932 protein-coding genes, 8 tRNA genes, 1 other RNA gene, 9 pseudogenes and 3 riboswitches (1 of these 953 only partly in view) are annotated in these 922746 nt (G+C 29.6%); of the genes and pseudogenes, 443 read left to right on the plus strand and 507 right to left on the minus strand.

Features of this window, described 5'->3' with window-relative positions; translation table 11 throughout:
- The 11 genes from AANAER_RS05655 to AANAER_RS05705 all read left to right on the plus strand — a co-directional run.
- Positions 1-691: the 3' portion of an ABC transporter substrate-binding protein gene (locus AANAER_RS05655; RefSeq protein ID WP_129081852.1), read on the plus strand. It extends 425 nt beyond the left edge of the window; only the last 691 of its 1116 coding nucleotides appear in the window; its start codon lies beyond the left edge, outside the window; it ends in the stop codon at positions 689-691.
- Positions 692-819: 128 nt separating this feature from the next.
- Positions 820-1716, plus strand: a complete 897-nt coding sequence (locus AANAER_RS05660; RefSeq protein ID WP_129081853.1) for a branched-chain amino acid ABC transporter permease — start codon at positions 820-822, stop codon at positions 1714-1716.
- 17 nt (positions 1717-1733) lie between these two features.
- Positions 1734-2765 (plus strand): branched-chain amino acid ABC transporter permease, encoded by a 1032-nt coding sequence (locus AANAER_RS05665; RefSeq protein ID WP_228135520.1) that lies wholly within the window; start codon positions 1734-1736, stop codon positions 2763-2765.
- Positions 2762-3529 (plus strand): ABC transporter ATP-binding protein, encoded by a 768-nt coding sequence (locus tag AANAER_RS05670; protein WP_129081854.1) that lies wholly within the window; start codon positions 2762-2764, stop codon positions 3527-3529. Before AANAER_RS05665 ends, AANAER_RS05670 begins: the two co-directional genes overlap by 4 nt.
- A complete protein-coding gene (locus tag AANAER_RS05675) occupies positions 3522-4217 on the plus strand; it encodes an ABC transporter ATP-binding protein (protein ID WP_129081855.1) in 696 nt (231 codons plus the stop codon). Before AANAER_RS05670 ends, AANAER_RS05675 begins: the two co-directional genes overlap by 8 nt.
- Before the next feature lie 83 nt (positions 4218-4300).
- A complete protein-coding gene (locus AANAER_RS05680) occupies positions 4301-4696 on the plus strand; it encodes a TerB family tellurite resistance protein (RefSeq protein ID WP_228711147.1) in 396 nt (131 codons plus the stop codon).
- 57 nt (positions 4697-4753) lie between these two features.
- A complete protein-coding gene (gene zapB, locus AANAER_RS05685) occupies positions 4754-4957 on the plus strand; it encodes a cell division protein ZapB (protein WP_044415308.1) in 204 nt (67 codons plus the stop codon).
- A 1-nt stretch (position 4958) separates the two neighbouring features.
- Positions 4959-5156: a hypothetical protein gene (locus AANAER_RS05690; protein WP_228135449.1), complete on the plus strand. Its 198-nt coding sequence runs from the start codon at positions 4959-4961 to the stop codon at positions 5154-5156.
- A 5-nt stretch (positions 5157-5161) separates the two neighbouring features.
- Positions 5162-5593: a type II secretion system protein gene (locus tag AANAER_RS05695; protein WP_129081856.1), complete on the plus strand. Its 432-nt coding sequence runs from the start codon at positions 5162-5164 to the stop codon at positions 5591-5593.
- Entirely contained in the window at positions 5590-7437 is a 1848-nt protein-coding gene (locus AANAER_RS05700; RefSeq protein ID WP_129081857.1) for a primosomal protein N', read from the plus strand. Before AANAER_RS05695 ends, AANAER_RS05700 begins: the two co-directional genes overlap by 4 nt.
- Positions 7438-7506: 69 nt before the next feature.
- Positions 7507-8694, plus strand: coding sequence for a tetrahydrodipicolinate N-succinyltransferase N-terminal domain-containing protein (locus AANAER_RS05705; protein ID WP_044415302.1), 1188 nt, complete (start codon positions 7507-7509; stop codon positions 8692-8694).
- A 36-nt stretch (positions 8695-8730) separates the two neighbouring features.
- Here the strand turns inward: AANAER_RS05705 and AANAER_RS05710 are convergent, their stop codons facing one another.
- From AANAER_RS05710 to AANAER_RS05740, 7 genes are all read right to left on the minus strand, one after another.
- Complete coding sequence (locus tag AANAER_RS05710) at positions 8731-10572, minus strand: GGDEF domain-containing protein (RefSeq protein WP_129081858.1); 1842 nt, start codon at positions 10570-10572, stop codon at positions 8731-8733.
- A gap of 63 nt (positions 10573-10635) precedes the next feature.
- The gene (locus tag AANAER_RS05715) at positions 10636-11940 is read right to left on the minus strand and encodes a murein hydrolase activator EnvC family protein (RefSeq protein WP_129081859.1); all 1305 of its coding nucleotides are present in this window, start codon (positions 11938-11940) and stop codon (positions 10636-10638) included.
- Entirely contained in the window at positions 11933-12751 is an 819-nt protein-coding gene (locus AANAER_RS05720; RefSeq protein ID WP_129081860.1) for a cell division FtsX domain-containing protein, read from the minus strand. Before AANAER_RS05720 ends, AANAER_RS05715 begins: the two co-directional genes overlap by 8 nt.
- Positions 12738-13400 (minus strand): cell division ATP-binding protein FtsE, encoded by a 663-nt coding sequence (locus AANAER_RS05725; RefSeq protein ID WP_129081861.1) that lies wholly within the window; start codon positions 13398-13400, stop codon positions 12738-12740. Before AANAER_RS05725 ends, AANAER_RS05720 begins: the two co-directional genes overlap by 14 nt.
- Positions 13387-14592, minus strand: a complete 1206-nt coding sequence (gene trmB / locus AANAER_RS05730) for a tRNA (guanosine(46)-N7)-methyltransferase TrmB (protein WP_129081862.1) — start codon at positions 14590-14592, stop codon at positions 13387-13389. The genes AANAER_RS05725 and trmB overlap by 14 nt, the downstream gene beginning before the upstream one ends.
- A 4-nt stretch (positions 14593-14596) precedes the next feature.
- Entirely contained in the window at positions 14597-15877 is a 1281-nt protein-coding gene (locus AANAER_RS05735) for a fibronectin type III domain-containing protein (protein WP_228711148.1), read from the minus strand.
- Positions 15825-16811, minus strand: a complete 987-nt coding sequence (locus tag AANAER_RS05740) for an RluA family pseudouridine synthase (RefSeq protein ID WP_129081863.1) — start codon at positions 16809-16811, stop codon at positions 15825-15827. Before AANAER_RS05740 ends, AANAER_RS05735 begins: the two co-directional genes overlap by 53 nt.
- A gap of 19 nt (positions 16812-16830) precedes the next feature.
- Here AANAER_RS05740 and AANAER_RS05745 point away from each other — a divergent pair, with 19 nt between their 5' ends.
- Both AANAER_RS05745 and speB read left to right on the plus strand, forming a co-directional pair.
- Entirely contained in the window at positions 16831-17937 is a 1107-nt protein-coding gene (locus AANAER_RS05745; protein ID WP_129081864.1) for an FtsW/RodA/SpoVE family cell cycle protein, read from the plus strand.
- Between the two features lie 2 nt (positions 17938-17939).
- The gene (gene speB / locus AANAER_RS05750; protein WP_129081865.1) at positions 17940-18791 is read left to right on the plus strand and encodes an agmatinase; all 852 of its coding nucleotides are present in this window, start codon (positions 17940-17942) and stop codon (positions 18789-18791) included.
- 37 nt (positions 18792-18828) lie between these two features.
- On the opposite strand, the gene AANAER_RS05755 is transcribed toward speB, so the two are convergent.
- The 4 genes from AANAER_RS05755 to AANAER_RS05770 all read right to left on the minus strand — a co-directional run bounded on the left by AANAER_RS05755 (position 18829) and on the right by AANAER_RS05770 (position 23633).
- Positions 18829-19599, minus strand: coding sequence for an RloB family protein (locus AANAER_RS05755; RefSeq protein WP_129081866.1), 771 nt, complete (start codon positions 19597-19599; stop codon positions 18829-18831).
- A gap of 8 nt (positions 19600-19607) precedes the next feature.
- Positions 19608-20882: an AAA family ATPase gene (locus tag AANAER_RS05760; protein WP_129081867.1), complete on the minus strand. Its 1275-nt coding sequence runs from the start codon at positions 20880-20882 to the stop codon at positions 19608-19610.
- A 976-nt stretch (positions 20883-21858) separates the two neighbouring features.
- Positions 21859-22782, minus strand: a complete 924-nt coding sequence (locus AANAER_RS05765; protein ID WP_129081868.1) for a methylenetetrahydrofolate reductase — start codon at positions 22780-22782, stop codon at positions 21859-21861.
- 68 nt (positions 22783-22850) lie between these two features.
- On the minus strand, positions 22851-23633 hold the full coding sequence (locus AANAER_RS05770) for an energy transducer TonB family protein (protein WP_129081869.1): 783 nt from the start codon (positions 23631-23633) through the stop codon (positions 22851-22853).
- Between the two features lie 64 nt (positions 23634-23697).
- Between AANAER_RS05770 and hemL the strand changes: the two genes are divergently transcribed.
- From hemL to AANAER_RS05790, 4 genes are read left to right on the plus strand one after another with little or no spacing between them, the layout of a single operon-like run.
- Positions 23698-24981: a glutamate-1-semialdehyde 2,1-aminomutase gene (gene hemL / locus AANAER_RS05775; protein WP_129081870.1), complete on the plus strand. Its 1284-nt coding sequence runs from the start codon at positions 23698-23700 to the stop codon at positions 24979-24981.
- A gap of 10 nt (positions 24982-24991) precedes the next feature.
- Positions 24992-25309 carry a pyrimidine/purine nucleoside phosphorylase gene (ppnP, locus tag AANAER_RS05780; protein ID WP_179951811.1) on the plus strand — a complete coding sequence of 106 codons (318 nt, stop codon included), beginning with the start codon at positions 24992-24994 and terminating at the stop codon, positions 25307-25309.
- Positions 25310-25321: 12 nt separating this feature from the next.
- Positions 25322-25633 carry an AtpZ/AtpI family protein gene (locus AANAER_RS05785; protein WP_044415278.1) on the plus strand — a complete coding sequence of 104 codons (312 nt, stop codon included), beginning with the start codon at positions 25322-25324 and terminating at the stop codon, positions 25631-25633.
- A complete protein-coding gene (locus AANAER_RS05790) occupies positions 25626-26174 on the plus strand; it encodes a hypothetical protein (RefSeq protein ID WP_129081871.1) in 549 nt (182 codons plus the stop codon). Before AANAER_RS05785 ends, AANAER_RS05790 begins: the two co-directional genes overlap by 8 nt.
- Here AANAER_RS05790 and AANAER_RS05795 read toward each other — a convergent pair.
- The gene (locus AANAER_RS05795; RefSeq protein WP_044415274.1) at positions 26146-26832 is read right to left on the minus strand and encodes a hypothetical protein; all 687 of its coding nucleotides are present in this window, start codon (positions 26830-26832) and stop codon (positions 26146-26148) included. The genes AANAER_RS05790 and AANAER_RS05795 overlap by 29 nt on opposite strands.
- Positions 26833-26837: 5 nt before the next feature.
- The gene (rpoD, locus tag AANAER_RS05800) at positions 26838-28700 is read right to left on the minus strand and encodes an RNA polymerase sigma factor RpoD (protein WP_129081872.1); all 1863 of its coding nucleotides are present in this window, start codon (positions 28698-28700) and stop codon (positions 26838-26840) included.
- Positions 28701-28865: 165 nt separating this feature from the next.
- Between rpoD and AANAER_RS05805 the strand changes: the two genes are divergently transcribed.
- Both AANAER_RS05805 and leuB read left to right on the plus strand, forming a co-directional pair.
- Positions 28866-29363 carry a 3-isopropylmalate dehydratase small subunit gene (locus tag AANAER_RS05805; protein WP_044415270.1) on the plus strand — a complete coding sequence of 166 codons (498 nt, stop codon included), beginning with the start codon at positions 28866-28868 and terminating at the stop codon, positions 29361-29363.
- Between the two features lie 5 nt (positions 29364-29368).
- On the plus strand, positions 29369-30439 hold the full coding sequence (gene leuB, locus AANAER_RS05810) for a 3-isopropylmalate dehydrogenase (RefSeq protein WP_129081873.1): 1071 nt from the start codon (positions 29369-29371) through the stop codon (positions 30437-30439).
- 34 nt (positions 30440-30473) lie between these two features.
- Here leuB and AANAER_RS05815 read toward each other — a convergent pair whose 3' ends face one another.
- Positions 30474-30842 (minus strand): HIT family protein, encoded by a 369-nt coding sequence (locus AANAER_RS05815; protein WP_129081874.1) that lies wholly within the window; start codon positions 30840-30842, stop codon positions 30474-30476.
- A 257-nt stretch (positions 30843-31099) separates the two neighbouring features.
- Here AANAER_RS05815 and rpmJ point away from each other — a divergent pair, with 257 nt between their 5' ends.
- The 8 genes from rpmJ (at position 31100) to guaB (ending at position 37000) form a co-directional block, all read left to right on the plus strand.
- The gene (gene rpmJ, locus AANAER_RS05820) at positions 31100-31213 is read left to right on the plus strand and encodes a 50S ribosomal protein L36 (RefSeq protein ID WP_044415264.1); all 114 of its coding nucleotides are present in this window, start codon (positions 31100-31102) and stop codon (positions 31211-31213) included.
- A 2-nt stretch (positions 31214-31215) separates the two neighbouring features.
- Positions 31216-31587 carry a 30S ribosomal protein S13 gene (rpsM, locus tag AANAER_RS05825; protein ID WP_044415262.1) on the plus strand — a complete coding sequence of 124 codons (372 nt, stop codon included), beginning with the start codon at positions 31216-31218 and terminating at the stop codon, positions 31585-31587.
- Between the two features lie 12 nt (positions 31588-31599).
- Entirely contained in the window at positions 31600-31992 is a 393-nt protein-coding gene (gene rpsK / locus AANAER_RS05830) for a 30S ribosomal protein S11 (RefSeq protein WP_044415258.1), read from the plus strand.
- A 10-nt stretch (positions 31993-32002) separates the two neighbouring features.
- Entirely contained in the window at positions 32003-32629 is a 627-nt protein-coding gene (gene rpsD, locus AANAER_RS05835; protein ID WP_044415257.1) for a 30S ribosomal protein S4, read from the plus strand.
- Positions 32630-32644: 15 nt separating this feature from the next.
- Positions 32645-33643 (plus strand): DNA-directed RNA polymerase subunit alpha, encoded by a 999-nt coding sequence (locus tag AANAER_RS05840; RefSeq protein ID WP_044415255.1) that lies wholly within the window; start codon positions 32645-32647, stop codon positions 33641-33643.
- 13 nt (positions 33644-33656) lie between these two features.
- Positions 33657-34007, plus strand: coding sequence for a 50S ribosomal protein L17 (gene rplQ, locus AANAER_RS05845; RefSeq protein ID WP_044415253.1), 351 nt, complete (start codon positions 33657-33659; stop codon positions 34005-34007).
- Positions 34008-34169: 162 nt separating this feature from the next.
- A complete protein-coding gene (gene gatA / locus AANAER_RS05850; RefSeq protein WP_129081875.1) occupies positions 34170-35528 on the plus strand; it encodes an Asp-tRNA(Asn)/Glu-tRNA(Gln) amidotransferase subunit GatA in 1359 nt (452 codons plus the stop codon).
- A gap of 26 nt (positions 35529-35554) precedes the next feature.
- Positions 35555-37000: an IMP dehydrogenase gene (gene guaB, locus AANAER_RS05855; RefSeq protein ID WP_044415250.1), complete on the plus strand. Its 1446-nt coding sequence runs from the start codon at positions 35555-35557 to the stop codon at positions 36998-37000.
- Positions 37001-37143: 143 nt separating this feature from the next.
- Here guaB and AANAER_RS05860 read toward each other — a convergent pair whose 3' ends face one another.
- Complete coding sequence (locus AANAER_RS05860; protein ID WP_129081876.1) at positions 37144-38931, minus strand: P-loop NTPase fold protein; 1788 nt, start codon at positions 38929-38931, stop codon at positions 37144-37146.
- 762 nt (positions 38932-39693) lie between these two features.
- On the opposite strand from AANAER_RS05860, the gene AANAER_RS05865 reads away from it, so the two are divergent.
- The 8 genes from AANAER_RS05865 to AANAER_RS05895 all read left to right on the plus strand — a co-directional run bounded on the left by AANAER_RS05865 (position 39694) and on the right by AANAER_RS05895 (position 43339).
- Positions 39694-40356, plus strand: a complete 663-nt coding sequence (locus tag AANAER_RS05865; protein ID WP_129081877.1) for a hypothetical protein — start codon at positions 39694-39696, stop codon at positions 40354-40356.
- A gap of 26 nt (positions 40357-40382) precedes the next feature.
- Positions 40383-40514, plus strand: a complete 132-nt coding sequence (locus tag AANAER_RS15135; protein ID WP_267898128.1) for a hypothetical protein — start codon at positions 40383-40385, stop codon at positions 40512-40514.
- 129 nt (positions 40515-40643) lie between these two features.
- Positions 40644-41012 carry a hypothetical protein gene (locus tag AANAER_RS05870; protein ID WP_129081878.1) on the plus strand — a complete coding sequence of 123 codons (369 nt, stop codon included), beginning with the start codon at positions 40644-40646 and terminating at the stop codon, positions 41010-41012.
- 158 nt (positions 41013-41170) lie between these two features.
- Complete coding sequence (locus AANAER_RS05875) at positions 41171-41419, plus strand: hypothetical protein (protein ID WP_129081879.1); 249 nt, start codon at positions 41171-41173, stop codon at positions 41417-41419.
- Positions 41416-41655 (plus strand): type II toxin-antitoxin system RelE family toxin, encoded by a 240-nt coding sequence (locus AANAER_RS05880; protein ID WP_129081880.1) that lies wholly within the window; start codon positions 41416-41418, stop codon positions 41653-41655. The genes AANAER_RS05875 and AANAER_RS05880 overlap by 4 nt, the downstream gene beginning before the upstream one ends.
- A gap of 205 nt (positions 41656-41860) precedes the next feature.
- Positions 41861-42463, plus strand: a complete 603-nt coding sequence (locus AANAER_RS05885) for a hypothetical protein (RefSeq protein WP_129081881.1) — start codon at positions 41861-41863, stop codon at positions 42461-42463.
- Between the two features lie 40 nt (positions 42464-42503).
- Positions 42504-42827 (plus strand): DoxX family membrane protein, encoded by a 324-nt coding sequence (locus AANAER_RS05890; protein WP_228711149.1) that lies wholly within the window; start codon positions 42504-42506, stop codon positions 42825-42827.
- A 302-nt stretch (positions 42828-43129) separates the two neighbouring features.
- On the plus strand, positions 43130-43339 hold the full coding sequence (locus AANAER_RS05895) for a hypothetical protein (protein ID WP_129081882.1): 210 nt from the start codon (positions 43130-43132) through the stop codon (positions 43337-43339).
- Positions 43340-43365: 26 nt separating this feature from the next.
- On the opposite strand, the gene AANAER_RS05900 is transcribed toward AANAER_RS05895, so the two are convergent.
- Positions 43366-43800 carry a hypothetical protein gene (locus AANAER_RS05900; protein WP_129081883.1) on the minus strand — a complete coding sequence of 145 codons (435 nt, stop codon included), beginning with the start codon at positions 43798-43800 and terminating at the stop codon, positions 43366-43368.
- Positions 43801-43970: 170 nt separating this feature from the next.
- On the opposite strand from AANAER_RS05900, the gene AANAER_RS05905 reads away from it, so the two are divergent.
- The 5 genes from AANAER_RS05905 (at position 43971) to AANAER_RS05925 (ending at position 46367) form a co-directional block, all read left to right on the plus strand.
- Positions 43971-44651 carry a methyltransferase domain-containing protein gene (locus AANAER_RS05905; protein ID WP_129081884.1) on the plus strand — a complete coding sequence of 227 codons (681 nt, stop codon included), beginning with the start codon at positions 43971-43973 and terminating at the stop codon, positions 44649-44651.
- Between the two features lie 24 nt (positions 44652-44675).
- Positions 44676-44972, plus strand: a complete 297-nt coding sequence (locus AANAER_RS05910; RefSeq protein ID WP_129081885.1) for an antibiotic biosynthesis monooxygenase family protein — start codon at positions 44676-44678, stop codon at positions 44970-44972.
- Positions 44973-45011: 39 nt separating this feature from the next.
- Positions 45012-45629 carry a LysE family translocator gene (locus AANAER_RS05915; RefSeq protein ID WP_129081886.1) on the plus strand — a complete coding sequence of 206 codons (618 nt, stop codon included), beginning with the start codon at positions 45012-45014 and terminating at the stop codon, positions 45627-45629.
- Positions 45630-45654: 25 nt separating this feature from the next.
- A complete protein-coding gene (locus AANAER_RS05920) occupies positions 45655-46002 on the plus strand; it encodes a DCC1-like thiol-disulfide oxidoreductase family protein (protein ID WP_129081887.1) in 348 nt (115 codons plus the stop codon).
- A 68-nt stretch (positions 46003-46070) separates the two neighbouring features.
- Positions 46071-46367: a hypothetical protein gene (locus AANAER_RS05925; RefSeq protein WP_129081888.1), complete on the plus strand. Its 297-nt coding sequence runs from the start codon at positions 46071-46073 to the stop codon at positions 46365-46367.
- 43 nt (positions 46368-46410) lie between these two features.
- Here AANAER_RS05925 and AANAER_RS05930 read toward each other — a convergent pair whose 3' ends face one another.
- Positions 46411-48186 (minus strand): hypothetical protein, encoded by a 1776-nt coding sequence (locus AANAER_RS05930; protein ID WP_129081889.1) that lies wholly within the window; start codon positions 48184-48186, stop codon positions 46411-46413.
- Positions 48187-48349: 163 nt separating this feature from the next.
- On the opposite strand from AANAER_RS05930, the gene AANAER_RS05935 reads away from it, so the two are divergent.
- The 4 genes from AANAER_RS05935 (at position 48350) to AANAER_RS05950 (ending at position 51986) form a co-directional block, all read left to right on the plus strand.
- Entirely contained in the window at positions 48350-48943 is a 594-nt protein-coding gene (locus tag AANAER_RS05935; protein ID WP_044415213.1) for a hypothetical protein, read from the plus strand.
- A 187-nt stretch (positions 48944-49130) separates the two neighbouring features.
- Complete coding sequence (locus tag AANAER_RS05940) at positions 49131-49565, plus strand: cupin domain-containing protein (protein ID WP_129081890.1); 435 nt, start codon at positions 49131-49133, stop codon at positions 49563-49565.
- Positions 49566-49627: 62 nt separating this feature from the next.
- Entirely contained in the window at positions 49628-50104 is a 477-nt protein-coding gene (locus AANAER_RS05945; RefSeq protein WP_129081891.1) for a hypothetical protein, read from the plus strand.
- A gap of 76 nt (positions 50105-50180) precedes the next feature.
- Positions 50181-51986, plus strand: a complete 1806-nt coding sequence (locus AANAER_RS05950) for a UvrD-helicase domain-containing protein (protein WP_129081892.1) — start codon at positions 50181-50183, stop codon at positions 51984-51986.
- On the opposite strand, the gene AANAER_RS05955 is transcribed toward AANAER_RS05950, so the two are convergent.
- Together AANAER_RS05955 and AANAER_RS05960 are read right to left on the minus strand one after the other, a co-directional pair.
- Positions 51977-53500 (minus strand): DHA2 family efflux MFS transporter permease subunit, encoded by a 1524-nt coding sequence (locus tag AANAER_RS05955; RefSeq protein ID WP_129081893.1) that lies wholly within the window; start codon positions 53498-53500, stop codon positions 51977-51979. The genes AANAER_RS05950 and AANAER_RS05955 overlap by 10 nt on opposite strands.
- 7 nt (positions 53501-53507) lie before the next feature.
- The gene (locus tag AANAER_RS05960) at positions 53508-54596 is read right to left on the minus strand and encodes an HlyD family secretion protein (RefSeq protein WP_129081894.1); all 1089 of its coding nucleotides are present in this window, start codon (positions 54594-54596) and stop codon (positions 53508-53510) included.
- A 100-nt stretch (positions 54597-54696) separates the two neighbouring features.
- On the opposite strand from AANAER_RS05960, the gene AANAER_RS05965 reads away from it, so the two are divergent.
- Positions 54697-55302 carry a TetR/AcrR family transcriptional regulator gene (locus tag AANAER_RS05965; protein WP_129081895.1) on the plus strand — a complete coding sequence of 202 codons (606 nt, stop codon included), beginning with the start codon at positions 54697-54699 and terminating at the stop codon, positions 55300-55302.
- A gap of 63 nt (positions 55303-55365) precedes the next feature.
- On the opposite strand, the gene AANAER_RS05970 is transcribed toward AANAER_RS05965, so the two are convergent.
- Positions 55366-55944 carry a hypothetical protein gene (locus AANAER_RS05970; protein WP_129081896.1) on the minus strand — a complete coding sequence of 193 codons (579 nt, stop codon included), beginning with the start codon at positions 55942-55944 and terminating at the stop codon, positions 55366-55368.
- A gap of 75 nt (positions 55945-56019) precedes the next feature.
- Between AANAER_RS05970 and AANAER_RS05975 the strand changes: the two genes are divergently transcribed.
- Positions 56020-56331, plus strand: coding sequence for a cupin domain-containing protein (locus AANAER_RS05975; protein WP_129081897.1), 312 nt, complete (start codon positions 56020-56022; stop codon positions 56329-56331).
- On the opposite strand, the gene AANAER_RS05980 is transcribed toward AANAER_RS05975, so the two are convergent.
- The 8 genes from AANAER_RS05980 to AANAER_RS06015 all read right to left on the minus strand — a co-directional run bounded on the left by AANAER_RS05980 (position 56328) and on the right by AANAER_RS06015 (position 65447).
- Positions 56328-56822: a flavodoxin gene (locus AANAER_RS05980; protein ID WP_129081898.1), complete on the minus strand. Its 495-nt coding sequence runs from the start codon at positions 56820-56822 to the stop codon at positions 56328-56330. The two genes, AANAER_RS05975 and AANAER_RS05980, sit on opposite strands and share 4 nt — an antisense overlap.
- Positions 56823-56947: 125 nt before the next feature.
- Positions 56948-59968: a molybdopterin-dependent oxidoreductase gene (locus AANAER_RS05985; RefSeq protein ID WP_129081899.1), complete on the minus strand. Its 3021-nt coding sequence runs from the start codon at positions 59966-59968 to the stop codon at positions 56948-56950.
- Entirely contained in the window at positions 59961-61139 is a 1179-nt protein-coding gene (gene nrfD / locus AANAER_RS05990; protein ID WP_129081900.1) for an NrfD/PsrC family molybdoenzyme membrane anchor subunit, read from the minus strand. Before nrfD ends, AANAER_RS05985 begins: the two co-directional genes overlap by 8 nt.
- Complete coding sequence (gene dsrO / locus AANAER_RS05995; RefSeq protein ID WP_044415193.1) at positions 61139-61921, minus strand: sulfate reduction electron transfer complex DsrMKJOP subunit DsrO; 783 nt, start codon at positions 61919-61921, stop codon at positions 61139-61141. The genes nrfD and dsrO overlap by 1 nt, the downstream gene beginning before the upstream one ends.
- Before the next feature lie 96 nt (positions 61922-62017).
- Positions 62018-63703, minus strand: coding sequence for an ATP-binding protein (locus AANAER_RS06000; protein WP_129081901.1), 1686 nt, complete (start codon positions 63701-63703; stop codon positions 62018-62020).
- Positions 63693-64385: a response regulator transcription factor gene (locus AANAER_RS06005; protein WP_129081902.1), complete on the minus strand. Its 693-nt coding sequence runs from the start codon at positions 64383-64385 to the stop codon at positions 63693-63695. Before AANAER_RS06005 ends, AANAER_RS06000 begins: the two co-directional genes overlap by 11 nt.
- 130 nt (positions 64386-64515) lie before the next feature.
- Complete coding sequence (locus tag AANAER_RS06010) at positions 64516-64935, minus strand: FKBP-type peptidyl-prolyl cis-trans isomerase (RefSeq protein WP_044416785.1); 420 nt, start codon at positions 64933-64935, stop codon at positions 64516-64518.
- A gap of 92 nt (positions 64936-65027) precedes the next feature.
- Positions 65028-65447, minus strand: a complete 420-nt coding sequence (locus AANAER_RS06015) for an FKBP-type peptidyl-prolyl cis-trans isomerase (RefSeq protein ID WP_164969343.1) — start codon at positions 65445-65447, stop codon at positions 65028-65030.
- 122 nt (positions 65448-65569) lie between these two features.
- Here AANAER_RS06015 and AANAER_RS06020 point away from each other — a divergent pair, with 122 nt between their 5' ends.
- Entirely contained in the window at positions 65570-66130 is a 561-nt protein-coding gene (locus AANAER_RS06020; protein WP_129081904.1) for an LOG family protein, read from the plus strand.
- On the opposite strand, the gene AANAER_RS06025 is transcribed toward AANAER_RS06020, so the two are convergent.
- From AANAER_RS06025 to AANAER_RS06035, 3 genes are all read right to left on the minus strand, one after another.
- On the minus strand, positions 66127-66738 hold the full coding sequence (locus AANAER_RS06025; protein WP_129081905.1) for an ACP phosphodiesterase: 612 nt from the start codon (positions 66736-66738) through the stop codon (positions 66127-66129). The genes AANAER_RS06020 and AANAER_RS06025 overlap by 4 nt on opposite strands.
- Before the next feature lie 48 nt (positions 66739-66786).
- On the minus strand, positions 66787-67866 hold the full coding sequence (locus AANAER_RS06030; RefSeq protein WP_129081906.1) for a YeeE/YedE family protein: 1080 nt from the start codon (positions 67864-67866) through the stop codon (positions 66787-66789).
- A 134-nt stretch (positions 67867-68000) separates the two neighbouring features.
- Positions 68001-68261 carry a hypothetical protein gene (locus AANAER_RS06035; RefSeq protein ID WP_129081907.1) on the minus strand — a complete coding sequence of 87 codons (261 nt, stop codon included), beginning with the start codon at positions 68259-68261 and terminating at the stop codon, positions 68001-68003.
- A gap of 153 nt (positions 68262-68414) precedes the next feature.
- On the opposite strand from AANAER_RS06035, the gene AANAER_RS06040 reads away from it, so the two are divergent.
- The 7 genes from AANAER_RS06040 to radC all read left to right on the plus strand — a co-directional run bounded on the left by AANAER_RS06040 (position 68415) and on the right by radC (position 73981).
- Positions 68415-69044, plus strand: coding sequence for a LysE family translocator (locus tag AANAER_RS06040; RefSeq protein ID WP_129081908.1), 630 nt, complete (start codon positions 68415-68417; stop codon positions 69042-69044).
- Positions 69045-69117: 73 nt separating this feature from the next.
- Positions 69118-70128 (plus strand): adenosine deaminase, encoded by a 1011-nt coding sequence (locus AANAER_RS06045; protein ID WP_129081909.1) that lies wholly within the window; start codon positions 69118-69120, stop codon positions 70126-70128.
- Between the two features lie 3 nt (positions 70129-70131).
- Positions 70132-70581, plus strand: coding sequence for a protein tyrosine phosphatase family protein (locus AANAER_RS06050; RefSeq protein WP_129081910.1), 450 nt, complete (start codon positions 70132-70134; stop codon positions 70579-70581).
- Positions 70582-70645: 64 nt separating this feature from the next.
- Entirely contained in the window at positions 70646-71905 is a 1260-nt protein-coding gene (locus AANAER_RS06055) for an O-acetylhomoserine aminocarboxypropyltransferase/cysteine synthase family protein (protein ID WP_129081911.1), read from the plus strand.
- Between the two features lie 4 nt (positions 71906-71909).
- On the plus strand, positions 71910-73013 hold the full coding sequence (gene metX, locus AANAER_RS06060; RefSeq protein WP_129081912.1) for a homoserine O-acetyltransferase MetX: 1104 nt from the start codon (positions 71910-71912) through the stop codon (positions 73011-73013).
- A 2-nt stretch (positions 73014-73015) separates the two neighbouring features.
- Complete coding sequence (gene xseB, locus AANAER_RS06065; protein ID WP_179951812.1) at positions 73016-73240, plus strand: exodeoxyribonuclease VII small subunit; 225 nt, start codon at positions 73016-73018, stop codon at positions 73238-73240.
- 78 nt (positions 73241-73318) lie between these two features.
- Entirely contained in the window at positions 73319-73981 is a 663-nt protein-coding gene (radC, locus tag AANAER_RS06070; protein WP_129081913.1) for a RadC family protein, read from the plus strand.
- Here the strand turns inward: radC and AANAER_RS06075 are convergent.
- On the minus strand, positions 73976-74461 hold the full coding sequence (locus AANAER_RS06075) for a helix-turn-helix domain-containing protein (protein WP_129081914.1): 486 nt from the start codon (positions 74459-74461) through the stop codon (positions 73976-73978). The two genes, radC and AANAER_RS06075, sit on opposite strands and share 6 nt — an antisense overlap.
- A 267-nt stretch (positions 74462-74728) precedes the next feature.
- On the opposite strand from AANAER_RS06075, the gene AANAER_RS06080 reads away from it, so the two are divergent.
- From AANAER_RS06080 to AANAER_RS06100, 5 genes are all read left to right on the plus strand, one after another.
- Positions 74729-75421, plus strand: coding sequence for an ATP-binding protein (locus tag AANAER_RS06080; RefSeq protein ID WP_218937437.1), 693 nt, complete (start codon positions 74729-74731; stop codon positions 75419-75421).
- 78 nt (positions 75422-75499) lie between these two features.
- Positions 75500-77065 (plus strand): type I restriction-modification system subunit M, encoded by a 1566-nt coding sequence (locus AANAER_RS06085; protein WP_129081916.1) that lies wholly within the window; start codon positions 75500-75502, stop codon positions 77063-77065.
- A gap of 15 nt (positions 77066-77080) precedes the next feature.
- The gene (locus AANAER_RS06090) at positions 77081-78253 is read left to right on the plus strand and encodes a restriction endonuclease subunit S (RefSeq protein WP_129081917.1); all 1173 of its coding nucleotides are present in this window, start codon (positions 77081-77083) and stop codon (positions 78251-78253) included.
- A 74-nt stretch (positions 78254-78327) separates the two neighbouring features.
- Positions 78328-79323 carry a DUF3800 domain-containing protein gene (locus AANAER_RS06095; protein ID WP_129081918.1) on the plus strand — a complete coding sequence of 332 codons (996 nt, stop codon included), beginning with the start codon at positions 78328-78330 and terminating at the stop codon, positions 79321-79323.
- Between the two features lie 139 nt (positions 79324-79462).
- The gene (locus AANAER_RS06100; protein ID WP_129081919.1) at positions 79463-80281 is read left to right on the plus strand and encodes a Fic/DOC family protein; all 819 of its coding nucleotides are present in this window, start codon (positions 79463-79465) and stop codon (positions 80279-80281) included.
- Here the strand turns inward: AANAER_RS06100 and AANAER_RS14960 are convergent.
- Entirely contained in the window at positions 80268-80423 is a 156-nt protein-coding gene (locus tag AANAER_RS14960) for a hypothetical protein (RefSeq protein ID WP_164969344.1), read from the minus strand. The genes AANAER_RS06100 and AANAER_RS14960 overlap by 14 nt on opposite strands.
- 95 nt (positions 80424-80518) lie before the next feature.
- On the opposite strand from AANAER_RS14960, the gene rhuM reads away from it, so the two are divergent.
- From rhuM to AANAER_RS06125, 5 genes are all read left to right on the plus strand, one after another.
- The gene (gene rhuM, locus AANAER_RS06105; protein ID WP_129081920.1) at positions 80519-81502 is read left to right on the plus strand and encodes a RhuM family protein; all 984 of its coding nucleotides are present in this window, start codon (positions 80519-80521) and stop codon (positions 81500-81502) included.
- A gap of 10 nt (positions 81503-81512) precedes the next feature.
- Positions 81513-84410 carry a type I restriction endonuclease subunit R gene (locus AANAER_RS06110; protein WP_129081921.1) on the plus strand — a complete coding sequence of 966 codons (2898 nt, stop codon included), beginning with the start codon at positions 81513-81515 and terminating at the stop codon, positions 84408-84410.
- 127 nt (positions 84411-84537) lie between these two features.
- Positions 84538-85209: a HesA/MoeB/ThiF family protein gene (locus AANAER_RS06115; RefSeq protein WP_129081935.1), complete on the plus strand. Its 672-nt coding sequence runs from the start codon at positions 84538-84540 to the stop codon at positions 85207-85209.
- 133 nt (positions 85210-85342) lie between these two features.
- On the plus strand, positions 85343-88582 hold the full coding sequence (carB, locus tag AANAER_RS06120; protein ID WP_129081922.1) for a carbamoyl-phosphate synthase large subunit: 3240 nt from the start codon (positions 85343-85345) through the stop codon (positions 88580-88582).
- The gene (locus AANAER_RS06125) at positions 88582-89025 is read left to right on the plus strand and encodes a Sua5 YciO YrdC YwlC family protein (protein WP_129081923.1); all 444 of its coding nucleotides are present in this window, start codon (positions 88582-88584) and stop codon (positions 89023-89025) included. Before carB ends, AANAER_RS06125 begins: the two co-directional genes overlap by 1 nt.
- Here AANAER_RS06125 and AANAER_RS06130 read toward each other — a convergent pair.
- Positions 89018-89623: a LuxR C-terminal-related transcriptional regulator gene (locus tag AANAER_RS06130; protein ID WP_129081924.1), complete on the minus strand. Its 606-nt coding sequence runs from the start codon at positions 89621-89623 to the stop codon at positions 89018-89020. The two genes, AANAER_RS06125 and AANAER_RS06130, sit on opposite strands and share 8 nt — an antisense overlap.
- Positions 89620-91350 carry an HlyD family type I secretion periplasmic adaptor subunit gene (locus AANAER_RS06135; protein ID WP_129081925.1) on the minus strand — a complete coding sequence of 577 codons (1731 nt, stop codon included), beginning with the start codon at positions 91348-91350 and terminating at the stop codon, positions 89620-89622. Before AANAER_RS06135 ends, AANAER_RS06130 begins: the two co-directional genes overlap by 4 nt.
- A gap of 118 nt (positions 91351-91468) precedes the next feature.
- Between AANAER_RS06135 and AANAER_RS06140 the strand changes: the two genes are divergently transcribed.
- The 14 genes from AANAER_RS06140 to AANAER_RS06200 all read left to right on the plus strand — a co-directional run bounded on the left by AANAER_RS06140 (position 91469) and on the right by AANAER_RS06200 (position 127368).
- Entirely contained in the window at positions 91469-93322 is a 1854-nt protein-coding gene (locus AANAER_RS06140) for a TolC family protein (protein ID WP_129081926.1), read from the plus strand.
- 6 nt (positions 93323-93328) lie between these two features.
- Positions 93329-95518, plus strand: a complete 2190-nt coding sequence (locus tag AANAER_RS06145) for a type I secretion system permease/ATPase (RefSeq protein WP_129081927.1) — start codon at positions 93329-93331, stop codon at positions 95516-95518.
- Positions 95519-95610: 92 nt separating this feature from the next.
- Entirely contained in the window at positions 95611-104790 is a 9180-nt protein-coding gene (locus AANAER_RS06150; protein ID WP_140544064.1) for a beta strand repeat-containing protein, read from the plus strand.
- Positions 104791-104842: 52 nt separating this feature from the next.
- Positions 104843-104918 (plus strand) — tRNA-Glu (locus tag AANAER_RS14920).
- Positions 104919-105245: 327 nt separating this feature from the next.
- The gene (locus AANAER_RS06155; RefSeq protein WP_129082686.1) at positions 105246-108206 is read left to right on the plus strand and encodes an ABC transporter substrate-binding protein; all 2961 of its coding nucleotides are present in this window, start codon (positions 105246-105248) and stop codon (positions 108204-108206) included.
- Positions 108199-108894, plus strand: a complete 696-nt coding sequence (locus AANAER_RS06160) for a response regulator transcription factor (protein WP_129082685.1) — start codon at positions 108199-108201, stop codon at positions 108892-108894. The genes AANAER_RS06155 and AANAER_RS06160 overlap by 8 nt, the downstream gene beginning before the upstream one ends.
- 97 nt (positions 108895-108991) lie before the next feature.
- Complete coding sequence (locus tag AANAER_RS06165; protein WP_129082684.1) at positions 108992-111529, plus strand: TolC family outer membrane protein; 2538 nt, start codon at positions 108992-108994, stop codon at positions 111527-111529.
- A 13-nt stretch (positions 111530-111542) separates the two neighbouring features.
- Positions 111543-113693, plus strand: a complete 2151-nt coding sequence (locus tag AANAER_RS06170; protein WP_129082690.1) for a type I secretion system permease/ATPase — start codon at positions 111543-111545, stop codon at positions 113691-113693.
- Complete coding sequence (locus AANAER_RS06175) at positions 113665-115065, plus strand: HlyD family type I secretion periplasmic adaptor subunit (protein WP_228711174.1); 1401 nt, start codon at positions 113665-113667, stop codon at positions 115063-115065. The genes AANAER_RS06170 and AANAER_RS06175 overlap by 29 nt, the downstream gene beginning before the upstream one ends.
- 1 nt (position 115066) lies before the next feature.
- Entirely contained in the window at positions 115067-115672 is a 606-nt protein-coding gene (locus AANAER_RS06180) for a response regulator transcription factor (RefSeq protein WP_129082683.1), read from the plus strand.
- 82 nt (positions 115673-115754) lie between these two features.
- Positions 115755-123929: a Calx-beta domain-containing protein gene (locus tag AANAER_RS06185; protein WP_129082682.1), complete on the plus strand. Its 8175-nt coding sequence runs from the start codon at positions 115755-115757 to the stop codon at positions 123927-123929.
- A 52-nt stretch (positions 123930-123981) separates the two neighbouring features.
- Entirely contained in the window at positions 123982-124584 is a 603-nt protein-coding gene (locus AANAER_RS06190) for a transglutaminase-like cysteine peptidase (RefSeq protein ID WP_129082681.1), read from the plus strand.
- Positions 124581-126470, plus strand: a complete 1890-nt coding sequence (locus tag AANAER_RS06195; protein ID WP_129082680.1) for a bifunctional diguanylate cyclase/phosphodiesterase — start codon at positions 124581-124583, stop codon at positions 126468-126470. The genes AANAER_RS06190 and AANAER_RS06195 overlap by 4 nt, the downstream gene beginning before the upstream one ends.
- Positions 126471-126561: 91 nt before the next feature.
- Positions 126562-127368: a hypothetical protein gene (locus tag AANAER_RS06200; RefSeq protein WP_129082679.1), complete on the plus strand. Its 807-nt coding sequence runs from the start codon at positions 126562-126564 to the stop codon at positions 127366-127368.
- Between the two features lie 52 nt (positions 127369-127420).
- Here AANAER_RS06200 and AANAER_RS06205 read toward each other — a convergent pair whose 3' ends face one another.
- Both AANAER_RS06205 and AANAER_RS06210 read right to left on the minus strand, forming a co-directional pair.
- Positions 127421-128179, minus strand: coding sequence for a response regulator transcription factor (locus AANAER_RS06205; RefSeq protein ID WP_129082678.1), 759 nt, complete (start codon positions 128177-128179; stop codon positions 127421-127423).
- Positions 128179-129477 (minus strand): sensor histidine kinase, encoded by a 1299-nt coding sequence (locus AANAER_RS06210; RefSeq protein WP_129082677.1) that lies wholly within the window; start codon positions 129475-129477, stop codon positions 128179-128181. The genes AANAER_RS06205 and AANAER_RS06210 overlap by 1 nt, the downstream gene beginning before the upstream one ends.
- 119 nt (positions 129478-129596) lie before the next feature.
- Between AANAER_RS06210 and AANAER_RS06215 the strand changes: the two genes are divergently transcribed.
- The 6 genes from AANAER_RS06215 to AANAER_RS06240 are packed head-to-tail and all read left to right on the plus strand — an operon-like array spanning position 129597 to position 134080.
- Positions 129597-129827 (plus strand): phenol hydroxylase subunit, encoded by a 231-nt coding sequence (locus tag AANAER_RS06215; RefSeq protein ID WP_129082676.1) that lies wholly within the window; start codon positions 129597-129599, stop codon positions 129825-129827.
- Between the two features lie 17 nt (positions 129828-129844).
- Entirely contained in the window at positions 129845-130834 is a 990-nt protein-coding gene (locus tag AANAER_RS06220) for a ferritin family protein (RefSeq protein WP_129082675.1), read from the plus strand.
- Positions 130835-130843: 9 nt separating this feature from the next.
- On the plus strand, positions 130844-131119 hold the full coding sequence (locus tag AANAER_RS06225; RefSeq protein WP_129082674.1) for an MmoB/DmpM family protein: 276 nt from the start codon (positions 130844-130846) through the stop codon (positions 131117-131119).
- Between the two features lie 13 nt (positions 131120-131132).
- Complete coding sequence (locus AANAER_RS06230) at positions 131133-132653, plus strand: YHS domain-containing protein (protein ID WP_129082673.1); 1521 nt, start codon at positions 131133-131135, stop codon at positions 132651-132653.
- 10 nt (positions 132654-132663) lie between these two features.
- Entirely contained in the window at positions 132664-133023 is a 360-nt protein-coding gene (locus tag AANAER_RS06235) for a phenol hydroxylase subunit P4 (protein WP_129082672.1), read from the plus strand.
- A 1-nt stretch (position 133024) separates the two neighbouring features.
- A complete protein-coding gene (locus AANAER_RS06240) occupies positions 133025-134080 on the plus strand; it encodes an NADH:ubiquinone reductase (Na(+)-transporting) subunit F (protein WP_129082671.1) in 1056 nt (351 codons plus the stop codon).
- Between the two features lie 20 nt (positions 134081-134100).
- On the opposite strand, the gene AANAER_RS06245 is transcribed toward AANAER_RS06240, so the two are convergent.
- Both AANAER_RS06245 and AANAER_RS06250 read right to left on the minus strand, forming a co-directional pair.
- A complete protein-coding gene (locus tag AANAER_RS06245; RefSeq protein WP_129082670.1) occupies positions 134101-134862 on the minus strand; it encodes a response regulator in 762 nt (253 codons plus the stop codon).
- Complete coding sequence (locus AANAER_RS06250) at positions 134859-136151, minus strand: sensor histidine kinase (protein WP_129082669.1); 1293 nt, start codon at positions 136149-136151, stop codon at positions 134859-134861. Before AANAER_RS06250 ends, AANAER_RS06245 begins: the two co-directional genes overlap by 4 nt.
- A 111-nt stretch (positions 136152-136262) precedes the next feature.
- On the opposite strand from AANAER_RS06250, the gene AANAER_RS06255 reads away from it, so the two are divergent.
- The 12 genes from AANAER_RS06255 (at position 136263) to AANAER_RS06310 (ending at position 146409) form a co-directional block, all read left to right on the plus strand.
- A complete protein-coding gene (locus AANAER_RS06255) occupies positions 136263-137195 on the plus strand; it encodes a malate dehydrogenase (RefSeq protein ID WP_129082668.1) in 933 nt (310 codons plus the stop codon).
- Positions 137196-137357: 162 nt separating this feature from the next.
- Entirely contained in the window at positions 137358-137684 is a 327-nt protein-coding gene (locus AANAER_RS06260) for a 2Fe-2S iron-sulfur cluster binding domain-containing protein (protein WP_129082667.1), read from the plus strand.
- A 13-nt stretch (positions 137685-137697) separates the two neighbouring features.
- Entirely contained in the window at positions 137698-138645 is a 948-nt protein-coding gene (locus tag AANAER_RS06265; protein WP_129082666.1) for a catechol 2,3-dioxygenase, read from the plus strand.
- Between the two features lie 8 nt (positions 138646-138653).
- Positions 138654-139079 carry a GlcG/HbpS family heme-binding protein gene (locus AANAER_RS06270; protein ID WP_129082665.1) on the plus strand — a complete coding sequence of 142 codons (426 nt, stop codon included), beginning with the start codon at positions 138654-138656 and terminating at the stop codon, positions 139077-139079.
- Complete coding sequence (locus tag AANAER_RS06275) at positions 139079-140536, plus strand: 2-hydroxymuconic semialdehyde dehydrogenase (RefSeq protein ID WP_129082664.1); 1458 nt, start codon at positions 139079-139081, stop codon at positions 140534-140536. Before AANAER_RS06270 ends, AANAER_RS06275 begins: the two co-directional genes overlap by 1 nt.
- Positions 140537-140545: 9 nt before the next feature.
- On the plus strand, positions 140546-141334 hold the full coding sequence (locus AANAER_RS06280; RefSeq protein WP_129082663.1) for a fumarylacetoacetate hydrolase family protein: 789 nt from the start codon (positions 140546-140548) through the stop codon (positions 141332-141334).
- A 10-nt stretch (positions 141335-141344) separates the two neighbouring features.
- The gene (locus AANAER_RS06285) at positions 141345-142229 is read left to right on the plus strand and encodes an acetaldehyde dehydrogenase (acetylating) (RefSeq protein WP_129082662.1); all 885 of its coding nucleotides are present in this window, start codon (positions 141345-141347) and stop codon (positions 142227-142229) included.
- A gap of 1 nt (position 142230) precedes the next feature.
- The gene (gene dmpG / locus AANAER_RS06290; RefSeq protein WP_044415121.1) at positions 142231-143259 is read left to right on the plus strand and encodes a 4-hydroxy-2-oxovalerate aldolase; all 1029 of its coding nucleotides are present in this window, start codon (positions 142231-142233) and stop codon (positions 143257-143259) included.
- Positions 143259-144047 (plus strand): 2-oxo-3-hexenedioate decarboxylase, encoded by a 789-nt coding sequence (gene dmpH, locus AANAER_RS06295; RefSeq protein ID WP_179951813.1) that lies wholly within the window; start codon positions 143259-143261, stop codon positions 144045-144047. The genes dmpG and dmpH overlap by 1 nt, the downstream gene beginning before the upstream one ends.
- An 82-nt stretch (positions 144048-144129) precedes the next feature.
- Positions 144130-144321 (plus strand): 2-hydroxymuconate tautomerase, encoded by a 192-nt coding sequence (locus AANAER_RS06300; protein ID WP_129082660.1) that lies wholly within the window; start codon positions 144130-144132, stop codon positions 144319-144321.
- Positions 144322-144345: 24 nt separating this feature from the next.
- A complete protein-coding gene (locus AANAER_RS06305; protein ID WP_129082659.1) occupies positions 144346-145170 on the plus strand; it encodes an alpha/beta fold hydrolase in 825 nt (274 codons plus the stop codon).
- Positions 145171-145521: 351 nt separating this feature from the next.
- A complete protein-coding gene (locus tag AANAER_RS06310; protein WP_129082658.1) occupies positions 145522-146409 on the plus strand; it encodes a DMT family transporter in 888 nt (295 codons plus the stop codon).
- Between the two features lie 218 nt (positions 146410-146627).
- Here the strand turns inward: AANAER_RS06310 and AANAER_RS06315 are convergent, their stop codons facing one another.
- Both AANAER_RS06315 and AANAER_RS06320 read right to left on the minus strand, forming a co-directional pair.
- Complete coding sequence (locus AANAER_RS06315; protein ID WP_129082657.1) at positions 146628-147827, minus strand: hypothetical protein; 1200 nt, start codon at positions 147825-147827, stop codon at positions 146628-146630.
- A 78-nt stretch (positions 147828-147905) separates the two neighbouring features.
- Positions 147906-148937: a prephenate dehydratase gene (locus AANAER_RS06320; RefSeq protein WP_164969362.1), complete on the minus strand. Its 1032-nt coding sequence runs from the start codon at positions 148935-148937 to the stop codon at positions 147906-147908.
- 243 nt (positions 148938-149180) lie between these two features.
- Between AANAER_RS06320 and AANAER_RS06325 the strand changes: the two genes are divergently transcribed.
- From AANAER_RS06325 to AANAER_RS06340, 4 genes are read left to right on the plus strand one after another with little or no spacing between them, the layout of a single operon-like run.
- Positions 149181-151088, plus strand: coding sequence for an LTA synthase family protein (locus AANAER_RS06325; RefSeq protein ID WP_228711173.1), 1908 nt, complete (start codon positions 149181-149183; stop codon positions 151086-151088).
- 16 nt (positions 151089-151104) lie between these two features.
- On the plus strand, positions 151105-152715 hold the full coding sequence (locus AANAER_RS06330; protein WP_129082655.1) for a phosphoethanolamine transferase: 1611 nt from the start codon (positions 151105-151107) through the stop codon (positions 152713-152715).
- Complete coding sequence (locus tag AANAER_RS06335; RefSeq protein WP_129082654.1) at positions 152696-153397, plus strand: phosphatase PAP2 family protein; 702 nt, start codon at positions 152696-152698, stop codon at positions 153395-153397. Before AANAER_RS06330 ends, AANAER_RS06335 begins: the two co-directional genes overlap by 20 nt.
- Positions 153375-153746, plus strand: coding sequence for a diacylglycerol kinase (locus AANAER_RS06340; RefSeq protein ID WP_044415107.1), 372 nt, complete (start codon positions 153375-153377; stop codon positions 153744-153746). The genes AANAER_RS06335 and AANAER_RS06340 overlap by 23 nt, the downstream gene beginning before the upstream one ends.
- A gap of 4 nt (positions 153747-153750) precedes the next feature.
- Here AANAER_RS06340 and AANAER_RS06345 read toward each other — a convergent pair whose 3' ends face one another.
- The 3 genes from AANAER_RS06345 to AANAER_RS06350 form a co-directional block, all read right to left on the minus strand.
- On the minus strand, positions 153751-154200 hold the full coding sequence (locus AANAER_RS06345; protein ID WP_129082653.1) for a Fur family transcriptional regulator: 450 nt from the start codon (positions 154198-154200) through the stop codon (positions 153751-153753).
- Position 154201: 1 nt separating this feature from the next.
- A complete protein-coding gene (locus AANAER_RS14965) occupies positions 154202-154342 on the minus strand; it encodes a hypothetical protein (protein WP_157840800.1) in 141 nt (46 codons plus the stop codon).
- Between the two features lie 99 nt (positions 154343-154441).
- Positions 154442-155206, minus strand: a complete 765-nt coding sequence (locus AANAER_RS06350) for a sulfite exporter TauE/SafE family protein (protein WP_129082652.1) — start codon at positions 155204-155206, stop codon at positions 154442-154444.
- A gap of 158 nt (positions 155207-155364) precedes the next feature.
- Between AANAER_RS06350 and AANAER_RS06355 the strand changes: the two genes are divergently transcribed.
- The 8 genes from AANAER_RS06355 to AANAER_RS06390 all read left to right on the plus strand — a co-directional run bounded on the left by AANAER_RS06355 (position 155365) and on the right by AANAER_RS06390 (position 164014).
- Complete coding sequence (locus AANAER_RS06355) at positions 155365-156006, plus strand: DsbA family protein (protein WP_129082651.1); 642 nt, start codon at positions 155365-155367, stop codon at positions 156004-156006.
- 147 nt (positions 156007-156153) lie between these two features.
- Positions 156154-157194, plus strand: a complete 1041-nt coding sequence (gene aroB / locus AANAER_RS06360) for a 3-dehydroquinate synthase (protein ID WP_129082650.1) — start codon at positions 156154-156156, stop codon at positions 157192-157194.
- Complete coding sequence (locus AANAER_RS06365; protein WP_228711172.1) at positions 157191-158903, plus strand: mechanosensitive ion channel domain-containing protein; 1713 nt, start codon at positions 157191-157193, stop codon at positions 158901-158903. Before aroB ends, AANAER_RS06365 begins: the two co-directional genes overlap by 4 nt.
- 6 nt (positions 158904-158909) lie before the next feature.
- Complete coding sequence (gene mtaB / locus AANAER_RS06370) at positions 158910-160178, plus strand: tRNA (N(6)-L-threonylcarbamoyladenosine(37)-C(2))-methylthiotransferase MtaB (protein WP_129082648.1); 1269 nt, start codon at positions 158910-158912, stop codon at positions 160176-160178.
- On the plus strand, positions 160159-161625 hold the full coding sequence (locus AANAER_RS06375; RefSeq protein ID WP_044416773.1) for an AAA family ATPase: 1467 nt from the start codon (positions 160159-160161) through the stop codon (positions 161623-161625). Before mtaB ends, AANAER_RS06375 begins: the two co-directional genes overlap by 20 nt.
- Positions 161615-162127, plus strand: a complete 513-nt coding sequence (bioV, locus tag AANAER_RS06380) for a pimelyl-ACP methyl ester esterase BioV (RefSeq protein WP_129082647.1) — start codon at positions 161615-161617, stop codon at positions 162125-162127. Before AANAER_RS06375 ends, bioV begins: the two co-directional genes overlap by 11 nt.
- Positions 162124-162663, plus strand: a complete 540-nt coding sequence (gene mog / locus AANAER_RS06385; RefSeq protein WP_129082646.1) for a molybdopterin adenylyltransferase — start codon at positions 162124-162126, stop codon at positions 162661-162663. Before bioV ends, mog begins: the two co-directional genes overlap by 4 nt.
- Before the next feature lie 16 nt (positions 162664-162679).
- Positions 162680-164014: an SLC13 family permease gene (locus AANAER_RS06390; protein ID WP_129082645.1), complete on the plus strand. Its 1335-nt coding sequence runs from the start codon at positions 162680-162682 to the stop codon at positions 164012-164014.
- A gap of 27 nt (positions 164015-164041) precedes the next feature.
- Here the strand turns inward: AANAER_RS06390 and AANAER_RS06395 are convergent, their stop codons facing one another.
- Positions 164042-164908, minus strand: a complete 867-nt coding sequence (locus AANAER_RS06395; protein WP_129082644.1) for an AraC family transcriptional regulator — start codon at positions 164906-164908, stop codon at positions 164042-164044.
- A gap of 144 nt (positions 164909-165052) precedes the next feature.
- On the opposite strand from AANAER_RS06395, the gene AANAER_RS14970 reads away from it, so the two are divergent.
- Positions 165053-165202, plus strand: coding sequence for a hypothetical protein (locus AANAER_RS14970; RefSeq protein WP_157840799.1), 150 nt, complete (start codon positions 165053-165055; stop codon positions 165200-165202).
- Here the strand turns inward: AANAER_RS14970 and AANAER_RS06400 are convergent.
- The 4 genes from AANAER_RS06400 to AANAER_RS06415 form a co-directional block, all read right to left on the minus strand.
- Positions 165197-165700, minus strand: coding sequence for a type II toxin-antitoxin system antitoxin SocA domain-containing protein (locus AANAER_RS06400; protein WP_129082643.1), 504 nt, complete (start codon positions 165698-165700; stop codon positions 165197-165199). The two genes, AANAER_RS14970 and AANAER_RS06400, sit on opposite strands and share 6 nt — an antisense overlap.
- A 21-nt stretch (positions 165701-165721) precedes the next feature.
- Positions 165722-166696 carry an aldolase catalytic domain-containing protein gene (locus AANAER_RS06405; protein WP_044415086.1) on the minus strand — a complete coding sequence of 325 codons (975 nt, stop codon included), beginning with the start codon at positions 166694-166696 and terminating at the stop codon, positions 165722-165724.
- A 74-nt stretch (positions 166697-166770) separates the two neighbouring features.
- A complete protein-coding gene (locus AANAER_RS06410) occupies positions 166771-168081 on the minus strand; it encodes a methyl-accepting chemotaxis protein (protein ID WP_129082642.1) in 1311 nt (436 codons plus the stop codon).
- Positions 168082-168089: 8 nt separating this feature from the next.
- The gene (locus AANAER_RS06415; RefSeq protein ID WP_044415083.1) at positions 168090-168473 is read right to left on the minus strand and encodes a PAS domain-containing protein; all 384 of its coding nucleotides are present in this window, start codon (positions 168471-168473) and stop codon (positions 168090-168092) included.
- Between the two features lie 209 nt (positions 168474-168682).
- Between AANAER_RS06415 and AANAER_RS06420 the strand changes: the two genes are divergently transcribed.
- Positions 168683-170884: an endonuclease MutS2 gene (locus AANAER_RS06420; RefSeq protein ID WP_129082641.1), complete on the plus strand. Its 2202-nt coding sequence runs from the start codon at positions 168683-168685 to the stop codon at positions 170882-170884.
- A 37-nt stretch (positions 170885-170921) separates the two neighbouring features.
- Here the strand turns inward: AANAER_RS06420 and AANAER_RS06425 are convergent, their stop codons facing one another.
- From AANAER_RS06425 to AANAER_RS06440, 4 genes are all read right to left on the minus strand, one after another.
- Positions 170922-171308, minus strand: a complete 387-nt coding sequence (locus tag AANAER_RS06425) for a DUF6858 family protein (RefSeq protein WP_129082640.1) — start codon at positions 171306-171308, stop codon at positions 170922-170924.
- Positions 171309-171310: 2 nt separating this feature from the next.
- Entirely contained in the window at positions 171311-171859 is a 549-nt protein-coding gene (locus AANAER_RS06430; RefSeq protein ID WP_129082639.1) for a hypothetical protein, read from the minus strand.
- A 110-nt stretch (positions 171860-171969) separates the two neighbouring features.
- On the minus strand, positions 171970-174837 hold the full coding sequence (locus AANAER_RS06435; RefSeq protein WP_129082638.1) for a DUF748 domain-containing protein: 2868 nt from the start codon (positions 174835-174837) through the stop codon (positions 171970-171972).
- Positions 174838-174898: 61 nt separating this feature from the next.
- Positions 174899-175783 (minus strand): LysR substrate-binding domain-containing protein, encoded by an 885-nt coding sequence (locus AANAER_RS06440; protein WP_129082637.1) that lies wholly within the window; start codon positions 175781-175783, stop codon positions 174899-174901.
- A 106-nt stretch (positions 175784-175889) separates the two neighbouring features.
- Between AANAER_RS06440 and AANAER_RS06445 the strand changes: the two genes are divergently transcribed.
- From AANAER_RS06445 to AANAER_RS06465, 5 genes are all read left to right on the plus strand, one after another.
- Entirely contained in the window at positions 175890-176918 is a 1029-nt protein-coding gene (locus tag AANAER_RS06445; RefSeq protein ID WP_044415075.1) for a YeiH family protein, read from the plus strand.
- Between the two features lie 56 nt (positions 176919-176974).
- Entirely contained in the window at positions 176975-177778 is an 804-nt protein-coding gene (locus AANAER_RS06450; protein WP_129082636.1) for a sulfite exporter TauE/SafE family protein, read from the plus strand.
- Between the two features lie 28 nt (positions 177779-177806).
- On the plus strand, positions 177807-178907 hold the full coding sequence (dapE, locus tag AANAER_RS06455) for a succinyl-diaminopimelate desuccinylase (protein WP_129082635.1): 1101 nt from the start codon (positions 177807-177809) through the stop codon (positions 178905-178907).
- Positions 178908-179234: 327 nt separating this feature from the next.
- Entirely contained in the window at positions 179235-180416 is a 1182-nt protein-coding gene (locus AANAER_RS06460) for a hypothetical protein (protein WP_129082634.1), read from the plus strand.
- A 60-nt stretch (positions 180417-180476) separates the two neighbouring features.
- The gene (locus AANAER_RS06465) at positions 180477-181325 is read left to right on the plus strand and encodes a hypothetical protein (RefSeq protein WP_129082633.1); all 849 of its coding nucleotides are present in this window, start codon (positions 180477-180479) and stop codon (positions 181323-181325) included.
- A gap of 4 nt (positions 181326-181329) precedes the next feature.
- Here the strand turns inward: AANAER_RS06465 and AANAER_RS06470 are convergent, their stop codons facing one another.
- Together AANAER_RS06470 and AANAER_RS06475 are read right to left on the minus strand one after the other, a co-directional pair.
- On the minus strand, positions 181330-182022 hold the full coding sequence (locus AANAER_RS06470; RefSeq protein WP_129082632.1) for a response regulator: 693 nt from the start codon (positions 182020-182022) through the stop codon (positions 181330-181332).
- A 180-nt stretch (positions 182023-182202) separates the two neighbouring features.
- Positions 182203-182742 (minus strand): GNAT family N-acetyltransferase, encoded by a 540-nt coding sequence (locus tag AANAER_RS06475; protein ID WP_129082631.1) that lies wholly within the window; start codon positions 182740-182742, stop codon positions 182203-182205.
- Between the two features lie 121 nt (positions 182743-182863).
- On the opposite strand from AANAER_RS06475, the gene AANAER_RS06480 reads away from it, so the two are divergent.
- Complete coding sequence (locus tag AANAER_RS06480; RefSeq protein ID WP_129082630.1) at positions 182864-183493, plus strand: hypothetical protein; 630 nt, start codon at positions 182864-182866, stop codon at positions 183491-183493.
- A gap of 110 nt (positions 183494-183603) precedes the next feature.
- Here the strand turns inward: AANAER_RS06480 and AANAER_RS06485 are convergent, their stop codons facing one another.
- Both AANAER_RS06485 and AANAER_RS06490 read right to left on the minus strand, forming a co-directional pair.
- Positions 183604-184059, minus strand: coding sequence for a carboxymuconolactone decarboxylase family protein (locus AANAER_RS06485; RefSeq protein ID WP_228711171.1), 456 nt, complete (start codon positions 184057-184059; stop codon positions 183604-183606).
- 87 nt (positions 184060-184146) lie between these two features.
- Positions 184147-185040 (minus strand): helix-turn-helix domain-containing protein, encoded by an 894-nt coding sequence (locus AANAER_RS06490; protein ID WP_129082629.1) that lies wholly within the window; start codon positions 185038-185040, stop codon positions 184147-184149.
- 95 nt (positions 185041-185135) lie between these two features.
- Here AANAER_RS06490 and AANAER_RS06495 point away from each other — a divergent pair, with 95 nt between their 5' ends.
- Together AANAER_RS06495 and AANAER_RS15180 are read left to right on the plus strand one after the other, a co-directional pair.
- Positions 185136-186248, plus strand: a complete 1113-nt coding sequence (locus AANAER_RS06495) for a GGDEF domain-containing protein (protein WP_129082628.1) — start codon at positions 185136-185138, stop codon at positions 186246-186248.
- Positions 186248-186490, plus strand: a complete 243-nt coding sequence (locus tag AANAER_RS15180) for a DUF4282 domain-containing protein (protein ID WP_129082627.1) — start codon at positions 186248-186250, stop codon at positions 186488-186490. Before AANAER_RS06495 ends, AANAER_RS15180 begins: the two co-directional genes overlap by 1 nt.
- Before the next feature lie 24 nt (positions 186491-186514).
- Here the strand turns inward: AANAER_RS15180 and pdxR (AANAER_RS06505) are convergent, their stop codons facing one another.
- Entirely contained in the window at positions 186515-187897 is a 1383-nt protein-coding gene (gene pdxR, locus AANAER_RS06505; RefSeq protein WP_129082626.1) for a MocR-like pyridoxine biosynthesis transcription factor PdxR, read from the minus strand.
- Between the two features lie 112 nt (positions 187898-188009).
- Between pdxR (AANAER_RS06505) and AANAER_RS06510 the strand changes: the two genes are divergently transcribed.
- From AANAER_RS06510 to AANAER_RS06520, 3 genes are read left to right on the plus strand one after another with little or no spacing between them, the layout of a single operon-like run.
- Entirely contained in the window at positions 188010-188618 is a 609-nt protein-coding gene (locus AANAER_RS06510; RefSeq protein WP_129082625.1) for a pyridoxamine 5'-phosphate oxidase family protein, read from the plus strand.
- Positions 188615-188926, plus strand: coding sequence for an antibiotic biosynthesis monooxygenase family protein (locus AANAER_RS06515; RefSeq protein ID WP_129082624.1), 312 nt, complete (start codon positions 188615-188617; stop codon positions 188924-188926). The genes AANAER_RS06510 and AANAER_RS06515 overlap by 4 nt, the downstream gene beginning before the upstream one ends.
- Positions 188927-188942: 16 nt before the next feature.
- Entirely contained in the window at positions 188943-189578 is a 636-nt protein-coding gene (locus AANAER_RS06520; RefSeq protein WP_129082623.1) for a hypothetical protein, read from the plus strand.
- On the opposite strand, the gene AANAER_RS06525 is transcribed toward AANAER_RS06520, so the two are convergent.
- Positions 189575-190180 (minus strand): Crp/Fnr family transcriptional regulator, encoded by a 606-nt coding sequence (locus AANAER_RS06525; protein WP_129082622.1) that lies wholly within the window; start codon positions 190178-190180, stop codon positions 189575-189577. The genes AANAER_RS06520 and AANAER_RS06525 overlap by 4 nt on opposite strands.
- Positions 190181-190291: 111 nt before the next feature.
- On the opposite strand from AANAER_RS06525, the gene AANAER_RS06530 reads away from it, so the two are divergent.
- Genes AANAER_RS06530 through AANAER_RS06540 form a run of 3 tightly spaced genes read left to right on the plus strand, consistent with a single transcriptional unit; the run spans position 190292 to position 192625 of the window.
- A complete protein-coding gene (locus tag AANAER_RS06530; RefSeq protein WP_129082621.1) occupies positions 190292-191173 on the plus strand; it encodes a DMT family transporter in 882 nt (293 codons plus the stop codon).
- 43 nt (positions 191174-191216) lie between these two features.
- Positions 191217-192098, plus strand: a complete 882-nt coding sequence (locus tag AANAER_RS06535; RefSeq protein ID WP_129082620.1) for a VIT1/CCC1 transporter family protein — start codon at positions 191217-191219, stop codon at positions 192096-192098.
- Positions 192098-192625 carry a GNAT family N-acetyltransferase gene (locus tag AANAER_RS06540; protein WP_129082619.1) on the plus strand — a complete coding sequence of 176 codons (528 nt, stop codon included), beginning with the start codon at positions 192098-192100 and terminating at the stop codon, positions 192623-192625. Before AANAER_RS06535 ends, AANAER_RS06540 begins: the two co-directional genes overlap by 1 nt.
- A gap of 25 nt (positions 192626-192650) precedes the next feature.
- Here the strand turns inward: AANAER_RS06540 and AANAER_RS06545 are convergent, their stop codons facing one another.
- Positions 192651-193223: a peroxiredoxin gene (locus AANAER_RS06545; RefSeq protein ID WP_407646604.1), complete on the minus strand. Its 573-nt coding sequence runs from the start codon at positions 193221-193223 to the stop codon at positions 192651-192653.
- A gap of 342 nt (positions 193224-193565) precedes the next feature.
- On the opposite strand from AANAER_RS06545, the gene AANAER_RS06550 reads away from it, so the two are divergent.
- The 3 genes from AANAER_RS06550 to AANAER_RS06560 all read left to right on the plus strand — a co-directional run bounded on the left by AANAER_RS06550 (position 193566) and on the right by AANAER_RS06560 (position 197559).
- Positions 193566-194054, plus strand: a complete 489-nt coding sequence (locus tag AANAER_RS06550; RefSeq protein ID WP_170218434.1) for an RNA polymerase sigma factor — start codon at positions 193566-193568, stop codon at positions 194052-194054.
- On the plus strand, positions 194054-195034 hold the full coding sequence (locus AANAER_RS06555) for a FecR family protein (protein WP_129083065.1): 981 nt from the start codon (positions 194054-194056) through the stop codon (positions 195032-195034). The genes AANAER_RS06550 and AANAER_RS06555 overlap by 1 nt, the downstream gene beginning before the upstream one ends.
- 119 nt (positions 195035-195153) lie before the next feature.
- Positions 195154-197559, plus strand: a complete 2406-nt coding sequence (locus AANAER_RS06560) for a TonB-dependent siderophore receptor (RefSeq protein ID WP_129083064.1) — start codon at positions 195154-195156, stop codon at positions 197557-197559.
- A 30-nt stretch (positions 197560-197589) separates the two neighbouring features.
- On the opposite strand, the gene msrA is transcribed toward AANAER_RS06560, so the two are convergent.
- The 3 genes from msrA to pdxR (AANAER_RS06575) form a co-directional block, all read right to left on the minus strand.
- Complete coding sequence (gene msrA, locus AANAER_RS06565) at positions 197590-198786, minus strand: peptide-methionine (S)-S-oxide reductase MsrA (protein ID WP_129083063.1); 1197 nt, start codon at positions 198784-198786, stop codon at positions 197590-197592.
- A 92-nt stretch (positions 198787-198878) separates the two neighbouring features.
- Positions 198879-199385, minus strand: coding sequence for a hypothetical protein (locus AANAER_RS06570; RefSeq protein WP_129083062.1), 507 nt, complete (start codon positions 199383-199385; stop codon positions 198879-198881).
- Between the two features lie 16 nt (positions 199386-199401).
- Entirely contained in the window at positions 199402-200772 is a 1371-nt protein-coding gene (pdxR, locus tag AANAER_RS06575; RefSeq protein WP_129083061.1) for a MocR-like pyridoxine biosynthesis transcription factor PdxR, read from the minus strand.
- A 96-nt stretch (positions 200773-200868) separates the two neighbouring features.
- Here pdxR (AANAER_RS06575) and AANAER_RS06580 point away from each other — a divergent pair, with 96 nt between their 5' ends.
- From AANAER_RS06580 to AANAER_RS14975, 4 genes are all read left to right on the plus strand, one after another.
- Positions 200869-201321 carry a carboxymuconolactone decarboxylase family protein gene (locus AANAER_RS06580; protein ID WP_129083060.1) on the plus strand — a complete coding sequence of 151 codons (453 nt, stop codon included), beginning with the start codon at positions 200869-200871 and terminating at the stop codon, positions 201319-201321.
- 6 nt (positions 201322-201327) lie between these two features.
- On the plus strand, positions 201328-202026 hold the full coding sequence (locus tag AANAER_RS06585) for an MOSC domain-containing protein (protein ID WP_129083059.1): 699 nt from the start codon (positions 201328-201330) through the stop codon (positions 202024-202026).
- Positions 202027-202160: 134 nt separating this feature from the next.
- On the plus strand, positions 202161-202685 hold the full coding sequence (locus AANAER_RS06590; protein ID WP_129083058.1) for a YbhB/YbcL family Raf kinase inhibitor-like protein: 525 nt from the start codon (positions 202161-202163) through the stop codon (positions 202683-202685).
- Positions 202675-203694, plus strand: a complete 1020-nt coding sequence (locus AANAER_RS14975) for a GNAT family N-acetyltransferase (protein WP_129083057.1) — start codon at positions 202675-202677, stop codon at positions 203692-203694. The genes AANAER_RS06590 and AANAER_RS14975 overlap by 11 nt, the downstream gene beginning before the upstream one ends.
- A 39-nt stretch (positions 203695-203733) precedes the next feature.
- Here the strand turns inward: AANAER_RS14975 and AANAER_RS06600 are convergent, their stop codons facing one another.
- From AANAER_RS06600 to AANAER_RS06610, 3 genes are all read right to left on the minus strand, one after another.
- A complete protein-coding gene (locus tag AANAER_RS06600; RefSeq protein WP_129083056.1) occupies positions 203734-204675 on the minus strand; it encodes a DUF2608 domain-containing protein in 942 nt (313 codons plus the stop codon).
- Positions 204672-205679, minus strand: a complete 1008-nt coding sequence (locus tag AANAER_RS06605) for a nucleoside hydrolase (protein ID WP_129083055.1) — start codon at positions 205677-205679, stop codon at positions 204672-204674. The genes AANAER_RS06600 and AANAER_RS06605 overlap by 4 nt, the downstream gene beginning before the upstream one ends.
- Before the next feature lie 72 nt (positions 205680-205751).
- Positions 205752-206171: a DoxX family protein gene (locus tag AANAER_RS06610; RefSeq protein ID WP_044415046.1), complete on the minus strand. Its 420-nt coding sequence runs from the start codon at positions 206169-206171 to the stop codon at positions 205752-205754.
- A gap of 139 nt (positions 206172-206310) precedes the next feature.
- Between AANAER_RS06610 and AANAER_RS06615 the strand changes: the two genes are divergently transcribed.
- Positions 206311-206655, plus strand: coding sequence for a zinc ribbon domain-containing protein YjdM (locus AANAER_RS06615; RefSeq protein WP_129083054.1), 345 nt, complete (start codon positions 206311-206313; stop codon positions 206653-206655).
- 26 nt (positions 206656-206681) lie between these two features.
- Here the strand turns inward: AANAER_RS06615 and ribB are convergent, their stop codons facing one another.
- On the minus strand, positions 206682-207317 hold the full coding sequence (gene ribB / locus AANAER_RS06620) for a 3,4-dihydroxy-2-butanone-4-phosphate synthase (RefSeq protein WP_129083053.1): 636 nt from the start codon (positions 207315-207317) through the stop codon (positions 206682-206684).
- Between the two features lie 97 nt (positions 207318-207414).
- Positions 207415-207559: riboswitch (FMN riboswitch) on the minus strand.
- Positions 207560-207825: 266 nt separating this feature from the next.
- Between ribB and AANAER_RS06625 the strand changes: the two genes are divergently transcribed.
- The 3 genes from AANAER_RS06625 (at position 207826) to AANAER_RS06635 (ending at position 212462) form a co-directional block, all read left to right on the plus strand.
- A complete protein-coding gene (locus tag AANAER_RS06625; RefSeq protein WP_228714777.1) occupies positions 207826-209787 on the plus strand; it encodes a HAMP domain-containing methyl-accepting chemotaxis protein in 1962 nt (653 codons plus the stop codon).
- A 152-nt stretch (positions 209788-209939) separates the two neighbouring features.
- A complete protein-coding gene (locus tag AANAER_RS06630) occupies positions 209940-211553 on the plus strand; it encodes a SpoIIE family protein phosphatase (RefSeq protein WP_129083008.1) in 1614 nt (537 codons plus the stop codon).
- 69 nt (positions 211554-211622) lie between these two features.
- Positions 211623-212462, plus strand: coding sequence for an aldo/keto reductase family protein (locus tag AANAER_RS06635; protein ID WP_228711184.1), 840 nt, complete (start codon positions 211623-211625; stop codon positions 212460-212462).
- A gap of 14 nt (positions 212463-212476) precedes the next feature.
- Here AANAER_RS06635 and AANAER_RS06640 read toward each other — a convergent pair whose 3' ends face one another.
- From AANAER_RS06640 to AANAER_RS06650, 3 genes are all read right to left on the minus strand, one after another.
- Positions 212477-213214, minus strand: a complete 738-nt coding sequence (locus tag AANAER_RS06640) for a thioredoxin fold domain-containing protein (protein ID WP_129083007.1) — start codon at positions 213212-213214, stop codon at positions 212477-212479.
- 88 nt (positions 213215-213302) lie between these two features.
- On the minus strand, positions 213303-214202 hold the full coding sequence (locus AANAER_RS06645; RefSeq protein WP_129083006.1) for an AEC family transporter: 900 nt from the start codon (positions 214200-214202) through the stop codon (positions 213303-213305).
- Positions 214202-214576, minus strand: a complete 375-nt coding sequence (locus AANAER_RS06650; protein ID WP_129083005.1) for a winged helix-turn-helix transcriptional regulator — start codon at positions 214574-214576, stop codon at positions 214202-214204. Before AANAER_RS06650 ends, AANAER_RS06645 begins: the two co-directional genes overlap by 1 nt.
- 131 nt (positions 214577-214707) lie before the next feature.
- Here AANAER_RS06650 and AANAER_RS06655 point away from each other — a divergent pair, with 131 nt between their 5' ends.
- Genes AANAER_RS06655 through AANAER_RS06670 form a run of 4 tightly spaced genes read left to right on the plus strand, consistent with a single transcriptional unit; the run spans position 214708 to position 217936 of the window.
- Positions 214708-215613, plus strand: a complete 906-nt coding sequence (locus AANAER_RS06655; RefSeq protein ID WP_129083004.1) for a DMT family transporter — start codon at positions 214708-214710, stop codon at positions 215611-215613.
- Between the two features lie 19 nt (positions 215614-215632).
- Positions 215633-216214 carry an NAD(P)H-dependent oxidoreductase gene (locus AANAER_RS06660; RefSeq protein ID WP_129083003.1) on the plus strand — a complete coding sequence of 194 codons (582 nt, stop codon included), beginning with the start codon at positions 215633-215635 and terminating at the stop codon, positions 216212-216214.
- A gap of 47 nt (positions 216215-216261) precedes the next feature.
- Positions 216262-216897 (plus strand): NAD(P)H-dependent oxidoreductase, encoded by a 636-nt coding sequence (locus tag AANAER_RS06665; protein WP_129083002.1) that lies wholly within the window; start codon positions 216262-216264, stop codon positions 216895-216897.
- 10 nt (positions 216898-216907) lie between these two features.
- Entirely contained in the window at positions 216908-217936 is a 1029-nt protein-coding gene (locus tag AANAER_RS06670) for an NADH:flavin oxidoreductase/NADH oxidase (protein ID WP_129083001.1), read from the plus strand.
- A 26-nt stretch (positions 217937-217962) separates the two neighbouring features.
- Here AANAER_RS06670 and AANAER_RS06675 read toward each other — a convergent pair whose 3' ends face one another.
- Complete coding sequence (locus tag AANAER_RS06675; RefSeq protein ID WP_129083000.1) at positions 217963-218295, minus strand: rhodanese-like domain-containing protein; 333 nt, start codon at positions 218293-218295, stop codon at positions 217963-217965.
- A 117-nt stretch (positions 218296-218412) separates the two neighbouring features.
- On the opposite strand from AANAER_RS06675, the gene AANAER_RS06680 reads away from it, so the two are divergent.
- The 4 genes from AANAER_RS06680 to AANAER_RS06695 all read left to right on the plus strand — a co-directional run bounded on the left by AANAER_RS06680 (position 218413) and on the right by AANAER_RS06695 (position 223170).
- Positions 218413-219255 (plus strand): AraC family transcriptional regulator, encoded by an 843-nt coding sequence (locus tag AANAER_RS06680; protein WP_228711183.1) that lies wholly within the window; start codon positions 218413-218415, stop codon positions 219253-219255.
- Positions 219256-219378: 123 nt separating this feature from the next.
- The gene (thiI, locus tag AANAER_RS06685) at positions 219379-220839 is read left to right on the plus strand and encodes a tRNA uracil 4-sulfurtransferase ThiI (protein ID WP_129082999.1); all 1461 of its coding nucleotides are present in this window, start codon (positions 219379-219381) and stop codon (positions 220837-220839) included.
- A gap of 71 nt (positions 220840-220910) precedes the next feature.
- Positions 220911-221963, plus strand: a complete 1053-nt coding sequence (locus tag AANAER_RS06690) for a MotA/TolQ/ExbB proton channel family protein (protein WP_164969377.1) — start codon at positions 220911-220913, stop codon at positions 221961-221963.
- Entirely contained in the window at positions 221953-223170 is a 1218-nt protein-coding gene (locus AANAER_RS06695; RefSeq protein WP_129082997.1) for an OmpA family protein, read from the plus strand. Before AANAER_RS06690 ends, AANAER_RS06695 begins: the two co-directional genes overlap by 11 nt.
- A 44-nt stretch (positions 223171-223214) precedes the next feature.
- Here AANAER_RS06695 and AANAER_RS15140 read toward each other — a convergent pair whose 3' ends face one another.
- From AANAER_RS15140 to thiD, 9 genes are all read right to left on the minus strand, one after another.
- Positions 223215-223349: a hypothetical protein gene (locus AANAER_RS15140; protein WP_267883999.1), complete on the minus strand. Its 135-nt coding sequence runs from the start codon at positions 223347-223349 to the stop codon at positions 223215-223217.
- Between the two features lie 191 nt (positions 223350-223540).
- The gene (locus AANAER_RS06700; RefSeq protein ID WP_044415012.1) at positions 223541-223759 is read right to left on the minus strand and encodes a cold-shock protein; all 219 of its coding nucleotides are present in this window, start codon (positions 223757-223759) and stop codon (positions 223541-223543) included.
- Between the two features lie 224 nt (positions 223760-223983).
- Entirely contained in the window at positions 223984-224496 is a 513-nt protein-coding gene (locus AANAER_RS06705; RefSeq protein ID WP_129082996.1) for a lipocalin family protein, read from the minus strand.
- A gap of 59 nt (positions 224497-224555) precedes the next feature.
- Positions 224556-225848, minus strand: coding sequence for an ABC1 kinase family protein (locus tag AANAER_RS06710; protein WP_233736954.1), 1293 nt, complete (start codon positions 225846-225848; stop codon positions 224556-224558).
- A 258-nt stretch (positions 225849-226106) separates the two neighbouring features.
- Positions 226107-226745: a pyridoxamine 5'-phosphate oxidase gene (gene pdxH, locus AANAER_RS06715; protein ID WP_129082994.1), complete on the minus strand. Its 639-nt coding sequence runs from the start codon at positions 226743-226745 to the stop codon at positions 226107-226109.
- Positions 226745-227017 (minus strand): hypothetical protein, encoded by a 273-nt coding sequence (locus AANAER_RS06720; protein WP_129082993.1) that lies wholly within the window; start codon positions 227015-227017, stop codon positions 226745-226747. The genes pdxH and AANAER_RS06720 overlap by 1 nt, the downstream gene beginning before the upstream one ends.
- 75 nt (positions 227018-227092) lie before the next feature.
- Entirely contained in the window at positions 227093-227449 is a 357-nt protein-coding gene (locus tag AANAER_RS06725; RefSeq protein WP_129082992.1) for a sirohydrochlorin chelatase, read from the minus strand.
- Positions 227446-228069, minus strand: a complete 624-nt coding sequence (thiE, locus tag AANAER_RS06730; protein ID WP_129082991.1) for a thiamine phosphate synthase — start codon at positions 228067-228069, stop codon at positions 227446-227448. Before thiE ends, AANAER_RS06725 begins: the two co-directional genes overlap by 4 nt.
- The gene (gene thiD / locus AANAER_RS06735) at positions 228039-228839 is read right to left on the minus strand and encodes a bifunctional hydroxymethylpyrimidine kinase/phosphomethylpyrimidine kinase (RefSeq protein WP_129082990.1); all 801 of its coding nucleotides are present in this window, start codon (positions 228837-228839) and stop codon (positions 228039-228041) included. The genes thiE and thiD overlap by 31 nt, the downstream gene beginning before the upstream one ends.
- A 136-nt stretch (positions 228840-228975) precedes the next feature.
- On the opposite strand from thiD, the gene AANAER_RS06740 reads away from it, so the two are divergent.
- Both AANAER_RS06740 and AANAER_RS06745 read left to right on the plus strand, forming a co-directional pair.
- On the plus strand, positions 228976-231675 hold the full coding sequence (locus tag AANAER_RS06740) for a cation-transporting P-type ATPase (protein WP_129082989.1): 2700 nt from the start codon (positions 228976-228978) through the stop codon (positions 231673-231675).
- Between the two features lie 65 nt (positions 231676-231740).
- The gene (locus AANAER_RS06745) at positions 231741-233336 is read left to right on the plus strand and encodes an ABC-F family ATP-binding cassette domain-containing protein (RefSeq protein WP_129082988.1); all 1596 of its coding nucleotides are present in this window, start codon (positions 231741-231743) and stop codon (positions 233334-233336) included.
- A gap of 8 nt (positions 233337-233344) precedes the next feature.
- Here AANAER_RS06745 and AANAER_RS06750 read toward each other — a convergent pair whose 3' ends face one another.
- Complete coding sequence (locus AANAER_RS06750; RefSeq protein WP_044416754.1) at positions 233345-233818, minus strand: acyl-CoA thioesterase; 474 nt, start codon at positions 233816-233818, stop codon at positions 233345-233347.
- Between the two features lie 194 nt (positions 233819-234012).
- Here AANAER_RS06750 and AANAER_RS06755 point away from each other — a divergent pair, with 194 nt between their 5' ends.
- Positions 234013-234615 (plus strand): response regulator, encoded by a 603-nt coding sequence (locus tag AANAER_RS06755; protein ID WP_129082987.1) that lies wholly within the window; start codon positions 234013-234015, stop codon positions 234613-234615.
- Between the two features lie 12 nt (positions 234616-234627).
- On the opposite strand, the gene ligA is transcribed toward AANAER_RS06755, so the two are convergent.
- Together ligA and AANAER_RS06765 are read right to left on the minus strand one after the other, a co-directional pair.
- Complete coding sequence (gene ligA / locus AANAER_RS06760) at positions 234628-236574, minus strand: NAD-dependent DNA ligase LigA (protein WP_129082986.1); 1947 nt, start codon at positions 236572-236574, stop codon at positions 234628-234630.
- 10 nt (positions 236575-236584) lie between these two features.
- Positions 236585-237283 (minus strand): class I SAM-dependent methyltransferase, encoded by a 699-nt coding sequence (locus AANAER_RS06765; protein ID WP_129082985.1) that lies wholly within the window; start codon positions 237281-237283, stop codon positions 236585-236587.
- A gap of 123 nt (positions 237284-237406) precedes the next feature.
- Between AANAER_RS06765 and AANAER_RS06770 the strand changes: the two genes are divergently transcribed.
- From AANAER_RS06770 to AANAER_RS06800, 7 genes are all read left to right on the plus strand, one after another.
- Positions 237407-237754, plus strand: coding sequence for a hypothetical protein (locus tag AANAER_RS06770; RefSeq protein WP_044414991.1), 348 nt, complete (start codon positions 237407-237409; stop codon positions 237752-237754).
- Complete coding sequence (locus AANAER_RS06775; protein WP_129082984.1) at positions 237754-238515, plus strand: fructosamine kinase family protein; 762 nt, start codon at positions 237754-237756, stop codon at positions 238513-238515. The genes AANAER_RS06770 and AANAER_RS06775 overlap by 1 nt, the downstream gene beginning before the upstream one ends.
- A gap of 46 nt (positions 238516-238561) precedes the next feature.
- Positions 238562-241522 (plus strand): methyl-accepting chemotaxis protein, encoded by a 2961-nt coding sequence (locus AANAER_RS06780; RefSeq protein WP_129082983.1) that lies wholly within the window; start codon positions 238562-238564, stop codon positions 241520-241522.
- A gap of 147 nt (positions 241523-241669) precedes the next feature.
- Positions 241670-241879, plus strand: a complete 210-nt coding sequence (locus AANAER_RS06785; protein ID WP_044414986.1) for a DUF4492 domain-containing protein — start codon at positions 241670-241672, stop codon at positions 241877-241879.
- Positions 241880-241881: 2 nt separating this feature from the next.
- A complete protein-coding gene (locus tag AANAER_RS06790; RefSeq protein WP_129082982.1) occupies positions 241882-243408 on the plus strand; it encodes a cytochrome ubiquinol oxidase subunit I in 1527 nt (508 codons plus the stop codon).
- Between the two features lies 1 nt (position 243409).
- Positions 243410-244543, plus strand: a complete 1134-nt coding sequence (gene cydB, locus AANAER_RS06795) for a cytochrome d ubiquinol oxidase subunit II (protein WP_129082981.1) — start codon at positions 243410-243412, stop codon at positions 244541-244543.
- Positions 244544-244755: 212 nt separating this feature from the next.
- Complete coding sequence (locus tag AANAER_RS06800) at positions 244756-245211, plus strand: NifB/NifX family molybdenum-iron cluster-binding protein (RefSeq protein ID WP_164969376.1); 456 nt, start codon at positions 244756-244758, stop codon at positions 245209-245211.
- 31 nt (positions 245212-245242) lie between these two features.
- On the opposite strand, the gene fumC is transcribed toward AANAER_RS06800, so the two are convergent.
- The 4 genes from fumC to AANAER_RS06820 form a co-directional block, all read right to left on the minus strand.
- The gene (gene fumC, locus AANAER_RS06805; protein WP_129082979.1) at positions 245243-246640 is read right to left on the minus strand and encodes a class II fumarate hydratase; all 1398 of its coding nucleotides are present in this window, start codon (positions 246638-246640) and stop codon (positions 245243-245245) included.
- A gap of 134 nt (positions 246641-246774) precedes the next feature.
- A complete protein-coding gene (locus AANAER_RS06810) occupies positions 246775-248265 on the minus strand; it encodes a fumarate hydratase (protein ID WP_044414978.1) in 1491 nt (496 codons plus the stop codon).
- Between the two features lie 113 nt (positions 248266-248378).
- A complete protein-coding gene (locus AANAER_RS06815) occupies positions 248379-250286 on the minus strand; it encodes a sensor histidine kinase (RefSeq protein ID WP_129081557.1) in 1908 nt (635 codons plus the stop codon).
- A 97-nt stretch (positions 250287-250383) separates the two neighbouring features.
- The gene (locus AANAER_RS06820; RefSeq protein ID WP_129081558.1) at positions 250384-251673 is read right to left on the minus strand and encodes a M20/M25/M40 family metallo-hydrolase; all 1290 of its coding nucleotides are present in this window, start codon (positions 251671-251673) and stop codon (positions 250384-250386) included.
- A 122-nt stretch (positions 251674-251795) separates the two neighbouring features.
- Here AANAER_RS06820 and AANAER_RS06825 point away from each other — a divergent pair, with 122 nt between their 5' ends.
- The 3 genes from AANAER_RS06825 (at position 251796) to AANAER_RS06835 (ending at position 254483) form a co-directional block, all read left to right on the plus strand.
- Positions 251796-252359: a flavin reductase family protein gene (locus AANAER_RS06825; protein ID WP_044414971.1), complete on the plus strand. Its 564-nt coding sequence runs from the start codon at positions 251796-251798 to the stop codon at positions 252357-252359.
- 148 nt (positions 252360-252507) lie between these two features.
- Positions 252508-253833 carry a TrkH family potassium uptake protein gene (locus AANAER_RS06830; protein WP_179951814.1) on the plus strand — a complete coding sequence of 442 codons (1326 nt, stop codon included), beginning with the start codon at positions 252508-252510 and terminating at the stop codon, positions 253831-253833.
- Positions 253830-254483 carry a potassium channel family protein gene (locus tag AANAER_RS06835; RefSeq protein WP_044414969.1) on the plus strand — a complete coding sequence of 218 codons (654 nt, stop codon included), beginning with the start codon at positions 253830-253832 and terminating at the stop codon, positions 254481-254483. Before AANAER_RS06830 ends, AANAER_RS06835 begins: the two co-directional genes overlap by 4 nt.
- Positions 254484-254521: 38 nt before the next feature.
- Here AANAER_RS06835 and AANAER_RS06840 read toward each other — a convergent pair whose 3' ends face one another.
- The 8 genes from AANAER_RS06840 to AANAER_RS06875 all read right to left on the minus strand — a co-directional run bounded on the left by AANAER_RS06840 (position 254522) and on the right by AANAER_RS06875 (position 264905).
- The gene (locus AANAER_RS06840; RefSeq protein ID WP_044414968.1) at positions 254522-255571 is read right to left on the minus strand and encodes an NAD(P)-dependent alcohol dehydrogenase; all 1050 of its coding nucleotides are present in this window, start codon (positions 255569-255571) and stop codon (positions 254522-254524) included.
- A gap of 74 nt (positions 255572-255645) precedes the next feature.
- Positions 255646-257391 (minus strand): methyl-accepting chemotaxis protein, encoded by a 1746-nt coding sequence (locus AANAER_RS06845; RefSeq protein ID WP_084593169.1) that lies wholly within the window; start codon positions 257389-257391, stop codon positions 255646-255648.
- Entirely contained in the window at positions 257309-257785 is a 477-nt protein-coding gene (locus AANAER_RS06850) for a hypothetical protein (RefSeq protein ID WP_129081559.1), read from the minus strand. The genes AANAER_RS06845 and AANAER_RS06850 overlap by 83 nt, the downstream gene beginning before the upstream one ends.
- A gap of 111 nt (positions 257786-257896) precedes the next feature.
- Positions 257897-258739 (minus strand): DUF5718 family protein, encoded by an 843-nt coding sequence (locus AANAER_RS06855; protein WP_228711134.1) that lies wholly within the window; start codon positions 258737-258739, stop codon positions 257897-257899.
- A 254-nt stretch (positions 258740-258993) separates the two neighbouring features.
- A complete protein-coding gene (locus AANAER_RS06860; RefSeq protein ID WP_129081560.1) occupies positions 258994-259977 on the minus strand; it encodes an HpcH/HpaI aldolase/citrate lyase family protein in 984 nt (327 codons plus the stop codon).
- 179 nt (positions 259978-260156) lie between these two features.
- Positions 260157-261227, minus strand: coding sequence for a MaoC family dehydratase (locus AANAER_RS06865; RefSeq protein WP_228711135.1), 1071 nt, complete (start codon positions 261225-261227; stop codon positions 260157-260159).
- Between the two features lie 9 nt (positions 261228-261236).
- Complete coding sequence (locus AANAER_RS06870; protein ID WP_129081561.1) at positions 261237-263756, minus strand: aldolase/citrate lyase family protein; 2520 nt, start codon at positions 263754-263756, stop codon at positions 261237-261239.
- 15 nt (positions 263757-263771) lie between these two features.
- On the minus strand, positions 263772-264905 hold the full coding sequence (locus AANAER_RS06875; protein ID WP_129081562.1) for an HpcH/HpaI aldolase/citrate lyase family protein: 1134 nt from the start codon (positions 264903-264905) through the stop codon (positions 263772-263774).
- Positions 264906-265278: 373 nt separating this feature from the next.
- Between AANAER_RS06875 and AANAER_RS06880 the strand changes: the two genes are divergently transcribed.
- The gene (locus tag AANAER_RS06880; protein WP_052502506.1) at positions 265279-266013 is read left to right on the plus strand and encodes an IclR family transcriptional regulator; all 735 of its coding nucleotides are present in this window, start codon (positions 265279-265281) and stop codon (positions 266011-266013) included.
- A 43-nt stretch (positions 266014-266056) separates the two neighbouring features.
- On the opposite strand, the gene lipA is transcribed toward AANAER_RS06880, so the two are convergent.
- Positions 266057-266944: a lipoyl synthase gene (gene lipA, locus AANAER_RS06885; RefSeq protein WP_129081563.1), complete on the minus strand. Its 888-nt coding sequence runs from the start codon at positions 266942-266944 to the stop codon at positions 266057-266059.
- Entirely contained in the window at positions 266925-267659 is a 735-nt protein-coding gene (locus AANAER_RS06890) for a lipoate--protein ligase family protein (RefSeq protein ID WP_228711136.1), read from the minus strand. Before AANAER_RS06890 ends, lipA begins: the two co-directional genes overlap by 20 nt.
- Positions 267660-267958: 299 nt before the next feature.
- On the opposite strand from AANAER_RS06890, the gene aceE reads away from it, so the two are divergent.
- The 3 genes from aceE to lpdA are packed head-to-tail and all read left to right on the plus strand — an operon-like array spanning position 267959 to position 274079.
- On the plus strand, positions 267959-270631 hold the full coding sequence (aceE, locus tag AANAER_RS06895) for a pyruvate dehydrogenase (acetyl-transferring), homodimeric type (protein WP_129081564.1): 2673 nt from the start codon (positions 267959-267961) through the stop codon (positions 270629-270631).
- A gap of 10 nt (positions 270632-270641) precedes the next feature.
- Positions 270642-272315 (plus strand): dihydrolipoyllysine-residue acetyltransferase, encoded by a 1674-nt coding sequence (gene aceF, locus AANAER_RS06900; protein WP_129081565.1) that lies wholly within the window; start codon positions 270642-270644, stop codon positions 272313-272315.
- A gap of 9 nt (positions 272316-272324) precedes the next feature.
- A complete protein-coding gene (lpdA, locus tag AANAER_RS06905; RefSeq protein ID WP_129081566.1) occupies positions 272325-274079 on the plus strand; it encodes a dihydrolipoyl dehydrogenase in 1755 nt (584 codons plus the stop codon).
- A gap of 112 nt (positions 274080-274191) precedes the next feature.
- Here the strand turns inward: lpdA and AANAER_RS14980 are convergent, their stop codons facing one another.
- The 6 genes from AANAER_RS14980 to AANAER_RS06930 form a co-directional block, all read right to left on the minus strand.
- Positions 274192-274329 carry a hypothetical protein gene (locus tag AANAER_RS14980; protein ID WP_164969329.1) on the minus strand — a complete coding sequence of 46 codons (138 nt, stop codon included), beginning with the start codon at positions 274327-274329 and terminating at the stop codon, positions 274192-274194.
- Positions 274319-274831 (minus strand): hypothetical protein, encoded by a 513-nt coding sequence (locus AANAER_RS06910; protein ID WP_129081567.1) that lies wholly within the window; start codon positions 274829-274831, stop codon positions 274319-274321. The genes AANAER_RS14980 and AANAER_RS06910 overlap by 11 nt, the downstream gene beginning before the upstream one ends.
- 345 nt (positions 274832-275176) lie before the next feature.
- Complete coding sequence (locus AANAER_RS06915) at positions 275177-275797, minus strand: class I SAM-dependent DNA methyltransferase (RefSeq protein WP_129081568.1); 621 nt, start codon at positions 275795-275797, stop codon at positions 275177-275179.
- 14 nt (positions 275798-275811) lie between these two features.
- Positions 275812-276432 (minus strand): LysE family translocator, encoded by a 621-nt coding sequence (locus tag AANAER_RS06920; protein ID WP_164969330.1) that lies wholly within the window; start codon positions 276430-276432, stop codon positions 275812-275814.
- A 10-nt stretch (positions 276433-276442) separates the two neighbouring features.
- A complete protein-coding gene (locus AANAER_RS06925; protein WP_129081570.1) occupies positions 276443-277618 on the minus strand; it encodes a radical SAM protein in 1176 nt (391 codons plus the stop codon).
- Positions 277619-277628: 10 nt separating this feature from the next.
- Positions 277629-278768, minus strand: a complete 1140-nt coding sequence (locus AANAER_RS06930) for a MalY/PatB family protein (RefSeq protein ID WP_129081571.1) — start codon at positions 278766-278768, stop codon at positions 277629-277631.
- Between the two features lie 161 nt (positions 278769-278929).
- Between AANAER_RS06930 and AANAER_RS06935 the strand changes: the two genes are divergently transcribed.
- The gene (locus AANAER_RS06935; RefSeq protein ID WP_129081572.1) at positions 278930-279592 is read left to right on the plus strand and encodes a response regulator transcription factor; all 663 of its coding nucleotides are present in this window, start codon (positions 278930-278932) and stop codon (positions 279590-279592) included.
- A 335-nt stretch (positions 279593-279927) separates the two neighbouring features.
- A complete protein-coding gene (locus tag AANAER_RS06940; protein ID WP_129081573.1) occupies positions 279928-280677 on the plus strand; it encodes a CHAD domain-containing protein in 750 nt (249 codons plus the stop codon).
- 7 nt (positions 280678-280684) lie between these two features.
- Here AANAER_RS06940 and AANAER_RS06945 read toward each other — a convergent pair whose 3' ends face one another.
- A complete protein-coding gene (locus AANAER_RS06945) occupies positions 280685-281440 on the minus strand; it encodes an acyl-[acyl-carrier-protein] thioesterase (RefSeq protein WP_129081574.1) in 756 nt (251 codons plus the stop codon).
- A gap of 159 nt (positions 281441-281599) precedes the next feature.
- Here AANAER_RS06945 and AANAER_RS06950 point away from each other — a divergent pair, with 159 nt between their 5' ends.
- A complete protein-coding gene (locus tag AANAER_RS06950; protein ID WP_129081575.1) occupies positions 281600-283429 on the plus strand; it encodes an ABC-F family ATP-binding cassette domain-containing protein in 1830 nt (609 codons plus the stop codon).
- 20 nt (positions 283430-283449) lie between these two features.
- Here AANAER_RS06950 and AANAER_RS06955 read toward each other — a convergent pair whose 3' ends face one another.
- The 5 genes from AANAER_RS06955 to ccsA all read right to left on the minus strand — a co-directional run bounded on the left by AANAER_RS06955 (position 283450) and on the right by ccsA (position 291768).
- Positions 283450-284208, minus strand: coding sequence for a hypothetical protein (locus tag AANAER_RS06955; RefSeq protein ID WP_129081576.1), 759 nt, complete (start codon positions 284206-284208; stop codon positions 283450-283452).
- A gap of 36 nt (positions 284209-284244) precedes the next feature.
- Positions 284245-285213: a GGDEF domain-containing response regulator gene (locus tag AANAER_RS06960; RefSeq protein ID WP_129081577.1), complete on the minus strand. Its 969-nt coding sequence runs from the start codon at positions 285211-285213 to the stop codon at positions 284245-284247.
- The gene (locus AANAER_RS06965) at positions 285203-288055 is read right to left on the minus strand and encodes a transporter substrate-binding domain-containing protein (RefSeq protein ID WP_129081578.1); all 2853 of its coding nucleotides are present in this window, start codon (positions 288053-288055) and stop codon (positions 285203-285205) included. Before AANAER_RS06965 ends, AANAER_RS06960 begins: the two co-directional genes overlap by 11 nt.
- A 30-nt stretch (positions 288056-288085) precedes the next feature.
- Positions 288086-288820, minus strand: a complete 735-nt coding sequence (locus AANAER_RS06970; RefSeq protein ID WP_129081579.1) for a response regulator transcription factor — start codon at positions 288818-288820, stop codon at positions 288086-288088.
- Positions 288821-288963: 143 nt separating this feature from the next.
- On the minus strand, positions 288964-291768 hold the full coding sequence (gene ccsA, locus AANAER_RS06975; RefSeq protein ID WP_129081580.1) for a cytochrome c biogenesis protein CcsA: 2805 nt from the start codon (positions 291766-291768) through the stop codon (positions 288964-288966).
- Positions 291769-291930: 162 nt separating this feature from the next.
- On the opposite strand from ccsA, the gene cmoB reads away from it, so the two are divergent.
- Positions 291931-292845 carry a tRNA 5-methoxyuridine(34)/uridine 5-oxyacetic acid(34) synthase CmoB gene (gene cmoB, locus AANAER_RS06980; protein WP_129081581.1) on the plus strand — a complete coding sequence of 305 codons (915 nt, stop codon included), beginning with the start codon at positions 291931-291933 and terminating at the stop codon, positions 292843-292845.
- A 1-nt stretch (position 292846) separates the two neighbouring features.
- Here the strand turns inward: cmoB and AANAER_RS06985 are convergent, their stop codons facing one another.
- The 3 genes from AANAER_RS06985 to AANAER_RS06995 are packed head-to-tail and all read right to left on the minus strand — an operon-like array spanning position 292847 to position 295328.
- The gene (locus AANAER_RS06985) at positions 292847-293821 is read right to left on the minus strand and encodes a GGDEF domain-containing protein (protein WP_129081582.1); all 975 of its coding nucleotides are present in this window, start codon (positions 293819-293821) and stop codon (positions 292847-292849) included.
- An 8-nt stretch (positions 293822-293829) separates the two neighbouring features.
- Positions 293830-294726: a GGDEF domain-containing protein gene (locus tag AANAER_RS06990; RefSeq protein WP_129081583.1), complete on the minus strand. Its 897-nt coding sequence runs from the start codon at positions 294724-294726 to the stop codon at positions 293830-293832.
- 8 nt (positions 294727-294734) lie between these two features.
- Positions 294735-295328: an MBL fold metallo-hydrolase gene (locus AANAER_RS06995; RefSeq protein WP_129081584.1), complete on the minus strand. Its 594-nt coding sequence runs from the start codon at positions 295326-295328 to the stop codon at positions 294735-294737.
- A 72-nt stretch (positions 295329-295400) separates the two neighbouring features.
- Here AANAER_RS06995 and AANAER_RS07000 point away from each other — a divergent pair, with 72 nt between their 5' ends.
- The 15 genes from AANAER_RS07000 (at position 295401) to AANAER_RS07070 (ending at position 307146) form a co-directional block, all read left to right on the plus strand.
- Positions 295401-296219 (plus strand): ferritin-like domain-containing protein, encoded by an 819-nt coding sequence (locus AANAER_RS07000; protein WP_129081585.1) that lies wholly within the window; start codon positions 295401-295403, stop codon positions 296217-296219.
- 124 nt (positions 296220-296343) lie between these two features.
- Positions 296344-297069 carry a GntR family transcriptional regulator gene (locus AANAER_RS07005; protein ID WP_129081586.1) on the plus strand — a complete coding sequence of 242 codons (726 nt, stop codon included), beginning with the start codon at positions 296344-296346 and terminating at the stop codon, positions 297067-297069.
- A gap of 24 nt (positions 297070-297093) precedes the next feature.
- Positions 297094-297819: a phosphonate ABC transporter ATP-binding protein gene (phnC, locus tag AANAER_RS07010; RefSeq protein ID WP_228711140.1), complete on the plus strand. Its 726-nt coding sequence runs from the start codon at positions 297094-297096 to the stop codon at positions 297817-297819.
- A 34-nt stretch (positions 297820-297853) separates the two neighbouring features.
- On the plus strand, positions 297854-298720 hold the full coding sequence (phnD, locus tag AANAER_RS07015) for a phosphonate ABC transporter substrate-binding protein (protein ID WP_164969331.1): 867 nt from the start codon (positions 297854-297856) through the stop codon (positions 298718-298720).
- Positions 298721-298767: 47 nt separating this feature from the next.
- Positions 298768-299625: a phosphonate ABC transporter, permease protein PhnE gene (gene phnE, locus AANAER_RS07020; protein ID WP_129081589.1), complete on the plus strand. Its 858-nt coding sequence runs from the start codon at positions 298768-298770 to the stop codon at positions 299623-299625.
- A 2-nt stretch (positions 299626-299627) separates the two neighbouring features.
- Positions 299628-300041 (plus strand): phosphonate C-P lyase system protein PhnG, encoded by a 414-nt coding sequence (locus AANAER_RS07025; protein WP_129081590.1) that lies wholly within the window; start codon positions 299628-299630, stop codon positions 300039-300041.
- 10 nt (positions 300042-300051) lie between these two features.
- On the plus strand, positions 300052-300588 hold the full coding sequence (gene phnH, locus AANAER_RS07030; protein ID WP_129081591.1) for a phosphonate C-P lyase system protein PhnH: 537 nt from the start codon (positions 300052-300054) through the stop codon (positions 300586-300588).
- Entirely contained in the window at positions 300588-301652 is a 1065-nt protein-coding gene (locus AANAER_RS07035) for a carbon-phosphorus lyase complex subunit PhnI (protein WP_129081592.1), read from the plus strand. The genes phnH and AANAER_RS07035 overlap by 1 nt, the downstream gene beginning before the upstream one ends.
- Positions 301649-302476, plus strand: a complete 828-nt coding sequence (locus AANAER_RS07040; RefSeq protein ID WP_129081593.1) for an alpha-D-ribose 1-methylphosphonate 5-phosphate C-P-lyase PhnJ — start codon at positions 301649-301651, stop codon at positions 302474-302476. The genes AANAER_RS07035 and AANAER_RS07040 overlap by 4 nt, the downstream gene beginning before the upstream one ends.
- Positions 302476-303312, plus strand: coding sequence for an ATP-binding cassette domain-containing protein (locus AANAER_RS07045; RefSeq protein ID WP_129081594.1), 837 nt, complete (start codon positions 302476-302478; stop codon positions 303310-303312). The genes AANAER_RS07040 and AANAER_RS07045 overlap by 1 nt, the downstream gene beginning before the upstream one ends.
- Before the next feature lie 12 nt (positions 303313-303324).
- Complete coding sequence (gene phnL, locus AANAER_RS07050; RefSeq protein WP_129081595.1) at positions 303325-304014, plus strand: phosphonate C-P lyase system protein PhnL; 690 nt, start codon at positions 303325-303327, stop codon at positions 304012-304014.
- Complete coding sequence (locus AANAER_RS07055; RefSeq protein WP_129081596.1) at positions 304014-305153, plus strand: alpha-D-ribose 1-methylphosphonate 5-triphosphate diphosphatase; 1140 nt, start codon at positions 304014-304016, stop codon at positions 305151-305153. Before phnL ends, AANAER_RS07055 begins: the two co-directional genes overlap by 1 nt.
- Positions 305154-305209: 56 nt before the next feature.
- Complete coding sequence (locus tag AANAER_RS07060; protein WP_129081597.1) at positions 305210-305848, plus strand: LbetaH domain-containing protein; 639 nt, start codon at positions 305210-305212, stop codon at positions 305846-305848.
- A 10-nt stretch (positions 305849-305858) separates the two neighbouring features.
- Positions 305859-306389 carry an AAA family ATPase gene (locus AANAER_RS07065; RefSeq protein ID WP_129081598.1) on the plus strand — a complete coding sequence of 177 codons (531 nt, stop codon included), beginning with the start codon at positions 305859-305861 and terminating at the stop codon, positions 306387-306389.
- Between the two features lie 19 nt (positions 306390-306408).
- Positions 306409-307146 carry an MBL fold metallo-hydrolase gene (locus tag AANAER_RS07070; RefSeq protein ID WP_164969332.1) on the plus strand — a complete coding sequence of 246 codons (738 nt, stop codon included), beginning with the start codon at positions 306409-306411 and terminating at the stop codon, positions 307144-307146.
- Between the two features lie 27 nt (positions 307147-307173).
- On the opposite strand, the gene trpB is transcribed toward AANAER_RS07070, so the two are convergent.
- Together trpB and dnaJ are read right to left on the minus strand one after the other, a co-directional pair.
- Positions 307174-308391: a tryptophan synthase subunit beta gene (trpB, locus tag AANAER_RS07075; protein WP_129081600.1), complete on the minus strand. Its 1218-nt coding sequence runs from the start codon at positions 308389-308391 to the stop codon at positions 307174-307176.
- A gap of 21 nt (positions 308392-308412) precedes the next feature.
- Positions 308413-309540, minus strand: coding sequence for a molecular chaperone DnaJ (gene dnaJ, locus AANAER_RS07080; protein WP_129081601.1), 1128 nt, complete (start codon positions 309538-309540; stop codon positions 308413-308415).
- A gap of 71 nt (positions 309541-309611) precedes the next feature.
- On the opposite strand from dnaJ, the gene recR reads away from it, so the two are divergent.
- The 4 genes from recR to AANAER_RS07100 are packed head-to-tail and all read left to right on the plus strand — an operon-like array spanning position 309612 to position 312845.
- Positions 309612-310184 (plus strand): recombination mediator RecR, encoded by a 573-nt coding sequence (gene recR / locus AANAER_RS07085; RefSeq protein WP_129081602.1) that lies wholly within the window; start codon positions 309612-309614, stop codon positions 310182-310184.
- Positions 310185-310198: 14 nt separating this feature from the next.
- Complete coding sequence (locus AANAER_RS07090; RefSeq protein ID WP_044414932.1) at positions 310199-310372, plus strand: hypothetical protein; 174 nt, start codon at positions 310199-310201, stop codon at positions 310370-310372.
- Positions 310369-311871, plus strand: coding sequence for a sensor histidine kinase (locus AANAER_RS07095; protein WP_129081603.1), 1503 nt, complete (start codon positions 310369-310371; stop codon positions 311869-311871). The genes AANAER_RS07090 and AANAER_RS07095 overlap by 4 nt, the downstream gene beginning before the upstream one ends.
- Before the next feature lie 56 nt (positions 311872-311927).
- Positions 311928-312845 carry a dUTP diphosphatase gene (locus AANAER_RS07100; RefSeq protein ID WP_044414928.1) on the plus strand — a complete coding sequence of 306 codons (918 nt, stop codon included), beginning with the start codon at positions 311928-311930 and terminating at the stop codon, positions 312843-312845.
- Between the two features lie 32 nt (positions 312846-312877).
- On the opposite strand, the gene AANAER_RS07105 is transcribed toward AANAER_RS07100, so the two are convergent.
- Positions 312878-314041, minus strand: a complete 1164-nt coding sequence (locus AANAER_RS07105) for a TsoY family (seleno)protein (RefSeq protein ID WP_044414926.1) — start codon at positions 314039-314041, stop codon at positions 312878-312880.
- Between the two features lie 150 nt (positions 314042-314191).
- On the opposite strand from AANAER_RS07105, the gene AANAER_RS07110 reads away from it, so the two are divergent.
- Positions 314192-315031, plus strand: coding sequence for a GGDEF domain-containing protein (locus AANAER_RS07110; protein WP_129081604.1), 840 nt, complete (start codon positions 314192-314194; stop codon positions 315029-315031).
- Positions 315018-316319, plus strand: a complete 1302-nt coding sequence (locus AANAER_RS07115; RefSeq protein ID WP_129081605.1) for an HD-GYP domain-containing protein — start codon at positions 315018-315020, stop codon at positions 316317-316319. Before AANAER_RS07110 ends, AANAER_RS07115 begins: the two co-directional genes overlap by 14 nt.
- Positions 316320-316352: 33 nt before the next feature.
- Here AANAER_RS07115 and AANAER_RS07120 read toward each other — a convergent pair whose 3' ends face one another.
- Complete coding sequence (locus AANAER_RS07120) at positions 316353-316640, minus strand: c-type cytochrome (RefSeq protein WP_129081606.1); 288 nt, start codon at positions 316638-316640, stop codon at positions 316353-316355.
- 104 nt (positions 316641-316744) lie between these two features.
- Positions 316745-317782: a PAS domain-containing sensor histidine kinase gene (locus AANAER_RS07125; protein ID WP_129081607.1), complete on the minus strand. Its 1038-nt coding sequence runs from the start codon at positions 317780-317782 to the stop codon at positions 316745-316747.
- A 64-nt stretch (positions 317783-317846) separates the two neighbouring features.
- Here AANAER_RS07125 and AANAER_RS07130 point away from each other — a divergent pair, with 64 nt between their 5' ends.
- The 3 genes from AANAER_RS07130 (at position 317847) to AANAER_RS14985 (ending at position 319238) form a co-directional block, all read left to right on the plus strand.
- Entirely contained in the window at positions 317847-318593 is a 747-nt protein-coding gene (locus AANAER_RS07130; protein ID WP_044414923.1) for a response regulator transcription factor, read from the plus strand.
- Positions 318594-318679: 86 nt separating this feature from the next.
- Positions 318680-319048, plus strand: a complete 369-nt coding sequence (locus AANAER_RS07135) for a response regulator (RefSeq protein WP_052502496.1) — start codon at positions 318680-318682, stop codon at positions 319046-319048.
- A gap of 13 nt (positions 319049-319061) precedes the next feature.
- Positions 319062-319238: a hypothetical protein gene (locus tag AANAER_RS14985; RefSeq protein WP_157840794.1), complete on the plus strand. Its 177-nt coding sequence runs from the start codon at positions 319062-319064 to the stop codon at positions 319236-319238.
- Positions 319239-319270: 32 nt separating this feature from the next.
- Here AANAER_RS14985 and AANAER_RS07140 read toward each other — a convergent pair whose 3' ends face one another.
- Together AANAER_RS07140 and AANAER_RS07145 are read right to left on the minus strand one after the other, a co-directional pair.
- Positions 319271-319771: a gamma carbonic anhydrase family protein gene (locus AANAER_RS07140; RefSeq protein ID WP_129081608.1), complete on the minus strand. Its 501-nt coding sequence runs from the start codon at positions 319769-319771 to the stop codon at positions 319271-319273.
- Between the two features lie 105 nt (positions 319772-319876).
- Complete coding sequence (locus AANAER_RS07145; protein ID WP_044414920.1) at positions 319877-321112, minus strand: argininosuccinate synthase; 1236 nt, start codon at positions 321110-321112, stop codon at positions 319877-319879.
- 67 nt (positions 321113-321179) lie between these two features.
- Here AANAER_RS07145 and AANAER_RS07150 point away from each other — a divergent pair, with 67 nt between their 5' ends.
- The 4 genes from AANAER_RS07150 to lptB are packed head-to-tail and all read left to right on the plus strand — an operon-like array spanning position 321180 to position 323559.
- Positions 321180-321425 carry a S4 domain-containing protein gene (locus tag AANAER_RS07150; protein WP_044414919.1) on the plus strand — a complete coding sequence of 82 codons (246 nt, stop codon included), beginning with the start codon at positions 321180-321182 and terminating at the stop codon, positions 321423-321425.
- A gap of 10 nt (positions 321426-321435) precedes the next feature.
- Positions 321436-322419 (plus strand): anthranilate phosphoribosyltransferase, encoded by a 984-nt coding sequence (gene trpD / locus AANAER_RS07155; protein ID WP_129081609.1) that lies wholly within the window; start codon positions 321436-321438, stop codon positions 322417-322419.
- An 8-nt stretch (positions 322420-322427) separates the two neighbouring features.
- Positions 322428-322844 (plus strand): tRNA (adenosine(37)-N6)-threonylcarbamoyltransferase complex ATPase subunit type 1 TsaE, encoded by a 417-nt coding sequence (gene tsaE / locus AANAER_RS07160; protein WP_129081610.1) that lies wholly within the window; start codon positions 322428-322430, stop codon positions 322842-322844.
- Positions 322837-323559 carry an LPS export ABC transporter ATP-binding protein gene (gene lptB / locus AANAER_RS07165; protein ID WP_129081611.1) on the plus strand — a complete coding sequence of 241 codons (723 nt, stop codon included), beginning with the start codon at positions 322837-322839 and terminating at the stop codon, positions 323557-323559. Before tsaE ends, lptB begins: the two co-directional genes overlap by 8 nt.
- On the opposite strand, the gene AANAER_RS07170 is transcribed toward lptB, so the two are convergent.
- From AANAER_RS07170 to AANAER_RS07180, 3 genes are read right to left on the minus strand one after another with little or no spacing between them, the layout of a single operon-like run.
- A complete protein-coding gene (locus AANAER_RS07170; protein WP_129081612.1) occupies positions 323549-324859 on the minus strand; it encodes a diguanylate cyclase in 1311 nt (436 codons plus the stop codon). The genes lptB and AANAER_RS07170 overlap by 11 nt on opposite strands.
- Positions 324860-324913: 54 nt before the next feature.
- Positions 324914-325639: a 3-deoxy-manno-octulosonate cytidylyltransferase gene (gene kdsB, locus AANAER_RS07175; protein ID WP_129081613.1), complete on the minus strand. Its 726-nt coding sequence runs from the start codon at positions 325637-325639 to the stop codon at positions 324914-324916.
- A 1-nt stretch (position 325640) separates the two neighbouring features.
- Complete coding sequence (locus AANAER_RS07180) at positions 325641-327140, minus strand: PAS domain-containing sensor histidine kinase (RefSeq protein ID WP_129081614.1); 1500 nt, start codon at positions 327138-327140, stop codon at positions 325641-325643.
- 72 nt (positions 327141-327212) lie between these two features.
- On the opposite strand from AANAER_RS07180, the gene polA reads away from it, so the two are divergent.
- The 5 genes from polA to AANAER_RS07205 all read left to right on the plus strand — a co-directional run bounded on the left by polA (position 327213) and on the right by AANAER_RS07205 (position 332463).
- The gene (polA, locus tag AANAER_RS07185) at positions 327213-329897 is read left to right on the plus strand and encodes a DNA polymerase I (RefSeq protein WP_129081615.1); all 2685 of its coding nucleotides are present in this window, start codon (positions 327213-327215) and stop codon (positions 329895-329897) included.
- A gap of 102 nt (positions 329898-329999) precedes the next feature.
- A complete protein-coding gene (locus tag AANAER_RS07190) occupies positions 330000-330701 on the plus strand; it encodes a response regulator transcription factor (protein WP_129081616.1) in 702 nt (233 codons plus the stop codon).
- A 37-nt stretch (positions 330702-330738) separates the two neighbouring features.
- Positions 330739-330936, plus strand: a complete 198-nt coding sequence (locus AANAER_RS07195; RefSeq protein ID WP_044416714.1) for a hypothetical protein — start codon at positions 330739-330741, stop codon at positions 330934-330936.
- The gene (locus AANAER_RS07200; RefSeq protein ID WP_084593167.1) at positions 330936-331196 is read left to right on the plus strand and encodes a DUF2116 family Zn-ribbon domain-containing protein; all 261 of its coding nucleotides are present in this window, start codon (positions 330936-330938) and stop codon (positions 331194-331196) included. Before AANAER_RS07195 ends, AANAER_RS07200 begins: the two co-directional genes overlap by 1 nt.
- Complete coding sequence (locus tag AANAER_RS07205) at positions 331183-332463, plus strand: response regulator (protein ID WP_228714778.1); 1281 nt, start codon at positions 331183-331185, stop codon at positions 332461-332463. The genes AANAER_RS07200 and AANAER_RS07205 overlap by 14 nt, the downstream gene beginning before the upstream one ends.
- Here AANAER_RS07205 and lgt read toward each other — a convergent pair.
- The 4 genes from lgt to argF are packed head-to-tail and all read right to left on the minus strand — an operon-like array spanning position 332460 to position 336890.
- Entirely contained in the window at positions 332460-333275 is an 816-nt protein-coding gene (gene lgt / locus AANAER_RS07210; RefSeq protein ID WP_129081618.1) for a prolipoprotein diacylglyceryl transferase, read from the minus strand. The two genes, AANAER_RS07205 and lgt, sit on opposite strands and share 4 nt — an antisense overlap.
- Before the next feature lie 10 nt (positions 333276-333285).
- The gene (locus AANAER_RS07215) at positions 333286-334587 is read right to left on the minus strand and encodes a (Fe-S)-binding protein (RefSeq protein WP_129081619.1); all 1302 of its coding nucleotides are present in this window, start codon (positions 334585-334587) and stop codon (positions 333286-333288) included.
- The gene (hemN, locus tag AANAER_RS07220; protein ID WP_129081620.1) at positions 334587-335954 is read right to left on the minus strand and encodes an oxygen-independent coproporphyrinogen III oxidase; all 1368 of its coding nucleotides are present in this window, start codon (positions 335952-335954) and stop codon (positions 334587-334589) included. The genes AANAER_RS07215 and hemN overlap by 1 nt, the downstream gene beginning before the upstream one ends.
- 9 nt (positions 335955-335963) lie before the next feature.
- The gene (gene argF, locus AANAER_RS07225; RefSeq protein ID WP_044414895.1) at positions 335964-336890 is read right to left on the minus strand and encodes an ornithine carbamoyltransferase; all 927 of its coding nucleotides are present in this window, start codon (positions 336888-336890) and stop codon (positions 335964-335966) included.
- A 200-nt stretch (positions 336891-337090) separates the two neighbouring features.
- Here argF and AANAER_RS07230 point away from each other — a divergent pair, with 200 nt between their 5' ends.
- From AANAER_RS07230 to AANAER_RS07240, 3 genes are read left to right on the plus strand one after another with little or no spacing between them, the layout of a single operon-like run.
- Complete coding sequence (locus AANAER_RS07230) at positions 337091-339202, plus strand: ribonucleoside triphosphate reductase (protein ID WP_129081621.1); 2112 nt, start codon at positions 337091-337093, stop codon at positions 339200-339202.
- Positions 339183-339341 carry an anaerobic ribonucleoside-triphosphate reductase gene (gene nrdD, locus AANAER_RS15145; protein ID WP_044414890.1) on the plus strand — a complete coding sequence of 53 codons (159 nt, stop codon included), beginning with the start codon at positions 339183-339185 and terminating at the stop codon, positions 339339-339341. Before AANAER_RS07230 ends, nrdD begins: the two co-directional genes overlap by 20 nt.
- Complete coding sequence (locus tag AANAER_RS07240; RefSeq protein ID WP_129081622.1) at positions 339322-340002, plus strand: anaerobic ribonucleoside-triphosphate reductase activating protein; 681 nt, start codon at positions 339322-339324, stop codon at positions 340000-340002. Before nrdD ends, AANAER_RS07240 begins: the two co-directional genes overlap by 20 nt.
- A 32-nt stretch (positions 340003-340034) precedes the next feature.
- Here the strand turns inward: AANAER_RS07240 and AANAER_RS07245 are convergent, their stop codons facing one another.
- From AANAER_RS07245 to hemB, 7 genes are all read right to left on the minus strand, one after another.
- Positions 340035-340673: a cytochrome c3 family protein gene (locus AANAER_RS07245; RefSeq protein ID WP_129081623.1), complete on the minus strand. Its 639-nt coding sequence runs from the start codon at positions 340671-340673 to the stop codon at positions 340035-340037.
- The gene (locus AANAER_RS07250; protein WP_044414885.1) at positions 340670-341131 is read right to left on the minus strand and encodes a cytochrome c3 family protein; all 462 of its coding nucleotides are present in this window, start codon (positions 341129-341131) and stop codon (positions 340670-340672) included. The genes AANAER_RS07245 and AANAER_RS07250 overlap by 4 nt, the downstream gene beginning before the upstream one ends.
- Before the next feature lie 3 nt (positions 341132-341134).
- A complete protein-coding gene (locus AANAER_RS07255; protein ID WP_044414882.1) occupies positions 341135-342664 on the minus strand; it encodes a flavocytochrome c in 1530 nt (509 codons plus the stop codon).
- A 120-nt stretch (positions 342665-342784) separates the two neighbouring features.
- Positions 342785-343477 (minus strand): response regulator transcription factor, encoded by a 693-nt coding sequence (locus AANAER_RS07260; RefSeq protein WP_129081624.1) that lies wholly within the window; start codon positions 343475-343477, stop codon positions 342785-342787.
- 132 nt (positions 343478-343609) lie between these two features.
- On the minus strand, positions 343610-344299 hold the full coding sequence (locus AANAER_RS07265; RefSeq protein ID WP_228711137.1) for a response regulator transcription factor: 690 nt from the start codon (positions 344297-344299) through the stop codon (positions 343610-343612).
- A 1-nt stretch (position 344300) separates the two neighbouring features.
- Positions 344301-345503, minus strand: coding sequence for a PAS domain-containing sensor histidine kinase (locus AANAER_RS07270; protein ID WP_129081625.1), 1203 nt, complete (start codon positions 345501-345503; stop codon positions 344301-344303).
- Positions 345504-345514: 11 nt separating this feature from the next.
- Positions 345515-346489 (minus strand): porphobilinogen synthase, encoded by a 975-nt coding sequence (gene hemB, locus AANAER_RS07275; protein WP_044414877.1) that lies wholly within the window; start codon positions 346487-346489, stop codon positions 345515-345517.
- Positions 346490-346548: 59 nt separating this feature from the next.
- Between hemB and ribA the strand changes: the two genes are divergently transcribed.
- The 9 genes from ribA to AANAER_RS14995 all read left to right on the plus strand — a co-directional run bounded on the left by ribA (position 346549) and on the right by AANAER_RS14995 (position 353456).
- Positions 346549-347124 (plus strand): GTP cyclohydrolase II, encoded by a 576-nt coding sequence (ribA, locus tag AANAER_RS07280; RefSeq protein ID WP_129081626.1) that lies wholly within the window; start codon positions 346549-346551, stop codon positions 347122-347124.
- Positions 347124-347702, plus strand: coding sequence for a 16S rRNA (guanine(527)-N(7))-methyltransferase RsmG (gene rsmG, locus AANAER_RS07285; protein WP_044414872.1), 579 nt, complete (start codon positions 347124-347126; stop codon positions 347700-347702). The genes ribA and rsmG overlap by 1 nt, the downstream gene beginning before the upstream one ends.
- Complete coding sequence (locus AANAER_RS07290; protein WP_044414870.1) at positions 347702-347923, plus strand: PP0621 family protein; 222 nt, start codon at positions 347702-347704, stop codon at positions 347921-347923. Before rsmG ends, AANAER_RS07290 begins: the two co-directional genes overlap by 1 nt.
- A gap of 6 nt (positions 347924-347929) precedes the next feature.
- On the plus strand, positions 347930-348307 hold the full coding sequence (locus tag AANAER_RS07295; protein WP_129081627.1) for a hypothetical protein: 378 nt from the start codon (positions 347930-347932) through the stop codon (positions 348305-348307).
- Between the two features lie 115 nt (positions 348308-348422).
- Positions 348423-349760, plus strand: coding sequence for a c-type cytochrome (locus AANAER_RS07300; protein ID WP_044414865.1), 1338 nt, complete (start codon positions 348423-348425; stop codon positions 349758-349760).
- 9 nt (positions 349761-349769) lie between these two features.
- Positions 349770-350963: a hypothetical protein gene (locus AANAER_RS07305; protein ID WP_129081628.1), complete on the plus strand. Its 1194-nt coding sequence runs from the start codon at positions 349770-349772 to the stop codon at positions 350961-350963.
- Positions 350964-351108: 145 nt separating this feature from the next.
- Positions 351109-351267, plus strand: coding sequence for a hypothetical protein (locus AANAER_RS14990; RefSeq protein WP_164969334.1), 159 nt, complete (start codon positions 351109-351111; stop codon positions 351265-351267).
- Positions 351260-353275 (plus strand): glycine--tRNA ligase subunit beta, encoded by a 2016-nt coding sequence (glyS, locus tag AANAER_RS07310; protein ID WP_129081629.1) that lies wholly within the window; start codon positions 351260-351262, stop codon positions 353273-353275. Before AANAER_RS14990 ends, glyS begins: the two co-directional genes overlap by 8 nt.
- Positions 353276-353288: 13 nt before the next feature.
- A complete protein-coding gene (locus AANAER_RS14995; protein WP_164969335.1) occupies positions 353289-353456 on the plus strand; it encodes a hypothetical protein in 168 nt (55 codons plus the stop codon).
- A gap of 11 nt (positions 353457-353467) precedes the next feature.
- Here the strand turns inward: AANAER_RS14995 and AANAER_RS07315 are convergent.
- Positions 353468-353544: transfer RNA gene (locus AANAER_RS07315), tRNA-Thr, on the minus strand.
- Positions 353545-354032: 488 nt separating this feature from the next.
- Here AANAER_RS07315 and AANAER_RS07320 point away from each other — a divergent pair.
- The 19 genes from AANAER_RS07320 to AANAER_RS07400 all read left to right on the plus strand — a co-directional run bounded on the left by AANAER_RS07320 (position 354033) and on the right by AANAER_RS07400 (position 372558).
- The gene (locus AANAER_RS07320; RefSeq protein WP_129081630.1) at positions 354033-355226 is read left to right on the plus strand and encodes a hypothetical protein; all 1194 of its coding nucleotides are present in this window, start codon (positions 354033-354035) and stop codon (positions 355224-355226) included.
- A gap of 30 nt (positions 355227-355256) precedes the next feature.
- Positions 355257-355619: a hypothetical protein gene (locus AANAER_RS07325; RefSeq protein WP_129081631.1), complete on the plus strand. Its 363-nt coding sequence runs from the start codon at positions 355257-355259 to the stop codon at positions 355617-355619.
- Positions 355597-356517 carry a DHHA1 domain-containing protein gene (locus AANAER_RS07330; protein WP_129081632.1) on the plus strand — a complete coding sequence of 307 codons (921 nt, stop codon included), beginning with the start codon at positions 355597-355599 and terminating at the stop codon, positions 356515-356517. Before AANAER_RS07325 ends, AANAER_RS07330 begins: the two co-directional genes overlap by 23 nt.
- Before the next feature lie 139 nt (positions 356518-356656).
- A complete protein-coding gene (locus AANAER_RS15150; RefSeq protein ID WP_267898126.1) occupies positions 356657-356779 on the plus strand; it encodes a hypothetical protein in 123 nt (40 codons plus the stop codon).
- Positions 356776-357435 carry a dUTP diphosphatase gene (locus AANAER_RS07335; RefSeq protein ID WP_129081633.1) on the plus strand — a complete coding sequence of 220 codons (660 nt, stop codon included), beginning with the start codon at positions 356776-356778 and terminating at the stop codon, positions 357433-357435. Before AANAER_RS15150 ends, AANAER_RS07335 begins: the two co-directional genes overlap by 4 nt.
- The gene (dcm, locus tag AANAER_RS07340; RefSeq protein ID WP_129081634.1) at positions 357432-358973 is read left to right on the plus strand and encodes a DNA (cytosine-5-)-methyltransferase; all 1542 of its coding nucleotides are present in this window, start codon (positions 357432-357434) and stop codon (positions 358971-358973) included. Before AANAER_RS07335 ends, dcm begins: the two co-directional genes overlap by 4 nt.
- A gap of 19 nt (positions 358974-358992) precedes the next feature.
- Positions 358993-359472 carry a YopX family protein gene (locus tag AANAER_RS07345; protein WP_129081635.1) on the plus strand — a complete coding sequence of 160 codons (480 nt, stop codon included), beginning with the start codon at positions 358993-358995 and terminating at the stop codon, positions 359470-359472.
- A gap of 1 nt (position 359473) precedes the next feature.
- Positions 359474-359608, plus strand: coding sequence for a hypothetical protein (locus tag AANAER_RS15155; protein WP_267898127.1), 135 nt, complete (start codon positions 359474-359476; stop codon positions 359606-359608).
- Positions 359605-360111 carry a hypothetical protein gene (locus AANAER_RS07350; RefSeq protein WP_129081636.1) on the plus strand — a complete coding sequence of 169 codons (507 nt, stop codon included), beginning with the start codon at positions 359605-359607 and terminating at the stop codon, positions 360109-360111. Before AANAER_RS15155 ends, AANAER_RS07350 begins: the two co-directional genes overlap by 4 nt.
- Positions 360108-360302: a hypothetical protein gene (locus AANAER_RS07355; RefSeq protein ID WP_129081637.1), complete on the plus strand. Its 195-nt coding sequence runs from the start codon at positions 360108-360110 to the stop codon at positions 360300-360302. Before AANAER_RS07350 ends, AANAER_RS07355 begins: the two co-directional genes overlap by 4 nt.
- Positions 360303-361907: a DNA primase gene (gene dnaG, locus AANAER_RS07360; RefSeq protein ID WP_129081638.1), complete on the plus strand. Its 1605-nt coding sequence runs from the start codon at positions 360303-360305 to the stop codon at positions 361905-361907.
- Between the two features lie 16 nt (positions 361908-361923).
- Positions 361924-362211: a hypothetical protein gene (locus AANAER_RS07365; RefSeq protein ID WP_129081639.1), complete on the plus strand. Its 288-nt coding sequence runs from the start codon at positions 361924-361926 to the stop codon at positions 362209-362211.
- Positions 362212-362238: 27 nt separating this feature from the next.
- Positions 362239-362700, plus strand: a complete 462-nt coding sequence (locus AANAER_RS07370; RefSeq protein ID WP_140544071.1) for a hypothetical protein — start codon at positions 362239-362241, stop codon at positions 362698-362700.
- Positions 362701-362723: 23 nt separating this feature from the next.
- Positions 362724-363041 (plus strand): hypothetical protein, encoded by a 318-nt coding sequence (locus tag AANAER_RS07375; RefSeq protein WP_129081641.1) that lies wholly within the window; start codon positions 362724-362726, stop codon positions 363039-363041.
- 29 nt (positions 363042-363070) lie between these two features.
- Positions 363071-363595 carry a hypothetical protein gene (locus AANAER_RS07380; RefSeq protein WP_129081642.1) on the plus strand — a complete coding sequence of 175 codons (525 nt, stop codon included), beginning with the start codon at positions 363071-363073 and terminating at the stop codon, positions 363593-363595.
- A gap of 9 nt (positions 363596-363604) precedes the next feature.
- Positions 363605-363808, plus strand: a complete 204-nt coding sequence (locus tag AANAER_RS07385) for a hypothetical protein (RefSeq protein WP_129081643.1) — start codon at positions 363605-363607, stop codon at positions 363806-363808.
- Between the two features lie 243 nt (positions 363809-364051).
- Positions 364052-365566, plus strand: a complete 1515-nt coding sequence (locus AANAER_RS07390) for a hypothetical protein (protein WP_129081644.1) — start codon at positions 364052-364054, stop codon at positions 365564-365566.
- Complete coding sequence (locus AANAER_RS07395) at positions 365556-370733, plus strand: PBECR2 nuclease fold domain-containing protein (protein WP_129081645.1); 5178 nt, start codon at positions 365556-365558, stop codon at positions 370731-370733. The genes AANAER_RS07390 and AANAER_RS07395 overlap by 11 nt, the downstream gene beginning before the upstream one ends.
- Positions 370726-372558, plus strand: a complete 1833-nt coding sequence (locus AANAER_RS07400) for a portal protein (RefSeq protein WP_129081646.1) — start codon at positions 370726-370728, stop codon at positions 372556-372558. Before AANAER_RS07395 ends, AANAER_RS07400 begins: the two co-directional genes overlap by 8 nt.
- Here the strand turns inward: AANAER_RS07400 and AANAER_RS07405 are convergent.
- The 5 genes from AANAER_RS07405 to AANAER_RS07420 form a co-directional block, all read right to left on the minus strand.
- Complete coding sequence (locus AANAER_RS07405; RefSeq protein WP_129081647.1) at positions 372548-372751, minus strand: hypothetical protein; 204 nt, start codon at positions 372749-372751, stop codon at positions 372548-372550. The two genes, AANAER_RS07400 and AANAER_RS07405, sit on opposite strands and share 11 nt — an antisense overlap.
- On the minus strand, positions 372751-373863 hold the full coding sequence (locus AANAER_RS07410; RefSeq protein WP_129081648.1) for a ParB/RepB/Spo0J family partition protein: 1113 nt from the start codon (positions 373861-373863) through the stop codon (positions 372751-372753). Before AANAER_RS07410 ends, AANAER_RS07405 begins: the two co-directional genes overlap by 1 nt.
- Before the next feature lies 1 nt (position 373864).
- Complete coding sequence (locus AANAER_RS07415) at positions 373865-374512, minus strand: ParA family protein (protein WP_129081649.1); 648 nt, start codon at positions 374510-374512, stop codon at positions 373865-373867.
- Between the two features lie 76 nt (positions 374513-374588).
- Entirely contained in the window at positions 374589-374726 is a 138-nt protein-coding gene (locus tag AANAER_RS15000) for a hypothetical protein (protein WP_164969336.1), read from the minus strand.
- Positions 374723-374956 carry a hypothetical protein gene (locus AANAER_RS07420; protein ID WP_129081650.1) on the minus strand — a complete coding sequence of 78 codons (234 nt, stop codon included), beginning with the start codon at positions 374954-374956 and terminating at the stop codon, positions 374723-374725. Before AANAER_RS07420 ends, AANAER_RS15000 begins: the two co-directional genes overlap by 4 nt.
- Before the next feature lie 151 nt (positions 374957-375107).
- On the opposite strand from AANAER_RS07420, the gene AANAER_RS07425 reads away from it, so the two are divergent.
- The gene (locus tag AANAER_RS07425) at positions 375108-375317 is read left to right on the plus strand and encodes a helix-turn-helix domain-containing protein (RefSeq protein WP_129081651.1); all 210 of its coding nucleotides are present in this window, start codon (positions 375108-375110) and stop codon (positions 375315-375317) included.
- Positions 375318-375387: 70 nt separating this feature from the next.
- On the plus strand, positions 375388-375918 hold the full coding sequence (locus tag AANAER_RS07430; RefSeq protein WP_129081652.1) for a hypothetical protein: 531 nt from the start codon (positions 375388-375390) through the stop codon (positions 375916-375918).
- A 95-nt stretch (positions 375919-376013) separates the two neighbouring features.
- On the opposite strand, the gene AANAER_RS07435 is transcribed toward AANAER_RS07430, so the two are convergent.
- Positions 376014-376619 (minus strand): hypothetical protein, encoded by a 606-nt coding sequence (locus AANAER_RS07435; RefSeq protein WP_129081653.1) that lies wholly within the window; start codon positions 376617-376619, stop codon positions 376014-376016.
- A 722-nt stretch (positions 376620-377341) separates the two neighbouring features.
- Positions 377342-378121: a S24 family peptidase gene (locus AANAER_RS07440; RefSeq protein WP_129081654.1), complete on the minus strand. Its 780-nt coding sequence runs from the start codon at positions 378119-378121 to the stop codon at positions 377342-377344.
- 315 nt (positions 378122-378436) lie between these two features.
- Here AANAER_RS07440 and AANAER_RS15185 point away from each other — a divergent pair, with 315 nt between their 5' ends.
- The 36 genes from AANAER_RS15185 to AANAER_RS07620 all read left to right on the plus strand — a co-directional run bounded on the left by AANAER_RS15185 (position 378437) and on the right by AANAER_RS07620 (position 401152).
- Positions 378437-378646: a helix-turn-helix domain-containing protein gene (locus AANAER_RS15185; protein WP_407646605.1), complete on the plus strand. Its 210-nt coding sequence runs from the start codon at positions 378437-378439 to the stop codon at positions 378644-378646.
- Between the two features lie 9 nt (positions 378647-378655).
- Complete coding sequence (locus AANAER_RS07450; RefSeq protein ID WP_129081656.1) at positions 378656-379534, plus strand: hypothetical protein; 879 nt, start codon at positions 378656-378658, stop codon at positions 379532-379534.
- Complete coding sequence (locus AANAER_RS07455; RefSeq protein WP_129081657.1) at positions 379531-380796, plus strand: DnaB-like helicase N-terminal domain-containing protein; 1266 nt, start codon at positions 379531-379533, stop codon at positions 380794-380796. Before AANAER_RS07450 ends, AANAER_RS07455 begins: the two co-directional genes overlap by 4 nt.
- Positions 380793-380999, plus strand: coding sequence for a hypothetical protein (locus tag AANAER_RS07460; RefSeq protein ID WP_129081658.1), 207 nt, complete (start codon positions 380793-380795; stop codon positions 380997-380999). The genes AANAER_RS07455 and AANAER_RS07460 overlap by 4 nt, the downstream gene beginning before the upstream one ends.
- On the plus strand, positions 380980-381171 hold the full coding sequence (locus AANAER_RS07465) for a hypothetical protein (protein ID WP_129081659.1): 192 nt from the start codon (positions 380980-380982) through the stop codon (positions 381169-381171). The genes AANAER_RS07460 and AANAER_RS07465 overlap by 20 nt, the downstream gene beginning before the upstream one ends.
- Positions 381164-381514 (plus strand): single-stranded DNA-binding protein, encoded by a 351-nt coding sequence (ssb, locus tag AANAER_RS07470; RefSeq protein WP_129081660.1) that lies wholly within the window; start codon positions 381164-381166, stop codon positions 381512-381514. The genes AANAER_RS07465 and ssb overlap by 8 nt, the downstream gene beginning before the upstream one ends.
- Before the next feature lie 86 nt (positions 381515-381600).
- Positions 381601-383238: a hypothetical protein gene (locus AANAER_RS07475; RefSeq protein ID WP_129081661.1), complete on the plus strand. Its 1638-nt coding sequence runs from the start codon at positions 381601-381603 to the stop codon at positions 383236-383238.
- Between the two features lies 1 nt (position 383239).
- The gene (locus tag AANAER_RS07480; protein WP_129081662.1) at positions 383240-383989 is read left to right on the plus strand and encodes a hypothetical protein; all 750 of its coding nucleotides are present in this window, start codon (positions 383240-383242) and stop codon (positions 383987-383989) included.
- Between the two features lie 10 nt (positions 383990-383999).
- A complete protein-coding gene (locus tag AANAER_RS07485) occupies positions 384000-384587 on the plus strand; it encodes a hypothetical protein (protein ID WP_129081663.1) in 588 nt (195 codons plus the stop codon).
- Position 384588: 1 nt separating this feature from the next.
- Entirely contained in the window at positions 384589-385002 is a 414-nt protein-coding gene (locus tag AANAER_RS07490) for a hypothetical protein (RefSeq protein WP_129081664.1), read from the plus strand.
- Between the two features lie 97 nt (positions 385003-385099).
- Complete coding sequence (locus AANAER_RS07495; RefSeq protein ID WP_129081665.1) at positions 385100-385813, plus strand: hypothetical protein; 714 nt, start codon at positions 385100-385102, stop codon at positions 385811-385813.
- Between the two features lie 3 nt (positions 385814-385816).
- Entirely contained in the window at positions 385817-386011 is a 195-nt protein-coding gene (locus tag AANAER_RS07500) for a hypothetical protein (RefSeq protein WP_129081666.1), read from the plus strand.
- A gap of 20 nt (positions 386012-386031) precedes the next feature.
- A complete protein-coding gene (locus tag AANAER_RS07505; RefSeq protein WP_129081667.1) occupies positions 386032-387228 on the plus strand; it encodes a phage capsid family protein in 1197 nt (398 codons plus the stop codon).
- Positions 387229-387242: 14 nt separating this feature from the next.
- Complete coding sequence (locus AANAER_RS07510) at positions 387243-387815, plus strand: hypothetical protein (protein ID WP_129081668.1); 573 nt, start codon at positions 387243-387245, stop codon at positions 387813-387815.
- A 6-nt stretch (positions 387816-387821) separates the two neighbouring features.
- Positions 387822-388442 carry a phage adaptor protein gene (locus AANAER_RS07515; RefSeq protein WP_129081669.1) on the plus strand — a complete coding sequence of 207 codons (621 nt, stop codon included), beginning with the start codon at positions 387822-387824 and terminating at the stop codon, positions 388440-388442.
- Position 388443: 1 nt separating this feature from the next.
- Entirely contained in the window at positions 388444-389211 is a 768-nt protein-coding gene (locus AANAER_RS07520; RefSeq protein WP_129081670.1) for a hypothetical protein, read from the plus strand.
- 9 nt (positions 389212-389220) lie between these two features.
- Positions 389221-389454 carry a hypothetical protein gene (locus AANAER_RS07525; protein ID WP_129081671.1) on the plus strand — a complete coding sequence of 78 codons (234 nt, stop codon included), beginning with the start codon at positions 389221-389223 and terminating at the stop codon, positions 389452-389454.
- Entirely contained in the window at positions 389444-390313 is an 870-nt protein-coding gene (locus tag AANAER_RS07530; RefSeq protein ID WP_129081672.1) for a hypothetical protein, read from the plus strand. Before AANAER_RS07525 ends, AANAER_RS07530 begins: the two co-directional genes overlap by 11 nt.
- The gene (locus AANAER_RS07535; protein ID WP_129081673.1) at positions 390300-390719 is read left to right on the plus strand and encodes a hypothetical protein; all 420 of its coding nucleotides are present in this window, start codon (positions 390300-390302) and stop codon (positions 390717-390719) included. Before AANAER_RS07530 ends, AANAER_RS07535 begins: the two co-directional genes overlap by 14 nt.
- Positions 390695-391588: a hypothetical protein gene (locus tag AANAER_RS07540; RefSeq protein WP_170218435.1), complete on the plus strand. Its 894-nt coding sequence runs from the start codon at positions 390695-390697 to the stop codon at positions 391586-391588. Before AANAER_RS07535 ends, AANAER_RS07540 begins: the two co-directional genes overlap by 25 nt.
- 11 nt (positions 391589-391599) lie before the next feature.
- Positions 391600-392034: a hypothetical protein gene (locus AANAER_RS07545; RefSeq protein ID WP_129081675.1), complete on the plus strand. Its 435-nt coding sequence runs from the start codon at positions 391600-391602 to the stop codon at positions 392032-392034.
- Positions 392035-392124: 90 nt separating this feature from the next.
- Positions 392125-392661 (plus strand): hypothetical protein, encoded by a 537-nt coding sequence (locus tag AANAER_RS07550; protein WP_129081676.1) that lies wholly within the window; start codon positions 392125-392127, stop codon positions 392659-392661.
- A gap of 4 nt (positions 392662-392665) precedes the next feature.
- Positions 392666-393568, plus strand: a complete 903-nt coding sequence (locus tag AANAER_RS07555; protein ID WP_129081677.1) for a hypothetical protein — start codon at positions 392666-392668, stop codon at positions 393566-393568.
- Complete coding sequence (locus AANAER_RS07560; protein ID WP_129081678.1) at positions 393568-394893, plus strand: hypothetical protein; 1326 nt, start codon at positions 393568-393570, stop codon at positions 394891-394893. The genes AANAER_RS07555 and AANAER_RS07560 overlap by 1 nt, the downstream gene beginning before the upstream one ends.
- Positions 394894-394924: 31 nt before the next feature.
- Complete coding sequence (locus AANAER_RS07565; protein WP_129081679.1) at positions 394925-395320, plus strand: four helix bundle protein; 396 nt, start codon at positions 394925-394927, stop codon at positions 395318-395320.
- Positions 395317-396594 (plus strand): reverse transcriptase/maturase family protein, encoded by a 1278-nt coding sequence (locus tag AANAER_RS07570; RefSeq protein ID WP_129081680.1) that lies wholly within the window; start codon positions 395317-395319, stop codon positions 396592-396594. The genes AANAER_RS07565 and AANAER_RS07570 overlap by 4 nt, the downstream gene beginning before the upstream one ends.
- Positions 396579-396995, plus strand: a complete 417-nt coding sequence (locus tag AANAER_RS07575; protein ID WP_129081681.1) for a hypothetical protein — start codon at positions 396579-396581, stop codon at positions 396993-396995. Before AANAER_RS07570 ends, AANAER_RS07575 begins: the two co-directional genes overlap by 16 nt.
- A gap of 1 nt (position 396996) precedes the next feature.
- Positions 396997-397266 (plus strand): hypothetical protein, encoded by a 270-nt coding sequence (locus AANAER_RS07580; protein WP_129081682.1) that lies wholly within the window; start codon positions 396997-396999, stop codon positions 397264-397266.
- A 21-nt stretch (positions 397267-397287) separates the two neighbouring features.
- On the plus strand, positions 397288-397728 hold the full coding sequence (locus AANAER_RS07585; RefSeq protein WP_129081683.1) for a phage holin family protein: 441 nt from the start codon (positions 397288-397290) through the stop codon (positions 397726-397728).
- Entirely contained in the window at positions 397728-397925 is a 198-nt protein-coding gene (locus tag AANAER_RS07590) for a hypothetical protein (protein ID WP_129081684.1), read from the plus strand. Before AANAER_RS07585 ends, AANAER_RS07590 begins: the two co-directional genes overlap by 1 nt.
- A gap of 1 nt (position 397926) precedes the next feature.
- Positions 397927-398253 (plus strand): hypothetical protein, encoded by a 327-nt coding sequence (locus tag AANAER_RS07595; RefSeq protein ID WP_129081685.1) that lies wholly within the window; start codon positions 397927-397929, stop codon positions 398251-398253.
- Positions 398228-398467 carry a hypothetical protein gene (locus AANAER_RS07600; RefSeq protein WP_129081686.1) on the plus strand — a complete coding sequence of 80 codons (240 nt, stop codon included), beginning with the start codon at positions 398228-398230 and terminating at the stop codon, positions 398465-398467. The genes AANAER_RS07595 and AANAER_RS07600 overlap by 26 nt, the downstream gene beginning before the upstream one ends.
- 88 nt (positions 398468-398555) lie before the next feature.
- Complete coding sequence (locus AANAER_RS07605; RefSeq protein ID WP_129081687.1) at positions 398556-399251, plus strand: glycoside hydrolase family 19 protein; 696 nt, start codon at positions 398556-398558, stop codon at positions 399249-399251.
- Positions 399252-399263: 12 nt separating this feature from the next.
- Positions 399264-399617, plus strand: coding sequence for a hypothetical protein (locus AANAER_RS07610; RefSeq protein WP_129081688.1), 354 nt, complete (start codon positions 399264-399266; stop codon positions 399615-399617).
- Positions 399618-399690: 73 nt separating this feature from the next.
- Complete coding sequence (locus AANAER_RS07615; RefSeq protein WP_129081689.1) at positions 399691-399954, plus strand: hypothetical protein; 264 nt, start codon at positions 399691-399693, stop codon at positions 399952-399954.
- Positions 399944-401152: a tyrosine-type recombinase/integrase gene (locus AANAER_RS07620; protein WP_129081690.1), complete on the plus strand. Its 1209-nt coding sequence runs from the start codon at positions 399944-399946 to the stop codon at positions 401150-401152. The genes AANAER_RS07615 and AANAER_RS07620 overlap by 11 nt, the downstream gene beginning before the upstream one ends.
- A 92-nt stretch (positions 401153-401244) precedes the next feature.
- On the opposite strand, the gene AANAER_RS07625 is transcribed toward AANAER_RS07620, so the two are convergent.
- From AANAER_RS07625 to AANAER_RS07650, 6 genes are all read right to left on the minus strand, one after another.
- Positions 401245-401321 (minus strand) — tRNA-Met (locus AANAER_RS07625).
- Positions 401322-401523: 202 nt separating this feature from the next.
- Positions 401524-402126, minus strand: a complete 603-nt coding sequence (locus tag AANAER_RS07630) for a hypothetical protein (RefSeq protein ID WP_129081691.1) — start codon at positions 402124-402126, stop codon at positions 401524-401526.
- 13 nt (positions 402127-402139) lie between these two features.
- Positions 402140-402382, minus strand: coding sequence for a hypothetical protein (locus AANAER_RS07635; RefSeq protein WP_129081692.1), 243 nt, complete (start codon positions 402380-402382; stop codon positions 402140-402142).
- A 7-nt stretch (positions 402383-402389) separates the two neighbouring features.
- Complete coding sequence (locus AANAER_RS07640; RefSeq protein ID WP_129081693.1) at positions 402390-402767, minus strand: PLDc N-terminal domain-containing protein; 378 nt, start codon at positions 402765-402767, stop codon at positions 402390-402392.
- A 120-nt stretch (positions 402768-402887) separates the two neighbouring features.
- A tRNA-Met gene (locus AANAER_RS07645) sits at positions 402888-402964 on the minus strand.
- A gap of 15 nt (positions 402965-402979) precedes the next feature.
- A tRNA-Gln gene (locus AANAER_RS07650) sits at positions 402980-403054 on the minus strand.
- Positions 403055-403165: 111 nt separating this feature from the next.
- Between AANAER_RS07650 and AANAER_RS07655 the strand changes: the two genes are divergently transcribed.
- A complete protein-coding gene (locus AANAER_RS07655) occupies positions 403166-404197 on the plus strand; it encodes a bifunctional 3,4-dihydroxy-2-butanone 4-phosphate synthase/GTP cyclohydrolase II (protein WP_129081694.1) in 1032 nt (343 codons plus the stop codon).
- 9 nt (positions 404198-404206) lie between these two features.
- Here AANAER_RS07655 and AANAER_RS07660 read toward each other — a convergent pair whose 3' ends face one another.
- From AANAER_RS07660 to AANAER_RS07680, 5 genes are all read right to left on the minus strand, one after another.
- Positions 404207-404701 carry a hypothetical protein gene (locus tag AANAER_RS07660; protein WP_129081695.1) on the minus strand — a complete coding sequence of 165 codons (495 nt, stop codon included), beginning with the start codon at positions 404699-404701 and terminating at the stop codon, positions 404207-404209.
- Between the two features lie 71 nt (positions 404702-404772).
- Positions 404773-406356: a phosphoenolpyruvate carboxykinase (ATP) gene (gene pckA / locus AANAER_RS07665; RefSeq protein ID WP_044414849.1), complete on the minus strand. Its 1584-nt coding sequence runs from the start codon at positions 406354-406356 to the stop codon at positions 404773-404775.
- 20 nt (positions 406357-406376) lie between these two features.
- Positions 406377-407711, minus strand: a complete 1335-nt coding sequence (locus AANAER_RS07670) for a sodium ion-translocating decarboxylase subunit beta (protein WP_044414847.1) — start codon at positions 407709-407711, stop codon at positions 406377-406379.
- Positions 407712-407744: 33 nt separating this feature from the next.
- Entirely contained in the window at positions 407745-409565 is a 1821-nt protein-coding gene (locus AANAER_RS07675) for a biotin/lipoyl-containing protein (RefSeq protein ID WP_044414845.1), read from the minus strand.
- Between the two features lie 5 nt (positions 409566-409570).
- Positions 409571-409822 (minus strand): OadG family protein, encoded by a 252-nt coding sequence (locus AANAER_RS07680; RefSeq protein WP_044414843.1) that lies wholly within the window; start codon positions 409820-409822, stop codon positions 409571-409573.
- Positions 409823-410149: 327 nt separating this feature from the next.
- Here AANAER_RS07680 and AANAER_RS07685 point away from each other — a divergent pair, with 327 nt between their 5' ends.
- On the plus strand, positions 410150-410806 hold the full coding sequence (locus AANAER_RS07685) for a S24 family peptidase (RefSeq protein WP_129081696.1): 657 nt from the start codon (positions 410150-410152) through the stop codon (positions 410804-410806).
- On the opposite strand, the gene AANAER_RS07690 is transcribed toward AANAER_RS07685, so the two are convergent.
- The 5 genes from AANAER_RS07690 to mobB are packed head-to-tail and all read right to left on the minus strand — an operon-like array spanning position 410803 to position 415311.
- Positions 410803-411792: a peptidoglycan synthetase gene (locus tag AANAER_RS07690; protein ID WP_129081697.1), complete on the minus strand. Its 990-nt coding sequence runs from the start codon at positions 411790-411792 to the stop codon at positions 410803-410805. The genes AANAER_RS07685 and AANAER_RS07690 overlap by 4 nt on opposite strands.
- Positions 411792-413747, minus strand: coding sequence for a methionine--tRNA ligase (gene metG, locus AANAER_RS07695; RefSeq protein WP_129081698.1), 1956 nt, complete (start codon positions 413745-413747; stop codon positions 411792-411794). Before metG ends, AANAER_RS07690 begins: the two co-directional genes overlap by 1 nt.
- Before the next feature lie 22 nt (positions 413748-413769).
- On the minus strand, positions 413770-413970 hold the full coding sequence (locus AANAER_RS07700) for a hypothetical protein (RefSeq protein ID WP_044414838.1): 201 nt from the start codon (positions 413968-413970) through the stop codon (positions 413770-413772).
- The gene (locus AANAER_RS07705; protein ID WP_044414836.1) at positions 413960-414808 is read right to left on the minus strand and encodes a class 1 fructose-bisphosphatase; all 849 of its coding nucleotides are present in this window, start codon (positions 414806-414808) and stop codon (positions 413960-413962) included. Before AANAER_RS07705 ends, AANAER_RS07700 begins: the two co-directional genes overlap by 11 nt.
- Positions 414808-415311: a molybdopterin-guanine dinucleotide biosynthesis protein B gene (gene mobB, locus AANAER_RS07710; protein WP_129081699.1), complete on the minus strand. Its 504-nt coding sequence runs from the start codon at positions 415309-415311 to the stop codon at positions 414808-414810. Before mobB ends, AANAER_RS07705 begins: the two co-directional genes overlap by 1 nt.
- A gap of 78 nt (positions 415312-415389) precedes the next feature.
- On the opposite strand from mobB, the gene AANAER_RS07715 reads away from it, so the two are divergent.
- The gene (locus AANAER_RS07715) at positions 415390-415872 is read left to right on the plus strand and encodes a hypothetical protein (RefSeq protein ID WP_129081700.1); all 483 of its coding nucleotides are present in this window, start codon (positions 415390-415392) and stop codon (positions 415870-415872) included.
- On the opposite strand, the gene AANAER_RS07720 is transcribed toward AANAER_RS07715, so the two are convergent.
- The 6 genes from AANAER_RS07720 to bamA all read right to left on the minus strand — a co-directional run bounded on the left by AANAER_RS07720 (position 415853) and on the right by bamA (position 423461).
- On the minus strand, positions 415853-417286 hold the full coding sequence (locus AANAER_RS07720) for a transglycosylase SLT domain-containing protein (RefSeq protein WP_129081701.1): 1434 nt from the start codon (positions 417284-417286) through the stop codon (positions 415853-415855). The two genes, AANAER_RS07715 and AANAER_RS07720, sit on opposite strands and share 20 nt — an antisense overlap.
- Before the next feature lie 3 nt (positions 417287-417289).
- Positions 417290-417568 (minus strand): YggT family protein, encoded by a 279-nt coding sequence (locus tag AANAER_RS07725; RefSeq protein WP_044414828.1) that lies wholly within the window; start codon positions 417566-417568, stop codon positions 417290-417292.
- Positions 417565-418830, minus strand: coding sequence for a glutamate--tRNA ligase (gltX, locus tag AANAER_RS07730; protein WP_129081702.1), 1266 nt, complete (start codon positions 418828-418830; stop codon positions 417565-417567). Before gltX ends, AANAER_RS07725 begins: the two co-directional genes overlap by 4 nt.
- Positions 418831-418834: 4 nt before the next feature.
- Positions 418835-420073 (minus strand): M16 family metallopeptidase, encoded by a 1239-nt coding sequence (locus AANAER_RS07735; RefSeq protein WP_129081703.1) that lies wholly within the window; start codon positions 420071-420073, stop codon positions 418835-418837.
- Between the two features lie 65 nt (positions 420074-420138).
- Positions 420139-421209, minus strand: coding sequence for a dehypoxanthine futalosine cyclase (locus AANAER_RS07740; protein ID WP_129081704.1), 1071 nt, complete (start codon positions 421207-421209; stop codon positions 420139-420141).
- On the minus strand, positions 421209-423461 hold the full coding sequence (gene bamA / locus AANAER_RS07745; protein WP_228711139.1) for an outer membrane protein assembly factor BamA: 2253 nt from the start codon (positions 423459-423461) through the stop codon (positions 421209-421211). Before bamA ends, AANAER_RS07740 begins: the two co-directional genes overlap by 1 nt.
- Before the next feature lie 107 nt (positions 423462-423568).
- Between bamA and AANAER_RS07750 the strand changes: the two genes are divergently transcribed.
- Entirely contained in the window at positions 423569-424399 is an 831-nt protein-coding gene (locus AANAER_RS07750; protein WP_129081705.1) for a prephenate dehydrogenase, read from the plus strand.
- On the opposite strand, the gene folP is transcribed toward AANAER_RS07750, so the two are convergent.
- The 5 genes from folP to AANAER_RS07775 are packed head-to-tail and all read right to left on the minus strand — an operon-like array spanning position 424396 to position 428467.
- A complete protein-coding gene (gene folP / locus AANAER_RS07755; RefSeq protein ID WP_129081706.1) occupies positions 424396-425541 on the minus strand; it encodes a dihydropteroate synthase in 1146 nt (381 codons plus the stop codon). The two genes, AANAER_RS07750 and folP, sit on opposite strands and share 4 nt — an antisense overlap.
- On the minus strand, positions 425542-426174 hold the full coding sequence (locus AANAER_RS07760) for a DNA polymerase III subunit delta' (RefSeq protein ID WP_044414818.1): 633 nt from the start codon (positions 426172-426174) through the stop codon (positions 425542-425544). It lies immediately after the preceding gene.
- 19 nt (positions 426175-426193) lie between these two features.
- The gene (locus AANAER_RS07765) at positions 426194-426745 is read right to left on the minus strand and encodes a HobA family DNA replication regulator (protein WP_044414816.1); all 552 of its coding nucleotides are present in this window, start codon (positions 426743-426745) and stop codon (positions 426194-426196) included.
- An 8-nt stretch (positions 426746-426753) separates the two neighbouring features.
- Positions 426754-427965, minus strand: coding sequence for an aspartate kinase (locus tag AANAER_RS07770; RefSeq protein ID WP_129081707.1), 1212 nt, complete (start codon positions 427963-427965; stop codon positions 426754-426756).
- A gap of 4 nt (positions 427966-427969) precedes the next feature.
- Entirely contained in the window at positions 427970-428467 is a 498-nt protein-coding gene (locus AANAER_RS07775; RefSeq protein WP_129081708.1) for an RNA pyrophosphohydrolase, read from the minus strand.
- Between the two features lie 55 nt (positions 428468-428522).
- Between AANAER_RS07775 and hemW the strand changes: the two genes are divergently transcribed.
- Genes hemW through AANAER_RS07800 form a run of 5 tightly spaced genes read left to right on the plus strand, consistent with a single transcriptional unit; the run spans position 428523 to position 433253 of the window.
- Positions 428523-429584, plus strand: coding sequence for a radical SAM family heme chaperone HemW (hemW, locus tag AANAER_RS07780; protein WP_129081709.1), 1062 nt, complete (start codon positions 428523-428525; stop codon positions 429582-429584).
- A 46-nt stretch (positions 429585-429630) separates the two neighbouring features.
- Complete coding sequence (gene prmC, locus AANAER_RS07785) at positions 429631-430455, plus strand: peptide chain release factor N(5)-glutamine methyltransferase (protein WP_129081710.1); 825 nt, start codon at positions 429631-429633, stop codon at positions 430453-430455.
- Between the two features lie 16 nt (positions 430456-430471).
- On the plus strand, positions 430472-432439 hold the full coding sequence (locus AANAER_RS07790; RefSeq protein ID WP_129081711.1) for a M3 family metallopeptidase: 1968 nt from the start codon (positions 430472-430474) through the stop codon (positions 432437-432439).
- 54 nt (positions 432440-432493) lie between these two features.
- Complete coding sequence (locus tag AANAER_RS07795) at positions 432494-432970, plus strand: hypothetical protein (RefSeq protein WP_129081712.1); 477 nt, start codon at positions 432494-432496, stop codon at positions 432968-432970.
- Between the two features lie 4 nt (positions 432971-432974).
- On the plus strand, positions 432975-433253 hold the full coding sequence (locus AANAER_RS07800) for a hypothetical protein (RefSeq protein ID WP_044414806.1): 279 nt from the start codon (positions 432975-432977) through the stop codon (positions 433251-433253).
- 350 nt (positions 433254-433603) lie between these two features.
- Here AANAER_RS07800 and AANAER_RS07805 read toward each other — a convergent pair whose 3' ends face one another.
- The 30 genes from AANAER_RS07805 to AANAER_RS07950 all read right to left on the minus strand — a co-directional run bounded on the left by AANAER_RS07805 (position 433604) and on the right by AANAER_RS07950 (position 467738).
- Positions 433604-434458, minus strand: a complete 855-nt coding sequence (locus tag AANAER_RS07805; RefSeq protein ID WP_129081713.1) for a hypothetical protein — start codon at positions 434456-434458, stop codon at positions 433604-433606.
- A gap of 58 nt (positions 434459-434516) precedes the next feature.
- Positions 434517-434705 carry a hypothetical protein gene (locus AANAER_RS07810; RefSeq protein ID WP_044414802.1) on the minus strand — a complete coding sequence of 63 codons (189 nt, stop codon included), beginning with the start codon at positions 434703-434705 and terminating at the stop codon, positions 434517-434519.
- A gap of 71 nt (positions 434706-434776) precedes the next feature.
- On the minus strand, positions 434777-435331 hold the full coding sequence (locus AANAER_RS07815; protein WP_129081714.1) for an Hsp20/alpha crystallin family protein: 555 nt from the start codon (positions 435329-435331) through the stop codon (positions 434777-434779).
- Between the two features lie 11 nt (positions 435332-435342).
- Positions 435343-435720 carry an Hsp20/alpha crystallin family protein gene (locus AANAER_RS07820; protein ID WP_407646606.1) on the minus strand — a complete coding sequence of 126 codons (378 nt, stop codon included), beginning with the start codon at positions 435718-435720 and terminating at the stop codon, positions 435343-435345.
- A gap of 706 nt (positions 435721-436426) precedes the next feature.
- Positions 436427-436597 (minus strand): transposase, encoded by a 171-nt coding sequence (locus AANAER_RS15190; RefSeq protein ID WP_119173276.1) that lies wholly within the window; start codon positions 436595-436597, stop codon positions 436427-436429.
- 290 nt (positions 436598-436887) lie between these two features.
- The gene (locus AANAER_RS07830; RefSeq protein ID WP_129081715.1) at positions 436888-437943 is read right to left on the minus strand and encodes a tyrosine-type recombinase/integrase; all 1056 of its coding nucleotides are present in this window, start codon (positions 437941-437943) and stop codon (positions 436888-436890) included.
- A 110-nt stretch (positions 437944-438053) separates the two neighbouring features.
- Positions 438054-439133, minus strand: coding sequence for a chemotaxis-specific protein-glutamate methyltransferase CheB (cheB, locus tag AANAER_RS07835; protein ID WP_129081716.1), 1080 nt, complete (start codon positions 439131-439133; stop codon positions 438054-438056).
- Between the two features lie 8 nt (positions 439134-439141).
- A complete protein-coding gene (locus AANAER_RS07840; RefSeq protein WP_129081717.1) occupies positions 439142-439822 on the minus strand; it encodes a chemotaxis protein CheD in 681 nt (226 codons plus the stop codon).
- Positions 439819-440664: a CheR family methyltransferase gene (locus AANAER_RS07845; protein ID WP_129081718.1), complete on the minus strand. Its 846-nt coding sequence runs from the start codon at positions 440662-440664 to the stop codon at positions 439819-439821. Before AANAER_RS07845 ends, AANAER_RS07840 begins: the two co-directional genes overlap by 4 nt.
- Before the next feature lie 6 nt (positions 440665-440670).
- Complete coding sequence (locus AANAER_RS07850; RefSeq protein WP_129081719.1) at positions 440671-442767, minus strand: chemotaxis protein CheA; 2097 nt, start codon at positions 442765-442767, stop codon at positions 440671-440673.
- Positions 442768-442778: 11 nt separating this feature from the next.
- Positions 442779-443147: a response regulator gene (locus AANAER_RS07855; RefSeq protein WP_044414784.1), complete on the minus strand. Its 369-nt coding sequence runs from the start codon at positions 443145-443147 to the stop codon at positions 442779-442781.
- A 76-nt stretch (positions 443148-443223) separates the two neighbouring features.
- Entirely contained in the window at positions 443224-445407 is a 2184-nt protein-coding gene (locus AANAER_RS07860; protein WP_129081720.1) for a polyribonucleotide nucleotidyltransferase, read from the minus strand.
- Between the two features lie 5 nt (positions 445408-445412).
- Positions 445413-446060 (minus strand): phosphoribosyltransferase, encoded by a 648-nt coding sequence (locus AANAER_RS07865; RefSeq protein ID WP_044414780.1) that lies wholly within the window; start codon positions 446058-446060, stop codon positions 445413-445415.
- Positions 446057-448171 carry an LPS-assembly protein LptD gene (locus AANAER_RS07870; protein ID WP_129081721.1) on the minus strand — a complete coding sequence of 705 codons (2115 nt, stop codon included), beginning with the start codon at positions 448169-448171 and terminating at the stop codon, positions 446057-446059. Before AANAER_RS07870 ends, AANAER_RS07865 begins: the two co-directional genes overlap by 4 nt.
- Positions 448164-448592: an RDD family protein gene (locus AANAER_RS07875; protein WP_044414776.1), complete on the minus strand. Its 429-nt coding sequence runs from the start codon at positions 448590-448592 to the stop codon at positions 448164-448166. The genes AANAER_RS07870 and AANAER_RS07875 overlap by 8 nt, the downstream gene beginning before the upstream one ends.
- Before the next feature lie 13 nt (positions 448593-448605).
- Positions 448606-449874, minus strand: a complete 1269-nt coding sequence (gene purD, locus AANAER_RS07880; protein WP_129081722.1) for a phosphoribosylamine--glycine ligase — start codon at positions 449872-449874, stop codon at positions 448606-448608.
- A gap of 248 nt (positions 449875-450122) precedes the next feature.
- Entirely contained in the window at positions 450123-450758 is a 636-nt protein-coding gene (locus AANAER_RS07885; RefSeq protein ID WP_129081723.1) for a uroporphyrinogen-III synthase, read from the minus strand.
- 5 nt (positions 450759-450763) lie between these two features.
- Positions 450764-452194 carry a ribosome biogenesis GTPase Der gene (gene der / locus AANAER_RS07890; protein WP_129081724.1) on the minus strand — a complete coding sequence of 477 codons (1431 nt, stop codon included), beginning with the start codon at positions 452192-452194 and terminating at the stop codon, positions 450764-450766.
- A gap of 75 nt (positions 452195-452269) precedes the next feature.
- Positions 452270-452812 (minus strand): ribosome hibernation-promoting factor, HPF/YfiA family, encoded by a 543-nt coding sequence (gene hpf, locus AANAER_RS07895; protein ID WP_044414768.1) that lies wholly within the window; start codon positions 452810-452812, stop codon positions 452270-452272.
- Positions 452813-453024: 212 nt separating this feature from the next.
- Positions 453025-454365, minus strand: a complete 1341-nt coding sequence (gene fliD / locus AANAER_RS07900; protein ID WP_164969339.1) for a flagellar filament capping protein FliD — start codon at positions 454363-454365, stop codon at positions 453025-453027.
- Positions 454366-454435: 70 nt separating this feature from the next.
- Complete coding sequence (locus AANAER_RS07905) at positions 454436-456043, minus strand: flagellar hook-associated protein FlgK (RefSeq protein WP_129081726.1); 1608 nt, start codon at positions 456041-456043, stop codon at positions 454436-454438.
- Positions 456044-456148: 105 nt separating this feature from the next.
- Complete coding sequence (gene flgL / locus AANAER_RS07910; RefSeq protein WP_129081727.1) at positions 456149-457276, minus strand: flagellar hook-associated protein FlgL; 1128 nt, start codon at positions 457274-457276, stop codon at positions 456149-456151.
- A gap of 22 nt (positions 457277-457298) precedes the next feature.
- A complete protein-coding gene (locus AANAER_RS07915; protein ID WP_129081728.1) occupies positions 457299-459329 on the minus strand; it encodes a flagellar hook-basal body complex protein in 2031 nt (676 codons plus the stop codon).
- A 110-nt stretch (positions 459330-459439) separates the two neighbouring features.
- Positions 459440-460198, minus strand: coding sequence for a flagellar hook assembly protein FlgD (locus tag AANAER_RS07920; protein ID WP_129081729.1), 759 nt, complete (start codon positions 460196-460198; stop codon positions 459440-459442).
- Positions 460199-460298: 100 nt separating this feature from the next.
- Complete coding sequence (locus tag AANAER_RS07925; RefSeq protein WP_218937435.1) at positions 460299-461588, minus strand: ArsS family sensor histidine kinase; 1290 nt, start codon at positions 461586-461588, stop codon at positions 460299-460301.
- Entirely contained in the window at positions 461581-462264 is a 684-nt protein-coding gene (locus AANAER_RS07930; RefSeq protein ID WP_129081730.1) for a response regulator transcription factor, read from the minus strand. The genes AANAER_RS07925 and AANAER_RS07930 overlap by 8 nt, the downstream gene beginning before the upstream one ends.
- A 66-nt stretch (positions 462265-462330) precedes the next feature.
- Positions 462331-464520: a DNA translocase FtsK gene (locus AANAER_RS07935; protein ID WP_407646607.1), complete on the minus strand. Its 2190-nt coding sequence runs from the start codon at positions 464518-464520 to the stop codon at positions 462331-462333.
- Between the two features lie 48 nt (positions 464521-464568).
- Entirely contained in the window at positions 464569-465516 is a 948-nt protein-coding gene (gene lpxD / locus AANAER_RS07940; protein WP_129081732.1) for a UDP-3-O-(3-hydroxymyristoyl)glucosamine N-acyltransferase, read from the minus strand.
- Positions 465517-465553: 37 nt separating this feature from the next.
- Positions 465554-466051 carry an acetolactate synthase small subunit gene (ilvN, locus tag AANAER_RS07945; protein WP_044414754.1) on the minus strand — a complete coding sequence of 166 codons (498 nt, stop codon included), beginning with the start codon at positions 466049-466051 and terminating at the stop codon, positions 465554-465556.
- Entirely contained in the window at positions 466044-467738 is a 1695-nt protein-coding gene (locus AANAER_RS07950; protein WP_044414752.1) for an acetolactate synthase large subunit, read from the minus strand. The genes ilvN and AANAER_RS07950 overlap by 8 nt, the downstream gene beginning before the upstream one ends.
- A 142-nt stretch (positions 467739-467880) precedes the next feature.
- Between AANAER_RS07950 and AANAER_RS07955 the strand changes: the two genes are divergently transcribed.
- On the plus strand, positions 467881-468684 hold the full coding sequence (locus AANAER_RS07955) for a flagellin (RefSeq protein ID WP_129081733.1): 804 nt from the start codon (positions 467881-467883) through the stop codon (positions 468682-468684).
- Here the strand turns inward: AANAER_RS07955 and AANAER_RS07960 are convergent.
- The 3 genes from AANAER_RS07960 to AANAER_RS07970 are packed head-to-tail and all read right to left on the minus strand — an operon-like array spanning position 468673 to position 471265.
- Entirely contained in the window at positions 468673-469593 is a 921-nt protein-coding gene (locus AANAER_RS07960) for a Ppx/GppA phosphatase family protein (protein WP_129081734.1), read from the minus strand. The two genes, AANAER_RS07955 and AANAER_RS07960, sit on opposite strands and share 12 nt — an antisense overlap.
- Entirely contained in the window at positions 469594-470148 is a 555-nt protein-coding gene (locus tag AANAER_RS07965; RefSeq protein ID WP_044414746.1) for a CDP-alcohol phosphatidyltransferase family protein, read from the minus strand.
- Position 470149: 1 nt separating this feature from the next.
- Positions 470150-471265 carry a GGDEF domain-containing protein gene (locus tag AANAER_RS07970; protein ID WP_129081735.1) on the minus strand — a complete coding sequence of 372 codons (1116 nt, stop codon included), beginning with the start codon at positions 471263-471265 and terminating at the stop codon, positions 470150-470152.
- 107 nt (positions 471266-471372) lie between these two features.
- Here AANAER_RS07970 and AANAER_RS07975 point away from each other — a divergent pair, with 107 nt between their 5' ends.
- From AANAER_RS07975 to trxC, 4 genes are read left to right on the plus strand one after another with little or no spacing between them, the layout of a single operon-like run.
- The gene (locus AANAER_RS07975) at positions 471373-472917 is read left to right on the plus strand and encodes a SulP family inorganic anion transporter (RefSeq protein ID WP_129081736.1); all 1545 of its coding nucleotides are present in this window, start codon (positions 471373-471375) and stop codon (positions 472915-472917) included.
- 53 nt (positions 472918-472970) lie between these two features.
- Positions 472971-473471, plus strand: coding sequence for a putative metalloprotease CJM1_0395 family protein (locus AANAER_RS07980; protein WP_129081737.1), 501 nt, complete (start codon positions 472971-472973; stop codon positions 473469-473471).
- The gene (locus tag AANAER_RS07985) at positions 473461-473706 is read left to right on the plus strand and encodes a hypothetical protein (protein ID WP_129081738.1); all 246 of its coding nucleotides are present in this window, start codon (positions 473461-473463) and stop codon (positions 473704-473706) included. Before AANAER_RS07980 ends, AANAER_RS07985 begins: the two co-directional genes overlap by 11 nt.
- Positions 473707-473708: 2 nt before the next feature.
- Positions 473709-474140 (plus strand): thioredoxin TrxC, encoded by a 432-nt coding sequence (gene trxC, locus AANAER_RS07990; protein ID WP_179951799.1) that lies wholly within the window; start codon positions 473709-473711, stop codon positions 474138-474140.
- Positions 474141-474155: 15 nt separating this feature from the next.
- Here trxC and AANAER_RS07995 read toward each other — a convergent pair whose 3' ends face one another.
- From AANAER_RS07995 to AANAER_RS08005, 3 genes are all read right to left on the minus strand, one after another.
- A complete protein-coding gene (locus AANAER_RS07995; RefSeq protein ID WP_052502491.1) occupies positions 474156-474632 on the minus strand; it encodes an acyloxyacyl hydrolase in 477 nt (158 codons plus the stop codon).
- Positions 474633-474727: 95 nt separating this feature from the next.
- Entirely contained in the window at positions 474728-475219 is a 492-nt protein-coding gene (locus tag AANAER_RS08000; protein ID WP_044414739.1) for a DUF523 domain-containing protein, read from the minus strand.
- Between the two features lies 1 nt (position 475220).
- Complete coding sequence (locus AANAER_RS08005) at positions 475221-475979, minus strand: tRNA 2-thiocytidine biosynthesis TtcA family protein (RefSeq protein ID WP_129081739.1); 759 nt, start codon at positions 475977-475979, stop codon at positions 475221-475223.
- 193 nt (positions 475980-476172) lie between these two features.
- Here AANAER_RS08005 and AANAER_RS08010 point away from each other — a divergent pair, with 193 nt between their 5' ends.
- Entirely contained in the window at positions 476173-476364 is a 192-nt protein-coding gene (locus tag AANAER_RS08010) for a hypothetical protein (RefSeq protein WP_129081740.1), read from the plus strand.
- 6 nt (positions 476365-476370) lie between these two features.
- Here AANAER_RS08010 and AANAER_RS08015 read toward each other — a convergent pair whose 3' ends face one another.
- The 9 genes from AANAER_RS08015 to AANAER_RS08055 form a co-directional block, all read right to left on the minus strand.
- The gene (locus tag AANAER_RS08015) at positions 476371-477009 is read right to left on the minus strand and encodes a GntR family transcriptional regulator (protein ID WP_129081741.1); all 639 of its coding nucleotides are present in this window, start codon (positions 477007-477009) and stop codon (positions 476371-476373) included.
- A gap of 11 nt (positions 477010-477020) precedes the next feature.
- The gene (locus tag AANAER_RS08020) at positions 477021-478058 is read right to left on the minus strand and encodes a proline racemase family protein (protein ID WP_129081742.1); all 1038 of its coding nucleotides are present in this window, start codon (positions 478056-478058) and stop codon (positions 477021-477023) included.
- Positions 478042-478233 (minus strand): hypothetical protein, encoded by a 192-nt coding sequence (locus AANAER_RS08025; protein WP_129081743.1) that lies wholly within the window; start codon positions 478231-478233, stop codon positions 478042-478044. The genes AANAER_RS08020 and AANAER_RS08025 overlap by 17 nt, the downstream gene beginning before the upstream one ends.
- Positions 478234-478285: 52 nt before the next feature.
- The gene (locus tag AANAER_RS08030; protein ID WP_129081744.1) at positions 478286-479107 is read right to left on the minus strand and encodes a transporter substrate-binding domain-containing protein; all 822 of its coding nucleotides are present in this window, start codon (positions 479105-479107) and stop codon (positions 478286-478288) included.
- Positions 479108-479186: 79 nt separating this feature from the next.
- Positions 479187-480437, minus strand: coding sequence for an NAD(P)/FAD-dependent oxidoreductase (locus AANAER_RS08035; RefSeq protein WP_129081745.1), 1251 nt, complete (start codon positions 480435-480437; stop codon positions 479187-479189).
- 1 nt (position 480438) lies between these two features.
- On the minus strand, positions 480439-481443 hold the full coding sequence (locus AANAER_RS08040; RefSeq protein WP_129081746.1) for a 4-hydroxyproline epimerase: 1005 nt from the start codon (positions 481441-481443) through the stop codon (positions 480439-480441).
- Positions 481444-481445: 2 nt separating this feature from the next.
- Complete coding sequence (gene lhpI / locus AANAER_RS08045) at positions 481446-482387, minus strand: bifunctional Delta(1)-pyrroline-2-carboxylate/Delta(1)-piperideine-2-carboxylate reductase (protein WP_129081747.1); 942 nt, start codon at positions 482385-482387, stop codon at positions 481446-481448.
- Entirely contained in the window at positions 482384-483967 is a 1584-nt protein-coding gene (locus tag AANAER_RS08050; protein WP_129081748.1) for an aldehyde dehydrogenase (NADP(+)), read from the minus strand. The genes lhpI and AANAER_RS08050 overlap by 4 nt, the downstream gene beginning before the upstream one ends.
- A 113-nt stretch (positions 483968-484080) precedes the next feature.
- Positions 484081-485013, minus strand: coding sequence for a dihydrodipicolinate synthase family protein (locus tag AANAER_RS08055; RefSeq protein ID WP_206732538.1), 933 nt, complete (start codon positions 485011-485013; stop codon positions 484081-484083).
- A gap of 189 nt (positions 485014-485202) precedes the next feature.
- Here AANAER_RS08055 and AANAER_RS08060 point away from each other — a divergent pair, with 189 nt between their 5' ends.
- Positions 485203-486111 carry a DMT family transporter gene (locus tag AANAER_RS08060; RefSeq protein ID WP_129081750.1) on the plus strand — a complete coding sequence of 303 codons (909 nt, stop codon included), beginning with the start codon at positions 485203-485205 and terminating at the stop codon, positions 486109-486111.
- On the opposite strand, the gene AANAER_RS08065 is transcribed toward AANAER_RS08060, so the two are convergent.
- Positions 486101-486985: a hypothetical protein gene (locus tag AANAER_RS08065; protein ID WP_129081751.1), complete on the minus strand. Its 885-nt coding sequence runs from the start codon at positions 486983-486985 to the stop codon at positions 486101-486103. The two genes, AANAER_RS08060 and AANAER_RS08065, sit on opposite strands and share 11 nt — an antisense overlap.
- Positions 486986-487128: 143 nt before the next feature.
- On the opposite strand from AANAER_RS08065, the gene AANAER_RS08070 reads away from it, so the two are divergent.
- Positions 487129-487809 (plus strand): rhodanese-like domain-containing protein, encoded by a 681-nt coding sequence (locus AANAER_RS08070; protein ID WP_044418702.1) that lies wholly within the window; start codon positions 487129-487131, stop codon positions 487807-487809.
- Positions 487810-487834: 25 nt separating this feature from the next.
- Here the strand turns inward: AANAER_RS08070 and AANAER_RS08075 are convergent, their stop codons facing one another.
- The gene (locus AANAER_RS08075; protein ID WP_129081752.1) at positions 487835-488992 is read right to left on the minus strand and encodes an HD-GYP domain-containing protein; all 1158 of its coding nucleotides are present in this window, start codon (positions 488990-488992) and stop codon (positions 487835-487837) included.
- 107 nt (positions 488993-489099) lie between these two features.
- Here AANAER_RS08075 and AANAER_RS08080 point away from each other — a divergent pair, with 107 nt between their 5' ends.
- Entirely contained in the window at positions 489100-490020 is a 921-nt protein-coding gene (locus AANAER_RS08080; protein WP_129081753.1) for an MBL fold metallo-hydrolase, read from the plus strand.
- A 1-nt stretch (position 490021) separates the two neighbouring features.
- Here the strand turns inward: AANAER_RS08080 and AANAER_RS08085 are convergent, their stop codons facing one another.
- The 13 genes from AANAER_RS08085 to soxC form a co-directional block, all read right to left on the minus strand.
- On the minus strand, positions 490022-490807 hold the full coding sequence (locus AANAER_RS08085) for an alpha/beta hydrolase (protein WP_129081754.1): 786 nt from the start codon (positions 490805-490807) through the stop codon (positions 490022-490024).
- Positions 490808-490910: 103 nt separating this feature from the next.
- Complete coding sequence (locus AANAER_RS08090) at positions 490911-491348, minus strand: DsrE family protein (RefSeq protein WP_044418695.1); 438 nt, start codon at positions 491346-491348, stop codon at positions 490911-490913.
- Positions 491349-491359: 11 nt separating this feature from the next.
- Complete coding sequence (locus tag AANAER_RS08095) at positions 491360-491830, minus strand: MOSC domain-containing protein (RefSeq protein WP_129081755.1); 471 nt, start codon at positions 491828-491830, stop codon at positions 491360-491362.
- Positions 491830-492630 (minus strand): thioredoxin family protein, encoded by an 801-nt coding sequence (locus AANAER_RS08100; RefSeq protein ID WP_044418691.1) that lies wholly within the window; start codon positions 492628-492630, stop codon positions 491830-491832. Before AANAER_RS08100 ends, AANAER_RS08095 begins: the two co-directional genes overlap by 1 nt.
- An 85-nt stretch (positions 492631-492715) precedes the next feature.
- Positions 492716-494491, minus strand: a complete 1776-nt coding sequence (gene soxB / locus AANAER_RS08105) for a thiosulfohydrolase SoxB (RefSeq protein ID WP_129081756.1) — start codon at positions 494489-494491, stop codon at positions 492716-492718.
- Between the two features lie 40 nt (positions 494492-494531).
- On the minus strand, positions 494532-495173 hold the full coding sequence (locus AANAER_RS08110; RefSeq protein ID WP_129081757.1) for a rhodanese-like domain-containing protein: 642 nt from the start codon (positions 495171-495173) through the stop codon (positions 494532-494534).
- Positions 495174-495245: 72 nt separating this feature from the next.
- The gene (locus tag AANAER_RS08115; RefSeq protein ID WP_044418687.1) at positions 495246-495683 is read right to left on the minus strand and encodes a hypothetical protein; all 438 of its coding nucleotides are present in this window, start codon (positions 495681-495683) and stop codon (positions 495246-495248) included.
- Positions 495684-495696: 13 nt separating this feature from the next.
- Positions 495697-496635 (minus strand): sulfur oxidation c-type cytochrome SoxA, encoded by a 939-nt coding sequence (gene soxA, locus AANAER_RS08120; RefSeq protein ID WP_129081758.1) that lies wholly within the window; start codon positions 496633-496635, stop codon positions 495697-495699.
- A gap of 46 nt (positions 496636-496681) precedes the next feature.
- The gene (soxZ, locus tag AANAER_RS08125; protein WP_044418684.1) at positions 496682-496996 is read right to left on the minus strand and encodes a thiosulfate oxidation carrier complex protein SoxZ; all 315 of its coding nucleotides are present in this window, start codon (positions 496994-496996) and stop codon (positions 496682-496684) included.
- A gap of 66 nt (positions 496997-497062) precedes the next feature.
- Positions 497063-497509 (minus strand): thiosulfate oxidation carrier protein SoxY, encoded by a 447-nt coding sequence (gene soxY / locus AANAER_RS08130; RefSeq protein WP_179951800.1) that lies wholly within the window; start codon positions 497507-497509, stop codon positions 497063-497065.
- Between the two features lie 25 nt (positions 497510-497534).
- Complete coding sequence (gene soxX, locus AANAER_RS08135) at positions 497535-497885, minus strand: sulfur oxidation c-type cytochrome SoxX (protein WP_129081759.1); 351 nt, start codon at positions 497883-497885, stop codon at positions 497535-497537.
- Positions 497886-497896: 11 nt separating this feature from the next.
- Positions 497897-499078 (minus strand): c-type cytochrome, encoded by a 1182-nt coding sequence (locus AANAER_RS08140; RefSeq protein ID WP_129081760.1) that lies wholly within the window; start codon positions 499076-499078, stop codon positions 497897-497899.
- Complete coding sequence (gene soxC, locus AANAER_RS08145) at positions 499050-500384, minus strand: sulfite dehydrogenase (RefSeq protein ID WP_044418678.1); 1335 nt, start codon at positions 500382-500384, stop codon at positions 499050-499052. Before soxC ends, AANAER_RS08140 begins: the two co-directional genes overlap by 29 nt.
- Before the next feature lie 363 nt (positions 500385-500747).
- Between soxC and AANAER_RS08150 the strand changes: the two genes are divergently transcribed.
- On the plus strand, positions 500748-501968 hold the full coding sequence (locus AANAER_RS08150) for a molybdopterin molybdotransferase MoeA (protein ID WP_129081761.1): 1221 nt from the start codon (positions 500748-500750) through the stop codon (positions 501966-501968).
- 205 nt (positions 501969-502173) lie between these two features.
- Here AANAER_RS08150 and rmuC read toward each other — a convergent pair whose 3' ends face one another.
- The 5 genes from rmuC to AANAER_RS08175 all read right to left on the minus strand — a co-directional run bounded on the left by rmuC (position 502174) and on the right by AANAER_RS08175 (position 506635).
- Positions 502174-503568 (minus strand): DNA recombination protein RmuC, encoded by a 1395-nt coding sequence (gene rmuC / locus AANAER_RS08155; protein ID WP_129081762.1) that lies wholly within the window; start codon positions 503566-503568, stop codon positions 502174-502176.
- Positions 503558-504808: a M48 family metallopeptidase gene (locus AANAER_RS08160; protein ID WP_044418673.1), complete on the minus strand. Its 1251-nt coding sequence runs from the start codon at positions 504806-504808 to the stop codon at positions 503558-503560. Before AANAER_RS08160 ends, rmuC begins: the two co-directional genes overlap by 11 nt.
- 74 nt (positions 504809-504882) lie before the next feature.
- A complete protein-coding gene (locus AANAER_RS08165; protein ID WP_129081763.1) occupies positions 504883-505893 on the minus strand; it encodes a GGDEF domain-containing protein in 1011 nt (336 codons plus the stop codon).
- A gap of 178 nt (positions 505894-506071) precedes the next feature.
- Entirely contained in the window at positions 506072-506434 is a 363-nt protein-coding gene (locus tag AANAER_RS08170; protein WP_129081764.1) for a YbgC/FadM family acyl-CoA thioesterase, read from the minus strand.
- A 3-nt stretch (positions 506435-506437) separates the two neighbouring features.
- The gene (locus AANAER_RS08175) at positions 506438-506635 is read right to left on the minus strand and encodes a hypothetical protein (protein ID WP_129081765.1); all 198 of its coding nucleotides are present in this window, start codon (positions 506633-506635) and stop codon (positions 506438-506440) included.
- Positions 506636-506831: 196 nt separating this feature from the next.
- On the opposite strand from AANAER_RS08175, the gene AANAER_RS08180 reads away from it, so the two are divergent.
- Both AANAER_RS08180 and AANAER_RS08185 read left to right on the plus strand, forming a co-directional pair.
- The gene (locus tag AANAER_RS08180) at positions 506832-508775 is read left to right on the plus strand and encodes a sensor histidine kinase (RefSeq protein WP_129081766.1); all 1944 of its coding nucleotides are present in this window, start codon (positions 506832-506834) and stop codon (positions 508773-508775) included.
- A 74-nt stretch (positions 508776-508849) separates the two neighbouring features.
- Complete coding sequence (locus tag AANAER_RS08185; RefSeq protein WP_129081767.1) at positions 508850-509677, plus strand: alpha/beta fold hydrolase; 828 nt, start codon at positions 508850-508852, stop codon at positions 509675-509677.
- A gap of 78 nt (positions 509678-509755) precedes the next feature.
- On the opposite strand, the pseudogene AANAER_RS15195 reads toward AANAER_RS08185, so the two are convergent.
- From AANAER_RS15195 to AANAER_RS08210, 6 genes and pseudogenes are all read right to left on the minus strand, one after another.
- Positions 509756-510694 (minus strand): annotated as a pseudogene (locus tag AANAER_RS15195) (methyl-accepting chemotaxis protein); the annotation flags it as partial.
- Between the two features lie 1002 nt (positions 510695-511696).
- Positions 511697-512065 (minus strand): annotated as a pseudogene (locus tag AANAER_RS15200) (CHASE3 domain-containing protein); the annotation flags it as partial.
- 133 nt (positions 512066-512198) lie between these two features.
- Complete coding sequence (locus AANAER_RS08195) at positions 512199-514919, minus strand: PAS domain S-box protein (RefSeq protein ID WP_129080827.1); 2721 nt, start codon at positions 514917-514919, stop codon at positions 512199-512201.
- Positions 514919-515614 (minus strand): response regulator transcription factor, encoded by a 696-nt coding sequence (locus tag AANAER_RS08200; RefSeq protein ID WP_129080828.1) that lies wholly within the window; start codon positions 515612-515614, stop codon positions 514919-514921. The genes AANAER_RS08195 and AANAER_RS08200 overlap by 1 nt, the downstream gene beginning before the upstream one ends.
- Positions 515615-515703: 89 nt before the next feature.
- Positions 515704-516723, minus strand: coding sequence for an aldo/keto reductase (locus AANAER_RS08205; protein WP_129080829.1), 1020 nt, complete (start codon positions 516721-516723; stop codon positions 515704-515706).
- 54 nt (positions 516724-516777) lie between these two features.
- Complete coding sequence (locus AANAER_RS08210) at positions 516778-517755, minus strand: SLAC1 anion channel family protein (RefSeq protein ID WP_129080830.1); 978 nt, start codon at positions 517753-517755, stop codon at positions 516778-516780.
- Between the two features lie 54 nt (positions 517756-517809).
- Here AANAER_RS08210 and AANAER_RS08215 point away from each other — a divergent pair, with 54 nt between their 5' ends.
- Positions 517810-518013: a hypothetical protein gene (locus AANAER_RS08215; RefSeq protein WP_044418664.1), complete on the plus strand. Its 204-nt coding sequence runs from the start codon at positions 517810-517812 to the stop codon at positions 518011-518013.
- A 64-nt stretch (positions 518014-518077) separates the two neighbouring features.
- Here AANAER_RS08215 and AANAER_RS08220 read toward each other — a convergent pair whose 3' ends face one another.
- The 6 genes from AANAER_RS08220 to AANAER_RS08245 are packed head-to-tail and all read right to left on the minus strand — an operon-like array spanning position 518078 to position 523136.
- A complete protein-coding gene (locus AANAER_RS08220) occupies positions 518078-518608 on the minus strand; it encodes a histidine phosphatase family protein (protein ID WP_129080831.1) in 531 nt (176 codons plus the stop codon).
- Positions 518599-519345 carry an adenosylcobinamide-GDP ribazoletransferase gene (locus AANAER_RS08225; RefSeq protein ID WP_129080832.1) on the minus strand — a complete coding sequence of 249 codons (747 nt, stop codon included), beginning with the start codon at positions 519343-519345 and terminating at the stop codon, positions 518599-518601. The genes AANAER_RS08220 and AANAER_RS08225 overlap by 10 nt, the downstream gene beginning before the upstream one ends.
- Positions 519338-520732, minus strand: a complete 1395-nt coding sequence (locus AANAER_RS08230; protein ID WP_129080833.1) for a cobyric acid synthase — start codon at positions 520730-520732, stop codon at positions 519338-519340. Before AANAER_RS08230 ends, AANAER_RS08225 begins: the two co-directional genes overlap by 8 nt.
- Positions 520733-521224, minus strand: coding sequence for a bifunctional adenosylcobinamide kinase/adenosylcobinamide-phosphate guanylyltransferase (locus tag AANAER_RS08235; RefSeq protein WP_044418660.1), 492 nt, complete (start codon positions 521222-521224; stop codon positions 520733-520735).
- 2 nt (positions 521225-521226) lie between these two features.
- Positions 521227-522285: a nicotinate mononucleotide-dependent phosphoribosyltransferase CobT gene (gene cobT, locus AANAER_RS08240; protein ID WP_044418658.1), complete on the minus strand. Its 1059-nt coding sequence runs from the start codon at positions 522283-522285 to the stop codon at positions 521227-521229.
- A gap of 8 nt (positions 522286-522293) precedes the next feature.
- Complete coding sequence (locus AANAER_RS08245; protein ID WP_044418656.1) at positions 522294-523136, minus strand: phosphotransferase; 843 nt, start codon at positions 523134-523136, stop codon at positions 522294-522296.
- Between the two features lie 46 nt (positions 523137-523182).
- Here AANAER_RS08245 and AANAER_RS08250 point away from each other — a divergent pair, with 46 nt between their 5' ends.
- On the plus strand, positions 523183-524190 hold the full coding sequence (locus AANAER_RS08250; RefSeq protein ID WP_129080834.1) for an aminotransferase class I/II-fold pyridoxal phosphate-dependent enzyme: 1008 nt from the start codon (positions 523183-523185) through the stop codon (positions 524188-524190).
- 1 nt (position 524191) lies between these two features.
- A complete protein-coding gene (gene cbiB / locus AANAER_RS08255) occupies positions 524192-525079 on the plus strand; it encodes an adenosylcobinamide-phosphate synthase CbiB (RefSeq protein ID WP_129080835.1) in 888 nt (295 codons plus the stop codon).
- Here the strand turns inward: cbiB and AANAER_RS08260 are convergent.
- The 5 genes from AANAER_RS08260 to AANAER_RS08280 are packed head-to-tail and all read right to left on the minus strand — an operon-like array spanning position 525044 to position 529638.
- Positions 525044-526012: a FecCD family ABC transporter permease gene (locus AANAER_RS08260; RefSeq protein ID WP_129080836.1), complete on the minus strand. Its 969-nt coding sequence runs from the start codon at positions 526010-526012 to the stop codon at positions 525044-525046. The genes cbiB and AANAER_RS08260 overlap by 36 nt on opposite strands.
- Positions 526012-526710, minus strand: coding sequence for an ATP-binding cassette domain-containing protein (locus tag AANAER_RS08265; RefSeq protein ID WP_044418651.1), 699 nt, complete (start codon positions 526708-526710; stop codon positions 526012-526014). The genes AANAER_RS08260 and AANAER_RS08265 overlap by 1 nt, the downstream gene beginning before the upstream one ends.
- Positions 526694-527518, minus strand: a complete 825-nt coding sequence (locus AANAER_RS08270) for an ABC transporter substrate-binding protein (RefSeq protein ID WP_044418649.1) — start codon at positions 527516-527518, stop codon at positions 526694-526696. The genes AANAER_RS08265 and AANAER_RS08270 overlap by 17 nt, the downstream gene beginning before the upstream one ends.
- Positions 527518-529428 carry a TonB-dependent receptor gene (locus AANAER_RS08275; RefSeq protein WP_129080837.1) on the minus strand — a complete coding sequence of 637 codons (1911 nt, stop codon included), beginning with the start codon at positions 529426-529428 and terminating at the stop codon, positions 527518-527520. The genes AANAER_RS08270 and AANAER_RS08275 overlap by 1 nt, the downstream gene beginning before the upstream one ends.
- A 21-nt stretch (positions 529429-529449) precedes the next feature.
- The gene (locus AANAER_RS08280; RefSeq protein ID WP_044418645.1) at positions 529450-529638 is read right to left on the minus strand and encodes a hypothetical protein; all 189 of its coding nucleotides are present in this window, start codon (positions 529636-529638) and stop codon (positions 529450-529452) included.
- A 144-nt stretch (positions 529639-529782) separates the two neighbouring features.
- Here AANAER_RS08280 and AANAER_RS15230 point away from each other — a divergent pair.
- Positions 529783-530313, plus strand: a pseudogene (locus AANAER_RS15230) (MCP four helix bundle domain-containing protein); the annotation flags it as partial.
- A gap of 129 nt (positions 530314-530442) precedes the next feature.
- A pseudogene (locus AANAER_RS08285) lies at positions 530443-531732 on the plus strand (methyl-accepting chemotaxis protein); the annotation flags it as partial.
- Positions 531733-531772: 40 nt separating this feature from the next.
- On the opposite strand, the gene AANAER_RS08290 reads toward AANAER_RS08285, so the two are convergent.
- Both AANAER_RS08290 and AANAER_RS08295 read right to left on the minus strand, forming a co-directional pair.
- Positions 531773-532483 carry a sulfite exporter TauE/SafE family protein gene (locus AANAER_RS08290; RefSeq protein ID WP_129080839.1) on the minus strand — a complete coding sequence of 237 codons (711 nt, stop codon included), beginning with the start codon at positions 532481-532483 and terminating at the stop codon, positions 531773-531775.
- Complete coding sequence (locus AANAER_RS08295; protein ID WP_129080840.1) at positions 532484-532987, minus strand: hypothetical protein; 504 nt, start codon at positions 532985-532987, stop codon at positions 532484-532486. It lies immediately after the preceding gene.
- A 276-nt stretch (positions 532988-533263) separates the two neighbouring features.
- Here AANAER_RS08295 and AANAER_RS08300 point away from each other — a divergent pair, with 276 nt between their 5' ends.
- A complete protein-coding gene (locus AANAER_RS08300; protein ID WP_129080841.1) occupies positions 533264-533887 on the plus strand; it encodes an HAD family hydrolase in 624 nt (207 codons plus the stop codon).
- Positions 533888-533891: 4 nt separating this feature from the next.
- Here the strand turns inward: AANAER_RS08300 and dgt are convergent, their stop codons facing one another.
- A complete protein-coding gene (gene dgt / locus AANAER_RS08305) occupies positions 533892-535328 on the minus strand; it encodes a dGTPase (RefSeq protein WP_129080842.1) in 1437 nt (478 codons plus the stop codon).
- Between the two features lie 74 nt (positions 535329-535402).
- On the opposite strand from dgt, the gene AANAER_RS15005 reads away from it, so the two are divergent.
- A complete protein-coding gene (locus AANAER_RS15005) occupies positions 535403-535573 on the plus strand; it encodes a hypothetical protein (protein ID WP_164969304.1) in 171 nt (56 codons plus the stop codon).
- A 3-nt stretch (positions 535574-535576) separates the two neighbouring features.
- On the opposite strand, the gene AANAER_RS08310 is transcribed toward AANAER_RS15005, so the two are convergent.
- Entirely contained in the window at positions 535577-536437 is an 861-nt protein-coding gene (locus tag AANAER_RS08310) for a sensor histidine kinase (protein WP_228711104.1), read from the minus strand.
- Complete coding sequence (locus AANAER_RS08315; protein WP_129080843.1) at positions 536427-537086, minus strand: response regulator transcription factor; 660 nt, start codon at positions 537084-537086, stop codon at positions 536427-536429. Before AANAER_RS08315 ends, AANAER_RS08310 begins: the two co-directional genes overlap by 11 nt.
- Positions 537087-537219: 133 nt before the next feature.
- Between AANAER_RS08315 and AANAER_RS08320 the strand changes: the two genes are divergently transcribed.
- Positions 537220-538986, plus strand: a complete 1767-nt coding sequence (locus AANAER_RS08320) for a Na/Pi cotransporter family protein (protein ID WP_129080844.1) — start codon at positions 537220-537222, stop codon at positions 538984-538986.
- Positions 538976-539212 carry a hypothetical protein gene (locus tag AANAER_RS08325; protein ID WP_129080845.1) on the plus strand — a complete coding sequence of 79 codons (237 nt, stop codon included), beginning with the start codon at positions 538976-538978 and terminating at the stop codon, positions 539210-539212. Before AANAER_RS08320 ends, AANAER_RS08325 begins: the two co-directional genes overlap by 11 nt.
- Here the strand turns inward: AANAER_RS08325 and AANAER_RS08330 are convergent.
- From AANAER_RS08330 to pgeF, 4 genes are all read right to left on the minus strand, one after another.
- Entirely contained in the window at positions 539205-539669 is a 465-nt protein-coding gene (locus AANAER_RS08330) for a tRNA (cytidine(34)-2'-O)-methyltransferase (RefSeq protein ID WP_044418630.1), read from the minus strand. The genes AANAER_RS08325 and AANAER_RS08330 overlap by 8 nt on opposite strands.
- Before the next feature lies 1 nt (position 539670).
- A complete protein-coding gene (gene purU, locus AANAER_RS08335) occupies positions 539671-540504 on the minus strand; it encodes a formyltetrahydrofolate deformylase (protein WP_129080846.1) in 834 nt (277 codons plus the stop codon).
- A gap of 61 nt (positions 540505-540565) precedes the next feature.
- The gene (locus AANAER_RS08340; RefSeq protein ID WP_044418627.1) at positions 540566-541825 is read right to left on the minus strand and encodes a malic enzyme-like NAD(P)-binding protein; all 1260 of its coding nucleotides are present in this window, start codon (positions 541823-541825) and stop codon (positions 540566-540568) included.
- 148 nt (positions 541826-541973) lie between these two features.
- Positions 541974-542648, minus strand: coding sequence for a peptidoglycan editing factor PgeF (gene pgeF / locus AANAER_RS08345; protein WP_129080847.1), 675 nt, complete (start codon positions 542646-542648; stop codon positions 541974-541976).
- A 97-nt stretch (positions 542649-542745) separates the two neighbouring features.
- Between pgeF and AANAER_RS08350 the strand changes: the two genes are divergently transcribed.
- On the plus strand, positions 542746-543549 hold the full coding sequence (locus tag AANAER_RS08350) for a shikimate dehydrogenase (protein WP_129080848.1): 804 nt from the start codon (positions 542746-542748) through the stop codon (positions 543547-543549).
- 3 nt (positions 543550-543552) lie between these two features.
- Here the strand turns inward: AANAER_RS08350 and AANAER_RS08355 are convergent, their stop codons facing one another.
- The 10 genes from AANAER_RS08355 to AANAER_RS08400 all read right to left on the minus strand — a co-directional run bounded on the left by AANAER_RS08355 (position 543553) and on the right by AANAER_RS08400 (position 554664).
- Entirely contained in the window at positions 543553-544083 is a 531-nt protein-coding gene (locus AANAER_RS08355; RefSeq protein ID WP_129080849.1) for a 3'-5' exonuclease, read from the minus strand.
- A gap of 39 nt (positions 544084-544122) precedes the next feature.
- Positions 544123-544509: a hypothetical protein gene (locus tag AANAER_RS08360; RefSeq protein ID WP_129080850.1), complete on the minus strand. Its 387-nt coding sequence runs from the start codon at positions 544507-544509 to the stop codon at positions 544123-544125.
- Positions 544510-544518: 9 nt separating this feature from the next.
- On the minus strand, positions 544519-545454 hold the full coding sequence (locus AANAER_RS08365; protein ID WP_129080851.1) for a zinc dependent phospholipase C family protein: 936 nt from the start codon (positions 545452-545454) through the stop codon (positions 544519-544521).
- A gap of 93 nt (positions 545455-545547) precedes the next feature.
- Positions 545548-546414, minus strand: coding sequence for a DNA damage-inducible protein D (gene dinD / locus AANAER_RS08370; protein ID WP_129080852.1), 867 nt, complete (start codon positions 546412-546414; stop codon positions 545548-545550).
- Between the two features lie 121 nt (positions 546415-546535).
- Complete coding sequence (locus AANAER_RS08375; protein WP_129080853.1) at positions 546536-546730, minus strand: hypothetical protein; 195 nt, start codon at positions 546728-546730, stop codon at positions 546536-546538.
- Positions 546730-549213, minus strand: a complete 2484-nt coding sequence (locus tag AANAER_RS08380; protein ID WP_129080854.1) for an AAA family ATPase — start codon at positions 549211-549213, stop codon at positions 546730-546732. The genes AANAER_RS08375 and AANAER_RS08380 overlap by 1 nt, the downstream gene beginning before the upstream one ends.
- Complete coding sequence (locus AANAER_RS08385; RefSeq protein WP_129080855.1) at positions 549200-549763, minus strand: ABC-three component system middle component 1; 564 nt, start codon at positions 549761-549763, stop codon at positions 549200-549202. The genes AANAER_RS08380 and AANAER_RS08385 overlap by 14 nt, the downstream gene beginning before the upstream one ends.
- Before the next feature lie 8 nt (positions 549764-549771).
- Positions 549772-551067 carry an SMEK domain-containing protein gene (locus AANAER_RS08390; protein WP_129080856.1) on the minus strand — a complete coding sequence of 432 codons (1296 nt, stop codon included), beginning with the start codon at positions 551065-551067 and terminating at the stop codon, positions 549772-549774.
- A gap of 119 nt (positions 551068-551186) precedes the next feature.
- Positions 551187-553556 carry an AAA family ATPase gene (locus AANAER_RS08395; RefSeq protein ID WP_129080857.1) on the minus strand — a complete coding sequence of 790 codons (2370 nt, stop codon included), beginning with the start codon at positions 553554-553556 and terminating at the stop codon, positions 551187-551189.
- Positions 553543-554664 (minus strand): DNA repair exonuclease, encoded by a 1122-nt coding sequence (locus AANAER_RS08400; RefSeq protein ID WP_129080858.1) that lies wholly within the window; start codon positions 554662-554664, stop codon positions 553543-553545. Before AANAER_RS08400 ends, AANAER_RS08395 begins: the two co-directional genes overlap by 14 nt.
- A gap of 255 nt (positions 554665-554919) precedes the next feature.
- On the opposite strand from AANAER_RS08400, the gene AANAER_RS08405 reads away from it, so the two are divergent.
- Positions 554920-555564, plus strand: a complete 645-nt coding sequence (locus AANAER_RS08405; RefSeq protein ID WP_129080859.1) for a UPF0323 family lipoprotein — start codon at positions 554920-554922, stop codon at positions 555562-555564.
- A 4-nt stretch (positions 555565-555568) separates the two neighbouring features.
- The gene (locus AANAER_RS08410; protein WP_129080860.1) at positions 555569-556747 is read left to right on the plus strand and encodes a glutathionylspermidine synthase family protein; all 1179 of its coding nucleotides are present in this window, start codon (positions 555569-555571) and stop codon (positions 556745-556747) included.
- 16 nt (positions 556748-556763) lie between these two features.
- Here AANAER_RS08410 and AANAER_RS08415 read toward each other — a convergent pair whose 3' ends face one another.
- The 6 genes from AANAER_RS08415 to AANAER_RS08440 all read right to left on the minus strand — a co-directional run bounded on the left by AANAER_RS08415 (position 556764) and on the right by AANAER_RS08440 (position 561066).
- Complete coding sequence (locus AANAER_RS08415; protein ID WP_129080861.1) at positions 556764-557723, minus strand: tetraacyldisaccharide 4'-kinase; 960 nt, start codon at positions 557721-557723, stop codon at positions 556764-556766.
- Between the two features lie 3 nt (positions 557724-557726).
- Positions 557727-558863 carry a DegT/DnrJ/EryC1/StrS family aminotransferase gene (locus tag AANAER_RS08420; protein ID WP_129080862.1) on the minus strand — a complete coding sequence of 379 codons (1137 nt, stop codon included), beginning with the start codon at positions 558861-558863 and terminating at the stop codon, positions 557727-557729.
- A 142-nt stretch (positions 558864-559005) separates the two neighbouring features.
- A complete protein-coding gene (locus AANAER_RS08425; protein WP_129080863.1) occupies positions 559006-559215 on the minus strand; it encodes a hypothetical protein in 210 nt (69 codons plus the stop codon).
- Entirely contained in the window at positions 559216-559443 is a 228-nt protein-coding gene (locus tag AANAER_RS08430; protein WP_044418555.1) for a (2Fe-2S)-binding protein, read from the minus strand.
- Between the two features lie 5 nt (positions 559444-559448).
- Entirely contained in the window at positions 559449-560204 is a 756-nt protein-coding gene (locus AANAER_RS08435) for a TerB family tellurite resistance protein (RefSeq protein ID WP_129080864.1), read from the minus strand.
- A 70-nt stretch (positions 560205-560274) separates the two neighbouring features.
- Entirely contained in the window at positions 560275-561066 is a 792-nt protein-coding gene (locus tag AANAER_RS08440) for a sulfite exporter TauE/SafE family protein (RefSeq protein ID WP_228711105.1), read from the minus strand.
- A gap of 161 nt (positions 561067-561227) precedes the next feature.
- Here AANAER_RS08440 and tatB point away from each other — a divergent pair, with 161 nt between their 5' ends.
- The 5 genes from tatB to AANAER_RS08465 all read left to right on the plus strand — a co-directional run bounded on the left by tatB (position 561228) and on the right by AANAER_RS08465 (position 565570).
- Entirely contained in the window at positions 561228-561647 is a 420-nt protein-coding gene (gene tatB, locus AANAER_RS08445) for a Sec-independent protein translocase protein TatB (RefSeq protein ID WP_228714773.1), read from the plus strand.
- The gene (gene tatC / locus AANAER_RS08450) at positions 561647-562378 is read left to right on the plus strand and encodes a twin-arginine translocase subunit TatC (protein WP_129080867.1); all 732 of its coding nucleotides are present in this window, start codon (positions 561647-561649) and stop codon (positions 562376-562378) included. The genes tatB and tatC overlap by 1 nt, the downstream gene beginning before the upstream one ends.
- Before the next feature lie 7 nt (positions 562379-562385).
- Entirely contained in the window at positions 562386-563411 is a 1026-nt protein-coding gene (gene queA / locus AANAER_RS08455; RefSeq protein WP_129080868.1) for a tRNA preQ1(34) S-adenosylmethionine ribosyltransferase-isomerase QueA, read from the plus strand.
- Positions 563412-563421: 10 nt separating this feature from the next.
- On the plus strand, positions 563422-564159 hold the full coding sequence (locus AANAER_RS08460) for a 3'-5' exonuclease (RefSeq protein ID WP_129080869.1): 738 nt from the start codon (positions 563422-563424) through the stop codon (positions 564157-564159).
- 73 nt (positions 564160-564232) lie between these two features.
- Positions 564233-565570 (plus strand): sodium-dependent transporter, encoded by a 1338-nt coding sequence (locus tag AANAER_RS08465; RefSeq protein WP_129080870.1) that lies wholly within the window; start codon positions 564233-564235, stop codon positions 565568-565570.
- A 16-nt stretch (positions 565571-565586) separates the two neighbouring features.
- Here the strand turns inward: AANAER_RS08465 and AANAER_RS08470 are convergent, their stop codons facing one another.
- Both AANAER_RS08470 and AANAER_RS08475 read right to left on the minus strand, forming a co-directional pair.
- On the minus strand, positions 565587-566864 hold the full coding sequence (locus AANAER_RS08470) for a DEAD/DEAH box helicase (protein WP_325050986.1): 1278 nt from the start codon (positions 566862-566864) through the stop codon (positions 565587-565589).
- Between the two features lie 7 nt (positions 566865-566871).
- A complete protein-coding gene (locus tag AANAER_RS08475) occupies positions 566872-567198 on the minus strand; it encodes a hypothetical protein (RefSeq protein WP_129080872.1) in 327 nt (108 codons plus the stop codon).
- A gap of 150 nt (positions 567199-567348) precedes the next feature.
- Here AANAER_RS08475 and AANAER_RS08480 point away from each other — a divergent pair, with 150 nt between their 5' ends.
- Positions 567349-567894: a hypothetical protein gene (locus AANAER_RS08480; protein ID WP_129080873.1), complete on the plus strand. Its 546-nt coding sequence runs from the start codon at positions 567349-567351 to the stop codon at positions 567892-567894.
- Positions 567895-567939: 45 nt separating this feature from the next.
- On the plus strand, positions 567940-569097 hold the full coding sequence (locus tag AANAER_RS08485; RefSeq protein ID WP_044418539.1) for a murein transglycosylase domain-containing protein: 1158 nt from the start codon (positions 567940-567942) through the stop codon (positions 569095-569097).
- Here AANAER_RS08485 and AANAER_RS08490 read toward each other — a convergent pair.
- Genes AANAER_RS08490 through AANAER_RS08500 form a run of 3 tightly spaced genes read right to left on the minus strand, consistent with a single transcriptional unit; the run spans position 569070 to position 573565 of the window.
- On the minus strand, positions 569070-570320 hold the full coding sequence (locus AANAER_RS08490) for a ComEC/Rec2 family competence protein (RefSeq protein WP_129080874.1): 1251 nt from the start codon (positions 570318-570320) through the stop codon (positions 569070-569072). The genes AANAER_RS08485 and AANAER_RS08490 overlap by 28 nt on opposite strands.
- A 35-nt stretch (positions 570321-570355) precedes the next feature.
- Positions 570356-572449: a 5-histidylcysteine sulfoxide synthase gene (gene ovoA, locus AANAER_RS08495; RefSeq protein WP_044418538.1), complete on the minus strand. Its 2094-nt coding sequence runs from the start codon at positions 572447-572449 to the stop codon at positions 570356-570358.
- Between the two features lie 48 nt (positions 572450-572497).
- The gene (locus AANAER_RS08500) at positions 572498-573565 is read right to left on the minus strand and encodes an ADP-ribosylglycohydrolase family protein (RefSeq protein ID WP_129080875.1); all 1068 of its coding nucleotides are present in this window, start codon (positions 573563-573565) and stop codon (positions 572498-572500) included.
- Positions 573566-573690: 125 nt separating this feature from the next.
- Here AANAER_RS08500 and AANAER_RS08505 point away from each other — a divergent pair, with 125 nt between their 5' ends.
- The gene (locus tag AANAER_RS08505) at positions 573691-574692 is read left to right on the plus strand and encodes a hypothetical protein (protein ID WP_129080876.1); all 1002 of its coding nucleotides are present in this window, start codon (positions 573691-573693) and stop codon (positions 574690-574692) included.
- Positions 574693-574704: 12 nt separating this feature from the next.
- Positions 574705-575976: a C40 family peptidase gene (locus AANAER_RS08510; RefSeq protein WP_129080877.1), complete on the plus strand. Its 1272-nt coding sequence runs from the start codon at positions 574705-574707 to the stop codon at positions 575974-575976.
- A 15-nt stretch (positions 575977-575991) separates the two neighbouring features.
- Here AANAER_RS08510 and AANAER_RS08515 read toward each other — a convergent pair whose 3' ends face one another.
- Genes AANAER_RS08515 through rsmH form a run of 3 tightly spaced genes read right to left on the minus strand, consistent with a single transcriptional unit; the run spans position 575992 to position 580229 of the window.
- The gene (locus tag AANAER_RS08515) at positions 575992-579084 is read right to left on the minus strand and encodes an efflux RND transporter permease subunit (protein ID WP_129080878.1); all 3093 of its coding nucleotides are present in this window, start codon (positions 579082-579084) and stop codon (positions 575992-575994) included.
- Positions 579065-579334, minus strand: coding sequence for a hypothetical protein (locus AANAER_RS08520; RefSeq protein WP_044418533.1), 270 nt, complete (start codon positions 579332-579334; stop codon positions 579065-579067). The genes AANAER_RS08515 and AANAER_RS08520 overlap by 20 nt, the downstream gene beginning before the upstream one ends.
- Positions 579327-580229, minus strand: coding sequence for a 16S rRNA (cytosine(1402)-N(4))-methyltransferase RsmH (gene rsmH / locus AANAER_RS08525; RefSeq protein WP_129080879.1), 903 nt, complete (start codon positions 580227-580229; stop codon positions 579327-579329). Before rsmH ends, AANAER_RS08520 begins: the two co-directional genes overlap by 8 nt.
- Before the next feature lie 74 nt (positions 580230-580303).
- Here rsmH and AANAER_RS08530 point away from each other — a divergent pair, with 74 nt between their 5' ends.
- From AANAER_RS08530 to AANAER_RS08550, 5 genes and pseudogenes are all read left to right on the plus strand, one after another.
- Positions 580304-580885 carry a class II aldolase and adducin N-terminal domain-containing protein gene (locus tag AANAER_RS08530; RefSeq protein WP_129080880.1) on the plus strand — a complete coding sequence of 194 codons (582 nt, stop codon included), beginning with the start codon at positions 580304-580306 and terminating at the stop codon, positions 580883-580885.
- A gap of 101 nt (positions 580886-580986) precedes the next feature.
- A pseudogene (locus AANAER_RS08535) lies at positions 580987-581277 on the plus strand (HU family DNA-binding protein); the annotation flags it as partial.
- Positions 581278-581427: 150 nt separating this feature from the next.
- Positions 581428-581512, plus strand: a tRNA-Leu gene (locus AANAER_RS08540).
- 258 nt (positions 581513-581770) lie between these two features.
- A complete protein-coding gene (locus AANAER_RS08545; protein ID WP_129080881.1) occupies positions 581771-582718 on the plus strand; it encodes a hypothetical protein in 948 nt (315 codons plus the stop codon).
- Between the two features lie 105 nt (positions 582719-582823).
- On the plus strand, positions 582824-583654 hold the full coding sequence (locus tag AANAER_RS08550) for a flagellin N-terminal helical domain-containing protein (protein WP_129080882.1): 831 nt from the start codon (positions 582824-582826) through the stop codon (positions 583652-583654).
- 27 nt (positions 583655-583681) lie between these two features.
- On the opposite strand, the gene AANAER_RS08555 is transcribed toward AANAER_RS08550, so the two are convergent.
- The 6 genes from AANAER_RS08555 to AANAER_RS08580 all read right to left on the minus strand — a co-directional run bounded on the left by AANAER_RS08555 (position 583682) and on the right by AANAER_RS08580 (position 587021).
- Positions 583682-584245 (minus strand): glycine zipper 2TM domain-containing protein, encoded by a 564-nt coding sequence (locus tag AANAER_RS08555; RefSeq protein ID WP_129080883.1) that lies wholly within the window; start codon positions 584243-584245, stop codon positions 583682-583684.
- Positions 584246-584284: 39 nt separating this feature from the next.
- Positions 584285-584587 carry a c-type cytochrome gene (locus AANAER_RS08560; RefSeq protein WP_044418496.1) on the minus strand — a complete coding sequence of 101 codons (303 nt, stop codon included), beginning with the start codon at positions 584585-584587 and terminating at the stop codon, positions 584285-584287.
- 72 nt (positions 584588-584659) lie between these two features.
- On the minus strand, positions 584660-584989 hold the full coding sequence (locus tag AANAER_RS08565; RefSeq protein ID WP_044418494.1) for a hypothetical protein: 330 nt from the start codon (positions 584987-584989) through the stop codon (positions 584660-584662).
- Positions 584983-586170, minus strand: coding sequence for a sensor histidine kinase (locus AANAER_RS08570; RefSeq protein ID WP_129080884.1), 1188 nt, complete (start codon positions 586168-586170; stop codon positions 584983-584985). The genes AANAER_RS08565 and AANAER_RS08570 overlap by 7 nt, the downstream gene beginning before the upstream one ends.
- Positions 586127-586798: a response regulator transcription factor gene (locus tag AANAER_RS08575; RefSeq protein WP_129080885.1), complete on the minus strand. Its 672-nt coding sequence runs from the start codon at positions 586796-586798 to the stop codon at positions 586127-586129. Before AANAER_RS08575 ends, AANAER_RS08570 begins: the two co-directional genes overlap by 44 nt.
- A 1-nt stretch (position 586799) precedes the next feature.
- On the minus strand, positions 586800-587021 hold the full coding sequence (locus tag AANAER_RS08580; protein ID WP_044418489.1) for a DUF1104 domain-containing protein: 222 nt from the start codon (positions 587019-587021) through the stop codon (positions 586800-586802).
- A gap of 127 nt (positions 587022-587148) precedes the next feature.
- On the opposite strand from AANAER_RS08580, the gene AANAER_RS08585 reads away from it, so the two are divergent.
- From AANAER_RS08585 to AANAER_RS08600, 4 genes are all read left to right on the plus strand, one after another.
- Entirely contained in the window at positions 587149-587436 is a 288-nt protein-coding gene (locus tag AANAER_RS08585; protein WP_129080886.1) for a hypothetical protein, read from the plus strand.
- A 14-nt stretch (positions 587437-587450) separates the two neighbouring features.
- Positions 587451-589220 carry an ABC transporter ATP-binding protein gene (locus AANAER_RS08590; protein ID WP_129080887.1) on the plus strand — a complete coding sequence of 590 codons (1770 nt, stop codon included), beginning with the start codon at positions 587451-587453 and terminating at the stop codon, positions 589218-589220.
- 79 nt (positions 589221-589299) lie between these two features.
- Positions 589300-589938: a hypothetical protein gene (locus AANAER_RS08595; RefSeq protein ID WP_129080888.1), complete on the plus strand. Its 639-nt coding sequence runs from the start codon at positions 589300-589302 to the stop codon at positions 589936-589938.
- A gap of 122 nt (positions 589939-590060) precedes the next feature.
- The gene (locus tag AANAER_RS08600) at positions 590061-590474 is read left to right on the plus strand and encodes a hypothetical protein (protein ID WP_044418487.1); all 414 of its coding nucleotides are present in this window, start codon (positions 590061-590063) and stop codon (positions 590472-590474) included.
- 36 nt (positions 590475-590510) lie between these two features.
- Here the strand turns inward: AANAER_RS08600 and AANAER_RS08605 are convergent, their stop codons facing one another.
- From AANAER_RS08605 to lolA, 3 genes are all read right to left on the minus strand, one after another.
- Complete coding sequence (locus AANAER_RS08605) at positions 590511-591263, minus strand: endonuclease (RefSeq protein WP_129080889.1); 753 nt, start codon at positions 591261-591263, stop codon at positions 590511-590513.
- Positions 591264-591370: 107 nt separating this feature from the next.
- Positions 591371-591692, minus strand: an RNA gene (gene rnpB, locus AANAER_RS08610) — RNase P RNA component class A.
- Between the two features lie 35 nt (positions 591693-591727).
- Positions 591728-592255, minus strand: coding sequence for a LolA-like outer membrane lipoprotein chaperone (gene lolA, locus AANAER_RS08615; protein ID WP_129080890.1), 528 nt, complete (start codon positions 592253-592255; stop codon positions 591728-591730).
- Between the two features lie 98 nt (positions 592256-592353).
- On the opposite strand from lolA, the gene secA reads away from it, so the two are divergent.
- Both secA and AANAER_RS08625 read left to right on the plus strand, forming a co-directional pair.
- Positions 592354-594972: a preprotein translocase subunit SecA gene (gene secA, locus AANAER_RS08620; RefSeq protein ID WP_129080891.1), complete on the plus strand. Its 2619-nt coding sequence runs from the start codon at positions 592354-592356 to the stop codon at positions 594970-594972.
- Between the two features lies 1 nt (position 594973).
- Complete coding sequence (locus AANAER_RS08625) at positions 594974-596179, plus strand: ABC transporter permease (RefSeq protein ID WP_129081224.1); 1206 nt, start codon at positions 594974-594976, stop codon at positions 596177-596179.
- Positions 596180-596188: 9 nt separating this feature from the next.
- On the opposite strand, the gene AANAER_RS08630 is transcribed toward AANAER_RS08625, so the two are convergent.
- Positions 596189-599044, minus strand: a complete 2856-nt coding sequence (locus tag AANAER_RS08630) for a YhdP family protein (RefSeq protein WP_164969305.1) — start codon at positions 599042-599044, stop codon at positions 596189-596191.
- Positions 599045-599093: 49 nt separating this feature from the next.
- Between AANAER_RS08630 and mltG the strand changes: the two genes are divergently transcribed.
- From mltG to AANAER_RS08665, 7 genes are all read left to right on the plus strand, one after another.
- Positions 599094-600185 (plus strand): endolytic transglycosylase MltG, encoded by a 1092-nt coding sequence (gene mltG, locus AANAER_RS08635; RefSeq protein ID WP_228711106.1) that lies wholly within the window; start codon positions 599094-599096, stop codon positions 600183-600185.
- Positions 600186-600306: 121 nt separating this feature from the next.
- Positions 600307-602499: an NADP-dependent isocitrate dehydrogenase gene (locus tag AANAER_RS08640; protein WP_129080893.1), complete on the plus strand. Its 2193-nt coding sequence runs from the start codon at positions 600307-600309 to the stop codon at positions 602497-602499.
- Positions 602500-602635: 136 nt separating this feature from the next.
- Complete coding sequence (mdh, locus tag AANAER_RS08645; protein WP_129080894.1) at positions 602636-603577, plus strand: malate dehydrogenase; 942 nt, start codon at positions 602636-602638, stop codon at positions 603575-603577.
- A gap of 97 nt (positions 603578-603674) precedes the next feature.
- A complete protein-coding gene (locus AANAER_RS08650; RefSeq protein ID WP_129080895.1) occupies positions 603675-603881 on the plus strand; it encodes a heavy-metal-associated domain-containing protein in 207 nt (68 codons plus the stop codon).
- A 9-nt stretch (positions 603882-603890) separates the two neighbouring features.
- Positions 603891-606071 (plus strand): heavy metal translocating P-type ATPase, encoded by a 2181-nt coding sequence (locus tag AANAER_RS08655; protein WP_129080896.1) that lies wholly within the window; start codon positions 603891-603893, stop codon positions 606069-606071.
- 10 nt (positions 606072-606081) lie between these two features.
- Entirely contained in the window at positions 606082-606291 is a 210-nt protein-coding gene (locus tag AANAER_RS08660) for an SHOCT domain-containing protein (protein WP_129080897.1), read from the plus strand.
- Positions 606292-606356: 65 nt separating this feature from the next.
- Positions 606357-606737: a SpoIIAA family protein gene (locus AANAER_RS08665; RefSeq protein WP_044418474.1), complete on the plus strand. Its 381-nt coding sequence runs from the start codon at positions 606357-606359 to the stop codon at positions 606735-606737.
- A 27-nt stretch (positions 606738-606764) separates the two neighbouring features.
- Here AANAER_RS08665 and AANAER_RS08670 read toward each other — a convergent pair whose 3' ends face one another.
- From AANAER_RS08670 to AANAER_RS08690, 5 genes are all read right to left on the minus strand, one after another.
- A complete protein-coding gene (locus AANAER_RS08670) occupies positions 606765-607343 on the minus strand; it encodes a superoxide dismutase (RefSeq protein WP_129080898.1) in 579 nt (192 codons plus the stop codon).
- Positions 607344-607484: 141 nt separating this feature from the next.
- Entirely contained in the window at positions 607485-608054 is a 570-nt protein-coding gene (locus AANAER_RS08675; RefSeq protein WP_044418470.1) for an ankyrin repeat domain-containing protein, read from the minus strand.
- Between the two features lie 144 nt (positions 608055-608198).
- Positions 608199-608783, minus strand: coding sequence for a hypothetical protein (locus tag AANAER_RS08680; RefSeq protein ID WP_129080899.1), 585 nt, complete (start codon positions 608781-608783; stop codon positions 608199-608201).
- Between the two features lie 94 nt (positions 608784-608877).
- On the minus strand, positions 608878-610026 hold the full coding sequence (locus AANAER_RS08685; RefSeq protein WP_129080900.1) for an FAD-dependent oxidoreductase: 1149 nt from the start codon (positions 610024-610026) through the stop codon (positions 608878-608880).
- A gap of 1 nt (position 610027) precedes the next feature.
- The gene (locus tag AANAER_RS08690; RefSeq protein WP_129080901.1) at positions 610028-610342 is read right to left on the minus strand and encodes a hypothetical protein; all 315 of its coding nucleotides are present in this window, start codon (positions 610340-610342) and stop codon (positions 610028-610030) included.
- 167 nt (positions 610343-610509) lie between these two features.
- Between AANAER_RS08690 and AANAER_RS08695 the strand changes: the two genes are divergently transcribed.
- Together AANAER_RS08695 and AANAER_RS08700 are read left to right on the plus strand one after the other, a co-directional pair.
- Positions 610510-611394: a DnaJ C-terminal domain-containing protein gene (locus tag AANAER_RS08695; protein ID WP_129080902.1), complete on the plus strand. Its 885-nt coding sequence runs from the start codon at positions 610510-610512 to the stop codon at positions 611392-611394.
- A gap of 11 nt (positions 611395-611405) precedes the next feature.
- Positions 611406-611786, plus strand: a complete 381-nt coding sequence (locus AANAER_RS08700; protein WP_129080903.1) for a heat shock protein transcriptional repressor HspR — start codon at positions 611406-611408, stop codon at positions 611784-611786.
- A gap of 22 nt (positions 611787-611808) precedes the next feature.
- Here AANAER_RS08700 and ftsZ read toward each other — a convergent pair whose 3' ends face one another.
- The 7 genes from ftsZ to fliW all read right to left on the minus strand — a co-directional run bounded on the left by ftsZ (position 611809) and on the right by fliW (position 619263).
- Positions 611809-612942 carry a cell division protein FtsZ gene (gene ftsZ, locus AANAER_RS08705; protein ID WP_129080904.1) on the minus strand — a complete coding sequence of 378 codons (1134 nt, stop codon included), beginning with the start codon at positions 612940-612942 and terminating at the stop codon, positions 611809-611811.
- On the minus strand, positions 612942-614342 hold the full coding sequence (ftsA, locus tag AANAER_RS08710; protein ID WP_129080905.1) for a cell division protein FtsA: 1401 nt from the start codon (positions 614340-614342) through the stop codon (positions 612942-612944). Before ftsA ends, ftsZ begins: the two co-directional genes overlap by 1 nt.
- 2 nt (positions 614343-614344) lie before the next feature.
- The gene (locus AANAER_RS08715) at positions 614345-615808 is read right to left on the minus strand and encodes a peptidylprolyl isomerase (RefSeq protein WP_129080906.1); all 1464 of its coding nucleotides are present in this window, start codon (positions 615806-615808) and stop codon (positions 614345-614347) included.
- A gap of 69 nt (positions 615809-615877) precedes the next feature.
- On the minus strand, positions 615878-618175 hold the full coding sequence (locus AANAER_RS08720; protein WP_129080907.1) for an AAA family ATPase: 2298 nt from the start codon (positions 618173-618175) through the stop codon (positions 615878-615880).
- Entirely contained in the window at positions 618175-618528 is a 354-nt protein-coding gene (locus tag AANAER_RS08725) for a hypothetical protein (RefSeq protein ID WP_129080908.1), read from the minus strand. The genes AANAER_RS08720 and AANAER_RS08725 overlap by 1 nt, the downstream gene beginning before the upstream one ends.
- Position 618529: 1 nt before the next feature.
- Entirely contained in the window at positions 618530-618877 is a 348-nt protein-coding gene (arsC, locus tag AANAER_RS08730; protein ID WP_129080909.1) for an arsenate reductase (glutaredoxin), read from the minus strand.
- Between the two features lie 11 nt (positions 618878-618888).
- Positions 618889-619263 carry a flagellar assembly protein FliW gene (gene fliW, locus AANAER_RS08735; RefSeq protein ID WP_044418455.1) on the minus strand — a complete coding sequence of 125 codons (375 nt, stop codon included), beginning with the start codon at positions 619261-619263 and terminating at the stop codon, positions 618889-618891.
- 89 nt (positions 619264-619352) lie between these two features.
- Between fliW and AANAER_RS08740 the strand changes: the two genes are divergently transcribed.
- The 8 genes and pseudogenes from AANAER_RS08740 to AANAER_RS15080 all read left to right on the plus strand — a co-directional run bounded on the left by AANAER_RS08740 (position 619353) and on the right by AANAER_RS15080 (position 632004).
- The gene (locus tag AANAER_RS08740) at positions 619353-621344 is read left to right on the plus strand and encodes a synaptonemal complex protein 1 (protein WP_129080910.1); all 1992 of its coding nucleotides are present in this window, start codon (positions 619353-619355) and stop codon (positions 621342-621344) included.
- A 1-nt stretch (position 621345) separates the two neighbouring features.
- The gene (locus AANAER_RS08745; RefSeq protein WP_129080911.1) at positions 621346-621636 is read left to right on the plus strand and encodes an EscU/YscU/HrcU family type III secretion system export apparatus switch protein; all 291 of its coding nucleotides are present in this window, start codon (positions 621346-621348) and stop codon (positions 621634-621636) included.
- A gap of 502 nt (positions 621637-622138) precedes the next feature.
- A complete protein-coding gene (gene mrdA, locus AANAER_RS08750) occupies positions 622139-623920 on the plus strand; it encodes a penicillin-binding protein 2 (protein WP_407646580.1) in 1782 nt (593 codons plus the stop codon).
- A 72-nt stretch (positions 623921-623992) separates the two neighbouring features.
- Positions 623993-624724 (plus strand): flagellar type III secretion system pore protein FliP, encoded by a 732-nt coding sequence (fliP, locus tag AANAER_RS08755; protein ID WP_044418448.1) that lies wholly within the window; start codon positions 623993-623995, stop codon positions 624722-624724.
- A gap of 96 nt (positions 624725-624820) precedes the next feature.
- Positions 624821-626485 (plus strand): diguanylate cyclase, encoded by a 1665-nt coding sequence (locus AANAER_RS08760; protein ID WP_129080913.1) that lies wholly within the window; start codon positions 624821-624823, stop codon positions 626483-626485.
- A 210-nt stretch (positions 626486-626695) separates the two neighbouring features.
- On the plus strand, positions 626696-628039 hold the full coding sequence (locus AANAER_RS08765; RefSeq protein WP_129080914.1) for a TolC family protein: 1344 nt from the start codon (positions 626696-626698) through the stop codon (positions 628037-628039).
- A 10-nt stretch (positions 628040-628049) separates the two neighbouring features.
- Positions 628050-628817 carry an efflux RND transporter periplasmic adaptor subunit gene (locus AANAER_RS08770; protein ID WP_129080915.1) on the plus strand — a complete coding sequence of 256 codons (768 nt, stop codon included), beginning with the start codon at positions 628050-628052 and terminating at the stop codon, positions 628815-628817.
- A pseudogene (locus AANAER_RS15080) lies at positions 628810-632004 on the plus strand (efflux RND transporter permease subunit). The gene AANAER_RS08770 and the pseudogene AANAER_RS15080 overlap by 8 nt, the downstream one beginning before the upstream one ends.
- A 22-nt stretch (positions 632005-632026) precedes the next feature.
- On the opposite strand, the gene AANAER_RS08785 reads toward AANAER_RS15080, so the two are convergent.
- The 16 genes from AANAER_RS08785 to AANAER_RS08860 form a co-directional block, all read right to left on the minus strand.
- Positions 632027-632488 carry an N-acetyltransferase gene (locus AANAER_RS08785; protein WP_129080918.1) on the minus strand — a complete coding sequence of 154 codons (462 nt, stop codon included), beginning with the start codon at positions 632486-632488 and terminating at the stop codon, positions 632027-632029.
- The gene (yihA, locus tag AANAER_RS08790; protein WP_044418444.1) at positions 632478-633080 is read right to left on the minus strand and encodes a ribosome biogenesis GTP-binding protein YihA/YsxC; all 603 of its coding nucleotides are present in this window, start codon (positions 633078-633080) and stop codon (positions 632478-632480) included. Before yihA ends, AANAER_RS08785 begins: the two co-directional genes overlap by 11 nt.
- Positions 633077-633565, minus strand: a complete 489-nt coding sequence (locus tag AANAER_RS08795; protein ID WP_044418859.1) for an LptA/OstA family protein — start codon at positions 633563-633565, stop codon at positions 633077-633079. Before AANAER_RS08795 ends, yihA begins: the two co-directional genes overlap by 4 nt.
- Positions 633566-633569: 4 nt before the next feature.
- Positions 633570-634106: a hypothetical protein gene (locus tag AANAER_RS08800; RefSeq protein WP_129080919.1), complete on the minus strand. Its 537-nt coding sequence runs from the start codon at positions 634104-634106 to the stop codon at positions 633570-633572.
- Positions 634097-634594 (minus strand): KdsC family phosphatase, encoded by a 498-nt coding sequence (locus tag AANAER_RS08805; RefSeq protein WP_129080920.1) that lies wholly within the window; start codon positions 634592-634594, stop codon positions 634097-634099. Before AANAER_RS08805 ends, AANAER_RS08800 begins: the two co-directional genes overlap by 10 nt.
- The gene (gene hisB, locus AANAER_RS08810; RefSeq protein WP_044418441.1) at positions 634591-635163 is read right to left on the minus strand and encodes an imidazoleglycerol-phosphate dehydratase HisB; all 573 of its coding nucleotides are present in this window, start codon (positions 635161-635163) and stop codon (positions 634591-634593) included. The genes AANAER_RS08805 and hisB overlap by 4 nt, the downstream gene beginning before the upstream one ends.
- Positions 635164-635171: 8 nt before the next feature.
- Complete coding sequence (locus tag AANAER_RS08815) at positions 635172-635984, minus strand: septal ring lytic transglycosylase RlpA family protein (RefSeq protein ID WP_228711107.1); 813 nt, start codon at positions 635982-635984, stop codon at positions 635172-635174.
- The gene (locus tag AANAER_RS08820) at positions 635971-637374 is read right to left on the minus strand and encodes a lytic transglycosylase domain-containing protein (RefSeq protein WP_129080921.1); all 1404 of its coding nucleotides are present in this window, start codon (positions 637372-637374) and stop codon (positions 635971-635973) included. Before AANAER_RS08820 ends, AANAER_RS08815 begins: the two co-directional genes overlap by 14 nt.
- 36 nt (positions 637375-637410) lie before the next feature.
- Positions 637411-638199 (minus strand): TatD family hydrolase, encoded by a 789-nt coding sequence (locus AANAER_RS08825; RefSeq protein ID WP_129080922.1) that lies wholly within the window; start codon positions 638197-638199, stop codon positions 637411-637413.
- On the minus strand, positions 638196-638501 hold the full coding sequence (locus AANAER_RS08830) for a hypothetical protein (RefSeq protein WP_044418435.1): 306 nt from the start codon (positions 638499-638501) through the stop codon (positions 638196-638198). The genes AANAER_RS08825 and AANAER_RS08830 overlap by 4 nt, the downstream gene beginning before the upstream one ends.
- 69 nt (positions 638502-638570) lie before the next feature.
- Positions 638571-639899, minus strand: coding sequence for an HslU--HslV peptidase ATPase subunit (gene hslU / locus AANAER_RS08835; protein ID WP_129080923.1), 1329 nt, complete (start codon positions 639897-639899; stop codon positions 638571-638573).
- 6 nt (positions 639900-639905) lie between these two features.
- Positions 639906-640442 (minus strand): ATP-dependent protease subunit HslV, encoded by a 537-nt coding sequence (hslV, locus tag AANAER_RS08840; protein ID WP_044418432.1) that lies wholly within the window; start codon positions 640440-640442, stop codon positions 639906-639908.
- A complete protein-coding gene (rplI, locus tag AANAER_RS08845) occupies positions 640443-640892 on the minus strand; it encodes a 50S ribosomal protein L9 (protein WP_129080924.1) in 450 nt (149 codons plus the stop codon).
- Positions 640893-641192: 300 nt separating this feature from the next.
- Positions 641193-641858: a winged helix-turn-helix domain-containing protein gene (locus AANAER_RS08850; protein WP_129080925.1), complete on the minus strand. Its 666-nt coding sequence runs from the start codon at positions 641856-641858 to the stop codon at positions 641193-641195.
- A gap of 112 nt (positions 641859-641970) precedes the next feature.
- Complete coding sequence (locus AANAER_RS08855) at positions 641971-642615, minus strand: CBS domain-containing protein (RefSeq protein ID WP_129080926.1); 645 nt, start codon at positions 642613-642615, stop codon at positions 641971-641973.
- Between the two features lie 23 nt (positions 642616-642638).
- Positions 642639-643280, minus strand: coding sequence for a recombinase family protein (locus tag AANAER_RS08860; RefSeq protein WP_129080927.1), 642 nt, complete (start codon positions 643278-643280; stop codon positions 642639-642641).
- Between the two features lie 223 nt (positions 643281-643503).
- Between AANAER_RS08860 and AANAER_RS08865 the strand changes: the two genes are divergently transcribed.
- The 7 genes from AANAER_RS08865 to AANAER_RS08895 are packed head-to-tail and all read left to right on the plus strand — an operon-like array spanning position 643504 to position 649631.
- The gene (locus tag AANAER_RS08865) at positions 643504-644058 is read left to right on the plus strand and encodes a UbiX family flavin prenyltransferase (protein ID WP_129080928.1); all 555 of its coding nucleotides are present in this window, start codon (positions 643504-643506) and stop codon (positions 644056-644058) included.
- A gap of 2 nt (positions 644059-644060) precedes the next feature.
- The gene (gene coaD, locus AANAER_RS08870; protein ID WP_129080929.1) at positions 644061-644558 is read left to right on the plus strand and encodes a pantetheine-phosphate adenylyltransferase; all 498 of its coding nucleotides are present in this window, start codon (positions 644061-644063) and stop codon (positions 644556-644558) included.
- A complete protein-coding gene (gene tmk / locus AANAER_RS08875; RefSeq protein ID WP_129080930.1) occupies positions 644549-645115 on the plus strand; it encodes a dTMP kinase in 567 nt (188 codons plus the stop codon). The genes coaD and tmk overlap by 10 nt, the downstream gene beginning before the upstream one ends.
- Positions 645108-646325, plus strand: a complete 1218-nt coding sequence (hisS, locus tag AANAER_RS08880) for a histidine--tRNA ligase (protein ID WP_129080931.1) — start codon at positions 645108-645110, stop codon at positions 646323-646325. Before tmk ends, hisS begins: the two co-directional genes overlap by 8 nt.
- Positions 646325-648124 (plus strand): biosynthetic arginine decarboxylase, encoded by a 1800-nt coding sequence (gene speA / locus AANAER_RS08885; protein WP_129080932.1) that lies wholly within the window; start codon positions 646325-646327, stop codon positions 648122-648124. Before hisS ends, speA begins: the two co-directional genes overlap by 1 nt.
- Positions 648125-648128: 4 nt before the next feature.
- Positions 648129-648893, plus strand: a complete 765-nt coding sequence (cysE, locus tag AANAER_RS08890) for a serine O-acetyltransferase (RefSeq protein WP_129080933.1) — start codon at positions 648129-648131, stop codon at positions 648891-648893.
- The gene (locus tag AANAER_RS08895) at positions 648894-649631 is read left to right on the plus strand and encodes a sulfite exporter TauE/SafE family protein (RefSeq protein ID WP_129080934.1); all 738 of its coding nucleotides are present in this window, start codon (positions 648894-648896) and stop codon (positions 649629-649631) included.
- Here the strand turns inward: AANAER_RS08895 and acnA are convergent.
- Entirely contained in the window at positions 649626-652136 is a 2511-nt protein-coding gene (gene acnA, locus AANAER_RS08900) for an aconitate hydratase AcnA (RefSeq protein ID WP_129080935.1), read from the minus strand. The genes AANAER_RS08895 and acnA overlap by 6 nt on opposite strands.
- Before the next feature lie 197 nt (positions 652137-652333).
- On the opposite strand from acnA, the gene uvrA reads away from it, so the two are divergent.
- The gene (gene uvrA / locus AANAER_RS08905; protein WP_129080936.1) at positions 652334-655150 is read left to right on the plus strand and encodes an excinuclease ABC subunit UvrA; all 2817 of its coding nucleotides are present in this window, start codon (positions 652334-652336) and stop codon (positions 655148-655150) included.
- Complete coding sequence (locus AANAER_RS08910; protein ID WP_044418411.1) at positions 655147-655467, plus strand: DUF309 domain-containing protein; 321 nt, start codon at positions 655147-655149, stop codon at positions 655465-655467. Before uvrA ends, AANAER_RS08910 begins: the two co-directional genes overlap by 4 nt.
- Here the strand turns inward: AANAER_RS08910 and AANAER_RS08915 are convergent.
- On the minus strand, positions 655464-655865 hold the full coding sequence (locus AANAER_RS08915; protein ID WP_044418409.1) for a hypothetical protein: 402 nt from the start codon (positions 655863-655865) through the stop codon (positions 655464-655466). The two genes, AANAER_RS08910 and AANAER_RS08915, sit on opposite strands and share 4 nt — an antisense overlap.
- A gap of 171 nt (positions 655866-656036) precedes the next feature.
- Between AANAER_RS08915 and AANAER_RS08920 the strand changes: the two genes are divergently transcribed.
- Both AANAER_RS08920 and AANAER_RS08925 read left to right on the plus strand, forming a co-directional pair.
- Positions 656037-657089 (plus strand): hemolysin family protein, encoded by a 1053-nt coding sequence (locus AANAER_RS08920; protein ID WP_084593284.1) that lies wholly within the window; start codon positions 656037-656039, stop codon positions 657087-657089.
- Positions 657090-657149: 60 nt separating this feature from the next.
- Entirely contained in the window at positions 657150-657626 is a 477-nt protein-coding gene (locus tag AANAER_RS08925) for a HugZ family pyridoxamine 5'-phosphate oxidase (protein WP_044418407.1), read from the plus strand.
- A gap of 4 nt (positions 657627-657630) precedes the next feature.
- Here the strand turns inward: AANAER_RS08925 and AANAER_RS08930 are convergent, their stop codons facing one another.
- On the minus strand, positions 657631-657969 hold the full coding sequence (locus AANAER_RS08930) for a MerR family transcriptional regulator (RefSeq protein WP_044418406.1): 339 nt from the start codon (positions 657967-657969) through the stop codon (positions 657631-657633).
- Positions 657970-658164: 195 nt separating this feature from the next.
- Between AANAER_RS08930 and AANAER_RS08935 the strand changes: the two genes are divergently transcribed.
- The 7 genes from AANAER_RS08935 to AANAER_RS08965 all read left to right on the plus strand — a co-directional run bounded on the left by AANAER_RS08935 (position 658165) and on the right by AANAER_RS08965 (position 663859).
- Positions 658165-658812, plus strand: a complete 648-nt coding sequence (locus tag AANAER_RS08935) for a response regulator transcription factor (protein ID WP_044418404.1) — start codon at positions 658165-658167, stop codon at positions 658810-658812.
- 245 nt (positions 658813-659057) lie between these two features.
- The gene (gene ectA / locus AANAER_RS08940; protein WP_129080937.1) at positions 659058-659561 is read left to right on the plus strand and encodes a diaminobutyrate acetyltransferase; all 504 of its coding nucleotides are present in this window, start codon (positions 659058-659060) and stop codon (positions 659559-659561) included.
- Positions 659558-660838 carry a diaminobutyrate--2-oxoglutarate transaminase gene (ectB, locus tag AANAER_RS08945; protein ID WP_129080938.1) on the plus strand — a complete coding sequence of 427 codons (1281 nt, stop codon included), beginning with the start codon at positions 659558-659560 and terminating at the stop codon, positions 660836-660838. The genes ectA and ectB overlap by 4 nt, the downstream gene beginning before the upstream one ends.
- Before the next feature lies 1 nt (position 660839).
- Positions 660840-661232: an ectoine synthase gene (locus tag AANAER_RS08950; RefSeq protein ID WP_044418399.1), complete on the plus strand. Its 393-nt coding sequence runs from the start codon at positions 660840-660842 to the stop codon at positions 661230-661232.
- Between the two features lie 2 nt (positions 661233-661234).
- Positions 661235-661537: a hypothetical protein gene (locus AANAER_RS08955; protein WP_129080939.1), complete on the plus strand. Its 303-nt coding sequence runs from the start codon at positions 661235-661237 to the stop codon at positions 661535-661537.
- 10 nt (positions 661538-661547) lie between these two features.
- Positions 661548-662435 carry a phytanoyl-CoA dioxygenase family protein gene (locus AANAER_RS08960; protein WP_129080940.1) on the plus strand — a complete coding sequence of 296 codons (888 nt, stop codon included), beginning with the start codon at positions 661548-661550 and terminating at the stop codon, positions 662433-662435.
- A gap of 56 nt (positions 662436-662491) precedes the next feature.
- On the plus strand, positions 662492-663859 hold the full coding sequence (locus AANAER_RS08965; RefSeq protein WP_129080941.1) for an aspartate kinase: 1368 nt from the start codon (positions 662492-662494) through the stop codon (positions 663857-663859).
- Between the two features lie 33 nt (positions 663860-663892).
- Here the strand turns inward: AANAER_RS08965 and AANAER_RS08970 are convergent, their stop codons facing one another.
- Complete coding sequence (locus tag AANAER_RS08970; protein WP_129080942.1) at positions 663893-664519, minus strand: hypothetical protein; 627 nt, start codon at positions 664517-664519, stop codon at positions 663893-663895.
- Positions 664520-664673: 154 nt separating this feature from the next.
- Between AANAER_RS08970 and AANAER_RS08975 the strand changes: the two genes are divergently transcribed.
- Positions 664674-666494, plus strand: a complete 1821-nt coding sequence (locus tag AANAER_RS08975; protein ID WP_129080943.1) for a L,D-transpeptidase family protein — start codon at positions 664674-664676, stop codon at positions 666492-666494.
- Here the strand turns inward: AANAER_RS08975 and AANAER_RS08980 are convergent.
- Complete coding sequence (locus AANAER_RS08980; RefSeq protein WP_129080944.1) at positions 666491-667612, minus strand: hypothetical protein; 1122 nt, start codon at positions 667610-667612, stop codon at positions 666491-666493. The genes AANAER_RS08975 and AANAER_RS08980 overlap by 4 nt on opposite strands.
- Before the next feature lie 121 nt (positions 667613-667733).
- Between AANAER_RS08980 and AANAER_RS08985 the strand changes: the two genes are divergently transcribed.
- Positions 667734-668255 (plus strand): hypothetical protein, encoded by a 522-nt coding sequence (locus AANAER_RS08985; RefSeq protein ID WP_129080945.1) that lies wholly within the window; start codon positions 667734-667736, stop codon positions 668253-668255.
- Between the two features lie 18 nt (positions 668256-668273).
- Here AANAER_RS08985 and AANAER_RS08990 read toward each other — a convergent pair whose 3' ends face one another.
- From AANAER_RS08990 to peaA, 20 genes are all read right to left on the minus strand, one after another.
- Entirely contained in the window at positions 668274-669512 is a 1239-nt protein-coding gene (locus tag AANAER_RS08990; RefSeq protein WP_129080946.1) for an L-lactate MFS transporter, read from the minus strand.
- A gap of 94 nt (positions 669513-669606) precedes the next feature.
- The gene (sstT, locus tag AANAER_RS08995; protein ID WP_129080947.1) at positions 669607-670812 is read right to left on the minus strand and encodes a serine/threonine transporter SstT; all 1206 of its coding nucleotides are present in this window, start codon (positions 670810-670812) and stop codon (positions 669607-669609) included.
- Positions 670813-670903: 91 nt separating this feature from the next.
- The gene (locus AANAER_RS09000; RefSeq protein WP_129080948.1) at positions 670904-671815 is read right to left on the minus strand and encodes a class I SAM-dependent methyltransferase; all 912 of its coding nucleotides are present in this window, start codon (positions 671813-671815) and stop codon (positions 670904-670906) included.
- Positions 671816-671912: 97 nt separating this feature from the next.
- Positions 671913-674396 (minus strand): trimethylamine-N-oxide reductase TorA, encoded by a 2484-nt coding sequence (torA, locus tag AANAER_RS09005; protein ID WP_129080949.1) that lies wholly within the window; start codon positions 674394-674396, stop codon positions 671913-671915.
- A 1-nt stretch (position 674397) separates the two neighbouring features.
- Positions 674398-674985 (minus strand): cytochrome C, encoded by a 588-nt coding sequence (locus AANAER_RS09010; RefSeq protein WP_129080950.1) that lies wholly within the window; start codon positions 674983-674985, stop codon positions 674398-674400.
- 95 nt (positions 674986-675080) lie between these two features.
- On the minus strand, positions 675081-676736 hold the full coding sequence (locus tag AANAER_RS09015) for a sensor histidine kinase (protein WP_129080951.1): 1656 nt from the start codon (positions 676734-676736) through the stop codon (positions 675081-675083).
- Positions 676729-678360 (minus strand): ABC transporter substrate-binding protein, encoded by a 1632-nt coding sequence (locus AANAER_RS09020; protein WP_129080952.1) that lies wholly within the window; start codon positions 678358-678360, stop codon positions 676729-676731. The genes AANAER_RS09015 and AANAER_RS09020 overlap by 8 nt, the downstream gene beginning before the upstream one ends.
- The gene (locus tag AANAER_RS09025) at positions 678353-679027 is read right to left on the minus strand and encodes a response regulator transcription factor (RefSeq protein ID WP_129080953.1); all 675 of its coding nucleotides are present in this window, start codon (positions 679025-679027) and stop codon (positions 678353-678355) included. Before AANAER_RS09025 ends, AANAER_RS09020 begins: the two co-directional genes overlap by 8 nt.
- 27 nt (positions 679028-679054) lie before the next feature.
- Entirely contained in the window at positions 679055-679537 is a 483-nt protein-coding gene (locus AANAER_RS09030; protein WP_129080954.1) for a GreA/GreB family elongation factor, read from the minus strand.
- A 46-nt stretch (positions 679538-679583) separates the two neighbouring features.
- On the minus strand, positions 679584-680150 hold the full coding sequence (locus AANAER_RS09035) for a hypothetical protein (RefSeq protein ID WP_044418371.1): 567 nt from the start codon (positions 680148-680150) through the stop codon (positions 679584-679586).
- Between the two features lie 71 nt (positions 680151-680221).
- Positions 680222-680521 carry a hypothetical protein gene (locus AANAER_RS09040; protein ID WP_044418369.1) on the minus strand — a complete coding sequence of 100 codons (300 nt, stop codon included), beginning with the start codon at positions 680519-680521 and terminating at the stop codon, positions 680222-680224.
- Positions 680506-680928, minus strand: a complete 423-nt coding sequence (locus AANAER_RS09045; RefSeq protein WP_129080955.1) for an ArsC/Spx/MgsR family protein — start codon at positions 680926-680928, stop codon at positions 680506-680508. Before AANAER_RS09045 ends, AANAER_RS09040 begins: the two co-directional genes overlap by 16 nt.
- 9 nt (positions 680929-680937) lie before the next feature.
- Positions 680938-681501: a hypothetical protein gene (locus AANAER_RS09050; RefSeq protein WP_129080956.1), complete on the minus strand. Its 564-nt coding sequence runs from the start codon at positions 681499-681501 to the stop codon at positions 680938-680940.
- Positions 681502-681520: 19 nt separating this feature from the next.
- Entirely contained in the window at positions 681521-682840 is a 1320-nt protein-coding gene (gene qhpG, locus AANAER_RS09055; RefSeq protein WP_170218436.1) for a flavin-dependent monooxygenase QhpG, read from the minus strand.
- Complete coding sequence (gene qhpE / locus AANAER_RS09060) at positions 682837-683469, minus strand: subtilisin-like serine protease QhpE (protein WP_129080958.1); 633 nt, start codon at positions 683467-683469, stop codon at positions 682837-682839. Before qhpE ends, qhpG begins: the two co-directional genes overlap by 4 nt.
- A 1-nt stretch (position 683470) precedes the next feature.
- Complete coding sequence (locus AANAER_RS09065) at positions 683471-685111, minus strand: ABC transporter ATP-binding protein (RefSeq protein ID WP_129080959.1); 1641 nt, start codon at positions 685109-685111, stop codon at positions 683471-683473.
- Positions 685112-685117: 6 nt separating this feature from the next.
- A complete protein-coding gene (gene peaD / locus AANAER_RS09070) occupies positions 685118-686224 on the minus strand; it encodes a quinohemoprotein amine dehydrogenase subunit beta (protein WP_129080960.1) in 1107 nt (368 codons plus the stop codon).
- 14 nt (positions 686225-686238) lie between these two features.
- Positions 686239-686559, minus strand: coding sequence for a quinohemoprotein amine dehydrogenase subunit gamma (qhpC, locus tag AANAER_RS09075; RefSeq protein ID WP_044418360.1), 321 nt, complete (start codon positions 686557-686559; stop codon positions 686239-686241).
- Positions 686546-687946, minus strand: coding sequence for a quinohemoprotein amine dehydrogenase maturation protein (gene peaB / locus AANAER_RS09080; RefSeq protein WP_228135607.1), 1401 nt, complete (start codon positions 687944-687946; stop codon positions 686546-686548). Before peaB ends, qhpC begins: the two co-directional genes overlap by 14 nt.
- Before the next feature lie 15 nt (positions 687947-687961).
- Positions 687962-689560, minus strand: a complete 1599-nt coding sequence (gene peaA / locus AANAER_RS09085; RefSeq protein ID WP_129080961.1) for a quinohemoprotein amine dehydrogenase subunit alpha — start codon at positions 689558-689560, stop codon at positions 687962-687964.
- Between the two features lie 180 nt (positions 689561-689740).
- Between peaA and AANAER_RS09090 the strand changes: the two genes are divergently transcribed.
- Positions 689741-690565, plus strand: coding sequence for a helix-turn-helix domain-containing protein (locus AANAER_RS09090; protein WP_129080962.1), 825 nt, complete (start codon positions 689741-689743; stop codon positions 690563-690565).
- Here the strand turns inward: AANAER_RS09090 and AANAER_RS09095 are convergent, their stop codons facing one another.
- The 6 genes from AANAER_RS09095 to AANAER_RS09120 are packed head-to-tail and all read right to left on the minus strand — an operon-like array spanning position 690566 to position 694732.
- Positions 690566-691189 carry a LysE family translocator gene (locus AANAER_RS09095; protein WP_129080963.1) on the minus strand — a complete coding sequence of 208 codons (624 nt, stop codon included), beginning with the start codon at positions 691187-691189 and terminating at the stop codon, positions 690566-690568. It abuts the gene before it with no gap.
- Positions 691190-691249: 60 nt separating this feature from the next.
- Positions 691250-691954 carry a hypothetical protein gene (locus AANAER_RS09100; protein ID WP_129080964.1) on the minus strand — a complete coding sequence of 235 codons (705 nt, stop codon included), beginning with the start codon at positions 691952-691954 and terminating at the stop codon, positions 691250-691252.
- Entirely contained in the window at positions 691926-693152 is a 1227-nt protein-coding gene (locus AANAER_RS09105) for a vWA domain-containing protein (protein ID WP_164969306.1), read from the minus strand. The genes AANAER_RS09100 and AANAER_RS09105 overlap by 29 nt, the downstream gene beginning before the upstream one ends.
- Positions 693136-694143 carry an ATP-binding protein gene (locus AANAER_RS09110; RefSeq protein ID WP_129080966.1) on the minus strand — a complete coding sequence of 336 codons (1008 nt, stop codon included), beginning with the start codon at positions 694141-694143 and terminating at the stop codon, positions 693136-693138. Before AANAER_RS09110 ends, AANAER_RS09105 begins: the two co-directional genes overlap by 17 nt.
- Positions 694144-694155: 12 nt before the next feature.
- Positions 694156-694344 carry a hypothetical protein gene (locus tag AANAER_RS09115; RefSeq protein WP_044418354.1) on the minus strand — a complete coding sequence of 63 codons (189 nt, stop codon included), beginning with the start codon at positions 694342-694344 and terminating at the stop codon, positions 694156-694158.
- Positions 694289-694732 carry a bacteriohemerythrin gene (locus AANAER_RS09120; RefSeq protein ID WP_170218437.1) on the minus strand — a complete coding sequence of 148 codons (444 nt, stop codon included), beginning with the start codon at positions 694730-694732 and terminating at the stop codon, positions 694289-694291. Before AANAER_RS09120 ends, AANAER_RS09115 begins: the two co-directional genes overlap by 56 nt.
- A 122-nt stretch (positions 694733-694854) precedes the next feature.
- Here AANAER_RS09120 and sfsA point away from each other — a divergent pair, with 122 nt between their 5' ends.
- Together sfsA and AANAER_RS09130 are read left to right on the plus strand one after the other, a co-directional pair.
- Positions 694855-695547, plus strand: coding sequence for a DNA/RNA nuclease SfsA (gene sfsA, locus AANAER_RS09125; RefSeq protein WP_129080968.1), 693 nt, complete (start codon positions 694855-694857; stop codon positions 695545-695547).
- 82 nt (positions 695548-695629) lie between these two features.
- A complete protein-coding gene (locus AANAER_RS09130) occupies positions 695630-695830 on the plus strand; it encodes a YgaP family membrane protein (protein WP_044418349.1) in 201 nt (66 codons plus the stop codon).
- A gap of 53 nt (positions 695831-695883) precedes the next feature.
- Here AANAER_RS09130 and AANAER_RS09135 read toward each other — a convergent pair whose 3' ends face one another.
- The 33 genes from AANAER_RS09135 to AANAER_RS15085 form a co-directional block, all read right to left on the minus strand.
- The gene (locus tag AANAER_RS09135; RefSeq protein ID WP_044418348.1) at positions 695884-696183 is read right to left on the minus strand and encodes a hypothetical protein; all 300 of its coding nucleotides are present in this window, start codon (positions 696181-696183) and stop codon (positions 695884-695886) included.
- Between the two features lie 14 nt (positions 696184-696197).
- The gene (locus AANAER_RS09140) at positions 696198-697055 is read right to left on the minus strand and encodes a hypothetical protein (protein WP_044418346.1); all 858 of its coding nucleotides are present in this window, start codon (positions 697053-697055) and stop codon (positions 696198-696200) included.
- A 92-nt stretch (positions 697056-697147) separates the two neighbouring features.
- Complete coding sequence (locus tag AANAER_RS09145; protein WP_129080969.1) at positions 697148-697846, minus strand: alpha/beta fold hydrolase; 699 nt, start codon at positions 697844-697846, stop codon at positions 697148-697150.
- Between the two features lie 41 nt (positions 697847-697887).
- Positions 697888-698586, minus strand: a complete 699-nt coding sequence (locus AANAER_RS09150) for an alpha/beta fold hydrolase (RefSeq protein ID WP_129080970.1) — start codon at positions 698584-698586, stop codon at positions 697888-697890.
- Positions 698586-699386, minus strand: a complete 801-nt coding sequence (locus tag AANAER_RS09155) for a PhzF family phenazine biosynthesis protein (RefSeq protein WP_228711108.1) — start codon at positions 699384-699386, stop codon at positions 698586-698588. Before AANAER_RS09155 ends, AANAER_RS09150 begins: the two co-directional genes overlap by 1 nt.
- 28 nt (positions 699387-699414) lie before the next feature.
- A complete protein-coding gene (locus AANAER_RS09160) occupies positions 699415-699819 on the minus strand; it encodes a gamma-glutamylcyclotransferase family protein (RefSeq protein WP_129080972.1) in 405 nt (134 codons plus the stop codon).
- Positions 699820-699936: 117 nt separating this feature from the next.
- Entirely contained in the window at positions 699937-700374 is a 438-nt protein-coding gene (locus AANAER_RS09165; RefSeq protein WP_129080973.1) for an NUDIX hydrolase, read from the minus strand.
- A complete protein-coding gene (locus AANAER_RS09170) occupies positions 700371-701684 on the minus strand; it encodes an APC family permease (protein ID WP_228711109.1) in 1314 nt (437 codons plus the stop codon). Before AANAER_RS09170 ends, AANAER_RS09165 begins: the two co-directional genes overlap by 4 nt.
- 81 nt (positions 701685-701765) lie before the next feature.
- On the minus strand, positions 701766-703535 hold the full coding sequence (locus tag AANAER_RS09175; protein ID WP_129080975.1) for a patatin-like phospholipase family protein: 1770 nt from the start codon (positions 703533-703535) through the stop codon (positions 701766-701768).
- 86 nt (positions 703536-703621) lie between these two features.
- The gene (locus AANAER_RS09180; RefSeq protein ID WP_129080976.1) at positions 703622-703855 is read right to left on the minus strand and encodes a GNAT family N-acetyltransferase; all 234 of its coding nucleotides are present in this window, start codon (positions 703853-703855) and stop codon (positions 703622-703624) included.
- A 16-nt stretch (positions 703856-703871) separates the two neighbouring features.
- The gene (locus AANAER_RS09185) at positions 703872-704360 is read right to left on the minus strand and encodes a GNAT family N-acetyltransferase (protein WP_129080977.1); all 489 of its coding nucleotides are present in this window, start codon (positions 704358-704360) and stop codon (positions 703872-703874) included.
- Between the two features lie 44 nt (positions 704361-704404).
- A complete protein-coding gene (locus AANAER_RS09190) occupies positions 704405-705184 on the minus strand; it encodes an AraC family transcriptional regulator (RefSeq protein ID WP_044418332.1) in 780 nt (259 codons plus the stop codon).
- A gap of 183 nt (positions 705185-705367) precedes the next feature.
- Positions 705368-705637: a cystatin family protein gene (locus AANAER_RS09195; protein ID WP_044418330.1), complete on the minus strand. Its 270-nt coding sequence runs from the start codon at positions 705635-705637 to the stop codon at positions 705368-705370.
- Between the two features lie 143 nt (positions 705638-705780).
- Entirely contained in the window at positions 705781-706599 is an 819-nt protein-coding gene (locus AANAER_RS09200) for an alpha/beta fold hydrolase (RefSeq protein ID WP_129080978.1), read from the minus strand.
- Between the two features lie 77 nt (positions 706600-706676).
- A complete protein-coding gene (locus AANAER_RS09205; RefSeq protein WP_228711110.1) occupies positions 706677-707537 on the minus strand; it encodes a DMT family transporter in 861 nt (286 codons plus the stop codon).
- A complete protein-coding gene (gene hrpB / locus AANAER_RS09210; protein ID WP_129080979.1) occupies positions 707538-710069 on the minus strand; it encodes an ATP-dependent helicase HrpB in 2532 nt (843 codons plus the stop codon).
- Positions 710070-710182: 113 nt separating this feature from the next.
- Positions 710183-711517: a ferredoxin reductase family protein gene (locus AANAER_RS09215; protein ID WP_129080980.1), complete on the minus strand. Its 1335-nt coding sequence runs from the start codon at positions 711515-711517 to the stop codon at positions 710183-710185.
- Positions 711518-711626: 109 nt separating this feature from the next.
- Positions 711627-712280 carry an SDR family oxidoreductase gene (locus tag AANAER_RS09220; RefSeq protein ID WP_129080981.1) on the minus strand — a complete coding sequence of 218 codons (654 nt, stop codon included), beginning with the start codon at positions 712278-712280 and terminating at the stop codon, positions 711627-711629.
- 50 nt (positions 712281-712330) lie between these two features.
- A complete protein-coding gene (locus AANAER_RS09225; protein ID WP_129080982.1) occupies positions 712331-712678 on the minus strand; it encodes a hypothetical protein in 348 nt (115 codons plus the stop codon).
- A 93-nt stretch (positions 712679-712771) separates the two neighbouring features.
- The gene (locus AANAER_RS09230) at positions 712772-713848 is read right to left on the minus strand and encodes an FkbM family methyltransferase (protein WP_129080983.1); all 1077 of its coding nucleotides are present in this window, start codon (positions 713846-713848) and stop codon (positions 712772-712774) included.
- A gap of 77 nt (positions 713849-713925) precedes the next feature.
- On the minus strand, positions 713926-714510 hold the full coding sequence (locus tag AANAER_RS09235) for a pseudouridine synthase (RefSeq protein WP_129080984.1): 585 nt from the start codon (positions 714508-714510) through the stop codon (positions 713926-713928).
- A 427-nt stretch (positions 714511-714937) separates the two neighbouring features.
- Positions 714938-715549 carry a GW dipeptide domain-containing protein gene (locus AANAER_RS09240; RefSeq protein WP_044418320.1) on the minus strand — a complete coding sequence of 204 codons (612 nt, stop codon included), beginning with the start codon at positions 715547-715549 and terminating at the stop codon, positions 714938-714940.
- An 86-nt stretch (positions 715550-715635) separates the two neighbouring features.
- Positions 715636-715881 (minus strand): type II toxin-antitoxin system BrnA family antitoxin, encoded by a 246-nt coding sequence (brnA, locus tag AANAER_RS09245; protein ID WP_044418318.1) that lies wholly within the window; start codon positions 715879-715881, stop codon positions 715636-715638.
- Entirely contained in the window at positions 715859-716134 is a 276-nt protein-coding gene (locus tag AANAER_RS09250; protein ID WP_044418316.1) for a BrnT family toxin, read from the minus strand. Before AANAER_RS09250 ends, brnA begins: the two co-directional genes overlap by 23 nt.
- A 65-nt stretch (positions 716135-716199) precedes the next feature.
- Complete coding sequence (locus AANAER_RS09255) at positions 716200-716541, minus strand: hypothetical protein (RefSeq protein ID WP_052502719.1); 342 nt, start codon at positions 716539-716541, stop codon at positions 716200-716202.
- 163 nt (positions 716542-716704) lie between these two features.
- The gene (locus tag AANAER_RS09260) at positions 716705-717451 is read right to left on the minus strand and encodes a hypothetical protein (protein ID WP_129080985.1); all 747 of its coding nucleotides are present in this window, start codon (positions 717449-717451) and stop codon (positions 716705-716707) included.
- A 1-nt stretch (position 717452) separates the two neighbouring features.
- Entirely contained in the window at positions 717453-717764 is a 312-nt protein-coding gene (locus AANAER_RS09265) for a hypothetical protein (protein WP_044418314.1), read from the minus strand.
- Between the two features lie 290 nt (positions 717765-718054).
- The gene (locus AANAER_RS09270; protein WP_044418312.1) at positions 718055-718243 is read right to left on the minus strand and encodes a YqaE/Pmp3 family membrane protein; all 189 of its coding nucleotides are present in this window, start codon (positions 718241-718243) and stop codon (positions 718055-718057) included.
- A gap of 197 nt (positions 718244-718440) precedes the next feature.
- On the minus strand, positions 718441-718899 hold the full coding sequence (locus tag AANAER_RS09275) for a hypothetical protein (RefSeq protein ID WP_129080986.1): 459 nt from the start codon (positions 718897-718899) through the stop codon (positions 718441-718443).
- Between the two features lie 118 nt (positions 718900-719017).
- Positions 719018-720553, minus strand: a complete 1536-nt coding sequence (gene guaA, locus AANAER_RS09280) for a glutamine-hydrolyzing GMP synthase (RefSeq protein ID WP_129080987.1) — start codon at positions 720551-720553, stop codon at positions 719018-719020.
- A 159-nt stretch (positions 720554-720712) separates the two neighbouring features.
- Positions 720713-722101 (minus strand): sodium:proton antiporter NhaD, encoded by a 1389-nt coding sequence (nhaD, locus tag AANAER_RS09285; RefSeq protein WP_044418307.1) that lies wholly within the window; start codon positions 722099-722101, stop codon positions 720713-720715.
- The gene (locus tag AANAER_RS09290; protein ID WP_129080988.1) at positions 722101-723552 is read right to left on the minus strand and encodes an L-aspartate oxidase; all 1452 of its coding nucleotides are present in this window, start codon (positions 723550-723552) and stop codon (positions 722101-722103) included. The genes nhaD and AANAER_RS09290 overlap by 1 nt, the downstream gene beginning before the upstream one ends.
- Positions 723552-723677 (minus strand): lipoprotein, encoded by a 126-nt coding sequence (locus AANAER_RS15085; protein ID WP_164969307.1) that lies wholly within the window; start codon positions 723675-723677, stop codon positions 723552-723554. The genes AANAER_RS09290 and AANAER_RS15085 overlap by 1 nt, the downstream gene beginning before the upstream one ends.
- A 153-nt stretch (positions 723678-723830) precedes the next feature.
- On the opposite strand from AANAER_RS15085, the gene AANAER_RS15090 reads away from it, so the two are divergent.
- Entirely contained in the window at positions 723831-724064 is a 234-nt protein-coding gene (locus AANAER_RS15090) for a hypothetical protein (RefSeq protein WP_228711111.1), read from the plus strand.
- Here the strand turns inward: AANAER_RS15090 and AANAER_RS09300 are convergent.
- Entirely contained in the window at positions 724048-724635 is a 588-nt protein-coding gene (locus AANAER_RS09300; RefSeq protein WP_129080990.1) for a M48 family metallopeptidase, read from the minus strand. The two genes, AANAER_RS15090 and AANAER_RS09300, sit on opposite strands and share 17 nt — an antisense overlap.
- A gap of 89 nt (positions 724636-724724) precedes the next feature.
- Here AANAER_RS09300 and AANAER_RS09305 point away from each other — a divergent pair, with 89 nt between their 5' ends.
- The 8 genes from AANAER_RS09305 to AANAER_RS09340 all read left to right on the plus strand — a co-directional run bounded on the left by AANAER_RS09305 (position 724725) and on the right by AANAER_RS09340 (position 734100).
- Positions 724725-725891 (plus strand): pyridoxal phosphate-dependent aminotransferase, encoded by a 1167-nt coding sequence (locus tag AANAER_RS09305; protein ID WP_129080991.1) that lies wholly within the window; start codon positions 724725-724727, stop codon positions 725889-725891.
- Between the two features lie 7 nt (positions 725892-725898).
- Positions 725899-726804 (plus strand): cation diffusion facilitator family transporter, encoded by a 906-nt coding sequence (locus AANAER_RS09310; protein ID WP_129080992.1) that lies wholly within the window; start codon positions 725899-725901, stop codon positions 726802-726804.
- A gap of 95 nt (positions 726805-726899) precedes the next feature.
- On the plus strand, positions 726900-727757 hold the full coding sequence (locus AANAER_RS09315) for a universal stress protein (RefSeq protein ID WP_129080993.1): 858 nt from the start codon (positions 726900-726902) through the stop codon (positions 727755-727757).
- Between the two features lie 159 nt (positions 727758-727916).
- Complete coding sequence (gene abc-f / locus AANAER_RS09320; RefSeq protein WP_129080994.1) at positions 727917-729872, plus strand: ribosomal protection-like ABC-F family protein; 1956 nt, start codon at positions 727917-727919, stop codon at positions 729870-729872.
- Positions 729873-729913: 41 nt separating this feature from the next.
- A complete protein-coding gene (locus AANAER_RS09325; RefSeq protein WP_129080995.1) occupies positions 729914-730357 on the plus strand; it encodes a GatB/YqeY domain-containing protein in 444 nt (147 codons plus the stop codon).
- A gap of 14 nt (positions 730358-730371) precedes the next feature.
- Positions 730372-731631 carry a GGDEF domain-containing protein gene (locus tag AANAER_RS09330; protein WP_104412853.1) on the plus strand — a complete coding sequence of 420 codons (1260 nt, stop codon included), beginning with the start codon at positions 730372-730374 and terminating at the stop codon, positions 731629-731631.
- A complete protein-coding gene (locus AANAER_RS09335) occupies positions 731615-732709 on the plus strand; it encodes a glycoside hydrolase family 3 N-terminal domain-containing protein (RefSeq protein WP_129080996.1) in 1095 nt (364 codons plus the stop codon). Before AANAER_RS09330 ends, AANAER_RS09335 begins: the two co-directional genes overlap by 17 nt.
- A gap of 251 nt (positions 732710-732960) precedes the next feature.
- Complete coding sequence (locus AANAER_RS09340) at positions 732961-734100, plus strand: iron-containing alcohol dehydrogenase (protein WP_129080997.1); 1140 nt, start codon at positions 732961-732963, stop codon at positions 734098-734100.
- A 28-nt stretch (positions 734101-734128) separates the two neighbouring features.
- Here AANAER_RS09340 and AANAER_RS09345 read toward each other — a convergent pair whose 3' ends face one another.
- The 11 genes from AANAER_RS09345 to AANAER_RS09390 all read right to left on the minus strand — a co-directional run bounded on the left by AANAER_RS09345 (position 734129) and on the right by AANAER_RS09390 (position 744614).
- Positions 734129-734995, minus strand: coding sequence for an AraC family transcriptional regulator (locus tag AANAER_RS09345; RefSeq protein ID WP_129080998.1), 867 nt, complete (start codon positions 734993-734995; stop codon positions 734129-734131).
- 106 nt (positions 734996-735101) lie between these two features.
- A complete protein-coding gene (locus AANAER_RS09350) occupies positions 735102-736595 on the minus strand; it encodes a sensor histidine kinase (protein WP_129080999.1) in 1494 nt (497 codons plus the stop codon).
- Positions 736596-737417, minus strand: a complete 822-nt coding sequence (locus AANAER_RS09355) for a phosphate/phosphite/phosphonate ABC transporter substrate-binding protein (RefSeq protein WP_129081000.1) — start codon at positions 737415-737417, stop codon at positions 736596-736598.
- Positions 737418-737847: 430 nt separating this feature from the next.
- Positions 737848-739581, minus strand: coding sequence for a DUF3732 domain-containing protein (locus AANAER_RS09360; protein WP_164969308.1), 1734 nt, complete (start codon positions 739579-739581; stop codon positions 737848-737850).
- Between the two features lie 242 nt (positions 739582-739823).
- Positions 739824-740300: a three component ABC system middle component gene (locus AANAER_RS09365; RefSeq protein WP_129081002.1), complete on the minus strand. Its 477-nt coding sequence runs from the start codon at positions 740298-740300 to the stop codon at positions 739824-739826.
- Complete coding sequence (locus tag AANAER_RS09370; RefSeq protein WP_129081003.1) at positions 740293-741426, minus strand: hypothetical protein; 1134 nt, start codon at positions 741424-741426, stop codon at positions 740293-740295. Before AANAER_RS09370 ends, AANAER_RS09365 begins: the two co-directional genes overlap by 8 nt.
- A gap of 34 nt (positions 741427-741460) precedes the next feature.
- Positions 741461-741637: a hypothetical protein gene (locus tag AANAER_RS15010; protein WP_164969309.1), complete on the minus strand. Its 177-nt coding sequence runs from the start codon at positions 741635-741637 to the stop codon at positions 741461-741463.
- A gap of 9 nt (positions 741638-741646) precedes the next feature.
- The gene (locus tag AANAER_RS09375; protein ID WP_129081004.1) at positions 741647-742360 is read right to left on the minus strand and encodes a hypothetical protein; all 714 of its coding nucleotides are present in this window, start codon (positions 742358-742360) and stop codon (positions 741647-741649) included.
- The gene (locus AANAER_RS09380) at positions 742360-742818 is read right to left on the minus strand and encodes a hypothetical protein (RefSeq protein ID WP_129081005.1); all 459 of its coding nucleotides are present in this window, start codon (positions 742816-742818) and stop codon (positions 742360-742362) included. Before AANAER_RS09380 ends, AANAER_RS09375 begins: the two co-directional genes overlap by 1 nt.
- 315 nt (positions 742819-743133) lie before the next feature.
- Positions 743134-743916, minus strand: coding sequence for a TIGR02757 family protein (locus AANAER_RS09385; RefSeq protein WP_129081006.1), 783 nt, complete (start codon positions 743914-743916; stop codon positions 743134-743136).
- Positions 743913-744614 carry an SIR2 family NAD-dependent protein deacylase gene (locus AANAER_RS09390; protein WP_129081007.1) on the minus strand — a complete coding sequence of 234 codons (702 nt, stop codon included), beginning with the start codon at positions 744612-744614 and terminating at the stop codon, positions 743913-743915. The genes AANAER_RS09385 and AANAER_RS09390 overlap by 4 nt, the downstream gene beginning before the upstream one ends.
- A gap of 61 nt (positions 744615-744675) precedes the next feature.
- On the opposite strand from AANAER_RS09390, the gene AANAER_RS09395 reads away from it, so the two are divergent.
- Both AANAER_RS09395 and AANAER_RS15205 read left to right on the plus strand, forming a co-directional pair.
- Positions 744676-745257 carry a nitroreductase family protein gene (locus AANAER_RS09395; RefSeq protein WP_129081008.1) on the plus strand — a complete coding sequence of 194 codons (582 nt, stop codon included), beginning with the start codon at positions 744676-744678 and terminating at the stop codon, positions 745255-745257.
- A 56-nt stretch (positions 745258-745313) separates the two neighbouring features.
- Positions 745314-745481, plus strand: a complete 168-nt coding sequence (locus AANAER_RS15205) for a MarC family protein (RefSeq protein WP_206732526.1) — start codon at positions 745314-745316, stop codon at positions 745479-745481.
- 32 nt (positions 745482-745513) lie between these two features.
- On the opposite strand, the gene AANAER_RS09405 is transcribed toward AANAER_RS15205, so the two are convergent.
- Positions 745514-746131, minus strand: a complete 618-nt coding sequence (locus AANAER_RS09405) for a Wzz/FepE/Etk N-terminal domain-containing protein (protein ID WP_129081010.1) — start codon at positions 746129-746131, stop codon at positions 745514-745516.
- 267 nt (positions 746132-746398) lie between these two features.
- Between AANAER_RS09405 and AANAER_RS09410 the strand changes: the two genes are divergently transcribed.
- Positions 746399-746569: a hypothetical protein gene (locus tag AANAER_RS09410; RefSeq protein ID WP_228714774.1), complete on the plus strand. Its 171-nt coding sequence runs from the start codon at positions 746399-746401 to the stop codon at positions 746567-746569.
- Between the two features lie 275 nt (positions 746570-746844).
- The gene (locus tag AANAER_RS09415) at positions 746845-747666 is read left to right on the plus strand and encodes an SDR family NAD(P)-dependent oxidoreductase (protein WP_129081012.1); all 822 of its coding nucleotides are present in this window, start codon (positions 746845-746847) and stop codon (positions 747664-747666) included.
- Positions 747667-747674: 8 nt separating this feature from the next.
- Here the strand turns inward: AANAER_RS09415 and AANAER_RS09420 are convergent, their stop codons facing one another.
- From AANAER_RS09420 to rsmD, 3 genes are all read right to left on the minus strand, one after another.
- Positions 747675-749390 carry a Na+/H+ antiporter NhaC family protein gene (locus tag AANAER_RS09420; RefSeq protein WP_228711112.1) on the minus strand — a complete coding sequence of 572 codons (1716 nt, stop codon included), beginning with the start codon at positions 749388-749390 and terminating at the stop codon, positions 747675-747677.
- 99 nt (positions 749391-749489) lie between these two features.
- Positions 749490-750290, minus strand: a complete 801-nt coding sequence (locus tag AANAER_RS09425) for an ABC transporter permease (RefSeq protein ID WP_044418281.1) — start codon at positions 750288-750290, stop codon at positions 749490-749492.
- Between the two features lie 4 nt (positions 750291-750294).
- Complete coding sequence (gene rsmD, locus AANAER_RS09430; RefSeq protein WP_044418280.1) at positions 750295-750885, minus strand: 16S rRNA (guanine(966)-N(2))-methyltransferase RsmD; 591 nt, start codon at positions 750883-750885, stop codon at positions 750295-750297.
- 150 nt (positions 750886-751035) lie between these two features.
- On the opposite strand from rsmD, the gene AANAER_RS09435 reads away from it, so the two are divergent.
- Positions 751036-751521 (plus strand): DUF4405 domain-containing protein, encoded by a 486-nt coding sequence (locus tag AANAER_RS09435; RefSeq protein ID WP_129081014.1) that lies wholly within the window; start codon positions 751036-751038, stop codon positions 751519-751521.
- A 64-nt stretch (positions 751522-751585) separates the two neighbouring features.
- Positions 751586-752089, plus strand: a complete 504-nt coding sequence (locus AANAER_RS09440; protein ID WP_044418277.1) for a DUF2062 domain-containing protein — start codon at positions 751586-751588, stop codon at positions 752087-752089.
- A gap of 20 nt (positions 752090-752109) precedes the next feature.
- Here AANAER_RS09440 and AANAER_RS09445 read toward each other — a convergent pair whose 3' ends face one another.
- The 3 genes from AANAER_RS09445 to AANAER_RS09455 all read right to left on the minus strand — a co-directional run bounded on the left by AANAER_RS09445 (position 752110) and on the right by AANAER_RS09455 (position 754881).
- Positions 752110-752523 carry a TOBE domain-containing protein gene (locus tag AANAER_RS09445; protein ID WP_044418275.1) on the minus strand — a complete coding sequence of 138 codons (414 nt, stop codon included), beginning with the start codon at positions 752521-752523 and terminating at the stop codon, positions 752110-752112.
- A 263-nt stretch (positions 752524-752786) separates the two neighbouring features.
- Positions 752787-754331 (minus strand): ribonuclease Y, encoded by a 1545-nt coding sequence (gene rny, locus AANAER_RS09450; protein ID WP_129081015.1) that lies wholly within the window; start codon positions 754329-754331, stop codon positions 752787-752789.
- 10 nt (positions 754332-754341) lie between these two features.
- Positions 754342-754881: a 5-formyltetrahydrofolate cyclo-ligase gene (locus tag AANAER_RS09455; protein WP_044418271.1), complete on the minus strand. Its 540-nt coding sequence runs from the start codon at positions 754879-754881 to the stop codon at positions 754342-754344.
- Between the two features lie 60 nt (positions 754882-754941).
- On the opposite strand from AANAER_RS09455, the gene AANAER_RS09460 reads away from it, so the two are divergent.
- The 6 genes from AANAER_RS09460 to AANAER_RS09485 all read left to right on the plus strand — a co-directional run bounded on the left by AANAER_RS09460 (position 754942) and on the right by AANAER_RS09485 (position 760237).
- On the plus strand, positions 754942-755496 hold the full coding sequence (locus AANAER_RS09460) for a TlpA family protein disulfide reductase (protein WP_129081016.1): 555 nt from the start codon (positions 754942-754944) through the stop codon (positions 755494-755496).
- A gap of 3 nt (positions 755497-755499) precedes the next feature.
- Positions 755500-756477 carry a signal recognition particle-docking protein FtsY gene (gene ftsY / locus AANAER_RS09465; RefSeq protein ID WP_044418266.1) on the plus strand — a complete coding sequence of 326 codons (978 nt, stop codon included), beginning with the start codon at positions 755500-755502 and terminating at the stop codon, positions 756475-756477.
- Positions 756478-756642: 165 nt separating this feature from the next.
- On the plus strand, positions 756643-757446 hold the full coding sequence (locus tag AANAER_RS09470; RefSeq protein ID WP_164969310.1) for a cache domain-containing protein: 804 nt from the start codon (positions 756643-756645) through the stop codon (positions 757444-757446).
- A complete protein-coding gene (locus AANAER_RS09475; RefSeq protein ID WP_129081018.1) occupies positions 757443-758111 on the plus strand; it encodes a response regulator transcription factor in 669 nt (222 codons plus the stop codon). The genes AANAER_RS09470 and AANAER_RS09475 overlap by 4 nt, the downstream gene beginning before the upstream one ends.
- Positions 758092-759219, plus strand: coding sequence for a sensor histidine kinase (locus AANAER_RS09480; RefSeq protein WP_129081019.1), 1128 nt, complete (start codon positions 758092-758094; stop codon positions 759217-759219). Before AANAER_RS09475 ends, AANAER_RS09480 begins: the two co-directional genes overlap by 20 nt.
- An 82-nt stretch (positions 759220-759301) precedes the next feature.
- Positions 759302-760237, plus strand: a complete 936-nt coding sequence (locus AANAER_RS09485) for a c-type cytochrome (RefSeq protein WP_228711113.1) — start codon at positions 759302-759304, stop codon at positions 760235-760237.
- 14 nt (positions 760238-760251) lie between these two features.
- Here AANAER_RS09485 and AANAER_RS09490 read toward each other — a convergent pair whose 3' ends face one another.
- From AANAER_RS09490 to AANAER_RS09510, 5 genes are all read right to left on the minus strand, one after another.
- Entirely contained in the window at positions 760252-760890 is a 639-nt protein-coding gene (locus AANAER_RS09490; protein ID WP_129081020.1) for an alanyl-tRNA editing protein, read from the minus strand.
- 100 nt (positions 760891-760990) lie between these two features.
- Positions 760991-761551 (minus strand): YqiA/YcfP family alpha/beta fold hydrolase, encoded by a 561-nt coding sequence (locus tag AANAER_RS09495; protein ID WP_129081021.1) that lies wholly within the window; start codon positions 761549-761551, stop codon positions 760991-760993.
- 17 nt (positions 761552-761568) lie between these two features.
- Complete coding sequence (locus AANAER_RS09500; protein ID WP_129081022.1) at positions 761569-762204, minus strand: LysE family translocator; 636 nt, start codon at positions 762202-762204, stop codon at positions 761569-761571.
- 25 nt (positions 762205-762229) lie between these two features.
- A complete protein-coding gene (locus tag AANAER_RS09505) occupies positions 762230-762697 on the minus strand; it encodes a ribonuclease HI (protein ID WP_129081023.1) in 468 nt (155 codons plus the stop codon).
- Positions 762690-763352, minus strand: coding sequence for a tRNA-uridine aminocarboxypropyltransferase (locus tag AANAER_RS09510; RefSeq protein WP_129081024.1), 663 nt, complete (start codon positions 763350-763352; stop codon positions 762690-762692). The genes AANAER_RS09505 and AANAER_RS09510 overlap by 8 nt, the downstream gene beginning before the upstream one ends.
- Positions 763353-763619: 267 nt before the next feature.
- On the opposite strand from AANAER_RS09510, the gene AANAER_RS09515 reads away from it, so the two are divergent.
- Positions 763620-763838 carry a cold-shock protein gene (locus AANAER_RS09515; protein WP_129081025.1) on the plus strand — a complete coding sequence of 73 codons (219 nt, stop codon included), beginning with the start codon at positions 763620-763622 and terminating at the stop codon, positions 763836-763838.
- A 52-nt stretch (positions 763839-763890) separates the two neighbouring features.
- Here the strand turns inward: AANAER_RS09515 and AANAER_RS09520 are convergent, their stop codons facing one another.
- On the minus strand, positions 763891-764262 hold the full coding sequence (locus AANAER_RS09520) for a MazG nucleotide pyrophosphohydrolase domain-containing protein (RefSeq protein ID WP_129081026.1): 372 nt from the start codon (positions 764260-764262) through the stop codon (positions 763891-763893).
- Positions 764263-764394: 132 nt separating this feature from the next.
- On the opposite strand from AANAER_RS09520, the gene radA reads away from it, so the two are divergent.
- The 3 genes from radA to AANAER_RS09535 are packed head-to-tail and all read left to right on the plus strand — an operon-like array spanning position 764395 to position 767123.
- Positions 764395-765744, plus strand: coding sequence for a DNA repair protein RadA (radA, locus tag AANAER_RS09525; protein WP_129081027.1), 1350 nt, complete (start codon positions 764395-764397; stop codon positions 765742-765744).
- A gap of 40 nt (positions 765745-765784) precedes the next feature.
- Complete coding sequence (gene ybeY / locus AANAER_RS09530) at positions 765785-766204, plus strand: rRNA maturation RNase YbeY (RefSeq protein WP_129081028.1); 420 nt, start codon at positions 765785-765787, stop codon at positions 766202-766204.
- A 1-nt stretch (position 766205) separates the two neighbouring features.
- Positions 766206-767123: a calcium/sodium antiporter gene (locus AANAER_RS09535; protein ID WP_129081029.1), complete on the plus strand. Its 918-nt coding sequence runs from the start codon at positions 766206-766208 to the stop codon at positions 767121-767123.
- 1 nt (position 767124) lies between these two features.
- Here AANAER_RS09535 and AANAER_RS09540 read toward each other — a convergent pair whose 3' ends face one another.
- Positions 767125-767538 carry a Fur family transcriptional regulator gene (locus AANAER_RS09540; RefSeq protein WP_044418240.1) on the minus strand — a complete coding sequence of 138 codons (414 nt, stop codon included), beginning with the start codon at positions 767536-767538 and terminating at the stop codon, positions 767125-767127.
- Between the two features lie 238 nt (positions 767539-767776).
- Here AANAER_RS09540 and AANAER_RS09545 point away from each other — a divergent pair, with 238 nt between their 5' ends.
- The 14 genes from AANAER_RS09545 to AANAER_RS09610 all read left to right on the plus strand — a co-directional run bounded on the left by AANAER_RS09545 (position 767777) and on the right by AANAER_RS09610 (position 781861).
- Positions 767777-768430, plus strand: a complete 654-nt coding sequence (locus tag AANAER_RS09545; RefSeq protein WP_044418237.1) for a ferritin family protein — start codon at positions 767777-767779, stop codon at positions 768428-768430.
- A gap of 69 nt (positions 768431-768499) precedes the next feature.
- Complete coding sequence (locus AANAER_RS09550; RefSeq protein WP_129081030.1) at positions 768500-770053, plus strand: endonuclease/exonuclease/phosphatase family protein; 1554 nt, start codon at positions 768500-768502, stop codon at positions 770051-770053.
- Positions 770043-771344, plus strand: coding sequence for a murein biosynthesis integral membrane protein MurJ (murJ, locus tag AANAER_RS09555; RefSeq protein ID WP_129081031.1), 1302 nt, complete (start codon positions 770043-770045; stop codon positions 771342-771344). The genes AANAER_RS09550 and murJ overlap by 11 nt, the downstream gene beginning before the upstream one ends.
- Before the next feature lie 42 nt (positions 771345-771386).
- A complete protein-coding gene (locus AANAER_RS09560; RefSeq protein WP_129081032.1) occupies positions 771387-773096 on the plus strand; it encodes an ABC transporter ATP-binding protein in 1710 nt (569 codons plus the stop codon).
- 70 nt (positions 773097-773166) lie between these two features.
- Positions 773167-774225 carry a quinone-dependent dihydroorotate dehydrogenase gene (locus AANAER_RS09565; protein WP_129081033.1) on the plus strand — a complete coding sequence of 353 codons (1059 nt, stop codon included), beginning with the start codon at positions 773167-773169 and terminating at the stop codon, positions 774223-774225.
- Positions 774226-774316: 91 nt separating this feature from the next.
- Positions 774317-775579 carry a M16 family metallopeptidase gene (locus tag AANAER_RS09570; RefSeq protein ID WP_228711114.1) on the plus strand — a complete coding sequence of 421 codons (1263 nt, stop codon included), beginning with the start codon at positions 774317-774319 and terminating at the stop codon, positions 775577-775579.
- Positions 775579-776043 (plus strand): globin domain-containing protein, encoded by a 465-nt coding sequence (locus tag AANAER_RS09575; protein ID WP_129081035.1) that lies wholly within the window; start codon positions 775579-775581, stop codon positions 776041-776043. The genes AANAER_RS09570 and AANAER_RS09575 overlap by 1 nt, the downstream gene beginning before the upstream one ends.
- A gap of 22 nt (positions 776044-776065) precedes the next feature.
- Positions 776066-776953, plus strand: a complete 888-nt coding sequence (dapA, locus tag AANAER_RS09580; RefSeq protein ID WP_044418229.1) for a 4-hydroxy-tetrahydrodipicolinate synthase — start codon at positions 776066-776068, stop codon at positions 776951-776953.
- Positions 776953-777732, plus strand: a complete 780-nt coding sequence (locus AANAER_RS09585; RefSeq protein ID WP_044418227.1) for an enoyl-ACP reductase — start codon at positions 776953-776955, stop codon at positions 777730-777732. Before dapA ends, AANAER_RS09585 begins: the two co-directional genes overlap by 1 nt.
- Positions 777732-778274, plus strand: coding sequence for a CDP-diacylglycerol--glycerol-3-phosphate 3-phosphatidyltransferase (gene pgsA / locus AANAER_RS09590; RefSeq protein WP_044418223.1), 543 nt, complete (start codon positions 777732-777734; stop codon positions 778272-778274). The genes AANAER_RS09585 and pgsA overlap by 1 nt, the downstream gene beginning before the upstream one ends.
- 9 nt (positions 778275-778283) lie before the next feature.
- Positions 778284-779336: an RIP metalloprotease RseP gene (rseP, locus tag AANAER_RS09595; protein WP_129081036.1), complete on the plus strand. Its 1053-nt coding sequence runs from the start codon at positions 778284-778286 to the stop codon at positions 779334-779336.
- Between the two features lie 9 nt (positions 779337-779345).
- Positions 779346-780023: a YggS family pyridoxal phosphate-dependent enzyme gene (locus tag AANAER_RS09600; protein ID WP_044418221.1), complete on the plus strand. Its 678-nt coding sequence runs from the start codon at positions 779346-779348 to the stop codon at positions 780021-780023.
- Positions 780024-780113: 90 nt separating this feature from the next.
- On the plus strand, positions 780114-781613 hold the full coding sequence (locus tag AANAER_RS09605; protein ID WP_129081037.1) for a hypothetical protein: 1500 nt from the start codon (positions 780114-780116) through the stop codon (positions 781611-781613).
- 8 nt (positions 781614-781621) lie between these two features.
- Positions 781622-781861, plus strand: a complete 240-nt coding sequence (locus AANAER_RS09610) for a hypothetical protein (RefSeq protein WP_129081038.1) — start codon at positions 781622-781624, stop codon at positions 781859-781861.
- Here AANAER_RS09610 and trpC read toward each other — a convergent pair.
- From trpC to AANAER_RS09630, 4 genes are read right to left on the minus strand one after another with little or no spacing between them, the layout of a single operon-like run.
- Complete coding sequence (trpC, locus tag AANAER_RS09615) at positions 781858-782649, minus strand: indole-3-glycerol phosphate synthase TrpC (RefSeq protein WP_129081039.1); 792 nt, start codon at positions 782647-782649, stop codon at positions 781858-781860. The two genes, AANAER_RS09610 and trpC, sit on opposite strands and share 4 nt — an antisense overlap.
- Positions 782646-783884 (minus strand): tetratricopeptide repeat protein, encoded by a 1239-nt coding sequence (locus tag AANAER_RS09620; protein ID WP_129081040.1) that lies wholly within the window; start codon positions 783882-783884, stop codon positions 782646-782648. The genes trpC and AANAER_RS09620 overlap by 4 nt, the downstream gene beginning before the upstream one ends.
- 41 nt (positions 783885-783925) lie before the next feature.
- The gene (locus AANAER_RS09625; RefSeq protein WP_044418212.1) at positions 783926-784306 is read right to left on the minus strand and encodes a YkgJ family cysteine cluster protein; all 381 of its coding nucleotides are present in this window, start codon (positions 784304-784306) and stop codon (positions 783926-783928) included.
- Entirely contained in the window at positions 784303-785013 is a 711-nt protein-coding gene (locus tag AANAER_RS09630) for a tRNA1(Val) (adenine(37)-N6)-methyltransferase (RefSeq protein WP_129081041.1), read from the minus strand. Before AANAER_RS09630 ends, AANAER_RS09625 begins: the two co-directional genes overlap by 4 nt.
- Before the next feature lie 283 nt (positions 785014-785296).
- On the opposite strand from AANAER_RS09630, the gene AANAER_RS09635 reads away from it, so the two are divergent.
- From AANAER_RS09635 to AANAER_RS09655, 5 genes are all read left to right on the plus strand, one after another.
- Positions 785297-785614: a 4Fe-4S binding protein gene (locus tag AANAER_RS09635; protein ID WP_129081042.1), complete on the plus strand. Its 318-nt coding sequence runs from the start codon at positions 785297-785299 to the stop codon at positions 785612-785614.
- Positions 785615-785623: 9 nt separating this feature from the next.
- Entirely contained in the window at positions 785624-786754 is a 1131-nt protein-coding gene (locus AANAER_RS09640) for a 2-oxoglutarate synthase subunit alpha (protein ID WP_129081043.1), read from the plus strand.
- A 1-nt stretch (position 786755) separates the two neighbouring features.
- Complete coding sequence (locus AANAER_RS09645; protein ID WP_129081044.1) at positions 786756-787589, plus strand: 2-oxoglutarate ferredoxin oxidoreductase subunit beta; 834 nt, start codon at positions 786756-786758, stop codon at positions 787587-787589.
- 11 nt (positions 787590-787600) lie between these two features.
- Positions 787601-788182, plus strand: a complete 582-nt coding sequence (locus AANAER_RS09650; protein WP_129081045.1) for a 2-oxoacid:acceptor oxidoreductase family protein — start codon at positions 787601-787603, stop codon at positions 788180-788182.
- A gap of 129 nt (positions 788183-788311) precedes the next feature.
- Positions 788312-790150 carry a sensor histidine kinase gene (locus tag AANAER_RS09655; RefSeq protein ID WP_129081046.1) on the plus strand — a complete coding sequence of 613 codons (1839 nt, stop codon included), beginning with the start codon at positions 788312-788314 and terminating at the stop codon, positions 790148-790150.
- On the opposite strand, the gene AANAER_RS09660 is transcribed toward AANAER_RS09655, so the two are convergent.
- From AANAER_RS09660 to rpe, 4 genes are read right to left on the minus strand one after another with little or no spacing between them, the layout of a single operon-like run.
- Positions 790147-790686, minus strand: coding sequence for an HD domain-containing protein (locus tag AANAER_RS09660; RefSeq protein ID WP_129081047.1), 540 nt, complete (start codon positions 790684-790686; stop codon positions 790147-790149). The two genes, AANAER_RS09655 and AANAER_RS09660, sit on opposite strands and share 4 nt — an antisense overlap.
- Positions 790686-791522, minus strand: coding sequence for a 3'-5' exonuclease (locus tag AANAER_RS09665; protein WP_129081048.1), 837 nt, complete (start codon positions 791520-791522; stop codon positions 790686-790688). Before AANAER_RS09665 ends, AANAER_RS09660 begins: the two co-directional genes overlap by 1 nt.
- Positions 791512-792102, minus strand: a complete 591-nt coding sequence (locus AANAER_RS09670; protein WP_129081049.1) for a phosphoribosylanthranilate isomerase — start codon at positions 792100-792102, stop codon at positions 791512-791514. The genes AANAER_RS09665 and AANAER_RS09670 overlap by 11 nt, the downstream gene beginning before the upstream one ends.
- 1 nt (position 792103) lies before the next feature.
- Entirely contained in the window at positions 792104-792745 is a 642-nt protein-coding gene (rpe, locus tag AANAER_RS09675; protein ID WP_129081050.1) for a ribulose-phosphate 3-epimerase, read from the minus strand.
- A 97-nt stretch (positions 792746-792842) separates the two neighbouring features.
- On the opposite strand from rpe, the gene AANAER_RS09680 reads away from it, so the two are divergent.
- Complete coding sequence (locus tag AANAER_RS09680; protein WP_044418199.1) at positions 792843-793832, plus strand: phospholipase A; 990 nt, start codon at positions 792843-792845, stop codon at positions 793830-793832.
- 1 nt (position 793833) lies between these two features.
- Here AANAER_RS09680 and AANAER_RS09685 read toward each other — a convergent pair whose 3' ends face one another.
- Positions 793834-794412, minus strand: a complete 579-nt coding sequence (locus AANAER_RS09685; RefSeq protein ID WP_044418197.1) for an NUDIX domain-containing protein — start codon at positions 794410-794412, stop codon at positions 793834-793836.
- A gap of 80 nt (positions 794413-794492) precedes the next feature.
- Between AANAER_RS09685 and AANAER_RS09690 the strand changes: the two genes are divergently transcribed.
- On the plus strand, positions 794493-795101 hold the full coding sequence (locus AANAER_RS09690) for a hypothetical protein (RefSeq protein ID WP_044418195.1): 609 nt from the start codon (positions 794493-794495) through the stop codon (positions 795099-795101).
- On the opposite strand, the gene AANAER_RS09695 is transcribed toward AANAER_RS09690, so the two are convergent.
- From AANAER_RS09695 to AANAER_RS09715, 5 genes are all read right to left on the minus strand, one after another.
- Entirely contained in the window at positions 795088-796260 is a 1173-nt protein-coding gene (locus tag AANAER_RS09695) for a sensor histidine kinase (RefSeq protein WP_129081051.1), read from the minus strand. The two genes, AANAER_RS09690 and AANAER_RS09695, sit on opposite strands and share 14 nt — an antisense overlap.
- The gene (locus AANAER_RS09700; protein WP_044418191.1) at positions 796253-796912 is read right to left on the minus strand and encodes a response regulator transcription factor; all 660 of its coding nucleotides are present in this window, start codon (positions 796910-796912) and stop codon (positions 796253-796255) included. Before AANAER_RS09700 ends, AANAER_RS09695 begins: the two co-directional genes overlap by 8 nt.
- 57 nt (positions 796913-796969) lie before the next feature.
- A complete protein-coding gene (locus AANAER_RS09705; RefSeq protein WP_044418189.1) occupies positions 796970-797569 on the minus strand; it encodes a class II aldolase/adducin head domain-containing protein in 600 nt (199 codons plus the stop codon).
- A 59-nt stretch (positions 797570-797628) separates the two neighbouring features.
- Positions 797629-798126: a YajQ family cyclic di-GMP-binding protein gene (locus AANAER_RS09710; RefSeq protein WP_044418187.1), complete on the minus strand. Its 498-nt coding sequence runs from the start codon at positions 798124-798126 to the stop codon at positions 797629-797631.
- Positions 798127-798228: 102 nt separating this feature from the next.
- Entirely contained in the window at positions 798229-799479 is a 1251-nt protein-coding gene (locus tag AANAER_RS09715; protein ID WP_044418185.1) for a uracil-xanthine permease family protein, read from the minus strand.
- A 24-nt stretch (positions 799480-799503) separates the two neighbouring features.
- Between AANAER_RS09715 and upp the strand changes: the two genes are divergently transcribed.
- On the plus strand, positions 799504-800232 hold the full coding sequence (gene upp, locus AANAER_RS09720) for a uracil phosphoribosyltransferase (protein ID WP_228135597.1): 729 nt from the start codon (positions 799504-799506) through the stop codon (positions 800230-800232).
- Here the strand turns inward: upp and AANAER_RS09725 are convergent.
- The 6 genes from AANAER_RS09725 to AANAER_RS09750 all read right to left on the minus strand — a co-directional run bounded on the left by AANAER_RS09725 (position 800229) and on the right by AANAER_RS09750 (position 804404).
- Positions 800229-800990: a Rossmann-fold NAD(P)-binding domain-containing protein gene (locus tag AANAER_RS09725; RefSeq protein ID WP_044418184.1), complete on the minus strand. Its 762-nt coding sequence runs from the start codon at positions 800988-800990 to the stop codon at positions 800229-800231. The genes upp and AANAER_RS09725 overlap by 4 nt on opposite strands.
- The gene (locus tag AANAER_RS09730; RefSeq protein WP_044418183.1) at positions 800990-801790 is read right to left on the minus strand and encodes an ion transporter; all 801 of its coding nucleotides are present in this window, start codon (positions 801788-801790) and stop codon (positions 800990-800992) included. Before AANAER_RS09730 ends, AANAER_RS09725 begins: the two co-directional genes overlap by 1 nt.
- Positions 801790-802179 (minus strand): DUF423 domain-containing protein, encoded by a 390-nt coding sequence (locus AANAER_RS09735; protein ID WP_044418181.1) that lies wholly within the window; start codon positions 802177-802179, stop codon positions 801790-801792. The genes AANAER_RS09730 and AANAER_RS09735 overlap by 1 nt, the downstream gene beginning before the upstream one ends.
- An 85-nt stretch (positions 802180-802264) precedes the next feature.
- Positions 802265-802531: a hypothetical protein gene (locus AANAER_RS09740; RefSeq protein WP_044418179.1), complete on the minus strand. Its 267-nt coding sequence runs from the start codon at positions 802529-802531 to the stop codon at positions 802265-802267.
- Positions 802532-802661: 130 nt separating this feature from the next.
- Positions 802662-803108: a phosphoribosyltransferase gene (locus AANAER_RS09745; protein WP_044418177.1), complete on the minus strand. Its 447-nt coding sequence runs from the start codon at positions 803106-803108 to the stop codon at positions 802662-802664.
- A gap of 9 nt (positions 803109-803117) precedes the next feature.
- Positions 803118-804404: an NCS2 family permease gene (locus AANAER_RS09750; protein ID WP_129081052.1), complete on the minus strand. Its 1287-nt coding sequence runs from the start codon at positions 804402-804404 to the stop codon at positions 803118-803120.
- A gap of 113 nt (positions 804405-804517) precedes the next feature.
- Between AANAER_RS09750 and AANAER_RS09755 the strand changes: the two genes are divergently transcribed.
- On the plus strand, positions 804518-805375 hold the full coding sequence (locus AANAER_RS09755) for a damage-control phosphatase ARMT1 family protein (protein WP_129081053.1): 858 nt from the start codon (positions 804518-804520) through the stop codon (positions 805373-805375).
- A 3-nt stretch (positions 805376-805378) separates the two neighbouring features.
- Here AANAER_RS09755 and AANAER_RS09760 read toward each other — a convergent pair whose 3' ends face one another.
- Positions 805379-806506 (minus strand): aminotransferase-like domain-containing protein, encoded by a 1128-nt coding sequence (locus AANAER_RS09760; RefSeq protein ID WP_129081054.1) that lies wholly within the window; start codon positions 806504-806506, stop codon positions 805379-805381.
- A 112-nt stretch (positions 806507-806618) separates the two neighbouring features.
- Here AANAER_RS09760 and AANAER_RS09765 point away from each other — a divergent pair, with 112 nt between their 5' ends.
- The 5 genes and pseudogenes from AANAER_RS09765 to AANAER_RS09785 all read left to right on the plus strand — a co-directional run bounded on the left by AANAER_RS09765 (position 806619) and on the right by AANAER_RS09785 (position 811343).
- Complete coding sequence (locus AANAER_RS09765) at positions 806619-807476, plus strand: AraC family transcriptional regulator (RefSeq protein WP_044418171.1); 858 nt, start codon at positions 806619-806621, stop codon at positions 807474-807476.
- A gap of 251 nt (positions 807477-807727) precedes the next feature.
- Positions 807728-808042, plus strand: a complete 315-nt coding sequence (locus tag AANAER_RS09770) for a hypothetical protein (protein WP_129081055.1) — start codon at positions 807728-807730, stop codon at positions 808040-808042.
- Between the two features lie 12 nt (positions 808043-808054).
- A pseudogene (locus AANAER_RS09775) lies at positions 808055-810088 on the plus strand (methyl-accepting chemotaxis protein); the annotation flags it as partial.
- Between the two features lie 12 nt (positions 810089-810100).
- On the plus strand, positions 810101-810769 hold the full coding sequence (gene aat, locus AANAER_RS09780) for a leucyl/phenylalanyl-tRNA--protein transferase (protein ID WP_129081057.1): 669 nt from the start codon (positions 810101-810103) through the stop codon (positions 810767-810769).
- A 1-nt stretch (position 810770) separates the two neighbouring features.
- Positions 810771-811343: a class I SAM-dependent methyltransferase gene (locus AANAER_RS09785; protein ID WP_129081058.1), complete on the plus strand. Its 573-nt coding sequence runs from the start codon at positions 810771-810773 to the stop codon at positions 811341-811343.
- A gap of 94 nt (positions 811344-811437) precedes the next feature.
- Here AANAER_RS09785 and AANAER_RS09790 read toward each other — a convergent pair whose 3' ends face one another.
- The 6 genes from AANAER_RS09790 to AANAER_RS09815 all read right to left on the minus strand — a co-directional run bounded on the left by AANAER_RS09790 (position 811438) and on the right by AANAER_RS09815 (position 818517).
- Positions 811438-812331, minus strand: a complete 894-nt coding sequence (locus AANAER_RS09790) for a formate dehydrogenase subunit gamma (RefSeq protein ID WP_129081059.1) — start codon at positions 812329-812331, stop codon at positions 811438-811440.
- A gap of 11 nt (positions 812332-812342) precedes the next feature.
- On the minus strand, positions 812343-812945 hold the full coding sequence (gene fdh3B, locus AANAER_RS09795; protein ID WP_129081060.1) for a formate dehydrogenase FDH3 subunit beta: 603 nt from the start codon (positions 812943-812945) through the stop codon (positions 812343-812345).
- Between the two features lie 9 nt (positions 812946-812954).
- The gene (locus tag AANAER_RS09800; RefSeq protein ID WP_129081061.1) at positions 812955-815795 is read right to left on the minus strand and encodes a formate dehydrogenase subunit alpha; all 2841 of its coding nucleotides are present in this window, start codon (positions 815793-815795) and stop codon (positions 812955-812957) included.
- Between the two features lie 17 nt (positions 815796-815812).
- A complete protein-coding gene (locus AANAER_RS09805; RefSeq protein WP_129081062.1) occupies positions 815813-816019 on the minus strand; it encodes a twin-arginine translocation signal domain-containing protein in 207 nt (68 codons plus the stop codon).
- Positions 816020-816137: 118 nt separating this feature from the next.
- Positions 816138-816842: a TorD/DmsD family molecular chaperone gene (locus tag AANAER_RS09810; RefSeq protein WP_164969311.1), complete on the minus strand. Its 705-nt coding sequence runs from the start codon at positions 816840-816842 to the stop codon at positions 816138-816140.
- A gap of 1 nt (position 816843) precedes the next feature.
- Positions 816844-818517, minus strand: coding sequence for a 4Fe-4S binding protein (locus AANAER_RS09815; RefSeq protein WP_129081064.1), 1674 nt, complete (start codon positions 818515-818517; stop codon positions 816844-816846).
- A 174-nt stretch (positions 818518-818691) separates the two neighbouring features.
- On the opposite strand from AANAER_RS09815, the gene AANAER_RS09820 reads away from it, so the two are divergent.
- The 3 genes from AANAER_RS09820 to AANAER_RS09830 are packed head-to-tail and all read left to right on the plus strand — an operon-like array spanning position 818692 to position 822081.
- The gene (locus AANAER_RS09820; RefSeq protein WP_129081065.1) at positions 818692-819831 is read left to right on the plus strand and encodes an ABC transporter substrate-binding protein; all 1140 of its coding nucleotides are present in this window, start codon (positions 818692-818694) and stop codon (positions 819829-819831) included.
- Entirely contained in the window at positions 819831-821426 is a 1596-nt protein-coding gene (locus AANAER_RS09825; RefSeq protein ID WP_228711115.1) for a sensor histidine kinase, read from the plus strand. Before AANAER_RS09820 ends, AANAER_RS09825 begins: the two co-directional genes overlap by 1 nt.
- Positions 821416-822081, plus strand: coding sequence for a response regulator (locus AANAER_RS09830; protein WP_044418141.1), 666 nt, complete (start codon positions 821416-821418; stop codon positions 822079-822081). Before AANAER_RS09825 ends, AANAER_RS09830 begins: the two co-directional genes overlap by 11 nt.
- An 11-nt stretch (positions 822082-822092) precedes the next feature.
- Here the strand turns inward: AANAER_RS09830 and AANAER_RS09835 are convergent, their stop codons facing one another.
- Together AANAER_RS09835 and AANAER_RS09840 are read right to left on the minus strand one after the other, a co-directional pair.
- Entirely contained in the window at positions 822093-824306 is a 2214-nt protein-coding gene (locus AANAER_RS09835) for a methyl-accepting chemotaxis protein (RefSeq protein ID WP_129081067.1), read from the minus strand.
- A gap of 179 nt (positions 824307-824485) precedes the next feature.
- Positions 824486-825442 (minus strand): ketopantoate reductase family protein, encoded by a 957-nt coding sequence (locus tag AANAER_RS09840; RefSeq protein ID WP_129081068.1) that lies wholly within the window; start codon positions 825440-825442, stop codon positions 824486-824488.
- 397 nt (positions 825443-825839) lie between these two features.
- Positions 825840-825939, plus strand: a riboswitch (guanidine-I (ykkC/yxkD leader).
- 45 nt (positions 825940-825984) lie between these two features.
- On the opposite strand from AANAER_RS09840, the gene AANAER_RS09845 reads away from it, so the two are divergent.
- Positions 825985-827064: a putative urea ABC transporter substrate-binding protein gene (locus tag AANAER_RS09845; protein ID WP_129081069.1), complete on the plus strand. Its 1080-nt coding sequence runs from the start codon at positions 825985-825987 to the stop codon at positions 827062-827064.
- Between the two features lie 22 nt (positions 827065-827086).
- The gene (locus tag AANAER_RS09850; protein ID WP_129081070.1) at positions 827087-827767 is read left to right on the plus strand and encodes a TorF family putative porin; all 681 of its coding nucleotides are present in this window, start codon (positions 827087-827089) and stop codon (positions 827765-827767) included.
- 25 nt (positions 827768-827792) lie between these two features.
- Here AANAER_RS09850 and AANAER_RS09855 read toward each other — a convergent pair whose 3' ends face one another.
- The 11 genes from AANAER_RS09855 to AANAER_RS09905 all read right to left on the minus strand — a co-directional run bounded on the left by AANAER_RS09855 (position 827793) and on the right by AANAER_RS09905 (position 839528).
- The gene (locus AANAER_RS09855) at positions 827793-828740 is read right to left on the minus strand and encodes a hypothetical protein (protein WP_129081071.1); all 948 of its coding nucleotides are present in this window, start codon (positions 828738-828740) and stop codon (positions 827793-827795) included.
- Positions 828741-828752: 12 nt separating this feature from the next.
- A complete protein-coding gene (locus tag AANAER_RS09860) occupies positions 828753-829775 on the minus strand; it encodes an isopenicillin N synthase family dioxygenase (protein ID WP_129081072.1) in 1023 nt (340 codons plus the stop codon).
- An 11-nt stretch (positions 829776-829786) separates the two neighbouring features.
- Positions 829787-830104 carry a DMT family transporter gene (locus AANAER_RS09865; RefSeq protein WP_129081073.1) on the minus strand — a complete coding sequence of 106 codons (318 nt, stop codon included), beginning with the start codon at positions 830102-830104 and terminating at the stop codon, positions 829787-829789.
- Positions 830095-830487, minus strand: a complete 393-nt coding sequence (locus AANAER_RS09870) for an allophanate hydrolase-related protein (RefSeq protein ID WP_129081074.1) — start codon at positions 830485-830487, stop codon at positions 830095-830097. Before AANAER_RS09870 ends, AANAER_RS09865 begins: the two co-directional genes overlap by 10 nt.
- A gap of 1 nt (position 830488) precedes the next feature.
- Entirely contained in the window at positions 830489-831817 is a 1329-nt protein-coding gene (gene atzF / locus AANAER_RS09875) for an allophanate hydrolase (protein ID WP_129081075.1), read from the minus strand.
- Positions 831814-835413, minus strand: coding sequence for an urea carboxylase (uca, locus tag AANAER_RS09880; protein WP_129081076.1), 3600 nt, complete (start codon positions 835411-835413; stop codon positions 831814-831816). The genes atzF and uca overlap by 4 nt, the downstream gene beginning before the upstream one ends.
- 11 nt (positions 835414-835424) lie before the next feature.
- The gene (locus AANAER_RS09885; protein ID WP_129081077.1) at positions 835425-836045 is read right to left on the minus strand and encodes an urea amidolyase associated protein UAAP2; all 621 of its coding nucleotides are present in this window, start codon (positions 836043-836045) and stop codon (positions 835425-835427) included.
- Between the two features lie 10 nt (positions 836046-836055).
- Complete coding sequence (locus AANAER_RS09890) at positions 836056-836778, minus strand: urea amidolyase associated protein UAAP1 (protein ID WP_170218438.1); 723 nt, start codon at positions 836776-836778, stop codon at positions 836056-836058.
- Between the two features lie 97 nt (positions 836779-836875).
- Positions 836876-837619: an ATP-binding cassette domain-containing protein gene (locus AANAER_RS09895; protein WP_129081078.1), complete on the minus strand. Its 744-nt coding sequence runs from the start codon at positions 837617-837619 to the stop codon at positions 836876-836878.
- Between the two features lie 2 nt (positions 837620-837621).
- Positions 837622-838434, minus strand: a complete 813-nt coding sequence (locus AANAER_RS09900; RefSeq protein ID WP_129081079.1) for an ABC transporter permease — start codon at positions 838432-838434, stop codon at positions 837622-837624.
- Positions 838435-838448: 14 nt separating this feature from the next.
- Complete coding sequence (locus tag AANAER_RS09905) at positions 838449-839528, minus strand: putative urea ABC transporter substrate-binding protein (protein WP_129081080.1); 1080 nt, start codon at positions 839526-839528, stop codon at positions 838449-838451.
- A 46-nt stretch (positions 839529-839574) separates the two neighbouring features.
- Positions 839575-839673, minus strand: a riboswitch (guanidine-I (ykkC/yxkD leader).
- Between the two features lie 213 nt (positions 839674-839886).
- Here AANAER_RS09905 and AANAER_RS09910 point away from each other — a divergent pair.
- Entirely contained in the window at positions 839887-840441 is a 555-nt protein-coding gene (locus AANAER_RS09910) for a hypothetical protein (RefSeq protein ID WP_129081081.1), read from the plus strand.
- A gap of 22 nt (positions 840442-840463) precedes the next feature.
- On the opposite strand, the gene recQ is transcribed toward AANAER_RS09910, so the two are convergent.
- Together recQ and AANAER_RS09920 are read right to left on the minus strand one after the other, a co-directional pair.
- Positions 840464-842575 carry a DNA helicase RecQ gene (gene recQ, locus AANAER_RS09915; RefSeq protein ID WP_129081082.1) on the minus strand — a complete coding sequence of 704 codons (2112 nt, stop codon included), beginning with the start codon at positions 842573-842575 and terminating at the stop codon, positions 840464-840466.
- 91 nt (positions 842576-842666) lie between these two features.
- Positions 842667-843269, minus strand: coding sequence for a hypothetical protein (locus AANAER_RS09920; protein WP_129081083.1), 603 nt, complete (start codon positions 843267-843269; stop codon positions 842667-842669).
- A gap of 194 nt (positions 843270-843463) precedes the next feature.
- On the opposite strand from AANAER_RS09920, the gene AANAER_RS09925 reads away from it, so the two are divergent.
- The gene (locus tag AANAER_RS09925) at positions 843464-844060 is read left to right on the plus strand and encodes a peroxiredoxin (RefSeq protein WP_044418131.1); all 597 of its coding nucleotides are present in this window, start codon (positions 843464-843466) and stop codon (positions 844058-844060) included.
- A gap of 42 nt (positions 844061-844102) precedes the next feature.
- On the opposite strand, the gene AANAER_RS09930 is transcribed toward AANAER_RS09925, so the two are convergent.
- A complete protein-coding gene (locus AANAER_RS09930; RefSeq protein WP_044418129.1) occupies positions 844103-844723 on the minus strand; it encodes a LysE family translocator in 621 nt (206 codons plus the stop codon).
- Between the two features lie 141 nt (positions 844724-844864).
- Between AANAER_RS09930 and AANAER_RS09935 the strand changes: the two genes are divergently transcribed.
- The 17 genes from AANAER_RS09935 to AANAER_RS10015 all read left to right on the plus strand — a co-directional run bounded on the left by AANAER_RS09935 (position 844865) and on the right by AANAER_RS10015 (position 861645).
- Positions 844865-845458: a TetR/AcrR family transcriptional regulator gene (locus AANAER_RS09935; protein WP_044418127.1), complete on the plus strand. Its 594-nt coding sequence runs from the start codon at positions 844865-844867 to the stop codon at positions 845456-845458.
- A 94-nt stretch (positions 845459-845552) separates the two neighbouring features.
- Positions 845553-846014 carry a hypothetical protein gene (locus AANAER_RS09940; protein ID WP_129081084.1) on the plus strand — a complete coding sequence of 154 codons (462 nt, stop codon included), beginning with the start codon at positions 845553-845555 and terminating at the stop codon, positions 846012-846014.
- A 4-nt stretch (positions 846015-846018) separates the two neighbouring features.
- Positions 846019-847680: an ABC1 kinase family protein gene (locus AANAER_RS09945; RefSeq protein WP_129081085.1), complete on the plus strand. Its 1662-nt coding sequence runs from the start codon at positions 846019-846021 to the stop codon at positions 847678-847680.
- A 90-nt stretch (positions 847681-847770) separates the two neighbouring features.
- A complete protein-coding gene (locus AANAER_RS09950) occupies positions 847771-848493 on the plus strand; it encodes a Crp/Fnr family transcriptional regulator (protein WP_129081086.1) in 723 nt (240 codons plus the stop codon).
- Between the two features lie 84 nt (positions 848494-848577).
- On the plus strand, positions 848578-849738 hold the full coding sequence (locus tag AANAER_RS09955; protein WP_129081087.1) for a DUF6781 family protein: 1161 nt from the start codon (positions 848578-848580) through the stop codon (positions 849736-849738).
- 327 nt (positions 849739-850065) lie between these two features.
- Positions 850066-851187: an HD-GYP domain-containing protein gene (locus tag AANAER_RS09960; protein ID WP_206732527.1), complete on the plus strand. Its 1122-nt coding sequence runs from the start codon at positions 850066-850068 to the stop codon at positions 851185-851187.
- A gap of 77 nt (positions 851188-851264) precedes the next feature.
- Positions 851265-852050: a ferritin-like domain-containing protein gene (locus tag AANAER_RS09965; protein WP_129081089.1), complete on the plus strand. Its 786-nt coding sequence runs from the start codon at positions 851265-851267 to the stop codon at positions 852048-852050.
- Positions 852051-852128: 78 nt separating this feature from the next.
- Positions 852129-853067 (plus strand): patatin-like phospholipase family protein, encoded by a 939-nt coding sequence (locus tag AANAER_RS09970; RefSeq protein ID WP_228711116.1) that lies wholly within the window; start codon positions 852129-852131, stop codon positions 853065-853067.
- A complete protein-coding gene (locus tag AANAER_RS09975) occupies positions 853064-853666 on the plus strand; it encodes a DUF2238 domain-containing protein (protein ID WP_129081090.1) in 603 nt (200 codons plus the stop codon). The genes AANAER_RS09970 and AANAER_RS09975 overlap by 4 nt, the downstream gene beginning before the upstream one ends.
- Complete coding sequence (locus tag AANAER_RS09980) at positions 853656-854426, plus strand: AI-2E family transporter (RefSeq protein WP_129081091.1); 771 nt, start codon at positions 853656-853658, stop codon at positions 854424-854426. The genes AANAER_RS09975 and AANAER_RS09980 overlap by 11 nt, the downstream gene beginning before the upstream one ends.
- A gap of 36 nt (positions 854427-854462) precedes the next feature.
- Positions 854463-855584, plus strand: a complete 1122-nt coding sequence (locus AANAER_RS09985) for an ABC transporter permease (protein WP_228711117.1) — start codon at positions 854463-854465, stop codon at positions 855582-855584.
- Positions 855584-856321 carry an ABC transporter ATP-binding protein gene (locus tag AANAER_RS09990; protein WP_129081092.1) on the plus strand — a complete coding sequence of 246 codons (738 nt, stop codon included), beginning with the start codon at positions 855584-855586 and terminating at the stop codon, positions 856319-856321. The genes AANAER_RS09985 and AANAER_RS09990 overlap by 1 nt, the downstream gene beginning before the upstream one ends.
- Positions 856322-857281 carry an MlaD family protein gene (locus AANAER_RS09995; RefSeq protein WP_228711118.1) on the plus strand — a complete coding sequence of 320 codons (960 nt, stop codon included), beginning with the start codon at positions 856322-856324 and terminating at the stop codon, positions 857279-857281. It begins immediately after the preceding gene.
- 3 nt (positions 857282-857284) lie between these two features.
- Positions 857285-857902, plus strand: coding sequence for an ABC-type transport auxiliary lipoprotein family protein (locus AANAER_RS10000; RefSeq protein WP_129081093.1), 618 nt, complete (start codon positions 857285-857287; stop codon positions 857900-857902).
- A gap of 102 nt (positions 857903-858004) precedes the next feature.
- On the plus strand, positions 858005-860251 hold the full coding sequence (locus tag AANAER_RS10005) for a glutamine--tRNA ligase/YqeY domain fusion protein (RefSeq protein WP_129081094.1): 2247 nt from the start codon (positions 858005-858007) through the stop codon (positions 860249-860251).
- Between the two features lie 38 nt (positions 860252-860289).
- Positions 860290-861279 carry a sensor histidine kinase gene (locus AANAER_RS10010; protein ID WP_129081095.1) on the plus strand — a complete coding sequence of 330 codons (990 nt, stop codon included), beginning with the start codon at positions 860290-860292 and terminating at the stop codon, positions 861277-861279.
- Positions 861280-861645, plus strand: coding sequence for a response regulator (locus tag AANAER_RS10015; RefSeq protein ID WP_129081096.1), 366 nt, complete (start codon positions 861280-861282; stop codon positions 861643-861645). It begins immediately after the preceding gene.
- A 34-nt stretch (positions 861646-861679) separates the two neighbouring features.
- On the opposite strand, the gene AANAER_RS10020 is transcribed toward AANAER_RS10015, so the two are convergent.
- From AANAER_RS10020 to AANAER_RS10035, 4 genes are all read right to left on the minus strand, one after another.
- Complete coding sequence (locus AANAER_RS10020; RefSeq protein WP_052502706.1) at positions 861680-862177, minus strand: DsrE family protein; 498 nt, start codon at positions 862175-862177, stop codon at positions 861680-861682.
- 258 nt (positions 862178-862435) lie between these two features.
- Positions 862436-862765, minus strand: coding sequence for a hypothetical protein (locus AANAER_RS10025; RefSeq protein ID WP_044418106.1), 330 nt, complete (start codon positions 862763-862765; stop codon positions 862436-862438).
- A 169-nt stretch (positions 862766-862934) separates the two neighbouring features.
- Positions 862935-863264 carry a hypothetical protein gene (locus AANAER_RS10030; protein ID WP_129081097.1) on the minus strand — a complete coding sequence of 110 codons (330 nt, stop codon included), beginning with the start codon at positions 863262-863264 and terminating at the stop codon, positions 862935-862937.
- Between the two features lie 113 nt (positions 863265-863377).
- On the minus strand, positions 863378-863770 hold the full coding sequence (locus AANAER_RS10035; protein ID WP_129081098.1) for a hypothetical protein: 393 nt from the start codon (positions 863768-863770) through the stop codon (positions 863378-863380).
- Positions 863771-863924: 154 nt separating this feature from the next.
- On the opposite strand from AANAER_RS10035, the gene AANAER_RS10040 reads away from it, so the two are divergent.
- Positions 863925-865619: a protein adenylyltransferase SelO family protein gene (locus AANAER_RS10040; protein WP_129081099.1), complete on the plus strand. Its 1695-nt coding sequence runs from the start codon at positions 863925-863927 to the stop codon at positions 865617-865619.
- 14 nt (positions 865620-865633) lie between these two features.
- On the opposite strand, the gene AANAER_RS10045 is transcribed toward AANAER_RS10040, so the two are convergent.
- Positions 865634-866677: a methyltransferase domain-containing protein gene (locus AANAER_RS10045; protein WP_129081100.1), complete on the minus strand. Its 1044-nt coding sequence runs from the start codon at positions 866675-866677 to the stop codon at positions 865634-865636.
- A gap of 418 nt (positions 866678-867095) precedes the next feature.
- Between AANAER_RS10045 and AANAER_RS10055 the strand changes: the two genes are divergently transcribed.
- Positions 867096-868949 carry an AAA family ATPase gene (locus AANAER_RS10055; RefSeq protein WP_129081101.1) on the plus strand — a complete coding sequence of 618 codons (1854 nt, stop codon included), beginning with the start codon at positions 867096-867098 and terminating at the stop codon, positions 868947-868949.
- On the plus strand, positions 868942-870852 hold the full coding sequence (locus tag AANAER_RS10060) for an N-6 DNA methylase (RefSeq protein WP_129081102.1): 1911 nt from the start codon (positions 868942-868944) through the stop codon (positions 870850-870852). The genes AANAER_RS10055 and AANAER_RS10060 overlap by 8 nt, the downstream gene beginning before the upstream one ends.
- 487 nt (positions 870853-871339) lie before the next feature.
- Here AANAER_RS10060 and AANAER_RS10065 read toward each other — a convergent pair whose 3' ends face one another.
- From AANAER_RS10065 to rpmB, 13 genes are all read right to left on the minus strand, one after another.
- The gene (locus tag AANAER_RS10065) at positions 871340-873229 is read right to left on the minus strand and encodes an NAD(+) synthase (RefSeq protein WP_129081103.1); all 1890 of its coding nucleotides are present in this window, start codon (positions 873227-873229) and stop codon (positions 871340-871342) included.
- A 318-nt stretch (positions 873230-873547) separates the two neighbouring features.
- A complete protein-coding gene (locus tag AANAER_RS10070; RefSeq protein ID WP_044418092.1) occupies positions 873548-873751 on the minus strand; it encodes a hypothetical protein in 204 nt (67 codons plus the stop codon).
- A gap of 119 nt (positions 873752-873870) precedes the next feature.
- Positions 873871-873945: transfer RNA gene (locus AANAER_RS10075), tRNA-Asn, on the minus strand.
- Between the two features lie 37 nt (positions 873946-873982).
- Positions 873983-874057 (minus strand) — tRNA-Asn (locus tag AANAER_RS10080).
- 74 nt (positions 874058-874131) lie between these two features.
- The gene (locus tag AANAER_RS10085; protein WP_129081104.1) at positions 874132-875049 is read right to left on the minus strand and encodes a radical SAM protein; all 918 of its coding nucleotides are present in this window, start codon (positions 875047-875049) and stop codon (positions 874132-874134) included.
- Positions 875050-875110: 61 nt separating this feature from the next.
- Entirely contained in the window at positions 875111-876148 is a 1038-nt protein-coding gene (hemE, locus tag AANAER_RS10090; protein ID WP_129081105.1) for a uroporphyrinogen decarboxylase, read from the minus strand.
- Between the two features lie 12 nt (positions 876149-876160).
- Entirely contained in the window at positions 876161-876673 is a 513-nt protein-coding gene (locus AANAER_RS10095) for a YqhA family protein (RefSeq protein ID WP_179951801.1), read from the minus strand.
- Positions 876673-877710: an aspartate-semialdehyde dehydrogenase gene (locus AANAER_RS10100; protein ID WP_129081106.1), complete on the minus strand. Its 1038-nt coding sequence runs from the start codon at positions 877708-877710 to the stop codon at positions 876673-876675. The genes AANAER_RS10095 and AANAER_RS10100 overlap by 1 nt, the downstream gene beginning before the upstream one ends.
- Positions 877710-880328 (minus strand): DNA gyrase subunit A, encoded by a 2619-nt coding sequence (gene gyrA / locus AANAER_RS10105; RefSeq protein ID WP_129081107.1) that lies wholly within the window; start codon positions 880326-880328, stop codon positions 877710-877712. The genes AANAER_RS10100 and gyrA overlap by 1 nt, the downstream gene beginning before the upstream one ends.
- A gap of 135 nt (positions 880329-880463) precedes the next feature.
- The gene (locus tag AANAER_RS10110) at positions 880464-880685 is read right to left on the minus strand and encodes a YdcH family protein (protein ID WP_044418084.1); all 222 of its coding nucleotides are present in this window, start codon (positions 880683-880685) and stop codon (positions 880464-880466) included.
- Positions 880686-880749: 64 nt separating this feature from the next.
- Positions 880750-881931: a bifunctional glutamate N-acetyltransferase/amino-acid acetyltransferase ArgJ gene (gene argJ, locus AANAER_RS10115; protein ID WP_129081108.1), complete on the minus strand. Its 1182-nt coding sequence runs from the start codon at positions 881929-881931 to the stop codon at positions 880750-880752.
- Positions 881932-881945: 14 nt separating this feature from the next.
- Positions 881946-883067: a potassium channel family protein gene (locus tag AANAER_RS10120; RefSeq protein ID WP_044418081.1), complete on the minus strand. Its 1122-nt coding sequence runs from the start codon at positions 883065-883067 to the stop codon at positions 881946-881948.
- 27 nt (positions 883068-883094) lie between these two features.
- Positions 883095-883283, minus strand: coding sequence for a 50S ribosomal protein L28 (gene rpmB / locus AANAER_RS10125; protein WP_044418079.1), 189 nt, complete (start codon positions 883281-883283; stop codon positions 883095-883097).
- A 132-nt stretch (positions 883284-883415) separates the two neighbouring features.
- Here rpmB and AANAER_RS10130 point away from each other — a divergent pair, with 132 nt between their 5' ends.
- A complete protein-coding gene (locus AANAER_RS10130; RefSeq protein ID WP_267898124.1) occupies positions 883416-884237 on the plus strand; it encodes a DNA ligase in 822 nt (273 codons plus the stop codon).
- On the opposite strand, the gene AANAER_RS10135 is transcribed toward AANAER_RS10130, so the two are convergent.
- The 32 genes and pseudogenes from AANAER_RS10135 to AANAER_RS10285 all read right to left on the minus strand — a co-directional run bounded on the left by AANAER_RS10135 (position 884234) and on the right by AANAER_RS10285 (position 916872).
- Positions 884234-885097 (minus strand): glycosyltransferase, encoded by an 864-nt coding sequence (locus AANAER_RS10135; protein ID WP_044418077.1) that lies wholly within the window; start codon positions 885095-885097, stop codon positions 884234-884236. The two genes, AANAER_RS10130 and AANAER_RS10135, sit on opposite strands and share 4 nt — an antisense overlap.
- Positions 885098-885103: 6 nt before the next feature.
- Entirely contained in the window at positions 885104-885670 is a 567-nt protein-coding gene (gmhA, locus tag AANAER_RS10140; protein ID WP_129081110.1) for a D-sedoheptulose 7-phosphate isomerase, read from the minus strand.
- The gene (rfaE1, locus tag AANAER_RS10145; RefSeq protein ID WP_129081111.1) at positions 885671-887095 is read right to left on the minus strand and encodes a D-glycero-beta-D-manno-heptose-7-phosphate kinase; all 1425 of its coding nucleotides are present in this window, start codon (positions 887093-887095) and stop codon (positions 885671-885673) included. It abuts the gene before it with no gap.
- Positions 887082-887381, minus strand: a complete 300-nt coding sequence (locus AANAER_RS10150; RefSeq protein ID WP_129081112.1) for a type II toxin-antitoxin system RelE family toxin — start codon at positions 887379-887381, stop codon at positions 887082-887084. Before AANAER_RS10150 ends, rfaE1 begins: the two co-directional genes overlap by 14 nt.
- Positions 887371-887625 (minus strand): type II toxin-antitoxin system prevent-host-death family antitoxin, encoded by a 255-nt coding sequence (locus AANAER_RS10155; protein WP_129081113.1) that lies wholly within the window; start codon positions 887623-887625, stop codon positions 887371-887373. Before AANAER_RS10155 ends, AANAER_RS10150 begins: the two co-directional genes overlap by 11 nt.
- A gap of 66 nt (positions 887626-887691) precedes the next feature.
- On the minus strand, positions 887692-888702 hold the full coding sequence (gene rfaD / locus AANAER_RS10160) for an ADP-glyceromanno-heptose 6-epimerase (protein ID WP_129081114.1): 1011 nt from the start codon (positions 888700-888702) through the stop codon (positions 887692-887694).
- A gap of 101 nt (positions 888703-888803) precedes the next feature.
- The gene (locus AANAER_RS10165) at positions 888804-890141 is read right to left on the minus strand and encodes a sugar transferase (protein ID WP_129081115.1); all 1338 of its coding nucleotides are present in this window, start codon (positions 890139-890141) and stop codon (positions 888804-888806) included.
- A gap of 79 nt (positions 890142-890220) precedes the next feature.
- A complete protein-coding gene (locus AANAER_RS10170; RefSeq protein ID WP_129081116.1) occupies positions 890221-890961 on the minus strand; it encodes a WecB/TagA/CpsF family glycosyltransferase in 741 nt (246 codons plus the stop codon).
- A complete protein-coding gene (locus tag AANAER_RS10175) occupies positions 890951-891949 on the minus strand; it encodes a polysaccharide deacetylase family protein (protein ID WP_129081117.1) in 999 nt (332 codons plus the stop codon). Before AANAER_RS10175 ends, AANAER_RS10170 begins: the two co-directional genes overlap by 11 nt.
- Positions 891946-892884: an AAC(3) family N-acetyltransferase gene (locus tag AANAER_RS10180; protein ID WP_129081118.1), complete on the minus strand. Its 939-nt coding sequence runs from the start codon at positions 892882-892884 to the stop codon at positions 891946-891948. The genes AANAER_RS10175 and AANAER_RS10180 overlap by 4 nt, the downstream gene beginning before the upstream one ends.
- 9 nt (positions 892885-892893) lie before the next feature.
- Positions 892894-893985, minus strand: a complete 1092-nt coding sequence (locus tag AANAER_RS10185) for a glycosyltransferase family 4 protein (RefSeq protein ID WP_129081119.1) — start codon at positions 893983-893985, stop codon at positions 892894-892896.
- Positions 893986-895371 (minus strand): D-glucuronyl C5-epimerase family protein, encoded by a 1386-nt coding sequence (locus tag AANAER_RS10190; RefSeq protein WP_129081120.1) that lies wholly within the window; start codon positions 895369-895371, stop codon positions 893986-893988. It abuts the gene before it with no gap.
- Positions 895372-896604, minus strand: a complete 1233-nt coding sequence (locus tag AANAER_RS10195; protein WP_129081121.1) for an O-antigen ligase family protein — start codon at positions 896602-896604, stop codon at positions 895372-895374.
- A 160-nt stretch (positions 896605-896764) separates the two neighbouring features.
- Positions 896765-897568, minus strand: coding sequence for a glycosyltransferase family 25 protein (locus AANAER_RS10200; protein ID WP_164969313.1), 804 nt, complete (start codon positions 897566-897568; stop codon positions 896765-896767).
- 8 nt (positions 897569-897576) lie between these two features.
- A complete protein-coding gene (locus tag AANAER_RS10205) occupies positions 897577-898692 on the minus strand; it encodes a polysaccharide pyruvyl transferase family protein (RefSeq protein WP_129081123.1) in 1116 nt (371 codons plus the stop codon).
- 28 nt (positions 898693-898720) lie between these two features.
- Positions 898721-898870, minus strand: a pseudogene (locus AANAER_RS15210) (DapH/DapD/GlmU-related protein); the annotation flags it as partial.
- Positions 898871-899560: 690 nt separating this feature from the next.
- Positions 899561-900514, minus strand: a pseudogene (locus AANAER_RS15215) (Coenzyme F420 hydrogenase/dehydrogenase, beta subunit C-terminal domain); the annotation flags it as partial.
- Between the two features lie 4 nt (positions 900515-900518).
- The gene (locus tag AANAER_RS10215; RefSeq protein ID WP_206732529.1) at positions 900519-901349 is read right to left on the minus strand and encodes an aldo/keto reductase; all 831 of its coding nucleotides are present in this window, start codon (positions 901347-901349) and stop codon (positions 900519-900521) included.
- A 2-nt stretch (positions 901350-901351) separates the two neighbouring features.
- A complete protein-coding gene (locus AANAER_RS10220) occupies positions 901352-902884 on the minus strand; it encodes an oligosaccharide flippase family protein (protein ID WP_140544091.1) in 1533 nt (510 codons plus the stop codon).
- Positions 902885-903054: 170 nt separating this feature from the next.
- Positions 903055-904245, minus strand: coding sequence for a UDP-N-acetyl-D-mannosamine dehydrogenase (wecC, locus tag AANAER_RS10225; protein ID WP_129081127.1), 1191 nt, complete (start codon positions 904243-904245; stop codon positions 903055-903057).
- A complete protein-coding gene (gene wecB, locus AANAER_RS10230; RefSeq protein ID WP_129081128.1) occupies positions 904246-905388 on the minus strand; it encodes a non-hydrolyzing UDP-N-acetylglucosamine 2-epimerase in 1143 nt (380 codons plus the stop codon).
- Positions 905385-906500, minus strand: coding sequence for a Wzz/FepE/Etk N-terminal domain-containing protein (locus AANAER_RS10235; protein ID WP_129081129.1), 1116 nt, complete (start codon positions 906498-906500; stop codon positions 905385-905387). The genes wecB and AANAER_RS10235 overlap by 4 nt, the downstream gene beginning before the upstream one ends.
- A 91-nt stretch (positions 906501-906591) precedes the next feature.
- Positions 906592-907779, minus strand: coding sequence for a nucleotide sugar dehydrogenase (locus AANAER_RS10240; protein WP_129081130.1), 1188 nt, complete (start codon positions 907777-907779; stop codon positions 906592-906594).
- A 75-nt stretch (positions 907780-907854) separates the two neighbouring features.
- A complete protein-coding gene (gene cysQ / locus AANAER_RS10245; RefSeq protein ID WP_129081232.1) occupies positions 907855-908613 on the minus strand; it encodes a 3'(2'),5'-bisphosphate nucleotidase CysQ in 759 nt (252 codons plus the stop codon).
- 2 nt (positions 908614-908615) lie between these two features.
- Entirely contained in the window at positions 908616-909551 is a 936-nt protein-coding gene (gene waaF, locus AANAER_RS10250) for a lipopolysaccharide heptosyltransferase II (RefSeq protein WP_129081131.1), read from the minus strand.
- Complete coding sequence (locus AANAER_RS10255; RefSeq protein WP_129081132.1) at positions 909544-910605, minus strand: hypothetical protein; 1062 nt, start codon at positions 910603-910605, stop codon at positions 909544-909546. Before AANAER_RS10255 ends, waaF begins: the two co-directional genes overlap by 8 nt.
- A gap of 1 nt (position 910606) precedes the next feature.
- Positions 910607-912157 carry a YrbL family protein gene (locus tag AANAER_RS10260; protein ID WP_129081133.1) on the minus strand — a complete coding sequence of 517 codons (1551 nt, stop codon included), beginning with the start codon at positions 912155-912157 and terminating at the stop codon, positions 910607-910609.
- Positions 912150-913070: a glycosyltransferase family 9 protein gene (locus tag AANAER_RS10265; RefSeq protein ID WP_129081134.1), complete on the minus strand. Its 921-nt coding sequence runs from the start codon at positions 913068-913070 to the stop codon at positions 912150-912152. The genes AANAER_RS10260 and AANAER_RS10265 overlap by 8 nt, the downstream gene beginning before the upstream one ends.
- Positions 913070-913816 (minus strand): lipopolysaccharide kinase InaA family protein, encoded by a 747-nt coding sequence (locus tag AANAER_RS10270; RefSeq protein WP_129081135.1) that lies wholly within the window; start codon positions 913814-913816, stop codon positions 913070-913072. The genes AANAER_RS10265 and AANAER_RS10270 overlap by 1 nt, the downstream gene beginning before the upstream one ends.
- Positions 913817-913870: 54 nt before the next feature.
- Positions 913871-914767, minus strand: coding sequence for a hypothetical protein (locus AANAER_RS10275; protein WP_129081136.1), 897 nt, complete (start codon positions 914765-914767; stop codon positions 913871-913873).
- Positions 914768-914781: 14 nt separating this feature from the next.
- Positions 914782-916245 carry an MBOAT family O-acyltransferase gene (locus AANAER_RS10280; protein ID WP_129081137.1) on the minus strand — a complete coding sequence of 488 codons (1464 nt, stop codon included), beginning with the start codon at positions 916243-916245 and terminating at the stop codon, positions 914782-914784.
- Between the two features lie 27 nt (positions 916246-916272).
- The gene (locus tag AANAER_RS10285) at positions 916273-916872 is read right to left on the minus strand and encodes a YrbL family protein (protein WP_129081138.1); all 600 of its coding nucleotides are present in this window, start codon (positions 916870-916872) and stop codon (positions 916273-916275) included.
- A 114-nt stretch (positions 916873-916986) separates the two neighbouring features.
- Between AANAER_RS10285 and AANAER_RS10290 the strand changes: the two genes are divergently transcribed.
- On the plus strand, positions 916987-918060 hold the full coding sequence (locus AANAER_RS10290) for a glycosyltransferase family 9 protein (protein WP_129081139.1): 1074 nt from the start codon (positions 916987-916989) through the stop codon (positions 918058-918060).
- Positions 918061-918073: 13 nt separating this feature from the next.
- Here AANAER_RS10290 and AANAER_RS10295 read toward each other — a convergent pair whose 3' ends face one another.
- From AANAER_RS10295 to AANAER_RS10305, 3 genes are read right to left on the minus strand one after another with little or no spacing between them, the layout of a single operon-like run.
- Positions 918074-918637, minus strand: a complete 564-nt coding sequence (locus tag AANAER_RS10295; RefSeq protein WP_129081140.1) for a YrbL family protein — start codon at positions 918635-918637, stop codon at positions 918074-918076.
- A gap of 8 nt (positions 918638-918645) precedes the next feature.
- Positions 918646-919746, minus strand: coding sequence for a glycosyltransferase family 4 protein (locus AANAER_RS10300; protein WP_129081141.1), 1101 nt, complete (start codon positions 919744-919746; stop codon positions 918646-918648).
- Positions 919736-920479 carry a glycosyltransferase family 2 protein gene (locus AANAER_RS10305; protein WP_129081142.1) on the minus strand — a complete coding sequence of 248 codons (744 nt, stop codon included), beginning with the start codon at positions 920477-920479 and terminating at the stop codon, positions 919736-919738. Before AANAER_RS10305 ends, AANAER_RS10300 begins: the two co-directional genes overlap by 11 nt.
- Before the next feature lie 88 nt (positions 920480-920567).
- On the opposite strand from AANAER_RS10305, the gene AANAER_RS10310 reads away from it, so the two are divergent.
- Positions 920568-921638, plus strand: coding sequence for a glycosyltransferase (locus AANAER_RS10310; RefSeq protein WP_129081143.1), 1071 nt, complete (start codon positions 920568-920570; stop codon positions 921636-921638).
- Positions 921639-921654: 16 nt separating this feature from the next.
- Positions 921655-922728 (plus strand): NAD-dependent epimerase, encoded by a 1074-nt coding sequence (locus AANAER_RS10315; protein WP_129081144.1) that lies wholly within the window; start codon positions 921655-921657, stop codon positions 922726-922728.
- Positions 922729-922746: the final 18 nt, after the last annotated feature.

Below are 922746 nucleotides of genomic sequence, written 5' to 3' on the forward strand. Positions count from 1 at the left end.
AGGTGAAGTAGTTGCAAATTATGCAATTTCTCAAGGGTATAAAAGTGCAGTTTTATTAGTAGATCAAGCACAAGTTTACTCTTTAGGTTTGGCAAAAGCATTCCAAAAAGCTTTCAAAGATAAAGGCGGAAAGCTTTTAAAGAAAATAAAAATTACCTCTGGTGATAAAGATTTTAAAGCAGTTGTTTCTCAAATAAAACAGTTAAACCCTGACTTCTTATTCTTACCTTTATATCACCCTGAGGCTTCAATGATTGCAAGACAATCTAAACAATTAGGTTTAACAAAACCAATGTTTAGTGGAGACGGTGTTGCAAACCAAACTTTTATAGATTTAGGTGGAGATGCTGTTGAAGGTTATATGTTTACCGACTTTTTTGATTCAACAAATCCTCCTTCTCAAACTTCAGCTGATTTCGTAGCATTTCATGAAAAAGAGACAGGTAAAAAAGAGGTTAACTCATTTACTGCTTTGGGAGCTGATTCATATAATATCTTGATTGATGCAATGAATAGATGTGAAGATCCGACTGACTCTGTTTGTGTTAACAAAGAGATTAAAAAAACAAAAGATTTTGACGGTGTTTCAGGTAAAATCAGTATTGATAAAAACGGTAACGCAATTAGATCGGCAGTTATCAAAGAGATTAAAAGTGGTAAAGCTGGATATAAAGCTACAGTAAATCCATAATAACTATTTTTTATAAAAAAGCCTAGTTTCTTTGCTAGGCTTTTTTTTTATTATAAGAAAAATAAAGTCTTTCATGTTTTTTTTCTTATGATAAAATTAGGATTTTTTAAATAATTTTGGGAGACTTGATGGATATATTAACATTTATGCAACAAATGGTTAATGGATTCTCTTTAGGATCTATGTATGCCTTAATTGCAATTGGTTATACGATGGTGTACGGTGTTTTAAGGCTTATAAACTTTGCACACGGTGATATTATGATGGTTGGTGCCTTTTTAGGTTATACTTTTATGGCAGTATTTAATTTACCTTTCTCTTTGACTATATTACTTTCTGTAGTATTCGCTGCTTTACTTGGAATTTTGATGGATAAAATTGCATATAAACCATTAAGAGAAGCTCCTAGAATCTCACTTTTAATTACTGCAATAGGTATCTCTTTTTTCTTGGAAAATGCTTTTACGGTATTTGCCGGCGGTGTTCCAAGAGCTTTTCCTGTTCCTTCTTATATGGAAAATATTTTTAATGTTGCAGGGCTTACTTTTTCTGCCTCATCTATAACTGTTCCTATTGTAACAATGATTCTTTTATTGGCAATTTTGTATGTATTATATAAAACAAAATACGGAATGGCAATCAGAGCTTTATCTTTTGATATAAAAACAGTTAATTTAATGGGTGTTGATGCAAATATGATTATTGCGATTGTTTTTGGTTTAGGTTCTGCACTTGCAGCAGTAGGTGGAATTTTCTGGGCGGTAAATTATCCTTCTGTTGAACCTATGATGGGAGTTTTAGTAGGACTTAAAGCCTTTGCAGCAGCAGTCGTAGGCGGTATAGGTTCCGTAACGGGAGCTGTTATAGGAGGTTTTATAATTGGATTTACGGAAGTTGTAGTTATTACGTTTTTCCCTGAACTTGGCGGATATAAAGATGCTTTTGCTTTTGTATTTTTAATTTTGGTATTACTGTTTAAGCCTACAGGTATTATGGGCGAAGATTTAGAAAAAAGTAGGTTTTAGTTATGGTAGAAAATCAAATATTTACAAAACAAAGATTAATAAACTTATCAATAATAATTGCGGCAATTTGGTTTACATGGTTTGCACAAAATCATTTTGATGAATATACTGTTAGAATTATAAACAATGTTGCAATTTTTATTATTTTGGCAGTTTCATACAATCTGATAAACGGAGTTACAGGGCAGTTTTCATTGGAACCAAACGGTTTTGTGGCAATAGGAGCTTATGTTACGGCAATATTAACCGTAGATGCAGAAGGAATGTTATATCAATATGATTTGGAAGATCCTGCTCAATGGGTATTGGCATTGCAAGCGGATTTTGTTTGGGCTTTACTTTTTTCGGGAATAATTTCTGCTTTATTGGCTCTTTCTTTAGCTTTCCCCGTATTTAGAGTAAGAGGGGATTATCTTGCTATCGTTACTCTTGGTTTTGGTTTTATTATTAGAATAATAACAATCAATGTTCCTGCTGTTACAAACGGATCTTTAGGGATAAATGATATTCCCGAACATTCAAATCTCTATTGGACTTGCGGTGCCGCAATAATTGCGGTTGTAGTGATATTAAATGTTATATATTCAAAATACGGAAGAGCAATGAAAGCTGTAAGAGACGATGAAGATGCGGCTACAGCAATGGGTATTAATACTTTTAAAACAAAAACTCTTGCCTTTTCGACTTCTGCATTTTTTGAAGGTGTAGGAGGTGGTTTGTTAGCTGCACTATTAACTTCGATTTCACCTGATTTATTTACGTTTTTATTAACTTTCCAACTTCTTATTATAATAGTTCTTGGAGGTTTAGGAAGTACTACAGGAGCAATAATAGGTACGATTTTAGTTATGGCAGGACTTGAATGGATGAGATTCTTAGATGAACCGATGAATCTTTTCGGGTATCAAACAGAAGGCTTACCTGGTATGAGAATGGTTGTTTTTTCACTTATTTTAATTGTCGTAATGCTATTTGCCAGAGAAGGACTAATGGGTAAAAAAGAGCTATTTGAATTGAAAATTTTTAAGAAAAAAAAGGCAGATAAATGATTTTAGAGGTTTGTAATATTACTAAAAAATTCGGTGGAGTCACTGCTATTAATAATACCTCTTTTCATGTAAAAGCAAAAGAGATTTACGGTCTAATTGGTCCAAACGGTGCAGGGAAAACAACTCTTTTTAATATAATAACGGGAAACTATGAACCCACAGAAGGAATGGTAAAGTTTCACGGACAAAGAATAGACGGAATTAAACCTTATAAAATCGTACATAGAGGAATTGCAAGAACTTTTCAAAATATTAGATTGTTTAATTCAATGACCGTATTAGATAATATTTTAATAGGCTTTGATTATCAAGCTGAATATTCATATTTAGAAGCAATTTTAAGACTTCCTAGATTTTTTAAAGAAGAGAAAAGAATCAAAAAAAGAGCTTTTGAAATAATGGATGTTTTAGGAATCAAAAAATATGCACAAGAGATGGCAACTTCATTATCTTACGGTCAGCAAAGAAAAGTTGAAATAGCAAGAGCCTTGGCTGCTTCTCCTCAACTTCTTCTTTTAGATGAACCAGCAGCTGGTATGAATCCCCATGAAACTGAAGAGTTGGCAAATCTGTTTTTTAAAATAAGAGATGAGTTTGACGTAACTATTCTTTTAATAGAACATGATATGAAATTTGTAAATAAACTTTGCGATAGAGTTATGGTTTTAGATTACGGAAAAACTATTTTTGAAGGTGATATTAAAGATGCAATTAATGATCAAGAGGTAATAAAAGCCTATCTGGGAGATTTTAAACATGCTTAAAGTAAAAAATTTAGAAGTATTTTACGGACTTATAAAAGCCGTAAAAGGTATTGATTTTAACGTTCAAGCAGGTCAGATAGTATCTTTAATCGGTTCAAACGGAGCAGGAAAAACATCAACCTTGCAATCAATTGTAAATGACGTAAAGAAAAAAGGGAAAATAATTTTTAATGATGTTGATATTTCTCATCATAAAACTCATAAAATAGTAAAAGAGGGTATCTCTTTAGTTCCTGAGGGAAGAAGAGTTTTTCAAAATCTGACAATAGAAGAAAACCTTAGAATGGGTGCTTTTAACAATGATGATATTTATGAAGAGTATCAAGAAAGAATGTTCAAACTTTTTCCTAGACTTATAGACAAAAAAGGGCAGTTAGGCGGAACTATGAGCGGAGGTGAGCAACAAATGCTTGCTATTGCAAGAGCTTTAATGTCTTCTCCGAAACTTCTTATGCTTGACGAACCCTCTTTAGGTTTGGCTCCTAAAATCGTGGGAGAACTTTTTGATACGATAGTAAGATTAAAAGAGGAAGGATTTACTATTCTTTTAGTAGAGCAAAATGCTTTTGCCGCACTTGAAATTTCAGATTATGCTTATGTTCTAGAAAACGGTAAAGTAGCTTTGGAAGATGAAGCCTCTAAATTAATAGATTCTGATGAGATAAGAAAAAAATATTTAGGAGCTTAATTCATTTATTTATGAATGATTAACCTTTTTATATTAAAATAATTATTAAGACAAATTAATTTTATAGGATATATATGCTTTTAATGAAACTCGAGGCAAGAGAAAAATTCTCTTTTTTACAACTTGCTCACTATTTGGCAAGAATTGATAATGATTACGGTGAAAAAGAGAGGGAAATTATTTTAGAATATTGTGCCGAGATGGGTATAGAAAATGACGAAGATTTTGATATTGAAGAGTTTTCTTTAGAAGGAACATTAAAAGATTTTAAGTCTGACAAAAGTAAAAAAATAGTAATACTAGAGTTAATGATACTAATTCATGCTGATGATAAATTTGATTTAAAAGAGAGAGAATTAATCTCAAAAATAAATGACTCTTTTAAATTATCTTCCGAAAATTTGGAGTTTTGTTCACAATGGGGAAAAGGTGTTGCAGCCCTTTATTCTCAGGGAAAACTCTTTATTAACGGTGAATAAAAAATAATTTTTGAGTTTAAACAGTTTTTCTAGGATAAATTAGATAAAATAATATGCATGGAAATCATTGAAAAATTAAATATGAAAATTGATAAATTAATATATGAATATGAGCTCTTGAAAAAAGAGAATGACAACTTACGTCAAGACTTAGATAATTTAAAAAATAAAAATGATGAATTAGAGAGAAACAATCAAGATATGCTTTTAAGAATTGATAGTACACTAACTTTCGTTGAGGCAAAAAATATTGGAAAATAAATTGACATTTCACATAAATAATATGGCTTATACAATTGTAGTTGATGAAAAAATTGCCGACGAGATCGGCAAATATTTGGATTTGGAAAAGAGTTTGGATACAAGAGATTTATTGGCTGCTTATATCAGAATTGCACAAGAATTTACTTTTTTTAAAAATGATTTGGAAGAGATTTCTCAAAAGATTCCAAAACTTTAACTCTTATGAAAAAAGCCTTTTCCTTACTTGAAATAATCTTTGTTATTCTGCTTATTTCAATTTTGGCTCTTTTTGTTATTTCAAAAGTAGAAGATAGTTTGGAATTTGGGAATAAAGCAAAAATTAAATCGGAAATAGCCTTAATAAGAAATGCAATAGTTAAAAAACTTACTTCAAACAGGCTTTTAAATATTAATGAAACAATAAAATTGGATAATGCATCTTTAGAGATTGAAAACAGTAATCTTTTTGAAAATATTTTAGATTTCTCTTTACTTTCGACTACAACGCAAAAAAAAGATTCGGCAAAATGGATTAAAAACTCTTCGAATGGATATAAAATTTATATAAATAAAGAACAATTTTTACAGTTTAGTTTTAAAAATAATACTTTCTTATGTGAAAGCAGTAAAGAGTTATGCGAGAGTTTTGAATGAATTATTATGAAGTAGCTATATTAAAATCTCCTTTGAGTTTTTTAACTTATGAAAGCCAAGAAGATCTTAATATAGGCGATAAAGTTTTAGTCTCTTTACGAAATAGAAAAAATCTATGCGATGCGGTTATTATAAAAGAGGTTGAAAAACCGACTTTTAAATGTATAGAAATCTCTGAATGTCTGCCTTTTTATTTTGATAAGAAAATGATTGAAATTGCAACTTTTATATCTCAATATTATGTCTGTTCTTTAGGTGAAGCTTTATCTGTGTTTACCCCTTTTAAAAAACAAGATGAATCAAAAGAAGAGAGTGCAGCCTTTGATTCAGCTATTGTTTTATCTAAAGAACAAGAAGAAGCTTACAAGTTTTGTGAAGAAAAAAAACAGGCTCTGCTTTTTGCAAATACAGGAAGCGGAAAAACTGAAATATATATAAAAACAATAGAAGAAATTTTAAATAAAGGTGCAAATGCTATACTTTTGATGCCTGAAATCTCTCTTACTCCTCAAATGCAAAACAGATTAGAAAAAGTTTTTAAAAAAAGTGTTGCAATTTGGCACTCTAAAGTATCGAAAAAAAGAAAAAACGAGATTTTAGAAGGTATTTACAACGGTGAGATTAAACTTATTGCAGGAGCCAGATCGGCACTTTTTTTACCTTTTAAAAATTTGCAGCTGATTATAGTAGATGAAGAGCATGACGAATCATATAAAAGTGACAGTAAACCAAGATACAATGCAAAAGATCTCTCTTTGTATATTGCAAAAAAATATGATATGAGACTTATTTTAGGAAGTGCAACGGCATCTATAGGCTCTTTTTACAAAGTTCCTTTTTATAGATTAAAAAAGACTTTTTTTGAGACGAAAAAGAGTATTTTTTTCGATGACTCCTCTTTGGAGTTGTCCCCTAAAATCATAAATAAAATTTCAAATACTTTAGCACATCAAAATCAAGTAATTGTTTTTTTGCCTACAAGAGCAAACTTTAAATATCAAATCTGTACAAGCTGCGGTAAATCAGTAGAGTGTCCTTATTGTTCCGTATCAATGAGTCTGCATAAAAATGATTTGGCTTTAAAATGCCATTATTGCGGATATACGCAACAAATTCCTGAAACCTGTCCTTCTTGTCACAACGGAGTAATACATAATCTAAGAGTCGGAACGGCAGAGATTGAAGAAAAACTAAAAGAGTTGTTTCCTGAAAAGATTGTAAAAAGATTCGATAGAGATGAGATAAAAACAGATGCAAAATTAAAATCTGTATTAAATGATTTTAATAATAATAAAATCGATATTTTAGTGGGTACGCAAATGCTTTCTAAAGGTCATGATTATCATAATGTAAAACTTGCCGTAGTTTTAGGAATAGATTCCGTTTTAAATATGAACTCCTATAAATCAAGAGAAAGAGCTTTGTCTTTACTTATACAAATTGCGGGAAGAAGCGGAAGAAAAGGAGAGGGCGAAGTTATCGTCCAAACTCAAAATCAAGAGTTTTTTGATTATTACTTAAATGAGAGTGATTATGAAGACTTTTTAAACGGAGAATTAGAGTTTAGAGAAGGTCTTTATCCTCCTTACGTAAAGATGGCAAAAGTTTTGTTTGCCCACACAAACGGTTTAAAAGTAAAAGATGAGATGGATAAATACGTAAAGTTGTTAAAACAAAACAAAGATATTGAAGTAGTAGGTTTCGGACAAAGTGCAATATTCAAACTGGCAAACAAATACAGATATGAAATAATTCTTCGTTCTTCCCATATCAAAGCTTTGTTAACGGCACTTCATAAGATAGATTCGCCGATGGCTGCCATTGATATGGATACGAATTTCTAAAGCTGCCTTTTAGTAGCTTTTATGAGAAGTTTAAGTATAATCAGCCTCAAAATTTTATAAGGAAAAGTTATGGCATTTACAAAAGATGATTTTAAAAATAAAATTGAAGAGATTCAAAAAGAGTCTTGGTATAAACAACCTTTAGGGTTTGGTATAGCAAGAGTTGATAGAGGACAATTAAATAAAGATAAAATTTTACAAGCAACATTCCCTGTAGTAAACTGGAAAGAAAACTACGGTTCGGCAGCAGTTTTTCTTAACGCATTAAAAGAAGCGGGAATTGAAGTTGATACTTCAAAATCAGAATTTGTTTGTAGTGTTAGTGATGCATTTTTAACTTCTTGTATAGAGACTTTTAGACCATATATTCCTGAGGCAAAAGGGCAAGATCATAAAAATGTTCAAATAGTTTCAAAATTAGCTTCATTGCCTATTGATACAGGTTTTACCGAAGATGATTATAAAGTAGTATTTATTTTTGAAGACGAAACAGTTCAGTCGGTTGAAGCGGCATATTTAAAACTTTACGCTCTTTCTTCAGGAAAAGCAGCACTTAGAAGTTTAAATTTAAATGGAATTTTCGGAACACTTCACAACTGTGCATGGGTTGGAAACAAACCTGTTGAATTGGATTGGTTAAGAGAAAATGAAATTTCATTGAAATTGACAGGAAAATATCCTGAAATTACAATGGTTGATAAATTCCCTAGATTCTTATCTCATATTATTCCTGCTGATAACGTAAGAATTTTAGAGACTAGCAAAGTAAGATTCGGTGCTCAGTTAGCAGGTGGAACTACTGTTATGCCGGGTGCTGCATATATTAACTTTAATGCTGGAACTGAAGGTGCAGTAATGGTAGAAGGAAGAATCTCATCTTCTGCAAAAGTCGGAGCAGGTTCTGATGTAGGGGGAGGAGCTTCTATTTTAGGTGTTCTTTCAGGAACAGACGGAGTTCCCGTTACAATAGGGGAAAATACGCTTCTTGGTGCAAACTCTTGTACCGGTACTGCTATTGGTGACGGTTGTATTCTTGATGCAGGTGTTACAATCTTGCCCGGAACAAAAATTACACTTTCTGAAAAAGCTGTAGAAGCATTAAAAGAGATAAATCCAGGTAAAGAGATATCTACTTCAATGAAAGGTTCTGATTTCCAAGGTGTAAACGGAGTACACTTTAGAGTTAACTCTACAACAGGTCAAACAATTGCAATGAGATCTACAAGAGAAGTTAAACTTAACGCAGACCTTCACTAAATATAAAAGGCTTTTGCCTTTTATATAAATACTTTTTTAAAACAAATCTATACTGGAAACTTGTTCTTCTTTAAATCTTTTAACATTATCTCTTCCGCTGTTTTTTGCTTCATATAAAGCTATATCTGCATTTTTTATAACAGTATCAAGATTATTTGAATCTTTTGGATACATAGAAAGACCGATACTTACGGTTTTTTTCAATTTTGTTCCCGCATAAATATCAATTTCATTTTCTCTTACTCTTTGGGCAATTTTTGAAGCAACATTTAAAGCAGCCTCTTCAGATTTGACGTTTATTAATAAAACAATAAACTCTTCTCCTCCGTATCTTATTACAATATCCGATTCTCTTACGGTGTCTTCAAGTATTTTTGCTAGTTCTTTTAAAACTTTGTCTCCGATATTGTGTCCATATTCATCGTTTACGGCTTTAAAATGATCCATATCAAGCATAAGAACACCGATATCACCGTTTTCTCTTTTTATTTGAGGAAGAAGTTTTTTGCTGTGTTCTTCTAAGAATTTTCTATTATAAAGTCCTGTTAGACTATCTTTAAAAGCCGACTCTTTTAGTGCTGCCATCAGAAGTTTTACTTCAATAACAGGAGTAGTCTCTTTTAGATAACTTTTTATAAAGATAACTTTTTCTTTTAGAGAATTTAACTCTTCTACCGTGTTACAAGTAAAATGTACGATCAAATATATGTTTTTTGCAATATCAAAATTTATGCAGTAATAATATTTATCTTTGTTTTCATAATATTGGCAACTGTTTTGAAACTTGATTGAGACTACATCTTGATTCGTTCTGGCACATCTGCAAAGTTCAGGATTGTTTTTTATTGTCGGTTCGCAATAAAAGGATTCACCCGATTGGGCTACTTTTCTCATCTTTTGTTTTGTCGAATCAATCTCCATAAAAGTAAAGTTTTTTAATCCGAATCTATTTTGCATAACCTCTTTTAATCTGGTATAAATCTCTTCTAAAGTGCTGTCTAATTCAATTTGCTTTTTATATTGATAAAGATTTGACAGATTATCTACAATAAATTTCGACTCTTTTAAAGGGTTTCTTCTCATAGTAGAAGTTTTATATCCCGTATAAACTTGAAGTTTTTTATCTATATCATCTGTCGTATCTTTAAATATTTCAAGCAGATTATTATATTCTCGAGTTAAATGGATAATATCCATTGAAAGCTCTTTGGGAGGAGAAATTTTTTCAAAGTTACCTTGTATTGCATTTGATATACTGTTTTTAAAGAGTTCATAGAGTTTAAAATAGGGCATTATATATTTTTTATTATAAATCAAGAAAAATATTATCGTAAGAAGAATAAAAAGCGAAACTATATAAATTGATTCAATACCAATCTCTTTTAAAGTATTAATATCAAGTACTAAAGAGATGGCACCTAAGGTTGTACCTTGTTCTACATTGTGGCATTTAAGACAGTTTATACCTTTATCCGCAACTGCATTATAAGGAATAGTAACTCTAACGGTAGTTTTTGTTATAGATTCATCAATCTCATAATACATTTTTCCGCTGTTTAAAACTTTTTTATCAATATCATCCCGAGGGATATCTCTTACATGACCGAACTGTTTATTTACATATTCACTTCTTGCCAACCAAAGCTTATCAACATTTCTCATATTTGAAACAGACTGGATAAAAGTTCCTACTTGGTGCATATTATCGTTAACCATATATGAAGTTAAACCGCTTTTTACGGCTTCGGAAATAGAGACGGCATTATGAATAGCAGATTTTATACCGGCATTTCTTAGATTATATAGACTTAACAGTGTAATTGACAAAGACAGAGCAATAACCATTAGCACTGAATTAAGTATAATATTTCTACTCATTTTATAATTGACCCTTTCAAAACCTCTATTTTATTGTAATTCTTCTTAAATTATTTATTTAGTTTATATTCTAAATAAATCCTTTGGATTGACGTGTTTTTCGTTTTTTGTTGCTTGAAAAGTAAGCGTATCGTTTACTCTTCCAACCACATAACCTTTTTTTATCCATCTTCCTACTTTTAAGGAAGGAGAAATCTTATCTAAATGGGAATATATTGTATGCAGACCGTTTTTATGTTGTACAATTACAACATTTTCCAACATTCCCGCATCTTTTTTTGCATATACTATTTTACCGTTAAAAATAGCTTTTACTTTTGCTTGGGGTTTTGTTGTTTTTAAAACAATCGATTCATTAAATAATTGAATTTTATAAACAGGATCATAATATTTTCCAAAGTTTTTAACGACTTTAAAAGAGTCCAAAGGAGCAATTGTTTTTCTTCCTCTGTATTTTACGATTTTAATTCCCGAGGTTGAAGAGCCTATCATTCTTACATCTACATCAATATCTTTTGCATATCTGCTGTTTCTTGCATCTTCATCCAAAGTATAAGTACCTTTTTTTGAACTCTCTTTTTTACTTTTTCTTTTCTTTTGTGCCGCTAGTCTTCTTGCTTTTGCGATTCTTTCTTTTTTCTCTTTTTCCAGCTCTTCTTTTTTTAAGATATTTAATCTTCCCAAAAGATCTTTTAAAGACTCTTGTTTTTGTATGGTGCTTTTTAACTCTTTTTGATACTCTTTATGTTTGCTTTCAAGAGAGACCAGAGATTTGGAGTATTTTTTTTTGAGAATATTCAGCTCTTTTTTCTTTTTCTTTCTATCTTCTATATAAGCAGAAATTTTTTTTATCTTTTTTTGATTCTCTTTTTTGTTTTGTGTTATAAGTTCATAACTGTTGTTTAATTTCAAAATCTGATCTTTTGAATTTTGGGAAAGTATTGAATATATTTCCGAATCTATAAGCTCTTGTGTTGTACTCTCTCCTGCTAGTTTAAGAGCAATAGAAGAAGAAAAATCATCTATAATAACTCGTATAATCTGCTTTTCATTCTCTTCTCTTTTTTTCATTAAAGATTTTGAATCTTCATGAAGTGAAGATAAGTTTTTTTTAGCTTCGTTTAACTGGCTTTCATGCTTTTTTATATCATCATTTACTACAGTTATAACTTCTTCTAATTTTGCAAGCTCTTTATTTTGATTTGAGATCTGTTTTGCCAATACTTTAATCTGCAAGTCCGTTTTAAACTGAGCCGTTTGGTTTTTTTTCAAGATCTCTTTATTTTGTGCTATTTTATTATCTATATTTTTAGAAGAAGCATTTAAAAGAGTTGCTAAAACTACAAATACTATTAGAAATCTAGTCATGCTTTATTTTATACTTTAATAATACCCCGATAATTGTCAATATAGAGATACCAAAAGAGAGGAAAAAGATTTTAATCAAAGAATCCTCAACTGTTAATGTTACGGAAATAATACCTTCTAAATCATCAGGTAAAAGGATACCTATGTTTCCTACTAAGTATATAAAGATAGCCGAAACGGTAATAAATGATATTAGTGAACTGAAAATTGCATATTTTAATATAGTCGAAGAACTATATAAAATTGAAGCACCGTGCAATTTTAAGATTGTTATTTTTTCATGGTGTTCATAAAACCATATTCTAATCTGTTTTGAAATCATCATAATTGCAAAAATAGTAATAATAGAAAAAAGTATCATACTGATTCTGCTAAGAAGCAGTAATAAAAGATAGACGGTATTATGGTTTTTAGAAAAAATTTCGACTTTTCTGACATTTTTATTTTCATAAAGTTGATTTTTAATACTTTCAAGTTCACTTGTCGTGGGGAAAACTTCAAGTTTTATTTTATAAAAATGGGGAAGTTTTCTTTTCAATAAATCAATCGAAGTATTAGATAGACTTGAACTTATATTTTTTATTATCTTATCATTTTTCAAAGTTATTATTTTTTCAACACGAATATTTGCCAATTCGCTTATATTCTCTTTTATTAAAGGGGTATTTGTAATCACTACAATAGAGTAATCATTTGCTATTGTTTTTTTATAGTTATCTAATATATTCGTTGAAAAAATATAGATAATAAAAGAGATTAACATTGCTGTTAAGGGAATAACAAAACCAAATGTATTTTTAAGAAACTTCATAAATTATACCGTCTTCAATGGAAAGCTGTCTAAATCTTATACCGAAATTTTTTGGAACTCTATGGGTTACAACAACAACGGTAATTCCTAATTGTTCATTTGCCCCTTTTAACAAATTCCATACAACTTCGGCAGAATAATCATCAAGATTCCCCGTAGGTTCATCTGCAATAATGATTTTAGGGTTATGAGCCAATGCTCTTGCAACTGCAACTCTTTGCTGTTCTCCTCCACTTAGTTCATTTGGATAATAACCTTGCCTGTGAGAGAGTTTAACATGTGCAAGAAGTTTGATTGCCTGCTCTTTTGAAACATCTGAAGAGTAGCCGTTTATTTTTAGAGGAATCATAATATTCTCTTCAATAGTCCACTCTTTTATAAGTTTATAATCTTGAAAAATAATACCGATATCTTTTCTTAATCTTCTAAGAGGTTTACTCTTTATTCCAAAAACCTCTTGTCCGGCAATATTTAAACTTCCGTGCTTTAAGGGAATTTCTCCGTAAAATGATTTTAAAAGAGTTGATTTTCCGCTACCGCTTGTTCCGCCTATAAATATAAATTCTCTCTCTTTTATAGAAAAGTTTCCTTTTTTTATGATATATTTATTCTCATCATAAGAGAGATATATATTTTTAGCTTCTATCATCTTTTAATATCTCTTTTAGTTTTTTATGTGCTTTTATATTTGCACTTGAAGGTAGGGGCAGGTCTTGAAAATATCCGGCTTTTTTATCTTCAACTAAAATATATTTATTTAAAGGTCTGTCAAAACTTCCGAATGTAACTTGTATCAATCCTGAATTTGTTCTGTTTTCAATAATAAAAATATCCTCAATATGAACAAAATAATCATCTTCGATTATTGCTTTGCTAGGAAGATTTTTAATAATATTATCAAATTGAATATCTTCATCAAAATTAAAATCATAATTAAGATCGATATCTTTATCTTCTTGATCGCAATAAAGAGTCACATCATAAATATTTTTTCCTTGTTTTTTCCATCTGTCTTCATATTTACTGGATATTTGCAGATCTTTGTTTATATCTATAACTATTTTCCCTTTTGGAAGATTTGTTAAAAGATTTGTGCAATAATCAAAATATTTTCTGCTATCTGTTCTAAGTTCTAAAGTTCCATCTTTTTTTAAAACTCTTAAAGCTTCATTTATAAAAGCATTTGAATAGATTCTTCTGTGAGGTTTTTTATCCCAAGGTACGGGAAAATGAACAAAAATTCTTCCTACTTTATTAGAGTTTATAAACTCCATAAAAAGTCTTGCATCATAACTTACTACTAAGATATTTTCTATATTTTGTATTCTAATCTGTTTTAAAAGCTGTTCAATAGAGGGTGTATGAATCTCTAACCCGATAAATTGTATATGAGGATTTGTTTTTGCTTGATGAAGAAGGTGTCTTCCGCTTCCAAATCCAATCTCGATTTGAAGCTCTTTGTCGGTTTTAAAATCATTTATAAAAAAATCAATATCTTTTAGGTATTTTTCATCAGGTTTGATTTTTTGGTTAAAATTTTGAGTGTTGCTGAAAACAATATTTGCATCAACGACTTTTGCATAAGAGTTTATAGCATCTTTTACTATTTGAACAGGAGAGATTCTTGTAACTTTATCAACTTTTAAAAGAGAGTTTTCACCTTTTTGTTTAAGGGTTAAAAAAAACTTTTTATTATCTTTTTTTACGGCAATTTTATATTCGGGTTTTCTTGGTTTATTTGTGAAATCGTAAGATTTAGCAACAAAATCAAAAGAAAAATCTTCATATTTTGAAGGCGTTACTAATTCTCTATTTTTTTTATCAAAAACTATATGTGGCATAGACTTATTTTAACTCTTTTAATTTTGGTAATACTAGTTCTGTTTTGCTTGTGATTTCCGAAACAATTCCGTATTGATCGACTGATTGTATAGCATAACTGTATTCTACGCCTCTTGCTATATCTTTATCTTCAAATCTTAAAGCATTGATGTTCTCAAATTTAACAGTTTTTTCTTTGAAAAATCCCTCTTTTACTGTTTTATAAACATTATAAGAGACCGCTCTGCTGTCGCCTGGTTGCCAATTTAAAATTGCTTTTTGACCTTGAATTTGAGCCAAAGTAATAATAGGTTTTTCTAATTTGCTTAAAGTAGAACCCATCACTGCGTTTACATGTTCACTGCTTTCCAAACCGTCTTTGTCTACAGCTCTTACTTTGTAAAAATATACTTTTCCGTCTTCATTAATAAAATCTTCAAATTTAAAAGTATTTGCACCTACAGAATGAATTTTGCTAAATCCAGATGTTGCACTGCTGCTTCTGTAGATATTGTATCTTACCACATCAGAAGATTTTGAAGCTTGCCATGACAGTGCAATTTTTCTAGGAAGGTCTCTTGAAGCATTTACTTTAAATGCAGGATCGGGAAGAGGTTTAGTTTGTGCCTGAACTATTTTGCTTGGAAGAGATTCCAAATCATCAAAAGTTAAAGCAGTAACTCTGTATTGATAAATAACATTATCTTCTAAATCCATATCGATATATTCAGCTTGAAGTCTTCCTTTTACTGTTTCAAGTTTTTTCCATTCACTTGTTTCGGGAGAACTTCTCTCTATTTTATAAGATTCTACTCTTTCATTTGGATGTGGTCTCCAGATAATTTTAATCTGTTTTGGAAGATTTGAAATAGCTTGAACAAAAGATATTCCTTCGATTTGAGGAAGAGTAGAAACCATATAATCATTTGTTGTTTTTGACTCTACTTCACCTGCTGTTGCAGCTGAAATTTTATAAACATATTTTGTGTTAGGTTCTAAATCTTTATCTACGTAGTGAGTAGCATATCTATTTTCAATTGTATCGATATATTTTAATTTTGTACCGTCTTTTTTCATATTTGCTCTGTAAAAGTGATATCCCGTAACTCTTGGGTCATCAACTTTTCTCCATTCAAAAGCGATAGCGTCTACATCTGAAATTGATCTAATAGAGGCTGAATCAACGCTTTCTAAACTCTCATCTACTTTAGGTGTTTTAGGTTCATTTAAATTATTTTTTAAACTACAGCCGCTAACTAATAAAATCAAAGCTGTTAATGATGCTATTTTCATCAATCTTGTCATCTACTCTCTCCATATTAAAATTACTGTATAAATATTTCTGCATGTCTTGACTTAGGTTTCCTTTGAAACTCATTTTTTCATTTGTAATTGGGTGATTTAAATATAATATATATGCATGCAAATAAAATCTATTAATTTTATTTAATTCGCCCTTAAAACCATATAAATTATCGCCTAATATATGCCTATTTATCGAACTTAGATGTACTCTTATCTGATGAGTTCTCCCTGTAAAAAGTTTGCAGGCAATTAACTCATTTTTTTGATTATTCGACACTTCTAATTTTGCAAATGCGGATTTGGCATATTTTCCGTTATCTACAACTGCCATCTTAAGACGATTATTCGGGTTTCTAGCTATGGGTTTTTCAATAATGCAGTTATCTTTTAAAGGAAGATCGATTATTGCAAGATAATATCTTCCCATACTTTTGTTTTCAAGTTGTTTTGATAAATTTACATGAGCTTCATTTGTTTTTGCAATAACCATAACACCGCTTGTTCCTTTATCCAACCTGTGTACTATACCGTGTCTTTCTTCTCCGCTTATTGTAGATAAAGAGATTTTATTTAATTTAAGCCAGTCTACAAGTGTTGCATCTTTTACACTAGGAGCATCATGAACGGTAAGATTATAGGGTTTATTTAAAACCATAATATACTCATCTTCATAAATAATTTCTATGATTTTATCTTTAAGGGATTCTTTTATAAATTCGGGATTTTTTACATCTTCCAAAACAGCTTGGGGAAACTCTACTTCGACCTTTTGTTCGGGCTTTAGCTTTAAGCCTCCTTTGGTAACGGTTTTACCGTCAACTTTTACAAACTCTTTTTTTATAAGTTGTTCTATTTGATTTCTTGAAGCTTCAATATGCAAAGTTAAGAATTTATCTAATCGATTTGCTTCAAAAACAATAAAATTTTTATACATTTTTGGATACTCTTTCAATATGCGTTTATTTGATAAAAGAATTATATCTCATTTTGATTATTTACTTATTATATTTATTCTACCTTTGGTACTGCTTTCATATAATTTAATTAGTGAAACAAACGATACCTTGGCGAATAAACAACTTATATATTTTTCTTTGTCGGTTGTGGCATTTCTTATTGTTTTTATTTTTCCTATTAGACGAAATATTAGATTAATACCGCTTCTTTACTGGATTGGAATATTTTTGCTTTTAGCAGTTGAATTTTGGGGCGTAACCAAGCTTGGAGCCAAAAGATGGCTAAGTATTCCTTTTGTAGGAACAACAATTCAGCCAAGTGAACTTTTTAAACCCGTTTTTATTCTTATGCTCGGACATTTAATACAAAACAGACAACCAGAAGAGGGCGGTTATAAGTTAAAAGATTTTATATACTTCTCTTTTTATATAATATTGCCTTTTGTTCTAATTGCAAAAGAGCCTGATTTAGGTACTGCACTTGTACTTTTGCTTGTAGGTTACGGAATACTTTTTATTATAGGAGTAAACTGGAAAATTTGGTTTACTATTCTTCTTACAATAGTTTTGGCTTCTCCTTTGATTTATACTTATTTAATAAAAGATTATCAGAAAAAAAGAATTAAAGATTTTCTTTCAGAAAAACCTAGTTATCAGGTTCAGCAGTCAATTATTGCTATAGGAAACGGAGGTTTGCTCGGAAAAGATGCGGAAGATGCAACGCAATCCCAGCTAAAATTTTTACCTATTGCAACAAGTGATTTTATTTTTGCATATTTTGTTGAAAGACATGGATTTTTAGGAGCTTTTGGACTTATTTTTATATATGCACTGCTTATTTTTCATCTTCTGTCCTTGAATTACTATTTTCATGATGATTTTGTAATCCGTAGTTTTGCCTCCGGCTTGGGGCTTCTAATCTTTTTTAATATGAGTGTAAATATCTTAATGGTAATAGGATATGCTCCCGTTGTAGGTTTGCCTCTTCCTTTGTTCTCCTACGGTGGAAGTTCTTTTATCAATTTTATAGTACTATTTGCTATTTTAGAAAATCTATTGGCTTTTAGATTTATGGATATGTATAGTTTTGAAAGGAGATTATAGTTTTGCAAGCACAAAATAGCTGCTTTATAGGTTTTGAAAATAGTTTTGAGGAGTCAACGGCAGTCCTTTTCGGAGCTCCTTTTGACGGAACAACCTCTTTTAAACCGGGAGCAAGATTTGCACCTAGTGCTATGAGAGAAGATTCTTGGGCTATTGAGAGTTACAGTCCTTATTTAGATAAAGATTTAGAAGAGTTGAAACTTTTTGATTACGGTAATTTGGAACTTCCTTTCGGGGACAAAAAGAGAGCTTTGAGAATGATACAAGAGACAACTCAAGAAATTATCGATGCAGGGAAAGTTCCTATTATGATAGGTGGAGAACATTTAGTCTCTTTGGCTCCTGTAAAAGCATTATCAAAAAAATATAAAGATCTGCATATCATTCATTTTGACGCACACACTGATCTAAGAGAAGATTATTTGGGAGAATCTTTAAGTCATGCAACGGTTTTAAGACGTATTTACGATCAAGTAGGGGATGGAAAGGTAAATCAGTTTTGTATTCGTTCAGGACTTAAAGAGGAGTTTGAATGGGCAAAAAAACATACCCATTTGGAAAAATTTACTTTTAATACTTTAGAATCTTGTGTTAGAAGACTAAAAGAGAAACCTGTTTATATAACTATTGATTTAGATGTTTTAGACCCTTCTGTTTTCCCGGGAACAGGAACACCAGAACCTGGAGGAATTGATTTTCATCAAATGATGGAAATAATCAAAATCTTAAGTAGTTTACAAAATGTAGTAGGGCTTGATTTAGTAGAACTTAGTCCAAAATATGATGCAAGCGGGGTTTCTACAGCAGTTGCTTGTAAGACACTTAGAGAGCTTGTTTTAGCTACAGTAAAGTAGTGGTGAAGTAACGTTTGACTTCAGTGATGCTGTGCGTTCACTGCGAGGACTTGTTAGACATTCCTAAGTTATTCAAAGTTTCAACCAATATGTGAACTTTTGTTGCTGGATTGTCTTGTTCAGGATTATGAGAGCTACCATGAAAACTTAAAAGATTTTTTGCATTATTAATTGCAATTTCTTGTTTGTCTAATAAGGTATCAAAAATCATTTGTGTGTAGTTTTTTTCTTTGATATTATCTTTATTTAATTTAGAAAATTTATGTGGTTCAACCTTTTTTAACTTTTCAATAACTTTTTTGATAATTTCATCTCTTAAAATTGCAGTACTTCTATAGTCAAAATGCAATAAATACCATAGTTCAAAAGAATCATTACTGTAGGCAACTTCAATATTTAAATCTTTTCTTTTACTTTTTGCATTTTTTATAGCATTATTGAAATCTTCTGCTGTATGTCCTCCACCGTTTACTCTTTCCATATCTCTATCTATTACAATCCACTTGTGTTCAAAATCTGTATATTTTTTATTATTTTCGTCTGAATAGTTTTTTAAATCTTCTAAAACGCCCGTGGGATGTGTTTTCCCACTATGAGAGACAATGATAAAAGAATCTTGAGTGATTCTCTTATCTTCAATAAGTTTATCTATGATTTTTTGAAAGTAAGTTGGTGATGATACACTATCTTCACAAGCTATAATTACATCAGGTACAGTAGCTTTATCATTTGTTTTTCTTTGAAAATCTTTTTTTTCTAATTCTTTCTTTTTATTATGTAGTTTGTCTCCACCTCTTCTTCTACCCATAATAATTCCTAAAACTCAAATTTTCCAAGATATGGAATTGCACCATATTTGCCATGAATGTATTGCTTTTCAAAATCTTCATTTTTTCTAACATTCTTAAATTGTGCCAATGAATATAAATCAGTTGAACCGTATTTATCTTTTTCGCTTAGCCAAATTTGATCTCTTCTGAAAATTGTTCTTTTCAAGAGATTTGTATCATGTGTAGCAAAAATTAATTGAGCATTATTTCTATTGATATTTTCATCGTGGAAAAGTTTAATTAAATGTTGTGTTAATATAGGATGTAAACTTGCATCTAACTCATCAATAATTAAAACTTTTCCATTTTTTAATGTATCTAAGATTGGTGCAGACATAGCAAAAAATTTTCTAGTTCCTTTTGACTCTTCTTTTTCTAGTTCAAAAATAACATTGTCTACTACATTACCATTACTATCAAATTTTTGATGTAATGTGTTTAAAGTGATAGATTTAAATCCCCCTTCTTTAATCATTTCATCTTTTAGAAATTCAGGTAATTGTAATTTTTCAATAACTTCTAATGGTACATCTTCCTCTTCAACTTGAATATCATCAATTCCAATATCAGCTGTTTTGACAAGGTCTATAATTTTTTCTTTAAAGTCTTCATTATCCATTTTTTTCATAGTGAAATTAATATATCCATTGTGATCCATACCATCAATCATGTTAAATCGATTAAACCAATTTAGTATAGCTTTTGAAATCTCTCCATTCTCCTGATCACATTTCCAAATAAAAAGTTGATTAGTAGATACATTAATTTTTTCATCTTTTTTATTAAAAAAGCTATACCCCTCTACAAATTTATTTGGATTGACATACTCTTTTTCTTCTAAGTCTCTATAAAATAATTTCGCCTCTTTCCCTTTTTCATCAGCGTATAACCATTCTGAATAAACTAATTCATTATCAATTTCAAAACCATATCGATATTTGATATCATCAATAAAAAATACAATTTCAAAGCTACTTGAAGCGTCTTCAGTTTCGGTAGATAATCGAAAAGGTTCATGTGGAAGTTTGTCCGTAGATTGAATGATTTTGTATTTATTTAATACAAATCTACTCATAAATGCCATTGCTCTTAAAAAATTACTTTTACCACTCGCATTAGCACCATATAAAATGGCGCTTTTAAGTAAATTGTACTTTCTTTTTTCAAAGCTATTACCTTCATCTTTTGAGGAAGTAAGCATACTGAATCTAACAGTATCTTTAATTGACTTAAAATTATTTACTGTGAATTCTACTAACATAATATATCCAAATTATTAATTTTAAGTAATTTTAGCATAATAAACTTCATTTTTGCATAAATTATACAAAAAATGCAAATAAAATGATTGTAGTCTAACTATTTATTAGTATTACATTATATATAAATAATATATAAAAACATCTAATATCTTAACATTGTTAATGTAAAGATATTAAATTGATTTGAGGTTTTAACTAGGTTAAATTTAATTAACAACAAAATATCTAATATTTTTATGTTGGATTATCAAGGTATATCTTTAATATCTTATCCTTTAGTATTACTATTGGATGAAAATTTTGATAGTTTAAGAAAATGATAAATATATGAAGCTTGTAATTGCATTTTAAAAACTATTAGATACTCAAAACTTTTTACTGTGCTTTATATTCTTTATCGACTTTCTTTTGTGAAGAAAGAAAGTAGCAAAGAAATCACCAACGGCTTCAGAACCCTAAAGGGTACCTTCCGATTTTTAAAATATTTACTGCGTTGCGGAACTCGTCGAAAAAGTGCATTTAGCACTTTTCTCTCCTCAAACAATCCTCACTTTTCATCGTAAATATTTTAAAAATCTCCAGTTCTTGCAGAGGTTGGAGAGGATAAGGATGTTTTATTTTAATACCATTTTATTTGAATTGGTGTCGCATTAAATCTATGTAATAAAGTTTATGTTTTTTTACAGTCCAGACTTTGTTGAAGCCGAAAGTTTTCTAATTATTTCCGAAAAAGACCGAGGACTGTTTGACTGGATAAAAGGTACTAAATGTACCTTTTAGGAAGGAGTTTCGCAGGTCAGGAAAGAATTAGCAAACTGTAGGGAAGCTTTGCCTTCAACAATACGTCTAGTTGTTTTTTGCCATACTTTTTTCAACAAAAAAGCATGAAAACGTACTCACGAAGTGAGTACAAAAGACCAAGAGGAGTGTAAAACTCCTCAAAAATAAAATAAAAGATAAACTATCTTTTATATATTAAGAATACTTTTTAATAATAGCTTTTATTTCATCCAAAAGCTTAACGGAAGCATCAATCTCGGCTTTTCTTATAGCTACACTTTCGATATTGCAGCCTATTGGTATTCCTCTTTTTAGTCCAAAACTGTAAAGTTCTTCAAAAATATCTCTTGAAAGTTTAATTGAAGCATCTAAAATATCTCCTGATTCTTTTAAATCCTCTTCAAGATAGTTTGGAATATTTATACCCAGCCATTTCATGAAATCAAGTGTTTTACTACTACCGCAAGGAGTAAGAGTTAAGATAATAGGAACCATTTCATAGTTATGCTCTTTTGCATATTTTGCATAATCTGTTAAAAATATTTTTGCAGCTTCCAAATCGTAAATACATTGGGTAATAAAATATTCGCAAGAATCATCTATTTTAGAAAATACTCTTAAGTGTTCATCCCCTTTTTTCGTATGTCTTTCAGGAATTGCAATACCTCCTAAACAGAGATTGTCATTTACTTCTCTTTTTAGTTTATACGCCTCTTTTAGGCTTAAAGGATTTTTTTGCTCATAAGACGCCGCCCCTACAAATACTGAGTGAACTTGCGTAGGTCTAGTCTCTTTTAGCCACTCTTTAAATCTTTTAGCAGTGTAATTCCCTACTGCCCTATAGACGATTCTTGGAGTTTTTAACTCTTGTAGATAGTTTTTGGAGTATTCGCAAGGATTCATTGTTTTTATAAAAGGGAAAGGTCTTTTTTCATTTGTTCTGTCTGATTCGTCTTGAATATCATAAAGAACGAGTCCGTCCACATCAAGTTTTGAAATTCTTTCAATATGTTTTTGGGCAATCTCTTTTATCTTCTCTTCTGTATTGTTGGCTTTGGGAGGCGTAATACCGTAAAGTAAAATGCCTTTTTCTCTATTTCTGATCTTGTCGGTCAACATTAAAAATCCTAATAATATTTATAAAATTGTGTAATTCTACTTTTTTTATTGTTAAAAATATGTAAAAGTTAATAAACTCTATAAGTAATGTAAAATTTTATTTTAGTTGCCTCTTTAGGTCTTGGGTAATCTTTATATGCGTATTGAATGGCTTCTAAAATTGATTTATCGTAAAAAGAGTAATTCCCCGGTTGTACAATTCTCAAACCGCTTATATCTCCGTTTGGATGAAGAGTAAATTCAACAATATTATAATCATTTTTTCTAAGTTTTAAGGCAATAGAAGGAAAGCTATAATAACTTCTAGTAATCTCAACAATAGATTTTATACTGTTTTGAATAAAAACTTTTTGTACATTCGTAAGTTTTTCATACTCTTTCCCGTATAATTTTAAATAACTTTGGGTTATCTCATCAAGCATTGATTTATCAAGAGGTACGGGTTCACTTAATAAAAAGTTTTCAAGATTTTTTTGGGGAATTGTTTTTCTTTTTTCTTGAGGTCTCACCGTAACGCTTTTTTTAGGAGTAAATTTTTTTACGATTTTTTTAGGAGCGGTAGCGGGAATTTTTTTTGCTCTTCTTTTTTTGCTGATTTTCTTTTGGGGAACTATTTTTCTTTTTTTTACAATTTTATAATTTTTTGGTTTTTCTACTTTTTTTACAACTTCTTTTTCAGTCTTAGGTTTAGGCACTATTTTAGGCTGGATTTTTACATATCTTACGGAAGATTTTTTCTCAACCTTGGGTACAACCTCTTTTTTGGGTACATCTTTTTCAAACTTAAAAGGAACAAAAAGAAGTAAGTGTAAAATAATTGATAAAACAAGAGCTAATATAATTGGTTTCATACCGGAATTATAGTAGAATAATGCTTTTAAAAAATAAATAAAAACTTTTTATAGGAATGAAATAATGTTTGAAAATTCGATTAAAGCTTATGAAGATGCAAAAAAAGTTATTCCCGGAGGAGTTGATTCACCGGTTAGAGCATTTAAATCTGTGGGAGGAACGCCTCCTTTTATCCAAAAAGGTGAAGGGGCTTATCTTGAAGATATAGACGGAAACAGATATTTAGATTTTGTACAAAGCTGGGGACCTCTTATTTTTGGACATTGCGACAGTGATATTGAAAATGCGGTTTTAGAAACCGTAAAAAAAGGTTTGTCTTTCGGTGCGCCGACTGTACTTGAAACAGAACTTGCTTCTGAAATTGTCGATATGTATGATAATATAGACAAAGTAAGATTTGTAAGTTCGGGAACTGAAGCTACTATGTCGGCAATAAGACTGGCTCGCGGTGTAACAGGGAAAAACGATATTTTAAAATTTGAAGGATGTTATCATGGACATTCAGATTCACTTTTAGTGCAAGCAGGTTCGGGATTGGCTACATTTGGAACTCCAAGCTCTCCGGGAGTTCCCGCTGATTTTACGAAACATACTATTGTTTGCGAGTATAACAATATTGAAAGTTTAAGAAAATGTTTTAAAGAGTCAAATGATATTGCTTGTATTATTATTGAGCCGATTGCAGGAAATATGGGATTAGTTCCCGCAGATGAAGAGTTTTTAAAAGAGTGTAGAAAACTTTGTGATGAAAACAATACTCTTCTTATCCTTGATGAAGTTATGTCAGGTTTTAGAGCATCATTAACAGGTGCCCATGGAGTTATTGAGACCAAAGGCGATATCGTAACTTTCGGTAAAGTAATCGGTGCCGGTATGCCTGTAGGTGCATTTGCCTCTAACGATGAGATAATGTCGCATCTTTCTCCTGAAGGTGAAATATACCAAGCAGGAACACTAAGCGGAAACCCTGTTGCTATGGCAGCAGGACTTGTAAGTTTGAAAAAACTTAAAGCAAATCCTTCTATATATGATGAATTGAGTGCAAAAGCTTTAAAACTTGTTAATGGATTAAAAGAGGTTGCTTCAAAAAACAATGTTGCTTTACAAGTTAATACAAGAGGAAGTATGTTTGGATTCTTCTTCGCAGAGAAAGAACCTAAAAACTTTAAAGAGGTAAGTCAATTCTGCGATTTTGACAGATTTGCAAAATTCCATCATGAAATGTTAAAAAAAGGTTTCTATTTTGCTTGTTCTCAATACGAAGTAGGATTTATGTCAACTGTAATTACAGAGGAAGAGATAAACAGATGTATAGAAGCAGCAGATGAAATAATGAAAAATTTCTAAGGAGATAGTTATGAGTTTTATTGAAAAAGATGTTGATTTATTAAAAAAAGCAAATATCTATTATGACGGAAGAGTTACAAGCAGAAACTATACAGATAAAAACGGTGTCGTAAAATCACTTGGTATAATGTTACCCGGAGAATATATCTTTAATACAAAAGCTGCCGAAAAAATGGAAATCATATCAGGAAAACTTGAAGTTCTTTTATCAGGAATGGAAAGTAACTGGGAAACATTTTCTATGGGTAGTGAGTTTGAAGTTCCTGCAAACTCTAGTTTTGAAGTTAAAGTTGATGAAATAACAGATTATTGTTGTACTTATCTGTAAAATTGGAGATTAATGGAAAATAAAGAAGAGAAAAAAGTACCTAAACACAGAGGTAAACTTGAAGCTTTAGATAATCTATCTTTAGGAATATCTATAGTTGCTGCCGTTGCCATAGGTTTTGGTATAGGATATGGTTTAAAACAACTGACAGGTTATACTTGGACTTTGTGGCTGGGACTTTTTTGGGGATTAGCAGCTGCGGGGCTTAATATCTACAGAGCCTACAAAAGAGCTCAAAAAGAGTTTGAAGGCTTGGAAAACGATCCTCGATACTCTTATAGAGCTAAACACGGTGATAAATCTTACGACGACGAAGATGAATAAAATTCTACCATTTGCAAAGGTCTTTATCATTGTAGATCTTTGTCTTATATTATATTGTCTTGTTTTTCAAAATAACATATGGCTTCTAAATACACAGGTAGCTTTTTTAGGTTCGCTTTTTGTTACGCTTGCCTCTTTTTTTTCATATAAAAGAAATGTACAAAACAGGCTCTCTAATTTGGATCTATCTAAACAATTAAAAGACGAGAGAGATAAAATTGATGAAATAGATGATCCTTTTGATCTTTATAGTGAAAATGAAGAGATTCCCGAAGAAGAGTTAACTGCCCAAAAAATTAAAGAGATTATAAAAGAAGAGAAAACAAAAGTAAAAAGAGACTCTTTTAAAAATGCAGTTTTTTCAGCAGGCGGTTTTGTATCTATTTATAGAATATTAGGATATGCTACTTTGGTATTGGGATTTTTTGCTTTAAATAACAATAAGATTCTTTTACCAATCCCATTTTTAATAGGATTGGCTATTGTTCCTATTTCGGTTCTAATTTCAAAGATTACTTTAAAATCAGGGGAAGATCAATAGTGATCTTATTTTCATCTTTTGTAACTATAAAAGATGCATTTTCATCTTTATAATCAAATTTATCAATATCACATTTAGTGCTAGATAAAACTTCAACACTTATAATAGAGTGTTTTTCCCCTTCTATTCTTATATATTCACCGATTTTTAAAATAACAGAAGTAGTAAGCATTTCCGAATTGTTAAAATTGTCATATATAAGATTCAATACTTTTATAAACTCACCTGCATTTATTTTAAACTCAGGAATTGAAGGATCATAGTTTTTTATATATCTAGTAGTAGATTTTATCTTTTTTGTAGATATTGCTAAATCAACAAGAGTAAAAATATTTGTAATATTGGTATTTTTCGTACTAAGTTTAGAATCTCTTTTTACCATTGCGCTTTTGTAAAGTTTCATATGAATCTCTTCTTCGTTTTCATATTTAACCGTAATTGCATAAAAAGAGTAATTTTTAATCGATAAATCAATATATGTAGTCTCAACACCGTATGTTTTAGGAGCGTACTTCAAAGCTAAGTCAAAAAGCTCTTTTTGCTTAATTCTACTAAGCAAAAATTGAGCTTCATGGTTGGAATAAGTTAATTTTCCTAAAGAGGAAAAAGATATAACAGGGTTTAAATCTAATTCAACCCACTCTTCATAAAAATTCATAAGGACTAACTTTCAACATAATTTTTAAGGTTTTTACCTACTTTTGGATGCTTTAATTTTTTGATTGCACTTGATTCTATCTGTCTAACTCTTTCTCTTGTTACAGAAAGTTCTTTACCGATTTCTTCCAATGTTCTGTCACTTGCATCATCCATAAGACCGAATCTCATTCTAACAACTGCTTGTTCTCTCTCATTTAGCTGAGCTAAGATTTGATCTATTTGACCTTGTAAATCCTCTTTCATAATATTATCAACAGGAGTCGGTGCTTTTTCATCTGGAACAAAGTCTCCGAACTTACCGTCATCGTCACTTCCTATAGGAGCTTCCAATGAAACAGGCTCTTTTGTGATTTTTATAACTTGTTTAACTTTATCAGTAGGAAGGCCTACTTCTTTTGAAATCTCTTCTACATCCGGCTCTTTACCGTTTTCTTGAATACCTTTTCTAATGATTTTATTGATTCTGTTAATTGTTTCAATCATATGAATAGGAATTCTAATAGTTCTTGCCTGATCTGCAATTGCTCTGCTTATTGCTTGTCTAATCCACCAAGTTGCATAAGTAGAGAATTTATAACCTTTTTTATACTCAAACTTATCAACGGCTTTCATAAGACCGATATTTCCTTCTTGGATTAAATCTAAGAAAGGTAAACCTCTGTTTGTGTATCTTTTTGCGATAGATACAACAAGTCTAAGGTTTGATTTAGCCATTCTTGTTTTTGCTTCATCGGTTATCTTTTTACCGCGTTTGATTTGCTCAAGTACGTCCATAAGTTCTTCAGGCTCTAAATCAAATCCGCCTTTACTAGCTTCTGCGGTTTGGAAAAGTTTTTTGATCTCCATATATGTAGAAACCATAGTAGCTTCAGGAACCATTGCAGTAATTTGAGCTTTTGACAAATTAACGATATTATCCAAAATCTTTTGGTGATTTTTTAATAAAATATCGTTGAATAAAGGTAATTTATACTCAAGCTTTTTAAGTTCTGTTTCAAATCCTGATTCTGATTTTAAAGCTGTTTCCATCGCTTTTACAATCTCTGTAATTAGTTTTGAAGTAGGTCCTAAATTGAATAAAGAGTCTTTTAATACTTTTTTCTTAAATGCAACCGATAAATTATATTGCATTTGATCAACTTCGCCTTCTGATTTTGGAGACTCTTTTGCTTGGAATTTAAGCCAATCTTTTTTTGCTTTTTCTAAAACTTTAAAAGCAGCTATAATAGTTTCAGCTCTTTTATCAAGTTTTTTTGCAGGTTTTTTAGAATCATCATCTTCATCTAAAACCTCTTCTTCTTCGATTTCTGAATCATTGTCTGAATCGTCATCGTCAGAATCTTCATCATCAAAGTTTCTAAAAAGTTCTTTTACTTTTCTCTCTCTATTTACTAAAGGTTCTTTATATTCTAAAATAAAATCAATTAGATAGGGAACATAACAGATTGCATCAAGGATAACATCTTCTCCCATCTCTATTTTTTTAGATATTTCAATCTCTTCTTCTTTTGTTAAAAGCGGGATTTGCCCCATTTCTCTTAAATACATTCTTACAGGAGAGTCGGATCTTGACCATTCAAGAAGCTCTTTACTTTTTAATAAATCGAAGACATCTTCATCATTCTCTTTTAGTTTGTTTCTTAAATCTTCTTTTTTCTTTGCTTCTTCAGCATTCATTCTTTTTGCTTGTTCTTGTGAGCTAATCAAAGTTACATTGTATAGTTGAACAAGGGCTAAAAGTTTTTTTACATTTGCTGCTGAGGGAGCTTTAGGAAAGATTTTGATAAGTTTTTCATAAGTTAAAATTGAATCTTTGTATTCTTTTACAATATCTTCAATATCTTTATTTAAATCTTTTGTACTCAATGGGTGTTCCTCATATGTTAAAGATAAGTCAGATATTATACCCAAATTAGTTAAAAATCACTTTAAGGAATTCTATTTAATCTATAATTTTTAAAATTTTAGATAAAATGCAAAACTTTAGAAAAATAAACTTTAAAAAAAGTACTAAATTTAAGGAACTAAAATATGAGTAAGATTACAGGAAAAGTTTGGAATTTTGGAGCAAATGTCGATACTGATGTTATTATTGCTGCAAGATATTTAAATAGTTCAGACCCAGAGCATTTAGCAAATCATGTTATGGAAGATGCAGATCCTGATTTCCCGAAAAAATTAAAAAAAGGTGATATTATCGTTGCAGGGGAAAACTTTGGATGCGGTTCAAGTAGAGAACATGCTCCTATTGCACTAAAAGCTGCAGGAGTTGCCGCCGTTGTTGCACCTTCTTTTGCAAGAATATTTTATAGAAACTCTTTTAATATGGGACTTCCTATTTTTGAATTGCCGGAGTCTTTGGAAATCAAAGAGGGTGAAGAGATTTCAATAGATTTAGATGAAGGGATTATTACAAATAATACAACTAATAAAATTTATAAATTTATCCCGATTCCTGAATTTATGCAAGAACTTATCTCTACTGGTGGATTAATAAATTATGCAAAAGCTGAGATGAAAAAGGATTAATAAAAATGAAAAAGTATGATATTTCTATAATAAAAGGTGACGGTATCGGTCCTGAAATTGTTGATGAAGCAATTAAAGTTTTAGATGCAGTATCTTACTCTTGCGGTTTTAGTTTAGAATATAAAGAGTATTTGATGGGAGGAATCGCTATTGACGTAACGGGAACTCCTCTTCCGAAAGAGACAGTTGAGGGTGTTTTAAACTCGGATGCTTGTCTATTTGGTGCAATCGGTGGAGAAAAATGGGATACGCTTCCAAGAGATTTAAGACCTGAAACAGGACTTTTAAACTTTAGAGAAGCAATGGGAGTTTACGCAAACCTACGTCCAGCTATTATTTATGATGAATTAGTTAATGCTTCAACACTTAAACCTGAAGTTATAGAAGGTGTTGATATTATGGTTGTAAGAGAGCTAATAGGTGGAATCTATTTTGGTAAACCTAGAGAAAACGACGGATTTAAAGCATTTAATACTATGGTTTACACAAAACCTGAAATAGAAAGAATCGGAAAACAAGCTTTTGAATTAGCTATGAAAAGAGATAAAAGAATTTGTTCTGTAGACAAAGCAAACGTACTTGAAGTTTCTCAACTTTGGAGAGATACAATGGAAGAGATAGCTAAAGGTTATCCTGAAGTTGAACTTAGCCATATGTATGTAGATAATGCGGCTATGCAGCTTGTTAGAAATCCAAAACAGTTTGATGTAATAGTTACGGGAAATATTTTCGGTGATATTCTTTCTGATACAGCTTCAATGGTAGTTGGTTCAATCGGACTTTTACCAAGTGCTTCAACAGGAGATAAAACAGCTATTTATGAACCTATTCACGGTTCTGCTCCTGATATTGCAGGTCAAGGAATTGCAAATCCTATTGCAACAATTGAGAGTGCTGCAATGATGTTAAGATACTCTTTAGGTCAAAGCGAAGCTGCCGATAAAATAGATGCAGCAATTAAAAAAGCTCTAAAAGACGGATATAGAACAAAAGACTTGGCGGCATATGACGCTAAGGAAGTTGTTTCAACTTCTGAAATGGGTGATATTATAGCAAACAACATCAGCAAACTTTAAAATATTTAAGACTCAAAAGGAGTCTTAAATATTTCTATTTATTTTTCAAACTTTCTTTTACAATTTCACAAAATTTACTGAAATCAGGAAGATTCAAATTTGCATTTCTCTGTTTTTTACCCCACATAGGTTCAGGAAAATAAGAATCCTCTTTAAATCTTGCCATAATATGAAAATGTACGTGCGGAACATAATTCCCAAATGAAGCAATATTGATTTTCTCAGGATGATAATACTCTATCATCTCTTTTTCAATAATCTCTAATGCTCTGAAAATATCCTCTTTTACCTCTTTAGGACATTGTGTTAACTCTTTATAATTTTCATTTGTAAAAATCTTAAGCCAGGGAATTTCACTCTCTTCTATTTGTACGTTAATAAACTCATCACTGAAAATCTTCATATATTTCCTTTTATATCTTAAATATCAGAAGCAAAATTTTAACCAAATTTGCTTAAGGTATGAAATAATTGGAAGTTAAACAATATTTAAGCAAAAATTAATTATAATCCGTTTCCATTTTTCCAACCACTAAAGAATTTTTTATAAAATCTTTTTGTGTTTTATAAAGAGTTGGTAAGAACAGAGAATTAAGCAAAATGCTTTTTATATAGCTCTTGCCTGTTGGATATGGGAATATACACAAAAAGGACAGACTGATGAAAGTTAGAGCTTCAGTAAAGAAAATGTGTGATAAATGTAAAATTATCAAAAGAGGCGGTGTCGTAAGAGTGATCTGCGAAAACAAAAAACATAAACAGAGACAAGGATAATCATGGCTAGGATTGCAGGTGTTGATTTACCAAATAAAAAAAGAATGGAGTATGCTTTAACATATATCTATGGTATTGGTTTACATAATTCTAGATTAATCTTAGATGCTACAGGTATCTCTTATGATAAAAGAGCACACGAACTAACAGAAGACGAAGCAGCAGCAATTAGAAAAGAACTTCACGAAAACTATATGGTTGAAGGGGATCTTAGAAAAAAAGTTGCGATGGATATCAAATCACTTATGGATTTAGGTTCATACAGAGGGTTAAGACATAGAAAAGGTTTACCTTGTAGAGGGCAAAAAACTAAAACAAATGCTAGAACTAGAAAAGGTAAAAAGAAAACTGTTGGTGCAGCTGCAGCAAGTTAATAAGGATAACTAATGGCAAAAAGAAAAGTAACTAGAAAAAAAGTTGTTAAAAAGAATATTGCTGACGGTGTCGTACATATTGCAGCAACATTTAACAATACAATGGTAACAGTAACTGACAATGCAGGTAATGCAATTGCATGGTCAAGTGCAGGAAACTTAGGATTCAAAGGTTCTAAAAAATCTACTCCGTTTGCAGCTCAACAAGCAGTTGAAGATGCAATGAATAAAGCAATGGAACACGGTATTAAAAACGTTGGTATCAAAATCCAAGGGCCAGGTTCAGGTAGAGACACAGCAGTTAAATCTGTTGGAGCAATAGAAGGTATTACAGTTAAGTGGTTTAAAGATGTTACACCATTACCACACAACGGTTGTAGACCTCCTAAAAGAAGAAGAGTGTAAGGAGTAGTTAATGGCTAGATATAGAGGACCGAGAGAAAAGATTGAAAGAAGATTGGACGCAGACCTTGGATTAAAAGGTGAAAGAAGACTTAACGGAAAATCTGCATTAGAAAAAAGACCATTTGCTCCAGGACAACACGGACAAAGAAGAGGGAAAATCTCTGAATATGGTTTACAACTAAGAGAAAAACAAAAAGCTAAATTCATGTACGGTGTTTCTGAAAAACAATTTAGAAAATACTTTAAAGAAGCAGCAAGAAGAGAAGGTAACACTGGATCTAACTTAATTACTTTAATTGAGCAAAGATTAGATAACGTTGTATATAGAATGGGATTTGCTACAACTAGAGCAAATGCTAGACAATTTACAACTCACGGGCATATTTTAGTAGATGGTAAAAAAGTTGATATTCCATCATACGTTGTAAAACCCGGACAAAAAATAGAAATTAAAGAAAAATCTAAAACTAACCCACAAGTTGCTAGATCACTTGAATTAACAAACCAAACCGGTATTGTTGACTGGGTAGACGTAGATAAAGATAAAGTATTCGGAATTTTTACAAGAATCCCAACTAGAGAAGAAGTTGTTATTCCTGTTGAAGAAAGATTAATCGTAGAGTTATATTCTAAATAATAAGCAAGGTAGGCTATGAAAAAATTTGCAGACACACCGTTTTTACCAACAGAGGTTGAAATAGAGGCTATCAATGATGATGAGGCTAAAATATCAGCATATCCATTTGAAAGTGGTTTTGCAATAACTTTAGCACACCCTCTTAGAAGACTTTTATTAAGTTCATCAGTTGGATATGCTCCTATTGCAGTAAAAATTGAAGGTGCTTCTCACGAGTTTGACTCATTAAGAGGTATGCTTGAAGATATAGCTATTTTTGTAATTAATCTTAAAAACATTAAATTCAAAATTAATGGTGACGAAGAACAAGTAGTTGTTGAATACTCTTTTGACGGACCAAAAGAGATTAAAGGTGAAGACTTAGTAAACTCAGATGTTGAAATAGTAAGTCCTGATGTTCACCTTGCAACTATTAACTCAGACTGTAATTTAACTTTCTCAGTAATTATCCAAAGAGGTATAGGATATATGCCTTCTGAAGATATCAGAGAGATGGTAAGTGCAGATTATATTCCATTAGATGCTTTCTTTACTCCGGTAAAAAAAGTAGTATATGATATTGAAAAAATGTTGGTTGAAGATAATCCAAACTTTGAAAAAGCCGTATTTACAGTACAAACAAACGGACAAATTACTCCGGTTGCAGCTTTTAAAGAAGCAGTATCAATTATGTACTCACAAATGTCGGTATTTAACAAAGTATTTGATTTATCTGAAGTTACAGTTAATGATTCAGGTGAAGAACCGGTAGAATTAAAAGATTTAATTGTAAAAATTGATGATTTAAATTTAAGTGCTAGAAGTTTCAACTCTTTAGACAGAGCTGGACTTAAATTCTTAGGTGAATTAGTACTTATGAGTGAAGTAGAAGTTAAAAATATTAAAAATTTAGGAAAAAAATCTTTTGATGAAATCTCTGAGAAATTAGAATCTTTAGGTTTCCCGATTGATAATACACTTCCTGAAAATGTTGCTTCGGCTTTAAGAAGAAAGCTAGAGCAATTAAAAGCATAATTAAGGGTTTGATATGAGACATAAGCACGGATATAGAAGATTAAACAGAACTTCTTCTCATAGAAAAGCATTACTAAAAAATTTAGCAATCGCTTTAATTACAAGAGAGAAGATAGAAACAACTGTACCAAAAGCAAAAGAGTTGCAAAGATATATTGAAAGATTAGTAACTACATCTAGAAATGCAGATTTCAACACTCACAGAGCTGTTTTTGCATTATTACAAGATAAAGAAGCTACTAAAAAAATTATTGATGAAATAGCACCGAAATATGAATCAAGAAACGGTGGATATACTTCAATTGTAAAAACAAGAATCAGAAGAGGTGATGCTACACCTATGGCATTTATTGCTTTTGTATAGTATTTAATCTGATACTATAAAAGGGAGGTGAGGATTTCTTCATCTCCCTTTTTTTATTTCTAAAAATTATTCATTTTATTCTCTAAAATTATTTACCGTTTTTTAATCATTTTTTCTATATAATAACGCGCAATATACTATTCGTAATCCAGGAGATAGATTTTGATAACTCTAAAAGAAGCACTAACTTTAAACGGTGAGGAAATTGAAAAATTAAGAGAAGATTTAAGCTCAAAAATCAAAGAGAGTAATATAGGTGCTTATGTAGAACAATTAACAAACAAAGAAGTTACAACATCAAGTGACGGTATTCCTATAGCTATTAAAGATATTATAAATGTAAAAAATTGGAATATAACTTGTTGTAGCAATATTCTTCAAGGATATGTAAGTCCATATGATGCAACAGTAATTAAAAATTTAAGAAATTCAGGACTTAGCCCTTTCGGTCGTACAAATATGGATGAATTTGCGATGGGAAGTTCAACAGACAGTTCTTGTTACGGTAAAACTTTAAATCCCCATAATCCAAATAAAACAGCAGGTGGAAGTAGTGGCGGTAGTGCAGCAGCAGTTGCAGCAGGAATTGCAGTTGCAGCATTAGGGACCGATACAGGCGGTTCAGTTAGACAACCGGCAGCTTATTGCGGATGCGTAGGAATGAAACCAACATACGGAAGAGTTTCAAGATACGGCGTAACAGCTTACTCTTCATCTTTGGATCAAGTTGGACCTATAACTCAAAATGTAGAAGATGCAGCAATTTTATATGATATTATTTCAGGGCATGACCCTCTGGACTCAACTTCTGCAAATGTAGATTATACTCCTGTTACTCCAAATTTAAATAGTGAAAGAAAATTAAAAATTGCAGTTATCGATAACTTCGTTGAACAAGCTAGTGATGAAATCAAACAAGGATTTGAAAAAGCCGTAAAAGCTCTTGAAGCTGCAGGACATGAAATAGTTCATAAAAATATGTTAGATACAGATAAGATTCTTTCATCTTATTATATAGTAGCAACTGCAGAAGCTAGTGCAAATCTTTCAAGATTCGATGGTGTAAGATATGGAAATAGAAAAGGTGAGGGTGGACTTAAAGATATGTATACTCAAACAAAATCTCAAGGTTTTGGGCAAGAGGTACAAAAAAGAATTTTGTTAGGTTCTTTTGTTTTAAGTTCAGGTTATTATGATGCTTATTATATAAAAGCTCAAAAAGTTAGACATTTGATAAAAGATGAATATGAAAATATATTTAAAGATGCGGATTTGATTCTTTCTCCTGTTGCACCGACAACTGCACCTGAGTTTGGAAGTTTTAAAACATCTTTGGAAATGTACTTAAGCGATATATACACAATTTCCGTAAATCTAGCTGGTCTGCCAGCAATATCTTTACCTGTTGACAAAAACAGCGAAGGTATGCCAATAGGTTTACAATTAATAGGAAGAGCTTATAATGAGCAAACTTTGTTTGATGGTGCTTTAGCTTTAGAAAAAGCGGTTAATTATAAATAATTTAATGATATACAAAAGGCAAGTTTATGAAAATTAGAAAAAAGGCATTGACGTTTGAAGATGTTTTATTAGTTCCTGCAAAATCTGAGGTTTTGCCAAGAGAGGTGAATTTAGAATCAAAATTAACAAAAAATATTACTCTTAATATTCCTTTTGTAAGTGCTGCTATGGATACTGTAACTGAGTATGAAGCTGCAATTGCAATGGCAAGACTTGGAGGCATTGGAATAATTCACAAAAACATGGACATAGAGTCTCAAGCTTTACAATGTAAAAAAGTAAAGAAAAGTGAATCAGGAATGATAATAGATCCTGTGACAATTAAAAAAAGCCAAACTCTGCAAGATGCAGAAGATATTATGGCTTCATATAAAATTTCAGGTGTTCCTGTTGTAGATGACAATCAAATACTTCTTGGAATCCTAACAAACAGAGATATGAGATTTACAAAAGATTATTCACTGCTTGTAGAAGAAAAAATGACTTCAATGCCGTTAATTACAGGTAAAGAAGGAACTACACTTGATGAAGCAGCAGATATTATGCATGCAAATAAAATTGAAAAATTACCGATAGTAGATAAAAATAACAGACTTATAGGTCTTATTACAATTAAAGATATTAATAAAAAAAGAGAATATCCAAATGCAAATAAAGATGAATTTGGAAGATTAAGAGTTGGAGCAGCAATCGGTGTAAACCAATTAGACAGAGCAAAAGCACTTGTAGAAGTTGGTGTTGATGTTCTAGTTTTAGACTCTGCACACGGACACTCAAAAGGTATTTTAGATACTGTTAAACTAATCAAAGCAGAACTTGACGTAGAAATTATTGCAGGAAATGTTGCAACAGCAGAAGCAACAGCAGATTTAATCAAAGCAGGAGCTGATGCGGTTAAAGTCGGTATCGGACCTGGAAGTATCTGTACTACAAGAGTTGTTGCAGGTGTAGGTGTTCCACAAATAAGTGCAATAGATGAGTGTTCGGCAGAAGCTGCTAAACATGATATTCCAGTAATTGCAGACGGTGGTATTAAATTTTCAGGTGATGTTGCAAAAGCTTTAGCAGTAGGAGCAAGTGCAGTTATGATGGGAAGTGCATTAGCAGGAACCGAAGAATCTCCCGGTGAAGTTATCTTAAGTCACGGAAGAAAATTTAAAACATACAGAGGAATGGGATCAATCGGAGCTATGACAAAAGGAAGTACAGACAGATATTTCCAAGAAGGAACAGCACCTGATAAATTAGTTCCTGAAGGAATTGAAGGAATAGTTCCTTACAGAGGAGCAATCGGAGATATCATCCACCAATTCGTCGGAGGACTTAGAAGTTCTATGGGATATTTAGGTTCTAAAGATATACCAACATTCCAAGAAAGAGCAGAATTTGTAGAGATAACAAGTGCAGGACTTAAAGAGAGTCATGTGCATGATGTTACTATTACTAATGAGGCGCCTAATTACCACATCTAAAAAGTGATGTTATAAACATCATCTTTTTAGCTTATTCTGCGTTAAAGATTGATTTTTTATTCTCACGTACTGCGTGTACGCTCCGAGAAAAAATCAATCTTCGCCTTGACTAAACTCAAAATCTAATATATCTAATATTACTTTTAAATACTTTTATTATCATCCCACTTATCAATTATATTTTTTATTCTTTCCATTTTAGCTTTCATTTCTTCATTTTCTGAACTAATAATGTTTATTGCTTCAATAATATTCTGATATGTTTTTTCAAAAGGTTTTTTACCATTAAATCTATTTATCCATCGTGCAAATTCAAAAGCTTCTTCAAAATATTGTGGTGATTTTTTCATAAATTTTATATGCTTTTCTAAATTAATTGAGTTTAAAATTTCTTCTTCTATACCCCATGAACTTTTTTCTTGTGGATTATGATAATTTTTAATAATTTCTTCTTCTGAAAGTCCATTTATATTTAAAGCCTCACTTCTTTTTTCTTCTACATATTTATTAAGATGGGGATTTTCATTTTGTATTTGTTGTATCATGCTATTATGCATATGTTTCTTTGCATCAAAACCATCTTTAAATATTTTATCAATATATTTTTTAGCACACTCATCTAATATATTCTTTATATTAAATTCACTTGAATATTTATCTAGCTCATTTAAATAGTATTTTAAGTTATCTAGTGAAATAACTTCTAATAAAATATCTTCATGTCCAATAATACATTCTTTTAAATCCTTGATATATTCTTCTTTAGTATAATTGACTTCAAAACTAAACTTATCAGGGATTTTATGAAGTTTATTCGCAATATCAAAATTACTTTTTTCAGCACTTAATTTTTGAGATAGCATTTCAAGGTTACTATGTAAATAATCCTTTTCTAATATATAGCCTTTTTTTAAAGAATCTATAATCAATGTTGAATCTATTTTTCCATACCAATTTATCAATTGAAAATTTTCTACTTCATAAGAATAAATCATTATATCTACAATTAATATTTGTTTTACTAGCTTAGAAATTTTTTTATTTTGAAAATATTGTAAAAATAATTCAAGGTTAGATATGTATTGTTTTAATAATCTTATGTTTTCAATTTCTAAATTATCAGCATTCTTTTTTATTTCATTTAGTATAAACTCATTGTCAAATATATCAATTTTATAAAGATTATTAAATTTCTCATCAAAATCATTAAAACTATACTCAAATTCAAAGTCAATAATTTTCTCTCTATAGTCTTCAAATATTTTTTCTAAATTTGTATTTGTTAATACATAATGTAATTTTTCATCATCTTTCATAATATTTTGATAATTATGTACATCTGATTTTTTCAGTTCATTGTTATTATTAATCATAAGAATTTTACAATTCTTTTGTTCTTTTAATTCAGAAATAAAACCTAATATATCTTTTATATTTAAACTAGCAGATAGACGTTCAAAATCATCAAAACAAATTAATACATTTTTAAAGTCTTTTTTTTCAACTAATGAAACTAAACTTCCTAATAAAGTTCCAGTAATACCAAAACTATTATCATCTTCTTTTAGACCAAATGTAGTTTTAATATTTTTAAGACTTCCAGATATAGAACCTAATACTTTATCTTTTATAGATATTTTTAAAATAATTTCTTTTTTAATTTCATCAAGTGAGTTTTTACCAAATAATGATATGTATGCATATTTTAATTCATTGTTGTTTTTCAGTTCATTATCAATTAAATCTTTCCAAAAGTGTGTTTTCCCAACTCCCCACTTTCCTTTTAAACTAACTACAATTCCTTCTTCTTTTTTTTTATTTATTAGTAGTTCTTTTAGTCTATCTTCTAATAGCTGTTTTTCAGTCTTTTGCATTTTTATAAGCCCTAATACTTTTAAAATATATTCTTTTATTCTTAGAAAATTAATCATTTTTTACTATAGCAAGTATTTGATAAAAATAATATATTAATAATAAATAAGTTGAGTTTTAGTTTAGAATTTTTATCTCAGAGGTTGAATCTCCACTTTTATAATAATTGTTGAGTATCACACTAATTAAAATAAAATGGTACTAAAAAATTCAAAGGTCATTATCCTCCTTTTCCACATTTGAGAAGCCGAGTGTTTACTTATTGTTTCGAAAAAGTTTTGTAACTGTCTGAGTATAAGAAATATGCTGGGAGGATATTTTTATGCGAGTTTTACAAAACAGAAATAATAAATAATAAACGAGGGTAGCTTCTGCCTTCGAAACTCTGTGGGTTGCTTTTTGTTTTACTTTTTTCAATTTCCTTATTATTTGATAATATATTATAATCACTAGAAAAAATAAAGAAGTGATTTTATAACTTTAAAATTGGATATAAAAGAGTAATATCTTAGTTAATTTAATGATTTTATTAAGGCTTTACAAATAATGCTATTGTTGTAAAAAATTCTTTAGATTATGAGCTTAATAGAAGAGTTGAAGAGTATAAGTCATATAAAAATATTACTATTCCTTTTGAAAAAAATCTATCTACTATAAGAAAAAAACTACCCTCTAAAATATGAAATCAGAAATTTATTTTATTATATAAATAAATAAATTTTCTATTATCCTTAAAAGAAATTAAATAATTATTATATTTATTTAATAAAGAAGTAATTAAAATTATGATATAATTTTTTATATTATATTTAAGGAAAGTAATGAAAAAAATTTTTATGGCAGTGTTTTTAGCAAATTTCTTATTTGCAGGTGTAGGATATAAAGTTACAAATTTTGATATTTCTGGTATCAAGTTGGGAATGACACAAAATGAAGTATTAGAAGTTATAAAAAAAAGGTATAAAGCAAGAGATACCTCTTCTTTTAAATGGGGAGAAAAACAAATTGAACCATATTATAGTATTCAAGAATATAAACGTTCAAAATTTGATAAAGGTACAAAGGTACATGTTACTCTTAAGCAAGCAACTATTAAAATTGTTTTAGGCATTTCAAATCCTTCACAAAAAGAATATTATGTTGAGGATATTGTTTATTCAAGTGTTCAAAATAAAACAAATGAAAAAAAGTTTTATAATGCGGCAATGGAAAAATATGGAAAACCTAGTTCCATAGATCATTCTCTACATGATAAATATATTTGGTGTGAAAAACCTTATCCAAGCTCAAAAAAGACTTATTCTGGATATAAATGTTCAGAAAAAGCAAATAAAAATAATGAATTTAGCATGTTAGAAGTATTTAATCAACCTTATTTAGAACTAAATAGAACTTTTCTAAAGTTATACAATCCAATCCCATATCATGAAAGAGAATTAAAAGAAAAAGAGGCAAAAAATTTAAAACAAAAGCCAACGTTTTAGATTAAAACTTTATTATTGGAGATTAGATGAAAAATATATTTATTATTGGTGTTGTTATTATTGCTCTTGGATATATGTTTGTTATGATGAAAGACAGATTTGACAATATAAAAGAGACAAATGAAAAAATAGCTAAACAAAAAAATACCACTAAATAGTATTAGTAAACATGATTATTTTTACTCTTTATTCTCTTTCTCAAATTATAAAATAATTTAAAATATAATCTTAATATATTATTTATATATAATATATTACTAATAAATAGTTAACAATAGGAGAAAATTATGGCTGAGAATATTTACAATCGATATAAAGAATTTTTTAAAAAAGAAAACGATCTAATTAAGGACCGAATTTCTTGGCTTCTTACAACTCAGGCAATTCTTTTTGCGACTTTTGAATATGTCGATGACGATATTAAACTACAAGCAGTTATTTTATCAATTGGCCTTGTTTCTTCTTTCAGTTTTTTTCTTTGCATTTCAGCTGCAATAATTTTATATTTCATAGCATATAGCAATGTGCCTCAAGCATATAGGAATATAGATTATCCAGAAACAAACAATAAAAAAACAATTTTAATTTTAGGACATATTGGTCCTTTTCTCACAACATTAGCTCTAGTCATAGGATGGGTATATCTTATAAAATGATCCATCACTTAGAGAAAAAGTGCTAATTCATTAATTCTAACAAATCGCTGCACCTGACGGCTACTACTGTAGGTGAACTTGTTAGACAAAAGACTTATTAAATTTATTAATTAAATATGTTATAATACATTTATACATCACTACATAGAGGAGTATTTATGCATAGATTAAATTTAACTATTGATGAAACATTATATGAACAAGCACGAGCTGTAAGTTTTATTGAAAAAAAATCAATTTCTCAAATTATAAGAGAAAGCCTTACTGAGTATCTTGCAAAAGATACTAAAACAAAACAACAAGCTGAATTATTGCTTGAAGCAGACGATGAAAAGGAGATATTATCTATACTGAAAAATGATGAGTTTACTTCAAATGAAGATTTTAAAAATAAATTTAACTTATGATTATTTCATATTCTAAAACATTTGAAAAGAAGTTTTCAAGATATGATAAAAAACTTCAAGAAAAAATCTTTCAAGCCATTCAAAACTTACCGGATGGAGATGTAAAGAAACTAACAGGCAATGATATACCTCCAATCTATAGAATGAGAGTATCGAAATATAGAATACTTTTTCATATGAATGAAGAAGAAATAAAAATATTAAAAGTTGATAGTAGAGGAGATGTCTACAAGTAATAAATTATCTAGAAGTGAACGAGGGGATACTTGTGGTAATTTAAGCTTTAAAGCCTAAAGAAGTTAAAATAAAGAGGACTAGAATTTTTTCTAAATAACAATATTTTATAAAAGATTGTATAAAATTACCTCTAAGATAATCTCAAAAAATGTATTAATAATTTCAATTTTTGGCTAATTTTAAACATTAAAAGGCATCAGACTTATGCAAAATATTATCATTTCAGATATTTTTGGAAGAACAAAAGAATTAGAAGAATTTTCTTCTAATTTCAATTTGCCAACTGAGATACATGATCCTTATTCGGCAAAATATATGTCATTTTCTAGTGAAAAAGAAGCATACAACTATTTTTTAGAAAAAGTAACACTCAATAAATATGCAGAAACTTTACTAAACAGAATTCAATCCATAGAGTCACCAGTAAATCTAATTGGTTTTAGTATCGGTGCTTCTGCTATTTGGAAGATATCTGACATTATTAATCTTAATGTTAAAAGTGCATATTGCTATTACGGTTCTCAAATTAGAAATCACTTGGACATCGAGCCATTATTTCCTATTTGTCTTACTTTTCCCTCTTCAGAGATCCACTTTTCAGTAAATGAACTTATGGATAAGTTAGCCAATAAAAATAACGTCACAATCAGGCAAGTTCCTTTTTTACATGGGTTTATGAATCATCATTCTGTAAATTTTAATAAAAAAGGTTATGAACAAGAGATTTCGGTATTGTCAGAAATGTCTTTTAATAAATTTAAAAAAATCTATTCAGATGATATTATCAATAACGATTATCAAGATTAAGAATAAAAAAGATATAATTTCACCTTTTTAAGGAGAAGTTATGAACGATATTTTAAAATATTCTAGAATTGCACTTGGTGTGATATTTATTTGGTATGGTGTGTTGAAGTTTTTTCCACAATTAAGTCCGGCAGAGGTTTTGGCTACAAAAACGATTGATATAATGTTTTTTCATCTAATACCCGGAAATATATCTATAAAACTTCTGGCTTTATGGGAAGTAACGGTTGGAATTGGTTTGCTTTTGGGTTTGTATTTAAGATTTGCATTAATTCTATTTTTTATTCATATGGTATGCACATTTACTCCTTTGGTACTATTACCTGAAGTTTCATTTACACAAGTGCATATGCCTTTACTTTAGTGGGGCAGTATATTGTGAAAAATGTAATATTTATTTTGATGGGTGTATTAATTTATAAAGACAATTTTGGAAAAACACCTTTATTCAAAGATTTGTAAAATATAATTTGCAATGAATCAACTCTTTTTTTGAATTGGTTCATTGTTTCTTTCCTTCTATAACTACATATACAACTCAAAAGTTATTAATATAAGCTTTTATTAATCTCTAAAGAACTATTATTTCAAAGTTTTTAGAAATAGAGAACAGGCTTACTAACTCTCTTCTAAATTATAATCTTACAAACAATTTAGGGCTACAAAATGGCTAAAAGTCAAAATAACAACAGTGTAAAAAGTACGAAAATGAATCTTCTTGCAGCAAGAAGTAATGCAACTTTTAAAGCATTTGATAAAGATACAACAACAAAAGAACAAGTTCTAAATGCAAGAAAAAGTGCAAGTTTAAATAAAGAAAAAGCAAAGAAAAAAGCTAAAATGGCAAAAGCTTCAAGAAAGAAAAATAAAAAATAGTTACTTTAGTTTTTGATATAAATGTTCTAAGAATCTGTTTTTGCTAATAATGCTTTCATCAGTTCAGCTTTGGATTGTAATTCATAACCCATATCTTTTATCCAGTCATTTATTACTTCTTTTTTATACTCTAATTCTCTTTGTTTATAAGCTTCAGCTTCTGCTTTTTCATCCCAATTCCCATCTTCATCTAAAAATAAATCTTTAGTATAAACATCTTCTAAAATGATTTTAGTAGGTACTTGATTATTGTTTTCATCCAACCTATAGCCGTCAAGTTGTACATATCCTGGAGATGGTGGAGTATAAGCTTCTCTACTTATTTCTTTGAGAGTATCATTAAAACTTGATAATTCCTCAGGTGTATTAATCTTTTCAAGGTTAATAGAATTATCTGAATTGATGTGTGTACTAAAAAAACCAATATCAAAATTATCTACTATTTCACTAATTGAGGACATAAGAATCTCCTTGAATATTTTGTGATAAAAAATATTATATCATAAAAAATATTTAAAAAATAAAAAGGAAAATCATCTTTTTTCTAAAGAGGGATTTGTTAGATGTTTTATCAGAATAAAATTATTATCCTAAAGTTGATTTTAAGTATTATATTCCAAAAGGTAAAAAAATGATTCTACAAAACGTTGTACCTTGGGGAAGAAACTTTGAAGAATACAAAGCCATGTTTTCTCTTAATACAACTGATCTTTCCTCTTCTATACTCGGCTGTGCCGATGGTCCATCAAGTTTCAATGCCGAAGCCACAAAGAAAAATATTTCAGTTATTTCCTTTGATCCTATTTTTCAATTTACAAAAAATGAAATAAAACAAAGGATTTTAGATACTGCCGAAACTGTTATGAAAGAGGTAGAACAAAATAAGGGAACCTATATTTGGAAAAATATTAGTTCCGTTAATGAGTTAAAAAATGTACGTATTTTAGCTATGACAAAATTTCTTGAAGATTATGAAGCAGGTAAAAAAGAAGGACGTTATATAGAAGGTTCACTGCCAAATCTACCCTTTGAAAAAAAGAGTTTCAATCTTGTTCTTTGTTCTCATTTTTTATTTTTATACAGCGAACATCTTGATTTGGATTTTCATTTAAATGCTGTTTTGGAGATGTGCAGTGTAGGAAATGAAGTTAGAATTTTCCCGCTGCTTGATCTTAAAGGAAACAGATCGGAATATTTAAAACCGCTAACAGAACACTTGAAAAAAGCTGGATATCAGTATAAAGTAGAAATTGTTGATTATGAGTTCCAAAAAGGCGGTAATGAAATGTTGAGGATTAAAAGTATAAAATAAATAAAAAGAACTAAGGAGTTTATATTGATTCGGGTAGTTTATCATTGGAAAGTAAAAGAAGAGAGTTTTAAGAGTTTTCAAAAAGCATGGAGTTTTACTACAAACAAAATTCATGAAACTATACCTGGTGCTTTAGGAAGTTTTATGCTTCGTAGTCCGGAAAATAAAACTGAAGTGATTACTGTAGCAAGATGGGATTCAATGGAGAGTTGGGAATCTTTTTGGGGGTATGAAAATCCAGAAGAAATGGCGGATATGAGAAAGATAGGAGAGCGAGTCTCTGTTACGGTATATGAAGAAATTGATGATTTTACTCATTGATAAATGATTATAATACTTAAATAAAAAGGAATTTTTCAAATGGTATCAATAGAATTTTTATTTACCTCTTTAATTGTAGTGCTTATTCCTGGAACAGGAGTTTTATATACAGTTTCAACTGGACTTTTTTTGGGTAAACGTGCTAGTTTATTTGCTGCTTTAGGGTGTACATTGGGTATCCTTCCATCTTTACTTGCGAGTGTATTGGGTTTAGCTGCTATTTTTCACACTAGTGCATTGCTATTTCAAGCGGTAAAATATTTAGGTGCAGCATATTTACTTTATTTGGCATGGATGATGTGGCGTTCTTCTTCTCCTTTGGTTTTAGACAAAGATCAGACTCAATCAAAGAATAGTAGCATAGCTTTTAGAGGTTTTATAATTAATATTCTTAATCCTAAATTGTCTATTTTCTTTTTGGCATATTTACCTCAGTTTATTTCTCCTGAATCAGAGCAACCACTCCTTGGTATGTTACTTTTAGGCGGAGTGTTTATGCTTATGACCTTTGGTGTTTTTACAGTTTACGGTTTTGTGTCAAGTATTTTTAGTGAACTTCTGGTACATTCAAAAAAAGTTAGTACGGTTATTCAAAAAATCTTTGCAGGCAGTTTTGCGGCACTTGGTTTAAAACTTGCTTTTAGTGAAAGAGGATAAAAGATTGACTAATGTATAATTTAAAATGAAAATAGAACTATTTTATGATAAAGAGTGTCCTTTTTGTAAATTTTATGCAAACTATATAAAGTTAAAAGAAAGCCATAATCTTATACTTGTAAATGCAAGAGAAGATAAACAATCTATTGAAGAGCTTAGTAAACTTGGGTTTAATATAAACGACGGATTTATCATAAGAGTAGATGCAAGTAAAATTTATCAAGGCTCGGATGCAATAATTTTTTTAAATAGACTCTCCCAAAAAAAGATATATTTTAAAGATAATAAATTTTTTAGAAATTTTGTATATCCTTTTATCAAACAGATAAGAAAAATCGTTCTTTTCTGTTTACTTAAAAATAGTAAACTATAAATATCTATTTATACTAATCTAACTTTTTTAATAGTAGTATTTATTAACTAAATAAGAATGGAAATAAAATGTTAAAAAACAAAAAACTTATTTTAAAAGTTATGTATTACTATAATCTAATAAAAGCAAAAAAGATTGATAATTATTTACTAATTATCGGTATCTTAGGCGTTGTTATAGGTTTATATTTTTCTATTCCAATTATAAATAAAATATTTGCATGGTTTATTTTATTTGGTATTTGTATAAAACTATATGACTTTTCAGAAGAGATAGAAAGAAATATTATCCCTTATGATTTCAATAGATTACTACCTCCACCCAAAAAGAAAAGTGATAAAACTAATAGTAAAGAAAATAGTTAGATTCCCTTTTTCCTCTTCTTTTTTTTAATTTTTTAAAACAAATTTATTTTCTAAATGTTTTTAATTTTGCATTCCATCCATTTTTATCATAGCCATCTTTGTCATAACCGTACTTGTCAAATTCTCTTACATCTACTCTTTCAAGAACAAGAGCTTCTTTCATAATTGGTTTTTTAGGTTTATCTAGGTCTAACAATTTCTCTCTTGCAGAACGAAAATAGTAAGTCTCTATTTTGTTAGGTTTTTGAATATCCCCATATACTTTTTTACCTACAAGTTTAAAACCATCTTTTTCTTTTATGTATGAAAGATCATTATAGTAGCTTCTATTATATAAGTTGTTTTTTAATTGTGAATCAAATTTTACTATATCCATAGAATGGTATTTTTTTTCTATTTTCTTTTTAACAAATTTTTTTAGATGGGGATTCCATCCATCTTTATCTGTTCCATCTTTACTTATTTTATTTATATCAAAGCCTTCAATATCATATTTAGTTTTTGTTAATTTATTTATGCCGTTTTTATCCCAATTTTCATAGTCAAATCCCTCTGTATCATACTTTGAATCAGTAAGTATATTGTATCCTTGAGCATCAAATCCAAATCTATTAGAACCATACATAGTTCTCCATTTTGAATCTAGCTCATCATTGTTATAATATTTTTTTAGTTTATCAAAGCAGAGATTTCCCACTTGAATCATATATTTTTTGTAGATTCTATTTTCATTTGAATATGAAAGTTCCAAAAAGTAACTTTTATTTTTTTCTCCACAAGTCATGAAATTAATACCGTCTATTACGTCTATATGGCATTTATTATTAAAATGTTCTAATATCTGTGTTTTATAGGTATTTTTGAAAGCTACGTTTTTATCATATTTTGAACCGCCTGCTTCACTACTTGAGATAACTGGACAAGTGCTGTTTTTAAGAGTAAATACTGTCTGCTTTTGTGTGGCATTTAACATTGATAATCTTTGAGAATTAAAATCTTTTTTTGCATTAATAAAAGATAATTTTCCTAAACATAAAGCATTAGACTTTTTTGAATACCCTATAGCTAGTCTATCTTTTATGTTACAATTAATAGATGATAAAAATCTCATACTATCACTTTGATATTTGGCATTGTTAGCTTTTCTTTTTTTTTCTCGATTTTTTTTGTATTTTTCTTGATTTTTAATTATGGCACTATTTATATCCATAACTTTTTGTGGGAAAAGTCCAGTTTTTTCAAAACTTTTTGAAAGCTTTTCATTAAAATAATGATTTACATTTTTATCGTTTGTAGTAGGATTTTTTTTATAATCCCAAGTTATGATATCTCTCCATACTATCTTTTTATCAGTTTTCTTAGTGAACGAAGTGATTTTATCAACTTTTCTTTTTGTATCCCAATTTTTTGTAAGCTCCTTAGAATCAATTAATGTTATTTCATAGTCAACTACAGTTGGTTCACAAAGATTAGTATTCTCTGAATAGTATCGAATGGGTTCAATAGTCATTATATAGTCAGTTTTTTCTCCAAAGTTAATATGCTCTATATTTCTAGCGGTTAATTCACCAAGAATACCACTTTTATTTAATATTGAACTCAAAAGTTCATCACTATTGGTTTTACATTTTTCTTTCATATATTCAAGTGTATGATTTTTATTGTTTCTAAACTCTATTTTTAAACCTGATTTCATAGCAATTACTGATACTTTGGAAATGGGTCCTTTTACATTTTTATCTAAGTATGGTTGGTGGTTTACACTACACGCACTAAATACCAGTGCAACAATAAGTATTAGTAATTGTTTGATTTTCATCTTTTCTCCTCTATTAACATAATATTGTACATGATAAATTATTAAAAATAATTTTAAGATATTTAATATTTATTATTGTTGATATTTTAGTGGTTATTCTAAATTTATATTAAAATAAGATATAATAATATTATTTATTTTTAAACTAAGAAAGGAAATATAAATGAATAAAAAATTAATTGATTTATTTTGTATTACAATACTCGCACTTGTAACCACAATTATATTGTACCTATCCTTTAAGGATTTAAATGTTGCAAAGATAACAACAACAGGCTCTCAAATGATAGAACTTGGAGGACCAGTTGCTGCATTTTTTATTATCTTTTATGCTATTTTCAGAATTTATAATCACATAGGTACAAGTAATTTAGAAAAAAAATTACAAAAATTGAAGGGTACTTGGAAAGTAGAATCTAAATCTACAAGTACAAATAAAAAAGCTGAGTCAGAAACAACAATAAAATTTGAAGAAGGTCAGCTTATCTTTGGTGGAGGTGAATTCAAAGAAATTGGGAAGAAAACGAATAATGAAATAATTGGAAGATGGAGTGTTGATATTGCAGTTTCTGATGGTAAATCAGTCAATTATTTTTATACTCTTCACGATGATTCAGATGGGCATAATCATCCATGGAAGGGAATAGTTCAAATGGATTTTGCAGAACATCCTTCTCCCACTCTTTCCGGTACTTGGCAAGTAATAGGAGAAACAGAATATAATAGCGGACAAATTATTATGAGAAAAAAGATATAAACAAAACTTAATAATTAAAATAATTTGAGTAGTTTTTTCTTTTTAATTAAAAAATAAAATTGCCTGACGATATTGGAATGTAAACAATTTATAAATAGCATAATCTTTTAGTCTAAAAGAGTTAAAATTATAAACTTAAGAATTAAATTTTATAAATTTTTCTCACTTAATAAGAAAAGGATAGATTATGCCAAAAAGTTTTGAGTTTATAAATGTCGGAAAATTTGAAGATATTAAAGATAAACAATATATTTTACCTGACTCTAAAAAAGTATTAGAAGGAAAAGTATTTTTAAATGAATTGATGGATTTAACAGGAAGTGAAATATCTTTAAACAGTTTTGCCCCAGGTCAATATTTTCCTTTTGATCATAAACATAAAAAAAATGAAGAGCTTTTTATTATATTAAAAGGTGAGGGTGAGTTTGAAATTGACGGTAAAAAAATGGATATAAAAGAGGGAAGTATTATAAAAGTAAATCCAAATGAAGTTAGAAATATCTGCAATACTTCAAAAGATACAAATATGTTATATATAGTTATTCAAACAATAGAAAACAGTATGAATAGTAAAAAACCTACGGAAGACGGTATAAGTGTAGTTGAACGTACAAAATGGTAAAAAATTATTTTTATTAAAATTTATTCTAAGGTTTGAAATATTTTGCAAGAGAAAGGATATTTATGGAACTTTCGACTATATTAAGTTCAGCCGTCACGGCTGGATTGGTTGCTGCTATAGTTGCATTATTTACATCAGAGAGAAAAATTTTAATAGAAAATGTCACTCAGCAGCGCCAACATTGGAGAGAAAAGATTCGAGAATTATCTTTGCAAATTCAAGCTTCTTATCAAAATCAAGATCAAGAAGCTCTTCGCAGACACTATATTGAAATGCAACTATATTTAAATCCTAATGATGAAGATGATAATGATATTCTTAATACTATTTGGAAAATGATTGAAACAAAAAAGGTAGAAAATTTAGATATTGTTTTAGGTGAAAAATTGGCATTACGTCTTAGATATGATTGGGCAGAGGCAAAAAAAGAAGCAAGGTATATATCTTATTTAAGACCCAAAGAGTATCGAGTCTCTTATAATCAATTTAAGTTAAAACGTAAGGCAAACAACTTACCTGAAAGTATTTTTTCTAAATAGCTATAAATAAAAAGAGATAACCTTACAATCTGCAATATTTCCTTTTACCTTAAATTTATTTAGCTAATATTCGTTTATGGATTTAACAAAAGAGCAAAAAGAGATTGTAAAAGCTGTAGGAAAATATAAAAATATAAAAATCAATGCTTTTGCAGGTACGGGAAAAACTACTACTTTAAGATATGTTGCAAAAGAGTATAAAGACAGAAAAATTCTTTATCTGGCTTTTAACAGTGCTATTAAAAATGAAGCAAGTTCAAGTTTCCCTAATAATACTTATGTAAAAACAACTCACGGCTTGGCATATTCTGCAATCAAAAAATATACGAATATAGATTTAAACACTTTGAGAAATTATCGTGCTATTGATATTTCAAATGAGTTTGAAATACCTTATGAAAAGGCATTAAGCGCTTTAAAAATTTTTGAGAATTTTTGCAACAATACGCAAGATAAAATAAGTGAAGAGGATACTGAACATAAAACTGCAAAAAAGATGTTTGAACATATGTTAATAGGTGTTTTAAAACCGACTCACAGTTTCTATTTAAAGTACTATTATCTTCTTATTTCAAAAGAGCAGATTCCCCAATATCAGTATGATATTATTATGCTTGATGAAGCTCAGGATACAAATGAAGTTACCTTGGGAATTTTTAACTGCTTAAATTCAAAAATCAAAATTTATGTAGGAGACAGACATCAGCAAATCTACTCTTTTAGAGGAAGTAAAAATGCTCTTGATAAAATCTCTTGTGATAAACAACTCTATTTATCTCAAAGTTTCAGGTTTAATGAGACAATCGCAAATTATGCAAATATTTTACTTAGAAATTTTAAAAATGAACAAGTAGATATAAAATCTTATAAAAATAGTACAGAGATAAAAAGTTTCGGCTATATTTCAAGAACAAATGCCCAACTAATTTGCATAATATCAAACAGAATAGAACAGAGAAAACCTTTTGTAACTATAAGAAATCCCGAAGAAATTTTTTCTTTAAGTATTGAAATATACTATTTATTAAATAACGAACATGACCAAATAAGAAAAAATCCTTTTTTAAAAAGTTTCAAAGATGAAGAGGAATTGGCAGATTATGCAAAGCAGACAGATGATTTTGAATTAAGAACAGCATTAAAAGTAGTAAAAGAGTACCAAGAAAGAATATTCGAGTTTAAGGAAATTGCAATTAAGTTTTATAAGGCTTGGCAAAACAGAAAGTCTAATAATTTTGAAAAAAGATTAGAAGAGATTCTTTTTTTAACAACTGCTCACACCGCAAAAGGTTTAGAATGGGATAGTGTGATTGTAGCAGATGATTTTCCAAATTTTGCAGATTTGATTATTGATATGGGATATACAACTCTACAGCAGTATCAAAAAGAGTTAAAAAAGCTGAGTAATCAAGAACTTGTTGATGAATTTAATCTTTTTTATGTAGCTCTTACCAGAGCAAAAAGCAAACTTGTAAAAGACAGTGAAAATTTCCACTATTTGATGAGCCCCAAATTAGAACAACTAATAAATAAAAAAATATCGGATATTAATGAAGAGTTTGAAAAAAATGATGAAAAAATAGTTTTCTCAAAAATGGATAGTGAAGAGTTACAACAAATAAAAGAGAATAAGAATATAGAGAATAAAAAAGCAAGAAAAAGCGGTTTAAAATGGAAGTTAGAAGATAAGATAAAACTAAAAAGTCTTTTTAAAAAAAATCTCAATATTAATATTATAGCTTCAAAATTAGAAAGAACGCCAAGTGCAATTTTAGGAGAATTATTAAAAAGTGAAATTATAAATAAAGAAGAACAAAATACTTTATACAGACTGCTTAAAAACAATCAAAAAGCAAGTAAAAGTGTGTTGAATCAAACTTGATTTTTTACACTTTTTTTATTATGCAAAGGACGAAGAAAAATTGCAAATATGCCGAATAGTAAAATAAGAATCGTAGAATTTGCATAAAAATCATTTGTAGCAAGCATTACCGCCTGATTTTCAATCATATTAGAAAAATATTGATAGGCTGCTTGAGAAGATATATCTATTTCATTTTGAAGTAGTTGAATTTTTTCATTATAACTTTCCATATTTAAAAGCTCCACTCTATTTAGTTTTGTCATATGTTCCCAATATGTTTGGCTAAGAGAAGAGCCTATTGCCATAGACATAATTCTTAGAAAATTTTGAAGTCCCGAACCGCTTGTTATTTGCTCAGGTTTTAATTCCGATATTCCAAGCGAGGTTAGGGTAATCATACAAGCGGGTATTCCTGCTCCTAAAACAAAAGTAGGGATGGCAACTGAAGCAAAAGTTGCATCAATATTTAAAAGTGCCCTCATATAAAAAGAGAAAGCAATTATGATTATTCCTGAAATTACAAAAATTCTTGTGTCGATTTTTGGTATAAGCTTTCCTATAATAGGTGAAGTTATTACGGCAAGAATACCAATAGGCGCAACCGCAAGTCCCGACCATGTAGCTGTATATCCCATAAGTTTTTGAAGCCATAAAGGGCTGATTAATACATTACCGAAAAATACACAAAACACAAAACATAAAATAAGTGTTGAAATTGTCCAGTTCTTAGATTTGACAACACTTAAATCAATAATAGGATTTTCTTCGGTTATTTCCCATATTATAAATAATACAAAAGAGAGAAAGGAGATAATAGCGCATATTGTTATATAATTTGATTCAAACCAATCGAGTTCTCTTCCTTTGTCTAACATTATTTGAAAAGCAGTTACAAAAATAACTAATAAAAATAAACCGATATAATCAATTCTATTTTTAGTAATTTTAGTTTCTCTGTCTTTTAAAATTATAAATGTTCCGAAGATAAGAATAATACAAAAGAAGATATTTATAAAAAAAATCCAAGACCAATGCCAATTATCAGATATATAGCCGCCTAAAATAGGTCCGAATATTGGTGCAATAACTGTCATCATTCCCCAAATTGCCATTGCACTGTGTGACTTTTCTTTTGGAAAAATTGATAATAACAATGTCGCCGATAAAGGAATAAGAGGTCCGGCAGTTAATCCTTGAAAAATTCTAAAAACAATTAAAAATTCAAGAGAGTTTGCAAATCCGCAAAGAGTGGAGAATATTAAAAATCCGCTTACACAAAATAAAAATACTCTTACTTCTCCAAACTGCTTTCCTAACCATCCTGTAAGGGGAACGGTAATAGCTTCTGCAACGGCATAAGTTGTAATTACCCACGTTCCTTGCGTTGTCGAAACTCCCAAATCACCTGAAATTGTAGGTATGGCAACATTAGTGATAGTGGTATCCAAAACTACAATAAAGTTACCGAAAGAGAGTAATATTGCACCTATTACAAGAGTTAAACCTTTAAGCGGCGGATATCTTTGTTCCATAATTAGTTTATTTATCTAAATAAATTTTTACATACATGGATAATCCCATATATAAAGGATTGGCTTTTAAGTCACTTTTATCAATTTTTATTCTTATTGGTAATCTTTGTACAACTTTAATCCAGTTTCCCGTGGCATTTTGTGCAGGAATTAAAGATAACTCAGAACCTGTTGAGCTTGAGATTCCTTCAACAATACCGTGGTAAACTATATTATCACCGTATAAATCGGAATGCAGTTCTACTTTTTGTCCAATTTTTACTTTTTTTAACTTGCTCTCTTTAAAATTTGCATTTACGTAAATATTGTCAATGGGAACAATAGTAAGCAGCTTGTTATTAGTTGTTACATATTGTCCTACTTTTACATTTTTTTGGGTTACAATACCTGAGATAGGAGCTTTGATTATAGTTCTTTCTAAGTCTAATTGTGCTTTTTCTAAAGTTGCTTTTGCATTTAAAACATCTGGATTTGTTTCGATATTTTTATCTTTTATTAATTGTAGATTCGATTCTTTTTGTGCAAGAGTAACTAATTTTGATGCAGCTTCACTTTTTAAATTTAGTTTTGCTTCTTCCCATGATTTTTTTGAATTATCAAATACAAGTTTTATATCATCGAATTTTTGAATAGATATAGATTTTTGTTTCAATAATTGTTTGTATCTTTTTAAATCTTTTTTTGCTTTTTGTAATTCTATAAAAGTTTTCTCTTCTACTGCTTTTAAAGCTTCAATTCTTGCATTATCCAAATCTAATTTTTTTGCAAATTCTTCATCTTTGCTAATTAGTTCTTCTATTTTTCTTTTTGTAGATTTTAAATTTGCTTTTGCCATATTTAAAGCAATTTTTTCATCTGAATTATCCAAAACTACTAAGATATCACCTTTTTTAACATACTGTGTATCTATTACATCAACACTTTTTACAGGTGAAGCTATTTTTGGAGAAACTTGTGCCAAATCTGCTTTTGTGTAGGCATTTTCTGTTGAAATTGTTTTTGATCCATAAATAAAAATATATATGCCATATAAAAAAAACACAAAAATTACAATAGAGAAAAATAGTATAAGATATTTTTTTCTTTCTGCTTTCATCTTAAACCTTTTTTTAATATATAAATACGGTACCGTACATTACCTAACTAAAATTTAAGATTTCCTTAATTATAATAAGTAAAAAACTTTAGGAATAAATATGTTTGATAAAGAAAAAAGAAGAGAAAAAATTTTAGAAGCAGCTGCAAACTCATTTTATTCTTACGGTTATAGTGCAACAAGTGTTGATGATATAATCAAACAAGTTGGAGGCTCAAAAAGGACTATCTATAAAGAGTTTGGAAATAAAGAAGGTATATTTAAAGAGTTAATATTAACAAATACCGATGATATTATTAAAGCTCTTGAAAATGAAAATTTTGAAAATAAAACTTTAAAATCAAATTTGGCTCATTTTGGTTTCACTTTGGTAAAAGCATATATGCAACCAAAAATGTTAGGTATATTTAAAGTAATTCTAATTGAATCAAACAGATTTCCTGAGCTTGCCAAATTATTTTTTGAAAACGGTCCTCAAAAGGTGATTAAAATTTTAGATAAAATTTTTAAAGATGCGGTTGATTCAAAAGAGATTGAAACTTATGATATAAGAGATATTGATTCTTTTGTGGGTATGTTAAGGGGAAATCTTCATTTTAGAGTATTATTAGCGTTAGAAGAAATTCCTAGTCCTGATATAATTGATGCACATGTAAAAAGTGTAGTTGAATTATTCCTAAACGGTTTAATAAATAAAACAGTTTAATCTTTGTCAATCCTTAATATTATTTTATCAGATTGACATAGATTTTCTAATTCTTTTTTTTTACTATCTTCTTGGATGATTATTTCTGTAATAGTCTTCATCTCTTCTGTTTTGTTTTCTATCATTTTTAAATCTATCGTTTTTTTTCATATGTTTTTCATTTTTGAATTTTTGATTTGTTTTTATATTTTTATTGTATTTTTGCATAGGTTTTGGATTTGGGTTTTTATTATAATAGTGTCCATATATTCTTTCATTCTCTTTTCTATATTTATGTATTTTATTCCAGTCGTTTCCTTTTGTATATTTATATTTTCTAAAGTGAATATGATCAGGTCTAAAATATCCTCTCCTATGTAATCTGTCATAATAGGTATATCTACTGTTATAAAGGAAAAAGATGTTGTTAAAAAAGTATCCTGTTCTATCAAAGTATCCAAAATAGTAACCATAATTGTCAAAATATCCATATTTTCTATAATTAAAGTTTTTATATCTTCTATCATATCTGTGATCATCACTTCTAAAGCCTACATCAACTATTGTTTTTCCTACATTAGTTTGAACTCTTACTCCTAAATCAGAGCTTGCAAAAAGTGTAGAACTTAAAGAGAGTAATCCTATTAAAATTAACTTTTTCATAGTAATCCTTAATTTTATTTTTACTATTATAACTTAGTTTTATAAACGGTATATAAATGATTTTAAAGGTAGGTGATGATAGAAAATATATTTAATAATTTAATTATAAATAAAGAAAAAGAGCAATTTTTTGATTTACTTAAAAAAGATAATATAAGAGTTGAAAAAATTGTTTCAAACGGACAAATTTCACCAAATGATTTTTGGTATAAGCAAGATGAAAATGAGTTTGTAATTATTTTAAAAGGTGAAGCAGTTTTAGAATTTGAAGATAAAGAAATTTCTTTAAAAGTAGGGGATTATATAAATATTGAAGCAAATGTTAAACATAGAGTCAAATATACTTCAAAAGATGAAACAACCTTATGGTTGGCCATCTTTTATTAGAATAAAGGTTCTATTTGTTTAATCCAAGTTTCAATTCTTTTATCCGTTAAATCATTTTGGTTATCTTCATCTAAAACTAAACCAATAAACTCTCCGTCGACAACTGCTGTTGATTCTTCAAATTCATATCCATCCGTAGAAGTTTTTCCAATAATTTTTGCATCTTTTACATGATTATATAGGTGTCCAAGTGCATTGCAAAAACTATCATCATATCCCTCTTGATCTCCAAGTCCAACTAATGCAACTGTTCTATTACTAAAGTCTATATTTTCTAAATTGTTTTCAAAATCTTCCCAATCCGCTTGTAAATCACCATCTCCCCAAGTTGATGAAGCAAGAATAAGTTTATCGTATTTTTCCATATCTTCTTTCGAAGATTCAGCTATATTATGAAGGCTTATCTCTTTTGAAAAGGCATCTTTAATTTTTTCTACAATCTCTTCGGTTGTTCCCGTATCACTACCGTAAAATAATCCAATTTTATCCATAATAAATCCTTCTTAGTGTTTTAAAATGGAAATTTAACATCTTTAAGTTAAATAAAAATAAAAAATATTTAGTAGATTTTTTTCATTAAAATATAAAAAACTGTCTTGGTTTTCCAAGACAGTTTTTAAACTTTTGTAATCTCTATTGGGATAGCTTGCCGTGCATTTGAACCGATTACAAAATCACAAAGTGTTGATAATTTTCTTGATGTATCCAAGAGTCCTAGTTTATTGATATTTACTCCACTTTTTCTTGCAACTTTTGCACTAAAAATTTTGTCATTTATAGTGATACTAACTGCTCCTTGGGCATCTCTGCCTAATCCATGTTCTATTCCTATACATTCAGGATATAAACCGTTTCTATATCTTAACATACCTTTTACAACTCCATCTTGTGAAGATAGTTTTACCATATCACCATGATTTAAACCTCTGCCTTTTGCTGTTTTAGGATTTATATCAATATAAGTTGTAAATCTGATATTTTGAAGTTTACTACTTGAAGCATCGCATTGTGATAATACATTTGATTTGTAACTAAAAGCCAACATTGGAAATTTACTTTTTGGATATATATCTTTTAAAAGATCTCCATTATTAAGTCTTGCTTGATAAAATTTCGGTACTCCACTAAAACTCTCTCCTGTTAAAGCATGTTTTGACAGACCAACTGTTTGATTATATATATTAATCATCTTTTCATATTTGTGTGAAAGTTTATCTTTTATATATCCCCTCTCTTTACTTTCAAATCTTCCACCTCTTGCCATCACATATGCAGTTTTTCTCCAATTATCTTCACAAATATTTTTAAGTGTATTTATATATGGTTCTAAACTAGATACTTTTATCTCTTCATCTGTTATATCTGGAACTCCTCCTTTATCAAGGGCAATATTTTCAAAAGCTCTAATATAAAAATCTTGAGGTCTATTTAGAGGATATTTTTTCCCATTATTTCCTATAATTGCATTTTCTCCAAATCCGGGAAGATTTAGTTTTTTACCTAATTCGATCATAAAACTATCCATACAAATAGGTTCACCGTTTTTAAAAGTTGCTTGTTTTGGTTTTATTGTAGGAAATGCTGCTGTATTTATTTTAGTTTGATATCCTGCCCATGCTCCTGCAACTCCCCAAGTCTCATAAATAACAGAATCGGGCACAATATAATCTGCATATTGTGAAGTTTCATTTATAAAAGGATCAATTGCAATTATTAAAGGTACAGATTTATTTGGGTCTTTTAATAGTTTTGTAATATTTTGTGATCCACTTTGTCCATATACAAAATTTGCATTCCAACTTATTAAAGCTTTTAATTTATACGGATATTCATTTGCACTATTTGTGATAATATCTGATTCAATTGCATTAGTAAAAGGATACCATGTATCTTTTGCAGGATAAGGATTTATGCCTTGTTCAACTTTTTGTTTATATTCTGCTGTTTTTTCATAGGCAACTCTTGTTTTATCTACTCTGTAACCTTTAGGTTTTACTTTTCCTTTATATCCTAGAAGATTGTATTTTAAACCTTTAAAATCTTTGTATCTTCCTCCTCCTGAACTCATTCCTCCTTTGTAGTTTAGATTACCGACCATAGCTCCTAACATCATAATTGCATATGTTGTATAAAATCCTGTAGTATGCATTGTTCCACCATGGCAGTCCGTTGCAGCTTTTCTACCGTGAGAAGTAAACTCTCTAGCTACTGATATGATTTTTTCTTTATTTATTCCTGCTTCTTTTGCATATGTATCTAAAGTTTGTTCATCTGCACTATTTTTTAATAGAGTCATTGCACTTTTTACATTGTAGGTTTTATTATCAAAAACTACCTCTTGATTAACAAATAATTCAGCTTGATCAACTAATGATGCTTTTTTTAATATTTTATCAACGCTATCTATTACAAGAGCCTCTTTACCATCTTGTAGAATATGTCCTTTTTTCTCTTCATCTTGTATTATAAGATGTGCGGCATTAGTATAAGATGCATCATTTAGTCTTTTTTGAGCTTGTATTGAAGGGATTCTTAGATATTTTTCATTATATAAAGACTCATTTATAATAACCTGTAATAATCCCATAGCAAAGGCCAAGTCTCCTCCTGGCAAAATTGGTATCCATTCACTTTTTTCTCCAACTGCAATATTATCTGAGTTTGTAAGCATTGGAGCTACAGTTACACATTTTAGATTCTCTTTAACTCTACCTTTTACAAGAAGTTTCCCTTGTCTTTTAAAAGGATTTCCCGCTTGTCCTGGTGCAGTTCCAAAAGTTAAAAGGTATTCACAATATTCAAAATCAGGTTTTAAATGGGGATATTTTTTAAAATCTCCTAAATATGAAGCTTCTCCCGAACGCATTGATAATCCACAAATTGAAGTATGCCCTTGATAGTTTACGGTTCCAAAAGAGTTTCTAAATCTATGAACCATATAAGCTTTTCTTCCGTCATCACCTGTACCTAAAATACATAATTGATTTGCTTTTGGACCCATTTCAGGATTCTCTTTTTTTAAAGGTTTTTTTAAATCTCTAATTGAAGCCAAACCTTCAACTTCACCTTCTCCAAAAAGATTTCCACCTTTTGTTATCTCTTCAAGAAGTTGTTCTATTTCTATCTCTTTCCATCTATTCTCACCTCTTTTGCCAACTCTTTTTAAAGGTTTTAATACTCTTAGTTCATTATTTATTTTATCAAAGACTACATTTCCCCTTGCACATGCAGTTGATCTATATTTTGTGTAATCTTTAGAATCTTTCCCTAATAATGAAAAACTTTTTTCAATTGGTGTATTGTATGGTAACCAAGGATCTGTTGATAAGGGACTATATGGATTACCTGAAACTTTAACAACAGTATCTTTTTTATTATCTACTTTAACTCTAACCCCGCAGTGAGTAGTGCATCCGTTACAAACGCTATTTCTTAATGAAAATTCTTCATTTTTTGAAAAAATTTTTTCAATTTCTCCTTCTGTTTCTAAAGAGTTCGTATAAATAGGATCTTGGGTTTTTACACCGTTTCTACTCATTGTTGCTGCTGCTTTTAAGGTATCTTTATATCCTACTACAGAGGCACAACCTGCAACAACAGTCGTACCCAATAAAAATCTTCTTCTATTTTTATTCATGATTTAATCCTTTTTCGTTATAGTGTTCTTCCATTTCTTCATCCCATGGAAATAGCGATGTTACAAGACAAACAAGGGCAATAAAAAATAACCAATTTGCTATTATTGCTGTTATACTTCCTTGTCCTATCATATGAGGAGAATATTCTAAAAAGCCCGGCATACTTCTTGGAATAGTTTGCCCGCCGATTACTGTACTCCATCTAAATAGCCATACTCCCATCGCAACTACAATACCTGTTATAAATACAAGTGGAAGATTATGTCTTAACTTAGAAAAACCTATAATCATAGGGATGATAAGGCATAAAATATATTCAATATATACAGTAATATTAAAATGCATTGTAAAAAACTCCAACAAGTAGTTTTTAGGTTCATTTCCAAAAGGTATAGCAAAGCTAAGCCATAAAGCACGGATGGTCAAATCTATTACAATAAACCAAGCTAATAATTTTGCAAGTTCTGCAATAATACTTTTATCAACTCTTCTTTGAGTTGTAAAGAATTTTTGGAATATCGGAATAAGTATTATTAAAAGCCCTGTTCCTGAAACCATTGCAGATGCTAAAAATAAAATTGGCATCAATGGAGTACTCCATAAATAATTGCCATGAACAGCTCCCAAAATATATCCTGTATAACCATGAACACATAAAGCAAGAGGAATACCAATTGAGCCTAAAATAAAGCCATATCTATGATCTTTTGCCGTTTCCTCACTATTTAATTGTGTTCTTCCTAGAGATAATAAAGAATAGATTTTTCTTTTTATTCCTTTATTAAAATTCATTTTTTTCACAAAATAGGGTCTGTATAAAACTAAAGCTTCAAAAAATATTAAAATAGGGTAAGCCATAAGTAATAAAACTCCCCATTTCATAGGTGAAGTTGGAAAATTCTCCCATCCATATAAAAAGAAATTTGCTAATCTTCCGGGTTGAGATAAATCATCTATAAGATTTAAAGGTGCTGCAATTAAAAGAACAAGTGCCATTAAAAGAGAGAATCCTGCAATTGGTTTGTATTTTTCCATTCCAAAAACATGGGCAAAACTTGAAATAATAAAAGCAGCTGCTGAGCTTCCTGTAAACCAAAAGTAGTTTGGAATATCAATTCCCCATATTCTATCAGGAGTTATTGCCGAAAGTGTTGTTATTAAAGTATCCATTACTCTTCTCCTTTCATTGTTGCCCATTCATGCTCTTTTATACCAATCTCTTTTCTCATGATATCATCAAGATTGGCTGTGGCATTTAATACTTCTTCCATACGACCATCAAGTCCAATATAAAAAACCTGTGGTTTTGTTCCTTGTTCACTTTTTAATACAGTTGTTGGGTAGTTTGATAATAGTTTTGATACTTCCGAAGTTTTATCATTTAGATCTCCGAAAATTCTAGCTCCGCCTACACATGTTTCAACACAAGCAGGAAGTAATCCCTCATCAACTCTGTGGGCACAAAAAGTACATTTATCCATAACTTTTGTTTCTTTATTCATAAATCTTTTGTCATATGGACAGGCATTTGCACAATATCCACATCCCCAACAAATCTCTGAGTCAACAACTACAATTCCGTCTTCTCTTTTAAAAGTTGCACCTGTCGGACAAACGGGAACACATGCAGGATCATCACAGTGATTACAAAGTTGAGGTAAAAAAGCTTTTCTAACATCTGGAAATTCGCCTAGTTCCATCTCTGTTACTGAAGTTCTATTTTGATTTTGGGGTACGTTGTTTTCTACCATACAAGCAGAAGTACATGACTGACAACCAATACATTGTCTAAGATCAATCACCATGGCATAATGTTTAGTTTTATCGCCAATATATCTTGAATCTTTTTTATCTCTACCTGGATTTTTTAGGGAAAAAGCATTAGCAGAGGTACTTGCAACAAATAATGATGCTAAGCCACCTTTTATGAAATTTCTTTTTGATTCATCCATAATTATAGCCTCCTTATATACTATTAGGAAAACTATAACAATAACTTGTGAGAAATTAGGGAGAATAAACTTTTAGTTAATTTAAATTAGAGGAAATTATAATATTATTATGAAGCAAGCACCTTTATCATTATTTAATACGTTTAATGAGCCATTCATACTTTTTTCTATAATGTTCTTACTCATATACAAACCTATTCCTGTTCCGCTACTTGCATGTTTTGTACTAACATAAGGTTCAAAAATTTTTTCAATCGGAGTTAAATCTATCCCTCCTGCATTATCGCATATTTGTATTCTTGAATTATTTTCAAAAATATCAATTTGAATTGATATCTCCGGATTTTTAATCTGTTTTTCTATTAATATATCTTTTGCATTACTTAATATATTTAGAATTACTTGTGAAAACTCATTTTCATATCCATCTATTTCTTTTTCTTCTTTAAAATTAAGCTTTATATTTATATGGTTATTCTCTAAGCTTGAAGAGATTAGAGATAAACTTTTTTCAATACTTTTTTTTGGACTAAATATTTTCTTTTCTTTATCCGGTTTAAAAAAGTTTCTAAAATCATCTATTGTTTTTGACATAAAACTTATTTGTTCTTCTGCTTCTTCAATTGATTCTCTTAATTCCTCTTTTTTTAATTTTCCTTTTTCAAACATTAACTCAATTAAAACTAAGATACTGCTTAATTGGGTTAATGGTTGTCTCCATTGATGAGCAATACTTCCTATCATCTCTCCCATACTTGCAAGTTTACTTTGATGAATAAGAATTCTTTCTTTCTCTTTTGCTTCTTTCTCTTTTTTTGTTTTTAAAGCAACCTCTTCTTTGACTCTTTTTTCAAGGTTTTTATTTAAAGAAAATAGTTTTTCTTGACTCTCTTCCAGTCTTACGATTAAAACTTTAAATCCATAATGTAAAACAATCAATAAGATAGTTCCTAATATTGAAATAAGAAGAAAACTTTTTAATACTGTTTGGGAAAGTCTTTGCTGCCCTGAAGTTATATCTTGAAAAAATGCTATTTTAAAATTGTTTTTATTATCTATATCTTTTATATCAATATTGTGAGTTGTAAAAATATTTGAATTAATATTAAATAGTTTAGGTATATTGTTTTTGTGTTTATTTAAAAATTTTGACAGATGCAAATCTTGTGATTTTTTAAGACTGATAAATATTGAGTCATATTTTGAAATAATATAAGATTCTATATTTGCTAAATGATATATTTCAGATAAAAAGTATGTTGGTTTTATGATAAAAACAAGATAACCGTTTTGTTTGGGCGAAGGAATAACTATTCTATAGTTTAGTCTCTTATTTTTATCATAAATAAAAGAGGAGTCATTGCTTAGGTTTTTTTTAGGCGGTTTTTCTCCTAGATAAGTTAAAATATTTTTTTCATTATCAAAAAAAATCATAGAGCTTAGAAAATTATTTTCATGGCTTAAAATATCCCAACGATTTTTAGAAAGATTAATTAATCTTTTTTTATCTTTATTTTTAAGAGCTTCTTGTATTCCATATGAATTTAGATTTGCTAATCCTCTGTTGTGATAAAACTTTTTAACTCTAATAATTGATTCTGTAAAAATCGAGTTAAGTTTTTTTTCATATGCTTTTTGGCTTTCTTGTATAAACTCTTTTGTTGTAGCATATTGCATATATATAAAAAATAAAGATAAAACAAAAAACATTCCTACAACTAATACTGTTGTTTTTGTTTTTGTTGAAGTGTTTTTTTGTAAAGAATTTATATTAAACTTCAATTTTATAACCCACGCCGAAAATATTTTTTATTGTCTCTTTTCCAATGATTTTTCTTAAATCTTTTATCAATGCTTTTAAGGCATCTTTTGATGGAAATTCATCTTCTATCCATATATAATCAAAAAGTTCTTCATATGTAACTGTTTGATTAACTTTTGAAAGAAGATAGTCTAACATTTTACTTTCATTTATCGATAATTGAATCTCTTTTTCTTTTATGGTAAAAATTTTATTAAAAGGATTATAATATCCTTGCGCAATTTTTACTTTTGTTTCATAATTACTAAGTTCAAGTGAAACAGTTTTTAATGCTTCTATAAATTGATCTTTTTTAAATGGTTTAGTTAAATACTTACAAATCTTTTGTTCTACAGCTCTCCACAAATATTCATTATCCGTATAAGCACTTAAAATTATAATAGGGATTTTTTTATTATCTTCTCTTATTTTTTTTACAACCTCTAATCCATCAATATGTGGCATACAAATATCAAGAATAACAACATCAGGTTTATTTATTAGATATTCATCTAAAGCTTCTTCCCCGTTACTTGCGGTGATGACATTATCAAAATATAGTTTTAATATTTTTACAACATTATTTTGTATACCTTTTTCATCTTCAGCATATAAGACTTTTTTGTTTGATAAGAGTTCTAATAATTGATTATTATCTGACATATATAGTTTCCATTATATAAATTATCTATTTAGTATACACTATAATATATTATATAAAACATCTGCAATTTAAGTTTTTAATTAGAATTTTGGAGGATTAAAAGGATAATTCATTGGAAAGACCAATGAATTATTTAATTGATTTAACGGTAATAGAAAAGTCTAAATCTTTTCCTGCTAACGGGTGGTTTAAGTCGATTTCAACTTCATTGTCTAAGATATTCGTAACCACTACTTGAATAGGGTTTCCGTCTTGTCCTTGACCTTGCAGAGGCATTCCTATTTGAAGTTCCAAATCTCCGAACTGCTCTTTTGGTACCATTTGTTTTGCTTCGGGATTATATTCACCGTATGCTTCTGAAGATGGAACAGTTATATCTTTTGACTCCTCTTCATTCATATCTGCAATTCTTGATTCCAATCCCGGAATAATTTGTCCCGATCCAAATGTAAACTCTAAAGGCTCTTTGTCAATATTGCTATCAACAATTTCTCCTCCAATTTTTAGTTCGTAGTTAATTGACACTATTTGATTGTTTTCTATAGCCATACTGATCCTTTTTTTGATGTTGTATTAAAACTATAGCTAAACTTTTTTAGATGGAGGTAAATGAAAAATATATATTTAAATTATTTGTAAAATTAAACTATTCTTTTTATTAAAACCTTAAAATCCAAATCACAACCTGCAAGAGGATGATTATAATCAACAGTAACGCTGTCTTTTGTAACTTCCGTAACGGTAGCTTTAATAATTTCACCGTTTTCTTCATCTGCTTCAAGCACTAATCCTATTTCCAAGTCAATACCCTCAAAATCTGATATAGGTAAAGTCTCCGCAAGTTTTGGATTATGCTCTCCGTAAGCATCTTTAGCTTTGATATTTATATCTTTTGTTTGACCTTCTTCCATCTCTTTTATAGCCATTTCCAAAGCAGGTAAAATCTCACCTTTTCCGTATTCAAACTCGATAGGACTTGCTTCAAAATTTGTTTCAAGCATATTATCGTCTACTTTTAATTCATAATGCATTTGTACTAATTGATTATTTTTTATTGCCATAATCATCCTTTTATCTCTTTTCTTTGTATATTATCTAAATATAATAATATAAGAATTAAATCTTTTTAGCCCTTTTTATATATAATCTCTGCCTTAAAAGATGAATATAAGGAGTAAAATATATGACAGTGGCAGTTTTTTGTGGTTCAAGCAGTGGAAATAGTGTTGATTTCGTAAATGCAACAAAAGAGTTAGGAAAATATTTTGCTCAAAACGGTATAGATATCGTTTACGGTGGTGGAAAAGTAGGACTTATGGGAACTATCGCTGATTCTATTATGCAAAACGGCGGAAAAGTTTACGGTGTGATTCCTGAGTATCTAAAAGATAAAGAGTTAGCCCATGAAACAGTTACCAAATTAGAGGTTGTTCCGGGAATGCATGAACGAAAAGCTTTAATGGCAGAAAAAGCGGATGCCTTTGTAGCTCTTCCCGGAGGTGCTGGAACGTTAGAAGAGATCTTTGAAGTTTGGACTTGGGCTCAACTTGGATTTCATACAAAACCTTGTGCTTTTTTTAATATAAACGGTTTTTACGACAAACTTTTTGAAATGCTTGAAAATATGTGTGAAAAAGAGTTTATGAAAAAAGAGTATTTTAATAAACTTATTAAAACGGATAATAAAGAAGAGCTTTTAAAAGCTATGCAAAATTATATCCCGCCTAAGAAAAAATGGGATTAAATTTTCCAATGAGTCAATTTTGACTCATTAATATATTTTTTAATTTCAAAACATAATTGAGGGAAAAACTCTAAAAAATCATCTTCAAGATTTGAGATATTTTTTGAAACAGTTCCAAAATATCTGCTGTTACTATCTCTTTTTAATAATCTTTGTGAAAGTTTTTTATCTACTCTTAAAAAAGCTTTTTCTAAATCTTGCAAAGTTTTATATCTGTTTAAAATATCATAATCAATTAACCTTTCCAAAGGAACTTGAGCATTTTTAGGAATATCTTTTAATCTGTTTCTTGCTCTTATATTAAATTCGTCAAAAAAAGCATCCATAGGGATTTTACAAAATTTATCCCAGTTTTTGGTAAGCAGATAATCATAAGTCAAATCAATTACTACAGCTCTAAGAACTCCTTTTCCTATTCTTTGTTTACTTCTTTTAAAAAGTTGATGTGAGTCTGTATATGAATCAATAGTTTTATGAAGATTCATACCTTTTTTTAGACTTTCATTAGCCTCTTGCCAAATCTTTCCTTTAAGCGGGTCTGCAAGGTAGTTACCTATTTGAAAATCAATATTATATTCAGATAAAAAAATGTGGGCAATCCAATTCATAGAGTGAAAATAGCAGAAATTAGTTTAAAAGTAGAATATTTTCTACTTTTAAATTTGATAATTAGGTGTGCTGTCTTTCCATTCAAAGATAAAACACATAGGAAGTTTGCTTTTTTTATTTAAAATTATTGCCGTTATTGTTCCTGAAATAAAGATTGAAACAATTGCAACCAAAGATGAAAAAGCAAGGGTTGAAAGACCTGTTAATCCTTGACCTACCGTACATCCGATAGCCATTATTCCTCCGATTCCCATTAAACTTCCGCCTATAATATTGTATTTTAATTTATGCTGACCTTTTGATGCCGTACATCCAAAACTATATTTTCTATTGATTTTTGACATCAAAAAGGCTCCTGCTATAACTCCAAATACTAAAGTTACGGGAAAAGTCAATTCCGAAATCTGATAAAAAGTAAAAAACTCCAGACTTTTTGCACTTGGATAAACAAAAGTAATCCCGTTTAGTTCTACAATTCTTTCCATACTCTCTTGACCGTAAACTCCCGTTACATACCAAGCTGCTGCAATAAAAAGTCCTATTAATAAACCATCCCACAAACTTGCCAATCTATTAACTTTTTTTACTAATATATAGATAAGAACTAATAAAACCGCAACAATAAAATAAAAATTCATACTGATATTTCCTATATAACTTGACCATTCTATTAAGATTGGATTATTTACAATAGGATTAATAACTTCAGATAACATTCCTTTTGCCGTTGCATAAGCAAAAATTGCAAGGAAAACCAACACTATCAAAGAGTTTATATCTCCTTGGGCAAACTTTATCAGATGTCTATTGCTGCAACCGTCTGAGAGCATCATTCCCACACCGAAAATTAATCCTCCAAAAATGATTGCAAAATAGTTTACATTGTCTCTATAATAATAACTTTGTGTTAAATCTATTTCATAAAAAGAGGCTACAAGGTATGTTGATATAACTGCTACTAGCATTGCCGTAAGTACGGATGAGCCTCTCATTGTAGATTTAGTAAGAATATAATCTTTTATTGAACCGCTGAAACAAAACTGTTTCTTTTGTGCAATAGCACCAAAGGCAAGTCCCAGCAAAAAACCTAAAATATTGACTATTTCATAAACTTCAAAATCATGCATATCTAATCCTTACTAAATGAATAAACTTTTAATTTTAGTATTATATAAATTTAATAATAAGAGTTATATAGGAACTTTTTATTAAAAATATAATTTAAGCTAAAATATATATGATTAAAATAGTCAAGATTGTTTTATATCTCTTGATTATCAACTTTCATCTCTTCTAAACCTTCCAAAATATCTAAAGCCTGCTCTTGGGTTATTGAATTGTTCTCAATATCTAGAAGTACTTCATCAAAGTATTGTTTTACTTGCAACATATATTCCAACTCTTCATTCAAAGCTTTTTTTTTCTTTTTTTCTAACTCTTTTTGCAACTCTTTAATATCGTCGTTTACTTCAATCAAAATATCTGTTTTTAACAAATTCTCTAAATCTTTTATATAATCCATATTTTCCCTCTTCTTTATTTGCCGTATTGTATCAAAACATAAATTATAATTATGTATTTAATAGACAAGGCTTATATTGACAAAATTTGATATTGAATATATAATAAATGAAACTTTACAAATAACTTAAATCAACTAGATATAGGAGATAAAATGGATTTTCATATTTGGGTATATTATTTAATAGCAATTTTAATACTTACGGCATCTCCTGGACCTAGCGTTCTTTTATGTGTAACAAAATCGGTAACTTTGGGTTTTAATTATGCAATTTATACAGCACTTGGAAGTCTTCTTGCCATACTTTGTATTATGACTCTCTCTTTTACCGGTCTTGGTATAATAATAGCCTCATCAGATCTTGTTTTTACTCTTATTAAGTATGCAGGAGCTTTATACCTAATCTATTTGGGATATAAGAGTCTGACTTCAAAAGAGGAAAATTATCACTTTGAAAAAACAAAAAAATCAAAAAAAAGAGATAAACTAGCTTCTTTTTTCAGCGGTTTTTTAGTAGGCGGAAGCAATCCTAAAGCTATAGTATTTTTTGTTGCTTTGTTTCCTCAGTTTATAAATCCAAATGAACCTCTTTTTACGCAATATATTATTTTTGTTATGACATTTGCCTCTTTAGAGTTATCTTGGCTGCTTTTTTATGCTTATTTGGGTCATAAGTCATCAGCTTGGTTTATGCAAAGCGGAAGGGCAAAGTTTTTTAACAAAATTACAGGTGGAGTTTTTATAACAGCAGGTGTTTTACTCTCTTCAACAAATAGAAATTAAAAATTAGAATCATTCTTTGTCTTTATTATAAATAGAAAACTGTATAATAAAAAATAAAAATATGGACAAAGAGATGATAGATTTAATTAAAAACTTACCGAAAGCGGAATTGCATTTACATATTGAAGGTACTTTAGAACCTGAACTTATGTTTGAACTAGCTAAAAAAAACTCTGTAGAAATACCTTATAAAACAATTGAAGATATAAAAAAAGCTTACAATTTTACAAATTTGCAAAGTTTTTTGGATATCTATTACGCGGGAGCAAATGTTCTTCAAACAAAAGAGGATTTTTATGCTTTAACTTGGGAATATATTTTAAAATGCGTAGAAAATAATATTATTCATACAGAAATATTTTTTGACCCTCAAAGTCATACTACAAGAGGGATTTCTTTTGAAACAGTACTTAGCGGAATAAAAGAGGCTTTGGAAGATGCAAAAAAAGAGTTTGGAATAACTTCTAAAATAATAATGTGTTTTTTAAGACATCTAAGTCAAGAAGAGGGGTTTAAAACTTTAGAAGAGGCTTTGCCTTTTAAAAAAGATATTATAGGAGTTGGACTTGACTCTTCCGAACTTGGGAATCCTCCCTCAAAGTTTGAACAGCTTTTCAAAAAAGCAAAAGATGAAGGTTTTAAAATAGTTGCTCATGCGGGAGAAGAAGGAGATGTTTCATATATTTACGACTCTTTGGATCTTTTAAAAGTAGATAGAATAGATCACGGTATTCAAGCTATAAACTCAAAAGAACTTATGCAAAGATTAAAAGAAGAGCAGATACCTTTAACGGTTTGTCCCAACTCAAATATAGAATTAAAAGCTTTTGAAAGTTATAAAGAACACAATATAAAAAAACTTTTAGATTATGGATTAAACGTAACCGTAAACTCAGACGACCCTTCATATTTTAAAGGATATTTAAATCAAAATTTTATAAATATTTATGAAAATCTTGATTTATCAAAAGATGATATAATCAAATTAGTCAAAAACTCTTTTAACTCTTCTTTTCTTGATGAAGGTACAAAAATCAAGTATTTAAAAAGAGTGGATGAGGTTGTAAATAATTTTAAAGGATAAACCATGGAAAAGATACTAAATTACATCAAAATAAATGAAAATATCTCAACATCAGGACAACCAACACAAAAAGAGTTTGAAAAAATAAAAGATGAAGGTTTTGAAGTTGTTATCAATTTGGCACTTTATAATGCTTCAAATGCAATTAAAAATGAGGATAAAACAGTTACCTCTTTAGGTATGTCATATTTTCATATTCCCGTTGATTTTGAAGAACCTAAAGTAGAACAGGCTTCTGTTTTTCTAAATACTTTAAAAGTTTTAGCTAAAAGAAGAGTCTGGATTCATTGTGCATTAAACTACAGAGCAACGGCATTTATGTATCTTTTTCATAAACATGTTTTAAATACCCCTTTTGATAATATAGATTTAAAAGTTTTTGATGAATGGACTCCAAGTACACAATGGCAGCAGCTAATGAAAAGTTCATTTGAAGAGTTAAACCTCTTGTAAAACTCCACAAATTTAGTAACTTTTCGATAAAATAACCAACTTTAAAATATTAAAAGGAATTAATATGCAACCAAATACCTTGGCGATTCATGCAGGTTATGAAAAAGATGAACAACTTACTATGGCGGTACCTTTATACCAAACTACTGCATATGAATTTAAAAGTACGGAACACGGAGCAAACCTTTTTTCTTTAAAAGAGTTAGGAAATATTTATACAAGATTATCAAACCCTACAACAGATATTTTTGAAAAAAGATTTGCCCAAGTTGAAGGTGGTGCTGCTGCACTTGCAACAGCTTCCGGAATGGCAGCAATTTTTTATGCAATAGCAAACTGTACGAAAGTTGGAGACAATATCGTAACTTCAGACAAACTTTACGGTGGAACATATACTCAATTTGTACATACACTAAAAAGATTTGGAGTAGAAGTTAGATTTTTCGATACTTTTAACGTACAAACAGCTGAAGAATTAATTGATGAAAATACAAAAGCAATATTTTTTGAATCAATCTCAAATCCGTCAATTGATATTCCCGATATTGAAAAAATCGTTGAAATAGCAAAAAAACATAAAATTTTATCAATAGTTGATAATACGGTTGCTACTTCATATATGTTTAGACCTTTTGACTGGGGAATTGATTTATCTGTTCACTCAACTTCAAAATATGTAACAGGACAAGGTCTTGCTATGGGTGGAATTATTGTTGAAAGAGAAGGCTTAAACGAGTTTTTAAAAGGAAACGACAAATATGCACATTTTAATGAACCTGATGAATCTTACCACGGTTTGGTTTATACAGATTTAGATTTTCCTGCATTTTGTTTAAGAGCAAGACTTAGTCTTTTAAGAGATTTAGGTTCTGTTCCCGCACCTTTTAACTCTTGGCTAATGATTCAAGGTTTAGAGACTTTAAAAGTTAGAATGCAAGCTCATTGCGATAATGCAATGAAAATAGCAAAATTTTTGAAAAACCATCCAAAAGTAAAAGAGGTAAAATATCCGCTTTTAGAGGGTGATAAAAATTATGACAATGCAGTTAAATATTTAAAAGACGGAGCAAGCGGATTGCTCTCTTTTGATGTAGGTTCATTTGATGTTGCTAAAAATGCAATAGATAAATTAAAAATATTCTCACTTGTAACAAATATAGGTGATACAAAATCTATCGTAACACACAGTGCATCTACAACACATCAGCAGCTGAGCGATGAAGATTTATTGGCTTGCGGTGTAACTCCCGGGCTTATTAGATTATCTATCGGTATTGAAGATGTAGATGATTTAATAGCTGATTTGGATAATGCCTTAAAATAATAGAATGGAAATAAATACAGATAGAATTAAATTTAATGAGCCGCTTAGATTAGAAAGCGGTAGGATTTTAGAAGAGTTTGAGCTTGTATATGAAACTTACGGTAAATTAAACGAAGATAAGTCAAACGTAATCGTAATCTGTCATGCCTTAGCAGGAAGCCACCACGCAGCGGGAAGATATGCCGATGAGGCAAAACCCGGATGGTGGGACAGATTTATAGGTGACGGTAAAGCAATAGATACAAGAAAATATTTTGTAATTTGTTCAAACAATTTAGGAAGTAACTTCGGCTCGACAAATGCTTTAAGTATTGATCCAGCTACAAAAAAAGAGTATCGGCTTAAATTTCCTATTTTGACTATTTCGGATATTGTAAAAGCTCAAATGAGACTTTACAAAAAGCTTGGAATCTCAAAAGCAAAAGCAGTAATCGGCGGAAGCATGGGAGGAATGCAGGCTCTTTGTTATGCAATAGAACAACCTGATTTTGCCGAACATATTTTTGCTTTAGCTACAACGGCTTTTACAAGACCTTGGGCTATTGCCGTAAATAAACTTGCAATAGAAGCCATAAGACACGATCCTTCTTTTAAAGACGGATTTTATAAAAAAGATGATTTGATAGCAAAAGGACTTCCGGGACTTGCAATAGGAAGAATGGCAGGTTTAATTGCCTATCTTAGTCCTAAACTTTTTAATAGAAAATTTGGAAGAGACTATTCAAGAACAGACGGGCTTTATGAACTTTTCGGAAGATTTGAAGTTGAAAGATATTTGGAATACAATGCTTACAATTTCCCTAAGATTTTCGATCCTCTTTCATATCTTTATATCTGTAAAACAATGAACATCTTTGATGCAGGAAGAAATGAAGATACCTTAGAAAATTCATTTGCAAAAGTCAAAGGAAAATTACATCTAATCTCTTTTTCCGATGATATGCTTTTTTTCCCTGAAGAGATGGAAGAGATAAGAGATATTATGATAAAAATAGGAAAAGGCAATCAAATAACATACAAAATGGTGGAGAGTCAGTCAGGGCACGACTCTTTTTTGGTTGAAGTAGAAAAATTTGATAAATATATAGTAGAACTATTGGAGAGTTAATTATGAGTGAAGAGATAAAAGAAGAGATAGAAAGCTTAAGTTTTGAGAAAAAAATAGAAAAAGCAAAAGAGCTTTTAGAAAAACTCTCAAATCCTCAAATAACCCTTAGTGATTCGTTAGATGTCTACAAAGAGGGGATAAAAGAGCTAGAAGAGGCTCAAAAACTTCTTGATGAAGCAAAACTGATTTTTACAAAAGAAGAGAAAGAAAGTAGCGAACCTTTTTAAAAAAATATTGCAAAATGTTATATTTTTAAACTTGCCTTTTAAAACTTGGTAAACTTCTTCAAAACACAGGAGAAGTTTATGAAAGCAATCACACAGTTACAAAGCATAGATAAACCAAGAGAAAGACTTTTTAGATATGGACTTAGCGCACTTAAAAATTATGAACTAATAGCTGTTCTTTTAGGAAGCGGAATTCAAGGTAAAGATGTAATAAAACTATCACGCGAAATAGAAAAATATTTTGATTCAAACTTTGAAAATATAGATTTGCAAAAACTTTTAAATATACACGGTTTAGGTAAAGCCAAAGCTTCTCAAATAATAAGTGCAATAGAGCTTTCAAAAAGGTATCTTCTTGATATACAAAGTTATAAAATAGATTGTGCTTTGGATGTATATGAAGAGCTTAAACCCTATAAAAACAAAAAACAAGAGTATTTCTTGACTCTTTATTTAGACGGAGCAAATAATCTGCTTGAAACAAAAATCATCACAATAGGAACATTAAATCAAAGTTTGGTACACCCAAGAGAAGTATTCTCCCACGCAATAGAAAAAAGATGTGCCAGTATAATTGTAGCTCATAATCATCCAAGCGGAGTATTAAAACCAAGCAGCGAAGATATAAAAGTAACAAACAGATTAAAAGAATCGGGAAAGATCTTGGGAATTGAACTTTTAGATCATTTGATTTTTACAAATGAAGGTTTTATAAGTTTGCAAGAAGAGGGGATATTATAAAGTTTCGTTAAACTCTTTTAGCTCTTTTAATTTGATAACCAAATTTTGAAGTAAAGGTTTAGGAGCAAAAGGAAGCAAAGAAATAAGTTCTTCTTCTAAAGAGGACTCTTTTTTATTGTATGTTTTTTTAGGTTCGTTAACTACTGTTTTTTCATAAGATTTTAGACTAAATCTTTTTGATATTATGTCAATCTCTTCTTCTGTTGCAGTTTTTAGTATATTTTGAAAGAATTTTTTTCGGCTTTTTTTATCGCAGGTAAAAAGTTCTTGTTCAGTTACTTGTAAAACTTCTGCAATATAAGGAATAAGTTCTATTTTTACGGCAATAGTTCCGTCAAGATATTTGTAAATAGTTTTTTCAGTCGGAGTTTCTCCTGTACTGTGAAGTTTAGGTTCCAAATCTCTAAGTCTTTTGGCAAACTCTCTTTTTGTAAGATGTTTTTGTTTTAATAAACTATTTATTCTCTCATATACTTCCATACAATTCCCTTTCTCATATAATTGTATTGAAATAAATTATTTATTTAATAGAAAATTAATACACTTAAAAGTAGAATTAGCTTTATACTTTTAGTTTCTAAGTTCTATTTTTATAAAATTTTTTCAAAGGTTAATAAAATGAGAAATAAATTGCAGAATCTTATTCATTTTTTTATATTTTGTAGTTTAAATTATTTTTTATATATTCTAAGTCTCAATATGAACGACAACACTCTATTTAGCGATGAAAAAGTGTTATTTTTTATTTTGGTTATTTTTTTAAATATTCTATTGCTCTCTTTGCTTTTTTTACAAAAACAAAGAACATCAAAAAGAGTTTTACTAAATAAACTGGAAGAGAAAAAAAGAGAGTTTGAAATTTATAAAAATAATTTTGAAAACAGATTAAACCAAGAATTAGAAAAGAGTGAAGCAAAAGATTTGATAATATATGAGCAGTCAAAAAGTGCAAATTTTAGAAAAAGAGAAAAAAAAGAGGTTTTTGATATAGGTTTTTTAATCGATAATTTAATCCAAGTAGAGAGATTTCATAATATCAATATCTTATATACAAATAGTTTTTCCCTCTCTTTATACAGTTATAAAGATGAACTTTTTCAAGTTTTGTACAATATTATAAAAAACTCTCAAAAAATATTTAATCAAAATGAAATAGAAGAAAAATATATCTTTATAGAAGTAGATTCAAAAGATGAAAATATAATAATAAATCTAAAAAGCACAATAGGAAAAATAGAAGAAAAGTTGGAAAACAATTTCTTCAATCCCGCAACAATTTTACAAAAAAAATCAAAACAAACGGATAATACTTTGTATATAACCTACCTGATAATCAAAAATACCCTAAAAGCAGATATAAAAATATCAAATACACAAATTGAATATAAAAATAAAGACTATGACGGAGTGCTTTTTTCTCTTACTCTTCCAAAAACATAATTTTACTTCCAAAGCCTAAATTAAAGCCGTATGACTATAAAGTTTTTGTAAAATACAAACTTTTAAAAGAGGAAAGCAATGGGCGAAGAGAACAAACGAAGATTAGAACAACAGTTATGGAATATAGCAAATACCCTAAGAGGTAAGATGGATGCCGATGAGTTTAGGGATTATATCCTTGGCTTTATTTTTTTTAAGTATCTATCTGAAAAAATGGAAAGCTATGCAAATGAAGTATTATTAGCACAAGATGATTTTGAATATAAAGAAATTGATGAAAATACAGATATAGGAAAAGAGTATTTAAATGATATAAAAGAAGAATCTCTTGATAGACTTGGATATTTTCTCAAACCAAGTGAACTTTTCTCTGCTATTGCAAAAAGAGGAAACAGCGACTCAAACAATTTTATCTTAGATGATTTGACAAAGATTTTACGAAATATTGAAGCTTCGACTATGGGGCATGAGAGTGAAGATGATTTTGAAGATTTGTTTTCTGATATTGATCTTACTTCTAAAAAACTTGGACGAAGTGAAGAGCAAAAAAATACTCTTATCTCAAAAGTTTTAGCTCACCTTGATGAGATAAACTTTGAACTAAAAAATCATGATAGAGATGTACTTGGTGATGCTTATGAGTATCTTATCTCACAATTTGCAGCGGGAGCTGGTAAAAAAGCAGGGGAGTTTTATACTCCTCAAAGTGTCTCAAAAATCTTAGCAAAAATAGTTACGACAAACAAAGAGAAACTAAAATCAGTATATGACCCCACTTGCGGTTCTGGCTCACTTCTTTTAAGGGTTGCAAAAGAGGTGAAAGATGTATCAAACTTCTATGGACAAGAGTTAAATAGAACCACATATAACTTAGCTCGTATGAATATGATAATGCACGATATTCACTATAGAAAATTTGATTTAAAACAAGAAGACACCCTAGAGCGACCACAACATGAGGGAATGAAGTTTGAAGCAATAGTTGCAAATCCGCCATTTTCTGCTCACTGGTCGGCAAATCCACTTCATCTAAGTGATGACAGATTTTCCCAATACGGAAAGCTAGCACCTAAAACAAAAGCTGATTTTGCTTTTGTACAGCACATGATACACCATCTTGATGACAATGGAACTATGGCAGTAGTATTACCTCACGGAGTTTTATTTAGAGGAAGTGCAGAAGGACATATAAGACAATACTTGATTGAAGATAGAAACTATCTTGATGCAGTTATAGGCTTACCTGCAAATATCTTTTATGGAACTTCGATACCTACTTGTATTTTAGTATTTAAAAAGTGTAGAGAAGATAGTGATGATATACTTTTTATAGACTCTTCAAAACATTTTGAAAAGATGAAAAATCAAAATTATCTTCGAGAGCAAGATATAGAAAAACTTGTGACAACGTACAGGGAAAGAATTCAAGAAGATAAATACTCATACAAAGCAAGCCTAGAAGAGATAAAAGAGAACGACTACAATCTAAATATCCCAAGATATGTAGATACTTTCGAAGAAGAAGAGGAAATTGACTTAGATGAGGTTTCTATTGAGTTAAAAGAACTTGATAAAAAAATAGTTGAAAATGACTTAGTGATAAAAAGCTTTTGTGATGAGCTTGGTATTAAAACTCCCTTTTAAAATGAAGAGTGAATAATGAAAAATGAAAATATAAGAGTACCAAAGCTTAGGTTTAAGGAGTTTTCTGGGGAGTGGGAAGAAAAAACTCTTGGTAATTTAGCTGATATAAAAACAGGAAATAGAGATACACAAGATAAAGTAGATAATGGCACATATCCTTTTTTTGTTCGTTCTCAAACTATAGAAAGAATTAATTCTTATTCTTTTGATGGTGAAGCAATTCTTACAGCTGGCGATGGTGTGGGTGTAGGAAAGGTGTTTCATTATCTAAATGAAAAATTCGATTATCATCAGAGAGTTTATAATATACATAATTTTAAAAATAATGTTTTTGGAAAATATATATTTTTTTATTTTTCAGAGAATTTTTATAAAAGGGTAATTAGATTGAGTGCAAAAAATTCTGTTGATTCTGTGCGAATGGAAATGATTTCAAAAATGCTTATTCCTTTACCACAAAAACAAGAGCAAGAAAAAATTGCCTCTTTTTTATCCTCTATTGATAAAAAGATAAATCAACTATCAAAAAAAGACGAGTTACTACAAAACTATAAAAAAGCTATGATGCAAAAGATATTTTCCCAAAAGCTTAGATTTAAAAAAGCAGATGGAAGTGATTATACTAAGTGGGAAGAGAAGAAGTTAAATCAAATAACAAAAGTTTATGACGGTACACATAGCACTCCAAAGTATGTTAAGTCAGGAGTACCATTTTATAGTGTTGAACATGTAACTGCAAACCAGTTTGAAGAAACAAAATATATTTCAGAAAAAGTATTTGAAAAAGAGAATGAAAGAGTAAAACTAGAGAAAAATGATATTTTAATGACTAGAATAGGTGATATTGGTACTTCAAGACTTATAGATTGGGATGTTAGAGCTTCTTTTTATGTTAGCCTTGCCTTAATTAAAAATAATAAAAATTTTAGTTCTTCTTTCCTTAATCAGTTTATTAAATCTGATTATTTTCAAAGACAGTTGTACAGTAAAACATTGCATGTAGCCTTTCCTAAAAAGATTAATTTAGGAGAAATAGGTGAATGTTTAATCAAATTACCTTCCCTAGAAGAACAAATAAAAATAGCAAACTTTTTATCCTCTCTTGATACAAAAATATCACAAAATAAAAAAGCCCTAGAAGAGACTCAAAAGTTTAAAAAAGCACTTTTACAAAAGATGTTTGTGTAGGTTACGAATATTTGTTCTTAGTAAAATATTGATATAATAATTTTTATTGATATTAAAAAGGTTAATGGAGATAAATGAGTAAAGAGAAGATAAAGATTGTTCAAAATATATTAAAGAAGCAAGGTAATTATAATTTAGCTATAAAATTGGAAAATGCCTTTTTTGAAATAAAAGTAGAACATGAATGGGGTGGCAATAGCTACAATATAATGAATATTAACGTTCATCCAAATTATTTCTTAGAGTTAAAAAATATTAATGAAATAGAAAAAAATTTATTATTAGAAATCGTAAATGGTATTTATGAATCAGAAATTAGTTTTATTGAATTTAAAATAGATACTGATGTAAATATTGAAAATATAAGTGATACATTATACATATTTGTTGATGAGGCTGGAGATTTTGATTTCTCTTCAAAAGGCTCAAAACATTATATGTTTACTTTTTTGGCAAAAAGAAGACCTTTCAATCTACATGAATATATTTCAAACTATAGATACTCATTGTTGGAGAGAAATTTAGACCCATTTATTGATAAAAGATTAGATATAGAAGCATTTCATGCTTGTGAAGATAATAGTCATGTAAAAAATGAATTATTTAATATCATCTCTACTTTTGATGAAAGTAGTGTAAAAGCATACTCTTATGTATTAGATAAGCCAAAAGTCTTACCTGATAAAAGAGCACAAAAAGATAAGTTTTATATTGATAATCTTAGTTTTGCTATTCAAAAGCTTTTGGATGAATTGCAAATTGATAAAAACTTTGTAATTATCACAGATAGATTGCCAGTACAGAAAAATAAAAACAAACAAGTTGGGGCTTTAAAAAAAGGGATTAAAGAGTATTTAAAAAATAAAAAACTTGATAAACAAATAAGATATGATATTTTTCATCATTGTAGTGCATCAAGTGCAAATCTTCAAATTGTTGATTATATCTGTTGGGCAATATTTAGAAAGTTTGAAAGAAATGATGATACATATTATAAAAGAATTGAAAAATATTTGATAAAAATTGATGAAATGACTAAGGATAGAAAAAAAGTTCATTATGATAAATGACCCATTCTACCTATCTTGCGAAGCCTCCCTTGGAGTCTTATCAGTAGATGGGAACTTTTGTAAAAATATTATATCCGATTATCGGATAAATTTCAAGGTCATTTGACCTAATCAAATATTTAAAAGCTAATATTTAAAGATGAATAAAACAAAGAGTAAAGAAATGATAAAAACAAAGTATTTATTATATAAATTTAAACAGTATAAAAATAATAAGTACTTTTATTGGTACAAAACTGATAATAAATATTTTACTCAAACAAAACCACCCCAAAATATACTTGATAAAATAACAGCTTCAAAAGAGCAAGTAGACAAAAAAGATATTATCTTAAATCCATGGAAAGAGTGGAATACAAACGATATACAAAAAATCATCACAAAAGACGGTGTTTGTATAAACTATCTAAAATCTACAGATGATGAGTATATTACAAAACAAGAAGATTTGAAACTATTAGAAGTTTATAGTTTTTTAGTAGAAAACTTTGATATTTCAAAGTCTTTTGGTTTTGAAGAGATTAAAAAATGGCACAAGATGATATTTGAAACTATATATCCTTTTGCTGGTAAAGTTCGTACAGTAAATATGAGTAAAGGAAGTGGAGTAGATGCTTGGGAATGGCGCTTAGAATTTTTAAATGCTTTGCCTGATTTTGATAAGTTTTTAAAAGAAGTTACTAAAAAAGAGTATGAAGATATTGAAACTATTTCCCAAGATTTATCAAAGATAATATGTGAGTTTTTATTTATACATCCATTTAGAGAAGGAAATGGAAGAGTAAGCAGACTAATATGTGATATTATCTTAGCTAAAAATGGTTTGCCAATGATTGGATTAAACTTGAAAAAAAGTGATAATTATATACAAAGAGTACATAGTGGATATGAATGTGACTATGAACCTATGAAAGAGTTACTAAAACAAAAGATTGAAGAGGAAATTATGAATGTATAAGTTTATAGTGTTCATTAAGCTCTTTTTTTGTGATTTTAGAACCTTCAACTTTAGCAGAACTATGAACAGAGTTTACAATCATTTTTCTTTTTTTAGTAACAGAAGAGAAGTGTTTGTTACTATTTGCAATAGTTTTTTTCATAAAAATATAATCCTTTTAAGTATCTTGTATTATACTAAAAAGATGATAAATAATCAAGTGTTTTTACTTGAAAATCAAAGCGTCAGGTGATAACAATGAATAATCAAAATATCTTAATTTACGAAAACCAAAATGGAAATATCAAAGTTGATGTACGATTTGAAGATGACTCAATTTGGCTTAGTCAAAAACAGCTTGCAGAAGTTTTTGGAAAAAGTGTTAAAACAATAAATGAACATATTGTAAATATATTTCAAGAAGAAGAATTAGATAAAAATTCAGTTATCCGGAATTACCGGATAACTGCAAATGATGGCAAAAACTATGATGTCTTACACTATAACCTTGATATGATAATAGCCTTAGGTTTTAGAGTTCGTTCAAATACTGGTACAAAGTTTAGAATCTGGGCAAATAAAAAGCTAAAAGAGTACATCACAAAAGGGTTTGTACTAGATGATGATAGATTTAAAAATGGCAATCAAATGTCATATTTTGATGAGCTTCAAAACCGTCTTAGAGAGATACGACTTAGTGAGAAGTTTTTCTATCAAAAAATCAAAGATATCTATATGACAAGCATAGATTATAACCCAAAAGATGAAAAAACAATAGAGTTTTTCAAAATAGTTCAAAACAAACTTTTATGGGCAGTATCATCTCAAACAGCAGCCGAACTAGTACACAATCGTGTGGATATTACTAAACCACTTTTAGGTATGAGTTCATATGATAAAGAAGATAAAAATATCACAAAAAAAGATGTATCTGTTGCAAAAAACTATTTAAATGAAGAGGAGATAAAACTTCTTGGGCTTTTAGTAGAACAATACTTAGCCTTTGCAGAAACGATGGCAAATCAGCAAACACCTATGTATATGAAAGATTGGATTGAAAGACTTGATTTGATTTTATCTATGAATGGAAGAGAACTTTTGAAAAATGCTGGAGAAATCTCTCACCAAATGGCAAAAGAAAAAAGTGAATTAGAGTATAAAAAATATAAAGAAAATCAAAAACAAATAGAAAAAAAGATAAGTTTAAAAGAACTAGAAAATGATATAAAAAGATTAAAGTAGGAATAGAAAATTGAGTACCCAAAGTGAAGCCATACTAGAAGAAAACCTTATCAAACAACTTGAATCTTTAAAATACCAAAGAGTATTTATAAAAGATGATGAACAGCTAGAACAAAATCTAAAAAGACAGTTAGAAAAACACAACAAAACAACTTTTTCCCATAATGAGTTTAAAAAGATACTAAACCATCTGCAAAGTGGAAGTGTCTTTGAAAAAGCAAAAAAACTAAGAGATAAGTATGTTCTAAATAAAGATGATGGTACAAACTTTTATATGGAGTTTCTAGACTCTGAACACTGGTGTCAAAATCTATTTCAAGTAACAAATCAAATAAGTGTAAACGGTACTTATAAAAACAGATACGATGTAACTATCTTGATAAATGGTTTTCCTTTAGTACAAATAGAACTAAAAAGAAGAGGTTTAGAGTTAAAAGAAGCCTTTAATCAAATCAATCGTTATCAAAAACACTCTTATGGAGCAAACAGTGCTTTATTTCAGTATGTTCAAATCTTTGTTATAAGCAATGGAGTAAATACAAAATATTACGCAAACAATAAAAAACAAACCTTCAAACAAACCTTTTTTTGGGCAGATAAAGAAAATAAAAACATCACAAATATAGAAGAGTTCACAAGTTCTTTTTTAGAGCGATGTCATATCTCTAAGATGATATGTAAGTATATAGTATTAGCCGAGGTTGATAAGATACTTATGGTTCTAAGACCTTATCAGTTTTATGCTGTTGAAGCTATTATCGAACAAGTTACAACATCTACAAGAAACGGATATATTTGGCATACAACTGGAAGCGGTAAAACCTTGACCTCTTTTAAAACTGCACAAATACTTATGAAACTTCCAAAAGTAGATAAGGTGGTTTTTGTAGTAGATAGAAAAGATTTAGACTTTCAAACCACAAAAGAGTTTAACTCTTTTAGTGATGGAAGTGTAGATGGTACAGATAATACTGCTACTTTAGTCAGACAATTTAGTGATGATACCAAATTAATAGTTACAACAATTCAAAAACTAAACACAGCAATCAAAAAAAGAAAATATATAGAACAAATGTCAAAACAAAAGGATAAACATATAGTTTTTATTTTTGATGAGTGCCATAGAAGCCAGTTTGGAGAAACACACTTAAATATAAACAAGTTCTTTACAAACAATCAAATGATAGGTTTCACAGGTACGCCAATATTCCCTGAAAATGCTATGGGAAATAAACTAGGTAAAAGAACAACAACTGATTTATTTGATGATAGACTTCATAGATATGTAATAACAGATGCCATAAACGATGACAATGTTTTAAAATTTTCCGTTGAATATATAGGAAGATATAAAGAGAAAGAAAATAGTGCCACAAATATTGATATAGAAGTTGAAGATATAGACAGACAAGAGCTTTTTGAAAGTGATGATAGAGTAGAAAAAATCGTTGATTATATCATAGCAAATCATGCTAGAAAAACTCACAATAAAGATTTTACTGCAATGATGACAGTTAGTTCAGTGGATATGCTTTCAAAGTATTATGAAACCTTTAAAAGAAAACAACACAATCTAAAAATAGCAACTATCTTTTCATATAGTGATAATGAAGAAGATAAAAATGCAGATGGTTTATATGAATCAGATGGTGCACATATAGATGAAGAACATATAAACAAACATAGTCGTGAAAAGCTAGATGAGTATATCAAAGATTATAATAAGATGTTTGGTACAAAATATAGCACCAAAGATAGTAAAACTTTTTATAACTATTACAATGAACTATCAAAAAGAGTAAAAAAAGGTGAAGTTGATATTCTTCTTGTAGTAAATATGTTCTTAACAGGTTTTGATAGTAAAAGATTAAATACCTTGTATGTGGACAAAAACCTAAAATACCACGGACTTATACAAGCTTTTAGTAGAACAAATAGAATACTTGATGAGGTAAAATCTCAAGGAAATATAGTATGTTTTAGAAATATCAAAAAAGCTTGCGATGATGCAATAGCACTTTTTTCAAGAAGTGACGCAAAAGATATTATTTTGATGGAACCATATGAAGAGTATGTTAAAAAGTTTAATGAGGCTTTTAAAGTTCTAATAAAAATAGCACCAACAGTAGCTAGTGTAGATACTTTGATAAGTGAAGATGATAAACTAGAATTTATCAAAGCTTTTAGAGAGTTAATGAGAATCAAAAACATCTTAGAAGGGTTTAGTGATTTTAAATGGTCTGATCTGTCTATGAGTGAACAGATGTTTAATGACTACTTATCAAAATACTTAGATATGAAACCAAAAAGAGGTGAACAAGGTGAAAAGGTATCTATTTTAGAAGATGTGGATTTTGAACTAGAACTTATACACAAAGATGAGATAAATGTAGCCTATATTTTAAAACTTTTAGCTAAATATAAAGATTCAAATGAAGAAGAACAGAAAAAACAAAAAGAAAATATCTCAAATATCTTGACAAACAATCCACAACTTAGAAGTAAAAAAGAGCTAATAGAGAAATTTATCAATGAAAACCTATATGCAATAAATGAAGAGGATATAGAAGAGGAGTTTGATAAGTATTGGGAAGAACAAAAAGATAAAGCCTACAAAGAGTTATGCGATGATGAAAATCTTGATTGCAAAAAAGTGAGAAGAGTTGTAGATAAATATATCTATGAACAAAGATTACCTTTAAAAGATGAGATTGCAAGTACCTTAAAAGTAAAACCAAAACTTTTGGAAAGAAAAAAAGTAATACCAAGAGTATTAGATAAGATAGTAAACTTTGTTGAAAAATTTTATGATGATATAGGAACACAAACTGCAACAAACAATAGTAGTTATGAAATAAACATGGAAGAGTTAAAAACAGCCCAACCAAAACCTGAGTATAATAAGTAAATTCATACTATTTTACTCAACTTTTTCCCTTGATTTAAGTCATAGAACTTTAAAAAAAATCTGCTATTATTACATCATATGATAAAAATAAACTATACTTATATAGTAAGGATTTACGATGAATGAGATGCATGAATTTTTCAACAGACAGATAAAACTTTGGGGTGAACAAACCCAAGATAGCCTGCAAGATAAAAAAGTGGCTATTATAGGAAGCGGAGGTCTTGGTTGTTCTTTGGGAATTGCCCTTGGAGCTTCGGGAATAGGGGAGTTTACTTTGGTGGACTTTGATGAGGTGGGTATTCACAATATTCACAGACAAATAGGGTTTAAAGTAGGAGATGACGGAGAATATAAAGCTGAAGTTTTAAAAGAACTTATGGAAGCAAGATGCCCCTATACCAAAGTAAATATTTTTACCGAGTCTTTCGATGATTTCAAAAAAAGAGATTTGACTTTTGATTTACTTATCGATGCAACGGACAATCTTCCTACAAGAGCTTCTATAAACGAATATTGTATAAAACACAAACAGCCTTGGATTTACGGCTCTGTTGAAGAGTTTCACGGGCAGGTTTGTTTTTTTGAAAATGCCTCTTATGAAGCCGTGTTTAAAATAAACGATAGAAAACCAAACGGTATTGCTTGTCCTATTGTTATGCATATAGCTTCACTTCAAGCAAATTTGGCTTTAAGATATCTAGCAGGACTTCCCGTAAAAAAAGATATTTTATATTATTTGTCTTTTGATCAGGAGGGAGTTTTACAAAACCAAAAATTTAATCTGCCTGCAAAATAAATCAACATCTATTTTTGATGTTGATTTTCTCTTTTTCTGCTCCTTTTACTCTAACAAAATTTTAAGTGCTTATTGGATATACTATGCGGATTTTTAACAAGGAAATTATAAGAAATTACACGGGGAACTATAAATGCCAAAAAGAGAAGACATTAAATCTATTTTACTTATAGGTTCAGGACCAATTATCATTGGACAAGCCTGCGAATTTGATTACTCTGGAACACAAGCTACAAAAACACTTAAGGAGTTGGGATATAGAGTTGTTTTGATAAACTCGAATCCTGCTACTATTATGACGGATCCGGAATTTGCAGACAAAACTTATATTGAACCTATCACCGAAGAGGTTGTTGCAAAAATAATTGAAAAAGAGAATATTGATGCTATTTTGCCGACTATGGGTGGTCAAACAGCACTTAATGTTGCAACTTCAATGTATGAAAAAGGGATGTTAGAAGGAGTTAAATTCCTTGGGGCACATCCCGATGCTATTAAAAAGGGTGAAGATAGACATCTTTTTAATGAAGCTATGATAAAAATCGGTATGGATTTACCTAAAAGTGCAAATGCATATTCTGTTGATGAAGCGATTAGAATCGCAAAAGAGATAGGTTTCCCTGTTATCTCAAGGGCATCGTTTACACTTGCAGGCGGCGGTTCAGGTGTTGCATACAACATGGAAGAGTTCAAAAAACTTGCAGAAGCCGGAATTGAAGCAAGTCCTATCAATGAAATTGAGATTATGGAATCAATGCTTGGATGGAAAGAGTACGAAATGGAAGTTATCAGAGATAGAAAAGATAACTGTATTATCGTATGTTCTATTGAAAATTTGGATCCTATGGGAGTTCATACGGGAGATTCCGTAACTATTGCTCCTGCACTTACTTTAACGGATAAAGAGTATCAAAATATGAGAGATGCTTCTTTTGCTATTTTAAGAGAGATTGGAGTTGATACGGGTGGTTCAAATGTGCAATTCTCTATCGATCCAAAAACAGGAAGAATGATTGTAATCGAAATGAATCCAAGGGTTTCAAGATCTTCTGCTCTTGCCTCTAAAGCAACAGGTTATCCTATTGCAAAAGTTGCAACTTTACTTGCAGTTGGATTTACTCTTGATGAAATTACAAATGATATCACCGGAACAACGGCATCTTTTGAACCGGTAATTGATTATATAGTTACAAAAGTTCCTAGATTTACTTTTGAAAAATTTCCAAAAGCAGACTCTACTTTGACAACTGGAATGAAATCAGTTGGTGAAGTTATGGCTATCGGTAGAACTTTTAATGAATCTATTCAAAAAGCATTATGTTCTACAGAAACAGGACTTGTAGGTTTTGATTCTATTTGTGATGATATAGAAAAAATCAAAGCAGAGATTAGAAGACCAAATGCCGATAGATTAAGATACTTAATGGACGGTATGAGACAAGGACTTTCAAATGAAGAGATCTTTGAACTTTGCAAAGTTGACCCTTGGTTTTTAAGTAAATTCAGAGAAATATATAATTTGGAAAAATCAATTGATGAATCGATTTTAACAGATGAAGTAAAAATGAGAATTATCAAAACAAACGGTTTTTCAGATAAAATGATTGCCAATCTAATAGGAAAAAAAGAAGAAGATATTTATGAAGCAAGAAAAGCTTTAGATGTAGATTTTGAGTACAATGAAGTGGATACTTGTGCAGCAGAATTCGGGGCTTTGACTCCATATTTATATTCAACAACAAATATCACAAAACTGCCGAAAGTAAAAAAAGAATCAAGCGATAAAAAAGTTTTAATTATAGGTGGTGGACCAAACAGAATAGGTCAGGGTATTGAGTTTGATTATTGTTGCGTTCATGCAAGTTTTGCTCTAAATGAAATGGGTGTAAAAACTATTATGTATAACTGTAATCCTGAAACAGTATCAACAGATTACGATACTTCGGATATTTTATACTTTGAACCTATTGATTTTGAACACGTTAGAAGCGTAATAGAAAAAGAGAATCCTGATGGTGTAATTGTTCATTTTGGAGGACAAACTCCTTTAAAACTTGCAAATGCTTTAACAAAAGCAGGAGCTAAAATCATAGGAACAACTGCGGAAGTTATCGATTTGGCAGAAGATAGAGAAAAATTCTCAACCTTTGTTGAAAAAGCAGGACTTTTACAACCTGATAACGGAACAGCGGTAGAAGTTGAAGAGGCAATTGAAATTGCGGAAAAAATAGGCTACCCTGTACTTGTAAGACCTTCATTTGTACTTGGTGGTAGAGGTATGAGAATTGTTTACTCTACAGAAGAGCTTAAAAAATATATGGATGAAGCAGTTTCAGTATCAAACGATGCTCCTGTATTAATTGATAAATTCTTAGATAGAGCAATAGAACTTGATGTTGATTGTATTTGTGACGGCAAAGAGGTTTATATAGGCGGAATTATGCAGCATATTGAAGAAGCAGGTGTTCACTCTGGGGATTCTGCTTGTTCTTTACCTCCTGTTTCTATTGCTCCTGAACTTATTAAAGAGCTTGAAGAGAAAACGAAAAATATGGCATTAGGACTTGGTGTTGTAGGTTTGATGAATGTTCAATATGCAATTCATAAAGGTCAAATCTATTTAATCGAAGTAAATCCAAGAGCAAGTAGAACAGTTCCTTTCGTATCAAAAGCAACAGGAATGCCTCTTGCTAAAGTTGCGACAAGAGTTATGTGGGGAGAGAGTTTAAGAAATGCTCTTGATACTTACAACTCGGATTTAATCTGGGAAGATAACGGAGTTTTAAAACCTATTTTAAAAGAGCATATAGCAGTAAAAGAAGCGGTTTTCCCATTTACCAAATTAAGCGGTTCAGATATGATCTTAACTCCTGAGATGAAATCTACAGGTGAAGTAATGGGGATCTCTGAAAGTTTCGGAATCTCTTATGCAAAATCACAAAGCGCTGCAAAAAATGATTTACCTGTGGAAGGAAAAGTCTTTATTTCATTATGCGATTTAGACAAAGAGTATGCTCCGAAACTTGCAAAATCTTTAGTAGAAGAAGGTTTCAGCGTAGTTGCTACAGGCGGAACATACAATGTGATAACCCAAGCAGGAATCGAATGTGAAAAAGTTCTTAAAATAAGTGAAGGAAGACCGAATATTACCGATTCAATAGCAAACGGCGAAATAGCACTTGCTTTAAATACAAGTGATGGAAAAGAGTCGTCAAAAGATGACGGTAAAAATATAAGAAGAGCAGTTCTTAAAACAAATGTTCCTTACGTAACAACCGCAGCAGCAGCTTTTGCCTGCGTTGAAGCTATGAGAGCATTAAAACATAAAGACGGAATAGGTGTTAAATCTATTCAAGAATTTTTACACGACTAATGGACAGCAAAAAAGTATATTTAGTACAAGCTGATACGACAGTGGGTTTTTCATCAGACAATGATGAAAAACTCTCAACTATAAAACAAAGACCTATCACTCAAAAAATGTTGCAAACAGTAGACTCTTTTGCAACACTATCAAAATATACAAGAGTTCCAAAAACAGATAGAAAAAGAGTAAGAAGAGCAAAAAGAACGACTTTTATCTATCCAAATCAAAAATCTTTCAGAGTTATTCAAAGAGATGATAGATTTTATGATTTTATAAAAAAATTCGGTGCTTTATATTCAACTTCCGCAAATCTTACGGGAAACCATTTTGATGAAAAATTTGCTTTAGAACATTCTGATATTATAGTTTTAGACAAAGAGGGGTTTAGTGAAAAAATCTCTTCTTCAATTTATAAACTGGGAAAAAGAAAACTAAAAAAAATTAGATAGTGCTTTTAAAAAACAGAGCCAGAGAGAGTCTGTCTTTTTTATCGAGTTTCTTAAAAAGCGAACTTATATGTTTTTTAACGGTAACTTCTGCCAAATCCAAAGTTTGTGCTATTTTTGAATTATTCAACCCTTGAGAGAGAAGTTCTAAGACTTCAAGCTCTTTTATAGAGAGTTTATTAAGAAGCTCTTTCTCTTTTTTATTTTCAAGGGGAACAGAAGAGATTAAAAACTGCATCAATTCAGGATAAACCCAAATTTTTCCATTCTCTAAAGCTTTTATAATATCATTGATAATCAAAGAGTTTGAAATAGAGTGGGCATAGGCTTTAATCCCTTTTTTCAGTAAAGAACAACCCTCTATATTATTTGGATTATCTCTAAAAACCGCTATTTTTATTCCTTGAAAATCCTCTAACAACTCTTTTATATCTTCTTGAAAATCTTTATTTGAATCTAAATGGTATAAAAGTATGCCACCTGATTTTAGATAATTAAATATTTCTAAATTCTCTTTAACAATATTAATATCTTCTATAAAAGAGGACTTTTTAATCTCTTTAATCAAAAAGTCTTGTTTTGAAAAAAGAACTATATTCATATTTCAAGAGACCTTACTATTGGTTTGAAAATATAGTCTAAAATACTTTTCTTACCCGTAATAATATCCACATCAACAGACATCCCTGGTTTTATTTCCAACTTTTTATTATTATTCAAATATTTTGTATCTGCTTTGATATGTACTATATAAACCTCTTTTTTCTCATCTTTCTCATCAATTAAAGTATCAGCGGAGATATAACTGATTTCTCCGTCAGCTGCTCCGTATAAAGAAAAATCATAAGGTCTTAATTTTATTCTTGCATGTTGACCTACATATAAAAACCCGATTTCACCCGGATCGACTTTAACTTCTGCAAGAGCATATTTACTCTCAGGAATAATTTCGGCAATAACAGTTCCAGGCGACACTGCTTCACCTTTTGTTTTTATATTGATTTTATTTACAACACCGTCATTTGGTGATTTTATTATAGTCTCTGTTATCTTCTGTGATAAAAAGTTGATATCCTCTTTAACCTGTCTTAAATCATTTGCAGCAACAACCAATTCATCTTTTGAACTTGAACGGTAAGACTGAGTTGTCTCTTCAATACTTTTTTTAATCTCTTTTATTGCCGATTTTAAAGTAGGAATAGAACCTCTTATTTTTTTTATCTCAGAAAGAGTGTCGTTTTTTGTTCTTTCTAGTTGTAGAAGTTCTACTTTTGAAATAATTCTCTCTTCAACAAGAGGTTTTTTGATTTTCATCTCGTTTTCTATTAACTCAAAATTTGTTTCGTTTATCTCAAGATTTTTATAAGCATCGCTTAAATCATTTTGTCTTTGTATTAATTGCTCTTTTAAAACATTTATAGAAGCGGCAAATTTTTTCTCGTTTGTATGAAAAAGCTCAATTTCATTTTGCATAATTGTATTATCAAAAGAGGCTACTTCTTTGTTTGATACTATTTCTTTGCCTTCTGACTGCGCTTCTAATCTTGCAATTTTTGCAAGAAGAGACATTCTGTTTTGTCTGTTTTTTTCAAAATCTTTTTTATAATCAAGATCCGATAGTTTAAAAAGAATATCTCCTTTCTTTACATGATTTCCCTCTTTTACGTAGATCTCTTTTAATGTACCGCCGTTTAAAGAAGATATTGTCTGTATATTTGTTGTAGTAATAATTTTACCTTGTGTTTTAACAATATCATCAATTTTTGAAAAGTATGCCCAAGTTAGTAAAAAAACAATCGTAAAAGCAATTACCCATAATACTTTATGAAGTCCGCTTGAAGCTCTTAGTAAAACAGCAGAAGATAAAGAGGGCATAAAATCCAATACGGCTTTATTGTATCTTTTTTTCAAAAGATTCTCTTCATTTATTCTTTTTAGGGTTTTCTCTTTTGTTATATCATGACTTGCCAAAATAAAACCGATATGTTCATTATTATCATTAAAAAGAGGTGTTATAACCGTATCTGTCCAAATCACATGATCTGAACTTGAAGCGTGTTTTACTTCACCTTTCCAGATAGTTTTTAAATCTCTTGCATCATCGAATTGATTGTTGAATGTTTGAATAGAATCTTTTTTTATTAAAAACGTATAAGGTTTATTTAGCAAATCAGAGGGTTTGTATTTAAAGGTGTTGCACATTTGCGTGCTGACATGCTTTATGATTCCCTCTTTATTTGTAACTGCCAATATTACATAATTATCTAAAAGTTCTCTGTTTTGAAATCTGAAACTTTTGGTTAACTCATCATCTTGAATTTGATCCACTAATATCCTTAAAAATACCTAAAAATAAAAAAATACAAAAATATTGAAATAATTTTATAAAAATATTTATAAAAATTTGGTAATATTTATTCTGATTTTGTTATTTGTGGAAGTAAATGTGAAAAATTTGATTACTCTTTTTATTATTTTATTTGTTATTAATTTATCAGATCTTAGTGCATTTAGTTTAAAAAACGGCTTTAAACTGGCTTTGGAAAACGATATGGATTCTAAAGTAAACGAAAATAATCTAAAAAATATTCAATATGATCAAGATATTGCAAACTCTTTGATGCAACCCAAAGTAGATCTCTCCGTAACTGCCCAATCAAGTAAAAGAACAGAAGGTCAAAAAAGACCTGAAACAGGTTCTCATACAAAAAGTGATGAATATTCTATTCAAGTTACCCAACCGCTTTTTGACGGTTTTGAATCAAAGTATGAAAAAGAGCTGCAAAAGAAAAGATATGAATCAGCCGTTTATTATCTAAAACAGAGTCAAAATGACGTTGCAACAAATTATGTTCAAAGTTATATAAACGTATTAAGAGAAAAAGATCTCTTAACACTAAGTAAAGAAAAAGTTTCAATAAGTGAAGATATTTTCAGAAAAGTTTATAAAAAATTGGATTTGGGATACGGAACAAAATTAGAGTATGAAGAAGTAAAAGGAAATTTAGGTGAAAGCAGAGTAAATGTTGACACCCAAAGAATCAATTTAACGGAAGCTTTGGAATCTTTAAAATATTATGTTCAAAGAGATCTTGACTCTTCTGAACTTATAGTGCCCACTTTTTTTTCAAAAATGCCCGAAAGTTTGGATAAAGCAGTAAAAATAGCCTTAGAAGAAAATCCTACCGTAAATGTCGCAAAAATAAATTTAGAAGTAGCAAAAGCTCAAGAAAAACAGACTATTAAAGAGTTTTATCCAAATGTCGATTTAGTAGGTTCTTATAATCTAAATGATTCTTTTTATCCAAAAGACGATAATGAATACAATGAATATACAATAGGAGTCGAATTAAGTTACAACCTTTATAACGGCGGTAAAAATCTTGCAGAAGCAAAAAAAGCTTTACAAAATATCAAAGAAAAACAGTATCTTATTAAAAAAAGCCAATACCAAATAAAAAACAGAGTAAGACTGGCTTGGAACAGCTATGAATTGAATAAAGATAAAAACGGAAGTTTAAAATACTATTTAATAGCCAAAAAAGATATTTTGGATGCGACTTTTAAAGAGTTTGATTTAGGTTTACAAGATTTAAATACATTAGTTGAAAACTATATTGATTATATAGACGTAAAAAAAGATTATATTTCAAATGTTTATGATTTATTGTATGCAAAATATGATCTGCTGGCAACTATGGGAAAACTTGCCGATAATCTTTTATCAGATGATTATCCTCCTATTGATAAAGCAGAGAGGAATAATAAAAATTCAAATTTATTTAAAATTGATCCTTATAATTATGAAAACAATTTTGATTTAAAAGATGAAAAACAAGATGATATCTTGCAACCTGAAAAATCTGAAGATAAAAACGATACGGACAATAAAATTATAAAAAGCAACACTTTAGAAGAAATGAAAAGTTTATCCTCTTCTTTGGATAAAAAAACAAAGAAAGAAAAAAACACTTTTAAAGAGAAGTTTTTAACTGCCGCAGAAGATAAATATACGATTAATCTAGCCTATACGGACAGCTCAAAAAAAGCAGAAAAATTTTTGGACAAACATGAGATGAAAAATAGTGCTTTTTATTTTAGTTTTGGGTATGATAAAATACTTCAAAAAATAATGTACGGAGTTTTTGATTCAAAAAAAGAGGCTATAGAGGCTTTGAACTTATTACCTTCTTCTTTGAAAAGAAACAGTCCAAGAGTTGAAAAAATTTCTATAAAACAGAAATTATATAAAAAGTATCATCCGAAATCTTTTAATTTAATATTATTAGGGAGTATTTAATACAGTATGCAAATAAATGATGAATTAGATTTAAACTCTATAAAAGAGTATAAAAAAGAGGACTCTATTCTAGATTGTCTTACCATTTTTTGTAAAATGAACGGAAGACCTTACTCAAAAGATTCTTTGATTGCAGGTTTACCTGTAGAAGCAGGCAGAAATACTCCGATTCTTTTTTCTAAATATAATTCACGATCTCTCTTCTCAAGAGCAGCCAATAAAGCAGGCTTTAAAACAAAAGTTTTAAGAACAAAATTAGAGAAGATAAATCCTTTATTACTCCCTTGTATTTTACTTTTGGATAATAAGGATCCAAAAGATGAACTTGAAGCTTGTATTCTTTTAGGTTTTGACGATGAAATGAAAAGTGCAAGAATAACTCTTCCTGAAGCACCCAATGTTGAAACTGTCGTATCTATAGAAGAGTTAGAAAAAAAATATTACGGTTTTACAATATTACTTAAAAAAGAGCTTGAATTTAAAGAAAACGATACGGCTCTTTCAAGTATAAAAGAGAGCCATTGGTTATGGGGAAGCGTAAAAATAGTAAGGGATGTTTATAGAGATGTAATTATTGCCTCTTTTCTTATAAATATTTTTGTTTTATCAACTCCTCTTTTTACAATGAATGTTTACGACAGAGTAATTCCTAATAATGCAAAAGATACTTTATGGCTCTTGGCTATAGGAGTTTTAGTTATATATGTAATTGATATAATCCTAAAATTTTTACGTTCATATTTTCTTGAAACAGCCGCTAAAAAAACCGATATAATAGCCTCTTCAATAATTTTTGAAAAAGTATTGGATTTGAAAATGTCTTCAGTTCCAAACTCCGTGGGAGCTTTGGCAAATGTTTTAAAAGAGTTTGAAAGTATTCGTGGTTTTTTAACCTCTTCAACAATAGCACTGCTTATTGATATACCTTTTATTTTTATCTTTTTAATTGCAATCTATTTTATAGGCGGCGCTTTGGTAATGGTCCCTATCTCAATTATTATAATAATATTGATATATACATATTATGCAAAATTAAAATTGGCAAATAGTATAAAAGAGTCTTATGATGCAGGTTCAAATAAAAATGCAGTTTTAATTGAGAGTTTATCTTCAATAGAAACAATCAAATCTTTAGGGGCAACAGGTTACTCCCAATGGAGATGGGAAGAAGCAACTTCAAAAATCGCGGATAAAAGTATAAAATCAAAAATGATTTCATCTTCAATTACTTCTGTAACTTCATTTTTGGTTCAATTAAACACGGTAGCTTTGGTAATCTTAGGTACATATATGATTTCAGACAATAATCTTTCTATGGGGGGACTTATTGCAACAATAATAATTTCATCAAGATGTATCTCTCCTATGGGACAAGTATCCTCTTTACTCTCAACTTTTCAACACACAAAAACTACATATGAAGCTTTAAATGATATTATGAATCTTCCTGTAGAACACCCTCAAGGTAAAAAGTTTGTTGCTAGACCTGAATATAGAGGAAAAATTGATTTTAGAAATGTAACTTTCACTTATCCAGGAGCAGATAAAGAGACCTTGACAAATATCTCATTTAGTGTAGAACCTGGTGAAAAAGTTGCAATTATAGGAAAAATAGGTTCGGGAAAAAGTACGATTGAAAAACTTATGGTCTCTTTATATCATCCTGATGAAGGTTCAATTTTAATTGATAATATAGATATAAAACAATTAGACCCAAGTGAACTTAGAAAAAACATTGCATATGTTTCTCAAGAGAGTCTGCTTTTTGACGGTACAGTAAAAGAGAATATCGTTTATAGAACACCCCATATAGATGATGACAAAATTCTGGAAGCAGCACAAATAAGCGGAGTTTTGGACTTTGTAAATAAACATCCAAAAGGATTGGATATGCCAGTAGGGGAAAGAGGATCTTTTCTTTCCGGAGGACAAAAACAGGCGATTGCAATAGCAAGATCTATTCTTCTTCCTTATCCTATAGTATTGTTAGATGAACCTACAAGCTCTATGGATATGTCAACGGAATCAAGATTTATAAATAATATCAGAAAATATCAACAAAATAAAACAGTATTGTTGGTAACTCATAAAACCTCACTTTTAAGACTTGTCGACAGAATTATTGTTCTAGAAGACGGGAAAATAGTATTAGACGGTAAAAAAGAGATTGTATTAAGTAAACTCGGGAAAAAATAGTTTTCCCTCTCTTTAATTTATACCAAAGTATACTTTACAAAGGTAAATAATTTTTATAAGATAGTCGTAATAATAGAAATAAAGGATTTGTTATGGCTATTGCAAGAATTACGGATATAAAAGGTTTAGTAACTTTAGACGGAACATCGGAAGAGATTTTAAAAAACAGAGATGAAATCTCGGATCACGGTGGATTACTTACTATTGCAGAGTTTGCAAAAATTATATTTGACGACGGAAGAGAAGTCGAAGTAACAGGACCCGTTAGTTTCAATCTTGACAGCACTTTCTTCAATGAAGGAACATTTGAAGAATCCATAACCCAGATTAGCGATTTAGCAAGTTTAGAATATATAGATACTCAACTAGATGAAACAAAATTAGCCGATATAGCAGTAGATAATATAACAGATCAAAACCTTGCTTCACAAAATGTAGATAGCGAACAATTAAATACACAATTAGATCAAGATACCACTCAGTTGGATACTCAAAATATAATTACTCCAACAATATTAAATGAAGATACAACAATAGAAAATCAAGAATCAACAGCAGATACAGTAGTAGATAATAATACAAATGATGAATCAACAGATAATACTCCTGTTGATACGGAAATAGGAACACCTAGTATCAGCTTTGAAAATCCGGGTGAAGACGGAATCTATAATGCAGAAGAATTAGGAGAAGATGGAACAGTAAGTGCAACAATCTTTGTAACGGGAAGTGAAGTAGGAGATACTTTAACATATACTGTAAATGGAGAACAAACAACAGTAATATTAAGTGCAGATGATATAGCAAACGGAGTAACAATCGAAGTTACACCTGAATCAACGGTAACAGCAACTTTATCGGATGCTGCGGGTAACACTTCGGAAACAGCAAGTGCAACAGCCTCTAGTGCAGATGTAGAAGCGCAAGCAGGAACAGTAAGTGTAGATAATATCACAACAGATGATGTAATAAATGCAAGTGAAGCAGATGAAACAATCACAGTAACAGGAACAGCAACAGGTGGAGATATAAGTGAAGGTGATAGCGTAAGCTTTACAGTAAATGGAACAGAGTATAGAGCAACAGTAGGAGAAGATGGAAGCTGGAGTGCAGATGTAGCAGGAAGTGACCTAGCAGCAGATACAAGCTTCGAAGTAAGTGTAGAATCAAGTGATGAAGCAGGAAATACAGTAACAACAAAAGGAACATCAAGCCATACAGTAGATGTAGAAGCGCAAGCAGGAACAGTAAGTGTAGATAATATCACAACAGATGATGTAATAAATGCAAGTGAAGCAGATGAAACAATCACAGTAACAGGAACAGCAACAGGTGGAGATATAAGTGAAGGTGATAGCGTAAGCTTTACAGTAAATGGAACAGAGTATAGAGCAACAGTAGGAGAAGATGGAAGCTGGAGTGCAGATGTAGCAGGAAGTGACCTAGCAGCAGATACAAGCTTCGAAGTAAGTGTAGAATCAAGTGATGAAGCAGGAAATACAGTAACAACAAAAGGAACATCAAGCCATACAGTAGATGTAGAAGCGCAAGCAGGAACAGTAAGTGTAGATAATATCACAACAGATGATGTAATAAATGCAAGTGAAGCAGATGAAACAATCACAGTAACAGGAACAGCAACAGGTGGAGATATAAGTGAAGGTGATAGCGTAAGCTTTACAGTAAATGGAACAGAGTATAGAGCAACAGTAGGAGAAGATGGAAGCTGGAGTGCAGATGTAGCAGGAAGTGACCTAGCAGCAGATACAAGCTTCGAAGTAAGTGTAGAATCAAGTGATGAAGCAGGAAATACAGTAACAACAAAAGGAACATCAAGCCATACAGTAGATGTAGAAGCGCAAGCAGGAACAGTAAGTGTAGATAATATCACAACAGATGATGTAATAAATGCAAGTGAAGCAGATGAAACAATCACAGTAACAGGAACAGCAACAGGTGGAGATATAAGTGAAGGTGATAGCGTAAGCTTTACAGTAAATGGAACAGAGTATAGAGCAACAGTAGGAGAAGATGGAAGCTGGAGTGCAGATGTAGCAGGAAGTGACCTAGCAGCAGATACAAGCTTCGAAGTAAGTGTAGAATCAAGTGATGAAGCAGGAAATACAGTAACAACAACAGGAACATCAAGCCATACAGTAGATGTAGAAGCGCAAGCAGGAACAGTAAGTGTAGATAATATCACAACAGATGATGTAATAAATGCAAGTGAAGCAGATGAAACAATCACAGTAACAGGAACAGCAACAGGTGGAGATATAAGTGAAGGTGATAGCGTAAGCTTTACAGTAAATGGAACAGAGTATAGAGCAACAGTAGGAGAAGATGGAAGCTGGAGTGCAGATGTAGCAGGAAGTGACCTAGCAGCAGATACAAGCTTCGAAGTAAGTGTAGAATCAAGTGATGAAGCAGGAAATACAGTAACAACAACAGGAACATCAAGCCATACAGTAGATGTAGAAGCGCAAGCAGGAACAGTAAGTGTAGATAATATCACAACAGATGATGTAATAAATGCAAGTGAAGCAGATGAAACAATCACAGTAACAGGAACAGCAACAGGTGGAGATATAAGTGAAGGTGATAGCGTAAGCTTTACAGTAAATGGAACAGAGTATAGAGCAACAGTAGGAGAAGATGGAAGCTGGAGTGCAGATGTAGCAGGAAGTGACCTAGCAGCAGATACAAGCTTCGAAGTAAGTGTAGAATCAAGTGATGAAGCAGGAAATACAGTAACAACAAAAGGAACATCAAGCCATACAGTAGATGTAGAAGCGCAAGCAGGAACAGTAAGTGTAGATAATATCACAACAGATGATGTAATAAATGCAAGTGAAGCAGATGAAACAATCACAGTAACAGGAACAGCAACAGGTGGAGATATAAGTGAAGGTGATAGCGTAAGCTTTACAGTAAATGGAACAGAGTATAGAGCAACAGTAGGAGAAGATGGAAGCTGGAGTGCAGATGTAGCAGGAAGTGACCTAGCAGCAGATACAAGCTTCGAAGTAAGTGTAGAATCAAGTGATGAAGCAGGAAATACAGTAACAACAAAAGGAACATCAAGCCATACAGTAGATGTAGAAGCGCAAGCAGGAACAGTAAGTGTAGATAATATCACAACAGATGATGTAATAAATGCAAGTGAAGCAGATGAAACAATCACAGTAACAGGAACAGCAACAGGTGGAGATATAAGTGAAGGTGATAGCGTAAGCTTTACAGTAAATGGAACAGAGTATAGAGCAACAGTAGGAGAAGATGGAAGCTGGAGTGCAGATGTAGCAGGAAGTGACCTAGCAGCAGATACAAGCTTCGAAGTAAGTGTAGAATCAAGTGATGAAGCAGGAAATACAGTAACAACAACAGGAACATCAAGCCATACAGTAGATGTAGAAGCGCAAGCAGGAACAGTAAGTGTAGATAATATCACAACAGATGATGTAATAAATGCAAGTGAAGCAGATGAAACAATCACAGTAACAGGAACAGCAACAGGTGGAGATATAAGTGAAGGTGATAGCGTAAGCTTTACAGTAAATGGAACAGAGTATAGAGCAACAGTAGGAGAAGATGGAAGCTGGAGTGCAGATGTAGCAGGAAGTGACCTAGCAGCAGATACAAGCTTCGAAGTAAGTGTAGAATCAAGTGATGAAGCAGGAAATACAGTAACAACAACAGGAACATCAAGCCATACAGTAGATGTAGAAGCGCAAGCAGGAACAGTAAGTGTAGATAATATCACAACAGATGATGTAATAAATGCAAGTGAAGCAGATGAAACAATCACAGTAACAGGAACAGCAACAGGTGGAGATATAAGTGAAGGTGATAGCGTAAGCTTTACAGTAAATGGAACAGAGTATAGAGCAACAGTAGGAGAAGATGGAAGCTGGAGTGCAGATGTAGCAGGAAGTGACCTAGCAGCAGATACAAGCTTCGAAGTAAGTGTAGAATCAAGTGATGAAGCAGGAAATACAGTAACAACAAAAGGAACATCAAGCCATACAGTAGATGTAGAAGCGCAAGCAGGAACAGTAAGTGTAGATAATATCACAACAGATGATGTAATAAATGCAAGTGAAGCAGATGAAACAATCACAGTAACAGGAACAGCAACAGGTGGAGATATAAGTGAAGGTGATAGCGTAAGCTTTACAGTAAATGGAACAGAGTATAGAGCAACAGTAGGAGAAGATGGAAGCTGGAGTGCAGATGTAGCAGGAAGTGACCTAGCAGCAGATACAAGCTTCGAAGTAAGTGTAGAATCAAGTGATGAAGCAGGAAATACAGTAACAACAAAAGGAACATCAAGCCATACAGTAGATGTAGAAGCGCAAGCAGGAACAGTAAGTGTAGATAATATCACAACAGATGATGTAATAAATGCAAGTGAAGCAGATGAAACAATCACAGTAACAGGAACAGCAACAGGTGGAGATATAAGTGAAGGTGATAGCGTAAGCTTTACAGTAAATGGAACAGAGTATAGAGCAACAGTAGGAGAAGATGGAAGCTGGAGTGCAGATGTAGCAGGAAGTGACCTAGCAGCAGATACAAGCTTCGAAGTAAGTGTAGAATCAAGTGATGAAGCAGGAAATACAGTAACAACAACAGGAACATCAAGCCATACAGTAGATGTAGAAGCGCAAGCAGGAACAGTAAGTGTAGATAATATCACAACAGATGATGTAATAAATGCAAGTGAAGCAGATGAAACAATCACAGTAACAGGAACAGCAACAGGTGGAGATATAAGTGAAGGTGATAGCGTAAGCTTTACAGTAAATGGAACAGAGTATAGAGCAACAGTAGGAGAAGATGGAAGCTGGAGTGCAGATGTAGCAGGAAGTGACCTAGCAGCAGATACAAGCTTCGAAGTAAGTGTAGAATCAAGTGATGAAGCAGGAAATACAGTAACAACAACAGGAACATCAAGCCATACAGTAGATGTAACTACTAGTGATATTTCAAAATTGGCAATTACTGATATCGTGGATAATGAAGGTGACTATAGCAACGTAACAATGTTTGGAACAGGTGCCGAAGCAGGGAATACTATTAGTTTATATAATGAAAACAATGAAATTGTTGCAACAACTACTGTAAAAGATGATGGAACTTGGGAAGTTGATATTTCATCTTTAGAGGGTACACCTGTTAATGACAATGAATTTTTCAGTGTTACTGAAACAGATTTAGCGGGAAATGAAACAGCACAAACTGATACTACACATTATTGGCATGGAGATTGGTCTGAAGCAAATAGTGAATCTTCAGATGATTTTATAATGACGGGTTCAGGTGATGATACTATTAATACAGATGATATCTTAAGCGGAACAAATGAAAACGGAAAAGTAACAAGTACTAACGATGATACTAATGATTCCCTTGTTATAGATGGCGGTGATGGAAATGATACTGTTACTTTTGGCGGTAATATAGCAGATTATACAATTACTACTGATTCAAAAGGTAATGTTATCGTAACTGAAACTTCTTCAAGTGACAGTGATAGTAACGGTATTGGAGATGTTACAGAACTTAGAAATATTGAAACTATAGAGTTTGAAGACGGTACTTATGATGTTGGAAGCGGTACTTTTGTTGAATTTGATACTCAAGCAGATTCTCTTACTGCTTCTATTGATGTAGGAACAGTTAGTACAATTTTATCTCAAAATGCAGTTGTTGACGAAGATGCAAACAATTCAGACGGAATTTATGAAAAAGATGGAAAATATTATCAAATGCAAGAGACATCTCAAATTGATACGGCAGCTTTGAGAGATCTTGGATATACAATAGATAATGACGGTAAATTTTATAAAATAAATGAAGATGCTCCTAAAGTTCTTGTAGAGCAAGAAATGACAAGAGAAGTGACACATGTAGTAGATGCCGAGCCTATAATGAAAGTGGCAACAGAAACTACAACTTTCGAAACTTTGGGAGAAGAGTTTTCTCATAATGTAGGTGAAATAAGAAGTGGTCATTCAACAACAATAGATCTTGGTGAAACAACAAAAAATATTGAGTTAGATTTCAATAACTTTAATAGTGGAAGCCTTAAAGTAGAGTTCCTGGATGATAAAGGAAAGGTAATTGCGACGCGTACTTCTTGTCCTGCACATGATGGGCAAAGAGGGTATGGATTTGGAGAAGAGTTTAGTGCAGTTAGATTAACTGCAAATAATTCAGATATTGAAGTTCAAACAATAAATGGTAGGGGATTACCTGAAACGGTTACCGTTGAAGCAGGAGGATTAGTTCCTGATTATGAAGCAATGGAAGAAGCAGGTATTAACTGGACGCAAACAGATTATCAAGTTCTTACACAAAGTGAAGATATAAATAATATCGGTAATGTAGGAAATAATAAAGTTAACGGTTTTAATCCTGAAGATCATGAATTAAGCCAAGTATTTGATTTTGGTCCTGATATGGCTAATCGTTTAGTAACAATTACTGTTGATTTGGAAGTAAAAGGTAGCTGGGATAATAATAGTACAAGTACGAATGACTATTTTAGTGTTAGTGCAAATGGAGAAGAGCTTGACGTAAACTTTTATTCAAGTAACGGAAACTCTTACACTTATGATTCAGAAGATGTAAGTTATCTAGGATGGGATCAAAGAGAAGATTTTACTTATGATTATCAAGTCTATCTTGATGAAAACGGACAAGTACAACTTGATTTTATGGTTGCTTCTACTGCATCGGATGAAAATGTAAATGTACATAATATTGATGTTACTTATGAAGGTCAAAGCGGATGGGTAAAAGAAGAGACACAAACAGAAACATATACTGAAAGTGTACTTGTAGATGCTCCTGCCGAAGAAGTTGATCTTTCTGAAATTCCAGGCGGTATACCGTACATTTCCGAAGAAGTTGAAGTTGAACCGAATATGACGACAGAAGATGACGTAACTGCTTACTCTTATCCTGTTGATATAAGTGCTGCTCTTTCTGATATTGATGGAAGTGAAACTTTAAGTGTTCTTATAACAGGAGTACCGGAAGGTGCAACTCTTAGTAAAGGTGTAGATAACGGTGACGGTACTTGGTCTATTGTAGTTCCTGAAGGAGATACTTCTATTAGTGACAGCTTAACTATAACTGTACTTCCTGATACAAAAGATTTTGATCTTGGAATTAAAGCAGTATCAACAGAAAGTAATGGAGGAGATACAAATATTGCAGAAGATAGCGATTTAGTAGATGTTCCTGATTTAATCGAAACTCCTACTTTAGATATGAGTATCGGTGATGTAAATGTAATTGAAAGTTCAAATGACTTAGGTCTTGAAGCAAACGGAACGGAAGATTATGTAAACAACAGTTTATTTGCTAGTAATGAGGCAGATACTTTTGTTTTTAATGATACTTATTCATCACATATATATACAAGAGGAGGAGATGATACTTTAACTCTTTCAGGAAATGCAACTAACGGTTCAATATATCTAGGTAGTGGAGATGACACCTTATATGTTGCAGGTGATGTAAACGGTGAATATATCAATACAGACTCAGCTTTTTCAAGAGGAGATGATACCGTAGTTATTGATGGAAAATTTACAAATGCTTCAATGTCAACAGGCGGCGGAAATGATTTTGTTCAAATTGGTGATTTTGGAAGTTCAAATATAAATCTTGGAAGTGGAAATGATGTATTAAAATTATCAGGAAATCAAAATGATTATAAAATCTATGATAATGGATACGGTAATTATACAATAGAACATAATGGACAATGGACAAGTGTAACAGGTGCCGAAGCAATTGTATTTGAAGATGGAAATTTTATGGGGAATGAAGACTTTGCAAAAGAATATATTAACTCAAATTCAGACCTTACGTACGAATATCAAATTGATTTAGATGCCAATATAACAGATGACAGCATATTATCTAATATTACTTTGGATAATCTTCCTGAAAATGCAATATTAAAAGATAGTAACGGTAATGAAATTTCTGCAAATGAAGATGGAACATACACTATTCAAACAGATACAAATTCAGATGCTTCTATAACAGTTGTCAGCAATAATGAATTATCTTCAGACTCATTAAACAGTATTACGGCAAGTATAACTGCAACAAACGGTGATACTTCTGCTACAGTTACCGTAAATGATGAGGGTGTCGTTTCTAATATTGAAGATTCTCTTCAAAGTGCGACTCTAATAGACGGTGTAGTAGAAGGTGCATATTACGAAACAAGTTCCGGAGTTACAGGATTGACTGATGAAAACGGTAATTTTAATTTTAGAGCCGGAGATGATGTAACATTTAGTGTTGGAGGAGTTGTTTTAGGTGTAGCAACGGCAGAAGATATCGCAAGCGGTCAAACTTTTTTACAAGATATAGCAGATGTCAGCAGAAGTGATTTAAATGATGAACATCTAGAAAATATGGCAGTATTCTTACAATCTATTGATACCTTGGATAGTGGAGATAATATAGTAATTACCCAAGCTATGAGGGACGCTTTGTCTGATACTACTCTTGATCTAAGAACAGCAAGTGAAGAAGAGGTTCATCATCTAATAGAGAACGTGGGTGGAAATTATGTAGAAGAAAGTGATGCAATGAATCATGTTCAACAAATGTTGGAAGAGTATACAGATATGGATTCTACACAATTTGAAGAACATATTGATGATGACTTAAATAATGCAACTTTAGGAAAAGAACCGCAGGCTGGAGTTGAATATCAAACAAGTTCAGGTATAAACGGAGTTACGGATGATACAGGAAGTTTTGATTATTATGACGGGGATTCTATAACTTTTTCACAAAACGGTGAAGTTTTGTCAACAATAGATAGTCAAAATATAGGTGATGATAATTTAATTACCCTAAACGAACTTCAAGAATACGATCAAAATGAAATTGATTTGGATAATCTTGAACTAGACTTTGATAACTTGTCCGATGCCATAGTAACTGATGATATTATAGATAACTCAGATGATTTTAATCATGTAAACATATCAGATATGTTATCAAGCGATGAAGAAGATACAAATAGTTTATCTCAATTATTAGGTGAAACAGAAGATGATAAAGCATCGGCACTTTCATCAAATGATGAAGCTGCATCTACTCCTGATAATACCCAAGATACAAACTTAGTTGATGATTATGATCCGTTTAAAGCTTTAGAAGAGAGTTCACATAATTTAATGGCAGATAAAGATATGAATGATGGATTAGATGATACTCATCACGATAGTTAAAAAAAGGTCTTTTTAAAGACCTTTTTTATATAATTTCAATCCTAAAATTAAAGACCCCGTCGTCTAGTGGCCAAGGACGTTAGGATTTCCTCCTAAACACGCATGTTCGAATCATGCTGGGGTCGCCAATAAAATTATACTTTAAAAATTTCTTTTTTATTAATTACTCTTTTTTTATTATTTCCAGTATCTTTCAAATCATTTGTTAAAATGTTTAATTCTCTGTTTTGTAAGGAAACTATTATATAAAAAATATGGTTATAAATAAATATTGATTTTTTTATTTACATTAATCATATCTAAATATTAAAAAAATATTATATAATTTAGTAATATGTTAATTTATGTATAATTTTTACTTTATATAATCATTTTACAAAAACAAGGAAGGTATTGCTTATAAATTTTTCTAGATTAAATAATCATCTGCAATTTTTTTATAAAAGATCTCTTTTATGAAATATCTTATTTTTATAGTAATATTATCAACACTTCTTATTTCAAAAGAGTTGGAAAAGATTAAATTACAGCTGCAATGGAAACATCAATTTGAGTTTGCCGGGTTTTATATGGCAAAAGAGAAAGGTTTTTATAAAGAGGCAGGCTTAGATGTTGAGTTTGTAGAGTTTAAAGAAGGTATGGATATAACCCAAGAAGTATTGTCAAAAAATGTGGATTACGGTTTATCTTTTTCTTCTATTATTGTTGATTATTTTAATAACAAACCTATAGTTATGATTGCAAATTTTTTTAAACAATCTCCTTTGGTATTAGTAACCCAAGAAAATATTAAAACTTTAAGTGATTTAAAAAATAAAAAAGTTATGGGTTTATTGGATAGTACACATAAAAGAACAATTTTGACAATGCTTGATAAATTTAATATCAACTCTGATGATTTTACAAATATTCCAAGAAAGTTTTCATTAGAGGCTTTTATAAAAAAAGAGGTGGATGCAATTAGTGTCTTTACAACCAATGAAATATATACATTAAATAAATTGGGAATAAAATACAATGTTTTTGATCCAGCTGTTTACGGCACTAAATTTTATGATTTGAATCTCTTTACCACAACAGATGAACTAAAAAACAATCCTTTAAGAGTAGAAAAATTTAAAGAAGCATCAATCAAAGGTTGGGAATACGCCTTAAAAAATAAACAAGAGAGTGTTAACGTGATTTTAAATAAATATAACACTCAAAAAAAATCAAAAGAGACTCTGCTTTTTGAGGCAAGACAAATTGAATATTTGATGCTTACGAATATTTATCCAATAGGAAGTATTGATCTAGAGCAAATGCACATAATAGCAGATAACTTTGCCCAATCACAGTTTATGGGAAAACAATCAAGAGATACAATTAAAAAGTTTATTTATAAAAATCAATCTTCAAATATGAATCTTACCAAAGAGCAGAAAAACTATCTAAAAAATAAAAAAGAGTTATCTATGTGCGTTGATCCTAATTGGATGCCTTTGGAAATGATTAAAGAAAAAAAACATATTGGAATTGCTGCAGATTTTATTGATATAGTTTCAAAAAAATTAGAGATACCAATTAAGTTAATCCCTACTAAGACTTGGACTCAAAGTTTAAACAAAGCAAAAAAGCGTGAATGTGATATTCTATCCTTAGCACAAAGAACACCTTCAAGACAAAAATATTTAAATTTTACTACGCCATATGTAACTACACCTTTAGTAATAGTAACTAAAAGAGGAAAACCTTTTATAACAGATTTAAATACAATTAAAAATAAAAAATTAGCTATTGTTAAAAACTATTCAATATTTGAACTTATGAAAAATAAATATCCTGATATAAATTTTATTGAAGTGAATTCAGTTATAGATGGATTGGAAAAAATACAAAAGGGCAAAATCTATGCTTTGATTGATAATTCTATAGTTATAAACCATGAAATTTATAAAAAGTCTATTGATGATTTAAATATATCAGGGCAATTAAATGAATCATTCTTTTTAAGTATTGCTTCAAGAAATGATGAACCTTTACTAAATGAAGTTCTTGAAAAAGCTTTATATTCAATAGATACAAAAAAGAAAAATGAGATTCTTTATAGCTGGACACATCTAAAATATAATAAGGTTATTGATTACAAATTAGTTTTAGGTATTTTGCTTTTTTTTATGTCTGTAGTATTGCTTTTTATATATTGGAATTTAAAGTTAACAAAAGAGATTAAAAATAGAAAAATAGCCGAAGAGAAGTTAAAACAAAGTGAAGAAAAATTTAGAATACTTTTTGATATTGCACCTATTCTTTTAAATCAGTTTGATAAAGACGGAAAGATAGTTTTTTGGAATAAAGAGTGTGAAAAAGTTTTTGGATATACTTTTGATGATATTAAAGATGAAAAAAATCCATTGGCTCTTTTTTATCCTGATTCAAATATTCAAAAAAGAGTAAAAATCTCTTTTGAAGAGAAAGACGGAATTTATAAAGAGTGGCACCCTGTAACAAAAAATAAAGAAGAAATAGTAACAATGTGGGCTAATGTGGAACTTCCTACTAAAGAGATAATCAATTTTGGCTTTGATATAACAAAACAGCGTCAAGATGAGATTTTATTGAACAACAAAGCAATAGAGTTGAAAAATGCAAAAAAAGAGCTTGAAAAGTTAAATAACTCATTGGAAGATAAAATCAAAAAAGAGATTGAAAAAAATACTAAGTATCAAGTAACCATAATGGAGCAAAATAAGTTGGCTCAAATGGGAGAGATGATTGAGAATATTGCACATCAATGGAGACAACCTTTAGCAGAGATAAATTCATCTGTTTTATTAATAGATGCAATACTTTCAAGAAAAAATTATTTAGATGAAGAGTTAAATGAAAAATTATCAGAGATAGAACAGTTAACGGAATATATGTCAAATACAATCAATGACTTTAAGAATTTTTTTGAACTTAATAAAATAAAAGAGTCTTTTTCTGTATATGATAATTTACAATCAACATTGAAAATTATTAAAGGTAGATTATCTTTTTATAAAATAAGAGTAGAAATTGATATGGATAAAAATATAAAAATAAACTCTTACTCAAATGAATTAAATCAGGTCTTTTTAGTCATCTTTAATAATGCAATTGATGCAATTGCAAAAAATAAGATACCTAATCCTTTGATATCTATAAAAGTAAAAGAGAGTTTGAAAAGAGTAACAATATATATTGAAGATAATGCAAATGGTATAGAAGAGAAGATATTAGATAAAATATTTGAACCCTATTTTACAACTAAATACAAATCACAAGGAACAGGTTTAGGACTGTATATTTCAAAAATGATTATTGAAAAAGGATTAAAAGGAACAATTTTAGCAAAGAATAGAGATTTCGGTGTCTGTTTTATTGTAAAGTTACCAAAGGAAATTGATGAATAGAGATTTATATCCATATAAAATATTATTTATAGAAGATGAAGAGTTATTAAGAAAAAACTATACAGACTATCTAAAAATGAACTTCTCAGAAGTTATTGAAGCAAAAGACGGGCAAGAAGGCTTAGACTTATATAAAAAATATAAACCCGATATTTTAATTGTTGATATAAATATACCTAGAATAGATGGATTAAAGCTTTTAGAGATGATAAGAATAAATGATATAGAAACAAAAGCTATTATCTTAACAGCTCATGTAGATAAAGATTTCTTGCTTAGAGCTGCATCCTTAAAATTAGTTAAATATTTAGAAAAACCCGTAAATAGAAAGAATTTAAAAGATGCTTTACTCTTAGCAATTAATGAAATATCAACTTATAGTATTACTAATAAAAAAATAGTAGAGTTAAAAGAGGAGTTGCTTTGGAACAATGAATTAAAAGAGTTAATTTTCCAAAATAAAAATATCGAATTGACAAATAAAGAAAAATTACTTTTAGAACTATTAACTTCCCATGCAAATAAGGTTTTTTCCTATGATGAAATCTTTTTTCATGTCTGGAACAATTACAATGAAGAGGCAAGTTTCAGTGCCTTGAAAAATCTAATTAGAAGAATAAGAAAAAAACTTCCTGAAAATACAATCTTAAATATATTTAATGAGGGCTATAAAATAAATAGAAAATAAATTATTAAAAATTTATTTAATAATTTAATTTTGATACTTCTTTGATACTTCTTGTTTATACAATTCTTAAAATTAAATTTTGTGTAAGGTAGTAGATATGAAAAAGAAGAGTATTCTTAGTATTTTTACAAGTGGTATTTTACTTGTGGGTATAAATATAAATGCGTTAACACTTGAAGATAGTGTAAAAGAGGCTTTAAATACAAATCCTGTAGTAAAAGAGAGATTAAAAAATTTAAGAGAAGTGCAACAAGATTTAAATATTGCCGACTCTGAATGGTATCCCTCTTTGGATTATCGAGCTAGTGTGGGTATTAATGATGCAGGAGAATATAAAGAAGATGATGTAGATGATATAAATTACAGACATTACACTCACTCTTTAAAACTAACTCAAAATATATTCAACGGTTTTAGTACAACCAATAAAATAGATTATCAAAAAACAAGAATTTTAGCCGCAGCTCATCACTATATAGAAAATGCTAATGATATTGCTTTTCAAATGGTTAGTTCATATTTAGATTCAATTAGAAGTTATAGATTACTACAAAATGCTAAAGATAATGTTGTAATTAATGAAAAAATTTATGAAGATGTAAAATCTTTATATAACAGTGGACTTACAACAAAATCTGAAATGACTAAAATATACTCTTCTTTAGCTTTGGCAAAATCAAATCTTGTAGTACAACAAAACAATATGCTTGACAAAGGGTTTAGATTTAAAAGAATTTTAGGAAGAGATGTAAAAGTTTCTGAATTATCTTTACCTAAAATAAATTTTGCAATGCCGGAGAGTTTGGAAAGAGCAACAATGGTTGCAATAAAAAACAATCCATCAATTCTTGTAAGTAAATATAATGTACAAGGTGCGCAAAGTTTATATAGAGAGAAAAAAAGCAAATATTATCCCAAAGTAGATCTTGAACTTGAACAGCTTTATAATGATGTTAACAAAGATAATAATTTTGACTCTCCCGATGATAGATTCAGAGCTTACGTTGTTTTAAGCTGGAACTTATACAAAGGTGGAGCACACAAAGCAGATATTCAAAAAAGTAGAAGTTCTATAAATAAAGAGATTGAAATTCAAAGAGATTTGAAAAGACAAACAATAGAGAGTTTGGAACTGTCTTGGTCTGCATATGAGATGTTAAGTAAACAACTAAATGAGTTATACAATTACTTTGAATATAGTGAGGATACTTTAAATAGTTATCAAAGTGAGTATGAAATGGGTAGAAGAACTCTATTAGACCTTTTATCTGCACAAAATGATTTAATCAACTCAAAAAATCAAATCATCAATGCCGAAACAGATAAACTTTTTGCACAATACAGAGTTTTAGATGCAATGGGATTACTTGTAAATTCACTTTTAGATGAAAATCAATATGAAAAAATCATTTATCCTACAAAAAAACCTTTTGAAATAAAAGAGGATACTTTACCTGTAAAACTGGATGTTGATAATGATGGAGTTGTGGACTCTTTAGATATTTGTGATAACTCTTTACCAGGGAATAATATAAAACCTACAGGTTGTGTAGAGTTTGAAGCTGACTCGGATTTTGACGGAGTTGCAAATACAAAAGATACTTGTCCTAATACTACTTTCGGTGCCTTAGTTGATGAGGAGGGTTGTGCTATAGAAGGTGAAAAAAACAGATTCGAAATAGACCATGCTGTTTATTTAGACGAAGTTCCTAAATATAATGAAAACAGTCCTAAAAAATCAGAAAAATTAGGTCTTTACGATTATGAGTTTAATATTGCTGCTAATAAAAATGTTGAGTCAACAAAACTTGATAAACATCTAATGTATGATGATTTTGAATTAATTAAAAGATTTGATTTTATTGATATGAATAATTATGATTTAGAAGATGATGAGTTTAATAAGACAATAAAAAATATGGCTGAAACAATAAATTCATATAAAAGAGATGATATTACGGTTACAGTAATCGGACATACTCAAAATATGAAAGATAATAAAGAAAGTTATGATAAAGCATTAGATTATTCTCAAAAAATTGCCGATGCCTTAATTAAAAACGGTGTAAATAAAGAGAGAATTGCTTCTCAATCAAGAGTTGATTTTGACAATCTATTTTTAGAAACAGACCTTCACGATATAAACAATGTCGTGGCAGTTGCTTTATATGTACCTAAAAGATTAGTGTTAGATGATGATAAAGACGGAGTTATTAATGAACAAGACAAATGTCCTAATACTGCTCCTGGATACACTGTAGACAAAGATGGATGTACAAATAAAATCAATCTGGAAGTACTTTTTGAAAAAGACTCTTCAAAAATAAAAGAGGATACAAAAGAGAAGGTACTGGCTTTTGCTAAATTTTTAGTTGATAATAAAGAGTTTAATACGGTAATTACAGGGCATTCAAGTAAAGAGAGTGAAAAAAGTTCGGCTATATATAATAAAAATTTGTCAAAACAAAGAGCTGATGCAATAAGAACTCTTTTAATTGCAAACGGTGTTGAAGCCTCAAGAGTTACATCTCAAGGAAAAGGTTTTGAAGAACCTGTAGCAGATAATAATACTTATGAAGGTCGAGTATTAAATAGAAGAATCGAAGCTGAATTAGTAAATGTAAATAAAAAGTAAAAGAGATACATTGATATACCATTCCCCTAAAAGGGATAATCTTTTAGAGTCATTAGTTCTATATACAAGATTATTCCATAAACCGTTCTCTGCCGAGTCTCTAATGTCAGGTTTGCCCATTGATGCAAACCTGTCGGAGCAATTACTGTTTTCTAAAAACAGTTCAAAATCTTTATTTTCAAGGGCTGCATCAAGAGCAGGCTTAAAAACAATTTTAATCGAAAAACCAATCCAAGATATTTTACAGCTGCAACTTCCTGCCATATTACTACTTTTTAATAATAACAGTTGCGTATTAGAGACTTTTTTAGATGATAAAAAGAGGGCTAAAATAATCTTCCCGGGAGATGAACCTTTAGAGCAGATTGTTGATGTAAAAGAGTTAGAAAAAGAGTATTTAGGTTACGCTTTTATGTTGAAAAAAGCTTTTGAATATGAGGATTCAAATAGTAATAAAACATTAGATTTAAAAAATCACAAACACTGGTTTTGGAACACTTTGGGATTTTCAAAAAAAATTTATTTTGATTGTATTTTAGCTTCTGTGTTAATAAATCTGTTTGTTTTGGCAACCCCTTTGTTTACTATGAATGTTTATGATAGAGTAATTCCAAACAATGCCCAAGAAACCCTTCTTGTTTTTACTATAGGAATTATTTTAGTTTTTCTCTTAGACGGGGCATTAAAGTTTTTAAGGTCATACTTTTTAGAGATGGCGGGTAAAAAAAGCGATATTATTATGTCCTCTATTATTTTTGAAAAAGTAATAGATTTGAAAATGCAAGCTCACCCAAAATCAGTGGGTTCTTTTGCCAATAATTTAAAAAGTTTTGACAGTATAAGATCTTTTTTAACAAATGCAACTCTTAGCGTACTTATAGATTTTCCTTTTTCTATTCTGTTTTTATTAGTGATTTTTTATATAGCGGGAGTTATGGTATTAGTGCCTCTTTTTATAATTGCACTTATTGTCCTTTATGCTTTTATTATAAAAAAACCTCTGCAAAAAAGTATAGAGAGTACTTATGAAGCAAGTGCAAAGAAAAACGGTATTTTAGTTGAATCTCTGCATAATATCGAGACCATAAAATCACAAGGACTCTCTGGAAAAGTTCAATATGACTGGGAAGAGTCAACGGGAGAAATAGCAAATAAAAGTTTAAGATCAAAGCTTATCTCATCTTCAATACCAACAATAACAGGACTCTTAATTGGATTAAATACCGTATTGATTATTGTAATAGGAGTATATCAAATCCAAAATTTTGAACTTACTATGGGAGGATTAATTGCCGCTATGATTCTCTCTTCACGATCAATCGCTCCTATGGGACAAATTGCCGCTTTAATTTCAAACTACGAAGATGCAAAAACTTCTTATAAGATGTTGGATGAAATCGTAAATAAACCTTTAGAAAGACCCCTTGCAAAAGAGTTTGTAAAAAGACCCTCTTTAAAAGGTGATATTGAGTTTAGAAATGTAAGTTTCAAATATCCTGATTCAACGGTTTATGCTTTAGATAATGTAAGTTTTACGATAAAAGAGAATGAAAAGGTTGCATTTATAGGAAAAATAGGTTCAGGGAAAAGTACTATAACAAAGCTTATTCTGAAATTATATGAACCTGAAAGCGGTTCAATATTAATAGACGGTATTGATATTTCCCAAATTGATCCTGCGGATTTAAGAAAAAGCGTAGCTTATGTTCCTCAAGATGTTCATCTTTTCAGAGGAACAATAAAAAATAATATCTTAGGCTCATATAGATTTGTAGATGACGAGTGGTTGTTAAAGTGTTCAAAAACAAGTACAACAGATGATTTTGTGAAACATCACCCTCTGGGTTATGATATGCAAATAGGGGAAAGAGGATTAGGTCTTTCAGGCGGACAGCGTCAAAGTGTTGCTATTGCAAGGGCTTTGATAGGAAATTGCGATACATATCTTTTTGATGAACCTACAAATGCAATGGATCAATCAACAGAGACAAAAGTATTATCTAATTTGAAAGAAGATATCGGAAACAAAACTCTGATTTTAATAACACAAAAGATGAGTATGCTTGAATTAACTTCTCGAATTATAGTTATGAATCGAGGTAAAAAAGTTTTAGACGGTAAAAAGGAAGAGATTCTTGAAAAACTGGGCACGGCAAATGGATAATCTAAAAGAGATAAAAGAGGCTTTTTTTAATAAAAACAGTCCCAAAGTAAATAAAAATTTGAGTAAACATGATTATGAATATATGAAAAGTTTAAGTTCGGCAGTTATTTATAATCGACCAAAGAAACTTCACTGGGTTCTTGTCTCTTTTACTGTAACAATATTCTCTTTTATTATTTGGGCATCTTTTGCACAAATTGATGAAATAGCAAGAGGACACGGTAAAGTTGTACCAAGCGGTCAAAACCAAATAATACAAAATTTAGAAGGTGGAGTTGTTTCGGAAATTTTGGTAAAAGAGGGAGATTTTGTAAAAAAAGATCAAGTTTTATTAAAAATCAGCAATGAAAAGTCTTCTTCTACTTTGATTTCAAACAAGATTAAAATTCTATATTTAAAAGCTCAAATTAAAAGACTTCAAGCTGAATTAGATCAAGAACCTTTTGAATTTACTTTAAGTGATAATCAGACTCTAAATGATTTCTTGAATAATGAAAAAGAGCTTTATCTAAGCAATATAAAACAGTTAGATACAAAGGTACAAATTCTAAAAGAGCAAGATAAACAGAAAAAAAATGAATTAAAAGATACAAGACAGACTATAAAACATCTTAGATTTGCCGTTGAAGCAATAGAAAAAGAGGTTAAAATGACAGAACCGATGGTAAAAAGAGGGATTAGATCTGAAGTTGATTTCTTAAAATTGCAAAGGGAACAAAGTGATGCACGACAAAAACTTCAAAGTGCAATACTTTCTATTGATAAAATAGACTCTGAAATATCAGAAATTGAGAAAAAAATAAAAGAGACCAATGAAACTTATAAATCAGAAACCCAAGAAAAATTAAATGAAAAAACTACTGCTTTAAAAGATTTAGAGGCAAATGCCGTTGCATCAAAAGACCAAGTTTCAAGAGCAATTGTTAAATCTCCGTCAAACGGTATAGTTCAAACACTTCATGTAAATACCATAGGAGGAGCGATAAAACCTGCCCAAGATTTAATTGAGATAGTACCTACTGATTATAGTTTAATAGTTGAAGTGAAGATTTTACCTTCGGATATTGCTTTTATTTATCAAGGGCAAAAAGCGATAGTGAAGTTTTCAGCTTATGATTTTTCTATTTACGGAGGACTTGAAGGTAAAGTTATAAATATCTCACCTGATACTATCACTGAAAAAGATGATAAAACTTACTATTTAGTAAGGATTAAAACAGAAAAAAATTATATTGGGACAAAAGAGAAACAGATGAAAATTATTCCCGGAATGGTGGCTGATGTGGACATAATTACCGGTAAAAAAACAATTCTGGATTATATATTAAAACCTATATTAAAAACAAAGCAATACACCTTTACGGAAAGATAAGATGAAAAGTATATTTTTATATAGTGATGATTTATATTTAATCGGAAGATGGATGAAACTAATAGATTATCCGACAATTATTATTGAAGAACTATCTGATTTACTAGAGATAAAAAAAGGTATATTAATAGTAAATAATGCAATTTGTACAGATATTCCAAGTAATCTTATTGTAGATTTTGTGAATAATCAAAATCAAGTTTTACTCTTAGATAATCTTCCAAATTTTTTAACTGCACAAAAGTGTCTAAGCAACGGAATAAAAGGTTACGGCAATACTTTGATGACAAAATCATATTTAAACTCTGCAATTGAGGCACTAAACAATAATTTTATTTGGTTATTACCTGATATTACGACCCAATTGGTTAAAGATATAGTAGATTCAAATGAGCAAAGCAGTAAAAACAAAGATAACTTACTTTTTAAAGATTTGACACATAAAGAGAAAAAAGTGGCAAGTTTGTTAAAAAAAGGGTACACAAATTTTAAAATATCAGAAGAGTTAAATATCTCGGTAAATACGGTGAAAACCCATATAAAACATATTTATGAAAAACTAAATGTAAAAGATAGATTATCTTTTGCATCTCTATTTAGTCAATAAATCACCCCTTTGGGTGATATACAAAGCAAAAAAAAATTACTAAAATCAAAAAATAATTAATAATCAGCTAAAAGGAAAATCTATGGCAGCTATTGCAGGAAGTGTAAAAAGTTTATCAAACGGAATATTTCATGTTAAAGATGAAAATGGAAATATAAAGGTTTTACAAGTAGGTGATACTATTTATGAAAAAGATACAATATACGGAGATGACTCAAACACAGCTTCATCAAATATAGAGATTGAACTTTCAGGAAATGATGTAATCGTTTTAAGTGAAGGTCAAAAACAATTAATTGATTCATCCTTGATTGAAAAAGCATTTGGAACAGAAGAGTTGTATTTTACAAGGGAAGGTTTAAATCTAAACCCTGATGAATACAGAGCTCAAGAAGATGTTGTAAGTGATTTAAGAGATGCAAAATTCAAAGATGAAAACTCAAAAGCTATAGATGAAAATGCAAAAGACGATAACCAAGACTCTAATAAAGATGTAACTAAACAAGAGACAGCCGAAGGGGAAGAAGAAGTTGAAGATGAAACTGTAGCTGAAGCTCAGTTTCAAGCAAGAGACGGTGATCAAACAAATGTAGAAAGTGATTTAAGGGATGCAACTTTTAGAGCTAGAACACAAAACTATATAGATAGAGATTTATTTAAAAGTGAGTCTGATGATAGATTAAGTTTTGATAATGGAAGTTCTTTAGACTCTTTTAACTCTACAACTCCTGTAACTCCAACTACTCCACCAAGAGCCTCTTCTTCTACTAGACCTGAAGCCCCTGAAAATGAAGATACTCCTGAAACAAATATTGACTCTTCTACACCACCTCCTACAATAATTGCCCAATTAAGTATTAATGATACAACAGCTTATGAGAGTGAAGGTTATTTAGTTTTTACCGTAACTTTAGATACGGAAGTAAATACAGATGTTACATTCTCTTATGTTACTTCACAACTTACTGCAACTTCAGGGCTTGATTACACAGATCAAAGCGGAACAATTACCATCCCTCAAGGAAGTACAAGCGTAACTATAAGAGTTCCAATAACAGATGACTATTTATCTGACAGCGGTGAAACAATGAAAATTACAGTTTCAAATGTTGTAGGTAATGCAGAGATTACTAAACCAGTAGGTATAGGAACAATTCTTGATAATAGTGACTCTTCAAATCCTGCTAATGAACCAAACGGTTATGAAGATACAGATACCGTATATGCCATTATTGAAGGTCCTGCTAGTGTAAATGAAGGTGATACAACTACAGAGTATACAGTTAAATTAGTTGATAAAGACGGCAATCTTGTAATTGTAACAGAAGATACTGAAGTAGTAGTAAAATATACAAATACAACAACACAAGATGGTGACACCCAATATAATAACAATGAAGAGATTACGGTAACAATAACAGCAGGAAATTCATCAAGTAGTTTCACAGTAGATACTATTTCTGACGCTAATAAAGAAGATGATGAAATCTACAATTTAGAAATTACAGATGTGGAAAATACAGGTGAGTTTGAAAATGTAAAAATTGGTGATACAGAGGGTAATCATAAAGATGTTGATACTACAATTTATGATACCACAAGCTCAAATCCTGAAACAGGTGATGAGACGGTAAAAATTGTACTTGTTGCGGTAACTTCAGCAACAACTACAATAGCAGATATAACAAATTCAGACGGTACTTTAAAGATAGATAATACTAATTCTACTCCTGAAAGCGGAAAACTTTATTATATGGCAGTTGCAGTAGATAGTGAGGGTAAACCTTTGACTACCCAAGATGGAACTGTCGATATTACTTACGGCATCACAAGTGATACTTTAGATAAAGATGCAACATCGGGAACTGATTATGATAATACAACTGTTACAAATGTAAATATAGGAGAAGTATTTGAAGTCTTGACAAATGATGATTATCTAGCAGAGGGTGATGAAAACTTTACCGTAACAATATCAAATCAGTCAGGTACTTCTTATGAATCACCGTCAATTGATACATCAAATGATACTGTAACTTCAACTATTACCGATAATCCAGCAAATGATACGACAAAAGATCCTCAAGAGACTCCAAGTGAGCCTAGCGATCCTGATAATCCAACTAGCGGTAATAGTTATGGAGATGAAGATACACTATATGTAAAAATTACGCAAAACGACTCTGTATATGAAGGAAACACTTTAACTCATACTGTTACTTTAGTAGATAAAGACGGAAATCCTGTTACGGTTGCAGCAGGAGAGACTATTACTATTACTCTATCTTACAGCAATGATACAAGTGAAAATGCTGATTATAGCGGTAGTACAAAAGTAACCCAAGTAACTATCACAGAAGGAAACTCTACTGTTGATGTGGAAAATCTTGCAATAGATGATTTTGTCGTAGAGGGAAATGAAAATTATACTTTAACCATAACAGATGTATCTCAATCAAATGATACTTATGAAAATGTGGCTATTGATACAGATAACAATAGCGTAACAGGTGAGATAAAAGATGGTGTAAGTTTGGGAGTTCCTAACAATGCGGCGGTAGATGAAGATGATTTTGATATTACAGTTGTTAATAATAAAATTACTGATACACAGTTACTTAATGTTGTTTCTCCAAATGAAGATAATAGTTACAAACTGCTTTTTGTAGATAATGTTGTAAGCAAAGACCCGGATACAAACACTTCTATTACTTTAACATCAAATGGTCAAAATATAACTTTTAATTACTCAACAGAGGGAAAAATTATTGCAACAAGAACAGGGGATAATAAAGTTGTATTCGAGATAACACTTAATAAAAACACAGCAGGTGGATCAAATGATAGTTATACATATACACAATATGAAAATATAGATCATCCCGATACCAATAGTGATGATAATGTTGTACTTACTTTTGAATATAAAATTGAAGACCAAGGAGAAACAAGTGATTCTCAAAGCTTTACTGTAACAGTAAATGATTCAATGCCATCGTCTGATAGTCAAAATGTAACATTAAATGAAGATAATTCTAAGTTGATTGTAATTAGTGATGAATCATTTTTAAACGGGGAGATAAGTATTAGCAATGATGGTGGTTCTAATTATGAAACATTAAATACAACGACAAATCAAACAATAGATATTTTTGATAACTTAACTGATAAAGTAAAAGTCGGTACATTAACAAATAACGGTGACGGTACATTAACTTTTACGCCGGAGCCTAATTACAGTGGTGCAACGGCAGGTTTTTCTTACGGTGTAAGTGACAATGACGGAGATAGTGCAAGTTCAAGCGTAACTATAACTGTAAATCCAATTGCGGATAAACCTGATATGAATGGGGCAAATACCGGCTTAAATGAGAGTACGATTTTAACTACTCCACAAGTTTTAGAAGATAATAATAATGCCAGTGCTGAAGAGAGTACAACAGATTATACTGCTGAAATTGGATTAATTTTACCTCAAATTAGTGATAACAGCGATTATACAACAGATGCAGCTAATGATGACCAACCTGAAAAATTAGGTCTTATTACCCTAAGCAGTTCTACTGGTAGCACTATTATTGCAAATGGTGTAGAGTATGATTTAAGTGCAGGCTCAATTCAAATTTATATTACAAATGACCCTGATAATTACCATTATAGCGGTATTGATACAACAGGTGTTGTTCAACTTACCCAAGCTCAATTTGAGGCAATATTTGTAGTCTTTGAAAAAGATGATGCAACTAATCCTTTATTTACCGTTTCAGTGGATGAATATGAGGTAAATGACGATGATACTATTGATACTTCCGTAACAAAAGCAACTAATTCACAAGATTATGAAGTAGATATTTTAGCCGTAACTGACCCTGTTACATTAGAATGGAATAGTAATACTGATTCAAGTTCAAATGATTTAGGTAGTTATACTAGCGATACTTTTACTTTTGATGCTGTTGATGAAGGGTATGGAACTATTGATTTAAAATCTCTTCTTACGAATACAAATGGATTAGAAACTGACAGTGACGGAGATTTAGACGGTAGTGAAAAAAGAAGTTATATAATTACAGGTATTCCTGAAGGTACTATTGTAACTTTAGGAGGGAAAAGTGTAGCAGCTGATTCTACAGGAACCGTAACTATTGATTTTCCTGATAATACAGAAGATGATCCAGCGTTTACTATGACTATAGCTGAACAGTTTAGTGGAACTATAAGTGGAACTATTACACTAAATGTAACAGATACGGATGATGACTCAACAGGAACAATAAGTACTGAAAGTGCAACTGTTAGTTTTACTATGACAGTAAATCCCGTAGCAGATCAAGTAACACTTAAAGTAGCCCAAGCTCAAGGCTTAGAAGATGCAGGAAGAACTAACAGTAACGATGAAAATGTTGATGCAGATGTTATAGATGCTCCAGAAGATGGTATTGAACTATATATCAATGTAATCTCTGATGATAATAAAGATATAGAGGGAGCAGAAACAACAGATGAAAAAGAGGAGTATAACGTAACTATCAGTGGTATTCCCGATGGTGGTTCTTTATATGTTTATGATAATAGCAGTTCAAACTGGAAATTAGTTACTGTTTCTAGTGACGGGACAACAGTAACTATTGATGGAGTTACTGCAACAAGTTCGGGTGATATTACAGTAGATGCATCGGCAGACGGTACATACTCAGTAACCATAAACGACTATCAAAATGATAATTTACCTAAATTTATTCCTCCTTATAATAGTGATGAAAATTATACTTTTGATATAAGTGCAGTATCTTTTGATGCTCCTGACACATCAATTGCTCAAACACTTCAAATTGATGTAACAGTCGACGCAGTTGCAGATATACCTGTAAATGATAATTTAGCAACTACAACTGCTACAGATGATAATAGTCAGTCAAACAGTTTTAATCTTGTATCAACTGAAGATACAACTATAAATCTAAAAAATATTTTTAGTACACCTGCTATTTTAGATTCAAATGACCTATCAACAGAAGACGATTCTGAAACATTAACTTTTAAAGTTACAGGATTAGCAGAAGGCTTTAGTATCAGTGGAGCTACATTTATAGGAGGTACAGGTACAGATAGAATTTGGCTTGTAGATAAAACAGCACTTAACAATAATGAAGTTACTCTTTCTACACCTACAAATTATGCAGGTGAAGTTGATTTTAAAGTGCAGTTTGTAACAACAGAAGATGCAGGAGATAGTAAAACACATGATGTAAAAGATGTTAGTATTATGATAACACCTGTCGCAGAAGGTATTATTGCATCTAGTGATACTCAAAATGAAGATGAAGAAAAAGTGCTTAATTTTGGATTTAGTACGCCGGATACAGATGGTGAAACGGCAGGTATAGAGAGTTTAGAAAGTTTTAGTATTGATATGAGTACAGTTCCTGCAGGTGTAACTTTAGTGGGGTCTGTTAGCGGTACATTAAGCGGTAGTGGATATGTATCTCTTAATATTACAAACGGTGTACCTGAAACAGTAACAGCAATTTTAAGTGAAGATAGTGATATAGATTATAGTTTTAATATCTCTTACTCATACAAAGATGTCGCAATTGATAATGAAGGAAATACTTATACTGATACAAAAACCGTAACAAATCAACTTTACAGTGTAACGGTTAATGCTATTACCGATGATATTAATTTGGATCTGAGTACAACTATTGGAACAAACAATAGTGTTGACGGTTCAGGAAATATTACTGTATCAGGAAACGGTACTTTTACAAAAACATTATTAGTAACAGGAATTGATAGTGACGGAAGAGGTAATGCCGATATAGATGGTTCAGAAGAGTTTACAAGAGTAACAGTTTCAGGTGTTCCTGAAGGTATTACTGTTGTAGGTGGAATTTATGCAGGAGATACAGGTGGCGGAAACTATTCTGGATATTGGTATGTAGATGTTCCAAATGAAGCTTTAGATAATGACGGGGCAACATATGATTTGGTATTTAATGTCGACGGAAGTTTTTCGGCAGAACAGATAAATGTACCGTATAATATAACAGTTACGGCATATAATCAAGAAAAAAACAATGATGTTGAACAATCGGATTCACAAAGTTTTACGTTAACAATAGATCAATTAATAACAGGACCAGGACCTGGAGTTCCTGCAACTATAACAGCATTTTACCAAGACATTGACCAAGATAATCTCTTTGGTGCAAGTAATATAGACTCTTCTGATCACGGTTATGAAGTAAGTACAACAACAAATACGACTATAACTGATAGTGATGCTTATGAAGGAAGTGTAGTAAGAGAAGATACTCAATTTAAACTAAGTGATGTAATTCATGTTGAAACAGATGTCGGAACTGCAACAAGCCAAGCATTTTCTATTACTCTTAAAAATATTCCTGAAGGTGTTGAGGTAGATGGAATGACCCTTAATGCTGAAGGTTTTTATACAATAAGCGGTTCAGGAGACCAACTAGCAATAGTGGGTATATTACAATCTATTTTAATTACTCCTGTTGTTAATGCAAATACCGATGCAAATGATATTAGTAATACTACTCTAAATTTTGATATTGAGCTTACTACTTATGCAAACGGTGGAGCGTCAAATTCTGCACTTATTAATTTTAGTGCTTCTGTTCTTCCTGTAACAGATGAAATGACTTTAACTGTGGTTAATGACGGACAAACAAATGAAGATGTGGCTCAATCATTAAGTATAACTTTAGATAATGATGCCGATGGAGTAAATACACAAATTATTGATGGAAAAGTCTATTTAAAACTTACAGAGTCATATTCAGATTCACAAGGAACTGATGGAACTAGCGGAACACTCTCTTATAACGGAAGTATAATAACAGCTACAGCCGTAAGCGGTGTTACAGGACTTACTAATGGAGATTATTATGTAATAGAAAATGTAGAGTACAATGACACTTTAGATCTTACATATACGCCGGCTTCAAATAGAGACGGTAATATTACGGTTGATGTTTATGTAAATAATAAAGAGAGTGAAAACTGGACCTCTTATGATACAGATATAATAACTACCCATAAAACAATCTCTTTTACGGTAGATGAAGTTGCAGACGGGTTTACTTTAAACAGCGGTGCAACAATAAGTGGAACTGAAGATGAATTGGTAATGTTAGATATTACTCTTACAAGTGCTGACTCTTCTGAATCTCTATCTTCTGTATCTGTTTCAGGATTACCTGACGGATTCTTAATCTATTATGGAGAGTTAAATAACGGTAGTGATAAAGTTTTGGCAAACAATCTAGGAGTTAGTGGTACTACAACAATTCAGTTAACATACGGTGTTGATGAAACAGTAGATGTGAATAGATGGAATATCCCTTTAAATGCGGGGCAACTTCCTTCTTATATTTGGGTACAAACTCCTGAAAACTGGAGTGGAGTGATTCCTGATTTATCAATAATTGCAGTTGATGAAAATGGAAATATTTATCCTGAAACAATAGCTTCAGGAACTATTTCCCCTGTTGTAGATAGTTTAACTCTAAATGCAACACAAACCTTTGGAAAAGAGGGTGAAGATACGCTTCTTAACCTAAATGCAAATGTGGAAGACCTTGACGGCAGTGAAACTGTTACTCTTACTTTACATGGATTCGGTGACGGTGATGCAAACTTTAAAGCAAGTGGTGAAGCAATTTCAAGTAATTATGATTTAGGAACAGATACTTATACTATTGAAGGTATTAGTGTAGATGATATAAATGCTTTAACTGTAACTTATCAATCATTAAGTAGCACATCTATTAGTGTAACTGCTAAGATGATTGAAAGTGACGGAAATGAGTCAAGTATTGTAAACGATTCATTTAATATCTCAATTGCCCAATCAGTTCCTTCAGGAGGAGATGATACTTTATTATTAAAAGACGGTATCTCTTTTGACGGATTAGATGGAATTGACACTTTAGTTTTAAACGGTAAAACATTAGATGCAAGTTTAGTTTCAAATATAGAGATTTTAGATTTAGATGCGGGTGATAACAGCCTAGCTTTAAGTCTTGATGATGTTTTGGATATGACAGATTCTAATAATGAGATAAAAATAGTCGGAGATAGTAATGATAGTTTCTCTCTTGATAAATCAGGTTGGACACAAGGAAGTGTCGTAGACAACGGAGATAATACGACATATCAATATAGTGATGGAACAAACACCGTAAAATTGACAGTTGATGAAAATATTAATACGAGTGGTTTATAAAAAATGAAAGAGATAGTTTTTTATCTCTTTTATATTTAGATAAAATGTTTGTATGAAAGTTTTTATAATCATCTTATTTTTAATCTTTTCAAATTTATCTGCTGATTTTAGTAGTGAAAGCCTAATAAAAAAAGTGGAGAAAAAATATAATCGTTTTGCAAAAAACAGATTTATTGCATTAAACAAGATGATAAAGATTGCATCAAAAAAAGATGAATTGGGGAAATTGGAAAAAGTGAATGATTTTTTCAATAATGTCCCTTATGCAGAGGACAGAGATATTTACGGTGTAAGTGATTATTGGGCAAACCCCTATGAATTTTTAGGAAAAGACAGAGGCGATTGCGAAGATTATGTCATAGCTAAATATTTTGTTTTAAAATATTTGGGAGTCTCTACTAAAAAAATGTTTTTAAGTTACGTAAAACGTGAGGATTCTAAGAGTGCTCATATGGTTCTATTATACTTTAATACACCGTCTTCGGAACCTTTGGTCTTAGACAGCATTGTTAAAAAAATATTTCCGGCTTCAAAAAGGATGGATTTAAAACCTATATACAACTTTAACCCTGATATTTTAAAAAATGGGAAGAAAACATCTGCTCATAGAAAATGGGACAGATTATTAAAAAATTTTATGGAGAATAAGATATGAGTCTATTTAAACAAATTTCAATTTTATTATCAATTGTTTTTACAATACTATTTTTATTGATAGTAAATATAAGTTTTAATGAAATAAAAGATTCTGCACAAAAATCACTATACCAAAATATTCAAAACAGTGTTTCGAATATAAGTCTGTCTATTACAAATGCAAATGCGGATGTAAGCGCTATAAAAACAGTTCTGAATGCAAGCTTTGACAATGGAAATTATGAAAAAATAGTTTTCAAAGATGTAGATGAAAAGATAATATATGAACGAACTAAAAATGAGGAAATCTCTCAAAATGAAATTCCTTCTTGGTTTCTAAATCTTGTAAATATCAAAGAGGTTTCTTCCTCTTCAACAATATCACAAAACTGGATGGTTTTAGGAACACTAGAAATTTTTGCAGATAGGGAAGTGTTTTATACTCAAATGTATAAAATATTTTCAAGCCTGATAGTTACTCTTGTAGTAACATTTATTCTGTTTTTAGTTATCTTGGCATTAACTCTTAAATCAATTTTAAAACCCTTACTTATGATAAAAGAGCAGAGTGACTCTATTTTAGAAAACAAATTTATTTTTCAAGATAAACTACCTTTTACTTTAGAGTTTAAAAGAGTAACCTTAAGTATAAATAATATGGTTGAAAAAATTCAAAATATTTTTGAACATGCAAATGAAATTTTAAGAAGAAATAGGGAACTTATTTATATTGACGAACTGACAAAACTTTATAATCGTAATTATCTTGTTTTAAAAACAAGTGAGTTTTTAGAAGAAAACAGCGTAAATCATTCAGGCTTCGTAATTTCAATAGTTTTAACAAGAATAGATTTGTTGAATAAAAAAATAGGATATGAAAAAGTAGATAAGTTATTTATTGAGATATCGAATATTATAAAAGGGTTGGTTTTTCTTGAGGAAGCTAACATTATAGCAAGGACAAAAGCCTCTGAGTTTATGATTGTTTTACCAAGAGTTAAAGAGAATGAAGCAGAAGATATTGCTAAACAGTTATCCACAAAATTAAAAAACTTATTGATAAATATAGAAGATGAAGATATAAAACTATATATGGCTCTTTGTAGTTTTAAAGATGAAAAAAATTACAGCGAACTGCTTACAAAAGTTGATTCGGCTCTTAGACAGGCAAAATTATCAAGCCAAAAAGATTACTATTATTTAAAAAGTAGTGAAGTATATGAAGTAAAAAAGAACTTTAGTAAAATTCTTGATTTGGCAAAAGAGAATGAACAATTTAATATTTTATATAAAGATGTAATTTCCCTTGATTCAAAAGATATAATATATGAAACCGTAAGTTTTGAAATTAAAACAAAAGATAAAACTTACTCTTATAATGAATTTATTTCCCATGCAATAGAATTAAATTTATTAGAAGAGGTATATTTAAAAGTTATAGAAAAAATATTAAATTTAAATACATCCAATAAAAAGCTCGCCCTTGAGATTCCAAATAATTTTATCAAAAACCTTCCTTTTGAAAAACTTAGGAAACTTTTTAATGAACAATACGGTTTACAAAATATAATTTTTGAAATAGAAGAGGAATCTTTTGTAAAATATAGTTCTAACAGTGCTTTATTTATTGATATTCTTAAAGATTATGATTTTAATATTGCAGTTTATAATTTTATGGGAATAAGTGAAGATTATAATTATTTAAATATGAAAAAACCTGAATATATAAAAGTAAATAAAAACTTTTTAAAGTTAAGTGAAAACTTTGATGCTTTAAATATTATAAATAAATCATTAAGTGTGAAATTAATTGTAACTTCAATTAATGATGAAGAAGATTTAAATATAGCGAAAAATAAAAATGTAAATTTTATCTCTGGAAAAATCACAAAACATATTGTTTGATTTCTCTTTCCCTTCCTGATATTTTTAACTAATAAAGAATATATTAATTAATTATTTATTAAACTTCTTGTTTTAATAAGAAGGAGAAACTATGTATAAAAATATTGTTGTTAAGATAAGTTTATTATCTTTATTCTTGTTGTTTTCAGGTTGTGTTCAAAATCAAGTATCATTAAAAAACAATAGCTCTGCTTGTAATGTTGTTTTTTCTAAGGGAAATGGACAAAAATATGATTTAAAAGACATAAGATCTTTTGTTGCAAATGAAATTAGACCGGAATTAATTGACACAGACAAAGAGTTTCCTATCAATATAATAAAAGAGTGTAATGGAGTGAAAACTTCAAACATCATTACAATGAATGCCAAAAACTATTATTTAACTCAGGTAAACGGTCAAAAATTACCTTCTAAAATTGAGACATATAATAATGAACTAGCTCTTACAATCAGTCAAGAAAATTTTATAAATTTAATCGACAATTTAAGAAAATATAAATTTGACACACCGGTGCCTGATTGGAATGACCAAACATATAAAGAAGTTGAAGATGTTTATTACAAACAAAAAACTTTGAAAATGATTGCTTTTGTATTGGCAGAATCTGCAAGATTTGAAGATGCAGCAATCGCTTTAGATAAAGTATTTAAAGAAAATTGTACCATTAGTTGGCATGATTTTAATGCTTTAGTGCACAATTGGAGAAACTCTTCGGATTATGTTACAGAAACAAGAACTCTATTGGACAAACAATATAAAGGTGGAGGACATTCTCATTTATATGCTCCCATAACAAGTAACCAAATAGAAAGTTTCGTAAAAGATTTACAAGACGGTAAAAATTACAATTTTTACCATAAAGCACCGTTTCTTGGTTATTATTATGAGTGTAAATAAACCTTTGAAAACTGATATTTGAGGGAAAATTAAATTTTCCTTCAAATAAACTTTAAATTATCTCTATTTTATACCCCGTATTATTTTGTGTCGTGATTAAATCTTTGTGCAGTTTGTTTCTAAGTCTAAAAAGTACGGATCTAAAAGCAGCATAACCTGCCGGTTCATCTTGCCATATTGCATACTCTATCTGTTCTTGAGATACATTATAACCTGCGCTGTTACAAAGTATTTTTATAATTTGAGTCTCTTTTTTTGTAAGTTTTACAGGTTCATCGCCGTAATATAAAATTTCAGTTTGTTTATCAAAAAGATATCCGTATTTGAGTTTTACGGTTCTTGATTTTTGCTCTTTTACTAGCTCTAATTGATGACTTAACGTTTTATTTATATTCTCAGCAGCGTCTAGTTCATGGTTTTTTTTCGTATCATCTTTAGATTTTTCCAAAGCAACTTCTATTGCAGCATGCAGATGGCTTTTTTTATAGGGTTTTAAAATATACCCGTAAGCCAGAGTTTCAGAAGCCTTTTTTATTGTTGATATTTCCGAGTTTGCCGTTAAAAAAACAACAGGTACGTTAGGAAGAGTGTTTTTTAATTCTCTTGCCAGTTCTATTCCTGTTGTAGGACCTTTTAGATAAATATCCATTAAAATCAAATCTGGAATTACACCCTCTTCAAGAAGTTTCATAGTTTTACATCTATTAGGTGCTACTCCACAAGGTTCATATCCTAACTCTTTTAATGTCTCTTTTAAATTTATTGCTATTATTGATTCATCTTCTACAATCAATATTTTTATTTTTTGCATTAATCTTCCCTCTGAGGAAAAATAATATTACATTCTAATCCCTCATTATTTCTAAAATTTATTGTTCCGTTTAACTGATCTTCTACAATCGAATGGATTAACTGCATTCCTATTGAATCTGTTTTATACAAAGAGTCAATATTCTCTAATCCTTTTCCGTTGTCTCCAATTTTTATATGTATATCTTTTTCTAATTTTTTTATATGAATATAGAGTAAATTGTCTCTATTCTCTTTAAAAGCATATTTTAAAGCATTTACGCAAAGTTCATGTAAAACCATACCTACTTGTATACATCTGTTAGTAGAAAATACTAATTGATCGATACTCAAATCAACTTTTAAGTAAGTATTGTTTGAGATATAAAGCTCTTTTATATCATCAATAAGTCTTTCAATATAATCTTCCAAATTTATATAAGCCAGATTTTCCCCTAAATATAAAAATTCATGAACTAGCGCCATTGTATTGATTCTGCTTCTACTTTGTTTTAAGATATCTTTGACTTCATTATCTTGAACTCTTCTATATTGCATTGTAAGCAAAGAAGATATTATTTCCATATTGTTTTTTACTCTATGATGTATCTCTTTTAATAAAATCTCTTTTTCATCAACTGATTTTTGCAGCTCTTGATTCATATTTGTGATTTTATTTCTATATTCCAGTCTTGGTGTAATATCTCTTCCAAATGCGCAGATATAATCTTTTCCAGCATGTCTAAACCCATGTCCTGTAACTTCTATATTTACAATAGTTCCGTCTTTTTTCTTTTGGGTTGTTTCCAAAGACCAATTTTTTGAAGAAGAAATTTTCTGCATTGTCTGTGCTGCCGTTTCTCTTGTAAAATTGGGATCCATTATTTCAAGCGGTTTACCTAAAAGTTCTTCTTTTTTATACCCAAGCATATTGCAAGCAGCATCATTTACATAAACAAATTTTGCATCAAGAGTAAACCAATATATGGCATCAACTGAGTTATCCAAGGCAAATTCGTAAGGGATAAGTCTCTCTTTGTCTTTATTTTGCAACTCTTTATATGCTTTGTCGATATTTTGTATTACTTTTTGCATGTGATTAATCATTAAATAAAGAATAGAGCCTGTAGAGATGATAAAAAGTATTGCAAAAGTTAAAGGTCCTTGATGTGTAAGATCATTATGCTCAAAAAAAATTGAGATTAATTTATCTAAAAAAACAACTCCCAAAAGACCGATAATTATATATGTAAGAGAAAAACTTTTTGCCAATCTGTTTTTATCCAATATATTATTTTTTATTTCATTTTTTAAATTCATAATCTTTTCACCTTTGTAAAAATTATAGCAAAAATTTTTATTTTGAATTAGTAATGCGAAAAAAAAGCGATATTTTTAACATATGATTCTTGCATTCTAGTTGGAAATAGGAGTTTTAAATGAACGAATTAATGCCAAATCAGAAGAAATTTGTGCAGATTATTAAAATACTAAATAATGGATTCGTAGAATTCTATTTTGCAGTTGGAGAGGTTGAAATGAACGTAGAGTTACTTTTACCTTATAAAGCTTTCATTGAATTTTGTCAAAACAACAGAGTCTCTTTTATAAATGAAGAGCAGGAAAAAGCCTTGGAAGTTAATAATAAAATCTGGAAATACGGACTTTAAAATATAAAGGAGAGAAGATGGAACTAAATATAGCAAATATAGAAATTGAGCCCAAAAGACACACCTTTGGGCATATTGCAAAAAGGTTTGGAGAGGATAGACCTGCCTCAAGATATGAAGAGGCAGTTTATGATGGGCAAGCAACGGAAAACTTCCATTATAGACCAACTTACGAACCTGAGTTTGAAATATATGACGTAAAAAGAACTGTAATAAAAATGGATGATTGGTATAAACTGCTTGATCCTAGAAAATTTCATTATATGACATATGTTTCAACAAGAGCAAATCAAAATGCGGCAAGTAAAAGAAATTTTGAACTTATTGAAGAGAGATTATTAACTCAAATGATTCCTGAAGATATAAAAGAGATAATTTATAATTATTTAACACCTTTAAGACACTATTTTTACGGAGTTAATCTAAATAATCTTTCAATAGTATCAAGAGGTTACGGAACGGCATTGAACTCTGCCTCTCTTTTTTATGCGTCTGATAGTTTGGGGAACTCTCAGCATCTTACGAAAATCGTTTTATTGTTATCAGATAACAATGTAGAAAGACTGGAAAAAGGGAAAAACGATTGGATGAATGATCCTAAATGGCAGCCTTTGAGAAAAACACTTGAAGATATTATGGTAGTAAAAGATCCTATTGAAATATTAGTTTCTCAAAATTTGATATTAAACGGATTACTTGTTCCTTTACTTATTACGCAATTTTCAAATACTTTAGTGCAAAACGGACATATAACTGTCTCACTGTTAACTGAATTTATTTCCCAGTTGCAGGAAGAATCAATAAAATGGTTGGATTCTATTGTAAAAGTGATGGCAGAGGAATCTGAAGAGAACAACAATATCTTATCTAAATGGTCAAAAAGTTATCTTTTAAAAGCAGATGAAGCGTTAGCTCCTTTGTCCGATTATAGTGACAATACAGATATTTTACCGCAGATTAGACTTGATCTTGAAAATAGATTAAAAAAGATTGGATTAAAAATTTAAGGAGAGATTATGTCAAAAAGTATTGCTTTGTTGTGTATTCAAGCAACAGATGAAGGAAGGACTATAGCAGAAGCTATAAAAGTTGATAATGAAGGTATTCAAATTACGAACAAACCTGCCATGATTCAAATTGAAAGGGAAGGTGAAATTGTAATCAAAGCAGATACCGTTTCTGATGCTTTGGGAAGAGATTGGGAACCTGAAGAGTTGCAGTTAATCTTAATCTCAACAGGCGGTCAAATTGATGAAGATGATGAACAATTCGTTGTTTATTGGAATAATTAAAAAGGAGAATATTATGAGTAGCAGTACAAGTCCCAGAAAAAAAAGATTAAGTAAAAAACAATCATATGAATATATGACAAGACTTGGTTGGGATACAACTTATCAAGATGAAAAAAAGGTTCACCCTTATTTAGAGTATGAGGGAATAAAAATACATGATTGGGACGCTTGGGAAGATCCTTTTAGAATGACTATGGAATCATATTGGAAACTTCAAGCTGAAAAAGATAAAAAGCTTTACTCAATTATAGATGCCTTTGCTCAAAATAACGGTCAAAAAAATATCACGGATGCAAGATATGTAAATGCCCTGAAAATATTTTTAACGGCAGTTACTCCAATTGAACATAATGTTGTAAGCGGATTTGCAAACGTAGCTAGACAATTTAAAGGCGAGGGGGCTACTATAGCTTGCCAGATGCAAGCAATAGATGAACTTAGACATTATCAAACCCAGGTTCATACAATAAGTCATTATAATAAATATTTTGACGGCTTTCATGATTATAGAACTATGTATGACCGAATCTGGTATCTGTCGGTTCCAAAATCTTTTGCCGATGATGGAAGCAGTGCAGGACCCTTTGAATTTATGATTGCCACAGGATTTGCTTTTGAGTTTGTTCTTACAAGTCTGCTTTTTGTTCCTTTTATGAGTGGTGCAGCATATAACGGAGATATGGCAACCGTAACTTTTGGATTTTCAGCTCAAAGTGATGAATCAAGACATATGACTTTAGGACTTCAAGCTGTAAAATTTATGCTTGAACAAGATGCCGACAATGTTCCAATTGTTCAAAGAATGATGGAAAAACAGTTGTGGAGAGGATATAGACTTTTATCTATAGTTTCTGCAATGATGGATTATATGTTACCTAATTCTCCAACTTCATGGGCTGAGGCAGTTGAACTTTATATAGAACAAAACGGTGTTGCTTTATTTAAAGATCTTGAAAAGTACGGAATAAAAATGCCTACTAAAATCTTAGATAAAATAATTGCGGAAAAAGAGCATGTTTCTCATCAATTATGGAAAACTTTGTATGTTCATTCAAACGCAACGGCTTTTCATACATGGATACCCGATGAAGATAAAATGAACTGGCTTAGTCAAAAGTATCCAAACACTTTTGATAAACATTACAGACCGATTCTTGAAGAGTATAAGAAAAAAGCAGAAAAGGGTGAAAGATATTACAGTGAAGCTCTTCCTTGTCTTTGTCAGACTTGTCAGCTGCCGCTTTTATTTACTGACGTAATGAACGGCAAACCAACTGTTTATACCCATGAAACTACGGAGTTCAACGGAGAAAAATTTCATTTTTGTTCCGATGAGTGTAAAAATATTTTTGAAAATGAACCGAAAAAATATGCTCAAGCCTGGTTACCTCCATATCAAATTTTTCAAGGTAATTGTGGAGGAGAAACAATACCCGAAGTTTTAAAATGGTACAAAATCGAAAACGCAGTTGATAACTTAGATTATGTAGGCTCTCCCGATGAAGCTATGTGGAACAAATTAAAAAATATATAAAGGATAAAAAATGGCAGTAAAATCAATAGGAGAATATCCTACAATTATGAAAGACAGCGTAGATAAGTTTCATGGAAATCAATTGGTTTTTATCTATTGGCATGCTCATTTTATGGAAGGGTCGGTAAAAGCTTTTGCTTTATCGCCTGATATGCCTTTTAGTGCAATTATGTCTGATATTATCCCTCTTTGTTACAAAGTCGAGCCTGATTTTGAAAAGCTTGATTTTGACAACACGGAAGTTATTTGGGAGATTGACGGAAAAGTTATAACACCTGATCCAAATAAAAGTTTAAAAGAGAATTCAATAGGGCATAAATCTTATATTCAATTTACCACACCTGCATTGGACGGTAAGATAGGAGCTTAACATGGGATATAAATTAGAAATAGAACCGACAGGCGATGTTGTAGAAGTTCAAGAGGGACAAACAATCCTTGATGCAGCTTTAAGACAAGGGGTATATCTACCTCACGCTTGTAATCACGGTCTTTGCGGTACCTGCAAAGTTGAAGTATTAGAAGGTGAGGTTGATTTAGGAGATGCTTCACCTTTTGCTTTAATGGATGTAGAAAGGGAAGAGGGATACTGTTTGGCTTGTACCGCAAGAGCTCTTGAAGATGTAGCAATAGAAGCAGATATAGATGAAGATTGTGATGCAAGATCAATACCCGTAAAAGATTTTATGGGTACGGTTATTGAATCTAAGATGTTGACTCCTAGGATACTTGGAGTTTGGATAGAGTTAGATGAAAAAATTGATTTTCAAGCAGGTCAGTATATAAATCTTCATGTTCCCGGATTTGATGAGCCTAGAGCTTTCTCTTTGGCAAATCAACCAAGTACACAAAAGATTATAGAACTGAATATAGGAATCATCCCTGATGGTGAAGCAACACCTTGGATACATAAAAATTTAAAAGTCGGAGACAGATACAAAATATCAGGTCCTTTTGGAAGATTTTTTGTAAAAAGAAGTGCCCAAAAACCTATGATATTTTTTGCAGGAGGTTCGGGGCTTTCAAGTCCAAAATCTATGATTTTAGATGAACTTGAAAACGGTTGTACGAAGCCTATTACTCTTTTTCACGGAGCAAGAAATCAAGAAGAACTGTATTATGCAGATATGTTTAAAAAGCTTGATGAAGAGTATGAAAACTTTAGATATATTCCCGTTTTATCAAATAATGAAGATGAAAATTGGAGCGGAGAAGTTGGATTTACAAATGAGGTGGCTAAAAAGTTTTATGATAAGTTTGAAGGAAACAAAGCCTATCTTTGCGGTCCTCCTATGATGAGTGAAGCTTGTATAACAACTTTGATGCAAGGAAGATTGTTTGAAAAAGATATTCATATAGAAAAATTCTTTTCAAAAGCGGATTTAAATGCACAAAACCAAAAGAGTCCTTTGTTTAAATCATTGTAATGCGGTATTAAAATACTGCATTACAACAACTCTATTTTATATCCCGTATTATTTTGATTTTTAATCAAATCTTTATGTATTTTATTTCTAAGTCTAAAAAGAAGTGATCTAAAAGCTGCATAACCTGCGGGTTCATCTTGCCAGATTGCATATTCTAACTGCTCTTGGGATACGTTTTGTCCCGGAGTGTGACATAAGATTTTTATTATTTTAATCTCTTTTAGCGTTAATTTTACAGGTTCGTCTCCAAAATATAAAATCTCTTTTTCTTTATCAAAAAGATAGCCGTATTTTAATTTTACGGTTCTTGATTTTGATTCTTTTTTCAGATCTAATCTATATTCCAATGTTTTATTTATATTTTTTATCGAATTTAAATCAAAATTGTTTTTTTTATCCTCTTGTGCTTTTTTTATAGCAATCTCTATTGCAGCTTGAAGATGGCTCTTTTTATAAGGTTTTATCAAATATCCGTAAGCCAAAGTTTCGGAAGCTTTTTTTATAGTCGACAACTCTGAGTTTGCGGTTAAAAATATAACGGGTGTGTTTATCAAAATATCTTTTAATTCATTTGCCAGTTCTATTCCCGTAGTCGGACCTTGAAGGTATATATCCATAAGTATTAAATCAGGCAGGATATTTTTTTCATTTAAAAGTTTCATTGTGTTACAACGGTTGTTTGCAATACCGCAAGGTTCGTATCCAAGTTCACTTAATACCTGTTTTAAATTCAAAGCAATTATAGGTTCATCTTCGACTATTAAAATTTTTATTTTACTCATTTTACCTCCTTTTTAGGAAATATAATACTACACTCTAATCCACTATTGTTCTTAAACTCTATTGTTCCGTGAAGTTGAAAATCAACTATTGATTCGATTAGTTGCATTCCTATAGAATCAGATTTTCTAAGTTTATCCAAATCTTTCAACTCCTCACCGTTGTCTTTTATTATTACATGAATATTCTCATCTTCGATTTTCATACGAAGATATAAAAGATTTTTTCTATTACTTTTAAAAGCGTATTTAAAAGCATTTACGCAAAGTTCGTGCAAAAGCATACCAACTTGAATACATCTATTTATAGAAAACTCCATTTTATCAATACTCAAATCAACTTCAATTTGCGTATTATTTGAGATATAAAGCTCTTTTATATCGTCAACAAGTCTTTCTATATACTCATTTACGTTTATATAAGCCAAGTTTTTTCCTAAATATAAAAACTCATGTACTAAAGCCATAGCATGAATTTTGCTTCGGCTCTCTTTCATCTGCTCTTTAAACTTTTCATCTTCTGATTTATATGCTTGCATATTAAGTAATGAAGAGATAATTTCCATATTGTTTTTTACCCTGTGATGAATCTCTTTTAATAAAATTTCTTTCTCTTTTACCGATTTTTGAAGCTCTTCATTCATCTTTGTAATTTTATTTCTATTCTCTATTCTTTGGGTCATATCTCTGGCAAAAGCGCAAATATACTCTTTGCCGTTGTAGATAAAGGCATGACCTGAAACTTCTACAGGGTAGGTCGTTCCGTCTTTTCTTCTATGGGTTGATTCGATTCTCCAGTTTGGAATAGTTCTAATATCATTCATACATAAAGGAGAAGTCTCTCTGGTAAAATTAATATCAACATCTTCTAAATACATATTCTCAAACTCCTCTTTCGTATAACCGTCCAATTTACAGGTTGCTTCATTTACATAAGTAAATTTTCCTTCAAGAGTAAACCAATGAATGGCATCAACAGAGTGGTCCAAGGCAAACTCGTAAGGAGCAAGTCTGTCTTTCTCTTTTTGTTTTAAATCGTTATAGGCTTTTTCTATATTTCTAATAACTTTTTGCATATGATTAATCATAAAATAAAGAAGAATCCCCGTAGAGATAATAAACAATAACCCAAAGGTAAAAATTCCGTTTTTGCTGACATCATTATGTTCAAAAAATATCTGAACTAATTTATCTAAAAAAAGTAAACCTATAAATCCCGTAAAAACGTAAGAGAAAGAGAATCTTCTAGCTATTTTGTTTTTATTAAAAAAATATTTTCCAAAACTAAACATTTACACCACCTTTGCAAAATTATATCATAGAAACTTTTCTTAGTTAAATGCCGCGAATATTTCGCGAATAATTTTTTATATACTCCCCAAAGATTAAAAGAGGAGTTTTATTTGAAAAAAAGAGTAGGAGTTATCGGAGTAGGAAATGTAGGGGCAACTATAGCTTATAATTTAGCCCTAAAAGAGTCTTGTGACGAGATTTTATTAAAAGATATAAGAGAAGATTATACAAAAGCCGTTGCTTTGGATATCTCTCAAGCTTCATGTGCAATTAATTCAAAAACCAAAATAGAAGAAGTATCAAATAATGCAGATTTTAAAGAGTGCAATATTATCGTAATAACAGCGGGAATTGCCAGAAAGCCTGGAATGAGCAGAGATGATCTTCTTCTTACAAATGCAGAAATTATGAAAAATATAATAGAAGAGATTGCTAAACTAAACAAAGATGCAATAATTATTATAGTTTCAAACCCTTTGGATGCCATGGTATATACGGCTTTAAAAATTTCCAAATTCCCAAGAAAGAGAGTTTTAGGTATGGCAGGTATTTTAGACAGTGCTAGAATGAGCTATTTTATACAAGAAAAACTGGGTAAAAAAGATATTCAAGCTTTAGTTTTAGGAGGACATGGAGATGAAATGGTTCCTTTAATAGACTCTACAAAAGCAGACGGTATCTCTATTTCAAAACTGCTTTCACAAAAACAGATAGATGAAATTATAGAAAAAACAAAAAACGGCGGAGTAGAAATCGTAAAGCTTTTTAAAACAGGCTCTGCTTATTATGCCCCAGCTCATTCGACACTGCTTATGATTGAAGCAATTTTAAATGATGAAAAAAAGATATACCCTTGTGCCGTTAAACTAGAAGGGGAATACGGCTTTAAAGATACGGTTACGGGAGTTCCCGTTGTTTTAGGTAAAAACGGAGTTGAAAAGATTGTTGAATACAAACTTAGCTTAGCTGAACAAAAAGCTTTCGCAACTTCGATTAAGAGTGTAAATACTCTTATAAACAAAGTAGAAAAGTATATAAAATAGAGGAATTGTCCCTTTTTTACGGTGTTTAAGAAATCAATATTTGAAATTATTATCATTTTTTAAAAATACTCTTTTTTGCGATTATTCTGCGAATTTTTTTTTGTAAAGTTTGAACAGTTAAAAAGTTTATCAGCTTTTTAAAATTTCAAGGAAAGGAACAATATGAAACATAATATCTTAGTTAGAGATAAATCCAGAAATCATACTTGCCATGAAGACAAAAGCTTGATGGATGGATTAAATGTTTATGAAAATTTAGTACCCAAAGGTTGTCATAACGGTGCTTGCGGTGTATGTAAAATTCATATTTTAAACGGTGAATATTCAAAATCAAAAATGAATAGAAGATATATCTCACAAGAAGATGAAGATAAAAATATTGTTTTGGCGTGTAAAGTTTTTCCCAAAACTGATATGGAAATAGAGTTCCTTCCTAAACCTAAAATCCTATCAGCTTTAGAAAAAAAAGTATATATCTTAGGAAATTAAATAAGGAGAAAAAATGGGCGGGATTATGAGATTGGGTCATATAGACCTAAATGTTCTGGATATTGAAAAATCAAGAGAATATTATACAAATATAATGGGAATGGTAGTAGTAAGAGAGGATAGTGACGGAACCTTGTATCTAAAATGCTGGGATGAGTGGGATAAATATAGTTTGGTTCTTAGACCAAGTGATGAGGCAACTTTCAACACAGCTGCTTATAAAGTAGAGAGTGATGAGGATATTGATGATTTAAAGGCAAAAATAGAAGCTTATGGCGTAGAAACGGAAATTTTACCCGAAGGTGAAGTTGCCGAATGTGGAAGAACACTAAAGTTTACGGCACCAAGCGGACATATTTTTCATCTATATGCCTATAAAACTTTTGTAGGCAAAGATGTGGGTGATACAAATCCCAGACCTTGGCCTTTTGAAGGAAAAGGAATCAAAGCTCATTGGATAGATCATACTTTGCTAATGTGTGAAGGTCCTGAAAAAGTGATGGCAGGAACTAAGTTTTTCCAAGAGGTATTAGGTTTTAAATTAGCTGAACAAGTAACAGTAGGTCCTGAAGGTTCACTTCAGGCTGCAACTTGGCTGGCACGTACTTCAACACCGCATGATATCGCTTTTGTTGCGGGACCTCATACAGGAATGCATCATTTCGCTTACTTTTTAGACGGTTGGAATGATATTTTAAGAGCAGCAGATGTTATGGCTATGCATAATGTAAAAATAGATGTAACACCGCAAAGACACGGGATTACAAGAGGTGAAACGATTTATTTCTTTGATCCATCGGGACATAGACTTGAAACTTTTGCGGGACTAGGTTATTTGGTGCAGCCTGATATGCCGACGATTACTTGGACGGAAGAAGAGTTATGGAGAGGTATTTTTTACCATACGGGTGCTGAAGACGGTGCTTTTACCACTGCTTACACTCTTTCTGCATATAAATAGGAGATGTTGTGCAAACAGCAGTAACACAAAAGAGTATATCAAGACAAGCCTCATATGAAGCTTGTCTCTTTGCAATACAAAAAGCTGAGCAGTTGAATATAAATATCAATGTCTCAGTTGCGGATAACAAAGGGTTGGAAATGGCTTTTTTAAGAATGGAAAACTCTTTTATCCACTCAATAGATATTGCAAAAGACAAAGCTTATACCAGTGCAAGTTTTGGTTTCCCAACACAGCAGTGGAGTACAATTTTCAAAAGTATGCCTCATTTGGAACAAGGTTTTTCAAATAGGGGGAGATTAATTCCTTTTGGAGGAGGGATGCCCATTTTTGAAAACGGTATTAAAATAGGAGCAATAGGTATTTCAGGCGGAACTGAAGAGGAAGATATTATATGCGCGAAATATGCAATTGAAAAAATAGGATTAGAATAATGAAAAAAGTACAACACTATATTAACGGACAATTTATAGATTCGGTTTCAAACGAGTTTTTCGATAACTATAACCCTGCAACAAATGAGTTAATCTCAAAAGTTGCTTTAGGAAGAGAAGATGAGGTTAATGCAGCAGTGCAAGCTGCAAAAAATGCCCTTACAGGTGAGTGGGGGCAAATGAAGCTAAACGACAGAATAGCAATGATGTATGAAATAGCAAATGAGATAGATAGAAGATTTGATGATTTTTTAGAAGCAGAAGCTTTGGATACGGGGAAACCTTACTCAATAGCCAGACATATTGATATTCCAAGAGGTGCCGCAAATTTCAAAGTATTTGCCGATACTATGAAAGCTGTTGCGGATGAAGCGTATCAAGCAAATACTCCTGACGGTAAAAAAATGTTTAATTACAGTGTAAGAAAACCAAAAGGTGTAATTGCCGTAATTTCTCCTTGGAATTTACCTCTTTTGCTTATGACGTGGAAAGTAGGACCTGCTATGGCTTGCGGAAATTCAGTTGTTGTTAAACCTTCCCAAGTAACACCTACAACTACCTCTCTTTTGGGAGAAGTTATGAGTAAAGTAGGGGTTCCGGCTGGAGCTTATAATGTAGTTCAAGGAAAAGGTTCAATTACAGGAAATCTTTTAACGGCACATAAAGATATTGATGCAATTACTTTTACGGGAGAAACAGTAACAGGTGAAATGATTATGAAAGCTTGCTCTGTAGGAGTTAGAGATGTTTCCCTTGAACTTGGAGGGAAAAACCCTGCAATCGTATTTGCGGATTGTGATATGCAAAAAGCAGTTTTTGAAACAACAAGATCATGCTTTTCAAACTCGGGACAAGTATGTTTAGGAACTGAGAGAGTTTATGTACAAAGGGAAATTTTCGATGAGTTTGTAGCAAAACTTAAAGAATCAGCTTCAAAATTAAAACTTGGTATCCAACACGATGAGTCATCTGATATGGGACCTCTAGTAAGTGCAACTCACAGAGACAAAGTTTTGGAATATTATAAAAAAGCTGAAGCAGAGGGAGCAAATGTTGTTCTTGGCGGTGGAGTTCCTAAAATGAGTGGAAATATGAAAGACGGATATTGGGTAGAACCTACAATTTGGACAGGTTTGCCTGAAACTGCAACAGTTGTAAAAGAGGAAGTATTTGGTCCTTGTTGCCATGTATCAGTATTTGATACCGAAGAAGAAGTAATAAAAATGGCAAATGATACTAAATACGGACTTGCTTCTACAATATTTACGGAAAATTTAACCAAAGCACATAGAGTTGCTAGTCAAATTGATTCAGGAATTGTATGGATTAACTCTTGGTTCTTAAGGGATTTACGAACACCTTTTGGCGGAATGAAAGGTTCAGGTATAGGAAGAGAGGGTGGTCATCACTCTTTAGAATTTTACACAGAACTAAAAAACGTATGTATAAAAATGTAAGGTTTGTTTATGGAAAAGTTAAAAATCGAACAATACGGAAATGAGTTATATGATGCTTTAAAAGGCAATTATACAATCGAACCTATTTCAAACAAAGAGCCTGATTCAACAATTGAGGATGCTTATGCAATTCAACATCATTTCTTAAAAAAAAGATTGGAAAATGACGGCTCAAAAATTATAGGTAAAAAAATCGGTGTTACATCAAAAGTGGTAATGGATATGTTAGGGGTTCATCAGCCTGACTTTGGATATCTGTTATCAGATATGATTTACAGTGACGGAGATGAGATTGATGTAACAAACACAATGATCCAACCAAAAGCAGAGGGTGAGATTGCTTTTGTTTTAAAAGAGGATTTAATGGGTCCCGGTATTACAACCGCAGATGTTTTAAGAGCAACAAAATTTGTAATGCCTTGTTTTGAAATAGTTGATTCAAGAATCAAAGATTGGAAAATAAAAATTCAAGATACGGTTGCTGATAATGCTTCATGCGGTTATATCGTTTTTGGAGGTCAATTTGCAGATCCTAAAGATATTGATTTAACTACTTGCGGGATTACTTTAGAGAGAAACGGTGAACTTCTTCATACGGGAGCAGGTGCAGCCGCTCTTGGAAATCCTGCAAATGCCGTAGCTTGGCTTGCAAATAAATTGGGTGAATTCGGTGTGGGTTTAAAAGCAGGAGAGGTTATCCTTTCAGGAGCATTATGTGCCATGGTTACAATAAACCCGGGTGATAATATGAGAATAGATATAGGCGGAATCGGTTCTGCTTCATGTAGATTTATATAAAGGATTATATATGGAAAAAATTAATTGTGCTTTAATTGGATCTGGAAATATAGGAACAGATCTAATGTATAAACTTCAAAGAAGTAAGATTTTAAATCCTTTATGGATGGTAGGTATTGATCCTGAATCAGACGGCTTAAAAAAAGCAAAAGAGGCAGGAATGAAAACAACACATGAAGGAGTTGACGGCTTAATTCCTTTTATTGAACAAGACGGGGTAAAAATAGCTTTTGATGCAACTTCGGCTTATGTTCATGAAGATAATAATAATAAATTAAAAGAAAAAGGCGTTATGGTTATTGATTTAACTCCTGCTGCCATTGGACCTTTTTGCGTGCCTTCTGTAAATATTGATGAGTTATTGGCTCAAAATACGCAAAATGTAAATATGGTAACTTGCGGCGGACAAGCAACTATTCCTATGGTTGCAGCAGTTTCAAAGGTACAAGAAGTTGATTATGCGGAAATAATAGCAACGGTTGCCTCAAAATCGGCAGGTCCCGGAACTAGAGCAAATATAGATGAGTTTACGGAAACAACTGCACTTGGAATTGAAAAAGTAGGAAAAGCAAGAAAAGGTAAAGCTATTATTATCTTAAATCCTGCCGAACCTCCTTTAATGATGAGAGATACCGTACATTGTCAAACAGTTGATGAACCAAACAGAGAGGCAATTACAAAATCCGTTCATGAAATGGTAAAAAAAGTCCAAGAGTTTGTTCCTGGATATAAACTGAAAAACGGTCCCGTATTTGACGGTAAAAGAGTCTCAATCTTTTTAGAAGTAGAGGGATTAGGAGATTATCTGCCTAAGTATGCGGGTAACCTAGACATTATTACTGCTGCTGCAAGCAATATAGCCGAAAAAATGGCAGAGAAAATTAAAGGGGAATAAAATGGATTTAAGAGGTAAAAAAGTAACAATTCATGATATGTCTCTAAGAGACGGTATGCACTCAATTAGACATCAGTTTACACTTGAACAAATGAAAGATATGTCAACGGCTATGGATAGCGCAGGTGTTCCTATGATTGAGGTTACACATGGAGACGGTTTAGGTGGAAGTTCTCTTAATTACGGATATGGGCGTTATACGGATGAAGAGTGGATTGAAACAGCTGTATCAAATGTAAAAAATGCAAAAGTTTCTGCACTTTTACTTCCAGGGATAGGTATTGTAAAAGATTTGGAAAGAGCTGTGAAAAGAGGTATATCAACAGTTAGAGTAGCAACTCATTGTACTGAAGCGGATGTTTCTGCCCAACATATAAAAGCAGGTGTATCTATGGGGCTTGATACAGTAGGTTTTTTAATGATGGCTCATATGGTAACTCCCGAAAAACTTCTTGAAGAGGCTTCAAAAATGGTTTCTTACGGTGCAAACTGTATTTATGCAACAGATTCAGCAGGTTATTTACTTCCTGATGATGTAAGTGCAAGAATAGGAATACTTAAAAAAGAGTTCGGTGATGATATAGAGATTGGTTTTCACGGACACAATAATATGTCTATGGGAGTTGCCAATTCTTTAGCTGCCATTGAAGCAGGAGCAAATAGAATTGATGCTTCATTAGCCGGATTCGGTGCAGGTTCGGGAAATACGGCAACAGAGGTTTTAGTAGCCGTATTAACTAGAATGGGTGTTGAAACAGGAATTGATTTGCATAAGATTGAAGATGCAGCTGAAGATATTGCACTTCCTATTATGGGAAAACCTACAAGAATTTCAAGAGACTCTTTAACTCTTGGTTTTGCAGGTGTTTATTCCTCTTTTCTTCTTTTTGCAAGACGGGCAGAAGAGAAATACGGGATTGATTCCAGAACTATTTTAGAAGAGCTTGGACGAAGAGGAACAGTTGGAGGACAAGAAGATATGATCGAAGATTTGGCTCTTGATATGGCAAAGCAGAGGGGACTAATATAATGAGTTTAGATAAAAAAACAATAGAAAAATTAGCAAAGCATTGTGAAGATGCAGAGTTAAACGCCGTAGAAATAACAAAAATAACCGATGACTATCCTGAAATGACTTATGAAGATGCTTATGATATTCAATGGACTGCAAGAGCAGCAAAAGAGGCTAGAGGTACAAAAATCGTAGGTATGAAGATGGGACTTACTTCACAAGCAAAGATGAAACAAATGGGAGTACCTAATCCTTGTTACGGATATTTAGCTGATTATTTTTCATATGCAGACTCTGCTGAAATAAAGATTGATGAACTTATTCATCCAAAAGTCGAAGCAGAGATTGCTTTTGTTTTAAAAAGTGATTTACAAGGTCCGGGCTGCAATATAGCAGATGTTTTAGCTGCAACAGATTTTGTGATGCCTGCCGTTGAGGTTATTGATTCAAGATATAAAGATTTTAAATTTGATTTAAAATCGGTTATTGCCGATAACTCTTCCTCTTCAAGATATGTAACGGGCGGACAAGCAAGAAGTATAAAAGGGCTTGATTTAAAAACCCTTGGAGTAGTAATGGAAATAAACGGAGAAATTGCACAACTTGGAGCCGGAGCTGCCGTTTTAGGACATCCTGCCACATCTATTGCTATGTTGGCAAATATGCTTTCACAACGAGGTGAAATTTTAAAAGCAGGTACATATATTTTATCAGGAGCTATTACGGCTGCCGTATCCGTAAAAAAAGGTGATAATGTAACAGTTAAATTTCAAGAATTAGGAACTGTTTCATTTAAATTTGTATAAAAATAGGGACTATTTTAGAAGCAACTCGTTGCTTCCTTTAGTTGGTCCCTTTCTAAATAAAATATTTAAAAAGGAGTAGTTTATGCCAATAGCAACAATAAATATTATTGAAGGTCGAACAGATGAACAAAAAGAGAAACTTATAGAAAAGGTAACTCTTGCAATACATGAAGCAATAGATGCTCCAATACAAAATGTTCGAGTGATTTTAAACGAAATGCCGAAACAACACTTTGGTATCGGCGGTAAAAGTGCAAAAAAAATAGGACGATAGATTTAATTTAAATAAGGAGAAATAATGGAAAATCCCGAAATTGCAAAAAGCGTTAAAACAGGAAGTTTTAATACGAATTATCATGATATAGGAAGCGGTGAACCTGTTATTTTTATACACGGTTCAGGACCAGGGGTTTCAGCATATGCCAACTGGAGACTTTGTATGCCCGAAATTGCAGAAAAATTTAGAGTTATAGCCCCTGATATGGTAGGTTTTGGATATAGCGACAGACCTGAGGGGATAACTTACAGTATGGAAGTGTGGGTTCAGCAAATAGTTGATTTAATGGATTCTTTAAATTTAGAAAAAGTCAATTTGGTAGGAAACTCCTTTGGAGGAGCTTTGGCTTTATCTTTAGTTATAAAATATCCTGAAAAATTTAACAGAGTCGTTCTCATGGGATCAGTAGGAGTTCCTTTTGATATAACATATGGACTTGATAAAGTTTGGGGATATACTCCAAGTTTTGAAAATATGAAAGAACTTCTTGATATTTTTGCATACAGTAGAGAACTTGTAACTGATGATTTGGCAAAAATGAGATATGAAGCGAGTATTAGACCGGGATTTCAAGAGTCTTTTTCCTCAATGTTCCCAAGTCCAAGACAAAACGGTGTTGATTTAATGCAAAGTGATGAAAATGATATTAAAAATATTCAGAAAGAGGTTTTGATTATTCACGGAAGAGAAGATAAGGTTATTCCTTTAGAAAATTCAATTAAACTAAATCAGCTTATTTTAAAATCACAACTTCATGTATTCGGTCAATGCGGGCATTGGACGCAAATTGAACATAAAGATAGGTTTAATAAACTGCTTTTAGATTTTTTTAGTGAAGAGGATTAATTAAGATAAAATTTTGATGCTGGTGATAGAGATTAAAATCTTTGCGGCAGAAGGTTAAAGTTGCAGCATCAAAATTCCTAATATAAGCAGATGTTTATTTTAGCTTAAACCCAAACGCTTTCAAATTTATTGCTGCATATTATCACTAAATCAACTTTAACCGTTTTTTAAATCAAAGAAAAAAGTTTCGTAATATTGTTAAAATATCATCTAATCAAACTTTTAAAAAATCTTGTTATTATTGCAACAATTTTTTGGAGTGTTTTAACTATTACGGCTTTTGATTTTTAATAGGAAATATTTCAAATATTTTTTATATATTCATATTTTATTATTTTAAAAGAAGGTTTTATGAAATATTATATTTTAGTAGTTTTAGCAGTTCTTTTTTGGTCGGGAAATTTTATTTTCGGAAGATACATCTCTTCTGATATTCATCCTTTAGAGTTATCTTTATACAGATGGCTTTTTGTATTGCTTTTGTTATCTCCTTATATAATTTTAAGATATAAAAATTTATGGACTCAATTTAAAAATCATTATATAGTTTTGACTCTGCAATCGATTTTGGGAATTTCAGGTTTTAACACTTTTTTATACTACGGTTTACAAACAACAACGGCAACAAATGCTTTATTGATAAATTCAAGTATTCCTATAATAATTATTGTTTTTTCAGCAATTATTTTAAGAAAACATGTAACAAAAATTCAATTAACGGGAATTGTTCTCTCTACTTTGGGAGTTATATATCTGGTTTTAAAAGGGAATATAAGCAATATTTCTCAATTTGAATTTACAAAAGGGGATTTTTGGATAATCTTAGCTTGTTTTGATTGGGCTTTATATACGGTATTGCTTAAATATAAACCTAAAGATCTAAATGCTTTTGAATTTTTTGGCTTAACTACTTTTATAGGAAGTATTGTTTTATTATCGGTTTTTATAATCTCTCCTCAGCATTTTACTTTGGATTTTATAGAGAAAAAAGAGGTTTTTTTATCTTTAGCTTATATAGTTATTTTTCCCTCAATCTTATCTTTTTATTTTTGGAATATTTCAACAGAAAAATTAAGTGCAAATACAACAGGACAGTTTGCCCATCTAATGCCTATCTTTGGAGCGGTTTTGGCTTATTATATTTTAGGAGAAGTTCTTCATCCTTACCATTTTGTAGGAATTGTTTTAATAGGTTTAGGTATTTATTTATCTACATTTTTTAAAAAGAAAAATAGATAAAAATAGTTTAAATGCGATGAATTAACGACTTTTTTTTCATAATATATCTATTATAAAATTATAAATAGGTGTTATTATGAAAAATTATTTGGGATTACACTTCATTTTGATTAATAGTTGTTTACTTCTTTTTTTACTCTATCACTTATATTTTAAATTATAAAAAAAGAGTGCCCCTTTATGGAGGAGTATAAAAGGGCACGGAAAAGATTTGGGGTTTAGAATTTAAAAGACAGATAAACTCTTGTTACGTCAGTGTCCTCATCCAAAGGGTGTTCTGTTTTTACATGTTCATGAATTACTTTAAGAGATAAGTTTTTATTGTAAGAATACATTGCCATTATTCCACCTGCTTTTACATCACCTAATAAATCTTCATCTTTATCTTTTCTTGATTCACCAATATAAATTACGGAAGTGATTTGTTCAATAGGAATTATAATTCCTCCTACAAGGGTATCTGCATCTGCTCTAGCAGGTACTCCACCACCGTTTACAGGCATTGCTGTAAATAAAGTATCAGTTGTTCCTGTTCCGGCCCCTAAATCAACATCTCCATCTTCCGTACTTGAGTTAAAAGAAACTATATAACCTAGTTTCCAAATTCCCAGCGGTCCCGAAGCTTTAAGTCCGTAAACTTCACCGTCTTCCTCTTTACTTATTCTTGATTTATCTGTTGAGGCTAAATATTGAGCTGAAAAAGTGTGTGCCCCCATTGTATAATCTGCTTGAAAATATATATTATCTCTGTCGTTACTGTTGTCATTTGCATTTACTTTTAAATATTGAGCTTGTAAAATCAGATTTTCAATTGAGTTGTTTTTTGCATAAATTGTATAAGCCCCATCTTCAAAATCTTCAAAGCTTCCAATATCTCCATCATAAGCCTGTGCCTGATATTTATCTATATATCCTGCTGTTAAAACAGTATCCGGCACATCTTCGTTTGTGATTAAATAAGCTTGAAAAGAGTCTTTAGTCAGTCTTTCTGATGCTTTACCGTCTATTGCACTGCTTACCAAAGGAGTATAAATAAATTGTCTACCTGCTTTTATAGTTGTATTTGATATTTTGTAATCCAAATAAAATTCAGATAAAACAGAACCTGAACCATCCAAATCGGAAGCAAAAACATTATTATTGTTTTCGTCATCTAATACATGAGAGGTTTGAAATGTCGCTCCAAGCTTAAAATTATAAAAGGAATCAGTTTCGTAGCTTAAGCTACCTCCTAAAGTTGTGATATTATCGGATTTTTTATTTTCTAAGAAATTTGAGTGGGAATAAACCGATTTTATTTCACCTGATATTTTTCCGTTTTTAAATGAATCGATTAAATTCTCTTTGGCAATACCGTTTGTTGCAAAAACAGTTATTGCAGCTGCCATTGATAAACTTAGGCTTGTAACTTTTTTCATGCTATTCCTTTTTTATTTAAGATTATGAAGGAATAGCTTATAAAAATTCAATCGCAGAATAATCGCAGTTTTATAAAATCAGATGTCTTCTACCTCTTTTGGATAGGAACCTAAACATTTAATCTCTTTATCATGTTTAGATAAAAGATTTTCTATATTTTTATCCTCTTTGTGTCCTTCAAACTCTATAAAAAAAGTTGACCTGCCGTTTACTATATGAGATTTGATTTTATTTAGACTGATTTTCTCTTTTTTAAAATCTTCCAAAAAGTTTATCAAACTTCCGTAGCTGTTTGAAAGTCGTGCGATAATAGAGGTTTTATCCTTTTTTGTTTTTTGTGTTTGTTTTTTACTTATTATTAAAAATCTTGTTCTGTTGTTTTTATTATCTTCTATATTGTTAAATAAAACAGGAATATTGTTTGTTATTGAAGCAAGTTTTGAACAAATAGCTGCACTGTTTTTATTTTGTGCCGCCAATTTGGCAGCTTTGGTCGTTGATTCTACATACTCGTATTTTACTTCATTTAAATGGTAGTTTTCCAAAAAAATTGAACATTGGTCAAAAGCTATATCTTTTGAATAAATTGTTTTTATATCTTCTACGTTTTTACAGTTGCTAACTAAAGTATGGTGTATATCTAAAACAGTCTCTCCTACTATATTTAAATTATAAGTATTAAAACAGTTAATCGTATCTCCTACTATTCCATTGGAACTGTTTTCAATGGGAACTATTCCATACATTGCTCTGCCTTCATTAACTTCAAAGAAAATATTTTTTATTGAGTTTACCGAATAGTATAAATTTTGTGTTCCGAATTTATTTATAGCAGCTTCCTGGGTATAACTTCCTTTGGGTCCTAAATAAACAATTTTTTCATTGTTATATTCAAGCGTGGAAGTAAGTGTTTCAAAAAGAATTGATTTTATTAAAGAGGGATCTATATTCTCACTTTTCTCTTTTTTTAATTTTTTGGTTAAATTTTTTGAAAGAGCGGAAAAATCCAAAGAGGGTTCACTTTTTATCAATGCAATCTCTTCATCTAATAGTTTCAAAATTTTTTTATTTATAAGATATAGTTTATCTATCGTTGATTTTTTTTTCAAAATTTCCCCTTTTTAATTTAATATATAATACAAAAAGAAAATTGCATTAAAGTCGCAAAAGCTTAAAAATAATAAGATTTAGTTATATCTTTAACTTTTTATTAACTCTTTCAAGCCCCTGTTTTCAAGCTATTTATCTATTAACCAAATGTAAACGGATTATGAAAAAATTTTCATAAAAGTTTCATATTCAATTCATTGAACTTCAATAAACTTCCTTTAAATTTTAAAGAAGGGATTTCTTTGGTACAAATAGCAAAAAAACTTTTTAAATATTATTTATTTTTGGTATCTATTTTTTTCATAGGCAGAGTTGTTCTATTTACTTTATATTTTAGTCATTTTGAAGCTCAAAGTACAAATATCTGGCTTAGTTTTTTATATGGATTAAAAATGGATACTATTGTTGCTTCAATACTATTGGTAATTCCTTCAATTTTATTAACATTACTGCCTAAAATTTTTGCAAAAACGGTAAATTTTATTCTTAAATACTATTTTTTAATAGTCGTCTCTTTGGCTATTTTTATTGAAATTGCTACTTTTCCTTTTATGGCAGAATATGATTCAAGACCGAACTATTTGTTTGTAGAGTATTTAGCATATTCTAAAGAAGTAGTTTCTTTACTTCTTGCAGATTATAAATTGCAACTGTTTTTTGCTTTTGGTGTAATTGCTTTGTTTATATACGGATATTTAAAAAAGTATAATGAGAGTTTTATTGAACTTTTTGAAATAAACTTTTTAAAAAGAGCTTTACTTTTTATTCCTTTAGTTTTAATTCTTTTTATAGGTATTCGTTCTTCTTTTGGTCATAGACCTGCAAATATATCCGATGCTATGTACTCTTCAAACAGAATTTTAAATGAAGTTACAAAAAATTCAATTTACAGTATAGGTTATGCCGTATACTCTTCATTGAAATATTCAAATAAAGATATTCAAAAAAGATATGGAAAAATGGATATAAAAGAGGCGATTGCAAGAGTTCAAAAAAAGCTTGATTTAAAAAAAGCCGATTCAAAATATATTTTGTCAAGAGAAGAGGATTCAAATTTTTCTAATAAAAAAACAAAAAACATAGTAATTTTTGTTCAAGAGAGTTTGGGATATCAATTCGTAAATGCCGTAGGAGGAGAAGAGGGTATTACTCCAAATCTAAATAGACTTTCAAAAGAAGGAATTTTATTTAAAGAGTTATATTCAAACGGTACAAGAAGCGTAAGAGGTTTATCAGGACTTGTATCGGGAACTTTTTCGGTTCCTGGAAAAGGTGTCGTAAAAAGAAACAAATCACAAAGAGATTTTTCGACAATCGCTTCTTTGCTTAAACCTTTTGGTTATCATTCCTCTTTTATTTACGGAGGAGAGAGTAGATTTGACAATATGAAATCATGGTTTTTAGGAAACGGTTTTGATGAAGTGATTGACCAAGAAAAATTCAAAAATCCCGAATTTGTAGGAACATGGGGAGTAAGTGACGAAGATGTTGTAAAAAAAGCAAATGAAGAGTATAAGAAACTTTATGCAAAAAATCAAAAATTTGTTTCAGTAATATTCTCTACTTCAAATCATACACCTTTTGATTTTCCAAAAGAGAAAATCAAACTTGTAAAAGGTGAACCTGAAAAGAGTGTTAAAAATGCGGTTAAATATGCAGATTATGCTATCGGAAAATTTATAGAGATGGCAAAAAAAGAGAAATATTTCGAGGATACGATTTTTGTAATTGCCGCAGATCATAACGTAAGAGTTTACGGCGATGATGTTGTTCCTGTTAAGATGTTTCATATTCCGGGACTTATTTTAGGAAAAGATTTAAAACCTCAAGTTTACGACAAAATCTCTACACAAGCTGATTTATTGGCAACAACTCTTGATTTAGCAGGAATAAGTACAAAATATTCGATTATGGGACACTCAATTTTCAGCGATAAAAAAAGAGATTTTTCTCTTATGCAGTTCAATGACAGATATGCTTTAAGACAAGGCAATGAAGTAGCCGTAATAAGACCAAATACAAAAGCTTTGACTTTTGAGTATAAAAATGAACATTTGTACAAGGCTCAAAACGATGAAAGCCTTCAAAAAGATCTTTTGGCTTTTATTCTTGTATTAAACCATGTTTATCAAAACAAACTTTTCAGATAAAAATTTAAGGAAATAAATGAAAGAACTTTCACAATATAAACTTATTTTAATAAGTGCAGTAATTTTTACACTATTTTATAATTTTACATTTTTTAAAGCGCTCGTAGAGGTATACGATTTTAGCGGTTTGAATATTTTATATATTATCTCTACGGCAGTTTTACTCTGCTTTGTTATTCTGTTTTTATTTACGCTTTTTAGTTCAAAATATACAACCAAAGCTCTATTGATAATCACATTTACGGTTTCATCTTTTACGGCTTATTTTATGAATACCTATAATGTTGTTATTGATACGGAAATGATAAGAAACACTCTACAAACAAATTTGGATGAATCAACTGATTTGTTTAGCTTAAAACTTCTTTTTTATATTTTGTTTTTAGGTCTTTTACCTTCTTTTTTAATATTTAAAACAAAACTTGTTTTCAAACCTTTAAAATCTGAAATTTTTTCAAAACTAAAAACCCTTGTTTTTTCTTTTGTTTTAATATTACTGATTTTATTTAGTTTCAGTAAGTTTTATACAAGTTTTTTTAGAGAGCATAAACCTTTAAGATATCATATAAATCCCGTTTATTGGATATATAGCGTAGGAAAATATATTTCAGACTCTTTTGATACTACACCTACAACACTGAAAAAAATCGGAGTTGACGCTAAAATAGTTCCCTCTGCTGGAGAAGAGGATGAAAAAGAGCTAATTATTTTGGTTGTGGGAGAAGCAGCAAGAGCCGATAGATTCTCTTTAAACGGATATGAAAAAGAGACAAATCCTTTACTTAAAAAAGAGGATATCGTAAATTTTTCAAATATGTATTCATGCGGAACTTCAACGGCTGTTTCCGTTCCTTGTATGTTCTCTATTTATTCAAAAGATAGTTATAACTATAAAAAAGGGATTTCTACTGAAAACGTAATTGATGTTTTAAACGATACAAAAAAGGTTAAAGTTTTATGGAGAGATAATAACTCCGATTCCAAAGGAGTTGCTTTAAGAGTCGATTTTGAAAATTATAAAAAACCCGATAAAAATACAATCTGTGATGTTGAATGCCGAGATGAGGGAATGTTAGTAGGATTAGATAAATATATTGAAAAAAATAAAGATGAAGATATTTTAATCGTGCTTCATCAAATGGGAAATCACGGTCCTGCTTATTATAAAAGATATCCAAAAGAGTTTGAAAAATTTACTCCTGTTTGTAAAACAAATGAACTGGAAAAATGTACTAAAGAAGAGGTAAATAATGCTTATGATAATGCAATCTTATATACAGATTATTTTTTATCTAAAGTAATAAACTTTTTAAAACCTTATTCCAAAAAATATGAAACAGCTATGATGTATTTAAGTGACCATGGAGAGAGTTTGGGAGAAAACGGTTTGTATCTTCACGGAATACCGTATTTTATAGCACCAAACAGTCAAAAACACGTAGCTTCTTTTCTTTGGTTGGGAGAAGGAGAAATGAGAGAAGATTATGATATAGAAAAATTAAAATCTTATTCAAATAGAAAATTTTCTCAGGATAACCTTTTTCATACTCTACTTGGTTTATTTGAAGTTGAGACAAAAATTTATGATAAAAAAATGGATATTTTAAATGACGCAAAGATCGATTAATCTGCAAATTATAATAACAGCTTTTTTATTAGCTTTTATACTCTTTGTTTTTCAATACTCTAATATTGATATAAAAATACAAGAGTATTTTTATAATTTCTCTACGCAAGAATGGCTTTGGAGCAGAAAAGAACCTGTTTCAAAACTTTTATTGTATACGGGATTGAAAAAAACTTTGATTGTCTTTGCTCTTGCTGTTTTATTTACGTTAATTCTTTTTTGGAAAAAACAGTTTGTTCAAAAATACAAAGCAGGGATGATAATTATTGTTTTATCTTCAATTATCGTACCCTCAACAGTAATCTCTTTAAAAAATGAGACAAACACACCTTGTCCAAAAAATATTGAACATTTTAACGGAAAGTATCCTGATATAAAAGTTTTTGATTCTTATCCGAAAAGTTTTGTACAAAAAGGAAAAATAAGATGCTGGCCGGCAGGTCATGCCAGTGCAGGTTTTGCTTTGATGTCCTTGTTTTTCTTTTTTAAAAAACGAAAAAATCAAATTATAGCTTTACTTTTTGCCCTTAGTATAGGTTGGATAATGGGAAGTTATAAAATGCTTATAGGTGACCATTTTTTAAGTCATACTATTATTACTATGCTTATTGCTTGGTTTGAAATCTTAATTATTGCAAAATTTACTCAAAGGAGAGCAGTTGCGAAACCAACCCAAATATAACTTTTTTAAAAATACAAGTTATGCTTTAAAAGGCTTACTTGATTTAATAAAAACAGAGACCTCTTTTAAAATAGAACTACTTATTACAATAGTTTTATTGCCGGTTATTATCTTTATAGATACCTCTTTGACAAATAAACTAATAATGTTTATAACTTTAGTTGGCATGATTTTATCGGAAGCAATAAACAGTGCAATAGAAAGAGCCGTTGATTTAGTAACTTTAGAGCATCATACGATGGCAGGAAGAGCAAAAGACGTGGGAAGTTCTGTTGTATTTTTAAGTATAGTTGTTTTTATTGTTTGCTGGTCTTTTATTATTTTTGATAGTCTAAGAATCTCTTTGTAAGATATTATTGACAATCTTCACAAAGACCGTAGATTGTCATAATATGATCTTCTAAAATAAAACCGTTTTTTTCTGCTACTTTTATCTGATTTAATTCGATAAAGTCATCTGAAAATTCAATTATTTTATGGCAGTTTGTACAAATCATATGGTCATGATGCTGTTCAACTTTAAATTCAAATCTTTTTGTTCCGTCTCCGACATCCAAAGACTCTATTACATTCATTTGTTCAAAAAAATTCAAACTTCTGTAAACCGTTGCGATACCGATATCCATATCAAACTCTTTTTGAACTTTTTTTGTAATCTCTTCTGCGCTTAAATGCTCTTTGCTAAAATATAAAACTTTTAAAATACAATCTTTTTGTACAGTATTTTTAAACCCTTTTTTTGTAACAAGAGTTTTAAACTCTTCTAAAAAGTGTTCAAATTTTTTTTCTTCTTTTTTTGTCATTTTAATATTTCCCCATAAATATAATTAACATTGAAACTAAAAGTGTTATAGAGTAGATAAAAGGTAAACTTCTGTTTATTTTCATATTCATTCTATAAAACATTGAAGACTCAAAACTGTTTTTATTTTGATTAACAAGCATTTCTACGCCTTTAGATAAAATTATACAAGTGGAAACTTAATAATAATTTAAAAAATTTTCTCACCTTGTATAAGTAATAAATGCAATATTTATTCCAATCTAAAAAAGCATCTTTGCAATATTGGCAAGAAGCATTGCTATTAAAACTAAAATCAAAACTTTTTTTATAAAAGCTTCTCCTCCTTTTATAGCATAATGAGTTCCTACGTATGAACCCAAAACATTTGCAAGAGCCATAGGAAGTGCAACCATCCAAATGATTTTTGCAGCAAAGAAAAAAGCTAAAAAAGAGCCCAAGTTTGTAGCAAAATTAAGAGGTTTTGTTGAGGCAGTGGATACCAAAAAATCAAGTTTTAGAAACTTTTTCATAGAAATAGTAAGATAAGTTCCCGTTCCGGGACCTAATAAACCGTCATAAAAACCTATTGGAGCAGTTGAAAAAATAATATTTTTATTGTTTAAGGTGATATTCTCTTCTTTTATTGTTTTACTTTTTTTAAACAGTGCAATCATTGCAATTCCAATTGATAGTAAAATTGCCAATTGGATTACTCCTTGAGGAATATACATAACTAAATAACTTCCTAAATAAGAAGCCAAAAGACAAGGGATTATTGCTATAAAAACAACTCTCCAATTAACTTTTTTACTCATTGAATATCTTATTGTCGCCATTAAAGCACCGAACATTCCTGCCGTTTTATTGGTAGCAAGAACAAAAACGGGAGGTATTCCGCTGTATAAAAGAACAGGCACTTGAATCATACCTCCCCCGCCTGCAATAGAATCAATATATCCGGCTAAGAAACCCGTAAAAATAAAAATTATAATCCATGAAGTTGTTATATTATCTATAAATTCCATAAAAATCCTTTTCTAGAGGGGTAGTATAGCACTATTGAGAAAAATTCTTTTACACTTTTGTATATAAAATAGAGTTAGTTATAAAAAATAATATTATAAATACATATATACTACACACTTATGTGATAGAATTTATAAATTTTTTTAACGGAGTAGATATGCAGAATAAAAAAGTTGTTGTTATTTCAGGGATAATATTGTTACTTCTCTTTTTCTCAGGAGGCTATTTTTATAAAAACTTTAATAATGAAAAAGTCTCTAAAATTTCAAAAGAGAAGTTAGCACTTCTTCAAAGACCTCACTCTTTAGTTATAGGAAATAAAGAGGCAAAAGTTCAGTTAGTAGAGTTTTTTGACCCGGCATGTGGAGCTTGTGCCTATTTTTATCCAAAAGTCAAACAATTAATGAAAGAAAAAGAGGGTGATATTAAGCTGGTTCTTAGGTATGCACCTTTTCATAAAAATTCAAATTATGCGGTAAAAATGTTAGAAGGGGCAAGACAACAAGCTCTTTTTGACGAAACTTTAAAGTTTATGTTTAATACTCAGTCTCAATGGGTTCAAAATCATATAGTAAATCCTCAAAAACTATGGAGTCTTTTAGTAAATGTTGAAGGTCTTGATATGGAAAAACTGGGCACTTTTATGAATGATCCTAAAGCTGATGAAATAATAAAACAAGATATAGAAGACGGAGAAAAATTAAATATCGATAAAACTCCCTCTTATTTTGTAAACGGACAACCTCTGATTGATTTTGGATGGGAGAATTTAGTTAAATTAGTAGATGCTAATTTATAGATAAAAATAGGTTTGATAAAAGTTATCAAACCTCTTTTTTTAACTGATTGAAACAACTTTAAAAAAACTTTTCCCAACTGCCCGAATTTAGTACTTTTTTAACAAAAAAAAGATAATATCAATAAAATTATAATATATGGATTCTCAATGATTGTTAATATTACCTTACCCAATAATACAACATATGATATAACAATAGATAGCTTAAAACAGCTAAGTTTTGATAGAAAAGTTGTTATTGTCACAAACCCTACTGTTAGCGGTTTTCATCTAAATTATCTAAAAAGTAAAATAGATGCAAAAGAGTTAAGCATAGTAACAGTACCTGACGGTGAAGAGTATAAAAATATGGCAACCCTTGAGTTGATTTTAGAACACTGTTTTGAACATAAATTAAATAGAAGTTCTCTTCTTATAGCCTTTGGTGGCGGAGTAATCGGTGATATGACGGGATTTGCCGCTTCAATTTACCAAAGGGGAATTGATTTTATACAAATTCCTACAACTCTTCTTTCTCAAGTTGACGCAAGCGTGGGAGGAAAAACAGGGATAAATAATAGATTCGGTAAAAATCTTGTGGGTTCTTTTCATCAACCTATTGCAGTCTATATTGATCCTTTTTTCTTAACGACTCTTCCTAAAAGAGAAGTTTCGGCAGGAATTGCGGAAATTGTAAAAATGGCAGTAACTTTTAACAAAGAGTTCTTTATTTGGTTGGAAGAAAATGATCTAAATAATGAATCAAATATCAAAAAAGCTATTGCAAAATCAGTTGAAACAAAAGCCTGGGTCGTATCTCAAGATGAAAAAGAGAAAGGGCTGAGAGCTGCTTTAAATTACGGGCATACTTTTGGGCATGTAATTGAAAATGAAACAAATTATGATACCTACTTACACGGTGAAGCCGTAGGAATAGGTATGGTTATGGCAAATAATCTTGCAGTAAGATTAGGTAAAATGAGTCAAGAAGAGGCATTAAGAGTTAAAAATCTTCTTGAAAAATATGATATTCCTACAAATTATTCGATAAAAGATGTAGAGAGTTTTTATGAACACTTCTTTTTGGATAAAAAGTCATTGGATAATAAGATTAAATTTATTATTCCAAAAGGAATCGGAGGGTGTGAAATCACTGATGCAATTTCAAAAAATGATGTTATAGAAGTCTTAAAAGGTTTTCAATCGTGAAAAAATTATTTACTCTTTTTTTACTCTCTTTTTTTATAAGTTCCGCTCTTTTTGCTTCACAGCAAAAGGATAATGCAGATAAAAAAGAGATTGTGGCAAATAATTTAAAAGATATTGAAAAAATTGAAAAAGAGAAAGAGACAGAAGCTCAACTAAAGTTTGAAGAGGAAGAAAAAAGAAGAATCGAAGAACAAAAAGAGCTGAAAAAACAGAGAAAAATCAGTGAACTTGAAGAAAAAATTACTTCAATAGATGAAAAACTAAAAGATAATATTCTTCTAAAAAGATATAGTAATTATAATGCTTATATAAAACTTTCAGATGAATTAGTAGAGTTAAAACAAAGCGCAAAAAAGAGTTCAAATAAAACAGAAGAGCAGATTCATCATCTAACAAATAAAATAAGAATAAAAGAGAATGAACTTGAATTAATCTCCGAGTATAAAGGCTCACCTATAGGTTCTTTGATAAATCCTCCTGAAATAGAGAATTATGAACCTATTCAAAATCCTTTTGGAATATTAAATGCCTTATCATATATAAAAAAACTGGAAAATAGTAAAAAAGAGTTTATTGCCGTTGAAAAAGGAGTTAGAGAAGTAACTAATTTATTAGAAGAAAAACTCTACACTTATTTAGAATTGTATAATTTGTCTCCAAATGCAGAGTATAAAGAGAAAATCAATTTTTTAGATAAAGAAAAAAGAGATTTTACTATGGTTTTAGAGATTGTTTCAACCACGGAAGAGGTTTATACGAGAAAAATAGAACAAGTTATTTTAGAAACAAAATCCCAAATCTCAATTCAAGTTGAAAAGATTTTTAATATTGCCTTTATAATAATTATCTTCTTCGTAATCACATTTTTGATAAAAATGGCACTAAAAAAATACTACTCCCAAAATGAAAACTACTATATGACAAATAAAGTTATAAACTTCTCATTGGTAATTTTTGTTTTAATTGTTGTTCTTTTTTCATATATAGACAATGTCTCTTATATAGTTACTATTTTAGGGTTTGCATCAGCAGGGATTGCAATTGCTTTAAAAGATTGGTTTATGTCAATTTTCGGCTGGCTTGTAATCGTAACTTCGGGTTCTATTCATGTAGGAGACAGAATAAAAGTAACAAGAGACGGACTTGAAGTAGTAGGAGATGTTCTTGATATCTCACTTTTTAAAATAACAATCAGAGAAGATATTACTTTAACTTCATATACCGTAAACAGAAGAACAGGAAGAATTTTCTTTATTCCTAACAACTATGTTTTTTCAGAAATGATTGCAAACTATACGCACTCAGGACTTAAAACGGTTTGGGACGGTATTGATATTACGATAACTTTTGATTCAAATTATAAAAAAGCACAGCATATAGCAAAAGAGATTTTAAAACATTACTCAAAAGGTTATACTGATATAACACGAAAACAGTTATCGAAAATGAGAAGTAAATACCAATTAAGAGCAACAGGAGTGGAACCTAGAGTTTACACTTTTGTTGAACCTTACGGAATAGTTATTTCTGCTTGGTATTTGACTAATTCATATTCTGCTTTAGTTTTAAGAAGTACAATGTCTCCCGAAATTTTGGAAGCATTTATGAAAGAAGATGATATAACTATTGCTTACCCAACACAAACAATAAATGTCGGCAAAGGCTTACAAAACTTTAGAACACCGCCGGCAGATCTACCAGAGGTTTAATAATTTATGCAGTTTTCGACAAGCAAACAGAAAGTATTTTTTAAAACATTCGGGTGTAGAACAAATCTTTTCGACACCCAAGTTATGATGAGTAATTTAAAAGATTTTGAGATAACACAAGATGAAAAAGAAGCAGATATTGTAGTAATAAACTCATGTACCGTAACAAACAGTGCAGATAGTACGGCAAGAGGTTATATAAACTCTTTAAACAGATTTGAAAAACCTCCCAGAGTTGTTTTTACAGGTTGCGGAGTTTGGACGAAAGGTGAAAATCTTTTTAAAGAAAATAAAATTGATTCTTTGTTCGGACACAGTGAAAAAGAGCATATAAATGAACTTCTTCAAAAAGATGAGAGATTTTTTGATGCCGGAGATTTAGAACATATTGACGATACTATCGTTGAAGAGTTTATAGGTAAAAGCAGGGCATTTATAAAAATTCAAGAAGGCTGTGATTTTAGATGTTCTTATTGTATTATTCCTTATGTAAGAGGTGATGCAAGAAGTTATAAAGAGGATAAAATCTTAGAACAGATTACAACTTTGGCATCAAACGGTTTCGGTGAATTTATTTTAACAGGAACAAATGTAGGAAGTTACGGTAAAAAACAACACACTTCTTTGGCAAAACTTCTTAAAAAAATATCTCAAATAAAAGGCGTAAGACGTATTAGAATGGGAAGTATCGAACCTATTCAAATAGACGATGAGTTTAAAGAGCTTATAAATGAACCTTTTATGGCAAAACATCTTCATATAGCTTTGCAACACACTTCAAAACAGATGTTGCAAATAATGAACAGAAGAAACAAAGTTTTATCTGATCTTGAACTTTTTGAATTCTTAAGTGAAAACGGTTACGCCTTGGGAACGGATTTTATTGTGGGGCATCCGGGTGAAACCGATGAACTTTGGAAAGAGGCAATGGAAAATCTTCATAAATTTCCTTTAACTCATGTTCATGCTTTTACTTACTCAAAAAGGGACGGAACTCCCAGTGCTACTATGAAAAATGAGGTTAGGGGAGATGTTGCAAAAGTTAGATACAATGAATTAGTAAGTATAATCGAAGAAAAAAATTATACTTTTAGAAAAAACAATACAAAACCTTTGGAAGTCTTAATTGAGTCTTACAAAAATGGTGTCTATAAAGGCTTAGATCAGCACTTTAATCATATTGACGTAAAAAGTGAAGTTGATTTAGTCGGAGACTGGATCTTTATTGAGGAGTATGAAGCAAAGAGAGATAAAAATGTCGCAGAATTCAAATAAAAACATAGATAAAAATATGAAACTTATGGGCTTGTCAGCCATAGTTTTACTTATACTTTTTTTATACACACTTTATAAAAGCAGTGATCATATAAAAACAAATTCATACTATTTTGGGATTATATTTTTACTTTTTTTACTTGTATTTGCAATTTTTGCAAAATTTAAACAGAATAAAATTCAAAAATTTTTAAAAACAACTCAACAAAACGGTTCTCAAACTTTTTCAAATGAGTTAGCAACAGTACAACAAGAAAAAAATGAGCAACACTCTTCTTCTATAAGTGCCGTTAGTTCAAATATAACTTTTAAAGATATAGCCGGAATTAGTGAAGTAAAAGGTGAACTTGAAGAGGTTGTAAATTTTTTAAATGAACCAAACAGATATTTAAAACACGGAGTAAAACTTCCAAAAGGTGTACTTTTGGTTGGACCTCCTGGAGTGGGTAAAACACTTATTGCAAGAGCTGTAGCAGGTGAAGCTGATGTTCCGTTTTTTTATCAAAGCGGCGCAAGTTTTGTTCAAATCTATGTTGGAATGGGTGCTAAAAAAGTACGTGAACTTTTTATGAAAGCAAAACAGAGTGCCCCTGCTATTATTTTTATTGATGAGATTGATGCTATCGGTAAAAAAAGAGGCGGTAAAACAAATGATGAGAGAGAATCTACTTTAAATGAACTTCTAACACAAATGGACGGTTTTGAGGGAGATTCGGGTGTTATAGTTATAGCTGCAACAAATAAAATCGATGTACTTGATGAAGCCTTGCTAAGAGCTGGAAGATTTGACAGAAGAGTCTTTTTGAATCTTCCTAATATTGAAGATAGAAAGAAAATTTTAGAACTGTATCTAAAAGGAAAACATTATGAGTTTGATTTGGATAAATTAGCCGAACAAACTTCAGGTTTCAGTTCAGCTGCCCTTGCCACACTTATAAATGAAGCTTTACTAAATATGATAAAAAGAGAATCAAAAGTTTTACAAAATGTTGATATCGAATTGGCAAAAAACAAACTTGAATTCGGTAAAAAAGAGACTCTTATTTTAAATGATAATCAAAAAGAGATTTTGGCTATTTATCAAGCAAGTAAAGCTTTTGTCTCAAAATCAAAAGTTACACTTTTTGATGAAAAAGTTAATATTGTAGATGCGGTTTATCCTTCTTATAACGAGCTTTTGGAAAATATAAAAAGATATTTATCGGGAACAATCGGTGTTGAAGTTATAAAAAAACAGAGATATGCCATAAATTCCCAAGATATAAAAGCTGCATACGATATAGCACAAAATATCGTTCAAGAGTATAAAATGGCAAAAGATATTGAGAGTTTAATAGATGACGTAAGCAATATTTTAAGATCTGAACTTTCACAAAACTCGGCTAAAATAGAAGAGTTAAAAGAGATAATGCTTAAAAACGAGGTAATTTTACTAGATGACATTTAAATATTTTTCAGGTTTCTGTTTGGAAAATGAAAAAGAGCTTTTTAAAGAGTATCTTTGTGAAAAAAGCCTTTGTATTGCAGGATTTTCTTATGGAGCGATAAAAGCCTTTGAATATGTTTATAACAGCGATACAAGAGTAGATTTATTACAACTTTTTTCACCTGCTTTTTTTCAAACAATGGATAAAAAAACAAAAAGATTGCAGCTTATGTTTTTTAAAAAAGATAAAGATGAATATATAAAAAATTTTTTAGAAAATGTTAGTTTTCCTTCAAATATCGAGATGGAAAAATATTTTAAAGAGGGCACTTCTTTAGAATTGGAAGAGCTTTTAAACTATATTTGGGATAAAGAAAAGTTGCAAAAATTGGTTGATAGAGGAATCAAAATCGAAGTTTTTTTAGGTCAAAAAGATAAAATAATCGATTCAAAAGGGGCAAAAGAGTTTTTTAAAGATTTTGCAACCGTATATTATATAAAAGAGAAAGGACACATTTTATGAGTGAAAATATAGCCAAGATTGGAATTATAACGGCAAGCGACAGAGCTAGTAAAGGAATTTATGAAGATTTGTCGGGAAAAGCTATAGAAGATACAATGAATGAATATTTAAAATCTGCTTGGGAACCTATTTACAGATGTATTGAAGATGATCAAAAATCTATTGAAGATACTATTATTGATTTGGTTGATAATCAAAAGTGTTGTTTGGTTGTAACAACAGGTGGTACGGGTCCTGCTAAAAGAGATGTTACTCCTGAAGCTACCCAAGCGGTTTGTGATAGAATGATGCCTGGTTTCGGAGAACTTATGAGAGCTGAGTCCTTAAAATATGTTCCTACAGCTATACTTTCAAGACAAACAGCAGGTCTTAGAGGAAGTTCGTTAATTGTAAATCTTCCGGGTAAACCTAAATCAATAAGAGAGTGCCTTGACGCAGTATTCCCTGCAATTCCATACTGTATTGATCTAATGGAAGGACCTTTTTTAGAGTGTAATGAAGAGGTGATAAAAGCCTTTAGACCTAAAAAGAAATAAGTATTAAAGAGTTTATATGAAAAAGATAGTTATTTCAATATTATTAAGTTTAATAGGTTTTTATATCGCAACTTTTGCTTTTACGTTTCAACATTCTCTTTTAATTGCATTAATTGTATTTTTAGTAGTTCTTTGGACAAATGAAGGGCTTCCTTTAGGTGTAGTTTCTCTACTTCCCATAATACTTTTTCCTAGTTTTGATATTATATCGACAAAACAGGCTGTGGCAAACTATTCAAACTCCATAATTTTCCTTTTTTTAGGCGGGTTTATGATAGCTGTTGCAACTGAAAAAACCAATCTTCATAGATATATTTCAGGAAAATTATTAACAATTTTTCCAAAAACAGTAAGAGGAGTTATTTTCTCTTTGGCAATTACTTCTGCATTGTTAAGTTCTTTGATTTCAAATACGACAACAGCCTTGCTGCTTCTTCCTATAGCAATGTTTTTAACAAGCGATACTAAATTAAAAGTTAGGCTTGCTTTATCTATTGCTTACGGAGCAAGTATCGGTGGAATAATTACACCAATAGGTACTCCTCCTAACTTAATTCTTTTAGGTTTTATGGGACAACATGGAATTGAAGCTATTCCTTTTGTTAATTGGTTTTTTCTAACTGCACCTTTAGCTTTTGTTATGCTTCTTATTATTCCTTTTATTTTATCAATAGGTGCTAGTGATTTAAAATTTGATGAACATTTAGAAAGCAGAGAACAATTAAATGCCGAAAGAAAAAGATTGCTTTATATTTTGGGAGCTTTAATCGTTTTACTTTTTGCCAACTCTAAAATTGAGCCTTTTTATTCAGGTTTAGGATTAAATGAAAAAGGAATTCTTTTAGGTTTCGGACTTTTAATGTTTGTGCCGAAAATCGGATTCTTAACTTGGGAAGATACTAAAAAAATTCCTTATGAAATCATTTTTCTTTTCGGTGCAGGGTTTACCATTGCCAATGCTTTCTCTTCAACAGGTTTGGCTTCGGAAGTTGCAGGGTATTTATTAGGTCTATCTCAACTGCCGACATTAGTTTTAATTTTATTGGTTGCGACACTTATAACCTTTACCACAGAAGTTACTTCAAATACGGCTTTAATCTCTATTGCTTTACCTATTATTTACTCTTTGGCAGAGACTGTAAATATTGATATAACTCTTGTTTTACTGGTTTCAACAATTTGTGCTTCTTATGCTTTTATGCTGCCAATAGCAACTCCTCCAAATGCAATTGCAATGGGAAGCGGCGCAGTAAAAGTAAAAGATATGGCAAAATTCGGATTTATATTTAATATCCTAGGAATATTGGCAATTACTACTATAGCTTTAGTATATTGGCAGTATTTTATTTAAAAGATTTGTTAATTTTTAACAAATCTTTTATTTATATCTGATTGGAACTCTAAATTCAATATCAAATTCATCTTTAGAGTCTAAATAATTGTTTTTATAATATAAAACATTAGCTGAAGCATTTAAGGCTTCAAATTCACTGCTAGGAAGCCATTGATGATATATCTTTTTATATAAAGTCAAGGCATCTTCGCAAATTCCTTGGTATCTTATTGTTGCATATAAACCGCCTTTTATATTGCATAAACCTATATCTCCTTTAGGTTTTATTTTTTTATCTTTTAAATCTACGCAAGCTACATACCTATAATCTTCAAGTGTAATAATATTTGGATTGCTATGATGAACTGCCATCATAGCGGGATTTTTTATTCCAAAATCTTCTTCTAATAGAAATAAAAATTTCTGCCACATCTTTTTTATTGTTTTATCAAAACCTTGATGTCTCATATAAGCAATTTGAATTTGGGGTATTTTTTTTATCTCTATTTTTGAAAAATCTACTTCTTTTTCTCTTAGTTCATACTCTTTTGGTTCATAACTTTTATATTCTCCTTTTCTCCAATCATTAGGTGTTGTTTTATAAAACTTTTTAAATTCATTGCTAAAAGTAGAAGAGGACTTAAAACCGCAATCAAAAGCGATATTTGTTATTGTAGAGTTTGGATTAAAAATTAAAAGATTTGCTGCCCATTGCAATCTTAAATCTTTTATATATGTTGTTACGCTTTTTCCTGTAATCTCTTTAAATATTCTTTGAAAATGAAAGGGAGAATAAGAAGAGATTTTTGCCAAATCTTCTATTAATAACTTTGATGAGAGATATTTATAAATATGGTATTGAACTTCGTTAATCCGTTCTTTATGCTCTTTTGTTGTATCTTTTTTCTTCATAAGGAGGATAATAACATATTTAAAACAAAAAATCTTCCAAAGATTTGAAATAACAAATATAATAGCACGATTTGATAAAAATAATGAAATTTAAATAAAAGACAGCTCTCTTTTTTTGTTTTATAATCAAAAAAAGGAGTTTAGATGAAAACATTATTTATTTTGATTATTTTTGCAAGTTTGGTTTTTGCTATAAAATTGATTAATAAAAATGAGATAAAAAAAGATAAAAGTAAAGAGAGTGTGGAACTTATTTTTTCAAAAATATATAAACATAGATTTGACACTTTATAGTGCGAAATCTATGTTTTCGTCCAAAGAGGCTTTTCTTACGTTTTCTATTTGAAAAGAAGCATTTGCTATTTTTCTTGCCGTCTCATCTTTATATTTTTCAACAGTCTCTTCAAGTGTTTCTAGCTCTTCTTTTGAGAATACGGATTTGTCAAAATCCTCTTCCATCTCTATAAATTTTAACTCTATGAACTTCTCTTTTGTAATAATTTCTATATCAAGAAAATCTAAAAGTTCGGTTATTAAAATAAGTCTTTCATCTTCTTCTTCCAAATCCTCGCCGTTTGCTATAATATCAAAGATTTCGTTTAAAACTTTCGGCTCGGGATTTCTTTTTTGTTTTATATATTCTAAGTTAAAAATAGTTTTCCCATAATTTTTAAAATGGTTAAAATCAATTAGAAAAAGTAGGATGCAGAGTTTTCTATCATTTAGATGTTTTACTTCTTCATCCAACATATATAATATTGCATTTGCAATTTTCGTAATATTTATATTCAAAAATATCCTTTATTTTTAATCTTAGCTATACTCTTCTATTAATTTATTATAAAATTTAACATATTGCGTATCGCCTTCATCTCTTGCTTTCATAGCAGGTCTTGGATGTTCGTTTAATTTTCCCGTGATCATATAAGGTACAGAATATCCCCAATCAAGCTCTTTTTCAAGAGGAACCATATACTCTTCAATAAATTTTAATACAGGAGTTAATTTATATTTAGGGTTTTTCAAAAATCCAACAAGAAGTTCCATAGGACAGTTTCCTGCTCCTCTTCCTAATCCAGATACTGTAACATCAAGAAAACTTGTTCCGTAAATCATCGCTTCAAGAGTATTTGCATAAGCCAACTGTAAATTATTGTGAGCATGAATTCCCACTTTTTTACCTACGCTTTTGGCAACAGTTAAATATTTTTCTGTTAGTTTGTTTATTTGTTCAGGATAAAAAGAACCAAAGCTGTCTGCTATATAAATTACATCTACAGGTGATTGACTAACTTGTCTTAAAACTTCATCAAGTTCTGTATCAAAAGATTTTGATATTGCCATAATATTGCAAGTTGTTTCATACCCTTTTTCATGAAAATCTTTTATTAAATCAAGTGCTTCTGGTATTTGATGGATATAGGTTGCAACTCTTATCATATCGATAACACTTTCACTTTTTAAAGGAATTTCCTCTTTTATAGTTCTTCCTACATCAGCCATAACCGCAATTTTCAGATCAGTGTTATTTTCTCCTACGATTCTTCTTACGTCTTCTTCTTTACAAAAATTCCAGCAGCCGTATTCCTCTTCACTCATAACTGTAGGAGATACGTTTTTACCTATCTCCATATAATCGATTCCGGCAGCAACGCACATCTCATAATGAGCTTTTACAAATTCGTCGCTAAAATGATAATTATTAACCAATCCGCCGTCTCTGATTGTGCAGTCGAATACTTTTATATCTTCTCTTACCGTAAAAATTGAACCTTTTTTTTCTAACATAATAATTCCTACTTTTATTTTAAAGGTAGATATTTTATCTAAAAAGCCTTAAAAAAAGAGTTTAATTTTCAAATTTAAAAATTGTTATGTCTTTTCTCTCTTCCGTGAAATTCGTTGTTTGAAGGTGTTTCTCTTATTTGTAGATTCTCTTTTCCTTCAAATTCACATTTTGAAGTTAGTTCAACATTTTTATTTGCTATTTTATTCATCTGTATTGATATTACTTTTACGTCTTCTGCTACATTTGCATTTTTTTGAGTCAGGGAATCTATTTGGGAAATTGTATCGTTTATTAAACTCATTCCGCTTTCCTGCTCTTTTGAAGCCGTTACGACTTGACTTATTAGTTGAGAATTTTCATCTATATTTTCATTTAAACCTTCATACCCTTGTATCATTTTATCTGCAGTTTCTTTTCCTCTGTTTGCATTAAGAGTTGATTCTTCCACAAGCTCTTTTATCTCTTTTGCCGCTTGTGCACTTCTTGTTGCCAGATTTCTCACTTCTTGTGCAACAACTGCAAAACCTTTTCCTGCTTCTCCTGCCGTTGCTGCTTCTACTGCTGCATTTAGTGATAATATATTTGTCTGAAAAGCTATCTGGTCTATTACCGCTATTGCTTCATGTACCGTATTTGTTGATCTATTTATATTGTCCATAGCCTCAACGGTTTTTGAAGCTAAATCTCTACCTTCGTTTATTGAAGCTTTTACTAAATCTGCTTGTTTAGACATTTTATTAATAGTTATCGTATTATTTGAGATGGTACTGCTTATCTCTTCTATAGCAGCAGATGCTTCTTCCAGCGAAGCTGCTTGTTGTGTTGTAGAATCCGAAAGTGAAATTGAATTTTCCAAAAGTCTTGAAGACTCTTTTTGTAGAACCAAACTTGTTCTATAAATAGTTTTTAATTGTTGGGTTGTCTCTTTTCTTAAAGAGTTTATCCCAACTGCTAGACCTTTTAAATTTCCTCCTCTAAACATATTTTCATCAATTGAACTTAAAAAGTTTTGTTTTGCATACTCTTCTAATTTTTTATCAATATCATTTAATGATTCTTCAAGTTTTTTGGACATTGCATTTATAGATTTGGCTATATAGTTAAGTTTGTTATTTGAAGTTGTTTTTGTAACTCTGTCATTTGTAAAACCGTCTGAAAGTTTTTCCGTACAAAGCATAATTTCTCCGTAAATTGATAAATCTTCTTGTTGCTTTGTTTGAATAAGATTGGAAATATTAATTATTTTTTCCATGACTTTTTTGTTTTCACTGTTGCAGCTATTTTTTCTCAGTTCTATTTTGTTTATATCTTCTTTTATAAATGATTCGATACTCTCCAAAGCATTTAAAATCTCGTTAATATCTTTTTTTCTACTAGAAAACATATTTCCCCTTAGCTTAATGTTTCATATAATTTTTTTGCTGTTTTTATCTCATCTTCCGTTGGTTTGACTCTAACTGAGATATACCTTTTGTTTCCTTTACTGTCTTCTGAGGGGAAAACTGTTGCATTTACCCAGTAATATCCGCCGTCTTTGGTTCTGTTTTTTACCATTCCGTTCCAGATATTTCCACTTTGGACAGTATTCCACAAATCTTCAAAAGCTTTTGAAGGCATATCTTTATGTCTAACCATATTATGGGGGTTTCCTATTAGTTCTTCTTTTGTATAACCTGCGATTTTACAAAAATCCTCGTTTGCATAAACAATAATCCCTTTTGCATCGGTCTCTGATACAATCATTGTTTTTTTGTCTAGTCTTGTCTCTTCACTCACTAAATGACCTTAATAAAAAATTATTTTTTAAAAATGGAAATATATCCTAAAAAGATATTAATAACTTTATAATTAGAAATTAATATGATAAATTTTAACATTTTTTAATATTATATTACAAATAAGCACACTTATAATTACAGGTTATAAGTATTAAAGTTCTGTATTTTTTATCACAGCTTTAATTAATACTAAGATATAATATTAAGATGCAAGAGATATTTAAAAAATTAGATTTATTGGACTATATAGACTCTTTTTCTAAACTACTAGCAAGAGAGAAATCTATAATTATGGAAGGGGATATAAACCTTCACTACAGACTTATAAACGAGTTGTCTTCTTTTGATTTTAAAGAACCTTCTAAGTTGACAAATTTAGATAATGCTTTATTACTTATTCAAAAGCAAGGTATACTTAAAATTTATGAGATTTATGAGTTTATAAAAATTATTGACTATTTTAATTACTTAAAAAAATTTGCGTTTGAGGGAAAACTTCAAGAGTGGATGGATAAAATAATAATTCCGATAGAAATAACAAATATATGCGATTATTTTGATGATAAATCAAAACTTAAAACAGGAGTAAACGAAGAATACGATGCAATTTCTGAAGCAATTTACAGAAATAAGCAAGAGATAAAACAAAATCTGTATAAAACCATAAACTCTTCAAAACTTAGAGCATATTTAGTTGATTCTCAGATTCACTATATAAATCAAGAAGAGTGTATTTTAGTAAGGGGCGGTTTTAATCATGTTCTAAAAGCAAGTGTTTTAGACAGATCAAACTCGGGATTTTTTTATGTTCTTCCTCATAGTGTGAGTTCTTTAAAACAAAAACAGAGTGATTTGATAAATAAACAAGAGGAAATTTTACTTAAAATCTGTAAAGAGATCAGCTCTTTATTTGAAAAAAATCTGCTGTTTTTAAAATTTATAAATAAAGAGTTTGACAGGTTTGATCATTATCAAGCAAGACTTTTTTTTGCTAAAGCAGGAGATAAAAATTTTATTTTGCCGAATAAAAACAATAAAAACAGACTTGTAGAGTTTAAACATCCTGCCCTTCATGAACCAAAACCTATAACAATTGATTTTAGTAAGTCCGTCGTTATGATAACAGGAGTAAATGCAGGTGGTAAAACAATGATGTTGAAATCTATTTTATCGGCAGTTCTTTTATCAAAATATCTGCTTCCTTATAATGCAAACCAAAAGACTCAAATAGGTACTTTCAAAAATATAAATGCGGTTTTAGATGATCCTCAAAGCGTTAAAAACGACATTTCGACTTTTGCAGGTAGAATGGTTGAGTTTTCCAAACTTTTTTCTTCAAAAAGTGCAATCGTTGGAGTTGATGAGATTGAACTGGGAACTGATTCCGATGAGGCTGCAAGTTTGTTTAAAGTGATTATTGAAGAGCTTATTGAAAAAGATATTAAGATTATTATAACAACTCACCACAAAAGATTGGCCTCTTTAATGGCAGCAAATGAAAAAGTGGAGTTGGTTGCGGCACTTTACGATGAAGAAAACAGAAGACCTACTTATGAATTTTTGCAAGGAACAATAGGTAAATCTTACGCTTTTGAAACAGCAAGCAGATACGGAATTCCTCATAACGTGATAAAAAAAGCAAGAAAAGTTTACGGTGAAGATAAAGATAAGTTAAATGAACTTATAGAAAGAAGTAGTGCTTTAGAGATTGAATATAAAAGAAAACTTGAAAATCTGCAAAATGAAATAGATGAGTATGACCGCTTAAATAAAAATTTAAAAGAGCAAAAAGAGTCTTTGGATGAATTGATTTTTGAAGAAAAATCAAAACTAGAAAGAGAGTATACCGATGCTAGAGATGAAGCAAAAAAAGCAATCAAAGCAAAAGTTGCCCAAGGTCATCAACACTTGAATATAGCCCATGCAAAAGCAAAATCTATTAAAACTCAAAAAGTTCAAGAACCTGAAGAAAACTTAAAAGTAGGGGACAGAGTAAAATATAGAAGTTCAAAAGGCGAAATCATTTCAATTAAAGGGAAAAAAGCCTTTATTGAAAATGATGCAGGAATGAAAATGCAGGTTTTATTGAGTGATTTAAGAAGAAGCGGCAATCTTCCTAAAATCAAACCTAAAGTCAAATCAACGGTAACTATACAAAAGCCGGATTCAGGACATGTAAAACTTGATTTACACGGTCAAAGAGCAGATGAAGCAATCGAAAATTTAGATAAGTTTATTTCAGATGCTTTAATAGCTGGATTTGATGAAGTTATGGTTTTTCACGGAATAGGAACGGGGAAATTGGCTCGAGCCGTAAAAGAGTTTTTGGATAAACATCCAAAAGTTAAAAGTTATAGTGATGCACACCCAAGCCAAGGCGGTTTTGGTGCAAAAGTGATTAAATTGTAATTTTAAAAATTACAATTTAATCAAGAAGATTTAAAAGTTATTTTTTAATAGATTTTACGATATTTTCCATTGCCACATTTGCTTGTTCATTTGGAGCTTCAAGAAAGTTCACTACAAAACTATCCTCAAGTTCAACAACTCCGATTGCTCTTGGTCTTACAGCTAAAACTTCGGGAGTAGGTATCTCTTTACCAAAACAAAATATAATATTTTTAGCGTCTTTTATAGCAGGATTTATATCACCTTTAATTTTTACGGTATGTGCATATTGATCAAATATTGAAATAAATGCAATAATCTCATTTGCATCAATTTTCTCTTTTAATGCAGCTATGATTTCATCAACATTTTTATAATTTAACTCTTTTTTCTCAAATTCAATCTCAAAAATATGATATTTTTCTTTAAAAACTTTTTGTTTCATTCTTATCCTTTTAATGTAATAAATGATTTAATAACGCAATCCATACGTTCAGGTATATCTGAAGTATCTTCTTCTATAAAATCTGTTTGAATTTTATATATTAATTTGCCGTTAAGTCTAAACTCAAATACCAAATAACCTGCATATAGTTTGCAAGCAGTACCTTTTTTGCCTTTATCCTCTTTGTCGTTTTCCAATATATAATAATCAATTAGAAGTTTATCATTGTCGTTATTGTCATTTTTAAGATATTTTTTTATTGTATATGTCAAAATTTTATCGGCTTTTTCAACTGAGATATAATTTAATATTTGTGATTTCATGTAAACCGATTGTTCAATTCTTGATTTAACAGTATAATTTCCGCTTTCTAAAAGAGATACGGCTTTTTCTATCAAATCTCTATTTGAAATTTTTTCAAATGTTACTGTTTTTTTCTGACATGGAACTCTTGCCTCTTTTTTCATCGGATTATTGCTGTCTTTTGTTAGAATACCGTATCCGAAAAAAAGAATAACAAATACAATTAGTACATAATAAAATTTGCTCATTTTTTATCCATTAGTTAAAGTTATTTAAATTATAAATTTTTAAAATATTAGCAGAAGTTTTATTATAAGAAATTTAAATAATATAACTATAATAAAAAATTATAATTATATTATTTGGCAGAGACTTCGAGTTTTAGTTTTATCCATTTTTTATCATTACTTGCTTGTTCTTTTATATCTTCAATTATTAGAGAGTTTTTAGGAATATCTTTTGTTTTTAAATACTCTTTGATATTTTGTATTCTTTCTTTTACTAAAGATATAAGTTCTTCGTTTTTTACCTCTTGTTTTGAAGCAAGTGTGTTTTTGAGATATTCAAGATAACTATCCATATCAAATACCTCTTTTGAATCCTTATCTTTGCTAACAAAACCCTCTTTTATTTCATTAAGAGATTTATCCTCTTTTTCATTTTTATAAAGCTCTTCCAATGCTTTTTTATATTGGTCCGTATCTTTATAGTTTTTCATCTGTTTTTCTAAAACTTTTTCAAATTTTGATTTTTGTAATGCAAATTTATCATTATTAGGGTCATAAACGGGTTGAAGATTGATTGCAAGTCTGTTTTTCTCTTTTAATATCTTTCCTATGGCATCTAAAGACTCTTTTTCTGAAGCTAGGATATTACTTTTACCGTATTCAAACTCTATTGCTTTTAATTTTTCTTCATCTATATTAAATAAAGATCCAAGCAGAGTAAAAGGAGAAGCTACGGCTTTGACTATTAAGTTCACAAAAGCTTTCCAAACAATAGGAGCTATAGAAAACTGAGGGTCATCAACATTTCCCGTAATAGGTAAATCAATATCTATAACACCGCTTGAATCTTCCAAAAGAGCGATTGCAAGTTCCAAAGGAAGATTTACCGCCTCTTTACTTTCAATATTTTTTCCAAGTTTTATATCACTTATTACAATAGAGTTTTGGGCATTTAGGTTAGATTTTTTTATATTATATTTTAAATCAAGATTTAATTTACCTTCATCTATTGCTCTTCCTACAAATTTTCCCGAATAAGGAGTAAAATTTTTAATAGCGATATTTTTAAATAAAAGGTTTGTATCCGTTAAAAGTTTGATATCGTTTATATCGACTCTTCCCGTAATTTTCGTATATCCGTATTTATCTACTTTTCCTTCAAGGTTAAGTTTTGTAGGTTCAGATGTTGTAGAGTTTAATCTTGAAAATTGACCGTTTAGCTCCGTAATATTTGTTTTAAAAGGGATTGGAAGGTTTTTATCTTCAAAACTCATTTTCATATTGTTGATTTTAACTGGACCTATGTCAAATTTAAAATCACTTTTTTTATTCTCTTTAACTGAAACTTTTTCTTCTTTTTTCTCTTCTTGTTTTTCTTCTATTCTTTTACCTAATTTTATAAGAAGTTCAGGTTTGTTTATCAAAGATTTTGCAATTTTAAGTTCGTTTTCTTTTTGACTTATTTTATCAACAGTCAAATTTATATTTTTTGCTTGAACGGTTTGATTGTTTTTTCTATCAATCATTGATAAAAAAGAGTTTTTAAAGAGCAGTTTATAAATATCGACTTTTTCATTTACAAAAGAGTTGTTTACAGCTTCAACTCTTAAACCTTTTGTTTTGATATCCAAACTGCTTTTTTTCTCTTTTATATTAATAGAATTAACTGAAAAAACTGCTTTTTCTAATTTTATATTTTTTTGTGCAAAACCAAAATTTTGCGTATCAAAAGATATATCATTTGCTTCAATTTCTGTTTGTCTATTTTGTTTAAAACTTAAATCTACTTTTGAAAGATTTAAATTTTTCAAAGTAATTTTTTCATCTTTTAGTTTGAAATCCTCAAGTTTTAAGTCGATATCTTTTGAACTTACATTTAAAGAGTTTTTTAGATCATTAAATGTCAGATCCGAATTTTTTATATTAAACTCTTTTAATTTTACCTGCCAATGTTTTGTCTCTTCTTTATTCTCTTCTTTGCTTTGTTCTTGATTTTTAACTAAATCATTTAAGTTTAAATTACCGTTTTTATCACTTTTTATATTTGAACTTATTTTATTAAACGTAATACTGCTTATATTTACGATATTTTGCGGATAATCTAAATTTAGATCATCTATATTTAGACTTTTTAAATCTAAAAGTTTTTTATTCTCTTTTTTTATATTCAAATTATTTAAAGCCAAATTGGCATGGTCAATCTCAATTTTTAAATCTTTTATCATATTTACTTTATATCCGAAAGAGAGATTTATAAAAGAGTCTTTGTTTAGATCAAAATTTAGCATATCTTCTTTGTAATCCAAAAACTCTTTTGGTTTTAATTTTTCTATTTCTACGTTTCCGTACATTTCAAAAGGATTTAATCGTAAACCGCCTTTTATAGCCAAAGTGCTCTCTTTGTTGATTTTCATTTCCAAAGTGTGTGAAGCAAGGGCATTTTTAAATGTTCCCATATCGTAAAAAGTATAATTAAAATTATGAATAGATATTTTATAAGGAGTTTTATCAGGCTTAACTTTGGTAAAGTCTATTTGAGCATTTTTTATAACGGTTTTAAAAATTTGAAATTTTATATCTGAGTTTGAAGACTCCTTCTCTTGTTGTTTTGGCTGCTGTGTTTTTGCTTGTTTAAGCAATTTTTCCAAGTTGAAACTTCCGTCCGGATTTTCAATTATATTTATATAAGGCTCAACAATTTTTAAAATCTTAAAATGAATATGTTTTTTATCTATAGATTTTAATGCAGAAAAATCAATAGAGATACTTTTTAGACTAAAGGTTGTTTTGTTTTTATCTGCAATTTTTAAGTTATCTATTGAAAACTTAAATAAAAAAGGATTGAAATGTATCTTTTCTATTGTCGCTTTTTGCGTAATATTTTCATTTATAATATTTTCAATTTGGGGTTTCGCTATTTTGGGAATAGCAATGAATCCGATAATTGTATAAATCAACAAAAGAGATGAAATAGTAATTAAAATTCTGTTTATTTTCATAAAAATATCCTTTATGTGTAAATAAATTATAACACATTTTGGTTAATGCAAAATAATAAAATTATAAATAGTTTTTATTTATAATCTCTTTTTTTATAAACTCTTTAAAGGTTTCAAAAAGGGCATTTGCAGTTTTGTTTTTATGATAAATTATATTAAACTCCCTTTTGAAATCAATATTAATCAACTCTATTTGAAAAAGCTCTTTGTTTTTTAGTTCATCTTCTACTGCAACCCTTGATATGGCAGTTACAGTGTCACTGTTTTTTAAAAGAATTTTTTTAATTTCGTCAAATTCATAAAGCTCCATAAAAATATTCAAATCATCGGATAAAGAACCTAAGCGTTTTATAAAAATATCTCTGGTTCCCGAACCTGTTTCTCTTAATATCCATTTTTTTGAAATAGTATCAATATAGGCTTTTTTAGGTGCTTTTTTATCACTTGTTACAACAATAAGTTCATCATCGATAATCTTCTCTTTTATAATATTTACATCATTGCAAGAAGCTTCAATAAGCCCGAAATCAAGCTCTCCTTTTAAAATCTTTTCTATAATCTGAGTTGTATTCAGGGAGTTCATATTTAAACTTACATCTTTGTATTTTGATAAAAATTTATAATAGATATTCGGCATTATATAGTTTGCAATAGTTTTACTGGCTGCAACATTTAAATATCCTGCAAGTTTGTTTTTTTGAAAAAGTGTTTTTGAATCATAAATTGCCAGAAAATGAGGATATGTCATTTTTTTAAAATATCTTCCCCTCTCATTTAATATAAGCTTTTTGCCTATTCTGTCAAAAAGTTCTTCTCCTAGTTTCTCTTCTAAAGATTTTATTGCTAAAGATACGGCTGATTGGCTTATATTCATCTCTTGGGCAATTTGACTGACAGTAGGGTTCTCTGAAAGCTTATAAAAAAAGTTAAGTTCTTTTAGTGTCATAAGAGTTTCCTTATTAAAAATATTTATTATTATATTAAAAATAATATATTTTACAAATAAAATCCATAGTGATATACTTCGGATTAAATTTAACTAAAGGATTTATATGTTTAGTAAAGAAAACCGTGCAGACACCATAAGCGGAATACTTTTTGTTGCACTTTTTGCCTGTGCAGCAACATTTCTTGCAGATTTTCAAGTTTTTAAAAGCTTAGGAATAAGCCCACTTATTATTGGAATTGTGTTAGGGATGATTTATGCAAATACTTTAAAAAACAGATTACCTAAAGAGTGGCTTCCCGGAATTGCTTTCTCAGGGAAAACAATACTTAGAACAGGAATTGTTTTTTATGGATTCAGACTTACTTTTCAAAGTATAGAAGCAGTAGGACTTAGCGGAATCGTTGTAAGTTGTATGGTAGTTGCTTTTACTTTTATCTTAGGATATTTTGTAGGAGTTAAAATATTAAAATTAGATAGAGATACAACAATTTTAACAAGTGCAGGAAGTTCAATCTGCGGAGCGGCAGCAGTTTTGGCAACTGAACCTATTATAAAAGCTCCTGCATATAAAAGTGCAATTGCAGTATCAACAGTGGTTATCTTTGGAACAATTGCAATGTTTTTGTATCCTTTTTTATATAAAGCCGGATTTATCCCTTTTGATGCAAAAACTATGGGAATTTTTATTGGTGGAACAATTCATGAAGTAGCCCATGTTGTTGCAGCGGGAAATGCTATAAACGCAGATGCAAGCTCAAATGCAATTATCGTAAAAATGATTAGAGTTATGCTTTTGGCTCCATTTTTGATTATATTGTCAATTTGGCTGGCAAGTACTGCAAAAAATACGGTAAAAGGGGAGAGAGGGAAAATTACAATTCCTTGGTTTGCAGTTATGTTTATAGTAATGGTAGGATTTAACTCTTTTAACTTTTTACCTCTTGAAGCAATAGATGTTATAAACGGACTAGATACTTTTGCTTTAACAATGGCAATGAGTGCTTTGGGTATGGGTACAAGTTTTGATAAGTTTAAAGATGTGGGAGCAAAACCTGTTTATCTTGCTTTTATTCTGTTTTTATGGCTTATTTTCGGGGGATTTGCAATCGTACAATTTGCGGTTACTTTATAAGATTTGATTTAAGAGAAGAAGTGCTAACATTTTAAATACAAAAAATAGGATTTTTAATGTTAGGCTTTGAATCTATTGTTCTTTATATTTTACTTGGTTGTTTCGTAGGTGTTGCTGCTGGTTTACTTGGAATCGGCGGGGGAGGAATTATTGTTCCTTCTCTTACGGCTATATTTTTAATGCAGGGAATGGATAGTGAAAATATTGTTCATGTTGCACTTGGTACTTCTATGGCAACTATAGTCGTAACTTCAATTTCCAGTTTAAAAGCTCACCATAAAAAAGGCGGAGTTCTTTGGAATGTTGTTAAAATGATGACGCCCGGAATTATTATAGGTACCTTTTTTGCCACTTTTTTAGCCTCTTTTTTAAGCTCACTTTATTTGTCAATATTTTTCTCAATCTTTATGGCATATGTATCTTTGCAAATGTTTATAAATAAAAAACCAAAACCAAGCAGAAAACTGGCAAATCCAAAAGTTCAGTTTGCCTCAGGAACACTGATCGGTGCAATATCGGCTATGGTATCTATCGGTGGAGGTTCTCTTACCGTGCCTTATCTTGTTTGGCAGAATGTAGAAGTAAAAAAAGCCATAGGAACAAGTGCCGCAGTAGGTTTTCCAATAGCAGTAAGCGGAACATTGGGATATATAATAAACGGTTGGAGTAATACCGATATGTCAAGTCTTATGTTTGGTTTCGTATCTCTTCCTGCATTTTTCTTTATAGCAATTTGCAGTTATTTTACAGCACCTATTGGAGTAAAACTTGCTCATACTTTGCCTGTAAATGTTGTCAAAAAAATATTTTCTTTGCTTTTAATTTCATTAAGTCTTAAAATGCTTTTTTCTTTTATTTAGATACAATCGCGATATTAAAAGGATATAAATGACTATTATAGAACTATTTCAAAAACTATTAAGATTTAAATCACTAACTCCAAATGATGACGGAGCTTTTGATTTTATACAAGAGTATTTGGGAGATACTTGGCAATGTATAAAAGTAGATATGCAAGGTGTGAAAAATAGATTTTATTATAAAAAATTTAATGACAAGCCTCAACATCTCTGTTTTGCCGGACATATAGACGTAGTTCCCGTTGGAAACGGCTGGGAAGTAGACCCTTTTGCAGCAGAAGTTGTAGATGGAGTAATAACAGCAAGAGGAGCTCAAGATATGAAAAGCGGTGATGCGGCTTTTCTTTATGCTTGTAAAAATGCCGAAAATTTTGACGGAACTTTAAGTATTTTAATGACTTCCGATGAAGAGGGAGAAGGAACTTACGGAACAATAAAAATGCTTGAACACCTAAAAAGCATAAATATGATTCCAAATTTTGCCGTTGTGGCAGAACCAACTTGTGAAGAGGTTTTCGGAGATGCCATAAAAGTAGGACGTAGAGGAAGTATAAACGGATATATAAACATAAAAGGGAAACAAGGACATGCTGCATATCCTGATAAATGTATAAATCCCGTTCACAACTTCGCAACTATTTTACCTAAAATAGCTGGACATAATCTTGATGATGGAGATGAATACTTTGCTCCATCTAAAATGGTAATTACGGACATAAGAGGTGGAATGGAAGTTACAAACGTAACACCAAATGAACTAAAACTAATGTTTAATGTAAGAAACTCTACAAATACAACAAGAGAGAGTGTAGAAGAGTTTATCCATGAAAATTTAAAAGGCTTGGATTATGAGTTTAGAACAACCCAAGGTTCTTTTCCTTTTGTAACAAACAAAGAATCAAAAGTCGTAAAGGCTATGGAAACCTCTATTGAAAAAATTTTGAAAGTAAAAACAAAACATAGTACGGCAGGTGGAACAAGTGATGCTAGATACTTTGGTGCTTACGGTATAGAAGCCATAGAGTTTGGAGTAATAAACGACACCATCCATAGTGTAGGAGAAAGAACTACAGTAAAAGAGGTAGAAGGACTTGGAAAAGTTTTTGAAGATTTGATTCAAAACTTTTAAATATAAAAAGAACATTAATTCTGAGGTCGAAATTTTCGACTTCAAAATTGTCTATAAATACATAATACTTAATATAACAACGCAGGCTAAAATTTAAACTAAGACTATTTATCAAAACAATATTTCGAGAATTTATTTTCTTTTCTTTATATGTAAATTTAAGCAAAATTTTTAATATTTCACGATTTTGTTGAATCTTTTATCTTCAAAGTGTAACAGTTTTCAATACAAGTGTAAGTTACAATTTTTTTGTGACCTTACCTTTAGGTTTTTTTACGGTGGGTAATTATTACTTAAACACATATAAGATATGAAAAAGGAGAAGAAATGAGTTCAATTCAAGAATCAATGGATACACTTACAGCACAATGGTATAATGCAACTGTAACAGGTTTAGGACTAAGTCCCGATCAATTCCAGCTTTATCAAGGGACAGAATCTGTGATGAGTACATCCCAAGAAATGTGGGCTATTTTCAATGCTATACCTCCAAAGTCAATTAATAACTATTATAATCCAAGTCAAAATAACCAGTTTGCAGGTAATTATGATGCAATATTAGGTTCTCTTAAACCTGCCTCAAATAGTGACTTTATTGATTGTATGGGAGATTATTATAGTGCTTGGAATGATTATTTTACTGAATATACAAAAAACAATCCTTTGGGTAGTGATACAGGTGAAAATGTTAAAACTATTACCTCTGTATTTACCAATTGGGCAGCAGTAAATGCTCCGGGTAAAGCAGGGTGCCTTAATGGTTTGACAAAAATATATATCGACCCAATAAACCAGGCTAATGTAAAGTTTGCATTGGCAGGAGATAAATATGCTTGGGATAGAACTATTGATAATCTAAACTCAGCTTTAGCTAGTGCTCCAAAGAAAACATTTTCTATGGATAGCAAAACTCAAAGCAGTGAAGTAAAACATACTTGGGCGGGTGGTAATACCTCTTTCTTTTTTGATATTTTCTCTTTTGGTGGAGGGGCTAGTTATGATAAACTTTCTCAAAAGGTTACTACTAGCGGGTTAAATATAGAAGTAACTTATGATCATGTTACTACATTTGCAGCAGGACCATTAAGTCAAGCAAGCAGTAGTCCTGTCTTAAAAGATTATTATCCTTGGTATCTTAGTGCAGCACTTGCTTTAGCATACCAAACAAAAGATAATACTCTATGGAGTCCAACCGGTCGTACTTCATGGGAAAAAGAGTTTGGAGAAAATGGGACTTTTCAAAGAACAGCTTCAAGTATTGTTGCTGTTAATGGTATAACAAGTACGATGACATCTACAGCTACTTTTGATAAATCTGAACAAGAAACAATTAAAGGTGCGGCTAAAACCGGTATTTGGCCATTTTTTAATATAAATGGTTCAGGCGGTTCAGAGACAACTGTTACTTTTAGTGATGAAGGTACATTTACAATCAAAACTACTTTACCTCTTGGAAACCCTCAAATTATCGGAGTTTTACAATCTCCTATGTCAAAACAATTTGGGTAATATTTATTTATGAAGAGTTCTTTTATATTAAGAACTCTTTATTATAAACTAAGTATTTAAATGAATATTATAAAAAAACTTTTTTTTATTTACCTTTTTTTATTTAGTAACTATTTATTAAGTCAACCGCTTGCTTTAGGAAATGATAAAGTTATAAAGTTTTGGCATAAAGAGTTATCTAAATATTTAAATATAAAAGAGGAAAGATTAAAGTTAGTTCCTCAATTTATGGTTTTAGACGGTACTTCTTTTTCTTTATGGAATACTTTTAATGCAACCTCAAATTATAGTTCAACTATCTATTTTGATCCAAGTCAAAATAATCAATTTTCTTCAGATTATAATATTGTGATATACAATTATCTTGTAGAACCTATTATCGATAAAAGTTGTAATATAAACGATGCAATTTTAAAATACATTGATGCAGATGGAAAATATGCTTGGGATAAAACTATCGATAATTTAAATAGTGAACTTGCCAAAAGTGATCCAATCTCTTTTAACTCTGAAGTTAATACTCCAATTGATGACAATAATTCTTTTGAAATAATAAAAATAGACCTATCTTATAAGCATCTATTGGTTTTTTACTCTTATCCTTATAGTCAAGTAAAAGAACCCTTTGCGAGTGGTTATAAACCTTGGTTTACCCCTTGTATACTAAAAAAAGCTTACAACAACAAAGAGTTTAAACAATGGGAAGAGATATTTGGGAAAACTGGATTTTTACAATATATCACGGTAGGGTTTGTAATAGCTAAAGAGGGAAGTACTTGTATAAAGGTCTATAAAAGTTCAAAGCCAGATAGCTCACCTACCTTTTCAAGTTGTGTAGATAATGATGAGTCTCCTTTTATCATAGCAGCAATAGTTTATACTATAGATGATTTTGTAAATGATAAATAACTTTTTAAAATTTTATATTTTTATATAGTCTAAATCCATAAGCAAATACGCTCTCAAACAATCTAAAATTTAATTTTTTTCTTAATCTAAACACCATTAGTCTTATAGCATCATTGCTGATGGGTTCAGCATCCCATACATTGTTTTCTATAGTATCAAATGAGACAAGAGCGCCTTTTGCTTCAATCAATAAAGTTAAAAATTTTAACTCTTTAGAACTTAATTTTTGAACTTTGTTTTTATAGTATAGATGTAAGTTTTTATAATCAAAACTGTAATCAAATCCAAGATCAATATATCTTTTATCTAAGTGAAATCTAGTTTGAGTTTTTTTTGATAAACTTAAGTTAAGTGCGCTTTTTAATTCAGTACTTCTATAAGGTTTGGTAAGGTAAGCAATAGGAGAGGTTTCTAAAGCTTTACTTACTACTTCATCACTTTCAACAGCCGTTAGGTATATTACCGGTATATACTCTTTTAAATAGATATCTTTTACTATATCTATTCCATTTTTTTTATCATTTAGTGAAATATCCATAAGTATTATATCAGGTTTATTTTTTTTAATACTATTTTTTACTTCAACTTCATTTGAAACTAGATCGGTGATATTAAAACCAAATTTGTTGATTGCTATTTTTAAATCTTGTGCAATAATTTGGTTATCTTCTGCAATAAGAACATTTCTTTTCTTCATTTTACTAGCCTAAATTTTGTAAAGATTATATAGATAATACTATTGATTATTTATTATAATCAAAAAAAGTTCCTTAATGCTTAAATATAGTTTGAAAATTGATAAAATTATTATAATTATGATAGATGATAAAAAGGAGTAAAGTTGATATATAAACTCTTCTTTTAACTAGATACAGCTTTAAAAAACTAAAGCATCTCTTTTAAGGGAGTATATTATCTGATCATAATAAACTCCTTCTAGTTTTTCTGCATCTTTTTTTAAATTTTTTTCCTCTTTAAACCCGAGTCTTTTAGGTATGGCTTGGCTTTTTTTATTGTGTGTTGCACAATGTATTTCTACTTTTTTTAATTCAAGATATTCAAACCCTAGTTTTATCAACTCTTTTACACATTTTGTCATAATCCCAAGATTTTCATGCTCTTTATCTAGCCAATAACCTATAACACCTACACCGTTTTCAATACTGTTAAAACCTAAAACACCGACAATATTTTCTTTGTAAAAAATGCTTTGGTGTAAAGCTTCACCTTTTGAAAACTTTTCAAGCTGTAAAATTATAAATTTTTTAGTATCATCTTTAGTTTTTATTGAGTCTAACCATGGAAGCCATTTTCTTAAAAAATTACGATTTTTATCTGTAAGGGAAAAAAGCTCATCGGCAAATTTAGGTATAGATAAAAAAACTTTTATATCTTGATCTATGATTCTATAATACATATCATTAACTCTTTTTGATAAATTTTTATCTAAATTATCTCAAAATATACTTAAAATGTAAATACTTATTAAACTCTACAAGACAAGAATAGTGGAAGTTTCCTATGCTATAATAGTTTTTATGAATTTAGAAAAATTAAAAGATTTAGAAGCAGAGTTTTTAGATAGATACCCAAAGGGTTTTAAGGATGAATACTTTTTCCCAACTATGAAAAAGTTTAGTCCCGAAAAGCTTGAAATATTTGCAAAAGAGGCTTTAAAAAAAGAGAATTTTTCAAATCCTAACTTAGTAGTAGAAGGATTTTTTAAAACAGTTCAAAAGTCTGTGATGGTATCACTTTTTGATAAATTAAAACTAAGAGATGCCATTATTTCTTTAAACTCCTATGAAAAAGATATGTTAAGTATAGAGATATATGAGCTTTTATATGGTAGAAAAAAAGATGGTTTTGAAGGATTGGTTGAGTTTTTAAGTGAATACCAACTTGCAAAGTGGACTATTTTAAGTATAGTTCCATATAGCTTACATAGAAAAAAAGAGTATTTTATAAAGCCCACAACCACAAAAAATATCATCAAATATCTTGAAATAAAAGATGTGGTATATAAACCAAAGCCGAGCTTTGAGTTTTATAAAAACTATACAAAAACTTTAAATGAAATGAAAAAACATCTTAATAAAAACCTCACCTTTGACAATGCAGTTTTTACAGGATTTTTAAAAGTAGCTATAGAGATGTGTGAGGAGTAGAACTTAATATGTTTTAGCCTTAGTAGAATAAGGCTTTTGAAGTCATCTTTTACCTTGTTTATAAATAAAATATATTAGTAATATAGGTTAAAAGATGGCTTACTTTTTGGCTATTTTTGTTCTTCAAAAACCTCTTTTGCTGCAAACAAACCGTTTAAAGCAGATGGAAAACCGCTATAAACTGACATTTGCATTATGATTTCTATAATCTCTTTTTGGGTCAATCCTACATTTAATGCTGCTTGAATATGCACTTTTAATTGAGGTTTTGCATTTCCCATAGCTGTAAGTGCTGCTATTGTAGCTATTTCCCTTGATTTTAGGTCAAGCTCTTTTCTTGTATATATATCCGCAAACGGGAATTCTATAAGCAAATCTGCAAACTGGGGTGCTATATCTTTTAGTGAACTTATTACATTTTCACCTGCACTGCCGTCTATCTCTTTTAATTTTTCCCAACCTATTTTAAATCTTTCTGATTTCATTTCCAATCCTTTTGTTGAATCTGCCATAAGCGATACGGTTTGTAAAATAACCAAAATACAAAGAACTACAATCTTTTTCATATTTACCCTTTCTATTTTTGATATAAAAAATAGTAACAAAAAGGATAAATTTTTATGATGTAAGATTCAAATAAAAAATTATAAAAATCAAATAATTACTGATTTTCTATATTTCAAAGGAGTTGTATTTTCTCTTTTTTTAAAGAAGTTTATAAAATAAGAAGGCTCTTCAAATCCTAAACAAAAAGAGATATCCGAGATATTATAAGTTGTGTGTTTGAGCAAAATCTTTGCTTCTTGCAAAACTCTTTGGGCTATAAGTTCGGAGGTTGTCTTATTCGTATTCTCTTTTAGAACTTTGTTTAAATGATTTGTATGAATATTTAACTGTTTTGCAAAATCTGCGGCACTTTTTAGCTCAAGTCTTTGATAAATAGATTCAATAGGAAATTGCCTTTGTAGAAGTTCATTAAAGAGTAAATATATTTTTGATTTCTTCTCTTCTTTTTCTAAATTTACTATTGAAGCAGGTTGGATTTTCATGGCATAATGTATAAGTTCAAAAACCAAGTTTTTTAAAACATCTTCTTTGTAAATATAGTCAGACTTTATCTCTTCAAGCATTTTAAGATAGATTTTTTCTACTTCGTTAAGTGCAAAATCATCTAAGATAAACACTTTGTTTTGATTTGTCTGAAATACGGGATAATCTCTTATTTGTCCAAATTTACTAAAAAAAGATTCTGTAAAAATACAAAAATATCCGCCTTGGTTTTCATCTATAGGCTCCCAACTATAAGGAACTAAAGGATCTGAAAACATTAAAGCATAATTATCACTTTGCACAGTTTTATCTGCATAATTAATTTTGATTTTCCCTTTTAATAAAGTGATTTTAAAATAATCCCTTTTATTGTAAGTTATTTGTGAAGTCGTAGCTTTGGCTCTTTTAAAAACATTAAAATGACCAAGAGAGTTTTTAGGGATAAAATCTAATTTGTTTCTTTGATAAAACTGCTCAATATTTTCATAAACTTTCATAAAATAGATGATACAAAAAATAAAGTAAAAGTTTTGATAAAAAGTTTTTGGATATGATGTCAAGATTAGTTTAATAAAAAGTTATAAATAAAAATATGAAACAAAACATAAAAAAAGTTATTGAAGTAGGAATAAATCAAGAGACGGATTCTTGGTTGGCGGGGAAAATAAAACTTGTAAATATAATCTCTTTAGCAAATTTTATTTTTATATTATGGATGATTTTATTTGATCTTTTTATAAATAAAAATCACTATTTGTCTATTGTTCTTTTAGGAATCAGTTTTATTATGTTGATTCCTTATTATTTAAATTACAAAAAAAGATATATAGCTTCAAGGCTTGTTTTTCTTAGTTTTGCTTATTTTTGTATCTGCTTTTTGGCTGTAATTTTTGGAAAAGAGTTTTATTTTCAATACTATTTGGTTCCAGGAGTTGGTATGTCTTTAATCTTTTTTAGGGATGAAATAGGAAATAAAAAATGGCTTTTTACTTTAGCAGGAGTTCCTTTATGGGCTCTTTTAGAGTTTTGGTTTGCAAATTATCCTGCTTTTATCATACTTGATGGAAAATATGTTAGTGCAATCTCATATTTTAGCAGTTTTCTTATTTTCGTAACGGCAATACTTATGTTTGGAACTTTTACCCATGAAAGCGATAATCAGTTAAAAAATATCTCTAAAATGAATAAAAAATTTAAACAATTAGCAAATATTGATCCTCTGACAAATCTTTATAATCGCCGTTTTGTAGATCAACAGTTGAATTATTTGTTTGATTTAGCCAAAAATCAAAACGGTTTCTTGGGATTTGTAATTTTTGATATAGATTTTTTTAAAAAAGTAAATGATACATACGGGCATGATGCAGGAGACAAAGTTTTACAAATGATTGCCAAATTGGCAGATGAAAACTTTAGAGAAACTGATTTGGTAGGAAGAATAGGCGGTGAAGAGTTTTGTATTGTTTTTACAAATACAAATAAAGAAAATGTTTTAAAAATAGTAGAACGATTTCGTAAAGAGATTGAAGAACAAGTTGTACAATATGAAGAAAAAGATATAAAAGTTACTTCAAGTTTCGGTATCAGTTATTTTTCAAATAATCTAAACAGCTGTGAAGAGTTATTCAAAAATGCCGATACAGCTTTATATGAAGCAAAAAGAAGTGGAAGAAATCGTATTTATGAGTATAAAAAGGATTTATAATGATTGATTTTTTTAATTTTAATACCATAATAACACCTTATATAATAAGTTTTGTTTATATATTCGGTGCAGTTGCCGTACCTTTTATAGTTTATTATTTTTTCAAAAAGTATAAATTTGAAATAAATAATGCAAAATTCAGGTTATATATTTTTATCATTTTTATTTTTTTAGAACTGTTTTGGCGGATATTTTGTGAATTTTTTATGGTCTATTTTAAAATATATTTGGCTTTGAGTTAAAATATAAAATCAGGTTTATTTGGGCTAATCAACTTCTTTCTTTTTCACTTTTTGCCAAACTTTCTCAAAAATTTCAACGGCTTTTTTTATATCATTTTCTTTAAAGCCTCCAAAGCCCATACTAAGTGTTTGTCTATTATTGCCTAAATCTCTTGTGTATATTTTTATTTGATTTTCAATTGCTTTTTCTTTTAATTTTTCAAAATCTATATTTATCAGAGGTTCAATTAGAAGATTTAAGCCGCTTCCTTCTCTTAATATTTTTATCTCTTTTCCTATTTTTGAGTTTAAAGCCTCTTTTAAAATATCATGCTTTTTCTTATTTTGAGTTCTTACTTTTCTTAGGTGTCTATCCCAAAAACCCTCTTTTATAAATAGAGCCAAAGTTTTTTGAATATCAATAGGTACAGTTGAGAAAGAGTAATCAAACTCTTTTTTATACATTTCTAAAATTTTAGGAGGCAAAACCAAATAAGCAACACGTAAAGAAGGAGAAAAAGATTTTGAAAAAGTTCCCGTATATATTACTTGTTTGTTATTGTTTATTCCCTGCATTGCAGGTATTGGGCGATTGTTATAGCTTAGCTCACTGTCATAATCATCTTCAATAATATAGCAGTTGTTCTTTTTTGCCCAATTTATTATCTCAATTCTTTTTGCAATAGGTGTCGTAACTCCGAAATTGTATTGATGTGAAGGTGTAATATAAAGCAGATTTGCTTTTGAATTTTTTAAAGTTTTTAAATCAATTCCATGAATTCCTACGGGAATCTCTTCTAGTTCAAAGCAATTTTGTTCAAAAATTTTTTTTGCGACTCTGTAACTTGGAGTTTCAAAAGCAATTTTTGTGATACTTTTTTTTAAAAGGGCTAAAATTATATGCATAGAATCTGCAAAACCACTTGTAATAACTATATTTTCAAAACTGCATTTTACTGCTCGGGAGTTTTGCAGGTATTTTGCAATTTGCGTTCTAAGTTCAATATCTCCTTGACTGTTATAATAAATTCCAAGATTTAAATCACTTTTTAAAACTTTACTATAGAGTCTCAGCCAAGTTTTTTTAGGAAAAATATCCTCACTTAGGCAAGCTGGATAAAAATCATATTTTATATTTTTCTCAGCAGCTTTTTTATGAATAGTTATCTCTTCAAATTTATCAAAATTTTCATACAGATTTTCACTTACAAAATATCCTTTTTGAGGATGACTCTCTATATAACCTTCTGCATAAAGTTGATTATAAGCACTTTGAATCGTATTTTTGCTTATTTTGTATTCAGTAGCCATTTTTCTGATTGAGGGAAGTTTTTCTCCCGCTTTTAGATTGTTTTTTATATCCTCTTTTATCTGTTCATATAGTTGAACATAGATTGGTTTTTCCAAACTTGAGTTAACTTCATACATATCTGTCCCTATAAAAATTTTATAATTTGTATCTTGTCTTAAGTACAATTAAGAAGTATACTACCATAACTTTTTAAAAATAGAGAGTTTATTAAAGACTAAAGGAGAAGCTTTGAAATCACAAGTTGAAATAAAAGATAAAAAAATGATTGATGAGATTTTAAACAGTGTTGAGTATGGAACACTTGCTTTGTGTTCTGATAATAAGCCTTATAGTGTTCCTGTTAATTTTGTTTATAATGAGAATATAATATATTTTCATGGAGCAAAAAAAGGTAAAACCAAAGATTATATAAAAGAGAACAATCTTGCTTCTCTTAGTGTAGTTGAACCATATTCTGTAATTCAGTCTTATTTCAGTTCTGAAAGTGGATTGGCTTGTCCTGCAACTTATTTTTATAAATCAGTTAGCTGTGACGGTAAAATTGAGTTTGTATTAGATTATGAGGAAAAAGTAAAAGCTTTACAGCTCTTAATGCAAAAATTACAACCCGAAGGTAAATATTTGCCTTTGGATAATGAAGTTTATCAAAAACATATTAATGTAACCGAAGTTTTTAAATTAAATATAGATGAATTAAAAGGAAAGTTAAAACTTGGACAACATCTTCCTAAAGAGAGATTCGATATGATTATAGAGTATTTAAATAACAGAGGTTATGAAATAGATAAAAAAACTATTGAACAAATGCAAGCTAATAAAGTAGAGGAAAATATATGATTTCGGATACGCCAAAGCCGCCATATTATGCCGTAATCTTTACTTCAGTTAGAACTTTAGGAGATAATGGATATTCTAAAATGGCTGATAAAATGCTTGAATTAGCCTCTAAACAAGAGGGATTTTTAGGTGCAGAATCAGCAAGAGAAGAGATAGGTATAACAGTATCTTATTGGAAAGATTTGGAGAGCATAAAAAAATGGAAAAAAAATACTGCTCATCTTGAAGCCCAGAAAAAAGGCCAAGAACTTTGGTATAAAAGTTATAAAACAAGAATTTCAAAAGTTGAAAGAGATTACAGTTTTTAATTAAAAAAGATAAAAGATGGATAAATCAAAAATAGAAAAACTAAAAGATTTGGAAGCGGAGTTTTTAGAACACTATCCAAAAGGTTTTGAAAATGAAGAGATAAAAGCTATTGTAAAAAAGTTTAAATCAGAAAAACTTAGTGAAGAGGTAAAAAAACTCTTTACTAAAGAAAACTTTTCACAGCCTGAAATAGTTTGCAGCAATTTTGTTAAAATTATCTCAAAATCTCCTTTAGTCTCACTTTTTGAAAAACCCAAATTAAGAGATGCTATAAATTCTATGGGAATCTATGAAAAAGATATGTTTTCTATTGCTTTATATGATCTTTTATATGAAAATCAAAAAGAAGCAATAGAAAGTTCAGTTGAAATTTTACTTGAGTATAAATTGGCAAAATGGACTATCATAACACTTATTCCATATTATTTAAATAGAAACGAAGAGTATTTCATAAAACCTACAACCACAAAAAATATTCTAAAATATTTTGAAGTAGAAAATTTAAAATATAAACCTATTCCAAGTTATGAGTTTTATAAAGAGTATAAAAAGTTTTTAAACTCTTTAAAATTAAAAGCAGATAAATCTTTAACTGTCGATAATGCAGGATTTACGGGTTTTTTAAGAATGAGTTTAAAAGAAGAAAATTAATTCTCTTCTTTTAAAGACTTTCTAATACGGCTTAAATGTGTAGGAGAAATTCCTAAATAAGAGGCAATATGATATTGAGGAAGTCTTGAAATAATATGTCCAAACTCCTCTTTAAATCTTTTATATCTCTGTTTTGCATCTTCTAGAACTAAAGAGTAACCGCTCTCATCTTTTTGAAGTATCCAGTGTTTTTCCAAATATAAAATATGATACATTTTCAAATCATCATATTTTTCCAAAAGTTCTCTGTATTTGTCATGTTGTATATCTACAACTATTGAATCTTCTATTGCTTGAACAATAGAACTTAAAGGTTTGTTATTTAACATTGCAACCATAGGTCCGTAAATTCTGGTTTCCCAAAAAAAGTTTTTTGTATACTCTTCACCTTTTTCATTAAAAGAAAAAGTTCTAAAAAGCCCTTTGTATACAAAGCTTATTGCATTTACCTTATCATAAACATCAAAAGCATATTCATTTTTTTTCAATTCTCTTACGGTGCATATATTTTTAAATTCATTCCAAGTATTATCGGAAATAGGGTAGTAAGAGTCTAATGTTTTTTTAAGTAAATTAAATATTTGTTCTAAATTTGTATTCATAAATAATCTTTAACTTTTTTTCAAAGAATATTATAACTTTGTTAAAAAATCAACATAGGTAAATGACAAAAAATAGTTATTGTTATAATCTTCGTTAAAAAAAGGATAGATATGTCAAAAGATTTAAATGCGCATTTATTGATTATAATAGCGACTCTTTTAGTAGGAGGATCCTTTATCGTCTCCCAAAACTTATCTGGTATAATTGATCCAATCTCTATTACTCTGCTTAGATTTGTAATCGCATCTTTGGTTTTAGCACCCTTGGTTCTTTTTAAAAAAGAGTTTAGAATAAAGATTATTCCTACATTTAAAAGAGCTATGATAATAAGCTTTTTTTATTCGGTATTTTTTATAGGACTTTTTACCTCTTTAGAGTACACGACTGCATTAAACACAGGAACGATTTTTACTCTTGTTCCACTACTTACTGCCTTTTTATCAATAATTGTTTTTAAACAAAAAATACCGTTTAAACAATATCTTGTATATTTTATAGGAATATTGGGAACTTGTATTGTAGTATTTAAAGGTAATTTGGAACTTTTTTTATCATTGTCCTTAAATAAAGGAGATATTCTTTTTTTATTTTCTATTAGTTCTATGGCTTTATACTCTATTTGTGCAAAATATTTTTATAAAAAAGACGACAAGTTAATTGTTTTGGTTTTTATGACATTAGTAGGAGGTTGCATTTGGATGTTTTTAGCTTTGGTTTTTCTAAATATACCCTTACAATGGGAAAAAATCGACAGTAAACAGTTTTTATATTTAGGATATTTAAGTATTGCTGCAACTTTAATTACTTCATATTTATATCAAAAAGGAACGGTAATCTTAGGACCTAAAAAAGTTATGGCATATACATATTTAAATCCGGCATCGATTGCTCTGCTTTTAGTGCTGTTTGGCAGCAGCATAATAAATCTTTGGATGTCTTTAGGTATTTTGATTTCATCATTTTCGACACTTATATTATTAAAGGGTAAATAACCAATTTTACAGTAATATATACATATTTCATAAGAGGTAAAAAATGGATATATTATCAAATGAAAAAAATCTAAAAAAAGCATTGACTCAACAACAAAACGAGATAAATGATTATACTATTTACAAGGCTTTGGCAAAATGTCAAAAAGATAAAGAGAACAAAGAGATTTTTGGAAAAATAGCAAATGAAGAGAAAGGTCATTATGATTTTTGGTATGGTATCACAAAGCAGCATCTAAATGCACAAAAACTGTTGGTTTGGTGGTATATTTTACTTGTAAGATTATTCGGTACCTCTTTTGCTTTAAAATCTTTGGAAAAAAGAGAAGCTGGGGCAGAAGAGTTTTATAAAGAGCTTTTTGTAATTTATCCGGAATCAAGAAAAATATATCATCAAGAGGTTCAGCATGAGTTTGAATTAATAGATATGTTAAATGATAAAAAATTGGTTTATGCAGGAGCTATCGTTTTAGGTATGAATGATGCTTTAGTAGAATTAACGGGAACCTTAAGCGGAATTGCTTTTGCTTTTGACAAGAGTTTAGTTGTAGGACTTACAGGGCTTATTATGGGGATTGCTGCTTCTTTGTCTATGGCTGGTTCTGCTTATCTTGAAGCAAAAGAGAATCCTAGTGAAACTATTAAACCTCTTACATACTCTTTATATACGGGAGTTTCATATATTATTACAACGGCAATTTTGGTTGCACCTTTTTTTATTTTTGAAACAATGGCTTATTCTTTGATTGTGATGTTTCTTTGTGCCTTTTTGGCGATTTTATCTTATACTTTTTATATAAGTGTTGCAAAAGATTTAAGTTTTTCAAAAAGGGTTATTCAAATGTCGGCAATAACTTTTGGTGTTGCTATAATATCTTTTTTGATTGGATATCTTGTAAAAACATATTTGGGAATAGAGATTTAATGGATTTTGAAACAGTAAATTTAAATGATCTTCAAAACAGATATTTTGCCCAAGCTTGGAAACTTTATGAAAACTCTTTCCCAAAAGATGAAAGAAGAACATTTAATGAACAAAAAACGGTCTCAAAAGATGAAAAATATAAAGCCTTGGGAATAATAAAAGATAATGAACTTTTGGCTATTCTGTTTTTTTGGATTTTTGATAAAAATGTATTTATAGAACATTTTGCAGTAAACAGTGCTTTTAGAGGACAGGCTTTTGGTTCAAAAATATTAAAAAGTTTTTTGTCAAAATATGAAAATGTAGTTTTGGAAATTGAACTTATAAAAGATGAAATTTGTGAGAAAAGATTAAATTTTTATAAAAAATTTGATTTTGTCGTAAATGAGTATAGGCATTTTCAAATTCCTTTTAGAAAAGATTCCAAAGAGTTGGAACTTCTACTTTTATCTCATAAAAAGCCATTGTCAAAAGAGCAATATAAAGTTTTATATACTCAAATGAAAAACTCATTAACATTAAAATAAAAGAGTCAGAAGACTCTTTTATTTATTAAGCCATAATTTCATCAATAGTAATATAATCACCGACTCTACCAGTCATTTGCTCAACGTCAGTATTAACCGGAAGTGTTTTTTTACCAGGAGTCCATCCAGCAGGACAAACTTCTCCTGTTTTACTTGCATGTTGCCAAGCTTTTACTTGTCTTAAAAACTCTTTTACGTTTCTTCCTACCATTGGAGCTTGTACCTCTTGTGCTACAACTACACCGTCTGGATTTATTAAAAATCTTCCTCTTAGTGCTTGTCCTTCCTCTTCTATCATTACTCCAAATGCTCTACTTACTTCTCCTGTACCGTCTGCACCTATTGTTAGTTTTAAATCTTTTAATAATGGCTCAGTCTCTACAAATCTTTTGTGAGAAAATTTTGTATCTGTTGATACTGCTAAAATCTCTACTCCTAACTCTTGAAACTCATCATATTTTGCATTCATTGCCGCAATCTCTGTTGGACAAACAAAGGTAAAATCTGCCGGATAAAAACAAACTACATGCCATTTACCTTTATAGTCTTCACTGCTAACTTCTGTATAATGACCTGTTTTTGCATCATATGCATCCATTTTAAACTCAGGTACTTTTCTTAATACTAAACTTGAACTCATTTTTTCTTCCTTTTTTTCTATATTTTTTTTATTCTCTTCATTTGAAACTTTTGTCTCTTCTATTGCTTTTGCTCCTGTGTCGCATGCCATCTTTTTAACTCCTTATAAAAACTATCAAAGGATAATTTTTTTCCTTTGAAAAATGGATTGTATCAGATACAACATTAAAGTTTTTTTAAAAAAGTATAAGCAAGACTTATAATTAATTAAAAAACTTTCTAAACTTTTATATATAATAATACAAACAAGATAAATCTAAACAAAAGTATTTTATAATAATGATTATTAAAATTATATGAATTGGGTTTTGAAAAATTTATGCTTGAACATTATGAAGAGATATCTTATTATATTTTAAAATTAACGGGAGATAAAAACTTAGCAAAGGATTTAACACAAGAGACTTACGCTAAGGTTTTAGAAGTAAGAAAAAATCAAAATATTGCAGTAAAAAAGGCTTATTTATATAAGATTGCACAAAATTTGGTAATAGATAAAACAAGAAGAGATAAGATTTTACCTCAAACAACATATGAAGAGGATGAACATTCAATCCCTGAAAAAGAGAGACCTGAAAGTATTGTATCTTCAGAATTCAGAGAGGAAAAATTAAAAGAGTGTATAAAAAATCTCTCAACACAAAACAAAAAAGCTTTTGTCCTTTATTACTATAAAGGATATACCAGAAAAGAGATTGCTAAGATTATGAATATAAGTACGAATGCTGTTGAAAAAAATATTTCAAGAGCCATTTTAAAAATAAAAGAACAAATTAAGAAAGATTTCTAATGAATTTACAGATGCAAATAGACAAAAAAGCCAATCAATGGCTTATAAAAGAGAAAGAGGGTTTATCTTTCCAAGAACAAAAAGAGTTGGAACTCTGGCTTGAAAATATAAATCATAAAAAAGCTTACGATGAAAATAAAAAGCTGATAGATGAATGTTTACATTTAGATGAAGATTTTATAAATGAATTGGAAAATGAAGTTTTTAATAATGAAGAAGAAGAGCAAAATATTTTTTATAAAAGTAGATATTTAGCAGCATCAATAATTATTGCCTGTATAGTTGTTTTCTCTTTATTTGAGGTTAAAAACTACTATTTTAAACCGACTTTTTTGACAAATTATATAACTTCAAATAAAAAAAGTCTAAATATAAAACTTCCTGATAATTCGATAGTAGATTTGGACTTAAAATCTCAGATAGAGGTTGTCTATTACAATAATAAAAGAACAGTGCAATTAAACAGAGGTGCAGCCATGTTCAGTATAGCAAAAAATAAAGAAAAGCCTTTTTTTATTAAATCAGGAAAAACTTTAATAGAAGTAGTTGGTACAAAGTTTGAAGTAATAAATCAAAATAATATAACCACGATAAATGTTTTAGAAGGAGTTGTAAAAGTTAGTCATATTTATAATAATCAAGGAGATATCCAAACTTTAATCCGATTGAAAAAAGCACAATCATTTTCTTTAAATAATAAAGGTGAAGTTCTAAATTATAATACAATAAATACAAAGATAATAGCTTCTTGGAAAGAAGATATGGTAAATTTCGATAAAACTACATTAAAAGAAGCTTCATCTTTATTTGAAAAGTATTCAAATAGAAAAATGAAGTTTGCAAACTATGAATTATCTCAATTAAAAATATCAGGGAAGTTCTCAACTTTACATTATGATAGTTTTTTAGAAGCAATTGAATTAATATATCCCGTTAAAATAGAAAAAGATGGAATTATTGTGAAAGTTTTAAATAAATAGTTTTTAAAAGTTTTTCACAAATTTCAAAATTTTTTCAAAAAAGCTGTCCGATTTTTTATTTTCATTCGTTTAATATATAGAGATAATAACAATTCTCAAAATCATAACAAGGAAAGAAAATGAATCTAAAAAAGAAGGTATTTGTTGCCTCTTCTTTAGCGTTAGCTTTTAGTATGAACTTATTTGGCGATGAAGTATATACTATAAAAGACAAAACTCTAAAAGAGGCTTTGGAGATTATATCGAAAAAATCAAATTTATCATATATTGCAAATGATAAATTACTTGAAACACGGAAGATCAACAATATTGAAAATATCGAAGGTACTCAGAAAGCTTTGGATAAATTGTTGCAAGGAACCGGACTAAAAGCTATTATAAAAAATGAAGCAATAGTTATAGTAAAAAGTGAAGCAAAGAACTCTTCTAAAAATGGAAATGATTTAGGAAAAATAGATGTAGTAGCAAACTCAGAAATAACGGAAGGTACAGGTTCATATACCCTTGGTTCAACAAGTACGGCTACAAATCTAAGTATGTCTTTAAAAGAGACACCTCAATCTATAAGTGTAATAACAAGACAAAGAATAGATGACCAAAGCTTAAATAGTATTACCGATGTCCTACAACAAATGCCCGGAATAAGTGTACAAAGTATAGGAAATGGAAGATCGACTATTTATTCCCGCGGCGGTTATGCAATTACAAATTATCAATTAGACGGAATACCAACTTATACAAATTCTCGTACACAAAATGCTTCTCAAGGTTTAGCCGATATGGCTGTATATGATCATATAGAAGTAATAAGAGGTGCAACAGGGTTGATGACGGGAGCAGGTGATCCTTCCGGAACTATTAATATGATAAGAAAAAAACCTACAAAAGATACTCAAGCAAGTATGGAAGTAACAGTTGGTTCTTGGGATTTATACCGTGCGCAACTTGATATATCGGGTTCTTTAAATAAAAATGGAACGATAAGAGGAAGAGTAGTAAGCGCATATCAAGAAAATGAGAGTAAAAAAGATTATTTTGAAGAAGAGAAGAAGATATTTTACGGTGTAGTTGAAGCAGATATTACGGATACTACACTTTTAAGTGTAGGTGTTGATTATCAGGAGTACAAACCTACTGGATCCTCTTCTACGGGATTTCCTCTTTTTTATAGTGATGGTTCACAAACAAATTTTTCAAGATCATTAAATCCTGGAGCAAAATGGTCTTATGATAATAAAGAGACTTATAATATTTTTGCAACATTACAGCAAGAACTTATAAATGACTGGAGATTAAAAGTTTCAACTAATTATTTACATACAGATAGAGAATTTTATGGAGCAACTGCTGCATGGGGACTTTTAGATAAAAATACGGGAGATGGTATAGCTCTTTATGGTGGTGCTGGAGATGCTGAACAAACCCAAAAGGGTTTTGATATAAATATAGACGGTACATATAAACTTTTTAATAGAGAACATGAACTAGTTCTTGGTTATAGCTATTTTAAATATGATAATACACATTCTCCTTTATCTGGAACAAATGTTGAAGGGAATCCTATTAACTATTATAATTGGGGAAATAATCCATCGAAACCTGATACAAAAAACGGTAAACTCTATGATTGGGATCATGTGATTATCCAAAAAGGTACTTATTTAGCAACAAGATTTCATCCAAGTGATGATTTATCTCTTATTTTAGGAGGAAGATTTTCCGATTATGAATATGATGATAAATGGGATTATCCAGTATATTCAAGTAGTAATAGTAAAGAAAATTATGATGAAACAGCATTTACCCCATATGCAGGAATTGTTTATGATATAAATGAGGAACACTCAATTTATATAAGTTATACAAGTGTATTTGAACCACAAAATTCTAAAGATAAAAATGGAAGTACATTAGACCCAAGAGAGGGGAATAATTATGAAATCGGATATAAAAATGAACTATTTGGCGGTGCTTTAAACAGTAGTATTGCCGTTTATAGAATAGAGCAGGATAATTTAGCCGTTGCAGATACGGGAAATTATATTCCAGGTACAACTGATGCTGCATATAAAGCTATAGATGGTGCAGTTACCAAAGGTTTGGATCTTGAAATAACAGGAGAGATAAATTCAAATTGGAATCTACAAGCAAGTTATACTTATAGTAAAACAGAAGATCAAAATAATGAACGAATAAAAACAACTTACCCAAGACATATGGTAAAACTTTGGACAACCTATAATCTTGATAAATTAACTTTAGGCGGTGGTGTAAACTGGCAAAGTAAAATATATTTTGACACAACTTCTTGGCAATATCCAAATATGAAATTCCATGCAGAACAAAAAGCCTATGCAGTTGCAAATGCAATGGCAAGATATAAGATTAGCAAAGATTTATCTGCTACATTAAATATCAATAATGTTTTTGATAAAAAATATTTAAGTTCTATAGAAGATACCTTTTTAACAGGAGAATACGGTAATTCTAGAAATTTTATATTTTCTTTAAAATATACATTTTAAACTATAAAGAGACTTTTGTCTCTTTATAACTTATTTATTATCTATCTTATCTCTTGGTACAAATTCTAAAACAGTAGCATTTATACAAAATCTTCTATGCCCGAATTCATCAAAAACATGACCTAGATGAATTCCGCTTTTTTTAGCAATAACTTCAACTCTGTTCATTCCGTAACTATAATCAGGTTTTTCTATTGTTGCGCCGTCAACAGCTTTGTAAAAACTAAGCCAGCCTGTTTTTGAATTAAATCTGTCTTTTGTATCAAAAAGTATATCTCCTGAGACTTTATCAATAAAAACACCATCAGGAGTATTTTTAAAAATATCATACTGTTTGCAAAATCTTGAATCGGTATTTTTATTAAAAGCTACATTATAGCTTTCTGTATTTTCCCCAAGTTTAAAGGCTCCTAATTGTTCATAAAACTCTTTTTCATTTAGATATCCTTTATGACTGAAAATCTCTTTGCCATTTTCAATAAAAAGTATAATAGGCGTTACATCAAGTTTTGTTTTTATATCAAAATCTTTTAGCTGTTTTTCTAAAACTGTTCTAAGTGGAATTGTCCCTTTGTAATTTGAACTTACCTCTTTTTCAAACTTCTCACAATAAGGGCAAAATCCTTCAGCTTTTATAACAAGAATCTCTTTGCCTTTTAAAGGTGTGATAAAATCTTTTGTAAGTTGTTTCTTTTTCTCAAACTTTACGCCTGTTGCATGATTCGGACAATAACCGTTTGGATTTTTTTCTAAATAGTCTTGATGATAATTCTCAGCTTCGTAAAATTTTTGCAAAGGTTTGATTTGAGTTACGATTTTGCCGAATCCATGTTCTTCTAAAAGGGTTTGATATTTAGCTTTTGTAGAATAAGCTATATTTTTTTGATTTTCATTTGTATAAAAGATAGCACTTCTGTAGTTGTTCCCTACATCATTGCCTTGACGATTTAATTGCGTTGGGTCATGTATTTGCCAAAAAGACTTTATAAGTTTGTCTGCATTTGTTTTGCTTGTATCAAATTTTACAAGAACACCTTCTGTGTAATTTATAATATTTAAATTGTTGTTTTGAGGAAGCTTTCTGTATTTTAAAACCTTTTCATATGTGGGATTTGCATAATTTCCTCCCACATATCCTGATTTTACATCTACGACACCGTTTAAATTTTCAAAATGTTTTTCAACTCCCCAAAAGCAGCCCGCTGCAAATACAATTTCAGCTATCATAATAAATCCTTAAAATTCTTTATTTGTATTATAATATTTCAATGTGTAGAGAAGGTAAATATTAATTTTTAAAAACAAACTCTTAAAAAAACTCATCCTTGCCCCATTGCAGCATTTGTAGCAAATATAATAATAGCTGTCGCAAATAGCAAAATAAAAAAAACAATTAAGAGTTTATAAACTGAAAATTCAAAAGTAAGGCTCTCTTTGTTTTTACTTTTTATAGCGTTTTTTTTGCTGCAAAAATAGAATAAAACAGTTGCCAGCAAAATACTTACTATTTCTATAATAAAAAGTGCTATGGGCATATCTGTTTTACTTGTCGGGAAAATTTTAAATAGATCAAGAAAATAGACTAGAATATAAAGTAGTGCTATGATTTTACTCATTAATAAAGAATAGCTTTTTTTCTTTATTACTAAAAAAGCGACAACAAAACTTACAATTCCCAAAGCAGTAAGAAAAATATTAAATAAACTTAAAATCTCCACACTATAATGGGAAAAATCTCTTGTTTCAACAGGTCCTCCGGGAACTAATATCGTTAATAATATAGAAAGAGTTATTAATAATATTGATATTATATAGTTGTTTTTCATATTGTTCCTTTTTTAACTATAAAACAGCTTTATACCAAATTTTTGAAAAAGATACTATAGCAGGAGTTATCTCCTCCTCTTTAAAACATCCAAACCCGATATTTATCACTTCGTCTTTTAAACTAGAATCAAAGTGAACGGGATATATTTTTATTAGATTCTCTTCTAAAAGATTTTGAAGCATATTCATATCTATTTTAACGGTAGGTTTGATTAATATAGCTAAACCGCTTCCTTCTCTTACTATTTTAACGCTCTCTTTTAGATAAGTTTGAATAGCTTTTTTCATAAGTTCATGTTTCTTTTTATTTAAGGTTCTCATTTTTCTTATATGTTTATCCCAAAAGCCTTCTTTGATAAATAGTTCCAGAGTTTTTTGAATATCAATAGGAACGCCCGAAAATGAAAAATCAAATATCTCTTTGTATACTTTTAACAACTCTTTTGGAAGTACAATATAACTAACTCTAAGTGCAGGAGATAAAGCTTTTGAAAAAGTACCTGTATATATCACTTTTTGATTATTGTTTATTCCTTGTAAAGAGGGAACAGGTCTGTTATAATAACTTAATTCACTGTCATAATCATCTTCTATTATATAAGAGTTATTTTTTATTGCCCAGTTTATTAGTTTTATACGGTTTGAAATAGGGATCGTAACTCCTGTTGGATATTGGTGAGAAGGAGTTACATAAATAAGTTTACTTTTACTTCTTTCTAACTGTTTTAAATCTACTCCTTGGGATGTAATTGAAATAGGTTTTATCTTATATCCTACTTGTTGAAACACTTTTTGAACTACTTTATAACCAGGCTCTTCTATTCCTATAGTATTTGTAAACTCTTTTAATATATTTGCAATAATAAACATAGAATCGGAAAAACCGCTGCATACGACTATTTGCTCTTCCGTACAAGATACGGCTCTTGAACTTTCAAGATATTTGGCTATTTGTTTACGAAAACCTAAATCTCCTTGTTTATTTGGATAAATTCCAAAGTTGCTTGAAGAGATTATTTTATTATGTAGTTTACTCCAAAGTTTTTTGGGAAAAACATCATCACTGTATTGCGCAGGAAAGAAGTTATATTTATATTTTTTATCGGGATTCTCTTTATTTTTTATATTTGATTTTTGTTTTTTAAACTCTTTATATATATCTTCACTTACAAAATATCCTTTTTGAGGATGACTCTCTATATAACCTTCTGCATAGAGTTGGTTATATGCTGATTCAACAGTTGTTTTACTAAGCTTGTATTCTTGGCACATTTTTCTAATAGACAGAAGTTTTTTACCTGTTAGATTTTTGTTTTTTATATCTTCTTTTATTTGTTCATATAATTGAATATATAAAGGAGTTGAAGATTTTTCCAGTTTATACATAACTGACCTTTTAAAAAATATAAAAATTGTATCTTGTATAAAGTACAGTTTGTTGATATTATACTTTTCTGAAACTTAAATCTGTAAGGAGATATGATGACACATAGAATTAATTTAAAAAAAGAAGTTTTTTCAATGTATGAAAAATTATCTAGTATGGAAGAGGAGTTAAAAAAGTTAATTTTAGATGCCAAAATAGAAGAGGGCTTTTTTCATCTTCTTAAATTAAGAGCTTCTCAGATAAACAAATGTGCCTATTGTGTAAGGTTACACACAAAAGATGCTTTATCCTGCGGTGAAACTATTGAAAGAATCAGCGTAATACCTGCATGGGAAGAGACAGAGTATTTTTCATCAAAAGAGAGAGCTTGTTTAGCTTTAGTTGAAGAGATTACGACAATAAGTGAAAAGCAAGTACCAAAAGAAGTCTATGAAGAAGCAATAGAAACTTTGACAAAAGATGAAATAGTTGCAGTTGAATGGCTGGCTATTGTGATAAATAGTTGGAATAGATTGGCAATATCAAGTAGATATATAGTGAAGGAATAGTATTTTATGAAGAAGATGGCTGAAGTGCTTTATGTAAAGGTTGGAAAAGTTACAAAAACACCTTTAGTAAATAACAAAAGAAAAGAGCTTGTATCAGGAATAAAAAAAGTTCCTGTGCCAAAAGCCTTTTTGACAAAAACAGGATTTAAAGAGGATGAACAAGCAGATTTAAAACATCACGGCGGAGAAAACAAAGCTCTGTTTTTGTTTTCAAAAAAAACATATGAAAGAATAAACAAAGAGTGTAATACTGATTTTAAAATAGATGAAACAGCACATTTTGGAGAAAATTTAATCCTTTCAAATGTTTGTGAAGAGGATATTTGTATAGGAGATATTTATGAAATAGGACAAAGCCTGATTCAAATAACCCAGCCAAGACAACCCTGTTGGAAACTAAGTGCAAATACAAATAAAAAAGAGATGACAAAGTTTATTTTTGACAGCGGATATACAGGTTGGTATGCAAAAGTCTTAAAAGAGGGGACTATCTCAAAAGGTGATGAAATGAAGTTTATAAAAAGAGAAGAAGAACAGTTGACAATCAAAATTTTAAATAAACTAATGGCAAACCCGAATTATGATGAAAAACTTACAAAAAAAGCGATAATTTCACCTTTTTTAGGAAAACCTTTTAAAGAGTCTTTGGAAAAAAGATACAAAGTAAAACAAAAAGATAAACAGTTTGAGGTTTATCATACGTAAGGGAAAAAGTTGAGTTTGTTAAATGAAAAATGCAATAAAAAATTGTAGAAAAAGGCTTTAAAAGATTTGAAAAGTCAGTAGAAGAATTAAAAACAAATATGATAAAGTAAACAAAAATTTCAACAGGAGAGAAGATGAAAAAATTATGTTTTACTTTTTTTTGTACTATAGGATTATTATTCGGTGAAGGTTTCACTCTAACAAGCAGTGATATTCAAGGTCAATTATCAAAGGAACAGGTTTTTAACGGCTTTGGATGTAAAGGAGATAATATCTCTCCAAAACTTTCTTGGGAAAATGCTCCTAAAGGAACAAAATCTTTTGCTCTTACGGTTTATGATCCGGATGCTCCTACAGGTTCAGGATGGTGGCATTGGGTAGTTTTTGATATTCCTAAAGATAAAATGAGTTTAAAAAAAGGTTTTGGAAACAGTGAAGATAAAACCATTATACAAAGTATTACCGATTACGGTAAAACAGGCTTTGGCGGAGCTTGTCCTCCAATAGGAGATAAACCTCACAGATATATTTTTACTGTTTATGCTCTTGATATAGATAGTTTGGGATTAGATAAAAATGCAAATGCAGCTCATGTAGGTTTTATGCTAAATGCCCACACTTTGGCAAAAGCTTCGATTATATCTTATTATGGTAGATAAAAGTTATTTAGAAGAGTCAGAAATTATAAATTTTTCTGATTCTTCCCTTCAAAGTCAGGCAAAAAATTTATCGCAAAATTGTAATAGTGATAAAGAGATAGCTAAAAACTGTTTTGAGTATGTACTTAATGAGATACATCACAGCGGAGATTATAAAGATGAAATTACAACTCTTAAGGCAAGTGATGTTTTAAAATATAAAACAGGTTGGTGTTACGCAAAATCTCATCTTCTAGCAGCACTTTTAAGAGCAAATAAAATCCCGACAGGATTTTGTTATCAAAGATTATCTTGTGGTGAATATAAAGATAATATTTATTGTCTTCACGGTTTAAATGCCGTTTATTTAAAAGATTTCGGCTGGTATAAAATAGATGCTAGAGGAAATAAAAAAGGCGTTGAAGCTGCTTTTACTCCACCTTTTGAAAAACTGGCTTTTGAATTAAAAGAAGATGAATTTGATCTGGCAACAATTTACTCAAAACCTTTGGAAACAGTGGTTGAAACTTTACAAAAAAACAGAAGTTATGAGCAGATGGTAAATAAGCTTCCACTTTTGGATGAGTTTGTAAGAAAAGCAAAAGTAAGTGATTCAGAAAAATTATCTTTATTAACAAAAAGCTTAACTCCTTTTTTGTTTGAGGAAAAACTTCCAAAATGGTTTGAAAATGAATTATCGGTAAAAAGCTTTGAGCAAAGAATTTTAAGTAATGAATATCAACATTTTGTTTATACAAAAGATAATATAATTTTAGGTTTTATTGCTATAAAAAACAAAAACCATCTTTATCATCTCTTTGTTGATAAAAAATACCATAAACTAGGTATCGCAAATAAACTTTGGCAGAGTGTGAAAACTAATCTTGAGGTGTCAGATATGATTGTAAATGCTTCTTTGTATGCAATAAAAGTTTATGAGGCTTTGGGCTTTGAAATTTGTGAAGAGGAAAAACAATATTTGCAGCTAAAATTTCAGCCAATGAAGTATAAATCTCATATTTGCAAATAATATTTTTCTAAAAAGTTAAGCCAAAAAAATTTGGCTTTTTTATTTAAGTGTTGAGTCTAAAAGATTTGATTTTATAACCTTTTCTATCTCTAACCAGCGTTTATATGCCTGTTCTTGATAAATCTCTTTTTTATCTCCTTGTGTCAAAGCATTTTTATGTTTGTCAAAAGCTGTATAGTGAAAAGCATGCACTTTATACTCTTTATCATCTTTAAAAGCATCATAAACATTTATAACATTTCCTAAGGTATCATCAATAAAAACTATATTATCTATCTTTTTATAAGAAGGGCTGTTTTTATAGGTTGATAACATACATTTCAGCATTACTCCTTTATTTTGTCCTGAAAGGTACATAACTCCTCTTTGGTATGATACAGCTCTTGATTTTTCAAGATTACAAGGTAAAAAAGGACTCGCCAAACTTGATAGACTGTTTTTGCCGTATTTAAGGGAATTATTCTCTATAAGTTGAATAAAAGTTCCGTTTTTTGTGGTTAAATTGCTAAATTGTGCAGTGGTTGCACTTAAATTATCACTCCCTCTTGCTGTTTCGACAAGAAGTCTTACTCCTTTTTTAGAGAGATTAGTAAGAATATTTGGAATATTTTTATCTGTATAAGGCATATTATTTAAACTAAATAATAAAGTGGATATTTTTAATAACTCCTCTTGGGAATCTGCAACTCTGTATTTTGAATCTTTTTTATTATTTAGATAATTTTCTAATAACTCATCTTGCCAGTCATACCATGCAGGACCACCTAAATATTGACAAGATTCATCACCTTTTGATTTATTACACTGCATCATAGTCAAAGTGTCATCATCATCCATAACAACAAGTGTAGATGTCGGTTTATTGATTTTATTAACTATTTTTTCAAGTTCTAAAAAACTTGCTACCTCTGATTTGTAAGCATCAGCATAGATAAAAAGAGGTAAAAAAAGAGTAAAAAGAAGGAAACTTAATTTTTTCATACTAATCCTTTATTAATTATTTTTGCAAACTGTTTTGAAAATTCCAATTGTGAAACCCCTTGGACAATTTTGATTTTTCTTGAGCCTTTTGGAACTATATATGTTTTTCCGCAATGATTGTTTATTTTTGTATCTTCAATATTTACATCCAGATACTCTTTATGAAACTGATAATTTTTTAAATCTCCTGCCATAATCATTGTAGCAAGAGGATCAAAAATAGGTACGGGAATCCCTTCGTCATAATCTCCCGTTTTTTTCAAAAAGATGTTTCTTACAATTATTGCAATAGGGTCGGTTGCCGTAATAGTATCTATATAATCGGCATTTAAAACCACATAATTACAAGCATCTAAAGGAATTAAGGTAAGAGGTATAGTTGAGGCAAAAACTTTTTTTGCGGCAAGAGGATCAATAAAAATATTCCATTCAGCGCTGTAATTCGTACTATAAATATCTCCTTGATTCCACTGCTCTTGTGCATTGTTTAAAAGAGCAACATTTCCATCAACAAAAACCGCACCTGCCATTGCATAAATTTGTTCAATATTTTCAATTTTTGCTTTTGGATGTTTTTCTAACATTTTTGCAATATTAGTAAAACCCCCAAGAGATAATATTGTAACTTTTTCCGAACTCTCTTCTAAAATATCATATAAAAAGTCCCAAGCTTCTCTTTTGTCAAATTCAATTGTTTTTTTAGGATTTAAACTTCCAAGTAAACCCATAATATCATTCATATCATCTTTAAAAGATTGTGGAAATTTGTGCTCAAATTTTGTTGGGTTTTTGGCTCCAATACAGACTTTTACTTCTGTTTTTTCTACAAGTTCCATAAGAGTTTTTGCGATAATCGAACCCCATCGAAGATTTGTTTCTCCGCAACCGGTAACCATGATACCGACTATTTGTATAGATGGGTTTTTCAATAAATAGCAGATTGATAAAACATCATCCCAACCCATATCCGAATCAATAATAACTTTTTTTATACTATTTTTCATAATATAACCTTTATTTTATTTAATTAGATATTAGCACAAAGGTGTCACAGTTTCCGTTACATAGTAAAAATCTTATCTTTTGTCTATACTAAATTTCCCTGCTCCTAAGAACATAAGTGCAAGAGCTCCTAACATAAATAAAAGAGGTGTTTCAATAAGAAGACCTCCTGTTTTTGCACTTAAACCTAAAAGATGAGAAGAGTGAACCAAATAAATTGCAAAAAACATTGTAAAGGCATAAATAAAACTGCTGATTCTAGTATATAATCCGATTATTATAAAAATAGGAAGAATTAACTCTCCTAAATATACTCCATATGCAAAAAATTCGGGCAAACCGTTACTTACAACTAATGATTTTATTCCATCTATTCCAAAAATAAGTTTTTTGTAACCGTGAAATATCATTAAAAACCCAAGCATAAATCTTAGAATCAGTTTTCCCATATCATCACTTAAAACTCTAGCTAGAAAATTTTCTAACGACCTCATACTATTTCTCCTTTAAATCTATTTAATAATTATCATACTTCATTTATACTTTGAAAATCATTATTAATTATTAAAATAGGGCGTTTGACAATATTTGATTAATATTCTACAATTGCATAAATTTTTTTAAAGGAAGTTAATGAGTCAATTACCAAATTGTCCAAAATGTGGAAGTGAATATACTTATGAGGACGGAAGTTTATATGTATGTCCTGAGTGTGCACATGAGTGGTCAAAAGATGCAGTTGAAGTTGAAGAAGAAGGTTTAATCGTAAAAGATGCAAACGGTACAGTTTTAAGTGACGGTGACAGTGTAACTGTTATCAAAGATTTAAAAGTAAAAGGAAGCTCTTCTGGAATCAAAGTTGGAACTAAAATCAAAGGTATAAGACTTGTTGACGGAAATGACGGTCATAATATTGACTGTAAAATTCCCGGTGTAGGTGCTATTAAACTAAAACAAGAGTTTGTTAAAAAATCATAAAAAAGTAGAGATTTTTATCTCTACTTTTACTCTTCTATATATCTTCTATAATTTATTATGTCATTTACACTTAAAATAGGCATATTAAATTTTTTTGCAAACTTTTTAATATCTTCACCTTTTGTCATTGTTCCATCTTCATTTGTTAGTTCACATAAAACAGCAACAGGTTCTAATTTTGCTAATTTCATTAAATCAACACTTGCTTCTGTATGTCCTTGTCTTTCGAATACTCCATCATCTCTTGCATTAAGAGGAAAAACGTGTCCTGGTGATACTATATGATTTTTTCCGTCTTTTTTTAATGCTGCTTTGATTGTAGTAACTCTGTCTTGGGCTGAAACACCTGTTGTTACATTCTCTTTTGCTTCAATTGTTACTGTAAACGGAGTTTGATATTTTGAATTATTCTCTTGCACCATCATAGGAAGATTTAACTCTTTAACTTTTTGTGAGGTTAAACATAAACAAACTATTCCGCTGCATTCTCTAATTAAAAGTGCCATCTGCTCTTTTGTAATTGTATTTGCATAGAAAATAACATCTGCTTCATCTTCTCTGTTTTTATCATCAGTAACAACTACACCAAGTCCGTTTTGAAGCGCATTTAGAGCATCTTGGACTTTTACTTTAAAATCCCAATTTAAGATTTTTTGATTCATTATTTTACCTTTATATTTTGAAGTAACTTATTGAATCAGGGCTAATACGTAAGTAATACAAACTAGACGTTTATATAATAAATGAGTAGTAAAACTTTTATATTCTTTTTCATCCAGACTTTAACTGTTGGTTTTGGATTCTCACCAAATCTGCTTGACCTTTATATAATATAAAGCGCTCGTGGACTTCTATTGATATAGTTACCACCAGTAAGGAATTTCACCTTGCCCCAAGAAATAAATTTATGAAATAATAACTAAAATTCGCTTAAAATGATAAAAAACATATTTCTATAAGTATTATTAATATAGAAATAATTATCATTATAAATATTTATTAACATTTATAGTGCTATAATCCCAATTTCATAATTTATGGATAGTCTATAAAAACGAACTTATTATATAAAAATAACTTTTATATAATAACTTTGAAATTATTAGGCTTCTATAAAAAAATGAAAATAATTTTTAAGAGGTTTCATACAAAAAAGGAGGGAGACTATTTATGTCAATTCAGAATTTAAAAATGAGAACCAAGATATTTTTAATTGTTTTGTTAGGTATTATCGGTTTGGTTGTTGTGGTAATACCTACTATCTTGGAATTAAATTCTACCGTGGATAGATTAGATAAAGCAGATGAACTGAGTCGTTTAGATAGAAGATTTGCCGATATGAGAAGACAAGAAAAAAACTTTATGTTAAGAAAAGATGCTCAAAGTTTGCAAAAACATAAAGAGCTTTATGAAGAGAGCATAAAAATAATTAACCAGCTGTCAAACAGGTTCAAAAATCCTAAAAATATTGAAATGATTTCAGAAATAAAATCTCATATAGAGTATTATAGAAAAGAGTTTGCTTTATATGTTTCAAATCATAAAGATTCAATAGTATCTAAATATGATTTGACAAATGAAGAGACAAACATGGTTACAAATGCAAGAAAAGTAAGTAGTTTGGTAACTGATTTTAGAAGAGCCCAAAGCAAAGAGGCAAATGAAGATATAGATTCTTTAAAAACATTTATAATCAGCATAGGTTTACTGGCTTTGATACTGTTAAGTTTTTTTGCCGGTTTAATTGTTTCTTCAATAATCAAATCATTGGAAGAGGTTAAAGCAGGGCTTCTAAGCTTTTTTTCTTTTCTAAATAAAGAGAGTTCTTCCGTAAAAGCTATAAATTTAAACTCACAAGATGAATTTGGACAAATGGCTAAGGTAATAAATGAAAATATCGTAAAAACAAAAAAAGTAATAGATGAAGATAATGAAGTAATTGCAGATGCAAAAGTAGTAATGCAAAGAGTGAAAAACGGATGGTATTCACAATTTATAGAAAAGCACACATCAAATGAGTCTTTAGATGAGTTTAAAAACGGTGTAAATGAGATGATAAAATCAACAAGAGAAAGATTTCAAGAATTAGAAGATGTTCTTGCATTGTATGCAAAACTTGATTATAGAAAAACTTTAAAAATGAGAGAGAATGATGAAAAAGGCGGAGTTCTTGAAAAATTTGTTATAGGAATAAATACTTTACAAACATCAATTACCCAAATGCTTGTGGAAAATAAACAAAACGGATTAACCTTAGATAAAAGTTCGGATATCTTACTTGAAAATGTTGAAATTTTAAATACAAACTCAAATGAAGCAGCAGCAGCCCTAGAAGAGACAGCAGCAGCCTTAGAAGAGATAACCTCGAATATTGTAAGTAATACGGATAATGTAGTTAAAATGGGAAATTATGCAAATGAATTAACCCAGTCCGCAAAAGAAGGAGAGAAATTAGCTCAAGAAACAACAGTTTCAATGGATGAGATAAATGAACAAGTAAACTCAATTAATGAAGCAATAACAGTAATAGATCAAATAGCTTTCCAAACAAATATACTTTCACTAAATGCAGCAGTAGAAGCAGCAACGGCAGGAGAAGCAGGGAAAGGTTTTGCAGTAGTAGCCCAAGAAGTAAGAAATCTAGCAGCAAGAAGTGCAGAAGCTGCAAAAGAGATAAAAGATTTGGTAGAAACAGCAACAACAAAAGCAAATAGCGGAAAAAGTATAGCAGATAAGATGATAAAAGGGTATAACGGCTTAAATGATAATATATCAAAAACAATAGAGATAATATCAGATGTAGAGATGGCAAGTAAAGAGCAGCAAACAGGAATAGAACAGATAAATGATGCCGTTACCCAGCTTGACCAGCAAACTCAGCAAAATGCAGCAATAGCTTCCCAAACTCATGAAGTTGCAATACAAACAGATGAAATCTCAAAAATGGTAGTTTCAAGTGCAAATGAAAAAGAGTTTGAAGGGAAAAATAGCGTAAAAGCCAGCGAAATTAGAGGTGAGAAAAACAGAAATAATGATAAAAAAACTCCTTCTTCTCCTTCTTCAAAAAAAGTGACAAAAATCGCAGAAAAAAAACTTACAAGTTCTGATAAGGAAGTCTGGGAAAGTTTTTAGTCTAAAATTAAAACCATAAGCAAAATGCTTATGGTTAAATACAAAACTGCTTTATAAAAAAAATATTCAATTTAAAATATTAATCTTCACATAAGTTGTCTTTATATATTATTTTATTATATTCTAAAATATGGATAAAAGGGAGGTGACCCTTGAAAGTTTTAAATAATTTGAAAGTAAAAACAAAAATTCTTCTAATCGTTTTATTAGGAGTTTTTTCGGTTTTTTTAGTCTCTATTCCTACAATCTTTGAATTAAATTCCTCTGTTGACAGAATTACCAAAGCAGAAGATTTAAGCCGTTTAGACAGAAGATTCCATAATATGAGAATACAAGAAAAGAATTTTATGTTAAGGCATGATGAAGTTAGTCTGAATAATCATGAAATCTATTATGATGAAAGTATGAAAGTTATTGATGAACTTTCAAAAAAATTTAAAAATCCCCAAAATCTTGAAGCCCTTGCTAATATCAAAGAATCCATGCAAAAATATAGAGAGAAATTTTTAATATATATAAAAAAATATGAAGGTTCTATTGTATTAGAAAACAAGCTTTTAAATGAAGAATCGGATATGGTAACAAATGCAAGAGAAATAGACAGTCTTGTAACAAATTTTAGAAGAGGGCAGAATAGTCAAGCTAACACTGAAATAGAATATCTTAAAATCTTTGTTATCGTTGTCTCATTTCTTGCTTTTATATTTCTTATTGCAATGGGAACTTTAATAGGCAATTCGATTATTTATGCTTTAGAACAATTAAAAAGCGGTTTACTGAATTTTTTTGCATTTTTAAATAGAAAAAAAGATTTTGCAGAGCCTATTATTTTAAATTCAAAAGATGAATTCGGTCTTATGGCTAAAAGCATAAATAAAAATATTAAATCTATAGAAAAACTGCATTTAGAGTTATTTGAACTAAATACGCAACTTGAAAAAAAGGTTAACCAAAGAACTAAAGAGTTAAAAGAAGCAAATGAACAAATAACAAAATCAATAGATTTCGCAGCTATAATTCAACAGACTTTTAACTGTAAAGAAGAGAGAGTAAAAGATTTTTTTGATGATTATTTTATTTTATTAAATCAAAGAGAAAAGGTAGGCGGAGATATAATTTTATTTGAAAAAATAAATGAAGATGAATGTTTGCTTATGGATATAGATTGCACAAGTCACGGAGTACCCGGTGCTTTTGTAACAATGATAGTAATAGCTTTACAAAGGCAGATATTAAAAGAGATAGAACTTGATAATACAGAAGCTCTTGATACCTCTTTAATTCTTAAACGATTTAATTATGAAATAAAACATCTTTTAGAACAAACATCAAAAAATTCTAAATCAAATGTAGGTTTTGACGGACAGATAGTTTATTATAACAGAGCGAAAAATATTCTAAAATTTTCCGGTGCAAGAAATGATATTGTTCTTTTTATTGACGGACAAATAAAGAGAATCAAAGGAGATAGGCACTCTGTAGGTTATAAAAACAGCGATGAAAATTATGAATTTACCCAACATACCATAAATATAGAAAAAGATACTATTCTTTATATATACAGTGACGGCTTTACGGATCAAATTGGAGGAAATAAATTAATTCCGTTTGGAAAAATGAGAACACTTAATATTTTGAAAAAGTGTTGGGGTAAAAAACTTCAAGAACAAAAAGAACATTTGTTAAGAGCTTTGAAAAACTATAGGAAATCTTATGAACAAAACGATGATATCTCTTTTGTTGGATTAAGAATTAAAAAGAATTAATTTAAAAATATCTATAAAGCTCAATTTTAGGACTATTTCTTTAATATAGTAAAAAAGATAGGTATATAAATGGAATATTTTTTATCAAATAGAAATATAAAAGTTCCTAATATGATTTATGGAACAGCTTGGAAAAAAGAAAAAACGGCATTATTTGTAGAACAAGCTTTATTAAGTGGATTTAAGGGAATTGATACTGCTTGTCAACCAAAACATTATCAAGAAAACTTAGTAGGGCAGGGCTTGTTAAAAGCTTTTGAAAAAGGAGTAAAAAAAGAAGAGATATATCTTCAAACAAAATTTACTCCAATAGACGGGCAGGATAGAAATAATATGCCTTATTTGCTTAATGATTCTTTGGAAGTGCAAATTGAAAAATCTTTTGAAATCTCGAAAAAAAATCTAAAAACTGATTTTATAGACTCATATATTTTACACTCTCCTATTTTTCCCGGAAGCAAACTATTAAAAGCTTGGGAAGTAATGAGCAGTTTTTGTGAAAACACAGAAGTAGGGCAGTTGGGGATTAGCAATTGTTATGATTTGGATGTTTTGAAATATTTATATGAAAAAGTAGAAATAAAACCTTCTATTTTACAAAATAGATTTTTTGCACAAACTTCTTATGATAAACAACTTAGACAATGGTGTACTGAAAGAGGAATTATATATGAAAGTTTTTGGTCTTTAACCGCAAATCCACATATTCTTGCAAGTACAGTCGTAAATAAACTCTCTTTAAAATATAAAAGAAGTGAAGCTTTGATTTTTTATAAGTATTTAAATCAAAGAAAAATAATCCCCCTAAACGGGACAACATCTTTAGAACATATGAAAGATGATTTAAAAATTGCAGAATTTTCTTTAGAAGATAATGAATTAGAGAAAATCGATAAATTACTAGAATAGATTGTAAAAACAATCTATTCTAAATCAACTCCATATTTTTGAAGTATTTTTACCCATGAAACTTTATTCCCTTCTTTGTCGAAAACTGTAGGTGTTCCTGCAACTGAGAGTTTAGATGCAAGTGCCATTTGTTCATCAAGTTTCTTTTGAAGTTTTTCCAGTTCTCCTGCTTTATATTTTCTATTTTTAAAAGCCGGGGTATCTTTTGTTGTTTCCGTCATTGCCTCTTTTGAAGCTTCATATCCTTTTTTACTCATTATATATAATGAAATATCTTTTGCATTTTTATGAAACGGTAAAGGGTAAAAGAATACTCTCATTTTTACTTTATCTTCAATTTTATCAAAATATGATTCAAATTTTTTACAATACGGGCATTCAGGATCCGTAAACAGTACATATTCATCTTTACCTTTTCCAAAAGTAAAAACCTCTTTTCCTAAAGTGCTTTTTAAATCAACCGGCATATCAGGTATCATAAGAGGCATACCTGTAGCTGTATCAACCATTTCTCCTTGAATTAAAAATTTTTTATTTTTTGTAAGATAGATTTTATGCGGGTTATTTTGTACTGTAATATTTAAAAGATATACATCTCCCGCATCAAAAGCTCTATTTACTTTTATTTGAGCTTTTTTAAAAAGATCCAAAGACTCTAGATTTTTTGTTTGTTCCTTTGATAAAGGTGTAGCTGCATTTGCAACACTGATTACTGCTAATGCAATAAAGACTGTTTTTAAAAGTTTTAACATTCCTGTTCCTATTAATAAAGTTTGTAAAATAATACTATGTTTGTGTTTAGAAATCGTGAAGTTTTCATTATAGTAGTATTATTTTTTATTATCCTATTAAGATATAAATAAAATATGTCGTAATAAATGAAATCAAAATTCCGTAACCCACAATTGCAGAACTTAATCTTGGAGCTAAGCCTGCCATTGAAGCAATTGCTCCTGCCGTAATCATAGGTGACATACCTGCTTCTAGTATTGAAACTACCGAAGCTTCACTATTCCAATTAAAGATTTTAGCAATTATAAAAGCAATTAAAGGTGCAAGCAGAAGTTTTACTATTAATGCCACGCTAAAAGGTTTTATCTCTTCTCTTGGAAGTTTAAACTTAAGCTGTAATCCAACTGCAACAAGAGCTATCGGAACAATAGTTGCGGCTAAATCTTTTAAAACTTCAGTTACTGTTTCATTAAATTCAACACCCATTAGAAAAAGGGCGATAACCAAAGATAAAAAAGGAGGGAAAGTTAATACTTTATAAATAATTATTCTAAAACTAAGCTCGCTTTTTTTAGAATAAAAAGAAGCAATAAAAGTTCCGTAAATAGCTAAAGCAATAAAAGTTCCTAACTGATCGTAAATTAAAACATAAGGTAAGGCACTGTCTCCTAAATATGCATTTATTACGGGGATACCTTGAAAAGATGAGTTTGTTAAAACTGCAACAAGCATAAGAGAACCCGTAACTTCTTTACTAAACTCAAAAATTTTTGACAAATATAGGATTAAAAGAGCTGATACTGTCATAACACCCCAAGCAATGATTGCCGGAATTAAAGCTTCAATAGAGAAATGAAGTTTCGGTATTTGCAAAAGAATCATAGCCGGAAGAGAAATATTAATGGCAAACTGATTTAGTGTTATAGCTGCATCTTTTGAAAAGATTTGCAGTCTGTTTATGCCATAACCAATAACGATACACAATAAAATTAATACAAAATTTTCCATCACTTTTTACTTAAATCTACATCACATGAATTTTCATCTGTTACTTTCCCGTGAGTTGAACTGTATAAAATTCCCCAATTATACATCTCTTCTAATACGGGTCTTAGTTTTTCTCCAACTTCTGTTAGAGAATAAACGACTTTAGGCGGAACCTCAGGGAATACTTCTCTGTTAATGATATTTTTTTCTTCAAGCTCTTTTAATTTGACCGTTAAAGTTTTCTGGGTTATTTCACTGATTATTTCGTGTAACTCTTTAAATCTTTTGTTGCCATCTAATAAGTGCCAGATAATAGATAATTTCCATCTGTCATTAAAAATATCCAAGGTGACTGCAACCGAGCATTTATACTCTTTGTTATTTATAATATACATAATAATACTCCATTTTTTTATTATACCATAAAGATAATAAATCTTCATTACTTACCTAAAGTAAAGTAAGGGTATTTTAAGTTTACATGAAATATAATTTCCAATGCATATCGCAAAAATTAAGGAATTTTATGAAAAAAAAAGATGATAAAACAATATATTTTATAGGAATGATTGTTGCAATGCTCATTTGGGGCGTAGCATGGCCTTCAGGTAAAGCAACTGCAGAACATTCTAATGCCGAGGTGGCAGCATTTTGGCGATATGCAATCTCTTTTATAACTATTATTCCTGTAATTTGGTATATGAAAACTCCTCTTAAAACAGATAAAATAGGAGCTTTGTATATGATAATTGCAGGTCTTCTAATTTCACTTTTTAATTATCTGTTTTTTGCAGGTTTATCTCATGGTGAAGCCGGTTACGGAGGAACAATGGTAACAGCAATTTCTCCTATTTTAACTTATCTTCTGTCAATTACGGTTTTTAGAACAAAGGTAAATACAAAACAGGTTATAGCTTTAAGTATAGGTATCTTCGCAGCAGTAATTCTTCTAAAAATTCCTTTTGAAGGTTTAGGTTTTTTAAATCTTAACAGTTCATATTTTTTAGAGTGTGCCGTTGTATGGTCGGTTGTAACTATAATTGCTCAAAAGGCTTCAAAAAGAGTTGACCCAATGTTTTATACTTTGATTGTATTTGGGATTACAGGTTTAACTAATATGTTTTTTGCTCTGCCTTACCACCCTTTTGAAATTAGTAAGTTTGATAGTGTTTTTTGGTGGAATATTCTTTTTATAGGAGTCTTGGCTGGTACTTTTAGCACAGCTTTATTTTTTATATCTGCAAGCAAAATAGGAGCTCATCAAACAGGGGTTTTTATGTTTATTGTTCCTGTAGGTGCTATTGTTTCAAGTTGGTTTATCTATAATGAAAATATTGTATTATCGACCGTAGTCGGGTGTGTTTTAGCTTTTGTTGCCGTCGTGCTTTTTAACTCGAAAAGAGGTTTAAGAAAAAAAGCTCAGGTAATTTAAATTTTATATGGAGGTTATTATGAAAAAAGTTTTGATTTTAAATGGACATCAATATTATAAAGGTCCTGCAAACGGTGAGTTGACGGGACATATTATTGAAAAAGCGAAAGAGTTTTTTTCAAAAAACGGTTTTGAAGTTAAATATACTCATATTGAAAAAGGGTATGATGTAAAAGAAGAGTGTGAAAAGTTTCAATGGGCTGATTATGTATTATTACAATATCCGGTTTACTGGATGGGCGTACCTTGGATAACAAAAAAATATTTTGATGAATCTTTTACTCAAGGAGTTCATTATGAAAGCGACGGAAGAAGTAGAAATGATGCTTCTAAAAGATATGGAAGCGGAGGCTTATTAAAAGGTAAAAAATATATGTTATCTTTAACTTACAACTGTCCTACAAGTGAGTTTAGTGCCAAAGATGGATTTTTCGACGGTTTGAGTTTAGATGAAGCAAATATTGCTACTCATAAAATATTTCAATTTTGTGGACTAAAACCTTTGGAAACTTATTCTGTTCATGATATTTTCAAAGGGGATTTGGATTTAGATTCTGAGTTGAAAAAATTCGAATCGGTATTAAGTAAAAATTTTTTATAAAGTTATTTTGATTTAAAATTATAAGATTAAATATAAAGGATAGACATATGGACAAAACTTTTATGGAAGCTATGGATTTCAGACATGCTTGTAAAATTTTTGATGAAACAAAAAAAATAAGTGATGAGGATATGAAATTTATCCTTGAAGTGGCAAGAAAATCTCCAAGCTCTTTCGGGCAAGAGGGATGGAAATTTTTGGTTATCACAAATGAAGAGCTAAAAGCAAAATTAAGACCTTTTTGCTGGGATCAGCCGCAAGTTACTACTTGCTCTCATTTAGTAATTGTTTTAGGTGCCGTTGAAGCATTAAAACCTTCAAGTAAAGTTCCTGCCAAAAGATTCGGAAGAAGAGAATTGCCTCAAGAAAAAATTGATGCCTATGTCGAACTTTATGAAAATCATCTAAAAACAACAGGAGTTTTAGATAATGATAAGACACTGTTTGCATGGAGTGCAAGACAAACGTATATAGCAGCAGGAAATATGATGACGGCAGCTGCAACAAAAGGGATTGATTCTTGTCCTATTGAAGGTTTTGAAAAAGAGAAAGTAGAAGAAGTTTTAGGACTTGATACTTCTAAATATCAATTATCTTTGGTTTTACCTTTCGGATATAGAATTAATCCTCAATCAACTCAAATGAGATTAGCATTTGATGAAGTAGTCGAGTTTATAAAATAAAGGATAAATAATGAGCCGATTTTTTCAAAAAGCAAATATAGGGAAGATGCAACTTAATAATAGAATAATAATGGCACCTATGTGTATGTATAAAAGTGATAATAGCGGAAAAGTAAAGAATTTCCATCATTTTCATTACACCGCAAGAGCTTTAGGGAAAATCGGTTTGATAATAGTTGAAGCTACAGCAATAGAACCAAGAGGAAGAATATCGAATAATGATTTGGGACTTTGGGAAAAATCTCAAATAAAAGGGCATAAAAAGTTAGTTGATAGTTGCCATAAATTTGGTTCTAAAATAGCTTTGCAAATTGCACATGCAGGAAGAAAATCTATTGTAAAAGAGACTACGCCTATTGCTCCTTCTAAAATAATCTTTTCAAAAAACTTACCGTGTAAGATGCCAAATAGTATGGATTCTTATGATATTGAAGATATTAAGAAAAAATTCGTAAAAACCGCAAAAAGAGCAAAAAAAGCGGGATATGATGCAGTTGAACTTCATGCAGCCCACGGATATCTGCTTTGTGAATTTCTATCTAGTTTAACTAATAAAAGAGAAGATACTTACGGTGGAAGTTTAGAGAACAGATGCAGACTAACTGTTGAAATAGCAAAACTTATAAAACAAAAAGTTGGCTTGCCTCTTTTAGTCAGAATAAGTGCGGATGAATGGATGAATGAAGGATGGAATATAGAAGATTCCGTTTATTTATCAAAAGAGTTAGAAAAAGTGGGAGTTGATGCTATTCACGTATCAGCCGGAGGAAATCAAGAAGTAGTAGATAATATGCCTGAAATAAAACCTTTATATCAATGCCATTATGCAAAAAAAATAAAAGAGAGTGTAAATATCCCTGTGATTGCAGTCGGTTTTATTACAACGCCTCATGAATGTGAAGAGATATTAAATAATAATGTTTCTGATTTTGTCGCCTTAGGAAGAGAACTTTTGCGAAATCCAAACTTTATCTTTAACGCGGCACAAGAATTAAATGAAAGAGATTTTATTGAAAGCTCTTATTTAAGAGCTTACTAATTTAAGGTTTTAGAAAAAACCTTATTTTAGCATCCACAAAGAGTCTCTTTATTTTTTTCTTTTGAAGTTTCGTGTCCATCTCTTTTCCACCAACTTAAACCTCCTATAAGCTCTTTTGTCTTAAATCCCAACTTTGCTATATTTAAAGCTCCTTTTGTGGAACCGTTGCAGCCAATGCCGTCACAATAACATATATATATAAATTGTTTGTCTAAGTTTTTTGTTGTCTCTTCATTCATTGTTCTATGGGGGAAATTTATTGCACCTTTTATATGTTCTTTATTAAAAGCTTGAGACAAATCCCATGAATCTATCTCATACTTTAATTTGTTTTCATAATATTCAATTTGATTTTCCATAAAAATCCTTTTTTCTTTTTATTCTAGCAAGTAAAAAAGATAAAATCTACACATTTAATGAGATAAAAATTGTCATTTCTTGCTAAAAAAAACAATATTTTTTGCTAAAATATATTTATGGTTAAAAAAAGTACAAATTTAAAACGAAGTAAAATTGCAAATGATTTAATGAGTTATATTTTTGATAATATTCAAACGGATATTAATTTAGATTATCTTTCAGAAGAGTTTAATATAAACAAATTCCATCTTCACCGTATTTTTAAAGAACAAATGGGTACATCTATTTACGAAACAATAAAATCAATACGTTTACAAAAAGCCTCAAATATATTAATTACAAATAGATATTCAACTATTACGGAAATAGCAAATATGTGCGGATATAGTTCTCAAACTTCATTTATAAGAGCTTTTAAACAAAGGTTTAATCAAACTCCAAAATATTGGAGAAATGGAGGATATAAAGAGTATTCTAATAAAATTTTAAAGCAAAATTTTGATGATAACTGCCAACTTGATTTTAGCAGTTTAAAAAGAAAACTTGTAAAAGTAGTTCCTAGAATGGCTTATTATCTGAGACAAAAAGGGTATACAAAAAATTATAGAGAGATTTGGGAAAAGATGACGGCATGGATTTATACAAACAATATAAAAGAGTATGAACAGATTGGAATTTATCATGATAACCCAACTATTACGCCTTTGCAAAATTGTGATTATGTAGCCTGCGTTGTTCCTAAAGTTAAAAATCTTAATTTATCAAATACCAATCTTCCTATGTTGGAAATTCAAGAGTGCTTGTGTATAACTTTCGATATAGAAGGAACTCATAATGATATTTTAAAACTTGCCCAATGGGTATATCAAGAATGGCTGCCAAATAGCGGATATGAAAAAATTACGATACCTACGTATATGATTTTGAAAAAAATGATATTTTTGAAGATAATCCAATAGTAAAAGGAACTTATTATGTTCCTGTTAAATATATCTAAAATTTTAATTTAGTTTTCTCTTTTATAATCAATTACTTTTCTTATGATATAATTCGCTTTATTTTAAAAAGGCATTATGGATAAGATGGTAGAAGCAGAAGTAAAAACTCAAAAATTTATTGTTAAATTTTCCCCTGAAATTATGATAAAGGGAAGTAAAGCAAAAAGACAAATGATAGATCAGCTTTTTGCAAATATAAAAAAGATTTTAAATAAAATCTCCGAAGAAATTGAGTATAAAAAACTTTTTGACAAAATAGAAGTTGTTTGTCCCATTGAAAAAGTTGAAGAAGTAAGAGAAAAACTTTTAGAAACTTCAGGGATAGAACTTGTTTTAGAAGCTATTCAAATAGATAATATGACTACTTTAGATGAGATCAAAAAAGTCGTAAATGAAAAAATGGCAGAAGAGATTCAAAATAAGACTTTTGTCGTAAGAGCTAAAAGAACAGGTCAGCAAGAGTTTAAATCAACAGATATAGAAAGAATTGTAGGCGGATATATGTTGGCAAACAATCCTACTTCAAAAGTAGATTTAAGAAATCCGGAAGTTACTATAAAAGTTGAACTTATTCATAAACAGTTAAATATTATTACAAATAGATATTCAGGACTTTCAGGATTTCCTTTGGGAACACAAGGAGATATTTTATCTTTGATGTCAGGAGGTTTTGATTCGACTGTTGCAAGTTATTTGACAATGAAAAGAGGAATAAAAACACATTTTATATTTTTTAACCTTGGTGGAATAGCTCATGAAATAGGTGTGAAACAGGTTGCTTTTTATCTTTGGAATAAGTTTGGAAGTTCCCATAAAGTAACTTTCACTTCTGTTCCTTTCGAAGATGTGGTAACAGAGATTTTTAATTCTACAAGTCAGTCTTATATGGGAGTTACTTTAAAAAGATTAATGCTTATGGCATCTGAAAAAATAGCAAACAACTTAAAAATTGATGCACTTTTAACAGGTGAAAGCGTAGCTCAAGTTTCAAGTCAGACTTTAAGAAATCTTGCTTTAATTGATCAAGCTACTCAAAAACTTGTTTTAAGACCGCTTAGTACTATGAACAAACCTGAAATTATTGATATAGCCGAGAAAATCGGTACTAGAAAATTTGCCGAAAATATGCCTGAATATTGTGGAGTAATTTCAAAAAATCCGGTAACTCACGGTTCCTATGAAAGAATGGAAAAAGAGGCCAAAAAGTTTAATTATGAAGTTTTGGATAAAGCTGTTGAAGAAGCCCTTACTATAAATGTTGATGAAATTATATCAGACGTAAACAGTATAGGTGAAGTTGAAGTCGTGCATGATATTTCAAAGGGTAACTATACGGTAATAGATATTAGGCAAAATGATGAGTGTATAGAGACTTGCTGCGAAACTATTAAAATACCTTTTTATAAACTAAAATCAGAGTTTGAAAAACTGCCGCAGGATAAAGAGTATCTTTTTTATTGTGATAAAGGTGTTTTAAGCCAATTACACGCACAATATTTGATTGATTCTAAGGGGTATAAAAATATAAAAGTTTATAGACCGTAGATTTTTATTTTTCCTCTTAGAATATTTTATTTAATTATATTATAATTAGTAAATTACTTATGGAGGAAATTATGTCTGAATTTAATGGTGGGAAAGTTAATAATTTTCCAAGGTATTTAGTAATCGGATCAGTTCCTATTCTTCTTTTTGTTTTGCTTCTTTTGGGATTTAATCAGTTTATTCCTCTAAAAGTTGAAATTCATTCAATAATAATTATTTTTTTAATACTTTTAATTTTTCTATTTTTTATACCTCACAATGCCTGGTACTCTTTTTCGATATTTAAAAAAAGATTAGAAGACTCTAAAGAGAATATAGATAATTTTTTGGCTTCAAAAGAGTTAACACTAAACGGAAAAACAAAATCTTATGCCTCTTTGGATGAGTATTTAAAAAACTCTTCAAAAAATCTTAGAAACGATAACTTTGCAAATATAGCATCTTCAATTTTTCCGACCTTGGGGATTTTAGGTACTTTTACCGCTATTGCTATTTCAATGCCTAATTTTACAGTTGATTCAAAACAGGCTTTGGAAAATGAGATTACCCTTTTGTTAAGCGGTGTAGGAACTGCTTTTTACGCTTCGATTTTCGGTATTTTTTTATCAATTTGGTGGATCTTTTTTGAGAAAAGAGGTTTAACAAAAATTGAAAATGAGATGATTTTTATTAAAGATACTTTCAAAGATAAAATTTGGACAAAAGAGGAGATTGAAATAGCGACGATAATAGAGAAACAAAAAGATTCTTTGCCTGAAAAAATAGAAAATCTTTTAACTCCCGATTATCTTTTTAGACTTGATGCAATTATTAAAGAGAAACTCAATCAGCTTGAAGAGATAAATAAAACTTTTTTAGGTATTGAAAATAAAATATCCGAAAGTTATATGAATTTTTCTTCTATGTTTGATAAAACAGCAGTTCAACAGGAAAAACTTATAGAAAATTTTGAAAATATTCAAGGAAGTATAGAAAAAATAAATGAAAGTTTTAAAGAGAGTTTGTCAAATCAAAAAATAAATCAAAAAGCCGTTAAAGCAGAGACTTATTCGGCATTAACTTCTTTGCAGATGGTATCAAGTGATTTAAAAGAGCTTGGAAAAGATTTGATAAATGCAAAATAAAAACAATAATACCAATTTTTGGATATCTTATGCAGATTTGATGGCAGGTCTTCTTTTTGTTTTTATCCTTTTAATAGGTGCAATTATCGTAAAATATACCCTTCTTCAAAGTGAAAGTGCCGAACTTGAAACAAATCTTCAAAAAGAGAAAACGGCATTGGAAAAAAATAGAAATGAACTTTTATTAAAAGAAAAAAGACTTAAAAATATTATAAATGAGCTTGATGAAAGTGAAGAAGAGGTAAAAAATCTTCAAGAAGAAGCAATTTTAATGAATGAAAAACTGAAAAATTCTATTTTGGAAAATGAACAGTTAAAACTTACGATAACAGAAAAAGAGGGCTTACTTGAAGATAAAGAGAGTTTGATAAAAGAGTTTACTCTTTCAAAAGAGGAGATAGAAAAAAAATTAGAGGATTTAAATAAGCAAAAAACTGAACTTTTAGGAAAGCTTGATTCTATGAGCACTCTTTTGGCAAATAAAGAAGAAGAGTATGAAAAATTATCAAATAGCAGTAAGAAAAAGCTTGATTCTTTAGTAGAGCAAAAGTTAGAAAAAGAGAAATTAATAGAACTTTTAAAAAGTAAAAATCAAGATTTAGATGCAGAAATGAAAGTTATGGCAATAAAATTGCAAAACAGTGAAAAAGAGCATACACTTTTAGTAAATGAACTTGAAACAACAAAAACAAAAATAAAAAATTTGACAGGTATAAAAATCAAAGTAATCACTCTTTTAAAAGAGAAACTAGGGAAAAATATAAATATAGATTCTAAAAGTGGAAACTTAAGACTCTCTTCGAATATTTTGTTTGATCAGGGAAAATCCGAATTAAAACCTAGTTCAAAAGCTTTTTTGAAAAATGCGGTATATGACTATTTTCAAACAATATTAAATAACAAAGAGATAAACAGATATATTGATACTATTGTAATAGAAGGTCATACAAACTCTACGGGAGGTTTTTTATATAATCTTGATTTGTCACAAAAAAGAGCATATTCAGTAATGGATTTTTTACTCTCTTTAGATTTTAAAAATAAAGAGAAATTACGACAGCTTGTTGTCGCAAGCGGAAGATCATATTTAGATCCCGTATTTGATAAAAACGGCAAAGAAGATAAAGAGGCTTCAAGAAGAATAGAGATAAAACTGAATATAAAAAATGAAGAAGCAATAAAAGAGATAAGAACTATTTTAAAATAGTTATTTGCTCTTTCTATATGTTTTAAGCTATTTGAACGATAGTATTAATTTTTAGCTAAAAATTTTTGAGCTTGAATCTCTTTTAGTCCCGATTTTGAGCAAGCGATTTTAAAATCTTCTTTTGCTTCTAGAAGTCTTTTTAATACTTCATATTTATATTTTTTTGTAAGAATGTACATTCATGTCCTTTGTTTTTATTTAATTGAACAATATATTAGTTCACAGGTACTGTTTTTAACAAGTAAAATAATCTTTTTAGTTTTTAAAATTAAAGTTAGAGTTAAAATAGAGAGGATAAAGTTCTTAAGATTAGAAAAATAATCTTAACTTGAACTTTATATCAGTTTTAGAATAAGTATTTACAAATAAGTTATATCTTTTCTACATCTTGGGCAAAGTCACCTTTTTCATTGTTTCCGATTAAAAAGCTCACTTTTTGATTTTCATCTAATGAAACTCTTTCATAACCTGTGTTATTAACTTCTCTGTAGTGTACAAAAATATCTTTTGTTCCATCTTCTAATTGGATAAATCCAAAACCTTTTTCATTGTTGAACCATTTTACAGTTCCGTTGTATCTATTTGACATAGAAATCCTTTTGTATATATTACTTCATATATGAAGTTTTAGTAAAGTTAAACTAGATTTTAAATTTTTTGAGAGATAAGTGTCAACATAGAAGTCAATAAAAAGCAAACAATGTATAAGTACTAATTTTCTTTAAGTGCAGACACTATATCAGAAAAAAATAAAAATAGCAAGCTTTGTAACTATTTTTATCTAATTCCTTAAAATCTTGAAGGATTATTGGATTACTCTTGAATAGTCCAAATTAATTTAGAGATATCAAAATTTAAAATTTTAAGTTTTTTCACAATCTTATTTTGGATATTTATAGGAAGTGTTTTTGTTCTTGAAAGTATCCATAAGTATTTCTTAGTCGGTTCACTAACAACAGCATAAGAGTAATCCTTTGCTAACATTATTACCCAGTAATCTCCATAGAAAGGCCAAAAAAAAGTAACTTTTAGTTTTGAATTTGTGTTATCTACTTTTTTTGCTTCGCCTATTGCTTCTTTTTTTTCATTTGTCATAATATCTTGACACCTATTTACGACTTTTATATTATTGTTTTTCTTTAAAGAGTATGTTGCACTTACATTTTTACAGTTTTTTTCAAAAAAATGTTCATATCTTGCTATTTCATACCATTTTCCCAAATATTGATTTAGGTCTAGCTTTTTAACACTTTGTATTTTGGGATCTTTGGTTGCACATCCTGTTATAAATAGTAATATGAATAGCGTAGATAGTAAATATTTCATAAATTGCCTTTTTATTTTAGTTTATAGCATATGAAAATATTTTTGTATGGATATTATGTCTATTTATAAAAAAGTCTGATAAATCCAAACAGAAACAACACTATTGCAAGCTCTTTTGGCTCAAAACCGTAAAGAAGATAAAAAATTGAAGCAAAGATAAAACCAAAAGAGATAAATGAGGATTGTAAATACTCTTTTGTAACTCTTTTTATAAAATCTAATTGATTATTAGATATCTCAACTTCCAATGTTCCTTCACTTGCCTTTTTTACTACTGTTTTAAAATCTTTTGTTATAAAAGGTATCTCTTTTATCTCTTCAATAAGTGTTTCTACTATCGACTCTTTTGCTCCTAGTGCTTTTGGTACGTTTTTATTTAAAATTGGCAAAATATCTTTTACCCCGTTGAAATTTTCTATATAGGTTGTTCCAAGACCTTCAACAATAGCACTTACTCTTAAAATATATATGGCATCGCTTGGAAGTTTAAAAGGCATTCCTCTTGTACTCTCTAAGACTTCAAAAGCCAAGTTTTGCATTGTTTGGCTGTCTAAACTCTCATTTGAAAAGATTTCAAACATTTTAGATACAAATTGTGCCAATTCATTTGTCGGAGCTTCATAGGCAACTGTTCCAAGTTTTTTACTTGCACTGATATAGCTCTCATAATCTTGTTCGTTTGCCGCTTTGATTAGTTCTATTATTGCAACTCTTTTTTCATTTGGTACGGTTTTTACCATTCCAAAATCAAGAAGTATAAGCTCTCCTTTTTTATTTACCAAAAGGTTTCCCGGATGCGGATCTGCATGAAAATATCCGTTTATCAGCATTTGGGTTGTATAAAAATCAACAAGATTTGAAATGATTTTTTTAAAATCAATTTTGTTTTTTAAGATATTCTCTTTATCGTCAAACCTAAATCCCTCTTCAAAACTCATAATCAAAGCATCATCGCAAGAGTATTTTTTATATGCTTTGGGAAATTTTATTTTCTGCTTTTTATAAACTTTTCTAAAATTTTTTAGATTTTGAAGCTCTTGATTTAAACTTACTTCTTGAACTATCATTTTTGAAAATTCAGAGATTACAGCTTCAATTGAGTTTTTTGTATAGTTTGAAAAAAGAGGTTTAAAAAGTTTGTTAAACATAGTTATTATTTTAATATCTGCCAAAACTCTATTTTTTATACCTTTTCTTCTAAGTTTTACCGCAACTTTTTTGCCGTTTTTTAAATATGCTTCGTGAACCTGTCCTATCGAGGCAGAAGCCATTGCGGTTTTTTCAAAACTTTGAAAAATATCTTTGTTTTTAAAAGCTTTTTGGAAAACTTCTTCAAAATCTTTTTCTTTCATAGGAGGTATTTGGTCATGCAGCTGTTGTAACTGTTTTAAATACTCTTTATCGAAAAAATCCGATCTAGTGGCTAATACTTGAGCTAGTTTTATAAAACTTGCTCCTAAATAGATTATAGTCTCTTTTAATTTTACGGGATTTAAAGGTTTAAATATTAAAAACCTTTTTTTCCTTTTTATTACTAAAAAGATTGTTAATAAGAATTTAAAAACTTTATAAACTCTTAAAGGTGAATAGTATTTGATTTTATATCCTTTTTAGGGTTCTAAACGGCAAACTTCCCATCTGTTTTCAACTAATTTATAAACAAATCTGTCATGAAGTCTATTTAAAGCTCCCTGCCAAAACTCGAAATAGTTTGGGATTATTTGATATCCTCCCCAAAATGAGGGAAAAGGTATCTCACCTTTTGCAAATTTTTTTCTCATCTCGTCAAATTTTGTTTCTAAAATAGATCTTGAAGTTACAACTTGACTTTGATGAGATACCCAAGCTCCTAATTGACTCCCTTTTGGTCTGGAAAGAAAATATTTCAAAGACTCCGTTTTGGAAATTTTTTTTATAATACCTTCGATTCTTACTTGTCTTTCAAGTCCAAGCCAGGCAAAATGTGCGGAAATATTTGAGTTTTCGTCAATTTGTTTTGCTTTTTTACTTTCATAATTTGAAAAAAAAGTGAAACCTTCTTTATCATACATTTTAAGAAGTACCGTTCTTTGACTAGGTTTCAAATCTTTTCCGACTGTTGCAAGAGTAAAAGCATTTGGTTCTATAAGTTCTGCTTTTAAAGCTTCATTAAACCATTTTTCAAACTGTTTAAAAGGATTATCTTCTAAATCCTCTTTTCTTAAACCTTTTGAGGAATACTCTTGCCTCATTTTTGATAAATCAACCATTATTTCTCTTCTTTGAGTTCTTTTTTTAACTTTTCCAAATCTTTTTTCGTAACAAGTCCAAGTTCGTTTATAAGCTCTTTTATATGACCTCTTATCTCTTTTTTTATTTTTTTGTCTTCTAGTTTTCCCTTTTTTTCAAGGTTTTTTAAAAACTCTTTGGCATCTGCTTTTTTGATTTTCCCTTTTTTTTCTAAGGTTTTAATCTCCTCTTCAACTCTTTGTTTTATTAAAGCCGTTGCTCCTAATCCTGTAAAAATCAACTCTTTTATCATAATTAACTCCTTTTTGGATTTTAAATTTTACTACTTTAAAGTGTTATTTAGTAGTTAAAAAATGTTTTTTTATCTTTATGAGATATCTTTTAAAATAATATCTTCAATATATCTTGATTTACCAAAATGTTCAAGAGGGAAAAAAGAGATATTAGGATATTGCTTTTGCAGATTTTTTATAATATTCGGAATATCTATTGCTACATGTTTGCCTGAATTTAAGAAAAAAGGGTAAAAAGATATCTCTTTTGCCCCTTTTTCTATAAGCTTTTTTGTAGAATCTTCAATACTAGGAAGTGCAATCTCCAAAAATGAGCTTTCAATAAAATCATATTTTTTGTCTTTACTTTTGATATTTTCAACCATACTTTTAAATTCATTGTTGGATAACTCTTTTTTACTGCCGTGGGCAATAAAGATTAAAGCTTTCATTTTGCCAGCAACTCCTTATACTCTGCACATTTTTTTGATATATCTTCGCTTTTCCAAATATCACTTATAACTGCAAGCATATCAATACCGTTTTCTACTAACTCTTTCGCATTTGAAGAGGTAATACCTCCTATCGCACAAACAGGAATATCAAGAGCTTTTTTCGCCTCTTTTACAATATCTTTATCAATAACTTCAGCTTGCGGTTTTGTACTTGAAGTAAAAAAAGAACCGAAAGCCACATAATCTGCTCCTAACTTTTGCATTTTTTTTGCCGTTTGCAAATCTCCGTAACAAGAGATTCCCAAATATCCCCAATAGTTTTTTCTAATTTCGGATACTCTATGATGATCACTTTTTCCTATATGCAAACCGTCACATTGATGTTTTATTGCAAGTTCCACTCTATCGTTTAAGACAAATAAAGCTTTATATCTTCTACATAGTTTTTGAAGAGAAACAAGCTCTTTTTCAAGCTCTTCATCACTGCTTTTTTTATCTCTTAACTGAACAATCTTTGCTCCGCCTTTTAAAGCCTTTTCTACTTGTATAAGCATTTCTTCTTTAGGAGTTAAAACATCATCTGTAATTACGTAAAGTCCTTTTGTTTTACTAAACATTCTATTCCTTTCTTGTGAGATATAGGTCCCATTCCATGACCTATGTTAGGAGCATTTTTTACTGCATAATAGATAAAATCTTTTGCAGTTTTTATTGCTTCTTCAATAGATTTTCCAAGGGCTAAATTGGCTGCAATAGCACTTGAAAAGCTACATCCGGTACCGTGAGTATTTGTTGTATCTATTAATTTTGTATAAAACACCTTTTTATTTTTCTTTTCAAAAAGAGTATCCAGACTTAAAACCTCATTATCTTTTGTTATTTTGTTGTTTTTTATTACGACTTTACAAGGAAGTTTACTTATAACTTCCAAAGATTTTTCATTTAAAATATCATAATCAAACAGCTCTTTTGCTTCAAAAAGATTGGGTGTAATAATATCTACATATTCAAACAACGTTTTAAGATTTTCAATTGCATCGTTATTTAAAAGTTTTGAACCCGCTTTTGAAATAAATACAGGATCAAAAACAATAGGAATATTTAAATCTTTAATACTCTCTTTTACCGTATTTATTATCTCATTTGAAAAAAGCATACCTATTTTTATTGCACTAATATCTAAATCATCTAAAACTGTTTGTATTTGTTCTTTTACAAAACTTGCAGGAACTTCTTGTATATTTGTAACCCCTTTTGTATTTTGTGCAGTTAAAACCGTAAGGGCACTACATCCAAATACACCGAAAGCTTCAAAAGTTTTTAAATCCGCTTGAATACCGGCTCCTCCGCTACTGTCACTTCCTGCAATCGTTAAAACTGTTTTCATCTAATCCCTTCTAATTTTTCTAAAACTTATTTTAACAATAATCTTATTATATGATATTGAATTTTATTCTCTAAATGTCTTATAAGAATTATTAACATAGAATAATAAATATAAGGATTTTTTATCGGAGTATAAAATGGAACATTTGATTGGAGAAAATTGGCACGCTTTGAGTGTAGAAGAGACATTGGAACTTTTTGAAAGTGATGAGATTGAAGGTCTCTCCCCTTTAAATATAAAACACAGAGAAGAGTATTTCGGATTAAATGAGATTAAACAAAAAAATAAAGAGACGAAATTAAAAAAGTTTTTTATGCAGTTTCATAATGCTTTAATCTATATTCTTCTTGCTGCTTCTTTTATCACTTTTCTTTTAGGAGAGTATATTGACAGCAGTGTGATTTTTGCGGTTGTTATAATAAACGTAGTTGTAGGTTTTATCCAAGAAGTAAAAGCGCAAGAGGCAATAGAATCTTTAAAAAATCTGATAGATACAAATGCAATAGTAATAAGAGAAGGTAAAAAACATGAAATCTCTTCAAAAAAGTTGGTTCCAGGAGATATCGTAATTTTAGAATCAGGTTCCAAAGTTCCTTCTGATATAAGATTAATAAGCGTAAAAGATTTAAAAGTAGATGAATCTATGTTAACAGGAGAATCTCTCCCTGTAATAAAAAATATTGAAACAATGGATGAAAAGACATTGTTAAATGATAGAAACAATATGATATATTCAGGTACTTTTGTTACATACGGAAGAGCAAAAGGGATTGTCATAGCAACTGCTAAACATACTCAAGTAGGAAAAATAGCAAATCTAATACATGAAAGTGTCTCTTTACAGACACCTTTGACAAGAAAAATCTCTCAATTTAGTAAGTTACTACTTTATATAATTTTACTTTTAGCTGCCGTTACTCTTGCAGTAGGACTTTTAAGAGAATATAGTTTTGTAGATATTTTTATGGCTTCCGTTGCTTTAGCAGTAGGTGCAATACCTGAAGGACTACCGGCAGCTGTAACCATAACTTTGGCTATCGGTGTTCATAAAATGGCAAAGAAAAATGCAATAATAAGAAAACTACCCGCAGTAGAAACTTTAGGAAGTGTAACAACTATATGTTCTGATAAAACAGGAACTTTAACCCAAAATAAGATGTTTGTTACAAATATCTTTACAGCTTCTTCTTTGTATGAAGTAAAAGGAGTAGGGTATGAGCCAAAAGGGGAGTTCCTTTTAGATAAAAAAGTATTAAAAACAATTCCAAAAGAGCTTTATGAAACACTTTTATCCTCTTATTTATGTAATGAAGCATATTTAATACAAAAAGATAAGGAATATGAAATAAGCGGAGATCCTACTGAAGGAGCCTTGATTGTGGCTGCTTTAAAAATGGGAATTAACGAGTATGAAATAAATAAAGCTCATAAAAGATTGGATATTTTGCCTTTTGAGTCTGATAGACAATATATGGCAACATTGAATGAAGATGAAGAAAAGCAGATAAATGAAATACATCTAAAAGGTTCTATTGAGAGAGTATTACCTTTATGTAGTAATATGTTATCGCAGAAAGGAACTAAAAAATTCAATTTAGCAGAGATTGAAAACGAAGCAAAAAGTTTGGCATCAAAAGGTCTTAGAGTATTAGCCGTTGCAAAAAAAAGAGTAGAAGAGAATGAAATAGAAAACAGCAGATTAAAAGATGACTTTGTATTTTTAGGTCTTGTTGCAATGATTGATCCTCCAAGACAAGAAGCTATAGAGTCTGTAAAAGCTTGTAAAACTGCGGGAATAAATATTATTATGATTACAGGAGATCATGCTCTTACAGCCTTTTCTATTGCAAAAATGATGAATATTTTAAATAAAGAGGATAAATTTGAAGATACGGCATTAAATGCAAAAGAGCTGCATGAATTATCAGATACACAGTTAATAGAAAAACTTAAAACTACAAAAGTTTTTGCAAGAGTAGAACCTGAACAAAAGCTAAGAATAGTTGATGCTTTACAAGCAAGAGGAGAAATTGTGGCAATGACGGGAGATGGGGTAAACGATGCTCCTGCATTAAAACAAGCAGATATTGGAATTGCCATGGGAAAAACAGGAACCGAAGTTGCAAAAGAGGCTTCAGATATGCTTTTAACCGATGATAACTTTAGTTCTATCGCAAAAGCAGTAAAAGAGGGAAGAAATGTATTTGATAATCTAATAAAATTTATAACTTGGACGCTTCCAACAAATCTAGGAGAGGGATTGGTTATTTTATTCTCTATTATGCTTGGCTTTAGTCTGCCTATTTTACCCGTTCAGATTTTATGGATAAATATGACTACCGCAATATTTTTAGGACTTATGTTGGTTTTTGAAAAAAAAGAGGAAAATATTATGACAAGACCTCCACGAACACCTTCTACTCCTATTCTTTCTAAAGAACTGCTTATTATGATGTTAACTGTAGGCTTTTATATGCTTATATCTTCAACTACGATCTTTGAGTATTATATAAACAAAGGTGTAAATGAGGAGTATGCAAGAACCGTAGCCGTTAATATTTTTGTATTTATAGAAATTTTTTATCTCTTTACTTGTAAAAATTTAGAAAAATCAACTTTTAAAATAAACCCTTTTGATAATAGATATCTTCTTTACGGTGTTTTTTTAATGATTGTTTTACAAATCCTATTTACAAACAGTTCTTTGTTAAATAGTGCTTTTGGTACGACTTCTTTATCTCTATATAGTTGGGGATTAATAGTTTTAGTATCTTTTTTTATTATCTTTATAGTAGAGATTTTGAAGTATTTTCTCTTTTACAAAAAGAGAAATTAAGGTTTTTGATATTATTAGTCAAGTTTGGATATAATCCCGCCATAAAAAGAAATGGAGTTTAATATATGTTACAAGTAGTTAATTTAAAGAAAGCATTTGGTCCTAGAGTGCTTTTTCAAGATATAAATTTGAAATTAGATACAGGAAAGAGATATGGGCTTATTGGTGCAAACGGAGCAGGTAAATCTACTTTTCTAAAAATTCTTTCAGGTCAAGAAGAGGCTACTGAAGGTGAGATTCAAATTCAAAGCGGAAAAAAAATAGGAACATTAGGACAAAACCAATTTGCTTTTGAAAATTATACACTTTTTGATACGGTTCTTTTAGGAAATAAAAGACTCTATGATGCAATAAAAGAGAAAGAAAAACTCTATATGAGTGAAGAGTTTACAGATGAGGTTAATAATAGACTAGGTGAATTGGAAATTATTTGTGTTGAAGAGGATCCGACATATGAATATGATGTAAAAATTACCAAAATCTTAGAAGATTTGGGATTTGCTTCTGAACAACATAATGACCTAATGAGTACACTTACAGGGGGAGATAAATTCAAAGTTCTTCTAGCACAAGTTCTTTTCCCTAAACCTGATATTCTGTTTTTAGATGAGCCTACAAATAACCTTGATATAAAAACTATCGGATGGCTTGAAAATCAATTACAACATCATGACGGAACAATGGTCGTAATCTCTCACGATAGACACTTTTTAAATGCCGTATGTACACATATCTTAGATGTTGATTATAAACAAATTAGAGAATTTACGGGGAATTATGATGATTGGTATATTGCTTCAACCGTAATTGCAAAACAACAACAAGCAGATATGAATAAAAAATTAAAAGAGAAAGAAGAGCTTGAAAAGTTTATTGCAAGATTTAGCGCAAATGCTTCAAAAGCAAAACAAGCAACTTCAAGACAAAAACAGCTTGAAAAACTTGATGTCGGTTCAATTCAGATTTCAAGCAGAAGAGACCCTTCTATTGTATTTAAACAAAAAAGAGAAGTGGGTAAAGAGATTTTAGATGTTAAAAATATTTCAAAATCATATGAAGGGAAAGTTGTATTAAAGGATATCTCTTTTAGTTTGGAAAAAGGCGATAAGATAGCTCTAATAGGTCCAAACGGTATCGGGAAAACAACGCTGTGCGAAATATTAGTAGGTAAAGTAAAACCTGATGAAGGCGAAGTTCATTGGGGTGCAACTATTCAAAACGGTTATTTCCCTCAAAATGCAACCGACTTGATAGACGGAGATATGACTCTTTACGATTGGTTAAGAGATTTTGACAGAGATGCAGATATTTCGGAAATAAGAAACTGTCTTGGAAGAATGTTATTTAACGGTCAAGAACAGGAAAAAAAGGTAAAATCTTGTTCAGGTGGTGAAAAACATAGAATGATGCTCTCAAAAATTATGTTAGAACAACCGAATTTCATGGTTCTTGATGAACCTACAAATCACCTTGACCTTGAAGCAATTATTGCCTTAGGAGAAGGACTTTTGGCTTACCAAGGATCTTTAATATGTGTTTCTCACGATAGAGAATTACTTGACGCTTATGCAAATAGAATTATAGAGATTCAAACAGATGGTTCTATTGTAGATTTTAAAGGTAGTTACGAAGAATATCAAGAAAGTAAAGAAGAGGAGTAATTCTTTTCTTACTTTGAATGTCTTGATGCCATTCTTATCTCTCTTCTTTTTATAGCATCATTATATCTTCTTTTTTCATCTTCTGTTTCAGGTTCTAGTTTTGGTACGGGAACGCTGTTGCCTTTTTCATCAACTGCTATCATTGTAAAGTAGCATACATTTGTATTTTTTATGGAATGATCTTTTATATCTTCGGAAATAACTTTAATACCTATTTCCATAGAGGTTCTTCCCGTATAATTTACAGATGCATGAAAAGTAACTAAAGAGCCTATTTTAATAGGGTCTTTAAATAAAACCATATCAACAGATAAAGTTACTGCATAGTTGCCTGTATATCTTGCGGCACATGCAAATGCAACTTGATCCAACATTTTAAGAATTTCTCCTCCGTGTACATTGTTTCCGGTAAAATTTGCTTTATCAGGAGTCATTAACATTGTCATAGTCAATGATTTTTCCCTTTTACATTTTTCACTCATCATTTATAACCTTTTTGTTTTATCCATTCATTATAAAATATAAATCAAAAAATTCAAGAAGATTTTATAAATTTTTCTTATCTATTCTTTGATTTATATAAAAAAGTAACAAGTGCCGAATTTTTGGATTTTAAAATTAATACTTTTGAAATACTATTTAATGTTACAATCAGAAAAATTATTAAGGATACAGCATGGAGAAGATAAATATCTTAATAGTTGACGATATAGAAGATAATCTTTTTGCATTAAGATATCTTCTTGAAGAAAATTTTGAATCTATCAATATTTTAGAAGCAACTTCGGTAAAAGAGGCACTTCTTTCAATTATGAAAAATGATGTTGATTTGATTTTAAGTGATATTCAAATGCCTGAAGTCGATGGATTTGAATTTGTTGAGTATCTTCAAAAAGTAGAAGAGACTAAAGATATTCCTGTTATTTTAATTACGGGAATTTATAATAATGAAACTTATCAAAAAAAGGCATATTCTTGTTCAAAAGAGGTTGTTGATTTTATCTCAAAACCTATTGATGAAGATTTATTATGTTCGAAGTTAAATGTTTTTATAAAACTTTTTCAAGAAAGAAAAAAGAATAAAACAACACTTTTAGAAAAAGAGAAAGAGCTAAAAAAACATAAAAAAATATCTTCTATGGTCAATAATTTGGAAGGAAAATTTTTAAATACGAAAAAAGAGATATTAAAAAACAAAGAGCTTACCAACTTTTTATTAGATGATGATGCTTTAATAGATTTTGGTGAAATAAATGAAATAATTAAAAGTTTAAATTAGAAGAAGAGCTGTTTAAAACAGCCCTTCCATCTCTTCTTGAGTTAAAGTCGTAACTCCAAGTTCAACAGCTTTGTCATATTTACTTCCTGCTTCTTCTCCGTAAATTACATAATCTGTTTTTTTCGATACAGAAGAGCTTACTTTTGCTCCAAGCTCTTCAAGCTCTTTTTTTATCAAACCTCTGCTTTTGCTCATAGTTCCCGTTAAAACTACGGTTTTACCTTTAAAAGCATTTTCTACGACCTCTTTTTTCTCTTCAACTGTGGGTTTAATAATATCTACAAGTTTTAAAACAAGCTCTTTATTTACTCTCATAAACTCACAAAAAGAGTTTGCCATTTGCTCCCCGATACCGTCTAAAGAGACTAAAGAATCATAATCAATGTTTATGACATTTAATCCAAATTCCAGGCAAATTTGTTTTGAAGCAACTTCTCCTATATGTTCAATACCTAAAGCATTTATAACTCTGTGAAGCTGTGTTCCTTTTGTATTTTCTATTGCATTAAGAAGATTATTGATTTTTTTCTCTTTAAAGCCTTCAAGCGGTGCTAAATCTTCATATTTTAAAGAGTATAAATCCAATATATCGTGAATGATTTTTTCTTTTACCAAAAGTTCGACTATTTTATTTCCCAAGCCGTCTATATTCATACAGTTTTTAGATGCAAAATAGATTATTGAATTAACCACACGGCTTGGACAATCCAAGTTTTGGCATTTTATCATTGTGCCTTCATCTAAAACTTCGCTGTGGCAGGTAGGACAAGAAGTAGGGCGTTTTATCTCAACTTGACTCTCATCTCTTCTATCATAAAAAACTTTTGTGATTTTTGGGATAATATCACCGCTTTTTATAATAATAACTTCATCATTTAATCTTAGATCAAGTCTTTGAATTTCATCAAAATTGTGTAAGGTTGCTCTTTCTACGGTTGAACCTTCTATTAAGGTAGGTTCAACAACGGCAACAGGAGTAATAACACCTGTTCTTCCTACTTGTAAAACTATATCTTTTACTTTTGTTGTTTTTTCAACTGCCGGAAATTTGTAGGCACATGACCATTTTGGAAATTTGACAGTGTATCCAAGCTCTTCTTGTATCTCTCTGTCATCTATTTTTATAACCATTCCGTCTAACATCATTTCAAAATTATCTCTTGCTTCAATAATTTTGTAATAAATCTCTTCAATCTCTTCAACTGATTTTGCAATGGTTTGCATTGGCGGTTTTACAAAACCTAAAGAGTAAACGTAATCCATCATTTTACTGTGTTTTTTCATATCCAATGAGTTTTGTCCCACTCCCCAGACATTGAAAAAAAGTTTTCTTTTTGCCGTAATTGCAGGGTCAAGTTGTCTTAAACTTCCAGAAGCAGCATTTCTTGGATTTGCAAAAAGTGCTTCGCCTTTTTGTAGTCTCTCTTGATTTATTTTTTCAAAATCTTTTTTTCTGATAACTATTTCACCGCGAATTTCAATTAAAGATTTCTCTTCTATTTGCAAAGGAATAGAGAAGATTGTTTTTACGTTATTGGTTACGTCTTCTCCTATGTTTCCGTCTCCTCTTGTAATTCCTTGTTTTAACAAACCGTTTTCATAAATAAGATTCAGACTTGCTCCGTCAAATTTCGGTTCACAATAAAATTCTAAATTTGTATTTACTTTTGAGGCTCTTTTTATCCAATCTTCCAACTCTTTTGTATTAAATACATCTTCTTGAGACCACATTCTGCTTAAATGGTTTGCTTTTTCAAAACCTTCCAAAGTAAAACCGCCGACTCTTTTATTTGGTGAATTTGGATGGCTTTTATTTGGATTTTGTTGTTCGTATGCCAAACACTCTCTTGCTAATTTATCATACTCTTCATCTGTTGCTACAGGGTTATCATATACATAATAGGCTTTTGCCCATTTAATTAAAGTTTCAATTTTTTCGTTATATTCAGTTTGTGTCATTCTTCTCTCTTTACCATTTTTGTAAAATATCAACTCTAAAGGGTTTTAGAAGATTAACTCTTCCTTCTCCCAATTCTTCATATCTTTTTTTTATTTTTTCTTTCATCTCTTTTGAAATATTGTTATTTATATCTCTATTTTCAATATGTTTTTTTTCGAAATCTTCAAAATTTTCATAAGTAACTTCTGTTTGAAAAAAGAACTCTTTAAAAAGTCTGAATTTCTCTTCATCTACACTTGCTTTTATGGCTTCAAAAGCATCAATTCTTTCTTGTTCTTCATTATGGAAAAAAGAGACTAACTTATTTTGTTTTCCTATAAAAAGAGGTTCGGAAATATAAGCCATACCGTTTGGTTTTAAAACTCTTTGAATCTCGTCTAAAGCTTTATTCATAAACTCTTTTGGTATATGATGAAAAGATTTAAACATAAAAATAAAATCAACACTCTCATCTTTTAATTTTATATCTTCAGCACCGCAAAGCATAAATTTAATATTTGGAATATTAAGCTTTAAATTTTTTTTATATTGGATTTCATCTACATCACAAGCAATAATTTCTCTGCTAAAACCGTTTGAAGCTATTTTTTGAGTCATGGATGCCGTTCCGCAGCCAAGTTCTAAAATTCTTTTATCATTTAAATTAAGTGTCTCTATAATGTAGTTTTCATCGACAGTTAAAGAGATATTTTCTTCAAGTAGTTTCATTTATTTCCTTTAAAATTGGTATTATACAAAAATAAGTTGTTTTTTCTTATAAAGATTTGTTCATTATCTTTAATAATTTTTTGCTAGAATTTACTTACTATTTTAAATTTTTTAGGAAAAAATATGAGTTATGAAGAGATTTTTATCTATGGTTGGAATTTAAATGCTTTAATGTTCTTTTTAAATCTGTTTATAGGAATTAGATCAATGAATTCCAAAACAAGAGAAGAGTTAGTGGAAGAGAACAAAATTTTAGGTCGTTTAAAATCAGAGTTTGATAAATATTATCCTTATAGAAAGTATGAAACTATTATTAGCTATCTTATGCCTTTCACGGCGTTTTTCAGAGTATCGTACAGACTTATAGAGATGAGAATGTTTTTTAATAAAAACATGGAAGCCTCTTTAGTCGATTATATGATTTATAAATATGAAAATGATATAAAAATCGCAAAAAACAGAATAGAGTAATGTTTGAAAAAGAGAATTTCTATGCTAATGACTCTTTGTTAAAAGAAGCACAAGGTTTAAAACTTTTACAAAATTGCATAGAAAAAACTTTAGAATGCAAACTAAAAATCCCGAAACTCTATTATGTTGATAAAGATATTTTAAAGCTTGAAAAGATTCCATACTCTTATGCTTCTTCAAAGCAGATGCAGGAGTTTGGAAAATCTTTAGCAAATCTGCATAAAGTTAAATATCCACTTTACGGGCTGGATTATGACAATTATATCGGCTTATCAACTCAAAAAAATATTTTGAGTTCTACTTGGGGAAATTTCTTTTTTAAATTCAGGCTTCTTTATCAAGTTGAAATGATAAAAGATGAAGAGATAAAAAAAGAGTTTTTAGAACAACTCTTAAAATTTGAAAACACTATTATCTCTTTTTTAGATGAAAATTGTGAATATGCTTCTATTCTTCACGGCGATTTATGGGCAGGAAATGTCCTTTTTTCAAAAAAAGATATTTATCTAATCGATCCAGCTGTTTATTACGGAGATAAAGAAGTAGATCTTGCAATGACACAGATGTTTGGCGGTTTTTCAGAGCTTTTTTATAGTGAATATTTTAAAACAGTTAAGGTGTCAAAAGAGTATGAAAAGAAAAAGATTATTTACAATTTATATCACTATTTAAATCACTATAATATTTTCGGTTCAAGTTATTTAAATAGTTGCAAAAGATATATTAAGGCTTTTGAAAAATTATTTGTAACTAAGGTGTAATTCATTTAAGCTAAAATCCAAAGCAAAAATTAACTTTGGAGATTAAATGCACAATCTATCTTTAAAAAATAAAATTCTACTTATTTTAACCCTTCCTATTCTTGCCATATTAATTCTATCAGGAGAGACTTTATATAAAAGAGTTCAAGAAAAAAACTCTTTGGAAAAGACTAAAAATTATGTACATTTATCTCTTGTTTCAACGAAACTTTTAAATAAGCTTCAACAAGAAAGAGAGTATAGTTTGATTTATTTAAATAGTTACGGTAAAAACTATTCAAATGAGTTAAAAGAGTATAGAAAAGAAGTAGATGAAAAAATAAAATCCTTAGAAAAGAGTTTAGATAATTTTGATTCGAAACTCTATTCCCAAGAGCTTACAAAAAACATAGAAGCTTTAAAAAAGAGTTTTAAAAGCATAATAAAAACAAGAAAAAAAATAGATTCTTTATCTTTAAGTGATAGTGAACTTTTAAAGTATTATCTTGATTTTAATGCCAAACTGCTTTTTTTTATCGATGATTCCCAAACTTATAACAATGATGGAAGATTGTCAAAAAAACTTCAAGCTTATTTATCTATAGTAAATATTACGGAAGCTGCCACAATAGAAAGAAGAGTTTTAAGAGATATTTTGCAAAAAGGTATTTTGACAAATGAGGATTATTTTCAATACTCCTCTTCTCTTGCTACTCAAAATACATATCTCTCTTTATTTGAAAAAGTTGTTTCAAAAGAGGATTTTAAAGAGTTTGAAAATGTTTTAAAAACTTGCAAAACCTGCAAAGAGGTAGATAGATTTAGAGAAATAATTGAAAATAAAGCACTAAAAAACGAAATGGTTTCAAAAATTATAAAATTGGCAGGATTCGGAGGTTTTATTCAATCTTTCAAAGATTATGTACTAAAAGGAGATTCTAAAGAGTTAAATAAGCTGCAAAGATTTCATTCTAGTATTTTAAGAGAATTAAACAAATACAGAAGGGTAAAAGGAACAACAAAAGAAGAGAAAAAACTTATTAAAAAGATTAAAAATATTTTTGATGAATATATGGGTTATACTCTTGATATACAAGAAGCAGTAAACAAAGAAAAGAGTATAAAAGAGATAAACTCTTTGATTGATGTTAATCCTCAAGATGCGATTAAAGCCTTAGGTCTGTTAAGCGTAAATATTTACGGTGCAAATTACCGACAATGGTTTGATGCAGCAACTAAAAGAGTAGATGTTTTTAAAAAATACGGAGATATCGTTTCAAAAGATATAAAAACTTATATTGATACAAAAAGTCAAGATTTATCTGAGAGTTTTATTATTACGGTAAGCTTTGTCGTTTCTATAATTTTGATACTCTTTGTCGTAAGTAATTTTATAATAAAAAAAGTAGTTCATTCTTTAAATAGATTTGAAGAGGGCTTGCAATACTCTTTTCAATATGTAATAAGAGAAAAAGAGGATTTAAATCCAATTGAGGTAAAAGGTAAAGATGAATTTGCCAAAATGAATGAGCATATGAATGAACAGATGCAAAAAGTAAAAAGAATCATTGAACAAGACAGAGAAGTAGTTGCAAAAATAACTGATGTAGTAGAAAAAGTTTCAAACGGTTTTTTAGAGTATACAATTTCTAATAAAGGTGCAACAAATGAAGTTGAATCTTTAAGACTAATAATAAATCAAATGATTAAACATACCAAACAAAAAGTTGATTATATAAATTTGGTTTTAGATAATTATGCAGTAGGAAAATATGATTTTAGACTCTCTGAAAAACAAAAAACAGGAATGTACGGAGATTTTGGAAACTTATCGGCAGGTTCGGTTCTTTTAGGGCAATCAATTTCCCAGTTAATAGCAATGATTACAAATGCAGGAAAAGAGCTGGAAACAAATACCGAGATTTTGACAAACTCTTCTCAATCACTTTCAAACAGTGCAAATGAACAAGCAGCTTCACTAGAAGAGACGGCTGCTTCCGTAGAGCAGATTACAAGCAATATGAAATCAAGCAGCAATGATGTTTCCAAAATGTTAAATATAGCAGATGAGCTAAATCAAACGGCAGAAAAAGGTAATGACCAAGCCCTTAAAACAGTTTCTTCAATGGAAGAGATAAATGAAAAAGTTGCTGCTATCAGTGAAGCAATTTCAGTAATAGACCAAATAGCTTTCCAAACAAATATATTAAGTCTAAATGCGGCAGTTGAAGCTGCAACGGCAGGAGAAGCGGGGAAAGGTTTCGCCGTTGTTGCACAAGAAGTAAGAAATTTGGCAAATAGAAGTGCCGAGGCTGCAAAAAGTATAAAAACTTTGGTTGAAGAGGCATCTTTTAAATCAAATGAAGGGAAAAGTATTACTACTGAAATGATAAAAGGTTATGAGAACTTATCGGAAAAAATTGTGGATACTAAAACCATAATAGATAATGTATCTTCTGCAATAAAAGAGCAGGAAAACGGAATGGTTCAAATAAATGATACCATTTCTACTCTTGATATGATGACTCAAAAAAATGCACAAACCTCTTTAAATATAGATAAATTGTCAAAAGAGGTATCACAACTTTCAACAAGATTATTAGGAATTACCCAAAAAGCAGAAATTTCAGAGAAGTATTATTATATGGTTGATGATGTTGATTTAATTCAAAATATCTCGAAATATAAAAATGATCATATATCTTTTAAGAAAAAAGAATTTTCTTCTTTAAACAAATATGAAGATATAAAAGTTGTTGATTCTAAATCTTGTGCTTTAGGTAAATGGATAAGCTCTTCTGAAGAAAAAGCAGAACCTTATACGAATTCAAAAGAGTGGATGCTTTTAAAACAAACACATGATGAAGTTCATAAGGCAGTTCAAAACTTTATTACTTTAAATAGTAAAAGAGTCGATAATAACAGTTTAAAAGAGTCTGCAAGCTATATTGAAGAGTTAACTTATGAAGTCTTCAAAAGTTTAAATGATATAGCAGTTGTAAATACAAAGCTTTTAAGAGAAGAGTAAAAATGGACTCTTCTTCTTTTGAAAAATAAATAATATTAATATGTACTTACTCTATTATATAAGACTTACTTATAATTAAATTAACTTTTACTTAATATTTTAGTTGTATAATTCCATCATAAGATAAAATTATAGAAGAATTAAAATATGAATAGAAGTAAACAAATAATAAATCTTTATGTAGACGGTTTCAAAAATCTTACTCTCGGTAAAACTTTATGGAAAATAATAATTCTAAAACTACTTATTATTTTCACTTTTTTAAATTATTATATTTATGATAAATCAATAAAAAGCGAGTATCAAACTGAAACTGAAAAAATAGATTTTGTTTATAAAAATATTACAAAGGAATAGGTATGGAAGAGCATTTAGTAGATTGGTCGAGAGCTCAATTTGCATTAACTGCTATTTATCACTGGCTATTTGTCCCATTAACTTTGGGACTTGGATTTATAGTCGCTTTTATGGAAACAATATATGTAAAAACCGGTGATGAATTTTGGAAAAAAACTACAAAATTTTGGATGGGATTATTTGCGATTAATTTTGCAATAGGTGTTGCAACAGGTCTTATTATGGAGTTTGAATTCGGTACAAACTGGGCAAATTACTCTTGGTTTGTAGGAGATATTTTCGGAGCACCTCTTGCTATTGAAGGTATTTTGGCATTTTTTATGGAATCAACATTTTTTGCCGTTATGTTTTTCGGATGGGAAAAAGTAAGTAAAGGTTTTCATCTGCTTTCAACTTGGCTTGTGGCAATAGGCTCAAACCTAAGTGCTTTGTGGATTTTGGTTGCAAACGGTTGGATGCAATATCCTACGGGAATGAAGTTTAATCCCGATACTGTAAGAAATGAAATGGATAATTTTTGGGATGTGATTTTATCTCCTGTTGCCGTTACTAAATTTCTACATACGATTTCTAGCGGATATATTATAGCTTCGCTTTTCGTAGTTGGGATTTCAGCTTGGTTTTTATTAAAAAGAAGAGAAATAATTCTTGCAAAAAGATCAATGGTAATAGGGGCAATTTTCGGGCTTGTAACTTCGTTTTTCGTAATCTTGACAGGAGATGAATCAGCACATCAAGTAGCTCTTAAACAACCTGTTAAATTAGCGGCAATGGAAGGTTTATATGAAGGAAAAGAGAAAGCCGGAATTGTGGGAGTCGGAGTTTTAAATCCTAAAAAAACATTAACAAATGACGAAGATCCGTATTTGTTTGAAATTGAAGCGCCTTATGCTCTGTCTCTATTGGGATATCATGATATCAACGCTTTTGTACCGGGACTTAAAGATTTAGTTTACGGAAATGAAAAATATGAAATAGAGTCTGTAGACTCAAAAATTCAAAAAGGTAAAGTTGCAATTGAAGCTTTGAAAAATTATAAAAGAGCAAAAGAGGAAAATAATCTTTTAAAACAAGATGAACATTTAAAAGTATTAGAAGAAAATATCAAATATTTTGGCTACGGTCATATAAAAAATCCCGAAGATGTTGTTCCTCCTGTTGCTCTTACTTTTTATTCATTTCATATTATGGTGGCTTTGGGAACTTGGTTTTTGATTCTTTTTGCATTAGTTCTTTTTTATGCTTTAAAAAGGGAGATAATTGAGTATAGAAAACTTTTAATAGTTTCAGTTGCCTCTATTCCTTTGGGATATATAGCAAGTGAAGCAGGATGGATTGTTGCAGAAGTGGGGCGACAGCCTTGGGCAATTCAAGATTTGATGCCTGTAGGTATTGCTGCAACTGATATAGCAAGTTCAAATGTACAAATAACCTTTTTTATGTTTGCATTCCTTTTTACTGCACTATTAATTGCAGAGATAAAAATTATGCTTAAACAGATAAAATCCGGTTCAGAAGGAGGGCACTAAAATGTTTGAAAATTTAACACTTCTTCAATTACAGCAGTATTGGTGGATAATTATCTCTTTACTTGGAGGTCTTTTTGGATTTATTATGTTTGTACAAGGAGGACAGACTTTAATAGGAAGATTATCAAAAGGTGATGAAGTTTTAAAAACTATGCTTATAAACTCTTTGGGTAGAAAATGGGAATTAGGCTTTACTACTCTGGTTTTATTCGGTGGTGCATTATTTGCTGCTTTCCCTCTTTTTTATTCAACAAGTTTCGGCGGAGCTTATTGGGTTTGGATAGCAATACTTTTTTGTTTTATTATTCAAGCAGTAAGTTACGAATATAGAAAAAAAGCAAATAATTTTTTAGGTCAAAAAGTTTATGAAGGTTTTTTGTTTATAAACGGAAGTTTAGGAGTTATTTTATTAGGTGTTGCTATTGCAACTTTCTTTTCAGGTTCAAATTTTAGTATAGATGAACATAATTTTTCACATTGGCAGACTCCTTTTAGAGGATTAGAGGCTTTAGGAAGTCTTTTTAATCTATCTTTAGGTTTTGCACTGTTTTTTTTAGTAAGAATTTCAGGAGCTTTGTATTTTATAAATAATATCAATAATAAAACAATAAGACAAAGAGCAGTAAAAGGAATAAAAATAGATATGCCGATTTTTTTGGTTTTCTTTTTAGCTTTTTTATTCCAACTATTTACCAAAAGCGGTTTTGTTTATGACTCTACAGGTATTGTTTATATGCAAGAGTATAAATATCTTATAAATTTTATTGAGATGCCAATTGTTTTTGCTATGTTTGTTATCGGGGTATTAATGGTAGTAATAGCGGTATTTATGACTATACATTTTGAAAAAACTTGTTGTATCAAAACAGGAGGAGTAGGAATTGTTTTAACGGTAATGGCTCTATTTTTAAATGTCGGATTTAACAATACTTCTTACTATCCGTCGCTTTTTGATTTGCAAAGTTCTTTAACTATACAAAACAGTTCGGGAAGTCATTATACTTTGACAACTATGTCTTATGTATCCTTATTGGTTCCTTTTGTACTTGCATATATTATTTATGTTTGGTATCAAATGGATAAAGTAAAAATTACAAAAGAGGAGATGGAAGATCCTCACTCACATAACTATTAGGAGGTGCAAATGGAATATTTGAGTTCGATTCTTTGGCTGATTTCTTGGCCTTTGGTTATGTATCTTTCCTATAAACTTATAGAAAAAGGTATAAAAAGAGTTTAAGATGATAAAATTAATGAAAAGGACATTTATATATTTCTTTTTTTTAATGATTCTAATAAATATAACAGAAAATGCTTATAAGCATTATTTTGACAAGGAGAATAAAAATGATTACATTTCCGGTAAAAACAGATAAAGAGAATGCGGCAGTTTCACCGCTTTTTGGTAAAGCAAAATTCTTTGCTTTTTATGACGGTAAAAATTTAACAGTTGAAAAAAATCCTTATGAAAAAGGTTCTCAACTTGTAAACTGGTTTTTACAAAAAGGTGTTGATACTATTATTATTAAAGAGATGGGTTCAAAACCTTTTAATAAAATTGTACAAACTAATATCAAAGTTTTATCTTCAGGTGAGGGAAGAGTAACTACAAATGAAGTTATTGAAAAATTTAATAACAATGAGTTAAATGAGTTATCGGTTGACGAACTTAAAGATATAATAAAAGAGCATGAGAGTAAAAAAGACCATTCGTCTTGCAGTTCTCATAATCATGACCATGACCATCATTCGGGAATGTGCCATAAAAAAATGAGATCTCAAAACCCTTACGTATTTTTATAATAGTACAAAGCATTTTGCTTTGTACTATTTCTTATTCTTTAGGATAAGTCATCTCTTCAGGTTTAACATATTTTTCAAACTCTTCATTTGTTAATAATCCAAGAGCTACTGCCTCTTCTTTTAACGTTGTACCATTTTTATGGGCAGTTTTTGCTATTTTAGCTGCATTTTCATAACCTATATAAGGGTTTAATGCTGTTACTAACATAAGGGAATCATTTAAATATCTGTTTATATTCTCTTTATTTGCTTGGATTCCTATTGCACATTTGTCGTTAAAAGCATGCATTGTTCCACTTAAAAGATTGATTGATTGCAAGAGGTTATATGCAATAACGGGTTTAAATACGTTTAATTCAAAATTTCCTTGAGATGCCGCAACTGATACTGTTGTATGATTTCCCATAACTTGAACGGCAACCATTGTCATGGCTTCACTTTGAGTAGGGTTTACTTTTCCGGGCATAATTGAACTTCCCGGTTCATTCTCAGGAATATTAAGTTCACCTATTCCGCATCTGGGACCTGAAGCTAGCCATCTAATATCATTTGCTATTTTCATAAGATTTGAAGCTAAAGCATTTAAAGCGCCGCTTAAAAATACTTCTGCATCATGAGAGGTCAAAGCATGAAATTTGTTTGGATGAGATTTAAATTTATATTCTGTTTTTGTCAAATCATTTAAAACTTCGCAAACCATAGGAGAAAATTGAGGGTGAGAATTTAATCCCGTACCAACTGCCGTTCCTCCGATTGCTAGTTCAACCAAATATTTAAGAGCATCATCTACTTGCATTAAAGCTTTGTTAAGCATATCAGCATAACCCGACATCTCTTGTCCTAAGGTTAAAGGCGTTGCATCTTGCAGGTGAGTTCTTCCTATTTTTACTATATTTTTAAACTCTTGGCTTTTTTGTTCAAAAGTCTGTTTTAAACTCTTTATTGCAGGGATTAACTGTTTTTGAAGTTCCATTACAAATGAGATTCTCATAGCAGTAGGATAAGTATCGTTTGAACTTTGACCTTTGTTAACATCGTCATTTGGATGGACAAGCTTTTCGACTCTGAAATCTTTTCCCAAAATCTCTGTTGCTCTGTTTGCAACTACTTCATTCATATTCATATTTGATTGAGTTCCCGAACCTGTTTGCCAGACAACAAGAGGGAAGTTCCCTTCTAGTTTACCTTTTAAAACTTCATCGCAAGCTTCTGTTATTGCCAAGCATTTTGTATCATCGAGTCTTTTTAAATTATTATTTGTAATTGCGCAAGCTTTTTTTAGATAAGCAAAACCCTCAATTACCTCTTTTGGCATTTTTTCATTACCGATAGGGAAATTTTCTACACTTCTTTGTGTTTGTGCAGCCCAATATTTATCGTTTGGAACTTTCATCTCTCCCATAGTATCTTTTTCTATTCTATAATCCATTATAATTCCTTTTGCAAATAAAAAGATTATATCCAATTATCATTTAATTTTAATAATTAGTATCAAGAAAATAGAAAAAGAGATAAAAAGAAAGTAAGAAAGAAACAATAAGAGGAAAACCTCTTATTGAATAATTAAATAGTTCTCCATTTTTTAGGACCAGTAGTATGAATAGAGTTACCCTCAGTGTCAACGGCAACGGTAACAGGCATGTCTTTAACCTCAAACTCGTAAATAGCTTCCATTCCCATCTCTTCAAATGCAAGAACTTTAGCACCTTTAATAGATTGTGAAATTAAATAAGCAGCTCCACCTGTTGCAATTAAATACATTGATTTATACTCTTTGATTAAATCAATTGTTGGTTGTTTTCTCTCTGCTTTTCCAATCATTCCCATGATTCCTATTTCCATCATATCTTTTGTAAATTTATCCATTCTTGTTGATGTTGTTGGTCCGGCAGGTCCAACTACTTCATCTCTAACTGGATCAACAGGTCCGACATAATAAATAAATCTATCTTTTAAATCTACTCCGTTTGGAAGTGGTTTCCCTGCATTTTTATATTCAACTATTTTTTTATGAGCAGCATCTCTTGCAGTTAAGATTTTTCCTGATAGAAGTAATGTATCTCCAGATTTAAATTGAGACAAGTTCTCTTTTGTTAAATCTTCTATATTTACTCTTTTAATAGTATCCATTGGTAATTCAATATCTGGCCATAGATCTAAATCAGGTTTATTAAACGTAGCAGGTCCGTTTCCGTCTAATTCAAAATGAATATGTCTAGTAGCTGCACAGTTTGGAATCATAGCTACAGGTTTAGATGCCGCGTGACAGGGATAATCTAAGATTTTTACATCAAGTACTGTTGTAATACCACCTAATCCTTGTGCTCCCATTCCTAGTTTATTAATATCTTCATATAATTTAAGTCTTAACTCTTCAACTGCGTTTTTAGGACCTCTTGCTTTAAGTTCATGAATATCTAAATGACCCATTAAAGACTCTTTTGCCATTAGCATTGCTTTTTCGGGATTTCCTCCGATACCAATTCCCAAGATTCCAGGAGGACACCATCCTGCTCCCATATGTGCTACATTTTCCATAACCCAGTCATAAATACTATCTGATGGATTTAATACTGTAAATTTTGATTTATTTTCACTTCCTCCACCTTTTGCTGCAACTGTTATCTCTATTTTATCTGAGTTATTTACACTATAATGAATAACAGCAGGAGTATTATTTTTTGTATTTTTTCTCTCCCCTGCAGGATCACTTACTATTGAGTATCTTAAAGTGTTATCTGGATCTGTATATCCTTGTGCTACACCTGCGTTTATAATATCTTCTAACTCATTTTGGATATCAAGGTCTGCTTTTGTACCTACTTTTATAAATACGTTTACGCTTCCTGTATCTTGGCAAAGAGGTCTATGTCCCATTGCACACATTTTTGAGTTTATTAATATTTGTCCGATTGCATTTTTTGCTGCTTCACTTTTCTCTTTCTCATATGCTTCTACCATCCCTTTTACGAAATCTTCCGGATGGTAGTACGATATATATTGTATTGCGTCTGCGATACTCTCTTTTATATCTCTTTCTGTTATTTTAGCCATTAAAACACCTTTTGTGAAATTTAGAATAAATTATAACTAATTTGAGTTTATTAAAAGAAATGAGAAGTAGGTAAAACTCTTTATAAAAGGTGCAAAGTTACCCTTATGCACAATTATTTATAAAGATGTAGTTTTATGATTGTTAAGGCACCTTTATAGTGTTTATTCTCAAAATCGTATTCACAATTTTTCATAGAAATTGAACCTCTTAACTGTCTTACAATAATTTGCTCCGACATATAAAGTCCTATTCCCGTTCCTTGAGATTGGTGTTTTGTCGTAAAATATGGTTCAAAAAGATGTTCAATAATACTTTCATCAACACCTCTTGCATTATCTTTGATTGTTATTAGCAGATGATTCTCTTCCTCTTTTGCCTCTATAAATATAAGTCTTCTTTGATCTTTTATTTTTATAAGTTCGTCTCTTGAGTTATTTAAGATATTAATCAAAACTTGTATCAATTCGGTTTGAACACCGTAGATTTTTATATCTTCGATATTTTCAATTAATTCAATATCGTTATTTTTGAATTGAACACTTATCAGATTCAAACAGTTTTTAAAAGCCTCTTTTACGGAGAACTCTTTTTTTACCTTATTTGAATTAAAAAAATTTCTAAAATCATCTATTGTTTTAGATAGATATTGGGTTGTATCATTTATTTTATCAAGGTTTTCAAATAACTCTTTTTCATCTAAATCTTGCATCTCTTTTTTTAGTTTCATTCCCGTAGCTATAGTTGAAATCAAAGATAAAGGTTGTCTCCATTGGTGAGCAATATTTCCTATCATGGTACCAATAGCCGCAAGTTTTGATTGTTGAGCCAATATCTCTTGCTGTTTTGTTAGCTTTTCAAGATTTTTTTCTATTTGCAGTCTATATTTTTTGAATTTTCTTTTTAAAAATGCAGACATATAAAAAGAGATTAGTAATAAAACTACTGTTAGAACAAGAGTAAAAAGAATCAATTTTTTTAGATTTTCTCTTAATCTTTGATTTATTAATTGTTCCTCTTTTTCTATAATTTTATTTACATCCTCTTTATAAAAGCCTTTTCCTATAATCCACTGCCAGTTATCTACCCCTAAAACATAACTTGTTTTAACTGCAGGTTCTTTGGTTCCGGGTTTATTTGTTTGAGTGTAAGTTATAAATCCAGCAGAGTTGTTTTTTGCTTTAGCTATTATCTCTTTGACTGCTTCAGGTTTTATGTTATCTGCTTTATAAGCACTGTTTCCTATAAGTTTGTTGTCAATATGGTTTAGATACTTACCTTTATAATCGATTACAAAAAAGTATTCACTGTTCAAATATTTATGGTTTTGAATATGGGATAAGACATTCTCTTTTACATCTTCTTCAAAATCTTTAATATACTCACCCGTTCCTATAAACCAATTATAAGGCTCAAAATATTTGTTAAAACCAAGTTTTTTATAGTGTTTTGTCAAATCTTCCGGTTTATGATATGACCAAGTTAAAAATTCTTCTTTTTTATTTTTTAGTTTTTTTACAATCTCTCTTGTAAGATATAAGCCTTTACGAGTTTTAAAATTATAAAAATTTTTTCCTTCCATTTCGGGTTTTATAGGTAATAAAATACATTCATAATCAAAAGAGTAAATAAAAAAATATCCTCTGTTATTGTTGAAACGTATATTTCTTAGAGCATCTTTTATCAGTTTTGTTACTTTTTTTTCTCCTAAGTTTTTATTCTCTTTATAAATATTCATTGCAATAGTGTAAGCTTCATTTACTCTGTTTTTCAAATTCTCTTTTAATTTTTTTTCTGTTTGTTCTTGTTCATTCCTAATATAAGCATTTAATCTTTCTACTTCACCTTTTATATATTTTTTATTATTTTCAATAAACTGTTTTTGTGTTGCTTGTTTCTCTTTCTCAAATACTTTTTTATTGTTTTCAAAAAGGATAAAAGAGACAATAATAGATAAAACTATAATGAAAAAAGGAGGGGTGTATTTTATTATTAATAGAATGATTTTTTCATTTTTGTCCATTTATGTCCTAAAAGTTAGTTAATTAAAAATCATTCTATATAAATTTAATATAAAACTTACTGTATTTAAAAAAATTAAAAAATTATTTAAAAAACTTTTAAATTGAGTCTACAATCTCTTTTACGATTTTTGCCAATTTATTTACTGATGCTATCTCAACTCTTTCTGCATTTGAGTGAGGGCTGTTAATAGTAGGACCGATTGAAGCAATTTTCATATGTGGGAACATATTTTTAAAAATAGCACATTCAAGCCCTGCATGGATTGCTTCTAATGAAGCATCTTTATCATACTTTTTATATATATTTAAAACATTGTTTGTAAAATCATTTACATCTGGTTTCCAAGCTTGATATTTTCCTGAGGTTTCAACTTCAAAACCGAAATGTTCCAGTAAAACTCTTGTCTCTTTTTTTATTTTTTCCAGCTCTTCATTTGCCATTGACCTAGCACTTAGTTCAATAGTGATTTCATCAATATTTGTAGAAATTTTAGCCAAATTTATAGAGTTTAAAACTACTTGCAAATCTACGTCATAAGCTCTTACACCATTTGCAAATGTATAAATAAAATCGGTAATATCACTACTCCAAATATTTAAATGTTCACTTTTTGTATTTATTTTCGATATACAAACATTTTTATATGAAATTTCTTGTGGATAAGTTTTAAAGGCTGCTATTGCTTTTACATTTGCAGGAATTGAGTTTATTCTTTCTCCCCCGTTTATGTCTAAGAGTAAACCACCGTTTTCTTTTATCAAAGCAGCAATCAGTTTTATTGCATTTGGGATATTTTTATGAATTTCAACTCCACTGTGACCTCCGGGAAGATTTGAAATTGATACCTCATAAAGTTCATAATCTTCTTTGTTTTCAACTATTTTTTTTGATCTGTTTTTAGCAAAAATATCAACTCCTCCTGCACAACCTATGCAGATCTCTCCTTCTTGCTCACTGTCTATATTTAACATATATTCCGCTTTTAGTTTATGCTCTAAATTATTAGCTCCAATTAATCCTATCTCTTCATCTGAAGTAAATAAAAATTCGCAATCATAATCTAAACTCATAAGCCAAAGCATATAAGAACATCCTATTCCGTTGTCCGCACCCAAAGTAGAATCTTTTGCTTTAAAAAATCCGTCTTCTTCAATAATCTGAGGTATACAATTATCTTTTAAACATACAATATCATAATGGTTTTGCAAACAAATTTTTGCTTTTGACTCTTTTTTCTTACATAAAATATTATTGTAGTCGTCGATTAAACACTCATAACCGTATTTATTACAATAGTTTTTTATAAATTTTATAAACGGTTCATGTGTACCGCTGCATCTTGCAATAGAAGTAATCTCTTTAAATATTTCAATAACACTGTTCACTCGTATAGCCTTTTTTCAAAGATTATAACTAATTTTATTTAAAACAATATTTTGAATATGCTGTTATTTTAAGCTTTTATTTAATACTTTTTTATAAAAATGTTGTTAAAAAAAGGTTGAATATGATAGTTGATTATAAAGATGTAAATGATTTAAATAGATATAAAATGATGTCTGATACTGTAGTTCCAAGACCGATTGCCTGGATAGTAACGGAAGATAACGGGATAATAAATGCCGCACCGTTTTCATATTTTGTTCCTTTATCGTCAAATCCTCCTGTTGTTATTGTCTCTATCGGTAAAAAAGAGGATGGGACTCCTAAGGATACTCTTTATAATATTTTAAAACATAAAAAAGCAACAATATGTTTTGTAAATAAAAACAGCTGTGAAGAGGTAAAAAATTGTGCAATGCCTTTAGATAAAAATGAGAGTGAAGTAGAGACTTATAATATTGATGTCCAAAAAGTTTTGGAAGATTTTCCTGCGATGATAGCTTCAACCCAAACAGCTCTTTTTTGTGAGTTTTATAAAACTGTTGATCTTCCGGGGAAAACAACGCCTGTTATTTTAGAAGTTAAAAAACAGTTTATAGAAGAGGGCAGATTAGATGAAAAGTCTCATGTACATATTGATAATGTAGGAAGAAGCGGAGCTTTCTTTAAAGCAATGGTAGATTTATAAAGTTTTGAATATTTTGTAAAAGTTACAATATTTAAACGTTTTATGTTACACTACTACAAAATAAAACGGTAGCATCTATTATTGTATTACGATAGATACGGATATTTAGACCTGTTTTAGGTCTTATAGTGTAAGAATAGTTGTGTTGATGGAATATAAATATGTAAAAACAATATTTATTGGATATGTGTTAATTATTTTATGCGGCGGGACAATACTCTCTTTGCCCATTTGTCATAAAGGTGAATTATCTTTTATTGATTCAATCTTTACTGCTGCTAGTGCTTCTTGTGTTACGGGGCTTATTGTTACAAGTACTTCCGATAATTTTACTTTTTTGGGTGAACTTATTATTTTAGGTTTAATTCAAATAGGTGGAATAGGATATATGGCACTTGTTGTCACTTTTTATCTCTTTATTAAACGTAAACTTGATATAGATGAAAAAAGGGCTTTAAAACTCTCTTTGGATTTACCCAGTCTTCATGTTACTAGTTTTTTAAAAAAAATTTTTGTTGCAGTTATGGTTGTAGAAGCAATTGGAGCATTGATTTTATCTATACAATTTTACGGCAAATATGATCTTCTTGACTCTATTTGGTACGGTATCTTTCATAGTATCAGTGCTTTTAACAATGCGGGTTTTTCTCTATTTCCAAACAGTCTTGAAGGCTTTCAAGATGATACAATCTCTTTATTTACTATTGGAATTTTAGTTATTTTAGGTGGACTGGGATATTTTGTTCTAATAGAAATCTATGAAAACAGGAAAATGCCAAAAAGATACTCAATTCATACAAAGATAATGATTTACGGAACAATTTTTTTAATTGTTGTGGGAATTATTCTGTTTTTATCTATTGAGTGGAATAATCCTAAGACTTTTGGAGGCATGAGTTTTTATGAAAAGTTGATAAATGCCTTTTTTTTATCGGTTAATTTCAGGACAAGCGGATTTAACAGTATTGATATAGGAAGTTTAAAAGAGTCTTCTTTGTTTTTCTCTACCCTTTTTATGATGACAGGAGCAGGTCAGGGAAGTACCGCAGGTGGAATGAAAATAACTACCGTTGCAATTTTGGTTATTACTGTAATTTTTATCTTAAAAGACAGCAATCAAGAACCCAATATTTTTGAGCGAACCATAGACCAAAAACTTATAAATAAAGCTTTGGCAATAATTTTATCTTCCTCTTTTTTTGTTTTACTTGCTACTTTGATTTTAGTGGAAACTCAAAAATTTCCGTTTTTGAAAATATTATTTGAAGTTGCATCTGCTTTTGGAACGGTCGGTTTATCAACGGGAAACGGAGATATCTTAAGTTTTTCTCAGCAGTTTGATACTTTTGGAAAAAGTGTAATTATTGTAATGATGCTTGCCGGAAGATTGGGGGTATTCGGTTTTGGGCTTATTTTAATCGGACAATCAAAAGCAAAACATTTTAAATACCCAAAAGGAAGGATAATTATATGAAAACAATCGCAGTTATCGGGTTAGGAAAATTCGGCTCTTATATTGCAAAAAGTTTGGCAAGACAAAATGTCACTGTTATTGCAATTGATAATGATGAAAAGAAGATTCAAGAAATTAGTGAATATATTGATCACTCTTATGTAGTAGATAGTACAAATAAACAGGCTTTGGAAGAGATAGGTATTTATAATCTAAAAACAGTAATAGTTAGTATAGGAGAAAATATCGAATCTAGTATTTTAACAGTAATGGCTCTAAAAGATTTGAAGAATGATAGAATTATAGCTAAGGCTATAACAAATACTCACGGTGAAATTTTATCAAAAATAGGGGCTTTTAAAGTAATTTATCCCGAAAAACTAGCAGGAAGAATGTTGGTTAGAAAATTTGTAGATGAGATTCCTCTTGAAGATATTGACGTAAGTAACAGTGTAAAAGTTTTAAAAATTGTGGTAAATGAGAGTTATGAATTGAAAAAAATCAAAGAGATTGAGCATGAATTCAAAAATTTAAAAATTGTAGGATTTAAAAACAAAGAAGAGGGTGAACTTATTTTTAATATTGATCCAAACTATGAAGTTCAAATAGATGATGTTTTGATTTTACTTGGAGAGTCTAAGTATGTAAAGGATATTTATCCCGAGATATAGATTTGCAGAAGTTGTTTTCAAACTTCTACAAATATAAGTTATAGAATAACCAAAGGTTTGATTAAATCTTTAGGTTTGTCTTTCATAAGAAAAAGTGCTTCTTCAACACTTTCTAAACCTTCGAATCTATGAGTAATAAGTTTACCCGGATGTATTCTTTTTGTTGTTACCATTGAAGCTAGTTTTTCCATTCTAAGTCTTCCTCCCGGCATCAATCCTCCAAGAATCTGTTTGTGACCCATTCCATAGCCCCATTCAACACGAGGGATTTTTATATAATCTCCTTTCCCCAGATAATTTACATTTCCTATTTTACCGCCTGGTTTAAGCATTTTTATAGCTTGTTCAAAAGTATCGACCGTACCGCCTGCGATTACTATTCTATCTACAAAGCCTACTTTTCCTAAAATTTGTTCGGTAATATCACCTTCATGATAATTTATAATATCAGTAGCTCCGAACTCTTTTGCCAAAGCTACGCAGTTTGGTCTTGACCCAACTGCTAAAATTTCAGAAGCACCTCTAATTGCCGCACCTGCTACAGCCATAAGTCCCACAGGACCGATTCCTATAACTACAACTTTGTCTCCAAATTGTATATCTGCTAGTTCAACTCCGTGAAAACCTGTGGGAACCATATCAGAAAGCATGCAAGCATCAGCTAAATCCATACCCTCAGGAAGTAAAGCAAGATTTCCGTCGGCATCATTTACGTGAAAAAATTCAGCAAAAACTCCATCTTTAAAGTTTGAAAATTTCCATCCTGAAAGTGGACCTCCTGAGTGCATAGAGTATCCTCCTTGTGCTTCTAAAGAGTTCCAATCTGGCGTAATAGCGGGAACCAAAACTTTATCTCCCACTTTGAAATCTTTAACTTCACTTCCAAGCTCTACTATCTCTCCCACAGCTTCGTGACCTAAAATTAATTCATGTCTATCTCCTAAAGCACCCGCCCATACAGTATGTACATCAGATGTACAAGGGGCAAGAGCTATTGGTCTACAAATTGCATCCATAGGACCGCAAACAGGACGTTGCTTTTCAATCCATCCTGTTTGACCTATACTCATCATAGCAAAGCCTTTCATTTTTATCTCCTTTAAAAAATATTGAAAATCATTATATATCTAAATAGATTAGAAGTCAATTTATTCTCTGTTTTTTAAAAGCTCTCCCATTCATCTTCATTTTCACTTTTTTTAGAAATAAACTCTTTTTTTGTATTACTTTTTCTTTTTTCCGGTGATCTAGTTTTAGGTTTTTCTTCATATTCTATATCACTTAAGTTTTGTGTTGTTTTTCCGTCAAAATTGTTTATCTCTACATTTTTTACAACATCAAGTGCAATTTTATTTGTCTCATTTGCAATAGTGTTTGTTTTATCTGCAATGGCAGCATTTTCTTGAGTAAATCTATCTAGTTGATTCATTGCATCTGCTATTTGTGACATACCTATGGTTTGCTCTTTTGCGGCATTTGACACATCATCAATTAATTCATTTGTTTTTTCGATTTTCTCTTCTAATTGGGTAAATCCTTCAATCATTTTACTGCTGGTTACTTTACCGTTATTTGCTCTTTGCGTAGCATTTTCAACTAAATCTTTAATCTCTTTTGCGGCTTCGGCACTTCTGCTTGCCAGATTTCTAACTTCTTGGGCAACTACTGCAAAACCTTTTCCTGCTTCTCCTGCCGTTGCAGCTTCTACTGCTGCATTTAGTGAAAGAATATTTGTTTGGAAGGCTATTTGGTCGATTACGGAAATTGCTTCATTTATATTTTGTACCGTATCATTTATCTCATCCATTGCTTTAACCGTATCATTTGCATTTATTTTACCTTCATTTGCAGAAGATTTTGTCTCATTTGATACACTTAACATCTCTTGGGCTTTTTCACTTGTTTGTTTTATATTTCCCGTGATTTCATCTATTGATGCAGCAGTCTCTTCTAAAGATGCAGCTTGTTCCGTTGCATTTTTATTTAATGTTCCCACACTGCTGTTTAGTTCAGTTGCGCTTTTTCTTAAAGCTGTTCCGTCTCTTTGGCTGTCTTGTAAAAGTTGAGTCATCATTTTATTTAATTCAATAAGTTCCGAACCTATTTTTCCTGAATTGCTTCCATCTAATTTTGCAGTGAAGTCTCTTTGTGAATATTTACTTAATACTTCACTGATTTTATTTATATTTTTACCTACTAATTTTTCCAGGTTTTCTAACATATTATTAAAAAGATTTTTTAACTCATTTAGTGTATCAGTAGAACTATTTAAGGTAATTTTTTTATCTAAATATCCTTCTCCCACTCTATATACCGTCTCTTTTACATCTGCAATTAGTTTATTGTCTTCTTCAATACTAATTTTGATCTTTTCAATATTTTCATTGATATCTTTTGCCATTTGTCCGAATTCATCATTTGAATTAAGATCAATTTTTTGCGTATCAGTTACTTCTTTATTTAAATATTTAAAGAAAGAAGATAAACCAGTTGAGATAGATTTTAAATTATGATTTAATCTTTTTACAATCAAGAAAATTATTACGGCAATAATCAATAATCCTATAACAGATCCTATAATAGAAAAATTTCTAATAAAGTTTGCATTTGCAAGATACTCTTTTTCGGGGGCTGCCATAACAAAAGACCATTTTTTATCTGTTCCTTGTATATCAAAAGGTTTAGAATAAAATAAAGATTTTAAATTATCATCTGCCGAAACTTTTAGAAATTTGGTATCTTTACCGTTTTTTGCATTTTCAATCAATTTTTTATAATCACGATCATTTTTTGTTACGTCTAAAAGATCTTTTGCAAGGAAATCTTTATTTGGATGCCCTAATACCATCCCGTAACTGTCTATTATAAAAGCATAGGCATGATCGAAGATATTGACCGTTTTTATCATAACCGTTCTGACCTTTTAATTCAGGGTTGGATTCAAAAAGAAGTTCTTTATCTTTTGTTTTAAACCAAAATCCTAAGATATCTTCATTATATTTTGATAAAGATTTTAAATAAGCAATAGTCTCTTTCTCATCAATTTTTGCGTTTGTATTTAATGCTTCTTCAAATTTTAAAGCCAAAGTTTTTGCAATAACTATCGTCTGATTAACTCTATTTTGAATTTGTGCGGCATATTTGCCGGAAGCTTCATTTATAAGATGTTCAACATCTTTTTGTGCTGTTTCGTATGAAAACTTAGTTACAAAAAATATAGTTAAACTAAAGACTACTAAAGTAGTTCCTAAGATAGATAACAAAAGCTTATTACCAAAGCTCATTTTTTTTGATTTAAACATCTTGCTCTCCTATGAAATTCTTTTCATATTATAACTTATAAAGATATCATAAAGGTAACAAATATCACAAAAAATTAAAATACAGTATATTATTTTTTATACTGTATTTTTTTATTCAACTATTTGATGAAGTTTACTGCATTGGGACAGATGAATATCTGCTCCAGATATATCTTTCATAATATCTTCAAAAGAGTGGAAACGTGCATTATAAACATAAACAAAGATTTCATCACCTTTTTGTAAAAAGTTACTTTTCCCAAATTCCGTATATGCTGTTGCTCCTGCTGCTATTAAAATCCCTTTATGGTTGTTTAGATTTTTTATTAGAGGATTTATCTCTTCTAGAGGTCCGGTCTCTTCTTGATTGTTAAATTTTTCAATCATCCATTTTTTTAATTGTTCAAAAAAGTATGAATATGAATTTACGGCACTGATTGTTCCGTAATGTTTTAAAATTCCATCTCTTCTTACAAAGGAAGCTATATGAAATTTATTTAGTATCCCTTCTTTGTTAAAACTGTCTATTTCTATAAAATCAGGCGCAATTCCTTTTGAGTTATCTCCCCAGTTTTTCTTAGTACTTAGTTTATTACCGTTTTGGATTCTGTTTGAGCAGTCGTTAAATGCACCGAAATATTTCGGTTTCAAATCTATTAACTTACCGTTTTCAAAAACAAAATCACAAAGTAGGGCAACTTCTGCTTCTATTTGTAGCTGTTCTATATTGTTATGATTTATCTTTTCCGTACTAAAAGGGAAATTCCCTAAAAATGATTGATGATTTGGAATATAAAAAGGAAATAATCCTTTTGGAGCATCTTTCTCTTTTGTTTCAATCACCGAAAACTCATCTGCTTCTCCTGCTTCTCCTAAATGATTAGCAAAATTTCCTGCAACACCAAAACCCAAATAATCTTTTAACTCTTCAAGATTAATATTATATTTTTTCATTATTAATACCTTAATTGTTTTATGTTGACAATAAGTTTTTTTGTTTTGTGATTTTTATTTAAAGTGAGAAATTATTCGTGGAAGTTTATGTAGTAGTTGTTGTATATTGTCTGTTAAAATCTACTGCGATATAAACTCTTCTCACTATAGTTTTTGACGGCGACATTGAGTTGTTGTTTCATCTATAATCCTTTTTTTTATTTTGAAAAAGAAGAATACTCCTCTTTTCCAAAAGCTTTACTTAAAAAATTTAATTAAGCAAAAAATCTTTTTTCTGTTTCATCTAATAATTTAGCTCCTGAGAATTTTGCTCTTTGAACCAATTCCCAAAAGTATCTGTATGTAGCTCTATCGTGTAACTCTCCATCATATTGGATTGGTCCCCACTCTGCGTCTTGAGCTTTGATTAAGATATTTTGAGCAGATTCAAGCTCTGTAAAATCAGGTTTCATAGCATCAACGATTGCTTGAACTTGTGTTGGGTAAATAGACCACATTCTCATAAATCCAAACTCATTTCTAGCTCTCTCCGCATCTTTATATGTTTGATATGGATTTTTAAGATCTAAGGTAACATTGTGGCAAGGGATTACATGGTTTTGAATTGCCGCTTGGCATACTTTTGCTTTTGCAGCGCCTATTAATCTATGTTCAAATTGTCCCGGACTTCTCATATTAATTGCAGGAATTGCTCCTTGATATCCTGATACAAAGTCCATAAGTCCAAAATCTAATACTTGCAGCCAAGGTAGAGTTGCAATTTTTTCTACATCTTCCAATGCACCGTGAGTTTCAATAAGTACATGAATAGGGATCTCTCTACTAATACCTGCTTTTTTTGCCGTTTCTTGAATATACTCAATTTGAGTTTTTGCATCTTCATAACAAGTAGATTTAGGTAGTGTGATATATGCTAACCTTTCTCCTGCACCTGATACTAAAATATCAATATCTTGTCTCCAATCAGGATGTGAGAAATCATGGATTCTAGTTCCTGCCATACCGTATGGATTCTCTTCGCTAGTTACAACTCTAACAATCATTTGTGCATGTTCTACTTCTTTACCTGTTTCTGCTCCATCTTCGCAGTCACAAGTAATATCAAAAACAGGTCCTAGCTTTTTTTGCATCTCGAAACCTTTTTTAATAAGTTTCTCACTTCCTGCAAAGTGCTCACAAGTTGGAATAATCGGTAAACTTTTTCCAGATTCAAATAGTGCTTCATTAGGGTGTGTCATAATAGTTTCCTTTTTAAATTTCGTCCCTCAATTTTAAAAGGGACCTTTTTCTTGTTTTTCTTCTTTTTTGTCTTCACTTCGTTCGCCACAAGACTACGCTATGAAGAGCATAGGAAATAAATTCCTATTAAAAGAAGCAAAATCCTAAAGAGAACAACGAGTTGCTCTTACCTTATCACTTATTTTTTTGTTTTATTTTTTGGTATGATTACTGTGTAATCTAAATCAAGTACAACATTTTTTAAGTACTTACCGTCTTCGTCTTTTGGATTCAAAATCTCTTCAGATTTTTGATTTTTAACTGCAATAGTTCTTAATCTTAACAATCCAATATCCTCTCTTTTATGATCAATAGTATCAATAATCTCAGTATAAGCGTAAATTGTATCTCCCGCATAAGTGGGATTACAATGGCTTCCGCTGTTTATTGCATATATCCATTGGGCATTTTGCAAGCCGTTAAAAGAGATTGCCCTTGCCATAGAGATAATAATTCCACCGTACATAAGTCTTTGACCCATTGGTGTACTTTTCATCATATGGTCGTTGAAGTGAACTTTTGCATTGTTTTGATATAACTTTGTTGCCAAAGTATGGTCACTGTCATCGATTGTAATACCTTCGGGGTGATTTAGTCTTTCACCTTTTTCATAATCTTCAAAGAAAAATTCTCCGCCTGTTGCATTCGTATCAACACACTCTATTTTAGGAATATTAATTTCATCTAAAATAGGTGTTGTTTCACTAAAAGTCGGAACTTCTTTAATACCTGTTAAAGTTTTTTTGTCTTTTTTGTGAACCATAACCCATCTTTTAAAGTTTAATACCTCTTCATTGTTTTGGTTTACCCCAATAGAGTGTACATATACAACTCCGCTTTTACCGTTTGAGTTCTCTTTTAACCCAATTACGGTAGATGTCATAGAAACAGTATCTCCAACATATACAGGAGTAGGAAAACTAATCTCTGCATATCCCAAGTTTGCAATTGCATTTAATGATATGTCTTGAACAGATTTACCAAATGTCATATGGAACATCAAAACATCATCTATGGGTCTTTTTTCATATCCAAACTCTTTTGCAACTTCATTTGAAGAGTGAAGAGCAAATCTAGAACCGGTAAAAGCTATGTATAAAGATACATCTCCTTCACTGATTGTTCTAGGAAGAGGATGAACTATTTTTTGACCCATATAAAAGTCTTCAAAAAAGTTCCCTTTATTTATTTTGGTGCTTATTTTTGACACGTTTTCTCCTTATTTACCAAATAGGTTTTGACCTAAAGCTTTATATGTTTCGTAAAGGGTAATCATCTTTTTAGCCCATTTGATTTTACATTTATCAATAAGTTTATCTTTATATAAAATTACCTCTTTACCCTCTTTTTCAGCCTCTTCATACTTATTTATCATCTCTTCATACTCTAAAACTTCTGCTTGTTTTGGAGTAAAAATATCGTTTATATACTCAATTTGCACGGGATGAACTAAAGCTTTACCGTCAAATCCTAGGTTAAAGGCATCTTTTGTCGAATCTTCGCACGCAAATTCATCATGAACATCATAATGTGGTCCGTCAATAACCGTTTTACCGTATGCTTTTGCAGATAGTGCAATTCTGGCAAGGTAATTAAACATAGCTTTTGAACCTCTTTTTATATCTATTTGAAGTCTGTTTGCAAGTTTGTTTGAACCTACAACAACTACTTCAAGTTTAGAACTAACCCTGCAAATTTCAGGAGAGTTCAAAATAGCAAGAGGAGTCTCTATCATAACCATCATAGTTAGATTCGGGTTTACTTCCATTAATGCTTTTTCTGCTTCCAAAACTTGTTCTGGAGTCTCGATTAGAGCAAATAAAATCGCATCTATATCAAGTTCTTTTGCTAGTTCCATATCTTTTTTAAAATCTTCTGTTCCAAGTTTATTTACTCTTAAAACTCTCTCTGATTCTCCAAAGTTTCCATTGAATTCACTGAATACTTTTTTTACGATATTTCGACCCGGTTCTCTTTGGTCTTCCAAAATAGCTTCTAAATCAAAAATTACCGAATCAGCTAAAACTGTTTTTGCTTTTCTTGCATACTTTTCATTATATGAAGGAACAAAAAGCATTGATCTTCTAGCTTTATACTCAACAATTTCCTCTCCCGTCTCTTTTGCATGGTACTCTTCATGCAGCTGTTTAACCAACTGTTTTCTTAAAACTTTACCGTTTTTTGTTCTTGGATAATCTTTAAGAGCATAGATAAGTTTTGGAGCTTTGTATTTAGCTAAATTCTTTTGTGAATATGCCAGCACTTCCTCTTCTTGCTCTTTTGTTAACTCTTTATGTCCGATTACAGCAATAGCAACCAAAGTTTTATCTTTTTCTATTTCAAGACCAAAAGCAACACAATCTGCAACTAAAGGATGAGTTTTTACAACTCTTTCAATTTCGTGTGGAGATACTCTAAATCCAAAAGTATTGATAATATCATCTTTTCTTCCTATAAACCAGATATATCCGTCTTTATCTTTTTTTGCGTAATCTCCCGTAAAAAAATATCCGTCATGTTTAGCTTTTGCAGTCTCTTCATCTAACTGCCAATACTCTATAAACAATCCAGGATCATCTTCTCCTATACAAATCATTCCCTCTTCTTCAACTCCTACTTCTTCAAGTGTTTCGGGATTTAGAAGTTTTACTATATGTCCGGGTTGAACAAATCCGGCAGATCCCGGTCTAATAGGATTATAAATTGAGTGAGAAATATAATAAGAACATTCACTCATACCAATAGCTTCAAAAATATCTTGTTTGAATCTATCTCTCCATAATCCAATCATCTCATCAGATAGATGTTCTCCCGCACTCATACAATATCTAAGACTTGGGCAGTCATCAATCGTAAAATCTGTTTTTTGAATAATCTGTCTATAAATAGTCGGAACTCCTATAAATATAGTACATTTATGTTTTTTAATCAGATCTATCCATGTTGAAGCATTATTCGCTCCTTCATATGCAATTACGGTGTGTCCATTAAATAATGGATCCATAAGAGCAGAACCTAATACATAAGTCCAGTTAAATTTTCCCGAATGCATAATTCTGTCATTCTCTTTAAAATTAAACCAATATTGTGTAGCAGGAGTTCTTCCCACAAGTGATCTGTGTGAATGTAAAACACCTTTTGGATAACCTGTTGTTCCCGATGTATAAACCAAATATGCAGGTTCTCCCGCTTTTGAGTTATAGTGGTTTGGAGTTTTATCCGTATCTTCTAAGATTTGGTTTAATGCGTAAACATTAATCCCTTTTGGTTTTTTATAATCTTCAACGCTATTGGTTCCTGCAACTATAATTGTTTTTAGGTTATCAACATTTTCTAAATAAGGAACTAGGTTTTCATACATAGATGCAGACATCACAATTGCACTTGCTTGTGAATCTTCTGCTAGATATTTAACTTCTGAACCGCTTAACAGTGTTGATGTAGGAACTGCAATGATTCCTGCTTTTATACTTCCAAAAAACGAAATAGGGTAAGCAAGAGAGTTTTTTAGACAAACTAATACTCTATCTCTTGGTTTAATACCTATTGAGATAAGGAAGTTACAAACTTGGTCTGATTTTTCCGATAACTCTTTATATGTGATTTCATCAGTTCCCAATTTGTCATCTTCAATAATCATTGCCGTATTATTTTCTTTTAAAGTTCCTAAATGTGAAGAGGTACAAGCAACACCTATATTTAAAAATTCAGGTACTTCAATTTTTAGATTTGTACTCATAATATAAACTCCCTATTATATTTGACCGTAAGGCCAGTTTTCTTTAAATGTATGAAGAGGCATTCTTTTTAATACTTCAAGTGCAAATAATTTATCCTCTTCTTTTAAACTGTTTAGAGCATAAGCTCTTAAAATATTTTGTAAAGATTTACCGAACATAGGAGGATCTAACATCTCTCCGTTATATCTTATTGCTCCGCTTAGAAGAGCATCTGCTTCAATTGCGGCTTTTAAAATAGATACATCTTTTGCAATCTCTTTTGGACTTGGAGTAAAAGCAACTTTACAAATATTTATATGATTTGGAGTAATTACTTGTTTTCCTGTAAGTCCCATTGCTGTTTCTGTCTGAGCATGAGCATAAACATGTCTTGAAGCATCGTCTCCATGCAAGTCCAGCCATCTTCTAATCTCTTTTTTTTCGACACAAGAGTCAGGAAGTGAATTTGGAGTCAATAAAACTTCAACTCCTCCTATTACACCTTTCCCTTTGATTCTTGCTTGCATTGTAAGCATATTAAAAAATGTTTTTAACTCTTCAATCCAACCCTCGGCAGTAATTTTATAAGCCATTGCTTTTGAAAAATCGTGAATACCGAATACAACATGCTGTACTGTTGAGTGACTCATCAGCTTATCTGCAATTTGCAAAGATTTCGGATGTTCAATAATCGGTTGAATTTGTAAATTACTTCCAATAGAGACTAACCATGAAGAGAGATCTCTAATTTCGGCATCTCCGTAAACTTCTCCTGCTTTTGCTAAAACTATTGCATCAATATATTTATGAACTTTTTTAATCATTTTAAGATCTTCATCATATTCATGTGTTCTAAAAGGGTTTATTCTAATTGCAATTTGAAAATCTCTTTCGGGAAACTTAGGTAACTCTTCAATTAAAAGTTTCCTACTCATATCTTTCATTCTACAACCGTCTTCAAGGTCGAATAGCACAGTATGAGCTTTTGTTTTATAGGCATGTTTTTGTAATCTGTATTTTGCCTGTTCCATAGTTTCATAAGTACCGTCCAAAGGGTTAAACTTAATTGGCGGATAATAAATCTGAATACCTGGCCATTTACCTCCAAGTACCGGTTTTAAGTCATCGTTAGCGGTTAATTTTGATAAATCTATAAAAGATGAATTCATAATAATTACCTCTTTTTTTATTTTGTTTTTTATTAAATTATTCAGATAAACTGTTCTGATGGAGCAATTTATCCATAGAAAAAATAAGTCGAAACAGAGATATATTTATTAATTTATAAATTAAGTTTAAATTTATAAAGTCTTAAAAACACCATATTTAGGAGACTTTATAAAGTGAGAATATGATAGTTTCACATTATGAGAAAAAATTTTGAGATAGTTTTAATATATAAAAGAAAACTTTTTAAATTTGTGGTTATTTTTTACACATATATAGTTTTTAGTAACGCATGATTAGATTTTTGATTGAAATTTCTTTATATAAAAGATGTTACTATAATAGAAACTAAATTATAAAAGAGTATAGAAAAAAGTGCAACCAAGTAAAAATAAATCCTTTACCAAAGGACTTCAAGTACTAAAAGAGATAATGAGTTGTAATAAACCTATTACGGCAAATGTTCTTTGTCAAAAACTAAATATAGATAAAAGTACAATGTCAAGACTTGTAACCACTCTTATGAATGAAGATTTTATAGAGTATAAAGGCGATTCAAAAGAGATTATTTTAAGTGATATTCTTAGAAAAATCGTTTATAAAGATGATAGAGAAAAAATTGTAGAAAAAACAAGTGCTTTATTGGATGAAATCTTCTATTTAACGGATGAAGCTTCATATATAGGAATTTTGGATAATAATGCAACTTTGTATTTAAACCAAGTGGATAAATCAAACAGAGTTATTAAAACAAGGGATTCTATAGGTTTTCATTCTCCTTTGCACTCAAATGCTTTCGGTAAAATTTTAATAGCTTTTAGCAATCAAGTTGATATAAACTCTTTAAAACTTACAAAATTTACTTCAAATACGGTTACAAGTATAACAAAACTTCAAAAAGAGATTGAGAAGATAAAAGAGACAGGTTATGCAATAGGAAACGAAGAACATGAATTCGGACTTAAATCAATAGCCGCACCGTACTTTAACAAAAAAAATGAATTTGTGGGAGCTGTAGGCATTTCAGGTCTATCCGTAAGGCTTGATGAGGAAAAACTTCATAAATACGGCGAAGAGATTTTAAAACTCTCTAACGCTTATCATAAATAGATATAAAATTTTAATTTATTATAAAAAAGACTGACCGTCTTTTTTATTTTTGATTTGCCAGATATTCATGTGCCATATATGAACTTCTTGCATAAGGAGTAGAGTGTACAAATTCAAATCCCATATCAAGGGCAATTTTTTTGTATCTTTCAAACTGTTCAGGTTTTACAAACTCTTTTACCTTTTCATAATCTCCCGAAGGTGCAAGATATTGCCCTATACTTAAAAATTTGCATCCTACTTCCAGCAAATCTTTAAATACCTGTACCATTTCCTCTTCTTTTTCTCCAAGACCTACCATAAGTGCAGATTTTGTTTTTACTTTTTCTCCTCCAAGCTCTTTTAATCTTTTTAGAACTTGCAAACTTCTTTCATATGAAGCATTTCTTCTAATATGATATAAAGAGGGTACTGTTTCAACATTGTGTCCGATAATTACCGCACCGCTTTGTACTACTCTTTCTAAAGACTCTTCTCTTGCTTTAAAATCAGGTATTAAAATTTCAACTTGAGTTCCAGGAGATTTTTTTAAAATATTTTTTGTAACTCTATAAAACTGTTCAGCTCCGCCGTCTTTTAAATCATCTCTTGCAGGACTTGTAATAACTACAAATTTAAGCCCTAGTTTTAATACAGAGGTTGTAACTCCTTCAATTTCGGCTAAATCAACTTCTGTAGGTTTTCCCGTATGCACATTACAATAAGTACATCTTCTAGTACAGATATTTCCCAAAATCAAAAAAGTTGCATTTTTTTTAGAAAAACATTCACTTATATTAGGACATTTTGCTTCTTGGCAGATAGTATATAATTTATGTTCTCCAAGTAGAGCTTCCATCTCTTTTTGTGCGGTTGGAACAAGTTTTTTTCTAAGCCATTGAGGTTTTTTGAAATTTACTTTTTTTTCTGTTTCATTTAGTGCTGTACTCATATTTTTCCTTTAATAATCTATTTACAAGAGTCTCTTCTTCTTTTGTTAATTGAGAAAAAATCAACTCTACATTAAAACTGTTTTCGAAAGATTCAATCAGATAATCTTTTGCTTCATTAAATGTAATTTCTTTTCCTATATCTTCCAATGAAATACCGATTTTGTCTGAAAAAGTGTTACTTTTTTCTACACTTGTTATTGGAATCGAACCGTGTTGGAAAATTGCTTTTTTTGTTCTTCTTTGTGCATTTCCCCCGATTTTTTGACCGTCAATCAAAATGTCGTAGGCTTCAAAACCTACTTGGCAATACTCACTTTTAAATAATTTAACAGTTTCATTATCTTTTGCATAACAAACATTTAATCCTAATTTTTTATAAAAATTAAGTAAGAACTCACATATCTTTTCATAAGATTCTTTTATATTAAATCCACTTAAAAGCTCAACTGGAATAACTAAAGAGTAAGAGATATCTTGTCCATGAAAAAGAACTCCTCCTCCTGTAATCCTTTTTGCGATATTCTCAAAGTCATACTCTTCAACTTTTTGAGAAATGCCTATAGTTACGCTGTTACTATCCCATAAATATAATCTTAATATGGGCAAATCATTTTTTTCATAACAAAGAAGTAAAGATTCATCAATTGCCATATTCTTTTTGGAAGAGTTCTTGTCTGATAGAATTACTCTAAATTTACTTTTTTGATTTATCAATTTTTTAGACTCCTATAATTATTAAAAAATGTTATACTTTTTAAATATATATATGTTAAAAATAACTTAAAGATTTTCATCTTTTTTTCATTATAATTGGATTTTCATAGATTAAAACTTATAAAAACTAATTAATATTTTAAAAGAAAAAATTATTAAGATATTTAATGTATCATATGACCATAATTCGGTAATACGGTATTTTATCGTACATAATTTTTACATAATGAACATATGTTCACTCCTTTTGTAAATCTTATGATATGAATTTTATTAAAATCTTTTATAAGGAAGTGTAAATGTCAGAGATAAACTTAAACGACATCGACCCTCAAGAAACACAAGAGTGGTTAGATGCACTTGAAGTTGTTATTCAAGAAGAGGGAAGCCAAAGAGCTCACTATATTTTGGAAAAATTAATTGATAAAGCAAGAAGAAACGGTACATATTTGCCGTTTTCTGCAACAACTGCTTATGTTAATACAATCCCGGTTGAACAAGAACCTAAAATGCCAGGTAATCTTTCTTTAGAGAGAAAAATTCGTTCAATAGTTAGATGGAATGCACAAATTATGGTTCAAAGAGCTTCTCAAAAGAAACTTGAACTAGGTGGTCATATTTCATCTTTTCAATCTTCTGCAACTCTTTATGATGTTGCTTTCAATCACTTTTTTAAAGCTCCAAATGAGATAAACGGCGGAGATTTGATCTTTTTTCAAGGACATATAGCTCCCGGTATTTATGCTAGAAGTTTTGTTGAAGGAAGAATAAGCCAAGAGCAAATGGATAATTTCAGACAAGAAGCCTTTGCAAACGGTTTGTCTTCATATCCACATCCGAGACTTATGCCTGATTATTGGCAGTTCCCAACTGTATCAATGGGATTAGGACCTATTCAAGCAATTTATCAAGCAAGATTTTTAAAATATCTAACAGATAGAGGAATCAAAGATTGTTCCGATCAAAAAGTATATTGTTATATGGGTGACGGAGAGTGTGATGAACCTGAATCTTTAGGTGCAATTGGATTAGCCGGACGTGAAGGTTTGGATAACCTTATTTTTGTAATTAACTGTAACTTACAAAGACTAGATGGACCTGTTAGAGGTAACGGAAAAATTATCCAAGAGCTTGAAGGTGAATTTAGAGGTGCTGGCTGGGAAGTTATTAAAGTAATCTGGGGAAGACACTGGGATGCTTTACTAGAAAAAGATAAATCAGGAAAACTTCTACAACTTATGGAAGAGACAGTTGACGGAGAATATCAAAACTTCAAACAAAAAGGCGGAGCTTATACAAGAGAGCACTTCTTTAACAAACATCCAGAAACGGCAAAACTTGTTGAAAATATGAGTGATGATGATATTTGGAGATTAAACAGAGGTGGACACGATCCTATCAAAGTTTATGCTGCATATAAAAAAGCAAATGAAACAAAAGGAAGACCTTCTGTAATTTTGGCAAAAACAGTAAAAGGTTACGGTATGGGTGCAGCAGCGGAGGGTAAAAATATCGCCCACCAAGTAAAAAAAGTGGATATTGCTTCACTTAGACAATTTAGAGATAGATTTGATATACCGATTTCAGATGAAGATTTGGAAAAATTCCCATATTACAAACCTGCAGAAGATTCAGAAGAGATGAAATATCTAAAACAAAAAAGAGCAGAACTTGGCGGATTTGTACCTCAAAGAAGAACAAAATTCAGCGATAAACTTGAAATTCCTGCTTTAAGTGCCTTTGATGCCGTATTAAAAGGAAGTCAAGATAGAGAAATCTCTACAACAATGGCTTTTGTAAGAGTTTTAAATGTTTTAGTAAAAGATAAAAGCATAGGTAAAAAAATAGTTCCTATCGTTCCTGATGAAGCAAGAACATTCGGTATGGAAGGTATGTTTAGACAAATAGGTATTTATTCTCATGAGGGGCAAAAATATATTCCTCAAGATAGAGACCAAGTTGCATATTATAAAGAGGATAAAAAAGGACAAGTTCTTCAAGAAGGTATCAATGAGCTTGGTGCTATGGGTTCTTGGGTAGCTGCTGCTACTTCATATTCAGTTAATAACTGCCCTATGATTCCTTTTTACGTGTTTTATTCAATGTTTGGATTTCAAAGAACAGGTGATATGTGTTGGGCAGCAGGAGATCAAAAAGCAAGAGGTTTCCTAGTTGGTGGAACTTCAGGTAGAACAACACTAAACGGTGAAGGTTTACAACATGAAGATGGTCACTCTCATATTTTGTCAAACACTATTCCAAATTGTGTCTCTTATGACCCGACTTACGGTTATGAAGTTGCTGTTATCGTTCAAAACGGAATTGAAAGAATGTATGGAGAGAATCAAGAAGATGTATTTTTCTATATTACAACTTTAAATGAAAACTATCAACAACCTGCAATGCCTGAAGGTATAGAAGAGGGGATTTTAAAAGGTATTTATAAAGTAGAAACAAAAGAGGCTAAAAATGATTATAAAGTTAAACTTCTAGGTTCTGGTTCTATTTTCCAACAAGTTATAAAAGCAGCTGAAATTTTGGCAGATGAATATGAAATCAAATCAGATATCTATTCTGTTACTTCTTATAATGAATTAACAAGAGAAGCACAAGATGCGGAAAGATATAATCTACTTCATATTGAAGAAGAGGAAAAAGTTCCTTATGTGCAAGAAGTATTAAATAGTGACGAAGATACTGTTATTGTATCTGCAACAGATTATATAAAATCATATTCTGAACAAATTGCACCGTATTTAAAAGGAAGTTTCAAATCTCTTGGAACAGACGGTTTCGGTAGAAGTGACAGTAGATCAAATCTAAGAAGCTTCTTTGAAGTTGATACGGATTTTATCGTATTTACAACTTTGGCTCAACTTTATAAAAAAGGAAAAGTTAAAAAAGAGCTTGTAAATGAAGCGATGAAAAAATATAATATTGATCCTGAAAAAATCAATCCATTAAAAGCGTAAGGAGTAAAAGATGGGTAAAATTTACGATATTTTTATTCCTGATTTGGGAGCAGATAAGGATGTTGATTTAATTGACGTTATGGTAAATGTAGGTGATGTAGTAGAAGTTGAAGACGGACTTATCACACTTGAAACGGAAAAAGCATCTATGGATGTACCTACAACTCATGCAGGTGTTGTAAAAGAGATTTTGGTAAAAGAGGGAATGAAGGTAAATTCAGGAGATCTTATTGCAAAAATCGAAGCACAAGAAGAGGGTGAAGCTTCAAATGAAGAGGCAAAAGCAGAAGAGCCTAAAGAGACAAATGGTGAAGTTGATTTAAAAGAGGTTGAAAAATCAATTGAAACCGTAAGTGACAGTGCAAGCGTATCTTGCAGTTTTGTAAAAGATCAAACAATTTGTACTGTTATAGAAGATGTAGTAATTCCTGATTTGGGAGCTGATAAAGATGTTGATGTTATTGATGTAATGGTAAATGTAGGAGACTCGGTTGAGTTTGAAGACGGACTTATTACTCTTGAAACAGAAAAAGCTTCTATGGATGTTCCTGCACCTGTCGGCGGAGAAATTGTTGAACTTATGATTAAAGCAGGGGATAAAGCAAATACGGGTGATTTAATAGCAAAAATCAAGAAAAACGTAGTCGTGGATAATAAAGTTCCGACTCCTCAAGAGACAAAAGTTGAAGAACCTGTAAAACAAGAAGAACCTGTAACTATTCAATCAGCTGTTGCAACTGCATCTAGTACAAATACAAATGTATTAACTCAAAAAGCGGCAAAAGTTTATGCAAGTCCAAGCGTTAGAAAAGTTGCAAGAGAGTTTGGTGTTGATTTAGGTTTTGTAAAAGGAAGCGGTAGAAAAGGAAGAATTTTAAAAGATGATGTTAAAGCTTATGTAAAAGAACAGCTTAACAAACCAGCTTCAACTGCAAGCGGTGCGGGACTTGGATTTGATTTACCTGCTTTAAAAGAGATTGATTTCTCACAATTTGGTGAAATCCAAACAGTAGAACTAAGCAGAATCCAAAAAATTTCAGGACCAAACCTTCATAGAAACTGGGTATCAATCCCTCATGTAACACAATTTGACGAAGCAGATATTACTGAACTTGAAACTTTTAGAAAAGCTCAAAATGCAATAGCACAAGGATATAAGTTGTCTCCTCTTGTATTTGTATTAAAAGCAGTAGCAAAAGCTTTAGAACTTCATCCTAAATTTAACAGTTCATTGACTCCTGACGGACAAAGTCTGGTTTATAAAAAATATTTCCATATAGCTGTAGCAGTTGATACACCAAACGGACTTGTAGTCCCTGTTATAAAAGATGTAGATAAAAAAGGTTTTAAAGAACTGGCTCTTGAACTAAAAGAGGTTTCAACTAAAGCAAGAGAAGGAAAACTAAAAGCACAAGATATGCAAGGTGCTTGTTTTACAATCTCTAGTCTTGGAGGAATCGGAGGAACAAAATTTACTCCTATTATAAATGCTCCTGAAGTTGCTATTTTAGGTCTATCTAAATCTGAAATGAAACCTGTATGGGACGGTGAGAATTTTGTTCCTAAATTGATGCTGCCTTTATCTTTATCTTATGATCATAAAGTTATTGACGGAGCAGACGGCGCAAGATTTACAACAACCTTGTCAAAACTTCTAAGTGATATTAGATTGTTAAGTATGTAAGGAGTTAGAATGGGAAAAATTGTAGATATTGTTATTCCTGATTTAGGCGCAGACAAAGATGTAGATTTGATTGATATTATGGTTTCTGTAGGTGACAAAGTTGAAGAAGAAGACGGACTTATCACCCTTGAAACAGAAAAAGCATCTATGGATGTACCCACAACACACGGAGGAATTATAAAAGAGATTCTTGTAAAAGTGGGAGATAAAGTAAATTCGGGTGATTTAATAGCACGTGTTGAAGTTGAAGAGGAAACTACAGCTGCTTCTTCTAAAACAGAAGAGACAAAAGCAGCACCCGTAAAACCTACTCCTACTTCAAAAGAGGTAAGCGGTGCAGGTGAAGTTAAAGGTCATGTTTTAGTTATTGGAGCAGGACCTGGCGGTTATTCTGCTGCTTTTAGATGTGCTGATTTAGGTATGGATACAGTCTTAGTTGAAAGACACGATACTTTAGGCGGTGTTTGTTTAAATGTTGGATGTATTCCATCAAAAGCTCTCTTACACGTTGCAAAAGTTATTGAAGAGGCTGAACATATCAGTCATGCAGGTATTAAATTTACTAAACCTGAGATTGATTTACCCGGAGTTGCAGCATATAAAAGCGGTGTTGTAAAAAGACTTACAGATGGACTTTCGGCAATGGCTAAAATGAGAAATATAAAAGTTATCCAAGGTACGGCAAGTTTTATTGATGAAAACTCTGTTATCGTTAATCATACAAAAGATGACGGAAAAACAGTAGTTAAATTTGATAATTGTATTATTGCAGCAGGATCTCAGAGTTCTAAAATGTCATTTATCCCGCATGAAGATCCTAGAATTTGGGATTCTACAAATGCCTTAGAAGTAAAAGAAGTTCCTAAGAAAATGCTTATTATGGGCGGCGGTATTATCGGACTTGAAATGGGTACGGTTTATCAAAAATTAGGTTCTGAGGTTGATGTAGTTATAAGAGGACCTCAAGTTATGACTGGAACGGATAAAGATATCGTTAAAGTATATACAAAAGCAAATGAACAGAGATTTAACTTTATGTTTAAAACTCAAACTCAGGCTATTATCCCTAAAGAAGAAGGTATTTATGTAGAGTTTAAAGGTGATAATGCCCCTGAACCAAAAACTTATGATGCAGTTTTAGTTGCTATGGGAAGAAGTGCAAACGGACTCAAAATAGGTCTTGAAAATACAAAAGTGGAAGTTGATGAAAAAGGTTTAATCAAAGTTGATAAACAAATGAGAACAACAGTTCCTCATATCTTTGCAATCGGAGATATAGTAGGACAGCCGATGCTTGCACATAAAGCAGTACATGAAGGTCATGTAGCAGCCGAAGTTATAGCAGGGCATAAAGTATTTTTTGAGCCAAAACAAATCCCTGGAATAGCTTATACTTTCCCTGAGATTGCAACAGCTGGAATGAGTGAAATTCAAGCAAAAGAAGCAGGAATCAACTATGAAGTAGCATCATTTCCATGGACAGCTTCAGGACGTGCTATCGCCTCAGATGTATCAGGTGCAGGTATGACAAAACTTATCTTTGATAAAGATACAGATCAACTAATAGGTGGAGCAATCGTAGGAGATAATGCAGGAGAACTACTAGGAGAAATCTCACTAGCTCTTGAAATGGATTGTGATGCGGAAGATATAGGATTAACAATCCACGCTCACCCTACATTACATGAGTCTGTAGGAATGTGTGCGGAGATATTCCATGGGAGTATAACTGATTTGCCTAATGGGAAGGCTGTGAAGAAATAGTTTTTAAAACTATTTTGAAATAAGTGAACCCATTTTCTCTTTTAGAAGATGGGTAACGTTTAAAATGAGCCAATAAATTGCCGCAGAGTAATTTATTGGCTCCACTGATTTGTTAGCTATCTTTTTCAGATTTTGGTGGTTTTACTTTTGGCATTTTCGGAGGGTTTGTGGCTGGTTTTAGACCTCTTTCCTCTACTAATGGTTGTGGACGTTGACTTCCACTCGACGGTTTTTTTTGATCACTTGACATCTTTGTCTCCTTCTGTAAGATAAAAATTGCTGAAATATTCATTAGCAGATTTTTCTGCCTTCTTATGCATTGAACTATTTGTAGGTATTGTAGTAAAAATATTCTTTTTTAATGATTTTTGTTTTGCAGCTCTAATCTCAAATCTAGCTTTATGAATTTCTGATGCAGTTAATTTTCCACCTGCAATGGCATGCCATTTAAATTCAGCTTGTATCATCAATTCTTCTAATTCATGCAAAAGAGAAGTATAAGCTTTAATTCTATTTTTATAAGGAAGATATGACTTTATCGCAGATACCACTTGAGATGATGCAATTATTCCTGCCCATAGCCATGATAAATGAGTCCAAATTACCCAAGCTCCTATACTTGAACTTGAAGCAATTGCTAATAAAATCTTTAAGCCTCGATCAATGTTTTCAGATTTCTCTAACTGTAGCTCAATAAAATTAATATGTGTTTTTAATTGGTAAATTTCTTTCCAATATTGCTCTTGTACCATTTAGAGTTTTCCCTTTATTGTTAGATAAGTAATTATTAATGATACATTATATATAAATAATATATAAAAACATCTAATATCATTACATTTATAATGTTAAGATATTAAATTAATTAAAGCTTTAAATAGGCTAGTCTTAATAATATATAAAATAAAATATCCAAATATGAAATATATTATGTTGTGTTATGTTATTGGAAAAATTGATTTTTTAGATATTTAGGTTTTAAATAAATTTTTATTGTATGTTTTTATTCCCATCGACTTTCTTTTATGAATAAGACATACCATAATTATTAAAATCAAATCACTAATAACCTTTTTGGGTTAAAAATCTATTATATATTATGGTTTTTTCCCTATCAGTAGAAAAATTGGATATTGATATTGACCATATGGCTTTTCTGCAATGCTTACTGTTTTAATTGATAAATCTATAAATCCTGCGTTTTCTGCATATTTTAAGAATATATTTTTATCAAAACCAAAATGATACACACCAGTATCTTCTGTATGGAAACTTCCATCTTCTGTTTCTAAATCAGCTAGAGCTAATATTCCACCATTTTTTAAACTTTCATAAAATTCATTGAATAATAGCTCAATATCTTTTACATGATGAATTGTCATTGAAGAAATAATTCCATCAAGAGATTCTAAAAGATGTTTTTCTTTTGTAATGTTGTCAGAAAGAATATCTATTTCACAAGAAAACTTATTATTATCAATTTTCTCTTTTAATTTTTGATTCATTGCATTTGATATATCATTTGCTATAATTTTATTAACATGATTAGAAATATACTCTGTTAATAATCCTGTACCTGAACCAAAATCAAGAATAGTATCACTTTTCTTTAGAAGTCTTTTTTCTAAAATACTTTCAGCAATATTTTTTACATTGTCAACTCGTTTATTGTCTGTCTCATATATTTTTGATTTTTCATTAAAATAATCATCTTTCATTTATTCTCCTGTTGTTAAAATAAAAGTAATGCAATTCCCATTAATACAAATAACACCCCTGAAATTCTATAAAAAAGTTTTAAAGCTTCCTCTTTTAGAAACCATTTTCTTGCAGTTTTTGATAAAAAACCATATGTCATTAAAGAACATAAGGAGATAGTCATAAAACTAAATGTCATTATAAAAAATTGAGTTTCTATATCCTTATGTTTATCAAGGAATAATGGAAAAATAGCACTAAAAAAAAGTATAGGCTTAGGATTTGTTATAGCAATAAGAAAGCCCTTTTTAAATACATTAAATTTGTTATAATAGTTATTTAACGTATCATTTTCTAAAATAAATTTAGTTTTTTTATTTAAAATTTGTTTTATTCCTAAATAAATCAAATAAAATGCTCCTATAATTTTCATTACAATTAAGAAATTGCCAGATATGAGTAGAATGGAACTAATTCCTATCATCGCTATAGCTGATAAAATAAATAATCCTAATATATTAGCAAGAGAAGATAAAAAGACTGCTCTTAGATCATAATATAGCCCATTGTTGATTGCTAATAAAATAGCAGCACCTGGACTAATAATGGTAAAAAAAGATATAGATAAATAGGCTAAATATAAATTTGTATTCATTATTTTCCTTTTAATATATTTTATTTGAAATTGCTTGTTCAAGTTCTTTAGAAAAACAGCCATTAACAAAAGTTTTGTTAACTCTTTTTTCTTGAAGTTTGTTTATTGCAAGTTTATCAAAATCTATTTTATAATTATATTTATTGTTCTCTTCACATCTATAGAGATAGCCCAGTTTAGGTTCAAATGTGTTTACACAGCCAACGACAGTACCTATTATATCACCATTTTTTGTCTCTATTATTTCCTCATTTGGAATTATCGCAAAAAGTTGTAATCCAGCTTTACAATGCTCTATATTGGGTGGATAATTCATTACTTCAACATTATGGGTACCAAAGTCTTGACTTATTCCTAATTGAAATTTCAAATCAATATTCTTATGAATATGAGAAAAATCATCATATATTCTTTCAATTTCTTTTTTCTCAAGTACAAGGTTAGGATAATTATTCCCGTGATCATAGAAATTATTAAACCTTAAACTGTCAATTCCAATTTTATTAAAAAACTCAATATATCTCATTAAACTATCTTTCGAGTTGTTGTGTTTTCCAATAGTTATACCAATTGCAATCCTAAATTTACTAGTATTCTTTTTATTGTAATATTTAATTCTATTTATTACTCTTATAGCATCGCTACCATAAAAGACACCTTTTATTGGGTATTTCTTTTGAATATTTAAATTCTTATCTAAAACTCCGTGAAAAGTTATAGCTATTGTTCCGTAATTATATTCACTTGCAATATCCAATAAACTTTCATAATTATCAGAAAGTAGTGGTCTCCCACTTGTCCAAGCTTCACCTTTTTCCATCGTTTTTGTATTTTCTAAATTTTCATTTTCTTTAAAACTTCTATTTCTAGACTTTCCAAATATTTTCATAAATTGTCCATGATATGAGAAACTATCTGTATATCTAGGGTATACATTATAATTCTGTTTCTTCAGAGATTTATATATTTCTAACCCAAAATCTTTTGTAAATGTTTTGTTATTTACAACATCATAATTTACAAACCAACAGTGTTGGCAATTTTGTCCACAAGTATCTGCTCCCACGGTAGTATCCAAATCTAAATAAATATCTATTTCGTGAGGATTTATCTCTGAAAAACTAGTATTTAATGGGAGGTCTCCATGATAATCATAAGATAGAGGCTGATTCATTTTTGTTGTCATTTTTATCCTTTTATTTAAATTCAATTGCTATTTGTTTTAAAACTTTTATTAATTTTTTACGAGGGAGAGCTATATTCATTCTAAAGAAGCCATTCCCCTCTTTAGAGGAAAAATCGTTGCCGTTTAATAGCCTAACTTTGCAGTTATTAATTAATTTTTCTTCGATAATAGTATTGTTGAGAGAGATTTCTCTAAAATCTAACCAAATTAAATATGTCGATTCTGGAATTTTAAATGTAATTTTCGAATTGTATTTTTTCAATAACTTGTCAGTTATTACTATATTTTTATATAAATATGATTTTAGATCTTGTAGCCATTTCTTTTCTTTATATGCTTCAATAAGCATAAAATCATTAATTGCATTTACTTTATTGTATAAATTTAAGGTTAATTGTTTATTTACTTTTGATAAAAGAATTTCATTAGTACTAATAATATAAGATAAAACAAAACCTACCAAATTGAAAGATTTACTTGGAGAATTGAATGTTAGACATATATTGGAAATTTCAGAAGAAATACTTGCTATAGGGATATGTTTATTTTGTGAATATACTAAGTCAGAATGAATTTCATCTGAAAATATAAGAATGTTATTTTGTAAACAAAATTTACCTAATTTCTCCAATTCTTCATATGTCCATACTTTTCCAATTGGATTATGAGGAGAAGAGAATAACAATGCCTTTGTTTTTTTTGTAAGAGAATTTTTTAATTTTTTAAAATCAATATGATATTCTCCTTTATCTTCTTCTAAAGAATATTCCAAAACATTCCTCTGATTCCTTTCTATTAGATAATAAAATGCATGATATTCAGGAGATAATATTAATATATCATCATTTATTTCAGTTAATATTTGGATTGTAGAATTTAATGATGATAAAACAGATTGAGAAAATAAAATATATTCTCTCTGAATCTTCCAATTGTGATTTTGTTTCATCCATTCCTGAATTGAACTATAAAAATTACAATCTACATATGAATAACCCAATGTTGATTTTTTAAGTCTTTTTATCATTTTGTTAGTTAAACTACTAGAAGTTAAAAAGTCCATATCTGCAACACAGAGTGGAGTTATACCTTTAGAATTTCTATATTTGGTAGAATTAGTTTTTTCTCTATTAAATGATTGTTTTAACATTTTTTGTACCTAAAATAAAATATTTAATAATATTATATATTTTTTGTTACAATAATGTTTCATTTTTACTATATTTTAAAAAAAATATTCATATACTTTCTTTTTAAATTATATATAATTGTTTTAATTATATATTTAATCATTATATTTGTGAGTAAATTATGAAAATACTAATAGTAGAAGATGAAATATTAATTGCTTTAGAAATTAAAAAATATGTCGAAAAATTAGGATACTTAGTAACTTCTCTAGCAAAAAATTATGATGAATGTTTATCTTCCTTCAAAAATGATTTTCCTGATATCATAATTATGGATATTATTCTAAAAAATTCGATTTCAGGAATTGAAATAGCAAAGATTATAAAGAAAATTAAAAATATTCCAATTATATTTTTATCTGCATATAGTGATGATATTATGCTAAAAAAAGCTTCGATTATATTCCCCGAAGCCTATTTAATTAAACCTTTTAATAGAAATGACTTAAAATCTGCACTTTTTATTGCAAAAGAAAAATCAGATAATAATCATGATAAGAATAATTATGTTGATTTAAGAGAGGGATATTTTTATGATAAAGTTTTAAATCAAGTTTATTATAATGGTTTGAAAATGAAACTTTCAAAAAATGAATTACTTCTTTTGAAGATATTGATTAATGCAAAAGGAGAAATTGTTTCTTTTGAAACAATTGAAAATATAATATGGAGTGATAAAAGTGTTTCAGATAGTGCAGTTAGAACCTTACTTCATAGACTAAGAAATAGATTTAATCATAAAATTATAGAAACTATTCACACTTTTGGATGCAAATTAATATAAATAGAGACAATCTATTAATAGTTTAAAATATAATTTATTATGCTCAAACAGTTACAAAACTTTTCTGAAACAATAAATAAACATTCTACTTAAGAAATGTGGGGACAGGGTATAAGGACATTTGATTTTTTTAGTACCATTTTATTGGAATTAGTGTCGTAGTAAATTTGCATCTCTTTACAGTATAAACTTTGTTGAAGCTGGAAGCTTTGCCTTCAACAACATGTCTGGTTGCTTTTTGTCATACTTTTTTCAATAAAAAAGTATGAAAGTACATTTATAAAAACCAATTTTTCAGATAGATTTTTCTTTTTTGTTTTGATATACTTTGGATTATGAAAACAAAAGTTTTAGCTGATTATATAATTAAAGAATTAAACAAAGCCATAAATACCTTGCCTAAAATAGATAAAAATTCTGATATAGAAGTGTTGCATGAATTTAGAGTTTCTATTAGAAAAAGCAGGTCTTTGATAAAGCTTTTTTTCAAAAAAGAAAAAACTATAGAACAAGAGTTAAAAGAGATAGTAACGCAAACAAACACTCAAAGAGAGTTGGATATCTTCTTGATTTCTTTGGAAAATAAAAAGAAAAGTCAAAATCTTTACTCAAAAATAAAACTTCAAAGAGATAAAGCTTATGATAAAATTTGCAGTGAAGAATTTAGAAATAAATCTAAAAACAAACTTTTAAATATTATTCAAAAAATCTTGAATTTTGAATATTTTTATACAAATAAAAGTTTAATAAAAACAGCTCACAAACAATATAAAGAAAGCCAAAAAAGATTTAAAAGCATTGATTCGAGTTTTTCTTCCAAACAACTTCATAAAATCAGGATTGCTTTTAAACAATCCCATTATGCTTTGCAGTTTATTCAGGATTCTAAACTAAAAAATGAAAATAAAAAAATAAGAAGATGTAAAAAAATACAAAATTATTTTGGGAAAATACAGGATTTAACCAATCAATTAGATTCTTTAAAAGCTATTTATGAAAATGAAGCTAAAAATAAAAAATATTTGAAAAATATAAAAAAAAGGGAAGAAAAATTGACAAAAGCAAAAAAGAAACTTTTAAAATAAAAGGTGTCTAACATTTTTTTATTTTCTTCCAAACTGTTTTACCCGTTGCACAGACTTTATTGCTTCCTTTTATTTGAATAGTATGTATAAAAGAGTTTTCATCTACATCTTGTTTTGTTAGAGACAAAATTAAATCCCCGTAATGAGCCTCTGAAATAAAACGTCCATCAATAAAATACAAGTAATAATTATCTACTATCTCATCAGGTATAGATTCCATAAGCCATTGTAGATATCTAAGATTGTTAACATGTTTATTTGTATCTGTATCATACATATTGACTTTAAACTCTTTTTTGTATTCAACAGAATTAAGAGGTTCAATTTTATTCGTTATATCATGTTCAAGAGATACTGTTTCACAAGATGACCATTTTTTTAAGAAGTCTGGATCTATCTTTTTAGGTCTTCTTTTTTTTATATCATAATATACCCACAATCCTCTGGCTCTGCCTATTATATTATAGTTTTCATCATAAATGATATTTTCTCTAAATCCTCTGATAGCATGATATTTTGATATCCATGTTCTTATAATTATTTTTTCTTTATAAAGAGGATAACGTTCCATTTGCATTGCTCCTGAAAGTAGTACCCATCCAAGATTTTCGGACATTAAAGAAAAAAGGTCATGCCCGGCATAATAACAATGCTCAGCAGCAGTCTCTTGAAGTAGAGTTAATATAGAAATAGTTGAAGCTATACCTAATTTATTCATTTCAAAAAATCTTAATTCAAATTCTTTATCAAAATAGTTTTCCATAATAACTCCTTTAATAGGTGAATATATATTATTTAGACATAATTGTCAAATATAAAATAAAAAGGCTTTTGAAAAGTAACAATAAACTATTTTATAACCCACATTATCATATAATCCCATATTTAAAAAACAAATTAATTTATAAAAATAAAGAGCATTATGATACAACTAAAGAACCTTTCAAAACATTTTGGAGAAAAAACACTATTTACAAATCTAAACTTTATATTAGGGCAGGGACAAAGAGTAGGGCTGGTAGGAAGGAACGGTACCGGGAAATCTACGCTTTTTAAACTTATATTAGGTGAAGAATCAGTAGATGACGGGGAGATTTTGATTCCTAAAGGGTATAAGATTGGAGCATTAAAACAGCATTTGGTATTTACTGAAAAAACATTAAGAGATGAGACGGCATTGGCTTTAAGTGAAGATGATAAATACTCTATTTATAAAGTCGAAAAAATCCTTTTTGGTCTTGGCTTTAGTCAAGAGGATTTGGAAAAAGATCCTTTATCTTTTTCAGGCGGTTATCAAATTCGTATAAATCTAGCTAAACTTTTAATAACAGAGCCAAATCTTTTACTTCTTGATGAACCGACAAACTATTTGGATATTTTGTCTTTAAGATGGCTGAAAAGCTTTTTAAAAAGCTTTGACGGAGAAGTAATACTTATTACCCATGATAGAGATTTTATGGATAATGTCTGTACTCACACTATGGGAATCGTAAGAAAAAGTTTATCTATATTAGAAGGAAATACTCATAAGTTTTATGCACAGCTTGAAGCAAATGATGAACATTATGAAAAACAAAAAGAGGCGCAAGATAAAAAAAGAAAAGAGTTAGAGGATTTTATTGCTAAAAACAAAGCCAGAGCCTCAACTGCTGCGCAAGCTCAATCAAAAGTAAAACTTCTTGAAAAAATGGATGAGATGAGCTCTCAAGTTGATGAATCAAACTTAGATTTTGATTTTAACTATAAAGATACTCCTGCAAAAGTTTTATTAGATGTAAAAGATTTGTCTTTTGGATATACAAAAGATAATATTCTTTTTAAAGATATCTCTTTTTCTCTTAAAAAAGGTGAAACTTTGGGGATTATAGGTAAAAATGGTAAAGGGAAATCAACTTTATTAAATACAATAGCAAAAGAGTTGACTGCTTTAAGTGGAACTATAGATTATCAGGTAAGTACAACTTTCGGGCATTTTGGGCAAACAAATATAGCTCATTTAAATCCAAATAATACAATTATGGATGAAATCTATGTTGCAAATTCAAAACTGCCTGAATCTACTGTTCGAGGAATCTGCGGTTCAATGATGTTTAGCGGTGATGATGTTAAGAAAAAGATATCATTGCTCTCAGGTGGAGAAAAGAGCAGGGTGATGTTAGGGCAGATATTGGCAAAAGACGTAAATCTTCTCTTTTTGGATGAACCTACAAACCATCTTGATATGCAATCTATTGATTCTTTAACAAAAGCTATTAAAAATTTTAAAGGCTCTTCTATCATAGTAACCCACAGCGAAAAACTTCTAAGAGAAGTTTGCGATAGACTAATTGTATTTTCTAAAAACGGTGCCTCATATTTTGACGGAACTTATGATGAATTTTTAGAAAAAATCGGTTGGGATGAAGAAGAGACAGAAGAAAAAGTAAAAAAAACTCCTAAAGTAAATAAAAAAGAGAATAAGAAGTTAAGAGCTTCAATAATTCAAGAAAAAAATAAACAAACTTCTCCTTTGAAAAAAACAGTTGAAAAACTGGAAACCTCAATTATTGAGATAGAAGATCTATTAGAAGCAGAGCAGTCGGAACTTATCCAAGCTTCAAATCAAGGCGACAACAGTAAGATTATAGAGTTATCTCAAAAAATTTCAAAATATGAAAAAGAGATTGAGCAGAAGTTTGAACTATTGGAAGAAAACCAGTTAAAATTAGATGAAATTATTGCTCAATATGATAAAAAACTAGAAGAGTTATAACAGGGTAGGTAGATTTTTATCTACCACACTTTGTTAAAATCTTTGTTTTTATAAATATCTTTTGATAGTTTTACTAAACCTGTTTTATTTAATACGGCAGTTACTTTTTTTGGCCAGCTTTTTCTATAGTTAAAAGAGTTTTTCTTTCCTCCTATGCTATTTATAAACTCTACATTTAACTCTTTTGAAAAAAGAATCTCTTTCCCGTGTTGTTTTACTCTTTTGTTTATTAAGGCTCTTGCTTCTTTAAATACTTTAAACTTATTATTTAGACTTATCCATTTTGAACAAAAGTCTTCTATGTTTTTAAGATTTGCCTCTTTTCTTCTTTTTTTATAGAAATCGAAATAATCCAAATCTTTTGTAGTACCTGAAATATTCTGCGGTCTGTAATCTTTTTTCAAACTTTTGGGTCTTTGTTTCCAAACAAGGTCACTTTTTTTGTACTTTTTTATCTCTTCTTTATTATATAAAACTTTGTAAGGATTTTTTATATTTGGAAGATAAACCGAAGGAAGTGCTTTTTCATCTTTATTTGCTCCCAGACTTAGAATATTTCCGGTTATTAAAGCAACATATCCTCTTCCGTATCCTGACTCAACACTTGCTATTGCAAGTATGGCTGCAGGAGGAAGGTTATACTTTAAAGCTATATCCACGGTCTCTTTAATCAAAGGTTTGTAAAAGTTTTCTACATGATTATATTTACGATAAGAGAAATTCTTGTCATAAGCAAACAAGAAATTCAGAAGTGTTAATAAAATAAAAAAAATTCTCATGGTGTATTTTAACATATTTTTACAAAGAAGTTAAGTTTAAACTATAACTCTGTTTTTCCCGTTATCTTTAGCTATATAAAGATTTGAATCTGCTTTTTCCAATAGTTTTGAAACACTGTCTCCTTTTTCATATGAGGCAATGCCGAAACTTGCGGTTAGTTTATGTACTTTGTTGAATTTATACTCTTCTAGGGATATTCTGATTTTTTCTGCTAGATTGAAACTTTGTTGCAGATTTTTATTATTGCAGATAATAATAAACTCTTCTCCTCCCCATCTTCCGAATATTTCATTTGTTATATGTTTTTTTATTATATGAGAAAAAGTAATTAATACTTCATCTCCTGTTATATGACCGAAGTTATCGTTAATCTGTTTAAAATCATCTATATCTATAAAAATAACAGATAACTCTTTTTGTGAAAAGCTTTCAAGATTTTGAAAACTTTCAAAAAGTTTATTGTCAATATATCTTCTGTTGTAAATTGAGGTCAATTTATCGGTAATTGCCATTTTATTTAAGATTGTATTATTATCTTTTATCTCTTTAAATTTTTTCTCCATCTCCATAAATTTTTTTTGTTTTTTTATTTTTCTAATAACTGAGCATAAAGAGTCCAATAAAACAGTATGGTCAATAGGTTTTTGAACAAATTTATATATTCCTATATCTATAAGTTCAATAAGTTTTTCAGATTCTGTGTGTGCAGACATTATAAGAATAAGTTGATTTGGATTTTTTTCTATCATTTTTTTAGATAATTCTATGCCGCTTAATCTTGGCATACTAATATCGGTAATCACCAAATCGTAAAAACTATCTGTTTTGATTTTAAAATTTTCATACATTTCAAAAGCGTGGATGCCGTCTTCACTTTCATCGATACTATAAAAAAAATTTTTAAGCAGTTTTTTTAGTTGAAGTCTGACTTCTTGATTATCTTCGACAAAAAGAACTTTTAAATCTTTTCCAAACTCCATCATCTCTTTTATATCATGTGACATCAGAGTTCTCCTCTTCTTTTAAGATAGGCAACTCAATTGAAAAAATTGCGCCTTCGTCACCGTTTTTTACTTTTAGATTTCCTTCGCAGTGTTCATTTATAATTATTTTACTCATATAAAGACCAAGCCCGGTTCCGTCCCTTTTATTTTTGGTAGAGAAATAGGGATCAAAAATTTTATCAAGTATTGCTTCTTTTATTCCTCCTCCGTTATCGGAAATATTTATTATTATAAAATTACCGTTTTCCTGTTTTGTACTTATAGATATTTTTCTATTTGATACTCTTCTTTCCGTTAGAGCATCTTCTGCATTTTTAAGTATATTTAAAATAACTTGTTGAAGTTCTCCCGGATAAGTAAAGAGTTTGCATTTTGAATCAATATTCTTAATAACTATTATTGATCTTGCATCCAATGATGTTTTTATCATAGAAAGAGATTTTTCTATAATATCTTTTAATTCAAATACAATTTTTTCTTTATCAGATTTAAAAAAGTTTCTAAAATCATCAATCGTAGAAGAGAGATATTGAGAATAGTCCGTTATTAGTTTTAACTCTTTATCAAAATACTCTTTATCTACTTTTTCATCTATAATCATTTTTAAAATAAGATTATTTGTAGTAGCTGAAATAGCTGAGAGAGGCTGTCTCCATTGATGGGCAATCATAGAGATCATTTCACCCATTTGTGCCAGTCTGCTTTGTTGTATTAATTGTTGAGTATTGATTTCATTTTTCTTAATCTCTTTTTTAATTCTTTTTTCAAGATTAATATTCAAATCTTCAAGCTCTTGTTCTAAAAGTTTTCTTTTTGTAATATCCCTGATTACGGCATGGATTACTTTTTTGTTTTCAATCTCTATTGCAGTAAAAACTATCTCTACCCAGATATTTTCCATATCTTTATTTGTAAGTATCCATTCAAAATTTGTTACGCCTTTTTTAAGAGTTCTTTTTAAGTAATCTTTTGCCTCTTGGGCAGATAACTCTCCTGAGGGTTGATTTCTAGGAGAAATATCAGTTATTGTTTTATTTAAAAGTTCCTCTTTTTTATATTTTAAAATTTTTAACATAGCTTCATTGCAGCTGTAAAATTTCCCTTCGGAGATAAGTATTACTCCGTCTGCTGCTTTATTATACAAGGTTTCAAATAGAAGCTTTTGTTTTGCAAGTTCTATGGTCTTTTTTTCTATCTCTTCATTTGCAAGGGTAAGTTCTTTGTTTAGTTTATTTAATAAATAGTGTCTATATGCAAAAATTGAAGATAAAAGTATTAAAATAATTGCTATTTCCCAAAAATATGTAAAATCGAAAATTGTTTCAAAAGAGATTGTAGTCCATTTGTTAAGAATCTCTCTGTATTGACTTTTAGGAATCATACTAAGAGATTTATTTAAAATATGAAGCAGTTTTTCATTGTTTTTGTTTATTGCCATATTTATACTGTAAGACATGCCCGTATATCTTGAAATATACAAATTTTTCATTGAATATTTGGATATATAATATGAAGCAATAGGTAGAGCTTCCAAGGCAAAATAAGCTTCACCTAAACTGACTGCTTCCAAAGACTTTCTGTGTGATTTTGTTTTTAGAATTTTTATACCGGGATTTATTGCTTTTAAAAGAGGAATAAAATCGGAATTTTCTTCAATAGCTATTTTTTTGTTTAAAATATCTTTTAGACTGGATACTACAGGTTTGTTTTTTTGAGTGATTATTGCTAATTTGTAATTTAAAAATATTTTTGTAGTATTGGCAAAATCAATTACCTCATTTCCGTTTGCAACTGTAGATATAAAATCGCATCTTCCTCTTTTTAAAAAAAGTTTTGCTTCATCCCAAGAGTTAGTTTCAACAAAATCAAATCTCATATCAGTAAAGTCCGAAATCTGATTTAAAATATCAATCACGATTCCTTTATATAAACCGTTTTCTTTAAACTCAATAGGTCTTATATCTTTTCTTGTACATACTCTGAAAACTTTTCTTTTTGAGATATAATTGATTTCATCTTTGGTTAAAAAGTTTTTTATGGTTATTGGTTCATGCTCTTTTGTTCCAAACCATTTTTTCTTTAAATCCAGCATTTCAGAGTCACTTACGCTTCTTTGTGCTTTTTTTATAATCTCTTTTAAAAGTGAATTTTTTTTGTTTACTCCGATTCTAATAAGACTTACCATTCTGTTATCATCAACATAGTTTGTAGGAATAATATTTGAAATCTCATTTTTTGAAATTATATAATCAAAGACATTTTTTTTGCCTATTATGGCATCTCCTTCACCTTTGGATAGTTTTGTAATAGCTTCAAGTATATTATCTGCTAATATCTGTTTTATATTGGGATAATATTTTTTTATGGATTCTTGGACAAAAGAGCTTTTTATTAAAATTAGTGTTTTATTATTAAGATCTTCAAGTGAGTCTACTGTTTCATCGCCTTTTCTTACATAAATAGTATTTGCTTCGGTGTGGTATATTAAAGAAAAGTCTATCTCTTTTGCCCGTTGTTTAGTTTTTACTATATTTATAATTGCATCAAGCTTATCTTCTTCTAACATTTTTATAAATTGTTCCCATGTGGGACCTGTTATATATTTAATCTTTATACCAAGTTTTTTTGCCAAAAGATTCATATACTCAACGGAAAAACCTTTTGCAATGCCGTTTTGGTTGTAATTAAAAGGGGGATAGTTTAAACTGTTGTTGATCTTTAAGACAGGATGAGCTTTTAAATAGGCTTTCTCTTCTTGCGTTAAATTTATATTTATATTATCTTTTGCAGTTAGATGTAGTGTTATTATAGATAAGAAGAAGAGAATTTTTAATATTTTCATAAATTAATCTTTTGTGGTGTAATTTTAAATTTAATTTTTTTTATATTTTAATTTGTATCCATGTCCGTAGATAGATTCAAATAGATCAAAATCAAGTTTAGTTTTTAGTCTCGACATAAGATTTCTCACTCTTTTAGTATTTGAAGTTATATCTCCGAATATATATATTTCAATATCATCATAACTTTTTAAAGCAGTTTTAGTATTTGAAAAGAGTCTAAAAAGTTTTAATTCCGATTTTGTAAGTTTTACTATCTCTTCATTTTTATAAAGAGTATTTTTTTCACTATTCCAAATAAAACCGTGTTCTAAAACTAAAATATGTTCGTTTAAATAACTTAAATCCTCTTTTTCTATTAGTTTTTCCAAGGAGTTTGAAATTTGTTCGATATTATATGGTTTTAGTATATATCCTACAATACCCGCATCAATAGTTTTTAAAAAATAGTCTGTTCTACTGTGGGCAGAAAAGATTAGAATAGGTATTTTTTTATCAAATTCCCGTATTTTATTTATCATCGAAATACCGTCAATTTCAGGCATCTCTATATCTGTGATAATTAAATCAAAAGAAGTTGATTCATATTTGTTTCTCTCTTTAAAAAGAGTCAGTCCTTCATTTCCGTTTGTTCCTACTTCAATATCTTCAAAAAAAAGATTTAGCATTTTAAGAGTTTGGTTTCTTACATCGACATTATCTTCAAGATACAATACGCTTAATTTCTTTGTAATATTAATAATACTTTTTAATCTATTTTGATCCATTAGAGTTTGACCTTCTTATAGCTGGAAAATGAGTCTTGTAGTAAAGTTAAAACTAATATGTAATGTTATTAAAAAAAAGTTTTAAAGTAAGTTAACCAAGGTCAATAATGACCTAAGTTATTATTTTGCTACTTGAAGTAACACTATTTTTGGGTAAAATCTCTGTTTTTATATGCAAGAGCAATAGTAAGAAATACTAAAGCTGTAACATAATATACCCACATAGGAATCGGAACAGGATCTCCTGTTGCATATGAATGCATTCCCGAAAGATAAAAGTTTACACCGAAGTAAGTCATTAAGATAGTACTAAATGCCAACAGCGATGCCACAGAAAAAGCAAACGGGTTGTTTAGTGCTTTGATAAATCTAGTATGTACAACTATTGCATAAACTACGATTGATACATAAGCCCAAGTCTCTTTTGGATCCCATCCCCAATATCGACCCCAAGATTCATTTGCCCAAACACCTCCTAAGAAGTTTCCTATGGTAATTGCGCTAAGACCTATAATTAATGCAATTTCGTTGATTGCCGTGATATATTTGATATTTTCATCCATATGAGGTCTGTTTTTTCTAAATATAAACATAATTAAAGACATAAAACCTAAAATTGCACCAAGTCCAAAGAATCCGTATGAAGCCGTAAGAACCGAAACATGAATTGTAAGCCAATATGATTTTAAAACAGGTACCAGATTTGTGATTTGAGGATCAATACTTGTTAAGTGTGCCGTAAACATAAAGATACCGGCAACAATAACACCTGCACTTAATGCCAATAGTGATTTTCTAAAGAAAATTACCGCTGCAAATACTGCCGACCAAGAGATATAAAGTAGTGATTCATATGTATCCGACCAAGGGGCGTGACCTGAAATAATCCATCTAAATCCCATACCGAAAGTATGAAATGCAAATAAAATAGATAATAAAATAAAGAAAATGAAAGTTGCTTTTTTAGGTTTGATTTTTGGATTAAATACTATTATAAATGCCGCAATAAGCATAATCAAACCTAAAATAATATACGCAACCGTTAATTTAGGAAATAAAGATAATTTATTAAATAAAATTTCATTATCGATTTGAGATTGAGGAGGCATTACTTCTGAACCTACTTTTGTTTGGTATTTGATTATCATATCAATAAATTTATCCGATAATTCCCAATTCTCATTGATAACCGAATTTATAAAACCTCTAACCAAAGCTTCTATTGCTACTTGATTATCCCCTTTAAAACTGTTTATTGCTTCTAAAGGATTATACCATCTGTTATTATCATCCGCATTTTGTTGAGGAAAGATTCTAAAAAGATTTCCGTTATAAACTAAATAAGAGATATTTAATTTTTCATCAAGTTTGATAATTTCTCTTTCAAAAGTTCCTCTTTCATTTGGATTAGTCATTGAAGCTCTTTGTGCCTCTTGAGCCAATTTATATCTTCCTTCTTTATCGAATACTTCGGCAAATGCCAAATATTTTCTTGATGGGTCAATACCTAAAACTTTTTTTAATTTCGGAGTTTTTATTTTTATAATTCTAACATTTCTCCAAATTTCAGGACGGGTAAGCATACCTAAAACAATTTGATCCGAGTTCATTCCAAACATTGAACTTTTACCGCTAAGTTTGTTTACGATTTCATGATCTAAAGTGTTTAAAGGTTTCATTCTTCCGCCGTGGCTTTGAACTACGATTTTTGAAAAATTTTCGGCAGTCTGTTTTGAAGTTTTTTGGAAGTTTTCCAAATATGCAGTCATATCGTGTTTTGCTTTTTCTAAATCCAACCCGTGAGTATTTGTAGTATCTGCTGCTTGTAAATTGTTTGGAGTACAGGCAAATAACATAGCTGCAACAAAAGCAACCGCTGCATTTCTTGTACTTACATATTTAGTAACTTTCCAGAATCTTGATTTTTTATCAAAAAGATTCCAAATAAGACCTAACGTTAATAAAAAATATCCTAAATAAGTAGGCCATTTCCCAGGGTCGTTATTTACTGACAATATGGTTCCTTTTTCATCTTGGTCATATGAACTTTGGAAAAATAAAAAGTTTCCTTCATGTAAAGTTCTATTCATAAAAATTCTATAATCATAACTTTTCCCGTCTTCTTCTATAACCGTAACTTCTGAAGCATATGAAGACGGTGCCATACTTCCGGGATATCTATCAAGCTGGAAATCTCTTAATTTCATAGAAAATGGAAGAGTTAATCTTTTTGAACCGTACTCCAAAGTTACAACTGTATCTCCGAAATCTTCGATTTTAGGAATACCGTTTTGTCCTCTTTTCCCTGGCAATCTTACAGTTTTTGTTTCTCCGTTTAGTGTTAAATCAAGAGTTAAAATTCCCATTTCAGCACTACCTTTTTTACTAACTAGGTAATCTGCATATTTTACGTTAAGTGTTTTATCTGAAAATTTTATATTATGATCAAATCTGTTATGTATCTCTCCTAAAACTTCAACAATACCTCTTGAAGCCTCTTCTTGCATACCTTTTCTTAAAGAAGAAGCTGCAAATTCCATAGGATACTCTTTATAAAAAGTACCATCTTTTTGTTGTATCTTAATTTGTAAATACGGTTCCAAAGATATCATTGTATTTACGGTATCGCCTTCTCTAATATGAATAATTCCTTCATATCCTATATATCTAGTAGCCCCGGCTCCTAATAATATAACGACAAAAGAGAGGTGGAAAATAAATCTTGGGGGGTGTTTCCACATTTTAAATCTAATAATTATTCCAATTAGATTGATTGTTGTTAAAACTAAAGCTGTTTCGTACCAGATATTGTTATAAACCAGTACTCTTGCAGTAGACGTTCCATAATCATTCTCAATAAAAGTAGCAACCCCTGCACCTATGGCTAATATTGCCAATAGAGTAAGTGTTGTTTTAAAGGAGAATAAGAATTGCGAAAATTTCTTCAATATAAATCCTTTTTATACTATAATAATAAATTATACATTTGTAACATGAAATTTACGTGTAGTCATATAAATTTCAAAAAAATCTCGAGATTATAACAAAAAAGAGTTTCTTTACTCCTTGATTGTAATCATCTATTTAATAAATTAAGAATATAATTGCGTATGGATTTAGAAAAATTAAAACAGAAAAAAAATGAGTGTAGAAGTTGGAAAAACGTGTTACCTTGGTACAACCAGCTTTTAAAAGTTTTTAAAATCGAAAAAGAGAATTTGGAAGTCTCTTACGGTGATTGGTTCAGTATAGGAAAAAGAGAAGACTTAAGTGAAGAAGAGTTTGCTTTAGTAGAAGAGACGGCAAAAAAACTTATACCTTGGAGAAAAGGTCCTTTTAAAATTTTCGGACTTGAAATTGACAGTGAATGGCAAAGTAATATAAAATATAATTTAATCAGACCGTATTTTAATCTAAAAGATAAAGTAGTTGCGGATATTGGGTGTAATAACGGTTATTATATGTTTAGAATGTTAGAAGACAAACCTAAAAGATTAGTAGGATTTGATCCTTCTGCTTTGACTTTACACCAATTTGAATTTGTAAATCATTTTGTAAAATCTGATATTATTTACGAAATGTTAGGAGTTGAACATTTAGAGTATTACAATCATAAGTTTGACTTTATCTTTATGTTAGGAGTTCTATATCATAGAGCAGATCCTGTCGGAACATTAAAATCCCTGGCAAAAGGATTAAACAGCAAAGGTGAAATTATAATAGATACTTTTATGATAGATGGAGAGCAGGAAATTTGTCTGACTCCAAACAAAAGATACTCTAAAATTCCTAATATCTATTTTATTCCCACAATTCCTGCACTTAAAAATTGGTTAAGCAGAGCAGGCTTTGAAGACATTGAAGTAATTGCCACGACTACAACAACAAGTGAGGAGCAAAGAAAAACAGCTTGGTCTTTTGAACAAAGTTTGGAAGATTTTTTAGACCCTAATGATAAAAATAAAACTGTAGAGGGCTATCCTGCGCCTAAAAGAGTATATATGAAAGCAAAGAAAATACAATAACTTAAAAAAGTTCTATTGTATCTTCAACCTTTAAATCTTTATAGTTAAAAAGTTGGCTTCTTCCTCTGTTTTTTGCTTCATAAAGGGCAATATCCGCATTTTTTATCGTTTTGTCGATTGAATCGTTTTTGTCATGGGTATCAAAAACGTCAATCCCCACACAAACGGTTTTTTTCAAGGTTTGTCCGTCTTCACTTACTATTACTTCAACTTTACTGAAATCATCTATTATATTTTGGGCAATTTTTCTAATCTCTTCTTCACTGTTTGAACTTAACATGGAAATTAGAAACTCATCTCCGCTTAATCTTGCAACCATATCAAACTCGGATATATTTGTATGAATGATTTTTGCAAGTTCAATTAAGACTTGATCTGCAATATCATGGTCAAACTCGTCAATTACTGCTTTAAAATGGTCGATTCCTATCATTAGAAAATATACGCTGTTATACTCTTTTTTTGACAAGTTCATTTGTTTGTTTAGGTTTTCTATTAAATAGTGTCTGTTATAAACTTTTGTTACAGAGTCTAAAGATAGAGTTTCAATAAAATTTTTCTTTATTATACCGTTTTGAAGTATCGGTGAAATTTGAAAAAGGGCTGCTTCAATTATATTATATTGTTTTGAAATCTCTTCATGTTGTTCTTTTGAATTTGCACAAAAAGAGACTATAGCATTAAGAGCTGTATGCGTATTTATAATAAAAAAGAAAGACATATCATCATCTAAATAGAATTCATCTCCTTCTACAAATATATTCTCCCTATTATTTCTTTCTATATCAAAAAGTGCAAAAGTTACATTGTCAATATTAAAGTTTGTATGCAGCCAAACATATATATCTTCTGCCATCTGTTTTATATTAGAAGAGTATTGAAGTTGATCGTAAAGCTGGTAAATTTTTTCTAAAGCTTTATAGGCTTCTTCATCATGTGAAGATTTTTTAACCAGTTCTAAAATGCTATTTTTCATATTCCACCTTAAAATAATTCAATTGTATCGTCACCTTTTTTAAATTTAAAAAGTTGACTTCTACCTCTATTTTTTGCTTCATATAAAGCAATATCCGATGATCTGAAAATCTCTTCAACTCTCTCTGCATCATCAGGATATATTGAAATTCCCATACATATCGTTTTCATAAGTGTTTGGTTATTATCTTCATCTACTATAACTTTAACATCTTTAAAGTTTTCTATAATCTTATTTGCTATCATTATAGCATTATTTTCATTTGTTATATTATGCAAGACTATTAAAAACTCGTCTGATTCTATTCTAGCAACAATATCTGATTTTCTTACTGAACTTTCCAGACTTTTTGCCAACTCTTTTAAAACTCTATCTCCTATTTCATAATTAAATTCATCAATTACGGCTTTAAAATGATCAATACCGACCTTTAAAAATGCCACTTTTTTCTGTTCTCTTTTTGATAGAGGCAACATTGTTCGTAAATACTCATTTACATATTGTCTGTTATAAAGTCCTGTTAAACTATCTTTTAAATTTGATTCATGAAGTCTAAACTCTAAATATCTGTTATATATAGTTTGGGATACTATTTTAAAAATTATTTTTATAAAATCAAAACATTCGTTTATATTTTCTGTTTCATTTTCAAAATAATGAATAAAAACACTCAAGCTGTCTTGTTTATTTAAATAGATTTCAAAACTTCTTTTTTTCAAACCCTTTACTTCTTCAAATTTTCTAAAAAGTATTTTATCTCTAAGTTTTATCTCTACTTTATTGACACACAGATTATCTTCTAAATATGAAGAGAGGTGTTCAAAGATATCTTCTATCTTCTTAACAGTTATAAGGTAATCATTTAATGCAATTATTGCTTCAAAATTATATTTATTGATATTCATATTTACTCTTATAAATAGTTCTTCCAGTTTTCCAAAGAGATTCTTTCTTGATTTAAAGAAGTTGCAGGACCGTGACCTGGATATATTCTTATATTTCTATCCCATTGTAAAACTTTGTCTATACTTCTTTTCATATCATTTGGATTTGAAAAAGGGAAATCCGTTCTTCCTATAGAACCGTTAAAAATAAAATCACCGGAAAATAAGTTGCCGTCTAATTCTATAGCAGAACATCCGGGAGTATGTCCCGGGAAAAAATGAAATTTTACTTTTATCCCGTCAAAATCAAGTTCTTCATCATGCTCTACTAGATAATCTGCACTTGAAGGAGGCATCCCAAAACCGTAGGGATCTTTTTCCAGCATAAAGTTATCGTCTTTGGGAGTATAAATTTTTATATTAAAAAGTTCACTAAGCTCTTTATTTGACCAAACATGATCAAAATGTCCGTGAGTATTTAAAATTGCAATAGGATTCTTTACATTATTCTTAACCCAAGTTGTTGCGTTTACTCCCGGATCTATAATAAACTCTTTATCATTTACTGTAACAATATAACAATTTGTTTGATATTCACCCATCGGTTGCATTTTTATACTCATTTTTCTCCTATAATTACTTTTAATTATTAATTAGTTAATATAGTATATATAATTAGAGCTGTAAGGTAGTTTATGAAATATTATAAATTGTTAGAAAATATCATTTTAGAAGAAAAATCGGGGGATAAAATCTCCAAATTCAGAAAGTTTTACAAAGAATTTTTAAAAAATAACTTAGATTTTGAAAAAAATTATTTTCCTTATAAAATGAGTGAACCTTCATACTTTAAAATATTGAAAATTGTTCCTCCTCAAAAAGTAATTAAAAGAAAATACGTAAATACAAAAGAGGGTAAAATAAATCTCCTTCACACAATAGCTCATATAGAGTATTCAGCTATTGATTTAGCTTTGGATGCCGCTTTAAGATTTGCTAATATGCCAAAAGAGTTTTATATAGATTGGTTGGAAGTTGCCGATGATGAGATTAGACACTTTGAAATGATAGAAAAACTTCTTCTTGAATTAGGCTCTTATTACGGAGAACTTGAGGTTCATACTAATCTTTTTGAAGCTATGAAAAAAACACCCGATTTAGTTTCAAGAATGGCAGTTGTTCCAAGATATTTAGAGGCAAACGGTTTAGAACAAAATCCAAAAATCATGGAAAAACTTATCTCCAATCCCGATGAATTTAATAAAAAGATATTAAAAGCATTAAATGTAATTCTAGAAGAGGAGATATTTCACGTATATAAAGGAGATAAATGGTTTAAATATGCTTGTAATTTGGAAAATTTAAATCCTGAAGAGACATATTTACAAATGCTTGAAAAGGTTTTCCCTGGAAGCAGCAGACGAAAATATGATCTAAATTTTGAAGCAAGGAAAAAAGCGGGATTTTCTTGTGAAGAGTTAAAATATCTCTCTAAAAAAGATAATTGCAACTAATCTACTTCTTTTTTCTCTATACAACTGTTTTTACTTGTATAGACAACTTGTAACTTATATGTAATTGAGCTTTCTTATACTTTCGCCATAAATCTTGTATAGACAAGAAAACAAAGGCGAAATTTTGTCAAAGAGTGTTTCAAAACCCTTATATGTAGAACTTTATGAACAGATCTTAAAAAATATAAAAGATAAAAAATACAGCTGTTGCGATAAGCTGCCTTCTGAAAATATTTTTGCAAAAGAGTTTGGGGTAAACAGGCACACTGTAAGACAAGCTTTGTCTTTATTAAAAGATGAAGGGGTGATTTATACCCTAAAGGGAAAAGGTAACTTTATCTCTAATATTCAAGTTCCTTACTCTATTTCAGAAAAAAGCTCTTTTTCCCAAAAAATTTTAGATTTGGGATATGAACCTAAAACAAAACTAATAAGTGCAGATATTATAGAACCTACAGATGATATTGCAAAAAATTTAGGTTTAAGTAAAAAATTAAAAGTAATAGAATTAAAACTTTTACGTTTTGCCAATGATTTACCTATTGCAGTTAGTTATTCATATTTTGATGCTTTTATTTATAGGGAAATAATAAATAATCTTGATATTAAACCTCTGTCTTTATATAGAGTCTTAAATAGATGTTATCCAAATATGGAAATAACAAAAATCTCTACAATTTTTGAAGCTAAGAATCCAAGTGCTGAAATAAGCGAACTTTTAATGATGCCTTCAAATACACCTGTAATTGCTGCAACAACAATTTCCAAAAATCAAAAAGGTGAATTTGTGGAGTATGGAACCTCTTATTCAAGAGCAGATGCCGTAAAAATAAAAGTAGATTTAATTTAATTAGGAGAAAAACCCGTGATAAAGATGAAAAACCTTACTTTGGGGTATAAAAAAGAGAAAATCTTAAATGATGTAAATATTAGAGTAAAAAAAGGTGAATTTATAGGAATAATCGGACCAAGCGGAGCAGGAAAATCAACTCTTCTTATGTCTATAACAGGAGGCATAAAAGTATTTAACGGAAAGTTTGAAGTTTTAGATATTGATTTGGAGAATATAAAGAAGAAAAACCTAATTAAATTAAGAGAGCAGATTGGTGTTGTTTTTCAAGGTTACAATCTAGTAGATAGACTTAGCGTACTTGATAATGTAGTAAGCGGAATGTTAAAAGATATCCCTTTGACTAGGGCTATTTTAAAACTTTATAAGAATAAGGAGTTGGAAAAAGCAAAAGAGTATATGGATATTGTTGATATTACAAAACATTCATTAAAACGGTGTGATGAACTTTCGGGAGGTCAAAGACAGCGTGTTGCAATCGCGCGTGCTTTAGCCGCTGAACCAAAGATTATATTAGCAGATGAACCTGTCTCTGCACTTGATCCAAAAAGTGCAAAAAAAGTTATGGAAGTTTTAAAAAGAGTTAACGAGGTGTATGGAGTAACGGTTATTACAAATCTTCATCATTTGGAGTATGCCAAAGAGTACTGTAACAGAATCGTAGGTGTAAACGGTGGAAGAGTAGTCTTTGACGACAACAGCGAAAAACTAACGGATAAGTTAGTAGAAAAAATCTATGCCGTAAATTAATAGGCATAAAAAATATCATAAAAGAGGAATAAAAATGAGTTTAATTAAAAAACTTACAGCGAGTGCTTTGGTTTTAGGTTTAAGTGTTTCATCTATGTTTGCACAGGAAAAATGGCCTGATAAAATTACCTTTGGTGTAATCCCTGTTGCAGGTTCAACTTCTATGAAAGAGAATTTCGGACCGCTTGCTGATTATTTGGCAAAAACTTTAGGTATAAAAGTTGAGCTTAAATTAGCAGGGGATTATACGGGAATTATTACAGGTATGCAGCATAAACATATCGATGTTGCTTATTTTGGACCAAAATCTTATGTGGAAGCGGCAAAAAGAGCCAATGCCGAAGCTTTGGTAGTTGAAGTAGACGGTGAATCTGGGCTTCCTGGGTATAATGGAACTATTATTACAAAAAAAGGAAGCAATCTTAAATCTTTGGCTGATATAAAAGGTAAAACTTGGGCATTTACCTCTTCTCAATCTACTTCGGGAACTTTAGTTCCAACTGTTATGTTTTCTAAAAAAGGTATCGACCCTAAAAAATATTTTTCAAAAGTTATCTATTCAGGAGGACATGAAGCCTCTATTTTAGCTGTTAAAGCAGGAAAAGTTGATGCAGCTTCAACTAATAATTTGGACTTTAACAGAGGTGTAGGAAAACAGTGGAGTAGAGATGATTTTAATATTATCTGGACTTCTGATTTAATTCCAGGCGCTCCGATGGCTGCAAGAAAAGATCTTCCTACATCTTTAAAAATGGCATTAAAAGGTGCTTTTGTTTCTTATAACGATAAAGAAGGACTAAAAAGACTTAAAAACAGAGGTTTTATAAAAGGTGATGACTCTGTTTATAATCCTGTAAGAGATCTTATTAAACTAAAAAATGAGCTAAAAAACAAAAAATAAAAGAATTAAAAGCAGGCTTTAAGCCTGCAAAATTTCAAGGATAGATAATGAATGTTCAAGAGTTAAAAGAGAAATCAAACCCTTTTTCTTTTACAAAGTCAATAATAATTATTATTTTACTATTGATTTTTTTTAAGAGCTGGCAAGATACGGAGATGAGTATTAGCTCACTTATTAGTGGATGGGACTATATGGTTGATTATCTATCGGGTAATCCAAATATCTCAAACAGTGGATTCTTCCCTCCAAATTTAAATAGTGAGGATTTAAAAACTTATGTATTTTCAATGCTTGAAACAATAGAAATGGCGATTATTGCTTTGGTTTTATCTGTGATTGTAGCAGTTCCATTATCATACATGAGTTCAAGAAATATTTTGGATATCTTAATTCCGGGGAAAACACCTCTTCATTTGCTTATGAAAAGAGTGATATATGGAAGTGCTACATTAATAGCAAATATTTGTAGATCTATTAATGAAATTATCTGGGCACTTATTTTCGTAAGTGCAGTCGGTCTTGGACCAATGGCAGGTATATTAGCATTAGCTGTTCATACGGCAGGAGTTTTATCCAAACTTCTAAGTGAAGGAAATGAATCTATTGATCCAGGTCCCGTTGAAGCTTTGGCAACAACAGGTGCCGGGTTTATTAAAGTTTTGGTTTACGCAGTTATTCCTCAAACTCTGCCTCATTTTGTATCAATGGCTCTTTATAGATTTGAATCAGATGTTAGAAGCGCATCAATTTTAGGATTTGTAGGTGCGGGAGGAATAGGCTTTTATCTTTTTGACAAAATGAGAGCTTTTGAAAACGGTGACGTATGTTCAATTATTATAGTAATTGTTATTACGGTTTGGTCCTTAGATAAGTTAAGTGCAATTATAAGAAAAAGGTTTATATAAAAATGAAAAGAGAAAATATTAATGATTTAGCACAGATTACTGAGTTAAAAGAGTTAAAAAAGATTTATAACAAAATAGATAAAAAATATAAAATTAAGATTTTGTCTAAACCAACTGAACAAACTCTGCTTGTTCCTGTAAAAGATCCTATTTCAGATTCAGAGTTTTATGCGGGAGAAGTTTTAGTTACATCAACTATTGTTGAAGTTGATAAAACAAAAGGGTGGTCTATGGTTATAGATTCCAATGAAGAGCTCTCTTTGTATACAGCTGTTTTAGATGCCTCTTTTGAAGCAAATATTTTTAAAGAGGAAATTAAAACTTTATTGGAAACGGCAAGAAGTAAAGAGAATAAAAAGAGTCGAAAACTAAATCAAAGAGTTAACTCAACAAGAGTCTCTTTTGATTTGATGTAAAGGTATTTTCATGGATACAATTGATTTAGAAAGATTAAACAGAGAAAATTTTAGAGTTATGATGAATGTATTATCAAAACCGGGAACTATTGAAAAAATCACTCCTGTTTTTGATTCATCTTTTTTAGCCCTTGCAAATACTCTTTTATATGCAGAAGTAAGCCACTTTTATAGAGGTATTGAAGAGTTTGAATTAATTAAAGCAATAACAAACTCAAAAGAGGATGATGAAAATAGTGCAGATTATGTTTTTTGTGATGAAATTAATAGAGAACTTTTTTCAAAAGGTAAAATAGGTACATCAAAAGATCCGGAATTCTCTTCAACTTATATATTTAAATGCAAAAATTTCAATAAAACACAAGTAAGACTAAGAGGTCCTGGAATAGATGAGATAAAAGAGACGACTCTTCCTGTAAATAAAGATTTTATCGAACTATTTAATGAAAAAAATGCAACTTTTCCTTTAGGCAATGAAATCTTTTTTATAGATGAAGATTCAAGACTTATTGCTTTGTCTAGAACCACAAAAGTGGAGGTTGTCTAATGGCTTATTATGCAATAAAAGGGGGAGAAGAAGCTATAAAAAACTCCCTTGATTTTTATAAAAAACTTACTAAAAAAGCACAAAAAATTAAAGATGAAGATTTAATTGAAGCATTTACTTTTTCTATTGATAAAGTAATAAGCGAAGGCTCCTTATATTCAAAAAAACTAGCAAGCAAAGCTATAAAAAGAAGTGCTGGAGATTTGTTAAATGCCTCATTTTTTTTAAGAGCCCATAGAAGTTCTTGCCAAAGAGTAGGACCTTGTAAAACTCTGGATGTAAATGAGATGAGGCTTCATAGAAGAATCTCTTCTGCATTTAAAGATATTGAAGGAGGGCAGCTTTTAGGTGCTTCAAATGATTATGAGATTAAGTTATTGGTTGAATTAAAAAAAGAAGAGATAAATATTGAAGATTTTGGAACTTCATCAAATATAATAAAATCAGCTCTTACTCCTTTAAGGGAAGATAATTTAATAAAAAAACTTCCAAAAGAGAAAACAACTTGGGATATTACCAGAAGTTTCCCGACTGCACCATATCCAAGAAGTGCACTTTTACAAGTTATGAGTAGAGGTGAAAGCGGAACTCTTCTTGGTTTTTCATACACATCTATGAGAGGATATGGAGATGTTCATCCAACAATTGGAGACTTAAGAGTAGGGGAACTTGATATTAAATTTACGCACCCTTTTTTAAAAAAAGAGGTAAAAGTAGGTTCCATTGAGGCAACTGCTGTTGAAAGTGTCGGTACTTTTAACAGTGATGAAAATGGAGAGACTAAATTAACAACGGGATTTGGTTTCTGTTTTGGGAAAAATGAGACAAAAGCTATATCAATGTCTATTATTGATTTGACTTTGTATAACAACTCTTATAGTGTTGGAACTGAACAGATTGTTGCAGCAGACTTTGAGATGATAATGCATCATGTGGACGGAATAGAGTCTTTTGGATTTTGCAATCACTATAAACTTCCTCATTATGTTACCTTTCAAACAGATTATCAAATATTTAAATCAGCTAAAAAATATGCGAAAGAAAAAGAGGAAAAGTTAAAATGAGATATGCATTTTTAGATGAAGAGGCAAAAAAAGAGATTAGAAGAGCTATTTTAAAAGCTATTGCAATCCCCGGATATATTGTCTCTTTTGCAAGCAGAGAGATGCCAGTTGCAAGAGGTTGGGGAACAGGAGGACTTCAAGTAACCCTTTCTCTTATAAATGAAAAAGATATTTTAAAAGTAATCGACCAAGGTTGTGACGGAAGCGTAAATGCAGTAAATATTAGAAATTTTATAAACTCCGTTACAAATGTAGAAACAACTACAAGCACAAAAGAAGCAACAATAATACAGACAAGACACAGGGTTCCTGAACTTGAATTAAATGAAAACCAAACTTTGGTTTTTCAAGTTCCAATGCCCGATATTCTTGAAACGGTTGAACCAAATACGGCAAAAGCAAAAATTATGCATGCAAATGCAGATTACTCAAAATTATGGGTTTTATTATATGAAGATACCTCTTTATACGGTGATTCAAGAATCTCTAACAGATACCCTGTAATTGTAAATAAAAGATATGCTATGGACCCAAGTCCAATACCCAAATATGATACTTTGAAACTGAATAATTGTAAAGCTTTACAACTATTTGGAGCAGGAAGAGAGAAAAAAATATATGCAATTCCTCCATATACAAAAGTTAAACCTTTGAAATTTGAAGATAGAGAGTTTAATATTGAAAATTTTGAAGGCAAAGTTTGTGAAAAATGCGGAAGCAGTAACAGTTTTATTGATGAAGTTTATGATGATGAAGGAAAAGTTCACTACTACTGCAATGATACGGATTTTTGTGATTGTAATTTAAAAGAAGGAGAAGAGTGATGGTTCTTGATTTAAAAAATGTATCAAAAATATTCGGTAACTCTTGTCCTAATTGTTTAACAAACACAGGAGCTAATTTTAACAGCTCTATTTGCCCCTCTTGTAAAAGCGTAGTTGGAGTAAACAGTGTAAATTTAAACTTAAAAAAAGGGGAAGTTTTAGGAATAGTAGGAGAAAGCGGTAGCGGAAAATCGACTCTTTTGCAGCTTATTTACCAAGATCAAAAAGCTACAAGCGGAGAGATATTTGTAAAAGATTTTATTGGTAAAAACGGAGATAGAAAAAATATCTTAGATGCAAATCTAAATGAATTATCATTTTTGCGAAACTCTTTAATGTCAATGATTTATCAAAATCCTAGATTAGGACTTAATTATAACTTTTCAGCTGGTGGAAACATTGCCCAAAAAGTTATTATGAGTGGAAATAAAAAATATGATGAGATTAGACAAAAAGCTCTGTATTTTTTAGAAAAAACAGAGATTCCTATAAGTAGAATTGATGATTATCCAGAATATTTTTCAGGTGGGCAACAGCAAAGAATTCAGATATCAAAAGCTTTGTCCTCAAGTCCAAAAATACTTCTTCTTGATGAACCTACAACAGGTTTAGACCTGTCTGTACAGGCAAAAATTCTTGATTTAATCAAAGAGTTGCAGCATGAAATAGGTTTTGCTATGGTTGTTGTTTCCCATGATTTGGGAGTAATCAAACATTTAACAGATATTACAGTTGTAATGAAAAACGGACAAATAGTTGAACAAGGATTAACTGACCAGATTTTGGAAGATCCACAGCATCCTTATACACAACTTCTTGTCTCATCAATACTTTAAAGGTTGTTTTAAATGCTTAGATTAGAAGTAAAAAATTTAAATAAAAACTTTACTATCCATACTCAAGGGGGTATGAAAGTAAAAGGTTTTGAAAATATCAATTTTAGTGTAAAAAACGGAGAGTTTTTATCTCTGTTTGGACCAAGCGGTGCAGGGAAATCTTCTATTTTAAAAACACTTTTTAGAACCTACAATACAACCAAAGGAGAGATTCTTTTTCATAGAGACAATAAAGAGATAGTCGATATTTCAAAAGCAAGCGAAAGTGAAATTTTAGAGCTTAGACATGCAGAAATAGGTTATGTATCACAGTTTTTACAAGTTTTGCCAAGAGTTAGTGCCGTAGATGTTGTTGCCCAACAGCTTATTTTTAAAGGGGAAGAGCAAACATCTTCAAGACAAAAAGCAAAAGAGATGCTTGCTTATCTCTCTATAAAAGAGGAGCTTTTTGACCTCTCTCCTTTAACTTTTTCAGGGGGAGAACAGCAAAGGGTAAATATAGCAAAAGGGATTATTGCTCCAAAATCATTACTTCTGCTTGATGAACCGACTGCTTCATTGGATAAAAACAACACTATGAAAGTTGTAGAGAAACTAAAAGAGCTAAAAAAACAAGGGGTTGCAATGATTGGAATATTCCATGACCTTGAAGCTATGGAGATGATAAGCGACAATATTTATAAATTAAAGAGAGTAAATTAATGGAAACGATTTTAAGAAGTAAAAACGTACTTATAAACGAAAATTTTATTCCTGCTGATGTAGTTATTACAGGAAGAGTTATTGATAGAATTGATGAATACGGTAAAAACAGTATTGCCGTTGATTTAGGTGATAAAAAGATTGTTCCGGGTATTGTTGATTTACATTCAGATGCAATTGAAAAAGAGATAGAACCAAGACCAAATGCAACTTTCCCTCTACAATTAGCTGTAGCAGAACTTGATAAAAAACTCTCAATGGCAGGTGTTACGACAATGTTTCATGCAATAGGCTTTGAAGAGAATCCTAAAAAAAGGAGATCAGTAGATTTTGCAATAAAACAGATTGAAGAGATATATGATGCAAATTTAAATCATCTGGGAGTAGATAATTTTATCCATGCTAGATTTGAATTAAGTTCAAGTGAGGCAGTAAATCCATTAAAAGAGGTTATTTCAAAAGGTATGGTAAAACTTCTGTCTCTAATGGATCACTCACCTGGACAAGGACAATTTAAATCTTTGGACTCATTTAAGAACTATTACGGAAAATATTACGGCTTGGATGAAGAGGATATAAAAGCGGTTATTGATAAAAAGATGAATAAAAATGAAGAGAAAATCAAAGAGCTAATAGAGTTTGCAAAAGAGCATAAGCTTACTATGTTAAGCCATGATGATGATTGTGTAGAGAAGCTTGATACGCTTTTAAACTTAGGAGTTAAAATCTCAGAATTCCCTTTAAGTTTGGAGGTCGCAAAATATGCCGTCAATAAAGGCGTAGCAACTGGAATGGGTGCGCCAAATATTGTAAGAGGAGGTAGTCAAAGCGGAAATATAGCAGCAATTGATTTAGTTAAAGAAGGAGTTTGTAAATATCTTTGTTCAGATTATCACCCAACTTCTATGCTTCAAGCTGTTTATAGAATGCAAGAAGATACTTCTTTGGATTTGGCAAAAGGTTTTTCAATGATTACTTCAACTCCCGCAAAATATGCAAATTTACACGATAGAGGAAAGCTTAAAGCAGGAAAAATTGCTGATATTATAGTCATAGATGATTCTTTTATTCCAAAAGTTATTTTAACGCTAAAAGAGGGTGAATCAATTTATAACGGTATTAGAGGGTTTAAACTTTAAGGAGAAAGAAATGGTAACAATTTATAGAAGTATTTTACATTTGAAAGTTAGATATAATGACAAAAATAGATAAGTTAAATACAGATTTAGAGATAAAATTAGGAGAAAAGCCTTTTATTGATCCAAGTGCAAAAATCTTAAACTCCTCTTTTGGAAAATATACTCAAATAGGAGAGTTTACAAATATCTCAAATACCGTTTTAGATGATTATTCATATATTAGTGAATACTCCCAAGTAGATAATACAGAGATAGGAAAATTTGCAAATATAGCATCAAATGTTAGGATAAATCCCGGTTTTCATCCTTATGAAATGCCTTGTCAGCATCATATGTTATATAGAAAAAAGATGTATGGTTTCGGAGAAAACGATGAAGCTTTTTTTAACTATAGAGAGGTTCAAAAAGTGCACATAGGACATGATGTTTGGATAGGACAGGCAGCTGTTATTATGCCATCAGTTAAGATTGGAAACGGTGCAATTATAGGTTCAAATGCTGTTGTAACAAAAGATGTTCCACCTTTTGCCATTGTTGCAGGAGTAAGTGCAAAAATCTTGAAATATAGATTTACAAAAGATATAATAAAAAGAATAGAAGAGATAAGTTGGTGGGATTGGAGCCATGAAGAGCTTTATAAAAGGCTTGATGATTTAAAAGATATTAGAAAATTTGTTTACAAATACTCAAAATAGGGAGTCTATTATGGATACTAAAATAGTTTTAATAATCGGACCAAGCGGAGCAGGGAAAGATACTCTTATAAAAGAGGCAAAAAAAGAGTTTAAAGAAAAAATAAACTTTGTAAAAAGGTATATTACAAGAGAGTCTGACGTAAATGAAAGCAATTATTATATTGATGAATATGCTTTTGAAATCCTAAGACACAACAGTTATTTTGCTTCAAGTTGGAATGCTCACGGAAATTTTTACGGTATCCCTAAAAGATTTATAAAAAACGGAATCAATTTAATATCAATATCCAGAGGAAGAATAAAAGATTTTGAAAACTTGTATGATAAAGTTTATACCATAAATATAACACTTCCAAAAGAGATTTTAAAGCAAAGACTTTTAAAACGAGGAAGAGAAAATAAAGAAGATATAGAAAAAAGAGTTCAAAGAGAGTATGAAAAAATAGAAGCCAAAAATTTAATTGAATTTGATAATTTGGCTTCTATAGAAGACTCAAAGAAAAACTTTATCTCTTTGCTTAAAAGAATTGAAAATGAGTAGCTTGAAATAGGATAATATTTTGAAACTGAAATTTTTAGGCTCAGCTGATAGTGCAGGTATTCCCGTACATAACTGTAACTGTATAGTTTGTGAAAAATATAGAGAAGAAAAAAGAGTAAATCTTTCAACTTGTGCTTATTTAGAGTTAAATAAAAAAGTTATACTTTTAGATGCAGGAATAGATTCCATATCAAATATTTTTGATAAAAAGAGAATTAGTGCAGTTTTTCTAACACATTTTCATGCAGATCACTGTATGGGTTTGCTTAGACTTAGATACTCAAAAGATAGAATAAACTGTTATCATCCAAAAGATGAATATGGCTTTTCAGATCTTTTTAAACATAAACATTCAATAGTTTATACTCCTTTGGAAGATTTTCAAGAAATTATTATTGAAGGCATTAGTTTTACTGCTTTGCCTTTAAAACACTCAAAAAATTGTTACGGTTATTTTATAAAAAGTAAAACTGTACAGCTTGCATATTTAACGGACTGTTTTGAAATACCTCAAAAAACATTGGAGTTTTTATCTTCAAAAAAATTAGATGCAGTTTTTATCGATGCTTGTTATGATGAGAGTATAAAAAAAGGAAATCACCTGAATTATCTACAAGCAACAAAGATTTTAGATAAATTTGATGCAAAACAGAAATATTTAATGCATACTTCCCATACAACAAAAGAGTATATTGAAAAGAATAAAATTAGTTTAAAATATAGATATATAAAGGGAAATGAGAGTTTTCTATTTTAAAGATACAAATTTGTATCTTTAAATAGTTTAAAATTTTGCGTTAGGAATAGGGTAGTTTTCTACTACGAAATCTATATCTTTATCTCCTCTACCGCTTACATTTACTAAAATTGTTTTATCTTTTGCTAAAGTTTTTGCCAACTTCATTGCAAAAGCAACGGCATGAGCTGATTCAAGAGCAGGAATTATACCTTCAAGTTGAGAGAGTTTATAAAAAGCATCAACAGCCTCTTTATCATCACAAAGCCCGACTTTTGTTCTTCCAATATCTTTTAAATAAGCATGTTCAGGACCAACTGATGGATAATCAATTCCTGAACCAATAGAATACACAGGAGCAGGTTCTCCCTTTTCATCTTTTAGCATAATAGAATTAAAGCCGTGCATAACTCCCTCTTCTCCGTAAGTCAAGGTTGCAGAATGTTCACCTATTTTCTCTCCTCTTCCCATTGGTTCAACGCCGTATAGATTAACTTCTTTATCATCTATAAATGCAGAGAAAATTCCCATTGAATTTGAACCGCCACCTACGCAAGCTACTATATTGTCCGGCAAAGCACCGTTTTCATGTTCTGCAAACTGTTCTTTAGATTCAAATCCTACAATACTTTGAAAATCTCTTACCACCATTGGAAAAGGATGAGGACCAACTACTGAACCGATACAATAAATAGAGCTGTCTGCTTGAGAGATATAACTTTCAAAAGCTGAATCTACAGCCTCTTTTAAGGTTTTTAGTCCTTTTGTTGCGGGTATAACTTTTGCTCCTAAGATCTTCATTCTTACAACATTGGGATGCTCTTTTTTAATATCGACTTCACCCATATGAATTTCACATTCTAACCCAAAATAGGCTGCTGCAGTTGCAAGAGCAACGCCGTGTTGTCCTGCTCCTGTTTCAGCTATAACTTTTTTAAACCCCATATGTTTTGCCAAAATTACTTCAGCCATGCAGTGGTTTAGTTTATGGGCTCCCGAGTGATTTAGATCTTCTCTTTTTAGATAAATTTTTGCTCCGCCGCAGTATTCAGTCAGATTTTTTGCAAAAGATACGGGAGTAGGTCTTCCTTGGTAGTTTTTTCTTACATATTTAAGTTCTTCGATAAATTTAGGATCATTTTTCAAACTCTCATATGTTTGAGCAATTTTTTTGAAAGGCTCTTCTAAAACAGGAGGGATAAAAGAACCTCCAAATCTACCGAAATATCCGTTTTCATCTGGATGGTTCTTTAAATAATCAGACATTGATTCTCCCTTTTTATTATATTATTTAAACCAGCTTTTTACTTGTTCGAACATATTTTCAAAGCTTGATTCATGAGGTTTGCTTTCAACCCCGAAACTCTCTTGAAGTTTTTCTAAAAGCTCTTTTTGTTCATTGTTTATTTTTTTAGGATAGTTGATTTTTATTTGAACAATTAAGTCACCTTTTCCGTAACCTTGAACGGATTTAACACCTTCTCCTTCAAATTTAAACTGCTCTTTGTCTTTAGTTCCTGCTGGAATTTTAAGCTGCAATTCTCCTCTAAGACCTGGAATTTTAATAGATGCACCTAAAGCTACTTGAGTGAAGAAAATAGGAACTTCCAAATAGATATCATCACCGTGTCTTATAAAGTGAGAATCCTCTTTTACTTTGATTTGAAGATATAAATCTCCTTTTTGCCCGTTTGGTGCTATATTTCCTCTGTTTGAAACTCTGATTCTATTTCCGTCGTTTACACCTTCGGGAATATTTACTTCAAATTTATCTTTTTTCTCTTTATATCCTAAACCGTTACAAGTAGTACATTTATCTGTTACTGCTTGACCTGTACCGTTACAGTGAGGACAAGTTTGAGCAAAAGTCATAAAGCCTTGTCTCATATGAATTTGTCCTTGTCCTTGACAATGAGGACAAGTACTTAGTTTACCGCCTTTAGCTCCTGTTCCTTTACAATCGGGACAAGCATCTTTGTATGAGTATTTTATCTCTTTTTTTGTTCCGAATATTGCTTCATTGAATTCAACTTCAACTTCAACAATAATATCAAGATTGTAGTTATATGTTTTTCTCTCTCTTCTTGAACTTCCAGAGAAACCACCGAATCCGGAACCACCGAACATCTCTTCAAAAATTGAGCTTAAATCGTCAAATCCACCTGAGAATCCGCCGCCTTGACCGTGCCCTTCAAGTCCTGCTTTCCCGTATCTGTCGTAAATAGCTCTTTTTTCATCATCACTTAGTACCTGATAAGCTTCATTTACTGCCTTGAATTTCTCTTCAGCCTCTTTATCACCGGGGTTTTTATCAGGGTGATATTTCATTGCCATTTTTCTATAGGCTTTTTTTATTGCCCCTTTATCACTATCTTTAGTAACTTCTAATAATTCATAATAATCTATCTCAGTCAATTACTAACTCCTAAATCTATATTTTGGGCGATTTTATCTAAAAATTTATTAAGATTCGATATAATATTTTTATGAAGAGAGGTTTAGAAAAATTTTATGATTTAGTTGATGCCTTTGCTAGTTTACCGACTATAGGGAAAAAATCAGCATTAAGACTTGCATATCATATCGTGATGAATGATAATTATTCGGGAATGAAAATTTCACACAGTATTGAAAATGCTTTGAACAGTATTCAAAGATGTGTAAAATGCGGTTCTATGAGTGAACATGAAATATGTGAAGTCTGTCTTGATGAAACAAGGCAAAGAGAAAAAATGTGTATTGTTCAAAGTGCAAAAGATATTTTTATAATTGAAGACTCAAAACAGTTTGACGGGTTATATTTTGTTATTGAGGAGTTAGACCCTGATTCAATAGACAGATTATTGGCTTTTGTAAAAGAAAACCAAATAAAAGAGGCACTTTTCGCGATTACCCCGTCTTTGTCAAATGATGCATTTATTTTATATATTGAAGATAAATTAAAAGACCAAAATATAGTTTTTACAAAAATAGCACAAGGAGTGCCCACAGGTGTTAGTTTAGAAAATGTCGATATTTTATCTTTAGCAAAAGCTATTCAAAGCAAAGTCGATATTTAAAGGAAATTTCTTTTATGGAACAAAGAATTATTTGTCAAAAATGTAAATACTATTTTGTTACTTGGCAGCCTTCAAAACCTCACGGCTGCAAAGCTTACGGTTTTAAATCGAAGTTGATTCCTTCTCTTGTCGTGAAAAGAAGCAGCGGCAGAGATTGCTCTTTTTTTGAGTTGAAAAACAGTAAATGAGTAAAGAAAAATTAGAAAGTTCTAAAAAGCACTTTGATAAAAGAGGTGTTAATTTAGAACTTCTAAAAGCTTGGATATCAAATGAAAAAGTTTTAGATATCTTAAAAGTTCATAATATAAATTTGAATATATTTATAAAAGAGTATGCTCTAAATATTGTAAAATACCACCTTAATGTTATAAATAATCCAAAAATTAAAATTGATGATAAAAACTTAAAAAATTGTGTAATTTTTTTAAAGGATAATGATATCTCTTTAGATGAACTTTTTATAATTTTTAATCGTTTAAAAAGCTCTTTGATTGAGTATATCCCTTCTATAGAAAATTCAGATTTGAATCTTATAAAAGATATAAACTATATTTATGAAGAGAGTTTTCTTAAGATTTTAGAGATATATTCAAAATCTTTATCAAAAATAAAAAAACGACTGGTAAAAAAGAATGATCTTGTAGATAAATATGTAATTATGTCTAAAGTGGACAAAGAGGGGAATATAATTGATGTATCTCAGGCTTTTTGTGATATTTCGGGATATACAAAAGAGGAAATAATAGGAAAAAAATATCTTCTCTTAAAACATCCATCTTTTCCAAATGAAAAAATGAATGAACTTTGGGAAACCGTAAACAGCGGAAAAATCTGGCAAGGTGAGATAAAAAACCAAAAAAAAGACGGAACGGTTTATTGGGTTGAAGCTACTATTTCACCTGTTTTTGATGAAAACAAAGAGATTTTATATTTTGATTCCGTAAGACAAGATATAAGTTCAAAAAAAGAGTTTGAAGAACAGCAGGCAATTTTAATTGAACAATCAAAATCAGCTGCCATGGGAGAAATGATCTCAATGATAGCACATCAATGGAGACAACCCCTTCAAGCAGTATCCCTTTTAGTGCAAAAATTACCCTTATCAAAGTTAAAAGATGGATATATAGATGATGAACTTTTAGCTCAGGTTGAAAAAGATATAACTTCTCAATTGGAATATATGAGCAGTACAATAGACAATTTTAGAGATTTTTTTCTGCCTAATAAACCTAAAGAGAAAATTTTAGTAAATGAGCTTATTTCAAGAAGCATAGATTTTATATCTTTTATGTTAAAAAACAATTCAATACAGATTGAAGTAAATACAAAAGATGATGTTTTATTGTCTTGTTATGTAAATGAATTAATCCAAGTATTGATTAATATAATTAAAAATGCCGTAGATATACTTATTGAAAGAGATATAAAAAATAGAGAGATAAAGATTAATTCATACAAAGAAGACTCTTCTTTAATTATTACTATTGAAGATAACGCGGGAGGAATAAAAGAAGAGATAATAGATAAAGTTTTTAATCCCTATTTTTCGACAAAAGATAAAAAAAACGGAACAGGGCTTGGACTTTATATGAGTAAAACAATTGTCGAAAAACAGAGTCTTGGTTCTTTAAGTGTAGAAAATAGTCAAATAGGTGCAAAATTTAAAATAATTTTACCTATTTCATAAATAAAGTCATTTTTTAGTAAAATAAAGCCTTACTTGGTTAATTTAGGAGTTGCAGTTTGTTATATAAAGAGTTAAAAGATAGTATAAAAGCACTAGGATTTCCTTCAATTGAAGATTTCGTGCATTATATAGGAGTTACCCCTTCGGATATTTTGGAGTGGGAAGAAAAAGATGATGTCCCTTATATTGTTTCATTAATTATTCATCTATTAAAAGGGGATAAAGATTTACCTAATAATAAAACTTTAGATAATCTGGTTGAAGAGTGTCTGCCTTTGGCACAGCTTTTAGAAGAAGCATCTTCTTTCCCTCATAAACTAGAAGAGATGTTTTTACTTCAAAAAGAGTTAAATGATTCTACAAACGGAAAGAATTGGGAACTTGGAATCAATAAATACGGTAAAGAGATTAATTGGCTTAGATGTATCCATATGGAAGTTGCAGAGCTTATTGATTCTACACCGTGGAAACACTGGAAGAATATAAATGCTGAATCTGATATGAATAATATTCATGTAGAATTAGTAGATATTTGGCACTTTTTAATGTCATACATCTTGCAAGAAACAAATGTTCCTAAAGCTGTATCTTTGGTAAATACCCATTGTATTTATGAAGCATTGGAAGAGATTGATCCAAAAGCAATGGTTAAAGAAGCAGAAAAGTTATCTTATATTTCATTAGCAATAGAAACAGGAAATATGCCGACATTTAGCGGTGTTGAAAGATTTATTGATCAGTTTTTCAGATGTTGTAAAATTTCAGGTCTTTCATTTACTTGGCTTCAAAAACTTTATATCGGTAAAAATTGTTTAAATAAATTTAGACAAGACCACGGTTATAAAGAGGGAACTTATATTAAAGTTTGGAACAATGATGAAGACAATGTAGTTATGGTTTCTATTTTAGATAAGATGGAAAATGTAAGTTTTGATGAATTATATTCAAAACTTGAAGAGAGTTATCCCGCATAAATTTTAGTACAACCTCCAAAGAGGTTGTATCTTCACATATCAAATTTTGATTTTAAGATAAAGAATACTTTTGCTGTTTTAAATTGTACGAAAATAAACGGCAACATCAAAATAAAGTATGCTATTGAGTATTTTGCTACGATACCGTTTGCAACCAAACCTAAGTTTATAAAAAACATACCCATTACGAAAAATGCATCACCTGGGCAAATTAATGCAAAAGATACAGATGATTTAAAATCTTTTGAATAGATATATTTATCAAAATAACCGTTGTCTTTCATTACTTTATATCCTAAAATACCGAATATTATCTCTAAAGACAAGATTACGGATGTAAGAGTAAACAAAGAAGCACTGTTAAGAGGATGATTAAAGTGATGGTCTAAACCAAAAGATACTCTAACTGTCATAATACCAAGAATTGTTAATATAGGAAGAACAATCCACAATGAAGGAGAAGCCTCTAAAGAGATGCCTTGTTCAAACATATTTTTAAATCCCATTGTTATTTTAATAATTACAAGCAGAACTGAAAAAGAGGCAAAAAATAGTGCTCCAAAGATACCGATTGCATTTATAGTTAAATTGTGACTCATAGCTCCGGGAGCTGCAAAACCGACTGCAACCATAGATAAAGAGAAGATTGAAATCATTTGAGACAGATTATTGTTTTTTGTAAAATCAAAATCTCCTGTTGTCAATATTCTTGAAAAATATCTAAAACTTATTTTTAGTGCATAATAACCTGCTACGGCAAAACCGATAAGAGCAAAAGGAAACATATACTCAACTATAGACCAAAGATTTGGTACAAAAACTGCACCTAAAATAAAGCAGACATTAATTGTCATTGCATATGTTAATGGAATTGTCATTAATGTAATTTCGGCATTTGAGTTTACAAGTTCCTTATAAGCCTCGCTTTTTTTATATACATTAAACTGTTTTGTATTCCAAATCAGCAATTTAAAATGGAAAAAAGCAAATGCAATAATAAAGACTATAGCAAATGCAATAACAAAAGATAGCCATGTTCCTTTCATAAGTTCAGGAAATACATGGTTAAATGTCGGCATTGGTGTATCTTTATGGGGAACCAAAAACATAAGATACATAAAAAATGAGACAGAAAGCCCACCTGCACCCAATGATGACAGAAAACACATCGGGTTGAATTTTTCTCTTAATTGCATAATTATCCTTTATACTTTTTAAATAAGTCGAAATAATACATAAAGAAATATTAAATACCGATAAGTTTTTAATATAAGTTTTAATTATACTAAAAAATAAAAATATTCAATATTTATTTCCCTTATAGTAATTTATTGATATGATTTCATATGTACAAAATTTCAGTCGGAAAAGAACTTTTTAAAGATATATTATACAAAAAAATTACGGTTTTGGAAAAAGAGACCTCTTTATATTGGAAAAAAGAGTTACTTCAACCAATTATAGAAAAAGATAGAATTAAATATACAATCAAACAATTAGATAAAATATCTATAACAAACGGTTTAGGAGAAGATAAACCTCAATTGATTATTGAGTGTAAAAAGGTTGATTACTCTTTTAAAAACGATATTTTTGAGTTTTATTTGGGAAGAATTTATGAACAGAAAAATACGGATATACAAGAGGATTATAAAGATACGTTAATAGAACAATTAATGAGAGAAAAAGCTTTGTTAGAAGATAAAATGCAAAGAGATCATTTAACTGATGTTTTCAACAGAAGAAAAATGGAAGCTGATTTAAATATTTTCGTAAATCGAAATAATGCAAATATCTTATGTGCAGTTTTTATTGATGTAGACAGATTTAAAGGTATAAATGATAACTTCGGTCATGATACGGGAGATAAAGTTTTGGTTTATTTAGCAGATAAATTAAAAAAACATGCAACTCTTCTAAACGGTGAAGTTTATCGTTTCGGAGGGGAAGAGTTTGTTATTTTGTGTTTTATTGAAAAAAATAGAGTTTTAGAAAAAATCAATGCTTTAAGAGAGGATATAAAGTCTCAAAGAGTTTATCATCCTAAAAAAGATATATCAATTACGATAAGTGTAGGAGTTGCTTTTTTTGCAGAATCAAAATCAAAAGAGGATTTGATTAAAAAAGCAGATATCGGCGTTTATAAAGCCAAAGCAAAGGGAAGGGATACCGTTGAATTCGGATAAAAAAATTTTTGAAATTAGCCCAAATAATATAGTTAAATCATTTATTCTAAGGCTATTTTTTTCAATTGTCTTTTTAAGTGCATTAATCTCTTTTTTTATCTATTTTTATCAACAATCTACTTTTTATAATACTATTGCAGACAATATTGAATTTTATGTAAATAAAGAGTTAAGAGAAAATAAAATCAATGATAAAATTTTTGATAAACAAGTAGTAAAAGAGGATATCTCAACTTTTATACAAACTCTTAATTTCGTTTATATCAATATTTACAACAAAAAAAGAGAGTTGGTTTTTAATCTTATTTCTAAAGAGAAAAAAGATAAATATAAGATTATACAAAATAATCCTTCTTTATTTAAAAGTTACAGCAAATATATCGGCAAAGAGATGGGATATAATTTTATAAAAGTTGATGATAAAAACTATTTTATTCAAATATACTATCCCGTATATAAAGATAATATGCTTTTAGGTTTTATAGAAGGAGTATCCCTTGTAAACCTAAATATGGTAAAACATTTTGAAACTATAAAAAATACTACTATATTAATAGTTATTTTGGCAATTTTGCTTTTTGCTTTGATTATTTTTCCTTTAATATATATTGCATATAAACAGTTAAGTAAAAACAGAGTTGAACTTTTAAAGAGTAACCTTCAGATATTAAATGCTCTAGGAAATGCCGTTGCACTAAGAGATAGCGATACAAACGAACACAATTACAGAGTTACTATTTATTCCGTTAATTTAGCCCAAAAATTAGCTTTGGATAAAAACGAGATAAAAAAACTTATAAAAGGTGCATTTTTACATGATGTAGGAAAAATAGGGATAAGTGACAATATTTTATTAAAAAAGAATAAACTAAGTCTTGAAGAGTTTGAAATAATGAAAGGGCATGTTTTAAAAGGTATAGAAATCATCAAAAATAATGCTTGGCTGGAAGACAGTAAAGATGTAATACTTTATCACCATGAAAGATATAACGGAAGCGGCTATCCAAGAGGGGCGAAAAAAGAAGAGATTCCTATGGTTGCAAGAGTCTTTTCTATTATTGATGTTTTTGATGCTTTAACTTCAAAAAGACCGTATAAAGAAGCTTTTTCTTATAATGATAGTATTGAAATATTAAAAAAATACTCAGGAACATATTTTGAACCTGAGATATTAAAAGAGTTTTTAGAAATTTCTTCTGATTTATATAATGAAGTTAATATACAATCAAGTGAAGAATTAAAAAAAGAGTTAAGTAAAATTATTAAAAAATATTTTTTTAATAGTTAGGAGGTAAAAAGAGTAGGGTGAACCTATCTCTTTTTACTTAATAATAAAGTCAGCTATTTCTTTAATATCAGCTTCAGATAGTCCTGTTGCTTGGGGGGTCATTACCGCTTTCATTGCTCCACCGTAAGATCCGTCTTGATAACCTTTCATAGCTGCTATAAAATCAGCTTTAGACATATCTTTTATAATTTTAGATTTCCCTAATGCAACTTTTTCACCGTTTGTACCGTGACATTGTACACATTTTGTATAAAGTGCCGTTGCACTTGAAACTGACACTGTACATGCTACTAAAGTTATTGCCGTCAACATTTTTTTCATTCTTCTTCCTTTTTATAAAGTTAAATTATTTTAATATAAAAATTCTAATATATTCATTTAAATTTTAGTTAAACTACTAAAAAAGTGAATAATGATAATAAAAATTATTTAAATATTTTTATTTTAAAGCAGGCACCTCTGTTTTCGTTTCTTACGCTTATTTGACCTGAACAATGTTTTTCTAAGATGATTTTGCACATATAAAGTCCAAGCCCTGTTCCGTTTTTTTTATCTTTTGTCGAGAAATAGGGATTAAAAATTTTATTAATTATCTCTTCTTTTATTCCTCCTGCATTGTCACAGATTTCAATGCTTTGATATAATTGCGTATCTTTGTAGTTGATTGTGACAATAAACTCTTCTTCTTGTTTTTGTTCTTTAAAAGCATCTTTTGAATTATTAAAAATATTTAATATTACTTGCAAAAGTTCATTCTTAAAAGTATATATTTTAGGTAATTTAACCCTATTATTTTTGATTTTTATATTATTATTTTCAAATGCTTTTTCTATCATTTCCAAACTGTTTTCAACAACTTCATCTAAGCTTACTAACTCTTTCTCTTTTTTTGATTTAAAGAAGTTTCTAAAATCATCTATTGTAGTAGACATATATTGAAGATATTTGTCTATATCAGAGAGTTTTTTACTGAAAACTTCTTTTTCATATCTCTCCAAATTAATTCTAAACTTCAAATTTGAAGTTGCTGCTGCAATAGAAGCCAAAGGTTGTCTCCATTGATGGGCAATCATTGAAATCATCTCTCCCATGGCAGCCATTCTTGACTGCTCTAATAAAAGCATCTCTTTTTTCTTTAGTTCCGTTAGATTTTGAATAAAAACTAACTTATACCTATTTTCTTTTATTTTTAAATCTTTTATTTTAATAATTGCAGGAATAATTTGAGCATCTTTAGATACTAAAGATATCTCTTCATAAGTTTCACTGTTATACTCTAAATATTTTTTTTTGGTATTTGGAATTAAAATACCTGTTGCAAGTTTTCCTATTACATCCTCTTTTTTATCATAATTAAGAATATTTAACATTGCAATATTTATTTCTTCAATAAACCCGTCTTTTACAATCAAAATGCCCTCTATTGTGCTGTTTAAGAGTTCTTGAAAAAAAATCTTTTCCATCTTTTGCCTATTTTTAATATAATATTTTTATAGTATAATTGATTAATTCTTTTTTGGAGATAAAATGATAGATTATATATTGTTAGAAGAGTATGCAAAAGATATAAAAGTTTTATTTGTAGAAGATGATGAAAATATTATAAAAGAGACTTCTGAATTATTAAATCTGATTTTTTCTTATGTCGATATAGCAAGAGACGGAAAAGAGGGATTGGAAAAATATCTATCATTTAGAAGAGAAAATGAAAAATTTTATGATTTGGTAATAACTGATATTAAAATGCCGAATATGGATGGAATAGAGTTAGCTAAATTTATATATAAAGAGAACAAAAATCAACTTTTGATTGTTTTATCAGCTCACAGTGAAACAAAATATCTTTTAGAACTTGTAAATATAGGAATTTCTCATTTTATTACAAAACCTTTAAAATATGAAGAGTTTGTTCATGTTTTATATACAAAATTAAAAGAGTATTATAAAAAAAATCATAAAAATTTAAAAGAAATATCTGAAATAGTTAAAATTAATGAGGAGCTTACTTGGAATAAAAAAGAAAAAGAGCTGTATAGAAAAGATCAGCAAATAAAACTCACAAAAAAAGAGGTTCTTTTACTAGAAATACTTTTAAAATATTCCGAAAAAACACATACAGTTGAAGAAATTTTAAATTTTATTTGGGCAAATGAGATAAACAGTTCACCTGATATTTCAAATCTAAAAAATATTATTTCTAGGATGAGAAAAAAAGTTCCTGACTTAGAAATTGAGAATATATATGGGTTTGGTTATAGAATAAACTTAAAATAAAATATTATTTTAATACTATTGTGATATCATTCTAATACTATTTTGATACTATTGCGTAATATACTTCTATTAATAAGGAGTCTATTATGAAATTTAAAAATTTTACTATCCTTTATGTAGAAGATGAAAAAATAATACGTTCAAATGTTGAGAAATGTTTAAAATTTTTATTTAATGTACTTGTTGCAGAAGACGGAGAAGAGGGTCTTAAACTTTTTAATAGTAATAAAGTGGATCTTATTATAACAGATATTTATATGCCTGAAAAAGACGGAATATCAATGATAAGTGAGATAAAAGAGTCGAATCCTCAAATTCCATGTATTATTACATCTGCACATGAACCTAAAATACCTAAAGAGGCTTCATTTTTAGAGTCATGTAGATATATTAGTAAACCTTTTGATATAAAAGAGTTATTAAATGATAGTCTCAAAGCATTAGACATAGTCTGAAAGGATTTTAATTATGATTAAGAACATCACTTTTTTTGTTCTTTTTTCTTTATTGTTCTCTGGCTGTTTTGATAAAAATGTAACAGAAGAAGAGTGTTTAAGTAAAGGAATGATACTTAAAAAAGAGAAAGTTTTAAATTATAGAACAGGTAAATATGAAGAGAGATATTTTTGTGCTAAAAAAAGATAGTTTAAGCACAAAGTAATACTACTTTATGCTTTTTAACAATATTGATTTTTATACTCTACATAGTGTTGGGCATGAATTATAAGTTTATCAACATCCTCTTTTGTTAACTCTTTTACTACTTTTGCAGGACTTCCCATAATCAAACTTCTAGGTGGAAATTTTTTACCTGAAGTCACTAAAGAATTAGCTCCTACGATACTGCCTTCTGAGATTACTGCATCATCAAGTATAGTAGCACTCATACCTATTAGACAGTTATCTTCAATAGTACAACCGTGAAGCATTACTTTATGCCCTATGGTTACATTATCGCCTATAATTGTTTGGGTATGAACATCCGTGTGGATCATAGATAAATCTTGGATATTACTTTTTTTACCTACTCTTATTTTATTGATATCGGCTCTTAAAACACAGCCAAACCAGACAGAAGAGTCTTCTCCTATTTCTATATTTCCTATTAAGTCTGCACTTGGGGCTGCCCAGGCATTTTTGTCAAGTTTGGGATAAAATTCTTTAAATTTCAAAATCATAATAACTCCTTTTAAAAGAGTTATTGTAACTTTAAATGGTAGCATAAACGTAACATTAAAAGAAGGAGGGCTTAAATAAGATTAAGCCCTTGGTTAAGTAAAAGATTATTTTCTATTTTTCCCTGCAATTATAAATCTAAGAGCATTTAGTCTAATAAAACCTTCTGCATCTTTTTGATTATATACTTCGTCTTCTTCAAATGTAGAGTAAGCATCGTTATATAACGATTTAGAAGATTCTCTTCCTACAACAGTTACATTACCTTTGTATAATTTAAGTCTTACTGTTCCTTCTACATTCTCTTGAGTTTTATCAATAGCTGCTTGAAGCATCTCTCTTTCAGGTGAGAACCAATATCCTTGGTAGATAAGTTTTGCATACTTTGGCATAATCTCATCTTTTAAATGAGCAGCTTCTCTATCTAAACAAATAGATTCAATTGCTCTGTGAGCTTTTAGCATAATTGTTCCACCCGGAGTTTCATAACAACCTCTTGCTTTCATCCCCACATATCTGTTTTCAACAATATCAACTCTTCCTATTCCGTGTTTGTTTCCGTAATCATTAAGTTTTTTAAGAAGTGTTGCAGGAGATAACTCTTCATCGTTTATTGAAACAGGGTCTCCGTTTTTATAACCGATTGTAATATATTCTGCTTTATCAGGAGCTTCTTCAGGAGAGTTTGTCCATAACCACATTGACTCTTCAGGTTCATTATTCGGATCTTCTAAATGTAACCCTTCATATGAAATATGTAAAAGATTTGCATCCATAGAGTAAGGACTTACTTTTGGATTACCGTTTTCATCCATATGTTTTTTAGAGATTTCAATTCCGTTTTTCTTAGCATATGCCAAAAGTTTTTCTCTTGAATTTAAATCCCACTCTCTCCATGGAGCAATAACCGTAATATCAGGATTTAATCCCAAATATCCAAGTTCAAATCTAACTTGGTCGTTTCCTTTTCCTGTTGCTCCGTGAGCTACTGCATCAGCTCCTGTTTGTTTTGCAATTTCAACTTGTTTTTTTGCAATAAGAGGTCTTGCAATAGAAGTACCTAAAAGATATTCACCTTCATAAATTGCATTTGCTCTAAACATAGGGAATACATAATCTTTTACAAACTCTTCTTTTATATCTAAAATAAAAATATTTTCCGGTTTTATTCCGCAGTTAAGTGCTTTTTTTCTTGCCGGTTCAACTTCTTCGCCTTGACCTAAATCAGCAGTGAAAGTAACAACTTCTGCATTATATTCATCTTGAAGCCATTTTAAAATAATTGAAGTATCAAGCCCACCACTGTATGCTAATACAACTTTTTTTACATCTTTTTTATTCATAATTCAAATTCCTATGATAAGCGATTTTAGGCAAATATTTTATCAAAAGTTAGCTATAATCTTGATTATGAGATGTGATAAATTTTTAAATGCGGTAAATATAACAAAAAGAAGGGCAGTTGCTGAAGATATGCTTGAGCATAAAGTAGTTTTTATAAACGGTGTTGCAGCTAAAAAATCAAAAGAGGTAAAAGTAGGAGATATAATTGAAATAAGATACCTTGAAAAGATAGATAGATTTAAAGTATTGCAGATTCCTGTTACTAAGTCTACGCCAAAATCAAAAATGGCAGAATATGTTGAGATTATATAAGGATAAATAGATGTTTAATAAAGCAAAAATGAAATTTGACGATATATTTGAAAATAAACTTCCTGAAGAAGAAGTTAGAGAATATTTAATCGAATTATATGAAAGAGGAGAAACAGCAGCTGAAATAGCAGCAGCGGCAAGTGCTATGAGAGATCATATGATTCCTCTTCCTTTAAATTATGAACTTAAATCTCAAGCAATCGACGTAGTAGGAACAGGTGGAGATAAAAGTTACAGTTTTAATATTTCAAGTACTTCTTCAATTCTTTTGGCTGCGTGCGGTTCTTATGTTGCAAAACACGGAAATAGAAGTATCACTAGTAAAAGCGGAAGTGCAGATATGCTTGAAGCTTTAGGAATAAACTTATCTTTATCTATTCCTTCTCAAGTTAAGATGCTGGAAGATACAGGTTTCTGTTTTATGTTTGCGGCTAATCATCATCCTGCTATGAAATATATAATGCCTATTAGAAAATCAATTCCCCACAGAACGATTTTTAATATTTTAGGACCTTTGTCAAATCCGGCTTCCGTATCAAAACAGTTAATAGGAGTTTTTGATAAAGCTTATATAAACAGATTGGCAACGGCATTAGAAATGCTGGAATCAAAAAAAGCGATTGTTGTTTCGGCAAATGACGGAATGGATGAAATCTCTATTTCAGATATCTCTTATGCAACATTATTAAATAACGGAAAAATCGAAGATTTTATAATAGATCCCCAAGAATACGGTTTTAAATTAGCTTCTAAAGCTGATATTGTAGGCGGGGACGGTAAAGAAAATGCAAAAATAACAAAAGCTATTTTGTTTGATGAATTAGACGGACCCAAGCTTGATGTTATTTTATTAAATACAGCGGCTGCTTTGATTGTTGATGATAAAGCAAGAGATATGAAAGAGGGAATTGAAATAGCAAGAGAAGCTATAAAAAGTAAAAAAGCAAAACAAAAAGTAGAAGAGTTAATAAAAGTCTCTTCTTTGTTAAAATAGGACACTAATTGAAATTTTTATTAAAATTAGATGAAATAGACAGCCTTGTAGAAGAGTTAAAAACTATATTGAAAAAATATAAAAACAATTGTATCGTAATTTTAAGAGGTGATTTAGCGAGCGGAAAAACAACCTTTGTAAAAAAATTCGTAAACTCTTTGGGAATAGATGAATTAGTTACTTCTCCTACTTTTTCCGTGCAATCTATTTATTCTAATACTATATTTCATTATGATATTTACAATAAAAGTTTAAAAGAGTTTATCTCGCTTGGTTTATTAGAAGAGTTTGACAAAGATGGTATACACTTTGTAGAGTGGGGTGATGAAAAGATGGAAGAGCTGTTAAAATCATATGGTTTTAACGTAATAGTTCTAAAAATAGAAAAAAAAGATGATAAAAGGCTATACTTATTAAATGAATAAATTAACAGTAGAAAATATAACAAAAAGTATTAAAAAGACTCAAATATTACATGGAATCTCTTTAGAGATAAGTTCAGGAGAAATTGTAGGATTATTAGGTCCAAACGGAGCAGGTAAAACTACAACCTTTTATACGGTTTGCGGATTAGTTATTCCAAGCAGCGGTAATATCTTTTTTGATGATGAAAATATTACAACTCTTCCTTTACATAAAAGAGCTTTAAAAGGAATTGGATATTTACCTCAAGAATCTTCTATCTTTAAAGATTTATCCGTAGAAGAAAACTTGATGTTAGCTGCACAAATTGTTACAAAAGATAAAACAGATCAGCATAAAAGAGTTGAAGAACTTCTTGAAATATTTAATATTGAACCTATTAGAAAAAGAAAAGGTATCTCTTTATCAGGTGGAGAGAGAAGAAGAACGGAAATAGCAAGAGCTTTGGTATCTAGACCGAAATTTTTACTTCTTGATGAACCTTTTGCCGGAGTTGATCCTATTGCCGTTAAAGATATTCAGGAAATTATACATGAATTAACAAAAATCGGAATAGGTGTTTTAATTACCGATCATAATGTAAGGGAGACTTTGGAAATCTGTGACAGAGCTTATGTTATGAAAAACGGGGCTCTTTTGGCTTCTGGAAATGCAGATGAAATAAAAAGTGACGGAAGTGTAAGAGAACACTATTTAGGAGAAAGCTTTAATTTTTAGTAATAACTAAATCTTCTCTTCTTCTTTTAGCTTGTTCTAAAGACTCTTCTACTCTTTTTAAAATTGAAATATCATCATCGTCTTTTTCCAATCTTGATATTCCAAAATTTGTTACTATTTTCATATTTTGAAATTTATACTCTTTTATGGCAGCTCTTATTTTTTCACAAACTCTTTTAGCCCCTTGGAAATTTGTCTGAGGAAGCAGAACTAAAAACTCCTCAAAAGCCCATCTTACAACTATATCATGCTCTCTTACATTATCCATTACTATTTGTGCGATACTTCTTAAAACTTCATCGCTTTGTTTTCCGTATTCTTCTTGTAAATCAATAAATTTATCAATATTGAATATTATAATAGTGAGTTCATTTTCATATCTTTTATCTCTTTTAATCTCTTTAGAGAAGATATCATTAAATTTCTCTCTGTTGAAAAGTCCGGTTGTCTGGTCGTGAGAAGCTTGATATTCAAGAAGATTTGCTTTCTCTTTTAATGAGGTAATATCCGTAAATGAGACGACAAAATGCTCTTTTTTATGTTCATAATCATCTATATTTACTATAAAGATCTTATCTTCACCTTTTGCATTTTCCATTTTTACGACTCTATCGGCTTCTGTGAGTTTTTGAATATCCAAAAGCCAATGATTGTTAGATTGTAATATCGCTTTATTAAAAAATCTTTTATCAACTTTAAACTGATCGATAATAGATTTTTTCTTTTCTAAAAATTCTACATAAGACTTTACACCGAAAAATTCTAAAAATTTGTTATTTACTTCAATTATTTCCGTAAGGCTGGTTAAAAAAACTATATTATCTTGTGCGTCAAGAAGAAGTTTGGTTTGTTTTGATATCTCATCAACTCTGTTCTCTAAATTTTTTGTTATCGTATCTAATCTTTTCTTTAAAAAAATCGGTTCAACAGCCTTTATCATACTATCTATTAAATGGTATAGATCAATAGGTTTCATGGCATATGAACTTACATTTACGTCAATTGCTTCTTTTAAAAAATCAGGGTCGCTATGGGCTGTTGTTATAACGATAGGAATCTCTTTATTAGTTTTTCTTATCTCTTTGCACATTTCCAATCCGCCCATTTTGGGCATATTTATATCCGTTAAAATAAGATTTATATCTTGGTTGTCATAATATTTTTCCAAGCCGTCTTTCCCGTTTTTTGCGGGTATTACTTGATTTACTATATTATTTATGGTTTTTGTCGTAAATTCTCGAACCTCTTCTTCATCTTCCACATATAAAACATTAATATCTTTTAAAATTTCTTTATTCATTTCTTTTCAACAAACCTTTTAAAATGGATAATTTTTTATTATATCATAAAAGTTTTATTTTACAAAAATTTTTAAAGCATTTTTTAAATCTTCTTCCGTGTCTATACCGAAAGATTTAGATTCGACTTCTACCATTGCAATTTTATGACCGTTTTCAATAGCTCTTAGTTGTTCTAGTTTTTCAATTTTTTCAAGTTTTGAACTCTTTAATTTACAAAACTCATTTAATGTTTTTTTCGTAAACCCATATATTCCTAGATGACCGTAATATGATGAATTTTCATAATGATCTCTGTGATATGGGACTTTTGCTCTTGAAAAATATATTGCGTTTGAAAATTTATCTAATACAACTTTTACAAGATTGGGATCATCTGCCAAATCTGAACTGATTTTTTTATAGCAGCTTACGATCATGATATCTTCTTTATTCTCTTTTGCCTCTTTTACTCTGTTTATTGCCGCTTTTATGACCTCTTGTTCAATAAAAGGTTCATCTGCCTGAACATTTACGATTACTTCATCCTCTTTTAAATTTAAAAGAGTTGAAGCCTCATTTATTCTGTCTGTTCCGCTTTGATGTTCACTTGAGGTCATAACTGCTTTAAAGCCGTACTCTTTTGCTAATTCAACTACTTTTTTTGAATCTGTAGCAATTATAACATCATCTAAAGATTCAACTTGTTTAGCTGTTCTTATTACCATAGGTAAACCTAAAATATCGGCTAATATTTTATTTTCAAATCTGCTAGAATTTAGTCTTGCAGGTATAATTATCATTTTAATTTCCTTCTTTTTTGGGTATTGAGATTTTAATAGTTGCCCCTTTTGAGTTATTAAACGCAGTAATAACACCTTGAAGCTGTATATTTATTATAAGTTTACTTGTATAAAGACCTAAGCCAACACCATGTTTTTTCTCTTTTGTGGAAAAATAGGGTTCAAATATCTTATGCAAAATATTTTCATCTATACCTCTTGCATTATCTTTTATCTCAAAAATGATTTTATCTTCATTATGATATTGAATAATTGAAATAGAACCTTTTTCTATCTCTTCTTTTTCTAATTGTTCTTTTGCATTTTCAATAACATTGACTAAAACCAGGATAATCTCATTTTTAAGAGTATAAAAGCTGAAATCTTTGTCATATTCGATTTTTACGGTTATAAAATTGTTTTTATCTTTTAAAGCGATATTAACGGCATTGTCGATTATCTCTTTTGGATTTACCAACTCTTCTTTTGCCTCTTTTCTTAGAAAATGTTGAAAATCCTCTATGGTTTTTGAAAGGTTGCTTGCTTCATCTTTTATTTTTTCCAAAGAAGATATAGCCTCTTTTGGATCTAACTCTTCATTTAAAGTATAATCGATTTCTAATTTTTGTGCTTGTAAAGAGATTAGGTTTAAAGGTTGTCTCCATTCATGGGATAGTCTTTTTAATGTCTCCGTCATAATAGAGAGTTTTGATTGCTGAACCAAAAGATTGTTTTTCTCTAACAACTCTTCTTGGGCTTTTTTTATCTGTGCTTGAAGAATTGAAGATTCATCGTTTAAATTTATTTCGTTTGTTATATCAAATATTAAAGAGGTATATCCGATAACATCTCCATATTTGTTATACATAGGCTTTATTTTAAAACTTACCCAAAAAGGAGTTTTATCTCTTTTTACTGTTTTAAGTCTACTGCTGTACTCTTGCAGATTTTCCAAAGTATTATCAATATTTTTAAAAACAATATTATTTGTATCTTTATGAACTAAAGTCTTAAAAGAGCTTCCGATAATTTCCTCTTTTTTATATAAAAAGAGTTTCAAAAAAGCACTGCTTACTTTGGTAATATACCCATGCAGATCCATATGCATAGTTGCAACATAATCATCTAAAATCTCATCATCCGAAAATTGTGTCGTAATATCTTTTATATTTATTACAAAAAGAGGTTTGTCCAGCATTGTTGAAATTGTTGTTTTTAAGTAGACTTTTTCTTTATCTTTTCTTATACAAATAACGTCTATTTCCGCTTTGTATTTTCTTTTTGAATCTTCAATCTTTAAAAGGTTTAAAAAAGGAGTTTTATATTCATCTTTCATAAAAGAGGTGAAGTTTTTATTAAGCAGTTCCTCTTTTAAAAAACCTAATATAGGCATAAAGGCACTGTTTACATAAATTAGTTTTGTAGATTTGTCAATAATTCCTATACCATCCCAAGAATTATTTATAATCTCTTGTAACTCTTGATTACTTTTTTTTAATTTTTCAATATCTTCTAAAGACAATACGAAACCTTGTTTTTAAGTCATATTATTATATTATAAAATCTTTAAAGAAGAATATGAAAGAAGATAATAATGAAGAAAACTATTACAATAATTGATACATTTGGATTTTTATTTAGAAGTTATTTCGCTCTTCCCCCGCTAAAATCAAAAGATGGATTTCCTACAGGATTATTAACAGGTTTTATGAATTTTGTTTCAAATATAGGTAAAGATTTTCAAACAGATTATTTGGTTTTTGCATTAGATGCAAAAGGTGATACCTTTAGAAATGAAATATATGACAAATATAAAGCACATAGACCCGATGTTCCAGAAGATTTACTAAAACAACTTCCTGTTGCCATTGAATGGATAGAAAAAATGGGATTTGAAACAGCAATGAAAACCGGATTTGAAGCAGATGATATAGTAGCTTCCATAGCAAATGATGCAAAACAAAAAGGTTTGGAAGTTAGAATCGTTTCTCATGATAAAGATTTATATCAGTTAATAGATGATGACAGAGTCTATCTTTTCGATCCTATTAAAAAAGACGTGATAAATGAAGATAAATGTTTTCATAAATACGGTGTAAGACCTTCCCAGTTTATAGATTATCAATCTTTATTAGGAGATAGCGCCGATAATGTTCCCGGAGTAAAAGGAGTCGGAGCAAAAACTGCACAGGCTTTGATTCAAGAGTACGGCTCTTTGGATAATATTTACGAGAATTTGGAAAATATAGAAAAAACAAGATGGAAAAACCTTCTAACAGAAGGCAAAGAGATGGCTTATATCTCAAAACAGTTAGTTACTTTAAAAACAGATTGTCATTTTATAGATGAGATAGAAAACTATGAACTGCCAAATGAAAATCCTATACTGAAAATTGCAGATACTCTTTTAGAATTTGATTTAAAAAGAATTGTAGATAGAGTAAATAAAGACGGTTTGACTTATAAAACAAAACTTCCTAAAGATGAAGAAAAAAACGAAGAGTTTGAATATATTCTTTTAAACGATAAAAATAGATTAAATGAGGTTATAGACTCAATTGCGGAAGATAAAATAGTGGCTTTTGATACGGAAACTACCGATATTGATACTAAAAATGCTTCTTTAGTCGGTTTCTCTTTTGCTTTTGAAGAAAATAAAGCTTATTATGTTCCTGTAAATCATCAATATTTGGGAGTACCTGAACAAATAGATAAAACAACTGCAAGAGAGGCAATTTCTAAATTAAATAATAAAAAATTAGTTTTGCAAAATTTTAAATATGATTATGTAATAGTAAAAAATGAGTTGGATTTAAAATTAAAATTATATGCAGATACAATGATTTTAGCTTGGCTTTTTAACAGTAATGAAAAAGTAGGGTTAGATGCTTTGGCTTTAAGATATTTTAACCATAAAATGATAGCTTTTAAAGAGGTTGTAAAAAGAGGAGAGAACTTCTCAAATGTTGAAATAGAACAAGCTTGTAATTATGCAGCCGAAGATGCTCTTTTTACATATAAAATCTATTTTAGACTTTTAAAAGCATTTAAAGAGATTCAAGCAGAACATTTGGTTAAAATAGCTCATGAGTATGAATTTGATTTTATTTACGTTCTTGAAAATATGGAAAGCAACGGAATTAAAATAGATATTGAAAAGTTAAAAGAGCTAAAACAAAAAAGCAATCTTTATATTCAAGAATTAACATCTAAAATATATGAAAAAGCAGCTTGCGAATTTAATATAAATTCTCCTAAACAATTAGGAAATATTCTTTTTGAACAGCTAAAACTTCCCCCTTCAAAAAAGACAAAAAGCGGATACAGTACAAATGAGGTTGTTCTTCAAAAACTAAAAGATGAACATGAGATTATTCCTCTGCTTTTGGACTACAGAGAGTCTTTCAAACTTCAATCAACATATATAGAACCTCTTCTTGAATTAGGTTTGAAAAATGAAGAGAATAGAATCTATACTTCATTTTTACAAACAGGAACTGCAACAGGAAGATTAAGTTCAAAAAATCCGAATTTACAAAATATTCCAGTAAGAAGTAAAGCTGGAGCGGAGATAAGAAGTGCATTTATACCAAAAGAGGGGTATAAATTAGTGGGAATTGATTATTCTCAAATAGAGCTTAGACTTCTAGCTCACTATAGTCAAGATGAGGCTTTGGTTGAAGCTTTTAAAGAGGGTAAAGATATACATAGACAAACAGCCGTTAAAATTTTCGGAGAAGAGTTGGCTGATTCTAAAAGATCAATTGCAAAATCTATTAATTTCGGACTTCTTTACGGAATGGGAAGCAGAAAACTTGGTGATACTTTGGGAATACCCGCAAAAGAGGCAAAACAGTATATTGATGCCTATTTTGAAAACTTCGTAAGTGTAAAAGAGTATTTGAAATCAATTGAAAACAAAGCTTTGGAAAACGGTTTTGTTGAAACTTTATTAGGAAGAAGAAGAGTCTTTGATTTTGATTCTGCAAATGCAATGATGAAAGCAGCCTTTTTAAGAGAATCCGTAAATACACTTTTTCAAGGAAGTGCAGCAGATTTAATAAAACTTGCAATGCTTGAAATTTATAAAAGATTCAAAAACAGCAGTGAAGTTAAGATGTTATTGCAAATCCACGATGAACTTATTTTTGAAGTAAAAGAAGAAAAAGCAGATAAAATAACAGAAGAGATAGCAGAAGTAATGGAAAATATTTATAAGCTGAAAGTTCCTTTAAAGGTCTCTAAAAGTATAGGAATGTCATGGCAAGAGCTAAAATAAAAGGGAATATGTACTTTTTTTTTATTTTTTAATAATTTTCTTTTGACTTTTGGATACATTTTTGTTAAAATAAATTTTAAAATATTTACAAAAGAGTGAAATATGATTAAAACGTTAAAAAATATCAGAAAACTATACAATGCGAAATTACTTTTCGTAACAAATGACAACAACTTGCATAATACGATACAAAATGAGTTTGACGAGTATTTCAAAGAGTTAACTTTAGTTAGCAGTTCTAAAGAAGCAGTTGAGAAAATTGATGAAAATAGTTTTGATATGATAATTATTGATACAGACGTAGAGGCTAAAAATTTTGAAGAAGCATGTAGCGAAATTACGACTGCTGCTCCTTCTCTTCCTAAAATAATTATTTCAGACAGTGATAAAAACGATGATATAGTTACAGCAATAAACAACAGTGCATATACCTTTATAACAAAACCTTTAAAATCTATTGATATAAAACTTGCCGTAATAATGTGTTTAAACCAAACAAAAAGAGGTGACAAAATCGAGTTTCAACACGGCATATATTTTGATGAATATCGAGATCAGTTTTTCAGACCGGGCGGAATCTTAATTGACTTTACCAGATTAGAAAAAGGTTTTATGAAACTGCTTATTTCTAAAAAAGGTGAAATCATAGATTATGATACAATTAAAAATGTTGTTTGGAAAGGTAAAAATATGTCTATTTATACAATGAGAAATATTGTAAATAAAATTAGGCAAAAAACTTACTATGAAATCATAAAAAATCATTCAAACAAAGGTTATATAATAGACGAAATCCAAAAATAACCATTTGCTTCTTGATAATTTTAATAAAGAAGAATTTATGGAAGAAAAAATTGTATCTAAAGAGGAGCTGATTCAACTTTTTGAAGAGGGCAAAATGATTGATTCAGGCAAGGGTTGGATGATGGGAGACATAGAAGTTGAAATAATCGCTCTTCATGAAGTTGATCCTAAGTTTCTACAAGATGTAACAAACGCTAAATTTTATAAATTAATACCAAAAAAGGGGAATCGATAATGTCACACTGTCCATATTGTGGAAAAAAGATAGCAATGAGCAAAGCATTTTGCTCAAGAAGTTGTAAAGAGAACTATTTTCAGCTGATTGCAATTCAAGTTCCAAAACCATTTCTAAAAAGAATTTTTGTTTTTAGTACTCCCGAAGAGAGAGAAAAAGAGATAGAAAACTTTGCAAATAGACATGGCTGGAGAATTGACTTACTGCAAAAAAAGATAGATGAATTAGCAGTAGAATATGGATTTGTTGAAACAAAATAATAGCTCTTTTAATAGTAATGTTTTAAATCAAGCTAAAATATTATATGTTGAAGATGATGAATTAATAAGAAAAGAGACTCTGAATATTTTTGAAAACTTTTTCAAAAAGGTTTATGTTGCACAAGATGGAAAAGAGGGATTAGATTCTTACTATAAAAATAGAGACAAAATTGATATTATCTTAACAGATATAAATATGCCCAATATGAACGGTATTGAGCTTATATCAAAAGTAAGAGAAGAGGATTTTGAACTGCCTATTTTGGTAGTCACTGCTTTTAACGATGTTTCCTTGTTGATAAAACTTATAAAATTAAACGTATCGGATTATATACTTAAACCGATGCAGATGAACTCGACTTTAAAAGTTATTGATAAAATAGTAACTAATAGATTTAATCAAAAGCTTGTATTTAAACAAAAAAATGAACTTCAAATATATAAAGATATTTTAGATAAAGAAAACCTTGTCAGTGAAACTGATTTAAAAGGCATAATAACCTATGCAAATGATATTTTCTGTGAAGTTTCGGGCTATTCAAAAGAAGAACTAATAGGTGCAAATCATAATATAGTCAGACATCCGGATGTTTCTCCTAAAGTATATAAAAAACTGTGGGAAACGATTCAAGCAAAAAAAGTTTGGAAAGGGAAAATTAAAAACAGGGCAAAAGACGGAACTCCTTATTATGTAAAAGCAACGATTTTCCCCATACTTGATGAAAATGAAAATATTGAAAAATATGTTGCCAGTAGATTTCTAATAACAGAAGATGAAGAAGAGAGACATAAATTAAAGAAATATATAGTTCATCAAAAATCTCAACAGATAAAATATGAAAAACAATTACAAGAAGATTTTGACGATGCTTTACATTATGCAAAAATGCAAAAAGATAAGCAGGTTGCAAATTTTATTCATGAATTAAATGAGCAGATTAAAAGTTTAAGAGGAAAGAACTCAGACAATAAAGGAAGAATCCTATTTTTAGAAAATCAATTAAAAGATGCTGTAGATAAAAATGAAAATATGGTGAAGAACTATCAGGAAAAAGTAGAAAAACTGCATACAACAGCAATAAAAGCAGCAGAAGAGTATCAAAGAATTAAAAAAAGAGATGATATTATCACAGAAAAATTAGAAAAATCTCAAGAAGCCATAAAGACTCTTCAAGGTTATATTGACGAGTACAGAAAGAAAATAAGTAATTTAGAAGATGTAATTGCTTCTTATGAAAAAGATAAAGCTAAAAAGAGTAATACTTAAACCCTTTTTTTCTTTTTCATAATAAAAAGAATAAAAACACAAATAAGGGCAAATAGTGCAGATAAAAGCATTCCTTGTGTTAACCATCCTCCATATATAAATCCTAGTTGAATATCAGGTTCTCTAAAGAATTCGGCAATAATTCTAGCAATTGAGTATAAAAGTCCGTACATTATTGCCAATTGACCGTCAAATTTTTTTCTTTTTCTATATATAAAAAGAATTATAAAAATTAAAATTCCTTCTAAAAATCCTTCATAAAGTTGAGAAGGGTGTCTTAATACGTCATTTACATAAATTCCCCAAGGAACATCTGTAACTCTTCCTACTAACTCTTGATTAAAAAAGTTACCTAATCTTCCGAAAATATAAGCAGCAGAGATTCCTAAAACCGAAATATCCGTTAAAAACCAGAAAGAGACCTTATGTCTTTTACAAAAGATTAAAGAGGCTATTAAAAAACCGATAAATGCCCCATGATAACTCATTCCTGAGATTCCTGCATAAACGCCGTCAATAAAAGGATTAAAGATTTGCCAAGGATGGCTTAGATAATAGGCAGTATGAGTATCGTAAAAAAGAATATAACCTAATCTAGCACCTAAAATAACACCGATTTCTGCCCACCAAACATAAGAATCAAAAAGTTCGTTTGAAATAGGAAGTTTATCATGTTTTATAAACCATTTTGCTATAAAAATAGCAGAAAGCAGGGCAAGAGCATACATTATCCCGTACCAATGTACGGCAATTGAACCTAAGTTAAAAGCTACAGGGTTAAAATGTGAGTATATATGCTGCCAAAATTCCAAAATATTTTTCCTAATCCTCTAAAGCTTGGGCAATAAGTTCTATTGGATTTTTAAACTCAACATTTACATCTGCTTGATGTAAAGAGTTTGTTATTTGCATTCTACAGGCACTACATTCTGCACTTACAATTTGTGCTTGAGTCTCTTTTATCATGGCTGCTTTTGGAGTTCCTGCTGCTTTTGCAAAATGGTATTTTTCTGTTTGCATAGTAACTCCACCGAAACCGCAACATCTGTTTGGGTCACTCATCTCTTTTAAAACATAGTTTTGTTTTAAAAGTTCTCTTGGTTCATGCCAGACTCCTTGCATTTTTTTTGCATGGCAAGGATCATGATAGGTTATTACTTCATTGAAATGTTTATTTGATTTTGTAAGCAACTCTTTTAATCTTGTATTGTTTTCAAGCCATTTTGTCGCCAAAAATACTTTTTTAGCTATTTTAGAGGCTCTTTGTTTCCATTCTGGCTGATCATGTAAATAGTGTTCCCAGTCTTGGTTAATCATAGCTGAACAAGTAGCTTCAGGGATAACTATTGCATCAACTTCATCTATCCAAGTTTCGAAATACTCTATATTTTTTTTAACAAGATAATCAACTGTATCAAAATCTCCCGTAAAATAAGCAGGTGCACCGCAACAAAGCTGTTTTTTGGGAATAAAAATATCTAAATCAAGTTTTTTTAAAATTTTAACCAAACTGTCACCTGTATTTGTATAGGTATAATTACTCATACATCCTATAAAAATAGCGACTCTGTTTTTTTTACCTTCTTCAATAATTTTATTTTTAGCCGGGATATTCTCAGGGTATTTATTTAAAAAACTTTTTGAATCGGCATAAGGTAAAGCTCTGTCTTTTTTTACAATAGGCAAAGAAAATCTAGGAAGCGCACTTTGCTTTTTATTATCAAGTTTTAAAGCACAGGTTTGAAACATCCATCCAAGTTTTGATAAAAAGTCCATAGTTTTTCTATGTCTTAAAAGAAAGAAAAAAAGTTTTTTATACCAAGCAAGTCCGTATTTTTTTCTAATATCGTTTCTTACTTGTTCTATTATCATATCTGTAGGCAGATCATTTGGGCAAACTTCTACGCAATTTGTACATAAAAAGCATGATTCAAAGATATCTTTTGCTGTTTTATCAAGCTCTAATTCATCTCTTTTATAAGCTCCTAAAAGGTCAATAAATCCTCTTGGGCTTGTTGTTTCATCTTGGTTTACATTGAAGATTGTACAAACAGGTTTACATTTACCGCACTTTACACAATCATCACTTATTTTAGTATAATCAAATTTTTCAATCTCGCTCATTATATTGTTTTACTAAACCTTCTTTTATTTTCGGGAACTTTTTTCAAATATGCGTCAAAAGGCATACAAATGTTCCTAATTAGCATGGCTCCTGTAGGAGATACTTCTATTTTGTCATTTTGTATTGAAACCAAATCAGCCTCTACAAACTCATCTAAAGCTTTTAAGTCCTCTTTAAAGTAGTCATAAAAATCTATATTAAATCTCTCTTCTACTCTTTTTATATTAAGACTGAAATTACTCATTAATTCCATAATAACATATTGTCTTAACATATCATCATCACTTAGTTTATACCCTTTAAAAGTAGGCAGTTTACCTTCATCTAAAGCTTCTTCGTAATGTTTTAAATCTTTATAGTTTTGGGCATAATAATCAACACCGTTTCCAATAGAAGTAACACCTATTCCTATTAAATCCGCTCCGCCTTTTGTTGTATAACCTTGGAAATTTCTATGAAGTTCGCCTTTTTGTATAGCTTTAAATAGTTCATCCTCAGGTTTTGCAAAGTGATCCATTCCTACCATTTTATAACCGTTACTTGTAAAAAAGTCGATTGTATCTTTTAATATCTCAAGTTTTTCAGTAGGCGGTGCAAAAGTTGATTCATCAAATTTTCTCATTGTTTTCATAAGCCAAGGTACATGGGCATAATTAAATACGGCAAGTCTGTCGGGATTTAATTTAATTACTTTTTCTATTGTTTCATGAAAAGTCTTTTTGTTTTGGTGAGGCAGACCGTAAATTAAATCAATATTTATTGAATGAATACCTGCATCTCTTGCAATATTCATAACATTTTGGGTTGTCTCATAAGGCTGAATTCTGTGGATTGTTTTTTGAACATCTTCATTTAAATCTTGAACACCGAAACTAAGTCTGTTAAAACCTGCCGCTTTTAATACATCCATATGCTCTTTTGTAAAATATCTAGGATCTACTTCACATGAAATTTCAGCATCGGCACTAAAATTAGGAAAAGTCTCTTTTATCATTGAAATTACTGTTTCAAGTTGTTTTGGAGAGAAGTATGTAGGTGTTCCTCCTCCAAAGTGCATTTGAGTTACTGTTCTGTTCGTATTTAGAGCATCTTTTAATAAAGCAAGTTCTTTTTTTAGATATTCGAGATATCTAACTTTTTTATCCTCTTTTGAAGTAAAAATTACATTACAACCACAGAAATAACAGGCACTTCTGCAAAAAGGCAAATGAATATATAAGGATAAAGTTCTGTCATCGCTTTGGTTTTTGTAGTATTTTTTTAGATCTTCTTGTGTAAATTCTTCCGTAAATTCCGGAGCCGTAGGATAAGAAGTATACCTAGGTCCGGGTCTTGAGTATTTCTCAAATTTTTTAAAATCAATCATCTTTTATTCTTATTTTTTGTTTTGTCTATCTAACCAGACCATTACACCTTTTTGTGCATGAAGTCTGTTTTCTGCCTCTTCAAATATTAAACTCTGTTTTCCTTCAATTACGCTTTGACTTACTTCATAACCTCTGTAAGCAGGTAAACAGTGTAGGAATATTGCATTTGAGGCACCTAATTTCATCATCTCATCATCTACAATATATCCGTTAAAATCTTTTACTCTTTTCTCTTTCTCATCTTCTTGTCCCATAGAAACCCAAGTGTCCGTAGTAACTACTGTTGCACCTTTTACAGCCTCTTTAGGATCATTTGTAATGACTATTTTAGCACCTGACTCTTTTGCAAAGCTTAATGCATCATTTAATATTTTTTCATCAACTTCATAACCTTTAGGTGTTGCAATTCTTAGTTCAAAACCTAATTTTGAAGCCAGCATCAGCCATGAATGAGCCATATTATTTCCATCACCTACATAAGCTGCAATTAAATTGTTTTCTAATCCTGCTTCTTGAATAGTTAAATAATCAGCCATAAGCTGAACAGGGTGATATTCATCTGTTAAACCATTTATTACAGGAACTTTTGAATATTTTGCAAACTCTTCAAGTTTTGTCTGCTCAAAAGTTCGGATCATTACCATATCTACCATTCTAGAAATCACTCTTGCCGTGTCGCTCATAGGCTCTCCACGACCTAGTTGTATATCATTTGATGATAAAAAGAGTCCTATCCCGCCTAATTGATAGATTCCCGTTTCAAAGCTTACTCTTGTTCTTGTACTGCTTTTTTCAAAAATCATACCTAATGTATATCTAGGCAAATAATCTTTATAAACTCTATTTTTAGTCTCTTTTTTGATTTTTGCTGCAAGAGTGAGTATCTCTAAAATCTCTTCTTTAGTATAATCTCTTAATGTTAAAAAATGTCTCATGATTTAACCTTTCATTTTAAAAAAGAATCAATTTTAACTAAAAACAATTTACTATCCACTTAAAAAAATTAATTTTTATTAAAAGTGCTTTAAAAAATTATTAAACTTCCCACAAAGCCCTATAAGTGACATATATGTGACTTTTCATATTATTATTTTTTAAGAGATATCACTCTATCATTTCTTCTGAAAGGATTACTATGATAGAAAATATTCTCAAACGTGACGGTTCATATGAAAAATTTCAAGCTTTTAAAATCAAAGACGTAATAAAAAAGGCTTTTGAAAGTGTTCATGTTACATATGACGCTATTGTTTATCTAAATGTATTGGAAAAATTAGATGAAAAAAGAGTCATTGCCGTGGAAGATGTGCAAGATAATATAGAAAAAGAGTTATACAAAGCTAGATATTTTGATGTTATGAGATCTTTTATGCTTTACAGGCATATGCATAAAATGCAAAGAGAACAGATTCTCGGACTAAATGAAGATACAACTTATATAAATTCAACCCAAACAATAGAAGAGTATATAAACGGTACGGATTGGAGAATAAATGCAAACTCTAATACGGGATACTCTCATGCGGGTTTAATAAATAACAGTGCAGGTAAAATAATTGCAAATTATTGGTTAGATAGAATTTACTCAAAAGAGGAAGGTTATGCCCATAGAAATGCAGATTATCATATACATGATTTGGATTGTTTAAGCGGATATTGTGCAGGTTGGAGTTTAAGAGTATTATTAGATGAAGGATTTAACGGAGTAAGAGGAAGAGTTGAAAGCAATGCTCCAAGTCATTTTAGAGAAGCTTTGGGGCAAATGGCAAACTTTTTGGGAATATTACAAAGCGAATGGGCAGGTGCACAGGCTTTTTCATCTTTTGATACATATTTAGCTCCTTATATTTTTAAAGATAGTTTATCTTTTACCGAAGTTAAAAAAAATATAAGAAGTTTTATCTATAATTTAAATGTTCCCGCACGATGGGGACAGAGTCCTTTTACCAATATAACTATAGATTGGACGGTTCCAAATGATTTAAAAGATCAAACGCCTACAAAAAACCAAAAACATCTGTTTACTGATATTAACGATGACAAGCTTCTTAAAGAGGCTAATAACAGAGGATATAAAGCTTTAACCCATATGACATATAAAGCCTTTCAAAAAGAGATGAATATGATAAATAAAGCCTATTATGAAGTAATGACCGAAGGAGATAAAACAGGACAGCCTTTCACTTTCCCTATACCGACCGTAAATATAACCGAAGATTTCGACTGGTACGGAGAAAATACCGATCTTCTTTTTGAAAATACTGCAAAAATAGGTTCTTCATATTTTCAAAATTTTATAGGAAGCCAATATACAAAAGATGAAAACGGAAAATTGATTCCTAATGAAAGTGCTTATAAACCAGGACATGTAAGAAGTATGTGTTGTAGATTGCAACTTGATTTAAGAGAGCTTTTAAAAAGAGGAGGGGGACTCTTCGGAAGTGCTGAAATGACTGGAAGTATCGGTGTTGTTACGATAAATATGGCAAGATTGGGCTTTTTGTATAAAAAAGACAAAGAGGCTCTCTTTGAAAGATTAAAAGAATTAATGGACTTGGCAAAATCAACTTTAGAGAAAAAAAGAGTTTTTGTAAATGATTTATATGAAAGAGGTTTATTCCCTTATACAAAAAGATATTTACCTGGTTTTAATAACCATTTTTCAACTATAGGGGTAAACGGTATAAATGAGATGATAGTCAATTTTACGGAAAAAGAGTTTGATATATCAAAAAAAGAGGGAATCTCTTTTGCTATTGAAATTTTAAACTTTATGAGAAATAAAATGGTTGAATATCAAGAAGAGACAGGAAATTTATACAATCTTGAAGCAACACCGGCTGAAGGTACTACTTATAGATTTGCCAAAGAGGATAAAAAAAGATTCCCTCAAATACATCAAGCAGGATTCGGTAAAAATATTTTTTATACGAATTCTTCGCAGCTTCCCGTTGATTTTACGGATGATGTTTTTCAAGCTCTTGATTTGCAAGATGAATTACAAGGTAAATATACGGGAGGAACGGTTCTGCATCTTTATATGAGAGAGAAGTTAAGTTCAATAGAAGCTTGTAGAAAATTGGTTAAAAACGTAATAACAAATTTTACTTTGCCTTATATTACGATTACACCTGTATTTTCAATTTGTCCAAAACACGGATACATTAGCGGAGAATATGAGTATTGTCCTTTATGTGATGAAGAAATTTTAGAAGAGGAGTTAAAAAATGAAAAGCTTAGAGCCTAGTAAATTACAAGAAAAAAGAACAAAATGTATTGTTTATACAAGAGTTATGGGATACCACAGACCTGTTGAGAGTTTTAATATCGGTAAAAAAGGTGAACATAAACAAAGGGTGAAATTCGTTGAAAAAAATTATCTATGATATAACGCCTTTTACAACTGTTGATTATAAAGATCATTTATCTTGTATTGCATGGTTTATATCATGCAATATGAGATGTCTTTATTGCTATAACCCCAATATTGTAAACTCAAAAAGCGGGGAATATACGATTGAAGATTTAATTGATTTTCTGAAAAAAAGAGTAGGGTTGCTTGATGCCGTAGTTTTAAGTGGAGGAGAAGCGACAAATCATAATTTGGTTGATATTTGCAATTTAATTAAAGAGTTGGGATATAAGATAAAACTCGATACTAACGGTTTTAATCCAAAAATGGTAGAGAAGCTTATATCTTTTGATTTAATAGATTATATAGCACTTGATTATAAAGCTCCTGCTTATAAATTTAAAGAGATAACAAAAACGACTTTTAACGAAAAATTTTTTGATACTTTAGATTTGTTGGTTGATAAGAATTTTGCTTTTGAAGTTAGAACTACGGTTCATTCTAATTTATTAAATGAAAATGATATAAATAAAATTATATTGGATTTAAAAAACAGAGAGTATCAAGGAATCTATTATTTGCAAAAATATCTGCATGTTGATGATACTTTGGGCTTTACAAATGAAGCTACAAATATTTTTGATAAAACTCTTTTATTTAAAGATTTGATTCCAATAGAGTTTAGAAATTATTAAAAATACTATTTAAAGATGAAGAGAAATTAAAATTACTCTTCATCAACTTCTACTCCGTATCTTTTGTATTTTTGTTGAACTTCTTCTTTTTTCTCTTCCATTTTATCTTTGTATATGCTATATTCAGGTTTATAATAATTTAGAAAATTACGTAAACCTTTATGCCCCGCATCAAAGTGGCAAGAAGCACATTTTATCTCTTTTTTTGTACCTTTTAGTTTTTTATAATGTTTATGCATTTTTTGAGCCTGTTTTGAAGAAGATGAAAGTGTATTATCTAATACATTTCCATGACATTGTAAACATCCCGAGTCATAAACATAAAATTGACGATGATATCTTTTTTCCTGCCAATCAATTTCATCTAAATTTCCTAAAAAGTGAACTCCAACCTCAGCTAAACCTGTGGTAGCTTTAGTATAAATATAGTTAACTAAACTGTCATGAGGCAGGTGACAATCCACACATCTGGCACTAGCACCTAATTCTCCTTTTCCACCGTGTACATCATCTTTGTATGACATAACTACAGAATCCATTTCATGGCATGAAACACAAAAGTTTTCACTTCCTGTTTTATTAATTCCGTAATAAGTCCCATAAGAGATGCTAACTCCTATTAATACCCCGATTATTATTAACAATAGTATAAATATTATAGGTCTTTTCATGGTGTAGCCTTCATCCATATATTGTTTTTAATCTCTTTTAAATGACATTCTGAACACATATTAACCGAAGGTTCATGCTCTCTATGGCACTCATCACAATATAGATTTGGTCCATCATGTACAGAATTATGAGGATTTGCCTTTAAAGTATCCATAAATTCAAGTCTTTTTGCAAGATATAGTTTTGATTTATGACAGGCTAAACAAACCTCTTCATCAGGAGCCTCAAAATTTTCGGGATTATTGCCTTGCCCCTCATGACAAAAGATACAATCAAAATATAACTGCGCATGTACAGGTTTCAAATGATATTTTTCTTTCTGTTCAGGCGTAACTTTTATTTTTGCATCACTATTAGAAGAGAGCGTTGTGCTCTCTTCTTGCTGAGAATTTGCATATAAACAAGATAAAAGTAAAAAAAAGCAAAATAGAAAAGTTGCTTTAACTTTAGTTTTCATGATTTATATATTTTCTCCTGCTATCATACCAAATACCAAACAATCAGGGATAGAACAACTTCCCAATCTACTTGCTCCGTGAGTTCCTCCTGTTATTTCACCCGCTGCGTATAATCCCGGTATCGGTTCTTTTGTTTTTGTTGATATAACTTGGGCTTTAGTATTGATTTTTAAACCACCCATTGTATGGTGAAGTTTAGGAACGCCTTTTGTACCGTAAAACGGCGCTTTAGCAATTTGTACGCCATCTGCTTTATCAACAGGTTTACCAAAGTCAGGATCTTTTCCTGCTTTAACATAATTATTGTATTGTTTAATAGTCTCTTTTAGTTCTTTAAGCGGAATACCGTATGCTGCCGCTAAATCTTCAATAGTGTTATATTTTTTTACAACACCTGCTTTTAGTGCTTTTTCTGCAAGTTCAGGAATAATATTGTCAACTGCTGTTTGATCACAAATATTAATAGGATAATTTTTGTTATCGTTTACAAGTTTAAACATCGCAGTAGCTCTTGTACGTCTGTCTGCAAGTTCATTCATATATCTTTTACCTGTTTTTGCATTAACGGAAATACCGTATCTAAAAGTAGCATTGATATTAAAGTTTGAGGCTGCTCCGAAACCTTTTTCATCAGGACAAGCCCAAGGTCCAAATTGAATCCAAGAAACATGAACCGGAACAGCTCCTACTTCAAATGCTTTTAATAAAGCTCCTGCTGTAGCTCCAGGTTGATTTGTAGAATCGGCATCATCCGAAATTCTAGGGTCTTGTTGTTTTCTATAGAAAATATCTCTACTAAAACCGCCGCTTGCCATAACTACGCCTTTTTTAGCTTTATAATATTTTTCTTTTCCTGTTTTGTTTTCTCTGTCGTCATCTTTTAATTTACTGTCAAATCTATATTTTTCTTTAGCTAAAATACCGACTACACTGCCTGTGTCATCTAAAATAAATTCCTCGAATTTTGTTCTTCTTTTAATTGTTACGTTAGGCATTTTTTTTAAATAATTAAACATAGGAATTACAATTCCCGAACCGCTACCGTTTGCCGATAAATATGTTCTTGGAACTGAATGTCCTCCCAAGTGAGAAAGTTTATCATAAAATTTTGCTCCGCATTTTTGCACTAAATTTAGGGCATCATTACTACGTGTTGCTATAACTTTTAATAGTTCAGGATGATTTATATTTCTTCCTGCTTTCATACTATCTTTCATATATAATTCAACAGAATCTTGCACCCCTTCAGCTTTTTGTTTGGGACTATGGACAACAGCTAAAAGCCCGCCGTTAATAACGGAGTTACCACCGATACGTCCCATTTTTTCAACTATAACAACTTTATTTCCTTTTTCGGCAGAAGTAATTGCAGCAGATAAAGCGGCAAACCCTGAACCGATAATTACAACATCATACTCTTCATCATATTTTACTTTTTTTGTATCAGCATTTGCAGCTGTACTTCCTAGAGCAATCATTCCGGCCCCAACAGCACCAATTTTAAAAAAATTACGTCTTGAAACATTAGCCATAATTAAACTCCTTAAATTAATATTTATAAATTATATTAATATAAAAAAGTAATTAAAAAGTAATTTTAGAAAGAAAAAAGAAGTAAAATTTAATCTTTTTATAAAAAAAGTAAGAATTTTTTATTTATAACTATTGATTCTGTAACCGCAACCTGAAATATTTTCTATAATATTGCAATAAGTTTTATGTCTAATCTCTTTTATTCTCATTCTTAAAGCTTTTATACTCATACTTCTGTTTTGCCAAACATAATTTTCAATTGTTGAATACTCTACTATTTTATTTATATTTGAAATTAACAGATGCAATAACTCTTTTTCCAACTTTGTAAGAGGGACTTCATTTTTATCTGCTGTAAAAAGCAGTTTAGACTCTTTGTCGTATATAAATCCTTTATCTAAATAGATTTTTGAATTATAGATATTTTTTGCAGCCAATAATAAAGCTATTTGAAGCTCTTCTATTGCTATAGGTTTTCTTAAATAGGTGTAAACACCTTGTTTTATACTCTCTAAAATGTTTTTTGATGAGTCGTTGGCTGTAGCAATTATAACAGGTATGCTAGGAGAAATTTCATGTATTAAGTGTACCATTTCCAAACCGTTTAGCTCAGGTAGATTAATATCCGAAATAATCACATCAGGTCTGTTTCTTTGAAAAAGTTCAAAACCTTCTATTCCGTCTTTTGCAAAGTAGACATTTTTACAATATAAACTTAAAGCATTTTTTAATTTTTGTATGGTTATTTTATTGCTGTCTACAACTAAAACATTGATTTTTGAAAGTTTTTTTAAGATACTTATATCTAGCATTTATTTTATGCTCCTTCGATATAACTTAATGAAAATAAAATAATTGTAATTAAAATTATACTCTTATTTTAATTTCAGATATCTGAAATTAAAAATTATTTATTGTTTAAACAAATTTATTTAGAAGTGTTTTTAAATAGTGTCGGATATGATTAGATATCCTTGTCCCGCAATATTTTTTATCAACTCTTTTGAGGTTTTTTTTCGTAATCTTTTTATAAAAGTTCTTACTCTTTCATCAGAGATTTCTTCTTCTTCCCAAAGAGTCTCTTTTAATTCATCTACGCTTGTGATATCATTTTTATTTTTTATTAATAGATTAATAAAACTCTTTTCTCTTTTTGTTATATTCACTAAAACATTATCTTCATAAAGATTATTTGTATTTCTATCAAAGCTAAAGTTTTTATTTAGATAAACAATTCTGTTTTTATTCAGTTTTTTCGCTATGGCACATAAATACTCCAAAACTTCTTCAGGATCAAAGGGTTTTATAAAATATTTGGTAATACCTATATCTATAGCTTTTAAAAGTTTTTCTTTATCTGAAAAGGCACTAAGTACGATAATAGGAATAGTTTCATTTTCTTCTCTTATTCTTTTAGTCATTTCCAAACCGTCTAATTTGGGCATCATTATATCAGTAATTATGATATCAGGATTGATTTTTTTATATTTTTCCAAGCCCTCTTCACCGTTATTTGCAATAGTAAAAGAGAAAAAATAGTCAGCTAAAGCATCTTTTAAAAGTTTTGAGATATTAATCTCATCCTCTACAAATAAAATTTTAAGCTCTTTTAAAATTTTTTCTTTATTATTCAAACTACTCTCCTAAAGGAATTTTGATTATAAATTCTAAGCCGCTATCGCTGTTTAACGCTTCAATTTCACCGTCTAAACTCTTTTCAATAATCATTTTTGACATAAATAATCCAAGTCCGGTTCCGTTACTTTGATGTTTTGTCGTAAAATAAGGTTCAAATATCTTTTCTAAATCTTTCTTTTTTACGCCGCCTGCATTATCTTTAAATATTATTAATACTTTGTTGTCTTTTTTTTCTGTTTTTATTAAAATTTTTTTATCTTCTATATTATTAAGTTTAAAAGCTTCGCTTGAATTTTGAATAAGATTAATAATAACTTGTGAAAATTCATTTAAAACTCCAAAAACTTCAATCTCTTGAAACTCTTTTTTTATAAAAATATTCTCTTTTTGAAGAAGTTTTTTTGTTATAAGAAGAGATTCATTAATAGCATCACAAAGTAAAAATTTCTCTTTTGGTTTATTTGGATTAAAAAAGTTTGAAAAATCATCTATAGTTTGAGACATATTATCTATTATAATCAAAGAGTCTTTATAATATTCATCAAGTTTTTTTAAGTCAGAACTTTTTGCACTTTTTTTGATATTAAACATAGTAAGGCTAAGTTCTGTTAAGGGTTGTCTCCATTGGTGTGCAATATTTGCAAGCATTTGACCTAAACTTGCCATTCTAGATTGCCAGAAGAGCATTTTTTGCTTCTCTTCATTTTTTGCAATCTCCTCTTCAACTCTTTGTTCCAAAGTCTGATTTAGTTCGATTAATTGAGCAGTTTGTTCTAAAACTCTTTGTTCTAAAGTTTTATTTAAAAGTTCTAACTCTTCTTCTTTTTTTTGAAGAGTCTCTTTTAATTCAACCTCTTTTGTTACATCATATCTAATAGCAATAAACTCTTTTACATTTTCTTCTTCATCCAAAATAGGGGTTATTGTAGTATTTAAGTATACTGTTGAACCGTCTTTGCATTTATTCTTTACAGTAGTTTTGTAGGGTTTTTTACTTAAAATAGTGTCCCAAAGAAGAGTAAAATTCTCTTTTGGGACATCCGGATGTCTTACTATATTATGGTTACTTCCAATAAGTTCCTCTTTTGTAAACCCGGAAATTTTACAAAATTCATCATTTACAAAAGTTATTACACCGTCAACATCCGTTTTTGATACGATGTTGGAATTTTCAATAGCTTCTTGGTAAGTTTTTCCCATAATATTTATTTCTATTTTTTATCTAATAATTCACAAGCCTCTTTTGCATGATAAGTAATAATCATATCAGCACCCGCTCTTTTGAAACCTGTCAAAGTCTCCATCATAACTCTTTCATAATCTATCAATCCTGCTATTCCTGCATGTTTTAACATTGCATATTCACCGCTTACGTTATATGCACAAACAGGAAGATTTGTACTGTTTCTTAAATCTCTTAATACATCCATAAATGCTAAAGCCGGTTTAACCATCAAAATATCTGCACCTTGTCTCTCATCTTCTAATGATTCTTCTAAAGCTTCAAGTCTATTTGCAGGATTCATTTGATAAGATCTTCTATCTCCAAATGACGGAGTAGATTCTGCAACATCTCTAAACGGTCCGTAATAAGCACTTGCAAATTTAGTTGAATATGCCATAATAGGAAGATCTTTAAATCCGTTTTCATCTAATGCAGTTCTTAAAGTTTCAATAATTCCGTCCATCATTCCCGAAGGTGCAATCATATCAGCACCCGCTTTTGCATGAACAATTGCTTGTTGAGCCGAAATTTCCAAAGTTTTATCATTGTCCACTGTTTGTGTTTTGGGATCCAAAATTCCGCAATGTCCGTGATCTGTATATTCACAAAAACATAAATCGGTTGAAATAAACATATCAGGAAATTTTGCTTTAATTGCTCTTATTGTTCTAGCTATTATACTGTCTTCACATAAACATTCACTTCCTACAGAGTCTTTTACATCAGGAATACCGAATAAAATAATTGATTTTAATCCTATTGATCTAATATATTCGCACTCTTTTAAAATCTCATCAATACTCATTTGGAAAACACCCGGCATTGATTTAACTTCTTCTTTTATATTTTCACCTTCTCTAACGAAAAGTGGATAAATAAAATCATTTTTTGTTAATACGGTTTCTTGTACCAGATTTCTTAGAGTCTCATTAATTCTTAATCTTCTAAATCTTTTAAACATAAAATTTACCTTTGTTTGTTATAATCACGGCATTTTAACAATTTAAGGTTTAAAAGGATATGAATATAGAAAAATCAAATATTGCAAATCTACCTACAAGATACGGAAAATTTAAAATAAGAGCTTACAAACAAGATCACCAAGAACACTTAGCAATTATGAGTCAAGATTTTGAGACTTTAGCTGCACCTTATGTAAGAATTCACTCTGAATGTTTAACAGGAGATACATTAGGAAGTTTAAAATGTGATTGCCAAAATCAATTGGATTTAGCTCTTAAATTTATAGCGCAAAACGGTGGATTAGTAATTTATCACAGACAAGAAGGAAGAAATATAGGTCTTCTAAATAAGGTAAATGCCTATGCATTACAAGATCAAGGAAGAAATACTATTGAAGCTAATTTAGAACTTGGTTTTGGAGAAGATGACAGGGATTACGGCATAGTTGAAGAGATATTTAAAGATTTGAATATAAAAAAACTAAAACTAATAACAAATAATCCGGAAAAGATTAAATATGTTGAATCTTTAGGTGTTGAAATTGTAGAAAGAATTCCTGCAATTACAAAATCAAATAAATATAATGAAAATTATATAAACACTAAAAAAGAGAAAATGGGGCATATGTTTTAATGGCTCTTGAAAAACTTTTAAAAGAGATTAATGTAGATAAAGAGTTTGAAAAAAGATGTGAAGTTTTTATATCACTACTTCAAAAATGGGGTAGAGTTCATAACTTAAGCGGAAGATTATCTACAGAAGATATAAAGGAGAATATAGAAGATTCTATCTCTCCTTTAAAATTTATTGATTCATATGAAAGTTTTGCCGATATTGGAACGGGTGCCGGTTATCCGGGATTGATACTTGCAATGGCAAACTCAAAAGCAAAAGCTTATTTAATTGAACCAAGACAAAAAAGAGTCTCTTTTTTAAATTTCGTTAAAAACTCTTTAGGACTTGAAAATATAGATATAATTGCAAAAAGAGTTGAAACAGTTGATAATATAAAAGTCGACTTGATAACTTCAAGAGCAGTAACAAATACAAAACTACTTTTAAGTTTAACAGAAGGTATAAAAAAAGATAATACCTCTTATCTCTTTTATAAAGGTTCTTTATTAAAAGAGGAAATTGAAGAGATAAAATTAAATAACTACAGCGTTGTAAATAGAAATGAAAGAAACTATTTATATATAAAAGGAAATTAATGATTTTTAAAATACTTTCGATTCTTGCAGTTATTTTTCTTGTTTATTTGGTATTTTTTAAAAAAGATAGAGAAAAAAGTGTTAAAGTAGATGAAGAAAAAATAGAAGACGAAATGGTCGAATGTCCTACATGCGGAACTTATGTTTCTAAAAAAGAGGGTATTTTAAGCAATGGTTATTACTATTGTTCAAAAGAGTGTTTAGAAAAGAAAAAGAGGTAACTTAATATGATTTTAATAGGTGATAAAATAGTTCCCTATGAAACTTGTTTTTTCATTGATGCAAAAGAAAAAATAGAAAATACAGAACCAAACTCTACACTTATATTCAATTATAATGAAGAGCTTCTTATTTTTTGCAAAGAAAATAACATCACTTGTGCAGTAATTGTAACTAATATAAAAGAGGCTGTATATTGCAATGCCTTAAATTCAAAATATATTATTTGTAAAAAAAATATTGCCAAAAGTATTCAAAAAGTTGCAGAGAACTATATGTTTGATTCTAAAGTTTTGGCTGTTATTAAAAAAAGTGATGAAATAGAAGAAATTGCTTTAGCTGAAATAGACGGTGTAATTTACTCTCATTTATTGAATAAAATTTAGGGAAAAACAAAAAGATAATCTCTCTTCAAGCTTAATAAAACTTTAAAAAATAAAACTAACAAATATTTAACATTAAAACTTTATAATTCCTTACAATTTTTGATAAGGAGGCTTTATGGATATAATAGGGCAATTTCCGTTGTTTTATTTTCCTGAGTACGGAAGTGCTTGGATGATGGGTATGACAGGTACAATACATATACTTGTATCTCATACTTCTGTTGGTGCGGCAATGCTTTTTGCGTTTTTAGCTTACAAAGCATATAAAGAAAATAGAACGGATTTATATCCGTATATGAAAAAGTACGGAATGTTTTTACTCATTTTCTCTTATGTAGTCGGTTCGATTACAGGTCCGGGGATATGGTATACGGCAACGGCGGCAAGTCCAAGGGGAATTAGTGCATTAATACACAATTTCGTTTGGGTCTGGGCTACAGAATGGGTATTCTTTGTTTATGAGGTTATCGGTGTATTTGTTCTTGTCTATTTTATAGATAAAATAGATAAAAAAACACATCTTAAATTAACTTATACTTTTGCTATTGCTTCTGTAGGAACGTTAGCTTTGATTATCGGTATTATCAGTTTTATGATGTGGCCTGGAACTGCTGCTTATTATGCAACAGGAAGTGCAAGTGATGCATTCTTCGGTATTAATACTTTTCCACATATGTTTTTAAGAATTGGTTTTATGATAATGATGTCAGGTGTTATCGGACTTGTTATTTCGAGTGCAATGAAAAAAGAGAATGCAGAACTTTCACAAGAACTAACTAAAAAAATGGGTTATATCAGTTTATTCGGCGGCTTTGTAACGATGTTCTTCTTTATGTGGTACATGGGAACGCTACCTGATAATGCTCATGCAGTATTTAATATTACAAAAGGTTCGGTAATTCAAACTAGAATTATTTTAGCTATTGTTTTCTCTGCATATTTCTTAATCGCTATTTTAAGACCAAAAATAATAAATACTCCAATTGCGTCAATTATGATTGCAGTTATTTTACTTGCCGGATTATGGCCTGGAGAAAAACTTAGAGAATCTATGAGAAAACCTTATGTTGCAGGTCAATATATCTACTCAAATCAAATAATAAGTAGAGATGTTGAAGGAAAAGGTATAAAAAGTGAACTTCCTTTAATAGCCCAAAAAGGTCTTTTAAAAGTTAATCCTTTTGTCCCTGAAAGATTAAGAGTTATCACAGATGAGAATAAACTTGAAGTAGGAGAACTTTTAACTAAAATGTCATGCTCAAACTGCCACTCTTTGGAAAAAACAGGAGTATATAGACCGTTAAAAGATAGATTAACAGGTATGGATAAAGAGGGTGTTAAAGCTATTCTTTATGCAATAGGAAATGGTGGGATGCCTTATATGCCTACTTTAAAATTACCAGATGAAGAATATGATGCAATTGCCGAATATATTGCATCTTTGAAATATTAAGGAGGATTTATGGACGCATCTGTACTACTAGCTCTTAGAGATCCTGCGGGGATACCTTTTTATCCTGTCGTATTTCAAGCGCTTTATATTTTGACATGGGCATTACATGCCGCTTTTGTTTTATTAGCTTTAGGTTCTATGGGATTATCAATTTACGGAACATTTAAACAAAAAGATGATTCTCATTGGAAAATTTTAACTCCTCATTTAATTCAAACGGGGAAATTAAGTATTTCGATACTTATTGTATTAGGTGTTGCACCTTTACTTTTTACTCAAGTAATTTATGATCCAAACTGGTATGTGGCAAATACACTATCTGGTATGTGGGTATTTATTTTTATTTATACTTTGCTTGTAGGTTATATTCTTTATTATTGGTATTATTATGCAAATAAAGCAAAAGAGGGTGGCGGAAAACTTGTTGGAATAGTCTCTTTTTTGGTTTTGGTTTTTGCAGGAATTTTAATGCACAACTTTGCAGTAACATCAATTATGCCAAACGAGTGGATGAATATGTATGCACCTAACGGTGTTGTCGATACTAGCGGGTTAACTTTTAATATGGATATACCTAGATTAGTATTTTTAGTCAGTTTAGCTATTCCTGTTGTCGGTATTTTTTTACAAAATTACAGTAGATTTTTGAGTACAAGAGAAGATTTTAGTGAAGATTTTGTTAAATATTGTGCAATCTTAGGTACTAAAATAGGAGCTGTGGGATTGGTTATTAGTGCTGTTACTTTTATTATTTGGATGATAGAAGTAGGGTATTTGATGAATCCTCTTACAATTGCAACTATTATCGGTGTATTAATACTTCTTTATATGGTATATACAAACGTAAACAGTTATATTACAACAGGCGTATTAGTTGTTGTTGCACTTTTAATTTCATCAATCAGAGAACTAATAAGATTTGATATTATGACAGGTTTGGGATACAATATTTATGATTATCCTGTTAATTTGGAACTTCCATCAATTACTATGTTCTTGCTTACTTTTGTAATTATGGGATTTATAGGGGTTGCATATCTTCTTACAATGGCTTGGAAAGTCGGTAAAACGCAAGGTGTTTTTGACGGTTCTAAAGATAAAGCCGTAACTAGATTAGGTAATTATACACTTTTTATTATGTCAATTTGGATGGTTATCTATTTTGGCTGGGGTATGGTTACACTATTTAAAAACATCCTTTAAAAATAAATTTTCTATCCTTTCAATAAGAGTCCAAAATAAAGCTTTGGACTCTTATTTATTCACTTCTTATCATAGTTTTACTAATCAAAAAATAAGCAATATTTCGATAATATAATTACCTTTTAATACAATTATTAGGATAGATGTGAAAGATATTTTAGACATTATTATAATTGCTTTATTTGTTTTTATGATCTTTATGTTTATAAAAGGTTTCAATAAACAACAAATAGAAAAACATACAAAAAAAGTAGAAGAGAATGAGAAGATAAAGAACTCTACGAAGGATAAAACTGATGAATAAACCGCTGTTAATAGAGATTGGTGTTGAAGAATTACCTGCTATTCCATTTTTAAAAGAGCTTCCGAATATAGAAAAAAAATGGGAAAAAATATTAGAAGAGAATAGATTATTATGTGAATTTGATTTTTTTTATACACCTAGAAGATTGGTACTTTGGCATAGAGAGTTTCAATTAAAACAAGAAGATTCAATCCAAGAAATGTATGGAGCTCCCGTTAAAATTGCTTTCAAAGAGGGAAAACCTACAAATGCTGCAATAGGATTTGCTAAAAAATGTGGTATAAGTGTAGAAGAACTCGATAAAAAAGATCAAGGCAAAGGTGAAGTTTTATACTATAAAAAAGAGGTTACTGGAACCGCTTCTAAAGAGTTGTTAAATGATATGATTAATGAATTTGTAAATTCATTGAACTTCGGAAAGTCTATGAGATGGGCAGATAGAAGTGACAGTTTTATAAGACCTATTAGAAGTCTGGCTGTATTATTAGGTGAAGAAGTAGTAGAGGCAGAACTTTTCGGGGTAAAATCTTCAAATCACTCTTTTTCTCATAGAATGGTTTCTTATACTCCTTTCTCTTTTGATTTTGCCGGAGATTATTTTTGTAAATTGGATAAAAACGGTGTGATTCTTTATCCTGATGAAAGAAGAAAACTTATTTTAGAGCAAATGAAACAAATAGAAGCTAAAAACGGTGTTAAAATTGAAATAGATAAAGAACTTTTAGAAGAAGTTGTTGCAATTACCGAGTATCCTACAGCTTTGATAGGAAGTTTTGATAAAGAGTTTTTAGAACTTCCCGAAGAAGTAATTGTAAGTTCAATGAAAGAACATCAAAGATATTTTGCAGTTTATAAAGATGAACAACTGACAAATAATTTTATAGTTGTTTCAAACTCAAAAACTGAGGATTTTTCACAAATAATTGCAGGTAATGAAAAAGTTTTAAGACCAAGACTTGCCGATGCAATGTTCTTTTATAAAAATGATATAAAAAACGGACTGTCAAATGAAGGACTTAAAAAACTTGTTTTTGTTGAAGGTCTTGGTTCAATGTATGACAAATGTGAAAGAGAGGCAATTATTGCCGATTATTTAGCAGATCTTTTTAATGTAAAAGAGAAAGATTTAGTAAAAAAAGCCGTAATGCTGAGTAAAGCAGATTTAATGTCCGAAATGGTTTATGAATTTACGGATTTACAAGGAATTATGGGATACTACTATGCAAAAATTGCACAAGAAGATGAATTAGTATATACAGCAATAAAAGAGCAATATCTACCTGACGGAGAGGATTCTGAATTACCTTCAAATACCTTTTCTTCAATAATTGCACTTTCATATAAAATTGATAATTTAATGGGACTTTTTAGCGTAGGTAAAATTCCGACAGGTTCAAAAGATCCTTTTGGTCTTAGACGTGCTGCAGCAGGAATTGTTAAAATTGCAATTGAACATAAATTACCTGTTGATTTAAGTGTGATTATTGATACCTTAGGTTCAAGCTATAAAGGATTGGATAAAAAACAATTAATTGATTTTTTCAATGAAAGATTATTTAAAATTTTTGATGTAAATCCATCTGTTTTAAAAGCAGTTTTAGGAAGTAAAGAAGAGAATATTTATGAAATCTCTCAAAAACTTTGTGCTTTAAATCCAATCGTATTAAGTGATAATTTTAAAGAGTATAGTACAACGTTTAAAAGAGTTGCAAATATAATTAAAGATATTGATGTAGAAACACAACTAAATATAGATGAGACACTATTAGAAGACAAAGAAGAAAAAGAGTTAGTTGTAAAATTTAATGAAGTCATTTCTAAAAATTATGTAACATATGAAGAGGAGTTAGATGCACTATTTGGGTTGAAACCTCAATTAGATAACTTCTTTGACAATGTTTTTGTAAATCATGAAAATGAGAAAATAAAAACTAATAGAAAAAATATTATCGGAAAAGTATATCAAGCTTTTAGAAAAATTGCCGATATAAAAGAGATAACTATATAAAAAAGGAGATAAAATGAGAGTATTTTTATTTTTAATAATCTCTCTTTTTTTTCTAAGTGGTTGTGCTACTTGGAAAGGTATAAAAAAAGATTCTTCTGATGCGTGGAATGCCACAAAAGAGACTTCAAGCGAAGTTTATGACTCAACTAAAAAAGCTATTCATAACGCAACTTCAGATTAAAAATTAAAAGGTGGAGCTGGTGAAGGGAGTTGAACCCCCGACCTGCTGATTACAAATCAGCTGCTCTAGCCAACTGAGCTACACCAGCATAAAATTTTAAAATTAAAATAATATTTAAATAGGGGAATGATATCTAAACCACCTGACGATTTCAGGTTATTAAATGGTGTCAAGAGAGAGACTTGAACTCTCGACCTCCGGCTTATGAGACCATGGCGACATATTTCGATGGAATTTTATCAAAACAAACTTACAAACAGCTAAAACACGGTAAAGCACTTAATATAGGCACTTCTACACATAAAAAAATAAAGAAGCACTTACACTTGATTTCACACTTTTTTTCACTAAAACTAGGACTAAAAAGGGAAAATATTTGCCGAGTTTTTGCCGACCTAATTAATGGTCGGCAAAGGCTCGGCTTTTTTCGTTGACGAAAAATAAAAGTCAATTTATATGAGTACCTATTTAGATAAATAATTATTCCTTTGTATGATAATTACATCTTGTTCCTCCTTAAAACTAAATAGGTGCTCTTATAAGTTGATTTAAAAACAACAACTAAAAGGAAATAAGATGACAAAATTAAATATAAAAATGAGAGATACTGAAGTTTCAGTAGAAACTGATTTTGGTGCAAATGATATTGTAAAACTTATTACTGGGATAGAACAATCAAAAAATATTATTCCAATAGTAACCTTAACTACTGAAATGACTAAACAAGAAGAAATTTATAGTATTGGTAAAGTTGGAACTAAAGGATTTGGTGTAGCTGCTATTGAAGATACTTATCTTCCAAAAGGATTTAAAAAGTTAAAAGGCCATGATGATATAGATAGCGATAACTATGGAAATGTTCTTGACAACAATGGCTCTCAATTAGTTTGGATTCCAAGATTTTATTTTAAATGGACCAGTAAAAATAAATGTAAAATATCAGATTATCAAAAAGAAGGTTATGCTCTGCATGAAATGTTTTATGATGGTGGTATGCAATTAAGGGGAATATTTGTAGATAAGTATGAGTGCGGAAATATAGACGGCATATTTGCAAGCAAAGAAGGTATAGAACCTTGTTCTACAAGAGGAAATAATTCTATCACTGATTTAAAAAATAATCCTTCAGAAACATATGGTGGTCTATACAAAGCTGTAAAAACAAGAGGTCAGAACTACAATCTAACTACACTATTTACTTATAATGGCTTATCTATGCTTATGTTTGCAAACAATAATAATTCTCTTGAAAAAATAAAATATCACAACAATCAAAAATGTGGCGTATTTTGGATAGATCCATACAGATATGAAGTTGCAAGTGGATTTATAAAACTAAATAACAATGATAGTATTTTCAAAGTTATTTCAAAAGATGTAAAAATCAAAGATTTCAAAGATGATAAAGATGCTTACAATCCAGACTTTTATGATGATATCGATTTAAGTGGTGTAGTTGATGGTGATGATTTTTGGGTTTTCTTGGATGATAAAGTACAGACATTTAGTATGGAAGATACTAAAAAGACTTGTTTAGGAATACCAAGAGCGGAAGCTTTAAGCAGTGAAAGTAATGATACCTATGCAAATGCTGGAATGTACAGATATCTAAGAGATGAAATGGCACCGATTGTTGGTACTTGGGGTGACTCGTCTGCTGCTGGTGCTTTTGCCATGAATCTGTACTATAGCCGTACTTACTCGTATTACTATGTGGGTGGTCGAGCCTCTTTTAATGTTCCTATGTCGGGAACGAACGACAGTGAGTGAAATACTATATAACATATAAAAGGAACTAAGATGGGTAAAAATGAAAACCACTTTGATATAAGTGAATTGGATGCAAAAAGATTAGCAGTGAAAAATGCTGCTATTGATGAAGCTTTAGATTTAAGAAATTGTGATGATTTAACAGCAGATGATTTTGACAATATAAATACAAAAGCAGTAAGAATTTTACAATATGCGATGTTAAACATAATGAAAGAGTGTAAGTACACTGGAAGCGAATCTATTATTCAAGAGAGTGCAAGTGGAAACTTAACTTGTAGATATTCTTTTGTTTCTCTTATGGAAGCTGCATGCGAAGATTTAGATAAGGATTTAGCATGTTTAACACAATTGAAAAGAAGGAAACAACATGGAAATTATAGTTTATCATAAAAATTGCATGGATGGTTTAGCAAGTGCTTTTATAGCAAAAGATGCTTTATTAAAAAAGGCTATTGCACATGAAGAGGATATTTTAACAGTACCTTTACAATATGGAGATGAAGATAAGTTTTTTGAAGATTTGGCTGCATTAATAGAACAAAGAGAAAAAAAATTAAATGTCTATTTTGTTGATTTTTCATTTAAAAGAGACAATATGACAAAACTTTTAAATATATCTAGTATTGAAAAAGTTACTGTAATAGATCATCATAAAACCGCATTTAGTGAATTATGTGATTTAAACTACGACTTTAAAAACTTTGAATTTATTTATGATGAATCAAAATCAGGTGCAGGGCTTTGTTATGATTACTTTGAATCAAATCTAAATAAAAAGATGTTTGCTTATATTGAAGATAGAGATTTATGGAATTGGAAACTATTAAACTCAAAAGAGATAAATGCATATCTTCAAACTTTTATAGAACCAAACGATATTGATTCTTTTAATACAGAGTATGAAAATTTTGACTATAACTATTCACTAGATATAGGAAAAGCTTTAATCAAAAAACAAGAACAGCAAGTAAAAAGTAAAACTAAAAAAGTAAATACTATCAAAATACAACATGTTGAGTTCAACTATGTAAATGCAACTGAAAATATATCAGAGATTGGAAATGAAATTTGCAATAAATACCAAACCCCAGCTCTAGTATTTTTTGTAAATGACAAAAAAGAGTATGTTTGCTCTTTAAGGAGTTTAGATAATTTAGCTGATGTAAGTGAAGTTGCTAAGTCTTTTGGTGGTGGAGGTCATAGAAATGCAGCAGGATTTACACTAAGCAAAGAAGAGTTTTATACTTTATTTTATAGTGGGTACAAGAATATCCCTAGAAAAACTTAAAATCTTAGAAAGGCAACATGATTAATTTTAGGTATCTATTATGCAGTAGATAAATTTTTAATTGATAAGGATCAATAATGTCAAATAATGAAGAAATAAAATTAACCCTTAAGAATCTGTTCTTTGAGGGGGGGTAACTATGAGTAAAGAGTCATTTATACAAATACTACAACATGCTTTAGATAAAGATTTTGTGACAGTTTCAAAGAAGAAAGGTAGATTTATAGTATCTGAGAAAAAGAAAGATAGGGAAACAAAATGATTTTTAAACAAATGGTAGAACTACAAAATGAATTTAATAAAAGAGTACATCCCCAATGGCAAGAACAAAACTACAACTGGATGAGTGCAATTATTGTAGAGAGTGGAGAACTTCTTGAAAGTCTTGGCTATAAGTGGTGGAAACATCAAGAACCAGATATGAATAATGTAAAAGTAGAAGCTATTGATTTACTTCACTTTTTAATATCTTATCAAATTGAAGTTAATTATCAGCATCCTAAGATTAAAGATTTTAATGAAGCAATAAAATTAACAATTGATAGATTTGAAAGATGCTTTACAGAGGAAGAGGAAGACAATATTAAAGATGAATCTATTGAAATGCTTGTTAAATCTTTAATCGTATTTTGGGGTTTTGGCAAATTCAATGCTATGAAAGCAATTTTCAATAGACTAAATATGTCAAATGAAGATATCTACTTAGCATATGTTATTAAAAACTGCCTAAATGAATTTAGACAAAAACATGGATATAAAGAGGGAACTTATATAAAAAATTGGAATGGAAAAGAAGACAATAAAGTTGCATATGAGATAGCGGATGAATGGGGTGCAGAAGATTTAACATATGAACAATTATATATTGATCTTGAAGCAGCTTATGAAGAAGTAGAAAAGAAGCATAAAATATCATGAGTAAAACACCATACCAATTTAAACTAGACTTTGACAAAGAACTTATTGTCAATTTATTTGCAGGAGGTGGTGGAACTTCTTGTGGTATAGAAATGGCTTTAGGTGTGAGTCCTGATATTGCTATTAACCATGACCCTGAAGCAATTGCACTACACCAGGAGAACCATCCAAAAACATTACACTTTATAAATGATGTATTTGAGATAAACCCTGCAACTGTTGCAATAGGGAGAAGAATAGGTTTATTATGGTTAAGCCCAGATTGTAAACACTTTTCAAAAGCAAAAGGTGGAAAACCTAAGAGTAAAAAAATACGTTCTCTTGCATGGGTCGGTATTAAATGGGCAAAAGCTAAAAGACCAAGAGTTGTTATCCTTGAAAACGTTGAGGAGTTTAAAGATTGGGGTCCTATATGTAAAGAGGGAAAACCAATAGAACATAAAAAAGGTCAAACATTTAAAAAATTTGTTAGAGAGTTTAATCGGCTAGGATATAAAGTAGAATGGAAAGAGTTAAGAGCGTGTGATTATGGAGCACCTACGATTAGAAAAAGATTTTTTATGATTGCAAGATGTGACGGTGAAGAGATTGTTTGGCCGAAACCTACACATGGAGAAGGCAAAAACCTAAAACCATATAGAACAGCAGCAGAGATTATTGACTGGTCTATTCCTTCATACTCAATATTTATGGATAAAGAAGAAGCTAAAAAATATGGAGTTAGACGTCCCCTTAGTAAAAATACAATGGATAGAATAGGAAAGGGATTTAAAAAATTTGTTCTTGATTCACCGGAGCCTTTTATCGTAAAAAATATGAATAGTAATGTTCCTAGACCTATAAGTTCACCATTATCTACGATACTAACAGGCAATCATCATTATTTAGCAGTCCCTTATATAGGGAAGGCATATTCTACAAAGAATAATACAGATGTTCACCCCGGACATTCTATTCAAGATCCAATTCACACGATCACCGTAAGAAATAATCTTTCACTTATAACACCTTTTATTTCTCAACTTAATAAAAGTTCTATTGGTTGCAAAATTAACAAACCTATTACAACGATTACGGGAGTAAATAAACACTGTATAGTTGCTCCATTTATAGCAAAACACTACACAGGAGCTACAGGCTTTAAAGTAGATGAACCTATGCACACAATCACTACACAAGATCATCATAGTGTTATAGTTGCTTTTATTCATAAATATTACGGTGTTGAAGAACGACAAAAAATGACAGATCCCTTGCATACTATTACCACAAAAGATAGATTTGGATTAGTTGAGATTAAAGGAGTTGAATATCAGGTTATGGATATAGGATTTAGAATGTTAACTCCAAGAGAGCTTTATAGAGGACAAGGTTTCCCGGATAGTTATAAAATCAATTTTTTAAAATCAGACGGTAAACCTCTTCCTAAATCTGCACAAGTTAGAATGTGTGGAAATAGTGTTCCTCCACCACTTGCAAAGGCTTTAGTTGAAGCAAATTATAAAGTCAAAGTTTTAGAAAAAGTGAAAGTTGCGTAAATATGAAAGGAGAAAGCAAATGAGAGACATTAAGTTTAGATCATGGGATAAAAGTACAAAAAATATGAGTAGACCTTATAATATTGGGAGACAACCAGTATTTGATAGTACATATAATGGTGAACCATGTACTTGCACGATAAGACCTTCTCAATGGCTAGGATTTGATAGTTCATCAGAAAATGAAAGACAAATAGCAATGCAATACACTGGACAAATAGATAAAAATAGGAAAGAAGTTTATGAAGGCGATATCTTACACTGCTGGGGAGAAGATGATAGTTATATAGATGATAATGACAATGAAATTTTTAACAAACAAATTGGTGTAGTTAAATGGGGAGGTAATGAATATCCTGCGTTTGATATTTATACCAAAGTACATGACCAATATATTGATAGTTTATCTGATGATTATAATTCTTTTGCCGATGGTTATTATCACTATGAAGTAATTGGAAATATCTACGAAAATCCTGAATTATTAGAAGGAAACTAATATGACACCAATAACAGTAAAACAAGCAAAAGAAAGAGTATGTCCATTTATGAGCCTACCTCCAGACTTTGTAAATGGTGATGAACTAGCCGATGAAGACAAAGAGGGTTTATGTATGAGGATAGTTAGAAGATGACCCTCCTAGACAATAGAAAGCTAAAGTTTATATGTGTATGTGCATATCTACACAATGAAATACTTATACTAGAAAGAGCAGAGAGAGAAAACACTGGTATAAAAGTTCTTGATGATAAAGATGAGTTTCTAAAAAACACTATTATGTCTATAAAAAGTATCATAGAAGAAAATAGATTTACATATGAGGATATAAAAATATTATATAAATTCTTTCCACAGGTAAAAAGATTTTATGACTTAATTGGAAAGACAATTAGCAATCATATCAAGATAGGTGCCGAATGGCTTCCAGGTCTTGTCATTTTATCAGTTTTACAAGAGTTTACTCTAAGAGGATATAAACACTTTGAATATATCCCTTTTACAGATGCAATTGACAAGTTCATAGTAGAAAAGAAAATCAACAGCAGCAGATATCTAAAAATAGCTGGTGATATTTATGAGTCAGTTGTCAGTTATGAGTACAAACGACCCAAAAAGAATAAAAGGAAAAAAAGATGATATCAAGTATTACAGCGATGGGTTTATTTTATAAACATGAGATACAAATCCCAAAGATGCCTAAAGAGTTTGTTTGTGAGAGATTGGGTTTAGAAATGACAGAGAAAAACATCAAAGATTTTTCTAAAGATCACAATGTAACTTATACATTAGACTATATAAATAAAACGGTAGTTTTTGAAGATAGATAAATGATTACAAAAAGTTCGTTAGATGCATTAAAAGACCAAATAGATATTATAGATGTTATTAGCAATTCAATAGAGATTAGAAAAGCCGGAGCAAACTTCAAAGCTTGCTGCCCTTTTCATGGAGAAGATACTCCCTCTTTTGTAATTTCGCCAACGAAACAAATATATCACTGTTTTGGTTGTGGAGTCGGTGGAGATGCTATCAAGTTTGTACAAGAGTATGATAAGTTAAACTTTCAAGAAGCTGTAGAAAAAATAGCAGATGATATGAACTTCACTCTTGAATATGAGTCAAATACTACCCATACAGACTATAAAGCCACTATGGAAACTATCAATAGCTTTTATGAAGCCAATTTAGTTGATAAAAAACTTCAGTATTTACTTGACAGAGGAATCACAAAAGAGAGTATAAAAACTTTTGAGATAGGTTATGCCCCAAGAAGTGATGTACAGGTCCAGCTGCTAAAAGATAATTATCTAAATCTAAATGATGCAATAGAAGCTGGTGTTCTAGCTCAAGACAAAGAAAACATTTATGCAAGACTAAGAGAGAGAATTACATTCCCTATAAGAAACCATGCAAATAAGCTTATAGGTTTTGGTGGAAGAACTTTAAGACAGTCAGAAGGAATAGCAAAGTATCTAAACTCACCAGATACAAAGCTTTTTAACAAAAGTAGAAACCTATATGGATTTAATCTAGCAAAAGAGCATATCTACAAAAAAGGCACTATGGTAGTAACAGAGGGATATCTTGATGTAGTTATGATGCATCAAGCAAATATCAAAACAGCAGTTGCCACTATGGGAACAGCACTAACTCAACAACACATCCCAATAATCAAAAAGTGTAATTGCAGAGTTTTACTATGCTACGATGGAGACAATGCAGGAAAAACAGCAGCCCACAGAGCAGCAGTGTTACTAAGCCAACATGAAGTTGACGGCGGTGTTATAATCTTTGAGGACAACCTTGACCCGGCAGATATGGTAAAAGATGGAAAGATAGAACAACTATACGAAATGCTTAAAAACCCTATGCCACTTATAGAGTATGTTTTAAGACATATTATAAAAGACTATGATTTAGATAACCCACACAATAAAAACCAAGCTCTAAGTGCATGTATAAGTTATCTTAAAACTATAAATCTTCTAGTTGCAGAAGAGTACAAAGGTGTACTTTCAAAGCTTTTAAATATAGCATCTCATCATATAACACTGGGCCAAACAACAATAAAAAAAGACTTTACAATACAAAGTTCAAAAACTGTAAGCAAAGCAGATGAGAAGTTTTTTAAAACAATTATTGAAAAACCTGATTACTTAGATCTATTGTTTGGTAACTTGGATTATGAAGTATATGAAAACAACACTGTATTTGAAGATATATTATCTGGTAAAAATAATAGTGATGCTATAAGACCTCTTCTTATTAGAGACGATATCGTTATTTATAACAAAGAAGATTTCATAAGAGCATGTAAGTTAAAACAAAAAAGTTATCTATCTGAAAAACTAAAACAATTATCTACAAGCTTAGATGATGATGTGTTTGAACAGATGGACAAAGTACAAAAAAGATTGAATGAGATTGGATAATTAAAAAAGGATTAATATGACAAAAAAAATGATTACTTCAAAAAAACCTTATCCTTTAAGAAAAGAGGTTGTAGAAGATTTATCAACTTTAGATGATGGTATTCATCAAATGTGGGATGAACAAGATAGGCTTTATCAAGGTATTGTAAAAGATAAAAAAGTCTTATTTTTTGTTACTCCTTTAGGAGTAGTTTATCAAGATAATGGTTTTACTAAAGATTTAGAACAAGAGTTTAAAGAGGTTGGAGGTTTAAGTTCTCCTGATGATTTTAAAACTATTGCAAAATTTAACAAGTGGATATAAAAATATACAAATATAAAGGATATGACTATGGTAGCACACTTAAGAAAGTCTTGTTTAAATGCACAATTTGAAGTTATAAAAAAGCGATTGACAGAAAAGTATTCTTACTATAATACTAAAGAAAAATTAATCGAATATTATCCTGATAGTGTTGGTTTTTTTCCTCAAGATGTAAAACAAGTTGCATATAAAAGCAATGCAAAATTTCCTATTAAACAAGCTTCAAAAAAAGGTGATTTAATTCAAATTTGGAAAGCTGGTGAAGTAGCTAGATATGCTTTTCCTATTAAAATAGTTGAAAGTATGATAGACCAAATTTTAGAAAATGACAAAGATGGATATTGTATTGTAGATGGTAGTGACAATATCATATCAAAACCTTTTGATACACAAGAAGAAGCTCAAATAGAATTATTGAAAAATGATAGATATTTGAATGGTGGTGGATATGGTATTTTCTTTTTTAAAAAAGAAAATACATCAGCATAAATTTTATGCAATAAGGAGCTTTAATGTTTGAAATAAAAACAACACAGGATAAACCAGTAACTTTTGATATGAAAATTGATGATGTAAAAGAGTATGGAGATTTTATTAATTATCTCATGGTAAAAGCAATTAAAAATATTGTTAAATATACTAACTATTCTTTTGAAGGTATTTTAAAAGAAGATTATAGTTTTGATCACTTTTATTTTGAAATTTGTAAAAACTTTGATTTAGAAAAAGAAGAAGATTATACAGATAGTAAGTACCTACAAGATCAATTAAAAAGATTTGGTACTAAATACATTAGACAAACAGAATATAACATATATTTAATAATGTAGCTAGAAATAAATAAAATTAGGAGAAAAAATTGAAAAAGAATAATCAAGTAAAAGATTCAAAAGGAAATATCTTAAAAGAAGATGATTGGTGCTATTTTTGGAATGATAATAATGTAAAAGTAAGATATCAATTTTATTCATTATCCAAAAGAGAACTTCCTTATATCTCAATTGATAAATCTGACAATAATGATTTAAGTTGGTGGAAACATTGTGAAAAAATAGATAAAGAAGTTAGCATGGAATTAGAAACTGTAGATGAAAGAGCTAAAAGAGAGTGTCAAGAACTTGGTAACTTATTTAATAAGTCTGTAGATAGATTAGCAGAGCTTGAAAAGTTAGTATTAGATAAATTAGTTGAACAAGGTTATATAATAGGTAGTGGAGATTGGGGATTTAAAGTTGAAATAAATTCAACTTGGAAACAAAAATCTTTAAATGTTTTATTAAAAGATAAAGAAGGTATTAGACCTATTTTTACAATAACAAAAGAAAAATTAGAACAAATGTACGATGAAGCAGAAATGTTTTTTCATAGTGATTTTAGGGAGTAAAGGTTTATTATGAAGATTTTAATAACAAAAGAATTTGATAATGAAGATGAATATGAAAAATATATTGCAGAACAAGAGAGTTTGAAAAGAAGGTTAGAATATTTAACATCAATACACGACAAGTACAAATTAATAAAAAAATGTGTAGAAACAAAATGTGGACGAATTGAATATTCTTTTATAAATAATGATATAGAAGTAGTGATGGATTAGCAGACCAAAAACTGCTATTTGTTACGGTTGCCGAGAGATTTCATCCCATAAATGATACAAGTCATTCGCTCCGATGGTTTTGTGAGGATATAAATATCTCAATTGAAAATTTATCTAAAATAAACTGTAAGTAAAATAAAACATATTTTTCTTTACTTAGCTTTATACTAGTAAAATAAATACCCACCTAGTTTCAAATAAACCTTTTTAGTAACATCTTTAAAATGTTAAAAAGGTTTATTTATGAGTAATTCCAATAGATTTAAACTTGACCCAAATATTGTAAATATGGTAAGCCAAAGCAAAGCCACAAATGCTGGGCAAGCTATATCTAAAATGTTTACCGATTTAGGAACAATAGAAAATCAAAAAGCCAATCAAGAACTAGCACAAGTACAAGCAGATACAAAAAAACTACAGTACCAAAGTGTTGCAGATACTATGTCTGACCAAAAGCTAGCAAGTGAATATATGCAAAGTGATTCGGCAGATTTAAACACTTGGTTAGAAGACAATAACAAATCATTTAAAACTCCAGAGTGGCAATTAAAAGCACAAACAATCAGCGATGGTAAGATGGACAAAGTTTATGATGACAGTTTAGCTGCACATGAAAACTACTTAAAAGAGCAGGGGCTTTATACAAATACTGATGGAACAGTAAATATCGCAGAGATTAGAAAACAACTTGCAAAGGACCCACAAAATATCTACCTAGCACAAGCCTTTGAGAGAAAATATGGAACCAAACTTAATAAACCAAGAGAAGAGTTATCTTTACAAGATAAACTAGACTTACAAAAAACTCAATCAGAAATAGATAAAAATAAAGCTCAAGCAGATAAATATAATAGAGATACGGGTAGTTCCAATAAAGATAAGTTTGTTCAAAACTTAGATTATCTTGTTTTAAAAGGTAAAATAACTCAAGAAAGAGCAGATGATTTAAGACTTCAATATGCAACAAAAGAAACTCAACCAAACTTGACAGCTCTTGCAAAAGATATTGAAACTGCAAATAGCCAAACAGATGATTTTATTAAATATCTAGGTAATAAGGATATCAATAAATACAATCTTTCAACAGCTGATGTAAGAGAGTTTAATCCGGAACAAAAAGCACAAGCTGAAAGATTAGCAAATATTATTATAAGGGCAGAAAAACCAGCTATGAAAGAAGCCATTGCAAAAGATATGGCTGATTTATCAGTAATGCAGTCTCAATTAAATGATAGTATCAACTATACAATAAGTGCAATAAATGAAGGTAGAGATATTAATACTGTAGATAAAGTTCAAAGAGAGTATCTAAATAAATACTTAGGTATGACTGATAATCAACTTGAAACTGCTTTCAGAGACAGTAGGTTTCAAAGTGCATCAAACACTCTTTTAAAAGTCATGAGTGGTACTGCTGTAAGTGGTCAAGAGTGGGAAAGATTCAAACAAGCAACAGGAACACTATACCAAACAAATGAAACCTTAGTAAACGGTATGCTTAGTATGGTTAGAGACCAAAAAAATAGAATGAGAAGTATGTCAAACTCTATGGGTGGAACGGCTTTCAATCTTAAATATGGTTCTACATATAGAGATATTTTAGATATGGAACAGACTTTAATAGATTCAAGGGATACAAAAAAAACTGAAGAAGAAGCAGCTTCTAATCCAATCTATGACCCAAGCAAAAATAACAACACAACAGAACCAACTACTACTCCACAAAATAAACCATCATGGAGAGATTATGCAAATTGATATTTTTAATAACAAAGAGTTTCAAGCTCTTCCCCAAGAAGAAAAACAAACTATAGTCACAAACTATTTCAACAAAGAGTTAGCGGATGACGAATACAAATCTTTAGCAGACGATAAAAAATCTACTATTTTAAATAACTTTGTAAATAGCCAAATAAATCCTTTAGTTGAAAAAAAGGATGATAAAACTGAAACTGTACAAAATGTTGATATCAATATAGAAAACAGTTTGAACAAGGAAGAAGTATTAAACAGAACTATTACTCCACCTGAAAATAATCAAGGTTATCAACAAATAGTAAATCAAGACAAACCTTTAGAAACAGATGTTATACCTATCGTTGACAATGTACTAAATAGTGCTGCTGATGATGTTATCAACAGTATAAATCCAAAAGATGAAACTCAAAAAGAGAAAAAAGCCACAGAGGTTTTATCTCATATTCAAAATGTACAATTTGCAAACAAAGACTTAGCTGATATGGTAAAAGGTTTTACTGGGGATGATGAAGCTTTAAAAAATATCCAAGACAAAGCTTTACAAACAAACAAAGCAGTTGTAGATACGCTTTATTCAATCGGTATTAATGCAATAGTTGATGGAAACGGTGAAGTAAAGTTCAAAGACGATGATGGAAAATTTAAAACAGTAGGTGATGATTTTTGGGAGAGTCTAAAAGAAGATATCTCAAATAACAAATATGAGATAGTAGGAGACATAGCTGGTGGAGCTGCTGGGAACAGACTTACAAAAAAATATCTGGATAGCATATCTTCGGCTGCTAAAATTGGTGGATGGAGAGGTAAAGTAGCAGAGTTTATCGGAACATTAGGTGGAGCAGCTATAGGAGCTTTTACAGGTCGTGCTGCTGATGTAGAAAATAGTAAAGATGAACTACTTAACATGGTAGATGATTTACAAAAAGCTACAAATCTAAAAGAAGTGATAGATCAAAACCCAACATTACAAAAAGCACTTGATGGGGCAAATATGACTATCTATGGTACAGCTATTACAAGTGCAGTTGCAGAACCTATTATAAAAGTTGGAGGAAGAGCAATAAGACTTCCTAAACAAGCAAAAGATTATGTAGTAAATGGAAATATCAATGGTGCAAGAGATATCCTAAAAAAAGATTTAAAGATAGATGAACAATACATCGATGATGCTCTTAGACAAGCAAAAGAAAACTATCAAGAAGTAATAGACTACACAAATAATGCAATTACAGGTAAAACAAAACAACAAGAACAATTACTAGCAGCTACACTTGAAAAAGGTGATGCCAATATCATCAAGGGTGCGATTGCAAAAAATGAAACAGCAGCAAGAAATCTAAGTGATACAATAGATCAACGAACTACTACAATTCAAAAAAATCTTGATAACAACTCTTCAAAGATTGGTGGAGAAGAGATTAAAAACTATCTTAATAACTATGAAAGTCAAGTTAAAAGTGATTTTATTGATATGAGAAAATCTTTTTCTGATGCTTTTAAAGAGACTAATTATAGATTTGATTTAGAAGATTTAAACTTAAACAGTGTTTTCAGAGATATGTCAAAAAGAGTACAGGACCCAGATGCTAAAAAAAGATTCCAAACACTTCAAACTTCTATCAAAAATACAATCTATGATAGCAATGCACAAGTAGGAATTGATAGAGATATAAACGGCTTATTAGATTTAAGACAGCAGCTAAATAGATTTTATGGCCAAAATGAAAAATATCTAACTAACAAAAAAGATAAAGATGTATTTAATTCACTAAAGGAAAATATAGATAATCAAATCCATAAAGCGGTAAATGACAATCTTCCAGAAGATGTAGGTACAAGACTACTTGATAGTTTTTCTAAATCTATGCAAGGTTATAGAGAGCTTGGAGCACTTAGTGACAACAATGTTTTTAAAGGCATCATGGGAGATGCACAAAGTAGCGAATATAGAATGGATAAACTTATCAAACATATGGCAGATGATGATAGTTATGTTGATGATGTGTTATCTAAAATGTCACCAAATACTAGACAAACAGTCGAAGTAGCAGTTATAAGAGACATAACAGACTCATTTACAGCAAAAACAGCACAAGGGCAAAAAGCTATAGCCTTTGAAGATTTAGCCAAAAAACTAGAAGGTATTAAAAGAAATGTCAGAAGTCAACTCGGAAAAGAAACTATTGACAATCTTATAACATATGCAGATAAGTTTGGTAACAAAGACTTGTTGTATCTTGATATGGCAAAAGGCATTAAAACAAAACCTAAACACAATATTGCAACAACACTTGAAGGTAAAATCAAAATGGAAACTGCAAATATGTTTTTCCAATTTATCCAATCAATCAAACCTGGAGATGATGCAAAAAGATTAGCTCTACAAAGACACATCGCAAGTGCATTAGAAAGAAGTAGAACTCCAAAAGAATTTGCAACAAGTGTATATGAATATCCTGAATTAGCTGATGATAGTAAACAAATTCTAAGAGGTCTAATAAAAGAAAACAATAAAATTCTAAATGCAAAAAATAACGTAGAAGCAGAAAGACTACTAAAAGAAGCAGAACAAGAAAAAAACAGACTATTTCAAATCCAACAAAAAATAGATGATGAGATAGCAAACTTTACAACTCCTTCAATAGCTGAAATAAGAGCAGTAGAATCTTATACTCCAGATGACAAATACGGTAGTTTCTCTCAAATGACAGCTAAAATCACAAGAGGAACAGCCACACCAAATGAGATAGAACAATATGTAAAAGCCAAAAACAAAATAGATCCAAAAGTTTTAGAAGCAAAAGTATTAGAAAATAGATATCCTATCTCAAATGAAGCCATTACAAAACTAGAAGATTTAAAAGCATTTGATAGTAATAAAGTAAATGAAATACTAAATGACAATGAATTTAATAGTCTTATCTATAACCTAAAACAAAACAAACTACCAAACACTACAAAAACAATGGAAGATAAGTTTAGAGACAAATTTTATGAGTTAAATAAACTATATGATAATTCAAAAGAGGATATCACTAAAGCTAAAAAAACAAAAGACAATTTAATCTTAGGTGAAAACAGATTAATTGAAAATAATACAGTGAATAATTATCTTGACAATGATTTTGATATTTATAGACACTTGCCATACAATGATGAAAATTGGGTAAAAGAATTTAATTTAAAATCAAAAGATGATACAGCAATAGTTAGAGATATTTTAGGAAATGAAGTAAAAATATCTAAAAATGCAGCTGATAAAATTGAAAAAAACAATAGAGAACATTATTTTGGATTAATTAAGCCAACTGTTGAAAATCCGACAATGATATTAAAACATAAAGATGCGGAAGTATATATAAAAAGGTTTTATGATGAAGAGATGAAAAAATATAGTATCTATTCAGTTACAAAAGATTATGGGAATAACGAAGTTTATTTGAGTTCAATAGTTCACAGAAGAGATAATCAGTTAGTAAATAAAATAAGAGAGGGTGAAATAACATATTTAAACCACGGCACTGTTGACGGTACTCCATCAAGCCGAGCTACTTCACCAATTCAGAGTACTGAATCTCTCAATGAAAACATTATACCAAATAATACAGTAAAAAATCAAGAAATTGAATTACCAAGAGAACTTGTGGATGAAGGTTACACTATTAGTGATATAGGTGAGTTTATTGACCCAGAAGGTAAAGTTTTATTTTCAAATGCTGGAACTATATTAGCTGGAGGATTTACCGGAGGAAGTGAAACTGCATTTAATCAGCATGATTGGAACGGAGATGGAGAAGTAGACCAAACAGATATACTATACGGTACTATTGCAGGGGCTATTGGATTAACTACATTTAAAAAGAAGTTCCCAAAGCTTTTTGAAAATGGAAACAATAGTGATGCAGTCATTGGTTCCTTTGCTGGTAAAGCACCATTAGGGGCAATAGACAATCAAGGCTTTTACTCTACACTTGAAAAAGTAGTGGATGAAAAAGTTGGAGGAAAGATAGACTCAGTTTCGTTGACGAAAATGTTAGAGAAAAATTCAGTTAAGCAAGATGAACTAGAATGGTCAGGCCTTAAGGATCTTATAGAAAATAATGAGAAACTTACAAAAGAGCAAATTCAACAAACACTAGATGACAATAGACTTGTTATTGAAAAGCTTGATAATAAAAAAACTAAATATGGAGATTATAAAATATCTGGCGGTGAAAACTACAGAGAGCTACTTTTTAAAACTCCAAAAGTACCGGGTGATTATACTTCTCAACATTGGGATGAATCAAATATCATAACATTTACAAGAGTTGATGATAGATCTATTGACAATAAAAAAACTCTTTTCTTAGAAGAGCTTCAAAGTGACTGGCATCAAGCAGGTAGAAAATATGGATATGAAGATGATGCAAAGATTGCAGAAGTTGAAAGAAATACTGAAGATATTTTTACTAAATATGATATGAAATTCAATAATGAAATTACAAAAAAAGAACATAACCAACTTATCAAAAAAGGTTTATCTGCAGAAGAAAATAATACTTTAAATGAATATATAAAAACAAGTGAAAATCTATTTGATATGGTTCCTGATGCACCTTTCAAAAAGAACTGGGCAGAGCTAGGGTTTAAAAGAATGATTCAAGAAGCTGTATCAAACGACTATGAAAAAATAGCATGGACAACTGGGCAACAACAGACAAAGAGGTACTCTCTTGAAAAACAGCTTGATACTATAGTTTACAACAAACAAACAGGTTATATCCAAGGAAGTAAAGCAGGAGATGAAGTAATATTTAAAAAAGTAGCTTCAGATAAAGAAGTAGAAGGATTATTAGGCAAAGAACTTACTCAAAGACTTATCGACCCTAAAAGCTCTACAAGAGATGAAATCTTTGTTTTAAAAGGCGATGAACTCAAATTTGGTGGAGATGGAATGAAAGGTTTCTACGACAATATAGTTCCTAATATTGCTAAAAAACTATTTAAAAAATATAAAGTAAAACCAAAAATGGAAGAATTGGACGATATAGAACAGATGGTATGGAGTATAGATATTACGCCAGCTATGAAAGAAGATATTAAAAAATACGGTCAACCTCTTTACATGATAGGTGGAACTGTAGTGGGACTTGAAGCATTAAATAATGGAGCTAAAGATGAATGAAAAACAAAGAAAAGATTGGTTACTTTTAGAAGAGCTAAAACAACAAGTAGATGAATCAACCTTTCATTTTAGAAAATCAAAAGATACAGCCAAAAGAGTAAACTCTTATATAAAAGGGGACCAATTACCACAAGAGGTAAAAGAACTATTAGCAGAACGTGACCAGCCTGAAATGTGGGAAAATATCTTCAAAAAAATAGATGCTAAGATATCCGGTCTTAAAATTACTTCAAAACAAGAGATTAAAGCATTTGGAAGACAAAAAGGCGAAGATAGAGTTCAAGCAAATCTAATCACAAATATTCTTAAAACAACTATGGACTCTACCGAATGGTGGGCAAATAAAAAAAGAGCCGACCTAAGTCTAAGAAGTAGTGGAGTAAGTATTGTAGAAGCTAAGATAAAAAATACAGGCGAAAGAGATATCTTAGGAAAAAGAATAAAAGAGATAAGATACGAACATCTTCCAACTTCTCAATGTCATTTAGATCCATTTGCAATAAATCCAGACTATAGCGATGCTAGATATTTTCATAGAGAAAGATTACTTGTAATAGATGAACTATACAGATACTTTCCAAAAGAAAAAGTAGACAAACTAAGAGTATATACTCAAGAATACTACAATGAATACTCTTCGAAATCTACAAGCCAATATAGCAAAAGAGCAAAGATATATTATAGTTGGTTTAGAAAATGGAATCAAAGAAAGAAAAGAGATGTTATCTATTATGCTATTTGGAGTGATGAAGTTATTTTAGAAACAAAAGAATCACCATATAATCTTAGAAGATTTCCTATAAGTATAAGAAGAATGGACGAGATAGATTATGAGGACCCAGCAGATGTAAGAGGTTTATATTATAATCTTTTACCAATTCAAGATAGGATAAACAACTGCCACCTAAGAGCTATTCATATGATGGGTACAAACAAACTTCTTTTTGAATCTGATGCTGTAGATGATGCTGAGACTTTTATAGAAGATTACTCTCAAGATAGTGCCGTTGTAGAAGTAAACAGCGGTGCAATTACCGGTAAAAAAATACAAGATATCAAACAATACAATGAAATAGCAAATTTAAGAAGCGAAATAGCCGACCTAAGGAACCAAGCTGAAGCAATAGTTGGTATGAACAATGAGATTTTAGGTAGTGCAGTAAACAGACTAAGTGGAGCTGCTATCGAAAACAGACAAAATGCAGGTTTAGTAGGTCTTCAAGATTTTATAGATACAAGTGCAGAACAAGATAAAGATTTAGCAGAGATATCTCTTGAATTGATACAACAGTACTTCACAGCTGAAACAGTTTATAAAATCACAGAGAAAAGTGAAGCTGATGCATACTTCATAGCAAATGAACTAGAAAGAGATGCAAACGGTGCAGTTATTAGAGAAGCTGGCCAACCAAAAAGAAAGAACAGTTTACAAATAGGAAGATATGATATCATCCTACAACAAATGCCATACAGCAGAGGTAGTACAGCAGAACGTCAAAAAGTATGGGCAGAGTATATCAAGGCTTTACAAACTACTCATCCTCACCTGGTGCCAAGAATGATTGAGATGAGTTTATTAGATACAGATTCACCTGTAGCAATGCAAGTAAGTAAACTAATAGAAGAAGATAGACAAGCCCAAGAACAAAATGCAGGGCAAGCACAGCAAGCTCAACAATTTCAAATGCAAAAAATGCAGTTAGAAATGCAAAATATGATGGCTAAAATCGAAGAGATGCAAAGTAAGGCTAATCTAAATAAAGCAAAAGAGGAAGAGATAAAATCTGATATAAATACACCAGCTAAAGTTGGAGCTACTGCTTAGTAGCTTCGCTTATTTTATTCTTATCAATGAAATTATCTATATATCTACTAAAATGATATAAACCTCTTGATACTTTATTTATATCTTGCAAATCCTTTGGACTAAATTCTTGTGAAAAGCCTAAACTATTCTTTTCATCTCTTATTTCAAGTCTGATACCGTCAGAAGTTGATCTAGTAGTTATATTAATCATTATATATCCTCATTAAGTTTTAAAAATTTTTGGTCATCTTCTTCATATAAACTTCTATTTGGAAGACTTTCTATTAAATTACAATTGTCTTCAGGGTTTAATTTACTACCCAATTCTATGATTTTTTGTTTTGACTTATTTATTATATCTACTGCTTCTTTACAAGTAACAAAAACTGCATCTTTTTTATATTTAATATACACATTACTTTTGTTACTAGAGTCTATATATTCTATCTCTGGAATATCTTCATATTGCTCTATCAGTTTAGATAACTTTTCCTGAAATCTTTTTTGTTGCTCTTTTGACAAATGATTCCAAGTAAAGTTAAATTTTATATTCTTATCCGATATCGTATATGGTTCTTTACAATCATATTTATTTTTTTCCTCTTTTATAGCAGCTCTTATATCTGCACCTTTAATCTCTCCAGCTTTATATTTAAAATATAAATCCTCTTGAGTCACACTGTTTTGTAATCTTTGTAAATCATTTAATATCTCTAAACCTATATTTGTTCTATCCTGGTGTAGATCATCCAATATTACAGTGGGTAATTTTAATACATTTTTACACTTTGATATAAAAGATGGTTTCTTACCAAGAGTTTCAGCCAATTTACTCTCACTATCAAAAGCACCTGATGCAATAGCTTTATCAATTGCAAGTGCAGTTTCAAAATCACTTAGATTTTTTCTTTGAAGATTTTCAACTATACTAAAAGTAACTAGCTGCGACTCATCTAATTTCACAATATTTGCTTTTATAGTTTTATGGCCAAGTCTTTTACAAGCTTTAAGTCTTCTATGCCCACCAACACAAATAAAGGTGCCATCATCACAAGGAGATACAATAATAGGTTGTAATAATCCATCTTCAGGTTTTATCTTAGACTCATCAAAATAATTTGTTTGAAGCAAGTCTTCATATGCACCTTTGATAGATTCCATAAGCTCCTCTACCTCTTCCTCATTTTCATAAAATCTAGGTTGATGTGGATTTCTTTTTACTAAAGAAATATCAATACAAGAAGATGAATCAGAAACTAAATCCTTTACTATCTCACCATCAACTAAGATATCATTAAATCCTTCAAAATCTTTTTTACTCATCTTACACCTCCAATAGTTCTATAAGTTCACTTGCTAATGATTCTATTCTTTTACTAGCTTTTGATTCTTTATCTACTTCTATTACTCCAAGCCCGGAACTAAGTGAATTATCAAAATCACTAACTCTTATGATATTTGTATTAAGAAAATCAAACTCACAACCAAGCTGCTTTTTGAAGCTGCTATAATCTTTATCTATCTTACATCTTGGATGAGCTTGATTTATTATCATCTTAACCTTTTGAGTAGGAACACCAATACTCTCAACAACTCTTTTAAAAGTAGCAAAACCAATAAACTCAGTAGTACTAGGTGAAATAGGAGTAACCGATATATTCGACAACTCTATAGCTCTTCTTGTCAAAGCACAATCCACACCTGCAGTATCTATTAATGTAATACCATCAAAATCACTTGAACAAAAAGACTCAAGAGCAGCAACAGAACTTATAACTGTAGAGTCAAAACCTTTAAGCTTTTTATTCTTTGCACGTCTTCTACTTATAAAAGTAGTAACCTTATTTGGGTCACAATCAGCAACTCTAACCTTAAAACCTTTAAGTATAAGATATATTACAATTTGTACCAAAATCGTAGATTTACCCACACCACCTTTTGTATGAGCTATTGTCAAAATTATATTTTTCATTTATTTACCTTTTTAAGAATTTTAGTTATAATCTCTCAAACGATAGCACCTGGTTAGATGCTATCTATTGAAAAATCTATTTTTTTAAGTGAGAGAAATTTTTCTCTAAATATTTATTGAACTCTTCAGCAGTTTTAAGATTATTCTCTATCGCCAAATTTTGAATCTCTTGAAACTGCTCGAAGCTTTCAAACTGATACTTTCCAAAACTCATAATATTATCCTCCTTTCATAGTTTGTTCCAAATACATAGTTAAGATTTATAATCCTCTCTTTGCAATAGTCAGTTACATTTTGAACAAAAGGACCGATTCCATTTTTTTGGTATTCATTGAAATCTATCTCCAGCTCTTTACACAGCTGCTTATCATCTTTGATATTTGCAATCCTTTTTACAAAAGCCAATCCATACTTTTTGAAGTATTCAAGTCTATTTTCTTTCATAATATTCCTCCATTTTATTCCTTTTAATCATTATTAAATGATATTTAATCATAATATTATCATTATATAATTAAATTGTCAATACTTTTTATCATTTTATAATGATTTTATGATAGAATAACATCATTATAAAATGAATTTAGGTTATATTATGGAAAAAGAAGAATTTAATGAGTTATTAAAAAAAGCATCATTATCAAAAAAAGAGTTTGCAAGTATTATAGGGATTAGTGTTGGTTCACTTAATAATTGGGGCAGTTCACAAGGAATACCATATTGGGTAGAATCTTGGCTAAATAACTATATTAAAGCCAAAGATATGGATAAGGTCGTAGAGGCTGTAAAACCTCATATAAAATAAATATCCTCACTTAATCCCTTTTTTAGTGAAATATAATTAAACTAGATATATTTATAAAAAAGGTCTTAATGTGAAAAAATTACTATTTCTACTACTATTTACTAATTTCTTATTTGCAGAAAAATCAGAAATTGTTAACTATTTACTAAATGATAAAGCAACAATGTGGGATATTGGGATATTAAAAACAAAAAATATGCATGAGCTAGCTACTGATATAACAAAAAATAGAGTCAATAATACATACACAACAGGAACTGTTTACTATGATGAATTTGATAATAAAATAAAAATACATATAAACATCTATAATCAAGACAAAAAAACAAATAATGAATTAGAAAATTTATGCAAAAGAGAATTGAATAATTTAAAACACATATATACAATGAATAGTGATTATATAAACAACTTCAAACATAGTGGTTTCATAAAAAGAGATGAACCAAAACAGTTTGAATTAAAATTAAAAAAAATTACATATTTAGAAATTTGGCTTATGAAAGATACATTGATTCATAAAGCCGAAAATATATTGTTTGAGTGCAGTACAAACCTACTAAAAAATTCTAAGATTATAATTATTAAATCAAATAAATGAACTTCAAACACCTAAAATACAGATTCATCGTAAGTGGAATATTATGGACCATACTAATAATTTGTTATTCAATTTATTCATATTTTAAATAAAAATTAAAACCTATCAAAAGCCATATCTAAGCACGAATTACCTATATTATCTTCCGCTCTTTTAGGATATGGTCTTTTGCCCCCATTAAAAATATTTGTAAATTGCAGTCCTTTATTTATCTCTTCAAGTGCTAAATTTTTATCAATTTCTTTTAATTCAATATGTGGATCAACAGGATTCATCCCCTTATTCAATAAAGGAACAAAAGTAAAAAATTTAAGGGCAGCTTTTACATCAAAAGTTGTATCAGGTTTTAATATATAAATTTCTCCTTTTTTAACCTCTATTACATAAGGAACAGCATCTTCTCTTTCTCCTACCATATTTGTTCCATTATTCTTTAATAAAAACTTATATTTCCCCTCATCCAGAGACTGATAAGAATATTGAGAATAACAAACTAACATATCTTTTTTTAGCCTATCAGATTCTATAATATATTTATATTCCATTTGATATCCCATCTCTGTTTCATTATTTACCAAATAAACATTTGCTTTATCTTTATCATAAAAAGGTAAAGCTTTAATAGGCTCAATAGATATTTTATTTGCTACGCATCCACTAAAAATAAGAAATAATATCCCACTAATTAATATCTTTATCATGTTAAAACTCCTCCAAAAGAAAGATATTTTACACAAAATAACATTTCAATAAATTTAGCTAAGATTCAAAAGTAATAAGACCAACCAAAAAACCGCGCCCCCATTTGACGAAAATTTGGTAAGTTAAGAGATAAAAAAATACAAATAAAAACAAAAATTTAAAATCTAAGGGTATTTTTGCACGTCATTCCTATTTTTTTGAGGAATTAGGAATATATTTACAAAAATATCAAAGAGTAGAAACAATATTTCGTCAACGAAAACAAAAATCAAATTCTTTAAAGTACAGGAACCAAAGTGCAATCATACTTGTATTTTATGTACTCCTCCCATTTAGACCAACGGACAAAAACAAACTAACCCCATAACTTAGGTATATAAAAAAATATATACCAACCAACTCGGCAAAAGTCAGCAATAAAACTATAAATTTTATTATAAATCTTTCACCAGGAACAGCAGCACTATCTAAAAATAAAAGCTGGAGTTCAAGACCTGGGTTTATTTTTAAGGGGTCCCCATTCCCCCAACCCAGCAATTCCCAAAATCACCATGGCTATTTTTGTATGTTCCTATATATAAAAATAGTAATCATACATACTCTCAAAAATTTTTAAAATTTATTTTCAAGAATTAGGATAAACCAAGCTTTTAATTTGATTTTCTAAATTCCTAATATCTAAATTTTAAAAACAAACGAGGGCGGGGCGGCGGAGCCGCAACTATTCTATATTTCCTAAAGATAGAGAATCTATCACTTGGCCAATTATAAAAACATCTTCTTTTTTTGCAGTTATTGTATTATAAGCAATATTATCAGATCTTAGAAGTATATAATCTTCTAGCTCTTCTAATCTTTTAATATAAACTTCATCTTCATATCGTACAACATATACAGATGCATTTTTTAGTTTTTTCTTTGATAAATCAACAAAAATTATAGAATCAGGTTTTATATTTGGAGCCATAGAATCACCATCTACTTTTAATGCATTTATATTTTTGCCTTTTATCATATTCTTTGGCAGAACTATAAAATCTGGTTCTTCATTTTCTTCATTAATATAACCATTCCCGGCACTTGCTTTTATATCACTAAAATACGGGATAGCAACAGTATCTTCGGTAATGGATTCTTTTATATAGTGTTTTTGAACTATTTTTGCTACTTTTTCTTCACTACTGTTGTGAATTGGTAAATTACCGTTAAATACCCAATTCAAATTCAAATTATCTTTAATAGCCAATTCTATGAATTGATGATAAAGAGCATTTGAATAATGTTTTTGTTTACTATTAGATATTGCTTTTTTTAGTAATTCTTTTTTTATAGGATTTTTTTCCGTTTCTAATTCTTTGATTTTATTAAAGTCATTTTTTGCTTTAATCCTATTATCATAAAAGGTATTTTTAGGCATGCCTAATAAATTAGCTGTATCTGCAATTGATTTACAATCATATAGCTCTTCTATTCTTAAAAGAGCTTCATATATAGTTGACATAAAATCACCTTGTTAAATTTTTATAAATTATAACATAAAAACAATAATTATCCGATAATCCGTAAAAAAACAAGAAAATTATTATATTTTACCATTTACCCAAAATGAGTAAAAGCATTAAATCAATATGAGTATTATTTCTACCCAAAATGAGTAAATGTTAGATATTCCCAAAATGAGTAAAACTAAACAGAAGAATACCATTAGATTACACAAAAATAAATATACATTTATTCTTTATTGTATTCGGATTAACATAATTTTAAGATTTATAAGAGTAAAGTTTCATCATAAAAGTTTTTGGAGTTACAAATGATGATCAATAAATTTAATGAGTTTATATCAAAATTTAAATTCATTACACACCTTAATACAGATATTGATGTTGCACGAGAACTAAAAATAGACAATTCTACTTTTGCAACAATGAAGAGAAACGATAGAATTCCCTATGAGCAGGTTATTAACTACTGTAAAGATAAATGTATTGACCTTAATTGGATTATTAATATAAAAAATAATTAGTGGTAATTAGTGAATTATTTAGTAGAAAAAACTAAGCTTACCATAGAACCAAATCTTGCAAAAGAGATCGGATTAAATGAAGCAATATTTATTAAGCAACTAGATTATTGGTTAAAAAAATCTACTAAGCTAATTGATGATAAAAAATGGGTTTTTAATACAGTGGACCAGTGGCAAATTCAATTTCCTTTTTGGTCTAAAAATACAGTCATAAGGACAATCGAAAAACTTAAAAAAAATGGTTGTATTTATGTAAAACAACTTGATACTAATTTGTTAAACCGTACAAATTGGTATTCAATCAACTATGAAAAAATTGAAGAACTTAAACTTAAAATAAATAAAGAAAAACCTCTTCCTAAGAGTGAAAAAAAGGTAGAAAAACTTCAAAAAAAATTACCAAATGAAGGGGCGGAAAGATATTCAAAAGAGTTCTTAGCATTTTGGGAATTTTACCCTAAAAAATATGGGAAAAGAGGTGCATACAATGAATTTAAACAACTCAATCAAAAATTACAAGCTCAGGCAATATATGGGGCTCAAAAGTATTCACTGCAAACATCACAAACAGAGGAAAAATTTATCAAAATTGCTAAAAAATGGCTTTCTGAAGGTTATTATGAGGATTATGAAATTAAATCCACAGACATAGTACAGCGGCAAAGCCAAGACACAGTTGCAGTTCTAAATCAAAAAATTACCGAACTTATAAAGATAACAGATTTAGCAGAAGTTGAAATTTGGAACCAAATGAGGGGCAAAAATTATATTTTTTCATCTAATGAACAAAGTATTTTAAAAAATTTGGGGAATGATATTGACGCATACAAAGAGATGGAATTTAGACCAGGAGAAATAAAAGCATATCTTAGGGGAGTATTAGAATGATAGAAAATTTAGCAAATTTAGATCTAGAAAGGAATTTTCTAGCATCTATAATCAAAACTGATAATTTTAGTGATATTAGTGAGATTATAAAAACTGAACACTTTACTTTAGAATCACATAAACAAATTTTGCAAGCAATTAAGAATTTGGACGAAACAGATAGAAATTTATCGATCGTAGCAGTTGGAGAAGAACTTAGAAAAATTGATCCGGAACATTTGACCGCTCTTAAACTTGTGGGAGCAGAAGATGCGATAAGTGATTTAAAAATTACAGCAATTGAGTTAATTGAATGGAATAACAAAAGAGAACTCTATAAACTTTCACTGAAAATCCAAGAAGAGTTAAATTTAAGAAAAAGCAGCTCCTCTGTAGTTAAGATAATTGAAGATTCAACAATTAATCTTGATGTTGCGATTGGCTCAAGAGCAAAAAGCTACGAACAGTGGGAAAAAGAGATTGAAGCAATGAAACCTCTTCCTATTTTTGAAACGGGGGTTAGTTTTATCGATGATTATTTAAAAGGCGGTGTTACAGCTGGGCAACTTATCTTGGTTATGGGTGACCCGGAAGCAGGAAAAACAATTTTATCTACACAAGTACTTCACAATGTATCAAATGGTTTTCCAACTCTATTTTTCCCTTTTGAATTTACAGTAAGAGATTATATTCAAAATAATAAAAAAAGAAAAAAGAATATAAACAAAAAAAATCTTTTCATCATAAATGATGGGTATGACCTTAGCGATGTAACTAGAGAGATAAAAATATTTGCCAAAAGAGGGGGGCGTTTTGTATGTATTGACTCTCAAATGAGGGTGGAGAATGTAGAAAACAAAGGAACTGCCGAGCAGATGGAATCTGAAAAGTTTAGCAAACTTGCAAAACTTGCTCATAAATTAGAGCTAGTAATACTTTTCATAGCTCAACAGGGTAAAGAAGACACAAAAGGCGGTACTCATACACCAATGGGTACAAAAAAAGGTGCTCACGAGGCTAGTCAAATCTGGTACATCCATAAACTAAAACCCAAATATGAAGATGGAAATGATATTGATTCAAATGCACATAAAAGACTTCTTGAAGTTTCAAAAAATAAACAAAATGGACGACACTTTAAAACAGAAATATCACTAAATCCGGTGCTCCTTGAATTTAATAGAAAGTACCAAAGAGGAGAAGGACCTTTGCCTGAAGAGAGTGCCGAATTTGTTTCAGATGGTGAAAATACAAATATTGAAATTCCGGAGATGAATCTATGAGTAATTATGGGTTGAAAGAGTGTCAAGAATTTTGGTGTATTTTTAAAACCACGGAAAGAGGTCAAACCTATTGGTTAAATAAAGACAAAAAATGGACTAGCCTAGTAGGACAAAGAGCCGGGATAAGAAATTATGAAAAAGCATTAGAAACAATGGTGGCAGAAATCAAAAAAGGAGAAACAAATGAAAACAAAAATAAATAATTCAAAAACGAAAGCAAAAATAAGATGGGATGATGGAAATCTATTTGCAAAAATAAAATTTATAGATGAAGATTTATTTACAATTAAAATTGTTGATACAGAATATACTATTGAAGACATGGATCTTTTAGTTAGGGAAATCAAAAAAATAATGGAGATAAAAAATGTTTAACAAAATAGTCATGGTAGGAAATCTTACAAGAGATATAGAACTAAGATACACACCAGGTGGTTTAGCTCTTGCAAAAAGTAGTATTGCAACTTCTCATAAATATAAAACTCAAACCGGAGAGCAGAAAGAAGAAGTATGCTTTCTAGAATTTACCATCATGGGAAAGATGGGTGAAACTGCAAACCAATATTTAAGAAAAGGCTCAAAAGTATTGCTTGAAGGAAGATTAGTTTTTGAACAATGGACAGCACAAGATGGAACCAACAGAAGTAAACATACCTTAAGAGTTGAGACTATGAAGATGCTAGACAGTAAACCATCCTCAGAAACTCAACAGTACTAAGAAAAACAGATGTTATCTTTTTTTAGATTTTTTGAAAGATTATTAAATATAAAAACATGGGATAAACCTTTTCAACGGGATAGAAAATGGAAAAAGAACAAATACTAGAACAGCAGCGACTCAAAGTATTAAAGCTCAAAGAAACAAAAGAGCTTAAACAAAGAGTTATAAAAGCTAAGATAAGAAAAGGTGGATGGGAAGGTTTTAGACTCTACATTCATGGAGTATTTGAAAAGGTCTATGGACGTTCTTTTGAAGAATATTGGTACCATGAACTAATCATAAGAGTTTTATGGAACGTAATAATAGGCAAAGAAAAAAGAGTGATTATAGAACTTGCCCCAAGGTTTGCTAAAACTGAACTTACTGTAAGACAGTTTTTATCATATGTTCAAGGAATAATGGATTTTGTAAAAAATCAATACTTTACTTATGGAGCAGAACTAACAGAAGATACAAGCGTTGATGTAAAAACTATTATGAAAAGTGATTATTTCAAAGACCTATTCCCAAAGAAAAAATTTAGTGACGACCAAAACAAAAAAGCAAACTGGAAACTCACAGACGGTAGTGAATATTTTGGCTCATCAATTGGTGGAGCTGCTACAGGTAAAGGTTCACATATAACAGTTATCGATGATAGTTTAAAAGCTGATGATTCAGATAGTAAAGCTGAAAAAGACAAAGCATGGAAGTTTATACAAAATTCAGTTTTTACAAGACTTGAAAATGGCGGTGCAGTTATAAACATCATGCAAAGACTAGCTGAAGATGATGCAACAGGTAGATTTATGAAAGAGCAGGGTGTAAAAAATCATATCGGTGGAAATCTTGCAAGTGATAATGGAATGTGGACAGTTATTACTCTACCTTTGATAACCGATGAAGATATTCTTTATGAATACGAAGATTTTAAATACTTTAGAGCTGCTGGTGAGATACTTCCAAATAGAAACTACAAAACTAAAGAAGAAATAGATCTACTAAAAAGAGGTGTTTCAGAAAAAGAGTTTGAAAAACAATATAATCAAAATGTAAGCAGAGCAAAAACTGGCCATTTTAAAGAAGAGGATATCACTTACATAGCGGATATAGACCTACCCGAACAAAATTTTTATATTTTAGTTGATAATGCAGAGTCAACTAATGAAGGAGCAGATGATAGAGCTATTGCTTGTGAAGGATGGAGCATAGATGATAATAAAATAGAAATGTGTGTGATTATGGATGGTAAAAGGGGTAAATGGGATGTTTATGGAACATCAAGACAACTCATTGAAATGATGATTAAGTTTCCTGAAGCTGCTGTATGGATAGAAGAAGCTGGAGGAGGAATTACCTTAATTGTTGTTTTAAAAAAAGAGCTACTGATTGAAAACACAAAAAGAAGAGCAAAAGGTAAACCTCCAATCAAAAACTCAATAAATGGATTTAAACCACCAAGAGAAATAAGTAAACAAGCAAAAATCAAAGACTATATGACAGCACCACATGAACAACACCAAATCAAAATATATAAAGGGTGCGATATAGATTTTCAAAAACAATACAAAAAAGAGCTATTAAGATTTGACCCAAGTAAAAAACAACAAACAGATAACTGTATAGATGCAGTTTCATCCGGTTGGTTAGTTGCAGTTCCTAAAAAAACTGTAATCAAAGTAGTTAAAAAAGTAGCAAAAAGAAAAAAACCTAAAAAAGCTGGTAAATGGAGAGGAGTATAAAATGAGCAATGAAAAAGAAATTAGAGAAGCATTTAAAAAATTGCTAGATAGTAAATTTCCAAAAGGTTTTACTTTTGATGAATTTAGTGGAGGTGCATTAAGAACTAGACCTGACTTAGCAACATTCCTACCAAATCATATAGTTTTCACAGAAATAAAATCCAATAAAGATAATCTTTCACGATTAGATAACCAAACTGGAGACTATACCAAATTTGCTGATCATGTGTATGTGATATTAGATGAAAAACATCATAAACAATGGTGGAGTAAATATAGAGATAAATATACTACGGAAACAGTTTATTTTTATAAAAATGAAAATTTTTACTATGCAAATGAAAAATTAGATAGAGAAATTGAAGAGCTTTATTTTTATGAATATCCTAGCAATAATTCAAAAATATTAACTTTTTTATGGAAAGAAGAAAAATACCCATTTACCAGCTTTATTAAGGGGCGAACAAAAATATTAAATGATGAATTAGTCATTCAATCTTTATATACAGAAAGAGAAATAATTGATATGAGTCACTACATTCTTTATGACAGAGCAAAGAATAGAGCAGGTAGCAAATCAGGGAAAGCAATGACATATAATTGTGGATGGTATGATAGAAATATTCCATATAAAGAACATAGACAATCATTATTTAATCAAATCAATTGTGAAAAAGCAAAAAAATTGAATAAAAAAGAACAAAAAATTAAACATAAATCTAGCAAAGATTCATTCCCATGGATAAATTAAAGGAAATAAAATGGCAACAGACCCAACACTAAAACTTGAAATACGAGCAGTTTATGAAGCAAACAATCTTAGCGTTGCAAAGGTTCTTGATAGATTCCCTAATTGTGAAGTCTCAGCAAAGACAGTTGAAAGCTGGGTAAATAACAAAAATGACCCATGGCAAAAGAATCGTTTCGTTGACGAAAAAACAGCAATAGCAACTTTAGTTGAAGATACTCTTCCTATTGAAGATGCAAAAGAGATTGTAAAAAGTAAATTACTAACTACCCAAGAACCTCAAAAAAGCTCTACGGATATTGATTTTGAAGAGTATGGGAAGATTGTAGCAAAAGAGATTTGTTTTGATGTATTAAGTGCAAAAAATCTTCAAGCTCTTATGGGAGAAAACCTTTTAAGAGCTAAAAGGTTTGCTGATAAATCAAAAAATATAGGTACAAATGCAACTTATCACAATATGTTAACCACTACAGTAAAAACCTTATATGGAGAAATCAAGCACATAAATCCAGGAACCAATAAAAAAGTTTATACAGATGAAGAATTAGAACAAAAAACACCTGAAGAGCTAGATATTATCTTAGAAGAGTTAGGAAATTAACATGACAAAGATATCTAAACACTATGGAAAAAGAACATGTATCTATGATGAAAATGAAGATAGAAGAGTTAGATGTCCTGATTGGAGTTTTACAACTGGTTTTATAAAAAGATTAGAAGAGGGTGCAAAAGAAAATAAAGTTAGCAAATCAAAATACTTTGAATCTGTAGTACAAAATTTTTTTATACTAGAAAACCCAAATTTAATAATCGCTTCAAAAAGAGACTACAACCAAGTATACAAAAAGAAAAGGTCTCCAAATATGACTCTTCATCCACAAATCATAGATGATATCAATGAATACTCTTCAAAATCAAGCCCAAGTGCTAGCAAATATATAGAACTGTTATTTTCTAGATACAATTCAAAATATGGATATGAAATAGAGCTAAAAAACCTATTAAAATTTATATAAATAGTAGCTACTGAATATGATTTTTTAAAATACCCACCTAGTTTCTTTTTTAAAATCTTTTTACAATTTCCAAACTTGAAATTAAAAAGGACTAAGAATGGCAGGTGAACAACCAAATCAAAACCAACCAGACCCAGCTACTACTTCAACTCCTAATAATACTACTCCACCTGAAAACAATCAAGGTGCAGATGAAAATCTTGATATAGCAACTATTGAAGATGGTATTAGAAAAGATGAAGCAAGACTTACAATTATGCAAGAGCAGTTTACAACTGCAACAGACAAAATCAATGATGAATTTGAAAGTACACTTGCATCAAATCCTAATTCACTTTTTTCAGATGAGGAACTTGAAAAATTAGCAAGTGATTCAAATATTGTTGAAAAAAATAAAATGCTAAGAAATAGATTTGAAAAATTCAGAGATGAAAAACTAACAGCAAAAAGAGAAGAGATTGGAAACTTTGAAAAACAGCTACAAGGAAGAAGAGGACAATTTGACATCTTAAGCGAATCAAATAAATTTTCAAAAGAAAATCCTGATGTAGATATGGAAGCTCTTGCAGAATATATCCAAGAAGATTTAAGTCCTAGAAAGAAAAAAGAGCTAAGAGATCAAGCTAAAACAAAATTTGATTTTCTAACTCTTGCAAATGAAGAATTCAAAAAAGCAAACCCTCCTGAAAATGAAGAAGATAAAAATTTACCACCAGATTTAAGCGGTGTAAATGGGGCTTCAGGAAACAACTCTTATTCAGATGACATAGACAGAGAAAAATATCTTAAGTCAATCGGAATTGGGAGATGATAAATGGGCAATGGAATAACTCCTGAAGAAGATAGATGGGAATTAGAAAGAGATTTTGAGACTTTGACTAGAGCCGGTGAAATCATTGGTGATAAAAAAAGACTTGAAAAGGTGCAAAAGTTTGCAAAAGAGAAAAAAGACGAAGCTGACAAGATACTTGATACTGACTATTTAAAGAAAATCGGCATCGGTAGATAAATTAATATAAAGGAAAAAAAATGGCATCATGGGCAGAAACAGATCCAAAAGTATTACTAAAATATGGTAGAACAATCACGGCAAAAACAGTAGAGCTAAACTGGTGGAATAAATTTATGAACAATGACGAAGGTGCAGTTATTATGACTGACCTTAGAACTGAAACACCAAACGAAGAAGGTGGTACGGTTAGAGTTTATTTTAGAGACCACATTGAGGGTGATGGTATTACAGGTAATCAAGATTTTGAAGATAATATTGGTAGTCAAAATACTCTGTACCAAGATGTTGATTATGGAATCTTCGGTCAATCGTTGAAATCAAAAGCAAAAAAACTTGAATCTAAAATGGCAACAGAAACATTTAGAAGTAAAGCTCACAAAGATTTACCAAAATGGTTAGGTTTAAGAGACGATAGAATCATCACTTCAAAATTAAGTGAAGCTTGCACAAATGTTGTAGCTTGTAGTGCTGCTGACGGAGTTTATCCTGTAAATGTTACAGACTCTATTGGCGCAGTAGATTATTTTTCAACGGCAGCTATTGCTGAAGCTAAAAAAAGAGCAAAAAACGGTGTAGACGGTAATGGTGATGAGCACCCAATCGTAGAACCTTTTGTACTTAAAACAGTTACAAGAGAAGGTGGAATTACTGATTATGTAGAGTTTTTCTTACTTGTTGTTGGTTCAAATGCTGCTAGACAGTTAAAAGAGGACCCATTATGGATTGAAGCTCAAAAAATGGCAAACAAAAGAGGTAGTGATAACCCAATTTTCACGGGTGCTCTTGGAGAATATGATGGTGTTATCGTATTTGAAAGAAGTAACTGGAATGCTAGAAAATCAGGGATTATTACAACTGATAAATTAACTTCATATTCAGTAACAGTTGATGGTGAAACTACAACTTATGCAACAGGTTTTGATTCTTATAAAGGGACTGAAACATTTACAGATTCAGGAGTTGCAACTGAAACAGAGATTAACTTATTCTTAGGTGCAACTGCGGGGCTTAAACCTTTTGATGAAGGTTTCGATTATTATGAGGACCCAAAAGAGGGTGGTAGAAAACTTCTTATTGGTGCTGATAGAGGTACTGGTTTTGCTAAAACAAAATTTGTTGGTAAAACTACAGCAGAACAAGAGAGTGAATATCACAATAAAGACTTTGGTGTTATTGCTATTGTTTGTGCTATTGATGGACAACCAGCAGCATAAAATAAAGGATAACTATGAGTAACAAAATTCATACTCCCAATCTTAGAGCACTAAGATACAAAGGAGACTTTAGCAAAAAACTTTTCGAGGTTAGAGCAGATAAACTGCCTATCCTTGAAAAAGGTGATTTTGTTATTGTAGATAAAATGACCTCAGTTTCTTTAAAAAGAAGAGGATTATTTGAAGAAGTTGAAATCTCTGATGTTTTCGTTGGCGAAAATAAAACATCTTTTAATTTTGATGAATTAACTGATGAACAATTAGTAGAATTAGTTGAAGTATTAACTGATAGAGGAATCTTAAAGACTCAATCTTTAGTTCCAGAACAAGAAAATCAAGATGATAATCCTTCAGCAGATGAAACTTTAGATGATATATCTGATGTTCCTGGTGATACAAAAACTGATACAAAAGATGAAGATAGTTTAGATGAAATTCCAGCTATACCAACAAAAGATGAAATCGACTCATTAAGTGATGATGATATAAAAAAATGGTGTACTCACTTTGGTATCACAATTGGTAGAAAACAAGTTGCTACTTTAAAAGGACTTCTTTTACCATATCTTGCCGATACACAGGAGTAATAAAATATGCAAGCAAATGACATCTTATTAGCAGTTAGAAGTAGATTAAACGATACTACTGCAAAAGCTTACAGATGGAGTGATGAAGAGTTGATAGATATGATTAACTCTTCACTTGCAAATATGTCGGGGGAACTATTACTTTTTTCTCACCAAGAGATTTATACTATAAAAGAAAATGTAAATAGATATAAGCTACCTGAAAAATGTGTGAAAGTAATATCTGTAAATTTAGATAATCAACCGGTTATAATAAAAAGCTTTGATTGGATGAGTAGAAATAAAAACACAATAGATGATGATAACTATTATGTTTGTATGGATGAACAAAGTTTTTTCTTGTATCCTGAAAAACTATTAAAAGAGGATATGAAAGTTGAAGTTAATTATAACTTCATAGAACAAGTACTTACAAAGAAAGATAATATACCAATATCTTTAGTTGCAAAAAATGCACTACTTTTTTATACTATGCATTTAGCTTATCAAATTTATACAAGTGATAAAAACACTGGGAAATCAACACACTATTTAAATTTATACGGTAAAGAAATTATTAGATTAAAAGCACTTTATTATAAAAATAGACACTCAAGAGGATTAAGAACTCCTTTTAGAAAGGTATAACATGGCAGTAGTATTAAGTAATATATTAGATGATATAGATTCAATATCCGAAAAATTAAATACCAATGTCTTCTTAAAGACAGCAAGAGAATCATTTAAAGAAAATATTGAAGAGTATGATGTAGCTCCAGATGAAAAAGCAAAGATGATAGCTACTTATGAAGCTCAAGTATCTGTAGGTATGATTAGTGAAATAATTAAACTAGCTAAAGAGATGCCAGAACTTATTGTAAGAGAAGAAAATATCAATAAAGATACAGAATTCAAAGAAGAGCAGAAAAACTTAACTATAGAACAAACAAAAGAAGTAACTGCACAAACTGCAAATATCAATAAAGATACAGAAATCAAAGAAGAGCAGAAAAAAGTAACTGCACAGCAAGTACTTACCGAAAAAGGTAAAACATTACATATTGCAGAACAAATTATGACTGAGAAATATAGACATAGAGATTTAAGAGCATCTACGGCAGTTAAAACAGCAAGTATGGAAGTTACTAAACAGCAAGCAAAATTTGAAGAAGCAAGAAGGTTTATTGCATTAAAAGCGAATACACAAAATGCATATATGAAAAAAGCAGATTATAAAGTACAAAATATGCAAGCCTTAGCAACAGATGATGATGTAACAATTAGTGCAGAACAAATGTCAGATGCAAAAACTACGATTGATAATATTCCTACAGATGCAATAACTTATACAACTGAAGTAAATATATCAGACTCAGGTATTGAAACAACAACTATATCACAAGTTGTAATCTCTTAAAGGTTTATTATGAGTGAAATTATTGAAACTATAAATAGAATATTAGTTGAAGAAAATGCCAAGCCTTTAAAAAATGAAAATGATTTACTAATTGACAGTGAACTTGACAGCTTTGGGTATGCAATTTTATGGATTGAATTGAATGAAGAATATAAGTGCTTCCCAGTTGAATATGTAAATGAAATAGACTATGAAACATATAAATTAAAAGATTTAATTGAAAGAATACAAAATGCAAGTTAAAAAGTATTTTTATAAAACTGCTGACTTTTTCAATAAAGATAAAAAAGCAAGATATATTAGTGAAACACTTGGAAATAGAAACTCATATATGAATGAAGTTTTTTATAAACTTTACAAAAAAGAGATAGAGAGTTTAAAAACAACAGGCAATACAGCACTTCTTTATATAGCTGGAGCTTGTGAACATCATTCAGCATCAAGAGACTGTATACAAGTTTTAAAAGGAGCTATGCCAGTTAAATCGCAGCTAGGCTATATTGCAAGTAAAACAGCAAAAAGAATGGGAAATATTTCATATCTTTCAATAAATGCAAATGCATGTGCAAGTAGTCTATATGCACTAAAAGAAGCAAAAGAACTTTTAAATCAAGGCTTTGATGATGTTTTAATTTATGGAGAGGAATGGGTAGAAGAAGTAGAGCTTATGCTATTCAAACAACTAAATATAGATTTAGTATGTAGTGATGGATTTTTTATTCTTCAGTTAACTAATAATTGTAACAATCCAATAGCAACAATAGAAAATGTAAATTGGATTTGGAATAATGATAAATCACCTTTTGAAGTAACTAAAGAGGGCTATATAAATTCTATGTTACCTTTTAAAGACAAGCAAATAGATTTAATAAAAATGCATGGTTCAGGAACTGCCCAAAATGATAAAGCTGAACTTGAAGCTATTAATGAACTATTTGAAAATATAGCAAGGATTGAATACAAAAGTCAAATAGGACATTCACAAGGTGTTAGTACCGGTGTTGAATTATGTAAACTACTAGAAGAGCAGAAAGATAAGTCAGTTTTAGTAAATGCATCCGGGCTTGGTAATTTTTATGGAAGCTGTTATGTTAGATTATAAAATTACTCCTATATCTGAAAATGATGCATATACTATAAATAAAACTCTGTTGAAAGAGCTAAAAGATAAAAGACTATTTAAAAACATCCTAATGCATATTAGAAAAGGTATAGCTATTAAACTAGAAGACAATAGTGAAATAGCCGGGTTTTGTTTAGCAAAAGAGTTTAATACACATTTTAGTCTAAGTTACTATTACATATATGAAAAACATAGAAAAAAAATTGGTTCTTTTTTCTTTTTTTCTCATTGTTTAACTAAGATGAAAAACAAACCTATATATGTACAAAAAAATAAAAACTACAAAATGTATGAAAGATATTTTAATACTACTACACAAAAAGGAATTATTAGATTTAAAGGATTAAGAGAGGACTCACAATGGGTGGAGTTGTTAAAAAAATAGTCGATACAGTTAAAAACGTAGTTGATGAAGTGGTGGATTTTGTTGATGAAACCGTTGATAAAACAATTGATTTTGTTAGCAATGTAGTTGAAGGCGTTGCTAAAAATGTTCAGAATATGGTAAAGGGAATTGCTTCCGGAGATTGGAACCAATTTAGAGATTCATTTATTTCCCTCGGCACAACAACTCTCTATGTTGTGGCTGGAGTTGTAGGTGCAGTATCAGGACAAGCTTGGCTAGTAGCAGCTTCAGTTGTTGCCCTTGATGGACAATATAATCAAGGACAATTAGCTGCACATGTAGTTTCTACAGTAGGGAAAGTAGAAAGAGAATTATTTGGTTCTACTTTAATCCTGGATAATATAGATATGATAACTACAGCAATAGTAGTAGCAGGTAGTATCTATGCAGGAGGAAAAGGTTTTGGTATTATAGCTGATGCTGCAGGAGTATCAAGCTATTTATCTTCTACAAGTTTCCAAATAAGTTCAGGAGCCTATTCAGTATATAATGCATATACTCAATGGCAAGATGCATTAAGTCTTTATGATGAATTAATGGCAAATTATCAACAATGGCTGCAAGAAACATATGCAGAAATTGCAAGATTCAATAACCTGTGGGATTTAGTTTACGGTGATATTAATATTTTATATGAAGCACAACCAGGAGGATATCTTTTTAATTCAGAAGCTGGGAGTGATGAATATAGTATCAGTTCAATACATGAACAATGTTCTTATTTATTAGGTTTAAATCCTCACAAAGATGTTGATTTAGATAAGATGATGACTGATATATCCGATATAGACTATGTATCATTAAATTTTAATGATATTTTACCAGATGTAATAAGATATGAAAATTAAAAGGAGACAAAATGGCAACAGATAGTAATACATTTTTAGATTGGGCAAATGGCCTAGATTTTTCAAATAGTTTATCCTCAACAACAGAGGATGCAACTACAGCATTAAATTTTGATACTAACAATATAATGAATAAAAGCCTAGGAAATAATACAGGCCAAAGTTATACTGATATGTATTTTAATAATAACCCTTCAATTGAAACAAATGCAAATGCAAATACTGAAAATGGTTTTGATTTTTCAAATATGTTTACAAGTGAAAATCTTGGAGGCACACTTAAAGGTATTGGTGCTGTTGGTGGAGCTTTAGCAAGTATATATGGAGCATCTCAACAAAAGAAATTTAATGAAGACATGTTAGACATGGAGAAAAAAAGAGTTAATCGTGAATATGCGAAAGCTGATGCACAACAAGCCGAATATGACGCAGTATGGAAATCTTAAATTTAAAGGCTAAAACTTTTTAGCCTTTACTCTTTAAATTAAATAAATACCCACCTAGTTTCATATAACATATTTAAATAGTATTTCCACATGAGAACAATAACTGGAAATATAAAAATCTTAGCAGATCAAGATTATGCATCAAAAACACTTGAATTTATTTTATGTAATAAATATGGTAATCAATTAAGTGCTCTCGATGTAGATGGTCAAATAGCTACTAAAAAAACAGTCGCTACAGATACTTCAGGAAACTTCACTGTAATACTTTATGAAACAGAAGAAGCAGAAATCCCAATGTTTTACAAAATGGTTTTTGTAGAGAATGAGGATATTGAAGATATTAAACTTTTTATCCAAAGTGGAGATAGTGATATCGACTTTTTAAATCTTATATTTCCTATGCCAGAACTTAATATGTTCTATGAAGATATTAATGGGGCAATTGTCTTCAAAGATATTGTATTTGATATTTTTGAAAGATTTTTCGTCAACGAAAATATATTTATTAACAATGATGAAAAAAATTTAATAGAAGAATTTATTAAATATGCAGATAACACTAGAGATAGTGAAATAATTGAAAAGCTGGATCAATATTTAGCAACATTATTACCAAAGGAGTAAACTAATGGAAGAACAATCTTTTATTCAAAATGTCAATGCTGTTGCGGCACAGCTTGGAGTTTTGATTAATCTAAACAACAATATGTCAAAGATAGCTCTTGAACCAGCAGAGGTGACAGCTATTATTGAAGTTAAAAAACAGTTAGATGAGATATTGCTTGTAACCCAAAAAGAGGAATCGGTATCTTTAAAGCATCAAGAGGTGCTTATAAATGCACAAGCAGTATTGTCTCAATACAATACTATTCTTAATCTAAAGCAACAAATAGATACAGAACACAATGAGGTGTTGCAAAAGCATAGCGAAGTAGTAACTTTAGCACAGCAAGTCAATCTTAAAAACAGTGAAATTAAAAACTTATCAGTTGTTCTACTGCTACTTGATGAAAATGAAGCACCATATCAAGACTATAACGCTATTTCTGGGAAACTCACTATTGCTATACCTCGTGGCAAAACTGGGGATAAAGGGGATGAATTTAGGATAGATGAATACGGACTTGCATCTGAACAAAGTGATTATGATGGTATGTCAAAAGGTTTTAGCTTTTTTGCTATGGATAGTGAGCTTTTATATTTTAAGCTTTCAGGTACTACTGCGGATTGGAGTGGTGGTATCTCTTTTGGAAAAGGTGCAAAAGGTGATGATCTGGAAATATCTTCTATAGATGATAATGGTGACGGCACTTTTACATGGCACTTTAGTGATGGTACTGATTACCTTACTCCATCCCTTGAAGGTGCAAAAGGAGATAAAGGAGATGCCCCAGAGCATGAATGGGTAGGATCAACTGCAATTAGATTTAAAAATCCCGATGGAACATGGGGCGATACAGTTGATGTAGGTGCTGTAATAGCAGATGAGCAAGATATGAATTACACATTAAATTTAACGGGAGCGATATAATGGGAATTAAAACAGAGCTGCTATCAAAAGCAAATGACATTGTTGCAAGCAGTACAGATGCAAAAGAGTTGGCACTTGCAAGTGCTATAGTTAAAAATGTAGCGGAAGCTGAGGGTGTGGTAGATGAAGAGATTTATACAATAGGTACTGCTGGATCTGTAGGCTTTGGTGTAGGAGCTGTAAGAGATTGGCAGATGCCAGCAGGCTTTATAAAACTAGCAGGTCACGATAATCCAGTAAGTGAAAACTATGGTAATGTAACAGATATGAACGGATCGGTTATGGTAGCTATTCCAAAGTTCTACTTCAAGATAGAAACAAACAATGTTCTTATATCAAGCAAACTAAAAGCTGGGTATGTAGTACACAGAGCTTTTATCAATGAGGGGAAAGAGCATGACTATATATTTGTTGATAAATACGGGTGTGGAAATGTAGGCGGAGTATTTACTTCAAAAGCTGGACTTGATCCGTGTTCTACTCATGCAGATCATAACCCTATAGCAAGTTTAAAAAACACTCCATCGAATACCTATGGAGGACTGTATAGTGCTGTTAAAACAAGAGGAGATAAACACTTCTTAACTTCCAAGTTTATATACAGTGCTTTAGCTATGTTGGCTTTTGCACATGGTAAAGCTGCTACAACTACAAGTGCGTGTGCATTTATAGATGTAGACCCAAAGATGCCAAAGGGAAATCTAAACAGTGCACTATCAGATGTAAACGATACAAGTGTGGTGTTTAGTCCAAGCGGATATAGCAACTGTGCATTAACTGGAAGTGGTAGCCCTTTTGCAAAAACAACTCACAACGGTCAAGAGTGCGGTATCGCAGACCTAAATGGTAATATGTGGGAAGTTGCAAGTGGATTCATAAGGACAGATGCAAACGGATTCTTGATACTAAAAGAGTCTGTAGACATTACAAACATATCTAGTGATGATACCACTCAAGCAGTAGGAGGAGCTTATGATATAGATCTATATGATGTAATAGATATAAGTGATGTAGTAAATGCAAATGACGGATGGACTTATCTTGGAAATGGTGCAAATCAAGTTTTTGCCATGAGTACAGACAGAACATCAGCGGATTATAAAAGAACTGCACTTGGTATACCTCTTGCTACTGGACACAGTGCCACAGGTACTATAGAGTTTGGAAATGATGGGGTCTATAGATACCTAAGAGATGAAATGGCTTGTCGGTGCGGTGGTAGTTGGGGTTACTCTTCTGGTGCTGGTGCTTTTGCCATGTATCTGGGCAGTTACCGTACTCACTCGAATGACAGTGTGGGTGGTCGTGCTTCTGTGCTTGTGTAAGAGCGAACGATAGTGAGTGGAGAGAAATAAAATGGGGATACATTCTGAAGCAATATTAAATCGTAAATATATGGAGATGATTAAGCTATTAAATATATATCTTAATCACTTTCCAAAATTTGAGAAATATGCCTTATCTAATAATATTAGAAATACCGCATATGAAGTTTACGATTTGATAACAGAGTGTCAAAAAAGATACTTCAAAAAGACTTCACTTACTTCTCTTGATGTTACACATCAAAAACTAAGAATGCAAATATATCTAGCAAACGAGCTTGGATATTTTGCATTTAAAGATGGAAGAAAAGATACTAAGGTAAATCCTCAAAAAAGATTTTTAGCTATTACAAAAGTAATAGATGAGATAGGCAAGATTATCGGAGCTTGGATCAATAAGCTAAAAGATAAAGGTAATTTCAAGTGAAAAGTTTAGGTCAATATAACAATATGAAAAATGACAGCGTGGCTTGTCAATGCGGTGGTAATTGGAGTAACTCTTCTAATGCTGGTGCTTTTGCCATGAATCTGAACAATAACCGTACTAACTCGAATAACAATGTGGGTGGTCGTGACTGTGAATCCAAACCTGAAACTGCAATGGTAGATACTGGATTCAGAGGGGTATGTTGTCCTGCACTAAGCGAAATCAATACTTTAAAAAGTCTTTCAAGTAGCAATATCGAAAGTCAGACTAAAACAAGTAAAAGAATAGGATATCTATTCGATAAAACTTTCACTGTGGATAACCTTTATGAAGCTTTTTTGGTAGCAAGAAAAGGTAAAAGAAATAAAAGAACCACACTAAAGTTTGAGATGAATTTAGGTGCGGAACTTCAATCTTTACACGATGAACTACATAGTGGTACTTACAGACCAAGAGCATACAGTCAGTTTAAAGTGTATGAACCAAAAGAGAGAATAATAAATGCTCCAGCATTTAGAGATCTTGTAGTACAACATTGCATCTATAAAGCTATATATGAAATATTTGATAATAGTTTTATAGATACATCTTATGCGTGTAGAAAAGGCGGCGGAACTCATAAGGCTAGTGAATATACACAAAAACAGATGAGGAAATATAGTGGAGAGCTATACTATGCAAAACTTGATATAAAAAAGTTTTTCTATTCAATAGATAGAGATATATTAAAAAAGCTTTTTGAAAAGAAGATCAAAGATAAAAGGCTTGTAGATCTTATGTGTGAGTTCACACAGATGAACGGAGATAAGGGAATACCGATAGGAAATTTACTATCTCAACTATATGCACTTATATATCTTAACCCTTTGGATCACTTCATCAAAAGAGTACTAAAAGTAAAGAGCTATGTGAGATATGTGGATGACTTTGTGATGATAGGTCTTGCCCTGGAACAAGCCAAAGAGTTTAAAAATAGATGTGAGAAGTTTGTACAAGATGAGCTAAAGCTTGAGTTATCACACTGGCATATTCAAAAGATTAAAAAGGGTATTAATTTTGTAGGGTACAGAACTTGGAAACGAATCAAGTTTGTTAGAAAACACAGTATGTATAAAATGAAAAAAGCGATAAAGAAATTTAAAATTGAGTCAATAATCTCTTTAATAGGTCATGCAAAAGGTACTGGTAGCATAGCTTATTTTAGAAAACTATTGATTGAATTTCAAATTTTAAATTTATTACCAATAAGGAGTGTAAGATGGTTAAATATGTAGAGTTTGACAAAGTTAATATGGAGCATACTGTATTAGAGTTTAGAGGTGGAAGTGAAAATGTGGTTGTTACAGGTTTCACGGGGGAAAATGTAGTGGTTAATGTTGTATCTATTGCAAGTGATGATGAATCAAAGATTGATGAGCTTATAGCTTCACAGCCGAGTGAAATCAACTGTAGAGAAATCCTTCAAGACGAATTCAGAACTTTAGTTAAAGATAGCGAACAAATTAAAAATATCAATAGGCAAATAAAAAATACGATTGCTAAAAAATATGATTTCGCCGACGAAATTGCAATGGGTAAAAGAGCAACAGATGATTCAAAAAGAATCGAATACGATACTTTTGTAGCGGATGCATTAGCTAAGGGAGATGAAATAAAGGCATCTATAGGCTACTAAAATGACACTAGAACATCTAAATAAAAACTATATTTATAAAACAGATAAAGAGCAGTACGGAGTACCTGAATATTGGGAAGAGATGAAGCCTGATAGCAAAGGTAAGTTTATCGGAGATTGTTGCAAGGGTCATGACAAATCTTGTAGTACATCTAAGTTTTTTAAATGTTTAAAATCAAAATTGGGATGGTTTCATGCTTCATATATAACAGCAGGTGGTGCTATTGGGTGTTGGGTTAAATATACAAAAAAGATATTTAAAAGAATTTAGGCAGCAGGAAGGATAAGAAGAATGATAACAGAACATGGAATAGGTGGAGTTGTTACTTATAATGGTTCAGCCATAGCGGTTAGCTCTTTTTTTGTATATTTAGGTTTAGATAAAGAAGCTATTTTATTTTTTGCAGTGCTTTTACTTATCGATTATATTACAGGATTAGGTAAAGCTCTTGCAATAAAAGAATCTATCACATCTAATAAGATGAAATATGGAATCTTATCTAAACTATCTTTACTAATTATTCCTATTACTGTTGCAATAGCTGGTAAGTCTGCAAATGTTGATATGACATATATTATCTATGCATCTATGAATGTATTAGTTTTAAGTGAAGTATATTCAATAATTGCAAATATCTATTCTATGCGAACTCATAAAGAGCTGCCTGAGTTTGATGTAACAAGATTATTAGCTAGAAAGATAAAAGTAATACTTTTGAGTTGGGCTGAATAATGTATTCTGATTATAAAACTACAACAACATATTTTATAGTAATTATTGCTTTTGTATATGCTGTATATATGGATAAACCAATATTAGTCAATACAATTATTATACCTATGATTATCATGTGGATAATTTTGAAAACAAATTCAAAAGAGCTTATGAAAGATTTGATAAGTGTATTAAAAGATAAATGGAGTAAATAAGATGTTTGATAGTTCTAAAATATATATTTATATTGCAATTTCTGTAGGGATATTATCACTATTAGGTTATGGATATTATTTAAAATCTGAAAATGAGATATTAACTTTAAATAATCAAACTTTAAAAGTAAATCAAAAGCAGATTATAAGTGCGTATGAACAATCCATAAAAGTTCTTGAACAAAAAGCTTTTGAAGAGGGATTAAATAAACAAAGTGCAAAAACAGCCGAAGAGCTAAATAGAAAAGTAGCTGAACTATCTAAGAAGAGAGGGGAAATAAATGAAAAAGATATTGATTCTAATGTTTATGTTATTACTTCTTTTTAGTGGTTGTTCTCAAAAAGAACCACAAATAGTTAAAGAACCAGAGTTTATATGTGTCAAGCAAGAGTTATATCCTTATGGTAATGAAATAAAACTAAGAGTACATCCAGATGATTTATCTTTGTTTGAGAAAAGAAAAGAATATTATAAAAAAAGAGCTAAACACTATGAAGAACAAGTTCTTAGAAATAATGAAAGATGTAAGGAAAATAAATAATGTATGACCTAAGACAAAAAGAAGATGTGAGATGTTTGTTTCCTAAAGCAGGATATATTATTAAGAGAATACTTGAAAGGGTATCATAATGACAAATATAAAAGATATGTTAGTTATTTTATTTCCAAAATCTGATACAGTAGATATAGAATATGTAGCAAATATTATTGAGTTTAAGTGTCAAAACTTCGGATTAAATACACCTCTTAGAGTTGCACACTTTTTAGCACAGGTTAGGGAAGAAGTAGGAGCAGAGCTTAAACCTATCTCTGAAAACCTAAACTATAGTGAAGAAGCTTTAATAAATATATTTAAAGCCTTTAGAAATAATCCAGAACTTGCAGATAAATTTGGTTGGGATGAAGATACCCCTATTGCAGACCAAGTAAAGATTGCAAACTATGCTTATGCAAATCGTAATGGTAATGGTGCTGCTGATTCAAATGGAGATGGAGATATTAACGAAGATGATGACGGTTGGAAATATAGAGGTGCAGGAGCTTTACAGATAACTGGCAAAGGCAATTATATAGAAGTTCAAAAAAGAATAGATAAATATATAGTTGGCAACTCTGTAAATATTTTAAATGGAAAAGATATTCATACATTAAAAGGTTCTATTCTAGCTGCTGCTGGATTTTGGATATGGAAAGATATCTATAACGATGCCGATTTAGGAACAGATAGTTATGCAATAGACCATGTAACTGCAAGAATTAATAAACATACAGATTCTTATTCGCATAGAAGAGAGCATTTTGAGAAGATTAAACATTTAATCTGACTTGAGAAGAATATGGCACTAGATAACAAAAAAGATAAATTAGGACTTTTAGCTTTTAAAAAAACTAAACAATTAAATGCTCTTATTCAAGAACTACGAAACACTACAATTGGTTCATTAAATGAAGATGTAAATGCTAATGCAAATGCTATAATACAAATTGATGAAGCTCTTACAATAATTAATGCAAAGATAGATTCACTATCAAATTTGTTCGGTATTACATACAATACTGATGGAACTATAGCAACTGAAAGCTATACAACACATACTCATAATTATGAAGATACTACTATAAATGACACTGTAGATGGTAGTGGAAGTGAAACAGCCACACAAAAAGAATCAGGAGAAGTTAATACATAATTGTTACGGATTAACAAACTTTTAAGTTTAGAAGTTATAAACTTCTATTAATAAAAGTACGGAGTAACAAAAAATGATGGATAAAGATAGAGAACTTCTTCTTACAATATTATCTGAAGTTAGAGAGATAAAAGAGGATAATAAATTCCTTAAATCTCTAGTTCCAGAAGAATTATCACTATCTGAATTATCAAATATGACTGGGAAAACAGCTAATACATTAAGAAAATATATAATTGCCAATTTTGAACCAGAAGAAGATTATGAGAAAAAAAGTGGTAAAATATATGTGAAACAAGATGTAGTGCTTCGTATAAGGAGACATTATGCGAGGTAAAGGTTGGGATATTCCCAAAAAACGAAATAAAACTACTGGCGAACTTGAAGACGGTAATGTTATTTATGTTCTTGGAACAGTTGATGGTAAGTTCTACAGAAAATCAACTGGTAAAGAAGCAACAAAATTAAATATTGCATGGATAAAAAAGAATGCCAGAGAAGTTCTTTTAAAACTTATAAATAAACAAAACACTAAAGTAGAAAAAACTAGCTTAGAAGAATATGGTTTAAAGGTTATTGAAGCTACTGCAAGAGGTAGAAGTATTTCTACTCAAAAAGAGAAAAAAGGCTATTTCAATAATCACATATTGCCTTATTTTAAATCTAAAGGTTTTACATATATTGAAGATATTAAAACTACAGAAATAGAAATGTGGCAAAACCATATGTTAGATAATAAGTCTTCAAGCACTGCAAAAAAGTGCAAAGATACTTTTGCTCTTATTATGGATAAAGCTGCAGCAGATGATATAATTAATAAGAACTATGTAAAACTGGCTTACAGTTTTACTGTTACTACAGAAAAAAGAGTTCCATATACTCCAGGTGAAGTTACAACTCTCATAAAAGAGAGTGAAGGCTGGTTTAAAGTATTTTTATACTTGATATTTAGTACAGGAGTTAGAACTGGTGAAGCTCTTGGTCTTATGTGGGATGATATAGATTTCAACAATGGGTTTATTGATTTAAAGAGATCTATTACAAAAAGTAGAGTAACCACAAAAGAAGGTAATACTAGTACTGAAGATTTCATACAAAACGGTTATAAAATTGTAGAAAACAACAATACTAACAAAACTAAAAATCATACAAGACTTATACCACTTGATGATACCACAAAAAATATTTTAATGGAATATTATCAAGAAAGAACTCAAGATGAATGGATTTTTGTAAGTAAAAATAATACCTGCTTTAGTGATAGCAAAACAGTAAATAAATACTATTGGAAACCATTACTATTTAAAACAAAAATTGAAGATAAAGATTTATATACATCGAGACATACATATGTAACCATTATGAAAAATAATGGTGCAGATGAAGCTTGGCTTAAATCTGTTGGCGGATGGACACAAAGTTCTAAAGTGCTAAATGATGTTTATTTTACTCATGAAAGTAGTAAAAAAGATATCAAGTTAGCTAATAATTTTTTCCATATAGTAAATGAAAAGGAAGATAAAAAACCATGTTAATGTTTGCCGAGTTTTTGCTGAGTAAGTTGTTTAGTTTATTTGTTAGAATAGTTATGATATCTAACCAACCCTACGTTTTAGGGCTTTTTAAATGGTGTCAAGAGAGAGACTTGAACTCTCGACCTCCGGCTTATGAGACCAGCGCTCTAGCCAGCTGAGCTACCTTGACATAAGATATCATATATTTGATAGTTGCTAAAGTAGGATTAAAACCTACGACCTCAGGCTATAAGAATAACCGTCTGTCTTGCAACGGACGAAATTATAAGAATTTATCACTTAATATTTACTTAAAAATCTTACAAAAATGTAATTTTTTTTAATTTTAGAATATGTGCAGTTCTTTTAAGTTTTTTCTTGTTAAATATTTATTATTTTATATTTTCAAAAAATAAATTAATTTCTTTTGTAAGCTCTTGAGATTTAACACTTAATCTTTTTGTCAAATTTTTCCACTCTTCATCTTTTTGATAATTTATCTTTATTCTATTGCCTAAAATATCATTTCTATACTCATTTTGATCCTCTATGTATTGATGAAGTAATTTTGCTATTTTTGACGCTCCTATCATTTTTAGTTTTCTTTTAGCTATTGTTGTTTCATTCATAGCATGAATATAGTTTTTTTTATTTTCTAAAATCTTATTCTTTAATTCTGTACTTAATTCGTTGTAATACTTATTGGCTTTTTTTATTGAATAAATACTATTTTTAAATAAATAAAATTCTTTTGAAAAATTATTTATATAAATTAGTGTTTCCTCCAATATTTCATACTTTTTTTCTAATCTAAATTTTTTATTTTCTCTTTCATATTGCTCTTTTATTTTTCTTAATTCATTTTTGTTATTTAAAATTGTTACTGTTAATGTTCCTATTACACCAATAAATGCTCCTAATCCAATTTTTACTATATCATGTATAATTTCATATTGTTTTGCAGTTTCATTAAAAATTTCTGTAGTAGTTGTCATTTTTGTCCTTTTTTTAATTACTATCTTCATATCTATAAACAGCACTTCCACTTATAGATATTGATTCTTTAATTTTTTCAAGAGTGTTATTTTTATACTTTTCAATTTTTTTAGTTTTTGGTTTTTTAATCGTTTCTTCTTTTATATCTTTGCTTTTATTTATTTCAAGCTCTTGTGAATCATTTTTTAAAAAGTTTTCTAAGTTGCCTGCAAAAAGTATTGAAGCAGTAAATAAAAGTATTGTCAATTTTTTCATTCTACTTTTACCCTTTTTTTGTTATTTGTATTTCTTCAAAGTCTAAATATAACATCCCAAAAAAAGGTGCTAAAAATAGAGTTATTAACCAGCAGACTTTATTTATATCTTTTTTAAAATCGTTTTTTAATACTGAAATAATAGAGTAGAACCAGAATAGTAAATTAATAAGAATTAAAACACCAAAAACTAAAAAAGTAAATGTTGTTAAATTATTTATCTCTTTCCAAAATAATTCTTCATCTAGGCACATGTATCCCCAAATATTATGAGTCGCATATATTAGATAAGATATTAATAGGCTTTGTAAGATTAAAGTTATTACTAACCAAGTAGGACGATAAGGCTTTTCAAAGTTGATTTCTTTATCTGAGTTTATTTGCATTTTATTTTTATCCTCTGTTTTGTGAGAGAATAATTATATAAGAAAAATGATTATAAGCTAATTTATTTTATTTATGGATGAAAGTATAAGTTTGGAAAACTATTTTTGTAGGATTTTGATTGGTTGCGGAAGCAGGATTTGAACCTACGACCTTCGGGTTATGAGCCCGACGAGCTACCGGACTGCTCTATTCCGCGCCATTGACTAAAAAGTGGATGGGGTAGCAGGATTCGAACCTGCGGATGACGATACCAAAAACCGTTGCCTTACCACTTGGCGATACCCCAACTTTTTAAGTGCCGAAATTATAGTAAAATAATATTATTATGTCAAGGGTTTTTAGATTAAATTTTGAAATTTTTGATATAATTTATAAAATTAAAATAGAAGAAGAGTTTATGGATTCAACAAGAAGAGTTAAAGAGGCTATTGAAGAGATTCAAAAAGGAAATATGGTCATTATGCTAGATGATGAGGATAGAGAAAATGAAGGTGATTTGGTTTATGCAGCGCCTTTAAGTACTCCTCAAAAAGTTAATTTTATGGCAAGTCATGCAAAAGGTTTGATTTGTGTTTCTGTAACAAAAGAGACGGCAAATAGATTAGAATTAAATCCTATGGTTGCTGCAAATACATCATCATATGAAACTGCATTTACCGTTTCAGTGGATGATGCAGATGCTGCTACGGGAATTAGTGCAGGAGAAAGAGATAGTACAATTAAAATATTATCAAATCCCATTTCTCAACCTGTTCAACTTGTAAGACCGGGGCATATATTTCCTCTTATTGCAAAAGACGGTGGAGTATTAGTTAGAACAGGGCATACGGAAGGTTCTGTGGATTTATGTAAATTGGCGGGACTTAACGGGGAAGCTGTAATTTGTGAAATTATGAAAGAAGACGGTACTATGGCAAGAAGAGATGATTTGGATATTTTTGCCAAAAAACATAATTTAAAACAGATATATATATCGGATTTGGTAGAGTACAGATTATCTCATGAAAAACTTGTTGAAGAGATTTCCTCAAAAGAATCAAGTTTTTTTAATACACCGACAATAAAAAGAGAATTCAAAGATCATTTGGGACAAATACATACAACTATACAATTTGGAGAGTTAAAAGATCTTACCCATGTTAAATTTCATACGATTATTCCGGATATAGATCTTTTCTTAAATGATGAGAAACTTCACTCAATGTTAAAAACAATAAACTTTCTACAAGCAAAAGGAGGATTATTGATATTTTTAGATGAAGATACTGTAAACAAAGAATCACAAAAAGATTTTGGAATAGGCGCACAGATTTTAAACTATCTAAATGTTAAAAAAATAAAGTTAATGACAAGTGGAGGGAAACACTCTTTTGTTGGACTTACAGGGTTTGGTTTGGAAATTGTTGAAGAGATTCAAATAGAGTGTTAGAGTAGGGGTTTAGATTACTCCTACTGCTTTTTTTACAAGGTTAATTTGATTTTTTATTTCATCAATTTCTTTTTTCCCTAAAGAACTATTCTTTTTAAAAAAATTTGATTCTTCAATTATTTGAACTCTTTTTTCAAGTCTGCTTATTGCGGCATTTCTCATTTCAAAATCTTCAATAGCTAGATATTTTTTAGGGTCTTGATTTATGACTCTTTTTAATCTATATTCAAAAAGGTGTCTATTGTCACTATTCTCATTGAAATATGTACATAAGTATTCATATATTTCATCATTTGAAGATTCATATCTTTTATATATTATATTTGCATAATCATTTAAATATTTGTCATAGTTGTTATAATCAATAAAAAACTCTTTTATTTGATGCTCTTCTAATGCCTCTTCTTGAATATCGTATCTTTTTTGAAGCATATGTTTTGCGCAGAGATATATTACCTCTTTTTCATCTTTTTGTAATGTTGATAAAAAGTCTGCTAATTTCATTTTAAAACCTTATATAAATAAAAAAAGGAGTGAAAAATTTCACTCCTTTTAGAAAAACTATAAATAACTATTTATGAAAGTTTCGGTCCGGCAGTAGTAAAATCATAATCGCTTTCTAGAGTTAAATACTTTTTAGAGTAATTCTCTATATACATTCCTGCAAGTTTTAATGCAGTTTCATCATATGATTCTTTGTCTTCCCAAGTATTTCTTGGATTAAGCACTTTTGTTTCTACACCATGTAATGTTTTTGGAATTTGCAAATTGAAAATAGGTAGAGTTTCAAATTCAGAGTCATGAATAGACCCATCCAGAATTCCATTTATACAAGCTCTTGTATTTTTGATACTCATTCTAGTACCGATTCCATACGGACCACCTGTCCATCCTGTATTAACTAAATAAACATGTACATTGTGTTTATCAATTTTTTCACCGAGAAGTTCTGCATAAACAGTAGGATTAAGAGGTAAAAAAGCTTCACCGAAACAAGAACTAAAAGTTGCAACAGGTTCTGTAATACCTCTTTCCGTTCCGGCAACTTTTGCAGTATAACCACTTAAGAAATAGTACATTGCTTGACTTTTATCAAGTTTCGCAACAGGAGGTAAAACACCAAAAGCATCTGCACATAAGAAGATAATATTTTGAGGATGATCTCCTCTTAAATCTCTTTTATGATTTGGAATATGCCCAATAGGATAAGATACTCTTGTATTTTCCGTTTTACTTCCGTCAGTATAATCTACAACTCCATTTTCATCTGCAACAACATTTTCTAAAATTGCACCTTTTTTAATTGCATGATAAATATCAGGTTCTGACTCTGCATCTAAGTTTATAACTTTTGCATAACATCCACCTTCAAAGTTGAATACACCTTTATCATCCCAACCATGTTCATCATCACCGATTAAAGCTCTGTTTGGATCAGTAGATAGTGTTGTTTTCCCTGTTCCCGATAAACCAAAGAAAAGTGCAGTATCACCGTCTTTACCTACATTAGCAGAACAATGCATTGAAAGTTTACCTTCAAGAGGCAACCAGTAATTCATCATAGAGAAAACACCTTTTTTCATCTCTCCTGCGTACCATGTTCCACCGATTAATGCAGTATTTTCTTCAATATTAAATACAACAAAAACTTCAGAGTTTAGTCCATGACTAGCATATGCCATATCTACAGTTTTACAAGAGTTATAGATTGTAAATTCAGGTTCAAAATTTTCTAAATCCTCTTCTGCTGGGATTATAAACATATTTTGAATGAAATGTGCTTGCCAAGCTACTTCAGTGATAAATCTTACTGATTTTCTACTATCTAAAGATGCTCCGCAATATACATCTGTTACATACAAATCTTTGTTACTTAACTGTTTTTTAGAGATTACTTCTAAATCTTCATAAACTTCTTTAGATACTTTAAAATTTATATCTCCCCAAGCAATGTATTTATTTGAAGGGTCTTGGTTTACAAAGAATTTATCTCTAGGACTTCTACCCGTGAATATTCCGGTATCTATCATTAAAGCACCTGTTGAAGAGACCTTTGCCCCTTCATTTTCGACTGCATGTTGAATTAATGTATCAACATCAAGATTTCTATACACTGTTCCCACATTTTCAAGTCCAAGTGTATCTTTGATTTCTGACATTTCTTTCCCTATTTTCTTTTTTATTTAAAAATTGATAAAAGTACACCAGCAGCTACGGCAGAACCAATAACTCCTGCAACGTTAGGACCCATAGCATGCATTAATAATACATTTGATCTATCATATTCCTGTCCCACTTTACTTACAACCCTTGCCGCCATCGGTACTGCTGATACTCCAGCAGCTCCTATTAGTGGGTTTACTTTTGTCTCTTCTGATGAAAATTTATTCATTATTTTAGCCATTAATACACCGGCAGCCGTTCCTACTGCAAATGCTATAAGACCTATAACCATAATTCCCAATGTTTCCAGAACAAGAAATTTATCGGCAGCTAATTTAGAACCGACTCCTAATCCTAGGAAAATTGTTACTATGTTAATTAATGAATTCTGCATTGTATCAGAAAGTCTCTCAACAACTCCTGATTGTTTTAAGAAATTTCCAAATGCAAAGGCTCCGATTAAAGGAGTTGATTCAGGCAAGAACAATACTGCCAAGAATAAAATAACGATAGGTAAGAAAAGATTCTCTAATCTATGTACTTTTCTTAACTTCGGCATTTTGATTTTTCTCTCCGCTTCAGTTGTCAAAGCCTTCATAATAGGAGGTTGAATTACAGGTACTAAAGCCATATAAGAGTAAGCAGCAACCGCTATCGCTCCTAACATTTCAGGAGCCAATCTATTTGCAATAAAGATTGATGTGGGACCATCGGCACCACCGATAATTGAAATTGCCGAAGCAGTTTGCAAGTCAAAACCTAATGCAACTGCACCTACTAAAGAACCGAAAATTCCAAATTGTGCTGCACCGCCTAAAATAGCAGATTTAGGATTTGCCAAAAGAGGGGTAAAGTCAGTCATTGCTCCTACACCCATAAAAATAAGTAGAGGGAAAAATTCATTTGCAATACCCATATTATAGATAATACCTAACATTCCGTGAGCTCCACCCATGTCTGCTAAAGGGATATTTGCCAAAAGTCCTCCAAAAGCAATCGGTAAAAGTAATAAAGGCTCAAATCCTTTTGCAATAGCAAGATAAAAAAGAAGAATTACTATAGCAAACATAATAATTCTACCCCAGGTTTGTTCAAAAGTTGTCATAGGTCTTATATGATCAGGATTAGGTTCAGAAGTCATAACATCATCACTTGGATTTAAAATAGCATTAATCCCTGTTGTTTCATAAAAAGATGACATTAATTCTGTTATTGATTTTGGCTTATATTCATGCACAACTTCTGTATTACTATCTTCTTTTACAACTTCTTGATCACTATTGGCAAAAAGCGTTACGTTAAAGATAGTAAAAAAGATTATCAGCATAGAAGCCATAATTTTTTTATTCATCAAATACTCCAAATTTTAGTAGTTTTCAAGCTATTAACTAATTGTAGCTATAGCTTGACCTTCTTCAACAGGATCACTAGGATTTGCTAAAATAGCAGAAACTGTACCGTCACAAGGAGCTTCAACATCGATTTCCATTTTCATTGCTTCTAGAATTGCTACTACATCACCTTGTTTAACACTATCACCTACTTTTACGTTAACTTTCCAAACATTTCCCGCAACTGTAGCAGGAACTTCAGTTCCTCCAGTTGATGCAGGTGCTGCAGCACTTGGTGCAGGATTTGACTTTTCTGCCACAGGAGTTACTTGAATATCAGCATCTCCTTCAGCTACAGTTACATTAAATTTTTGTCCATCTACTACTACAGTATAGTTTCCAGTTGCGTTACTCATACCTTTATTTTCTCCTACTTCACATTCTTTATCGTTTTCACAAGTTTGATCGCTATTTTTTCTTACACTTAAAGGACCGTTTCCTTTTAAGAAAGCAATACCTTTTTCATTACAAGCTGCAGCTATAAAAACATTTTCATCTGATGTTTCTATACCTTCTTCTTCTAATCTTCCTCTCCAATAAGACATTGTTTTCTTTTCATCTCTATCTGCAATATCAAGAGGATTTTCAGTTGTTGGTTCAAGTTTTAGTTTTTCAGCAGCAAATGCAACTACTTTTTCATCAGGTTTAACAGGAGTTTTTCCGAAATATCCTAAAACCATTTTCCCGTAACCAGGTGCAATTTGTTTCCAAGGTCCAAACATTACGTTTGCATACGCTTGTTGCCAGTAAAATTGAGAAACAGGTGTTACTGATGTTCCGTAACCACCTTTTTCTACTACTTCTCTCATAGCTTTTATTACTTCAGGGAATTTATCTAAAGTACCGTTATCTCTCATCATTTGTGTGTTTGCCGTAAGCGCTCCACCAGGCATTGGAGAGAAAGGAATCAATGGTGAAACCTGTGTTGCTTCAGGTGGAATAAAGTAATCTTTTAAACAATCATTTAATACTTCTTGATATTTTAATACTTTTTCTAGTTCTAATCCGCCTAAATCATAATCTTTACCTTTTACGGCATGCATCATTGTTAAAATATCAGGTTGAGAAGTTCCTCCTGAAACAGGAGAAGCAGCTAAGTCGATACCATCTGCACCTGCTTCTAAAGCTGCCAAATAGCATGCTACGGAAACACCTGCTGTTTCATGAGTATGAAGTCTAATATGAATATCTTCACCGACAAGCTTTCTTGCCATTTTCACAGTATCATATACTTTTTGAGGAGAAGAAGTACCTGACGCATCTTTAAAACATAAAGAATCAAATGGAAGGTTACTATCTAATATATTTCTTAATGTTTTTTCATAAAAAGCAACATCGTGTGCTCCGACACAACCCGGAGGCAAATCCATAAGTGTTACAACAACTTCATGATTTAATCCATATTTTTTAATACATTCAGCAGAATATTCCAAGTTTTGTACATCATTTAGTGCATCGAAATTTCTAATTGTCGTAACACCGTGTTTAGAGAACATTTTTGCATGCATTTCAACCAATTCCCTAGAACCGGTATCTAACATAACTGTATTAATACCTCTTGCTAATGTTTGTAAATTTGCATCAGGACCAACAATTTCTCTAAATTTATCCATCATTTCAAAAGCATTTTCTTGTAAGTAGAAGAAAAGAGATTGGAATCTAGCTCCTCCACCAAATTCGAAATGTGTTATACCAGCTTCTTTTGCAGCTTCAACAGCTGGAAAGAAATCGTTCATTAAAACTCTACCTCCAAAGACAGACTGAAATCCATCCCTAAAAGTAGTATCCATGACATCTATATATTTCTTAGCCATATAAATTAACCTTTTAGATTTTTGTGATGTTGTACAGCAGCTATGATAGCGGCTATTTTTGCAGTGTTTGCAGTATTATTAGAAGCTTCAGTAGTAGCTTTTGGTTTAGCAGGTTCAACTCTTTTTTGAGGGAAATACTTCCCCACTATCTTAGCTTGGAGCTTAAGAGCATAAACCATGACGATTAGGAACATAAAAACTATTCCCATACCTAATACCATAAACTTTACTGCTTCAGCAATTAAGTTTGTTTCCATATTACTCCCCGTGGTTACCACCGTGAATTTGTACTCTTATTGTATATTAAATAAGCTTTAGTAAAATTTATATGCTTAGCCCAATTTTAGTAAATTTATGAATTTAATGTAAAAATAATGTCAAAATTAAAATCATAATATTTTGTTACCACAAACTAACAAAAAATTATCCATTTTATATAAAATTCTTAATACTTTATTTGTTGCTTTTCCAATTTTTTGCGACATTATCAATCCTTTTTATGAATTTTTTAAAATTTTATACTTTTTTTTCAAAGCACTTGAAAAATATTGCATTTTGTAATATAATTACAAAAAGGAGTTAAAATGCTAATAGTAAATGAAATTATTGAAAAATTGAAAGATATTTTGAGTAAAGACGGAAAATTAGGAAAAATTTTTGATAAAGATGTTGCAAAAGCTTTGGATTTGAGTCAAGTTAATTTTGCCACAATGAAAAACAGAGGGAAAATACCTTATTCAAATATATTAGATTTTTGTGCAAAGAAAAAAATATCAATAAATTGGCTTCTTTATAATCAAAATCCCGGTTCTTTAGTGGACTCTACGGATAAATATTGGATTAGATATTATCCTGAGGTTAATGTAAGTGCAGGTGGGGGTGCTTATGAAAGTGATGATTCATATGAAAGTATGGAAGTTCCTCCTTATTTTATGAATATGTTAGGTGGAAAAGAAAATTTAAAAAATATTGATGCTATTAATGTAGTAGGGGATTCAATGGAACCTACATTAAACAGTGACAATATTATTTTTATTGATAAAACAAGAACAGATTTGAACAGAGACGGGATTTATGCTTTTACAACAACTCACGGTCTTTTTGTAAAAAGAATGCAAAGAAGAGTTGACGGGAAACTTGATGTAATTTCAGATAATAAAGACTATCCAACCCAAATTTTAGACAAAGATGAAATATTTGTAGTTGGAAAAGTTATTAGTAGTTTTGGAATGATATATTAAATCAGTGAAGGCTCGATACTCTGTTTAGATACTTGCTCATAAAGTTCATCATAATCTACGCCCATAAAATAGACAGCGTTAAAAGAAGCCTTCTTTAAAAAAGATTTAAGTTCATCTAAAGAACTTAAATGAATATATTCACTATCATCATCTATCTCTTCCGTAGTTAAATAGATAATTCTTGCATATTTATATTTTGTTTTTAAATAATTAATCTCTTTTGAAATTAACTCTTTATTATTTTGAGCTATTAAAAATTTATCGGTTTTACCGTAATCTGTATGATTAATCAATTTATCCACGAAAATAGGTTTTAAATAGTTAAATTTTTTTAATTTATTTAAATCGCAATTAAATCCTAAAAAGCTATAAACATCTAAAAACTCGGTTATATACAAACTAGAGAGTTTAAGCTTGGAAAAATATCTCTCTTTAAAACTAAATGTTGTTTCAAAAATTGAATGTTCAATAAGATTATGAATTTCATATTTTTTTGTATTAAAATCAAAATTTACAGGATAAATATCATCTAAAACTCTTTGATCAGAACATATTAAAGTATCATTCTCTTCTAAATCATCTAAAAATTTAAAAAATTTTGATAATTCTTTTGGAACAATTTTTATATTTGAATGAACTGTCGGCTTTTTTAAGATTTTAAATAGTTCATAAGAGATATCATTACAATAAAAAGCAGTAAGTCTTTTATTTGATAATAGATATCTTATTAGTTTTTTTATTGTTTCATTAACTGAATCTACATAAATCCAAGCAATTTCATCATCAGTAATATTAATATTTTTTTGAGTAATTAGTGCAAAAGCACCGTTTTTTATTGCAGTATGAATATCTTCTTCATGTTCTACAATAAACAGATCTCCTTCTTTTACTTTTCTAGGGTTTGTTTTTATTGAGTATATAAAAGAGATTGATGGATGATTTAATAATCTTCCATCAATAATATCAATAATAGATGAGATCTGCACTAGCTTATCTTCGTCCCTGATTTTTTAGCTTTTTCAGGTCTTACTAAACATAAACCGTTTTCATCACGTGCCGCTAAAAGCATACCTTCACTTACCATTCCCATAAGTTTTGCAGGTTTTAAATTAGCAACAACACAAGCTTGTGTTCCTATTAATTCATCCGGAGAATAGAACTCTTTTATTCCTGCTAAGATTTGTCTGTTTTTTCCTTCTGCCAAATCTACTTGAAGTTTTAAGAGTTTTTTAGATTTTGGAACTTCTTGAGCTTCTACAATTGTTCCTATTTTTAAAGTTGTTTCAAAGAACTTATCAATTGTAATTAAATTGTCAGGTTCTTCTTCTTTCTGCTCTTTTTTAGAAGATTTTGTTTCAACTTCCGCTTTTGATACATCTGTAACTTTTGCTTGTTCCAATAAAACTTCTTCAATTCTAGGAAATAGTTGCTCAACTTTTGTAATAGTTGTTTCAGGAATCAACTCTTTATTTACGATTAATTTATTATAAGTATCCGTATCTATATTTATTCCCAAAGATTTTGCAATTTTTGCAATTTTTTCCGGCATAACAGAATCTAAAAGTAGGGCTACTTTAGCCATAACATTTGTAATTAAAGCTACCAAAGCCATAGCTTCGTCATCTTTTCCTTCTTTCATTTTTGCCCAAGGTTCATAATCACCGATTGCTTTGTTTGCAATTGTTAAAACTTTCCAAATATCTTCTAAATATCTGTTTAATTGCATATTGTAGATATAATCTTCTACATTTTCTAAAATTGCATTTACTTCATCTAACTCTTTTTGATGAAATTTTTTTACATCTTTTGAGTTTATTTTAAAATCAAAATATTTTCCGCTCATCCCTGAAATTCTGTTTAGAAGATTTCCTAAATCATTTCCTAAGTCTGAATTTATTCTATCAATTAAAGCTTTTTGAGAAAAATCACCGTCTTGTCCGAAAGGAACTTCTCTTAACATAAAATATCTAAAAGCATCTAAACCGTAAGCATCGGCAACTTCTTTAGGATTTACTACATTTCCTTTTGATTTAGACATCTTTTCTCCGTCTCTTGTCCACCAACCGTGAGCTGCAATATGATCAGGAAGAGGTAAATCTAAAGACATTAAAAATGCAGGCCAGTAGATTGAGTGAAATCTTAAAATATCTTTTCCTACAAGTTGTATTTTAGCAGGCCAATACTCCATATTTTTTTCATCTGTTCCATATCCTAAAGCAGTAATATAGTTAAGTAAAGCATCTAACCAAACATACATAACATGTTTTGGTTCATTTATCGATTCAGGAAGTTTTACTCCCCAATCAAAAGATGTTCTTGAAATAGATAAGTCTTTTAATCCGCTTTTTACGAAGTTAATAATTTCATTCTTTTTTGATCTTGGTAAAATACAGTCTTCTTTCTCTTCATACCATTTTAACAATCTATCTTCATATTTAGATAGTTTAAAGAAAAAGCTCTCTTCTTTTACAATATTTGTAGGTTTCCCGCAATCAGGACAAAACTCTTCATCTACAAGTTGCTTTTCCGTAAAAAAAGTTTCACAAGATACGCAATAATATCCTTCATATTCACCTTTGTAAATATCACCTTTGTTATACATAGTTTCAAATGCTTTTTGAACTCCAATTTTATGTTCTTCATCTGTAGTTCTGATAAATTTATCGTATGAAATATCAAAATCATCCCATAGTTTTCTAAATTTGCCTGATACTTCATCTGCATACTCTTTGGGTGTTTTCCCTCTAGCTTCTGCACTTTGAGCGATTTTTTGACCGTGTTCATCAGTACCTGTTAAAAAAAATGTTTTATGCCCCACAAGTCTTGAATATCTTGCTAACATATCTGCAATAATTGTTGTGTATGCATGCCCGATATGAGCTACATCATTTACATAATAAATTGGAGTAGTAATATAAACATTCTTACAACTATTTTCCATAAATTTCCCTCTTTTTATTTAATTAAAATTCGAATCCACCGCCGGAACCTTTATTCATTGATTCGTAAACGGCGAGTATATACTCTTTTCTAAGTTCGCACTCAAAAAATTTATCACATGGAGTACATGAGTTTAAGTTATTAGATTCTTGACACTGTTTCAACTCTGCAACTTTTGAATCTAATTTCTTTTCCCATTCATCTGTTTCTTCATTAACTTGCATATTCTTTGTATACTTCTTTTACTTTTTTTATCTCTTCTTTTGAACCGAAAAAACACGGTGTTGTATCATGAATATGTGTTGTTTCAACTTCTAATGCTCTTTTAAAACCGTCCGTTGCGGCTCCACCTGCAAATTCATAAGTTAAAGCAAAAGGGAAAACCTCAAAAAGTTGTCTTAATTTTCCTTTTGGTTTATCACTGGTTCCCGGATAAGAAAAAAGTCCACCGCCTTTTAGTAAAATTTGGTGTAAATCAGGAACCATTCCTCCTGAATATCTTAGATAATATCCTTCATTAAACATATCTTTTAAAAGTTTTTTGTGATAATTAGACCAACACATTTGAGTTGAACCTGTAGCATTAAGGTTCCCTTTTTCATTTAATTTAACATCTTTTATATATTTAAATTCACCGTTATGAAGTCTATACATTTTTACGCAATTATCTAAAGCTACAACCATCTCAATTCTAGGTCCAAATACAACATAAACAGCGGCAATAATATTTTTTGCATTAAATTCATTTTTATAAATACCGTAAATAGAACCTACAGAAAGGTTTACATCTACTAATGATGAACCGTCAAGAGGATCATAAGCAATTAAGTATTCACCGTTTTCATGTAAAGGAACAATTGATTCTTGCTCTTCACTTACAATCTCTTTTATAGAAGGAATTTCCGAGAAGATTTTCCCTATAATAAGATCGCTTGCAATATCAAGTTTTAACTGAGTATCTCCAGTAGAGTTCTCATTTGTACTTTTACTTGTATCACCTTTATCTATAACTTTTTTGATTTCAATACTTGCTTTTTTTATTGCTTCTAAAATCTCGTTCATTATACTCTCTTTGCATATTTTTCAATCCAAGATATAATTTCATCCGGATTATTTAAATTTAATTTGTCAATATTTGAAGGTATTTGACTCTCATTTATGGTTTCATCATACGCTATTGCATTTGTAACACTAAAATATGATTCATCCAGTTTCTCTCTAAATATTGAAATTCTAGGTAATGGAAGATTTTTAAGTCCTTCTACTAATAAATAATCAAATTCACCGAAGAGTTCAATAAGCTCTTGGATAGAAGAACTCTCTTGTTTAAAAAGAGTAGTTCTTGTAGGACTTACAACAGCAACATCTGCACCTGTTTTAAAGAACTTATCACTATCTTTACCGGGAGAATCGAACTTTGCTTTGTCTTTGGGATCATGTTTTACAATACAGACTTTAAATCCTGCTTTTTGCAGTAATTCCGAAACTTTTATAATAAGCGTTGTTTTCCCGCTGTTTGATGGACCGCTAAATGCCACTGCTAATTTTTTAAATTCCTTACTCATAGAGGAGATTTTATCTAAATGATGGTTAAAGTAACTTTAGTGTAGAATTCCATTTATTAACTATCGGGAGTAATTTTAATGAATAAGTTTTATTCACTTTTTTTCATCTTTTTTTCAATATTTTTTACAGCTTGTAACCCAACAACTTCATTAGAACATTTTTCAAATAATCCTGTAGATGCCTATTCGGTTCAATATACAAAAAAAAGGGATATTCTTTTTAATAAAGAGCTAAAAGCAATGCTTTTTGCTACATATTTGAATAAAATTTCAACTAAATATAATACAAATGAAGTTTACAGTTTTGTTATCGGTGTTCAATATGTCAATAATGAAGATGATGAACTAATAAAAAGCGTTACTTTAAACGGGAAAAAGCCTTTAAGTTTTATTAACTTAAAAAAAGAATCAAAACTTCTAAAAAACATTTCATTAAAAAATAATTGGGCGAAGTATTATTTAGTAGATTTTACAAAAGATAAAGATGATGAGTCAAATAAATTAAATTTAGACTTCTCTCACTCTACTTGGGGTAAAGCTCTTATAAGTTTTCCCAAATAGTATTTAACTCTAATCTCTCTTTAGACTTTTTATCTAATTTATTATAAGCCAAGGTATACCATAAAAGGTAATTTTCATTTCCTTCTAAAAGGGGAAATAATTTAATATAAGAAGTTAACAAATCATCCTTTTTTATAGCACTAAGAGCAGTTATTTGATCTAAATTTTTAACTTCTTTATTGTATTTAAACAAGATTGACAAAAGATTATTATTTGTTTCTATATTTAATCTTTCTAGATATGCTTTTGCATAAGTCAAACTATCTTCCATATTAAAAAAAGAGTTAAAATTATACTCTTTTGAAAGATCTTTTATCCAAACAGGTTTTAGCTGCATAATACCGACTTTTAAATCTTTTGATACTTTATCTAACTCAAGATTTGATTGGCTTTTTGCTATTGCGTAGAGCAGGGCGATAGTTTTTGAATTTGAAGATTTTAGTATTGTTTTAAATTCATTTAAAGAATCAATTTTAAAATCTTTACTTATTTTGTTTCCTAAAAGTTCATTTGCATAATATGAATAAAAATTAAAATTTTCGCTTGAAGAGAGAAGTTTTAAGATAGATTCATCTTTTGTTATTAAATACTCTAAAAAGTCTACTTTATCAATAAACTTTTTATTAGAGCTTTTCTTTTTTGCATTTTCCAAATAGTTATAAGCTTTATTGAAATCTTTAAATCTTATAGCATTTATAGCCAAATAAAAAGAGGATTTGTACCCTAACTCTTTATCATCAAGACCGTTTAGGTTTTTATTTAAATTAGTAAGTTTGTTATTGCTTAGAACAAGTTTTAAGAACTCTTCAAACTTTTTTTTATTTTTATATATTTTTTCAAATGTTCTTTTAGGTAATTTATAATTAAAATATTTTTCTCTAAAAGAAGAATCAACATTTAAAAATATATCATAAAAATTGGATTTATCTTGCACAATTAGCCTTGTAAAAGGTATAGCTGAAGAGATTACTTTAATTTTTTTCGTAAAAGCAGGGTATTTGTCTTTAGTTTTTTGAATAATTATATTTAGATCAAAAGAGGATAATAAAGATGCCTTTTTTAAACTTAAGCCATTTACTATACAATCGGCATAAGAATCAACCAAGTCGCTGTTTTTCATATTCATACATTGGGCAACGGCAAAAGTTTCATCATGACCGAACTTTGATGCAAAATTATAAAAAAGTTCATTGTTTATATTGTAAATTAAATTTAATGCTTCATAAGCTTGATCATTTGAAATATTATTTTTTTTCAAATACTCGTTTATAAAAAAATCTCTTTTTATATTTTTAGGTAAAGTCTTTAGATAATCAAGAGTTAAAGAAGAAGTTTGTAGAGTCTGAATATTTTCTTCTATCTCATTTGCATAAAAAGAAGCAGCCAAGCAAAGAGACAGAAGAATCTTTTTCATTTTTTACATTCCCATAAAAAGTCTTCCTAAAAAAGTCTCTAGGAAAATCAAAACAAAAATAACAATAATCGGCGCTAAATCCATTCCTCCTACTACTGTTGGAATAAATCTTCTAACCAAAGCGTATGCAGGTTCAGTTAACCTATACAGCATTTGGACAATTGGATTATAAGGATCAGGTCTGACCCAACTTAAAAGTGCAGAAATAATAATAACCCATTTGTATAAAGAAATTATTGTTAAAATAACCGTAAAAACTGAGCCTAAAAGTGCATCCATCATTTTGTAATCTCTCCTAAATAATTTTTAATCAAAGGATATATCTCTAAAAGCTCAGGTCCTTTATTTTCTCCTGTTAAGATATATCTAAAAGGGATTGAAAAATTTTCACCTTTTAACCCTGTTTTTTCTATAACATACTCTTTTAATTCATTATAATTCTCGTAAAAAGGAGCTTCTTTCATACATGATTTAATCTTTGTAAACTCTTTTTCAAAGCCTTTACAAGTTGTTTTTTTATTAAAAATTGAATCTATTTTTGATTTTATTTCTTTTATAGTATCTGCTTCTTTTAAGAAAAGTTTTCCTAATTCTCCGATATCAGTATCTGCAAATCCTAAAATTTTTGATAATCTCATTTCATCAATTTTTTCTAAATGCTTTTTATTTATAAATTTTAATTTATCTATGTCAAACTTTACGGAATTTTGTGATATATTTTTTATATCAAACCACTCTACGGCTTCTTCTAAAGTAAAAATTTCTTTTGGAGTTTTATTTCCAAGAAGAACTAAATAGTTTGCAATAGCACTTGGTAAAAATCCTTCATCTATAAGCATTTTTACAGGAATTTCATTTAAAATACCCGGTAAATGTATATATTCTATCTTTTTATTATAATTTAAAGAGTCTCTTACATGAATTTGCTTGGGAGTATTTGACAAATACTTCTCTTCTCTAAGTACAACAGAGATATCATAAAGCATATCATCAATAGCACAGGCATAATCATATGTAGGAGTTTTATCATGATTTAAAATAATAAAAGAGTCTACTTCAAAAGGTTTAAATGTAAACTCACCTTTTAACAAGTCTGTAAAAGTAACTGCTTCTTTTGGTTTTTTTAACCTTACAGTAAAGGGTGCATTGCAGTTTAAAACTGTTTCATCAGATAAATTTTCACAGAATCCGTCATATCTAAAAGGTTTTCCTTCTTTTTCTAACTCTTCTTTTATCTCTTCAAGTTTTGCATCGGAACAAAAACAGGCAAAAGCTTTTTTCTCATTCATTAATTGCATTGCAAGTTTTTGATAATATTTTAAATTTCCGCTTTGGTTAACAACTTGAGCATACTCAATCGAAAAAAGATTTAAAAGCTCTAAAATCTCTTTCTCTTTGTCTTCACTATTTTTTTGACTATTGGTATCTTCAATTTTTATTAATAACTTTTCGTTTAACTGTTTTGATAATATATAATTAAATATTGCAACTCTTAAGTTGCCAATATTCATCTCTTGTGTAGAACTTGGTGCAAATCTCAACACCTTTTTATCTCCTTACTATTGAAAAAGACAATTTATTTATCTCTTTATGAGATTTTATATAATTATTTAAATCTTCTAATTTAAGAGATTCTATCTTTTCCAACTCTTTTTTATTGTAATCTTGAGGTAAGCCTCTGTAAAATAGAGTAAAGGCTCTATTTAATCTTTGAGAAAGTGTTTCTGTTCTAAGAGGTTCACTTCCTAATAGAAATTTTTTGGCAGAATCTAATTCCTCTTTTGTAACTCCGTTTTTAACAAACTCTTCTACTAAAGTTTCAACTAAAGATTTTGCTTCATCGGCGCTTTCTAATTTAGTTTGTAAATATCCTGTAAAATAAGAGTATGTTTTATTCATAGAAATATATCCGTAAGCAGAATACGCCAATCCTCTTTTTACTCTTATCTCTTCCATCAACCTTGAACCGAAACCGCTTCCTCCAAGAATAAACGAAGCAACTTTTGCCATATAAACATTTTGATCTTTTACATCTATATTAAAAGGGCTTCCAAAATAGATATAAGCTTGTTGTGTATCTTTTTTTATCTCTTTTATTTGCGTTTGGGATACCGTTTTAATCTCTTTTGAAGAGTTTTTTGAATCTGCATTTAATACTTTTAGACTTTTTTTGATTTTTGAAATAATTTCATCATATTCAAAATCTCCACCTACTACTATAATAAGATTATTTATGTCTAAAGCATTTGTTAAAAACTTTTTTACATCACTTAAATTTATTTTAGAAAGAGACTCCTCTGTACCTAAAGATGGATTTTCCAAGGCACTATCTTTAAAAAGTATTTTTTTTAGATTTTGAGAAGCTATATAATCGTAATCATTTTCTTTTCTTTTTAAAGAACCTTTTTGCAAAGTTTTGATTTTTTCCAAAACTTTTTTATCATAATTTGGATCTTTTAATAAATCTTTTAATAAAACCAATGCTTTTTCATGAACATCTTTTAAAGAAGAGAGTTCTATAACAAAAGTTTCAAAACCTATATTAGATTGTAAAGAGATTGCAGAATTTTCAAGTTTTTCGGCAAATCTAGTACTTCCTATTTTTTTTGTTCCTTCATTTAAAAGTTTTGCACTAATTGAAGCAAGTCCGCTGTTTTTGTTATCTTGGATATATCCCGAGTTTGCAAAAACTAACTGTAGATTTAAAATAGGAAGAGATTTATCCTGTTCAAATACGACAGGAACATCAATGCCTTTTATATTTATATGCTTTATAGTAGCACCCATCATTATTCCTTGTAAAAATAAAAATAAAATTATTAATTTTGAAATCCTCTTTTTCATAAGAGTTTTTAGAACCTCTCTAAAATTTCATATGCAGTATTTCTTTTTGCAGGATTTTCTCCAACATCTTTAATTAGCTGAATCATTTCATCTTGATTCATGCAGTTTGTAGCTCCTGCTGCTGCAACAACATTTTCTTCCATCATAGTACTTCCTAAATCATTAGCTCCGAATTTTAAAGCCATTTGACCTATATAACTTCCTTGTGTTACCCAAGAACTTTGTATATTCGGGAAATTATCCAAATATATTCTTGAAACAGCTAAAAGTCTTAAATATCTATTTGAAGATTGAGGTTTTAAATCAGGAATTTCTTCTTTTAGTTTTGTATTTGCACTTTGAAAAGACCACATAATAAATGCTCTGAAACCACCTGTTTCATCTTGCAATTTTCTGATTCTATCCCAGTGTTCGATAATCTCTTCATCTGTTTCAACTGTACCAAACATCATTGTTGCAGTTGTTTTCATACCTATTGAGTGAGCTAATCTGTGTATTTCAATCCACTCATCGGCATCTATTTTTTTAGGAGCAATAACATCTCTTACTCTATCACTTAAAATTTCAGCTCCTGCTCCTGGAATAGAGCTTAGACCTTTTGCCTGCAATCTTTTTAATACTTCAAGCTTTGATATTTTTGAAACTTTTGCAATATAAGAAATCTCTATTGCAGAAAAAGAGTGTAGGGTGATTTGAGGGAATTTTGTATGAATATGCTCCACTAAATCTTCATAATAATCTATTTTCAAATTTGGATGAACTCCACCTTGCATAAGAATTTGAGTTCCACCTATTTCAAGTAATTCTTCTATTTTTTTATCTATTTCATCATATGATAAAACATATGAATCTTCATCTCTTTTATGTCTGTAGAAAGCACAGAATTTACAGTCTACCCAACATACGTTTGTATAATTTATATTTCTGTCTACAACAAAAGTTGTAACTCTGTCAGGGTGAAGTTGCTCTTTTTTCAAACTTGCAGACTTACCCAACTCTACTAAAGAAGCATTTTTTATTAAGTCTAATGCTTCCTCTTTTGATATTCTTCTATTTACTAAATCCATTTTTTTTACCATTAGAATGATGACCCCAGTGAGAATTCAAATGATGATGTATCATCGCCTGATTCATCATCAAGAGGGTTGGCAAATATAAGTTGTAAAGGACCGAAAGGAGAAACCCATTCAAAAAGGGCACCCACACTTGATCTTTGTATATCACTAAGACTATCTTGACCGATCATACCGTAATCATAAAACAGTCCCCATCTCATATTCGCATCAGGAATTAAAGGCAAACTAAACTCAATTGAAGTAGCTGCCATCTCTTTGTACGGATCCTCTATTTCACCATCGTCATTGTCAGGACCAAAAGCGTAAGATTTAAATCCTCTTAACGATTTTGTCCCTCCAAGGTACAAAGAATCCCCTTGATTAATTTGACCGTTATCAACTAAGAAGTTTGCCTGCAATTTATATCTTAATACCCAATCTAAATCAAATCTGTCCTCTAAAGAGTAGAAAGCTTTGAAGTATGAAGAACTTTTTAGGTATTCAGAATCTCCGCCAAGACCTGCAAATTCAAGAGAAGTACCTACTTTTATACCGCTTGTAGGAAAATAATAGTCATTTGTATTATCAAAATTTATATAAGGAGTAATAGAACTTGTTACATAGTCAGTATCTTCATAATATTTTTTTCCAGGAAGTTTTTTAAAATCATCATCATAATCATAAGTTTCATCTATAAAATCGAGTCTATATCTTGCTCCGGCTTTTAAATTTCTTATAATTTCTCTTCCTAATCCTACAGAGAAACCTTTTACGTCTTTATCTAAATCATAATCGTCATTATTAATCTCTGTTTTACTATTATGAATATCAATATCTCCATGATATTTACTGTCTCTAATAGCCGGATTTATTATTTTGAATGAAAGATTAGATCTTCTTTTTGATAAATCTGCAGAAATAGACAATCCTAATCCGGAACCGAAAATATTTCTTTCATTTAATGCGGTATTTATCATAAATCCGTCATAAGAACCGTAACCACCACCAAGAATAATATTCCCTGTAGGAGCCTCTTTAACTTTTACTACTAGATCCATTTTATCTTTAGAAACTCTTTTTTGTTCAATTCTTATATCATCAAAAAAACCGCTTCTTTTTAATTTATTTTGAGAATCATTAAAATCAGTAAGAGAGAATAAATCTCCCGGTGCCAAATATATATTTCTTCTGATAACTCTATCTAAAGTTCTGCTGTTACCTGTAATTTTTACATCTCTAATATATACTTTATCCCCGGGAACAACATTATAAACTATATCAACGGTACCGTTTTTTTCATCTTTTTTTATATCATATTTAACTTGTGTAAAGGCATATCCAAAATCTGAAATTTTTGTTTTAATATAATCTACATCTCTTCTTAATTTTTTAATATTAAAAGTTCTTCCCTCTTTTAATTTCAAATCTTCATATAAGAATTCGGGTTTTATTAAATCTGATTGTACATAAATTTTAATCTTATTTGTAGTGTATTGAATACCTTCATCAATATAAAAGTCCAAATCAGCTTGATTTGAGGCAAAATCAACTTCTAAGAAAGGATTTTCGACTTTTGCATCAATATAACCGTGTTCAAAATAGAGTTCTTGTATTCTTTTACCGTCATATTGTAATTGATCGGCTTTTAACTCTCCGTCATTTTGTGTAAAAAACCAAGAAGCAAACTCTTCTTCTTTATTTGCAGTTACTTTTTCAAATTGACTATTTTCTAAATTTTCTGCACCAAAATAATTTACTTTTTTGATAACGATTTCATCACCTTTATTTACATTAAACGTGATATAAACAGCATCTTCATTTAGCTTCTCAACTTCTACTTCAACAACCGAGTTTATATACCCTTCTGTTTCCAACTCTTGTAAAAGCTTCTCTTTTGCCTCTTTTACTCTTTTTGGAGAGTACATAATCCCTTTTTTAAGACCTATTTTATTTTTTACCTCTTCAATATCTTCTTCTCTTGATTTATATCCCGTAATATCCACATTTGCAATAGAAGGTTTTTCTTTAAAAATAAACTTTAAAACACCATCTTCATTTGCAACTGTAATATCTTCAAAATAACCATATTTATAAAAATCTTTTATTGCCTGATTTATTTTAGATACATCAAGTTCTTCACTCTCTTCTATACTAAATGTATCTTTAGCTATTGTCGGTGAGATTTTTGTTAGATTAATGAACTCTACTGATTTTATTCCCTCTGCATTCATAAAAGATGCAAGAGCAATTGATAATAAGATACCCTTTTTTTTCACAGTAATCCTTATACTTATTATTTCAAAGCTAGAATATATCTAAATTAACTTTATAGGATGATTAAGATATAATCCTCTTCTAAAAACAAAATTGTAAAGGTAAAAAATTGAATATAGGTATTATTGGACTCGGTCTGATGGGCGGTTCCTTGGCAAAAGCCTTAAAAAAATATTATATAGCAGAGAAAATTTACGGATATGCCAGAAGTGAAAAATCAAAAACAGAGATAGAAGAATTAAATTTAGTTGATGAATTGGTTGATATCAAAACAATTAAAGAAAAGTGTGATTTAATAGTTTTAGCAATTCCTGTTGATAATATTATCTCAATGATTCCTCAATTTTTAGATATAAATGAAAAGACTACAATAATGGACTTAGGCTCAACAAAAGAGTTTATTATAGAGAATGTTCCATCTTCAATCAGAAAAAACTTTATTGCGGCACATCCAATGACAGGTACTGAAAAATCAGGACCTAAAGCAGCAATTGATGATTTATACGAAGGGAAAACAGTTGTTCTTTGTAATTTGGAAGATAATGATAATCTGCATGTAAATAGAGCTTTTAAAATTTTCCAAGAAATTGGTATGAGAATTGTTGTTATGGACGCAAATGAACATGATGTTCATGCTTGTTATATGTCTCATCTTCCCCATGCCATATCTTTTTCATTGGCAAATACCGTAATGAGCAGAGAAGATCCTAAATCAATTATTGCACTTGCAGCAGGTGGTTTCAAAGATATGAGTAGGGTGGCAAAATCAAGTCCTAAAATGTGGTCCGATATTTTTAAACAAAACAGAAAAAATCTTCTTAATGCTATTGATCAATTTGAAATTCAGATGAAAGAAGTAAGAGATATGGTAGAAAACGAAAAATATGAAGATTTAAAAAAATGGATGAGAAAAGCCAACTCTTTGCATGAGATACTTTAGAGTATCTCTACGCTTTTTATTGCTTCTTGTAATTTTATAGCTTGATAATGCTCTTTTACATCATGACATCTAATAATTGAGGCACCGTTATTTATTGATTCAAGGTGAATTGCCAAAGTACCGGGTAATCGTTCTTCTATTTTAGAAGGAACTATCATATCAATCAAAGATTTTCTACTAGCTCCTATTAAAAGTTCATATCCAAAATGTTTAAAATGTTCCAAATGTTTTAGTAAAAGAAGGTTATGTTCCAAACTTTTTCCAAAACCTATACCCACATCAAGAATAATATCCTCTATACCGAAACTTTTTGCTTTTTCAACTCTTTGTTCCAAGAAATCATTAACTTCTACTATTACATCTTCATATTGAGGATTTTTTTGCATATTTTTAGGGTCACTTTGCATATGCATAATAACAACTTGCGCATTATATTGGGCACTTAACTTACAAACTTCATCATTTTGTAAACCTGTTATATCATTTACGATTTTAAATCCGCAATCAAGAGCATACTTTAAAACTTCGGGTTCATAAGAGTCCAAAGAAAACTCTGCTTTTTCATAAAGTTTTTGTTTTCCAATTAAATCTAAAATAGGTTTTAACCTTGATAATTCCTCTTTAGGTGAAACAGCTTGGCTTCCCGGTCTGCTTGAAACTCCCCCTAAATCAATAATATCAGCACCCTCATTAATCAGCTTTTCTATATGAGCTACTGCATCTTCGCCTTTAAATCTACTTTTATAAAAGAAAGAGTCGTCATTTGCATTTACAACACCCATAATTTTGTTTTTATACTCTTTTTGATTTATAAAAGATTTAAGTTTTAAAGCAAGATCTTTTAAACCGAAAGGTTGAGATAACTCTTTTTTACTTAAAATCTCAAAATGTTTAGTTGTTCCTATTAAAACAGCATCAACAATTTTTTCGCTAGCAATTATAACTCCGCTTGGAACTGCCAAATCAGCACCGATGGATAAAGCATCTTGTTTAAGGATATTTGCAGCTCCAACATGAAGCTCTTTTATATACAAAGCATGAAGTTTTGATTTTTTATCTAAAATTGAAACACCGCTTTTATCGCAACCTAATTTGTTAAAAAGCTTTTTTATCTCTGTTGTAGAAACTTTATATAATTTCATTTAAACCCTTTTATTTTTATTTAAGAGCATAAGAAGTAAAGAAGTTAGAACATTAATAGGTCTGGAATTGAGTTCTAAAAGTTTTATTGATTTTGAAAAAAGATCCAACTCTTTTTGATTTAATTCAATCTTTTTAGAATTTATTTTAAATAAAATAGATTCGACTAAACTTTTAGCTTCATTTTTTGTAATTCTTTGATTCTCTTTTAAAAAAGAATAAACATCTTTTAAATCTAAATTCAAAATATCCAACTCAAGTTCAGCTCTTTTTGAAGCTGTTTTATAAAACTTGTGAGGAATTCTTGAAAAAATAGTCGGAAGAATTGAAGATTTTGAATTTGTAATTATTATAAAAATGATATTTTTTGGAGGTTCTTCCAAAACTTTCAATAAAGCATTTTGTGCTTCGACTCTAAAGCTTTTACCTATTAAGAAGATATATTTTTTTTCATTTGAAGAGATATAAGCCTCTTTTACGGCTGCATGTGCTTGAGCTAATAAAAATTCATCTTTTTGCTCATTTTTTATAATTCTTACATTATGTTTTGAATAAAAAGGCAGTAAAGAACTTAAAGTCTCTTCAATATCATTTACTATTAAGATATGAGCAGATTCAATTTTTTTATCTATCATATAAGAGTGTTATCCAATTTTAATTTTCTACATTTATATCTGCAAAAAGTGCAGCACTCAAAGTTTTGTTAAAAAGTCTGAACATTTGTAAAAGTTTCATATCTAAAGCTTCATCAGTTGTTTTTAGATTAAAAGCATCTTGAATCTCTTCATCAAAAATCCAAAGAAATGAATTCTTTGTAAATTTAGGAAGAGTTGCTCTTACATCATTACTTTTCCCTATATACCAAAAACAGTAACCGTTAGGAAAAGAGATGTTTAACATATCTTTTATAAAACTGATATCATCTTCTGTTTTTAAACTATCTAAATCTTTGTAAAAAGATTTAAAGTTATAAAAAGGTAAAAAAGGTCTGTTTTGTTTATGTGAATTTAAATTTGTCAAAATATATTTTAAAAACCAATCTCTTTCACTATCAGTTATTATAAGAATCGAACAACCTTTATCCAAAATATTTACAATAGATTTTGATACTAAAGGAACCCATTCATATTTTTTCTCCTCCAACCAAGGAGAGATAAGTCTATCTTCCCTAATTGTATCAACAGTCCAATTTAAAAATTCTTGCACTTTTTAACCTACTTATCCAAATTATATGCACTATGAAGAGCTCTTACGGCTAATTCTGCATATTTTTCTTCAATTATCATAGAAATTTTTATTTCACTTGTTGAAATTATTCTTATATTTATATTCTCATTTGCCAAAGTACTAAAAGCTTTTGAAGCAACACCCGTATGAGTTTTCATACCCACTCCTACAATTGAAACTTTACAAATAGTGTCATTATAATCTATTTTTTCAGCTTCTTCTTTAAATCTAGCCATTACTTTTTTACAAGCTTCCCAATCTCCTCTAGGAATTGTAAAATCTAAATCGGTTTTTCCGTCTCCACCTCTTGTTTGTACTATCATATCAACATTAATATTTGCATCCGCAAGTGCCGTAAAGATTGTTGAAGCAATTCCAGGTCTGTCAATTACTCCATACATTCCTACTCTGATTTGGTCTCTATCTAATGCAATACCGCTTACAATAGCTTTTTCCATAATATTCTCTTCCTTAGTTATTAATGTACCTTCAACTTCCGGTGTGAAGCTACTTCTTGATATCAAATTTACGTTTAATTTTTTTGCCATTTCAACAGATCTATTCTGTAGTACTTTTGCTCCCAGACTTGCGAGTTCAAGCATTTCATCATAAGATATTTTATCTAGTTTTTTTGCTTTTGGCTCTATTCTTGGATCAGTAGTATAAATACCGTCAACATCCGTATAAATTTCACAAACATCAGCTTCAATTACACCAGCAATAGCAACGGCAGTCAAATCAGAACCGCCTCTACCTAAAGTTGAAACTCTGTTTGTATCTTGTGTCACACCTTGAAAACCTGCAACAATAACAATCTTACCATCTGAAATAGCTTTTTTTAAGTTTGAAGGATCAATATCTTCAATTCTTGCTTTTGTATGTAAGCTATCTGTAATAATACCTGCTTCTCTACCGCTCATTGATGTAGTAGAGTAGCCTTGTTCATTTAATGCTATAGAAAGCAGAGCAGAAGTTACCCTTTCACCTGAACTTAATAACATATCCACTTCACATGGATTGGGAGTTTTTGAAAAACTATGTGCATACTCTAATAATTTGTTTGTTTCTCCACTCATTGCAGAAACAACAGCAATTACATCATGTCCTTCATCTTTTATTTTTTTTATAATATTTGCAACATTTTGAATTCTCTCAAGTGTTCCTACACTTGTACCGCCGAATTTTAATACTTTTAACATTTTCTTAAATATAACCCTCTTTTCTAAAATATTTTAATACCTGTTTATAAACTGTTCTTTTAAAAAAAGTGATATAGTCATAAACTCTTTTTGTGGGTACAAACTTATAATCACTAAATTCCGGTATTTCAGTATTAATATTAATTTTTGCACCTTTTTTTAATTTAACCAAATAGTACTTTTGTATTTGTCCATCAAATGGATACATTTTTTTTGCAATAGCAGGTGGAAAATCATAACTTACCCATTTTGGGTATTCTGCTATAATTTCTATCTCTCTTGTTCCAATTTCCTCTTCCAATTCTCTAAGAAGAGCCTGTTTTGGAGTCTCTCCTTTGTCAATTCCACCTTGGGGAAATTGCCAAGCATTTTCAACATCTGTTCGTGAAGCAATAAAAAGTTCACATTTCTCAGGATATTTAGCCGATAATACAATTGCTGCAACATTCGGTCGATAATTTTTCTCATCTTTTGTTTGTTCTTTGTTTTCTTTATCAGTCATAAATAATAATTCCCTTATAATTAGCCCAAAATTATAATAAAATTAGGATTAAAAATTGCTTTTGTATATACATATACCGTTTTGTGACAGTAAATGCCACTATTGTGCTTTTAACTCGTACACCGATAGATTTCATTTAAAAAAAGATTATATGAGTGCGTTAAGAAAACAACTACAATTTGAACTAGAAAAAAATTCAGAAAAGAAGAGTATAGAAACTGTTTTTATAGGAGGAGGAACGCCAAGTACAATAAAAACTGAAGAGTATGAAAAACTCTTTGAAATATTGACTCCTTATTTGCAAAATAATTGTGAGATTACGACAGAGTGTAATCCCAATTCCGCAACAAAAAAATGGCTTGAAGGTATGAAAAAATTAGGAGTAAACAGAATTAGTTTCGGAGTACAAAGTTTCAATGATGAGAAGCTAAAAAAGCTAAATCGTGCACATAACAGTAAAGGAGCAATAAATGCTATACAAAATGCAAAATGTATAGGTTTTAATAGTATTAACTGTGATATAATTTACGGAGTCCAAGGAGACTCTTTTGAATTGCTGAAAAAAGATTTTGATATGATTTCCCAACTTAATATTGAGCATTTAAGTGCATACTCTTTGACTTTGGAAGAGGGTACTAAATTTTTCAATAAATCTGAAATAAAAATTGATGATGAAGAATTATCTTATAAAATATTTGAATATCTAAAAAACAAAGGTTTTAAACAGTATGAAATCTCTAATTTTTCAAAAGAAAAAACTTATGAGTCCAAACATAATTATGGATATTGGCAACATAAAAATTATCTTGGAGTAGGGGCAGGTGCAGTAGGTTTTATAGATAATAAAAGATTTTATACAAAGAAAGGTTTAGAAGAGTATATTTCAAACCCTTTAGAGTATGAGATAGAGCTTTTATCAAAAGAAGATATTATTGTCGAAAAAGTGCTTCTAGGTTTTAGATGCAGTAACGGCTTTAAAAAAGATATCTTAAATCAAAAACAACTATCAAAAGTTGAAGAGTTAAAAAAAGAGAAAAAAATTGAAGAAAAAGAAGGCAGAATTTTCAATAAAAACTTTTTATTAGCCGACGAATTAGCTCTTTATATATTAGAGTAATGAAAATTTTTATATAATAAATACTTTTAAAAGGCAAAATTATAAAATGACAATAAAAGATACAGTTAGAAAATATTCTCAAAAACTAAAATATGTTACGCATATTCCTGCAAAAGAAGTTGAAATACTTATCGGTTTTTTGCTTGAAAAAAACAATATTTGGCTTCATTTGAATTATAACAATGAATTTGACAAAGAAAAAGAGCTTGAAAAACTAATCAATAAAAGAGCTTCTGATTATCCTCTTGAATATCTTATAAATAAAACCTCTTTCTACGGCGAAAGTTTTATTGTAGAGGAGGGGGTTTTAATTCCTAGACCCGAAACTGAACTTCTTGTAGAAAATGCCGTTGAGATACTCAAGAACAGAAATTGCAAAACAAAAGTTTTGGAAATAGGTACGGGAAGCGGAATTATATCTATAATGTTAGCTCTATTAATAAAAGATATAGAGATAATTGCCGTGGATATAAATGAAAAAGCTTTAAGCTTAGCCAAGAAAAATGCCAAAAAGCATAAGGTAAGTGATAAAATAGATTTTAGATTAAGTAATCTATATGAAAATGTAGAAGAAGAGGATATTTTTATGACTATATCAAATCCTCCATATATTGCAAATAGTTATAAACTACCTAAAAATGTTCAGTATGAACCTAAAAATGCACTTTTTGGAGGAGAATCAGGAGAAGAACTTTTAAAAAAGATTATAGAAAAAAGTTACGAAAAAGGAATTACTTATTTACTCTGTGAAATGGGATATGATCAAAAAGAGGCTTTAGAAAAGTATTTTAAAGAGCTAAACATAAAAGAGTATAGCTTTTATAAAGATTATGAAAAGTTTGACAGAGGCTTTACAGTTAAATATAAATAAAAGGAGAAAAGATAATATGTTTAATGAATTTAATTTAGAAAATTTAGACAATAGTAAAAAAGATTTAGAAGAGCTTTTAAATGAGAGTAAAAAACAAATAGACGAGTTATTAGAAATAAAAGATAAAACTTATGAAAACTTTGTTAAACCTTATGAACAAATAGGGGAGAGTATTAATGAATTTATAACTCCTATCTTCCATATTGATTCGGTTAAAAATTCAGAGTTGACTCAAAAAGTTTATGAAGATTGCCTTCCTTTGATCTCTGATTATGAAACTGAGATATCTCAAAATGATAATATTTATAGATCTTTAAAAGATATACAAGATAATGATTATAGATCTTTAAATAGTATACAAATAAAAGTTCTTGAAAATGAAATTAGAGATTTTAAATTAAGCGGTTGTCACTTAGATGAGAAAAATAAAAAGAGACTAAAAGAGTTAAATCTTAAACTAAGTGAGTTATCTCATAAATTTTCTCAGAATCTCTTAGATGAAACAAATGCTTTTGAAATGATTATTGATAATTTTGAAGATGTAAAAGAGATTCCTCTGTCGGATTTAGAGCTGGCAAAATTTGAAGAAGATGGAAAAACCAAATATAAATTTACACTCCAAATGCCTTCTTATATTTCATATATTACGTATGGTTCAAATAGAGAAAAAAGAGAAGAGATATACAAAGCTTATTGTACAAGAGCTCCTCAAAACGGGAAAATCATAGAAGAGATTTTAAAATTAAAAGAAGAAAAAGTAAATATTCTGGGATTTGATAATTATGCTTCTTACTCTTTATCTACAAAAATGGCAAAAAATGAATCAGAAGTTACCTCTTTTTTAGAAGAGTTGGCAATTAAAGGTAAAAAAAGAGCAATAGAAGAGCTTGATGAGATTAAAGAGTTTGCTAAAAAAGACGGAATAGAGGATCTTCAAAGTTATGATTTATCTTATTACAGTGAGAAATTAAAGAAAGATAAATATGATTTAGATGAAGAGTATTATAGACCGTTTTTTGAACAAAATTCAGTTTTAAACGGATTTTTCAATTTTCTTTATGAAGTATTTAATATCAAATTTACACAAACAGATGCAAAAGTGTGGGATAAAAACGTAAAAGTTTATAATATAAGTGAAGATGATAAGATCATAGCACGTATTTATATTGATTTAGAAGCAAGAAAAGATAAAAGAGGTGGAGCTTGGATGAATAACTGGCACTCTTATTATATAAACGATAAGGGAGAGGAACAGCTTCCAACTGCATATATTGTATGCAATTTCCCACCTTCAACACAAAACACTCCTTCTTTGTTAAGACACTCTGATGTAGTAACATTATTTCATGAAATGGGTCATGCTTTACATCATCTTTTAAGTAAAGTTCCCGAAGCATTGGTTAGCGGAATATCAGGTGTTGCTTGGGATGTAGTTGAATTTCCTTCTCAATTTTTGGAATATTTTGCATATGATAAAGAGGTTTTAAAACTTTTTGCTAAACATTATGAAACAGGTGAGATTTTAAGTGATGAAGCTATTGAAAGAATCATTAAAGCAAGAAATTTCCAATCTTCTTTAGCCATGTTAAGACAAGTAGAATTCGCGCTTTTTGATTTTAAATTACATCAAAAACTCTATAAGAATGAAGATGAAGTACAAAAACTTTTGGATAATATCAGAGATAAATATGCAGTAACAAAACCACCGAAATATAACAAATTTCAAAATGGTTTTGCACATATTTTTGCAGGAGGTTATGCTGCCGGGTATTATTCATACAAATGGGCAGAAGTTCTAAGTGCCGATGCTTTTTATATGTTTATTGACTCAGGAAAGGTTTTAAATAAAGAGTTGGCGGTAAAATATAAAAATACCATACTAAAAAACGGCGGTTCAAAAAATATGGATGAACTATTCTTTGAATTTGCAAATAGAGAACCAAGTGTTGATTCTTTATTAAGAATTGATGGAATTATTAGCTAATTTTTGTAATAATGTTGACTTTAATATATATGATACATTATAAGGATAAGATTCATGACAAATGCTGAAACTATCGCAAAACTAAATGAAGCACTAGAAAAATTAATTGTAGGATATGAAGAGCTTCAAAATTCTTACGATACATTAAAAAATGAAAATGATAAATTAAATACAGAAATTACAAATTTAAAAGAAAAAATTTCATCTTTGGAAGAAGATAAAAGAGAGTTAGAGGATAATGTAAATACATTAGAAGATAATACTCAAAAAGATTCAAATAATATAAATTCAATGTTAAGTAAAATAGAAGGTTTATTGGGTAAAAAAGCCCATCCGGCTGCACCAAACTACTCAAAAAACGGCAACTCTGAACAACAAGAGAAAAAAAACCAAGATGAAATCAAAAATGTGAGGCAGAGCCTCGAAGAGATTGTAGTTGAGAGCAAAGAAGAATCCTCAGATTCTTCCTCTTCTGAGAATAAAATTGACTTAAATAGGATGGCTTCCTTACTAAATGGATTTAATAATTAAATAGATGGTATTACTTTTAGATAGAAACTCTTTATATAACACTTTCGGTGTAGATTCTTTCGAGTCTTTAGATATAGCTATAAATGATATTGCTCCATCTATGGTAGAGTATTATTTATCTGACTTATCTCAAGGAAGTGATGATGTATATCTTAATAAAAGAAATATACAAAATAGCATAAATATAGGAGATTTTTCCATATATTTAGATTATGATGAAGATATTTATTTAGAAATAGAAGATGAAACTACAGATGAATTTGAAACAGGATCTCTTTGGTAAAATATTTATATAAGTGAGCATTTAAAATTTCCATTTATAAATGTTTTCAGAGACATTCCATACATTTTATTTAACATAATTTGTAAATTTTGGCTCTATTAAAAATAAATCATCATCAAAACTTTTCAAAGAAATTAAATCACTAACAATATTTATAATAATTGTGCTTCTTTTATTAAAATTATTGTTAACATCTCAGAGGCATTGTATTGTAATTTTTTTATATTTTCATCAATTTTTTTGCATATCAGAAAAGTTTTTTATCAAAAAACCTATCTCATCATTGTAGTATTTAACACTAAATTTGTGTATCTTGCCATTTTTGAGAGTTTATCATATTTTTATATTCATTATTTTTTGATTAGATATTTATTATATTGACTCATAGTTAAAAGTAAAAAGCCTATTCCTAACAGTAAATAAACAGCATATAAAATATCTTTATAATCACTAATAGCAATTTTAAATACCATCATAAGTGCTTCAATAGCTAAAGCGATAACAATAGAAATCAAAAACTTAATTAGTAAAGTGTTGCTTCCATGGGCTTCTGTTGTATGATCTCTGAAGATAACCTCGTGCTCCAAAAGGTTTTTTGCCAAATCAAAAGTTGCTAGACCTAGTGTTAATCCAATTGTAGACTTGAAAATAGATTGAAATATATTATTAGCTATCCCTAAAAGGTGACTAGTAAAATCATAAAGGGAATAAAAAATAAGTATTAAAGCAAAGGCAGTTAAACTAATTCCAATAATACCATAAACTATCTGTACCCCATTTGTAAACAGTTTCGCTTTTAAATCGGTATGGTTGTATTCTTTTAAAAGCTTATAAAAATCAAAATCCATAGCGATAAGTTTATTATCTATCTTTTTTACAAAAGTTACCACAAATTTATTAGTTTTACTTGATACATAAGGTGCACTGATAAAGTATTCATTTTTAAGATAAGTATTGCTTTTTAAACTATTTTTTATTTTATTACTTATAAACTCTCCATCTTTTGTATCCCTATTAAAAATTGGTGAAAGCTGAACAAAGTTTTCATCAACTGCATATATAGTATCTAGTGCATTAAAATCTACAAAAGCTTTATTTAATTCTTTACTATTTAAATAGTCTATTTTACTGTCAGCCAATTTTTTTAACAGCTCTTGAATAATATTGACTTTGTTTTTTTGAAATATTGAAATAAACTCTTTCATTATGATTTTTTTATTATAGTAACTACTTTATAAAGCAGTTACTATAATTGCTCCTCTTCTATAAATATACACTTGTTCTTAAGTTTTCTAATACATTATTATAAGAGAGTATTACCTCTTGGTTTGTGGGATATTTTCTTTGAAGCTCTTTCTTATTTGATTTAAAAGTAACATCTTTATCAAATAATCCAGCGTTTAATATACTACTTAATAATAAAATTAAAAGTATTACAATCTTTAGGTTCATATTTTTCCCTTAGTTTTCTCAATCTAAAATCATATAAAGGGGATATATATAATATCCCCTTAAATTTAAAGTTACTTAGATTTTATCTCTATTCTTTTCGTATCACTTTTTGGAAGTGATTTTTTAGGGATATTGATAGTTAATACCCCATCTTTGTGGGTTGACTCTATTTTGTCCACATCAGCATCTTGAGGTAGATTTAATACCCTTTGAAACGATCCATATGATCTTTCTATTCTATAAAAATCTTTATTTTTCTCCTCGCTCTCTTGTTTCTTTTCACCCTTGATTATCATAGTATCACCATCTATTTCAATTTGCATATCTTTTGCTTCTACACCTGGAATTTCAAGCTTTACGGTATATTCATTGTCTGAAGTTGCAACATCTAAAGATGGTTTGAACCATCCCTCATTAGCTATATTTCCAAGATTAAACGGTGCAAAGCTATGTTCAATATTTTGTCTTAGTGAATGAAACAAACTGTCAAATTCTCGGTGAATATCTAAAAGAGATCCAGCACTATTTGTAGATACTTGATTGTTGTTTTTTACAGGAATAACTTCACCTTTATTTGACTCCTCATCTTTAAACCAGTTCCATGGTGCAAGCTTTGAAAAATTCATAGTAAACTCCTTTATTTCACTTCAATTGTTTTTTTCTCTATAGCTTTTTCAAGTTTAGGAATAACAACTTCCAATACCCCGTCATTACCAGAAGCAGAGATGTTTTCTATATCAACATTTTCAGGCAGTGTAAATTGTCTTTGAAATTTACCAAATGATGTTTCAACTTTATAATAATCCTCTTTTTTTGTCTCTTCTTTATAATTTCTTTCACCCTGAATAATTAAAATATTATCATGTACATCTATTTTAATATCATCTTTTTTTACACCAGGAAGATCAACATCTACATGATAAGCAAACTCACCTTCTCTTGTATTTACCTTAGGAGTAAAAGTACCTAGTGATGATTCAACAGGAACATTAAAAACTTCAAACATTTTTTGCATATTAGTAAACTCTCTAAATGGGTCAAATTTTGTTAATAACATTGTATTCTCCTTATATTTTATAACTAGCACTGTAATTGATATAATGCTAGTAAAATGATTCTTATAGATAATGAATCAAAAATATATTGAGGAAATCCTCACCAAAAACTCTTAACTTACTTCTACTTCATAATTAATTCTAATCTTCATTTATTAGTTTTTAAACTTTCAGAATCTTTAGTCAAATACACTAAAGTTAATGAAATTATAAACCTATAAAACTTAAAAAAATATTAATATTAGCAATTATAAATATAGAGTGCTAATATTAGCAGCATTCTGTATTAATAAATACTAAATAGTTTGTTATATTTATAAAATTAAATTTGAAAAATATTTTGTAATAAATTCAAACTAAGGAGTGTTAGAAACTCCCTATTAACATAAATTTCTGATAGGAAGAATCCTCTTCCACCCAAACTTAAATTTTAAACTCATCTAATTTTACCTCAAAAAATACAGCTGGTTCTAAGAAAGTAAGAAAGTAAGATTCCAATTCCACATTGGTATATTCCATTTTTTGTAGTATATTGTTTATATGCAGTAAAACTTTAATTAATCCGTGAAAGAAAATCATTAAACTAAAAAGACTTATCTTTAAAATTATTTATTAGCTAACTCTTTTAAAAAATTAATTTGTAGACCCTAAATCACCTATTTACCTTCAATAATAATTCCAAGCATTATAATCGACTCTTATTTTTAATACAGTTGCATCCATAAAGATGATGGGGTATATTGGTTCTAATGGTTTACTTTTTAAGAGTCTTTCTCTTTTTTTAACAAGTTGTGGTTCAAATGTTCCATCTCTATCTCTTGGAATTGAAACATCAATTTCTCAATATTTAGATTTTCTCATAGAGAGTGCAAGCACAAGAAAGTTTTTTTATTTGTACCGTTACGATAGTTTGGATTATCTAATTCTTGATGTTTTTCATAGCCTAAATGGGGATCCATTTCAACTTCTGAAGAATGTTTGGATAGATTCTCGAAGAAGGGATTTAAACTCCTCTAAAATTCCAGCTAATGAAACTTCTTTCCCTTCTTTGATCTGCTTTCGTTGTTATAATATTCATTATAAATTGATATTTTTGGATTTACACAGTTTGTTTTACACTACCTTAATTATCCCATTAAATTTGTTGTAGCTTTTAATCTTTGCTTATCGAAATGAGTATATATTCTTGAAGTATTAATATCAGCATGTCCCAAAGCTTCCTGTACTAATACAAGATCATGATGTTTTTGATAAAGTAGGGTAGCAAAAGAGTGTCTTAACATATGAGCACCGTTTTTTTCTTTTCTAATACCTATACTTATTAATATATTTTCTACTATTCTACTAACGTATGCCTGAGTTAATCTATTGCCTTTTTTATTACAAACTAAATAGTCATCATTGCAGCATCTCATATTTAACCAATTTTGTAAATCATTTTCTATAATTTTTGCTTTAATCATGGCAATTCTTGGTTTATTTCCTTTTCCCCTTACTTGCAAAATGTAAAGATCTTCTTCTTTATAGATATCCCTTAATTTTAAATTTAACATTTCCGATACTCTAATACCGGTATAAATTATCATCTTTATAATTAACTTATTTCTGTATATTGTATCAGCTGAAAATTCATACTCATCAATGGCTTTTAAAAACTTGTCAATCTCTTCTTTATTCATATGAGCAGGGAGTTTTGTTCCTGATTTTCCACCTAAACCTGCCCAGTTTTTCAGTTCAATTTTAAATTGATATGAACTTCCGTCTGAATTTTCATTTTGTTTATCTATATAAGAAAAAAAGTTAAGTAGGGCAATTCTATGGTTTTTTTTACTTGCATCGGAAAGTCCACTTGTATATGAAGCTAAAAAATCGATTAAAAGCTCTTCATCTATCTCTTTCATTGATGCAGGACCGAAACTTTGCAAAAATTCATATAATTTTGAAAGGGGATTAAAATATGTATTTATACCTGATAATCCGATATTTCTTGCTTCCTTTACTAACGTTTTTAATTCATCAATTGTTTTATCTCCACGAATCAAAATTTGCAAGATTTGGGCAAACTTCTCTTTATTTGCTACATGTATATTTGAAAGTGTTGTTAATTTATTTCTTACAAACAAAGAGAGCCAAAAACAATAAGTTCTATTAAAGTTGGATGTAAAATCAAGTTCATATCTCATAAAAAGACCTTCTTAATAAATTATCTAAAGAGTAATTATAACAAACTTTTTATTAAATTAGTATTGAAAACTATAATTTTCAAACCAATATCTACTCTAACAATAAAGCACTATTTCACTCGTCCTTTACTAAAATCAATAATATATTTAGCAATATCATCCAAATGAACAATATCTTTTACAGCACCTTTTTGAATAGCTTTTGCCGGCATACCGAAAACTACACAACTCTCTTGATTTTGTGCAATAGTATAAGCTCCGTTGTCATGTAATTCTTTCATTGCTATACTTCCGTCATCTCCCATTCCCGTCATCATTACAGCCATTGCACTGCTTCCTACAACATTATTTACTGATCTAAACAGCACATCGACACTTGGTCTGTGATGACTGACTTTGATTGTATCTAAAAGTTTTGTTTTATAAACTCCTGCTGTACCTTTTTCTATTGTCAAGTGCATATTCCCCGGAGCTAAATATGCATGCCCGTTTTCTAGTACCATTCCATCTTTTGCTTCATGAACAATTACCTCTGAATTGCTATTTAGTCTGTCTGCGAAGGATTTGGAAAAACCGTAAGGTATATGTTGAGTTATTAATATGGGAGGTAAATTTGCTGTTAAATCTTTAAAGACCTTTAAGAGTGATTCAACACCGCCTGTAGAGGACCCGATTGCAATAACTCTTTTACCCCCTAGTCTCGCTGGCATGGACTTTATGACTTCATCAGGATGAACTTTTCTATCTAAATCTTTTGCTTTTGAACTTACTACTTTTTTAATGGGTTTTGGTTTTTTCAAAGTATATCGTTTTAGAAGAAAAGTTAGATTTAAAAGGTTATCTTTTATTCTTGAGGCAAAACTTATCATTGATTCGCCTCTATCGGGTTTATTTATAAACCCTACAGCTCCATCATCAAAGATATCATTACCTCTAACACTCTCACCTGAAATTACAACGGCAGGCATTGGATGTAAACGCATTAAGTTTCTTAAAAATGTTACGCCGTTCATTTTCGGCATATTTATATCTATAGTTACTAAATCCGGTTCATACTCTTTTATTTTTTCTCTTGCATCATAAGCATCTACGGCATCAGCTATTACTTCAAACTCTTCTATGCTGTTAATCATATCTTTTATAATTCTTCTCATAGAAGCGGAATCATCAATTATTAATACTGTATACATACAAAACCTTAAAAAAGTTCTATTTCCATCTCTGGTTCAACTTCTACTTTATCAGCTCCAAATAGATCAACACCACCAACATACTCTTTGATAACAGGTGCTTTTGTAATCTCTGTTTGAAGAGCTTTTTCATCTTTAAGAATTTTATTATCAGTTTCAGATTTTTGAGTCACTTTTATAAAAGTTTGAAAATGATCTGCAAGAAGAATTAATCTTCCGTGTTCTCCTCTTGTATGTTCACTGATTAATTTAAATCCTTCAGATCTGCAAAAGTCTTTGGCAAATTCTACATTTCTATGCCCTATTGAATTAGCCATACTGATATTAAGCTGCATAATATCAGCACCTCCGGAGATTTTTGCACTCATATTTTGTTTATGGCAGCCCATTTTATACATCTCATTGAGCATTGCTTCAACAGAATAAAGTCCATATTTCATATCTTCATTTGTACTGTTTGTAGTAGGTAATAAAAAGTGGTTCATTGCTTTAATCTTCTTTTGAGAATCATAAAACATTATAGCAACACAAGAACCAAGCAATGTTTTAAAGGCAACTTCGTCTGAATCTTTACCAACGGCAAACTCTCCACCTATTATTGTGTGAGTATTATAACCTTTTGTTCTTTGAGTGAATCTTGAAACAGAAGCTTTTTCAATACTCCCATCTTTGTGCCCTAAAATAATCAATAAAAATCCTTTGTTTTTATGAAAATATTTTGCCCTATTCTATCTACACAACTAATTAAGTCTTGTGGATTTTCAGAATGACCTAGATATAAGGTACCTCCAATCTTAAGATGAGAAAAAAGTTTTTTTAAAATTTTGTTTTGATCCTCATTTGAAAAATATATAAGCACATTTCTACAAAAAATCACGTCAAAATAGTCTTTTTCATATGGGTAGGATTTATCATTTAAATTCATTACCTTAAATGTAACCATTTTTTGAAGTTCAGGTTTAACTTTTATTAAAATTTCTTCATTAGCCAAAGTTTTTTGAACTCTTCTTTTAAAATATTTTTGAGGTTTTATCCAAGAAGGGAACTCTTTTGAAGATTTTGAAAATCTATAAACTCCATTTGCAGCATATTGCAATACATTTGTATCAATATCTGTTGCTAAAATAGATGCTTTTATATTTTTTCCTTGTTCTTGACTTGTTTCTAATACCGTCATAGCCATCGAATAAGGTTCTTCACCCGTTGATGATGCAGAACAGTACATTTTTATTTGTTGTCCTGATTTTGCAAACGATGGTAAAACCCTGTTTTTTAGATCGGCAAAATGAAAATCTTCCCGAAAAAAGTGTGTTTTATTTGTAGTAAATGAGTTAATAAACTCTCTTGTGTAAGCGCCCTCTTCTATCTCATCTAAAAGGTCTTCTATATCACCTTGATATTTACTGTCTCTTTTTAATTTATGAAGTCTGTTTGAAATCATTATATCTTTATTCTCTGAAAGAGAAATCCCTGTTAGAGAATAAAGAATATTTTTTACTCTGTTATGTAAATGCTTATTACTCTTTTGCATTTATCCTCACGAAGCTTTTTGCATCATATTATTCATATTTTTTTCTATCTTGATTTGAGCATTAATTATTCCCAATACATCAAGAATTAACCCAATGCTTCCATCTCCTCTAACTGTTGCAGCACCTATACCTTCTACACTTCTGAAATTTTTATCTAAAGGTTTTACAACAACTTGATGTTGATTTAAGAATTCATCGATTGAGATTGCTACTTTTTGCGTTCCTGATTTAACAACAATTAACATTCCATCTTCTAAATTTACAAAAGTAGGTTCTACTCCAAATAATTGATGCAGTCTTACTACAGGAATAAATTCTTCTCTTAACATCAATAAATCTTGTGAACCGTCACCGATTTTTTTAATCATATCAGGAGTCGGTTGTAAAGATTCAACAATTGAACTTAACGGTAAAATATATTTTTGATCTCCTACTGCAATATCCAATCCATCCAAAATAGCAAGAGTTAAAGGAAGCATAATAGTAATAATTGTTCCTTTACCAAGTTCTGTATCAAGTTTAATCGCTCCGCCTAGTTTTTGAATATTTGTTTTTACAACATCCATTCCTACACCACGACCTGAGATATCAGTAACTTCTTTTGCTGTTGAAACTCCTGCTCCAAATACTAACATTGCTTTTTCATTATCACTCATAGTATTATATTGATTTTCATCAATTTGACCTTGTTCTAAGGCTTTTTTGGCAACTGTTTCAGAATCAATACCTTTACCGTCATCTTCAATTGTAATAATCATTTGACCGTTTGCTTGTTCTGCTGAGATTGTAATAGCACCTACTTCCTCTTTCCCGCTAGCTTTTCTTACATCAGGGGTTTCTAAACCATGGTCTAAAGAGTTTCTGATAATATGCATTAAAGGATCGGTTAACCCCTCAATCATTGCTTTATCAATTTCAACACCGTCACCGTAATGTTTGAACTCTACTTTTTTATTAAGTTTTTTAGATATATCTCTTACAACTTTAGGGAATTTTGAGTATATAGATTCCATAGGAACCATTCTTATACTCATGATTGAATCTTGCATATCTCTAATATGTCTTTCTAACAACTCCAATCTCTCTAAAACCGCATTTCTAGTTTTAGTCTCTTCAATTGAAGATGAAAATTGTGTAAGCATTGCATTTGTAATAACTAGATCACCGACATTATTCATCAATAAATCAATTTTATCCAAATTTACTCTAATGTTATTTGACGCTGAAGATTTTTTACTGCTCTCTTTTGCCTCTCTTGAAGCTCTAGCAGGTCTTTTTGAAGATGCTTTTGCAGCAGCCGGAGCAGCTTTTACTTCAGTTTGCGGTTTCTCTTTTGGAGCTTCTGCTTTTTTCTCTTTTTGTAATTCTGCATTTTGATCGGCATTATTACCTTTTATTTCTGCTTCAGGAGTAATTCCAGGTGCATCATCAAAAAATCCAAAATCATCACTTCCATCATGTTCAATTACCGGAGTTTTTTCTGTTTTTATTTTTTTATCTAACTCTTCATCAAAGAATCCATAATTACTATTTTCACTCTCATTACCTATTTCATCATCTTTAAAGAAACCGTAAGAGACATTAAACTTACTCTCATCAATATCAGAATCATATAATCCTATATCACCGTTAGCATTGGATTCATGAATATTTTCTTCTAAATTTTCGCTCTGTTCTTCAGAAGAAGATGCAGGAGTTTCTCCATTTATGTATGCTTTGATATCTGTTAATAAATCAGAAGTCATTTCTTCAAAAGTTTCTCTTGTAAGCTCTTCTGCAACTTCTAAATCAAGAATCTCTTTCATAACATCCAAGGCATCAATTAAAGTTCCCGCCATTTCCGGAATAAATTCTATTTCATGATTTCTAAGTTTATCCATCATATTTTCGACGTTATGGGTAAACTCAGCAAATAGTGCCAATTCAACAGAAGCTCCACTTCCTTTTAATGTATGAACATCTCTGAAAAGTTGTCCCATCTCTTCAGTAGTTAATGTTCCATTAGTTTCCGCTTCTAGAAGAACGTTATCAGCTGATTCAAAAAGTTCTTCAGCTTCCTCGAGAAACATCTCTCTATATTTAGAAATATCAAAACCAGACATATTTAAACCTTTTATCTACTTAATACTATATTTACTGCTTTTAAAAGTTGTTCCGGAACAAATGGTTTTACAATCCAACCGGTAGCTCCTGCAGCTTTTCCTTTTGCTTTCATCTCATCACTTCTTTCAGTAGTTAAAACTAAAATTGGTTTACTTGCGTATGTCGGGAGTTTTCTTAACTCTCCAATAAGTGCCAAGCCATCCATATTAGGCATGTTAACATCTGTTATTATCAAATCAAATGTTGTAGCCTTAGCTTTTTCTAAGCCATCTATACCGTCAATAGCTTCTGTTACATCGTTATAACCACCTTCATTTAGTGCATAATTCAACATATCTCTTAACATTGTCGAATCATCCACGATTAAAAGCTTAGCCATAAAAACCCCTTGTTTTTGTAAAAAAATATTATTTTAACTATATTAACCAAACAAATATTAAATTAACTTTAATATTTTAAATCCCATTTAACGCCAATTCTATACGATCTTTTTTAACTTTTAAAACTTTAATTTCAATATTATCATTAAGAGATAATACATCTTCAACTCTTTTTACTCTCTGTTTTGAGAGTTTAGAAATATGAAGTAATCCTTCTCCGCCTTTTGGAAGTTCAACAAAAGCTCCGAAGTCGGCAATTCTTACAACTTTACCCTCTAAAACTTCATCTACTTCATAAAGTTTTTCAAAGTCTACACTTTTTTTGTCATTATCTTTTCTTGAATGGGCATTACTTGAAATAGATTTTATATGTTCACAAGCATCTAAAACATTTTGTTTATTTTCACCGCTTACTTTTACATTACCGCTATCTCTGTCTAAATCGATTGAAACTGAGAATTTTTCTATTATTTCTTTGATTGTTGAACCTGCTTTTCCAATTACAACCATTATTTTACTAGGATCAATTGCAAATTGTTCAACTAAAGGCAGAGCTTCACTAGGAACAATTTCAGAAGCTGCTTCTTCCATTAGATTTAAAATATGTTCTCTACCCTCTTTTGCTTGATATAATGCCTCTTTTAAAACTGAAAGTTCAATTCCTCCGAGTTTTATATCCATTTGAAGAGCAGTTATTCCATCTTTTGTTCCTGCAACTTTAAAATCCATATCTCCATCATGATCTTCAAGTCCCATAATATCCGTTAATACAGAATATTTTTCTCCTTCTACGACCATTCCCATTGCAACTCCTGCAACAAGATTAGAGATAGGAACACCTGCTGCTTTTAAAGCTAAAGAACCACCGCAAACAGTAGCCATAGAAGAGGAACCGTTAGACTCTAAAATTTCAGAAACTAATCTTACAGTATCTTCATAATCTTTATCAATTGTTGATTCAAGTGCTTTTTTAGCAAGATTTCCGTGTCCTAATTCTCTTCTTCCTACACCAAACATAGGTTTTGCTTCACCTACAGAAAATCCGGGAAAATTATAATGAACCATAAAATTTTCCATTCTTGTAGATTTTTCAGTTAATACTTCATACATTTGACCGTCTTTAGCTCCTGCTAGTGTACCGACTACTAAAGCTTGAGTTTGACCTCTTGTAAAAAGACAAGATGAATGTGCTGACGGTAAGATATTTGTTTCAATGGTAATAGGTCTAACCTCTTTTAAACCTCTTCCGTCTGCTCTTACCTTTTCATTTACGATCATTGCTCTTACGACTTCTCTTTTTACAATAGATACAGCTTCGTAAACTACACTGTATTCAAGCTCATTTGAAGTACAATATTCATCTTCTAATACTTTTTTTGCGACATCTTTAAGTTCCGTAGCTCTTTCACTTTTTGCTAACTTTTGTAATGCTTTTTTAATATCTTCTAAATAATTCTCTTTTACATGATTAATTACCGCTTCATCAATAGTAAACTCTACTAACTCTATATCTTTAATCTCTTTTGATACTGATTCAAAACCGATTTCATATGTTTCATTTGACTCTTTTAATGCTGTTTGTGCAATTGAAATTGCATTCACTAATTCATCTTCGTTCATTTCATTTGTTTTGTGAAGTTTTGTAAAAGCCTCAATATCTACTTCAATCATCTCTTCACTTGAAATAGATTTCATTTCAATCATTAACAACTCTTCTTTTGTTCCCGCTACATAAAGATCTAAAGTGGAATCATCAAGTTGTTCTGTTGTAGGATTAATTACATACTCTCCTTCAACTCTTCCGACTCTTACTCCTGCAACTGATTTTTTAATCGGTAAATCAGAAGTATATAATGCGGCACTTGCTGCATTTAAAGCTAAAACTTGGATATCAACATCACTATCGGCACTTAAAACTATCACGGTAATTGTTGTAGGATAAATATAACCTTTTGGGAAAAGAGGTCTTAAACTTCTATCTATAACTCTTGAAGTTAAAGTTTCAAAATCGCTTGGTTTTCCTTCTCTTTTTATAAAACCGCCCGGTAATTTAGCCGAAGCGTAAGTTTTTTCTACATACTGTACAGTTAAAGGAGTAAAATCTTCTTCAACAGGATTGTCAAACTCACTTACTACAGTTGCCAATACAACTGCATTTCCTAATTTTGCTAATACTGAACCGTTAGCTTGTTTGGCAACTTTACCAAACTCAAATATTTCTTGTTTTCCATTTAACTCAAATTCACATACTGTTGACATAAAATTTATCCTTTATAATTTTTAATTTCTTCATAACTTATCTCTTCTAATTGGTCATAATAGAAGTCTATAGAAATAAAATGATCCAAATTTTTCACAAAATATAAGTCATCTGCAATTGATTCAATTGTCGGTATACTTGCAGTCGGGAGAATAGGTATTGCAACGGAAACGGATTTAGCTCCTAAATGTATTGCCGTTTTAATACAAGCCATCATAGTAAGGCTGGTATTTAACCCTTCATCAACTAAAAGTACGTTTTTATTTTCAAGATTTTCTAATTTTTTACCTTTTCTAAATTTAGTTACGCAAGCTGATAGTTCATTTTCATAGATATATTTAGATTTTGAAAAAACAAAATCCAAGCTTATATCAAAAGCTTTTACTAACTCTTCATGAATTACGACCTCTTCACTCTCGGTAACAATTGCAATTTCACACTCATCATTATTGGGAGCATAAATTTTTCTTGAAAATATTATATCGAGTTTTGCATCTAATTCATTTGCAACGATTTTTGCAATAGGTAAACCATTATATGAAGTAGAGATTACTATCCAATCTTCTAACTTCATTTTATTGATTGGTAAGATATCAATGAGTCTATATGCAGCGACTTCTCTATTTTTGAAATATATTTTATCTGGTGTCATTCCTCAGTACTATCCTTATCTCTTATCGTATACTGTTGGTTAATACCGCCAAGAGGTTTTAAGAATAGCTGTACATATAAAATATCTTGGGTTTTGTAATCCGTATATCTGCTAGAAGTAGCTTCAATATCTCTTTCATATTTTAAATTTAAATCCCAGCAACTATCTTTTATTGTAAACATAACGCCGTGTTTTGTTCTTACATCCTCTTTTAAATTGTAATTTGTATAATACCCTAATGAATATTTATCTGAAATTTTATATCTAGACATCACAGAATAAGATTCCAAATCTTCTTTTCCTGAATTTGGAGTATCTTTTGATAAATAATGTCCCAAACTTAAATAGATATTTTCATAAGTTAACGAGAAAGAAGAAGAACTTTCAATAAGCTCTTTATCATCATAATTATAAACCAATTTGTTTCTTATTGATCCTAAAATATAGTTATATCTTATCTCGTTTTCAATATTATCCAATTTGAAATCGTTATAATCATCATATTTCATTGTTTGTGTTAATTTGTGATTTATAATTTGTTTAAAATTATCTTTATCATATAAAGAGTGATTTATACCAATTTCTATATTATCTTCACCTTTTGATATAGGAAAAGGGCTTAAAGTGGAAGAATCATTTGTAATGGCATATAAATCACCGTCTTTTTTCATTGTATCTATATGATTATAATTGGCAAAAAGATTTGCCGTATGAATATAATCATCATAAGGTTTTACTAAATCGGTATTTAATGAAACCGTAGATTTTGATTCTATATAGGTTCCATCTTCAAAATCTACATCAACATTCGAGTATTCATACTTATTAAAACTAAATTCCTGTTTTAATCCTAGTTTTAGATAATCATCTAAAAGAGAAAAAGAGTAAGAAATAGGAATATTAAATTCATATTGTTGGGCATTTAAACCGTTATTTCTTTCGTGATTTGTATATTTAAAATCTGTTGAGACCAATAATTTATCTAAAAACAGAGGTCTGTTATAAGTATGCGCTTGTAATTTAGGCAGCTCCTGTAAAGTATTACTGTTACTATCATTTAATTTTATTTCATCAAGGTCGATATAATATCTAAAATATGTACCTAAATAGTAGTTTGGAGTATTATAAACATAGTTGATTTTTGATTCAACTTTTTTTGTCTCATCATCCTCTTCAAAACCGTCATCTAGGTTTTGGTACTCTACATCGTTTAAATAATTTATATCAACATAAAGACCGTCACTGTATCCCAGTTTATTTGGAGAGAGCATATTTTTTCTAACATAATTTACGCCTATTCCATAATGTTCTCTATTTCTTATATCATTCTCGTCTTGATATGATTTAAAATCTTTAAAGTACCCTAAACTAAGTTGCAACATAGAATCTACTGAATCGGCATATCTAAAATAGGTATAAACTCCCTTCCCTCTTTCTGTTTTATATTCGGGAACTATTTCAATATCATAATTTGGTGCAGGTGCAATATAAATAGGCTGAGAATAGAAAGCCCCGTCACTACTTGAATATCCAATAGTCGGAATTAGAAGACCGGTTCTTCTTGTTGTATCAGTAGAGAAACCTATATAAGGAGAATAAATTAAAGGAACATCTTTTAAATAAATTCTAGGATTATAGATATTTATCCATTTGTCTTTTGTATCATAATCGGCACTTGTAAATTTTATACTCCAATCAGGGTCTACACAATCACAGCTAGATAGAATTGAACTTTCCAAATGCACAATATCATTCTTTTTTGTAGCATCTTTAGAACTTATCCAAATAGAGTTAGCCTCTTCAAAATACAAACTTGGTTTTTGATAACTGTCATCCGTATTTAAATCTAGATAAGAGTAATTACTTTTTGTTTGTACATTATTGTTTTTAAGAACAACTACATCATCAAAAAGTTCAAAAGTACCTTTCTTTTTATCGTAAACTGCTTTTTGTGCTGTTATATAATATGTGGGAGAAAAAGCAACTACGTTTCCGGTTGCTATTACTATATCATTTTCAGTTACTAAATTATTGGCTAAAATTTGAAATTTTTCTACTTCGGCATGTAAAGTTACTACTAAAATTGCAGTTGCTAGGATTTTTTTAAGCATTAACGACTAAAGTCCTTCCAATTTTATCATGAAATGTCTGTTTACCTTCCGTAAAAAAAGCAAAAATAAATCCTACATAAAAAAACATTTCACTTACAATTCTAAAAATAGATCTAACCATAGCTGTAAAAATAGAGACACGACCTAAGGTATTATAATCTATTACTTTTATTTTTGTAATTATTTTACCCACAGTTGCCCCATAATACCAAACAAAAAGAGCTTGATATAAAAATTTTAGAAAGAGTATTTGCCATACAAACTCATTCATCACAAGAAGAACTGACGCTACATCATTATTTACAACCGATATTTTATCCCAGTATATAATTATTGAAATTACCGTTACAAGAAAATCATCAATTACAAAAGCAAAAGCTCTAGAACGTATACTAGCTAATTCTAAGTTATTATTATTCATACAACAACACTACTTATTTCAAAGCTTGATATGCAATATCTGTTCTACATTTTTTCCCGGCAAAATGAACTTGTCCACAAAGTTTGTATGCTCTGTCTCTTGCTTGTTTTATACTATCTCCAAATCCTATGCAAAGAAGAACTCGTCCTCCTGTTGCAAAAAGTTTGTCGTTTTCTTTAGAAACTCCGGCATAAGAGATATGAGTATTATTTAATATCTCCTCATCAATTATATCATCAACTATAATTTCAGCAGGTTTCGAAGAGCCGTAAGGATAATTTTCACTAGCCATAACTACTGCAACGGCATACTCATCTTTTATTTTTATATCTAGTTTATCAAGTTGTTTAGTAGCCCCTTTATAAAAAAGTTCAGAAACAGGCGTTTCTAAAAGAGGCATCAGAATTTCACACTCAGGGTCACCGAATCTGACATTATACTCCAAAATAATAGGTTCATTGTCTACAACCATTACTCCTATAAAAAGAACTCCTTCAAAAGGTGCATTCTCTTTTTGCATTCCTTCTAAAGTGGGTTTAATTACTTTTTCTTCAACCTTTTTATAAATTTCATCATTTACAAGAGGTGTCGGAGCATATGCACCCATTCCTCCTGTATTTGGTCCTGTATCACCGTCCCCTACTCTTTTATGGTCTTGGGCAGCAGGAAGAATTTTGTAATTTTTACCGTCACAAATTGCAAATATTGATAATTCATATCCATCTAAATACTCTTCTATTACTACAGAAGTTCCTGCTTTACCAAAAGATTCACCGCTTAACATATCTAAAACTGCTTTTTTTGCCTCATCTTTTGTTTGAGCTATTATTACACCTTTTCCGGCACATAAACCGTCGGCTTTTACAACAATAGGCTCTTTCATGGTATCTATAAAATTGTATGCTTCTTCTTTACTTGATGTTTCAATAAACGCTGCTGTTGGTATATTATATTTTTTTAATATATTTTTCATATATACTTTTGAACCTTCAAGTTGTGCAGCAGCACGACTCGGTCCAAAAACAGTTAAGTCATTTGCTTTAAAAATATCAACAACACCATCTACAAGGGGAGCTTCAGGTCCGACTATTGTTAAATCTATTGAATTTGATTTTGCCCATTGTGCTAACTCATTATAATCTTTTATATTAATATTTTTCCCTAAATTTTCAGTTGCACCATTTCCAGGCATAAAGTATAAATTATGATTTTCTTGCTCTTTTGATATAGCCAAACCAATAGAATATTCTCGTCCGCCACTACCAAGTATTAAAATGTTCACTAGATTTTCCTTAAAAAAGTAATAAAATAAATAATGTATCCAAGTAGTCGTTAACCATCAAAATGGCCCTAAAAGCCAACGATAGCAGGTAAGAATTATGCTTTAGGAGCAGAAATACAAAAATTGTAAACGCTTCACACCGCATAAATTACAATTACCCGCAAAATTAAAGTATCGGACCCTCAACAATGGAAATCCCGTACTACTTAGATATATATAATTTTAACTAATTATCTTTGAATTAAACATTAAAAATTATCCACCATAGCAAGTTTTATACACTCTTCTACCGAAGTTTCTTTGCTTAGCTTAAATTTAACATAATTTGGAAGATATTTTGCCGTTGTTTGACCTATAGCTATTGCTTTTAAACTATCATTCCAACTATATTTTTTGAAAAAACATTTTACACTAGAAGGTGATGTAAAAATAATTGTTGAGAAATCTTCTATATTTGTATTAATTTTCTCATTACATACGGTTTTGTATGTTATTACTTCATCTATTGAAATATTTGCTTCTTTAAGAGTTTGAACTAAATTTGAAACAACTTTTTGCGCTCTTATGTATAAAGCTTTTCTATTTTTTAACACAGGAATAAGCTCTTTTGCAAAATCATTTCCATGACCGCTTGAACCTGTAAACTCAATTTTTCCACCCTCTTCTTCTATAATTTTAGAAGTTTTTTGTGCGATTGAAAAAGAGGGAATATCTTTCCATTTTGAGGTTATGTTTGATAAAGAGTATACGGCGTTTTTAGAAGTAAAAACCAAAGCATCGTATTTTGATAAATCAATTTGTACATTAAGATACTCTATTTTAAAAATTTCAATATTTTCGACATTGTCAAATTTTTGATTATTAAGAAGATATATTTTAGGCATTTAAATTAAAACTCTTCTATCTCTTCTTCATCAATATCTCTTTCACCTTTTTTTCTGGCAACAAGATGAATAGGCGTTCCTTCAAAATTTATATTTTCTCTTAAAAAGTTAATCAAATATCTTTTATAAGAGAAATGAAGGAATTTAGGTTTATTCATAATTAGAGCAATTCTTGGAGGTTTTGTCTCAAACTGTGTTGTATAATATATTCTAAGATAATTTCCCGCAGGACTTGGCAAAGCGTGTCTTATTGTTGCTGTTTCAATTACTTTGTTTAAAACAGAAGTAGGAATCCTTTGTGAATAGTTATCATAGATTTCTACAATTTTATCTTTTAATCTATCTATGCTTCTTCCTGTTTTTGCAGAAACTGCAATAATTGGAGCATAATATAGAAACTTGAATTTACTTCTTACTTTTTCTTCTAATTTTTGAAAAGTATCAGCATTTTCATCCCATTTATTTAACACGATTATAGTTCCTAAACCATATTTATCAACAAGTCCCGCAATTTTTTCATCTAAATCAACCAACTCTTTAGAAGCATCAAGCACAACTAAAGCTAGATTTGCTTTTTCAAGCATCTCTTCCGTTCTCATTAATGCAAATCTTTCAATTCCTTCAATTCGCCCTCTTCTTCTAAGACCTGCCGTATCGACAAAAGTGATTTTTTTATCTTTATATTCAAAAGATTCATCTACAGGATCAATAGTAGTTCCTGCAACAGAAGAGACAACAGAACGCTCTTCTCCTACAAGAGCATTTAATATAGAAGATTTACCGACATTTACTCTTCCTATAATTGCAACCCTGACTTCATTATTATCCTCATAATCTATTTGTTTGTTTATATCTTCAGTTGGATTTAAAAACTCTTCTAGGAAATCATCTTCATCTTCTTTTAACAGCAATTGATTTTCTTCTTCTCTTGGAGGTAATTGATCTGCTATCCATTCAAAAAGTCTTTTTGTTCCTCTATTATGTGAAACAGATATACCAAATAAGTTCTCTTCATCTATTCCGAACTCATAAAAAGACCATAATCTTTCCAGCTCTTTATCATTATCAATTTTATTAACAACTAATGCCAGCTTTTTATTAAGAGTTTGAAGCTCATAAAATAGTTCTTTATCTTTATCATCGGGTATTTTTTTACCATCTACCATAAAAAGTATTATATCAGCCTCTTTTGCACACTCTACTGCTTTTCTTTTTACATTAGAAAAAATTTCATCATTTGTTTCATCAATTCCACCTGTATCAAGCATAATTGCATCTTTATCAAGAATCTCAACTTCATGTTTTCTAATATCTCTTGTAGTTCCCGCCAAATCAGAAACTATAGCAATTCTTTTTTTTGCAATTCTGTTAAAAAGTGAAGATTTCCCCACATTTGGTTGACCAATCAGTGCAATTTTTTTTAGCTTATTATTCATTAAATCATTATCCTTTATAAAATAAAAAAGGCATTAGCCAAAAGACTAATACCTTTAAAGAGTTTGGGTATATTATTAATACAATCCAAATTTTCCTTCTTCTTTTGTTTTATATAGTACTCTTAGATTGTCATCTTTGTCATAGAATACTTTAAATACATCATCACCTGATTTTAAACTGTCAAGTGCTTCTTCAATGTCAATTGGTTTATAAGAAGCCATTTTCACAGGGATAATTTCGTTTTCGAATTTTTCAAGTTCTGCTGCAACTTCATCTTCAACTCCATTTGCTTCAAATTCACTTAGTTTTGTAGCTTTATGCCCGGTAATTTTATCATGATGTCTTCTTAAAACTTTTGAAACTCTATCTACTGCTATATCAATAGCTGCATATAAATCTTTATCTTTTTGTTTTACAACAACAGTGTCTAAATGAGCAATATTTAAAGTAAATTCAAATGTAAAGGCTTTTCTTCCGTTTTTCTCTTCTTGTGAAATAATTGCACCAACAGATATAATATCTAAATTATATTTTTTAAAAATTTCGATTGAGCTATTTACATAATCTTTAATAGCGTCAGTTAATTCTATGTGTCTTCCTACAATACTTGTATTCATAACATACTCCTTTTACTTATATAATATATTAATTTTAGCATACTAATGATTAATAAATAGTCATGGTAATAAAATTACGACAGAAAAAGTTAAAAATAATTAATAATTGGTAAGTTTTTTTAATAGTGTATTTAGAGATTCAATATTTTTATCAAAGTTATACTTTTCATAACTTGATTTTTATGAAATCGTATAACTTTTTTTAATTTTTACTAATTACTAGAAGTTTCCATATCCATTATTAATTGTAGAGATTTAAATGAATTCTCCATTTGAGAGATAATAACGGTATATTGAGCAAACTGGTCGGCTAGTTGTTGATATTTTGTATCAATTCTATCTGTTTCATCTTCAAGATTATCATTTAAATCACTTAATTTATCAGAAAGTTTATCTTGAAATGACGTTAACGTTCCGTCTAAACTATCTAAATCATCTAAATATGAACTTAATCTTGTACCGATCCCCTCTTTTTCGGCATATCCTACAAATAACTCTTTTAAATCGTCGTAATTATTTGTAACGGCATCAGATAATTCAGCTGTATCTACTTCCATTTGTCCGTTTTTATTAAATGATATTCCATAAACAAAAGCATTCTCTTCATCTTCTAATCCATATGAGTCATAAAACATACTTTTTATATCACTCATAATTGATCTTAAAGTACTTGAATCAGAAATTACAGCTGCATTGTCTTCATCACCTATAGTATATGAATCTACTAAATCTACTAATTCATTATAAGCTGTAGCCATTTGGGTTATTTGATCAACAATTAAAGTATCGTCTCTTGCTATTGAAATTGAAGAAGTTCCTTGTTCTACTGCCGTTATTGATAAACCGCTTTGCAAAGTAAGTTTATTTGAAGACAAATCATAATCAGTCCCGTCTATAGTTGCTTTCATATTTTGAGCTTCTACTACATGATTTGTTGCATCTGATAAATTTAAACTAGCTATATCTTGAGTAATCGAAATTGAGTTAGACAGACCTGTTTCCGTACTTTTTAAAATAAGTCTATATGAATCATCTCCTACTTGTTCAATAGAAGCATCCAATTTAGAGTTATAATTTAATTGAGTAACTAAATCTTCATAAGTCATATCGGTTGTATCAAAATCATAATCTGTACCATCGACTGAAATCGTCAATGTTCCAGCTCCTATTGCAGCTGTTTTATCTGTTATTATATCAGATTGATAAACATCTTTTTGAGCTAATTGATCAACCGTAACAGAGATTGTTCCAGGATTTATATTACTAGTATCAGACGCGGCAAAACTCACAGAAGTACCAGAAGCTGTTGCTGACACTTCATCAAAAACATTAGTTCCAGATGTATATAAATCAAAACTTTCCATAATATCTAAAAGTTCTGATATTTTAGTGGCAACTTCATCTGTTGCCTCAATTTCTGCTTGAGTATCTTCTATATCCCCAGAAATAGGATCTATATATGCAGTTGATTCTGCTTCTTTAAGCTGATCGATTAAGTCTTGATTTAAATCAACACTTCCTGAACTTCCTAGTCCTAATATTCCTTGAGCCATCATTTATCCTTTAAGGTTTATAATGAATTATTTCATACCATTTCTTAAATTTAGATTAAACAATAATAATTTACATATTTAATAATGTATCTAACATTTCATCAACTGCTGTTATAACTTTTGCATTTGCAGTATATGCAGCTTGATATTTAAGAAGATTAACTTGTTCTTGATCGCCGTCTACTTTTGTTAAATTATCATAAGTATTTTGAAGAGAATTTAAGACTGCATCTTGAGCATCTTGTTTAAAAGCATTATCTTCAACATTTGAAGAGACAGTAACTAATAAATCTTCATAAAACTCTCTAAAAGATGTAGTTTCACTACTATTTGAATCAATATTTATACTCTCATCCCATTGTATTTCAGAGAGGGATTCTAAATCACTATTGGTTAAAGAAAAAACACTTCCGTTAATAAATTCCAAGGTATTAACGCTTGCACCTTTAAACATTGTTGTACTACCGCTTTTTTCGGCAAAAGACTCTACTAATGCTTTTGCAAAATCATCTAAAGACTTTTTATAAGAAGATATTTCCGATGTTTCGGTTGTTAACTCTTCGGTTAACGATTTTAAAGAACCTGAAGCGAAATCTAATTTTTCATTATATACGGAAACTGAAATATTATTTGCTGCTTCAACAGAGACATCACTTTTTTCCATAACTGTACCGTTAACATCAATTTTTATATCAAAAGCAGAATCTTCTCCACCTTCAACTGATCTTATTACTAAATTATTAGTTGTATCTAAATAAGCCTCTACTGAACTAAATTCAGAACTATTATTTATTGCATCAACAATTTGCTGTTTTACATCATAATCAGAACCACCTGCAGTATTTGCAGTTACACTTATAGAAATATCATTATTTAAAGTTATATTGATTGTATCTCCGCTTGTTATGCTTGAATCATTTAAATCTGTAGTTGTATAGATATCTTTTTGTTGGATATACTCTTCATCAACACTTAATTCACTTAAGTTTGTATTATTAAAAATTACAGTTTCACCTGCCATAGTTAATTTATAATTGTCATTATCGGTATTTACATCAACATCGGCATAACTTGATAACTTCTTTTCCAATAAATCTCTTTTATCTAAAAGATCGTTAGTTTCTCCATTTTGTCGAAGTTTTTTGTTTATATAAGTAATCTCTTTTAGTATTGAATTTACTTCATCAACTTGATCTTTCAACGAAGTTAAACTATTTTCTTGTAACTCTTCTAAATCCGAATATATTGATTGTATTCCTGAAACTAACATTTGAGCATTTGATTCAATATCATTTTTATAAACAGAAGAAGTAGGATCCCCTCTTAAACTTTCAATTGATGAGAAAAAATTATTCAGAGTAACAGAGACTCCACTATCTTCCGTTTCTTGAAATAACATTTCAGCATTACTTAAAATGGTATTTTGCTGTGAATAATAACTTGAAATACTGTTTTGAGTCAATATTTGATCATAAAAGTACAGGTTTGTACTTCTTTTTACTCCGTCAAAAGAGACCCCATTCCCCAAATTATTTTCAAGACTGTCCATTTCACTTGTTTGTACAATTCTTTTTTTGTACCCTACAGTATTTTCATTAGCTATATTGTTAGAAGTAACATCTACTGAATATCTAGATACTTTTAATCCAGTTTGAGCAGTATATAATGAATCCATCATAATGAATCCTTTAAAGTATTTTAATTACATATGTTTTATTAGTTTTTTTTAAAAAACAACTTTTTACTTTTATAAAAATTATCATATGTAATCCTTTTATATTATTTAACTTAAAAAGTTAACCAAAGACATATTATTCATTCTATTAATAGTAGAATAAAGTGCCGTATATGTATTTTCCAATGCTTTTGATTCAATTGCCAATGCAGTTAAATCAGCTCCTGCATACTCCTCTTCCAAACTTTTTAAATTTGTTAGCTTAGAAGATACAACATCGTTATATGTATTAATAGCAGCAGTTCTACTACCAACTGTTGAATGGGCAATATTTTGAGAATCATAAGCCGATTTTATATTATCGATTCCAGTTGAGATAAGATCTCTTGCCGCAGCACTACTAATTGTATTTCCATCTGTATCTTGCAGTTTCAAAGCAGCTATAACTTCATCTAAAGCATCAAAAATAGAGTGTTGTACACTAAGTGTTGAAGAAGTAGAGTTTGTCGCCGTAAATGTTCCATCCCCATTATCAGTTACTGAAATAGGAGTTGATGATGTATCACCATTTAAATATAGTTCATAAACACCGCCACCGCTATCTATAAGCTGCCATTCATTGCCTTCAGGATCTAAAATTTTTTCATTTGCCGAAAAAGTAAAAGTATCTGTACTTCCTACTGCTGCATTTTCATAATAAAAGGCATCTATTCCATTTACACCTTGAGAGACATAAGTAGCTTTTTCCACATTTAAAGTTTTTGTTGAATTATCACTTTGATAAGATGTTTGTCCTGTAACACTATCTGTAACAAAAGGTTTAGTATCTGTATTAATTCCTGAAAATAAATATTGTCCATTTACTTTTGTATTTGCTAATGATAACAGAACATTTTTAGAATCTTCAAGTTCCGTCGCAATTACTTCTCTATCTTCATCTGCTGTTGTATCAGTATTTGCTTCAATCAACTTGGCAATAATTTCATCTGTCACATCTTTTGCCTCTTTTAGTGCACTATCACTGCTACTATTAAAAGCTTTGCTAAGAGTAATATTATCTTGTATGGAAGAGTAGCTATTTATATCTCCTTGAAGACTTATAATATAACTATACTTTATTGAGTCATCACTTCCATACTCCAATGCCTCTTTCGTACTTAAAGCAGTATTTACTTTATGGTTTCTTTCATCTAAAATAGAAAGATTATAAGTTATTGCATCAAGAGATTTAATCATAACTAACTCCTATTATTTACTTTTAGTTTTTCAATTGTATTAGAGTTGTAAGTAATTGATCTGCTGTGGTAATAGATTTTGAATTTGCTTCAAAAGCTCTTTGAAATACCATAAGATTTACTAAACTCTCACTTAAATCTGCTGTACTAAGTTCTAAAGTTTTACTTTCAATTATTGTTGAATTATCATTATTTGTTGTATATATTGCTTTACCGCTTTCTGTAGTCTCTTTTAATAAATTATCTCCTACAGCTTCAAGTCCGATATTATTTGCAAATTGCGCAATTGCAATTTGTCCTACAACATAATCTACACCATCTTGTGTCATTGTAATAAGTCCTGATTCATCAACTGAAAACTCACCGAGATATGAATCTGTTAAACCTAAAGAGTCAAGTTTTAACTGAAGCGATGTTTTTGAAGTTTCTTGATCTACTGTTGAAACAATTTGCATAAATTCAGCACCTGCACCTGTATTTCCACTAAGTTCAAGATTCTTCTCTTTTGTATATGTTGTTGCTGCTGAAGCATCAGTATACTCAATAATACCCGAGAACTCTTCCCCTGTTGTTTTTGATTGTATTACCAATTCTCCATTTACGTTTTTAGCTTCAACTAATAAACTTAAATCAGGGTCTGTATTAATCTGAGATATGATATCAGTAATTGCCTCTGAATAACTTACAGGTGTACCTGCAGTCCCGGCAGTAGTGGTAACCGTTTGATTAATACCGTTTATTGCAATAGTAAAAGATATTGTATCTCCTGTTCCTGTACTACCGTCATCCCAAGTTATTGGCGTTCCATCATCATCAGAAACAATATCATCTTCTCCATATGCATCATATTGTTTACCGGCAACAGCATCTTTTAATGCTTCCATTGCTGTTTCAACAGCACCTCTTCCTGTCCCCTCAACAGATTCAGTTATTGTTGTTTTTGTTCCTTCTACTTCTGTACTTCCTGAAACTTCAACAACATCTCCTAAAGTAAACTCTTTACCCGGAATTATAGAATCAATTTTAATTGAACCTTCAATTACATCAATAAAAGAAGTAGACGGATTATTTGAACTATCAACTGTATAAGCATTTAAACCCGTAATATCGGAGATTTCATCTGCCAGAGCCTTATATGTAGCTACTCTACTTGCTAAAATATCATAATCTCCTTGATCAACACTACCGCTTCCATCAAGGTCTGTAACCGTATACCCCGAAGCATTAACTTCAGCTATAAAATCTGTGCTCGCCGTAGTATTTTGATAATCTGCCCAAACTTTATCTCCACCTATATAAACAAAAACTTGATCACGTTCTCCATCCATAATACTACTTGCACCGCTTGGAAAATCTATTACTGTTGATTGAGCAATTGAAGGAGATGAAACTGCATCCGGGTTTTCTGCATAATTTTCCAATGCTGCTGTATAATTTTCAATTAAGGCTTCAATATCTGAGATTTTTGATGATTGTGATTTTATTCCCGAACCTGTTAATTCAGATGCATCACTTCTTGAACTTGTTGCATAATCTGTAATTTTTGCTGCATAAGTCTCTACTCTGTTTGAAAATTTAATAATCTGATTTCCCGCTATTTCAGTAAAGTTATCATTAAAATAAGTCCAGTTGTCATTTGTACTTTCTACATCACTTGTAGGATCTAAAGCACTCATGGCCCATCCTTGAACTTCATATCCGTTTGCATCTTGTAAGGTTCCGTTCTCACCCATTCTAAGATTTCCTGCTCTTGTATAATAAGTTTCGGAAGTTCCTGTGGGGTTTATATTTGATACTACAAAAAAACCGTCTCCGTATAAAGCTAAGTCATAAGAGGAACCTGTACTATTCATTCCTCCTTGTGTATACTGCTTTTCTGCATTTGTTACTGTAGCACCTTTACCGATACTATCTTGATACATCATATCTGCAAATGATACTCTTGATGCTTTATATCCAATTGTATTAACATTTGCTATATTGTTAGACTCATTATCTAATGCAGCCTGAGATGCTGATAATCCTGAAATTCCAGTCCATAATGCACCAATCATTTTAAATCCTTTATTATTAATTCAAATCTATCTAAAAATAAATTTGCATATTCTTTTATTATATCAAAATTAGAGTAAAAAGGAAGTTCTCCTTATTTAACTCATTTTACCTAATATATTTTCGTAATATTTGTGTAAGGTAAATTCTCAGCTTCTTCTGCGTAAGTGGTAATACTATTTGTTGTATACCCAAGATCTATTCCTGTTGAAGAGATAGAACTTCCTCCTCCACTCACATAAACTGATAATTGATAATTACCATCACTGTTTTCTACCATATTTGCGGTAATACCGTCCATTGCATTTAATTCTTGTGCAACCTCTTCATAAGTTTTCCCATAAGTGCTTACTTCATGGGCATCACCGTTTGCATCTGTTATCGTTAAAGTATCATCTTCATTTGCCGAATCCAAACTATCAGAAACACTTGAAGTCTCTTCAAAAGAGTATATATCGTAAAAACCTGTTATTTGATGAGCAGTTAAATATATATCTCCGTCACTTCCTTCTACAGAAGCTATTTGATATTGTTTTGGATTTCCTTGATCATCTATTTCACCGTTCTCAACAATATTGCCTATTAGTGAAGCTGCATTGGAAAGTGCACTTTGTTGAAAAGATTCACTAAAAGACTCCATCGCATCAACAGTAGCCATATTTGCTTCAAGTGTAGATAATCTCATCTGAGAATCAAGCATAGATGAAGAGTCCACAGGGTTTGTAGGATCTTGTAAAGATAATTCCGTTAACATTAGTTGAATAAAATCTTCACTTTGTAATCCCTCTTTACTAACTGATGTGGTATATGTATTACCGTAAGCATCAGTTCCACTACTAGTTGTAACACCATCTGTTGAAGTAGTTGACATGGGTAACTCCTTTTCTTTTCTAATTTTAATATCATATAATTAAAATATAACGCTATTATCAATTATATTACCCAAAAGTAAATAAAAAGTAACAAAAAAGCTAAAATTGAATTTTAAAAATATGATAATCGTTACTATAATAATAAAAAAGGTTAAATCCATGATGTTTGATAATACTATCAGTAATATATAAACCTAAACCTAGACCTTTATCAATTGATTCATACTCTCTATTAAAAGGCTGAAGATACTCTTCAAAAGTTTTTTTAAGAGGTTTTCCATGGTTTTTGATTATTAAACAATCCTCTTTTATAACTATTTCAGGTTTCCCTTTACTATTATACTTCATAGCATTATCTATTAGGTTTTTAAGGGAAATAGCAAAAAGTTCATAATCAACATTTATCTTTGTAGGGTTTGAATATATCTCTATTTTTTCTCGGTCAACTAATAAAATATCCAAAGCTTGATCTATTAAATCGACGACTCTATACTCTTTTTTATCTAACTCTATCTGTCCTGAAGTTAACTCTTCGAGTTTTACAAACTCTTCAAGCAAATACTCTAATCTTAAAAAAGCTCTTTGCAAAATATCTTTTCTTTTGCTACTGTCTAAAGTATCTGATATTAGTTTCCCTTTTGTAATAGGTGTTTTTAATTCATGTAAAATATTTCTTAAAAAGAGTTTCCGTGAACTGTTTAAGTCTCTGATTTTTTTAATTGCATTATTAAATTCATTAGAGACTTGAGAAATTTCATCTTCACCTTTTGCACTTGTATCAATATCCAAGTTTCCTTCAGAGAATTTATTTATTTCATTCTTTAATTTTATTAAAGGTTTTAACTTTTTATATAAGAAATAAAAAAACCAAATCAGAGCTAAATCAATAAAAAATAGAACAAACAACCAAAAAAATTTACCTTTGTTTTCGTTTGATAGATCAAGTAACAAAATTTTGGGAGGTGTAGGGGGAACTATTTTTTCATTGAAATTCACATTAAAATCAAATTTAGGAGGCATAAATTTATTATTATGCATCGGCTTTGGATTAAAATAGATATAGAGTCTTTTGTTTTTTTTATATAAACTTATAATGTCATCTTCGTCAAAATCAATTTTTATCGGTTTTTGTGATAATAAATTTTCAATAGTAATATCTGCAAGTTTAATATTAAAACTCGAAATTTTTTCATTTATTTGAGATTTTTCTATACCTGTTCTTAAATCTTTATCAACAATTTTTATTACAGACAAATATCTTTTTAACATTAAAGCCTGATAACTTTTATAATCAAAAGTAAATTGAATATAAATTAAAGAGTTTATTAATATAAACATCAAAGAGAAGAAAAGGGTAATTTGAAATATAATGGAACTCTTTTTACTCATTAACCAATTTATAACCGACTCCTCTTATAGACAAAATATATTTGGGTTTTCTTGAATTTTTTTCTATTTTATTTCTTACCCTGCCTATTAAAACATCAATACTTTTATAACTGCTCTCATATTTAATAGAATCTACATTAGAAAGTAACTCTTCTCTTGAGACTACAAATCCTGCTTTTTTTATTAGATAGGCTAAAATATGATACTCTGCATTTGTAAGAGTTAGTTTCTCTTCTTCTTTTGATATTTCCATTTTCTCTTCATCTAGAGTAAAGATAGTTTTTTTTGACTCTTCTTCTTTTTTCGAAACATTAAAATTACATCTTCTTAAAATTGATTTTATTCTAAAAATCAATTCCTGCGTGTCGTAAGGTTTAGGCATAAAATCATCTGCACCAACGCTAAAACACGCAATTTTATCTCCTAAATTTGACCTTGCGCTGGAGATTATAATTGGAGTATCATAATCTTTTCTAATCATTTTACATACTTCTATACCGTCTATCTCAGGTAAAGACAAATCTAAAATAATTAAATCGTATTTTTTTAATCTTAAAGCGGATATAGCAAGTTCAGGAGAGTCATAGTTTGTTATTTTTATATTATATTGCTCTAAATAACTTATTAAAATTTCAGCTAATTCTAAATCATCTTCAATCATTAATATTTCTATCAATAAAAATCCTTTTATAGAAATAATTTTAATAAACCAGAGTAAATAAAGGGTAACATTGAGAAATAATTAAATAAGTATCTCCCTGTTCCCTTTTGCATTAGCTTCGGATAAAACTCCCGTTTGTTCAAGTTGTTCTACAATAGTTGCTGCTCTATTATACCCTATTCGAAGTTTTCTTTGAATATAAGAGATAGATGTTTTTCTATCCGTCAAAACAACTTGTTTTGCATCTTCATATAATTCATCTAATTCTCCTATTTCAAGAGAGTTTGAAGAGCCGTTAAGAGAAGATTCTCCTTTATCTTTTACAAAATTCATATCATACTCTACTTCTCTTTGATCTTTCAAGAAATCAACTACACTCTCTATTTCCGTCTCTTTAGACCACGGTGCATGAAGACGAACAAGCCCGGAAGTTCCAGGAGGTGTAAACAGCATATCTCCACGACCTAATAAAGACTCTGCACCTAAAGAGTCAAGAATAATCTTAGAATCTACTTTTTGCCCTACTTTATAAGATAATCTACTTGGAAGATTGGCTTTAATAAGTCCTGTTACAACGTCAACTGAAGGTCTTTGTGTTGCTACAATTAAGTGTATTCCAGAAGCTCTTGCCATTTGTGCCAATCTTGCAATTGAAAGTTCTACATCTTTTCCGCTTGTCATCATTAAATCTGCTAACTCATCAATTACGACAACAATATAAGGAATAGATTCAAAGCCTTCTTTTTTGGCTTTTTCGTTATAACTCTCAATATTTTTAGTTTTTGTTTTTGACATTAAAGTATATCGTCTTTCCATTTCTGAAACCATATTAGCTAAAGCATTTATTGCATCAGTAGGTTTGGTAATAACAGGAGTTAAAAGATGAGGAATATCGTTATACATAGAGAATTCAAGCATTTTAGGATCAATCATTACAAGTTTTAAATTATCCGGAGAGTTTTTATAAAGCAGTGATAAAATCATTGCATTTATCCCCACTGATTTACCTGAACCTGTTGTTCCTGCAATTAGTAAATGAGGAAGCTTTTTAAGATCAGTTACAAAAGGTTTTCCTACAATATCTTTTCCTAAAATCATAGTTAAAGGAGATTTTGCATTTTGAAAAATTTCACTCTCTAATAGTTCTTTTATATAAATAGTTTGCATATCATCATTTGGAACTTCTATACCCACAACGTCTTTCCCCGGGATTGGAGCTTGAATTCTTATTGTTTGGGCTTTTAAAGCCATTGCCAAATCATCTTGCAGATTTAAAATTTTAGATACTTTTACATTGGGTGCAGGTTTAAACTCAAAAGTTGTTACAACAGGACCTGTATAAGTTCTTACAACATCACCTTCAATCTTAAACATTAAAAGTTTTTCTAAAAGATCTTCAATTTTTTTATCTATTTGAGCTTCTGAAACTTTTGATTTTTTCTCTTTTGGAGGAGTTTGAAAAAACTTTGTTGAAGGTAATAAAAAATCTTTTGGTTTTTCTGTTTTTCCCAATTCTATTTCATCTAATAATTTTTTATTCTCTTCTAACTCTTCAACAATCAAAGCATGAGGTTGTTCAACGTCTATAATCTCTTCTATCTCACTGTCTTTATTCTCTTCTCTTTTTTCTCTTCTTTCACTGTTATCTTGATCTAAAGATATAATATTCAAATCATCTACTTCTATATTGGCAATAGAACTCTCTTCTTCCTCTTCTATTATTATTTCGGCAATATCTCCGCTGTTTTTTACACTAACTCTGTTTTCATCACTTTTTTTGACTCTTTTTTCTCTTTTCTCTTTTCTTTTATTCTCAATTCTTTTAGGTTTCACGGAAGTGTCAACTCTTTTAAAGTTAGGTACTATTTTTTTTGCATCAATTTTAATATCCGCACCATCAAGCAGTATCATTAAAGAAATTATAAGACCTATAAATACAAAAATCCAAAGTCCTACATTACCTATAAAAGGGAACATCGAAGAGACGATAAAATTTCCTACTTCTCCTGAATATACACCTTTTTGCACAATAAGAGATTGGAAAACAAGCAAAGAGATTAAAAGTAAAAAAACAGAAGAACTTTTTATACTAAACTCTTTTATATCAAACTCTTTTTTGATATTTATTATATATAAAGGATATAAAAAGAGTAAAAGATAAATATAAGATAAAAATCCAAAATATAAGTGAGAGTAAGAGGCAAAAACAGATCCTATTTTACCTACACTTATCTTATCACTGACAAATGTGGCATACTCAAAATAAACAATAATAAAAAGAAAAATTGAGGATAAAATTTTTTTAACGATGATAAACCCTTATTTTAATAATTTTGCAATTTTCCCTTGTAGTTTAAGCCACTGTCTATGCTCAAAAAGAGGGAATCCAGCCCATTGTTTTTTAGGAGTCGTAATAGATTTGGTAACTCCTCCACGTGCCGCTATTGTAGTAAAAGCAGCAATTTCCAAGTGTCCTGCCGTTGCACTTTGTCCACCCATAATAACATATTCATGTAAAGTTGTAGATCCTGAAAGTCCAACTTGTCCCGTAAGGATACATCCTTCTCCTAATTTACAGTTATGTGCTATATGAATTAAATTATCAAGTCTTACTCTGTCGGATAGAATAGTTGATTTAAATACAGCTCTATCTATAGAACAATTTGCTCCTATTTCCACATCATTTCCAATAACTACGTTACCGTTTTGATATATTTTGATATATTTTCCATCTTTTGTGTGTGCAAAACCAAAACCGTCGCTTCCAATTACGGTTCCTGCATGAATAATACAATTATTTCCTACTTTACAGTCTCTATATATTGAAACATTCGGATAAATAACCGTATTATCTCCTATTTGAACATTATCTCCTATAAAAACACCTGACATAATAGTACAGTTTTCACCTATTGTCGAATTCTTACCTAAATGAACATTATCCATTATTATCGTATTATCTTTGACAATACAATCACTTCCTTTAGTTTCAATTAATTTAGGTGCAAAAAGTTTTGAAGCATAAGCTAAGGTCAAATAAGGCTCATCGCAAATCAACGCTATACAGTTTTCAGGTACTTTTAAGGCTACCTCTTTTTTAACAAAAACAGCTGCTGCTTTTGTTTTTTCCAAATCATGTGCATATTTTTTATTTTCTAAAAAAGATAATTCATTTTCATTTGAATCAAGAAGAGAATTTAGTCCTGAAATCTCAACTTCACTTTCACACTCTAAATTTAAAGCTTTTGCTATCTCATTAAGTTTCAATCTATATCCTTAAAAAAGAAAAATAAGAGTAAGACTCCTATCTTTCCATTGCTACAACACCGCTTTTTACGACTTCAAGCGGTTTAAATTTACTCATAATATTTGTAAAATTAGCAATTCTACTTGGAGCATCAGTTGCTGAAATAACTATAGCATCATCTGTTACATTTTGAATATGACCGTTATAAGCTCTTGCAAGAACGTCAATATCACTTATAGGTTGATCTATCGGAAATTTTATTAAAACAGTCTCTTTTTCTATAACATTTTGATGTTCGTTTACTTTTAATACGGGAATTAATTTATTTAATTGTTTAACAATTTGATCAATAATTCTTTTATCCCCGGTTGTTACAATCGTCATTCTTGAATATTCGCTTCCGGAGATTGGAGCAACGGTCAAAGAGTCAATATTATACCCTCTAGCAGAAAAGAGTCCCACAATTCTAGATAAAACATTATGTTCGTTTATGACAATTACAGAGATAACCTGTCTTGTAATTTGAGTATCGTAATAGTGGTTAAAATTATTCATTGCTATCTCCTATAAGCGTCATTTCATTTAGTGCATGTCCATTCGGCACCATCGGTAATACTATTTCATCTCTTGCAACAACAACATCAATCATTGCAGGTTTTTTCTTTTCAATTGCATCTTTTAATGCCGCTTCAAACTCTGCTTTTGTAGTAACTCTATAACCGATACCTCCAAAAGCTTCTGCCAACATTTTAAAATCAGGTTGCATAGAAAGATCAGTCTGAGAAATTCTATTTTCATAAAAAAGTGTTTGCCACTGTCTAACCATTCCTAAATAGTTATTGTTTAAAACGATATTAATAACAGGTAAATCAAATTCAACACAAGTCATAAGTTCTTGAATATTCATTAAAATCGAACCATCCCCTGTAAAGTTTATTGATACTTTGTCTTTATTTCCTCTAGCAACACCCATTGCAGCAGGAAGTCCGTATCCCATCGTTCCCAAACCTCCAGAAGTATTCCATTGTCTAGGGAAAGAGAAAGGATAGAATTGTGCCGTCCACATTTGATGTTGCCCTACATCTGTTGTAATAATAGCCTTACTACCTAAAGTCTCTCCTACTTTTTGGATTACCCATTGAGGTTTAATAAAAGAGTCGGAATCGTTATATCTTAAAGGCTCTTTTTCTTTATAATCTTTTAATAAAGATACCCAGTTTCTATAATCATTAAACTCCATTTTTTTACCTGATTCAATCATCCCTTCAACTGTAACTTTCAAATCTCCTACAATCGGGTAATTTGTATGAACCAATTTTGCAATTGAAGTTGGATCGATATCAATATGAACTACTTTTGCTTTTTTTGCAAATTCATCTAATCTACCCGTAACTCTGTCATCAAATCTTGCACCAAGAGAGATTAAACAGTCTGTATCATGAGCTGCCATATTTGCTGCAAATTCACCGTGCATTCCCAACATTCCGATTAGCAAGTCATGGTTTTCTCCCATTACTCCTCTTGCCATCAAAGTTTCAACTACAGGAATATTCGTCATTTCTGCTAGTTTTCTGATTTCATATGCACAATTTGATAAGATTGCTCCCCCACCGACATAAAAAAGCGGTTTTTTAGATTTTGCAATTGCATCCATTGCTTTTTTTAATTGTCTTTTATTGTAATTGACTGTCGGTTTGTACGTCGGTAAATTAACCTCTTTCGGATATTTAAAATCTGCAACTTCTGCTGTTACATCTTTAGGAATATCAATATGTACAGGACCAGGTCTTCCCGTGTTTGCTATATGAAATGCCTCTTTTATAACCCTAGGTAAATCTTTTATATCTTTTACTAAATAATTATGTTTTGTACAAGGTCTTGAAATACCTACTGCATCAATTTCTTGAAAGCCATCTGTCCCTATAATTGTTGTCGGAACTTGTCCAGAGATAACAACTAATGGAACCGAATCCATATAAGCATCAGCTAAACCCGTTACTGCATTTGTAAACCCGGGACCTGAAGTTACTATTGCAACCCCTACTCTCCCCGTAGATTTTGCATACCCTTCTGCGGCATGGATTGCAGCTTGTTCGTGTCTAGTTAAAATATGTTGAAAAAAACTCTGTTTATAGATTTCATCGTAGACATTCATAATAGCGCCGCCAGGGTAACCAAAAACTACATCTACCCCTTCCTCTTTTAATGATTCTGTAACCATTTTTGCGCCAGTTATTTTCATTGTCTCTCCTGTTATAAATTAGTCAGAGATTATACTAAAATTGTCATTAATACTATCTTTAACATCGTAGAGTATAACTTTTAAGTTTATTTTAAATTAATGATAACTTCTGTACAATTTTATAAAATAACAAAGGATTTAGATGGATGTAAATAGCATAAAAAATAGTGTTGGTTCTTTAAATAATTTATCCAATCCTCAAATTGCTAAACCCAATCAAGCATCAAATATTCAAAATAATGATGAATTTCTAAACCTTTCAATAAATGAATATAATCAAAAAAGAGATGAACTATCAAACTCTTTACAAGCTTTTAATCAAGGTATCGGTATTTCAAAAACGGCTCAAAAAGGATTGGCAAAAGAAGAAGAGTCTTTAAAAAATATTCAAAATATGCTCACCCAAATAGATAACAATGCCGATTTATATGAAAATAATAACCAAGTAAAAAATAGTATTAATGCACAGCTTCAGACTTTTAAAGAAGAGGCATATAATACAAGATATAACAAAGAACAGCTAATTTCACTGGATGATTTTGAAGAGAATCTAACAATTGAAATATCTACAAAAGATGCATATTTTTCAATAGAAAAACCAAATACTCCACTTATTGCTTCTTCTGTTTCGCAAACAATAAAAAAGAGTGATTTAAATAATCAAGAAGATATACAAAAGAGCCTTGATAGTGTAGAAAGAGGATTAAATGACTTGGGAAATATACAATCTCAATTTGAAGAATTAAATAATAATCTTGAAACTGCGGCAAAAAACTCAATAGAAGAACAAATTAATTTATCCAATCAGAACAGTAAAAACAGAAATTATAATTTTTCTAAAGAAGTGACTGAATTTTCAAAATCAAATATCAATTCAAATTCAGGATATTTGGCAGCGTCACAAGCAAATATCGTTCAAGAGCAGAGTGTAAGACTACTTACATAAACCTTTTTTTATGCAGTAATCCACAGCCACTCCCTCTCTTAATCCATCATCTAAAACAATAGATTCTTTTTTTTGTAGAACTTCGAAGATTGCTCTGTATATATAAATTCCAACTTCAATAAACTCTACTCTTCCTTTTCCAACAAGTTTTGCTACGGTTTGGTTATCACTGTTATTAAAAATCTTCAAGCAGTCGATTAAATCATCTAAATTAACAGTTGTTCCGTTTACTTTCTCTTTATCATAATGGAAAAAATCTTGTCCTAATTTTACTGCTGCAACGGTTGTAGGAGTTCCTGCCGTTGCTACAAAAGTATACTCATCTAAATCAATTTTTAAACTATCTAAAAATTTTTTAATCTCTTTTTTATACTCTTCTAACTGAAAAAGCAGTTGCTCTTTTTTTAAATATCTTTGAGTTAAAGTAACAATCCCGAAATTAAAACTTCTTGAACTAAAATTATCAAAATTATTTACGATAATTTCTGTAGAACCACCCCCTATATCTAAAAGAATAAATTTAGAAGAGTCTATTTTCTCTCTTTTTAAAGCATATTTTACAGCTAAAAGAGTAAGTCGTGCTTCCTCTTCTCCATTAATAATTTTGAAATCTATTTTTACTTTATCTTTAAAATTTTTCAAAACTTCTTGACTGTTTTTAGCCATTCTCATTGCGGCAGTTGTTACGCAAATTGCATTTTCAGGATTATATTTTAATTTGGAAATTGATTTTTCTACTGCTAAGATAACTCTGTCTTGGGCAGCTTGAGATATTATACCTGTAGTATTAAGCCCGTCTGCCATTCCTACAACTTCATTGTACTCATCTAAAATTTTATTTTTTAAACAATCATATATCAGGACTCTAAAGGAGTTAGAACCTAAATCAATAGTAGTGATATTATTCATTTAAAAATGTTTTATTTTTACTTTTGAATTTAATAAAAATCCTATTATTATCATAGAGATTAAAACAACATACTCATTTATAATTCCTGTAAGCCATATAAGATAAACACACCATAAAAGTATAGCTCCCATCGGAGTAGGAACACCTGTAAAATATTTTTCTACTTCGCCTTCTTGCGCATTTATATTAAACTGTATTAATCTTCTTAATCCGGCAATAACATAATAAATAAAAGCAAGGGCTACTAAAGGGGTAAATAAAGTAAGCTCTTTGCCGTCAATTACTGCAAAAAATATAAACATGGTAGGAACAATAACAAAAGACAAAAAGTCTGCAAATGAGTCTAATTGTATCCCAAATTCTGTTGAAAGATTATATTTCCTCGCAATTTTACCGTCAACTATATCAAAACCTCCCGCAAGCCAAGCAAAAAGTGCACTCGCTAAAAAATTCCCGTGGGTTAGATAATATATTGCCATCAATCCTGATGTAATATTAAAAAATGTAGCCATATTCGCCAAATTAAAATGACTACTTTTATTGAATAAAAACATTCTATTTTACCTCTTCGTTATAAATTGTATATTGATTTCGTCCATTCTCTTTTGAACGGTAAAGCGACTCGTCAGCCATCTTATATAATCTATTACACGATATATAAGTATTGGCTTCATATATTACCGCACCAATTGAGATTGTAACAACGTTTGAAATCTTACTATTTTTATGCTCAATATTTAATGATTCGATATTTTTATTAACATCTGCTAAGCACTGTTTTAATATCTCTTCATCAATATCAAAAAGAATTACTCCGAACTCTTCGCCGCCTAATCTAAAAACATATTCATACTCTCTGTTAAAATAACTTTGAAGTGAATTTGCAACACTTTTTAATGTTATATCTCCCATGTCATGACCGTAAGTATCGTTATATTGTTTGAAAAAATCTATATCTAAAATAACAAATGCACTTTCCCAATTATTTGCATTTGAAATAAAAGGCATATTATCAAAAATTTTATCAAAATATTTTCTGTTGTAAAGTTTTGTCATTCCGTCTGTAATAGACTCTAACTTATATTTTTTTGTTAATATTTTTAATTGATTATCTTTTTTTATTATTGAATAGATGATTAAAGAGATAAAAATAAAAGAGACAAAAAGCAAAATTATCATGTTATAAAAAAGATAATTTTTCATGGAAGAGTACTCTTTTAAAAACTCTCTTCTTTTTTTATATGCAACTTTTTTTTCATGCTCTTTTAAAAAATCTATTTTTTTCAAGATATCTTTATATGTGGAGATTTTAGCTTTACTGCTTAAAGATTTTTGTATATCTTTATTTACAGAATCTACGACTTTTCTCTCTTCATCGGCTTTATAAGAGTTATTGTAGTAGTTCCACTCTTTTTTGATTTTTTTAAAAAAAGGAGACTTATTACATTTTTTATTTTTTTTCATACATACTATTAAATCTTCGTACAAATCATCCAAAGTATGCAGTTTTAATACAGGGATATAGTTTCCAAAATAGATATAATCAATTCTTTTTTTCATCTTGTCTATTTGAGAATTAAACATAAAAGCAGATGTAAATAATGAAAGAAGGATAATAATAGTTAATATACTAAGTTTGAAACCAACACTTTTATAAAACTCTTTTTTCATAAAGGGCATTATACCCAAAATTCTAACAACTTTTATTATGAATAGCTTAACCTGCTTTAAATTCTTTTTTGGCTAAAATCGCGGCTTTATTTACGTAAGGATAAGTTTTGATAAATATAAAAGATACATTTGTAGGGCGTTCGGCAAAAAGTGATATTCTCTCGGGAATTGTTGTTGCCGTAGCTTTAGTTCCAGAAGCTATTGCTTTTTCTATTATTGCAGGAGTTTCTCCTTTGGTTGGATTATATACGGCATTCATTTTAGGTCTTATTACTTCACTAATCGGTGGAAAAGCAGGAATGATAAGCGGAGCAACAGGTGCAATTGCAGTTGTATTAGTAGGACTAGGGCTTAAAGTAAAAGAGTCTTTATCTCCTGAAATGTTGACCCAACTAACCCAAAGCGGAGAATTATCTACATATATCTTGCAATATATACTTTTAACTACCATTTTAGCCGGAATAATACAAATATTAATCGGTGTTTTTAAGTTAGGAAAACTAATCAGACTTGTCCCTCAACCTGCTATGTACGGTTTTGTAAACGGTTTGGCAATTGTTATTGCGATGGCTCAATTTCCACTTTTTAAAGGTGAAAGTTGGATAATGTATCTTCTTGTTGCATCAACTATGGTTATAGTCAAGTTCTTCCCGAAAATTTCAACTTCTATTCCCTCAGGACTTGTTGCGATTATTGTAATTTCTTCTGTGGTAATTAGTTTGGATTTAGATACCAAAAGAGTAGGAGATTTGGCAAATATTTCAGGAAATCTTCCTAGTTTTGCTATTCCATCTTTTCATCTGACTTTTGATTCTTTATTAATTGTTTTACCTTATGCCGTATTAGTCGCTCTTGTAGGTTTAATAGAATCACTGCTTACTCTTTCTGTTTTGGATGAAATGGGAGGAAAAAGGGGAAGCGGAAATCAAGAGTGTATAGCCCAAGGAACAGGTAACGTAACTTGCGGTTTTTTTGGAGGAATGGCAGGCTGCGCTATGATTGGACAGTCAATTATCAACTTTTCTAACGGCGGTTGGGGAAGACTCTCTTCTCTTACGGCATCCATACTATTAATATCTTTTGTTGTTTCACTCTCATCTTTTATCTCTTTAATTCCTGTTGCTGTATTAGTAGGTATTATGTTTATGGTATCTATTGGAACTTTTGAGTGGGAAAGCGGTAACAGAATAAGATATATGCCAAACTCAGATAGATTTGTTCTTATTGCAGTAACAGTAATTACAATCTTTGCAGACCTTGCTATAGCCGTTATTACTGGTATTATAATCTCTGCTTTGGTTTTTGCATGGAAACATTCAAAAGTTAGAACAAGAACAAAAAGAGAAAATGAAAATACAAAAGTATATGAGTTTGACGGTCCTCTTTTCTTTGGTTCAACAACATCATTTTTTGAACTTTTTGATATAAAACATGATCCTGAAAATATCGTACTTGATTTTAAAGATGCAAGAGTTATGGATATATCGGGAGTTGAAGCAGTTGATACAATTACTAAAAAGTATGCAAAAGCCGGTAAAAAACTGGTAATACGGCATTTAAGTGAAGATTGCAAAAAAATATTAAAAGCTGCAGGTCCTTATTGTACATATGAAGAGGATGATCCTAACTATAAAGTTGCTATAAATTATTAATACTTTTCTTTACTTTTGCTTTAAAAGATGTTAAAATAATCTAAAGGTAAAAAATGGAAGCGTTAAATATAACACAATCTTCATCATCTATTTATATGCAGCTGGCTCAAAAAAGAGCAGAATTAAACAGTGTCGATAAAAAAGAGCTTGAGAAATCTACTCAAGACTCTTATGATAAACTCAATGAATCAAATAGTAAATATGATGAAAAAGATTATAATAGAGTTATAAGCAAGTTTGAAAAACTTGATGAACAAACAAAAGCGCACGAACAACTGCATGCATCAAAAGCTGCAACAACCACTCCTATAAATTACACTTACCAATTAGGACCTGACGGGAAACTTTATGCAACAGGCGGTTTTGTAAGAATGGATACTTCAATTCCCGAGGATGAAGCTAGTGCAAATGTAAAACTTCAACAGCTTCAAGATGCGGCAAGTGCTCCAAGTGAATTAAGCGGTGCCGATATGCAAATAGCAAGAACAGCGAACTTAAACAGACTTCTTATTCAAAGTCAATCTCAAGAGCAAGGAGAAAACTATGACAGTTAATAATAATCTAAATTTAGCAGGTATGTTAGCCGTGCAAATGGAAGTAAATCAAATGGCTCAAAATATTGCGCAAGTTGCAAATAATGTAGGAGATCCGGAATTTCAAGGAGCAAGTACGGATATTATAAACTCTCTTGTTCAACAAACTCCGCAAGTTATATCTTATAGTGCAAATGCTCAAGGTATTTCGACACAACAAGCAGCTTTAGATACTCTATTGAATATTAAGGCTTAAAAATGTCAAAAATAAACGTAGTTTGTCCCCATTGTTTAAAAATCAATGCTATTCCCAAAAAAGATAGTTATACAAAAGCAAATTGCGGCAGTTGCAGAAACTCTTTATTAGATACAACTCCCATTGAATTAAATGAAACAAACTTCGATCATGTAGTTGTAAATTCCGAACTTCCCGTAATCGTTGATTTTTGGGCACCATGGTGCGGACCTTGTAAAATGATGGCTCCTGTTTTTAATGAAGTATCTCAAAAATATCCGTTAAAAGCTATGTTTGTAAAAGTCAACACTGAAGAACAACAATCTTTGGGTGCAAAATATTCAATAAGATCAATTCCTACATTAATTGTTTATAAAAACGGTAAAGAGGTAAAAAGAGTAAGTGGAGCCTTAGATCCACTTAGTTTATCGAACCTAGTAAATGAGTTTGTATAAATTAAAAAGTAGCTTTTAAAATTTATAAGCTACTTTTATTCCAAAAAAGTCTAATCCAGCGTTATCATCATCTAAATCGGCATTTGAATAATGATTATATTTTAGAGTTGCTTCAAGATTATCAGTAAATCTATAACCGAATCCAATACTCTCTTTAAATTGAAAGTGCATACCGAATTTTTTATGATCTAAATAATCTTTACTAAAATAAGCACCTCCGACTCCGGCTTCAAAATATATTTTTTTTGACAAATCTATATTTATTAAAGGTTGAGCACTAATAACAGTTAAGCTGTCATCTTCTCCGCTTATATGTTGAGCTGAAATATCAAAAGCCAGTTTTGCTATATCAAAAAGTTTATAATCAAAATCTTTTTGTAAAGCTATACCGTAAACATCGATATTGTTTTTGTATCCATATTCTAAAGATACTTTATCAAAGGCATTTAAACAGCCTATTAATAAAAAAAAGACTAAAATAATTTTTTTCATTTAACTCTCCCAATTTAGTTTAAATTAAATTATAATTATAAAATAATAAAAATTGCGTAAAAGTTTTTATAAAAAAATCATTTTATTTGATTTTGTTACTTTTTATTTATAAAAGTTAGAAGCTCTTCTAGTTCATTTTCATTAAAAGTTTCAATACCGTTTTCTATTAAAAGTTTAGCTGTAAGTCCTTGACCTTCTATAATTTTTCCGCTGAATGTTCCGTCATATATATTTTTATTTCCACATGAAGGCGATTTTGATTTTAACAAAGCTACTTTAATGCCCTCTTTTTTACATAAATCCAAAGCATTTTTTGCTCCAAGAAGAAAATTTATAGTTACATCTTTATCTTCTTTATCTTTTACAATAAAAGGTTTTTTTGAAGAGATAATTTCAGAAGGAACTCTTGGAATACTTAACCCTCCAGAAACTTCAGGGCAGAAAGAGTAAATCTCATTTTCACAAAGAATATCCATAAAAAGTTCTTTCTGAGAAAATGAGAGAGAAGGATTATATACTATTGATGAATTTGCACCGTCATACCTTACGTCTTCACCAAGAAGACAAGAAGAAATCAATATTTTCATACTAATCTCTATCTAAATATTCTTTTTCAAAGAATGTTGATGTTTGAATATTGTTAAAAGCTGCTTTCATTGAGATAAACATTTGAGGATTTTCTTCTTCCATTTTAGCTAAAAGTTCTTTGGTTTTTTCTCTTGCATGAGGCATTTTTATATCAAATCTCATAGCAGGACAAGCTTCATCTCCGATTACCGAAATTTCATTTTTTTGTGCAAAAGCTCTTAATTGTCTCTCTCTGCAGAAAATTAGAGGTCTAATAACTTTTAGACCGTTTTCTGCTTTATATATAGGCGGCATTGATCTTAATGCACCGTTATATAAAAAGTTCATAAAAAATGATTCCATTGCATCATCTAAATGGTGTCCTAGTGCTAATTTATTGAAGCCTTGTTCTTGTGCCGTTGAATATAAATATCCCCTTCTCATTCTAGAAAAAAATGAACAAAAAGAGGAATTTTTTCTAATTTTTTCTCCTGCTAATTCAAAAATCTGCGTATCAACTATCTCATGTTCTATTCCATGCTCTTTACAATGTTGGGATAAAAATTGAACTTGCTCTCCCATTCCGTATGTTATAGTTACTGCTTTAAATTCAAAATCAAAAGGTGCTACTCTTTTCAAATGGTTTAAAGCATGAATTAATGTAGTAGAGTCTTTACCGCCTGAAAAGCCTACTAATACTCTATCACCCTCTTTTATTAATTCATACTCGGCGTTTGTTTTTCCTACTACACTAGATATTTTTTTACTTAACTCTACCAAAATAATCTTTCCTAAAAATTTTTCGCGATTATATCATATTTTGTTCTTAATCCTATTAAAGCAAAAAAAGAAAAATTTTATTAAAAAATAAAATAATAAAATTTTGAGAGTAAATTTGACGATTATTAACTAACTTTTTAGTTAAATTTTATATAATTGCAATTCAAACTAATTAAAATAAAGAACTATAAAGATGACAAAAGAAGAGATAACAGAATTTAAGCAAACCATTGAAAGAACAATAATACCGATTGTACAAAATATGACGGAAGATCAGATAAAAACAATTATTTCGGTAGTTGAAAGAGAACATCCGGAACTGCCAAAAGGATTTGGCAGCATGCTTTACGAGCAAATATTAATTATGAAATATAATAAAAAATAGTGTCATCTAAATATTTATATACTTTTTAACTACATCTACCAAATTATTTATAATCACATCCGACAAAGACAAAGCTTCTTCTTCATTTGAATCGATTATTGCATCAATTAGCTTCATATGATTTTTTGCAGAGAATTCTAAATCATCAACTCCTTTGAAATAGTACCAAAACCTTCTGCTTCTTATATGTAAAGGAGCTGTTGCATTTGCGGCATAGCTGTTTCTTGCTGCATTAAAAATTGTTTGATCTAAAAGTTTATCCACTCTTAAATATTCATTAACGTCTTTATCATCTATTGCAATTTGCATATATTTTTTAAATTCCAAAATATTACTTTTTTCAAGAGGTGTTGCATATTTGGTTGCTCTTGAAATAAGCAATCTGTCTAATACTTTTCTTGTTTCCAAAATCGCAAGTTGGTTTGTCATATTGATATCTGAGATTTGAATTCCCCTTCTTGGAATAATATTTATCAAAGATTCATTAGAGAGTTTAAGTAAAGCTTCTCTTAAAGGAGTTCTACTTATACCGGATAATTCCATCAACTCTTTTTCCGAGTAAACCTTTCCCGGTTCTAATTTTAAAGTTACAAGTAACTCTTCTAATATTTTATAAGCTTTTGCTGATAAGTTATTTTCCGGCATTATCTAATCCTTTACCTTAAAAAAAATCCATATTTTAAAGGGTCTTTTTTATCTATTAAAAAAGTATGTTCCCCTGTTATATATGCAGTACCTGTTACTTTAGGGACAACTGCATCAAAATTCCCGTATTTAATCTCTTCGTCGACTTTAACATTAAAAGTCGTACCTAAAATACTCTCAATAGTTATCTCTTCGCCAATTGAGATATTTTTACGTAAATATTCAATAGCCGTTCTTCCTGATACTCCGGAACCTGTAGGACTTCTATCTACTTCACCGTTAGCAAAGACACATACATTTTTACTATGATATTTATCTGATTTTGTTATAAAAATAACCCCGTAAAGAAAACTCAAATCTTCTTCAAACGGATGTTTTATATTATTTTTCTTTTCTATTATGGCTTTTTTTATTTTTTTTCCGTAACTAATGATTTTATCATAATTTTGCTTATCCAAAGAAAGTTCTATTAAATCGGCATTAACATAAGCATAAAAAGCACCGCCGTAAGCTAAATCGTAACTTACCTCTCCTATATTTTGAACTTTTATTGTTTCATTTAATGCTATTACAAAAGAGGGCACACATTTAAAACAAATATTTAATATTTTACCTTTAGAATCTACTTGAATAAAAGATTCTATTTGTCCACAAGGTGCATCTATTTTTAAAGTTGTTATAGGTTTTTTTATTTGAATCCAGCCTAATTCTACAGCTAATTTCGTAATTGCAATCGTTGCATGACCACACATTGTGCTATATCCTTCATTGTGCATAAAAATCACGCCGAAATCGGAATCTTTGTTATCTGCTTCTACAATTACTACGCCGTACATATCTGCATGTCCTCTTGGCTCATACATTAAAGAAGTTCTTATATAATCAAGGTTTTCTTTAAAATAATTTCTTTTTTCTAAAATAGTTTTGCCTTTGATTTCAGGATAGCCCTCAAGAATAACTCTTAAAGGTTCGCCTTCTGTATGCATATCTATTGTTTTTAATTTTAAAAACTTTTTATTATCAATTTTCAAATTATTTAATATAGCCATTCTTTTCCTTTTTTAACTTTTTATTTGTAGATATAAATACTAAAAAAATTGCAACAATCAATCCGAAAATCATAGACAAAACCGCTACTTGTATAGTTACAAGTGCAGCGCTTAACATTTCAGGGAAAACATGCCATACCGTAAGCCAATGAAACGAATACTCAAAATCAAACATAATCAATCCTTATATTGATGTATTATTCAGAAGCAAAGCTTCTGAATAATTCTTAGTAATAAATTCCATGTACTATTAAATCCCTAATTGGAGCATCACCGTAAAATTTTTTATAAACCTCTGCATATCTTCCCGATCTTACTTGTTGATGAATAAATAAATTTAAATAATTGATAAATCCATATTCATCTCTTTTTGTAATAATAGATACGAAATCATCATAATTTGGTACATAAGGACCTGCTACATAATCCTTGAATTTGTCCAATTTTAAAAGTTCTGAAATTGTTGTATCAGTAGTAATAATTGCATCTGCTTTACCTTGAAGTAAAGCTAAATGTGTATCGTTTTCAGATTTAGATGAAAAATAGTCTGAAGCATTCCATCCTAATTTTTTTGCATTTTTAATAAATTTTGTTTCAGGAGTCGTACTAAGTGCTGCCGTAACTTTTTTACCTTTTAAATCTTCAAAAGTTTTTATGTTACTTCCTTTTTTAAACATTGATTGTAATTTAAATACAAAATAAGGCATTGTAAAACCTGCTGATTTTGCTCTTTCTAAAGTATCTGAAGTAGAACCGATTACTACATCTACTTTACCTGAGTTTAACGCAGGTATTCTTTGAGCAAAAGTCATTGATTTTAACTCTAGTTCTACATCTAAAGCTTTTGCTAGATCTTTACAATATTCCACATCAAAACCTGCAGGTTTGTTTTTTGCATCTCTGTACCCCATCGGAGGGAAATCAAGAACAACCCCACACTTAACCTTACCTTTTTCAAGTATTTTGTCTAATAAATCTGCATTTGCACCGACTACACCTAATGTCAAAACTGAACTTACTACTACTGCTAACTTCTTAATTAATTTCATTTTCTTTCCTTTTGTTTTAATTTTGTGCTTTCCTCTTGCATACATGTAGCATCTTTTTTATTTTCATATCCTCCTTTGATTAAAATCTGTAAAGATTCATTTTTTCAATATCTATATCCGTTTTTTCACCATTTACAAGATTAGATACAATTTTTCCCGTTGCAGCTCCTAAAGAGACTCCTATCATTGCATGTCCTGTCGCAACTGTAAGATTTGAAATAGTTTTACTTTTTCCTACAAAAGGCAAACCGTCAGGAGAACAAGGTCTAAGCCCTGCCCAAATATCTTTGATTTGATCATTTTGAATATCCAAACCGTTAATATATGAATTTGCGGCTTTTCTTATATTATTAACTCTTCTCTCGCTTATTGAAGAGTCATAACCGCTAATCATCATTGTTCCTGCAAACCTTACATAAGAATCATAAGGAGTAACTGCTACTTTTTCTTCGGCTAATATCATGGGCGTTGAAAAATTTAAAGCACTGTTTTTATCAACTTTAAAAGAGAATCCCTTACCACCTTGCATAGGAAGATTTAATCCGAATTTTTTAGCTATATCAAACGTATAAACACCTGTTGTAAATACAAACTCATCTGCTCTGTAAAGGTTTGAATTTTCATCAACGATAGAATCAATTTTTGAATTATTTATATTGATATCTTTGATTTTACAATTTTCATGGAAAACAACGCCCTCTTTTTCAAGGAAAGCTTTTATTGCCATTATCAAATCATAAGGTTGAACTCTTGAATCATCTTTATAATATGCTGCACCTAAAACATCAAAAGAGGCATTGGGTTCTAACTTTTTAAGAGCTTCTTTCCCTAAAATTTTTGCATCAAGTCCTATTTTATTTGCTTCTTTTACTAAATGCTCTTCCTCTTTTAAAGTTTTTTCCTCTTTACACATCATTAAAAGACCATAGTTTTTAAAATCAAAATCAAAATCTTCGCTTTTTTGTAATTTTTTATATAAGTTTAAACTGTATAAAGAGATATCTCTTAAAAAGTATTTATTCTCTTCAACATGTTTTTGAGTACAAAATGAGTTAAATTTATAAATCCATTTAATCAAATCCAAATCAAATCTTGGTTTTAAGAAGAATGGAGAATTTGGATTTAACATCCATTTTAATCCTTGTTTTATAACGCCCGGATTTGACAAAGTTTCAAAATGACTTGGAACTATTAATCCTGCATTTCCGTAAGAACATCCTTTTGCAACTGTGTTTTCTTCATAAACAGCTACTTTATTCCCGCTTTTATGTAAGAAATAAGCTGAAAGAATTCCGCTTATTCCTCCTCCGATAATTGCTATATTTTTCATATTAAATCACCTGAAATCCATGAGCATAAGGATCATCGTCATCTATTGTAATAGTATTTAATCCTGTAATTTTTGCCCAACCTTCAATAGAAGGGATAATTGCTTTATAAGTTCCTAATTGAACTTCATCTTCAATTCTTCCGATAAATTTAGACCCGATAAAACTCTCATGTATAAATTCATCACCTTTATTTAATTTTCCTTGTGAAAACCATTGAGCCATTCTTGCACTGGTTCCCGTACCGCAAGGTGATCTATCAATTGCTTTGTCTCCGTAAAAGACTGCATTTCTTGCAGTTGAAGTTTCATCTATTATTTTTCCGGTCCACTCAATATGAGAAAGACCGCAAATTGTTTCATTTTCGGGATGAACAAAATTATATTTTTCATTCAATTTATCTCTTAACTCTTTGCTCATTGATATAAGTTCCGAAGCTTTGAAGTTTTCAATTCCCGAAAAATTTTCTTGAGGATCGATAATTGCGTAAAAGTTTCCACCGTAAGCAACATCTACGCTTAATTTTCCCAATACAGAAGATTCAACTTCAAGATTGCTTGAATGTAAAAAAGATGGAATATTTACTATTTTTACGGATTTAACTCTATCTTTTTCATCTCTTTTATAAGTAGCAACAACTAGACCTGCCGGTGTTTCAAGTCTAAGTTCACCCTCTTTTTTAGGTTTTACAATCTCTTTTTCAATCAAAACAGTAACTGTTCCGATTGTACCGTGACCGCACATCGGCAAACAACCGCTTGTTTCAATAAACAAAATTGAGACGTCATAATCGTCACTGCTTGGCTGAAATACAATAGAACCACTCATCATATCATGACCTCTTGGTTCAAACATAAGACCTCTTCTTATCCAATCAAACTCTTTTAAAAAGTGCTGTCTTTTTTCACTCATATTAGCACCTTTAAGTAAAGGTGCACCACCACAAACAACTCTGACCGGATTCCCACAAGTGTGAGCATCTACACAGAAAAAAGTTTTACAAGACATTTTTAACTCCTAGTTAATTTCTCATATACTAATCTTGCAGCAGCTAAATCCTCTAAACCGTGACCAACAGATTTAAAAAGTGTAATCTGAGAGTTTGAGTCTCTACCTTTTTTTAATTCTCTTGTTAAATCAAAGAGGTCTGCTTTAATATCATTTTCAGATATTACACTATTTTCAAGGGGAATTTTTAACTCTCCTGACTCTTTTTTAGCCATATTCGTATCAATATAAATATCAACATTTTTAATCAACTCATCATCAGCTTCTCTCATATCAGGTTTATAAGCACCGACTAAATCAATATGTTGTCCTGCTTTTAAATTTTTTCCGAATATTAAAGGATTTATACTGAGAGTTGCACAAGAAACAATATCTACGTCGCAAATCTTATCTTCAATATTATCAACAAGTTTGATATTAAATTCATTTTCCAAACTTTGAGCCGCTTTTTTAGCTTTGTTTTTATCTCTTCCCCAAATAAAAATCTCTTTTAAGTCTCTAACACTACTATGGGCTCTTATTAATTCCGTACTTAAAGCTCCCGTTCCAACCATAAGCATTGAAGATGAATCCTCTTTTGAAAGATAAGAACTAGCTAAAGCAGAAGCCGCTGCCGTTCTTTTTGAGGTTAAAGGTTTACCGTCAATAACTGCTTGAAGTTCCCCTTTATGTCCGTCAAAAAGTATATAAAGTCCGCTAATCGAAGGAAGATTATATTTTGCATTGTTAGGACTTACTGTTAAAATTTTTGTTCCCACACTTACTCCTTCCTGCCATGCAGGCATAAGAAGAAGCGTTGAATCCACACCCTCTTTGGGGTTTGCAAAATCATAATGAAGTCTAGAAGGTACTTTTATCTCATTTATAAAAGCCTCTTTTAATGCTTTTATTAAAGAGGGATAATCAAGAGCTTTTTCGACATCATTTTTTTCTATAAATTTCATAAGGACTCTCTTGTATATTTTTCATTTACGATTCTTAAGATTTTTAAAGGATTTTCATCTTTTAATTCATTAGGAAGTAAAGAATTAGGACAATCTTGGAAACAAACAGGTCTTACGAATCTTCTAATCGCACCTGTACCCACAGAAGTAAATCTTGAATCAGTAGCAGCAGGGAAAGGACCTCCATGTTGCATTGAATGACAAACTTCAACACCTGTTGGAACACCGTTAAAAAGGATTCTTCCGCATCTGTTTTCTAAAGAGGAAATAACCTCTTTGTATTTAATCATTTCTGTCTCTTCACCCATAACAGTTGCCGTTAACTGACCTTCTAAACAATCAATTACTAAAGAAAGTTCTTTTAAATCCTCACACTCCACTAATAAAGAGTAAGGTCCGAAAATTTCTTCATGTAATTTTGGATTTTCCATAAAAGTTTTTGCATCAACGCTTGCAATAGTAGGTCTACCTTCTGCTTTTGTATTTTTTATATTTGACTCACCTAAAAGGGTAATTCCTTTTTGAGAAAGAGCCTCTTTTTTACCTTTTTCATAAGCTTCTTGAATTCCGTGAGAAAGCATTGTTGCAGGAGCTATTTTGTTTATCTCTTTTGAAAGTTTTTCTTTAAATATTTCAAGATTTTCATCTTTTATTGTAAGAATCAATCCGGGATTTGTACAAAACTGCCCTACTCCGACTGTTATTGAACTTGCGTATAAAGAAGCCATATTATCACTGTTTTTTACTGCACTTGGTAAAATAAGACAAGGGTTAATACTTCCCATTTCTGCAAAAACCGGAATAGGAGTTTTTCTTTGATTTGCCAATTCAAAAAGTTTCATTCCCCCTTGCGTAGAACCTGTAAAACCGACGGCTTTTACAATTTCATTTAAAACAATTTGCTGACCTACTGTTCTACCGCTTCCATGAACCATAGAAAAAGTTCCGTCAGGCATATTAGATTTTTTTACGGCTTTTATAATAGCTGTTGCAATAAGTTCCGAAGTACCGCTGTGAGAAGAGTGAGCTTTTACGATTACAGGACAACCTGCTGCTAAAGCTGATGCAGTATCTCCTCCTGCACAAGCAAAAGCCAAAGGAAAGTTGCTAGCTTCAAATACTGAAACAACTCCTATTGGTCTTAACATTTTTCTTAAATCATTTCTTGGTAAGGGTTTTCTTTCAGGAAGTGCTTCATCTATCGTAGCTTCAACCCAAGAACCTTCTTTTAAAAGAGAAGCAAACATTCTTAGCTGCCCTACTGTTCGTCCTCTTTCACCTTCAATTCTAGGTCTTGGAAGATTTGATTCTGCAATAGTTCTAACTACTAATTCATCTCCTAGATTCATAATTTCATCTGCAATTGTTTCTAAAAACTCTGCTCTTTGTAATTGTGAACTCTCTTTATATATGAAGAAAGCCTCATTAGCTTTTTTCAAAGCTAATTCAACTTCCTCTTTTGTTGCATGTATAAACTCTCCTTCAAAAGGTTCATTCGTATTAATATCATAGATTTTACTACTTTGATTACCGTTTGAAGACAACACGTTACCGATAAAATTTTTACCATGTAAACTCATTTTTATCCTTTTTTTATAATGCTGGTAGTGTAACTGTTGGATAAACTCCAATAAATTTACATTTCATACCAACCATTTAGATTAATTAAATTTTTTGATATCATCAATAAGGATTAATCTAATAACCCCAAGCCTTCTATTCTTTCTTTTGCTAGAATGTATCTTGCTCGAACATCTTCAATTTGCTCAGGAGTTAATTTCTTACCAAGAGTACGAAGTCCTCCATCAGCATCATTATGATGAAGTCCCATTGCAAACTTAAGATATTCCATAAGAAGCGGCTGACCATCAAGATATGAAATGGAGTTCATCGCCTGAGAAACTTTTAGAGCCTGGTCCCATTCACCTTTTAAAACATACTCCTGCATAGTAATACTAGCTTTGGGGAAGATAGTACCTACACCTGTAATTCCACCGCATGCTCCGGCAAGTCCGGCATATACAGTTACATTATCAACACCTGCCAAAATTTTTAAATCTTTGTCCACTAACAATAATGTTTCAATAATAGAAACATCTATAGTCGATATTTTAAGAGCCACTATTTCAGGTAGAGCTGCAAGTTTAATAAGAGTATTTGTTGAGATTGCATGATATCCGGCTGCATCAGGATTATTATAAGGCAGAATTGTTACCCCTGCCTTTTTTGCAGCTGTTGCAGCAAGAGCATAGTACGCATACATATCTTCATCGCAAGGAGCTTCTTTAGTTTTTGGAGGCATTACCATAACAGTATCCACACCAACCTTTGCTAGTCCTTCAATGATTATTGCAATCTCTTCTTTAGTTTCTGCCGAAGCTCCACTGATCAATGGCACATTGTATTTCTTAGCAACTTTAGAAAGTGATTCAAGTAAAGAAAGTCTTTGTTCGTTGCTTAAATAACTATTTTCACCTAAAGTACCAGAGGCAACAAGTCCTCCCATTCTGCTTCCGCCCTTTCCTTGAGCTTTTAAAACATATTCAGCCTGTCTTTTTGTTTCATCAAAATCAATTTCAAGGGCTCCTGATTCTGACTCTTTTAGCCATGTAAATACGGCTGGCATAACAGTATAAAGCCAATCTATACTAGTTTCTTCCATTATATTACCTTTTTGTCAAACAAATTATTTGACATTATTAATTTCTTTTTAATTTATATATCTGTAATATATTTTATTGAAATATTATTGATATATCAGAAGTATATCACACATATATTAAAATAAACTTAAATTCAAACAGCTAGGAAAAATATGGAAAATCAAGTAAAAAATCAAAAAAAAGCCTATATATATGCGCTTATATCGGTGTTTTTATGGTCTACTGTGGCAAGTGTTTTTAAAATTAGTTTAGAAACATTAAGTGTATCTCAATTAGTTTTTTTTGCAATTTTAACTTCTACTGTTGCACTTTTTACAATTGTAGTTGCAAAAAATCTTTTAAATGAAGTCCTTCAACACTTCAAAAAAAATTTTAAATATATACTTCTATTAGGATTTATAAATCCTTTTTTGCAATATATAACACTTTTTAAAGCATATGATTTGCTTCCCGTGCAAGAGGCTCAAACTATAAATTTCACTTGGGCGTTAATGCTCACTTATCTTTCAATTCCTCTTCTTGGGCATAAATTAAAAAAAGAGGATGTTATAGCAGGATTGATTTGTTATTTCGGAGTTTTGATAATTGCAACCAAAGGCAATCCTTTCTCTTTGGAGTTTACTAATATTTACGGCGTAATATTAGCTCTTCTTACTACAGTTTTTTGGTCTTTATATTGGATATTTAATACTAAAATAGAAGTAAATCCCGTAGTAGGACTTTTTTCAAACTTTTTAATCTCTTTGCCTTTTGTCTTAATATATTTTATATATGTAGGAGAATATACGGTAAATGATATAAAAGGTGTTGCCGGTGCCATTTATGTCGGATTATTTGAAATGAGTATAACTTTTATGTTTTGGCTCAATGCTATGAAACTGACCTACTCTACTTCAAAAATTGCAAACTTAATTTTTATTGCTCCTTTTTTATCTCTTATCTTTATATATCTATTTGTGGGAGAGAAAATATTGTTAGCAACACTTTTAGGTCTTGTTTTGATTGTTTTAGGACTTTTAATACAACAAAGTAAAAATTTAAAGAAGAGATTTAGAAGATAGGCTCTTCTTTTTCTTCTATTAAAGAAATTCCCTTTTGTTTTAAAAACTCTTCTACTAAAAAAGCAATCTTTTTATATATTGATAGATTTATAAATCCGTCTGGATAAATCTGATGAATTGAAGATAATTCATACTTTAAACTTTCAAAAAATATATAAAAAGAGGAAGAGTTTAATTCTAAAGCAATTTTTTCATCTATTTTTTCAAGAGAAATACCTATTCCATTTAAATATCCTATTAAATAAGCTGCACTTTTAAATAAAGATTCCGCTTGTTTTATTGAAAAAAGGATAAATTCCTTATTCCCTTTTTTACCGTTAAAAAGAGAGAATTTTTTTTCTATCTCTTTTGGTATATTATTAACTTTATAAAGTAAAGCTTTTGCAACTTCAAAAGGGTAAGTAGTATCCAAAGCACTTTTAGAAGAGATAAAATTTGCAATATATTCACTCCAACAATTTTCTGCAATGGGATAAAGAAGTGAAGATACTCCTTTATAAGAAGATGTTTTCATCAAATTTTTAAAAGCATCTATTTTTTTGTTGTTATCATGAATATGTGCAAATTCGTGATGCAATATATGAAAGGCTCTTTTATAAAAAAGATCCTCTTTGTTTTTTAGAATATTTAAAATAAAATTTGGATTGATTAACAATATAAATTCAAAATCATCATTCTTGGACAGAGTTAAAACAACGGCATATTTATCTTGTAAAGTTACACTATTTTCTTTAAACTCTGAACTTACTATTATAGTTGACAATCTTCTTATATCCAAAAAAGAAAAATCTTTATAAATTTTATTTAAAGAAGCAACTATCTTAGAAGATGTTACTGTTGAAAAGCCTTTTATTTCAATAGAAATATTTCCCATACTTTCACCTTTGATGTTTAATTATAGAACAACTTTTTTTGATTATATTAATTTGCAAGTAGTATATTTGCCGTTTAAGCTCATTTATATTTTAATCTTATTATATTTTAATATTAGAAAAAATTATAAACAAGGAGATAGATATGCTGAAAAAAAGTAAATATATAATACTTGGTTCACTCTTCTTTGCTTCAACTTTAGCTGCGAGTGAATTTAATCTACGAAGTAGCGGTGTAGATATAAAATACGACGATCAAACTGTTACTATTAAAAGGATGCATGATGAAGAGTGTAAAACGATAAATGGTGCAGATCCCAAAAATATCTGGTCAGGGAATTATGCAAAAGAAGGACTTCCCGAAAAATGTGTTAAAAAATTTGTAACAACAGTAGGGAAAATAACTCCTATGAAAATCAATGATAAAATTGAAACTATAGGAGAACTTGAGGTTATTAAATTTATAAAAGAGTCTCAAACAGATAAGAATAAACTTCTTATTGATGCAAGACTTCCTGATTGGTTTTTACAAATGAGTATACCAACAGCTGAAAATATACCTTTTCCTTATTTTAATAAAGACAAATACCCTGATGATTTCTATGACGTTTTAGATATGATCGGAGTAAAAGAGCTTAGTGAAGGGAAATATGACTTTACAAATGCAAAAGAGTTATTGCTGTTTTGTAACGGACCTTGGTGCCCTCAATCTACTCTTGCTATTAAAAACTTAATAAAAATCGGTTTTCCTCAAGAAAAGATCAAATGGTACAGAGGTGGAATGTACTCTTGGAAAATGTTAAATTTAACTACGGTTTCTGAATAAAAAAGATTACCTTTTTAGGTAATCTTTAACTAAAAACACTTTTTAAATCCTCAACTATTGATTTATCTACTCTTTTATCATTTGAAAGTTTATCCATTATTTTAAAAGCCTCTTCTTTTGAAAAAGCTGCTCTGTATGTTTTTTTTGTTATTAAAGAGGTATAGATATTTGTAGTAGTCAATAATCTGTTTTTTAGACTTAAATCTTTACCCTCCAAACAAAAAGGATAGCCGCTTTTATCGATAAATTCTTGAATAGTACTTGCCCAATTATTTATATCGCTAAAGCCAATGATATTTGATAAAACTTTTTTTGTATAATAAGGATAAGCCTTAATTTGAGTATATTCATTTAGTTCTAATGTATCTTTTTTTTCTAAAATCTTGCTTGGAATAAAAAATTTGCCTATATTTGCCAAACTTGCGGCAATTAAAAATGTCTGTTTGTCTTTGTGGTCAAAATTATAAAAATCTGCCATTTTAGAGCAGTTTGATATTAGATTACTATTGTTATCGATTAATTCATGAAAAATAGAAGAGAGAGATAAAACATCTTCAAATTTTAATGGAATAGAGAAATCAAATAAAGAAGAAAAAATATAAGTTAACAGCTCTTGTTCATTTTGTAAATCAAGCCAGAAACTTTCAACTTCGCTAAATTCAAAAAAACACTCAACCATATCTGTTGAAAAAAGAGTATTTTCACTTTTTTTGACAAATTCTAAAATCTCTTTTCTGTTATTTATATCTTTTTTTGATAAATCAAATTTTGTATCAAGAGTATCTGCAAAAGCCAAAAATTGTGAAAAAAGAGGAATTTCATCACCTTTCAAACCAAAAATACCGCTTCCGTCATAATATTCGCAGTGGTATTTTATAATATTTTTTTCATCAGTTAAAAAAGGAAATTTAGTTGAATACTCTTCCCCTAACAAGCAGTACTCTTCCCCTTTTTTTAGACTCTTTTTTAATCCTATATTATGTAAAAGAGCAAAAGAGCAAATATCAGAAAGTCCCTCTTTTTCAAAATTAAACTCTTTTGCCAATTTCAGTGCAAGATAAGCAACTCTTTTAGAGTGAAAGCAAGAGACTTTGTAAACCTCTTTTTCTACTTCATCTAAAGCAGTCGACATTGCTAATAAAAAATTATTTAAATTAAAAAGTATCTCTTTTTTCTTGTCCATATTATTATCCTAAATTTTAATTGATAATAATCCTACAATATAATTACTAATTATAAATTAAAGAAAAGAATATATAATCAAAATTAATAAATATAAAAAGGAGAGAAATGAAGAGAATATTATTTTCATTGTTGTTAGTGAATATAAGCCTTTTTGGATTTGATTACCATTTAAAACCGCAAAAGGTAAATGATACGACTTGGTGTTTTTTAGGCAAACTTGAAGCTCCGTCAAAACATAATGGAGGTTTTATGTCAAATCACTGTTATGTAAACACAGGAAAACATTATGTTTTAATCGATGCAGGAGGAACTTATGAAATAGCAAAACAAGCCTATGAACAGATGCAGAAAATTGCAGATTTACCTGTTTCTACTGTTATATTAACCCATGAACATGATGACCACTGGTTAGGAGCCTCTTTTCATAAAGAAAAATTTAATGCAAAACTTGTCGGAGTTGCTTCAATAAATAAAAATTATGATAAAAATTCAAAAACAAGAATGTTTAGAATGCTTTCAGCCGATGCGATAAAAAATACGAAAATAGTAAAAGTAGAACAAGAAATATCTGAACCTACGACACTAAAAATCGATGATACTTCATTTCAGATTATACCTGTAGGAGTCAAAGCTCACGCAAGTGAAGATTTGTTTGTTTATGTTCCTAAAAATAAAACACTCTTTTCAAGTGATATTGTAATGAATGGAAGAATTACCTCAAATAGAGACGGTTCCGTAATAGGTCAGCTAAAAGCCGTAAAAATGCTTGAAAAAATGGATTTTAAAAACCTTGTACCAGGACACGGTTTTGATACGAGTAAAAATGCTATGAATGAGACTAAACAATATTTTACGCTGCTTAAACAAAGAGTTTTAGAGGCTATTGAAAATGAAGTCTCTGCACAAGATATTACAAAAGTGGTAAAAATGGAAGAGTTTAAAAATAAAGCTTTATATGATGAATTAAATTCCAGAAATGTTTTTGATGCGTTTAATGAATTGGAATTTTATGAAGAAGAGGAATAATTTACTCCTCTTCTAACATTTCGGTTATTGCTTCTACAGAAGTATCGCTCATATCCAAATCGATATGAACTGCTCCTTGAACTTTTAATAACTTTGCATTTAACCCTTTATCTTCCGCAATTTTAAAAAAACTTGTAGTAACTTCAGGTTTTGAAATTTCATCTTTTGTTCCGTAAATAAAAAGAAATTTAGCATCTTTATTTACATTATCAATAACATCAACTAAAGAGATTAAATCCCCTTTTGCTACTTTGTGAATATCATATCTTCCACCTGCTAAGGCAATATTTTGAATTAGATCAGGTTCCAATCCCATTAAAGTAGCACCTGCCATAGCACCTGCACTATGACCTATATAAGTAACCTCTTTTGCACCGAATTTATCTTTTAAAGCTTTTATTAATTTTCCTAAAAACAGTACATAATCTTTATGTGCAGCTAAATTTTTAACTTTTTTACTTCCCAAAGACTCAAAATTATTTGTTGAAGAACCTGAATATCCCGGAAGGGCAATCGCAATTGTAGTTAAGTCCGTATTCATATTCATAGTTTCGGCAAAAGGTGCATATCTTCCTAAAGTATTCGTCCCCTCATCCCAAGTTCCATGAACAATAACTATAATTCTGTCAGTTGAATCACCTTTATAGGCTTTATACTCTATACACTCACCGCCTGCAAAGATAAAATTATCTCCTAACTTACTACATTGGTCTTGATTGATTTTTTTTGCTTCTAATGATAAAGAAAGTAAAAAAATCATAAAAAATAAGAAAAACTTTTTTTGCATATCTACTCCTTTTGTAAGATTTAATAATTTTATAAAATTACTCTTAGTTCTATATTTATTTTTTCTCTTAAATATATATAGAACTTTAGTTTAATGAAAGTTTTTAGTAGGCAATAATTCCCACATATCCGTCTATTTGTCTCTCTATTAACTCGACAATTCCGGCTTGAACATAAGAGACTCCGTCAATAAAATCATCTTCTGTCCAGTTCATAGTCTGCATAGTATTTTTACAAACGACAAACTCCACATCATATTCCATTAATGAATTAATCCTTGACAAAGTAGCTTTATCATAATCTTTTTTTAAGGCTCTAACACCGTTACCGTAAGCAATAACGGCAACTTTCAGACTCTCTTCGGGGTACTCTTTTAAAATATTGTAGATAGTACTTAAATTATGATTCACCTTTTTCAAATCAGAATCGTAAAGTTGAATTGCAACTTTTCTAGGTTCGTCAAAACTAGGCTGAGGATCACTAAAAGTTGATTGTGCATATGTAAATATTGTTAATATAGTCAACAATAAAAATTTTTTCATTTTATCCCTTTTTATGAAGCAATTTTAGATTTAGTATCTTCAACTAATTCTACAGTGCTATTTTTTGTTACTATACCAGCTTTTTCTATTTTACAATATAAACCTCTGTACTCTTGCAGTAAAATCGGCAATTCATCGTCAAAAACTGCCAAATGGTTACAAATAGTACAATTCTCCATTACTACAATAACAGCCTCGCCTATTTTAAATCTTGTTCCTATTGGAAATTCATGAGGATCGAAATCAAGAAGTATATTTTCTCCTAAACTACCGTTTTGCAGCTCTATTGAGTTTTCTTTTGCTAAATCATAACTTTGTTTACCTACTATCATTACGGTTTTATCAAGATTATCTCCTGCAAATTTATCATCTTTTATACCGTATCCGTAAATCAAATCCAGACTCTGCACTTTTGGTCTGGGTAAGCCGCTTTGACCTACTTTTGCACTAAATGTGTCGATTACTTTTCCTAATGTACTCATTATAAATTTTCCTTCAATATTTGTAAAAAGTCATCTTTTACCCATGCTCCTGGATAAGTATTGATAAGTTCACCGCTTGTTGTTAAAATAAAAAAGGTAGGAGTCATACCTTTAAAATATTTTTTCAAACCAAAAGGCAAAGATACAAAATCTACATCTACTTCTAAAAAGATATAATCATTATCAATCTTTTTTTGTACATCTTTTAAAGAGAGAACCTCTTTTTTCATCTTTTTACAAAAATAACAGGTTTGAGATGTGGCAAAAACAATAATATGTTTGCCCTCTTTTTGAGCTTTTTGTAAAATTTTCTTTTCATCAAAATCTTTTGTTTTTACATTTACGGGTTCTTCACTGTTTTTTAATCTATTTTGTTTATATCCCATAAAATATTGAGCCAAAAGCTCTGATTCTTCGCTACTTATTTGCATTGGCTCTTTTTTAACATAATATTTTAAAACATGCTGATCACAAATACTGTTATTTAAATCAGGATTTGCCAAATATGATTTCAGATACTCCTCTATCTCTACTTGTCTCATCTCAGGATCATTTGGATCGCCTATTTTTCTACTACTGTCCATAATTGCCCATGCAAGCATATTTTCAGTTGGGATTGTTAGGTTAAGAAGAGTATTGTTTCTTTCAAAAAAATTCTCTTTTAATTTTTTAAAAGAGATATACTCTTTGTGGCAAGATGCACACTTTTGTTCAAATAATATTTTTCCCTCTTGAAAATCTGCATATAAATTTATTGTAAAAAATAGACAAAATAGTAAAAATAAACCTTTTTTTATCATTATAAAACCTCTCTTTCAACTTAGCAAATATTTAAAATAAAATATCTGCTAAATTGAAGAAGAGAAAAATCTCTTCTTAATTTATTTAGATAATTCCGGGATTACCTTTTACTCCGACAATATCTGGAGTATCAACTTTAAGGTTAGCAATATGTTTTACATTTTTTAGATATGTTTCAACAGTTTCCCATACAGGTTCACCCGGTGATTTTGCACCTACTGTTGACCAACCCGCAACTTTGTAAGATTTACTAGCTTCAAGTTTTTCTCCGCTTTTTGTAAGAGTAATATCTGAAATTCTCTCTCCCATTTTTGCAATAGGATTAATTTTATAAGAGATTCCTCCCGTTCTTACCATATCTCCACCTTGTTGGAAAAATGGATCCGGATTAAATAAGTTATCAGCAACATCTTCTAAGATATTTTTTATATCTTTTCCTGAGATATCTCTTGCGTATGTTTCAGGATAAGTCATTGCCGTTTGAGTCATTAAATCATCAAATGTAATTGCTTGTCCGGGCATTACCGAAGTTCCCCATCTAAATCCCGGAGATAAAGAGATATCGGCACCTTTTACGTCCATTAAAGCATCACAAATAATTTGGTCCCAAGAACCGTTAAAATTTCCTCTTCTAAAAAGAGTATTTTCTGTAGTTGCGATTTCTCTTGTAAGTTCTTTTAAAAATGGAGCTCTAACATCTTTAATATATTTTTTCATAGCTGCATCTTCAGGAACAATATCAGAAAAAATCGGAAGAAGTGTAAATTTAAAGTCTTTGATTTTTCCATTTTGAATATCTAAATCTAAAACATTTAAGAATTTACCGTTTGAACCGGCATTACAAACATAAGTAACCCCGCCGTCGTTTTTAACAGGAACAGCTTCGGGAACACCGTCATGAGTGTGTCCACCCATAATAAAATCAATTCCCGTTACGACTTGTGCCATTTTTTTATCTGTATCATATCCGTTATGAGAAAGTACGATTACTGCATCGGGTTTTTCACTCTCTCTAACTTCATCAACAAGTTCTTGCATACCGTCATCATTGATTGAGAATGTCCAATCAGGAATAAATCTTTGAGGATTTGCAATTGTTGTATAAGGGAAAGCCTGTCCTATAATAGCAACTCTTGCATTTCCTAGTTTTTTAATAGTATAAGGTTTAAATGCATAACCTTCATCTTGATCGTATGCTTGTTTTGCAATATCAGTCTCTTCAAAAAGAGCATCCTCTTTTACTTTTACGTTTTGGGCAAGAAATTCTGCATTTAACTCTTTTACATTATCTAAAACCTCTTGGGCTTTATAAGTAAATTCCCAGTGTCCTACGGCAACATCTACACCTAAAAGATTCATCGCACCGACCATATCTTTACCTCTAGTGTAAAGAGCCGTTGCACTTCCTTGCCATGTATCTCCACCGTCTAACAATAAAGTTTTTTCTTTACCGAAATTGTTTTTTAAAAAATCTACAACTGTTTTAATTTGAGCGAAACCACCTGTTCTACCCATAACTTTTGCATGTTTTTCAAAATTTACACAAGTAAGTGCATATTCTAATCTTTTATTACCTTTTATTCCAAAATAATCTAAGAATTTCTCACCTACAATATGAGGTGGTTTTCCAAAATTACTATGAAGCCCCAAATTTACGCTTGGCTCCCTAAAATATACCGGTAAAAGTTGTGCATGAGAATCAGTCATATGCATTAATCTTACATTACCGAACGGTTTTAATTTGTAATAATCTTCAAGTTTATTGGTATTTGTCATTCTTGTATGTGAATTAGCAAATACAGGAGCAGCACCAAGTACTGCCATCATATAAACAAACTCTCTTCTACTTAGTTTACTCATTTAATCAATCCCTTCATATGAAATTTAGAAATATTCTAAATTACTTACCTGAACCTACAACCGTAAAACCTAAAGATGTCCAAGCTTGCATACCACCTCTGTAGTATTTAATTTTTGATGCAGGATATCCCATTTTTAACAGTGCAAATTTAGAATTTTTAACCATTCCCGGAGTTTGTCCACACCAGTAACCGTTACAGTATAAAACTAAAGTTTTAGCTTTTGAAAAATCCAAAGTACCATCTTCTCTTTGAACTACACCCATTTCATCTTCCATCATCTCAACTGCGCTATCTTCTTCATTGAAATTTGTATAAGGAACATTTACGGCTCCGGGAATTCTAAGTCTTGCATACCAACCCGGTTTTCTTGAATCAATAAGTGCAATATTTTTATCAGTTTGAGCTTTTTTCATATATTCAATAAACTCTAATTCTCCGACTGTCTCTACACCGGGTGCTAAAATCATCGGTTGAGGAGCTCCTCTATCTGTAGTATCGTAAAGAGATGTAATTTTATTACCTTTTGTTTGGTTTCTCATTAAAGTGAATTCTTCATCATTTAAATTCATTTTAATAGATTTTACACCTGTTGAAATTGGTACGAAATTTTCTGCAGTTGCTGTAACAGAGAAAATTCCAGCTACGGCTGTAGTAAGTAATAATTTTTTTATAAATGTCATTAATCTATCCTTAACCTCATTTATCATATCCATAAAAAAAGCCAAGAAATAGATCTTGACTTTTAAACTATTTTAGTATTTGTATCCATCACCTGGAATTGCAAGTCTCCAAGTTTTTTTAGAAGCATCAGCTTGTTGTAATGCAGAAATTGCAAATCTACAAGCTCTTTGTGCTGCATAGTCAGTAGGTAGTTTAGTTTTTGAAGGTTTACCTTTAAACGTTTTAGGGTTAACCTCTTTTGCTCCCGTTTTAATAGCCTCTTCAACAGAAGTAATTAAATTAGAGTTATCAACTTCAAGTCTTCTAAACTCCAAACCTTTTGCTTTTGCAACTTCGTTATACGCTTTTGCAGTTGCAATTACATTTTCAATTCCACTCTTTTCTACACTACAAACAGTATTTAAATCCTCTTTTAATGCCGTTTCCATACTAGGAGAAGAAGAGCTTACACAAGCAGTCAGTAAAAACATTGCTGCAGTTGCTAATGATAAATTTAATAATTTTTTCATGATAATCTCCTTCTTACTTTCTAATGTCTGGACCGTCAATTTTCATACCGTTTGACATATAAGCCATGAAAAATAGTAACTCTTTCATCTCTTTAGCGTCATATTTCGGCGGTACTTGACCTTGATCCTTAACACATCCCGACATTCTTCTTTCCAATGTTCCTAGACCATCATTGTTTGCATCAGCTGCACCCCATTTTAATCTATATACAGGGAAATGAGTAACTTGTCCTAAGAATGGAGATAAACTTTCATTTCTAACTCTTTGTCCTGCACCTTGAACATGACATTCAGCACAACTTAGATTTAGATAACCTCTTTGAGTATAGTAGTACTCTTTACCTCTGTTGTAAGCCTCTTCGGCCTCTTTACTCTCAATTTTAACATCAATTTTTTTCTCAGCATCTTGTGCTTCTTGAACAAAATATGCTTCTAGATGAGCTATTTTACCTTTTTTAGGATTCCAAGCTTTTTCACCGTTTGAAGTTAAACATTGATTAATAGCAACAGTTAAAGTCATAACCTCTTTTTTCTTTTCATCAAAATATGGATATGCTGAACCTGCTACTGAAGGATCAGGGAAACAGTCTTTAAAAGATTTTCCGTTTGCAAAAGCTTTAGAGTATAAAGCTTCACCGTTTTCTACAAACTCTTCATATGGAGGGAACTCTTTAATTTCATCATAAGACATTCTCCCATTTTTAGAAAAAGAGTAGTTTCCTTTTGAAAAATCCTCAAACTTTAACCCACTCATAATGTTGTTTTTTAATTCATCATCAGTAGAGTAAGGGAAGAAAGTACTTCTGTTCTTTAACGGATTTTCAAATTTTGCTTCAAAATATTTAATTAATGCCAATCTGTCTTTTTCAGCTTGTGCATTAAAATCAGCCGCATTTAAAGCACAAGCAGTTAATGCAACTAATGCAGTTGTTCTTGCAATTTTTAATAACATACATATCTCCTTAAGTCTTTATAACCACTCTTTTAAGAGTGATTAATTATTTTATTTTTGCTTTATCTGCTTGTGTATTACCTTTTAAATCTACCCAAGTAAATTCAATATTATCACCTTTTTTTGCCCCTACAGCATCTGCATGAAATGAGAATTTCATATAAGGGTTTTTAGATAAAAATTGACTTGTAGATACTTCGTATACAATGTTACCGTTTACTTTTGCCACAACATAAGTAATAAAATTCGCTTCTTTTTTTGCTTTTTCTGCTTCAACATAACTTAACATTGGATGTTTTGCAAGAGCTTTAACAGTTACAACACCTTTTTTTAATTTTGCTTTAATTCTAGTTTTAGCCATTATAATTCCTTTTTCTTTTTTATATTTTGTAAAATTTATTTAATCGTTCTTGATAGTTGAACTAAATCAACCACCACATCCACCGATTGTTACTTTTACATCTTTAGTAGCAGAATATAATTTACCGCCATCTTCAACAACCGCAGTTACTTTACCTGTTTTAGCCATTTTGATTCTTACTGAATAATCAATAATTCCACCTTTTGGAACAGTAAACACAGCAACTGTTGTTTCAGGGTTTGCATCTTGGAATATTGCAACTGTCGAACCTGATTTAGCAGATACAGTAACAGGAATAACTGCACCGTTTTCTGCAATATCAGGAGCTTTTAACTCTACATTACCTGCAGTTGTAGCATTAGTTCCAAATAACTCTTTAATTGCAACATCAACTTTTTTAGCTGAAAAAGCTTTTGGCTTAGTTTCTCTAAAATTAATAGCACTTAATGTAGACGGTGCCATTGAAACAGCTAAAGTTCCTAAACCTAAACCTAAAAAATTTCTTCTATTCATCATATTTTTTCCTTTTTAAATTTTATTAATCTACTGTTTTTAAATAAGCAATAACTGCTCTTATTTCACCATCACTTAACCATCCGTTTTTCCCAAATGCAGGCATTTGTGAAATAGGATTGTCAATATTTGGATCATAGATTTTATTATATAGTGCTTCATCAGGCCAATATTTCAAAGCTTGAAGCTTTGGTCCCATACTTCCCGGCCCGTCAATTTTTTTGCCGTTAACAGCATGACAAGCTAAACAGTTACCGAGATTTTTTGTATTAAAAATCTTTTCACCCTTTTTTACTAAATCTTCATTAGCTGAAGATAAAGTAACAGCAAGTGCACTGATAGCTGTAGCTACAGCTAAACTTTTGATTAATTTCATTGCTTTCTCCTTTATTTACTAGAGTTGATCATAAAATCAACAACCTTTTTAAAATCTGCATCCGATAAATCAGAACCACCTTTTGGAGGCATTGCATTTATACCGTTTATTGCATTGGCATAAACCGTATCCATACCTTGAGCGGCAATTTCTGCCCAAGCCTCTTTATTTCCAAGAACAGGTGCCCCGATTGCATCATTTGCATGGCAAGCGGCACAATAAGTTTCATAATCTTTTTGAGCTTGAGAAACTTCTTTAGCCCCAGGTACTTTCCATGATCTTTCAGTTGATGCAGGAGGATTAAAGTCATTTAATTCATGTTTTATAGCTAAAACAGGAACTTCACCTTTAATACAATCATTCATACATCTAGTACCTGTACCGTAATTTTTTGGATCACTTAAAAATGCTTTCATATTTGCAACACCTTGTTTAGGATTTTCAGGTGTATCAACTTTTGGATAGAATCCATCTTCATTAGGCATTTTTATTTTCAAGAATTTTTCTCTGTCTAACACATACTCATCATCTAACTCTTCACCGTCAATACTCACTCCGTTTTCCATTAAAAGATATGCAACTAATGCATAAGTTTCACTGTTTGATAATGATTTTGGATGAGGAAAAGGCATTGCATCTTGAATATACCAAAATAGTGTACTAGCATATGGCCAATATGTACCGATAGTTTTTACAGGCGGTTCTATTCCCGGATTTTTATCTGCCGGATTTAATAATTGATTTTTTAACGAATCAGTAGAAGCAGTTCCTGCCGATAATGTCGGATAACCTTTTCCTCCCGTACCAAACTCACCGTGACACATTGCACATTGAGAATCATAAAGTTCATTACCCCATTCAACAGATCCTTCCGCTTTTTTAGGGTTACCCTCTTCATCTAAAACAATCTTACCGTTTTTTGCATCATATTCGGGCAATCCTGTTCCATCGGGCATTACATCAATATTCCATGCTGCTAGTTCTGTTTTTGTCGGTGTTCTACCGTTGTTAAACTTACCTACTTTTTGAGTATTTACATGATAAGCAGTATATTTCCCGTCTTTAATATCATATTTTACAGCACCGTCAACAGATCTGTTACTTGTCGAACATGCAGTTGTTAATAATGAGATAGTAACTATGCTTAAAGTTGCTACTGCTTTTTTAAGCGTGATGTTTTCTAATATGAACATTATTAACCTCCCCGTTCGCACTAACTTTCCAAGTAACTATTGGGTTTCTATGATAAATAGATTCCACACCCACTGCCGAAGTCTCTTGATCAATAGTCGGTTGTACATTCCCTGAATCATCAACAGCTCTACTAGATAAAAACATAGGTTTACCTTCCCACTTAAATATATAACTAAATCTTGTCCAAGCTTTTGGTAAAACCAATCCTTTTAAACTAGCTTCAACCCAGTTGTCACCGCCGTCAAAAGAGATATCAACATTTTTAATTGTACCGTGACCTGACCAAGCCAAACCTTCAATTTCTACTAAGTCACCTTTTTTAAGGTTAGTCCAAGGTTTTTCAGGACAAGGTGAAGTTATAACCGAATTAACTTCATTTGGCCAGAAATATTGAATAGCTTTTCCTGATTTTTGAAGCATTGTATATTTTGAGGTTTCCTCTTTTGCATGCCAAGGTTTATCAGAGAATTCCAATCTTTTCAACCATTTGGTATTTAAGTTTCCTTCCCATCCCGGAACTAACAATCTTAAAGGATAACCTTGTTCAGGTCTAAGTGCTTCACCGTTTTGTGCCCATACAAGCATTGCATCATCTAAAGCTTTTTCTACAGGAATCGTTCTTGGGTTTCCTGCATTGTCACTACCTTCTGATAACATCCAAACAGCATCATCTTCTAAACCAATATCATCTAATACTGTTTTTAACATAACACCTGTCCATTGTGCACAACTCATCATACCTTTCATAAATTGTAAGTTATTGAATTGTGGTCCTCTCCATCCTGTTGAACCGTTTGCAGGGCACTCAATAAAATAGATTCGACTCTCACTTGGATATCTTTTTAAATCATCTAAAGTTAAAACAACTTCTCTTTTAACTTTACCGTGAATCATAAGTCTAAATTTATTTGGATCCACATGAGCAGTTCCACCGTGGTCTCTACAGAAAAAAAGACCGTTTGGTGTTATAATCCCTTCCGACTCATGAATTGGACACATTGATACAGAAGCATAAGCATCTCCCGAAGATAGAAGATCTGTTGTTCTTCTTGTATTATTGTGTTCAAAAGGTGATGGTACTCCATATAAATTTTTTGTAACTGGATCACCAAGTTTTGTTCCCCACTCAGCTTCTTCAACTATAGCCGGATCATCGGCTCTTAGTCTAACTGGAGACAAAACATTTGCTGCAGCGATAGCTCCCGCTGAATAGACTGCAGTTTTTCTAAAAAAGTCTCTTCTGCTCAATTTTTTTTCAGAAATCGGGCTTAGAGATTTTTCAGAAGTTTTATTAACCTCCGTCATTATTCCTCCTTAAAAAATTAGTTATAACACACAAAAGCCAAAATAAATCTATTTTTCTTATATTTATTATAAGTCCCCAAAATATAAGTGTTTGCCAAAGTAAATTTACTTAAACTTATACATATCATAACAGCCTATTATATAAGTTTTTGTTATATAATGATGCAACTATTATTACCATTTTTCTCACCTAAGTCAATTATTTTCTGAGGATAATTTGAAAAAATTTCTTTTCGTAACATAAATTACCAAAGTTGCTATTTAGATGCTATTTTCAACATAAAAAACACCTTAAATTCATCTCTAAAGTTAGTTTTTTTTTAGCTTATGTTAATATTCAGTCAATTTTTTACGGAGAGTTTTATGAGAAAATTTATTAAATATGAAGAGTCTTTAACAATATTAAGTAATATTCAATTTAAAGGAAAAGGTAAGGAAAAGCTATTTTTAACAAACTGTATCGGTAAAGTCCTTGCTCAAGATATAATTGCAAATCATAATTCGCCCGAAGTTCAAATGTCGGCTTTGGATGGATATGCAATAAAATCTGATGATCAAAAGAACGGTTTATTAAAAATAATAGATAAAAATCCTGCAGGAAGTGTAATTGAATCTAAAGTAGAAAGAGGTACTTGTATTAAAACATTTACAGGTTCTATAATGCCCGAAGGTTCCGATACTTTAATACCCATTGAAAATGTAGAAGTCGAAAATGATTCTATTAAAATCATTGAAGAGGTAAAGAAAGGTTTTGCTGTAAGAGAACCCGGAGAAAACTATAAAAAAGATGAAATACTTATTAAAGAGGGAACAACAATAGGTTTTGCAGAGATTGGAGTGTTAGCTTCACTTAATATTTCTCAAATATACGTATATACTGAGCCTAGAGTAAGTATCGCAAGTACGGGAAGTGAAATATTAGATTTAGGAGAAGAGCAGACAAACAGTGCACAAATAAGAAGTTCTAACCATCTTACAGTAGAAGCTATTGCAAAAAAAGCAGGGGCAAGAACCATTCAAATGGGAGTTGTTAAAGATGATATAAAAAGTATCACGGAAGCTATGCAAGATGCATTACAAAGTTCCGATATTGTAGTAACTACAGGAGGAGTATCAAGAGGAGATTATGATTTTGTGCAAGATGTAGTAAAAGAGGAGTTAAAAGCAAAAGTCCTTTTTCATGGCGTAAAAATAAAACCGGGCGGTCATTTATTAATTGCACAAAAAGATAATAAACTTATAATTTCACTTCCGGGATTTGCTTATTCATCGACTGTTTGTGCTATTTTATATATGGTTCCAATGATATATAAATTTTTAGGTTCACAAAAAAAGCTGCCTATTGTAAAAGCAAGAATCACACAAGATTTTCCTCTTAAGATGAAAAAGACTATTTTTACTGCTTGTAACGTTAAATACGAAGACGCAGAGTATAAAATAGATTTTGACGGCAAAAAACAAGGAACAAGTGCGATTTTGACAAATATGCTTGAAAGCCCTGCTCTTCTTATCCAAAAAGAGGATAGTGAAGATTTAAAAAAGAATGATATTGTTGATATTCTTCTATTAGATTGGTTAAAATAGCTACAAATTTCTTTTCAAAATTGAGATAAAAGAAGTTATTAAAATTTTTAAAAAGGATTTTATTCTTATCTTTTTTTTGTCTCTTTTTTTAAGAGATTTTACTTCATTATTTATAAGAAAAAGTGTCAGATTAAAGAAAAAGGAGTATTAAATTATAGCAATATAATTAAAATAAAAATCCTTATCAAAAGTGTTTCCTTTTTTATTAATCCAATAATTTTTTGGTGTCAATTCTTTTTTTTGTTTTTACACCAAGTTCTACAAACTCTTCACTTCTTCTTAAAAGATTGCCTTTGCCTGTTTTCAACTTATTCATTGCATCATCATAGACTTTTTGAGTTCTTGTAATATTTATGCCGATAGCTTCCATATCAGTAATAAAATTTGCAAACTTATCATATAAATCAGCTGCTTTTTTAGAGATTAAAAGAGCATTTTCATTTTGATGTTCATATCTCCAGATATTTTCTATTGTTCTCAAAGTCGCAAATAGTGTAGAAGGAGAGACTAACATAATATTATTTTCAAAAGCTGTTTTAAAAAGGTTGTTATCATTTGAAGCAGCCAACATAAATGCACCTTCAATAGGAATAAACATCAAAACAAAATCTAAACTTTTGACTGCATCGATATTTTCATAACTTTTAACGCTGAGACCTTTTATATGAGTATAAATTGATTTAATCAGCTCTTTTGTTGCCAATTCTCTTTTTATCTCATCTTCTGCCTCATTATAATTTAAATATGCCGTTAAAGAGACTTTCGAGTCTATTACGATATCTTTATTCTCGGGCAAATGAACAATAACGTCAGGTCTTAATCTTTTACCGTTTTCATCAGTATAAGAGCCTTGGGTTGTATACTCTATTCCTTCTCTTAGTCCTGTTTGTTCCAAGATTTTAGAAAGAATCAACTCTCCCCAGTCTCCTTGAGTTTTGTTTTCGCCTTTTAAAGCTTTTGTAAGATTGATTGCATCTTGAGAGATTTGATTATTTAACTCTTTTAAATTTTTGATTTCGGTTAATAACGATACTCTTTGTTTTGTTTCATCATTATATATGTCATTGACTCTTTTCCCGAAATTTGAAAGCTGCTCTTTAAAAGGATTTAACATCTGATTTAAATTATTTGAAGATTTTTTTGAGTTCTCTTCAAAAAGTTTGTTTGCCAAATTTTCAAACTCTTCTTTTAATCTCTCTTTTGAAGATTCCAAAAGTTCTATTTTCTCTTTTAGATTCTCCTCTTTTATTTCAAATTCACTTTTTAACTGCTCTTTTTTATCTTCAAAAGATTGAAGTAAAGAGTTTTGTTTTAATGAAGCTTTACTCTTTTCAAACTCTAAATTTTCTTCAAAATTTATTTTAAGAAGTTTGATTTTATCTTCATATACTCTGTCTTTTGAGATTAAATCTTTTTCAAGTTTTGAAATAGAAATTTTCAAACTATCTATTAAATTTGCATAAGAGTCTGCATTTAACTCTATTTTTTCTTCAAGAAGAGAAATCTTCTGTCGCAGGATTAACCAAACAATTAATCCTGCAACAATAAAACCTATAAGAAAAGACAGAAAAAGAATTAAATAAAAGTTATCAATTTGCATCAGCGTAAATAGAATCTTTTAAAGCGTTATCACTGTCATTTTGAACATCATAACCAAGCTCTTTAAATCTTTCAGTCAAAGGTGGATGAGAGTAATAAAAGAAGATATAAAGAGGGTGAGACAGAGGAAACGATTTGTTTTCATTTGCCAATTTTAATAAAGCACTTACCAAATCCTCTTTACTTTGCATATTTGAACCGAATTCATCTGCTGCATACTCATTATGTCTTGAGATCAATGAAATTAAAGGCATTAAGAAAAACGATAGAATAGGAGAAAAAAGTAAAAATATGGTAATAATAGCATAAGGCTCATTTTGAAGCTTTAAACCTAAAAATATCTCATCACTTAGATTTCCGAAAATTGCAAAAAAGATGAACATAACAACACCCATAATTGCAATATTTTTTAAAATATCACCGTTTTTAAAATGTCCCAGTTCATGTCCTAAAACAGCTAAAAGTTCATTGTGAGAAAGTTTTTGAATTAAAGTATCAAACAAAACAACTCTTTTTGTACTTCCTAATCCACCGAAATATGCGTTTAATCTATTATCTCTTTTACTTGCATCTACTGAAAAAACGCCTGAACTTTTAAACCCTACTTGATTTAAAAGATTTATGATTTTTTCTTCCAACTCTTTATCTTTTAAAGCTTCAAACTTGTCAAACATCTTATCTCTGATTACGGGATAAAGCATATTTATTAAAATAATAACTGCAAAAATAAAAATAAAACCCCAAATCCACCAAGAATTAAAACTGCTTATTATCCAAGAGATTGCCGCAATAACAGCTGAACCGAAAACTAGGAAAAGTATTCCTGTTTTTAATGTATCTTTTATAAATAAAGCAGGTGTCATATTTGAGAAACCGTACTTTTTATCAAGTTTAAAAGAGGTATAAAGCTCAAAAGGTAAACCTAGAATCCAATTTATAATAATAAACAAATCAACGAAAACAACAGCTTTTAACCATGTTGATTCAATAGTTAAAAGAGAATCAAGAGTATTTAACCCAAATCCAATCCAGCAAAGAAAAATTATAAAACTATAGAATGCCGAGATTATAGAGAGTTCTTCTTTTTCAACTGAGTAATCTGCCGCTTCTAAATATTTTTCATCGTCTAAAATAATAGGTCTCATCTTCTTCGCATTTTTAACAAAACCTATTTGCATAAAAGAAGTATAAGTGGAAAACAAAAAATATAAACAATAAGCAATAACAAAAATTTCTAGCACAAAATTATCCTTTAATATTAATTATAACTTATTATTTTAGCGTTTTAGAACTTTCTATTTATTGAAGATTAGTATCAGTTTTCTTCATTAAGTTCCTCTTTAGAAATGCAAACTTTGTTCCGCCCTTCTCTTTTTGCCTCATATAAAGCAAGATCGGCTCTATGTAAGATTGCTTCTAAATCCACATCATCATAACGAAGCATTGTAAGACCTATACTTATTGTAAATTTGATTTTTTCTTCATTTATTGTTTTTATTTCAAGATTTTCTATCTCTTTTCTGATATTTTCAGCAGCTTTTTGTGCCCCTCTTTTGGAAGTATTAGGTAAAACAGCAGCAAACTCTTCTCCTCCCAGTCTTGCAAAAATATCGGATTTTCTTAAACTGTCTTTTATTTTTTGAGCCATAATTTTTATTACGTCATCTCCTGCTGCATGTCCGTAAATATCATTTATCATCTTAAATTTATCGATATCAATCATTAAAACGGCAAGCTCTTTATTCTCTCTTCTTGAATATCTAATCATAGGTGCGGAAGATTCATAAAAACTTCTTCTGTTTTTTACGCCTGTTAAAGAGTCTGTAGTAGCCAAGATTTCAAGTTTTACGTTTATATCGTTTAATTCGCGGGTTCTTTTTTCAACAGCACTTTCCAAAACTCTTTGATAATCTCTTAATCTTCTGTCTTGTGCATTTTGCTTTATTGCTTCTAAAATTATATACTCAAAGTCAACTCTGTCAAATCTTCTTGGAATAATTTGATATAAAGAGGATTCATTTATTATTTTTGATAGAGATTCAACTGTAGCAACATCCTCAAAAAGTATGTTTCTTGTTGTTGGAGAATTTTTATGAAGTTCAATAAAAAACTTCTCTACACTCATTTTAGAACTGTCTTGACCTAAAATAGTAATAAGAATTTCATTTCCTGCAATAATATAGTTATAACAACCTATTAAAGCCTGCTCTTTATTAATATAACTCTCAACTATGTAATCAGAGTCAACAATTCTTGAAATCTTGTTATATAAAGAATCAAGTACCTCTATGTCATTATCTATGCATGCAATTATATACTTAACCATAAAATTCAAACCCCGTAACAGTAAACATCATCAACGAAAGAAAAGTATACTATCCAATTATTTATAAAAGAAAAGAAGCCAAAAATAGTTATTTTTTTATGATAAAAATTATCTTTATAGTAAAAACAGTTTTCTAATCCATTTTAACGGGATTTTTAATCTTATTTTTTAATATGTTTTAACAAAAAATTTCTAAAATTTCTTTGGGTATTTTTGAAGGTCTAAACTTTTTTAAATAAACCAACTTGACTTTTGATATGAAAAGAAGCTCATTGTCCTTGTAAATTTCATGTAAAATATCTATCGTAACTGCACTTTTTGAGATAATTTTCGTATTTACCTCAAGTAAATCGGAAAATTTTGCAGGTTTTATATATTCAGCTTCAACTTTTTTAACAACAAAAAATTCCTCATCGTTGTGAGGAGAAAGACCTTTTTCAAAAAAAAGATTACTTCTCGCCCTTTCACAAAATTTTAGATAATTTGCGTAATATACAATACCTCCGCAATCTGTATCTTCGTAATAGACTCTTATTTTCATTTTCTACTCTTCTTTGAAATTTTTTAAAAGTTTGGGCATTTTTTCACCTATTTGTTTATAATCATAATTAAAACTTTCTATAACAATTTCATACAACTGGTGATTTTTGTATTTTTCATGCCAATTTAACTCTTTGTTTTCAAAAAAATTAAAATATTCAAATCTTAATTTATATGCTTCTTTTAAAAGTTTTTCATTCATTTTTTATCTTTTTAGTAAATAAATCTGTGAAATTATATAGATTTTTTACTTTGATAGTTATTTTAGTCTTTTTTTAATAATATTTTTTATCGTATGATATAAATTAGTTTCAAAGGCTCTATATATCAAGCTTCTATCAAATCAGCACTTAAACATATTTTCAGTATAATATCTACTTTTAATATAAAATAATAAGATGCGTAAGAATATGGATAAAAATACTAAAAGTGAAAAGACTTTAATAAATATAATAAAATTCGGTGCTGTTGTTCCAATTATAGTAATCTCAATAATTTTTACATATATATTTGTTCAATATAAAAATGAAGAGCTTAAAAATGAGATTGAAAATTTAAGAGTAAAATTTCTAAATGAAAACAAGAAGAACGTAAAAGACGAAGTTAACAGAGTAGTAAGCTCAATAAAATATGAAATTGAACGCTCAGACGAAGAACTAAAAAATTTTTTAAAAAACAAAGTATATGAAGCTCACTCAATTGCTACAAATATATATAATGAAAGTATAAAAAACGGAGAAAAAGATAAAAATAAAATTTTTGAAACCATAAAACAGACACTAGGAAGTATTCTTTATAATAAAGGCAGAGGATATATCTTTATAGATGATATAAACGGTATTAAACTTCTGCAACCCACTAATAAAAGTTTTGAAGGTAAAGATTTTTCTAATTTCGAAGATCCCAAAGGCTATAAATTTGTTCAAAAGATAATGGAAACAATAAGAAAAAAAGGCGAAGCTTATGATGAATACTTTTGGTATAAAACACAAACAGATAAAGAAGCCTATAAAAAAATCAGTTTTTACAAATATTTCGAACCTTATAATGTAGCTATAGGTACGGGTGAATATTTTGTAGATTTTGAAAAAAAAATACAAAACAGGCTTTTGGAAAGAATTCGAAGAATAAAGTTTGACGATAACGGTTATATTGTAATTTTTAATTCAAAAGGAACATATTTATCTCATTTTAAAAAAGATAATATAGGTAAAAACGGTTTTAAAATCAAAGATAAAGAAGGTAACTATTTTATAAAAGATATTGTAAATTTTGCTAAAAAAAATAAAGAGGGATATCTTTCATATATAGCAAGTGCCAGACCTGATAAAAACGAACAAAACAGAGAAAAAGTTACATATTTAAAATATTTTAAACAGTGGGATTGGATAATAGGTGCGGGATTTTATTTGGAAGAGTTAAATAAAGAAGTAAAAGAAAAAGAACTGCTTTTAACCCAAAAACATGAAGAAATTATCCAGAAAATAATAGTTATAAGTTTTACTGTTACCTTTATTTTAATTCTATTATCCTCATATATATCAAAAATTCTTTTTGACAAATTTAATGAATATAAAAAAGAGATAAAAAAAGAAGTTGATAAAACAATAGAAAAAGAGAAACTTTTAGTACAACAGTCAAAAATGGCTATTATGGGAGAAATGATAGCAAATATTGCACACCAGTGGAAACAACCTTTAAATCTCATAAGTACCTCAAATAGTCTTATAAAACTAAATAAAGAGTTTGATAATTTTAGTACACCCGAAGAGATTGACGAAGCAATTGAAAATATTGATCACTCTGTTAAACATTTGGCAACAACAATTGATGATTTTAGAAACTTTTTTAAACCCAATAAAATCAAATCTGTTTTTAAAATTGATGATCTGCTAAATAAAGCATTTAAACTTTTGGATACACAACTAAAAAACAGCAATATTGAAGTTATTTCGGATGTAAAAGAGATAGAAGTTTATGGATTTGAAAATGAGCTTTTGCAGGTTTTAATTAATATTATAAAAAATGCAATTGATGAATTATTTAAAATACATGATAAAAAATTTATTTTTATTAATGCTTATCGTAAAGACTCTATTGTCGTAATTAGAGTAAAAGATACGGCAGGTGGGATTCCTAAAAAGATGTTAGATAAGGTTTTTCAGGCATATTTTACAACAAAAGGCGATAAAGGAACGGGAATCGGTCTTTATATGTGTAAACAGATCATAAATAATATAAACGGTGAGATAAGAGTAACAAATGTTGATTTTACTTACAAAGAAGAGAAATATAAAGGTGCAGAATTTATAATAACTATTCCTTTTCAAACTTCAATCTAAAAAAAATTAGTCGTTTTTAATACATTTTATAAATTCTCAGTTATAATAATTTATTGTGCTTTTAAAGGAAAAAAATGAAGGAATGGACTCTTAAACACTCTTTTTATTTTGAAGGAAGAGAAGTTAAGTATGATATTAAAGGGGAAGGAAAACCTGTAATATTGGTACATGGAACTCCCTGGTCTTCGTTTAATCTTCGTCATTTAATTTCTGAACTATCGTTAGAATATAAAGTTTACTATTTTGATCTTTTAGGCTATGGAAGTTCTGATAAAAGTGATGCAGATGTATCCTTGGGTATTCAAAATAGATTATTAGATGAGATAATCAAATATTGGGAACTTAAAAATCCTTTTATTATTGGACATGACTTTGGAGGAACGACTGTTTTTCGTAATCATATTTTAAATAAAAAAAATTATAAAAAAATAGTAGTTATTGATCCTGTGGCATTATCACCTTGGGGATCACCATTTTTTAAACATATAGAAAAACATGAAAATGCGTTTTCTACCGTACCGGATTTTATTCATTTAGCTATAGTTGAAGCATATATAAAAACTGCGGCACATAAAAAGTTGACACAAGAAACAATTCATGGAATTTTAGCTCCATGGAGCAGTAAAGAAGGGAAAGCAGCTTTTTATAGGCAAATAGCACAAGCAGATTCGAAATTTACTGATGAATTTCAAGATAGATTTGATGAAATCAGAGCACCTTTGTTAATTCTTTGGGGGCAAGAAGATAAATGGATTCCTTGTTCACAAGCATATGAACTTCAAAAAAAAATAAAAAAAGCACAACTTATAACTATCCCTGATGCAGGACATTTAATCATTGAAGAAAAACCACAAATATTAGTACAAGAAATTAAAAAATTTTTCGAAAGTGAAAAAGAATAGAAGCGAATAAAACAATAAAAAAAGCCCCGTTTAAAAAACGGAGCTTTTTATTAACTTATGATTTAAAAGAAGATTTTATTAGAAACTCTCCCACTGTTCATCATCGTTTTTTTCAACAAAAGTTTTTTTACTCTCTTTCTCTATTTTTTGCTCACTTTTTTTATTTTCTATTTTATTTTTTTTAACAGTTTTTATTTCAACACTGTTTTTACCCTCAAATTCTTTTTCATCGGCACTTGATACAATAAGTTTTGCCATCTCATCTGTTTTTGTTGCTTCTTCATAAGTTTGTGTTGCAATAAGTGCATTTTGCTGAGTTTGTTGGTCAAGTTGGGTAACAGCATCATTTATCTGTTCTATTCCTGTTTGCTGCTCTTTACTTGCCATCTCTACATCTGATATTATCTCTATTGTTTTTGATATATTATCATTTAAGCCGTTATACCCTTTTATCATCTTATCTGCTATACTTTTCCCGCTATTTGCTTTTGTTGTTGCTGTTTCTACCAGTTCTTTTATCTCTTTTGCCGCTTCTGCACTTCTTGCTGCAAGATTTCTTACTTCTTGGGCTACTACTGCAAAACCTTTTCCTGCTTCTCCTGCCGTTGCTGCTTCTACTGCTGCATTTAGTGAAAGTATATTTGTTTGGAAAGCTATTTGATCTATTACTGTTATTGCTTCATTAATTGAGTTTACTTGTTCATTTATCTCATCCATTGAAACTGTTGTTTCTTGAGCTAATTTCTCTCCTTCTTTTGCGGACTGGGTTAATTCATTTGCGTAATTTCCCATTTTAACTACATTATCCGTATTACTTACGATATTCGAGGTTATCTCTTCTAAGGCTGCTGCTGTCTCTTCTAGGGCTGCTGCTGCTTCATTTGAGTTTGTATTTAGATTATCCACATTTCTTAACAGAATATTTGAACTCTTATCTAAAATTAATCCGTTTTGTTTATTTTCTACTAGCATTTGGGTAATTGCATCTCCTAATTCATTTACACCGTTTGCCAATTTTAATAAATGCTCTTTTAAATGATCCGAATCGACTTTATTCATATAGTTATAATTTGAAAACTCTTCTAATACTCCAAGTACATTATCTATATTTTTTTCTACATTATCTGCCATTTTATTTAATAATGAAGTTAACTCCTGTAATGCAGGATTTGAACTTGAAGTTTGAACTCTTTGACATAAATCTCCTTGTTCAAATTCACTTAATACTCCGATTGTGTCATTTATAACTTTTCTATCCTCTTCTATTCCTGCTTTTGTTTTTGTTATATTGGCATTAACGACTTGAGCCATTATTCCAATCTCATTTTTTGAATAGATATCAATAGGATTTACATCTTTTATCTCTCTGTTTAAATATTTAAAAAAGTTTAATAACCCTTCTTGGAATTTTGATATTAAAGAAGAGATATCTCTTGGAACATAAATTGATATAGCTACTATTAAAATAAAGATTATTATTGAGATTATCTCTATTGTTAATTTTGTATTATCGTTTAATTGCGCAACTTTAGGACCTATTGTATCTTGGTCATTTTTCAAAGATACTTTTACTTTTTCGGATAATTGTGCTATTTCATTTCCAAATACGATTAACTTGTCATTTACCAAATTGTTTTTTTCAACAATTATTTGATATATCTCTTTTACTCCGTTATTGTATTTTGTAGCAAAACCTATAACTTTATTAAGTAAAGAGATCTCTTTTGAATCATTTATATTACTCTTTAAATTGCCCAAAAAGTTCTCTAACTTTTCAAACTCCTCATTTACTCTCTTTAAATCTTTTTTATCATTCGTAGTTAAAAAAGATGTTGTATAAAGTCTTGCTATAAGTAGACTTCGTAAAGCGGTACTTGAATTGTACAGCATTGAGAAATTTTTATTTTTATTAGCACTTTGAACCAATAAAGTTAAAGTCTGTTCCGCTTTTTTACCGTTTATATCGATAATATTTTCTTTAATACTATCTCTTTTTGTCGTAATTTCAACGACTTGGGTAAAATACTTTTCATATTCATCTAAAAGTTCTGATGTTTTTTCAACCATTGGAGCACGTTTTGGATTTTGAATCTCTTCTTTAGCTGTATTCACTAATTTTCTTGTTTTATTAAGAAAATCTTGAAATGCTTTTACATCTTTTTGAGATTTTGAAGAGAGATAATCTTTTACACTGCCTCGTGCGGATAACATATGTGTTTCAATAGAACTAGCCAGATTATTATCTCTTGCCATTTCTCTATAATCCGTAAATCCATTACTGGATTCATTTACAGCAAATATGCTGTAACCTGCCATTATTATAATCAATAAACCGATTAAACTAAAAGCCATTAGCAGTTTAACTTTTATTGTGATATTCGAGAGCATTTTGTTCCTTTCTATATAAGTAACCTAAAAGATTATGTTTTTCAGTTATCTTTACATAAATAATAACAAATACTCGGTCATGTATCGGTCACGAATTAGTTATAAATTTTTGATTTTATTATGATTTTTAGTTTTAGAAGTTTTTATTATTGTTTATATTATATCCCATACAAAAACCCATATAATATATTCTGTATTGATATTTAAAACAATTCAATTTTATTCTCACGGGGAAAAGGCATTTATCTCTTTTTTGATGAAGAGTTTCTATAATAAATTCATCATTTCCCAATTTGTCCAAAGTCTCTAAATATTTTTCATAAGAGAAGTTTATATCAATATCTTTTACTCCCATAGTCAAGATTTCATCATAGGTATATCCTAAGGTTTCATAGGCTCTTTTATTGGCATAACAGAAATTTGCTTTTTTATCTAAGAGGAAAATTGCTTCATAAAGATTATCCAAAGCAAATTTTTGAAATAGAATCTTATTTAAATCCTCTTTTTGTTTTGTTATATCTTTAATATTTGCTATATAATAAAGGATTTCATCATTTTCATTTTTTATAACGGTTAAATCAATATTCACGGGAAATTTTTTCCCGTCTTTTCTTATATTTACGGCTTCAAAAGATAAAAAGGACTTATCAAATGCCTCTTTTTGTTTTTGCAGAGCAAAAGCTCTGTTCTTTTCTTCAAAAAGAGCTAAGAAATCCAACTCCTGAAGCTCTTTATTTGTATAACCGTAAATTTTGGTAAAAGCAGGATTTGTACTCTCAAACTTTTTACTGTTGTGTTTATGAAAAGCTATTGCCCAATGAGCCTGATTAAATATAGTTTCCCATTGCTTTAATGTTTTTTCTATTTCTGATTGTCTTGCTACTTCTTTTTCCAATCTTGACAGTCTCTGAAAAGTTGATTCGTTTAGATTATATTCGATTTGATTAAACCTATTATCTCTTGCTGTTTTAGCTGAGGGTAAAAAGATTATAAAACGGGCTCCTTTTAAAATATTTTCTACTTTTAAAACTCCTTGCAGTTTTTGTTCAATAATTGTTTTTGAAATAAACAAACCAAGTCCTGTTGAATCCTCTTTTGTACTAACTCCCGGTTTAAAAACTTTGTTAATAACCTTTTCTTCTATTCCTTGGGCATTATCTTCTATATAAATCTTTGTATTTTCAATATCTTTAAAAAGTATAATTTTTATACGAGGCTTTTTAATTTTTCTTTTTACCAACATATCTTTTGCATTTAGAACAATATTTAATACGGCATTTACAAACTCATTTCTGTTTCCGTAAGCTTGTAATAATTCATCATAAATAAATCTAAATTCTATATTTTCGGCTTTTAAAGTATAGTAAACTAATTTTTCTATATTTAATATCTCTTCAACAATACTGAAATTTTCTTTTTTATTTGATTGGAATTTAAAAGAGTTATAAAAAACATTTATTGTCTGGCTTAAATGTTTTATTATTTGGTTATTTTGTTTAATTGCACTTATTATTTGTCTATTTTCGACAATACCTTTTAATAAAATATTTGCTTCAACATTAGTCCAGACAGCAGAGATTTCCGTTAAAGGTTCTCTCCATTGATGGGTTATATTTCCTATAAGTTTTCCCAAAGATGCCTGTCTTGATTGTAGAAAAAGCATTTTCTCTTGAAATTTCAACTTTAATAAAGCTTCATTTTTCTCTTTTTGCAAGATTTTTATTTTTTGTCCCAAAGCAAGGAAAAGAACAATCATCTGCCACATATATCCTAAAAAATGAGCTTCTACCGTAAAAAAAGAGTAAAATAGCAAACCTGTTTTCATAAATAGAGTAACGATAATAGATATTAGATAACCGCCTAATGCAATTATATAGTATTTTGACATTTCATCTTTTTGTATAAAACTTATTATTGAAATTGCCAAACAAAAAAGCGTTAATACAATTATTATAAAAATATTCATTAATTGATAAGAAGTTAAGTTAAAATTATTTATAAAAAACAGAGTATTAAATAAAAGTACAACTGCCCAAATAGTATAATAAAGCTTCTTATTAGATTTATTGATATTAAAAAAGTCTATGGAGAAAAATATTAAAAAGGTAAAAGCTAACTGTAAAATCAAAGTATTAAAAAACAAAGAGGTTTTAAAATCAAAAATCAGAGGCAGATATCCATAAGAGAAACTTATAAACACACCTAATAATAAGTTATAAATAGAAAATAACAAATAACCCTTCTCTTTTGTGGAAGAGTAAACAAAAAGACTAAATAAAATTATACTCAAAAAAGAACCTATACTTATAAAGAAGAAGATAAATTGCGGTACTTGAACTTCCAAAGCTTCAATTTGCGAACCTATAAACATATTTACAATCATAGGTGTTTTTGTTTCAATCTTAATAAGATAAGTTACGGCACTATCTGATTTTTCCAATTCAAAATAGGAGTTTAATGTCTTAAAACTGTTTTTTAAAAGAGTATCTCCTATAGATTTTATATTCTTTTTTTCATATAAAAGTTTGTCATTTTCATAAGCATATAAAGTCAACTTTTCCAAAGAGTTGTACATAAAACTCAAAACCTGTTTTTGTTCACTCTTATTTAGAACTTTTAGAGCAACCCACAAAGGTTCATTTGAAAAGCCTAGACTTCTGTTTTTCGAATAGAGTTTTTTAAATTCCGAGTTTTTAAAAGAAATGTACGCTTCTTTATAAGACAGACTCTTAATAAGATAAGAGGGTTTATCAAGAACTTCTACTTTACTAGAAGAAGAGATTTCTAATATATCCGCAAAACAGACCTGAAAAAAACAAATAAAAAAGAAAAATGATAAAAACAGTCTCTTCATTATTTGGTTATTTCAAGCTGAAGACGATAACCGACTCCTCTTACGGAAGTTATTATATCTTCATCAAATTTTTTTCTGATTCTTAATATTAAGTTTTTAATCGAAGAGTCGCTTACACTTTCCAAAGGCCATAAAACAGAAGAGATTTCATCTTTTGTTACTGTTTTTTTATAATTTTTAATAAGAAGTTTCAAAAGTTGAAGCTCTTTAAACCCCAACTGAATAAGTTTGTTATTTTGATATACTTCCTGAGTAGTTATCGAATAAAAAATATTCTTACTTAAAGGAATAACTCCTTTGTTTTTTACGACTCTTTTCATAGATTTTTGTATTGTAGAGATTAAATCTTCTAACTCAATAGGTTTTGTAATATATCCGTCAATAGAGAGATTCACCGCTTGCATCAAGATCACTTGCTGCGTAAAATTTGTTAATAAAATAATAGGTATATCATAATCTTTTTTTCTAATTTTTTCTGTTAAATCAAGTCCGTCCATTAGAGGCATTTTAATATCCGTAATAACAAGATCAATACTCTCTTCTTCATAAAGTTCATAAGCTTTTTGCCCGTTAGTTACCGTATAAACCTCTTTAAATAACATTTTTAGGACATCTGTAATGTTTTTTTTAATAATCTCGTCATCTTCTGCAAAAAGTACAGATTTATCTTTTAACAATAAAATATTATTTATCACTATTTAAATCCTAAATTTCAGTTTTTATTAAGTAAAGTCACAAAATTCTAACTAATCATATATAAATAAATTATTAAGTAGTATATACTTTATCCCATAGGATAAAGTATATCGCTTTGAATCTCTTTTATTTTATTCATTAATTCATCATCTATTTTAAAATCTAAAGCAGCAAAAGATTCTTCAAGTTGAGATAGTTTTCTGGCTCCTATAATAGTTGAAGCTACAAAATCAAAATGTTTAGAATAAGCAACTGCTAAGGTAACAGGAGATACTCCGTAATCTTTTGCTAAAGACATATATCTTTTCGTTGCTTCAATAGTTTTATCGTTTACAAATCTTTTTGATTGAGCTTGAACTCTTGGATTTTGATGTTTGGCATATGCAGTAAATCTGCATCCCTCAGGATATAAACCGCTGTTATATTTACCTGAAAGAACTCCTCCTGCTATTGGAGAATACGGAAGTAATGAAATATTTTCTCTTTTGCAGACATTTGCCAATTCATCATGAAATCTAGGATTTAAAAGAGAAAAATTGTTTTGAATTGATTCAAATCTTGCCAAATCTTTATATTTTGAAATCTCATTTGCTTTTGTCAAACCGTAAGCCGTGTCATTTGAAGTTCCTATGTATCTTACTTTTCCCTCTTTAACCAAAGCATCAAAAGCTTTTAAACTCTCTTCTACAGGCACAACCGTATCCGGCCAATGCATCTGGTAAAGATCAATATAATCAACGTCAAGTCTTTTTAAACTTCCTTCAACAGCAGTTTTTATATGAAAAGAATCAATTGCAGTAAGTCCGTGTCTAATAGGAGGTACAAACCATCCTGAAGCAGCTCCTACTACTTTTGTAGCTAAAATAATAGAATCTCTGGGTTTTGTTTTAAGCCATTCTCCGACAATTTGTTCAGTAATTCCGGCTGTATCAGCTTTTGGAGGAACAGGATAAACTTCGGCAGTATCGTAAAAATTGATTCCTCTGTCATAAGCTTTATCCATAATTTCAAAAGCCTCTTTTTTTGAAGTGGTGCTACCAAATGTCATCGTTCCTAAACAAATGGGCGTTACTCTAAGTCCACTTTTACCTATATAGTTATAATTCATAATTTCACCTTTGAAAAAACGAATTATAACGATTTATTTTTTAAGAGTAACTAATTACTCCATTATACAAATCTCTTTTTTGAGCATGTGTACAATTGTCTCTTTAGCAACTAAAAGTACTACAAGAATAGTTATTACCATAAAAACATATGAAAGAATCAAATATAAATTTTCATGAGTTAACTGATACATTAAAATCGTAGCAATACTAATAGCAGCCATAGGAAAGGTAAATGCCCACCAAGAGATAAAAAATTTAATTTTAATATAATTTTTATACATTACAAATACTAAAATCGTAAAAAACAGAGCCAAACTATATAAAATATGAGCAAAAAAATCTAAAGTAGAAGTCATACTTATATATGCCACGAATCCGATTGCAGGAGGTGCAATAAGAATAAAAAGCGTAGGCATAAATTTTGGAGCAAATTGTTTATGGAAAATAATTCTATTTAAAATAATAGCAAAAAGTACAATCCAAAAGAAAATACCTATTGAAAAATAAAAATATAAAATAGTTTCACTAGCAAACCCTTTTCCTGCAATAGGAACAAGAATATTACCTACAATAGGAATAAACCAAGCTGGGTTTGAGTGTTGCATTTCAAGATTATTATTTATCCAAAACCTAATTGTATAAAAAGTAAAAAAGAAATGAAGCAAAGCTCCTGCTATAAATAATCCATTTGCCAAAAGAGGGATTGAATGTCTAAAAAATATTGCCAAAAGCAGCATAGAAATAGAGATAGCCGCAAAAAAGTTGACTCTGATTGGATGGGTAAACTCTTTTTTTACTTCCTCTTTATACGTAAAAATCTTTTTTATATAAAAAAACAGAATTACAACAAAAAGAGCAAGAGAAAGATATCCAAATATATCAACAATAATTGAGGGAAAGTATAAAACTTCATGCATTTTATAAAATACAATAGACAATCCTGTAAAACCCATTACAACTGCAAACATCATAACAGGAAAGAACTGTAATCTATCAGAAGGTATAGATTTAATATGTTCACTTTGACTCATATATAAAATCCTTTAAGAAATCTTTTTTTATAATGGTTTGAAAGAAGGAGAAATATGGTTAAAAAACCAAATATTGATTTAAGATCTAAAAATATCGCATATGAAGATGGGAAATATATTATAAAACTGCTCACTTTTAAAAAATCAAATATGACTCTGGACATAGCCGTTTTTGAGAAAGAAAAGTTTATAAAAAACAGTAATATTGTATTTGCTCATCTTCCTAAAAAGATCAAATCACTAATCAAACCATTATAATTTTGAATTATATTAACTTTAAGTTGAAATTATGATTAAATAAACTTATAAATAAATTATAAGCTTAAGTTATATTAATATCAACTTTCTCAAGATATTTTAGAGAAAAAGGAGTCAAACAGTAATCTTCCTTTGTTAAAATTGAGTTTATCATCTTAATAGTTCCGCCGTGAGAGCAGATTAAGATATCTTTATTTTTGGGCAACTCTTTTAAAAACTCTGCTACTCTGCTTTGAAATTTAGTAAAACTCTCTTTACATAAAAAACCGTGCCAAGCAAGAAAAGAGTCTAAATATTTTTTATCAAAGATATCCGTTTTTTCAATCTCTTCAAAGTTCTTCAGTTCAAACTCTTCTTTAAACTCAACCTCTCTTAATCTTTTATCCTTTTTATAACTTAAACCTAATAAATCCAGAGTTTGAGTACATCTTTTTAAATCGGAAGAGAAAATCAAGTCATAATCTCTTTTTTTAATCTCATCTAAAAAACTAAATTCAGTCAAAGACAAATCAATATTTATATCACTATGTCCTATATATCTTTTTTGGTATTTTAAAGGTAAAGGAGCATGTCTTAAAAGAGTGATTATAGCCATAAAAACAACACCGAAACAGAAAGAAGAATTTCTAAGGATTCAAAAACTACACCTAAAGCATCACCATTTAAAAAACCTAAAATTTTTTTAATAAAAGCTGCAAGTAAAATTGCCAATAAAAAACTTAAGAGGATAAAAAACAAGAAACTAAATTTTGTTAAAAAAAGTATTAATAAAGAGTAAAAAACAGTTGAGATTAAAAAAGTTTTACCTCTAAAAGAGTTGGATAAAAGATTAACAAAAGTTGATTTAAAAGTTGAAAAATATGTTGTAAATTGTATTCCCATACGACTTGTAATTGTAATTGCAATTAACTCCAAATAAAGCTCATTTATCAATAAAAAACTAAAAGCTGCAACTTTTAAGATTACAAAAACTACAGAGTATAAAACACCGATTGCACCTACTGTTGGTTCTTTTATGATTTTATAAGCATCTTTTCCGCTGTGTTTTGCATAAACAGCATCAACTACATCCAAAACAGCTTCTGTGTGAATAAATCCGTATAAAACAAAATAGACGCAGCTTGCAATAATTGCACCCAAAATTGGAAGGGTATTTAAAAAGTTGTATAAAACTACTGTTATAGTTCCTAATACAAATCCAACTAAAGGTAAAAAAAACATAGTATAGTTTAAAACCTCTTTTTGTGATAAATCATCCTCTTTTTTAAATTTTACTGGGATTATTGAAAAATAACTAAATACGAATTTTAATCCCAAATATATACTATTCATCTATACTTTTCCTTATTTTTTCTATATCAAGTCTCTCTTTTAAAGAGTTTACAAACTCATCTGTTTTTTTAGCTTTAAAAGCTTTAAAATCAAAACTTCTATACTCTTTGTTTATCTCTTTAAAAAATTTCTCTCTTAAACTGTCATTGTCAAAAACAGCATGAACAAAAGTTCCTTTGATATTTCTATTTTCATAATATAAAGGGTATTTCAAACTTATGCCGTGATGAATCTCAAAACCAGAGACTTGACAATCAAAGATTTCATAATTTTGTTTTTTCAAAACTTTTTCTTTTTCAAAAACGATTTCATCTTTTATAAAACCCAAGCCCTCTTCTATCATAGGTGTGTCATTTTCCAAAGCATACTTGTCGTTTAGAGTTTCAAACATCATTTCATAACCGCCGCAAAGACCAAGAAACTCTTTTTTAAACTCTGTTATTCTATCAAAGAGTCCATTGTTTTTTAGCCACTTTAAATCTTTTATTACAAGTTTAGAACCAGGCAAAATAACCATATCAAACCCATCCAATGAAATATTTGCCTCTATAAACTCCAGTTCTATACTTTCATCTGCAATTAAAGGTTCAAAATCATTGTAATTGCTCATATGAGGATAGGCAATAACTGCTATTTTTATAACTGCATTTTTGCTGTTTTGTTGATAATTTTTCAAAGATTGGGAATCTTCAAAACCAAAATTAAAAGGAAGATATGGTAAAACCCCTAAAACAGGAATATTAAACTGCTCTTCTATGATTTTTACACCTTTGTCAAAAAGAGTTAAATCCCCTCTAAATTTGTTTATTATAACCCCTATTACATTTTCTCTTAACTTCTTTGGAAGAAGATTATAAACTCCGTAAATAGAAGCAAAAACTCCCCCTTTTTCAATATCTGCCACTAAAATGATTTTTGTATTATATTGTTCTGCTATAAAAATATTAGAAAGGTCTTTATCCATCAAATTTAGCTCAACAGGACTTCCCGCCCCCTCACAAACAACTACGTCATATTTTTTATTTAAGTATTCAAAACATCGTTTAACAGCAGGCTTAAGTAAATCTAAATCCCTGTAATACTCCCTTACATCTTTATCCTCAACCACTTTCCCCTCAACAATAAGAGAGGCACTGCTGTTTCTTCCTGATTTTAGTAAAACAGGATTTAGATGATATGAAGTTTCTACACCTAAAACTTGAGCTTGAAAATATTGGGCAACTGCAATTTCACTTCCGTCTTCACATACGTAAGCATTGTTTGATACGTTTTGAGCTTTAAAAGGAGCAACACTAAAACCCATATCTTGAATAATCTTAGCTATTACAAAAGTTAGAGTTGATTTTCCCGCATCTGAGCTGGTACCGAAAATAGAGATGTTTTTCATCTATTTTAGTCTGCTTTCAAGTCCAAATTTAACTTCATATACCTCATCACAGATTTTGGCTAACTTTTGTCCTATAATTCCTGTTAAATCTACAAACTTTCTGCTGTTTTTATCAAAAGGAATTACTCCTGAGGTTACTTCATTAAGTACAAAAACGATATTACAATCTATTTTTTCAAGCTCTTCAAGTTGATTTATTAACTCTTGCTCCTGTTTTTCAAGATTGTTAAATATCCACATAGAGATACAATCAACCAAAAAAGTCTCTTTTTCTTTAACTACTTTTGTTAAATCATAAGCTTCTTCTATTGTAGTAAACTTCTTTTCTCTTTGTTCTTTATGTCTGTTTACTCTTTTTTTCATCTCTTTATCATCGTAAGAGTTATCATATGTCGCAATATAGTAAGGCTTATTTGTAGATATTTCCAAAGCTTTTTTTTCTGCCAAGGAAGATTTGCCGCTTTTTTGTCCTCCAAAATATAAAATCTTCATCCTTATCCTAAAAGATTTTCTATCTGTTTTGTTATCTGCTCTTTATTTAAACCGTTTAAAAACCCGTAAGCCAAAGCAGCCCCTGCTCCAACTCCCTCTTTTGCCTCTCCGTTATCATATAGCTTTAATGCAGGATAAGAAGACAGAGCAAAATCAAAATCGGCATAATAAGCATTAATTTTAAAATCAAGCATATCTAAAATAGCTTTTATATCACTGTTTGTATCTTCATATACCCATTTAGTTGTACAAAGAGTCAGATTTGTAGTTTTAAAATCTGCTTCCATAGTCTTTAATATTGAATTTACGATTAAAAGGATACAAGCCATTTGAGTACCGCCTGCTAAAACAACTTTTGCTTTATTATTCAAACCTAAGATAACTCCTGCATAAAAGATAAGCATATTATCGGCTACTTTATTTAATACACCGAAAAGATCATCCTCTTTTGTAATATTTTCCAAAGCTTTAGTTACAGTAGAGTTTCTGATACTGTTTGGTACCTCTTTAAAAGAGCTGCTGAAAAGTTCACTGCATTTGTATCCCAAGCCTAAAGCTGTAGCAGTTGCCGTTGTAGTTCCGCTTGGTACGGATTCTGCTAAAATAAGATAATCATCTTTTAACTCATAGGCTTGTCCAAATACCAAACCTTTTTGAAATACTTCCATGGCGTCTATATTTGCACCTTCATCTATTTTATTTGAAGGCTCTATTTGCATATTATGGATTTTAAAGTACTCAAGTTTCGGTTTTACTTTTATTCCCAAATCTAAAAGCTCGATATTTTTAAAAGAACTTAAAAGATGAACAGCTCTTGTAATAAGTGCAGGGGTTGGAACTCCTTTGGGCGTTTTTGCCACATCTTCCAAACTTCTAACCTCACCTGTGCATAAAAACTCACTATCTAATGTTGGAGTTAAATATATTTGTCCAGGAATTCCTGCTTGTGTAATTCCTGGTATATCTGCTGTTTTTGTATTACTCATAGCTAAAATATAAGTTGCACTTTTACCTCTTAGGCTCTCAATAAAATCAATATTTCCTAAAATTGTTTTAATCATATCTTTTCCTAAATAATCTTTTCTAAAATATCAAACTTTCTTAAATACTCTTTGTAATCACTGTTGTTTTTAACTGCTCTTTGTAAAGAGTAATAAAGGCTGGCAAAAAGAAGATAACTCTTTATCTCTTTTTCTGTAAGTTTTTGTTTTACACTGTAAGTTTGCAAAGTTTGATAAAAGAGTTTAAAATCAAATTCAAACTTTTTAAAACACCAACTTACAATCACAACAGCCAAATCAAAATATATATTACCATAACATGATTGAGTAAAATCATATACCCCGCTTAACTGCCCTGCTTTAAATTTGGAGTTATCAGGAAACAAATCTCCGTGAATCAAACCGTTTGGTTCTAAATCTATATCTTTAAGCACTTTATATCTTTTTTCAAACTCTTCTTTTAAACTCTTATCTACTAACTTTAACATCTTAAGAAAATACTCTTTTGTATAGATATTTTTGCTTTTTGGTTTTATTTTTATATTATGCAGTTTTAAAAGAAAAGTTATAATTTGCTCTATATGAGTTATCTCAATAGTTTTTGCAATCTCACCTTCAATAAAAGAGAAGATACAAGCGGGTTTGCTTTTATAAAAAAGTCTGCTATTTAAAACAACTTTTGGAACTTCCAAAGTTCTTAAATGTTTTAAGATAAAAACCTGTTCTTCAAACTCTTTACAATCAAGATTTTCAAACAGTTTAAAAATATATTTTTTATTCTCTTTTGTTTTTAGTTCATAAGTAGTATCAGAAATACCGTTTAACGTCTCTTTTAGGCAGAAAAACTCTATATTGTCTATTTTGGTTAATTCATTTATCTGTTTTAGTGAGAGTTTTGTTAATACACCCAAAAATAAGCCTTTTTATAGTACTATTTTGCAAAAAAGAGAGATAAACTTGAAAAAATTTCAGCATGGCGGAGATCTTAACTCTTTTGCCAAAAGTTTAGATTGTAATATTAATAAAATAACAGATTTATCTTCAAATATAAATTTTATAAAACCTAAACTAAAATGTGATTTTAATACTTTGGATATCTCTTCTTATCCTACATATGAAAATTTATATAAGATTGTAGCAAAAAAATATAAAGTAAAGGCTTCACAAATAGAGCTTTACAACGGCGCAAGCAGTGCAATATTTACCCTTTTTAGAAAACTTGCTTTAAAAACTTGTGTTATCTATTCTCCTGCTTATTTAGAGTATAAAAAAGCTTCAAAACTTTTTGGCTATAACTTACAACAAATAAATAGATTTAAAAATATAAATGAAAAAATAGAAAAAGACTCTTTGGTTGTATTTGTAAACCCCTCAACTCCTGACGGGAAATATTATGATATAAAAAACCTTATGCAAAAGTGGATAAAAAAAAGATGCACTGTTTTAATAGATGAAAGTTTTTTAGAGTTTACAAAAAACAAATCAGACCTTAAATATTTAAAAGAGTATGAAAACTTATATATTTTAAAATCCATGACAAAGTTTTATTCATGTGCCGGCGTTAGAGTTGCAACTTTGATTTCCACTAAAGAAAATATAAAAAAACTAAAAGAAAAAGAACCTTTATGGAAACTTTCAGCTTATGATATGAACTATATAATTAACGCTTTAAAAGATAAAAAATTCGTAAAAAAAAGTACTGAAAAAAACTTGCAAAACAAACAATTTTTAAGAGAGGTTTTAAGACAATACTCTTTTATAAAACTATATAAAAGTGATGCAAATTTTTTCTTAATCAAACTTAAAAATATAGATGCAGACACTCTTCAAAATCATCTAAAAAAATATAAGATAATGATAAGAAATTGTGATAATTTTGACTTCTTAGACAAAAGCTTCGTAAGAGTTGCAGTAAAAGAAAAAAAGAGTATAAAACTATTACAAAAAGCTTTAGACAGGATTTGACTTGTACTTTTTTACAGCCTTAATTGCTTATACAATCGACTTAATCTTCGGAGAATTTGAAAAGTTTAAAAACTTTAAACATCCAATAATTTTTATGGGAGATTATATAAAATGGTTTGAAAGCAAATTTTATTTGGATAATATTTTTAGAGGTTTTTTACTTACACTTACTCTTCTTTGTATAGTGTTTACTATAACTTATGCTTTAACTTTTATTGATAATATTTTTATTCAAGGTTTTTTCTGCTCTTTTGCAATTTCATCAAAAATGCTTTTTGAAAGTGTAAAAAATATCTTGACTTCCAAAAATCCAAAATATGAAATCTCTATGCTTGTAAGTAGAGATACAAAGGAGATGAATGAAAGTGAAATCAACAAAGCCTGTATAGAAACTTATGCTGAAAATCTAAGTGACGGTGTTATTGCTCCTTTGTTTTATTTAACTCTTTTTGGTATAACTGGAGCTTATATTTATAAAGCTGTAAACACTCTTGATTCTATGGTAGGATATAAAAATAAAAGATATGAAAAATTCGGTAAATTTTCTGCTAGATTAGATGATATAGCAAACTATATTCCATCTCGTCTTACGGCACTAATTATTGCCCTACTTTTTTTATCAAAAAAAGCTTTTTTAAACTTTTATAAATATGGGAAAAAACATGAAAGTTTAAATGCAGGTTTTCCAATTTCTTCAATGGCACTTGTTTTAAATATAAAACTTGGAGGTCCAACTTCATACTTTGGAAAAATAAAAAACAAACCCTACTTTGGAGAAGGGAAAGAAGAGATAATAAAAGAGGATGTAACAAAAGCTTTAAGCCTAAAAATTAGACTTGATATTTTTATTATCCTAATCCTGTTTTTTTTTATTATTTCTTCTTATTAACAAATAAACAAAAAACGGCGCTCCGATAAATGAAGTTACAACCCCTATAGGCAAACTTGAAGCTGTATTTAGATTTCTTGCAATTAAATCGGAAAAAACCAAAAACACTCCTCCGTAAAAAAATACGGGGAAAATCAGATTATCGGCACTTTTTTTATATATAAGTCTTATGGTATGGGGAATAACAAGTCCTATAAAACCAATAGGACCTACAAAACTAATACTAACTCCAACGGCAATAGAGACCAAAATAAGCAAAGTAAGATTAACTTTGTTTACATTTAGACCTTTTAAAAATGCCATATCATTTGATACAAGCAGAAGTTTTAACTCTTTTTTATAGTTTAAAATTGCTAGTAAAAAAACTATTGCCACACCTAAAACTACTAAAGGAGTATTAAAACCCACAATATCCAAACTTCCAAGGGTAAATCTTACTATTGTATAGTTTTCCTGTAAAGAGCTAAGATAAAAAATCAGCATCAAAGCAGAAGAGTAAAAAAACGATAAAGCAATCCCTACAAGTAAAATTGAATTTGTAGAAGCCAGCATTAAGTTTTTATTTATGACTTTTGAGATTAGATATAAAATCATAATAGTAACAAACGAACCTGCAATCCCTGAAATATACAAAGCAAGTGAAGGCAAAAACACTATTGAAACAGCTGTAAAAAGCGTAGTTCCGCTTGCTATTCCCAAAGTATAAGGAGTGATTAGTATATTTTTAAACACAGTTTGAAAAACAAGCCCGCTAAGACTTAAAATCCCGCCTACAAAAAATGCTAAAACAATCCTTGGAACTCTAAGTTGCCAAAATATCATATTAACCGTACTTGAAGAGTCAAAGAGTTTGGAGATATCAATACTACTTTCACCTATAAAAGGGGAAATAAAAACCAAAAGCAAAGCTAAAAAATAGAAAAAAAACTTCATTATAGATTTACCACCAAATGATTATCTACGACTTTTAAAGAGTTTTTATAAAATCTACTTAGATTCTCTTCTAAAAAGAACTCTTCGCACCCGCCAAAAAACTTAATAACTCCATTTTGCAAATATAAAACTTTATATTTTAGATGAAAAGCCAAATCCAAATTATGAGTTATAATAATCTTCTGTTTTAAATAATCCATTTTAAAAAGAGTATAAACCTCTTTTACTCTTGAGATATCCATATTAGCCGTTAATTCATCAAAAATCGTGATTTTTGCATTATGAATCAAACTTGAAGCCAAAAGTAGAAGTTGCTTTTCTCCGCTGCTTAAATCAACGCAGACTCTGTTTTTAATACTTTCTATTCCAAGAAGCTTTAAAACTTCGTTTATTTTCTCTTTTTTAATACTTTTTATAAAAGAAAGTTCCAAAAATTCGTAAACCGTAATATATTCATCAAAAATCTCAAATCTAGGGGGAACATAATTTATTAGTTCAACTCTTTTTTTATCTTCTAAAGTTGAGATATTTTTATCAAAAAGTTCTACACTTTGGTTTTCTATAAGATTTGATAACACTTTTGCCAAAGTTGATTTTCCTGCTCCGTTTGAACCTAAGATTATAAGGTTTTCATTCTCTTTCAAAATAAAGCTTATATCTTTTAAAATCAAATTTGAATAATTACTTATTTTTAACATCTTCTAATATCTTTTTAAAATCATTTATAAAATTTACCACCCTGTTACTTGGAATTCCTGCATAATCTTTGTCTATTACATAAATATCTTTGTTTTTACTAGCAGTTATGGGAAGTTTGTACCAATTTGCTTTTAACTGCTCTTTTGTAAGCTTTTGCTTATGCATAAAAGGAGCTAAAAGAACTACAACATCAGGATTCATATTTATAATTTTCTCCATATTAACAACAGGCTGAGCATCGCTTTTTGATTTATAAGCGTTGCTGTTTCCCGAATATTTTATAATATCATTAAAATAAAGATTATTTCCTGAGATATAGATAGTTCTGTCCAGATCAAGTTTTGGGCTTATAACTATCATAAAAGTTTTATCTTTTACAATATTTTTTAAAGCTTCTAAAGAAGAATCGATCTCTTTAATTATTTTAGAAGCTTTATTTTCTTTATGCAATATTTTAGCGATTTTTTTAATTGTAGTTTTTATTGAATCTAAATTATTGGTTTTAAAACTGTAATAATTTAAACTTAACTTCTTTAGATTTAATAAAAGCTCTTCATCATAGTTTTGAGCAAAAACAAGCGTAGGTTTTGAAAGTAAAATCTTTTCCAAAGAGATAGAAGCATATCCCCCTACTTTAGGAATACTTTCAGACTCTTTTGGATAATCACTATGCAAAGTATTTGCAACAATATCTTTTCCGCTTCCCAAAGCAAAGACTATCTCATTTAAAGAAGGAGAGAGGGTTACTATCCTCTCTCCTGCAAAAAGATTAATATAAAAAATTAGTATCCAAACAATTTTTTTCATTAAAATCTAACTTTCAACCCTGCATAATATGTTCTTTCAAAATTAACTGGATATATAGAATCATCTTCAATCCACAAACCATTTTCTCTGTCAAATAGATTTTGAATTTTAGCAAAAAGTTCAAGATTTTGGTAAGTATAAGAGATTGCAAAATCTGTTGAATTATAAGCTTCTTGTTTTTGATTGAAATTATTTTCAAAATCATTTGCTGCATAAGTACTGCTTCTATATGTATGAGACAACATTGTACTTATGTTATTTATATCATATCCTAAGTTCACAGTTAAATTATGTCTTGAAACTCCAGGTAAATCTTTACCATCATAAGCTCCATTTCCTTCGTCTTCATTATCTATTTTTGCAACAATATAAGAATAATTTACTGAAGTATACAAATTTTTGTTGATTAAATATTTATCATAAACTTCTATACCATATTTATGTGATTTATCAATATTAGTATTAAAAGATGATAACCAACTACCGGTATCATAGTAATAAATCTCATTTCTTAAATCAGCTCTGAAAATTGCCAATTTAAATTTATTATTTTTTTGAATATTATTATATCCAATTGTATAATTATGTACTTTTGCAGGTTCTATAAAACCGTTAAAACTTCCATAAGTGAAAAATCTATCAATATCAGGCATTTGAAAACTTCTGTTATAGTTTGCAAAAAGTGAAGAGTTCTCATCTAAGACATAGCTTATTCCTATATCATAAGCATTTAAGTAATCTTCACTTTCCAAATCGCTTCCACTGTCTGGATTATAAGTGTATTTAATCTTTTCTCTTCTAAATCCAGCAGATATGTTTAGATTCTTAGTTAATTTGTATTCACCAGAAATAAAAACTGCTTTATTTGTTTTGTTTGTTGTATCAGAAGAACCTGTTCTATCTCCGTCAAAACCATCAACACCAATTGCAAGTTGTAAAGCTTCATCTTGATAATTTAATTTTGAAGCAAAAGATTTATAATCATAATCATATAATGAAGAATAAGTTATATACTCACTTGTTTTGTCTTCATCGCTGTAAGTTGCATCAAATGACAATTTTGAATTTATATCATATTTTAACCCTGCTGTTGTTACATAAGAACTAAAATATTGTTCTGTAAAAGAACTTGTTTTGTTTGGGTCTTTTTTGTATTCATCAAAAGTTAGAGAACTACCATAATTGATGTTCATATTTGAGTAACTTCTGGTTAAATTTAACTCTAAACTATCTGTTGGGAAATAGATGATATTAAAGCTTTTGTTTTTATTGTAACTTTCATCTTCATCTCCATTTAAATCTTCTATTGAACCATCTGTTGAAGTATAATCTATAAAAGCATTTACAATAAATTTTTCTGTACCATATCCTAAACTTAATGTTCCATTTTTAGTTCCATTATTTCCTACATATGCTTTTAGATAATTATCATTTTTACTACTAGTAATAATATTAATAACTCCTGCATTTGCTCCATCTCCGTAAGAAACAGAACCTGTTCCTTTTAATATCTCAATTTTTTGAATATTTTCCAAAGGGATTGAACTTAGAAGTTGAGGAACCATATCAATATTATTTAATCTTCTGCCATTTACCAAAACTACGATATTTTGATATCCATCACCTATTCCATAACCTCTCAAATCTATTTTTTGAGAAAAAGTATTCCCGTAACTTGGACTTACATTAACAGAAGTTTGGGATGATAAAAAATCATATACACTTTTTGATTTTGATTTTTCAATATCCTCTTTTGTATAAATTTCTGTGGCAAAAGTAGCTGTTTTTTCATCTACTTTTATATCTGACGAAGTAATTATAATTGGTGCGAGTGAAGTCTCTTGTGAAAAAAGATTTGTTGCCAGTAATAGCGCTGCAACTGCGCTTGTCGAAAGTTTTTTGTTTTTCATGTGTTTGTTTTTCCTATGTGTTTATAAATTATTTGTTAAATACTCTTTTGCAGGCTTTAACTGTTTTGATAATAAAAGCTTCATTATTTTCGGCAAATTTATTTTTATCAGTGAAGCAATTTTGCTAGAATATGATTCTATTTTTATGCTTACCGTAGCAATTAAAATACCAAAAAATGAAAAGTAATTTTTACTATTATGTTTATGCATTACAACTCCCTTCTTTAAAATTTTTTGATATTATATTAAAAAAGTTATAAATTTTATACATTCCTTGCTTCTATGAAATTTTTTTGTTATTTTTTTTGAGTATAATTCGTCGTTATAAATTTAGTAGAACAAAGGACGTGAGGGATGAACAACCTATCAACAAAGGTTAAATTATCAATTTTAGTACTGGTGACATTAGTTACGCTTTTAATTTTGGGTGTAATGTCAATTTTTCAATTAAAAAAAGTTAATAATGGATTAGATACTGTCTACAATGACAGGGTAATACCTCTTGAACAACTTAAAATAATTGCAGATGAGTATGCAGTAAATATTGTAGATACTACACATCAAACAAGAAATGGGAACATTACTTTTGAAAAATGTATCGAAAATATCAGTAGTGCAGAAGAAAAAATCAAAAAACAATGGAATGCTTATATCTCTACAAAACTAACAAAAAAAGAGCAAAAGCTGGCACATGAGACAGAAAAGTTGATGCAAAAAGGAAGTGAAGTTGCAAGCAAAATAAAAAATGCTTGTAAACAAGGGAATTCTGATTTAATAACAAGAATAACAATTGAGGATTTGTATCCGAAAATTGATCCAATAGGTGAGAAAATAGCCCAACTTATAAAACTTCAACTAGAAGAAGCTAAAAAAGAGACAAACAAAGCGATTGAAGTCTATAATATAAGTAAAATTATTACTGTATCGACAATCGTGGTTACTCTGCTTTTAATTATTTTTCTGGCATTTTTAATTATTACAGATATAACAAAAAAATTAACTCTATTTAAAGAAGGACTAATCTCATTTTTTGCATATCTAAACAGAGAAAAAGATAATGTTGAAAATATAAAAATAGATAGTAAAGATGAATTTGGACAAATGTCTAAAGTCGTAAATGAAAATATCGAAAGAACAAAAAAAGGGATAGAAGAAGATAAAGAGCTTATAAATGAAGCTATAAATGTATTAGGTGAGTTTGAACAAGGAGATCTATCTCAAAGATTAAAAATTAATGTAGATAATCCAGCACTAGCAGAATTAAAAAATGTTTTAAACCAAATGGCAGATATCTTAGAAACAAATATCGACAATATTTTAAATATATTAAATGAATACAGCAGTTATAACTATTTAAATAAAATACCTGTAAATCAACTAAAAAAACATCTTTTAAATTTAGCTAACGGTGTAAATGAATTGGGTGATTCAATTACAAGTATGTTGATTGAAAATAAAACAAACGGATTAACGCTGGATAAAAGTTCAGATATTTTATTAGAAAATGTCGATAAATTAAACGATAGTTCAAATGCAGCGGCATCATCACTTGAAGAGACGGCAGCAGCTTTGGAAGAGATAACCAGCAATATAAGAAACAATACGGAAAACATAGCAAAAATGTCGGAATTCTCCGATGAAGTTACCAAATCTGCTACAAAAGGAGAAAACCTTGCAAATGAAACAACAAGTGCTATGGATGAGATAAATGAACAAGTAAACTCTATAAATGAAGCAATAACAGTAATAGATCAAATAGCCTTCCAAACAAATATACTTTCACTAAATGCGGCAGTAGAAGCGGCAACGGCAGGAGAAGCAGGGAAAGGTTTTGCAGTAGTAGCCCAAGAAGTAAGAAACCTAGCTGCAAGAAGCGCAGAAGCAGCAAAAGAGATAAAAGAATTAGTAGAAACTGCAACAACAAAAGCAAATAGCGGAAAAGAGATTGCAAGCAGTATGATAAACGGTTATAAACTTTTAAATGAGAATATTTCCCATACTACAAATCTAATTTCGGATATTGAAAATGCTTCAAAAGAGCAATTACTTGGAATTGAACAAATAAACGATGCGGTTAATCAACTTGACCAGCAAACACAAAAAAATGCAATGGTTGCATCAGAAACACATGATGTTGCTCTAGTTACGGATGATATAGCGAAATTAATAGTTAAAAAAGCCGATGAAAAAGAGTTTAGCGGTAAAGATAAAGTTCAAGCTGAGAAAATAGAAAGAACGAAAACCGAAACAAAAAAAGAGACAAAGAAAAAAGATAAAAAAGAGGATACCTGGGAAAGTTTTTAACAAAAGATTTAAGGATAATTTCATCCTTAAATCTTAGCTTTTATATATGACAACTCAAAATAGATTTATTTGGATCTGTTAAATATTCATACCCGCTATGCATTATATAAATTCCAAAAAGTATAACTAAAATAGAAGCTATTGTAACAAACAAGTTTCTAAGTGCTACTTGTTTAAATATTCCCACAAAAAAACCTAAAGAGAACATTGCAGGAAGCGTACTTAATCCAAAAATAAGCATCACAAAAGCTCCCCAAAAAGGATTTCCCGTACTAGCGGCAGTTATTGCAAAAACATATACAAAACCACAAGGAAGAAGCCCGTTTAACATTCCAAGAAGATAAAAACTCGTAAGAGAATCCGAACCTATTAGTGTTCTAAAAGTTTGTTGATAAAGTTTTGATTTTGAAACAGAGTATTCCAAAGAGGTTAAAAATTTTAATTTTCCGCTTAGTGATAAACCTACTAAAATCATTAAAACTCCCGTTGTAAGAAGTAAAATTCCGCTTGTAGTATTATCAAAAGTTACGACTCCGCCTACAAAACCGAAAATAAAACCTAAAATAACATAAGTAGTAATTCTTCCCAAAGAATAAAGAATATGAGAAATAGCTTGTCTTGTTTTTGACCAGCCATTATCAATTTTCGTACTGGAATAGGCTACTACTATTCCTCCACACATACCGATACAGTGTCCAAAAGAGCCTAAAAAGGCAATTGAAATAATTGTTAATATACTTATACTTTCCATTTACTCACTCAAAAGTTTTTTTCTAATTAAAGGGTTAGTAAGATTCTCTCCCCTGTACATTTTTAAAAGCATTTCATCAAAAGGTATCATATTTATACCCTCTTTTTCATATGCTCCGAAACCGTATCCCATAGGTGTTTTATCAATTTTATTATACCAAGCCTTACGTCCGTTAATATATCTGTTTGTATCATTTGTATAAACCCAGATTGTAGCCTCTTTTTGAAACTTAATATTTTTATACCAAAGGGCAAAACATCCGACATCATCAAAAAACCAAGTTTTTCCGTCAGGAGCAACAGCTTGAACAGAATGAACTAAAGTCTCAATAGTCATTCCGCATTGGGTATCCTGATAGTGGTTTAAAGTAATATCCAAAGGTTTATGTTCATGATTTCCTTCTTGTATTGTTACCATCTTCTTTTGACTTGACATTGAAAGAAAAATTGAGACAATGATTATAATTAAAATAAATACGGTTAGTACGGGTAAAAGTTTCTTCATAAAGTGTAATTCCTAAAAAAAATATGTAATCATATATTAACTATTCTTAATAAACTGATAAAAAAGCCTCACTAAAGGTGAAGCTTTATGAAATCAACTAGAAAATTAAAATATGACGTAGTAGGAGGAAATTTAATTTTCTTACACCCTGAAATTTTACAACCATAACGTTAAGTATCTGTTAATTGCTTATTTTCAAATTTATATACAAAATTTAATAGATAATTTTCCCATAAGAATATATAATAGATTCCTATTTTTTATATAAGGATTTATATGCGTACAATTATATTTGATATGGATGGGACATTAGTAAACAGTGGAACTTCTATAACAAATACGGTGAATTATGTAAGAGAAAACTTAGGTTTTGAGAAAATGGAAAAAAATTACATCTTGGAAAAAGTAAATGACCCGACTATAAATACGGCAAAATTTTTTTACGGGACAGAATCTATTACACAACAACAAAAAGAGCTTTTTGAAAATCACTATAAAGAGACTTGTTTAGAAGATTTGGAACTTTATGAAGGGGTTTTTGAATTAATTGATGATTTAAGTTCAGAGTTTGTTCTTACCGTTGCAACAAATGCAAATTCAAACTTTGCTAAAAAAATGCTCTCACATTTGGAAATAGAAAAATATTTTAAAACAATTGTAGGATACGACAGCGTAAAAAAACCCAAACCAAACCCGGAGATGATAAATAAAATTTTAGATAAACACAATATAGAAAAAGAGAATGCCCAGCTAGTAGGTGATTCCCATAAAGATATTATTGCGGCAAAAAATGCAGGAGTTGATTGGGTTTTAGTTAATTGGGGATTTTCAAATTACAAAAAAGATGCAATACAAAATATCAAAGAACTTGAAGAAAGAATCTATAATAAATTTAAATAGATTCTTAAATCAAAGCTTCTAAGGTTTTATACTCATTTAAGGCAAAATCATCGGTCATACCTGAAATATAATCAACTAAAAGTCTTGCTCTGTAATACCACTCTTGTATCTCAAATTTTTCTTTGTCTTCTTTATCTAAATTTTTAACGGCATCTTTATATGCAACAATATGTTTAGAAGAGAGTCTTCTAATAAGTCTTTGAGACAGAAAACATGAAATTCTTTCTTGTTTTACAAGTTTTTCAAACTCATCTGAAGATAATTTTAAAAGAGGAGTATAGTTTTCAAATAAAGAAGTTAATATTTTCTGACCTTTTAACTCCAAAGTTTGGATATCTTTATGATTATAGATATATTTAATCGAAATATTCTGCAAAACTTCTACGGCTTTTGTATATTTTGATTCTTTGTCAAACTCCAAAAGAGCATAATTAAACTTACCGTTAAAAATATCTTCATGATTTTCTAAATATATATTTGATACATGTTCAACCAAAGCATGGGTTAATTTGGCTCTTGTAAGAGTTAAAAACAGATTAAACTGATAAGGTTCAGACTCTTTTTCTTTGGCTTTAGTATAAAATTTCTTTACCAAATCAAGAAGATACGTTTCATTCATCTGTTCACACTCTTCTTTAATAAGTCTGTAAATATCATCAAATTTTAATATTCTTTTATCAACCGCATCTTCCATATCCGCATTTAAATAACTTATATCATCGGCAGCTTCCATTATATAAGTAATAGGGAATCTACATCCATCTTCTAGATTTATCTCTTTTTTTATTTTCTCAACAATACTTTTCTCCGAATAATAAAATCCGGGCTTTTTCTTTAGATAAAAAAGCTTGTCGTTTTTACCTGCTTTATCTTCATAAGCTCCTCTTGTATATTTTAAAATTGCAGCTATTTGGGAATATGCAAGATTTAATCTTTGAAGTTTTGTTACGACTCTTATTGCTTGCGCATTACCGTCAAAATTACAAAGATCTTTTAAAAGCATCTGTTTAAATTCTTCGTTATTTTCAGATACCTTTACAACGCTGTTAAAAAGTTCAACGCCTTTTGTACTCATCCAGCTGTTTATTGCAACTTCCGCAAAGTGCCCAAAAGGAGGATTTCCTATATCGTGTAAAAGACTTGTCATTTCAGCAGTTGAAATAAAAGCATTTTCCAATTTATCCAAACCGTATTTACCCTTAGATTTTTTTAAAATTGTTTTTGCAATAAATCTTGCCGTTTGAGAAACTTCTAAAGAGTGAGTAAGCCTGCTTCTAACGGCTGCATTTAGTTCCAAAGGAAAAACTTGGGTCTTTTTTTGAAGTCTTCTTAAAGCAGGAGCCGAAAGGATCCTTCCTCTGTCGCTTTCTATTGAAATATTTATATCATCAAAAGGATAAAGTTCTCTGTGAAGAGTTAGTTTTCTGTTATAATCTATCATCTAAAGTCTTTTTATAAAAAATATTTTTGTTATTGTATTAAAAATATAGTAAAATACAAAATCAAAGGGGAAAAATGTTCGAAAAAATAAAAGCAATTTTTAAAAAAGAGAAAACTTTTGCCTGTATTGTCTGGAACGGGAAAACAATGAGTTATCCTAATTTAACCCAAGAAGAGATTGATGATATAAATAATAATCCAAAATACAAAAACTGGAGTGTAACTTTACAAAGAGAAGAGAGCTAAAGACTACTCTTTTATGATATTTTTAAAATTTAGAATAAATCTGTTCCCCTCTTTTGTAGGTTCGATTTTAATAGCAATTTTATTTTTATCACAAAACTCTTTTACCATATAAAGCCCTAAACCAAACCCCTCTTTTGTATTATCTTCTTGAAAAAACTTATCAAAAATAACGAAAAGATTTTTTGTATCTATCTCTTTTCCTTTATTAAAAATTGTAAGATTTTTATTTTTATACTCAATTTTTATCAAACCATCTTTTTCATTGTTATATTTTAAAGCATTTGAAATAAGATTATCTATCATTTTTTGAAAGCCGTTTTGGTCACTGTTAAGAGTAACGTCTTCTACAAAAACTTCAATTTTTGTATCTTTTTTCAAATCTTCAAACTTCTCTAAGCTATGCTCTATAACTTCAACTAAAGAAAAGTTTGTAATATCGACTCTGTCTATCTCTTTTTTGATATGATACTCCATATCTTCGTAAAGTTTTAAAAGCTCGTTTGAAGCCAGTTTTATACGGTTTAATCTTTTTACGGCTTTTTCATCGGTAAGCTTTTTTTCAAGCATTTGGGTATTTAGTTTTATAGTAGAAATGGGTATATTCAGCTCATGCAGAGTCTCTTTTACCGTTTTTTGAAGATTCTCATCACTTTTAAAAAGAGGCTCAAAAATTGACCTGCTTAAAAAAAGATATAAAACCAATCCGAAAATCATTACACTAAGAGTTATTACAAAAAAAGTGTCTTGATTAAACCCCAATAAAGACATTAGATAAAAATTTATAAAAAGAGATAAAAGAAGTACAAAAACTACTATAATAGAGTTTGTAATAATAAAGTTTTTTCTTTTGTTGTTATAACTCAATTTTATACCCTATTCCTTTGATATTTTTGATTCTATCTTTTCCCAAAAGTTTTTTTAGATTGTTTATATAAACTCTTATTGATCCCTCACTATATTCTTGGTCAAATCCCCAAAGTTTGTTTATAATCATCTCTTTTGTAATAATCACATCTTTTTTTTCTAAAAACAGCTCCAATAAATCAATAACTTTCCCTGCAATAAAAATATCTTCACCCTTTTGTAAAACTCTCCTGTTTTTAGGATCAAAACTTATTTCATCGTTTAAATAAATCATTTCCAGAGGCTTACCGCTTCTTTTAAGCAAAGACCAGATTCTTAGAAGAAGTTCATCCAAATCAATAGGCTTTTTAAGATAATCATCGCAGCCGCTTAAAAATCCTTGGGTTAGTTTATCTTTATCTTTATATGAGGTTAAATATATTGTAGGTGTATCGTCTGAAGTTTTACGAAGCTCTTTTAATGTCTCTATTCCGTTAATTTTAGGCACATTTATATCAAAAAGATATAAATCAAAATTTTGTTCATAGCAGAGTTCAAGAACCTCTTCACCGTTTGATGCAGTTACGACTTCAAACTCTTCTTCTTCCAAAAAGTCCTCTAAAGTCTCTTTAAAAAGTTCATCATCCTCTAAAATTAATATTCTATACAAAAAAACTCCATAAATAATTATTTGCTAATATTATATGATAGTTGGGTTAATTTTATGTTAAACACAGATAAAAATAAAATTATAAATAATATATGCTAATATATCGTATAAAATTTATTTTATAGGTCTATATATGTTCAAGAAACTTTTTATTATTTTCTTACTTTTGATTACTGGATTTTATGTTGTTTCCCAAGAGAATGTAAAAACTATTTTTGCCGGAATTGCAATATTTCTTATTGGAATGCATTTTATGGAAGACGGGTTTAAACTCTTTTCAGGCGGAACTTTAGAAAAAATTTTAGAAAAATTTACCCAAAACAATTATAGATCTCTTCTTACAGGTTTTATCTCAACTTCTATCGTACAAAGTTCATCTTTAATCTCGGTAATCGTAATATCTTTTTTATCCGTTGAGATAATCTCTTTAAGCCAAGGTCTTGCAATTATTTTCGGAGCAAACCTAGGAAGCACTACAACTGCTTGGATTGTTTCGGCTTTAGGTCTTAATATAAAAATATCATTATATGCAATGCCCATGATTATATTCGGTGTAATTTTCAGATTTTCAAAAAACGGCACATATGTAGGACTCGGAGATATTTTATTAGGACTTGGTTTTATATTTTTAGGAATCTCTTATATGAAAGAGGGATTTGAGACTCTAAAAGATGCCATAGATTTATCTCAATATGCTATGCAAGGAGCTTTGGGAATAGCAATTTATGTAGTAATAGGAGCTATTGCAACTGTAATTATTCAATCAAGCGGTGCAACAATGGCTATAATAATTACCGCATTAGCAGGAGGAAATATTTTATATATAGATGCCTTAGCTTTGGCAATAGGAGCAAATGTAGGTACAACGGTAACTGCCGTTTTGGGCTCTTTAAGTTCAAATCAAAACGGTAAACGTCTAGCTTTTGGACACTTTGTATTTAATATGATTACAGGACTTATTGCACTTATTTTTATTTATGCTTTAAAAGATTTAGTGGATATTTTATCCCCTTATTTAGGGATAAGTGAAAACAGTTACTCTATGAAACTTGCACTTTTTCATACCATATTTAATATTTTGGGAATATCTTTACTTCTTCCTTTTATTCCTTTGATTGTAAAAGTCTCAAAAAATGTTATAAATGATGACAAGTATAAAAAAAGTTCTAAACCTAAATATCTTTCAAAAGAGAATATCAAAATACCTTATAATGCCATGGTCTCTATTAGAAAAGAGGTTATAAATCTATATGAAAATGCACAAAAAGCTATTCTTCATGCAATTTCAATTCATACGAGTGAATTAAAAACAAAAGAAGATTTAGAGAAACTGCCAAATAAAACAAGTACGAAAATCGATACCAATTTAGATGATATTTACCAAAATAATCTTAAACTGCTTTATAGCGAGATAATAGAGTTTTCGCTTGTTTCCCAACAACATATGAATAAAGAGCAAAATGAGTATGTAACTCAACTCAAATTGGCATCAAATATAATTGTTAAAATCTTAAAAGATACAAGAGATATACAAAAAAATATGAACTTCTATCTAAACAGCAGAAACGAGTATATCAAACAAGAGTATATTCAGATAAGACAAGAACTTGCCTCTTTTATCTTTGAAGTAAATCAATTAAACAATGAAGAGTTGGATGAAGTTGAAACTTCTGCACTCATTCAGTCAAATAAAGACAGACGAACTACTCTTGATATAGAAAACAGTAAAAGAGTTGATGATCTAATAAGAACCGAAAAAATAACTTCTAAAATGGCAACATCTCTGATAAACGATTCAACTACAACATCTAATATATGTAAAAACTTATTAAGAATTGCAAATATTATGTTTATTAGAGATGAGCAGCTTAGAAAACTAGGAGAGAGTGATGAAACTTAAAAGAATAAGGGAACATCTTGAAGACTTTTTTAAAAATGATAAAAAAGAGATAAAAGATAATAAAGAAAAAATTGATGAACTAATAGAAAAACTTTTAGAAAAAAAAGAGTCTTTAGAAAAAAAATTAAATAAAGAAGATGATGATGAAGAGAAAACTCTTATTAAAAAAAAGTTAAAAGCTATAAAAAAGCTGGTACAAAAGGCAAAAGAGAGTTTAGCTATTTAAACTCTTTGAAGTTTTGTCTTAAAGCTTCGTAAGCCACTATTGAAACAGAGTTTGCAAGGTTTAGACTTCTTGCTTCGTTTGCCATAGGAATCGTTATACAGTTTTCTTTGTTTTTTGCCAATAACTCTTCGGGTAATCCTGCATCTTCTCTTCCAAAGTATATATAATCCCCTGCTTTGTACTCTACGTCAAAATATAGCTGTTTTGTTTTAGTCGTAGCAAAAAAATGTCTGTTGCTTAAAGGATTTTTTGACCAGAAATCTTCGATATTTTCATACTCTCTTACATCTAACTCAAACCAATAATCAAGACCTGCTCTTCTTACCTCTTTTTCGGTAATATCTCTAAATCCGTAAGGTTTAATCAAATGTAAAGTAGAATTCATAGCAAAAGCCAATCTTCCTATTGTCCCTACGTTACCCGGAATTCTGGGTTCCAATAATACTATATTAAACATTTTATAAAATCACCGTTTTATTACCGAAAACAAAAACTTTGTCTTCTAACAGAAGTTGTAAAGCATTTGATAAAACAACTTTTTCAACATTTCGTCCTGCTCTTCTCATATCTTCCCAAGAATAAGTATGATCGACTCTTAAAACATCTTGAGCAATAATCGGTCCCTCATCCAAATCATCTGTTACATAGTGAGCTGTAGCACCTATAATTTTTACACCTCTATGGTGAGCTTGTTTATATGGATTTGCTCCTATAAATGCAGGTAAAAACGAGTGGTGGATATTAAGGACTTGTTTGGGGAAATTTTCCACAAATTTAGGAGTTAAAATCCTCATATATTTTGCAAGAACTATTATATCCGGAGAATACTCTTTTATCTTTTCAATTACTAAATCTTCATGGGCTTCTCTTTCCATATCATCTGCACTGATACAGTGAAAAGGAATATCAAACTTTTCTACCAAATCTCTTAGATAATCGTGATTTGCAATAACGGCTTTGATATTTGCATCTAATTCACCGCTGTTGTATCTAATAAGTAAATCTCCTAAAACATGAGACTCTTTTGTAGCTAAAATCACTATATCTTTTTTTGATTTTAAATTTATTTTGATTGTTGATTCTTTTGGAAGAACCTCTTTTAACTCTTTTAAAAGAATGTCGGGATTTAGTTCGCCTGAAATTATTGACCTCATAAAAAATTTATTTGAATTTTTATCAACAAATTCGGCATTTTGTTCTATATTTAAATGATTTGCAAAAAGGATTTTCGATACATTGTATACAAGCCCTTTTTCATCGATTGTATCAATAAGAAGTATATATTCTTTCATAGTATTCCTAGTATTATTCCATAACTTAGTTTTAAGTGTGGAATAATACCAAAAAAAAGATTTAAATCATTTTAGATAATCGTTTTTTATACTCTTCAATATCTAAATCTTTAACTCTAGCTACACCTGAATCAATAGCTGCTTTAGCAACTGCCGAAGATACTTCTACAATCAATCTTTTATCAAAAGGTTTTGGCAGGATATACTCTTTTGAATAAACAATATGATCTCCAAAGATCTCTTTAATCTCATCAGTTACAGGTTTTTTAGCCAAATCTGCAATCGCTTGTGCCGCCGCTTTTTTCATAGCCATATTTATTTTTTTAGCTTGTACGTCAAGAGCCCCTCTAAAAATAAATGGAAATCCGATTACGTTATTTACTTGGTTGTTAAAATCACTTCTTCCTGTCCCGACAATAGCTTTATCTCTAATAGCTAAAATATCTTCAGGAAATAATTCAGGAGTAGGATTTGCAAGAGAAAATACAATAGGCTCATCTGCCATAACAGAAATATGCTCTTGGGTAAATGTTCCCGGTCTTGAAAGTCCAAGTACAACATCTGCTTCTCTAAAAGCATCAATTTTACTTAAAGGCTCGCTAATAGCAAACTCTTTTTTGTATTTGTTTAAATCTTCTCTTCCCTCATGAATAACTCCTTTTGAGTCACACATAATAATATTTTTAACACCTACTGCTTTATACATTCTTGAACAAGAAATCGCAGCAGCTCCCGCACCTACGACAACTACTTTTAGATCTTCTAAATTCTTTTTGATGATATCACAAGCATTTATCAGCCCTGCTGTGGTAATAATAGCCGTTCCGTGTTGATCATCGTGCATTACGGGGATATTTAACTCCTCAACAAGTTTTCTTTCTATCTCAAAACATTCAGGAGATTTGATATCTTCTAAATTAATACCTCCAAATGTAGGAGAAATCGCTTTACATACATTAACAAAATTATCAACATCTGTCTCATCAACTTCAATATCAAAAGAATCGATTGCAGAAAACTTTTTAAATAATACAGATTTACCTTCCATAACGGGCTTTGAAGCAAGGGCTCCAATATTTCCCAGACCAAGTACAGCTGTACCATTTGAAATAACTGCTACAAGATTTCTTTTTGCAGTATATTTATAAGCATCTTCCGGATTTTCTTCAATTTCCAAACATGGGAATGCAACACCAGGAGTATATGCCATAGACAAATCTCTTTGTGTCTTCAAGTTTGTTGTAGTTTCAATTGCAAGTTTCCCTGGACTTGGCAATTCATGATATTCTAAAGCTTCTTCTTTAGTTACTGGTTTACTCATTTCACTCTTCCTCTAATTTAAATTGCAACCAAATTGTAACCTAGAAAAACTTACAAAAAAGTCTAAAATAATAATATAAACTTATAAATATATTAATTAAAAGTGAATTACATTTTTTCTACATCAGATCTACATAATTCCTACATAATTAGCCTAAGATAGAAATTATTCCTGCAAACCTTCCGCAATTTTTTTCAATCCTATATGAGAAAAAGTCTGTTCCTGAGCATTTGGTACAAATATTAGTGATTGTTATATTTCTAATACCCAGATCATTTAACAGCTTTTTATTTATTCCTTGCAGATCAATATATCTGTCTTTTTCAAACTCAACTCCAAAGTTGATTTTAACGATATTTGAAAGTTTTTCATCCACCTCATAACAGCACTTTTGAATAGAAGGTCCCATAATTACCTCTATATTTTCAACCTTGCAAGCAAATTCATCTCTCATCTTTAGAGCAGTAACTTCGGAAATCTTTTGAAAAGTTGAGTTTCTTCCCGCATGAACTGCCGCAATTACACCTTTGAATTTATCAAAAAATATAATCGGTATACAATCGGCAACCATAACCATAAGAGTTAAACCTTTTTTGTTTGTAATAATTCCATCGCAATTATCTATTATATTTGGAGAGTTTTCATCTACGCTTACCACTCTATTCCCATGAACTTGATTCATAGAGATTAGTTTATTTATATCAAATTTGTATTTTTGTGATAGATCAAATCTGTTTTTATCTACATTCTCTTTTTTATCGGGCACATGATAAGCAAGATTTCCCTCCTCTTTGTTTGTAAAGGTGTAAAAAATATCATACATAACCAATCCTTCATATGAGTATTGTTTATTTTACAATTTAATATTTAATTTTCTCTTATTGATAATTGGATAAAATCTTCTCTCTTAAAGGAAAAATATGTCAGATAATAAAGAACTTTTCACAATCTTCGGAAACCCCGTAGAACACTCAAAATCACCGCAAATGCAAAACGCAGGATTTAAACATATAAACTATAACGGTGAATATATAAAACACTTAGTAGAAAACGGAAACGAGATTAAAAATATATTTTTAGACAACGCTTACAAGGGTGCAAATATCACGGTACCGCATAAAGAGTTTGCTTATAAAAATGCCGATGAAGTAAGAGGCTTGGCTCAAAAAATCAAAGCCGTAAATACATATATAAATGAAAATGGAAAAGTAATAGCATACAATACCGATGCTCCCGGATTTTTAAAAGCGATAGAGAGCTTCGGCAGTATAAAATCCGTACTTCTTTTAGGTGCAGGAGGAACGGCAAAAGCTATTAGTCTGGCTTTACAAGAAAAAGGTATAAAAGTAACCGTTTTAAATAGAAGCGAAGGAAAACTTGACTTTTTTAAAGAGCATAATATAGAGTGCTACTCTTGGGAGACTTTTAATCCAAAAGAGTATGACCTAATCGTAAACTCAACAAGTGCAGGATTAAAAGATGAGTATTTACCTTGCGATAAAAATCTTTTAGAAAATCTGTTTAAAACAGCAAAATACGCTTTTGATTGTGTTTACGGGAAAGTTACGCCGTTTTTAGCCCTAGCAAAAGAGAATGCCTTAGAGATAAAAGATGGGGAAGATATGCTTTTATTCCAAGGTGTTTTAGCATTTGAATACTTTACAAATACAAAAGCCGATGAAAGTTTGGTTGAAGCTATGAGAAAAGGTTTAAAAGAAAAGTAAATCTTACTCTTTTACTCTCTTTTTCATACACTTTAATATCTCATAGGTTTTACTTACGTCATAAGTGGCACTATGGTATGAGAGTGGATCAAAATCAATTCCGTAAAAAAGGCAAGTCTCATCCAGTTTTGGATTTTTGATATTGCCGTTTTTATTTAGAGCTTTTACTATTTGTTTGTTCTCTTTCATAGTACAAAAGTGATTTTCAAATTTTACAAGCTTTTCCAAATGTCTTAACTCAAAGTTTATATTATGGGCAATCAAAGTTTTTGCTCCTTTGCAAAACTCAATAAACTCTTCATCTTCATTAAAGTATGAGCTGTAAGTTGCCCCGTTTCTATGAGCTATAATCTTTTCAGGAGTCAATCTATGAACTTCAAAAGAGAAAGGATTTACAGGATAACGTGAGAGATAGTATCTATGAAATTTGTCTATTACTTTATAATCACCGTCCACAAACTCCAATTTAACAGCCGCAGCTTCTATCACATCTTGTGGATTCATCGTATTTGTTTCAAAATCTATAATAATCATAGCGGGATTATATCAATAATAGCGTTAACTCTTTATAACCTACTCTTCGCAACTTGGATTTTTTACATAAAAAGCACATTGCAAATTTTCATTTGTGTAGTCGTAATCAATTCTTATATCACAAGATAAATCCTCAAACAAAGCCCTGTTTTCTTGGCAGACAAGGACAACAGTTACACTGTTTTCATATTTTATTTGAATATCATAGTCTTTAAAATTTTCCATTAAGATTGGATAGTTTTTATTTAAAAAGACCTTTACTTCAGCTTGAGGTATTCCTCTTCTTTCTATTGCACTGTTTGCTCTTTTTGTTAAGTTTTTAAGGTCAGGTTTTAACTCAACTAACTCTTCGCTTCTTAAAGAACATCCTGTAAAACTGCCGATAATAAATACTAAAAACAAAGTTGAATATACTATTTTTCTCATTTTAAATCCTTATGCCCAATACTCTAATTTGTCGTTTTCATCTCTCCCCGTATCCAAATTCCAATTTGCAAAATATTCCAAATCCTCATTATCGTTAAATACTGCTTCATCTAACACTTTCCAAGTAGCTTGCACCTGTTTGACGGCTTTATGAAAAATATCATCATAATGCATAGTTTTACCTTCGGGAACTTGTAGGTTTTCTATAAACTCTTTTTTATTTACCTCTTCAAACTTTGGATAAATCGCTCCGTTATCCAATCCTATTATATGTCTTGACAAAGAGGGTAAGTTTTGAGTCTCTTCTATTGCAGAAACCAAAGTGTGAAATCTGCTATGCCAAGTGTCCAATTCCGGAAAATTTGACTCAAATTCCTGATTATCCAGCTCTTCTAACATCTTCTGCCATATTGATGATACTGTTTTATTTAATCTACTGGTATCTCCCTCATCACTGCACTCTTTTGCAAAAGATTCTAAATGCTCTGTTTCAGATATCTCTCCGTAACCCGTCTCTTTGTAGTAGATATAAACATCTTGATGCATCTCACAATTTCGGTGTGCCGTCTCATTTCCTTCGTATGGTCCGACTTTTAGTTCCACAACAGGATGAATAACCACATCAGTTACAATATGGGCACTAATACCGCAAAGCCAAGCAAAAGCTTTTCTTCTCTCTTCAATATCTTCAACAGCCTTTACCTCTTGAATACCTTTTAAAATAAAACTTTTTGTTTTCATAGCTAAGTGCATTAAATCTGCCCATTTTTTATGCTTGTTAGTTAATGCCAGATAAGGATAATCGGGACTAACAGAACCAAGCTCGGTAAAAGTCAGCCAATCTTCAAGTGCTAAAATAGCATCATTGCTAAACTTTAACTTCTCAAGTTCACTCTCCGTAGTCGCCCTATCTACGATAGTAATATGTGCATAAGCCCCAGCCATAATAAAACCCTTTTTTGATAATTAGAATTTTATATTATATAATTTATATATTTAGATATTATTAATTTAGAAGTTTGTTTTTTTAATAATTTATTACTGTTCTTTTTCTTCATCATTTGGGGTTACAAATTTATCTTTACTGTTTAAAGTCTTTTTTGTTTCACTATTTAGCTTTCTCTCCACTTTTTTTATATCTTCTTGAGAAGTAATATTTTCCGGAACTATCCCTCTTGAAAGTAAAGTATTTCTTACAGCTTTATTATTAGTAATATGTTCATTTGAAATTTCATTTTCTGTATTCATAATTTTATCTTTTGCATTATATATTGTAATCTCTGTAGCAAAGTCTTTTGCTTTTAAAAGTATTGTAGGCATAAAATCTGCTAAAGGTTTAGACTTTTCAATATTCCATTTATCTTTCATCTCTTGTGTTGTATGATTAAAAAGTGCTTTATCTCCTTTACTTCTAATAAATGCAAAGTTTTCATTTTTGCCAGTTTGTTCATATATCACTTGTGAAAGCTCTTTTTCTGTTTGCGATAACTTTTGTCTAGCTTGAACTCTTTCTTGCTCTAAAATTCTCTGTTCTATTAACTCTGCTTTTCTAGTTTGAACAGCAAAATATGTTTGTGCAAAAGCTATTTGCTCTTTTTTACTATCCCCATTTTGGGCAATAAGATAACAAGCATATCTAGTAAGCATAATATCATCTATTTCTTTTGTCGCACTAGAACCAATTTGAACCATTTTCCCGACGTCGGCAAAATGGTCTGAAACCTCTTGATTAGATACTTCACAAGCAGTTTTTGCTTTGAAAATAACATTTTTAAAATTATCCCATTTGGTATAACCTAGAAGTTGTTGTAAATCTCTTGCAAACCAAAAAGAGACATCATCTTCAGTTTTATTTGCAAATGATTCAAAGTTATTTGTAAGTGAATTTATAAGCTCTGTTTCCATAAAGTGCTCCAATTTATTTTTTGAATGATAACATTAAAAAATATTTTTATTTAAAAGTATTACACTTTGCAATATCAAATTTTATATATTTAAAAAATAGCGTTATCATTATCTCCTGCCCCTAATTTGCAGAGTATGGTACTTCTTTCCCATCAGGGAAAAGTTTGCAAGCTAAATCCCCTACTATATTTCCAGTTTCAAATATAGCTTGGACTTGCTCATCTGGTGGTGTTAATACACTTGGCTTGTATTTTTTAAGCCAAAGTGCTTTGGGACATTGGATACCTTTTGTGTAGAGGGATTTAGATAGGTTCATTATTCAAGTGTTCCATAATCTGAAAACTTAAAAGATTGTACATTCTCTTCACCAAATTTATTCAACATAAATTTATAGATTCTTTCATCATGTGTTGATATAAAAAACTGTTTATTTGTTTGATTTTGAATAGAACGAATAATATCCACTAAAGAGTGAATATTAATATCATCCATATTTTGAATAGGATCATCAAGAAAAATTGAATCTAAATTACTCCATTGTTGTTTTATTGCAAAAGTTAAAAATATACTTAATGCTAATACATTATTTTGAGCTGAACTAAAAATATAAGATGGACTATGTTTTTTACCACTTTCTCCTTGAACTTCAAACACAAGCCTATTGACACCGTCCTTTGTCTCTTTTATAGTTAAATCATTCATATAAATATTTGGATTAAGATAATGGTAAAATTTACTAATAGTATCTTTATAGTTTGCTAATAGGATTTGTGTTTCATTATCTATAGCTAGTTTAATAGAATCTTTCAAATTTGAATAATCATTATCTATTTGTAATAATTTTCTTTTTTTAGTATTTAAAAGTTCTAGTTGTAATATTAATTTATCTATTTGTTTTTTTTGCTCATTATTGTCTATTTCAAGTATAAGTTTATCAATCAATTCTTTGACTTTTTCAAATTCATCTAATTTCAAAATTACTTTTTTATACTCATCTTTTGTATCTCTATAAAAAATATTTATGTCCTCAAGAGATATCACTTTATACTTTTCTTTTAACGTATTATAGTCTTCTGTGTCTCTCTTTAGAGTTGAAAAATCATCATAAATACTTTTAATATTATTTTTATAATAATCTATACTCATACCCTCGTTAAAAAACTTTGAAGAAGTTATATCTTGTAAATAGTTTACTTTAAAGTTTTGATACTCTTGAATCTTGATATTCAATAATTGTAAATTTTCATTAACAATTTTATTAGATTCTATTAATTTATCATATTCTTTGCTTTGAAATAAAAGAGTTTTATATTGTTCTCGATATTTATTTTTAATATTTTCACATATTTCTAATAAAGTTTTTTCTTCATCATTTAGCCATACAGAGTTTGTTTCAATCAAGTTCTTTGTTGTTTTTATTGATTTATTGATTTCATTAAATTCTTCACTTTGATTTTTTTCAAGTTTAAAAGTTAATTTATCTATTGTATTATTTATGTCAAACTCATTTTCACATACAGGGCAATTTTTTAATTCTTTATTCTCTTTATCTTCTAAGAACTTCTTAGCCATATAATATAATTCTTTTTTTATAGATGAAATTCGTTGTAAATCCTCTTCTAACCTGTTTAAAGTATTTTTTTGTTCCCTTTGAATTTTTAATGAGTTAAAATATTGATTTACTCTTTCTAAATATTGATTTCCATAATCAGCCAGCGTTCTTATTTGATCTTCTGATTTTTCAAATTTATTAAAAAAAGAATGAGATTTAGCCATGGAATCAAGTTTTTCTAATTCTAAATTTACCTTCTTTATATCTTCTTGCTTGGTTATAAAAATATCAAAATTCTTAATATTATTTTCTATATTATCAACATACACTTTTTTGTCAAATTTATATATGAACTCTTTATATTCACGATATTGTTTTTCAACTAAATCTTTCTTTTGTAGCATAGGTTCTTTTATTGTAAAGTTTTGTTTTAATTTTTCTAAATCATTAAGCGTTTTTTCTAAAAAAAGTTTCTTTTGATTTTTATTTTTATACAGTTCTAAAAAACTACTTTTTACTTCTGATAAATTATTAATTTTAACTGTTTTATCAAAATTCTTTAGTTCTAAAAGTGATTGATTAAAATCTATATCTGAAGATACTAATTTTGCACTTTTAACTTTTATATCATTATCAATGACTGTAATGTTTTCTTGAATATCCTTTAATTCATCTTTTAAATATTGTTGTGAAGATTTAATATGTTCATCATATTCTTTAAAAGAGGATAATCCAAATAAATCAACAATCGTTCTATATCTATCTCCATCTTTTGTATGTCTAATAAAATCACTAATTAGTTCCTGAGACAATAAAATTGAATAGTTAAAACTTTTATCAAATTGTATATCTTTTTTAAACTTGTTCTTAACTAATATAGAATCAATCTTGTTTTCAACTTGTCCATTAATATTTAAGATACCTTCATCATAATCATTACTATCATGATCTTTAATAAATCTTTTTATCTTAGAACCGTCATCAAAAACTATTTTTATACCATCATTAATATTACTAGATGCAAAAGTATTTCTTAAGACTGAATACTCTTTTCTTTCTCTTCCTTCTGTTTTTTCGTAACGCTCAATCTTACCTGTTAATCCCCATTCAATACCATCAAAAAAAGATGTCTTACCAAAACCATTTCGTGCATAAAGTAATACAATTTTTTTATTGGTATCAATTTTAAAAGTTTCATTTTGGTATGCCCTAAAATTAGCAAATTGTATTTCTTTAATTTTCATCATTATACTCCTCAAGAAGCTTATCAATGTGATTCTTTATTTTCTCTGATTCTATTATGTTTTGTATATTTTCAGTTAGGGTAAAAGATTCAAGTACTTTAGATTTTTCACTATATTTAAATATCTTTTGCTTGACTGATTGATCATTTGAAATAGCAAGGATATCACCACTAAAATCAAATTTAGAGAATAATGGTACTTGTTTCTCTAAGTCTTTTTTTATACCATCGTTATTTTCTAAATCTTTAGTATAGACAATATATTTTTTACAACAAAACTTATTTGACTCAATATCATTAATCAATTTTTTATCAACTTTTTTATTTACTAAAAATATTATATACATATTCCACATAAGATTTTGTTCTAAATTATATGCTGATAAATTAGCTTGAATTTTACCTGCAACAAAATCTTGAACATCCTGCCACTGTTTTTTGAGATTATCAATATTCTCAAATTTTTTTATGATAATTAAATTTTTATTTTCATTAAATATTTTTAATTCTTCATAATTATCATCAATATTTATTAAAGTATCATTATTCAACATATTGCTTCCTATATAATTTTTTTTGCATTTTCATATTCTGAGATATTTGATATACATTCACCACATTTAAATTCAATTTTTTGTTCACTTTTCAGCTCCATAAAATCAAAATGGTGTCGTAGTGTGTTAGTAGAGTCACTATTTGTAAAATCTGTAACAATTCGATCAACTTGTTGAACTACATTACCTAATAGTCCATCTATACATTTATCACAGTTTATGCCTCCATTATTTTTTAAAGAGGTAAGGTAACAAATCCCATTATCAATTTGACAATTAGATTGTATTGAGATATATTCTGCTATTTTGCCTATGTGATATTCCAATGGTTTTATCACTCTTGGAGAATTAAAAAGCCATGCTTTATAATCCTTTATTCTAAGTTCCATATTCTTATTTGTTGGAAAAGCGAACGATTCTGAACTATAATATTTTGAAAGTATATTAAAAGATATAAACTTTACTAAAGATTGGTTCTTATCGTGTATGTTTTTTACGTGTGTCGCTGTTTCACAATCAATTTGTTTTAGAATATCAAGTAATAAATCTAAATTACACATGAAATATTCTTTAGTTACAACTAGACTTTTATTAAGCTTTGTTTTTATTGAAACATTAGAAATCTCTTTTATCTCAAATTCAATAGAAGTAATTGCATCTTCAAAACTATTTATCAATGATTCTTCGACTTTAAAAAGTTTAAAAATTGATTCTAGATCCTCATTACTTTGTAAATTTTCTATATTAACTAACAAATCACTAAAATCTTTGAGTTTAGAAGGTATATTTTTTACTCCAAGTTCTTTTTCTAATTCATCAATTTTACTTGGTTTATATTTATCTAATAAATAATAAATCTCTATATCAAAGGTTGTATACTTATAAAAATCTGATTTTTGAAATAGATATTTAAATGAAGTTTGATATTTATCTAAAAGAAATTTATTATCTGTACCTTTTTCTTCATAAAAATGACTAATTGTTTTAAAAAATTTTCGGTATGGAAGCTTTTTAAATTTTTTTATCGTATCAACAAATTTCTCTTTAGTTCTGTTGCTTGTGATTTGAATACATTTATTTTTATTTAAAGAAACTAAATCTATTGCAACAAAATTTTTTTCCTCTGAAAAGTTCGTATTTTCAAAATGTGAATCTTTGTATAGGATATTTAATATATCTCTAAAAAAATTTTCACCATATAACTTTAAATTATGATGATTAAGAGATGTTTCCAATTTAATTTTAGCTTGAAAAATTGCTATTTTTTCTTTTATTTGTTCAATATAGTCTTCTCTTGATAACACAATGATTTCTTCCCCTTATTTATTATCTAATATTATATTACTCGTCCCATCACCCTTAGGCTCTACCTTTATCGGCAATGGGATTCTTGTCTTTAGTGCTTCCGCATAAGAAATCACACCTACAACTCCACAACTCTTTCAAACATCTCTTTTATCTCCATCTCATGACTTATCAAAAATATCTGTCGATACTGTTCTTTTATGGTATGAAAGGCTTCTAGTATCTCCATACGTCTTGCTTCATCTTGGCTTCCAAATACTTCATCAAAAGCTAAAAATCCTATTTGAGAGCTTCCGCTTAGTTCATTTAGGGTTTTTGATATAGCTATACGCAAAACTAAGTTTGCCAAGTCTATTTCACCGCCACTAAATCTTTCTATCGGGTACTTTTTGCCCTCATCATAGATAAAAAAGTCAAAGTCGTTTGATACTTCTATGTGTTGGTATTTACCTTTGGTTATTTGGGCATACATACTTGAAGCTATGTCGGATATTCTTGGGGCTACTTTTGAGTTGAGTTTTGTTTTAAACTCGCTTAGGCTTATTTTGATTTTGTCGTAGTCTATTAGGTCGTCTTTTTTTGTCTGTACTTTTGCCAGCTGTTTATCGTCATTGTCCAAGCTTGCCTGTACGGTTTTTATCTCACCCTCTAGGGTTGCTATATCAACATTTAGTTTATTTAGTTGGGCTGTTTTTTCATCTTTTTTTATTATATGTTCGTCAAACTCTTTTTGTTTATTTTGGTGATTTTTCTCATTATAATCTATTTGTTTATAGTCTATCTCTTTTTTATCATAGTTTTCATTTAGCGAAACTACCTGTTTTACGGTGTTTTCTAGCTCTTGTTTCACATTGATATATCGTTTTAGCATAGTCTCAAGAGATTTTAGAGTTTCATATTTTGGCTGTAGTGTATTAAAGCTGTTTTCCAAAGCTTTATGTATGTTTTCATCATATTTATACTGCTCTAGTTTTGCCAGTTCATCATTGTTTATTTTGCCCTTTTGCTCTATGGTTTGAAGATGAATGCTTAACTCTTGCAAATCTTTTTGTTTGCTTAGCATTAGAGTGTTTTTATTTGACAGTTCTATTTGCTCTTTTTCTTGAGTTTGTATGCTGTTTTCCCACTCTTTTCTACTCTCTTCTACTATTTTTAATTCAAGTTTTAATTTTGTGATTTTTTCATCTTGAATGTGTTTTATGATACCGTTTAAAGAGTTTATTACATTGTCATACTCTTCTAAAAGAGGTCTGGTACAAGTAGGACAGCTAGACTCTCTGCCCAAAGCTTGGATATTTTCTATTTTTGCCGTCGTATCGTTTATAACTCTTTGTTCGGCAAAGAGTTTTGAGTTTACCTCTTTCTCTTTTGTCTGTATCTCTTGATAAGTGCTTTTGCTTTGATTTATATAAGTATTTATTTGCTTTAGTTTATTACTTAACTCTTCATAGCCCTCGCACTCTTTTTCAAGCTGTGCCAAATCTTTTTTTATCTTTTTATACTGTTCTCTTAGACTCTCCTGCTCTTTTAAAAGTCCCTCTTTTTTAAGGTGATACTCTTTTAGCTGTGTTTGTTCTTTTAGTTTTTGTTGTAGCTCTTCGTATTGTTGTTTGATGGGTTCTAAAGCTTTGTACTCTTTTTGTTTGTTATCCAAATCTTCAAGCTCTTTTGAGAGTTTTGATTGATTTTGTAAAGATGAGTTAATAGAGTTTTTAAGAAGTTCAAGTTCACCAAAGAGTTTTTGCTTTTGCTCTTTTGTTTTATTAAAAACTTCAAGCTCTTTTTTTATATCAATCTCTTTTAGTTTTATACTATCTAACTCTTTGCCTTGGATAACAGAGGCTTTATTTAGCTCTTTTTTCGCCTCAAGATTTTGTTTAATCTGCTCTTTTTTAAGCTCTTTTTCCTCTTTGCTTAGTAGCACTTCCGCAAAAGCTGAAATCTCTCTTTTTAGCTCTCTGCTTTTTTCTATCAATTCTTTTTCTATATAGTCGATTTTTTCCAAGCCCAAAAGCTTTCTTATCATTCTTTTTCTATCTTCAGGCTTGCTGTTGCTAAGACTTGTAAGCTCTTTTTGACTGGCAAAAAGTGTATGAAGAAACGCCTCTTTGTTCATCTTGGTTAGTTTTATAATAGAAGCTGTTACCTCTTTGGCTCCGCTTGTTATTAGTTCACCGTTTTTATAGAGTTTTGCATTTGCAGTTAAGGCTTTGCCTCTAAACTCCCTTACGACTCTATACTCAATGCTATCAAACTCAAAAAGAAGTTCAACTACTACGACATCTTTTGTTGAGGCATTGGCATTTCGCACAATCTCTTTATAACCTCTATCTTTAAACTCTCCGTAAAGGGCAAAAAGTATTGCTTCGAAAATAGTTGATTTTCCGCTACCGTTTTTCCCTATTATTCCTACTAATCCCTCTTCAAAATCTATCTCAAACTTGACATATCTTTTAAAGTTTTCCAAGCAAAGCTTACAAAGTATCATCGTAAGCCTCCTCATATTTTGAAAATAGTTCTTGGATTTTTGGTTTTAAGCGGTCGTATTCTTTGTCTTCACTCTGCTCTTTTATATGCTCTAAAAAATACTCTTCCAAAGACAAAGCTTGAATATCATCCAAAGTTGCACTCTCGTTTGAGTCTTTTTTAAACTCTCTTTTAACCGTCACACTCATGGCGTCGGCAAAGAGTTTTTTTATATCGCTGTTTTGTATATCTATTGACTGCATAGTAGTTAGATTTTGAAGTTTTACTTCTACTATGGCATCTTTTGTATCGCTTAAATCAAGAGTTTCAATACTCTTTTCATACTCTTGACAATCCACCGTTTTAGTAATAATCGGTCGTATTTTTATCTCTTTATATTCAACTTTTACTTTATCATCCAACTCTACAAGAGCATATCCCTTTGAGTTTCTTTTGTCATTTAGACTTGTGCGTTCTGTTGAACCGCTGTAGAAGACGTTTTCATATTTTCCTACATTTCCAAAACCGTGCCAATGCCCCAGTGCCACATAATCCATCTTTTCAAAAAGATACTCTTTTGAACTTGGATATACCCACTCTCCAAACTCCTGCATCAAATACCAAGCCCCTACACTACAGTGCATCATCATAATATTTTTTTTAGTGCTGTTTATATTATCTTCACATAGATTTATCTGCTCTTGGGCTTTGGTTTCATCATTCATGTGAGGAAGCGTATGAAAGATGATATTGTCAAACTCTACTTTTTTGTACTCTTGTTCATAAGATACATATACATTTTCAAAATCTTCAAAAATCTTTAAAATTGGACTGCTTAGGTTTGTTCTTGGTGTTGAGTGATTACCTGCAATCATAATAATAGGAATATTTAAAGCATTTAGCCTTTTAAACTCTTTTAGAGCAAAGGTTATGGCTCTGTTGCTTGGAGAGCTTCTATGAAACAAATCTCCCGTATGTATTACAAAATCAGGTTTTAGTTTTTCTATATCCTCTACAACTTGTGAGAAAGCATCGTAGAAGTCTGCTTCTCTTTGGTTTATATTCTCTTCATTTACAATATCTAAATCATTGTAACCCAAATGCGTATCACTAAAATGTATTATTTTCAATTTTATCTCTTAATCTCTTATTTGATAACTATTATATAATTTGTATTATTAATTATTATTATAAAAGAAGCCCAAATTTCGATATTTAGGTCTTTGCGTCACTTTTTTGTGACGAAATAAATAAAATTTTATTAGATATAAAATATTTTCTTATTTTATATAAAGTTTCTCTTTCATCTTTTTTATATAAACAATTTAGTATTATAAATCTCTTTTTTATCATGTATTAATAATTATTATTGAAAGGATTAAATATTGAAAAAAACTAATAAACATATTAAAAAATTTTCAAACTATGCTTTGGTAGGTGGACTTGGTGCTTTTTTAATCACAGGCTTGGCAGGGTGTGAAGATAAAAGTTCAAATAACCAAAATCAAGGTCAAAACGGAGCTGTTTCTCAAGCAACACAAAAACAAAATGCTTTTGTAATCGTTGAACAAACTGCCCAAGGTCAGTATAAAATTGCAGAAGAGTTTCCGGCAAATAAAACAACTATTGTTTTAAGAAGTCCTGACGGAACTGAAAGAATTTTATCACAAGAAGAGATTGATAAACTTGTAAAAGATGAAGCTGCTAAAATCGATGCAGGAACTTCAGGTCTTACAAATCCACAAATGAGTGAGGGAATGGGACTTGGTGGAGTTTTATTATCTTCTATTGCAGGAGCAATGCTGGGTTCTTGGATCGGTAATAAACTATTTAACAATCAAAACTATCAAAACCAAAGAAAAGCTCAATATAAATCACCGCAAACATACAGCAGATCTCAAAGCTCTTTTTCAAAAGCTAAAACAGCTACAAGCAGCAGCACTAAAAAAAGCGGTTTCTTCGGAAGTAAATCGGGAACTTCAAAATCAGGCTCTTTCTTTGGAAGCGGCTCTAGAACATTTGGTGGATGATTAAATGAAACTACAAAAAATAAAAGCTCTTACAAATGAATATTTAGAGTCTATAGGTTTTGTCTGGCATACGGATGAAGATAATAGTTCATATGTAGCAAACGAGATTATTCAAATTAGTGAAGATGAAGCAAATGCCTATTACGAAGCTGCAAATGAGCTTTATGATATGTTTTGTGAAGCAGGAGATTATGTAATTGAAAATGACCTTTTCCATGAAATAAATATCCCTTTTAATCTAGTCGAAGTTATAAAAGAGTCTTGGGAAAACGACGTTCATTGGCATCTTTACTCAAGATTTGATTTGGCAGGCGGAATTGACGGAAAACCTATAAAACTTATTGAGTTTAATGCAGATACTCCAACCTCTTTATTTGAAACTGGAATTATTCAATGGGCTATGTTAAAAGCAAACAATATGGAAGATGCAAGTCAATTTAACAATCTATATGAAGCTTTAAAAGACAACTTCAAAAGAATTATTACTTTAGATACGGAAGTTGACAAGTTTGAAGAGTATTACTCAAAACTAAACTGGAAAATACTCTTTTCTTCAATTTCAAGTTCAAGTGAAGATATAAATACCACAAAACTTCTACAACATATTGCAACAGAAGCTGGATTTAATACGGATTTTGAGTATATTGAAAATGTACAGTTTAGTGATGAAGGTATTTTTAAAGGTGATGAAAATTTTGAATTTTGGTTTAAACTAATTCCTTGGGAAGATATTGCAATCGATGAAAGCGAATTGGCTTTGCTTTTAACTGAAATAGTAAAAAACAAAAAAGCGATTATCTTCAATCCTGCATATACTTTGATGTTCCAATCAAAAGGATTTATGAAAATACTTTGGGATTTATATCCAAATCATCCCCTACTTTTAGAGACTTCATTCTCTCCTTTAGAGGGTAAAAAGCAAGTTGAAAAAAGATGTTTCGGAAGAGAAGGAGCAAATACTAAAATCATAAATCCTGACGGCTCTATTGATGTTGAAACAAAAGGTGAATATGAAGGGCATAAAGCTGTTTATCAAGAGTATGTAGAACTTCCAAAAGATGAAAAAGGAAACTCATATCAAGCAGGTGTTTTTTACGCTTATGAAGGGTGCGGTTTAGGATTTAGAAGAGGCGGAAAAATTTTAAACAATATGTCGAAATTTGTAGGGCATATTATAAAGTAACTAAAAGTTTTTACTTTTAGTTACTAAAACTTTCATAACTTTTTATATATTCATCCATCAAATCAAATTTTAAATTGTGTTCAAACTCCAGTTTTAAATCCATTAGAATAATATCTTTTAAATCAAATTTTTGAAGTTTTACGAAATCTTTTGAAGTAGTTACTATCGTGTAATCTTTATATTTCTCTTTTATAGTTTCCAACTCTTCTTTAGTAAAATCATGATGATCTTCAAAAGCTTCCATTTTGGTTCCTTTAGGTAAAAACTCCAAAACTCTTTTGGGTTTTGAAATGGCTGTCAAAAAAAGCAGTTTCAAAGGCAATACGTTTATTATCTCATCATCTTTTACAAAAGTAACAACCCGTCTGAAATCAACTCCCTCTTTTAGCTCCAAATCAGCAAAAGAGTAAGCCATCTTAGGTTCTCTGTAACCGCCGCTTGGCAGACAAAAAATATTCGTAGGCTCTATTTTGGGACGAATTAAAATATCAAATTTTTTTATATCGTATTTTGAAAAACCGTCATCCAAAAAAACTATTTTGCAGCCTAATTCTTTTGCTTTTAAAATAGCTTTTTTTCTATCTTCACTTACTATAACAGTGGCATTTGGCAAAGCTTTGGATAAAAGCATTGCTTCATCACCGCTTGTTTTTACGTCTTCTAAAATTTTTCCCTTTTGAGAGATTACAAAAAGCCCTTTTGACTCTCTTGCGTATCCTCTTAAAATAACCGCTACATTTTCGTATTTTCTTGCAAGTTCTATAGTAAGCGGTGTTTTCCCGCTTCCTCCTACAATAATATTTCCAACGGATATCACGGGTATTCCAAAGTCAATCTGTTTTGCACTTGCTCTTTTTAAAGCAATTACAAGCATATATACAAAAGTCAGCGGTAATAAAATAAAAGAGATAACTCTTTGAAAGAAGTTAGGGTAGAAGAGATAATCTTCAACCCATAAAAAGATTTTTTGCTTCAAATGTTAAACCCATTCAGAAGCTATTTCTATAATTTGGTCACAAATGTAATTTGCTTCTTCATCTGTAAGTCCCGGATACATAGGTATTGATAAAATTTGTTGATATGATGTTAAGGCAGAACTAAACTCCGTAATTTTGATAGAGTATTTATTTTTATAGTATGATAAAAGATGTAAAGGAATATAGTTAAGCCCCGTTGCTATTCCTTTCTCTTTTAAAGCTCTTGCAAAAGCATCTCTGTTTCTTGAGATTTTGATAATAAACTGTGTAAAGATATGTTCATCTTTATGAGAAGGTATTGTTACGTGTTTAATACCCGATAATCTATCTTTATAAATTTTTGCAATCTCTTTTCTTCTTTTTATAAACTTGTTTGTTTTTTTAAGCTGTGCAAGTGAAAAAGCCGCATCAAGTTCCGAAATATCATATTTATGTCCGATATCAACAACGTCATAAATATAATCCAAGTTCCCAAAATCATCGTATGTAGTAGTAATTGCATGAGTTCTAAGAAGTTTTGCACGATCTGCAATCTCTTCGTTGTTTGTTACTATAATACCTGATCTACTAACTGAATACTTACCGTTTGAAGGGTTTGTAGAGAAAATAGTCATATCAGCTCTTAAGCTTCCTACGGTCTCATCATTATATGTAACTCCAAGTGCACAAGTAGCATCTTCAATAAGAATAATCCCGTATTTTTCCGCAATATCGTAAATTCTGTCTAAATCAGGTGTTTGCCCTGCTACAAAAGTTATGATTGCACCTCTTAATTTTTTTGTTTTATTTTCAGCCAAAGCCTTTTCAAACTTATTTACGTCAATATTCATATCATCTGTATTTATATCAATAAAAATAGGCTCCGCATCAAAGTGTCTTACAACTTCGGGAACATTTACAAAAGAGTTAACAGACATTAGAATTTTATCACCTCTTTTAAGCTTAATAGCACTTAAAGCAAGATGAATAGCAGATGTTGCATTGCAAGTGGCAACTGCATATTTTGCACCGACAAAATTTGCCATATTTTCTTCAAATTCTATTACTTTGTTTTCATCTTTATTAAGCTCCAATACAGACTTAATCTGACTTAACTCTTCTTCTCCAATTGATGATTGATAAAAAGGTATCTCTTTCATATGTTAACTCCATCTATTGTAAATCTATCTAATTTTGTTTTTTCTAACTCGTTTTTTAAAAATTGTTGTAACTGTTTTTTTATATTTTCCCAATTAATCATGCTTTTATCCTTTATTTTGGGCTAAACCTTATAATTATATTTTAATCTTCCTTTGTTTTTTCATAAATTTCATCTAAAAATAACGAAGTAGTTTCTTTTATTTTGCTTTTTCTTAATAAAAGCCTCTCTTTTATAGCAATTAGCTCATCTAACTGAAAATATTCTAAATAGTTTGGATTAATTTCAACAGCGTCTTCACCGTTTACTGAAATCAGCTCTTTTATCTCTTCTATTAGCTCTTCTTTTTCCATCTATTTCTCAAACTTTTTTACAATCTGTTCTAAATATAATTCCATTTTTTCTACACCTATATCTTTCTCTTTGCTTTGGCAACATTTACAACATGTTCCCGCATCCGTCGATTCTCCGATTTTTTCAATAGAATCGGCATTTTTCTCTTTTATAGAGTAAATTATTTCTCCTAATGTCACATTTCTGCACTTACACACTACATAAGAGTGGGGAAATTTTCTCGCCATCTATTTTATATACCTTTGCTTTTTTTAATAAGTTCATAAGCCTCATTTATCTCTTGAAGTTTTTTAGTAGCTTGTTCAATAATATCTTCAGAAGCTCCCTGCCCCGCAACAATATCCGGATGATGCTGTTTTACCAATTTTCTATAATTTTTCTTTAAAGTATTACTGTCATCAGTCGGATTTGATTCTAAGATTTCATAAGCTTTTTCCAAAGATAAAGCTTGATTTGCTTTTTGTTCTCTGTAAAAATTTTCAAATTTATTTACAAGATTTTCAAAATCGGCTTTTTTGATTTGTAATGCAGTTGCTATATCTTCCGCAATCATAAATTCAGTCTGAGAAAACTCTTGATCAATATATGCCAAGTTTAGAAGATATTCCAATATTTTAACACGTTTTGCATAGTCATGTTTTGTTATTTTATACAGCTTTTCACAGATAAGAATAGTATTGTCAAAACTCTCTTTCTCTTTTTTATAAATCTCTTTTAACTTTTCTCTAATCTCTTCACTATTTTCAAAATGTTGTGAAATATCTGTAAAAGTGTGTTTTAACATCTGAGCTTCAAGCTCACTAACTTGCCCGTCAGCTTTTGCAACTTTTGCCATAAGTGCAATTAAAAGACCAGCTTCATGGTTCATTAAATCCCCGTCAAACTTCTCTTTTATATCAAGCTTGATATTTTCAAACTTTTCTGTTTTGTAGCCTCTTGCAATAAAATAAAGTATAACCCCGATAATAAGTAAAACTATAAGTTTCATCATAATCCTTTAAAAATAATGGCAAGATTTTAACAAAGTTTTAATAAGTCCGAGTTTACAAAACCTTATACTAATGATTATCTTTAAATACCTTCCAAGCAGAGATAAGCAAGATAACACCTAAAATAATAGAAATATATTCAGAATTTACAAAACTTAACAACATAGATCCTACTGCTGCTCCAACTAAAGAGCCGACAATCATAAATGTAAAAAATTTCTTTTCAATCATAATCTCTTGAAACTGTTCACTTTTTGAATATCTAAAAAAAGCCATAAGCATGGTCGGCAGACTGATACAAAGAGAAATACTACCTGCAAGTTTGGGATCAAGTCCAAATAGCAAAATTAGAGTGGGAAGTATAAACTCGCCACCTGCTACACCTAAAACAGCAGCAATAATTCCAATTAAAATACCTGAAATAATACCCGATAGAAACAGTATAATTTTATTTTCAAACAGAGGTTTACTTGAAGTTAAATAATCATGCCCTAAAAGCATTGAAAAAGCTAAAACTATTAAAAGTATAAATATTATCTTATTTAAAATTTCTTGTTTTATTTTCAAGGCATAATTTGCACCGACGTACGCTCCGAACAAACTTCCTAAAAGAATATTGATTATAATAAAAAAGTGAGGAACTATTTCATCAAAACTTATTGTATAACTTCTGAAAAAAAGAGAGAAAACAACAACAGCTAAAGAAACAATTTTATTTATAATAATTGCATTTAAAGTAGCAAATTTAAAAAAACCGACTAAAATAGGAAGCCTGAATTCTGCACCGCCTAAACCTATTAATCCTCCTAAAGAAGCAACTAAACCACCACTTAGAAATGAATAAAAATTTTTATTCTTCAAAATATAAACCTTTAAAATATAATTTTCTTATTTTAAAGTTTATCAAAGATGCATTTCTTATTCCTCTAAAATATAGAAAAATTTAAAAACACAATTTTCCAAGCTAACTGATTTTTTAACAAAAATTAGGTAGAATCACTACTTTTAAAACAAACTTGGAGATGTATATGTTTGGAATGGGTTTTATGGAAATACTTTTAATTGCGATTGTGGCAATTATTGCGTTGGGTCCTGAAAAACTACCTACTGCTATGGTAGAAATTGCAAAGTTTTTAAAGAAGTTTAAATCAGGTATTGAAGATGCAAAATCTACATTGGATAATGAACTCAATGTCTCGGAAATGAAAGAAGAGGCAGCTAAATACAAAGCTCAAATTGAAGAAGCAAAATCTACTTTAAACTTAAAAGAAAATCTTGATTTGGGATTAAATGATATTATAAACGAAGATATGAAGAAGCCTGAAAAAGCTGATGATAATAAAGAAAAAGTATCATTAAAAGAACCGAAAAAAAAGAAAAACAAAGAGAAGGCTTTGGAAAAAGAGAATGAAGATTTAGAAAAAACTGAGGAAATGAAATAATGTTTGAAGAGTTAAAACCGCACATTGCAGATCTTAGAAAAAGACTTATTAATTCTGCTATTTGTTTAATTATTGCATTTTTTGCTTGTTTTACATTTTATGAACCGATTCTAACTTGGATGATGGTACCTGTTGAGGCTGTTCTTCCTCCAAATTCTCATATGGTTGCAGTTGAGATTCAAGAAACATTTTTCACGGCATTAAAAGTTGCTTTTTTCTCGGGATTTATAGTTTCGCTTCCCGTTATATTTTGGCAAATGTGGCTGTTTTTGGCTCCGGGACTTTATGAACATGAAAAGAAACTCGTGATTCCTTTTGTATTTTTTGCTACATTGATGTTTTTATCGGGTGCAGCTTTTGCTTATTGGGTAGTTGTTCCTTTCGGATTTGAATTTCTAATCAATTTTGGTTCTGCTGTTGTAACCGTGTTGCCTAGTATCGGTAAATATGTTGGATTTTTCACTAAACTTTTATTTGGTTTCGGTGTTGCTTTTGAACTTCCCGTTATAACATTTTTCTTGGCAAAAATAGGTCTTGTAGATGATAGAATGTTAAAAGACTTTTTTAAATATGCAGTTGTTTTAATTTTTATTTTTGCTGCACTTTTAACTCCGCCTGATGTTTTAACACAATTTTTAATGGCAGGTCCTCTTATTTTACTATATCTTGTATCTATTTATATAGCAAAAATTTTCAATCCTGCAACAGTTGAAGAAGAAGAGGAGGAGTAGCAGGAAAATGCAGCTTGACCCTCTTAAGACTTCTAGCTATGATTATACTCTTCCAAAAGAGCTCATAGCTACCCATCCGGTATATCCCGCAGATAGTGCAAAACTTTTGGTTTACGACAGGAAAAAAGATAAAATCATCCATACAACCTTTAAAGATCTTTATGATTTTATTCCAAAAGATGCCTCAATATTTTTAAATGATACAAAAGTTATAAAAGCCAGAATTTACGGAAATAAAGATTCAGGCGGTAAAGTCGAACTTTTATTTAACAAACCTCTTTTTATGGATAGATATTTAGTAATGATTAGAGGGAAAGTAAGAGTCGGCACAAAAATCTTTTTTGAAAATAATCTAAATGCCGAAGTTTTGGAAGTAAATGAAGACGGAAGCAGAGTCGTAAACTTTTTTAAAGATGACGAAAAACTTGACTTTTTATCATTAGTTGAAATTTTAAACAAAATAGGACATCTTCCTCTTCCTCCTTATATGAACAGAGAAGATGAAGAGAAAGACAATCAAGATTATCAAACACTTTTTGCAAAAAATTACGGTGCAGTTGCGGCTCCTACGGCATCTTTACACTTTACAGAAGAGTTACTTGAAAAAATAAATAAGAACTTTCCCGTAAACTATTTAACTTTGCATGTGGGAGCAGGTACTTTTAAACCTGTTGATGTAGAAGAGATATTATCTCATCCTATGCACAGCGAATACTTTGAAATAGATGCAAAAGCAAAAAAGGCTTTAGATGAAGCCAAAAAAGTTTTAGCAGTAGGAACAACCGTAACAAGAACGGTGGAATATTATGCAAGAACAAACAAAATACAAGGTGAGTGCGATCTTTTTTTAAATCCGCTGAATAAACCAATCAAAGTAGATTATCTGCTTACGAATTTTCATTTGCCAAAATCGACTCTTATTATGCTTATTGCTTCATTTATAGGACTTGAAAAGACTTTAGAAGTTTATAATGAAGCTATTAAACAAAAATATAGATTCTTCTCTTACGGCGATGGAATGTTAATTTTATAAAAGGAAAACTATGCCATATTATGTACTATTTGACACAGAAACAACAGGAAATCAAGATGATGACAAAGTGATTCAATTTGGAGCTATGATTGTATCTCAAAACGGAGAAGTTGAAGCTTACGACGAACTTTGTTCTACAGATGTGGAAATAAAACTTGAAGCCATGGAAGTGCATAATATCACACCTGATTTACTTATAGGAAAACCAAAAGCGACAGAGACTTCATTTTATAAAAGATTAGAAGAGTTAAATTCAAATGAAAACTATCTTATTGCCCATAATATAAATTTTGATATGTCAATGATAGAAAAAGAGGGATTTGTAAACTCTTATCAAATAATCGATACCTTAAGATGCGCAAAACATCTTTTTCCTCAAATGCCCTACCATAGACTTCAATATTTAAGATATGCTTTAGAGCTTTATAAAAAAGAGCAAAAAGAGGCGGAAAAATACAATATCACTATAAAAGCCCATGATGCTATAGGGGACGTACTTGTTATGAAACTCTTTTTATCAAAACTTGTAACTAAATGCAGAGAAATTTATCCTGATTATAATCCAATGGAAAAACTTGTGGATTTGACAAAAACTCCTGTTTTAATTAAAACATTTAGATTTGGAAAATACAAAAACAAAGAGATTGCCGAAGTTGCAAAAGAAGATCCCTCGTATTTAAACTGGATGAGAACAAATATGGATTTAGACGAAGATTTAAAATATACTTTAGATAAAGTTCTGGCTTAGAGTTAATAGTTACATAAAAATCTCATCTAAATTTCACTATAATTTTGCAATAAATTTATTTTAAAGGTTAATAGTGAATAAATTTTCACGTATAGGATTTATTTTTGCAGCTGCCGGTTCAGCTGTAGGATTAGGTAATATTTGGAAATTCCCATATATTACGGGAGAGTATGGCGGTGGTGCATTTGTACTTGTTTATCTGCTTTGTATTGTTTTTATAGGTCTTGTTGTTTTTATCGCAGAGTCTTATTTAGGACAGGCTTCTGAAGCAAATGTATCTTCAACTTTTATAAAAATGTCAAAAACAAAAAATCCAAACTGGAAATATGCAGGATTTATGGTTTTTGCAGGTCTTTTTATTTTAGCTTTCTATTCTGTTGTTTTAGGTTGGATTTTAAATTATATTATTGTCTCTTTCGGAAATCTTCCTAACAGCGCACAAGCAGCAGGAAATAGTTTTAATACTTTAATTTCCGAAAAAATCGGTTTACAAATCTTATTGCACTCAATTGTGGCACTTATTACGATTTTTATTGTTTTAAAAGGCGTAAAAGACGGTATTGAAAAAATAAACCTTATTCTTATGCCTCTTTTGGGAGTTATTATGTTTGGACTTTTAGCATATGCTTTAACCTTGGATAGTTTTTCAAAATCAATAGAGTTTATGTTTAGAGCTGACTGGAGCAAAATTGATGAAAATGCCCTTTTAGCAGCTTTAGGTCAGGCATTTTTTACTCTTTCACTTGGAATAGGTACAATAATGACCTACTCTGCTTCTCTTCCACAAAAGAATAATTTCGTAAAATCTTCACTTTACGTGGCAATTGTTGATACAACCATAGCTATAGTTGCAGGATTGATTATCTTCTCTTTTCTTTTTGCAGCAGGAGCAAAAAGTTCCGCTGGACCCGGACTTGTTTTTATCTCTTTACCTGTAATTTTTGAGCAGTGGGGAACTTTGGGGAATATTATTGCAGTTGCTTTTTTCTCTGCACTTTTATTTGCAGGAATCACTTCTGCTGTTTCTATGATAGAACCTGTTTTAATGCTCTTTATCGAAAGATTTAACATGACAAGAAAAAAAGCTGTAGCAATCTGCGGTTCAATTTTTTATATTTTTGGTATTATCGCTCTTTTATCTATGTCAAGTTCATATAAAGAATCTTTGACTTTCTTCGGTAAAAATGCCTTTGATTGGATGGATTTCTTAACTTCTTCAATCTCAATGCCTATTGCTGCAATTATAACTTGTATATTTTTGGGATTTTTTGTTGATAAAGAAAAGATTAAAAACAAGTTTACTCAACATGTACCTGTAGCGATTTTTAATATTTGGTATGTTTTAGTTAAATATATCGTTCCTCTTGCAGTTACAATACTGCTTTTAAATAAATTAGGAATTATAAAATAGGAAGAAGTAGGTTATCCTACTTTCTTCTAAAACTTCTATTGACATCTCTTTTTGTTGTTTTTTTAGATTTTGCAGGCTCTTTTTTTACGGGAGTTTTTCTACTTTTTTTCTCACTTAATTTCTTCTTAGTTTGAACTTTTTGTCTTGGTTGTCTATCTCTTAAAGGAAAACTTTCATGAACTTCTCTTTTTACATTAAGTTTTAAGTCTCTTTCTATTTTTGTAAAACGATTATAATCTTCTGTCGTAAGAATAGTAATTACTTCGCCTCTATTCCCTGCTCTTCCCGTTCTTCCTACCCTATGGGTAAAATCATCGGTTGATTCAGGCAAAGTATAGTTTATTACCAAAGGCAATTTTTCTATATCAAGCCCTCTTGCGGCTATATCTGTTGCGATTAAAACTTGAATTTTTTTATTTCTAAAATCTTTTATAGCCTGTACTCTTTGTTTATACTCAATTTCACCGTGAATTGCAGCAGCTTTTACTCCGTGAGTATTAAAGTGTTCAATCGCTGCATCAGCTGCATCTTTTTTATTTACAAAAAGAAGTATTTGCTTATAATTTGAATCTTTAATAAGTTTTGTTACAAGCTCTTTTTTCTTCTTTTTATCTATTTTGTATGCTTTGTGATTTATTAAATCAACTCTATCTCTTCTATCATGTACTTGAACAGATACAGGCTCTTGTAAAAACTCTTTTGCAAGTTTTTTAATATTTTGTGAAATAGTTGCAGAACACATGATAATCTGTCTTTTAGGCGAACATAAAGAAAAAATCTCTTCTATCTCTTCTAAAAAGCCCATTTCAAGCATAGTATCTGCCTCATCTAAAACAATAAAATTAACAGAAGAGAGATCTAAAATTTCATCTTTTGACAAATCTAAAAGCCTTCCGGCAGTTGCCACTACAATATCAATTCCACTTCCTATTACTTTAGTCTGTTTTGTTCTACTTGTTCCTCCCATAACTTTCGTATGTTTTACTTTTAAAAACTCTCCAAAATCTGCCAAAGTTTTAGATACTTGTTCTACCAATTCTCTAGTAGGAACGATTATCAAACCTCTTAAAACTCTGTTTTCGTAGTTTAAATTAGAGTTTATTTTATTTAACATCGGTAATACATAAGAGGCTGTTTTTCCTGTACCTGATTTTGATGCAGCTATTACGTCAATTCCTTTGTTTAAAAGAGGAATAACCTTTTTTTGGATCTTTGTAGGAGTCTCATACCCTTGTTTTGTAATTGCTTTTATTAAAGCTTCATTTAGATTTAATTCACTAAATTTATTTATAATTTATCCTTTAAAATATACTAGACACAATTTCATCATCTAAATAACTGTCGATTCTTGCTACAAGTCTTTCAAATGAAACATTACCTTTTTTATTGAAAAGAACAATCTCTTCTCCAAAATCATTTTTAATAAAATGTTCTTCTTTAACAACTTTTTTATAAAGCTCTTTTATCTCTTTGGCAGAATCCAGATCATTATACAAAAACCAGTTTGCAGTCGTATCCTCAACTCTAATTAAACCATAAGTTTTTTCTTCATCCACATAATCTTGAATCGTACCGTTTTCAAAAACAGCACCGACAACCAAATCATCTTCATTTAAAATCATTTCCATATACAATTTACCTTCAAGCTTTAATAAGATGGAAATAATAGCAAGATTTTGATTAAACCTAAAGATTCACAAATTAAAAAGAAATATTAAATAATTTATATTTATATTTTGTAAAGTTTTTAAATGATACTATTTTTCAAAGGATTTTTTATGAATATATTACTAAATGACAATTTACCTTTAAATTCAGATTTAAACTCAAAAACACAAAACTCTTCCCCCAAATCAGATGAAAAATCTTTTGAAACTATATTAGAAGAGACGCAAGAAGAAAAAAAAGATATAAAAACACAAAGAGAAGAGAGAAAAAAGTTAATAGAAGAACTTCTAAAACAAGTGAGAATTTCGGTTAATACAGGATTAACACCCCAAGAGCTTGAAGAGATAAATAAATTAATGGAAAAAATTCAAGAAGCTATAGAAAAATCTTCAAAGGATGCAAACTACAAAAGTGTAGTAGAAGATCTATTATCTCAACTTAAAGATTTGCTAAACAATTTTTCGGAAAGACTTACGGGGAAATATTTAGAAGGAACAGATAATAACAATAAAGGAAACAGCTTAAAAGAAATCAACCAAACCTTTGAAAAACTAACACAAGATGATAGTAGTTCAAAAGAGAATTATATTAAATATTTTTCTAGTAATAATAACTCAAAAATAGAGCTAGAAGAGGAATTGAAAAAGTTTCAGTAAATGTAGATTAACCGATTACTTAATATTTTATGTTAAAATAATTTTATGAATAAAAAAATAGTAACTTTTTTACTCCTTATATTTTTTACAGGCTGTAGTGTCAATGATGTTTATACCCTAACAAGAGCGGCAATAAGCAAAGACCCCTCTTCTGCCTTTGAATCCCTTGCCAGAACAAAAGCAGTCAATTATGTAAGCAATCCTACAAAACTCTCAAAAGATATTAAATCTTTATCTTCCCTTATTGAAAAAATAACAAATAGTTGGGGAGAAGATAATATAAAAATACCCAAAAAGAAAGAGTATGTAAAATATATGCAAAACTATAAAAGCAGAGCCTTAATAGATTTTGACAAAGGAATTGTAACAGTAGAAACAATAGATGAAAAAAGCTCTAAAAATAGTCTTAAAAATGCAATAGTAACGACACTTTTACTTCCCGATGACCCAAGAGCTATTGATCTTTTTGGATCAAATAAGGTCAAATTAGGAGGAACACCCTATCTTTTAGGTGAAGTAAAAGATGATCAAAATAAAAATATAAGATATCAATGGAGAGCAAACAGATATGCTGATATTCTTCTAAAAAACAGTTTCAAACAAAAAAGTTTAAAAACTGCATCTAAAAATATTACAGTATCTTACGTAACTATTCCTATGGTTAAAGATCATGCCTCAATAAGAGTTGCAAAATTTAAACCTATAGTCAAAGAGTATGCAAAAAGATATAATCTAAGTGAAAATTTAATTTATGCAATAATAAAAACGGAGAGTAACTTCAATCAATTTGCAGTAAGCAACGCAGGAGCCTACGGACTTATGCAGATTGTTCCAAGCAGCGCGGGGAAAGATGCTTATAAATATGTAAAAGGAAAAAGTGTAAAACCTTCCTCTTCTTATCTTTTTAATGCAAAAAACAATATAGAACTAGGAAGTGCTTATATAAAAATGCTCCAAACCCAATATTTAAAAGGGATTAAAAACAGTGTTTCTAAAGAGTATTGCGTAATTAGTGCTTATAATACGGGAAGCGGAAATGTATTAAAAACTTTTTCAAAAAGCAGAAACCGGGCAACAACAATTATTAATCAAAAAACACCTATTGAAGTCTATAATACACTTAGAACAAAACTGCCTTATGACGAGACTAGAAGATATTTAAAAAAAGTTGTTGATTATAAAAAAGAGTTCATAAACATATAAAGATTAAAAAAAATCAAAAGCAGATTTAATCCTAAAAAAGCTCTTTTACTGTAAACACTTAAAAAAGAGAATATTATATAAAAAATAAAAAAGATATTCGGTGTTTTTACTTCAAAAACTTCTATTTCGTAATTTATAAAAGAGATTAAATATTCATCCCAAAAAGTTCCCAAACCTATAAAATGCAAAAAGAGTTCAATAGGATAAAAAAAAGTAAAAAATATAGTCAAAAAAGGAGATAAAAGCTGTTCATAAGCAGTATTTGGGAAAAAGAAATGAACAATGGGATTAAATACAAAAAAGATCCAAAAGTTAAAAAAAATAAAAGAAAAGATTTTAGGCTGATTTTTAAAATAGTGTATATATAAAAAGATATAAAAAACTCCGCAAATAGAGAACCATAAAGAGATAGAAAAAAGATATTTAGGAAAAAGTGAGAGAATCAAAATAAGAGTCAAAAACAGAGTTCCAAAGGAAAAAATTTTTATATTTGAACGAAGAAAAAGAGTTCCTAAAAAAAACATTATAAAACTTCTTAAAACAGAAGCAACTAGATTTGTCAATAAAAGATATAAAAACAGAGTTAAAAGAGTAAATATAAGAATATCCGCTTTTCTGTTTCTATAAGGGAAATACCTTTTTTGAAAAAATGAGTAAGGATAATAAAGCAATACATAAACCAAACTGGCAAGTATAGATAGATGAAAGCCTGAAATAGCAATTAGATGGCTGATTGAAAAATTCGTATAAATATCCCTATACTCTTTTGAAATAGGAATTGCCAAAAAAAGTGCAGAAAAAAGCTGTTTTATTTCTATATTTTTATGCTGTGATTTAATTTTTTCATTAAGCATTTTTTTTAAACTTTTGTTCTCTTGCTCTTTTTCATAATAGATTGATTTGGCATAAAACCCTTTTAAATAAGAATAAAAATTTACACCTGTAGTAAGAAACCCCAAAGTTATAAAATCAAGTTTTTGAAGAGTTCTGTTTTTTTCGATTGAAGTAAAAAAGGTTAGATCTTCATTTTGAAGTTTCAAAACGTAAAAATCCTCTTTTTTATAGATATTAATAATTTGAAATTTACTTTGAAAAAGCTCTTCTTCTTTCAAATCTTTATACTTAAAATACTCATGAAAAAAGTTAAAAAAAGCTATAAAAGCTAAGATAGAAAAAAGTAGGAAAAAATCTTTTTTTGAGGAGATAAACTGTAAACTATTCATAAAAATAGTTTACAGTAATATAACTATAAAAATTATTAGTTAACTCTTTTCCAAATACTCATTTGAGATAAAGAGTGTTGAAATTTTCTGTTAGTCTCTTTTATTACAAAAGGTACATCTATTGTATTTAAAAGTTCAAACCTGTCTTTTAAATTCTCTTTTAAAGTATCTAAAGTCTTAACCTCTTTATTATCTTTTAAAAATCCTCCAAGCCAGTTTTGTTTTGGAGTATACTCTTCAAGCCAAGTGTAAGGACTCAGAAGTACAAGAAGTCCATCTTTGTTTACTCTGTTTGGTATATCGTCAAGGAACTTTTGAGGATAATATAATCTATCAATCAAGTTTGAACAAAATATCAAATCATAACCTACATATAAATCTTTTAAATTGCAGGCATCACCTTGCATAAAAGTTACTCTCTCTTTTATTTCATCTAAAGCAAAATCTTTTAAAGAGACTGTTTTTTCATCAAAAAGATCACCTTCAGTTGTAACTTTAAAAGTTAAAGAGTCATATTTTTTTAGTTTCACTCCGACATTTATGAAGTTTGCACTAAAATCGATTCCTAATACCTCATCAAAGTGTTTTGCCAACTCAAAAGAACTTCTTCCGACTGAACATCCCAAATCCAAAGCTTTACTTCTTTTAATATCTTTTAGATAAGGAGTTAAAACTTCAACTGAATTTTTAGGAAAATTTTTCACCCCGTAATACTCATCTCCGTAATGAAATTCGCAATATTGAGATATTTGTTCATCTGTTTCATATACATTATCGTTTAGTTTTGTTCTATAATCATTGTTTGAACAAACATATCTGAATCCAGCATGTTGAAAAAAGTGTTTTCTAAAAGCGTATCTGGCACTTCTTAAAATCTCATTTCCCAAAGAGATAAAAGAGCCACCTTTCATAAGTGCATGTCTGTCATCAAAAGTAGGAGTAGTAAAATCATCATAGGCAGGATGAGTTTTAAAGCCGTCAAAAGGATATGTAGGAGTTATACTCCACTGCCAGACATTTCCCACTACATCATAAAAATCATCCATTTTATACTTATCAACAGGCGTTTGGTTAAAATATTTAAGCCCTATATTCGCCTCTTTTTCTTGAGCCTTTACAAAATCGTTTAATCTATAATACTCATCTTCACTTGGAAGTCTTACTTCAAATCCCAACTTCTCACTTTTGTATTTACAAAAAGCCTCTGCTTCATAAACATTTATATCTACAGGATAATTCAAAGGAAGAGGAACTACTCTATTTATCTCTCTTAAATAATATTTTCCATCTTTTTTAATCCAAAATGTAGGATATTTTGCTTGAGTAAAATCAAGCCATTTAAGTCCGTCTTTACTAAAATAGTGAAGTTTTGAGTATCCGCCCTCTTTTACAAATTCCAAAAATTCACCGTTTGATACAAGATATTTACTGGCTTTAAAATCTTTTATAGTAGCTTTGTGAAAAGCAAATTCATTATCCCAACCGTAAAAAACAGGATTTTCATAATTCTTTTCTAAGACTACTGTTCCTGCTTTTACTTCAAGAAGTTCATTTTTAGGATACTCTTCGCTAAATTCATTACAATATTCAAAAAGTTCTTCTTCTTTTAAATATTTAATATCAAGTTCTCTTAAAAGTACGGAAGAAGTCTCTATATGGATATTTTCATGCTCTATTCCCATTAAAATAATCCACATAGGGCTCTCCCAGTTTATAGGCATGGTAAACTCTATATTATCAATCAAATCCAAAATCAGTTCTTTTACTTCATCTCTATATGCTTTTGTCTCTTCGTAAGTTGGCCAAGAGTAGTTTTCTTTATTTAAATCATCCCAGCTCATCTCATCTACACCTATGGCAAAAATAGATTCAAAATTTTTGTTTACTCTTTTACTTACTATATTGGAAACATTTAATTTATTCATAAAAAAAGTTGCCGTATGTCCATAATAAAAAATCAATGGATGTCTCAGTCTGTTAGGTTGTTTATATAAGTAATCTTTGTTTTTTAATAAATCAAAAAGTTTTTCGTCTAATTCATAAGTTTGTAAAAAATACTCTTTTATTTCTGCTCTTTTTTCTTCTATCGTACCGACACTCAAGTTTATAGTATTTTTAATGTAATTCATTGTCACCTCAATTTATTCTGCTTTTTATACTATTCATAAAATTTAATTCTATTCTATAATATCTGAAAGTTTTTTAGTTAAATCTAAAATCTCGTCTTTTTCATTTAATCCCTCAATAAATCTTTCGGGAATATTTTTTAACCCCACTTGTGCCCCAACTAAAGCCCCTGTTAAAATCGATCTTGCCTGATTTTGTCCGCCGCCGTTAAGAGCTTGTAAAATTGCACTTTCAAAATCATTATCAAATCTGGCTGCTAGATAATAACTTGCAGGAAGAATATGATAAATAGCACACGGCATACCGTATACTAATGAGACTTTCCATGCAGGCTCTATTTTTATATCTTTGTCTTTTGCTGCTTGTGCCATATATGATGGGGATAACAGAGCATCGGGAGAAGCAAAAAGTCCAATATTTGAAGGATCTTTTGCTCCTGGTTTGGGAGGTTTAAAGTTATCGGAAGTTACTGCATGAAAAGGCAGTTTTCCTTCTTTTACAAGTTTCATCAGTTTTATTGAGATATCTTTATCTAATTTTTCTCCTTGTATTAATTGAGCTAATACAGCACCGTATGCAACACTCATTGAACCTACTATATCATCAACTTGGGTTAAAAAAGTATTATGAGATATTGTTTGTGCCAATTTTTTAGGACTTTTTGCATATTTAACTGCCAAAGCAAGAGTTCTCTCTATAGCTTCCGTAGTATCTGCCCTGCTTCCTACTTCATCCCATGAAAGTTTTTGTTCTACTCTTTGTCTATATACTTCTCTTATTGATTGTGAAGTATAACCTCCCGGACCGTGAGTAGGAATACCGTCAATCTTCGTAAACAGCTCTTCATCAAGTTTTTTACAAAAATCTTCTTGATTATAACCTCTGTTTTCAATAAGTGATTTTATCATCAGCTTTAAAATATATCCTGCTTGGGATTGGTTCCCTGCTTTTTCAAACTCGTGGTATCTTCCTTTTTTAGGATTTGTATAGGTTGTTATAAACTCACCGTAATCTTTATGTTGTTCATCCAAATCATAATACCAATGAGGTCCTAATGCTATTGCATCTCCTATAAAAGCACCTACAATCGCGCCTTGGGCTCTATCTTTTATATCCATTTTAAATTCCTCTAATATTATTACTAATTAGTATGAAAAATTATACTACTAATTAGTAATAATGTCAATAGACTTTTGTTTTTTTACAAAGAAATAGTAGAATATTCAAAGAGTAAAGGATTTATATGAAAAACTACATTTTTTTATTATTAACTATTTTGTTTTTCAGTGCTTGCAGTAATAAACATCTTACAATCAAAGCTCTATACCCTTCAAATATCACGGAACAAAAAGTAAGCAATATCTTTGTAGATGAACTTAAAAATGATAATATCAATCAAACGCTATCTTTAAAAAATGAACTTATTAATAAAACAATAGATAATAAAAAAGTATTTTATCTGCAAAAAGAGAAAAAAGATGCAGATTTAATTATTGAAGGTGAAGTTTTAAATTCATCTTTAAATTCTACTTTTTATTATGAAGAGGATTTTAACAATTTCAGATGTCTAAGATATGTTTATATTGATTCTGCTAAAACTGCAACTTGTGTCGAATATGCAAGAATATTGATTCCTTGTGAAAGAAGAGATTATCAAGTTGAAACACAAATAAAAGCTTTAAATCAAAATAACAATATTATATTTTCCAAAATCTATAGCAAATCAAAAATTGAACGTGAGTGTTATAGATATCCTTTTTCCTATTCTCCCTTTTTTTATAATAGAATAAATCTAAATTACACAAGAGCTAAAACACAAGTAAACAGCAAACTTGCAAAAAAAATAGCAATAGAGATTCTTGAAGATATTTCACCACATTATATTTATCAAAAAATTCAAATAATTGATAAATTAAATAATAAATATAAAAAGAGCGTAGAAGAAGAGTTTAGCGATAGTATACTCTTGCTAACGCATAAAAAAGTAAAAGAAGCAAAACAGAAACTTGAGAAACTGAATTCCAAATTGAATTATAACAGTTATGAAGTATTATATAATTTGGCTTTAACTTATGAAGCTGAAAACTTTTTAGAACAGGCAAGACTTTTTTACTATAAAGCAAATAAAATTTGTAAAAATATTGATGATCTGAAATTAATTAACAAGGCTATAAACAGAGTTAATAAAAATATTATTAATAAACAGAAAGCTAAGTTGCAATTAGATAGTATTCAAAAATATTAAAAAGGATTTTTATTGAAATTTCTTAATATTTTTTTACTAATCATAACTGCAATTTTTTTCTTGGCGTGTGCTCCTAAAAACATAAAAATAGAAGATATAAAAAATTATCCCCAAAACCCTGCTTTTTATATAAATAACTTTACAAACGTAACTTTAAACAAAGAAGAGTTGTCAAAAAACTTTATAAAGAAATACTTTTCACCTTGGAATTTAAAGGCTCTTAAATATTCAAAAGAAGAGGCATCTTGGGGAAATATTTATGCTAAAAGAGAGATTTACTTAGAAAACTACAGACTTGCTTCAAAACAGTGGTTTGACAAACTTATTGATAATGCAAATTTTGAAAAATATAATACTGCTTTGTTAAAAGCAATTACGACAAAAAATTGTGATTTTAGAGTATTTCCTACAAACAGTTCACTCTTTTACAATCCCCAAAAAGCGGGTGAAGGTTTCCCTTTTGATTATAACCAAAACTCAAGAGTAAAAATAAATACTCCTGTTTTCGTATCCCATTTTTCAAAAGACAAAGCCTGGGCATTTGTACAATCCCACTATGTTTTAGGATGGGTTAGAGTCGATAATCTTCTATTTGTAAATGAAAATCAGATAAAAGAGTTTAAGAATAATCCTTTATATGTGATTACGCAAGACGGGTTTCAGACTTTTGATATAAATTTAAGTGAAGATTTGAAAATAGGAACCTTTTTTCTAAAACAGAAAGATAAATATCTTCTTGCAACAAATTCGGGAATAAAAAAAGTAAATCTAAATAAAAACAGTATAAAAGCTTTTCCTCTGGATTTTAACAAAAATTATGTTTCTAAACTTCTTAATCAATTTATAACTGAACCTTACGGTTGGGGCGGTTTAAACAATCATCGTGATTGCTCTAGTTTTACCCAGGATTTTTTTACACCTTTTGGAATCTATTTAAACAGGAATTCAAAAGCACAAACAGCTCTTAATAAATATTTTGATATTTCCAAATATAGCAATAAAGAGAAAAAAGAGTTTATTATAAAAAACGGTATACCTTTTTTAACTCTTGTATATTTAAGAGGTCATATAATGCTTTATATAGGCACCTACAACAATGAACCTCTTGTAATGCACAATATGTGGGGCGTTAAAACTTGGATCTTCCCTTTTACTCATGGAAGAAATATAGTAGGGAAAACCGTAATAACAACACTAGAACCCGGAGTTGAACTAAAAATGGCAGATAAATATAGAACAATCCTAAAAAGAGTTCAAGGTATTGTTCTACTTAATAAAAAATAGAGTATCTGTTTTTTATTATTTATCCACCTTTCTTAAATAAACAATTCTATAAAGCATTGGAACATAATATAAGTTCAAAACTGTTGCCCAAAGAATTCCGAAACCTAAAGCCAAAGCCATAGGCTGTAAAATCAAAGCTTGTCCAGATGGGAAAAAGATTAAAGAGCTAAGACCTAAAACAGTTGTCAAAGAGGTTAATAAAATAGGTCTTAATCTAAGCTGTGCAAGCTCTTTTAACTCTTCTAATGTTTTTGCTTTTTTAATAAAATCCATCATAATTATTCCGTCATTTACAATAACACCTGCAAGACCGACCATACCTATTAAACTAGGCATTGTAATATTTACACCCATAATAAAGTGTCCGAAATATACTCCTAAAATAGATAAAGGAATGGTACTTATTATTATAAAAGATTTAATTATAGAATCAAACATCCAAACAAGAGCAATAAAAATCAGAATAACTGCCATAATAGCAGCTTCAGACATCTCATTTTGTACTTTTTCATTCTCTTTTTGTTCACCTTTTATATCAATTGTCACACTTTTTCTTAAGTTATCCAAAGTAGGTTTTAACTTTTTAAAAACTTCATTTGACGTAGTATTCGTAATAGATGCCGTTACGCTTGTGATTCTTTTGTTATTCTCTTTAAAAATTTGTGAATATGCGGGAATTTTTACAAAATCGACAACATCTTTTAAAAGCACTTTTTGTTCACTGTTCGGAATTGTTACTTCTAAACTATTTAAAGAGCTTAAAATATCTTTATTTTCACTTTTAAATACAATTTCTATAATCCCTTTATCATCAAACATTTTAGAGTAAGTCGCTTTTAAATAAAGAGGTCTTAGTTCAGATAAAATCTGCTCTTCTGAAAAACCTAAATCATAACCGTAAGGATTTACTTTAAATTTAAGCTCATAATTTCCAAGTAATGAATCATCTGCAATATTTGAAACACCTTTTATTTTTGAAAGAGCATCTTTCAAAACTTTTACCGAATCTTGAACTTTTTTATTATCTCCTGATACGGCTAATTCAATATCATATTTTACAATCCCTGCTTTAGGAACAAAAACTTTCAGCTCTTCATATGTTTTTGAGTCCATAAACTCTTGTAAATCTTCTTTTATCTTAGTCTCTATCTCTTGAGAACTGCCTTCTCTTATCATCTCTTTATCATCATATTTAGGAGACAAATAAGGATTTATATATTTATCAAAAATATTTTGAGGAGCCCTTTCATATAAATTTACAAATATTTGAAAATAAAACTCTTCATATTCAGGCTGATTCTTTCCGTCAAGTTTCATTCCCGTAACAGAACTGATTGATTGGATTTCTGTTTTAAAATCAAGGGTTTGTAACAGCTTTTTTTCTATATCAAAAACTTTTTGTTCTGTTTGTTCAATCTTTTTACCCACACCAACTGAACCTGTAATATAAACTTGCGTTGAATCAAAATCCGGCATAAATTTAAATTTTGAAGAGCCTATTAAAATAACCGAAAAAACTAAAATTGAACCCACTAAAACACTTAAAGCTATATATTTCCATTTTAGTAAAAAAGATAAAAGATTAGAGTAAAGCCTTTTGTTAAAATCCCAAATTTTATGAGATTTTCTATCCTCATTGCTAAGTTTTAATATCTGCTTTGCATGTAAAGGCAAAAAGAAAAATGCTTCTAAAAGTGAACTTATAAGAAGTATTGATATCATTATAGGCAGAATTCTCATAAATTTACCGGTTTCTCCACTCATTAAAAGAATAGGTAAAAAAGCAAAGATAGTCGTAGCCGTTGCGGTTAAAACAGCAGGATAAACTTCTATAGCACCGTCTCTTGCCGCTTCAAACTTCCCTTTTCCCATCTCCATATGACGATAAATATTTTCAGCAACTACAATAGCTTCATCAACAAGCATACCAAGAGCAATAAGTGCCCCAAGAAGAGAAAGCATATTTAAACTGTAACCCAAAGATTCGGCTGAAATAAGACCTATCATAAAAGAGGTCGGAATTCCGATTGCAATAACCAAAGCTATTCTCATATTTATAAAAAAAAGCAGTGCTATAAAAAGAAGCATTAAACCAAAAAGAATATTTGAAACAACCGTATTAAGCCTATTTTTAATCCAGACAGAAGTATCCATATAAGTATCAAATTTCAAATTTGTATACTTTTTTTCAAAATCTTTCGTAATTGATTTTATCTTTTTTACCAACTCAATAGAGTCACCCTCTTCACTTTTACTGATACTAATAGCAACATTTGTTCTTCCGTCAAAGTGAGATTTATCCGTAACATCTGCAAAAGTATATTTAATATTTGCAATATCTTTTAAATAAAGAGTTTTGCCTTCTACTTTGATTTTAGTATTTTTTATATCTTCAATATCTTTTTCGCCGTTAAAAGTGCTTAGATAGTAGTGTCTTGTTCTATCTTTTATTATACCTACGGGAAAAATTGAGCTTAAGTTTTGAACAGCAGAGATTACTTCTATTGTAGATAAGCCAAAAGCTTCGATTTTTTCTTCATCAAAGGAGATAAGAAGTTCTTTGTCGCTTTTTCCTAAAACAGTAACGTTTTCCAAATCTTTTAGCTGTTGAATTCTGGATTTTACCTCTTCTGCAATATCTAAAAGCTCTTCTTTTGAAATTTGCGTTTGAGAATAAACAGCAACGGTAATCAAAGGGAAATTCTGAACTACTGTTTTTACGGTAGGTTCATCCATATCAGAAGGCAGGTTTGTCTGAACTTGTGTGATAATATCTTTTATATCATCAACAACCAAACCTATATCTTCACCCTCTCTTAATTCAGCAGTAATAGAAAAACTGCCGTTTTTTATAATAGAATCTATTTTTGTAACTTCTGCAACACTTAAAAGCTCATCTTCAATATCTTCAACTGCAATTTTATCTAAAACATCGGAACTAGCTCCCGCATAAGTTCCTGAGATTAGGATTTTATCCATATTAGACGGAGGAAAAATCTCTTTTGGAATTTTAAGATAGGCAAAAATAGAAAGAACTAAAATAAAAAGTAAAAGAAGATGATTTAGAATACTCTTTTTTAGTCCAAACTCAATTATTCTTTGTATCATATTTCCCTTCTATTGTAAAAATCAATAAAGAGTCCTCTATTTGATTTTCAAATTTCATATCTTCAAGTTGTTGGGCAAGAAATTTGTTTTCCTCTTTCAAAGAAGTATAATGGGCATATAATTTATTGATATCTTTACTTACATAATAGATATTATTAATTAAATATATTTTTGGAAAATAGAGAACTAAAGCTACAAACAGAGTAACAAATACAATAAAAAGAGAATTCCTAGGATTCAATTTAATCAAACTTAAATATCCTTAATTTGGAACTTCTGCTTCTAGGATTTAATTTAATCTCCTCTTTTGTAGGAGTTATAGGTTTTTTTGTAATGATTTTTCCCAAAGAGTGATTGTTTCCGCAAGTACATTTAAAAGCATCGGGAGGACAAATACAAGATTTTTTCCATTTTTTAAAATAATTTTTTACAATCCTATCCTCTAAAGAGTGAAAAGAGATTATGGCAACAATACAATTTCTAGGTTTTATCTCTTCAATAGATTGAAAAAGTCTTTCTAAAACACCTAATTCATCATTTACCTCTATTCTAATTCCTTGAAAAGGAAGAGTTGCAGGGTGAATTTTACCTTTACTCATATTTTTTTCAAGAAAAGAAGCCAACTCTTTTGCCGAACTAAAAGGTCTGTTATTTACTATTAAAGATGCAACTTTTTTGTATTCTCTTACTTCTCCGTACTCTTTAAAAACTCTTTCAAGTTCACTTTGAGAATAGGTATTTACTACAACTGAAGCATCTAAGCTTTTAGTTTGGTCCATTCTCATATCAAGAGTATCACCGTCAAAACCAAAACCTCTTTGAGTTTTATCCAGTTGTAAAGAGGATACTCCTATATCCGCCAAGATTCCACGTATATTGAATCCTCTAAAAGTTTCCAAAACATGTTCAAAATTGCCTTGATTGAAGATTACTCTGGTTTTATAATCTAGTAATCTCTTTTTAGAAAAAATTAAAGCCTCTTCATCTTGATCGTTACATATTAATTGAATATTTTCATTTTGTTGTAATAAACCTAAACTATGACCGCCATACCCTGTGGTACAGTCAATAATATATCCATCGTCTATATCTTTAAAAGCTTCTAAAACTTCATTATAAAGTACGGGTATATGGGGAACATCCATAAAACATCCTTAATTACAGTTCTTTTATTTGCGATTGGATATAATACCTAAAAAAATATTTAAGGCATTTTAAAATGATTGATTCAAACGTTGTAAAACTCTTAAGCAATCTCTCCTTAACAATGTTTAGAAAAAATTTTTTCGGTATATATCATGGAGCGATTTCAGCAAAATTGGACTACAACTCATTTGTTATAAATACAGCCGATGCAATTTTTGATGAAATGGATGATAACTCTTTTTGTAAACTCAATATGACAAAAAAAGATTATAGATGGAAAATTGCAAGTATTGAATCTGATATACATTCAACAATATATACAAATATACATGAAGCAAAATATATAGCATTTGGTGTTCCTATTTATACTACGGCGTATACTTTTGAACATGACGAAATTGTTTTTGATGATTATTTTGGGAAAGTTACTCTAGGAGGAAGGGTTCCTATATATGACCCTGGCGATTTTAGTACTTGGTACAGTAGAAACGCTTTAGAGATAACAAAATATTTAAAAGAGAGCAATGAAAGAATAATGGTAATTAAAGGTGTCGGTACGTATGTTTATGATAGAGACATAAATAATTTGGTAAAAACCGTAGCCATTTTAGAGAACTCTTGCAGGCTTTTAAGTCTAAAATCTTCTTATCAATAACAAAAATGCAAATTTTTATATAATAATTTGCATCAATGCCCTAATTTTTAGCTACTTTAAAGCTTAAATACTATAAAGTTTTTAAATATTTTAAATCTTACACAAGGAGTTCTTCTATGAACAAAGCTGAATTTATTGACGCAGTTGCAGCAAAGGCTGGTTTATCAAAAAAAGATGCTAAATGTGCAGTTGATGCAGTATTAGACACAATTACAGAGACTTTAGTAAAAAAAGAAACTGTTAGTTTTATTGGTTTCGGTACATTTAGTACAGCAGCTAGAGCTGAAAGAACAGCAAAAGTTCCTGGAACTGATAAAACTGTTACTGTTCCAGCTACAACTGTAGCAAAATTCAAAGTTGGAAAAGCTTTAAAAGAAGCTGTAGCTAAATAATAACTTTTTCATCTAAGCAAAAAGGGAGGCTCTTTTGAGTTTCCCTTTTTTTATTGAAAAAATTCAATAAATAAAAAAATTTTAAAAAAAGCGATATTTTAAGTATAAAATTAAGAATCTATTTGCTATAATTTCAACTCTTTTTTAGATGCCCGTGTGGTGAAACTGGTAAACACGCTGGATTCAAAATCCAGTGACCTTGGTCTTGTCGGTTCAAGTCCGACCACGGGTACCACTTTTTTATAATCTTAAAAATATAAAATCCAAGTTCTACTTTCAAACTATTAAAAATTACTTTTAAAAAAAGATCAAATTAAAATCTTTTAAATAAAAAATTTTTTCAATTAATTTTAAATTAATAAATCTATTAAAACCTAATTCAAACAATATATACTATTTTTTGTAATATTTTGTTTTATTTTGTATTTTTTTATTAGATTTATATTTTTATTTTGTTATATTTTGTTTTATATATATTTTTTAGGACTTTTATATGGAAAATACTTTATATGACTTAGCAGACTTTTTAGATGATTTAGAGATTAAAGGTTTAAAACAAAAAGAGTCAACCCTTCTTAAAAACAGTGAGAAGATAAAATTATTATTAAGCTCAAACCATAGTTTAAAGCGACAGATAGAAAAACTAAAAGAGGATTTGAATGTCGAGATATCTGTTTTTACTTATAGAAACTTTTTGATTAAATATTTTAAAAAAAGTTATGAAGAGCATACAATTAACAAAGTATTTGCAAACTGCAAAGTGATTGTTTTGGATTTAATTCTAAATAAAAAAATTGATGATTCTATTCATATATATGAATTTCTTATTAAAAATAAAATGTTGAAAAAAGTAAAAAACGATGACAAAAGTATAATTACTTATGAAAAATTTTTGGATAAATTAAAAGAGTATACAAATTTAAAACATCTTTCAATTAAAATTGAGGATAAAATTGAAAATGCAGATATAGAAAAAGAGATTGCAGCTCATTCAAAAGATATAGAAGAAGTTTCGGCAGATACAAAAGTTAATATTGAACTTTTAGACGGGAGTCTAGATCCATATAATATAAGATTTTTGACATACTCATATATTTTTAAAAAACATAGTAAAAAGAAATATGATTTCGATGAGAAAAACTACATAGTAATTCCTACAGACTACAATAACAAAAAACTTGATTTTGAAAAAATAAAGAATTTAATTTTTGAAGAAAATTTAATAAAAAACTACTCTTTGATTTTTCATGACAACAAGCTTGAAGACGGTTTTTTATATATCTACAGATTAATAAACAAAAAATTACACCTTTTAGAAAAGATTAATTCAAGAGAATCATCTGAATTTGAAGATTATTATAAAAAAGGAGTAAATATCTTTTTAAATAACTTTGAAAACTTCTTAAATAATGGCTCTTTATCCCTTGAAAAAACATATTAAAAAATAAATAATTTTTTTAAAGAGTAAAAAAATTAATGTTTTTACTTAATAATTGTTTAAAAAAGAAAATAATAAAATTTAATAAAAGCTTAAAAGGGGTCTAAGATGCAAGTAAATAACAGTGTACAATATGATTCATCTGTCTATTTAAATTTAAATCAATCTCTAAATAGAATTTCAAGCGGTAGTCAAATAAATAGTGCTGCAGATGATCCGGCAGGATTGGCAATTGCAGAACAACTTAAAGTTGAGAATTCAAGTATTGCCCAATCTATCGATAACGCAGTTAGCGGAATTGCAAATATACAAATTGGAGACCAAGCTTTAAGTGAACAATCATCAATTCTAGACCAAGTAAAAGAGAATTTACTGCAAGCTTCGACAGACACTACTTCACAAGAAGGAAGAGAAGCTTTATTAAATGATATTCAAGGCTTATTAGGAAATCTAAATAATATTGCAAGCAGTACAAATTATAACGGTGAAACTCTTTTACAAAATGCACCCGATGATACTTCTGCTTCACAAAGCTTACAATTTCAAGCAGGGGAAAATGCAGAAGATATAATTGAAAGTGACTCTATCCAATCAAATACGGACGGATTGGGATTAGACTCTTTATTAAATCAAGATGCTTCAACATTTACTTCTGAAAGTGCAAGAAACTTTTTAAGTAGTATTGATAGTGCTATTGACACCGTAAACAGTTATAGATCGGATTTAGGTTCAACTCAAAACCAATTACAAAGTTCAGTAGGTAACTTAATGACGCAATATACTCAAACTGCAAATGCTACTTCTACTATTAAAGATGTAGATTATGCTCAAGAAGTTTCTAATTTTAGTAAACAAAATATATTAGCTCAAGTAGGAGCCTATGCTTCTGCTCAATCTAATAATATAAATCAAAATATTGTAAATAGATTATTAACATAAAAAAACCTAAGTTATTTTAACTTAGGTTTAAAATTCTATTGTATGATTGATTCTGACCCTGTTTATAGGTCTGTCGGTAATTTTGAAGTGTTTAACTCCATTATAAACAAAGTAATTTTTATATCCGGTTATCATCTTTTTTTCTACTCTTTTAGGTTCATCATAACACTCAGTTCTTGTTTCATATCTATAAGCTTTATTATAAGCTCTAGGTTTATAATTTCTAATCTCATGAGCAACTTTTGCACCTAATAATCCGCCTACGATTTGAGATGCAACCCTTCCGTTGCCTTTACCGATTTGGCTTCCTAATACTGCTCCTGCTGCTGTTCCTACTAAAGTGTCAATTCCCAAGCTATCATCATAACCTGAAGAGTAATATTGGTCATCATAATTATCTCGTACTTTATATTTGACCTCTTCACATACTCTATTTGGTACTTTTTCATAAACATATTCATAAATAGGTTCAGAGTATGTAACTCTCGCATAGTCATAAAATCTGTCACCACCTGCATAAAGTGATGAGCCTATAACTATTCCAGAAAAAAAAGTCTTCTTAATTAAATTCAAAATTGTACTCTTAATCATGATAACTCCTTTTCAACTGGTTAAAAAACCAGTTAATCTTTATTTCATAGCAGAAATATAACCAGCTAATGCTTTAATATCAGCATCTGATAATCTTGCAACTTGACCTTTCATTACACCTTTCATAGCTCCACCGTAAGAACCGTCTTTGTATCCGTGTAATGCTTTTTCAATTTTTGCTGCATCCCAACCTTTAATAACTTGAGATTTATTTAATGCATGTTTTTCTGCATTTGCACCGTGACATGTTGCACATGTTTTAAATAGTGTTGCTCCATCAGCTGCGAATAGTGATGTTACACCTAATAGTGCCATTGCACCTAGAATTTTTGTTACTTTCATTTTTTACTCCTTAATTTTATAATACTAGAAGTATAAAATCAAATTGTGAATTGATTGTGGATATTAAGAGAGTTATTTCAATTTGCCAAAGACTTTATACTCTTCCCAGTAAGTATCCAAAGCCTCCTGTAACTCTTTATTTGTAAGTTTTGTTTTCTCTTTTACGCCAAACCTTTTAATAAAAGCCTGAGGCATAATTGTAGTCTCTTTTGACGGATTTTTTAAATAATCCGTCATAGCTTTTTTTACATCTCTTTCACTGCTGTATTTAAGCAAATATCTATAAAAATATTTATCAATAGAAACAGGTAGTTTGTTATGACACTTTAAACAATTATTTTCATAAACATCTGCAAAAGCAAAATTAAAAATAATTGTTAAAATAAATAAAACCTTTACCATTTTAGCTCCATTTTTGTTCCTTCATGAAGTTTTGAAGATACATCTATTTTAAAATCATACTCTTTTGCAATAATAGAAACAATATTTAAACCTATTCCAAAACCGCCTACGCTGTTGTCAAATCTTACATATCGTTGAAAAAGATTCTCTATTTGTTCTTGTGTCATTCCTTTTCCCGTATCCTCAATGCTTAAAGATGATTGTCGCAGATTTACTATAATTTTTCCTTTTATCTTATTATATTTTATTGCATTTGATAAAAAGTTATCTATGATTTTAATCATTTTTTTTCTATCACAAAAAATAGTAACTTTTTCTTCAATATTCGCAATAATCTCAAGCTTCTTAACTTCTGCCAAAGTCCTGAAATACTCAACTCTTTGATTTGTTATAGCACTTAAATCCAAATATTCATTTTGAGAAATAATTTTATTATCTAAAGTTAAAAAAGTTAAATCTTCATAAATATTTGAAATAGTTTTTGCCCCAATATCTATTCTTTTAATCTTTTTTGCCAGTTTTTCATCAAGTTTAGTTATATCTATCATCTCAACATTTGAAATTATTGCACTAACGGGAGTGTTTAGTTCGTGAGTCGTATCTTTTATAAATCTATCCAAAAGATGTAAAGCATCTTTCATAGGTCTTAAAAAAAGTTTTAAAAGAAAATATCCCAACAGTGTCATAAAGAAAAAAGCAATTATTACAAAAACCGTAATCTCTTTTTCCAGCAAAATAAGCCATTGTTCATCATCAGGAATTTCCAGTACAACGTATTTTGCACCCAAATAGTAAGATTCAGGTTCTTCTATAAAATGTATTTTTGAGCCTGAAGTATAAACAACTCCGTCCAAATCCACATCTTTTGATTCCAATGTGGAAAAAATAAGTTTTCCCTCACTGTCATAAATAGCAGAATTAAACTTTTCGTCTCTTGGATAATACTTGTATTTATCAAAATTGATATGCAGGTTTTTTAATCTGAAAACAAAATCATTGGCATACTCTTGCATCATAATTCTTTTTTTCTGAAGCATTAAATCTTTTTGAAAAGAGAAATATAAAAAGGAGATAAAAAATAGAATTACAATAGTAAAAAAAGAGTATAGAGATAAAAATCCTAATAGTGTTTTTTTCTCACTTTGAGTTAAATCGATATCCAAGCTTTTTAAGACTAACAATTCTATCTTTTCCTAAAATTTTTCTTAAATTTTTTATATATGTACGAAGGGAATTATCACTGTATTGCTCACCGTAATCCCACAAATAGTCATATATTCTATCATGTACCAAAACTTCATCTCTGTTTTGCAAAAAGAACTTTAGAAGCTTCTGCTCTTTAAAGTTTAACTGCACTACTTCACCCTCTTTTAACAGTTCATTAGATGAAGTATCAAAAGTAATATTATCATCAATTGTAACAATTGTATCCTTACTTTTGGAAAACTCTCTTTTTATAATCCTTTTAACTCTTAAAAGAAGCTCTTTTAACTCAAAAGGTTTTCTTATATAATCATCACAGCCGCTGTCAAAACCCTCTTCTAAAGAACTCATCGAATTAAGAGAGGTAATAAATATTGCAGGAGTATTGTTACCCTCTTTTCTAAGATTTTTTAATAAATCAAAACCATTAATCAATGGAACATTAACATCAAACAAAAAAGTATCGAATTTTTTTTCGTAGATAGCTTCCAAAGCCTCTTCCCCGTCATAAACAGGAGTAACTTCAAATCCCTGCTCATCAAAATAATCAACAATTGTTTCACTTAATGTTAAGTCATCTTCCAAAAGTAATAATTTTGTTTTCATTTTATTTCTTTAGTTTCTTTAGATTCTCTTTATATTTTGCTTTCTCTTTTTCATTCATTGTAGGAACTCTGCTTTTTAACTCTTTATTAAATCTATTTAGATTTTTTTTCTGAACATATCCCATTATTTCTATTAACTCCTGGGTACTCATTTCCGAAAAATCATCTGCAAATAAAGGTAAAGTTAACATCAAAAATAAAAAAGCAATTACAATTCTTCTCATCTCTTCGCTCTAATAAATAATTTTTGTTATGATAACATAAAATTGTAGAAAAATAGTAAATCATCTTATATTTTAGTATTAATAAATTTGATTTATAATAGAATCTTAAAAAAATAAAAGAGAAAAAATGAAAAAAACTATTATATTTTCTATATTATCAATATTTATACTTTCAGGTTGCTTTGGACAAGACGATTCAAAGCAGGAGTGGACTTCACTTATATATCCCGATAAAAACAATACAAAAAGAAGTAAAAAGTATGCTGTTTTCAGTACTTTAAAAGAGTGTAGAGAAGCCTCTATAAAAGAGCTTGAAAGATTGAACTTAAGTTCAAGAGGAGATTATAATTGTGGATTAAACTGTAAATATCATGAAGGTATGAAAGTTGATATTTGTGAAAAACTGAGTAAATAATTTTGCTCAAACCTATGGAAAAAATAGACCTAAAATATATTTGGAAGCTACTTCTTCATAAAAAAAGAGCCCTGCTCTTAGGTCAGTTTATTACGATTATTGCTATTTTAGTTAATGTTCCTATTCCTCTTATGCTTCCTGCTTTAGTTGATGAAGTTCTATTGAATAAACCTGATTTTTTTATAAATTCGATTAATGAATATTTAGGAATAGGAAACTCTTTATATTATATATTAATTGTTACAAGTGCCGTTGTTTTTTTAAGATTTATATATTTTATTTTAAATGTAGTTACAACAAAAATATTTACTTTTATTTCAAAATATATAACATTTAAAATAAGAGAAAAACTGATAAAACATTTGGAAAAAGTCTCTATGAATGAGTATGAAAGCCTAGGAAGCGGTGCAATTGCAGCCAATCTTATTACCGATGTAAATACTTTGGATAACTTTATTGTTACAAGTGCAAGTAAATTGGTATCTTCTGTTCTTACTTTGCTTGCCGTTTCTATTGTAATGATTGCAATAGATCCTATTTTAGGTATTTTGATTCTTTTTATTCAACCTTTAATAATGTTATTGTCAAGAAAAATCTCACAAAAAGTGGGAACATTAAAAAAAATAGAGAATCAAGCTATAGAAAAGTTTCAAGATAATATTGGGGAATCTTTGGAGCTTTTTGGACAAATAAAAGCAAGCAATAAAGAGTCATACTTTTTTAATCAGGCAATTAATAAAGCAAAAGATATACAAAAAACATCAAATGAATATAACTATAAAAGTGTTGCTTATGAAAGATTCTCTTTTACTATTTTCCTGATTGCTTTTGAATCTTTAAGAGCAAGCGGATTAATAATGGTTGCCTACTCTGATTTATCAATCGGTATGATGTTTGCAATGTTTGGATATATCTGGTTTATTATGACTCCCGTACAAGATATTTTATCTATGCAGTATGCCTATACGACTGCAAACGCTGCACTAAAAAGAGTAAATAGAATATTAAAATTAAATACTGAAAAAAACGGAAAAGAGAAACTTAATAAAAGTAACAAAGGCATTATAATTGAGATTAAAAATCTAAACTTTTCTTATAATCTAAAAAAAGAGCTTTTAAGAGATATCTCTTTAAAAATAGAGCCTAAAGAGAAAGTAGCACTTATAGGAGCAAGCGGCAGCGGAAAAACTACACTTGCACAAATTATTGCAGGATTTTATACAAAACAAAGCGGAGACATCTATTATAATAATATCTCAATTGATAAAATAGATAAAAAGAGTTTAAGAAATGAGATTTTTTTGGTTTTGCAAATGCCTATTTTATTTAATAACACTCTTAGATTTAATATTACAATGGGAAATGAAAATATAAAAGATGAAGAGATCTATAAAGCTATAGAAATAGCACAGCTTAAAAAAAGTGTAAATGAAATGATAAACGGTCTTGATACTATTGTAGGCAGACATGGAATAAGATTAAGCGGCGGGCAAAGACAGAGATTATCTGTAGCCAGAATGATTATTGCAAACCCTTCTGTGGTAATTTTTGATGAATCGACATCTGCTTTGGATGTTCATACGGAAGCAAAACTGTTTAACAATCTAAAACCTGTTTTAGAAAATAAAACAGTTATTACAATAGCCCACAGATTAAGCACGGTAAAAAATGCTAATATGATTTATGTATTAGATAACGGTAAAATAGTACAAAAAGGGACTTCTAAAGAGTTAGAAGAGGAAGAAGGACACTATTTGGAATTTGTAAAAAGACAATTAATATAAGGAGTTTATCATAATTTACTATATTACTTTAGAAGATCTAAACAATGAGTATATATTAAAAAATGAGATTTACTCTAATATGACCGAGAATTACTATTGGAGTGATGATTTTTCTGCACAGTTTTATATGAAAGCTGCAGAGTGTGGATTTATAACAACTTCGATGTATACGCAAAACGGTGATTTTGTTTTACTTCCTGAAATTCAATTTGAATATGCTGTTTTAAATTTTGATGAAATAATAATTAATAAAAAAATAAAAAAATTAATTAAAGAAAAAAAATATATTTTCTCTGTAAATAATAGGTTTGAAGAGGTTCTTTATAATTTAAAAACTTATCATAAGGAGTCTTGGATAAATGATGACTATATCAAGATTTTAAAAAAGATCAAAATGATTAAAGAGCATAAACTAAATAAAGAGTTTAAGCTTCTAAGCATTGAAGTGTGTGAAAACGAAACAAAAAAGCTAATTTCAGGGGAAATTGGATACAAAATAGGAAAAACTTATACTTCTCTATCCGGATTTACTACTAGAGAGAAAAAATATAACAATTGGGGAAAACTTCAACTTGTACTTTTAAACGACTATTTAAAAGAAAATGGCTATAAACTCTGGAATTTAGGGCATCCTCAGCTACAATACAAAATAGATTTAGGTGCAAAAATATATAATAGAAATGATTTTTTAGCCAAATGGAAAGAGGCATTAAAATAATTTATATGGCATATTTTGGTTATTTATTAATTTTTAATAAGAATTGTCTCAAAAATGTCTCATTTTTAAGTTTCATCATAATATAATGTGTTATAATTAAAATAAAAAAAAGCGAGTAAAAAATGAGTAGTAATATTTTAACTATAGATTTAACAAAAGAGATGGAAAGATTTCTAAAAAGTAAATCAAAAGAGTTTAACTTATCTATAGAAGATACGTTAAAAGAGATTCTAAATCAACAAATCGACAGCAGAATTGATTTAGGGAAAGGTTTCTATTACGACAAAGTATTAAAAAAAGTTTTTGATAGAAAAAACCAAGATGTAGGTTTAACTAAAACGCAAATGGCAATTTTTAATACTATTTTAAAAAGTAAAGGAACTATAGTTGATGTAGAGGTTATCAAAAAAAGTGCATGGAAAGATAAAAACACTTCAATCTTTACATTAAGAAATATGATTAAACAAATAAGAGATAAAACTTATTACGGTTTAATTAAAAGTCACTCAAGTAGAGGTTATTCTGCAGGATTTTAAGATACAGTTTAAAACTGTATCTTTTATCTAAAAAGTTTATTTAACAAATTCATTTCTGTTTTTTTGTATTTTATAAACTTTTTCATTTTTTTCAAGTTCCCACTTATCTACGGGATCTATCCTATTCCAAACTTCAAAAAGTTTTTTATCTTTGTTTGATATTTTTAGGTCGTACTCTTTTTCAAAATAGAAATATATTCTTGCAATATCCCCTCTAATACTAGGTTTAGGTTCTGCAACTCTTTTTTTAAAATCTACTTCAAAATCAACATTTTTGCCGTAAAACCTGGGTTCATTTTCAATTAAAGAATATCTGAAATTCGATCTATCGGCATTTAGTTCCCCTATAGCAGGAACCAAATTATGCAAGTCTGCCTGCATAATTTTAAATTTTTTATCAACTTTAGAGCAACACTTTCTACCCTTATAAGGTTTACCGTCTTTTTTTATGCATAAAGAGTCTCCTTCTCTCCAACATTTAAACTGCCTTCCGAAGTTTTGTGCGGGAATTACATGTTCCCACTCTATGCGTCTTGCTCTTTTATTGATTTTCCCTTTTTTTGTATATTCATTTCTTGGGACATATCCACAGCTACTTCTGTCAATCATATTGTTTTTATCTTTATAGTTGTATTTACAACTTGCATAAAAAGTTATCTGATGATTTGAATAGACTTTTCTTAGCTCTTTTTTTGCTTTTGAAAACGAACTTAATTTTCCCTCTTCACCGAAAACAGAAGAAGCAAAAGCTATAAATAAAAGAGCAACTGTTAATTTTTTTATTGACATAATCTACATTTCCGTGACAAATTTTGTGACGCGAATTGTAGCAGAGAAATTATTTTTTTAGAAAAGTATCGATTTTACGGCAATTCAATTGGTTTGTTTTTTGATTATTTTTAGGTACATCTATAAGCCGGGTTTTGTATTAGACAATAATTTATCTAGTTGTTAAATCACTTTAACAATCCTGCGAAGAACAATAAGTGTGAAGTTTATTACCACGTTCTTCTTGCTGCTGGTTGGGTTTACATAGCCATAAAGATTGCTCTAAATGCTGGTAGGCTCTTACCCTACCCTTTCACCCTTACCTAAAAAGGCGGTTTACTTTCTGTTGCACTGTCCCTTAGATCTCTCTAGCCATCCGTTAGATGGAACCATACTTCACTGCAGCCCAGACTTTCCTCTTGTTAAACAAGCTATTGTCTGATGTACCTAGGGTGATATTATAGTGGATTTCAAATAAAAATCTACTATTTTTGAATTACGTCATAATTTTTAGGGATTGTAAACATAAAAATCGAATCATCAAAATCTAAATTGTTTTTAATTTTCGAAAATTCTATCTCAATTTTATTTGACAGTTGATCTTTAAAAGATATTTTTTCGATTTTATCATCTTTTATTTCAAGAAGATATTCCGTATCGTAAAGTTTTGTAGAGTAGAGATTTTCATCTATTTTTTTGGCTTTTTTCAATAACGTTACAATGTCAATATTTTTTTCCAAAGTTGTGATTATAATTTGTTCTAATTCAGGTTCATTTATAATAACTTCTTCTCCTATTACATATACGTCTTTTTTTATGGGTGACTCATATTTCCATAAAACTTTTCCACTTTTTTTAATATAAACTTCACCTTCATATTTAACTTTTTTGCCGGCTTCATTGGTAACTGTTTGTAAAAAGTTTGCTTTAAAAGTTTTTATTTTTTCAAAATCAATATTTGCAAAACAATTTACTATAAGCAGTCCTAATAGAAGCGATATTCGATAAACCATTTTTTAACCTTAAATTTTATATAATCAAGCGATTATAACTAATACCAAATTAAAATAAATCAATTGTGAATCTATTTGGTATAAAAGGAATTTATTTTATGATAAACATTTTTTCGAAAATATTTGGTACCTCAAATGATAGAGAAGTAAAAAAATATAGAAGAAAAGCTGATGCAATTACAGCTTTAGAAGAGAAATATAAACCTTTAAGCGATGAAGAACTTCAAGATGCTTTTAACCAATTGAAAGATCTCGTACAAAAAGAAGAAAAGACTCTAAGTGAAGTATTAAACGACTCTTTTGCAATTACAAGAGAAGCAAGTAAAAGAGTTTTGGGAATGAGACATTATGATGTACAACTAATAGGTGGTATGGTTTTAAATGACGGAAGAATAGCCGAAATGAAAACGGGTGAAGGTAAAACTTTAGTTGCAACACTTCCTGTTGTTTTGAATGCAATGACAGGAAAAGGTGTACATGTAGTTACGGTAAATGATTACCTTGCAAAAAGAGATGCTACGGATTTAGAACCTTTATATAATTTTCTTGGATTCACAGTTGGGGCACTTATAGGTGAAGTTAAAGATGATGATCATAGAAGAGAACAGTATGCGGCAGATATTACATACGGTACGAATAATGAATTCGGTTTTGATTATTTAAGAGATAATATGGGATATGACCTGGAAGATAAAGTTCAAAGAGGTCACCATTTTGTTATCGTTGATGAAGTCGATTCTATTTTGATTGATGAAGCTAGAACTCCTTTGATTATTTCAGGTCCGACAAACAGAAAAAGTGTAGATTATGCAAAAGCAAATGAAATTGCGTTAAGCTTAGAAAAAGGCGAATTAATAGAACCTAAATCAGCTGATGAAAAAGCTTATTCTACAGGTGATTTTACAATTGACGAAAAGAACAGAGCGGTACTTATTACGGATCAAGGTATTGAAAAAGCTGAAAAACTTTTCGGTGTAGACAATATGTATTCTCTTGAAAATGCAATACTTTCTCACCATTTAGACCAAGCACTTAAAGCAAATTATATTTTTGAAAAAGATGTTGATTATGTAGTAAGAGACAATGAAGTAATTATTGTAGACGAGTTTACGGGAAGACTTAGTGAAGGAAGAAGATTTAGTGAAGGACTTCATCAAGCTTTAGAGGCTAAAGAGGGAGTTACAATCCAAGAAGAGTCTCAAACTCTTGCCGATATTACGTTCCAAAACTATTTTAGAATGTATGATAAACTTGCAGGTATGACTGGAACGGCACAAACAGAAGCAACAGAGTTTGCTGAAATTTATAATTTGGATGTTGTTTCAATTCCTACAAATGTTCCTGTTCAAAGAATTGATAGAAACGATCTTATTTTTAAAAGTGAAAGAGAAAAATTTGAAGCTGTAAGTAAAAAAATAAAAGAGTATAATGAAAAAGGGCAACCCGTACTTGTAGGTACAGCTTCAATTGAAAAAAGTGAAAAACTACATAATCTTCTTACAAAACTAAAAATTCCTCATACTGTTTTAAATGCGAAACAACATGAAAAAGAGGGGAAAATTATTGCCGATGCAGGACAAAAAGGTGCTGTTACAATTGCTACAAATATGGCAGGACGGGGAGTTGATATTAAACTAACCGAAGATACACTGGCTCTTGGAGGATTAGCAATCATCGGTACGGAAAGACATGAAAGTAGAAGAATCGACAATCAGCTAAGAGGTCGTTCAGGTAGACAAGGAGATGTGGGTGAATCTCAATTTTATCTATCATTAGAAGATAACCTTCTTAGAATTTTCGGGTCTGATAAAATCAAAGGTATTATGGAGAGAATCGGTATTGAAGAGGGAGAACATATCGAATCAAGAATGGTTACAAGAGCTGTTGAAAATGCTCAGAAAAAAGTTGAATCAATGCACTTTGAAAGTAGAAAACATCTTCTTGAATATGATGATGTTGCAAATCAACAAAGAAAAGTTATCTATAACTTTAGAAATGATTTACTAAATCCCGATTATGATATTACTTCAAAACTTGATGACCATAGAGTTGAATATATTATTAATTTACTTGCCGAAGCAGAGATAATAAACGGTATGCCATCGGAAGATTTTAATTATGAATATGTTATTACAAAATTCAAAGAAGAGTTAAATTTAATTGTTGAATTAGATGATATAAAAGCTGAAAGCTATGATCAGTTAGAAGAAAAACTCGTATCGATTATAAAAGATGTTTACGAAGAAAAAATGGGTATTGCAGCACCTGAACAAAAAAGTGAAATTGAAAGAGTTCTATATCTTCAAATTTTAGATAATGCTTGGAGAGATCACTTATATGCAATGGATACTTTAAAAACAGGTATCGGACTTAGAGGTTATAATCAAAAAGATCCTTTAGTTGAATATAAAAAAGAGTCATATAATATGTTTGTAGAGTTTGTAAATAACATCAAACTTGAGATTATAAAAGTTCTTTTTACTATTCAACTTCAAAGTAAAGAAGATGCTAAAAGAGAGCAAGAGGCTTTAGAGAGGATGAAAGAAAAAATGGAAGAATCAACTGAAAACCTTGTGACAAATATAGATCAAGAAAAAGTAGCTTCTAGTGATAAAAAAATTGCCAGAAATGAACCTTGCCCTTGCGGTTCAGGGAAAAAATACAAACAATGCTGCGGTAAAAGCGGACCTAAAAGAGGTTTGGCAGCAGGAAACTAATTTGAATAAAAAGTTAGTAAATTTTATTGTCAAAAAATATCTGAAATTTGACAAAAAAAACCCCTTTATTTCAATAAGTGCCATTTTGGCATTTATCGGAGTTGCCATTGGAGTAATGGTTTTAATAATCTCAATGGCAATTATGAACGGAACTGCAAAAGAGTTTGAAAATAAACTTTTTACAATGAATTATCCTTTATCAATTTATCCTAAATTTCAAAGAGACGTAGATAAGAAATTATTACAAGACCTACAAAAAAATTTCCCTGATTTAAAATTTTCGGCTTACCTTAGCTCACAAATAATATTGCAAAACGGTGAGAATATGAATGGAGGAATTATTTTCGGAGTAAATAAAGAGGATGAATCAAAAATAAACTCTATTTACAAAAAAGCTGCAGAGAATTTGAACTTGTCTAAATTTGATATTATTACAGGAAAAGGTATTCAAGATAATCTTTTTATACAAAAAGGAGATAAAGCGACTTTATATTTCACTTCATTAAATCCTACAGGTTTATCAATGCTTCCTAAAATGAAAAGATTTACCTTTAGAAACTCTTTTGAGTCAGGATTGCACGCTTATGATAAAGCTTATGTATATACTTCAATTGAAGCACTACAAACTCTTTTACATAGAAACAAAAACAGTTTTGACGGTATACATGTTTATTCAGATAATGCGATGGAAGATATAAAAGTATTAAAAAAATTTTTACTTCCATATGGAGCTGGTATTATAGGTTGGTGGCAACAAAACGGAAACTTTTTTGCAGCTATGCAGATGGAAAAAAGAGCCCTTTTTATTGTTTTAATGCTTATTATTCTTGTTGCTTCATTAAATATTATATCTTCTCTTCTTATGACAGTAATGAGTAGAAGAAAAGAGATTGCCCTGCTTCTTTCAATGGGAGCAACACAAAAAGAGATAAAAAATATTTTTCTTAGATTAGGAACTATAATCGGTTTTTCAGGGATTTTAACAGGTGTTGCTTTAGGATTTTTTGGAATGTGGCTTTTAGATACTTTTAATATAATCTCTTTACCCGCAGATGTTTACGGAACATCAAAACTGCCCCTTGATTTATCGGCTTTAGATTTTGCCTCAATTATTATAGGTGCTGTTATAATAGTCTTGTTATCCTCTTTTTATCCTGCAAAAAAAGCTACAAACATTGATGTAATTGATGTTTTAAGAAATGAGTAAAAGTTAATTTTACTCTTCTTTTTTCTCTTCCTCTTCTTTATCATCACCGATACCTCCTAAAGATTTGATTAAATCAATAGGTGAAGTAAAGATACGTTTTAGTACGTTTATAGGAGCACTAACCCCCTCTTCTACAAGATTTGTCTTATATTTAGGCTCTTCTAAAGTTCCGTAAATTGTAACTTCGGTGTCAACTCTTTTTTTATCCCCTAAAAGAACGTAATTTATCACAGGGATATAATTAACAATTTTTGAATAATCTTTAAAAAATATTAATTTTAATTTTCCGTCAACTGCCGAAGTAACAAAATCTACTGATAAAAAACCGTCAAAATCAATTCCGTTACCCTCCGTATGAATCTTTTTCATATCCAAGAATTTCTTTTTAAAATCATATGAAAACTCAACTTTTCCGTCAATAATTCTATAGCCGTTTAGATTAAATCCTCCGGAAGTTGCCATTCCCACAACAGAAGGAATAGCTAAAAAAGGGTTGATTATAGCAGGAGAGGTATTTATTAAAATAATCAAATTATTTAATATCGCCAAATCTACAATTTTACTATTTGTAAAACTTATAGTTCCGTTTATTAAATCATCTTTTCCAGATGCACTTAAATTAACATTCCCGTCTTTTATTAAACCTTTTCCTAATAGAGCATTTAAAAACTCATCATTCATATTTTTTGCATCGACAATTATATTTTTGTTTTTATCTTTTCTATAAAAAAACGTTGTTGATTTGTTATTTAAAGAGATTTCAGTAAAATTTTTTTCAAAAATAAAATTATATTTTGTTGCTTTTGCTATATGTTTTTTATCTATTATAATATTTGAATTTTTACCCTCTATATAGTAACTTGTCGTATTCTCTTTTGTTCCTTCATCTTCATCATTCATATTAAAGATAACATCATAGTTTTCTAAAAACATCTTTATCTTTTCATTTGAAAGATCATAGCTTAATTGAAGTTTTTTATCTTTTGTTTTTAGATTTACGAAGCTTTTTTCATAACTTCCGTCAATTAGCAGTTTAGAGACTCTTTCTCCGTCTTTGGAAATAGGTAAATCAAGATTTAAGCCCTCTCCTTCAAAGTCGACTTTAGAGTTATTTAAATAAAGGTTTGCCCATAAAATTTTGTAAATATGCTCTTTATCCAATTTTAAAAGTGAATTATTCAGCTGAATATCCACATTTGGATACTCTTTTTTTGAAGAATCGTTTGTTGTTTCATATAAAAGCAGATCTATATCTTTTAATTTTAGAAGAGGTTTTTTGCCGTTTTTTAAAACAATATTTATATCATAGTTTTTTGCCTGTATAAAAGTAACATCATTTTTAACGACTCCGTTTACATTTAAATCTTTTATTTTTTGACCGTTTTTTTCAAGAGGAAGAGTTAAATCTTTTACATTTGCATCAAAATTAATATTATTTTCATCGTAAATATCAATCTTCAAATCCCCTTTTTTAAGATTTAGTTCTCTCAACAGACCTGAATAAGGATAAGCTATAGAGAGTTTTGGAATATTTATATTAAGAGAATCCTCATTTATCTGAAGTTTTGTTAACAGTTTTTCTAAAGAGATTGTAGTTTTATTTTTAAAATCTATATTTAAATTTGTATCAAAATCTTTTAAAGAGATAAGTTCCTCTTTCTCTTTTTTTATTTCAAAAGAGTTTATATGAACTTTTCCTTCTGCCTCTTTTTTTGAAGTATCTATTTTTAATTGCAAATTTGCATTAAGCATATCTTTATGTTCAACGGATGATTTTTCAATAGTAACTATATTGTCATTTAATACGACATCCGCATTATTGGCAAAAAATTCGAAAGTACCTAAATTTAAAAGTGCCTGTTCTACTTTAAAAGAGCCTTTTGCATGCATTTTTTTAGATGCCAAATACGGTATTTCCAATAATAATTCCGAATCTAAATTTCCGTTAAGTTGTTTTATGGGAAGTTTAATATCATAAGCTCTTAAAATTTCCAATATATTTTCATCTAATATTGAATCGGATTTCAAACTTACATGAACAATACCTTTTTTAAGACTTGTCAAATTAGTAATATAGACTCTGCTTCCGTAAAGTTTACTATTTGAGTACATCGGTTTATCCAAATCAAAAGAGAGGGTATCATTAGAATAATTAACCGTAAGTTTAGGAGTATCAACTGTTTTTACACCTTTATGAAATCTTATTTTTGCATTTTGGATTATAGCCTGCCCTTTTATAGAATTGATTACAGGTCTCTGTTTTTTTAAATCAAACCTTCCTTTTAAATAGTTTAGTTTTATCTTTCCCGTAACATTATCATACATCCACTCTTCTGCCGTTTCATCCAGTCTGAAAAAATCTTTTAGAAAAGAAATAGAATCTATTTGTTTATCTACATTTATATCAAAATCAAAAAAGTCTTCATCTGCTTGGGCTTTTAAAGAACCTTCAACATTTTTATAAATATACTCTCCTAAAAAGTTTGCAGACTCTTTTTTTAAATCAATTTTTATATCTCCGAAAAAGGTTAAATTCATATCTTTTAGATAAAGAGAATAAAGATTCAAGTTTATGATATTGTTTTCAACTTCCAAATCAGAAGAGATATTTACATATTTATTATCAATAAAAAGGTGATTTCTATCTAAATCAACAACAACTAAATTATCATTTATTTTCAGCTCTTTTACTTCGATTTTGTCAAATAAAATTAACAAATATTCTAAATTTGATAAAAGTTGCTGAACATCTTTTATAGAACTTTTTTTCTTACTGTTTTTGGTATGAATAACTAAATTTTGAGTCTTTAAAATGAGTTTTTTATCCAATTTTAAATAAAATTTCGAAACTGAAAAATTGCCCAAAGAAAAAGAGTCAATTTTAATACCCCAAAAAAGTGAAAATATTAATATAATGAAAAATATCAAAAGAAATAAAATAATAGCCTTAATAATTTTTAACATAATCGAATTATTCCTCATAGCATCTATTGCCGTACTTTTTTATTTAAATATCCCGCTAAGTTCAACGAAAGTGATATATATTCCCAAAGGTAGTACGAGCAGCATTATATCTCATTTAAATAAAAATGGTTATGAAACAAATATTATAGACAAAATTGTCGTACGAACTTTCGGATATCCTCAAAACGGCTGGATAGACTTAAAACAGCATTATATGACAAAAGGTGATTTTCTTTATAAAATTACAAAATCAAAAGCTGCACTAAGAAGCATAACTTTGATCCCGGGAGAAACTTCTTATATCTTTTTACAGCACTTAGCACAAAAATTTAATTTGTCTTTGGAAAAATTACAAAAAATATATGATCAATATGCATATAAAAATGATGGAAATATACTTGCCGAAACTTACTCTTTACCATATGGAATGAAAGAAGATCATCTTCTTTTTTACCTTTTTTCTCAAACAAATAAACATTATGAAGAGTTTTCAAGAAAAATATTCGGATATTATGATAAAAAAAAGTGGTACTTTTATATAACAATTGCTTCAATTATTCAAAAAGAAGCTGCAAGTGTAGATGAGATGCCTTTAGTTTCAAGCGTGATTTATAATAGACTTAGAAAGAATATGGCATTACAAATGGACGGAACTTTAAATTACGGGAAATATTCCCATATGAAAGTCTCTGCAAAAAGAATAAGAGAAGATAACTCTTCATATAATACCTATAGAAACAAAGGACTGCCTGCAAGTCCCGTATGTGCAGTAAGTTTAAATGCAATAAAAGCGGCAATTTTCCCCGTAAAAAGTGATTATCTATATTTTGTTAAAGATAATAAAACAGGTTTACATAAATTTACAAACTCTTATTCTACACATGTAAAAAATATTAAAGCAAACAGAGGTGTGAAAAAAAGTTACACAAAAAACAAAGAAGAAGAGACAAATATTGATAAAGAGGCTAAAAAAATAATGAAAACAGACGTTTCTAAGCAAAATCCCTCATCAATTAAAGATTTATGGAACAATATAAAATAATTTACTGTGAAATATTGAAACAGTAAATTTTTTGTACTAAATTAAACTAAAAGATTCAATAATCATAAACTCAAATACTGCTATTATAGTTTTATTCAAAATTTAATACTTAGGAATAGACATGTCAAAAATCATTTATACAAAAGTTGATGAAGCACCAGCCTTAGCAACATACTCTTTCTTACCTATTATCAGAGCTTTTACAAAAAGTTCAGGTATTCAAATGGTACAAAAAGATATCTCATTAGCAGGGAGAATTATCGCCAACTTCCCTGAGAATTTAACAGATGAACAAAAAATCGGTGATGCATTAGCAGAACTTGGAGCTTTAACTCAAGATCCTAAAGCGAATATTATTAAATTACCGAATATTTCTGCTTCAATTCCACAATTAAAAGCAGCAATCAAAGAGTTACAAGCAAAAGGTTACAACGTACCTAACTATGACGAATCAGAAGAGATTACCGCAAGATATGCAAAAATCTTGGGATCAGCTGTAAACCCTGTTCTTAGAGAAGGAAACTCAGACAGAAGAGCTCCTAGTGCAGTTAAAAATTATGCTAAAAACAATCCTCATAGAATGGGTGAATGGAAAAAAGATTCAAAAACTAACGTAGCGCATATGAATGCAGATGATTTTTACGGTACTGAAGTATCTACTACTTTAGATCATGAAGATAACTTTAAAATTACTTTTATTGGAAAAGACGGGACTGAAACTGTATTAAAAGCAGAATTACCTCTTGAAGACAAAGAAGTTATTGATGCAACAAAAATGAGTGCTAAATCTTTACAAGAGTTTTATCAAAAATCAATTGATGAAGCTAAAGAAAAAGATGTACTTTTATCTTTACACTTAAAAGCAACAATGATGAAAGTTTCAGATCCGATTATGTTCGGTTTTGCAGTAAAAGTATTTTTCAAAGACTTAATTGAAAAACACGGAGCACTATTTGATGAATTAGGTGTTAATTTCAATAACGGTTTAGGTGATTTATACTCTAAACTAGATCAAGTTGATGCAGATAAAAAAGCTGAAATCGAAGCAGATATTGAAGCAATTTACAAAAAACAACCAAGATTGGCAATGGTTAATTCAGCTAAAGGTATTACAAACTTACATGTTCCTTCAGATGTAATTATTGATGCATCTATGCCTGCTATGATAAAAGGCGGAGGTAAAATGTGGAATGCTGAAGATAAAGAAGAAGATACTTTGGCAATGATTCCTGATAGATGTTATGCTACAACATATCAAGTGGTAATTGATGATTGTAAAGAAAACGGTGCTCTTGATCCAAGAACAATGGGAAGTGTACCAAATGTAGGACTTATGGCTAAAAAAGCCGAAGAGTACGGAAGTCATGATAAAACATTCCAAGCTCAAGGTGACGGTAAAATTGTTGTTACAAATAAAGCCGGCGAAACTGTATTTAGTTTTGATGTTGACAAAGGTGATATTTTCAGAATGTGCCAAGCTAAAGATGCACCAATCAAAGATTGGGTTAAATTAGCGGTTAACAGAGCAAGATTATCAAATACTCCGGCAGTATTCTGGTTAGATAAAAACAGAGGACATGATGCTCAAATGATTAAAAAAGTTGAAACATACTTAAAAGATCATGATTTAACAGGATTAGAAATCTCTATCATGGCTCCTGATGATGCTATTAAATACTCTTTAAAAAGAATGAGAGAAGGTAAAGATACTATTTCAGTAACAGGAAACGTATTTAGAGATTATAACACAGACCTTTTCCCAATCTTAGAACTTGGAACATCTGCTAAAATGTTATCTATTGTTCCATTAATGCAAGGTGGAGGATTATTTGAAACAGGTGCAGGAGGATCGGCTCCTAAACATGTTCAACAATTTTTAGAAGAGAACTACTTAAGATGGGACTCTTTAGGTGAATTTATGGCATTAGCTGCTTCATTTGAGCATTTAGGAAATACTCAAGATAATCAAAAAGCAAAAGTATTATCAAAAACTTTAGACAAAGCAACAGGAACTTTTCTTTTAAATGACAAATCTCCTGCAAGAAAATTAGGTTCAATTGATAATAGAGGAAGTCATTTCTATTTAGCAATGTATTGGGCGCAAGAACTAGCTGCACAAAATGAAGATGCTCAACTAAAAGCAGAATTTGAACCAATAGCTAAAGCATTATCGGAAAATGAAGAAAAAATCGTAGCTGAATTAGTTGCACCACACGGTACTCCTGCAGATATCGGTGGATATTATCTTCCAAATGATGAAAAAGCAAGTGCGGCAATGAGACCGTCTGCTACATTAAATGCAATTATCGGATAATAATTTTTTTAAAAATTCAAAAAGGCAGGGATAAAATCCTGCCTTTTTTTTTATAAAAAATATACAAGTTATTTTAATTATACTAAATATAATTTGATATAATTAAAATAAAATTTAAAAAGAAAAAGGCATCGTCTTGATTAATAAAAAAGTAGGAATTATAGGTGTTGGAAATGTGGGTTCCACCCTGGCATACACATTAGCCCACAAAGGAATATGTTCTTCTATCGTATTAAAAGATATCAGAGAGAATGTAGTAGAAGCGATGGCTTTAGATATCTCTCAATCCGCAAATGCCGCTAAATCACACACAATAGTACATGCAGCAAAAACAGGAAAAGACTTAAAAGACTGCGATATTGTTGTTATAACTGCAGGAGTTCCAAGAAAACCCGGTATGAGCAGAGATGATTTACTTCTGACAAATGCAAAAATCATGAAAAACGTAATTGAAGATATAAAAACTCATGCTCCTTTCTCAATAATAATAATTGTATCAAATCCTCTTGATGCAATGGTTTATACAGCTCTAAAAACCTCAGGTTTCAAAAAAGAGCAAGTAGTGGGAATGGCAGGAATTTTAGATAGTGCAAGAATGAGTCACTTTATTTTAGAAAAGGTTGGTTTCGGTGCAGGACAAATAGAATCTTCCGTAATGGGAGGACATGGAGATAATATGGTTCCTCTTCCAAACTATTCAACTGTTGCAGGTGTCGCAATTACTGAAATTCTGACTCAAGGAGAGATTGAACAAATTGTTGAAAAAACCAAAAACGGCGGTCTTCAAATTGTTAAACTTCTTGAAACAGGGTCAGCTTATTATGCTCCTGCTCATGCAACATCTCTTATGGTTGAAGCCATTTTAGATAATAAAAAGAAAATTTACCCTTGTGCTGTTATGCTTGACGGAGAATACGGATATAAAAATATAGTTGCAGGTGTTCCCGTAATGTTAGGAAATAAAGGTGTTGAAAAAATCATGGAATTAAAATTGGATGAAAGACAGAAAGAACTTTTTGAAAACTCGATAAAATCCGTAAAATCTTTAATTGAAGTATTAGAAGAGAGATTCTTCTAATACCGAATTTCTCTTTTAATTTAAGAATTATTATCAAAGTTGCATATTTCCTACACATAAAAATGATATAATAACAAAAAATTAAAAGGATAAAATAATGAAAAAAACATATCAAGCAGAAAATATTTCATGCAATAACTGTGCAAATATGATAAAAGCTTCTTTAACTGACGACTTTGGAGAGATTGAAGTAAATCTTGAAGCTACACCTAAAGAGGTAACTTTAGATATAGAAAATGATGAAAATGAAAAAAAATTTATTTCTGAAATGTCTGAACTAGGATTCCCGATTATAAATAAATAAGGAGATATTATGTCAAAAGAGACAATACATCTAAATATCTCCGGAATGAGTTGTGTTAACTGCTCAAACGGTATTGAAAAGTTTTTAAAAAAGCAAGATGGTGTTGAGAATTGTGATGTAAGTTTTGCATCAAGTCAAGGAGACTTTGAAATTGATACTCAAAAGTTTTCAAAAAAGAAATTAATAGATAAAATCGAACTTTTAGGATATCATGTCCAAGAAGATGTCAAACATCTTGAAGAGGCTCAAAAAAAAGAGTTTCAAAATTTAAAAAGATTGTTTATTATCTCTATTTCTTTGACTATTTTAATCTTTGTTTTCTCTTTTTCAAATATTTTAAACGAAAATCTAAAAAACTATACTATTTTTTTAATAGCTTCTGTTGTTCAATTCTACAGCGGTAAAAGGTTTTATAAACTCGGATTTAAAGCACTAATCAATAGAAACTATGATATGAATGTGCTTGTTGCTTTAGGGACAAGTGCTGCTTATTTTTATTCAACCTTTGTTCTTTTCTTCCCTACTTTATTCCCTGAAAATTTAAGATTTCTATATTTTGACGGTGCAGCTGTTATTATATCTTTTGTTTTACTAGGAAGATATTTAGAAGAGAGATCAAAACAAAAAGCCAGTGATTTTCTAAAAAAATTAATGAATTTAGCTCCTCAATATGCAAATTTGATAGACAAAGAAAATAACATCAATCAAGTATTAGCCACACAACTAAAGATTTCAGATACTATTTTAGTAAAAACAGGAGAACAAATCCCTGCAGACGGAGAGATAATTAAAGGTAAAGCCGATATTGATACTTCAATGATTACAGGAGAGTCTCTTCCTTTGTTTAAACAACAAGGAGATGAAGTCTTATCAGGAACAGTTAATACAAACGGTGTTATTACTATAAAAGTAACAAAACTTGCAAAAGATACGACTCTTAGTAAAATAATAGATCTTTTAAAATCTGCTCAAAGTAAACAAATTCCTATAAGCAGACTTGCAGATAAAATTGCAAATATCTTTGTTCCTACTGTTATTATTATCTCTATTTTTACATTCATAGTATGGGCATTTGTAGGAAATATGCAAAATGCTATTTTAGCAAGTATCAGCGTACTTATTATCTCTTGTCCTTGTGCTTTGGGACTTGCTACACCAATTGCTATTGTAAGTTCGGTCAGCCGCGGTGCAAAAGATGGAATTTTAATAAAAAATCCCGAAATTTTAGAGATAATCAAAGATATAAAGTTTGCGGTTTTTGATAAAACGGGAACCTTAACAAAAGGTAAAATAGCCGTAATAAACACGGATATTCCCAAAATACATTTTAGTAAAATTCAAAATCTGGAAAAACTTAGCGAACACCCTATTTCAAAAGCTATTGTTGAGTATATGAACAAACAGGAAATTTCAAATATAGATTATGATATTGAAGATTTGGAAATAATAGCAGGAAGAGGTATAAAAGCTAAAATAGAAAAAGAGGAAATTCTTCTAGGTAACATACAACTTCTAAATGAAAACAATATTGAGGTTCTGCCTAAACATCTGGAAACTTACAAAAAATATTTAGAATTAGGAAACGGTGTCATTTTAGCAGCAATAGATAAAAAAACAGTAGGTTCTTTTATTTTGGCAGATGAATTAAAAGAAGATGCAAAAGAGCTGATAAATAAACTAAAAAAATTGGATATAAAACCTATATTACTTACAGGAGATAATAAAACAACTGCTAAGAAAATTGCAGAGCTTCTACAAATTGATGAAATTTACAGTGAAGTTATACCTACGCAAAAGTATGAGATAATAAAAGAGATACAAAAAAACGGGAAAGTTATGTTTGTAGGAGACGGTATTAATGATGCTTTATCTATAAAACAAGCAGATATAGGTGTAACACTAAATTCAGGTTCGGATATAAGCAAAGATGCAGGAGATATTATCTTAATAAATAATGAACTGCTTGCAGTGGCAAAAAGTATAAATTTATCGATTCAAACAATAAGAATAATAAAAGAGAATCTTTTTTGGGCATTTATATACAACGGTATTGGTATACCGTTAGCTGCCGGTATTTTATACTCTATTAACGGATTAATGTTAACACCGATGTATGCAGGGATTGCAATGAGTTTCAGTTCTGTTACGGTTGTATTAAACTCTCTTAGACTTAAATTGAAAAAACTATAAGGAGTATATTATGTGGAACTATATGGGAACAAATATGACATTTTTTCATGGTTTTGGAATGACTTTGTTTTGGATTATTATATTAGTTGTGATATTTTTACTGCTTAAAAATAATCAAAAAGAGAAAGAAGAAGAACCTCTTGATATACTCAAGAAAAGATTGGCAAAAGGTGAAATCACTAAAGAAGAATACGATAAATTAAAAAAAGAGTTATCTTAACTTCTGACTCCTTAAGTTTGATAGTTATAAAATTATAATATCAAAATATATTTAAGGAGTTTGCTATGAAACTTTATAAACATGGACTAAGTATCGGTATTCAAAGAGTTGATAATAACTTCTATTTGACCTTAAAAGCTGTCGGAAAATTAACTCACGAAGATTATGAAACCATTACTCCGATGATTGATTCGGCAATAGAAGGAATAAAAAAACCAAAAATAAAAGCTTTGATTGATTGCAGTGAACTTGAAGGCTGGGAACTCAAAGCAGCTTGGGATGATTTTAAATTAGGACTTAAACACGGTAACGAATTTGACAAGATTGCTATTTTAAACGGTAAAAGTTGGATTCAATACGGTTCTAAAATCAGCTCTTGGTTTATGCAAGGGGATATAAAAAATTTTGATAATGAAGAAGAAGCCTTTAAATGGTTAAATGAATAGAAGAAGAGGAATTCTCTTCTTCTATTTTTATTTAGAGAGATTTTGTGCAACAAAATCCCAGTTAACTAATTTCCAAAAATTTTCTAAATATGCAGGTCTTGCATTTCTTGTATCTATATAATAAGCATGTTCCCACACGTCACACGTAAGAATAGGTGTTAATCCTTGCGTAATAGGCGTATTAGCATTTGATGTTGAAATAATATCAAGTTTTCCCGTACCGTCTTTTACAAGCCATGCCCAACCTGAACCAAATTGATTCACAGCAGCATTTGTAAACTCTTCTTTAAATTTATCAACAGAACCGAAAGCTTCATTTAATTTGTTTTCTACCGCTTCAGGAATCTCTGAACCACCAGGAGTTAAACCTTTCCAAAAGAAATCATGGTTAAATACTTGTGCCGAGTTATTAAAAACTCCACCTTCTGAACTTTTTATAATCTCTTCTAAAGGAAGATCCTCATATTTTGTACCTTTAATTAATCCATTAAGTTTTGTTACATATGTTTGATGATGTTTACCGTAATGATATTCTAAAGTCTCTTTTGACATCTGAGGCTCTAAAGCATCCAATTCGTAAGGTAATTTCATTAATTCATGTGTCATATCTAATCCTTTCATATATAATAAATATTGTTTAAATCTTACTGCTTTTTCTTTAAGTATCAATAAGAGTTTAATACTAATTTATAAATTAAGACTATTTTTGTCCTATTTAAATTTGAAAAGTTTTTGACGAAAATTAATTTATATTTTTATTCCATACTCTTTTGCCAAAGAGTAAGCGCTGTTACCAAATACATCTTGTTTATATTTGTCTGCACCGTTTTTTGAAAAAAATTCAATTAGATGGTTATGTTTATATAATACTGCATATAAAAAAGGGTTTGCTTCTAAGTGATCGCATAGATTCATATCAACTCCTCTTTTCAATAATACTTTTATAAAATCGAGTCTGCCTCTATATACACTGTAATGCAAAGCGTGAAGTCTGTCTTTTATAAAAACATTCAAGCTTATACCTTTTGATAAAAGATAATTAAAAGCAGTTAAGTTTCCTGAATAAATTGCCCAAAAGAGTCCGTTTTTTGTATTTTTATCTCTTTGGTTTATATTTGCACCGTGTTCTACTATTTTTTTTAAGAATCTATCATCTTTTGAAACAATTGCTTGAAACATTGCAGACCAGCCATGTTCATTTTGATAATTTACATTTGCCCCTTTTAATAATAAGTACTCAAACTTAGCATTATCATGAACACTGTAGATTAATAATTTTGATAATTCTTCTTTTTGTGCTATATTATTTATACTCATTTTAAGATCCTTAGTCAAATATTATAACAAACTAATCTTAAAATTATTTGATAACCACTATTGATATAATAAAAAAGTATATATTTTTTATACAGATTACTTTAAAAGAAAGAAGGATAAAACCTAAAAAAGGTTTTATCTTGATTATAAAAGTTGTGCAAGAGGTTGAAGAGCTTTTTTAATTTCATCTAAAGACATTGTTCCGTCTAAAGCCCCTGCTTTCACCTCTCCTTCATAAATTTTCGATATTGTTCCTACTTCTGTCAGGATATATGCAAAAAATTTTGTTTTTGAGTTATCTCTAACTTTAAGAGCATTTACCATTTTCCCATCCATATCATAAATCATAGGAATATTTGTTCCCTCATTTAACTCTTCAAGTTTTCCCGGGATAAAAAGTTTTTTTACAAACCAAGGAGCACTTGAAATATTTGCAACCATAACATAAGGAAGATCTACTTTAAAAAGTTTAGGCAACTCTTTTACTACAGCTAAAGAGTCATGATTTCCTACTATAATTAAATACTTCTTACCTTTTTGAAGAAGAGTCTCTTTTTTGATCTCTCCATCTTTACCTACTAATTCATAAGTTGACGGTAAGGACTTATAATTTATTATATTTACTACATTATCATCTGCAACTATCTGTTTAGGCTTTTCAGCAGTAAAATATACCAACAATGCAAAACCAGCTAATCCTAAAAACACTACTTTTAGTAAATTTGCCATAACGTCCCTCTTTTTAAATTTATTTCATTTTATCTTATTAAGATTAACTGTTAATTAATAATATAAAGTAACTACTTTTCTCTTATTTTCTTTTTTATTTTGATTTTTTAACCCATCTTTTAAACATTCTATGGGTAGTAATTTGATTATCTAAAGAGCTGTTATTAACAATATTTTCAACTAAAGATGAAGCTAAATAAGAAGAAAGGACAAAACCTCTTCCCCCTACTCCGTTTAAAACATATAAATTGTCATATGTAGATAACATTGCATCTTTTACATGAGAGCCGTTTACTAAGTGAGGATACTGTTTTATCGTAGTTTGGGAATCAATAAGTTTTCCTACCATTGGGAAATAATCTACACTTGAAGCCCTTGGACCGATTTTAACATCACAAACCTCTATATCTTCAAGTTTTATTATATCATCTGCCAAAGTCAAAAGTCTGTTTGTATTCTCTTTTATTCTCTCTTCGGTAAAAAAAACTCTATTTTTTAAATCTAAACAGTTATTGCTAATATGTAAATCCTCATTTATTCTATGGTGTGTTGCTCCAATAGAGACTAAATACTTATTTTTCTTTTTTATATAAGTTGAATGAGAGACAGAACACTCTTTGTGATAATTTTTTGTAGTTTGGGTTGAAGTATAGATATCTATTTTTTGTCCCCATACGGCTCTTATATTAAAATATTTTTCTTTTATTAAAGAGATATCAGCACCTGTTGTTAAAATAAGATTTTTTGCTTTTAATTCACCGTTTATTATCCAAAAATCACTGTTTTGTTCCGTTGTAAGAACTTCATAATCAAAAAGTTTTTCCACTTTATCTGCCAAATAGCTGCAAATATTATACGAGTTTACTTGAGAGCCTATTTTAAAATAGTATCCATCTTCCATTTTTTCATAAGGAAAATCCATATAAGGTTTATATGTTTCAAATTTTTGTGCATCTTCTTTATTTTTAGGAATTCTTACAACTCCGCAATTTGTAATCTCTTTTGGAATATTATTTAAATAAAAATCCGTAGAGAAGTTTAATGCTTTTGTAACTAAATCCTTAAATTTATTGGGTTTTCCCAAAAGAGGAGAGAGAAAAGCCCCAGCTGCACCGCTTGCACCTTGGGCTAAATCACTGTTTCTATCTATAAGTAAAATCGAATCAGTGTATTTAGAAAGGAAATATGCCGTACTGCAACCTGCTATTCCCGCACCCACTATAATATAATCATAAGTCTTCATATTAAAACTCTTTGCCAGGTTGATAATTAGGACGCCAATATCCTCTTCCTCCCCGTAAAGAAACACATCTGTGTTTAGGAAGTTTTTTTCTATAAAAAGGAAGTCGCTCTTTAGTTGTTTTTCCCGTATCGCAGTAAAAAACAAATACAGTATTTTCAGGCATATTTGCCATTTCGTAAGGATTATACGTGATAGTTTTCATATTTCCAAGAGGTTTTAAAATAGTATCTACCAATACTACTTGGGCACCCTCTTTTTCTAACTCGTTTTTGTATTTATAAAACTCTTTTTGAGTCCATTCATCTTTTTCAAACATAATTGATATAATTGCGAAAAAGAGATTAAAATCTCTTAAAATCTAACTTTTTATTATCTTGCTTTATTGAGTCACTCTTACTAAAAAATAGTTTAAACTTGATTGACATTGACTCAAGTTTTTGATATAATATATAGAAAAATTAATAGATTATTAGGATAAAAACAATGGCAAAAAGTTTATATGAAACATTAGAAGTAAATGAAAACGCTACTGCTGATGAGATAAAAAAAGCATATAGAAAATTAGCAAGAAAATACCACCCGGATGTAAACAAAGATCCAAAAGCTGAAGATAAATTCAAAGAGATTAATGCTGCTTATGAAGTTTTAAGCAATCCTGAGAAAAAACAGCAGTATGATCAATTTGGAGATTCAATGTTCGGCGGTCAAAATTTCCATGACTTTGCAAGAGGTCAAGATGCAGGTGTTGATTTAGATGAAATTTTAAGACAAATGTTTGGAGGCGGAGGGTTTAGTTCTTCAGGATTTTCACAAGGAGGTTTCAGCGGATTTAGCGGTTTTGGAAATCAAGGATTCTCACAACCCGATCTTGATACCCATGCTCAAATAACTATCGCATTTGATGTCTCAATATTAGGAGGGAAACAACATATCTCTTTAAATAACGACTCTTTTGATATAAAAATACCAGAAGGGATAAAAGACGGTCAAAAAATCAGAGCAAAAGGAAAAGGTAAATCTTATCAAGGAAGAAGAGGAGACTTGATAATAAAAGTAAATGTTGCAGCAAGTCCTGAATATGAAAGAGATGGAAATACATTAATCAAATCTTTTAATATTCCCTTAAAAACAGCTCTATTCGGCGGTAAAATAGAGATTAAAACAATTCATAAAACAATCACTTTAAAAGTGCCTCAAAATACAAAAGAGAACCAAAGATTCAGAGTAAAAGAGTTAGGTGTTTATGATAGAAAAATCGGTAAAAAAGGGGATTTGTATTTAAAAGCAAATATTATTTTACCGAAAGTTGAAGCTTTGGATAATGATTTAGTTGAAATGCTAAAAGAGAAACTCCCCCAAACAGTTTAAAAGGACTAAATATGGATACAAATGCATATAAAGAACCTGTTTATTTAATCTCTGCCGTGGCAGAGATTTTAAATATTCATCCTCAAACATTAAGACAATATGAAAGAGAGGGTTTAATAAAACCTTCTCGGACAAACGGAAAAATAAGACTCTATTCACAAAGAGATATTGATCATATAAAATATGTTTTAACTCTTACTAGAGAACTTGGCATAAATCTAGCGGGAGTAGATTTAATTTTACAACTAAACAGTAAAATTGAAAATCTTGAAAACGAGATCAAAGGTTATAAAAGAAAATTAAAAGATATCAATAGATTCGGGCTTGTACCAAACTCTAAAGCTTTGGTTATTAAAAAAAGTTCTTATGATGTAGTAATTTTTGAAGAGTAGTATTTACTACTCTTATATCGTTTTAAGATAATTGATACTGTACTCTGTAATCTCTCATTAACGGAGGAATATCCAAATAATTTTCATCATCAACAGATAATTTTTTAGAGTTATCTTCTTCTACTGATTTTGTTTCATAAGGAGAATCATTTTTAGACTCAAATCCCGTTGCCACTATTGTAATTTTTACTTCATCCGTTTCCAAAGTATTATCTGAAGTCGTACCGAAAATAATTTCGGCATTTGAATCGATTGTTTCATGGATTTTCGACATAACATCGTTAATAGCAAACAAAGATACTTGAGGATGGGTATTAAAATGTATTAAAATACCTTTTGCACCGCTTAATGAAACTTTATCTAAAAGAGGTGAATCAATTGCATCTTCTAAAGCTTTTTGCGCTGCATTATCGCCTTTTGCTTTACCGATACCCATTAATGCCATACCCTTATGCTGCATAATTGTTTTAACATCGGCAAAATCCGTATTAATATCTGAATTCCCGGGATTTAAAATAACCTCAGTCATTCCGTTTACGGCTTGATATAAAATATTGTCAATAATTTTAAAAGCATCTTTCATACCTACATTTTCATCAATTATTTCCAATAATCTGTCATTTGGAACTACAATAATCGAATCAGATACTTTTTTTATCTCTTCTAAACCTAAATTTGCAAGACCTGCTCTTTTTTTACCTTCCCAAGTAAAAGGTTTTGTTACGACTGAAACGGTTAAAGCACCTATCTCTTTGGCTGCTTTTGCAATAATAGCCGCTGCTCCAGTTCCCGTACCGCCTCCAAGTCCGGCAGCAATAAAAACTATATCGGCACCTGTAAGTGCATCTTTTATATCTTCATAACTTTCAACTGCAGAATCTCGACCGATTTCCGGTTTCATTCCTGCACCAAGACCTTTAGTTAGTTTTACACCAAGTTGAATCTTTTTGGGAGCTTTCGATATTCTTAAAACCTGTAAATCCGTATTTGCAGCAATTAAGTCAATTTTATGCGTTCCCTCATTTATCATATGGTTGATCATATTACAACCACCGCCACCGACTCCAATTACTGAAATCCTTGCTATATTATCCGAAAGAGTTTTGCTTGGCATTTCCACTTTTATATCATCCACGTTAAATAAATTCCCATTCATTAGAACCACTCCGTAATTGCGTTCCACAATCTTTTAACGCCAGTGTTCTTATCCTTTTTTGTAAGTTTTGGTAATAGTTTGCTTGAATCATTTTCATCACTGACACCTTTATCTTTTCCATTTAAAACAGTTTTTTGGATATCAGCAGCAGCTATTGATTCAGAGTAATTCTCTGCTTGTGTTTTCGTTGCCGCTTGTTCAACAATTTTTCTTTTTTTGATTAAATTTTTATTTGAGTCTAATTCAAAATTTCTGTTAGTTTCTAAAGAGTAAAGTAATAATCCTACGATAGTTGCCATTTTCGGATCATCAAAACTCATATATCCGTTTTTTATATTTACGGGATTTGAAATTTTTACAGGCAGATTATCAAAAATCAGTGTTGCAAGCTCTTTGATTCCAATAAGCTTGCTCATTCCCCCCGTAATAACAATTCCCGTACCTAAACTTTCATGGATACCGCTTTTTTTCAGGTTATTTCTAACTAAAGTTAATACCTCTTCAACTCTTGCATGAATTATTGTCTGAATATATTCCAAAGATACTTCAGAAGAGTTTTTTTCATCGCCTATTCTTGGAGTTCTTACTTTTTTATTTGCCAACTCTTCATCAGATTTTAATAAATCTCCATATTCTGTTTTTATCTTTTCTGCTGCAATAGGAGGGGTATGAAGCATTACCGATAAATCATTTGTAATATGATTTGAACCTACAGGAATAAATCCGTTATATATCAAAGATGAACCTTTGTAACATGCAAACTCTGTAGTTGTTGCCCCAAGGTTTATTACTGTAGCTCCGAATTTTCTTTGTTGTTCATCTAAAATAGATATTGCCGTCGCATAAGAGTCCAATACAAAATTATTTACGGTCAAATTTGCCATTTTAAAAGCTGATTTTATATTTGTAAGTGCCGTTTTTTTTGCCGTAACTATATAAACAGAGACTTCAAGTCTTGAACCGTTCATATTAAGTGGATTTTCAACATCGGCTGAATCGTCTATTTTAAAAAATATAGGTACAACATGAACCACTTCATATTCAGGTATAATTGTTGCATTATAAAGTGCCATTTGAAGAACTTGATTTATCTCATTTTCGGTAATCAAGCCGTTTGGGACATTAACACTTCCTGAACTTCTTAAACCTTTAGTATAAGCTCCGGATACTGAAACTACGGTAGATTCAATTTGTTCAGTAGTATTCTTTCTTGCAATTGAAACAGCTTCTTTAATAGATTTAGAAGCTAATTCAATATTAGAAATAGCTCCTTTGTTAATACCGTCACTTTTATATGTTCCTGTTCCTAATATATTAATCTTATAATCTAGATTATTTCTAGCAATTACAGCAGTAATATTCGATGATCCAATATCAATTGCTAAAAGAGTTTTATTCAAAATTACTCCTCAAAAGTTATAGAAGATTGTACTTCATATCTATTTTGCAAATTTTTAACTAAATTATTCATTAACTCTTGATTTAATAAGTTATTAATTGTTTTCCCCACAGCTTCGTTTTTTGTTTTATCGTAAGCTGCAAGTTTAGAATCATTGATTCTGTATAATACAATCTTATCTCCAACTGTTATTTTACCCTTTTTTTCCGTAGAAGAGAAAAGTCTGTTTAAAAAAGTCAAAGAGTCATTAGGATTTAGACCCGTAATTTTATCAAATGAGTCTCTTGATACAAAACCGATATGAGTTCCTTCAAAGTTTTCTAATGTTTTTGTCGCAAGTTTTTCTAACTCAATTCCTTTTGTAACTTTTATATAATCCGCTTTAGCCATATCTTTGGCCTTTTCGTAAGATAAAGTTTTAGGTAGAATTTTATTAGAAACTTTTACAATTACATATTTATCGTTATAAAAGAAGGGTTTTAAAACATCTCCTGGAACTGCATTTAAAACTTCATCGTTGTTCTCTTTTCCAAAAGGAAGTTTTGCCTCTTCAATTTCAGTTTTATTTACAAATTTTTCTTCACCTTTTTTCAATTTAAGATATTTTTTTAATGATGCAGTTTTTGTCTCTTTTTGATTTAGAGCTTTTATTACATCATCTTTCGCTTCTTCCAAAGGTTTTATTTTACCGTCATCTTTTACAAAGTTTGTTCTAAATTTTTTATAATAATCTTCAATCTCTTCATCACTGAAACTTTTATTTAACAGTGCAACCTCTTCTGTTTCTAAAAGAACTGCCGGTTGAGATTTATAGTTATCTTTATTTGCTTCCCAATATTTTTTTATATCTTCATCACTTACGTTGATTTTTATATCATCTTGTTTCAAGATATGAATATCAATATCGTCTTGTGAAAATAGCAATCTGTTTAAATCTTCTAATTCACTGTTTTGTGTCTGAATACTAAAAATTTTTTCCATTTTTTGTAAAAGCAGATCTCTTTTTAGTGTTGCTTCAAATTTAGTTGGATTTGTTCTGTTTTGATTTAAAACTTTGATATAAGTATTTTTATCAAACTTTCCGTTTTTTATAAATGCAGGAATTTTTACAAGCTCTTTAGCAACCTCTTCATCAGTAACATCGAGATTTAATTCATCTGCAAAAGATAATATAAGATTTTTTTGAATCACTGTATTATAGGCTACTTGTTTAAGTTTTAATTTATCAGCCATCTCTTGATTAAACTGATTACCGAAGATTCTTGCATATTGGTCATATAAAGACGAATACTCTCTTTGATACTCATCAACAGAAATTTCTCTATCTCCTACAACAGCTACCGTTCCGCCTTTTGAACCGTAATCATAAGAGCCCCAACCGACAAAACCGGCTCCCACAAAAGCTATCGTACTTATCCAAATAGTTATTACAAGCCATTTTTTATGTCTTTGCATCCAACTTATCATAAATTATTACCCTTTTTTAAATTTCGAATTATAATACTCAAAAATTACTTTTAAAGAGGTAAAAAAAAATTAAATATTTTTTGATAAGAGGTCATTTATCACAGACTCTCTTCTTGTTGTCTCAATTCTTTTGCATGCACTTTTAAAAGCATCCTCTTCTCCGACGATAAAACACATGCTTTTTGCCCTTGTAATTGCTGTATATAAAAGTTTGGTATTATGCATTATATAATGGGAAAAACTCATAGGAATCAAGGCATTTTCATACTCCATTCCTTGCGTTTTGTGAATAGTCAAACAATATGCAAGAGATAATAATGAGCTTAAATCGTCAAAATCGTAAAAGACCACCATATCGTCGTTTGGATATAAAACTATACATCTGTTTTCTTCAAAATCCAATTTTATTATAAGTCCTAATTGTCCGTTAAAAACCCTTTTTTCAAGGTATTCAGTTGAATTTGTTTTATACATTTGCATAGTTTGGGCTTTCATATTCTCATTTTTTATATGAATCACCTTATCACTCATTTTAAACTCGTAAAGTTTTGTTTTATATCCTTTGCCTTTTGTATGGTTAAATAGAGTTTGTAGCTGCATATTTATATTTTCTACTCCTAAAACTCCTGCTTTCATAGGTGTAATTACTTGAAAAAGAGTTAAAGCTTTTGAAATATCTTTTGCTTTTATATAATCATAATATTTTTGTATATATTGTATTGAAATATTTAAAATCGTATTTAAAATATTCTCACTTATTTGTGCCCTTACACTAGAAAACTCTGTCTGTTTTAAAGAGTTTTTTACCGCATAATAGTTATTTATAGAGACATTTACAAAATTAAAATCTTCATACTCCTTATTATATTCAGGAATATTTCCCTGCCTTATATCATTTGCAATTACAGCAATTGCCTGATTTTCACTTTGTCTATAAATTTTTGTAAGTTTACAAATAGCGGCTAATTCATACTTTATGGCATCGGCTAAAATATTTCCTGCACCGATTGCAGGTAACTGTCCGTCATCTCCTACTATAATAAAAACCGTATCATCGGATATCTTTTTAATCAAATTATAAAACATAACCGAATTTACCATTGAAGCTTCATCAAGCAAAATTACTTTATGAGGGAAAAACTCTTTATCCTCGTATTTGACAAAAAGTGATTGAATTGTAGAACTGTTGTATCCTGTCGTATCCGAGATTCTTTGGCTTGCAATTCCGCTTAAAGCAATTGTTATAATATCATCATAAGAAACAACCTCTTCTAATAGTTCCAAAACAGCCCTGCTTGAAGTTGATTTACCTGTTCCTGCATAACCTATTAGAAAAAGTGTTTTATTCCCTTCATTTATAATTTCAACTGCTCTTTTTTGTTCACTGCTTAATTGAAACCCTAAAGTCTGCTCTTTTTTTACTATATATTCCTCAAAGTTTCCGATAATTTTTTTATTTTTTTCATCTTTTCTTCGTTCAAAAAAATCTAAAATTCTTCTCTCCGCATAATAGAGCATTGAAGGAGAAAAACGGTTCTGTTTAGTCTGAAAAATCTCCTCTTCGGATAACATTTTTGTTATTGAATTTTCATATAAGATCTCCTCATTTTCAAAACGTAAAGCCTCATCAAGGAGTTTATAAAGATGAAATTTATCTATTGAAGAGTTTCCGTTGTTATCACAAAACTCTCTTAAAGTGTAGTTTATGCAAGCATTTATACGAAATTCCGATTTAGGATCAATTCCCAAAGCTTTTGCAATCTCATCTGCTCTTTTAAATCCTATTCCTTTTATATTTATCAACATATATGGATTTTTTTTGATTTTATCTATTAAGTTATCTACTTCACTAAAATGAGAGTATATTTTATTAATCAAATTTGAAGTTACTCCAAATTTGGAAAGGAAAGCTCCTAATTCTCTTAAATGTTTGAACTTATTCCAAGAAGATACGATTTTATCAAGCTTTTTCTCTTTTATTCCTTTAAAATTCAAAAGCTCTTCGGGTTTTTCATTTAAGATTTCAACCAACTTCTCTTCATCATATTTTTCAAGAAGTTCATGGGCAAATTTTTTACCTATGCCTTTTACGATTTTTGTTAAAAAAAAGAAAATTTCAGCCTCTCTTAGCTCTAAAGTCTGAAATTGAAACTGAACTCCGTATTTTTTATGAGTAGTCCAATCTCCTTTCAAAACAATCTCTTCTCCGACTAATTTTTCAATATCCGTATCAAAATAATTTCCGCATATTTTTTGATTATTTTCCAAAACGGCAATTATATATTTAGTCTCTTCGTTTTTATATAGTACTTTTTTTAGAACGCCGCTTAAATTAAAAAGTTTTTCTCCTTGGTTATTCTCACTCATTAATAGCCGTCGTCAAATTTTGAATTTTTATGTTTATCCTTTTTATAGCTGTTTTTATTCCTCTCTTTTTGAAGAAGATTAGCCTCTTTTAACAGAGTATCTCTCTCATTTTCAAAGGTTTCACTGTGATTATCTATAAAATAAAGCACTTGATTTATATAGTTAAGCAACTGTGTATAATATTTTGAATTAAGTTCTATAGCTTTTACTCTTTTTATATCTTCAAAATTCTTAAGTGTTCTTTTTTTAAAAAGTTCTTCATCAAAATCTTCAAGTTTCAACAAAGAGACCGTTCTTGTGAAGAATTTTTCTAAAACTCTTATATATCTTATTCTTAATTGCTTTTCGTGCATCTTAAAGTATCTTGTCAATATTTTCCAAAGGTCTTGCAATTACTGCTTTATTACCTTTGATAACAACCGGTCTTTCTATAAGTTTCGGATTTTCAACCATTGCTTCAATAAGTCTGTTTTCATCAGTTTCATCTTTTAAATTTAACGTTTTATAAATCTCTTCTTTTGTTCGCATTAACTCTTTAGCACTTATATTAAGCAGTTCAAGGGTTTTTTTTAATTCATCTTTTGAAGGCGTATCAACCAAATATTTTATAATATTTAAATCGACTCCTTTTTCTTGTAAATATGTCAATGCATTTCTTGATTTTGAACATCTTGGATTATGCCAAATTGTTATTTTATCCATTAAAAACCTTTTTAAAATTTTGGTAATATATCATTTAAGCTCTCTAAACCTAACTCTTCCAAATCCAAATGTATTTGTCCCATTTTTTTTGATTTATTGTTTACTATAATAGGAGAAAAAATATTCATGGAAGAGTCTGAGACCTGCGGTTGTAGTACAAAAATATAAAAAATAGAAAGATCTTCTATTTTTTCAATTTCTAATCTTTTTTTGAAATCTTCGGGAAGCTCAAAAGCGATTGTTTTTAAAGCTCCAAAACTCATAAGTTTCAAAGAAACTTCACTTTGAAGTCCTGTTATAACCGAAAAAAAATCATCCATTTTTGTCAATTTGAACTCTTTTTCTTCTTCACAACCGTCAATTGGAACAACCACTTCAAAAATCATAGAATTCCTTTGTAAAATTATTAGATTTTACAAAAAATAGTATTTGTTGTCAATTAATAATCTTCAAATTTATGCTATACTCTTATATTATGATAGTTTCAAACAACAATAATTTATTAAATATATTATTGCCAAACGATAATAAAGCTTTAAAAGAGGTTTTAAAAGAGGCTGATTCTAAAACTTTAGAGAGTTTAAGCAAAGGTTCTACTTCTGTAGGTGATATTTTAAAGAATCTTTTCAGTGATTTAAAAACCGGAGAAAAAAATCTTTCAACTATAGAAAATCTTTTGAAAAACTCAAATTCATTTAAAGAGTTGGGAAACTTTTCAAAATCTATTTCAACTTTATTGGATAAACTTGATCCTTCAATGGAAAAATTCAGACCTCTTTTGAAAGCTTTTTCAAAAGATATTTCAAATCTTGATGCAAATAAATTAAAAGATTTAATTTCAAAATCGGGAGTATTTTTAGAAGCAAAAACACTTCAACAAACAAGCGGTAATCAAAACATGCCTAAAAGTTTGGAAAATATTTTGATTGAAATAAAAAACGTTTTAAAAGATATTCCGAACCTGCAAAGCAAAAATTTAACAAATCTTATTGATAAGATGCTTCAAAAAAGCGACTCTTCACAACAGCTTACAAATGATTTAAAAACATTAACAAACGGTCTGCAAGAAGTCTCAAAAGGCTTAAATAACAGACAAATAGATAATCTGTTAAATCTAGCGAATACTTTGAAGAATATCTCTTCAGAGGGGCAGTTAATAGAATCAAAAATAGAAAATTTCAAACCTCTTCAAAACAGTCAAAATTCTCAAATACAAAATCAAACTATTTTACAAAATAAGCAAGACTTGATAACAAAAACTATTGATACGCTTTTTCAACTAAAAAATGAGATCTCTTTAAATAACAATCTTCCAAATAAACAAAATCTTTTAAATCAGATTGATACTCTTTTACAATCAAAAGATCTGTTTTTACAAAACAGTTCCCAAACAGAAGTAAAAAATATGCTCAATCAACTCTCTGATTTGATTCAGTCAAAAGATTTTCCCTCTTCTAACAATCTGGAAAGATTTGCTATGAATCTAAAAAATCAAAGTGATGAAATAATAAATTTAGAAAACAAGCTTTTTCAAAATCAAAATATACAAGCAGAGAAAAACAGCTTAACAAAAGAGATTCAACAAACCCTTTTTAACCTAAAAAATGAGATTTTAAATCTAAACACTTCTGATAATAAACTTATAAATCAAATAATAGATAAACTTTTGAATATACAAAATCTTTTTTCAAAAGTCGAAATACCTTTTGATATGAAAAGTTTACAGCAAACAAATTTGCTTAATAATTTCCAAAGTAATTTTGCATCGAATATTAATAATCTGATTGTAAATTTAAAAGAGAGTATCGTAAATTTAAATTTGGAACCTCAAAATCTCAATCTTCATAACACTATTTTCAAAAATATCGAAAAACTTGAGACAATTGCACATAACTTATTGCAGCCTTCAAATTTAATTGATAAACAAACTAGCCAAAACTCCCTTCATAACGATATAAAAGCGGTACTTCTGCAAATGCAAGGCGAATTACAGACAAAAAGTGATTCAGATTCCGTAGAGTTGTCAAAACAAGTTGATAAAATGGTTACTCAAATTGAATATCATCAATTATTATCCATAACATCAAACAGCAATAACGTATATCTGCCCTTTATCTGGGATATGTTAGATGATGGCACAATATCAATGAAAAAATTAGAGGAAGAGAAGTTTTATTGTGAAATCAATCTTTCATTAAAAGAGTTCGGTCAAACAAGACTTCTTTTGGCTTTATACGACAAAAACAAACTTGATATGACTATATATGTCTCAAAAGAGAGCTTCAAACAAACTTTTAGAGAAAATTTGACAAAATTAAAACAAGCACTTAACTCGGCAAATTTAATTCCCGTTGATATTAAAATTATTGATATGAAAAGAGAAAGACAAACAGGAGAAAACAAACAAAACATCAATCCTTACGGTCAAAATCAAGATTTAAATACGGGCTTTAATATAAGGGTTTAAAATGAAAAAGAATAATCTTCAAAAAGCTGTTGCACTTGGATATGATATTCAAACAGATGCCGCTCCTAAAGTTATAGCAAAAGGAAGTGGAGCCTTAGCAAATAATATAATAAAAATAGCCCAAGAAAATGATATTCCTATAAAAAAAGATGAAGATTTAATCGAGCTCTTGTCTGCAATCGATATTGATAAAGAGATACCCGACAGTATGTATAAAGCGGTTGCAGAGATATTTGCTTTTATTTATGATTTAACAAAAAATGAAAGAGAAAAAAAAGAGAAAGAGAAATAAATATCTTGATAATATTGTAAGTTCATTTATAATATAATCCAACAAAAATTAAAAACTGGCTACAAATGAGAACAGATAATCTGGATAATCCTTTTTTTGTATTATTACTATGTATTTTTTCTGTGTTTGTGAATATAATATCTTCTATATATTTTTTTCCCATACTTTTTATAGGTGTTCTGTTTATAAGTTTTTTTATTTGCTTAAAAAGAAGACATCACTACTCTTTGATATTTATAATCATAACTTTCTGTTTAATTGAAATCAATAGCGGTTTTAAAATTTTTTCACTCTCACTTTTATCAACTTTTGTATATGTTTTTATTGCACCTTATATAAAAAGGACACTTAGTTTTAACAGTTTAAATCCATATATTTATATAGCGGTATTTTATTTGGGAGTCTATATTATGTGGTCCTTAAACAATGATTTAACACCCCAGCTAAATTATACTCTTCTAATAAATCTGGCAATCGACTTTTTTATATTTGGAGTATTCATTTGAAAAGACTAAATTTAATATTCATTTTAATTTTTATTGTTTTAATCACTCTTTTGTCAAGAGTATATTTTTTAAGTATTAAATCAAATACCTATTATGAAGAGTTATCAAAAAGAAACTATATTAAAAGAATATATAAAGTACCCAACAGAGGAATAATAAAAGATAGAAATGGCGTGCCTTTAGCTATGAATAAGTTAGGGTTTTCTATAAATCTAAAACCCCACTTACAATCTTATAAAAACAAAAAAAGACTTGAAGAACTAATTACTTTGATAAATAAACATTTTCCCGAATATAAAAAAGAGGAGTTATATAAAGAGTATAAAAAACTTGACTCAAACTATAAACATGATTTCGTAAAAATTGTAGATTTTATTCCTTATGACAACTTTTTTGACAAATATACACTCTTTAATTCAAATGATGATATCCAAATTAAATCTGAAGTAAAAAGAGTATATCCCGAAGGTAAAAATGCTTCACATATTATAGGTTATATAGGTAAAGCATCAAGATTAGATATTCAAAATAATGAATTTTCAAAATATAGCGGTATAATCGGTAAAAACGGTTTAGAGAAGTATTATAATGACAAACTTCAGGGTGAATTAGGAGTAAAAGTAGTAAAAGTTAATGCTCTAAATAAAGAGATAGAACTTTTAGATGAAAAAGATCCTTCCTCAAACAATGATTTATCAATCTCACTTGATATAAGGCTGCAAAGATATATACAAAAGATTTTTGGAGACGACAGCGGTGCTATAGTCGTTATGAATGCCAAAAACGGTGAAATCCTAGCAGCAGGTTCTTATCCTGAATTCAATAATAATATTTTTGTTGACGGAATCTCTACAAAAGAGTGGGACAAAATGAGAAACGATTTTAACCACCCTTTTACAAATAAACTGATAAACGGACTCTATCCTCCGGGTTCAATTATAAAAATGGGAATTGCCCTTTCATTTTTGGATAACGGAATAAAACCCAATTATGAAGTTTATTGCAGCGGTTCTTTACAAATAGGAAACAGAAAATTTAGATGCTGGAAAACAACTGGACACGGAAGAGTGGGCTTTGTAAAAGCAATAAGAGAGAGTTGTGACGATTTCTTTTATAAAGGAAGTCTTCTTGTAGGAATTAATAAAATCTCTAAATCTTTAGGAAACTACGGTATTGGAAAAGAGACGGGAGTTGATTTGGTAAATGAATTTTATGCTACAAATCCTAATAAAGATTGGAAAGAGAAAAAATATGACCAACCTTGGTATATAGGAGATACCATAAATGCTTCAATAGGACAAGGATATATGACCGTAACACCGTTGCAAATAGCTAGGTATACAGCCTTTTTAGCTACGGGGAAACTTCCTAAACCTCACTTTTCGAAACTAAATTTTGAAGAGCCTAAAGAGATTAAACACAATGATGATTATATGAAAATTGTCAGACAAGGTATGTATGAAGTTGCAAATAACAAAGACGGAGGAACGGCATATTACCATGTAAGAGAATCAAAAATAAAAATTGCCGCAAAAACAGGAACAGCACAGGTTGTATCTATTCCTCAAGCCGAAAAAGTAAGAATGAAAGAGAGTGAACTTAAATATTACCATAGATCACACGCTTGGCTGACTACCTACGGACCTTTCAAAGATCCTCAATATGTTGTAACGGTTTTAGTAGAACATGGAGGGCACGGAGGAAGTGCCGCAGGACATGTAGTAAGTAAGATATATAATAAATTAATAGAATTGGGATATATAAAAAATAAAAAATAGTCGACTTTTATGTTTATATCATATTAATGACTTTTTAGATATTATTCTGACTATTTTAAGTAAGGAGTGTAGTTGAAAATAGTTGTTTCTTTATTGATTTTCAGTGCAACTTTTCTTTTTGCCGCAGACCCTGCACCGGTTATCAACCTATCAGTTGCAGCATTAGAACAACCCGCACAATTTGTTAGAACAATTAATATTGCTATTATTTTAATCCTTCTTGTTTTAGCTCCGACACTTCTTCTAATGATAACAAGTTTTACAAGACTTATTATTGTTTTTTCTTTGTTAAGACAAGCTTTGGGGTTGCAATCTACGCCTCCAAATCAAATTATTATATCACTTTCACTTATTCTTACTATTTTTATTATGGAACCTTATGCCAAAAAATCTTGGGATGATGCAGTTAAACCTTATATGGATGAAAAGATAGGTTATGAAGTAGCTTTTGAAAAAGGGGTTAAACCTTTTAAAGAGTTTATGATAAAAAATACAAGAGAAGCTGATTTGGCTCTTTTTTATAGAATAAAAAAAGAGGAAAACCCAAAAAATATCGATGATGTTCCTTTAACACTGCTTATGCCGGCTTTTGTAGTAAGTGAATTAAAAACTGCTTTTGAAATAGGTTTTTTAATTTTCTTACCCTTTTTAGTAATTGATATTATTGTTGCTTCAATACTAATGTCTCTGGGTATGATGATGCTGCCTCCTGTTATGATATCCTTGCCTATTAAAATTATTTTCTTTATCGTTATTGACGGATGGGCTCTTATAATAGGGAATCTTGCACAATCCTTTAAATAATAAATAAGCTAATTGCTGTTATTTTAAACATATTTTTGATTATTCATCGCAAAAAGTTGTGTATAATTAACTTTAACGCCATAAATAAGGTTTAATTTGAATAATAAAATAAAAATTAATCTGTTGATGCTTATTTTTCTTACAATTTTTTTCCCTGTAATATTAGGATATTTTTTAAATCATTATTTAAATATGAAATATATAAGTATCCCTCTTCACTCAGGATTTGAAGTTTCAGGAGGAGTGATTGCAATAGTTATTTCAATGATTTTTTATTTTAAATATTCAAAAAAACATCTTCTTACCCAATATAACCGGATTACCATTGCTTTGTTAACAATGGGAATAATCGATATTTTTCACGGAATTGTAATGCCAGGAAAACTCTTTGTATGGTTACACTCAATAGCGGTATTTTTAGGTGGAACTCTTTTTATTACCGTTTGGATTAATAATAAAATAGTCTCAAAAAAAATATATAAGCTTATTCCTCTTTTAGTATCTCTTTTTGCAATTATCGTTTCTATACTCTCTATTGTTTTTATTGATTATATTCCTGAAATGATAAATGAAGATAAAACTTTTACTATTACGGCAGATTTATTGAATTTTATCGGAGGAGTAGGTTTTTTTATTGCTTCTTATAAATTTTTATTTGATTATATAAAAAAACAAAATATAAATGATTATCTCTTTGCGGGTCACACTTTGTTATTCGGTATTGCGGGAATTTTATTCGTTTCTTCCGAAATTTGGGATTTACAATGGTGGTTATGGCATCTGTTAAGGTTAAGTGCATATATAATCGCTTTGTATTATTTATATATTGAATTTAGAGAAGAGATCAAGTTAATAGAAAAAACAAACAATAAACTAAACAAAGCAAATAAAGAGATAAAAAAATATATAAGTTTGGTAGATGAACACGTTATTTTATCTTCTACAGATTTGCAAGGAAATATAAATTATGTTTCAAAAGCTTTTTGTAAAATAAGCGGTTACTCGAAAAAGGAACTCTTAGGAAAAAATCATAGTCTTTTAAAAGATGAAAAAATGTCAAAAGAGTTTTATGAAGATTTGTGGGAAACTATACTTTCAAATAAAACCTGGAGAGGTGAAATAAAAAACAGAAGAAAAGACGGAACTTCTTATTGGATAAAAGCTTCGATTTTCCCTATTTTTAACAGCTATGGCAAAAAAATCGGTTACAGCTCAATAAGAGAAGATATAAGCGATAAAAAAATTATAGAAAAAATTTCGATAACCGACCCTTTAACGGGACTTTACAATAGAAGATATTTGGAAAATATTTTACCTGGATTATTAAACTCTTTAAAAAGAGAAAATAACTTTTTTTCATTTTTAATGATTGATATTGATTTTTTCAAACAATATAACGACACTTACGGGCACAATAAAGGAGATAAAGTTTTAAAAGAAGTAGCCAATACCCTAAGAAACACCCTAAAAAGAAAAGATGATTATTACTTCAGACTTGGAGGAGAAGAGTTCGCAATAATCTTTAAAAGCAAAACCGTTGAAAATGCAATACAGTTTAGTCAATCACTAAAAAATAGTATAGAAAATCTAAATATAGAGCATAAAAACAGTAAAATCTCGGATAAAATAACCATATCTTTAGGTTTAGTTTGTAAAGCTTCAAAAGAGGTAAAAAGTTTTGAAGATATCTACAAAGAGGCAGATTTACTTCTATATAAAGCAAAAAATTCGGGAAGAAACAAAGTTGTATCAAACTTATAATTTTTTTTATAGTATAGTTAATATAAAAAAGGGGCAAAATGCAAAATCTGACCAATGAAATTATAAGTTTCGCGGCTATTACCGTTGTAGTGTTACTTTTAGCATACCTGACAAAGAAAAAAGAAGATAATTTTAAATAATAATTCTTTTTGTAGAAAAATTAGATTTTTTTTTGTATAATCCCTTTTTAAATAGACCTTAGGATGGGCAATGTATAAATTAATCTTATATATATTATTAATAAATAATTATCTTTTTTCACAAACCGTTGACTTTGAAAAAGCACTAAATCTAACTCTTGAAAATAACCTCCAACTAAAATCACAAAAACTAGATATAGAAAATGCAAATCTTGATATAAAAAAAGTAAAATCTTACTCATACGGAAAATTGGATTTAAAACATGAAATGAGCAGAACCAACCACGCAGGATATGTTTTTAATAATAAACTATCTTCAAGAGAGGCTACTTTTAGAGACTTTGGATTTGCTCAAATGGATGAAGGAATTGATACTCAGCCAAAAGATTTAAATTATCCCGATTACAGAGATAATTTTAATACAAAACTGACTTATGAAATTCCCTTGTTTACAGGCTTCAAACTGCAAACACAAGAAGATATGATGAAAATTGCCCATAAAGCTCAACAGTTAAAATTAAATCTTGATGAAAAATCTTTGGAATTTGAAGTACTTAAAGCTTATAATGCAGCCGTTGTAGCAAAAGAGTTTATAAAAGCTACACAAAAAGCAAAAGAGTCGGTAAATCTTTTTGTAACAGCGGCAAATGAGTTTTATAAAGAGGGACTTGTTACAAAAATAGATAAAAAACAAGCCAGAGTACATGAACTAAATGTTCAAAGTAAATTAACCGAAGCTAGAAATAAATTCAATATAGCTATTGCCTATTTAAACTTTTTAACTTCACAAGATAATATAAGCGATGTTCAAGCCTTAAAAATGATAATTTGTGAGGATTTTGATTATAACACTTTATATAATACCGCAATTAGCAATAGAGATGATCTAAAAATCGTAAAAGAGCAAGAAAAAAGCATGGAAAAAAACGTGCAGCTTAGTAACTCTTCATATTATCCCAATATCTACTCATATTTAGAGTACGGTTTTAATGATGATAAAATTACATTTGACAGCAACAAAGATTATTATATGGGTATGTTAGGAATAAAATATACACTTTTTGATAATACGAGAAGTATAGATAAACAAAAAAGCAAAATACTTTTAAATAAAACGGCTTTAGGTTTAAACCATTTAAAAGATGCTATTAAACTTGATGTACAAAAAGCTTTATTAAATCTAAAAGCAAAAAGAAAAACATTTAAAGAGAAAAAAGAGGCAAAACAACTTGCAAATGAGGTTTTGGAACAATCCAAACTTATGTATAAAAATCAGTTGATTCCTATGACTGAACTTTTAAAACAAGAGGCAATATATAGAGAGAACGAAGCCTCTTTAATAATGGCAAATTATGAACTCTCTTTAGCTCTTGCAAGGGTAAATCTCGTTTCAGGTAAAAGGTTAAGAGAGTAAAAGGTTAAATATGAAAAAAATACTTATATCTATGGTTATACTTTTTTTTAGTATAACAAATTTAAATGCACTTGAGTTAAGCGGAACCGTTATTTCGGATAATGAAAAAATCATTACAAGCAGATACATGGGCTTTATAAAAAAAGTTTACGTAAATGAAGGTGATTTTGTAAAAAAAGGCGCTTTGCTTTATGAAATTGATTCTACGAATATTGACAGCAATAAACAACAAGCCCAGTTAAATCTCCAAATTCAAGAGAATAATCTTAATAATGTAAAAACCAATTATGAAAGATATAAAAGATTATATGAAAAAGATTTGGTTCCAAAATATGATTTAGAGCAGTTAGAGTTAAAATTAAGAAATATTAAAAATATGATTTCTATTGCAAAAGCCAAATTAAAAGAGGTAAATTATCAATACAGATACCTTAAAATAAGAGCACCCAATGACGGTTTGATTATTAAAAAAAGTATCAAAAGCGGAGAAATGGCAATGCCTAGCGCCCCAGCTATGATTTTATCTGATTTGGAGAGTCTAAAAATAAAAACAGATATAAATGAGAGTAATTTAGGAAAAATAAAAATCGGTCAAGATGTGGATATTATTATTGAATCACTTAATCTGAGAACAAAAGGAAAAGTTGCATCAATAATCCCAAACGTACAAAATATGACCCACTCTTTTACGGTAAAAATATCTTTTGATAAAAAAGATAAACATATATATCCCGGAATGTATAGTAAAATCTATTTAAAGTTGGATAAAAATGAATAATAAACTGAATATTGCAGGAAAACTAGCTAAAACTTTTATTGACCACCCCTTAACTTTTATTTTAAGTATTTTTATTCTTCTTTTGGGTTTTATCTCTTTAGAGTTTATGCCAAGAGAAGAGAACCCTCAAATAAAAGTAAGCGGCGGAGCAGTAATCGTCCCTCTGCCCGGAGCAAGACCTAGTGAGATTAAAAAAGTAATTATAGAACCTTTAGAGAAAAAAATAAGAGAGATAAAAGGGGTTGAGCATATTTTCTCTTATGCAAAAGATTCCGTAGGAATAGTACAAGTGCAATACTATATAGGAGAAGATAAAGAGGAATCAAATCTCAAACTATATGACCAAGTAATGAGAAATATGGATAATATGCCCAAAGGTGCATTAACTCCAATTATAAAAACAATGGATATTGATACCGATATTCCTATTGCTACTATTGCTTTTTATTCCAATCATAAAGCTGTTTCATCCAGCGATTTATATAATGAAGTAAGCAAAATAGCCTATGAAATCAATAAAATAGATAAAGTTGCCCTAGTTGATTTAAAAGGAGAAAAAAAACCTCAATATAATATAGAAGTTGATGCAAATAAAATAGCCGCTTATAATCTATCTTTAGGACAAATTGCAAAACAGATAAAAGCTTTGTCTCTAACTACTCCGAATATCAATGCAGACAATAAAACAGGAGATTTGATGGTTCTTAGTATAAAAAATGCTATTGAATCAAAAAAAGATTTGGAAAATATTATTATCTCTTATAATTTTAATACTCCCGTTTATTTAAAAGATATTGCAAAAATTTCAAGAAGTTATGATATCCAAAATAAAAAAGAGGCATATCTTTATAAAAAAGATACAAAAGATAAAGCAATAGAACAAGTAACCCTTATGGTATCTAAACTAAAAGGAGCGAACTCGGTTACTATAAATGAAGATATTTTTGCTTATATAGATTCTATCAAAAGCACTTTAGAAAAAAAAGGAATTAAATATGTAATAACAAGAGATGACGGTTATACTGCAAATAATGCAGTAAACTCTTTAGTGCAAAATCTTTTGATTTCTATTTTGATAATTGCAATTTTACTTATTTTTTCTCTAGGATTAAAAGAGGCAATGATAGTTTCCCTTTTGGTTCCTATGATTTTATCATTAACTCTTTTTATAGGTTTTATGATGGAAGAGACGATTAACAGAATCACACTTTTTGCTCTAATTGTAAGTCTTGGAATGCTTGTTGATGCAGCAATTATCGTAATTGAAAACATCGTAAGACATAAAAAAGAGGATAAAAACAAAACTGATTTAAAAACTCTATCAATAAATGCTACAAACGAGATTGGAAATGCTACAAATATAGCTACGGTTGCTATTATAATGACTTTCTTGCCTATGTTTTTCGTAGGCGGTATGATGGGTCAATTTATGCACCCTCTTCCTGTTTTCGTACCTATTGCTTTGATTGTATCATTAATTGTTGCTTATGTCTTTACTCCATATTTAGTTAGAAAATTTTTATAAGGCTTTAAAATGAAATTAGAAAAATTTATTTATGAAATAATTCAAAGCCCGAAAAAATCTCTTTTAGTATATATTATAACTTTAGTTCTTTTTATTTTAGGCGTTGCAACTTTCCCTACAAAAATAGTAAAAGCCAAAATGCTTCCAAGTAAAGACTCAGATACTTTTTCTGTATATGTTGATTTAAAAGACGGCTCTTCAAAAGAGCAGACAAAAGAAGTTACCTCATGTATCTCAAAAAAATTGATTATCAAAGATTTAGTTACCGATGTTTCAGTTTTTATAGGAGAAGGTCACCCTTTGGATTTTGCAGCTTTGGTAAAACAAAGTGCCTTAAAAGACAAGCAGTCTCAAGCTGAAATTATGGTAAATATAAAAAAAGAGGCAAACAGAGATATAAGCAGTTATAATTTTGTAAGCTCTATTAGGGAGGAACTTCAAGAATGCTCTAATTATGATGCAAATATCAAGCTAATAGAACTTCCTGCTGGACCTCCCGTTCTTGCTTCTATTGTTGCAGAGATATATGGAGGAGACTCTTTTGAAAGCAGACGCGAATTTGCATATAAAGTAGAAAAGGTTTTAAAAGAGCAAAAAAGTTTAGTAGATGTCGATGTAATGGCAGAAGATAGTTATAATAAATATGAGATTATTTTGGATAATAACAAAATTATAAAAAGCGGATTATCTTTAGACCAAGTAAAAAATATTATCTATATTGCATATGAAGGTGTTGTATTATCAGTCGTAAATGAAAAAGATTCACAAAGCCAAGTGCCTATTTTCCTAAGACTTGACGATCAAAGAGTCTTCGATTCAAATAAAAAAGAGGAGATTTTAAACAAACTCTCAACTTTGAAATTGATTAATAAAAACGGTTTTACTATTCCTCTTACTGAATTAGTAGAAATAAAAAAAATAAAAAAAGAACCGACTCTAACTTCAAAAGATTTAAATCCTATGATTAATGTTATTGCAGAAACAGACAAAGATAGTCAAATCTATCCTCTTCTTAGTGCAAGAAACGAATTCTTAAATAATTTTGATTCTAAGTACGAAGTTAGCAAATCAAACCTTTTGAATCTTGAATTTACTGATAAAATATCAGGAGAAAAGTTTAAACTTGTATGGGACGGTGAACTAAAAGTTACTATTGATACTTTTATTGATTTGGGTACGGCTTTTATTATAGCTATGGTTTTAATCTTTTTTCTTATGGTTGTATATTATAAAAGTTTTGCTATTTCAGGGGGAATTGTTTTATCAAGTTTCGTATCAATAATAGGAGTTATTTTTGCCCATATTATAATGGATTTAATAACTACGGATACCTTTTATTTGACAGCTACTTCCTTAATAGGATTTATAGGTCTTATAGGTATAAATTCAAGGAATTCTACGCTTATTATAGATTTTACAAAACAGTTAGTTCAAGAAAAAGGATTAACAATAAATGAAGCCATTGCAAAAGCAACGGCAACAAGATCAAAACCTATTATTTTAACCGTGCTTACTATGGTTTTTGCTTCTTCTCTTTTAGCTACGGATGCGGTTTTTGGAGGACTTGGAGTTGCTTTAATAGGTGGAACATTAATCTCTTACGTAGTATCAATGTTTTTTGTACCTGTTATTATAAGAAATCAAATAAGAAAAATTCTTTAAAAGTTACCTTCTAAGGTAACCTTTAAAGGTCATAAACCATTGCTATTTCTTCACATACTGGGAAATATTTGCATCTAATACAATCAGCCCAGATTTTATGTTCGGGAATCTTCTCTTTTTCAATTTCATAAAACCCTAAACTCTCAAAAAAACCTTTTTGATAAGTTAAAGATAAAATCTGTTGTAATCCCAGTTTTCTACCCTCTTTGATACAGGCTTCTACAAGTTTTTTACCGAGTTTCAGCCCTCTATACTCTTTTGATATAATAAGACTTCTAACCTCTGATAGTCTGATTGAATGAATATGAAGTGCAGTAAAACCTGCTATTTTACCATCTACTTCAACAACAGTATAAGATCTTATAGTATTTGCCATTTCATCTTCTGTTCTAAGAAGAATAATACCTTTGTCAACCTCTTCTTGAACAAGCTCTTGCATAGCCTTTATATGTGTTACATCAGGCTTAAAAAATTTAATTTCCAAAAAGATATCCTGTAATCGCACTTTGTAATTGATCAACACCTCTTTTTTTGAGGTTTGAAATAAATATACCCTTAGGGTACTCTCTTTTTAACTTTTGCAAATCATTCTGCTTTAATTTATCAATTTTCGTAAAAGCATGAATAATGATTTGATCTCCTCTTTTAATTGATTCTAAAAATTCATCAACGTTTTTATCTATATCCAAAGTCGGATGCCTTGCATCAATTAAATGAACAAAAATCTGCAAAGAGGGTCTTTGCTCTAAATATCCCGTTAAATTCTTATTCCACTCTTTTTTTAAACTTTTTGAAACCTTTGCATAACCGAAACCGGGAAGATCTACAAATCTTGCATACATATAAGGTAACTCTTCGTTTTGAGTTTTAAACTTTATATCAAAATAGTTTATCAACTGGGTTTTCCCGGGAGTTGATGAAGATTTTGCCAAACCTTTTCTATTTGTTAAAGTATTTAACAAAGAAGATTTTCCTACATTACTTCTTCCCAAAAAAGCAACTTCGGCTTTATCTGGACTAGGAGAGTCTATAATACTTTGGGCAGAAGTTAAAAAATTTGCTTCAACTATTTTCATTCTTTTTTAGATCCGCTTTCTATATTAATAATAAATCTAACAGGTTTATCCTCTTTACCCACAACTCTGGCATTTCCACTTAATTGGTTGATAAATATTTTTTCACCCATTAATTCTCTTTGTTCAACTTCTTCTTTTATATATCCATTACCAATAACAGTATACTCTTGTTTTTTTGGATTATAGATTACTTTATCGCCTTTTCCTTTATAGATTTTTCCGTTAGAGTGAATTTCAAAATCTACTTTTCCCGTTGCAACATATTTAAGAGGCTCTTTAGCTTTACCCTTGCTCTTAGGAGGCATAAATATCTCCAACTTCTGCGAATTTAATTTATCCAAACTTTTTCGTAACTTTACATTACCCGTAAATACGGTTAAACCTGTTGCATCATTTGTCTCAAAATGACTTGAATCTATTATCAGTTTTTCTGTTGCGGCAAAAAGCATTGAAGTTAGTGCTAAAATAGCAAATAAAAATTTCATATTATTATTTTCCTTTTTTTTCTATTTCTATTTCAAAATGAGTATTTAAAGCCTTCATATAATACTTATTCAAATCTAAGTAAATATGTTCACCTTTTAAAGAGTTATCAAAATATGTTCCGTCAAAAGGCAGAGTATTTGTGGCAATTTTTGTTTTGGCATTATACAATAATTCATCAGTATTTAAAGATAAATAATCATTTCTTGTAAATTTCACATCATTTAAAAATTTAAAATCATCTCCTCTTTTTATTATCAAATCGGCTAAAAGATTATCTGCAATCTCTTTATTGTTTTTATCCATGCTTTTTGACATTAAAGAGCCGTCATACATAACATCTCTATCTTCATATCTAATAGCTTTTTTGGCAAAAATTATTCTATTCATACTTTCAGTATCCAAAGTATACATAGTAGAATCAACAAAAATCAATAAAGGACTATCTTTATCTTTTTTATCGTTTGGATTCTCCTCTAAAGGAATAAAATAACTTCCCACAGATAAAACAAATAATAAAAAAACGAAAACTCTTATAACCATGATTTAATAAATTCCTCTTCCAAACCGTCTTCTTTTATAATATACTCTATCATTTCCCGTACTGCACCTTTGCCGCCGGGATTTTTACATACGATATTTACAATCTCTTTTATATATTTTGAACCGGAAGCGGGACAAAAAGACAATCCTGCTTTTTTCAACATCTTATAATCATTTAAATCATCACCTATTACGGCAACTTGATTCCAAGAGATATTCTCTTTTTTTAAAATATTTTCAAGAACATGATCTTTATTATCAACGCCTTGAAAAAGAAAATTGATTTTCAACTCTTTTGCTCTTCTTTCAACAATTAAAGAGTTTCTTCCTGTAATAATTGCCGCTTTTTTACCAAGCTTTTTAGTCCAAGTAGCAACTGCCAAACCGTCTGCTACATCAAAAGTTTTAAGCTCATCACCGTTGCTTGTGTATGTTATCCCGCCGTTGGTTAAGGTACCGTCAACATCAAGAACAATAAGTTCAATCATAATACACCTTTTGTACTAGGAACTCCAAGTTTTTCATTTATAACCATAGCTCTTCTTAATGCTACTGCAAAAGCTTTAAAACTAGCTTCTAATATATGGTGTTTATTTCTTCCTCTTTCATTTATAATATGCGCCGTAAGTCCTGAATTCATAACCAAAGCATGAAAAAATTCTTCGGCTAGTTCAACATCAAACTCCCCTACTTTTCCGCTGATATTTACTTCATACACTAAAAATGGTCTATTTGACAAATCCAAAGCACAGGTAGTTGCAGCTTCATCCATCACAACGGTTGCATTTCCGTATCTTTCGACATTTTTTATAGGAAAGATTTCATCTTTTAACGCTTTTCCCAAAACTATTCCGCAATCTTCCACACTATGATGAGCATCTATATGAAGATCTCCTTTACAGGTTAATTCAATATCAACTCCACTGTGTTTTGACAAAGCCTCCAACATATGATCGAAAAACCCTACTCCAGTATCAATTTTCGAATTACCTGAACCTTTAATATCTACTTTACAACTAATATCGGTCTCTTTTGTTTTTCTATTTAATTCAGTCATCAATTTTCCTATTCGGCAATAATCATTGCACTACTTAAGCCGTTTGACTCTTTAAAGTCTGTAGCCTCTTCTTGAGATCTAAAACCTGCAACCCATACACGGTTAATAGGTTCATCTAAATAAATACCCTCTTTTATTACGACATTATATCTATCTTCAAGTATCATTTCAAATTTTCTTTTAGTAATTTTTGCACCCTCTAATCTTCTAAAGGCTCCCACTTGAACATAATACTTACCGACTGTTGCCGTTTCAGCTTTTTCTTGTTTTGTTTTTGCAATTTTTGCATGGAAACCAAGAACCGTAACTTTAACATTTGCAGTTCCTCTTCCTACCATATTTACTTCATGGGCTGCTTTATTTGATAAATCTATAATTCTTCCCGATACGAAAGGTCCTCTATCGTTTATTCTAACAATAGTTGATTTTCCGTTATCCAGGTTATCAACTCTAACCATCGTATTCATAGGTAGAGTCTTATGTGCGGCAGTCATACCGTACATATTATAAATTTCGCCGTTTGAAGTTCTTTTTGCATGAAAATTAGGTCCGTACCAAGAAGCAATTCCTCTTTGCACATCACCAACTTTTGCCAAAGTCGGATAATACCATTTGCCTGCAATTTGATAGGGTCGCATAGTTGCTCTATACATAGCTTTTGAATTTTTTATTTTTTGCTGGGGAATATCTTTATATGTTTTACTGCCCCAGAAGCCGTTTGAAGAACCGCTCCAAGTTGATTTTTGAGAACATCCGGTGAAAAAAATCAAAGAAGAGATAAAAAGAGTCGTAGTACTTAATCTATATTTATCTAATAACAATACTATCTCCTATTTTTAAAAGCGTTGTTTTTAACTTATTATCTCTCATAAGTTTTTTTACGTCTACTTTATATTTCTTTGCAATAGAGTATAAAGAATCTCCGTTTTTAACTATATAATTTTTAGTTCTTTTTCTATCATCAAAAAGTGTAAAATTTATTTTTCCTATCATATCATTGGGAATAGGCAGTTCTATTTTTTGTCTTAATGCCAATCTTGTAGTTTTTAGATGGTTATACTCTTTTATTAACTTCAAAGGAACTTTATATTTTCTTGAAATACCGTACAGAGTATCTCCGCTTTTAACCACGTGAATTGCAAATTTTGTATCTTTTATCGAAGCACTGTTTTTATTAAACAATGTAAGTTTATCATATGGAATATTTATCGTATAATATTTTTTTGTAGGTGGAATTATCGACTGTTTTATATGTTTGTTAAGATTTAATAAATCATCATAAGACATATCTATTGCTTTTGCTATATTTTTAAGATGTAATCCACCTTTTACGGGAACTGTTGCTATAGTTTTTGAGATTCCCATATTAAGAAGATGAGAGTTTTCATCAATTTTGATAAAATTTTGTGAATTTAACATCCCGAACGATATGATTTTTCTTATATATCTTCTGCTTTCTTGAGGAAGATATTGTCTTCCTACTTTGGGTTGAACTCTTAATAAATACTCTAATTCAGGTCTTATTCCCAATTTTTGAACTTCTTTATATACTGCTCTTAAATTTTTAAATCTAGTTCTTCTTTTTTGATAATCATAAATAACTTTTCTATACTCTTTAATTTTTTTATCTGATTTTAGTTTAGGATTTTTTTGAATATATAAATCCAAGCTTGCTCTTGTTAAAGCTTCAACAACTCTACCTTCACCGCAGTTATATGCAATTGCAGCTAAATACCATTTTCCGAATCTTTTATGAAGAGCTTTTAAATATTTTGTTGCGGCAACTGTTGATTTAACCAAATCCATTCTTTCATCAACATAGATATTACTGTTTAATCCGTATCTTTTTCCTGTTTCATACATAAATTGCCAAAGTCCTGTTGCTTTTGCATTAGATCTTGCATCTATCGTGAAATAAGATTCAGCCATTGCCATATAAATAAATGAAGTTGGAATTCCCTCTTCTCTTAATATCTCTTTTATTCGAGGAAGAAAGATTGATGCCTCTTCAAACTTTTTAATATAATGTTCCATACTAGCTTGATTTTGTAACTTTTCATAAATCTCTTGTAGTTTGTAATCTGTAATAAAAGAGGGATTTATATCTAAATCTTCTAAAATATGAACATCTCTTTGCGTAAAATTAGCACCTGTAAGTGTTGCATGTAAATAAGCAGAAAAAATCAAAAATGAAAATAAAAATTTTTTCAAATTATATCCTATTCTTTAAAATAGGAAATATTTTATCTAAATAATTTTAGAAAACTGCTTAAATAGGGTTTTTGCATTATTTGTAGTAAGGTTTTCAACCTCTTCTCTACTCATATTTAAAAGTTCAGATATTTTATCTGCAACTAAATTAGTATAATAAGGTTCATTTCTTGTTCCCCTATAAGGATGAGGAGTTAAATAAGGAGCATCTGTTTCAATTATTAGTTTCTCTTTGGGAATTTTAGGCAGTATTTCAACTAATTTTTTTGCATTTTTAAAAGTTAATACTCCGCCTATTCCAAAATAGAAGTTATGTTCCCATAAGGGTAGGAGATGTTCACTTGCATTAAAACAGTGAAGAACACCGCCTACTTCTTTTGCATTACTGTTTATTAAAATTTCTCTTGAATCGTTTGAAGCCTCTCTTATATGAACAATTAAAGGTTTGTTAACTTTTTTAGCAAACTCTATTTGTGCTTCAAAAACCTCTTTTTGTTTTTTTACTACTGCTTCTTTTTCTTCTTTGTCTTCAGGAAGTCTGAAATAGTCTAATCCACATTCACCCACGGCTATGCACTTAGGATGATTTATATACTCTTGCATAACTTTTTCATCATATTTTTCTATATCGTAAGGGTGGATTCCTACAGCAAAAAATATTTCGTCATATTTTTCCGCTAGTTTTATAGCTTGGGGAAGATCTTTAAAATCCGCTCCGGGGATTAAAAAACCTTTGACTTTGTTTTCAAGGGCATGTTTTATAACATTGTCAATATCATCGTAATATTGTTCGTTGTCCAAATGGCAGTGAGTATCTATAATTATGATAAAAACCTTTTTTCGATTAGATTTAACAGCTCATTTATATCTGCTAGGTCAGCAGATTTTATCCAAGCATCTATTCCAAAGTTTTTGAAAGCATCATAATCGCTGTCATCTTCGATAATAGCAATTGTTGCAAATTTTTCAGAACAAGCATCATGCTTATTTTCTTCAAAATCAAATATTGAGTTAATATCCAAAATTGCTACATCTGCACCTGATGTTTCTCCACTTTGAAAGTGTTCTACCGTATGCTTTGAATCAATTAATGAATTATCCACATTACAAAAAGTTACTATCTTCATTATTCTCTCCTGACTTATTTAACAAATTCTATCTAAAAAAAATTAATAACAGATTTAAACTATCATTAATTATAAAATATATCTTGCCGTATCTACATTATCTACAATCTCTTCAAGTTTCTCTTCAACAAGTTCTTTTGAGATAATAACTTTTTCTCCGGCTTTTTCATCTGCTTCAAAAGAGATATCTTCAATAACTTTTTCAATAACGGTATGCAATCTTCTTGCACCGATATCTTCGGTTTTTTCATTTGCGCTAACGGAATATTTTGCAAAAGCTCTTATGGCATCGTCAGTAAACTCTAAATCTACATCTTCAACTTTTAATAGAGCTTGATATTGTCTTAAAAGTGAGTTTTTCGTATTTGTCAAGATTTTATATAATGCCTCTTCATCCAAATTTTCCAACTCAACTCTTAAAGGAAATCTTCCTTGAAGTTCAGGAAGCAGATCAGAAGGTTTTGATACATGAAAAGCACCTGCTGCAATAAATAAAACATGATCTGTTTTTACTTGACCGAATTTTGTATGAACAGTACTTCCTTCAACTATAGGAAGTAAATCTCTTTGTACACCCTCTTTACTCGGATCTTGATTTTGGGTTTTTGAACCTGTTGCAATTTTATCAATTTCATCAAGAAAAATAATACCGCCGTTTTCAGCTCTTTTAATAGCTTCAATTTTAATAGCCTCTTTATCAAGAAGTTTATCGCTTGCAACCTCTTTTAAAAGAATTTTTGCATCTTTGATTTTTACCTCTTTTTTGATTTTCTCTTTATTTAGACCGCCTAACATTTTATTTAGACTCTCTTGCATAGAGGTCATATCCATAGGAATTGAAGAGTCTATAATCTCTACATGGGTTTTTTTAGGAATTTCAATCTCTATTTTTCTCTCATCAAGCTCACCTGATACTAATTTCTCTTCCATTTTATTATATGTTTTAATAAAAGATTCTCTGGCACTTTCACTTGCAGTTTCAGGAAGAGGAGGAACAAGTTTTTCAATAATCTGTCTGTTTATCTCTTCATCTATTTTATCTTTTATCTTCTCTTCAAACTCTCTTGTTACTAAAGTTATTGATTCATAAACTAAATCTCTAATCATAGACTCAACATCTCTACCTACAAAACCTACTTCCGTATATTTTGATGCTTCAACTTTAATAAACGGCAAGCCCATCATTTTTGCAAGTCTTCTTGCAATCTCTGTTTTTCCGACTCCCGTACTACCTATCATCAAAATATTTTTAGGCATAATCTCTTCTCTAAGTTCAGGTTCTACATTCATTCTTCTGTATCTGTTTCTCAAAGCAAGAGCGATTGTTTTTTTTGCATTATCTTGACCGATAATATAATCATCTAAATAGTTTACAATTTGCTTTGGTGTTAATTCCATTATTTATTAATCCTCTATTTCTAATATTTTAATATTATGATTTGTATAAATACAAAGATCTCCTGCAATCATAAGAGACTCTTTTACTAAATCAATCGGTTTTAAATCTGAATGTTTTGCTAAAGCACGCGCAGCTGAGATAGCAAAATTACCTCCGCTTCCTATTGCAGCTATACTTCCGTCTTCGGGTTCAACTACATCTCCGTTTCCAGAAAGAATAAAAATATGCTTTTTATTTAAAACAATCATCATAGCTTCAAGTCTTCTTAGAACTTTATCTTTTCTCCACTCTTTGGAAAAAGCAATTACGGCTTTTAACAAATCACCTTTACAAGACTCCAAATGCCCTTCAAACATATCAAATAGATTAAAAGCATCTGCCGTACTTCCCGCAAATCCAGCCAAAATCTGATCTTTGTACAACTTTCTTATTTTTGTAGCATTACCTTTTAAAACAGCATTTCCGAAAGTTACTTGACCGTCTCCTCCTATTACTGCTTGTTCTTGTCCTTTGTATGCAAGTATCGTAGTTGCTTCAAACATCTATTCTTCTCCAATAATATCTACTTTTAAAACGGCATGAACAGAGTGCCCAAGCTTACAATCCACTTCAAAAATTCCTGTTGATTTTATTTTATCTCTTAAAGTAATAGCTTTTCTATCAAGTTCTATATCAAATTGTTCTTTTAAAGCTTCACTAATCTCTTTATTTGTAACAGAACCTATTAAGTTTCCGTTTGCACCTATTTTATGTTTTATTGTAAGTTTTGTTGAATCTATTTTTTGAGCTACTTCTTCAGCTATTGCAACCTCTTTTGCTTCTTGCTCTGCTTTTAATCTTTGTTCTTCTTTATAATTATCTAGTACCTCTTGTGTTGCATGAAGAGCAAAACCTTTTGCAATTAAAAAATTTTTACCGTAACCGTCTTTTACCTCTTTTACCTCTCCAGCTTTACCTGTACCTTTTACATCTTTAATTAATAATACTTTCATAACATCTCCAATTTTTAAAAGTTGAATATTTTACTATAAACTATTTGAAGCAAGTATTAAGGTCAAAATTTAGAACTTGCTTAAAAAAACTCTTTTGTTTCTATAATCAAACAGAAAATTAACAATGTAATTTTACAATTATATAACTTGGTCGCTTTAGATAATTTTCCATCTAAATTAACTTAAGTCAGTCTCCTCCTACTAATTTTCTGATAAGAGTTGATTTTCCTAAACTTAAAATTTAAAGTGACCACTTATAAAAAGAAAATTAAAAAAAGAGTTTCTTAGAAGACTTAGCTTTTAGTGAATATTTATTTTATACCCGTTAGTTCTGTTTGAGATAATTATATCTTCACCTATTAATTGTCTTATTTTATGTATATGAAATCTGATTGAACCGTTTTTGTTTTTACTATTGGCAGGATAAACTCCGTTTTCAAGATTTTCCGAAGATACGAAAAAGCCTCTAAATTTTAAAAGATAATCTATTATTCTAAGAGGTTTTTCTCCTAAAGAGATTTCACTTTTATTTTTTAGAACTCTTTTTTTGAAAATATCATACTCTATGTTTCTACATAAGCAGATTGAATCTGAATGAATTTTAAACTGTCTTCTTATTAAAGCTTTAATTCTAAAAAGTGTTTCATCAGAATCTATATTTTTAAGAATAGATTCATCACAACCGTAAAAAAGTGAAAGTTTCATAAGATTGGGTTTTGAAGCTATTACCATCTTCATCGTAATATCTTGATAATCATTTAAAAGTTTTATTAACTTAAATCTTTGGGGTGTTTTTTCATTAATCTCAATAATATACAAATCATAATGATTGTTGTAAATGGATTCTAAAAAGTCATTACTGTTTTCACAAATATCTAAATAAAAACCATCACTTTTAAGAACTTCAACAAAGTCAGAGATAGAACCGAGACCATTCTCCAAAACTAAGATTCTTAATGCTTTCAAAAGATTCTCCATTTGTACACATATCTGAATTTAATTATATAACTTATTTATTAATTATTTGTTAGTTTAAAACAAAAATTAATTAATTTTGATTAATTTACTCTAATATAAATTATCCCCAAATTTGAAGAGGCGGAGTATTTGCAACTGCTTTTAGGATATTTGCTCTTGAAACTATTCCTAAAAGATTATCTTCTTGGTCAACAATAGGAATTGCCGTTAAACTAAAATCAACCATAACTTTTGCAACTCTTCTTATATCTGTTATCGGATCTGCTGTGATAACTTCACCTAAATCAAAACTTGCAAGAGTTCTTTTAACAGTCGAAGAAGAGAAATCTATATCATCCATTACGGCATTTAATATATTTTTTTGATTAACCATAGCAACAATTTTTTTTTCATCTTCATTATTAAGAACGGGGATTTGTCTAATCTGCTTATCTTCCATCAAGTCATAAGCTTCTTGTAAAGTGCTGTTTTGAGTTAAAACAACTACTTCTTTGGTCATCAAATCTTGAACATGATAAATCTCTTGGGTAGTATCAAGATTTGCAACACGTTTATAAATTTGTGTTGCATCTTCTAAAGAAGCCTCTTCATAAATTCTTTTTTTTCTTTTTGATGAATGATTTTTGGGTAAACCTTCTTTTACATCATTTCTTGATCTTGCAATAGAATCAACATTTGGAAGTGAGTAAAGATTATCAACGGTACTTCTAAAACTCAAACCGTTGTTATTATATATTGCAAACATTGTTACCCTTTTTTATTTCGGTTTCAACTGGCTATATCTAAAGTATTCGGCAAATTGTGTCTTATATTTCTTTTTTTAACGTAATTATTTAATCCTATGTGATTATTATACCCTAAAAGTTTTGCTATTTTTCTAACTGACAAACCTACGGCTAACAACTCTTCGATTTTATCTCTTTGTTTATCAAATTTTGATTTTTGAATTGTACCTTTTGGTTTTCCCAGACTTTCGCCTTTTAATTTTTTTGCAGTTAATGCCTCTTTTGTTCTTAAACTCATTAAATCTTTTTCTAAATGAACAGTCATAGAAATCACACCTAAAATCATTTGGGTTAACATATCTTTGTCATCTATTAAATCCAAATTCTGTTTTATTACGATAATTCTGATTTTATTTGAAAGAAGAAATTTAACTATCTCTAAAATCGTCTCTATAGTTCTACCGAAAACATTTAAATCATAAACCAAAAGAGTTGATGAGATTTCACAGCTTTTTAAAAACTCCAACATGTTTTTTTCTTCATCAGGAGTATCTATAACAATTTCAATCTCTTTGTAAACTGAAATATTGTTATTTTGCTCATAATCTTTCAAACCCTTTCTTTGGGTTTTGGTATAGACTTCATTGTTGTTATTGACTCTTACAAAACTGAAAATTTTAGACATCTTTAATCCTTTAACAATTTTATTAATTTTAATTTTAAAAATATACATAATGTATATTTTAAGATCTTTTTTTATTATACAATATGATATACCATTTTATCTTATTTTTTTCTTAAAATCTATGCTCCTTTATAATCTTTTTATCAACTTTTTTTAGCTTTTGAAAATAAAGGCTTTTTTAGCTAATATTTATCTCTTAATAAAACTACTAAAGGTTTTGAAAGTGAAATTAGTTGTAGCAATAACAGGCGCAAGCGGGGCAAGATTAGCAGTTAAATTTATTCAAAATTTGCCCAAAAGTGTTGAAGCTTTTATCGTAATATCAAGAAGTGCCGAAAAATCCCTGAAACTTGAAGACGGAATTGATTTAAAAGAAGTTTTAAAAGATTCCGGCAGATTTCATTTTTTTAAAGAGAATGAGATTGAAGCCCCCATATCTTCAGGCTCTTTCAAAACAGATAAAATGATTATTCTCCCTTGTTCTATGAATACATTGGCAAAATGTGCAGTTGGAATTTCAGATAATTTAATTACAAGAGCATTTACAGTTATGTTTAAAGAAAAAAGAGAGATAATTTTAGCTCCAAGAGAGATGCCTTTTTCAGCAATAGCTTTAGAGAATATGCACAAGCTTTCACAGTTGGGAGTTATTATAGCACCCCCTGTTTTAGCCTATTATTCAAAGCAAAACTCTTTGGAGTTAATGGAAGATTTTATGATTGGAAAATGGTTTGATTTATTAAAAATCGAACATAACTTATATGAAAGATGGAAATAAATATGTCAGATTGTAAAAAAAGAGATAATCAAAGTACATACAAAAAAGCCATATACAGCGGGACTTTTGACCCAATTACAAACGGGCATATGGATATTGTATGTAGAGCAACAAATATTTTTGATGAAGTAATAATAGCAGTCGCAAAAAGCGAATTAAAAAAACCTATGTTTTCCCATGAACAAAGAGTTGCTTTTGCAAAAGCAGCAACAAAACATCTAAAAGGTGTAAGAGTTATAGGGTTTGATACTTTATTGGTTGATTTAGCTACTGATTTAAATATTAATACTATTATCAGGGGACTTAGAGCTGTTTCGGATTTTGAATATGAACTGCAAATGGGTTATGCAAACTCATCTATAAATAAAAAAATCGAAACACTTTATCTAATGCCTACTTTGGAAAATGCTTTTGTCTCATCAACTATAGTAAGAGAAATAATACGATTTAACGGTAAGTTTGAGCATTTGATTCCAAGTGAGGTTTTAGAATGTATGTAGTAATCGAAGGTGTAGATACGGCAGGAAAATCAACCCAGCTTGATATACTAAAAAACAAATATCAAGATGCAATCTTTACCAAAGAGCCCGGAGGAACAAAAATAGGTCTGAAACTAAGAGAAATGGCTTTAAACGGTGAAGCAAAAAGTAAAATTGCGGAAATGTTCCTTTTTTTGGCCGATAGAGCCGAACATATAAATGAAGTGGTAAAACCGAACAAAGAGAAAATGGTAATAAGCGACAGAAGTGTAATAAGCGGTATTGCATATGCTTCAAATATGCCTTTGGAAATCGTTACAACACTTAATTTAATAGCAACATCAAATACTTTACCTACTCACGTTATACTGCTTGAACTATCAAAAGAAGAGCTTACCAAAAGGCTTCAAGGCAAATCAAACGATTCTATAGAATCAAGAGGAATTGATTATTTGATTGATATTCAAAATAGAATGAAAAGAACTGTAGAGATGTTAAATTTAAATCATATTTATATAGATGCTGCTTTAAGCATTGAAGAAATTTCAAAAAGAATTGAGGATTTTATTAATGGCTAATATTCAAAGCTTAAGAGGAATGAATGATATTTTAGATAAAGATAGTGAACTCTTTACCTACTTTATAGAAAATGCTTCAAGAATCGCAAAAAATTATGGATTTACTTATATCGAAACTCCCATTTTAGAAGAGACTTCTCTTTTTAAAAGATCAGTCGGAGAGAGTTCGGATATTGTAAATAAAGAGATGTACCAATTTATCGATAAAGGTGAAAACGATGTCTGTCTAAGACCTGAAGGTACGGCAGGAGTTGTTAGAAGTTTTGTTCAAAATAAACTTGACAGAGCCGGCGGAAATTATAGATGGTATTATTATGGACCGATGTTTAGATATGAAAGACCTCAAAAAGGAAGATTAAGAGAGTTCCACCAATTCGGTTGTGAAGTTTTTGGAGTAAGTTCTGTTTATGAAGATGCAAATATCATTATGATGATAAAAGATATTTTAGATTTTTTCAAAATAGGTTTCAAATTACAAATCAACTCTTTGGGATGCCAAACATGTATGCCGGTGTATAGAGAAAAGCTTGTTAATTATTTAACAAATATTAAAGAAGAGCTTTGTGAAGATTGTAATAGACGTATAGTAACAAATCCAATCAGGGTTTTGGATTGTAAAGTTGAAAACTGTCAAAAACTCTTATACAATGCTCCAAAAATCACTCATAATCTTTGTGAAAAATGTGATACGGATTTTGAGAAATTAAAAGAGATTTTAGATTTTAACAATATAGAGTATGAAATAGATACAAACTTAGTAAGAGGTTTAGATTATTATTCTCAAACTGCTTTTGAGTTTACTTCAAATGAGATTGGAGCTCAAAGTGCAATTGCAGGTGGAGGAAGATATGACAGACTTGTTGAATTTTTAGGAGGAAGACCTACTGCGGGAATAGGATTTGCAATAGGTATTGAAAGACTTTTAGAATTAATAAAAACAGAAGATGTAAAAAAAGAGAGTATTTATTTGGGTGCTTTATGTGAAGAGGCATTAAATGTATTAACAAAAGTTGCTGCAAAAAAAAGAAAAGATTATAAAACTTTTATTGAATATACTCCAAGAGGTTTTGGAAAACATTTTAAAATTGCCGAAAAAAATAGTGCTACAATAGTTGCTTTAATAGGTGAAAACGAGATAAAAGAAGGAACTATTTACACTAAAAATTTAAAAACTAAAGAAGAAAAAACTATAAAACTAGAGGATTTTTAATATTGGAAAATTATGGTATTGATATTTGGGCAGATGATAATTTTATAATTGAAGAGGGTGTAGTCAAATTAAATTATGCATCAAAACCATCATTAATAGAGATGGTAAAAGAGATAAGAGAAAAGGATTATAAGGGTCCCCTTCTTTTTAGATTTCCTCATTTAATTGAAAAACAGATAGAAAAACTATATACGCTTTATACAAATGCAATCAAAGAGTATGACTATAAAGGAAAATTTAATGCTGTTTTTCCTTTAAAAGTAAATCAATTACCAAACTTCCTTATGCCTTTGATAAATAGCGGAGAAAAATATAACTACGGTTTAGAAGCAGGAAGTAAGGCTGAACTATTTTTGGCAATGACCTATAATAAAATAGGAGCTCCCATTACAGTAAACGGTTTCAAAGATAAAGAGATGATTCATTTAGGTTTTATTGCAAAAAAAATGGGACATAATATCACTATTATTATTGAAGGTTTAAATGAACTTGAAACTATATTGGAAGTAGAAAAAGAGACTTCTTTGCCTACTCCAAACGTAGGAATTAGAACAAGACTTTTTAATGCAGGAAGCGGAGCCTGGGCAAAATCGGGAGGAATTGACGCAAAATTCGGATTGAGTTCAACAGAAATACTTGAAGCTTTTGAGATGTTAGAAGAGAATAATCTGACAAATATTCTTACTATGATTCATTTTCATATAGGCTCTTCTATGAAAACAATTAAACCTTTAAAAAATGCTTTAAAAGAGGCAGGTCATATATATGCCGAACTTAAAAATCTAGGAGCAACAAATTTAAGTGCTATTAATATAGGGGGTGGATTAGCCGTTGAATATTCACAGTTTCAAAGAACGGCACAATATCACCTTCAGGAGTTTGCAAATGATGTTGTCTTTACACTTAAAAATATTGCTAAACAAAAAGGTGTAGAAGAACCGAATATTTTCACGGAATCAGGAAGATTTATTTCTGCTTCTTCGACTGTTTTAATAACTCCTGTTCTTGAACTTTTTACGGCAGAATATGATGCTCAACATTTAAGATTAAAAGAGAAAAATCCTCCTTTGATTGAAGAGTTAAGAGAGCTTTATAATGATATGAATTCAAAAACCGCTTTAGAATATATGCACGACAGTATTGACCACCTTGATTCTTTATTAAAACTTTTCGATTTAGGTTATATTGATTTAGAAGATAGAAGCAATGCAGAGATTTTGGCAAATTTAATTATAAAAAAAGCTATTTGGCTTTTAGAAGTTGACGATTATGAAGAGTTAAAAAGGATTGATAATAAAATTCAAGAAAAATATCTGGTAAACTTTTCTATATTCCAATCACTTCCCGATTTTTGGGGAATCAAACAAGAATTTCCCGTAATGCCTATAACTCATCTAAATAGAAATCCTACAAGAAGCGCAAGTCTTTGGGATATTACCTGCGATAGTGACGGAGAGATTCCTTTTAATCCTCAAAAACCTCTTTTACTGCATGATGTAAATCTAAAAAAAGAGGAGTACTATTTAGGATTTTTCCATGTAGGTGCATATCAAGATATTTTAGGCATGAGACATAATCTTTTCTCGCATCCTACGGAAATCAATGTTGTTTTTGAAAAAGGTAAAGTTAAACTTGAAAAGATTTTAGAGTCTCAAAAAATTATAGATATTTTAGAAGATATTGATTATGATACAAAAGAGATAAAAGAGGTGTTGAAAAATAATTTAGATAACAGAACATATAAAGTATTAAAAAAATATTTACATGATAACAGTTATCTAAAAACTACATGGAGCTAAAGATATGAATGATGAAGAGATAATCAGTAAAATAGAAGAAGAAAGCAAAAAACTAGGACTTTGGAAACAAATAAAAGAGGATTTCTCCGTTCCTAAATTAAATGACCCTGCACTTAATTCAAATATAGAACTTTTTTTTAATTATCCGGGTGTTTGGGCGGTAATTAACCACAGAGTTGCCCATAGATTATATAAAAAAGGCTTTAAACTACTATCTAGAATGATTATGGGACTTACACAATTTTTATGCCATATGGATATTCATCCCGCTGCAACAATAGGACGAAGAGTATTTATAGACCATGGCATAGGAGTCGTGATCGGTCAAACAGCTATTATTGAAGATGATGTTTTAATCTACCAAGGAGTAACTCTTGGAGGTGTTAGTTTAAATAAAGGTAAAAGACACCCTACAATAAGAGCAAACTCGGTTATAGGAAGCGGCGCAAAAGTCTTAGGAAATATTACAATAGGTAAAAATGGAAAAGTAGGAGCAAACTCAGTAGTAATTTGTGATGTACCGAAAAATTCTACTGCTGTAGGTGTTCCTGCAAAAATAATCAAAAGAGACGATAAAAACGGAAGATTAAATCATGGGGATCTTCCGGATGTAACAAAAGAGATGTTTGAATATCTTCTAAAAAGAGTGGCTTTGTTAGAACATGCAGTAAGAGATCATGATGGAATTGATTTAAGCAATCAGGACCATGATTTGGAGTGTATTTACAAGAGATTTATAAGCGCAATGAATGCAACAGATAAAAACTAGATGACTTTAGAACTTATACTATTCGGACTTACAGCCGGATTTGTTTCAGGCTTTTTCGGCTTAGGCGGAGGAACTGTTCTAACTCCTATTTTATTTACTGCCGGTTTTGCAATGAAAGAAGCGATTGCAATCTCTATTATGCAAATGGTTTTTAGTTCTATATACGGTTCATTTCTAAACTCAAAAAAAGCAAAACATATTTTTAAAGACGGAATAACCTTAGGTATAGGAGGCTCTCTTGGCGGACTTTTAAATAGTTTTGTTCATGCTTTAGTCTCTGATATTTTTTTACAATATGTTTTTATAATAATCATTATTTTCTCGATTGTCAAAATATTCGTATCTCCTGCTGAACATAATGAAGAGGTAAAACAGCATAGTAAAATTGTACTTTTAACTGTCGGTTTTATTGTAGGAGTTATTGCAATGAGTATCGGTGTGGGAGGAGCTATAATGTTAATCCCTATTTTAGTCAGTTTTATGAGATATCCCTTAAAAATAGCAACAAGTCTTAGCTTGTTTTTTGTAATTTTTTCATCGGTTGCAGGTTTTATATCTTTGTCTCTTTCAGGACAAATGCCTTTTTATGAAGGTTTGATTATAGGAACTGCTTCTTTAATCGGTGTATTTTTCGGAATAAAAACTAAAAATTTGACAGGAGCTAAAAATTATAAAAAATCGATTCTGATTATGAATGTTGTAATATTAGGAATAATGGTTTATAAAACAGTTTTATAAACCTTTCTTTTCAAAAAAAGAGTTTAATATTCCCCTGTTTTTATAAAGTTCAAGCTCTTTTTTCGTATCCAATCTTGTTTTTAAATCAATCTCTATTTTAATACCGTTTTTATGAATTTCTGCCTTTACTATAGAGTTAACTTTTATAAGATTGTCCGAAATTGTTATACTCTCGTCTCCTTTTAATTTTAAAGTTTTTATATCATCTTCAACAAACTCCAAAGGCAAAACTCCGAAACTTATCAAATCTTCTTTATATACCTCATCAAAAGATTTTGCAATTACTGCTTTTATTCCTAAAACACCGATACTTCGTGCAGCCCAATAAGAAGAGACTCCTTTTGCAAAATTCTCTCCTGCAAAAATTACGGAATCTCTATTTTGTTTTTTAAACGCTAATGCCTTGTCATAAATGGATACGATCTCATTATTTTCATAATCTTTTGTATATCCGCCCTCTTTTGAAATCATTAAATTTTTAATATCAATACTATCAAAAACTCCTCTTGTCATTACTTCCGCATTTTGTTTTCTATCTTCAAAAGTTCCATACTCAAAAGATTTTACTTTCATACTCTCCAAATATCTAGCAGCAGGTGAATATAAAGAAATCTGTCCCAAAGGAAAAATCTGTTTTGTTGAAATATTATCACCGAAAATAGCCAAAATTCCAGCTTTTTGTATTTCAAGTTTTTCTAAAACAGGCTCTTTTTTAAACGTTAAAGCTTGAATATAAGTAGACTCTTTATCCCAATTATAAAAACTTGAATTTTCAAATTTCAATTTCTGCCAAAACTCATCTCCTCTAAAAATATTTTTATATATATCTTTATACAAAATTTTATCAAGCTTTCCAAGATGAGAGGTAACTTCATAAGATTTAGGCCATAAATCAGCTAAATAAGTATCGGCACAAATCTCTTTATTAAATAGATCAATATCTATTTTTCCCGTTAAAGAGTATAAAATCACTAAAGAAGCCGACATTTTATAGTTACTTTTTATCAAAGGATTTAACATATCTTCTATTTGTATATCAGAAGAGATTACCGAACATAGATTTAAATTATTGCTTTTAATCTCTTTTTCAATACTGCTTTCAATATTAAAAATAGAATTATCTTTTTTATAATCAATTATGATAAATCCCAACTCTTTAAAATATTTAAGAAAATCCAGTTTTTCCAAATACTCTTTTATAAAAGGCTCTATTACTAAAGAGGCTTTTGTTTTACTGTTTACTTTTAGTCCTAAAGCAACTGCTTTTTTTGCAATTAATGCTGCATGAGCAAGAATATAAGAGTTTGATTTTAAAAAAGTTGATAAAACAATAGAAGCGGTTACAATATCTGAATCCTCCAATGATTCTGTTTTATTAAACTTCGGAAAATTTTGCAAACTTTCGATATCCATACTCTCTTGAGGCTTTTTTAAAAAAAGTACGTTTGCACAGAGTTTAGATAAATCAAATTCAATAACTCTATCATATTCTAGATTCTCATTTTGATAAAAAAGATTCTGTTTTTTTAAATATGTCTCTATTAACTCTCCGTAATCTTCATTTTCTCTTGTTTCGTCAAAATATTTTATGGTTTTATCGTCAACTGCAAAAAAAGAGCATTTTGCTTCATATTCAAAAGCCGATTTTGAAATAACTGCCCTATTTTCCAAAGTTAGATATTTTAAACCTTCTCCGTAAAACTCTACTAAACAGTTTTGAACATTTTGCTCTTTTAAAAGTTTTACCAAACCTGAAACTATATCCCAAGAAGTTACCGTCTCTTTTAACTGTTTGCAAACTTTTACTCCTATTACTTTAGGCAAAGCTAAGAGAAGTTCGTTTCCCAGCATAACTCCTTGTGCTTTAATAGAATCTACAGACCATCCAAGTACTCCAAAAGAGTTAATCATAGCAGTATTTGTATCCGTTCCTACAATAGTTTCCGGATATAAAAAAAATTTATCCTCTTTTTTTTCTATATGTAAAATTGTAGATAAATACTCTAAATTTATTTGATGACAAATACCCGAACCAGGAGGAATAATTCTTAAATTGGAAAAACTGTTTTCTGCCCATTTGGCAAAGCCGTAACTCTCTTTATTTTTTTCATTCTCTTTTTTTACAATATCTTTATCGTCAATATCCAAAGAGTCGTCAATAATCATATCAACTAAAATCTCAGGATTTATCTTATTAGCTTCAAGAGCTTCTTTTTTTGCAAAATCACGCATGGAAGCTAAATCCATAAAAAAGTTAAGGTGTGAAAATCCCTGCATTATCATTCGTGAAGGATAAAAACCGATTTTTTGATTTTTTCTGTTTTCAAAAATATCTATTATCTTTGAAAACTCTGTATTATCTTTTGCTTTTCTTAAATTTGCTTCTAAAAGTATCTTTAATACAATAGGCAATCTTCGTAATTTTTCATTCTCTTTAATTACTTTGCTAATATCATAAAAATAGAATTTTTCTCCTTCTATTTCAAAACTATTTACTATATCCAAAGTGCCCTAACCTTTTTGATTATTTTTAACTGTATAAAATAGCAAATGATAGGTTAAGTATTAATTATTTTTAGAATATAACGTCTACGTTGTTTACTTTTGTAATCTTTATTTATAAAAGCAGTATAGATACTTTAATTAACTATTATCAAATCTATCTTATAATACCAGCTTACTTTATTTAAGATGGACAAAGAATGAATAATACAATTAAAATATTTAATGCAAAAGAGAATAATTTAAAAAATATAAATTTAGAGATACCGAAAAACAAACTTGTGATTTTTACAGGACTTAGCGGAAGTGGAAAATCTACTCTTGCTTTTGACACTTTATATGCAGAAGGACAAAGAAGATATATAGAATCTTTATCTGCTTATGCAAGACAATTTTTAGACAAAGTAGGAAAACCCGACGTAGAAAGAATAGAAGGATTAACACCTGCAATTGCAATAGACCAAAAAACAACATCTAAAAACCCAAGATCAACGGTAGGAACTATTACCGAAGTTTATGATTATTTAAGACTTCTTTATGCAAGAGTAGGAAAACAGCACTGTCACAAATGTGGAAAACCTATCTCTCAAATGAGTGCTTCAGATGTAATTGAACAAGTTCTGTCTCTGCCTGAAAACTCAAAAATCGTAATTCTTGCTCCTCTTATAAATAGAAAAAAAGGAACCTTTGCAGATCTTTTAGAGAGTTTAAGAGGAAAAGGTTACGTAAGAGCCATGATTGACGGAGTTATGGTCAGACTTGATGAAGATATAGTTCTTGCAAAAACTCAAATGCATACAATCAAAGTAGTAATAGACAGAGTTGTAGTAAAAGAAGAGAATAGAGACAGAATTGCCCAAGATGTGGAAAAAGGTTTAAAAGAGAGTTTTGGAGAACTTGAAGTTGAAATCTTAAATTACGAAGAGCTAGGTTGCGACAAACATGTACACTACTCAGAACATATGGCATGTTTTGATTGTAAAATTTCATTTGAACCTCTTGAACCTCTCTCTTTTTCATTTAACTCACCAAAAGGTGCCTGCCCTTCATGTGACGGGTTAGGAATTAGATATGCCTTGGATATGAAAAAAGTGATAAATGAAGAGTTACCTCTTGAAGACGGAGCTATAAAAATAATATACGGCTTCAACAAAGGATACTACTTTAAAATGTTAATTGCCTATTGTAATGCTGCAGGAATTGATATTACCGTACCCTTTAAAGAGTTACCCGACCATCAGCAAAAAGCAATACTTCACGGTGGAGTAGAAGAAGCAAAATTTACATGGAAAAGACATAACCTTACAAGAAAATGGGAAGGTATCGTAAAAATTGCCTATGATATGATAAAAGATGAAAAAGATATGGCAGAGTTTATGACAGAAAAAGTCTGTTCAGATTGTCACGGAAATAGATTAAAACCTTCATCTTTAAGTGTTTTTGTTGCAGGTAAAACCATATCTGATATTATAAATCAACCAATAGAAGATGCCCATGCTTTTTTCCAAGATGAAAAAAACTTTGAATATTTAAACGAACAAAACCAAATGATTTCAGCTCCAATCTTAAAAGAGATTAGAGAAAGAATCTTCTTTTTAGATGATGTAGGTTTGGGTTATATCACATTAGGAAGAGATGCAAGAACAATAAGCGGTGGAGAAGCTCAAAGAATCAGAGTCGCTTCACAAATAGGTTCAGGTTTGACAGGAGTTATGTATGTACTTGACGAACCCTCAATAGGTCTTCATGAAAGAGATACAAATAAACTTATAAAAACATTGAAAGCTCTTCAAGAAAAAGGTAATACCGTAATTGTCGTAGAACATGATAAAGAGACAATCAAAGCAGCGGATTTTATAGTCGATATTGGTCCTAAAGCAGGTAAATACGGAGGAGAAGTCGTTTTTGCGGGAACATTGGAGCAGATGAACAAAGCAAAAACTCTTACTGCACAATACCTAAACGGAGAAAAAGAGATAAATTATGTTCATAACCGACCTCAAAAAGAGTTTATAGAGATAAAAAACGTAAACATAAACAATATTAAAAACTTGGATGTAAAAATTCCTCTTAAAAATTTAGTATCAATTACAGGTGTATCGGGAAGCGGTAAATCTTCACTTATTTTACAAACGCTTCTTCCTGTGGCAAAAGAACTTTTAAATCATGCAAAAAGAGTTAAAAAAGTTGACGGAGTCAGCATAGAAGGTTTGGAAAAACTTGACAAAGTTATCTATCTTGACCAAAGTCCTATAGGTAGAACTCCTAGAAGTAACCCGGCAACATATACGGGATTGATGGATGAAATCAGAACTCTGTTTTCTAAAACAAAAGAGGCTCAGCTTAGAGGATATAAAGTAGGACGTTTCTCCTTTAATGTAAAAGGCGGAAGATGCGAAAAATGCCAAGGAGAAGGTGAAATAAAAATTGAGATGCACTTTTTACCCGATATTATGGTTAAATGTGATGACTGCCAAGGAAGAAGATATAACGCACAAACTTTGGAGATTTTATACAAAGGTAAAAATATCTCTGATGTTCTTAATATGAGTGTAGATGAAGCTTTAGAGTTCTTTACAAAAGTTCCTAAGATCAAAGCTAAACTTCAAACCCTTTCAGATGTAGGACTTGGATATATAACTTTAGGACAAAATGCCGTTACTCTTTCAGGAGGAGAAGCCCAAAGAATAAAACTAAGTAAAGAGTTAAGTAAAAAAGATACGGGAAATACTCTTTATGTTTTAGATGAGCCTACAACAGGTCTGCATTTTGCTGATGTTGATAGATTAACAAAAGTACTTCACCATTTAGTAAAAGTAGGAAACTCTGTTCTTGTAATAGAACATAACCTTGATATAATCAAAAATTCCGATTGGATTATAGATATAGGCCCTGAAGGCGGAAGTAAAGGAGGGAAAGTAATAGCACAAGGAACTCCTGAAAAGTTAGCGAAAGAGCATAAAAAAACAGGTTCCTATACGGGATTTTATTTAGATAAAGAGATAAATTCAAAATGACACAAATCGAAAAATTTATTCAAGCTTTAAAAGAACAAAGATTTGTAGAAGCCCATGAACTTTTAGAAGAAGATTGGCGATTTTATAGAAAAAAAGGGCAAAAAGTAGAAGAAAAAGCAATACAAGGTTTGATAAATGGAGCTACGGCACATGCTCTTTTTTTCATAAAAAAAAGACCTAAAAGTTATGAAAAAGTATGGAAAGTTTTTGAAAAATATAAGCACTACATTAGTGAAGCTAATTTAGAAAATATAAATAAATTTCATGAAGCCAAAGAACTACTTTTGGAAATAAACAAAAAAGTGTATAAAAACTAACTTTTTAAATCAGCAGCTCTTTGAGCCTGCTCTTGCTCTAAATAGTAGGCTTTTAATTTCATCATTTCATCTGTAGGATATTGACTTTCAGACTCACCTCTTATAGCTTTTACATAAAAATCTCTTGAAGAGTTATTAAAACCAAAATTCAAATTTGTCAATACAACTTCTTGATATTGCGAAACTTTACTGCTAGAAACCTCTTTAGTTTCAGAGACTTCGGAACTTTTATCTTCGGAAGTTTGTTCTACTCCTTTTAAAAAATTATCCCTTTGTATCTGTTTTGCTTCATTGCCGTTACTAAGTTTTGCAATCGCATTAGAAGGTTGTACTTGTTGAATCAATATCTCATTATTTTCAGCATACTGGTTAATTGTAGGTACTAGTCCATATTCCATAATAACCTCCTTCTACAATATATAAACTAATTATACAAAATTTTTTAATTTTTTGTCAAAAAAAAATCAACTTTTATATATTTTTTGATATTATTAGCTATAAATTTTTTTTAAAGGAGTATTATTGGAAGATAGTTCCCAGAGGTGCAATTTAGAGAAGAAGGATAGAAAATGGAATTTCTAATATTTCTATTTATCCTTGTAATAGGCACATCGTTCTTATGTTCCGTGTTAGAATCAGTAATTCTATCGACAAATTATACTTTTATATCCGTACTTGAAGAAAAAGATCCAGCAACAGGAAAACTTCTTAAAAAGTTAAAAATGGATATAGATAAGTCTATAGCTTCAATTCTTATTTTAAATACTATTGCAAACACATTAGGTGCAACTGCTATTGGAGTACAAGCACAAAATGTTTTTGAAGGTGACAAAACATTAGTAATGATTGTCTCAATAGTTCTTACTTTTGCAATACTGTTTTTTGCAGAAATTATTCCAAAAACAATCGGTGCTGTATATTGGAAACAATTATCTTCAATCTCTGCTAGAGTTATAAGAGTATTTGTTTTTTTTACTTATCCTATAATTCTTATCACTCAATTTGTGACAAAAAAGATAAAAGGAAAAGAGAATTCAGATTCTTTGTCAAGAGAAGAGTTGATTCATACAACTTTACTTAGTGAAGAAGAAGGAGTAATAGGAGATTTAGAATCAGATATTATTGAAAATACTCTTACTTTACATGAAATAAAAATAAAAGATATTTTAACTCCTAGATCAGTTATGTATGCAGTTGAAAGAAATACTGCGATAAAAGATATTCTTGATGATAAAAGAACATATAAATTTTCAAGAGTACCTATATATGACGACACGATAGATAACATTGTGGGTGTAGTTCTAACAAAGAAACTATTTAAACAGGCAATCAGAGATAAAAATGCAACACTGGAATCTATAATGAAACCGGTACTTACACTAAATGAAAATATCCCTGTTGCAAAAGCTTTAAATAAATTTATTCAGAAAAAAGAGCATATGATTATTGTTCTTGATAATTATGACCAAACCGAAGGGATTATTACTTTGGAAGATTGTATTGAAACTCTTCTTGGTTTGGAAATTATGGATGAATCAGATACAACAGCCGATATGAGAAGATTAGCTTTAAATAAAATGAAAGCTAAAAGAAGAGAAAGAGCGGTAAATCAAAAGCCTTAATCTGCTATTCTTACTATTTTGGTATAATCTTTTGTTCAAATAAACAGGAGAATATACCAAATGTTAAAAAAATTTTTAGATACTTTTAAAAGTACTGTCCTCTCAACACTCGATGAAAATAACAATCCTTTTACAAGTTATGCTCCCTTTATAAAAAAAGATGATAAATATTATATCTATATAAGTTCAATGGCAAAACACTTTAAAAACTTAAAGAAAAATAAAAAAGTCTCACTTTTTTTTGTAGAAGATGAAACATATTGTGAAAATATTTTTAGAAGAAAAAGAGTAGTTTTACAATGTAATTCGGAAATAATTCCAAGAGATACAAAAGAGTTTGAACAGTTAGTAGAACTCTTTGAAAATAAGCACGGCTCAACTATGAAAGTTTTAAAAAGTATGAAAGACTTTGCATTTTTTGAATTTATACCTTTTTACGGTGAAGCAGTATTTGGTTTCGGGGAGGCTTATAATATAGGCGGTGAAAAATTTGATCAATTAATTGAACGGGAAAATTTAAAAGGTCATTCAAAGTAAAAGATTAGATTACTTCTACATCTTTTACTTCAACTCCTGAAAGTTTTTCCAACTTCTTTTCTACAATATCTAAAAACTCTTTTTTATTTTTTTCATCCATATTGCTCTCTAACATTTCCAAAATATATTTAATTCCGTTTGCATTTATTTTTTTTACACTTGCTAAATAGTGAACAAAAGAGATAATATTTACATCATTTATAGAGTATAGTTTTTTAAGTTCTTTTTTGTGAGGCAAAAGTCCTTTTTCTTCATACATTTTCAAAGTTCTAACTTTTGCAGTAAGTAGTTCTGCTATACTGCTTAATGGCAACACATCTTTGTTATTATCTAATAAAGCCAAAATACAATTCCTTTTTTTTTCGTAATTATATTAAATTTTTTATTAATTAAATCAAATTTTTACAGCTAAATAAGATTTTTATAAGAATTTTATGATATAAGTATACATCATTTATATAGATTTTACACTTTTTGATGTTAAATCTATTCCTCTAACTTGATATAAAATTCTCATTATAAAGGTTTTAATTAGTAAATGCGTCTTTTATCATTAGATATAAACAGCGAAATTTTAGATTATATTATAGACAATGAACTATATATATGTGATGCCGTCACCGAAATAGATGATGCCATCTACCATAGTGAAGTTAGGTATTATAATTTAATTTTGATTAAACATAACAACATAAAATATCTCAAAGAGATTTTAAAACATATAAACCCAAGACAGACTGCTGCCATTTTTTTAGTAGATAATATTAGTAAAGAAGAGGAAATAGAACTGCTGAAAAAAGGTGCGATAGATGTATTAAAAGGTCCTGTTTCAAACGAATTGCTTTTAGCAAAAATGAAATCAATTCATAGAGAAAATTTTGAAAATCAATATACTTTTAAAGATAAATATCTTATAAATAAAGAAGAGAGATCAATCTCTGACAAAAACAATAACAAACTTGTTATAAACGGAAAACCTTTTAGTATTTTAGAGTATTTAATAAAAAACAGACACAGATCTGCAATATCAAAAGAAGAACTTCTCGATGTTTTATGGGATGATCCTGAATGGGTTGTAAGAAATGTCGTAGAAGTTAATATCAATATCATAAGAAAAGGTATACAAAATACTTTTGAAGATAATTTCATAAACACAGTACGGCACAGAGGTTATCAAATAATCTAAATTTCAAAAAAGAAGAGAAACTCTCTCTTCTACTCTTTATAAAATCAATATTCCAATAAAAATTCCAGTCAAAACAGACTACTTGTTTCTCTCATATTATTCAATTTTCACTATATTAAAAACTTTTTTACATTTAAATTAAGAATAATTAAAGTTTTATTTGTTATATTGATACAAATTTTATGTAAATATTTAACATTTTAACTGTAAATTATTTACATAATAAATGTAAAAAGGAATAACATTTGTCTGAAAAAAAGATATATATTCGTAAACCGAAAAAGGAGTTTGCAAAAAAGATATATAAGTTAGTCGAAGATACAAAAATCTTAGACTTAAACTCGGAATATCTTTATTTATTACAAACAACCCATTTTAAGGAGTCTTGTTCAATCGCACTTTGTGAAGAAAATATTGTAGGTTTTGTTTCAGGGTATAGATTGCCAAATAAACCTGATACTCTTTTTGTTTGGCAAGTTGCTATCGATGAAAATTTTAGAGGAATGGGCTTAGCTGCAAAATTGATTGCAAATACTCTAAAAAGAAAAATAAATAGTGACATAAAGTACATACATACTACAGTTTCACCAAGTAATAAATCTTCTATAAAAATGTTTACAAAACTAGCAAAATATCTAAAAACAGAGATTAAAAGCAAACAGTTTTTTGAAAAAGAGGATTTTGTTGACCAGCATGAAGAGGAAAATCTTTATGAAATCGGTCCTATAAAAAGAAAGGGAGAAAAATGAGAATTTTTGAAAATTTAGAATCTGAAGTTAGAGGATATATTAGAAGTTTTCCGACAATTTTTGAAAAATCAAAAGGTGCAATATTAACGGATGAACAAGGTGAAGAGTTTATTGATTTTTTTGCAGGAGCAGGAACTTTAAACTACGGGCATAATAATGAACATGTTCAAGAAGCATTAATGGAATATCTAAAAAAAGACGGTGTGGTTCACGGATTGGATATGGCAACAACAGCAAAAAAAGAGTTTATCCAAACTTTTGACGAACTGATTTTAAAACCAAGAAATCTTGAATATAAACTTCAATTTACGGGACCTACAGGTGCAAACGTAGTTGAAACGGCATTAAAACTCGCAAGACTGATTAAAGGACGAAGCAATATTGTAGCTTTTACAAACGGTTACCACGGTTTATCACAAGGAGCCCTTGCAGTTACAGGGAATAATGAGTATAGAGATGAAAGTTATATTAGCAGATGCAATGCAACCTTTATGCCTTATGACGGATATTTCGGAGAAGTTAATACTTTGGAATATTTTAGAAAGTTTTTAGAAGACGGCAGTAGCGGAGTTGATTTACCTGCTGCGGTTATTCTTGAAACTATACAAGGAGAAGGAGGAATAAACGTAGTATCAAAAGAGTGGTTACAAGAGCTTGAAACTATTTGTAAAGAGTTTGATATTTTACTTATTGTAGATGATATTCAAGTAGGTAACGGACGAACAGGCGAGTTTTTCTCTTTTGAATTTGCGGGAATAAATCCTGATATGGTAACCCTTTCTAAATCAATAGGAGGAGGTCTTCCTATGGCACTTCTGCTATTTAGACCTGAATTAGACCAATGGAAACAGGGAGAACATACAGGAACATTTAGAGGTAATAACTTAGCTTTTGTTGCATCTAAAGTCTGCTTGGAAAACTATTGGCAAAGCGACGATCTTTCAAATGCAGTATTCTACAAAGAAAAAATATTAAAAGAGAAACTTCAAGAGATTGCAAAAAAATATGAAGATGAATATACAATAGATGTAAGAGGTAGAGGATTAGCTTACGGTTTTGAAGTAAAAGAGGATAAATCAATTGCTTCAGAAATTTCGGAATATGCTTTTAAAGAGAATCTTATTTGTGAAACTTGCGGTAGCCAGAATCAAGTAGTAAAATTTTTGCCGCCTTTAACAATTAGTGAAGATCTTTTGAATGAAGGCTTACAAAGATTTGAAAATGCAGTAGATAAACTATTTAAAGATAAAAAAGAAAAATTAACACAGGAGTTTTAAAATGATAGTAAGAGATATTAAAGATATTATAGGAACACAAAAAGAGGTACATGCAAAAAAAGGACAATGGAGCAGCAGAAGAATGCTTCTAAAAGATGACGGTATGGGATTTTCTTTCCATGAAACAATTATTAAAGCAAATACAAAAACACATATTCACTATCAAAACCATTTTGAAGCCGTATATTGTGTAGAAGGAAACGGGAAAATTGAAGATCTGAAAACAGGAAAAGTGCATGAAATATATGACGGAGTTATGTATGCTTTAAATGAACATGATGACCACAATTTATATGGAGGAAGTGAAGATATGAGACTAATTTGTGTATTCAATCCACCTCTTAAAGGAACTGAAAACCATAATGAAAACGGGGTTTATCCTTTAGAAGATTAAATATGAAATATGTATATATTGGTAACTATTTATTAACAACAAGAGAAGAGAAACTTGAATTTATTAAATATATGCATGTTTTCAAAAAGTTCAAGATTATCAATCAAAAGATTATTTTGAATGATAACTCTCTTATTTTGGAGCTAAGCGATGATTCTTCCGGTCAAATAGCTAAAAAATCAGCTCAGCTCTTTTTTAAGAAAAAAGAAGAAATCCAAGTTTATATTATAGATAAAATAATTTTAAGGAATAAAGAAATAGAGATATACAAAAACAATAAACTATTTAAAAAAATTGATATCTAAAGGAGAGAAAATGCAAGATTTCTACCCGTCAAGAGGTGAAAAAGAAGAAATTATTAACAGAGTAGACAAAACTGTGTACAGCAGTATTTCAGCAGGAGAATACTCATTGGATAATATATCCAGAAAAGAGTATGAAGAGAGAGGATTTATTGTCTTTCCTAATCTTTTTACTCAAGAAGAGACAAAAGAGATGTTAAAAGAGCTTGAATATATGGCAAGCAATACCCAACTAGCAAAAAATGAAGAGTTTATCCAAGAACCTGATAGTAATAAGATCAGAACAATATTCAATCAACATCTTTTTAGCACACTCTTTGACAAAATATCAAAAGAGCCTAGAGTTTTAGACAAAGTAAAACAACTTTTAGGAAGCGACGTATATATACATCACAGCAGAATAAATATAAAACCTGCATATAAAGGAAAATCTTTCCCCTGGCACAGTGATTTTGAAACTTGGCATTGTGAAGACGGACTACCTAGATGCAGATGTCTGACTGCTTGGATTATGCTAACTGATAATACAGAATTTAACGGTCCTTTGTATGTAATACCAAAAAGTCATAAAAAATATGTATCTTGTAAAGGGAAAACGCCCCAAAATAACTATAAAAAATCATTAAAAAAACAAGAGTACGGCGTTCCTAGCGTAAATGCAATAAAAGAGTTTACAAAAGATTCTCAATTAGTAGGAGTTTACGGTAAAGCGGGAACTCTTGTAATACATGACGGAAATACAATGCACGGAAGCCCTGATAATATCTCTCCATATAGTAGAACTAACGCTTTTTTTGTTTATAACTCAATAGAAAATAAACCTGCAAAACCTTTTGCGGCAAAAACATCAAGAGCCGATTTTTTATGTCTAAAAGATTTTACACCGTTAAAAAGTGAATAATTTAAAAATTAAATACCCCATCAAAAAAGTTAGAAAAAAGCTAACAAAGGAAATAAATGAATATCAAAGTATGTAAATTTGGAGGAAGTTCGGTAAAAGACTCCTTTCAAATAGAAAAAGTGCTGAATATAGTAAAAGAAGATAAAAAAAGAAGAGTAATTGTAGTCTCAGCTCCCGGAAGGGACGAAAGATACAATGAAAAAATTACGGATCATCTTCTAAATTTAGCTACGCAAGGAAATCATTTTTATGAACAAAAAATTTCAATAACAGCAAAACAAAGTTCAAATGTAATAATAGAAAAATTTGAAAAACTCTGCGACAATCTTAATATTGAGAAAAAAACTCTACTTGAAGATTTGAAAAAAGATTTAAATAATAAAACTCTAAAAGAAGATAAAAGAGATGCTTTTTTCTTATCCAGAGGTGAACACTATAATGCAAAAATAATATCGGCATTTTTTAAAAAAAGTAATTTAAATGCACAATTAAAACTTCCAGAAGATTTTAAATTCATTCTCTCCGAAAATTATTGTGACGGAAAAATAAAAAAAGAGACTTATAAAAATATAGAAAAAAATTTTACTTTTGAGAATGATGAAATATATGTAGTTCCGGGATTCTACGGAGTTACCAATAGCGATGAAATTGCAGTTATGAGTAGAGGCGGTTCAGATTTAACAGGAGGAGAAATAGCTTATGCTTTGGATGCCGATATGTACGAAAACTGGACAGATACAAACGGAGTTTATGAAGTTGACCCAAGAATAATAGATGATGCAAACGTGATTCCAAGATTAACATTCAAAGAGATAAGACTTCTTAGTTCAAAAGGTTTTAACGTCTTTCATTTTAATGCAATGTTAAACTGTAAAAAAAGCAAAATACCTATTAATATAAGAAATACAAATAACCCAAGCCATAAAGGAACAATGATTTTAGATGAAAGAGTTCCTATGGAAGATTTAGTAGGTATTGCAAAACTTGACAATATGGCTTCAATTCATATACAAAAAAATATGTTAGGTGATGAAATAGGATTTACAGCCGAACTTTTAAAAATATTCGGAGAATACAATGTAAATACCTATCATTATCCCACAGATAAAGATGATATTGCAATTTTAGTCGATCAAGAAGATTTAAAAGGAAAAATAAATAATTTAAGAAGACAAATAGAAAAAAGATTACAAACCAACCAAATAACGGTAACTTATCATCTTTCAATAATCACTTTAGTAGGAATAGGACTAAAAGAGAATGCTTTTGCTCTTGTTGATGCAATAAATGCTCTAAAAAACAACAATATAAGTTTTGAGATGCTGGATATGAGCCCCTCAAAAGTATCTTTTCATATAGGAGTTACACAAAATATAGCAGATGCTGCACTTAGAACACTATATGAAAAGTTAATAAAGAGTTAGACCTTTTAAAAGTTTCTAACTCTTTTTAAATCCCTACTCTGTCTCTTTTTCTAAATCTGTTTGTGATAACTGTGCAATTTTTTCATCAATAATAGAAAGTGTTCTTTCCTGGGTTTTATAAGAGATATCAGGAAGTTTCCCTCCCCACATTTTTTCAGCCTCTTCAAAACCTTTTACTACACCTTCTCTTACCTCTTTTAATGCTTCTACGTCATCACCTGCTAAAGAGATTACAAAAGAACTGACTCTATCAGAAGTTTGTGTTACTCCGAAAAAACCTTCATCAGAGACTAAATCTTTTGCCTCATTTGAACTAAGTTCCGTAATAGGTTTTCCTTCATATCCTATTGAAGAGAGACTAAATCCGTTTTGTGTCTCTTTTCCTGAAAGAAAATCATAAATTTCCCTATTGTTAACTATATTTAATAAGGAGTTTTGCGAAGAGATATTGTCTTGATTAAACTCTGCACTTTTTATATTTAAATATACTTTTAGACTCTGCATTGAAATAGAGACATTTACGGCAGAATTGTGCATTTTATGCACAGAAGAAGTATCATCTTCTTTATCTGAAGTCGGCACACTTGCACTGCTTTTCTCTTTTATTAAACTATTTGCTTGGTAAGCATCATAGTAATTTTTTGTATCTATGCCATTCATGACAGATCCTTAAATAATTTATACTCTTATTATAGTAACACATTTCTTAATTTTTTCTTAAATTTAATTTATTTTTAAGGTATCTTAAAATTCATTTTATATAACTTTTACAATAATTTACTATAATCTAAAAAATTTTATAGGAATTTTATATATGAGAATACTCTATATCAGCCTTTTTTTATTACTTTTTAACCAAAGTTTATCTACTTTAAATGCTGAAAACATCGATAATCTTATATTTAAAGAGAAAAAGAGGACAGATCTTGAGCCAAAAAATCATATACAATTTCTAAAAAATCTTTTAAAAAAAAATCAAAATTTTGAAATTAATAATCATCTAATAGCGCTATATTATAAAAAACATGGATTTAAAACTTTTTTTGTTGAAAAAAAGAGTATAAAACCTCTGGCATTTAACCTTTTAAATAAAATAGAAAACGATGAAGTTTTAAAACCCAATATAAAAAACTTTTTTAATTTAGATAATATTCACACTCAAATAAAAAAAGTTCAAAATAACCCAAGCTTAGAAAACCTTATTAACTTTGATTTTCTATTCGTTTCAATTTATCATAAATATATGACTCTTTTGTCAAAAGGCAGTATTGATTGGGAAATATTTAAAGAAGAATTGGAAAAATTAAAAGAAAACAGTAATATTAATACAAATTGGGAAAAATACGATGCCAGAAAAAATATAAGAAAATTATTATATAAAGCTGTCAAAAAAGATGATATATACTCTGCTATAAATGAAGTTAATTACAGTTTTCCAAAAGCCAAAGAGTTAGAAAAAAAGATAAAAGAGTATGAAAAGATTGCTAAAAGCGGGGGATATATCAAAATTCCTAGAGAAAAAAGGGTTTTAAAAAAAGGTCAATACTCTTCTGAAATTCAACTTCTAAGAAAAAGATTATTACAAAGTAATTATATAAAAGCCGATAACTGCATAAAAGAAGAAGAGTTTATTTTCTCAGATGAAACACCTGTTAAAGTAAAAATAGATAAAAATACTGCCTCAATAAATATCAACGACAATTTACAAAAGAATTGTGATAAATATTATGATGAAGAGCTTTATGAAGCTATTAAAGAGTTTCAAAAAGATAATGGCTTAACACAAGACGGCGTTATCGGCAAGAAAACGATAAAAGCTTTGAATATACCTATTGAAGAAAAAATAAAAAAGATGCGTCTAAATCTTGAGAGAATGAGATGGATGCCTAGAAATCTCGGGGAAAAATATATAGTCGTAAATATCCCTGCTTTTAATATGAAAATGTACGAAGAAGATAAAAAAATACTTCAAATGAGAGTAATAGTAGGAGAAAAAAAACACCCTACACCTATTTTCAGTCATAGAATGTCTGAAATCATATTAAATCCATATTGGCGAATTCCCCAAAGCATAGTAAAAAAAGAGGTTATACCCAATTTGGTGAAAAATCCAAACTATCTAAAAGATGAAGATATAAATGTACATGAGAACTGGGATTATGAATCTATTCAATATGATACCACAGGCATTGATTGGAGTATCTTTTTAAACAATGATTTAATAGGAGATGACAAAGAGGCTCCTATGAGATTTATTCAAATACCCGGAAATAAAAATCCTTTGGGAAGAATCAAATTTTTATTTCCCAACAAATACTCCGTATATCTGCACGATACTCCCGCAAAATATCTGTTCAGCCAAAAAAACAGAGCCTTTTCACACGGTTGTATAAGATTATCAAAACCACATGAACTATTAAAAGCTATTTCAAAAGAAGAGAATAAAATAGATTTTGAAAATTCGGAAAAGATATTAGAAGGTAAAAATAGAACAGATATTGATTTAGAGAGAAAAATTCCGGTACATATCGTATATCTTACAGCCTGGGTCAATGATGAAAACAGAGTACAATTTAGAGATGATATTTATGATTATGATAAAATCCAAGAAAAGATATTATTTGACAGAAATTAAACTCTAAGCTCTTTTATCTTCTCTTTAACTGCTCTTATTTGATTCTTTTGTAAATAAAATTTATCTTCTATTAAATACTTCATAAATCTTACTTCGGCGTTGGTAAAACCGTCTAACTCTTTTTCCTTTATGGAAACTTCTTTTTTAGTAAGCCTGACTCTTTTTAGTTTTCCGTTTTGATTTTTGACATAATATACTATATCAAACTCTTTGCTGTTTATTTTTTCAATAGTAATAAAAACATTCTCTATATATTCACTATAAGAAGGAACCAAAGATAAAAACTCTTCATTTTTCATAAAACCTATATAAAGTTTTGTATAAATATCAAAATACAGAGATAATCTTTTTGTCTTAAAAAAATCTATATTTATAAAAGATTGGTTTTTCTTTCTGCATCTTTTAAATATCCACTCTAAAGTTTGAAAATATATAAATTTAGAGTGTTTTACGGTATATGCCTCAATAAATTTTTTATCTTTATATTTTGTTTTGAAACCAGTTTTTTTTCTGTTAAAAACCAGTTTTTTTAATAACTCATCATTTTCCAAATCTTTAGTTATCCATATAGTACAATATGAAGGAAACCTTTTTATACCGATTGAACCTTCCGTTAATACAATTAAAGCTCGAATATGAAGATTTGGAAAAAGAAGTTTTAAGAGTGCATATTTTTTTTCTAGTCTTTTATTTAAACTTACGGTTTTTTTTGAAGTACTCATCTCCACAAAATAAAGAGCATCTTCCGTAAAAAAGAGTGCATCGAATTCGCTTATATCTTTATAATTTGATTTATAAACAATTTGAAGACTTCTATCTATCATCAAACCTGTTTTATAAAATTTGTCTATTCTGTTTTGATGGGGACCTTTTAAAATAAATTGAGTGATACTTTCATTATTTAAAGCATAATCTAATAAAAATTCATAAATTATGTTCTCATAAACTTCACCTTTAAAACTATTGTAAGCAGCCATATTCTCAATAGATATTTTTTGTGTTTCTGATTTTAATAGCGGCTTTATATTTTTTGATGAGTATTTATAGAAAAAAAGATTTTTTTCTATTCTTGATATGTCTAAATTTTTAATTTCTTCTGTTATTTTTAACTGTTGCAACTTACTAAAACTTTCTTTTAAATCCCAAATAAGGCTGATTATATCCAAAGTATTTGATTTTGTAAAGTATAAATTTACGCAAATAAAAATATAATAAAAAGAAAAAGAAAATTTAGTCAAAATGAAACATTTTATTATATTAATATTCACAGTTTTTATTTTTGTAGGTTGTAGTAATAAACATGATTACCAACTACCTTCAGAAAAACAATTTTTAAAACAAAAAGCAAAACAACTCTCTTTGGAAGTGGAATCAATTTCAAAAAATATTGATAAAAAAGAGGCTTACAGCGTAGCGTTAAATGCCCTTGTATATTCAAAATATCTTGCAAAAGAGTATGATGTCAATACTCCTGCTTTATTCCATAACCTTTTAATAAATCTTAATATCAAAAAAAGAGGTTTGTGTTACCACTACGCAAATGATCTTTTAGAATATTTAAAAACAAAAAAATATAAAACCTTCAAATTTGAAAAAGTTGTATCAAGCCCTAATCAATATTTTGAACATACAAGTATAATAATTACAAGAGAAGATATAGAGTTTAGAGACAGTATTGTTTTAGATGCCTGGAGAGATACGGGAAATCTATACTTTTCAAAAGTAAAAGATGATAAAAGATATGATTGGGAGCTGAAATAACAGCAAAAGCCAAAGGCTTTATACTGTCTGTTTTTTTATTTTTTTAATATTAAATACCATTAAAAGAGAGACTATCAAAGCAATTATAAAAAAGCCTGCAAAAACATATAAAGTCTGTGCATAACTTCCCGTTATATCTTTAACGATTGAGATAATAAGCGGTCCTACAAGCCCCGCTGCCGCCCATGCAGTTAAAATATATCCATGAATTGCTCCGAGCTCTTTTGTTCCGAAGATATCTCCTATATAAGCAGGAATTGCGGCAAAACCTCCTCCGTAACAAGTCATTATAAAATATAAAACCACTTGAAAAACTACTATTTCACTAATTGACGGCAACATATAAAACGCTACAATTTGAGTTATAAAAAAGATAACATAAACAGCAGGTCTGGTAATAATATCGGAAATTGAAGCCCAGACAAGTCTTCCTGCACCGTTAAATATTCCCATTAATCCCACAGCTGCCGCAGCTGCAATTGCAGAAACTCCCATAACCTCTTGTAGAAGCGGTGATGCCACACCGATAATTGCAATTCCACAAGTAATATTTATAAAAAGCATTATCCAAAGACCGTAAAATCTCGGTGTTTTTACAGCCTCTTTCAAAGTTAGATTCTGTAAATCTTTTTTTATCTTCTTTTTACCCTCTTTTACTTTTTTCTTAAATTTTTCCGGCATATATCCTTCTTGCGGTTTTTGAAGATATAAAGCAGATAAAAACATAATCACAAAATAACTAGCACCCAAAATAAAAAAAGTATTTGAAATACCGACACTTTCAATTAATATTTTAATTGTAGGTCCCCAAATAGCAGAAGCAAAACCAAATCCCATAATTGCAAGACCTGTTGCCATTCCTCTTTTATCGGGGAACCATTTTACCAAAGTAGAAACAGGTGAAATATACCCTATTCCCAAACCGCAACCGCCTAAAACCCCGTAAAAGAAGTATAGAAGCATTTTTGATTCCATTAAAATTGCAAGACCGGAACCTATTGTTCCTAAACCAAATAAAGAAGCAGCAATAATAGCAGAGACTCTAGGTCCGTTTTTTTCAACGAATTTTCCCATTAAAGCAGCCGAAAGACCTAAAAAGAAAATTGCAATACTAAAAGAGATTGTGACATCCGTTAAACTCCAAGAAAGCTTTTCCTGAATAGGTTTAACATATACACTCCAAGCATAAACCGAACCGATACAAATATGTACACCGACAGCAGCAAGTGCCATAAGCCAACGATTTTTTTCAATCATTATTTTCCCCTAAAAAAAATTAGATTGGGATTTTAACAATTTTTTTTGATAATTAGCTAAAATATTTTTTATTTAATATGAACTAAGTCTAAACTTAGTTCATATCATGACAAGCAGCAGTAAAAACAACATCGGTTGAAGAGTTTAATGCTGTTTCCATTGAATCTTGAATTACGCCTATAATAAACCCCGTAGCAACTACTTGCATTGCAATCTCATTTGAAATACCGAATAAAGAACACGCTAAAGGAATTAACAGTATTGATCCTCCTGCAACACCTGAAGTACCGCAGGCTGCCAAACTAGAAACAATACATAATAAAAATGCCGTTCCCAAATCAACATTTATGCCTAAAGTATTAACAGTAGCCAGAGTTAATACAGTAATAGTAACTGCTGCTCCTGCCATATTTGTTGTTGCTCCAAGAGGAATTGATATAGAATAAGTATCTTCATGCAAACCTAGTTTTTTACATAAATTTAAATTAACAGGAATATTTGCCGCACTGCTTCTAGTAAAAAAAGCAGTTATTCCGCTCTCTTTAATACAAGTAAAAACCAAAGAATAAGGGTTCTTTTTTGTTTTTATAAAGACTATTAAAGGATTTAAAATAAAAGCTATTACAAGCATAGTTCCTACTAATACAACAATTAACTTAGAGTACGTCATAAGAGTTGCAAAACCGGTTTTTGCAAAAGTTCCCGCAACTAACCCGAATATTCCAAAAGGAGCAAGCCTTATAATAAATTCAACAATTTTAGTAACTCCGGCAGAAATATCAAAAAAGACTTTTTTGGTCTCGGCAGAAGTACTGTGCATAGCAAAACCAATTGCAATAGCCCAAGCTAAAACACCTATAAAATTCCCCGTTAAAAGAGCGTTAATAGGATTATCTACAACATTAAACAAAACACTTTTTAAAACTTCAATTATACTACTTGGAGGATTTAAAGTTTCACTGCTAGTTTGTAAAAAAACTAAAAAAGTAGGAAACATAAAACTTATAACTACAGCTAACATAGCCGATAAAAAAGTTCCTATCAAATATAAAAGAATAATAGGTTTAATCTTAGTTTCAACACCAACCTCTTTACTAGCTATTGCTGAAGCTACCAATACAAATACCAAAATAGGAGCTATTGCTTTTAAAGCTTTTACAAATAATGTACCCAATATCGATAAAGAAATTGCCATCTCTTTTGAGATCAAAGAAACAGCAACTCCTAAAACAATACCTATAAAAATTTGTAAAACTAAATTTGCGCGGGCAAATTTTAAAATAACATTTTTTAAATTCATACTTAATCCTAATAATTAAATTTTCAGATTAAGATTTTATCAAATATTTTATAAAACAAAGTTATATTAAAATTTCATAAAAATCATATATTTATTTCTTTATTCTCTTAAAAACCAAGTTTTTTAAACTTTTTTCATCATTATTTGAAGGAAATTCATCTAAATTTGATAATCTTTTTACAAAAGCAAATTTCGGTGCATTTTTAGCAAAAAGCTCTTTTATAAAGTTTGTATCAAGTTCAGGTGCATTTAGACAAGATAAAACTACGCAGTTATCACTTGCTAATTCATCTAATCTCTTTATTATCTTCTCATAATCTTTTGTTGCGGCAAAACTTCCTTTTTGAAAAGACGGTGGGTCAATTATTATAATATCATAAGGAGCTTCTTTTCTTATTCTGCTCCATGACTTTAAAATATTATATGGAAAAAATTTTACTTTTTTTGTATCCAAATCATTGATACGATGATTTATTCTTCCTATATTTAAAGCATTTTTTGCCATATCGACATTTATTACTTTTTTTGCATCTGAACTAACGGCACAAACGGAAAAAGCACAAGTATAAGAGAAAAGATTTAAAATATTTTTGTTTTTTGCAATTGATTTTATAAACTCTCTTCCCCTTTTCATATCAGGAAAAATTCCTATATTTTTATTTGAAAAATTTATTAAATATTTTAAACCGTTTTCAAAAGCAAACTCTTCTTCTTTTAAAGTTCCGTAAATAATTTTACAAGGAGCATTTTTTAAAAATCTTTCTTGTACGACAAAACTCTTAAAATCATATCTTATAGCAATCTCTTCTAAAAGTTTTTCAATATCCTCTTGAAAATCATTTTTTTCATAAAATTGTGCAAAAAAGATTTTATCAATACTATCAACTGTTAAATAGGAAAAATCATCATAAAAATTCCCTCTACCGTGAAAAACTCTTCTATACTCAATATCTTTGTTTTTTAGATTACTCTCAATAACCAATTTTAAATCATCTAAATTCACTATCTAACCTTAAAATTGAAAATATTGATAATAATAACATTTACATAGAAAAAACAAACTTATTGTTAATATTATAAATAAAGAGGGAGATCCCTCTTTATTTCGGTTGTTTAAAGATTGTCAAAGAAGGTGCCTCTTTAGTATATTTTTCAATATTTACTAAGGCTGTATTTGAACTATTTCCCATTGCCAATTCTGAGGTAGGAATATCTTTTGTCAGAAGATTTGCTGAACCGTTTTTACAAAGAGTTCCTGCTTCTGCTTTTGTTTCAGGATCATACCAAGCTCCTTCTTGTACTCTTACAACTCCGTCTTTTAAATAATCAGTTACAATTGCTCCTGTTAATATTTGTCCTCTATCATTAAATACTCTTACAATATCGCCTGATTTAATACCTTTTCTTTTTGCATCTTGTGTATTAATCCAAATCGGTTCTCTATTTGATACTGCATATTTTTTTCTTAGACTTGTATTATTTAATTGAGAGTGTAATCTATGGCTTGGATGTGGAGAAATTAGAGCAAATTCTGCTGTTTTATTTTCCATACCGACCCACTCTACAGGTTCAAACCATGTTGGATGGGCTTTACAATCTTTATAATTCATTTTTTCAATTGTTTTTGAATAAATCTCTATTTTTCCCGACGGAGTTCCAAGGGGATTTAAAATTGGATCTTCCCTAAAATCCGCATATCTGACAAATTGAGTATTTTCATACGGTGCTTCAAAAGTAATCGGCTGATTTTTCATCCAAAAAGTTTTGAATGGCGGTATAGGCATATTCATTTTTTCAGCTTGAGTATATGCTCTATTATAAAACTCTTCTATCCATTGCATTTCAGTTTTATTTTGAGTATATTTTTCAAACACCCCAAACTCTTTTGAAAGATCACTGAAAATTTGATAATCATCTCTTGCTTCATACTGTTTTTTAACTGCTTGTTTCATAGGAACAATATTTAAATTTGAATAATCTCCCGTTACGGTAATATCATTTCTTTCATAACTTGTTGTTACAGGCATTACAATATCTGCCATTCTGGCTGTCGGTGTCCAAAAAGCTTCATTTACAACGACCGTTCTAGGAACTTTCCATGCTTTAATTAAAGTATTTGTATCTTGATGATGCACAAAGGGATTTCCACCCACCCAATAGATAAAATCAATTTCGGGATAAGTGATTTTTTTACCGTTAAAATCAATTGTTTTACCAGGATTTAGAAGTGCATCTGCAATTCTGGCAACAGGAAATGAATATTTGGCAGCATTTTTTAACCAAGCTGCACCTCCTTGCTCTTTTGAAGTAGATACATTGGCTGTTATTCCACCTATAATTGCACTTTTTGCTGTAGGAACTCCTCCGTTTGAATAATGATAAGAGAGTCCAAAACCACCCCCTGGCAAGCCGATTTGTCCTAAAACAGAAGCAAGAGTTACAAGCATCCAGTGAGGTTGTTCTCCATGATGGGCTCTTTGCATTCCCCAGCCTGACATTAGCATCGTTCTATTATCATAAAATAGATTTGCCAACTCTTCAATTGTTTTTTTATCAACTCCGCAGATTTTTGCCGCCCAAACTGCATCTTTTACAATACCATCCTCTTTTCCGTATAGATATTCTTTAAATTTATCAAACCCTTCTGTATATTCATCTAAAAAATCAGGATCATATTTTTTTGCTTCTAATAAAGTATGTACCATCCCCATCATCATTGCGACATCTGTATTAGGATTTGGAGCAATCCATTGAGCATTTAAATATTCGCAGGTTTCTGTTTTAAAAGGATCTATACAAATAATTTTTTTGCCTGATTTTTTTAACTCTTCAAAATATTTGAATCCGTTTTCATCACTTGAAGTCCAAGCAAGTTTCAAAGTCGCAATAGGATTTGCTCCCCAAATTACAACTACTTTTGAATGTTCTAATACGACAGGCCATGATGTTTGTTGTTCATAAACTTCAAGTGTTCCTAAAACATGAGGCATTATTACTTGTGAAGCACCGGTTGAATAATCACCTACTGTTCCCGTAAATCCACCTGTTGCAGTCATAAATCTATGCAATAACACTCTACTGTTGTGAACATTTCCACTGCTTTTCCATCCGTAACTTCCTGCAAAAACTCCTTTTGCACCTTTCTCTTTTCTTGTTTTTTTAAGCTCTTTTGCTATTAATTTAATAGCTTCTTTATATGAAACCCGAACCCATTCGTCATTACCTCTTAGTTGCGGTTTTGGATTATCAGGATTGTTTAAATAAGATTTTCTAACCATCGGATATCTAATTCTATCCTCGGCATATACTAAATCCTCTGTATAATATTGTAAAGAATTTTCAATATCCGAAGTTTTTTGATAAGGTTCGGATTTTATTACTTTCCCCTCTTTAATAGTCAGTTTTAACATACCCCAGTGAGCAGCAGTTAAAATTTCTCCGTTAAGAACTAATTTTGTAGAAAACTTTGTAATCACACTTGCAAGCAATTCTCCTCTTTTTGTGATGGCATCAACAAAAGGAACAGCTGTAAAAAGTGCAGCAACTCTAATAAAACTTCTTCTTTTTTGATCTATATTTTTCATCTTATTCACCTTTCATATCTTTTGCATGTTTTTGTAAATATTGAGTAACTAAATATCTGTCTTGTTTTTGGATTGCAGTTCTATTTACCATGGCTTTAAACATACTTGGCCATTGATTAGCGGTAAATTCATTGACAGGATGTGCAGGATGGCAGATTGAACAGTTATTTTTAAAAAGTTCTTGTGCTTTTGAATATAAAGAATCCAAATCTTTTGTCAGATTACTATTTTTCGTATAAGCTGTTAAAACAACTTTTTCCCACTCTACTGCATTTTCATCTTTGCTGCTTGATATTTTTTTAATATCAAAGTTTCCACTTTTACTTAAACCTGCAACTAGGATTCTTTTTCCTTTGACAAAATAGATAGCAGTTGAAACTCCCGATTTCATATAACCTTCCATTTCAATTTTTACTCTATTGCCTTTTTTTTCTAAGATTTTTACTTCTGAAGTAGGAAGAAGTCTTCCTTTTCTTGTAGTGCTATCTGAAGTTTCAAATAAGTTTTTGACGGAGCTGCTGTACATAATTTCACTCCCGTACAAAGATATACTTAATAATGAAACCCCAAAGATTATGCTCTTTTTCATATTAAATCCTTTATCTTTTCTTAATTTTTTAAATTATAAAAAAATTAAAGGTTAAAATAGTTGGAAAATTGTGGCAAAAAAATGGCTTTTGCCGTTTATTTGATTTTTATAGTAAATAAGGCTCCGTTTTCAATATTTTTTACATTTACAAAACCTTGCATATTGTTCTCTATAATCATTTTTGTCATATAAAGACCGATTCCCGTTCCTTGTTTAGCATGTTTTGTCGTAAAATAGGGTTCAAATATTATATCTATATCCTCAAGTTTTATTCCTCCTGCATTATCGGATATTTTTATAACAGTAAATTTTCTACCCACTTTAATACTTATTTTTATCTTTGGGTCTTTTATTTTTCTAGAGACAAGAACATCTTTTGCATTAGATATAATATTTAATATTGCATGGGAAAATTCACTTGAATAACCGTTAATAATATTATCATCTTGAACATCAAAAATTAATTTTATTTTATTGTTAGTCAAAGAAGCATTAATAATAGATAAAGCTTTTTTACAGGCACTAAGTACGGAAAAATCCTCTTTTTTCTTTGATGGTTTAAAGAAATTTTGAAAATCGCTTATAGTCATGGACATATGTTCCGTAACTTGGTTACAAATTTTAATACTTTCTAATAAATGTTCTTTATTTAACTTGCTGTACTTTGTAATAGTTTCTACTTCCATTAAAACAGCATTAATCTCGCTTATAGGTTGTCTCCACTGATGGGCTATATTTCCAATCATTTCTCCCATTGCAGCTAATTTTGATTGCTGCATCATTAGTTTTTCCTGATTTGTTCTTTGAGTAATCTCTTCTTTGATTTTGTTTTCCAAACTGTCAATCACTTCATTCATCACGTTTTTTAAAGTATTTAACTCTTTTGATTTCCCTTCCTCTTTTAGCCTGTTCCCGAATTTTCCCTCTTTTAGATTATCTAAAGTTAAAGTTGCTTCATGAATAAGTTTATAATCATCATGTAAATTCTCTTTTATTAATTTAACTTTTTTATTTATAGCTTCACTCATTAAGCCTAATTCATCTTTGCTTTTTATATCTATATGATGCAGTGTCTTTTTATAATCAGTCGGACTGTTTAAATAATCGAAAAACTTTTCCAAACCTTTTTGTATTGTTTCTATATTTTTTACTAACTTCATAATAACTGTAATATCAAGAATTAAACCGATTAGACCGATAATAAGTACTCCGATTAAAATATAAAAATTATTATTATCTACGCTTTTTTTAAGTTCAAATATCTTTTTTTCTGAACTTTTCAGTTTTTCATTTTGAATACCTTTTAATTGATTAATTAAATCATAAAAACTATCTCTTTCTACAGTTGAAGTATTCATAAAAGCACCTTCATCAAACCCTTTTAATGAATATTCTCTTGTTTTTAAAGCAATTTTTTTATAATTTTCCCAATATTTACTGTCAAGATATAAATTTTTTGAAAACTTTCCATCTAGACTATTTATCATTGGTAATATTTTTTTATCTATATCATTTTTATAATCATCATTTGGAGAGATAACTAAAGAAAGAATCATTTCACGTAAGATATATAACTCTTCTATATATAAAGTTTGTATTTTTTGCGTATCTTGAAAATTAATAACTACACTATTTGAATTTTTAAAACTCTCTTGGTTTATTTTCAAAGCTAACCAGCCAATAAAAAGCAAAGAAAGAAAGGCGATAAACCCTAAAATTAGAAACTTTTGACGAATTTTAAGATTATTCATATTTTACCCTTATGGGATAAAAATACTTTAATCTCTCTTTTGGTAACTCTTTTTTTCTAACTGACCAATGATAAGGCGTTATTTGTGCATTCCAAAGGGGAAATATCGCCATTTTTGAAGGCTTGTAAACTACTTCTTTATTTAATGCCAAAACAATATTTGCCGAAGGCAAAACCAGAGTATATGCTTTATCATAACTATAAAGTAAAAGCTTATTTACTTCTTTTTTAAATTCTTTAGAAGAGATATCAAGTTTAAATAGTTTGTGAAATTCTTTATCTAAAAACTTATCTTCTAAGATTGAACTCCAACCTGACTGGGGATAAAGGGTGAAGAAACCTGTCCAAGGGTGCCCGTTCCAATCCTCATCCCCCCAAATAAGTAAATCCCAATCATAACTTTTTTCTTTGTTGTCAAAAAGCCTTTTTAATACGACCTTTTCATCACTTGTAATAAAATAATTTAATTTTACTCCATATTTTGATAATTGATACTCTATACCTTTGCATATAAACATAAATCTGTCTTGTGTTACGACTTTTAACTCTAAGCCGTTTAAAATAGATTTCAACTCTTTTTGGGAGAATCTCGGTTTCCTGTTTAAATATTTTTTTGATATTTCTTTAGAATAATAAGCATTTGAAGATAATAGAAACGGAGATATTTTAGCTTCATTTTTAAAAACAAATTTTATTAATCTCTCTTGATCAATAGCGTCATTTAAAGCCTGTCTAACTTTTTGATTCTTCAACTTGGAATTCTTTTTTAATAAATTCATATGCACAAGAAAAGTTCCGTTTGACGGAGAGATTAACAATTTAGCATATTTAGAGTTTACGATTTCCGTTTTTTTATCAAAAGGAATATATGCAATATCAAGTTCACCCTCTTTTTTTGAAATTTTATCAATAACCTCTTTATTTGTCAGTTGAGTATAGATTGTGATTTTTTCTACATAAGGTTTGTTTTTCTCAAAGTAATATGGATTTGCCTTTAAAACTATTTTTTTACTTTGTGTTAATCCTGTGGCGTATCCTTCTTCTAAAATATAAGGTCCTGCTCCGTATAGACCTGCTGCTTTCGTATTTTGAGCAGTATAACTTGGTCTCCAATTATATTTTTTATAATAATCATTTGTGTAAAAGTTTATTACACATAAATCATTTAGCAACATTCCATAGGGAACTTTCAGATGTATTCTTATTTTATATTCATCTACTTTTTCTACATAATCCAAAGCATTATGAATATTACTATATAAAAAAGGTCCTTTTATAAAGTGTTTAAAATTTTCAACTACAGAATCTGCGTTAAACGTTGAACCATCTTGAAATTTAACATCTTTTCTCAGCCAGAAATCATAAGTTAAAGCATCTACTTTTTTATGCTTATAGGCCAAATAATATTCCCAACCCTTATTTGAATCACTTAATCTGACTAATGTTCCGTTTATTAAACTTAAAATATTAAAATATGGAAGAGTAGGCATATATACTTTTAAATGTGAACTTTTTATTCTCTGTTTTATTGCAATATCTTTTGAGTTATCATGCTCGTAAGATATAGGGTTGGAAGAAAATAGAAAGCTTATTGTAAGAATAAGTGCAAAAAAAATCTTATGCAACTTTATAACCTATCCCCGAAAGATTTATAATAAAATCCTTCGGCAGCTTTTTTCTTAAATTTCTAATTAAAGATCTTAAAGCGTTATCAGTCATAACATTATCCTGCCAAACTTCATTTTGTAATTGTTCATAAGAAGTAATAGTGTTGATATTTTTAAAAAGCAACTCTAAAAACAGAATCTCTTTTTTTGTTAAAGAAATCAATTTATCTTTATGTAACAATATTTTTTGATTCCAATCATACTCATAATCATCAGGCAACTTTTTTAAATTTTTTGAGTTTTCAAATAATTTTTGACAGTGAACTAAAGCATCAATAAGTTTTTCTAAATTTATAGGTTTTACTATATATTTTTCTATATGCATATCAATAAGTTCAAAAAGATACTTTTCACTTGTATAAGCTGTAACGACGACAATACAAATATCACTGTTATCTTTTCTAATCTCTTTTATAAAGTCTACTCCGTTCATATCCGGCATTTCCAAATCCGTTATAATCAAATCGGGAGTAAAGGTTTTTAACTTTTCTAACGCCTCAATACCATTTGATGCTTCTTCTACTTCTGCAACTATATAAGACAAAGAAGAGACTGTTTTCTTTCTAATAAGTTCTTCATCCTCAACAAATAAAATTTTTAATTGTTTTAAGACTTTATTTGACATAATTTCCACCTCAACAAATAATACAATTTATTTAAACTCATACATTTTTATATTAACAACTTCATACTCAAAAAAGTTGCCGTTTATTTGAAACTCGAACTCTTCATTAATCCTTTTTCCAAAGAGAGCTCTTCCTAAAGGAGATTTATTGGAGATTTTATTCTCTTTTGGATTTGTTTCAAAAGTTCCTACAAGTATATACTTATATTCTTCATTTGATTCTAAATTTAAAAGTTTTATTTCAGAACCGAAGTTAACTCTGTCGTGGGGAATTTTTGTTGTATCTATTACTTTTGAGTTATTTATGATTTTATCTAAAAATCTGAGTCTTTTATCAAGATTACGTATCATCTCTTTTGCCGAGATGTATTCTGCATTTTCACTTCTGTCGCCAAATTGGGCAGCTATCTCTTTTTGCTTTACCCAATAAGGTTTTTTATTTTCTAAGAGGTCTTTAAATTCATCTACTATTTTTTTATATCCAAACTGTGTTATTAACTCTTTTTGCATAAAATATTATAGTCAAAAAAGTTTGAATAAATAGTCAAAAACAGTATTAAACTGCTCCCATTAGTTGTTTTGAACTCTCTCCTACAAAAGTTAACATTTCATCGTAAGTTTTTGAGCTTTCTTCAACATTAGTATCTAATAACTCATCATACAAGGTTTCTATTTTTTCTTCTTGTTTTTTTAATCTTTTCATATCGCTTTTTTCAAGGTCAGCCAAATCCAAAAGTTCATTCCAAACAGAACTTTCATCAAGAGGGAAAGCGGTAAATTTTATTCCTTCATACTCAAAAGTTCCGGCTTTTTCCAAATCTGTTACATATAAAAGATATAAACCTTCAGAAGTAAAAAAATCTTTATATTTTTCAACCATCGGTGCTAAATGGTGAAAGCTCTCTAATTCGCAAGTTAAAAATTTGATTTTTTCAGCTTCACTGATAATAATAACCTGTTTTGCTTGAATTTTAGGCGGAAGTTTTCTATCAGGAGAAATTTGTTTCCCCGGCTCAATTATCAATGCACCTCTGTACCCGTAAGTATCGTTACTTAAATCACCACTGAAAGATGGTTGCCACGCTAGTTCGTTCTCTTTTATAAACTCGATAGGAGTTGCCATTTTAATTCCTTGTAATATAGTATTGGAATTTTAAATGCAATTACTATTCCTCTATAAAAAAGTTTTAAAGACTACATTTTTTTATATTTTTTAGTTACCCTTACAAAATCGTAGAAATCACTTAGCATTAAGTAACGAATTTGTATATCTTCAAATTTTTTATGAACTATTTCAAGACCTTCATTGAAAAGTTTTACATCTTCAATAAATTCACTTGGATACTCTAATTTCTCCTCTTTTATTTGAGGGAAACACTCCATAAATTTATAAAAAAGTCTATTTACTTTTTCTTTATCCTCTTTTGTAGGATCTTTTAAAAATCCTTTTAACGTTTCAAACTCTTGACAGATTTCAATTAAACACTTGTGCATGAATCACTACTTTGGCAAGTTCCAATCTCTTTTTTCGTATCTATTTCAAGATTTAAGGCTTTATTTAATTTGGGTATATCAAAGCCGCAAATTTTTATATCATTTACTTGAATTAAAGGTCTTTTTATCAAAAGAGGCTCTTTTATCATAAGTTCAACTAACTGCTCTTTTGTCAGTTTTTTTATATTTATTTCACCGCTTTTAATCTTAGGAGCAAATTGATTTACAATCTGTTCTTTGCTTAAATCTTGAAAAAAACTGTTTAAAGTCTTTATATCCCAATTTGTTGAGAGCATAGATTTAACTTCAAAATCAACTCCGTTTGCACTTAAAACCTCTTTTTGTTTTTTATTTCCTGCACATCCCGGTTTTTCATAGAAAGTAACACTTTTTTTTACGTAAAACATCTCTTCTCCTTAATCCATATATGGAATATCCAAATTTGCATCTCTGTCACTGGCAGTAAAATCAAAATCACTGTCAACTAGCAATTTATCAAGATTTTTTTCAATAACTTTCATCTGTAGTTTATGATAATTGTTATTTATCATATTCTTTTTTATCTCTACTTTATAAAAGCCCAAAATTATGGGGTGGATATTTTTTTGATTTATTACTATTTCATCTAAAAAGGCTTTTAATCGGGAAATATCATATTCATCTATTTTTTTTAATTTTCTAACTAAATTTCTTACAAACTGTTTGGGATGGTAACCTTCACTCATATATAAAAGCTTTGAAGCTGCATAAATATCGGCATCTTGTTCTGAATAATTATATAAATATCTAAAATGATCACATACAATTTGTACGTATTTCGGATAATGTTTTAAAACAAAAACCAACTCTTTTAGATCTCCGTCGATTAAAACTTGAAATAAAGTAGCCGTTCTTTTTTCTATTTTATCCCAGTGATTTCCAACCTCTTTAAACTCACCTAAAAATCTGTCATAAGTTTCTAAATCATAATTTTCTTCCATTAAACTTTATATGCAAGATTTATACCTCAAATTGCAGTAGTTTTTGGGAAAAGAGCCATTTCTTTAAAATCTTTATATTTTTATCTATCAAAGAGTTTTTTATACAAAACTCTTCAAAATATTTCAATGCCTTATCTCTATTATTTTCAAGACAATATTTACTTAAATCTACCACATCTATATTATTAAAGAGCCAAACTCCCATTGGATTGTTTTCTGTTATAACTACCTCGTTTGGATATATAAATTTATCTTTTAATATCCCCTCTTCTTCAATTCTAGGCACTTTTTTTAGCTCTTTTTCATCTTTTGGCCAAGTTTGTCTTTTTTGCCAAAAGTTTGTTTTATATCTGCTTTCAAGATTGTAAAACTCTTTTCCTACTTTTGAGAATTTGTTAAAAATAAACTCTACTCTTTTTTTATAAAAGCTTTTTGCTGTTTCACTATTTTGAGGAAAGTTTAAAATCGTATTTATAACATACGGAGCAACACTTGCCATACTTAAAGCTTGAAATGCACCGTTTCCAGACAAAGGGTCAATACTTGAAGCACTGTCTCCTACAAGTAAAAATTTATCGGAAACTATTGTTTTATGTATTTTGCAAAAAGAGTCTCTTTTTACCAATTTTTTTACGGGTTTTGATCCTTCTAAACTCCAAAGATTTAATGATTGTTTATTGATATACTCCAACATTTGTTGAAAATTTGAGATTTTATTTGCCGCTTCTTCATCACAGGTAAATTGAATATAACCTTTTTTTTCTCCTATATAAGCTTGCCAAATCCAACCGTCTTCTACCGAATCAATAGAAGTTTTACTCTGAACTGCATTTGGCATTTCTAATTCTTGAAGCAAAGAAAAACTCTTAGGGCCGTTTATATACTCATCTTTAAAAGGAGTAAATCTTCCTCTGGCATCAACTATAAAATCAGCTTCTGCTTCAAAAGTTATAGAATCTTTTTTATATAAAATTACTGCTTTTTTTTCTAAAAATTTTGTATTTTTAACAACGCTTGCTTTTATACATTTTATTTTAAACTCTTTTGCATCCAAAATCAAAGCTTCGTCCAATAAGACTCTTGATACAACAAATTCATAATTTACTTTATTTTGAGTTTCTCCCCAGTTTGCATTTCTTAAAGATTGTTTTTCAAGAAGATTAGAAGCATTTTTACAAGCATTTAAAAGAAGCCCCTCTTTTGTTTTTTGGCTGAATCCTTCATAAGCGCTAAAAGCTCTCTTTTTATAAAAAATTGTTACGTCAAATCCCAACTTTTTTAAACCCATTGCAGTAGTTACTCCTGCAATTCCTCCACCTAATACAAAAATTTTTTTCATATTTTGTATCCTTTTTTTATACTGTTTAAAGCCTCTTCTTTTGAAAATCCTTTAGTTAAATAATCACAAAAAACTTTTGTAAACTTTGCAACTGCTACACTCGCTCCCGCAACTTCTCTTTCATTTGAAGAGGGATTTGCTCCAAAAAGAGAACTTTTTTCATTTAAAACTCTTATCTCAAAATCTTTACATCTTCCGTCTGAAGTTACGGCAATAACTTCATTGTAAGAAGCAGGAAAAACAAATTCATGCCCACTTCTTGGAAAAGAGGAGATTAAAGTAGTACCTTTTTGAACAAAATAGCTGCAAATATTCTGTAACTCTTGATAATTTGACAAAAGACCTAAACTCATACTTATAACATCAACTTTTTTATCTGATAAATATTCCAAAGCTTTATATAAATAGTGAGCGGAAACACTATGATTTTGTTCAAAAACTTGAACATCGTAAATATTTATTTTATTGTTTTGTGCAAGTATTGAGCCGATAACGTCTCCGTGTTTTAATACAACTTGTTCTTGTTTGGTATAAATTATCTCTTTGTTTAGCTGTTTTATTGCAACTTTGTCAAAAGTTTCAAAAGAACAACCGCTGTCAATAAGTCCTACATAAATATCTTTTGACACTCTAACTCCTTTTTATTTTTTTATCTTCAATAGTGTAAACAAAATCAAAAATATCAAGCATATCAAGTTGATGGGTTATAACAATTACGGTCATGTCCGAAAAAAGTTTATCTATATTTTCAAAAAACCATTTCGTATCCTCTTTGTCAATAGAAGAAGTAAACTCATCCAAAATTACGATTTTAGGTTTTAAAAGTAAAATTCTTGCCAAAGAGAGTCTTTGTTTCTGCCCTACGGATAGATTTCTCCCTGCTTCAATTAATCTGCTATCTAAACCGTTTTCTAAGCTTTTATACCAATCATACATCTTAACTAATTTTAGAACATTTATAATTTTTTCATCTTCGATATTTTTATTTGATAGAAGTAAATTCTCTTTTAATGTTCCGTCAAACATTACGGGAATTTGCTCCATTTTTACAATATAATCAGCTATATTTTTTATATTTTTCTCTACGATATTTGTTGATCCTATAAAAATTTCTCCTGATGTTGGATTTTCTATTGAACACAAAAGATCCGTAAGTGTACTTTTTCCTTTGCCGTTTTTACCTATTAAGGCTATTTTTTGATTCTCTTTAATATCTAAATTTATATCTTCAAAAATTCTATTTTTATTATAAGAAAAAGATAACTTTTTAACTTTTAAATCATAATTTTGTCCATCAAGAGAAGTTGCATTCTCTTCTTTTTTGGGCAATATTTCAGAAACCCGTTTTAAACTTACTTTTACTTTGGGAATATTATTTAAAATTCCCAAAACAGTATGAACAGGAGATAAAAGCATCCCGAAATAGGTTAAAAATGCTACTAATTCACCGATTTTAAGTTCACCTTTTATTGTTAAATACCCACCGTAAGCTAAAATAATAGTTTTTCCAAGAAGTGAAATCAAAGCAGGTATTTGGGTAAAAACAATATTTAATTTTTTATTTTTTATAACTGTTTTTTTATACTCTTCTTGAACATCATCCAAACTGTTCAAAATAAAATTTTGTGCCCCTAAAGTTTTAAAAAAAGTGAGATTTTGTAAACTCTGAACAAAAAATTTTGTAGTATCTGAAGTTTTTTCTCTCATATCTTTTGTGCTGTTATGCATATATTTATAAAGCGGTTTTACGCACATAAACTCAATGGGAAGAAAAACAAGAATAAGCAACATAAGTTTGATATTATATGAATAGATTATACAAGAGATTATAATCAAACTTAAAAATGTAGAGAAAAGTGCTAAAAAAGAGTCCGTAAAAAATCTTTGAAGTTCATTTATATCCCCCTGTACTCTTGTCATCAAATCGGCAGAATGAAAAGTATTTAAAAAACTCTTTTTATGTAAAAAAAGTTTTTTAAATACTTTTTGCCTAAAAGTAAATAAAATATTCATTGAAAAATTTGTATAAAATATTTCATTTACACTTCGAATAGAAATTAAAATCAAAGCAAGAAAAAAAGAGAGTCCAACTAAAATATACAATAAATAAAGATTTTGTTTTATCAAAGCATTATCAATTATATTTTGAATAATATAGGGTTGAAAAGCCCCTCCAAGAGATACGATAATAGAAAAAATAAAGATTGTAAAAAATCCTCTCTTATTTTTCTTTAAGAGAGGATATAAAATTTGCGTAATTTGATTTTTCATCTTGTTTTAGTTGTTATGAAAAACTTGTAATGCAGCAGATCCCATATCTCCGGGCAAATATACATTACCTAGTTTTTCTAATTTGTCTGCCGAATAAATAGCAATATCATTTAAACAACTTCCCAAATATACTTTTTTGGCATCTAGTGAAAAAGCAACACTGTAATAAGTATGATCTAAAACAACTCTTTTTAAAACTTTTTTATTTTTTAAATCAAATTTTGTCAAATCATTTAATGAACCAAAAGCAATATTTCTGTCAACAGGGCTTCTCATTATAGTAAACATTAAAGTTTCATAATCCGTAAATTCAAATTGTTCTATTTTGTTTGTATTCAAATCTACACTTGTAACTCCCCAGTACCAACCTATATCCTTACCCTCTTTATCATACTTTTCGGCATAATAAAGTGTTGAGAAATCACCTTGTTGTTGTCCAAGTATATAGTTTCCTGCCGAATCTGGATCAGAATAATCTTTTTTACCCCAATTTAAGATTTTTTTAGCAACTTTTACCTCTTTTGTTTTTGGATTTATAGTATACAAAGCTGAACCTATACCGTAAATTGTTCCGTCTTTTGCAACACTGATTAGTGTCATTTGTCTAGGAATTTTAAAACTTGTTACAGGTTTTGCATTTACTCCGTCAGATACTTTGAAAGATGAAAACATAGGACTAAGTACCGTATATCTGTCTGTTTCCATTTTTGTTCTGTTGTATATAGTATAAACTTTTTTGCTATCCTCGCTTACGGCTAGTCCTGCTAAAGTTTGTCCTTTTATATTATCTTTTGTTAAATTTGCATGAAAAACTTTTTTACAAGTGGTTATATCGTAACCGCCTATTTCTTCTCCATATCCTCCTATTACAAAAGCATATTTGTTATTTGGAGCTAAAACAATACCTCCCGGAGAAAATCTTTCATCAATTTTACAAGTATTTGCGACTTTTTTCTCTTTTGCATCAATTAAAACAATATTATTAGGTCTAGTTTCAGTTACTATATAATCTCTATTTGGCTTAAGTTTGATTTCATCGGCACTTAAGGATACAGAACTTGAAGCTATTAATAGTGTGCAAAGAAGTCCGTTTTTTAATCTATTATTTAACATACTTTTTTATCTCCTTAAAGTTTTGGATATACATTATCAAGTTCTCGCCACTTGTCTTTACTTGATGCCGATTTATCTGCCCAGTTTTTATAACTTGATGAAGTGTCGGGAACTTGTGTCGGCCACCAACAAGGATCGGAACAACCGTAAAGGTCTGCTTCCATAGGTTGGCATAAACTTGCAATTCCACCTTCATCGTCTACTTCCCAGCCAGGATCAAAAGTCGTAACACAACCTACAACACTTGACATAGCCAAGACTTCATCTTTATTGCCATTTTCAATTCCATCACTTAAAAGTTTTGCTTTCGGTGTTAATGGTTTAAAATGTTTCATTTTCTACCCCTTTATTTGTTAAAAATTTATCAAAAAAATCAGGATTGTTTTCTCTGATTTTTATATATGCAACTGTTACAAAATCAATCCACTCTCTCAAAGTATCGCAATATTGATGACCTTTGATTTCAGGTGATTTATTTTTTATATAGTTTTCATGGTAACAGCCGCCTGCACATAAATATCTTGCTCTGCAACTTTGACAGTCAGAATCTTTTTCATTTGCTCTGTTTTCCAAAAACTTTGACAAAGATTTTTTATCCAAGCCTTCTTCTACACTTCCAAAAGACTGAAAATCTGAACCTGTAAATCTATGACATAAATCAATATCTCCTTTATAAGAGACTGACAATAACCCTACTCCGGCTCCGCAAGGAAGTCTTTTTTTTCTTCCTTCATGAATATCCATAATAGTTCTGTGAATATTTGAAAAACCGTTAAGTTTTCCTTTTATTGCATTTTCTATATAGTGTTCTCCCAGAATTTTAAACTCATCGAATACTTTTGCCTGTTCTTGAGAAGTTAAATTGAAAAATTCGTTTTCTCCCGAAGTTACGGGGGCAAAACCTATCTCTTTGAATCCAAGCTCATTTTTAAGATGATTCCAGATCTCTAATACATCTGCTACTCCTCTTGTCAAAGTAACTCTTGCAGGAACAATTCTATCTTTGTAAACACTTAATAAAGTAGAAAGATTTTTTACGACACTTTGATATGTTCCTTTACCGTTTTCAAAAACCCTTGTTTTATCATGCAGTGCTTTCGGTCCGTCAATACTGATTGTTAGATCAACTCTGTTTTTATACATATACTCAATAATATCTTTAGTAAGCAAAGTTCCGTTTGTAGTCATTGCATAACCGATATTCAGACTTTTTGAGCCGAAAAACTCATTTGCATACTCAATAATCTGTTTTATCAAAGGAAGATTACTTAAAGGTTCTCCTCCAAAAAAAGTAATTGAATAATTTTTTAAATCAGGAGATTCTTTGAAAAAGAGATTTATAGCATCTTTTGCCATTTCAAAACTCATATTCCCGCTGTTTTTTAAAGACGTTAAATCCTCTTTATAACAGTAAGTACAACTTAAATTACAACCTGAAGTAACATTTAAAACCAAAGCTTTTGCAGGAAACTTTTCAACTTTTACAGGTTTTTCTCTAAATTGATTTCCTACAAGATTCAAACTCATAAACTCTTTTAAAATCTCTTTATCTTCAAGAGTCAATTCTTCATTGTTTTCCAGTTTAGATAAGACTTCATCACTACTTTTGGATAGTTCAAAAACCGAAGAACTAGGCACATGGAAAATATATTTGTTGTTATTCACTTCCAATCTGTTATAATTTACTCTTAGAAGAGGATAATTTTTTATGTCCATTTTCATAATTTATTCTTTTTATTAATTAATCGGTGGATTAACAAATTTAGGAACCGTAACTATCAAATGAGATTGAGCTTCTAATTTTTTGTTATTTTCAATATAAGTTGCCGTAACTGTTAAATTACCCACATTGTTAGCCATTAGTTTTCTAGTTGGATTATATCCCCCTTCACTTGGAGTAAATAACCCCGTATATCGGTCAATACTTCCCGCATACATAATATCTCTGTCCTCTTTTGCTTGTTCATCATATGGTTTCATATTCCATAAAACAGGCAGTTGTGAAAGTTTTATATCATCTGCTGTACCTTTTTTACCGTCAGCACCGTTACTAAAACCTATTGCCTCAAATTGAGTAAACTCTTTTTTTATCTTTTCAGTCTCTTCACCGTATCTTGCTATTGCATAATCGGGAGTTATTTTCATATAATCGATTTTATTGTATGCAGCTATAGCATTTTTAACTACAATATCACCTATTTTCAGATCATATGCTTTTGTGTCCGATATATTTTGTGCAACAACTTCAATTTCAATTCTATTTTTAGTTGAAGAGATTTGATTTATTACTTTAATATTTTTAGGTAAATCAATACTTTTAGGTAAATTTGAACCTACAATTACAAGCTTTGTTTTTTCTCCTGCTTTTAATGCACTAGGATATATTTTTGTAATATATGTCACTTCTTTATTATCTGAAACACCTTTTAAAGAGGAACCGATTTCATGATGCAAAGTTTCATATAAACGACCTTCTATGATTGATTCTTTAGGATTTATATGAAGTATTTGTTGAAATCTTTTATTGTTATTATCTTTTAAAGATACTCTTAATTCACTTCCTGAATATAATATTGCTTTTCCTTCTGCTTTAAAAGTTTTTCCATTTAAATAAGAGGCTTCATATATCGCTTTATAACTCTCATCATTTTCTTTTTCCAAACTTAATGTAGCGGTAAAATCACCGTCAAGAGAGTTGTGTCCGTAAAAAGTCCAAGAAGAAGGAAGAGTATAATCTTTCATTGAGTTCTTATATTCAATCCATTTTTTTGATTGAAGACCGTATGTTTTTTCCAAATAAGGAACTAACTCTTTTTGTGCGATTCCAAACCAATCTCTGTCTCTTGCTTGAGCTTGAATTTCAAATGAGATAAATTGTCCAACATGAAAATTAACCAATCTATCCCATTCACCCTCAGTTCTTCTTTGCAGACCGATTCTTGCATTTGAGTGGCATCTTATACACATTTCACTCAACATTGTATCAGCTTGAGCTTCCTGAAAATTCGGAGTTTTATCTAAAACATACTCAAAAGGCTTGATTTCATCGGGTGTTAAACCTTGATTATCGGAAAGATATTTAATTACATTCTCTTCCTCTTGAGTGCTTAAAGATAAACCATGTAACCTTTGCATTCTACTTACTGTCATATACCACCCTTCAGGGGTTTTTCTTTGATCTGATATACGACTTAAACCATCTTCTATCGCTCCTGTATGACAGGCAGTACATTTAGTATCGATTACCTTTGCACCCATATTCGCATCAACAGCAAATAGTGACATTGAAGATAAAAGAAAACCTAAACCTAGTTTAGACAAATTTGTAGAGTTCAACTTTGCTCCTTATAAATTATTTTCCCATTTTTAAAATTTAAATGAGACTTGAATTATAAAAAATTGTCTGCTTTATGTATTGTAAATTAACGACATTTTTGTATATAAAATATACAATGATATCTTTTTATACAAATATATAATTAGGTATACTCTTAAAAAATTTGATTGGGAATTGCATTGATAGAGTTTGAGTCATTTACGCCGGAATATTTAGTAAGTAAATATATAAAATGTTATTGGATGATAAAAGGGAACAACAACTTATCAAGTTATAATAAAACAATTCTTCCACACAATGAAGTATGTATGACCTTTCTAATAGGCAAAGAAAGCATTGAAACCTCAAAAAACAAAAACAGTATAAACACAGGTATTTACGTCTCTCTTGCTTCATCAAAAAATTATTCAATAGATTTCAAAGATAAATTTCATTATGTTGATGTATCTTTTTACCCCGGTGTGTTTTATGAACTGTTTAAAATTCCCCTTGATAAATTAGAAAGCAAACTTTACAGTATTGACGAGCTTTGCATTAAAATGGATAAATCCATCTTAGAGACTTTATATGAGAAAAAAGATAACAATAAAGAGACTGTAAATATTTTAAACAATTATTTTTCTAAACTATTTTATAGATTGGATGAAAATCAATTTTTAAACAATATTAAAAATTTGTGTATAAACTCAAATTTGGAAGAGTTTTACAATAATAGCAGACTCTCAACAAGACAAATACAAAGAGAGACAAAAAAATTTACGGGAATGACTCCAAGAACTATACAAAGAATATCAAGGTTTTATAAGATTTTAGAACAATTGAAATACTCATCAAATCCAAATTTTGCCACCATTGCCCAAAACTTGGATTTTTATGATCAATCTCATTTAATAAAAGATTTTAAATCTTTTTCAGGATTAAATCTAAAAGATTTTATTCAAACAAATTCCAATTATTTGCAATTTCAAAGTAAAGAGTATTGCCATAATAATATAACTATATAATTAAGTTCTTTGTTCTGTTGCCAACTTTAATCCCAACAAAATAAGAATAACTCCGCTTGTTTTATTTATATATTTTAATACAATCGGTTTTGCTTTTATCCAAAAAGATAATAAACCTGATATAAACCCTATTGTTGATTTAATAAAAAAAGTTAGCAAAGCAAAAGTAATTCCCAAAATAAAAAGTTGTAATGTCTCATTTGAACTGTTTAATGTAACAAATTGCGGCAAATATGAAAAATAGAAAATCGTAATTTTAGGATTCATTATATTTGAAATAGCTCCTTGCATAAACATCTTTTTATAAGAGACTTTCGGCATATTTTTCATTGATAATTTGGGTTCTTTACTTGTAAGCAGTTGATAACCTATATAGATTAAATATGCAGCACCGATAAATTTGATTATATTAAATAACCATTCTGAAGCCATTAATAAACTACCCAAACCAAACGTAGCGAATAACGTATGTCCAAGCAATCCTACACTCACGCCTAAAGCTGTCATTATACCTGCTTTTTGACCTTGTGAAATTGACCTTGACATTACCAAAATCATATCTTGTCCGGGAGTTAAAATAATAACTATTGAAGTAAAAATAAATAATAGAGTTATAGCTTCCATATATTTGACCTTTTTTTATATGAAAATTATTATATTACCCAAAGACTTAAAAAAGATTATTTATTCAATTAGCTTTTTAGCTAACTTTTCCAAACCTTTTTTCTGCAAAATATGCAAATCGGAATTTTTTATCCATTTGTCTGCTTCTAAAAAGTAGTATTTTAAAATAATCTCATCTATCTTATCTTTTTGAGAAATTACTTTTTCCAAATACTCTTTTAACTCACTTTGGTCAAACTCTTCAAAACTTTGTAATTTAAAATGTAAAGCTTCTAAAAAAGAGTTGTCTATAAACTCTTTTGCTTTTTGTATAAACTTTGTTGCCTCTTTTTCATTTGCAGGTATATCATTCCATTTTCTGCCTGTTTTTAGCTGATCTATTGCTACAGGCAAAAAAACCGGAACCAAATCTAAAACTTGATTTAACTCACTAAAATCATTATCAACTAGACTTCTAAAAAGCATTCTTGTTCTGTTTCTTATTTTTACTCTTAAATTATCTTTAGAAATTACATCTTTATGAAGTAGTTGAAATCTTTTAAGTGCAGGAAGTTTTGAATGGTTAAAAGCCATAATAGAGACAAGAGGTTCATTATCTGCAATCTGTTCCGCCCGAGAGCCGTTTGGTCTACAAAAAGCCCAATAAAGTCTTGCTTCCATATCGGGATGATTTAAATATTTTTCATCTCCAAGAACTTCAAAATCCTCTTCATCTTTTAAAAGTTCAACCTCATCTTTATAGGTCAAATTGAATAACTCTTCCAAATCTTTCAAACCTCTTTATATTTTTCTTTTCGCTTATTACAAAAAGTGTTTTACAAACTAAAGCTTCGCTTATTTCAAACTCACCGTCTGTTAAAACCATCAATAAATTATCACTTTTGATACTGCTTGATTTTTTCAAAAATCTTAATACCTCGTCAAAATCAGTTCCCCCGTCACTTTTGGGAATAAAAAGTTCTTCTTGAACTAAAGGATTAAAAGAATCAAAACTTATTATGTGTTTATCTTTTACTTTTAAATCAAAAGGCAAAACCGTAACTTTGTATTCATAAAAGCTTTCACAAACGTCTTGAACTACTCCCAAAAACTTTTTATATTCATCCAAAGTTACACTTGAACTACTGTCAAGAGCAATATAAACTTCTATTAGTTCATCGCTTTTTTTACTTCCAGGAAGATAGAGTCCGCTGTGAATAAATCTTTTATTCGGTCTTGCATAGGTTGTTGTTTTTTCAAACAAAGAGGAGATTAAATACTCTTTTAACATATCTTGCAAGGATATTTCGGGTTTAATCAAAGTATCTATCTCTATTGCCATTCCTTCATATACTTTTGAACTTTTTTTGGCAATTGACAAAGCCTGAATTATAATACCGTCAAGTTTTTCTCTTTCTCCTTCATTTGTTTTTTCATCATTTACCTCATCCAAATCCATTTTAGATTCATCATAAATATGAGCTTTTAAATCTCCTTTTTCATTTGGAGTTGTTTTTATTTCTTGCTCTTTTTTCTTTTCAGAACTTGAATCTTCATTCTCTTCTTCTTTGTTCTCTTTATATAAAATCTCATAAACCTCTTCAACACATTTATCTTTTAAATCCAAATCCAAAACTTCATCTACAGGCATAGAACCCACATTTGAAAAAGTTGACATAATAAGATTTATAACCAAATCACAAGCTTGATTCCAGAGTTTTTTTTCTCTTGTTTTTTGTCTATAAGGATGTTTTAAAACTATATGAAGCAAAGTGTGGGCATAAAGGTAAGTTATCTCTTCACTTGAATATCTTTCAAGTTTTTTTAAATCAATAAAAATTTCATTACCGTTTGTTTGAAAAGCACTATTTTTATTCTCTTTGAAAATTGTAGGAATCGAAAGTGCTAATACGGAAAGAAAAGGGTGATTAAACAAAAAATTAATTCTAATTTTTTGAAAAACCTCATCATATGATGTACTCACCGTACTGCTCCATCCAAGTATCAAAGGCTTCTAATTCTGCTATATCTTCATCTTTTACGATTAAATCTTTTATAAGCATCACATTAAACTCAACAGGCAGATGTTTTACATATTCAAAAAGATTTACGGCTTCCTCTTTTTTAGAGTATTTTTCAATAATTGCAGCACACAAAGCATATAAAGCACTAGGCTCATCAGGTATTGTTTGACTTTGTCCTTCTAAAATTGCATCAATATTAGGAAGAGTTTTATAAACTTTTACAAAAGAGAGAAACTCAATTCCTGCTGCATATCCTACCGTTCCGTAAGTAATGGGATGTAAGATATTTATATCTTCATTTTTTTTGATTATTTGTGACAACATATTCCAAGCTCTTGGTGTACAAAAAGCAGGATTTGTTTCAGTAGATCCCGGAACTTCCGAACTTAACAAATCAGGTCTAAATCCTAAAAAACCTATTATAAAAGGGTGAATCTCATTTTTTATTGCCCAAACTTTAAAGTCATCATATTTTGCTTCAAGTACAATATGAACCATTCTGTTTATAAGAGGGCTAGGAAGTTTAAAAACAATCCCTTTATCATCTATTTTATTTCCTGCACAAATAATTCTCCAACCTTTTGGAAGTGAATACTCCCCTATTTTTCTATCAAGTACAAGTTGGTAAATTGCTGCTTGAACAGAAAGAGGTGCCGAATTTAATTCATCTAAAAATAAAATCCCTTTTGAATTTTCATCATCAGGTAAAAATACAGGCGGCATCCATTTTGTTTGTTCATTGCTTATTGTAGGAATCCCTCTTAAATCAACGGCATCAAGCTGAGAAAGCCTTACATCAATAAGTTCCAGATTGTTTTTCTTTGCTATATCATTTACAATATAAGATTTCCCTATTCCAGGGCTTCCATGAATAAAACATGGTATATCCGTTTCTATTAAAGTTTGTAATTGTTTATATAATTCTTGTGTTCCGATTGCAGGTGTAATCATTTTTTTTATTTCCTATGAAAGTTTTGCATTTTTAAGCATAGTATTTAGCTCTTCATTGAATTTTGATATCATATCAAGTATTTTTTCTTTTTCTTTTGCTTCTAATTTAAACTTAGAATCTATAGTTTCATATGTTTTGAGATTATTAGTAAATATATTCTGCATTAACTCTTGTTTGATTTTCTCTTCTAGAAAGCTCATTAATCTCCTTTTTTAAATATGCGGTCAAATCACTATCCATACTTATTAAATGTAAATCAAACCAGTCTCCTAGTTTCTCTTTGAAATATGCTTTTAACATCTTTTTCCCAAATAAAGAGTTTGAACTTTTTATAAAATATTCCATTTCAGCCAAAACTTTTTGATGTTCGTCTTTATGCTCTCTTTTTGCGGGATAGTTGTATTTATCCATCAAATCTTCTTCTATCTTAAAATGAACTTTACTATGTTCTAAAAGCGAGATTAACTTTTGTATGTAACTATTTATATCCAATGAATCTACACTGTTATAAATTTCTAAAAATTCTCTATGCAAATCATCTATCTCTTCATAGTTTAACAGATGTTTCTTTTCATCAAACAGTTTCATAATCTTCTCCTTCATAAACTGTTTTCATGCAATTTTTATTCCATTTTATATCTCTTAAAAATTTGTAATATAAATAAAATACCATTATAATCCCTTTTAAAATTATGAAAAAGGTAAGAGTTTTGAACTTTGATAAATTATATAAAGGCAGATTAATAAAAAGATATAAAAGATTTCTTGCAGATATTATATTGGAAAACGGTGAAGAGATAACCGCCCATGTTCCAAACAGCGGAGCTATGACAAGTTGTATAGAACCAAACTGCGAAGTATGGGTTACTTTTCACGATAATCCAAAAAGAAAACTAAAATATACTTTGGAACTTACTAAAATGAATGAAAATCTAATTTGTACAAATACAACTGTAGCAAATAAAATTGCAATTGAAGCAATAAAAAACGGAACAATAAAAGAACTTCAAAATTATACTTCTTTAAAACCTGAACAAAAATACGGTAAAAACAGCCGAATTGATATACTTTTGGAAAACGAAAATAAAAAATGTTATGTAGAGATAAAAAGCGTAACACTTAAAATCGATGAGATGCTCGCTTTCCCCGATGCCATTACAAGCAGAGGAACAAAACATTTAATAGAACTTTCGGATATGGTAAAAGAGGGACATAGAGCCGTAATGCTTTATGTTATACAAAGAACAGACCAGCTTCCTTTTAGATTGGCAGAGGAGATTGATAAAAAATATGCCCAAACTTTTAAGGAAGTAACAAAAAATGCAGTTGAAGTTTTAGTTTACCAATCAAATATTAATCTGGAAAAAATTGAAATAGAAAAAAGAGTAGACTTTCAATTATAAGTTTTACTTAACTTATTTTTTAAAATTATAATAAGTTTTATTAATATATAATTCCTTTAAAATCATAAAGGAAAGTTATATTATGAATAAATTTGACAAAATAAGAGCTTTTTGTAGACCTTTTAGAGTTGTTTTAGGAATTGTTTTAATAGCAATCGGTATTTTTACGGGAATCGCATGGTTCTATTTAGGAGTTATTCCTTTAATAGCAGGATTAACTGATTTTTGTCCTGTATGTATTATCAGTAAAAAATGTACTCCTAGGAATTTACAAAAAAGTTAATAAAGATATCTTCCACAGGCAGAATATTCTGCCTGTTTTAAATCTTTTTACAATCAAATAAAAGTGCTTAAAAAAACTGCAAATTTTGCGGCTGTCATAATAAGTGCCTGCGTATTTGCCGCATTGTCTATCTCTTCTTTTATTTTATCTAGTTTTTGTAAATCCTCGGAAGTTGTTATAACTCCTTGTTTAAATAAAGCAAGTCTTGCATTAAGCAGCGCTTCTCTTGCCTTTAGAATAGAAGGTTCCATCATCCATTTATCTGCCTCGTCAGCTTCTTCATATCTGTTATAAAGCTGCTGCAATACTTTATCCGCTTTTTCGACCAATATTAAATCTTGTTGTTCCGACATTTTTTCATCCTGCTTTATTTACACTCTTCTAGTTCAAAAATAGAGATATTTGAAACTCTTTTCCAATACTCATCTTCACTGAATTGTTTTTTGAAAACAAGTAATTTTTCACTAATTTTTGAGATATCAATTCCCTCTACGGTACTTACCAAATCAAAACCGCTTTGTGTAATAGAAAGAATATCCTCAAGGGAAACATCTTTGTAAGTACCGAGCAAAGAGTGAAGCTTTTCTCCCTCTTCTACGGCAATAAAGGTTAGTTTTAACGCATTTTCATGTTTTTCATCATAAGTTATAACTTCATTTGCTATATCTTGAAGCAGCAGTTTAGCTTTGCTATTTTCTTCTTTTACAATCAAGTTTTTATATGATGCTACATCTTTTTTTAATTTATCCCCGTAGAGTGGATTTTCATTTAGAAAAACAGAAAAATTGACAAGTTGAATTATCGCTTTTGCAACAATATCACGACTACATGAAAGATATTTTGCGCTTGCAAGATTTCCTAAAGATAGTGAATCATAGGTATTTCCTATCTTTTTATAAAGAGTCTTTATTTCGTCAAACTCTTCTTTTATCTTCTGATTTAACTGATTTTGTTCTCGTGAACTTAATTCTTGAATCAATCTCTCAAAAGTTACAGCCTCTTTTCCATATTTTTTTATGGCAGCAGAAGTTAAATCAAAAATTTCATCATTTGATTTTTTTTCAAGATAAACGGAGTCTTTAAACAAAGTCTCATAAGCACTTATTGCTTGTAAAGATTTTGCTTCAAAGGATTTTACTACCGTTAAAACTCCCTGCGCTTTCTCTTCACTACAACCTGTAAAGATAAAAATTACAATAACCGATAAAACAAATACTTTTTTCATTTCTTTGTTCTCCTTTTTTATTTGTAACATGAAAATATAATATTTAAATTTACCATAATTTTGTCACAAACGGTGTCACAAAAAGAGAAAACTTATCTATTTATCCATTTTTTTATCTCTAAAGAGAGTAATTCAGGCTCCTCCAAAGGCAGCATATGACTTGTACTATTCAAACTTTTTAAAATAATATGCTGATGTTTTTTTTGAATTTTTTCTATTGATTTATGATTTAAAAGCCTGTCTTTTTTGCTAAATAAAAAATTTATCGGTATATCCAAAGCCAAAAGTTCTTTATAAATATCTACTCTGTCAAAAGTTGAACTTAATTGCAATTTATACTCTTGAAGAGTAAAACTTTCAAACATCTCTTCTATTATGTTAAGAAGTTCTTCATTATCTTGATTTTTCTTTTCCAAAAGTGCTTTTAAATTTTTTGTAGAGAGTTTTTTAAACCGCAAGTTATCCATTTGTTTTAAAGTCAATTCTCTTCTTTTTACTTCAGCAGCACTTAAAGAGCTTGGAGTTCCCGCAACTAAAAATAGTCTTTTTATTTTTTGAGCTCTTTTTGAAGCATAAAAAGAGACTAAATAAGCTCCTAAAGAAAATCCTAAAAGATTTATCTTTTCTTCTTTAAAAAAAGTATCTAAAACTTCAACTGCTTCGTTAAAATCTTTTGTTAAAGGTATTGGAATATATACAAGCTCAAAATCCCTTTTTAAAAAGGGTATGATTTTACTCCACAGTTTTTCATTATTCATAAGTCCGGGAAGTAAATATATTTTTTCTTTCATCTACAATTTTCTTTTTAATAAAGTCTTTTTTAAAAGTGTTTTTATATTTTTTGCTCAAACCATTTTTTTATCTCAATACTTAACTCTTTTGGGAACTCCAAAGGGATATTATGACTTGTTCCTTCTCTTGAAACAAGTTGAATATTCTCTTTTTTATTAAGAATCTTATTTATTGAAATATGGTTTAACAATCTGTCATTCAAGCTGTAGTAAAATCTAACGGGAAAATTTAGTTTAATAAATTCTTCAAACATCTCGACTCTTTTTAAAGTTGAAGCTAACTGGGGAATATAAACCTCATTACCTAAGTCATTGAACATTGAAGCTACTATTTGGATTAACTCTTCATCCTCTTTTATCTCCAAAAGATCTTTTGCTTTTTCTAAACTAAGAGTAGGAAAATTGTTCTCTTTTGCTTCTTGAAGTTTTTTTTCTCTTTTTTTTACATTCTCTTTTACTGTTGCGCTGGGAGTTGCACTAACTAAAAAAAGTCTTTTTACTCTTTTTGGATTTTTAATTGCATAATAAGATGAGATATAACCGCCTAAAGAGAAGCCTAAAAGATTTACTTTTTCATCTTTTATCTCTTTGTCTAATACTTTAACAATCTCATCAAAATTTTCACTTAAAGGTATAGGAAAATGGATAAGCTCGTATTGTTTTTCCAAAAAAGGAAGCAATCTGCTCCACAATCTTTCATCTGTCATAAGTCCGGGAATTAAATATATCTTTTCTTTCATTAAACGCTTATATTTCCTTCCAAATATTGAACAGCTTTTCCTGAGATTAAAACTCTGTCTTCTTTTAACTCGCAAAATAGAACTCCTGTTCTTTTTGAAGCTTGAAGTGCGACTAAAATATTTTTATTAAGTTTATTTGCCCAAAAAGGAGTAAGTCCTGCATGTATTGAACCTGTTACGGGATCTTCTTTCCCTCCGCTTGCAGGCCAAAAATATCTTGAAACAAAATCATACTCTCTATTTTTTGAAGCAGAGGTAACCACAACATCATAAGGAGCTAATTTTTTTAAAAGTTCACTTTTATATTCAATATTTAAAACATCTTCTTCTTTTTCATAAACTGCAAAATATGCCTGTACGTTTTTATAAATCTCTTTTGGTTTTATTGATAAACCTTCTAACAATTCATTTGGAAACTCTTGCACTTTTACAGGTTCTCTTTTGGGAAAATTCATTTGAATCAGACCGTCATCTTTTTTATATACTTCAAAATTTCCAACTGCTTTGGCATAAAATTTTATTGAAGTTAAAGCCTCATTTTCTTTAAAAAGAATAAAAGCACTAGCCAATGTTGCATGTCCGCAAAAATCAATCTCACATAAAGGAGAAAACCATCTTATATTAAAAATATCATTTTTTTCTTTTACTAAAAAAGCTGTTTCGGATAGATTGTTTTCAGCTGCTATATCTTGCATAAGTTTTTCATCCAACCAACGCTCAAGAACAATCACAGCAGCTTGATTACCTTTAAATAATTTATCTGCAAAAGCATCTACTATGCTCATTTTTAATTTCATCATACCTTCTTTTTAGTAACTTTAACTATTTTTATACTTTAATAGGCTTTGGAAGAGTATATTTATCCAAACAAGCAATCAGTTTATGAAAATACTCTTCGTTTTTTTCATCTTCGGCAGGTTCATCTAAAAGAACATAACAAAGAGCAGGAATAACTTCTCCTTCAGCTTCTATTAACAAAGCCTCGCTTGTATAAGAGCTTAAATCTTGATAAAGTTTTTTTATTTCATCATGAGTTAAAGAGTAAACCATACCGTAAGTTTTGGAATCTTCATCTCTTAAAAGAGTTGCACTATTTCCAATTCTAATTCTATACCCTTTTACAAAAGCTTCTCTTCTATTTTTTGGGACTATTCCTTTATTCTTTAAAATTTCTTCGTCCATATAAAGACCATAAAAGAATACATCATTGAGTCTATTTCTTGAATTATCCATTATTAATCCTTTTATTAAGCTATTAATTTTTTTAAGAAAGTTCTTTTTTAAAATTATTACACATTATATCATAAAATAATTTTTTTATAAGTATATAATTTATTCTTTTTCCAAAACCTACTTTAGTTCCTTGGATATTTCATTTATCAAAACAGGTCTTGAAAAATCTACTTGTTTATCCAAAGCAAGAGGAATCAGCCACCTTAGATTTGGAATAATATTATTTGGAAGTTTATCTTTCTCTAAAATAAAAACCTCTTCTTTTTCAACACTTTTTGCATCAAAGGCAAAATTGGAAAAAGCACAATATATATCCATTTCATAAAAATTAGGTCGATTAATTTTTGCAAAACAGTGCCAATCTTGCTTTTCTGTCAAAACTCCGGTTTCTTCTTTAAACTCTCTAACCATAGCATCGCTAGAGCTTTCTTGATCCTCTATTTTTCCACCTACACCGTTTAACAAACCTCTTTGCCATTTTGGATTTATTTTTTTTATCAGTACTACATATTTCAAATCTTCCGAAAACAAAAAGCCCAACACATATTTTTTCATAATAACTTCTTTGAATAAGGTCTGTTAAAAATATGTTTTCTAACAAGTCTTCCGTAAAAAACTTCAAACAATATAGACAAAATAATAAAATTAAAGAAAATAATAATTGCTTGCTTATCTGAAAAAAAAGTATGTATTAATAAAGTACATAAAGCTATAAAACTAATAATACAAGAAGTTAAAATAATAATTTTATTTGCATTTAACTCTTTATGTAATTTTAAAGCAGCTATATTTACAATAAAAAAGATAAGTAGAAAACTGGCACTTCCAATTATTGCAATCTGGCTTAAATCAATACTATTTGCCATAACTAAGCTTGCAAGTGCAGTAATTATCACACTTTGAGTTGGTATATTATTTTTTTCTTTATCAAAAAAAGAGGGAAGTTCTCCGTCTATTGCTAAAATATATCCTAATCTTCCGTTTCCGTAAATAGTTGCGTTTATAGCTGAAAAGGTTGCCAGTAAAGCCGCAATTGCAACAATAGTAAAACCTGTTTGTCCCAAAGCCGGTTTTGCGGCTATGGCAAGAGCATAATCTTTTGCCTGCAACAGTTGATTTTCATTAACTGCTCCTATTGCCGTAACTGCAATTAATAAATAAAGAGCAATAACCAGTAAAACCGAACTATAAAATGCCTTCGGCAGATTTTTTTTAGGTATTTTTATATCTTCAGCAGAGTTTGCTATAAGTTCAAACCCTTCATATGCAACAAAAATAATCATACCTGCAACTAAAATGGAGAAGTTACTGTCCCATCTAGATACGGATAATCTTTGCATATCTAAAAAGGGAACGCTAGCTACTATAATTAAAATCAACAATAAAACTTTTATTACTACAATTATAGTTTCGGATTTACTTACTAAATAGGCACTTATAAGATTTATCAATAAAGGCAGACATACAGCTAAACTTATGAAAAAATGATTAAAAAAACTATTTGAATTGCTCAAAAAAAGTGCTTGAGCATAAGAAGAAAAAGCAACTGCATACAAAGAAATCGTTACCAAATAACTAAGCCAAAGCATAAAATTAACGCTGCCTGATAGAAGATTATGCCCAAAAGCATTATCAATAAAACTTACTGTTCCGCCTTTGGTCTGAAATTTTACGGAAAGTTTTGCATAAGAATAAGAAGTAAGTAAAGCAACAATACCTGCTAAAAAAAAAGCAACAACAGTTGCTCCGTGGGCTAAAGATACAGCTTCTCCTAAAACAGCAAAAATTCCACCGCCTACCATTCCTCCCACACCTATAGAAACGGCGCCAAATAACCCTATTGTTCTATTATTTTTGTTCTGCAATAAAATACCTTTTAGTATATATTAAAAAATTAATATACCAAAATATAAACTAATTTTACTTTAGAGAACTTCTTTTATAAACTAATCTTTTAAACCTCTGTTTTTTAATTGAGAATCTATCTCTTCTTTAACCATTTTTATGATTCTTTTTTTTAACTCTTTTTTTGCACTAAAACAGAGTTCTCCTTTTGAGATACCGTAAAGAAGAAATCCCAAATTTATATAAGAGTTAGGGAAAAATCCCATTTTATTTAAATATTTTTTTAATATAAGTTCTACTCTTTTTTCTATTGCTTGATATATTTTATCTAACTCTTTTTGAGATATTTTTATTTTATCAAAAGGGATTGTATCGATTTCATAAGTAATACTTTTAGAAGTGTCTGCTTGGGGAACATCTATTAAAGGAATAATTTGAATATATTCATTATCTATTAAGCAGCCTTGAGAGGCAAACCATTCAATGTTCTCTTTTACCAAAGAGTTGTTTTTCCCCATTTTAAAATGTTTTTTTAGAAAACTTTGTGCATTTTTTCTTCCTAATTGAAAATCATGTTGTCTAAACTTTTCATATAAGAATCCGCCAAAAGCTCCTAATGAACTTGAAGCCAAAGCTTTATCTCCGTAAATATCATCTTTGCTTGGAGCTATTAATGATCTACTGAATATATCTTTATTCATAGCCAAACTTAATTCATTTGGTTTAAATCTTGCCTGCTCTTTTAAAGAAGTAAATAAATCAAAAACTCTTTTTAACAAATAGTTATCTGAATTTTTGCTTTTATTTTTTTCAACTTTTGCATAAGAATCTTTTATCTGACTAAAAGGATCAACCATTATCAAAGATTTTTTTACTTTCTCCTTATCACTGCTATCAAATAGATCATCTCCGGCTAAAATTCTTCTAGCTAATTCCAGAGGTTCATTATTTGCGACTCCTCCGTCAATAGTATCAAAGTCATACTCTTCATCTTTTAGATTATAAAAAGTCGGATTTATCAGATTAAAACATCTGCCGTTATTAGAACAATTTGATTTTTCGGAACTTGGAGTCCACCATTTCCAAGATTTATAAGCCTCTTTACTTTTTGTCAATGTCCGTGATTGTAAAAAAAGAGGAAAAGCTCCCGTAGCCAAAGTAGATTTTTTTAATAACTCTGTGGAAAAATCACTGTTTAAAGATATCTTATTTCGATTATTTATAATTTCACCTAATTTAAAATTCATCATATCAGAATGATTTGTTATTCTGTAAAATTGTTCTATTTTATCTTTAGAATCATCAAAAAACAGGTCTAAATCTATACCGTTTAGATTAAAAACACTTAATAATAACTCTAATTCATCACAAATATACTCTTTTTTCTGAAATTTTTTAAATCTCTCTATAACATCATCTGCAATGCTATCAAGTCTTTGGCAGTTTAAAATAGAGTTTAACTCATTTATATCATCTAAGTGTTCAATGTCCTCATTATCCAAAAAATAACTTATATCTATACCGTATTTTTTACTTACCCATGATTTATAAAATACATTATTTTGAATATCTGAATCTTTTACGTCAAGATAATTAAACCTTTTCATAGGTTTATATGAAGCATCCATTAAAGTGGATAAAAGCATTGTACCACACATTCCACCTGCCGAAGCACCTGAAATAACCCTTATTTGTACTTTGTGTAATTGCGGTTTATCGGGAAAATCCTCTTTAAACTTTTTTCTGACTTTTTCATAATTTTCCAAAGCTTCAAGGAAAAAATCCAATACCCCAGCCGTATAAGCTCCTGCCGAAACAGCACCTGCTAGAACCAAACCTATTTCAAAAGTATTACTTTTATCTTCAGACATAGCTTTTCCTTTTCTAACTTTATTAAATATATTATTATATATTATGTAAATTAAGTCAAGAATAAGAGTATGATTTATAAAAAATTTTAAAATATATGATTCATAAAAAGAACGTCAAAAGGCAGATAAGAAAATGTTTTTGTATCCCCTTCTTTAAAACCTAAATTTAAATACCAATTTTTAAGTCTAGTATTTTTTGCAATTATTCCTATACTTAACCTTTTGATATCTTTTCTCTTGGCATAATCAAAAATAAACCAAACAAGCTCTTTTCCTATATTATGATGTCTAAATTCCGGAAGTGCTCTTTTTATACTCATTGATTATCCTTTTAAACTATAGTTTCAACTGCCAAAATCCTACAGAGAGCCATTTGTCAAATTTAAAACCTACATCAGGCAGTAATCCGACTTTTTCAAATCCCAATTTTTCATGAAGTGCTATGCTTGCCTCATTTGGCACTGTTATTAGACTTAAAGCATTTTTTATTCCCAAACTTTTTAATTGACTAAGAAGTTCCTTAAACAGAGCCTTTCCTATGCCTTTTCCGGTATATTTGGGATTTAAATAAATAGAAGGTTCAACAGTAAATCTATAAGCACTTCTTTCATGCCAAAAATGTGCATAAGCATATCCTAAAATCTCTTCTTCTTTGTAAGCTACAATCCAAGGAAGTTTACTATTTTTTATTTTTTTAAATCTTTCAATCATATCTTGGGCAGTTATCAACTCCTCTTCAAAAGTGATAACACTATTTTCTATATAATAATTATAAATTTTTTCAATTTGTTCAAAATCTTGAACATTTGCTTCACGAATAAGCATATTTTTTCCTGTTTTATATTCTTTAAAAAAAGAATTATACAACTTTAAAATAAAGATAAAAGATATTTATACGCAGTAACTCCATAAACTCTTTTAAAATGTCTGTTAAAATGAGACAAATCCGTGAAACCGTATTCAACTATAGTTGCATAAATATCTTTTGTAAGTTCTAAATATTTTTTTGCATGGATTAATTTACAATTCAAGAAAAATTGATAAGGAGTAACTCCCGTGTTTGCTTTAAATATTCTAATAAATTGAAATTTTGAAAGATTTAATTGTTTTGAGATTTCATCTAAATTTAAAACATCGTCAAGTTCATAATAGATCATCTCTTTTGCTCTTTTTACAAGAAGAGTCTCTTTTTTATAATCAAGAGTAAAATCTTTTGATGTAAAATTATCTACAATATTTAAGAGTAACTCATTACATAAAGCTTCATCTTTTTCATATAATATCGTTGAAGAGAGATTTATTATATCTTGCTTTAATTTTTCATTATATACAATAGAAGAAGAGAACTTGACAATCTCTTTTTCCCCTATTGCTTCTAAAAAAAGTTTGGGTTTTATATATAACATTACATAATCTAAAGATTCTTCTTTACTACCTGCTTGTCCGTCATGTAACTCTTCGGGGTTAAACAACATTACGTCGTTTCTATAAGATTTTAGGGAACTTCCTTCTAAACTATATTTTTGAATTCCATTTAAAGTTACGCCTAAAGCATACTCTTCATGAGCATGTTTTTTATATGCAAATTTTTCAATTTTTGCCGATAAAGTAGTGATTCCTATTCTATTTTTATATATAAACTTTTCCAATATCTTTTCTTTCAATTTTTGATATTTTAAATTAAATTATATCTTTTCTTCACTTTTTATCATAGTACATTATTGCTTTAGTATTAAAAGTTATTTGCAAAAAAATAAAAAAGTTGAGGGGAAGAGTCCTCTCTCCTGTTTAAAAGTAATTTGACTAAATAAACAAGAGAGGATTTTAAGAAGTTAAATTCTTGTTATACTTACTATATGAGGATCACCTGTCAAAGGTTTAAAAATTTCAATTATTACTTCCCACACTACATCTGAAGGAGGGATTGAAGCAGTACATTTAAACCGATAGTTTGTTCCCGCAACAACTTGTGTAGAGACTGAATACGGCAAATAATGAACACCTACAAAACCTTTTAAAGCTTCATCAAATATCACTTTATCTTCAGCTGAAAGATCGTGATAAACAGTCCAACCGCCTGGAAGAGTATTATTTTCAGACATTGTTAATCCTTTTTATTATAATTTGTTATTTAGATACAAAACACTTTACTAACAATATATTTCAAATCAAAACATATAATATATTTATATATTATTTATCTTAAAATTCTACTTAATTCACTTTTTTTATAGTATAAAATTATTTAATTATCCAAGATGAATTCTGCTACAACACGGTTAAACTTTTCAGGGTCATCCCAAAACAGCATATGACCGCAATTTTCAAAAAATTCGGTTTTTGCATTTGGTATGTTTTCTCCCACCCAGGCACTTCCTTGCCAAGGAAAGACTTGGCTGTTTTTAGCGACACAAACCAAAGTCGGTATTGATATATGAGGAATAAAATCACGCCAATCAAGATTTGTATGATCACGCATAATATCAATTTTTACTCGTGCGGGACATTTCATAATTTCATCTGCAAGAAATTTTACTTCTTCATTTGTAGGTACTTTATGCATACAACCATGAACCGTTCCTTCTGCATTTGCTCTCTCTTCATATTTCAAAGTTGCACATAATTGTAAGTAAGATTCCACATCATAACAACCCAACTGACCCCATTTCCAATCAGGAGCAAAATATTGTGCAGGAGATTGGTCTATACTTATAAGTTTGCTTATTCGATGATTACCGAAAAGTTCAAGATAACTCCACAATATAGAAGCACCCATTGACCAACCGGCAGCAGTAACGTCTTCAAGGTTTAAATAATCAAGAAGCTCTTTAATATCCATTGCAAGACGTGAAATTCTATAACCGTGATCAGGTTTTCCTGATTCCCCGTGACCACGCAAATCCATAGCTATTACTTGAAATTTTTCTGAGAGAGGACCTATATTTTTATCAAAAAAATGAAAACTGCAACTCCATCCAGGAATCAATAACAAAGGTTTCCCCTCTCCTTGTTGAAGATAACTAATATCAACATTATCTGCTGTTCGCATTGTTTTTGTTTTCATTTCAAATCCTTTTAAATATCGTTATATATGATTATAACTAACTTGAAGATAATACAAAATAAATAAGTGTTTTTTGCTTACTTTTTAGTAACTAAGATACCGCCTATCACAATAAATACAATACCTATAAAAGTGTAAATATCAGGAAACAAATCCCCAAGCATAACACCGAAACCTATGGCAAAAGGAATATTGGCATAACTTACTACTCCTATAATACTTGCTTTACTTATACTATAAGCTCTGGTAAGAAACCATTGTGACGTCGTTGAGACAACAGCCATAAAGATAATAAGCAGCCATACAAAAAGATTTGTATGTATTTGAAAATGTACATAAGGAGTAAATAAAAACAAACAAAAAGGTATAAGCACCCCTGCACCCATAAAAGAGAGCATAATAACTCTAGCATCGTAAATATCTTTTATCTTTTTTATCGTTGCATATGCCGCTGCTGCAAAAAAACCGCCCAATACTCCTAAAATATGTTCATGAGATATAACAAGTCCTAAAGGTTTCATTATAAATAGAACTCCTATAAAACCGATAATCAAAGCAAAAAACGTACGCAAATTTATAGACTCTTTCATTAGATAATAAGCAAGTATAGTTACAAAAAAAGGTGAAGTTTTATTTAATACAACAGCTTCTCCAAGAGGAATAGTCGCAATTGTATAAAAAAACAGCACCATTGCCAAAGCACCGAAAAGTCCCCTTAAAATAAGCAAATGCAATTTTGAGGTATCAATAGAGACATGAAACTTTTTTATACTAAATAGAATAATCAAAAAACCCAGTAAATTTCTATAAAATACTATTTCAAGTGGATCCATACTTTGAGATAAAAATTTTGCGAGAGCTCCGTTAAGTGCTCCAAGTAAAGCACTAACAAGCATAAAAAGTACACCTTTATCCATTGATTTTAATTTTTCCGACATTTACAACCTTTTATCTTTCATCATATTTTTTTTGGTTTTATTTGTTGCAACAGCTTCAAAAGGATTTTCCGGCCAATAATGCTTTTTGTATTTTGAAAACAGCTCTTTTCTAACTTCTTCATATGAATTTTCCCAAAAACTTTTTAAATCATATGTTATTTGTATGGGTCTTTGTGCAGGACTTAAAAGATGTATTTGCAGTGCAATTTTATTGTCCAATATTTTTGGAGTTTGTTTTAAACCGAAAATCTCTTGTATTTTTACCGCTAATATAGGCGTTTTACTGTTTGAGTAATCAATCTTTATATTTGAACCGCTTGGCACTTTTATATAACTTGGGGCTAAAGTATCTATAAGCTGTTGATTTTCCCAAGAAAGTCTTCCTAATAAAATAGAATAGAGATCCAAAGCTTCGAGTTGTTTTATTGTTTTGATTTCATTTAAATAAGGAGTAAGCCACTCTTGCATGGTATCTAACAATGAAGTTGTTTCAAAACTAGGTAAAGCAATATCCATATTTTCATTTATAAAATTAATTCTGTTTTTTAAATCATTTGCTTTTTTGCTCCAAGTTAAAAGTTCTAAGCCCTCTTTTTTAATCAAATCTAAAAGAAGCTTTGAAAAATCATATTCTGACTCCAAGGAGATAGGTTTGGAATATAGTTTTAGTTCGTAAAAATAGTACTCTTCTTTTGTATCAAACTTTTTATTCTCTTTGTTATAGATAATTGATTTTTTTCTCTTTATATATGAAGCAAACTTTTCTTCTATAGTGTGCAAAGATATTTTAAGAGCAAGATTTATATATGAGTTTTTATTTTGTGCATTTAAAACAGGTGCTATTAAAAACTCTTCGTTAAAAAGTGAATCTTCGGGATTTAAAATAGCACCTTTGCCGTTACTTAGTTTATATCTATTCTCATTTTTTTCTCTTTGATGTGCCAACCTGTCAGGATAGGCAAAAAGAAGCAAAACAGCTAAAGTTTCTTCATCTATTTTTGTTTTATTTACATTAACTGTTTGTATAGCTTTTAATTTGGAATAAAAAAACTGAGCTTGTTTTAAAATATTTTTTGCTAGATATGAGTTTATATAAGTATTATCAAACTCCTTTTCATACAAATGTATAAATCTTAAATAAATATCACTGTCAGTATAAGTATTTTTAAAAATATCTTTTTCACTTAAAAGTGAAGATAAAAGAGAAGCTTCATAAGCAAAACCTAGATCATTTGCTTTTAATATCATAAAAGCAAATCTAGGATGAACTCCCAAACTTAGAGCTTTTTTGCCTATTGATGTTATTTCATAATTTTCATCTAACATTTTAAGCTCTTGTAACATCTCTTTCGAACCGGCTTCCACCTCTTTTTGAGGATAGTCTAAAAAGTTCAACTCTTTTATATCTTTAGTACCCCAAAGAGCCAAATCAAGGAAAAATGAACTTAAATCACATCTTAATATTTCAGGTTTAGTTGCTTTTTGCAAAATCTTACTTTTGTGCCAAAGTCTATAACACTTTCCTTCACTTAATCTTCCGGCTCTACCTGCTCTTTGAATTGCACTATCTTCTGATATAAAAGAGAGATTTAAATGATTCATTCCAGTAGAATAGTTATAAAGTGCCAACTTCTCTAAGCCTGTATCAATTACAACTTTTACACCCTCTATTGTCAATGAGGTTTGGGCTATATTTGTAGCTAATATTATTTTTCTTTTTTTTGATTTCCTTATGGCTCTATCTTGCTCTATTTTACTAAGAGCAGAATATAAAGGAAAGACTTCTATCTCTTTTTCTTTTTTATTTTTTAATCTCTCTTCAAGCAAAGTCTTAAGTCTTCTAATCTCTTTTGAACCTGCTAAAAAGACTAAAATATCCCCATCATCGCCTTCCAAGGCTTTAAATATAGTATTTAAAATAGTTGTATTTATACTTTTTATATCAGGTTGTTTTATATTTGCTTCAAGATAAATATTTTCTACACTATAGGCTTTGCCTTTTGAAGTTATAACGGGAACTTTTCCTAAAAGATTTTGTAGCTCAGATGAATCAAGAGTTGCAGACATAATAAGCAGTTTTAAATCATCTCTTAAAAGCTCTTGAACTTGTAAAGATAAGGCTAAAGAGAGATCAGTATGTATACTTCTTTCATGAAATTCATCAAAAATAACCATAGCAACATCTTCCAAAGCCTGGTCATTTTGAAGTTTTCTCACTAAAATAGCCTCTGTTACCACAAGTAGTTTTGTACTCTTAGAGAAGCAACTATCCATTTTAACTTGATAACCGACGCTTTGCCCTACTTTTTCATTTAAAAGTCTAGCCATTTGCTCTGCAACCATACGGGCAGCAACCCTGCGAGGTTCAAGCATAATAATCATTTTTCCCTCAAGCCAAGACTCATTTAATAAAGAGATAGGAACAACCGTACTTTTCCCTGCTCCTGGAGGTGCTTGAAGTATCAAAGTCGAGTTGTGATTTAATCTGCTTTTTATATCATCTAAAACATCATGGATAGGTAAATTTTTCATCTGGCGTATTGTACATGAAAAAGGAGAGTTTTTCAATACAGGAACTTCAAAGGTTAAAAGCTTTATGCAGCTTGTGTAACATTAAACATACACAAGCTGCATTTAAACTACAATTAACGCATTTGAAAGATTTCTTGGTGGAAACGTTCAGACGGCAAGTCATGAGAGATAAAATCTTCACGTAAAGCCTGACCAAATCCTTGTGGTCCACAGAACCAAATACTTGATGATTCCCACTTTGGAACTGTAGTACGAATACGTTCTGCATTTAATCTTCCGTCTTTACTGCTTACTAAAAGATGAAGATTAACACCTGCTGCTTTTGCATCGGAAGTAAGTTGCTCAAGCGCAGACTCATCAAAATCTGAAGTTGTATGGAAAAGGTCAATGATCTTATCATCCGAAACTTTTGCTCGTTGTTTAAGCTTGGCAATAAAAGGTGTGATACCGATACCTGCGCCTACCCAAATTTGACGAGGCTGCTCATCTTTAAAATCAAAACAGCCGTAAGGACCTTCAACGGTTACAGACATACCTTTTTTTAGTTTATCTTTTAACCTGCTTGTATGATCGCCAAGTGCTTTAGTTATAAAAACAAGTTCACGATTTTCACTACTCCATGCAGAGGCAATAGTATAAGGATGAGCTCCCTCTTTTTTATCTGTTGTAACAAAAGCAAATTGCCCTGCTGTATGACCTTTCCAAGCTTTATCCATAACAATAGTTGTTTCCAAAACTCTTAACGCAGGATAAAATTTCAGTTGAGAAATAGTTCCTTCCAACTTGCGATTAATTCCAATACGACCTGTTAAAGTCAATATTGCAGCCACAGTTCCTCCAAGTAGTAAAAGTGCCATAAGCCAGCCTACAGGTTGAGACCAATACTCTATTTTCATAAGGATTACTGAGTGATAAACAAAAGCAAGGTATGCAAGGGCAATCAATTTATGAGTTTTAACAAACCAATGATAAGGAAAATACTTAACTAATGCAAGAACAACAAGTATAAGTGCAGCGTAAAATGCCCACTCTCCCACACTTTCTGCAAAACCTTTTTGGGCATGAAACCAGTTTTCAACAGCACTTAAAGTCTTTCCGTCTCCTCCTTTTCGAACTGGCTTTTCTAACCAGCCCCAGCCTACCATCCATTTTGTACCTTTGGCAAACCACCAGTGAGCTATTGCAAAAATAAATGCCGTAATTCCCAGCCACTTGTGAAGACGATACATTTTGTCCATACCATCTAAGTATGGCTCAATAAATTTCGGTCTTAAAGCTAATAACATAGCAACACTCATAAGACCTGTAGCTACTACTCCGCTATATTGAACAAATACCGAACGAAAGGAAAAATACGTAAACGGCTCAGGAATTAATGTATCAGCTGCTAACCATAAAACTGTTAACAGAACTAACAGAGATAGAAATAAAATCTTGATATATTTCATTGATTACCTTTTTTAAATTTAGAGTATAAAATGATTATTTATTAGAATTATATTTTATAGGAAATAGCCTTAAGCTTGATTAGAAGATAACACATATGAGACTTCAAATCTAACGCTTAATAGCTTTAATTGCCTCATTAATAGGTTTATCACCATCCACAAGCTCAAAAATCTCTTTTTTTATTGACGGTTCATTTATAAGTGCTGCTAATACACTTGCAACATTACCTCTAGCTACATTTCCATAAGAGATTGCACGTTCTAAATTTACTAAGCCGCTTCCCTCTTCACTCACTAAAGTTCCCGGTCTTAAAATAACCCAATCAAGTTTTGAAGCAACTACAGCATTGTCAGCTTGTCGTTTCATTTTCATATAGTGTTCAAAGTTATCATTACGTGGTTTATCTCTAATTGAATCCATAAATGCAGAGATTAAATAAAATCTTGAAATACCGTTTGCTTTTGCAGCTTTAAGAAGTTTTACAGGTGTTTCATAATCTATTGCAGTAGTTCTATCTAAACCGCTTCCAGCCGCACCCGCAGAAAAAACAATAACATCATGATCTTTTGTTATTTCTATAAAATCATCCACAGACATATCCATCAAATCACCCAAAAAAGGTTTAATACCCAGCTCTTTTAAAGAGGATTCTTTCTTTTTATCTCGATAAAGTCCAGATACGCTATGACCTGATTTAAGAAGCTTTGGAGCTAATCTTGAACCTACACCGCCAGTTACGCCGACAATAAAAACCTTGCTCATAATAATATCTCCCTTTTTTATTAATTTTATTATAATACAATAATAACTATCTATTCACCATTTAATACAGACATAACCGTAGCTCTACTTGTTTTTAATTCTTTTGTAATCTTAAGTATATTTATATCACCATTTTTGCTGTAATACTCTTCATCATCTAACATTCTTAAGATTTCATCTTTTTTATCAAGTATCTCTTGCGAAGTTTCTCTTTTAGCAAAAGTAAAATCTTCTTCACTCATAGTTTTCATAGCTTCTAAATCTCTTTTGATAGTAGGAACAGTAACGTTAAGCTCTTTTGCTAACTCTTTTGGGTCATCAATACCATTTGAGATTAGTTCTCTTATAGCTATTCGTCTAGTTTTAATCTTTCGTCTGCGATGATATGAGATTTTCAATTTTTCTCCATGTATTTATAATATATTGTATTAAAAAAGTAGTTAAGCTCTCTAAAATATTGCTTTTTATCAAACAAAAGTTAGTCGATTGATTTATATATTCTCGGACTTTGGAATAAAATAAAGAACAGTTTCATATATACCCTCCATATAATGTCTCAAATAAAGTTTGTAGCCACTATGAAAGGAAAGAACCCTTTGAGGTATTTTATACCAATCTTGGGCTTTGTGATAAATACAAATTGCCAAAATAGGTTTATATCTTTTTATCGTCTGCTTTGCACCCTCTATGGCATCTTGTTCTGCACCTTCAATATCCATTTTTATGAAATCTACTTTTTCTTTTATAATATTATCCAAGGTATCGGTATTTAGAGCATTATAATTATGGTCACAATTGTTTGATGAAATTTTATCGTCAACAATAACTTTTTGATTTGATAATCCACACTCTATAAACTCTATATTTTTTGTATCTGCAAATTTTCGTTTGGCAATATTGATATGCAGTTTATTCGGCTCTATTGAATATATTTTCTTATAATCAGGGAAATTGCTGATTATATTAGGGATTGTATCTCCCACATATCCACCACCGTCCACAAAACTTATGTTTTTTATATTTGGAATAATCTCTTTATCGAAATATTGTTCTTTATGATTATTTGTAAAGCCTTTCATAAAATTATAATCGCCGGTTATCTTAAAATTTAAAACCTTTTGAAAAACAGTTTTTGATTTTTCATCTTCCAGTAGATTAAAAATCTTTTCATATTGGTCTCTATTTTGCTTGAAGTCATCTTCAAAATCATCCATAAAAGGAGCAGAAGGAAGAGTAAATGAGCTATACTTATAAAAAGAGAGATAGCTTATATTTTCTATGCCCATAGAATCAAGTTTTTCTTTAACTTCCAACGGACTTCCCCATGACACCCAAAGAACTATAGAGTTCTTATCTATCTCATTTATCTCTAATATCTCTTTCTTCCTAGATTTTTGAACCCTTGTAAAATCATCTATGACACCGTCAACAGAGATATGTTTTTGTATGGCTTTCGTATATTTGTTTATTCCAAGAATATATTTTTTTATATCTTTTGACTCTATAAAAAGCTTTACAAGTTTTTTATCTCTTTCATTTATATAGTCAAAATCTTTTATATCTACCATAAAATGTGTTTTGCCTTTATATTATTGTTTGTTTGGCGATAGTATAGCATATTGTATAGGATTGCTTAATGGTGCAATTAATTTATTGCATCATTAATACTAGGTATAGAAGCCACTTCTCCAGGTGTTAAACTATCTATATAAATATCACCTATTCTAACTCTTACAAGTCTTAATGTAGGAAAACCAACAGCAGCAGTCATCTTTCTTACCTGACGCTTTTTACCTTCACAAATGGTAATTGAAACCCAACTTGTAGGACCATGTCTTGGATGACGAATATTCTTTCCACGTGGTGGTAACTCTGGCTCTTCGTTAAAAGCAAAAGCTTTACAAGGAAGAGTTGCATACTTTTTCCCACTTACAGTAATCTCAACACCCTTTTGTAGTTGTGATATAGCTTCTTGAGTAATCACTCCATCAACTTGCACATAGTACTCTTTTTCTATACTTTTATTTCTAACATTGTAACTTGTCATCCCATCAGTTGTAAGTAACAATAACCCTTCTGAATCATGGTCGAGCCTTCCAATAGCCATTGTATTTTCAGGAAAATCATAAAAATCACCTAATAAACTTTTATTCTTCATCTTTTCTTGTTTAAATTGACTTAAACAACCATATGGTTTAAATATTTTAAAGTGTTGATAAGTATTTGGCATAAAACTTTTCCTTGAAATTATGTGGAATTGTAGCTTTTGTTTTATAAAGTAGAGATTTAATATATTATAACAGTTGTTCTTATGGAATTGTAGCGACTTTTTTTATCTGCATAAGTAGAGATTCAACTTCTGCTCAGTTGTCCGCTCGGATAGTATTTTTAAAGCTACATGAATGAAGTCTAACTTTTTCAGTCCTGTCATATAGCTGCTGTATCCCAGCGCTCTAACTTTTATATCGCTCCCATCAGGTTCGAAAAGTCAAGTATTTAACACACCCTGAAAAACCTTCTGTACTAGTAGGTCGCTGTCAAGGTTTTTTGAATGTTCTACTACAATGTAGCATTTTATTTCCTTTTCTTCATAACGTTTGAAATGAGCCAATAAATTGCCCGCAGGGTAATTTATTGGCTCCACTGACTTGTTAGCCTTATTTAACTTTGATATTTTCTTTTGTCACCCATCCAATTTTTCCTTTATCAGTACCAGCCAAAACTCTGATTTTATACCATGTCAAAGAGTCTATGGTTTGTTCTTCAAGTATATTGAGAGGTGTGCCAATCATTAGCCTTGGAATATCTTGGTTTGATTTTGATAGTAGATTGAACAATTCTTGTTTATTTGGTTTATTAAATAATCTATTACCTAGACCATTGTCCTTAATTACATATTGTGTTTGAGATGTTGATGTATAACTTTGAATTCGATGCCTTTCTTCAAGAAGAAGAAAAGCAATTTCTTTTTTACAAGTTCTTGAATCTTTCATTTGATCAGGTAGAGAATCGTATGGTAACCCCTGATATTCAGTATTGTTAAGAGTGTACATACCTTCAGCGTTAAATTTTACACCCAAAAGTTTTGATAAGGGTTTTATATTACCTGCTATTTCTGCTTTTATCGTTGAACGATTAATAGAACCTGATAGACTTACTTCATCACATATTGATTTTGCAAAAGTAGAAATATCATTTAGTGTTTCTGCATAACATGAAATAGTAAGTGCTATTACTAATGGAAATAAAACAATTTTTTTTGGAAACATTATTACTCCTATGTTTGTTGTGTGGCTAACGTTTGAGTTGAGAAATATTTGAGCCGCAAGGTCAAATATTTCTCTCCAATGTTTTGTTATATACCTGTTACTTTTGAGTTCAAACCTTGCAGTCTTTCAGCTAACCACATTTTTATAACTGCCTGACGACTTACCCCGATATGTTTAGCTTCTTTATCCAAAGAATCAACCATCCAAGAAGGGAAATCAATGTTTACTCTTTTAGGTTCTTCATTTATCATTTTGATTTTTGATGTATCAAAATACTCTAAAATATCTTCTTGATTTTCATCAAATTTTTTATCTAGCTCTGATGCTTTCATAAAGTTCAATCTCCTTTTTTCTTGATCTTCTCACAGAAATAATTCTAATAACATCATCTCTATAAGTTATAATTGCAGTATAGTTTTTAGAAGTTATTTGACCTAAAACTAAAAACCTATCTTCATCTTCACTTTGAATAGATGGTAATTCAAAAGAGTATGGATCTTCCCATAACTCTTTTGCTTCTTCAAAATCAATACCATGTTTTGACTTATTGGTTTTACTTTTATTTTCATCATATTCAAATTTCATACTAAAATTATACCATATTTATATGAGATTTTGTTTTATTTGTAGGTTTGGATTATATTTTTAGATTAAAGTGCATCAAAAATATTTTTTAGAGTTGACAAACTTGTACTATTATCAAATTCATGTAAGTTTGAACCTTGTATAGTTTTCTCTCTCATGTCAATTTTACCAGTGTCATGATTGTAAACAAAAGCATACTTTTTACCATTTATATTTACCCATAAAACATTTTTAGTTTCGCTTTCTCTTTCCATAACCTTTATTGATGCGATATCTTTTTTCCACACAATAGCACCAGCCAATGCCAAAGCAATTTCATTTACATTTCCTGCATGATGGTCTGCTCTACCCATTACACCTATAATATATTCTTGTAATGTATCTACATCTTTTACTGTTACTGCCAATTTAAATCCTTTTGTATATAACGTTGGAATTGAAAAACAAGGAAAGATATCACTTGTTTGTTCAAAACCATTTAATTGTTCTACTTACGATTATAAGTTTGAAACCGCAAGTATCTCCTTGTTTTTTTCCAAAGTGTTGTTATGTGATTCTTACACATTAAAATCACTCATAAGGGTCAACACACAAAGATTTTAATAACATTTTTATTTCATCTAAAGTTGTAAAACTTGAATCTATTAAATATGGATTATTTTCATCATTATCACATCCAATAGATTTATCTATTGTAATATTCTTTTTAACTATATTATTATCAACAAAAATATCCATATTTTTATTGATATTATTTTTTGTAAATTTACATACTTTTTCTAAACCTTGTTTAGAGAAATAAAGATTAAAACTAAAATCTTTATAAGCAACTCCTCTGATATCTTTTATATCATCACAAGAAAAATTTAATTTTTCTTTTCCTATATTAAAATTTAAAGTTCCTTTTTGTTGTATGACCTTTTTTTCTTTTGGATATTGTATTACATTTTTACAATGCTTAAAAGTATTTATGAAAGCATCTATGTTACCTGTTTCTGAGTGAAGAATCATTCCTGAATGTTCTCCTTTGGGTAGTTTTTTATTTCCCATCGGTTCAGTAATTTTTATGGGCTTAAAAATCACTTTATCATTTGATATTAACATTAAATCTTTATTTACATTATTTTTAGTGAATTGATATATCTTATTTGCACCTTCTTTGGTATAATCGATATCAGCTGTGTAGTTACTGATTTTTTTAATATAGTTAACATCTTTACATTCTAAAGTCACTGATTCATTTTTTATTATGAAATGATTAAAAGAATGTGCTAACAATAAATTAGATATTAAAGTTAAAAATAATAATGATTTCATTTTAATAAAACTCACATCTAATTATTTGTCCAGTTCCAAAACTTTTTGCACTAAAACTAATGTTTTGTATATTTCCATCATATGGAAAATCTTTTTTATTTGGTCCATTAAATTCTATTGTTTCATTAAATAAATGAATTCTAAATTTAAATGGAGATTTTATGCTAGATTCTGATGAAACTTTTATTTTTCTAGTTCCAGAGGAACCAAAAGGAGGTTTATCCATCTGTATTTCAGGACCCCAAGTCATTGGTCCTGCATAGACTTTGTAAATCTTTGGGCTGTTATCATATATTGGCCAAACTCCTGCCATATCTAATCCTTAAAAATTAATTTTAATGGATAGTTATATTTTAACACAATGTTTATTCACATAACTATTTATTGAATCCACATTATATAAATAAAGTACTTAAATCTACTTATTTATTATATATTTAAAAAAGAGCTTAATTTAAGTATATTTATAAAAAAAGATTACAAATTATAATAATTTTTATATATATTTTTATTATAGCTTATAATTTCTTTTTTTATTTTATATTGATATTTAGAGCTTTAATATACATAGTGTATGTTAAATACAAAAACATTCAGGAAGTATTATTTACCTACAGATTGCTTAATCTTTATGTCTGTTTTATATTGACCTAAAGAATATACAGACCAAATGGCAGCTGGAATCCAACCAAGAAGTGTAAGTTGAAGAAGCAAACAAATAAAACCTGAAATTGGCTTTCCTATAGTAAAAAAGTTTAACCATGGAATTAAAATTGCTAGTATAAGTCGCATAATGTTCCTTTTAATTGAGATTTATAAGTATAAAATAAATAAGCTTAAACTTTATATGTTTATTAATTATTTATAATAAATAAATTTATCACTTTATTTTAGCTATATAAAGTTTTATTTGAAATCCTAGTGTCGAATATCTATTTCCAATTATTCATTATATAGAGTTTGTAATATATTTTAAATCTCTTTCCTACTCAATTAGTTTTGACCTTTTTAGCTTGATTAACCATTAGAATAAATAGCAAAAAAATTCCTAAGATTAAAGATATTGTACACATTCCATACACATGCCCTGGCCATATTCCTAATGGTGCATAATAATCACATTGAAATCTCATTTCAATATGTTTAGGAGCTGCATATAAATAAAATATCCCTGAAGCGATTGCAAAACTAAGAAAAAACCAAATAAGAAGTAATATTTTTGTTATTTTAAGTCTTCCAGATTGTCCTAACACTTTTTCTCTAAATGCAACACTTAATCCAAGTAGTGTAATTGCTAATGTAATAAAAACTTCTGTACTTGATGTATATAAAGGCATAAATTCTTGGTTTATTAATGTATGATAGGCATAATTACTTAATTCTTTATTACTTAAAGAATTACATTGACTATAACTTTGTAATAATTCTATTCTTTCTTGCAAGGTCATTTAGTTTACCTTATATACAAATTTAATAATATTATGATTAATATTTTATCTAAAAAAAAAGAAAAGTCAATTTTATATTTAGAAAAGTTATTTACAAAAAAATAACTTTTCTTTTATTCTATTCCCACTCAATAGTTGCAGGCGGTTTAGATGAGATATCATAAACCACTCTGTTAATGCCGTCAACTTCATTGATTATTCTTCTTGAAATTGTCTCTAGGATATCATGCGGTATATATGAAAATGTTGCTGTCATACCGTCTGTTGCATCTACTATTCTTACGCATACAGTATTATCATAAGTTCTGTTATCACCCATAACTCCTACTGATTTTACATTTAGAAGTACTGTAAAAGCTTGCCATGTTTTATCATAATATCCTGTTGCTCTTAGAACATCAAGCATGATTACATCGGCTTTTCTTAGAAGTTCCAAATCTGCTCTATTCACATCACCCATAATTCTAATAGCAAGTCCAGGTCCGGGGAAAGGGTGTCTTCCTATCATATCTTTAGGTAAACCTAATTCAAGTCCCAATTTTCTAACTTCATCTTTGAAGATTTCTCTTAAAGGTTCGATAAGTTCGAAAGTCATCCAATCAGGAAGTCCACCTACATTGTGATGTGATTTGATTGTTTTTGAAGGTCCTTTTACTGAAACAGACTCAATTACATCCGTATATAGTGTACCTTGTGCCAAGAATTCTATTCCATCATGTTTTTTTGCTTCTTTATCAAATACTTCGATAAAAGTTTCACCAATAATTTTTCTTTTTTTCTCAGGATCCGTTACACCTTCAAGTTTTTTCAAGAAGATTTCAGAAACGTCAACAGTAATTAGGTTTATTCCTCTAGCTGCAAACATTGCTTCAACATCTTCTCTTTCATTTGCTCTTAATAATCCATGGTCAACAAATACGGGAATAAGTTGATCTCCTATTGCTTCGGCTAAAAGTGTAGCTACTACGGAAGAATCAACTCCTCCACTTACACCGCAAAGAACTTTTTTATTTCCGACTTTTTCTTGAATTTTTGCAATTTGCTCTTTTGCAAAAGAACCCATATTCCAAGTTGATTCACATCCGCAAATATATTTTGCAAAGTTTTTAAGGATTTTTGAACCCTCTTGAGAGTGGTAAACTTCGGGATGGAATTGAAAAGCGTAAATTTTTTCTTTCTCATTTGCAATAGCTGCAAAGGGTGAATTCTCACTTGTTCCGATTATTTCAAATCCACTTGCTAGTTTATCAACTTTATCACCGTGACTCATCCATACAATTTGTCCGTCTTTTGTATCTTTGAAAATATCACTTTCTTTTTCAAAAGTAAGTTTTGCTTTCCCGTATTCATGATGATCCGCAGGAATTACGCTTCCACCAAAATATTGAGAAATAAGCTGCATACCGTAACAGATTCCTAAAACAGGAATTCCCAGTTTAAAAACCTCTTTATCGGGATGGTAAGAATCTTTAGCATATACTGAAGCTGGTCCACCTGAAAGAATTATTCCTTTTGGTGTTCTTTTTTTTATATCTTCAATTTTTTCGCTAAAAGGTACTATTTCAGAGTAAACTCCGGCTTCTCTAAGCTTTCTTGCAATGATTTGAGTATATTGACTACCAAAATCTAATACAACTATTGGTACATGTTTCATAAAAAAGAATCCTTTGATTTTATTAAAAGTATCCGCGATTATATCTAAAGTGTAATTTGAAGCTTATTAATTTAAATTAAATGATTATAAGAAAAATATATAAAAAAAGGAGCCTCACTTAAAAGTAAAGCTCCTTTTATATTTTAGGTAATTAGTTTATTAATGCCCTATTCCTAAAACCTGATATTGTAAATACCAAATTGAAACAGAAGCGATATATCCTAAAAGAATAGTCCAAGCATATTTCATATGGGCACCGAAAGTATAAACTCCTTTAAGTTTACCCATAACTCCAACACCTGCGGCACTACCAAAAGAGATTAAAGAACCTCCGACTCCCGCAGTCAGTGTTACTAACATCCATTGTTCAAGTCCCATATCAGGATTTGCTTTTAATACAGCAGACATTACGGGAACATTATCAACAATAGCCGATAAAAATCCTACACTGATATTTGACCATGTTGCACCTAAAACAGACGGATCATAAACAATTACAGCTAAACCTAACCAACCAATAAAGTATAATGCTCCAACAGCAGCTAAAATACCAAAGAAAAACAGTAAAGTGTTATTCTCTATTTTTGCCATTGATTCAAAGATATTAAAGTGGTCTGAACCGTATTTCCTCTTAAGACCGTAAGAATAAACTTTTAGTAAAGACAGACCGAACATCATACCCCACATTGCAGGCATATGTAAAACTTGATGTGACATTACGGCACAAAAAATCGTAAATACTCCAAGAGCTATAACAACTTTTGCTCCTTCTGCCATTGTAGGTTTCACTTCTTTTGAAGCATCAAAGTCAGGTTGTGTATTTGGAACAAATCTAGCTAAAATAAAAGCAGTAAGAAGATATCCGCCTATTGAAGCAGGGAATAAAAATAGGAAATCTTGGAAATGTCCTTTTCCTGCCGTCCATGCCATAAGAGTGGTAATATCACCAAACGGAGACCAAGCACCCCCTGCATTTGCAGCGACAACAATATTTATAGCTCCCGGAACCAAGAAGTCTTTTCTTGTTTTTTCAATTGTAATTAAAACAGTCGATAAAATAAGAGCTGTAGTTAAGTTATCTGCTATAGGTGAGATAAAAAATGCTAGAAAACCTGTAACCCAAAAAAGTTTTCTATATGTATATCCTTTTGAGATAAGATTATATTTTAATCTATCGAATACTCCCATATGAATAAGTGATTCAATATAAGTCATAGCAACAAAAAGGAAGAAGAAAATCTCGGCAATTTCCAAAATCAAATGTTCTGCTTGGGTATGAACCAATCCCATATCCAGACTATTTAAACTATAATAAATAGCAACCAAAACAAACATAAATGTACCTATAAAAAGTGCCGGCTTAGCCTTGTCTATTTCATACTTCTCTTCCGCAGCTACAAAATAGTATCCAACAACAAAAATAAAAAGGCATGCAAAACCAACCCAAGTCATCGTAAGATCAGGTACAGTATGTGCAGTTGACTCTCCTGTACTACTTGCAAATAAAGCTAGAGATGATAACAATAATATCATCAGAATCTTTAACATTAATTCTCCTTAATAAAGTGTGCTCCAAGTGATTCTTTCCTATCAAGTGCAGCTTTAAGAATAGATTTTGCCGTAAGCAACCTTAAAAAAAGCAGTCTACCCACATCCTCTTTTAAGAAATCATTTATTTCATCTAAAGCCTTTTGCAATGATTTAAAATCCCTTACAATAGCAGCACTCTCCCACATAAGTCTTCTAACTCTATCTTTTATTTTTTTATCTATTTCTTTATTTCTAATATAATATTTTATCTCTTTCGTATACTCTTTTTCATTGATTTTAAAATCATTTTTAAGACTATAATTTACTGCAAGTTTTGAAAATACGATTCCTTCCAACATTGAGTTTGATGCAAGTCTATTTGCTCCATGAACTCCCGTACAAGCAGCTTCTCCTACAGCATAAAGGTTTTTCATATTTAAAACTTTTGAGTTTAAATCTGTCGCAATTCCACCCATTGAATAATGAAATGCAGGTGAAATAGGAACTTTTTCAAAAGGTAAATCATAACCGAAGTCATTAAACGTAGCATATATATTTGGAAATCTTTTTCTAAAATAGTTTTTATCGAATTTATCAAAAGAGAGAAATATTTTATGCCCTGTTTTCTGGTGATAATCAAAGATTGATCTGCTTACTACGTCTCTTGGTGCCAATTCACCGTCTTTGTGATAATCAAACAAAAATCTATAATTGTTTTCATCGACTATATAAGCACCCTCTCCTCTTAAAGCTTCACTTAAAAGAGTCTTTCTCGCATATGATGTGCCTTTAAATACCGTAGGGTGAAACTGCATCATCTCCATATCTTTTAAGATCAAACCTTTTTCAAGACAAATACCTTGTACTTCACCTGCTACGGTTGTAGAGTTTGTATGATATTTGTAAATTGATCCTACTCCTCCGCTTGCTATAATCGTATTGTGCGCATAAGCTATTTTTTCTTCTGTTTCACTTACGAAGTATTTAACCCCGTAACAAATATCATCTTGAATCAACAAATCATTTACCACGCAGTTCGTTTCTAGCCTATGCGGGAATTTTCCCATTAAAAAAAGATGCAGCATTCTTCCCGTTGCATCTCCGTCTGCGTGCAAAATTCTACTTCTGCTGTGGGCTGCTTCTTTTGTAAAAGCCAATTCGCCTTTTGCATTTAAATCAAATTTTAATCCATCATGAATCAAATTATCAATAGAAGCTCTTGAATTTTCGCTTAAAACCGTCACAGCTCTTTTATCGTTGTGAAAAACTCCTGCAACCATAGTATCTTTGATATGTAAAGGTATATCCTCTTTATCAACCGCAGTTGCAATTCCACCTTGAGCATAAAATGTATTACACTCCCAAGGCTCTTTTTTACATAAAATTAGAACTTTTTTTGTTTTAGGGATCAAACGAGCCGCATTTAATCCTGCAACTCCCGAACCTATAATAATATAATCGTAAACCATTATTTTGATACTTCCTGTTTGTCATCTACATAAGTTGGAGGTGCTTTGTATCCACATCCGCTTAAAGATAATAAAATTCCTGCTATAATTACAACATGAAAAAATTGAATGAAATACTTTGTCATCTTAAAAATAATCCTGAATTCAGAAGAATTAATACACAAAAGACAATTCAGAAGATAATTGAATTACTTCCTCTTAAAATGAAGAAAGGGGTCAAATTCGCCTATATTAGGAATCAAATCTTCTTTTTTGTATTAACACATCCTGTTTATAAAATGGAGTTTGAGTATAACAAGAGTTTAATAAATGACTTATTAAAAAAATCTAACATCGCAAATATTGATGAAATACGATTTTTCGTAACAAACAAAATAGAAAAAAAAGAAAAGCCTTATGAAACACCAAGCAGTTACCAAGAGCGTTCTTACGGTATATTTGAAAACTCAATCAAAGATGAAAATTTACATGAAAAGTTTGAAGAGATAAGACAAATTATAAAAAACTCTTAAACTCTTTTACTCTTTGCTTATAATCTTTGCAATAAAGTTCAACCAAAGCCCAAAAAGATTTAGAGTGGTTTTTATGTGTTATATGTGCCAATTCATGAACAACTACATACTCAATCAAAGAAATAGGAAACTTCATTAATAAAATATTAAAATTTAACTCGTTTTTATAATTGCAACTTCCCCAAGTTCTTTTGTTTTTTCTAAATTTTATTGCCGTGGGTTTCAAATTCATAAGAGAAGAGTATTCCAAAACTATTTTGGGAATCAGTTTTTTAGCCTCTTGTTTATAAAAACCATCTATATTTCTCTCATCTAAATTTTTATGTTTAATGCCTAAAAAAAGGAATTCATCATCATTTAGCAGATTTTTGTTCATCTGCTCTAAGTTTTTTTCAATCCAATCTTTTTTGTTTTTTATTAAAAGCTTTGCATCATCCAATGAGAAGTAACTATGAGAGGTAATAATTATCAAATCATAAGATTTAAGTCTTAAATAAGTATGTTTTTGACCTCTTTTTTTTTGTAAATTTACGGTAACCGTTCTATTATTAATATATGTTGAAAAATTCAAACTAATCCTTAAGTAACTTTTAGATATAATCCACGAAATATTATGTCTCATAATATTAACATATTGAAAATTATTAGAGGGAAAAACTAATGAAAATTGCGCAGAGAATGGAGAATTTATCTCCGTCAGTAACAATGGCTATTACTGCTTTAGGTAGAGAACTTAAAGCGCAAGGTAGAGACATTTTAAGTTTTAGTGCCGGGGAACCGGATTTTGATACACCTGATGTTGTTAAAAACGCTGCTATTAAAGCAATAAAAGACGGTTTTACGAAATATACAGCAGTTGAAGGTATCACTGAAACAAAACAAGCAATTATAAAAAAACTAAAAAAAGATCACGGACTAAATTACGAACCTGCTCATATTGTTATAAGCAATGGAGCAAAACACTCTTTATTCAATTTATGCCAAGTTTTAATTGAAGAAGCAGACGAAGTAATTATCCCTGCACCTTATTGGGTAACATACCCGGAACAAGTTAAATTTTCAGGTGGAGTACCTGTATTTATTGAGACAGATGATTCATCAGACTTTAAAATAACAGCTAAACAGTTAAAAGAGGCTATTACGCCAAAAACTAAAGCTATGATTTTAAATACACCTTCAAATCCAAGCGGAGCTGTTTATTCAAGAGAAGAGCTAGAAGAGATTGCGGAAGTTTTAAAAGGAACCGATATTTTAGTTTGGTCTGATGAAATGTATGAAAAAATCATGTATGACGGAAAAGAGTTTACAGCTGCTGCTTCAATCAGTGAAGATATGTACCAAAGAACTATCACAATCAACGGATTAAGTAAAGCAGTTGCTATGACAGGATGGAGATTTGGATATATAGCAACTCCTAAAGTTGAAATTGTAAAAGCTATGACAAAACTTCAAGGTCAAGTAACTTCAAATATCAACTCTATCACTCAACATGCTGCTATTCCTGCACTTCAAGGCGATGCAGATGCAGATATTGAAATGATGAGAAAAGAGTTTGAAAAAAGAAGAAATATCGCTGTTGAATCTTTTAACGCTATCAAAGGTTTAAGTTGTGTATCTCCACAAGGAGCTTTTTATCTTTTTGTAAATATAAAAGAGATTTCATCAGATTCTATGAAATTTGCAGCCGATCTTTTAGAAGAGAAAGGTGTAGCTGTCGTACCTGGACTAGCTTTTGGTATGGAAGGTTATTTTAGATTCTCTTTTGCTACGGATTTAGTAAGTATTCAAGAGGGGATAAAAAGAATAAAAGATTTTATAGAAAAATAGTTTTAAAATGACAGCACAAAAAAAAGCCACCGTCGTATCAAGTAGTGTTGCCGCACTTTTAACCTTACTTAAACTGGTTGTCGGGATTGCCAGTGGATCGGTTGCAGTTTTGGCTTCTGCAATTGATTCTGTTTTAGATATGTTTGTATCTGTATTTAACTACTTTGCAATTAATAATTCAGAAAAACCAGCAGATGAAACTTTCAATTACGGACGTGGAAAGATAGAAGCACTAGCTTCTGTTATTGAAGGAACAATTATCAGTATATCGGGTATTTTTTTACTCTATCAAGCAGTAGAAAAAGCCATAAAAGGTGAAGTTTCTCACTACTTGGGAATATCTTTAACCGTAATGATTATTTCATTGATTATTACCGTATGCTTAGTTCTTTTCTTAAACAAAGTTGCAAAACAAACACAAAATATGGTTATAAAAGCCGATGCTTTACACTATAAGACCGATGTTTATACAAACTTGGCTGTTTTGATATCTTTAGTACTCGTAAATTTTACTGGAATCGAACTAATTGACGTAATTGTAGGTGGCGGTATCTCTATTTTTATTATCTATTCTGCTTATGAACTAATTCAAGAAGGAGTTTTAGTTTTATTAGACAGAGCAGTAGATGAAGAGATTGTCGAAAAAATCGTTAAAATAATTGAAGCCGAGGATAGAGTAAATACTCACCATCTTTTAAAAACAAGAGAAGCAGGCAATCAAACATTTGTTGACGTACATTTAGTTTTTGATTGTCTAATTACACTTATGGAAGCCCATAGAATAACAGATAGAATTGAAGATAAAATCAAAATGATAGATCTAAAAAGAGACTGGATTATAAATACTCATATGGATCCTTATGATGACTTTGAAATAAACGATTCTACTGAAAAAACTTGCTCAATAGAGTAAAAAATATTTCTTTTATAAAAATAATCTGCTTACAGTTATAGTTTAACTTTATATGATATAATCAAATAAATAATATTTTAATTTTGGAGTTTACTATGAACAATACGGAAAACATAGTTGTAGGAATTGATGCTACAACATCGAGTATAGAGATACTTAAAAGAGCTATCCAATTAAGCAAAGAGAAAAAAGCAAAATTAATGCTAATCCATGTAATAAATCAATCATGGTTTAAAAAATTATTTCCTCATGTTGATACAAAAGAGGTAAAAGAAAAAATAGAATCTAAACTTGAAGATTTGTTAGAAAATGAAAGAATTGAAAAAAGTGAATATCAAATTAAAATCGTAGAGGGAAATCCTGCCGATGAAATTGTAAAATATGCAAAAGAGTTAAAAAGCAAATTGATTATAATAGGAGCAAACTCAAAAGAGGATTTCACTACTAAATTATTCGGTTCTACAGCTCATAAAGTGGCACAAAACGGACCTTGCCCTCTTCTTATAGTAAAAAACAGCTGCCAGGCTGAATATAAAAATATTTTGGCTTTTACCGATTTATCCGATATTTCAAAAGAGAGTATACTTTTTGCAAAAAACTTTTTTGATAAAACAGATATAAAATTAATCCATGCCTACAAACAACTAACTGATTTTGTAATTTCATTTTATAATGCTTCCCAAGACCAATATATTGCAAGAAAGCAGCTAAAAGAGGAAGCAAAAGAGGATTTTGATACTTTTGCAAAAGAAGTAGAAATTACAAATAAAGAACTTTTGGAATCTTATTTCAATGTTACTGATATTTTAAAAGAAAAAGCAGAAGGTGAAAAAGCAGATTTGGTTGTATTAGGCTCAGCAGGAGTAAATAATGCAACATCAGCTTTACACGGTTCTGTTGCTGCATATTTAATGGAAACTTTAGATTGCGATATTTTACTTTTTGTTGAGTAATTTATAAAAAGTTTCAACAAAAAAACAGTGTGATAAGGGCTTAGTCTAAAACTTCTAATTAAGTCAGTTATCACACGATTTTAGATATTATCTTCTCTTAATTAAGAACTAAAACAGATTATAAACCTCTTTATTTTATTAGGAAAGAAAAATTAATATATGGCACTAATAGACTTACAAAACATAAATAAACAATATGATGTAAAAGTTATCTTAAAAAATGTAAACTTCACTTTAACCCAAGGTCAAAGAATTGCTGTTATAGGACAAAACGGGCAAGGAAAATCAACACTTTTTAAAATAATTATGAAACAAGTAGAACCTGATTTAGGAGAGATTTCTATTGATAAATCAATAAAAATAGAGATGCTTGACCAACAGCCTAAATTTAAAGCAGGTATAAAAGTCAGAGAAGCTATTGAAGAGCAGTTAACAGAACTTAAAACTGCTAAAATCGAATATGAACAAATCACAAATCAACTTATGAGTGATTATGAAAACAGTGAACTTTTAAAAAGACAGAGTGAACTTGCTACTTTTATCGAATTTCACAATGCTTGGGATTTGGATAATATGATTGAAAGGGTTTTAGAAGAGTTCCAGCTAAAACAGTATGAACACAAAGATGTAAATCTTTTAAGCGGTGGAGAACAAAGAAGAGTCTGCCTAGCAGGCTTGATTTTGAAAAAACCCGATGTTTTATTACTTGATGAACCTACAAACCATTTAGACGTTTATATGGTTGAATTTTTGGAATCTCTTCTTTTAAAAAATAATTTTACTCTACTTTTCATCTCACACGACAGATATTTTATAGATAATATTGCTACTTGCGTCGTAGAAGTAGAAGACGGAAATCTAAAAAAATTCAACGGAGGATACTCTTCATATTTGGAACAAAAAGCTCAACTTTTGGAAAACATACAAAAAGAGCATGAAAATCTTCTAAGACTCGTAAAAAGAGAAGCCCACTGGATGCAAAGAGGAGTAACGGCAAGAAGAAAAAGAAATGAGAGAAGAAAATCGGAATATTTTGAATTAAAGAAAAAAGCGAAATCAAATCCTTCTATCATAAGAAAAATGTCTTTGGAACTTCAAAGAGAGCAAAAAGCTTTTAACTCTCAAGAAAAACAGCAAAACAAAAGAAAAATGCTTTATGAGTTAGATAAAATCTCAAAAAGTTTGGGAGATAAACTCCTAATAAAAGATTTTTCAAGCAGGATTTTACAAAAAGATACTATTGCAATAGTAGGACCAAACGGCAGCGGAAAATCTACTTTGCTTAAAATTTTTATGGAAAAACTAAAAGTTGACAGCGGAAAATTTAAAAAAGGCGATTTCAATATAGGATATTTTGATCAACAAAGAGAGATGCTAGATGATTCAAAAAACCTAATGGAGACTTTCTGCCCAAACGGCGGGGACAGAGTTGTTTTGGATGACGGCAGAAATATGCATGTTTTTGGCTATCTTAAAAACTTTCTTTTTCCAAGAGAGTATTTAGATAAAAAAATAGGCGTATTAAGCGGAGGAGAAAAAAACAGAGTTGCCCTTGCACTTCTTTTTACAAAAAAAGTAGACTGTCTGATTCTTGATGAACCGACAAATGATTTGGATATTCCTACAATAAATATTTTAGAAGAGTATTTACAAAACTTCCAGGGAGCTTTAATATTTGTATCTCATGACAGATATTTTGTAGATAAAATTGCAAAAAAACTCTTTGTGTTTAAAGGTCAAGGTTTGGTTGAAGAGAGTTTTCAACCCTATACGGAGTATTTAGAGATTGAAAAAGAGTTAAGAGAGTTGGATGCTTTTGAAACTCAAACTTCAAAACAAAATAGTAAAAACAGTTCTTTGGAGCAAAAAAACAAAGCTCAAAACAAACTTTCATATAAAGACCAAAGAGAGTATGACTCTTTACCAAAAGAGATAGAAGAACTTGAAGAAAAAATAGAAAAGATAAACAACTGTTTATCAAACCCTTCTTGCTATGAAGAAAAAGGTATAGTAGCAGTTTCAAAAGAGTTGGAAGAGGCAGAAAATATATACGAAGAAAAAGTAGAAAGATTCCTTGAATTAGAGGAATTGGTTGAAACCTTTAACTCAAAATAAGATATAATCTTACTAAATACAGCATTAAAAAAGGACGTTTAATGAGTTTAAAACAACAATTAAAAGATGATTTAAAAGTTGCAATGAGAGAAAAAAACATTGTAAAAAGAGATTCAATCAGAGCAATAAATACTATGATAAAACAGATTGAAGTAGATGAAAGAAAAGATTTAAATGACGCAGATGTTATAAAATTGATTCAAAAAGGTATAAAACAAAGAGAAGAGTCTATAGCTCAATACAAAGAGGCAGGAAGAGATGAACTTGTTGAAAAAGAGCAAGGACAAATTGATGTATTTAACGAGTATATGCCAAAACAATTAAATGATGAAGAGTTAGAAGCAGGACTAAAAGAGATAATTGCAGCAGTAAATGCTCAATCGATGAAAGATATCGGTAAAGTAATGGGACAAGCTACCAAAAAATTTGCCGGTGTTGCAGACGGAAAAAGAATTAATGAAATGACAAAAAAAATCTTAGGATAAGATAGGATTTCAGTATGGATTCAAAAGTACAACAAGTAGTAAAAGAGACCATTTTAAACCTTCATAAAAAAGGAATTCCAGCAACTCCGAGTGAATATCAAAAAGAGTTCTGTGAAATATCTAAAGTTTATGATTTTTCCGTACAAGAGTGTGAAGTTTTTAAAAAATTTGTAGAAAAACTTAGTAAAAATGAACAAATTGAGATTAAGAATAAAGAGATCGCTACTTTTGAAGATTTGATTCCAATTTTATTAAACAGAGTATCAAAAGAGAATCTGGACTCCCTTGCAAAACTTTTCCAGCAATCTATAACTCCTTCAATCAGTATTGATATAGATGAAGATCTGCATAAATTTTCCGTAAAAATCGGTAATTCCCCTGCTCTTATGTTTGAAGATGATATTCAAAAAGAGATGCAGAATTTTATTACTAAAAGATTTGAAGCCGATAAAAAAGTAGTAAAAGAGAAAACGGCAGAAATTGCAAAAATGCTGACTTTGATGGGACAATATTTCAGTGATGCCATTCAAAGCAGCGGAAACGGTTCAAAAGAAGTTTCCAATATAAAATCAGAAATTCAATCTATGGATATGCAAGCACCCAATATAGAGACATTGACAAACTTACAATCAAAACTTATAAGTGCCGCAAAATCAATAGAAAATGAGATGAGTAATGTAGGAGAGAAACTCTCTTCGGGGAAATCGGAAGTTGAAACTTTGGAACAAAAAGTAATCCAACTTCAAGAAGAGCTGGAAAAAACAAGACAAGAGAGTATTAAAGATCATTTGACAGGACTTCTTACAAGAAGAGCTTATGATGATGCAATAAAAAGAATAGAGAATAATTTTATTCGAAATAATACTCAATATGCCATTGTTTTCTTTGATCTTGACCATTTTAAAAAAATCAATGATAGTTTCGGACATGAAGCAGGAGATGTGGTTTTATCTACTTTTGCAAAGGTTTTAGGAAAAAACACCCGCGATTTGGATGTTGTATCTAGATATGGAGGAGAAGAGTTTGTTGCAATTGTTCATTTTAATTTAAAAAGAGAGTTGCTTAAATATTTAAAAAGAATAAAATCAATTATTCAAGAAAACAACTTTTTATATAAAAATAACAAAATACACGTAACCTTTTCAGCAGGAGTTGCAATAAGAAACAACCACAGCAGTTATGACAGTACAATTCAAAAATCCGATATGCTCTTATATCAGGCAAAAGAGAGCGGCAGAAATAAAATAATTTTAGAAGATGGAACGGTTATTTAAATTTTTACTGCTTTTTACTTTTTTAATCTCTTACGGTTTTTCAAAAGATTTAACTTCCGAAGAGATTAAAAAACTTATCGGTCAAACTATTATTATAGGATTTGACGGAACAAAACTAACAAAATCATTAAAAAATGATATCGATAAATACAATCTTGGAGGAGTAATACTTTTTAATAAAGATTATAAAACCAAACAAACAAAAAATATAATAAATCCGACACAGCTTAAAAAACTTACGACCCAAATACAAAATTATTCAAAATATAAAATACTTATTTCAATAGACCAAGAAGGAGGAAAAGTAAGTAGACTAAATCCAGACAACGGTTTTAAACTTTTTCCAAGTGCTAAAGAGATTTCAAAAAAAGATAAGACAGAGGCAAAAAAAGAGTATAAAAACTTGGCTTTAATGCTCAAAAAAGAAGGATTCAATCTAAATTTTGCTCCGGTTGTAGATTTGGCTAAAAATCCGGACAATAAAGTTATAGTAAAACTACAAAGAGCTTATTCAAAAGATGTTAAAGAAGTAGTAAAATATGCTTCAATCTTTATTCAAGCACAAAAAGAAAATAATATATACTCCGTATTAAAACATTTTCCCGGGCACGGCTCTTCAAAAGCAGATTCCCATAAAGGTTTTGTGGATATTACAAAAAGTTGGAGTAAAGAAGAACTTCTTCCATACAAAGAACTAATAGAAAAAGAAGAAATCAACTTTATAATGACAGCCCACGTATATAATAAAAATCTTGATGAAAAATATCCTGCAACACTCTCTTATAAAATAAACACAAAACTTCTAAGAAAAAAATTAAAATTCAAAGGTTTAATTATAAGTGATGATTTACAAATGAAAGCAATAAGTGATCATTATAGTTTAAAACAAAGAATAAAACTGGCAATCAATTCAGGAGTAAATATTCTGCTTTTCGGAAACCAGTTGGATAATACAAGTCTGAAAGATATTGTTGAAACTATTTATGAATTAATATTGGAAAAAGAGATTGATTTATCAAAAATTTTAGAAACAAACAGATTAATAAATAAAATTATTGATAAGAAAGAATTGCAATAATAAGAGTTTGAAGACCAAGAAGAATCCATATGATTTTACTCATGTTTTGGTCAAAATATTTGCTAAAATTTTTCCAAAAATCCATTTATCACCTTTAAATATAATTTTACACTCTTTTTTTCATAAAATCAAATAATTAGCCTTTCAACTTTTTTGTAGGATTTGGTATAAGATTTGTAGAAATTGGTCTTCAAAAAGTCCCCTATTGCTCCTATAATTCACCTACAAAATTAACAAAAAGGACAAAATAGATGGAATTTTCTTATCATAATCCAACAGGAATTGAATTTGGAAAAGGTAAAATAAAAGAGATTGCCAACTTAATTCCAAAAGACAACAAAGTATTAGTTGTTTATGGTGGTGGTTCAATCAAAAAAAATGGTGCTTATGACCAAGTAGCTGAAGCTTTAAAAGATCATGAATGGTTAGAATTCGGTGGAGTTGAAGTAAACCCTACTGTTGAAACGATGAATAAAGCAGCCCAAATCGTAAAAGCTGAAGGTGTTGATTTTATTTTAGCAGTCGGTGGAGGTTCTGTTATCGACGGTTCAAAATATCTTGCTGCGGCATCATTATATGACGGAGATGCATGGGATTTCTTAGACGGTACTGCAGAAGTTCAAAAAGCTTTACCTATCGGAGTTATTTTAACACTAGCTGCAACAGGTTCTGAATCAAATAACCTAACAGTTGTTTCAAGAAAAACAACTGATGAAAAAAGAATGTATTTTTCTGACCACTCTTACCCAAAATTCGCGGTACTTGACCCGTCATTTATGGGAACATTAAGTGACAGACAATTAGGTAACGGTTTAGTTGACGCCTTTGTTCATATCTCTGAACAATATTTAACAAAAACAAATGATGTATTAGTAAATGACGGATATGCTGAAACTTTATATAAAGGTTTAGTAACACTTGCACAAAAATGGGATGAAAGAAGAACCTTATGGTGGCAAGAAAACTTAATGTATATCTGTAATCAAGCGTTAAATTTCCAATTGGCTAACGGTGTTTGCCAAGATTGGTCAACTCACTTAATCGGACATGAATTAACTGCATTTTACAATCTAGATCACGCGAGATCACTAGCAGTTATCTTACCTCACCTTTTAAGAGAAATGATTGAAGAAAAACAAGAGAAATTAGCACAATTTGGTAAAAACGTATTTGGAATCGAAAATGACAATGAAGCTGTTATCAAAAAAATGGAAAAGTTATTTGAAAGCGTTGGATTACCTACTAAATTAACTGCATATGAAATTGATGATAAAGTAATTGAAAATGTTCACGGTGCGTTTAAATCTCACGGTTACTTAGAACTTGGAGAAAACGGAACAGTTACACTAGAAAAAGTTGCAAATATCTTAAATAGATCAATGGCAGCATAAAACTCACCTTTTGTTCTCCTAAACAAAACTATAAAGAGGTTTTTGCCTCTTTTGGTGAATATCCGAAATAACTTTTAAAATCTCTGCTAAAATGTGAAGGATTGTCATATCCTAGCTCATTTGCAACATCTACTACTTTATAATCATATTTTACTAAAAACTCTTTTGCTTTTGTAAGTCTTATTTTTTTGATATATTGCAAGGGAGTATGAGAAGTGATTTTTTTAAAATGATTGTGAAAAGAAGATACACTCATATCACAAACTCTTGCAAGTGTTTCCATATCATGATTTTCATTATAGTTGTCATGAATTATTTTTAATGCTTTTGCGATTTTTGATTCAGTGTTCTCTTCCAAAAACATTTTATGAAGCATTTTTGCATTTTTTCCTATGGCGATTCTGTAAAACAGTTCTGTTAATACACCTTTAGCCAGAATAGTCGATTCTTCTTTGGATTCTAAGATATCCAATAGTTTTGAAGTAATATCCTCAATCTCTTGTGTTACTTTATCTGCAAAAATACCGAAAGTACTGTTGTTTTTATTCTCAAAAGTTCTGGTGTTTAGTTTTTCGATAATATCATACATAATTTTTCTGTCAAGGGAGATAAGCAGACAAATAAAAGGTTCTTCTTTTGTAGCATAAGTCTCACACTCCAAAGGCAAAGTAGTAGGAACAACTAAATAATTGTCACAGTCAAAAGTGAAACTGTTGCTTGCCAAATTTGCTATTTTTTTACCTTGAAGAACTAAAATCAGACATACATCGTAAATCAAAGGACTTTTAGGCTCATAAGTTTGCGTTTTAAAAACCTTTACACTATCTAAATTTGTATCATGTACTCCATCTTCTATATATAATATTTTTCTATTTTCTATAATGCTTTTTTTCATAATAAATCTCTGTTTTTATAATCGTGTAATTTTAGTACAATAATGTGGTGAAAAGGATTAAATTTTAATAATAAAAATAGAATATAAAAATCGTTAAATCTCTTTTTTATATGGGTAAAATAATATAAAACTTTGCCCCTTTATAAACTCTTTTTTCATACTCTATATCTTCATTTTTTACAATAATCTCTCCTGAAAAGTGTTCATGAATAATTTTGGAACTCATATACAATCCTATACCTGTTCCCTGGCTTTTGTGTTTTGTAGTGAAATAAGGATCAAAGACTTTATCTATAATACTCTCTTCAACTCCGCCTGCATTGTCTTGGATTGTAATTATAAGTTTGTCGTTTTGTTTATAAAAAGATATTTGTATCACTTTGTGTTCAATATTTTTTTCATTTAAAATATCTTTTGAATTATTCAGAATATTGATAAAAACTTGAGTTAATTCATTCATTATTCCATCTATAAACAATTCCCCTTTTGATTTTGTAATATCAAGATTAATATCATTGTTTTTTAAAGAAGCAGAAACTATCTCTACGGCTTTGTTAAAACAGTTTTGAATACTAAAATGTTCTTTTTGAGGATTTACTTTCATAAAGTTTCTAAAATCATCAATCGTATTACTTAAATAATTTGCATACTTCATTACACTGTCTGCCGTATCGCTTATATCTTTATCTTCAAGCAAGTCTAACTCTTTTTTTAATTTCAGACTGCTTAATTGAATAGTAATAGCATTTAAAGGTTGTCTCCATTGATGAGCAATATTATTTAACATCTCTCCTATAATTGCCATTCTTGTTTGATGTTTAAGAAGTAAATCCTGCTCATAATTTTTTTCTAGCTGGGATTTGAGTTTTTCAAACAACTTTTTCTCTTTTTCATTTGAAAGTTTTAAATTCTCGATATTTTTTTCAATATTTATTGCCATAAGATTAAAAGATTCTTGTAATTGCAAAGTCTCTTTGCTGTCTCCTAAATCAATTCTTTGAGAATAATCGCCAAGGGCAATAGCATTTGCAGTGTGAGTTAATTTAACTAAATTTTTTATTATCCATTTACTAACTGTTATTAATAAAAAAGCAGAAAGCAGCAGTTCAATTAAAGCAATAATTATACTTCGTATAATCATCTCCTCTTTTGCTTGAATATAGAATTTTGTAGACAAGCCTAAATAAACTTTTCCTAAAGTTTGTGAAAAAAGAGTTATAGGAATACTTGTATCAAACCGTTCATCTTCTAAAGAGTTTTCACTAAAAGGATCAAACTCAACTGTAGGCAAATTTTTACAATCACTCCAGCCAACAGAAGAGATACAATTATTTTGATTATCTACAACAACCATATAATCAATAGTCGATATAGCTTTCGTCTCTTTTAAAATTGCATCAATAGTTGCATAATCCATTTGAGCAATAGGTGCAACAAGGGCACTTTGCAATAATATTTTCTGTTCATCAAGTCTGATATAAGTCTGAGTAGATAAATTGTTTTTTAATTGATCTACGTTTTTTATTACCATCAAGGTAAGCATAAGACTCTCTATTAATAAACTTGCAATTACCCATTTCCAAGCTAGTGATATCTTCATTTAGTTATACAGCCTTTTCATAGTTTTATCTACTATTTCATCAAGATTATCCAAATCTTTCGGAGATATTTTTTTAAACCCTTCAAGTTTTGTAATCTCTAAATGATGTTTTCCTTCAACAGATTTTGAAAAAGCTTCCAAAGCTTTTTGCCACTGTTTTAAAGTAATTTTATTTTTGTCTTTTGCCAGATATATTCTACTTGGCTTTGGTTCACTTTTGTAAATCACATGAACCAAAGCTTTATTTTTTTTATTTATCAGTTTTAAATAGTTGGGCAATGACATTATTATCATATCTGCATGATTGTTCATAAGTATAGATATTGCACTATCTGTCGCGCTTGTATAAGTATATTCTACTTTTTCTTTCTCTTTAAATCCTTGTTTTGACAACCACTCCTGCGCATCAAGAGTAGGAAAAGAGACAGGATCCAAACCGACTACATGCAAAGGAAACTTATCTTTTTTTAAAATATTTTTATCTTTTGACAAAATAATAGTCGATAAACCCTTTTTATAAGTCATAATTGGAGTATAACCACCTAATCTTTGAGCAAGAACAGCTAGATTTGGAGAAGTTAAGATTAGATCATAAAAAGTTCCTTTGTCTGAACGTTTTGTAAACTCGCTAAAATTTTTGGCTGTTAAAATTTCTACAGATCTGTGAAAAAACTTCTCTAAAAAAAGTCTTAAATCTTGATGTGATTCTAAAATAACCCTAGTTGACGAATGAGGTGCAATTCCAATGGTAATAGGATTTTTTTCTGCACTTAAACAATTTGTTGCAAACAAAATTGATAGAAATAATAATTTTATTTTCATATTATTTTATTTCCCTAATTAAAAAATATATTTAATTATATCAAAGAAAAAAGCCATTTTCTATAAAATATAACTTTTTTGATTAAATTATTATATCTAGGATTGTAAGAAGTGAACAAACTTTATGAGCATTTAAAAATCTTGATATTAAAAAAGAAGTCTTTCTCATATATACTCTTTTTCTTTTTTATCATAGCCAATGGAAAAAATTAAGAGACATGACTTTGTTATATCTTCTTTATTAGAAAAATTTATGAACTATTTAAATAATCATCGTTTTCTTCCCATAATTTTTCAAAGACTAATTTTCTATATTAACTGTTTTATCAAGCATATAATAATATTCAAGAATTAGAAAGACTTTTATTGACTTCTTAACTATGTAATCTAATTTGAACTGATATGTCTATAATCTAAAAGCCTTCCCTTTTTAATTTATAAATCCTCTATTTCTCCATCGTCTACCATTAACTAAATTTTCAAAATCTTCATTTTCTAAATCTAAATGATCTGCATGATCTATAATTATTATCTGAGGTTCAATACCTGTTTCTTTTTGTGTATTTTTACAATATGATACAAATTGATTAAAAATATTTGTTACAGCTTCCATATCTTCGTCAAGATTACTATTCACATCTCCTTTTTTCTCTTCTATTTTTTGAGCACTAAACTCATCTTCATTATCTTTTATAGTAGTTGGGAAATATACTTGTGTAGGTTGATCTAAAAATAAAATCTGAGGGACTAAAGAGTCTCTACCTCTTAAAGAAAAAAACTTATGTATAGCTAGAAATAAAGTTAAATGACTGTATAACCAATTGGCACCACTTCCCATAGACCTTAAATATACTTTACTCCCATCTTCTTTTTCATGCCATAAATCAAAACTATCTAATGAAAATCTTAAATTTATAGGTTTATAGGATTTTTCAAAATAAAAGTTTTTACCAATTTCTTTCATTTCATTATTAATATAGGTTTCTGTCTCTTGAATTTTTTTATCAATATCAAATTTAGATTTCAAAGAAGTTTTAAAACCTTTAATATCTTTTTTCACTTCTTTTATATCTTTTTCAAGGCTATTATCTCTTTTATTAAGTAAACTTTCAAGTAGGTTTTCTATTTTTAATTTAGCTTTTAATGTTTGCTCATTTAGACTTTTATTTTTTGCTAAATTTTCTGTAATCTTTTCTAAAGTTTCCATTTCTTTTTTTTTATTCTTTAAGTTATTGTCTATTTCAGCAATTTTTCTTTTAACTTCATTTTTATCACTTTCAAAAGAATCAAGGAGATAAGGAGATTTTTTGAGTTCATCATTTAGCCAATTTATAGCTTCTTCTAACTGATTAGCTTCACTCATTGTACTTTTTGATTTTTCATTACAAAATGGACATTTTGAGGAATGAATAATAGCTTTAATTGTATTTTTATTATTGGCTAATTCTTCTTTATATTGTTTAGCATATTTTGTTGATGAATCAATATTTCTGTATTTATAAACTAGTTTTCTTTTTTCTGATAAAAGTTTGTTATACTCCTCTTTTAGTAACAATAATTTTTCGATTGAATTATCACTATCTTCTTTTATTAATATACTTTTAGCATCAAGTTTATCAAGATAGTTAGCAGGATTTGAAAGAATAATAGTAGCATTTTCTTCTAAAAGTTTGGTTCCACTAATTGTTTCATATTCTTCTAAAAGTATATTAAGTCTTCTAGCATTAAAATCTCTTTGATAATTTATACTTTCTTGTTCTTTTTCAAATTTTTTTAATTTTCTTTCACTATCAGCTAAATTTTGTTTTAATATATAGTATTCTTGTGTTACAAAACCAGCAAAAATTTTAAATTGATCAATCGTTTGTTCTCTTCTCTCTTTTTGATCAAATCTATAGAATAGTGAATGTTTATTTGCAATTAAATTTTGGTGTTGTAATAAATAAGGGATAAAATTTCTAATTGAAGGTCGCCCTTTTTTTCTTGTATACTGTAAAACTTCTTTATCTTCATCAATGTCATTTATATCAAGTCCAAAGTAATGTCCTAAATTCACATTAAAATCACTAGTAAAATACTTCGATTCAAAATATTCTTTATTTAGAAACTCAATATCTGGTAATTGCTGCTCCTCTTTTAAAAATATTTTTGTACTATCTTCCATTCTTCCTAAAACTAAAAATACCTCTTTAATAGATAAAACAATAAAGTATATATCTGCTTTATCTGTAATCTCTCCTGATGGGATATTGAACTCACTGCTTCCCATACAATAATCAAATATTTCAATCATTGCGCTTTTACCTGTTGAAGATCTTCCTGTTATAACATTTACACCTTTTGTAAATTCAACACTATGAATATTGTTATTCTTGTCAACTACACCAATATGTTTTACATAACTTTTCATAATTCTTTTACCCCTAATTGTCTATAAATAGATATAACATCTAATTCTTTAAAAATATTACATAGTTTAGAGGATGCTTTAAAAGCATCACTCAAACTTACCATATTATTTTCTTGTTCTTCTATTACTACTATAGATAAATCATCTTCTAATTTCAACCATTTATTCTCAATAGCATATAAAATACATTGATTAGTAATTTCTTTGTACTCTTGAACTCTTTTTTGAAGTCCGTAAACATTCTCTCTTTTTTCTTTTTTATTACTATCTAGGAAGCTAAATATACTACTTGTTTTTTTAGATGTTTTAATTTTTTTCTGGCTTGTTTTATATAAAATTAAAGGTAATACTAAATATGACAATAATAAATTTTTAGAAGTTGGTTTTAAATTTTTGTAAAAAACTAAAAATAGTGGTGTTAATACAAAAATATTGTTATTGATTTTATGAATACTGTCTACATATTTACTCATCACTTACCTCCAATTTCCAAACGAGTTTATTTGGATTTTCCTCATCATTTGCAATTTCATGTAAAAGACCATTACGATATTTTTTAGGAGTATAATTATAATTATAAAAGTCGGGTGAGTTTTCACCAGTTACATCATCATATAAATCTTTAGATTTATCAATACAATTAGAAGAGTTAGCACTTCTCAAAGCTTTTCTACGTTTACTTTCAAAAGTTCTAAAAATTTCATCTTCATAAGAATCATATTCTTTCTTTGATATTTCAAAATTTTTTAACTCTTCATTAAGTATTCTTCTTGCATAAATAAAATCACTAATCACATCACTTTTAACTTCTTTATATTCTATATCTTCTATTTTATTAACAAAGGAGTAAGATTGATGAGTAGATAGGTCCTTTTCTGTTATAGGATTCATTTCAACTTTGGGGAATACTTTAGTTGTGGAAGTATATGTTTCTATTAAAGAAGTTGTTTTTTGTCTAAAATCTTTATTTTTTATTTCCCATCCACCTGATGTAATTTCTGGTTTAATGATATAGCCTACAAGGGAGTCTATATATTCATCTCTTTTAGCTTCAATTATCCCGTCAGTCCTTGTTTCTATAAATTTATCATACAAAACTTCATCATTATCAACTCCACTTTCTATAATAAAAATATCTAAAATTTCTAATAACTTATCATTCTTATTAGCATCTAATACTCTATCTAGTAACATCTGAGTTTTTTTTGCTTTTTTTAGCTGATGATTATACTCATCGGCAATAGAATTTAAGATTTCTAGTTTTTGATTTTTATCTTTAATGTTCCATTCAATAAATTTTGAATTAGGACTAATAGTTTGAGTAGTTAATAAAATAAAACTATGATAATAAGATATATTAAACCCATCATCTAGCCAGTTTTTCATTGTTTTCCAAATATTATGATCTAAGTCTGTTAAATCTTTTTGATAATCTTTAACTTCTATTTGCACACCGTCAGAATTTGTAACATCACCATATTTCTCGATCCAAATGGATTCATCATTTTGCATTTCAAAACACTTTTCCAATGCAACTAAAAACTGATAAATAATAGGTTTAAATGTCTTTGTTGAATCATGATTTAATTTACCACTCATGTATTACAGCCCACCTAAATATATAAAGATTTAATTATAATTCTTTTGAAGAATTACTTTCTAATTTTCTACCAGTTATTTCACCCTGATAAAAATTTTCAAAAATAATTTTTAATAAAGATGTAATATCTTTATTAGTTTTTAAAATATACTTACCATCTGATCTATAAAGTGACAATTCATCTTTATATTTTCTAATATAACTATTCACTTTTCTTGTTTATGATAATACTTCTTTAACCATTCCATTATCTAATGCAAATTTTAATTTTTTTAAGTTTGTTGTTTGCAATTTTAGTTTTGAATCGTCAATCTCGAAATTTTCATGAGAATTAACTTCTTCAATAAATGTTCCTTGTTCTTCATCTGAAGCTTCTTGGTAAAGTTCTATAAAACTATCATCAATTTTCTTTAGATAATTAAAATGTTTGAAATATATCTTTTTTTCATTTTCATCTATAAAAATATCAATTTGATCTTTAAATTCTAAAACATTTTTTTCATGTTTGTATTCAATATGACCATCAAATATTTTTAAATAATTTTTCGATTTTATAAAATATTTTGGCGTTATTGCTTGAATATTAACTTTATATTTATTATTAATTTTTTTACCATAAATTAAAAGTTCTATTTTGTCAAGATTAACTTGAATTAGCGTAGCAATTTCAGCTGTAGAGTCTAATGTATTAAAGTATCTTTGAATTGAGTTTAATATACCTCCTTCACTTTGAGAATAATCTAAGAAATAATATTTTTCTGCTTCTAATTTGTGATCAGGTCTAACCATTGTATAATCAACTGAGTCACTAAAATCAAGTTCAGTATCAAAAAAAACTTCATTATCTTGTTTAATCTGAGTGAACTCACTATCTCTATCAAAGATTTTATTAAAACCACTATTATTTTTTAATTGCCCTATAAAATGCCCCATTACTCTTTCCTTTTTATAAATACAAATTCATCTACTTTTTTTACATTCCCAATTTTGTCAATAGATTTATAGTTTTTATTTTTATGCGCAATTAACGTATAAATTGCTTTATCATTATCTACTTTATAAATTCTATATCCCAGTAAAAACCATATTGGATTCAAATATCCAATATTGCTTATACTAAATAGTAAAAATATACCAAAGAACAAGGAAGAAACGGTAGTTAAGTCATCAATTTCTATAAAATTATTTAAGCTAAAAGCAATTACAATTATTGATAAGAATACAGGCATCAATTCAGTATAAATAGGATAAATTTTCTTCACTTTTAAACTATTTTCAGTATCACTATCAGTATGATTAATTATTACTTTTAAAGAACCCCACCCTAATATAACACCAATTAATAGTAAAATAAATATTGATAAAATTCTATCTATATAATAAGAATCCAATATAATCTTATTTTGAATTAGATAAAAACATATAATCCAGTAGAAGGAAGCTATATTCATCAAAAATTTCAATTTATTTCTCACACATTGTAATTTCTGCAAATATAATATTTACTAAAATTAAGTTCTTTATTTTTTATTATTTTTATATACATAAATATTGGTATCCCTATTTTAATCAAGTTAGACAAATACATTTTATGATTATTTTATCTAAATAAATTTTAATATATAATTATATCTAGAGTTATATTATTAAAACACAGCTTATTCACATTATTACATTATAAATAATATTCAGTCAAAAAGCATCTATTATAATATTTTCTCCTGCCCTATTCTATAAAGAGCAAAATCATATTTTATGGGATCATTTATATCAAACTCTTTTAGCTTTTGTGTTATTAGAAGTGCCGATTTCAAATCATAGGTTTTTCGTGTCAAAAGTCCTAGTTTTTGGGATACTTTAAAAGTGTGTGTATCAAGAGGTAAAATCAAATCTTTTTTATCTATGCCTTTCCAAAGTCCTAAATCAAGATTATCGTCTCTTACCATCCATCTAAAAAACATATGCCATCTTTTATATGGAGCATTTCCTATCTCTTTTATTTCTCCTTTGGCATCTCTTTTCAATCTATTTGAAACCAAAAAAGTAAAACCTTGGGAGGTGTAGTTATTTGAGTATTTGTAAATTGTTTCTATTAAAAAATCTAAGCCTTCTAAAACATTGTTCTCTTTTTTATAAGCTTTAAAAAAAAGCTCTTCCAAAGAATTTTCCTGTTTCATCTTTCTAAAAGTTTTAAAGATCGTTTTTACATCTTGAGCATTTTGAAATCTATAATAAAATTTATCCAGCTCTTTTTCTATTTTTTCTTCATTTTCATCCAATAAAGAAAAATCCAAACTATCCAAAAATTTTACAATCAGACTTGCTTTTCCGTAAGCAAACAAAGCACAAAGCAAAATTATATACTCATCTTTAAATCTGCTTGCAACCAAAAGTGGATCAGGTTTTTCATAACTTAATTCATCTGCGCAGTTTCTACAAAGAATCTCTTTATCCAAAAGTTCTTTGATTTTTTTATCATTTTTTGTCAATTGTTTATATATTCCTCTATATCTTTTTCTATTTTTTTATATGCAGTGTTTGCATCTTCATAATATATTTTATCAAAACACTCTTCTACTATAGCACTGCTTGGTTCAAGATTATTTAGTATCGCTTTTTGCGCAAAATTTGCTAAAGAACTTACATCTATAACATTTCCGCTAGTTCCTATAACTACCAAAAGTCCGCAATCTTCCAAGATTTTATAAAGTTTTTCATACATAGGTGCTGCTTCACCGAAAAATACGATATTCGGTCTCATTTTTGCACCGCATTTTTTGCAAGTTGAGTTTGAACTATTTTGCATCTCATACTTTATATTTACGATATCATCGCAACTCATACATCTAAGTTCTTGCAAAAAGCCGTGAAGATGAATTATATCTTGGCATTTGGCTTTTTCCAGCAGATCATCTATATTTTGAGTGATAACTTCAATTTTTCGGGGATATTTGTTTTTTAACCTTGCAATCATTTTATGGGCATTATTAGGTTTTTTATTTTTTATATCTTCTCTTCTTTGATTATAAAAATTAACTGTAGCTTCATAATTCCAGTTTAAACATCCTGCCATACAGATTTCATTTATATCATGATTTTCCCAAAGCCCGCCTTTATCTCTAAAAGTTGAGATACCGCTGCTTGCACTAAGTCCTGCTCCACTTAAAATGACTACTTTTTTATCCATTTAAAATCCAAAATTATTATTTGTTTTGGTATTATATCAATTATTTAAAAAGGATTTAATAATGGATTTTAAAGAGTTTAAAGATTTAGTAAAAAATACAAGAACAACAAGAAGATTTAAAAAAAACATATCTATATTTAATAAAGATCTAGAAGAGATTATTGACACGGCAAGAGTTGTTTCAAGCGCTATGAACAAACAACCTTTAAAATATATAATAGTTACAAAAAAAAAGTTAGTAGAAAAATTAAGCAGCAGTTCAAAATGGGCAAGCCATCTTGAAAACTGGACTCAAAGTAAAGATGAACAGCCAAGCGCTTATATAATAGTTTTAAACGATAGTTCAATAGACGGTTACTCAATGTTAGATTGCGGTATTGCTTTAAATACTATTATGCTTGGTTTAAAGCTAAAAGGTTTTGCCTCTTGCCCTTTAGGTTCAATAGATAAAGAACTTTGCAAAAATCTTTTCTCACTTTCAAAAAACTTAGAACCTATTTTAGGAATTGCAGTAGGAATTGAAAATGAAACGGTAAAACTTGTAGATTTGAAAAAAGATACAAACTATTATAGAGATGAAAACGATACTCATTGTGTTCCAAAAAGAGTTTTAAAAGATATTTTAATAAAAAAGTATAACTAAAGTAGATTAATGACAGATTTTATAACTGGAATAATCACAATTTTTTTTGGGTTTTTTTGCCATTAACCTTTTTATGTTTTATTTTCGGCTCAAAGATTTTGGGAATACTTGGAAAAAATGGACTCAATATTGTTACAAGACTTATGGGACTTATACTTAGAGTAATTGGTGTACAAAGGCTTATTGAAGGTGCAAGTGACATTTATACAATGTTGATAAAATAGTTTTTCTAATTTAGAAAATATTTATATCTATTTTATATTTTTTTCTTATTCGAAACTCTATGTAGAACATAATCTTTTTTCAAGTTTTTGATAAAAACAATTAAAAAAACTAGAAAAATTGATATTATAAATCCTATTACAAAAGCTACAACTACTATTAATTTTTTCTTTGGTTTATTTATCGGATTATTTCCAATTTTAACATCAGATATTTTTTTTGTCATAATAAAACTTTTATAATATTTAACTTTTTCTTCATGTCTTTGTATGATTGAAAAAAAAGCTTTTTGTAAACTATTTTTAATTTCATCTTTATTTGTTGAAATACTGATTAAAACCAATAACTTATTAGTTTTTTTAGGCAAAGAGACTTCAATATTATTCTGTTTTTCAAGAATAACTGAAAGATCATATGGATTATCTAAAGAAACCATTCCAAAATTTTCACTTTGAATTTCACCTATTTCTACTAATAATTCACCTTTGTAGATGGGTTTTGGATTTTTTAAATAGGTATATATTATACTACAAAGTGTAACAACTAAAGTAAAAACCATTATAAAGTTCTTTTTATCCCAAATTATTAATATCAACTCTTTTAAATCTATTTCATCTTCGTAAATATATGTTCTTTGATCATTCTCATTCATTCAGCAATTACCTTAATTAAATAAACAAAGGAAAATACAAATATTACGAATGAAAAAAATGAAGCACATAAATAATATTTTTGTTTCTTTTTCATAATCACCTTTTTATAGACTATAGTCTGTTGTTAAAAGAAGTATATCTAGTTAAAGTTAAAATTCAAATTAACGACTATGGTATATTAAATGAAAAATATTTATATTGATTTTAGTGAAGAAGAAATTGCGAACTTCTATAAATTAATTGGTAAAAACGTTAAAAGATTAAGAATGCTGCATAATTTTACTCAAATGGATTTAGGTATTGCACTTGGGCATACAGGTATTGGAACAGTTTCTGTTGCAGAAGTTTATTATAATAAGAAACATTTTAATTTAGAACATTTATATAAAATGTCAAAAATATTCAATTGTGAAATTAATGAATTTTTTAAGTCATAAAAAATAAATTTAATATAGATTAAAAACAAAATTATAAATAAAATATTTTAAGGTCTTATAAAGGTAAATAACACCATGATTCTTTTAACAACATCACAGTGCTTCTAAATTGAAGGATTATATCTCTTGTAAAAATCCATCTAAGGATATATCAACTTTCAACTACAACATGGAGTTATTTTCATTTATCAAGTAAATTTAAAATCCACTTAATGTAGGAAACTAGAGTAGAAGATAAAATAATTAATATTATAAATAAAAGGATTTAATAATTAATGAAAAACATACTTATTACAGGATGTTCATCAGGAATCGGACTTGAAACTGCAAAAATTTTGAAAAACAACGGTATAAAAGTTTATGCAAGTGCAAGAAAACAAAAAGATGTAGAGATGTTAGAAGAGCTGGGATTTGAAACTTTTTTACTAGATGTTACAAAACCTCAACATATAACAACAGCTTTAGAGCAGATTATCAAAAACGACAACAAAATCGATGCCGTTTTCAACAACGCCGGCTTTGGACAACCTGGAGCCGTAGAAGATATAAGTGTAGATATTCTAAAAGAGGAATTTGAAACAAACTTCTTTGGAATGCATGAAATGACAAGACAAGTTCTGCCTTTCATGAGAAAACAAGGGTATGGGAAAATAATACAGCACTCTTCGGTTTTAGGAATAATAAGTTTAAAATTTAGAGGAGCATACAATGCTTCTAAATATGCGATTGAAGGACTTGCCGATACTCTAAGACAAGAACTGTCAAATACGAATATTAGTGTTAGCACTATAAATACAGGACCCGTTACAAGTAAATTTAGAGAAAATGCTCTGAATAATTTTAGAAAAAATGTCGATATTGAAAATAGTGCTTTTTCCAAAACTTATAAAAATGAACTAAAACAAAGACTTGAAAACGATAAAGACGATACGCCTTTTAATCTGCCGCCAAGTTCTGTTGCAAATGTTGTTTTAAAAATAATAAATACGCAAAAACCAAAACCTAGATATTATGTTACAAAAGCAACATATATCTTAGGTTTTGCAAAAAGAGTTTTATCAACTTCTTTACTGGATAAAATTCTAAATAGAATATAAAAGAGGGTTTAATAAGCCTCTTTTATATACGGTTTTCCGTAAAATCTTAAAACTAAAAAGATTACCAAAAATCCCAAAGGCAATAAAATATAAGTTGAAACTCCAAAGGCTGCAGGTAAAAAACCACAGACAATAGCTACAATTCCTACAAAAAGCGCATAATATAACTGGGTTGAGATATGATCCATATGATGGCAAGATGATGCCATTGAGGATAAAATAGAAGTATCTGAAATCGGAGAACAGTGATCACCGAAGATTGCTCCTGTTAATACCGCACCGACATTTAAAACAATATAATCATGCAAATCCGCACCTTCAAGTCCTGTTTGAATTCCAACCGCATTTGCCAAAGGAATTGTTAAAGGCATTAAAATTCCCATTGTTCCGTATGATGTTCCTGTCGAAAATGAGATAATAGAACCTAAAACAAATATTATAGTAGGAAGTATGAACTGAGGAGTAGAATCAGAAAGAATAGTTACCAAATAACTTGCCGTACCAAGCTCTTTCATAACAGCAGATAAAGACCAAGCTAAAATCAATATCACAGCAGTTATAACTAAAGCTTTTACACCGTGAACCCAAGTCTCTATAGCTTCATGAAGTGAAAATATTTTTTGTTGTAATCCCATTGCAATAGCCACAAGAGAAGCAAATAACGCTGCTTGAAAAATTACCACTGAGGCATCAGCAGAACCGAAAGACTCTCTTATTGCATAAAAAGAGAAAGGATCTGCTTCAACAGCTTTTAAAACTTCACCTTCTAAAGCAGAAACTCCGTTCATATAAAACCCTACAATAGCAACAATAATTAAAACAAAAATCGGAATAATTGCATTAAAAATAGAGTAAGATACACCCTCTTTTGGCAGCATAAAAGAGTTTTCCTGATTCATTAAAGAACTCTCGTTTTTTGGATCTGTTAAATGTCCTTTATGATGGGCTCTTTTTGCAGCTTTATACATCGGTCCAAACTCTCTTAAAGTAAGTGCCGAAAAAAGAACGAAACCTAACATTAAAATATTATAAAACCTATAAGGCAAAGTCTCAACAAAAATTGCAAAAGCGTTTATATCAGGCTGACCGATTGTTACATAAGCATCTTTTATTAAAGATAATTCATATCCCACCCAAGTAGAAATTAAAGCAAGTCCCGCAATAGGAGCAGCCGTTGCATCAATTACAAAAGCCAGTTTTTCTCTTGCTATTTTAAGTCTATCCGTTACGGGTTTCATAATAGGACCAATAACCAAAGAGTTTGCATAATCATCAAAAAATATAAAAAATCCCATAATCCAAGTATAGATTTGCGCACTTGCAGGTGTTTTTGCCCTGCTTGCAAGTTTTTCCGCAATTGCTCTTGGTCCTCCCATTTTAGTAATTACGGCAATCATACCACCAATAGTTAAGACTTGCATAACAATTCCCGCATTCCAAGAATCGGCTAAAGAGCCGACCATTTTTGATGACATATCCACAAAAGCTGCAAAAAATGAAACAAAAATATTCGAGCTAGTTACATTTACTATAAATGTACCGACAAATATTCCGACAAACAGTGAGAATACTACATTTCTTGTAATAAAAGCCAAAACAATCGCAACCAAAGGAGGTAAAAGAGTGAAAGCTCCAAAAAGTGTAGAATTATCACTTACATTAGAAGCAAAGCCCGAAAAAGGGACTAAACTTAAAAATAATATAGCAATAAATATATTTTTCAAAAATATCTTCCTTAAAAAAAGTTAGAGAAAATTATAACATATAAGCAGTTAAAAGTATCAAATTAATTATATATTTATTTTAGATAAATTTCATAAGTATCAAGTTTGCTGGATCTCTTTTTCATTTGTTTTACTTTGTAAAAAGTCAGATATCTGCATTAAACAAAAAGTGACGATAAAGATCATAAGACCGGGGAAAAAACTCACCCACCAAGCTATATCTATAACAGCCTTTCCGTCACTTAAAAGTGTTCCCCAAGACATTTGGGGCGGATTTATTCCTAATCCTAAAAAAGAGAGTCCTGATTCTGCTAAAATTGCGCCTCCTACTCCAAAAGTAAAAGAAATTAAAAATATCGGAGCCAAAAGAGGAGCAAAATATTTGAATATTATCTTTAGTTTTGAAACTTTTGCCAATTTCAAAATTTTTATGTAAGCTTTATTTCCTATAGCAAAACTTTCACTTCTAATAAGTCTTGCCATTCCCATCCATCCGGTAATTGATATAACTACGATAAGAACAAAAGAGGAAGCTTGTATATATGAAACTAAAGCCAAAAGAAGAAAGAAAGTAGGAAAGGTTAAAAACAGATCAATCAAAATAGTAATTGTTTTATCTATTTTCCCTTTAAAAAACCCTGCATTAATACCGATAAAAAGTCCTACCAAAGAGGCTATTGCGGCACTTATAAAACCGATTAATAAAGAGGTCTGACCTCCTGCTAAAATTCTTGCTAAAATATCTCTTCCTAATCTATCCGTACCCAGAATATGTTCAAAAGAAGGTGCCTGCAAAATTTTTTGGGGATTTAGTTCAAAAGGAGAAACAGTATAGAAAAAAGGCATTATGAAGATTATAAGAATTAATGAAATTAAAATAAGAAATGCCGTTTTTGCCATGTTTTTACTTATAAGTATAGTAAGACAAAGAACTCTTACCGAATTTTTTTGTTTTATTCAAAATAAATTTACCTAAACGTTCAGGCATTTCAAGAGTCGAAACATGTTCAAATATAATCATAAAGATATTTTCATTTTCAATATTTTCAATCATATCAAAACTTTTTTTATAAACTTCATCCATCCCTTCTCTATAATCAAAAGGAGGATCTACGTATAAAATCAATTCATCATTTGAGTTTTTCAAACTATTTAATATACTTGGAGTTTGAATAAAAGTATCTCCCATAAAAGTTTGACATTTTTGAGGTTCGATTGCATTACAATTTTTAGTTAATATTCTATAAGAGTTTTTGTCTAATTCAACAAAATATGCTCTTTTTGCTTCTCTGCTTACTGCTTCAAGTCCTATGCTTCCGCTTCCTGCAAAACTCTCAATAAAAATTTTATCTATAATATCAAATTGGAGGACATTAAACAAAGACTCTTTTAATCTAGCTTTTGAGCTTCTTGTTACTTCCAAAGAAGGCAATTCCAAAAGTTTGCCTTTATATTTACCCGCAATGATTTTTGTAGTAGGTCCGTTGTGTTTCATTCATTTTCACCATTAAATTTTGGCGTATTATAGTAAAAAATTGTTGAGGATTTAATTTGGAATTGATTTTGTTAATATTGTATTAATATAAAGTTTAACTTTTGTAAAATTTATCGCTTATAATTTCATTAGATAAAGTAAGGAGAAAAAATGAAATTTAAGTTAAGAGATATAGCAACATCAAGTACGACCGTTGTATTTTTTATAGTAGGACTAAGCGGTGTTATGCTCTATTTTAAAATATTTGACTCTCAAGTAAAAGAGTTGCATGAGATATTGGGATTAGCTTTTGTTGCAGCTGCCGTTTTACATGTTTTTGTAAACTGGAAAGCAATGAAAAACTACTTTAAGAAAAAGACTTTTATTAGTACTTCAGTTATTGTTTTAGCTATAAGTGCTCTATTTATTTCACAAACTTTTAATCAAGGGCAAAACCCTAAAGGTTTAGTTTTAAAAAGTGTAATCAATGCCCCTATAAACACTTCACTTCAAGTTTTAAATATAGATTATGACAGTGCATTAAAAAAATTGGAAAATAGAAACTATAAAGTAGCAAAAGAAGAGACTATTATGGCAATTGCAAAAGCAAATAGCATAAGTCCCTTTAAAGTTATTGCAATTATAACTTCTAAATAAATTTTGTAATTAAAAAATCACCCTTTGTTTGATAAAATTCTACAATTTTAACAAAGGGGTCTTTTTGCCGAGAAAAAAATTAAAAAAGATTTTACCGACGCATGAAAAAATAAAAGAGCAGAAACTCTTAAAAATCTTTGGGGACTTTTTACATAAAAGAGAGATTTGGAGTCTAAGCAGAAAAAAAGTTTTAGGCGGAGTATTTATAGGTATTTTCGTTGCAGCACTTCCTATGCCTTTTCAAATGGTTTTAGCCTCTTTATTGGCAATAATTTTTAATGTAAACCTGCCTATTAGTTTTGCACTTATTTTTATAAGCAATCCTCTTACAATGCCTTTTATGTTTTATATAGAGTATGAAATCGGAAATTTTATATTAAATCCGCCAAATCCGGTGGAGTTTAATTTTGACTCAATGTATGAAAACTTCGATCAAATTGCACTTTCATTGTATCTTGGTTCAATAATACTTGGATTAAGTTCGGCTGTTTTTTTAAGAATGCTTGTTAATTTTTTATGGATAAGAACTGTTAGAAAAGATAGAAAAACAAATAAGAGATATAAGTGAGAATTACCTCACTTATATAATTAGAATACTAAAATAACGCTTGAAGCTTTAAAGATTGCATATGCAATTTCACCCTCTTTAAAACCTAAATCATCAACCGCATCATTTGTAACAATCGCACAAATTGTATTATCACCTACAGATAATTTAATTTCAGTATTTACTTGCCCTTTAATAAGCTCTTTAATTTCACCTTTTATAACGTTTCTAGCTGTAGCTTGTAGAACCTCTTTTGAAAGAATCACAGATGATGATTTTATTAAGGTACATATATCTGAACCTACTGTTAAATCTAAAGAATCAGTAGCTTCTTTTGTAATTAAAGCCGATATAACAACTCCTGCTGCAACTTCAACTTTAATCTCAGACATAACTTGCCCTGATTTTACCTCAACAATTTTCCCCGCTAATTCATTTCTTGCACTTGTTTTCATCCCTACTCCTTTTTTAAATATTGTAATTAATTATAATCCTTAAAAACTTAATTACTTATAAAAAATAACTGTAAAATAAGAATTTTCATTATCTACATAAAGCTATAAAGAATCCCTATATAACGCACTTTTAAAGAAAAAGATTTCCTAAAGTGTTGAAATAATAACCAATTTTAAATTATTTTAATAAATGATATATTTTATATACAGATTTTTAGAAGATTATTTAAAAAAGACGAGAAAGCTATAAAGATATAGCTTTCCTAACGAGCATAAGATTGAGCTCTAAGCTCTCTTATTACATTTACTTTGATTTCACCTGGATATTGAACTTTTTCTTCAATCTCTTTAGCTATCTCAGTAGCCAGTAAAATTGCTTCATCATCGTTAACTAACTCTGCTTTTACTATAACTCGGACTTCTCTTCCCGCATTTATTGCATAAGCATTTAAAACTCCTGTTTTAGAAGTAGAAATATTTTCAACCTCTTCAACCCTTTTTAGGAAACTCTCTAAAACTTCTCTTCTAGCTCCCGGTCTTGCCGCACTTAAAGCATCAGCAGCACATACGGCAGCAGATTCGACGTTTATAGGTTCTTCATGTCCGTGATGGGCATAAATTGCATTTATAACAGTATCAGGTTCATCATATCTTCTACAGATCTCTGCACCTAAATCAACATGAGATCCAGGCATTTCATGAGTTAAAGCTTTACCTATATCATGAAGTAATCCCGCTCGTCTGGCTAAAATTGCATCTCCGCCCATTTGAGCAGCCAAAAGCCCTGCCAAATTTGCTACTTCCAAAGTATGAGCTAAAGCATTTTGTCCGTATGAAGCTCTATATCTTAATCTACCTACTAATTTTATAAGTTCAGGATGCATTGACTTGATTCCAAGTTCCATGACTACATCTTCACCCTCTTTTAAGATATTATTGTCAAATTCTGTTTTAACTTTATTATATATCTCTTCAATTCTTGCAGGTTGGATTCTTCCGTCTTCCAAAAGTTCCTGTATAGTTCTTGTTGCTATTGCACGTCTGTAAAGATTAAAAGATGAAATTGTAATTGTATTTGGAGTATCGTCAATAATAATATCAACTCCCAGTAACATCTCCAATGCTTTGATATTTCTTCCCTCTTTACCGATAATTTTCCCTTTTGTCTCTTCATCATTTAAAGGTAAATTATTTATAAGTCTTTCAGCTGCAAACTCACCTGCGTATCTTGTAACTGCCTGTGCAAGCATATTATTGATTTCATCTTTGCACTTTTGTTCTGCTAATTTATATTTTTTTCTGAAAATTGATGCGATTTGAGCTCTACTGTCCTCTTTTACTTTTTCAAGCATTAACTCTTTTGCTTCATCTTCGGTAAGTCCTGAAGCATTTTCCAAAATTTTTATTGCTTGTGAAATTTTTTCTTCATAAGTTTTTTGCTGTCTTTTTAAGCCGTCTTTGATTGTTGTGATTTTCTCATTTTTTTCAACAATCTGCGCTTTTTCTTCTTTAATAGATTTTAATTCCGATTCCAAATGATGATTTAACTCTTTCTCTTTTTTCTCTATTTGAGAGAGCATCTCATCATAATCCCTTTTTGCACTTTTAAATTCTCTGTCATAATCCCTTTTTGCCCTGATTTGAGCATCCTTTAAAAGTACTTCCGCTTCATGTTCTATAACTTTTGCTTTTGCTTTTGCTTGTTCAATATAAATCTCAAATTTTTCTTTATAGATTTTCTTTAAAACAAACACGGTTATTATTACACTAAGAAGTGCAACAACTAGCCCGACTATTACTAATTCCATATTCAAAACCTTAACTTGTTATTATATAATCAGCTTGAATATCGTACTTATCTGTTAGAATTTTGTTCGTTTTGCAAAGCGTTAATTGAGTAAAAACAATAACAGGCTTATAATTTAACCTATAAAAAAACCTATCATACATTCCCTTGCCAAAACCGATTCTTTTGCATACTTTATCAATTCCCACCACAGGAACTACAGCTAAGTCTATTTTTTTATGTATGCTAAAAGAGTTTCTAGGCTCTTTTATCCCAAATCTTTTGGTTTCTAAAGGTAATCTATACTTTACTAATTTAAAACTGTCCTCAACCATAAAAGGAACGTAGACGTTTTTTTGTTCCTTTCTTAAATAATTTATCAAAGGAAGTACATCGACTTCCATATCCATAGGAATATACAACAAAATATTTTTCGCATTATATTTGTCAATAATTCTTTTAATTTTTTCTACTGTTTTTTTCTCTTTGCTAAACTTTAAAAAACGGCTTGTAAATTCTAATCTATTTATACACGATTTTCTAAAATCACCTTTGTGATTTCTTTCCTCCATATTTAAGCCTTACTTGGGTAAAATTCTTACCTTAAATTATTTTACCAGCAAGGAATTAAAATGCAGTTTAAAAAAATAGCATTTTTCATAATTTCAGTTATCTTACTTATTACTGGATGTGACTCGAAAAATGATGAGAATAAAGAGACAATAGAAAAAAAACAGACTAAATTTATTATCTCATCACAAATAACACCTACTATTACTTTAGAAAAAATCGATAATGGAATTGACTTTAAAGAGTTTAAAGGAAAAGTTGTTTTATTAAACTTTTTTGCTACATGGTGTCCTCCTTGCAGAGCAGAAATTCCACACTTGAATAATCTTCAAAAAAAGTATAAAGAGAGCTTTGAAGTAATTGCTCTTAATATGGGAGAACAAACGGGCGGACAAACACCTAAAGAGAAAATAGATGAATTTATACATGAACATTCAATAAGTTATAATGTTTCAAATGAAGAAACAAACTTCAAAATTTCGGATATGATAGGTAATATTAAAGTTATTCCTACAATGTTTCTTTATGATACAAAAGGAAAATTAGTCCAAAAATACGTAGGTATAGTTCCCGAAGAGATGATGGAAACAGATATAAAAAGAGCATTAGGAAAATAAAATATGTTTAGTTTTTTTAAAAAAAATGATAAAGAAAAAGAAGAAACACCTTTAGAAGAAGAATCTGAAAATAAAGAGATACAGCAGACACAAGAAGAGGAAACAAAAGGTTTTTTTACAAAAGCATTATCTAAAACTTTTGAAAATATCAAAGCCGTAGTTCCCCAAAAAAAAGAGAAAATAGCCTTTGATGAAATAGAAGAGCTTCTAATTGAAGCCGATATGGAGTATGAAATTATAGAAAAGGCAATGGACGGTCTTCCTGATATGATTACAAGAAAACAGTTAAGACATAGACTAGTAATGCTTTTTGAACATGCTCCTGATGTAGATTTAACAAACCTTCCAAAACCTTTTGTAAGATTAATTATCGGCGTAAACGGTGCAGGTAAAACAACAACTATCGCCAAACTTGCCAAAAAATGCAAAAATGAAGGTAAAAGTGTAATTCTTGGAGCAGGTGATACTTTTAGAGCAGCTGCTATTGAACAGCTTTCTACTTGGGCGCAAAGATTAGATGTGCCGATTATAAAAACAAAACAAGGTCATGATGCAAGTGCAGTTGCATATGATACAATTTCTTCTGCTCTTGCTAAAAATATAGATAATGTAATTATCGATACGGCAGGACGTCTTCAAACTCAAACAAATTTAAGTAATGAATTGAAAAAAATCGTAAAAGTCTGCTCTAAAGCTATGGAAAATGCTCCACATCAAAAACTTATGATACTTGACGGAACGCAAGGAAACTCTGCAATTGCACAAGCAAAAGCCTTTAATGAAATGGTAGGAGTTGACGGAATTATAGTTACAAAGCTAGACGGTACGGCAAAAGGCGGAGCACTATTTTCTATCTCAAATCAACTCGAACTTCCTATTTTTTACGTGGGAGTCGGTGAAAGTGCCGATGACTTAATAGAATTCAGTCCTGATGAATTTGTAGATAGTCTACTTGATGAAATTTATATAGAAGAGAAATAATATAAATAGAATATGCACTTTTTATATTATTTATGTTAAATTTAATATATAAAAAAAGGATATGCATATATTTTGAAAATATTTAACTATATTATTAATCGATATATTTTTAGTATATTGATTGTTACTGCTATTCTTCTGTCATTTATTTATTATAAATTGAGTTTGATAGATAGAAGTAACAACTTATTATCCCAATTAGAAAACGGTCTTGCTACGGCAAGATACCTTTTTGAAGAACAAAAACGTTATGCCTTATCACTCTCTCTTCTTTTATCCCAAGACAAAGAGATACAAGAGAGTTTTATAAAAAAAGAGAGGCAAGAGAGTTTTAAAATTGTAAATAAAAAAATAGATCTTCTCAAAAAATTACAAAATAGTGAAATGGATGTCCAAATACACAATAAAAATCTAAGCACTTATATAAGAAGCTGGGATTTTAGTAAAAAAGATATTCCTTTAGAAACTTTTAGAAAAGGTTTGGTTAAAGTAAAAAAGCAAATGAAACCTTTAGTTTCAATAGAGTTAGGCAAACGTCTAAATATAAAAGCTATTTCTCCTCTTATTCAAAACAATCAATTTATAGGTTCCCTAGAAGTTATAATAGGTTTTGATTATTTGGAAAAAGAGTTAAAACAAAAAGGATTTGATACTTTTATTTTATTAAAAAACAAATTCCTTAATATAGCAGATACTCTAAAAACAAATCCTAGCTTTAAAGGTTTCACTTTGGTAAATAATCAAAATCAGAATATAGACTCTTTGGAATATTTCAACCTAAAAGAGTTAAAAGATTACGGATACTTTACAAGCCAACACAAAGCATTTAGTTATTTTTCAATCTACTCTTTGGATAGGGAAAAACTGGGGTATATAATTATCTCTTTGGCAAATAAAGACAATATCTTGATAAAATACTCTTATGAAAAAAGAAGAACAGAAGAAAACAGCGGGATTATAATAGAATGAATATACTTTTATTAGAAGACGATTATGACTATAAAAATAGTATAAAAGAGTATTTGGAAGCTTTAAATTACAGTGTTGATGATTTTGAAAACGGAAGTGAAGCTTATGATGCAATATATGAAAAAAACTATCATCTGCTTATACTTGATATCAGAGTACCCGGATTAAGCGGATATGAAATCGTAAAAAATTTAAGGGAAAACAAAAATAATATTCCCGTTATATTTATCACTTCCCTTACGGATATAAATAATCTTAGTATGGGATATGAATTAGGTTGTAATGATTATATAAAAAAACCCTTCTCTCCCAAAGAGCTTAAATATAGAGTAGAACAGCTAATCAAATCTTTTTATTTTACTCTAAACGAAAATAGAATTAAAATAAACGACGAATTTTCATATGATATTTCAACCATGCAGTTATACAAAAAAGAAGAGCTTGTAAATCTTACAAAAAAAGAGTTGGAAATAGTCTTTTTACTTATAACAAATAAAAACTGCTATGTAAGTATAGAGCAGCTGCGATGTGAAGTTTGGAATGAAAAATATATGAATGAAGCCGATATTAGAGTATTTATTAAAAACATAAGAAATAAAACTTCAAAAGATTTTATAGAGACAAAACGCGGTTTAGGATATAAAATTGCAAGACTTAATCAATAAAAAACATCTTTTTAAACTATCTTTTGTTTACTCTTTTTTAATAATTATTCTAATTTGCATTCCTGCATATTTTTATATGCAAAGTGAGATTCAAAGTTATAAATATAACCAAGCAAGCCAATTAGAACAACAAGGTTTAAATATTCAAAGAGCAATTTATGACTTTAACAACTCAAAAAGCGATATTTTTTATTTTCCCAAATCATTTAGTTTTAATGCCTACGTATATGATAAAAACGATAAAATCATCTACTCAACCGCAAATAAAATTTTAAACGGAAATAATGCGATTTTAAAAAAATACAGTTTAAACGAGAATCGTTTAAAAGCAAAAACACTTCTTCTAATTAAAGAACTGAATTTCAAAAAGATTTATTTGAAAATTTCCCTTCTTACTATTAGTATGGGTATATTTGTTTTTATAAGTGCTTATATAATATTAAAACAGACAATAACTCCTTATAAAAAAGCCAACAGTTATTTAGACAGATTTTTTAATGATGCTATGCATGAGATAAAGACTCCTTTGGGGATTTTACAGTTAAACCTTGAACTTTTAGAAGAAAAAGATAAAAAAGCAAAAGAGATAAAACGATCTTTAAATGCGGTAAAAACACTTCTACTTACCTACGAAGACATAGAATATATGATGAAACAAAAAAGAGTTTCATATACAAAAGAGATTGTCGATTTTACTATTTTTCTAAAACAAAGAGTTGATATGTTTGAAAGTTTAGCTGCTTCTAAGAAGATGAAATTAAAAAGAGAAATTAAAGATAATATCTTTTTAGAGATAAATAGAGTTGAATTACAAAGAATAATAGACAATACAATATCAAATGCAATAAAATATTCAGATGAATCTTCAGAAGTTATAATAAGACTAAACAGTAATAACGAACAGATAATTTTCAGTGTAGAAGATTTTGGGAAAGGTATAAAAGATACAACTAAAATATTTAATAGATACCACCGTGAAGAGAGCATTAAAGGTGGATTTGGAATCGGATTAAATATAGTAAAAAACATATGCGAAAAAAACAATATTAAAATAGATGTTAAATCAAAATTAAAAGAAGGCTCAACGTTTATTTATCTATTCTCTTAAATTTATCTTAAATTATATATTTAAAAACCAACTTTTAATTTATATTTACTCGGTATAATACAAAAAAACATAAGGAGATAGAATGAGAACTCTACTTTCAATGCTACTATTGGCAACATTTGCATGTGCAGCTCAAATGCCGACATCTGCACCAAAAGAGTATCCGGCGGGAGAACTTGGAAAATTAGTTAAAACAGGTGAAGATATTGTAAACAATACAGATACACATCCGTTAACAAAAGATTTGGTAGGAAACAAATTACAATGTAAAAGCTGTCACTTAAAAGGTGCCGACGGTAAAGTTGGAACAGGAGAAGGTATATCAAGCTGGATTGGTACAGCTGCAACATTCCCTGCATGGTCAAAAAGAGAAAAAACAGTTCAATCACTACAAGATAGATCAAATAACTGTTTTATGAGAAGTATGAACGGTAAAAGACCTATTATCGATACTAAAGCTAGTATGGCAATAGCAGCATACATTACTTGGTTATCAACAGGTGTTCCTATGAATATGAATGCTATAGGACCTTGGAGTGAGCATAATACTAAACTTTATCCGAAAAATGTAAAAAAATTTAATGCGATTCAAAAAAAAGCAACTCATAAAAATTATTTGGCAGGTAAAGATGTATATACTAAAAAATGTGCTTCATGTCACGGTATGAACGGTGCAGGTATTCCAGGAGCATTCCCTCCGTTATGGGGTAAAGATGCAAACGGTAACTGGCTAAGCTACAATACAGGTGCCGGTATGAGTAAATTAGACAAAGCAGCAGCTTGGGTACAATCTAATATGCCTCTAGCTCAAGGTGGAAGCCTTTCTGATCAAGATGCAGCAGATGTAGTTATCTACATGAATGCACAAGAAAGAGCACCTTTTGATCTTAAAAAAGGATTATTACCAAAAGAAGAGATGGGTTATTATAACTCAATTGTTTTAGAAGAAAAACATACAGTACAAAGTAATTTCAAAGCTTTAGGTCTTGATTTTAACACAATCAAAAACGGTAAATAGTAAGCATTAGCTTACTATTTAACTTTAATTTCAACTCTCTCTTTACCTTTACCGATATTTTTACGTTTTAAACTTATTTTTCCTATTTCAGAAGTTCTTTTTAAATGCGTACCTCCACAAGGAACTTGCGAGAACCCCTCTATTTTCCAAAATCTTCTTCCTTTACTTTTATCTGAGAAATCACTTTGTATAGGCAAATCTTTATCTATCAGCTCTTGTGCTTTATTTTGAATCTCCGTTAATAATGGTGAAATGTTTTCTTCCCATTCAAAATCAATACGGCTTTTATCTTCGGAAATATGTGCTCCGATTTTTTGTATGTATTTATATTTTTTATAAAATAGTTCCAAAACCACTTCTGCGGCAAAATGAAGCTTCATAAGTCGATATCTTCTTTTCCAGTCTATAATTGTATGAACCTCGTCACCTACTTTAAAATTCGGTTTACAAGCAAGAGTATAGATTATGGAATCATCTCTTTTTTCAGCTTTAATAACAGGAATATTGTTTATAGTTCCCTTATCACTCTCTTGTCCACCGGATTGTGCATAAAATATTGTTTGTGACAATTCTACTATATTGTCTTGTATAACTGATACTTTTGAATCTAATTCTGTTTTATAAGGGTCTATCCAAAACAGTTTTTCACTCATATTAAGTCCTATGTTAAATAATTTTTTGTTTTTTTAAGTTTATATTATCAAAAAAAGATATGTCAGTAAATATTTAAGATCATTAAAAGTAAGTTTTGACTTACTCTTTAGACTCTAAAAAAACAGATATTTTTCTAAAATAACTCTCTATATCTTCAAAAGAGTGATTTCCACCCTCTTCAATTATTAATTCACTTTGAGGAAGTTTTTCAACTGCTTCATTATAATCCAGAATTTCATCATCGGTTTTTAATAAAACCATAAAATTCTCTTGATTTTTTAATTTTTCTATTTCAAATGCTTTTAACTCATTCATGTGCTCTTCTATTACTTCAAAAGAGCTACCGTCATAATAGTTCATCTGCATTCCGATTTTATTTAATGTTTTATACGGATAAATTGCAGGATTTATTAAAACAGCTTTTAAATCATATTTATTTGCTAAATATATTGCATAATATCCCCCTAAAGAGGAACCTACTAAACCGACTTTTTCATCTCTTTGCAAAAATATTTCTATTATCTGTTCTAAAGTATCAATTGCTAAATTCGGTACATAAGATAAAGACGGAGTTACTACTTCATCTTCAAAATATTCTCTAAAAAGTGTAGCTTTCCCACTATGTCCGTTACTTCCAAATCCATGTATATATATAATCATTTAATTTTCTCTCCGATCTATTTGTTATCATTATCAAATAAAAGTTTTAACCCTACAATCGCAAAAGTAGCACCTACTAAACTATCAATATATCTCTTTAAATCGAAATATTTTTTAACAACTTTTTTTGTTGAAAACATAAAAGCGTAACCTATAAAGACTATTATCCCTAAAGGCAGACAGACTAAAACAGGCAGATATACAGAAACTGAATTGCTGTTTATAGGTAAAGCAACTGCAATAATAGCTACCCAAACGGCAATTGCTTTGGGATTCAATAAATGCATCATAACACCTGAAATAAAATATTTAAAAAAGGAGTCGTTATTTTGAACGGTTTTCACTCTCTTATCTTCTTTTTTAAGAACCAAAGAGAAAGAGATATAAGCCAAATAAAGAAAATACAATCCACCTAATATTTTAAGAAAATATAAAAAATTTCCATATTCAGTAAGTATCGGTTTTAATCCTGAAGCAGCAAGAACTCCCCAAAAAAAAGATCCGAAAGTTATACCAAGAGCAAAAAAAACTCCGGCTTTTCTGCCTGCATGAATTGAAGTATGTGCAATAGCAAGATTACTTGGACCGGGACTTGAGATTCCTAAAATATATATAGAAACTGCAATGAATAGATCATAAGAAAAGAATTCCATAATTTACTCCTTAAAGGCAATTATACTACAAAAAATCCCTTAATGCTCTTCTTGAAGCCTTATCTACTAAATTAAAAAGCTTATCTACTTCATTTTTCAGTTCTGTTTTTTTATGTCCTTTAACTTTTTTGAAAAGAAGAGATAATTTCTCATTTTGTCTATAAAAATCTTTATAAAGTTTATAATTTCTAATTTTTTTACCGCTTTTAGTAAAATAGTTATTTTTTTCCAAGCTTTTTTTTCTATCAAGAAGAGTTAAAATATTTTGGCAGTCCGTATAAACTATTATTTTACCCTTTTCTAAAAAGTTATCTTCCAAAGCCCAAAGTAAAACCTCTAATTCCAGCTTTGTAGAACTCGTATTCTCAAATCTTTTTATTTTTATATTTTGTCTTTTCAGTTTCTCATCAAAAATAAAATATGCACCGAAGCCTGTTTTTGTTTTAGGATCAACACTTCCATCACAAAAAAGTTTTATAACTTCTTCACTCATTGACAATAGCTTTATTTCTTATTTCAGATCTTTTTGCACACTGTAATTGATACTCAACCATTTTGGAAAAAGGCTTTAAAAAATTATTGAAATTTTTCTCTTTTATAGATTCGATTTTTTGTTTATCTAATAACTTTAATATACAAAAAACAGACTCTATAGTTGAGAGACAATAAAGATTCGGTTGTGTTTTTATTTTAAAAGCCGACTCATTTTTATAGTCAAAACTGAGTTTAGGTAATTTTTTTAAATTTTCACTCAATCTTATCATCTTTTTAGAACAAGACCAAGTTGAATCAACAATAAATATTACGTTTTTTTTATTGTTTAGACTTAATTTTTGGCTGTCTAGATTTATACTCTCTTTTGAAGGATAAAGAAGATATGAATTAAGTTTTGGATTCTCTATTATTTTATTTATCTCTTTATGCTTTGAAAAATCAATGCCCACATAAATCTCTGAGTTTTTCAAAGAAAGATTTGTTAAATGCCCTGTTCCGTTTTTTGTTTTTCTATACTCTTTTGGATGCATTAATATCACAAATTTCGTATTTGTATCAATTTTATCAATAAAACTGCACATGCAACTGCTTTTTGGTCTATAACATTTATAACAAACTTCTCTACTAATCAATTCAAAATTATCCAATATCATCAACTTTTTTAAATTTTAAGAGAATTTTATTGCTTTATGCCTTAAAAAAGCAGATTTTTAATATAAATTACAATATTTCAAAGCATTATCTTGCTTTTTATTAAAAATTAGGCTATAGTACACCTACAAAAAGATGATTCGAGTTACATCTTTAGTCTGCTTTACATAGATGACTTCTAGTTCACGGTACATACTAAAAGAAAAATCTCATATTATATTTTTACAAAGCCTTAGAAATTTGGCACAATTAATTAATCAAGGAAAATAATGGCAACATTAGTAAATGGAACAGTAAAATGGTTCAATAGCGAAAAAGGTTTCGGTTTTATCGAACAAGAAAACGGTGGTAAAGATGTATTCGTACACTATAGACAAGTTAATCACAGTGGATACGGTAGAGTATCTTTAGATGAAGGTCAAAAAGTATCTTTTGAGATTGCTCAAGGTGAAAAAGGTCCACAAGCAGAAAACGTTACTGTACTGTAATTTCATCTAAACAAGCAGTCTAAAAGCTGCTTGTTACTTAAATATTTTTCTCTTATTTTAAAGAGTTTCTCCACTCTTCATATAAAGATTTTTTTTGCTTCTCTTTTATAAAAGCCCAAGTTTGACCCTTTTTTATAGCCTCTACTCTTTGAGTATATTTTTTTAAAGCCCTTGAAAATACCGATTTTATATCTATATCTTTCTCTTTATTTACAGCTATTAAAATATTTAAATAATCCCATAAAATATCACCTAATTCATCTTCTAAAAAACAATTCCTGTTTTTTTCATACTCTTCAAGTACTTCGTCGACTTCACTTTTCAGCTCATTTAAATAGATATTTGAACCGCCTTTCCAAGTACCGTTTTCATCGATTTTTGATTTCTGTTTTGCAAGTTCCAATAATTTGTAAAAGTCTTCCATTTTTTAATAATCTTCTTTTTATTATAATTTTTTATTTTATCTACTTTATACAAAATATTGCATTTAGTCATATTTTTTATCTTCTTAAATTTTTTTCATTATAATTTCACTAGAAATTTAAAAGGTAAAAAAATGGCAAAGAAAAAAACTTCACTTTTTGAGTGTCAACATTGTGGAGAACAGAGTACGAAATGGCTTGGAAAATGTCCTAGTTGCGGCTCTTGGGACTCTTTTATTGAATTAAACCAAGAGCAACAAGAGGTTTTAAAACAGAGTGCAAAAGTTGCAAACTCGGCATCAAAAGCAACTCCCATTACAAAAATAGAACAAGATGATGTTACAAGATTTTCCTCTTTTAATGAAGAGTTTGATTTAGTTTTAGGAGGAGGAATTGTTCCCGGAAGTTTAACCCTAATAGGAGGAAGTCCAGGAGTCGGTAAATCTACACTTTTATTAAAAGTAGCAGGAAGTATTGCAAAATCGGGTAAAAAAGTTTTATATGTTTCAGGAGAAGAGAGTTCAGGACAAATAAAATTAAGAGCAAACCGTCTTGAAGCAAATCACGACAGCCTTTATCTTTTAAGTGAAATAAAACTTGAAGAGATTTTAGAAGAGCTTTTAAAAGAAGATTATGAAGTATGTATTATAGACTCTATTCAAACTATATATTCAAGTGCTTTAACCTCGGCTCCGGGAAGTGTTTCACAAGTAAGAGAGATAACTTTTGAATTAATGCGTAAAGCAAAAGAATCAGATATAGCAATGTTTATAATAGGACATATTACAAAAGACGGGAGTATTGCAGGACCTAGAGTTTTAGAGCATATGGTTGATACGGTTTTATATTTTGAAGGAGAAGCCAGCAGAGAGTTAAGAATGCTTAGAGGATTTAAAAACAGATTCGGTTCTACTTCGGAAATAGGTATTTTTGAGATGACAGGAGAAGGATTAATCTCAGCAAAAGATATCTCCTCAAAATTTTTTGATAAAAGTAAAGCACAAAGCGGTTCGGCTTTAAGTGTCGTTATGGAAGGAAGCCGCGCACTTATTATTGAAGTACAGGCTTTAGTAACGGAAAGTACATATCCAAATCCTAAAAGAAGTGCCACAGGATTTGACGCAAACAGATTAAATATGCTTTTAGCACTGCTTGAAAAAAAGATTGATTTACCTTTAAATCATTATGATGTTTTTATAAATATAAGCGGAGGAATAAAAATTAAAGAAAGCTCTGCCGATCTTGCAGTAATTGCGGCAATTATCAGCTCTTTTAGGGATAGACCCGTCTCTAAAGAATCAATATTTATAGGAGAAGTTAGTTTAACAGGCGAAATAAAAGATGTATACTCTATAGACCTAAGATTAAAAGAGGCTCAAGCCCAAGGTATAAAAAAAGCCGTTGTTGCACAAAAACCCAATTTAAAACTCTCTTTAAAAAGTTTTGCAGTAGATGAAGTAGCAAAAATGATAGAACTTTTTTAATAAAACTTGGATATAATCCCCAAAAAATAATGGGGATAAAGTGATTGACGTAGAGAATCAAACCAATAAAGAGATAGACCTAACTTCTTTGGAAGAGATTGCTAAAGATCTCACCTCCAAAGATATAGAACTTATATTCGTAAATAATGAAACTATAAAAGAGTTAAACAAAGAGCATCGAAATATTGACAAAGCAACAGATGTTCTTAGCTTCCCTCTTGAATTTGAAATGCCCAATATGCCTTTAGGTTCTATTGTTATTTCTACTGATTTTGTTGAACAAAAAGCAGAAGAGTATGGACATAGTTTTGATAATGAGTTAAAACTTCTTTTTATACACGGACTTCTTCATCTTTTAGGTTTTGACCATGAAATTGATAACGGTGAACATAGAAAAGAAGAAGAGAGATTGATAAGTAAATACAATTTACCAAAAAGCTTAATAGTAAGGAACTCTTAATATGGATATTTTAATTTTTATTGTAGCAATGACTGCTTTAATTTACGGAGCAGATTTTATCATTGCACAAAGTGAAAAAATCGCCCTTCACTACAAAATTTCTCCTTTTGTAATAGGAGCAACGTTAATTGCAGTAGGTACTTCTCTTCCTGAAATGGCAGTATCTATTTCAGCTTCCGCAAAAGGAAGTGGAGATATTGCAGTTGCAAACGTAATAGGAAGTACTATTTTTAACATAGCTTTGGTTTTAGGAGCAGTATTTTTAATCTCTAAAAAAATTCAACCAAACAGAGACCTTTTTGCAAAAGATTCGGCATGGGCACTTTTTCCTATCTTAGTATTTATTCTAATGTCTATTGACGGAAAACTTAACTTTGTAGACGGTCTTTTATTTGTTTTTTTAATGTGCGGATATCTTATGTTTCTTATCAATTCAAATCAAATGGAAGAGATTGATGAAGATATAAAAAAAGAGAAATTTGCCTGGGGAAGAACTTCCGTATTACTGTTAATAGGTTTTGTTCTTACTATTGCAGGAGCCGATTTTGCAATAGACAGTGCAGGAAATATAGCTAGAGATTTTGGAGTTAGCGAATGGGTTATCGGACTCTTTTTGGTTGCTTTTGGTACCTCTTTACCTGAACTAACCATCTCTATAAAATCTGCTTTAAAAAATAATGCCGATTTGGCAATCGGAAATATAATCGGTTCAAACGTTGCAAATTTTACAATGGTTTTAGGTGTCAGCTCTATGGTTAATCCTTTAAATGTAAATTTATCGGCAAACTTTTTTGATATTGCAGCTGCATTTATTCTTTCTCTTATGTTAGTATTTATAACAGCAAATAAACTATATAATAAAAGTGCCGGGATTGTATTAATGGTAGTATTAGGATTGGTAATTCAAAATAGCCTTTAAGCTATTTTGAACTTTTTTGGCAGTCTGAACAAGTTCCTGAAAAGACTACTTTTGTATCTTTTACTTTAAAATCTGAAATTGTTGCTACAGAATCATTTAAAACAGATGTATCAATATAAATATCTTCTATTTTTCCACATGATGAACAAATTAGATGAGAATGTTCCTCTTTTGCTAATTCATAAACAGATTTAGCTTCGGGAATTTTAACCTCATTTAAAAAAATCTTCTCAACCATTGCATTAACATTTTTATATATTGTAGCAAGTGAAATAGAAGGAAATTTTTTCAACAAACTTTGATATAACTCATCAATGTTCATATGTCCATTTCTGTATAATTCTTCAACAATTGCAACTCTTTGTGGAGTTACTTTTAAATCATACTCTTTTAGTAAAACTGAACTATTGAACATATTTTTTCCTTTCCCGCATAATTTTACATAAAATTTAATAAATTTTACTTATATACGGAGCGTTTCATAATGAAATAGTATTATAAAAAACTTTTTTCTCTTTTATTAATTAATATTAGTAAAAGATAATAATTTTCTTTTAAGATTAAAAAAGCTGTAAGTTTTATTAACTTATAATCGTAATAGATAAAATTTATTATAAAATAAGTCTTATTAAAATTTTAAGAAGGAGCTAAAAATGAGACAATATGAATCATACAGATGTAACAAATGCGGGAATGTAATAGAAGTACAAAATGTAGGAGGAGGAGAACTTCACTGCTGTGGTCAAGCTATGGAAATGATTACCGAAAACTTAACTGCCGTAAACCTTATGAAGGCATTTGCAGGGGAATCTATGGCAAGAAACAAATATGAATATTTTGCAAAAGTTGCACAAAAAGAAGGGTATAGAGATATTGCCGAACATTTTCAAAGAGCTGCAAATAATGAAAAGAAACATGCAAATTTAGAATTAAGAGCCTGTAACGAAATGCTTAAAGGAAAAGAGTTAGGTGATACCGTAGAAAATCTAAAAGAAGCTATAGCAGGTGAAAGTTATGAAAACGTAACTATGTATCCTGATTTTGCAAAAATTGCAAAAGAAGAGGGTCTTTCTAAAATTTCAACTATGCTTAAACTCATAGGTAACATCGAAGTAGAACATGAAAATATGTATAAAATGCTTCTTGAAAGACTTGAATCAGGTAAAGAGTACGAAAGTGAAGATAGTGAAGAAGAGTGGATTTGTGAAGTCTGTGGACATGTACACAGAGGGAAAAAACCGCCTAAAAATTGTCCTGTATGTAAACATCCTCAAGAGTACTTTTCAAGACTTAATACAAAAAAATAGCCATCAAAAGAGTAGATTTTATCTACTCTTAGATAAAATAGCAAATTAACTCTATAATCCGGAGAAAATTTGATAAAAATTATTCTATTTCTTCTTTTAAATCTTTGTTTATATGCCAAAACTTTCAATATTTCAACATATAATGTTGAAAACCTTTTTGATTTAAAAAACAACAGAAGTGATTATAAAGAGTATATTCCAAACGACTACTCTAAATGGGACAAAAAAAAATTTACTCTTAAATTGGCAAATCTAATAAAAGTTTTAAAAGATTTAGATAGCGATATTATAGCTTTACAAGAAGTTGAAAACAGAGAATTAATGCAGCTTCTTTTAAAAAAACTTCCGAAATATAAATACTACAGCTTCTCAAAATATGAAAATGCTAGTGTAGGAATTGGCTTTTTAAGTAAAATCAAGATTATAAAAAATCAAGATTTGAATATAAAATTTCCAAATAAAATATACAGACCTATTTTAGAAACAACTTTTAAAATAGATAATTACAAATTTAAAATTTTCAATAACCATTGGCCCTCAAAAAGAGTTGCCGAAAGTTATAGAATAAAATATGCAAAAAAACTCTTTGATAGAGTAAATGAACTTCCCAAAGATTATGACTATATTCTTTTAGGAGATTTTAATTCAAATTATAATGAATTTGAGACCATATATTATGAAAAAAGATTGAATAATACTCAGGGAGTAACGGGAATAAATCAAGTTCTTAATACAACTGTTGATAAAAAATATATCACTGTTGATGATATTTTAAGAAGAGACAAAAGAGTTCATTATAATCTTTGGCTTCAAGTAGATTATCCAAAAAGATTTTCAACCATATTTAGAGGAAACAAATATACTCCCGATAATATTATTTTATCCCCTGCTCTTTTTGATAATAAAAAACTCTCGTACAAACTAAACAGTTTCAAAGTTTTTGCTCCCCAATATTTGTATAAAAACGGGAAAATAAACAGATGGCAAATAAAAGACGGTATTCACACGGGAAAAGGGTTTTCAGATCACCTTCCACTTACGGCAACCTTTAGCTCAAAAAAAGAGGATAAAAATCCTTTAAAAAAAATTCCCGAAAAAACTTTTAATAAAATCTCTGATTTTTATAACACGAACAAATTACTAAAAGATGCGGATTTAAAAAATGTTGTAGTTATTTATAAAGATTCCAAAAGTGCAGTAATAAAACAAAAAAATGACAGAGCTATATATCTTTACAACAATGTTGCAAAATTAAAAGAGGGGTACTCTTATGATTTAAGAGTCTCTCAAATAAAAGAGTTTTTTGGATTAAAAGAGATAAAAAAGTTTAAAATACTTGAAAAAAATAAAAAAATTCCTGATTATAAAAAACTCTATTTAGAGGGCAAAGATATTGATATTTTAGATTTAAAATATCAAAATGAAATCGTAACGAACATACAAGGAGTTTATAAAAACAAAAAACTCCTTTTTAACAATAAAGAGATAAAACTCTACTTTAGAAAAAAGAGTATTAACCCAAAAGAGGGAAGTTTTATAAAAATAAAAAGAGCACAAATCGGTTTTTTTAAAAACAGTGCTCAATTAGTAATTCATAAAAAAAGTGATATAGATGTTAATTAAATCAATTTTTACAAACAGCAGCGGTATTTTATTATCAAGAATTTTAGGATTTTTAAGAGATCTTCTAACAGCTTCGATTTTAGGAGCAAATATCTACTCCGATATCTTTTTTGTAGCTTTTAAGTTGCCCAATCTTTTTAGAAGAGTATTTGCAGAAGGAGCTTTTACCCAAGCTTTTATGCCCTCTTATGCAAAATCAAAATATAAAATCAGATTCTCTTCTCTTATATTTTTACAGTTAATCTCTTTTTTGATAATCTTATCTTTGTTTGTAACTCTTTTTTCTTCTTTGATAACAAAAGCAATTGCCTTTGGTTTTGATAAAGAGACTATAGATTTAGCTTCTCCTCTTGTAGCTATAAATTTTTATTATCTCCCTTTGATTTTTATAGTTACTTTTATGGCAGCATTACTTCAATATAAAAACCATTTTGCAACAACGGCTTATTCAACGGCACTTCTAAATCTAAGTTTAATTGCAGCTTTACTAATCTCCAAAAATTTAGATAAATATGAAATTACCTTTTATCTTTCATATGCCGTATTAATAGGCGGTGTTTTACAAATAATTGCCCACTTAATTGCTATAAAAAAACATAATTTATGTAAAATTTTTACTCTAAAAAAACATAAGAAAAAAGAAGAAAACAGATTTTACAAAAACTTTTTCGCAGCCACGGTAGGAAGTTCAACGGCACATATTTCAGCTTTTTTAGATACTTGGCTTGCCTCTTTTTTAGTTACAGGCTCAATCTCTTATTTATATTATGCAAACAGGGTTTTTCAGCTTCCTTTGGCACTTTTTGCAATAGCTACTTCAGTTGCTTTGTTTCCTATGATTTCAAGAGCAATAAAAAATAAAAATGAAAAAAGAGCTTTATATCTGATGAAAAAATCATCTTTGATTCTTTTTTCTCTTTTGTCTCTTGCTACACTTATAGGAATTGTTTTTAGTAAAGAGATTATCTGGCTTTTATTTGAAAGAGGAGCTTTTGATTCAAAAGATACGGCAAATACCTCATTGGTTTTAACCATGTATTTAATCGGATTGATTCCTTACGGTCTAGCTAAAATTTTTTCTCTTTGGTTATATGCAAATGAAATGCAGTTTCTAGCAGCAAAAATATCAATGAAAGCTTTAGGAGCAAATATAGTTTTTTCTCTATTGCTAATCTCACCTTTTGGAGCTTCAGGATTAGCTTTTGCAAGCACTTTAAGCGGATTTATTCTTTTCTTTTTAACCCTAAAGTCTTTTGGTTTCAAAAGAGTAAAATCTCTGTATTTTATGTAAATTTAGATAAAATGCCATCTTCAATAAAAAAATAGGATAGAAATGAGAGACTTTTTTAAATATTACATGCCCTTTTATAAGAATTACAAATTAAAAATTTTTTATGCATTTATAGGTATTGTATTAGTAGCAGGAGGAAGCGGAGGATTAGCTTATATAGTTAAACCTTTGTTAGATGAAGTCTTTATTGCAAAAGACCAGCAAATGCTTTATATCGTTCCTGTACTTCTAATTTTAGTTCAATCGGCACAAGGTTTCGGGAAATATATCCAAGTCTATTATGTATCATATATAGGACAAGATATTATCAGAATTACAAGAGACAGACTTCTTGCTCATATTCTTACTTTGGATATAGCCTTTTTTCAAAAAAAACACGGAGGAGAATTAATATCAAGAATTACAAATGATATTAATAAAATCCAATCGGCAGTATCAAGTCAAATTGCAGGTTTTATAAGAGAAATATTAACAATAGTTGCCCTAATCGGTGTTGTAATCTACCAAAGTGCAGAGCTTGCTTTTTATGGACTTATTGTTATGCCTCTTGCTATTTACCCCCTCTCTGTTTTAGCAAAAAAAATGAAAAAATTATCATTTAAATCTCAAGAGAGTGCCTCTGATATTACTTCTCATTTAAGTGAAACTTTTAATAATGTTGAAATTATAAAAGCAAACTGTACGGAAAAAATCGAACTTGAAAAATTTGAAAAACATAACAGCCGTTTTTTTAATATAAATATAAAAGCCGTTAAAACTTCTGAATTAACCTCTCCTATAATGGAGCTTTTAGGTGCTATTGCAGCTGCACTTGTTATTATTTACGGAGGTTCGAAAGTTATAAATGCGGAACTCACAACAGGTGCATTTATGTCTTTTATAGCAGCTTTATTTATGCTTTATACTCCACTAAAAAGAATTTCAGGGATATATAATCAACTTCAAAGTGCAATTGCAGCTCATGAAAGAGTGCTTTCAGTATATGCCATAAACCCTACTATACTTACAGGAGATAAAAATTTTCCTAAAAATATAGAAAAAATCGAGTTTAAAGACGTGATGCTTAAATACAATGATTTAGTTGCTTTAAAACATATCAACCTTACGGCAATAAAAGGTGAAAAAGTTGCTTTAGTAGGAGACAGCGGCGGTGGAAAATCTTCACTTATAAATCTTTTAATCAGATTTTACGATACAAATGAAGGTAAAATACTCTTTAATGATATAGATTTAAAAAATATAGATATTAAATCTTTAAGAAACAATATCTCAGTAGTAACCCAAAGAGTCTATATTTTCAACGATTCTGTTGCTTCAAATGTTGCATATGGGTATGAAATAGATGAACAAAGAGTAATAAAAGCTTTAAAACAATCCCATGCTTATGATTTTGTTTCAAAGATGCCTGAAGGTATTTACAGCAAATTAGATGAATTTGGAACAAATTTAAGCGGAGGTCAAAGACAAAGAATTGCCATTGCAAGAGCTTTATATAAAAATCCTCATGTTTTAATACTTGATGAAGCAACATCAGCACTTGATAATGAAAGCGAATCGATTATTTCAGATGTAATTGATGAAGTAAGTAAAGATAGAATAACTTTCGTAATAGCCCATAGATTGAGCACTATTAAAAATGCAGATAAAATCGCCGTATTCAAAAAAGGCGAAATAGTTTGCATTGATAAAGAAGAAAATCTACTAAAAAATTGTTTAGAATATCAAAGATTATACAACCTTGCAAACATATAATCTTTTTGACATTAACTTTTTTTCAATAGTTTTTAGATAAAATATTAAAATTTTTTGATAAAGGATCTCTTTGTTTAGTTACAAAACATTAAAAAAAGGACTTTTTTTATTTCACCCCGAAACTGCACATAATCTTGCGGAAACTGCACTTAGATTATTGCCTAAATGTAGATTACTAAATAATTATCTGGTAAATAGAAACTTTATTATGGATCCTAAATTAAATCAAGAAATATACGGAATAAAATTTCCTAATCCCGTGGGTTTGGCTGCCGGGTTTGATAAAAATGCTACAATGATAAAATCAATGATGGCATTAGGGTTTGGTTTTACGGAAATAGGAACAATGACTCCAAGACCTCAAGATGGAAATCCAAAACCAAGAATGTTTAGATATCCGAAATTAAATTCTGTTCAAAATGCAATGGGATTTAACAATAAAGGCTCTTCTCAAGTATTAATGAATTTAAAAAAAGTTTACCCTTTTTCTATTCCAATCGGAGCAAATATAGGGAAAAATAAAACAACTTCAGAAGAGTTTGCACTACAAGATTATAAAATATTAATTAGAAAATTTGAATCTTTTAGTGATTATTTAGTAATAAATATCTCTAGTCCAAATACGCCGAATCTAAGAGATTTGCAAAATGAAAAATTTATCACCGAACTTTTTTCTATGGCAAAAGAGTTAACGAGTAAACCTATTTTCCTAAAAATTGCTCCTGATATGGAAACTAATGCTGCAGTTGAACTTTGTAAAACGGCAGTAGAAGCAGGAGCTTCGGGAATTATTGCTACAAATACAACCATTGATTACTCTTTGGTTCCAAATGCACAAGATTTCGGTGGACTAAGCGGTGCTTGCTTAAAAGAAAAATCTTATGAAATGTTTAAAGCAATAGCAAAAGAGCTTTACGGTAAAACAGTTTTAATCTCCGTAGGCGGGATTTCAGATGCAGATGAAGCATATAAAAGACTTAAAGCAGGTGCTTCATTGATTCAAGCTTATACGGGAATGATTTTTGAAGGACCTTCAATGGTGAAAAACATCAATGAAGGAGTGTTAGAACTTATGAAAAAAGAGGGTTTTAACAATATATCTGAAGTTATAGGTTCAGATTTAAAATAAAGAATAAATAATGAATTATGCAAAAAATATAAATAAAATGAAAATTTTCATTTTCTATTTTTCATTTTTCATTTTATCAGCGGGAGTTTTAATGGGTCAAAGTTTACCAAAATATTATACTGAAACTTTAGAGAACGGATTAAAAGTTGTTGCAATTCCTATGGATAACGGTTCAAATGTAGTTTCTACAAATATTTTTTACAATGTGGGAAGTAGAAATGAAACTATGGGAAAATCAGGAATTGCTCATATGTTAGAACACCTAAACTTTAAATCTACAAAAAATTTAAAAGCCGGTGAATTTGATGAAATAGTAAAAAGTTTCGGTGGAGTAAATAATGCTTCGACCTCTTTTGACTATACGAAGTATTATATTAAATCTAGCTCTAAAAATATGGATGAATCTTTAAAACTTTTTGCGGATTTAATGGAAAATCTTACTTTAAAAGATGAAGAGTTTCAACCCGAACGTGATGTTGTAGCAGAAGAGAGAAGATGGAGAACAGATAACAATCCAATGGGATATTTACAATATAGACTTTTTAACAACAGCTATATTTATCATCCCTACCACTGGACTCCAATCGGTTTTACATCTGATATAAAAACTTGGACTATAAATGATATTAGAGATTTTCACTCTACTTTTTATCAACCTAAAAATGCAGTTGTCGTTGTAGCAGGAGATATTACAAAAGAGAAAGTTTTTGATTCAACAAAAAAATATTTTAAAGAGATAAAAAACGAAAAAGCAATTCCTACCGTTCATACTGTTGAACCAAAACAAGACGGAGAAAAAAATCTTGTAGTCTATAAAGACACGCAAGTTCAAATGCTGGCAATCTCATATCATATTCCAAATTATGAAGATAAAGACCAAGTAGCATTATCGGCTTTAAGTGAACTATTAAGCTCGGGAAAAAGTTCATATCTTCAAAAAGAGTTAGTAGATAAAAAAAGATTGGTAAACTCTATTTACGCATATAATATGGAATTAACGGATCCCGGAGTTTTTATCTTTATGGCTGTTTGCAATGAGAATGTAAAAGCAAAAGATGTTAAAAAAGAGATTGATTTAATAATAAAAAATATTAAAGCGGGAAAAGTAAGTAAAAAAGATATTGAAAAAATAAAAATAAATACAAAAGCCGATTTTATTTTCTCTCTTGAAAATTCAAGTTCGGTTGCCTCTTTATACGGAAGCTATTTTGTAAGAGGAAATATCAAACCCCTTTTTGAATATGAACAAAAAGTGGAAAAACTTACAAAAGATGATATTATTAATGTTGCAAAAAAATATTTAAATAAAGAGAATTCGACAACAGTAATTTTAAAGAAGAGGAAAAGTGAATAATGGAATACAAAATTACAAAAACAAAATTTGGAGAAAGGCCCGATTATGAACTTCCCAAGCCCATATTTCTTGAAGAGATGGGTGAAGAGGGTTTGGTAAAGCTTTTTGACAAATTTTATGATTTGCTAGCAGATAGCGATATCGGTAATTTTTTTCCGCAAGATGAAGAAGAATTGAAAAAAGTAAAAGCACATAACGTTAAATTTTTTATTGAAGCTTGCGGAGGAGAAAACTATTATTCTCAAACAGTAGGACACTTTGATATGATCAAAGCCCACGAACCTTTTTCAATCACTGAAAAAGCAAGAACAGAATGGCTTGGCTGTATGGAAGAAGTTTTAAAAGAGTTTGATATTTCAGATGAAGCAAAGCAAAGCTTCTGGGAATATTTGGAAACTTTTTCAAAACATACTGTAAATGTAGATACTGGTTTAAAATTGCCCGAAGATATAGTAAAAATTTAAATAGAAAAAAGGAAAAGATAATATGGAGATTATTACAGGTGCGATGACCGCACTTATTACCCCATTTAAAAATGGAAAATTAGATACATTAAAATATGAAGAATTGATAAAAAGACAAATTGCACAAGGAATTGATGCTGTTGTTCCTGTAGGAACTACAGGAGAGAGTGCCACTTTATCTGTTGAAGAAGATAAAGAGTGTATAGAAATTGCAGTAGCAACATGTAAAGGTACAGGCGTAAAAGTAATTGCCGGTGCAGGTTCAAATGCGACCCATGAAGCTTGTAATATAGCAAAACATGCTCAATCTGTAGGAGCAGACGGACTTTTATCAGTAGCTCCATACTATAATAAACCTTCTCAAGAAGGAATTTATCAACACTATAAACAAATTGCACAATCTGTAGAAATTCCTTTTATCTTATACAATGTACCTGGAAGAACAGGTTCGGATATTTGTGCCGATACTGCAATTAGACTATATGATGATGTAAAAAATATTTATGCAATAAAAGAGGCAACAGGATCAATGGAAAGATCTGTTGAATTATCTTCAAGAAGACCTGAACTATGTGTATTTTCAGGTGATGATGCAATTGATTTTCCTATGCTTGCAAATGGAGCAAAAGGAATTATCTCGGTTACTGCAAATCTTCTTCCAAATATGAAATCAAAACTTGTTCACTCTGTTTTTGAAGGAGATTACGAAACGGCAAGAGAGATAAACAATAACTTATTTCAATTAAATAATACGCTTTTTATAGAACCAAATCCTATTCCTATAAAAGCAGCTATGTATTTAGCAGGGCTATTAGATACTTTAGAGTATAGACTGCCTTTAACTGCTCCAAGTGCAGAAACAATGAAAAAACTTGAAAATGTATTAAAAAATTATGAGGTGATTAAATAATGAATGATTTTATGAAAGGGAAAACATTAGTTATTAGTGGAGGAACTAAAGGTATTGGTAAAGAGTGTGTTTATAAATTTGCAAGTAATGGTGTTAATGTGGCTTTTACTTATAATTCAAATGCTCAAATTGCTGAAGATATATGTAAAGATGTAGAAGAGAAATTCGGTGTAAAATGTAAAGCTTATGCTTTTAATATTTTAGAACCTGAAAAATATAAAGAACTCTTTTTAGAAATTGACAAAGATTTCGACAGAATTGACTTTTTTATCTCTAATGCAATGATTTACGGTAGAGCCGTTGTAGGCGGATACGGTAAATTTATGAAGCTAAAACCAAGAGGATTAAACAATATCTATACTGCTACTGTTAATGCTTTTGTTTGCGGAGCACAACAAGCGGCAAAAAGAATGGAAAAAATCGGTGGAGGATCAATCCTTTCTCTAAGTTCTACAGGAAATCTAGTATATATTGAAAACTATGCGGGACATGGGACAAATAAAGCCGCAGTAGAAGCAATGGTTAGATATGCTGCAACAGAACTTGGTTCAATGGGGATTAGGGTTAATGCCGTTTCAGGCGGTCCGATTGATACAGATGCTTTAAAAGCATTTACAAACTATGAAGAGGTAAAAGCAAAAACTGCTGAATACTCTCCTCTTAATAGAATAGGACAACCTCAAGATTTAGCTCAATCTTGTTTCTTCTTATGTACACAAGATGCTTCTTGGATTACAGGTCACACATTAATTGTTGATGGTGGGACAACATTCAAATAATGAAAAAACCTCTAAATCTCCCAAACTCTTTGGCACTTTTCAGAGTGGCATTAACTCCGTTAATGTTACTCTTTCTAATAGAAAGAGATGCAGCATTTTTTCAAAGTTGGCATGTAAGCTGGCTTGATTATTTTGCCGGCTTAATATTCGTAATAGCTTCAGTTACGGATTTCTTCGACGGATATATTGCAAGAAGCTGGAATCAAATGACCAAGCTAGGAGCAATTTTAGATCCACTTGCCGATAAAATGCTTATGCTAGCAGGCTTTTTAGGTCTTATGGTAATTGACAGAGCCTCAGGATGGGCAATATTTTTAATCCTTTCACGAGAATTTTTTATCACAGGATTAAGAGTAGTTGCCGTTGCAGAAGGCAAAAGTGTTGCTTCTACAATGGCAGGTAAAGTAAAAACTGTTTTTCAAATGATAGCAATAGGTTTTCTAATAATGAATTGGCCTTTTGCAACAACTCTTTTATGGGTAGCTGTTATTTTAACTCTGTATTCAGGGTATGAATATCTAAGAGACTACTTTAAAATATAAGGAATATTTTTGGGTACAATTACTTTTTTATTAGTACTTTCTTTTTTGGTATTTTTCCATGAATTAGGGCACTTTACCGCAGCAAAATTTTTTGGTGTAAAGGTTGAAGTTTTTTCTATAGGTTTTGGGAAAAGACTCTATGCAAAACAGTGGAAAGGTACAGTTTGGCAGTTTGCATTGATCCCTTTGGGGGGATATGTAAAAATGAAAGGTCAAGATGATACAAAACCCACATTAAGAGAGCAAGGAGATGATTCATACAATAACAAAGCTCCCTGGCAAAGAATAGTTATTCTTTTTGCGGGACCTTTTGCAAACTTTATTTTAGCGGCAATTTTATACTTTATAATTGCCATTGCGGGAGCAAATTCATTGAGTCCTACGATAGGGAATATCCAAGCAAACTCACCGGCACAAAAAGCGGGAATACAAAAAGGTGATGTTATTTTAAGAATAAATAACAATGATATTAAGACTTGGGAAGAGTTAGGAAAATATATTAAAGACTCAAAAGGTGCACTTAAATTTCATATAAAAAGAGATAATAAAATTTTAGTAAAGATTATAAAACCTTATATCTCCGATGCACAAAATATGTTTAAAGAGAATATCAAAAAAAGAATGATAGGTATCTCCCCTGCCCCAAAAATAGTAACAATATATCATGACCCTATATCTGCCGTTTCTTATGCCTGGGATAAAACGGTAGAATCTTCAAAAATGATATTTTTAGGAGTACAAAAACTTATTCAAGGAATAATTCCAAGTTCAGAGATTGGAGGAGTTATTACTATAGGAAAAGTTATCTCAGATGCCAGTCAATCTTCAATTATCGCACTGCTTGCAATTACTGCTTTGATTTCAGTAAATTTGGGAGTATTAAATTTACTGCCTATTCCTGCTCTAGACGGTGGACATATAATGTTTAATATTTATGAAATTATAGCCAGAAGAAAACCAAGCGATCAGGTATTTATGTTTTTAACTCTTGCAGGTTGGGTAATATTAGCTTCTTTAATGTTACTTGGAATATATAATGATATAAATAGATTATTTAAATAAGGGGAAACAATGCAAAAAGAGCTTGCAGTAAAAAATCTTGATAAAATAGTTACAAAAGTTGAAGCAGCAAGACTTAGAGTTTCGCAACACCATATAGTAAAAATCATAGCTATTTCAAAATACTCAACAGCAGAAGATATTTCAGCACTTTATGAAGTAGGACAAAGAGCTTTTGGTGAAAATAAAGTTCAAGATTTAAAAACAAAAGAAGAAAAACTTGACGAGCTTCCGATTGAATGGCATTTTGTAGGAAGATTACAAAAAAATAAAATCAATAATCTAATTGATTTAAATCCTACATTAATGCACTCTTTAGACTCTCTTGAATTGGCAGAAGAGTTAAATAAAAAATTAGAAGCAAAAAACAAAAAGATGTCTTGCCTTTTACAAATCAATTCAGCATATGAAGAGAGTAAGGCAGGAGTTGATCCAAAAAACGCAATCGAAATTTATAAAGAGATTTTAAACTCTTGTAAAAATATAAGATTAAAAGGTGTAATGAGCATTGGAGCTCATACCGATGATAAAGAAGTTGTAAAAAAATCTTTTTTAACAACCAAAAATATTTTTGATGAAGTAGTTCCTTTAGGAGCAAAATATTGTTCAATGGGAATGAGTTCAGACTTTGAATTAGCCATTGCCTGTGGCTCAAATATGGTTAGAATTGGCTCGTCTTTATTTAAATAAAACCATTTCTATCTCTAAAATATTTTATGCTATAATTAAAAAATAATTTTTTACTTTAAGAGTAAGACTTCTGCGAAAAAAAGGTGCCAAATGAAAACTTTAAGTGATATAAGAAAATGGTTAAAAAGCAAAAACGTTGAAAATTATACTGTATCTGAAGATTTATATATCACTGTCCATGGAAATGTTGATTTGTCGGGGAAAATAGTAGAAAGCGAGCTACCTGTCAAGTTTGATGTAGTAGATGGCTACTTTAATATATCAAATAACAATTTAGAAACTTTAGAAGGATGTCCTAAAAAAGTAGCAAAAGATTTTAACTGTTCTCACAATAAAATAACAAGCCTTTTCGGTGGTCCGTCAATTGTCGGAGACTTTGACTGTTCAAACAATGAATTAAAAAATAATTTATCTTACGGTCCTAAAGAGGTGTACGGTTATTATAACTGTTCAAATAATAGATTATCTTCAATTGACGGTGCGCCAAGAAGTATTGTTGAATATTTTAACTGCTCAATAAATCTTCTTACTAGTTTAAAAGGCGGACCTAAATATGTTGATGGGTTTTTTGACTGTTCTCAAAATAGATTAGAGACCTTAAAAGGCGGACCTATTACCGTTGGCCAAGATTATATGTGTTATTGGAATCAATTAAAAAATTTAAATGATGTTGCCGATGAAATAGGATGGAATCTTATTACGGATATCTCTTTAAATCATATTACAAAAAGTTTTGATGAAGAGAAAAAAATCTGGAAATATAAAGGTGAAGAGGTAATAGGTCATATCTACAAACCTCTTCTTGATTTAACGGATAAAGAAGATATCAGAGTCTGGCTTAACAAACATGGAGTAAAAGATTTTCATATTTTAAAAGATAATTCGGTAAAAGTACAAGGTGACGTAAATTTTTCTAAAAAGTTGGAAAACCTTTCAAAATTACCTCTTAGATTTCATGAAGTTACCGGAGATTTTGATATAAGCGATAATGTATTAATGACTTTAGAAGGTTCTCCTAAAAGAGTAGGAGGAAGTTTTCTAGCCTATAAAAATGAATTAACATCTTTAAAAGGAGGTCCCATTGAAGTTGGGAAAAACTTTATTATTTTAAGAAATAATATAAACTCTTTGGAATACTCCCCTGTTAAGGTAAAAGAGGATTATATCTGTTCTCACAACCCTTTAAAAAGTCTGGTAGGAATTGTTGATGTAGGCGGGAATATTTTTACGAATCTTTTAATTGACGGACTAAAATATCAAGAGTTTACATACAATTCCGTAAAAACTTATAAATATGACGGTGAAAGCATTTTAAAATACATAGAAAGAGAGTGTAAAGTTCTTACAGAAGAGGAACAGGTTTTTGAAACAACAAGAAGAAATATTCAAAATGCCATAAATAAAATGATAAATAACGATACTCTAAAAAAAGAGATGATAAACGAAACTTTACTTAAAAATCTGACTAAATATAATCTTCATGATTTAAAAGAGATGGTTCTTCTTATCAAAAATCCTCCTATTGAGACTAAAAAGAAAGAACTTAGTGAAGAAGAAATTCTTCAATCGGTATTTGATAAAGAGATTTAGAGTTTAAAATGGAAATTTCAAATAAGCTTAACAGATATGACTCTACAATACAGCCAAACCAAATCAGACAAGCTACAAAAGTAGCTTCAAAAGGTAGTATAAAAGAGTTTACTGAAGCTTATAGAGTTGATATAAGCCAAAGAGCAAGGCAAAGTGCAGAGTTTAACGACAACTCAATAACTTTTCCTATTCATGACTCTGAGATTCTTCAATACAGCCAAAATCTTGATTTAACTTATAAATCTTAGTTTAAAGCACTTTTGAATTTTTTAAGTTCTTCTTCTATTGAGGGAACTCTCATAAAATGTTCACCTATTAAAAAAGCATCTGCTCCTATTGAACTCAATCTTTTAATTGTTTCCACATTTGAAACTCCGCTTTCGGCAACTATTATTTTCCCGTTTGGAATCATTGGAATCAATTGGTCGCATAAAGTCATATCCATTTCAAAAGTTTCCAAATTTCTATGATTTATGCCTATTATATTTGCTCCGCATTTCATAGCTTTTTTCAAATCTTCTTTATCGTGAATTTCAACTAAAACTTCAAGCCCTAAATGCAAAGCATAATCATAAAGTTCTTTTAGCCCTTTTGTACTTAAACTTTTTGCAATAAGCAAAATAAAATCTGCACCGTAAACTAAGGCTTCGACAATTTGATATTTATCTAAAATGAAATCTTTTCTAAGCAAAGGGGTTGGAACATATCTTCTAATTTGAGTAAGATACTCTTTATCTCCCAAAAAGTAATGAGGTTCAGTTAAAACGGAAATTGCATTTGCTCCGTTTTTTGAATACTCTTGAGCTATTAACAAAGGATCAAAATCTTCTTTTATCACCCCTTTGCTTGGACTTGCTTTTTTAACTTCCGCAATAATTCTAATAGGCTCTTCTTTTGTAGAAGTCAAATAAGGTTTTACGTCTCTTGGAGGAAAAGGATTAATACTTAAACTTCTTCCCAACCATTCCATCGGGTAATCTTTTTTTCTTTTTTCTACATCTTCTCTTGTTATTTTGTTTATTTCATCTAAAATCACTTATTGCACTCCTTAATTTTTTCCCAGTGAAGTCTTATTTCATCATCATTTAATCCCGTTGCATCAATCACTTTTTTCATATTTATATAGGCATTTTCACAATCTTTTAATTTATATTGCCCCCAAGCCAAAGAGTCGATATATGCCAAATTATTAGGAGCTTTTTCCAAAGCTTTTTTCACAAAATAGAGACCTTTTTTTACATCAATATCGTAATCTATTAACAAATATCCCAAATAGTTTTGATAAACATGGCTGTCAAGTACGGTTAAAACATATTCAAATTTTTTGATAACGCCTTTTAGAACTTTCCTCTTATCTTTTGCCATTTCAAACTCTATTATTGCAATTTGAGCCAAATAATCAATATTTGAACTCTTTTCATAAAGTTTATTTGCTAAAGTATAAGCTTTTTTATACTCTTGTGTAGCTTTATACAAAGACAAAAGTTTTTCATCGTTTGCTCCGCTCTCTTCTAAAAAAGATATTGCCTCTTTTACGTCTTTTTTCTCTAAATAAAACATCAAAAGTTTATAGATTTTTTCTAAAGCTTGAGCATTTCCTTTATCTTTAAAAGTAATATATGTTCTTTTTAATATTGAAATTACTCCGTCAATATTATTCTCATTTTGATAAAGTTCCAAAAGCCGTGAACATATAATATTATCACACCCTCTTATTGTAATATAAGATTCTAAGAGATTTATTGCTTCTGCTCTTTGATTCGTATATCTGTACATTATGTCTGTTAAACTAAGTAAAGAGCTGATAGAGGAAGTTCTTTCATAAATTTTTCCGAAAAGTTCTTTTGCTTTGTTATACTCGCCTTTTCTAATATAAACACTTCCTAAAAGTTCGTAAATTGAATCATTTTCTTCTATTTTTAGAAGATTTTTTATCTCTTTTTCCGCTTTTTCAAACTCACTTTTTTGAACTAATGCCAAAATATAAATTTTTAATATATTATCTTCCGAATTAGTGATTTTTTCTCTGTTTTTTTCTATTATCTCTATTAAATCATCATATCTTTTAAGAGCAAAACTTAATCTTGAATACTCCAAAAGATACTCATTATTAAAGGTATTTTCATAAAGTTTTTCAAAAAGATCAGCTGCCTCTTCTTTGTTACCTTCTCTTAAATACTCTAAGGCATACATAACATATCTATCTTCTTGGGCAAAAGTTTTATACTTGAAATCAGGATTTATTAAATTACTTTTTTGCGGTTCATTCAAAAAACTGCACCCTGATATAAAAAATGAAAAAATTATTAATATTACAATTCTACTATAGCCGGGCACTCTTCTTTCACCTCATCTTTTCTTGTTTTAAAATATTCCCAGAACGGAAATGTTCTGCATTGTATCGGTCTTACATCATAAATAGAACACTGTTTTTTCTTTAAATCAAAGAAAAAACACGCATAATTATCTTCTGCAAGTTTTATCTCTTTTATACTATATTTATAACCTCTTTTTTCTAAATATTTAACTCTTAATTCATCTAAAGAGATATTTAAATATTCACTTAAGTTTTTCATTTCCTCTTTACTTATCCAGATATTTCCGCTTTCGCCTATACAGCAATTACCTTCACAGGTTTCACACCCTTTTGGATTAAAAGCAAAATCAAAACCCTCTTTTTTTACAATATTCATATTTCTACTTTTATACTGTGAGTTGAACTCATTTCATAAATTTTTTTAACTTTTTTTGAAAAATCATCATTTTCAAAAACTACTAAAGGTTCTAATACCCTTAAAAGTGATTTAGAATTTTTTCTTGCATATATTAAAACCAATGTGGCATCTTTACTCTGCTTAGGATGAACAAACTGTAAAGCTTCAATATTTAATTTTGCCTCTTCTAAAAGTTTTATTATATCTTTTAACTGTTTTACATCATAGCAGAAAAAGAATTTACCGTCGGTTTTTAAAACTTTTGAAACTTTTTTTATAAACTTTTCCAAAGGTAAACTATCATTATACCTTGCAATTTTTAAATTCTCATTTTCACTTTTTATTACATTTGTATGATAAAAAGGAGGATTTGATACACAAATATCAAACTCTTTATCAAAATTCAAATTCAAAAAAGAGCCTTTATACATAGTTGTATCAATGCCGTTACATTTTGCATTTTTCAAAGAAAAATCTTGGAACAGAGTCTGAATTTCACACTGATTAAGAGTTATCTTTTCATAATCCCTTGCTAAAAGCAATCCTAAAATACCACTGCCGCTGCCGATATCTAACAACTGCCCTTTTATATTTTTAAATTTCTTTAAATTTTCTACTATAAAACTATATAAAAAATGGGTGTCGCTATTATAACAATATCCGTTGCTAGGCTGATATAGAACCAAAAAGAACCTTTTTTTAAATTTTGGTGATTATATCAAATCTTAGATTTAAATCAAGTGAGTCATTTCATATAAAAAAAGTCTGATTTCTCTCATTTTTATATAAATTATTAATAGATTTTATATAACTTTTATTTATATTTCTATTTGTATCGGATAGTAACATGGACGAGATTAAAAATTATTTATCTCATATTTAAATTAACTTTAATTCTTTAATTAGTTATCATAATTCAAGAATATTTGATATTTTTTAAAATTTTTAAGCTTGGAAAAAGGAGAGCAAATGTCAATACTAAAAGCTCCTGAAAATGTTCCTGTTTGGGTAGATGAAACAAGATGCAAAGCCTGTGACTTATGTGTATCTGTTTGTCCTGCCGGAGTTCTTGCCATGAGACCCGAAGCCTCTTCAATACTTGGGGCTATGTTGGAGATTGAAAATCCCCAATCATGTATCGGATGCTGTGATTGTGAGTTATCATGTCCTGATTTTGCTATTCATGTTGCAGATAAAAAAGAGTTTAAATTCTCAAAACTTACAGATGAGGCAAGACAAAGGGCAATAGATATTAAAAATAATAATTATAAAGTACTTAAAGTATAAGGAGAGAGAATGGCTAGAGAAGTAATTTCAACGGGAAATGAATTGGCAGCACAAGCAGCAGTTGATGCAGGATGTGAATTCTTTGGAGGATATCCCATTACTCCCTCAAGTGAAATAATGCATAAACTCTCGGATTTACTTCCCAAAGCAGGAGGTGTTGCAATTCAGATGGAAGATGAAATTGCGGGTATCTGTTCAGCTTTAGGTGCAGCTATGTCAGGTAAAAGAGCAATGACTGCAACTTCGGGTCCAGGAATCTCTTTAAAAGCGGAAAATATAGGTTTAGGATATATTGCGGAAGTTCCTTTAGTAATAATTGACGTAATGAGAGGCGGTCCCTCAACGGGTCTTCCCACAAGAGTACAGCAGGGAGATATAAATCAAGTAAAAAATCCCACACACGGAGATTTTAAATCAATAACTCTTTGTGCCTCTTCACTTCAAGAGTGTTATACCCAGACAGTAAGAGCTTTTAATCTTGCAGATAGATTTATGCAACCTGTATTTGTTCTTTTAGACGAAACAATAGGTCATATGTCAGGCAAAGCCGTAATTCCCGACATAGAAGAGATAAAAAAGAATATAAGATTAAGAAGAGTTTTTAAAGGAGAGCCAAAAGAGTACAAACCCTATAAAGTACCTAAAGATGAACCGGCTATCCTAAATCCGATGTTTCAAGGGTATAGATACCATTTTACAGGTTTACATCATGATTACAGCGGTCATCCTACAGAAGATGCAAAAATGTGCGAAGATTTAATACAAAGACTTTTTAATAAAGTTGATGCACATTTAGATGAAATAGAATCGTATGAAGAGTATTTGCTAGAAGATGCCGAAATTATGATTATAGCCTACGGTTCTCTTGCTTTATCTGCAAAAGAGGCAATAAACAGATTAAGAAAAGAAGAAATAAAAGTCGGAATGTTTAGACCTATTACCTTGTGGCCAAGCCCTGAAAAAAAGATTGAAGAGTTATGTGACAAATTTGAAAAAATCTTAGTTGCCGAACTTAATATGGGACAATATATAAACGAAATTCAACGAATCAGCGGAAGAAAAGATTTTACAACAATGTTTAGAGCAAACGGTAGACCAATAGCTCCGCTTGAAATAATGGAAAAAATAAAAGGAATGTAAAATGGCATTTGATTATGATGAATATTTAAGAGTAAACAAAATGCCTACACTTTGGTGTTGGGGCTGCGGAGACGGAGTTATTTTAAAAGCGGTAATCAGAACTATTGATAAACTAGGATGGAATATGGATGATGTTTGCGTGGTGTCAGGAATCGGCTGTTCCGGTAGATTTTCATCTTATATGAACTGCAATACAATACACACCACTCACGGTCGGGCAGTTGCTTATGCAACAGGAGTAAAACTTGCCAATCCCGATAAAAAAGTTATTTGCGTAACAGGGGACGGTGACGGTTTGGCAATAGGAGGAAATCATACTATTCACGGATGCAGAAGAAATATTGACATAAACCATATCGTTATCAACAATTTTATATATGGTTTAACCAATTCTCAAACAAGCCCTACCACACCTCAAGGAATGTGGACGGTAACGATGAAAAAAGGAAATATTGACCCTACTTTTGATGCCTGTAATTTGGCAATAGCGGCAGGTGCCTCTTTTGTAGGAAGAGAATCTGTAGTTGATCCTAAAAAACTGGAAAAACTATTTATAAAAGGCTTTGAACATAAAGGTTACTCTTTCTTTGATATTTTTTCAAACTGCCATATAAATCTGGGAAGAAAAAATAAAATGAACTCTGCACGCTCACATTTGGATTGGATAGATTCAATTACTCTTTCAAAATCTAAATATGACAAAATGGAAGAGGAAGAAAAAAAAGGACTTTTTCCTACTGGAGTTTTAAAACAAGATAACGAAGCAAAAGAGTATACGCAAATGTATGAGAAAGTAAAACAGGCACATCAAAATAATACAACAGTAGAATTTTAGGAGATAGGATTATGGCTAGAACTTTAATGAGATTTACGGGTGTGGGAGGACAAGGTGTACTTCTTGCAGGAGAGATATTCGCAGCAGCAAAAATAAAAAACGGTGGATATGGATTAAAAACGGCAACCTATACTTCTCAAGTAAGAGGAGGTCCGACTGTTGTTGATATTACTTTAGATGATGAACCTATTTTATACCCATACGCAAATGACGGAGAAATTGATTTTATGTTATCAGTTGCACAAATCTCTTATGACCAATTTAAAAAAGGTATAAAAAAAGGGGGGATAATAGTAATTGAGCCCAATTTAGTCACTCCTACAAAAGAAGATAGAGAAAAATGGGAAATATACGAAATTCCTATTATTACAATAGCAAAAGAAGAAGTAGGAAATGTTATTACCCAATCGGTACTTGCCCTTTCTATCGCAAATTATATGACAAAGGAGAGTGTAAAAAATGATATATTAAGAGAAACAATGCTTAGTAAAGTTCCTAAAAAAGTTCATGATATAAATAACAAAGCCTTTGATCTGGGAATTGATTATGCAAAAGCGGTATATGATAAAGCTTTAAATTCTAATACAAAATAAATAATTTTTTCCTAATTTTATTTAAGCTATAAACTTTAAGTTTAATAACAATAAAATTATTATATTGCATTATTAAAGTTCTTTATTAATAATGTAAAAAGATAGATAGAGTTTAAAAAGGAAGTATAAATGAGCGAATTCAAAATACGAGATATATCTTTTTATAACTTTCTATTTCTAATATTCGGACTAATATTAATCAGCGGAATTTTATATCTCTCCTTAAAAAAAATAAAAGATTTAAATGACAAAATCTCAATAGTAACTACCACTCAAAACTCTTTTCTTGAAATGAAAGTAAATAGTGAAAGTCTTCTTCAAACAACAAATTTTGAAAATAGAAAAAATAGATGGAAAAATAGCATAGAAAAATTTGATAATGATTTAAAAAAACTAAAAACTCAAAGAAAAGAGTCTCTTTTAGAAATATGGAATATGGCAAAAGAGAGAATAAAAAGAATAAACAATCTACTTGACAAAGAGGTTTTAACAGTTATATATATGGATAGAAAGCCCTTATTAGTTTTGGAAAATGAACTTTTCATCAAAAAAGATACAAAGCTATATATAACAATATCTTCTTTAACAAAAGAGATAAAAAGTCTTATTCAAGATGAAATAATGATGTTTCAAGAATTCAAGAAAACATACAAATTGGAAAAAGAGGATATTGATGAACAAATATACAATACCGTTTATATTACAACCTCTTTAATAATTTTTATTTTATTTACACTTATAGGATTAATCAGCATATTTACTTCAAAAATTTCGAAAATAGAGAAAAAACTTATAAATACCCAGAATAGATTAAATGAAAATCTATTAAAGATAAAAGATTCAAAAATACTTCTTCAAAATATAATTGATTCTATTCCTGCCGCAATTTTTTGGAAAGATACAAAAAACAGATACTTAGGCGTAAATAAGTATATTCTTAATAATGCAGGTTTCAAAAAACAAGAAGAGATGATAGGAAAAACAGATCATGAAATGCCATGGAAAGATGAGGAAGCGGAAGTTTTTATAGCAGATGACAAAGCCATAATTGAAAGTGGCGAAGCAAAACTTCAAATAGAAGAAGAGTTAACACAAAAAAACGGCACTACAATAGAAGTTATAACCTCAAAAGTTCCTTTAAAAAACAGTAAAAACGAGATTATCGGTATACTTGGAATTTTTATGGATATAACAGAAAAAAAAGAGATGGAAAAAATGTTAACTCAAAAAAACCAAATGCTGACTCAGCAATCAAAAATGGCAGCTTTGGGAGAAATGCTGGAAAATATAGCACATCAATGGAAACAACCTCTATCTTTGATTTTAAGTACAACAACGGGAATAAAATTAAAAAAAGAGTTTAATCAGCTAGATGATGATTTTTTATTTGAATCAATAGAAAATATTATAAATTCAGTTGAACATATGAATCAAACAATGAACGATTTTAGATACTATTTCCAAGTTGACAAGGCTCCAAGATATTTTAATTTTGAAAAAGTTGTAGATAAAGCCCTGCTTTTAGTTCAGTCAAAATTAAAAAATCATTCAATAGAAGTTATAAAAAATATTTCGGCAAAAGACATTTACGGGCTTGAAAACGAGTTTATCCAGGTTTTAATGAATATCTTAAGCAATTCAATCTATATCTTAGAAAAAGAAGAGTCTGAAGATAGATTTATTTTTATAGAATCAAAAGAGCTTAAAGAACCTTCAAAATACATAGAAATAAAAATCTATGACAACGCAGGAGGAATTCAAAAAGAGATTATTGATAAAGTCTTTGATGCACACTTTACGACAAAAGGAGAAGAAGGTACGGGTATAGGTCTTTATATGTCCGAACAAATAATATGTAACCATATGAAGGGTTTAATTAAAGTCTCAAATAAAGAGTTTACATACAAAAATATAGAGTGCAAAGGTGCAGAATTTACTATTACTATACCCTCGGAAAAATATAATTAATTTATATAAACAATATAGTTATTAATTTTATCTTCTAATCTTTTTGATAAATAAACATTACAGTTTTTCAAGCAAGACAAAATAAATTTTGCCTCTTTATGATAATTGAGTATTTTCAAATTATCCCAGCTTTCAGGCGGCTTTTGTAAGTTTGTTATTCTATCTGCTAGTTTTACCATCTGTACTTCGTAAGGTTGTGACATTAACCTATTTATACTATCTGCCATCTGATCTTTTTTTGACAAACTAAAATCTTTTGTTAAAGCTTCTACACCCTCAGCTATTTTGGCATCAAACTCATTATATAAATCATCATAAGTAATATTCGTATCTTCTATTGTATCATGCAATAAAGCAACACTTATAGCTAAATCACTTTTTTCAATCTCTAGTTTTGACTCTTCGCAAGCATGAATTACTTCCATTGCAACTGAAGTTAAGTGAGTTAAATAAGGTAAACCGTAAGGAGTTTTTTGTTCTTTATGGGCTTTTGCCGCAAAATTTAAAGCTTTTAAATATTTTTCTTGTGAAAACATTACTCTTCTTCCTTTCTTTTCTCTTTTTTCTTTCCGTTATCAGCCTTTACTTTAGGCATAACAGGATTTGCATTTTTTGAAAAGTATATTAAATCTTCTACTGTTTTTATACTACTGTCCAGACGAGAAAAAGCCTCTTTTAAAAGATAAGCCGTACTAAGAGCATCACTATATGCTCTATGATGATTTTCTATATTTATATGAAGAAGCTCTTTTAAAAATCCTAAACCGTATTTTTCCGCTTTTATTGTTCGTTTTGCAAGATTTATCGTACATAATTTTCTATTTTCCAAAACTCCCAAATCATACTTTTTAAAAGAGTTCGATACAAAATTATAATCAAATTTTATATCATGGGCAACAAAAACATCATCTTCCAAAAAAAGTTTAAACTCTTTTAAAACAGCTTTCAAAGTAGGAGCATCCTCTAGCATTTCTGGAGTAATATTAGTAACCTCTTGTATATACTCAGGTATACTTTTGGCATAAACCAAAGATTCAAATTTGTCGATTATTTGACCGCCTTTTAGTTTTACCGCACCTATTTCGATTATTTGATGCCCTTTACTTACCTGAGAACCGTTTGTTTCAATATCGACTATGCAAAAAGTCTGCTCTTCAATTAATGTTCTTGTAGTCTTTAAATAGACTTTGTCATTTTCAATTTCCAAAGGAAAACCATTTGTCAAAAGCAATTCAAACTCTAATTCAGGAGAATCAAAAAATCTCTCTTTGTTTTGTTTTAGCTCGTCTAAAAACTCTTCGAAAGCTATGGGAGCTTTTTTTAATTTTTCTACTAATTTTAAAGTGAAAGTATTTAGAGGTCTAGATTTCATTGGCAGCTTTTACAAAGTTAAACATTTTTTGTTTATCTTTTTTCCCTTTACTAATTTCAACCCCTGAACTTACATCAACTCCAAAAAAGTTATACCCTTTTAACTCTTTTAAATTTTTTTCATTTAATCCGCCGGCTAAAATAAATTTTGAACAATCTACATTATCAAACCACTGCAAAGCTACCCTTTTTCCTGCTCCTCCAAACTCTTCAACAAAAGCATCGACTAAAATATATTCATTTGCATTTTTTAAAATATCATCTTTTGATTTTGCTCTTAAAACCTTTATATATTTGGTTCTTAGTTTTTCATACTCTATTAAAGAGTTATCGTCATAAACCTGAGCTAAATTTATTAAAGCCTCATCACAGATTTTGTTTATATTTTCAGCTGTTTCATTTACAAAAAGTCCTACCGTTTGAATAAAAGGAGGAAGTTTTTTTACGATTTTTCTTGCCTCTTTTGCTTCAATATATCTAGGACTTTTTTTATAAAAAACAAAACCTATAGCATCTGCTCCCGCTTCTATGGCATCAAGAGCATCTTCTAAATTCGTGATTCCGCAGATTTTAATTTTCATTTTATACCTGAAGTGATTTTATAGCTTTTGAGTAATCTTCATTTCCAAATACATAAGAGCCTGCAACAACAACATCAACTCCGGCATCTTTTAACTGATGAATATTTTTATCGTTTACTCCGCCGTCAACTTCTATTAGACAAGCAGGATTTCTTTTATTAATAAGCTCTTTTAATTTTTTCGCTTTTTCAATTACGCTTGGAATAAATTTTTGCCCACCGAATCCGGGATTTACCGACATTAATAAAACCATATCCAAATCTTCCAATAAATATTCAATACTCTCAGGTGTTGAATGGGGATTTAAAACTATTGCAGGTTTAATCCCCAAACTTTTTATTTTTTGAATAAGTCTGTGAGGATGTTTTTCACTCTCTATATGAAAAGAGATATATTCAGGCTTTAAAGGAGCGAAAAGCTCTACAAAAAAAGTGTTATTTTCAACCATCAAATGTACATCAAGAGGTTTTGTAGCTATTTTTGCAACAGGATTTACAACAACAGGTCCTAGTGTCATATTAGGTACAAAGTGACCATCCATAACGTCTACATGGATAAGATCACAGCCCCCGTCACAAATAGCTTTTATCTCTTCATTTAATTTTCCGAAATCTGCTGATAAAATCGAAGGTGCTACTTGCATCAAAAACCTTTATATTAAAATTGAGGCGATTATACTATTTTATAGTTTTATTTTTCTTTTTATGATACTATTTCAACAGATTATAATAGGAAAAAATATGAATGCAATTAAATTTCCGGGCTTTTTTCTACTTTTTGTCTCTTTTTTGCTTGCAAATGACCAATTAGAAGATTTATATAAACAAGCCTCTTTTTACGAAAATCAAAAAGAGTATAAAAAAGCAATGGAAATTTATAAAAAAATTGCCATTGAAGAGAAAAATGCAAATAGAATATATTTTGACGAAGAGAAACAAATTGCCCATAAAATTGCAACTGAAACTTTAGATAAAATAGATGATGAAGAGACGGAAAAGACTATTCAACAAATTTTGGCAAAATCTTTTGATTTGTACGCTTATGAAGAGAATTATTTTCTTCCTTTTTCTTATGATTCAAGACAAAGAGATGATAGGAAACAAACAGAAGCAAAATTTCAATTTAGTGTAAAAAAACCTATTATTTCAAACTTTTTAAAGATGAATGAAACTTTTTATTTCGGATATTCCCAAACATCCTTATGGCAGCTTTATGAAGACTCCTCGCCCTTTAGAGAGACAAGTTACAGACCAGAATTATTTGTAGAACTTCCTTACGGCAAAAAAGGCAAAACTGTTATAAAAGGTTTTAAGTTCGGTTTTCTGCATGAATCAAACGGACAACCCGTTGAAAAATCAAGATCTTGGAACAGACTCTATCTTACAAGTTATTTTCAATTAGGAAATCTATTTATTGCCCCAAAAGTTTGGTATAGAATTCCCGAAGAAAAAAATGATGATGATAATCCTGATATTGAAAAATATCTTGGATATGGGGATTTAACTTTGGTACTTCCTTATAAAAGTCATACTTTTAAACTGCTTTTTAGAAATAATTTAAGATTTAACAAAGATAATAAAGGTTTTGTTCAATTAGACTGGACCTTTCCTCTTCTTGGTTCAAAAAGTCTTTTTGCTTATGTACAAGCCTCAAGCGGATACGGAGATAGTCTAATAGATTATGATAAAGAGATAAATAGGTTTAGTTTCGGTATATCTTTATCAAGATAGTTTATTTTTCATCTAATTTGTTTTCCATAAACCAAAGAAAAGAGAAAAGAAGTCCAGGAGTTTTTGCTTTACTTTCATCATACATAAACTCTTTATATTCACCTATGGGTAAATACATTAAATCAATCTCTTCATCATGTATTCCTCCGCCTTCATGTATTTTCATTGATTCGTCAATCTCTGCATAATACAAATTTTGAGCCCCGCCGCTTACTCCTACGTTTGTATAAAAAGAGGTGATTTTTTCAATTTTTTCTAAAGGTACGTTATATCCACACTCTTCGTCAACTTCCTCTTTTACAATCTGTTCAAGGGATTTATCTTTATCCACAAGTCCCGCACACAATTCATATGTACATAATTTTGATTTATCGTTTAGAAAAACAGGAGCCCTAAACTGCTTTACCAATAAAAATGCGTTTTTTGTTTTATGAAAAAGAAGTATTGCAACAGAATCAAAACTTTTTACGGCTTCCCATACTTTTTGTGTTCCATTTTGTTTATAAGTTATTTTTACGGGATGTACGAACTTTGTTTCTTTTAATTCAGCAGTTTTAAACTCTTCAATTTTATTATTCATTTTAAACCTTTTGTATATTTTATTGATATTTCAATAAAATAGTAGTAAATTTAATTCTCCAATAAAAAAAGGCTTTTTACATGGTACTAAAATATACAGGTCCCAAAGAGATGATCTCTGCTCACGGGATAAACTTCAAAAGTGGGAAAGATGATAAATATGTATATATCTATCCGGCTTATCAAATATATAATGCACTTCACCATGATTATGAAAAAGGGCATGTCTACTCTCATAATATTCAAGGAAAAAGATTAAATGACGAAGAGCTTTTACATAATATATTATCTATCAATCCCGATTTAAAAAGAGATATTGAAAAAAAGATTGAAGAGTATAAAAACTGCTTAGACGATGAGATTGAAAAGGCAAAAGAGCATAAAGAGTATAAAGAAGAAGAGAAAAAAGTTTTTAGAAACAATCTTATTATTATGAAAAACTATAGAATACAAAGAGAGATAAATAAAATTGTCTATTATGAGTTAATCAAAACAATAGTCGATGAAATTATTGAACATAAAATAAAAGTAATAAACTCACCGTTTAGTGAAAGATATTGGCATATTTTACAATCTCTTCAAGGTGAATTATCTAATCATAATCATCGTTCGATAGCCTCTTCAATCGAGACTTTGCATAATGAAGATGGTATTAGAATAAAACTTAACATAAACTCTATCGGGAAATAATAATTTTACTAAAATCGACAAAAAAAGTTGAGCCTTTGTCGGTTTTTGATTTAAAAAAAAGATCTAAAGAGTAATCATTACAAACTCTTTTTACAATATCCAAACCTAAACCGAATCCGCCTTCATTGTTTAATCCCCTTTTATATCTTTTAAATATCTCTTCTTGTTCCCCTTTTGAGATGCCTATTCCGAAATCTTCTACACTAAAAAGCCCCTCTTTTTTTAGACTTACAACTATTTTAGAGTCTTTTTTACTGTATTTAACGGCATTTGAGATAAGATTATTAACTACTTTTTGAGCTTTTGTTTTATCCATTAAAATTTCACACTCTTCTAAAAAAGTCTCAATTACGATATTTTTGGTTACCGAAATATCGCTAAAAAACTCTACACTTTCATGTATTAAAAGATCTAATCTAATATTTTCATCTACACTCTCATATAAATTTTTAAAAGTTGAAAACTGTATATCGTTATAAATTTGAGAAATCTGTTTAGAACTGCTTAAAATATATTTCATCATTTTTTCAGGGTTTTTACCCTTTTTTAACATACTAACAGAAGTCATTAAAACAGATACCGGAGTATTTAATTCATGGGCTGAATCTTTTATAAAATTGTCTAAATGTATAACTTTTTCTCTTACGGGTTTTAATAAAATTCTTGCTAAAAGATAAGCTATAAAACCTACAAATATTGAACTTAAAATAAAAGCTATAACCGTATAAATTTTCAGTTTATCTCTGCTTTGAACCCCTCTGCAAGTCTCTAAAACTATATATTTAATAGGGATACCTACTTCATCCAAGCTGGATATAAAATAGTGATAATCCCCTTTTTCATAAAAATTCTCTTTAAATTTAAAATCTTTTCCGTCTAAATAAGAGAAAAGGACTTTTCCGTTTTTATCAAAAAGAGCATATTTAGTATCTTTTTGTTCTAGTTTTTTAGGTACAAAAGTTTTATGTCTCATATATGAGTTTAAAATATCCGTTTTTATCTTCATTGATGAGTTATTTAACTCCATACTGCAAGTTTTTTGTAAAGATTCAATCTCATCTTGGTAATAGATATAAAGCAAAATACCTATTAAAAAAAGTGCCGAGCCCATATAAACAGATAAAAAACTGATTAAAGCTTTTTTTTCGTCTTTATTCAAATTTGTACCCTATTCCTCTTATTGTCTGAATTGAATCTTTTCCTAAGATTTCTCTTAAATTTTTTATATATACTCTTATTGTGGCATCACTTGGCATCTCTTCATATACCCAAATATTTTGCAAAAGCTCTTCACTTGAAATAACTCTGTTTCTATGTCTTAAAAAATATTTTAAAATATCCCTCTCTTTTTGCGCTATATTTTTCACTTTTTCATCTATTTTTATTTGGCAGAAATCAGGAAGAAATTTAATCCTTGAACTTATCTCTATCTCGTTCTCCTGTTCTATAAAAAACTCTTTGCAAAGTTTCATTACTCTTTGGTCTAACTCTTCAAGATCAAAGGGTTTTTTAATATAATCATCGACTCCGTTTTCAAAAGACTCTTTTAGATGTTTTGTATCTTGATAAGCTGTTAAAATAATTATAGGTGTTCTGTTTTTATACTCATGTCTTAGACTCTTTAAAACTTCGATACCCGTCATTAAAGGAGTATTAATATCTAATAAAGCCAAATCATAAATATCATCAATAAGATTTTCTAAAGCCTCTTGACCGTTTGTGCATAAGGTTACTTCATAACCTTTGTCGATCAAATGTTCATTTAACAGATCGTTTAAAGCGGGATCATCTTCTAGTAACAAAACTTTCAATATAAATCCTTTTGGTTAAAAGAAGATTATACTAAAAGTTTGTTTATTACGTGTGTATTATAGGTTCAAGACTTTTTTTACTATATTATAAAGAGATTTTTCCGCTTCACTTAAAGTTTTTCCAAATGCCACTATAGAAAAATCATGCCCTTCAATAAAAAAAGAGTTATTTAAAAAAGGATCGACATTTTCATAAAGTTTGTCTAAGACTTCACTATTGTCAAGATTTTCAAAGCCAACCCTTAAAGCTTCATTGTTAAACATATAATCCCAGACTCTTTCATTGTTTATTACTATTACTGCTTTTATATTCATATCAAGTTTATACACATAAGAGTGGATAAGCCACTCGTTTGAAGGTTTGTTTACGCCTAAACAAAACATTTTTCCTTTTTGATAATCTACTTTTTTTACAAAAGAGTAATAATTTGCACTCAATTTAGGAAACTCTCCCGTATCTTTTCCCGTTATTACAAAAGAGTTTTTATTTTTATTATATCGATAAGAGATACTTCCAAAACTGCTTCCGTTTGAATAGGCTCCTATTAAGCCCAAACAAAAAAGGCGTGATCTTATCTTTTCAATTTTATTACACTCTTTTACGGCAATTTCTTCGGTTTTGGTATACTTTATTGTATAGTTAAAATCTTTTATCATAATAATATCCTTAAATTAAAGAAGTCTAACAAAACAAAGTATCAATTTGATTTCAAAAATTACTTAAAGTTATCAAATACCAAAGGAGATTTTAACTCCAAAGATTTAAGATGTTTCATAATAGTCTGCAAATCATCGATATTTTTCCCAGTTACTCTTATCTCTTCTCCTTGATTTACCGCTTTTACTTTTAATTTTAGTTTTTTAATTTCGCTTTGAATAAGTTTTGCTTCATCTGCTTTTATAGAATCGATAATTGCATAAGTATATTTTCTGTTTCCACCTGAGCTGTCCTCTTTTTTAGACTCTTCCAAAGAGTTTATTGATAAACCTCTTTTATTCATTTTAGAGATTAATATATCATACATAGCATCAACTTTATTATCACTTGAAGAGACTAAAACTAAAGTTTTTGCTCCTTGATTTAGATCAATCTCTTTTGAAATTCCTTTAAAGTCATATCTGTTATCTATCTCTTTTTGAGCCTGTATTACTGCATTTTTCATCTCACTCATATCAAGCTTAGCAGAAATATCAAAACTGTGTTCTTTTGCCATTTTGTAATCCTAATTTTTATTTTATTATAGATAATTCAAAGTTTTATAATAATTAAAAAAGAAAAAAAAGAGAATAAAAGGAGAAAATTCTCCTTTTAAAGTTTAAAGTATATGGTCGCTTTTACGAGGTTGAGGCAAAATAAGATTTAATAGAATTCCGGTAATTGCTCCAAGACCTATTCCTGAAAAAGGAACTCCACCGAAATTAAAAATCATTCCTCCAATAGAAAATACCAAAATCATAGAAACAATAATTAAATTTCTAGGACAATTAAAGTCCACATTTGCTCTTGTCAAAGTAGAGATACCGACACTTGCTATAATTCCGAAAAGAAGAAGCATAACTCCACCCATAACAGGTACGGGAATAGTTGCCAAAACTCCTCCTAATTTTCCTACAAAAGCCAAAACAATAGCAAAAATTGCCGACCAAGTCATAATTGCAGGATTAAAAGCTTTCGTAACGGTAACTGCACCTGTAACTTCCGAATAGGTTGTATTTGGAGGACCGCCGAATAAAGATGCAATAGAAGTTGCCAATCCGTCACCTAATAGAGTATTTTTTAATCCCGGTTTTTTCAAATAATCAGTTTTCGTTACATTTGAAATTGTTAACATATCACCTATATGTTCAATTGCAGGAGCAATCGCGATAGGTAAAATAAATAAAATAGCCTGCCAGTTAAATTCAGGAGCCGTAAAACTAGGAATTGCAAACCACGCAGCATTTGAGACAGGAGAGAAATCTATAATCCCCATAAAAAGTGAAACAGTATAACCTACTATAATAGCACCTAAAATAGGAATAAGTCTAAAAATTCCAGTTCCTAATAAAGAGATAAATACCATTGTAAAAAGAGAAATCATCGAAACAGTGATTGCCGTATCAAAAGGGATTAACTCAATTGCTCCGTCACCTGTTTTTCCCATTGCCATATTAACTGCAACAGGAGATAAAATAAGCCCGATAGAGATAATAACAGGACCTACAACAATAGGAGGTAAAAGTTTATGAATAAAATTATCTCCTTTTAATCTAATAATCAAACTTAAAACAACATATAATAATCCTGCTGCTACAAGCCCCGATAATGTTGCTGCCAAACCCCAAGTTTTTACCCCTTCTGAAATGGGAGCAATAAAAGCAAAAGATGAAGCTAAAAATATAGGCGGAACTGCACCTCTATTTACAAACTGAAAAACCAATGTACCGATACCTGCCGTGAATAGTGCTACATTTGGATCAAGTCCTGTTAAAATAGGAACTAACACTAATGCACCAAAAGCCACAAACAAGAACTGTAAACCTATAATCGAGTCTTTGACTCTAAAATTGTAATCCGTGGGTTTCATACGTCCTCTTCGTGTAGAAATTAAATGTTAAATAATATCGAAACTAAGATAAGAATCACGGTAAATAAATGTGTAATTTATAAGCAATTTTTTGATAATATAGACAAAATTTCAAAAGAGAGTAAACTAATGTATAAAGAGAGCACAAATGTTGTGGTTAAACATCTTGTAAACAGATTAAGAGATGTAAGGACTGCTTCAAATGAATTTAGACTAACAATTGAAGAAATATCAAGAATCGTAGCTTCAGAAGCTTTAAGTGAGTTTAAAACAATTACTACAAATATCGAAACTTGGCAAGGACCTTTAGATGTTGAGATGATAGAAGTACAAAAACTTGTTTTAATACCTATTTTAAGAGCAGGAGAACCGATGCTTACGGGAATTTTAAGAACGCTTCCTTATGCAAAAAGCGGTTTTTTGGCAATGAAAAGAGATGAAGAAACAGCAGAAAGTAAACTTTTTTATGAAAATGTTCCGCCTTTAGAAGATAAAACGGTAATAATCCTTGATCCTATGGTTGCAACAGGAGGTTCTTTAATTGATGGAATTGATTATCTAAAAAATAAAGGGGCTCAAAAAATTATTTCATTAAATATTTTAGGTGCTCCAGAAGGTGTAGAAGCAGTTACAAAAGCTCACCCTGACGTTAATATGTATATTGCTCAAATTGATGAAAGATTAGATGAAAAAAAATATATCAGACCAGGACTTGGAGATGCAGGAGACAGAGCTTTTAATACTCATATTTAATACTCTAGAGGATTTGGATATTTATATTTAAATCCTCTTTCTTCTATTTTACTTCCATCTATAATTCTATTGAAATACTCTTTTTTATTCTCAAATAGAGGTTTTTTAAATCCATACTTTAAAGCATTTTTGCAATATATCTCTTTTCTTGTAGGATGTTCACTACTGCATAAATTAAAAACTCCATTTAAATTATTTTTCAAAGCAAATTTAACCGCTTCAATAACATCTTTTTGATGGACATAATTAACTTTTACATCTTCACTATCTAAGGTTTTTCCAGAGAAATATCTTCCTGCAATTCTGTTTTCGCCCATTAATCCTGCACATCTAAAAATTAAATCTGTTTTATCTTTTATAAACTCTTCAATATCGAATATTTTTTGAGATTTTGGATTAATGATTTTTATATCTTCTCTAAAAATATTTTCAGTATCCGGATAAATAGAAGTTGAACTAATAAAAATGATTTTTTCTATCTTAGCTATATTTTTGTGATTATATATTTCCCCCAGAAATTTTAAATAGTCTTCAAATTTTGAAGGAGGAAAATTTATAAAAAGATAGTTTGTATCTAAAAGTTCATCTAAACTTTTTGTATTTTTTTCATCTAATAAATAAGAGTTTAAACCCTTATTTATCAAATCCTTTAGTTTTTCTTCACTTCTTACGGATACTTTTACTTCAAACTCTTTTTTTAACTCAAAAGCCAAAGGAAGTCCAAGCCACCCTGCTGCTAAAATAGAAAAAGTTTTCATTACTCTTTATCTTTTAACTGATTAACTTCAACTCTTAAACTTTTAATTTCATTTAACAAAGTATCCAATTTTTTACTGTCTTCATGCATTTCATCATGAAAATTTGATTCCTGAATTTTTTGCATCTCTCCTATGATTACTGCAACAAAAAGATTGAAAAATACAAAAGCCGCTATTATTACAAAAGATACGAAATATATCCAAGACAGAGGATAAACTTCCATTGCTTCATACATAACATCAGTCCAGTCCTCAAAAGTCAATATTCTAAAAAGAGTTAACATTGAAACTAAAAAATCTCTCCATAACCCGGAAGGCAAATCATGAAAATAGAAGTTTCCAACAATTGCATAAATATAAAAAATAATAAACATTAAAATTACGATATCGATTATTGAAGGAATAGCTCTGATTAACATATCGATTATTGCTTTAAGTTCGGGTCTTGCAGTAAAAAGTCTTAAAACTCTAAATACTCTTAAAACCCTTGCAACAGCTGCAAAACCTGATTGTTCCAAAGGTAATAGGGTTACGACTACGATTATAAAATCAAAAACATTCCAGCCTGATTTAAAAAAGTTTATAAATCTCTTTTCTGCAACCATTTTAATAGCGATTTCAAAAACAAAATATATTGTTACAAAATAATCTGCCAATCTTAAAAAAAGCGCATAATTTTCTTCAACCTCTCCTAATGTTTTAAACCCCAATACGGAAGCGTAGGCTAAAATTATAAATGTAGTTAAATTGGAAAACCACCTGGCATCTCGGATCTCCTCAATTTTAGCTATTACCGTCATTATAACTCCTTGATAACGCTAAATGCCGCTAATACCCATCCAATAATCATCAAAGTACCTCCAATAGGAGTTATAGCACCGATAACAGGTATATTTAAAAGAACTAATAAATAAAGGGAAAATGAGAAAATTATCATACCAATAAATATCAACCATCCAGAAATAACACTTCTTTTTGAATCACCTTTTAAGTAGATAATAAAAGCAATGGCAAAAAGCCCTAAAGTATTATAAAATTGGTATTCAACTCCCGTGTGATATACGGTTAACATAGCAGGTTCGACAATTGATTTTAAACCATGAGCACCGAAAGCACCTAAAGCAATGGCTAACGCCATCATAAAAGAGGCAATAGTTAAAAATAGTTTAACATTTTTATTAGTTTTCATTATAAACTTCCTAATTTTTTTTGGAAGTATATCTAAAAACTATTTGAAAGTATATTTAAAAAAATTTGACGAAATTTATTTCAAACTACTTTTTATCTTTCTTCTTAGAAGAGAATCCTGCACCCTTTTTCTGCTTTTTCTTTAAATCCAAATCTTCAATTAAACTTCTGTAATCAATACCCTCTTTGTTCATCATGGCAAAACAGGCTGCAACCGCTGCGATTGCATTTGGAACTTCTTCTTTCTTTTTATAAGATTGAATGTTTTTTTCACTAACTTTAATTAAAGCGGTAAATTTCGGTATTGTTAATTCTGCATCTAGTAATAATTTTTTAAATTCGATAAATGTCATTATTTAGTCCATGTATAATTTAGTTAAACTTATTATACACTATAAAGACTTGAAGTTTTTCTAAAAAAGTTATCTTTTATGTATTTTATATATATTTTATAGATAATATAGAAAACAGTTTTACTGTTTTCTACTTTACATCAACTTCCCAAAAGAAATCAATCCACTCTTTTGCCTCTTTTACGGCAAAGTCAGGTTGTAAACATGCGGTTTTTTTATAAAAGATTGTAGCAAGTTTGAAGTCAACGCTAGGAAATTTATCTCTTAGCACTTTTAAAATCTCTTCCATTGTTTCACCTGAGTCAACAATATCATCAATCAATAAAACTCTTTTTGCATGAGAAACATCAGGAATATTAAAAATATTAAAACTATTTAATTTTAATTCACCCTCATAATGTATTGAATTCAAAGTATATAGATTTCTCATATCCATTGCCTGAGACATCAAATGAGCAAGAGTTAAACCTCCTCTTGCTATTGCCAATAAAATATCCGGTTGATAATCTCTACATTTGTCAACCAAAATTTGCGTATCTTTTGTAAACTCTTCGTATCCGTAATAATATTTTTCCAAAAAAATTCCTTATAAAATAAAAGCTAAAGCACTAATAAAAGTAATAACAAAAATACCTAGATTTAAATCCTTAGTCTCTCTTTTTGCTAATTTAATAATAGTGTAAATCAAAAATCCGGCAGCAATCCCGTTTGTAATCGAGTATGTTAAAGGCATAAATATTACCATTAAAAATGCTCCTGCACTTGTTGCCAAATCTGAATCTTCAAAATTTATTTTACCAAGTTCCGTAAACATTAGTACTCCTACTACTACAAGTACCGGATAAATAGCATTACCCGGTATTGCTTTAAAAAGAGGAAGCATAAACAGTGTCGTAATAAAAAACAGTGCCGTAAATACTGCTGTAAGTCCTGTTCTTCCTCCCTCTTCTACTCCTGAAGCACTCTCTATAAAAGAAGTTGTTGTTGATACTCCAAGCAAAGATCCTGCTGTTGTTGCTATTGCATCTGCTTCTAAAGTTTTTTGTAAAGATTTATCATCTTTATTATTCTCTTGAAACAAGTTTGCTCTTGTTCCTACTCCTGTTAAAGTTCCTAAAGTATCAAACATATCTGTTATTAAAAAGGTAATTATTACAGGAAGTAAAGAGAGAGTAAGGGCACTTGTTATATCAAGTTCAAATGCTATTGGAGCAATTGAAGAAGGTGTTGAAAGAATACCTTCAGGAAGTTTTCCTATTCCTAAAAACCAAGCCACTGCGGAAGTTATTGCAATTGCTAAAATAAAAGCTCCTTTTATTCTATATGAATAAAAAGTAAAAGAGAGAAGCAAACCTAAAACACCCAAAAGTACGTTTTCATTTGAAAAATCTCCTAATGAGACCAAGGTTGCGGGATTATCTACTATCATTCCCATCTGTTTTAATCCGATAAAGGCAATAAAAGAACCTATCCCTGCACTTATTGCACGTCTTAAATTCATAGGAATCGAAGTCATTATCCAAATTCTAAAATTTGTAAAAGATAAGAGTACGAAAAGCAATCCTGATATAAATACTATTCCTAAAGCTGTTTGCCAAGGTATTTTCATTCCTAAAACCAAACCGTAAGAAAAATATGCGTTTAATCCCATACCTACTGACATTGCTATTGGTGTATTTGACCATATACCACTAAATAGTGTTGCTAAAATCGTGATTAATGCAGTTGCCGTTACTACTGCATCCATAGGCAGTCCTGCATCTGCTAATATAAAACCGTTTACAGGTACTATATACATCATTGTCAAAAATGTTGTAAAGCCTGCACTAAGTTCGGTACTTACACTTGTATTATGTTCTTTTAGTTTAAACATAATTGTCCTTCATATTTAAATATTAAGAGCTTATTTTACTTAATCTAAGGTTTATTTATACTAAAAAATTGTATAAAATATATAACTAATATATAGAAAAAGAGTAACTAACTATGAATATTACAGATGATTGCGTTAAATGTATTGTAGGACAAATAGAAAAAGCAACAAAAACACTTAAACTTGATAAAGATCTTGCAAAATCAATTATGTTTGAAGTAAATAAAAGAGCAGAAAATTTTTCTTTTAAAGAGACTCCTCCTTTTGTAGCTAAAGATGTTTATGAATATTTGGCACAAAGAACAAACTTGAAAGATCCCTTAAAAAAAATGAAACAAGAATCTATAAAAAAAGCGACAGGATATCTGCCTTTTATTCAAAAAAAAATAGATAAAAGTGAAGATAAACTTTTTACTGCAATTAAAGCAGCCGTTGCAGGTAACGTAATTGACTTTGCTACAATAAAAGAGTTTTGTTTAGATGAAGAAATAAACTCTATTTTTCAAACAGATTTTGCAATAAATGATTATAAAGTTTTTAAAAATGAACTTGAAAAAACCGATTCTTTAATTATTCTTTCGGATAATGCAGGAGAAAATATTTTTGATAAAATTTTAGTTAAAACTTTAAAAAAGTTATATCCTAAGCTTGAAATTTATTATGCAACCAGAGGTAAAGCTATAATAAACGATGTAACATTAGAAGAAGCAATACAAAGCGGTATTGATAAATACTGTAAAGTAATCAGCACAGGTGTTGATACTCCGGGACTTGAAAAAAAACAAGCTTCAAAAGAGTTTCTTGAACTTTTTGAAAAAACACCTTTGATTTTATCAAAAGGAATGGGAAATTTTGAATGCCTTGAAGGTTTTAATGATAAAAGAATTTTCTTTTTATTTAAAGTTAAATGTGCAGTTGTAGCAAAAACGATTTCAAGAAGTTTGGGAGAAATCGTATTAAAAAGAGGATAGCTTTTAAGCTATACACTCTTTTTTTATTTCGTTGTTAGGAGATAACAGTTTTGCCAATCTTATAATACCTTGTTCAATCTGTTCAAAAGTAGAGTTTGTAAAATTGAATCTAGCTTCGTTTGAATCTTGATTATTATGAAAAAATACTTTTGCAGGTACAAAAGCAACATCAACTTCTAATGCTTTTTTTGCCAATTCAAAAGAATCCTCTTTAAAACTTCCGTAAATAAACATTCCCCCTTGAGGTCTTTTAAATTCAAAACTCGGAATATATTTTTCAAAACATTCTGCCATATATTCCATTTTTGATTTATACTCTTTTCTTACAAGTTTGATATGTTCAAATAGATCAAACTCATTCATATATTCATCTAAAATCATTTGATTAAAAGTTGAAGTATGTAAATCAACAGCCTCTTTTGAAACCATCATTTGGTCAATATACTCTTTTTTTGCTCTAATCCAACCTACTCTGAAACCTGGAGCTACTATTTTAGAAAAAGATCCCATATGAAAACTTTTTTCATATAAAGCACTAATAGGTTTTCTGATAACCCCATTAAAATCAATCAAAGAGTATGCTCCGTCTTCTATAAAATAGCACTCTTTTTTATTTAAGATTTTAGCAACATCTTCTCTTCTTTTTTGATCTATCACTCTTCCTGTAGGATTTGTAAAATCACTCATTGCATAAAAACCGTTTGTGCTGTTTAGTTTATTTTCCAAATCATCTAAATCATCAAAAGATTTAATATCCATATCTAAAACTTTATAAGCACTTAAAGCACCTATATATGTAGGTTTTTGTACATATAACTCTTTATCTAAAAATGTTTTTGCAATTATGTCAAAAGCTTGTTGGCTTCCTGTTGTAATTAAGATTTCATCTTTATTTGTCGGAAAGTCAAATTTATTTGTATAAATGTCTGCAATTTTTTCTCTTAATCCTTCTACACCTTGTGATTTAGAGTATTGCAAACATAAAGGATTTTCCAAAACTTTATTTGTAGCGACCTTTAAATCTTTGACAGGGAAGAGGTTCTCATTTGGTAAACCTCCTGCAAAAGAGATTGTTCTTTCATTTATTGCATCTAATATTTGTCTTATATAAGACCGTTCTAGTTTTTTCATCTCTTACCCTTATTTAAAAAAATACGACATTATACTAAAAAATGAATAGTTATTCTTTATTTTAAATTACAAAATACTTGTCTTATATTGCTATTTTTGTTATACTTTTAGTATGAAAAAAGATACAAAACATGCTAGAGATGATATTATAAACACGACTTTTTATTATATCTACAAAAATTTAGAGTATAAAATTACCCTTGATGAGTTGGCAAAACTAAATCATTTGAGCAAATATCATTATCATAGAATTATAAAAGAGGAGACGGGGAAGACTCTTTTTGAACTTATTGCAGATGAAAGATTAAAAAAAGCAGCAAATCTTTTAATTACCAATAAACACTCAACAATAAGCGAAATAGCAAATAAATGCGGTTATATTTCCCATTCATCTTTTATCAAAGCTTTTAAACTGAGATATAATTATACTCCTACACAATGGAGAAAAGGAAAGTTTAAAGAGTATTCAAAAGAGTTGATAGAGAAATTCCTTACGGCAAAAGATTTTTCAAAAATTGAACCTGAAATAAAAGTTTGCAAAGTTATTCATTGTGCTTATATAAGACACAACGGTTATGATAAAACAATCAAAAAAAGTTGGGAGAAACTTAAAGCTATTGCTTATGAAAACGGAATTAAAGAGTATAAACAGATTGCACTTTTTCATGATAATCCCGTAATTACTCCCCTTAAGAACTGCTCTTATGTAGCTTGTATAAATGTAAATAAAGATTTCAAAGCAATAAGCACTTTTGATATACCCGAGTCTTTATGTGCGGTGTTTAACCTAAAAGGAGTTTACGGAGATGTTTTAAATTTTATTAGATATGTGTATCACTATTGGCTTCCAAACTCAGGATATGAAGCAAAAACAATTCCCGCTTATGCAATTTATCATAAGAATTACTTTACCACTGAGCAAAAAGATTTTGATCTAGACTTTTACCTTCCGATTAATGTTTTATACTAAATAAATAATCTTTATATTTATACTACAATTATTTTTTATATAAAAATAATTTATCTATTATAGTGATAACTGTTATTATAAATTTCCTATATATAGCTATTTATAGAGTTTTAATAAAATCAATGATTTAATTATTTAAGCAATAAAAAATTATATTTATACATAAAAATAACTTTTTTATTTTAGATTATTTTTAAGTTATTTAATATAAAATATTTTTATGATGTGACAGTATATAGAAAGGAGTCACTATGTTTAAAAATTTATCAATAAAAACAAAACTTTTAGCTACCGTAATCGGTTCAATAATTTTAATTGCACTAATTATGCTGTTTGAAATGTCGACAACGATTTATAAGGAAGTGAATCTTATTTTAAATGACAGCGAAAAAAGTGCATTTGATACAAAAGAGAAAGAGTTAAAAAATTATGTATCTTTAGCTTATAAAACTGTTGAATCTTATTATGAAAGAACTTCCAAAGAGAGAATTAGAAGTGAAGTAAAAGATTATATACAAGAGCAAACAAACTTTCTATTTTCAATTATTAACGAAGAGTATGAATAAAACAAAAATAAACTTTCGGAAAATGAATTAAAAAATAGAATAGAATCTATTGTCTCATCGACACGATACGGAAAATCAGGATATTTTTGGATAAATGATTTTAATTATAAAATGATAATGCATCCAATTAAAAAAGAGTTATCAGGAAAGATATTTAAAAATACACCTAAGACTCCATTTGTACAATTAGGAATAGAAGAACTTAGAAAAAGTAATAAAGACGTAGGTTTTATTGAATACTCTTTTTACAATCCTAGTACAAAAAAAGATGTATTTAAAACGTCGATAGTAAAAGTATTCAAACCTTTTAACTGGATAATAGGAACAGGTGCATATATAGATAATATATCCGAAAAAATGAAAAAAGAGGCTTTAAATGCAGTCTCAAAAATGAAGTACGGTGAAAACGGATATTTTTGGATTAATGACTCAAACCACGTTGTATTAGCTCACGGAATAAAAGATTCTTTGGTTGGGAAAAATCTCTATAATCTAAAAGACAAAAAAGGGAATTACCTTTATAGAGATATAGTAAAAACGGCAAATGCAAAAAAAGAGGGAGGAATCGTAAAATATTATTGGACAATTCCCGGAAGAGAAGGAGACTTTCAAAAATTTTCTTATGTAAAAAAATTTGAGCCTTGGGATCTGATTATAGGAACGGGAGCTTATGTAACGGATGTAGAAGATGCGATAAAAGAGATGCAAAAAAGAACACAAGAGAATGTTGTTGAAATTATAATCACTAATATAATTATGATTTTGGTTTTACTTGTAATAATCTCTTTTGCACTAATCTTCTTTATGAAAAAAGTTCTATTCAATCCTTTAATGAACTTCCAAACAGGACTCTTGAATTTCTTTAAATATATAAATAAAGAGCAAAAAGAGATTGAACCTTTAAATATAGAAGCCAATGATGAAATCGGTAAGATGGCAATTCTTATAAATGAGAATATAGATAATTCCAAAAAAATCATAGAGCAGGATAATGAACTTATTCATGAAGTAAAAGAGATAGTAAACCATGTAGGACAAGGATATTTAGATAAAAAAATTTCAGGTTCTACAAATAATGAATCTCTTGAAGAGCTGAAATCTCTGCTTAATAATATGTTAGAAAATCTTCAAGCTCTTGTGGGAACAAATATCAATGCTTTAACAGATGTTTTAGAAAAATATGCAAATAGAGACTTTACCGAGAGATTACAGGCAAATCACGGGAAAATAGGTAACAGCATTATAAATATGCATAAAATGATTACAAAAATTCTTCAAGATAATCAAGAAGACGGCTTACTTTTAAAAAATAAATCGGAAGAGTTAACTTCAAGTGTAAGAACCTTAAGTGAAAATGCAACATCTCAAGCAGCTTCACTAGAAGAGACTGCTGCTTCTATTGAAGAGATAACAGGAAATATCAGACAAACAAGCGAAAAAGCACAACAAATGTTAAAAATCTCTTCAGATACTCAATCTTCTGCAAATAAAGGTAAAGAGTTAGCTAGTAAAACAGCAAAATCAATGGATGAGATAAATGATACGGTAATGAATATCAATGAAGCAATAACGGTAATAGACCAAATAGCTTTCCAAACAAATATTTTATCTCTTAACGCAGCAGTTGAAGCGGCAACAGCGGGAGAAGCAGGAAAAGGTTTTGCAGTAGTAGCCCAAGAAGTAAGAAACTTAGCGGCAAGAAGTGCAGAAGCAGCAAAAGAGATTAAAGATTTAGTTGAAAATGCTACAGTTAAAGCAAATGAAGGTAAACAAATAGGTTCATCTATGATAGAAGGCTTTAATGAATTAGACGCTAAAATAACACAAACAAGTAACCTCATAGATGATGTTACAAATGCAGCAAGTGAGCAAAATACGGGAATGACACAAATTAGTGATGCAGTAAACCAACTTGATAGATTTACACAAGAAAATGCAGCGGTGGCTGATAAAACAAATACCATAGCACAAGAGACAAATCAAGTATCCCTTGATATTGTTGAAAATGTAAATATGAATAATTTTGAAGGGAAAGTTAATAAATAACTTTTCCCTGCAATGAAACTTTTAGACAAAACCCACAAAATATACCTTCTTGACAATGATAATTTTGATTTTCCTAGCTTAGAAATGATGAATGATGATTTAGTGGCAGTTGGAGGAGATTTTCATCCCCAAAGATTGATAAATGCCTATGAAAACGGTATTTTCCCTTGGTTTATAGATGATTACAATCATATACACTGGTTTAGTCCAAACAAAAGAATGGTTCTATATCCAAATGAGTTTAGGCTTACAAAAAGTCTGAAAAGAACAATAAACAACAAAGGGTTTGTAGTAAAAACAAATAAAAACTTTGAAGAGGTTATAAGAAACTGCTCAACCATAAAAAGAAAACATGAAGATGATACCTGGATTGATGAAAACTTTATTATAGCCTATACAAATCTATATAAATTAGGCTTTGCCTACTCTATTGAAACCTATTTAGATGAAAAGTTAGTAGGAGGTCTTTACGGAGTTTTAATTAATGACGTATTTTGTGGAGAGAGTATGTTTGCAAAAGAGAAAGATGCTTCAAAAGTAGCATTTTATCACCTTTGCAAACAAGCACAACAAAATGGAATCAAACTAATTGATTGCCAAGTTCATAATAACCACTTGGCATCACTTGGTGCAAGAGAGATTCCAAGAGTTGAATATTTTAAACTATTAAAAGAAGATTAACATGGCAATCGAAGATAAACAAAAATGGAATGAGAAGTATAAAAACACTCCTAAACTTTTAGAAGATAGAACTCCTAGTGAAAAATTGGTTGATACTATAAAAAACTGCAAAGGTAAAAAAGCTTTAGAAATAGCCTGCGGAAGCGGCCGAAACTCTATATTTTTAGCCCAAGAAGGGTTTGAAGTTGATGCTTTGGATATTTCAGAAGTTGCTTTAGAAAAATTAAAACAAAAAGATTTTCCAAATATTCATGTCAAAATTGTTGATTTAGATGAGTTTATTCCTGAAAAAAACAGTTATGATTTGATAGTTATGACAAACTTTTTGGATAGAAAAATCATCTCATCTTTAAAAAATGCTCTTAAAAAGGACGGTATTTTATTTATTGAAACCTATATGGAAGACAAAGAGAATGAAAAACCCGATTCCAACCCTGATTTTCTTTTGAAAAAAGGTGAACTAAAAGCTTTCTTTGAAGAAGGTTTTGAAATTTTAAATTATGATGAGTTTTTTAATGAAACTTATGAACTTTACAGAATGAAAAAACAGTCAATTTCAGTAAGAAAATTTTAAAAACTTTTCCACATCTCTTAATTTCTTGACAGAATTAATATTAATTTGAATTAATAGAAAATCCCCTTAAAAAAGAGGATTTTCTTAGATTTTTTTAGATTTTTTTAGATTTTTTTAACTTTTTATAAAAAGTACTATGTAAAATTTCTACTTCTTCTTCCTCTTTATATCCGGTTATTATACTGTGAATTGCACCTTTAATTGCAAAAACAGACATATATACATGGGTCATAAATAGTGCTGCTACTGCCATTCCTAAGACATTATGCACTATTGCGCTTGCTCTTAATAAATCAATTTGCGATATTCCTAAAGATGTAATAAATTCTAGTTTAAAATCTTGAAAGAACATAATTGCACCCGTAAGAATCATAATAATTCCGCCAAAAGTACAAATCCAAAACCACATTTTTTGACCCGCATTAAATCTTCCTGCAGGGATAGGGTCTTTTCTTTTATTTAAATATCCTCCTAAAATCATCATCCATTTGATATCATCACTTGTAGGAAGCATATCTTTAAACCACATCAATAACATCGGTATTACAGAAATCACAAATAATATTGTTGCAATGCCATGAACATCTTTACAAAATCTTACAAATCCACCACCGCCGAATGTTGTGCCAAAAACAAGTACAAATCCTGTTGGAATAATAAGAATAAATGCAATTGCGGCAATTGTGTGAACTATTCTATTAAAAACCGAAAAAACAAAGATCTTTTTTCTATCGTGTGAAAAAATCATTGGTCCTATAATTTTATAGTGTATAAAGAAGACTGCGGGTACTCCAATTAATACTCCAAAAAATATAGGTTTAAAATATGTACTTTGTAAAAGAGTAAACCATTTACCTAAATGTAAAGAGTTCTCTTTATCATACGCCAAAATATTTGGAATTAAATCTTTTCCAAATATTGCACTTTCACTAGCTATTGCTAGTGAAGTTAATGTTAGAAATAAAATTAATATATATTTAAATTTCATAATAGTACTTTCTATGATTTATAAGCCGAACTCCAAGCAACAGCAGAGTCAGTATGCTTATGTCCTCTAGATATTACTCTTTGTCTATATATTTCAGAGACTTTTTGAGAATCACCTACTAAAAGTGCATTTGTTGAACAAACGGCTGCACATATTGGAACTTTACCTTCAGCAATTCTATTTTGACCATAAAGTTCTCTCTCTTCTTCACTATTTGTTTCTAGCGGACCACCTGCACACATTGTACATTTATCCATTGCTCCTTTTGTTCCAAATGCACCGTCTCTTGGAAATTGAGGTGCCCCAAAAGGACAAGCATAAAGACAATATCCACATCCGATACATTTATCTTTATCATGAAGAACAATTCCGTCTTCTCTAATATAAAAACAATCTACGGGACACACTTGTTCACAAGGTGCATCACTGCAATGCATACAAGCAATGGATAAAGAGTATTCTAATCCTTCAATACCTTCATTTAATGTAATAACTTTTCTTCTACTAATTCCTGTTGGTAATTCATGAGCTTCAGAACAACCTACAGTACAAGCATAACACTCAATACATCTATCTTCATCGCAATAAAATTTCATTCTTGCCATTTCACTCATAACTTACTCCTACGCTCTTTCTATTCTGCAAAGACCTGCATTAAACTCAGGTATTTGTGTTATTACATCAAACCCGTAATTTGTAATAGTATTTGAACTTTCACCATTTACATAAGGTTTTGTTCCTTTGGGATATCTATGAGTTAAATCAACTCCTTGCATCATACCTGCAAAATTATATGGCATAGCTACACGGTCGGGAGTCACGCTATAGTTATAATATGCTTTAATTTTAATCTTAGTTCCTTGAGGTGAATGTAACCACATATCATCTCTGTCTCTAATTCCATGTTTAGCTGCTAAATCCGGATGAATATTTGCAAACATTTCAGGAGTTATATGAGAAAGATATTTACTTGTTCTTTCAAGCATACCTGCACCGCTTAAGTTTACGAGTCTCATAGTAACAATCATTGTCGGGAACTCTTTAAACCAATCTTTTTCACTCTGTTCTGATTCAAATTTCACATCAACCCTAAAGTTATTTTTTTGATCTGGATAAGTCGGATATTTTTTAACTAAATCAAATCTTGGTGAATGAATTGGTTCTCTATGTTTTGGAACAGGGTCGGGGAATGTCCACACAATTGCTCTTGCTCTTGCATTTCCATACGCACAAACACCTTTTTCTCTACATTTTTCTTGAATAATTCCACTTAAATCAACTTTCCAGTTTGCTCCCATTTTTCTTTTTTCATCTTCTGTTAATTTAATATTTAAAACTTCTTCAATATTATCTTTGGTAAGTTCAGGATATCCACCTTTAACCTCTGATTTTTTAACAGTTGTAGCACTACTAGCTAATTGACTTATACCATCATGTTCCAAACCAAATCTATTTCTAAATCCCATACCACCTTCATTTACCGGTACATCGGGATTATACAAAATAGGACTTCCAGGATGTTTTGTATCCCAACACGGCCAAGGTAATCCATAGTATTGACCTTGCATTTTTCCATAACCTTTTAAAGTAAGAGGATCAAATAGATGCCAGTTCTCTTGATGTTCTTTAAGTCTTTTTGCAGTCCAACCGCCAAGACCGATAGTTTTCACTGTTCTTGCTAATTCATCTGCTGCATCATCAGGCCAAACAAAATCATCTTTTACTTTTTTTATTTCACCGTCAACAATATCGTGTTTCATCCCGCTTACAAATTCATCATAAAACCCAAATTTTTTAGCAAATTCAAACATAATTTCATGGTCAGGTTTAGACTCATATAGTGGATCAACAACTTTACTTCTCCATTGAGAAGATCTATTACTTGCCGTTACGCTACCTTCTGTTTCAAACTGCGTTGCTGCAGGTATTATATATATTCCATCTTTTCTATCACTCAAAATTGCAGCTTCATTTACAAAGGGTTCTGCAATAACAAGCAAATCAAGTTTTTTAATTGCTTCTTGAATTTTCACTTGTTGAGTCATAGAGGTAATTCCCGTACCTTGAACCCATAAAGCTCTAATTGGACTTGAAGAGTAAGTTTTCTCTTCTTGTAAAACACCTTGCCACCATTTTGCTAATGAAAATCCTTTTTCATTCATCCATTTATGAGAGTGAAATCTTCCTTTCAACCACTCATAATCAACTCCCCAGGCTTTTGCATAATATTTCCAAGCATCATCACTTAATCCATAATAACCTGGAAGAGAGTCTGCTAGATTACACATATCAGTAGAACCTTGAACATTATCATGTCCTCTAATAATATTACATCCTCCACCTTTTTTACCTGCATTTCCTAATACTAATTGAAGTATTGGAATAATTCTAGTATTTGATGTACCTGTACTATGTTGAGTGATACCTAATGCCCAAACTGCCGTTGCAGGTTTGGTAGTTGCAAATAATCTAGTGATTTGAATAATTTTTTCAGCCGGGATTCCCGTAACATCAGCTGTTACTTCCGGTGTCCATTTTTTAGCCTCTTCTCTAATCTTATCCATTCCGTAAACACGGCTTTCTATAAAGTTTTTATCTTCCCAGCCGTTTTTAAATATTAAATGAAGCATTCCATAAACAAAGGCAACATCGGTACCGGTTCTAATTCTTAAATAATGATCAGCTTTTGCAGCGGATTTTGTATAAACAGGGTCAACAACAATTAGTTTAGCATTATTTCTATCTTTTGCTTGAAGAAAATGCTTAAATCCGATTGGGCAAGATGAAGCTGAATTTGCTCCAATCATTAATATAGCTTTTGAGTTTTCAACAACATCACCGAAATGATTCGTCATTGCACCATAACCCCAAGTATTGGCTGCTCCTGCAACAGAAGCACTATGACAAACTCTTGCAACATGATCAATATTATTTGTTCCCCACATTGCAGCAAATTTACTAAAATAAAAAGATTGCTGCAAATTAAATTTTGCAGAGCCTAAAAACATTGCTATATCAGGACCGTTCTCTTTTCTTAATTCAAGCATTTTTGATGATATTTCATCTATTGCTTGTTCCCAAGAGATTCTTTGCCACTTTCCATCTACTTTTTTAAGTGGATGTTTTATTCTTTGTTTACTTTTTACTAAATCAATTTGGTCAATCCCTTTACAGCAATGACTTCCTTCACTAATAGGATGATCCTGTGCCACATCTTGTCTCACCCAAACACCATTTTGAACTTCTGCTATAATGCCACATCCAGCAGAACAAATACTACAAATTGTTTTAACTTTTTTCGAACCTGGAAAAGGATTTCTTATCTCTTCATTTGTTGCTTCTCTAACACTATTATTTGAAGCGAACATTGAAGTCACACCTACTCCTGCGCCAATTGAAGCAAGTTTAAGAAAATTTCTTCGTCCAAGTTTCAAAGATAAATCGTTAAGTACATTTTTACCCATTATCTTTTACTCCTTTTTTAGTAGCTAGCTTTATAAAAAGCTTCCCATTCAGCGGTTTGTTTATATAAAACCTCTTTTTTAGGAGATTTTCCTACAACTACACCATTTGAACTTGCACCTTTATCACTTTTAGTACTTGCCATTGAAACAGTAGAACTCCCAACAGCCATAAGTGCACTTGCACCTAAAGTTTTTTTAATAAAACTCCTTCTATTTGTATTCATAACTTCCTCCGTTCATTTTTTCTCCTTCTTTTAAAAAAAGATAAATCAAAAAAGATTTTTACTTTTCTCATTTATCTCTTTTTATATAAAAGATTAGGAAAAGAGTTAAAATTAAACTTTATAAACTTGAAATCTCATCAAAATTTCTTTTTGCTCTTTTTGTAAAACTTTTTCTCTTTTTATGAAATATTTCATATTGTTTTCTAACTTTATGCTCTATAGGTTTTTTTATATTTAATAGTGTTCTTTCTAATTCTACAAATACTTTTAAAATCACTGCAATATTTTTATAGAAATGGCTATCTTCATGATTATAAACATCTTGAATAAACGAATCTATAAAACTATTTAGAACTACACTAAAAGTTTCTACTACCAATTTATTATCTATTTTTGAATAATCTTGTTCTAATAATTTTTGAATAAAATTAAAAATAAAACATACATGATCTTCAGCTTCTTTAAAATTTGTATTATCTCTTCTATAAATTGATTTTAAAACTATATTTGTCATTTCAACTCTTTTTTGCCCGTCATCTCTGTCTTCATTATAAAAAGAGGCAGTTACAGGAATAAATGTTGTACTTGGACTATAAAAAATTTGATTATTTTCATCAATTAATCCATCCATCCCTTTTTCATTTAAAAAAGAAGTTATTTCATCAAAAGATGTTTTACTATTTTCATCAATTGGAGCTTGACTTAAAAGTTCTATTGATTGTTTTATATTATTAAAATCTTTTTCACTGTTAATATATGAAAATAGAGAACTAAACAATCCGTAATAAATTGCTCTTACTTTATTTAATGCTACAGTATTCATACTATTTATCCTTTCTTTCATTATTTGCAAACATCACTCTTGGTTTACAATCTTCACAACAGTAAAGTGTTCTTTGTTTTACCGGATCATTCGCAAAAATCGGTTTCATAATATTTGCAATTTTTTCTATTGATTTTTTTGTAGCAAACTCTTTACCACATTCAACGCAAGCAAATAGTTCATCTTTTGCAACAACTCTTTCAAAGAACCATTTTGGATTTAATTCTATAATATCTTGCTCTATTGTCAGACAATCATTTTCAGGACAAGAAAGCTCACAATAACCGCATCCCGTACAAATTGATGGATTTAATCTTAAAGTATTATCTTCGGGATATGCTTTTAATGCATCTACATTACAAGCACCGACACAAGAAAGGCATAAGGTACAGTTGTCTTGATTGATATTAACTTTTGCATAATGAATATCTTCTCCTGTTTTTACTGTACCTAAATCATCATTTTCCACAAGTCCCAATAATCTTACTGCAAAAGCTTCTCTTTTTCTTTCATCTATTTGATTATATGAAAAATGTGAACCTTCAATTAAATCTGCATTTTCCATAGCCTCTTTTAGCTCTTCTTCATTCATTGCAACAAAAATAGCCTTCTTCCCATATTTCTTTTCATAAATATCATTTAATATTCGAATAGAATCCTTAGTTCCTTTTGATAAAAAGTCAGTATAGAAAATCACTTGAGAACCGCTCTCTTGTAAAATAGTTAAAAATGAAGTTTCATGTAAAAATTTTTCACCGTCTATTTTAAAAGGAAGAACATTCTCTTTTAGTTCAATATTTAAAGTTGAGATATTCATCTTATTTGGAACAATTAAAGGTATTGTATTCCTAAATTTTTGTGCTATTTCATAAATGGAATTTCTTGTCATCGGTGCATAATCTAATGCTCCTGAAGGACAAATGGAGATACAGGCTCCACAACCTTTACAATCTATTTGAGAAAACTCTAAATGTTTTTTATCTTCAATTTTTATAATTGCACTTGTGGGACATATATCTTCACATCTACCGCAAATCTCTTCTCTTCTTTCATGATATTGACAAAGAGTTTCATCATATATTGTTATTTTCTTATACTCATACTCTTCAATATTTTTTCTTAATATTTTTATTATTTCTTCAATTGAAGAAGTCGTCGGGTCAAAACTTCCACTTTGTTTTAAACCCATCTCTTTTACATTAAACCAAACAATTTGATCTACTTTTAGAGTTACATCTTTCCCGTCATTATCGACAATAACAGTTAAATTTCCAATATGCCCGTCAATTGATTTAATTATATCTTCCGATATTTGATACATATCAAACTCATTTGGTTTAATATAAGAGAAAAAGTTTTCTGCATCTTCTTTATTCGCAATAAGTAAAATTTTATTTCCCACTTTTTGAGTATATGTTATATCTTGAGCATTATCAAATCTAATTGCTGCGATTTCATAGAGTTTATAAACATTCTTTATTTTATCAGAAATCAAGTCTTTACTATTTTTAATATAAAAGTCTATTTCATCGGCATTTGTTTCACTGTCAACGGCAGAAGTATTAGAGATTAAGAAATTAGTACCCTTTGTTTCATCAATAGTTTTAGAAACAAAAATTGCTTCATTTAAAGGAAAATCCAAGCCCATTGGATTGTAGTATACAAAATCTTGCATATTAACCTCTCTTTTTTGGTAAAATTATTTTTACCTAATAGTATTCCTTAAATTATTAAATTAAACTTAATAATTAAAAAAAGTTTTACCAAAATTCAAAATTAAATAAAACTTTAGAAAAAATATTATTTTTATAAATTCAATATTTTAACTATTCTTTTTGTACAATTAAAGATGGATAAAAAATTATTAATTTTAATATCAATACTTACGGTGTTTTATCTTTTTTTTAAAGATAAAGAATATACAAAATCAGAAATAGTATTAGGCGGTTCTATTCCCAAAACAGGAATACTAAAGCAGTGGGGAGAATCTGTACTTATTGGTGCAAATTCATATTTTAATTATGCAAATGAAAAGAATCTCATTCCTAATAGAAAAATAAAATATATTACATATGATGATAAATATGAGCCAAAATTAACGGCAAATAATACCAAAAAACTTCTATATCAAGATGAAGCATTTGCACTTTTTGGATATGTAGGAACTTCAACTGTAAAAAACATATTAAATCTATTATTAGAAGAGAATATCCCTTTTATTTCTCCTTTTACCGGAGCTAGTTTTTTAAGGGAACCCCAAGAAAAAAATTTTATTAATTTTAGAGCATCTTATGCACAAGAAATTGAAGCAATTATTAAACATCTACATTATAATAAAAAAATTTCTAAATTTGCCGTTTTTTATCAAAATGATGATTTTGGTGAAGAAGGATATGTAGCAGTTATAAAATCACTTAAAAAAAGAGAGCTGAAACTTATAGCCGAAGGAAGTTACAAAAGAAATACCTTATCAATAGGACATGCTTTTAATGAGATAAAAGATGCAAAACCCCAAGCAATTATTATGATAGGAGCAAATAAAGAAAATACTCTATTTATAAAAAAAGCTAAACATAACAGCAACTTTAAAGATACACTGTTTTGTAATATTTCTTTCGGAGATGCAAATGCTATGATAAATGAATTAGGAGAAAATACAGATAATTTAATTTTTTCTCAAGTTGTACCCAATTATAACGATATTTCTATTCCTGTTGTAAAAGAATATCACAAAGTGGTTAGTAAATATTATAAAGATTTTAAACCTGGATTTATATCTTTAGAAGCTTATTTATCTGCTAAAATAATAGTAACCGGATTGGAAAACGTAAAGGGTTCTCTAACAAGAAAAAGATTTTTAGAAACAATGGAACATCTTCCTAAAAATATATTAAAAGGAATACCTATTAATTTAAAAAATAGACAATATTTAAATAATATCTATTTATTTACATATAAAAATAATAGATTTGAAGAGATTAAGAAATAATGTTAAAAAAAATATTTCTTTACTTCGATAATTTCAATTTTACATTAAAAACAAATTTTCTTATATTTATTATTTCAAGTAGTATGTTAGGAATAGTCATACTTGCATTAATAACCACTTTTTCCATTAGATACGACTTTGACAGACTTTATGAACAAAGAACAAAACCTCTTATAAAACTGGAAAATATCAAAGATACATATAAAGTAAATATTCAAGATACTCTTTATGATATTGAAGATAAAAGTATTAGTTTTAAAAAAGCAAGTGACGTAATAAATCTTGCATTACAATTAATAGAAACAAACTGGGAAGAGTATAAAAGACCAAATGAGATGACTCCCCCTACTATATACATCGGGAATATTATAAAAAAATTTTTAACTACACAACAACAATATTATAAAAATGAGATTTTATATAAGAGTATTTCTAAAAATATCGATAAAAAGATGATAAATATCAATGCGACCCTTCATAACCTAGAGTTATCGCATAAAGATGAAAACAATCTCAAAGAAGAGTTTAATAAACTTCATTTAGAGATTAATGCAATAAATATTTATATTACAAGTTTAATTAACTATGATTTAACACTTGCTTTAAATGAAAAAAGAGACACAGAAAAAAGTTTTGATGTAATTATTGCGGTTTCAATGATTTCTATTGTATTAATATTCCTGTTTTCTATTATCCTTTCCGTTCTTTTAATCAACCACTTTAAAAGATTACATAAGTTACTTGAAGAAAAAGTAAAAAGTAAGACAAAACAACTTGTCAAACTAAATAATTCATTGGGAGAGAGAGTATTACAAGAAGTTAAAAACAATCGAAAAAAAGATATTATAATGTTCCAACAAGCAAGACTCGCAAGTTTAGGAGAGATGTTGAATAATATAGCACATCAATGGCGCCAGCCCCTTGGTTCTATCACTATGATTATTCAAAGTTTCCAAACAAAAAGGCAACTTGGAAAATTGACAGATGAGTTTATTGATGAAAAAGTTAAAGATGCCTTATTCTTAGCCCAAAATATGTCCAATACCTTAGACGATTTTAAAAACTTTTTTTCTCCGGATAAAACTAAAGAGATTTTTAGTATAAAAGATTGTATTGAACACTCTTTTGAATTATCTAAATATGCCTTAGAGAAAGCAGGAATAAAAGTAATACTTATAATAAAACAAGATATAAAGATCAATAGTTATTACAATGAACTATCTCATGTTTTTTTAAACTTGATTAATAATTCAAAAGATGCTTTATGTTCTAATGTAAATAAAAATGATAGAATTATTAAAGTAATTGTAAAACAACATAAAAACAATATATTAATTAATTTTATTGACAACGGCGGCGGTGTCCCTGAAGAGATAATACACAAAATATTTGAGCCGTATTATACTACTAAATATAAAAGTGCAGGCACGGGAATTGGACTTTATATGTCAAAACAAATTATTGAAAAACATATGTATGGATCAATCTATCAAAAAAATATACGTCATAAAATTGATAAGATAAATGATTACTCTTGTAGTTTATTTATTATAAAAATTCCAATATTAAATGAGGTGATAAAAGATGCAGAATAGAGATTTAAATATATTAAATAAGTTTAATATTTTATATCTTGAAGATGATGAAAATTTGTTAAAGCATACCCATGATGTATTAATTGATTTTGTAAATGAGATTTATGCGGTAAAAACTTCAAAAGAGGCTTTAGAGGTTTTAAGAAATAAAAAAATTGATGTAATTATTTCAGACATATTACTTAAAGATGAAAATGGCATTGATTTTTTAAAATATTTGAAGGAAGATAAAAATATCAATATTCCGACAATATTAACAACAGCTTACACAGATACGAAATATCTACTTGATGCAATAAAGTTAAAAGTAGAAAATTATATAGTAAAACCAATAAATATTAAAGAGTTGTTAACTACTTTACATGACATATTATTACCTATTGTTCAAGAAAAAGAACTAAGAAGAAATAATTGTGTAATTAAAACAATATCGGCAATTACAGATAGTAAACAAGTTGAAGTTATAAAGTATATTATAAATAATTTAGATAACAATAATACCTTTACTGCTTCATATAGTGATATTATGAATAAAATTAATATTTCAAAACCGACTTTAATTAAACTCTTTAAAGAGTTAGCAGAAAAACATATTTTAGTTAAGATTCAACATAAAACTTACAGATTTAATGAGAATGCCTTAGATAATATCTAATCTAAGGCTATTTAAAAACTTTCCCACTGCTCTTCATCTTTTTTCTCTATTTTCTCTTTTTTATCTTTAAATATTTTACTTTCTGCTTTTTGATTTTTTACAGATTTATCTTTTGAAACATTGATATTTATTTCATTTTTTCCTAAAAACTCTTTTTTATCTGCCTCTTCTATAATTTTTTCTGCAATTTTTGACGTTGTATTTGCTATTTCTTGAGTTTGATTTGCTATTTGGGCATTTTGTTGAGTCTGCTGATCAAGAGAGTTAACTGCATCATTTATCTGTTTTATTCCCGTAGATTGTTCTTTACTTGCCGTTCCTACATTTGATATAAGTTCAATAGTTTTTGAAACATTTTCATTTAAACTATTAAATCCTTGAATCATACTATCTGCTATACTTTTTCCGCTGTTTGCTTTTTGTGTTGCCTGCTCAACCAAATCTTTAATCTCTTTTGCCGCTTGCGCACTTCTGTTTGCCAGATTTCTAACTTCTTGTGCAACTACTGCAAAGCCTTTTCCTGCTTCTCCTGCCGTTGCCGCTTCTACGGCTGCGTTTAATGAGAGAATATTTGTTTGAAAGGCAATTTGGTCTATTACCGTAATTGCTTCATTGATTGCAGTTACTTCACTGTTTATTTCATCCATTGAAACTGTTGTTTCATTTGCCAGTTTTTCACCTTCATTTGTAGCAGATGTCAATTCTTGTGCATATTCCGTCATTTTTACAATATTGTTTGTATTACTTTGTATATTTCCCGTAATCTGCTCTAAAGCTGCGGCTGTCTCTTCTAATGCTGCAGCTGCTTTATTTGAATTTGTATTAAGAACTTTTATATTTTCAAGAAGAGAATAAGATGAATTATTTATTGTTAGACCGCTTTTTTTGTTTTCAACTAAAATTTCACTTACGGAATCAGCTAAAGTATTTACTCCTTCTGCTAATTCTAAAACATGTTCTTTTAAACCGTTTGTAGGAATTCTGTTTAAAAAGTTATTGTCAGAATACTCTTTTAAAATATTTAATATAATTTCAATATTTTTTTCAAGATTTACTGCCATTTGATTTAATAGATTTGTTAATTGATTTAAAGAGGGATTTGATGAATGAGATTCAACTCTTTGGGTAAAATCACCTTTTTCAAACTCTGCTAATACAGATATCGTATCATCAATAGCTATTCTATCTTCTTCTATATTTTGTTTAATACTTTTTATGTTTTTATTTACAACAGCAGACATTATACCTATCTCGTCTTTTGAAGAATCATCAAGATGTTTAACATCTTCAATCTCTTTATTTAAATATTTAAAAAAGCTTAATAATCCTTCTTGAAAATTTTTAATCTTATTTGAGATAGCATTTGAAACAATAATTGAAAGCGCTAAGATAAATAAAATCATAATAAAAGAGATAATAATAACGGTACTCTTTTTTGAACTAATCTCCTCTTTAATAATCATAGAACTGTCATTTATCATCTTATTTAATAAAATTTCCGTTTTATGAACGGTATTTCTCATTTGAGCTTTAATACCTTCTTTACTGTTAAGTCCCAGCTCTTTTTCAGCTTCTATTAAAGCTAAAAAATCTTTTTTATATTTAAGCAAATAATTTTTTCTTTCACTATCAAGCATATTATCGGAAGATAAAAGAGTATCAATTTTTTTTACGAATTTATCTACATATTTTATATCTCTTCTTAACATAAAATCTTTTTCTTGTTTTCTCAAATCATAAACGGTTGCAAGAAGTTTGTCATTATTTGACTCTTTTGCACTATCTTGCACTTTATGAACAGCATCCCTTAAACTTCCATATAGTCCGTCATTGTGGCTAAGACCTATTTCTTGTTGTTTGGAAACTAAATTAAAAAAGATTTTTTCATAGTCATTGATGATTTTATTAAAAACATCTACGTCCGAAGTATTAATAGAAAATTCAGATAAAATTGCTTCTAGCTGTTTTGAATTGTTGTGCAGTTTTTTTACGTTTTCTTGAAATTCTGCTTTATATTTTAAATCTTTTCTTGCTAAAAAATCTTTTTCATTTCTTCTTAACATCAACATATCCGAATCCAAAGCTTCTACTAAAACCCTGCCTTCACCCAATTTGTTTATACTATTTACAGAATTAATCAATAAAAAGGTCAAGATAAATAACCCTAAAATCGATACAACTGCCAATAAATACAATTTTGCTTTTATTGAAATATTATTCAACATTCTTTTTCCTCTTATTAATGGCTTAAATTATAATATATAGTTATGATAAGTTCAAGATAAATTTGTATATTTTATTATAACTAAAAGTAAGTACAAGATTTAATAATTTAGAATCTTGTAATAAGTGCGAAATCTTATTAAATTAATAATTTATATAAAATTAATAAAAAAATTTAATTTTATTTTTTATAAATAAGATTTTTTTCTAAATAAGTATACTCTAAAAGTGTAGAAATAGTTCTTGTATAAGGAGCATCCGAATTTAATTTTTCGCACTTTTCTACTACTACATTACAAATTTCATCTAACTCTATTGCTCTGTTGTTTTCCACATCAACAAGCATTGAAGGTTTTATAGAATCAAAATCTTTTATAAGTTCAAACATCTGTTTTACATCATCTTGTGATATTTCAATCCCGTCATATCTTGCGGCAATTGCGGTTTCACACATTAGTCCGTAAACTATTTTTGAAAGTTTTTTATGGGACATGATTTCACCTGTTTTTACTCTAAGCAAAGCACAAAGAGCATTTACTCCATTGTTTATTATAAGTTTTTTCCAAAGTTCAAATTTAATATCTTTTGTTATCTCACACTTTGTTCTTGCTTCAATCAACTGCTTTTTAAACTCTTCTAAAAAATTTCTGTTTTTATCACTCTGTTCAATAGCACCTATAATTGTCTCAACATCCCCTGTTGCTTCTATAACTCCGAAAGATATAATGTGCGCACCTATTTTTCTTGATAAACCGCCTATAACTTTGTTTTTAGGGAAATATTCACAAATAATATCTTCATTTTCTACACCGTTTTGCAAAGAGAGTAAAAAAGGATATTTTTTATCTTTATTAATTTTTTTGGCCAAATCTTGGGAAAGTTGTTTTGTAGAAGCTGATTTTGTAGTAAAAATAACGGCATCACAATTTTGAATTTTACTGTTTTCAAGCTCTTCAAAAGAGCAAACATTAATTTTCCCGTTAAAAGTAAAGGTTGGATGAGTTAAGCTCAAACCGTTATTTTTCAAAGCTTCAAGCTGTTTTCCTCTTGCTATAAAAGTTACGTTATTACCGATACTTTGAAGTTTCGCTCCGTAAAAAGCACCGATACCGCCTGTTCCTAAAATAATAAAATCCATCAAAACTCCTTGAAAAAATCAGGATATTATAACATTTACAAGGATATTTCTAAATTAAAAAAAGATTCAAATAAAGCGTTAAAAGAGTATTTTTCTTATTTAAAAGTTATATTTAATAACCAATATATCTGATAATTTATTATTCATTAAAATAGTATAAAAAATATAATTTAATTATAGAACTTCAATTTTATTATGATTTAGTTACATATATTAACATTTAAAGTCTCTAGTTTACAAGTTAAAAAGATTTTTATATTAAGAAGATAAAAATTCTTAATAAAAATAAAAAAGTAAATTGTATATTTTATATACATTATTACTCTTTAACTTTTTTCTTATTCTTTTATAATGGGTTACAACAAAACATATTAGAGAGGCATTTGCCTCTATGACTACAAAAGGCGGCTAGGGTTCCGATCTAAATAAAGATGACTGGTCCGAGAGCTACCGACTCTTAAATAGGAGTTACACGGAGGGATAAAAGCCCGGGAGGTTTATGCCTCCTAGTGTGTTTTAAATTCTATTTAGGAGAGACTAAGATGAAATCATCTAACTTTACGAAACTTTTCAAGTTATTGTCCGTGATTGTTCTGTTTGCAGGATTATCAACAACTTCGCTTTTTGCCAAAACAAAAAAAGATTTCAAAATAGCATGGAGTATTTATGTAGGATATATGCCTTGGCCGGTAATTGATTCACAAAAAATACTGGATAAATGGGGGAAAAAATACGGAATAAATATTGATGTGGTTCAAATAAACGATTATATTGAATCAATAAATCAATACAGCGCAGGAAAATTCGACGGTTGTGCAATGGCAAGTTTCGACTCACTAAGCATCCCTGCTGCAGGTGGTGTTGATTCAACTGCTCTTATTTTAGCTGATTATTCAAACGGTAATGATGCTATCCTTTCTAAAACAGCTAAAACAGTTAAAGAGTTAAAAGGTGAAAAAATAAATCTTATTGAACTCTCTATTTCCCACTACCTTCTAGCAAGAGCTTTGGAATTAAACGGAATGAGTGAAAGGGATATTAAGACTGAAAATACCAGTGATTCTGATATGGTTGCAGCATACGGCACTGATGATGTGACAACTGTTACAACTTGGAAACCTCAAGTAAGCGAAATTGAAAAAATACCAAATACAAATAATGTATTTAACAGTAGTAATCTTCCGGGTGAAATAATGGACTTTTTCATAGTTAATACTAAAACATTAAAAGATAATCCTGCTTTTGGTAAAGCTTTGGTGGGTGCTTGGTATGAGATGATGGATTTAATGACACAAAAAAATGAAAAAGCAAAAGAAGTTTTAAGCCAAATGGCAACAGACAGCGGAACTGATTTAAATGGATTTTTAAGTCAAGTTAAGACTACTCATTTCTTTTATACTCCTAAAGAAGCAGTTGAATACGTAAACGGTAAAAAAATCAAAGATACTATGAAATTTATGGCTGAGTTCTCATTTAATCATGGATTATACGGTGATGGAGCAACTGATTATAAATTTGTAGGAATTGAGTTTCCAAACGGAGAAGTTATTGGAGATAAAAATAATATAAAACTCAGATTTGATGATACATATATGAAAATGGCAGAAAATAACAACTTATAAAATAATAAAATAAAGGGAAAAGATGGAAAAGAAAAAAAGTATCATATTAAGTTTAATTGTTGCTTCATCTATTGCAACATATGCACAGGCAGAAGAAATTGGTATTAGTACAAGTATAACAGCAGCAAGTAACTATATCTCAAGAGGTATGACCCAAACTGATGATAAAGGTGCAGTTTTTGGAGAGGTAACTCTATCTTATAAAAATTTTTATGCAGGGTTATGGGCTTCAAACGTAGATTTTGAAGATGTTGATGCAGATGTAGAACTTGATACATATATAGGTTATGCAACCTCATTTGATAATTTTAATATTGATGCTTCTTATATAAGATATTATTATCCTAACTCTGATGATCTTTTATATTATGATGAAGCAGTACTTGATTTAAGTTATACTTTTGATAAACTAACTCTTGGAGCAGCGTATTATTGGGGAACATATACAGAAGATGACGGAGATAAACTTGATTATTACGAAGGATATGCTTCTTATGATTTTGATGTAGTAACTGCTCATGCTAGTGCGGGAGATTATGAAGATCTTGGAGATAACTACACTATTGGATTAACAAAAACTTTTGCATTAAGTAATGATGATTCTCTGACTTTAGATATTTCATATGCAGATTTTGATGCCGAAGGCTCAAGCGGATATGATGACGAAAGTAATCTTTTTGCTACGATTACATACACTTTTTAAAAAGTAAAAGAGGGGAACCCCTCTTTTATTTTAAATAATCAAGATAACGATTCAACGTTCTTGACTCTTTTTTAAACCAACTTTTTGCTTCTTCCGTAGTATCTGTTTTTGTTTCAAAGTTAAAATCCGAATCTATTATATCTATTTCATAAATTCTTTTAAACTTTTTACCGTTTTCTTCAAAAAGCTGAGATACCTCTCCCTCTTTGTTTTCTAATTGAAAACCGTCTAACTTGGTCAGTTCTTCATCATATCTATTTGGATTAGTTGAAGCAAAAATCTTATACCCTTTTTCCAAACTTCCTTTTGCAATTGAAGTTTCAAAGTTTAGATACTCTTTTTTTTCATCAAGAGAATACTCTTTATTTAATAAAATATCTTCAAGGGTATAATTCATTGATGAAAATCTATCTTCAAGTGATTTTTCTCTTCCTAAACAAATAGCGGCAAATTCACCGCAAATAATCAAACCGCCGTCGCTTCTTCTACTTTCATTTGTCTCTAAATCAATCTCTTGAACTACTCTTAGACCTATTAGATAATCGTTTTTACTGTTTTGAAGTCTCCAGTCCTCTACATAAACATTACTAGGACAAAACTCCAACATACAATTTCCGATCTTTTTCATAAATGCAGGTTCAGGCCATTTATTTCTATTTTGGTAAAATATTCCACCTTCCCAAAATAGTTTTTCTCCGTCAAAAATCGAATCGGCAACCCATCCTTCATAATTAGCTATTTCAGACAAATTTTCTTTTGTATAAGCTGCTAACTCTTTTTTTTCGATAATCTCTTTAGGCAGTCTTAGATCTATAGTAAAATTTCTACTTTGAATCCAAAAAACATCGGTAGTATTATCACTTAAACCGTTGTAAAAAGAGATACTTCTTCTTTTAAAAGTTCCCAACATCCAGTTGGGAACACCTTTTTTATCTTTTTTATTTATATCTTTGACTAATTCTAATAATTTCATAGACACCCTTTTTTACATATCTTTGAATTTTCCGTAAGAGGCTATCTCTTTTGAACTTTCAGGTAATGATATTTCATTGTTTTTTAATCTGTTTTTTAAATATGTGAAAGTATGTATTGTTTGAGCATAAAGATGCTCTCCACATATAACTTCATCATATTTTTTATCTTTAAATCTAGGTTTGATTGAATCCAAAGGTTTAATAACGGTTTCATAATCACAAGTAAAAAACAGAGGAAAAGCATATCTCTCTTCTTTTACTTTTCTAACTCTATGTGAAGTTGCTACAAAGTTTCCGTTACTTAAAACTTCCAGCATATCGCCTATGTTTATTACAAAAGCATCCTCAACCAAAGGAGCATCAATCCATTCCTTGTTACCGTTTAAAACTTCTAATCCCGGTGCTGTAGGTAAAAGGATAGTAAAACACTCATAATCGGTGTGTTCACCTATCCCTTTTTGAGTATTTGTTTCATCAAGGTTTGCCGGGTAATGTATAAGTCTTAACTGATTTGGCGGAGTAGTGATAAATTTATCAAAACTGTTCTCATCAATATCAAGAGCTAAAGCAAAACCTTTTAATAAGACTTTTCCAAGTTCCATTGCACTGTCGTAATACTCTTTTACATTCTCTTTGAAACCTTCCATTACAGGCCATTGATTTGGTCCAAGCAAAGGATATATTTGTTTTGATTCCGTATAATCGTAATTTACGTCGTAAGCTTCTTTTTTATCCTTTTTACCGCCGTAAAACATCTCTTCACCCTCAGGAACATATCCGCTGTGGTTTGTAGATTTTCCGATATAATTTTCCATTTTCGTATCATAATCTTGTGCAAAATATTTTTTTGTAGTATCTTTTAATTTTGCAATCTTTTCTTTATCTATTCCATGACCTGTTATATATAAAAATCCTACTTCTCTTGCTGCTTTTCCAAGCTCTTTTGCCACTTCTTTTCTATCTTCTAAATCAGATGAAAATAGTTTACTGATGTTAACTATAGGTAACTCTTTAAATGCTGTATGACTACTCATAAAAATTCCTTTTATCTTAATCCAAAAATTCCGATTATTATCAGAAAAATTGAAAATATTTTTATCCAAGACATTTGGATTCCAAAAAAGAAATATTCAATTGCGGTTAGACAAAGTATAGAGATACCTGTCCAAACACAATAAGCAATTCCCGTAGGCAATACTTTCATAACTTTAGAAAGCATATAAAAAATCAGTATTGTAAAAACAACAATCATAACTGTAGGAAATAATTTAGTAAAGCCGTCACTGAGTTTTAGGCTTATTGCCCATAAAGCTTCAAGAACTCCGGCTATTATTAAAACTGTCCATGCTAATGTTATTGACATTTGTATTCTCTCCAACTTCCGTATTTTGAAATCTCTTTTTCACCTTTTGTGTAATAAGGTTCACATAAAAATCCGTGAACACTTTCACCCTCTTCTAAAAATATAGTTCCAATACCAAGCGGTGAAGCAATTAGCTTCATAAATTTTCCGAAATTGTGTATTGGCATAGACCAAATCTCTAAACCGACATAAAATTCACTGTTACCGTCAAAAAACATTCCAGGTCTAAAAGGCTTTTTTCTTGTTAGTTCAAACATTCTATATCCTTTTACGGTTTTTGCCTCTTTTATAAATTTTGCATCTAAATCAAGAAGTTGATAATTTAGAGGCAAACCTCTCATATGAGCTCCGCAAACACCTACTAGAATTTCGTTTTCAGACATTTTATTTTCCTAAATATTTAGAAGAGTACTCAAATAAAAGCTCTTCATCAAACTTGTCACCTACTATTGTTACTCCAAAAGGAAGAGAGTTTTTTCTAAATCCAGCAGGAAGTGCAAGAGCACTTAAATCAAGCAGATTCATAAAGTTTGTGTAGTATCCAAGATTTGTATTTAGCTTTATTGGATCTGCATTTACCTCAGCAATTTTATATATCGTTCCGGTAGTCGGAGTTAAGATAAATTCAAACTTTTTTAAAACTTTGTCCACATATTTTCTATTTTTTTTCAAAGTGTACTCTGATTCAAAATAGTTTACGGCATCGATTTTTTCACCGCTTTTTATAATAGTTCTAACAGTAGGATTTACAACTTCTTCATTTTTTGTAATCACATCTTTTATTGCAATAAATCTTTCAGTTACCCAAGGTCCGCTGTAAAGTAGATTTGCACTCTCTATAAAAGGAGCAAAATCTATTTCCACTGCTTTTCCTCCAAGAGATTCAAACTTTTTAGCTGCTTCAAAATATAACTTTTTAGCCTCTTCATCGCCAAAAAACTCCAACTGCTCTTTTTTTGGAATTGCAAAAGTGAAGTTTTCTTTTGATTTTTTATTTGTTGGAATATAAACTCTGCTGTAAATATCCTCTTCGTCATATTTGTTTGCTATCTCAAAAACAGTTTTTGCCTCAGTCAAAGATTTTGTAAAAATCGTAACGCAGTCCAAACTTCTGCAAGCAGGAACCACACCGCTTGTACTAACAACTCCTTTAGAGGCTTTTACTCCAATTAAGTTATTAAAAGCAGCAGGAACTCTTCCTGAACCTGCTGTATCGGTTCCTAAAGAGAAACTTGCCATTTCAAGAGCAACACTTACGGCACTTCCAGAACTAGAACCTCCTGAGATATATTCAGGATTTATTGAGTTTTTGCACTCACCGTAATCACTTCTAGTTCCAACAAGTCCCGTTGCAAACTGGTCCAAATTTGTTTTTCCTACTGGAATTGCTCCTGCATCAATCAAGCTTTGTACTACAAAAGCAGACTTTTTGGGAGTATATTTATACTCCTTGCAAGCAGCAGTTGTGGGAATATCTTTTAAATCAATATTATCTTTTATTGCAAAAGGGATACCGTAAAGAGGAAGTTCTTCTATATTTTTATTTTTTAGATTCTCTAAATAAGGAGAAAGTTGCTCATCACTTAAAGTATAAATCCAAATATTATAATCTTTTGTTTGTTCAATTTTCTCTTTAATAGAAGATAAAACCTCTTCTACGTTAAGCTCTTTTTTTAGATATTTTTCTCTTAATTTTTGAATATTTAGATTCATTTTTTATCCTTTTTTATTACAACTAAGATATCTCCGCTTTCTATATTATCACCCTCTTTATACAAAATTTTAGATACGGTTCCTGAAACTTCAGTTTCAATTTCAACTTCCATTTTCATACTTTCAAGTACAACTAAAACTTCCCCTGCTTTTACTTTCTGCCCTACTTTAACCTCAATTTTCCAAATATTTCCGGACATGATAGATTCAACGGCTTCTTCATCGTCTGCTAATATAATTTCATCTTTTATCTCATGATGCAGCTCTTCAACTTTGAAACTGTCTAAACCTTTTGCTTTCCACATTGCTTTTTCATCATTAAAGGCTTTTTGTCTCTTTTTATTAAACTCTTCAATCTCATCTGATTTTGATTTTAAGAACTCTTTATACTCTTTAAGATTAAAACTTCCCTCTTCTATTTTTAAAGGATATTTTCCAAATAAAAATTTACTTCTAATATCCATTAATTCATCATGGCTTACAGGATAAAATTTAACAACATCAAAAAATCTAAGCAACCAAGGTTTTTCAAACTCTTTTGTTTTTTTAAAGCTATTCCACATTTGTAAGGTTCTTCCGAAAAGTTGATAACCTCCAGGTCCTTCCATTCCGTAAACACACATATAAGCTCCACCGATACCTACTGCATTTTGAGGAGTCCATGTTCTAGCTGGATTGTATTTTGTTGTTACGAATCTATGGGTTGGATCAAGCGGTGTTGCAACAGGAGCACCTAAATAAACATCACCTAATCCCATAACAAGGTAATCTGCATCAAAAATAGTGTCATAAACTTTTTGTGTATCTTTAACACCATTAATTCTTCTGATAAATTCAATATTGCTTGGACACCAAGGAGCATCTTTTCTAACACCTTGATGATACTTTTTAATTGCTAATTGAATCCCTTCGTCATTCCAAGATAGAGGTAACCAAACAGTTCTTGATTCAACTTCTAATTCCTCAATACCTGTTAAAGAACTTAATGCCTCATCAAGCAAAATTAACAACTCTTCTCTTTTTATCTCTTTTGGATTAAAATGAATTTGCAAAGATCTGATTCCCGGAGTCACATCCACAAGACCATTAATCTCTTTTTCTCTGTAAAACTTCATAAGAGCATGAATAAAAAATCTAAGTTCAATATCAAGTTTTAGTTCACCCGCTTCAATCAAAATAAATTTATCCCCGCAAACTCTTACATTTACATCAATATCAAGCTCTTCAAATCTAGCTTTTTTTATAATAGGTGTTTCATTTATAATATTTTTTTCAATAGATTCATAATCTTTGATATCAGGCAGACTTGTATTCTCTTCTAATGCTTTTTCATAAGCTTTAGTAAGTTTATCCGCTTGCTCTATACTTAAAGGTATAAATTTTATTTTGTCTCCTGCTTTTAACTGCCCTACTTTATATAATTCGCTTGAAATAACCGTTGCAGGACAAACAAAACCACCTAAACTAGGACCGTCAGGTCCTAAGATAATCGGCATATCTCCCGTAAAATCAATTGTTCCAAAAGCATAAGCATTATCATGAATATTTGAAGGATGCAGTCCTGCATCACCTCCGTCTTCTCTAGCCCATTTTGGAGCAGGACCTATAAGTCTAACTCCTGTTCTACTAGAGTTAAAATGAACTTCCCATGAAGCATTAAAAAACTCTTTTATATCTTCATTTGTAAAAAAATCAGGACTTCCGTGAGGTCCGTAAACTACACCTATTTCCCACTCATTACAAAGTTTTGTTTCTAAATTTAAAGGTTCAAATTCATCTTTAATAGCAGGTGAAAAACTTAATACATCTCCCGCTTTTAAAGCACGTCCACCGTGACCTCCAAACTCACCTAAGGTAAAGGTAGAAGAACTTCCTAAAAATTCAGCCTCATCAAATCCACCTTGAACAGCAAAATAAGTTCTATTCCCGTTTCCTGTAACTTTTTTAAACTCTAAAATATCTCCTGCTTCTACAAAAATCGGTTTATACATTTCTATAGTTTCACCGTTTAATTTTGCCTGCATATCAGCCCCGCCAAAGGCAATAACTGTTTCTTGTCTGAATTTAAAAGTTGCCCCTATAAAAGTCATCTCTATAAAAGATGCTTTAACGCTGTTATTTAAAAGTCTGTTTAAAAGTCTCGGAGTTAAACTATCCATAGCTCCAGAAGGCGGGATTCCCACATTCCAAAAACCTTGTCTTCCCGGATAGTCTTGGATTGTCGTCATTGTTCCGGATTTTAAAATATCTACTTTATACGGTTTATAATCAAAACTATCTAATACTTTTGTATAAAAAGAGGCATCTTTAAAAAAGTTTTGCTTGCTAATCTCACCAAGATATGTCAAGTTTGACTCTATTCCGTAGATTTTACTCTTTTCCAAAATCTCTTGAAGTTTTAAAATATTCTCTTCTCTACTGCTGCTTACGGTAATTAGTTTTGCCAATAAAGGATCATAAAAAGGACTTACTTCACAACCGTCTTCAATCCATGTATCACATCTGACATTTTCGGGAAACTCAACTTTTGTAATAAGCCCCGTACTTGGCTGAAAGTTTTTACTTGCATCTTCTGCATAAACCCTAACTTCTATTGCATGACCTTTTGGATTATGTTTATACTCCAAAAGAGGAGTATTGTCTTCTGCCGCAATTTTAATCATCCACTCAACCAAATCAACACCGCAAACCTCTTCGGTGATACCGTGTTCAACTTGAAGTCTTGTATTTACTTCAAGAAAATAGAAATTTTGAGTTTGCGTATCATAAATATATTCTACTGTTCCCGCACTTTTATAGTTTACTGCCTTTGCTAATTTAAAAGAGGCTTCAAAAAGTTGTTCTCTTACTTCATCACTTAAGTTTGGAGCAGGAGTCTCTTCTATTACTTTTTGGTTTCTTCTTTGAATTGAGCAGTCTCTCTCACCTAAAGTTTTAACATTACCAAGTCCGTCACCGAAGATTTGAACTTCTATATGTCTTGCAGTTTGGATATATTTTTCTAAAAATACTCCGCTGTTACTAAAATTTGAACCTGCAAGTTTAATTACACTGTCATAAGCATCAATCAATTCATCTTCACTAAAGCAGAGTTTCATTCCTATTCCTCCGCCTCCTGCCGTACTTTTAAGCATTACGGGGTATCCAATAGAATTTGCAGTCTCTTTTGCTTCATCTAAACTATTTAAAAGTTCACTTCCTTCCAATAATGGAACACTGTTATCTTTGGCAATTTGTCGAGCTGTATGTTTTAGTCCAAAATCCTCAATATGTTTTGAAGTAGGACCTATAAAAACAATACCGTTTTTTTCACACTCTCTAACAAACTCTACATTTTCGCTTAGAAAACCGTATCCCGGATGAATAGCATCTACTTCATACTCTTTACAAATATCTATAATTTTTTTATGATTCAAATAAGTTTCAGATAAACTGCTTCCGTTTAAAGAGACGGAAATATCTGCATTCATTACAAAAGATGCATCTTTGTCTGCTTCACTATAAACAGCTACAGACTCGATATTCATCTTTTTTAATGTTCTTATAACTCTGTTTGCAATCTCTGCTCTGTTTGCAATTAAAACTCTTTTAAACACTATGCCTTTCCTTAATCTTCCCAAACAATCAATTGAATTGGTGTCGGGTTATATCCGTTACAAGGGTTATTTAGCTGAGGACAGTTTGAAATTAAAACCAAAGTATCCGTTACAGCTTTCATCTCCACATAATCTCCAGGTTTTGAAATCCCGTCAACAATAGCCAAATGTCCGTTTTCTTCAACAGGCACATTCATAAAAAAGTTGATATTGTTTGTAATATCTTTTGGATTCATCTCAAGTTGGGCAACGATTGTTAAAAAGTTGTCTCTACAAGAGTGCATATATTTTTTATCAAGTCCAAATCTAACAGAGTTACTCTCAGCACTGCAATGTCCGCCTAAAGTGTCATGATTTCCGCAAGTATCGTCTACTACTTCCATTAAAACATTATCATCAGTACTTAAAAGTTTTGTTCCTGTTGTAACAAAAATACTTCCTTGTTCTCTTATTGTGTCATTTGCACTATATCTATCATTTATATTATTTGCATTGTAAAATAGTGTATCGACTGCCTGACACCCTTCTAAATCTACGATTCTAAAAGTCTGACCTTTTTTTATCACTCTTCCCCAAGGAAGACCTGAAGGTAATTTTTCATTATAAATTGCATTTTCTATATTTTTTGACATCTTTTAATCCTTACACAAAATATCTGTTAGTATTTTTGAAGCCTCTTTTTGCTTCATCTGAATAATCTTTATAATCTTCGTCTTTAATCTCAACACTTTCAAAAATAGAGATTTCAACATCACTTGGCTTATAAACTCCGCTTTTATCCATAGCATGAGGAGTATTAGATAAAACAAGTAAAATATCCATATGAGCAGTCAAATCTATATATTCACCCTCTTTGGCACATCTTTGGTTTAATACCAAGTTTGAGCCCTCTTTTACGTCAACTTTTCTAAAAAGATTAAGTGCTTGAATCAAATCTTTCTTACCCATTCCATATTTTCCAAGTTCAATTAAGAAGTTCTCTTTATCTGATTTATGGTATCCGTTTCTACAACTTTGATAAGTTGCTTCTCCTCCGAAATTCTCTTTAATAACTCTTTCATTACTGATTCCGCCTAATACGTCAAGTAGACCCTCAGTCGTATCATCTGTAATTGCAAAAAGAACTCTTCCCATCTCTGAAAAAAGAACTTTTCCTTTTCCTAAAAATGCATTCCATTGAATTTTAACAGTATCTGCACTGTTAAATCTTTCAGCTACGTTTGAAGCGTTGTAGAACATTGCACTTAAACTTGCATTTTCTCCTAAAGCTTTCAGTCTTACTGTTTGCCCTCTTTTTATAATTTTAGACCATTTTACACTTGAAGGTAAAATCTCTTTTAATACTACATTCTCACTTTTTATCATATTTTCTTTCCTTTAAAAATGTCCCGCCTTTAAAAGGGACACAATATCAATCATTACTTTTATAACCGTGAATAAATCACACTTGAAGAAGCAAACTCTAAAGAGAGATATTTCTACCTCTTTTATTGCTTGAATCTATATCATTTACAATTGTTGAGCCGTATCTATTCGGATATTTTTCATCAACTTTTACTTTATCAAAGACTAAAACTCTTGTTCCTAATTTAAAAGCTTCACTAATATCGTGAGTTACCATTACAACAGCAAAGTTTAACTTTGAGTGAATATCTAAAAGCAACTCATGCATGTCCAGACTAATCCCCGGATCCAATGCTCCAAAAGGTTCATCTAACAGAAGAAGTTTTGGTTTTTTGACCAAGGATTGTGCTATTGACAATCTTTGTTTCATCCCACCGCTTAATTCATGTGGAAATTTGTTTCTTGCATCTTGCAATCCCACGGCTTTTAAAATTTCATCCGCTGTCTCTACGGCTTTTTTCTTTTGCTCTCCGAAAAGTTTTCCAAAAAATTTCGACTTTTCAAATTCTAAACCTATAATTACATTATCAATTACATTTAAGTGATTAAGAGTTGAGTATCGTTGAAATACGATTCCTCTCTCATCACTTGGCTCTTTTGGATAATCTTCCCCTTCAAAAAGAAGTTCACCTTTTGAAGGTTCTTCAACTCCCAAAAGCATTCTTAAAAAAGTTGTTTTACCGCATCCCGAAGGTCCGACAAGAGTACAGAATTCACCCTCTTTCATAGAAAAATTCAGATTTTCTAAAATAATACTGTCCCCGTATGTTTTCCATATATTTTTTGCTTTAACTAAATTCATAATCACTCCTTACCAAACCAAGGGAAAAGTTTATAATTAAGCTTGTTAAGGAGATAATCCATTAAAAAGGCAATTAAAGTAATCCATATAACATAAGGAATGATTACATCCATTGCCAAATATCTTCTTACTAAAAAGATTCTATATCCTAATCCTTCAGTTGAAGCAATAGCTTCAGCCGAGATTAGAAATATCCAAGCTGTACCTAAAGTAATTCTAATTGCATCAACTAACCTCGGTAATATTTGAGGAATAATAATTCTTACAATTATTTGCCAACTGTTTGCACCCAATGTTTGAACTTTAATTATTTGTTCAATAGGAATTTCACGTACTCTTTGATAAATTTCCCTTATCATAATTGGAGCAACTCCAAAAATAATCAATACAATTTTAGACAATTCCCCCAATCCAAATATTATAAATAGTATCGGTAATATTGCCATCGTCGGTATTAATGAAAATGTCCATACCAAAGGTGAAAGCAGAGAATTCATATAAGGAATCATTCCTAAAACAATTCCGAATACCAGAGCAATAACAGCACTTACGGTTACTCCAATAACTAATCTTTTTAAACTTGATGTTGTATCATTTAATAATACATATTCTCCTGTTCTTTTACTTGGTTCAAAAATATATTTATGCATAGTAGTTGCACATTTTTCAAAAGACGGTAAAATCTTTTGATTTGGGTTTTCTTTTGTCATTTCATTAGATGAAAAGGTATAAATTAAAATTATTAGTAAAAAAGGCAACAAATTTAAAAAAAGATTTGTTGGTTTAGCCGGTATCTGATTAATAACTCTTCTCATATTTTTCCTTTGTATTATAAGCTGTTGCTTTCTGCCATTTTCATATATGTATCATCAAATCTAAGTTTTATATTATTTTTATCTCCAACAACTTTTCCGTTTGGAAACTCTATTCCGACAAAACTATAATCACTTGCTCCTTCACCATATAATCCATGATTAAATGAGAACTCAGCCATAAATTTCATAGTGTCTCTAATCTTTTGTCCTCTATAGTATTCAACTGCCTCTTTTGCAGTATAAAAGAAATGAGTAGTCTTAACTTGATCCAAAAATCCTTCCAAATCAGTCCCGCTGTCTTTTGCCATCATTGTCATATACTCTTTTGATTTTGGTGTATTTTTTGTCATTAAATCCATAATCTCATACCAAGCACCAACCAAAGATTTACCAAAAGCAGGATTATCTTTTAATGTTTTTGTATTAACTACAAATAAATCCATAATCTCACCTGGAATTTGGCTACTATTAAATATATTATTTGCTTTTGGCATTTTTTCAATTTCACTTACTTGGGGTTTCCATGCTGTAACAGTTGTCACATCATCAGTACCGTATGCTGCAACCATATCGGAATCACTTGTATTTTCTATTGTTATATCCCTTTCACTCATTCCGTTTAATTCCAAAGCTCTTGCTAGTAAATAATGAGAAACAGATAGTTCAATAAGATTTATCTTTTCACCTTTTATCTCTTTAACTGTTTTAGCTGTTTTTGAAATAATCGCATCATTTCCGTTTGAATAATCGCCTAAAATAAGTGCTGTTGAATCAATTCCTCCGGCAGCAGGAATACTAAGAGCATCAAAACTAGCCATTGCACAGCCATCAAATTTTCCTGCGTTATATTGATTTATTGATTCAATATAGTCGTTTATTTGAACAACATCAATATTAATCCCGTATTTTTTAGCCCATTTATCCAGTATCTTTTGTGAATCAATTACAGGCCAAGGCATAAATCCGACATAAATACTCCATGCTATTTTAAAATCTTTTTTTGTTTTGGCAAAAAGAGAAGAAGTAGATAATCCTACAAGTAGAACTATCAAAGACAGGATTTTAATCGGTTTTGTAAAGTTAGATGATTTCATCTTAGTCTCTCCTAAATAGAATTTAAAACACACTAGGAGGCATTTCACCTCCCGGGCTTTTATCCCTCCGTGTAACTCCTATTTAAGAGTCGGTAGCTCTCGGACCAGTCATCTTTATTAGATCGGAACCCTAGCCGCCTTTCGCAGTCTATCGAGGCAAAATGCCTCTCTAATATGTTTTGTTATGAACCATTATAAAAGAAAAAAATTCAAAGTTAAAGGGAGTTACTGTATATCTTTTATACAATTTAACTCTTAAGCCTTTATAACTAAAGTTTTAATTTATTTTAGCACTTAGACTTGACAAGTGCTAAATTTATTGCTATAATTTTTATAACTTATGTAAAGGAGTACTGTAATGAAAGATTTAAATAACAAGTCAAGCTATAAAAATTCAGAATCTATCATTAGTTACTACGTAAAAAATTTAAATGATGATATGAAAAAGTATTTAAAAAGAAGTTCTATTATAGATTTGATTACTAAATATGAGTTATATTACCATATCTCTTTAGGAAATTATGCTTTTGAAACTATTTTGGATTTAGAAGAGACTACAAAAAAACTTCAAGAACTTAATCTTTATGTTACACCTGACATGGCACTTTTTAATATATATAAAATAATTGAAGAAAAAATAGGTGAAAAAGATTTAGAAAAGAATCTTGAAGAATATATAAGAAAAAGAGCGGCATTACACGCTTTAAGTGATTTTGTAAGAGCAGATAAAGAGTTAGTCGGAGCAAAATATTATGAAAAAAGTAAAAAAGAGATTATTTTAAATGATAAATTCTTTAGTGAAAATATGAAAATCAATTTTGAATCAAACTACCAAAAAACTTATGAACACTATAGTATGTTAATAAACGATAAATTTGTAGAAAATATTCAAAATAGAATCTTGGAACAATAATAAAATCAAAGAGAGAGGTATTTTAAATATCACTCTCTTTTGCTAAATATTCATATAAATATAAATATTGTCTCAACTCTTTTGCACTTTGAAGTTTTAAACCGCTTTCAATCCATTTTTTAATCTCTTCGGGAATTTCAAGAGGTTTTAAAAGCTCTTCTTTTTTCTCTTTTGTAAGTTTTTTATGTTCATATAACAAAGTTAAATGAGAAAGTATAGAAGTTATTGCCAAAGCTCTAATTTCGGAAATCTCTTCCAAACTTTTGCCCTCATTTATAAGCTCTAAGGTATCTAAATATGTTTTTGTAAGTTTTTTTAAAGGTGTATGATTTTCTAACTCTTTGGAAAATTCCTCTTTTAATGCTTTTGACAACTCTAAAAATTCTTCACCGTATTTTTCAAATTTTACAAGCCCTACTCCGTTTATATCAATCATTTGCTCTTTTGTTACAGGAAGTTTTGAAGCAAACTCTTTTAAACTCTTATCTGAAAATACCATATAAGCAGGAACTTCAATATCTAAAGCTATTTTTCGTCTTAACTCTTTAAACCTTTCATACAACTGTTCATCAAAAGTCAGTTCTTCTTGCTCTTCTTCTACTTTTTTGGCAATTCCCAATTTATCGCTGTCTATAAAAAGTTTCTCTTCTGCTTTTAATATTTTAAAACCCAAATTTGTTATTTTTAAGGCTCTAAACTCCCCGAAACTCAAAGCTTTTATATCAATAAGTCTATCAACTATTGCTATCCACTCATTTTTGCTTTTATTAATTCCTATACCGTATACGCTTAATTTATCATGACCGAATTCTAAAAGCTTTTTGTTCTTTGAAGCTCTTAATATATCTATAATATGATTAAAGCCAAACCTTTGTTCACTTCTGTAAACTGCACTTAACAATTTTTGTGCATCTACGCTTACATCAATTTGTTCAACTTCACCTTTTGTACAATTATCACACAAAGTTTTACAATCATCAACCTTATCTTCGAAATATTCGGCAATAAGTCTATGCCGGCAACTGTTACTTACGCAATACCTGTACATAGCTTCTAGTTTTTCCAAACCTATTTGTTTGTAGGAGCTGTCTATTGCCTCTTGAATTTGTATTTTTCTTTTTACCTCATCTGATTTTGAGTATAAAAGATAAGTATAAGACATCTCACCGTCTCTTCCTGCTCTACCTATTTCCTGATAATAGTTTTCCAAAGTTTTCGGCAGGCTTGTATGAATTACAAATCTGATATTTGATTTATCTATACCCATTCCAAAAGCAATCGTTGCAACAACTATATCTATTTTTTCATATACAAAATCTTCAAATACCCGGTTTTTTACTTCACTGCTTAAACCTGCATGATAAGCTTTTGCACTAAAACCTTTTTCGCATAAAAAATCAGCCAGGCTCTCTGCTTCTTTTCTGGTAAACGTGTAAATAATTCCGCACAAATTTTTATGTTTTTTTAAAAAATTCAGAATTTGAGGTTTTCCGTTTGATATTCTGGGCTCAACTTTAATTTCAAGATTATCTCTGATAGTTTTTGCTCTGAAATGTTTTGCATTTTGAAGTTTTAAGCTTTGATCTATATCTGTTTCAACTCTTTTTGTAGCAGTTGCAGTAAAAGCGGCAATTGAAGTATTTGGGAAAAGTCTTTTTAAAATATTTAAATTTCTATATTCTGCTCTAAATTCATGTCCCCAACCGCTTACGCAGTGAGCTTCATCTATTACAAAATAGTTTATCTCTACTCTTTGTAAAACTCCTACAAACTCATTTGAAGTAAATCTTTCGGGAGCTACGTAAATAAATTTTAATTCACCCTTTAAAAGCATTTGCAGAGTTTGAGTATTCTCTTCATTGTTTGAAGCAGAACTTATCATTGCTGCATTTATGTTTAAATCATTTAAAGCTTTCACTTGATCTTGCATAAGTGCAATAAGAGGAGAAATAACAACCGTAATTCCACTCATAAGCAAAGCAGGAAGCTGATAACACAAAGACTTACCGCCGCCTGTCGGCAAAATAGTCAAAACATCCTGCTTTGATAAAATCGTATCTACAACATCCTCTTGAAAGCTTCTGAAACTTTCATGACCAAAAACATTTTTTAATACTTCAAATTTATTATTCATTAAAAGATAGTATCATAACTTGAATAAGTTAAGTGTAAAAATATAATTTTACCTATAATTTTTAAAATTATAATACTTCTTTTCTTTTATCTTATATAAGTTCAAAGGTTTTTAAAACTGTTCTTGTTCCGCCCGATGCAATTGACTGTTCTGCTCTAAAAGTAAGGTTAGAAATATCTTTTAACAAGCTATCTATCAAATCATCATAACTATGATTGGGATAATCGCTTTGCAAAGCAAGTTTATTAAAATCCGTATCTTTTATTCCTCTTTGACTCCACTGTTTTAAAGAGTTATGAGATATTGAATATGCAAAATTTTCAAGTCTGTTATCACTCTCTTTCGCATTTAAAACTACACCTTTGTTTATTTTTGAGTTTAGAACTTCAATAAACTCTTCATCCAAAGATTCCGAGTCAATGACAATAGGCATATCTTCAACCAAATCCAAATCCGAAAGTCGTGAAACTTTCAAAGCAATACAGTTTTTATCCATAAAATCTAAAAACTGTACAGGCAGAGAGTACTTAAACCTTCTAAATTTTTTGCACAACTCTAAAGTCTTTTCCAAAGCATCTTTTGAACTTGGGTTTATAACAAAATACTCTACTCTTGTATCTTCGATAAAATCGTCAAGTCCGTTTAGAAACTCTTTATCAATACCTGACAACTCAATATTCATATCTAAAATCATCTCACAGCCTTAATAAATTGATTAAACAATTTTCATGCAATTTTTATTCCAAGTATAAGAATATAAATCAAGAATTAAGACTTTTGATAAATTGGATAATTTTTTTCTTTTAGTAATTTTTATTAATATAAGTTTAATATTATTTCTATATACTTTCAATACAAAAAAAATAAATACTTAAAAAAGGAAATAAAATGTTAGTAACAAAAAAAGCTCCGGATTTCACAGCAACAGCTGTACTTGCAGACGGTCAAATCGTTGAGGATTTTAATTTATATAAAAATATCGGTAAAAAAGGTGCGGTACTTTTCTTCTGGCCTTTAGATTTTACTTTTGTTTGTCCTTCTGAAATTATTGCATTTTCAAAAAGAGTTGAAGAGTTTGAAGCAAGAGGAATCCAAGTAATCGGTTGTTCGATAGATTCAGAATTTTCTCACTTTGCTTGGAGAGAAACAGCAGTTGAAAACGGTGGTATAGGAAGAGTTAAATTCCCGATGGTAGCAGATATCACTAAACAAATTTCAAGAGATTACGATGTATTATTCGGAGATTCAGTTGCACTTAGAGGTTCATTCTTAATTGATAAAGACGGAACTGTAAGACATGCAGTTATCAATGACTTACCTTTAGGAAGAAATATTGATGAAATGATTAGAATGGTTGATACTATGTTATTTACAAATGAACACGGTGAAGTTTGTCCTGCTGGATGGAACAAAGGTGACGAAGGTATGAAAGATACTAAAGAAGGTGTTGCTTCATATCTTGCTAAACACGAAGCTGATTTATAAAAATAGATTTAAATCTAAAAGACAAGGGATTCCTTGTCTTTTTTAATCTATAGCCAACTTTATTCCCAAAGCTGCCAACAATGTCCCTGCCACTCTGTCTATATATTTTTTAAATCGTAAATAAACTTTTTGAGATTTTTTTGTTGATAATAAAACTACAACAATACAATACCAAGAGGCATCTATAAAAAAAGCAAGCAGACATAATAATATCTCCCCGTAATCAGGCATACTCTTAGGTAATAAAGCAGCAAAAATAGTTCCTAAGATAATTGCGGTTTTTGGATTGCTTATTTGGGTTATAAATCCAAATAATACTGCTTTGAAAAAACTTTTTGACTTTTTTTCTAACTTCATATCAAGAGACAAAGATTCAGCTGAATGTTTCCATATTTTATAAGCTAAATAAAGAAGATAAAGTCCACCTAAAACTTTAAAAACCTCATATAAAAAAGGAACAACTTTAAAAAGAGTATATAACCCAAGAATCGCTAGTAAAGTAAAAAACACGGCACCTAAACCCAATCCTACAGCTACACCGATTCCTTCTCTAAAAGGTTTGGAAACAGCAGTTTTTGCAACAAGAATAAAACTAGGACCCGGACTCATAGTTCCAAACATAAAAACAACGGCAATTGCCAATAAAAAAGAGTATTCACCCATAAAATAACCTTTGAAAAAAAGATTATACTGCAATTTCTATGATAAATTTGTAAAAAAAACTCTAAACCTATTATTTAAAATTTAATAGCCTTACTTATAAAATGTTATCATTTTAAATAAAAAATTTGATAAAGGAAATTAATGGCAAAAAAAATAAATCAAAAAATATATAAAATAAAAAAAGAATTAATTCTCCAAGAAGCAACTATAATATTTGAAGAAAAAGGGTATGAAAATATGAAAATCTCAACATTGGCTAAAACTGCCGGAGTTTCTCAAAGTACAATATACTCAATGTTTAAAAATAAAGAAAGACTTTATATAGAATATATAAAATATCAAATAAAAAAATTTTTAGAAGATTTAAATACTCGAATTATTCCAACACATACACCTTTTGATAAATTATATAATTTCACGGCATTAAAATTTGAATATTATATAAAAAAAGATAAAGCAATCGAATTTAATATAAAAAATAACCCCTTATTTTTCAATACTTTATATAAAGATTTTTCTAGTCCTTTTGAAGATGTATATAAATTTTTAATCAATACTTTTAAAGAAATTGATTCAAATCTCAATGATGAAAGAGCGACAAAATTAGCGTACTCTTTCAATGCTTTTAGTGATGGGTATATCGCACTTTGGCTGGAAAAACAAAATATTAATCTTTTAAATTTAACAGAAGAAATTTGTGAAAGTTTTTTTTCAATTACAAATTTTATAAAATAATTTCTTGGATACTTATTTTCATATATAGTAACTTAATTACTTTTTAAGTTTTTGATTACTAAAATTATTTAAATAATAATCTTAAGGATCATAAATGTCTGAAAAAATATTAGAAAAATTAAAAACAGATTTAGAAACAGCAAAAGAAACCAATGATTTGACACTAAGTAATATTGGACAAATTGTAAAAGAAGCTACGTCTAAAATTGTTCAAGAATTAAAATTCAATAAAGAGATGTCTGAAGATCTTGCCGATGATGTCATGTGCACCGTAACGGCTACCTTAAAAGAGTTAGGAGAAGATACAAAAGAAAATATTAAAGTGAGTAGTGAAGCAGTAATTGATGGAGTAAATGAAACCCTTAAAAAGCAATATCATGAAAAAAACCAAAAACTACAAGAGATACATAATACTTTATCAAAAGAGATAAAAAAAGATATGGCAGAAACTATCGATAATGTAGAAGAAGTCAGTGAATTATCCTTCGATGTTTTGAAAAAGGCAGTTAGCAATGCTATAAAAGCGGCTAAAGAAGTTTTAGAAGATAAAAAATAGTAAAATGATTAAAATATCTCAAGCTATTAATAATACAAAAAGATTTACACAAATTCTCAGTATTTTATCAAAAAATGGTTTTGATGATATTTTAAGAAAATTAGAAAAACAAGGAGATTTCCAAATCCCTGTTTTTCATTCAAAAAATAATTATTCTTTAAGTAAAAACCAAAGAATAAGATATACTATAGAAGAACTTGGTTCAACATATATAAAATTAGCACAAATGTTATCAACAAGACCTGATCTTATCTCTTTAGAACTTGCACAAGAGTTTGAAAAACTTCAAGATAAAGTTACCCCTGTTGATATAAAATTTATCACCCCGATTTTCAAAGAAGAGTTCGGCAAAGAACTTAATGAAATTTTTGCCCAGCCTTTGAAACTTTTAGCCACCGCTTCTATAGGACAAGTTTATAAGGGAAAACTTCTAAGCGGTGAAGAGGTGGTAGTAAAAGTTTTAAAACCCAATATAAAAGAGATAATTAAAGATGATTTAGAAATCTTAAAACAATTGGCTTTTCTTTTTGATGATTATTTTAAAAATTATGGAATACATTCTATTTATACTATCGTTAAAGAGTTTGAAAACAGTATAAAAAATGAATTGAATTTTAAACTTGAGGCTATGAATATAAATAGATTCAACTCTTTTTTTCAAAATGACAAAAGAATCAAAGTACCCAAAGTTTATAAAGAGTACTCAAGCAGCAAAATCATAACTATGGACTTTATCGAAGGGATAAAAGTTTCAAAAATAGAGCAACTTAAACAACAAAATATAGATACTAAAAATGTAGCAAAAAACGGTTTTGCTCTTCTTTGCGAACAAATATTTGAAAATAGATTTTTTCATGCAGATCCTCATCCCGGGAATATATTAGTAACTTATGATAATAAGATCTCATTTATCGATTTTGGAATTATGGGCACTATTACAAAAGAGGAACAAAAAGTTCTTATAGAACTTATCAGCAATATATCTTCAAAAGATAGTGAAAAAGTATGTTTATCTATTTTAAATATGACAAATCACCCTTTTGAACTAGAAATAAATGAATTTGTAAAAGATATGAGTGTTATCATCAATGGATATATGTATAGTGATTTAAAAGATATAAATATAAAAGATTTATTCAATGATGTTACTATTGTAATTGCTAAATACAATATATCTTTTAAAAATAGTTATTATCTTTTTTTTAAATCCTTATCTACTATAGAAGGGGTCGGTAGAATGTTGGATCCTGATTTTAATGCCGTAAAAAATATAAAACCGATAGTGATAAAATTTTACAAAAACCAGTTTTCAACAAAAAACTTATTTGAGAAAATAAAAAAGTTGCCAAAAGAGATGATTGAGTTTTTGGATTATACGCCCAAAGATTTAAAAGAGATTTTTAAACTTATGAAAAATGGAAAATTCAAGGTGGAACTTGAACATGCAGGTTTACAAAAAATGGAAGAATCCATAGAAAAATCTTTTAACCGCCTGACGGTTTCTATTATAATAGCTTCAATTCTTATCGGGTCATCTTTGCTTTTATTGGCAAAAACACCACCTTTGGTTTATGATATACCCTTATTCGGTATAGCAGGGTTTAGTACGGCGGTTATTATGGGACTTGTATTGGCATATTCAATTTATAAAGGGGGCAAGTTATAATTGTTGCTAAAAATAATATTTTTTGGGATATCAAAAGTTAATGAATTCGATTAAATGTTTATTAAAAAATACCCTTAAAAAAGGAAAATAGTGAGAAAAGATTCACTTTTTTATCAGCCGAGTATAAATGTCTTAAAGAAAAGTCCTCTATTTCAAGGTATTAATTCACAAAGGATGGAAGAGATTTTAAGCCATTTTACACCCTTGACTCTGCTTAAAAAAAATATTATACACCCTTGGCAGACAAAAGATTATTTATTTCTTATTATTAAAGGAAGAGTGAAAGTTTCACAGGTCAATTTAGAATCAGGGCGTGAATATCTTTTATATATTCTAAATGAGGGAGATGTTTTTGATATTATTTCTTTATTTGAGAAAAAAGAAAATGAAGTTATTATAGAAGCAATCGATGAACTTCAACTTTTAAAAACTTCTACAGATATTGCGCGAAATTGGCTTGATTTACATCCTGAATTTAATAAGAATTTTTTACCGTATTTGGGAACAAAAATGAGATTAATTGAAAATTCTGCTATAGATTTGACATTATATGATACGATGACAAGATTATCCAGATTGATTTTAAGATACGTAGATGAAAAAAATTGCAAAAAAAAGCAAGAATATGAGGTAACTTTGATAAATGACCTTTCCCATGAGAGTTTGGCCCAAATGATAGGTTCGGTACGAAAAGTTGTCAATTTACATATTCAAGAATTAAAAAAAGAGGGGATTATTAATTCTAAAAGGGGGAAGCTTTCTATTATAAATCTGCAAAAACTGACTGAAAAAGCTAAGCTTGAGAATATTTAGATGTTACATAAGTAACAGACATAAAGTTTTAAATTGGATAAATTATTTTGTCAAATGATTAAACTTTAAACAAGGATAAATAAAATGTTAGAAACAATGAAAAAAAAGATATCAGAGGATATCAAAAAGATAAAAGAAACTGGTGAAATAACGGCAGAAAAAATAAAATCAGTAGTTGAAAAAGCAGTTTTTGAAGCAGTTCAAAATACCAAAGATGGAGCTACGCAGATTAATACTATTGCCAAAGAAGCTGTAACTGTTACTGTAGAAGAGCTTAAAAATAACGGTATCGAAAAAAAAGAGCTTATAGAAGCTGCGGTAAATGGAACTATCGATGGTATAAGTAAAAAAAGTAAAAAAACTATTGATGAAATCGATATGGAGTTATTAAAAATAAAATATAAACTTCAAGAACAAAAAGAGAGTTTTGTTGCGGAATTAAAAGATGCGTTCGATGGGGCAAAAGAAGCAGCTTCTAATTTTTCGGAAGAAACAAAAGATGAGATAGAAGATTCAGTAACCCATGTCAAGTTAAAAAGTATTGAGATTTTAGGCTTGTTAGAAGAAACGCTCAAGCATAGTGTAAAAGCTATAATTGATGAAGGAAAAGATATCGAAGCAAAAGTTGCCCATCTTACAAAAGAAGCTACCGAAAATGCATTAAAAACAGGACAATTAAGTACGCAAAAAATCAAAGAAGTTACCCAAGCAGTAGTTGTAGCCGCTGCAGAAGCTGCACAAGAGGCTGAAAAAAGTGTAAAAGAAACAACTAAAGGTGCTGTTGAAGGGGCAAAAGAAGGTATTTTAAACAGTATTGAAGAAGCAAAAACAAAACTCTCCAAGAGTAAAGATGATGCAGAAGATTTTGTGGAAGAGAATGTGAAATATGCAATCGAAAACTTTGAAGCCATTGAAGATGCTTTTATCGAAGCACTTAGTAATGCAATAAATAAAGTGGAAGATAGTGCAAAAAGGGTAATTAAAGATACTATTGTAGATCTTAAAAAACATACTTCTCAATTAAAAAAAACAACTTCAGATGCAACGGAGACGGCTATTAATTATTTAAAAGAAAAAGGTTCACAAGCTGCTTATAGCACAAAAGAGAAAGTTTTGGATATTGCCGAAAATACCTACAGTGAGATAGAACTTTTATCGGAAAAAATGATTAAAGTTACTAAAGGTGCATTCTCGGGGATGATTAATGGTGCCCAAAAAGCGATGGAAAAAGAAGATGAAAAATAAAAGATTTTTCTACCATCTAGTAGATCATACAGTCATTATTTAGTGGCAACGACAATAGAAATATATGATTTGAATGATAGAATCGTGATGTTTTTTATTTTAATTTTGAATATAAATTTAATTTGTAAAGGTAGAGAGTTTTAAATGTTATTGTATAAAAAATTACTGTATATACTTAAGATAATAAGATTAAACCCCTTATATTTATCAGCCGCAAGAATTACCATCGGGTTTTTTATTATTATAGGAGTATGGACTTTTATAATAATGATCTATCATTCTAAACAAATATCAACGAGTATAGAAAATATTATAAATAAAGAATCGATGAAATATTCTAAGATTTTACAAAATGTAGATTTTAAAGTTCAAAATGAAGAGTATTGGAAGCTTATTGAAACTACTAAAACAGATTTAAAAAAGAATAATATTGTAGTACTAAACTTGTATGATGAAAATCAAAAGTTATTACTTTCAATAAATGATATTGCACCATTTAATCAAATAAATTCTATATTAGAACTAGATAATATCGCTTTAGATCAAGAGGGATATATGATAATACCTGTTGAGGAAAATTTGGTTTATTTAAGCTTTCATAAAAAACAACTTATTAATAATAAAATATACTATTCAAATATTTTGAAAGAACTTGATACCCAAACGGTAAATTTAGTACAAAAAGATATTTTTACAACAATAACGATTGTTTTTTTCAGTGTTAGTTTTGTATTTTTAGCTATCTTTCCTATTATTTTTAGCCAGTATAATGAATTGTTGGCTAAAAAAAATGAACTCTTAAAAAGTAATATCATATCAATAGTATCTTTAGGAAATGCAATTGCAAAAAGAGACAGTGATACAAATGAACATAACTATAGAGTTACTTATTACAGTATAAAAATAGCCGAAGAGTTGAATTTATCTAAAGAGCAAATTCAATCTTTAATAAAAGGTGCTTTTTTACATGATGTGGGGAAAATTGCAATTAGTGACAATATACTTTTAAAACCCGGTAAATTAACAAAAGAAGAGTTTGAAATTATGAAAACACATGTTATTCACGGTATTGAAATTGTAAAAGACGATATTTGGCTACGTGATGCAACAAAAGTGATACAAAACCACCATGAAAGAATTGACGGCAGCGGTTATCCAAACGGTTTGAAAGGAGGTGATATTCCAATTGAAGCTAGAGTTTTTATGGTTGCAGATGTATTTGATGCTTTAACTTCAAAAAGACCTTATAAAGAACCTTTCGATTTAGAAGAGAGTTTTTTTATAATACAAAATGAGACAAATAAACACTTTGACAAAGAAGTTGTTTCTGCTTTTAAAAAAATTTATAAAATTCTATATTATAATACAAAAAAAGCGACAGAAAAAGAATTAAAAAAAATTCTTAGTGAGAATGTTAATTATTATTTTGATGTAAAATTTACAGACTAATATAACTAATATGAGATAAAGAGAATATTTTGAAAATAAAAAATAATAAAATATAAAATTTAATGGAGGAAATTTAAATGAAATGGCATTATGAAAAAGATATAGCATATGAAAATATTGATATAAATAAGGTAAAAGATAATATTTATCTTTTTAAAACAATGATAATTGCATCTTTTATTGAAATTACTTCTCATATTTATGAAAGAAATCTCAATGAACACTATAAAAATGACGAAGAAACTACACAATGGCTTCAACAAACTTGGGAACCTGAAGAAGTGCAGCATGGAGAATCCATAAAACGATATATCAATACTATTTGGCCTGAGTTTGATTGGGAGAAACATTATAATCTATTTACAAATGATTATCTTCCTTTATGCAAAGTAGAAGCCTTAGAGCCTACAAAAGCGGGAGAAATGATAGCTCGAATGGTAGTTGAAACGGGAACTTCTACTTTTTATAAAACACTCGTAAATTATGCAAAAGAGTTAAAAGAACCGGTGCTTGAAGATTTGGCTTCAAAAATCTCAAAAGATGAAGTTTATCATTTTGAAATGTTTGAAAAAGTATTTAAAAAATATAAAGATGAAGAGAAATTAACGAGAAATGATATTACTAAAGTTTTATATACCAGACTTAACGTAATAAACAATGAAGATATAAAAATAGCCTTTGAAGCTATTCAAAGTGAACAAAGTTATGATGAATATATCAATCAAACTAAACAATTTGCAAAAAAGTATTATCCATATAAAATGGCTACAAAAATGTTTATTAGACCCTTAGGATTACATAAAAGTATGGAAAGTGCCATTGCTACAATTATATCACCGGCTTTTAAAATATTAGGAATTTAAGATATTTATTTATATTACCTAAAAGTAATAAATTATTTTAATTATTACAATGGTAATTTAAATTTAAAGGATATATTTTTGAAAATAAATAATAAAAAAACAATATCTTTGGTTTTAGGGAGTGGAGGAGCAAGAGGATATGCCCATATAGGAGTTATTGAAACCATTGAAAAAAAAGGATACACAATAAAATCTATAGCAGGTTCCTCTATGGGAGCTTTAATAGGAGGTCTTTATGCTGTTGGGAAACTAAAAGAGTATAAACAATGGGTATTAAATTTAAATTATTATGATATTTATAAATTATTGAGTATTTCATCGGTTGAAGGGGGGTTAGTAGATGCAGAAAAAGTATTTGATAAAATCAAAACTTTTATTGGAGATATTAATATTGAAGATTTACCCATAAAATATAAAGCTGTAGCTACAAGCTTAAATACTCAAGAAACAATTGTTTTTGAAAAAGGCAAACTTATAGATGCAATAAGAGCATCTGTTGCTATTCCTACTATTTTTATTCCCATATATAAAGATGATAAAATTTTAGTTGATGGAGGAGTTTTAAATCCCTTACCCATAAATCTAACTTCAAAAGACAAAACAGATTTAAAAATAGCTGTTAATTTAGATGCAAATATTAAAAATAAATATATTATAGATATTCCAATAGAACAATTAACAAGAGAAGAGGTTTTATATAATGAATTTAATAATTTGCTAAACAAAGCTGAAACCTTATTGCCTAAAGAATTATTGACTATTGTATATAAATATCGACTAAATTGGATAAGCAAAAAAAAAGAAAAAAAGAAAGCTCTAATCAAATGTGATATCTCTTCTATTTTACGAATGACGTTAAATACTGCACGAACTGTTTTATCCAAGTATTATATACAAAACAATAAAGTAGATATACTTATAGAAATTTCAAAGGAAAGTTGTTCTTTTTATGAATTTACAAAAGCCTATGAAATGATAGAAATTGGAAAAATGGCAGCTAATGAGGCTGTAAAGTGAGTTATTTTCCTCATATATTAGCCTTTGTTTTTTTCATATTCTTTGTATTATCAGCATTGAATCCTCTTGATAAAACTGTATGGATAGTAGAAATTATACCCATCCTTAGTATATATTTATTATTAATAATGACTTATAAAAAGTTTAAGTTTTCAAATACTTCTTATACCTTAATATTTATAGGATTATTTTGGCATACTATAGGTGCACACTATACTTTTGCAGAAGTACCTTTTGATTTTATAACCAATTTATTTAACTTCGAAAGAAACAATTTTGATAGAATAGGACATATAGTAGTTGGATTTTATGCCTATCCCGTTGCAGAATTTTTAATTAGAAAAAAATATGCAAATAAAGTGATTGCCTCTTTTTTTGCTCTGTTTTTTATAACAAGTATTGCAGCAGCTTATGAAATAGTCGAATGGGGATATGCAGTTATTGAAGGAGGTGATGCAGGCATAGAGTTTTTAGGTTCGCAAGGTGATGCTTGGGATGCACAAAAAGATATGCTTTGTGATATTGTAGGAGCGATAATTGTTTTATGTTTACTTTGGATATATAAATTAAAAGAAAGAGAAAAGAATCATGATAATTGAGCAAAAAAATGTATTTTCCATATTAGCATATCTAGTTATAATAATAATCGGATTAAAACTAAGTAGTAGTATAATTTTACCTTTTTTAATAGCATTTTTTCTATTTATTATATTTTTACCTCTCATTAAGATATTAAATAAATATTCTGTACCTAATTCAATTAGTACATTAATAATACTATTAATTATTATATTTATAATATTTTTATTCAGTTCATATTTTATATCTGCAAATGAAGATATTATACGAAATCTTAATTTTTATCAAAATAAATACCAAGAAATAATTTATAAAATTATCTTATTTTTTGAGCATTTAAATATATCTTTTGAATGGAGTAGCTTAATAAAAGCTGTTGAACCGGGCAAGATCATTCGATATATAACCAATTTTTTTAGTAATATGGGAAATATTATTTTGGACATATCTTTAACTATATTATTACTAATGTTTTTATTATTTGAGTCAAATACAGTTTTAAAAAAAACATCTTATTTTATAAAAACAAAAGAGGGAGAAAATAAAATAGATACTTTTTTTAAAAATATCAATAGATATTTTTTAATTAAAACATTTACATCCTTACTTACAGGTTTTCTTATTTGGATAATATTATCTTATTTTGAACTTCCTCATGCTTTTTTCTTTGCCTTAATTACTTTTTTATTAAATTATATTCCAAGTATAGGCTCTTTTATAGCTGCATTTTTTGCTATATTTGCCTCTTTATTACAATTAAAAGATAAATTTGTTGAATAAAATTTAAAACAATCATATTATTAAGAAAGGTATTTATTGAATAATTCATTTTTAAAAACAGATTCCAAAGATGATATATTAACTCTAATATTTAACGGTGAACTTACCTTATATAAAATCAACAGCTATCAGATATTGCTAAACCAAATAAATTTTTCTAAGTTTAACACTATAGTAATTGATCTAAAAAATTTGAATTTTATGGACACTGCTTCTGCAATTTTCATTGATGATTTATCCAAGGAAATGTTAAAAAAGAACAAAAAAACACAAATAGATATTAATAATAAAGATATATCAGATACTTTAAAACTTGTTCAAAATACAAGGAAAAACGATTTTTCACAATCTTCTGTCAAAAAAAAAGATATCCTAAAAAATATTGGTGAAACTGCATACAAATATTATTTGACTTTTTTATCTTTTTTATCTTTTTTGGGCAAATTATTTATACATTTACTTTATATTTTAAAAAATCCAAAAAACATAAGATACAAAGAGATTTTATTTGAGATAAATGAAAGTGCTATTAAAGCTTTTTTTATAATTGCTTTAAGCAGCTTTCTTGTTGGAATCGTAATTGCCTATCAATCAGCCAATCAGTTAAGTTTATACGGTGCAAACATTTTTATAGTAGATATGATAGGGCTTTCTATGTTAAGGGAGTTGTCTCCTGTTATTACAGCTGTGATAATAGCAGGACGAAGTGGTTCCTCTTTTACTGCTCAAATAGGAGCTATGAAAATTACACAAGAGTTGGATGCAATGCGTTCAATGGGCTTTGAACCATATTTGTTTTTAGTTTTGCCAAAACTCATAGCACTTATTATTATGATGCCAATATTGATTTTTATATCTGATTTTACAGCTGTACTTGGAGGAATGTTAATCGCAAATTTGGATTTGGGAATAAGTTTTAATCTGTTTTTGGACAGATTTAGCAAAGTTATAGAGATAAGACATTTTTTAGTTGGAATTGGGAAAGGACCCTTTTTTGCTGTTTTAATTGCTTCTATTGCAATTTATAGAGGCTTAATGGTAAAAAATGACACCCAAAGTATAGGGTATAATACTACAAAAAGTGTCGTTGAATCAATTTTTGCTGTTATTATCTGTGATGCAATTTTTTCTATTATTTTCACAAATTTAGGTATCTAATGAAAGAGATTATAAAAGTAAAAGGGATAAAAACTGTTTTTGGAGACAAAATTGTCCATGATGGTTTGAATCTAAGTGTAAACAAAGGTGAAATTTATGGGATTTTAGGTCCAAGTGGCTGTGGAAAAACAACTTTGCTTCGACAAATAGTTATGTTGGAGCAGTTTCAAGAGGGAACCATAGAAATATTAGAAAAAGATTTAAACTATATTAGTCTAAAAGATGCCCAACTTTTGAGACAATGTTGGGGTGTACTTTTTCAATTTGGAGCTTTATTCTCATCTTTGACTATTGGTGAGAATATTGCTCTACCCCTTAAAGAATATACAGATTTAAATGATAAAATAATAAAAGAGATAATTGAATTTAAAATACATATTGTAGGATTAAAATTTTCTGATATTTCACTATATCCTTCTCAAATAAGCGGTGGTATGAAAAAAAAAGCAGGACTGGCAAGAGCTTTGGCACTTGATCCAAAACTTCTATTTTTGGATGAACCCACAAGCGGGCTAGATCCTATTTCTGCGAGGGATTTTGATAAATTAATCTTAAACTTAAGGGATTTATTGGGATTAACTATAGTTATGGTATCACATGATTTAAAGTCTATTCACGATACATCAGACAGATTTGCAGTTATTGATAATAAAAAAATTATTTATGAAGGATCATTTGATAATATAGATTCAATTGATAATAGATTTATAAATAACTTTTTTCAAAAAGGTATTTAAATGAACAATAAAGTTAATTATACATTAGTAGGTTTTTTAGTAATTATAGGATTTATATTGATCTTTATATTTTCTTACTGGTTATTAAAACCAAAACAAGAAAATGAAACAAAAAAATATCTTATTCGTTTTGATGAATCAGTTTTAGGATTAAATATCGATTCAGCTGTAAAATATAGAGGTATTGATGTAGGAAAAGTTTCTAATATTAGAATTAATCCAAAAAATACTGAACAAGTAGAAGTATTAATAACTATTTTAAAAACTACCCCTATAAAAGAAAAAACTGTTGCCAAACTGACTTCACAAGGTATTACCGGACTAAGCTACATCAACCTTAATTTGGGGGATAACAATGCACCTTTTTTAAAAACTAAAAAAGGGGAAGAATATCCAATTATAAAAACTGTACCTTCTTTATTTGAAAATATTGAAAAATCTATGAGTACTATTTCTGATAAAGTTTCAAAGGTTTTATCAAAAACAGAACACCTGCTTGATGATAAAAATCAAAAACAAATTTCACTTATCTTAAAAGAAACAACAATCTTTATGACAAGAATGGGCAAACTACTTGATGACAAAAGCATAAAGCATTTTCATCATATTTTAGAAAATCTAGACAATATAACAAAAAAAACAGATAAGTTAATACCAAAAATTGATAATCTAATGACAAACACTACAAATTTTGAAAAAAGTTTGATAAAAGATGCAGATTCTATTGCAAAAAGTTTTATAGCTTTAAGAGCCGCTATGAATGAACTTCAAAAGGCTATCGCAAACGGAGATTTTAATTTTAAAGAGATGACAAAAGATACAATACCAACTCTAAACAGTACTTTAATACAAATGGAAAATCTTATGATAAAAATGGAAGAATCGCTTAAAGATTACAATAGAAGCCCAGCTGATATTATTTTTAAAACAGAAGAGATTAAAAAAGGTCCAGGAGAATAAACAATGATAAAAAATATAAATCTGCTTTTCTTAATGGTATTATTGACAGGATGCAGTATAAAACAACCTTATATTACAGAATATAATATGGAAATAAAAAAATTTCAAAAAATTCAAAGTTCTCAAATATGCAAAGAAAAAACTTTAAAAATAAATCAAGCTTTTAGCGACAATACTCTTATGAGTACAAAAATGAATTATATTGTTGGAAAACATAAACAATACTCTTTTTCAAAAGCCAGATGGAGTATACCCGTTAATCAAATGGTTACTTTTCATTTAAATAATATGATAAATCAATTAGATATTTTTAAAAGTGTGCAAAGCTATAAATCAGTAGCAAAAGATGATTATATTTTACAAAGTGATATTATAGATTTTAAACAATATTTCAGTGAAGATTTAAATTCATCTTATGTAAAAGCAGTTATCCATATATCTTTAATAGATAATCAAACTAATAATATTATAGATTCTAAGACCTTTTCATCTAAAATAGAAAGTGAAACTTTAGATTCATATGGAGGAGTAAAATCTTTAAATAAAGCCTTGTTTGATATACTAAAAGACACCTCTTTTTGGCTTAAAGATATTTGTAATAATAAAAAACTAAAGAATTAAGTACAAAAGATTTTCAACTATGATAAACGCCTCTATTATAAGCTCTAATTGGATAAAATATGCACCTTATAATAACTTTCATAATCAAAAGGTTTAATAATAATGAGTGAACACAAAGATTTTTTACGTACAATAGTTGAAGAGGACTTAAAAGAGGGCAAATATAAAGAGGTTGTCACAAGATTTCCTCCCGAGCCTAATGGATTCCCACATATTGGACATGCCAAATCTATTTATATAAATTTCGGTATTGCACGTGATTATCATGGTCACTGTAATCTTAGAATGGATGATACCGACCCTACAAAAGAAGATACAAAATATGTTGAAGCTCTAAAAGATGCCGTAAAATGGCTTGGATTTAACTGGGGAGAGAATGTATATTTTACTTCCGATTATTTTCCTAAACTATACAATTATGCAGTTCAGCTTATTAAAATGGGGAAAGCATATGTTGACAGTCTAAATGAAGAAGAGATAAAAGAGTATAGAGGAACGGTAACGCAACCTGGGTTAAGAAGTAAATATGCAGACCGTTCTATTGAAGAGAATCTAGACCTTTTTGAAAGAATGAAAAAAGGTGAATTTAAAGACGGAGAACATGTACTTAGAGCAAAAATAGATATGAGTGCCGCAAATATGAAAATGAGAGACCCGCTTTTGTATCGTATTAGACATGTTCACCATTTCAGAGCAGGAGATGAATGGTTTATTTATCCGATGTATGATTTTGCACATTGTTTATCTGATTATATAGAAGGAGTTACCCACTCTATTTGTACCTTAGAATTTGAAAATAACCGTGATATTTACGATTGGGTATTAGATACCCTTGAACTTGAGCCTCCAAGACCCTACCAACATGAATTTGCAAGACTTGGAATCAACTACACGGTTATGAGTAAAAGAAAACTTTTGGAACTTGTCGAAGGTAAATACGTTAGCGGTTGGGATGATCCTAGAATGCCTACAATTGCAGGATATAAAAGAAGAGGATATACTCCTGAATCTATTTTAAACTTCTGCGATCAAATAGGTATTGCAAAAGCAAACTCTATGGTTGATGTTTCACAACTTGAATTTTGTATTAGAGATGATTTAAATAAAAAAGCACCTCGTGTTATGTGTGTACTTGAACCTTTAAAAGTGACAATTATAAATTATGAAGGCAGTGAAGAAATTGACGCTTCATACTACCCTCATGACGTACCAAAAGAGGGTTCAAGAAAAGTTCCTTTTTCTAATGAACTTTATATTGAACGTGACGATTTTATGGAAAATCCCGTAAAAGGATACAACCGTCTTACACTTGAACAACCTGTACGTCTAAGACATGCTTATATTATTACTTGCAAAGAGCTAATTAAAGATGCCAAAGGCAATATCATAGAGATAAAAGCCCAATACCACCCCGACTCTAAAAGCGGTAGTGATACCAGCGGTATAAAAGTTAAAAGTGCTATTCAATGGGTTGATGCAAAAAAAGCAAAAACTATTGAAGTAAGACTTTATGACAGATTATATAAAAACGAAGCACCGGAAGGATTAGAAGATTTAAATCCCGATTCTTTGAAAATCATCAAAAATGCACTTGTGGAACCTGCTGTTATAACAGAGAAACCCGATGAAAGATTTCAGTTTGAAAGACAAGGATATTTTTATGCGGATCCTGTTGACTACACAGAAGAAAACCCCGTATTTAATAAAATTGTAGGATTAAAAGACTCTTGGACTAAAAAATCAAAAACCGAAAATAAACCTAAACAAGAAGTTAAGAAAGTACAAATACACGGTGAAGAAGCACCTATGAATGAAACTCAAAAAGCACTTTTTGATAAATATGTAGATGAGCTTAAACTAAATAATGAGGTAGCAAATATTTTAGCAAGAGATGAGAGTTTATCAAAATTTTACGAAGAAGCTTTAAACGTATTCAACAGTCCCGTACATCTTGCAAATATAGTAGCAAATGAAGTAGCCAAAGAGCTAAAAGAGAAAGAAATAAATAAGCTGAAATTCAATGCAAAGCAAATTGCCCAACTTATTAAAATGGTTGAGGAAGAGACTATTTCAAACAAAATTGCAAAACAAGTATTTGAGCAAATGTCTAAAACAGGAGAGAATCCGACACAAATAGTTGAAGCAAAAGGACTTGTTCAAATAAGCAACCCCGCAGTAATTTTACCTATAATTGAGGAAATAATTGCAAAAAATCCTGAAATGAAAGCCAAATATCAAGCAGGTAATGAAAAACTTTTAGGATTTTTTGTAGGACAAGTACTTAAAACTACAGGCGGAAAGGCAAATCCAAAAGTTGTAAACGAGCTTGTTGCACAAAAGTTAAAATAAGAAGAGAAAAACAGATTATTTAAACCAAAGGAGAACTTATGAATGAAACTTCCCGTTTACTAAAAAATTCGTTCTCCAAAAAAAATATTATAATTGCCTTAATAATCTTTACGGCAATATTTCTAGTCTCAACTTATGTTTTTATTCATTTTGATACTTTTGACAAATTTTATGAATATACAAGAGAACATGAAGATTGGGAGTTAGATGAGCTGATACTTGGAATATTTGCCTTTTTTATCTCTCTGTCTTTTTCACTTTTTTATCTAAGTTATACTTTTGGAAAAAAAGTTGTTGAATTTACAAAAAATGAGATTGAACAGCAAAAAAGAGTACAGGCAAGTCAAAAACTTCAATCTATGGGTAGTATGTTAGGAGGACTTGCACACTCTCTTAATAATCATCTTGTGCCTATAATTACTCTAAGTAAAATACTTAAAGATGATATTCCAAAAAACAATCCCAGCCATGATGATATCTCAAAAGTATTGGAAGCCAGCTATGGATTAAGAGATATTTTAAAACAGGTATTAAACTTCACAAGAGCAGATAACTCTAACCTGACAAATAGCTGTCAGATTGACGAAACCCTGGAAAATGCACTAAACCTTGCAAAAACTACAGTTCCAAGTTCAATAAAGTTTGAAAGTGAAATTGAAAAAAGCGGCTTGATTATCCCCATTTCAAGAATAAATATTGAAATTATTATATTCAATCTTATTACCAATGCAATACACGCTTTAGAGAATAAAAAAGCAGGCTTTATAAAAACCACTTTAAAAGTATTGGAAGACAAAAGTAAAATTGTTATAAAAGTAAGAGACAACGGCTGCGGCATAAGTAAAGAAAAAAGTGACCTGATTTTTGATCCTTTTTTTACCACCAAAGAGCAAGGAAAAGGAACAGGGCTAGGTCTTTCGGAAACTTTCGGCATAATAAAAAGTGCAAAAGGAACTATCAAAGTAGATTCAAAAGAGAATGAATTTACTGAATTCACACTTGAAATCCCAACAATAAGAGAGTATTAGATGAAAAAAGTTTTATTAATAGATGATGATGAATTGGTATTGTATGCACTGAAAAAATATCTTGAGAGAAAAGGTTTTGAAGTTGAAACACTATCCTCAGGACAAAAAGCAGTTAAAAAATACGAAAGTTTTAAACCCGATATTATTGTAAGCGATATAATAATGCCTGATATCGAAGGAATAGAACTTATAACAACAATAAGAAGTATTGATGCAAATATACCTATTATCGCTATTTCAGGAGGAAGTAGACGCTTAGATACTTCATATTTAATAAGTGCCGAGTTAATCGGGGCAAATGCAAGTTTGGAAAAACCCTTTGAAGAAGAAGAGTTGGTTGAGTATATAAACAAACTAACCGCTTAAATAGTCGTTTTAATACTCTTTATCATCTCTTCATCTAAAATATCGGAACTAACTTATGCCCTTGAGTTTGCCAGCCGATTAAAGAGATAAAACCATCGCCTACAAGATTCATCTCTTTTGGAATTGTACTGTTATCAACATGAAAAACTTTTGTCGCTACTGCACAGACTTCCATTCTTACGCCTAAAGCAGCCAATCTTTTTATTGAATTTTGAATCGATTCCAAAGACTCTTCATTTTCCATTTCAAAAGCCTCATCTTGTTTTGTACTTAAAAACTTAACCGTCTCTCCTATAAAAACCAAAACCATATTTGGTTTTACTCCTTGAGAGATTAAGCCTTTATGTGTTCCTTCTATTATATTCAAATAAAATGCTGTTTTTTGAACATTTGTAAAATCAATTAAAAATACGCTTTTTGTCTCTTTTACACCCTTTAAAGCAGCACTGTCATTAATCTCTTTTGCCTGTAAATTTGCAAACAGTCCAAATGCCAGAAATGATAACATAAATTTGAAAAATAAACTTTTCATTAGTTTTCCTTATATTAGATAGATTATAAACTATAATATTTTTTGATAAAGGGAAGCCTGATTTTAGACTATTATTTAATATGAAAATCTAAAAAAGTTTATTTATGAAACATATATAACTATTTCAATCTATCTTTATGAAAAGGTATCTTATCTTTGTGTCTATATTTCTCTTTAAAATAAATATATGTAAAAACTAAAAAAAGAGATAATATCGAATATAAAACAATCTCCAACATCTTTTTCCTTTAAACTATTCTATTCAACTGTTTTAATATCGACTAACTCTATATGAGAACAATCTTTTTTCATAAGTTTTCTTAAATTTGCATCTTCTTCTGCCAATGTAATAAGATCGGCAAAATCATCTTTGTTTACTTCAAACTCATAAATCTCTTTTTTAGTCTCTATATTAATTTTAGAACTGCTATTTTTTGAAAATATATCTATGTTTCTAATCCCTTTTGCAAACTCGTTTTTTATCACTCTTGCCACTTTTTCATTTGAAAGAAGTTTTTCTAAGTCTAATTCTAAATTGAAATCATTTTTGCATAATACTTTATATTTAACCATTATTTTTCCATCCATCTATTTTCCTTTTCAATTATTTCTAACTAAAGTATTATAACACAATATTACATAATGTTAATATATTACATATTGTAATGTTTAATTTTTAAGAAGATTCTTCTAAAGTTGTTGATATGGGATATAGCTCAAATTTTAACTTAAAACTAAAACTTTGGCGAAGCAGTAATTAAAGTTTTGACAACATAACTAAAATAAATGGAACATGATATTTAGGTGCACCTACTATATCAAATACTTTACATATGGCACCTGCAAAGTTTAAAATATCATCTATTGTATATTCGTGTTCATAGGCTTGGTTTAGTAACGCTAAAGTCTTTTGAGATACTTTTTCTAAATTATTGCAATCAACATTATCCTCATCAAGACTTTTGACAAATTTACACGCATGAGGAAATGTTTCAAATAGCTCTTTTAATCCAGCTTCATCAATCTCACCTAAAAGGTGTGGGTATTTGTTGAAAAATTCACTTACCTCCGATAGTTTACAAACCATATGAATCCTTTTGTGTTTATTTTTTTATATACAAAAAGTGTACCTTATATCAAAAGAAAAAATAGGTTTTATCTATCTAAAGTCTGAATTTGAAAATAGATGCAATAATAAAATTACTTATCCCCGTAATTTGCAAAAGCAGTTTCAATGCTTGGAATATTTTTATAAGTCGTTTTTGTCAGTCTTACGTTTTTAGTTTTAAGATCACACACTGCAATTCTAAAACTAGAACCCATAAACGGTTCAACAACACAAATAATTTTATCTTCAATCTGTCGTGTTGCGTAGACAGTGCCTTGTAAAGAATTAAAAAAATATTTTGGATAACTTAACGGCGTTATTTCAACAACATCTATACTTTCTTGATCTTCAAGAGTCTGCACTATATCCATAGCATCTTCATAACTTTCAAACTGAATACACCAGTCATCAAAATTTTTATTAAAATGTTCTAAATCTTCATCTAGAAATCCACCGGCTAATGATTGTAAAGCAAAAATCGACACGAGAAACACCTCAAAATATATCTAATTTAAAAGCTAATTCTAACATAATTTATTTTTGACTTAATAAAATTTGTTAAATCATATTTTTTCTATGCTTTTTAAATTGTTATGTTAAAAATCATATATAAATAAAAATAATGGACAAATATAAAAAATGAAAGAAAATTCCCCAAAAATAATAGAAAATTTTAAAGAACTGGCTAAATTAAGTGATTACTCATTTGTAGAAAAACTTAACAGTGATCCCGATGCAAAATTCAATGCAGAAAATAAAATGCCAAGAGAGGTGTTTAGTGGGCATTATGTAAGCGTAAAACCAACACCAATAAAAGACCCCGTATATATTTCACATAGTAAAAACTTTTTTAAAGAGTTAGGTTTTAGTGAAGCTCTTATAAAATCAGATGATTTCATTAAAATGTTTTCAGGAGAGATTTCTAAAGTACCTCAACCTATGAAAGATACAGGTTGGGCAACAGGATATGCCCTATCTATTTACGGTACTGAATATTATGCACAATGTCCTTTCCAAACGGGAAATGGATATGGAGACGGTAGAGCAATTTCAATTCTTGAAGCGGTTTTAAACGGTAAAAGATGGGAGTTTCAACTAAAAGGTGCAGGAAGAACTCCATATTGCAGAGGTGCCGATGGACGTGCAGTTTTAAGATCAAGTGTAAGGGAGTTTTTAGCCCAAGAGCATATGAACTCTCTAAACGTTCCGACCTCAAGGTCTTTAACCCTATTTACCTCAAAAAAAGAGCAGGTAAGCAGACCTTGGTTTAGGAATAACTCTTATTCAAAAGATCCTGAGCTTATGATAGAAGAAGATGTTGCAATAACTACAAGAGTAGCACCCTCTTTTATCCGTGTCGGACAAGTTGAACTTTTTGGAAGACGAGCTAGGAAAAATGAGCACAGTGAAGCTTTAAAAGAGTTAGAAATGATTGTATTACATCTAATTGACAGAGAGTATAGCAAAGAGATAAATCAAGATCTAAAATTAGAAGAGAAAGTGATACTCTTAGCAAAACAGTTTCAAAATCGTCTTACATCTTTAGTTGCTAACTGGATACGCGTTGGATACTGCCAAGGTAATTTTAACAGTGATAACTGTGCTGCTGGAGGTTTTACTCTGGATTTTGGACCTTTTGGATTTATAGATATGTTTGATCCTAGATATCAACCTTGGACGGGAGGAGGATTACACTTTTCATTTTTCAATCAACCCCAAGCTGCCTTTGAAAACTATCAATCATTTATTAGTGCTTTAAAACCGCTACTTAAATCAACTCCCAATAGTTTACAAGAGCTTGAAATTGTAGAAAAAGAATTCCCTAAAACAATGCAAAGAGAGATAGAAAATATGTGGGCTAATAAACTAGGATTGGATGAATTTGATAGTAATCTATTTAATGAACTAATAAATCTTATGATAGAAACAAAAGTAGACTATACCATATTTTTTAGAGAACTTTCAAATCTACCAAGCAGTATAGAAGAACTTGAAAAAAGTTTTTATAGCAATAGTTTTGAAAATGAAAATCTTAAATCAAGATGGTCTATTTGGCTAAATAGATGGAAAGAAAAAATAGAAAAAGAGTCAAAAGAAGAACTCTCTAGAAAGATGAAACTTGTCAATCCAAAATATACTTTAAGAGAGTGGCATTTAGTTCCTGCCTATCAAGAAGCACAAAATGGAAACTATAAATTAGTACGTGAGTTACAAGAAGTGATGACAAATCCATATGATGAACAAAGTAAAGAAATAGAAGTGAAATATTATGCAAAAAAACCATCAGATTATTTTGGACTTGCCGGGATATCTCATGTTAGTTGTTCTTCATAGACAATAAAAAAAGATTACTCAGGAAAAGCTTTTAATATAAAGACAACCCCTTTTTGACCGATTTTATTTTCCTCTCTTAGGGTAATCTCCTCATTTTCTATAATCTCAAACCCATTATTCTTACATAAAGACTTCACATACTTTATAGTATGTGAAACCCTTCCACTTTTTTCTAATTGGCAATTTTCCGTAGTAATTTCCATTAAAGGTTCAATGGTAAAGATAAAATAACCACTATGATTAAGAGACTTCTTAACAGAAGAAAAGATAGTTTGTAAATCTGTAATATATATAAAAACATCAGGAGCTATAATCAGGTCAAATTCTTGTTCATTTTTTAAAAGAAAAGTATCTATATCATTGATATAAAGTTCAGTATATATATCTTTTTTTCTTGTTTCTTTTATCATATTAGAAGATATATCAACACCGACTAAATTGGGAAATACCTCTATAAGAGTCTTTCCTAATAGTCCCGTACCACATCCCAAATCTAAAATTCTGGAATTTTTTGGAGGATTTAAAGATTTCAACTTCTCTTTTATAATAAATGGGACTTTATAGTTTAGAGTATTTACAAGATGATCTTCAAAAAAATCAGCATACCTATCAAAAAGATCTCTAGCATATTCTAAAGAATAGCTGCTTGACTCTCCATTCAATGATGATAATAGATGATTTGCTCCCGGATGGTCAGATCTCTTTTGTAGAGTTTTTTGAAGAAACTCCTGCATCTTTTTTTCATTTTTCATTTTTCTATAGTATTGTGCCATTGAATAAAGTGCTTCATAAAAGTCAGGATTTATTTTTATTGCTTTTTCTAAATAAAAAAAACAAAGCTCAAATTTGTTTAGCTTATCATAGGTCATAGCCATATCATAAATACATATATAAAACTCTCTATTTAATTTAATAGCTTTTTTAAAAAAGACAAGCGCCTTTTCATATTCTTTGTTCTCTTTATATAATAATCCAAGATTATGATACTCTATTGCCAAGTTTTGGTCATACGTCAAATCTTTTTCAAAAGCCTGTTTAATAGTAGGTTGTGTTTTCATATATGCAGCTCCTAATTGGGACTGAGCTGCAGAAAATATTAATTAAGTGGTTAAGTCAAAAAAGATAAAAATAGGCTCTTAAATGAGTATATCATTTAAACTTCAGATAAAAAAAGAATCTTGTATAGATTTTAACACTTTTATATATTCATCTATGATTAATCATTTTTAAATATCTACTTAATAAATATATAACTCGCCATAAATATAAAAGTGATAAGGCTTTTTATAATCTTTGTTGCTTTATGGAACCAAACTATCATCAGCATGAGTTTGATTTAAGAGTTTATCTTACTTATATGGATAGGTTTGGGAAGTTGTATTAGGATAAGATATAACTATGATAAATCAATAAAAATTTATCAAAGTAATAATTAAGTATAATGAATAATTTTATAATATTTTAGGAAATAAAATAATGTCAATAGTTTCATTGAGCTTACCCAAAAATGTTTTACACAATCAATCACAAGTTTTAGAATTTGATAAGATAGCAACTTTTATAGGTGGAAATGGTTCAGGTAAATCTACTATTTTAAAATCTATATTTGATGAAAAACTAAAAGGTTCTACATATCAAGATTATAAGATTGTATGCTTTTCGTCTGGTCAAAATGAAAGTTATTCTAAAAATTTTGGTGATTACTTAAATGCCGAAAGAGCTAAAAGAAATGCATTAAACTTAGATTGCTTTTATTATGATAAATTATGGTCTATGTTATTAATTTTTTTAGCTACTACAAGTAAACAAGATGGAGAAGTACGTACTTTTTTAAAACAAAAGAATTATATTCATGAAAATGATTTTGAAGAGGATGAATCAACAAAACTTTTATTTGATGTAAAAGTGGATGATACATATGCAAATATAGTACAACAATCACTAGAAGATGAAGCTAAAGGTAAAACAGATGTTATTACAAATAAAGCTTACTTTAGAACTTTAGATAATTTTATAACTACATTAGTTAAAGAAGATTATGAATTCAAAGAGTCATTAAAAGAAGAAATTCAATTAGATCAAAATAAACTTTCTAGGGTTTCATTTGAAATAGATGAAGGTGCATCATTTAATCCAAAGGTTATGTTTTTTACACAAGCGGCAGATAACAACTATTTTATTGTAAAAGAGAGTTTTGAGCTTATATTTGAAAAAGATGAAAAAATTTTACATTTAAGTGATTTAAGTGATGGAGAATATCAACTACTTTTTTTATACTCTTTAATAGATTTATTTGATAGTGAAAATACTCTATTTTTACTAGACGAAGCAGACTCACATCTTCACTATAAAAATATTGAAAAGTTGTGGCAAGTATATTTTCAAGCACAGGGTTCTATTATCACTACTACGCATTTATTAGATTCAATTGTAAAAGCAGGAACTGAAAGATTAAAAATGATTGAAAAAGGGAAAATTGAGCCTTCAACTGATCCTTATAAATTACTCCAGAGATTAGACAGTTTATCTGATTTGACAATGATGCAGCATAAAATAGCTTCGATGTATAAAAATGTTGTATTGATGGATAATGCTAATGATTGGGAGATATTTAAATTATTAGTTCAAAGAAAACTATCTGATAAAAAAACTGCTAAAGAAATTGAAGATAGTTTATCTGAATTTATTTGTTTAAGTGTTTCTTCTAGCTTTCACACTAAAGGTATGGATATAAATGAGTTTGGTGATAATAAAATTAGTTGGGTAAGAAGTTTTGAAAAAGCTTTAAATGATTCTTTTGTTAAAGGTATCCCAACAATGACAAAGCATGCTTTTTTAATATGTGATGGAGATGAATTTCCAAAAAATCTTATTAAAGATGATAATTACCCTTCTGAAATTGATAGTCTTAACTTTACTAAAAAAGAGAAGAGTAGAAGAAAAAAAGAAATGGCTAAGCCTACAAGTAATAATAATTTATCTAAAAGAGTATTGTTAACATGGAAAAGAAGAGAAATAAAGCACTATCTTCTTTCTTTCACTGCTTTATCAACATCAGCTAAAGTTATAAATGATAAATTACCTTATATGTGTTATCTAAAACAAAATGATGAATGTGATTATATAGACAAAGATAAAAAAATATATAATGAACAATTATCAAGAATTCCATCTGATATAGTAAAAAATATTATTGATCCTTATATAAATGTAGATAAAAAAGGTTTTTGTTCTATAGAAGCACAAAAATATATAAATAAAATACCTAAAGAGGAAATTAGTGAAGATATTGTTAATATGTATAATTATTTGGTAGGTGAAAATGAATAATATAGAAATGAAATTAAATAAATTAATCGATACAATACGAAAAGATACTGGTATTAACAGTATTATGGATGCAATGGAACAATTATCTGCTATTTTACTTTTACAATATTTTTATGAAGTTGTTTTAAAAGATACACACAAAGAAAAAAATAGAAAAACTTTTAAAAATTTGTTTTATAATTGGGACTATTTTAATAATGCTAAAAATAAAACTGATTTCTTAAAATTTAAAGATATATTACAAACTCTTTTTATAAATGAAAAAAATAGTTATATAAAAAGTGCCACTTGGGATAAAATCAACTCTATTTTAAATGACATACCTTTAAGGATACGTTCTGCTAAGATTTTAGAAATTTTATTATCATATATGGAGGATATTGAGTTTGATGAAAGTCTAGCTGAAGTTTATGATAAATTACTTCTAAAAATGACAAATGAATCAATTGCTTCAGGGGCTTTCTATACTCCAAAAGCAATTGTAAATGCTATGGTTAAAGTAATTGAACCATCTTATAGAGACTTAATCTATGATCCCTCTCTAGGTAGTGGTGGATTTCTTATTGAAGCACAAAAAAGTATATTGGATAATAACTGTCAAAAGTCTATACAAGTTTATGGACAAGATAAATCTCCTTTTGCAATTTTACTTGCTTCGCTAAATTTACAATTAAATAATATGGATATTAATAATATATTAGAAGGTGATCCATTAGTAGACTACAATGATTTACAGTTTGATATTATTTTATCAAATGTACCATTTGGAAAAGTTCCGGATAGTACTAAATATAGAGATAATTATGAAGAACATTTTTTAAATTTTGAAACAATGTTTTTAAAAGATATAATGAAAAAACTTTCTCTGGGTGGTAAATCAGCAGTAATTGTACCAGAGGGACTTTTATTTAATTCAAATAATGAGTTCTTAAACCTTAGATATGAACTTTTAACAAAGTATAATTTACATTCTATAGTAAGTTTACCCTCAGGTATTTTTTTACCTTATTCTGCAATTAAAGTAAGTATTTTATTCTTTGATAATACCAATATAGGAAATGATATTTGGTTTTATGAAGTTCAAACAGATAAGCCTTTAACTAAATCTAATAAAATTAAAGAACAAGATTTTAAAGAAGTTATAGAGTTGTTCTCACAAAGAGTAGAGAGTGAAAACTCTTGTTTAGTAAAAAAGGAAGATATTTTAAATAAAAAAGGATTAAATCTTACGATAGAACTTCCAAGAAAAGAAGATAAACTTAATAGTTTCAAAACCTCCGATGAAATAAAATATATAAAAGATAAAAAAGAGGATTTTGAAAAATTAGTGTTTGAGTTTACAAATTTAATTGAAGAAAATAAAAAAGCTAACTTTAGAGAAACAATGCTTTTAAAGGAACTATGTACTATAAAATCAGGTAAACCGCTAATAAAAAATGAAATAAAAACAAAAGGTAAATACCCTGTATACGGGGGGAATGGCATTATGGGGTATTATGATAAATATACGCATGAAGGTGATAATATAATTATAGGTAGAGTTGGGGCTTATTGTGGTAATGTGCACTTCATTAAAGGGCCAGTATGGCTTACAAATAATGCTTTTAGTATAATTATAAATTCATCAATTGAAATATATTTACCTTATTTAACTCATACATTAAGAAGCCTAAATTTAAATAAATTGGCAAGAGGTTCTGCACAACCTGCTATATCTTATGAAAAGATTAAAGATATAGAGATAAGCCTACCATCTTATGAACAACAAGTAGAATTAGCTAATTGGTTTGATGAAATTCAAAATAAAGAAAAAGAAATAGAAGAATTACTTAAAATACAAAAAAATAAATTTAGTGAATTAAAAAATTATATGATTATAAGTAAATCTATTGGAAATAATTAATTACAAACTATAGTCTAAAGTTTATTTATATTTAAATCAAATCAATGAAAATTGGAAAAATATTATGGAAGTTAACGTCTGTAAATGACTATGATATTTTTTTGATTTGAAGTATAAATCTTTAAAAATATGTTTAGTGATTTGTTTTGTTTTCTCCGAAAACAAAAGTGGCTCCAGCACCTGGGTTCAAACTAGGGACTAAATGATTAACAGCATCTCTTGGTCGCATTTCCAACTTTAATTAAATCTCTTCAAAGCCTTCTAAATCACACTTCTTACTGATTTTACCCTTTTCAAAAATATTCAAATAATTGTATAATTCTTTATAACAAATTGCCAATAGATTACTAAAAATTCAAGCAATAAAGAATGTTAGACTTGGAGAAGAAACAACCTACTTATTTACAACAAGCTCATTAAAAAAATTCTTGGAGAAAGAGTAAGATTTAGTGAAATAACTAGTTTAATTTTAAGGAAGAGGATTAGATCAAGGTAATTCCAACCACTCTTCAAAACTTGCATCACTAGGCATTCTCCAATCAGCTCTAGGGCTTAGGCTAATCGTCCCTACTTTTACTCCGTCGGGCATTGCATTTCTTTTAAATTGTTGGGTAAAAAATCTTTTGATAAAAATATCAAGCCATTTTTTAATCTCATTTTTTGAATACTCTTTAAAAGCTTCATCTGCTAAGAATAAGATTTTTGAAGGTTTGGCTCCATATCTTAAAAAGTGGTATAAGAAGAAGTCATGAAGCTCATAGGGACCTATTATACTCTCTGTTTCTTGTGAGATTTTATCGCTATCATGAGGAAGAAGTTCCGGTGAAATTGGAGTATTTAAAATATCTATTAAGATCTCTTTAATCTCATTTTTATATGTAAAATACTCTACAAGATATGAGATCAGAGTTTTAGGAATTCCACTATTTAAAGAGTACATACTCATATGATCTCCGTTATATGTACACCAGCCAAGTGCAATCTCACTTAAATCTCCTGTTCCTATAACTATAGCACCCTCTTTATTAGCCAGGTTCATAAGAATTGACGTTCTTGCTCTTGCTTGAACATTTTCATAAGTTACATCGTGAATATTTTTATCATGTCCTAGTGCTTCAAACTCTTTTAATGAGATATCACTGATTGGTATCTCTTTTATTGTAACGCCCAAAGTCTCGCACAGTTTTATTGCATTTGATTTTGTTCTGCTTGTAGTACCGAAGCCTGGCATAGTTATGGCTATAATACCTTTAAAATCGTAATTTAAAATCTCATAAGCTTTATAAGTTGCAAGTAATGCTAAAGTTGAATCTAAACCTCCAGATATTCCTATAACTACTTTTTTTGAGTTAATATGCGTTAATCTTTTGATTAATCCATGAGCCTGAATATTCGTAATCTCTTCACATACTTCTTTTTTAACTTTTTCATCATATGGAACAAAAGGGTGTTTATTTATATATCGATTTAACTTTGATATTTTTATTGCAGAAGCTATTTTTATAACTCTTACTTCAGTTGGAATACTATCTCCAAAATATGATTCATGATTTCTAAGCCAAATCACTTTTTCAAGGTCAATATCTGCTCTGATTGTCTGATTGTCTAAAGAAAACCTTTCTGTTTTTGCCAAAATAGAACCATATTCGCATATTAAAGCATCTCCACCAAAGATGGTATCGGAACTTGATTCACCCACACCGCATGAACTGTAAATATATGCACAAACCAATCTTGCACTTTGAGTTTTCACAAGTTCTTGTCTATATGATGATTTTCCGACTAATTCATTGCTAGCGGAAAGATTAAAAATCATATTTGCACCGTTTATTGCCATTTGATTACTTGGAGGCAGAATTGACCATAAATCTTCACAAATTTCTATACCAAAAGTTATATCGTTTTCATCACTAAATAGAAGATCAACCCCGAAAGGTATCTCTTGATTTAACAGTTTTAAGGTTTTTGATTTTATTCTAATTCCTGATTGGAAATATCTTTTTTCATAAAATTCATTTTTATTTGGAAGATAACTTTTTGGAACTATTCCTAATATTTTACCCCTTTGTATAACAGCCGCACAGTTAAAAAGTCTATGCTCGAAAGAGACTACAATCCCGACAATAGCTATCAAAGAGTATTTCTCACTTTTTTGCAACAGCTTTTTTAATGCTTTATTTTGAGAATCTAATAAATTTTGATTTAAAAAAAGATCGCCTGCTGTGTATCCTGTAATACAAAGTTCGGGAAAAAGAACAATTGAACTTTCATTTTTGTTCTCTTCTTCCAAAATTTCAATTATATTTTCAACGTTTTTACTTGGATTAGCAATCTGTACTTTAGGAACACTTGTAGCAATTCTATAAAAACCATACATTTTTTAGATTTTCCTTCTTTTATAGTTTTATTAAAATGATTATAGCCTTTGTTATTTTAATTAACTTAAAAAATATCATTTTATAGTTCTTTTATCTGTTAATATGCTGATTTAAGTATGTATTGGTATTTTTTATAACTTTTCAAAAGGAGAAAAAGGCTCCTAAAGGAACCTCTTTAAAATTTAGGAGGAGAAATGTTAAAGTTCGCATCTTTAACTAAAAAAAAGGCTTCGCGTTTCCTTTTTTTATATTAGAATTATAAGCTATATAAATTAATAAAAATCCAATAATACGTTAATCAATAATTAATACCTAGATTAATCTTTTTTAGGAAATATCTTCTTTACATAAAAATATATTCCAATAGGAATAACAGCAAAAAGAAGTATAAAAGTAACTAAATTTATTTGACTTTGTATAGAAACAAACATAATAAGAGCATATACAAGCATCAATATCATTTTATGTTTTTTTTCAAGTTTTATATTTGATAGTTTATTTATAAATCCATTGATATCCAAATTTGAATCCTTGGTTAACTGAAATATTGTATCATTTTTTTATATTGACTAAATAAAATAAAAAGTTTAATTAAATAATTTCAAAAAAGATTGTTCTATTTTGATAAAAACTTGAAAAGTGGCTCCGGCACCTGGGTTCGAACCAGGGACCAAATGATTAACAGTCATCTACTCTACCGCTGAGCTATGCCGGAAATTAAGAAATAATGTCATTTAAAAGTGAAGTCAAAGTGGCTCCGGCACCTGGGTTCGAACCAGGGACCAAATGATTAACAGTCATCTACTCTACCGCTGAGCTATGCCGGAATCTGTACTTCCCTTTAAATGGGTTGGAATTATAGTAAAAATATAATTTTTTGTCAAGAGTTTTTGGGCATTTTTTATAAAATTTTATAAAAATTCAATCCCCCGCTGTCAACAAGAGAAATTTCACCTTTTTTAAGCAAGTTTTCCAATATATTTTTTGAACTTTCATCAAACATATTTTCAATATCTTCTTTAGTCAGAGGTCTTCTTTTTAACAAAGATTTAATCTCTTCTTTATTGAAACTTTCTGTCTGTTTGGGTCTGTTTTTATATGCTATATTTACGTTTATTCCTTCAAAAGTATTTGCTACTTTTTCAAGGAATTCAAAACTTACGGGTTTTACATCATATGCAGGAGGTCTGTCGATCGTTCCGATATCAACTCTATGTGGATTTATTTTTTTTACTGTTTTATAAAGTAACTCTATTTCTTCGTCTTTGTCATTTAGCGTTTTTACAAACAGTATTTCCAAAACAAATCTGTTTTTTGTCTGCTTTCTAAACTCAATCATACTTTTAATCATTTTATCAATATCAATATTTTCATGAATTCTATCAAGCTTTTTAAAACACTTCTGACTTACACAGTCCAAAGAGAGTTTCACAATATCAAGTTTAAGTAAGGCATCAAATATTTTTTTATCGTAAATTGTACTTCCGTTTGAAAGTATCATTGTTTTTGTTTTGCCTTTTATCTTGTTTATCTCATCTATTAGTTCAGGCAGTTTGGGATATAAAGTAGGTTCCCCGTTTGCCGTTATTGTTATTACATCTATTTTAGGATGTTTTTTTAAAGCCTCTTTTATAGCCGTAACTACTTCTAATACGCTTGGATAAGTTGTCATTGTATCTACAGTTTTAGCTTTTTCTAATTCGCAATAAAGACAATCAAAATTGCACTGCTTACTGCTAGGAGAGAGATCTACGCCTAAAGAGATACCAAATCGTCTTGAAGGAACGGGACCAAAAATAATTGAGTTTGAATATGACATGATTTTTCGCTTTAAAATAGAGTTTGAATAGGAAAAATTTCCTATTCTTTTTAAGTTTGTATTATTTTGCCGAGACTCTGTGGCACTCTTTTACAAAATGGATTGCATTTTCAACGGGTACATCGGGTAAGATTCCATGACCTAAGTTAAAAATATGTCCCTCTCCTTGCATAATATTTTGTAAAGCTTCTACACATTGGGTAGTTTTCTCTTTTGAGTATAATCTGCATGGCTCCATATTTCCTTGAAGTACATATTTGTCTCCTAATTTCTCTTTTGCAAGAGCCATAGGAGTTCCCCAGTCTACGCCAAATACATCAAAGTTTCCGTATACAAGTCCTCTTTCAATAAAAGATGCTACTCCTTTAGGAAACATAATAATCGGTGTTTCAGGATATTTTTCTTTTATATATTCTGCTATTTCAACCATATATTTCCAAGAAAATTCATCATATTTTGAAGGTTCGATTGCACTTGCCCAAGAGTCAAAGATTTGAACAACATCAGCTCCTGCTTCAATCTGTTTTACCATATAAAATTTTACTACATCCGTAACTTTTCTAAGTATTTTATGAAGAAGTTCGGGATTTGAATACATCATCTTTTTACATACATTGTATGTTTTTGTTCCTTGTCCTTCTATCATATAAGTTGCAAGTGTCCAAGGAGCTCCCGTAAAGCCGATAAGTGCTCTATCTTCAGGAAGTTTTTGTTTTAATAGTTTTATTGTTTCATATACATAAGTTAATCTATCTGCCGCTTCTTCACCGCCTAAAAGTGCGTCAACATCGGCTTCAGTTTTAACCGGTTTTTCAAAAACAGGTCCTTCTCCTTTTACAAACTCTAGTTTCATTCCCATTTCGTTTGGTATTACTAGAATATCAGAAAAAAGAATTGCCGCATCTACACCTACTATATCAAGCGGTTGAATCGTTACTTCACAAGCAAGTTCGGGATTATGGCATAAAGATAAAAAATCCCCTGCTTTTTTTCTTACTTCCATATATTCAGGAAGGTATCTTCCTGCTTGTCTCATCATCCACACAGGAGTGTAAGGCGTAGGTTTTCTTAAACATGCGTCTACAAAGATTTTTGACATAAATTGTACCTTTTAATGTTTTTGAACTTTACCTAAAAAGTAAAGCCCTACTGCCAATGCAGTAATAGATAGTGCAAAATACATCATTTCAAGAGGAGTCGTAAACTCCGTATGAATTACTCTTTGAAAAAAGTTTACCACTAATACCATAACTATTACTTTGGCTATTTTATCTTTTAACTGATCTAATGAATGAATTGCTAAAATCGTACTGCCTGTTTCAACATTATCCGCTGCATCAATTTTGGAAATAAACAATTCATATATCCCAAAAGAGAATATCAGCATAACTACGGCAATCAAATACAAATCAACAGCACCTATTATATCTGCAACAATATCTTCATGAAAATTCTCAGGATGAGCACCTGTTACTATTGTAGTGTAAACATAAACAGCAACATCAAAAATATCCTTACTTGCCACAAGAAACAATATTATTGCACCAATCAAACCGAAAATTACGGCTAAAATTGATATAAATCTACTACTCCAAAGTGAATTTTCAAATATTTTTTCCAACATTAGATATCATTCTCCATCTCAATCCATTTAAGAGCTATTCTAACTGCATTTGTTGCAGCTCCTACTCTTACTTGGTCTGCTACGTTAAAAAAGTGTACAATATTTTGTTGGTATACATCTCTTCTAATTCTACCCACATATGTAATATCAGTATCAGTTGAAATTATAGGCATTGGGTAAGCATTGTTTTGTAGATCATCAATTACCTCTACATCTTCAAATTTTTCAAGCACTTCTCTAACTTTGTTTACATCTACCTCAACACTTTCATCAAATGTAACACTGATTGATTCAGAATGAGATCTTAAAACGGGAACTCTAACACATGTTGCAGCTACTTGAATCTCTTTGTGCAAGATTTTTTGAGTTTCATTTACCATTTTCATCTCTTCTTTTGTAAAACCGTTTGGTTGAGGAACATCAATTTGTGGAATTACATTTAAAGCAATTTGATGGGCAAATGCTTTTTTCTCACTCTCATCAAGTCTAAAAGCAAAGAAATCCTGCATCTGTTTTACAAGCTCTTCCATTCCTGTTTTTCCTGCACCTGAAACTGCTTGATATGTTGATACGTCAACTCTTTTGATACCGTACAATTCATCAAGAGGTTTTAGAGATAAAACCATTTGAATAGTAGAGCAGTTTGGATTTGCTATGATTCCTCTTTCTTTCCATGAAGCAATATCTTCAGGATTTACTTCAGGTACTACCAAAGGAACATCAGGATCCATTCTAAAATGACTTGTATTGTCAATTACTACCGCACCTGCTTCAACTGCATATTTTGCATACTCTTCAGATACGCTTCCTCCTGCACTAAAAAATGCAATTTCTACTTCGTTTTCTTCAAAACAAGTTTTAGTCAGCTCTAATACGGTTATCTCTTTACCGTTATATTCTACTTTGCTTCCTGCACTTCTTGAACTTGCTAACGGTACTAAATTATTAATAGGAAAATTATACTCTTTTATTACTCTAAAAAGCTCTTCTCCGACAGCTCCTGTAGCTCCGACTACTGCTACATTAAATTTTCTCATTATTCATTCCCTTTTTCTTCGTTGTTATTCTCTTCGCTTGGTGTATCCAATAAATTAAATTCGTGTAAATCTATTCCGTCCATTGTATCTGCATTTTCAATATCAAGTTCATCGTCCTCTTCTTTAGGACATTTTGCGATTGATACTACTTTATCGTTTTTATCTACATTAACAATAGTTACGCCCGAGGTATTTCTTCCCGCTTTTCTAATTGACTGCATATCAACTCTAATCATTTTTCCTATAGAAGTTAAAGCCATAAGGTCTTGATCTTCATCTACTATTACGTTACCTACAACAGTTTTCCCTGTTTTATTTGATAATTTCATAGAAGCAACACCTGACCCTGCACGATTTGTCAATCTATATGCTTCTACTTCAGTACGTTTTCCTACACCTTTTTCAGATACGGTTAGAAGTTCTTGCTGTTCATTTTCAATAACATCCGCATCTACTACATAATCACCTTTAGATTTAAACTTAATACCTCTTACTCCTCTAGTAGTTCTACCTTGCGGTTTAACTCCAAGATATTGTTCTTTACCGTCTTTATCTAATACAGGATTACCCTCTTCATCTACTTTCTTTTCCCAAATGTAGAATCTAATTACTTGACCAAGAGCAGTAAATATCATAAAGTATTTTGACTCGGGCAATGTAATTTGAGCCGTTACGATTTCATCGTCATCATCTAAAACAATAGCTCTTACACCGTTACTTCTTATATTGCTAAACTCATTTAGTGCTGTTCTTTTTACGACACCGTTTTTCGTAAAGAAAGCTAAAGATTTTTGTTCATCAAAATCCGTAGTCGGAAGAATTGCCATAATTTTTTCATCAGGTCTTAAATTTATCAAATTAACTACGGCTTTACCTTTTGCCGTTCTGCTTCCTTCGGGAATTCTATAAACTTTCAACCAATATAGTTGTCCCATATTCGTAATAAACATCAAAGTATCGTGGGTATTTGATACGAAGAATTTTTCAATAAAATCATCGTCATGAGTGGTAACTGCAACTTTACCTTTACCTCCACGTCTCTGTTTTTCATAAGATTTAATAGGAACTCTTTTTACATATCCGTTATGGGTAATAGTTACTACCATAGGCTCATTTGGAATTAAATCTTCGATATCAATCTCATCATAAGAGTCTTCTATCTCTGTTCTTCTTTCATCCGCATATTTATCTTTTATTTCAACTAACTCTTCTTTTATAATATCGTTTAGTTTTTCTTCAGATTTTAAAATAGCTTCAAGTTCTGCAATAAGAGTTAATAACTCTTGGTACTCAGCTTCTAGTTTATCTCTTTGAAGACCTGTTAATCTTCCAAGTCTCATATCTAAAATTGCTTGAGATTGAATTTGAGATAAAGAGAATCTCTCTTCAAGTTTAGCTCTTGCATCGGCATCGTTTTCCGAGCTTCTGATAATCTTAACTACTTCATCGATGTTATCAACCGCAATTTTTAAACCTTCTAAAATATGTGCTCTGGCTTTTGCTTTTTCCAAATCAAAAATAGTTCTTCTGATAATTACCGTTTTTCTGTGAGAAACAAATACATTTAAAAGATCAGGTAGATTAAATACTTTAGGTTCTTTATTGTAAACGGCTAAAAGAATAATCCCGAATGTTGTCTCCATAGGTGTTGATTTATAAAGGTTGTTTAATACGATTTCACCCATTGCATCTTTTTTAAGCTCAATTACAACTCTGATACCTTCTCTGTCAGATTCATCTCTAACTTCTGAAATACCCTCGATTTGTTTATCTTTTGCCAAATTCGCAATTTGTTCTATAAGTCTTGATTTATTTACCTGATACGGTAACTCGTCAAGTACGATAATCTCTTTTTTACCTTTTGTTTCGATATGGTGTTTAGCTCTTATCTTAACTCTTCCACGACCTGTATTATAAGCATCAATAATACCTCTTCTTCCAAAGATTGTTCCTCCTGTAGGGAAATCAGGTCCTTGAATAAACTCCATTAACTCATCAGCTGTCGCAGTTGGATTATCAACCATATGTAAAACGGCATCTATAAGTTCTCCTAAATTATGAGGAGGAATTTTTGTAGCCATACCAACGGCGATACCTTCACTTCCGTTTAAAAGAAGAGTAGGAACTCTAGTCGGCAAAATATCCGGTTCTTTTAAAGTATCGTCGTAATTCGGTACAAAGTTAACTGTATCTTTATCAATATCTCTTAAAACATCTTCAGAAATTCTTGTCATTCTTGCTTCTGTATATCTCATAGCAGCAGCATTATCACCGTCTATTGACCCGAAGTTTCCTTGTCCGTCAACTAGAGGTGCTCTCATAGAGAAGTTTTGTGCCATTCTTACAAGTGCATCATAAACAGAACTATCCCCGTGCGGGTGATACTTACCGATTACATCCCCTACAATCCTTGCAGATTTTTTATAAGGGGCTCTTGCACTCATATTTAAGTCATGCATAGCATATAAAATTCTTCTGTGTACAGGTTTTAAACCATCTTTTGCATCAGGTAACGCTCTACCTATAATTACACTCATTGAATAATCTAAATACGAAGCTTTAATACTGTCTTCTATATTTATATTTATAATATCTTGATTTTCGAAAAGGTTTTCCATAAAAAAACGCCTTTATTGTAAAATTTAGATATTTTATCTAAATGTGGCTTAGTATAAGGCTTAGTAAGAGGATTTTAAGCAAAAAAAAAGGGATAAAAGCAAAATTGCTTTTATCCCTTTTGAATATATGATTTTTTATAGATTATTATCTTTTTTATACTTAATAATCATATTATATATTTCATCTTTAAGTTTTAATTTCTCTTTTTTCTTACTCTCTATTTCAAACTGATCACCAAGATCTTTTGCCAAAGAAGCAATCTCTTCATCTAAAGCGTTGTGTCTTTCAAAAACTTTTGCAAAACGTGCGTCGTCTTGTTTTAATTGTGCAATAACATCTCTATCTTCATGAAACATTGTATTGTCCTCTCTTTCTTGATATTAAAAAATTATAACAATACAAGGCTTAATTTGAAATATTCTAGGTTCTGTAATCGGCATTTATTTCTACATATTTATAGCCTAAATCACAGCCGTATGCAGTAAATTTTCCTTCCCCTGCTCCCAAATCACATATAACTTTATATTTATCATTTTTAAGCACTTTTGCGGCTTTCTCTTCTTGTGCGGCATCAAAATAGATTTCGCCTTTGTTAAAGACTACTACATCATTATAAGAGATTACAAGTTTTGTTTCATCGCAAGTAACTCTGCTAGCTCCAATTGTCGAAGCAATTCTCCCGAAATTTGGATCTTCTCCGAAAAGTGCTGTTTTTACCAAAAGTGAATTTGATAAAGCTTTTGCCGCAATTTCTGCTTCTTTGTCATCTGCTGCATTTATTACTTCAAAAGCAACTGCTTTTTTTGCACCTTCACCGTCTGCTACTATTAACATAGCCATATCATGCATTACAAGTCTTAAAGCCTCTTTAAAAGCCTCTTTGTCGTAAGCATTTGATTTTTTATTCGCTAAAAGTAAAACCGTGTCGTTTGTAGAGGTATCTCCGTCTACTGAAATAGCATTAAAGGTCGTATGACTGTTTTGTTCAAGTAACTCTCTCATATCCTCTTTTGGAACTGCGGCATCAGTACAGATAAAACAAAGCATAGTCGCAAGATTCGGGTTTATCATTCCGGCACCTTTGGCAACAGAACCTATTTTAAAAGAACTTCCGTCTTCAAGTTTTACTTCATATAGCGAAGTCTTAGAGTAAGCATCTGTTGTCATAATTGCTTGGCTTAAATTTTCACCGTTTTTAGAGCTTAGATCAAAACTATTTGCTCCTGCAACTATCTTTTCAACGGGAAGTGGATTTCCTATAACTCCAGTTGAACTCATAAGAGGATTTGTTAAATCAAAATTTAGTGATGAAAATATTGTATTAATATCTTCAATTCCTTTTTCACCCGTTAAGGCGTTTGCATTTTTTGAATTAATAAGTACGAAATTTGTTTTAAAACCTTTTTCATATCTTTGATAATGTTTTAAAGGTGCTGCTTGAAATTTGTTAAGTGTAAAAATAGCTTCCGTCTCACAAAGAGTGTCACTATAGATAAATCCCAAATCAAGTTTTCCGTTTGGTTTTAAACCTGCGCTTATACCGTCACAAAAAAAACCGTCAATTTTGTCTAAATATCCTTTAATAGGTAAAATTGTAAACATAATATATATAATCCTTAAAAATCTTTTGGCTTGTTTTTCAATAAAACAGTTCTTCTGGCTCTTCTTAGTCCTCTTTGATTACCGACTAAAAGAAGTTTACAACCAGGAGTAATGACTGCATTACCTTTTGGCATTTGAATAAATCTACCTCTTTTTTCCGTAATTCCAATAACCGAAACTTTGAATCTGTCTCTTAATTTTAGCTCTTTTAACTCTTTATTAACAGCCCATGACTCTTCACTTATCAATGCTTCTTGCATATCAATCGGAGTATCAGGCTTATATAAAAACTCTTCTAATACATTTTCCATATCAGGTCTGATAGCCATTGCAGAAACTCTTTTTGCCATAAGTGACGGAGTTGCAACAACTTTATCCGCACCGAGTTTTTTCAGCCTTAGTTTTTCATTTTGACTCTCTGCATTTGCAATAATCAAAAAAGGATTTCTTCCAAGCTCTTTTTCATATAATCTAACAGAAGCTATAAGCGTAATATTGTTTGAAATATTTTTTGATAAGGTTATAGCACCTTTTGCCGAACTTAAGTGTGATTTTAAAAAAGAGGTCTCTTTAAAAGGCTCTTCTCTTACAAAATAGGGATAATTGCACTCTTTTGCAATTTGTTCTATATCTTCACTTGGGTCAACAACTACAAAAGGAACGTGATTTTGATTAAACTGTCTAGCAAGCTGGGCAGTATACTCATTATGATAGAAAAGCACAAAGTGTTTTCTAAGTCTTGCAATTTTATAAAGCATATTTCTTTCCTTATAAAGTTCAAATAATCTACCTTTAATAACGGCATCAATCAAGATTGCCGTAGAAAGAGTAAATAAGGCAAATCCAAAAATAATAAGTGTAATGGTAAAAAATCTTCCGGCAGGTGAGATTGGAGCAACTTCTCCAAAACCGACTGTAGTAAAGGTTATACCTGTTTGGTAGATTGCGTCTAATATTGGAAAATCATCAATTAATATATAACCCAGAGTTCCTATCATCATTACGACTTGTACAAGAACTAAAGGTACTCTAAAAGGTTTTAATTGAGCGTAGATTACCGGATTTAAGTCATATTCAGGCTTTGCTGAACGAAATTCCCATCCTAGGGCTTTTTTTATTCTTCTAAAGATGCTCATGAAAGCACTTTACACTAAAGTGCTCTCTTATGAGTGTTTTTTAAGAGTTCTTAACTCTTTTGCAGAAATTTTGATTCTTTGAGTAGTACCATCTTCTAATGTAACTCTAACAGTTCTTAGGTTTGGTAAAAATCTTCTTTTTTTTCTGTTTTTCGCGTGACTTACGTTGTTCCCAACCATAGGTCCTTTTCCTGAAATTGCACATCTTCTTGACATTTTAGTTTCCTTCAAATTTTTATAGTGAAAAATATTCGCGTATTATACCTTCTGTTTCTTAAAAAAAAGTTAATTTTAAGCTTTTTTTCAAAATAAGCTATCTTTATCTTTTATATAATAATATTTAAGATTATTTATCTCAAAAGGATTTTTATGAGAATAATTATACTACTTTTTTTATCTATTTTATCTTTTGCAGTAGAACTTCAAAAGCCTGAAGTTTACCAAGGAAATGAAAAAATTGATTCTTGGTTAATGAGTGAAAAACTTGACGGTATAAGAGGATATTGGGACGGCAAAGAGTTAAAAAGCAGAAAAGGCAAAAAACTTTATGCTCCTAAATGGTTTATAAAAGATTTTCCGCCTTTTAAACTTGACGGAGAACTTTGGACAAAAAGAGACGACTTTGAACATATCCAAAGTATAGTAATGGATAAATATCCTTCAATAAAGTGGGAAGAGATTACTTATAATATTTTTGAAGTTCCAGAGACTAAAGGAGACTTTATTGAAAGATTAAAAAAGCTTGAGAACTGGTTAAAAGAACATCCAAACAGATATATAAAAATAGTAAAACAAAAAAGAGTAAAAAACAAAAAAAATCTAGATAAATTTTTAGAAGAAATTTTATCGAAAAAAGGAGAAGGGGTAATCTTAAAAGATCCCAAAAAAGATTATCATACTGGAAGAAGTTCCTCTTTTTTAAAAGTAAAAAAAGCTTTGGATATGGAAGGTGAAGTTATAAAAATAAATATCTCAGAAAAAACAAAAGTTTTAAAAAGCCTGCAAATAAAACCGGAAAATGGAACAATTTTTAATCTAGGAACCGGATTTACCAACAAACAAAGGAAAAATCCGCCTAAAATAGGAGATATAGTTACTTTTAAATATTTTGGATTTACAAAAAACGGCAAACCTAAATTTGCCTCTTTTTTACATATTAGAAAAGATTAGATAGTCTCTAAAACAGCATTTACCTTTTCTAACTGTTTTTCTAAAGTAAACTCTTTTGCTTTTTTTCTATTCTCTTTTTTTATTAGTTTCATATCATCTTTATTTTGCAAAATCGCTTCAAGTTTAAACTGCATACTTCTGTCACTTGGAGATTCCATTGTAGAAAAGACATCTATTAACTCTTTTGAATCATTATTAGCAGTAGTAAAAACTACATTTTTACAAAACATTGCTTTAAGAACATTTGTAGCAAAGCTTTTGTTGTGTGTCGGAAGAAAAAAGATATCTGAGACTAAAAAGAGTTCCTCTTTGTTTTTATAATCTTCCAAAAGCAGTAGTTTATCCTCTAATTTAAACTTTGTAAGCTGAAATTTTAAACTTGTAATCTGTTTTTTATCTCCTGCAATGATAGAGATAAAATTTTCAGTTGAAAGTTGCATTATTGTATTTATAAACTCAATTACACCCGAAGCTTTTAAATTTCTTCCTGTGAAAAAAATGATTTTTTTCTTAGGCTCTATTTCAAACTTTTGACAAAACTCTTTTTTAAGCTCTTTGGGCTTTTTATACTCTATATCGACAAAAGGATAGATAACATCTACTCTGTTTTCATCAAGATTAAATTTACTTAAAATCTCTTTTTTTAATCTTTTTGAATTTACTATTACTTTTTTTGCATTTTTTATATTTTCAACAGCTTCTTTATCAAAGTTTCCCGTGTGAAAGTAGATTGAAGCGTACTGCTTTTTCTTTAGCAAGATTTTATCAATCATAGAGCTTTTTTTTACTAAAGAGATATCTTCCTGTTTTAGTAACTGCTCTATTAATTTTGTTTTTGCTTTGAAATTTATCGTATGCATATAAGATTAACTTAACTCATTATCTATTATCTGGCAAATTGTATGCCCAAAAAGTATATGCATCTCTTGAATTCTTGGTGTGTCATTTGAGGGAACAACTAAATTTATATCGCAATATTCATTCATCGCTCCACCGTCTCTTCCGCTAAATCCGACTATTTTACAACCTATTTCTTGTCCGACTTTAAAAGCGTTTATAACATTTTTTGAATTACCCGATGTAGAAATCCCGATAAGTAAATCACCTTTTTGAGCCAAAGATTCTACTTGTCTGTCAAAAACTCTGTCATATCCGTAATCATTCCCAATAGCAGTAAGAGCCGAAGTATCCGTAGTAAGAGCGAGTCCTGGTAAACCTCTTCTTTCAGTTTTATATCTTCCTGTTAGCTCAGCAGCTATATGTTGCGCATCTGCTGCACTTCCGCCGTTTCCAAAAAGTATAACTTTATTTCCATTTTTTAAAGTTTCAACTGCTAAATTCGCAGCTTTTTGTAAAGGCTCTTCCATAGTTTCAATCACTTTTTGGATAGTTTCCAAATGTCCTAAAAACTCTTTTTGTATTGTATTATTCAATTATTTCACCTTTTGTATTTTTTCAATTGTTTTTGTAGTACTTTTTCCATCTACAAAAGTTACTAACTTTGTCTGTTTTGCTATATCTGAACCGACCACTTCTTTTCCTTCATAATCTGCACCTTTTACCAAGATATCAGGTTCAACAAGTTTTATAAGTTCATAAGGCGTATCTTCATCAAATATTACTACAAAATCTACACACTCCAAAGCTGATAAAATAAATGCTCTGTCATCTTGTGTATTTATAGGTCTGTCTTCACCTTTTAATCTTTTTACGCTTTGATCGGAATTTAAACCTAAAATAAGTACATCTCCAAAAGATTTTGCGGTATTCAAATAGCTTACATGACCTTTATGCAGAATATCAAAACAACCGTTTGTGAAGACTATTTTTTTATTCTGTTTTTTTAATCTTTTTGAGAGCTTTTCTATATCTTCAAAGTTTTTGATATGAAGTTCAATAGAACTTTTATGAAGACTTGCTCTATACTCTTCTATCTCATCGATTGTTGCCGTGGCACTTCCTATTTTTCCCACAACGATACCTGCTGCTAAATTTGCAAATTCAACTGCTGTATTTATTCCATATCCCAAAGACAGAGCAAAACCCAAAGAAGCCAAAACCGTATCACCTGCACCTGTTACGTCATAAACTTCTCTTGCAACAGTCGGTTTAACCGTTACTTTATCTTCTTCTAGAATTGCAATTCCGTGTTCACTAAGAGTTATAACTGAAACTTCCAAAGATACTTCTTCTTTAAGTTTTATCAGAGCCTCTTTTAAATCAGTATCATTTTCTATTTTTATATTTGAAGCTAATTCAGCCTCTTTTTTATTTGGTGTTAGAAGATAGGCACCTTTATATTTCGTAAAGTCATTGCCTTTTGGATCTACCAAAACTTTTTTACTGTTTTTATTTGCATAAGTAATAACTTTATCAAGAAGTTCATTGGTAAGAACACCTTTGTTGTAGTCAGATAAAAGAACTATATCATAACTGTTTATTTTCTCTTGAAACTTTTCATATAAAGCTTTTACACTATCAACTGAGATATTGTTTTTACTCTCTTTGTCATATCTTACAACTTGTGAATGAGAAGCCATAAGTCTTGTTTTTCTTGAAGTTTTTCGTCCTTTTTGCTCTATCAATGAAGCTTTTACTCCTTGCTTTGTAAGCATAGATTTAACCAAAAGACCTACTTCATCATCTCCTATTACGGATAAAACTTCAACATGAGCTCCAAGAGAGACTAAATTGCTTATAACATTTCCTGCTCCGCCAAGTAGTGTTGTCTCTTTTTTTATATCTACAATTTGAACAGGAGCTTCAGGAGAGATTCTTTCACAATTCCCCCAAAGATATTCATCTATCATCAAATCACCAATTACTAAAATATTTGGTATCTTTTCAACTTTTATCATTTTCTTTTCTTTTCTTCAAATTTTCATATATACTATTATTTTCTCTTTTGCCTACACTCAATACTAAAATAACTATTTCTTTATCTTTTACTTCATAAGCAAGTCTATATCCTGCACTTCGTAACTTGATTTTATATACATTTTCATAGCCGCTTAATTTATCTTTTGGAACTTTTGGATTTTCAAGTCTTTGCTTTAAGTTTTTTTTAAACTGTTCTTTTACTGTTGAATCTAATTTATTCCAATCTTTTAAAGACTCTTTTGTAAATTTTAATTTATAAGTCATCAATATTTACTTCAATTAAATCTTCTTTTTTATATTTTAACCTTTTTTCAACTTCTTGGGCTAAATAATAATCATCTATGATGTCCATCATTTTTTCATAAAGTTCACTTGGAACCAGATAAGCACTTGGAACATTATGATTTAAAATAGCTACAGCCTCATCACCTGCATCTTTTAAAAGTTGACTCGGTGATTTTTTAAGCTCTGTTATACTTGCTGTATAGTTTGAAAGAATAGCTTGCATATTTTTCCTTTTTTAGTACTTTATTTAATACTTAATATTATACTTTTTAAAGTCTCTTTTGTCAAACTACTTTTTTACTTCTGTTTCAAATAATCTTTTTATCTCAGGAATATAAGCTTTAATTCCATCTTCCATTGAAAATCTCGGTTCATACTCCAGATTCTCTTTTGTAGTCTCTATATTTGCTTGAGTGAAGAACTGATAAGCTCCTATATATGGATTTGGGATGTATTGTTTTCCATTGTCAAGACTAAGCTCTTTTTGTAGAATATTTACTATATCTTCAAAACTTCTAGCTTTTCCCGTTCCTACATTGTAAACACCACTTTTTTTAGGGGAGCAAGCTTTGATATTTGCTTGGATTACATCTTCAATATAGATAAAATCTCTTAAAATCTTATCACTACCTTCAAAAAGTTTTGGAGTATTGCCTTTTAGAATTTGATGTCCGAATTGTACTACCATAGAAGCGGTTTTATTTTTGAAAAACTCTCTTGGACCGTATACGTTAAAATATTTAAGACCCACAATAGAGATATCTACACCGTCTTTTAAATATTTATAAGTTATATTATCCATCATTACTTTTGAAAAACCGTAAGCGTTGTTTGGTTGTTCAAATCCTACTTCAAATCTGTCACTGTCTCCGTAAGTTGCACCGCTGCTTGCATATATCATATTTGCTTTGTGTTTAATAGCAATTTTCAGTAAATCTTCATAAGCATTTACGTTTGTTTTTACCATTAAATCTTGTTCTAAAACAGTAGTATCGGAAATAGCTGCTTGATGGAAAATATAATCAAAAGTATAAGAACTCTCTAACTCTTTTAAAAGTTCTTTGTCGTTTATATTTCCACTTATAACCACACCTTTAAACCCCAAAAGATTTTTAAAGTGACCAAAGCTTTTTAAGTTTCCGTTTGAAAAAGTCTCACCGCTTCTAAAACAGTCAAGAGCCACGATATTTGCTTCAGGATAGTTTTCCTGAAAATAAAAACAAAGATTTGAACCTATAAATCCTGCCGCACCTGTAATCAAAATATTTTTATTGTTAAAATCTATATCTATATATTTCATAATATTTACTCACTTATTTTTTAAAAGGTTTTATTTTAACAAAATTTTAATTAGAGTTTGGATGAGTACTTTTTTGATTTATTTCATTTTATATTAAAATATTATTTTGCACCAATTTTTGAAAAGACTACATGAATTGTTTTCATAAAAATTACAAAATCCATCCATAAAGACCAGTTATTAATATACCATTTATCAAGTTGAACTCTTTCATCAAAAGTTAAATTATTTCTTCCACTTACTTGCCAAAGTCCAGTAATCCCAGGTTTTACGTCTAAAATAATATCTTGATTGTATTTTCCTATTTTCTCTTTTTCACTAATCATATATGGTCTGGGTCCCATTAAGTTCATATCTCCCCTTAAAACATTGAAGAATTGAGGAAATTCATCCAAAGATGTAGCTCTTAATATCTTTCCTATTTTTGTAATTCTTGGGTCATTTTGATACTTATGATATTTTTCGTAATATTCAACTTCATTTGGATGTTTGGATAAATACTCTTTTAATATTTCATCTCCATTTTCATACATAGTTCTATATTTATAACAACTAAACTTTTCTCCCTTTAGTCCTAATCTTTTTTGTTTGAAAAGAACTTTTCCTTCTGAATCTTTTTTTATCAATATAATCATAAAAAGATGTAGCATAAGTCCAAAAGGCAAAATACATAAAACTAATATTTTTTCAAAAAAAACTTTGATAAAAATGTTTTTATAACTTAAAAGTCTATTTTCAAGATGTATAGTAGATAATCTAACATTAAAATAATCAACAATATCAGCATGGGTAAAGTCAAGATGATAAACATATGGAATAATATATACATTTCTTGTTTTTTTTGAATAAATTTTAATAAGACGCTTAAACTGTTCTACTTCTAAATTCTTAGAAATAAGAATCACCATTTTAAACTTTTTTTTACAAAGATTATAACCAAAATACCAGTTATCTTTTAGTTCATTTTCAAGCTCATCCACTAAATCTGAGTTTCCTACAACTTTTACATTTATTCTAAAAAAATTAAATTTGAATAATATTCTTTTTAAGATTCTTTTTGATGTAGGAATTAAAAAAATAGCTAGTAAATAAAAGATAATAATAAAAGCTCGTGAATACTCTTGCGACATTTTTGTTAAAGTTATAACTGTAAATACAAATACAAAGGATATAAACAAACCTTTGAAAATTCTTTTTGTATCACTCCAAAAATCATATCTTGTAAAATATATTTTTTCAAACAAAAAAATAATAGAAGTCAAAAAAAGTATCCAATAATATTTGTGAGCAGAAGTATTTAAAGTAGGGAAAAAATCTGCAAAGAAATTTACTCTTATATAAAATGCCAGTTTTAAGGATAAAAACATTACAAATAAATCACTTAAAAAAAGAACAATTATATATATACTATTTGCTACAGCCCATCTATTTTTCATCATCAAAACTCTTTAATTATCATAAATTTTAAGATATATTATACAATTATATTACTTAAGATTATTGACTAAAATACAGGTACTACTTAATACTTATTTTCTCTTTTAGCATATACCAGATAAATAAACTATTTGTCACTAAATATCTTTTCCACATTCTCCTTGGCTCTTGCAAAAATCTATAAAACCATTCTAAACCGGCTTTTTGCATCCATAAAGGAGCTCTTGTAACTTTTCCAGCAACTACATCAAAACTTCCACCTACACCCATGATAAAAGGCGTATTTATAATATCTTTATATTTATTTAAAAAAATTTCTTTTGTAGGTGAACTAATAGCAACAAAAAGGATATCTGCTTCACTTGAAGCTATTTCGTTGGCTATACTTTCTTCTTCATCTTTTTTAAAATAGCCATTTCGATATCCAGCGATAATATCTTTAGAATATTCTTCTGTATATCTATCAACCACACCTTTTACTATCTCTTCTTTTGCTCCAAAGAAAAAAACCTTATATCCTTTTTCATGGGATAATTTTACAAGATTTTCCATAAGGTCAATACCTGCAACTCTTTCTTTAAGCGGTTGACCTAAAAACTTACTAGCCCAAACGACAGCTTGTCCATCTGGATTTATAATATCACTATTAACTACTGAATCATATAGTTCTTTGTCTTTTTGCATATGTACTAATTTTGCAGCATTTACAACTACATGATGAAGATGTGTTTTATTTTGTATTGATTCATCTATCATATTAACTGTTTCATCCATAGTATATGTATCTATAGGACAATTAAATATATTTATTCTATTTTTCATTAAAAAACTCTCTCTTAAATGTTGTAAAATTACTATCTTTGTTTTTTTTGATAAATTCTTCTAATTTCTTCAATGAATACTCTGTCATAGCTTTAGGATGTCCAATTATCACAAAATTTTTATTATCAATATTTTTTTTAAAATCAAAAAGAGCTGATTGCAAATATGATATTTTATATCCATCTAAAGAAACTACACTATCTGTCCGCTTAATTAACATCCTTAATTTATCTAATTTTGACCCTCCTACGGCGTTGCCGTCACCAAAAGATTTATGAAAACTTCCTCCAAATTTCTTATAAAATGCAAGTTTCCAAAAAAATAAAGGAGAAACTTTGTAACTACTTATTGGTATTTCCGTGAAATATCCCGTTTTATCTTCTTTTAAAGGATTTTCATCGAATTTCCATATATCTTTTTTGGGCATATTTGAAAAATCAAAATAATGCGTATTACTATTATTTTTACCATTATTAAAGACCGTACAATCCAACCAAATATTATGTTTTTTTAAAGCTTTTCCAATATTAAGAAAAGGCTGAATACACCAACCACCAGCACGATAAGTAAAAATTTTATTTCCTGTTATATCAGTTAAAATTTTTTTGTATTTAAATACGATATTATCAATTTCATTATCATTAAATTCTTGAAGTCTGTACCTTTTTGTATTTATTATCCATTTTTCACCATTAAAGTAACTATCTTCCCAATGAGGGTGTATATGAAGTTGTATATCATGTCCATTATTAGATAAATTTTTTATTTGAGTTACAATATTTTGATAGTTTTCTTCCAAAATATTATATTTCTTTCTGTATTCATCAAGTTTAATAAGATAACCACTATCTACAAAAAAAGATGCCTTGATACCATATTTATTCAAAACTTGAAGAAATCTATTTGTTGGATATATTATACTTTTTTCTTGGGTTCCACTATATGAACCAAAAAAAAGTTCATAATCTAAAGTAATAAAAATGTTCATTTTAATCTTTCCAAAAGTTCATTAACTTTTTCTTTTTGTTTTTTCTTAAGTTTAACTTTGCCATATATAGAATCACCTTTCAACAGCATTTGCAATAACGTTATAGTTAAACCTTTTGCATCTAACAATGATATTTCAGAATCTCCTAATTTATAAGATTCTATATAACCATTTTTGAGAAGGTATTTTCTTGCTCTTTCACAATCTCTTTTTGCAGATAAAAAAGGATTATGTGCTTTTACTTCTATAACTAGATTTTTACCATTATTTTCTGAATCAATTTTATAGATATTCTTTAAATAAACATCAAAGGGTAAATATTCTTCTAACATATCTTCATATACATGAAAATTTGTCACAGAATTAAGATTTACACCAAACATTAAAATTTTTCCATTATTATTTGTAATTTTACTATATGGACTACTGCCAGAAAATGGTGTTTTACCTTTTTCATGATCACTTATGTAATAATTTACATTTTTACCTATTGCTATTACAGAATGAGAAGGGTGAAAACTTCTTTTACAATTATCCTTTTTCATTATCATATTTGATATATTCCCCATTGCATTTTTTGCCTCTTGCAAATTAAAACTATCTAAATTTTCAAGGTATTCTTTTTGGGAACCTAAAAAAGACAAAGCGGGAGCAAGTAAAGTATAAGAGGATAAATCTATCTTAGAGATTATTAAATTCGTAAGTTCTTTTGTCCCACCTTCTATTTTACCTATATTTGAAGTAGAAGAATGAATAATAATATCACTATTTAAGGTAAATTTATTTAATAGATTATCCACTTCTTTAAGTGAAATTAAAACTCTTTTTTTTCGTTCACGATGTTTTCTTAGCTTATTTTTTTCTACTTTATCATCTATTTTTTTCTTTAAAAAATTTGGTAAATACTGTTTTATTTGTTTAACTAATATTCTCATATAATTATACTACTTCATAATTTTTTCAAATTTTTCTTTTAATAATCTAGACACATTATTTGCTTCATATTGATTTGCTTTTTTTATTGCATTTTGTTTCATAATAACTTTTTTTTCTTCATTAAGATTATAATATTTAAAAATTTTTTCATAAATATCTTTTATATCCCCCACTCTTACTAAAAATCCTTCTTTCTCATCTTCCAGATAAGAAGGTACTCCTGCTATATTTGAACCAATGACAGGTACACCACATGACATAGCTTCCAGTCCTACAAGACCTAAACTTTCATCTTCTCTTTTTGTGGGGAAGATATATAAATCAAGTAAATTAAAAACTTCTGAAAGTTCAATTTGAGTAAGCTTTTTATATCTTTTAATATTTTCTTTTACTGTTAGTGTGGACAGTTCTTGCTCAAATTGTTTTTCATGTTGTCCTGTTCCTACAATTATAATTTGTATATCTTTATCAATTTCTTTTTTAAATTTTTCAGTTGCTTGCAAAAATTCATGCCATCCTTTATTATTATTAATATGAGAGACATAACCTATTGTAAATAGTTCTTTTAAATTATGTTTTTTTCTTAAACTTTTCTTATTTTGAGGGTAGAAAATTTTTGTATTTATGCCCCCTGATGGATATATATAAATTTTATCTTCAGATATATTAGGAAATTTATTTATTAATTTGTTTTTAAAATACTTTGATGGGATTATAACTAAATCTATTTTATTTAAAACTTTTTTTTGTAATTTGAATGTAAAAGTAGATATGCCTAATAAGTCAGTACCATGAATATTTACTACTATTTTCTTATTTAATAACCTTAATAAATATATCATAGGAACAGAATAAAATCCAAAAAAATGAATATATGCAACATCGAATTTTTTAAATATCACGTTGCAAAAAAATGAAAGGTACAATCTGATATAGTTAATGATTTTTTTAAACTTATTTTCTGTTCTTCCATATATACTACTTTGTGCTACAAATTCTACATTTTGTTTTTCTAAAAGTTCTTTTGTATTTTTAATAAAAACACCATATGATGGATATGTTTTAGATGGATACATATTACTTATAAGTAAAATTTTCATTTATTCACTTTTATAGTTTAAAATATTTGATAAAATATTAATTTCATGATTCATATCATAATAAAAATTAAGCTCTCTTATTGCTAATACTTTTCCATGTTTGTATGATTTAAAATTTATTATTACACTATTTATATTTTTATTTTTTAAAGCTAATGTCGAAATTCCAAATCGTTGAACATTTGCAATGTGATGCCTTGTTTTATGTATTTGCTTATCTAATAATTTGAAGTTTAATTTTATTTTTTCATTATCTGCTAAAACTGCATATAAATCCATATTCTCATAATCTAAATCTGCCCCTGTAGTTACGATGGTAAACCCATTTAATTTTCGTACAAATCTATTAAAGGACACCTTTAATTTAGTTGGGAATTTATATGTACTCCAGTATTTTCCATAAGTCCAAATAGAATCATCCAAGTTATCCGTACCGTAATTTTTAGGTTCTATTGTATTTGTTGCTTTAATATTTTTTATTCTTTTTTGTAAACCATAATTCAAAGTATCTCCAAAATCTTGCTGAAGGAATTTATGCGCGTAAGACTTAAAATATTCATCTCCTGTTACTGTATATACCCATAATAACTGTGCAATATGGAGGTGATGATATTTCCATCCTGTTGCTGATGCTATAGTATGAAGTTTGACATTTTCAGACATACTATAATAGGAATTAAATCCAGCATCGAAAGATGAAATATGTTCTTTTAATGCCGTAATACCATCCTCAAATAAAATCTTTGCTTTTTCATTTTTTGTGTATTTATAGTAGTCATAAAGTCCAGCCAAAGCAAAAATAAATCCATTTAAAACATGTTTTTGAGGAGTTGTTGGATATTCTTCAAACCAAATATTATTTCCCCAATTACTTGAAATTCCACCATCAACAGTACTTATTTCAAATGAATTTAAAACTTTTTTTGCAATATCTAAATATCTTTTATTTTTCGTTAATCCATAAGCTTCTATCATAACAGATAAGCCAAATCCTTGAGACATCGCACTGATCCATCTAGATGGCAAGTTATAAGAACTCTCTCTAAGATTATCTTCACAATACCATCCCCCCCATTTTCCATTATCAGTAAAATTATTTAGATGCCATTGTGCAAGTTTTAAAAAATATTTTTTACTATTTTCATTGTTTGTTTCATAATAATTTTTATAATAATGTAAAGCAACTTGTGAAATATTTATTGGATAATATATATTTCTGCCTTTAAATTTCAATAATGGTATACCTTTAGAATCTTCATTTTGTTTTGCATATTTTGCAACATTGCTATTTACTAAAGCATAAGGTTTAGGATAATTGAATTTTGAGTAATAATATATAACTATTCCTAATACTAGGATAAAAAATAAAATAAATATTTTTTTCATTTAAACTTTTCCTTCTCTTAAATTTATCATTGAAAATAAAATTGCTATTAGAAATCCAGCTGTACCAGAGGTTAGGATATGTCCAGCTGTAGAACTAATGGCAATCAATAAAAGTATCATAAATATGAGATATTTTGCATATTTATTATTTTTATTAAAAATATTTTTATAAAATAACCAAAATAAAAAAGATATTATAATTAATACCCCAAAAATACCATATGACATTAGAAAATCAATAATATCTATCTCAACCATTTTATTTTCAGAAATAAATATAAACCATGATTGGCTGCTACCAAAAAAATTTTGCATTATATTGTATTTATCAAAAAAAATATTTATTGCTTCTTCTGCCCAAATATTACGATGGCTAAATATTATTGTAATTAAATCCAATTTCCCATATGCATATGATAATCTATCAAATAAGTTAGATACAAATAAAGCATAATACATAGTTAATAATGCTATTAAAGGAAGGAATAAAAAAATAATAACACTAAAAATAAAATCTTTTTTATTTATTTTTAGATTTTTTATTCTTTCCAAGGCTTTAATAAAAGGGAAAACAAAAGTTATCAAAATAGAGGCTAATATTGATACTTTAGATGTTAATAATGCTCCCATTCCCATCATCAAAACGCCAATAATCAAAAAATAAAGATACTCTTTTTTCTCTATAAAATACATTTGTAAGATTGCACCACTTATGATGATAGCTGCACCTATCTCATTTCCTGCATATATTAACCCTCTAGTTCCTATTGAAGCATCACCATGTCCATACATAGGGTAACCAAAATCTAAAAAACCAAATAAAAAGTTTATTAATAAAAATATAAAAGAATATTTTGCTATTTTGATAACTAAATTAAATTTGTTTTGTTTTATTAGTATTGAAAAAAATAAATAAAATATAACGATTGAAAAAAATTTTATTAACCAATCTAAACCTTTGATTCCGAGTATTACATCTTCCAAAATAAAGAAATGAATAACAAAATAAAATAAAATTATTCCTAATATAATTAAAACTTTATTTAACATCTCTTTAAAATTCACTAAATAAAAAATAGTCAAAATTAAAATAAAACTTTTTAATAGTAGAGATATTGATAAATAATTGTTTCTTATTAGATAGCCATTTATCATATCTATTAATATAAAATATGAAAATAGTATAATTAATAATTTTTCAAGATAATTTAAAATTTGATTTTTTTTTACCATTCTAAAGAGATTTCATCCTTTCAAACTTTCCACCATTTATATTTATAATTTCATTATTTATATAACCTTTATCTTGAAACAATAAAAAATAAATTGTTTCTACCACTTTTTTATTTGATAAATGTTTTCACATTAAAAAATATAAACCCCTAAAATTAATTTATCCAAATTTTTTATTCTTTCTATTTCTATTATAAATATTTTTATAACCTAAAAATTCATAAAAATATTTATTTGACATATTAATCAATTTGACAAATACCTTTCTTATAAAATTGATTAAATTGATTTTAGTATTCTTTAATTTTCTATCACACTCTATGTTACTATCTCTAAGTTCTATAGGGTGATGTAAAATATTAGCTGCATAAACCTTCGTATTTAATTGCGGTAAAATTTTATTCCATTCATCTGCTACAGCAATATTTTTTTTATATAATTCTAGTAAACTTATTGCTGTTTGTTTATCAATTGCATAGCAGCATGCTCTCCATAAATGTTTTATTGAAAAAGAGGTTAATAAATATAAACCTTTATTATTAACTTCATGCCCCAATATATATTGAATTGACTTTCTTCCATCCATTCCCCCACAATGAAAGAAAAAATTCTTCCCTACATACTTTTTCGTAAAATCTCTTATTTTTTGAATATCAGCATCACTACCTAGAATGTCATCTTCGAGAATTAATGCATACTTATAATCAGAATAGATAAAAGTATTCAAAGCCTTCTCGTGACTCATTAAACAACCTAATTCACTAGGAGTAATCAATTTACCTGTGTTTTCAAAAAATTTAATTAATTTTGAATAATACTCTTGTGTCATTAAATTTTTGCCATATATTGCCTCAACATAGTTCATTTTAGTAAATTCTTGAGGAAAAAAATTTAACATTTTTTCTCTTCTTTGTTCATCTTTTTTTAATGATATGTAATATATCCCTAATAAATCATCATCCATTATATATTTCATCCTAACTTCAAATTATCAATTAAAAAATTTTTTGATATATTTTTATAATTATCAAGTATTTTATTCACTTTCACCCAATTAATATTTTCTTGAATTATTTTTTCATTTATATCTTCACTCTTTAAAACTAGCCTATCTTCCAATTCAAACATTTTAAGTAAAGAATTAAATCTTGCCATTCCTCTTTTTTTATTACCATAAACTAAAAATGGTTTATTAAATAAAATTGAAAATACACATCCATGAAAAGAATCTGTTACTACATATTTTGCATCATCAAAGCCTTTTATCCATGAAGTCACCGTAGGATAAATTTGCTCTTCAAGTTTCGCATTCGACTTATTTGATTTTACATTTACATTATATGACTTTAAACCAAATTTAGAAGCTACAATATTTTCAAGATACTGTTTTTCTTCATCGTTATCTAAAAAATAAGATAATAATCCTCCTTTAAAATTAGGCTCATTTTCTTGCTTAACAATTTTTCTATAATCTTCTATTTCTAAAAGCATAGTTGGATCAAGTACATGTAAGGCTTTCACTTCAAAATTTTCTTTACAAAGAATTACACCACTATCTTCTCTAACAGAAATTGATTTAAATTTTGATATATCTTTTTTAAATTTTTTAGTTTGCTCATTTGTATATTCCCATTTTTCTAGACCAAAAGAGGCAGCATACGAAAGTAAAATAGCTTTTGGATTCTCAACAAAATCTAAAAATGCTTGATTTATATATTTATACATTGTTGGACGCCAAACTTGATCGCTACCTACAATGTAAGCATCAAATTGATTTTTATATTTTTTAAAATCACTAACTGAATATATTGGTTCTGTTTTAGGAACTATATAATTTTCTGAAAAATATTTAGTATTTTTTTCAATTATTTGTTTATACCTTTCGTTCTTCCATTTAGTTGTAATATAAGAAAGAATAAACTTCTTAAAATATTTTTTTAAAAAAGTTATACAATCATTGTTTTTGGGTTGGACAAAAAGGAGTTTAGGTTCATGCCCAAGTTTTTTTAATATTTGCATTAAAGCATATGCCTGTAAATATCCTCCATAATTATTATTAAAAGTCATTGTCAAAATAGCTATTTTCATATTTCTATACCTTCCATTTCACATCTTTTTTTATAACTTTTGCTGGTATTCCAGCTACAATACTACCAGCGGGAACATCCTTTGTTACTATTGAACCAGCTGCAATAATAGCTCCATTTCCAATAGTTACTCCCTTTAATATCATTGCACGATTTCCTATCCATACATGATTGCCTATAGTTATCGGTTTAGCTATTTGATAACCAGGTGATTCTATATTATGCCCATCATAATCCCTAATAACTACATCTCTTGATATAGTACAACCTTCCCCAATAATAATTTTTGTAGCACATGTTATTTCAACACCTTCATTTATAAATCCGCCATTTAAAACTAAATGCCCATTTTCAATAACTCTTATATAGCTCCCCGCATATATATAAAATTTTCCATTTATTTCAAGTTTTCCCCTTTCTTCTATTAGCATTCTTGTTTCTATATTCGAAGATTTTACTTGTTTTTTCCCTATTATTAGTTTATTTTTTAATAATACTTGTGCTTTATTATTAAGTTGAATTTTCGAATTTCTAAAAACTATAAATTTTAATTGACCTTTTTCCCCCACTTTTGAAGATAAGAAGTTATAATAAAAAATTTGCCACCAACTTATAGGTGATACACCAATTTGTTTTATCAAACCAAAAACACTTTTCAACATTTTTAGTTTCTTTTTTATTTTATTTTCTAATGTAGGCATTGGAAAATATTTTTTGGCTATTTCATCAAAAGGATATTTATCTAAATCTTCATAAAAAGCCTTTCTTTCTTCCCTATTTATAAGTTTTTTTGTATCATAATAAATTGCAGAATTTCCTGGCTCTGCCTCTTTTAAAGTAAACTCTTTTGAGACAATAGCATCACCCAAAGATTCATAATACTCTTTCCCTTTATCAGAATTTATCATTATCAAAGAAGTACCTAAATCTTGATCCATAGATTTATCTACATTTTCTATACCCCAAAAATCCGCAAGTGTAATATCTGCTGGTCTAGGAAAACCTCTAAATTGGCAACTATAACAAGCTTCCATAGTAAAAAGTTCAGTTTGTAAATATCCCACAAAAAAAGGATCATGGTATCTATCTGCAACATATGATTTTCCATTTTCAAAATCAACTCTCATAGAAAACTTGTGCCAACCTGTTGTTTTATCTTTTGCTTTTATTTTTTTTGCTTTGGATTTATATTTATTTTCAAGCCATTCTATATATTTTTGAAATACTTTTATGGAATTTACAGATTTACATATAAAATCACATGTAATTAGATTTTCATAATCTTTTTTCAAAAAAGTATATAAACCACTTATTTGGCAAGGTGCGCCACAAACTAGAACTTTTTCACCTGCCTTTAGTTGTTTTTTCACCTCTGGAAAAAGTTGATCTGTTAGACTAAAAATATATTTTGAACTTCTAATTTCATCTAACTTATTTCTATCATTTGTTAATATATGAGAAACACTATAGTCTTCATTGTAAACAGCTCCACCAACATAACCATTTTGATCAAACATTTTAAAAGCTAGTTCTGAAAAAATACCTCCTGAAGTACTATCAACTCTTACTTCATGATTTTTACTATATGAAGCATAAACTAAAGGTTTGTCATATCTTTGAGGTTCTTTTTTCCTCATTTCAAATTCAGGTATATAAGGACACACTTTTTCACATTTATCACAATCTACACAAGTATCCATGTTTACTTGAGGAAATAAAAATCCTTCTTGATCTTGATGCATAGTAATGCACTCATCAATAGGACATGCAACAGTACATGTATTACAACCATTGCAAAGTGCTTTATCTGTTATGTTTATCATTTCATCAAACTTTATAATAATCTACAGTATCAGGATTATAACGAACTCTATAATCTTCATTAAGATTGTTTATTTGCTCAACTTCATCACTTGTTAATTTAAAATCAAATATATCTATATTCTCAATAATTCTATTTTTTGTGCCTGATTTTGGTATTGTAACTATTTTATTTTCAATATTCCATCTTAATATTATTTGTGGAACCGTTTTATTATATTTTTTGGAAAGATTAACTAAAAGTGGATTTTCTATTAATTTAGGATCCATTCTTGCAACAGGAGAATATGATTCAATTTGGATCCCTTTTGATTTACAATAATCTCTTAATGGCTCTTGTGTTAATAAAGGATGAAGTTCTATTTGATTAATTGCTGGAACTATTTCTGCTTCTTTAAGAAGCTTTTCTAAATGATGCTTATGAAAATTACAAACACCAATAGCACCTACGAGACCTTCTTTATAAAGGACTTCCATCTGTTTCCATGAGGCGATATAAGTATCAGGATTTGGCCAATGCATTAAATATAAATCTACATAATTAACACCTAGTCTATCCATACTTTCTTTTAATGCTTTTCGAACATTTCCTTTTCTTTGATCAGAATTTCCTAATTTTGTAGTGATAAACAATTTTTGGTTATTGAATAAATTTATTAATTTCAATGATCTTCCTATCCATTTCTCATTTCCATAAGAACGACTAGTATCAATACTAATATATCCATTATTTTGGGCTATCCAAATACTTTTTAATAATTTTAATCTATTTAATGGATATGTTCCTAGTCCTAGCATTGGCATTTTCAGGCCATTATTTAATGTAATAAATTCCAAATTCATCTCCTGTATTGTTTAATTTTTATCTTCAACATATCTAATGTTTTATATTTCATATCTTTTGTAAAATCAAAAACAAAAATTGATAATAATACTATAAAAATAATACTAAAAATATTTAATATAAAATTGAGTTTTAGTAAATGTACAAAAAAGACTAATATTACTACACTGAATATTACTTTTATTATTGGTAGTATAATTCGATATAAATATTCACTATATCTAATATTTGCTATTTTATTCAATAAAATAATTTTTACCACGAAAGACACTATTATTACAGCTGCGATTTGAACATAAAAAACAATTCTAGGATCCAAATTATAAAAAGAAAATAAGATATAGGATAATGGTAATACTAGTAAATACACGCCCCCACTTAATATCTGATTTTCTTTCATTTTCCCTATAGCCTGGAAAAGAATACCAAAAGACATGTCAAAAGTTTGAATTAAAGAAAATATTAAAATTAGTTTACAAAATTCAATTGTCCATAAAGGAATATCAACTAACCAAATACCTAAGAGTGTGTCTATCTCAAAATATATAGGAAGTACTAATATTAAAGCTAGATAGAATGTATATCTAGCGCTAATAAGAGAAATTTTTTTCATTTCATTATTGTTCTCACTACTAAACATTTTTATAATTTGAGGATTTACGGCCGTTCTGAAATTTCCAACTAAAGAGAATATTGCTGTATTTACTTGCATTGATATTGCTCGTGATGCAACTATAGCAGGACTAAAGAATATACTTAATAAAACATTAATTCCATAATTCATTAAAATCCATGCAATACTACCAAATAAATTCCATCCTGAAAATTGCATCATACTTTTCATAATTTTTTTATCAAAAACAAATTCAAAATGTGATTCTTTGTAGTTTTTAATAGTGTATATTCTATAAAAAGAAGCTATAAGTATAGAAGTTATAAACATAAAAATAGCATAACTTATAAGTTTATCTGTTGAGACAATAAGTAATAAATAAACAACAAGCAACTTTAAAATAGCTTCTACAATACTGATATATGCAAAAATATGCATTCTTTCATGGGCTATAATAAGTGCGTTATACGGCACTTGCATAACAGTGATCATAGTTGAAAATATAGCAAACTGATAAGCCCAAAAAGCTGCATCAAATCTTTCAATTGGAATATTCATCTTTTCATACAAAAACCAAAGACCAATAGTCTCGCCAAAAATTAAAATAATAATAGCAAGAATAAAATGTATAATAACAGCTGTAGAAAAAGTGTGTTTAAGTTTTACAAAATCTTCTTTGCCTAGCTCGAAAGTTAAAAATCTTTGGGTACCAGAAGTAAGAGTACTATTTAAAAAAGCTAAAATCATTACAAAACTAGCTACAAGATTATAAATACCATAATCTGTTACCCCCAATACATCAAGAACAACTCTTACTGTATAAAAATTTACAGCCATTATGATTAACATACGGAAGTAGAGGAACAGTGTGTTTTTTGCTATTCGCTTATAGTTTTGCTGCAATTCATATCCCAATCATATTTTATATATTTCATCAAATTTATTAAACTTTTGTTTATTCAAAATATACTGTTTTCTCTATATATTCTGAAATAAAAAATTTGCAATAATAATACATTTATTAATAATCTTGGCAGTTGAATCAAATACAATAAAAAATTTTTCGTAAAAATATATAGGTTCAATCAATTTAATATTCCACAAAAATCTAAATCAGTATTTATATCTAAATCTTTAAACTCTTTATGCGCAACCAAAAATGCTACTATATCTGCTTGTTCTAAAGCCTTTTTATAATTAACTATCTCAAACTCTTTATGAGAATTGATATTTGGCTCTACTGCTAATATATCTAATCCATCTGCTTTAAGTCTTCTAGCTATATATAAAGCTGGTGATTCTCTTAAGTCGTCAATATCAGGTTTAAAAGATAATCCCATACAAGCTATTTTTGCTTTTCTTTTATTTTTTACTTCAAATTCCAAACTTGCATTTTTTATTTTTTCTATTACCCATTCTGTTTTATATGTATTTACTTCTCTTGCCGTTCGTATCATTTTTGCAGTTTCACCGCCTGCGTGTACAATAAACCAAGGATCCACGGCTATACAGTGCCCTCCTACCCCTGCTCCAGGTTGAAGGATATTTACTCTGGGATGTCTATTAGCTAAGCTTATTAACTCCCATACATTTATATCAAATTTATCACAAAGCATAGATAATTCATTTGCAAAAGCAATATTTGTATCCCTAAATGAATTTTCTGTTAATTTTGCCATTTCTGCTGTTCTAGCATCTGTACTAAGGACTTCACCTTGTACAAAAGTCTTATAAAAATCTACAGTTTTTTGTGTAGATTCAGGAGTTATTCCTCCTACTATCCTATCGTTTTCAACAAGTTCTCGCATAATTTGTCCAGGTAATACTCTTTCTGGACAATGAGAAATATAAAGTGTTGAAGTATTTACTCCATTTCCTTTTAAAGTAGATTCTACAAGTTCTGTAGTTCCTACAGGAGAAGTTGATTCAAGAATTATAATATTACCTTCTCTCACATATGGGGCAATAGATTTTGTAGCAGATACTACATAATCTATATTTGGTACAAATCCGTCATGAAAAGGAGTAGGCACAGCTATAATAAATACATCTGCTTGAGTTGGTTTTAGATCAGCTTTTAGCTTTTTACTATTTACAGCAGATTTTACAAAGGTATCAAGAGCAGGTTCTACTATATGAATTTTCCCTTGATTTATTGTTTCCACTGTTGAAGGTACAACATCTACGCCATGCACTTCATAACCTCTATTTGCTAAAAGTGCTGCTGTAGGAAGTCCTATATATCCCAACCCCACAACACAAATTTTTTCAATCATCTAATTATCTTCCTTTATATTTTTTATAAAATTTACAATTCTTTCACAAGCTTTTCCATCACCATAAGGATTATGAGCTTTTGACATTTTTTCATATTCATTTTTGTCATCTAAAAGCTTTTGAGCTTCTTTTATAATAGTTTCCCTTTTTGTCCCCACTAACTTTACAGTTCCAGCTTCTACTGCTTCTGGTCGTTCTGTTGTATCTCTCATCACAAGTACAGGTTTCCCTAAGCTTGGAGCCTCTTCTTGAACTCCTCCACTGTCTGTTATTATAAAGTATGATTTATCCATCATATATATAAAACTCTCATATTGAAGAGGTTTTATCAAATAAACATTTTTAGTATTTGACAATATTTCATGTACTGGTTTTTGTACATTTGGATTTAGATGCACAGGATAAACAATATCTACATTTGGATTATTATCAGCAAGAGTTTTTAAGGCTTCGCAGATATTTATAAAGCCTTCACCAAAATTTTCTCTTCTATGTCCTGTAACTAACACTAATTTTTTTTCTTTTTTTATAATATATTGCGTATTTATATTCTCTAATATTTTATTTTTTAACTTTGTATTTTTTTCTATTTTTTCTAAAGCCAAGAATAGAGCATCTATCACAGTATTTCCTGTAACTAAAATGTCTTTTTCACTTTTGTTTTCTTTTAAAAGATTATTAGCTGATGTATTAGTAGGAGCAAAATGAAAGTTTGCTAACACTCCTGTTATCTGTCTATTTGCTTCTTCTGGCCAAGGAGAATATAGATCATGTGTTCTTAATCCTGCTTCTACATGCCCTACTTTTATTTTATTATAAAAAGCTGCCAAACTAGCAGAACTTGTGGTTGTAGTATCTCCATGCACTAAAACAATATCAGGTTTAAAATCTTTTAAAACATCCTTTAAACCTAAAAGCACATTTGAAGTTACAGCAAATAAATCTTGACCTGGTTTCATTATATTTAAATCATAATCAGGTTTTATCTCAAACATATTAAGAACTTGATCTAACATCTCCCTATGTTGAGCTGTGACACAAACTTTTGACTCTATTGAGTTTTCAGCTTCAAAAGCCTTAACAAGTGGAGCCATTTTAATAGCTTCTGGTCTTGTCCCAAATACTAATAATACCCTTATCATTTTTTGTTTTCTTCTTTTTTAATACTACTTATAAATTCAATAAAAAACACTAAAAAAATTGATAAAATAAATCCTGTTACAAAAGCTACTGCTATAATAAGCTTTTTCTTAGGTTTAATAGGGTCTTCGTCTACTATAATATTTCCTACTATTTCACTGTTTCTTATACTATCATTTGTAAGTTTTAGTTTTTCTAATTGTAATTTATCTTTAAGGTCATTTATTTTATTTGTTATATCTATATTAAGATGAATATTAAGTTTTCTAATATCATCATTTATTAAATTTTCTTTTTCTATCTCTAAATTTTTTATTGTAATATCTAAAATTTTTTCTTTTTCTTTTTTCAGATTTTCTATTGTATTTTGGATATTTAATATCAAATTCTGCGTGTTTAAAATCTGCATTGCCATAAGCATATTTTGAGTGTTGTCTGATGATTTTCTTTTTGAAATTTTCGATAAATTATCTTCATACTCTTTTAGTTTTTCTTTATTGAATTTAAGTTTATTTTCAATAATCTTTAAATCAACAGTTTTTAGTAAATTTATTTGATTTTCTATTTTAGTGATAGCTTGAGTTTTTATTTTTTCTATGTCTTTTTCAGTATTTACTTTTTCTACATCATTTACATAAGCAATTTTTTCTTCAATATTTTTTATATTTATATTTGTTCTTAGAATATATTCATCAATTTTTGCTTTGTATTCAGTTTGCAAGAAAGTTATTACCTCTTTGTTTTTATTTAGAGCTTCCTTATTTGAATACCCTTGTGTGTATATTTCTATAAAATTATCTACTTTATTTACTGAACTTATGTTTGAAACTATTGGTTTATTTTTTTCAACAATATTCTTTTTACTGTCTACATTAAATATAAGTCTTAGCTTTTTTTCTAAAATTTTGCTGTCTTCTACTAAATTTTCTCCTATATACCCAACTCTTACTACAGATTTAACTTCATATATCGGTGTTTTAATAAACACATAAATTACAGCTAAAATTGTGACAACTACTGTAAAAAATAAAATAAAAACTTTTTTTCTCCAAATTGTTATTATCAATTCTTTTAAATCTATTTCATCTTCATAAAATGATTCTTCTTTTCCCAAACTAAACCTTTTTGATAATCATTATCCATAAATATATAAAATTATTATTTTATCCTAAATACACTTTTTTTTTGCTAAAAAGTGCCCCTTACTATGAATCACTATTAAATATATCTCTAGTGTAAACTTTTTCTTTTACATCAATTATATCTTCAGACAGTCTATTTGCTACTATTACATCTGATACTTTTTTAAACTCATCTAAATCTTTTATTACTTTTGAATTGAAAAAATCTTCTGCATCTAAATTTGGTTCATATACAACTACAGGGATACCTTTTGCTTTTACTCTTTTCATAATTCCTTGTATTGCAGAGCTTCTAAAGTTATCACTTCCTGCTTTCATCACAAGTCTGTATATACCTACTGTTTTAGGATGTTTTGCAATAATTGAATCTGCTATAAAATCTTTTCTTGTAGAGTTTGCATTTACAATTGCTTCAATTAAAGAGGAAGGTACATTTTTATAATTTGCCAAAAGTTGTTTTGTATCTTTTGGAAGGCAATAACCGCCATATCCAAATGATGGGTTATTATAATGGGTTCCTATTCTAGGATCCAAGCCTACGCCTTTTATAATTTGCTCTGTACTTAAGCCATGAATTTGGGCATAAGAGTCTAGTTCATTGAAATATGCAACTCTCATGGCTAAATAGGTATTTGCAAAAAGTTTTATTGCTTCTGCTTCTGTTGAAGCTGTATATAAAACTGAAATATCTTTTTTAATAGCACCTTGGACTAAAAGATTTGCAAAAGTTTCGGCCCTTTTTGATTTTTCTCCTACAATTATTCTACTTGGATATAGATTGTCATATAAAGCTTTTCCTTCTCTTAAAAACTCCGGAGAAAAGATTATATTATCGCAATTAAACTCTTCTCTTATCTTTTTTGTATATCCTACAGGGATTGTAGATTTTATCACCATTGTCGTATTTGGATTTATTTCTAAAACATCTTTGATTACATATTCTATTGATTTTGTATTAAAATAGTTTGTTTTTTCATCATAGTCTGTCGGTGTTGAGATTATCACAAAATCTGCATCTGTGTAAGCCTCTTTCTTATCCAGTGTTGCTTTAAAATTTATATCATCTTTTTTTAAATACTCTTCTATTTCTTTGTCTTCTATTGGAGAGATTTTTTTATTTAAAAGTTCTACTTTTTCAGGAATTATATCTAAAGCTATTACTTCATTGTGTTGAGCTAATAATAAGCCATTTGACAAGCCTACATATCCTGTTCCTGCTATTGCTATTTTATATTTTTTGTTATTATTCAAGTTTGTTTCCCCAAAATCATTATCGTATTTTTTATAATGGAATTTTATCAAAAAGAGGCTTTTTTTCTAGTAAAGTTATTTTACTAGAAACCAAGGATTTAAAAGATTTTCTTTATTATATAAAAGAGGAATCTCTTTTTCAAATTGGTAGATCATTTTTCCTGATTCCCTTACTATTGCATCAGCAGCTGCTGTGTCCCACTCCATAGTATCTCCGATTTTTGGATACAAATCAGCTTCACCTGTTGCCACCAGACAAAGTTTCAAACTGCTTCCTATAGGTTTTTGAACTATTTGTTTTGATTGTAGATTATTTATAAACTCTTGCGTTTGTTTGTTCATATGAGATTTTGAGACTACTACATTAAGTTTTTCTTTTGGGTTTTTATTTATTTGTAAGGGTAATTTTTGTCCGTTTTTATAGGCACCAAAACCTTTTTTTGCCCAATATATATCCTCTAAAACAGGAGCATAAACAACTCCTAAAACAGGTATATTTTTATGAATTAGTGCAATATTTATCGTAAATTCTCCATTTTTTTTAATAAACTCTTTTGTACCGTCTATTGGGTCTATACAAAAATAATACTCCCAATTTTTTCTTTGCTTATATTTTACTTCTTTATTTTCTTCACTTATAAGAGGAGTCTCAGGATAAAGCTTTTTTAATCTGTTGCAAATTATCTCATTTGCTTTTAAATCTGCTTGGGTAAGTGGTGAATTATCTGCTTTATACTCTATATGAAAATTAGTATTATAGATTTTCAAAACTTCTTTTCCGGCTTCCAAAGCTATGTTTTTTATCTCTTCAATATCTATTTTATCAAACTGCATAACTACTCTTTTATCTTTTTTAGTACATCTTCTGCTTTTATAAGTTTCATACAATTATGATGACCTAGTGGACATTTTCTTTTCATACATGGTGCACACTCCAAATTTTTTGTTATTATTATCTCATTTGGATTATTCCATTGATTTGTTTCAGTGAATTTTGTAGGTCCAAAAATTGCAACTGTTTTTACTTTATATGCTGCTGCAACGTGCATAGGTCCGCTATCGTTTGTAATAAAAAGTTCAAGTCCTGCTATATGCTCTATAAGTTCAGGTATTGAAGTTTTACCTGCAAGATTTTGATAATTTGTAATACCGTTTGATATTAGTTCATTTTCTATATCTTTTGCAATATCTGTTTCAGCTGGACCTCCAAAAATTACAATATCATACTTTTTAGATAGTGCAATTGCAACTTTTGCAAACTCTTCAGGATACCATCTTTTAGCACTTCCGTATGTAGCTCCCGGGTTTATCCCAAGTGTTGGTTTAGTATAGGCAAAAGGTTTAAAATATAGTTTCAAATCCCCAGCTTTATTGTCCAAATTTAAAACTTTGTTTACAAAGTCATTGTATCGTAGAACTTGATGTATCTCTTTTTTCGTAAGTCTTCTATAATTGAACTTCTTTTTTGCATCTATAAAAAACATCATAAATTTTGAAGAGAGGCTTCTTCTAAAAGAGATTGCCAAATCTACTTTGCCTACACTTTTTGCTATTTTTATTAAGTTTATATATCTATTACCGCTTTTTTTACTATCATCAATTATTACTTTTTCTATATTTTTAAAGTTTTTAAAAGCCTGAGTTGAGACAAAAGAACCTAAAAGTGTTATTTTTGCATCAGGGTAAGTTTTTATTATATTTTCAATAGCAGGGCTTGTCATAATTGCATCGCCAAGCCAAGTTGGAATCTCTATAAATATTTTTTTAATCATCTTTTTTAATCATCTCTTTATATGCATAAAATTGTGGATATTTTACTATTTTACCGTCTCTATTATCAACCAATCCATAACCTGGTGCTATTAGTTGATGCCAATATACTCTTTTTATCTTTTTACTCTTTTTTGCAATATTGTGATACTGCAACATGTATTTTGTATACTCTTCATTTGAGATACACTCTTTTTGACTTGTGGGAGCATAAGGAGCCGTATCTTTTATGGGCCAGTTTACCTCTGTAATATAGATTTCATTGTTACATTTAGGTGATAATTTAACCAAACCGTAAAGCAGGTCAATTTTATTTTTTGTATCAAAGATTCCATATTGGGTATTTGAAGGTTCTCCTCTTCTATCCACATATAAAAGAGAACTTACTTTGTCATATCTTATTTTTGCAAAATTAAACATCGCTCGGACATTGTAATAGTATTCAAAATCTATTACGCTTGGACCTAGAAGTTTTATATTTGAAAACTTTTCATCCCTTAAATCCTGTGCCGTTTTATAAAAAGAGAGATACTCTTTTACGGAAAAGAAGCCCCATTTTGCTCTGTTTATTGTTGTTGCTATTTGATACTCGGTTGATATATCTTTAAACTTTTCAAAGATTATTTCTAGATTCTGTTTTAAAAGTTTATGATCTTCAATATTTTCTCTATCTTGCATAATATTTATCAAAATATTTTTCTTTGATAGTTTATTAAAACTATTTGCAAAAACTACATAAGAGTCTATATTTTCAATATCCCATAAAGGAACTCTTATAATTAGATTTTTTACTCCTAACTCTTCTACCAGTTCTTGTTGTGTATCGCCTTTGTCTAAATTTACGCCGATACCGTAAAACTCTTCATTTGAAATATTTTCTTTTCCTTTAAAAAGTTTCATAAATAAAATAGCAAGGGGCAAAATAAAAAGCGAACTAAAAATAAGTTTTATAAAATCCAAAAGATTTTTCTTTCTCATAGCTCTTTTGTATGCTTTATCTTTTATAACTTGTGGTTGGTCTGAATATTTATCCCAAAAAAACGGTGCTTTATTCAAATTAAAGCCTTGTAAAAGGTCTTTGACCAAGGGCAGCTCTTTTTACGTCTTTTTTATACATTTGCATAAATTTTGCCCATTGTCTTTTGATTTTATATTTCGTATAAATTTTTGATTTTTGATAAAACCAAAACTTCATACCCATTCGTTTTGCACCTATTCCATCAACAATTATTAGTTTATATTTCCCTTTTTCAATCTCAGGACAAAAAATATTGGTCAAACTTGTATCTACAAAAAGAATTTGATTTTTTTCTAAATACTCTTTTAACTCATCAATCAAAACCTTTTGCTCATCAAGAGACAAAATCTTATTTGCAACCATATAACGAAAAGATTTAGCAGGTGTTTTATCATAATTTAAAACTCTGTCAAAAACTAATCCTTCACCTTTATCAGTTTTTATAAACCCGTAGCAATTTGTTAAATGGGATAAATCTTTCTCCTTTTTTTTCAAATAATTCATATAGATATATTCTAATTTATTTTGGTCGTTATGACTCCCTTTTGTAAATACACTTTTTATAATTTTTGTATCATCATCAGGGTGGATATAGCAAGCCCGTTCCCCACCTTTTGCTATTAATAAATCATCATTTATTTTGCAAAGAAATTTATCGCCTAAAGTTATCCCTATTTTTCTGGCATTTTTTAACAATACTTCTTGGCAATACTCTAAATCTAATCCTGTATTTATATAAGAATAGGTGATTGAAGGTTTTTCTAAATATATTTTAAAATTTAATTTTCTATATTTTTTTATATCCCTTTTTTTAAGTTCCTCTTTTCTTTGTAAAATTATTTTGGGTTTTGCATCAAGATGAATAGTCCAGTAAACTGTCGGAATATATTTTAAAAGATTTTTCCAACGTTTTCTAAGTCTTGTTTTTTTATTTAAAAAAGAGATGTTTTCAAGCAAATAATCGTTAAAAAATCTATCTACAAAAACTGTTTTATCTCTTATAATTGAATTAAAAAGAAGGTATGGATAATAAAACAGCCCTGCTAATATTACTAAAAAATAATGAATATCATCATGTTGATCTTTTTCAGGTTTTTTCCCTAGTTTTTTCTTTAGAATAAATTTATTAATTGGATAAATAATATTATAAATAACTGATCGTCTTACGATTTTTTTAAACCTTTTATACATAAGGTTTTTCTCATTTTTATCAAAAGTATTAGTAAAAAGTGTAGTTTTCCCTACTCCATCAGGACCTATAATTGGGAAAATCTTATATTTTTTGTATTTTAAAACTTTTTTTCTATATTCTAAAATCGTTTTTTCTTCAATATTTTCTAAAAATATGTCTATTTTTCTATCTTCACTTTTTGAGTATAAAACAACTTCTATTTTATCGTACTCTTCTCTAAATATTGAAAAGCAAAAAGAGTTTTTTGAACATAATCTAAAAATTATTTTTAAAAATAATTTTAATTTTTCTTCTTTTATTTTATAAGAGATTACTTTATCTTCATATTTACAAAGAGAAAAACCTTTTTTCCCAAGAGAAGATAAAATTTTTTGAATCAAAGAGTTAATATCAGACATTGATAATCTCTTTTAATCTTTTCTCTATTTTTAGATATTCTTCTCTTGAATAGTTTGAAGAGAGCATAAAGTTGTTCTGATTCTCTTTGTCGCTTATAGTTGCCCATCTTTTTGCACTGGCAAAAGTGGTGTTTCCAAAAAACGACAGAGTCTTCGTATTTGTTGCCCCTGCTAAATGCATAGGACCTGTTGACGTACTTACAAAAAGATAAGATGAAGCTAAATATTTTGTAAATTCATACAAAGAGATTTTTGAGTCAAAAAGTTTGGCATCAAAGTCAAGATGATTTTCTATATACTCTTTTGATTTTCCGTCATCAGGTCCAAAAGAAAAAACTATTTCATAAGAGCTTTTGCTTATACTTCTAGCTAAATTTATATAATCGTCAAGGCTTAAATTCCCGTCACTGCTTCCGCCGAATCCAGGATGAAAAACTACTCTTTTTTCTTTTTGCGTTTTTATATCAAGCAAAGGTCTTGAAAACTCTAGTTTTATATCAGGAAAAAGCTCTTTTGCTAAATCCAAGTTATACTGCCACTCTGTTTTTAAAACTTGGCTTCGTCTTTGAGTCACTCTTTTATTAAAAAAAAGTTGTGCTATTTTTGTTGCAGGGGCTACTCTTTTTTTGATTCTGCTTTTAAAAAGCAGTTTTCCCAAAGTTGTATCTATATAGCAAGAGATGCTGGCATCAAACTTCTTCTCTTTTATCTTTTCCAAAGTTGTTTTTAAATCATTTTTATCAAATAAAATAACATCATCTATAAAATCAACAGTCTTGGCAAAATCAAAATTCACGCGGCTTACAAGTGCCGTGAGTTTTGTATTTGGATATTGCTCTTTTATAGCTTTAAAAAGAGGCAGAGTAACGACAAAATCACCTATTTTATCATGTCTTGTAATAAGAAGATTCACTATTTTTTACCTCTTATTTTTCTTTTAAACTCTACAAAATCTTTTAATTTTTTATCACAACTTTTTAAAATATCAATTGCTTCTTGCTCTTGAACTCCTGCTAATTTTGCATACTCTTTTGCAATAATCAATAAACTATCTTCATCTAACCAAAGCTTTGCAAAATTATCAAGTCCCAGATGTAAATCTATTGGTTTAAACTCCATTCTATTTATATCAACAACACTGAAATCATATTCATTGTCTGTTTTTATAACTAAAATATTTCCTGCTGAATAATCTTTGTGATAAACACTGTTTTTATGAAGATTATAAGTAAATGCAACAAATTTTTTTATAATAATTTCTCTATCTTGAAAATCCAAATTTCTAAGAGGTTCTCTAATCGTAAAAGCGTAATCTTGCTTTTTTGCAATAAAAAAGCTCTCTTTAAATAAAAAGTTTTTATAAAACTCGATGTAGCCTATAGGTGCCGGAGTATTTATTCCAAGAGTTGATAGTTTCATTGCATTTTTATATGATTTTTTAGCTTTTGAATCCCTAAAGTATGCATATACAATTTGGTTTATAAAATTGGGTACTTTAAAAGCTTTTACTACTGTTTGAATCCCTTTGTATTCTATAACTTTTAATTCATTTCTTGCTTTATGAATTGTATTTGAGTTCTCTTTGAAATACTCTTTTATATTTAATAAAAACTCTTTTGTATTTTCATATTTTTTATTTAATTCAAACTTGATATTCAATTTTTTCCTTGCATTAATAAATATAGATATTTTATCTAAAGTTTATTTTTCTTTCTATAAATACTTTTTTAATATAGAAAAATAAAACTCTGTAACTTCTTTTTTATATTCTTCAGCTATATGATTTTCACTATTTCCCATCTTTTTATTCTCAGGATAGATAAATTTTTCTATAAAAGTGATATTTTTTAATGTTTTTAAAATTGCATGTTGTTTAGAAATTGTATCTTTATATTTTTTATAGACATCATAATGTAGAGTACCTTGAACATAGTAAACTTTAACATTTTTATCTTGTAAATATTTATCAATCAAATTTATTTCTTTGATTTTTGAGTTTGCAATTTTATCAAATTTATAGAATTTATTTTTTGCCAATTGTTCTTTTATATCAAGTTTTCCATTCTTATACGTTTTTGTACTTTTTTTATTTTTACGTTCTAGTTGTTTTTTTAACTCTCTTATAGCGTTTATATTAAGATATTTATATTTAAAACATCCAAAAGATTCTAATAAGCCCTCTTTCTTTACTAATTTATTATCTAAATTACCAAGAGTTGAACAATACCCCCCTTGTGAAAATTCAGTATGCCAAATAGATGGATTTTGCATCATCACTATATACTTTACATTTTTATTTTCAGTCAAAATATGTCTTATCATATTATAAGTTGCAGGCAAATTATGGGCATCTGCAGTCAATGCTAAATTGGAAACTTTAAATTTATTGTTTAAAAGTGTCGAAAAATACTTTTCATCAAGTCCATGTTCTAAAGAACTATCCCCTACAAAAACTATTTGACTATTATCTTTCTTTACTTGTTCTAATCTAATTTGGCTTTTTATTGCTAAAGGATTTTTACTATAACTTAAAAAAGCCATTTGGGACAAAATAAGAATAGATAATAAAGATAAAAAAATAAAAAGTTTTATAAAACGTTTATTTGCCACGACAACTTCTCTCTTTAAAAATTAAAATATAAAAATTCACTAAAAGTATTTATTTTAAAAATACTATATACAAAAAGAAATACTACAAAAACTAAATACTTAATATCAGTTTTAAAGATTGATTTTCTTTCATTTGAGTTTTTAAAACATAAAATTAATAAAAACCCTATTATTATCCAATTTAAGACTTCACTTCCACCTGTTATATCATAAGTTACTCTACCAAATACGATTCCATACTCTTCTAAAAAAGCTAAGTTTTTTTCAAATTTACTATCAATCACTATTGTACTAAATCCAAACATCCCTTTCAATACTTTAATAGCATCATCCCACTCTTTAGCTCGGAAAAATACCCATGCTATATTTACAAAGTTAAATGTCACAATCCATGCTATTACTTTGGGCAAAGTAAATCCTAAATATTTCCATACTCTATGTGTACACAATGCTATCCCATGCAGAAACCCCCAGAACACAAATGTCCATCCTGCTCCATGCCACAATCCACCTAGTAAAAATGTTATCATTAGGTTTGAATATGTCCTAAAACTTCCTTTTCTATTTCCTCCTAGTGGAATATAAATATAATCTCTTAGAAATCTTGAAAGTGTTATATGCCATCTTCTCCAGAAGTCTTGTATATCCAATGCTTTATATGGGCTATTAAAATTTATTGGTAGTTTTATATTAAACAATAGTGCTGCTCCTATTGCCATATCCGTATAACCTGAAAAGTCAAAGTAAAGTTGAAAAGTATAAGACAAAGACGTTGCCCATGCTTCAAAGAAGTTCAAAGTTAGGGCTGTATCAAATCCATTTGTTGCCCAAACAGCAAAAGTATCTGCTATTACTACTTTTTTAAACAATCCTATTGAAAAAATAAACAATCCTAGAGCTATATTTTTATAATTTTTTACAAGGTTCCATTTACTTGCAAACTGTGGCATCATCTCTTTATGATGTACTATTGGTCCTGCTATAAGTTGTGGGAAGAATGTTACAAACAGAGCATAGTTTAAAAAATCATATTCTTTTGTCTCTTTTCTATAACTATCTACTAGATATGCTATTTGTTGGAAGCTAAAGAAGCTTATAGCCAAAGGCAGAGCTAAATGAAGCAGGGATATACTTGAATCTAAAGCTAAGTTTACATTTTCTATAAAAAAGTCTGCGTATTTAAAGTATCCAAGCAGTGATAAGTTTGCTACTATTCCAAAGATTAGAATACTTTTTCTTGGAAAAGATTTTATTTTTTCTTCACTATTATTTAGGCTATTGCCTATTACGTAATTAAACAGCATTGAGCTTAATATCAAAGGTAAATATACTATATTCCACCAACTATAAAAAAACAAACTTGAAAATACTAGAAACCCTTTCGCTCCTACTATTAATCTTTTATTTAACAAATAAAAATATACGAAAAATACTATCGGTAGAAATGCAAAGATAAACTCATAACTATTGAATAACAATTATTTCCTTTTTTAGATTTTGCTTTATTATAAATATTTTAAAAATTGAGGATTTTGCTTTATAATACTCTTTTTTTTTATTGACTTTATAAACTTTTCCCAACATATTTCAATTTTTTTTAAAACAAAATAATCACAACTGTAAAAAATTGGATTATAATTACTATGTGCCAAACCATCGATAATTACTAATCTATTTTCTTTACTATTTTCATTTTTCTGATACATAACATTTACTGTATTTAAATCTTTTACATATATTTTATTTTCAAATATATATTTTTTAAAAAAAGGTATACATTTTAATAAATTCTCAATATCTTCAAAAGAACTATTTGAATCATTTAAATATTTATCTACTTCTTTAGAAACTTTTCCATTACTGTCTCTTATAAGTTCAAAAACTTCTGCTTTTCCGTAATTTGTTTCTTCACTGCCGTAGTATCTTGAAAGCATTGTAAAAGGAATATTCTTTTTTTCTAATCTTTTATAATATTTTAATTCTCTTTTCGTCTCTTTATTTTGTTTTAAATCAATTTTTAGACATTTTGAGGATTCTTTTGGATGTTTATAACAAACTCTGTTTGTTCCTTTATTTACAAGTAAATCCTCAGTTAGAAATAGCATTAAAGCTCCTATTTTAATAAAAGTTGATATTTTACCATAATTAAATTTAAGGATATAAACAGAACTTTTTCAATAAAATTGCCTATATTTTAGAGGAAAGACTGTTTAATTAGAATGAATCTCAAACAAAAATTTAAAAATTTTTTATTTAAAAAAATTGCTCAAAAAAAATATGATAAAAGTCTCTCTGATATCAAAATTAAAAAAATTTTAATAATTAGAGATGGTGGTATCGGTGATGCTATATTAAGCTATCCATTAATAAGAGAATTAAAAAAATTCTATCCTGAAGCAAAAATTGATGTATATGCTAGTTTAAACAACTATTTTATGTATAAATATGTTCCTTGGGTTAATACTGTTTATTTAAAACATAAAAAAAGACATTGGTTTAAAACTTGGGTTGAAGTATTTAAAATGAGACAAAACCACTATGATTTGGCTATTGATGATACAGTAATAAGATTTCATAGAACTCTTTATACTAAGATTATAAATCCAAAATTTGTTTTAGCTTCAAGCGGTAAAAAAGAGAGATACGGTTTTGATAGAAGTGAACTTAGCTTTTATTATAAAGTATATGGAATCCCTGATAAAATCATCCATATAGTTGATGAACGATTAAAAGTTCTCAAATTTTTAGGGATTAGAAATCCTAATAATAAAATGGTATTCCCTCTACCAAAAGAAGAAAATAAAGATATTATAAACTATCTTGATAGATTTAAAAGCTATAAATTAATTGGATTGAATACCGATGCTTCTCATGAAAACAGAACATTAAATACAGAACAAATTATCAACTTATGCAAATTTCTAAAGAATGAAAATGTAAAAATAATACCTTTTTGTGTTCCTAACAAATTTAATTACTTTAAAGAGCTTATAGAAAAGAATAATTTAACAAATGTTGAATTACCATTTAAAACAAAAAATATATATGAAGCAGCCCAAATAGTAAAAGAATTAGATTTATTAATTACGCCTGATACAAGTTTTGTACATATTGCATCAGGATTAAATATTCCTACTATCGGTCTATTTTGGAATGATCCAACAAAATATATTTTATGCGCGCCTAGAAGTGATATTTCAATAGCAATAACACCTCAAGGTAAAGAATCAAATCTGAAAAATATAGATTTAAAAGAGATCCAAGAAAAAGCTTTTGAAGTTTTAAATATCTAAAAAATAATTTTTTTTATTTTTTTAGATACTTATTTACAAATTTATCCCATCTTCTGTTTATTCTTCTTCTAGCAAAATATGGGATTTTGTTTGGTAAAGTAAAATGGGATACATCGCCTAAACCATCTATTAAAACCAAATCAAAATCTGTTTCGCTGTTTTTTCTAAGAAGTATATTTTTAGGCATCATTCCATAATTAAAAATAATACAATTATCTATAAAGTATTGTTTATACTTTTCTAACTCTCTTTTATATTTTTCTACATCGTTTTCTTTAAGATAGTATGCAAAACTTTTAGAAACTTGACCGTCATAATCTTTTATTAGCTCAATTATAAAACCATGACCTTTATTGGTTTTAACTTCGCCGAAATATTGAGGTAGATGTTTCCAATTTTTTAAGCCTTTTTTTTGTAACTGCTTATAATAACTAATCTCTTTTTGAGACTGTTTATTTTTCTCTCTTTTATTATTTTCATATGTAACTTTTACTGTTTTATTATTATCTTTTGGATGTAAATAACAAGCTCTTTCGCTACCTTTTGCTATAAAATCTTTATCTTCTAAAATCAGCACCAACTCTCCTATATCGTCTCAAACAGTTTACAAAGTTTAACAAACTGTTTTTTTTCGTCAAATAGTTCATCTGCCCTATTTTTACCGTTTTTTGCCAAATAGTTCTTAAAATCCGGATTATCATAAAGTTTTTCAATTTTTAAAGCTAAATCATGGGAATCTTCACTTTTAAAAAGCAAACCTGTTTTTTCATTTTCAACTATTTCCAAACTTCCTCCGCTGTTAGAGGCTATTACTGCTGTTTGATTTTTCATCGCTTCAATTGTAACTAAACCGAAGGTCTCGTTTTTTGAGGTCATTAGAACTACATCGCAAGCTTGCATAAATTTGTTTACTTCTTTGCTAAAACCTACAAAAGTAATCAATTCATTTAATTTATCATTTGTAACTTTTTGTTTTAGTTTATCTAAATATTCTTGACTCATTGCATGACCTATTATATATGCTTTAATATTTAGGTTTTTCCTTTTTAACTCTTTTATTGCATCTATTAAAAGATGTTGACCTTTAAACTCATTTATTCTTCCAATAAGAGATATCATAAATGAATCTTTAATTTTGAATTTATCTTTAAAGCTTTGAATTTCCTCTTTACTAAAAAATTCTGCATTTTCTGCCCCAAGATATAAAGTTTTAGTTTCAGGTCTTATTTTTTTAGGAATAAACATCTCTATTTGTTGTTCTAATGTTTTTGTTACACAAATAATAGTATCGATATTTTTATATAAAAATTTATGATAAAAATCATCTTTAAATCTTGTCATTGTCATATGACGAGTTTGAACAATTTTCGGTTTTCTTTTTGAAAATATTTTTGCAAAAACAACTATTGGAATATCTTTTGTCCAGTGAAGATGAACAATATCAATACCTTTTTCATCTATTATTTTGGCAAGTTTTAAAGAAGACAGAAGAGAAAAACTACTTTTTCTTTTTAGTTCAAAAACTTCTAAAGCGTTATCAAGATAATCTTTTAATTTAGAACTTTTTGAAACTACGCAAAAAAGTTCAAACTCTTTTGAAAGTTCATTAGAACATCTACTCATATAAAGTTCAAGTCCGCCTAAATCAGGAGATAAACAAACTTCTAAAATCTTCTTACTTTTCATTTTTTTGCATCTCTAACATCAGGGCATATTTCATATAAGAGCTAAAAGAAGAGATAATAGCAACATTCCATCCGTTTATTCCGTGAAAAGCTCCACCTTTTAAAATCAAAGTTTTAAACAAAGCTCCGATTCCGTGAATAATAGGATCAAAACTATGAGCTTTTTTACCCTCTTCCAAAGCTAAAACGGCACCTCTTTTTATAAATTTTTCAGTTGTTCTTATCATATGAGCATAATCTTCATAAGAATAATGTAACATATCTGCATCTAAATCATGTACATTTTCAGTTTCAACTTTTGCATGACCTTTTGCTCTTGAATATCCGCATTTTGTACGATTATACAGTCGTGTAACTCTATCTGGGTACCAAAGTTTTATAAAGTTTTTTCCCACATAAGTTTTTCTTGCAAAAGAATAAGCATCATAAGGTGTGTTTTCCAAATCCAGCATTTTTATTGCTTCTATTGCATTTACATCTAATCTTTCATCTGCATCAATACTTAAAATCCAATCATTTCTGGCAAAAGGAGCGCCAAAAGCTTTTTGTGGACCGTCCCCTAAATACTCTTGTTTTATCACCGTTGCACCCAACTCTTCTGCTATTTGGCAAGTTTTATCCGTACTTAGGGAATCAACTACTACTATATCGTCACAAACACTCTGAACTGATTTTATAACTTCTGCAATATTTTTTTCTTCATTTAGTGTTATTATATTTGCTGTAATTTTCAAAATAAAAAACCTTATTTTTGTATGTAGTCGGGCATTATATAACAAGTTTAATTTAAATAGGATATAATTAGCCTTTCTAAGGGATTATATGAAACAAAAAACAGCCGTAATTTGTCTATCAAGGGTAAATGGAGGTATGGAATTAGCCTCTGTTAAATTAGCAAGAATATTAAGCACAAAAGTTGAGATTGAATTTATAGCAAGAGACAAAAGCTATATTTTAGAAAAAAAAGAGCATTTTGAAGGGTATAAGATAAAAGTTCATAAGGTTTGTTTTTCCAGTAATTTATCTTTAAGCCTTATAAAAAGTGTAAGAGATATATTAATTAAAAACTCTATTAAAAATGTGATTTTTTTAGGAGCTTCAGAGATGAAATCTCTGTATTTTGCCACTCTTGGCTTAAATATCAATTTTATAATCAGACAAGGTTCTAAAAAAACTACTTCAAAAAAAGATTTTTTTCATAAACTTTTTTATTCAAACGTAAACTATTTTGTCGGTAATTGCGAGTATATGAAACAAAATATTATTGATATTTTACCCATTCCTAAAAAAGCAAAAGTCACACGAATATACTCCTCATTAAAACTTGATAAAGAAGTTTCTTTTAAAGAATATGACGGAAAAATTGATTTAGTTCATGTAGGAAGAGTACATCCCGGGAAAGGACAATTAGAGGCTATTAAAGCCTGTGCAATTTTGTATAAAAACAGTATTAATTTTAATATAAAATTTTTAGGCGATATTCAAGATGAAAACTATTATAAAAATATTCAAAAATATTTAGAAACGATAAAGTATAAAGAAAAAATTGAGTTTGTGGGATACACAAATGAAGTAAAAAAATATCTTCAAAAAAGTGATATTTTTATTTTTCCAAGTTTGGGAGAAGGTATGAGTAATGCAATTATAGAATCTCTTGGATTTGGGCTCATTCCTATTATTTATAATGACACTTCATCACCTGAATTCAAAGATTTAGGTTTTCATATACATTTAACAAAAGAGAATAGTTTAAAAGAGTTGGAAAAAATTGTTTTAAATGTAGCACAAAATATAAAAGAAGAGAAAGAAAAAGCAAAAGAAAATCATAAAAAAGCTTTAGAGATTTTTGCACCCAGCAGAGAACAGAAAGAATATTTAGAGCTTTTAAGATAATAAGGACAAATTTATAATGAAAATATTAGTAACAGGAACAGCAGGATTTATAGGAAGTCATTTGAGTTTAAAACTTCTTGAAAGAGGAGATGAAGTAGTAGGCTTAGATAATATAAATGACTATTATGATCAGAATGTAAAATATGGAAGACTTCAAAGAGGTGGCATAATACAAGAAATAGAAGAAGGGAAAGAAATACCTTATGGAAAATTATTAACTTCTAGTACAAACCCAAAATATAAATTTATTAAATTAAATCTTGAAGATAAAAAAGCAATGATGCAACTTTTTGAAAAAGAGAAATTTGATGCCGTTTGTAATCTTGCAGCCCAAGCGGGAGTAAGATATTCGTTAACAAATCCAGATGCATATATTGATAGTAATATTATAGGATTTATGAATATTCTTGAAAGCTGCCGACATAATAATGTCAAAAATCTTTGTTATGCTTCATCTTCTTCCGTATACGGACTAAATGAAGAACTTCCTTTTTCGACAAACCATAATGTAGATCATCCTATCTCACTCTATGCTGCATCTAAAAAGTCAAATGAACTTATGGCACATACTTATAGTCATCTTTTCGGTATAAGTACCACTGGACTTAGATTTTTTACTGTTTATGGTCCATGGGGAAGACCGGATATGGCACTTTTCTTATTTACTAAAGCAGCTATTGAAGACAAAAAAATAGATGTATTTAATAATGGTGAGATGTTAAGAGATTTTACTTATATAGATGATATAGTTGAAGGTGTCATCAGAGTAATAGATAACCCGGCAAAACCAAATAAAAATTGGGATAAAAAAGAACCTTCAACATCAAGTGCTCCATATAAAGTGTATAATATAGGGAATAACAATCCTGTAAAACTAATGGATTTTATAACAGCTATAGAAAATAAATTGGGTAAAAAAATTGAAAAAAATATGATGCCTTTGCAAGCAGGTGATGTACCGGCAACATATGCAGATGTTACAGACTTAGTAGAAGATTTAGGTTATAAACCTGCAACACCGATACAAGAAGGTATAAATAAGTTCGTAGATTGGTATTTAGAGTTTTTTGGATATAACAAAAATTTATAATTATTTAGAAGGAAAGAG

The organism is Halarcobacter anaerophilus, assembly GCF_006459125.1.
Classification (GTDB): domain Bacteria; phylum Campylobacterota; class Campylobacteria; order Campylobacterales; family Arcobacteraceae; genus Halarcobacter; species Halarcobacter anaerophilus.

What these genes read in the sequence shown, in the direction of transcription:
- AANAER_RS05985 (WP_129081899.1), bottom strand. Translation starts at nt 59,968, where the DNA reads ATGAATAAAAATAGAAGAAGATTTTTATTGGGTACGACTGTTGTTGCA.
- AANAER_RS09825 (WP_228711115.1), top strand. Translation starts at nt 819,831, where the DNA reads ATGTTAAAAAAAATATTTCTTTACTTCGATAATTTCAATTTTACATTA.
- AANAER_RS07120 (WP_129081606.1), bottom strand. Translation starts at nt 316,640, where the DNA reads ATGAAAAAAATGTTGACGGCAATAACTTTAGTAGCATGTACAGTGTCA.
- AANAER_RS09395 (WP_129081008.1), top strand. Translation starts at nt 744,676, where the DNA reads ATGGATTTTAAAGAGTTTAAAGATTTAGTAAAAAATACAAGAACAACA.
- AANAER_RS07455 (WP_129081657.1), top strand. Translation starts at nt 379,531, where the DNA reads ATGATAGAAAATTTAGCAAATTTAGATCTAGAAAGGAATTTTCTAGCA.
- AANAER_RS06695 (WP_129082997.1), top strand. Translation starts at nt 221,953, where the DNA reads ATGCAAAATAAAAACAATAATACCAATTTTTGGATATCTTATGCAGAT.
- AANAER_RS06800 (WP_164969376.1), top strand. Translation starts at nt 244,756, where the DNA reads ATGATTACATTTCCGGTAAAAACAGATAAAGAGAATGCGGCAGTTTCA.
- ribA (WP_129081626.1), top strand. Translation starts at nt 346,549, where the DNA reads ATGAATATAGAAAAATCAAATATTGCAAATCTACCTACAAGATACGGA.
- AANAER_RS09765 (WP_044418171.1), top strand. Translation starts at nt 806,619, where the DNA reads ATGAAAAAAGATACAAAACATGCTAGAGATGATATTATAAACACGACT.
- AANAER_RS15155 (WP_267898127.1), top strand. Translation starts at nt 359,474, where the DNA reads ATGACACCAATAACAGTAAAACAAGCAAAAGAAAGAGTATGTCCATTT.
- AANAER_RS06220 (WP_129082675.1), top strand. Translation starts at nt 129,845, where the DNA reads ATGGAACTAAATATAGCAAATATAGAAATTGAGCCCAAAAGACACACC.
- bioV (WP_129082647.1), top strand. Translation starts at nt 161,615, where the DNA reads ATGACATTTAAATATTTTTCAGGTTTCTGTTTGGAAAATGAAAAAGAG.
- AANAER_RS09115 (WP_044418354.1), bottom strand. Translation starts at nt 694,344, where the DNA reads ATGAGCTTTCTAGAAGAGAAAATCAAACAAGAGTTAATGCAGAATATA.
- nrdD (WP_044414890.1), top strand. Translation starts at nt 339,183, where the DNA reads ATGAAAAGCTTAGAGCCTAGTAAATTACAAGAAAAAAGAACAAAATGT.
- AANAER_RS08100 (WP_044418691.1), bottom strand. Translation starts at nt 492,630, where the DNA reads ATGATAAAAAAAGGTTTATTTTTACTATTTTGTCTATTTTTTACAATA.
- hemN (WP_129081620.1), bottom strand. Translation starts at nt 335,954, where the DNA reads ATGATTGATTTTAAAAAATTTGAGAAATACTCAAGACCCGGACCTAGG.
- AANAER_RS06785 (WP_044414986.1), top strand. Translation starts at nt 241,670, where the DNA reads ATGAATAGAAGTAAACAAATAATAAATCTTTATGTAGACGGTTTCAAA.
- AANAER_RS07640 (WP_129081693.1), bottom strand. Translation starts at nt 402,767, where the DNA reads ATGCAAATAAACTCAGATAAAGAAATCAACTTTGAAAAGCCTTATCGT.
- AANAER_RS06035 (WP_129081907.1), bottom strand. Translation starts at nt 68,261, where the DNA reads ATGGATTATATAAAAGATTTAGAGAATTTGTTAAAAACAGATATTTTG.
- AANAER_RS07425 (WP_129081651.1), top strand. Translation starts at nt 375,108, where the DNA reads ATGGAAAAAGAAGAATTTAATGAGTTATTAAAAAAAGCATCATTATCA.
- AANAER_RS06205 (WP_129082678.1), bottom strand. Translation starts at nt 128,179, where the DNA reads ATGCAAAAAATAAAAATATTGATTGTAGAAGATGAATCAATAATAGCA.
- zapB (WP_044415308.1), top strand. Translation starts at nt 4,754, where the DNA reads ATGGAAATCATTGAAAAATTAAATATGAAAATTGATAAATTAATATAT.
- AANAER_RS05865 (WP_129081877.1), top strand. Translation starts at nt 39,694, where the DNA reads ATGAAAAAAATTTTTATGGCAGTGTTTTTAGCAAATTTCTTATTTGCA.
- AANAER_RS07335 (WP_129081633.1), top strand. Translation starts at nt 356,776, where the DNA reads ATGATTTTTAAACAAATGGTAGAACTACAAAATGAATTTAATAAAAGA.
- AANAER_RS05740 (WP_129081863.1), bottom strand. Translation starts at nt 16,811, where the DNA reads ATGTATAAAAATTTTATTGTTTTTGAAGCAAATCGATTAGATAAATTC.
- AANAER_RS07375 (WP_129081641.1), top strand. Translation starts at nt 362,724, where the DNA reads ATGTTTGAAATAAAAACAACACAGGATAAACCAGTAACTTTTGATATG.
- AANAER_RS07000 (WP_129081585.1), top strand. Translation starts at nt 295,401, where the DNA reads ATGAAATATTATAAATTGTTAGAAAATATCATTTTAGAAGAAAAATCG.
- AANAER_RS08010 (WP_129081740.1), top strand. Translation starts at nt 476,173, where the DNA reads ATGACAAAAGAAGAGATAACAGAATTTAAGCAAACCATTGAAAGAACA.
- AANAER_RS06540 (WP_129082619.1), top strand. Translation starts at nt 192,098, where the DNA reads ATGGATTTTGAAACAGTAAATTTAAATGATCTTCAAAACAGATATTTT.
- AANAER_RS09455 (WP_044418271.1), bottom strand. Translation starts at nt 754,881, where the DNA reads ATGGAGGAAAGAAATCACAAAGGTGATTTTAGAAAATCGTGTATAAAT.
- AANAER_RS09895 (WP_129081078.1), bottom strand. Translation starts at nt 837,619, where the DNA reads ATGAATTTAGTTAAAGCAAAAAATATATGGAAAACATACGGGGACAGT.
- AANAER_RS06460 (WP_129082634.1), top strand. Translation starts at nt 179,235, where the DNA reads ATGAGTTCAATTCAAGAATCAATGGATACACTTACAGCACAATGGTAT.
- AANAER_RS08175 (WP_129081765.1), bottom strand. Translation starts at nt 506,635, where the DNA reads ATGAATGAAAAACTTTTAAAAGAAGCATATAAATTAAGATTTGAATAT.
- AANAER_RS07295 (WP_129081627.1), top strand. Translation starts at nt 347,930, where the DNA reads ATGATTTTAATAGGTGATAAAATAGTTCCCTATGAAACTTGTTTTTTC.
- trmB (WP_129081862.1), bottom strand. Translation starts at nt 14,592, where the DNA reads ATGCCACATATAGTTTTTGATAAAAAAAATAGAGAATTAGTAACGCCT.
- AANAER_RS08300 (WP_129080841.1), top strand. Translation starts at nt 533,264, where the DNA reads ATGCGTACAATTATATTTGATATGGATGGGACATTAGTAAACAGTGGA.
- AANAER_RS09660 (WP_129081047.1), bottom strand. Translation starts at nt 790,686, where the DNA reads ATGTTTTCACAAGAAAAATATTTAAAAGCTTTAAATTTTGCGGCAAAA.
- rpsD (WP_044415257.1), top strand. Translation starts at nt 32,003, where the DNA reads ATGGCTAGATATAGAGGACCGAGAGAAAAGATTGAAAGAAGATTGGAC.
- abc-f (WP_129080994.1), top strand. Translation starts at nt 727,917, where the DNA reads ATGGCACTAATAGACTTACAAAACATAAATAAACAATATGATGTAAAA.
- metG (WP_129081698.1), bottom strand. Translation starts at nt 413,747, where the DNA reads ATGGAAAATAGTTGTAAGAATGTTTATATTACTACTCCAATTTATTAT.
- guaA (WP_129080987.1), bottom strand. Translation starts at nt 720,553, where the DNA reads ATGAAACATGTACCAATAGTTGTATTAGATTTTGGTAGTCAATATACT.
- AANAER_RS06330 (WP_129082655.1), top strand. Translation starts at nt 151,105, where the DNA reads ATGAAAGAACTTTCACAATATAAACTTATTTTAATAAGTGCAGTAATT.
- ppnP (WP_179951811.1), top strand. Translation starts at nt 24,992, where the DNA reads ATGAGTTTTATTGAAAAAGATGTTGATTTATTAAAAAAAGCAAATATC.
- AANAER_RS07055 (WP_129081596.1), top strand. Translation starts at nt 304,014, where the DNA reads ATGGAAACGATTTTAAGAAGTAAAAACGTACTTATAAACGAAAATTTT.
- AANAER_RS09235 (WP_129080984.1), bottom strand. Translation starts at nt 714,510, where the DNA reads ATGCCAAATACTTATCAACACTTTAAAATATTTAAACCATATGGTTGT.
- AANAER_RS09275 (WP_129080986.1), bottom strand. Translation starts at nt 718,899, where the DNA reads ATGACCTTGCAAGAAAGAATAGAATTATTACAAAGTTATAGTCAATGT.
- AANAER_RS09315 (WP_129080993.1), top strand. Translation starts at nt 726,900, where the DNA reads ATGAACAATACGGAAAACATAGTTGTAGGAATTGATGCTACAACATCG.
- AANAER_RS10000 (WP_129081093.1), top strand. Translation starts at nt 857,285, where the DNA reads ATGATAAAAAATATAAATCTGCTTTTCTTAATGGTATTATTGACAGGA.
- AANAER_RS06555 (WP_129083065.1), top strand. Translation starts at nt 194,054, where the DNA reads ATGAATTTACAGATGCAAATAGACAAAAAAGCCAATCAATGGCTTATA.
- AANAER_RS15090 (WP_228711111.1), top strand. Translation starts at nt 723,831, where the DNA reads ATGGAGTTTGAGTATAACAAGAGTTTAATAAATGACTTATTAAAAAAA.
- dapE (WP_129082635.1), top strand. Translation starts at nt 177,807, where the DNA reads ATGACTATTATAGAACTATTTCAAAAACTATTAAGATTTAAATCACTA.
- AANAER_RS08855 (WP_129080926.1), bottom strand. Translation starts at nt 642,615, where the DNA reads ATGTTTGCAATATATAATAACAACGGTTTGAGTTTTAGAAGTACCGTT.
- AANAER_RS07125 (WP_129081607.1), bottom strand. Translation starts at nt 317,782, where the DNA reads ATGGAAAAGATTTTTTTTCAAGAACTCTTAAACAGCACAATAGAGGGC.
- dmpG (WP_044415121.1), top strand. Translation starts at nt 142,231, where the DNA reads ATGGATTTAAGAGGTAAAAAAGTAACAATTCATGATATGTCTCTAAGA.
- AANAER_RS07960 (WP_129081734.1), bottom strand. Translation starts at nt 469,593, where the DNA reads ATGAATAATATCACTACTATTGATTTAGGTTCTAACTCCTTTAGAGTC.
- AANAER_RS08420 (WP_129080862.1), bottom strand. Translation starts at nt 558,863, where the DNA reads ATGAAAGAGATACCTTTTTATCAATCATCAATTGGAGAAGAAGAGTTA.
- AANAER_RS07135 (WP_052502496.1), top strand. Translation starts at nt 318,680, where the DNA reads ATGAAATTTAAAAATTTTACTATCCTTTATGTAGAAGATGAAAAAATA.
- rpsK (WP_044415258.1), top strand. Translation starts at nt 31,600, where the DNA reads ATGGCAAAAAGAAAAGTAACTAGAAAAAAAGTTGTTAAAAAGAATATT.
- AANAER_RS07700 (WP_044414838.1), bottom strand. Translation starts at nt 413,970, where the DNA reads ATGCAAGTTAATGAAGAAACAGATGAATGGGAAAAGAAATTAGATTCA.
- AANAER_RS06830 (WP_179951814.1), top strand. Translation starts at nt 252,508, where the DNA reads ATGGAATATAAATATGTAAAAACAATATTTATTGGATATGTGTTAATT.
- murJ (WP_129081031.1), top strand. Translation starts at nt 770,043, where the DNA reads ATGTTAATTAAATCAATTTTTACAAACAGCAGCGGTATTTTATTATCA.
- AANAER_RS09570 (WP_228711114.1), top strand. Translation starts at nt 774,317, where the DNA reads ATGGGTCAAAGTTTACCAAAATATTATACTGAAACTTTAGAGAACGGA.
- AANAER_RS06430 (WP_129082639.1), bottom strand. Translation starts at nt 171,859, where the DNA reads ATGAGCAAATTTTATTATGTACTAATTGTATTTGTTATTCTTTTTTTC.
- AANAER_RS09925 (WP_044418131.1), top strand. Translation starts at nt 843,464, where the DNA reads ATGTTAGTAACAAAAAAAGCTCCGGATTTCACAGCAACAGCTGTACTT.
- AANAER_RS09155 (WP_228711108.1), bottom strand. Translation starts at nt 699,386, where the DNA reads ATGATGAAATTAAAAATGAGCATAGTAGATGCTTTTGCAGATAAATTA.
- AANAER_RS08715 (WP_129080906.1), bottom strand. Translation starts at nt 615,808, where the DNA reads ATGATAAGTTGGATGCAAAGACATAAAAAATGGCTTGTAATAACTATT.
- AANAER_RS06020 (WP_129081904.1), top strand. Translation starts at nt 65,570, where the DNA reads ATGACAGTGGCAGTTTTTTGTGGTTCAAGCAGTGGAAATAGTGTTGAT.
- AANAER_RS07670 (WP_044414847.1), bottom strand. Translation starts at nt 407,711, where the DNA reads ATGAATAAAAAAATTATGGCTTCTATGCTGATAATCTTTTTTACTATC.
- AANAER_RS08975 (WP_129080943.1), top strand. Translation starts at nt 664,674, where the DNA reads ATGAGAATACTCTATATCAGCCTTTTTTTATTACTTTTTAACCAAAGT.
- AANAER_RS07905 (WP_129081726.1), bottom strand. Translation starts at nt 456,043, where the DNA reads ATGATGGATTCATTATATACTGCTCAAACTGGATTAAAAGTATCTAGA.
- AANAER_RS06520 (WP_129082623.1), top strand. Translation starts at nt 188,943, where the DNA reads ATGGATAAATCAAAAATAGAAAAACTAAAAGATTTGGAAGCGGAGTTT.
- AANAER_RS07480 (WP_129081662.1), top strand. Translation starts at nt 383,240, where the DNA reads ATGAGCAATGAAAAAGAAATTAGAGAAGCATTTAAAAAATTGCTAGAT.
- phnC (WP_228711140.1), top strand. Translation starts at nt 297,094, where the DNA reads ATGAAAAACCTTACTTTGGGGTATAAAAAAGAGAAAATCTTAAATGAT.
- AANAER_RS08360 (WP_129080850.1), bottom strand. Translation starts at nt 544,509, where the DNA reads ATGAGAAAAATAGTATATTCAACTTTGTTTTTAGTATTTATTATCGGC.
- AANAER_RS09545 (WP_044418237.1), top strand. Translation starts at nt 767,777, where the DNA reads ATGAGACAATATGAATCATACAGATGTAACAAATGCGGGAATGTAATA.
- AANAER_RS05895 (WP_129081882.1), top strand. Translation starts at nt 43,130, where the DNA reads ATGGCTAAAAGTCAAAATAACAACAGTGTAAAAAGTACGAAAATGAAT.
- AANAER_RS06970 (WP_129081579.1), bottom strand. Translation starts at nt 288,820, where the DNA reads ATGGATCAAAATAGATTAAAAAGTATTATTAATATTACAAAGAAATTA.
- AANAER_RS07820 (WP_407646606.1), bottom strand. Translation starts at nt 435,720, where the DNA reads ATGCAAAAAATGTTTGAAGTTTTTAATGTTCCTGTTGAATCATCACTA.
- AANAER_RS07215 (WP_129081619.1), bottom strand. Translation starts at nt 334,587, where the DNA reads ATGAGCGAGATTGAAAAATTTGATTATACTAAAATAAGTGATGATTGT.
- AANAER_RS09345 (WP_129080998.1), bottom strand. Translation starts at nt 734,995, where the DNA reads ATGAAAAAAAGCATTATAGAAAATAGAAAAATATTATATATAGAAGAT.
- rhuM (WP_129081920.1), top strand. Translation starts at nt 80,519, where the DNA reads ATGAATAATCAAAATATCTTAATTTACGAAAACCAAAATGGAAATATC.
- AANAER_RS09785 (WP_129081058.1), top strand. Translation starts at nt 810,771, where the DNA reads ATGGCAATCGAAGATAAACAAAAATGGAATGAGAAGTATAAAAACACT.
- AANAER_RS06965 (WP_129081578.1), bottom strand. Translation starts at nt 288,055, where the DNA reads ATGAAAATATTAAAAATTCTCTTCTTCTTATCTATAATAACACTACAT.
- AANAER_RS07705 (WP_044414836.1), bottom strand. Translation starts at nt 414,808, where the DNA reads ATGAACGAGATTTTAGAAGCAATAAAAAAAGCAAGTATTGAAATCAAA.
- AANAER_RS07270 (WP_129081625.1), bottom strand. Translation starts at nt 345,503, where the DNA reads ATGGGAAAAACTTACCAAGAAGCTATTGAAAATTCCAACATCGTATCA.
- trxC (WP_179951799.1), top strand. Translation starts at nt 473,709, where the DNA reads ATGTCAAAAATAAACGTAGTTTGTCCCCATTGTTTAAAAATCAATGCT.
- AANAER_RS09910 (WP_129081081.1), top strand. Translation starts at nt 839,887, where the DNA reads ATGAAAGATTTAAATAACAAGTCAAGCTATAAAAATTCAGAATCTATC.
- AANAER_RS09045 (WP_129080955.1), bottom strand. Translation starts at nt 680,928, where the DNA reads ATGTTTTACGTAAAAAAAAGTGTTACTTTCTATGAAAAACCGGGATGT.
- AANAER_RS08860 (WP_129080927.1), bottom strand. Translation starts at nt 643,280, where the DNA reads ATGTCTAAAATTTTCAGTTTTGTAAGAGTCAATAACAACAATGAAGTC.
- hpf (WP_044414768.1), bottom strand. Translation starts at nt 452,812, where the DNA reads ATGAATACAAGTATTGTAGGAAGACACATAGAATTAACTGACGCTATT.
- AANAER_RS08530 (WP_129080880.1), top strand. Translation starts at nt 580,304, where the DNA reads ATGATTGATTCAAACGTTGTAAAACTCTTAAGCAATCTCTCCTTAACA.
- AANAER_RS07390 (WP_129081644.1), top strand. Translation starts at nt 364,052, where the DNA reads ATGAGTAATTCCAATAGATTTAAACTTGACCCAAATATTGTAAATATG.
- AANAER_RS06845 (WP_084593169.1), bottom strand. Translation starts at nt 257,391, where the DNA reads ATGATAAAAACGGTCAATATCTTCGATCATGCCTATGCTTTTATAATA.
- AANAER_RS07675 (WP_044414845.1), bottom strand. Translation starts at nt 409,565, where the DNA reads ATGGCTAAGAAATATATAGATGTCATGGATACTACTTTTAGGGATGGA.
- AANAER_RS07065 (WP_129081598.1), top strand. Translation starts at nt 305,859, where the DNA reads ATGGATACTAAAATAGTTTTAATAATCGGACCAAGCGGAGCAGGGAAA.
- AANAER_RS09265 (WP_044418314.1), bottom strand. Translation starts at nt 717,764, where the DNA reads ATGGCAGGAGTTTGGCCAATATATGATAACAGCCCAAAGATTTACAAA.
- AANAER_RS09815 (WP_129081064.1), bottom strand. Translation starts at nt 818,517, where the DNA reads ATGCAAGATTTTGTATACTACAATCCAATGGGCTTGGATTTTCCTTTA.
- AANAER_RS08550 (WP_129080882.1), top strand. Translation starts at nt 582,824, where the DNA reads ATGCAAGTAAATAACAGTGTACAATATGATTCATCTGTCTATTTAAAT.
- AANAER_RS09805 (WP_129081062.1), bottom strand. Translation starts at nt 816,019, where the DNA reads ATGAATACAAATAGAAGGAGTTTTATTAAAAAAACTTTAGGTGCAAGT.
- AANAER_RS05920 (WP_129081887.1), top strand. Translation starts at nt 45,655, where the DNA reads ATGAAAATAGAACTATTTTATGATAAAGAGTGTCCTTTTTGTAAATTT.
- AANAER_RS06610 (WP_044415046.1), bottom strand. Translation starts at nt 206,171, where the DNA reads ATGAGGTCGTTAGAAAATTTTCTAGCTAGAGTTTTAAGTGATGATATG.
- AANAER_RS05815 (WP_129081874.1), bottom strand. Translation starts at nt 30,842, where the DNA reads ATGAAGATTTTCAGTGATGAGTTTATTAACGTACAAATAGAAGAGAGT.
- AANAER_RS09650 (WP_129081045.1), top strand. Translation starts at nt 787,601, where the DNA reads ATGGCTAGAACTTTAATGAGATTTACGGGTGTGGGAGGACAAGGTGTA.
- AANAER_RS08795 (WP_044418859.1), bottom strand. Translation starts at nt 633,565, where the DNA reads ATGAAATTTTTATTTGCTATTTTAGCACTAACTTCAATGCTTTTTGCC.
- fumC (WP_129082979.1), bottom strand. Translation starts at nt 246,640, where the DNA reads ATGGATTATAGAATAGAAAAAGATACTATGGGAGAGATGAAAGTTCCA.
- AANAER_RS05725 (WP_129081861.1), bottom strand. Translation starts at nt 13,400, where the DNA reads ATGATAGAAGCTAAAAATATATATCTCTCTTATGATGAGAATAAATAT.
- AANAER_RS07550 (WP_129081676.1), top strand. Translation starts at nt 392,125, where the DNA reads ATGAGAACAATAACTGGAAATATAAAAATCTTAGCAGATCAAGATTAT.
- AANAER_RS10300 (WP_129081141.1), bottom strand. Translation starts at nt 919,746, where the DNA reads ATGAAAAGTAAGAAGATTTTAGAAGTTTGTTTATCTCCTGATTTAGGC.
- AANAER_RS07305 (WP_129081628.1), top strand. Translation starts at nt 349,770, where the DNA reads ATGGACGCATCTGTACTACTAGCTCTTAGAGATCCTGCGGGGATACCT.
- AANAER_RS07875 (WP_044414776.1), bottom strand. Translation starts at nt 448,592, where the DNA reads ATGAATAATAATAACTTAGAATTAGCTAGTATACGTTCTAGAGCTTTT.
- hemE (WP_129081105.1), bottom strand. Translation starts at nt 876,148, where the DNA reads ATGTCAAAAATCTTTGTAGACGCATGTTTAAGAAAACCTACGCCTTAC.
- AANAER_RS06640 (WP_129083007.1), bottom strand. Translation starts at nt 213,214, where the DNA reads ATGTTAAAACTTTTAAAAACAGTCTTTATTGCATTAGCAGTAATCAGT.
- dgt (WP_129080842.1), bottom strand. Translation starts at nt 535,328, where the DNA reads ATGATAGATTATAACAGAAAACTAACTCTTCACAGAGAACTTTATCCT.
- AANAER_RS05785 (WP_044415278.1), top strand. Translation starts at nt 25,322, where the DNA reads ATGGAAAATAAAGAAGAGAAAAAAGTACCTAAACACAGAGGTAAACTT.
- AANAER_RS06590 (WP_129083058.1), top strand. Translation starts at nt 202,161, where the DNA reads ATGAAAAAATTATGTTTTACTTTTTTTTGTACTATAGGATTATTATTC.
- AANAER_RS08215 (WP_044418664.1), top strand. Translation starts at nt 517,810, where the DNA reads ATGGTTAAAAAACCAAATATTGATTTAAGATCTAAAAATATCGCATAT.
- AANAER_RS07740 (WP_129081704.1), bottom strand. Translation starts at nt 421,209, where the DNA reads ATGGTAAAAAAAATGGATTTAGTAAATAGAAGAATATCAAAAGAGGAA.
- soxC (WP_044418678.1), bottom strand. Translation starts at nt 500,384, where the DNA reads ATGACGGAGGTTAATAAAACTTCTGAAAAATCTCTAAGCCCGATTTCT.
- AANAER_RS08720 (WP_129080907.1), bottom strand. Translation starts at nt 618,175, where the DNA reads ATGAGTGAGAATAACCAAGGAGAAAAACTTTTTAATTTAAGCGGCGTT.
- arsC (WP_129080909.1), bottom strand. Translation starts at nt 618,877, where the DNA reads ATGGATAAAATAACAATTTGGCATAATCCAAGATGTTCAAAATCAAGA.
- AANAER_RS08015 (WP_129081741.1), bottom strand. Translation starts at nt 477,009, where the DNA reads ATGCCGGAAAATAACTTATCAGCAAAAGCTTATAAAATATTAGAAGAG.
- AANAER_RS07725 (WP_044414828.1), bottom strand. Translation starts at nt 417,568, where the DNA reads ATGATGGATGCACTTTTAGGCTCAGTTTTTACGGTTATTTTAACAATA.
- AANAER_RS09405 (WP_129081010.1), bottom strand. Translation starts at nt 746,131, where the DNA reads ATGAATGAGAATGATCAAAGAACATATATTTACGAAGATGAAATAGAT.
- AANAER_RS07320 (WP_129081630.1), top strand. Translation starts at nt 354,033, where the DNA reads ATGACAAAATTAAATATAAAAATGAGAGATACTGAAGTTTCAGTAGAA.
- AANAER_RS09960 (WP_206732527.1), top strand. Translation starts at nt 850,066, where the DNA reads ATGAAATATTCTAAGATTTTACAAAATGTAGATTTTAAAGTTCAAAAT.
- AANAER_RS06210 (WP_129082677.1), bottom strand. Translation starts at nt 129,477, where the DNA reads ATGAATTTAAAAAATGAAATAAAAAATAATATATTGGATAAAAACAGA.
- AANAER_RS06425 (WP_129082640.1), bottom strand. Translation starts at nt 171,308, where the DNA reads ATGAAACAAAAAGTTTTTAAAGAAAAATATCATATTTTTGAGATTGAA.
- AANAER_RS08725 (WP_129080908.1), bottom strand. Translation starts at nt 618,528, where the DNA reads ATGCACGAAAAGCAATTAAGAATAAGATATATAAGAGTTTTAGAAAAA.
- AANAER_RS08395 (WP_129080857.1), bottom strand. Translation starts at nt 553,556, where the DNA reads ATGATACTTTGTAAGCTTTGCTTGGAAAACTTTAAAAGATATGTCAAG.
- AANAER_RS06670 (WP_129083001.1), top strand. Translation starts at nt 216,908, where the DNA reads ATGAGCCGATTTTTTCAAAAAGCAAATATAGGGAAGATGCAACTTAAT.
- AANAER_RS07920 (WP_129081729.1), bottom strand. Translation starts at nt 460,198, where the DNA reads ATGTCAACTACTTCAACAGATGGTGTTACAACTAGTAGTGGAACTGAT.
- AANAER_RS06310 (WP_129082658.1), top strand. Translation starts at nt 145,522, where the DNA reads ATGAAATATTATATTTTAGTAGTTTTAGCAGTTCTTTTTTGGTCGGGA.
- AANAER_RS06910 (WP_129081567.1), bottom strand. Translation starts at nt 274,831, where the DNA reads ATGGTACAAGAGCAATATTGGAAAGAAATTTACCAATTAAAAACACAT.
- AANAER_RS08585 (WP_129080886.1), top strand. Translation starts at nt 587,149, where the DNA reads ATGAAAAAAACTATTATATTTTCTATATTATCAATATTTATACTTTCA.
- AANAER_RS05680 (WP_228711147.1), top strand. Translation starts at nt 4,301, where the DNA reads ATGAAACTCGAGGCAAGAGAAAAATTCTCTTTTTTACAACTTGCTCAC.
- AANAER_RS07345 (WP_129081635.1), top strand. Translation starts at nt 358,993, where the DNA reads ATGAGAGACATTAAGTTTAGATCATGGGATAAAAGTACAAAAAATATG.
- rmuC (WP_129081762.1), bottom strand. Translation starts at nt 503,568, where the DNA reads ATGCAAATTGATAACTTTTATTTAATTCTTTTTCTGTCTTTTCTTATA.
- AANAER_RS07540 (WP_170218435.1), top strand. Translation starts at nt 390,695, where the DNA reads ATGGGTGGAGTTGTTAAAAAAATAGTCGATACAGTTAAAAACGTAGTT.
- AANAER_RS06040 (WP_129081908.1), top strand. Translation starts at nt 68,415, where the DNA reads ATGGATTTTCATATTTGGGTATATTATTTAATAGCAATTTTAATACTT.
- AANAER_RS08385 (WP_129080855.1), bottom strand. Translation starts at nt 549,763, where the DNA reads ATGTTGAATAATGATACTTTAATAAATATTGATGATAATTATGAAGAA.
- AANAER_RS06345 (WP_129082653.1), bottom strand. Translation starts at nt 154,200, where the DNA reads ATGACAAAAAAAGAAGAAAAAAAATTTGAACACTTTTTAGAAGAGTTT.
- AANAER_RS08410 (WP_129080860.1), top strand. Translation starts at nt 555,569, where the DNA reads ATGAAACTACAAAAAATAAAAGCTCTTACAAATGAATATTTAGAGTCT.
- AANAER_RS06420 (WP_129082641.1), top strand. Translation starts at nt 168,683, where the DNA reads ATGCAAGAGATATTTAAAAAATTAGATTTATTGGACTATATAGACTCT.
- AANAER_RS08575 (WP_129080885.1), bottom strand. Translation starts at nt 586,798, where the DNA reads ATGAAAACAAAATTATTACTTTTGGAAGATGACTTAACATTAAGTGAA.
- waaF (WP_129081131.1), bottom strand. Translation starts at nt 909,551, where the DNA reads ATGATTAAAAAAATATTTATAGAGATTCCAACTTGGCTTGGCGATGCA.
- AANAER_RS10205 (WP_129081123.1), bottom strand. Translation starts at nt 898,692, where the DNA reads ATGAAAATAGCTATTTTGACAATGACTTTTAATAATAATTATGGAGGA.
- AANAER_RS07355 (WP_129081637.1), top strand. Translation starts at nt 360,108, where the DNA reads ATGATATCAAGTATTACAGCGATGGGTTTATTTTATAAACATGAGATA.
- AANAER_RS09510 (WP_129081024.1), bottom strand. Translation starts at nt 763,352, where the DNA reads ATGATATTGGATAATTTTGAATTGATTAGTAGAGAAGTTTGTTATAAA.
- AANAER_RS08830 (WP_044418435.1), bottom strand. Translation starts at nt 638,501, where the DNA reads ATGAAGATAGTAACTTTTTGTAATGTGGATAATTCATTAATTGATTCA.
- AANAER_RS05790 (WP_129081871.1), top strand. Translation starts at nt 25,626, where the DNA reads ATGAATAAAATTCTACCATTTGCAAAGGTCTTTATCATTGTAGATCTT.
- AANAER_RS06950 (WP_129081575.1), top strand. Translation starts at nt 281,600, where the DNA reads ATGATACAACTAAAGAACCTTTCAAAACATTTTGGAGAAAAAACACTA.
- AANAER_RS07805 (WP_129081713.1), bottom strand. Translation starts at nt 434,458, where the DNA reads ATGAAAGAGTTTATTTCAATATTTCAAAAAAACAAAGTCAATATTATT.
- AANAER_RS08935 (WP_044418404.1), top strand. Translation starts at nt 658,165, where the DNA reads ATGCGTCTTTTATCATTAGATATAAACAGCGAAATTTTAGATTATATT.
- AANAER_RS06475 (WP_129082631.1), bottom strand. Translation starts at nt 182,742, where the DNA reads ATGTATTATAGAATCATAGATCAAGATATAAAAGTTTTTTTATCTATA.
- AANAER_RS07680 (WP_044414843.1), bottom strand. Translation starts at nt 409,822, where the DNA reads ATGGAAACAAACTTAATTGCTGAAGCAGTAAAGTTTATGGTATTAGGT.
- AANAER_RS07385 (WP_129081643.1), top strand. Translation starts at nt 363,605, where the DNA reads ATGAAGATTTTAATAACAAAAGAATTTGATAATGAAGATGAATATGAA.
- AANAER_RS09735 (WP_044418181.1), bottom strand. Translation starts at nt 802,179, where the DNA reads ATGAAAACTAATAAAAATGTTAAACTATTTTTAACTATTGCCTCTTTT.
- AANAER_RS07325 (WP_129081631.1), top strand. Translation starts at nt 355,257, where the DNA reads ATGGGTAAAAATGAAAACCACTTTGATATAAGTGAATTGGATGCAAAA.
- lptB (WP_129081611.1), top strand. Translation starts at nt 322,837, where the DNA reads ATGAATAAATTAACAGTAGAAAATATAACAAAAAGTATTAAAAAGACT.
- AANAER_RS07800 (WP_044414806.1), top strand. Translation starts at nt 432,975, where the DNA reads ATGGTATTACTTTTAGATAGAAACTCTTTATATAACACTTTCGGTGTA.
- AANAER_RS09710 (WP_044418187.1), bottom strand. Translation starts at nt 798,126, where the DNA reads ATGGCAAAAGAACACAGTTTTGATATTTCTGCTAAGCTTGATATGAGT.
- AANAER_RS08655 (WP_129080896.1), top strand. Translation starts at nt 603,891, where the DNA reads ATGTCAAAAGAGACAATACATCTAAATATCTCCGGAATGAGTTGTGTT.
- thiD (WP_129082990.1), bottom strand. Translation starts at nt 228,839, where the DNA reads ATGAAAACAGTTTTAACGATTGCAGGAAGTGACAGTAGCGGAGGAGCC.
- AANAER_RS08555 (WP_129080883.1), bottom strand. Translation starts at nt 584,245, where the DNA reads ATGATTAAGAGTACAATTTTGAATTTAATTAAGAAGACTTTTTTTTCT.
- AANAER_RS09340 (WP_129080997.1), top strand. Translation starts at nt 732,961, where the DNA reads ATGGAATTTTCTTATCATAATCCAACAGGAATTGAATTTGGAAAAGGT.
- AANAER_RS10020 (WP_052502706.1), bottom strand. Translation starts at nt 862,177, where the DNA reads ATGAAAAGTTTATTTTTCAAATTTATGTTATCATTTCTGGCATTTGGA.
- AANAER_RS08590 (WP_129080887.1), top strand. Translation starts at nt 587,451, where the DNA reads ATGGAAAAAATAGACCTAAAATATATTTGGAAGCTACTTCTTCATAAA.
- AANAER_RS09205 (WP_228711110.1), bottom strand. Translation starts at nt 707,537, where the DNA reads ATGTCGGAAAAATTAAAATCAATGGATAAAGGTGTACTTTTTATGCTT.
- AANAER_RS06585 (WP_129083059.1), top strand. Translation starts at nt 201,328, where the DNA reads ATGAAGAAGATGGCTGAAGTGCTTTATGTAAAGGTTGGAAAAGTTACA.
- AANAER_RS06075 (WP_129081914.1), bottom strand. Translation starts at nt 74,461, where the DNA reads ATGGAAGTATATGAGAGAATAAATAGTTTATTAAAACAAAAACATCTT.
- AANAER_RS07230 (WP_129081621.1), top strand. Translation starts at nt 337,091, where the DNA reads ATGATAGAAAATATTCTCAAACGTGACGGTTCATATGAAAAATTTCAA.
- AANAER_RS06605 (WP_129083055.1), bottom strand. Translation starts at nt 205,679, where the DNA reads ATGAAAAATAGTATAAAAAAAGTTATTATTGATTCGGATATGGGTTGG.
- AANAER_RS05695 (WP_129081856.1), top strand. Translation starts at nt 5,162, where the DNA reads ATGAAAAAAGCCTTTTCCTTACTTGAAATAATCTTTGTTATTCTGCTT.
- AANAER_RS07760 (WP_044414818.1), bottom strand. Translation starts at nt 426,174, where the DNA reads ATGATAGATAAAAAAATTGAATCTGCTCATATCTTAATAGTAAATGAT.
- hslU (WP_129080923.1), bottom strand. Translation starts at nt 639,899, where the DNA reads ATGGAATTAACACCAAAGCAAATTGTAAACTATTTAGATGATTATATT.
- recQ (WP_129081082.1), bottom strand. Translation starts at nt 842,575, where the DNA reads ATGAATAATAAATTTGAAGTATTAAAAAATGTTTTTGGTCATGAAAGT.
- AANAER_RS08290 (WP_129080839.1), bottom strand. Translation starts at nt 532,483, where the DNA reads ATGGAAAGTATAAGTATATTAACAATTATTTCAATTGCCTTTTTAGGC.
- AANAER_RS07245 (WP_129081623.1), bottom strand. Translation starts at nt 340,673, where the DNA reads ATGAAAAGACCTATAATATTTATACTATTGTTAATAATAATCGGGGTA.
- AANAER_RS06160 (WP_129082685.1), top strand. Translation starts at nt 108,199, where the DNA reads ATGAATAGAGATTTATATCCATATAAAATATTATTTATAGAAGATGAA.
- AANAER_RS07685 (WP_129081696.1), top strand. Translation starts at nt 410,150, where the DNA reads ATGCTAATAGTAAATGAAATTATTGAAAAATTGAAAGATATTTTGAGT.
- AANAER_RS09200 (WP_129080978.1), bottom strand. Translation starts at nt 706,599, where the DNA reads ATGAAAACAAAAACAATGCGAACAGCAGATAATGTTGATATTAGTTAT.
- AANAER_RS09560 (WP_129081032.1), top strand. Translation starts at nt 771,387, where the DNA reads ATGAGAGACTTTTTTAAATATTACATGCCCTTTTATAAGAATTACAAA.
- AANAER_RS05965 (WP_129081895.1), top strand. Translation starts at nt 54,697, where the DNA reads ATGTTTGATAAAGAAAAAAGAAGAGAAAAAATTTTAGAAGCAGCTGCA.
- cmoB (WP_129081581.1), top strand. Translation starts at nt 291,931, where the DNA reads ATGGATTTAGAAAAATTAAAACAGAAAAAAAATGAGTGTAGAAGTTGG.
- AANAER_RS05745 (WP_129081864.1), top strand. Translation starts at nt 16,831, where the DNA reads ATGCGTTTATTTGATAAAAGAATTATATCTCATTTTGATTATTTACTT.
- AANAER_RS09015 (WP_129080951.1), bottom strand. Translation starts at nt 676,736, where the DNA reads ATGAATAATCTTAAAATTCGTCAAAAGTTTCTAATTTTAGGGTTTATC.
- qhpG (WP_170218436.1), bottom strand. Translation starts at nt 682,840, where the DNA reads ATGAAAAAAATTTTTGTATTAGGTGGAGGAATTGCAGGAGTAACTACT.
- AANAER_RS06665 (WP_129083002.1), top strand. Translation starts at nt 216,262, where the DNA reads ATGGACAAAACTTTTATGGAAGCTATGGATTTCAGACATGCTTGTAAA.
- AANAER_RS09350 (WP_129080999.1), bottom strand. Translation starts at nt 736,595, where the DNA reads ATGAAGATATCACTAGCTTGGAAATGGGTAATTGCAAGTTTATTAATA.
- AANAER_RS08650 (WP_129080895.1), top strand. Translation starts at nt 603,675, where the DNA reads ATGAAAAAAACATATCAAGCAGAAAATATTTCATGCAATAACTGTGCA.
- AANAER_RS09120 (WP_170218437.1), bottom strand. Translation starts at nt 694,732, where the DNA reads ATGAAACTGTTTGATGAAAAGAAACATCTGTTAAACTATGAAGAGATA.
- phnD (WP_164969331.1), top strand. Translation starts at nt 297,854, where the DNA reads ATGAGTTTAATTAAAAAACTTACAGCGAGTGCTTTGGTTTTAGGTTTA.
- AANAER_RS08195 (WP_129080827.1), bottom strand. Translation starts at nt 514,919, where the DNA reads ATGAAGAGACTGTTTTTATCATTTTTCTTTTTTATTTGTTTTTTTCAG.
- thiI (WP_129082999.1), top strand. Translation starts at nt 219,379, where the DNA reads ATGGTAGAAGCAGAAGTAAAAACTCAAAAATTTATTGTTAAATTTTCC.
- pgeF (WP_129080847.1), bottom strand. Translation starts at nt 542,648, where the DNA reads ATGTATGATATTTTTTACACCTTTACAAACAAAGAGGAGGGAAATCTT.
- AANAER_RS07145 (WP_044414920.1), bottom strand. Translation starts at nt 321,112, where the DNA reads ATGAATAAAAAAGATGTAAAAAAAGTTGTATTAGCATACAGTGGTGGG.
- AANAER_RS06350 (WP_129082652.1), bottom strand. Translation starts at nt 155,206, where the DNA reads ATGGAATTTATAGATAATATAACAACTTCATGGATTATAATTTTTATT.
- AANAER_RS06055 (WP_129081911.1), top strand. Translation starts at nt 70,646, where the DNA reads ATGCAACCAAATACCTTGGCGATTCATGCAGGTTATGAAAAAGATGAA.
- AANAER_RS05770 (WP_129081869.1), bottom strand. Translation starts at nt 23,633, where the DNA reads ATGAAACCAATTATATTAGCTCTTGTTTTATCAATTATTTTACACTTA.
- AANAER_RS07190 (WP_129081616.1), top strand. Translation starts at nt 330,000, where the DNA reads ATGATTAAAACGTTAAAAAATATCAGAAAACTATACAATGCGAAATTA.
- cheB (WP_129081716.1), bottom strand. Translation starts at nt 439,133, where the DNA reads ATGTATACAGTATTAATAATTGATGATTCCGCTTCTATGAGAAGAATT.
- hisB (WP_044418441.1), bottom strand. Translation starts at nt 635,163, where the DNA reads ATGACTGAATTAAATAGAAAAACAAAAGAGACCGATATTAGTTGTAAA.
- AANAER_RS09605 (WP_129081037.1), top strand. Translation starts at nt 780,114, where the DNA reads ATGAAAACTTTAAGTGATATAAGAAAATGGTTAAAAAGCAAAAACGTT.
- AANAER_RS06530 (WP_129082621.1), top strand. Translation starts at nt 190,292, where the DNA reads ATGTCAAAAGATTTAAATGCGCATTTATTGATTATAATAGCGACTCTT.
- AANAER_RS09290 (WP_129080988.1), bottom strand. Translation starts at nt 723,552, where the DNA reads ATGGTTTACGATTATATTATTATAGGTTCGGGAGTTGCAGGATTAAAT.
- AANAER_RS08280 (WP_044418645.1), bottom strand. Translation starts at nt 529,638, where the DNA reads ATGCATAAACATAATAGTAAAAATTACTTTTCATTTTTTGGTATTTTA.
- AANAER_RS06580 (WP_129083060.1), top strand. Translation starts at nt 200,869, where the DNA reads ATGACACATAGAATTAATTTAAAAAAAGAAGTTTTTTCAATGTATGAA.
- AANAER_RS08270 (WP_044418649.1), bottom strand. Translation starts at nt 527,518, where the DNA reads ATGAAAAAAATTGTTTGGATACTAATTTTTTATATTAATCTTTTTGCA.
- AANAER_RS08435 (WP_129080864.1), bottom strand. Translation starts at nt 560,204, where the DNA reads ATGAAACTTATAGTTTTACTTATTATCGGGGTTATACTTTATTTTATT.
- AANAER_RS09110 (WP_129080966.1), bottom strand. Translation starts at nt 694,143, where the DNA reads ATGATTACACCTGCAATCGGAACACAAGAATTATATAAACAATTACAA.
- AANAER_RS05940 (WP_129081890.1), top strand. Translation starts at nt 49,131, where the DNA reads ATGCCAAAAAGTTTTGAGTTTATAAATGTCGGAAAATTTGAAGATATT.
- AANAER_RS06710 (WP_233736954.1), bottom strand. Translation starts at nt 225,848, where the DNA reads ATGAAAGAAAAAGATTTTGAAGAAGTTTTCCAAAAAGCTTTTAAAAAC.
- ligA (WP_129082986.1), bottom strand. Translation starts at nt 236,574, where the DNA reads ATGACACAAACTGAATATAACGAAAAAATTGAAACTTTAATTAAATGG.
- AANAER_RS08375 (WP_129080853.1), bottom strand. Translation starts at nt 546,730, where the DNA reads ATGAACCTATCTAAATCCCTCTACACAAAAGGTATCCAATGTCCCAAA.
- rpmB (WP_044418079.1), bottom strand. Translation starts at nt 883,283, where the DNA reads ATGTCAAGAAGATGTGCAATTTCAGGAAAAGGACCTATGGTTGGGAAC.
- AANAER_RS08085 (WP_129081754.1), bottom strand. Translation starts at nt 490,807, where the DNA reads ATGCAAAAAAAGTTTTTCTTATTTTTTATGATTTTTTTACTTTCTTTA.
- AANAER_RS07735 (WP_129081703.1), bottom strand. Translation starts at nt 420,073, where the DNA reads ATGGGTGCTACTATAAAGCATATAAATATAAAAGGCATTGATGTTCCT.
- AANAER_RS08605 (WP_129080889.1), bottom strand. Translation starts at nt 591,263, where the DNA reads ATGTCAATAAAAAAATTAACAGTTGCTCTTTTATTTATAGCTTTTGCT.
- AANAER_RS09690 (WP_044418195.1), top strand. Translation starts at nt 794,493, where the DNA reads ATGGTACTAAAATATACAGGTCCCAAAGAGATGATCTCTGCTCACGGG.
- AANAER_RS14965 (WP_157840800.1), bottom strand. Translation starts at nt 154,342, where the DNA reads ATGCTTGTTAATCAAAATAAAAACAGTTTTGAGTCTTCAATGTTTTAT.
- AANAER_RS06850 (WP_129081559.1), bottom strand. Translation starts at nt 257,785, where the DNA reads ATGTTTAAATCAAAAAAAATGAGCTTTGGTAATAAGCTTTTGTTATCT.
- AANAER_RS07555 (WP_129081677.1), top strand. Translation starts at nt 392,666, where the DNA reads ATGGAAGAACAATCTTTTATTCAAAATGTCAATGCTGTTGCGGCACAG.
- AANAER_RS06915 (WP_129081568.1), bottom strand. Translation starts at nt 275,797, where the DNA reads ATGAAAGATGATTATTTTAATGAAAAATCAAAAATATATGAGACAGAC.
- AANAER_RS08965 (WP_129080941.1), top strand. Translation starts at nt 662,492, where the DNA reads ATGAATATCAAAGTATGTAAATTTGGAGGAAGTTCGGTAAAAGACTCC.
- AANAER_RS10045 (WP_129081100.1), bottom strand. Translation starts at nt 866,677, where the DNA reads ATGAAAACACAACCTACTATTAAACAGGCTTTTGAAAAAGATTTGACG.
- AANAER_RS09935 (WP_044418127.1), top strand. Translation starts at nt 844,865, where the DNA reads ATGGCAAAAAAAATAAATCAAAAAATATATAAAATAAAAAAAGAATTA.
- AANAER_RS06755 (WP_129082987.1), top strand. Translation starts at nt 234,013, where the DNA reads ATGGAGAAGATAAATATCTTAATAGTTGACGATATAGAAGATAATCTT.
- AANAER_RS09310 (WP_129080992.1), top strand. Translation starts at nt 725,899, where the DNA reads ATGACAGCACAAAAAAAAGCCACCGTCGTATCAAGTAGTGTTGCCGCA.
- AANAER_RS09800 (WP_129081061.1), bottom strand. Translation starts at nt 815,795, where the DNA reads ATGGGTAAAAATGTACTTAACGATTTATCTTTGAAACTTGGACGAAGA.
- AANAER_RS06185 (WP_129082682.1), top strand. Translation starts at nt 115,755, where the DNA reads ATGGCAGCTATTGCAGGAAGTGTAAAAAGTTTATCAAACGGAATATTT.
- AANAER_RS06545 (WP_407646604.1), bottom strand. Translation starts at nt 193,223, where the DNA reads ATGGATGCATATGATGCAAAAACAGGTCATTATACAGAAGTTAGCAGT.
- AANAER_RS06815 (WP_129081557.1), bottom strand. Translation starts at nt 250,286, where the DNA reads ATGGACAAAAATGAAAAAATCATTCTATTAATAATAAAATACACCCCT.
- AANAER_RS10180 (WP_129081118.1), bottom strand. Translation starts at nt 892,884, where the DNA reads ATGAGAATATTAGTTAAACAAATAAAACAGTATTTACCAAATTTTTTA.
- AANAER_RS06045 (WP_129081909.1), top strand. Translation starts at nt 69,118, where the DNA reads ATGATAGATTTAATTAAAAACTTACCGAAAGCGGAATTGCATTTACAT.
- AANAER_RS06855 (WP_228711134.1), bottom strand. Translation starts at nt 258,739, where the DNA reads ATGAAAAAATATAATATTAATCTTGAAGAGTTAAAAGATTATTTGGGT.
- AANAER_RS08035 (WP_129081745.1), bottom strand. Translation starts at nt 480,437, where the DNA reads ATGAAAAATATAGCAATTATCGGAGGAGGAATAAGCGGAATTCTTTCA.
- phnH (WP_129081591.1), top strand. Translation starts at nt 300,052, where the DNA reads ATGGATACAATTGATTTAGAAAGATTAAACAGAGAAAATTTTAGAGTT.
- AANAER_RS10165 (WP_129081115.1), bottom strand. Translation starts at nt 890,141, where the DNA reads ATGATGAAAAATAGATGGGCTGTAGCAAATAGTATATATATAATTGTT.
- AANAER_RS06940 (WP_129081573.1), top strand. Translation starts at nt 279,928, where the DNA reads ATGAAAACAAAAGTTTTAGCTGATTATATAATTAAAGAATTAAACAAA.
- AANAER_RS05925 (WP_129081888.1), top strand. Translation starts at nt 46,071, where the DNA reads ATGTTAAAAAACAAAAAACTTATTTTAAAAGTTATGTATTACTATAAT.
- AANAER_RS15005 (WP_164969304.1), top strand. Translation starts at nt 535,403, where the DNA reads ATGTTCGAAAAAATAAAAGCAATTTTTAAAAAAGAGAAAACTTTTGCC.
- tatB (WP_228714773.1), top strand. Translation starts at nt 561,228, where the DNA reads ATGTATATGTTTGGAATGGGTTTTATGGAAATACTTTTAATTGCGATT.
- AANAER_RS09635 (WP_129081042.1), top strand. Translation starts at nt 785,297, where the DNA reads ATGTCAATACTAAAAGCTCCTGAAAATGTTCCTGTTTGGGTAGATGAA.
- mog (WP_129082646.1), top strand. Translation starts at nt 162,124, where the DNA reads ATGAGTGAAAATATAGCCAAGATTGGAATTATAACGGCAAGCGACAGA.
- pckA (WP_044414849.1), bottom strand. Translation starts at nt 406,356, where the DNA reads ATGTCAGAAATCAAAGATACACTTGGACTTGAAAATGTGGGAACAGTG.
- rplQ (WP_044415253.1), top strand. Translation starts at nt 33,657, where the DNA reads ATGAGACATAAGCACGGATATAGAAGATTAAACAGAACTTCTTCTCAT.
- rsmG (WP_044414872.1), top strand. Translation starts at nt 347,124, where the DNA reads ATGGCTCTTGAAAAACTTTTAAAAGAGATTAATGTAGATAAAGAGTTT.
- hrpB (WP_129080979.1), bottom strand. Translation starts at nt 710,069, where the DNA reads ATGAAAAATTTACCTATCCATGATGTTTTAGATGATATAAAAAGCAGA.
- AANAER_RS06115 (WP_129081935.1), top strand. Translation starts at nt 84,538, where the DNA reads ATGCATGAATTTTTCAACAGACAGATAAAACTTTGGGGTGAACAAACC.
- AANAER_RS09810 (WP_164969311.1), bottom strand. Translation starts at nt 816,842, where the DNA reads ATGAATACTGTAGCATTAAATAAAGTAAGAGCAATTTATTACGGATTG.
- AANAER_RS09135 (WP_044418348.1), bottom strand. Translation starts at nt 696,183, where the DNA reads ATGTCGGAACAACAAGATTTAATATTGGTCGAAAAAGCGGATAAAGTA.
- AANAER_RS07870 (WP_129081721.1), bottom strand. Translation starts at nt 448,171, where the DNA reads ATGCTTAAAAAAATCCTAGCAACTGCAATTTTAGTAGTAACTTTACAT.
- AANAER_RS08765 (WP_129080914.1), top strand. Translation starts at nt 626,696, where the DNA reads ATGTATAAATTAATCTTATATATATTATTAATAAATAATTATCTTTTT.
- AANAER_RS06145 (WP_129081927.1), top strand. Translation starts at nt 93,329, where the DNA reads ATGCAAATAAATGATGAATTAGATTTAAACTCTATAAAAGAGTATAAA.
- AANAER_RS08770 (WP_129080915.1), top strand. Translation starts at nt 628,050, where the DNA reads ATGAAAAAAATACTTATATCTATGGTTATACTTTTTTTTAGTATAACA.
- AANAER_RS08695 (WP_129080902.1), top strand. Translation starts at nt 610,510, where the DNA reads ATGGCAAAAAGTTTATATGAAACATTAGAAGTAAATGAAAACGCTACT.
- aceF (WP_129081565.1), top strand. Translation starts at nt 270,642, where the DNA reads ATGGGTAAAATTTACGATATTTTTATTCCTGATTTGGGAGCAGATAAG.
- AANAER_RS09890 (WP_170218438.1), bottom strand. Translation starts at nt 836,778, where the DNA reads ATGATAAAAAGTGAGAATGTAGTATTAAAAGAGATTTTACCTTCAAGT.
- AANAER_RS10190 (WP_129081120.1), bottom strand. Translation starts at nt 895,371, where the DNA reads ATGAAAAAAATATTTATTTTATTTTTTATCCTAGTATTAGGAATAGTT.
- AANAER_RS15140 (WP_267883999.1), bottom strand. Translation starts at nt 223,349, where the DNA reads ATGTACATTCTTACAAAAAAATATAAATATGAAGTATTAAAAAGACTT.
- AANAER_RS08140 (WP_129081760.1), bottom strand. Translation starts at nt 499,078, where the DNA reads ATGTTCATATTAGAAAACATCACGCTTAAAAAAGCAGTAGCAACTTTA.
- AANAER_RS07560 (WP_129081678.1), top strand. Translation starts at nt 393,568, where the DNA reads ATGGGAATTAAAACAGAGCTGCTATCAAAAGCAAATGACATTGTTGCA.
- AANAER_RS08020 (WP_129081742.1), bottom strand. Translation starts at nt 478,058, where the DNA reads ATGGCTATATTAAATAATTTGAAAATTGATAATAAAAAGTTTTTAAAA.
- AANAER_RS06930 (WP_129081571.1), bottom strand. Translation starts at nt 278,768, where the DNA reads ATGTTAAAACAATCATTTAATAGAGAAAAAACTAATTCTACCAAATAT.
- soxY (WP_179951800.1), bottom strand. Translation starts at nt 497,509, where the DNA reads ATGAATAGAAGAAATTTTTTAGGTTTAGGTTTAGGAACTTTAGCTGTT.
- AANAER_RS05885 (WP_129081881.1), top strand. Translation starts at nt 41,861, where the DNA reads ATGCAAAATATTATCATTTCAGATATTTTTGGAAGAACAAAAGAATTA.
- AANAER_RS09355 (WP_129081000.1), bottom strand. Translation starts at nt 737,417, where the DNA reads ATGAAAATAAAATTATTATTTCTATCAATTTTGTTTGCAACAAATTGT.
- AANAER_RS05720 (WP_129081860.1), bottom strand. Translation starts at nt 12,751, where the DNA reads ATGAAGTTTCTTAAAAATACATTTGGTTTTGTTATTCCCTTAACAGCA.
- AANAER_RS08960 (WP_129080940.1), top strand. Translation starts at nt 661,548, where the DNA reads ATGCAAGATTTCTACCCGTCAAGAGGTGAAAAAGAAGAAATTATTAAC.
- AANAER_RS09750 (WP_129081052.1), bottom strand. Translation starts at nt 804,404, where the DNA reads ATGTTTAAACTAAAAGAACATAATACAAGTGTAAGTACCGAACTTAGT.
- radC (WP_129081913.1), top strand. Translation starts at nt 73,319, where the DNA reads ATGAAAGCAATCACACAGTTACAAAGCATAGATAAACCAAGAGAAAGA.
- AANAER_RS06485 (WP_228711171.1), bottom strand. Translation starts at nt 184,059, where the DNA reads ATGAAAAAGATTGTAGTTCTTTGTATTTTGGTTATTTTACAAACCGTA.
- AANAER_RS05880 (WP_129081880.1), top strand. Translation starts at nt 41,416, where the DNA reads ATGATTATTTCATATTCTAAAACATTTGAAAAGAAGTTTTCAAGATAT.
- AANAER_RS07860 (WP_129081720.1), bottom strand. Translation starts at nt 445,407, where the DNA reads ATGTCAACAGTATGTGAATTTGAGTTAAATGGAAAACAAGAAATATTT.
- AANAER_RS08490 (WP_129080874.1), bottom strand. Translation starts at nt 570,320, where the DNA reads ATGAATAGTTTACAGTTTATCTCCTCAAAAAAAGATTTTTTCCTACTT.
- AANAER_RS09520 (WP_129081026.1), bottom strand. Translation starts at nt 764,262, where the DNA reads ATGGAAGACTTTTACAAATTATTGGAACTTGCAAAACAGAAATCAAAA.
- AANAER_RS07405 (WP_129081647.1), bottom strand. Translation starts at nt 372,751, where the DNA reads ATGATTAATATAACTACTAGATCAACTTCTGACGGTATCAGACTTGAA.
- AANAER_RS10200 (WP_164969313.1), bottom strand. Translation starts at nt 897,568, where the DNA reads ATGGATGATGATTTATTAGGGATATATTACATATCATTAAAAAAAGAT.
- AANAER_RS08805 (WP_129080920.1), bottom strand. Translation starts at nt 634,594, where the DNA reads ATGATTGAACTTATTGTTCTTGATGTTGACGGTACCTTAACCAACGGC.
- AANAER_RS07195 (WP_044416714.1), top strand. Translation starts at nt 330,739, where the DNA reads ATGGAAGAAAAAATTGTATCTAAAGAGGAGCTGATTCAACTTTTTGAA.
- AANAER_RS06465 (WP_129082633.1), top strand. Translation starts at nt 180,477, where the DNA reads ATGAATATTATAAAAAAACTTTTTTTTATTTACCTTTTTTTATTTAGT.
- AANAER_RS06155 (WP_129082686.1), top strand. Translation starts at nt 105,246, where the DNA reads ATGAAATATCTTATTTTTATAGTAATATTATCAACACTTCTTATTTCA.
- AANAER_RS08235 (WP_044418660.1), bottom strand. Translation starts at nt 521,224, where the DNA reads ATGAAGATTTTATATTTTGGAGGACAAAAAAGCGGCAAATCTTCCTTG.
- AANAER_RS06125 (WP_129081923.1), top strand. Translation starts at nt 88,582, where the DNA reads ATGGACAGCAAAAAAGTATATTTAGTACAAGCTGATACGACAGTGGGT.
- AANAER_RS08070 (WP_044418702.1), top strand. Translation starts at nt 487,129, where the DNA reads ATGCTGAAAAAAAGTAAATATATAATACTTGGTTCACTCTTCTTTGCT.
- AANAER_RS07130 (WP_044414923.1), top strand. Translation starts at nt 317,847, where the DNA reads ATGATAGATTATATATTGTTAGAAGAGTATGCAAAAGATATAAAAGTT.
- AANAER_RS09845 (WP_129081069.1), top strand. Translation starts at nt 825,985, where the DNA reads ATGAAATCATCTAACTTTACGAAACTTTTCAAGTTATTGTCCGTGATT.
- AANAER_RS09885 (WP_129081077.1), bottom strand. Translation starts at nt 836,045, where the DNA reads ATGTCAAAAAATATAGAAAATGCAATTTATAATGAAAAATTACCTTCA.
- argF (WP_044414895.1), bottom strand. Translation starts at nt 336,890, where the DNA reads ATGAGACATTTTTTAACATTAAGAGATTATACTAAAGAAGAGATTTTA.
- AANAER_RS08150 (WP_129081761.1), top strand. Translation starts at nt 500,748, where the DNA reads ATGAGAAAATTTATTAAATATGAAGAGTCTTTAACAATATTAAGTAAT.
- dapA (WP_044418229.1), top strand. Translation starts at nt 776,066, where the DNA reads ATGGAGATTATTACAGGTGCGATGACCGCACTTATTACCCCATTTAAA.
- AANAER_RS10055 (WP_129081101.1), top strand. Translation starts at nt 867,096, where the DNA reads ATGTCAATAGTTTCATTGAGCTTACCCAAAAATGTTTTACACAATCAA.
- AANAER_RS09035 (WP_044418371.1), bottom strand. Translation starts at nt 680,150, where the DNA reads ATGGCAACTCCTATCGAGTTTATAAAAGAGAACGAACTAGCGTGGCAA.
- AANAER_RS08265 (WP_044418651.1), bottom strand. Translation starts at nt 526,710, where the DNA reads ATGTTAAAAATAAGTAATTATTCAAATTTGATTTTAAAAGATATAAGC.
- AANAER_RS07775 (WP_129081708.1), bottom strand. Translation starts at nt 428,467, where the DNA reads ATGACTGATAAAGAAAACAAAGAACAAACAAAAGATGAGAAAAATTAT.
- AANAER_RS06990 (WP_129081583.1), bottom strand. Translation starts at nt 294,726, where the DNA reads ATGAATATCAATAAATATAATTTTGAAGCAATAATTGCATTAAATGAT.
- AANAER_RS09365 (WP_129081002.1), bottom strand. Translation starts at nt 740,300, where the DNA reads ATGAGTAAATATGTAGACAGTATTCATAAAATCAATAACAATATTTTT.
- AANAER_RS06260 (WP_129082667.1), top strand. Translation starts at nt 137,358, where the DNA reads ATGAAACATAATATCTTAGTTAGAGATAAATCCAGAAATCATACTTGC.
- AANAER_RS09195 (WP_044418330.1), bottom strand. Translation starts at nt 705,637, where the DNA reads ATGTCTGAAAATAATACTCTTCCAGGCGGTTGGACTGTTTATCACGAT.
- AANAER_RS14995 (WP_164969335.1), top strand. Translation starts at nt 353,289, where the DNA reads ATGAGAGTATTTTTATTTTTAATAATCTCTCTTTTTTTTCTAAGTGGT.
- atzF (WP_129081075.1), bottom strand. Translation starts at nt 831,817, where the DNA reads ATGAATCTAAATATTCAAAAATTAAGAGAAAAATATCTAAAAAAAGAG.
- AANAER_RS06435 (WP_129082638.1), bottom strand. Translation starts at nt 174,837, where the DNA reads ATGAAAATAAACAGAATTTTAATTACTATTTCATCTCTTTTGTTGATT.
- AANAER_RS09600 (WP_044418221.1), top strand. Translation starts at nt 779,346, where the DNA reads ATGCAAAAAGAGCTTGCAGTAAAAAATCTTGATAAAATAGTTACAAAA.
- AANAER_RS05760 (WP_129081867.1), bottom strand. Translation starts at nt 20,882, where the DNA reads ATGTTAGTAGAATTCACAGTAAATAATTTTAAGTCAATTAAAGATACT.
- AANAER_RS05960 (WP_129081894.1), bottom strand. Translation starts at nt 54,596, where the DNA reads ATGAAAGCAGAAAGAAAAAAATATCTTATACTATTTTTCTCTATTGTA.
- AANAER_RS06150 (WP_140544064.1), top strand. Translation starts at nt 95,611, where the DNA reads ATGGCTATTGCAAGAATTACGGATATAAAAGGTTTAGTAACTTTAGAC.
- ftsZ (WP_129080904.1), bottom strand. Translation starts at nt 612,942, where the DNA reads ATGAATGGGAATTTATTTAACGTGGATGATATAAAAGTGGAAATGCCA.
- AANAER_RS09665 (WP_129081048.1), bottom strand. Translation starts at nt 791,522, where the DNA reads ATGAAATCTAGACCTCTAAATACTTTCACTTTAAAATTAGTAGAAAAA.
- argJ (WP_129081108.1), bottom strand. Translation starts at nt 881,931, where the DNA reads ATGTTTACAATTTTACCTATTAAAGGATATTTAGACAAAATTGACGGT.
- AANAER_RS07365 (WP_129081639.1), top strand. Translation starts at nt 361,924, where the DNA reads ATGACAAAAAAAATGATTACTTCAAAAAAACCTTATCCTTTAAGAAAA.
- AANAER_RS09270 (WP_044418312.1), bottom strand. Translation starts at nt 718,243, where the DNA reads ATGCGACTTATACTAGCAATTTTAATTCCATGGTTAAACTTTTTTACT.
- mtaB (WP_129082648.1), top strand. Translation starts at nt 158,910, where the DNA reads ATGCAGTTTTCGACAAGCAAACAGAAAGTATTTTTTAAAACATTCGGG.
- cysQ (WP_129081232.1), bottom strand. Translation starts at nt 908,613, where the DNA reads ATGCAGTTTGATAAAATAGATATTGAAGAGATAAAAAACATAGCTTTG.
- AANAER_RS09945 (WP_129081085.1), top strand. Translation starts at nt 846,019, where the DNA reads ATGATTAAAATATCTCAAGCTATTAATAATACAAAAAGATTTACACAA.
- AANAER_RS07060 (WP_129081597.1), top strand. Translation starts at nt 305,210, where the DNA reads ATGACAAAAATAGATAAGTTAAATACAGATTTAGAGATAAAATTAGGA.
- AANAER_RS10095 (WP_179951801.1), bottom strand. Translation starts at nt 876,673, where the DNA reads ATGTTGGAAAAAATATTTGAAAATTCACTTTGGAGTAGTAGATTTATA.
- AANAER_RS07415 (WP_129081649.1), bottom strand. Translation starts at nt 374,512, where the DNA reads ATGAAAAATATAATTTTGACAATAGCTCATACAAAAGGTGGTGTGGGT.
- folP (WP_129081706.1), bottom strand. Translation starts at nt 425,541, where the DNA reads ATGAAATTATATAAAGTTTCTACAACAGAGATAAAAAAGCTTTTTAAC.
- AANAER_RS05915 (WP_129081886.1), top strand. Translation starts at nt 45,012, where the DNA reads ATGGTATCAATAGAATTTTTATTTACCTCTTTAATTGTAGTGCTTATT.
- AANAER_RS07465 (WP_129081659.1), top strand. Translation starts at nt 380,980, where the DNA reads ATGAAAACAAAAATAAATAATTCAAAAACGAAAGCAAAAATAAGATGG.
- AANAER_RS08460 (WP_129080869.1), top strand. Translation starts at nt 563,422, where the DNA reads ATGCCATATTATGTACTATTTGACACAGAAACAACAGGAAATCAAGAT.
- AANAER_RS07545 (WP_129081675.1), top strand. Translation starts at nt 391,600, where the DNA reads ATGGCAACAGATAGTAATACATTTTTAGATTGGGCAAATGGCCTAGAT.
- AANAER_RS09535 (WP_129081029.1), top strand. Translation starts at nt 766,206, where the DNA reads ATGGATATTTTAATTTTTATTGTAGCAATGACTGCTTTAATTTACGGA.
- AANAER_RS06955 (WP_129081576.1), bottom strand. Translation starts at nt 284,208, where the DNA reads ATGAGAATTTTTTTTATTTTATTAACACTTCTGAATTTCTTGTTTGCT.
- AANAER_RS07810 (WP_044414802.1), bottom strand. Translation starts at nt 434,705, where the DNA reads ATGAACCTAAAGATTGTAATACTTTTAATTTTATTATTAAGTAGTATA.
- AANAER_RS06015 (WP_164969343.1), bottom strand. Translation starts at nt 65,447, where the DNA reads ATGGCAATAAAAAATAATCAATTAGTACAAATGCATTATGAATTAAAA.
- soxZ (WP_044418684.1), bottom strand. Translation starts at nt 496,996, where the DNA reads ATGGCTAAAACTAGAATTAAAGCAAAATTAAAAAAAGGTGTTGTAACT.
- peaD (WP_129080960.1), bottom strand. Translation starts at nt 686,224, where the DNA reads ATGTTAAATAATAGATTAAAAAACGGACTTCTTTGCACACTATTAATA.
- tmk (WP_129080930.1), top strand. Translation starts at nt 644,549, where the DNA reads ATGTATGTAGTAATCGAAGGTGTAGATACGGCAGGAAAATCAACCCAG.
- AANAER_RS06860 (WP_129081560.1), bottom strand. Translation starts at nt 259,977, where the DNA reads ATGACACACCCTAATGAAGCACTATTTGAATCTGGAAAAAGTTTACCG.
- AANAER_RS09610 (WP_129081038.1), top strand. Translation starts at nt 781,622, where the DNA reads ATGGAAATTTCAAATAAGCTTAACAGATATGACTCTACAATACAGCCA.
- AANAER_RS07395 (WP_129081645.1), top strand. Translation starts at nt 365,556, where the DNA reads ATGCAAATTGATATTTTTAATAACAAAGAGTTTCAAGCTCTTCCCCAA.
- wecB (WP_129081128.1), bottom strand. Translation starts at nt 905,388, where the DNA reads ATGATAAGGGTATTATTAGTATTTGGGACAAGACCAGAAGCTATTAAA.
- AANAER_RS07830 (WP_129081715.1), bottom strand. Translation starts at nt 437,943, where the DNA reads ATGAGATATGAACTTGATTTTACATCCAACTTTAATAGAACTTATTGT.
- AANAER_RS07525 (WP_129081671.1), top strand. Translation starts at nt 389,221, where the DNA reads ATGAGTGAAATTATTGAAACTATAAATAGAATATTAGTTGAAGAAAAT.
- AANAER_RS07590 (WP_129081684.1), top strand. Translation starts at nt 397,728, where the DNA reads ATGTATTCTGATTATAAAACTACAACAACATATTTTATAGTAATTATT.
- AANAER_RS09010 (WP_129080950.1), bottom strand. Translation starts at nt 674,985, where the DNA reads ATGAAAAAGAGCATAATCTTTGGGGTTTCATTATTAAGTATATCTTTG.
- AANAER_RS07140 (WP_129081608.1), bottom strand. Translation starts at nt 319,771, where the DNA reads ATGATTTTGAAATTTAAAGAATTTTATCCCAAACTTGACAAAAATGCC.
- AANAER_RS06395 (WP_129082644.1), bottom strand. Translation starts at nt 164,908, where the DNA reads ATGAAGAAAAAAGATACAACAAAAGAGCATAAAGAACGGATTAACGAA.
- AANAER_RS07610 (WP_129081688.1), top strand. Translation starts at nt 399,264, where the DNA reads ATGGCACTAGATAACAAAAAAGATAAATTAGGACTTTTAGCTTTTAAA.
- AANAER_RS07350 (WP_129081636.1), top strand. Translation starts at nt 359,605, where the DNA reads ATGACCCTCCTAGACAATAGAAAGCTAAAGTTTATATGTGTATGTGCA.
- AANAER_RS09415 (WP_129081012.1), top strand. Translation starts at nt 746,845, where the DNA reads ATGAAAAACATACTTATTACAGGATGTTCATCAGGAATCGGACTTGAA.
- AANAER_RS08230 (WP_129080833.1), bottom strand. Translation starts at nt 520,732, where the DNA reads ATGAAAAACATCTCTATTTTCGGTACCAGCTCAGATGCGGGAAAATCA.
- AANAER_RS07045 (WP_129081594.1), top strand. Translation starts at nt 302,476, where the DNA reads ATGGTTCTTGATTTAAAAAATGTATCAAAAATATTCGGTAACTCTTGT.
- AANAER_RS05935 (WP_044415213.1), top strand. Translation starts at nt 48,350, where the DNA reads ATGAATAAAAAATTAATTGATTTATTTTGTATTACAATACTCGCACTT.
- AANAER_RS09040 (WP_044418369.1), bottom strand. Translation starts at nt 680,521, where the DNA reads ATGCACAAGTGTTTAATTGAAATCTGTCAAGAGTTTGAAACGTTAAAA.
- AANAER_RS08275 (WP_129080837.1), bottom strand. Translation starts at nt 529,428, where the DNA reads ATGAAAAACAAAAAACTTTCGACAAGCGCAGTTGCAGCGCTATTACTG.
- AANAER_RS07585 (WP_129081683.1), top strand. Translation starts at nt 397,288, where the DNA reads ATGATAACAGAACATGGAATAGGTGGAGTTGTTACTTATAATGGTTCA.
- AANAER_RS09715 (WP_044418185.1), bottom strand. Translation starts at nt 799,479, where the DNA reads ATGAAACCCACGGATTACAATTTTAGAGTCAAAGACTCGATTATAGGT.
- AANAER_RS08970 (WP_129080942.1), bottom strand. Translation starts at nt 664,519, where the DNA reads ATGAATGGCATAGATACAAAAAATTACTATGATGCTTACCAAGCAAAT.
- AANAER_RS07955 (WP_129081733.1), top strand. Translation starts at nt 467,881, where the DNA reads ATGGATGTAAATAGCATAAAAAATAGTGTTGGTTCTTTAAATAATTTA.
- AANAER_RS09980 (WP_129081091.1), top strand. Translation starts at nt 853,656, where the DNA reads ATGATAATTGAGCAAAAAAATGTATTTTCCATATTAGCATATCTAGTT.
- aat (WP_129081057.1), top strand. Translation starts at nt 810,101, where the DNA reads ATGAAACTTTTAGACAAAACCCACAAAATATACCTTCTTGACAATGAT.
- AANAER_RS07970 (WP_129081735.1), bottom strand. Translation starts at nt 471,265, where the DNA reads ATGAAAAAAGAGTTTTATAAAAGTGTTGGTTTCAAACTTAGTATATTA.
- AANAER_RS08745 (WP_129080911.1), top strand. Translation starts at nt 621,346, where the DNA reads ATGAAAAAGAATAATCTTCAAAAAGCTGTTGCACTTGGATATGATATT.
- AANAER_RS06645 (WP_129083006.1), bottom strand. Translation starts at nt 214,202, where the DNA reads ATGGAAAATTTTGTATTAATTTTATTGTGTATCGTTATTGGTTATGGC.
- AANAER_RS09625 (WP_044418212.1), bottom strand. Translation starts at nt 784,306, where the DNA reads ATGAATATTGTAAAAAAAGAGGGTTTTGATTTTGCTTTTAATCCAAAA.
- rpmJ (WP_044415264.1), top strand. Translation starts at nt 31,100, where the DNA reads ATGAAAGTTAGAGCTTCAGTAAAGAAAATGTGTGATAAATGTAAAATT.
- AANAER_RS06230 (WP_129082673.1), top strand. Translation starts at nt 131,133, where the DNA reads ATGAGTAGCAGTACAAGTCCCAGAAAAAAAAGATTAAGTAAAAAACAA.
- AANAER_RS08560 (WP_044418496.1), bottom strand. Translation starts at nt 584,587, where the DNA reads ATGAAAGTAACAAAAATTCTAGGTGCAATGGCACTATTAGGTGTAACA.
- AANAER_RS06050 (WP_129081910.1), top strand. Translation starts at nt 70,132, where the DNA reads ATGGAAAAGATACTAAATTACATCAAAATAAATGAAAATATCTCAACA.
- AANAER_RS06995 (WP_129081584.1), bottom strand. Translation starts at nt 295,328, where the DNA reads ATGAGTATAAAAATGCAACCGATGGGTGAATATCAAACAAATTGTTAT.
- AANAER_RS06335 (WP_129082654.1), top strand. Translation starts at nt 152,696, where the DNA reads ATGACGCAAAGATCGATTAATCTGCAAATTATAATAACAGCTTTTTTA.
- AANAER_RS05955 (WP_129081893.1), bottom strand. Translation starts at nt 53,500, where the DNA reads ATGGAACAAAGATATCCGCCGCTTAAAGGTTTAACTCTTGTAATAGGT.
- AANAER_RS07600 (WP_129081686.1), top strand. Translation starts at nt 398,228, where the DNA reads ATGTTTATGTTATTACTTCTTTTTAGTGGTTGTTCTCAAAAAGAACCA.
- AANAER_RS06375 (WP_044416773.1), top strand. Translation starts at nt 160,159, where the DNA reads ATGTCGCAGAATTCAAATAAAAACATAGATAAAAATATGAAACTTATG.
- AANAER_RS06740 (WP_129082989.1), top strand. Translation starts at nt 228,976, where the DNA reads ATGGAACATTTGATTGGAGAAAATTGGCACGCTTTGAGTGTAGAAGAG.
- dcm (WP_129081634.1), top strand. Translation starts at nt 357,432, where the DNA reads ATGAGTAAAACACCATACCAATTTAAACTAGACTTTGACAAAGAACTT.
- AANAER_RS08660 (WP_129080897.1), top strand. Translation starts at nt 606,082, where the DNA reads ATGTGGAACTATATGGGAACAAATATGACATTTTTTCATGGTTTTGGA.
- AANAER_RS08925 (WP_044418407.1), top strand. Translation starts at nt 657,150, where the DNA reads ATGTTAAAAAAATTTTTAGATACTTTTAAAAGTACTGTCCTCTCAACA.
- AANAER_RS07400 (WP_129081646.1), top strand. Translation starts at nt 370,726, where the DNA reads ATGAATGAAAAACAAAGAAAAGATTGGTTACTTTTAGAAGAGCTAAAA.
- AANAER_RS07620 (WP_129081690.1), top strand. Translation starts at nt 399,944, where the DNA reads ATGCGAGGTAAAGGTTGGGATATTCCCAAAAAACGAAATAAAACTACT.
- AANAER_RS09220 (WP_129080981.1), bottom strand. Translation starts at nt 712,280, where the DNA reads ATGAGCAAGGTTTTTATTGTCGGCGTAACTGGCGGTGTAGGTTCAAGA.
- AANAER_RS07090 (WP_044414932.1), top strand. Translation starts at nt 310,199, where the DNA reads ATGGAACAAAGAATTATTTGTCAAAAATGTAAATACTATTTTGTTACT.
- AANAER_RS08355 (WP_129080849.1), bottom strand. Translation starts at nt 544,083, where the DNA reads ATGATTATTATAGATTTTGAAACAAATACGATGAATCCACAAGATGTG.
- AANAER_RS08500 (WP_129080875.1), bottom strand. Translation starts at nt 573,565, where the DNA reads ATGGATATAAAAGATAGAGCCCAAGGCGCGATTGTAGGTGCTTTTATA.
- AANAER_RS07095 (WP_129081603.1), top strand. Translation starts at nt 310,369, where the DNA reads ATGAGTAAAGAAAAATTAGAAAGTTCTAAAAAGCACTTTGATAAAAGA.
- AANAER_RS09640 (WP_129081043.1), top strand. Translation starts at nt 785,624, where the DNA reads ATGGCTAGAGAAGTAATTTCAACGGGAAATGAATTGGCAGCACAAGCA.
- AANAER_RS10065 (WP_129081103.1), bottom strand. Translation starts at nt 873,229, where the DNA reads ATGTATGGTTTTTATAGAATTGCTACAAGTGTTCCTAAAGTACAGATT.
- hisS (WP_129080931.1), top strand. Translation starts at nt 645,108, where the DNA reads ATGGCTAATATTCAAAGCTTAAGAGGAATGAATGATATTTTAGATAAA.
- AANAER_RS06870 (WP_129081561.1), bottom strand. Translation starts at nt 263,756, where the DNA reads ATGAGTACAAATCTAAAAATTGAAGTACCTGAATTTTTAAATATAGGT.
- AANAER_RS07330 (WP_129081632.1), top strand. Translation starts at nt 355,597, where the DNA reads ATGGAAATTATAGTTTATCATAAAAATTGCATGGATGGTTTAGCAAGT.
- AANAER_RS08325 (WP_129080845.1), top strand. Translation starts at nt 538,976, where the DNA reads ATGAAACTTAAAAGAATAAGGGAACATCTTGAAGACTTTTTTAAAAAT.
- AANAER_RS06650 (WP_129083005.1), bottom strand. Translation starts at nt 214,576, where the DNA reads ATGTATATTATAAATAACAAAGAGTATAAATGCTCGGTTGCAGTCACC.
- AANAER_RS06765 (WP_129082985.1), bottom strand. Translation starts at nt 237,283, where the DNA reads ATGAAACTACTTGAAGAAAATATCTCTTTAACTGTCGATGAAAACTAC.
- AANAER_RS08640 (WP_129080893.1), top strand. Translation starts at nt 600,307, where the DNA reads ATGTCAAAAATCATTTATACAAAAGTTGATGAAGCACCAGCCTTAGCA.
- AANAER_RS07575 (WP_129081681.1), top strand. Translation starts at nt 396,579, where the DNA reads ATGGTTAAATATGTAGAGTTTGACAAAGTTAATATGGAGCATACTGTA.
- AANAER_RS14975 (WP_129083057.1), top strand. Translation starts at nt 202,675, where the DNA reads ATGGTAGATAAAAGTTATTTAGAAGAGTCAGAAATTATAAATTTTTCT.
- AANAER_RS06745 (WP_129082988.1), top strand. Translation starts at nt 231,741, where the DNA reads ATGTTACAAGTAGTTAATTTAAAGAAAGCATTTGGTCCTAGAGTGCTT.
- lipA (WP_129081563.1), bottom strand. Translation starts at nt 266,944, where the DNA reads ATGAGTACAGCACTAAATGAAACAGAAAAAAAAGTAAATTTCAAAAAA.
- AANAER_RS06775 (WP_129082984.1), top strand. Translation starts at nt 237,754, where the DNA reads ATGTTTGAAAAAGAGAATTTCTATGCTAATGACTCTTTGTTAAAAGAA.
- AANAER_RS09370 (WP_129081003.1), bottom strand. Translation starts at nt 741,426, where the DNA reads ATGAGTGGTAAATTAAATCATGATTCAACAAAGACATTTAAACCTATT.
- AANAER_RS05945 (WP_129081891.1), top strand. Translation starts at nt 49,628, where the DNA reads ATGGAACTTTCGACTATATTAAGTTCAGCCGTCACGGCTGGATTGGTT.
- AANAER_RS08295 (WP_129080840.1), bottom strand. Translation starts at nt 532,987, where the DNA reads ATGAAGAAACTTTTACCCGTACTAACCGTATTTATTTTAATTATAATC.
- sstT (WP_129080947.1), bottom strand. Translation starts at nt 670,812, where the DNA reads ATGAATTTAAAAAATGTTATTTTAAAATTTGCCCGCGCAAATTTAGTT.
- AANAER_RS06445 (WP_044415075.1), top strand. Translation starts at nt 175,890, where the DNA reads ATGTTTAGTAAAGAAAACCGTGCAGACACCATAAGCGGAATACTTTTT.
- AANAER_RS09360 (WP_164969308.1), bottom strand. Translation starts at nt 739,581, where the DNA reads ATGGAAGATAGTACAAAAATATTTTTAAAAGAGGAGCAGCAATTACCA.
- AANAER_RS05765 (WP_129081868.1), bottom strand. Translation starts at nt 22,782, where the DNA reads ATGTTGACCGACAAGATCAGAAATAGAGAAAAAGGCATTTTACTTTAC.
- AANAER_RS06925 (WP_129081570.1), bottom strand. Translation starts at nt 277,618, where the DNA reads ATGACAACAAAAATGAATCAGCCTCTATCTTATGATTATCATGGAGAC.
- AANAER_RS08050 (WP_129081748.1), bottom strand. Translation starts at nt 483,967, where the DNA reads ATGAGTTTACATGGTAAAAATTTTATCGGTAACGTGTTGTCTTCAAAC.
- AANAER_RS09905 (WP_129081080.1), bottom strand. Translation starts at nt 839,528, where the DNA reads ATGAAATCATCTAACTTTACAAAACCGATTAAAATCCTGTCTTTGATA.
- AANAER_RS06560 (WP_129083064.1), top strand. Translation starts at nt 195,154, where the DNA reads ATGAATCTAAAAAAGAAGGTATTTGTTGCCTCTTCTTTAGCGTTAGCT.
- AANAER_RS05930 (WP_129081889.1), bottom strand. Translation starts at nt 48,186, where the DNA reads ATGAAAATCAAACAATTACTAATACTTATTGTTGCACTGGTATTTAGT.
- AANAER_RS09140 (WP_044418346.1), bottom strand. Translation starts at nt 697,055, where the DNA reads ATGAAAAAAGTATTTGTTTTATCGGTTATTGTAATTTTTATCTTTACA.
- rpe (WP_129081050.1), bottom strand. Translation starts at nt 792,745, where the DNA reads ATGCAAGTAGCACCTTCGATTTTATCAGCAGATTTCGGAAAATTAAAT.
- AANAER_RS09835 (WP_129081067.1), bottom strand. Translation starts at nt 824,306, where the DNA reads ATGTTGAATAATATTTCAATAAAAGCAAAATTGTATTTATTGGCAGTT.
- AANAER_RS10260 (WP_129081133.1), bottom strand. Translation starts at nt 912,157, where the DNA reads ATGTCTGATATTAACTCTTTGATTCAAAAAATTTTATCTTCTCTTGGG.
- AANAER_RS07040 (WP_129081593.1), top strand. Translation starts at nt 301,649, where the DNA reads ATGAGATATGCATTTTTAGATGAAGAGGCAAAAAAAGAGATTAGAAGA.
- AANAER_RS09680 (WP_044418199.1), top strand. Translation starts at nt 792,843, where the DNA reads ATGAATGCAATTAAATTTCCGGGCTTTTTTCTACTTTTTGTCTCTTTT.
- AANAER_RS08080 (WP_129081753.1), top strand. Translation starts at nt 489,100, where the DNA reads ATGAAGAGAATATTATTTTCATTGTTGTTAGTGAATATAAGCCTTTTT.
- AANAER_RS10100 (WP_129081106.1), bottom strand. Translation starts at nt 877,710, where the DNA reads ATGAGAAAATTTAATGTAGCAGTAGTCGGAGCTACAGGAGCTGTCGGA.
- AANAER_RS05795 (WP_044415274.1), bottom strand. Translation starts at nt 26,832, where the DNA reads ATGAATTTTTATGAAGAGTGGGTTGAATTAGATTTAAACCCTGTTATA.
- AANAER_RS05805 (WP_044415270.1), top strand. Translation starts at nt 28,866, where the DNA reads ATGAGTAAGATTACAGGAAAAGTTTGGAATTTTGGAGCAAATGTCGAT.
- rplI (WP_129080924.1), bottom strand. Translation starts at nt 640,892, where the DNA reads ATGAAAGTATTATTAATTAAAGATGTAAAAGGTACAGGTAAAGCTGGA.
- dnaG (WP_129081638.1), top strand. Translation starts at nt 360,303, where the DNA reads ATGATTACAAAAAGTTCGTTAGATGCATTAAAAGACCAAATAGATATT.
- AANAER_RS08665 (WP_044418474.1), top strand. Translation starts at nt 606,357, where the DNA reads ATGAAACTTTATAAACATGGACTAAGTATCGGTATTCAAAGAGTTGAT.
- AANAER_RS05715 (WP_129081859.1), bottom strand. Translation starts at nt 11,940, where the DNA reads ATGACTAGATTTCTAATAGTATTTGTAGTTTTAGCAACTCTTTTAAAT.
- AANAER_RS09150 (WP_129080970.1), bottom strand. Translation starts at nt 698,586, where the DNA reads ATGAAAGAAAAGATATATTTAATTCCCGGACTTATGACAGATGAAAGA.
- AANAER_RS08580 (WP_044418489.1), bottom strand. Translation starts at nt 587,021, where the DNA reads ATGAGAAGAATTGTAATTGCTTTTTTATTTTTGATGTTAACTTTACCT.
- AANAER_RS07410 (WP_129081648.1), bottom strand. Translation starts at nt 373,863, where the DNA reads ATGAGTAAAAAAGATTTTGAAGGATTTAATGATATCTTAGTTGATGGT.
- AANAER_RS06275 (WP_129082664.1), top strand. Translation starts at nt 139,079, where the DNA reads ATGAAAAAAGTACAACACTATATTAACGGACAATTTATAGATTCGGTT.
- AANAER_RS07110 (WP_129081604.1), top strand. Translation starts at nt 314,192, where the DNA reads ATGTACAAAATTTCAGTCGGAAAAGAACTTTTTAAAGATATATTATAC.
- cysE (WP_129080933.1), top strand. Translation starts at nt 648,129, where the DNA reads ATGAATGATGAAGAGATAATCAGTAAAATAGAAGAAGAAAGCAAAAAA.
- phnL (WP_129081595.1), top strand. Translation starts at nt 303,325, where the DNA reads ATGCTTAGATTAGAAGTAAAAAATTTAAATAAAAACTTTACTATCCAT.
- mltG (WP_228711106.1), top strand. Translation starts at nt 599,094, where the DNA reads ATGAAAAATATCAAAAGAAATAAAATAATAGCCTTAATAATTTTTAAC.
- AANAER_RS05900 (WP_129081883.1), bottom strand. Translation starts at nt 43,800, where the DNA reads ATGTCCTCAATTAGTGAAATAGTAGATAATTTTGATATTGGTTTTTTT.
- recR (WP_129081602.1), top strand. Translation starts at nt 309,612, where the DNA reads ATGAAGAGAGGTTTAGAAAAATTTTATGATTTAGTTGATGCCTTTGCT.
- AANAER_RS06615 (WP_129083054.1), top strand. Translation starts at nt 206,311, where the DNA reads ATGAGTCAATTACCAAATTGTCCAAAATGTGGAAGTGAATATACTTAT.
- AANAER_RS08485 (WP_044418539.1), top strand. Translation starts at nt 567,940, where the DNA reads ATGAATAAAAAAATAGTAACTTTTTTACTCCTTATATTTTTTACAGGC.
- coaD (WP_129080929.1), top strand. Translation starts at nt 644,061, where the DNA reads ATGTCAGATTGTAAAAAAAGAGATAATCAAAGTACATACAAAAAAGCC.
- AANAER_RS09445 (WP_044418275.1), bottom strand. Translation starts at nt 752,523, where the DNA reads ATGAAAACAAGTGCAAGAAATGAATTAGCGGGGAAAATTGTTGAGGTA.
- AANAER_RS09540 (WP_044418240.1), bottom strand. Translation starts at nt 767,538, where the DNA reads ATGTTCAATAGTTCAGTTTTACTAAAAGAGTATGATTTAAAAGTAACT.
- AANAER_RS06300 (WP_129082660.1), top strand. Translation starts at nt 144,130, where the DNA reads ATGCCAATAGCAACAATAAATATTATTGAAGGTCGAACAGATGAACAA.
- ribB (WP_129083053.1), bottom strand. Translation starts at nt 207,317, where the DNA reads ATGAATCAAAAAATCTTAAATTGGGATTTTAAAGTAAAAGTCCAAGAT.
- AANAER_RS08220 (WP_129080831.1), bottom strand. Translation starts at nt 518,608, where the DNA reads ATGGCTATAATCACTCTTTTAAGACATGCTCCTTTACCTTTAAAATAC.
- AANAER_RS09335 (WP_129080996.1), top strand. Translation starts at nt 731,615, where the DNA reads ATGGAACGGTTATTTAAATTTTTACTGCTTTTTACTTTTTTAATCTCT.
- AANAER_RS05950 (WP_129081892.1), top strand. Translation starts at nt 50,181, where the DNA reads ATGGATTTAACAAAAGAGCAAAAAGAGATTGTAAAAGCTGTAGGAAAA.
- yihA (WP_044418444.1), bottom strand. Translation starts at nt 633,080, where the DNA reads ATGAAAATAGTTGAAGCAAATTTTTTAACTTCTGCCCAAAGTATTATA.
- phnE (WP_129081589.1), top strand. Translation starts at nt 298,768, where the DNA reads ATGAATGTTCAAGAGTTAAAAGAGAAATCAAACCCTTTTTCTTTTACA.
- AANAER_RS06265 (WP_129082666.1), top strand. Translation starts at nt 137,698, where the DNA reads ATGGGCGGGATTATGAGATTGGGTCATATAGACCTAAATGTTCTGGAT.
- AANAER_RS06215 (WP_129082676.1), top strand. Translation starts at nt 129,597, where the DNA reads ATGAACGAATTAATGCCAAATCAGAAGAAATTTGTGCAGATTATTAAA.
- aroB (WP_129082650.1), top strand. Translation starts at nt 156,154, where the DNA reads ATGATTGTTAATATTACCTTACCCAATAATACAACATATGATATAACA.
- AANAER_RS10040 (WP_129081099.1), top strand. Translation starts at nt 863,925, where the DNA reads ATGAAAGAAAATTCCCCAAAAATAATAGAAAATTTTAAAGAACTGGCT.
- AANAER_RS08040 (WP_129081746.1), bottom strand. Translation starts at nt 481,443, where the DNA reads ATGTCTTGTAAAACTTTTTTCTGTGTAGATGCTCACACTTGTGGGAAT.
- AANAER_RS10110 (WP_044418084.1), bottom strand. Translation starts at nt 880,685, where the DNA reads ATGTTTCATGAAGATAGAGATGTTATTGCACAATTAAAACAAGACGAC.
- AANAER_RS09740 (WP_044418179.1), bottom strand. Translation starts at nt 802,531, where the DNA reads ATGACATTTATCGAATTTAAAAAATTATTACTAGATGCAGAATTAACA.
- lpdA (WP_129081566.1), top strand. Translation starts at nt 272,325, where the DNA reads ATGGGAAAAATTGTAGATATTGTTATTCCTGATTTAGGCGCAGACAAA.
- AANAER_RS15135 (WP_267898128.1), top strand. Translation starts at nt 40,383, where the DNA reads ATGAAAAATATATTTATTATTGGTGTTGTTATTATTGCTCTTGGATAT.
- hslV (WP_044418432.1), bottom strand. Translation starts at nt 640,442, where the DNA reads ATGTTTGAAGCAACTACGATACTTGCATACAAAGGACAAGAACAAGCA.
- AANAER_RS08800 (WP_129080919.1), bottom strand. Translation starts at nt 634,106, where the DNA reads ATGGTTATAAGAGTTTTCGTTTTTTTATTATTTGTTTTATCTGTGGGA.
- AANAER_RS07865 (WP_044414780.1), bottom strand. Translation starts at nt 446,060, where the DNA reads ATGACACCAGATAAAATATATTTCAAAAATAGAGAAGTCGCTGCATAT.
- soxA (WP_129081758.1), bottom strand. Translation starts at nt 496,635, where the DNA reads ATGTTATTAAAAATTGCAAGAACAACTGCATTAGTTGCATTAACTGCT.
- AANAER_RS15150 (WP_267898126.1), top strand. Translation starts at nt 356,657, where the DNA reads ATGAGTAAAGAGTCATTTATACAAATACTACAACATGCTTTAGATAAA.
- AANAER_RS06835 (WP_044414969.1), top strand. Translation starts at nt 253,830, where the DNA reads ATGAAAACAATCGCAGTTATCGGGTTAGGAAAATTCGGCTCTTATATT.
- AANAER_RS07770 (WP_129081707.1), bottom strand. Translation starts at nt 427,965, where the DNA reads ATGTTAAAAGTATTAAAATTCGGCGGTACAAGTGTAGGAACACTTGAG.
- AANAER_RS08505 (WP_129080876.1), top strand. Translation starts at nt 573,691, where the DNA reads ATGAAAAACTACATTTTTTTATTATTAACTATTTTGTTTTTCAGTGCT.
- purU (WP_129080846.1), bottom strand. Translation starts at nt 540,504, where the DNA reads ATGAAAGAATATATACTTCTTATTGATACAATCGATGAAAAAGGGCTT.
- AANAER_RS09230 (WP_129080983.1), bottom strand. Translation starts at nt 713,848, where the DNA reads ATGGTAGATATAAAAGATTTTGACTATATAAATGAAAGAGATAAAAAA.
- leuB (WP_129081873.1), top strand. Translation starts at nt 29,369, where the DNA reads ATGAAAAAGTATGATATTTCTATAATAAAAGGTGACGGTATCGGTCCT.
- AANAER_RS08340 (WP_044418627.1), bottom strand. Translation starts at nt 541,825, where the DNA reads ATGAGTAAACCAGTAACTAAAGAAGAAGCTTTAGAATATCATGAATTG.
- AANAER_RS08170 (WP_129081764.1), bottom strand. Translation starts at nt 506,434, where the DNA reads ATGAAAATAAGAGTCTATTACGAAGATACAGATTGCGGAGGTATTGTA.
- AANAER_RS05755 (WP_129081866.1), bottom strand. Translation starts at nt 19,599, where the DNA reads ATGGGTAGAAGAAGAGGTGGAGACAAACTACATAATAAAAAGAAAGAA.
- AANAER_RS06200 (WP_129082679.1), top strand. Translation starts at nt 126,562, where the DNA reads ATGTATAAAAATATTGTTGTTAAGATAAGTTTATTATCTTTATTCTTG.
- AANAER_RS09165 (WP_129080973.1), bottom strand. Translation starts at nt 700,374, where the DNA reads ATGAAAAAATATGTGTTGGGCTTTTTGTTTTCGGAAGATTTGAAATAT.
- AANAER_RS09390 (WP_129081007.1), bottom strand. Translation starts at nt 744,614, where the DNA reads ATGGATAAAAAAGTAGTCATTTTAAGTGGAGCAGGACTTAGTGCAAGC.
- AANAER_RS07370 (WP_140544071.1), top strand. Translation starts at nt 362,239, where the DNA reads ATGGTAGCACACTTAAGAAAGTCTTGTTTAAATGCACAATTTGAAGTT.
- AANAER_RS06495 (WP_129082628.1), top strand. Translation starts at nt 185,136, where the DNA reads ATGAAACAAAACATAAAAAAAGTTATTGAAGTAGGAATAAATCAAGAG.
- AANAER_RS06235 (WP_129082672.1), top strand. Translation starts at nt 132,664, where the DNA reads ATGGCAGTAAAATCAATAGGAGAATATCCTACAATTATGAAAGACAGC.
- ovoA (WP_044418538.1), bottom strand. Translation starts at nt 572,449, where the DNA reads ATGAATTACATTAAAAATACTATAAACTTGAGTGTCGGTACGATAGAA.
- AANAER_RS09260 (WP_129080985.1), bottom strand. Translation starts at nt 717,451, where the DNA reads ATGAAATCATTATTATTTTTAACTTTAATATCTAATTTATTGTTAGCA.
- wecC (WP_129081127.1), bottom strand. Translation starts at nt 904,245, where the DNA reads ATGATTGAAAAAATTTGTGTTGTGGGGTTGGGATATATAGGACTTCCT.
- AANAER_RS07290 (WP_044414870.1), top strand. Translation starts at nt 347,702, where the DNA reads ATGATTTTTAAAATACTTTCGATTCTTGCAGTTATTTTTCTTGTTTAT.
- AANAER_RS07500 (WP_129081666.1), top strand. Translation starts at nt 385,817, where the DNA reads ATGGGCAATGGAATAACTCCTGAAGAAGATAGATGGGAATTAGAAAGA.
- AANAER_RS07510 (WP_129081668.1), top strand. Translation starts at nt 387,243, where the DNA reads ATGAGTAACAAAATTCATACTCCCAATCTTAGAGCACTAAGATACAAA.
- hemL (WP_129081870.1), top strand. Translation starts at nt 23,698, where the DNA reads ATGTTTGAAAATTCGATTAAAGCTTATGAAGATGCAAAAAAAGTTATT.
- flgL (WP_129081727.1), bottom strand. Translation starts at nt 457,276, where the DNA reads ATGATTAAATCTCTTGATGCAATAACTTATAATCTTTCTATTTTAGAT.
- AANAER_RS06410 (WP_129082642.1), bottom strand. Translation starts at nt 168,081, where the DNA reads ATGTTTTCTAGTAGAAAAAAAGATATTAACGAGATTTTAAATGCTTTG.
- AANAER_RS09215 (WP_129080980.1), bottom strand. Translation starts at nt 711,517, where the DNA reads ATGAAATATATCAAGATTTTATTTCTATCTCTGTTAGTTCTGTTAACA.
- cobT (WP_044418658.1), bottom strand. Translation starts at nt 522,285, where the DNA reads ATGATTAAAACAATTTTAGGAAATATTGATTTTATTGAGAGCCTAAGA.
- AANAER_RS10025 (WP_044418106.1), bottom strand. Translation starts at nt 862,765, where the DNA reads ATGGATGGAAAAATAATGGTTAAATATAAAGTATTATGCAAAAATGAT.
- AANAER_RS09240 (WP_044418320.1), bottom strand. Translation starts at nt 715,549, where the DNA reads ATGTTTCCAAAAAAAATTGTTTTATTTCCATTAGTAATAGCACTTACT.
- AANAER_RS06935 (WP_129081572.1), top strand. Translation starts at nt 278,930, where the DNA reads ATGAAAATACTAATAGTAGAAGATGAAATATTAATTGCTTTAGAAATT.
- AANAER_RS08365 (WP_129080851.1), bottom strand. Translation starts at nt 545,454, where the DNA reads ATGGCTGGGGCTTATGCACATATTACTATCGTAGATAGGGCGACTACG.
- ftsY (WP_044418266.1), top strand. Translation starts at nt 755,500, where the DNA reads ATGTTTAGTTTTTTTAAAAAAAATGATAAAGAAAAAGAAGAAACACCT.
- AANAER_RS06190 (WP_129082681.1), top strand. Translation starts at nt 123,982, where the DNA reads ATGAAAGTTTTTATAATCATCTTATTTTTAATCTTTTCAAATTTATCT.
- AANAER_RS08675 (WP_044418470.1), bottom strand. Translation starts at nt 608,054, where the DNA reads ATGAGTATAAATAATATAGCACAAAAAGAAGAATTATCAAAATTATTA.
- AANAER_RS09130 (WP_044418349.1), top strand. Translation starts at nt 695,630, where the DNA reads ATGAATAAATTTGACAAAATAAGAGCTTTTTGTAGACCTTTTAGAGTT.
- AANAER_RS07105 (WP_044414926.1), bottom strand. Translation starts at nt 314,041, where the DNA reads ATGCAATTAAGAGAAAAATTCAACCCGATGTGTTTTCTGTCATCATTG.
- AANAER_RS09330 (WP_104412853.1), top strand. Translation starts at nt 730,372, where the DNA reads ATGGATTCAAAAGTACAACAAGTAGTAAAAGAGACCATTTTAAACCTT.
- AANAER_RS14960 (WP_164969344.1), bottom strand. Translation starts at nt 80,423, where the DNA reads ATGAAAAAAACTATTGCAAATAGTAACAAACACTTCTCTTCTGTTACT.
- AANAER_RS09425 (WP_044418281.1), bottom strand. Translation starts at nt 750,290, where the DNA reads ATGGCAAAAACGGCATTTCTTATTTTAATTTCATTAATTCTTATAATC.
- AANAER_RS09475 (WP_129081018.1), top strand. Translation starts at nt 757,443, where the DNA reads ATGAATATACTTTTATTAGAAGACGATTATGACTATAAAAATAGTATA.
- AANAER_RS09495 (WP_129081021.1), bottom strand. Translation starts at nt 761,551, where the DNA reads ATGATTATATATATACATGGATTTGGAAGTAACGGACATAGTGGGAAA.
- AANAER_RS07615 (WP_129081689.1), top strand. Translation starts at nt 399,691, where the DNA reads ATGATGGATAAAGATAGAGAACTTCTTCTTACAATATTATCTGAAGTT.
- AANAER_RS08985 (WP_129080945.1), top strand. Translation starts at nt 667,734, where the DNA reads ATGAAACATTTTATTATATTAATATTCACAGTTTTTATTTTTGTAGGT.
- AANAER_RS06725 (WP_129082992.1), bottom strand. Translation starts at nt 227,449, where the DNA reads ATGAAAGCTTTAATCTTTATTGCCCACGGCAGTAAAAAAGAGTTATCC.
- AANAER_RS09490 (WP_129081020.1), bottom strand. Translation starts at nt 760,890, where the DNA reads ATGAGTGAAAAACTGTTTTGGATAGACCCTTATAAAACAGAATTAGAT.
- AANAER_RS08515 (WP_129080878.1), bottom strand. Translation starts at nt 579,084, where the DNA reads ATGATACAAAGAATAATTGAGTTTGGACTAAAAAAGAGTATTCTAAAT.
- AANAER_RS08740 (WP_129080910.1), top strand. Translation starts at nt 619,353, where the DNA reads ATGATAGTTTCAAACAACAATAATTTATTAAATATATTATTGCCAAAC.
- AANAER_RS08205 (WP_129080829.1), bottom strand. Translation starts at nt 516,723, where the DNA reads ATGAATTATAACTATATAGGTAAAAGTGGACTTAGAGTAACGCCCATT.
- tatC (WP_129080867.1), top strand. Translation starts at nt 561,647, where the DNA reads ATGTTTGAAGAGTTAAAACCGCACATTGCAGATCTTAGAAAAAGACTT.
- AANAER_RS08180 (WP_129081766.1), top strand. Translation starts at nt 506,832, where the DNA reads ATGCGTAAGAATATGGATAAAAATACTAAAAGTGAAAAGACTTTAATA.
- AANAER_RS07530 (WP_129081672.1), top strand. Translation starts at nt 389,444, where the DNA reads ATGCAAGTTAAAAAGTATTTTTATAAAACTGCTGACTTTTTCAATAAA.
- AANAER_RS10290 (WP_129081139.1), top strand. Translation starts at nt 916,987, where the DNA reads ATGAATCTCAAACAAAAATTTAAAAATTTTTTATTTAAAAAAATTGCT.
- AANAER_RS06780 (WP_129082983.1), top strand. Translation starts at nt 238,562, where the DNA reads ATGCACAATCTATCTTTAAAAAATAAAATTCTACTTATTTTAACCCTT.
- AANAER_RS10195 (WP_129081121.1), bottom strand. Translation starts at nt 896,604, where the DNA reads ATGGTAAAAAAAAATCAAATTTTAAATTATCTTGAAAAATTATTAATT.
- AANAER_RS06960 (WP_129081577.1), bottom strand. Translation starts at nt 285,213, where the DNA reads ATGTCACATGATATAAAAGAGATGATGGAGTTTGGAAAAGATTTAAAA.
- AANAER_RS09375 (WP_129081004.1), bottom strand. Translation starts at nt 742,360, where the DNA reads ATGGGGCATTTTATAGGGCAATTAAAAAATAATAGTGGTTTTAATAAA.
- AANAER_RS15085 (WP_164969307.1), bottom strand. Translation starts at nt 723,677, where the DNA reads ATGACAAAGTATTTCATTCAATTTTTTCATGTTGTAATTATAGCAGGA.
- AANAER_RS06315 (WP_129082657.1), bottom strand. Translation starts at nt 147,827, where the DNA reads ATGAAAAAAGTTACAAGCCTAAGTTTATCAATGGCAGCTGCAATAACT.
- AANAER_RS05875 (WP_129081879.1), top strand. Translation starts at nt 41,171, where the DNA reads ATGCATAGATTAAATTTAACTATTGATGAAACATTATATGAACAAGCA.
- soxX (WP_129081759.1), bottom strand. Translation starts at nt 497,885, where the DNA reads ATGAAATTAATCAAAAGTTTAGCTGTAGCTACAGCTATCAGTGCACTT.
- AANAER_RS06130 (WP_129081924.1), bottom strand. Translation starts at nt 89,623, where the DNA reads ATGAATATAGTTCTTTTTTCAAAACAAGACTTTTTGATTAAAGAGATT.
- der (WP_129081724.1), bottom strand. Translation starts at nt 452,194, where the DNA reads ATGAATAATAAGCTAAAAAAAATTGCACTGATTGGTCAACCAAATGTG.
- AANAER_RS08685 (WP_129080900.1), bottom strand. Translation starts at nt 610,026, where the DNA reads ATGAAGACTTATGATTATATTATAGTGGGTGCGGGAATAGCAGGTTGC.
- AANAER_RS14985 (WP_157840794.1), top strand. Translation starts at nt 319,062, where the DNA reads ATGATTAAGAACATCACTTTTTTTGTTCTTTTTTCTTTATTGTTCTCT.
- AANAER_RS06305 (WP_129082659.1), top strand. Translation starts at nt 144,346, where the DNA reads ATGGAAAATCCCGAAATTGCAAAAAGCGTTAAAACAGGAAGTTTTAAT.
- AANAER_RS06535 (WP_129082620.1), top strand. Translation starts at nt 191,217, where the DNA reads ATGGATATATTATCAAATGAAAAAAATCTAAAAAAAGCATTGACTCAA.
- AANAER_RS06700 (WP_044415012.1), bottom strand. Translation starts at nt 223,759, where the DNA reads ATGTCAAATAGATACAACGGAACTGTAAAATGGTTCAACAATGAAAAA.
- msrA (WP_129083063.1), bottom strand. Translation starts at nt 198,786, where the DNA reads ATGATAGCTGAAATTGTATTTGCAGCGGGCTGCTTTTGGGGAGTTGAA.
- AANAER_RS07950 (WP_044414752.1), bottom strand. Translation starts at nt 467,738, where the DNA reads ATGAAAATAACTGGCGCAAAAATGGTTACAGAATCATTAAAAGAGGAA.
- AANAER_RS09730 (WP_044418183.1), bottom strand. Translation starts at nt 801,790, where the DNA reads ATGACGGTAATAGCTAAAATTGAGGAGATCCGAGATGCCAGGTGGTTT.
- AANAER_RS09065 (WP_129080959.1), bottom strand. Translation starts at nt 685,111, where the DNA reads ATGAAAAATCAAATTACGCAAATTTTATATCCTCTCTTAAAGAAAAAT.
- AANAER_RS06095 (WP_129081918.1), top strand. Translation starts at nt 78,328, where the DNA reads ATGAGTAAAGAGAAGATAAAGATTGTTCAAAATATATTAAAGAAGCAA.
- AANAER_RS09160 (WP_129080972.1), bottom strand. Translation starts at nt 699,819, where the DNA reads ATGGATAATTCAAGAAATAGACTCAATGATGTATTCTTTTATGGTCTT.
- AANAER_RS08545 (WP_129080881.1), top strand. Translation starts at nt 581,771, where the DNA reads ATGGAAAATACTTTATATGACTTAGCAGACTTTTTAGATGATTTAGAG.
- AANAER_RS09500 (WP_129081022.1), bottom strand. Translation starts at nt 762,204, where the DNA reads ATGGAATTCTTTTCTTATGATCTATTCATTGCAGTTTCTATATATATT.
- AANAER_RS05840 (WP_044415255.1), top strand. Translation starts at nt 32,645, where the DNA reads ATGAAAAAATTTGCAGACACACCGTTTTTACCAACAGAGGTTGAAATA.
- AANAER_RS07170 (WP_129081612.1), bottom strand. Translation starts at nt 324,859, where the DNA reads ATGAATAAAGAAATTTTAAAAGATATTAATGTTTTATATGTGGAAGAT.
- AANAER_RS07815 (WP_129081714.1), bottom strand. Translation starts at nt 435,331, where the DNA reads ATGAATTTTTCAAAGCTTGCACCATGGAACTGGTTTAAAGATGAGGAG.
- trpD (WP_129081609.1), top strand. Translation starts at nt 321,436, where the DNA reads ATGTTTAATAAAGCAAAAATGAAATTTGACGATATATTTGAAAATAAA.
- AANAER_RS08670 (WP_129080898.1), bottom strand. Translation starts at nt 607,343, where the DNA reads ATGACACATGAATTAATGAAATTACCTTACGAATTGGATGCTTTAGAG.
- AANAER_RS07720 (WP_129081701.1), bottom strand. Translation starts at nt 417,286, where the DNA reads ATGAAAAAGATTCTTCTGTCTCTTTGCTTGGCTGCTTCTTTTTATGCA.
- AANAER_RS09325 (WP_129080995.1), top strand. Translation starts at nt 729,914, where the DNA reads ATGAGTTTAAAACAACAATTAAAAGATGATTTAAAAGTTGCAATGAGA.
- mobB (WP_129081699.1), bottom strand. Translation starts at nt 415,311, where the DNA reads ATGAGTAAGGAATTTAAAAAATTAGCAGTGGCATTTAGCGGTCCATCA.
- AANAER_RS07630 (WP_129081691.1), bottom strand. Translation starts at nt 402,126, where the DNA reads ATGACAACTACTACAGAAATTTTTAATGAAACTGCAAAACAATATGAA.
- AANAER_RS06090 (WP_129081917.1), top strand. Translation starts at nt 77,081, where the DNA reads ATGAAAAATGAAAATATAAGAGTACCAAAGCTTAGGTTTAAGGAGTTT.
- AANAER_RS06750 (WP_044416754.1), bottom strand. Translation starts at nt 233,818, where the DNA reads ATGAGTGAAAAATGTAAAAGGGAAAAATCATTGACTATGACAATGTTA.
- metX (WP_129081912.1), top strand. Translation starts at nt 71,910, where the DNA reads ATGGAAATAAATACAGATAGAATTAAATTTAATGAGCCGCTTAGATTA.
- xseB (WP_179951812.1), top strand. Translation starts at nt 73,016, where the DNA reads ATGAGTGAAGAGATAAAAGAAGAGATAGAAAGCTTAAGTTTTGAGAAA.
- dinD (WP_129080852.1), bottom strand. Translation starts at nt 546,414, where the DNA reads ATGGAAACAGAGCTTATAAATTCACTTACAAATAACTTTGAATCATTT.
- AANAER_RS06770 (WP_044414991.1), top strand. Translation starts at nt 237,407, where the DNA reads ATGAGTTATGAAGAGATTTTTATCTATGGTTGGAATTTAAATGCTTTA.
- AANAER_RS06225 (WP_129082674.1), top strand. Translation starts at nt 130,844, where the DNA reads ATGTCAAAAAGTATTGCTTTGTTGTGTATTCAAGCAACAGATGAAGGA.
- AANAER_RS08915 (WP_044418409.1), bottom strand. Translation starts at nt 655,865, where the DNA reads ATGGAATATGGACTAGTACCTACAATTAACCAGTATGCTGAAAATAAT.
- AANAER_RS08380 (WP_129080854.1), bottom strand. Translation starts at nt 549,213, where the DNA reads ATGATGAAAATTAAAGAAATACAATTTGCTAATTTTAGGGCATACCAA.
- AANAER_RS09705 (WP_044418189.1), bottom strand. Translation starts at nt 797,569, where the DNA reads ATGATAAAAGATTTTAACTATACAATAAAGTATACCAAAACCGAAGAA.
- AANAER_RS06100 (WP_129081919.1), top strand. Translation starts at nt 79,463, where the DNA reads ATGAATAAAACAAAGAGTAAAGAAATGATAAAAACAAAGTATTTATTA.
- AANAER_RS09990 (WP_129081092.1), top strand. Translation starts at nt 855,584, where the DNA reads ATGAAAGAGATTATAAAAGTAAAAGGGATAAAAACTGTTTTTGGAGAC.
- AANAER_RS08210 (WP_129080830.1), bottom strand. Translation starts at nt 517,755, where the DNA reads ATGAGTCAAAGTGAACATATTAAATCTATACCTTCTGATAGATTACAG.
- lhpI (WP_129081747.1), bottom strand. Translation starts at nt 482,387, where the DNA reads ATGAAATTTATAGAAAAAAATGATGTCGAAAAAGCTCTTGATTATCCC.
- AANAER_RS07150 (WP_044414919.1), top strand. Translation starts at nt 321,180, where the DNA reads ATGAGATGTGATAAATTTTTAAATGCGGTAAATATAACAAAAAGAAGG.
- AANAER_RS09930 (WP_044418129.1), bottom strand. Translation starts at nt 844,723, where the DNA reads ATGGGTGAATACTCTTTTTTATTGGCAATTGCCGTTGTTTTTATGTTT.
- AANAER_RS06570 (WP_129083062.1), bottom strand. Translation starts at nt 199,385, where the DNA reads ATGAAAAACAACTATATAATATCAATATTATTAATAACTCTTTCTATA.
- AANAER_RS09900 (WP_129081079.1), bottom strand. Translation starts at nt 838,434, where the DNA reads ATGAGAAGAGTTATTAATCAGATACCGGCTAAACCAACAAATCTTTTT.
- AANAER_RS08225 (WP_129080832.1), bottom strand. Translation starts at nt 519,345, where the DNA reads ATGAATAGTATATATTTGGGATTAAAATTCGTATTTAGTTATTTTTCA.
- AANAER_RS05735 (WP_228711148.1), bottom strand. Translation starts at nt 15,877, where the DNA reads ATGACAAGATTGATGAAAATAGCATCATTAACAGCTTTGATTTTATTA.
- AANAER_RS06280 (WP_129082663.1), top strand. Translation starts at nt 140,546, where the DNA reads ATGGAAAAGTTAAAAATCGAACAATACGGAAATGAGTTATATGATGCT.
- AANAER_RS06245 (WP_129082670.1), bottom strand. Translation starts at nt 134,862, where the DNA reads ATGAGTAAAATAAAAATTTTAATAGTCGAAGATGAACCTATAATTGCT.
- trpB (WP_129081600.1), bottom strand. Translation starts at nt 308,391, where the DNA reads ATGTCTGATTATTTAAAGAACCATCCAGATGAAAACGGATATTTCGGT.
- AANAER_RS07655 (WP_129081694.1), top strand. Translation starts at nt 403,166, where the DNA reads ATGGATTCAACAAGAAGAGTTAAAGAGGCTATTGAAGAGATTCAAAAA.
- AANAER_RS08350 (WP_129080848.1), top strand. Translation starts at nt 542,746, where the DNA reads ATGTCAGATAATAAAGAACTTTTCACAATCTTCGGAAACCCCGTAGAA.
- rsmH (WP_129080879.1), bottom strand. Translation starts at nt 580,229, where the DNA reads ATGGATGTTCCCCATATACCCGTACTTTATAATGAAGTTTTAGAAGCT.
- AANAER_RS07985 (WP_129081738.1), top strand. Translation starts at nt 473,461, where the DNA reads ATGACAGTTAATAATAATCTAAATTTAGCAGGTATGTTAGCCGTGCAA.
- AANAER_RS08425 (WP_129080863.1), bottom strand. Translation starts at nt 559,215, where the DNA reads ATGGAAAAAGAAGAGCTAATAGAAGAGATAAAAGAGCTGATTTCAGTA.
- AANAER_RS06250 (WP_129082669.1), bottom strand. Translation starts at nt 136,151, where the DNA reads ATGTTTAGTTTTGGAAAATATTTTTTTAATAAAAACAAAATAGCTAGA.
- AANAER_RS06285 (WP_129082662.1), top strand. Translation starts at nt 141,345, where the DNA reads ATGGAAAAAATTAATTGTGCTTTAATTGGATCTGGAAATATAGGAACA.
- AANAER_RS06195 (WP_129082680.1), top strand. Translation starts at nt 124,581, where the DNA reads ATGAGTCTATTTAAACAAATTTCAATTTTATTATCAATTGTTTTTACA.
- guaB (WP_044415250.1), top strand. Translation starts at nt 35,555, where the DNA reads ATGAAAATTAGAAAAAAGGCATTGACGTTTGAAGATGTTTTATTAGTT.
- AANAER_RS09770 (WP_129081055.1), top strand. Translation starts at nt 807,728, where the DNA reads ATGTTTAAAAATTTATCAATAAAAACAAAACTTTTAGCTACCGTAATC.
- kdsB (WP_129081613.1), bottom strand. Translation starts at nt 325,639, where the DNA reads ATGATAATTATACCTGCAAGACTAAATTCTAGCAGATTTGAAAATAAA.
- soxB (WP_129081756.1), bottom strand. Translation starts at nt 494,491, where the DNA reads ATGAGTAAACTAAGTAGAAGAGAGTTTGTTTATATGATGGCAGTACTT.
- pdxH (WP_129082994.1), bottom strand. Translation starts at nt 226,745, where the DNA reads ATGGTTGATTTATCAAAAATGAGGCAAGAGTATTCCTCAAAAGGTTTA.
- AANAER_RS06480 (WP_129082630.1), top strand. Translation starts at nt 182,864, where the DNA reads ATGAATTTAGAAAAATTAAAAGATTTAGAAGCAGAGTTTTTAGATAGA.
- AANAER_RS07635 (WP_129081692.1), bottom strand. Translation starts at nt 402,382, where the DNA reads ATGAAAAAATTGACAATACTTTTATTTACTGCTTCAATACTTTTTGCA.
- fliD (WP_164969339.1), bottom strand. Translation starts at nt 454,365, where the DNA reads ATGGCTCAAGGAATATTAGGACTAGGAAGTTCAGGAAGTGTTGATTTA.
- AANAER_RS10010 (WP_129081095.1), top strand. Translation starts at nt 860,290, where the DNA reads ATGAATGAAACTTCCCGTTTACTAAAAAATTCGTTCTCCAAAAAAAAT.
- AANAER_RS10185 (WP_129081119.1), bottom strand. Translation starts at nt 893,985, where the DNA reads ATGAAAATTTTACTTATAAGTAATATGTATCCATCTAAAACATATCCA.
- AANAER_RS08595 (WP_129080888.1), top strand. Translation starts at nt 589,300, where the DNA reads ATGACCGAGAATTACTATTGGAGTGATGATTTTTCTGCACAGTTTTAT.
- AANAER_RS06920 (WP_164969330.1), bottom strand. Translation starts at nt 276,432, where the DNA reads ATGAATACAAATTTATATTTAGCCTATTTATCTATATCTTTTTTTACC.
- AANAER_RS07035 (WP_129081592.1), top strand. Translation starts at nt 300,588, where the DNA reads ATGGCTTATTATGCAATAAAAGGGGGAGAAGAAGCTATAAAAAACTCC.
- lolA (WP_129080890.1), bottom strand. Translation starts at nt 592,255, where the DNA reads ATGGTTTATCGAATATCGCTTCTATTAGGACTGCTTATAGTAAATTGT.
- ectB (WP_129080938.1), top strand. Translation starts at nt 659,558, where the DNA reads ATGAGAATTTTTGAAAATTTAGAATCTGAAGTTAGAGGATATATTAGA.
- AANAER_RS07595 (WP_129081685.1), top strand. Translation starts at nt 397,927, where the DNA reads ATGTTTGATAGTTCTAAAATATATATTTATATTGCAATTTCTGTAGGG.
- AANAER_RS09645 (WP_129081044.1), top strand. Translation starts at nt 786,756, where the DNA reads ATGGCATTTGATTATGATGAATATTTAAGAGTAAACAAAATGCCTACA.
- glyS (WP_129081629.1), top strand. Translation starts at nt 351,260, where the DNA reads ATGAATAAACCGCTGTTAATAGAGATTGGTGTTGAAGAATTACCTGCT.
- AANAER_RS08920 (WP_084593284.1), top strand. Translation starts at nt 656,037, where the DNA reads ATGGAATTTCTAATATTTCTATTTATCCTTGTAATAGGCACATCGTTC.
- AANAER_RS10285 (WP_129081138.1), bottom strand. Translation starts at nt 916,872, where the DNA reads ATGCTATTTCTAACTGAGGATTTACTTGTAAATAAAGGAACAAACAGA.
- uvrA (WP_129080936.1), top strand. Translation starts at nt 652,334, where the DNA reads ATGAATAATACAATTAAAATATTTAATGCAAAAGAGAATAATTTAAAA.
- AANAER_RS07845 (WP_129081718.1), bottom strand. Translation starts at nt 440,664, where the DNA reads ATGCAAAAGAGTAATAAGCATTTACATAACAGAGTAAAAAATATTCTT.
- AANAER_RS14980 (WP_164969329.1), bottom strand. Translation starts at nt 274,329, where the DNA reads ATGTCAAGTGATCAAAAAAAACCGTCGAGTGGAAGTCAACGTCCACAA.
- AANAER_RS09655 (WP_129081046.1), top strand. Translation starts at nt 788,312, where the DNA reads ATGAGCGAATTCAAAATACGAGATATATCTTTTTATAACTTTCTATTT.
- AANAER_RS06470 (WP_129082632.1), bottom strand. Translation starts at nt 182,022, where the DNA reads ATGAAGAAAAGAAATGTTCTTATTGCAGAAGATAACCAAATTATTGCA.
- AANAER_RS09025 (WP_129080953.1), bottom strand. Translation starts at nt 679,027, where the DNA reads ATGTCAAATAAAGTCTTAAAACAATTAAAAATTTTATTTGTTGAGGAT.
- AANAER_RS06985 (WP_129081582.1), bottom strand. Translation starts at nt 293,821, where the DNA reads ATGAAAAATAGCATTTTAGAACTGGTTAAAAAATCTTCACATGATGAA.
- AANAER_RS09435 (WP_129081014.1), top strand. Translation starts at nt 751,036, where the DNA reads ATGAAATTTAAGTTAAGAGATATAGCAACATCAAGTACGACCGTTGTA.
- AANAER_RS07300 (WP_044414865.1), top strand. Translation starts at nt 348,423, where the DNA reads ATGGATATAATAGGGCAATTTCCGTTGTTTTATTTTCCTGAGTACGGA.
- pdxR (WP_129083061.1), bottom strand. Translation starts at nt 200,772, where the DNA reads ATGTATAAACTGGAAAAATCTTCAACTCCTTTATATATTCAATTATAT.
- AANAER_RS05890 (WP_228711149.1), top strand. Translation starts at nt 42,504, where the DNA reads ATGAACGATATTTTAAAATATTCTAGAATTGCACTTGGTGTGATATTT.
- AANAER_RS09515 (WP_129081025.1), top strand. Translation starts at nt 763,620, where the DNA reads ATGGCAACATTAGTAAATGGAACAGTAAAATGGTTCAATAGCGAAAAA.
- AANAER_RS06655 (WP_129083004.1), top strand. Translation starts at nt 214,708, where the DNA reads ATGAAAAAAAAAGATGATAAAACAATATATTTTATAGGAATGATTGTT.
- AANAER_RS07965 (WP_044414746.1), bottom strand. Translation starts at nt 470,148, where the DNA reads ATGTTTTTATTCAATAAAAGTAGTCATTTTAATTTGGCGAATATGGCT.
- AANAER_RS06085 (WP_129081916.1), top strand. Translation starts at nt 75,500, where the DNA reads ATGGGCGAAGAGAACAAACGAAGATTAGAACAACAGTTATGGAATATA.
- AANAER_RS05970 (WP_129081896.1), bottom strand. Translation starts at nt 55,944, where the DNA reads ATGAAAAAGTTAATTTTAATAGGATTACTCTCTTTAAGTTCTACACTT.
- AANAER_RS08600 (WP_044418487.1), top strand. Translation starts at nt 590,061, where the DNA reads ATGAGTAGTAATATTTTAACTATAGATTTAACAAAAGAGATGGAAAGA.
- AANAER_RS06660 (WP_129083003.1), top strand. Translation starts at nt 215,633, where the DNA reads ATGAAAAAAGTTTTGATTTTAAATGGACATCAATATTATAAAGGTCCT.
- AANAER_RS09760 (WP_129081054.1), bottom strand. Translation starts at nt 806,506, where the DNA reads ATGAAAAAACTAGAACGGTCTTATATAAGACAAATATTAGATGCAATA.
- dsrO (WP_044415193.1), bottom strand. Translation starts at nt 61,921, where the DNA reads ATGGATGAATCAAAAAGAAATTTCATAAAAGGTGGCTTAGCATCATTA.
- AANAER_RS06440 (WP_129082637.1), bottom strand. Translation starts at nt 175,783, where the DNA reads ATGACACTAAAAGAACTTAACTTTTTTTATAAGCTTTCAGAGAACCCT.
- AANAER_RS06010 (WP_044416785.1), bottom strand. Translation starts at nt 64,935, where the DNA reads ATGGCTATAGAAAACAATCAAATAGTGTCAATTAACTACGAACTAAAA.
- AANAER_RS08895 (WP_129080934.1), top strand. Translation starts at nt 648,894, where the DNA reads ATGACTTTAGAACTTATACTATTCGGACTTACAGCCGGATTTGTTTCA.
- AANAER_RS07850 (WP_129081719.1), bottom strand. Translation starts at nt 442,767, where the DNA reads ATGTCTGGTTTTGATATTTCTAAATATAGAGAGATGTTTCTCGAGGAA.
- upp (WP_228135597.1), top strand. Translation starts at nt 799,504, where the DNA reads ATGTTAAATAATATCGAAACTAAGATAAGAATCACGGTAAATAAATGT.
- dmpH (WP_179951813.1), top strand. Translation starts at nt 143,259, where the DNA reads ATGAGTTTAGATAAAAAAACAATAGAAAAATTAGCAAAGCATTGTGAA.
- AANAER_RS15000 (WP_164969336.1), bottom strand. Translation starts at nt 374,726, where the DNA reads ATGAGTTTTGGAAAGTATCAGTTTGAAAGCTTCGAGCAGTTTCAAGAG.
- AANAER_RS10150 (WP_129081112.1), bottom strand. Translation starts at nt 887,381, where the DNA reads ATGACTTATAAATTAAAATTTACAAAAGAGTCTTTAAAAGATTGGAAT.
- AANAER_RS09095 (WP_129080963.1), bottom strand. Translation starts at nt 691,189, where the DNA reads ATGGAAGCTATAACTCTATTATTTATTTTTACTTCAATAGTTATTATT.
- AANAER_RS07250 (WP_044414885.1), bottom strand. Translation starts at nt 341,131, where the DNA reads ATGAAAACTAAAGTTAAAGCAACTTTTCTATTTTGCTTTTTTTTACTT.
- AANAER_RS06405 (WP_044415086.1), bottom strand. Translation starts at nt 166,696, where the DNA reads ATGTTAGAAAAAAAAGGTTCAATTTTTACGGTAAGAGAAGATATAAAA.
- AANAER_RS06600 (WP_129083056.1), bottom strand. Translation starts at nt 204,675, where the DNA reads ATGAAAAAATTAAGTTTCCTTCTTTTTACTCTTTTTTTACCTCTTTTT.
- cydB (WP_129082981.1), top strand. Translation starts at nt 243,410, where the DNA reads ATGTTTGAAAATTTAACACTTCTTCAATTACAGCAGTATTGGTGGATA.
- AANAER_RS09830 (WP_044418141.1), top strand. Translation starts at nt 821,416, where the DNA reads ATGCAGAATAGAGATTTAAATATATTAAATAAGTTTAATATTTTATAT.
- AANAER_RS10060 (WP_129081102.1), top strand. Translation starts at nt 868,942, where the DNA reads ATGAATAATATAGAAATGAAATTAAATAAATTAATCGATACAATACGA.
- AANAER_RS09790 (WP_129081059.1), bottom strand. Translation starts at nt 812,331, where the DNA reads ATGAAATTTAAATATATATTAATTTTATTTCTAACATTAACTTCACTA.
- AANAER_RS06030 (WP_129081906.1), bottom strand. Translation starts at nt 67,866, where the DNA reads ATGCATGATTTTGAAGTTTATGAAATAGTCAATATTTTAGGTTTTTTG.
- rsmD (WP_044418280.1), bottom strand. Translation starts at nt 750,885, where the DNA reads ATGAAACACAACGGACCTACTACAAAAATCATTGCGGGTAAATATAAA.
- AANAER_RS06525 (WP_129082622.1), bottom strand. Translation starts at nt 190,180, where the DNA reads ATGAATACAAATTTAGAACAAATATTTAATTTACTTAAAAAAACATTA.
- AANAER_RS07885 (WP_129081723.1), bottom strand. Translation starts at nt 450,758, where the DNA reads ATGCCTAAAATATATCTTCTTAATAATCAAAAATTTGACAATGTCGAA.
- AANAER_RS09145 (WP_129080969.1), bottom strand. Translation starts at nt 697,846, where the DNA reads ATGAAAGAAAAAATATATTTACTTCCCGGACTTATGAATAATGAAAAA.
- fliW (WP_044418455.1), bottom strand. Translation starts at nt 619,263, where the DNA reads ATGATTTTTGAAGTGGTTGTTCCAATTGACGGTTGTGAAGAAGAAAAA.
- queA (WP_129080868.1), top strand. Translation starts at nt 562,386, where the DNA reads ATGCAGCTTGACCCTCTTAAGACTTCTAGCTATGATTATACTCTTCCA.
- AANAER_RS06825 (WP_044414971.1), top strand. Translation starts at nt 251,796, where the DNA reads ATGATAGTTGATTATAAAGATGTAAATGATTTAAATAGATATAAAATG.
- AANAER_RS06810 (WP_044414978.1), bottom strand. Translation starts at nt 248,265, where the DNA reads ATGGCTAAAATAACAGAAAGAGATATAAAAGAGAGTATCGCAGACGCA.
- AANAER_RS09965 (WP_129081089.1), top strand. Translation starts at nt 851,265, where the DNA reads ATGAAATGGCATTATGAAAAAGATATAGCATATGAAAATATTGATATA.
- prmC (WP_129081710.1), top strand. Translation starts at nt 429,631, where the DNA reads ATGACAATAAAAGATACAGTTAGAAAATATTCTCAAAAACTAAAATAT.
- AANAER_RS08000 (WP_044414739.1), bottom strand. Translation starts at nt 475,219, where the DNA reads ATGAAAATATTGATTTCTTCTTGTCTTCTTGGTGAAGACGTAAGGTAT.
- AANAER_RS14970 (WP_157840799.1), top strand. Translation starts at nt 165,053, where the DNA reads ATGAAAACATTATTTATTTTGATTATTTTTGCAAGTTTGGTTTTTGCT.
- AANAER_RS10175 (WP_129081117.1), bottom strand. Translation starts at nt 891,949, where the DNA reads ATGAACATTTTTATTACTTTAGATTATGAACTTTTTTTTGGTTCATAT.
- AANAER_RS08060 (WP_129081750.1), top strand. Translation starts at nt 485,203, where the DNA reads ATGGAAAATCAAGTAAAAAATCAAAAAAAAGCCTATATATATGCGCTT.
- rfaD (WP_129081114.1), bottom strand. Translation starts at nt 888,702, where the DNA reads ATGAAATATATAGATATAGATTTTAACAATAAAAATATTTTGATTACA.
- AANAER_RS09995 (WP_228711118.1), top strand. Translation starts at nt 856,322, where the DNA reads ATGAACAATAAAGTTAATTATACATTAGTAGGTTTTTTAGTAATTATA.
- AANAER_RS10120 (WP_044418081.1), bottom strand. Translation starts at nt 883,067, where the DNA reads ATGAGCATCTTTAGAAGAATAAAAAAAGCCCTAGGATGGGAATTTCGT.
- AANAER_RS08110 (WP_129081757.1), bottom strand. Translation starts at nt 495,173, where the DNA reads ATGACATTTATAAAAAAATTATTACTTACTACAGCCGTAGCTGGAATT.
- AANAER_RS10170 (WP_129081116.1), bottom strand. Translation starts at nt 890,961, where the DNA reads ATGAAAAATAGAATAAATATATTTAATTGTCCTATAGATACATATACT.
- AANAER_RS06705 (WP_129082996.1), bottom strand. Translation starts at nt 224,496, where the DNA reads ATGAAATATTTACTATCTACGCTATTCATATTACTATTTATAACAGGA.
- AANAER_RS08430 (WP_044418555.1), bottom strand. Translation starts at nt 559,443, where the DNA reads ATGGCGAGAAAATTTCCCCACTCTTATGTAGTGTGTAAGTGCAGAAAT.
- AANAER_RS05905 (WP_129081884.1), top strand. Translation starts at nt 43,971, where the DNA reads ATGATTCTACAAAACGTTGTACCTTGGGGAAGAAACTTTGAAGAATAC.
- AANAER_RS08075 (WP_129081752.1), bottom strand. Translation starts at nt 488,992, where the DNA reads ATGGACAAGAAAAAAGAGATACTTTTTAATTTAAATAATTTTTTATTA.
- AANAER_RS07925 (WP_218937435.1), bottom strand. Translation starts at nt 461,588, where the DNA reads ATGAGTAAAAAGAGTTCCATTATATTTCAAATTACCCTTTTCTTCTCT.
- hemB (WP_044414877.1), bottom strand. Translation starts at nt 346,489, where the DNA reads ATGTTTAAAAGATTTAGAAGATTAAGAATTAATGAGACTCTAAGAAAT.
- pgsA (WP_044418223.1), top strand. Translation starts at nt 777,732, where the DNA reads ATGAAAAAACCTCTAAATCTCCCAAACTCTTTGGCACTTTTCAGAGTG.
- AANAER_RS10030 (WP_129081097.1), bottom strand. Translation starts at nt 863,264, where the DNA reads ATGGTTTGTAAACTATCGGAGGTAAGTGAATTTTTCAACAAATACCCA.
- AANAER_RS06355 (WP_129082651.1), top strand. Translation starts at nt 155,365, where the DNA reads ATGCAGAATAAAAAAGTTGTTGTTATTTCAGGGATAATATTGTTACTT.
- AANAER_RS05710 (WP_129081858.1), bottom strand. Translation starts at nt 10,572, where the DNA reads ATGAGTAGAAATATTATACTTAATTCAGTGCTAATGGTTATTGCTCTG.
- nrfD (WP_129081900.1), bottom strand. Translation starts at nt 61,139, where the DNA reads ATGGATACTTTAATAACAACACTTTCGGCAATAACTCCTGATAGAATA.
- AANAER_RS06390 (WP_129082645.1), top strand. Translation starts at nt 162,680, where the DNA reads ATGAAAAAGATAGTTATTTCAATATTATTAAGTTTAATAGGTTTTTAT.
- AANAER_RS10005 (WP_129081094.1), top strand. Translation starts at nt 858,005, where the DNA reads ATGAGTGAACACAAAGATTTTTTACGTACAATAGTTGAAGAGGACTTA.
- AANAER_RS05700 (WP_129081857.1), top strand. Translation starts at nt 5,590, where the DNA reads ATGAATTATTATGAAGTAGCTATATTAAAATCTCCTTTGAGTTTTTTA.
- AANAER_RS07200 (WP_084593167.1), top strand. Translation starts at nt 330,936, where the DNA reads ATGTCACACTGTCCATATTGTGGAAAAAAGATAGCAATGAGCAAAGCA.
- AANAER_RS09305 (WP_129080991.1), top strand. Translation starts at nt 724,725, where the DNA reads ATGAAAATTGCGCAGAGAATGGAGAATTTATCTCCGTCAGTAACAATG.
- AANAER_RS07715 (WP_129081700.1), top strand. Translation starts at nt 415,390, where the DNA reads ATGAATAAGTTTTATTCACTTTTTTTCATCTTTTTTTCAATATTTTTT.
- AANAER_RS07660 (WP_129081695.1), bottom strand. Translation starts at nt 404,701, where the DNA reads ATGAAATTAGCAGACTTTTTATCAACATTACAAAAAGATGAAAAAGAG.
- AANAER_RS06240 (WP_129082671.1), top strand. Translation starts at nt 133,025, where the DNA reads ATGGGATATAAATTAGAAATAGAACCGACAGGCGATGTTGTAGAAGTT.
- AANAER_RS07790 (WP_129081711.1), top strand. Translation starts at nt 430,472, where the DNA reads ATGTTTAATGAATTTAATTTAGAAAATTTAGACAATAGTAAAAAAGAT.
- AANAER_RS09955 (WP_129081087.1), top strand. Translation starts at nt 848,578, where the DNA reads ATGTTAGAAACAATGAAAAAAAAGATATCAGAGGATATCAAAAAGATA.
- AANAER_RS08910 (WP_044418411.1), top strand. Translation starts at nt 655,147, where the DNA reads ATGACACAAATCGAAAAATTTATTCAAGCTTTAAAAGAACAAAGATTT.
- AANAER_RS09820 (WP_129081065.1), top strand. Translation starts at nt 818,692, where the DNA reads ATGGATAAAAAATTATTAATTTTAATATCAATACTTACGGTGTTTTAT.
- AANAER_RS06720 (WP_129082993.1), bottom strand. Translation starts at nt 227,017, where the DNA reads ATGATAAAAGAGTTGATTTTTACAGGATTAGGAGCAACGGCTTTAATA.
- AANAER_RS08065 (WP_129081751.1), bottom strand. Translation starts at nt 486,985, where the DNA reads ATGGGAAATATTTCTATTGAAATAAAAGGCTTTTCAACAGTAACATCT.
- AANAER_RS09755 (WP_129081053.1), top strand. Translation starts at nt 804,518, where the DNA reads ATGAATATTACAGATGATTGCGTTAAATGTATTGTAGGACAAATAGAA.
- AANAER_RS07495 (WP_129081665.1), top strand. Translation starts at nt 385,100, where the DNA reads ATGGCAGGTGAACAACCAAATCAAAACCAACCAGACCCAGCTACTACT.
- polA (WP_129081615.1), top strand. Translation starts at nt 327,213, where the DNA reads ATGAAGAAAACTATTACAATAATTGATACATTTGGATTTTTATTTAGA.
- AANAER_RS09585 (WP_044418227.1), top strand. Translation starts at nt 776,953, where the DNA reads ATGAATGATTTTATGAAAGGGAAAACATTAGTTATTAGTGGAGGAACT.
- AANAER_RS07025 (WP_129081590.1), top strand. Translation starts at nt 299,628, where the DNA reads ATGAAAAGAGAAAATATTAATGATTTAGCACAGATTACTGAGTTAAAA.
- AANAER_RS06840 (WP_044414968.1), bottom strand. Translation starts at nt 255,571, where the DNA reads ATGAAAGGCTTTGCTATGATGAGTATAGGTCAAACAGGATGGATTGAA.
- AANAER_RS10135 (WP_044418077.1), bottom strand. Translation starts at nt 885,097, where the DNA reads ATGCATACGATAAATTTCAAAGCAAAAACAAAATTAATAGAGCAGTTA.
- AANAER_RS06165 (WP_129082684.1), top strand. Translation starts at nt 108,992, where the DNA reads ATGAAAAAGAAGAGTATTCTTAGTATTTTTACAAGTGGTATTTTACTT.
- AANAER_RS07565 (WP_129081679.1), top strand. Translation starts at nt 394,925, where the DNA reads ATGGGGATACATTCTGAAGCAATATTAAATCGTAAATATATGGAGATG.
- AANAER_RS08690 (WP_129080901.1), bottom strand. Translation starts at nt 610,342, where the DNA reads ATGTTTGAAAAAGATGAATGGACTCAAAAAGAGTTTTATAAATACAAA.
- AANAER_RS10310 (WP_129081143.1), top strand. Translation starts at nt 920,568, where the DNA reads ATGAAACAAAAAACAGCCGTAATTTGTCTATCAAGGGTAAATGGAGGT.
- AANAER_RS08955 (WP_129080939.1), top strand. Translation starts at nt 661,235, where the DNA reads ATGAAATATGTATATATTGGTAACTATTTATTAACAACAAGAGAAGAG.
- AANAER_RS06945 (WP_129081574.1), bottom strand. Translation starts at nt 281,440, where the DNA reads ATGGAAAACTATTTTGATAAAGAATTTGAATTAAGATTTTTTGAAATG.
- rfaE1 (WP_129081111.1), bottom strand. Translation starts at nt 887,095, where the DNA reads ATGATAAAAGTTGAAAAGATACCAAATATTTTAGTAATTGGTGATTTG.
- brnA (WP_044418318.1), bottom strand. Translation starts at nt 715,881, where the DNA reads ATGAAAGCATCAGAGCTAGATAAAAAATTTGATGAAAATCAAGAAGAT.
- AANAER_RS08950 (WP_044418399.1), top strand. Translation starts at nt 660,840, where the DNA reads ATGATAGTAAGAGATATTAAAGATATTATAGGAACACAAAAAGAGGTA.
- AANAER_RS06450 (WP_129082636.1), top strand. Translation starts at nt 176,975, where the DNA reads ATGTTAGGCTTTGAATCTATTGTTCTTTATATTTTACTTGGTTGTTTC.
- AANAER_RS05660 (WP_129081853.1), top strand. Translation starts at nt 820, where the DNA reads ATGGATATATTAACATTTATGCAACAAATGGTTAATGGATTCTCTTTA.
- AANAER_RS09050 (WP_129080956.1), bottom strand. Translation starts at nt 681,501, where the DNA reads ATGGAAGAAAATTATGATTTAGAAACTTATGACAGATTTTTAGGTGAG.
- AANAER_RS07980 (WP_129081737.1), top strand. Translation starts at nt 472,971, where the DNA reads ATGGAAGCGTTAAATATAACACAATCTTCATCATCTATTTATATGCAG.
- AANAER_RS07505 (WP_129081667.1), top strand. Translation starts at nt 386,032, where the DNA reads ATGGCATCATGGGCAGAAACAGATCCAAAAGTATTACTAAAATATGGT.
- AANAER_RS09250 (WP_044418316.1), bottom strand. Translation starts at nt 716,134, where the DNA reads ATGAAATTTGAATATGATGAAAATAAAAGTAAAACCAATAAGTCAAAA.
- AANAER_RS06675 (WP_129083000.1), bottom strand. Translation starts at nt 218,295, where the DNA reads ATGGAAAATCAAATTGAATATTATGAAAACAAATTAAAGTATGAGATA.
- AANAER_RS07795 (WP_129081712.1), top strand. Translation starts at nt 432,494, where the DNA reads ATGACAAATGCTGAAACTATCGCAAAACTAAATGAAGCACTAGAAAAA.
- ssb (WP_129081660.1), top strand. Translation starts at nt 381,164, where the DNA reads ATGTTTAACAAAATAGTCATGGTAGGAAATCTTACAAGAGATATAGAA.
- AANAER_RS08185 (WP_129081767.1), top strand. Translation starts at nt 508,850, where the DNA reads ATGAAGGAATGGACTCTTAAACACTCTTTTTATTTTGAAGGAAGAGAA.
- AANAER_RS07485 (WP_129081663.1), top strand. Translation starts at nt 384,000, where the DNA reads ATGGCAACAGACCCAACACTAAAACTTGAAATACGAGCAGTTTATGAA.
- AANAER_RS07475 (WP_129081661.1), top strand. Translation starts at nt 381,601, where the DNA reads ATGGAAAAAGAACAAATACTAGAACAGCAGCGACTCAAAGTATTAAAG.
- qhpC (WP_044418360.1), bottom strand. Translation starts at nt 686,559, where the DNA reads ATGAAACATTTTAAACCATTAACACCGAAAGCAAAACTTTTAAGTGAT.
- AANAER_RS06680 (WP_228711183.1), top strand. Translation starts at nt 218,413, where the DNA reads ATGGTTAAAAAAAGTACAAATTTAAAACGAAGTAAAATTGCAAATGAT.
- AANAER_RS07515 (WP_129081669.1), top strand. Translation starts at nt 387,822, where the DNA reads ATGCAAGCAAATGACATCTTATTAGCAGTTAGAAGTAGATTAAACGAT.
- AANAER_RS07915 (WP_129081728.1), bottom strand. Translation starts at nt 459,329, where the DNA reads ATGATTGGTGCATTATGGACTGGAATTTCAGGATTATCAGCATCTCAG.
- AANAER_RS08990 (WP_129080946.1), bottom strand. Translation starts at nt 669,512, where the DNA reads ATGATTGAAAAAAATCGTTGGCTTATGGCACTTGCTGCTGTCGGTGTA.
- AANAER_RS08475 (WP_129080872.1), bottom strand. Translation starts at nt 567,198, where the DNA reads ATGGAAATGATTTTAAATGAAGATGATTTGGTTGTCGGTGCTGTTTTT.
- AANAER_RS09670 (WP_129081049.1), bottom strand. Translation starts at nt 792,102, where the DNA reads ATGAAAATTAAAATCTGCGGAATCACGAATTTAGAAGATGCTCTTGAT.
- AANAER_RS05860 (WP_129081876.1), bottom strand. Translation starts at nt 38,931, where the DNA reads ATGATTAATTTTCTAAGAATAAAAGAATATATTTTAAAAGTATTAGGG.
- AANAER_RS08680 (WP_129080899.1), bottom strand. Translation starts at nt 608,783, where the DNA reads ATGGCAAATTTACTAAAAGTAGTGTTTTTAGGATTAGCTGGTTTTGCA.
- AANAER_RS08565 (WP_044418494.1), bottom strand. Translation starts at nt 584,989, where the DNA reads ATGGTAAAGGTTTTATTTATTTTAACAATTATTTTTAATTTTGCTTTT.
- AANAER_RS07435 (WP_129081653.1), bottom strand. Translation starts at nt 376,619, where the DNA reads ATGATAAAGATATTAATTAGTGGGATATTATTTCTTATTTTTAGTGGA.
- pdxR (WP_129082626.1), bottom strand. Translation starts at nt 187,897, where the DNA reads ATGTATGAAGTTAACTCAAGTTTGGAAAAACCAATCTATGTTCAACTA.
- AANAER_RS08025 (WP_129081743.1), bottom strand. Translation starts at nt 478,233, where the DNA reads ATGTTTGATTTTGAGTATTCGTTTCATTGGCTTACGGTATGGCATGTT.
- carB (WP_129081922.1), top strand. Translation starts at nt 85,343, where the DNA reads ATGCCAAAAAGAGAAGACATTAAATCTATTTTACTTATAGGTTCAGGA.
- AANAER_RS09685 (WP_044418197.1), bottom strand. Translation starts at nt 794,412, where the DNA reads ATGAATAATAAAATTGAAGAGTTTAAAACTGCTGAATTAAAAGAAACA.
- aceE (WP_129081564.1), top strand. Translation starts at nt 267,959, where the DNA reads ATGTCAGAGATAAACTTAAACGACATCGACCCTCAAGAAACACAAGAG.
- AANAER_RS09840 (WP_129081068.1), bottom strand. Translation starts at nt 825,442, where the DNA reads ATGGATTTTATTATTTTAGGAACAGGCGGTATCGGTGCTTTTTACGGA.
- AANAER_RS06005 (WP_129081902.1), bottom strand. Translation starts at nt 64,385, where the DNA reads ATGTCAGATAATAATCAATTATTAGAACTCTTATCAAACAAAAAAGTC.
- AANAER_RS09725 (WP_044418184.1), bottom strand. Translation starts at nt 800,990, where the DNA reads ATGAAAACTTTTTCTATTTTAGCAGCAGGGTGGCTTGGACTTCCTTTG.
- AANAER_RS09850 (WP_129081070.1), top strand. Translation starts at nt 827,087, where the DNA reads ATGGAAAAGAAAAAAAGTATCATATTAAGTTTAATTGTTGCTTCATCT.
- AANAER_RS09575 (WP_129081035.1), top strand. Translation starts at nt 775,579, where the DNA reads ATGGAATACAAAATTACAAAAACAAAATTTGGAGAAAGGCCCGATTAT.
- AANAER_RS10315 (WP_129081144.1), top strand. Translation starts at nt 921,655, where the DNA reads ATGAAAATATTAGTAACAGGAACAGCAGGATTTATAGGAAGTCATTTG.
- AANAER_RS08095 (WP_129081755.1), bottom strand. Translation starts at nt 491,830, where the DNA reads ATGAGTACATTAGGAAAAGTAATCGACACATTTAGTGCAAAAGTAGGT.
- AANAER_RS06515 (WP_129082624.1), top strand. Translation starts at nt 188,615, where the DNA reads ATGATTTCGGATACGCCAAAGCCGCCATATTATGCCGTAATCTTTACT.
- AANAER_RS08055 (WP_206732538.1), bottom strand. Translation starts at nt 485,013, where the DNA reads ATGCCAGCCGTATTTACATGGCTAAAAGAGTCAGAATCAGGAGCCCTT.
- AANAER_RS08115 (WP_044418687.1), bottom strand. Translation starts at nt 495,683, where the DNA reads ATGAAAAAATTATTAAATTTATCATTAGCAACTGCAGCAATGTTTTTA.
- AANAER_RS10155 (WP_129081113.1), bottom strand. Translation starts at nt 887,625, where the DNA reads ATGCAAGCTATTCTTTCAAACTATACAGCAAGTATAACAGAGCTTAAA.
- AANAER_RS09180 (WP_129080976.1), bottom strand. Translation starts at nt 703,855, where the DNA reads ATGAGTATAAAAAGAGCACTTCCGGAATTTAGACATCATAATATAGGA.
- secA (WP_129080891.1), top strand. Translation starts at nt 592,354, where the DNA reads ATGATAAACATTTTTTCGAAAATATTTGGTACCTCAAATGATAGAGAA.
- AANAER_RS08480 (WP_129080873.1), top strand. Translation starts at nt 567,349, where the DNA reads ATGAATATATTACTAAATGACAATTTACCTTTAAATTCAGATTTAAAC.
- AANAER_RS07260 (WP_129081624.1), bottom strand. Translation starts at nt 343,477, where the DNA reads ATGCTAGATATAAGTATCTTAAAAAAACTTTCAAAAATCAATGTTTTA.
- AANAER_RS09855 (WP_129081071.1), bottom strand. Translation starts at nt 828,740, where the DNA reads ATGAAATTATTAGAATTAGTCAAAGATATAAATAAAAAAGATAAAAAA.
- gyrA (WP_129081107.1), bottom strand. Translation starts at nt 880,328, where the DNA reads ATGGAAAACCTTTTCGAAAATCAAGATATTATAAATATAAATATAGAA.
- AANAER_RS09860 (WP_129081072.1), bottom strand. Translation starts at nt 829,775, where the DNA reads ATGAGTAGTCATACAGCATTTAAAGAGTTACCTATAGTTAACATCAGT.
- AANAER_RS09410 (WP_228714774.1), top strand. Translation starts at nt 746,399, where the DNA reads ATGCTGCATAATTTTACTCAAATGGATTTAGGTATTGCACTTGGGCAT.
- AANAER_RS07420 (WP_129081650.1), bottom strand. Translation starts at nt 374,956, where the DNA reads ATGAAAGAAAATAGACTTGAATACTTCAAAAAGTATGGATTGGCTTTT.
- AANAER_RS06635 (WP_228711184.1), top strand. Translation starts at nt 211,623, where the DNA reads ATGGAATATTTTTTATCAAATAGAAATATAAAAGTTCCTAATATGATT.
- AANAER_RS06875 (WP_129081562.1), bottom strand. Translation starts at nt 264,905, where the DNA reads ATGAATTCATCTTTTATAGATTTATCAAAATTAACCGCTAACGATGAC.
- AANAER_RS08090 (WP_044418695.1), bottom strand. Translation starts at nt 491,348, where the DNA reads ATGAAAAAATTTTTATTGTTGACTATATTAACAATATTTACATATGCA.
- AANAER_RS07460 (WP_129081658.1), top strand. Translation starts at nt 380,793, where the DNA reads ATGAGTAATTATGGGTTGAAAGAGTGTCAAGAATTTTGGTGTATTTTT.
- AANAER_RS08260 (WP_129080836.1), bottom strand. Translation starts at nt 526,012, where the DNA reads ATGAAGTTTTTTTTCTATTTTTTAGCTTTGCTTTTGGTTTTTATTTCC.
- AANAER_RS10015 (WP_129081096.1), top strand. Translation starts at nt 861,280, where the DNA reads ATGAAAAAAGTTTTATTAATAGATGATGATGAATTGGTATTGTATGCA.
- AANAER_RS08330 (WP_044418630.1), bottom strand. Translation starts at nt 539,669, where the DNA reads ATGTTTAATATAGTATTATTGGAACCCAGAATTCCGGGTAACGTAGGG.
- AANAER_RS08165 (WP_129081763.1), bottom strand. Translation starts at nt 505,893, where the DNA reads ATGGTTAAGTATATAATTGCATGCATAGATAATGACATAGAGGTACTT.
- AANAER_RS05870 (WP_129081878.1), top strand. Translation starts at nt 40,644, where the DNA reads ATGGCTGAGAATATTTACAATCGATATAAAGAATTTTTTAAAAAAGAA.
- AANAER_RS07490 (WP_129081664.1), top strand. Translation starts at nt 384,589, where the DNA reads ATGACAAAGATATCTAAACACTATGGAAAAAGAACATGTATCTATGAT.
- AANAER_RS05675 (WP_129081855.1), top strand. Translation starts at nt 3,522, where the DNA reads ATGCTTAAAGTAAAAAATTTAGAAGTATTTTACGGACTTATAAAAGCC.
- AANAER_RS05975 (WP_129081897.1), top strand. Translation starts at nt 56,020, where the DNA reads ATGATAGAAAATATATTTAATAATTTAATTATAAATAAAGAAAAAGAG.
- AANAER_RS09030 (WP_129080954.1), bottom strand. Translation starts at nt 679,537, where the DNA reads ATGCAAAAAGAGTTAATAACACAGTTTGGATATAAAAAAATAGTAGAT.
- radA (WP_129081027.1), top strand. Translation starts at nt 764,395, where the DNA reads ATGGCAAAGAAAAAAACTTCACTTTTTGAGTGTCAACATTGTGGAGAA.
- AANAER_RS07255 (WP_044414882.1), bottom strand. Translation starts at nt 342,664, where the DNA reads ATGGCTAATGTTTCAAGACGTAATTTTTTTAAAATTGGTGCTGTTGGG.
- rpsM (WP_044415262.1), top strand. Translation starts at nt 31,216, where the DNA reads ATGGCTAGGATTGCAGGTGTTGATTTACCAAATAAAAAAAGAATGGAG.
- AANAER_RS05980 (WP_129081898.1), bottom strand. Translation starts at nt 56,822, where the DNA reads ATGGATAAAATTGGATTATTTTACGGTAGTGATACGGGAACAACCGAA.
- AANAER_RS07535 (WP_129081673.1), top strand. Translation starts at nt 390,300, where the DNA reads ATGTTAGATTATAAAATTACTCCTATATCTGAAAATGATGCATATACT.
- AANAER_RS06690 (WP_164969377.1), top strand. Translation starts at nt 220,911, where the DNA reads ATGTCTGAATTTAATGGTGGGAAAGTTAATAATTTTCCAAGGTATTTA.
- AANAER_RS06790 (WP_129082982.1), top strand. Translation starts at nt 241,882, where the DNA reads ATGGAAGAGCATTTAGTAGATTGGTCGAGAGCTCAATTTGCATTAACT.
- AANAER_RS07605 (WP_129081687.1), top strand. Translation starts at nt 398,556, where the DNA reads ATGACAAATATAAAAGATATGTTAGTTATTTTATTTCCAAAATCTGAT.
- rny (WP_129081015.1), bottom strand. Translation starts at nt 754,331, where the DNA reads ATGGAATTAGTAATAGTCGGGCTAGTTGTTGCACTTCTTAGTGTAATA.
- AANAER_RS15185 (WP_407646605.1), top strand. Translation starts at nt 378,437, where the DNA reads ATGATCAATAAATTTAATGAGTTTATATCAAAATTTAAATTCATTACA.
- AANAER_RS08030 (WP_129081744.1), bottom strand. Translation starts at nt 479,107, where the DNA reads ATGAAATTAATTAAGAAGTTAGCAGTAGTAGTAAGTTCAGTTTTGACA.
- AANAER_RS06180 (WP_129082683.1), top strand. Translation starts at nt 115,067, where the DNA reads ATGAAAAGTATATTTTTATATAGTGATGATTTATATTTAATCGGAAGA.
- AANAER_RS06490 (WP_129082629.1), bottom strand. Translation starts at nt 185,040, where the DNA reads ATGAAAGTTTATGAAAATATTGAGCAGTTTTATCAAAGAAACAAATTA.
- AANAER_RS09505 (WP_129081023.1), bottom strand. Translation starts at nt 762,697, where the DNA reads ATGAGTGAAGAAGTTATAAAACTTTTTTGTGATGGAAGTGTTGATCCT.
- nhaD (WP_044418307.1), bottom strand. Translation starts at nt 722,101, where the DNA reads ATGTTAAAGATTCTGATGATATTATTGTTATCATCTCTAGCTTTATTT.
- AANAER_RS07995 (WP_052502491.1), bottom strand. Translation starts at nt 474,632, where the DNA reads ATGAAAAAAATTATTTTAGTCTTTTTTTTATTAATAGGCTGTTTAAAT.
- AANAER_RS09865 (WP_129081073.1), bottom strand. Translation starts at nt 830,104, where the DNA reads ATGTCAATAACATTAGCATGGACAGTTTTAATAATAGCCGGAGTTCTT.
- AANAER_RS09920 (WP_129081083.1), bottom strand. Translation starts at nt 843,269, where the DNA reads ATGATTTTAGATATGAATATTGAGTTGTCAGGTATTGATAAAGAGTTT.
- AANAER_RS06025 (WP_129081905.1), bottom strand. Translation starts at nt 66,738, where the DNA reads ATGAATTGGATTGCCCACATTTTTTTATCTGAATATAATATTGATTTT.
- AANAER_RS09185 (WP_129080977.1), bottom strand. Translation starts at nt 704,360, where the DNA reads ATGCTTATTCGTGAAGCAAATGTTCAAGATTTTGAACAAATTGAAAAA.
- fdh3B (WP_129081060.1), bottom strand. Translation starts at nt 812,945, where the DNA reads ATGAGTGAAATGGCAAGAATGAAATTTTATTGCGATGAAGATAGATGT.
- AANAER_RS15180 (WP_129082627.1), top strand. Translation starts at nt 186,248, where the DNA reads ATGATTGATTTTTTTAATTTTAATACCATAATAACACCTTATATAATA.
- AANAER_RS09870 (WP_129081074.1), bottom strand. Translation starts at nt 830,487, where the DNA reads ATGTCTGAAAACGAAATTCTAGTAGGTGTTTGCGGAGCTCATATGAGA.
- AANAER_RS08700 (WP_129080903.1), top strand. Translation starts at nt 611,406, where the DNA reads ATGGATACAAATGCATATAAAGAACCTGTTTATTTAATCTCTGCCGTG.
- AANAER_RS09175 (WP_129080975.1), bottom strand. Translation starts at nt 703,535, where the DNA reads ATGTCTGAAGATAAAAGTAATACTTTTGAAATAGGTTTGGTTCTAGCA.
- AANAER_RS05705 (WP_044415302.1), top strand. Translation starts at nt 7,507, where the DNA reads ATGGCATTTACAAAAGATGATTTTAAAAATAAAATTGAAGAGATTCAA.
- thiE (WP_129082991.1), bottom strand. Translation starts at nt 228,069, where the DNA reads ATGTTTAGTAAAACAAAAGGACTTTACGTAATTACAGATGATGTTTTA.
- AANAER_RS09940 (WP_129081084.1), top strand. Translation starts at nt 845,553, where the DNA reads ATGTCTGAAAAAATATTAGAAAAATTAAAAACAGATTTAGAAACAGCA.
- ilvN (WP_044414754.1), bottom strand. Translation starts at nt 466,051, where the DNA reads ATGAATAATTTTAACCACTATTACGATACTCAAATTACAAGACAGGTT.
- AANAER_RS07440 (WP_129081654.1), bottom strand. Translation starts at nt 378,121, where the DNA reads ATGTCAACTATATATGAAGCTCTTTTAAGAATAGAAGAGCTATATGAT.
- AANAER_RS06625 (WP_228714777.1), top strand. Translation starts at nt 207,826, where the DNA reads ATGTCAATTCAGAATTTAAAAATGAGAACCAAGATATTTTTAATTGTT.
- AANAER_RS09460 (WP_129081016.1), top strand. Translation starts at nt 754,942, where the DNA reads ATGCAGTTTAAAAAAATAGCATTTTTCATAATTTCAGTTATCTTACTT.
- AANAER_RS10085 (WP_129081104.1), bottom strand. Translation starts at nt 875,049, where the DNA reads ATGTCATATTCAAACTCAATTATTTTTGGTCCCGTTCCTTCAAGACGA.
- AANAER_RS07855 (WP_044414784.1), bottom strand. Translation starts at nt 443,147, where the DNA reads ATGGCTAAGCTTTTAATCGTGGATGATTCGACAATGTTAAGAGATATG.
- torA (WP_129080949.1), bottom strand. Translation starts at nt 674,396, where the DNA reads ATGAAAAATATAGATCAAAAAAGAAGAAGTTTTATTAGAGTTGCTGCA.
- AANAER_RS07580 (WP_129081682.1), top strand. Translation starts at nt 396,997, where the DNA reads ATGACACTAGAACATCTAAATAAAAACTATATTTATAAAACAGATAAA.
- AANAER_RS05670 (WP_129081854.1), top strand. Translation starts at nt 2,762, where the DNA reads ATGATTTTAGAGGTTTGTAATATTACTAAAAAATTCGGTGGAGTCACT.
- peaB (WP_228135607.1), bottom strand. Translation starts at nt 687,946, where the DNA reads ATGAAAATGGACATAAAAAATTATCCTCTTCTAAGAGTAAATTATAAC.
- AANAER_RS08320 (WP_129080844.1), top strand. Translation starts at nt 537,220, where the DNA reads ATGTTCAAGAAACTTTTTATTATTTTCTTACTTTTGATTACTGGATTT.
- AANAER_RS09485 (WP_228711113.1), top strand. Translation starts at nt 759,302, where the DNA reads ATGAGAACTCTACTTTCAATGCTACTATTGGCAACATTTGCATGTGCA.
- AANAER_RS07520 (WP_129081670.1), top strand. Translation starts at nt 388,444, where the DNA reads ATGGCAGTAGTATTAAGTAATATATTAGATGATATAGATTCAATATCC.